At 68.7% G+C, this 894,416-nt stretch carries 811 protein-coding genes, 20 tRNA genes, 6 rRNA genes, 1 other RNA gene, 3 pseudogenes and 1 riboswitch (2 of these 842 cut by a window edge); of the genes and pseudogenes, 356 read left to right on the top strand and 485 right to left on the bottom strand.

Annotated features, from left to right (window positions below):
• The 3 genes from BEI_RS04705 to BEI_RS04695 form a co-directional block, all read left to right on the top strand.
• Positions 1-398, top strand: partial view of an ABC transporter permease gene (locus BEI_RS04705; protein WP_097788428.1) — the 3' portion only. The gene continues 334 nt to the left of window position 1, outside the view; 398 of the gene's 732 nt are visible here — the last part of the coding sequence; its start codon lies off the left edge, out of view; its stop codon occupies positions 396-398.
• Between the two features lie 42 nt (positions 399-440).
• A complete protein-coding gene (locus BEI_RS04700; protein WP_097788427.1) occupies positions 441-1,325 on the top strand; it encodes a glycine betaine ABC transporter substrate-binding protein in 885 nt (294 codons plus the stop codon).
• Positions 1,326-1,400: 75 nt separating this feature from the next.
• A complete protein-coding gene (locus BEI_RS04695; protein ID WP_097788426.1) occupies positions 1,401-2,243 on the top strand; it encodes a nitrilase-related carbon-nitrogen hydrolase in 843 nt (280 codons plus the stop codon).
• 64 nt (positions 2,244-2,307) lie between these two features.
• On the opposite strand, the gene BEI_RS04690 is transcribed toward BEI_RS04695, so the two are convergent.
• Both BEI_RS04690 and BEI_RS04685 read right to left on the bottom strand, forming a co-directional pair.
• Positions 2,308-3,183, bottom strand: a complete 876-nt coding sequence (locus tag BEI_RS04690) for an amidohydrolase family protein (RefSeq protein WP_227644572.1) — start codon at positions 3,181-3,183, stop codon at positions 2,308-2,310.
• Between the two features lie 33 nt (positions 3,184-3,216).
• The gene (locus BEI_RS04685) at positions 3,217-4,137 is read right to left on the bottom strand and encodes an alpha/beta hydrolase (protein ID WP_097790995.1); all 921 of its coding nucleotides are present in this window, start codon (positions 4,135-4,137) and stop codon (positions 3,217-3,219) included.
• A 106-nt stretch (positions 4,138-4,243) separates the two neighbouring features.
• Here BEI_RS04685 and BEI_RS04680 point away from each other — a divergent pair, with 106 nt between their 5' ends.
• A complete protein-coding gene (locus BEI_RS04680; RefSeq protein WP_097788425.1) occupies positions 4,244-5,212 on the top strand; it encodes a GlxA family transcriptional regulator in 969 nt (322 codons plus the stop codon).
• Here BEI_RS04680 and BEI_RS04675 read toward each other — a convergent pair whose 3' ends face one another.
• The 4 genes from BEI_RS04675 to BEI_RS04660 form a co-directional block, all read right to left on the bottom strand.
• On the bottom strand, positions 5,213-8,533 hold the full coding sequence (locus BEI_RS04675) for an FAD-binding and (Fe-S)-binding domain-containing protein (protein WP_097788424.1): 3,321 nt from the start codon (positions 8,531-8,533) through the stop codon (positions 5,213-5,215).
• A 205-nt stretch (positions 8,534-8,738) separates the two neighbouring features.
• The gene (locus tag BEI_RS04670; protein WP_097788423.1) at positions 8,739-10,229 is read right to left on the bottom strand and encodes a CoA-acylating methylmalonate-semialdehyde dehydrogenase; all 1,491 of its coding nucleotides are present in this window, start codon (positions 10,227-10,229) and stop codon (positions 8,739-8,741) included.
• 47 nt (positions 10,230-10,276) lie between these two features.
• Positions 10,277-11,560: a M24 family metallopeptidase gene (locus BEI_RS04665; protein WP_097788422.1), complete on the bottom strand. Its 1,284-nt coding sequence runs from the start codon at positions 11,558-11,560 to the stop codon at positions 10,277-10,279.
• Between the two features lie 84 nt (positions 11,561-11,644).
• Positions 11,645-12,529 (bottom strand): HalD/BesD family halogenase, encoded by an 885-nt coding sequence (locus BEI_RS04660; protein WP_097788421.1) that lies wholly within the window; start codon positions 12,527-12,529, stop codon positions 11,645-11,647.
• 103 nt (positions 12,530-12,632) lie between these two features.
• Here BEI_RS04660 and BEI_RS04655 point away from each other — a divergent pair, with 103 nt between their 5' ends.
• A complete protein-coding gene (locus BEI_RS04655) occupies positions 12,633-13,523 on the top strand; it encodes a LysR family transcriptional regulator (protein WP_097788420.1) in 891 nt (296 codons plus the stop codon).
• A gap of 38 nt (positions 13,524-13,561) precedes the next feature.
• Here BEI_RS04655 and BEI_RS04650 read toward each other — a convergent pair whose 3' ends face one another.
• On the bottom strand, positions 13,562-14,038 hold the full coding sequence (locus tag BEI_RS04650; protein ID WP_097788419.1) for a YbhB/YbcL family Raf kinase inhibitor-like protein: 477 nt from the start codon (positions 14,036-14,038) through the stop codon (positions 13,562-13,564).
• A gap of 127 nt (positions 14,039-14,165) precedes the next feature.
• Here BEI_RS04650 and BEI_RS04645 point away from each other — a divergent pair, with 127 nt between their 5' ends.
• On the top strand, positions 14,166-14,627 hold the full coding sequence (locus BEI_RS04645; RefSeq protein WP_097788418.1) for a flavodoxin family protein: 462 nt from the start codon (positions 14,166-14,168) through the stop codon (positions 14,625-14,627).
• 75 nt (positions 14,628-14,702) lie between these two features.
• Positions 14,703-15,752, top strand: coding sequence for a TAXI family TRAP transporter solute-binding subunit (locus tag BEI_RS04640; protein ID WP_097788417.1), 1,050 nt, complete (start codon positions 14,703-14,705; stop codon positions 15,750-15,752).
• 62 nt (positions 15,753-15,814) lie between these two features.
• Here the strand turns inward: BEI_RS04640 and fadA are convergent, their stop codons facing one another.
• Together fadA and fadB are read right to left on the bottom strand one after the other, a co-directional pair.
• Positions 15,815-16,993 (bottom strand): acetyl-CoA C-acyltransferase FadA, encoded by a 1,179-nt coding sequence (gene fadA / locus BEI_RS04635; protein WP_097788416.1) that lies wholly within the window; start codon positions 16,991-16,993, stop codon positions 15,815-15,817.
• A gap of 26 nt (positions 16,994-17,019) precedes the next feature.
• Positions 17,020-19,170 carry a fatty acid oxidation complex subunit alpha FadB gene (gene fadB, locus BEI_RS04630; protein WP_097788415.1) on the bottom strand — a complete coding sequence of 717 codons (2,151 nt, stop codon included), beginning with the start codon at positions 19,168-19,170 and terminating at the stop codon, positions 17,020-17,022.
• 150 nt (positions 19,171-19,320) lie between these two features.
• Here fadB and BEI_RS04625 point away from each other — a divergent pair, with 150 nt between their 5' ends.
• Positions 19,321-20,478 (top strand): DUF5924 family protein, encoded by a 1,158-nt coding sequence (locus BEI_RS04625; protein ID WP_097788414.1) that lies wholly within the window; start codon positions 19,321-19,323, stop codon positions 20,476-20,478.
• 245 nt (positions 20,479-20,723) lie between these two features.
• On the top strand, positions 20,724-21,164 hold the full coding sequence (slyA, locus tag BEI_RS04620; protein ID WP_097788413.1) for a transcriptional regulator SlyA: 441 nt from the start codon (positions 20,724-20,726) through the stop codon (positions 21,162-21,164).
• Here slyA and BEI_RS04615 read toward each other — a convergent pair.
• Complete coding sequence (locus BEI_RS04615; protein WP_097788412.1) at positions 21,161-21,685, bottom strand: preprotein translocase subunit YajC; 525 nt, start codon at positions 21,683-21,685, stop codon at positions 21,161-21,163. The genes slyA and BEI_RS04615 overlap by 4 nt on opposite strands.
• Positions 21,686-21,793: 108 nt before the next feature.
• Between BEI_RS04615 and BEI_RS04610 the strand changes: the two genes are divergently transcribed.
• Positions 21,794-22,246, top strand: a complete 453-nt coding sequence (locus BEI_RS04610) for a universal stress protein (RefSeq protein ID WP_097788411.1) — start codon at positions 21,794-21,796, stop codon at positions 22,244-22,246.
• A 49-nt stretch (positions 22,247-22,295) separates the two neighbouring features.
• Here the strand turns inward: BEI_RS04610 and BEI_RS04605 are convergent, their stop codons facing one another.
• Positions 22,296-24,248 carry an ATP-binding cassette domain-containing protein gene (locus tag BEI_RS04605; RefSeq protein WP_097788410.1) on the bottom strand — a complete coding sequence of 651 codons (1,953 nt, stop codon included), beginning with the start codon at positions 24,246-24,248 and terminating at the stop codon, positions 22,296-22,298.
• Between the two features lie 249 nt (positions 24,249-24,497).
• Here BEI_RS04605 and BEI_RS04600 point away from each other — a divergent pair, with 249 nt between their 5' ends.
• Both BEI_RS04600 and BEI_RS04595 read left to right on the top strand, forming a co-directional pair.
• Positions 24,498-25,379 (top strand): TatD family hydrolase, encoded by an 882-nt coding sequence (locus BEI_RS04600; RefSeq protein WP_097790994.1) that lies wholly within the window; start codon positions 24,498-24,500, stop codon positions 25,377-25,379.
• Positions 25,372-25,851, top strand: a complete 480-nt coding sequence (locus tag BEI_RS04595) for a hypothetical protein (protein WP_097788409.1) — start codon at positions 25,372-25,374, stop codon at positions 25,849-25,851. Before BEI_RS04600 ends, BEI_RS04595 begins: the two co-directional genes overlap by 8 nt.
• A gap of 7 nt (positions 25,852-25,858) precedes the next feature.
• On the opposite strand, the gene BEI_RS04590 is transcribed toward BEI_RS04595, so the two are convergent.
• Positions 25,859-26,926: an ACP S-malonyltransferase gene (locus BEI_RS04590; RefSeq protein WP_097788408.1), complete on the bottom strand. Its 1,068-nt coding sequence runs from the start codon at positions 26,924-26,926 to the stop codon at positions 25,859-25,861.
• The gene (locus BEI_RS04585; RefSeq protein ID WP_097788407.1) at positions 26,923-29,136 is read right to left on the bottom strand and encodes a dehydrogenase E1 component subunit alpha/beta; all 2,214 of its coding nucleotides are present in this window, start codon (positions 29,134-29,136) and stop codon (positions 26,923-26,925) included. The genes BEI_RS04590 and BEI_RS04585 overlap by 4 nt, the downstream gene beginning before the upstream one ends.
• Before the next feature lie 92 nt (positions 29,137-29,228).
• Between BEI_RS04585 and BEI_RS04580 the strand changes: the two genes are divergently transcribed.
• Positions 29,229-30,083: a LysR family transcriptional regulator gene (locus BEI_RS04580; RefSeq protein ID WP_227644571.1), complete on the top strand. Its 855-nt coding sequence runs from the start codon at positions 29,229-29,231 to the stop codon at positions 30,081-30,083.
• On the opposite strand, the gene BEI_RS04575 is transcribed toward BEI_RS04580, so the two are convergent.
• Both BEI_RS04575 and BEI_RS04570 read right to left on the bottom strand, forming a co-directional pair.
• Entirely contained in the window at positions 30,071-30,625 is a 555-nt protein-coding gene (locus tag BEI_RS04575) for an elongation factor P hydroxylase (protein WP_097788406.1), read from the bottom strand. The two genes, BEI_RS04580 and BEI_RS04575, sit on opposite strands and share 13 nt — an antisense overlap.
• Positions 30,626-30,718: 93 nt before the next feature.
• On the bottom strand, positions 30,719-32,131 hold the full coding sequence (locus BEI_RS04570; RefSeq protein ID WP_193765155.1) for an FAD-binding oxidoreductase: 1,413 nt from the start codon (positions 32,129-32,131) through the stop codon (positions 30,719-30,721).
• Positions 32,132-32,456: 325 nt separating this feature from the next.
• On the opposite strand from BEI_RS04570, the gene BEI_RS04565 reads away from it, so the two are divergent.
• The 4 genes from BEI_RS04565 (at position 32,457) to BEI_RS04550 (ending at position 36,596) form a co-directional block, all read left to right on the top strand.
• Entirely contained in the window at positions 32,457-33,149 is a 693-nt protein-coding gene (locus BEI_RS04565) for a winged helix-turn-helix transcriptional regulator (RefSeq protein WP_097788404.1), read from the top strand.
• Between the two features lie 162 nt (positions 33,150-33,311).
• Entirely contained in the window at positions 33,312-34,769 is a 1,458-nt protein-coding gene (locus tag BEI_RS04560; RefSeq protein WP_097788403.1) for an MATE family efflux transporter, read from the top strand.
• A 10-nt stretch (positions 34,770-34,779) separates the two neighbouring features.
• Complete coding sequence (locus tag BEI_RS04555) at positions 34,780-35,772, top strand: DUF3080 family protein (RefSeq protein WP_227644570.1); 993 nt, start codon at positions 34,780-34,782, stop codon at positions 35,770-35,772.
• A gap of 119 nt (positions 35,773-35,891) precedes the next feature.
• On the top strand, positions 35,892-36,596 hold the full coding sequence (locus BEI_RS04550) for a hypothetical protein (protein ID WP_097788401.1): 705 nt from the start codon (positions 35,892-35,894) through the stop codon (positions 36,594-36,596).
• Between the two features lie 20 nt (positions 36,597-36,616).
• Here BEI_RS04550 and tusA read toward each other — a convergent pair whose 3' ends face one another.
• On the bottom strand, positions 36,617-36,868 hold the full coding sequence (gene tusA / locus BEI_RS04545; RefSeq protein ID WP_097788400.1) for a sulfurtransferase TusA: 252 nt from the start codon (positions 36,866-36,868) through the stop codon (positions 36,617-36,619).
• A gap of 44 nt (positions 36,869-36,912) precedes the next feature.
• Here tusA and BEI_RS04540 point away from each other — a divergent pair, with 44 nt between their 5' ends.
• Positions 36,913-37,200, top strand: a complete 288-nt coding sequence (locus BEI_RS04540) for an antibiotic biosynthesis monooxygenase family protein (RefSeq protein ID WP_097788399.1) — start codon at positions 36,913-36,915, stop codon at positions 37,198-37,200.
• Positions 37,201-37,204: 4 nt separating this feature from the next.
• Here BEI_RS04540 and rlmM read toward each other — a convergent pair whose 3' ends face one another.
• The 14 genes from rlmM to BEI_RS04470 form a co-directional block, all read right to left on the bottom strand.
• Positions 37,205-38,272, bottom strand: a complete 1,068-nt coding sequence (gene rlmM / locus BEI_RS04535) for a 23S rRNA (cytidine(2498)-2'-O)-methyltransferase RlmM (protein WP_097788398.1) — start codon at positions 38,270-38,272, stop codon at positions 37,205-37,207.
• Entirely contained in the window at positions 38,269-38,706 is a 438-nt protein-coding gene (locus tag BEI_RS04530; RefSeq protein WP_097788397.1) for a DUF2721 domain-containing protein, read from the bottom strand. The genes rlmM and BEI_RS04530 overlap by 4 nt, the downstream gene beginning before the upstream one ends.
• A 73-nt stretch (positions 38,707-38,779) precedes the next feature.
• The gene (locus BEI_RS04525; protein ID WP_097788396.1) at positions 38,780-40,369 is read right to left on the bottom strand and encodes a BCCT family transporter; all 1,590 of its coding nucleotides are present in this window, start codon (positions 40,367-40,369) and stop codon (positions 38,780-38,782) included.
• Between the two features lie 330 nt (positions 40,370-40,699).
• Positions 40,700-40,815, bottom strand: a 5S ribosomal RNA gene (gene rrf / locus BEI_RS04520).
• Positions 40,816-40,900: 85 nt separating this feature from the next.
• A 23S ribosomal RNA gene (locus tag BEI_RS04515) occupies positions 40,901-43,788 on the bottom strand.
• Positions 43,789-44,032: 244 nt separating this feature from the next.
• Positions 44,033-44,108: transfer RNA gene (locus tag BEI_RS04510), tRNA-Ala, on the bottom strand.
• A 199-nt stretch (positions 44,109-44,307) separates the two neighbouring features.
• Positions 44,308-44,384: transfer RNA gene (locus tag BEI_RS04505), tRNA-Ile, on the bottom strand.
• A gap of 95 nt (positions 44,385-44,479) precedes the next feature.
• A 16S ribosomal RNA gene (locus BEI_RS04500) occupies positions 44,480-46,017 on the bottom strand.
• Together the 16S, 23S and 5S rRNA genes with 2 tRNA genes alongside form the textbook arrangement of a ribosomal RNA operon.
• A 579-nt stretch (positions 46,018-46,596) precedes the next feature.
• Positions 46,597-48,081 (bottom strand): 2-methylcitrate dehydratase, encoded by a 1,485-nt coding sequence (prpD, locus tag BEI_RS04495; protein ID WP_097788395.1) that lies wholly within the window; start codon positions 48,079-48,081, stop codon positions 46,597-46,599.
• Between the two features lie 115 nt (positions 48,082-48,196).
• On the bottom strand, positions 48,197-49,366 hold the full coding sequence (gene prpF / locus BEI_RS04490; protein WP_097788394.1) for a 2-methylaconitate cis-trans isomerase PrpF: 1,170 nt from the start codon (positions 49,364-49,366) through the stop codon (positions 48,197-48,199).
• The gene (gene acnD, locus BEI_RS04485) at positions 49,363-51,978 is read right to left on the bottom strand and encodes a Fe/S-dependent 2-methylisocitrate dehydratase AcnD (protein ID WP_097788393.1); all 2,616 of its coding nucleotides are present in this window, start codon (positions 51,976-51,978) and stop codon (positions 49,363-49,365) included. Before acnD ends, prpF begins: the two co-directional genes overlap by 4 nt.
• A gap of 181 nt (positions 51,979-52,159) precedes the next feature.
• Positions 52,160-53,287 (bottom strand): bifunctional 2-methylcitrate synthase/citrate synthase, encoded by a 1,128-nt coding sequence (prpC, locus tag BEI_RS04480; RefSeq protein ID WP_097788392.1) that lies wholly within the window; start codon positions 53,285-53,287, stop codon positions 52,160-52,162.
• A gap of 39 nt (positions 53,288-53,326) precedes the next feature.
• Positions 53,327-54,217, bottom strand: coding sequence for a methylisocitrate lyase (gene prpB / locus BEI_RS04475; RefSeq protein ID WP_097788391.1), 891 nt, complete (start codon positions 54,215-54,217; stop codon positions 53,327-53,329).
• 29 nt (positions 54,218-54,246) lie between these two features.
• Positions 54,247-54,960: a GntR family transcriptional regulator gene (locus BEI_RS04470; protein ID WP_097788390.1), complete on the bottom strand. Its 714-nt coding sequence runs from the start codon at positions 54,958-54,960 to the stop codon at positions 54,247-54,249.
• Between the two features lie 239 nt (positions 54,961-55,199).
• Here BEI_RS04470 and pabB point away from each other — a divergent pair, with 239 nt between their 5' ends.
• Both pabB and BEI_RS04460 read left to right on the top strand, forming a co-directional pair.
• A complete protein-coding gene (gene pabB / locus BEI_RS04465; RefSeq protein ID WP_097788389.1) occupies positions 55,200-56,567 on the top strand; it encodes an aminodeoxychorismate synthase component I in 1,368 nt (455 codons plus the stop codon).
• A gap of 113 nt (positions 56,568-56,680) precedes the next feature.
• On the top strand, positions 56,681-57,301 hold the full coding sequence (locus BEI_RS04460) for a phosphoadenosine phosphosulfate reductase domain-containing protein (RefSeq protein WP_097788388.1): 621 nt from the start codon (positions 56,681-56,683) through the stop codon (positions 57,299-57,301).
• 91 nt (positions 57,302-57,392) lie between these two features.
• Here the strand turns inward: BEI_RS04460 and BEI_RS04455 are convergent, their stop codons facing one another.
• The 3 genes from BEI_RS04455 to cysB all read right to left on the bottom strand — a co-directional run bounded on the left by BEI_RS04455 (position 57,393) and on the right by cysB (position 61,203).
• Entirely contained in the window at positions 57,393-58,676 is a 1,284-nt protein-coding gene (locus tag BEI_RS04455; protein WP_097788387.1) for an ATP-grasp domain-containing protein, read from the bottom strand.
• 50 nt (positions 58,677-58,726) lie between these two features.
• Entirely contained in the window at positions 58,727-60,121 is a 1,395-nt protein-coding gene (locus BEI_RS04450; RefSeq protein WP_097788386.1) for an MBL fold metallo-hydrolase RNA specificity domain-containing protein, read from the bottom strand.
• A 110-nt stretch (positions 60,122-60,231) separates the two neighbouring features.
• Positions 60,232-61,203 carry an HTH-type transcriptional regulator CysB gene (cysB, locus tag BEI_RS04445; RefSeq protein ID WP_097788385.1) on the bottom strand — a complete coding sequence of 324 codons (972 nt, stop codon included), beginning with the start codon at positions 61,201-61,203 and terminating at the stop codon, positions 60,232-60,234.
• A gap of 235 nt (positions 61,204-61,438) precedes the next feature.
• Between cysB and trxA the strand changes: the two genes are divergently transcribed.
• Positions 61,439-61,762 (top strand): thioredoxin, encoded by a 324-nt coding sequence (gene trxA, locus BEI_RS04440; RefSeq protein ID WP_097788384.1) that lies wholly within the window; start codon positions 61,439-61,441, stop codon positions 61,760-61,762.
• Positions 61,763-61,820: 58 nt separating this feature from the next.
• Here the strand turns inward: trxA and BEI_RS04435 are convergent, their stop codons facing one another.
• Positions 61,821-62,924, bottom strand: a complete 1,104-nt coding sequence (locus BEI_RS04435; protein ID WP_097788383.1) for an AI-2E family transporter — start codon at positions 62,922-62,924, stop codon at positions 61,821-61,823.
• Between the two features lie 180 nt (positions 62,925-63,104).
• On the opposite strand from BEI_RS04435, the gene BEI_RS04430 reads away from it, so the two are divergent.
• A complete protein-coding gene (locus BEI_RS04430) occupies positions 63,105-63,872 on the top strand; it encodes an SIMPL domain-containing protein (protein WP_097788382.1) in 768 nt (255 codons plus the stop codon).
• Between the two features lie 99 nt (positions 63,873-63,971).
• Here the strand turns inward: BEI_RS04430 and serS are convergent, their stop codons facing one another.
• Positions 63,972-65,249, bottom strand: coding sequence for a serine--tRNA ligase (gene serS, locus BEI_RS04425; RefSeq protein WP_097788381.1), 1,278 nt, complete (start codon positions 65,247-65,249; stop codon positions 63,972-63,974).
• A gap of 172 nt (positions 65,250-65,421) precedes the next feature.
• Here serS and BEI_RS04420 point away from each other — a divergent pair, with 172 nt between their 5' ends.
• The 3 genes from BEI_RS04420 (at position 65,422) to BEI_RS04410 (ending at position 70,962) form a co-directional block, all read left to right on the top strand.
• Positions 65,422-68,754, top strand: coding sequence for an FAD-binding and (Fe-S)-binding domain-containing protein (locus BEI_RS04420; RefSeq protein WP_097788380.1), 3,333 nt, complete (start codon positions 65,422-65,424; stop codon positions 68,752-68,754).
• A 93-nt stretch (positions 68,755-68,847) separates the two neighbouring features.
• Entirely contained in the window at positions 68,848-69,048 is a 201-nt protein-coding gene (locus BEI_RS04415; RefSeq protein ID WP_097788379.1) for a DUF2905 domain-containing protein, read from the top strand.
• A gap of 96 nt (positions 69,049-69,144) precedes the next feature.
• Positions 69,145-70,962, top strand: coding sequence for a cation:proton antiporter (locus BEI_RS04410; protein ID WP_097788378.1), 1,818 nt, complete (start codon positions 69,145-69,147; stop codon positions 70,960-70,962).
• Between the two features lie 75 nt (positions 70,963-71,037).
• Here BEI_RS04410 and trpC read toward each other — a convergent pair whose 3' ends face one another.
• The 6 genes from trpC to BEI_RS04385 form a co-directional block, all read right to left on the bottom strand.
• Complete coding sequence (trpC, locus tag BEI_RS04405) at positions 71,038-71,844, bottom strand: indole-3-glycerol phosphate synthase TrpC (protein ID WP_097788377.1); 807 nt, start codon at positions 71,842-71,844, stop codon at positions 71,038-71,040.
• Positions 71,845-71,866: 22 nt separating this feature from the next.
• Positions 71,867-72,886: an anthranilate phosphoribosyltransferase gene (gene trpD / locus BEI_RS04400; RefSeq protein WP_097788376.1), complete on the bottom strand. Its 1,020-nt coding sequence runs from the start codon at positions 72,884-72,886 to the stop codon at positions 71,867-71,869.
• A gap of 21 nt (positions 72,887-72,907) precedes the next feature.
• Complete coding sequence (locus BEI_RS04395) at positions 72,908-73,492, bottom strand: anthranilate synthase component II (protein ID WP_097788375.1); 585 nt, start codon at positions 73,490-73,492, stop codon at positions 72,908-72,910.
• 145 nt (positions 73,493-73,637) lie between these two features.
• The gene (locus BEI_RS19380; RefSeq protein ID WP_265331681.1) at positions 73,638-73,763 is read right to left on the bottom strand and encodes a hypothetical protein; all 126 of its coding nucleotides are present in this window, start codon (positions 73,761-73,763) and stop codon (positions 73,638-73,640) included.
• Complete coding sequence (trpE, locus tag BEI_RS04390; protein WP_097790992.1) at positions 73,760-75,247, bottom strand: anthranilate synthase component I; 1,488 nt, start codon at positions 75,245-75,247, stop codon at positions 73,760-73,762. The genes BEI_RS19380 and trpE overlap by 4 nt, the downstream gene beginning before the upstream one ends.
• A gap of 242 nt (positions 75,248-75,489) precedes the next feature.
• Positions 75,490-76,155, bottom strand: coding sequence for a phosphoglycolate phosphatase (locus tag BEI_RS04385; protein ID WP_097788374.1), 666 nt, complete (start codon positions 76,153-76,155; stop codon positions 75,490-75,492).
• Between the two features lie 99 nt (positions 76,156-76,254).
• On the opposite strand from BEI_RS04385, the gene BEI_RS04380 reads away from it, so the two are divergent.
• Positions 76,255-77,550 carry an NAD(P)/FAD-dependent oxidoreductase gene (locus BEI_RS04380; RefSeq protein ID WP_097788373.1) on the top strand — a complete coding sequence of 432 codons (1,296 nt, stop codon included), beginning with the start codon at positions 76,255-76,257 and terminating at the stop codon, positions 77,548-77,550.
• Between the two features lie 55 nt (positions 77,551-77,605).
• Here BEI_RS04380 and BEI_RS04375 read toward each other — a convergent pair whose 3' ends face one another.
• The 3 genes from BEI_RS04375 to rpe are packed head-to-tail and all read right to left on the bottom strand — an operon-like array spanning position 77,606 to position 79,468.
• Complete coding sequence (locus BEI_RS04375) at positions 77,606-78,460, bottom strand: mechanosensitive ion channel family protein (RefSeq protein ID WP_097788372.1); 855 nt, start codon at positions 78,458-78,460, stop codon at positions 77,606-77,608.
• A gap of 16 nt (positions 78,461-78,476) precedes the next feature.
• Positions 78,477-78,767, bottom strand: a complete 291-nt coding sequence (locus BEI_RS04370; RefSeq protein WP_097788371.1) for a GIY-YIG nuclease family protein — start codon at positions 78,765-78,767, stop codon at positions 78,477-78,479.
• 2 nt (positions 78,768-78,769) lie between these two features.
• The gene (rpe, locus tag BEI_RS04365) at positions 78,770-79,468 is read right to left on the bottom strand and encodes a ribulose-phosphate 3-epimerase (RefSeq protein WP_097788370.1); all 699 of its coding nucleotides are present in this window, start codon (positions 79,466-79,468) and stop codon (positions 78,770-78,772) included.
• A 129-nt stretch (positions 79,469-79,597) separates the two neighbouring features.
• Between rpe and ggt the strand changes: the two genes are divergently transcribed.
• Positions 79,598-81,328 (top strand): gamma-glutamyltransferase, encoded by a 1,731-nt coding sequence (gene ggt / locus BEI_RS04360; RefSeq protein ID WP_097788369.1) that lies wholly within the window; start codon positions 79,598-79,600, stop codon positions 81,326-81,328.
• A 7-nt stretch (positions 81,329-81,335) separates the two neighbouring features.
• Here the strand turns inward: ggt and BEI_RS04355 are convergent, their stop codons facing one another.
• The 3 genes from BEI_RS04355 to BEI_RS04345 form a co-directional block, all read right to left on the bottom strand.
• Positions 81,336-81,809 carry a GNAT family N-acetyltransferase gene (locus BEI_RS04355; RefSeq protein WP_193765154.1) on the bottom strand — a complete coding sequence of 158 codons (474 nt, stop codon included), beginning with the start codon at positions 81,807-81,809 and terminating at the stop codon, positions 81,336-81,338.
• A 163-nt stretch (positions 81,810-81,972) separates the two neighbouring features.
• Positions 81,973-82,611, bottom strand: a complete 639-nt coding sequence (locus BEI_RS04350) for a class I SAM-dependent methyltransferase (protein ID WP_097788367.1) — start codon at positions 82,609-82,611, stop codon at positions 81,973-81,975.
• A gap of 11 nt (positions 82,612-82,622) precedes the next feature.
• Positions 82,623-83,258, bottom strand: coding sequence for a TIGR04211 family SH3 domain-containing protein (locus BEI_RS04345; protein WP_097788366.1), 636 nt, complete (start codon positions 83,256-83,258; stop codon positions 82,623-82,625).
• A gap of 400 nt (positions 83,259-83,658) precedes the next feature.
• On the opposite strand from BEI_RS04345, the gene miaB reads away from it, so the two are divergent.
• From miaB to lnt, 5 genes are all read left to right on the top strand, one after another.
• Positions 83,659-85,002 (top strand): tRNA (N6-isopentenyl adenosine(37)-C2)-methylthiotransferase MiaB, encoded by a 1,344-nt coding sequence (gene miaB / locus BEI_RS04340; protein WP_097788365.1) that lies wholly within the window; start codon positions 83,659-83,661, stop codon positions 85,000-85,002.
• A gap of 218 nt (positions 85,003-85,220) precedes the next feature.
• Positions 85,221-86,309 (top strand): PhoH family protein, encoded by a 1,089-nt coding sequence (locus tag BEI_RS04335; protein ID WP_097788364.1) that lies wholly within the window; start codon positions 85,221-85,223, stop codon positions 86,307-86,309.
• Positions 86,306-86,818 carry an rRNA maturation RNase YbeY gene (ybeY, locus tag BEI_RS04330; protein ID WP_097788363.1) on the top strand — a complete coding sequence of 171 codons (513 nt, stop codon included), beginning with the start codon at positions 86,306-86,308 and terminating at the stop codon, positions 86,816-86,818. Before BEI_RS04335 ends, ybeY begins: the two co-directional genes overlap by 4 nt.
• Positions 86,815-87,684, top strand: a complete 870-nt coding sequence (locus tag BEI_RS04325) for an HlyC/CorC family transporter (protein WP_097788362.1) — start codon at positions 86,815-86,817, stop codon at positions 87,682-87,684. The genes ybeY and BEI_RS04325 overlap by 4 nt, the downstream gene beginning before the upstream one ends.
• 24 nt (positions 87,685-87,708) lie before the next feature.
• Positions 87,709-89,178 carry an apolipoprotein N-acyltransferase gene (lnt, locus tag BEI_RS04320; RefSeq protein WP_097788361.1) on the top strand — a complete coding sequence of 490 codons (1,470 nt, stop codon included), beginning with the start codon at positions 87,709-87,711 and terminating at the stop codon, positions 89,176-89,178.
• Between the two features lie 157 nt (positions 89,179-89,335).
• Here lnt and phaC read toward each other — a convergent pair whose 3' ends face one another.
• The 5 genes from phaC to prmB all read right to left on the bottom strand — a co-directional run bounded on the left by phaC (position 89,336) and on the right by prmB (position 94,342).
• Entirely contained in the window at positions 89,336-91,177 is a 1,842-nt protein-coding gene (gene phaC, locus BEI_RS04315; RefSeq protein WP_097788360.1) for a class I poly(R)-hydroxyalkanoic acid synthase, read from the bottom strand.
• An 86-nt stretch (positions 91,178-91,263) separates the two neighbouring features.
• A complete protein-coding gene (locus BEI_RS04310) occupies positions 91,264-91,713 on the bottom strand; it encodes a phasin family protein (protein ID WP_097788359.1) in 450 nt (149 codons plus the stop codon).
• A gap of 122 nt (positions 91,714-91,835) precedes the next feature.
• Positions 91,836-92,219, bottom strand: a complete 384-nt coding sequence (locus tag BEI_RS04305; RefSeq protein WP_097788358.1) for a DUF6489 family protein — start codon at positions 92,217-92,219, stop codon at positions 91,836-91,838.
• 61 nt (positions 92,220-92,280) lie between these two features.
• A complete protein-coding gene (gene aroC, locus BEI_RS04300) occupies positions 92,281-93,366 on the bottom strand; it encodes a chorismate synthase (RefSeq protein WP_097788357.1) in 1,086 nt (361 codons plus the stop codon).
• Positions 93,367-93,385: 19 nt separating this feature from the next.
• Positions 93,386-94,342, bottom strand: coding sequence for a 50S ribosomal protein L3 N(5)-glutamine methyltransferase (prmB, locus tag BEI_RS04295; protein WP_097788356.1), 957 nt, complete (start codon positions 94,340-94,342; stop codon positions 93,386-93,388).
• A 121-nt stretch (positions 94,343-94,463) separates the two neighbouring features.
• Here prmB and BEI_RS04290 point away from each other — a divergent pair, with 121 nt between their 5' ends.
• Entirely contained in the window at positions 94,464-95,039 is a 576-nt protein-coding gene (locus tag BEI_RS04290; RefSeq protein WP_097788355.1) for a Smr/MutS family protein, read from the top strand.
• Positions 95,040-95,042: 3 nt separating this feature from the next.
• Here the strand turns inward: BEI_RS04290 and BEI_RS04285 are convergent, their stop codons facing one another.
• The 3 genes from BEI_RS04285 to BEI_RS04275 are packed head-to-tail and all read right to left on the bottom strand — an operon-like array spanning position 95,043 to position 97,794.
• A complete protein-coding gene (locus BEI_RS04285; protein WP_097788354.1) occupies positions 95,043-96,116 on the bottom strand; it encodes a patatin-like phospholipase family protein in 1,074 nt (357 codons plus the stop codon).
• Entirely contained in the window at positions 96,113-96,982 is an 870-nt protein-coding gene (locus tag BEI_RS04280) for an alpha/beta fold hydrolase (RefSeq protein WP_097788353.1), read from the bottom strand. Before BEI_RS04280 ends, BEI_RS04285 begins: the two co-directional genes overlap by 4 nt.
• Complete coding sequence (locus BEI_RS04275) at positions 96,979-97,794, bottom strand: alpha/beta fold hydrolase (RefSeq protein WP_097788352.1); 816 nt, start codon at positions 97,792-97,794, stop codon at positions 96,979-96,981. The genes BEI_RS04280 and BEI_RS04275 overlap by 4 nt, the downstream gene beginning before the upstream one ends.
• Before the next feature lie 208 nt (positions 97,795-98,002).
• Here BEI_RS04275 and BEI_RS04270 point away from each other — a divergent pair, with 208 nt between their 5' ends.
• On the top strand, positions 98,003-98,953 hold the full coding sequence (locus tag BEI_RS04270) for an AEC family transporter (RefSeq protein ID WP_097788351.1): 951 nt from the start codon (positions 98,003-98,005) through the stop codon (positions 98,951-98,953).
• A gap of 21 nt (positions 98,954-98,974) precedes the next feature.
• On the opposite strand, the gene BEI_RS04265 is transcribed toward BEI_RS04270, so the two are convergent.
• The 12 genes from BEI_RS04265 to BEI_RS04210 form a co-directional block, all read right to left on the bottom strand.
• Positions 98,975-99,298 (bottom strand): antibiotic biosynthesis monooxygenase family protein, encoded by a 324-nt coding sequence (locus tag BEI_RS04265; protein ID WP_097788350.1) that lies wholly within the window; start codon positions 99,296-99,298, stop codon positions 98,975-98,977.
• Between the two features lie 13 nt (positions 99,299-99,311).
• On the bottom strand, positions 99,312-99,794 hold the full coding sequence (gene sixA, locus BEI_RS04260; protein ID WP_097788349.1) for a phosphohistidine phosphatase SixA: 483 nt from the start codon (positions 99,792-99,794) through the stop codon (positions 99,312-99,314).
• Positions 99,787-100,857, bottom strand: coding sequence for an NAD(P)H-dependent glycerol-3-phosphate dehydrogenase (locus BEI_RS04255; RefSeq protein WP_097788348.1), 1,071 nt, complete (start codon positions 100,855-100,857; stop codon positions 99,787-99,789). The genes sixA and BEI_RS04255 overlap by 8 nt, the downstream gene beginning before the upstream one ends.
• 92 nt (positions 100,858-100,949) lie before the next feature.
• A complete protein-coding gene (locus tag BEI_RS04250) occupies positions 100,950-102,392 on the bottom strand; it encodes an NAD(P)(+) transhydrogenase (Re/Si-specific) subunit beta (protein WP_097788347.1) in 1,443 nt (480 codons plus the stop codon).
• 17 nt (positions 102,393-102,409) lie between these two features.
• On the bottom strand, positions 102,410-103,981 hold the full coding sequence (locus tag BEI_RS04245) for a Re/Si-specific NAD(P)(+) transhydrogenase subunit alpha (protein ID WP_097788346.1): 1,572 nt from the start codon (positions 103,979-103,981) through the stop codon (positions 102,410-102,412).
• 408 nt (positions 103,982-104,389) lie between these two features.
• Positions 104,390-105,376 carry a zinc-dependent alcohol dehydrogenase gene (locus BEI_RS04240; protein WP_193765153.1) on the bottom strand — a complete coding sequence of 329 codons (987 nt, stop codon included), beginning with the start codon at positions 105,374-105,376 and terminating at the stop codon, positions 104,390-104,392.
• 185 nt (positions 105,377-105,561) lie between these two features.
• On the bottom strand, positions 105,562-106,323 hold the full coding sequence (locus BEI_RS04235) for an SDR family NAD(P)-dependent oxidoreductase (protein ID WP_097788344.1): 762 nt from the start codon (positions 106,321-106,323) through the stop codon (positions 105,562-105,564).
• A 1-nt stretch (position 106,324) separates the two neighbouring features.
• On the bottom strand, positions 106,325-107,638 hold the full coding sequence (gene hisD, locus BEI_RS04230; RefSeq protein WP_097788343.1) for a histidinol dehydrogenase: 1,314 nt from the start codon (positions 107,636-107,638) through the stop codon (positions 106,325-106,327).
• Positions 107,639-107,864: 226 nt separating this feature from the next.
• Positions 107,865-109,172, bottom strand: a complete 1,308-nt coding sequence (locus BEI_RS04225; protein WP_097788342.1) for a TRAP transporter large permease — start codon at positions 109,170-109,172, stop codon at positions 107,865-107,867.
• A gap of 11 nt (positions 109,173-109,183) precedes the next feature.
• A complete protein-coding gene (locus BEI_RS04220; RefSeq protein ID WP_097788341.1) occupies positions 109,184-109,726 on the bottom strand; it encodes a TRAP transporter small permease in 543 nt (180 codons plus the stop codon).
• Positions 109,719-110,903, bottom strand: a complete 1,185-nt coding sequence (locus BEI_RS04215; RefSeq protein WP_097788340.1) for a TRAP transporter substrate-binding protein — start codon at positions 110,901-110,903, stop codon at positions 109,719-109,721. Before BEI_RS04215 ends, BEI_RS04220 begins: the two co-directional genes overlap by 8 nt.
• 46 nt (positions 110,904-110,949) lie before the next feature.
• On the bottom strand, positions 110,950-111,177 hold the full coding sequence (locus BEI_RS04210) for a hypothetical protein (RefSeq protein ID WP_097788339.1): 228 nt from the start codon (positions 111,175-111,177) through the stop codon (positions 110,950-110,952).
• Positions 111,178-111,418: 241 nt separating this feature from the next.
• On the opposite strand from BEI_RS04210, the gene BEI_RS04205 reads away from it, so the two are divergent.
• A complete protein-coding gene (locus tag BEI_RS04205; RefSeq protein WP_097788338.1) occupies positions 111,419-112,444 on the top strand; it encodes a LacI family DNA-binding transcriptional regulator in 1,026 nt (341 codons plus the stop codon).
• Between the two features lie 4 nt (positions 112,445-112,448).
• Here the strand turns inward: BEI_RS04205 and BEI_RS04200 are convergent, their stop codons facing one another.
• The 7 genes from BEI_RS04200 to BEI_RS04170 form a co-directional block, all read right to left on the bottom strand.
• Positions 112,449-113,453, bottom strand: a complete 1,005-nt coding sequence (locus BEI_RS04200) for an Ldh family oxidoreductase (protein ID WP_097788337.1) — start codon at positions 113,451-113,453, stop codon at positions 112,449-112,451.
• A complete protein-coding gene (locus BEI_RS04195) occupies positions 113,450-114,391 on the bottom strand; it encodes a hydroxyacid dehydrogenase (protein WP_097788336.1) in 942 nt (313 codons plus the stop codon). Before BEI_RS04195 ends, BEI_RS04200 begins: the two co-directional genes overlap by 4 nt.
• Before the next feature lie 65 nt (positions 114,392-114,456).
• A complete protein-coding gene (locus BEI_RS04190) occupies positions 114,457-114,942 on the bottom strand; it encodes a tripartite tricarboxylate transporter TctB family protein (protein ID WP_097788335.1) in 486 nt (161 codons plus the stop codon).
• Positions 114,939-116,468 carry a tripartite tricarboxylate transporter permease gene (locus tag BEI_RS04185; protein WP_097788334.1) on the bottom strand — a complete coding sequence of 510 codons (1,530 nt, stop codon included), beginning with the start codon at positions 116,466-116,468 and terminating at the stop codon, positions 114,939-114,941. Before BEI_RS04185 ends, BEI_RS04190 begins: the two co-directional genes overlap by 4 nt.
• Before the next feature lie 15 nt (positions 116,469-116,483).
• The gene (locus tag BEI_RS04180; protein ID WP_097788333.1) at positions 116,484-117,449 is read right to left on the bottom strand and encodes a tripartite tricarboxylate transporter substrate binding protein; all 966 of its coding nucleotides are present in this window, start codon (positions 117,447-117,449) and stop codon (positions 116,484-116,486) included.
• A 165-nt stretch (positions 117,450-117,614) separates the two neighbouring features.
• On the bottom strand, positions 117,615-118,784 hold the full coding sequence (locus tag BEI_RS04175; RefSeq protein ID WP_097788332.1) for a UxaA family hydrolase: 1,170 nt from the start codon (positions 118,782-118,784) through the stop codon (positions 117,615-117,617).
• A gap of 2 nt (positions 118,785-118,786) precedes the next feature.
• The gene (locus tag BEI_RS04170; protein ID WP_097788331.1) at positions 118,787-119,071 is read right to left on the bottom strand and encodes a UxaA family hydrolase; all 285 of its coding nucleotides are present in this window, start codon (positions 119,069-119,071) and stop codon (positions 118,787-118,789) included.
• Between the two features lie 213 nt (positions 119,072-119,284).
• On the opposite strand from BEI_RS04170, the gene BEI_RS04165 reads away from it, so the two are divergent.
• Positions 119,285-120,010: a GntR family transcriptional regulator gene (locus BEI_RS04165; protein WP_097788330.1), complete on the top strand. Its 726-nt coding sequence runs from the start codon at positions 119,285-119,287 to the stop codon at positions 120,008-120,010.
• Positions 120,011-120,088: 78 nt separating this feature from the next.
• Here the strand turns inward: BEI_RS04165 and htpG are convergent, their stop codons facing one another.
• From htpG to BEI_RS04145, 4 genes are all read right to left on the bottom strand, one after another.
• Positions 120,089-121,993, bottom strand: coding sequence for a molecular chaperone HtpG (gene htpG, locus BEI_RS04160; RefSeq protein ID WP_097788329.1), 1,905 nt, complete (start codon positions 121,991-121,993; stop codon positions 120,089-120,091).
• A gap of 89 nt (positions 121,994-122,082) precedes the next feature.
• On the bottom strand, positions 122,083-122,547 hold the full coding sequence (locus tag BEI_RS04155; RefSeq protein ID WP_097788328.1) for a PaaI family thioesterase: 465 nt from the start codon (positions 122,545-122,547) through the stop codon (positions 122,083-122,085).
• Complete coding sequence (locus BEI_RS04150; RefSeq protein WP_097788327.1) at positions 122,540-123,037, bottom strand: PaaI family thioesterase; 498 nt, start codon at positions 123,035-123,037, stop codon at positions 122,540-122,542. Before BEI_RS04150 ends, BEI_RS04155 begins: the two co-directional genes overlap by 8 nt.
• A gap of 95 nt (positions 123,038-123,132) precedes the next feature.
• On the bottom strand, positions 123,133-123,462 hold the full coding sequence (locus BEI_RS04145) for a YkvA family protein (protein ID WP_097788326.1): 330 nt from the start codon (positions 123,460-123,462) through the stop codon (positions 123,133-123,135).
• Positions 123,463-123,617: 155 nt separating this feature from the next.
• Between BEI_RS04145 and BEI_RS04140 the strand changes: the two genes are divergently transcribed.
• On the top strand, positions 123,618-125,573 hold the full coding sequence (locus BEI_RS04140; protein ID WP_097788325.1) for a transglycosylase SLT domain-containing protein: 1,956 nt from the start codon (positions 123,618-123,620) through the stop codon (positions 125,571-125,573).
• A gap of 132 nt (positions 125,574-125,705) precedes the next feature.
• On the opposite strand, the gene BEI_RS04135 is transcribed toward BEI_RS04140, so the two are convergent.
• Both BEI_RS04135 and BEI_RS04130 read right to left on the bottom strand, forming a co-directional pair.
• Complete coding sequence (locus BEI_RS04135) at positions 125,706-126,350, bottom strand: LysE family translocator (protein WP_097788324.1); 645 nt, start codon at positions 126,348-126,350, stop codon at positions 125,706-125,708.
• Positions 126,351-126,359: 9 nt separating this feature from the next.
• The gene (locus tag BEI_RS04130; RefSeq protein ID WP_097788323.1) at positions 126,360-126,785 is read right to left on the bottom strand and encodes an NINE protein; all 426 of its coding nucleotides are present in this window, start codon (positions 126,783-126,785) and stop codon (positions 126,360-126,362) included.
• 290 nt (positions 126,786-127,075) lie between these two features.
• Here BEI_RS04130 and BEI_RS04125 point away from each other — a divergent pair, with 290 nt between their 5' ends.
• Positions 127,076-127,282: a cold-shock protein gene (locus BEI_RS04125; RefSeq protein WP_097788322.1), complete on the top strand. Its 207-nt coding sequence runs from the start codon at positions 127,076-127,078 to the stop codon at positions 127,280-127,282.
• An 89-nt stretch (positions 127,283-127,371) separates the two neighbouring features.
• Here the strand turns inward: BEI_RS04125 and BEI_RS04120 are convergent, their stop codons facing one another.
• The 3 genes from BEI_RS04120 to yegS all read right to left on the bottom strand — a co-directional run bounded on the left by BEI_RS04120 (position 127,372) and on the right by yegS (position 129,520).
• Positions 127,372-128,061, bottom strand: a complete 690-nt coding sequence (locus BEI_RS04120; protein ID WP_097788321.1) for a hypothetical protein — start codon at positions 128,059-128,061, stop codon at positions 127,372-127,374.
• Positions 128,062-128,130: 69 nt separating this feature from the next.
• Positions 128,131-128,559, bottom strand: coding sequence for a VOC family protein (locus tag BEI_RS04115; protein ID WP_097788320.1), 429 nt, complete (start codon positions 128,557-128,559; stop codon positions 128,131-128,133).
• Between the two features lie 28 nt (positions 128,560-128,587).
• Positions 128,588-129,520: a lipid kinase YegS gene (gene yegS, locus BEI_RS04110; RefSeq protein ID WP_097788319.1), complete on the bottom strand. Its 933-nt coding sequence runs from the start codon at positions 129,518-129,520 to the stop codon at positions 128,588-128,590.
• Positions 129,521-129,664: 144 nt separating this feature from the next.
• Here yegS and BEI_RS04105 point away from each other — a divergent pair, with 144 nt between their 5' ends.
• A complete protein-coding gene (locus tag BEI_RS04105) occupies positions 129,665-131,263 on the top strand; it encodes a cation:proton antiporter family protein (protein WP_193765152.1) in 1,599 nt (532 codons plus the stop codon).
• 70 nt (positions 131,264-131,333) lie between these two features.
• A complete protein-coding gene (locus BEI_RS04100) occupies positions 131,334-131,621 on the top strand; it encodes a hypothetical protein (RefSeq protein WP_097788318.1) in 288 nt (95 codons plus the stop codon).
• Positions 131,622-131,736: 115 nt separating this feature from the next.
• Here the strand turns inward: BEI_RS04100 and pepN are convergent, their stop codons facing one another.
• From pepN to BEI_RS04075, 5 genes are all read right to left on the bottom strand, one after another.
• The gene (gene pepN, locus BEI_RS04095; protein ID WP_097788317.1) at positions 131,737-134,367 is read right to left on the bottom strand and encodes an aminopeptidase N; all 2,631 of its coding nucleotides are present in this window, start codon (positions 134,365-134,367) and stop codon (positions 131,737-131,739) included.
• A gap of 324 nt (positions 134,368-134,691) precedes the next feature.
• A complete protein-coding gene (locus BEI_RS04090) occupies positions 134,692-135,069 on the bottom strand; it encodes a YbaN family protein (RefSeq protein WP_097788316.1) in 378 nt (125 codons plus the stop codon).
• A 147-nt stretch (positions 135,070-135,216) separates the two neighbouring features.
• Positions 135,217-135,744, bottom strand: a complete 528-nt coding sequence (locus BEI_RS04085) for an Hsp20/alpha crystallin family protein (RefSeq protein WP_097788315.1) — start codon at positions 135,742-135,744, stop codon at positions 135,217-135,219.
• Positions 135,745-135,893: 149 nt separating this feature from the next.
• Complete coding sequence (locus tag BEI_RS04080; protein ID WP_097788314.1) at positions 135,894-136,379, bottom strand: YajQ family cyclic di-GMP-binding protein; 486 nt, start codon at positions 136,377-136,379, stop codon at positions 135,894-135,896.
• A gap of 98 nt (positions 136,380-136,477) precedes the next feature.
• A complete protein-coding gene (locus BEI_RS04075; RefSeq protein ID WP_097788313.1) occupies positions 136,478-136,945 on the bottom strand; it encodes a GNAT family N-acetyltransferase in 468 nt (155 codons plus the stop codon).
• A 156-nt stretch (positions 136,946-137,101) separates the two neighbouring features.
• On the opposite strand from BEI_RS04075, the gene BEI_RS04070 reads away from it, so the two are divergent.
• The gene (locus tag BEI_RS04070) at positions 137,102-138,583 is read left to right on the top strand and encodes a RimK family protein (RefSeq protein WP_097788312.1); all 1,482 of its coding nucleotides are present in this window, start codon (positions 137,102-137,104) and stop codon (positions 138,581-138,583) included.
• Between the two features lie 60 nt (positions 138,584-138,643).
• Positions 138,644-139,243, top strand: coding sequence for a cob(I)yrinic acid a,c-diamide adenosyltransferase (cobO, locus tag BEI_RS04065; protein ID WP_097788311.1), 600 nt, complete (start codon positions 138,644-138,646; stop codon positions 139,241-139,243).
• An 88-nt stretch (positions 139,244-139,331) separates the two neighbouring features.
• On the opposite strand, the gene BEI_RS04060 is transcribed toward cobO, so the two are convergent.
• The 3 genes from BEI_RS04060 to BEI_RS04050 all read right to left on the bottom strand — a co-directional run bounded on the left by BEI_RS04060 (position 139,332) and on the right by BEI_RS04050 (position 142,512).
• Positions 139,332-140,054, bottom strand: a complete 723-nt coding sequence (locus BEI_RS04060; RefSeq protein WP_097788310.1) for a 3'-5' exonuclease — start codon at positions 140,052-140,054, stop codon at positions 139,332-139,334.
• A 15-nt stretch (positions 140,055-140,069) separates the two neighbouring features.
• Complete coding sequence (locus BEI_RS04055) at positions 140,070-141,974, bottom strand: DUF294 nucleotidyltransferase-like domain-containing protein (RefSeq protein WP_097788309.1); 1,905 nt, start codon at positions 141,972-141,974, stop codon at positions 140,070-140,072.
• A 142-nt stretch (positions 141,975-142,116) separates the two neighbouring features.
• On the bottom strand, positions 142,117-142,512 hold the full coding sequence (locus BEI_RS04050) for a DUF4168 domain-containing protein (protein ID WP_097788308.1): 396 nt from the start codon (positions 142,510-142,512) through the stop codon (positions 142,117-142,119).
• A 177-nt stretch (positions 142,513-142,689) separates the two neighbouring features.
• Between BEI_RS04050 and BEI_RS04045 the strand changes: the two genes are divergently transcribed.
• Complete coding sequence (locus BEI_RS04045; RefSeq protein WP_097788307.1) at positions 142,690-143,601, top strand: DMT family transporter; 912 nt, start codon at positions 142,690-142,692, stop codon at positions 143,599-143,601.
• 41 nt (positions 143,602-143,642) lie between these two features.
• On the opposite strand, the gene purU is transcribed toward BEI_RS04045, so the two are convergent.
• The 8 genes from purU to BEI_RS04005 all read right to left on the bottom strand — a co-directional run bounded on the left by purU (position 143,643) and on the right by BEI_RS04005 (position 153,729).
• On the bottom strand, positions 143,643-144,509 hold the full coding sequence (purU, locus tag BEI_RS04040; RefSeq protein WP_097788306.1) for a formyltetrahydrofolate deformylase: 867 nt from the start codon (positions 144,507-144,509) through the stop codon (positions 143,643-143,645).
• Positions 144,510-144,581: 72 nt separating this feature from the next.
• Positions 144,582-145,217, bottom strand: coding sequence for a sarcosine oxidase subunit gamma (locus BEI_RS04035; RefSeq protein WP_097788305.1), 636 nt, complete (start codon positions 145,215-145,217; stop codon positions 144,582-144,584).
• A complete protein-coding gene (locus tag BEI_RS04030; protein ID WP_097788304.1) occupies positions 145,210-148,248 on the bottom strand; it encodes a sarcosine oxidase subunit alpha family protein in 3,039 nt (1,012 codons plus the stop codon). Before BEI_RS04030 ends, BEI_RS04035 begins: the two co-directional genes overlap by 8 nt.
• Positions 148,245-148,595 (bottom strand): sarcosine oxidase subunit delta, encoded by a 351-nt coding sequence (locus BEI_RS04025; protein WP_097788303.1) that lies wholly within the window; start codon positions 148,593-148,595, stop codon positions 148,245-148,247. Before BEI_RS04025 ends, BEI_RS04030 begins: the two co-directional genes overlap by 4 nt.
• Before the next feature lie 12 nt (positions 148,596-148,607).
• Entirely contained in the window at positions 148,608-149,858 is a 1,251-nt protein-coding gene (locus BEI_RS04020; RefSeq protein WP_097788302.1) for a sarcosine oxidase subunit beta family protein, read from the bottom strand.
• Positions 149,859-149,895: 37 nt separating this feature from the next.
• Positions 149,896-151,194, bottom strand: a complete 1,299-nt coding sequence (glyA, locus tag BEI_RS04015; protein WP_097788301.1) for a serine hydroxymethyltransferase — start codon at positions 151,192-151,194, stop codon at positions 149,896-149,898.
• 301 nt (positions 151,195-151,495) lie between these two features.
• On the bottom strand, positions 151,496-152,533 hold the full coding sequence (locus tag BEI_RS04010; RefSeq protein ID WP_097788300.1) for a GlxA family transcriptional regulator: 1,038 nt from the start codon (positions 152,531-152,533) through the stop codon (positions 151,496-151,498).
• Between the two features lie 89 nt (positions 152,534-152,622).
• Positions 152,623-153,729, bottom strand: a complete 1,107-nt coding sequence (locus tag BEI_RS04005; protein ID WP_097788299.1) for an FAD-binding oxidoreductase — start codon at positions 153,727-153,729, stop codon at positions 152,623-152,625.
• Between the two features lie 328 nt (positions 153,730-154,057).
• On the opposite strand from BEI_RS04005, the gene BEI_RS04000 reads away from it, so the two are divergent.
• On the top strand, positions 154,058-155,344 hold the full coding sequence (locus BEI_RS04000; protein WP_097788298.1) for an aromatic ring-hydroxylating oxygenase subunit alpha: 1,287 nt from the start codon (positions 154,058-154,060) through the stop codon (positions 155,342-155,344).
• A gap of 126 nt (positions 155,345-155,470) precedes the next feature.
• Here BEI_RS04000 and BEI_RS03995 read toward each other — a convergent pair whose 3' ends face one another.
• The 4 genes from BEI_RS03995 to fdhA all read right to left on the bottom strand — a co-directional run bounded on the left by BEI_RS03995 (position 155,471) and on the right by fdhA (position 162,219).
• Positions 155,471-155,710 carry a hypothetical protein gene (locus tag BEI_RS03995; protein ID WP_097788297.1) on the bottom strand — a complete coding sequence of 80 codons (240 nt, stop codon included), beginning with the start codon at positions 155,708-155,710 and terminating at the stop codon, positions 155,471-155,473.
• A 25-nt stretch (positions 155,711-155,735) separates the two neighbouring features.
• On the bottom strand, positions 155,736-158,588 hold the full coding sequence (fdhF, locus tag BEI_RS03990) for a formate dehydrogenase subunit alpha (protein ID WP_097788296.1): 2,853 nt from the start codon (positions 158,586-158,588) through the stop codon (positions 155,736-155,738).
• A gap of 12 nt (positions 158,589-158,600) precedes the next feature.
• Entirely contained in the window at positions 158,601-160,319 is a 1,719-nt protein-coding gene (locus BEI_RS03985; protein WP_097788295.1) for an NADH-ubiquinone oxidoreductase-F iron-sulfur binding region domain-containing protein, read from the bottom strand.
• A gap of 706 nt (positions 160,320-161,025) precedes the next feature.
• Positions 161,026-162,219: a formaldehyde dehydrogenase, glutathione-independent gene (gene fdhA, locus BEI_RS03980; RefSeq protein ID WP_097788294.1), complete on the bottom strand. Its 1,194-nt coding sequence runs from the start codon at positions 162,217-162,219 to the stop codon at positions 161,026-161,028.
• 482 nt (positions 162,220-162,701) lie between these two features.
• On the opposite strand from fdhA, the gene BEI_RS03975 reads away from it, so the two are divergent.
• A complete protein-coding gene (locus BEI_RS03975) occupies positions 162,702-164,276 on the top strand; it encodes a BCCT family transporter (protein WP_097788293.1) in 1,575 nt (524 codons plus the stop codon).
• A gap of 170 nt (positions 164,277-164,446) precedes the next feature.
• Positions 164,447-164,974, top strand: a complete 528-nt coding sequence (locus BEI_RS03970; protein WP_097788292.1) for an invasion associated locus B family protein — start codon at positions 164,447-164,449, stop codon at positions 164,972-164,974.
• Between the two features lie 190 nt (positions 164,975-165,164).
• Here the strand turns inward: BEI_RS03970 and etfB are convergent, their stop codons facing one another.
• The 10 genes from etfB to BEI_RS03920 form a co-directional block, all read right to left on the bottom strand.
• Positions 165,165-165,968, bottom strand: coding sequence for an electron transfer flavoprotein subunit beta (gene etfB, locus BEI_RS03965; protein WP_097788291.1), 804 nt, complete (start codon positions 165,966-165,968; stop codon positions 165,165-165,167).
• Positions 165,958-167,241 (bottom strand): electron transfer flavoprotein subunit alpha, encoded by a 1,284-nt coding sequence (etfA, locus tag BEI_RS03960; protein WP_097788290.1) that lies wholly within the window; start codon positions 167,239-167,241, stop codon positions 165,958-165,960. The genes etfB and etfA overlap by 11 nt, the downstream gene beginning before the upstream one ends.
• Positions 167,241-169,220: a (Fe-S)-binding protein gene (locus BEI_RS03955; protein ID WP_097788289.1), complete on the bottom strand. Its 1,980-nt coding sequence runs from the start codon at positions 169,218-169,220 to the stop codon at positions 167,241-167,243. Before BEI_RS03955 ends, etfA begins: the two co-directional genes overlap by 1 nt.
• A 262-nt stretch (positions 169,221-169,482) precedes the next feature.
• Entirely contained in the window at positions 169,483-171,555 is a 2,073-nt protein-coding gene (gene dgcA / locus BEI_RS03950) for a dimethylglycine demethylation protein DgcA (protein ID WP_097788288.1), read from the bottom strand.
• A gap of 12 nt (positions 171,556-171,567) precedes the next feature.
• Entirely contained in the window at positions 171,568-172,113 is a 546-nt protein-coding gene (locus BEI_RS03945) for a DUF5943 domain-containing protein (RefSeq protein WP_097788287.1), read from the bottom strand.
• Positions 172,114-172,266: 153 nt separating this feature from the next.
• Positions 172,267-173,244 (bottom strand): dipeptidase, encoded by a 978-nt coding sequence (locus BEI_RS03940; protein WP_097788286.1) that lies wholly within the window; start codon positions 173,242-173,244, stop codon positions 172,267-172,269.
• Between the two features lie 137 nt (positions 173,245-173,381).
• A complete protein-coding gene (mtgA, locus tag BEI_RS03935) occupies positions 173,382-174,083 on the bottom strand; it encodes a monofunctional biosynthetic peptidoglycan transglycosylase (RefSeq protein WP_097788285.1) in 702 nt (233 codons plus the stop codon).
• Positions 174,084-174,261: 178 nt separating this feature from the next.
• Positions 174,262-175,401, bottom strand: a complete 1,140-nt coding sequence (gbdR, locus tag BEI_RS03930; protein ID WP_097788284.1) for a choline metabolism transcriptional regulator GbdR — start codon at positions 175,399-175,401, stop codon at positions 174,262-174,264.
• A gap of 281 nt (positions 175,402-175,682) precedes the next feature.
• Positions 175,683-176,540 (bottom strand): S-formylglutathione hydrolase, encoded by an 858-nt coding sequence (gene fghA / locus BEI_RS03925; protein WP_097788283.1) that lies wholly within the window; start codon positions 176,538-176,540, stop codon positions 175,683-175,685.
• A 20-nt stretch (positions 176,541-176,560) separates the two neighbouring features.
• The gene (locus tag BEI_RS03920; RefSeq protein WP_097788282.1) at positions 176,561-177,670 is read right to left on the bottom strand and encodes an S-(hydroxymethyl)glutathione dehydrogenase/class III alcohol dehydrogenase; all 1,110 of its coding nucleotides are present in this window, start codon (positions 177,668-177,670) and stop codon (positions 176,561-176,563) included.
• Positions 177,671-177,791: 121 nt separating this feature from the next.
• Between BEI_RS03920 and BEI_RS03915 the strand changes: the two genes are divergently transcribed.
• Entirely contained in the window at positions 177,792-178,724 is a 933-nt protein-coding gene (locus BEI_RS03915; protein WP_097788281.1) for a LysR family transcriptional regulator, read from the top strand.
• 13 nt (positions 178,725-178,737) lie between these two features.
• Here the strand turns inward: BEI_RS03915 and BEI_RS03910 are convergent, their stop codons facing one another.
• From BEI_RS03910 to BEI_RS03885, 6 genes are all read right to left on the bottom strand, one after another.
• Positions 178,738-179,724: a branched-chain amino acid ABC transporter permease gene (locus BEI_RS03910; protein ID WP_097788280.1), complete on the bottom strand. Its 987-nt coding sequence runs from the start codon at positions 179,722-179,724 to the stop codon at positions 178,738-178,740.
• A 1-nt stretch (position 179,725) separates the two neighbouring features.
• Positions 179,726-180,613: a branched-chain amino acid ABC transporter permease gene (locus tag BEI_RS03905; protein WP_097788279.1), complete on the bottom strand. Its 888-nt coding sequence runs from the start codon at positions 180,611-180,613 to the stop codon at positions 179,726-179,728.
• 61 nt (positions 180,614-180,674) lie between these two features.
• Positions 180,675-181,895 (bottom strand): ABC transporter substrate-binding protein, encoded by a 1,221-nt coding sequence (locus BEI_RS03900; protein WP_097788278.1) that lies wholly within the window; start codon positions 181,893-181,895, stop codon positions 180,675-180,677.
• A gap of 71 nt (positions 181,896-181,966) precedes the next feature.
• Positions 181,967-182,704 (bottom strand): ABC transporter ATP-binding protein, encoded by a 738-nt coding sequence (locus tag BEI_RS03895; RefSeq protein WP_097788277.1) that lies wholly within the window; start codon positions 182,702-182,704, stop codon positions 181,967-181,969.
• Positions 182,701-183,477: an ABC transporter ATP-binding protein gene (locus tag BEI_RS03890; RefSeq protein WP_097788276.1), complete on the bottom strand. Its 777-nt coding sequence runs from the start codon at positions 183,475-183,477 to the stop codon at positions 182,701-182,703. The genes BEI_RS03895 and BEI_RS03890 overlap by 4 nt, the downstream gene beginning before the upstream one ends.
• Positions 183,478-183,766: 289 nt before the next feature.
• Entirely contained in the window at positions 183,767-185,146 is a 1,380-nt protein-coding gene (locus tag BEI_RS03885) for an L-serine ammonia-lyase (protein ID WP_097788275.1), read from the bottom strand.
• 160 nt (positions 185,147-185,306) lie between these two features.
• Between BEI_RS03885 and BEI_RS03880 the strand changes: the two genes are divergently transcribed.
• Complete coding sequence (locus BEI_RS03880; RefSeq protein WP_097788274.1) at positions 185,307-186,272, top strand: LysR substrate-binding domain-containing protein; 966 nt, start codon at positions 185,307-185,309, stop codon at positions 186,270-186,272.
• Positions 186,273-186,307: 35 nt separating this feature from the next.
• A complete protein-coding gene (locus BEI_RS03875) occupies positions 186,308-186,961 on the top strand; it encodes a hypothetical protein (RefSeq protein ID WP_097788273.1) in 654 nt (217 codons plus the stop codon).
• A gap of 60 nt (positions 186,962-187,021) precedes the next feature.
• Here BEI_RS03875 and rpoD read toward each other — a convergent pair whose 3' ends face one another.
• The 3 genes from rpoD to rpsU form a co-directional block, all read right to left on the bottom strand.
• Positions 187,022-188,878: an RNA polymerase sigma factor RpoD gene (gene rpoD, locus BEI_RS03870; RefSeq protein WP_097788272.1), complete on the bottom strand. Its 1,857-nt coding sequence runs from the start codon at positions 188,876-188,878 to the stop codon at positions 187,022-187,024.
• 232 nt (positions 188,879-189,110) lie between these two features.
• On the bottom strand, positions 189,111-190,934 hold the full coding sequence (gene dnaG / locus BEI_RS03865; RefSeq protein WP_097788271.1) for a DNA primase: 1,824 nt from the start codon (positions 190,932-190,934) through the stop codon (positions 189,111-189,113).
• Positions 190,935-191,055: 121 nt separating this feature from the next.
• Positions 191,056-191,271 (bottom strand): 30S ribosomal protein S21, encoded by a 216-nt coding sequence (rpsU, locus tag BEI_RS03860; protein WP_097788270.1) that lies wholly within the window; start codon positions 191,269-191,271, stop codon positions 191,056-191,058.
• A gap of 275 nt (positions 191,272-191,546) precedes the next feature.
• Here rpsU and tsaD point away from each other — a divergent pair, with 275 nt between their 5' ends.
• On the top strand, positions 191,547-192,584 hold the full coding sequence (tsaD, locus tag BEI_RS03855; RefSeq protein WP_097788269.1) for a tRNA (adenosine(37)-N6)-threonylcarbamoyltransferase complex transferase subunit TsaD: 1,038 nt from the start codon (positions 191,547-191,549) through the stop codon (positions 192,582-192,584).
• Between the two features lie 114 nt (positions 192,585-192,698).
• Here the strand turns inward: tsaD and plsY are convergent, their stop codons facing one another.
• Positions 192,699-193,286, bottom strand: coding sequence for a glycerol-3-phosphate 1-O-acyltransferase PlsY (gene plsY, locus BEI_RS03850; RefSeq protein ID WP_379802137.1), 588 nt, complete (start codon positions 193,284-193,286; stop codon positions 192,699-192,701).
• A gap of 150 nt (positions 193,287-193,436) precedes the next feature.
• Between plsY and folB the strand changes: the two genes are divergently transcribed.
• On the top strand, positions 193,437-193,799 hold the full coding sequence (gene folB, locus BEI_RS03845) for a dihydroneopterin aldolase (RefSeq protein ID WP_097788268.1): 363 nt from the start codon (positions 193,437-193,439) through the stop codon (positions 193,797-193,799).
• Positions 193,799-194,317, top strand: coding sequence for a 2-amino-4-hydroxy-6-hydroxymethyldihydropteridine diphosphokinase (gene folK, locus BEI_RS03840; protein ID WP_097788267.1), 519 nt, complete (start codon positions 193,799-193,801; stop codon positions 194,315-194,317). Before folB ends, folK (BEI_RS03840) begins: the two co-directional genes overlap by 1 nt.
• Positions 194,318-194,323: 6 nt before the next feature.
• Here the strand turns inward: folK (BEI_RS03840) and BEI_RS03835 are convergent, their stop codons facing one another.
• The 8 genes from BEI_RS03835 to BEI_RS03800 form a co-directional block, all read right to left on the bottom strand.
• The gene (locus BEI_RS03835) at positions 194,324-195,469 is read right to left on the bottom strand and encodes a tRNA nucleotidyltransferase/poly(A) polymerase-related protein (protein WP_097788266.1); all 1,146 of its coding nucleotides are present in this window, start codon (positions 195,467-195,469) and stop codon (positions 194,324-194,326) included.
• 3 nt (positions 195,470-195,472) lie between these two features.
• A complete protein-coding gene (gene glpE / locus BEI_RS03830; RefSeq protein ID WP_097788265.1) occupies positions 195,473-195,802 on the bottom strand; it encodes a thiosulfate sulfurtransferase GlpE in 330 nt (109 codons plus the stop codon).
• 25 nt (positions 195,803-195,827) lie between these two features.
• Positions 195,828-196,634, bottom strand: coding sequence for a symmetrical bis(5'-nucleosyl)-tetraphosphatase (locus tag BEI_RS03825; RefSeq protein WP_097788264.1), 807 nt, complete (start codon positions 196,632-196,634; stop codon positions 195,828-195,830).
• An 18-nt stretch (positions 196,635-196,652) separates the two neighbouring features.
• Positions 196,653-197,042, bottom strand: a complete 390-nt coding sequence (gene apaG, locus BEI_RS03820) for a Co2+/Mg2+ efflux protein ApaG (RefSeq protein WP_097788263.1) — start codon at positions 197,040-197,042, stop codon at positions 196,653-196,655.
• On the bottom strand, positions 197,039-197,851 hold the full coding sequence (gene rsmA, locus BEI_RS03815) for a 16S rRNA (adenine(1518)-N(6)/adenine(1519)-N(6))-dimethyltransferase RsmA (protein ID WP_097788262.1): 813 nt from the start codon (positions 197,849-197,851) through the stop codon (positions 197,039-197,041). Before rsmA ends, apaG begins: the two co-directional genes overlap by 4 nt.
• A gap of 46 nt (positions 197,852-197,897) precedes the next feature.
• Positions 197,898-198,956, bottom strand: a complete 1,059-nt coding sequence (pdxA, locus tag BEI_RS03810) for a 4-hydroxythreonine-4-phosphate dehydrogenase PdxA (RefSeq protein ID WP_097788261.1) — start codon at positions 198,954-198,956, stop codon at positions 197,898-197,900.
• Positions 198,953-199,588, bottom strand: a complete 636-nt coding sequence (locus BEI_RS03805; RefSeq protein WP_097788260.1) for a SurA N-terminal domain-containing protein — start codon at positions 199,586-199,588, stop codon at positions 198,953-198,955. Before BEI_RS03805 ends, pdxA begins: the two co-directional genes overlap by 4 nt.
• A gap of 68 nt (positions 199,589-199,656) precedes the next feature.
• A complete protein-coding gene (locus BEI_RS03800; protein WP_097788259.1) occupies positions 199,657-202,131 on the bottom strand; it encodes an LPS-assembly protein LptD in 2,475 nt (824 codons plus the stop codon).
• A gap of 162 nt (positions 202,132-202,293) precedes the next feature.
• Here BEI_RS03800 and BEI_RS03795 point away from each other — a divergent pair, with 162 nt between their 5' ends.
• From BEI_RS03795 to speD, 4 genes are all read left to right on the top strand, one after another.
• Positions 202,294-203,340, top strand: coding sequence for an aminoglycoside phosphotransferase family protein (locus tag BEI_RS03795; RefSeq protein WP_097788258.1), 1,047 nt, complete (start codon positions 202,294-202,296; stop codon positions 203,338-203,340).
• On the top strand, positions 203,337-204,008 hold the full coding sequence (gene murU, locus BEI_RS03790) for an N-acetylmuramate alpha-1-phosphate uridylyltransferase MurU (protein ID WP_097788257.1): 672 nt from the start codon (positions 203,337-203,339) through the stop codon (positions 204,006-204,008). The genes BEI_RS03795 and murU overlap by 4 nt, the downstream gene beginning before the upstream one ends.
• 66 nt (positions 204,009-204,074) lie before the next feature.
• Complete coding sequence (locus BEI_RS03785) at positions 204,075-204,494, top strand: OsmC family protein (protein WP_097788256.1); 420 nt, start codon at positions 204,075-204,077, stop codon at positions 204,492-204,494.
• A gap of 183 nt (positions 204,495-204,677) precedes the next feature.
• Positions 204,678-205,472 (top strand): adenosylmethionine decarboxylase, encoded by a 795-nt coding sequence (gene speD / locus BEI_RS03780; protein ID WP_097788255.1) that lies wholly within the window; start codon positions 204,678-204,680, stop codon positions 205,470-205,472.
• Between the two features lie 147 nt (positions 205,473-205,619).
• On the opposite strand, the gene coq7 is transcribed toward speD, so the two are convergent.
• The 6 genes from coq7 to phaR form a co-directional block, all read right to left on the bottom strand.
• A complete protein-coding gene (coq7, locus tag BEI_RS03775; RefSeq protein WP_097788254.1) occupies positions 205,620-206,264 on the bottom strand; it encodes a 2-polyprenyl-3-methyl-6-methoxy-1,4-benzoquinone monooxygenase in 645 nt (214 codons plus the stop codon).
• A gap of 181 nt (positions 206,265-206,445) precedes the next feature.
• Positions 206,446-206,790 (bottom strand): histidine triad nucleotide-binding protein, encoded by a 345-nt coding sequence (locus BEI_RS03770; protein ID WP_097788253.1) that lies wholly within the window; start codon positions 206,788-206,790, stop codon positions 206,446-206,448.
• 35 nt (positions 206,791-206,825) lie between these two features.
• Positions 206,826-207,698 carry a phosphoribulokinase gene (locus BEI_RS03765; RefSeq protein WP_097788252.1) on the bottom strand — a complete coding sequence of 291 codons (873 nt, stop codon included), beginning with the start codon at positions 207,696-207,698 and terminating at the stop codon, positions 206,826-206,828.
• The gene (locus BEI_RS03760) at positions 207,698-208,132 is read right to left on the bottom strand and encodes an acyl-CoA thioesterase (protein ID WP_097788251.1); all 435 of its coding nucleotides are present in this window, start codon (positions 208,130-208,132) and stop codon (positions 207,698-207,700) included. The genes BEI_RS03765 and BEI_RS03760 overlap by 1 nt, the downstream gene beginning before the upstream one ends.
• A gap of 35 nt (positions 208,133-208,167) precedes the next feature.
• A complete protein-coding gene (gene purD / locus BEI_RS03755) occupies positions 208,168-209,457 on the bottom strand; it encodes a phosphoribosylamine--glycine ligase (protein ID WP_097788250.1) in 1,290 nt (429 codons plus the stop codon).
• A gap of 81 nt (positions 209,458-209,538) precedes the next feature.
• Positions 209,539-209,988: a polyhydroxyalkanoate synthesis repressor PhaR gene (gene phaR / locus BEI_RS03750; RefSeq protein WP_097788249.1), complete on the bottom strand. Its 450-nt coding sequence runs from the start codon at positions 209,986-209,988 to the stop codon at positions 209,539-209,541.
• 104 nt (positions 209,989-210,092) lie between these two features.
• Here phaR and BEI_RS03745 point away from each other — a divergent pair, with 104 nt between their 5' ends.
• The gene (locus BEI_RS03745) at positions 210,093-210,806 is read left to right on the top strand and encodes a 16S rRNA (uracil(1498)-N(3))-methyltransferase (protein WP_097788248.1); all 714 of its coding nucleotides are present in this window, start codon (positions 210,093-210,095) and stop codon (positions 210,804-210,806) included.
• 8 nt (positions 210,807-210,814) lie between these two features.
• Here the strand turns inward: BEI_RS03745 and rloA3 are convergent, their stop codons facing one another.
• The 12 genes and pseudogenes from rloA3 to mbhE form a co-directional block, all read right to left on the bottom strand.
• Complete coding sequence (rloA3, locus tag BEI_RS03740; protein ID WP_097788247.1) at positions 210,815-211,345, bottom strand: retropepsin-like aspartic peptidase RloA3; 531 nt, start codon at positions 211,343-211,345, stop codon at positions 210,815-210,817.
• Positions 211,342-212,580: a lytic murein transglycosylase gene (locus BEI_RS03735; RefSeq protein WP_097788246.1), complete on the bottom strand. Its 1,239-nt coding sequence runs from the start codon at positions 212,578-212,580 to the stop codon at positions 211,342-211,344. The genes rloA3 and BEI_RS03735 overlap by 4 nt, the downstream gene beginning before the upstream one ends.
• 54 nt (positions 212,581-212,634) lie before the next feature.
• A pseudogene (locus BEI_RS03730) lies at positions 212,635-213,036 on the bottom strand (DUF3429 domain-containing protein); the annotation flags it as partial.
• Between the two features lie 64 nt (positions 213,037-213,100).
• Entirely contained in the window at positions 213,101-214,483 is a 1,383-nt protein-coding gene (locus BEI_RS03725) for a DASH family cryptochrome (protein ID WP_097788245.1), read from the bottom strand.
• On the bottom strand, positions 214,480-214,632 hold the full coding sequence (locus BEI_RS03720; RefSeq protein WP_193765151.1) for a DUF2256 domain-containing protein: 153 nt from the start codon (positions 214,630-214,632) through the stop codon (positions 214,480-214,482). Before BEI_RS03720 ends, BEI_RS03725 begins: the two co-directional genes overlap by 4 nt.
• Positions 214,633-214,752: 120 nt before the next feature.
• Entirely contained in the window at positions 214,753-215,151 is a 399-nt protein-coding gene (mnhG, locus tag BEI_RS03715; RefSeq protein WP_097788244.1) for a monovalent cation/H(+) antiporter subunit G, read from the bottom strand.
• A complete protein-coding gene (locus tag BEI_RS03710) occupies positions 215,144-215,413 on the bottom strand; it encodes an MrpF/PhaF family protein (RefSeq protein WP_097788243.1) in 270 nt (89 codons plus the stop codon). The genes mnhG and BEI_RS03710 overlap by 8 nt, the downstream gene beginning before the upstream one ends.
• Positions 215,414-215,429: 16 nt before the next feature.
• Positions 215,430-215,903: a Na+/H+ antiporter subunit E gene (locus tag BEI_RS03705; protein ID WP_097788242.1), complete on the bottom strand. Its 474-nt coding sequence runs from the start codon at positions 215,901-215,903 to the stop codon at positions 215,430-215,432.
• Complete coding sequence (locus BEI_RS03700; RefSeq protein WP_193765150.1) at positions 215,900-217,399, bottom strand: Na+/H+ antiporter subunit D; 1,500 nt, start codon at positions 217,397-217,399, stop codon at positions 215,900-215,902. Before BEI_RS03700 ends, BEI_RS03705 begins: the two co-directional genes overlap by 4 nt.
• A complete protein-coding gene (locus BEI_RS03695; protein WP_097788240.1) occupies positions 217,399-217,746 on the bottom strand; it encodes a Na+/H+ antiporter subunit C in 348 nt (115 codons plus the stop codon). Before BEI_RS03695 ends, BEI_RS03700 begins: the two co-directional genes overlap by 1 nt.
• A gap of 11 nt (positions 217,747-217,757) precedes the next feature.
• Positions 217,758-218,189 (bottom strand): Na+/H+ antiporter subunit B, encoded by a 432-nt coding sequence (locus BEI_RS03690; protein ID WP_097788239.1) that lies wholly within the window; start codon positions 218,187-218,189, stop codon positions 217,758-217,760.
• Entirely contained in the window at positions 218,182-220,482 is a 2,301-nt protein-coding gene (gene mbhE, locus BEI_RS03685) for a hydrogen gas-evolving membrane-bound hydrogenase subunit E (RefSeq protein ID WP_097788238.1), read from the bottom strand. Before mbhE ends, BEI_RS03690 begins: the two co-directional genes overlap by 8 nt.
• 248 nt (positions 220,483-220,730) lie before the next feature.
• On the opposite strand from mbhE, the gene BEI_RS03680 reads away from it, so the two are divergent.
• From BEI_RS03680 to BEI_RS03655, 6 genes are read left to right on the top strand one after another with little or no spacing between them, the layout of a single operon-like run.
• A complete protein-coding gene (locus BEI_RS03680) occupies positions 220,731-223,553 on the top strand; it encodes a monovalent cation/H+ antiporter subunit A (RefSeq protein WP_097788237.1) in 2,823 nt (940 codons plus the stop codon).
• Positions 223,553-223,900, top strand: coding sequence for a Na+/H+ antiporter subunit C (locus tag BEI_RS03675; protein ID WP_097788236.1), 348 nt, complete (start codon positions 223,553-223,555; stop codon positions 223,898-223,900). The genes BEI_RS03680 and BEI_RS03675 overlap by 1 nt, the downstream gene beginning before the upstream one ends.
• Positions 223,897-225,408 carry a monovalent cation/H+ antiporter subunit D gene (locus BEI_RS03670; RefSeq protein WP_097788235.1) on the top strand — a complete coding sequence of 504 codons (1,512 nt, stop codon included), beginning with the start codon at positions 223,897-223,899 and terminating at the stop codon, positions 225,406-225,408. The genes BEI_RS03675 and BEI_RS03670 overlap by 4 nt, the downstream gene beginning before the upstream one ends.
• Entirely contained in the window at positions 225,405-225,935 is a 531-nt protein-coding gene (locus tag BEI_RS03665; protein ID WP_097788234.1) for a Na+/H+ antiporter subunit E, read from the top strand. Before BEI_RS03670 ends, BEI_RS03665 begins: the two co-directional genes overlap by 4 nt.
• On the top strand, positions 225,929-226,198 hold the full coding sequence (locus tag BEI_RS03660) for a K+/H+ antiporter subunit F (RefSeq protein WP_097788233.1): 270 nt from the start codon (positions 225,929-225,931) through the stop codon (positions 226,196-226,198). Before BEI_RS03665 ends, BEI_RS03660 begins: the two co-directional genes overlap by 7 nt.
• A 16-nt stretch (positions 226,199-226,214) precedes the next feature.
• Complete coding sequence (locus tag BEI_RS03655; RefSeq protein WP_097788232.1) at positions 226,215-226,640, top strand: Na+/H+ antiporter subunit G; 426 nt, start codon at positions 226,215-226,217, stop codon at positions 226,638-226,640.
• Between the two features lie 96 nt (positions 226,641-226,736).
• On the opposite strand, the gene hemH is transcribed toward BEI_RS03655, so the two are convergent.
• A complete protein-coding gene (gene hemH / locus BEI_RS03650) occupies positions 226,737-227,822 on the bottom strand; it encodes a ferrochelatase (RefSeq protein WP_097788231.1) in 1,086 nt (361 codons plus the stop codon).
• 117 nt (positions 227,823-227,939) lie between these two features.
• On the opposite strand from hemH, the gene BEI_RS03645 reads away from it, so the two are divergent.
• Positions 227,940-229,526 carry a cryptochrome/photolyase family protein gene (locus BEI_RS03645; protein WP_097788230.1) on the top strand — a complete coding sequence of 529 codons (1,587 nt, stop codon included), beginning with the start codon at positions 227,940-227,942 and terminating at the stop codon, positions 229,524-229,526.
• Positions 229,523-229,915, top strand: a complete 393-nt coding sequence (locus tag BEI_RS03640; RefSeq protein ID WP_097788229.1) for a thiol-disulfide oxidoreductase DCC family protein — start codon at positions 229,523-229,525, stop codon at positions 229,913-229,915. Before BEI_RS03645 ends, BEI_RS03640 begins: the two co-directional genes overlap by 4 nt.
• Before the next feature lie 13 nt (positions 229,916-229,928).
• Here BEI_RS03640 and BEI_RS03635 read toward each other — a convergent pair whose 3' ends face one another.
• The 9 genes from BEI_RS03635 to rnr all read right to left on the bottom strand — a co-directional run bounded on the left by BEI_RS03635 (position 229,929) and on the right by rnr (position 237,664).
• Entirely contained in the window at positions 229,929-230,231 is a 303-nt protein-coding gene (locus BEI_RS03635) for a DUF6482 family protein (protein ID WP_097788228.1), read from the bottom strand.
• Positions 230,232-230,349: 118 nt separating this feature from the next.
• Positions 230,350-230,643 (bottom strand): hypothetical protein, encoded by a 294-nt coding sequence (locus tag BEI_RS03630; protein ID WP_097788227.1) that lies wholly within the window; start codon positions 230,641-230,643, stop codon positions 230,350-230,352.
• A gap of 68 nt (positions 230,644-230,711) precedes the next feature.
• Positions 230,712-232,100 (bottom strand): replicative DNA helicase, encoded by a 1,389-nt coding sequence (gene dnaB / locus BEI_RS03625; protein WP_097788226.1) that lies wholly within the window; start codon positions 232,098-232,100, stop codon positions 230,712-230,714.
• A gap of 144 nt (positions 232,101-232,244) precedes the next feature.
• Positions 232,245-232,691 carry a 50S ribosomal protein L9 gene (rplI, locus tag BEI_RS03620; RefSeq protein ID WP_097788225.1) on the bottom strand — a complete coding sequence of 149 codons (447 nt, stop codon included), beginning with the start codon at positions 232,689-232,691 and terminating at the stop codon, positions 232,245-232,247.
• A 15-nt stretch (positions 232,692-232,706) separates the two neighbouring features.
• Entirely contained in the window at positions 232,707-233,558 is an 852-nt protein-coding gene (locus tag BEI_RS03615; protein ID WP_097788224.1) for a YybS family protein, read from the bottom strand.
• Positions 233,559-233,570: 12 nt separating this feature from the next.
• Positions 233,571-233,798 (bottom strand): 30S ribosomal protein S18, encoded by a 228-nt coding sequence (gene rpsR / locus BEI_RS03610; RefSeq protein WP_016853668.1) that lies wholly within the window; start codon positions 233,796-233,798, stop codon positions 233,571-233,573.
• Between the two features lie 33 nt (positions 233,799-233,831).
• Entirely contained in the window at positions 233,832-234,206 is a 375-nt protein-coding gene (gene rpsF / locus BEI_RS03605; protein WP_097788223.1) for a 30S ribosomal protein S6, read from the bottom strand.
• A gap of 240 nt (positions 234,207-234,446) precedes the next feature.
• Entirely contained in the window at positions 234,447-235,247 is an 801-nt protein-coding gene (gene rlmB / locus BEI_RS03600) for a 23S rRNA (guanosine(2251)-2'-O)-methyltransferase RlmB (RefSeq protein WP_420809728.1), read from the bottom strand.
• Positions 235,248-235,279: 32 nt separating this feature from the next.
• Positions 235,280-237,664, bottom strand: a complete 2,385-nt coding sequence (gene rnr, locus BEI_RS03595) for a ribonuclease R (RefSeq protein WP_097788221.1) — start codon at positions 237,662-237,664, stop codon at positions 235,280-235,282.
• A 233-nt stretch (positions 237,665-237,897) separates the two neighbouring features.
• Here rnr and BEI_RS03590 point away from each other — a divergent pair.
• From BEI_RS03590 to BEI_RS03580, 3 genes are all read left to right on the top strand, one after another.
• Positions 237,898-237,984 (top strand) — tRNA-Leu (locus BEI_RS03590).
• Between the two features lie 65 nt (positions 237,985-238,049).
• Positions 238,050-238,136: transfer RNA gene (locus tag BEI_RS03585), tRNA-Leu, on the top strand.
• Positions 238,137-238,181: 45 nt separating this feature from the next.
• Positions 238,182-238,268: transfer RNA gene (locus BEI_RS03580), tRNA-Leu, on the top strand.
• Positions 238,269-238,443: 175 nt separating this feature from the next.
• Here the strand turns inward: BEI_RS03580 and BEI_RS03575 are convergent.
• Positions 238,444-239,310, bottom strand: a complete 867-nt coding sequence (locus tag BEI_RS03575; RefSeq protein ID WP_097788220.1) for a DNA/RNA non-specific endonuclease — start codon at positions 239,308-239,310, stop codon at positions 238,444-238,446.
• 27 nt (positions 239,311-239,337) lie between these two features.
• The gene (locus BEI_RS03570; RefSeq protein WP_097788219.1) at positions 239,338-239,613 is read right to left on the bottom strand and encodes an Lrp/AsnC family transcriptional regulator; all 276 of its coding nucleotides are present in this window, start codon (positions 239,611-239,613) and stop codon (positions 239,338-239,340) included.
• 276 nt (positions 239,614-239,889) lie between these two features.
• On the opposite strand from BEI_RS03570, the gene BEI_RS03565 reads away from it, so the two are divergent.
• Positions 239,890-240,204 (top strand): high-potential iron-sulfur protein, encoded by a 315-nt coding sequence (locus BEI_RS03565; protein ID WP_097788218.1) that lies wholly within the window; start codon positions 239,890-239,892, stop codon positions 240,202-240,204.
• A gap of 60 nt (positions 240,205-240,264) precedes the next feature.
• On the opposite strand, the gene BEI_RS03560 is transcribed toward BEI_RS03565, so the two are convergent.
• The 10 genes from BEI_RS03560 to BEI_RS03515 all read right to left on the bottom strand — a co-directional run bounded on the left by BEI_RS03560 (position 240,265) and on the right by BEI_RS03515 (position 248,878).
• Positions 240,265-241,818 carry a SpoVR family protein gene (locus BEI_RS03560; protein ID WP_097788217.1) on the bottom strand — a complete coding sequence of 518 codons (1,554 nt, stop codon included), beginning with the start codon at positions 241,816-241,818 and terminating at the stop codon, positions 240,265-240,267.
• Positions 241,819-241,838: 20 nt separating this feature from the next.
• A complete protein-coding gene (locus tag BEI_RS03555; protein ID WP_097788216.1) occupies positions 241,839-243,122 on the bottom strand; it encodes a YeaH/YhbH family protein in 1,284 nt (427 codons plus the stop codon).
• 67 nt (positions 243,123-243,189) lie between these two features.
• Positions 243,190-245,112: a PrkA family serine protein kinase gene (locus tag BEI_RS03550; protein ID WP_097788215.1), complete on the bottom strand. Its 1,923-nt coding sequence runs from the start codon at positions 245,110-245,112 to the stop codon at positions 243,190-243,192.
• 281 nt (positions 245,113-245,393) lie between these two features.
• Positions 245,394-247,337, bottom strand: coding sequence for an NADPH-dependent 2,4-dienoyl-CoA reductase (locus tag BEI_RS03545; protein ID WP_265331686.1), 1,944 nt, complete (start codon positions 247,335-247,337; stop codon positions 245,394-245,396).
• A gap of 210 nt (positions 247,338-247,547) precedes the next feature.
• A tRNA-Asp gene (locus tag BEI_RS03540) sits at positions 247,548-247,624 on the bottom strand.
• A 3-nt stretch (positions 247,625-247,627) separates the two neighbouring features.
• A tRNA-Val gene (locus BEI_RS03535) sits at positions 247,628-247,704 on the bottom strand.
• Positions 247,705-247,735: 31 nt separating this feature from the next.
• Positions 247,736-247,812 (bottom strand) — tRNA-Asp (locus tag BEI_RS03530).
• A 26-nt stretch (positions 247,813-247,838) separates the two neighbouring features.
• Positions 247,839-247,915, bottom strand: a tRNA-Asp gene (locus tag BEI_RS03525).
• A gap of 40 nt (positions 247,916-247,955) precedes the next feature.
• Positions 247,956-248,031: transfer RNA gene (locus tag BEI_RS03520), tRNA-Val, on the bottom strand.
• A gap of 115 nt (positions 248,032-248,146) precedes the next feature.
• A complete protein-coding gene (locus tag BEI_RS03515) occupies positions 248,147-248,878 on the bottom strand; it encodes an alpha/beta family hydrolase (RefSeq protein WP_227644564.1) in 732 nt (243 codons plus the stop codon).
• A 163-nt stretch (positions 248,879-249,041) separates the two neighbouring features.
• On the opposite strand from BEI_RS03515, the gene ccoN reads away from it, so the two are divergent.
• From ccoN to fnr, 11 genes are all read left to right on the top strand, one after another.
• Positions 249,042-250,466 (top strand): cytochrome-c oxidase, cbb3-type subunit I, encoded by a 1,425-nt coding sequence (ccoN, locus tag BEI_RS03510; RefSeq protein ID WP_097788213.1) that lies wholly within the window; start codon positions 249,042-249,044, stop codon positions 250,464-250,466.
• Between the two features lie 22 nt (positions 250,467-250,488).
• A complete protein-coding gene (ccoO, locus tag BEI_RS03505; protein WP_097788212.1) occupies positions 250,489-251,097 on the top strand; it encodes a cytochrome-c oxidase, cbb3-type subunit II in 609 nt (202 codons plus the stop codon).
• Positions 251,098-251,099: 2 nt separating this feature from the next.
• Complete coding sequence (locus BEI_RS03500) at positions 251,100-251,312, top strand: cbb3-type cytochrome oxidase subunit 3 (RefSeq protein ID WP_097788211.1); 213 nt, start codon at positions 251,100-251,102, stop codon at positions 251,310-251,312.
• On the top strand, positions 251,309-252,238 hold the full coding sequence (gene ccoP, locus BEI_RS03495; RefSeq protein WP_097788210.1) for a cytochrome-c oxidase, cbb3-type subunit III: 930 nt from the start codon (positions 251,309-251,311) through the stop codon (positions 252,236-252,238). Before BEI_RS03500 ends, ccoP begins: the two co-directional genes overlap by 4 nt.
• A 133-nt stretch (positions 252,239-252,371) precedes the next feature.
• On the top strand, positions 252,372-253,808 hold the full coding sequence (gene ccoG / locus BEI_RS03490; protein WP_097788209.1) for a cytochrome c oxidase accessory protein CcoG: 1,437 nt from the start codon (positions 252,372-252,374) through the stop codon (positions 253,806-253,808).
• Positions 253,808-254,320, top strand: coding sequence for a FixH family protein (locus tag BEI_RS03485; RefSeq protein WP_097788208.1), 513 nt, complete (start codon positions 253,808-253,810; stop codon positions 254,318-254,320). Before ccoG ends, BEI_RS03485 begins: the two co-directional genes overlap by 1 nt.
• A 9-nt stretch (positions 254,321-254,329) precedes the next feature.
• The gene (locus tag BEI_RS03480) at positions 254,330-256,795 is read left to right on the top strand and encodes a heavy metal translocating P-type ATPase (protein WP_097788207.1); all 2,466 of its coding nucleotides are present in this window, start codon (positions 254,330-254,332) and stop codon (positions 256,793-256,795) included.
• Positions 256,792-257,010, top strand: coding sequence for a cbb3-type cytochrome oxidase assembly protein CcoS (gene ccoS, locus BEI_RS03475; RefSeq protein WP_097788206.1), 219 nt, complete (start codon positions 256,792-256,794; stop codon positions 257,008-257,010). The genes BEI_RS03480 and ccoS overlap by 4 nt, the downstream gene beginning before the upstream one ends.
• Positions 257,010-257,717 carry a sulfite exporter TauE/SafE family protein gene (locus BEI_RS03470; protein ID WP_097788205.1) on the top strand — a complete coding sequence of 236 codons (708 nt, stop codon included), beginning with the start codon at positions 257,010-257,012 and terminating at the stop codon, positions 257,715-257,717. Before ccoS ends, BEI_RS03470 begins: the two co-directional genes overlap by 1 nt.
• Before the next feature lie 91 nt (positions 257,718-257,808).
• Positions 257,809-259,167, top strand: coding sequence for a radical SAM protein (locus tag BEI_RS03465; RefSeq protein ID WP_097788204.1), 1,359 nt, complete (start codon positions 257,809-257,811; stop codon positions 259,165-259,167).
• Between the two features lie 68 nt (positions 259,168-259,235).
• Positions 259,236-259,979 carry a fumarate/nitrate reduction transcriptional regulator Fnr gene (fnr, locus tag BEI_RS03460; protein WP_097788203.1) on the top strand — a complete coding sequence of 248 codons (744 nt, stop codon included), beginning with the start codon at positions 259,236-259,238 and terminating at the stop codon, positions 259,977-259,979.
• Between the two features lie 31 nt (positions 259,980-260,010).
• Here the strand turns inward: fnr and BEI_RS03455 are convergent, their stop codons facing one another.
• The 5 genes from BEI_RS03455 to BEI_RS03435 all read right to left on the bottom strand — a co-directional run bounded on the left by BEI_RS03455 (position 260,011) and on the right by BEI_RS03435 (position 264,863).
• On the bottom strand, positions 260,011-260,325 hold the full coding sequence (locus BEI_RS03455; protein ID WP_097788202.1) for a cupin domain-containing protein: 315 nt from the start codon (positions 260,323-260,325) through the stop codon (positions 260,011-260,013).
• Positions 260,326-260,342: 17 nt separating this feature from the next.
• The gene (locus tag BEI_RS03450; RefSeq protein WP_097788201.1) at positions 260,343-261,215 is read right to left on the bottom strand and encodes a hypothetical protein; all 873 of its coding nucleotides are present in this window, start codon (positions 261,213-261,215) and stop codon (positions 260,343-260,345) included.
• A gap of 156 nt (positions 261,216-261,371) precedes the next feature.
• The gene (gene ttcA, locus BEI_RS03445) at positions 261,372-262,286 is read right to left on the bottom strand and encodes a tRNA 2-thiocytidine(32) synthetase TtcA (RefSeq protein WP_097788200.1); all 915 of its coding nucleotides are present in this window, start codon (positions 262,284-262,286) and stop codon (positions 261,372-261,374) included.
• Positions 262,287-262,382: 96 nt separating this feature from the next.
• Positions 262,383-263,006, bottom strand: a complete 624-nt coding sequence (locus tag BEI_RS03440) for a 3'-5' exonuclease (RefSeq protein WP_097788199.1) — start codon at positions 263,004-263,006, stop codon at positions 262,383-262,385.
• Between the two features lie 33 nt (positions 263,007-263,039).
• A complete protein-coding gene (locus BEI_RS03435) occupies positions 263,040-264,863 on the bottom strand; it encodes a DUF294 nucleotidyltransferase-like domain-containing protein (protein ID WP_097788198.1) in 1,824 nt (607 codons plus the stop codon).
• 735 nt (positions 264,864-265,598) lie between these two features.
• Here BEI_RS03435 and BEI_RS03430 point away from each other — a divergent pair.
• The 4 genes from BEI_RS03430 (at position 265,599) to BEI_RS03415 (ending at position 272,281) form a co-directional block, all read left to right on the top strand.
• Positions 265,599-265,859 carry a DUF4212 domain-containing protein gene (locus tag BEI_RS03430; RefSeq protein ID WP_097788197.1) on the top strand — a complete coding sequence of 87 codons (261 nt, stop codon included), beginning with the start codon at positions 265,599-265,601 and terminating at the stop codon, positions 265,857-265,859.
• A gap of 6 nt (positions 265,860-265,865) precedes the next feature.
• Positions 265,866-267,659 (top strand): sodium:solute symporter family protein, encoded by a 1,794-nt coding sequence (locus tag BEI_RS03425; RefSeq protein WP_097788196.1) that lies wholly within the window; start codon positions 265,866-265,868, stop codon positions 267,657-267,659.
• Positions 267,660-267,751: 92 nt separating this feature from the next.
• Positions 267,752-268,267, top strand: coding sequence for a hypothetical protein (locus BEI_RS03420; protein ID WP_097788195.1), 516 nt, complete (start codon positions 267,752-267,754; stop codon positions 268,265-268,267).
• A 69-nt stretch (positions 268,268-268,336) separates the two neighbouring features.
• Positions 268,337-272,281: a hybrid sensor histidine kinase/response regulator gene (locus BEI_RS03415; RefSeq protein WP_097788194.1), complete on the top strand. Its 3,945-nt coding sequence runs from the start codon at positions 268,337-268,339 to the stop codon at positions 272,279-272,281.
• Between the two features lie 245 nt (positions 272,282-272,526).
• Here BEI_RS03415 and BEI_RS03410 read toward each other — a convergent pair whose 3' ends face one another.
• The 3 genes from BEI_RS03410 to BEI_RS03400 all read right to left on the bottom strand — a co-directional run bounded on the left by BEI_RS03410 (position 272,527) and on the right by BEI_RS03400 (position 276,209).
• Positions 272,527-273,189, bottom strand: coding sequence for a LuxR C-terminal-related transcriptional regulator (locus BEI_RS03410; protein WP_097788193.1), 663 nt, complete (start codon positions 273,187-273,189; stop codon positions 272,527-272,529).
• Positions 273,190-273,537: 348 nt separating this feature from the next.
• Positions 273,538-275,487, bottom strand: coding sequence for an acetate--CoA ligase (gene acs, locus BEI_RS03405; protein ID WP_097788192.1), 1,950 nt, complete (start codon positions 275,485-275,487; stop codon positions 273,538-273,540).
• Between the two features lie 161 nt (positions 275,488-275,648).
• A complete protein-coding gene (locus BEI_RS03400; protein ID WP_097788191.1) occupies positions 275,649-276,209 on the bottom strand; it encodes a SprT family zinc-dependent metalloprotease in 561 nt (186 codons plus the stop codon).
• A 70-nt stretch (positions 276,210-276,279) separates the two neighbouring features.
• Here BEI_RS03400 and BEI_RS03395 point away from each other — a divergent pair, with 70 nt between their 5' ends.
• A complete protein-coding gene (locus tag BEI_RS03395) occupies positions 276,280-276,930 on the top strand; it encodes a YecA/YgfB family protein (RefSeq protein WP_097788190.1) in 651 nt (216 codons plus the stop codon).
• A 162-nt stretch (positions 276,931-277,092) separates the two neighbouring features.
• Here BEI_RS03395 and BEI_RS03390 read toward each other — a convergent pair whose 3' ends face one another.
• A complete protein-coding gene (locus BEI_RS03390) occupies positions 277,093-278,214 on the bottom strand; it encodes a phospholipase D-like domain-containing protein (RefSeq protein WP_097788189.1) in 1,122 nt (373 codons plus the stop codon).
• A gap of 131 nt (positions 278,215-278,345) precedes the next feature.
• Here BEI_RS03390 and plsB point away from each other — a divergent pair, with 131 nt between their 5' ends.
• Positions 278,346-280,751, top strand: a complete 2,406-nt coding sequence (plsB, locus tag BEI_RS03385; protein ID WP_097788188.1) for a glycerol-3-phosphate 1-O-acyltransferase PlsB — start codon at positions 278,346-278,348, stop codon at positions 280,749-280,751.
• Between the two features lie 10 nt (positions 280,752-280,761).
• Here the strand turns inward: plsB and BEI_RS03380 are convergent, their stop codons facing one another.
• The 6 genes from BEI_RS03380 to ampD all read right to left on the bottom strand — a co-directional run bounded on the left by BEI_RS03380 (position 280,762) and on the right by ampD (position 289,142).
• Complete coding sequence (locus BEI_RS03380) at positions 280,762-281,529, bottom strand: class I SAM-dependent methyltransferase (RefSeq protein ID WP_097788187.1); 768 nt, start codon at positions 281,527-281,529, stop codon at positions 280,762-280,764.
• Entirely contained in the window at positions 281,526-282,230 is a 705-nt protein-coding gene (tsaB, locus tag BEI_RS03375; RefSeq protein ID WP_097788186.1) for a tRNA (adenosine(37)-N6)-threonylcarbamoyltransferase complex dimerization subunit type 1 TsaB, read from the bottom strand. Before tsaB ends, BEI_RS03380 begins: the two co-directional genes overlap by 4 nt.
• A gap of 355 nt (positions 282,231-282,585) precedes the next feature.
• A complete protein-coding gene (gene adk / locus BEI_RS03370) occupies positions 282,586-283,242 on the bottom strand; it encodes an adenylate kinase (RefSeq protein WP_097788185.1) in 657 nt (218 codons plus the stop codon).
• Between the two features lie 230 nt (positions 283,243-283,472).
• Positions 283,473-285,485 (bottom strand): pyruvate dehydrogenase complex dihydrolipoyllysine-residue acetyltransferase, encoded by a 2,013-nt coding sequence (gene aceF, locus BEI_RS03365; RefSeq protein WP_097788184.1) that lies wholly within the window; start codon positions 285,483-285,485, stop codon positions 283,473-283,475.
• Between the two features lie 71 nt (positions 285,486-285,556).
• Complete coding sequence (gene aceE / locus BEI_RS03360; protein WP_097788183.1) at positions 285,557-288,229, bottom strand: pyruvate dehydrogenase (acetyl-transferring), homodimeric type; 2,673 nt, start codon at positions 288,227-288,229, stop codon at positions 285,557-285,559.
• Between the two features lie 343 nt (positions 288,230-288,572).
• Positions 288,573-289,142 (bottom strand): 1,6-anhydro-N-acetylmuramyl-L-alanine amidase AmpD, encoded by a 570-nt coding sequence (gene ampD, locus BEI_RS03355; RefSeq protein WP_097788182.1) that lies wholly within the window; start codon positions 289,140-289,142, stop codon positions 288,573-288,575.
• A gap of 76 nt (positions 289,143-289,218) precedes the next feature.
• Between ampD and nadC the strand changes: the two genes are divergently transcribed.
• On the top strand, positions 289,219-290,070 hold the full coding sequence (gene nadC / locus BEI_RS03350; RefSeq protein WP_097788181.1) for a carboxylating nicotinate-nucleotide diphosphorylase: 852 nt from the start codon (positions 289,219-289,221) through the stop codon (positions 290,068-290,070).
• A 3-nt stretch (positions 290,071-290,073) separates the two neighbouring features.
• Here the strand turns inward: nadC and BEI_RS03345 are convergent, their stop codons facing one another.
• Positions 290,074-290,613, bottom strand: coding sequence for a GNAT family N-acetyltransferase (locus BEI_RS03345; protein WP_097788180.1), 540 nt, complete (start codon positions 290,611-290,613; stop codon positions 290,074-290,076).
• A gap of 90 nt (positions 290,614-290,703) precedes the next feature.
• On the opposite strand from BEI_RS03345, the gene tsaA reads away from it, so the two are divergent.
• Positions 290,704-291,426, top strand: a complete 723-nt coding sequence (gene tsaA / locus BEI_RS03340; RefSeq protein WP_097788179.1) for a tRNA (N6-threonylcarbamoyladenosine(37)-N6)-methyltransferase TrmO — start codon at positions 290,704-290,706, stop codon at positions 291,424-291,426.
• A 250-nt stretch (positions 291,427-291,676) separates the two neighbouring features.
• On the opposite strand, the gene purC is transcribed toward tsaA, so the two are convergent.
• The 4 genes from purC to dapA are packed head-to-tail and all read right to left on the bottom strand — an operon-like array spanning position 291,677 to position 295,121.
• Entirely contained in the window at positions 291,677-292,390 is a 714-nt protein-coding gene (purC, locus tag BEI_RS03335; RefSeq protein ID WP_097788178.1) for a phosphoribosylaminoimidazolesuccinocarboxamide synthase, read from the bottom strand.
• Between the two features lie 41 nt (positions 292,391-292,431).
• Positions 292,432-293,220, bottom strand: coding sequence for an MBL fold metallo-hydrolase (locus BEI_RS03330; protein WP_227644561.1), 789 nt, complete (start codon positions 293,218-293,220; stop codon positions 292,432-292,434).
• Between the two features lie 11 nt (positions 293,221-293,231).
• Positions 293,232-294,191, bottom strand: a complete 960-nt coding sequence (locus tag BEI_RS03325; protein WP_227644560.1) for an outer membrane protein assembly factor BamC — start codon at positions 294,189-294,191, stop codon at positions 293,232-293,234.
• Positions 294,192-294,236: 45 nt separating this feature from the next.
• Positions 294,237-295,121 carry a 4-hydroxy-tetrahydrodipicolinate synthase gene (gene dapA, locus BEI_RS03320; protein ID WP_097788175.1) on the bottom strand — a complete coding sequence of 295 codons (885 nt, stop codon included), beginning with the start codon at positions 295,119-295,121 and terminating at the stop codon, positions 294,237-294,239.
• A 196-nt stretch (positions 295,122-295,317) separates the two neighbouring features.
• Here dapA and BEI_RS03315 point away from each other — a divergent pair, with 196 nt between their 5' ends.
• The gene (locus BEI_RS03315) at positions 295,318-295,794 is read left to right on the top strand and encodes a peroxiredoxin (RefSeq protein ID WP_097788174.1); all 477 of its coding nucleotides are present in this window, start codon (positions 295,318-295,320) and stop codon (positions 295,792-295,794) included.
• 36 nt (positions 295,795-295,830) lie between these two features.
• Here BEI_RS03315 and BEI_RS03310 read toward each other — a convergent pair whose 3' ends face one another.
• Together BEI_RS03310 and BEI_RS03305 are read right to left on the bottom strand one after the other, a co-directional pair.
• Positions 295,831-296,946, bottom strand: a complete 1,116-nt coding sequence (locus tag BEI_RS03310) for an AI-2E family transporter (RefSeq protein ID WP_097788173.1) — start codon at positions 296,944-296,946, stop codon at positions 295,831-295,833.
• On the bottom strand, positions 296,943-297,191 hold the full coding sequence (locus BEI_RS03305; protein WP_097788172.1) for a sulfurtransferase TusA family protein: 249 nt from the start codon (positions 297,189-297,191) through the stop codon (positions 296,943-296,945). Before BEI_RS03305 ends, BEI_RS03310 begins: the two co-directional genes overlap by 4 nt.
• 141 nt (positions 297,192-297,332) lie before the next feature.
• Here BEI_RS03305 and BEI_RS03300 point away from each other — a divergent pair, with 141 nt between their 5' ends.
• Entirely contained in the window at positions 297,333-298,790 is a 1,458-nt protein-coding gene (locus BEI_RS03300) for a M48 family metalloprotease (RefSeq protein WP_097788171.1), read from the top strand.
• A 122-nt stretch (positions 298,791-298,912) separates the two neighbouring features.
• Here the strand turns inward: BEI_RS03300 and nadA are convergent, their stop codons facing one another.
• The 4 genes from nadA to BEI_RS03280 form a co-directional block, all read right to left on the bottom strand.
• Positions 298,913-299,941, bottom strand: coding sequence for a quinolinate synthase NadA (gene nadA, locus BEI_RS03295; protein WP_097788170.1), 1,029 nt, complete (start codon positions 299,939-299,941; stop codon positions 298,913-298,915).
• A gap of 296 nt (positions 299,942-300,237) precedes the next feature.
• Positions 300,238-300,313, bottom strand: a tRNA-Lys gene (locus BEI_RS03290).
• 41 nt (positions 300,314-300,354) lie between these two features.
• Positions 300,355-300,430, bottom strand: a tRNA-Lys gene (locus BEI_RS03285).
• A gap of 216 nt (positions 300,431-300,646) precedes the next feature.
• Entirely contained in the window at positions 300,647-301,519 is an 873-nt protein-coding gene (locus tag BEI_RS03280; protein ID WP_227644559.1) for a choline sulfate utilization transcriptional regulator, read from the bottom strand.
• A 131-nt stretch (positions 301,520-301,650) separates the two neighbouring features.
• On the opposite strand from BEI_RS03280, the gene betC reads away from it, so the two are divergent.
• From betC to BEI_RS03250, 6 genes are all read left to right on the top strand, one after another.
• Complete coding sequence (gene betC, locus BEI_RS03275) at positions 301,651-303,180, top strand: choline-sulfatase (RefSeq protein ID WP_097788168.1); 1,530 nt, start codon at positions 301,651-301,653, stop codon at positions 303,178-303,180.
• Positions 303,180-304,829, top strand: coding sequence for a SulP family inorganic anion transporter (locus tag BEI_RS03270; protein ID WP_227644556.1), 1,650 nt, complete (start codon positions 303,180-303,182; stop codon positions 304,827-304,829). The genes betC and BEI_RS03270 overlap by 1 nt, the downstream gene beginning before the upstream one ends.
• A gap of 234 nt (positions 304,830-305,063) precedes the next feature.
• Positions 305,064-306,713, top strand: coding sequence for a BCCT family transporter (locus BEI_RS03265; RefSeq protein ID WP_097788167.1), 1,650 nt, complete (start codon positions 305,064-305,066; stop codon positions 306,711-306,713).
• Between the two features lie 199 nt (positions 306,714-306,912).
• Positions 306,913-307,203: a hypothetical protein gene (locus tag BEI_RS03260; RefSeq protein WP_097788166.1), complete on the top strand. Its 291-nt coding sequence runs from the start codon at positions 306,913-306,915 to the stop codon at positions 307,201-307,203.
• Between the two features lie 99 nt (positions 307,204-307,302).
• A complete protein-coding gene (locus BEI_RS03255) occupies positions 307,303-308,880 on the top strand; it encodes a bifunctional GNAT family N-acetyltransferase/carbon-nitrogen hydrolase family protein (protein ID WP_097788165.1) in 1,578 nt (525 codons plus the stop codon).
• Positions 308,881-308,884: 4 nt separating this feature from the next.
• Positions 308,885-309,682 (top strand): M90 family metallopeptidase, encoded by a 798-nt coding sequence (locus BEI_RS03250; RefSeq protein WP_097788164.1) that lies wholly within the window; start codon positions 308,885-308,887, stop codon positions 309,680-309,682.
• A gap of 52 nt (positions 309,683-309,734) precedes the next feature.
• On the opposite strand, the gene BEI_RS03245 is transcribed toward BEI_RS03250, so the two are convergent.
• Positions 309,735-310,610: a LysR substrate-binding domain-containing protein gene (locus BEI_RS03245; RefSeq protein ID WP_097790985.1), complete on the bottom strand. Its 876-nt coding sequence runs from the start codon at positions 310,608-310,610 to the stop codon at positions 309,735-309,737.
• Between the two features lie 106 nt (positions 310,611-310,716).
• On the opposite strand from BEI_RS03245, the gene BEI_RS03240 reads away from it, so the two are divergent.
• The 3 genes from BEI_RS03240 to BEI_RS03230 all read left to right on the top strand — a co-directional run bounded on the left by BEI_RS03240 (position 310,717) and on the right by BEI_RS03230 (position 313,654).
• Positions 310,717-311,889, top strand: coding sequence for a TauD/TfdA family dioxygenase (locus BEI_RS03240; RefSeq protein WP_097788163.1), 1,173 nt, complete (start codon positions 310,717-310,719; stop codon positions 311,887-311,889).
• A 77-nt stretch (positions 311,890-311,966) separates the two neighbouring features.
• Positions 311,967-312,896, top strand: coding sequence for an ABC transporter substrate-binding protein (locus BEI_RS03235; protein WP_097788162.1), 930 nt, complete (start codon positions 311,967-311,969; stop codon positions 312,894-312,896).
• An 80-nt stretch (positions 312,897-312,976) separates the two neighbouring features.
• A complete protein-coding gene (locus BEI_RS03230) occupies positions 312,977-313,654 on the top strand; it encodes a TVP38/TMEM64 family protein (RefSeq protein WP_097788161.1) in 678 nt (225 codons plus the stop codon).
• Positions 313,655-313,666: 12 nt separating this feature from the next.
• Here BEI_RS03230 and BEI_RS03225 read toward each other — a convergent pair whose 3' ends face one another.
• Positions 313,667-314,992, bottom strand: a complete 1,326-nt coding sequence (locus tag BEI_RS03225; RefSeq protein WP_097788160.1) for a glycosyltransferase — start codon at positions 314,990-314,992, stop codon at positions 313,667-313,669.
• On the bottom strand, positions 314,989-315,939 hold the full coding sequence (locus BEI_RS03220; protein WP_097788159.1) for a LysR family transcriptional regulator: 951 nt from the start codon (positions 315,937-315,939) through the stop codon (positions 314,989-314,991). The genes BEI_RS03225 and BEI_RS03220 overlap by 4 nt, the downstream gene beginning before the upstream one ends.
• Before the next feature lie 105 nt (positions 315,940-316,044).
• On the opposite strand from BEI_RS03220, the gene BEI_RS03215 reads away from it, so the two are divergent.
• Positions 316,045-317,124 (top strand): tartrate dehydrogenase, encoded by a 1,080-nt coding sequence (locus tag BEI_RS03215; RefSeq protein WP_097788158.1) that lies wholly within the window; start codon positions 316,045-316,047, stop codon positions 317,122-317,124.
• Positions 317,125-317,127: 3 nt separating this feature from the next.
• Here BEI_RS03215 and BEI_RS03210 read toward each other — a convergent pair whose 3' ends face one another.
• A complete protein-coding gene (locus BEI_RS03210) occupies positions 317,128-318,036 on the bottom strand; it encodes a class I SAM-dependent methyltransferase (protein WP_097788157.1) in 909 nt (302 codons plus the stop codon).
• A 94-nt stretch (positions 318,037-318,130) separates the two neighbouring features.
• On the opposite strand from BEI_RS03210, the gene BEI_RS03205 reads away from it, so the two are divergent.
• The 8 genes from BEI_RS03205 to iadA all read left to right on the top strand — a co-directional run bounded on the left by BEI_RS03205 (position 318,131) and on the right by iadA (position 325,986).
• The gene (locus tag BEI_RS03205; protein ID WP_097788156.1) at positions 318,131-318,676 is read left to right on the top strand and encodes a lipocalin family protein; all 546 of its coding nucleotides are present in this window, start codon (positions 318,131-318,133) and stop codon (positions 318,674-318,676) included.
• A gap of 198 nt (positions 318,677-318,874) precedes the next feature.
• Positions 318,875-319,870: a succinylglutamate desuccinylase gene (locus tag BEI_RS03200; RefSeq protein WP_097788155.1), complete on the top strand. Its 996-nt coding sequence runs from the start codon at positions 318,875-318,877 to the stop codon at positions 319,868-319,870.
• A 263-nt stretch (positions 319,871-320,133) separates the two neighbouring features.
• Positions 320,134-320,904 (top strand): ABC transporter ATP-binding protein, encoded by a 771-nt coding sequence (locus BEI_RS03195; RefSeq protein WP_097788154.1) that lies wholly within the window; start codon positions 320,134-320,136, stop codon positions 320,902-320,904.
• A gap of 25 nt (positions 320,905-320,929) precedes the next feature.
• The gene (locus tag BEI_RS03190) at positions 320,930-321,634 is read left to right on the top strand and encodes an ABC transporter permease (RefSeq protein WP_097788153.1); all 705 of its coding nucleotides are present in this window, start codon (positions 320,930-320,932) and stop codon (positions 321,632-321,634) included.
• Positions 321,634-322,365 carry an ABC transporter permease gene (locus tag BEI_RS03185; RefSeq protein ID WP_097788152.1) on the top strand — a complete coding sequence of 244 codons (732 nt, stop codon included), beginning with the start codon at positions 321,634-321,636 and terminating at the stop codon, positions 322,363-322,365. The genes BEI_RS03190 and BEI_RS03185 overlap by 1 nt, the downstream gene beginning before the upstream one ends.
• Positions 322,366-322,655: 290 nt before the next feature.
• A complete protein-coding gene (locus tag BEI_RS03180) occupies positions 322,656-323,423 on the top strand; it encodes a transporter substrate-binding domain-containing protein (protein ID WP_097788151.1) in 768 nt (255 codons plus the stop codon).
• Between the two features lie 303 nt (positions 323,424-323,726).
• Complete coding sequence (locus BEI_RS03175; protein ID WP_097788150.1) at positions 323,727-324,506, top strand: transporter substrate-binding domain-containing protein; 780 nt, start codon at positions 323,727-323,729, stop codon at positions 324,504-324,506.
• 325 nt (positions 324,507-324,831) lie between these two features.
• The gene (iadA, locus tag BEI_RS03170) at positions 324,832-325,986 is read left to right on the top strand and encodes a beta-aspartyl-peptidase (RefSeq protein ID WP_097788149.1); all 1,155 of its coding nucleotides are present in this window, start codon (positions 324,832-324,834) and stop codon (positions 325,984-325,986) included.
• A 6-nt stretch (positions 325,987-325,992) separates the two neighbouring features.
• On the opposite strand, the gene cadR is transcribed toward iadA, so the two are convergent.
• Positions 325,993-326,457 carry a Cd(II)/Pb(II)-responsive transcriptional regulator gene (cadR, locus tag BEI_RS03165; RefSeq protein ID WP_097788148.1) on the bottom strand — a complete coding sequence of 155 codons (465 nt, stop codon included), beginning with the start codon at positions 326,455-326,457 and terminating at the stop codon, positions 325,993-325,995.
• Between the two features lie 77 nt (positions 326,458-326,534).
• Here cadR and BEI_RS03160 point away from each other — a divergent pair, with 77 nt between their 5' ends.
• Positions 326,535-328,760 carry a heavy metal translocating P-type ATPase gene (locus BEI_RS03160; protein WP_097788147.1) on the top strand — a complete coding sequence of 742 codons (2,226 nt, stop codon included), beginning with the start codon at positions 326,535-326,537 and terminating at the stop codon, positions 328,758-328,760.
• Here BEI_RS03160 and BEI_RS03155 read toward each other — a convergent pair.
• The 8 genes from BEI_RS03155 to BEI_RS03120 form a co-directional block, all read right to left on the bottom strand.
• Positions 328,757-329,941: a cation:proton antiporter gene (locus BEI_RS03155; RefSeq protein ID WP_227644555.1), complete on the bottom strand. Its 1,185-nt coding sequence runs from the start codon at positions 329,939-329,941 to the stop codon at positions 328,757-328,759. The two genes, BEI_RS03160 and BEI_RS03155, sit on opposite strands and share 4 nt — an antisense overlap.
• A 119-nt stretch (positions 329,942-330,060) precedes the next feature.
• A complete protein-coding gene (locus tag BEI_RS03150) occupies positions 330,061-330,786 on the bottom strand; it encodes a glutamine amidotransferase-related protein (RefSeq protein ID WP_097788146.1) in 726 nt (241 codons plus the stop codon).
• A 20-nt stretch (positions 330,787-330,806) separates the two neighbouring features.
• Positions 330,807-331,991, bottom strand: a complete 1,185-nt coding sequence (locus BEI_RS03145; RefSeq protein WP_227644554.1) for an iron-containing alcohol dehydrogenase — start codon at positions 331,989-331,991, stop codon at positions 330,807-330,809.
• Positions 331,992-332,096: 105 nt separating this feature from the next.
• Positions 332,097-333,479 (bottom strand): aldehyde dehydrogenase family protein, encoded by a 1,383-nt coding sequence (locus tag BEI_RS03140; RefSeq protein ID WP_097788144.1) that lies wholly within the window; start codon positions 333,477-333,479, stop codon positions 332,097-332,099.
• Positions 333,480-333,632: 153 nt separating this feature from the next.
• Entirely contained in the window at positions 333,633-335,015 is a 1,383-nt protein-coding gene (locus BEI_RS03135) for a glutamine synthetase family protein (RefSeq protein ID WP_097788143.1), read from the bottom strand.
• Between the two features lie 82 nt (positions 335,016-335,097).
• Positions 335,098-336,558: an ethanolamine permease gene (gene eat, locus BEI_RS03130; RefSeq protein WP_097788142.1), complete on the bottom strand. Its 1,461-nt coding sequence runs from the start codon at positions 336,556-336,558 to the stop codon at positions 335,098-335,100.
• A 212-nt stretch (positions 336,559-336,770) separates the two neighbouring features.
• On the bottom strand, positions 336,771-337,727 hold the full coding sequence (locus BEI_RS03125; protein WP_097788141.1) for a LysR family transcriptional regulator: 957 nt from the start codon (positions 337,725-337,727) through the stop codon (positions 336,771-336,773).
• Between the two features lie 69 nt (positions 337,728-337,796).
• The gene (locus BEI_RS03120) at positions 337,797-338,705 is read right to left on the bottom strand and encodes a LysR family transcriptional regulator (protein ID WP_097788140.1); all 909 of its coding nucleotides are present in this window, start codon (positions 338,703-338,705) and stop codon (positions 337,797-337,799) included.
• Positions 338,706-338,805: 100 nt separating this feature from the next.
• Here BEI_RS03120 and BEI_RS03115 point away from each other — a divergent pair, with 100 nt between their 5' ends.
• Positions 338,806-339,801, top strand: coding sequence for a YeiH family protein (locus BEI_RS03115; RefSeq protein WP_097788139.1), 996 nt, complete (start codon positions 338,806-338,808; stop codon positions 339,799-339,801).
• A 98-nt stretch (positions 339,802-339,899) separates the two neighbouring features.
• Here BEI_RS03115 and BEI_RS03110 read toward each other — a convergent pair whose 3' ends face one another.
• Both BEI_RS03110 and purE read right to left on the bottom strand, forming a co-directional pair.
• Positions 339,900-341,012, bottom strand: coding sequence for a 5-(carboxyamino)imidazole ribonucleotide synthase (locus tag BEI_RS03110; RefSeq protein ID WP_097788138.1), 1,113 nt, complete (start codon positions 341,010-341,012; stop codon positions 339,900-339,902).
• Between the two features lie 10 nt (positions 341,013-341,022).
• Positions 341,023-341,532, bottom strand: a complete 510-nt coding sequence (gene purE / locus BEI_RS03105) for a 5-(carboxyamino)imidazole ribonucleotide mutase (protein WP_097788137.1) — start codon at positions 341,530-341,532, stop codon at positions 341,023-341,025.
• A 273-nt stretch (positions 341,533-341,805) separates the two neighbouring features.
• Here purE and BEI_RS03100 point away from each other — a divergent pair, with 273 nt between their 5' ends.
• Positions 341,806-342,402 carry a YbaY family lipoprotein gene (locus BEI_RS03100; protein ID WP_097788136.1) on the top strand — a complete coding sequence of 199 codons (597 nt, stop codon included), beginning with the start codon at positions 341,806-341,808 and terminating at the stop codon, positions 342,400-342,402.
• A gap of 70 nt (positions 342,403-342,472) precedes the next feature.
• On the opposite strand, the gene BEI_RS03095 is transcribed toward BEI_RS03100, so the two are convergent.
• From BEI_RS03095 to glaH, 5 genes are all read right to left on the bottom strand, one after another.
• Positions 342,473-344,479: a TRAP transporter permease gene (locus BEI_RS03095; RefSeq protein WP_097788135.1), complete on the bottom strand. Its 2,007-nt coding sequence runs from the start codon at positions 344,477-344,479 to the stop codon at positions 342,473-342,475.
• Between the two features lie 35 nt (positions 344,480-344,514).
• A complete protein-coding gene (locus tag BEI_RS03090) occupies positions 344,515-345,102 on the bottom strand; it encodes a DUF1850 domain-containing protein (protein WP_097788134.1) in 588 nt (195 codons plus the stop codon).
• Positions 345,102-346,064, bottom strand: coding sequence for a TAXI family TRAP transporter solute-binding subunit (locus tag BEI_RS03085; RefSeq protein ID WP_097788133.1), 963 nt, complete (start codon positions 346,062-346,064; stop codon positions 345,102-345,104). Before BEI_RS03085 ends, BEI_RS03090 begins: the two co-directional genes overlap by 1 nt.
• 154 nt (positions 346,065-346,218) lie before the next feature.
• On the bottom strand, positions 346,219-347,415 hold the full coding sequence (gene lhgO / locus BEI_RS03080; protein ID WP_097788132.1) for an L-2-hydroxyglutarate oxidase: 1,197 nt from the start codon (positions 347,413-347,415) through the stop codon (positions 346,219-346,221).
• Positions 347,416-347,501: 86 nt separating this feature from the next.
• Positions 347,502-348,482 carry a glutarate dioxygenase GlaH gene (gene glaH, locus BEI_RS03075; RefSeq protein ID WP_097788131.1) on the bottom strand — a complete coding sequence of 327 codons (981 nt, stop codon included), beginning with the start codon at positions 348,480-348,482 and terminating at the stop codon, positions 347,502-347,504.
• A gap of 438 nt (positions 348,483-348,920) precedes the next feature.
• On the opposite strand from glaH, the gene BEI_RS03070 reads away from it, so the two are divergent.
• From BEI_RS03070 to BEI_RS03055, 4 genes are all read left to right on the top strand, one after another.
• Positions 348,921-350,282 (top strand): purine-cytosine permease family protein, encoded by a 1,362-nt coding sequence (locus BEI_RS03070; protein ID WP_097788130.1) that lies wholly within the window; start codon positions 348,921-348,923, stop codon positions 350,280-350,282.
• A 123-nt stretch (positions 350,283-350,405) separates the two neighbouring features.
• Positions 350,406-352,220 (top strand): caprolactamase subunit beta, encoded by a 1,815-nt coding sequence (capB, locus tag BEI_RS03065; protein WP_227644553.1) that lies wholly within the window; start codon positions 350,406-350,408, stop codon positions 352,218-352,220.
• Between the two features lie 17 nt (positions 352,221-352,237).
• On the top strand, positions 352,238-354,319 hold the full coding sequence (gene capA / locus BEI_RS03060; protein ID WP_097788128.1) for a caprolactamase subunit alpha: 2,082 nt from the start codon (positions 352,238-352,240) through the stop codon (positions 354,317-354,319).
• An 87-nt stretch (positions 354,320-354,406) separates the two neighbouring features.
• Complete coding sequence (locus tag BEI_RS03055; protein WP_097788127.1) at positions 354,407-355,360, top strand: AraC family transcriptional regulator; 954 nt, start codon at positions 354,407-354,409, stop codon at positions 355,358-355,360.
• 108 nt (positions 355,361-355,468) lie between these two features.
• On the opposite strand, the gene BEI_RS03050 is transcribed toward BEI_RS03055, so the two are convergent.
• Positions 355,469-356,896, bottom strand: a complete 1,428-nt coding sequence (locus BEI_RS03050; RefSeq protein WP_097788126.1) for an APC family permease — start codon at positions 356,894-356,896, stop codon at positions 355,469-355,471.
• Positions 356,897-357,172: 276 nt separating this feature from the next.
• On the opposite strand from BEI_RS03050, the gene BEI_RS03045 reads away from it, so the two are divergent.
• Positions 357,173-357,451, top strand: coding sequence for an XRE family transcriptional regulator (locus BEI_RS03045; RefSeq protein WP_097788125.1), 279 nt, complete (start codon positions 357,173-357,175; stop codon positions 357,449-357,451).
• Between the two features lie 94 nt (positions 357,452-357,545).
• A complete protein-coding gene (locus tag BEI_RS03040) occupies positions 357,546-358,217 on the top strand; it encodes a hypothetical protein (protein WP_097788124.1) in 672 nt (223 codons plus the stop codon).
• 53 nt (positions 358,218-358,270) lie between these two features.
• On the opposite strand, the gene BEI_RS03035 is transcribed toward BEI_RS03040, so the two are convergent.
• From BEI_RS03035 to BEI_RS03025, 3 genes are all read right to left on the bottom strand, one after another.
• A complete protein-coding gene (locus BEI_RS03035; RefSeq protein WP_097788123.1) occupies positions 358,271-359,803 on the bottom strand; it encodes a hypothetical protein in 1,533 nt (510 codons plus the stop codon).
• Positions 359,804-359,807: 4 nt separating this feature from the next.
• Positions 359,808-361,496 (bottom strand): dihydroxy-acid dehydratase, encoded by a 1,689-nt coding sequence (ilvD, locus tag BEI_RS03030; protein ID WP_097788122.1) that lies wholly within the window; start codon positions 361,494-361,496, stop codon positions 359,808-359,810.
• A 71-nt stretch (positions 361,497-361,567) separates the two neighbouring features.
• Complete coding sequence (locus BEI_RS03025) at positions 361,568-362,956, bottom strand: sodium:solute symporter family transporter (protein ID WP_097788121.1); 1,389 nt, start codon at positions 362,954-362,956, stop codon at positions 361,568-361,570.
• Positions 362,946-363,055, bottom strand: a riboswitch (TPP riboswitch). It overlaps the preceding gene by 11 nt.
• A 115-nt stretch (positions 363,056-363,170) precedes the next feature.
• On the opposite strand from BEI_RS03025, the gene BEI_RS03020 reads away from it, so the two are divergent.
• Positions 363,171-363,857: a hypothetical protein gene (locus BEI_RS03020; RefSeq protein WP_097788120.1), complete on the top strand. Its 687-nt coding sequence runs from the start codon at positions 363,171-363,173 to the stop codon at positions 363,855-363,857.
• Positions 363,858-363,876: 19 nt separating this feature from the next.
• Here the strand turns inward: BEI_RS03020 and BEI_RS03015 are convergent, their stop codons facing one another.
• Entirely contained in the window at positions 363,877-365,007 is a 1,131-nt protein-coding gene (locus BEI_RS03015; protein ID WP_097788119.1) for a zinc-dependent alcohol dehydrogenase family protein, read from the bottom strand.
• A gap of 70 nt (positions 365,008-365,077) precedes the next feature.
• Positions 365,078-365,665: a peroxidase-related enzyme gene (locus tag BEI_RS03010; RefSeq protein ID WP_097788118.1), complete on the bottom strand. Its 588-nt coding sequence runs from the start codon at positions 365,663-365,665 to the stop codon at positions 365,078-365,080.
• A 302-nt stretch (positions 365,666-365,967) separates the two neighbouring features.
• Between BEI_RS03010 and BEI_RS03005 the strand changes: the two genes are divergently transcribed.
• The gene (locus BEI_RS03005; protein WP_097788117.1) at positions 365,968-367,680 is read left to right on the top strand and encodes a DEAD/DEAH box helicase family protein; all 1,713 of its coding nucleotides are present in this window, start codon (positions 365,968-365,970) and stop codon (positions 367,678-367,680) included.
• Between the two features lie 49 nt (positions 367,681-367,729).
• Here the strand turns inward: BEI_RS03005 and BEI_RS03000 are convergent, their stop codons facing one another.
• A complete protein-coding gene (locus tag BEI_RS03000) occupies positions 367,730-369,229 on the bottom strand; it encodes a CoA-acylating methylmalonate-semialdehyde dehydrogenase (RefSeq protein ID WP_097788116.1) in 1,500 nt (499 codons plus the stop codon).
• 174 nt (positions 369,230-369,403) lie between these two features.
• Here BEI_RS03000 and BEI_RS02995 point away from each other — a divergent pair, with 174 nt between their 5' ends.
• Together BEI_RS02995 and katG are read left to right on the top strand one after the other, a co-directional pair.
• Positions 369,404-370,348 carry a LysR family transcriptional regulator gene (locus BEI_RS02995; protein WP_097788115.1) on the top strand — a complete coding sequence of 315 codons (945 nt, stop codon included), beginning with the start codon at positions 369,404-369,406 and terminating at the stop codon, positions 370,346-370,348.
• 245 nt (positions 370,349-370,593) lie between these two features.
• The gene (katG, locus tag BEI_RS02990; RefSeq protein WP_097788114.1) at positions 370,594-372,777 is read left to right on the top strand and encodes a catalase/peroxidase HPI; all 2,184 of its coding nucleotides are present in this window, start codon (positions 370,594-370,596) and stop codon (positions 372,775-372,777) included.
• A gap of 112 nt (positions 372,778-372,889) precedes the next feature.
• Here katG and BEI_RS02985 read toward each other — a convergent pair whose 3' ends face one another.
• From BEI_RS02985 to kynU, 9 genes are all read right to left on the bottom strand, one after another.
• Positions 372,890-374,368, bottom strand: a complete 1,479-nt coding sequence (locus tag BEI_RS02985; protein WP_097788113.1) for a protein adenylyltransferase SelO — start codon at positions 374,366-374,368, stop codon at positions 372,890-372,892.
• A gap of 323 nt (positions 374,369-374,691) precedes the next feature.
• On the bottom strand, positions 374,692-379,002 hold the full coding sequence (locus BEI_RS02980) for a PAS-domain containing protein (RefSeq protein ID WP_097788112.1): 4,311 nt from the start codon (positions 379,000-379,002) through the stop codon (positions 374,692-374,694).
• A 6-nt stretch (positions 379,003-379,008) separates the two neighbouring features.
• Positions 379,009-380,658 (bottom strand): Glu/Leu/Phe/Val dehydrogenase dimerization domain-containing protein, encoded by a 1,650-nt coding sequence (locus BEI_RS02975; RefSeq protein WP_097788111.1) that lies wholly within the window; start codon positions 380,656-380,658, stop codon positions 379,009-379,011.
• Positions 380,659-380,780: 122 nt separating this feature from the next.
• Complete coding sequence (locus BEI_RS02970) at positions 380,781-381,809, bottom strand: M14 family metallopeptidase (RefSeq protein ID WP_097788110.1); 1,029 nt, start codon at positions 381,807-381,809, stop codon at positions 380,781-380,783.
• A complete protein-coding gene (locus BEI_RS02965; protein ID WP_097788109.1) occupies positions 381,810-383,297 on the bottom strand; it encodes a glutamate-cysteine ligase family protein in 1,488 nt (495 codons plus the stop codon).
• Between the two features lie 59 nt (positions 383,298-383,356).
• Positions 383,357-384,661, bottom strand: coding sequence for a DUF2252 domain-containing protein (locus BEI_RS02960; RefSeq protein WP_097788108.1), 1,305 nt, complete (start codon positions 384,659-384,661; stop codon positions 383,357-383,359).
• An 82-nt stretch (positions 384,662-384,743) separates the two neighbouring features.
• A complete protein-coding gene (locus tag BEI_RS02955; protein ID WP_097788107.1) occupies positions 384,744-386,087 on the bottom strand; it encodes a sodium-dependent transporter in 1,344 nt (447 codons plus the stop codon).
• A 201-nt stretch (positions 386,088-386,288) separates the two neighbouring features.
• The gene (locus BEI_RS02950; protein ID WP_097788106.1) at positions 386,289-387,059 is read right to left on the bottom strand and encodes an alpha/beta hydrolase; all 771 of its coding nucleotides are present in this window, start codon (positions 387,057-387,059) and stop codon (positions 386,289-386,291) included.
• A gap of 13 nt (positions 387,060-387,072) precedes the next feature.
• The gene (kynU, locus tag BEI_RS02945; RefSeq protein WP_097788105.1) at positions 387,073-388,302 is read right to left on the bottom strand and encodes a kynureninase; all 1,230 of its coding nucleotides are present in this window, start codon (positions 388,300-388,302) and stop codon (positions 387,073-387,075) included.
• Positions 388,303-388,441: 139 nt separating this feature from the next.
• Here kynU and BEI_RS02940 point away from each other — a divergent pair, with 139 nt between their 5' ends.
• Entirely contained in the window at positions 388,442-388,915 is a 474-nt protein-coding gene (locus BEI_RS02940) for an Lrp/AsnC family transcriptional regulator (RefSeq protein ID WP_097788104.1), read from the top strand.
• A gap of 178 nt (positions 388,916-389,093) precedes the next feature.
• Here BEI_RS02940 and BEI_RS02935 read toward each other — a convergent pair whose 3' ends face one another.
• Positions 389,094-389,873 (bottom strand): IclR family transcriptional regulator domain-containing protein, encoded by a 780-nt coding sequence (locus BEI_RS02935; RefSeq protein WP_097788103.1) that lies wholly within the window; start codon positions 389,871-389,873, stop codon positions 389,094-389,096.
• A 359-nt stretch (positions 389,874-390,232) separates the two neighbouring features.
• Between BEI_RS02935 and BEI_RS02930 the strand changes: the two genes are divergently transcribed.
• The 5 genes from BEI_RS02930 (at position 390,233) to BEI_RS02910 (ending at position 395,041) form a co-directional block, all read left to right on the top strand.
• Positions 390,233-391,063 (top strand): CoA transferase subunit A, encoded by an 831-nt coding sequence (locus tag BEI_RS02930; protein WP_097788102.1) that lies wholly within the window; start codon positions 390,233-390,235, stop codon positions 391,061-391,063.
• Positions 391,063-391,836, top strand: coding sequence for a CoA-transferase subunit beta (locus BEI_RS02925; protein WP_097788101.1), 774 nt, complete (start codon positions 391,063-391,065; stop codon positions 391,834-391,836). The genes BEI_RS02930 and BEI_RS02925 overlap by 1 nt, the downstream gene beginning before the upstream one ends.
• A gap of 12 nt (positions 391,837-391,848) precedes the next feature.
• Complete coding sequence (gene pcaF / locus BEI_RS02920; protein WP_097788100.1) at positions 391,849-393,051, top strand: 3-oxoadipyl-CoA thiolase; 1,203 nt, start codon at positions 391,849-391,851, stop codon at positions 393,049-393,051.
• A gap of 176 nt (positions 393,052-393,227) precedes the next feature.
• On the top strand, positions 393,228-394,025 hold the full coding sequence (locus tag BEI_RS02915; protein WP_097788099.1) for an alpha/beta fold hydrolase: 798 nt from the start codon (positions 393,228-393,230) through the stop codon (positions 394,023-394,025).
• Positions 394,026-394,210: 185 nt separating this feature from the next.
• Complete coding sequence (locus BEI_RS02910) at positions 394,211-395,041, top strand: 3-oxoadipate:acetyl-CoA acetyltransferase (RefSeq protein ID WP_097788098.1); 831 nt, start codon at positions 394,211-394,213, stop codon at positions 395,039-395,041.
• Positions 395,042-395,095: 54 nt separating this feature from the next.
• On the opposite strand, the gene BEI_RS02905 is transcribed toward BEI_RS02910, so the two are convergent.
• Genes BEI_RS02905 through acsA form a run of 5 tightly spaced genes read right to left on the bottom strand, consistent with a single transcriptional unit; the run spans position 395,096 to position 401,754 of the window.
• Positions 395,096-396,511: a dihydrolipoyl dehydrogenase gene (locus BEI_RS02905; RefSeq protein WP_097788097.1), complete on the bottom strand. Its 1,416-nt coding sequence runs from the start codon at positions 396,509-396,511 to the stop codon at positions 395,096-395,098.
• Between the two features lie 56 nt (positions 396,512-396,567).
• The gene (locus tag BEI_RS02900) at positions 396,568-396,816 is read right to left on the bottom strand and encodes an acyl carrier protein (protein WP_097788096.1); all 249 of its coding nucleotides are present in this window, start codon (positions 396,814-396,816) and stop codon (positions 396,568-396,570) included.
• Positions 396,813-397,997: a dihydrolipoamide acetyltransferase family protein gene (locus BEI_RS02895; RefSeq protein ID WP_097788095.1), complete on the bottom strand. Its 1,185-nt coding sequence runs from the start codon at positions 397,995-397,997 to the stop codon at positions 396,813-396,815. Before BEI_RS02895 ends, BEI_RS02900 begins: the two co-directional genes overlap by 4 nt.
• Positions 397,994-400,003, bottom strand: coding sequence for a pyruvate dehydrogenase (acetyl-transferring) E1 component subunit alpha (pdhA, locus tag BEI_RS02890; protein WP_097788094.1), 2,010 nt, complete (start codon positions 400,001-400,003; stop codon positions 397,994-397,996). The genes BEI_RS02895 and pdhA overlap by 4 nt, the downstream gene beginning before the upstream one ends.
• A complete protein-coding gene (acsA, locus tag BEI_RS02885) occupies positions 400,000-401,754 on the bottom strand; it encodes an acetate--CoA ligase (protein ID WP_097788093.1) in 1,755 nt (584 codons plus the stop codon). The genes pdhA and acsA overlap by 4 nt, the downstream gene beginning before the upstream one ends.
• Positions 401,755-402,010: 256 nt before the next feature.
• On the opposite strand from acsA, the gene BEI_RS02880 reads away from it, so the two are divergent.
• Positions 402,011-402,244, top strand: coding sequence for a hypothetical protein (locus BEI_RS02880; protein ID WP_097788092.1), 234 nt, complete (start codon positions 402,011-402,013; stop codon positions 402,242-402,244).
• 10 nt (positions 402,245-402,254) lie between these two features.
• Positions 402,255-402,707 (top strand): CBS domain-containing protein, encoded by a 453-nt coding sequence (locus BEI_RS02875; protein ID WP_097788091.1) that lies wholly within the window; start codon positions 402,255-402,257, stop codon positions 402,705-402,707.
• Positions 402,708-402,938: 231 nt separating this feature from the next.
• Here BEI_RS02875 and BEI_RS02870 read toward each other — a convergent pair whose 3' ends face one another.
• The 11 genes from BEI_RS02870 to antA all read right to left on the bottom strand — a co-directional run bounded on the left by BEI_RS02870 (position 402,939) and on the right by antA (position 413,005).
• On the bottom strand, positions 402,939-403,313 hold the full coding sequence (locus BEI_RS02870) for a DnaJ family domain-containing protein (protein WP_097788090.1): 375 nt from the start codon (positions 403,311-403,313) through the stop codon (positions 402,939-402,941).
• Positions 403,314-403,397: 84 nt separating this feature from the next.
• Entirely contained in the window at positions 403,398-404,567 is a 1,170-nt protein-coding gene (locus tag BEI_RS02865) for an alpha/beta hydrolase (RefSeq protein WP_153045757.1), read from the bottom strand.
• 26 nt (positions 404,568-404,593) lie between these two features.
• Positions 404,594-405,856 (bottom strand): TRAP transporter large permease, encoded by a 1,263-nt coding sequence (locus tag BEI_RS02860; protein ID WP_097788088.1) that lies wholly within the window; start codon positions 405,854-405,856, stop codon positions 404,594-404,596.
• Positions 405,853-406,401 (bottom strand): TRAP transporter small permease, encoded by a 549-nt coding sequence (locus BEI_RS02855; RefSeq protein WP_097788087.1) that lies wholly within the window; start codon positions 406,399-406,401, stop codon positions 405,853-405,855. Before BEI_RS02855 ends, BEI_RS02860 begins: the two co-directional genes overlap by 4 nt.
• 57 nt (positions 406,402-406,458) lie before the next feature.
• Positions 406,459-407,442, bottom strand: a complete 984-nt coding sequence (locus tag BEI_RS02850) for a TRAP transporter substrate-binding protein (protein WP_097788086.1) — start codon at positions 407,440-407,442, stop codon at positions 406,459-406,461.
• A 73-nt stretch (positions 407,443-407,515) separates the two neighbouring features.
• Positions 407,516-408,490, bottom strand: coding sequence for a catechol 1,2-dioxygenase (gene catA / locus BEI_RS02845; protein ID WP_097788085.1), 975 nt, complete (start codon positions 408,488-408,490; stop codon positions 407,516-407,518).
• 65 nt (positions 408,491-408,555) lie between these two features.
• Entirely contained in the window at positions 408,556-408,846 is a 291-nt protein-coding gene (gene catC / locus BEI_RS02840; protein WP_097788084.1) for a muconolactone Delta-isomerase, read from the bottom strand.
• 28 nt (positions 408,847-408,874) lie between these two features.
• On the bottom strand, positions 408,875-409,999 hold the full coding sequence (locus tag BEI_RS02835; protein WP_097788083.1) for a muconate/chloromuconate family cycloisomerase: 1,125 nt from the start codon (positions 409,997-409,999) through the stop codon (positions 408,875-408,877).
• A gap of 94 nt (positions 410,000-410,093) precedes the next feature.
• Positions 410,094-411,110: an anthranilate 1,2-dioxygenase electron transfer component AntC gene (gene antC, locus BEI_RS02830; RefSeq protein WP_097788082.1), complete on the bottom strand. Its 1,017-nt coding sequence runs from the start codon at positions 411,108-411,110 to the stop codon at positions 410,094-410,096.
• Positions 411,111-411,130: 20 nt separating this feature from the next.
• Entirely contained in the window at positions 411,131-411,616 is a 486-nt protein-coding gene (gene antB, locus BEI_RS02825) for an anthranilate 1,2-dioxygenase small subunit (protein WP_097788081.1), read from the bottom strand.
• Between the two features lie 3 nt (positions 411,617-411,619).
• Positions 411,620-413,005: an anthranilate 1,2-dioxygenase large subunit gene (gene antA, locus BEI_RS02820; protein ID WP_097788080.1), complete on the bottom strand. Its 1,386-nt coding sequence runs from the start codon at positions 413,003-413,005 to the stop codon at positions 411,620-411,622.
• 356 nt (positions 413,006-413,361) lie between these two features.
• Here antA and BEI_RS02815 point away from each other — a divergent pair, with 356 nt between their 5' ends.
• Positions 413,362-414,366 (top strand): AraC family transcriptional regulator, encoded by a 1,005-nt coding sequence (locus BEI_RS02815; RefSeq protein ID WP_193765148.1) that lies wholly within the window; start codon positions 413,362-413,364, stop codon positions 414,364-414,366.
• 112 nt (positions 414,367-414,478) lie between these two features.
• Here BEI_RS02815 and BEI_RS02810 read toward each other — a convergent pair whose 3' ends face one another.
• The 5 genes from BEI_RS02810 to BEI_RS02790 all read right to left on the bottom strand — a co-directional run bounded on the left by BEI_RS02810 (position 414,479) and on the right by BEI_RS02790 (position 419,299).
• On the bottom strand, positions 414,479-415,372 hold the full coding sequence (locus BEI_RS02810) for a SphA family protein (RefSeq protein WP_227644552.1): 894 nt from the start codon (positions 415,370-415,372) through the stop codon (positions 414,479-414,481).
• A gap of 74 nt (positions 415,373-415,446) precedes the next feature.
• A complete protein-coding gene (locus BEI_RS02805; RefSeq protein ID WP_097788077.1) occupies positions 415,447-415,962 on the bottom strand; it encodes a flavin reductase family protein in 516 nt (171 codons plus the stop codon).
• Between the two features lies 1 nt (position 415,963).
• Complete coding sequence (locus BEI_RS02800; protein ID WP_097788076.1) at positions 415,964-417,205, bottom strand: styrene monooxygenase/indole monooxygenase family protein; 1,242 nt, start codon at positions 417,203-417,205, stop codon at positions 415,964-415,966.
• A 55-nt stretch (positions 417,206-417,260) separates the two neighbouring features.
• Complete coding sequence (locus BEI_RS02795; RefSeq protein WP_097790983.1) at positions 417,261-418,049, bottom strand: SDR family oxidoreductase; 789 nt, start codon at positions 418,047-418,049, stop codon at positions 417,261-417,263.
• A gap of 17 nt (positions 418,050-418,066) precedes the next feature.
• Positions 418,067-419,299 carry a dienelactone hydrolase family protein gene (locus tag BEI_RS02790; protein ID WP_097788075.1) on the bottom strand — a complete coding sequence of 411 codons (1,233 nt, stop codon included), beginning with the start codon at positions 419,297-419,299 and terminating at the stop codon, positions 418,067-418,069.
• 363 nt (positions 419,300-419,662) lie between these two features.
• On the opposite strand from BEI_RS02790, the gene BEI_RS02785 reads away from it, so the two are divergent.
• From BEI_RS02785 to BEI_RS02775, 3 genes are all read left to right on the top strand, one after another.
• On the top strand, positions 419,663-420,673 hold the full coding sequence (locus tag BEI_RS02785; protein ID WP_097788074.1) for an AraC family transcriptional regulator: 1,011 nt from the start codon (positions 419,663-419,665) through the stop codon (positions 420,671-420,673).
• Positions 420,674-420,775: 102 nt separating this feature from the next.
• Positions 420,776-422,176 carry an AlkA N-terminal domain-containing protein gene (locus tag BEI_RS02780; protein WP_097788073.1) on the top strand — a complete coding sequence of 467 codons (1,401 nt, stop codon included), beginning with the start codon at positions 420,776-420,778 and terminating at the stop codon, positions 422,174-422,176.
• Positions 422,160-422,657 carry a methylated-DNA--[protein]-cysteine S-methyltransferase gene (locus tag BEI_RS02775; RefSeq protein ID WP_379802133.1) on the top strand — a complete coding sequence of 166 codons (498 nt, stop codon included), beginning with the start codon at positions 422,160-422,162 and terminating at the stop codon, positions 422,655-422,657. The genes BEI_RS02780 and BEI_RS02775 overlap by 17 nt, the downstream gene beginning before the upstream one ends.
• A 41-nt stretch (positions 422,658-422,698) precedes the next feature.
• Here the strand turns inward: BEI_RS02775 and BEI_RS02770 are convergent, their stop codons facing one another.
• The 3 genes from BEI_RS02770 to BEI_RS02760 all read right to left on the bottom strand — a co-directional run bounded on the left by BEI_RS02770 (position 422,699) and on the right by BEI_RS02760 (position 425,603).
• On the bottom strand, positions 422,699-423,133 hold the full coding sequence (locus BEI_RS02770; RefSeq protein WP_097788072.1) for a hypothetical protein: 435 nt from the start codon (positions 423,131-423,133) through the stop codon (positions 422,699-422,701).
• 688 nt (positions 423,134-423,821) lie between these two features.
• Positions 423,822-425,024: an IS110 family RNA-guided transposase gene (locus BEI_RS02765; protein WP_227644551.1), complete on the bottom strand. Its 1,203-nt coding sequence runs from the start codon at positions 425,022-425,024 to the stop codon at positions 423,822-423,824.
• 90 nt (positions 425,025-425,114) lie between these two features.
• Positions 425,115-425,603 carry a metallophosphoesterase family protein gene (locus tag BEI_RS02760; RefSeq protein ID WP_097788071.1) on the bottom strand — a complete coding sequence of 163 codons (489 nt, stop codon included), beginning with the start codon at positions 425,601-425,603 and terminating at the stop codon, positions 425,115-425,117.
• A gap of 136 nt (positions 425,604-425,739) precedes the next feature.
• Between BEI_RS02760 and recC the strand changes: the two genes are divergently transcribed.
• Genes recC through recD form a run of 3 tightly spaced genes read left to right on the top strand, consistent with a single transcriptional unit; the run spans position 425,740 to position 435,706 of the window.
• Complete coding sequence (gene recC, locus BEI_RS02755; protein ID WP_097788070.1) at positions 425,740-429,456, top strand: exodeoxyribonuclease V subunit gamma; 3,717 nt, start codon at positions 425,740-425,742, stop codon at positions 429,454-429,456.
• On the top strand, positions 429,453-433,394 hold the full coding sequence (gene recB / locus BEI_RS02750; protein ID WP_097788069.1) for an exodeoxyribonuclease V subunit beta: 3,942 nt from the start codon (positions 429,453-429,455) through the stop codon (positions 433,392-433,394). Before recC ends, recB begins: the two co-directional genes overlap by 4 nt.
• Positions 433,391-435,706 (top strand): exodeoxyribonuclease V subunit alpha, encoded by a 2,316-nt coding sequence (gene recD / locus BEI_RS02745; RefSeq protein ID WP_097788068.1) that lies wholly within the window; start codon positions 433,391-433,393, stop codon positions 435,704-435,706. Before recB ends, recD begins: the two co-directional genes overlap by 4 nt.
• Here recD and BEI_RS02740 read toward each other — a convergent pair whose 3' ends face one another.
• The 4 genes from BEI_RS02740 to BEI_RS02725 are packed head-to-tail and all read right to left on the bottom strand — an operon-like array spanning position 435,707 to position 443,262.
• Positions 435,707-438,745 carry a type I restriction endonuclease subunit R gene (locus tag BEI_RS02740; RefSeq protein WP_097788067.1) on the bottom strand — a complete coding sequence of 1,013 codons (3,039 nt, stop codon included), beginning with the start codon at positions 438,743-438,745 and terminating at the stop codon, positions 435,707-435,709.
• 13 nt (positions 438,746-438,758) lie between these two features.
• Positions 438,759-440,084: a restriction endonuclease subunit S gene (locus BEI_RS02735; RefSeq protein WP_227644550.1), complete on the bottom strand. Its 1,326-nt coding sequence runs from the start codon at positions 440,082-440,084 to the stop codon at positions 438,759-438,761.
• A complete protein-coding gene (locus BEI_RS02730; RefSeq protein WP_097788066.1) occupies positions 440,081-441,094 on the bottom strand; it encodes a virulence RhuM family protein in 1,014 nt (337 codons plus the stop codon). Before BEI_RS02730 ends, BEI_RS02735 begins: the two co-directional genes overlap by 4 nt.
• On the bottom strand, positions 441,091-443,262 hold the full coding sequence (locus tag BEI_RS02725; RefSeq protein WP_097788065.1) for a type I restriction-modification system subunit M: 2,172 nt from the start codon (positions 443,260-443,262) through the stop codon (positions 441,091-441,093). Before BEI_RS02725 ends, BEI_RS02730 begins: the two co-directional genes overlap by 4 nt.
• 414 nt (positions 443,263-443,676) lie before the next feature.
• Here BEI_RS02725 and BEI_RS02720 point away from each other — a divergent pair, with 414 nt between their 5' ends.
• Positions 443,677-444,333 (top strand): 5'-methylthioadenosine/S-adenosylhomocysteine nucleosidase, encoded by a 657-nt coding sequence (locus BEI_RS02720; protein ID WP_097788064.1) that lies wholly within the window; start codon positions 443,677-443,679, stop codon positions 444,331-444,333.
• A 235-nt stretch (positions 444,334-444,568) separates the two neighbouring features.
• Positions 444,569-445,564, top strand: a complete 996-nt coding sequence (locus BEI_RS02715) for an ion transporter (RefSeq protein ID WP_097788063.1) — start codon at positions 444,569-444,571, stop codon at positions 445,562-445,564.
• Between the two features lie 36 nt (positions 445,565-445,600).
• Here the strand turns inward: BEI_RS02715 and BEI_RS02710 are convergent, their stop codons facing one another.
• Entirely contained in the window at positions 445,601-446,308 is a 708-nt protein-coding gene (locus tag BEI_RS02710) for an FMN-dependent NADH-azoreductase (protein WP_097788062.1), read from the bottom strand.
• Between the two features lie 122 nt (positions 446,309-446,430).
• Between BEI_RS02710 and BEI_RS02705 the strand changes: the two genes are divergently transcribed.
• Both BEI_RS02705 and BEI_RS02700 read left to right on the top strand, forming a co-directional pair.
• A complete protein-coding gene (locus BEI_RS02705; protein WP_097788061.1) occupies positions 446,431-447,372 on the top strand; it encodes a LysR substrate-binding domain-containing protein in 942 nt (313 codons plus the stop codon).
• 116 nt (positions 447,373-447,488) lie between these two features.
• Entirely contained in the window at positions 447,489-447,776 is a 288-nt protein-coding gene (locus tag BEI_RS02700; RefSeq protein WP_097788060.1) for a sll1863 family stress response protein, read from the top strand.
• Between the two features lie 7 nt (positions 447,777-447,783).
• On the opposite strand, the gene BEI_RS02695 is transcribed toward BEI_RS02700, so the two are convergent.
• On the bottom strand, positions 447,784-448,353 hold the full coding sequence (locus tag BEI_RS02695; protein ID WP_097788059.1) for a nucleoside deaminase: 570 nt from the start codon (positions 448,351-448,353) through the stop codon (positions 447,784-447,786).
• 109 nt (positions 448,354-448,462) lie between these two features.
• Here BEI_RS02695 and BEI_RS02690 point away from each other — a divergent pair, with 109 nt between their 5' ends.
• The gene (locus tag BEI_RS02690) at positions 448,463-449,002 is read left to right on the top strand and encodes a YgjV family protein (RefSeq protein WP_097788058.1); all 540 of its coding nucleotides are present in this window, start codon (positions 448,463-448,465) and stop codon (positions 449,000-449,002) included.
• A gap of 140 nt (positions 449,003-449,142) precedes the next feature.
• On the opposite strand, the gene BEI_RS02685 is transcribed toward BEI_RS02690, so the two are convergent.
• The 4 genes from BEI_RS02685 to BEI_RS02670 all read right to left on the bottom strand — a co-directional run bounded on the left by BEI_RS02685 (position 449,143) and on the right by BEI_RS02670 (position 453,042).
• On the bottom strand, positions 449,143-450,525 hold the full coding sequence (locus BEI_RS02685) for an MFS transporter (protein ID WP_097788057.1): 1,383 nt from the start codon (positions 450,523-450,525) through the stop codon (positions 449,143-449,145).
• 183 nt (positions 450,526-450,708) lie between these two features.
• Positions 450,709-451,992: an MFS transporter gene (locus BEI_RS02680; protein WP_097788056.1), complete on the bottom strand. Its 1,284-nt coding sequence runs from the start codon at positions 451,990-451,992 to the stop codon at positions 450,709-450,711.
• 150 nt (positions 451,993-452,142) lie between these two features.
• Positions 452,143-452,301 carry a hypothetical protein gene (locus BEI_RS19110; RefSeq protein WP_193765147.1) on the bottom strand — a complete coding sequence of 53 codons (159 nt, stop codon included), beginning with the start codon at positions 452,299-452,301 and terminating at the stop codon, positions 452,143-452,145.
• An 84-nt stretch (positions 452,302-452,385) separates the two neighbouring features.
• On the bottom strand, positions 452,386-453,042 hold the full coding sequence (locus tag BEI_RS02670) for a DUF2238 domain-containing protein (protein WP_227644549.1): 657 nt from the start codon (positions 453,040-453,042) through the stop codon (positions 452,386-452,388).
• Between the two features lie 137 nt (positions 453,043-453,179).
• Here BEI_RS02670 and BEI_RS02665 point away from each other — a divergent pair, with 137 nt between their 5' ends.
• The 3 genes from BEI_RS02665 to bfr (BEI_RS02655) all read left to right on the top strand — a co-directional run bounded on the left by BEI_RS02665 (position 453,180) and on the right by bfr (BEI_RS02655) (position 455,388).
• Positions 453,180-453,947: a DUF1499 domain-containing protein gene (locus BEI_RS02665; RefSeq protein ID WP_097788054.1), complete on the top strand. Its 768-nt coding sequence runs from the start codon at positions 453,180-453,182 to the stop codon at positions 453,945-453,947.
• A 121-nt stretch (positions 453,948-454,068) separates the two neighbouring features.
• Positions 454,069-454,770 (top strand): glutathione S-transferase N-terminal domain-containing protein, encoded by a 702-nt coding sequence (locus BEI_RS02660; protein ID WP_097788053.1) that lies wholly within the window; start codon positions 454,069-454,071, stop codon positions 454,768-454,770.
• 150 nt (positions 454,771-454,920) lie between these two features.
• Entirely contained in the window at positions 454,921-455,388 is a 468-nt protein-coding gene (gene bfr / locus BEI_RS02655; protein ID WP_097788052.1) for a bacterioferritin, read from the top strand.
• Positions 455,389-455,519: 131 nt separating this feature from the next.
• Here bfr (BEI_RS02655) and BEI_RS02650 read toward each other — a convergent pair whose 3' ends face one another.
• Positions 455,520-455,975: a hypothetical protein gene (locus BEI_RS02650; protein WP_097788051.1), complete on the bottom strand. Its 456-nt coding sequence runs from the start codon at positions 455,973-455,975 to the stop codon at positions 455,520-455,522.
• Positions 455,976-456,333: 358 nt separating this feature from the next.
• Between BEI_RS02650 and BEI_RS02645 the strand changes: the two genes are divergently transcribed.
• Positions 456,334-457,491 (top strand): DcaP family trimeric outer membrane transporter, encoded by a 1,158-nt coding sequence (locus tag BEI_RS02645; RefSeq protein ID WP_097788050.1) that lies wholly within the window; start codon positions 456,334-456,336, stop codon positions 457,489-457,491.
• Between the two features lie 207 nt (positions 457,492-457,698).
• Here BEI_RS02645 and BEI_RS02640 read toward each other — a convergent pair whose 3' ends face one another.
• Positions 457,699-458,052 (bottom strand): hypothetical protein, encoded by a 354-nt coding sequence (locus BEI_RS02640; RefSeq protein ID WP_097788049.1) that lies wholly within the window; start codon positions 458,050-458,052, stop codon positions 457,699-457,701.
• Positions 458,053-458,339: 287 nt separating this feature from the next.
• Here BEI_RS02640 and BEI_RS02635 point away from each other — a divergent pair, with 287 nt between their 5' ends.
• Together BEI_RS02635 and BEI_RS02630 are read left to right on the top strand one after the other, a co-directional pair.
• Positions 458,340-459,143, top strand: a complete 804-nt coding sequence (locus tag BEI_RS02635) for an EAL domain-containing protein (RefSeq protein WP_097788048.1) — start codon at positions 458,340-458,342, stop codon at positions 459,141-459,143.
• Complete coding sequence (locus BEI_RS02630) at positions 459,134-460,015, top strand: GGDEF domain-containing protein (RefSeq protein WP_097788047.1); 882 nt, start codon at positions 459,134-459,136, stop codon at positions 460,013-460,015. Before BEI_RS02635 ends, BEI_RS02630 begins: the two co-directional genes overlap by 10 nt.
• 25 nt (positions 460,016-460,040) lie before the next feature.
• On the opposite strand, the gene BEI_RS02625 is transcribed toward BEI_RS02630, so the two are convergent.
• Positions 460,041-460,673, bottom strand: a complete 633-nt coding sequence (locus BEI_RS02625; RefSeq protein WP_097788046.1) for an SDR family oxidoreductase — start codon at positions 460,671-460,673, stop codon at positions 460,041-460,043.
• A 125-nt stretch (positions 460,674-460,798) separates the two neighbouring features.
• Here BEI_RS02625 and BEI_RS02620 point away from each other — a divergent pair, with 125 nt between their 5' ends.
• The 4 genes from BEI_RS02620 (at position 460,799) to BEI_RS02605 (ending at position 463,674) form a co-directional block, all read left to right on the top strand.
• Positions 460,799-461,014, top strand: a complete 216-nt coding sequence (locus BEI_RS02620) for a DUF3820 family protein (protein WP_097788045.1) — start codon at positions 460,799-460,801, stop codon at positions 461,012-461,014.
• A gap of 18 nt (positions 461,015-461,032) precedes the next feature.
• Positions 461,033-461,446, top strand: a complete 414-nt coding sequence (gene arfB / locus BEI_RS02615; RefSeq protein WP_097788044.1) for an alternative ribosome rescue aminoacyl-tRNA hydrolase ArfB — start codon at positions 461,033-461,035, stop codon at positions 461,444-461,446.
• Between the two features lie 82 nt (positions 461,447-461,528).
• Positions 461,529-462,083, top strand: a complete 555-nt coding sequence (locus BEI_RS02610) for an NADPH-dependent FMN reductase (protein ID WP_097788043.1) — start codon at positions 461,529-461,531, stop codon at positions 462,081-462,083.
• Positions 462,084-462,141: 58 nt separating this feature from the next.
• On the top strand, positions 462,142-463,674 hold the full coding sequence (locus BEI_RS02605) for an FAD-dependent oxidoreductase (RefSeq protein ID WP_097788042.1): 1,533 nt from the start codon (positions 462,142-462,144) through the stop codon (positions 463,672-463,674).
• Between the two features lie 22 nt (positions 463,675-463,696).
• On the opposite strand, the gene BEI_RS02600 is transcribed toward BEI_RS02605, so the two are convergent.
• Positions 463,697-464,281: a GNAT family N-acetyltransferase gene (locus BEI_RS02600; protein WP_097788041.1), complete on the bottom strand. Its 585-nt coding sequence runs from the start codon at positions 464,279-464,281 to the stop codon at positions 463,697-463,699.
• Between the two features lie 128 nt (positions 464,282-464,409).
• Here BEI_RS02600 and BEI_RS02595 point away from each other — a divergent pair, with 128 nt between their 5' ends.
• A complete protein-coding gene (locus tag BEI_RS02595) occupies positions 464,410-465,516 on the top strand; it encodes a Glu/Leu/Phe/Val family dehydrogenase (RefSeq protein WP_097788040.1) in 1,107 nt (368 codons plus the stop codon).
• Positions 465,517-465,654: 138 nt separating this feature from the next.
• On the opposite strand, the gene BEI_RS02590 is transcribed toward BEI_RS02595, so the two are convergent.
• The 3 genes from BEI_RS02590 to BEI_RS02580 form a co-directional block, all read right to left on the bottom strand.
• Positions 465,655-466,605, bottom strand: a complete 951-nt coding sequence (locus BEI_RS02590; protein ID WP_097787867.1) for an IS481 family transposase — start codon at positions 466,603-466,605, stop codon at positions 465,655-465,657.
• 66 nt (positions 466,606-466,671) lie between these two features.
• Positions 466,672-467,157 carry a hypothetical protein gene (locus BEI_RS02585; protein WP_153045756.1) on the bottom strand — a complete coding sequence of 162 codons (486 nt, stop codon included), beginning with the start codon at positions 467,155-467,157 and terminating at the stop codon, positions 466,672-466,674.
• 147 nt (positions 467,158-467,304) lie between these two features.
• On the bottom strand, positions 467,305-467,748 hold the full coding sequence (locus BEI_RS02580; protein ID WP_227644548.1) for a hypothetical protein: 444 nt from the start codon (positions 467,746-467,748) through the stop codon (positions 467,305-467,307).
• 457 nt (positions 467,749-468,205) lie between these two features.
• On the opposite strand from BEI_RS02580, the gene BEI_RS02575 reads away from it, so the two are divergent.
• The 5 genes from BEI_RS02575 (at position 468,206) to BEI_RS02555 (ending at position 472,153) form a co-directional block, all read left to right on the top strand.
• Positions 468,206-468,775 carry a diguanylate cyclase gene (locus BEI_RS02575; protein ID WP_097788038.1) on the top strand — a complete coding sequence of 190 codons (570 nt, stop codon included), beginning with the start codon at positions 468,206-468,208 and terminating at the stop codon, positions 468,773-468,775.
• On the top strand, positions 468,772-469,887 hold the full coding sequence (locus tag BEI_RS02570) for a beta-ketoacyl-ACP synthase III (protein ID WP_097788037.1): 1,116 nt from the start codon (positions 468,772-468,774) through the stop codon (positions 469,885-469,887). Before BEI_RS02575 ends, BEI_RS02570 begins: the two co-directional genes overlap by 4 nt.
• A complete protein-coding gene (locus BEI_RS02565) occupies positions 469,884-470,576 on the top strand; it encodes a hypothetical protein (protein ID WP_097788036.1) in 693 nt (230 codons plus the stop codon). The genes BEI_RS02570 and BEI_RS02565 overlap by 4 nt, the downstream gene beginning before the upstream one ends.
• Positions 470,560-471,396 (top strand): DUF6999 family protein, encoded by an 837-nt coding sequence (locus BEI_RS02560; RefSeq protein WP_097788035.1) that lies wholly within the window; start codon positions 470,560-470,562, stop codon positions 471,394-471,396. The genes BEI_RS02565 and BEI_RS02560 overlap by 17 nt, the downstream gene beginning before the upstream one ends.
• 73 nt (positions 471,397-471,469) lie before the next feature.
• Positions 471,470-472,153: a hypothetical protein gene (locus BEI_RS02555; RefSeq protein ID WP_097788034.1), complete on the top strand. Its 684-nt coding sequence runs from the start codon at positions 471,470-471,472 to the stop codon at positions 472,151-472,153.
• A gap of 42 nt (positions 472,154-472,195) precedes the next feature.
• Here BEI_RS02555 and BEI_RS02550 read toward each other — a convergent pair whose 3' ends face one another.
• Both BEI_RS02550 and BEI_RS02545 read right to left on the bottom strand, forming a co-directional pair.
• Entirely contained in the window at positions 472,196-473,431 is a 1,236-nt protein-coding gene (locus tag BEI_RS02550) for a DUF3422 domain-containing protein (RefSeq protein ID WP_097788033.1), read from the bottom strand.
• A 216-nt stretch (positions 473,432-473,647) separates the two neighbouring features.
• The gene (locus BEI_RS02545) at positions 473,648-474,616 is read right to left on the bottom strand and encodes a magnesium transporter CorA family protein (RefSeq protein WP_097788032.1); all 969 of its coding nucleotides are present in this window, start codon (positions 474,614-474,616) and stop codon (positions 473,648-473,650) included.
• A gap of 93 nt (positions 474,617-474,709) precedes the next feature.
• Between BEI_RS02545 and chrA the strand changes: the two genes are divergently transcribed.
• Complete coding sequence (gene chrA / locus BEI_RS02540) at positions 474,710-475,909, top strand: chromate efflux transporter (protein WP_097788031.1); 1,200 nt, start codon at positions 474,710-474,712, stop codon at positions 475,907-475,909.
• Positions 475,910-475,964: 55 nt separating this feature from the next.
• Here the strand turns inward: chrA and BEI_RS02535 are convergent, their stop codons facing one another.
• Complete coding sequence (locus BEI_RS02535) at positions 475,965-476,678, bottom strand: DUF3581 domain-containing protein (protein WP_097788030.1); 714 nt, start codon at positions 476,676-476,678, stop codon at positions 475,965-475,967.
• Positions 476,679-476,934: 256 nt separating this feature from the next.
• On the opposite strand from BEI_RS02535, the gene nhaD reads away from it, so the two are divergent.
• From nhaD to BEI_RS02510, 5 genes are all read left to right on the top strand, one after another.
• The gene (gene nhaD, locus BEI_RS02530) at positions 476,935-478,428 is read left to right on the top strand and encodes a sodium:proton antiporter NhaD (protein WP_097788029.1); all 1,494 of its coding nucleotides are present in this window, start codon (positions 476,935-476,937) and stop codon (positions 478,426-478,428) included.
• Positions 478,429-478,740: 312 nt separating this feature from the next.
• Positions 478,741-479,178: a hypothetical protein gene (locus BEI_RS02525; RefSeq protein ID WP_338035690.1), complete on the top strand. Its 438-nt coding sequence runs from the start codon at positions 478,741-478,743 to the stop codon at positions 479,176-479,178.
• Positions 479,147-480,373, top strand: coding sequence for a hypothetical protein (locus BEI_RS02520; RefSeq protein ID WP_227644547.1), 1,227 nt, complete (start codon positions 479,147-479,149; stop codon positions 480,371-480,373). The genes BEI_RS02525 and BEI_RS02520 overlap by 32 nt, the downstream gene beginning before the upstream one ends.
• Positions 480,374-480,419: 46 nt before the next feature.
• Positions 480,420-483,248 carry a bifunctional diguanylate cyclase/phosphodiesterase gene (locus BEI_RS02515; protein ID WP_097788028.1) on the top strand — a complete coding sequence of 943 codons (2,829 nt, stop codon included), beginning with the start codon at positions 480,420-480,422 and terminating at the stop codon, positions 483,246-483,248.
• Between the two features lie 42 nt (positions 483,249-483,290).
• On the top strand, positions 483,291-484,103 hold the full coding sequence (locus BEI_RS02510) for a PEP-CTERM/exosortase system-associated acyltransferase (protein WP_097788027.1): 813 nt from the start codon (positions 483,291-483,293) through the stop codon (positions 484,101-484,103).
• Here BEI_RS02510 and BEI_RS02505 read toward each other — a convergent pair.
• From BEI_RS02505 to BEI_RS02495, 3 genes are all read right to left on the bottom strand, one after another.
• On the bottom strand, positions 484,025-485,149 hold the full coding sequence (locus BEI_RS02505; protein WP_097788026.1) for a DUF3541 domain-containing protein: 1,125 nt from the start codon (positions 485,147-485,149) through the stop codon (positions 484,025-484,027). The two genes, BEI_RS02510 and BEI_RS02505, sit on opposite strands and share 79 nt — an antisense overlap.
• The gene (locus tag BEI_RS02500) at positions 485,146-485,892 is read right to left on the bottom strand and encodes a trimeric intracellular cation channel family protein (RefSeq protein WP_097788025.1); all 747 of its coding nucleotides are present in this window, start codon (positions 485,890-485,892) and stop codon (positions 485,146-485,148) included. The genes BEI_RS02505 and BEI_RS02500 overlap by 4 nt, the downstream gene beginning before the upstream one ends.
• 182 nt (positions 485,893-486,074) lie before the next feature.
• Positions 486,075-488,045 carry a PhoX family protein gene (locus BEI_RS02495; RefSeq protein WP_097788024.1) on the bottom strand — a complete coding sequence of 657 codons (1,971 nt, stop codon included), beginning with the start codon at positions 488,043-488,045 and terminating at the stop codon, positions 486,075-486,077.
• Positions 488,046-488,302: 257 nt separating this feature from the next.
• Here BEI_RS02495 and malT point away from each other — a divergent pair, with 257 nt between their 5' ends.
• The 4 genes from malT to BEI_RS02475 all read left to right on the top strand — a co-directional run bounded on the left by malT (position 488,303) and on the right by BEI_RS02475 (position 494,308).
• Complete coding sequence (gene malT, locus BEI_RS02490) at positions 488,303-491,014, top strand: HTH-type transcriptional regulator MalT (RefSeq protein WP_097788023.1); 2,712 nt, start codon at positions 488,303-488,305, stop codon at positions 491,012-491,014.
• A 142-nt stretch (positions 491,015-491,156) separates the two neighbouring features.
• Positions 491,157-492,830, top strand: a complete 1,674-nt coding sequence (locus BEI_RS02485) for an alpha-amylase family glycosyl hydrolase (RefSeq protein WP_097788022.1) — start codon at positions 491,157-491,159, stop codon at positions 492,828-492,830.
• On the top strand, positions 492,818-493,933 hold the full coding sequence (ugpC, locus tag BEI_RS02480) for a sn-glycerol-3-phosphate ABC transporter ATP-binding protein UgpC (protein ID WP_097788021.1): 1,116 nt from the start codon (positions 492,818-492,820) through the stop codon (positions 493,931-493,933). Before BEI_RS02485 ends, ugpC begins: the two co-directional genes overlap by 13 nt.
• A gap of 171 nt (positions 493,934-494,104) precedes the next feature.
• Complete coding sequence (locus BEI_RS02475) at positions 494,105-494,308, top strand: hypothetical protein (protein ID WP_097788020.1); 204 nt, start codon at positions 494,105-494,107, stop codon at positions 494,306-494,308.
• An 80-nt stretch (positions 494,309-494,388) separates the two neighbouring features.
• Here the strand turns inward: BEI_RS02475 and malG are convergent, their stop codons facing one another.
• The 10 genes and pseudogenes from malG to BEI_RS02425 all read right to left on the bottom strand — a co-directional run bounded on the left by malG (position 494,389) and on the right by BEI_RS02425 (position 506,683).
• The gene (gene malG, locus BEI_RS02470; protein WP_097788019.1) at positions 494,389-495,279 is read right to left on the bottom strand and encodes a maltose ABC transporter permease MalG; all 891 of its coding nucleotides are present in this window, start codon (positions 495,277-495,279) and stop codon (positions 494,389-494,391) included.
• 11 nt (positions 495,280-495,290) lie between these two features.
• Entirely contained in the window at positions 495,291-496,862 is a 1,572-nt protein-coding gene (gene malF / locus BEI_RS02465) for a maltose ABC transporter permease MalF (RefSeq protein ID WP_097788018.1), read from the bottom strand.
• A gap of 71 nt (positions 496,863-496,933) precedes the next feature.
• The gene (malE, locus tag BEI_RS02460) at positions 496,934-498,130 is read right to left on the bottom strand and encodes a maltose/maltodextrin ABC transporter substrate-binding protein MalE (RefSeq protein ID WP_097788017.1); all 1,197 of its coding nucleotides are present in this window, start codon (positions 498,128-498,130) and stop codon (positions 496,934-496,936) included.
• 195 nt (positions 498,131-498,325) lie between these two features.
• Complete coding sequence (zapE, locus tag BEI_RS02455) at positions 498,326-499,444, bottom strand: cell division protein ZapE (protein WP_097788016.1); 1,119 nt, start codon at positions 499,442-499,444, stop codon at positions 498,326-498,328.
• 1 nt (position 499,445) lies between these two features.
• Positions 499,446-500,366, bottom strand: coding sequence for a DUF808 domain-containing protein (locus tag BEI_RS02450; RefSeq protein ID WP_097790975.1), 921 nt, complete (start codon positions 500,364-500,366; stop codon positions 499,446-499,448).
• Positions 500,367-500,480: 114 nt separating this feature from the next.
• On the bottom strand, positions 500,481-501,836 hold the full coding sequence (gene astB / locus BEI_RS02445) for an N-succinylarginine dihydrolase (protein ID WP_097788015.1): 1,356 nt from the start codon (positions 501,834-501,836) through the stop codon (positions 500,481-500,483).
• Positions 501,833-503,302: pseudogene (gene astD, locus BEI_RS02440) on the bottom strand (succinylglutamate-semialdehyde dehydrogenase). Before astD ends, astB begins: the two are co-directional and overlap by 4 nt.
• Complete coding sequence (astA, locus tag BEI_RS02435) at positions 503,302-504,348, bottom strand: arginine N-succinyltransferase (protein WP_097788014.1); 1,047 nt, start codon at positions 504,346-504,348, stop codon at positions 503,302-503,304. The pseudogene astD and the gene astA overlap by 1 nt, the downstream one beginning before the upstream one ends.
• Positions 504,348-505,418 carry an arginine N-succinyltransferase gene (locus tag BEI_RS02430; protein ID WP_097788013.1) on the bottom strand — a complete coding sequence of 357 codons (1,071 nt, stop codon included), beginning with the start codon at positions 505,416-505,418 and terminating at the stop codon, positions 504,348-504,350. Before BEI_RS02430 ends, astA begins: the two co-directional genes overlap by 1 nt.
• Before the next feature lie 50 nt (positions 505,419-505,468).
• Complete coding sequence (locus tag BEI_RS02425; RefSeq protein WP_097788012.1) at positions 505,469-506,683, bottom strand: aspartate aminotransferase family protein; 1,215 nt, start codon at positions 506,681-506,683, stop codon at positions 505,469-505,471.
• 181 nt (positions 506,684-506,864) lie between these two features.
• Here BEI_RS02425 and BEI_RS02420 point away from each other — a divergent pair, with 181 nt between their 5' ends.
• Complete coding sequence (locus BEI_RS02420; protein ID WP_097788011.1) at positions 506,865-507,497, top strand: class I SAM-dependent methyltransferase; 633 nt, start codon at positions 506,865-506,867, stop codon at positions 507,495-507,497.
• A gap of 7 nt (positions 507,498-507,504) precedes the next feature.
• On the opposite strand, the gene BEI_RS02415 is transcribed toward BEI_RS02420, so the two are convergent.
• The 3 genes from BEI_RS02415 to fabV all read right to left on the bottom strand — a co-directional run bounded on the left by BEI_RS02415 (position 507,505) and on the right by fabV (position 510,060).
• Entirely contained in the window at positions 507,505-508,482 is a 978-nt protein-coding gene (locus BEI_RS02415) for a GlxA family transcriptional regulator (RefSeq protein ID WP_193765145.1), read from the bottom strand.
• Between the two features lie 117 nt (positions 508,483-508,599).
• A complete protein-coding gene (locus BEI_RS02410; RefSeq protein WP_097788010.1) occupies positions 508,600-508,809 on the bottom strand; it encodes a hypothetical protein in 210 nt (69 codons plus the stop codon).
• Between the two features lie 54 nt (positions 508,810-508,863).
• Entirely contained in the window at positions 508,864-510,060 is a 1,197-nt protein-coding gene (fabV, locus tag BEI_RS02405; protein ID WP_097788009.1) for an enoyl-ACP reductase FabV, read from the bottom strand.
• A 164-nt stretch (positions 510,061-510,224) separates the two neighbouring features.
• Here fabV and BEI_RS02400 point away from each other — a divergent pair, with 164 nt between their 5' ends.
• Positions 510,225-510,617 (top strand): DUF7079 family protein, encoded by a 393-nt coding sequence (locus tag BEI_RS02400; RefSeq protein ID WP_097788008.1) that lies wholly within the window; start codon positions 510,225-510,227, stop codon positions 510,615-510,617.
• Positions 510,618-510,619: 2 nt separating this feature from the next.
• On the opposite strand, the gene BEI_RS02395 is transcribed toward BEI_RS02400, so the two are convergent.
• The 6 genes from BEI_RS02395 to BEI_RS02370 all read right to left on the bottom strand — a co-directional run bounded on the left by BEI_RS02395 (position 510,620) and on the right by BEI_RS02370 (position 516,629).
• Positions 510,620-511,105 (bottom strand): glutathione peroxidase, encoded by a 486-nt coding sequence (locus tag BEI_RS02395; RefSeq protein ID WP_097788007.1) that lies wholly within the window; start codon positions 511,103-511,105, stop codon positions 510,620-510,622.
• Between the two features lie 16 nt (positions 511,106-511,121).
• Positions 511,122-513,251 carry a transglutaminase TgpA family protein gene (locus BEI_RS02390; RefSeq protein WP_097788006.1) on the bottom strand — a complete coding sequence of 710 codons (2,130 nt, stop codon included), beginning with the start codon at positions 513,249-513,251 and terminating at the stop codon, positions 511,122-511,124.
• Between the two features lie 2 nt (positions 513,252-513,253).
• Positions 513,254-514,195: a DUF58 domain-containing protein gene (locus BEI_RS02385; protein WP_193765144.1), complete on the bottom strand. Its 942-nt coding sequence runs from the start codon at positions 514,193-514,195 to the stop codon at positions 513,254-513,256.
• Complete coding sequence (locus BEI_RS02380; protein ID WP_097788005.1) at positions 514,192-515,115, bottom strand: AAA family ATPase; 924 nt, start codon at positions 515,113-515,115, stop codon at positions 514,192-514,194. The genes BEI_RS02385 and BEI_RS02380 overlap by 4 nt, the downstream gene beginning before the upstream one ends.
• Positions 515,112-515,660 carry an NUDIX hydrolase gene (locus BEI_RS02375; RefSeq protein ID WP_097788004.1) on the bottom strand — a complete coding sequence of 183 codons (549 nt, stop codon included), beginning with the start codon at positions 515,658-515,660 and terminating at the stop codon, positions 515,112-515,114. Before BEI_RS02375 ends, BEI_RS02380 begins: the two co-directional genes overlap by 4 nt.
• A 63-nt stretch (positions 515,661-515,723) precedes the next feature.
• Positions 515,724-516,629, bottom strand: coding sequence for a LysR family transcriptional regulator (locus tag BEI_RS02370; RefSeq protein ID WP_227644546.1), 906 nt, complete (start codon positions 516,627-516,629; stop codon positions 515,724-515,726).
• 117 nt (positions 516,630-516,746) lie between these two features.
• On the opposite strand from BEI_RS02370, the gene kynA reads away from it, so the two are divergent.
• The 3 genes from kynA (at position 516,747) to BEI_RS02355 (ending at position 519,947) form a co-directional block, all read left to right on the top strand.
• The gene (kynA, locus tag BEI_RS02365) at positions 516,747-517,607 is read left to right on the top strand and encodes a tryptophan 2,3-dioxygenase (protein ID WP_097788002.1); all 861 of its coding nucleotides are present in this window, start codon (positions 516,747-516,749) and stop codon (positions 517,605-517,607) included.
• A gap of 84 nt (positions 517,608-517,691) precedes the next feature.
• Complete coding sequence (locus BEI_RS02360; protein WP_097788001.1) at positions 517,692-519,344, top strand: acyl-CoA dehydrogenase family protein; 1,653 nt, start codon at positions 517,692-517,694, stop codon at positions 519,342-519,344.
• Positions 519,345-519,434: 90 nt separating this feature from the next.
• Positions 519,435-519,947 carry a copper chaperone PCu(A)C gene (locus tag BEI_RS02355; protein ID WP_097788000.1) on the top strand — a complete coding sequence of 171 codons (513 nt, stop codon included), beginning with the start codon at positions 519,435-519,437 and terminating at the stop codon, positions 519,945-519,947.
• Between the two features lie 34 nt (positions 519,948-519,981).
• Here the strand turns inward: BEI_RS02355 and BEI_RS02350 are convergent.
• The 6 genes and pseudogenes from BEI_RS02350 to BEI_RS02325 form a co-directional block, all read right to left on the bottom strand.
• Positions 519,982-520,386: pseudogene (locus BEI_RS02350) on the bottom strand (NTP transferase domain-containing protein); the annotation flags it as partial.
• A gap of 19 nt (positions 520,387-520,405) precedes the next feature.
• Complete coding sequence (locus BEI_RS02345) at positions 520,406-521,389, bottom strand: XdhC family protein (protein ID WP_097787999.1); 984 nt, start codon at positions 521,387-521,389, stop codon at positions 520,406-520,408.
• Positions 521,390-521,391: 2 nt separating this feature from the next.
• Positions 521,392-523,737, bottom strand: coding sequence for a xanthine dehydrogenase family protein molybdopterin-binding subunit (locus BEI_RS02340; protein ID WP_097787998.1), 2,346 nt, complete (start codon positions 523,735-523,737; stop codon positions 521,392-521,394).
• The gene (locus tag BEI_RS02335) at positions 523,734-524,201 is read right to left on the bottom strand and encodes a (2Fe-2S)-binding protein (RefSeq protein ID WP_097787997.1); all 468 of its coding nucleotides are present in this window, start codon (positions 524,199-524,201) and stop codon (positions 523,734-523,736) included. The genes BEI_RS02340 and BEI_RS02335 overlap by 4 nt, the downstream gene beginning before the upstream one ends.
• Positions 524,202-524,259: 58 nt before the next feature.
• Entirely contained in the window at positions 524,260-525,051 is a 792-nt protein-coding gene (locus BEI_RS02330; RefSeq protein WP_097787996.1) for a carboxymuconolactone decarboxylase family protein, read from the bottom strand.
• A gap of 138 nt (positions 525,052-525,189) precedes the next feature.
• Positions 525,190-526,083, bottom strand: a complete 894-nt coding sequence (locus BEI_RS02325) for a LysR family transcriptional regulator (RefSeq protein ID WP_097787995.1) — start codon at positions 526,081-526,083, stop codon at positions 525,190-525,192.
• Positions 526,084-526,180: 97 nt separating this feature from the next.
• Here BEI_RS02325 and BEI_RS02320 point away from each other — a divergent pair, with 97 nt between their 5' ends.
• The 9 genes from BEI_RS02320 to BEI_RS02280 all read left to right on the top strand — a co-directional run bounded on the left by BEI_RS02320 (position 526,181) and on the right by BEI_RS02280 (position 533,220).
• Positions 526,181-526,834, top strand: a complete 654-nt coding sequence (locus tag BEI_RS02320; RefSeq protein WP_097787994.1) for an NADPH-dependent F420 reductase — start codon at positions 526,181-526,183, stop codon at positions 526,832-526,834.
• A 189-nt stretch (positions 526,835-527,023) separates the two neighbouring features.
• Positions 527,024-527,419: a (R)-mandelonitrile lyase gene (locus tag BEI_RS02315; RefSeq protein ID WP_097787993.1), complete on the top strand. Its 396-nt coding sequence runs from the start codon at positions 527,024-527,026 to the stop codon at positions 527,417-527,419.
• 15 nt (positions 527,420-527,434) lie between these two features.
• Positions 527,435-528,166 carry a RibD family protein gene (locus BEI_RS02310; RefSeq protein WP_097787992.1) on the top strand — a complete coding sequence of 244 codons (732 nt, stop codon included), beginning with the start codon at positions 527,435-527,437 and terminating at the stop codon, positions 528,164-528,166.
• Positions 528,167-528,259: 93 nt separating this feature from the next.
• Positions 528,260-528,730: a (R)-mandelonitrile lyase gene (locus BEI_RS02305; protein WP_193765143.1), complete on the top strand. Its 471-nt coding sequence runs from the start codon at positions 528,260-528,262 to the stop codon at positions 528,728-528,730.
• A 129-nt stretch (positions 528,731-528,859) separates the two neighbouring features.
• Entirely contained in the window at positions 528,860-529,621 is a 762-nt protein-coding gene (locus BEI_RS02300) for an SDR family NAD(P)-dependent oxidoreductase (protein ID WP_097787991.1), read from the top strand.
• Positions 529,622-529,721: 100 nt separating this feature from the next.
• Positions 529,722-530,081, top strand: a complete 360-nt coding sequence (locus BEI_RS02295; RefSeq protein ID WP_097790971.1) for a cyclophilin-like fold protein — start codon at positions 529,722-529,724, stop codon at positions 530,079-530,081.
• Positions 530,082-530,153: 72 nt separating this feature from the next.
• Positions 530,154-530,900, top strand: coding sequence for an SDR family oxidoreductase (locus BEI_RS02290; protein WP_097787990.1), 747 nt, complete (start codon positions 530,154-530,156; stop codon positions 530,898-530,900).
• A 123-nt stretch (positions 530,901-531,023) separates the two neighbouring features.
• Positions 531,024-532,139, top strand: a complete 1,116-nt coding sequence (locus BEI_RS02285) for an MBL fold metallo-hydrolase (RefSeq protein ID WP_097787989.1) — start codon at positions 531,024-531,026, stop codon at positions 532,137-532,139.
• Between the two features lie 130 nt (positions 532,140-532,269).
• Positions 532,270-533,220 (top strand): IS481 family transposase, encoded by a 951-nt coding sequence (locus BEI_RS02280; protein WP_097787988.1) that lies wholly within the window; start codon positions 532,270-532,272, stop codon positions 533,218-533,220.
• On the opposite strand, the gene BEI_RS02275 is transcribed toward BEI_RS02280, so the two are convergent.
• The 3 genes from BEI_RS02275 to rnk form a co-directional block, all read right to left on the bottom strand.
• Positions 533,217-534,416 carry an EAL domain-containing response regulator gene (locus BEI_RS02275; protein ID WP_097787987.1) on the bottom strand — a complete coding sequence of 400 codons (1,200 nt, stop codon included), beginning with the start codon at positions 534,414-534,416 and terminating at the stop codon, positions 533,217-533,219. The two genes, BEI_RS02280 and BEI_RS02275, sit on opposite strands and share 4 nt — an antisense overlap.
• Before the next feature lie 151 nt (positions 534,417-534,567).
• On the bottom strand, positions 534,568-535,185 hold the full coding sequence (locus BEI_RS02270) for a LysE family translocator (RefSeq protein ID WP_097787986.1): 618 nt from the start codon (positions 535,183-535,185) through the stop codon (positions 534,568-534,570).
• A gap of 33 nt (positions 535,186-535,218) precedes the next feature.
• Complete coding sequence (rnk, locus tag BEI_RS02265; protein ID WP_097787985.1) at positions 535,219-535,626, bottom strand: nucleoside diphosphate kinase regulator; 408 nt, start codon at positions 535,624-535,626, stop codon at positions 535,219-535,221.
• Positions 535,627-535,856: 230 nt separating this feature from the next.
• Between rnk and BEI_RS02260 the strand changes: the two genes are divergently transcribed.
• Positions 535,857-536,471, top strand: coding sequence for an exopolysaccharide biosynthesis protein (locus BEI_RS02260; RefSeq protein ID WP_097787984.1), 615 nt, complete (start codon positions 535,857-535,859; stop codon positions 536,469-536,471).
• A gap of 108 nt (positions 536,472-536,579) precedes the next feature.
• Here BEI_RS02260 and BEI_RS02255 read toward each other — a convergent pair whose 3' ends face one another.
• Both BEI_RS02255 and BEI_RS02250 read right to left on the bottom strand, forming a co-directional pair.
• Positions 536,580-537,026: an ester cyclase gene (locus tag BEI_RS02255; RefSeq protein WP_227644545.1), complete on the bottom strand. Its 447-nt coding sequence runs from the start codon at positions 537,024-537,026 to the stop codon at positions 536,580-536,582.
• A 171-nt stretch (positions 537,027-537,197) separates the two neighbouring features.
• On the bottom strand, positions 537,198-538,973 hold the full coding sequence (locus tag BEI_RS02250) for a hypothetical protein (RefSeq protein WP_097787983.1): 1,776 nt from the start codon (positions 538,971-538,973) through the stop codon (positions 537,198-537,200).
• Positions 538,974-539,145: 172 nt separating this feature from the next.
• Between BEI_RS02250 and BEI_RS02245 the strand changes: the two genes are divergently transcribed.
• From BEI_RS02245 to BEI_RS02235, 3 genes are all read left to right on the top strand, one after another.
• Positions 539,146-540,087, top strand: coding sequence for a homocysteine S-methyltransferase family protein (locus tag BEI_RS02245; protein WP_097787982.1), 942 nt, complete (start codon positions 539,146-539,148; stop codon positions 540,085-540,087).
• An 86-nt stretch (positions 540,088-540,173) separates the two neighbouring features.
• The gene (locus tag BEI_RS02240) at positions 540,174-540,773 is read left to right on the top strand and encodes a GNAT family N-acetyltransferase (RefSeq protein WP_097787981.1); all 600 of its coding nucleotides are present in this window, start codon (positions 540,174-540,176) and stop codon (positions 540,771-540,773) included.
• A gap of 149 nt (positions 540,774-540,922) precedes the next feature.
• Entirely contained in the window at positions 540,923-542,077 is a 1,155-nt protein-coding gene (locus BEI_RS02235; protein WP_097787980.1) for a glycosyltransferase, read from the top strand.
• A gap of 557 nt (positions 542,078-542,634) precedes the next feature.
• On the opposite strand, the gene BEI_RS18880 is transcribed toward BEI_RS02235, so the two are convergent.
• Complete coding sequence (locus BEI_RS18880; protein WP_153045755.1) at positions 542,635-544,122, bottom strand: hypothetical protein; 1,488 nt, start codon at positions 544,120-544,122, stop codon at positions 542,635-542,637.
• A 154-nt stretch (positions 544,123-544,276) separates the two neighbouring features.
• Positions 544,277-544,561 carry a helix-turn-helix transcriptional regulator gene (locus tag BEI_RS02230; RefSeq protein ID WP_097787979.1) on the bottom strand — a complete coding sequence of 95 codons (285 nt, stop codon included), beginning with the start codon at positions 544,559-544,561 and terminating at the stop codon, positions 544,277-544,279.
• A 110-nt stretch (positions 544,562-544,671) separates the two neighbouring features.
• Between BEI_RS02230 and BEI_RS02225 the strand changes: the two genes are divergently transcribed.
• The 13 genes from BEI_RS02225 (at position 544,672) to BEI_RS02160 (ending at position 552,863) form a co-directional block, all read left to right on the top strand.
• Entirely contained in the window at positions 544,672-544,878 is a 207-nt protein-coding gene (locus BEI_RS02225) for a helix-turn-helix domain-containing protein (RefSeq protein ID WP_097787978.1), read from the top strand.
• A complete protein-coding gene (locus tag BEI_RS02220) occupies positions 544,875-545,375 on the top strand; it encodes a hypothetical protein (RefSeq protein ID WP_097787977.1) in 501 nt (166 codons plus the stop codon). Before BEI_RS02225 ends, BEI_RS02220 begins: the two co-directional genes overlap by 4 nt.
• 41 nt (positions 545,376-545,416) lie before the next feature.
• The gene (locus BEI_RS02215; RefSeq protein ID WP_097787976.1) at positions 545,417-545,908 is read left to right on the top strand and encodes a hypothetical protein; all 492 of its coding nucleotides are present in this window, start codon (positions 545,417-545,419) and stop codon (positions 545,906-545,908) included.
• 25 nt (positions 545,909-545,933) lie between these two features.
• On the top strand, positions 545,934-546,152 hold the full coding sequence (locus BEI_RS02210) for a hypothetical protein (protein WP_097787975.1): 219 nt from the start codon (positions 545,934-545,936) through the stop codon (positions 546,150-546,152).
• Between the two features lie 379 nt (positions 546,153-546,531).
• Positions 546,532-546,864, top strand: coding sequence for a hypothetical protein (locus BEI_RS02200; protein ID WP_097787973.1), 333 nt, complete (start codon positions 546,532-546,534; stop codon positions 546,862-546,864).
• On the top strand, positions 546,861-547,076 hold the full coding sequence (locus BEI_RS19105; protein WP_097787972.1) for a hypothetical protein: 216 nt from the start codon (positions 546,861-546,863) through the stop codon (positions 547,074-547,076). Before BEI_RS02200 ends, BEI_RS19105 begins: the two co-directional genes overlap by 4 nt.
• Before the next feature lie 5 nt (positions 547,077-547,081).
• Positions 547,082-547,309: a major capsid protein gene (locus tag BEI_RS19100; protein WP_097787971.1), complete on the top strand. Its 228-nt coding sequence runs from the start codon at positions 547,082-547,084 to the stop codon at positions 547,307-547,309.
• 77 nt (positions 547,310-547,386) lie between these two features.
• On the top strand, positions 547,387-548,604 hold the full coding sequence (locus tag BEI_RS02185; protein ID WP_153045753.1) for a virulence factor TspB C-terminal domain-related protein: 1,218 nt from the start codon (positions 547,387-547,389) through the stop codon (positions 548,602-548,604).
• A 2-nt stretch (positions 548,605-548,606) separates the two neighbouring features.
• Positions 548,607-548,897, top strand: a complete 291-nt coding sequence (locus BEI_RS02180) for a hypothetical protein (RefSeq protein ID WP_097787969.1) — start codon at positions 548,607-548,609, stop codon at positions 548,895-548,897.
• Position 548,898: 1 nt separating this feature from the next.
• Positions 548,899-549,741 carry a zonular occludens toxin domain-containing protein gene (locus BEI_RS02175; RefSeq protein WP_097787968.1) on the top strand — a complete coding sequence of 281 codons (843 nt, stop codon included), beginning with the start codon at positions 548,899-548,901 and terminating at the stop codon, positions 549,739-549,741.
• Positions 549,738-550,418 (top strand): TraX family protein, encoded by a 681-nt coding sequence (locus tag BEI_RS02170; protein ID WP_097787967.1) that lies wholly within the window; start codon positions 549,738-549,740, stop codon positions 550,416-550,418. The genes BEI_RS02175 and BEI_RS02170 overlap by 4 nt, the downstream gene beginning before the upstream one ends.
• A gap of 154 nt (positions 550,419-550,572) precedes the next feature.
• Positions 550,573-551,865: a hypothetical protein gene (locus BEI_RS02165; protein WP_097787966.1), complete on the top strand. Its 1,293-nt coding sequence runs from the start codon at positions 550,573-550,575 to the stop codon at positions 551,863-551,865.
• Complete coding sequence (locus BEI_RS02160; protein ID WP_097787965.1) at positions 551,862-552,863, top strand: phage integrase; 1,002 nt, start codon at positions 551,862-551,864, stop codon at positions 552,861-552,863. The genes BEI_RS02165 and BEI_RS02160 overlap by 4 nt, the downstream gene beginning before the upstream one ends.
• A 281-nt stretch (positions 552,864-553,144) precedes the next feature.
• Here BEI_RS02160 and BEI_RS02155 read toward each other — a convergent pair.
• A tRNA-Leu gene (locus BEI_RS02155) sits at positions 553,145-553,231 on the bottom strand.
• 139 nt (positions 553,232-553,370) lie between these two features.
• Between BEI_RS02155 and queA the strand changes: the two genes are divergently transcribed.
• From queA to secF, 5 genes are all read left to right on the top strand, one after another.
• Positions 553,371-554,411 (top strand): tRNA preQ1(34) S-adenosylmethionine ribosyltransferase-isomerase QueA, encoded by a 1,041-nt coding sequence (gene queA, locus BEI_RS02150; protein WP_097787964.1) that lies wholly within the window; start codon positions 553,371-553,373, stop codon positions 554,409-554,411.
• Between the two features lie 145 nt (positions 554,412-554,556).
• A complete protein-coding gene (gene tgt / locus BEI_RS02145) occupies positions 554,557-555,675 on the top strand; it encodes a tRNA guanosine(34) transglycosylase Tgt (protein ID WP_193765191.1) in 1,119 nt (372 codons plus the stop codon).
• A gap of 81 nt (positions 555,676-555,756) precedes the next feature.
• Positions 555,757-556,095, top strand: a complete 339-nt coding sequence (yajC, locus tag BEI_RS02140) for a preprotein translocase subunit YajC (RefSeq protein ID WP_097787962.1) — start codon at positions 555,757-555,759, stop codon at positions 556,093-556,095.
• A gap of 141 nt (positions 556,096-556,236) precedes the next feature.
• Positions 556,237-558,087: a protein translocase subunit SecD gene (secD, locus tag BEI_RS02135; protein WP_097787961.1), complete on the top strand. Its 1,851-nt coding sequence runs from the start codon at positions 556,237-556,239 to the stop codon at positions 558,085-558,087.
• A gap of 9 nt (positions 558,088-558,096) precedes the next feature.
• Positions 558,097-559,020 (top strand): protein translocase subunit SecF, encoded by a 924-nt coding sequence (secF, locus tag BEI_RS02130; protein WP_097787960.1) that lies wholly within the window; start codon positions 558,097-558,099, stop codon positions 559,018-559,020.
• Between the two features lie 76 nt (positions 559,021-559,096).
• Here secF and BEI_RS02125 read toward each other — a convergent pair whose 3' ends face one another.
• From BEI_RS02125 to BEI_RS02115, 3 genes are all read right to left on the bottom strand, one after another.
• Positions 559,097-560,047, bottom strand: coding sequence for an IS481 family transposase (locus tag BEI_RS02125; RefSeq protein ID WP_097787959.1), 951 nt, complete (start codon positions 560,045-560,047; stop codon positions 559,097-559,099).
• An 84-nt stretch (positions 560,048-560,131) separates the two neighbouring features.
• Positions 560,132-560,479, bottom strand: a complete 348-nt coding sequence (locus BEI_RS02120) for a hypothetical protein (protein ID WP_227644544.1) — start codon at positions 560,477-560,479, stop codon at positions 560,132-560,134.
• A gap of 243 nt (positions 560,480-560,722) precedes the next feature.
• Positions 560,723-561,517 (bottom strand): inositol monophosphatase family protein, encoded by a 795-nt coding sequence (locus tag BEI_RS02115; protein ID WP_097787957.1) that lies wholly within the window; start codon positions 561,515-561,517, stop codon positions 560,723-560,725.
• A gap of 149 nt (positions 561,518-561,666) precedes the next feature.
• Between BEI_RS02115 and trmJ the strand changes: the two genes are divergently transcribed.
• From trmJ to BEI_RS02040, 15 genes are all read left to right on the top strand, one after another.
• Positions 561,667-562,416 (top strand): tRNA (cytosine(32)/uridine(32)-2'-O)-methyltransferase TrmJ, encoded by a 750-nt coding sequence (gene trmJ, locus BEI_RS02110; protein WP_097787956.1) that lies wholly within the window; start codon positions 561,667-561,669, stop codon positions 562,414-562,416.
• A gap of 76 nt (positions 562,417-562,492) precedes the next feature.
• Positions 562,493-563,356 (top strand): serine O-acetyltransferase, encoded by an 864-nt coding sequence (cysE, locus tag BEI_RS02105; RefSeq protein WP_097787955.1) that lies wholly within the window; start codon positions 562,493-562,495, stop codon positions 563,354-563,356.
• 109 nt (positions 563,357-563,465) lie between these two features.
• Positions 563,466-563,936: an Rrf2 family transcriptional regulator gene (locus BEI_RS02100; protein ID WP_097787954.1), complete on the top strand. Its 471-nt coding sequence runs from the start codon at positions 563,466-563,468 to the stop codon at positions 563,934-563,936.
• A gap of 47 nt (positions 563,937-563,983) precedes the next feature.
• Entirely contained in the window at positions 563,984-565,132 is a 1,149-nt protein-coding gene (locus BEI_RS02095; protein ID WP_097787953.1) for an IscS subfamily cysteine desulfurase, read from the top strand.
• A gap of 25 nt (positions 565,133-565,157) precedes the next feature.
• Positions 565,158-565,484 (top strand): HesB/IscA family protein, encoded by a 327-nt coding sequence (locus tag BEI_RS02090; RefSeq protein ID WP_097787952.1) that lies wholly within the window; start codon positions 565,158-565,160, stop codon positions 565,482-565,484.
• A gap of 168 nt (positions 565,485-565,652) precedes the next feature.
• Positions 565,653-566,081 carry a nucleoside-diphosphate kinase gene (ndk, locus tag BEI_RS02085; RefSeq protein ID WP_097787951.1) on the top strand — a complete coding sequence of 143 codons (429 nt, stop codon included), beginning with the start codon at positions 565,653-565,655 and terminating at the stop codon, positions 566,079-566,081.
• Positions 566,082-566,142: 61 nt separating this feature from the next.
• Positions 566,143-567,270 (top strand): dual-specificity RNA methyltransferase RlmN, encoded by a 1,128-nt coding sequence (rlmN, locus tag BEI_RS02080; protein WP_097787950.1) that lies wholly within the window; start codon positions 566,143-566,145, stop codon positions 567,268-567,270.
• A gap of 112 nt (positions 567,271-567,382) precedes the next feature.
• On the top strand, positions 567,383-568,102 hold the full coding sequence (gene pilW / locus BEI_RS02075) for a type IV pilus biogenesis/stability protein PilW (protein WP_097787949.1): 720 nt from the start codon (positions 567,383-567,385) through the stop codon (positions 568,100-568,102).
• Between the two features lie 29 nt (positions 568,103-568,131).
• Positions 568,132-569,154 (top strand): RodZ domain-containing protein, encoded by a 1,023-nt coding sequence (locus BEI_RS02070; protein WP_097787948.1) that lies wholly within the window; start codon positions 568,132-568,134, stop codon positions 569,152-569,154.
• Positions 569,155-569,161: 7 nt separating this feature from the next.
• Positions 569,162-570,277 (top strand): flavodoxin-dependent (E)-4-hydroxy-3-methylbut-2-enyl-diphosphate synthase, encoded by a 1,116-nt coding sequence (ispG, locus tag BEI_RS02065; RefSeq protein WP_097787947.1) that lies wholly within the window; start codon positions 569,162-569,164, stop codon positions 570,275-570,277.
• The gene (gene hisS, locus BEI_RS02060; RefSeq protein WP_097787946.1) at positions 570,255-571,601 is read left to right on the top strand and encodes a histidine--tRNA ligase; all 1,347 of its coding nucleotides are present in this window, start codon (positions 570,255-570,257) and stop codon (positions 571,599-571,601) included. Before ispG ends, hisS begins: the two co-directional genes overlap by 23 nt.
• A gap of 28 nt (positions 571,602-571,629) precedes the next feature.
• On the top strand, positions 571,630-572,286 hold the full coding sequence (locus BEI_RS02055) for a YfgM family protein (protein ID WP_097787945.1): 657 nt from the start codon (positions 571,630-571,632) through the stop codon (positions 572,284-572,286).
• Positions 572,283-573,434, top strand: coding sequence for an outer membrane protein assembly factor BamB (gene bamB, locus BEI_RS02050; RefSeq protein ID WP_097787944.1), 1,152 nt, complete (start codon positions 572,283-572,285; stop codon positions 573,432-573,434). Before BEI_RS02055 ends, bamB begins: the two co-directional genes overlap by 4 nt.
• Positions 573,431-574,834 (top strand): ribosome biogenesis GTPase Der, encoded by a 1,404-nt coding sequence (der, locus tag BEI_RS02045; RefSeq protein ID WP_097787943.1) that lies wholly within the window; start codon positions 573,431-573,433, stop codon positions 574,832-574,834. The genes bamB and der overlap by 4 nt, the downstream gene beginning before the upstream one ends.
• A gap of 286 nt (positions 574,835-575,120) precedes the next feature.
• Positions 575,121-575,756 carry a hypothetical protein gene (locus tag BEI_RS02040; RefSeq protein WP_097787942.1) on the top strand — a complete coding sequence of 212 codons (636 nt, stop codon included), beginning with the start codon at positions 575,121-575,123 and terminating at the stop codon, positions 575,754-575,756.
• Here the strand turns inward: BEI_RS02040 and BEI_RS02035 are convergent.
• Positions 575,741-576,610 carry an ATP-binding protein gene (locus tag BEI_RS02035; protein ID WP_097787941.1) on the bottom strand — a complete coding sequence of 290 codons (870 nt, stop codon included), beginning with the start codon at positions 576,608-576,610 and terminating at the stop codon, positions 575,741-575,743. The genes BEI_RS02040 and BEI_RS02035 overlap by 16 nt on opposite strands.
• A 118-nt stretch (positions 576,611-576,728) precedes the next feature.
• Here BEI_RS02035 and BEI_RS02030 point away from each other — a divergent pair, with 118 nt between their 5' ends.
• Both BEI_RS02030 and BEI_RS02025 read left to right on the top strand, forming a co-directional pair.
• Positions 576,729-577,523: a M48 family metallopeptidase gene (locus tag BEI_RS02030; protein ID WP_097787940.1), complete on the top strand. Its 795-nt coding sequence runs from the start codon at positions 576,729-576,731 to the stop codon at positions 577,521-577,523.
• A gap of 18 nt (positions 577,524-577,541) precedes the next feature.
• Positions 577,542-577,805, top strand: a complete 264-nt coding sequence (locus BEI_RS02025) for a hypothetical protein (RefSeq protein WP_338035689.1) — start codon at positions 577,542-577,544, stop codon at positions 577,803-577,805.
• 115 nt (positions 577,806-577,920) lie between these two features.
• Here BEI_RS02025 and aroE read toward each other — a convergent pair whose 3' ends face one another.
• The 5 genes from aroE to BEI_RS02000 all read right to left on the bottom strand — a co-directional run bounded on the left by aroE (position 577,921) and on the right by BEI_RS02000 (position 582,755).
• On the bottom strand, positions 577,921-578,733 hold the full coding sequence (gene aroE, locus BEI_RS02020; RefSeq protein WP_097787939.1) for a shikimate dehydrogenase: 813 nt from the start codon (positions 578,731-578,733) through the stop codon (positions 577,921-577,923).
• Positions 578,730-579,665: an oxygen-dependent coproporphyrinogen oxidase gene (hemF, locus tag BEI_RS02015; protein ID WP_097787938.1), complete on the bottom strand. Its 936-nt coding sequence runs from the start codon at positions 579,663-579,665 to the stop codon at positions 578,730-578,732. Before hemF ends, aroE begins: the two co-directional genes overlap by 4 nt.
• 288 nt (positions 579,666-579,953) lie before the next feature.
• The gene (gene tsaC / locus BEI_RS02010; protein ID WP_097787937.1) at positions 579,954-580,511 is read right to left on the bottom strand and encodes an L-threonylcarbamoyladenylate synthase type 1 TsaC; all 558 of its coding nucleotides are present in this window, start codon (positions 580,509-580,511) and stop codon (positions 579,954-579,956) included.
• Between the two features lie 37 nt (positions 580,512-580,548).
• A complete protein-coding gene (dprA, locus tag BEI_RS02005) occupies positions 580,549-581,655 on the bottom strand; it encodes a DNA-processing protein DprA (protein ID WP_097787936.1) in 1,107 nt (368 codons plus the stop codon).
• Positions 581,656-581,669: 14 nt separating this feature from the next.
• The gene (locus BEI_RS02000; protein WP_227644543.1) at positions 581,670-582,755 is read right to left on the bottom strand and encodes a LysM peptidoglycan-binding domain-containing protein; all 1,086 of its coding nucleotides are present in this window, start codon (positions 582,753-582,755) and stop codon (positions 581,670-581,672) included.
• A gap of 168 nt (positions 582,756-582,923) precedes the next feature.
• Here BEI_RS02000 and def point away from each other — a divergent pair, with 168 nt between their 5' ends.
• The 8 genes from def to BEI_RS01960 all read left to right on the top strand — a co-directional run bounded on the left by def (position 582,924) and on the right by BEI_RS01960 (position 591,256).
• The gene (def, locus tag BEI_RS01995) at positions 582,924-583,436 is read left to right on the top strand and encodes a peptide deformylase (protein ID WP_097787934.1); all 513 of its coding nucleotides are present in this window, start codon (positions 582,924-582,926) and stop codon (positions 583,434-583,436) included.
• A gap of 114 nt (positions 583,437-583,550) precedes the next feature.
• Entirely contained in the window at positions 583,551-584,534 is a 984-nt protein-coding gene (gene fmt, locus BEI_RS01990) for a methionyl-tRNA formyltransferase (protein WP_097787933.1), read from the top strand.
• Entirely contained in the window at positions 584,531-585,877 is a 1,347-nt protein-coding gene (rsmB, locus tag BEI_RS01985) for a 16S rRNA (cytosine(967)-C(5))-methyltransferase RsmB (RefSeq protein WP_097787932.1), read from the top strand. Before fmt ends, rsmB begins: the two co-directional genes overlap by 4 nt.
• Positions 585,878-586,084: 207 nt before the next feature.
• Positions 586,085-586,288: a dodecin gene (locus tag BEI_RS01980; protein ID WP_097787931.1), complete on the top strand. Its 204-nt coding sequence runs from the start codon at positions 586,085-586,087 to the stop codon at positions 586,286-586,288.
• A gap of 104 nt (positions 586,289-586,392) precedes the next feature.
• Positions 586,393-587,766, top strand: coding sequence for a Trk system potassium transporter TrkA (gene trkA / locus BEI_RS01975; RefSeq protein WP_097787930.1), 1,374 nt, complete (start codon positions 586,393-586,395; stop codon positions 587,764-587,766).
• Positions 587,767-587,808: 42 nt separating this feature from the next.
• Complete coding sequence (locus BEI_RS01970) at positions 587,809-589,257, top strand: TrkH family potassium uptake protein (protein ID WP_097787929.1); 1,449 nt, start codon at positions 587,809-587,811, stop codon at positions 589,255-589,257.
• Positions 589,258-589,344: 87 nt separating this feature from the next.
• Positions 589,345-590,580 (top strand): TraB/GumN family protein, encoded by a 1,236-nt coding sequence (locus BEI_RS01965; protein ID WP_097787928.1) that lies wholly within the window; start codon positions 589,345-589,347, stop codon positions 590,578-590,580.
• Positions 590,581-590,911: 331 nt separating this feature from the next.
• Positions 590,912-591,256 (top strand): c-type cytochrome, encoded by a 345-nt coding sequence (locus tag BEI_RS01960; RefSeq protein ID WP_227644542.1) that lies wholly within the window; start codon positions 590,912-590,914, stop codon positions 591,254-591,256.
• A gap of 204 nt (positions 591,257-591,460) precedes the next feature.
• On the opposite strand, the gene BEI_RS01955 is transcribed toward BEI_RS01960, so the two are convergent.
• The 3 genes from BEI_RS01955 to aceK are packed head-to-tail and all read right to left on the bottom strand — an operon-like array spanning position 591,461 to position 594,867.
• Positions 591,461-592,306 (bottom strand): tRNA-uridine aminocarboxypropyltransferase, encoded by an 846-nt coding sequence (locus BEI_RS01955; protein ID WP_097787927.1) that lies wholly within the window; start codon positions 592,304-592,306, stop codon positions 591,461-591,463.
• Between the two features lie 56 nt (positions 592,307-592,362).
• Complete coding sequence (locus BEI_RS01950) at positions 592,363-593,097, bottom strand: SIR2 family NAD-dependent protein deacylase (RefSeq protein ID WP_097787926.1); 735 nt, start codon at positions 593,095-593,097, stop codon at positions 592,363-592,365.
• A 24-nt stretch (positions 593,098-593,121) separates the two neighbouring features.
• The gene (gene aceK, locus BEI_RS01945; RefSeq protein WP_097787925.1) at positions 593,122-594,867 is read right to left on the bottom strand and encodes a bifunctional isocitrate dehydrogenase kinase/phosphatase; all 1,746 of its coding nucleotides are present in this window, start codon (positions 594,865-594,867) and stop codon (positions 593,122-593,124) included.
• Between the two features lie 160 nt (positions 594,868-595,027).
• On the opposite strand from aceK, the gene BEI_RS01940 reads away from it, so the two are divergent.
• Genes BEI_RS01940 through BEI_RS01930 form a run of 3 tightly spaced genes read left to right on the top strand, consistent with a single transcriptional unit; the run spans position 595,028 to position 596,863 of the window.
• Complete coding sequence (locus tag BEI_RS01940) at positions 595,028-595,804, top strand: pseudouridine synthase (protein WP_097787924.1); 777 nt, start codon at positions 595,028-595,030, stop codon at positions 595,802-595,804.
• A complete protein-coding gene (gene tcdA / locus BEI_RS01935) occupies positions 595,801-596,625 on the top strand; it encodes a tRNA cyclic N6-threonylcarbamoyladenosine(37) synthase TcdA (protein WP_097787923.1) in 825 nt (274 codons plus the stop codon). The genes BEI_RS01940 and tcdA overlap by 4 nt, the downstream gene beginning before the upstream one ends.
• Positions 596,626-596,638: 13 nt before the next feature.
• Positions 596,639-596,863, top strand: a complete 225-nt coding sequence (locus BEI_RS01930) for a DUF1653 domain-containing protein (RefSeq protein WP_097787922.1) — start codon at positions 596,639-596,641, stop codon at positions 596,861-596,863.
• Between the two features lie 136 nt (positions 596,864-596,999).
• On the opposite strand, the gene bfr (BEI_RS01925) is transcribed toward BEI_RS01930, so the two are convergent.
• The 5 genes from bfr (BEI_RS01925) to lptF all read right to left on the bottom strand — a co-directional run bounded on the left by bfr (BEI_RS01925) (position 597,000) and on the right by lptF (position 600,627).
• Positions 597,000-597,476 (bottom strand): bacterioferritin, encoded by a 477-nt coding sequence (gene bfr / locus BEI_RS01925; RefSeq protein WP_097787921.1) that lies wholly within the window; start codon positions 597,474-597,476, stop codon positions 597,000-597,002.
• Positions 597,477-597,626: 150 nt separating this feature from the next.
• Positions 597,627-597,833 (bottom strand): (2Fe-2S)-binding protein, encoded by a 207-nt coding sequence (locus BEI_RS01920; RefSeq protein WP_097787920.1) that lies wholly within the window; start codon positions 597,831-597,833, stop codon positions 597,627-597,629.
• Positions 597,834-597,981: 148 nt separating this feature from the next.
• Complete coding sequence (locus BEI_RS01915) at positions 597,982-598,467, bottom strand: RDD family protein (RefSeq protein ID WP_097787919.1); 486 nt, start codon at positions 598,465-598,467, stop codon at positions 597,982-597,984.
• 16 nt (positions 598,468-598,483) lie between these two features.
• Positions 598,484-599,548: an LPS export ABC transporter permease LptG gene (gene lptG, locus BEI_RS01910; RefSeq protein ID WP_097787918.1), complete on the bottom strand. Its 1,065-nt coding sequence runs from the start codon at positions 599,546-599,548 to the stop codon at positions 598,484-598,486.
• Complete coding sequence (gene lptF, locus BEI_RS01905) at positions 599,545-600,627, bottom strand: LPS export ABC transporter permease LptF (RefSeq protein WP_193765142.1); 1,083 nt, start codon at positions 600,625-600,627, stop codon at positions 599,545-599,547. Before lptF ends, lptG begins: the two co-directional genes overlap by 4 nt.
• A gap of 135 nt (positions 600,628-600,762) precedes the next feature.
• On the opposite strand from lptF, the gene BEI_RS01900 reads away from it, so the two are divergent.
• The 4 genes from BEI_RS01900 (at position 600,763) to BEI_RS01885 (ending at position 607,336) form a co-directional block, all read left to right on the top strand.
• Positions 600,763-602,286, top strand: a complete 1,524-nt coding sequence (locus BEI_RS01900) for a leucyl aminopeptidase (RefSeq protein ID WP_097787916.1) — start codon at positions 600,763-600,765, stop codon at positions 602,284-602,286.
• A gap of 153 nt (positions 602,287-602,439) precedes the next feature.
• Positions 602,440-603,540: a branched-chain amino acid aminotransferase gene (locus tag BEI_RS01895; protein WP_097787915.1), complete on the top strand. Its 1,101-nt coding sequence runs from the start codon at positions 602,440-602,442 to the stop codon at positions 603,538-603,540.
• A gap of 118 nt (positions 603,541-603,658) precedes the next feature.
• Positions 603,659-604,102 (top strand): DNA polymerase III subunit chi, encoded by a 444-nt coding sequence (locus BEI_RS01890; RefSeq protein WP_097787914.1) that lies wholly within the window; start codon positions 603,659-603,661, stop codon positions 604,100-604,102.
• Between the two features lie 396 nt (positions 604,103-604,498).
• Positions 604,499-607,336, top strand: coding sequence for a valine--tRNA ligase (locus BEI_RS01885; RefSeq protein WP_097787913.1), 2,838 nt, complete (start codon positions 604,499-604,501; stop codon positions 607,334-607,336).
• 327 nt (positions 607,337-607,663) lie between these two features.
• On the opposite strand, the gene BEI_RS01880 is transcribed toward BEI_RS01885, so the two are convergent.
• Positions 607,664-608,104, bottom strand: a complete 441-nt coding sequence (locus tag BEI_RS01880) for an META domain-containing protein (RefSeq protein WP_097787912.1) — start codon at positions 608,102-608,104, stop codon at positions 607,664-607,666.
• Positions 608,105-608,212: 108 nt separating this feature from the next.
• On the opposite strand from BEI_RS01880, the gene BEI_RS01875 reads away from it, so the two are divergent.
• Entirely contained in the window at positions 608,213-608,617 is a 405-nt protein-coding gene (locus BEI_RS01875) for a DoxX family protein (protein WP_097787911.1), read from the top strand.
• Between the two features lie 127 nt (positions 608,618-608,744).
• Here the strand turns inward: BEI_RS01875 and BEI_RS01870 are convergent, their stop codons facing one another.
• Positions 608,745-609,185, bottom strand: a complete 441-nt coding sequence (locus tag BEI_RS01870; RefSeq protein WP_097790967.1) for a VOC family protein — start codon at positions 609,183-609,185, stop codon at positions 608,745-608,747.
• A 90-nt stretch (positions 609,186-609,275) separates the two neighbouring features.
• Between BEI_RS01870 and BEI_RS01865 the strand changes: the two genes are divergently transcribed.
• From BEI_RS01865 to BEI_RS01855, 3 genes are all read left to right on the top strand, one after another.
• Positions 609,276-609,842: a DNA-3-methyladenine glycosylase I gene (locus BEI_RS01865; RefSeq protein ID WP_097787910.1), complete on the top strand. Its 567-nt coding sequence runs from the start codon at positions 609,276-609,278 to the stop codon at positions 609,840-609,842.
• Between the two features lie 28 nt (positions 609,843-609,870).
• A complete protein-coding gene (locus BEI_RS01860) occupies positions 609,871-610,938 on the top strand; it encodes a metal-dependent hydrolase (protein ID WP_097787909.1) in 1,068 nt (355 codons plus the stop codon).
• Positions 610,939-611,071: 133 nt separating this feature from the next.
• Positions 611,072-613,273 carry a S8 family serine peptidase gene (locus tag BEI_RS01855; protein ID WP_097787908.1) on the top strand — a complete coding sequence of 734 codons (2,202 nt, stop codon included), beginning with the start codon at positions 611,072-611,074 and terminating at the stop codon, positions 613,271-613,273.
• Positions 613,274-613,337: 64 nt separating this feature from the next.
• Here the strand turns inward: BEI_RS01855 and BEI_RS01850 are convergent, their stop codons facing one another.
• The 9 genes from BEI_RS01850 to metE all read right to left on the bottom strand — a co-directional run bounded on the left by BEI_RS01850 (position 613,338) and on the right by metE (position 622,422).
• A complete protein-coding gene (locus tag BEI_RS01850; RefSeq protein ID WP_097787907.1) occupies positions 613,338-613,940 on the bottom strand; it encodes an FMN-dependent NADH-azoreductase in 603 nt (200 codons plus the stop codon).
• Between the two features lie 105 nt (positions 613,941-614,045).
• Positions 614,046-614,807 (bottom strand): COG3650 family protein, encoded by a 762-nt coding sequence (locus BEI_RS01845; RefSeq protein ID WP_097787906.1) that lies wholly within the window; start codon positions 614,805-614,807, stop codon positions 614,046-614,048.
• A gap of 74 nt (positions 614,808-614,881) precedes the next feature.
• Complete coding sequence (locus BEI_RS01840) at positions 614,882-615,367, bottom strand: hydrogenase maturation protease (RefSeq protein ID WP_097787905.1); 486 nt, start codon at positions 615,365-615,367, stop codon at positions 614,882-614,884.
• Entirely contained in the window at positions 615,364-616,653 is a 1,290-nt protein-coding gene (locus tag BEI_RS01835; protein ID WP_153045752.1) for a Ni/Fe hydrogenase subunit alpha, read from the bottom strand. Before BEI_RS01835 ends, BEI_RS01840 begins: the two co-directional genes overlap by 4 nt.
• Complete coding sequence (locus BEI_RS01830) at positions 616,634-617,419, bottom strand: NADH-quinone oxidoreductase subunit B family protein (protein ID WP_097787904.1); 786 nt, start codon at positions 617,417-617,419, stop codon at positions 616,634-616,636. Before BEI_RS01830 ends, BEI_RS01835 begins: the two co-directional genes overlap by 20 nt.
• Position 617,420: 1 nt before the next feature.
• The gene (locus tag BEI_RS01825; RefSeq protein ID WP_097787903.1) at positions 617,421-618,269 is read right to left on the bottom strand and encodes an FAD/NAD(P)-binding protein; all 849 of its coding nucleotides are present in this window, start codon (positions 618,267-618,269) and stop codon (positions 617,421-617,423) included.
• Positions 618,256-618,714, bottom strand: coding sequence for a cyclic nucleotide-binding domain-containing protein (locus BEI_RS01820; protein ID WP_097787902.1), 459 nt, complete (start codon positions 618,712-618,714; stop codon positions 618,256-618,258). The genes BEI_RS01825 and BEI_RS01820 overlap by 14 nt, the downstream gene beginning before the upstream one ends.
• Position 618,715: 1 nt before the next feature.
• Positions 618,716-619,861, bottom strand: coding sequence for a 4Fe-4S dicluster domain-containing protein (locus BEI_RS01815; RefSeq protein WP_097787901.1), 1,146 nt, complete (start codon positions 619,859-619,861; stop codon positions 618,716-618,718).
• Between the two features lie 254 nt (positions 619,862-620,115).
• Positions 620,116-622,422, bottom strand: coding sequence for a 5-methyltetrahydropteroyltriglutamate--homocysteine S-methyltransferase (gene metE, locus BEI_RS01810; protein WP_097787900.1), 2,307 nt, complete (start codon positions 622,420-622,422; stop codon positions 620,116-620,118).
• 103 nt (positions 622,423-622,525) lie between these two features.
• Here metE and BEI_RS01805 point away from each other — a divergent pair, with 103 nt between their 5' ends.
• A complete protein-coding gene (locus tag BEI_RS01805; RefSeq protein WP_097787899.1) occupies positions 622,526-623,440 on the top strand; it encodes a LysR family transcriptional regulator in 915 nt (304 codons plus the stop codon).
• An 88-nt stretch (positions 623,441-623,528) separates the two neighbouring features.
• On the opposite strand, the gene BEI_RS01800 is transcribed toward BEI_RS01805, so the two are convergent.
• A complete protein-coding gene (locus BEI_RS01800; protein WP_097787898.1) occupies positions 623,529-625,166 on the bottom strand; it encodes an ATP-binding protein in 1,638 nt (545 codons plus the stop codon).
• On the bottom strand, positions 625,166-625,879 hold the full coding sequence (locus BEI_RS01795) for a response regulator (protein ID WP_097787897.1): 714 nt from the start codon (positions 625,877-625,879) through the stop codon (positions 625,166-625,168). The genes BEI_RS01800 and BEI_RS01795 overlap by 1 nt, the downstream gene beginning before the upstream one ends.
• A 344-nt stretch (positions 625,880-626,223) precedes the next feature.
• Between BEI_RS01795 and BEI_RS01790 the strand changes: the two genes are divergently transcribed.
• Both BEI_RS01790 and BEI_RS01785 read left to right on the top strand, forming a co-directional pair.
• Positions 626,224-629,133 (top strand): ribonucleoside-diphosphate reductase subunit alpha, encoded by a 2,910-nt coding sequence (locus BEI_RS01790; RefSeq protein ID WP_097787896.1) that lies wholly within the window; start codon positions 626,224-626,226, stop codon positions 629,131-629,133.
• Between the two features lie 134 nt (positions 629,134-629,267).
• On the top strand, positions 629,268-630,515 hold the full coding sequence (locus tag BEI_RS01785; protein ID WP_097787895.1) for a ribonucleotide-diphosphate reductase subunit beta: 1,248 nt from the start codon (positions 629,268-629,270) through the stop codon (positions 630,513-630,515).
• A gap of 147 nt (positions 630,516-630,662) precedes the next feature.
• Here BEI_RS01785 and BEI_RS01780 read toward each other — a convergent pair whose 3' ends face one another.
• Together BEI_RS01780 and BEI_RS01775 are read right to left on the bottom strand one after the other, a co-directional pair.
• Entirely contained in the window at positions 630,663-631,322 is a 660-nt protein-coding gene (locus tag BEI_RS01780; RefSeq protein WP_097787894.1) for a rhomboid family intramembrane serine protease, read from the bottom strand.
• A gap of 136 nt (positions 631,323-631,458) precedes the next feature.
• Positions 631,459-632,343, bottom strand: coding sequence for a DMT family transporter (locus BEI_RS01775; protein ID WP_097787893.1), 885 nt, complete (start codon positions 632,341-632,343; stop codon positions 631,459-631,461).
• Between the two features lie 102 nt (positions 632,344-632,445).
• On the opposite strand from BEI_RS01775, the gene BEI_RS01770 reads away from it, so the two are divergent.
• The 8 genes from BEI_RS01770 (at position 632,446) to ligD (BEI_RS01735) (ending at position 641,152) form a co-directional block, all read left to right on the top strand.
• Positions 632,446-633,312: a LysR substrate-binding domain-containing protein gene (locus tag BEI_RS01770; protein ID WP_097787892.1), complete on the top strand. Its 867-nt coding sequence runs from the start codon at positions 632,446-632,448 to the stop codon at positions 633,310-633,312.
• Between the two features lie 144 nt (positions 633,313-633,456).
• Positions 633,457-634,569, top strand: coding sequence for an efflux RND transporter periplasmic adaptor subunit (locus BEI_RS01765; RefSeq protein ID WP_097787891.1), 1,113 nt, complete (start codon positions 633,457-633,459; stop codon positions 634,567-634,569).
• Between the two features lie 7 nt (positions 634,570-634,576).
• Complete coding sequence (locus BEI_RS01760) at positions 634,577-637,681, top strand: efflux RND transporter permease subunit (RefSeq protein WP_097787890.1); 3,105 nt, start codon at positions 634,577-634,579, stop codon at positions 637,679-637,681.
• Positions 637,682-637,685: 4 nt separating this feature from the next.
• Complete coding sequence (locus BEI_RS01755; RefSeq protein WP_097787889.1) at positions 637,686-638,330, top strand: CerR family C-terminal domain-containing protein; 645 nt, start codon at positions 637,686-637,688, stop codon at positions 638,328-638,330.
• 10 nt (positions 638,331-638,340) lie between these two features.
• Positions 638,341-638,547, top strand: coding sequence for a DUF3565 domain-containing protein (locus BEI_RS01750; RefSeq protein ID WP_097787888.1), 207 nt, complete (start codon positions 638,341-638,343; stop codon positions 638,545-638,547).
• 43 nt (positions 638,548-638,590) lie between these two features.
• Entirely contained in the window at positions 638,591-639,199 is a 609-nt protein-coding gene (locus tag BEI_RS01745) for a DNA polymerase ligase N-terminal domain-containing protein (RefSeq protein WP_097787887.1), read from the top strand.
• Positions 639,192-640,196, top strand: coding sequence for a non-homologous end-joining DNA ligase (gene ligD / locus BEI_RS01740; protein ID WP_097787886.1), 1,005 nt, complete (start codon positions 639,192-639,194; stop codon positions 640,194-640,196). Before BEI_RS01745 ends, ligD (BEI_RS01740) begins: the two co-directional genes overlap by 8 nt.
• A 26-nt stretch (positions 640,197-640,222) precedes the next feature.
• Entirely contained in the window at positions 640,223-641,152 is a 930-nt protein-coding gene (ligD, locus tag BEI_RS01735; RefSeq protein WP_097787885.1) for a non-homologous end-joining DNA ligase, read from the top strand.
• 7 nt (positions 641,153-641,159) lie between these two features.
• Here ligD (BEI_RS01735) and BEI_RS01730 read toward each other — a convergent pair whose 3' ends face one another.
• Positions 641,160-641,825, bottom strand: a complete 666-nt coding sequence (locus BEI_RS01730; protein WP_097787884.1) for a cupin domain-containing protein — start codon at positions 641,823-641,825, stop codon at positions 641,160-641,162.
• Positions 641,826-641,991: 166 nt separating this feature from the next.
• Here BEI_RS01730 and BEI_RS01725 point away from each other — a divergent pair, with 166 nt between their 5' ends.
• The gene (locus BEI_RS01725) at positions 641,992-642,552 is read left to right on the top strand and encodes a DUF2799 domain-containing protein (RefSeq protein WP_097787883.1); all 561 of its coding nucleotides are present in this window, start codon (positions 641,992-641,994) and stop codon (positions 642,550-642,552) included.
• 206 nt (positions 642,553-642,758) lie between these two features.
• A complete protein-coding gene (locus BEI_RS01720; RefSeq protein WP_097787882.1) occupies positions 642,759-644,576 on the top strand; it encodes a monovalent cation:proton antiporter-2 (CPA2) family protein in 1,818 nt (605 codons plus the stop codon).
• On the opposite strand, the gene BEI_RS01715 is transcribed toward BEI_RS01720, so the two are convergent.
• Genes BEI_RS01715 through BEI_RS01705 form a run of 3 tightly spaced genes read right to left on the bottom strand, consistent with a single transcriptional unit; the run spans position 644,562 to position 649,100 of the window.
• Entirely contained in the window at positions 644,562-646,838 is a 2,277-nt protein-coding gene (locus tag BEI_RS01715) for an ATP-dependent DNA helicase (RefSeq protein WP_097787881.1), read from the bottom strand. The genes BEI_RS01720 and BEI_RS01715 overlap by 15 nt on opposite strands.
• Positions 646,835-648,514, bottom strand: a complete 1,680-nt coding sequence (locus tag BEI_RS01710) for a VRR-NUC domain-containing protein (protein ID WP_097787880.1) — start codon at positions 648,512-648,514, stop codon at positions 646,835-646,837. The genes BEI_RS01715 and BEI_RS01710 overlap by 4 nt, the downstream gene beginning before the upstream one ends.
• 58 nt (positions 648,515-648,572) lie before the next feature.
• Positions 648,573-649,100, bottom strand: a complete 528-nt coding sequence (locus BEI_RS01705; protein ID WP_097787879.1) for a retropepsin-like aspartic protease family protein — start codon at positions 649,098-649,100, stop codon at positions 648,573-648,575.
• A gap of 98 nt (positions 649,101-649,198) precedes the next feature.
• On the opposite strand from BEI_RS01705, the gene BEI_RS19095 reads away from it, so the two are divergent.
• A complete protein-coding gene (locus tag BEI_RS19095) occupies positions 649,199-649,351 on the top strand; it encodes a hypothetical protein (protein ID WP_193765141.1) in 153 nt (50 codons plus the stop codon).
• 3 nt (positions 649,352-649,354) lie between these two features.
• On the opposite strand, the gene BEI_RS01700 is transcribed toward BEI_RS19095, so the two are convergent.
• The 7 genes from BEI_RS01700 to BEI_RS01670 form a co-directional block, all read right to left on the bottom strand.
• Entirely contained in the window at positions 649,355-650,713 is a 1,359-nt protein-coding gene (locus BEI_RS01700) for an MFS transporter (RefSeq protein WP_097787878.1), read from the bottom strand.
• Positions 650,714-650,743: 30 nt separating this feature from the next.
• Complete coding sequence (locus BEI_RS01695; RefSeq protein ID WP_097787877.1) at positions 650,744-651,172, bottom strand: VOC family protein; 429 nt, start codon at positions 651,170-651,172, stop codon at positions 650,744-650,746.
• Positions 651,173-651,181: 9 nt separating this feature from the next.
• A complete protein-coding gene (locus tag BEI_RS01690; RefSeq protein ID WP_097787876.1) occupies positions 651,182-653,209 on the bottom strand; it encodes a CocE/NonD family hydrolase in 2,028 nt (675 codons plus the stop codon).
• A gap of 15 nt (positions 653,210-653,224) precedes the next feature.
• Positions 653,225-654,532 (bottom strand): ATP-grasp domain-containing protein, encoded by a 1,308-nt coding sequence (locus BEI_RS01685; protein WP_097787875.1) that lies wholly within the window; start codon positions 654,530-654,532, stop codon positions 653,225-653,227.
• Positions 654,533-654,676: 144 nt separating this feature from the next.
• Positions 654,677-656,155, bottom strand: a complete 1,479-nt coding sequence (locus tag BEI_RS19370) for a PAS domain S-box protein (RefSeq protein WP_275539480.1) — start codon at positions 656,153-656,155, stop codon at positions 654,677-654,679.
• 225 nt (positions 656,156-656,380) lie between these two features.
• Positions 656,381-657,556, bottom strand: coding sequence for a toxic anion resistance protein (locus tag BEI_RS01675; RefSeq protein WP_097787873.1), 1,176 nt, complete (start codon positions 657,554-657,556; stop codon positions 656,381-656,383).
• Positions 657,557-657,590: 34 nt separating this feature from the next.
• Positions 657,591-658,526 (bottom strand): cobyrinic acid a,c-diamide synthase, encoded by a 936-nt coding sequence (locus tag BEI_RS01670; RefSeq protein WP_097787872.1) that lies wholly within the window; start codon positions 658,524-658,526, stop codon positions 657,591-657,593.
• 134 nt (positions 658,527-658,660) lie between these two features.
• On the opposite strand from BEI_RS01670, the gene BEI_RS01665 reads away from it, so the two are divergent.
• The gene (locus tag BEI_RS01665; protein ID WP_193765140.1) at positions 658,661-659,512 is read left to right on the top strand and encodes a helix-turn-helix transcriptional regulator; all 852 of its coding nucleotides are present in this window, start codon (positions 658,661-658,663) and stop codon (positions 659,510-659,512) included.
• Positions 659,513-659,596: 84 nt separating this feature from the next.
• Here the strand turns inward: BEI_RS01665 and BEI_RS01660 are convergent, their stop codons facing one another.
• Genes BEI_RS01660 through speB form a run of 3 tightly spaced genes read right to left on the bottom strand, consistent with a single transcriptional unit; the run spans position 659,597 to position 662,013 of the window.
• Positions 659,597-660,076, bottom strand: a complete 480-nt coding sequence (locus tag BEI_RS01660) for an APC family permease (RefSeq protein WP_153045750.1) — start codon at positions 660,074-660,076, stop codon at positions 659,597-659,599.
• Positions 660,022-661,083, bottom strand: coding sequence for an APC family permease (locus BEI_RS01655; protein WP_097787870.1), 1,062 nt, complete (start codon positions 661,081-661,083; stop codon positions 660,022-660,024). The genes BEI_RS01660 and BEI_RS01655 overlap by 55 nt, the downstream gene beginning before the upstream one ends.
• A 12-nt stretch (positions 661,084-661,095) precedes the next feature.
• Complete coding sequence (speB, locus tag BEI_RS01650; RefSeq protein ID WP_097787869.1) at positions 661,096-662,013, bottom strand: agmatinase; 918 nt, start codon at positions 662,011-662,013, stop codon at positions 661,096-661,098.
• Positions 662,014-662,148: 135 nt separating this feature from the next.
• Between speB and BEI_RS01645 the strand changes: the two genes are divergently transcribed.
• The 3 genes from BEI_RS01645 (at position 662,149) to msrA (ending at position 664,928) form a co-directional block, all read left to right on the top strand.
• Complete coding sequence (locus BEI_RS01645; protein WP_097787868.1) at positions 662,149-663,087, top strand: LysR family transcriptional regulator; 939 nt, start codon at positions 662,149-662,151, stop codon at positions 663,085-663,087.
• A 139-nt stretch (positions 663,088-663,226) separates the two neighbouring features.
• A complete protein-coding gene (locus BEI_RS01640) occupies positions 663,227-664,177 on the top strand; it encodes an IS481 family transposase (protein WP_097787867.1) in 951 nt (316 codons plus the stop codon).
• Positions 664,178-664,211: 34 nt separating this feature from the next.
• Positions 664,212-664,928 (top strand): peptide-methionine (S)-S-oxide reductase MsrA, encoded by a 717-nt coding sequence (msrA, locus tag BEI_RS01635; RefSeq protein ID WP_097787866.1) that lies wholly within the window; start codon positions 664,212-664,214, stop codon positions 664,926-664,928.
• Between the two features lie 82 nt (positions 664,929-665,010).
• On the opposite strand, the gene BEI_RS01630 is transcribed toward msrA, so the two are convergent.
• Both BEI_RS01630 and BEI_RS01625 read right to left on the bottom strand, forming a co-directional pair.
• Positions 665,011-666,525 (bottom strand): aldehyde dehydrogenase, encoded by a 1,515-nt coding sequence (locus BEI_RS01630; protein ID WP_379802326.1) that lies wholly within the window; start codon positions 666,523-666,525, stop codon positions 665,011-665,013.
• Between the two features lie 16 nt (positions 666,526-666,541).
• Positions 666,542-667,780: a M20 family metallo-hydrolase gene (locus BEI_RS01625; RefSeq protein WP_097787865.1), complete on the bottom strand. Its 1,239-nt coding sequence runs from the start codon at positions 667,778-667,780 to the stop codon at positions 666,542-666,544.
• 322 nt (positions 667,781-668,102) lie between these two features.
• Between BEI_RS01625 and BEI_RS01620 the strand changes: the two genes are divergently transcribed.
• The 3 genes from BEI_RS01620 (at position 668,103) to aguA (ending at position 672,218) form a co-directional block, all read left to right on the top strand.
• Complete coding sequence (locus BEI_RS01620; protein ID WP_097787864.1) at positions 668,103-669,521, top strand: aminotransferase; 1,419 nt, start codon at positions 668,103-668,105, stop codon at positions 669,519-669,521.
• 190 nt (positions 669,522-669,711) lie between these two features.
• Positions 669,712-671,088 carry a Na+/H+ antiporter NhaC family protein gene (locus BEI_RS01615; protein ID WP_097790963.1) on the top strand — a complete coding sequence of 459 codons (1,377 nt, stop codon included), beginning with the start codon at positions 669,712-669,714 and terminating at the stop codon, positions 671,086-671,088.
• A gap of 8 nt (positions 671,089-671,096) precedes the next feature.
• Positions 671,097-672,218, top strand: a complete 1,122-nt coding sequence (aguA, locus tag BEI_RS01610) for an agmatine deiminase (protein WP_097787863.1) — start codon at positions 671,097-671,099, stop codon at positions 672,216-672,218.
• Between the two features lie 43 nt (positions 672,219-672,261).
• Here aguA and BEI_RS01605 read toward each other — a convergent pair whose 3' ends face one another.
• Positions 672,262-672,447, bottom strand: coding sequence for a hypothetical protein (locus BEI_RS01605; RefSeq protein WP_097787862.1), 186 nt, complete (start codon positions 672,445-672,447; stop codon positions 672,262-672,264).
• Positions 672,448-672,563: 116 nt separating this feature from the next.
• Between BEI_RS01605 and BEI_RS01600 the strand changes: the two genes are divergently transcribed.
• Positions 672,564-673,565: an LLM class flavin-dependent oxidoreductase gene (locus tag BEI_RS01600; RefSeq protein ID WP_097787861.1), complete on the top strand. Its 1,002-nt coding sequence runs from the start codon at positions 672,564-672,566 to the stop codon at positions 673,563-673,565.
• 481 nt (positions 673,566-674,046) lie between these two features.
• Here the strand turns inward: BEI_RS01600 and BEI_RS01590 are convergent, their stop codons facing one another.
• Together BEI_RS01590 and BEI_RS01585 are read right to left on the bottom strand one after the other, a co-directional pair.
• A complete protein-coding gene (locus tag BEI_RS01590) occupies positions 674,047-674,847 on the bottom strand; it encodes an ion transporter (RefSeq protein ID WP_097787860.1) in 801 nt (266 codons plus the stop codon).
• A gap of 36 nt (positions 674,848-674,883) precedes the next feature.
• Positions 674,884-675,699: a M48 family metallopeptidase gene (locus BEI_RS01585; protein ID WP_097787859.1), complete on the bottom strand. Its 816-nt coding sequence runs from the start codon at positions 675,697-675,699 to the stop codon at positions 674,884-674,886.
• 186 nt (positions 675,700-675,885) lie between these two features.
• Between BEI_RS01585 and BEI_RS19365 the strand changes: the two genes are divergently transcribed.
• Positions 675,886-676,020, top strand: coding sequence for a hypothetical protein (locus BEI_RS19365; protein WP_265331679.1), 135 nt, complete (start codon positions 675,886-675,888; stop codon positions 676,018-676,020).
• Positions 676,021-676,159: 139 nt separating this feature from the next.
• Here the strand turns inward: BEI_RS19365 and aroQ are convergent, their stop codons facing one another.
• Positions 676,160-676,597: a type II 3-dehydroquinate dehydratase gene (gene aroQ, locus BEI_RS01580; protein ID WP_097787858.1), complete on the bottom strand. Its 438-nt coding sequence runs from the start codon at positions 676,595-676,597 to the stop codon at positions 676,160-676,162.
• Positions 676,598-677,196: 599 nt separating this feature from the next.
• Between aroQ and BEI_RS01575 the strand changes: the two genes are divergently transcribed.
• Positions 677,197-678,000 (top strand): SDR family NAD(P)-dependent oxidoreductase, encoded by an 804-nt coding sequence (locus tag BEI_RS01575; protein ID WP_097787857.1) that lies wholly within the window; start codon positions 677,197-677,199, stop codon positions 677,998-678,000.
• A 15-nt stretch (positions 678,001-678,015) separates the two neighbouring features.
• Here BEI_RS01575 and BEI_RS01570 read toward each other — a convergent pair whose 3' ends face one another.
• The 16 genes from BEI_RS01570 to BEI_RS01495 all read right to left on the bottom strand — a co-directional run bounded on the left by BEI_RS01570 (position 678,016) and on the right by BEI_RS01495 (position 696,815).
• Positions 678,016-679,785: an ABC transporter substrate-binding protein gene (locus BEI_RS01570; protein WP_097787856.1), complete on the bottom strand. Its 1,770-nt coding sequence runs from the start codon at positions 679,783-679,785 to the stop codon at positions 678,016-678,018.
• Positions 679,786-679,855: 70 nt separating this feature from the next.
• A complete protein-coding gene (locus tag BEI_RS01565) occupies positions 679,856-680,602 on the bottom strand; it encodes a sulfite exporter TauE/SafE family protein (protein WP_097787855.1) in 747 nt (248 codons plus the stop codon).
• Positions 680,603-680,665: 63 nt separating this feature from the next.
• On the bottom strand, positions 680,666-681,256 hold the full coding sequence (locus BEI_RS01560; RefSeq protein ID WP_097787854.1) for a malonic semialdehyde reductase: 591 nt from the start codon (positions 681,254-681,256) through the stop codon (positions 680,666-680,668).
• Between the two features lie 52 nt (positions 681,257-681,308).
• Positions 681,309-682,169 (bottom strand): intradiol ring-cleavage dioxygenase, encoded by an 861-nt coding sequence (locus tag BEI_RS01555; RefSeq protein WP_097787853.1) that lies wholly within the window; start codon positions 682,167-682,169, stop codon positions 681,309-681,311.
• A 4-nt stretch (positions 682,170-682,173) separates the two neighbouring features.
• Positions 682,174-683,091 carry an NAD(P)-dependent oxidoreductase gene (locus tag BEI_RS01550; protein WP_097787852.1) on the bottom strand — a complete coding sequence of 306 codons (918 nt, stop codon included), beginning with the start codon at positions 683,089-683,091 and terminating at the stop codon, positions 682,174-682,176.
• Complete coding sequence (locus BEI_RS01545) at positions 683,088-684,455, bottom strand: amidohydrolase family protein (protein ID WP_097787851.1); 1,368 nt, start codon at positions 684,453-684,455, stop codon at positions 683,088-683,090. The genes BEI_RS01550 and BEI_RS01545 overlap by 4 nt, the downstream gene beginning before the upstream one ends.
• Positions 684,452-685,528: a maleylacetate reductase gene (locus BEI_RS01540; RefSeq protein ID WP_097787850.1), complete on the bottom strand. Its 1,077-nt coding sequence runs from the start codon at positions 685,526-685,528 to the stop codon at positions 684,452-684,454. The genes BEI_RS01545 and BEI_RS01540 overlap by 4 nt, the downstream gene beginning before the upstream one ends.
• A 59-nt stretch (positions 685,529-685,587) precedes the next feature.
• Entirely contained in the window at positions 685,588-687,135 is a 1,548-nt protein-coding gene (locus tag BEI_RS01535; RefSeq protein ID WP_227644541.1) for a sugar ABC transporter ATP-binding protein, read from the bottom strand.
• On the bottom strand, positions 687,132-688,091 hold the full coding sequence (locus BEI_RS01530) for an ABC transporter permease (protein WP_097790961.1): 960 nt from the start codon (positions 688,089-688,091) through the stop codon (positions 687,132-687,134). The genes BEI_RS01535 and BEI_RS01530 overlap by 4 nt, the downstream gene beginning before the upstream one ends.
• 10 nt (positions 688,092-688,101) lie before the next feature.
• On the bottom strand, positions 688,102-689,112 hold the full coding sequence (locus tag BEI_RS01525) for an ABC transporter permease (RefSeq protein ID WP_227644540.1): 1,011 nt from the start codon (positions 689,110-689,112) through the stop codon (positions 688,102-688,104).
• A 180-nt stretch (positions 689,113-689,292) separates the two neighbouring features.
• Positions 689,293-690,231 (bottom strand): sugar ABC transporter substrate-binding protein, encoded by a 939-nt coding sequence (locus tag BEI_RS01520; protein ID WP_097787848.1) that lies wholly within the window; start codon positions 690,229-690,231, stop codon positions 689,293-689,295.
• 319 nt (positions 690,232-690,550) lie between these two features.
• Complete coding sequence (gene glnE / locus BEI_RS01515; RefSeq protein ID WP_097790960.1) at positions 690,551-693,535, bottom strand: bifunctional [glutamate--ammonia ligase]-adenylyl-L-tyrosine phosphorylase/[glutamate--ammonia-ligase] adenylyltransferase; 2,985 nt, start codon at positions 693,533-693,535, stop codon at positions 690,551-690,553.
• Between the two features lie 345 nt (positions 693,536-693,880).
• Positions 693,881-694,252, bottom strand: coding sequence for a diacylglycerol kinase (locus BEI_RS01510; RefSeq protein ID WP_097787847.1), 372 nt, complete (start codon positions 694,250-694,252; stop codon positions 693,881-693,883).
• 28 nt (positions 694,253-694,280) lie between these two features.
• On the bottom strand, positions 694,281-695,723 hold the full coding sequence (dacB, locus tag BEI_RS01505; RefSeq protein ID WP_097787846.1) for a D-alanyl-D-alanine carboxypeptidase/D-alanyl-D-alanine endopeptidase: 1,443 nt from the start codon (positions 695,721-695,723) through the stop codon (positions 694,281-694,283).
• A 343-nt stretch (positions 695,724-696,066) separates the two neighbouring features.
• On the bottom strand, positions 696,067-696,399 hold the full coding sequence (locus tag BEI_RS01500) for a DMT family transporter (protein WP_379802360.1): 333 nt from the start codon (positions 696,397-696,399) through the stop codon (positions 696,067-696,069).
• A complete protein-coding gene (locus BEI_RS01495) occupies positions 696,396-696,815 on the bottom strand; it encodes a PACE efflux transporter (protein ID WP_227644538.1) in 420 nt (139 codons plus the stop codon). Before BEI_RS01495 ends, BEI_RS01500 begins: the two co-directional genes overlap by 4 nt.
• A 378-nt stretch (positions 696,816-697,193) precedes the next feature.
• Here BEI_RS01495 and BEI_RS01490 point away from each other — a divergent pair, with 378 nt between their 5' ends.
• The gene (locus tag BEI_RS01490; protein WP_097787844.1) at positions 697,194-698,084 is read left to right on the top strand and encodes a LysR family transcriptional regulator; all 891 of its coding nucleotides are present in this window, start codon (positions 697,194-697,196) and stop codon (positions 698,082-698,084) included.
• Positions 698,085-698,115: 31 nt separating this feature from the next.
• Here BEI_RS01490 and trmB read toward each other — a convergent pair whose 3' ends face one another.
• Positions 698,116-698,805 carry a tRNA (guanine(46)-N(7))-methyltransferase TrmB gene (trmB, locus tag BEI_RS01485; protein ID WP_097787843.1) on the bottom strand — a complete coding sequence of 230 codons (690 nt, stop codon included), beginning with the start codon at positions 698,803-698,805 and terminating at the stop codon, positions 698,116-698,118.
• A 199-nt stretch (positions 698,806-699,004) separates the two neighbouring features.
• On the opposite strand from trmB, the gene BEI_RS01480 reads away from it, so the two are divergent.
• From BEI_RS01480 to BEI_RS01470, 3 genes are all read left to right on the top strand, one after another.
• Entirely contained in the window at positions 699,005-700,897 is a 1,893-nt protein-coding gene (locus tag BEI_RS01480; protein WP_097790958.1) for a beta-ketoacyl synthase, read from the top strand.
• Positions 700,894-701,373, top strand: coding sequence for a pantetheine-phosphate adenylyltransferase (gene coaD, locus BEI_RS01475; protein WP_097787842.1), 480 nt, complete (start codon positions 700,894-700,896; stop codon positions 701,371-701,373). Before BEI_RS01480 ends, coaD begins: the two co-directional genes overlap by 4 nt.
• 62 nt (positions 701,374-701,435) lie before the next feature.
• The gene (locus BEI_RS01470) at positions 701,436-701,684 is read left to right on the top strand and encodes a YfhL family 4Fe-4S dicluster ferredoxin (protein WP_097787841.1); all 249 of its coding nucleotides are present in this window, start codon (positions 701,436-701,438) and stop codon (positions 701,682-701,684) included.
• Positions 701,685-701,750: 66 nt separating this feature from the next.
• Here BEI_RS01470 and BEI_RS01465 read toward each other — a convergent pair whose 3' ends face one another.
• Complete coding sequence (locus BEI_RS01465) at positions 701,751-702,071, bottom strand: hypothetical protein (RefSeq protein ID WP_097787840.1); 321 nt, start codon at positions 702,069-702,071, stop codon at positions 701,751-701,753.
• A gap of 146 nt (positions 702,072-702,217) precedes the next feature.
• On the opposite strand from BEI_RS01465, the gene BEI_RS01460 reads away from it, so the two are divergent.
• The 3 genes from BEI_RS01460 (at position 702,218) to BEI_RS01450 (ending at position 705,720) form a co-directional block, all read left to right on the top strand.
• The gene (locus BEI_RS01460) at positions 702,218-703,549 is read left to right on the top strand and encodes an MATE family efflux transporter (RefSeq protein WP_097787839.1); all 1,332 of its coding nucleotides are present in this window, start codon (positions 702,218-702,220) and stop codon (positions 703,547-703,549) included.
• Positions 703,550-703,804: 255 nt separating this feature from the next.
• Complete coding sequence (locus tag BEI_RS01455; RefSeq protein WP_097787838.1) at positions 703,805-705,115, top strand: short-chain fatty acid transporter; 1,311 nt, start codon at positions 703,805-703,807, stop codon at positions 705,113-705,115.
• 101 nt (positions 705,116-705,216) lie between these two features.
• On the top strand, positions 705,217-705,720 hold the full coding sequence (locus BEI_RS01450; protein WP_097787837.1) for an acyl-CoA thioesterase: 504 nt from the start codon (positions 705,217-705,219) through the stop codon (positions 705,718-705,720).
• Positions 705,721-705,729: 9 nt separating this feature from the next.
• Here the strand turns inward: BEI_RS01450 and BEI_RS01445 are convergent, their stop codons facing one another.
• Entirely contained in the window at positions 705,730-705,861 is a 132-nt protein-coding gene (locus tag BEI_RS01445; RefSeq protein ID WP_097787836.1) for an entericidin A/B family lipoprotein, read from the bottom strand.
• A gap of 62 nt (positions 705,862-705,923) precedes the next feature.
• Complete coding sequence (locus tag BEI_RS01440; RefSeq protein WP_097787835.1) at positions 705,924-706,670, bottom strand: sulfite exporter TauE/SafE family protein; 747 nt, start codon at positions 706,668-706,670, stop codon at positions 705,924-705,926.
• Between the two features lie 107 nt (positions 706,671-706,777).
• Here BEI_RS01440 and BEI_RS01435 point away from each other — a divergent pair, with 107 nt between their 5' ends.
• Positions 706,778-707,209 (top strand): HIT domain-containing protein, encoded by a 432-nt coding sequence (locus BEI_RS01435; protein ID WP_097787834.1) that lies wholly within the window; start codon positions 706,778-706,780, stop codon positions 707,207-707,209.
• Between the two features lie 4 nt (positions 707,210-707,213).
• On the opposite strand, the gene BEI_RS01430 is transcribed toward BEI_RS01435, so the two are convergent.
• Both BEI_RS01430 and BEI_RS01425 read right to left on the bottom strand, forming a co-directional pair.
• Positions 707,214-707,573: a hypothetical protein gene (locus BEI_RS01430; protein WP_097787833.1), complete on the bottom strand. Its 360-nt coding sequence runs from the start codon at positions 707,571-707,573 to the stop codon at positions 707,214-707,216.
• The gene (locus tag BEI_RS01425) at positions 707,570-708,103 is read right to left on the bottom strand and encodes a hypothetical protein (protein WP_097787832.1); all 534 of its coding nucleotides are present in this window, start codon (positions 708,101-708,103) and stop codon (positions 707,570-707,572) included. Before BEI_RS01425 ends, BEI_RS01430 begins: the two co-directional genes overlap by 4 nt.
• Positions 708,104-708,273: 170 nt before the next feature.
• Between BEI_RS01425 and BEI_RS01420 the strand changes: the two genes are divergently transcribed.
• Complete coding sequence (locus BEI_RS01420) at positions 708,274-708,747, top strand: Dps family protein (RefSeq protein WP_097787831.1); 474 nt, start codon at positions 708,274-708,276, stop codon at positions 708,745-708,747.
• Positions 708,748-708,795: 48 nt separating this feature from the next.
• On the opposite strand, the gene BEI_RS01415 is transcribed toward BEI_RS01420, so the two are convergent.
• The 6 genes from BEI_RS01415 to BEI_RS01390 form a co-directional block, all read right to left on the bottom strand.
• The gene (locus tag BEI_RS01415) at positions 708,796-710,178 is read right to left on the bottom strand and encodes a DNA recombination protein RmuC (RefSeq protein WP_097787830.1); all 1,383 of its coding nucleotides are present in this window, start codon (positions 710,176-710,178) and stop codon (positions 708,796-708,798) included.
• A 10-nt stretch (positions 710,179-710,188) separates the two neighbouring features.
• Complete coding sequence (locus BEI_RS01410; RefSeq protein ID WP_097787829.1) at positions 710,189-711,655, bottom strand: aminoacyl-histidine dipeptidase; 1,467 nt, start codon at positions 711,653-711,655, stop codon at positions 710,189-710,191.
• Positions 711,656-711,687: 32 nt separating this feature from the next.
• Complete coding sequence (locus BEI_RS01405) at positions 711,688-713,898, bottom strand: tRNA(Met) cytidine acetyltransferase TmcA (RefSeq protein ID WP_227644537.1); 2,211 nt, start codon at positions 713,896-713,898, stop codon at positions 711,688-711,690.
• Between the two features lie 37 nt (positions 713,899-713,935).
• Positions 713,936-715,300 carry a TRAP transporter large permease gene (locus BEI_RS01400; protein ID WP_097787828.1) on the bottom strand — a complete coding sequence of 455 codons (1,365 nt, stop codon included), beginning with the start codon at positions 715,298-715,300 and terminating at the stop codon, positions 713,936-713,938.
• Positions 715,300-715,929: a TRAP transporter small permease subunit gene (locus BEI_RS01395; RefSeq protein ID WP_097787827.1), complete on the bottom strand. Its 630-nt coding sequence runs from the start codon at positions 715,927-715,929 to the stop codon at positions 715,300-715,302. The genes BEI_RS01400 and BEI_RS01395 overlap by 1 nt, the downstream gene beginning before the upstream one ends.
• Before the next feature lie 116 nt (positions 715,930-716,045).
• Entirely contained in the window at positions 716,046-717,122 is a 1,077-nt protein-coding gene (locus BEI_RS01390; protein ID WP_097787826.1) for a TRAP transporter substrate-binding protein, read from the bottom strand.
• Between the two features lie 957 nt (positions 717,123-718,079).
• Between BEI_RS01390 and BEI_RS01385 the strand changes: the two genes are divergently transcribed.
• Positions 718,080-719,792, top strand: coding sequence for an ABC transporter permease (locus BEI_RS01385; RefSeq protein WP_097787825.1), 1,713 nt, complete (start codon positions 718,080-718,082; stop codon positions 719,790-719,792).
• On the opposite strand, the gene BEI_RS01380 is transcribed toward BEI_RS01385, so the two are convergent.
• Positions 719,742-720,872: an ABC transporter ATP-binding protein gene (locus BEI_RS01380; protein ID WP_097787824.1), complete on the bottom strand. Its 1,131-nt coding sequence runs from the start codon at positions 720,870-720,872 to the stop codon at positions 719,742-719,744. The two genes, BEI_RS01385 and BEI_RS01380, sit on opposite strands and share 51 nt — an antisense overlap.
• Positions 720,873-721,110: 238 nt before the next feature.
• Between BEI_RS01380 and BEI_RS01375 the strand changes: the two genes are divergently transcribed.
• Positions 721,111-722,139, top strand: coding sequence for a Fe(3+) ABC transporter substrate-binding protein (locus BEI_RS01375; protein WP_097787823.1), 1,029 nt, complete (start codon positions 721,111-721,113; stop codon positions 722,137-722,139).
• A 156-nt stretch (positions 722,140-722,295) separates the two neighbouring features.
• Here BEI_RS01375 and BEI_RS01370 read toward each other — a convergent pair whose 3' ends face one another.
• The 4 genes from BEI_RS01370 to BEI_RS01355 form a co-directional block, all read right to left on the bottom strand.
• The gene (locus tag BEI_RS01370; protein ID WP_097787822.1) at positions 722,296-723,246 is read right to left on the bottom strand and encodes an IS481 family transposase; all 951 of its coding nucleotides are present in this window, start codon (positions 723,244-723,246) and stop codon (positions 722,296-722,298) included.
• An 84-nt stretch (positions 723,247-723,330) separates the two neighbouring features.
• Positions 723,331-724,044, bottom strand: a complete 714-nt coding sequence (locus BEI_RS01365; RefSeq protein WP_097787821.1) for a sulfite exporter TauE/SafE family protein — start codon at positions 724,042-724,044, stop codon at positions 723,331-723,333.
• Positions 724,037-725,497, bottom strand: coding sequence for an amidohydrolase family protein (locus BEI_RS01360; RefSeq protein WP_227644536.1), 1,461 nt, complete (start codon positions 725,495-725,497; stop codon positions 724,037-724,039). Before BEI_RS01360 ends, BEI_RS01365 begins: the two co-directional genes overlap by 8 nt.
• A 4-nt stretch (positions 725,498-725,501) precedes the next feature.
• Positions 725,502-726,887 carry a uracil-xanthine permease family protein gene (locus tag BEI_RS01355; protein WP_097787820.1) on the bottom strand — a complete coding sequence of 462 codons (1,386 nt, stop codon included), beginning with the start codon at positions 726,885-726,887 and terminating at the stop codon, positions 725,502-725,504.
• Between the two features lie 127 nt (positions 726,888-727,014).
• Between BEI_RS01355 and BEI_RS01350 the strand changes: the two genes are divergently transcribed.
• The gene (locus BEI_RS01350) at positions 727,015-727,926 is read left to right on the top strand and encodes a LysR family transcriptional regulator (RefSeq protein WP_097787819.1); all 912 of its coding nucleotides are present in this window, start codon (positions 727,015-727,017) and stop codon (positions 727,924-727,926) included.
• A 225-nt stretch (positions 727,927-728,151) separates the two neighbouring features.
• Here BEI_RS01350 and polA read toward each other — a convergent pair whose 3' ends face one another.
• On the bottom strand, positions 728,152-730,920 hold the full coding sequence (polA, locus tag BEI_RS01345; RefSeq protein ID WP_097787818.1) for a DNA polymerase I: 2,769 nt from the start codon (positions 730,918-730,920) through the stop codon (positions 728,152-728,154).
• Between the two features lie 214 nt (positions 730,921-731,134).
• On the opposite strand from polA, the gene BEI_RS01340 reads away from it, so the two are divergent.
• The 3 genes from BEI_RS01340 (at position 731,135) to speA (ending at position 734,655) form a co-directional block, all read left to right on the top strand.
• A complete protein-coding gene (locus BEI_RS01340; RefSeq protein WP_097787817.1) occupies positions 731,135-731,425 on the top strand; it encodes a DUF2782 domain-containing protein in 291 nt (96 codons plus the stop codon).
• Positions 731,426-731,776: 351 nt separating this feature from the next.
• Entirely contained in the window at positions 731,777-732,736 is a 960-nt protein-coding gene (locus BEI_RS01335) for a homoserine kinase (protein ID WP_097787816.1), read from the top strand.
• The gene (gene speA / locus BEI_RS01330) at positions 732,733-734,655 is read left to right on the top strand and encodes a biosynthetic arginine decarboxylase (RefSeq protein ID WP_097787815.1); all 1,923 of its coding nucleotides are present in this window, start codon (positions 732,733-732,735) and stop codon (positions 734,653-734,655) included. The genes BEI_RS01335 and speA overlap by 4 nt, the downstream gene beginning before the upstream one ends.
• Before the next feature lie 83 nt (positions 734,656-734,738).
• Here speA and BEI_RS01325 read toward each other — a convergent pair whose 3' ends face one another.
• The 5 genes from BEI_RS01325 to lhpI all read right to left on the bottom strand — a co-directional run bounded on the left by BEI_RS01325 (position 734,739) and on the right by lhpI (position 740,444).
• Entirely contained in the window at positions 734,739-735,404 is a 666-nt protein-coding gene (locus BEI_RS01325; RefSeq protein WP_097787814.1) for a fumarylacetoacetate hydrolase family protein, read from the bottom strand.
• A 76-nt stretch (positions 735,405-735,480) separates the two neighbouring features.
• Positions 735,481-736,479, bottom strand: coding sequence for an ectoine hydroxylase (gene thpD / locus BEI_RS01320; protein ID WP_097787813.1), 999 nt, complete (start codon positions 736,477-736,479; stop codon positions 735,481-735,483).
• A gap of 161 nt (positions 736,480-736,640) precedes the next feature.
• Positions 736,641-737,954, bottom strand: a complete 1,314-nt coding sequence (locus BEI_RS01315) for an NAD(P)/FAD-dependent oxidoreductase (protein WP_097787812.1) — start codon at positions 737,952-737,954, stop codon at positions 736,641-736,643.
• Positions 737,951-739,417 carry a Na+/H+ antiporter NhaC gene (gene nhaC, locus BEI_RS01310; RefSeq protein WP_097787811.1) on the bottom strand — a complete coding sequence of 489 codons (1,467 nt, stop codon included), beginning with the start codon at positions 739,415-739,417 and terminating at the stop codon, positions 737,951-737,953. Before nhaC ends, BEI_RS01315 begins: the two co-directional genes overlap by 4 nt.
• Before the next feature lie 70 nt (positions 739,418-739,487).
• Positions 739,488-740,444: a bifunctional Delta(1)-pyrroline-2-carboxylate/Delta(1)-piperideine-2-carboxylate reductase gene (gene lhpI, locus BEI_RS01305; RefSeq protein ID WP_097787810.1), complete on the bottom strand. Its 957-nt coding sequence runs from the start codon at positions 740,442-740,444 to the stop codon at positions 739,488-739,490.
• A 122-nt stretch (positions 740,445-740,566) separates the two neighbouring features.
• On the opposite strand from lhpI, the gene BEI_RS01300 reads away from it, so the two are divergent.
• The 5 genes from BEI_RS01300 to BEI_RS01280 all read left to right on the top strand — a co-directional run bounded on the left by BEI_RS01300 (position 740,567) and on the right by BEI_RS01280 (position 745,508).
• Complete coding sequence (locus BEI_RS01300; RefSeq protein ID WP_097787809.1) at positions 740,567-741,364, top strand: helix-turn-helix transcriptional regulator; 798 nt, start codon at positions 740,567-740,569, stop codon at positions 741,362-741,364.
• A 433-nt stretch (positions 741,365-741,797) separates the two neighbouring features.
• The gene (locus BEI_RS01295; protein ID WP_097787808.1) at positions 741,798-742,043 is read left to right on the top strand and encodes a hypothetical protein; all 246 of its coding nucleotides are present in this window, start codon (positions 741,798-741,800) and stop codon (positions 742,041-742,043) included.
• Positions 742,044-742,345: 302 nt separating this feature from the next.
• Positions 742,346-742,528 carry a hypothetical protein gene (locus BEI_RS01290; protein WP_227644535.1) on the top strand — a complete coding sequence of 61 codons (183 nt, stop codon included), beginning with the start codon at positions 742,346-742,348 and terminating at the stop codon, positions 742,526-742,528.
• Positions 742,529-743,427: 899 nt separating this feature from the next.
• Positions 743,428-745,107, top strand: a complete 1,680-nt coding sequence (locus BEI_RS01285) for a sensor domain-containing diguanylate cyclase (RefSeq protein ID WP_097787807.1) — start codon at positions 743,428-743,430, stop codon at positions 745,105-745,107.
• Positions 745,108-745,172: 65 nt separating this feature from the next.
• Complete coding sequence (locus tag BEI_RS01280; protein WP_097787806.1) at positions 745,173-745,508, top strand: DUF1153 domain-containing protein; 336 nt, start codon at positions 745,173-745,175, stop codon at positions 745,506-745,508.
• Between the two features lie 230 nt (positions 745,509-745,738).
• Here the strand turns inward: BEI_RS01280 and BEI_RS01275 are convergent, their stop codons facing one another.
• Complete coding sequence (locus BEI_RS01275) at positions 745,739-746,770, bottom strand: IS110 family RNA-guided transposase (protein WP_097787805.1); 1,032 nt, start codon at positions 746,768-746,770, stop codon at positions 745,739-745,741.
• 112 nt (positions 746,771-746,882) lie between these two features.
• On the opposite strand from BEI_RS01275, the gene BEI_RS19205 reads away from it, so the two are divergent.
• The 3 genes from BEI_RS19205 to BEI_RS19090 are packed head-to-tail and all read left to right on the top strand — an operon-like array spanning position 746,883 to position 747,885.
• Positions 746,883-747,191, top strand: coding sequence for a hypothetical protein (locus BEI_RS19205; protein ID WP_227644534.1), 309 nt, complete (start codon positions 746,883-746,885; stop codon positions 747,189-747,191).
• A complete protein-coding gene (locus tag BEI_RS19200; RefSeq protein ID WP_425545105.1) occupies positions 747,125-747,691 on the top strand; it encodes a DDE-type integrase/transposase/recombinase in 567 nt (188 codons plus the stop codon). The genes BEI_RS19205 and BEI_RS19200 overlap by 67 nt, the downstream gene beginning before the upstream one ends.
• Before the next feature lie 38 nt (positions 747,692-747,729).
• Positions 747,730-747,885: a hypothetical protein gene (locus tag BEI_RS19090; protein ID WP_193765138.1), complete on the top strand. Its 156-nt coding sequence runs from the start codon at positions 747,730-747,732 to the stop codon at positions 747,883-747,885.
• Positions 747,886-749,138: 1,253 nt separating this feature from the next.
• On the opposite strand, the gene BEI_RS18870 is transcribed toward BEI_RS19090, so the two are convergent.
• From BEI_RS18870 to BEI_RS01260, 4 genes are all read right to left on the bottom strand, one after another.
• The gene (locus BEI_RS18870; protein WP_153045749.1) at positions 749,139-750,290 is read right to left on the bottom strand and encodes a hypothetical protein; all 1,152 of its coding nucleotides are present in this window, start codon (positions 750,288-750,290) and stop codon (positions 749,139-749,141) included.
• A 239-nt stretch (positions 750,291-750,529) separates the two neighbouring features.
• Entirely contained in the window at positions 750,530-751,333 is an 804-nt protein-coding gene (locus tag BEI_RS18865) for a hypothetical protein (RefSeq protein WP_153045748.1), read from the bottom strand.
• Entirely contained in the window at positions 751,330-752,370 is a 1,041-nt protein-coding gene (locus BEI_RS01265) for a DNA sulfur modification protein DndB (RefSeq protein ID WP_097787804.1), read from the bottom strand. Before BEI_RS01265 ends, BEI_RS18865 begins: the two co-directional genes overlap by 4 nt.
• A 205-nt stretch (positions 752,371-752,575) precedes the next feature.
• Positions 752,576-752,860: a transcriptional regulator gene (locus BEI_RS01260; protein WP_097787803.1), complete on the bottom strand. Its 285-nt coding sequence runs from the start codon at positions 752,858-752,860 to the stop codon at positions 752,576-752,578.
• A gap of 112 nt (positions 752,861-752,972) precedes the next feature.
• Between BEI_RS01260 and BEI_RS01255 the strand changes: the two genes are divergently transcribed.
• From BEI_RS01255 to BEI_RS01200, 13 genes are all read left to right on the top strand, one after another.
• Positions 752,973-753,179, top strand: a complete 207-nt coding sequence (locus BEI_RS01255; protein ID WP_227644533.1) for a MerR family transcriptional regulator — start codon at positions 752,973-752,975, stop codon at positions 753,177-753,179.
• On the top strand, positions 753,176-753,745 hold the full coding sequence (locus BEI_RS01250; protein ID WP_097787802.1) for a hypothetical protein: 570 nt from the start codon (positions 753,176-753,178) through the stop codon (positions 753,743-753,745). The genes BEI_RS01255 and BEI_RS01250 overlap by 4 nt, the downstream gene beginning before the upstream one ends.
• On the top strand, positions 753,742-753,960 hold the full coding sequence (locus BEI_RS01245) for a hypothetical protein (RefSeq protein WP_097787801.1): 219 nt from the start codon (positions 753,742-753,744) through the stop codon (positions 753,958-753,960). Before BEI_RS01250 ends, BEI_RS01245 begins: the two co-directional genes overlap by 4 nt.
• Before the next feature lie 379 nt (positions 753,961-754,339).
• Entirely contained in the window at positions 754,340-754,669 is a 330-nt protein-coding gene (locus tag BEI_RS01235) for a hypothetical protein (RefSeq protein WP_097787799.1), read from the top strand.
• Positions 754,666-754,881, top strand: a complete 216-nt coding sequence (locus BEI_RS01230; protein ID WP_097787798.1) for a hypothetical protein — start codon at positions 754,666-754,668, stop codon at positions 754,879-754,881. The genes BEI_RS01235 and BEI_RS01230 overlap by 4 nt, the downstream gene beginning before the upstream one ends.
• 4 nt (positions 754,882-754,885) lie before the next feature.
• On the top strand, positions 754,886-755,110 hold the full coding sequence (locus BEI_RS01225; protein WP_097787797.1) for a major capsid protein: 225 nt from the start codon (positions 754,886-754,888) through the stop codon (positions 755,108-755,110).
• A gap of 206 nt (positions 755,111-755,316) precedes the next feature.
• Positions 755,317-756,453 (top strand): virulence factor TspB C-terminal domain-related protein, encoded by a 1,137-nt coding sequence (locus BEI_RS18860; protein WP_153045747.1) that lies wholly within the window; start codon positions 755,317-755,319, stop codon positions 756,451-756,453.
• Between the two features lie 9 nt (positions 756,454-756,462).
• Positions 756,463-756,753 (top strand): DUF2523 family protein, encoded by a 291-nt coding sequence (locus BEI_RS18855; protein ID WP_153045746.1) that lies wholly within the window; start codon positions 756,463-756,465, stop codon positions 756,751-756,753.
• A gap of 2 nt (positions 756,754-756,755) precedes the next feature.
• A complete protein-coding gene (locus tag BEI_RS18850) occupies positions 756,756-757,595 on the top strand; it encodes a zonular occludens toxin domain-containing protein (protein WP_153045745.1) in 840 nt (279 codons plus the stop codon).
• A complete protein-coding gene (locus BEI_RS01215) occupies positions 757,592-758,266 on the top strand; it encodes a TraX family protein (RefSeq protein WP_097787796.1) in 675 nt (224 codons plus the stop codon). The genes BEI_RS18850 and BEI_RS01215 overlap by 4 nt, the downstream gene beginning before the upstream one ends.
• Before the next feature lie 155 nt (positions 758,267-758,421).
• Positions 758,422-759,714 (top strand): hypothetical protein, encoded by a 1,293-nt coding sequence (locus BEI_RS01210; protein ID WP_097787795.1) that lies wholly within the window; start codon positions 758,422-758,424, stop codon positions 759,712-759,714.
• Complete coding sequence (locus tag BEI_RS01205) at positions 759,711-760,706, top strand: phage integrase (protein WP_097787794.1); 996 nt, start codon at positions 759,711-759,713, stop codon at positions 760,704-760,706. The genes BEI_RS01210 and BEI_RS01205 overlap by 4 nt, the downstream gene beginning before the upstream one ends.
• Before the next feature lie 514 nt (positions 760,707-761,220).
• On the top strand, positions 761,221-761,451 hold the full coding sequence (locus BEI_RS01200; protein WP_097787793.1) for a hypothetical protein: 231 nt from the start codon (positions 761,221-761,223) through the stop codon (positions 761,449-761,451).
• A gap of 139 nt (positions 761,452-761,590) precedes the next feature.
• Here BEI_RS01200 and BEI_RS01195 read toward each other — a convergent pair.
• The 7 genes from BEI_RS01195 to BEI_RS01165 all read right to left on the bottom strand — a co-directional run bounded on the left by BEI_RS01195 (position 761,591) and on the right by BEI_RS01165 (position 766,245).
• Positions 761,591-761,666 (bottom strand) — tRNA-Thr (locus BEI_RS01195).
• A gap of 94 nt (positions 761,667-761,760) precedes the next feature.
• Positions 761,761-761,835: transfer RNA gene (locus BEI_RS01190), tRNA-Gln, on the bottom strand.
• Between the two features lie 5 nt (positions 761,836-761,840).
• A tRNA-Phe gene (locus BEI_RS01185) sits at positions 761,841-761,916 on the bottom strand.
• Between the two features lie 92 nt (positions 761,917-762,008).
• The gene (locus BEI_RS01180; protein ID WP_097787792.1) at positions 762,009-762,281 is read right to left on the bottom strand and encodes an oxidative damage protection protein; all 273 of its coding nucleotides are present in this window, start codon (positions 762,279-762,281) and stop codon (positions 762,009-762,011) included.
• Between the two features lie 6 nt (positions 762,282-762,287).
• Entirely contained in the window at positions 762,288-763,400 is a 1,113-nt protein-coding gene (gene mutY / locus BEI_RS01175) for an A/G-specific adenine glycosylase (RefSeq protein ID WP_097787791.1), read from the bottom strand.
• A gap of 65 nt (positions 763,401-763,465) precedes the next feature.
• On the bottom strand, positions 763,466-765,796 hold the full coding sequence (locus BEI_RS01170) for an AsmA family protein (RefSeq protein ID WP_097787790.1): 2,331 nt from the start codon (positions 765,794-765,796) through the stop codon (positions 763,466-763,468).
• Positions 765,793-766,245: an acetyl-CoA sensor PanZ family protein gene (locus BEI_RS01165; RefSeq protein ID WP_097787789.1), complete on the bottom strand. Its 453-nt coding sequence runs from the start codon at positions 766,243-766,245 to the stop codon at positions 765,793-765,795. Before BEI_RS01165 ends, BEI_RS01170 begins: the two co-directional genes overlap by 4 nt.
• A 173-nt stretch (positions 766,246-766,418) precedes the next feature.
• Between BEI_RS01165 and hisB the strand changes: the two genes are divergently transcribed.
• From hisB to hisF, 4 genes are read left to right on the top strand one after another with little or no spacing between them, the layout of a single operon-like run.
• Positions 766,419-767,012: an imidazoleglycerol-phosphate dehydratase HisB gene (gene hisB, locus BEI_RS01160; RefSeq protein ID WP_097787788.1), complete on the top strand. Its 594-nt coding sequence runs from the start codon at positions 766,419-766,421 to the stop codon at positions 767,010-767,012.
• Between the two features lie 28 nt (positions 767,013-767,040).
• Complete coding sequence (gene hisH, locus BEI_RS01155) at positions 767,041-767,682, top strand: imidazole glycerol phosphate synthase subunit HisH (RefSeq protein WP_097787787.1); 642 nt, start codon at positions 767,041-767,043, stop codon at positions 767,680-767,682.
• Between the two features lie 58 nt (positions 767,683-767,740).
• Entirely contained in the window at positions 767,741-768,493 is a 753-nt protein-coding gene (gene hisA / locus BEI_RS01150) for a 1-(5-phosphoribosyl)-5-[(5-phosphoribosylamino)methylideneamino]imidazole-4-carboxamide isomerase (protein ID WP_097787786.1), read from the top strand.
• A gap of 2 nt (positions 768,494-768,495) precedes the next feature.
• Positions 768,496-769,269, top strand: a complete 774-nt coding sequence (hisF, locus tag BEI_RS01145; protein ID WP_097787785.1) for an imidazole glycerol phosphate synthase subunit HisF — start codon at positions 768,496-768,498, stop codon at positions 769,267-769,269.
• 74 nt (positions 769,270-769,343) lie between these two features.
• Here the strand turns inward: hisF and BEI_RS01140 are convergent, their stop codons facing one another.
• Positions 769,344-769,925, bottom strand: coding sequence for a YjaG family protein (locus BEI_RS01140; protein WP_097787784.1), 582 nt, complete (start codon positions 769,923-769,925; stop codon positions 769,344-769,346).
• 63 nt (positions 769,926-769,988) lie between these two features.
• Complete coding sequence (locus tag BEI_RS01135; protein ID WP_097787783.1) at positions 769,989-770,282, bottom strand: MGMT family protein; 294 nt, start codon at positions 770,280-770,282, stop codon at positions 769,989-769,991.
• A 45-nt stretch (positions 770,283-770,327) separates the two neighbouring features.
• Between BEI_RS01135 and BEI_RS01130 the strand changes: the two genes are divergently transcribed.
• On the top strand, positions 770,328-771,020 hold the full coding sequence (locus BEI_RS01130) for a type 1 glutamine amidotransferase (protein WP_097787782.1): 693 nt from the start codon (positions 770,328-770,330) through the stop codon (positions 771,018-771,020).
• A gap of 3 nt (positions 771,021-771,023) precedes the next feature.
• Here BEI_RS01130 and mnmH read toward each other — a convergent pair whose 3' ends face one another.
• The 5 genes from mnmH to BEI_RS01105 all read right to left on the bottom strand — a co-directional run bounded on the left by mnmH (position 771,024) and on the right by BEI_RS01105 (position 776,133).
• Positions 771,024-772,148 carry a tRNA 2-selenouridine(34) synthase MnmH gene (mnmH, locus tag BEI_RS01125; protein ID WP_097787781.1) on the bottom strand — a complete coding sequence of 375 codons (1,125 nt, stop codon included), beginning with the start codon at positions 772,146-772,148 and terminating at the stop codon, positions 771,024-771,026.
• Entirely contained in the window at positions 772,145-773,182 is a 1,038-nt protein-coding gene (selD, locus tag BEI_RS01120; RefSeq protein ID WP_097787780.1) for a selenide, water dikinase SelD, read from the bottom strand. Before selD ends, mnmH begins: the two co-directional genes overlap by 4 nt.
• A gap of 49 nt (positions 773,183-773,231) precedes the next feature.
• On the bottom strand, positions 773,232-774,614 hold the full coding sequence (gene radA, locus BEI_RS01115) for a DNA repair protein RadA (RefSeq protein WP_097787779.1): 1,383 nt from the start codon (positions 774,612-774,614) through the stop codon (positions 773,232-773,234).
• A 77-nt stretch (positions 774,615-774,691) separates the two neighbouring features.
• Entirely contained in the window at positions 774,692-775,141 is a 450-nt protein-coding gene (locus tag BEI_RS01110) for a copper resistance protein NlpE N-terminal domain-containing protein (protein WP_097787778.1), read from the bottom strand.
• 95 nt (positions 775,142-775,236) lie between these two features.
• Positions 775,237-776,133 (bottom strand): AEC family transporter, encoded by an 897-nt coding sequence (locus BEI_RS01105; RefSeq protein WP_097790953.1) that lies wholly within the window; start codon positions 776,131-776,133, stop codon positions 775,237-775,239.
• Positions 776,134-776,248: 115 nt separating this feature from the next.
• On the opposite strand from BEI_RS01105, the gene hisC reads away from it, so the two are divergent.
• Entirely contained in the window at positions 776,249-777,304 is a 1,056-nt protein-coding gene (gene hisC / locus BEI_RS01100) for a histidinol-phosphate transaminase (RefSeq protein ID WP_097787777.1), read from the top strand.
• Positions 777,305-777,349: 45 nt separating this feature from the next.
• Positions 777,350-777,763: an SMU1112c/YaeR family gloxylase I-like metalloprotein gene (gene gloA2 / locus BEI_RS01095; protein ID WP_097787776.1), complete on the top strand. Its 414-nt coding sequence runs from the start codon at positions 777,350-777,352 to the stop codon at positions 777,761-777,763.
• A 131-nt stretch (positions 777,764-777,894) separates the two neighbouring features.
• On the opposite strand, the gene rrf (BEI_RS01090) is transcribed toward gloA2, so the two are convergent.
• The 6 genes from rrf (BEI_RS01090) to tyrS form a co-directional block, all read right to left on the bottom strand.
• Positions 777,895-778,010: ribosomal RNA gene (gene rrf, locus BEI_RS01090) — 5S ribosomal RNA — on the bottom strand.
• 85 nt (positions 778,011-778,095) lie between these two features.
• Positions 778,096-780,983: ribosomal RNA gene (locus tag BEI_RS01085) — 23S ribosomal RNA — on the bottom strand.
• A gap of 244 nt (positions 780,984-781,227) precedes the next feature.
• A tRNA-Ala gene (locus BEI_RS01080) sits at positions 781,228-781,303 on the bottom strand.
• A gap of 107 nt (positions 781,304-781,410) precedes the next feature.
• Positions 781,411-781,487, bottom strand: a tRNA-Ile gene (locus BEI_RS01075).
• 71 nt (positions 781,488-781,558) lie between these two features.
• A 16S ribosomal RNA gene (locus BEI_RS01070) occupies positions 781,559-783,096 on the bottom strand.
• A gap of 649 nt (positions 783,097-783,745) precedes the next feature.
• Positions 783,746-784,945, bottom strand: a complete 1,200-nt coding sequence (tyrS, locus tag BEI_RS01065; protein ID WP_097787775.1) for a tyrosine--tRNA ligase — start codon at positions 784,943-784,945, stop codon at positions 783,746-783,748.
• A gap of 114 nt (positions 784,946-785,059) precedes the next feature.
• Here tyrS and BEI_RS01060 point away from each other — a divergent pair, with 114 nt between their 5' ends.
• Positions 785,060-786,190 carry an anhydro-N-acetylmuramic acid kinase gene (locus BEI_RS01060; RefSeq protein WP_097787774.1) on the top strand — a complete coding sequence of 377 codons (1,131 nt, stop codon included), beginning with the start codon at positions 785,060-785,062 and terminating at the stop codon, positions 786,188-786,190.
• 73 nt (positions 786,191-786,263) lie between these two features.
• Here the strand turns inward: BEI_RS01060 and BEI_RS01055 are convergent, their stop codons facing one another.
• Together BEI_RS01055 and BEI_RS01050 are read right to left on the bottom strand one after the other, a co-directional pair.
• The gene (locus BEI_RS01055; RefSeq protein WP_097787773.1) at positions 786,264-787,406 is read right to left on the bottom strand and encodes a PilT/PilU family type 4a pilus ATPase; all 1,143 of its coding nucleotides are present in this window, start codon (positions 787,404-787,406) and stop codon (positions 786,264-786,266) included.
• Positions 787,407-787,430: 24 nt separating this feature from the next.
• On the bottom strand, positions 787,431-788,465 hold the full coding sequence (locus tag BEI_RS01050) for a type IV pilus twitching motility protein PilT (RefSeq protein ID WP_097787772.1): 1,035 nt from the start codon (positions 788,463-788,465) through the stop codon (positions 787,431-787,433).
• Positions 788,466-788,518: 53 nt separating this feature from the next.
• On the opposite strand from BEI_RS01050, the gene BEI_RS01045 reads away from it, so the two are divergent.
• From BEI_RS01045 to BEI_RS01020, 6 genes are all read left to right on the top strand, one after another.
• Positions 788,519-789,226, top strand: coding sequence for a YggS family pyridoxal phosphate-dependent enzyme (locus tag BEI_RS01045; protein ID WP_097787771.1), 708 nt, complete (start codon positions 788,519-788,521; stop codon positions 789,224-789,226).
• A gap of 62 nt (positions 789,227-789,288) precedes the next feature.
• The gene (proC, locus tag BEI_RS01040) at positions 789,289-790,113 is read left to right on the top strand and encodes a pyrroline-5-carboxylate reductase (protein ID WP_097787770.1); all 825 of its coding nucleotides are present in this window, start codon (positions 789,289-789,291) and stop codon (positions 790,111-790,113) included.
• 45 nt (positions 790,114-790,158) lie between these two features.
• Positions 790,159-790,752, top strand: a complete 594-nt coding sequence (locus BEI_RS01035) for a YggT family protein (RefSeq protein ID WP_097787769.1) — start codon at positions 790,159-790,161, stop codon at positions 790,750-790,752.
• A gap of 110 nt (positions 790,753-790,862) precedes the next feature.
• Entirely contained in the window at positions 790,863-792,020 is a 1,158-nt protein-coding gene (gene metX, locus BEI_RS01030) for a homoserine O-succinyltransferase MetX (protein WP_097787768.1), read from the top strand.
• Positions 792,020-792,619: a methionine biosynthesis protein MetW gene (gene metW, locus BEI_RS01025; RefSeq protein WP_097790952.1), complete on the top strand. Its 600-nt coding sequence runs from the start codon at positions 792,020-792,022 to the stop codon at positions 792,617-792,619. Before metX ends, metW begins: the two co-directional genes overlap by 1 nt.
• Positions 792,620-792,665: 46 nt before the next feature.
• Positions 792,666-793,115 (top strand): DUF4426 domain-containing protein, encoded by a 450-nt coding sequence (locus BEI_RS01020; RefSeq protein WP_097787767.1) that lies wholly within the window; start codon positions 792,666-792,668, stop codon positions 793,113-793,115.
• Here the strand turns inward: BEI_RS01020 and sfsA are convergent.
• Positions 793,100-793,855 carry a DNA/RNA nuclease SfsA gene (gene sfsA / locus BEI_RS01015; protein ID WP_097787766.1) on the bottom strand — a complete coding sequence of 252 codons (756 nt, stop codon included), beginning with the start codon at positions 793,853-793,855 and terminating at the stop codon, positions 793,100-793,102. The genes BEI_RS01020 and sfsA overlap by 16 nt on opposite strands.
• Complete coding sequence (locus tag BEI_RS01010) at positions 793,855-795,024, bottom strand: pyridoxal phosphate-dependent aminotransferase (RefSeq protein WP_097787765.1); 1,170 nt, start codon at positions 795,022-795,024, stop codon at positions 793,855-793,857. The genes sfsA and BEI_RS01010 overlap by 1 nt, the downstream gene beginning before the upstream one ends.
• A 227-nt stretch (positions 795,025-795,251) precedes the next feature.
• Here BEI_RS01010 and dksA point away from each other — a divergent pair, with 227 nt between their 5' ends.
• From dksA to BEI_RS00955, 11 genes are all read left to right on the top strand, one after another.
• Positions 795,252-795,689: an RNA polymerase-binding protein DksA gene (gene dksA, locus BEI_RS01005; RefSeq protein WP_097787764.1), complete on the top strand. Its 438-nt coding sequence runs from the start codon at positions 795,252-795,254 to the stop codon at positions 795,687-795,689.
• Positions 795,690-795,769: 80 nt separating this feature from the next.
• Positions 795,770-796,663, top strand: coding sequence for a tRNA glutamyl-Q(34) synthetase GluQRS (gene gluQRS, locus BEI_RS01000; protein WP_097787763.1), 894 nt, complete (start codon positions 795,770-795,772; stop codon positions 796,661-796,663).
• Between the two features lie 9 nt (positions 796,664-796,672).
• On the top strand, positions 796,673-796,852 hold the full coding sequence (locus BEI_RS00995) for a hypothetical protein (protein WP_097787762.1): 180 nt from the start codon (positions 796,673-796,675) through the stop codon (positions 796,850-796,852).
• A gap of 12 nt (positions 796,853-796,864) precedes the next feature.
• On the top strand, positions 796,865-799,819 hold the full coding sequence (locus BEI_RS00990) for an ATP-binding protein (RefSeq protein WP_097787761.1): 2,955 nt from the start codon (positions 796,865-796,867) through the stop codon (positions 799,817-799,819).
• Positions 799,797-801,206: a sigma-54-dependent transcriptional regulator gene (locus tag BEI_RS00985; RefSeq protein ID WP_097787760.1), complete on the top strand. Its 1,410-nt coding sequence runs from the start codon at positions 799,797-799,799 to the stop codon at positions 801,204-801,206. Before BEI_RS00990 ends, BEI_RS00985 begins: the two co-directional genes overlap by 23 nt.
• 837 nt (positions 801,207-802,043) lie before the next feature.
• On the top strand, positions 802,044-803,441 hold the full coding sequence (pcnB, locus tag BEI_RS00980) for a polynucleotide adenylyltransferase PcnB (protein ID WP_097787759.1): 1,398 nt from the start codon (positions 802,044-802,046) through the stop codon (positions 803,439-803,441).
• Positions 803,438-803,935, top strand: coding sequence for a 2-amino-4-hydroxy-6-hydroxymethyldihydropteridine diphosphokinase (gene folK, locus BEI_RS00975; protein WP_097787758.1), 498 nt, complete (start codon positions 803,438-803,440; stop codon positions 803,933-803,935). Before pcnB ends, folK (BEI_RS00975) begins: the two co-directional genes overlap by 4 nt.
• A gap of 115 nt (positions 803,936-804,050) precedes the next feature.
• Positions 804,051-804,842: a 3-methyl-2-oxobutanoate hydroxymethyltransferase gene (gene panB, locus BEI_RS00970; RefSeq protein ID WP_097787757.1), complete on the top strand. Its 792-nt coding sequence runs from the start codon at positions 804,051-804,053 to the stop codon at positions 804,840-804,842.
• Positions 804,842-805,690 (top strand): pantoate--beta-alanine ligase, encoded by an 849-nt coding sequence (gene panC / locus BEI_RS00965; RefSeq protein ID WP_097787756.1) that lies wholly within the window; start codon positions 804,842-804,844, stop codon positions 805,688-805,690. Before panB ends, panC begins: the two co-directional genes overlap by 1 nt.
• Before the next feature lie 34 nt (positions 805,691-805,724).
• Positions 805,725-806,105, top strand: a complete 381-nt coding sequence (gene panD, locus BEI_RS00960) for an aspartate 1-decarboxylase (RefSeq protein ID WP_097787755.1) — start codon at positions 805,725-805,727, stop codon at positions 806,103-806,105.
• A 139-nt stretch (positions 806,106-806,244) separates the two neighbouring features.
• Positions 806,245-807,420, top strand: coding sequence for an acetyl-CoA C-acetyltransferase (locus tag BEI_RS00955; protein WP_097787754.1), 1,176 nt, complete (start codon positions 806,245-806,247; stop codon positions 807,418-807,420).
• A gap of 60 nt (positions 807,421-807,480) precedes the next feature.
• On the opposite strand, the gene BEI_RS00950 is transcribed toward BEI_RS00955, so the two are convergent.
• From BEI_RS00950 to rlmE, 16 genes are all read right to left on the bottom strand, one after another.
• Positions 807,481-808,605: an MFS transporter gene (locus BEI_RS00950; RefSeq protein WP_227644532.1), complete on the bottom strand. Its 1,125-nt coding sequence runs from the start codon at positions 808,603-808,605 to the stop codon at positions 807,481-807,483.
• Positions 808,606-808,769: 164 nt separating this feature from the next.
• Positions 808,770-810,902, bottom strand: a complete 2,133-nt coding sequence (pnp, locus tag BEI_RS00945; protein ID WP_193765188.1) for a polyribonucleotide nucleotidyltransferase — start codon at positions 810,900-810,902, stop codon at positions 808,770-808,772.
• 315 nt (positions 810,903-811,217) lie between these two features.
• Entirely contained in the window at positions 811,218-811,487 is a 270-nt protein-coding gene (gene rpsO, locus BEI_RS00940) for a 30S ribosomal protein S15 (protein ID WP_097787751.1), read from the bottom strand.
• Positions 811,488-811,577: 90 nt separating this feature from the next.
• Positions 811,578-812,504: a tRNA pseudouridine(55) synthase TruB gene (gene truB, locus BEI_RS00935; protein ID WP_097787750.1), complete on the bottom strand. Its 927-nt coding sequence runs from the start codon at positions 812,502-812,504 to the stop codon at positions 811,578-811,580.
• Positions 812,504-812,896 carry a 30S ribosome-binding factor RbfA gene (gene rbfA, locus BEI_RS00930; protein ID WP_097787749.1) on the bottom strand — a complete coding sequence of 131 codons (393 nt, stop codon included), beginning with the start codon at positions 812,894-812,896 and terminating at the stop codon, positions 812,504-812,506. Before rbfA ends, truB begins: the two co-directional genes overlap by 1 nt.
• Before the next feature lie 16 nt (positions 812,897-812,912).
• Positions 812,913-815,423, bottom strand: a complete 2,511-nt coding sequence (gene infB, locus BEI_RS00925; RefSeq protein WP_097787748.1) for a translation initiation factor IF-2 — start codon at positions 815,421-815,423, stop codon at positions 812,913-812,915.
• 27 nt (positions 815,424-815,450) lie between these two features.
• Positions 815,451-816,944, bottom strand: a complete 1,494-nt coding sequence (gene nusA / locus BEI_RS00920) for a transcription termination factor NusA (RefSeq protein WP_097787747.1) — start codon at positions 816,942-816,944, stop codon at positions 815,451-815,453.
• 40 nt (positions 816,945-816,984) lie between these two features.
• Complete coding sequence (rimP, locus tag BEI_RS00915; protein ID WP_097787746.1) at positions 816,985-817,446, bottom strand: ribosome maturation factor RimP; 462 nt, start codon at positions 817,444-817,446, stop codon at positions 816,985-816,987.
• 221 nt (positions 817,447-817,667) lie between these two features.
• Positions 817,668-817,744: transfer RNA gene (locus BEI_RS00910), tRNA-Met, on the bottom strand.
• A 121-nt stretch (positions 817,745-817,865) separates the two neighbouring features.
• Positions 817,866-817,952 (bottom strand) — tRNA-Leu (locus tag BEI_RS00905).
• Between the two features lie 24 nt (positions 817,953-817,976).
• The gene (gene secG, locus BEI_RS00900; protein WP_097787745.1) at positions 817,977-818,342 is read right to left on the bottom strand and encodes a preprotein translocase subunit SecG; all 366 of its coding nucleotides are present in this window, start codon (positions 818,340-818,342) and stop codon (positions 817,977-817,979) included.
• Positions 818,343-818,346: 4 nt separating this feature from the next.
• The gene (tpiA, locus tag BEI_RS00895) at positions 818,347-819,096 is read right to left on the bottom strand and encodes a triose-phosphate isomerase (protein ID WP_097787744.1); all 750 of its coding nucleotides are present in this window, start codon (positions 819,094-819,096) and stop codon (positions 818,347-818,349) included.
• A 72-nt stretch (positions 819,097-819,168) separates the two neighbouring features.
• Positions 819,169-820,518, bottom strand: a complete 1,350-nt coding sequence (glmM, locus tag BEI_RS00890; RefSeq protein WP_097787743.1) for a phosphoglucosamine mutase — start codon at positions 820,516-820,518, stop codon at positions 819,169-819,171.
• On the bottom strand, positions 820,511-821,377 hold the full coding sequence (folP, locus tag BEI_RS00885; RefSeq protein ID WP_097787742.1) for a dihydropteroate synthase: 867 nt from the start codon (positions 821,375-821,377) through the stop codon (positions 820,511-820,513). The genes glmM and folP overlap by 8 nt, the downstream gene beginning before the upstream one ends.
• Positions 821,378-821,469: 92 nt before the next feature.
• Entirely contained in the window at positions 821,470-823,437 is a 1,968-nt protein-coding gene (gene ftsH, locus BEI_RS00880) for an ATP-dependent zinc metalloprotease FtsH (protein WP_097787741.1), read from the bottom strand.
• 196 nt (positions 823,438-823,633) lie between these two features.
• Positions 823,634-824,305 (bottom strand): 23S rRNA (uridine(2552)-2'-O)-methyltransferase RlmE, encoded by a 672-nt coding sequence (rlmE, locus tag BEI_RS00875; RefSeq protein ID WP_097787740.1) that lies wholly within the window; start codon positions 824,303-824,305, stop codon positions 823,634-823,636.
• Between the two features lie 178 nt (positions 824,306-824,483).
• Here rlmE and yhbY point away from each other — a divergent pair, with 178 nt between their 5' ends.
• Complete coding sequence (gene yhbY, locus BEI_RS00870; RefSeq protein WP_097787739.1) at positions 824,484-824,810, top strand: ribosome assembly RNA-binding protein YhbY; 327 nt, start codon at positions 824,484-824,486, stop codon at positions 824,808-824,810.
• Positions 824,811-824,959: 149 nt separating this feature from the next.
• On the opposite strand, the gene greA is transcribed toward yhbY, so the two are convergent.
• The 4 genes from greA to dapB all read right to left on the bottom strand — a co-directional run bounded on the left by greA (position 824,960) and on the right by dapB (position 830,920).
• Complete coding sequence (greA, locus tag BEI_RS00865) at positions 824,960-825,436, bottom strand: transcription elongation factor GreA (RefSeq protein WP_097787738.1); 477 nt, start codon at positions 825,434-825,436, stop codon at positions 824,960-824,962.
• Complete coding sequence (carB, locus tag BEI_RS00860; RefSeq protein ID WP_097787737.1) at positions 825,433-828,663, bottom strand: carbamoyl-phosphate synthase large subunit; 3,231 nt, start codon at positions 828,661-828,663, stop codon at positions 825,433-825,435. Before carB ends, greA begins: the two co-directional genes overlap by 4 nt.
• A gap of 59 nt (positions 828,664-828,722) precedes the next feature.
• Entirely contained in the window at positions 828,723-829,868 is a 1,146-nt protein-coding gene (gene carA / locus BEI_RS00855) for a glutamine-hydrolyzing carbamoyl-phosphate synthase small subunit (protein WP_097787736.1), read from the bottom strand.
• Between the two features lie 245 nt (positions 829,869-830,113).
• On the bottom strand, positions 830,114-830,920 hold the full coding sequence (dapB, locus tag BEI_RS00850; protein WP_097787735.1) for a 4-hydroxy-tetrahydrodipicolinate reductase: 807 nt from the start codon (positions 830,918-830,920) through the stop codon (positions 830,114-830,116).
• Between the two features lie 122 nt (positions 830,921-831,042).
• Here dapB and BEI_RS00845 point away from each other — a divergent pair, with 122 nt between their 5' ends.
• Positions 831,043-832,998 (top strand): MBL fold metallo-hydrolase, encoded by a 1,956-nt coding sequence (locus BEI_RS00845; protein ID WP_097787734.1) that lies wholly within the window; start codon positions 831,043-831,045, stop codon positions 832,996-832,998.
• On the opposite strand, the gene BEI_RS00840 is transcribed toward BEI_RS00845, so the two are convergent.
• Positions 832,947-833,885 carry a DMT family transporter gene (locus BEI_RS00840; RefSeq protein WP_227644531.1) on the bottom strand — a complete coding sequence of 313 codons (939 nt, stop codon included), beginning with the start codon at positions 833,883-833,885 and terminating at the stop codon, positions 832,947-832,949. The two genes, BEI_RS00845 and BEI_RS00840, sit on opposite strands and share 52 nt — an antisense overlap.
• Positions 833,882-834,163 carry a DUF2218 domain-containing protein gene (locus tag BEI_RS00835; RefSeq protein WP_097787733.1) on the bottom strand — a complete coding sequence of 94 codons (282 nt, stop codon included), beginning with the start codon at positions 834,161-834,163 and terminating at the stop codon, positions 833,882-833,884. The genes BEI_RS00840 and BEI_RS00835 overlap by 4 nt, the downstream gene beginning before the upstream one ends.
• Positions 834,164-834,287: 124 nt before the next feature.
• On the opposite strand from BEI_RS00835, the gene BEI_RS00830 reads away from it, so the two are divergent.
• Positions 834,288-835,238 (top strand): HNH endonuclease, encoded by a 951-nt coding sequence (locus BEI_RS00830; protein WP_193765137.1) that lies wholly within the window; start codon positions 834,288-834,290, stop codon positions 835,236-835,238.
• 69 nt (positions 835,239-835,307) lie between these two features.
• Here BEI_RS00830 and dnaJ read toward each other — a convergent pair whose 3' ends face one another.
• The 3 genes from dnaJ to grpE form a co-directional block, all read right to left on the bottom strand.
• A complete protein-coding gene (gene dnaJ / locus BEI_RS00825) occupies positions 835,308-836,450 on the bottom strand; it encodes a molecular chaperone DnaJ (protein ID WP_097787731.1) in 1,143 nt (380 codons plus the stop codon).
• A gap of 92 nt (positions 836,451-836,542) precedes the next feature.
• Entirely contained in the window at positions 836,543-838,471 is a 1,929-nt protein-coding gene (gene dnaK, locus BEI_RS00820) for a molecular chaperone DnaK (RefSeq protein ID WP_097787730.1), read from the bottom strand.
• 120 nt (positions 838,472-838,591) lie between these two features.
• The gene (gene grpE / locus BEI_RS00815) at positions 838,592-839,218 is read right to left on the bottom strand and encodes a nucleotide exchange factor GrpE (RefSeq protein ID WP_097787729.1); all 627 of its coding nucleotides are present in this window, start codon (positions 839,216-839,218) and stop codon (positions 838,592-838,594) included.
• Positions 839,219-839,453: 235 nt separating this feature from the next.
• On the opposite strand from grpE, the gene recN reads away from it, so the two are divergent.
• Complete coding sequence (recN, locus tag BEI_RS00810; protein WP_097787728.1) at positions 839,454-841,127, top strand: DNA repair protein RecN; 1,674 nt, start codon at positions 839,454-839,456, stop codon at positions 841,125-841,127.
• 90 nt (positions 841,128-841,217) lie between these two features.
• On the opposite strand, the gene fur is transcribed toward recN, so the two are convergent.
• Positions 841,218-841,664 carry a ferric iron uptake transcriptional regulator gene (gene fur / locus BEI_RS00805; protein ID WP_097787727.1) on the bottom strand — a complete coding sequence of 149 codons (447 nt, stop codon included), beginning with the start codon at positions 841,662-841,664 and terminating at the stop codon, positions 841,218-841,220.
• Between the two features lie 72 nt (positions 841,665-841,736).
• Here fur and BEI_RS00800 point away from each other — a divergent pair, with 72 nt between their 5' ends.
• The gene (locus BEI_RS00800; RefSeq protein ID WP_193765136.1) at positions 841,737-842,162 is read left to right on the top strand and encodes an outer membrane protein assembly factor BamE; all 426 of its coding nucleotides are present in this window, start codon (positions 841,737-841,739) and stop codon (positions 842,160-842,162) included.
• 12 nt (positions 842,163-842,174) lie between these two features.
• Here BEI_RS00800 and BEI_RS00795 read toward each other — a convergent pair whose 3' ends face one another.
• A complete protein-coding gene (locus BEI_RS00795) occupies positions 842,175-842,498 on the bottom strand; it encodes an RnfH family protein (RefSeq protein WP_379802322.1) in 324 nt (107 codons plus the stop codon).
• Entirely contained in the window at positions 842,485-842,928 is a 444-nt protein-coding gene (locus BEI_RS00790) for a type II toxin-antitoxin system RatA family toxin (protein WP_097787724.1), read from the bottom strand. The genes BEI_RS00795 and BEI_RS00790 overlap by 14 nt, the downstream gene beginning before the upstream one ends.
• 127 nt (positions 842,929-843,055) lie before the next feature.
• Between BEI_RS00790 and smpB the strand changes: the two genes are divergently transcribed.
• The 3 genes from smpB to BEI_RS00775 all read left to right on the top strand — a co-directional run bounded on the left by smpB (position 843,056) and on the right by BEI_RS00775 (position 845,058).
• Positions 843,056-843,547 (top strand): SsrA-binding protein SmpB, encoded by a 492-nt coding sequence (gene smpB / locus BEI_RS00785; RefSeq protein ID WP_097787723.1) that lies wholly within the window; start codon positions 843,056-843,058, stop codon positions 843,545-843,547.
• A 43-nt stretch (positions 843,548-843,590) separates the two neighbouring features.
• Positions 843,591-843,970: a transfer-messenger RNA gene (ssrA, locus tag BEI_RS00780) on the top strand.
• Positions 843,971-844,314: 344 nt separating this feature from the next.
• Positions 844,315-845,058, top strand: a complete 744-nt coding sequence (locus BEI_RS00775; RefSeq protein WP_097787722.1) for a M15 family metallopeptidase — start codon at positions 844,315-844,317, stop codon at positions 845,056-845,058.
• 70 nt (positions 845,059-845,128) lie between these two features.
• Here the strand turns inward: BEI_RS00775 and gap are convergent, their stop codons facing one another.
• On the bottom strand, positions 845,129-846,127 hold the full coding sequence (gap, locus tag BEI_RS00770) for a type I glyceraldehyde-3-phosphate dehydrogenase (RefSeq protein ID WP_097787721.1): 999 nt from the start codon (positions 846,125-846,127) through the stop codon (positions 845,129-845,131).
• A gap of 363 nt (positions 846,128-846,490) precedes the next feature.
• Between gap and pyk the strand changes: the two genes are divergently transcribed.
• Genes pyk through pgi form a run of 3 tightly spaced genes read left to right on the top strand, consistent with a single transcriptional unit; the run spans position 846,491 to position 850,106 of the window.
• Complete coding sequence (pyk, locus tag BEI_RS00765; protein ID WP_097787720.1) at positions 846,491-847,957, top strand: pyruvate kinase; 1,467 nt, start codon at positions 846,491-846,493, stop codon at positions 847,955-847,957.
• A complete protein-coding gene (locus BEI_RS00760) occupies positions 847,950-848,426 on the top strand; it encodes a methylglyoxal synthase (protein WP_097787719.1) in 477 nt (158 codons plus the stop codon). Before pyk ends, BEI_RS00760 begins: the two co-directional genes overlap by 8 nt.
• A 36-nt stretch (positions 848,427-848,462) precedes the next feature.
• Entirely contained in the window at positions 848,463-850,106 is a 1,644-nt protein-coding gene (gene pgi, locus BEI_RS00755) for a glucose-6-phosphate isomerase (protein ID WP_097787718.1), read from the top strand.
• A 9-nt stretch (positions 850,107-850,115) separates the two neighbouring features.
• Here the strand turns inward: pgi and BEI_RS00750 are convergent, their stop codons facing one another.
• Positions 850,116-850,505: a fluoride efflux transporter FluC gene (locus tag BEI_RS00750; protein WP_097787717.1), complete on the bottom strand. Its 390-nt coding sequence runs from the start codon at positions 850,503-850,505 to the stop codon at positions 850,116-850,118.
• Positions 850,502-850,888 carry a fluoride efflux transporter CrcB gene (gene crcB, locus BEI_RS00745; RefSeq protein WP_097787716.1) on the bottom strand — a complete coding sequence of 129 codons (387 nt, stop codon included), beginning with the start codon at positions 850,886-850,888 and terminating at the stop codon, positions 850,502-850,504. The genes BEI_RS00750 and crcB overlap by 4 nt, the downstream gene beginning before the upstream one ends.
• Before the next feature lie 266 nt (positions 850,889-851,154).
• On the opposite strand from crcB, the gene BEI_RS00740 reads away from it, so the two are divergent.
• On the top strand, positions 851,155-853,446 hold the full coding sequence (locus BEI_RS00740) for a mechanosensitive ion channel domain-containing protein (RefSeq protein WP_227644530.1): 2,292 nt from the start codon (positions 851,155-851,157) through the stop codon (positions 853,444-853,446).
• Positions 853,447-853,524: 78 nt separating this feature from the next.
• On the opposite strand, the gene BEI_RS00735 is transcribed toward BEI_RS00740, so the two are convergent.
• The 4 genes from BEI_RS00735 to hemC are packed head-to-tail and all read right to left on the bottom strand — an operon-like array spanning position 853,525 to position 857,899.
• Positions 853,525-854,778, bottom strand: coding sequence for a heme biosynthesis HemY N-terminal domain-containing protein (locus BEI_RS00735; RefSeq protein WP_097787715.1), 1,254 nt, complete (start codon positions 854,776-854,778; stop codon positions 853,525-853,527).
• Positions 854,775-856,163, bottom strand: a complete 1,389-nt coding sequence (locus tag BEI_RS00730; RefSeq protein ID WP_097787714.1) for a uroporphyrinogen-III C-methyltransferase — start codon at positions 856,161-856,163, stop codon at positions 854,775-854,777. Before BEI_RS00730 ends, BEI_RS00735 begins: the two co-directional genes overlap by 4 nt.
• Before the next feature lie 6 nt (positions 856,164-856,169).
• Positions 856,170-856,958 (bottom strand): uroporphyrinogen-III synthase, encoded by a 789-nt coding sequence (locus tag BEI_RS00725; RefSeq protein WP_097787713.1) that lies wholly within the window; start codon positions 856,956-856,958, stop codon positions 856,170-856,172.
• Positions 856,958-857,899 (bottom strand): hydroxymethylbilane synthase, encoded by a 942-nt coding sequence (gene hemC, locus BEI_RS00720; protein ID WP_097787712.1) that lies wholly within the window; start codon positions 857,897-857,899, stop codon positions 856,958-856,960. Before hemC ends, BEI_RS00725 begins: the two co-directional genes overlap by 1 nt.
• A gap of 250 nt (positions 857,900-858,149) precedes the next feature.
• On the opposite strand from hemC, the gene argH reads away from it, so the two are divergent.
• From argH to BEI_RS00685, 7 genes are read left to right on the top strand one after another with little or no spacing between them, the layout of a single operon-like run.
• A complete protein-coding gene (gene argH, locus BEI_RS00715; protein WP_097787711.1) occupies positions 858,150-859,553 on the top strand; it encodes an argininosuccinate lyase in 1,404 nt (467 codons plus the stop codon).
• On the top strand, positions 859,553-859,717 hold the full coding sequence (gene lptM / locus BEI_RS00710) for an LPS translocon maturation chaperone LptM (RefSeq protein WP_097787710.1): 165 nt from the start codon (positions 859,553-859,555) through the stop codon (positions 859,715-859,717). Before argH ends, lptM begins: the two co-directional genes overlap by 1 nt.
• Before the next feature lies 1 nt (position 859,718).
• Positions 859,719-860,999 (top strand): diaminopimelate decarboxylase, encoded by a 1,281-nt coding sequence (lysA, locus tag BEI_RS00705; protein WP_097787709.1) that lies wholly within the window; start codon positions 859,719-859,721, stop codon positions 860,997-860,999.
• The gene (gene dapF / locus BEI_RS00700; protein ID WP_097787708.1) at positions 860,999-861,832 is read left to right on the top strand and encodes a diaminopimelate epimerase; all 834 of its coding nucleotides are present in this window, start codon (positions 860,999-861,001) and stop codon (positions 861,830-861,832) included. Before lysA ends, dapF begins: the two co-directional genes overlap by 1 nt.
• A gap of 43 nt (positions 861,833-861,875) precedes the next feature.
• On the top strand, positions 861,876-862,592 hold the full coding sequence (locus BEI_RS00695) for a DUF484 family protein (RefSeq protein WP_097790949.1): 717 nt from the start codon (positions 861,876-861,878) through the stop codon (positions 862,590-862,592).
• The gene (locus BEI_RS00690; RefSeq protein WP_097787707.1) at positions 862,585-863,499 is read left to right on the top strand and encodes a tyrosine recombinase XerC; all 915 of its coding nucleotides are present in this window, start codon (positions 862,585-862,587) and stop codon (positions 863,497-863,499) included. Before BEI_RS00695 ends, BEI_RS00690 begins: the two co-directional genes overlap by 8 nt.
• 4 nt (positions 863,500-863,503) lie before the next feature.
• Entirely contained in the window at positions 863,504-864,253 is a 750-nt protein-coding gene (locus BEI_RS00685; protein ID WP_097787706.1) for an HAD family hydrolase, read from the top strand.
• Positions 864,254-864,602: 349 nt separating this feature from the next.
• Here the strand turns inward: BEI_RS00685 and yihA are convergent, their stop codons facing one another.
• The gene (gene yihA, locus BEI_RS00680) at positions 864,603-865,217 is read right to left on the bottom strand and encodes a ribosome biogenesis GTP-binding protein YihA/YsxC (protein ID WP_097787705.1); all 615 of its coding nucleotides are present in this window, start codon (positions 865,215-865,217) and stop codon (positions 864,603-864,605) included.
• 228 nt (positions 865,218-865,445) lie between these two features.
• On the opposite strand from yihA, the gene BEI_RS00675 reads away from it, so the two are divergent.
• From BEI_RS00675 to BEI_RS00650, 6 genes are all read left to right on the top strand, one after another.
• Positions 865,446-866,066 carry a c-type cytochrome gene (locus BEI_RS00675; protein WP_097787704.1) on the top strand — a complete coding sequence of 207 codons (621 nt, stop codon included), beginning with the start codon at positions 865,446-865,448 and terminating at the stop codon, positions 866,064-866,066.
• Positions 866,067-866,228: 162 nt separating this feature from the next.
• Positions 866,229-866,861 (top strand): thiol:disulfide interchange protein DsbA/DsbL, encoded by a 633-nt coding sequence (locus BEI_RS00670; RefSeq protein WP_097787703.1) that lies wholly within the window; start codon positions 866,229-866,231, stop codon positions 866,859-866,861.
• Between the two features lies 1 nt (position 866,862).
• Positions 866,863-867,672 (top strand): endonuclease/exonuclease/phosphatase family protein, encoded by an 810-nt coding sequence (locus BEI_RS00665; protein ID WP_097787702.1) that lies wholly within the window; start codon positions 866,863-866,865, stop codon positions 867,670-867,672.
• A 119-nt stretch (positions 867,673-867,791) separates the two neighbouring features.
• Positions 867,792-868,349 (top strand): TRAP transporter small permease subunit, encoded by a 558-nt coding sequence (locus BEI_RS00660; protein ID WP_097787701.1) that lies wholly within the window; start codon positions 867,792-867,794, stop codon positions 868,347-868,349.
• The gene (locus BEI_RS00655; RefSeq protein ID WP_097787700.1) at positions 868,349-869,752 is read left to right on the top strand and encodes a TRAP transporter large permease; all 1,404 of its coding nucleotides are present in this window, start codon (positions 868,349-868,351) and stop codon (positions 869,750-869,752) included. Before BEI_RS00660 ends, BEI_RS00655 begins: the two co-directional genes overlap by 1 nt.
• A gap of 141 nt (positions 869,753-869,893) precedes the next feature.
• Positions 869,894-870,988, top strand: coding sequence for a TRAP transporter substrate-binding protein (locus BEI_RS00650; RefSeq protein ID WP_097787699.1), 1,095 nt, complete (start codon positions 869,894-869,896; stop codon positions 870,986-870,988).
• A gap of 42 nt (positions 870,989-871,030) precedes the next feature.
• On the opposite strand, the gene nuoN is transcribed toward BEI_RS00650, so the two are convergent.
• From nuoN to BEI_RS00580, 14 genes are all read right to left on the bottom strand, one after another.
• The gene (gene nuoN, locus BEI_RS00645) at positions 871,031-872,473 is read right to left on the bottom strand and encodes an NADH-quinone oxidoreductase subunit NuoN (protein WP_097787698.1); all 1,443 of its coding nucleotides are present in this window, start codon (positions 872,471-872,473) and stop codon (positions 871,031-871,033) included.
• A complete protein-coding gene (gene nuoM / locus BEI_RS00640; protein WP_097787697.1) occupies positions 872,470-873,996 on the bottom strand; it encodes an NADH-quinone oxidoreductase subunit M in 1,527 nt (508 codons plus the stop codon). Before nuoM ends, nuoN begins: the two co-directional genes overlap by 4 nt.
• 51 nt (positions 873,997-874,047) lie before the next feature.
• Positions 874,048-875,886: an NADH-quinone oxidoreductase subunit L gene (nuoL, locus tag BEI_RS00635; protein WP_097787696.1), complete on the bottom strand. Its 1,839-nt coding sequence runs from the start codon at positions 875,884-875,886 to the stop codon at positions 874,048-874,050.
• A 10-nt stretch (positions 875,887-875,896) separates the two neighbouring features.
• On the bottom strand, positions 875,897-876,205 hold the full coding sequence (gene nuoK, locus BEI_RS00630; protein ID WP_097787695.1) for an NADH-quinone oxidoreductase subunit NuoK: 309 nt from the start codon (positions 876,203-876,205) through the stop codon (positions 875,897-875,899).
• On the bottom strand, positions 876,202-876,717 hold the full coding sequence (gene nuoJ, locus BEI_RS00625; protein ID WP_097787694.1) for an NADH-quinone oxidoreductase subunit J: 516 nt from the start codon (positions 876,715-876,717) through the stop codon (positions 876,202-876,204). Before nuoJ ends, nuoK begins: the two co-directional genes overlap by 4 nt.
• 25 nt (positions 876,718-876,742) lie before the next feature.
• On the bottom strand, positions 876,743-877,279 hold the full coding sequence (gene nuoI, locus BEI_RS00620) for an NADH-quinone oxidoreductase subunit NuoI (protein ID WP_193765135.1): 537 nt from the start codon (positions 877,277-877,279) through the stop codon (positions 876,743-876,745).
• Positions 877,280-877,293: 14 nt separating this feature from the next.
• A complete protein-coding gene (gene nuoH, locus BEI_RS00615; RefSeq protein WP_097787693.1) occupies positions 877,294-878,277 on the bottom strand; it encodes an NADH-quinone oxidoreductase subunit NuoH in 984 nt (327 codons plus the stop codon).
• Entirely contained in the window at positions 878,274-881,015 is a 2,742-nt protein-coding gene (gene nuoG, locus BEI_RS00610; protein WP_097787692.1) for an NADH-quinone oxidoreductase subunit NuoG, read from the bottom strand. The genes nuoH and nuoG overlap by 4 nt, the downstream gene beginning before the upstream one ends.
• A 2-nt stretch (positions 881,016-881,017) precedes the next feature.
• Positions 881,018-882,358, bottom strand: coding sequence for a complex I 51 kDa subunit family protein (locus BEI_RS00605; RefSeq protein ID WP_193765134.1), 1,341 nt, complete (start codon positions 882,356-882,358; stop codon positions 881,018-881,020).
• Positions 882,355-882,873, bottom strand: a complete 519-nt coding sequence (gene nuoE / locus BEI_RS00600) for an NADH-quinone oxidoreductase subunit NuoE (protein WP_097787691.1) — start codon at positions 882,871-882,873, stop codon at positions 882,355-882,357. The genes BEI_RS00605 and nuoE overlap by 4 nt, the downstream gene beginning before the upstream one ends.
• Position 882,874: 1 nt before the next feature.
• On the bottom strand, positions 882,875-884,632 hold the full coding sequence (gene nuoC / locus BEI_RS00595) for an NADH-quinone oxidoreductase subunit C/D (RefSeq protein ID WP_097787690.1): 1,758 nt from the start codon (positions 884,630-884,632) through the stop codon (positions 882,875-882,877).
• Positions 884,633-884,679: 47 nt separating this feature from the next.
• Complete coding sequence (locus tag BEI_RS00590; protein ID WP_097787689.1) at positions 884,680-885,360, bottom strand: NADH-quinone oxidoreductase subunit B; 681 nt, start codon at positions 885,358-885,360, stop codon at positions 884,680-884,682.
• 56 nt (positions 885,361-885,416) lie between these two features.
• Positions 885,417-885,878, bottom strand: coding sequence for an NADH-quinone oxidoreductase subunit A (gene ndhC, locus BEI_RS00585; RefSeq protein WP_097787688.1), 462 nt, complete (start codon positions 885,876-885,878; stop codon positions 885,417-885,419).
• A gap of 310 nt (positions 885,879-886,188) precedes the next feature.
• Positions 886,189-886,617: a YqaA family protein gene (locus BEI_RS00580; RefSeq protein WP_097787687.1), complete on the bottom strand. Its 429-nt coding sequence runs from the start codon at positions 886,615-886,617 to the stop codon at positions 886,189-886,191.
• 63 nt (positions 886,618-886,680) lie between these two features.
• On the opposite strand from BEI_RS00580, the gene thiD reads away from it, so the two are divergent.
• From thiD to BEI_RS00555, 5 genes are all read left to right on the top strand, one after another.
• Entirely contained in the window at positions 886,681-887,502 is an 822-nt protein-coding gene (gene thiD, locus BEI_RS00575) for a bifunctional hydroxymethylpyrimidine kinase/phosphomethylpyrimidine kinase (RefSeq protein WP_097787686.1), read from the top strand.
• 69 nt (positions 887,503-887,571) lie between these two features.
• Positions 887,572-888,417, top strand: coding sequence for a universal stress protein (locus tag BEI_RS00570; RefSeq protein ID WP_097787685.1), 846 nt, complete (start codon positions 887,572-887,574; stop codon positions 888,415-888,417).
• A gap of 81 nt (positions 888,418-888,498) precedes the next feature.
• Complete coding sequence (locus BEI_RS00565; protein WP_097787684.1) at positions 888,499-889,065, top strand: chalcone isomerase family protein; 567 nt, start codon at positions 888,499-888,501, stop codon at positions 889,063-889,065.
• Between the two features lie 68 nt (positions 889,066-889,133).
• Entirely contained in the window at positions 889,134-889,574 is a 441-nt protein-coding gene (gene dtd, locus BEI_RS00560; RefSeq protein ID WP_097787683.1) for a D-aminoacyl-tRNA deacylase, read from the top strand.
• Positions 889,575-889,734: 160 nt separating this feature from the next.
• Positions 889,735-891,126, top strand: coding sequence for a uracil-xanthine permease family protein (locus BEI_RS00555; RefSeq protein WP_097787682.1), 1,392 nt, complete (start codon positions 889,735-889,737; stop codon positions 891,124-891,126).
• A gap of 19 nt (positions 891,127-891,145) precedes the next feature.
• Here the strand turns inward: BEI_RS00555 and BEI_RS00550 are convergent, their stop codons facing one another.
• On the bottom strand, positions 891,146-893,089 hold the full coding sequence (locus BEI_RS00550; protein ID WP_097787681.1) for an ABC-F family ATP-binding cassette domain-containing protein: 1,944 nt from the start codon (positions 893,087-893,089) through the stop codon (positions 891,146-891,148).
• Positions 893,090-893,143: 54 nt separating this feature from the next.
• Between BEI_RS00550 and BEI_RS00545 the strand changes: the two genes are divergently transcribed.
• Positions 893,144-893,656, top strand: a complete 513-nt coding sequence (locus tag BEI_RS00545) for a TIGR02444 family protein (RefSeq protein WP_097787680.1) — start codon at positions 893,144-893,146, stop codon at positions 893,654-893,656.
• A gap of 101 nt (positions 893,657-893,757) precedes the next feature.
• On the top strand, positions 893,758-894,416 hold the 5' portion of the coding sequence (locus tag BEI_RS00540; RefSeq protein WP_097787679.1) for a TRAP transporter substrate-binding protein. Its footprint extends 364 nt past the window's final position; the window shows 659 of its 1,023 coding nt (coding positions 1-659); it begins with the start codon at positions 893,758-893,760; the stop codon falls past the right edge of the window.

Genomic DNA, 894,416 nt, shown 5'->3' with positions numbered 1-894,416 from the left:
CGGTGTTCGGACTCTTCGTGGCCACCCTGCTGCCGATCACGCGGAACACTTACGCCGGCCTCAAGGGGGTCTCCCCCGCCCTGCGGGAAGCCGCCTCGGGCATCGGCATGGCGCCGATCCAGCGCCTGTTCAGGGTCGAGCTGCCCAATGCCCTCTACGTGATCTTCGCCGGCATCCGCACGGCCCTGACCATCAACGTGGGCACCGTGCCGCTGGCCTTCTTGATCGGCGCCGGCGGCCTCGGCGAGCTGATCTTCACCGGCATCGACCTCTACGACCCACTGATGATGCTGGCCGGCGCCATCCCCACGGCCCTGCTGGCCATCGCGGTGGACGCCCTGATCGCCACCACCGCCTTCCTGGTGGTGCCCCGCGGGGTCAACCCGTCCCGGGCCTGACGGCTCTGCACCCACTCCACCATCACAACGAGGAGCAACGCCATGAAACGACTGATCGCCCTGCTGTCCGGCCTGACCCTGGCCGGCTCCCTGGCCACCGCCCAGGCCGACGAGATCGTGGTCGGCGGCAAGAACTTCACCGAGCAGCAGATACTCGCCAGCATGACCGCCCAGTACCTGGACGCCCTCGGCTACGACGTCGAGAAGCGCGCCGGCATGGGCTCCGCCGTGCTGCGCCAGGCCCAGGAGAACGGCCAGCTCGACCTCTACTGGGAGTACACCGGCACCTCGCTGATCAACTACAACGACGTCACCGAGTCGCTGTCCCCGGAGGAGACCTACCAGCGCGTCAAGGCACTGGACGCCGAGAAGGGCCTGGTGTGGCTGGAGCCCTCCGCCGCCAACAACACCTATGCCCTGGCCATGCGCCAGGAGAGCGTCGCGGAGACCGGCATCGACAGCCTCTCCAGGCTGGCCCAGGCGGTGAACGACGGCGACGAGGCGCTGACCTTCGCCATGAACGCCGAGTTCTACGCCCGCGAGGACGGCTGGCGCCCGCTGCAGCAGGCCTATGACTTCCGGGTCGGGCGCGGCGACATCAAGCGCATGGACTCCGGCCTGGTCTACCAGGCGCTGCGCGACGGCCAGGTCGACGTGGGCCTGGTGTTCGCCACCGACGGCCGCATCCCGGCCTTCGACTTCCAGGTCCTGGAGGACGACCAGGCCTTCTTCCCGGCCTACGCCCTGACCCCGGTGGTGCGCGAGGAGACCCTGGAGGCCAACCCCGAGCTCGCCGAGCAGATGAACGCCCTGTCCGCCCTGCTCGACGACCAGACCATGGCCACCCTCAACGCCCGGGTCGACGTGGCGCGCGAGACCATCGAGGACGTGGCCCGGGCCTTCCTGAGCGACCACGACCTGATCTAAGGCCTCTCCCCCCGACTCGAAAAGGCCGCGTCATGCGGCCTTTTCGCCGTTTCGCCCCTTGAGTGGAGCCCTTTCATGCACTACCAGGATTCGCTTCACGTCGCCGCCGCCCAGGTCAACGCCGACCTCGGCCAGGTGGATGCCAACCTCGAGCGCCATCTCGCGGTCATCGAGGAGGCCGCCTCCCGCGGCGTCGAGCTGCTGGTCTTCCCCGAACTCTCGCTGACCGGCTACGGCCTGGCGGCCGGCATCATGCAGGTGGCCATGCCCGTCGAGGACCCGCGCCTCGCCCGGCTGGCCGAGGCCTGCGGCGCCATGCAGGCGGTGGTGGGCTTCGTCGAGGAGGCCAGCCCCGGCGAGTACTACAACGCCCTGGCCATCCTCCAGGACGGCGCCATCGTGGCCGTCCACCGCAAGCTCAACCTGCCCACCTACGGCGGCCTCGAGGAAGGCAAGTGGTTCAGCCACGGCAGCGAGCTGACCCTCGCCCAGGTGCGCCCCGGGTGGTCGGCCACCCAGCTGATCTGCGCCGACCTCTGGAATCCCGCCCTGGTCCATGCCGCCCTGCTGCCCCGCCCCACGGTGCTCTGCGCGCCGATCAACTCCGCCTCGGGCATCGTCAGCGAGGACTTCTCCAACGAGCAGAACTGGCTGCTCAACGTGCGCTTCTACGCCATGACCTACGGCACCCCGGTGATCATGGCCAACCGCTACGGCCCGGAGGGGGCCAGCCATTTCTGGGGCGGCTCGCGCATCCTCGGCCCCCGCGGCGAGGTGCTCGCCGAGGCCGAGGATCGCGAGCAGCTGATCACCGCCACACTGTCGCGCACCGCCATCGCCAGGGCCCGCTTCGAGCTGCCCACCCATCGCGATGCCGACACCCCGCTGATCCGCGAGCTGATGGCCGGCTACCGGTGAGGTCGCCATGAAAGAGGCCGCTCGCCTGGGGCGAGCGGCCTTTCTCTCGTCGAAGCGAGCGCCGTCAGTTCCGGAAGTAGAGCCGATCCGGGTTGTCGACCAGGATCCTCTTGCGGAGCCCGGGATCGGGCGCCCAGTCGGCGAGGGCATCGAGCAGGGGGCCGTCGTTGGGCATGGGCACCGGAATATGCGGGTGGGGCCAGTCGGACCCCCAGACGCACTGTTCCGGATTGGCCTCGATCAGTCGCCGGGCGAAGGGCACGACATCCTCGTAGGGGGTCTGCCGCTGGCCGGTGATGCGATAGGCCCCGGAGAGCTTCACCCAGGCATCACCGCGCGCCATCAGCCGGCACAGCGCCTGGAAGCCGGGCTGGTCGACCCCCTTGTCGCAGGCCATGTGTCCCATGTGATCCACGACCACCGGCACGGGCAGCCGCGCCACCCGGGCCTCGAGATCCTCGAAGGCGGACACGTCGACCAGGAACTGCAGGTGCCAGTGGCGGTCGGCGAGGCGTCCGGCGAGGGACTCCACGTCACGCCAGGCGATGCCCCCCTTGAACAGCAGGTTGAGTCGCACGCCCCGGAAGCCGTCGGCGGCCAGGGCGTCCAGCTCGGCGTCGGACACCTCACTGTCGACCACCGCGATGCCCCGATAGTCCTGCCCCTCGTCACGCAGGACACGAATCGCGTCCCGGGTCGCCGAGTTGTCGAGGCCATAGACGCTGGGCTGGACCAGCACGCCCCGCTCGATGCCCAGGGCGCGATGCAGGTGGCGATACTGATCGAGGCTGGCCTCCGGCGGCGTATAGGTCCGGGCGGCCTGGTAGGGATAGCGGGACGCCGGGCCGAAGACGTGGGCGTGGCAGTCCACCGCCCCCGCAGGGGCGGTGAAACCGGGGGCGCGTGGCGCCGGGTCCATGGGGTCACAGAAGGGGATCATGGCATCACCTGGCTCGGGTTCGTCGTGGCGACGTCAGGCCACGGCCTGCTGGCTGACCGGCGTCCAGGCCGTCTCCTTCAACCAGTCGGCCACCTGGCCGGCGAAGGTCTGGAACTTGGGATCGTCGTCCAGCATCCACTCGGTATGACCGCCCTCGGGGAGCAGGTACATGGCCTTGGGCCCCGGGTAGGTGGCGTACAGCGACTGGGCCTCGGTGACCGGGTGCAGGTCGTTCTCGCCGCCGTGGGCGATCAGCAGCGGGGTGCGGGCGAAGCGCTGATCGATGTGGGACTCCGGCCGGAAGGCGATCAGCGAGTCCGCGAAGTCCAGGTCGGAGGTCAGGCCGTAGCCCGGGGTCTTCCACAGCACGCCGTCCACATAGCTCTTGGAGATCGGGTCCAGCGGGTAGATGCGGAAGGGATCGATCGCCTGGGCCTCGCCGCCCTGGGCCAGGCGCAGCCGCTCCTGGTTGAGGAACTGACGGAATTCCTTCCAGCCGAGCTCGCCGCGCAGGGCCTTCTGCACGCGCACCGCATCGAAGAAGCCGTTCATGCTGATCAGGGCGTCGACCAGGTCCTCGACCTGACGGAAGGCATCCAGCACCAGGCCGCCGGCCATGCCCCAACCGGCCAGCACCAGCTTGCGGCCTTCCTCGTCGGCTCGCGCCCGGACATAGGCCACGACATTGGCGATATCCCGGACCTGCTCTTCCAGCAGCACCTTGCCACGCTTTCCTTCGCTTTCGCCGAAACCACGGTAGTCGAACCCGAAGCAAAGGAAGCCCTGCTTGGTCAGGAAACGAGCGAAACGCTCGGGATGAATATGCTTCAAGCCGGTGAAACCCGAGCACACGATGACGATGGGAGCCTCGTCCTGAACGACACCCTCTTCCCAGTAATAGGAACCGTCGAGTTTGAGGCCATCGCTGATGATTGAAACGCTCTCTGACTGCATGATCTTCTCCAGGGACTGACTGTTGGCGCTGCCCTTATCGGCATTGACATCTTGCGACAAGCCTCGCATCGTTAAGAACATCCATGCGACACAAAAGACAACGATCATGACACCCTCCGGCCACGAGGACTCGCCCTTCACCGTCGGCTTTCTGCTCTTCCCCAACTTCGCCATGCTCTCGTTCAGCTCGGTCATCGAGCCCTTGCGGATCGCCAACCGACTGAGTGGCCGACGCCTGTATCGATGGGAGCTGGTCAGCCTCGACGACGAGGTGGTGGAGGCCAGCAACGGCATCCCCTTCACGCCCACCCTCCGCCTCGACGACTGGCGGTCGCTGGATGCCGTCATCCTGGTGGCCGGTACCGGCACCAACCTCATCGCCAGCGCGAGACTGTTCAAGTGGCTGCGGGAGGTGGGGCGCAGCCGGCGCCTGCTGGGCTCGACCTCCACCGGCAGCATCCTGCTGGCCCGAGCCGGCGTCCTGCGTCACAAGCGTTGCACCATTCATTGGGAGGATCAGGCGAGCCTCCAGGAGGAACATCCCGACCTTCTGGTGACCAACGAGCTGTTCGAGATCGAGGAAAACATCCTGACCTGCTCGGGGGGAACGGCGGGCCTCGACATGATGCTTTCGCTGATCGATCGACAACAGGGTAGCGTGCTGGCCAAGCACATCGCCGACCAGTGCATTCACCCGGACATTCGCCCCGCTCACGACAAGCAGCGCATGTCACTGGAGGAACGTCTCGGGGTCCACAACCCCGCCCTTTCCTCCGCCATCCATGTGATGCATTCCCATATCGAGGACACCATCAACTGCGAACAGATCGCCGATCTCGTCGGCATTTCCCACCGCCAGTTGCAGCGACTCTTCAAGGAGCACTTCGGCGTCACCCCGGCAAGCTATTACCTCAACATGCGCCTGGAACATGGCGACAGCCTGCTGCGCAAGACCTCGCTGGACATCATCAACATCGCCACCGCGACCGGATTCTCTTCCACCTCCCATTTCAGCAAGTGCTATCGCAAGGCATACGGCATCTCGCCCCGGGAGCGTCGCAAGGTCCGCGCCTGATCAGCCGGCTCGCCTCAGGACTTCCAGCAGGCCCTGCAGGGGGTGCGGCAGGGCAGCGTCCGACAGCCGTCTGGCCTGGCTGCGGCAGGAGTAGCCGGTGGCCAGCAGCCGGCCGGCGTTGGCGGGATCCTCCACCCGCGGCTGCCAGGACTGGGCGTAGATGGCCTTCGAGGTCGCCAGGTTGCGCGCCTCGTGGCCGTAGGTCCCGGACATCCCGCAGCAGCCGGTGGCCACCACCTCGAGCTCCAGGCCGAAGGCGGCGAATATCCGCTGCCAGGCCCTGGGCGTGCCCGGGGCATTGGTCTTCTCGGTGCAGTGGGCCAGCAGCCGGTAGCCGGGATCGTCGAGGCGGACGCCGTCGGGCACCCGCGAGGCGCGCTCCCCGGCCAGCCGTTCGCTCAGCCATTCGGGCAGCAGCTTCACCTCGGGCACGGCGGCCTCGCCCAGCGCCTTCACGTACTCCTGGCGGTAGGTCAGGGTCATGGCCGGGTCGATGCCGACCAGCGGCACCCCGGCCTCGGCCAGCGTGCGCAGCCGCTCGGCCTGTTTGGCCGCGGTGCGCTCGAAGGCGCCGAGGAAGCCCTGCACGTGCAGCGGCTTGCCGTTGGGCGCGAAGGGGGCGACGAAGACGCGCACGTCGAGCCGCTCGAGCAGCTCCACCACGTCCATCACCAGCCGCGACTCGAAGTGGCTGGTGAAGGCGTCCTGCACCAGCACCACGCTGTTGGCCTTCTGGGCCGCGGTGAGCCGGCCCAGCGTCGTCGGCGTGGCCTCACTCACGCCCCAGGCGGCGAGCTGCTTGTCGAGGCGCGCCCGGGACAGCCGGGGGCTGTCGACCATGCCCACGGGCCCGGCCAGCAGGCGGTCCACCCAGCGGTTGGCCAGGGCGGCGTTGTACAGCGGGGCGACGCGCGAGAGCGTCGGCACCAGGAACTCCAGCCCGCCGATCAGGTAGTCGCGCACCGGGCGCAGGTAGCGGCCGTGGTAGACCTCCAGGAACTGCGAGCGGAAGGCTGGCACGTTGACCTTCACCGGGCACTGGCCGGCGCAGGACTTGCAGGCCAGGCAGCCGGCCATGGCGTCATAGACCTCGTGGGAGAAGTCGGCCTCGCCGCGGCGCCGGGCCAGGGTGTGGCGCAGCTTGCCGGGGAAGGCCTTGACCGCGCCCCAGACGCCGGCGGTCCGCGCCCGCTCGGCGACCTCGACCACGTCGACGCCGGCCTGGTCCTGCAGGCGCAGCCACTCGCGCATCAGGCTGGCGCGGCCCTTGGGCGAGTGGATGCGCTGGCGGGTGGCCTTCCAGGACGGGCACATGGCGTCGTCCGGGTCGTAGTTGTAGCAGGCGCCGTTGCCGTTGCAGTAGACGGCATCGCCGTGGGCCTGCCAGACCCGCTCGTCGATCTGGCGGTCATGCTCGCCGCGGGTGGGCACGTCGTCGATGGCCAGCAGGCCCGGATCGACCCACTTGACGGCCTGCTCGTCTTCGCCCCCTTCCGGACTGGACGGGTTGGCCTGGGCGTCATGTTCGGCCGAGGGAGTCCTGCCCGCGTCTTCGGGCGGGCTGGAGAGCGGGGTGGCGATCTTGCCGGGATTGAGCTGGTTGTGGGGGTCGAAGGCGGCCTTGAGCCGGCGCAGGCTGGGGTAGAGCGGGCCGAAGAAGGCCGGGGCGTACTCGGAGCGCACGCCCTTGCCATGCTCGCCCCACAGCAGGCCGCCGTACTGGCGGGTGAGCGCGGCGACCTCGTCGGAGATCTCGCGGATCAGCGCCGCCTGGGCGGGATCCTTCATGTCCAGCGCCGGGCGCACGTGCAGCACCCCGGCGTCGACGTGGCCGAACATGCCGTAGTCGAGGTCGCGGGCGTCGAGCAGGGCGCGGAACTCGGCGATGTAGTCGGCCAGGTGCTCCGGGGGCACGGCGGTGTCCTCGACGAAGGGCAGCGGGCGCTGCTCGCCCTGGACGTTGCCGAGCAGGCCCACGGCGCGCTTGCGCATGCCGTAGACGCGCTGGATCTGCTCGCGCCCCTCGGCGAGGGTGTAGCCCAGGCGGTCGACGCTGCGGTCGTCCCCCAGGTGGCGGCAGAAGGCGGCGACCCGCTCGGCCAGGCGCTCGGGGTCGTCGTCGTTGAATTCCACCAGGTTGATGCCCTGGCATCGGCTCGTCCGGCCTGCGCGGGCGCTGGGCGTTGTTGCGCGGTGCTCGCCGACTCGCCTACCCCCTCGGTATGTCTCGTCGTCGGCGCGCCGCGCGCCTAGCCCATCATCCCGCTCGGCTCGGACTGGGTCGTCTTCCTCCCGCGCGTCGGGAAAGAACTCGGCGACGCTGTCCCACACGAAGTCCTGCTGCGCCAGGCCCAGCACCTTGTCGTCCACCGTCTCGATGGAGGTCGGGGCGGCGCTGCTTCCCATCAGCGCCTTGGCGTCGCGCAGGGCATCCATGAAGCCCGCATAGCGCACGTTGACCAGGGTCGAATGGCCGGGGATCGGCAGCACGTTGAGCACTGCCTCGTTGGTGAAGGCCAGCGAGCCCTCGGCGCCGCACAGCACGCTGTTGAGGTCGAACCGGCCGTCCTCGGTACGCAGATGGGCAAGATCGTAGCCGGTCAGGCAGCGGTTGAGCGGCGGGAAGGTCTCGCGGATGCGCTCGCGCTCGGCGTCGATGATGCCCCGGGCCGTGCGATGCACCCGGCCCACGGCGTCGTCGCGCTCGCACAGGGCGTCGAGCTCGGCCTCGTCCACCGGCCGGGTGGTGAGGCGCTCGCCGCCGAGCAGCACGCTGTCGAGCTCGAGGACGTGATCGCGGGTCTTGCCGTACTCGCAGCTGCCCTGGCCGCTGGCGTCGGTGGCGATCATGCCGCCGATCGTCGCCCGGTTGGAGGTGGAGAGCTCCGGGGCGAAGAAGAGCCCATGGGGCTTCAAGGCGGCGTTGAGCTGGTCCTTGACCACGCCGGCCTGGACGCGGACCCGGCGGGCCGCGACGTCGATGTCGAGGATGGCGTTCATGTGCCGGGAGACGTCGACCACCAGGCCGTCGGTGAGCGACTGGCCGTTGGTGCCGGTGCCGCCGCCACGGGGGGCCAGCACCACGCGGCGGAAGTCGTCGCGCCCGGCCAGGCGGGCGATGCGCGCCAGGTCGTCGGCGCCGCGGGGGTAGAGCACCGCCTGGGGCAGGCGCTGGTAGATCGAGTTGTCGGTGGCGAGCACCGTGCGGTTGGCGTAGTCCGGGGCGATGTCGCCCTCGAAGCCGGCATCGCGCAGGGCCTCGAGGAAGCGCAGGTAGGGGACGTCGGCCTGGCGGTCGTCAGGGGCGAGTCGAGCGATCATGGGAGAGGTCGACCGGGCAAGAATGTGCGGCACATCAAACCATGGTCCCCCTCCCCCCGAGCGGCAGGAAGACGCCACCTCGGGACACTTTTCCGACATCCGATCCCGGCCCGGAACGACGCCGCCCCCGGGCCGACGGGCGCGGGGGCGTCAGGGGGTGCCGGCCCGGGCGGGCCGACAGGGAGGCACGGTCAGTTCGACACGGTCAGTTTGACGGGAAGTTGAACTGGGCGATCTCCTGCTGGGAGCGCTGCGGCCAACGCTGGGACACGGCCTTGCGGCGAGTATAGAAGCGCACCGCATCGGGGCCGTAGGCGTGCAGGTCGCCGAACAGCGATTCCTTCCAGCCGCCGAAGCTGTGGAAGGCCACCGGCACCGGCAGCGGCACGTTGATGCCCACCATGCCCACCTCGATGGCATCACTGAAGCGGCGGCCGGCCTCGCCGTCCCGGGTGAAGACGCAGGTGCCGTTGCCGTACTGGTGAGCGTTGATCAGCGCGATGGCCTCCTCGAAGGTCTCGACGCGCACCACGCACAGCACCGGGCCGAAGATCTCGTCGCGGTAGATGCCCATCTCCGGGGTCACCCGGTCGAACAGGGTGGCGCCCAGGAAGTAACCAGGAGAGCCCTCGACCAGCGGGTGCTCGCGGCCGTCGACGACCAGCTCGGCCCCGGCCTGCTCGCCCTGGGCGATGTAGCCAGCGACCTTGTCCCGATGCGCGGCGTTGACCAGGGCGCCCATGTCCAGACCCGGCTCGGTGCCCGGACCGATCTTCAGGGTGCGGGCCTGGTCGGCGAGCTTGCCGACCAGGGCGTCGGCGGTGTCGTCGCCCACGCAGACCGCCACCGAGATCGCCATGCAGCGCTCGCCGGCGCTGCCGTAGGCGGCCCCGATCAGGGTGCTGGCGGCGTTGTCCAGGTCGGCGTCGGGCAGCACGATGGCGTGGTTCTTGGCGCCGCCCAGGGCCTGGACGCGCTTGCCGTTATCGGCCCCGCGCCGGTAGATGGCCTTGGCCACCGGGGTGGAACCGACGAAGGACAGCGCCTTGACGTCCGGGGCGTCGATCAGCGCCTCGACGGCCTCGCGGTCACCCTGGACCACGTTGAAGATGCCCCGCGGCAGGCCGGCCTGGTCGAGCAGCTCGGCCATCTTGATCGCGGCGGAGGGCACCTGCTCGGACGGCTTGAGGATGAAGGCATTGCCGCAGGCGATGGCCATCGGATACATCCACAGCGGCACCATGGCCGGGAAGTTGAACGGCGTGATGCCGGCGACGATGCCCAGCGGCTGGTGATTGGACCAGGTGTCGATGCCCGGGCCGGCGTTGTGGGAATACTCGCCCTTGAGCAGCTCGGGCACGCCGCAGGCGTACTCGACGTTCTCGATGCCGCGCTTGAGCTCGCCCAGGGCGTCCTCGAGCACCTTGCCGTGCTCCTCGGCGACGAGCCGGCAGATCTCGTCGGCGTCGCGCTCGAGCAGGGTCTTGAAGCGGAACATCACCTGGGCGCGCTTGGCCGGCGGCAGGTCCCGCCAGGCCGGCTGGGCCTCGCGGGCGGCGGCGATGGCCCGGTCCACGGTGGCGGCGTCGCCCAGGGCCACCCGGCGAACGGCCTCGCCGGTGGCGGGGTTGAAGACATCGATCCTGCGCTCGCCGGCCACGCGTTCGCCGGCGATCCAATGGGTCACGTTTGTCATGGGGTCTCTCTATTGCATCAGGGAAAGCGCTGCTTCGGGCGGCGTTCTCAGAATTCCTTGCCGAGCAGGGCCTCGTCGAAGGGGTAGCGCGAGAGCTTCTCGATGCCGGTGTCGGTGACCAGCACCTCCTCCTCCAGCTTGACGCCGTCGGCGGCGCCGACCTCGCCGATGTAGCTCTCCACGGAGACCACCATGCCGGGCTCCAGGATGCCGTCCTTGGAGAAGCGATCGAAGTCCATGTGGTGGGCGACCAGCGGCGTCTCGCCGTGCATGCCCACGCCGTGGATGATCGACGGATAGCGGCGGTCCAGGAAGCGTTCGGGGATCTTCCAGGCCTGCTCGGCGATCTCGCGGTAGCTCATGCCCGGCTTGAGGATGCCCATGTTGTGGTGCACCTGGTCGTAGGCCATGCGATACAGGCTCTTCTGGTAGTCGCTGGGCCGCCCCGGGCCGACGTGGAAGGTGCGCGAGAAGTCGGAGTAATAGCCGTGGCAGCCGATGGTGTCGGTGTCCAGGGCCACCAGCTCCCCGGGGCGGATCACCCGGTCGCTGGCCTCGTTGAACCAGGGGTTGGTGCGCGGGCCGGAAGACAGCAGGCGGGTCTCGATGAACTCGCCGCCCTGGCGGATGACGTCGCCGTACATGATGGCGAACAGCTCGTTCTCGGTGACGCCGGGCTTGATGGCGGCCTCGACCTCGGCGACGGCGGCCTCGGAGCCGGCCATGGACTGGGCCAGGCAGGCGATCTCTTCCGGGGTCTTGATGCGGCGACAGTGCAGGGTGTCCTGCATGCAGTCGAAGACCTCGAGGCCCTGCGCCTCGAGCGAGCGCGCCAGGTTCAGGGCGCAGCGGTCCAGGCCGACCTTCTTGTTGCCGCGGCCATGTGCCTCGACCAGCTCGGCGATCTCGACGCCGAAGGGATCGGAGGACAGGTTGTCACGCTGGTTGACCGCCGACCACACCACCTTGGAGGTGCGCGATTCGTCGATGGTCTCGAGCCAGGTGGAGACGTGGGCGCTACCCGGGTATTCGAAGAGGATCACCGGGCCGTCCAGCGGCACGTAGATGTAGCGCGTGGAGTTGCGGAGGAAGTAGCCGAACATGTTGCGCGAGCCGGTGGCGTAGCGCTGGTTGTAGGGGTCGAACAGCACCACGGCGGCATAGCCCTGCTCGGCCATCATCGCCCGCAGGCGCTGCAGACGACCGGCCCGCAGCTGCCTGGGGTCGAAGGCGGTGGGAATGCTGTCGCCATTGGCCATGGGGGCCGAGGGAATCACCGGGATCTGGTCCGGCTCGTTGTCGGTCAGCTTCTCGAAGTCCACGATGCTCATGTCGGGTCTCTCTCGGGGGGAGTCGTTGAGATTGTAAGAGGGGCAGAGGCGGCGCCGGCCAGGCCGGCGCCCGGGACCGGGGCGTCAGTCGACCAGGGAGTCGCTGCGCTCCATGCCATCCTTCAGCAGCTGCTCGTGAACCGGCGCCATGCGGCCGAAGATGCGCTGGGCGCGCTCGGGGCGGCCGATGAAGCCCGGCTCCTTGGCATAGGCGAAGATCACGGTGTGACGCTCCTTGTCGCCTTCGACCGGGGTGACCCGGTGCAGGGAGTAGCGACCGAAGAAGATCTGCAGGTCGCCGGGCTGGAGGTCCAGGGACTTGAGCCGCGAGCGGTCGCCATCGATGACCTTCTCGACCTCCTCGAAGTTCTCGCCCTCGGGGCTGCGGATGCCGGGGGCATACTCGAAGCGGCCGCCGCCGTGGGACTGGCGGGTCATCATGGTGACGATGAACTCGTTGGTGTCGTAGTGCCAGGGATGCTGGCAGCCCTCGCGCAGCACGTTGACCACCAGGTCGGCGAGCGGATCGGCGTACTGGTGAATCTCCTCCATGCCCACCACGGTGGCGATGAAACGCTGGAAGTCGGCGTTCCGGTAGACCTGACGGATGATGGTGTCGTTGCCGATGCGATCGCCGGCCACGAAGCCGTTGGTCCGGTCGTCGAAGCGGTTCAGCGGGTGGCTGGCCGGCTTCGACGGGTCGGCGTCGCTGTTGTAGGGATTGGTTTCGGTCTGGTTATAGTGGGCTTCCGGGGAAAGCCGCTCGGTTTCGCGCTCGAGACGCTCCAGGGCCTGCTCGGGGACGAAGTTCTTGAGCACCACGCAGCCGTCATCCTCGAGCTGGCGGCGGCACTGGTCGATCAGCGCGCGGCCTGCCTCGCCATCGAGGTCGTTCAGGGGGTAGCGGGCCAGGTCGATGAGGCCGTCGAGGGAAGCGTCGTTGGCGTTGACCGAGGTGTCCACAGACATGAATTGCTCCGGTTCCGAATACACGCTGGACAGCTTAGAGCCGGCAGTCTCATAATGAAAATGAATCATCGCGATACAAACAATTTCAAAGGCTCATTAATCAATGGATACCGGACTGCTGAGGGCCTTCGTGACCGTCGCCGAGTGCCAGGGTTTCAGTGCCGCGGGCAAGGTGCTGCACCGCACCCAATCGGCGGTCAGCCTGCAGATCAAGCGCCTCGAGGATCAGATGGGCAAGGCGCTGTTCGAGCGCACCAGTCGCAGCGTCCTGCTGACCCGGCACGGCGAGCGCCTGTTGCCCTATGCCCGTCACATGCTCGTCCTGGAGGACGAGGCCCGTGAGGCGCTGGGCGACCGGCAGCGCGGCGAGCTGATCCGCTTCGCCACCTCCGAGGAACAGGCCAGCGCCTACCTGCCGGAGCTGCTGGAGCGCTATGCCAGACGCTTCCCGGATGCCCGACTGGATCTCAACTGCGACATGAGCACGGCGCTGGTGGGGCAGTTCCAGGAAGGCCTGCTGGACGTGGTGCTGTCGGTGCGTCATACCCCGACCCAGTCGGGACAGCTGCTGGGCTGGGAGCCCATGGTGTGGGTGGTCGCCGAGGACTGCCGTCTCGACGGCTGGGACGACGTCCTGCCCCTGGCCCTCAACCCCGAGGGCTGCATCTTCCGCGCCCACGCGCTCTCGGCCCTGGGCAAGGAAGAGCGCCGCTGGGAGGTCCGCTACGCCAGCCAATCCCCCACCGGCATCAACCTGCCGGTGCAGGCGGGGCTCGCCATGACGGTGAAGACCCCGCGCAGCGTGCCGGCGGGTTGTCGCATCGTCGGGGAAGACGAGGGTCTCCCGCCCCTGGGACAGGTGGAGATCGAGCTGCATCGCCGCCCGGGACACACCAGCGAGGCCCTGGACGCCTTCTGCGAGGAACTGGAGCGCATCGTCACCTGCAACGACGATGTCGCCGCGCCGGATCCGAGCGTACTCATTCCGGACTGAGGCCCCGCGCCCGACCAGGGACGCGGGGAGATGGCGGCTCAGTCGCGCCGGTAGGTGCCGATCAGCCGATTCATGCCGATCAGGTGCGGCTCGACCTGCTTGAGCAATTCGGCCATGGAAATGCCCTCGGGCAGGGCGGTGGGCTTGTCCAGGGCCAGCACCCAGAAGTAGTACTGGTGAAGGCCGTGCCCCTCCGGTGGCATGGGACCGCCGTAACCGTTGCGATTGAAGTCGTTGCGTCCCCGCGTTCCCGAGGAGGTGGCCTCCTTCAGCGAGGTGGTGGAGGACGGCAGGTTGTAGAGGACCCAGTGCACGAAGCCGTAGCTGCCGTGCTGCACCAGGGGCGCATCCGGGTCATGGCAGATCACCGCGTACCCCTTGGTGCCCTCCGGGGGATTCGCCCACTCCAGGGGCGGCGAGAGATCGTCTCCCTCCCCGGTGTACTTGATGGGAATCTCCTGGCGATTCTCGAAGGCGGAGCTTGTCACCTGCAGCTTCGAAAAGGCGAAGGCCATGGGTATCTTCCTCCTTGATGTGAAGCATGGATGCCGATTTCAGCGTCGGCGACGCCGTCAAGCCTGTCAACGGCGTTTCCCCATGGCATGATGGCCGGATTCGCATCCTTCAACCCGGCAGGCCGACATGAAGCGACTGTTGATCGTGGCCCATGCGCCCTCCCCCAACACCCTGAGGCTGCGCGACGCCGCCGAGCGCGGCGCCCGCCACCCCGACATCGAGGACGTGGAGGTGGTGGTCAAGCCACCCCTGGAGGCCGGCCCCGAGGACGTGCTGGCCTGCGACGCCATCCTGCTCGGCACCACCGAGAACCTGGGCTACATGAGCGGCGCGCTGAAGGACTTCTTCGATCGCAGCTACTATCCCGTGCTGGAGGAGAAGCAGGGCCTGCCCTGTGCCCTCTACGTCCGCGCCGGCCATGACGGCACCGGCACCCGCCGCGCCGTGGAGAGCATCGTCACCGGGCTGCGTTGGAAATGGGTCCAGGAACCGGTGCTGCTGAGGGGAGAATGGCAGGACGACTTCGTCGACCGGGTGGAGGAACTGGGGCTCTACCTGGCCGCGGGCCTGGACGGCGGCATCCTCTGAGGGCGGCGACTATGCTGAGACTCATCCCCCGAAGTCGACCTCGACGAGGGGTGGCGAGTCCTCAGGAGGTGCGCCATGCATACCCAAGAGACGCCGCCACGGCGCCCCAGGCTTTCGCCTTGCCGCCTGCTCGGCACTCGCCTGGCCCTGGTCGCCGCCCTGCTCCTGCCGGGGGCCGGCCTGGCCGCCGAACCCGGCATCGTCATCGCCACCGCGAGCCCCGCCGGGGTCTATCACGCCACCGGCCGCACCCTCTGCCGCCTGCTCGATGTCCCCTGCGAGGCCCGCCCCAGCGGCGGCTCCGCCGCCAACCTCGAGGCAGTGCGCAACGGCGAGGTGACCGCCGACCTGGCCCAGTCGGACCTCCAGTATCAGGCCGTGACCGGCACCGAGGGCTTCGCCGCGGTCGGGCCGGACCCCGAGCTGCGCGCGGTGTTCTCGCTGCATGGGGAGCCCTTCACCCTGGTGGCGCGCCGCGACAGCGGCATCGGGGGCTTCGCCGACCTCAAGGGCCATGCGGTGAACGTGGGCAATCCCGGTTCCGGCCAGCGCGGCACCATGATGACGCTGCTCGAGGCCTGGGGCTGGACCCTGGACGACTTCCGCCCGGCCCATGCGCTGCCCGCCGACCAGCAGTCCCTGGCGCTGTGTCACGGCAACATCGACGCCATGGTCTATACGGTGGGCCATCCCAACCCCTCCATCCAGCAGGCGGTGCGGCTGTGCGACGCCAAGCTGGTCGACGTCACCGGCCCAGGGGTGGACCGGCTGGTGGCCGAGACGCCCTACCTCGCCCATGCCACCATCCCCGCCGGGCTCTATACCGCCGACCAGCCGGCGGTGACCACCTTCGGGGTGCGCGCTACCCTGGTCGCCTCGGAGCAGACCCCGCCGGATGCCATCTACGCCATCGTGGCCGCGGTCTTCGACGACCTGGACGCCTTCAAGTCCCGCCATCCGGCCTACAGCGATCTCAGCCCCGCGCGGATGATGAGCGAAGGGCTTTCGGCGCCGCTGCACGAGGGCGCCAGGCGCTACTACCGGCAACGGGGCTGGCTCACCGCCGAGCCTCCCGTTCCGCCCGAGCCGGCGACGCCACCGGCACCCGCGGACCCGACCCTCTGACACGACGACGCCGGCGGCCCTCGTGGCCGCCGGCGTCGATGGCCTGGCACGGGGAATCGGCCTTAATTGAGCCGCTCGAACACCGTGGCCACGCCCTGGCCCATGCCGATGCACATGGTCGCCAGGCCCAGGGTGGTGTCCTGCTCCCGCATCACGTTGAGCAGGGTCGTGGAGATGCGCGCGCCGGAGCAGCCCAGCGGATGGCCCAGGGCGATGGCCCCGCCGTGGAGGTTGACCGCCTCGTCCATTCGGTCGCGCAGGCCCAGATCCTTGAGCACCGGCAGCGACTGGGCGGCGAAGGCCTCGTTGAGCTCGACGGTCTGGATGTCGTCGATGGACAGGCCCGCGGTCTTCAGCGCCTTCCGCGAGGCCGGCACCGGGCCATAGCCCATGATCGAGGCATCGCAGCCGGCCACGCCGGTGGACAGCACCCGGGCGATCGGCTCGAGCCCCAGTGCCTGGGCGCGCTCGGCGCTCATCACCGCCATGCCGCTGGCCCCCACCGAGAGCGCCGAGGAGGTCCCGGCGGTGACGGTGCCGCCGCGCGGATCGAAGACCGGCTTGAGCTCGGCCATGCTCTCCAGGCTGGCGTCGGCGCGGATCACCTCGTCGCCGGCGACGCGGACCCGGAAGCCTCGGGCGTCGTGGCCCTCGACGCCGATGATCTCGTTGTCGAAGCCGCCGTTGTCCAGGGCGGCCTGGGCGCGACGATGGGAGCGCACCCCGAAGGCGTCCTGCTCCTCCCGGGAGATGCCGTGCATCTTGCCCAGCAGCTCGGCGGTCAGCCCCATCATCATGGCCGCCTTGGCGGCATGCTTGCTGGTCGCCGGGTTGACGTCGACGCCATGGGTCATGGGCACGTGCTCCATGTGCTCCACACCGCCGATGACGTAGAAGTCGCCCATGCCGGCACGGATGTTGGCCGCGGCGATGTGCAGGGCGCTCATCGAGGAGCCGCACAGCCGGTTGACGGTCTGGGCAGGTACGGTCCGGGGGATGCCGGTCATGATCGCCGCGTTGCGGGCGATGTTCATGGCCTGCTCCAGGGTCTGGTTGACGCAGCCCCAGATGACGTCGTCGACCTCGGCGGGCTCCAGGCCGGGATTGCGATCGAACAGGGCCTGCATGACGGCGGCGGACAGGTTCTCGGCCCGCACGTGACGGAAGGCGCCGTTCTTGGCCTTGGCCATGGCGGTGCGCACGCCGTCGACCACCACGATGTCTCGCGGATTCAAACTCATCGGATGTCTCTCCTTAACGCGGTGAATCAGGCGTAGAAACGCTCGCCGCTGCGGGCCATCTCGCGCAGCTTGTCGGTGGGGGCGTAGAGCGGCCCCAGTTCCTCGGCCAGCCCCTCGGCCAGCTCGACGAAGGCGTCCACGCCCAGGGCGTCGATGTAGCGCAGGGCGCCGCCGCGGAAGGGCGGGAAGCCGATGCCGTAGATCAACGCCATGTCGGCCTCCGCCGGGGTGCCGACGATGCCGTCCTCCAGGCAGCGGACCGTCTCCAGGCACAGCGGCACCATCATGCGGGCGATGATGTCCTCGTCGGAGAACTCGCGGTCGGCCTTGGCCATCCCCCGGACCAGTTCGATGGCCGCCTCGTCCACGACCTTCTTCGGCTTGCCCTTCCTGTCCTCCTCGTAGGCATAGAAGCCCTTGCCGTTCTTCTGGCCGAGGCGCTCCTGGTCGTACATCACCTCGGGGGCGTTCTTGCCTTCCCGGGCCATGCGCTCGGGGAAGCCCTCGGCCATCACCTGGCCGGCATGCACGGCGGTGTCCATGCCCACCACGTCGAGCAGGTAGGCCGGGCCCATGGGCCAGCCGAACTTCTCCATGACCTTGTCGACGCGCTGGAAGTCGGCGCCCTGCTCCAGCAGCAGGGAGAAGCCCCCGAAGTAGGGGAAGAGCACCCGGTTGACCAGGAAGCCGGGGCAGTCGTTGACCACGATGGGGGTCTTGCCCATCTTGCGGGCGTAGGCCACGGTGGCCGCCACGGCGGCGTCCCCGGTCTTCTCGCCGCGGATGACCTCGACCAGCGGCATGCGGTGCACCGGGTTGAAGAAGTGCATGCCGCAGAAGTTCTCGGGGCGCTTGACGTTCTCCGCCAGGCGGGTGATGGAGATGGTCGAGGTGTTGGAGGCGAGGACGGTGTCCTCGCCGACCGCGTCCTCCACCTCGGCTAGCACGGTTCCCTTGACCCTGGGATTCTCGACGACGGCCTCGACCACCAGGTCGACATGGCCGAAATCCCCGTAGGAGAGCGTGGGCCGGATGTTGCTGAGCCTCTCGGCCATCTCTCCGGTGGAGAGCTTGCCCCGCTCGGCCTGCTTGGCGAACAGCTTGCGCGCCTCCTTGAGCCCCAGCTCGATGGCCTCTTCCTTGATGTCCTTCATCAGGATGGGCGTTCCCTTGGCGGCGCTCTGGTAGGCGATGCCGCCGCCCATGATGCCGGCCCCCAGCACGGCGGCCTGCTCGACGGGACGGGCCTGCTTCTCGTACTGGCCGCCCTTCTTCTTGACCAGCTGATCGTTGAGGAAGAGGCCCACCAGGTTGAAGCAGACGTCGGTCCTGGCCAGCTTGGCGAAGCCCTTGGCCTCGATCTCCTGGGCGCGGTCGCGTCCCTCGCCGGCGCCCTTCTGGATGACCTTGATGGCCTCGATCGGCGCCGGGTAATGGGGCCCGGCCTTGCCGGCCACGTAGCCCTTGGCGGTCTCGAAGGCCATCATCTGCTCGATGGCGTCGAGCTTCAGCGGGCCGGTCTTCTCCGCGCGACGGGCCCGGTAGTCGAGCTCGCCACGCCGGGCGCGGTCGAGCAGGTCTCGGGCCGCCTCCATGAGCGACTCATCGGGCACCACTGCGTCCACGGCGCCCATCCTGAGGGCCTCCGCGGCCTTGTTCTGGGTGCCGCCGGCGATCCATTCGATGGCATTGTCGGCGCCGATCAGCCGCGGCAGGCGAACGCAGCCACCCCAGCCAGGCAGGATGCCGAGCTTGGTCTCGGGCAGGCCGAGCTGGGCGTCCTCCCCCATCACCCGAAAGTCCGTGGCCAGGGCCACCTCGCAGCCGCCGCCCAGGGCCAGGCCGTTGATGGCGGTCACGGTAGGGAACGGCAGGTCCTCGATGGTATTGAAGAGACCATGCACCCGCCGGAGCATGCTCAGGATGTCCTCTTCGCCACTCTCGAACAGGCCATGGAACTCGGTGATGTCGGCACCGACGATGAAGGCCTCCTTGGCACTGGTCACCAGCAGCCCCGCGATCCCCTGTTCGGCGTGGATCGCCTCCACCGCCTGGAACAGTTCGTCGAGCACCGCTTGCGAAAGCTTGTTGACCGACTCGTCCTTCAGGTCGAAGGTCAGGGTGGCGACGGCGTCGTCATCGCGTGCCACCGTGATGGCATTGCCTTGATAGATCATCCACGAATCTCCGTGCGGGAATTCATACGGCCGTTTGATCTAATCAGCTTGGGCCAGTCCGAGGGCTCCGTCAACCCCTTTTTCTGGCGAGCGCCGGGCGTCGCCAGGGGACGACTCCCGGCCCTCGCCGCACCCTGATACGATGCGCCCATGGACCCCGCAGGCCCCTTGCCATCGCCCTCCCGAGGCTCGCGCCTCGACGGCTGCCAGCAGTCGCTGGCCGTCCTGGCCGAACGCCTGCGCCCCTGGCGCTGGCTCTGGCCACCGCTGGCCTTCGCCGCCGGGATGGCCAGCTTCTTCCTGGTGGAGCGCCAGCAATGGCTGGGCGCCACCCTGGCCCTCGGCATGCTGGTCACCTGGCTGCTGCTGCTCTCGGAGAACCTGATCGCCCGCTGGCTGACCCGGAGAGGCTACCCGCCGCCGCCTCGCGGGGTGACCACCTTCATCGCGCAGATGGTCCATCAGGAGACGCTGTTCTTTACCCTGCCCTTCCTGCTGGCGACCACGGCCTGGTCCAGCGGCCAGGCGATCTTCACCCTGCTGATGCTGGGCCTGGCCCTGCCGTCGATCCTCGACCCCCTCTATTATCGCCTGGCCGAGCGATACCGCTGGCTCTACTTCGCCTTCCATGCCCAGTGCGTCTTCCTGGTGGTGCTGGTGGCCCTGCCGACCCTGTTGCACCTGACCACCGCCCAGAGCCTGGTAATGGCACTCGCGGCCATGATGATCTTCAGCCTGCCCAGCCTGATGGAATGGCTGAAGCCGCTGACCCCGCGTCGCTGGCTGGCCATGCTGGCCCTGCTGCCGCTGCTGGCCGGCGCGGGATGGCTGGGGCGGATCTGGGTGCCGCCCGCCAGCCTGTGGCTCTCCGGCCATGCCCTGTCGCCCGCCTTCGACGAACGGGCCCGGGCGCCGGAGGGCGGGCTGCACCTCACCCCCGAGGCGCTGGTCGACCACGGCCTCTATGCCTATACGGCCATCCATGCGCCCCGGGGGCTGCGCGAGGAGATCGTCCACGAGTGGCGACACGAGGGGAGGCTGGTCGACCGCATCCCGCTGGAGATCCAGGGCGGTCGAGAGGCGGGATACCGGGCCTGGACCCACAAGCGGCGCTTCCCCGCGCGGACGGCAGGCGACTGGCGGATCGACGTCATGACGTCGGGCGGTCAGCGGATCGGCGTGCTTCGGTTCACCGTCGACGAGGAAGAGGAGCGGGCGACCCTGGCCGATGGCCGGATCCGCCGGCCGGCGGGCCTGCCCGGCCTGGACCTGTCCCGGCTGATGGCCCGGCCGGCGCCGGCTCCTTGAGCAGGGGGATCGCAGTTAGCGTTATCGCTCGGGGCTGATCCGTCGACAGGTCTGCGAGGGGGCGCTGTGAACCCCTCCCTGGGCGCTACCGACGCCATCCATGGCGTAGGCCCCCCTCTTCGACCTGTCCCCGGCGCCCCTCGCCAGATCCAACTGCGAAAGCCCTGCCCCCTTGAGGGCGCGGCTTGCATTACACGGCGGCGCTCCGGACAATCCAGCCAGGCTTACCCGTTTCGCAGAGTCCCATGCATCAGAACATCGGCTTTCAACTGTCCCGCGTGCCGCGGCTGTGGCGCGCGATCATCGACCGGCGCCTGGCGCCCGAGGGACTGACCCAGACTCGCTGGGTCACGCTCTATCACCTCTGGCGGCTGGGGGATGACCAGCCCCAGTGCGACCTGGCCCGGGCGATCGGCGTCGAGGCCCCGTCCCTGGTGCGAACCCTCGACCAGCTCGCCGAGCAGGGCCTCATCGAGCGTCGCCCCTGCGACCAGGACCGGCGCACCAAGCGGATCGTCCTGACCCCGGCGGCCATGCCCCTGCTCGAGCGCATCGACGCCGTGGTGAGCCAGGCGCGCGAGGAGATGCTCGCCGGCCTCTCCGAGGAGGACGTGGCACAGCTCGGCGAGCTGCTGTCCCGCATCGAGGCCAATGGGCTGGCGATCCAGGCCCGGGAGGAAGGCTAGGGGCCCTGCAGGGGCGGGCGCGCGGTCGGCCGGTCCGGTCGTCCTGCCAGGCCGTCGCGCAGTTCGGCGAGATCGCCGGCCAACGGCGCGAATACCGTGGGCTCGAGGGATTCGTCCCACCACAGCGTCAAGGCCTCGGCGTTCGACTCCACCGCCACGGCATCCGACGGCAACTCGGCCAGCAGGGCCGCGAACCGCTCCCTGAGGGAGGCGGGCAGCGTCTGCAGCGGCTCCTTGCGCCAGCGCCACCCCTCGACGAAGGGCTTGAGGGCCACGCTGGCCTGATCGTCGTGCACCAGCATGAAGTCCGGCCCGGGACGCTGGGCGGGATAGGGCCAGCGATAGGCGGACATGCGATCGCCGTCATTGTGGAGCGGCGAGGGCTCGAGCCGCACCCTGACCCCCGTGCGGGAGGCGGCGTCCCGCAGGCGCATCACGCGCTGCTGGCGAGCACTGGGCCGCAACCACATGGCCGGCGCGAAGACCAGTCCCACCGCGACGAGGATGATTAACCAGACCATAAGCGTTTCCTGTTCGAATCTTGATGCAAGTCGTTGTCTTGTCTCGTCGTGCGTCCTAGAGTGGAAGTCAGTCAACCACCCGCTGGACCTGCTGCCGGAGGCAATGCCATGAGCAACGAGTATCGTCACGTCCTGGTCGCCGTCGACCTGACCAAGGACTCCCACAAGGTGCTGGAGCGGGCGATGCAGATCGCCGACCGCAACAAGGCCAAGCTCTCCATCATCCATACGCTCGAACCGCTCGGCTTCGCCTACGGGGGCGATATCCCCATGGACCTCACCAGCATTCAGGACCAGCTGGACGAGCATGCCAAGCAACGCCTGGCGGAGATCGCCGATCCCCAGGTGCCCAAGGAGAACCAGCACGTGGTCGTGGGCATGCCGGACACCGAGATCCATCGCTTCGCCGAGGAAGAGGGCGTGGACCTGATCGTGGTCGGTTCCCACGGCCGTCACGGCTTCGCCCTGCTGCTCGGTTCCACCTCCACCGGCGTCCTGCACGGCGCCCAGTGCGACGTCCTGGCGGTACGGGTCGGCAAGGAAGGCGAGACCGAGGAATAGACCAGCCCCCTTCCCCCGGAGAAGGCGCCCCCAGGGCGCCTTCTTCGCGTCAGGCGCTTCCCTCTGCCAGGGCCTCCAGCTCCATCCAGCGTTCCATGGCGGCCTCGAGTTCCGCCTGCTTGTCGCTCAAGGCCTGAAGCGTCGCGGTTACCGTCCCGGCCTCCTGCTGGTAGAAGGCCGGATCGCCCACCTGCGTCTCGAAGTCGGCCACCTCACGTTCGAGACGCTCGATCTCGGCGGGCAGGGCGTCGAGCTCGCGCTGCAGCTTGTAGGACAGCTTGGCGCGCCGGGGCGGTGCCTTGGGGGACGCGCTCGCCTCCTCCTTGGCCGGGGATTCCGGCCTGGCCGCACGGCTCGGCGAGGCGTCGGCGACGGGCTCGGCCTCCTGACGGGCGGCGCCCTCCCAAGGGGCCGGGGGGAGCTTGCCGCCCTGGCGCACCCAGTCGCTGTAACCGCCCACGTACTCGCGCACCCGGCCCTCGCCGGCGCTGGCCAGCACGCTGGTCACCACATTGTCCATGAAGGCCCGGTCGTGGGAGACCAGCAGCAGGGTGCCGTCGAAGTCGAGCAGCAGCTCCTCGAGCAGTTCCAGGGTCTCCACGTCCAGGTCATTGGTGGGCTCGTCGAGCACCAGGACATTGGCCGGCTGGGTGAACAGCCTGGCGAGCAGCAGGCGATTGGACTCGCCGCCGGACAACGCCTTGACCGGCTGGCGGGCGCGCTCCGGGGTGAACAGGAAGTCCTGCAGGTAACTCATCACGTGGCGATCGCGTCCGCCCACGCTGACCCGGTCGCTGCCCTGGGCGACGTTGTCGTAGACGCTCTTCTCCGGCTCGAGGCCGGCCCTCAGCTGGTCGAAGTAGGCTACCTGGAGCTTGGTGCCGAGACGCACCGTCCCCTCGGTGGGCTCGAGCTCGCCGAGCAGGATCTTGAGCAGGGTGGTCTTGCCGGCACCGTTGCGGCCGATGAAGCCGATCCGGTCGCCGCGCTGGATCTCCAGGCTCAGGTCGCGGATCACCGTCTCGTCGCCGAAGCGCTGGGTGACGTGGGACAACTCCACCACCCGCTTGCCGCTGCGCTCACCGGTGTCCACCGAGAGGTTGGCGCGACCCTGGCGCTCGCGACGCTCGCCGCGTTCCCGACGCATCTGCTGCAGGGCCCGCACGCGACCCTCGTTGCGGGTGCGACGCGCCTTGATGCCCTGACGGATCCAGGCCTCCTCCTGGGCCAGCTTCTTGTCGAACTCGGCGTTCTCCCGGGCCTCGACCTCCAGCTCGTGGGTCTTCTGTTCCTGATAGCGGGCGTAGTCGCCGGGATAGCGACCGAGCCGACCGCGATCGAGCTCGAGGATCGCCGTGGCCAGGCGCGACAGGAAGGCCCGGTCGTGGGTGATGAACAGCACGGCCCCCGGGAAGGCGGCCAGCTGCTCCTCCAGCCAAGCGATGGTGTCCAGGTCCAGGTGGTTGGTGGGCTCGTCGAGCAGCAGCAGGTCGGGCTCGGCCACCAGGGCCCGGGCCAGGGCCACGCGCCGGCGCCAGCCGCCGGAGAGCGCCGCCATCTCGGCGTCCTCGGGCAGCCCCAGCCGGGTCAACACCACGTCGATGCGCTGGTGGAAGGACCAGCCATCGATGGCCTCCAGCCGGGTCTGCAGCTGGGCCATCCGCGACATGTCGGGCTCGGCTTCCTGCACCAGGTGGTGATATTCGGAGAGCAGCTCCCCCGCCTCGGGCAGGCCCTGAGCCACCACGTCGAAGATGGTCTCCCCCGAGGCATCGGGCAGGTCCTGGGCCAGCACGCCGATCTTGAGGCCTGGCGCGCGCCAGATAGTGCCGCCGTCGGGGACGATCTCGCCGGCCACCAGCTTGAGCAGGGTCGACTTGCCGGTCCCGTTGCGGCCCACCAGGGCCAGGCGCTCGCCCTTCTCCAGCACCAGGTCGGCGCCATCGAGGAGCACCTGGGGCCCATAGGCCAGTTGCAGCTGTTCCAGACGTAGCAGGGTCACGCGCTCACCTCCCGATTCATCGAATCCGCCAGTGTAACGCATGGCCGCCCCGACGTGGCCCCACCCGGCGCTCCCGGGTACAATGCGCGCCTCGTATTCATCCGGCCAGGGGTTGTGTCGGATGAATCGCGGCACGCCAGAAGATCCACGCCTCTGCGCCAGAGTGGCGCCGGCGACGATCCAAGAGATCAGGACGATCCGTTGGATTGCCAGAGACATAGACAGGAGTGCTTCGCCTTGGCCGACACGATGCCCCCTTTCGACGACGTATTGCCCGAGGGGCTGAGGTTCCGTTCGCCGGCACCGCTGGTGGACATCGGCGCCAACCTGACCCATGAGAGCTTCGCCCGGGACCGGGAGGCGGTGATCCGGCGCGCGCGGGCCGCCGGCGTCGACACCCTGATCCTGACCGGTACCGACCTCGAGCACGCCGAGCAGGCCGTGGGACTGGCGCGAGACCATGCCGGGCTCCATGCCACCGCCGGGATCCACCCTCACGACGCCAGCCAGTGGTCGCCGAGCCTGGAGGCGGCCATGCGCGAGCTCCACCGCATGCCGGAGGTCGTGGCGGTGGGCGAGTGCGGCCTGGACTTCAATCGTAACTTCTCGACGCCGGCCGAGCAGGAGCGGGCCTTCGAGGCCCAGCTGGGACTCGCCGCCGAGAGCGGACTGCCGCTGTTCCTTCACGAGCGGGACGCGGGCCGGCGGATGCGCGACATGCTCCACGCCTGGCGAGACGACATTTCCCGGGCCGTGGTGCACTGCTTCACGGCCGATCGCGAGACCCTCTACGGCTACCTGGATCTCGACCTGCACATCGGCCTGACCGGCTGGCTGTGCGACGAGCGACGCGGCCATCACCTGCGCGAGCTGGTGGGCGCCATCCCCCTGAATCGGCTGATGGTGGAAACCGACTGCCCCTACCTGCTGCCGCGCAATTTACCTGCCAAACTCAAGGGCAGGCGCCACGAACCGGCCCTGCTGCCCTGGATCGTGCGCGAGATCGCCCATTGGCGCGGCAACACCGAGGCCGAGCTGGCCAGGGCCACCACCGCCACCGCCCTGGCCTTCTTCGGACTCGACGGAGACGATACCCGGCAAGCCCTCGAGGAGGGGCAACGACATGGTTGAGCTGCCAGCCTTCATTGCGGTCGAGACCGGCGACGACGGCGACCTGCCGCTCTCCATCGCCTGGACCCTGCCCGACGGGCGTGTCAAGCACACCCTGATCCAGCCCGACGACGACTGGCTGGACGACGAGATGGTCTCGCTGGGAGCCTACAGCCTGGAGGAGCTCACCAGCATGGGGGTGAGCCCGCTGGACGTGATCCGCGAGCTGGAGAACGACCACTTCAATGCCACCCTCTACACCGCCGGGGTCGGCGACGACGAGGCGGCACTCTCGCGGCTGTTCGAGACCTACGGCCTGGATCCGTTCGTCGAGCTGGCGCCGGCGGAGAGCCTCTACGCCGCCCTGGCCCCGGGCGACTGGGCCCGCGCCCGCGGCGAACTCTTCGGCGAGCTGGGGCTCGAGCCGCTGCGTCCCGAGGAGGAGATCCAGGTGATGCTGACGCTCCACCAGCGCCTGGCCCTGGACGACTAGCGCGTGTTCACGACATGAACACGCCCTGGACCAGCCGCTCGCGCTGCTCCGGCACCCCCATGGCGAGCAGCGGCGGGGCTTCCGCCTGGCGGGCCTGGAAGTCCGCCTTGTCCGCCAGCCCCTGCCAGCCCAGCTGGATCAGTACCTGGGCCGTGGCACCGCCGAGAGTGTTGCCAGGCCCCAGGATCACCACCCGATCCGGCGCGAATTCACGTACCCCCACCCTGACGGCGGCGCTGAAATCGTAGGGCGCCACCAGCTGCTCGCCCAGGGTATAGTCCCACAGCGCCTGGGGATCGGTGCTCCATGGCGTCCAGAGATGGCCCCGGCCATCGATCAGCGGCACTCGAGGGGCCGTGAAAGCGCCGGCGGCGAAGCGCTGCCGGGCGAGTTCCCTCACCGGCCCCTGCATCGGCGTGTGAAAGGCCGCATGCTGGGGCAGGCGCAAGGGATAACGGCCCCTGGCGGGCAACCGGCGCGTCAAGGCCTCGAGCCCGGCCTCGTTGCCGCCGAACACCAGCATGCCGCCGAGCTCGATGGACAGGTAGAGCTCGGCGCCATGGCGGCCGTGGAGCTCGTCGATCAGCGCCAGCAGTTCTCGCCGTCGCTCGGGCCGCCCCCTCCAGTCATCGTCCACCCAGGGATAGAGCAGCTGGCCTCCGACCCCATGCTCCTGCATCAGGCTCGCCGTGGTGCCGATCAGGCGGAAGGCATCTTCCTTTCCCAGGGCCCCGCCGGCGGCCAGGGCGATGTACCAGCCCATGGAATTGCCGGTCACCGCGACGATCTCGTGGCGCTCGCCGTCGATGGCCAGCAGGTCGGCCAGGGCACAGGCGTAGATCAGTGGCGCCGCATGCTCGCCTCGGCCATGGAGGCTCATCCGCCACGGGATCTCGCCATCGAGCTCGCTCAGGGTGGGCAACCCCGCCTCGCGGCGCCAGGCGTCCAGGCGCCCGAGCCAGTCGGCGCCACCGGCTCGACGGGTCAGGCTGCCCCACTCGGGAGCGTTGTAGGTCCCCCGACCGGGGCAGACGACCAACAGCCGCTCGTGCGGCGAATCCTCGCGGCCCCTCATGGGTGCGCCCTCCCGGCCTGAGGAGAAGGTGGGGCCTCGGCCCGGGCGGCGCCGGCCAGCCGACGGGCTCGGTCCACGATGCCCTCCACCGAGGGCAGGGTCGCGGTGGCGGCGCGCCCCAGCGGGATGAAGCTGTCCTCCGCCGTCACTCTGCCGAGCCGCTCGCCCGCCACTCCCCGCTCGATCAGGCCGGTCACCAGCTCCTCGCTCACCGAGCCGGTTCGGCGACACTCGTCGACGATCAGGATGCGGGCGCAATCGGCCACGCGGGCGCACAGGGCATCGTGATCGATGGCGGTGAGCCAGCGCATGTCGATGATGCGCAACGCCACTCCGTCGGCCTCGAGGCGCGCCGCGGCCCGGCGGGAGAGATGGACGCCGTTGCCGTAGGTGACGATGGCCAGGTCCCGGCCCTCGCCCCACTGCCCCGGCTGGCCTACCGGCAGGCGATGCTCGGGCCCCGGGTCGGGGAAGCACCAGCCGCCGTCGCCCTCCTCCAGCAGGTCGCGCTGGTGGTAGAGGGCGATGGGCTCGATCACCACCACCACCCGCTGCTCCTCGTCGGCCAGGCGTACCGCCTCTTGCAGCAGGCCCACGGCATCAGCCCCGTTGGAGGGACAGGCCACCAGCAAGCCGGGGATGTCGCGGAGCACGGCGATGGCGTTGTCGTTGTGGAAGTGGCCGCCGAAGCCCTTCTGGTAGCCGAGCCCGGCGATGCGCACCACCATGGGATTGGTGTACTGGCCGGCGGAGAAGAAGCTCAGGGTCGCGGCCTCGCCGCGCAACTGGTCCTCGGCGTTGTGCAGGTAGGCCAGGAACTGGATCTCGAGGATCGGCAACAGGTCGTCGTGGGCCAGCCCGATGCCCAGCCCGAGGATGCTCTGCTCGTCCAGCAGGGTGTCGATCACCCGGTGCGGGCCGAAGCGCGACTGCAGCTGCTGGGTCACCCCGTAGACGCCGCCCTTGCGGCCGATGTCCTCGCCGGCCATCACCAGCCGAGGATAGCGTTGCATCAACCGGTCGAGGGCCCGGTTGAGCCGCCGCGCCAGGGTGTCGGGCTTCCCGTCCGGCTCTCCCTGCCAGGGCCGGGCGCGGCCGGGCCGAGACGGCGGCACGATGCTGGCCATCACCTGCTCGGCGCTCGCCAGCCTGGGCCGACGGATCGCTTCCTCGGCGACTCGCGCCACCCGCTCGCGGACATGGTGGTAGAGGGCGGCGATCGCGTCTCGCGACAGGACGCCGTGACGCCGCAGCAGGCCGGCGCTGTACAGCAGCGGGTCCCGCGACTCGTCGGCCTGGATCCGTGCCGCCGACAGGTAGGCCTGCTGGGCGTCGGAGCCGGCGTGGCCGAACAGCCGCACGCAGCGCATGTGGAGGAACACCGGCCGCCGATGCACCCGGGCGAGGCGCGCGGCCTCCCGGGACGCCCGCCAGGTATCGAGCAGGTCGAGGCCGTCGCAGGCGAGGTAGTGGACGCCGGGCCGAGCGGCCATGCTGGCCGCCACCCAGCCCTCGGGGGTGGGGGTGGAGATGCCGATGCCGTTGTCCTCGCAGAGCCACAGCAGCGGCATCGGCGAGCCCTGATAGGCGGCCCAGCCGGCGGCATTGAACGCCCCCTGGGCGGTGGAATGGTTGAAGGAGGCATCCCCGAAGCTGCACAGCACCAGGTCGTGTCCAGCCTTTGGGGCCTCACATCCCAGGCGACGCCGCAGCCCCAGGCCGAAGGCGGCGCCCATCGCCTTGGGGAGGTGCGAGGCGATGGTGCTGGTCTGGGGCGGGACACTGAGCGCCTTGGAGCCCAGCACCTTGTGCCGGCCGCCGGCGATCGGATCCTCGGCGGAGGCGGCGAAGCTCAGCAACAGGTCCCACAGGGGCGTCTGCCCCGGCACCATGCGAGCACGCTGGATCAGGAAGGCGGCATCGCGATAGTGCAGGAAGGCCGGATCGCTCGGCCTCAGGGCGAGGGCCACCGCCGCGTTGCCCTCGTGACCGGCGCTGCCGATGGTGTAGAAGGCCTCGCCCCGGCCCTGCAGGCGGCGAGCCTGGAGATCCAGGTGACGGCTGAAGAGCTGACTCTCGAACAGCTCGGCCAGCGCGGCGGGCGCCAGACCAGCGGTCACCGGGGTCCAGGAAGCCGGGGTCGCCGGCCAGTCGTCCTGGTCGAGGGCATCGAGGAAACGCTGCTCCTGAGGCAAGGGATCGGGATACACGGCGGCTCCTGCTGCGCAATGGGGATGCTATCCAGCCTAGCGCGGCCTGCAGGCAAAGGAATAATATCGATATCCTGCACCTGATAAAGGCCATGCCTATGGATGTGCGCAGCCTCCGCTACTTCCTGGCCGCCTACGAGGGCGGCTCGATCAGCGCCGCCGCCCGCCGCTGCCATGTCGCCCAGCCCTCGATCTCCCAGGCCCTGGCCCAACTGGAGGCGCGGCTCGATGCCGTGCTCTTCGAGCGTCACCGCCGCGGGATCACCCCTACCGAGGAGGGACGGCGCCTCTACCCGCTGGCCTGCCGCGTCTGCGAGGACATGGGCGCCATCACCCGCCTGTTCCGCCAGCCCCAGGCCCCCACGCCGGTGCGCCTGGGGCTGAAGCGCTCCCTCGGCGCCGAGCGCATGTCATCCTTGCTCAAGGACTACGCGGCACGCGGCGACAACCTGGCGCTGACCCTGGTCAATCCCGGGGAGACCTGCGACGCCCGCATCATCGGCGAGCAGGACCTCTCCCCCGAGGAGGCCTTCCAGCCCATCTGGCTCGATCGCTACCTGCTGGCGTTGCCGGCCGGCCACCCGCTGGGAAGAGAGACGAGAGTCGCGCTCGAGGCGCTGGACGGACTGCCGATGATCTGGCGCGCGCCCTGCGCCGGCATGGAACGGCTGGGCGAGTCGCTGGCGGGCGCCGGAATGCGCTGCCAGGTGCGCGCACGGCTGCGCACCATCGAGTACACCCTGGGACTGGTGGCGGCGGGGGTCGGCGCCTCGCTGGTACCGGCCTGGCCGGAGGTGCTGGCTCGCCCTGACCTGCAGTGCCGCCCCCTGGGGGAGCTCGAGATCGCCGAGGTGGTGGGACTCGCCTGGCCGCGCCGGGGGGACACGACGGCGCTGGACGCCCTGATCGCGCTGAGCCGGGAGCGCTGGGCGGCTCAGGCCGGCTGAGGCGCCAGCCGGGCCCGCCCCGCCGCCACGGCCTCGTCGAGCGAGGCGCCCTCCGCGTAGAAGGCGTCGAGCGCCGTGCGGAACGCCTCTGCCCGCCGCGGCAACCCCTCCCGCTCGTAGCGGGCCGCCCGTGCCGAGACCCGGGCGGCGAAGGCCTCGCGATCCACCTCGACCTCGCCGAGGTTGTCGACGCTGATATGGAAGGGATGCCCGCAGGCGGCGGCGAACAGCGACTCGAGCGCCTGGGGCGCCACCTCCACCGCCTCGAAGACGCGCTGCTGCTCGGCGTCGCGCCCGTCGGGCAGGTACCAGTAGCCGTAGTCCTCGAGTCCGCGCCGCCGGGCACCGGCGATGCACCAGTGGCTGATCTCGTGCAGCGCGCTGGCAAAGAAGCCACGGGCGAAGATCACCCGATGATGGGGCGACTCGGCGTCGGCAGGCAGGTAGAGCGGCTCGTCACCGCCGCGCACCAGGCGGGTCCGGTAGGTCGGCAGGAAGAGGCCGTCGAACAGGGCGATGACATCCTCGAGGCGGTGGATCAAGCGGACTCCGCAGGGTGATGCATGGGCGGCGTAGTATAGCGGCGCGGCCCGGCGGCGCCAAACCGCCGGGCCGCGTGAAGCGCCCCACTCGGTTCACTCGGCCGGGGGGATGTTCTGGTTGAGACGGAAGACGTTGTGCGGGTCCCAGCGACGCTTGAGCGCCGCCAGGCGAGCATGCACCGCCTCGCCGTAGGCCTCATGCACCCGGGACTCCCCCTCGTCGCCGCTGATGAAGTTGACGTAGACCCCGCCGGTGGCGAAGGGCGCCATGGCCTCGAAGGTCTCCCGGGCCCAGGCGATCTGCGCCCCGTCCTCCCTGGGGTCCCGCCAGCGAGCCTGGATATTCAACACCCAGGCGGCCCCCCGGTGCGGATAGGGCGTCGAGGCGGCGGGGCGCCTGGCGATCTCGCCGCCCAGGGACAGCATGCCGATGGACGACTCCTGGCCGGGCATCCGCCGCGCCTGCTCGCAGAGCACGTCGATGGCGTCGCCCTCCAGGGCCCCGAGGTAATGGCCCTTCCAGTAGTTGCGTGCCCCGGCGGCGGCGGTGGCGTCGAACATCGACTGGAAGGCGACATAGGGACGCCGCGCCACCGCCTCGCCGGCGGGCCGGCCGATCTCGCGCAGCGGGGCCAGGGCGTCCTCGCCGTGGGCCGGATCGCCGCTGTGGATCAGCGCCAGCAGCAGGATCATCTCCCCGTGATAGGCCTCGGGGATGAAGGGCTTGGGCGGGGCATGGCGAAGCACCGGCAGGCAGGCCACCTCGTCGGGAGCCTCGCGCATGATCTCGCCGGCGCGCCGCAGCACCGCCGGGGCGTCGGCGAGAGCGTGCACCACCGGCCCGGCCAGGACCGGGTGGGGGAGGTCATGGAGGGCGAACTCGAAGGCCGTGACGACGCCGAAGTTGCCCCCGCCGCCGCAGAGCCCCCAGAACAGTTCCGGCTCGCTGTCGGGCGCGACGCGCCGGGGCTCGCCCTCGGCGGTGACCAGCGTCACCTCCCGCAGGTTGTCGACGGTCAGCCCCCAGCGCCGGGAGAGGTAGCCGAAGCCCCCGCCCAGGGTCAGGCCGGCGACGCCGGTGGAGGAGATGAAGCCGCCGGGGATGGCCAGTCCCCGGGCCTGGGTCTCCTTGTCGAGATCGGCCAGCAGGGCCCCGGGCTCGACCCGGGCGATTCGCCGTTGCGGGTCGACCTGGACCGCGGTCATGGGGGAGAGGTCGAGCATCAGGCCGCCCTCGCAGACCCCGTGACCGGCCACGTTGTGCCCGCCGCCGCGGACGGCGATCCTCAGGTCGTGTTCCCGAGCGAAGCGCACCGCCGCCATGACGTCGGCGGTGCCCCGGGCCTGGACGATCAGCGCCGGACGGCGATCGATCATGGCGTTCCAGACCGTCCTGGCCCGGTCATAGTCCGTTTCGTCCGGCAGCAGCACGGGCCCGCGCAGGCGGCCGCGCAGTGACGCCAGTGCCTCTTCCGGCAGGCGGGGCTCGCGCGTGAGGAGGGACATGATCATGACTCCCGGGATAGCGGGTATCCCTGTTCGAGGCGCCGACCGGTGACCTGCCGACGCGCGGAATGAGAGGCTTCAATGACAGCCTGGCGCCATCCCCGGCCGCGCACCAGTTCGAGATTTGTACCCCCGGTGGAGCCTGGACTAGCAGCCTGTCAGACTTAACACTGATCTACTGCAAATCCCGGTCTTTCGGCCAACTTGATTCGATCCATTTCGTGAAATAGCGGGCTATTCGCCTCAATCGATCGATTAATTTGACTCGAAATCCGTGATTCTCGTGACGATCGGTCAAACCCGACAGGCTGCTAGGGTCAGGAAGATGGGAAAGGGATACGGCCAGTTCTGTCCGGTGGCCAAGGCCGCCGAGATCGTCGCCGAGCGGTGGACGCCGCTGGTGATGCGGGAGCTGCTGTGCGGCAGCCGGCACTTCAATGACCTGCGCCGGGGCGTGCCGCGGATGTCGCCCTCGCTGCTCTCCCAGCGGCTCAAGCGGCTCGAGGACGAGGGCCTGGTGGCGCGGAGTGCCGCCGACGGCGGCGGTAGCACCTACCACCTGACCGACGCCGGCGAGGCCCTGCGGCCGGTGATCGAGGCCCTGGGCACCTGGGGCAAGCGTTGGGTCCGCCGGACGACCACCGCCGAGGACCTGGATCCCGACCTGCTGATGTGGGACCTGCACCGACGCCTGCACCTCGATCGCCTGCCCCCCCGCCGCACCCTGGTGCGCTTCGAGTTCACCGACATGCCCGCGCCGCGACGCTTCTACTGGCTGATCCTCGAGGCCGGCCAGGCGGATGTCTGCCTCAAGGACCCCGGCTTCGGGATCGACCTCTACGTGGCCGTGTCCCTGCCGGTGATGACCGCCGTCTGGCTCGGGGACACTCCCCTCGACGTCGCTCGTCGGACCGGCGAGCTGGACATTCGCGGTCCCGGTGAACTGCGCCGGGGCTTCCTCGACGGTCTGCGTCTGAGCCCCTTCGCGGGTATCGAGCGTGAGCGCCCCTCCGATTGAGATCGCCGCCCTCGGGTGGCGAGCTCAGGAAGACGCCTCCCACTATCTCGAGGGGTTGCGGCGCGCCGGCTTCGGGTGAGGCGCGGCGAACCCCGGCGGCCCTTGATAGACTGTACGTCCGCCCCGCACGCATGGAGCCCGGGGCCCGCCTTCGCCATCGGCATGGAGCACCCCTTGAGAGCCTTCGCCTCCGACCTGATCGCCGTCTCGCGCAAGGAGACGCGCCCCCTGATCCACCTGGCCCTGCCCATCTGCGGCGCCCAGCTCGCCCAGGCGGGCATGAGCGTGGTGGACGTGATGATGACCGGCCGCCTGAGCGCCACCGACCTGGCAGCGGTATCGGTGGGATCGAGCCTGTGGATGCCCCTGATGCTGTTCATGACCGGCACCCTGATGGGGCTGACGCCGGTGGTCGCCCACCTGATGGGTGGCGATCGCCGTGACGGGATTCGCGTCCAGGTGCACCAGGCGCTGTGGATCGGCGTGGTCCTGGGGCTGGTCGCCGCCGGCCTGCTGTGGACGGCGGCCATGCCGGTGTTCCGGCTGATGGCCGTCCCTGACGCCGTGGCGGAACGCTCTGCCGGCTACCTGGCCGCGGTGGCCCTGGGGCTTCCCGGCGTGGCGGTGTTCCAGGCGCTGCGCGCCTTCTCCGACGGCATGAACCATACCCGCCCCTCGCTGTGGATCAGCCTGGTGGGGCTCGGCGTGAACGTCCCCAGCAACTACCTGTTGATCTATGGCGGCGAGGGCCTCACGACGCTGTTCGGCCCCTGGCTGCCGTCCCCCCTGGCGAGCCTGCCGGCGCTGGGGGCGGTGGGTTGCGGCATCGCCACGGCGCTGTCGATGTGGGTGATGAGCCTGGCCATGGTGCTCTATACCCGGCGCAGCCGGGCCTACGGGAACATCGAGCTGTGGCGCTCGCCGACCCCGCCGCGCTGGCGACTGATCGGCGAACTGCTGTACGTGGGGGTGCCGATCGGGGTGGCGATCTTCGTGGAGGTGACCCTGTTCACCCTGATCGCCCTGTTCATCGCCAGCCTCGGAGAGATCACGGTGGCCGCCCACCAGGTGGCGCTGAACTACACCTCCCTGCTGTTCATGCTGCCATTGTCGCTGGGCATGGCGCTGACCGTGCGGGTGGGCAACACGCTCGGCCAGGGAAGGCTCGACCGCGCGCGGCTGGTAGCCTGGAACGGCATCCTGGTCGCGGTGGCCGTGGCCCTGCTCAACTGCCTGCTGCTGTGGATCACCGCCGAACCGGTCATCGGACTCTATACCCACAATCCCGAGGTGACTCGCATCACCCTGTCGCTGGTGGGCCTGGCGATGCTCTACCAGGTTTCCGACTCCCTCCAGGTCAATCTGGCGGGGGCCCTGCGGGGCTACAAGGACACCCGGGTGATCATGCTGATCACCCTGCTGGCCTACTGGCTGGTCGGCCTGGGGGGCGGCCACTGGCTCGGAGACCATGGCCTCTTCGGCTGGACGCCGCCACTCGGCGTGTACGGCTACTGGATCGGGCTGGTGGCCGGACTCACGGTGGCGGCCCTCCTGCTGGGGGAACGGTTGAGACGACGGAGCAAGGCAGTGGCACATGGCGAGATGGAAATTCCGGCCTAAAGGCCTGCTGATGGCGACGCTGGCCCTGCTGTCGGGCTGCGGGGACGGGCCCGCGGAGGTCCTGCTCGGCGACTACCAGCGGCGACTGGCCGAGACGCTCGACCTGGCCGCGCCCAGTCCCCGGTCGCCGGCCAATATCGGGGCCTTTCCCGGGCGGGACGCTCGGTTGTTCTCCGTTCCGGAGATCCGGGAGGGATTCCTCGATGTCTTCGCCCTGCGCGGATGCCATATCGCCAACCTGGTCGCCGAGCGCAACAACCAGCTGGGCCGAGTGGCCGCCCCCAGTCAGCGCTGGCTCTATGAGCTGTCCCTGTGGCGCCGCCTGAGCGGCTGCTGGAACACGGAGGTGCCGGCCACGCTCGACGAGGCCGGTCGCGCCCGGCTGGCCAGGCTGACACGGACCAAGACCGAGCAACTTCCCAGGGCGAGCTGGAATGCCCTCTTCGACTCGAGCGAATGGGTCGGCAGCTTCTCCCGGGCCAGCACCCCGCTGGCGCCGGACGAGCTAGGCGCGGTGGATGAGCAACTGCCCGCCCTGGCCTACCTGCGGGAAGCCACCCTTCATCAGTTCGATCGCCGCTGGCCGCCGGACTCCGCCACCCTCGAGGGCCACCTTCAAACCCTGCAGACCCGGCCGCTGACCGCCGAGCTACTGCGGGCCCTGATGCTTGCCGCACAGCGGCTGAGAGAGGCCTCGGACCTCCTCCAGGCGGAACTCGCCGGGGCCGGCACCTGTCCCGTCGAGCTCGCCGGCCTCACGAACTCCGACGAGGCCCGGCGACTGGCCGCCTGGCTGCCGCGCCTGGAGGACGGCGCCCGGCGCTGGCTCGCCGCCATCCATCGCCTGCTCGACGCCCATCCGGTGGACGCCCCGCCGGCGGTCACGGCCTACCGACGCCGCTGGCTGTCCCTGGAGGCCCCCGAGGCCCCCTGGCCGGCGCTCGTGGCCGCCCGGCAACACCACGAGGCACTGCGCGAATCCTTGGCGCAACGCTGTCGATGACATCCGAGGCTTAACCTCGGTCACCACTCTGTGCTATTGATGGGATGACAGTGACGTTGTGCGCTGCCGACCGGCCCGACGGGCCAATGCCGTGTTCACGCAGCTGCTGGAGGGACTTCATGGGTATCCCGCTGTCACCTCGCCCCGCCCGGGTCATCGACCTGGAGACCATGCGCCAACGCCAGCAGGCCCGCAAACGCCTGATCCGCCTTGCGCCGGAACTCGACGGCCTGGAGATGGTGTACCACCTGCCCAGCGAATCCGATGCCTACTACGGCATGCCCCTGCTCGCCTGGGGGCTTCGCGAGGACGGTGAAGTCGTCGGCCTGGTGCCCTGGATGGAACGCCTGACGCCCTGCCAGTCGCTCGAGGACCCCGAGCATGGCCACTTCATCGGCTACCGAGACCCGGAGACGGAGGAACTCTTCGAGGACCCGCCCGACCACAAGGTGACGGAGCTCGAGCAGGCCGCGGCCTACTTCGAATACGAAGCGACCGAGGAACCCACCCTGATCCAGCAGTTACCCGAGACCCAGGGCACCCATGCCCTGTGCATGGACGACAGCGGGGAGCCCTGGCAGCTCAAGCAGGTGTTCGGATGGCGACTCTACAGCGACGGCGCCGTGGAGGCCCTGCTGGCCGACGAGCGCCTGATCGACTCCACGCCCATCCTGCCGGGTGATGCCTGCCTCTACCCCGGCCACAGCCGGCACCGGGTGGTCTACTTCTTCCAGCGCCAGATCGCCAACCGCATTCGCCGCGAGGATCCCGCCACCCTGGAGGCCCTGGCGCTGATGGTCATGCCCGCCGACCAGGAGGGTTGAAAGCCCTCGGTGGTGAGGGCTCAACCCAGGCGGATAAAGTAGAGATATCGGCCATCCTCCTCGCGCTGGGCCACCAGCTCGTGACCGAGGAAGCCACAGAACTTGGGCACGTCGCGGGTGGTGGCCGGATCGCTGGCGATCACCTTGAGGATCTCGCCCGGCTGCATGTCGCGCACCTTGTTGTGCATCAGCATGATCGGCTCGGGGCAGTAGAGTCCGGTGGTATCCAGCTCGGCATGACAGGCTGGCAGGGAATCCGTGGAATCAACCATCAATGACCTCGCCTCGGGAAACGGAGTGAGTAGGGAGTGAACGGATGATCAAGATCATTATCGAGCGTCGTATCATGCCCGGGCTAGAGGCAGAATACGAGGAGGTCGCCCGAGAGGCCATGCGCCAGGTCCTGAGCGCCCCGGGATTCGGGGGCGGCGAGACCCTCGTCGAGATGGGGCACAGCGACCGACGCCTGATCATCACCACATGGCGCGACCTGCGCGCCTGGAAGGAGTGGCGGGACAGCGAGCAGCGCAGCCGGATCATGCAGGACCTCTACCCGCTGCTCACCGAAGAAGAGCGCATCCGCGTCTACCAGCACAGCTACTGAGGACTCAGCACAGCAACCGTACATGCACCGTCACCTCTTCCCGATCATGGTAGAGGTGACGGCAGCCGATCTCGGCGGGTATCCCCGCCTCGGCCAGAGCCTCGTCGAGCCGGGCCAGCCCTTCCGCGACCGCTTCCCAGCGACGCTTCATCGGCAGCTTGAGATTGAACACCGCCTCCCGGCACCAGCGCCGGATCAGCCAGCGCTCGACCATGGCGATCACCCTGGCGGGCTTGTCGACGATATCGCACACCAGCCAGTCCAGCCGACCGGGCGGCGCCCACACGAAGCCATCCTCCCGGAGGTGCTCCACCAGGCCGGTCGCCATCAGCTTGCGATCCATGGGTCCGTTATCGATGGCGAACACCTGCATGCCGCGATGCACCAGCTGCCAGGTCCAGCCCCCCGGAGCCGCGCCCAGGTCCGCCGCCTGCATCCCCTCGGCCAGGCGCGCCTCCCACTGCTCCCGGGGCACGAACTCGTGCCAGGCTTCCTCGAGCTTCAGGGTCGAGCGGCTGGGGGCATCATGGGGAAAGCGCAGCCGGCGGATGCCGCCGGGAAGGTCGCTGCGATTCCCCGGGAAGCTCATGCCCAGCTGCACCCGGTCCCCATCGCTCCACAGCAGATGAAGACGGCGCCCTCCTGCCTTGCGCCTCAACGCCCCGCACTTCCTCAAGCTCGACTCCAGCGGTCGCCGGAGTGCCTTGATCAGCCCGGCCAGGGCCTTGGCCTCGTTGGTGTCCGGCGTCTCCTGCCAGACCGACTCGAAGCTCCAGCCGCTGTCCCGGACCTGGGCGACGATGGCCGAGAGCCGGTCCTCGCGGTCGAGGGCGAGAGGCGGCAGGGCCACCAGGCTCTGACGGGCGAATACCAGCGAGGTCAGCGGCAGCTCGCGGTGCAGCGCATTGGCCGGTCGCTCGCCGGCCAGCTCGAAGCGCACGCTCCCCTCGCCACGCTCGAAGCGGGGGGCTCCCGGCTCGCCGAGCCGGGCTGCCTTGTCGAGGATCTCCGCGGCCAGATCCGGCTCGAAGCCCGGACGACAATACAACAGCAGGGCATTGGGCACGGTCATGATGAAGGAGACTCCTTGTCCTGGCGTTCGCGACGGCCGGCGGAGCGCCACAGGTCCTCGATGTCCTGCAGCTGGACGTTGAGGGCATTGGTGGAGAGCAGGATCTCCCAGAAGGAATAGATCAGCGAGATCGACAGGCTCACCAGGCTGATGCCGAACAGCCAGACGCCCGGCTGGGTCCACTCGAGGAAGAGGGCGAACATCGACAGGGTGCACAGCAGGAAGCTCAGCACCCCGGCCAGCTGCATGCGCTTGGTCAGGGAGATCCGCTTGCGCAACAGCAGGATCTGGCGAGCCGCCGTCGCCTGGTGCTGGTCGCGCACCTCGTCGGCCAGCTTGCGGATCAGCTGGGCCAGCACCAGGAAACGGTTGGTGTAGGCCAGCAACAGCAGCGAAATGGCAGGGAACAGCAAGGCAGGCGTCGTCAGGGTCACGGCGCGGGCTCCATCGTCACAGAGGGCGCTATGGTAGCAGGACGCCCGTCGACGAGCGACGGGCGGACCGACTTCAGGCGCTCGGCGACGGCCGGCGGGCGGTCCCGGCGATCCCCTGCTCGCGGGCCATGGCGATGGCCGCCTGAGGCCCCGTCCACAGCGAGGGCAGCAGGACCAGGGAGACCGGGATGGCGGTGATCACGATGAACTGCTGGAGGGCGCCGATCTGACCGGCTCCCATGTACAACAGGATCGCCGCCATCAACGCCATGGCGATGCCCCAGAAGGCCCGGACCAGGGCATTGGGCGCATCGTGTCCGGCGCCCACCACGGATATCGCGTAGCTCATCGAGTCCCCGGTGGTGGCCACGAAGATGGTGGTCAGCACCAGGATGGCCAGGGCCATCAGGGGACCGCCAGGCAGGGCCTGAGCCACGGTCAGGGTCGCCACGTCGAACTGGAAGTCGGCGAGGGCCGAGGTCAGGTCGATGGCGCCGGTCAGTTGGTAGTGGATGCCCGAGCCGCCCAGCAGGGTGAACCAGACGGTGGTGGCGATCGGCGCCATCACCGCCACGGCCAGGATCATCTGGCGGATGGTGCGGCCCCGGGAGATGCGCGCGACGAAGATCGCCATCAGCGGCCCGTAGCCGATGAACCAGGCGAAGAAGAACACCGTCCACCACTGCATCCACCAGTCCGGGGCGGTCTGGGAAGTCATGGTGGCCATGGTGAAGAAGGAAGTCAGGTACTCGCCGAAGCCCTGGGTGAAAGCGTTGACCAGGAACTGAGTCGGCCCGAACAGGAAGATCACCGCGGCGATCGCCAGCGCCAGGAAGACGTTGAAGCGACTGAGCAGCTGGATGCCGCGGTGGATGCCGGTCATCGCCGAGGTCACGTAGACCGCGCCCAGGACGACCAGGATGGCCAGCTGGGTGCCATAGCCCTCGGGCAGCCCGAACAGCTCGTGCAGGCCGAAGCTGACCTGGGTGGCCAGGAAGCCGATCGGCCCCACGGTGCCGGCGACCACGGCGATCACGCACAGGGCGTCCACCAGGCCGCCGAACCAGCCGCGCATGATGCCTTCGCCGAGAACCGGCGTAAGCAGGGTCCGCGGCTGGAGCGGCAACCCTTTGACGTAATGAGCATGCGCCAGGACCACCGCGGTCAGCGAGCCGAGCACCGCCCAGGCCAGGAAGCCCCAGTGCATGAAGGACTGGGCCAGGGCGCTGGCCACCGCCTCCGGAGTGCCCGCCTCGGTGTCGAAGGCCGGGGGCGTGACCACGAAGTGGTAGACCGGCTCGCCGGCGGCGAAGAACACGCCCCCGCCGGCCAGCAGCGTGCACATGATGATCGACAGCCACTTGAAGGTACTCAGCTCGGGAGCCTCGAGATTGCCGACCCTGGCACCGGCCACCGGGGAGAAGGCCAGCCCGATGGCCACCAGGAAGGTCACCAGCAGGAGAAGCTGAAAATAGCTGCCGAGCGTCCCGGCGGTCCAGGCAAAGCCCGAGGCGATCCCTTCCGCCACCAGATCGATGTCGTACAGCGACAGGGCGATGAACCCCAGGATGAAACCGACGCTCAGGCCGATCACCAGGGGATCACCCAGCCGCCCCGGGACGGAAGCGGCGGTGGTCGTCGAGGTGTCGTGTCGTTCGCTCATGCAATGCTGTCGGCCGACTCCGGCCGCGCTCTCCTCTTGGGGCAAGGGTGAAGGTTCGCAGCATTCGGCAAGCCGAAGGTGCAGATGAAGAAAAGCCCCGGACTCCTTCGAGCCCGAGGCTTCTGCATGGGATGGCGAATGCTGAAATGAAAAGGCCCCGAGCTCTCTCGAGCCCGGGGCCTGTTCCGAATGAGAACCTGATGATGATCGGGCCGGCCATCCGGACGGCGGCTCCCCGCGACTCTCCATGGGGAAGCCCTTCGCTCGGGCGGCGCCCAGACATGAAAAGGCCCCGGCTGCTGTCACAACCGGGACCTTTTCCGAATAAGTGCCTGACGATGACCTACTCTCGCATGGGGAAGCCCCACACTACCATCGGCGCTGAGCGGTTTCACTGCTGAGTTCGGCATGGGATCAGGTGGTTCCCGCACGCTATGGTCGTCAGGCGAAAAGGGCAATGCGAATCATGCTGGCGAGCTACGTCTCGCGTATCCGCTGTCGTCCGTCATCGACAGACCACTTGGGTGTTATATGGTCAAGCCTCACGGGCCATTAGTACCGGTTAGCTCAACGCCTTGCAGCGCTTCCACACCCGGCCTATCAACCAGCTGGTCTTGCTGGGCCCTTCAGGAGGCTCGAGGCCTCGGGGAGATCTCATCTTGAAGGGGGCTTCCCGCTTAGATGCTTTCAGCGGTTATCCCGTCCGTACATAGCTACCCGGCAGTGCCACTGGCGTGACAACCGGAACACCAGAGGTACGTCCACTCCGGTCCTCTCGTACTAGGAGCAGCGCTTCTCAAATCTCCAGCGCCCACGGCAGATAGGGACCGAACTGTCTCACGACGTTCTAAACCCAGCTCGCGTACCACTTTAAATGGCGAACAGCCATACCCTTGGGACCGACTTCAGCCCCAGGATGTGATGAGCCGACATCGAGGTGCCAAACACCGCCGTCGATGTGAACTCTTGGGCGGTATCAGCCTGTTATCCCCGGAGTACCTTTTATCCGTTGAGCGATGGCCCTTCCATACAGAACCACCGGATCACTAGAACCTACTTTCGTACCTGCTCGACGTGTCTGTCTCGCAGTTAAGCACCCTTATGCTCTTGCACTCATTGCACGATTTCCAACCGTGCTGAGGGTACCTTCGTGCTCCTCCGTTACGCTTTGGGAGGAGACCGCCCCAGTCAAACTACCCACCACACACGGTCCTCGATCCGGATCACGGACCTGAGTTAGAACGCCAATGATGCCAGGCTGGTATTTCAAGGTCGGCTCCACCCGATCTGGCGACCGGGTTTCCAAGCCTCCCAGCTATCCTACACAAGCAACATCAGCGTCCAGTGTGAAGCTGTAGTAAAGGTTCACGGGGTCTTTCCGTCTAGCCGCGGGTACACAGCATCTTCACTGCGATTTCAATTTCACTGAGTCTCGGGTGGAGACAGCGTGGCCATCATTACGCCATTCGTGCAGGTCGGAACTTACCCGACAAGGAATTTCGCTACCTTAGGACCGTTATAGTTACGGCCGCCGTTTACCGGGGCTTCGATCAGGAGCTTCGCTTACGCTAACACCATCAATTAACCTTCCGGCACCGGGCAGGCGTCATACCCTATACGTCCGCTTACGCGTTTGCAGAGTACTGTGTTTTTAATAAACAGTTGCAGCCACCTGGTATCTTCGACCGCCTTCCGCTCCGGCCGCGAGGGCCTTCACGTAACGGCGGCGTGCCTTCTCCCGAAGTTACGGCACCATTTTGCCTAGTTCCTTCACCCGAGTTCTCTCAAGCGCCTTGGTATTCTCTACCTGACCACCTGTGTCGGTTTGGGGTACGGTCCCACTGTATCTGAAGCTTAGAGGCTTTTCCTGGAAGCGTGGCATCGATGACTTCCAGACCGTAGTCTGTTCGTCTCGTCTCTCGGCCTTGAGGAACCGGATTTGCCTGATTCCTCGGCCTACTGACTTTCACCAGGACAACCAACGCCTGGCTCACCTAGCCTTCTTCGTCCCCCCATCGCAATACAGTGAGGTACGGGAATATTGACCCGTTTCCCATCGACTACGCCTTTCGGCCTCGCCTTAGGGGCCGACTCACTCTGCTCCGATTAGCGTCGAACAGAAACCCTTGGTCTTCCGGCGGGGGAGTTTTTCACTCCCCTTATCGTTACTCATGTCAGCATTCGCACTCGTGATACCTCCAGCCAACCTCTCGATTGACCTTCGTCGGCGTACACGACGCTCCTCTACCGCGCGTCATTCGACGCACCCGTAGCTTCGGTACCTGGTTTGAGCCCCGTTACATCTTCCGCGCAGGCCGACTCGACTAGTGAGCTATTACGCTTTCTTTAAAGGATGGCTGCTTCTAAGCCAACCTCCTAGCTGTCTAAGCCTTCCCACATCGTTTCCCACTTAACCAGGATTTCGGGACCTTAGCTGACGGTCTGGGTTGTTTCCCTTTTCACAACGGACGTTAGCACCCGCTGTGTGTCTCCCACGCTGGCACTCACCGGTATTCGGAGTTTGCCTCGGTTTGGTAAGTCGGGATGACCCCCTAGCCGAAACAGTGCTCTACCCCCGGCGGTGATACGTGAGGCGCTACCTAAATAGCTTTCGAGGAGAACCAGCTATCTCCGGGCTTGATTAGCCTTTCACTCCGATCCACAAGTCATCCAAATCTTTTTCAACAGATCCTGGTTCGGGCCTCCAGTTGATGTTACTCAACCTTCACCCTGCTCATGGATAGATCGCCCGGTTTCGGGTCTATTCCCAGCGACTGGTCGCCCAGTTAAGACTCGGTTTCCCTACGCCTCCCCTATACGGTTAAGCTCGCCACTGAAAATAAGTCGCTGACCCATTATACAAAAGGTACGCGGTCACGGGACGCGCCCGCTCCCACTGCTTGTACGCATACGGTTTCAGGGTCTATTTCACTCCCCTCTCCGGGGTTCTTTTCGCCTTTCCCTCACGGTACTGGTTCACTATCGGTCAGCCAGGAGTATTTAGCCTTGGAGGATGGTCCCCCCGTCTTCAGTCAAGGTTTCACGTGCCCCGACCTACTCGATTTCACATGATCAGGCTTTCGGCTACGGGACTATCACCCTGTATCGTTGAGCTTCCCAGCTCATTCGCCTAACCGGTCACATGCTTAAGGGCTGGTCCCCGTTCGCTCGCCGCTACTGGGGGAATCTCGGTTGATTTCTTTTCCTCGGGGTACTTAGATGTTTCAGTTCCCCCGGTTCGCCTCCCGCACCTATGGATTCAGTGCGGGATACTCAGGTTACCCTGAGTGGGTTTCCCCATTCGGAAATGCCCGGGTCGCAGGTTGTTTGCCACCTCGCCGAGCCTTATCGCAGGCTTCCACGTCCTTCATCGCCTCTGGCTGCCAAGGCATCCACCGTATGCGCTTCATCGCTTGACCATATAACCCCAAGGGGTCTGATCCGCGATGACGACAACGACAATTGCCGGATACGCTTGAGACGTATCTCATGCCCTTCCCTCTCGGGAAGAGCCTTTGTCAGCATGATTCACATTGTTAAAGAGCGTTTAAAGCGAGAAGCTTTAAGCTGGAAGCTTGAAGAAAGGGCCTGCCTTTCAAGCGTCTAGCTTAAAACTTCAGTGACTGTCGGGATTCTTCGAGCTTCCGGCTTCAAGCTCAAGCGTGGTGGAGCCTACCGGGATCGAACCGGTGACCTCCTGCGTGCAAGGCAGGCGCTCTCCCAGCTGAGCTAAGGCCCCTCTGACTCACCCATCACGCGACATGGGAATTTGTGCAAGACGAGGCGCTTTTCGCCGACGTGTAGCCTGCTACACGAGGAGGAAAGCAACGACGTATTGCGCAAATTTGGTGGGTCTGGGCAGACTTGAAGAAACCCGGCGACCTCACCCTCCTCTCTTTCACACCCTGGGGTGCGCTCCAACCAACTGAGCGAGAGAATGGTGGGTCTGGGCAGACTTGAACTGCCGACCTCACCCTTATCAGGGGTGCGCTCTAACCAACTGAGCTACAGACCCATTGGTCACGCTGGGCCTATACCCAAACAGTCTTTGCTCTGGCCGATCAGGTAATTCATTGTGGGCACTTGCCGGGTGCCGGCGACGTCGTCGATTAAGGAGGTGATCCAGCCGCAGGTTCCCCTACGGCTACCTTGTTACGACTTCACCCCAGTCATGAACCACACCGTGGTGATCGCCCTCCGAAGTTAGGCTAACCACTTCTGGTGCAGTCCACTCCCATGGTGTGACGGGCGGTGTGTACAAGGCCCGGGAACGTATTCACCGTGACATTCTGATTCACGATTACTAGCGATTCCGACTTCACGGAGTCGAGTTGCAGACTCCGATCCGGACTGAGACCGGCTTTTTGGGATTAGCTCCACCTCGCGGCATTGCAACCCTCTGTACCGGCCATTGTAGCACGTGTGTAGCCCTACCCGTAAGGGCCATGATGACTTGACGTCGTCCCCACCTTCCTCCGGTTTGTCACCGGCAGTCTCCCTAGAGTTCCCGACCGAATCGCTGGCAAATAGGGACAAGGGTTGCGCTCGTTACGGGACTTAACCCAACATTTCACAACACGAGCTGACGACAGCCATGCAGCACCTGTCTGAGCGTTCCCGAAGGCACCAATCCATCTCTGGAAAGTTCGCTCGATGTCAAGGGTAGGTAAGGTTCTTCGCGTTGCATCGAATTAAACCACATGCTCCACCGCTTGTGCGGGCCCCCGTCAATTCATTTGAGTTTTAACCTTGCGGCCGTACTCCCCAGGCGGTCGACTTATCGCGTTAACTGCGCCACAAAGGTCTCGAGGACCCCAACGGCTAGTCGACATCGTTTACGGCGTGGACTACCAGGGTATCTAATCCTGTTTGCTACCCACGCTTTCGCACCTCAGCGTCAGTGTCAGTCCAGAAGGCCGCCTTCGCCACTGGTATTCCTCCCGATCTCTACGCATTTCACCGCTACACCGGGAATTCTACCTTCCTCTCCTGCACTCTAGCCTGACAGTTCCGGATGCCGTTCCCAGGTTGAGCCCGGGGCTTTCACAACCGGCTTATCAAGCCGCCTACGCGCGCTTTACGCCCAGTAATTCCGATTAACGCTCGCACCCTCCGTATTACCGCGGCTGCTGGCACGGAGTTAGCCGGTGCTTCTTCTGTGAGTGATGTCCTTCCTGCGGGGTATTAACCCGCAAGCGTTCTTCCTCACTGAAAGTGCTTTACAACCCGAGGGCCTTCTTCACACACGCGGCATGGCTGGATCAGGCTTTCGCCCATTGTCCAATATTCCCCACTGCTGCCTCCCGTAGGAGTTCGGGCCGTGTCTCAGTCCCGATGTGGCTGATCATCCTCTCAGACCAGCTACGGATCGCGGCCTTGGTGAGCCATTACCTCACCAACTAGCTAATCCGACATAGGCTCATCCGATAGCGCAAGGTCCGAAGATCCCCTGCTTTCTCCCGTAGGACGTATGCGGTATTAGCCTGGGTTTCCCCAGGTTATCCCCCACTACCGGGCAGATTCCTATGCATTACTCACCCGTCCGCCGCTCGACGCCTGGAAGCAAGCTTCCATCGTTTCCGCTCGACTTGCATGTGTTAGGCCTGCCGCCAGCGTTCAATCTGAGCCATGATCAAACTCTTCAGTTTAAAAGCTTGATAGTTCCATAAGGCAGGAACCAAACCTGGCTCAAGGTTCAAACGTCTCGTTTGACGAGTCGCTTGCCTTGATATTCAGTGACTGGTCACCGACATCCCGACAAGCGCCCACATGAATTACCTGATCGATTGTTAAAGAGCATCTTGCATTGCCGTCCGCTTGGCCGGCGCCCTGCAAGGAAGGCGTATTCTACGTGATCGGCGCGTCGTGTCAAACCCGTTTTTTTTCGACCACTTCCGAGGAAGCGACCCGGGCGACCGTGCGACCATCTCGGCGAGATGGCGTCCGATCGAGTGGCGGGCATTCTACCGAAACCGGCGAGCCCGTCAAGCGGGCGATTCTCGAAACCTTCGAAAAACCCTCGGCAAAACAAGCACTTCTGCCACTCTTCACCGCCTGGGACGTGACCCGTCGCCGGCAGCGGATGCGTACTTTACGGATTAACCCGGGACGACGCAAGCCCCTTGCATCAAAAAATTGTAGACCAGGGACGGCGATCTTACCAAGGCGTCGCCATGCCGTTTCGGCATGGCGGCCTCCCCCGAGCCAAAACCGCGCGACGGCGGCCGTCAGATCATGAAGTGATCGAGGAAGCGATTGACCGGCATGCTCTCGAGATGCGCCGAATCCTGGCAGAGGGCGAAGATCCGGTTGCAACGCCACGCCGGGAAGCGAGTGGCCAGGTTGCGGCGGAACTTCTCTTCCAGCACCGGGATCCCCTCGGCCCGGCGGCGGCGGTGGCCAAGGGGAAACTCGACCTCGACCTTTTCGGTGCTCGTGCCGTCGGTGAAGAACACCTGGATGGCGTTGGCGATGGAGCGCTTGTCGGGATCGAGGTAGTCCCGGGAATATTCCGGATCCTCGACCACCTCCATGCGGGCCCGCAGGTCGTCGATCACCGGATGGGCGGCATGGAAGTCATCCTCGTAATGCTCGGCGGTCAATTCGCCGAAGGCCAGGGGCACCGCGGTCATGTACTGCAGGCAATGGTCACGGTCGGCAGGGTTGGCCAGGTCGCCCGTCTTGGAGATGATGCGGATGGCCGACTCGTGGGTGGTCAGCACGATGCGCTCGATCTCGTCCAGACGATCCCTGACCCGGGGGTGCAGGGTCACGGCCGCCTCACAGGCGGTCTGGGCGTGGAACTCGGCGGGGAAGGCAATCTTGAACAGGATATGCTCCATCACATAGCTGCCGAATTCCCGCTGGAAGTGGAATCGTCGCTCCCCCTCCGGCTTGGTCGCCAGATCCTTGTTGGTGTGGCTGAACAGGACGTCATAGAAGCCCCACTGGGGAGCCGACAGCGCGCCGGGAACGCCCATCTCGCCGCGCAGGGCGATATCGGCCAGGCGAACCCCTCGGGAGGTGGCATCGCCTGCGGCCCAGCTCTTGCGCGAGCCGGCATTGGGCGCATGCCGGTAGGTGCGCAGGCTCTGGCCATCCACCCAGGCATGGGACAGGGCGGAGAGCAGCCGTTCGCGGTCGGCGCCCATCAAGTGGGCGACCACGGCGGTGGTCGCCACCTTGACCAGCACGACATGGTCGAGGCCGACCCGGTTGAAGGCGTTCTCGAGCGCCAGCACGCCCTGGATCTCGTGAGCCTTGATCATGGCCTCGAGCACGGTGCGCATGGTGAGGGGAGCCTCGCCCTCGGTGATTCGCTTCTGGGAGAGGTGATCCGCGACGGCCAGGATGCCCCCGAGGTTGTCGGAGGGATGCCCCCACTCGGCGGCCAACCAGGTGTCGTTGTAGTCCAGCCAGCGGATCAGGGCCCCGATGTCCCAGGCTGCCTTGACCGGGTCCAGTCGAAGGGCGGTGCCAGGAACCCGCGACCCGTGGGGCACCTGGGTGCCTTCCACCAGGGGCCCCAGATGCTTGGTGCACTCCGGGAAGCGCAGCGCCAGCAGCCCGCACCCGAGGGTGTCCATCAGGCAGTGACGGGCGGTCTCGAACGCCTCCTCGCTGTCGATGCGATAGTGCAAGACGTAATCGGCGATCTTCTGCAGCTCGTCGTCATAGTCCGGACGGACGTTGGCTTCCACGGTGGCGCTCATGCTTCCCTCCTGCCGCGACGTCGGATGTCCTCCCTTACTATAGAAAAGCGCCCCGGGATGAACCGGGGCGCGGCAGGAGAACGCCATTCCGGATGACCGACGTCCGCGGGAGGAGTCAGAAGCTGTCGTCGGGCACCCGGACGCAGCCCTCCATCAACACCCGGGCGCTGCGGCTCATGGTCGCCTTGACCGCCGTCCAGCCCCCGCCGCCCTCGCGCGCCTCGGCCCCCACCCTCAGGGTGCCGGAGGGATGGCCGAAACGGACCTCGGTACGCTCGCCGCCGCCGGCAGCCAGGTTCACGAGGGTGCCGGGCACGGCGGCCGCGGTGGCGATGGCCACGGCGGCCGTGCCCATCATGGCGTGATGCAGCTTGCCCATGGACAGCGCGCGCACCAGCAGGTCGATGTCGCTTCCGGCCACGCTCTTGCCGCTGGAGGCGACGTAGTCCCGGGGCGGCGCCACGAAGGCCACCTTGGGGGTGTGCTGCCGATGGGCCGCCTCGTCGAGATGCTCGATGAGCCCCATGCGCAGGGCGCCGTGGGCGCGGATCGACTCGAACCGGGTCAACGCCTCGGGATCGCCGTTGATGGCCTCCTGCAGCTCGGCCCCGGTGTAGCCGATGGCCTCGGCATCGACGAAGACCGTGGGGATGCCGGCGTCGATCAGCGTCGCCCGGAGGGTGCCGACGCCCGGCACCTCCAGGTCGTCGACGACGTTGCCGGTGGGAAACATGGCCCCTTCGCCGTCGGCGGGATCCATGAAATCCACCGCCACCTCGGCGGCCGGGAAGGTCACGCCGTCGAGCTCGAAGTCGCCGGTCTCCTGGACCTCGCCGTCGGTGATCGGCACATGGGCGATGATGGTCTTGCCGATGTTGGCCTGCCAGATGCGGACCTCGGCGATGCCGTTGCGCGGGAGGCGCGCCGGGTCGACCAGGCCGTTGCCGATGGCGAAGGGCCCGACCGCCGCCGAGAGATTGCCGCAATTCCCGCTCCAGTCGACGAACGGCCGATCGATGGAGACCTGGCCGAACAGGTAGTCGACGTCGTGGTCGGGGGACTCGCTCTTCGACAGGATCACCGTCTTGCTGGTGCTCGAGGTGGCCCCGCCCATCCCGTCGATCTGCTTGCCGTAGGGATCGGGGCTGCCGATCACCCGCAACAGCAGGGCATCCCGGGCCGGGCCGGGCTCGCGGGCCGCCTCGGGGAGGTCATCGAGGCGGAAGAACACGCCCTTGCTGGTGCCGCCACGCATGTAGGTGGCGGGAATCCTGATCTGCGTCATGCGCTGGCCGCCTCCTCGGATTCCAGAAAGTCCTGGGCGAATCGCTGCAGCACGCCGCCCGCCTTGTAGATCGACACCTCTTCCGCGGTATCCAGTCGACAGATGACCGGCACCCGCTCGACGCCGCCGTCCTGGCGGTGGATCACCAGGGTCAGGGCCGCCCCGGGAGCCGGCGCGCCCTCGACGTCATAGGTCTCGGTGCCGTCCAGCCCCAGGGTGTGGCGGGTGGTGCCTTCCTCGAACTGCAGCGGCATGACGCCCATGCCGATCAGGTTGGTGCGGTGGATGCGCTCGAAGCCCTCGGCGACGATCGCCTCCACGCCGGCCAGCGCCACGCCCTTGGCCGCCCAGTCCCGGGACGAGCCCTGGCCGTAGTCGGCGCCGGCGATGATGATCAAGGGCTGGCGGCGCTCCATGTAGGTCTCGATGGCCTCCCACATGCGCGTCACCTTGCCTTCCGGCTCGACGCGCGCCAGCGAGCCCTGGATCACCTCGCCGGCCTCGTCGCGGACCATCTCGTTGAACAGCTTGGGATTGGCCAGCGTCGCCCGCTGGGCGGTCAGGTGATCGCCGCGGTGGGTGGCGTAGGAGTTGAAGTCCTCTTCCGGCAGGCCCATCTTCGCCAGGTACTCGCCGGCGGCGCTGTCGGCCATGATGGCGTTGGACGGCGACAGGTGATCGGTGGTGATGTTGTCCGGCAGGATCGCCAGCGGCCGCATGCCGGTCAGCGCTCGCTCGCCGGCCATGGCGCCCTCCCAGTAGGGCGGACGACGGATGTAGGTGCTCTGCGGGCGCCAGTCGTAAAGCGGGCTCTCGGCGGCCTCCACGGCGTCCAGGTCGAACATCGGGATGTAGACCTGCTGGAACTGCTCCGGCTTGACGTACTCGCCGACGATGGCGTCGATCTCCTCGTCGGAGGGCCACAGGTCCTTGAGGGTGATGGGGTTGCCGTCCGGGTCGGTGCCCAGCGCGTCCTGCTCGATGTCGAAGCGCACGGTGCCGGCGATGGCGTAGGCGACCACCAGCGGCGGCGAGGCCAGGAAGGCCTGCTTGGCATAGGGATGGATGCGCCCGTCGAAGTTGCGGTTGCCGGAGAGCACCGCCGTGGCATAGAGGTCGCGGTCGATGATCTCCTGCTGGATCTTCGGGTCCAGGGCGCCGGACATGCCGTTGCAGGTGGTGCAGGCGTAGGCGACGATGCCGAAGCCGAGCTTTTCCAGCTCGGGCAGCAGGCCGGCTTCCTCCAGGTAGAGGCGGGCCACCTTGGAGCCCGGCGCGAAGGACGACTTCACCCAGGGCTTGCGGATGAGCCCCAGCTCGTTGGCCTTCTTGGCCAGCAGGCCGGCGGCCACCACATTGCGCGGATTGGAGGTGTTGGTGCAGCTGGTGATGGCGGCGATGATCACCGCGCCGTCGGGCATCAGCCCCTCGCGCTCCTCCTCCCGGGCCTTGTCGCAATCGACGGCGATGCCGCGCTCGTGCAGCGCCCGGGTCGGCAGGCGACGGTGCGGGTTGGACGGCCCGGCCAGGTTGCGCTCCACGGTGGAGAGGTCGAACTCCAGCACCCGCTCGTACCGCGCGCCGGTCAGGTCGTCGGCCCACAGGCCGTTGGTCTTGGCGTACTGCTCGACCAGCGCCACCTGCTCCGGCTCGCGGCCGGTGAGCTTGAGGTAGTCTAGGGTCTGGTCGTCGATGTAGAACATCGCCGCCGTGGCGCCGTACTCCGGGGTCATGTTGGAGATGGTGGCGCGGTCGCCGATGGTCAGGCTCGCCGCGCCCTCGCCGAAGAACTCCAGGTAGGCGCCGACCACGCGCTCCTGGCGCAGGAACTCGGTGATCGCCAGCACGATGTCGGTGGCGGTGATGCCGGGCTGGCGCTTGCCGGTGAGCTTGACGCCGACGATGTCGGGCAGGCGCATCATCGAGGGGCGACCCAGCATCACGGTCTCGGCCTCGAGGCCGCCCACGCCGATGGCGATCACCCCCAGGCAGTCGATGTGCGGGGTATGGCTGTCGGTGCCCACGCAGGTGTCGGGGAAGGCCACGCCCTCGCGGGCCTGCACCACCGGCGACATCTTCTCCAGGTTGATCTGGTGCATGATGCCGTTGCCGGCGGGGATGACGTCGACGTTCTCGAAGGCGGTGCGCGTCCAGTCGATGAAGTGGAAGCGATCCTCGTTGCGGCGATCCTCCACCGCCCGGTTCCGCTCGAAGGCATCCGGCTCGTAGCCGGCGTGCTCCACGGCCAGGGAGTGGTCGACGATCAGCTGGGTGGGTACCACCGGGTTGACCTTGGCCGGGTCGCCGCCGCGCTCGGCGATGGCGTCGCGCAGGCCGGCCAGGTCGACCAGCGCCGTCTGGCCGAGGATGTCGTGGCAGACCACCCGTGCCGGGTACCAGGGGAAGTCCAGGTCGCGCTTGCCGTCGATGATCTGCTCGAGGGCGGCGTCGCGCAGGCCCGGCTCGCAACGGCGCACCAGCTGCTCGGCCAGCACCCGGGCGGTGTAGGTCAATGTCTCGAAGGCGCCGGGACGAATCGCCTCGACCGCCTCGCGGGTATCGAAGTAGTCCAGCCCGGTGCCGGGCAGGGGCTTGCGGTAATCGGTATTCATGGCGTGGCCACCATCGGGTCGTGGACAGAAGAAATCAGGCGGCAGCAGTGGCTATCCAGCCGACGGCTCCGCGGGGCCTGCCGGCGGCAGGCTCCGGGGAGCCGGCACTTGGCGGGGCGCCGCGGCGCCCCGCGTCGTCTTGCCGCCGGCACCCGTCATGACGGGTGATCGAGCAGGCAGGTCAGGGGCGTTCCTCGATCGGCACCCACTCGCTGTGCTCCGGCCCGGTGTAGTCGGCGCTCGGGCGGATGATGCGGTTGTTCTCGCGCTGCTCGAAGACATGGGCGCACCAGCCGGTCACCCGCGAGCAGACGAAGATCGGGGTGAACAGCTTGGTGGGGATGTCCATGAAGTGGTAGGCGCTGGCGTGGAAGAAGTCGGCGTTGCAGAACAGCTTCTTCTCGCGCCACATCACCGCCTCGACGCGCTCGGAGACCGGATACAGGACGGTGTCGCCCACGTCCTCGGCCAGCTGCTTGGACCACTTCTTGATGATGGCGTTGCGCGGATCGGACTCGCGGTAGATGGCGTGGCCGAACCCCATGATCTTGTCCTTGCGCTCGAGCATGCCGAGGATCTCGCGCTCGGCCTCTTCCGGCGACTGCCAGTTCTCGATCATCGCCATGGCCGCCTCGTTGGCGCCGCCGTGCAGCGGGCCGCGCAGCGAGCCGATGGCGCCGGTCACGCAGGAGTGCATGTCGGACAGGGTCGAGGCGCAGACCCGCGCGGTGAAGGTCGAGGCGTTGAACTCGTGCTCGGCATAGAGGATCAGCGAGACGTTCATCACCCGGGCGTGGAGCTCGGAGGCCGGCGCACCGCGCAGCAGGTGCAGGAAGTGGCCGCCCACGGAGTCGTCGTCGGTCTCGGTGTCGATGCGCACGCCGTCGTGACTGAAGCGGTACCAGTAGCAGATGATGGACGGCAGCGCCGCCAGCAGGCGGTCGGAGACGTCCTGCTGCTGCTCGAAGCTCTCCTCGGTCTCGAGGTTGCCCAGCATGGAGGCGCCGGTGCGCATCACGTCCATGGGGTGGGCGTCGGCGGGGATCTGCTCGAGCACGGTCTTGAGCGCCTGGGGCAGGCCCCGGAGGCCCTTGAGCTTGGTGACGTAGGCGTCCAGCTCCGCCTGGTTGGGCAGCTTGCCCTTGAGCAACAGATAGGCCACTTCCTCGAAACGCGCCTTGTCGGCCAGCTCCTGGATGTCATAGCCGCGATAGGTCAGGCCGGCGCCGCTCTTGCCGACGGTACACAGGGCGGTGGAGCCGGCGCTCTGGCCACGCAGGCCGGCGCCGCCGATCGGTTTGTCTGCCATGGTCGTGTCTCCTTGGTGAGGCTTGTTATGACTGAACGCTTACTGGCCGCCATCCTGTTCGGCGAACAGGGCGTCGAGCTTGCGCTCGAAGTCGTGATAGTTCAGGAAGTCGTAGAGCTCCTCGCGGGTCTGCATCAGCTCCACCACGTCGCGCTGGTGGCCCTGGTCATGGATGCTCTGGTAGACCTTGAGCGCCGCGGCGTTCATGGCCCGGAAGGCGGACAGCGGGTAGAGCACCATGCGGCAGCCCACCTCGGCGAGCTCCTCCTGGCTGAACAGCGGGGTGGCACCGAATTCGGTGATGTTGGCCAGGATCGGGGCATCGATCGCCTCGCAGAAGGCCCGGTAGTCGTCCAGGGTATGCACCGCCTCGGCGAAGATGGCGTCGGCCCCGGCCTCGATACAGGCGTTGGCGCGCTCGATGGCGGCCTCCAGCCCCTCCTTCTGGAAGGCATCGGTACGGGCGATCAGGTAGAAGTCCGGATCGAGGCGCGCATCGGCGGCGGCCTTGACGCGGTCGACCATCTCGCCCTGGGAGACGATGGCCTTGTTGGGGCGATGCCCGCAGCGCTTCTGGGCCACCTGGTCCTCCAGGTGCACGGCGGCCACCCCGGCCCGCTGCATCTCCTTGACGGTGCGGGCGATGTTGAAGGCCCCGCCCCAACCGGTGTCGATGTCCACCAGCAGCGGCACGTCGCTGGCGCCGCAGATGCGGTGGGCGTCCTCGACCACGTCGTTCATGGTGGTGATGCCCAGGTCGGGCAGGCCGAAGGAAGCATTGGCGACGCCGCCGCCGGACAGGTAGATGGCCTGATGACCGACGCGCTCGGCCATCATGGCAGTATAGGCGTTGATGGTGCCGACGATGGGCAGCGGACGATTGGCCTCGAGGGCGGCGCGGAAACGGGCGCCGGGGGTGGATCGTGTCATGGAGTCTCTCCGGTATCGAGGGGACGTCCTCAGGCGGACGGCTCGGGTTGCTGTTCGAGGGAGGCGGCGTAGCGCTCGACGACGTTCTCCCGGGAGGCGCTGACGTGACGCCGCATCAGCAGCTCGGCGAGCTCGGCGTCGCCGGCCTCGATGGCATCGACGATGCGGTGATGCTCGACGAAGGCTCGCTGGGGGCGGGTCCCGCTGGCGCTGTACTGGGTACGATACAGCCGCACCAGGTAATAGAGGTCGTCACAGAGCATGCCCATCAGCATCCTGTTGTGGCTGCCCTGGACGATGCGATAGTGGAAGTCCAGATCGCCCTCGCGCTGGTAGTAGGCCTCGCCTCGGCGCAGGTCGCTCTGACGTTCGTGGACCGCCAGCACCTCGCGCAGGCCGGCGATCTCCTCGGCGGTCATGTGCTCGGCGGCGAGCCTTGCGGCCATGCTCTCCAGGGCCTCGCGCACGTCGAACAGCTCGAGGAGCTCCTTGATGGACAGCTTGACCACCCGGGCGCCCACATGGGGTACCCGCTCGATCAGGCGGTGCGCTTCCAGTCGGCGCATGGCCTCCCGCAGGGGGCCGCGCGAGATGCCGTAGGCTCGCGACAGGCCGGGCTCGGTGATCTTGCTGCCCGGGGCCAGTTCGCCGCGCACGATGGCGTCCTGGAGCTGCTGGAATACCCGCTCCGCCAGGGTGCGGACTTCGCTGCTGTTGGCCGGGGAGGTCGAGGCGTTGGTCATGATGATTGTCGACAATTGATTGGTGTATGCACTGTAGTCAGTGCCCACCCATGGGTCAATATGGCAGGAGAGTCGGGGTTCTCCCCCTTTGGTTGTAAACAACCAAGCGGTTGCTAGGTCGTCAGGACGGGCATGCCTCGCCTGCGTTGACACCCCGTCCCCCTCCGATGGCCACCGGGACAGGGACAAAGCGGTTCATGGCGCCTAGAATGTGCGGCCTGTTGAGGGAAGCGCCATTGATGACATCACCACTCGAGATCACTCCCCTGCCCTACCAGGACTCGCCCCTGGAACGCTTCGCGGCACTGCGCCGACGCCCGGCCGCCGTGCTGCTGGACAGCGGCCGCCCCGTCGCCCCTGGCGGGCGCTATGACATCCTCTCCAGCGACCCGCTGAGCGTGCTGGAGATCGATGATCATGGTCAGCCCCACGGGGACGACGCCCTGCAAGGCCTGGGCCCCTTCGCTGCCCAGCAGGCCCTGCTCGAGCGCCTCCCGTCCACGGTGCCCGACAGCGACCTGCCTTTCCTGGGCGGGTTGATCGGCTACTGGAGCTATGACCTGGGGCGTTGCCTGGAGCCCGTGGCCGGCCTGGCCCGACCAGTGGCCCGCTTGCCGGCCAGCCGGGTCGGGCTCTACGACTGGGCCCTGATCCAGGACCACGAGCGCCGGGAGGCCTGGCTGGTGGCGACCCCGGAACGCCGCGCCCAGGTGCTGGGCTGGCTGGCGGCCCCCGAGCGGGAGATCGGCGGCTTCCGGCTGATCGGCGACTTCACCGCGGAGATGCATCGTGAGGACTATCTCGAACGCTTCGAGGCCGTCCAGCGCTACATCCGCGAGGGGGACTGCTACCAGATCAACCTTGCCCAGCGCTTCAGCGCCCCCTTCGCGGGCGACCTGTGGTCGGCCTATCGCCGCCTGCGCCGGGCCACCCCCACGCCCTTCTCGGGCTTCCTCGCCTGGGACGACCGGGCGATCCTGTCGCTCTCGCCGGAGCGCTTCCTGCACTGCGCCGACGGGCGGGTGGAGACCCGGCCGATCAAGGGCACCCGCCCCCGCGGCGCCACGCCGGCGGAGGACCGGCGCCTGGCCGAGGAACTGGCGGGCAGCGTCAAGGATCGCGCCGAGAACGTCATGATCGTCGACCTGCTGCGGAACGACCTGGGCCGGGTGTGCCGTCCCGGCAGCGTGCGAGTGCCGCAACTGTGTGGGCTGGAGAGCTATGCCAACGTCCATCATCTGGTCAGCGTGGTCACCGGCGAGCTGGCCGACACCCACTCGCCCCTGGACCTGCTGGCGGCGGCCTTCCCCGGCGGCTCCATCACCGGCGCGCCCAAGGTGCGCGCCATGCAGATCATCGACGAGCTGGAACCCTCGGCGCGCAGCGCCTACTGCGGCAGCCTGGGCTACGTGGACGTGCGGGGCCACATGGACACCTCCATCGCCATCCGCACCGCCGTGGCCGCCCAGGGCCGGCTGCATCTCTGGGGCGGGGGCGGCCTGGTGGCCGACTCCCGGGGGGAGGCGGAATACACCGAGACCCTGGACAAGATCCGCCACCTGATGGCGGCCCTGAGCGACTCACCGGAGCAATCCCCAAAAGAATAAGAAACCGACTCTTTTAATCGTATAAGGCATAAATATCCAATGAATCGGTATTGGGGAAGGCTCCGCCGGCTCTGCTAGGGTAGCGCGATCGAGAACCCCATCTGGAGCCGCCCATGGAACCACAACTCGACGCCGTCAACCGCGAGCTGGGCAATGATCCCGAGGCCCTCATTCGCTGGGCCCTGGCGCAGGGCAGCCGGCCGATCTGCACCACCAACTTCCGCCCCTTCGAGGCGGTGATCCTGCACATGGTGACGCGGCAGCGCCCGGACATCCCGATCGTGTGGATGGACCATGGCTACAACACCGAGGCCACCTATCGGTATGCCGATGCCCTGGTGAAGCGGCTCGACCTCAACCTGATCACCTACCTGCCCCGTCGCACCCGGGCCCACCGCGAGGCCGTGGACGGCCCCATGCCGGGCATCGACGACCCGCGCCATGCCGCCTTCACCGAGGAGGTCAAGCTCGAGCCCTTCACCCGGGCGCTGCGCGAGATGGCGCCGGACGTCTGGTTCACCGCCCTGCGTGCCGAGGACACTCCCGAGCGCGCCCAGATGGACGCCGTCTCCCGCAACGCCGATGGCCTGCTCAAGATCGCGCCCCTGCTGCAGTGGACCGCCCGCGACCTCTACCAGTACCTGCAGACCCACGACCTGCCCAACGAGTTCGACTACTTCGATCCCACCAAGGTGGAAGCGAAGCGCGAGTGCGGCCTGCACCTCCAGCACTGAGGCCACGCCCCACGACGACGTCGCCCCTTCTCATGGACGGGCGACGCCGTCTCGTTGAGACGGTGATTCCCGCTCCAGGCTCGTGTCACGCCTAGAGTGGCGCCATCTCGAGCGGGATCGACCGCCGCAGCCGGGCGTACTTCTGCAGCAGCGACTTCTGACTGTCGGCGCCGAGGAAGATCACGGCGATTTCGTAGCTGTAGCTGTCCTGATCCGCCAGTTCCGACAGCCGCATGCCCTCGTGGACATGCAGCTGGACCTGAGCGCTGGGGAAACGCTCCCCGAGCCTGCGTAGCTCCGCTTCGTTGGGGACCTTTGTCACCCTGGCATCCCGATACCGTCGCCACATGAACTTGGCCGCGTAACGGTAGGCTCCCTGGCGATGGGGGAAGTCGGGCCGCTTGCCCAGGCCGAGATCGAGCATCACCTGGTGATGGGACAGGCCGTCGACATGACGGAACAGCGGACAATGGGACTTGGAGATCCGGTTGTTGATCTCCAGCAGCCAGATCCGCCCATGCCGACGGTCCCAATAGAACTCCGCGTTGAAGGGGCCGTGGTCGAAACCGATCCCGTTCAGGAAACGCGCGACTATCTCGCTCATCCGCCGCCGGACGCGGCCGGGAAGGGATGAGGGGTACTGATAGCGCGAGAAGCAGGAACGGTGCCGACCCTCGCGAATCGAGTCGACCGCGCCATAGATCCTGACCTCCCCCCGGTAGACGTACCCTTCCAGGGTGCACTGCCTCCCACGGGAGATGAGCCCTTCGACGATGCAATGGTGGCCGTCGATGGCGGCGACCTCGGGGGGCAGCTCGGCGAACTGCAACAGGTAATTGAACGGCCGGGCGAAACGGCCGATCTTCGCCCGGATGGCCTGGATGGCCTTTTCCAGGTCACGGGGGTTGCGCACCATGAACCCCAGGTGCGAGCTGGCGGCACGGACGGGCTTGATCCAGAACGGATAGTCGATGTCGAGGCGTTCCCGAAAGCGCTTCGAGAAGGGGTCGACCACGCCGAAGGGCGGGATGTGTTCCGGAATCAAACGTCGTTGCTCGAGACGGCTCCAGTACTTGTGCTCGCACTTGAGCACGGCCTCGAACGAGGGCGTCGGCAGGCCGAAATGCCGACACAGCAGCGGCAGCAGGGTGCTCACCGGGAAGTCCCAGTAACCGACGATGGCATCGATCGGCTCGGCGAAGCGCTCGAGTCGCGCGATCGCCCCCTCGTACAGTTCCCTCACCGGGAAGTCGGGAACGGCCTTCACCTCGCCGTGCCGAAACAACGGATGGAGGCGATAGTCCACGGCGGCCGGCAAGGCACGCATTTCCAGCAGATTGAAGTCGTCCAGCCCCAGGACAAAGATGTTCTTCATGACGACTCCACCCAGGACCAGGAACCGCAATCCCGATCGTTGTCATGGCCTCACAACGCGAAGCGATCGTGCAAGGCCGGCATCCGCACCTCGCGATCGGCCAGTTCGCCGGCGAAGGCCGCCATCGCGTCCGGGTCGCCATGAACCAGATAGGTCACCGGGGCTCCAGCGGTACGCCGATACCAGTCGAGCAGCTCCTGGCGGCCGGCATGGGCGGAAAAGCCGTTGATGGTGTGAATGCTGGCATGGACGGGAATCTCCTCGCCGAAGATCCTGACGGAACCGGCACCATCGACGATGCGTCGCGCGAGCGTCCCACGCGCGGCGAAGCCGACGAAGACGATGCTGCTGTCGCGTCGCCACAGGTGATGCTTCAGATGATGGCGAACCCGTCCTCCCGTGCACATGCCGGAGCCCGCCATGATCACGGCGCCGCCCCCGATCCGGTTGAGCGCCATGGACTCCGCCGTTTCCCGGGTGAAGTGCAAGCCAGGCAACTGGAAAGGATCCTGGCCGGACTGGAAGAGGGCTCGGGTCCCGTCACCGTAGGCTTCGGGATGTCGCCGGAAGATCTCGGTGGCGGAGATCGCCATGGGGGAATCGAGAAAGACCTGGGTGGCCTGGGAGAGGATGCCCCGCTCGACCTCCTGGCGCAGGAAATAGAGCAGTTCCTGGGCACGCTCCATGGCGAAGGTCGGAATGATCACGTTGCCGCCACGCTCGAAGGTGGCATTGATCGCCGCGTAGAACTCGTCGATGGTCGGCTGCAGACTCTTGTGTTCGCGATCACCGTAGGTGGTCTCCATGACGACCGCGTCCAGGCCGGTGACCACCTCCGGGTCCCGCAGCAGGGGACGCCCCCGGTTACCGACGTCGCCGGAAAACAACACGCGCCGGCGCTCCCCACCTTCTTCGAGTTCCAGCAGGATGCTGGCCGACCCCAGGATGTGCCCGGCATCCAGGAAAGTGGCCTGGATGCCAGGCACCACCTGGAGACGCTCGCCGTAGCCGGCGCAGCGCCCGAAACGATCCAGGCAGTTCAGGGCGTCCAGCACGGTATAGCGCGGCTCCTCCCTCGCGCCTCGCTTTCGCCCATGCCGGGCCGCCTGGCGACGGTTCCTGGCCGCCTCCTCTTCCTGGAGGTTCGCCGCGTCGAGCATGACGAGCCTGGCCAGCTCCCGGGAAGCCGGGGTGGTGATGATCTCCCCCTGGAATCCGCGACGACTCAGCAGCGGAATCCGTCCACAGTGATCCAGGTGCGCATGGGTCAGCAGCAGCGCATCGATGTCGGCCGGCTCGAACCCGAACGGCTCGGCATTCTCCTCCTCGAGGGAATGCCCACCCTGGTAGAGCCCGCAATCGATGAGGATGCGGGCCCCGGCACACTCCACCAGATGACAGGAACCGGTCACGCCCTGAGCGGCGCCATGGAATGAGATGTTCACTGCCGCCGCCCCCGGTTGCCGCCTCAGACGCATCGCCCATGGTCAGCATAGGCCCTCTGAGGGACCGTTGCGCGGCGGCGGGAATGACGGCACCGCGGGGCCGGGCAGGCTCAGCGCACCGGAAGCTCGATATCGCGGAAGAGCCCGTCCTCATGGCGAGGGCCGGCGGACAAGGCCGCGTCCACCAGCTCACGGTCCAGATGCCCGGCGAAGCCCTGCAGGAAGTCGTACATGAAGCCGCGCATGAAGGTCCCGCGCCGGATGCCGATCTTGGTGGTGGAGCTGTCGAAGAGATGACCGGCGTCCAGGGCGACCAGGTCGGTGTCCTGCTCCGGATCCACGGCCATGTGGGCGACGATGCCCACGCCCATGCCGAGGCGCACATAGGTCTTGATGACATCGGCGTCGGCGGCGGTGAGCACCACATTGGGGGTCAGCCCCCGGGCCCGGAAGGCGTCGTCGAGCTGAGAGCGTCCCGTGAAGCCGAACACGTAAGTCACCAGGGGGTAGGCGGCCAGGGCCTCCAGGGTGAGGGGCTCATGCTCGGCGAGAGGATGGCCCTGAGGGACCAGCACGCAGCGGTTCCAGCGATAGCAGGGCAACAGCACCAGGTCGTTGAACAGCTCCAGGGACTCGGTGGCGATGGCGAAATCCGCCTGGCCGTCGCTGACCATCTGGGCGATCTGGCGGGGCGTACCCTGCTGCATGTGCAGCGCCACGTCGGGATACTTGCGGGTGAACTCTCGAATCACCGGCGGGAGCGCATAGCGGGCCTGGGTATGGGTGGTGGCGATGGACAGGCTGCCGCGGCGCTCGTCGCTGTGCTCCTGTGCGACGTGCTTGATGTTCTCGGTGAGCCGCAGCACCTGGCCGGCCAGCTCGATGATCGCCTGCCCGGCCGGCGTGACCCGGGTCAGGTGCTTGCCGCTGCGGGCGAAGATCTCCACGCCGAGCTCGTCCTCGAGCAGACGGATCTGCTTGGAGATGCCAGGCTGGGAGGTGTAGAGGCTCTGGGCGGTGGCCGAGACATTGAGGTTGTGACGCGAGACTTCCCAGATGTACCTCAGCTGCTGGAGCTTCATGCGCGCTCCCTCCTCCTTGCATCGGCGCCTTTAAAAGACCATTGTGAAATAAGAACATCTTCCATGATTACTTTATAGCATAACATCAGAAGGGTTACCTAGCCCCGTTCGTCGCCCGATCGTCCTCATCGGGATTTGCCAGCCTCCCGACCGACCGCTAACATCGGGCGATCAAGCATGCCATCATGCCTGACCATCCGCTCGATGCAGCGCAACGTAGTAACTGGAGAATCTCATGGCCAATAACGTCGATGTCACCAACGCCAACTTCGAGCAGGAAGTCCTCAATGCCGAAACCCCGGTCCTGCTGAAGTTCTGGGCCCCCTGGTGTGGCCCCTGCAAGGTGATGGCACCGGTGGTCGACGAGGTCGCCGAGGAACGCGAGGGCAACCTCAAGGTCGTCAGCATCAACGTGGATGACGCCCCCGAGATCGCCGCCGAGCAGGGCGTGCGCGGCGTGCCGACCGTGATGCTGTTCAAGTCCGGGGCCAAGGTCGCCTCCCTGGTCGGGGCTCAGTCCAAGTCCCAGCTGACCCAGTTCATCGACCAGAACGCCTGATCCCCCGACAGGCCATTCCGCGCCCCGGCCCTTGGTCGGGGCGCGTTTGTCTGGGCTGTCACGCGTCCTCCTCGCGCTCCACTCGCTCCGAGGGCGGCCGATCGGCGGCCTCCAGCGGACCGTTCCCCGGCCCCAGCAGATGCGCGATCCAGCGGGTCTGGGGGTGACTGTCCAGGGCGATCTTCAGCGTCATGGTCAGCACCACCGACAGCAGCATCCCCACCACTCCGAAGATCCAGCCCCAGACCACCAGGGACAGGAAGGCCACGAAGGTGGACAGCCCCAGGGCACGCCCCATGACCCGGGGCTCGACCAGATTGCCGAGCACGAAATTCACCCCCAGGTAGGCCCCGCTGAGCACGACCGCCTTGACCAGGCCGCCGTCCGGCGAGACGAGCAGCAGCAGGACGGGCGGAATCGCGGCGATGGCCGAGCCGATATTGGGGATGTAGTTCAGGGCGAAGGCCAGCACCGCCCACAGCAGCGGAAACTCCACGCCCACGAGCCTGCAGGCCAGCCAGATCAGGGCCCCGGTGGCCAGGCTGATCAGGGTCTTCACCGCCAGGTAGCGCTTGAGGGTCAGGCTGAATTCGCTGAAGCGACGCAGGCTGGGCGCCGGGTTCGCCAGGGCCCGGGAGACCTTGTCCCGGAAGTTGAGCGTCTCGAACAGCAGGAACATCACCAGCAGGGCCACCACCACGCTCTGCATCATCAGGTTGCCGACCTGGCCGATCAGCGCCGGGATCCAGCCCCCCAACTGCTCGGCATCCAGCAGTTCGGCCAGTCGCTCGGTGTCGATGGCCAGCCCCAGGGCGGCGAGACGGTCGAGGATGCCGAGGTAGTACTGGTAGAGTTTCTGCTCGATTCCCGGCAGGGCGTCGATGAAGGTGCCGAAGCTGTTGACCAGCAGCAGCCCCAGCAGCGACAGCAACCCGCCGATGACGATCAGGGTCAACCATACCGACAGGCGCAGGCTCAGTCCCAGCCGATGCAGCCAGTGCACGGGCGCGGTACAGACCACGGCGATGAACAGCGAGAGCAGCAAGGGCACCAGCAGGCTGGAACCGGCCCGCATCCCCGCGACGATGACCACCAGGGCCGCCAGCGCCAGGGTCAGGTTCAGGGGGATACTGCTCTGGGGATCGTCCTTGGGTCGCACCATGCCGCCTCACTCCACCGATGCAAGGACCGTCATCATGAAGCCTGGCGGCTCCGGGTACAACGCGCCAGGCCCCCTGACAGGGCGAGCATCGTGAAAGCAACTTGCAAGCGCGATGTCCGAGGGAACCCCGGCGACCCCGTCGGTTCCAAGCGGGGTGTCCATCGCGAAAAGGAAAGCGCCATGACTCGCCGAACCGTTTCCCCAGCCCTGCTCACCGCCCTGCTGCTCGCCCTTCCCCTCACCACCCTGGCCGGCCAGCCGTCGACGCCCCACCGGCTGGATGTCCAGGCGCGCGCCGAGCTGGAGGTGGTGCCCGACCGGGCCAGCCTCAGGGCGCGGCTCTGGGAACGTACCCCCGCCGTCGCCCGGGAGGATGCCGGGCGACACGACTCCGAGGCCCTGGCCGAGGCCCGGGGACGCCTCGAGGAGCGTGCCGCCGTCCTGATCCGTACCCTGGAAGCCGCCGGGCTCGAGCGAGACGCCATCCAGGCGGGCTCGCTGCAGGTTCAGCCCGAGATGTTGCCCGAGCGACGAGTTCAAGGCGGCGAAACGAGGCCCATGATGCGCACTCGGCTGGAGCGTCCCATCCGGGTGCAGGTCGCGGAACTCGACCGGCTGCCGAGCATCCTCGATGCCCTCACCGAGGCCGGTGTCGATGCCCTGGACGGCATCACCTACGACCTGACCGACCGGGAGGAGGCCAGCGACCGGGCCCTGGTCAAGGCCCTGGAGCGGGCCCGGCACAAGGCCGAGCTGATGGCCGAGACCCTGGACGTCGAGCTCGGTGCGGTGCTCAGCATCGAGGAGCAGCAGGCGCCCGTCTTCCAGCCGCGCATGATGGCCATGAGCGCCGACGCCCGTGAAAGCGGCGGAAGCGCCGAGTACCGTCCCGGCACCCTCACCATCGACGCCGCGGTCAATGTCGGCTGGGCCATCGAGCAGCCGTAGGCGGCCAAGCGGAAGTTCAAGTGAAAAGTAGAAAGTAGCAAGAGGATCCTCGCCCCTTGCTACTTGTTACTCGCTACTTGTCCCTTGGCGGCTCGGCGCTCAGATATTGATGGTGTCGATCCCGCCCAGGTAGGGGCGCAGGACCTCGGGCACCGTGATCGAGCCGTCGGCGTTCTGATGGTTCTCCATCACCGCGATCAGGCAGCGACCCACGGCAAGCCCGGAGCCATTCAGGGTGTGCAGCAGGCGGGGCTTCTTCTCGTCGGGGTGGCGGAAGCGGGCCTGCATGCGGCGCGCCTGGAAGTCCTCGCAGTTGGAGACCGAGGAAATCTCCCGGTAGGTCTCCTGGCTGGGCAGCCAGACCTCCAGGTCGTAGGTCTTGGCGGCGCCGAACCCCATATCGCCGGTGCACAGGGTCACCACCCGGTAGGGGAGATCGAGCGCCTGGAGGATGGCCTCGGCGTGACCGCGCATCTCCTCCAGCGCCTCGTAGCTGGTCTCGGGCTCGACCAGCTGCACCATCTCCACCTTGTCGAACTGATGCTGGCGGATCATGCCCCGGGTATCGCGCCCGTGGGAGCCGGCCTCGCTACGGAAGCAGGGGGTGTGGGCGGTGAGTCGTACCGGCAGTTGCTTGTGTTCGAGAATCTCGCCGCGGGCGAAGTTGGTGAGCGGTACCTCGGCGGTGGGAATGAGTCGATAGCCCCGCTCGTCCTCCAGGCGGAAGAGGTCCTCGCCGAACTTGGGCAGCTGGCCCGTCCCGAACAGGGAGTCGTCGTTCACCATGTAGGGGACATAGCATTCCTCGTAGCCGTGCTCGAGGGTCTGCTTGTCCAGCATGAACTGGGTCAGGGCCCGATGCAGCCGGGCGATGCTCCCGCGCATGACGGCGAAGCGGGCGCCGGTGAGCTTGGCGGCCAGGTCGAAGTCGAGCTGCCCGGTCCGCGCCCCCAGGTCCACGTGATCGCGGGGCGCGAAATCGAAGGCCCGCGGGGTGCCCCAGCGGTGCAACTCGACGTTGTCGTCCTCGCTCTCACCCTGCGGCACGTCGTCATGGGGCAGGTTGGGCAGGCCGCTGACTTGCTCGTCCCACTCGGCCTGGACCTCGACGAGGCTGGCCTTGGCGGCGTCCAGGCGATCGCCCAGGTCGCTGACCTCGCCGAGCAGCGGCTGGATGTCCTCGCCGGCGGCCTTGGCCTGGCCGATGGCCTTGGACCGGGTATTGCGCTCGTTCTGCAGGCGTTCGGTCTCGGCCTGCAGCTCCCGACGCCGGGACTCCAGGGCGGCGAGCCGCTCGGTGTCGAGGTCGAAGCCTCGCTTGGCCAGTCGGTGGGCGACCGTCTCGAGGTCGCTGCGCAGCAGTTTGGGATCGAGCATGGAATCCTGTCCGTCGCAGTCGGTGGAATCGGGAAAAGCAGGCGGAACATTGTAGGCAAAAGCCCGCCCCGGCGCCACGCGCCAGGATGCGGCATGAGCCGTCTCGGGGTACAGTAGGAGGTTCCTCCTCCATCCGCCCCCCAAGGCGGCGCAAGCGACCGAACCCGACGCCATGATCGCACGACTGGACACCGCACACGCGACCCCCCACGGACAAGCCGACGCCCCCTACCTGCGCTTCCTCGAGGCCCTGCGCGATGCCGGCTTCGAGGGCGACATCGCCCCGGACTACGCCAACCGCACGGTGCTCGCCACCGACAACTCGATCTACCAGCGCCTGCCCCAGGCGGTGCTCTACCCCCGCGGCGCCGACGACCTGGCGCGCATCGCCCGCCTGGCCGGGCGCGACGACTTCCGCCGCGTGGTGCTGGCCCCCCGTGGCGGCGGCACCGGCACCAACGGCCAGTCGCTCACCGACGGCCTGGTGGTCGACGTCTCCCGGCACATGAACGCCATCCTCGACATCGACGTCGCGGCCCGCCGGGTCCGCGTCCAGGCCGGCGTGGTCAAGGACCAGCTCAACGCCGCCTTGAAGCCCCATGGGCTCTTCTTCGCCCCGGAGCTCTCCACCTCCAACCGGGCGACGATCGGCGGCATGATCGCCACCGACGCCAGCGGCCAGGGCAGCTGCGAGTACGGCAAGACCCGCGATCACGTCCTCGAGCTCGACAGCGTGCTGCTCGGCGGCGAGCGCCTCACCACCCGGCCGGTGGACGAGGCCGAGCTCGACGCCCTGTGCGAGCGCGACGACGCCGTGGGCCGGGTGCATCGCACGGCCCGGGGCATCATCGACGCCGAGCGCGAGCGCATCCGCGAGACCTTCCCGCCGCTCAACCGCTGCCTGACCGGCTACGATCTTGCCCATCTGCGTACCGAGGACGGCCGGTTCGACCTCAACAGCGTGCTGTGCGGCGCCGAGGGCTCGCTGGCCTTCACCAACGAGGCAGTGCTCAACGTGCTGCCGATCCCCGGCCATTCGACCCTGGTCAACGTGCGCTATGCGGGCTTCATGGATGCCCTGCGCGACGCCAAGGCGCTGATGGGAAGCAGCGCCGCCCCGACCTCCATCGAGACGGTGGACGACAAGGTGCTGGGCCTGGCGCAGCAGGACTTCGTGTGGGACAGCGTCGCCGAGTTCTTTCCCGACGCGCGGGAGGAAGACGACCCAGTCCGAGCCGAGCGGGATGATGGGCTAGGCGCGCGGCGCGCCGACGACGAGACATACCGAGGGGGTAGGCGAGTCGGCGAGCACCGCGCAACAACGCCCAGCGCCCGCGCAGGCCGGACGAGCCGATGCCAGGGCATCAACCTGGTGGAATTCAACGACGACGACCCCGAGCGCCTGGCCGAGCGGGTCGCCGCCTTCTGCCGCCACCTGGGGGACGACCGCAGCGTCGACCGCCTGGGCTACACCCTCGCCGAGGGGCGCGAGCAGATCCAGCGCGTCTACGGCATGCGCAAGCGCGCCGTGGGCCTGCTCGGCAACGTCCAGGGCGAGCAGCGCCCGCTGCCCTTCGTCGAGGACACCGCCGTGCCCCCGGAGCACCTGGCCGACTACATCGCCGAGTTCCGCGCCCTGCTCGACGCCCGCGACCTCGACTACGGCATGTTCGGCCACGTCGACGCCGGGGTGCTGCACGTGCGCCCGGCGCTGGACATGAAGGATCCCGCCCAGGCGGCGCTGATCCGCGAGATCTCCGACGAGGTCGCCGCGCTCACCCGCCAGTACGGCGGCCTGCTGTGGGGCGAGCATGGCAAGGGCGTGCGCTCCGAGTACGCCCCGGCCTTCTTCGGCCCGCTCTACCCCAGCCTGCGCCGGCTCAAGGCCGCCTTCGACCCCCACAACCAGCTCAATCCCGGCAAGATCGCCACCCCGCTCTCCAGCCCGCCCGAAGACGCGGGCAGGACTCCCTCGGCCGAACATGACGCCCAGGCCAACCCGTCCAGTCCGGAAGGGGGCGAAGACGAGCAGGCCGTCAAGTGGGTCGATCCGGGCCTGCTGGCCATCGACGACGTGCCCACCCGCGGCGAGCATGACCGCCAGATCGACGAGCGGGTCTGGCAGGCCCACGGCGATGCCGTCTACTGCAACGGCAACGGCGCCTGCTACAACTACGACCCGGACGACGCCATGTGCCCGTCCTGGAAGGCCACCCGCCAGCGCATCCACTCGCCCAAGGGCCGCGCCAGCCTGATGCGCGAGTGGCTGCGCCTGCAGGACCAGGCCGGCGTCGACGTGGTCGAGGTCGCCGAGCGGGCGCGGACCGCCGGCGTCTGGGGCGCGGTCAAGGCCTTCCCCGGCAAGCTGCGCCACACCCTGGCCCGGCGCCGCGGCGAGGCCGACTTCTCCCACGAGGTCTATGACGCCATGGCCGGCTGCCTGGCCTGCAAGTCCTGCGCCGGCCAGTGCCCGGTGAAGGTCAACGTGCCAGCCTTCCGCTCGCAGTTCCTGGAGGTCTACCACGGCCGCTACCTGCGCCCGGTGCGCGACTACCTGATCGGCGGGCTGGAGTTCCTGGTGCCGACGCTCTCGCGCGTCGCCCCGCTGTACAACGCCGCCCTGGCCAACCGCTGGGTGGACCGCCTGCTGGCCGGGCCCGTGGGCATGGTCGACAGCCCCCGGCTGTCCCGGGCGCGCCTCGACAAGCAGCTCGCCGCCTGGGGCGTGAGTGAGGCCACGCCGACGACGCTGGGCCGGCTCACCGCGGCCCAGAAGGCCAACAGCGTGGTGCTGGTGCAGGACGCCTTCACCAGCCACTTCGAGTCGCGGCTGGTGATGGACGTGGTGGAGCTGCTCGAGCGGCTCGACGTGCGCGTCTTCGTCGCCCCCTTCGCGCCCAACGGCAAGCCGCTGCACGTGCAGGGCTTCCTCGGCGCCTTCGAGCGCACCGCGGCCAAACAGGCCGAGCGGCTGCGCACGCTGGCCGAGGCCGGGGTGCCGCTGGTCGGCATCGACCCGGCCATGACCCTGACCTACCGCCAGGAGTACGTGAAGGCGCTGGGCGAGGCCGCCGTGCCCGAGGTGAAGCTGCTGCCCGAATGGCTGAGCGAACGGCTGGCCGGGGAGCGCGCCTCGCGGGTGCCCGACGGCGTCCGCCTCGACGATCCCGGCTACCGGCTGCTGGCCCACTGCACCGAGAAGACCAATGCCCCGGGCACGCCCAGGGCCTGGCAGCGGATATTCGCCGCCTTCGGCCTGGAGCTCGAGGTGGTGGCCACCGGCTGCTGCGGGATGTCCGGGACCTACGGCCACGAGGCGCGCAACCTGGCGACCTCGAAGGCCATCTACGCCCAGTCCTGGCAGCCGCGGGTGGAGGATCCCGCCAACGCCGGCCGGCTGCTGGCCACCGGCTACTCCTGCCGCAGCCAGGCCAGACGGCTGTCGGACACGGCCCTGCCGCACCCCCTGCAGGGCCTGCTGGACGTCCTCCGCCGGGCCGGCTGACCCTGTCATGCAGGCGCCCAGCGAGAGCGACCTCCGGTGGGCGCCCTCCCCCGAGATCTTGCGGCCCCGGAAGGGGGAACAGGAGGTAAGCCAATGAACCGCCCCCTGATCCTTATCGGCCTGGTGCTGGTCGCCGTCGGGGTCCTGTGGCCCTGGCTGGGCAAGCTGCCCCTGGGCCACCTGCCGGGTGACATCGTGATCCGGCGGGACAACGTCTCCTTCTACTTCCCCATCACCACCATGCTGCTGATCAGCGGGGTGCTCTCGCTGCTCCTTTGGCTCTTCCATCGCTGAGACGACATCGAGCCGCTTGATCACGGCGATGGATTGCAAGTCGCGCCCGGCGACGCTAGTCTGCGCGCCCTTTCACCCGATGGAGCGCGAACGACGATGGAGCACGCCGGTCTCGACCTGGCGACGATCGGGCTACTGGCCCTGATATGCCAATGGCTCGCCTGGCAGCTGAAGCTGCCCGCGATCCTCATGCTGCTGGTGGCCGGTATCGCCGCGGGCCCGGTCACCGGCCTGCTCGATCCCGACGCCCTGTTCGGCGAGCTGCTCTTCCCGCTGGTCTCCCTGGCGGTGGCGGTGATCCTGTTCGAGGGCAGCCTGACCCTGAACTTCCGCGAGCTGGGCGGCCACGGCCGCACGGTCCGTCGCCTGGTGACCTGGGGCGCCCTGATCACCGGCATCACCGGCATCCTGGCGGCGCACCTCCTGCTGGGCCTGTCCTGGGAGATGGCCAGCGTGCTGGGCGCCCTGCTGGTGGTCACCGGCCCCACCGTGATCCTGCCCATGCTGCAGACGCTGCGTGCCCGGGAACACCTCACCCAGATCCTGCGCTGGGAAGGCATCCTGATCGACCCCATGGGCGCGATCGGGGCGGTGCTGGTCTACGAGTTCGTGGCCCTGGGATCGGGCAGCGAGGCCGCCACCCAGACGCTGGTGCTGTTCGCCCAGACGGCGCTGATCGGCTTCGGGCTGGGCATCGCCGGCGGCTACCTGTGGGGGCTGGTACTGCGCCGGCACTGGCTGCCCCGCCAGCTGCACAGCTTCGGCACCCTGATGCTGATGCTGACGCTGTTCTCGGCCTCCAACCTGCTGTTCCACGAATCGGGCCTGTTGACCGTGACGGTGATGGGGGTGTGGATGGCCAACATGCGAGGCGTCCCGACCCGGCCGATCATCGAGTTCAAGGAAACCCTTTCGGTGCTGCTGATCTCGGGGCTCTTCATCCTGCTGGCTGCCCGGCTCACCGTGGATCAGCTGGCCCTGCTGAGCTGGCCGGCCTGGGCCTTCCTGGCGGTGCTGGTCGGTGTCGCCCGGCCGCTCACCGTCTGGCTGTGTACCCTGGGAAGCGGCCTCGAGCCCCGCGAGAAGGCGCTGCTGGCGTTCATCTCGCCCCGCGGTATCGTCGCCGCCGCGGTGGCCTCGCTGTTCGCCCTGCGCCTGGAGGAGGTCGGCGTGCCCGGCGCGGAGATGCTGGTGCCGGTCACCTTCCTGGTGATCATCAGCACCGTGGTGAGCCAGAGCCTGCTGTCGCGCCCGCTGGCCAGCTGGCTCGGGGTCCAGCGGCCCTCCCCGGATGGGATCTTGATCATCGGGGCCAATCAGGTGGCCCGCCAGGTGGCGACCCAGCTCAAGGAGGCGGGGGTCAGCGTGGTGCTGGCCGACAGCAGCTGGGACGCCATCCAGCTGGCCAAGCGGGCGGGGCTCACCACCTACTACGGTGATCCGCTCTCTGAGCATGCCGCCCAGCACCTGGAGCTCAGCGGGATCGGCTACCTGCTGCCGCTCTCGCCCTACCGGGAACTCAACGACCTGGCGGCGCTGCACTTCGAGCACCTGCTGGGCCGCGACCGGGTCTTCCGCCTGGCGGTGGACGAGGGGCGCCGCGCCAATCGGCCCCATGGCCAGGCCCTGGACCACCTGCCGCTGCTGTTCGGCCGGGACGTGACCTTCGCCAAGCTGTCGCGCCTGGTCGCCGAGGGAGGCGTGGTGCAGCGCCTGCACTTCGGCGAGAAGACCCGCATGGAGACGCAGCGTCACGCCCACGGCGGTCGCTGGCTGCCGCTGCTGTGCATCGGCCCCTCGGGGCGGGTGCGCCTGGCCACCGCGGAGGGCGGCCTCACCCCCCGACGCGGGGATACCCTGGTGAGCCTAGTCTTCGCCGACTCCCCTGGGCTTACCCCTCAGCCGGCGAGCTGATCGTCGCCGCCGCAGACGATGGCGCCCCGACCGTCTTGCATGGCCGGGGCACGTTCGTTCAGGCCCGAGATACCTCTAGAAGAAGAGTTCGCGCAGGGCCTCGCCCGGATCCTCCCGGCGCATGAAGGCCTCGCCCACCAGGAAGCCGTGCACGCCGTGCGCCCGCATGCGCGCCACGTCGTCCCGGGTGTGGATGCCCGACTCGGTGACCACGGTGACGCCCTCGGGGATGCGTGCCAGCAGGTCCAGGGTGGTCTCCAGACGGGTCTCGAAGGTGTGGAGGTCACGGTTGTTGATGCCCACCAGGCCCAGATCGAGCCGGAGCGCCCGTTCCAGCTCGTCGGCGTCGTGGACCTCGACCAGCACGTCCATGCCCAGCTCGGTGGCCTGGCGATGCAGGTCGGCGAGCCGAGCATCGTCCAGGGCGGCGACGATCAGCAGGAGGCAGTCGGCGCCGATGGCTCGGGCCTCGCTGACCTGGTAGCCGTGGGTGATGAAGTCCTTGCGGATCACCGGCAGCTCGCAGGCCTCCCGAGCCTCGATCAGGAAGTCCTCGTGGCCCTGGAAGAAGTCGGCGTCGGTGAGCACCGACAGGCAGGCCGCGCCGCCGGCGGCGTAGCGCGCGGCGATCTCCGCCGGGCGGAAGTCCTCGCGGATCACGCCCTTGGACGGCGAGGCCTTCTTGACCTCGGCGATGACGCCGGGATCGCCGGCACGGATGCGCGCGTCCAGCGCCGCCACGAAGCCCCGCGGCGCGGACTGCCGCGCGGCCAGGCTCAGCAGCTCGGCCTCGGGCACGGCGCGCCGTCGCTCGGCGACCTCCTGGTCCTTGCGGCCCAGGATGCGGGTCAGGATGGTCGGGGTGTCGGGGGATACGGTCATCTCGATGATCCTGAAGTAGCGCTCACTGGGCGAAGACACGGGTGAAATTGGCCAGCTCCTTGAGCTTCTCGAGAGCCAGCTTGGAATCCTGGGCGTCCTGGGCCAGCGCCACACCCTCCTTGAGGGTGTCGGCGACGCCGGAGGCATAGAGGGCCGCCCCGGCGTTGAGAGCCACGATGTCCGCGGCCGGCCCCTCGCCCTTCAGGGCATGCTCCACCAGCCGCAGGCTGTCCTCGGCCGTCTGCACCCGCAGCGCATCCAGGTCGTGGCGGGCGATGCCGAAGTCCTCCGGGGCGATGGTGTACTCGTGGATCTCGCCGTCCTTGAGCTCGGCGACCCGGGTGGGGGAAGCCAGGGAGATCTCGTCGAGGCCATCCTCGGCGTAGACCACCAGCACATGACGGCTGCCCAGGCGCTTGAGCACCTCGGCCATCAGCGGCACCAGCGAGGCCTGGTAGACGCCGAGCAGCTGGTTCGGGGCGCCGGCGGGATTGGTCAGCGGCCCCAGGATGTTGAACAGGGTACGCACGCCCATCTCGCGCCGCGGCGTGATGGCATGCCGCATCGCGGGGTGGTGGTTGGGGGCGAACATGAAGCCGACGCCCACCTCGTCGATGCAGCGTCCCACCTGCTCGGGGGTCAGGTCGAGGCCGATGCCGGCCACCGCGAAGAGATCGGCGCTCCCCGAGGACGAGGACACGCCGCGATTGCCGTGCTTGGCCACGTTGGCGCCGGCGGCGGCGGCCACGAAGCTCGCCGCGGTGGAGACGTTGAAGAGGTTGGCGCCGTCGCCGCCGGTACCGACGATGTCCACCACGTTCTCGGCGGTGAGGCGCACCGGTCGCATCAGCTCGCGCATGACCTGGGCGGCGGCGCTGATCTCATCGGCGGACTCGCCCTTCATCGCCATTCCCATCAGGAAGGCGGCGATCTGGGCGTCACTGGCCTCACCGGTCATGATCGCCGTCATCACCGCATGGGTCTGGTCGAAGCTCAGGTCCTCGTGGCGCATCACCGCGCCGAGGGCATCCCGCATCTGCATGGCCGTGGTCTCCTTTGGCAATCAGCGGCGCTCGAGAAAGTTGGCCAGGAGCTCGTGGCCCTGGCGCGTGAGGATCGATTCGGGGTGGAACTGGACGCCCTCGACGTCGAGCTCCCGGTGGCGCATGCCCATGATCAGCCCCGGGGTGACGTCGTGCTCGTCCGTCCAGGCGGTGACTTCCAGGCACTCCGGCAGGCTCTCGCGCTCCACCACCAGGGAATGGTAGCGGGTGACCTCCAGCGGATCCTCCAGGCCGGCGAAGACGCCGGTGCCCGAGTGACGGATCCGCGAGGTCTTGCCGTGCATCACCTGGGGCGCACGCAGCACCTTCCCGCCGTACACCTGACCGATGGCCTGATGGCCCAGGCAGATGCCGAGGATCGGCAGGCGGCCGGCGAAGTGGCGGATGGCCGCCATGGAGATGCCGGCCTCGTTGGGGGTGCAGGGGCCCGGGGAGATCACCAGGTGACTCGGGGCGATGGCCTCGATCTCCTCCAGGGTGATGGCGTCGTTGCGGTAGGTCGCCACCTCGGCGCCCAGCTCCCCCAGGTACTGCACGACGTTGAAGGTGAAGCTGTCGTAGTTATCGATCATCAGCACGGACATGGCTGTAGAATCCTGTTTTTCCTGATCAAGTGAGATGATGGCGTAGGGGGTGCGAGAATCCGCCAGCCGTGCGGGGAAGTGCCGGACACAAAAATGCCGCCCCGGCGGCGGCATTTTCCCTGGTCGCAAGCGTGCCGCCCCTCGCTCAGGAGCGCCACCACTGCCGGCGACCGTCTGTGTGTTCGGTGACATCCATGACGGCATAGTGCGGCGCGCCGCCGACGGCTGTCAAGGCGGCCCGGGCGCGCGCCTCGCGGGTCACGGCGCTCATTCCAGGTTGTCCAGGCCGCGCTCGGCCATGGCCACGGCACGGAAGATGGCGCGCCCCTTGTTGAGGGTCTCCTGCCACTCCAGCTCGGGCACCGAGTCCGCCACCACCCCGGCCCCGGCCTGGACGTGCAGCTCGCCGTCCTTGATCACCGCGGTACGAATGGCGATGGCGGTATCCATGTTGCCGTGCCAGGACAGATAGCCCACGGCGCCGGAATAGACGCCCCGCTTGACCGGCTCCAGCTCGTCGATGATCTCCATGGCGCGGATCTTGGGTGCCCCGGACAGGGTCCCGGCCGGGAAGGTGGCCCGCAACGCGTCCATGGCGGTGAGCCCCGGCTTGAGACGGCCGGTGACGTTGGAGACGATGTGCATGACGTGGGAATAGCGCTCCACCACCATCTGGTCGGAGACCTTCACCGAGCCTGTCTCGCTGATCCGGCCCACGTCGTTGCGCCCCAGGTCGATCAGCATCAGGTGCTCGGCGACCTCCTTGGGATCGTTCAGCAGGTCCGCCTCGAGCTCGCGATCCTCCTCCTCGGTGCGTCCCCTTACCCGGGTGCCGGCGATGGGACGTACCGTGACCTCGCCATCCTCGAGACGGGTCAGGATCTCCGGCGAGGAGCCCACCACCTGATGGTCTCCCAGGTTGAAGTAGAACATGTAGGGCGAGGGATTGAGGCTGCGCAGGGCTCGGTAGAGGTCCAGCGGCGGGGCCTGGTAGGGGATCGACATGCGCTGGGACGGCACGCATTGCATGATGTCGCCGGCCAGCACGTATTCCTTGATGGTCTCCACCGCCGACTTGAAGCCGGCCTCGGTGAACCCCGAGGTGAAGTGTCCTTCCTCCACGGCCGAGCGGCCGGTACCGGGGCTGGCGGCGTCGATGGCGGTGCCGCGGAGCCGCTCCTCCAGGCGGGCCAGGTGAGCCTGGGCCCGTTCATGGGCCGCCGGCTCGGCCGGGTCGGCATGGGTCCACAGGGTCAGGCGGCCGGAGAGGTTGTCGAACACCACCAGGTCGTTGCACACCAGCAGCAGGATGTCCGGCACGCCGAGCGGGTCCGGCTTCTCCACGCCCCGTAGGCGGGGCTCGATGTAGCGGATGGTGTCGTAGCCGAAGTAGCCCACCAGGCCGCCGTCGAAGCGGGGCTGGTCGTCGAGGAGCGGTACCTTGAAGCGCGCCTGGAAGTCCTCGATCCAGGCCAGGGGGTCCGCGACCTCGGTGACCCCCTGCTCGTGGCCGTCGACGATGTGGCGCACGGCGAAGCCGCGCACCTCGATGCGCTCGTGGCAGGGCAGGCCGATGATCGAGTAACGCCCCCACTTCTCGCCGCCCTGCACCGACTCGAGCAGGAAGGTCCAGGGCGCGTCGGCCAGCTTGAGGTAGGTGGACAGCGGGGTGTCCAGGTCGGCCAGCACCTCACGGGTGACCGGGATGCGGTTATAGCCGGCCTCGGCCAGTTGCTGAAAGCGTTCGGGGGTCATCATGGGCCCGGTTCCTCGGCATGCGATGAGACGATAGTGGTCGGGTCGACGGCCGGCGGCCGTCGCGTGGCACGAGCGTCACCATCGCCAGCCGCCGCGGATGCCGTGGGCATGAGCGGGAAAGGCGGCGGTCGAGGCGAGGAGGCAAGCCTGCATGATGCGGGTGTCCATGGGGCGCTGAGGGATCTTATATAACGAAATATTATCAAAGGGCGCGATGTTATAGCGCAACTCGATCCACACTAAACGAGTTCCGCCAGCGATTCAACTATCGCATCCGGCCGGCTCGCGGCCACCGGTTCGCCGTGGTTGTAGCCATAGGGCACGGCCAGGGTCCGAAAGCCCGCCGCCTTCCCGGCGGCGACGTCGTGGCGCGAATCCCCCACCATCAGGCAGCGGCTGGGCGCGACGTCGAAGCGCTCGGCGGCATGCAACAGCGGCAGGGGGTCCGGCTTGCGCCGGGGCAGGCTGTCGCCGCCCAGGCAGAGGGCGAAGTAGTGATCGATGCCCACCGCCCGGAGGATGGGCGCGATGAAGGCCTCGGGCTTGTTGGTCACCAGCACCAGCCGCCGGCCGCTCCGGGCAAGGGGTTCCAACGCTTCGCTCACGCCGGGGTAGAGGCGCGTCCGGGCACAGGGCGCCTCGCCGTAGCGCACCAGGAAGCGCGCATGGGCGGCCTCCAGGCGGGCCGGCTCGGGGGCGCCTCCCAGGGCATCGGCGAGTGCCCGCTCCATCAGCACCCGGGAGCCGTTCCCGACCCAGTCGCGCACCCGAACCTCCCCGGGTGGGGGCAGGCCGAGGTCGTCCAGGGCGGGCGCCACCGCCGCCGCCAGGTCCGGCACCGAATCGACCAGGGTGCCGTCGAGATCGAAGGCGACCAGTCGGGTGCCGTCGAGAAGAGGGTGCATGCGAATTCTCCATCGATTGCGCCATATGCCCGATGGGGCATGGGCAGGACATGCCCGGGCGCTTATGCTGGTCTTCCCATTTTCTCAGGAGCTTACTCGATGAGCATACCAAGAATCGTGGTCGTCGGCGGCGGCGCCGGCGGCCTGGAGCTGGTCACCCGGCTGGGTCGACGATTGGGCAAGCGCGGCCGAGCCGAGATCGTGCTGGTGGACCGCAACCCCACCCATATCTGGAAGCCGTTGCTCCACGAGGTGGCCACCGGCGCCCTGGACTCCGGCCTCGACGAGATCGCCTACCAGGGGCATGCCCGGACCCACGGCTATCGCTTCCAGCTCGGCACCCTCACCGGGCTGGACCGCGAGGCCCGCACCCTGACCCTGGCCCCAGTACGGGACGATGGCGGCGAGGAGATCCTGCCCGCCCGCACCCTCGCCTACGACGAGCTGGTGCTGTCGCTGGGCAGCGTCAGCAACGACTTCGGCACCCCGGGGGTGGCCGATCACTGCCACTTCCTCGACAGTCCCCAACAAGCCGAGGCCTTCCGCCAGGCCATGCTCAACGCCTTCCTCCGCTACAATGCCCCGCGCGAGCGCCCCTCGAAGATGGTGGTGGGCATCGTCGGCGCGGGTGCCACCGGCGTCGAACTGGCGGCCGAGCTCTACGGCGCGTCCCAGATGCTCAACAGCTACGGCTTCACCACCCTGGACAGCGAGCAGCTCGAGGTGCACCTCATCGAGGCGGCCGCCAAGGTGCTGCCCGCCCTTCCCGATCGCATCGGCAACGCCGTGCATGCCGAGCTGGAACGGCTGGGGGTGCGCGTCCATGTGGGCACCCGGGTCACGGAGGTGACCCAGGACGCCATCGTCACCGCCGATGGAGAACGCATCGAGATCGACCTCGGCGTCTGGGCGGCCGGCATCAAGGCCCCGGCCCTGCTCTCGGAGCTGGGGCTGACCACCGAGCGCAACCACCGGCTGAAGGTCGACGAGACCCTGCAGAGCCTCGACGACCCCCATATCTTCGCCTTCGGCGATTGCGCCAGCTGTCCGCAACCGGACGGCTCCACCGTGCCGCCCCGGGCCCAGGCCGCTCACCAGCAGGCCAGCCGCCTCTACCGCAACCTGCTGGCCCGGCTGGAGGACAAGCCCCTCAAGCCCTTCGTGTTTCGCGACCGTGGCTCGCTGATCTCGCTGGCGCACTTCGACGCGATCGGCAGCCTGATGCGCGGCGCCTCGGCGCGCAGCCTCTTCATCGAGGGCCACCTGGCCAAGTTCTTCTATGCCTCGCTCTACCGCATGCACCAGCGGGCCATCCACGGCGGCCTGAAGATGGGCCTGATGGTGGTCGTGGACGGCCTGAACCGGTTCTTGAGGCCGCGCCTCAAGCTCCACTGACCCCCCAACGAGAAGGGCCCCGCATGCCGGGGCCCTGTTGCTGGCGTCGCGAGCGTCAGCGCTCGAGGCTCGCCGCCTGCGGTTCGGCCGCCCGCTCGGGGTGATGGTAGACGTGGACGTCGCGCTGGGGGAAGGGAATGCTGATGCCCTCGGCATCGAAGCGCCGCTTGATCTCCTCGGTCATCTCCCAGTGAACGTCCCAGTAGTCCGCGGCCTTGACCCAGGGGCGCACGATCCACTGGACGCTGGAATCGGCCATGGCGCTCATGCGGATGTTGGGTGCGGGCTCCGCCAGCACCCGGGGGTCGTCCGCCACCACGCCCTCCAGTACCCGGCGCACGGTGTCGATGGGATCGTCGTAGCCGACGCCGACGACCAGGTCCACCCGCCTCGTGTCGTGGCTGGAGTAGTTGGTGATGGCCCCGCTCATCATCTGGCCGTTGGGCACGATGACCTTGCGGTTGTCCGGCGTCTTCAGCTCGGTGGTGAAGATCTGGACGTCGTCGATGGTGCCGGCCACGCCGCCGGCCTCGACGTAGTCACCGATCTTGTAGGGGCGGAAGATGATCACCAGCACGCCGGCGGCGAAGTTGGCCAGCGACCCCTGCAGGGCCAGCCCCACGGCCAGGCCGGCGGCACCGATCACCGCGATCAGCGAGGTGGTCTGGATGCCGACCTGGCTGATCGCCGCCAGCACCACGAAGATCATCATCAGGGCATAGAGGATGTTGCCCAGGAACTTCACCAGCAGGGGGTCGAGCTTGCCGCGCTGCATGGCCTTGATGGACAGGCCGTGGAGCAGCTTCACGGCCCAGCGGCCGACCAGGAAGATGGCGAGCGCCGCCACCAGGTTGATGACGAAGCTCGTGCCCTGCATCTGCACGAAGTCGACGATCCATTGAATGTCCATAAGGTCTCCCTTTTGCTCAGGGGAAGGTGTCCCCGGTGTCCCTGTCCCTCTGGCGCTCCGTCAGCCAGCGCCGCTTGGCCACGGCGGACAGGCGCTTGAGTGCTGCCTCGCGTCGTAGCGCCTCCCCATGCTCGCCGACCCGCTCCTGATATACCAGACGCAACGGCCCCTTGCCACGCAGCGCCTTGGCGCCTCGCCCGGCGCGATGCTGGGCGAGGCGCCGGGACACGTCGGTGGTGATGCCGGTGTAGAGGGCCCCCGCCGCGGTCTCGAGCACATAGAGCGACCAGTCGGCCTCGCCCGCCATGCTCAGGCCTCGGCCAGGGCCCGACGGAACTCGCGGATCACGCCGTCGTAGCGATGCGGGTCGGCCTCGTTGCGGGCCTTGAATACCGCCGAGCCGGCGACGAAGGTGTCGGCGCCGGCCCGGGCGATCTCGGCGATGTTGTCGATCTTGACCCCGCCGTCGATCTCGAGCCGGATGGGGCGGCCGGAGGCATCGATGCGGCGGCGTGCCTCGCGCAGCTTGTCGAGGGTGCCGGGGATGAAGGCCTGGCCGCCGAAGCCGGGATTGACGCTCATCAGCAGCACCATGTCGACCTTGTCCATCACGTGATCCAGGTAGGACAGCGGCGTGGCCGGGTTGAACACCAGCCCGGCCTTGCAGCCGCCGTCCCGGATCAGTTGGAGGGAGCGATCGATGTGCTCGGAGGCCTCGGGGTGGAAGGTAATGTAGGTGGCGCCGGCATCGATGAAGTCGCCGATCAGCCGATCCACCGGCTTGACCATCAGGTGGGCGTCGATGGGGGCGGTCACCCCGTGCCTGCGCAGCGCCTCGCAGACCATGGGCCCGATGGTCAGGTTGGGGACATAGTGGTTGTCCATGACGTCGAAGTGCACGATGTCCGCCCCGGAGGCGAGGATGTCGTCGACCTCCTCGCCGAGGCGGGCGAAGTCGGCGGAGAGGATCGAGGGGGCGATCTGGTAGTCGGGGGTCGGGTCGCTCATGGAGGAGGTTCCTGTCGGGTCAGGTTCACGATGCCCGGCATTCTAACAGGAACGCCTGCCCTCGCCTTGCGGGATCGGGGAAGGCCTTCGATAGTGAAGGTTCACCGCCCTGACCGACAAGGAGATGTCATGCGCCCCCACGCTCTCGTTCCGTTCCTGGGTGCCGGCCTGGTCGTCGCCGCCCTGCTCGCCACGCCCCTCGCCCAGGCCCAGTCGGCCATCCTCGAGGGGGAACGCTTCCATCCCGAGGTCGGCACCCGGGGCATGGTGGCGACCAGCCACTTCCTCGCCACCGAGGTGGCCCACGAGGTGCTCGCCGCCGGCGGCAACGCCGTGGACGCGGCGGTGACCGCCGGCTTCGCCCTGGCGGTCACCCAGCCGCGCTCGGGCAACATCGGCGGCGGCGGCTTCATGCTGATCTCCGACGAGGACAGCGGCGAGGTCATCGCCATCGACTATCGCGAGACCGCCCCTGCCGCGGCCACCGAGACCATGTTCCAGGACGAGCAGGGCAACGCCGTATCCGAGTGGTCGCGCTTCACCCATCGGGCCGCCGGGGTGCCCGGCACCGTGGCCGGCCTGGCGCTGGCCCTGGAGGAGTACGGCACGCTGACGCTCGCCGAGGCCCTGGCCCCGGCGATCCGCCTGGCCGAGGAAGGCTTCGAGATTCCGCCCCGCTTCGCCGAGGGCGTCGCCCAGGCCGGCGATCGCCTGACCCGCTGGGAGTCGACCCGGGCGATGTTCTTCAAGGAGGACGGCAGCCCCTACGAGGTCGGCGAGACCTTCCGTCAGCCCGACCTGGCGGCGACCCTCACGCGCATCGCCGAGCAGGGGGCGCGGGAGTTCTACGAGGGCGAGACCGCCGAGCTGATCGTCGCCGAGATGGAACGCCACGACGGCCTGATCACCCGCGAGGACCTGGCCGGCTACCGGCCGGATATCCGCGAGCCCAGTCACGGCAACTACCGGGGCCATGACGTCTACGCCATGAGCCCGCCCTCCTCCGGCGGCGTGCATATCGTGCAGATGCTCAACATCCTCGAGGCCTACGACATCGCCGGCATGGGCTTCGGGGCGGCGGATACCATGCACCTGATGGCGGAGGCCATGAAGCGCGCCTACGCCGACCGCTCCGAATACCTGGGGGACACCGACTTCGTCGAGGTCCCGCTGGAGGGCCTGACCTCCGAGGGCTACGCCGACGAGCTGCGCGCCGGTATCGCCCTCGACCGCGCGACTCCGAGCGCCGAGATCGCCCCGGGGAATCCCCTGCCCTACGAGTCCAGCGAGACCACCCACTTCTCCATCGCCGATGGCGACGGCCTGGCGGTTTCCAACACCTACACCATCAATTTCAGTTACGGCTCGGGCATCGCCGTGGCGGGCGCCGGCTTCCTGCTCAACAACGAGATGGACGACTTCTCCGCCAAGCCCGGGGTGCCCAACGCCTACGGCCTGATCGGCGGCGAGGCCAACAAGATCGAGCCCGGCAAGCGCATGCTGTCCTCGATGACCCCGACCATCGTCAAGCGCGACGGGAGGAACTTCCTGATCACCGGCAGCCCCGGGGGCTCGCGCATCATCACCACCACCCTGCAGGTGCTGATGAACGTCATCGATCACGGCATGAACATCCAGTCGGCGGTCAGCGCGCCGCGCCTGCATCACCAGTGGCTGCCCGACGAACTGCGCATCGAGGCCGGCTTCAGCCCCGACACCCTGGCGCTGCTCGAGGCCCGCGGCCACACCATCAGCCAGGAGGCGGCCATGGGCGCGGCCCAGTCCATCGTGATCGAGGACGGCCGTTTCCATGGCGGCGCCGATCCACGGCGGTCCACCTCCTCGGCCATGGGCCTATGAGGCAGTCCTAATTCTCCGGGGGCGCGTCCTCGCGCGAGGCCCTCGGCCGGCACTGACCCTCACGGCTCCAGATCATCAGGATCTCGGGCTCGCCGCTGAGGGGGTCGACGGCCTCGTCCAGGGCATGGAAGCCCAGGCGGCGATAGAAGGAGACGGCGCGCACGTTGCGGGAGTGGACCCGGAGGGTGATGCGATCGTGTACCGCCATGGTGCGGGCCATCAGCTCGGAGCCATGACCGTAGCCCTGAGCCTTGGGGTCGACGAACAGGGCCTCGAGATGATCCTCGCGCATGGCGGCGAACCCCACCACGTGGCCATCGGCATCCAGCACCTGGATGGCGCAGTCGGGCAGGCGCAGGGGAATCGTCTCCCCGGCGGGCTGCCGGGCGTCCTCCGGCAGGAAGGGGGGTGCGGTCCGGGCGGCACGCCGCCAGATCTCGAGGATGACCGGCATGTCCTCCGGGGTCGCGGCACGGATCATGGTGGCCTTCCTGAAGGCGTTCTCTCTCATGGGGCCCGGCCGGCGAGCGCCGGACAGACGGCGCCATCGCCCCGAGTTCCCGGGCCGATATACTCTGGACCGATCGAATCGCCAGGAGTTGCCTGAAGCGACGCCGGGGATACCACCGCCGTCCCCTCCCCGATCAGACCTTCGGTCCCCGCCGGGTCAAGGCCCAGACACTCTCGCGGAAGCCGCTCCCCGGCTCGGGAGCCCCATCCTCGAGATGGCTCAGCGCGAAGTTGGGCTCGAACAGTTCGCGGACCTCCGCGGCCTCGACACCGTAAGGCGGTCCGGCGTCATCCCCCGGCGCCCGCCTGAGGGTGATCAGCAGCCCCCCGGCGCCGGGCGGAATCAGCTGGGCCAGGTGGAAGGCATAGCGCTGGCGGGTGGCCTCCGGCAGGGCGATCAAGGCGGCCCGGTCGTAGAAGGCGCCGATCTCCGCCGCCGCCTCGATATGGAAATGGAAGAAGTCGCCCTGCCAGAGCTCGACATTGCCCTGTCGACTCACGGCGAAGCTGTCGTGATGGTAGCGGGAGACCTCTCCCACTCCCTCGGCCAGGAACTGCTCGATGGCCTCCCCGGCCAGCTCGATGCCCAGCACCGGGTGGTCATGGCGGGCCAGCCAGCGCATGTCCAGGCTCTTGCCGCACAACGGGACCAGCACCTTGGTGCCCGCCTTGACGCCGAGCGACGGCCAATGCCGCACCAGGGCGGGATGAACCTCGCTGCGATGGAAGCCGATCCGCCCCTGACGCCAACGGGCGAGCCATTCGTTGTCCATGCCGCCTCCGCTCAGAACCAGCGATCGCGCTTGCGGCGCCGGCGCGGCAGGTGCGGCACGATCAGCCCCACCAGCAGACCGGCCCCGGCGACGCCACCGCCGTACATGAAGTAGCGCATCAGCAAGTCCTCCTCCTGGGTATCCAGGCGGGCGCGCAGCTCGCGGATGGTGGATCGGGACGCCTCGCTCTCGGACGCGAGTGCATGATTGCGCTGCTCCAGCTCGGCGATGCGCTGTTCGCGGACCTCCAGGGTCTCGGTCAGCGAGGCCATGCGACTCTCCCAGGTTTCGTTGATCCCGGAGAGTTCCGCCGAGAGTTCCTCGACCTGGCTTTCGAGCTCGGGCAGGCGCACCTGGGCACTGGGCGTGTCCTGGAGATCGCTCGACGGCACCCAGACCTCGTCGCCGCTCTGGCTGCGCACCCGAGCATAGTCGCCCTGGGTCTCGAGCACCGTCACCGGCTCGCCGGCGGTCAGGGTCCCGACGATACGGTAGCCGTCGGTGGGACCGCTGCGCACGTAGGTGGAGAGGTCGTCGGCGACCCAGTGGCCGGGCGCCTGGCCGTCGTCCTGCTGGGCCTGCACCGGCAGGACCAGCGCGCCGAGCATCATGCCCAGTATCAGTGTCTTGTATCGTTGCATCGTCATGCCGTCGTCCTGGCTGTCCAAGGCTCTGTGGTTCACTGCTCGCGGCGATGTTCGGCCGCCGCCGGACCTTCCCTGCCCGGCCGGCCGCGATGAGGGCGGGAGGTCCCGGGGTCATCCACAGCTTCTGTGGACAAGTCCCGGGAAAACCGCTGGAAACCCTCGGCCAGGCGGCATGGCTGTCGACAAGCCGATGAATCGGTCACTTGCTGACCAGCCGCCCGGGGAGCCGAGGGCGACAAGGATAGCACAGCCCACCCGAGGGGCACCCCGCTCCCCTGGCCCCTCTCGGCCGGCACGCGTATACTAGAGGGCTTCATCGGACGGCCCTTCCCGGCCGCCTCCCCTTCAAGCGACCATCCACCGGTGCAACCGTCGGGCCCCGACGCCACGACCTATTCCTATGGCGAAGAAACTCTTCATCAAGACGCATGGCTGCCAGATGAACGAGTACGATTCCGCGCGCATGGCGGATCTGCTCGGCGAATCTCACCAGCTGGAGCTCACCGACGACGAGCACGAGGCCGACGTCATCCTGCTCAACACCTGCTCGATCCGCGAGAAGGCCCAGGAGAAGGTCTTCCACCAGCTCGGCCGCTGGAAGAAGCTCAAGGAGGCCAATCCGGAACTGGTCATCGGCGTCGGCGGCTGCGTCGCCAGCCAGGAGGGTGAGGCCATCCGCAAGCGTGCCCCCCAGGTGGACCTGGTCTTCGGGCCCCAGACGCTGCATCGAGTCCCCTCGATGCTCGACGCCCGCCGAGACGACCAGATCTCGGTGGTCGACGTCACCTTCCCCGAGATCGAGAAGTTCGACCACCTGCCCCGGCCGAGCTCGGACGGCGCGACCGCCTTCGTCTCGGTGATGGAGGGCTGCTCGAAGTACTGCACCTTCTGCGTGGTGCCCTACACCCGCGGCGAGGAGGTCTCCCGCCCCTTCGAGGCCGTGATGGACGAGGTCATCCACCTGGCCGACCAGGGCGTGCGCGAGATCAACCTGCTGGGCCAGAACGTCAACGCCTATCGTGGCGAGAACCAGCTCGGCGAGGAGATCGACCTGGCCGAGCTGATCGCCTGCGTGGCCGCCGTGGAGGGCATCGACCGCATCCGCTTCACCACCTCCCACCCGGTAGAGTTCTCCGACAGCCTGATCGAGGCCTACGGCGAGATCCCCGAGCTGGTCAGCCACCTGCACCTGCCGGTCCAGGCCGGCTCCGATCGCATCCTGGCCGCCATGAAGCGGGGCCACACGGTCGAGGAGTATGTGGAGAAGATGGAGCGCATCCGTGCGCTGCGCCCGGACATCAGCTTCTCCTCGGACTTCATCGTCGGCTTCCCCGGCGAGACCGAGCAGGACTTCGAGGCGACCATGGACCTGATCGGCCGCATCGGCTTCGACGTCTCCTTCAGCTTCGTGTACTCGGCACGCCCGGGCACCCCGGCGGCGGGGCTGGAGGATGACACCCCCGAAGCGGTCAAGAAGCAGCGCCTGGCGATCCTGCAGGAACGCATCAACCAGCAGGCCATGCAGATCAGCCGGCGCATGGTGGGCTCCACCCAGCGCATCCTGGTCACCGGCTTCTCGCCCAAGGACCCCGGCCAGCTGTCCGGGCGCACCGAGAACAACCGGGTGGTCAACTTCCGCGCGCCCAACCCCACCGAGCTCATCGGCTACTTCGTCGACGTGGAGATCACCGAGGCGCTGCCCAACTCGTTGCGCGGCGAGCTGGCCTCGCCGGCACGCTTTTGATCCCCTCTCCTCGCGCCGGGGGCGATGCATGATCTGGCGAACCCGGGCCAGACGAGGCGACATCGTGAGAACCAGCGCAGTCCAGCGCCCTGAATGCGCATTCTGATCACGGTTTCAACGCCCGCGCGGCAGATCATGGACGTCCACGCACATTGCCCCGGCAACCGCCGGGGCAGTAAGCTGAACCCGACACCCACCAACCCACGGACTCCCCCGTCTTGAGCCAGCCATCCACAGCGGCCAACCGCGTCATCACCCTGAACCTCGAGCCCAACGATCCCCAGCGCCTGGCCAACCTCTGCGGCCAGCACGACGAGCACCTCAAGCTCATCGAGGCGCGCCTCGGCGTGACCCTGCGCAACCGGGGCAACGTCTTCCAGCTGGCCGGCGGCGGCCCCCGGGTCAAGGCCGCGGCCAACGTCGTCGAACACCTCTACCGCGAGGCCGAGGCCAGCGAGCTGACGCCCGACACCGTGCACCTCTTCCTGCAGGAATCCGGCCTCCAGGCCCTGGAGGAAGAGGAAGGCAGCGGCGGCGACGACGAGGTGCTGCTGCGCACCCCCAAGACGCTGATCAAGCCCCGGGGACTCAACCAGCAGAACTACGTCTCGAGCATCCGTGCCCACGACATCAACTTCGGCATCGGCCCGGCCGGCACCGGCAAGACCTACCTGGCCGTGGCCGCGGCGGTGGAGGCCCTCAACCAGCAGGAGGTTCGCCGCATCCTGCTGGTCCGTCCGGCGGTGGAGGCCGGCGAGAAGCTCGGTTTCCTGCCCGGCGACCTGGCCCAGAAGATCGATCCCTACCTGCGTCCGCTCTACGACGCCCTCTACGAGATGATCGGCTTCGAGCAGGTGGCCAAGCTGATCGAGCGCCAGATCATCGAGATCGCCCCGCTGGCGTACATGCGCGGCCGGACGCTGAACAACGCCTTCATCATCCTCGACGAGAGCCAGAACACCACCCGCGAGCAGATGAAGATGTTCCTGACCCGTATCGGCTTCGGGTCCACGGCGGTGATCACCGGCGACATCACCCAGGTGGACCTGCCGCGGGGCCAGACCTCGGGGCTGATCCAGGTCCTCGAGGTGCTCAAGGGGACCCCGGGCATCGGGGTCACCCACTTCGCCGCCAAGGACGTGGTGCGCCACCCCCTCGTGCAGCGGATTATCGAGGCCTATGACGCCTTCGAGGCCGAGGAGGAAGCCCAGGCACGGGCCAAGCGCGAGGCCCGGGAACAGGAACGCGAGGCCTTGCGCCAGGAGCGCCGCGAGCGTCAGAACGGCGGGGGCGAGGCCAGCTCATGACCCATGCCTCGGTGGACCGCCAGCAGGCCCTCGATGCCGACGCGCTACCGACCCAGGCCGAGCTCGAGGCCTGGGTCGACGCCGTGCTCGCCCAGCACCCCGACGAGGCCCGGAACGAACTGACGGTGCGCTTCGTCGATGCCGAGGAGAGCCGCGCCCTCAACCGTGACTACCGGGACAAGGACAAGCCCACCAACGTGCTGTCCTTCCCCTTCGAGTGCCCGCCCGGGGTGGCCCTGCCGTTGCTCGGCGACCTGGTGATCTGTCACCCCGTGGTGCTCGCCGAGGCCCGGGATCAGGACAAGACCGCCGTGGATCACTACGCTCATATGGTGATTCATGGCACCCTGCACCTGCTGGGGTACGACCACCTCGAGGACGACGAGGCCGAGGTCATGGAAGCCCTGGAACGCGACATCCTCGCCGGGCTGGGGATCGACGACCCTTACCTGACCCCCAGTCCGCCGCCCCGCGACTCCGACACCGAGGACGAGAGACCCGACGCATGAGCGAAGACCGATCGACCAGCCAGGCCAGCAAGTCCTGGCTCGAGAAGTTGTTCAGCGCCCTGTCCAGCGACAGCGACGAACCGAGTTCCCGGGACGAGCTGCTGGAATTCCTGCGCCAGGCGGCGACCCGGCTCAAGCTCGAGCAGGATGCCATGATGATCATCGAGGGCGCCCTGAACATCAGCGACCAGCAGGTCCGCGAGGTACTGATCCCGCGCTCCCAGGTCACCGCGATCGCCCTCGACCAGCCCCTGGAGGAGTACCTGCCGGTGATCCTGGAGACCGGCCACTCCCGCTATCCGGTGGTCGGCGAGAACCTCGACGAGGTCAAGGGCATCCTGCTGGTCAAGGACCTGTTGCCGCTGCTGCGCCAGGGCCAGGACAACGGCCACCCCTTCCAGCTCGAGGAGGTGTTGCGCCCGGCGATGTTCGTGCCGGAGTCCAAGCGGCTGAACAGCCTGCTCAAGGAGTTCCGCGACACCCACAACCACATGGCCGTGGTCGTGGACGAGTACGGCGGCACCGCCGGGATCGTGACCATCGAGGACATCCTGGAAGAGATCGTCGGCGACATCGAGGACGAACACGATACCGACGAGGAGGAAGACATCCGCGCCCTGGGCGAGGATCGCTACGCCATCCGGGCGCTGACCCCGATCGAGGACTTCAACGAGCGCTTCGGCACCCGCTTCTCGGACGAGGAGTTCGATACCCTGGGCGGACTGGTGATGCAGCGCTTCGGCCACCTGCCAGGGCGTGGCGAGCATACCGAGATCGGTGGCTGGCGCTTCACCGTGCTCAACGCCGACAATCGCCGCATCCGCCTCCTGGAGGCCGAGCCGGAGTCCGACGCCGGAGAGGACTGAGGCCTGCCCACCATGGACGGTAGCATGACGATATCCCCCTCCCGGCGGGCCCTGGGAAGCCTGTCGGCCGTTGCCGCCGGCGTGCTCACCACCCTGTCCGCCGCTCCCTTCGGGCTCTGGTGGCTGGCCCCGGTGGCCGCCGGCCTGCTGTATGCCGGCCTGCACCGGCTCTCTCCCCGGCAGGCCGCCTGGCGCGGCTGGTGCTATGGGCTCGGCCTGTTCGGCTCCGGGACCTCCTGGGTCTATGTGTCGATCCACGACTACGGCTACACGGGCGTCCCCCTGGCGCTCGCCCTGACCGGTCTCTTCGTCGCCGCCCTGGCACTGTTCTTCGCCGTGACCCTGGGGCTCTACCGGCGCCTCGCCGGCCCCCGGTTGTCCGTCCTGAGCTTCGCCGGCGCCTGGGTGCTCGGCGAGGCCCTGCGCACCTGGCTGTTCACGGGCTTCCCCTGGCTGCTGCTGGGCAGCGGCCAGGTGGACTCCCCACTGGCTGCCTGGGCCCCGATCGGCGGCGTCTACCTGCTGTCGCTGATCGTGGCGTTGACCGGGGCCCTGGGCGTGGAGGTGCTGCGACGCAGCTGGCTCGCCCTGCCCCCGCTGGCGGCGCTATGGCTGGTGCCCCTGGCGCTGCCTGCCCAGTGGACGGCCCCCGCCGGCGACCCGCTCCGCGTCGCCCTGCTCCAGGGCAACCTGCCGCAGCTGATCAAGTGGACCCCGGAGGGCCAGCGGGTCGCGGCCAACACCTACCTCTCCTTGACCGCCTCGCTGGACGACGACCTCGACCTGGTGATCTGGCCGGAAGCCGCCCTTCCCATGCTGGAAGAGCAGGCCCGCCCGATCCTCGAGCGAGCCCGGACGCTGCTGCCGCCGGACACCGCCCTGGTCACCGGCATCCTGCAGCGTGACGGCGCGGGGCGCTTCTACAACAGCGTCATCGAGGTGGGCGACGAGGACGCCTACCGCAAGCGCCACCTGGTACCCTTCGGCGAGTACCTGCCGCTGGAATCGCTGTTGCGCGGCGCCATCGCCTTCTTCGACCTGCCGATGCCCACCATGACCCCCGGCCCCGATGCCCAGTCCCCGCTGAGGGTGGCCGGCACCCGGCTCGGCAATGCCATCTGCTACGAGATCATCTACGCCGACCTGGTGGCGCGGCAGGCGCGACGCTCGGCGGCGATCCTGACCGTGTCGAACGACACCTGGTTCGGCGCCTCCATCGGTCCGCTGCAGCACCTCCAGATGGCGCGGCTGCGCGCCCTGGAGAACGGCCGGCCGGTGATCCGTGCCACCAGCAACGGCGTCACCGCCCTGATCGATAGCCGGGGACGGATCACCGCCCGGGCCCCCCAGTTCCAGGAGGCGGTCCTCACCGGCGAGGTCGTCCCTCGCCAGGGCCTGACGCCCTTCTCCCGCACCGGCAGCTGGCCGGTCTGGGCGCCGGCCGCGCTGCTGGTGCTGCCGGGCCTGCGGCTTCGCCGCCACCGGGAGCCGTAAGCTCGAAGCTCGAAGCTCGAAGCTCGAAGCTCGAAGCTCGAGCGCAGCGGAAACAAAACCGCCCCCAGGGCAAGTGCCTGAGGGCGGATTTCTTCCAGCTGCCAGGCGCGAAGCGCCGCTCTTCCAGGTTCAAGCTCCCGGCCTCGCCGGGCGGGCTTCAGGCTCCCGACGAAGTCGGGCTCTCGCCGAGCACTTCCGGAATGGTCATCTTGACGTAGCGGCCGGGCGCCGGCTCGAGGATGTCGAGCTCGCCGTCACCGGGCTGGCGGGCCGGCACCATCTTCTCGGCATCGGCATAGCCGTTGTCGGTCATCCAGGCCTGCCAGTGGGGCCACCAGGAACCCTCGTGGGCCTCGGCACCCTCCAGCCACTCCTCGGCGGTCGGCGGCAGCGCGTCGTTGGTCAGGAAGCCGTACTTGTTCTTGTGGGGCGGGTTGACGATCCCGGCGATGTGCCCGGATCCGCCCAGCACGAAGGTGACCGGCCCCTTGGGCAGCAGCGCGCCGTAGTAGGTGCTGTTCCACTTGGCGATATGGTCGTCGCGGGTGGAGATGAAGTAGCTCGGCACCGAGATCTTGCGCAGGTCGATCTTCACGCCGTCCAGCTCGATCCCGCCCGGCTCGACCAGGCGATTCTCCACGTACATGTGGCGCAGGTACCAGCCATGGGTGCCCGCCGGCAGGTTGGTGCCGTCGGTGTTCCAGTACAGCAGGTCGAAGGGCGCCGGGATCTCGCCCTTGAGGTAGTTGTTGATGTAGAAGGACCAGAACAGGTCGTTCTCGCGCAGCAGATTGAAGGAGTAGGCCATGACCCGGCCATCCAGGTAGCCGTCCTGCTCGAGCTTGGCCTCGATGCCCTGGAGCACCGGCTCGCTGAGGAAGACGCCGAGCTCGCCCGGATCGCGGAAGTCCCAGAGACTGGTCATGTAGGTCGCCGACTTGACCTTGCGGCCGCGCCGGGTGCTGGTCAGGTAGGCCACGGTCGACCCGGCCAGGGTGCCGCCGACGCAGTAGCTCAGCAGGTTGACCGACTTCTCGCCGGTCGCCTGCTCGATGGCCTCCATGGCGCTGATCGGCCCCAGCTGCATGTAGTCCGCCCAGGTCAGGTCGCGCTGCTCGGGGCCGGGGTTGCGCCAGGAAATCAGGAACACGGTATGCCCCTGGTCCACCAGCCACTTCACCAGGGAATTGTCCTGGCGCAGATCGAGGATGTAGTACTTGTTGATCCAGGGCGGCACCACCAGCAGCGGGGTCTTGAAGACCTGCTCGGTACTGGGGGTGTACTGGATGAGCTGGATCAGCTCGTTCTCGTAGATCACGGCACCGGGGGTGACGGCGAGGTTCTCGCCGACGGCGAAGGCACTGCGGTCGGTCATGGTGACGTTGAGGCCCTCGGCGGAATTGGCCAGGTCGTGGCGCAGCCGCGCCAGGCCCTCCACCAGGTTCTCGCCCCGCGTCTCCAGGGTGAGGCGCATCACCTCGGGATTGGTGGTGATGAAGTTGGTGGGGGCCATGGCATTGACCAGCTGACGGGCATAGAAGGCCAGGTTGCGCTTCTGGTCGGGCGACAGCCCCTGAAGCCGGTCGATCAGGTCCTCGACCAGGCGCGAGAACAGCAGGTACTGCTGCATGATCGCCAGATAGTACGGATCCCGGGTCCAGGCCTCGTCCTGAAAGCGCCGATCGCCCTTGGCCGGGGTGACCAGCGGCGAGACCGTTTCTCCGGCCATGGCCTTGAGACCGTTCTGCCAGAGCTGGAACTGATCCTGCACCAGGCGGGTCTGGGTCTCCCACAGCAGGGACGGATCCTGCATCAGCGATTCGGCCCCGGCCTGGAAGGCCTCGCGCATATGGGCATAGACGGACTCGGCGGCATCATCCGGCACCATTCGCGGCAGCAAGTCCTCCATCAAGGCCTTGTATTCCTCGCCGATCGCCTTGATCTGCTCGTTCCAGGCCTCGACTTCGGCCTGCGATGGTGCTTGTACCCCTGGCTGCATTGACCCCTCCTGTCGTGCTGCCATACATGCGCGGCCATTGCCGCCTCGCCCGGCGAGGCGGCAATGGCCGCAGGATCTTCCGACCTTCAGCTACGCTTGCGCGTCGACTGGCTAGTGGCCTTGGCCGGTGCGGCCGGCTTGGTCTCGGACGCCGCCTTGTCGGGCTCGGCGCCGGGCGCCGACTGGCCGGCCCCTTCGGCCGGCGCCTGGCCGGACTCGGCATACAGCTTCTCGAGCTCGGCCTTGAACTCCAGGCTCATCTCGCCCAGCGCCCGGGCATCTTCCAGCATCTGCCGGGACAGCTCGTTCATCATCTCGGCCTGGCGAGTGCCGAAGTCCCGCAGGTCTTCGGCGTCCTGGATCTCGGTGGCATCGCGCAGCCGCTCGGTCCCCATCTGGCTGTAACGCTTCAGGGACTCCATCTGATACTCGGTCATGCGCTCGAGGTTCTGGAGCATCAGGGAATTGAGCTTGCGCATGGGCTCGAAGAACTGGCGGGTCTGGTCGTTGAAGGCATCGAACATCTTGTCCTGCATGGTCACTCCTCCCGATGGGAAAGCGGACGAAAGCTGTGCTGCACTGCACAAAGACTAGTCTGGCACGGCCTTCGTTGCAATACGGTGACACGGACAGGCGACCAAGGTCGTACTGGCCGGGGTTACCCCTCCCGCTGGCGTCGGGAGCGGGCGCTGGCCGAGGACGCCCTCTCGGTCCCCGACTTCTCGCTGCCCCCGGCACCCTCGCTCGAGCCCGGGTTGCCGCCGTCACCCGACTTCGCGCCGGAGGCGGCACGACTGAGCATGTCGAGCATCATCTGCTGGTAGTTGCCGAAGCTCGCCAGCCCCTGGGACAACCCCTGCTGCAGCATGGGCTGCTGGAGGAATGGCTGCATCAGGCTCATGGGGTCGTAGCCCTCGACGCCGGATTCCATCTGCTTCTGGATGCGTCCCAGCAACTCCTGCTGGAAGGCTTCCACGTCGGGCAGCCCCAGGGCGCGACGAAATTCCTCGGGGGTCAGGTCGAACTCGACGTTGATCTTCATGGTGACCGCCTTGTCGAAGATGAATGAGCGAATGCCGTTACCAGTGTAGCAGTCGGTGCGCTCAGGGCAGCCGAGGCGTGGTCACGGTGACATCCTGGTTCTGGCCGCGATGGCGCAGCAGGTGATCCATGAGCGTCAGCGCCATCATCGCCTCGGCGATGGGGGTCGCGCGGATGCCCACGCAAGGGTCGTGGCGCCCCTTGGTGACCACCTCCACCGGGTTGCCCTCGAGATCGATGGAGCGCCCGGGGGTGGTGATGCTGGAGGTGGGCTTGAGGGCCAGGTGGGCGACGATGGTCTGACCGCTGGAGATACCCCCTAGCACCCCGCCGGCATGGTTGGAGAGGAACCCCTCCGGGGTCATCTCGTCGCGGTGCTCGCTGCCGCGCTGCGCCACCGAGGCGAAGCCGTCGCCGATCTCCACGCCCTTGACCGCGTTGATGCTCATCAGGCCATGCGCCAGCTCGGCGTCCAGGCGGTCGAACACGGGCTCGCCGAGGCCCGGCGGGACGCCTTCGGCCACCACCGAGACCTTGGCCCCCACCGAGTCCTGGTCGCGGCGCAGCTGATCCATGAAGGCCTCGAGCTCGGGCAAGCGGTCGGGATCGGGGCAGAAGAAGGGATTGGCCTCCACCGCCTCCCATTGCTTGAACTCGATGGCGATGGGGCCGAGCTGGCTCATGTAGCCACGAATGGTGATCCCCTGACTCGCCAGATACTTCTTGGCGATGGCGCCGGCCGCCACCCGCATCGCGGTTTCCCGGGCGCTGGAGCGCCCGCCCCCGCGGTAGTCACGGATGCCGTACTTGTGCAGGTAGGTGTAGTCGGCATGGGCGGGACGGAAGCGATCCTTGATCTTCGAGTAGTCCTTGGAGCGCTGATCGGTGTTCTCGATGAGCAATCCGATGGCCGTGCCGGTGGTCACCCCCTCGAAGACACCGGACAGGATGCGCACCCGATCGGGCTCCTGGCGCTGGGTCGTGTGACGGGACGAGCCCGGACGACGACGGTCCAGGTCTCGCTGCAGGTCCGCCTCGCTGAGCGGCAGCCCCGGCGGACAGCCGTCGACGATGGCGCCCAGGGCCGGGCCGTGACTTTCGCCGAAGGTGGTGACGGTGAACGACTTGCCGAAGGTGTTGCCTGACATGGGCGCTCCTCTTGCCTGCTCAACGGAAGGACGCCGCATGGGCGTCGAGTTCCGCGGCGGTCAGGACGAAGACGCCCTGGCCGCCGCGCTCGAATTCCAGCCACAGGAAGGGCACCTCGGGGAAGGCGGCCTCCAGGTGGCGGTCGGAGTTGCCGACCTCGACGATCAGCACGCCGTCGTCGGTGAGGTGGTCCCGGGCCTCGCGCAGGATCCGGCGCACGATGTCCAGACCGTCGCGTCCGGCCCCGAGCGCCAGCCCCGGCTCATGACGGTACTCGGCCGGCATGGTGGCCAGGTCCCGGGCGTCCACGTAGGGCGGGTTGGAGACGATCAGATCGAAGCGCCGCCCCCCCAGGCCATCGAAGAGGTCCGAGGCGACGGCCCGCACCCGGTCGCCGACGTCGTGACGGGTGATGTTGATCCGCGCCACCTCCAGGGCCTCGGGACTCAGATCGGCCAGGTCGACCTCGCAGGTGGGCAGGTGCAGGGCCGTGGCGATACCGATGCAGCCGGAGCCGGTACAGAGGTCGAGCACCCGCGCCGGGGGCTCCTCGGGGAACCAGGCGCCGAAGCCGTGCTCGATCAGCTCGGCGATGGGAGAGCGGGGGATAAGCACCCGCTCGTCCACGCTGAACGGCACACCGGCGAAGAAGGCCTCCCCGAGGAGGTAGGGCAGCGGACGGCGACTGGTGATCCGCTCGCGGACCAGGCCGATGATCCGGGCTCGCTCCATGGGCAGTAGCCGCGCCTCCTGGACCCCAGGATCCACGTCCCAGGGCAGGTGCAGGGCGCCCAGGGTCAGGGCCACGGCCTCGTCCCAGGCCGAGTCGGTGCCGTGGCCATAGTGCAGGCCGGCCAGGTGGAATTCGCTGGCGGTCCAGCGCAGGCAGTCCCGAAGGGTGATCAGTCCCTCGACGAGGGCCTCATCGTCCAGGGCGAGGGTGGAAGCAGATGCGGAAGCGGGTGGTGCGGCCACGAGACATCCTGTGGTTGGAGGGTTGGGGATCGGCAGCCCTCGATTGTACCCCCGGGCGCGGTTCACAGCCACGCCAGGGCCGGTATACTGGCCTTCCCACGCCGATCCACCAGGGACCGTCATGAGTCGACGCCGCCACCGCCCCGACACCGAGGAGATCAGCGCCTTCCGCCAGGCCCTGAACGAGGCCGGCGTGCGCCCGCTGCACAGCAACCGGGCCGATCCGGGGAGGCCGCGCCGAGCCGACGACGCCGCCCGGGCCCGACGCGCGGCGGCCACCGCCGCGGCCGAGGGCCCCGACGCCGGTCGCACCTCCGACGGGCGGGTGGAGGCGGTGCGTCCCTCGGAATATCTGGACTTCGCCCTCCCCGATCTGCCCTATCGCACCCGCAGCCAGCTCAAGCGGGGACAGATCGGCTGGGAGGCGGGCCTGGACCTGCATGGCTACACCCTGGAGGAGGCCCGGGTCGAGCTCGAGACTTTCCTCACCGACGCCCTGGGCGACCGGGCCCGATGCGTGCTGGTGGTGCACGGCAAGGCCTGGGGTGGCAACGCCGACTACCCGGTGATCAAGAGCCACGTCAACGCCTGGCTCAGGGAGTGGCCCAGCGTGCTGGCCTTCTGCTCGGCCACCGAGGTCGACGGCGGCACCGGAGCGGTCTACATCCTGCTGCGCCGCCACCGCGACGCGCCCTGACCCTCACGGCTCGGCGTCCGCGTCGTCGGCATCGGGGTCCGGCCCCTGCGACACCAGCGCCGGCGCCTCGACGACCTGTCCGTTGCCCCGCTCTCGCCGCTCCAGCGCCTCGCGTGCCAGGTGCCGGCCCAAGGCGATCAGCGCCTCGGCACGATGGAACTCGTAGGCGCCGCAGACCGTCTTGGGGACCTCGATGAGCACGTCGGGCGGATAGCCGGCGATCTTGTACTTGGCGAGCGCCGCCTGGGTGATGTCGAACGAGGCCAGGATCATGTCCAGCCGCCCCCAGGCGCGCCGCCCTCGCGCGACCCCGTCGTCCTCCTCGCCCTCGGCGCCGCCTCCGGTACCGAGGCCGTCGAGCAGGCGCCGGGTCGCCCCTCTCACGCCTTCCATCCAGCCCCCGAAATCCACGCCACCGCCCTGCTCCCGGGCCTGCTCCCGAGCCTGCTCCTCGGCGGCCTCTTCCGGAGGCAGCAGGGACTCCAGGGATACCGGCTGCGAGCTCTGGGCGGTCACGTTGACCGCCATGACGATATCGGCATGCGAGGAGACGGTGGGCATGATCGGCAACGGATTGAGCAGCCCGCCGTCCACCAGCACCTGGTCGCCCCGGTGGACCGGCGTGATCACCCCGGGGACGGCGATGGAGGCACGGATGGCATCGAGCAGGGGACCATGCTGGAACCATACCTCGCGCTGGCGGGTCAGGTCGGTGGCGACCGTGGTCACGGGGATCGGCAGGTCCTCCAGCCGGATGTCGCCGACCAGTTCGTCGAGCTTGCTCATGACCTTGTTGGCACGCATGGCGCCCATGGGGCTCCAGGTGACGTCCACCAGGCGCAGCACATCGAAATAGTCGAGACGGCACACCCAGTCCCGATAGCGATCGAGCTGACCCGCCGCATGCACGCCCGCCACCAGCCCCCCCATGGAGCACCCCGATAACGCGACGATCTCGTAGCCGCGAGCCTCGAGCTCCTCGATCACGCCGATGTGGGCATAGCCCCGCGCGCCGCCACTGCCCAGCACCAGGGACACCCGCTTGCCCTCCGGCCCACCTCGGTGCCACCGCCTCATGCCGCCCCCCCTCGTTCGTGTTCCTCGCAAATCGCCTCGGCCACCCGGTCGGCCCGATCCGGCTCCAAGTGCAGGTGATGGCCGCCCGGCAGCACCCGACGCCGCATGTCCCCGATCGCCCGACCAGCATCCTGGGCGGCCGCCCGTCCGGCGAGGATCCCCGCCTCGGCCTCCAGGCACAGCACCGGACATCGGATCGCGCCCAGCAGGCCCCGGGCCTGCTCGGGCGAGAACCGCACCGGCGAGGGTCGGAGCAGGCTGGGATCGGTGCGCAGCCGGACATGGCCGTCGTCGTCGATCAGGTTGCGCTCCACCATCGGCCGAGCCGTCGCCGGGTCGATGGGCGTGGCCCCGCCGGCCACCCGTGCCGCCACCGCGGTCTCCCTATCAGGATAGCGCGGCGGCCGGGATGGCGGCCGGCGATGGGCCCGCAACCCCTTGCGCAACTGCGCCGCCGCCTGCCCCGCCTCGGTGGTCAGCACGCCCAGCCCGTCGATGAGCGTCAGCCTCGCCACGCGCTCAGGGAAGGCGGCGGCGACCAGGCAGGCGACCCCGGCGCCCATGGAATGGCCCAGCAGCGGCGCCCGCTCCAGATCCAGGTCGTCCAGGGCGTCGAGCACATCGTGGCAGTAGTCCCAGATGGCGTAATCGCCCTCCCCCGGCAGGTGGCGGGAATGGCCGTGGCCGGCGAAGTCCAGCGCCACGAGGCGAATGCCCAGGTCCGCGACGAGACGCGGTGCCAGGCGGGAGAAGCTGGCGGCGTTGTCCAGCCAGCCGTGCAGGGCCAGCCAGGCGGGAGCCCCCGGTTCGCCCCAGGCGAGGGCCGCCAGTCGCCCTCCGGCCAGGGTCAGGGCGCGAGGCGTCATGACCGGCCTCCCGTCAGGGTGTCGATCATCTCCAGCAGGGCGCGACGGGCCGCCTCGGGATGCTCCATGGGGAACATGTGACCGCCCGGCACCTCGCCGACGCGCACGCCGCGACGACGCAGGCGGCGGCGGCGGCGCGGGATCAGCAGGTCCGACTCCTGACCGGCCAGCACCCCCACCGGCACCTGGAGGCGCTCGGGCAGGTCGTCCAGGTGGTCGGGCAGGTGACGGAAGATCGCCACCTCGATGTCGGGATCGTAGAGCAGGACCACCCGCCCGTCGTCGAGCGTGCGGGTGCCGCCCTCCACGTAATCGGTCAGCGCCTGGTCGGTGAAGCGGCGGAAGAGTCCCCGCCGGCGCAGGTAGTCGCGCATGGCCCGGGCGTTCGACCAGGTGGTGCGGCGCCCCAGGGTCCTGCCCGCCGGCGTGAAGCGATCCACCAGCCCCAGGCGCTTGATCGCCTTCATGGCCAGGGCATCCAGGCCCAGCATCAGGGGTGGGTCGAGCATCACCACGCAACGGAAGCGCTCCGGCGCCTGCTCCGCGGCCATGGCCATCAGCACCCCGCCCATGGAGTGCCCGACGCCCACCACGGGTTCTCGATAGTCGGCCAGGTGGCTCAACAGCTCGTCGCGCAGGGCCAGCCAGTTGTGCCCCACGGGGAAGTCCGGGTGGTGGCCGAGCCGGTCCAGGGGATGGACATCGAAGCGCTCGGCCAGCGGCGCCAGGAAGCCGCGATAGCTGAGGCCCGGGAAGCCGTTGGCATGGGCGAAGACGAGCGGAATGGGGCGGGAGTTGGCGGTTGGGCGCATGACATCTTCCGGTTGGGGGCCTGCGGCCGCGAGTGGCGATAGCAGGCTAACGGGAATACCATGGGGCGCCAAGTCGCCTTTCGGCCACCTGATCAACGGAGCCCTGCGTGAAATCCGACAAGCCGCCCCGAGACACCCGGACCCGCAACCGGGTCTTCTTCCTCACCGTCTTCGCCGCCGTCGTCGTCGGCCTGTGGCTGGCCCGGGGATGAGCCTCGCCGCCGTCTTCCTCGAGACCCTGAACGTCACCCTGCCGATCTTCGCCATGGTCTTCCTCGGCCTGGTACTGAAACGGCTACGCTGGGTCGACCAGGGGTTCGTGTCCACCGCCTCGATGCTGGTGTTTCGGGGAACCCTGCCGACGCTGATCTTCCTCAGCATCGTCCAGGCCGACCTCGAGGCCACCCTGAACGTCGGCTGGCTGGGGTTCTTCGCCCTGGCCACCCTGGTCACCTTCCTGCTCAGTTGGGGCTGGGCCAGGCTGCGGGTGCCCCGGGCCGAGCGGGGCATCTATGTCCAGGGCGCCTTCCGCGGCAACTGCGGGGTCGTGGGGCTGGCCCTGGCCGCCGGCCTCTACGGGGAGGCGGGCCTGTCGGCGGGCGGTCTGCTGCTGGGGGTCGTGATCCTCACCTACAATGCCCTCTCGGTGCTGGCCCTGTCCCGCTACCAGCCGGACGCGGCCACCGACTGGCGGAGCCTGGCCGCCCAGGTGGCGACCAACCCGCTGATCCTGGCGGTGGTGGCCGCGGTGCCCGTGGCGGCGCTGGGTCTCGACCTGCCGAGCTGGCTGCTGACCTCGGGGGAATACTTCGCCTCCCTGACCCTGCCCTTGGCGCTGCTGTGCATCGGCGCGACCCTGTCGCTGTCCGCCGCGGCCGGCCCCGAGGGGCGCCTGGCGCTCGGCGCGAGCCTGATGAAGATGGTCACCCTGCCGGCGCTGGCCACGGCCGCGGCCTGCCTGGTGGGCTACACCGGGCGCGAACTGGGGGTGCTCTTCGCCTTCTTCGCCAGCCCCACCGCCGCCGCCAGCTTCGTGATGGTCAAGGCGATGGGCGGCAACGCGACCCTGGCCGCCAACATCATCGCCCTGAGCACCCTGCTGGCCAGCATCACCGTCACCCTGGGAGTGTTCGGTCTGCGCGCCGCCGGGCTGATCTAGGCGCCTGCCGGACTCGACGCCTCAGCCGAGCTTGCCCCGGGCCAGGGTCCCCTCGACCACCTCGAACTGCTCCAGGCCCCCGCCTTCGGCGGTGGCCTCCGCCGGCAGCGGATTGGCATGGGCGCGCTTGAAGTCGTCGCTGCCGACCCAGGCACGGAAGGCGTCCTGGCTTTCCCACTCGGTCTCCACCACGTAGGGCGCCTGGTTGCCCTGGGGACGCAACACCCGCATGGCCTTGAATCCGGGCTGCCGGTCGATCTCCCCGGCCCGGGCCCGGAAGCGGGCCTCGAATTCTTCCTCGTAGCCCGGATTCACGAAGACCCGGTTGTTGACGATATAGCTCATCTCGGCTCCTTGTTCAGGCGATATCACTGGGAGCGGTGAAACGCGCCAGACGGGCACAGCCGGCGGCCCGGACCTCGGCGTCGAGCTCGGCGACGGCGGCGGTGGGGAAGCCCGGGCCGCGATCGGCGCGGCCCTCCACCAGCAGGCCGGCCAGCGCGCCGACCAGCGGCATATGGCTGACCAGCAGCAGGGGGCGGTCGTCGTCCTGCGCCAGCATCCAGTCCACCACCGCCCCGGGCGGGTCGTCCGGGGTGATCAGGGGCAGGGTCTCCACCGCGAGGCCCAGCGCCTCGCCCATCGCCGCGGCGGTCTGCTGCGCCCTTTGGTACGGGCTGGCCACCAGCCGCAGCCGGTCCAGCGCCAGGTCGTCCCGCCCGGCCAGCCAGACACCCATGCGGGCAGCCTCGTCCCGTCCCCGGGCGGTCAGCTCGCGCGCGGGATCGGGGCTGCCCGGCCCGGCCTCGCCGTGGCGCATGATCAGCAGTGGCTCAGCCATTGGCGTCTCCCCGCTCCCGACGGTCCTGCTGGACGTCCTCCCGGGGCAGCACGAACTCCACGTCGCTGCTCTGCTCGCCCTGCATCAGCATCCTCGCCATCTCGCGGGCCGGCACGCCCTCGAAGAGCACCTGGTAGAGCCCCTCGGCGATGGGCATGTAGACCCCTTCCTGGCGAGCCTTGTCGCGCACCAGGCGTACGGTGTTGACGCCCTCGGCCACCTGGCCCAGGGCCTGCACGGCCTCGTCCAGGGCCTTGCCCTCGCCCAGGGCGAAGCCGACCCGGTAGTTGCGCGACCGGCTAGACGAGCAGGTGACGATAAGATCACCGACCCCCGCCAGCCCCAGGAAGGTCATGGGGTTGGCCCCCTGAGAGACGGCGAAGCGGCTCATCTCGGCGAGCGCCCGGGTCATCAGCATGCTGCGGGTGTTCTCGCCCATGCCCAGCGCGGCGGCCATGCCGGCGGCGATGGCGTAGAGGTTCTTCAGCGCCCCGCCCAGCTCGACCCCGTAACGGTCGTTGCTGGCATAGACCCGGAAGTAGTCGCAGCCCAGCACGCTCTGAACCCGGGTGCGAGTCAGCGGGTCCTGGCTGGCGATCACCGTGGCGGTGAGCTGCCGCTCGGCCACCTCGGTGGCCAGGTTGGGGCCGGACAGCACGCCGATATGGGGAAAGCCCGTCTCCTCCTCGAGGATCTGGCTCATCAGCTTGAAGCCCTCCTCCTGGATGCCCTTGGTGGTGCTGACCAGGATCTGGGTCGGCTTCAGCCAGGGGCGGGCCAGTCGGACCACCTCGCGGAAGGCCTTGGAGGGAATGGCCACCAGCACCAGGCCGGCGCCGGGCAACACCTCCTCGAAGGCCGTCGAGGCGCGCACGGCGGGGTTGATGGCGTAGTCGGGCAGGTAGCGGCCGTTGCGGTGCTCGCAGTTGATCTGCGCCACCAGCTCGGGATCGCGCAGCCACTGGCGTACCTCGAAGCCGTTGTCGGCGGCGATGCTGGCCAGGGCGGTGCCGAAGCTGCCGCCCCCGAGCACCGCCACCCTGTTGTTGCGATCGTCGGACATGGTCGCCCCGGGACTGGAAATGGTCCGGCGATTGTAACGAAAAACGCCCCCGTTAGGGGGCGTCATGAGGGTCGAGCGTAGCGCCGGGGCGATCAGTCGATCATCGGCACCAGATTGTCGATGCTCGAGCGGGCGTCGCCGTAGAGCATCCGCGTGTTCTCCTTGAAGAACAGCGGGTTCTCGATGCCCGAGTAGCCGGTGCCCTGGCCACGCTTGCAGACGAACACCTGCTTGGCCTCCCAGACCTTCAGCACCGGCATGCCGGCGATGGGGCTGTTGGGGTCCTCCTGGGCGGCCGGATTGACGATGTCATTGGAGCCGATGACGATCACCACGTCGGTGTCGGCGAAGTCGTCGTTGATCTCGTCCATCTCCAGCACGATGTCGTAGGGCACCTTGGCCTCGGCCAGCAGCACGTTCATGTGGCCCGGCAGGCGCCCCGCGACCGGGTGGATGCCGAAGCGCACGTTCTTGCCGGCGCCGCGCAGCTTGCGGGTCAGCTCGCTGACCGCGTTCTGCGCCTGGGCCACCGCCATGCCGTAGCCCGGGACGATGATCACGCTGTCGGCGTCATTCAGGGCGCTGGCCACCCCGGCGGTGTCGATGGCCACCTGCTCGCCCTCGATCTCGGCGGCCGGTCCCTTGCTGCCGCCGAAGCCCCCCAGGATCACGTTGACGAAGTTGCGGTTCATCGCCTTGCACATGATGTAGGAAAGGATCGCACCGGAGGAGCCCACCAGGGCACCGGTGACGATCAGCAGGTCATTGGACAGGGTGAAGCCGATGGCTGCCGCCGCCCAGCCGGAGTAGCTGTTGAGCATGGACACCACCACCGGCATGTCGGCACCGCCGATGCCCATGATCAGGTGCCAGCCGATGAAGAAGGCCAGGGCCGCCAGCAGCAGCAGGGTCCAGAAGCCCGCGCCGTTGAGGTAGAGCATGGCCAGCACCACGGACAGGCCGGCCGCGGCGGCATTGAGCAGGTGGCCGCCGGGCAACTGGCGGGGCTTGCCGTCGACCTTCCCGGCCAGCTTGCCGAAGGCGATCACCGAGCCGGTGAAGGTCACCGCGCCGATGAACACGCCCAGCACCACCTCGATCTGCAGGAAGGTGAGCTCGGCCGGGGTCTTGTGGGCCACCAGGGCCGCGAAGGCCGAGAAGCCCTCGGTGTCGCCGCCGGCGAGCTGGCTGGCCAGCACGCGGCGACGCTCCAGGTCGGCGTTGAAGCCGACGAACACCGCCGCCAGGCCGACGAAGCTGTGCAGCGCCGCCACCAGCTGCGGCATCTCGGTCATCTCGACCTTCTTGGCGACGTAGGCGCCGATGATGGCGCCGACGATCATCATCGGCACCATCCACCAGTAGCCGCCGATGCCCGGGCCGAAGGCGGTGAAGAACACCGCCACGGCCATGCCGATGATGCCGTACCAGACGGCTCGCTTGGCCTTCTCCTGATTGCTCAGCCCTCCCAGGGAGAGGATGAAGAGCACGCTTGCCGCGATCGAGGCGGCAGATACGAATCCTTGTCCCAACATGTATCAGTCTCCGCCGCTCAAGATTTCTGGAACATGGCGAGCATCCGGCGCGTGACCTGGAAGCCCCCCACGATGTTGATGGTGGCGATCAGTACCGAGATGGCCGCCAGCAGCCCCACGAGGGCGCTGCCCGAGCCGATCTGCAGCACCGCCCCCAGCACGATGATGCCGGAGATGGCGTTGGTCACCGCCATCAGCGGGGTATGCAGGGAGTGGCTGACGCCCCAGATCACCTGGAAGCCGACAAAACAGGCCAGGGCGAAGACGATGAAGTGCTGCATGAACGACGCCGGCGCCACCTGGCCGAGCAGCAGCATCAGCGCCCCGCCGACCCCCAGCAGGGTGGCCTGGCGCTTGGTCTGGGCCACGAAGGCGGCATGCTCGGCGGCCTTCTTCTCCTCCGGCGTGGGCTCGGGCTCCTTCGGCTTCGGCTTGGCCGCGGCGATGGCCTGCACCTTGGGCGGCGGCGGCGGGAAGGTGATGTCGCCCTGGTAGGTCACGGTGGCACCGCGGATGACGTCGTCATCCATGTTGTGATCGATGGTGCCGTCCTTCTCCGGCGACAGATCACTGAGCATGTGCCGGATGTTGGTGGCATAGAGCAGCGAGGCCTGGGTGGCCATCCGCGACGGGAAGTCGGTGTAGCCGACCACGATCACGCCGTTGTCGGTGACGATGCGCTCGTCGGGGACGGTGAGGTCGCAGTTGCCGCCCTTCTCGGCGGCCAGGTCGACGATCACCGAGCCCGGCTTCATGGCCTTGACCATGTCCTCCAGCCACAGCTTGGGCGCCGGCCGGCCGGGGATCAGGGCCGTGGTGATGACGATGTCCACGTCCGGGGCCTGCTCGCGGAACAGCGCCAGCTGCTTCTCGCGGAACTCGGGGCTCGAGGGCGCGGCATAGCCGCCGGTGCCCGAACCGTCCTGGCTGTCCTCGAAGTCGAGGAACAGGAACTCGGCGCCCATGGACTCGATCTGCTCGGCCACCTCGGGACGCACGTCGAAGGCGCGGACCACGGCACCCAGGCTGGTCGCGGTGCCGATGGCCGCCAGGCCGGCCACGCCGGCGCCGACCACCAGCACCTTGGCCGGCGGCACCTTGCCCGCCGCGGTGACCTGGCCGGTGAAGAAGCGACCGAACTGGTTGCCCGCCTCGATCACCGCGCGGTAGCCGGCGATGTTGGCGGTAGAGGACAGGGCATCCATCTTCTGGGCCCGGGAGATCCGGGGCACCATGTCCATGGCGATGACGTTGGCGCCGGTGTCGCGGCACCGCTCCAGCAGGGCCTCGTTCTGGGCGGGCCAGAAGAAGGAGATCAGGGTCTGGTCCCGGCGCAGGTAGCCGGCCTCCTCCTCGGAAGGCTCGCGCACCTTGACCACCACGTCGGCGGCATCCCAGAGCGCCTTGGCACCCTCGACGACGGTGACGCCGGCGTCGCGATAGGCCGCGTCATCGAAGCCGGCGGCCTCGCCGGCGCCGGCCTCGACCAGACATTCGTGTCCCAGCTTCTGGATCTGCTGCGCACTCTCGGGCGTCAGCGCGACTCGCGCTTCTCCCGGGGCACGCTCCTTGGGGGCTCCGATCTTCACTCTAGCTCTCCCACGTGTTGTGTTTAATCGCTTCGAAGAATAAAAGACTCACTACTAAGACATATTGGCAATACTAAAACAAGGGTCCCGGTATCATCGACCGGCGAAAATAATACAATCGTTTGACTGATTGCGATCCCTCGGATCATCGGCCAACGACCTTAACGTCATGACAGGCGAATGGCGAGTGCCGCCACGTCATCGCGGTACCCCAGGGCGTCAGGCGCCGACAAGTCAGGCGGGGCACCACCACTGACTGACGTTAACGTAACAGGAAGGAATGGGGACCGCCCTGCACGGCGGCGGTTCCCGCCCGAGACCCGCAGAGCCAAAGGGATGTGCGTGATCGTGCGCCTCCCCGTGCCTGGGCCCTCCCGGCCGTCCCTTGCCAGGAAAGGTAGCTCGGCTTCAGGGTGCCAGTATCACCTTGGCCGCCGGCATCTTCCCGGCGACCAGAGCCGCGAAGGCCTCGGCGCCCTCCTCCAGCCGGCGCACTTCCACCCAGTCCAGCGGCCCGAGGGCCCCTGAATCCAGCAGCTCGACGGTGGCCCGCAGGTCGGAGGGCGTGTAGGTGTAGGCGCCCAGGAAAGACACCTCCTTGAGGGTGATCGCGCGCACGTCGAGACTGCCCTCGTTGTCCTGGAGGCCGAGGTGCATGACGGCGCCGCCGGGGCGCACGGCCGCGGTGGCCATGTCTCGGGTCGGGGCGGCCCCCACGCAGTCGAAGACCGCCTCGAAGGCATCCTCCGCCGGCCTCTCGTCGCGAGGGTCGAAGGCCACGAGACCGGCCCTCCCTGCTGTCTCCCGACGCAACGGATTGGTATCGGCGAGCCGCAGGTGGCGCACACCCTTGTGGCGCAGGATCAACCCCGCCAGCAGGCCCACGGCACCGGCGCCGATGACCAGCACCCGGGCCTCGGAGAGCGGTCGTGACAGGGCCCGCTCCAGGCGGTTGATGCCGTGCAGGGCGGTGGCGGTCGGCTCGGTCAGGGCCGCGGCCACGGCGTCCAGGGAATCGGGCAGCTCGATCAGACAGTGATCGGGGATGGTCAGGGTCTCGGCGAAGGTCCCGGGACGGGTCATGCCGATCATGGTGCGATTGCTGCAGAGGTTCTGTCGTCCTTCCAGGCAGTAGTCGCAATGGCCGCAGACGATCAGCGGGTTCATGGTCACCCGCTTTCCGGCCAGGACTCCCTCGATGACCTCCCCGGCGGCCTCGTGGCCCAGGATCAGCGGCGGCCGGCGGCGAGGGTCATGGCCGTGGTAGGCGTGCAGGTCGGAGCCGCAGATCCCGGTGGCCTGGATGCGCACCCGGGATTCGCCCTCGGTCAGCGGCGCCTCCTCGGTGTCGCGAAGCTCGAGGCGCTCGGGCCCGACATAATAGAGTGCTTGCATGATGATCTCCTTGGCCAGGAGCCTGTTGGGCTTTTCGCTGATCTACTGCGAACCCCGTGCTTTCGGCCAACTCCATTCGATCCATCTCGTTAAATAGCGCGCTATTTGCCTCAATCGATCGATGAATTTCACTCGAAATCCGTGATTCTCGTGACGATCGGTCAAACCCGACAGGCTCCTGGGCGTCACTTGGCGGTGAAGCCGCCATCGACATAGAGGGTCTGGCCGGTGACGTAGCCGGCCGCCGGCGAGGCCAGGAAGACGGTGGGCCCGGCGATGTCGGCCAGGGTGCCGTTGCGGCCGACGGCGGTCCGCGCGGCCAGGGCCTCGGCCGAGGCCGGGTCCTCGAAAACCGGCGCCGTCAGCTCGGTGGGGAAGAAGCCCGGGGCGATGGCGTTGGCGTTGATGCCGTGCCGCGACCAGGCCTCGGCCATGGCCCGGGTGAGCTGAACGATGCCGCCCTTGCCGGCGCCGTAGGGAGCGCTGTCGGGAAAGGCCCGCCGGGACTGCAGCGAGGCCAGGTTGATGATGCGCCCGTAGCCGGCCTCGCGCATGCCGGGCACCAGGGCCCGGGACAGGAAGAAGGGCGTGCCCAGGTGCAGCTGCAGGGTCAGCTGCCAGGAGGCCAGGTCGACCTCCTCGATGGGCTGGCGAAGGTTGACGCCGGCGGCGTTGACCAGAATGGTCACCGGGCCGAAAGGCTCGGCGGCGCGCTGCGCGACGTCTTCCAGGGCCGCGGGATCGGCGAGGTCAGCGACGAGGGCGGCCGCCTGGCCGCCCTCTGCTTCGATCGCCGCCACGCTCGCCTCCAGGGCCTCCCGCCGCCGAGCGGCGACCACCACCCGGGCACCGGCGGCGGCCAGGGCCTCGGCCATGGCGCGTCCCAGCCCGCTGCTGCCACCGGTGACCAGGGCCACCCGCCCGTCGAGTTCGAAGCTTGGCCGCATCTCACACCTCCTCGGCGATCACCAGATCGAAGGTCTCGTCCGGGTAATACTTGGCCAGGCGCACGTCGCCGGTGCGGGCGTGGCCCTCCATGCCCTCGCAGCGCGACAGCCGCGCGGTGGCCGCCGCCACGCCGCGGGTCGCCTCTCGGCTCTGGCGCTGGTAGGTGACGATCTTGAGGAACTTCTGGGCGCACAAACCGCCCGTATAGCGGGCCGCCCCCTTGGTGGGCAGGATGTGGTTGGTCCCCGAGCACTTGTCGCCGAAGGCCACGGTGGCCTCCTCGCCGACGAACAGCGAACCGTAGCTTGTGAGCCGCTCCATCCACCAGTCGAGATCGGCGACCTGCAGCTCCAGGTGCTCGGAGGCATAGCGATCGCTGACCTCGACGACTTCCTCGCGGGTCTCGCAGAGAATGATCTCGCCATAGTCCCGCCAGGCGGCATCCGCCGCCTTGCGCTGGGTCTCGGGCAGGGCCGCGATCAGGCCGGGCATCCGCTCGGTCACGGCATCGGCCAGCTCACGGGAGGTGGTGAACAGCCAGGCGGGGGAATCCGGCCCGTGCTCGGCCTGGCCCACCAGGTCGGCAGCGACTATCGACGGGTCCGCTTGCTCGTCGGCGATGATGCCGATCTCGGTCGGGCCGGCGAACATGTCGATGCCGCAGCGACCGAACAGCTGGCGCTTGGCCTCCGCGACGAAGCGGTTGCCGGGACCGACCAGGATATCCGCCGGCTTGCCCGTGAAGAGCCCGAAGGCCATGGAGGCGATCCCCTGCACCCCGCCCATCTGCAGGATGGTGTCGGCGCCGGCCAGGTCCATGGCATAAAGGATGGCCGGGTGGATGCCGTTCTCGTCCCGGGGCACCGAGCAGGCCACCACGTTCTTGACGCCCGCCGTCTTGGCGGTGGCCACGCTCATTATCGCCGAGGCAATGTGCGCGTAGCGTCCACCGGGCACGTAGCAACCGGCGGTCTCCATGGGGATCAGCTTCTGTCCGGCGAACAGCCCCGGGGACAGCTCGGTCTCGAACTCGCCGATGCTGTCGCGCTGGGCGGCGGCGAAGCGGCTGACCCGCTCGTAGGCGAAGTGGATATCCTGCTTGAGCTGCTCGGGCACCTTGGCCTTGGCCGCCTCGATCTGCTCGCGGCCGACCACCACGTCCCCTTCCCAGCCATCAAGGGTGCAGCAGTACTCCTTCGCCTTGCTCTCGCCCTCGGCTTCCATCTCGGCCAGCATGCGGGAGACGATCTCCTGGGTCTGGTCATAGCCGGTGGACGCGTTCTTCTCGGCCTTCTTGTAGTAGTGGGTCGCCATCGTTCGGTCCTCTCTATTGCGGTTGTTGTCGTTGGTGCCCCGGGGCCCCTCAGGGCCATGGGGCGGGGGCCTGCCGGCCCGCCATGGGTAGTGGCCTAGGCATGCACCACACCTGCTTCCTGGCGGCGCTTGCCGTATTCCGGCCATTTTTGTAAGCGCTTACAATTTTTTCCGAAAACCTCTCGGTGGTCATTATCCTCTTGGGGGCGATAGTGCTCCGGGTCGATCAGAGTCCCCAGGTGGATAGCCAGGGCACGAAGGCGATCAGCAGCACGACCATCAGCATGCCCAGCACGAAGGGGAAGGCATAGCGGGCGATGGCCAGCACCGAGCAGCGGGTCAGCCCCGACACCACGAAGAGATTGAGTCCCAGCGGCGGCGTGATGAAGCCCAGCCCCAAGGTAGTCACCATCAGGATGGCAAAATGGAAGTCGTTCATGCCCGCCTGTTGGGCCACCGGCAGCAGCAGGGGGGCCAGGATCACGATGTTGGGTGTGGTCTCCATCACGCAACCCGCCAGGATAAGGATGCCGATCATCAGCAGGATCATCACCATCGGAGAATCCGTCAGTTCGCCGATGCCGCCGACCAAGGTCTGGGGGATGTCCAGGCTAGCCAGCGTCTGGGCCAGGGGCAGCGAAACGGCGATGATCGGCACGATGACGCCGCAGACCCGTGCCGAGGATTCCAGCATCCGAGGGATGTCGCCGAGACACAGCCGTCCCTGGTAGAGGCCGATGATCACCACCACCACCACGGCTACCGAGGCGGCCTCGGTCGGGGTGAAGAGTCCCGAGTAGATACCGCCCAGGATCACCACCGGCACGAACAGCGCCCAGCGGGCATCCCAGACCGTGGCGACCCAGCGGCGCCAGGAGAACGGCGCCCGATCCCCCTCGAAGCCATTCATCCGGTTGAGCATCACGTTGGTGACCATCACCGAGAGCATCACCAGCACCCCGGGGATGGCAGCGGCCAGGAACAGAGTGGAGGCCGACATGCCGAGCACCAGGCCCATCACGATATAGGCGATGGAGGGCGGGATCAGGATGCCGGTACAGGCGCCCGAGGCGACCAGGGCGCAGGCGGCCGGCAAGGGATAGCCGCGCTCTACCAGCCGATGGATCGTCATGCGCCCTACCGCGGCGGCGCCGGCGGCATCGGAGCCCGAGATACAGGCGAAGAAGCCACAGCCGAGGGTAGTGGAACTGCCGAGCCCGGTGCGCATGCCGCCGACGCTGGCCTCGGCCACGTCGAGCAGCTTGTCCGAGAGCCCCGAGCGCACCAGCGCATCCCCGGTCAGGATGAACAGCGGGACGGCGATCAGCGCGAAGGCATTGATGCCCTCGAACAACGACTCGCCGAACACCGACAGCGGCAGCGCTTCGGTCATCGTCAACATGCCCAGGGTTCCGAGGCCGATGGCCACCCAGATCGGCACGCCCAGCACGATCAACCCGACCAGGACCGCCAGGGGCAGGTAGAAGGTCCAGCCCAGATCGGCGGCGGCCTGCTGCACAGCAAGAAATTCCATGACAGACCTCCTCAGTCGAACAACTTGTGGCCGTCGAAGGGCGGCTCACCACGACGCATGCGACGGATGTCCGCCAGCATCGTCTGGACCACCCGCGACGCGATCAGCAGGAAGCCGATGGGAATCGCCGCCAGGAAGACGGCCTGGGACAGCCGCAGCCCTGGCGTCACCGAGCCGAAGTGCAGCGACGTCAGGACCGGCGAGACCGACAACCAGAGTGCCCAGACGGCCAGCACCAGGGTCGCGATATCGGAGAGCCACCAGGCCAGACGCTGCATCCGCGGGCCGCCGAGATTGACCAGAACGTCGATGCGGATGTGGGCGCGGTCGCGGACCGCCGCCGCGGCAGCGATCCAGGCCAGGTAGATGAAGGCATAACGCGCCAGCTCCTCGCCCCATACGGACGAATAGTTCAGCGCGAAGCGGCGGATGACCTCGATGGCGACCGTCAGGATGATCAGCGCATAGAAGGTCAGCAGCAGCCAGCGTTCGCTCTTGCGATCGATGCGATCGCAGCGCAGGCGGAAGGCCCGCCAGGCCGAGTGTTTAGGCATTGCTGTCGACGTAGTAGCCATTCGACACCTCCGTAGCCGCGAGCAATTCGTCGAACACCTCCAGGGACCCGGCCAGGCGCTTCTTGGTATCGTCCCAGGCCGCGAGCTGGTGGCCACAGCGCGCCTTCCACTGGGCCAGTTCGTCCTCGGTGGGCGAGTAGACCGTGACCCCGGCCTCGCGCATCTTGTAATAGGCATAGGCCCTTGCCGCCGGGACCTTGGCCAGGTTCTCGCGGAAGGTCACGTCGGCGGCCTGGAGGATACCCTCCTGGATCGGCGCAGGCTGGGCGTCGAACCACGCCTTGTTGCAGGTGTAGACCTGAGCATCGGGCACCGACTGGATGGTGGAGATACTCGCCAAGACATCGGTGAAACCGAACACCAGCAGTGCCTGGACGCTGGGATCCAGGGCATCGGCAACCCCCTGCTTCATGGCCGAGGAGGTCTCGCCCCAGGCCACCGGCGTAGGGTTGGCGCCGGCCAGACGATAGACCTGTTGCAGGATCTCCGAGGACGGTACCCGAAACTTGATGCCGGAGATGTCTTCCGGGGTGCGCACCGGCCCGTCGAGCAGGCCATCGCGTACCGCCACGGTTCGCGGATCGATACAGATATAGTTGAGCACCTTGAAGCCGCGCTCCTCGACCTTGTGATGCACGACGTCCCGCCAGGGCTGCGAGGTGACCAGGTTGACCAGTCGCTGGTTCTCACCGCACCAGTAGGGGATGTTGATCAGGTCGACCTCGGGAGCGAACGCCGAGAGGTTGGAGATGGAATGCTGCGCCATGGCGATGGTGCCGTTCTGCACCTTGGTGATCAGGGCGCCGCCGGCCCCCAGCTGGCCGCCGGGAGCCAGCTTCACGTAGAGTCGCCCGCCAGTGAAGTTCTGCAGGTTCTCCTTGAAGTTGAGCTGCATGATCGGATAGGCCCGGGAGGCGCCCAGTGTATAGCCGGTGGCCATCACCAGGGTGGTTTCGGCGGCGGCCTCCCTCTCGCTCTCCTCTTGGGAGGTAGCGGCCATGGCGCGCTGCGAGAACAGGGCGCCGCCGACGGCGCCGACCACCGCGGCCGTGAACCCGTAACGCCCCACGGCGCCCATGAACGCCCGGCGCTCCGGCCGGCTGGGCTCGCCCTTGTCGTGGGACGGGCGGTTGGAGGTCTTTTCGAACAGTGACATCAGCGTGCTCCTCATGGTTGTTGTTGAACCTCGGCCAGACTCGCGGTCATGGCGTGGGGGTCTGTCGTGACTCCAGCCTGAGACAGGCGGAGATGAAACAGGCCGTGGCGATCACCAGCAGCGCCGCCTCCTGGGCCGCGGAAATGTCCAGCAGCCCGGGACGGAAGCGCTGGACGGCGACGTTAAGGAAGAAGACGGCGAACAAGCCCAGGGCCAGCCACATCAGGCCGCTCAGGGTCCCGGGCCCGCTTGCCTTGCGTGGGGAATCCGTCATCGTCGTTGGCTCCAGCGTGTCGTTATTGTTCACGAGGCGGGAAGAGCTCCCTCCTCCGCTCCGCGGGGATACGCTCGAACTTGCCGGCGCCCCGTCGAGGGCTATACTGCGAGCAGGCATTTTGTAAGCGCTTACATCCGCGATGAGTTCAACCTAGACTCCTCTATAGGACTTGTCCAGCAAAAACTTGCCCCAGGCTGACGAGATCCTGAACGGGGCCGATCGGGAGGCGGGAATCACCATGAGCAAGGAGATGCAGCGCACGCTGCTGGAGGACGTGGCTCGGGAGGCAGGGGTCTCGACGGCGTCGGTCTCGCGGGTCCTCAACAGGGCACCCCATGTGAGCGAGCGTCTGCGCGAACGCGTCGAGGCCGCCATCGACCGGCTCGGCTATGTGCCCGACGGCAGTGCCCGAGCCCTGGCCTCGCGGCGAATCGGCGCCATCGGGGCCCTGGTGCCGACTCTGGACAACCCCATCTTCGGGGCCATGATCGACAGCCTGGAGCAGCGCCTCAAGCATCACGACTGCCGGCTGTTGATCGCCACCTACCGCTATGACCTGGAAGACGAGTTCCAGGCCCTGCGCACCCTGGTCCAGCAAGGGATCGACGGGGTGGTACTGATCGGCCATGATCATCGCCCCGCGGTCGCCCCCCTGCTCGAGCGGCGCCGGCTGCCCTTCCTGAGCTGCTGGCACGCCGAGGACGATCCGGCCTGGCCCTGCATCGGCTTCGACAATGCCGCGCCGGCCCGTCTCTTGGCGGAGCACCTGCTGAGCCTCGGTCACCGTCGACTGGCGGTGGTGAGCGCTCCCACCGAGGGCAACGACCGGGCCCGTAAACGGCTAGAGGGCTTTCGACAAGGCATCGAGGCGGGCGACCTCACCTTGCCGTCGGAGCGCATCGTCACGGTGGAATACGGCATCGCCGAGGGCGCCCAGGCCTTCGAGACGCTGATGGGATTGGAGACGCAGCCCACGGCCATACTCTGCGGAAACGATACTCTGGCCTTCGGCGTCATGCTGGCCGCCCAGCGGGCAGGAGTGCGAGTGCCACAGGAACTCTCGGTCACCGGCTTCGACGACCTTCCCCAGGCGCGCTTTCTCTCGCCCCCCTTGACCACGGTGGCCGTGCCGGCGATCGAGATCGGCCATCGCGTGGCCGATGACCTGATCGCCCGCATCGGCGGCGAGGCCAGGCCCCCTCGCCAGCTGCTGGATGCCCCCCTGGTGCTTCGCGAGTCGACCGGGGCTGCCCCGGGAGCGTGATGGCTCATCCCGCGGCGGCGTGGGCCTCCAGTTCCGCCACCAGGGCGGCGGACAGGGTCAGCCGGTCGTCAGCCTCGCGGCGCAGCGCGTAGCGGCGATCCCCGGGCAGCCGGACGCCCGGCTGGTCCTGCATGGCCGCGAACAGCGTCTCGGCATGGTCGACGAAACCGGGCGAGAAGCGGGCCGGATCGAAGAGCAGGATCAGCTGGCCGATGCCCGGCGGCTCGCCCTCGGCGTCGAAGAACGACGAGGCCTGGAAGCCGAAATGACTGCCGGCGAGCCCCGCGGTGAGCAGCTCCACCATCAGCGCCAGGGCCGCGCCCTTGGCGTCGCCGGCGGGCACCATGCTGCCCGCCAGTGCCGACTCGGGTTCGGTGGTCGGCCGCCCCTCGGCATCCAGGGCCCAGCCTTCCGGGATCGGCTCCCCCTTCTTCTTGGCCAGCATGACCTTGCCCCGGGCCACCTTGGACAGCGAGAGATCGAGCAGCAGCGGATCGGCCTCCCGGCGCGGGCAGGCGAAGGCGATGGGATTGGTGCCGAACAGCGGACGATTGCCCCCCCAGGGCGCCATGGCGGAGGGCGCATTACTGAAGGCCAGGGCCAGGTAGCCCCGTCGGGCCGCGGCCTCCACCGGTGCCCCGGCGACGCCGAAATGGTGGGACCGGGCGATGGACACCGCCGCCGTTCCCAGCCGCGCGACGCATTCATAGCCGGCCTCGAGCCCCTGGGCCACGGCCGGGAAGGCCAGGCCATGGTGCGCATCGACGCGCACCACGGCACCGTCGCTCTCCACTCGAGGCACCGCCGAGGCATCGACCTTGCCACTGGCGGCCTGATCCAGGTAGAAGGACAAGCGTGACAGGCCGTGGGACGGCAACCCATCGCGCTCAGCGGCCAGCAGCGCTTCCACGGTGGCCGCAGCCTCGGCTTCGCCGAACCCCCGGCCGCGCATGGCGGCCAGGGCCAGTTCCCGGGCCTGGCCGATCCCGAGTGCGACGCTCTCGCTCATGAGGACACCTCCGCTGCCTGAGTCAGGACATCCCGGACGTTGTCGGCGGTCATCCGGCTGATGCGGGCATTCGATTCCTCGGTGACGCCGGCGATGTGCGGCGTCAGGATGAGATTGGGCACGCCCTCGAGCACCGAACCCGCGGGCAGCGGTTCCTGCTCGAAGACATCCAGCATGGCGCCGGCCAGCCGCCCCTCGCGCAACGCCTCGCCCAGGGCCGCCTCGTCCACGGTGCCGCCGCGGGCGGCGTTGATCAGCACCGCCTCGGGCCTCATCCGGCCCAGGGCCGCCGCATCGATCAGATGGCGGGTGGCCTCGGTCAGGGGTACATGGAGGCTGATCACGTCCGCGTCGGCGAGCAGGGACTCCAGGCGCTCGTGGCGGGTCACGTCCGCCCACTCCGGGGCATCCGCCGCCAGGTGGGGATCGAAGGCCGCCACCGACATGTCCAGGGCCCGGGCACGCCGGGCGGTCTCCCGGGCGATGGCGCCGAAACCCACCAGCCCCAGGGTGCTGCCGGCCACCTCGCAGCCGATCAGCGCCTGGCGGGGCCACTCTCCCGCCAGCATGGCCGCGCTGGCGAAGTAGCTCCGGCGACGCAGCATCAGGGCGCCGGTCAGCACGTACTCGGCCACCGAGCTGCCGTTGCCGCCATGGGCCGGCTTGACGACCACCCCCCGAGCCTCGCAGGCGGCCAAGTCGATGTTGTCGAGGCCGACCCCGAGGCGGCCGACCACCTTGAGCCGCGGCGCGGCGTCCAGCAGCTCGGCATCCACTCGGGTGCGGTTACGTACGATGATGCCCTCGGCATCGGCCACGGCCGCCAGCAGGGCCGGACGATCCTCCACCAGGCCGGTGTCGAAGACCACCTCGTAGCGGTCCTCCAGGCTGGCGGCGGCCCCCTCATCCATGAACTCGGAAATCACGATCTTGACCATGGTATCTCCTTGCACCGGGCCGGGCCCGGGAATGGTTGTTGTACTCCAGCCGCGACAACGACTCCTCAGCCCATCCACCATCTGCCCACCGGCAGCGGGACATTGAGCAGCAGCGCGAAGAGCCCGTAGAAGCACCCCACCAGCACGCCACCGGTGATCAGGTGTCCCATCAGCCGACGCGGCGTCCAGGGCTCGTGCTGGGCGATCAGCATCAGGGTGACGAAGCTCGCCAACCCCGCCAGCAGGAAGCCGGCCCAGGGCATGGCCAGCGCCCAGGCGGCCATGGCGAGCACCAGCAGTACCCGGCGGGGAGTCGAGCCCCGGCCTCGCCCGACATTGCTGCGCACTCCTCGCAGGGCCAGTTGGCCGATCCGCATCACGGCGGCGACCAGTGTCACCAGGGCGATGGTGGTAGGGAAAACGGCCCCGAGCTGGCTCATGTCGCGAGCCTGCCAGATGCACACTCCGCTCAAGGCGATGAACAGTAGGGGCAGCAGGAACTCGGAACGGGCCGAACAGGCGGCCTGAAGCTTGCGGTTCGCATCCGTCATGGGGAGGCCTCCTGGTGGGAACTGCCATTGTCATGGCCGCGACGCCGGGCGCGGCGCTCCTTGAGCAGCGGATAGAAGACGCTTAGCACCGACAGGGCGATGATGGTCAGGCTGATGGGACCGCCGAAGAAGGTCGTGACGATGGCCCCGCTGGCCCGCCCCATGAGGAAGCCTTGCACGAAGCCCTGTTCGGCGATGGGCCCCAGGATCAGGCCCAGCACGATGGGCGATGGCCGGAAGCCATAGCGATTGAGCAGCCAGCCCACCACGCCCAGGGTCAGCATGATGAGCACGTCGCTGACGCTGTTGCGGATGGCATAGGTACCGATCACCGTCATGAAGGCGATGGTCGGCACCAGGAGTGCCTTGGGAATGGTGATGATCGACTTGAAGGCATAGCGGCCGATCAGCAGCCCCAGCGGCAGTAACAGGCAGGTCGCCAGGAAGAGGCCGGCGACGAAGGTGTAGGTGATGCTGGCATTGGTGGTGAACAGTTCCGGTCCGGTGCGAAAGCCTTGCACCAGCAACGCCCCCAGGATCACCGCATCCGGCGGGGTCCCGGGTATGCCCAGCACCAGTGTGGGGATGAAGCCGCCACCCACGGTGGCGTTGTTGGCCGCCTCGGTAGCCAGCACGCCCTGGGGGTTGCCCTTGCCGAAGCTCGAGGCATCCCGGGCCGCGCGGCGCGCCTCGGAGTAGGATACCAGGCTCGCGATGGAGCCTCCGGCGCCGGGCAGGATCGCCACCACCGTGCCGATGGAGGCCGAGCGCAACAGGTTTAGCTTGCCGAGCCAGGCATGCCCCAGTCCCTCGCGCAGGCGGATGCCGCGCCGTTCCTCGTCGACCTTGAGATGGGCCTCGGGGGTCGCGACCAGGTCGATGAGCACCGGGATGCAGTACAGGCCGATCAACGCCGAGACCGTTTCGATACCGCCCAGCAGCACCTGGGAGCCGAAGGTATAGCGGATGTCGCCGCCCACCACGGCCACGCCGATGGTCGAGAGGAGCAGCCCGAACCCCGCCCCCATGAAGCCCTTGAGGGTGGAACCCTCGGACAGGGCCGAGATCAGCGTCAACCCGAAGATCGCCAGCCAGAAGTACTCCACGGGCCCGAAGCTCAACGCCACCTGGGCCAGCAGCGGTGCCAGGGTCAGCAGGGCGAGCACCCCGACCAGCCCCCCGGCCACCGAGGCCAGCGTGGAGAGGGTGACCGCCAGGTCGCCGTCGCCGCGCTTGGCCATGGGAAAGCCGTCGAAGGTCGTGGCGATCGCCGAGGGGGTCCCCGGCGTGTTGACCAGGATGGCGGAATAGGAGCCGCCATAGATCGCCCCGGTATAGATGGCCCCCAGCATGATCAGTGCCGATTCAGGCGCCATGCCGAAGGTCACCGGCACCAGCACCGCCACGGCCATGGTGGCCGAGAGGCCCGGCAGGGCCCCAATGACGATCCCCGAGGCCACGCCGAGCAGGGCCAGCCCGAGATTCACCGGTGACAGGGCGCCCAGTGCATAACTGAGAAGTTCCATGCGGCTCCTCCCCGGTCAGTCGATCAGGCCAAGTTCGCGAGCGGAAGCCTCATACATGTCTCGGCGTTCCGCCATGAACTCGTCCATTTCTCCCAGGGGCACGTCCATCAGCACGAACCCCAGGTCCTGCATCTCCTGGCGGAAGCCGGGGTCCTGGTTGATCTGCTGGAAGATGTCGGACAGTTCCTGCTGGACACCCTCTGGAGTAGCGTCCGGCACCGCCATGCCGCGATAGGCGCCGCCTACCATGTCGTAGCCCAGCTCCTTGAAGGTCGGCACCTCGGGGAACATGGGGTGGCGCTCCTCGGCTGCCACGGCCAGCATCCGCACCTTGTCCTGGTGGTTGGCCGCCACCGTGGTATAGCCCCACTCGGCCTGGACCTGACCGCCAAGCAGGGCCGTGACCGCGGCGCCTGTCCCCTTGAAGGGGATGTAGGTAGTGGTCACGTCGGCGAGCTGCTGGAAGCGAGTGTTGGCCACGTCGTTGGCGCTGTAGGTGCCGCTGCCGGAGAAGGTCACAGTGCCCGGCGCTTCCTCGGCCGCCTGGATCAGGTCGTCGAGGGTCTCGTAGGGGCTGTCGTTGCGCACCAGGATGGCGTCGGGGGAGTAATGGAAGTAGAAGACATTGTTCAGATCCTCGGTCTGGAAACCCACGTCCTTGCCCATGGGCTTGAGGATGATATGCGGCAGGTTGGAACCCATGATCGTGTAACCGTCACTGGGCATGTCGGAGAGCTGGGACCAGCCCACGGCGCCGCCGCCGCCGGGCATGTATTGCACCACCAGCTGCTGGCCGGTGATCTCCTCGAAGTATTTCTGCTGCAGACGGGCGCTGATATCGGACTCGCCACCGGGCCCGAAGGGAATCACGTACTGGACGTCCTTGCTGGGGAATTCATTCGCGACGGCCAGCGTCGTGACGCCTGCGGCGATGGTCATTCCTAGCCCCGTGACCAGGGCGATGGACCGAGAAACTCGCATGGCTAACCTCCAGATGTTGTCGTTGTGTTACCGAGCTTGCCTGCATGGAACCGTCGAGGTTTCGACGAACCCGACGCTTCAGGAAAAGTAGGCGGCACCTCCCGATGGATTGAAGAATGGCGTGGAAAATCGCCCCCACCATCGGGCGGGGGCGAAAGGGTTATATTAGGCACTTTCGTAGAGACGTGTCAGCACGAACTCGCGATGGCCCAGGGCCTCGGCGGCGGTATTCCGGCCGTTGGCGGTGCGCAGCATCATCTCGAGCAGCTGGTCGCCGGCCTCCTCCATGTTGATCTCGCGCTTGAGCAGGTGGGAGACGTCGACGTCGACGTGCTCGCCCATGGTGCGCACGGTGCGTGGGTTGGCGCAGATCTTGATCACCGGCAGGATGGGGTTGCCGATGACGTTGCCCTGGCCGGTGGGGAAGAAGTGCACCACATAGCCCGAGGCGGCACACAGGGTCACCATCTCGGCGGCGGCGGACGAGGAGTCCATGAACCACAGGCCCGGCTTGTCGGGATGCTCGGCCTTGTCCAGTACCCCGTCCACCTTGCAGCGCTTGCCGATCTTCTGGATGTTGCCCAGCGCCTTCTCCTCGATGGTGGTCAGCCCCCCCTCGATGTTGCCCTTGGTGGGCTGGGACTCGGAGAGATCACTGGTCTTGTGGCGATCGATCATGGCGCTGTAGCGATCGAACATCGCCTGGAACTGCTCGCGTACCTCGGGCGTGGCGCAGCGATCGGCCACGATGTGCTCGCCACCGGTGAGCTCCGAGGTTTCGCCGAACACCAGGGTGCAGCCCGCCTCGTAGAGCTTGTCGAAGGCCGCGCCCACGGTGGGGTTGGCCCCGCAACCGGAGGTGGTGTCGGACTCGCCGCACTTGGTGGAGACCCACAGCTCGTCGATGTCGCACTCCTCGCGCTGCAGCTCGGTGGCGTACTGCACGAACTCCCGGGCCTTCTTGGAGGCGGCGCAGATGGTGTTGTGATCCCCGTTCTGCTCGATCCAGAACCCCTCGACCGGCTTGCCGGTGGCCTTGATGCCGTCGACCACCTTCTGGGTCCAGCCCGGCTCGATGCCGATGACCACCACGGCGGCCACGTTGGGGTTGCAGCCGGTGCCGATCAGGGTGCGGAAGTGCAGGTCCAGGTCGGCGCCGAACTGCAGCCGGCCATAGGGATGCGGCAGGGCCAGGGTGCCCTTGATGTTGTTGGCGACGGCCTCGGCGGCGGCGTTGGAGATGTCGTCGACCGGCAGCACGATCACGTGGTTGCGCACCCCGACGCGGCCGTTCTCGCGACGATATCCCAGAAACTTGCGACCCTTGATTTCCATCGTTACCACCTCTTGGTCTTGACGTTGTGGACGTGCAGGTGCTCACCCTTGCCGATCGGCTGGACCACGCGACCGATGTCGACGCCGTATTTGATGACGGTGTCGCCCTCCGCGAGGTCGCGGATCGCCAGCTTGTGACCGATGGGAATGGGGTCGCTCACCTGGCAGGTGATGATCTGGTCCTCCTCCATCACCCAGCCGGTCAACTCCTGTCCCGCCTGAATGCCCTCGACCACCGCGACGCCGACGCTGTCGTCGGCATCATGCACTACGAAGTCGATGCTCATGATGTCCTCTCCTCTCTCGAGGTTGTTGGTGTTGTCTCGATCCCGGCCCGAAGACAAGCCCTGATGAACCGGATCCCCTGACGCCTCAACTCATGTATATGACATATAACATAGGATGGTCAAGAGTCATATAGAGGATTTTTCGCTATACTCGAGAGGCAGCCAGGACGCGAATCGTTACCTGTCTTCCGGTAACCCTCGATAGGAATCGCCATGAACCAACCACTGACGCCCAGCTATCGCCCGCTCTACCAGCAGATCAAGGACGCCCTGTTGTCGCGCATCGTGGCGGGAGAGTGGCCACCGGGCACCTTCATCCCCAGCGAGTCGGCCCTGGCCAAGGAGTACGGGGTCAGCGTGGGTACCCTGCGCAAGGCGCTGGCCGCCCTGGCCAGCGAGCACGTGGTGATCCGGCACCAGGGCAAGGGCACGGTGGTCGCCACCCACGACAGCGACCGCTCGCTGTTCCAGTTCTTTCACCTGGTACATCTGGACGGCACCCGCTCCCTGCCGATCTCACGGGTGCTGGCACGAGACTGCCGGGCGGCCAGTCGGGACGAAGCCGAGGCGCTGGGGATCGAGGAAGGCGAGGCGGTGGTGCACATCCGGCGGGTGCGCGACCTGGACGAGGCCCCGGCCCTGCTGGAGGACCTGGTGGTCGCAGCCGAGCGATTCCCGGCCCTGGAGCAGGAGCCGGCGACCCTGCCCAACACCCTCTACCAGCTCTACCAGCAGCGCTTCGGCCAGAGCGTGGCCAAGGCAGAGGAGCGGCTGTTCGCGGTCACCGCGAGCCCGACGGAAGAGGAGGTACTCAAGGTCGCGCCGGGAACGCCGTTGCTGGAGATTCGGCGCATCGCCCGGGACCTGCAGGGGCAGGCGCTGGAGTACCGCGTCTCGCGCTGCGAGACCCAACGGCATTGCTATCTGAACGAGCTGTGAACGCAGGCCGGCCGCCTCGAAGGGCGGCCGGCAGGGAAGGGACGCCGGTCCGGGCCGGCGTCGGTCAGCGGGAAGGGATCAGGCGCTCAACAGGGCGTTGAGGCGCCGCACGTAGTCGGCCGGGTCGTCGAGGTGGCCGCCCTCGGCGATGATCGCCTGGTCGAGCAGGATGTGCGCCAGGTCCGCGAAGCCCTCGCCCTCGGCGGCCTCGAGGCGCGCCACAAGGGCGTGCTCGGGATTGAGCTCGAGGATCGGCTTGACCTCCGGCAGCTTCTGGCCGGCGGCCTCCATGATGCGGCGCATCTGGAAGCCCATCTCGTGCTCGGGCAGCACCACGCAGGCCGGGGAGTCGGTGAGGCGATGGGTCACCTTGACCTCCTGGACCTCCTCGCCGAGGCCCTCCTTGACGCGCTTGACCAGGTCCTCCTTGGCCTTGGCGGTCTCCTCCTGGGCCTTCTTCTCCTCCTCGCCCTCGATCTCGCCGAGGTCGAGCTCGCCCTTGGCCACGTCGACGAAGCGCTTGCCCTCGAACTCGGTGAGGTGGCTCATCAGCCACTCGTCGATGCGGTCGTGGAGCAGCAGCACCTCGATGCCCTTCTTGCGGAAGATCTCCAGGTGCGGGCTGGACTTGGCCGCGTTGAAGCCGTCGGCGACGATGTAGTAGATCTTCTCCTGGCCTTCCTTCATGCGCGACACGTAGTCGGCCAGGGACTGGTCCTGGGTGGCGCTGTCGGTGTGGGTGGTGGAGAAGCGCAGCAGCCCCGCGATCTTCTCGCGGTTGGCGTAGTCCTCCGCCGGGCCTTCCTTGAGCACGGCCCCGAAGGTGTTCCAGAAGGTCTGGTAGGCCTCGTCGTCCTTGGCCAGCTTCTTGAGCATGTCCAGGGCGCGCTTGGTCAGCGCCGACTTGATCTTCTCGACCTTGGGATCCTGCTGCAGCAGCTCGCGGGAGACGTTCAGCGACAGGTCGCGGGTGTCCAGCACGCCCTTGATGAAGCGCAGGTAGAGCGGCAGGAACTGCTCGGCGTCGTCCATGATGAAGACGCGCTGGACGTAGAGCTTCACCCCCCGGGCGCCGTCGCGCTCGTACAGGTCGAAGGGCGCCCGGCCCGGCACGTAGAGCAGGCTGGTGTACTCGAGCTTGCCCTCGACCTTGTTGTGGCTCCAGGTCAGCGGGTCGCTGAAGTCGTGGGCCACGTGCTTGTAGAAGGCCTTGTACTCGTCGTCGGTGATCTCGCTCTTGGGCCGCACCCACAGGGCCGTGGCCTCGTTGACGGTCTCCCAGGTGACGGTCTCGCCGCCCTCGATGTCGTTGCCGTCCTCGTCCTTGGCCGTCTCGACCCTGGGCATGCGCACCGGCACCTCGATGTGGTCGGAGTACTTGCGCACCAGGCTCTGGAGACGGAAGTCGTCGGCGAACTCCCGGGCATCCTCCTTGAGGTGCAGGACGATCTCGGTGCCGTGGGCCTCGCGCTCGACGTCGGCCACGGTGAACTCGCCCTCGCCCTGGGAGTGCCATTCGACGCCCTCGGCCTGCTCGGTGCCCGCCTTGCGGGTGCGCACCGTGACCTCGTCGGCGACGATGAACCCGGAGTAGAAACCGACCCCGAACTGGCCGATCAGCTTGGCGTCCTTCTGCTGTTCCCCGGTGAGCTGCTTGAGGAACTCGGCGGTGCCGCTTCTGGCGATGGTGCCCAGGTTCTCGATCACCTCGTCGCGGGTCATGCCAATGCCGTTGTCGCGCACGGTGACGGTGCCGGCCTCGGCATCGTGCTCGATCTCGATGCGCAGTTCGCTGTCGCCCTCGTAGATGGCGTCGTTGTCCAGCGCCGCATAGCGCAGCTTGTCGCAGGCGTCGGCGGCATTGGAGATGAGCTCGCGCAGGAAGATCTCCCTGTTGGAGTACAGGGAATGGATCATCAGGTGAAGGAGTTGCTTGACCTCGGTCTGGAAGCCGAGGGTCTCTTCACGGGTGGCAGTGGTCATGTCTTACGGACCCCTTGTCGACGTGTCGGCGGTGGCGACGGGCCACCGGTTGCTTGGCTTCCGTCGATATGGGGACCGGTCGAACTTTTTCAAGCGTTGCCGGGCTCGCCGAGCACGAAGTGCAGGCGGGCGGTGGCCACCGGGGCGTCCTCGGTGTCCTGCCAGGCGTGCACCCGGACGTTGGCCAGCCGCCGTCCCTCGCGCAGCAGCTCGCAGCGGGCCAGGGTCGGGACCACCCGGGGCGTCCGCAGGTAGTCGATGGACGCATCGACGATCCGCGGTAGCCGCGGTTCCCGGGTGGCCAGCATCAGGTCCAGGGTCGCGGCGGTCTCCATGAACGCCGCCACCACCCCGCCGTGCAGGGCCGGCAGCAGCGGGTTGCCGACATTGCTCCGGTGCGGGGCCAGGCGAAAGATCAGTCCCTCGCCGTCCTCGGCCGGGGCGGCCGAGACGCCGATGCGCCGGGCATAGGGGATCCGCTCCAGCCAGGCCGCCACGTCCCCCTCCTCCCGGGTGCGGGCCAGCCATTCGGCATCGATGAAGCCATCACGCATGGCCGTCCTCCCCGGCGAAGAGCGCCGCCTTGAAATCCGGCGGGGTGTTGCGCTGACCCAGGCGCGCGAAGTTGGCGATGCCCCGGGCCACCGGCCGCCCCGCCTCCTGCCACAGCCTGCCCTCGGTGAAGACCACCGAGGCGCTCACCGATACGGTCCGGGCCTCGGCGAGGATCGCCCGGCCCGCCACGGCGGGGCGGTAGTGGTCGACCCTCAGGTCCAGGGTCGGGCACACCTCGGGCTCGGGCAGGGCCGGCAGCACCGCCGAGCCGCAGGCGGTGTCCAGCAGCATGGTCAGCAGGCCGCCATGGACCAGCCCCCTGACCTCGTCGCCCAGCAGGTCCGCGTGCCAGGGCAGGCGCAGGCGCACGCCCTCGGGCCCGGCCGAGAGGACCTCCAGGCCGAGTTCGCGGGTATGGGGGACGGCATCGGCGAAGCGCTGCAGGGCACGACGCCATTCTTCGGGGCTGGGCACGGGGCCGGAGGACATGGACCACCTCGGGGCAGGAAGACGCCGGCGAACGCCGGCACCAAATAGTCAAACGTTTGACTCAATCTAGCCGACTCACGGTTCCCTGGCAATGCTCAGCGCCGCGGGACCGAGGCGGCGTCCCGCCAGGCCCGGTAGTCCGCCAGGGCACGGTCGACCCGGGTCAGCAACCAGCCGACGATCACCAGGTCGTCCGCCAGCCCCAGCACCAGCAGGACGTCGGGGACCAGGTCGAGCGGCGACACCAGGTAGGCCAGGGCCGCCAGCATCCAGCCCATCGCCGGCCAGGGCACGGGCCGGTAGCGGCCGCGGATCACGTCCGCCAGCATCGGCGCGAACAGCCTCAGCGCCCGACGCATCTGGCCGAGGGCGCCGGCACGCCGTTTCAGGCGTTGCAGCAGGGTCAGGCCATCGAGACCGGCCATGGGGATTCTCCGTGCCGTCGAGGAAGGGGCAGGCTAAAGGATGACGCTAGCGCAGGCGAGACGCCAGCCGTCGGCGGACGGCGACACTACTCAAGCGCCGATCCATGGGCGACCATGGACACATCGCTCTCCTTTCGCGACCCGGTGAGGCGCCCATGACGACAAGGTTCCCCTTCCTCCCCCGCTGGAAGCCCCTGCTGAGCGCCGCCCTGCTCTGCCTGCCCCTGGCCGGCCAGGCGCAGGCCGGCGACGGGGCCCTGCGCGATGCCCTCCAGGCGGCCCGAAACCATCAATGGCAGGCCATCGATCGGACCGCCATCGCCGATCATGTGCTGGTCGGCTACGTCGACTATCACCGCCTCAAGGCCCGCCTGCCCGCGGCCACGCCGGACGAGGTGCAGGCCTTCCTCGGGCGCCATGCCGATTCCCCCCTGGCCGGCTGGATGCGCGGCCAGGCCATCTCCGCCTACGGCGAGGCCGGGCGCCACGAGCGCCTGCTGGCCGTCGCGGACGGCGAGCCCCGCGGCGCGGAGCGCCGCTGCCACTACTACACCGCCCTGCTCGGTGCGGACCCGGCCGCCGCCGCCGAGGGGGGCCGTGCGCTGTGGCGGGTCGGCCGGTCCCAGCCGGACGCCTGCGACCCCCTCTTCGCGACGCTTCGGGCTAGGGGCGAGATCGGCCCCGACGAGATCTGGGAACGCCTGACCCTGGCCTGGCGGGACGGCGAGACGGGCATGGTCGCCTACCTCGGGGGGCTGCTCGGCAACGACTGGAACGATGCCCGGGCGGCCCTGGACCGCCTGCGGGGCGACTTCGCGGCGATCACCCGGGTGCCCGCCTGCCTGGGCCCGGACTGCCGGGGCAGCGGCGCCCTGTTCGCCGCCACCATGCACGGCTTCACCCGCGCCGACACCGAGGCGGCCCTGGAGGCCTGGCGCAAGGTGGCGCCACATGTGGACCTCGCGGCCGGACACCGCTCGGCCATCGAACGCGACCTGGCCTTCTACTCGCTGGTTCGCGACATCGAGCAGAACCGCGGCTGGGTCGACGGCGTGCTGCCACGGCTGGACGACTCGGAGCTGACCGCGCTGCGCATCCGGGTCGCCCTGGGCGATCGGGACTGGCGGGGGGTACTCGACTGGGTGTCCCGGCTCCCCGAGGCCGAGCGCGACGAGGCACGCTGGCAGTACTGGCAGGCCCGGGCCCTGGAGCAGTTGGGGGACACGGCCGCCGCAGAGGTGGCCTATGCACGGGCGGCCCTCCAGCGTAGCTTCTTCGGCTTCGCCGCCGCCGACCGCCTGGGCCGGCCCTATGCCCTGAACCGCGCCTCGACCGTCGTCGACGAGGCCAGCCGCCGCGAGATCGCCGCCCTGCCCGCGGTGCGCCGTGCCGAGGCGCTGCTGCGCATCGGCGAGCCGGGGCTGGCCAGCAGCGAGTGGTACGCCGCGGCGGCCCGGGCCACGCCCGGTCAGGCCATGGCCCTGGCCGACTACGCGGCCCGCCGCGACTGGCCCGCCCGCCTGGTCCAGACGACCATCGCGGCCGAACTGTGGGACGCCCTGGAATGGCGCTTCCCCGAGGCCTATCGAAGCGATTTCCTGCGCTGGGGCGAGACCCACGGGGTGGACCCTTACCTGCTCATGGGCATCGCCCGGCGGGAAAGTGCCTACAATCCCGAGGCCCTGTCTCCGGCCGGGGCCCGGGGGCTGATGCAACTGATGCCGGGCACCGCCGCCCAGGTCAGCCGCCGCCTCGGTCTGGCCGACCCGGGACGCTTCGGCGTGCTCGACCCGGCGGTGAACATCCGCCTGGGCAGTGCCTACATCGGCGAGATGCTCGACCGCTATGGGGGCAACCGCCTGGCGGCGACCGCGGCCTACAACGCCGGCCCCCATCGCGGCGACCGCTGGCTGGAGCGGGCGCCCGAGGCCTTCGACCTGTTCGTCGAGAGCATCCCGTTCCGCGAGACCCGCCGGTACGTCCAGGCGGTGCTGGCCTATCGGGTGATCTTCGAGAGCCTGGCCCAGGGCGGCGATACCACGGGGGTGGCGCTGCTGACCCCGGCCGAGCGTCAGGGGCGCTACGACGGTTCCCTGCTGGCCAGGAACTAAGCTGGAGAGCCCGGACTTCGTCCGGGAGCCGGAAGATCGCCCGCTTCGCGGGCGTAAGCTTGAAGCTGGAAGAAACCCCTTGACTTGAGCTTCGGGGGCAACATGCTGCCTTCCGGCTTCTAGCTGCCGGTGTCAGCCGGGCGCGCGGGTCAGCGCCAGCTTGGCGCCGAACCCCACCAGCACCGCCCCGGTGACGCCGTTCAGCCAACGGGACACGGCCGGCCGCGCCAGCCAGCGGCCGGCACGCCCCACCATCAGGACCACGCCGATCTGCCACAGGTTGGCGACCAGGAAGTGCACCCCGGCGAGCCACAGCGACTTGGCCAGCGCCGGGTCCCCGGGCGCGATGAACTGGGGCAGGAAGGCCATGTAGAAGACCACCGTCTTGGGGTTGAGCACGTTGGAGAGCAGGCCCTCGCGTAGCGGGCGCCACAGGGGCACCTGCCGCCGCTCGGTGGCCAGGCCCGCCACCGGCAGCCCCTGCCCCCGACGCACGGCCCCCAGGCTGGCCAGCCCCAGCCAGACCAGATAGCCGGCCCCGGCGAGCTTCAGGGCGGCGAAGGCCCAGGCCGACTGCAGCAGGATCAACGAGATGCCCAGTGCCGAGACGGCGGCATGCACGAAGAGCCCGGTACAGATCGCCAGGCTGGTCGCCACGCCGTCGCGAACCCCGCCCCGGGCGGTGTTGCGGATCACCAGCAGGGTATCGACCCCCGGGGTGATGCTGAGCAGCGTGATGGCCAGCAGGAAGGGCCAGAACTGGGCGTCCAGCAGCATCGCCGCCCCTCAGCCGTTGAAGATGCCGCGCTTGGCGTGGCGCATGGAGATCTGGTCGTTGAGCGTCCAGAAGTCGTAGAGCACGCCCAGGCCGAAGAGTCCGAGGGTGCAGAGGTAGAGCAGCCCGGTGAGCCACTTGCCCAGGTAGAAGCGGTGCACGCCGAAGACCCCGAGGAAGGTGAGCAGCAGCCAGGCCAGGGTGTAGTTGGTGGGCCCGGCCTGGAAGCGCAGGTCGGCCTGGCGGTCCATCGACGGGATCAGGAAGAGATCGATCAGCCAGCCGATGCCCAGCAGGCCCAGGGTGAAGAACCAGATCGTCCCGGTGACCGGCTTGCCGTAATAGAAGCGATGGGCACCGAGGAAGCCGAAGAGCCACAGCAGGTAGCCGACGACCTTGCTGTGGGTGTCCTGGGAAGCGAGGCGAGTATGGGTCATGGGAGTCTCGTCTAAGCCGTTTCGGTCGCTGGACGCCCGAGGGCTTTGTGGCTACATTGACCTTGCGGGCGGAAGCACCAGTCTCCCTGCGCCACGATGTTGACGCAACCCTGGCGCTGATGCACTATCCGCTGCGTTGGTTAGCAAGTAGAAAGTCGTCAGTTGTACTTCGATTCCTTCGATACACCCGGTGCGCACTTCTTCCTTGTCTTGCCCACGCACTACGGGTTCGCGCGGTCGGCGACCGGGCGGGCCTGGCACCATCATCTAGTTAGTTAAGGAAATCGACAATGGCAACTGGCACTGTCAAGTGGTTCAACGACACCAAGGGCTATGGTTTCATCTCGCCGGAAGACGGCGGTGACGACCTCTTCGTGCACTTCTCCGAGATTCAGGCTGACGGCTTCAAGTCCCTGCAGGACGGCCAGAAGGTCTCCTTCGACGTCACCCAGGGCAAGAAAGGCCTTCAGGCCTCCAACGTCCGGGTCACCGAGTAAGCTCGAGCGCCCCGGTCGCCGGTCGAACCGGCACCGCCAAGCAGAAGGCCCGCCACCGGCGGGCCTTCTTGCATTTCAGGGCGTTCAGTTCAGGGCGAAGAGGCCTCTTCCTCGCTCGGCTGCTCCTCCGGGACCTCCTCCACGGTGGTCGTCTCGCGAATCTCGCTCGGTACCGACCGCTCCGCCTGCTCGAACTGCTCGTCGATCTTGCGCCTGGCCTCCTCGAAGCGGCGCTCGGTCTCCTCGAGGATCGCCTCGACCTCGGGATCCGTCTCGAGCGCGGCCTCGCCCTCCAACGCGGGGCTCTCCTCCTCCAGGGCGGCCTCCAGCTCCATCGAGGTCGAGGGGTCCCCCCCGGCCTCGACGCCACCTTCCGGCCGGGACTCGCGCTCGGCCTGCTCGTACTGCTGTTCGATGGTCTGGCTCGCCTCCTGGAAGCGACGCTCGGTCTCCTCCAGGATCCGTTCGACCTCGTCGTCGGCGGCATCGGGGGATGGCGGGGCGCCCTCATCCAGGACATCGCCTGCCACCTCGCCGCCCAGGGTCTCGTCGGAGGCTGGTTGCGGCCCCGGGGAATCTCCCTCGGCGGCGCTGCGAGACGCCTCCTCGGCCGGCTCGGCGGCGGGGGCGTCGGGAGCCGATGCTTCCAGCTCGGGCGCCGTCTCGACGGCCGCACTCGGGGCCTCGGGGCTCGACGTCTCCGAGGAGGGAGCTTCCTCGTCGCCGCAGCCCACCAGGAACAGGGCCAGTATCGGGACGAGCGGTCTCCAGGATGTCATGACCGGGAGTCTCCTTCGGGGGGTGTGGACATCATTGCACCAAAGGGGCCGTTCCCCCGCAAGGCGTGCTCAGCGGGCGAAGAGCTGCCCGTCGATGTCCCGGAACGCCTTGAACTCGATGGCATTGCCGCTGGGGTCGCGGAAGAACATGGTGGCCTGCTCGCCAGGCTGGCCCGCGAAGCGCAGGTGCGGCTCGATCTCGAAGCGGATGCCGGCGGCGGTGAGGCGGTCGACCAGCGCATCCCAGTCGGCCATCTCCAGCACCACCCCGAAGTGGGGCACGGGAACCCCCTGGCCATCCACCGGGTTGCGGCAATCGTCTCTTGGCGTCTCACCCAGGGTCGGGTCGAGGTGGCAGACGAACTGGTGGCCATAGAGGTCGAAATCGATCCAGCTATCGCTGCTGCGCCCCTCGGGGCAATCCAGCAGCCCGCCGTAGAAGTGGCGGGCCTCCTCCAGGTCACGGACCGGCACGGCGAGATGAAAGGGGGTCGGCATGAGCGGGTCTCCCGGTTCGGATGGAAGGTCAGGATGCCGCAGCCAGGCTGGCCTGGCCAGTCCGCGGATGAGCCAGCAAGGGACAGTCCTCCGGCACGGCCAGCCGCAAGGCGCCGGGCGAGACCTCGACGCGGAACGCCCGGCGCCGCCAGGGTTCGCCGTCCAGGGTCAGCGGCAGCGGATCGCGGCCCTCGAAGCTCAGCCAGGGGGTGCGGAAGGTCTCGACGAACGCGCCCTTCGTCGGGCGCTGCTGGAGCTCGCGACGCATCGTCCACATCTCGCGCAGCGAAGCGAAGTCCCGGACCAGCAGGACGTCGAGCTGGCCATCGTCGATGCAGGCTTCCGGCGTCAGCCGCTGACCGCCACCGGAGCGGGTCCCGTTGCCCAGCGCCAGCACGAACAGCGAGGCCTCGCGTTCGCCCCCGGCCCAGCGGAGCCGACCGGGATAGGGCCGGTACTGCCAGGCCTTGAGCGCCCCGATCACCGAGTAGGCGCCCCCGCCGAGCAACCGCTTGAGGCTCTTGGGAGTGGAGGAGGTCACCTCCGCCCCGAAGCCGCCGGTGGCCATGTTGAGGAAATGACGATCATCGAGCCGCGGCACGTCGACCGGGTGCGGGGGCAGGTCCAGGGCGGCCGTCAGCGCCGCGTCCAGGGACATCGGCAATCCCAGGGCGTTGGCCAGATCGTTGGCACTGCCCAGCGGCAGGATCCCCAGGGCCGGACGCGCCTCGGCGGGCAGTCGCATCAGGCCGTTGACCACCTCGTGCACCGACCCGTCGCCCCCGCCGGCGATCACCCTCGACACGCCCTCGCGAGCGGCCCGTTCGGCCATTCGGGTGGCATCACCGGGCTCCCAGGTGACCCGAACCTCCAGGTCGGCCCCGCCCTCGCGACAGGCGAAGACCGCCTGGCGCAGCACCGGCAGTTGGGCCGACTTGCCGTTGAGGATCAGGACGGCCATGGCGTCCTGCCTCCCTGGCGGCCGCCCCGGAGACGCTTCATCACCGCTTCACGTCGGGCCGGCAGGATGAAAAGATGAATGCCATTCACTTTATGACTTCCTTACACTATCGGTCTTTCCGGGAATCCGGCACATGGAGTCTTCATGATCGCACCGGCCTTCATTCTAGCGGCCTTCCTCGGCGGCCTCGCCGCCATGAGCCTACGGCTCCCGCCCCTGGTGGGCTTTCTGGCCGGAGGCTTCGTGCTCAATGCCCTGGGGTACGAGGCGACGCCCCTGCTGCACGTGCTGGCCGACGTAGGGGTCACCCTGCTGCTGTTCAGCATCGGCCTGAAGCTGGATATCCGGACCCTGCTGCGCCCCGACGTCTGGGGCGGGGCGACCCTGCACATGCTCGCCTCGACGGCGACGATGGTCGGCCTCTTCTCGCTGTTCAAGTGGCTGGGCCTGCCAATGCTGGCCGATACCGGCTGGCCGACCCTCGCGCTGCTGGGCTTCGCCCTGTCCTTCTCCAGCACGGTCTTCGTGGTCAAGGTGCTGGAAAAGCGCAGCGAAAGCCAGACCGCCTATGGCCGCCTTGCCATCGGCGTGCTGATCATGCAGGACATCTTCGCGGTGATCTTCCTCACCGCCAGCACCGGCAAGATGCCGAGCCCCTGGGCGCTGGGCCTGGTGCTGCTGATCCCCCTGGCCCCGGCCCTGCGCGCACTGCTCGACCGCCTGGGACATGGCGAGATGCAGATGCTGTTCGGCATGCTGCTGGCGCTGGTGCTGGGCTATGCGCTCTTCGAGTCGGTGGGCGTCAAGGGGGATCTCGGCGCCCTGATCATCGGCCTGTTGCTCGCGCCCCATCCCGCCGCCCAGACCCTGGCCCGCTCCATGTTCAGCCTCAAGGAACTGCTGCTGGTGGGCTTCTTCCTGAGCCTGGGATTGACCGCCATGCCCAGCTGGGAACTGTTCGCCGTCGCCCTGTTGCTGGTGTTGATCCTGCCGCTGAAGAGCCTGCTCTACCAGCTGGTCTTCCTGCGCTTCCGCATGCGTCACCGAACCTCGGTGCTGGCCACGCTGAGCCTGACCAACTATTCCGAGTTCGGCCTGATCGTCGGGGCCATCGCCGCCGCCAATGGCTGGCTGCCCGACACCTGGCTGGTGGTGCTGTCGCTCGCGGTGGCGCTGAGCTTCGGTGTCTCGGCGGTGTTCAACGGCGTCAGCGAGCGCGTGTACCGCTGGCTGGAGCCGCGCCTGCCGCCCATCGACGTCAACGAACTGACGTCCAGCGACCGCCCCATCGAGGTGGGGGACGCCGAAGCGGTGGTGCTCGGCATGGGGCGCATCGGGCGCAGCGTCTACCGGCGCCTGCAGAAGGAGTACGGCCTGCAGGTGCTGGGGATCGACAGCAACCCCAAGAGCGTCGAGCGGCTCACCAAGCGCGGCTTCAACGTCCTCGAGGGCGACGCCCTGGACTCCGACTTCTGGGACAAGCTGCTGATGTCGCCGGACGTGCGCCTGGTGGTGCTGGCCATGCCCCACCACGCCGGCAACCTCTTCGCCCTCAAGCAGCTGCGCTCCCGGCGCTTCCAGGGCCGCATCACCGCCGTGGTGGAGTTCCCTGAGGAGATCGAGCCGATCCGCGAGCTCGGCGCCCATGCGGTCTTCCACGTCTACGACGAGGCAGGCCGGGCCCTGGCCGACAGCGCCGCCGAGGAGGCCGGCATCACCTCGAGGACCAGCCAGCTGGGCTGATGCCCTTGCCCGGCCTGCCCCGGGCCGCGATACTGGTCCCCTACCGCCTCCTCCGGAGACCCAGGACCCCATGGACGACGTCTTCGCCTTCATCGGCCAGGCCTTCGGCGAGTTCATTCGCTTCCTCGTCGATGCGCTCATCGCCTTCTTCACAGGTCTGGACGACGCCGTCGGGAGCTTCATCCAGGGGACCTCGCAGGCCTTGGGCATCGCCCCCAGCCTGCTGAGCCTGGTGGTGCTGGCATTCGGCCTGTGGCTGCTGTGGCGCGGCTTCGGCGCCCTGCGGCGTCGCGCCCTGATCGCCAGCCTGATCTGGGCGTTGCTGGGGGTGACGGTATTGAGCTGGCTGATCTACTAGTTGGGCGGGTGCGCTCGCCGGCTCGCTTGCCCAAGCTACGCGGCTAGCCGCCACCCAATGACAAGGCGCCGCCCCTTGAGGCGGCGCCTTGTCGTCTCGAGGAGCGGTGCCTCGGTCAGGCGAGCGCCTTCTCGATCACCTCGTAGAGGTTCGGCGAGAGTTCCTCGCCGCGGATACGCTCGAGCTCGGCCTTCATCAGCTCCTGGCGCGTCTCGTCGAAGCGCTGCCAGCGGGTCAGCGGGGTGACCAGCCGCGCCGCGATCTCGGGGTTCAGGCGGTTGAGCTCGATGACCACGTCCGCCAGCAGCCGGTAGCCCTCGCCGTCGAGGCGATGGAAATTGACGCGATTCTGGGCGAAGGCCCCGATCAGCGCCCGCACCTTGTTGGGGTTGGTCAGCGAGAAGGCCGGGTGATCCATGAGGAACTTGACCCGATCCAGGGCGTCCGATTGCGGCCGGGTGACCTGGATGCTGAACCACTGGTCCATAACCAGGGGGTCGTGAGCCCACTTCTCGCCGAAGGCCCGCAGCGCCGGGTCGGCCAGGTCCCCGCGGCTCGAGTGCACCAGCAGGGTCAGGGCCTGGCGCACGTCGGTCATGTTGTGGTCCGCCTCGAACTGTCGCTGCGCCAGCTCGATGCCTTCCTCGTCCTCGATGCTGACGAGATAGGACAGCGCCACGTTCTTGAGGCTTCGCGCGGCGATCTGCTCCGGCTCGGGGGCATAGGGCGCCTCGCTGCGATGTTCCTCGTAGAGGCGCCGGAAGTCGTCGCGCAGGGCGGTTGCCAGGGACTGCTTGACGAACTCCCGGGCGGCATGGATGGCGTCCACGTCCACCAGCGGCTGCTGCTCGGCGATGTAGGCCTCGGAGGGCAGCGTCAGCATCTCGGCGAGCACCGCCTTGTCGTCGGCCTCCGTGGTCAGCAGGTGGCGGAAGGCCTCGACCACCCGCGGATCCATGACCTTCTCCACCCCGTTGCGGTGGGCGGCGATGAGGTCGTCCAGGGCCAGCAGGGCCAGGCGCTGACCGGCGTCCCAGCGGTTGAAGCCGTCGCTGTCATGGGCCAGCAGGAAGGCCAGGTCCTCGCGGGAATACGGGAAGTGCAGCTTGACCGGCGCGGAGAAGTTGCGCGCCAGCGACGGCACGGGCGCCTCGGCGACATCGGTGAAGACGAACTCCTGCTCTTCCTCGCGCAGGTGGATCACGCCGTCGGTGCCGAGATCCTCGCCGTCCAGGGTCATCGGCAGGTCACGGCCGGTCTTGGTACCGACCAGCCCCAGGCGCAACGGGATGTGCAGCGGCAGCTTGTCGGGCTGACCGGGCGTGGCCGGGGTGCGCTGGCGCAGCACCAGGCGGTAGACCCCGTTGGCATAGTCGTACTCGCCATGAGCATCGATCTCCGGGGTGCCGGCCTGGGAGTACCAGAGCAGGAACTGCGACAGGTCGTGGCCGGAGGCTTCCGCCATGCAGTTCACGAAGTCCTCGATGGTCACCGCCTGGCCGTCGAAGCGCGAGAAGTAGCGATCGGCGCCACGCCGGAAGGCCTCCCAGCCCACCAGGTTGCACAGCATGCGCACGATCTCGGCGCCCTTCTCGTAGATGGTCAGGGTGTAGAAGTTGCCGATCTCGATGTAGTGATCCGGGCGCACGGGATGGGCGGTGGGTCCGGCATCCTCGGCGAACTGGGCGGTGCGGAAGAAGGAGACCTCCTCGATGCGCTTGACCGGCGCCGAGTTGGTGTCCGCGGAGAAGCACTGGTCGCGGAAGACGGTGAAGCCTTCCTTCAGCGACAGCTGGAACCAGTCGCGGCAGGTGACCCGGTTGCCGGACCAGTTGTGGAAGTACTCGTGGGCGACGATGCCTTCCACCCGCTGGAAGGCGGCGTCGGTGGCGGTCTGGGGGTGGGTCAGCACCGCCGCGGAGTTGAAGAGGTTGAGCCCCTTGTTCTCCATGGCCCCCATGTTGAAGTCGTTGACCGCCACGATCATGTAGCGGTCGAGATCGTACTCGCGCCCGTAGGTCTCCTCGTCCCAGCGCATGGCACGCTTCAGCGAGGCCATGGCGTGATCGGTCTTGCCCAGGTTCTCCTCCTCGACCCAGATCTGCAGGGTGACCTCGCGACCGCTCATGGTGGTGAAGCGATCCTCCACCTTCTTGAGGTCCCCCGCCACCAGGGCGAACAGGTAGCTGGGCTTGGGATGGGGATCCTCCCAGGTCACGAAATGGCGTCCGCCGGGGAGCTCTCCCCGCTCGACCGGATTGCCGTTGGAGAGCAGCACCGGCAGGCCGGCCGCGTCGCCGATGACCGTGGTGGAGAAGGTGGCCATGACGTCGGGACGGTCGGGGTAGAAGGTGATGCGCCGGAAGCCCTCTGCCTCGCACTGGGTGCAGAACATGCCCCCGGACCGATAGAGCCCCTCCAGGGCGGTGTTGTCCTCGGGGGCGATCTCGACCTCGGTGTCCAGCAAGAAGCGCTCCGGCACCCCGTCCACCCTCAGGCCGCGCTCGGTGAGGGCGTACTCGTCCTCGCCCAAAGCCTGGCCGTCGATGGCGATGGCCTTGAGCGCAAGCTGCTCGCCGTCCAGCTCCAGGGGAGCGCCGGGCTCGCGATCCGGGTGACGCTCGACGTGGAGCCGGGCCTTGACCCGGGTCGCCGCGGGGTCGAGGTCGAAGGTCAGCTCGGTATGGGTGACACGATAGGCGGGAGGACGATAGTCGCTCAGGTAGATCGGTTGCGGTTCGGACATCGAGGATGGCTCCTGTCGAAGATTGCCGGCCATTGTACGGCCCTCCCAGCCTCGATCTCAAAGCCGACGACGGCGGCTCAGGCAGTTAGTGTCATCGCTCGGGGCTGACCCGTCGACAGGTCTGCGAGGGGCGCGGTGAACCCCTCCATGGGCGCTACCGACGCCCTGCGGCGCTCTCGCATCCCGCTCCGCTTGCAGGACCGGTGCTGGCCATCCCTGGCCAGCCCGTTCGGAGGAATCCTCCTCACCCCTGGCGTAGGCCCCCCTCTTCGACCTGTCCCCGGCGCCCCTCGCCAGATCCATCTGCGATAGCCCTGGGGCGGCTCAGGCGTCGGTCACCGGCTCGGGCCGGGTCAGGATCCACAGGCCGACCAGGCCCAGGAAGACGATCAGCCCGGCCTTGAGCCAGAGGGCAGTGAGAGTGACGGACAGCAGCAGCATCGACAGCAGCAGCATGGCCCCGGCCAGCCACTTGGCATGTCGGGGGATCGCCCGCTCCGCTTCCCAGGCGAGGACGGCGGGGCCGAAGCGGGGATGATGGCGTATCCAGCCCGCGAACCGCGGCGACCCCCGGGAAGCGGCCCAGACCGCCAGCAGCATGAAACAGGTGGTCGGCAGCAGCGGCAGGAAGGCGCCGATCACCCCCAGCAGGAAGCTGATTCCCGCAAGCGTCAGGTAGGCGGCTCGGCGTGCATGGGACATCGGGCGCTCGCTCCCGTGGCGGCGAAGGGCAGTATCCTCATTGAAGCCCAAGCGCCCCCCCGGTGCCAATGATGGAGATCAATGGCCGCGTCAGGCAAAGGCTATGGAGAAGGTCGCCGGCGGCGCGTCCGGCCGCCGGCGGCGGCGTCAGCCCTTGATGGGGATCTCGCGGCGGCGGGACTTGACCTCGCCGCTGCGGGGCACGGTGATGGTGAGCACGCCCTTGTCGAAGGACGCCTCGATCGCCTCGGGCTTGGCGTCGGCGGGCAGGTCGAGCAGCCGACGGAAGCTGCCGTAGGAACGCTCCACCCGCTGGTAGCGATCCTCCTTGGTGGTGCTTTCCTGGCGCTTCTCGCCCTCGATCACCAGGCGATCCCCGTCCAGGCTCAGCGTGATGTCCTTCTCCTCGACGCCGGGCACCTCGACGCTGATCAGGTAGTCGTCATCCCGCTCGGCGATGTCGAGGCGAGGACGCAGCAGCTCGGGCATGTCGCCGAAGCGGCTCTCCAGGGACGGCAGGCCGAACTGGCGCATCATGCCGTCCATCCAGCGATCCAGTTCCTGGTGCATGCCCGCCAGCGGCGTCAACTCGCCGCGACGGGGCTCGCCGCCGGCCGGCGCGTCCTGGCCCTCGCTGCGGAACCAGTTCCAGGGAGACCACTTCTGCAGATCCATACGTCACCTCCTGAAGCGTTATCGACACCACAAGAACCACGCACGGTACTGCCTCGTGCAGATTCAGACTTGGTGACGACACGACGGATTTCAAGCGCAGGTGACGATGGCTTGACCCGGGTCAAGGGCGGCCGGATGCGCCTTGTGGATCAGTCCCGGAAGTTGTCGAACTGCAGCGGCAGATCCGGCCCCTCCTCGCCCTTGAGCAGCGCCATGATGCGCTGGAGGTCGTCACGCTTCTTGCCGGTGACGCGGATCTTCTCGCCCTGGATCTGAGCCTGGACCTTGAGCTTGGTTTCCTTGATCCGCTTGACGATGTCCTTCGCTTCCTTCTGGTCGAGGCCCTGCTTGAGCGCCACCGTCTGGCGAGCCCGTACCCCGGAGAGCTCCGGGTCCTCGACCTTCATGCAGCGGGGATCGATTCCCCGGGCGATCAGCTTGTTGCGCAGGATGTCGAGCATCTGGCGCAGCTGGAAGTCCACCTCGGCCTCGAGGGTGACCGTCTCGCCCTCGAGGGCGAAGGAAGCGGTGACGCCCTTGAAGTCGAAGCGGCTCTGCAGCTCGCGGTTGGCCTGGTCGACGGCGTTGGTGGCCTCGTGCTGGTCGAACTCGGAGACGATGTCGAAGGAGGGCATGGCGGGATTCCGATGGTGAGTGATCCCGCCATTCTAGGCGCGGGGATCGGCCGCGCCTAGCCGGCCGCGCCTAGCCGGCCGCGCCTAGCCGGCCGCACCTAGCCGGCCCGGGCCAGCGCCAGGCCCTTCGACATCCGCCAGGCGGCACAGCCGTCCTCGTAATACTCGCCCAGCCAGTCCGTGGGCACGAACCCCAGGCGGCGGTAGAGGGACAACGCCACCTGGTTGTCGGCCCGGACCTCCAGGGCGAGCCACTCGCAGCCACGGTCCAGGGCCGCCGCTTCCAGCCACTCCAGCATGCCTCGACCGAGGCCGGCGCCGCGGGCCTCGGGGTGCACGCAGAAGGAATACAGCCGGGCCCGGCCACTGCCGTGGCGGAACAGCAAGGTGCCGTAGCCGAGCAATCGGCCATCGCCCCCCTCGGCCACCAGGGTCAGGGCATGGGCGCGATTGAGCAGGTGCCAGAGCTGGCGGCGATTGAAGCGATCGCCGGTGAACGCCACCTGCTCGAGTCGATAGAGGGCGGCGAGGTCCCGGGAATCGGCGAGGCGCAGGGTCGGGGTCATGGGGGCGCATCCGGTGGTCCTGAATCGGATTCTGGCGAGACCGGAGCACCCTGTCAGCGGCCCTTGAGATGAAATATTTTCACGCATGTAGCAGCTTGTAGGGAATGGGGCTCAGGCGCATGCTGTGGCCGTCTCCCCCACCCGGTTACCTGCCCGATGAGCACCCTGCGAATCGTCGTCGACCGCCTCGATGACTGGCGGCCCTACTTCCCCTCCGAGGACCTCATGCCCGCGGACGACTTCCTGGCCCTGGAGCCCACCACGACGGCCCGGGACCGTGGCACCCGGGTGCTCAACCTCTGCGGCGAGCTGGACTACCTGGGCCTCGGCTATTACGTCTCGCTGCTGGCTCAGGCCCGCGGCCAGCGCGTGCAGCCCCGGGTCGACACCCTCAACACCCTGTCACGCAAGGCCACCCTCGACCTGGCGCTGGCCCCGCTGGCCCCCTTGCTGGAGGAACTGTCCCGTGACGGCGGCCTGGCCGGCGATCGGCTTCGCCTGCGCGTGCTGTTCGGCGAGTGTCTCGAGCCTACCCTGGCGGCGCTCGCGCGACGGCTCTTCGAGCGGCTGCCCTGTCCCCTGCTGGAGGTGCGGCTGGCACGCCGCCAGGGCCGCTGGCGGGTGGAGCGGATCCGCCCCTGCCGCCTGCGCGACCTCGACGAGGAGGAACAGGACCTCTTCGCCCGGGCGCTCCAGCGCCACGCCCGCCGGGTCTGGCGATCGCCCCGTGCCCGGCGGCGCTATCGCTTCGACCTGGCCATTCTGGTCAATCCCGAGGAAAGCCTGCCGCCGAGCAACCGGGGCGCGCTCAAGGCCTTCATCCGCGCCGGACGCCGCCTGGGGATCGACGTCTCGCTGATCACGCGCCGCGACGCCGGCCGCCTGGCCGAATTCGACGGCCTGTTCCTACGCGAGACCACGGCCCTGGATCACCCCACCTGGCGCATGGCGAGACAGGCCGAACACGACGGCCTGGTGGTCATCGACGCCCCCGACGACATCCTGCGCTGCACCAACAAGGTCTACCTGCATGCGCTGCTTCGTGCCCGGGGCGTGCCCGCGCCGGAGGGCCTCCTGCTGCGTCGGGGGGACCGTTCGCGACTGGCCCGTCTGGCCGAGGGCCTGAGCTATCCCCGAGTCCTCAAGGTGCCCGACGGTGCCTTTTCCCGCGGGGTGGTGAAGATCGACTCCGGGGAGACGCTGATCCGCGAGGCCGACCGGCTGTTCGACACCTCGGCCCTGCTGCTGCTTCAGGAATGGTTGCCGACCGAGTTCGACTGGCGGATCGGCGTGCTGGACGGGCAGGTACTGTTCGCCAGTCGCTACTTCATGGCGCGCGGCCACTGGCAGATCTACGACCATTCCGGCGGCCGGATGAAGAGCGGCGGCTTCACCACCCATGCCCCCCGCGAGGTGCCGGCCCCGGTGGTGAACGCCGCCCTCCGCGCCACCCGGCTGATCGGCCATGGCTTCTACGGCGTCGACCTCAAGCAGATCGGCGAGCGGGTGCTGGTCATCGAGGTGAACGACAATCCCAACGTGGACGCCGGCATCGAGGATGCGGTGCTGGGCCCCGCCCTGTACGAGCGCATCATGTCGGTGTTCCTGGCGCGCATGGAGGCCCGCCGCCGCGGCTGACGCCGGTGCCGCGCTGGCGTAAGCTGCCGCTTTCATCCGGGCCAGACACAGGAACACAAGATGACCGATCGCGAGACACGCCACCGCCGGGCCATGCAGAAGCTCAAGTCCCACGTGGACGAGCGGGTGGCGAGCGCCACCGAACAACGCGGCCAGCTGCTGGTGTTCACCGGCAACGGCAAGGGCAAGACCACCGCCGCCTGGGGCACCGTGACCCGCGCCCTGGGCTATGGCTACCGGGTCGGGGTGGTGCAATTCATCAAGGGCCAGTGGGAATGCGGGGAACGGGAACGCCTCCAGGAAGATCCGAACCTGGAGGTGGCGATCATGGCCACCGGCTTCACCTGGGAGACCCAGAACCGTGAGGCCGACACCCGAGCCTGCCTGGAGGTCTGGGCCGAGGCGGAGCGCCTGCTCGCCGACCCCGAGGTCTACCTGGTGGTGCTCGACGAGATCACCTACATGCTCAAGTTCGGCTACCTGGATATCGACACCGTCCGACAGGCCCTGGCGAATCGCCCCCCCGAGCAGACCGTGATCCTCACCGGGCGCAACGCCCACCGCGAGCTGCTGGCCATGGCCGACACCGTCACCGAGATGCAGGAAGTCCGGCACGGCTTCAACGCGGGCCTCGAGGCGCGTCGCGGCATCGACTATTGACCCGGCCATCGAAGCGAGCGTCCTGTTCGCGTTGATCGTCGCCTGTGCCGCGACGCCCCCGGCGGCAATGCTTGCCGGCCAATGCCGATCAGCTCCAGATCGCCCCGATGGGGATTTCGGGACTGTAATGATGGGCGATCTGGGCCTGCAGCAGTTCCGCCGTGGCCAGGGCGTCGGTGAGGGCATGATGCCCCTGGTAGGGCGGCAGGCCGTAGCGTTCTCGGCTGTCATAGAGGCGGATCGAGGCCGGCGGGCGCCCCATCCAACGCTTGAAGCGGGCCAGCAGGGACTGGCGATGGATGCGTGCCTCCAGCGACATGGTGTCGATCACCGGGAACATGACCCCCTCGCCGAGCCGCGCCTTCACCGCGACGTCCAGGAAGGGGCGCTCGATGTGGCGGTAATGAACCACCGCCAGGCGACCGGCCAGGGCCTCGAGCAGCTCGCCGAGGATGTCGTCCAGTTCCGGGGCCTGGGCGATGTCGGCATGCGTGATGTGATGGAAGGTCACCGACTTGGCGCTGAGCGGGCGCCTCGGGCGCACGATCCAGTAGCGACGGCCGGTCAGACCGATCCGTTCCAGCGTGAAGGGCACCAGGCCGATGCTGACGATGGAGTTGCGGCGGGCGTCGAGTCCGGTGGTCTCCATGTCCAGCGCCACCAGCGGCGTCTCGGCGATGGGCGTCTCCGGCGCCGGTACTCCGGCGGCGAAGAAGCGCGCCAGGCGTGGATCCCGCGGGGCGCTGGCCCGGCTCGAGACGAAGCCGCGCCAGTCGGGTACCTGCGCCCTTCCCCTGGGTAACCCTAGCATCCCGCATCTCCCTGGTTATTTCGTCCGCGACGGCATCGGATAGCGGAACTTGAGGAACTTCTGGGCGTGACTCAAGGCCTGGAAGGCGTCCTTGAGGTTGTGGCGCTCGCTGCTGGAGACGTTCTCCGGCTCGATGTTGTTGTCCGGTGGATGATCGTGCTCGATGTCGATCACCTGGTGCCGGATCCGCGACATCGACAGGAACTCCAGGGCATAGCGCAGGCGATCGCTGACCCCGGGGGCGAGCAGCTGGGTACGGTCGATGTCGTCGAGCCGGTCGAAGCTGTTCTGGGCATTCGAGCCGCAGGCCAGGGCGTGCACACGGATCAGGTCGACCATGGGTGCGGTGCCGCGCCGCTTGAGGTTGATGGAATTGTTGTGCTTGCCGTCCTTCTCCATCACGAAGGTGCGGAAGAACCCCAGCGGTGGCGTGCGATTGAGGGCGTTGCGGGCCATGGCCGCCAGGAACAGCGGATGGCGGGCGGCCTGCTCGGCCACCAGGTCCTGGAGCTGCTCCACCAGGACGTTCTCCCCATAGACGGCATCCAGGTCGAAGAAGATCGAGCTGTGCAGCAGCCGCTCGGGACTGGGGGCCTCGATCCACTCCATGAAGTAGCGCTTCCACACCGCCAGCGGCTGCCGCCACTGGTCGTTGGTGGCCATGATGTCGCCCTTGCAGTAGGGGTAGCCGCAGGCATCCAGGCCATCGGAGACGAACTTGGCCAGTTCGCGGAAGTAGGCGTCGTGCTCGGCCGGATCGAAATCGTCGGAGAGGACCAGGGCATTGTCCTGGTCGGTGACGATGGATTGCTCGTTGCGGGCCATGGAGCCCAGCGCCATGAAACAGTAGGGCACCGGGGGCGGCCCCAGGCTTTCCTCCGCCAGCTCCAGCAGGCGACGGGTGAAACTGCGCGCGATGGTGGACAGGGCGCTGCCCACCATGCGCGAGTCGGCGCCCTCCTCGACCATGCGCACGAAGGCCCCGCTGACGTCGGGCGCCAGCTTGGCCAGCCCCTCCACGCTGGGCTGGTGATAGATATTGCTCACCAGGTAGAGGCTGCTCTGGGTCTCGTAGCGAATGATGTCGGAAAGATGCACGATGCCGACCGGACGGCGACGATGCATCACCGGCAGGTGATGGATGTTGTGCCGGAGCATGCACAGCATGGCTTCGTGGACCGACTCGTCGGACTGCACGGCGATCACCCGATCGGCCACCACCTCGCCCACCGGCGTGTCCGGCGACAGCCCCCCGGCCACCACCTTGGTACGGAAGTCGCTGTCGGTGAGGATGCCCCGCACCTGCCAGCCCCGATCCTCGCTGTCGCGGAAGGTATAGCGGGGATTGTCGCCGGGCTTGTCCAGGACCAGCACCGCCGACGCCTGGTAGTCGGTGATCAGTCGCGCGGCCTCCTGGACGGTGGTCGAGGCCTCGACCATCACCGGGTAGCGGGTGAGCAGCTTGCGTACCCGGGTGATCATCATGTCGTTGTTCTTCTTCTGCTCCTCCACGGCACTCTCGAGGCGCGGCCGCAGCAGCTCGACGAAGTCGGCGAAGTCTTCGTCGGCCTCGCAGAGATGTCGGAAGACCGCCTCGGGAATGAAGTAGATGAGGGTGTCTTCCATGGCCTTGGCGGGGTAGCGGACCCGGCGGTTCCGCAGCAGGCTGAACTGGCCGAAGATGTCGCCCTCCCCCAGGCGATTGTAGAGCTCCCCGCCGCGCCGGTAGACCTCCACGGCGCCGCTGCGGATGTAGCACAGCTCGTGGAGTTCCTGGTCCAGGGAGAGGATCTCCTTGCCGGCCTTGAAGTAGGCCACCTCGACCTGGCTGGCGACCTCGTCGAGCAGCTCGTCGGTGAGGGTGTCGAAGGGCGGGAAGCGCCCCAGGTGCTGGCGGATCTCCAGCAGTTCCACGTCCATGGCCTGACTCCCGCGGAGATGGTGGATAGGGGTAGTCTGAAAGGGCCATCGGAGGCTGTAAACCCTGCCGAACGACGAAGGGCCACCCGAAGGGTGGCCCCGTGCCGCTCCTGGCGCGCGGCGGTGCCGCGCCCCGCTGGCCTCAGGAAGAGGAGGACGGCTGCGCCATCGCCTGGACGCGCTGCATCAGCTCCGGATCCTGCTGAATGGCCTCACCGATGGCATTGAAGGTATCCACCTCGAGACCGCTGGCTTCCACCGCCTCGACCATCTTGTCGTTGGCCTCCTGACGGACCTGCTGCTGAGCCTGTTCGCCCTCGGCCTCCTGCAGCCGCTGGGTGTAGTCCTGGGAGATCACCGCGATCTCCTTGGAGGCATCGGCGAACTTCTGCAGCTGATCGTCGGAGAAGTTCTGGGCCTGGGCCTCCGCCTGGGCAGGCTCGGCGGCCCCCTCGGCGGACTCCTGGGCATGGGCGAGGGAGCCCATCAGGCCGGCACTGAGCAGGGCGGCGGAGAACAGGGCGGTGAAACGTTGCATGAATACCTCCAAGAATCGTGATGTTGCAAGCGATCGAATGCCCCCCTGTGACGATCCATGAAGCCCTGGGTTCACCGCCGCCATGTAACGGTTTGTAATGCTTTGACCATCGGCGGGCTGGTCACCGGCGCTCGTCCCCGCCAAGATGGCCCCTCCACTCCCCGGACTCGAGTTCCCATGACAGCGGATCGTCGCCGACGGGCCTGGCTGGCCGCCATGCCCCTGCTCTTCGTCGCCCTCTGGAGCACCGGTTTCATCGGTGCCAAGTTCGGGCTGCCCTACGCCGAGCCCTTCACCTTCCTCTTCGTGCGCTTCCTGCTGACCCTGGTGCTGCTGGTCCCCCTCGTGGGCCTGTTGGGCGGGCGCTGGCCCAGGGGGCTCGCCAACTGGGGCCATATCGCCCTCTCCGGCCTGCTGGTCCACGCCGCCTACCTGGGCGGGGTCTTCTATGGCATCGAGCTCGGCATGCCGGCGGGACTCGCCTCGCTGCTGGTCGGGCTGCAGCCCCTGCTGACCGCGGCTCTCTCCGGCCCCCTGCTCGGCGAGCGTCTGGGGCGTCGCCAGTGGCTCGGCCTGGTGATGGGGCTCGCCGGGGTCGCCCTGGTACTGGGCGGCAAGCTCGACCCGGGCCAGGCCCTCTTCCGGGGCTTCGGCCTCGGCGCGCTGGGCGCCGTGATGGTGGCCCTGGCGGGCATCTCGCTGGGCACGCTCTACCAGAAGCGCTACTGTGCCGGCATGCCGCTGCTCGGCGGAACCGTGGTCCAGTACCTCGGGGCGGGCGCGCTGCTGGGGCTGGGGGCCCTCACCGTCGAGACCCGCCACATCGAGTGGAGCCCGACCTTCCTGCTGACCCTGGGCTGGCTGGTGCTGGTGCTGTCGATCAGCGCCATCCTGCTGCTGATGACGCTGATCGAACGCGGCGAGGCCTCCCGGGTGGCGAGCCTCTTCTACCTGGTGCCGCCGGCCACCGCCCTGGAAGCCTGGTGGCTGTTCGACGAGCGTCTGCCGGCGATCTCGCTGGCCGGCATGGCCCTGGCCATCGCCGGGGTGGTCCTGGCCGTTAAGGGCGGGCGGCCCGCCCAGCGCTAGGCGCGGACGGCCTCGTCTCCCCGGTCACCGGGCCGGGGCGATCAGCGCGCGAAGACCACCGTCTTGCCCCGGTGAAGGAAGACCCGACGCTCGAGGTGATAGCCGACGGCTCGGGCCAGGGTCAGGCATTCGATGTCGCGGCCCTTCGCCACCAGGTCCTCCGGGTAGTCGGCATGGCTGACCGCCTCCACCCCCTGGGTGATGATCGGCCCCTCGTCCAGGTCGTCGTTGATGTAGTGGGCGGTGGCCCCGACCAGCTTGACGCCCTTCTCGTAGGCCTGGTGGTAGGGCTTGGCCCCCTTGAAGCCGGGCAGCAGGGAGTGATGGATGTTGATGGCCCGGCCGGCGAGCCGCTCGCACATCTCGCTGGAGAGCACCTGCATGTAGCGGGCCAGGATCACCAGTTCCGCGCCGCTCTCCTCGATCACCTGCCAGACCCGAGCCTCCTGATCCGCCTTGGTCTCCGGCGTGATCGGGAAGTGGTAGTAGGGCAGGCCGTGCCAGTCGGCCAGCGGCTGCAGGTCGGGGTGGTTGGACACCACCGCGCGGATGTCGATGGGCAGCTGGCCGGTGCGGTAGCGATACAGCAGGTCGTTCAGGCAGTGATCGGCCTTGGAGACCATGATCACCACCGGCGTGCGCTCGTCCGGGGCGGTGAGCTCGAAGGCCATCTCGAACTCATCGGCCCGAGACGCGAAGGCGGCCTGGAAGGCCTGGGCATCGAAGTCGGGATCCTGAGGCCGGAACTCGGTGCGGATGAAGAAACGCTCGGCGTGGCGATCGTCGAAGGACTGCTGCTCGGTGATGTAGCAGCGGCTTTCCTTCAGGAAACGGGTGACCACGTCGACGGTGCCCAGGCGGCTCGGACACTGGGCGGTGAGGATCCAGGTAGCGGCGCTACGGCTCATGGCGAATCTCCTGACGAAGCAGGCCGGGGCAAGCCCCGGCCTGGTCTGGTCATACGGGTGGGGCGGTCGGGATCAACGCTCGACGCCGATGCCATACTCGTCGCCGGCATCCAGCAACCAGCGATAGGTATAGTCGGCGAAGCTGCGGCGCACCACCAGCTCCCAGCGCTCCTCGCTGGGCCGGCGCAGGATCACCGTGGTCTTGGCGAAGACGGTGGTCACCCCCTTGCCCACCGGGAAGTGGCTGGGGTGCACGTCGTAGACTACCGACTTCATCAGCAGCTCCCGGGCGGCTTCGCCCTCGAGTTCCAGCAGGGTCTGCCCCCCGCCGACGTTGCTGATGGCGAAGTGGGCACCGCCCAGGGCCTCGCGCAGCCGGTTCTCGAGCTCGAATTCCTCGCCGCCGGGAACGATCACCAGCCACTCGTCCGGGGAGATCCACTGGATGGACCGCCGGCCGTCGGCGTCATGAACGAGCCCCTGGGGCTCGCCGGGCAGCGTCACGCCGAGCACCTCGCGGACCGCCTCGTCGAGGACGATGGCGCCGCCGCGCAGCACCAGGTGCCCCAGGAAGGGCCGCTCGCGCAGCACAACCCGGCTCTTGGCGGTGGGGGCCGGAGCCCCCGAACGCCGGTAGGAGTAGGCCAGCGGTGATTCCACCGGGATCTTGGCCTCGGTGCGGGTATCGAAGGTGGCGACGTTAGACATTCTGGCGCTCTCCCTTGGGATCGACGAAGATCGGGCTGACGATTTCGGCCTCGTGGACCTGGCCGTCGGCCATGGGCAGATAGACGGACTCGCCCATCTTCTGCTGGCCGCCCTTGACCACGGCCAGGGCGAAGCCCGAATCCAGGGTCGGGCTGTAGTAGCTGGAGGTCACGTGCCCCACCATCGGCATGGGGATGGCGTGCTGGGGATCGAAGACGATCTGGGCGCCCTCTTCCAGCACCACCTTGGGGTCCTTGGGCCGGAGGCCCACCAGCTGCTTGCGGTCGGACCGCTTGGTATCCGGACGCGACAGGGCCCGCTGGCCGATCCAGGAGAACGGCTTGTCGTAGCCCACGCACCAGTGCATCCCGAGATCTTCCGGGGTCACCGAGCCGTCGGTGTCCTGGCCGGCGATGATGAAGCCCTTCTCGGCGCGCAGGACATGCATCGTCTCGGTGCCATAGGGCGTCAGGCCATACTTCTCGCCATGGGCGAACAGGGTCTCCCAGACGTGCAGGGCATAGTTGGCCTGGACGTTGATCTCGAAGGCCAGCTCGCCGGTGAAGGAGATGCGGAACACCCGTGCCGGGACCCCGGCGACGACGCCCTCGCGCCAGTCCATGAACTTGAAGGACTCGCGATCCAGGTCCATGTCCGTGACCTCGGCCAGCAGCTTGCGCGCCTCGGGCCCGGTGATGGTCATGGTCGCCCAGTGGTCGGTCACCGAGTTGAAGTAGACCTCCAGCTCCGGCCATTCGGTCTGGTGCCACAGCTCGAGCCATTCCAGCACCGTGGCGGCACCGCCGGTGGTGGTGGTCATCAGGAAGTGGTTCTCGCCCAGGCAGCTGGTGGTGCCGTCGTCGAACACCATCCCATCGTCCTTGCACATCAGGCCGTAGCGGACGCGGCCGGGTGCCAGCTTGGCCCACTTGTTGGTGTAGACCCGACCCAGGAACTCCCGGGCATCCGGTCCCTGGATGTCGATCTTGCCCAGGGTGGAGGCGTCTAGGATGCCCACCGCCTCGCGCACCGCACGGCACTCGCGCGCCACGGCCTCGTGCATGGTCTCGGTCTTGCCGTCGACCTTGCGCGGGAAGTACCAGGGGCGCTTCCACTGGCCCACGTCCTCGAACTCGGCGCCGTGCTCCACGTGCCACTGGTGCATGGCGGTGTAGCGCTCGGGATCGAAGAGGTCGCGGCAGTGGCGGCCGACGATGGCGCCGAAGGTCACCGGGGTGTAGTTGGGGCGGAACACCGTGGTGCCCACCTCGGGGATCGGCCGGCCCAGGCAGCGGGCGGCGATGGCCATGCCGTTGATGTTGCCGAGCTTGCCCTGGTCGGTGCCGAAGCCCATGGCGGTGTAGCGCTTGACGTGCTCGATGGACTCGAAGCCTTCCCGGGTGGCGAGCTCGATGCCCGCCGCGGTGACGTCGTTCTGCAGGTCGACGAACTGCTTGGGGGCGCGCAGGGTCGGCTTCTCGTGGGGCACCTGGTAGAGCGCCACGGCCGCGCCGTCGCGCCGCTCGGCGACCTGGGGCAGGCGCACCTCGGCGGCGGCGAAGCCGACCTCCTCGGCGGCCCGGGCACCGGCGGCGACGCCGTCGGCCAGGACCCGCCCGGTGGCGTAGACGCCCTGGGCGCCGCCGGCGGCGCTCACGCCCTTCACCAGGGTCGGCACGAAGCCCAGGATGTCGTCGTTCCAGGTGGGCCGGCCGCCGGTGTGGGAGGCCAGGTGGATGACCGGGCTGTAGCCGCCGGAGCTGGCGATGGTGTCGCAGGCCAGGGTCTCGGCACTGCCGGCGACCCGGAAGCCGTCCGGGTCGATCTTCGCCACCCGGGCGGCGTTGACGCGGGACTCGCCCTTGGCCTCGATCACCGCGCTGCCGGGAAGGATGCGGATGCCCAGGGCGCGGGCCTGCTCGACCAGCTCGCCGTCCGGGTTGGCCCGGGCGTCGGCGATGGCCACCACCTCGCGACCGGCTTCGACCCAGTCCAGGGCCGCACGATAGGCATGGTCGTTGCTGGTGGAAAGGACCAGCTTGCGCCCCGGCACCACCCCGTAGCGACGGATGTAGGTGGACACGGCCCCGGCCAGCAGGTTGCCCGGCACGTCGTTGTTGCCGTAGACCAGCGGGCGCTCGTGGGCGCCGGTGGCCAGCACCACCCGGCCGGCCCGCACGCGGTGCATCCGCGAGCGCGCCTGGCGACGACCGTCCTTGACCGGCGCGGTGTCGGCCAGGTGTTCGGTGCGCCGCTCGTGCAGGGTCACGAAGTGATGATCGTGATAGCCGTTGGCGGTGGTCCGTGGCAGCAGGGTCACGTTGTCCATGGCGGCCAGCGCCTCGAGGGTCTCGGCGACCCAGGCGTCGGCGGGCTTGTCGTCGAGCCGCTCGCGGGAATCGAGCAGCGAGCCGCCCATCTCCTCCTGCTCGTCGGCCAGGATCACCCGGGCACCGCTGCGCCCGGCGGCCAGCGCCGCGGCCAGGCCGGCCGGGCCGGCGCCGATCACCAGGACGTCGCAGTGCTGATGGAGATGATCGTAGAGGTCCGGATCCTTCTCCATCGGGCTGCGCCCCAGGCCGGCGCTCTTGCGGATGTATTTCTCGTAGGTCATCCACATGGAGGCCGGGGCCATGAAGGTCTTGTAGTAGAAGCCCGGAGGCATGAACTGGCCGCCCAGCTTGCCGATCAGGCTCATCAGGTCGCGCTGGACGTTGGGCCAGCCGTTGGTGCTGCGCGCCTCCAGGCCCTCGTAGAGCGCCTGCTGGGTGGCGCGCACGTTGGGCACCTGGGCGGCCTCGGTCTTGCCGAGCTGGACCACGGCGTTGGGCTCCTCGGCGCCGGCGGCGACGATGCCGCGGGGGCGGGAGTACTTGAAGCTGCGGTTGACGATATCGACGCCATTGGCCAGCAACGCCGAGGCGAGGGTGTCGCCGGCATGGCCCTGGTAGCGCTGGCCGTTGAAGGTGAAGCTCAGCTTGCGGGAGCGGTCGATGCGACCGCCCCGGGCGAGGCGATTGAGCTGGCTCATGCGCGGACTCCTTCACGAAGCGATGCCTGGTCGGCGGCGTCCCGGGACGGCCGGCCTTCGGGGTGCTCGGCGGTGATCGTCGGCTGCTCCCCCATCCGGTAGGTCTCGAGGATCTCGTAGGTCACGGTGTGGCGGGTGACGTTGAAGAACTTGCGGCAGCCCACGGCGTGCACCCACAGCTCGTGATGGATGCCGCGCGGGTTGTCGCGGAAGAACAGGTAGTCGCCCCACTCCTCGTCGCTGCAGGCGTCCGGGTCCAGGGGACGGGCGATGTGCGCCTGGCCCTTGGGATGGAACTCCTCTTCCTCGCGGAGCTCGCCGCAATAGGGGCAATGGATATACAGCATGGCGATATCTCCTTAGTGGGCGACGCCGGCGGCGCCATGCTCATCGATCAGCGCCCCGGTGTTGAAGCGATCGATGGAGAAGGGCGCGGCGATCGGGTGCATCTCGCCCTTGGCGAGGCTGGCGGCGAACACATGGGCCGAGCCGGGGGTCGCCTTGAAGCCGCCGGTGCCCCAGCCGCAGTTGAAGTAGAGACCCTTGACCTTCGTCTTGGAGAGGATCGGACAGGCGTCGGGGCAGGTGTCGACGATGCCGCCCCACTGCCGGTTCATGCGCACCCGGGAGAAGATCGGGAACATCTCCACGATGGCCTGCAGGGTGTGCTCCACGGTGGGGTAGCTGCCGCGCTGGCCGTAGCCGTTGTAGCCGTCGATGCCGGCGCCAATGACCAGGTCACCCTTGTCGGACTGGCTGATGTAGCCATGCACGTGGTTGGACATCACCACGGTGTCGAGCACCGGCTTGAGCGGCTCGGAGACCAGCGCCTGCAGCGGGTGGGACTCCAGCGGCAGCTTGATGCCGGCCATGCCGGCCAGCACGCCGGAGTTGCCGGCCGCCACGCAGCCGACGGTCTTGGCCTCGATGTCGCCGCGGTTGGTGTGCACGCCGTAGACCTGGCCGTCGCGGATCTTGAAGCCGGTGACCTCGGTCTGCTGGAGGATGTCCACGCCGTGGGCATCGGCGGCACGGGCGAAGCCCCAGGCCACGGCGTCGTGGCGGGCCACGCCGGCCCGGGGCTGCCAGGAGGCGCCGAGCACCGGGTAACGGGCATTCTTGGAGCAGTCCATGATCGGCACCAGCTCCTGGACGCCCTTGGCATCCAGCACCTCACCGTCGATGCCGTTCAGCCGGTTGGCGTTGACCCGGCGCTGGATGTCGCGCATGTCCTGCAGGGTGTGGCCCAGGTTGAGCACGCCGCGCTGGGAGAACATGACGTTGTAGTTGAGGTCCTGGGACAGGCCCTCCCACAGCTTCATGGAATGCTCGTAGAGCGCCGCGGCCTCGTCCCACAGGTAGTTGGAGCGCACGATCGTCGTGTTGCGCGCGGTGTTGCCGCCGCCCAGCCAGCCCTTCTCGATCACGGCGACGTTCTTGACGCCGAACTCCTTGGCCAGGTAGTAGGCGGTCCCCAGACCATGGCCGCCGCCGCCGACGATGATGACGTCGTAGGCCTTCTTGGGCGTGGGGTTGCGCCACTGGCGCTGCCAGTTCTCGTGGTGGCTCAGCGCGTGCTTGACCAGCCCGAAGCCGGAATAACGTTGCATAGGGTCTTCTCCTCAAGGTCCCCGCCGGGGAGCGGGCTCACGCGATGGAAGTGTCGGCCGCCTCGGTGGCGGCCTGGCCATAGACCGGATGGCGGGTGCAGAGCTCGGCCACCTTGCCCCGCACCTCGGCCTCGATCTCGGCGGTATCGGCGCCCTGGGCCAGGACATCGAGGATGTCGCAGATCCAGCCGGCGAGGGTCTCGCACTCCGCCTGACCGAAGCCGCGGGTGGTCACCGCCGGGGTGCCGATGCGCAGCCCGGAGGTCACGAAGGGGCTCTGGGGATCGTTGGGCACGGCGTTCTTGTTGACCGTGATATGGGCGCGCCCCAGGGCGGCATCCGCATCCTTGCCGGTCACGCCCTGCTTGATCAGCGAGACCAGGAAGAGGTGGTCGTCGGTGCCCCCGGAGACCACGTCGAACCCGCGCTCGACGAAGACGCCGGCCATGGCCTTGGCGTTGTCGATGACCTGGGCCTGGTAGCGCACGAAGTCCTGGCTCATGGCCTCGCGGAAGGCCACCGCCTTGGCGGCGATGACGTGCATCAGCGGGCCGCCCTGCTGGCGGGGGAAAACCGCGCCGTTGAGCTTCTTGTAGAGCGCCTCGTCGCCGCTGGCGGAGAGGATCAGGCCGCCGCGGGGGCCGCGCAGGGTCTTGTGGGTGGTGGTGGTCACCACGTGGGCGTGGGGCAGCGGGCTCGGGTAGTGGCCGGCGGCGACCAGGCCGGCGACGTGGGCCATGTCGACCATCAGCCAGGCGCCCACGGCGTCGGCGATGTCGCGGAAACGCCGCCAGTTGATGACCCGGGAATAGGCCGAGAAACCGGCGATGATCAGCTTGGGCTTGTGCTCCTGGGCCAGGCGCTCGACCTCGTCGTAGTCGATCTCGCCGGTCTCGGGATTCAGGCCGTACTGGACGGCGTGGTAGTACTTGCCCGAGAAGTTGGGGGCCGCGCCGTGGGTAAGGTGGCCGCCGTGGGCCAGGCTCATGCCCAGCACGGTGTCGCCCGGGGAGACGAGGGCCATGAAGGCCGCGGCGTTGGCCTGGGCCCCGGAGTGGGGCTGGACGTTGGCGTAGTCGGCGCCGAACAGGGCGCAGGCCCGCTCGATGGCCAGCCGCTCGACCACGTCGACGTGCTCGCAGCCGCCGTAGTAGCGCTTGCCGGGATAACCCTCGGCGTACTTGTTGGTCAGCTGAGAGCCCTGGGCCTCCATGACCTGGGGACTGGCGTAGTTCTCGGAGGCGATCAGCTCGATGTGGGCTTCCTGACGCGCCACCTCGTCGGCGATGGCGGCGGCGATCTGGGGGTCGGCTGTTGTAAGGTTGTTGGCGTTCATGACATCACCCTGGGGATTGGCTTCTCAACGGTATGCAAAAGGGGGATGCGCGGTATTCTGAAAACGACACCGCCATCATCGAGCGAGACAGGCTGGCAGGTCGGGATCGCCCCGGGTGCCTGCTCCTGCCACCCCTCTATTGATAGCGGAGCCGATCGGGCAAAGATTGAACGTATGCGACAACTTTGCGGCCATAATCGCGCCAGCCGCGCCAAGCCCTTGTTTTGCCTGAGTGGAGTCGTCGCATCGCGGCGCGGTAGGGAAGCCCCCGGCTGTACCCGCCGCGGCGCGGGTCGACGCGCTACGAGGACGCCGGCCGGGCCTCGATGTGCAGGAAGAAGGGATCCACCGGGGCCGAGCCTTCCCCGGCCGCCTTGCGCACCGCGGTGGGGGTGGTGCCGAAGGCATCGCGGAAGTGCCGGGAGAAGTGGGCGGTGTCGGCGAAGCCGCACCGCTCGCCGATCTCGGTGACGCTCTTGGCGGTGTAGTGCAGCAGCCAGAGCCCGTAGCGCAGGCGCAGGTCCCGGGCGAACTTCTGGGGCCCGACCCCCAGCTCCTCGCGGAACTTGCGCTCGATGTTGCGTCGCGAGGTGCCGACCCGCCTGGCCAGCTCGTCCACCGAGATCATCTGACCCAGGTGCTGCTCGATGATGCCGATGGCACGGCGCACCACCCGATCGGCCACCTTGTCGAAGATCACCGGCTGGGGCTGGGGATGACTCCCCGGGCGCGCCTCGTCGATCAGCATGATGTGCAGGCTCTTCATCGCCCAGGCCTTGCCCAGGTGACGCTCCACCAGGTAGGCGGCCAGGTCCGCCGAGGCGGTGCCCCCGGCGCAGGTCAGGCGATCGCCGTCGTCGATGAACAGCCGGTCCGCCACCGGGGCGATGTCGGGAAAGCGTCGAGTCAGGTCGCCGTGGTGATACCAGCTGACGCAGCAGCGCCGCCCCGCCATCAGGCCGGCCTGGATCAGTGCGAAGACGCCGGTGCAGACCCCCACCAGGGGCACCCCGGCCCGGGCCACCCGTTTCAGGTAGCCGATCGCCGCCTCGTCCACGGCATCGTGCTCGTCCTGGACGCCGCCGATGACCACGATGTAGTCGAACTCGGCCGGATCGCGGAAGGGGGAGCAGGGAGTGATGGCGGCCCCGCAACTGGACAGCGCATCCCGCCCGCCGCCGGTCATGAACACCCAGTGGCAGCGCAGCTGCCGCGAGCGATCGCCCTCGTCCGCGGCCAGGCGCAGGCAGTCGACGAAGCCGGCGAAGGGCATCATGGTGAAGCGGTGCAGGAGGACGAAGCCGACCGACAGCGGCGGCGTCTCGGGGGAAGCGGTCATGGCGGGCAGGCCCCGGCGGCAGACGGAGAGAGGGGCTCAGTGTCGGCGGCAGGCCGTCCGGGCGCAAGGCCCGGACGGCCGGGCAAGGCTCAGTATTCCACCACCACGTCGCCCTTGGGCTTGCTGCAGCAGGAGAGAATGTAACCCTCGGCGATGTCCTCGTCGGTGATACCGCCGTTGTGCTCCATCTCGACCTCGCCGGCGGTCAGCGACACCCGGCAGGTGCCGCAGATGCCCATGCCGCAGGCCTTGGGGATGTGCAGGCCCAGCTTGGCGGCGGCGGTGTGCACCGTCTCGTCGGGTTGGATGCGCACGCTCTTGCCGGTGGCGCTGAACTCGACGTTGATCATGTCGGAGGCGTCGAGCTCCTCGGCCTCGGCCTCGGCCTGCTCGACGTGCTCGATGACCTCCTCCTGGACATCCAGCGGCGTGGCGCCGAAGGACTCCTCGTGGTAGCGGCTCATGTCGAAGCCGTTCGCCTCGAGCAGGTGCTTGACGGCGTTCATGTAGGGGGTCGGGCCGCAGCAGAAGATCTCGCGATCCATGAAATCCGGGGCCATCAGCTCGAGCATCTGCTGGGTGAGGAAGCCCCGGAAGCCCGACCAGGCTTCGCCCAGGTCGTCGCTGCGCTCGCAGACCAGGTGCAGCCTGAACTCGGGGATCCGCGAGAAGATGTGCTCCAGCTCCCGATGGAAGATCAGGTCGCGCGGCGTGCGGGCGCTGTGCACGAACTCCACGTCCACGGCGGCATTGGTGTCGAACAGCCAGCGCATCATGGACATCAGCGGCGTGATGCCCACGCCCCCGGAGAGCATCAGCACCTTGTCGGCCGGGTAGTCGATGATGTTGAAGTTGCCCACCGGCCCGTGCACCGCCAGCTCGTCGTTGACCTTGAGGTTGTCGTGCAGCCAGTTGGAGACGACCCCGCCCGGCATGCGCTTGACGGTGATCGAGAAGCTGTAGGGGACCGACGGCGAGCTGGAGATGGTGTAGGAGCGCATGACCTGCTGGCCATCGATCTCCAGCTCCAGGGTCACGAACTGCCCCGGCTTGAAGAAGAACATGACCGGCTGCTCGGCCATGAAGCAGAAGGTGCGGGTATCCCAGGTCTCCTGGATCACCTTGACGCAGCGCACCAGATGGCGGCCGTTGGTCCAGGTCTGGGTGGTAACGGGGTTGAGGAAGCTCATTGTCATTGTCGCGTCGCCTGGGGTGCAGCGGGAGGGTCTCCGACCGCGGTGCCACCGCCTGCCGTTGAGCGAATTCTGCGGAGGGGGACGCGACGCCACTTGCCTGCGAGCGACATATGCATACCCATCACATCCACCCTGACATGTTTTTGTCGCCCGCCAGGTCGCAGGTGCACCGTCGTGCGTCGCCGGCAGACAACTAGCCCCCGGACCACTGCTCCACACTGCGCTGCAACCCGCCACGGGGCCCACCAGTGAGCGGCGTACACGACCTTGGCGAACCCCAACAACCCCGAGGCCGCCCGAGCGGCCCAGCAATTGAGGAAGTGTCTAGATGGATCCCATGTCTCTCGACCGCCTGGATGATCCCCTGGCCCCGGCACGCGAGGCCACCGCCGAGCTGTTGGCCAACCGTCGCCGCGGCTTCTCCCTCCCCCAGCCGTTCTACAACGACGAGCGGCTGTTCCAGCTCGACATGCAGGAGATCTTCGAGAAGGAATGGCTGTTCGCCGGCATGACCTGCGAGATCCCCACCAAGGGCAGCTTCATCACCCTGGAGATCGGCGACAACCCGGTGGTCATCGTCCGCGGCAACGACGGCGAGGTCCACGCCTTCCACAACGTCTGCCGCCATCGGGGATCGCGCCTGTGCGTCAGCGACAAGGGCAAGGTGGCCAAGCTGGTCTGTCCCTATCACCAGTGGACCTACGAGCTCGACGGCCGGCTGCTGTTCGCCGGCACCGACATGGGCAAGGACTTCGACCTCTCCGCCTACGGCCTCAAGCCCGTGAACGTGCGCACCGCCGGCGGCTACATCTTCGTCAGCCTGGCCGACGAGCCACCCGCCATCGACGAGCTGCTGGAGGCCCTGGAGCACTACCTGGCCCCCTATGACATGGACAACGTCAAGGTCGCGGTGGAGTCGAGCATCGTCGAGCAGGCCAACTGGAAGCTGGTCATCGAGAACAACCGGGAGTGCTACCACTGCAGCGGCTCGCACCCGGAACTGCTGAACTCCCTCCAGGAGTTCGACGACAGCGACGACCCGCGGGCGACCCCGGCCTACAAGGCCCTGGTCGAGCGCAAGCAGGGCGAATGGGACGCCATGGGCGTGCCCTGGCAGCTCAAGCGTATCGGCAAGCGTAACCGCCTGACCCGCACCCCGCTGCTCGAGGGCACCGTGTCCATGACCATGGACGGCCAGCCCGGTTGCAAGAAGCTGATGGGGCGGCTGCAGAGTGCCGACCTCGGCGCCCTGCGCATCCTTCACCTGCCCAATTCCTGGAACCACTACATGGGCGATCACGCCGTGGTCTTCCGGGTCATGCCGATCGGCCCCCAGCAGACCCGGGTCACCACCAAGTGGCTGGTGCACAAGGACGCCGTGGAAGGCGTCGACTACGACCCGGCCCAACTGCGCCGCGTCTGGGACGCCACCAACGACCAGGACCGTCGCCTGGCCGAGGAGAACCAGCGGGGCATCAACTCCAAGGGCTACGAGCCGGGCCCCTACTCCGAGACCTTCGAGTTCGGGGTGATCGACTTCATCGACTGGTACAGCGAGCGCATGCTGGAGAACCTGGGCCGCAGCGCCTCTCACCTCCAGCTGGCCCAGGGCTGAACCCTGCCCCCGAAGGCTCCGCCCCCGGCGGGGCCTTGTTCACGAGGGCATCCGGCCCGGCAAAACCAAGGACGCCCCGCCCGATCGACTCGGGCGGGGCGTCCGTCGTTGCAGGGGTGGAGGGCCTCAGCGCAGGCCGGGCAGCAGGAAGCGCTCGATGGCGGCGCGCACCGAGGGCAGCATCACGTCGGTCTGCTCCATCAGCTCGTGCACCAGCTCCTGGAGGCCGGGCACGCCCACCTCCGCATGCTTGCGCAGCGCCATGCGGGCGCAGGTCTCGGGACAGGCTCCCTCGGGGATACGGATGCCGAGCGCCACCAGGCGGTCGCGGAAGTCATCCCCGTCGATCAGGTCGACGATCATCATGGTCGTGCTCTCCTCTCTTCCGCACTCAGGTCGGCGCCTCGGTCGCGGCCCCCGCCGGCGACAGCCGACAGGCGGCGTACTTGAACTCGGGGATCTTGCCGTAGGGATCGAGTGCCGGGTTGGTCAGGATGTTGGCGGCCGCCTCGGCGTAGCAGAAGGGCACGAAGACCATGCCTTCCGCCATGCCGGGGTCGACCCGCGTCTTCAGGGTGATATGGCCTCGCCGGGTGGTGATGGTCAGCGGCTCCCCCGGGGCGAGCCGGAGCCGTCGCAGTTCCCCCGGGGCCAGGCTGGCCACGGCCTCGGGCTCCAGGTCGTCGAGCACCCGGGCCCGACGGGTCATGGACCCGGTGTGCCAATGCTCCAGCTGGCGCCCGGTGGTCAGCACCGTGGGGTAGTCGCCGTCGATCGGCTCGTCCGGCGGCAGCGGCAGGGTCGGCGAGAACCTCGCCCTGCCCGAGGCGGTGGGGAAGGCATCGCCGAACACCACGTCGGCGCCCGGGGCGTCGTCCGCCGGGCAGGGGTAGGTCACGGAACCCTCGCGCTCCAGCCGCTCCCAGGAGATGTGATCCAGCGACGGCATGCCGCGCTTCATCTCGGCGAAGACCTCCCGGGGATGGCCATAGTCCCAGGCCAGGCCGAAGCGCCGGGCGATCTCCTGGATGATCCACCAGTCGACCCTGGCCTCGCCCGGCAAGGGGGTCGCCTGCCGGCCCAGCTGCACCTGGCGGTTGGTGTTGGTCACGGTGCCGTCCTTCTCCGGCCAGGCGGAGGCCGGCAGGATGACGTCGGCGAACTGGGCGGTCTCGGTGACGAACAGGTCCTGCACCACCAGGTGCTCGAGGGCGGCCAGGGAAGCCCGGGCATGGTCGAGGTCCGGGTCGGACATCGCCGGGTTCTCGCCCAGGATGTACATGCCGCGCACCACGCCGTCGCGAATGGCGTCCATGATCTCCACCACGGTCAGTCCCGGCGTGTCGTCCAGGGGCGTGCTCCACAGCTCCTCGAAGGCCGCGCGCAGCTGGGCGTCGCCCACGGGCTGGTAATCCGGCAGCACCATGGGGATCAGACCGGCGTCCGAGGCGCCCTGGACGTTGTTCTGGCCGCGCAGCGGGTGCAGGCCGGTACCGGGCCGGCCGGTGTGGCCGCAGGCCAGCGCCAGCGAGATCAGGCAGCGGGCGTTGTCGGTGCCGTGGACGTGCTGGGAGATGCCCATGCCCCAGAAGATCATGGCCCGCTCGGCCGTGGCATAGAGCCTGGCCACCTCGCGGATGTCCTCCGCGGGGACCCCGCAGCTCGCCGCCATCGCCTCGGGGGTGAGGTCCCGGACGTGCTCGGCCAGGGCGGCGAAGCCCTCGGTGTGGGCGGCGATGTAGTCGTGGTCGACCAGATCCTCGGTGACGATGACGTTGAGCATGGCGTTGAACAGCGCCACGTCCGCGCCCGGGGTGAAGCGCAGGGTCTTGTGGGCATGGGCGCCCAGGGCCTGGCCCCGCGGATCGATGATGACGAGCCTGGTGCCCCGCTTGGCGGCCTGCTTGAAGAAGGTCGCCGCCACCGGATGGTTCACCGCCGGGTTGCAGCCGGTGAGGATCACCAGGTCGGCCTGGGCGGCCTGCAGGAAGGAAGCGGTCACCGCGCCGGAGCCGATGCACTCCATCAGCGCCGCCACCGAGCTGGCATGGCACAGCCGGGTACAGTGGTCGACATGGTTCGAACCGAAGCCGGTGCGCACCAGCTTCTGGAACAGCCAGGCCTCCTCGTTGGAGCACTTGGCACTGCCGAAGCCGGCGAGCGCCTGGGGGCCGTGGGCCGTCTTCAGGTCGACGAGCCCCTGGGCGGCCAGATCCAGGGCCTCCTCCCAGCTCGCCTCGCGGAAGTGGGTGGTCGGGTCGGCCGGATCGAAATCGGGATCCAGCCCCTTGGGCACGCCGGGCTTGCGGATCAGCGGGGTGGTGAGGCGCGCGGGGTGTCGCGGATAGTCGAAGCCGAAGCGGCCCTTCACGCACAGCCGGTTGTGGTTGGAGGGGCCGTCCCGGCCGGAGACGTGCAGGATCTCGTCGTCCTTGAGGTGATAGGTGAGCTGGCAGCCCACCCCGCAGTAGGGACAGACGGAGTCCACGGTGCGGTCGGCGATCGCCGAATCGCCGCGCCCCGCCTCGTCGACCAGGGTGGCCGGCATCAGGGCACCGGTGGGACAGGCCTGGACGCACTCGCCGCAGGCCACGCAGGTGCTCTCTCCCATGGGATCGTCGAAGTCGAAGACCACCTTGGCGGCGGCGCCGCGATTGGCCAGGCCGATGACGTCGTTGACCTGGACCTCGCGACAGGCCCGCACGCAGAGGTTGCATTCGATGCAGGCGTCCAGGTTCACGGCCATCGCGGTATGCGAGCGATCGTGCACCGGCGAGGCGGCCCGCTCGGCCACGTGATGCACCGTCGGCGCCGTACGCGCATCACCCGACGGCAGCCACTGGCCCACCACGGCGGCGTCGATGCCCAGGCCATCGGCCATGGCCCAGAAGTGGCTGGAACGGTCCGGGCTCTCCTCCCGCGGCGGCTGGTCGACGACCAGCAGCTCGAGCACCCCTTCCCGGGCGGTGCGGGCCCGCTCGGAGGAGGCGCTGTGGACCACCATGCCGGGGGCGTCGTCGAGCAGGCAGCTGGCGGCCAGGGCACGCTCGCCTTCGATCTCCACCATGCAGGCCCGGCAGTTGCCGTCGGCCCGATAGCCATGGGCGTCCTTGAAACACAGGTGGGGGATGGTCTCGCCGGCCCGCTTGGCAACCTGCCAGAGGGTCTCGCCGGGGCCGGCCTGCACCTCCACGCCGTCCAGGGTCAGGGTAAAGCTTTCGTTAACGTTCTCGTGGGTGGTCATGGTCTCGTCTCCCTACCCTTTCACGATCACGTTCTGGGCGGCGAGCGCGTCGCGGAAGTTCCGCAGCAGCCCGAGCACCGGGTTGGGCGCTGCCTGACCGAGGCCGCAGATGGAGGCGTCCATCATCACCTGGGACAACCGTTCGAGGTCCGCCGCCTGCCAGGTGTCCCGCTCGAGCAGGGTCAGCATCTTCTCGGTGCCCACCCGGCAGGGGGTGCACTGGCCGCAGGACTCGTCGGCGAAGAAGGCCAGCAGGTTGGTGGCCACGTCGCGCAGGTCGTCCTGGTCGGACAGCACGATGATGGCCGCCGAGCCGATGAAGCAGCCCTCGGCCTGCAAGGTATCGAAGTCGAGGGGGATGTCCGCCTTGCTCGCCGGCAGGATGCCGCCGGAGGCTCCCCCGGGCAGGTAGGCGGCCAGCCGGTGGCCGTCCGGCAGGCCGCCGCAGTATTCCTCGACCAGCTCGTTCAGCGTGATGCCCGCGGGCGCCAGGTGGACCCCGGGCCGGTTGACGCGCCCGGATACCGAGAAGCTGCGCAGTCCCTTGCGGCCATGGCGCCCCTGGTCGGCGAACCAGGCGGCGCCCTCTTCCCAGATCCGCGGGATCCAGTAGACGGTCTCGACGTTGTTGACCAGGGTCGGGCGGTCGAAGAGGCCTCGCTGGGCGACGAAGGGCGGGCGGTGCCGCGGCTTGCCGGGCTTGCCCTCCAGCGACTCGATCATCGCCGACTCCTCGCCGCAGATGTAGGCACCGGCGCCGCGGCGCAGCACGATGTAACCGGGGTCGACCAGGCCGGCGGCCTCCAGCTCGGCGATGGCCTCGTGGAGCACCCGATGCAGGCCGGGATACTCGTCGCGCAGGTAGACGTAGAGGGCCTCGGCCTCCACGGCCCAGGCGCTGACCAGGGCGCCCTCCAGGAAGCGATGGGGCTCCCGTTCCAGGTAATGGCGATCCTTGAAGGTGCCGGGCTCGCCCTCGTCCGCGTTGATGGCGCAGTAGCGCGGACCGGGTTCGGCGCGCACGAAGCCCCACTTCTTGAAGGTGGGAAAGCCGGCGCCGCCCAGCCCGCGCAGGTTGGCGGCCTCCAGGGTCTTCGTCAGCGCCTCGACGCTCAGCTTGCCGGCCCGGCAGTCGGCGAGCAGCCGGTAGCCGCCGGCGCCGCGATAGGCGTCGAGCTTCTGCCAGAGGATCGCCTCCGGGTGGAAGTGCCCGGTGTCGACCACCGCCTCCACCGCTTCCGGGGTGGCATGGCTGACGTGACGATGCCCCACCTCCACTACCGGGGCCATGTCGCAGCGGCCCATGCAGGGAGCCCGGAGCACCCGCACCGACGCCGGATCGGCACCGGCCTCGAGCTCGGCCTTGAGGGCGGCCGCACCGGCCAGCTGGCAGGACAGCGAATCGCAGACCCGCACCGTGACCCGCGGGGGGGGCGCCTGGTCGTCATGGACCACGTCGAAGTGGGCGTAGAAGGTGGCGGTCTCGTATACCGCCGCCATGGGCAGGTTCATATAGGCGGCCAGGGCACGTAAGTCGCCGAGCGCTAGATGCCCCTTCTCGTCCTGGATGACATGGAGATGCTCGATCAACCGGTCCCGGCGACGAAGCGCCGGGGCGTCGCGCTCGTCGCCCAGCAGCTCGCGCAGCGCCTCCAGGGCGGCGGGGTCGAGATCACGGCCACGGGGCTTGCCGCGGAAGCGGCGCTTGGGGGTCACGGTCTGGACGCTCATGGCGGACTCGCATGGTCGGCTTCACCCGAAAGGTTGGCACCCCCCTCGCCGGCTGGCAACGCCGAGAGGGGGCCGAGGCGGGGCCAGGGACATGCCGATGTCGTTTTCGGCAAGGTCGCCCTCGACGCGTGACGGCGCCCCTCGGGGCGCCGTCATCGGCTGGCGGTCGTGGCCAGGCGACCACACTGCCGCGGGGGTCGATTCCCCGAATCGGCTCGCCGCCCCGCCTTTCGGGCGGCGATGCAGTCGCACGGACCTTCGTCAAGCGGCGACGCTGCCATGGGGATCGATTCCCCGAATCGGCTCGCCGCCCCGCCTTTCGGGCGGCGATGCAGTCGCACGAACCTTCGTCAAGCGGCGACGCTGCCATGGGGGTCGATTCCCCGAATCGGCTCGCCGCCCCGTCTTTCGGGCGGCGATGCAGTCGCACGAACCTTCGTCAAGCGGCGACGCTGCCATGGGGGTCGATTCCCCGAATCGGCTCGCCGCCCCGCCTTTCGGGCGGCGATGCAGTCGCACGGACCTTCGTCAAGCGGCGACGCTGCCATGGGGGTCGATTCCCCGAATCGGCTCGCCGCCCCGCCTTTCGGGCGGCGATGCAGTCGCACGGACCTTCGTCAAGCGGCGACGCTGCCATGGGGGTCGATTCCCCGAATCGGCTCGCCGCCCCGCCTTTCGAGCGGCGATGCAGTCGCACGGACCTTCGTCAAGCGGCGACGCTGCCATGGGGGTCGATGACGAATTTCTTCGCCGCCCCGCCATCGAAGTCGGCGTAGCCCTTGGGCGCCTCGTCCAGGGTGATCATCTGGACGTTGACCGCATCGGCGATCTTGACCTTGTCGAAGAGGATCGCCTGCATCAGCGGGCGGTGGTACTGCATCACCGGGCACTGGCCGGTATGGAAGCTGTGGGACTTGGCCCAGCCGAGGCCGAAGCGCATGCTCAGTGCGCCCTGCTTGGCGGCGTCGTCGACGGCGCCCGGGTCCTCGGTTACGTACAGGCCCGGGATGCCGATCTGACCACCGGCGCGGGTCAGCGACATGGCCGAGTTCAGCACCGTCGCCGGCGCCTCCTTGCCGTGGTTGCAGCCGCAGGCATGGGCCTCGAAGCCGACGCAGTCGACGAAGGCGTCGACCTCGCGCTCGCCGAGGATCGCCTCGATCCGGTCGGCCATGTCGCCTTCCTGGGTCAGGTCGAGGGTCTCGCAACCGAAGCTGCGGGCCTGGGCCAGGCGCTCCTCGATCATGTCGCCGACGATCACGCAGGCCGCCCCCAGCAGCTGGGCGGAGACCAGCAGGGTCAGGCCCACGGGACCGGCCCCGGCGATGTAGACGGTGCTCCCCGGCCCCACGCCGGCGGTGACGCAGCCGTGGAAGCCGGTGGGGAAGATGTCGGACAACAGGGTCAGGTCGCGGATCTTCTCCATGGCCTGATCGGCGTCCGGGAACTTCAGCAGGTTGAAGTCCGCATAGGGCACCATGACGTATTCGGTCTGGCCGCCGACCCAGCCGCCCATGTCGACATAGCCGTAGGCGGCGCCGGGACGCGCCGGGTTGACGTTAAGGCAGATGCCCGTCTTGCCTTCCTTGCAGTTCCGGCAGCGCCCGCAGGCGATGTTGAACGGCACCGAGACCAGGTCGCCGGGTTGGATGAATTCCACGTCGCGTCCGCATTCGACCACCAGGCCGGTAATCTCGTGACCCAGCACCAGGCCGGAAGGCGCGGTGGTACGCCCACGCACCATGTGCTGATCGCTGCCGCAGATGTTGGTGGTCACGACCTTCAGGATCACCCCGTGGTCGCACTTGCGATTGCCCAGGGCGAGTTCCGGGTAGGCGATGGATTCGACGGCGACTTGACCCGGGCCCTTGTAGACGACTCCGCGGTTGGCTGCACTCATGGCTGGCTTCCTTCGTCTTGTTGTAGGGGACGGCGCGAACGCCGCCCCACGACCTTAGCCGCTTCGACGCCTCGGAATGTTCCGAACGAGTCATCGGCATGCCTGTACGAGACATCGCCACCAGGGTGGCGGCCAGACGCAGCCGGGGGTCGTTCTTGCGACACTCCCCGCTGCGCTACCTGCGGATGATATCCGGCAGGTTCCCGACGTCAGCCTACCGAGACATCACGGCAGGATCGTCGACGATGGCTTATGAAAGGTAAGCCTGACGGTGAGAAACATTTGCTTCTCACCTCCGAATAGTCGCAGTAGCCTGCTTCGGTCTAAGGAACCTCCATCACCACCATTCCCGTGACGCCATCGAACAATGGCGCCTGTCTTTCGCTGCGCACTTCAACAGGAGCCATCGCTTATCCGAGAAAAAATCCACGACAAGACGTCTTAAACATGAGCCAAGCGACAAGAACAACAGAGGACTTTTCATGACCCACGACGACGACCCTATCCTGGCCCCAGGCCAGGACAACAAGCAGCTACTGGGCCTGGATTTCCACAATCCCGTCTTCCCCTTCTCGGCCCTGGCCATCCTGGCCTTCATCCTTTATGCCCTGGTCTACCCCGATGCCGCGAGCACCCAGCTGACCGCCGCCCGAGGCTTCGCGATCGAGCACTTCGACTGGCTGTTCATGATCGCCGGCAACATCTTCGTGGTGCTCTGCCTGGCGCTGATCGTACTGCCCCTGGGGCGCATCCGCCTCGGCGGGACCGACGCCCGGCCGGAGCACTCCACTCTTTCCTGGTTCAGCATGCTGTTCGCCGCCGGCATGGGCATCGGCCTGATGTTCTGGAGCGTGGCCGAGCCGGTGGCCTACTACACCGACTGGTACGGCACGCCGCTGAATGCTCCCGCCGGCACCCCCGAAGGCGCCAGCGCCGCCATGGGCGCCACCATGTTCCACTGGGGCCTGCATCCCTGGGCGATCTATGCGGTGGTCGGCCTGTCCCTGGCCTTCTTCGCCTACAACCGCGGTCTGCCGCTGACCCTGCGCTCGGCCTTCACGCCGCTGCTGGGCGAGCGGGTCCGGGGTTGGCTCGGCCACGTGATCGACATCGTCGCGGTGCTGTCGACCATCTTCGGCCTGGCCACCTCGCTGGGCTTCGGCGCCTCCCAGGCCGCCGGCGGCCTCAACTACCTGTTCGACGTGCCCAACACCCTGGGGACTCAGATCGCCATCATCGTCGGCGTCACCGTCGTGGCGCTGTTCTCGGTGTGGCGTGGCATCGACGGCGGGGTGAAGCTGTTCTCCAACATCAACATGGTGATCGCCCTGCTGCTGCTGGTGTTCGTGGTGACCACCGGTTCCACCCTGCTGTTCGTCAACGGGCTGTGGGACACCAGCGTCGCCTACCTGAGCCATATCGTGCCCCTTTCCAACTGGATCGGCCGCGAGGACAGCACCTGGTTCCATGGCTGGACGGTGTTCTACTGGGCCTGGTGGATCTCCTGGTCGCCCTTCGTCGGCATGTTCATCGCCCGGGTCTCCCGGGGACGCACCGTGCGCGAGTTCCTGATGGCGGTCCTGCTGGTGCCGACCCTGGTGACCATCGTGTGGATGAGCGCCTTCGGCGGCAACGCCCTGGCCCAGTCCGCGGGCGGGGTCGGTGCCCTGGCCGACGGCATCGGCGAGGTGTCGCTGGCGATGTTCCAGATGCTCGAGCATCTGCCGCTGACCACCCTGACCTCCACCATGGCCATCGTGCTGGTGCTGGTGTTCTTCATCACCTCCTCCGACTCCGGTTCCCTGGTGATCGACAACATCACCGCCGGCGGCAAGACCGACGCCCCGCGCACCCAGCGGGTGTTCTGGGCCACCCTGGAAGGGGTGATCGCCGGCATCCTGCTCTACGGGGGCGGGGACAAGGCGCTCGGCGCCCTGCAGGCCGGCGCCGTGGCCACCGGCCTGCCCTTCACCCTGGTACTGCTGGTGATGTGCGTGGGGCTGGTCAAGAGCCTGCGCGAGGAACAGCGCGCCCTGGGACTCGCCGCCGCCTCCTGAGGTCACGTCATCGCCGATCCTTCGACGCCTCCCGCCAGGGGGGCGTCGTCGTTTCCGCGTCCCGCCGGGAGCCGGGGCGGACTCGACCTCGGCCGAGGTTCCAGGCATGGTGATGTCACCGGCCCGGGCCCCGGGTCCATCCGTGTTTGCCGCCAACGGAGGTGCCTTCCATGTTCAAGCGACTCGCGTCAGGCCTGACCGGCCTGCTGACCCTCATGGTCCTGGTGTCCGGCGCCCAGGCCCAGACCAGCGTCACCAGCGAGGATGCCCGCCGCGACTACCGGAGCGAGCGGTTCCAGCGCTGGGAAGTACGTTGCCCGCCGGAGGGCCAGTCCGGGCCGTGCAGCATGACCCAGTTGATCTCCGCCCCGGACGGGAACCAGCCGCTGATGCGGGTGATCATCGCCCAGCCGCCCCAGGTCGAACAGCCGATCATGACCTTCCTGCTGCCGCTCGGCGTTCGCCTGGCGCCGGGCCTGCAGCTCAGCGTGGACGGCGGCGAAGGAATCGGCTTCCCCTATCAGGTCTGCCAGCAGCCGGGGTGTCGCGCCGACCTGCCCCTGGAGCCGTCGCTGCTGCAGTCGCTGCGCGGCGGCAGCACGGCGACCCTGAGCCTGATCGGCCCCCGGGGCAACCGACGGGATCTGGACATCTCGTTGATGGGCTTCACCGCCGCCAGCGAGCGGATCACGCCCTGAGTGCCGGCCCGAGCCCCATGCAAAAAGCCCCGGTCAGTGACCGGGGCTGATTCATTGGCAGATCCAACGGATTGGGAAGACGCTGATTGATGTTGCGAGCGAAGAGAGCCTGGCTAGGTGCGTTCCCTACGAACCAACGCGCTTCCCACTTCCCTGTGGGTCGTCGAGCGCGGTCATGAATCAGGTATTCCTAGCGTAGGACGCCTTCTTCCTTCAGCAGCTTGAGGATCGCCTCGGCGCCCTGCTCCGGGGTCACGTCGGTGAGCACCTGGCCGCCGCCGCCCTCGGCCTTGGCCGCCGCGGCCTTGAAGCGATCCCGGGCCGAGGCGGCCTTGACGATCTTCAGCCGCTTGGGCCGCTTGCGGGCCGGCTGGACCTGCCAGCTTTCCCAGTCGCCGTCGAGGCTGACCGGGCCCGGGACGGCCTCCAGGGTGCCGCGCCGGGCCGGCCCGTAGGCGCTCTGACGCGGCGCCGGCGCCGCGCCGTCGACGGTGACGATCGCCGGCAGGCGCACCTTGAGGCGCCGGCGCTGCCCGCGCGGCAGGGCCTGCAACAGGGTGGCGACGCCATCCTGGACGTCTTCCACCTCGGCCAGGCCGTTGACCACCGGCCAACCCAGCCATTCGGCGAGCAGGTAGGGCAGCAGGCCCGACCCCTCGCCCTGCTCGGCCCGCTCGCCGGTGATCACCAGCTGGGGCGAGGCCTCGCTGAGCGCATCGGCCAGGGCCGGCAGGACGTCGGCACCCTCGGGTTGCTCGAGCAGGGTCAGCGCATCGAAGCCCATGCCCAGGTAGCCGCGCAGGGCCGCCTCGCTGCCCCCGTCCAGGGCGCCGGCATGGAGCAGGCGCACCTCCGGCGCCGGCAGCGCCCGAGCCAGCTCGACGCCCCGGGCGTCCTGGTCGGCGCGGCGTCCCCGCCCGGTCAGAGGATGGCGCCCGACGGAGACCAGCACGGTGATTTCCAGGGGCGCGGTCTTGCTCGGTTCAGGCCGCATGGCGCTTCTCCTCTCGTTGCCGTTCCACCAGGGCGACCAGCGCCTCGAGCACCTGGGCCGAGTCGCCGATCACCGCCAGGTCGGCGCGCTTGATCATGTCGCAGCCGGGATCCATGTTGATCGCGACCACCTTCTCGCAGGGCTGGATCCCCTGGAGATGCTGGATGGCGCCGCTGATGCCCACCGCCACGTAGACACGGGCGGTGACCCAGGTGCCGGTGGCGCCCACCTGGCGATCCCGAGGCATGAAGCCGTCGTCGACGGCCACTCGCGACGCCCCTTCCGTGGCCCCCAGGACCCTGGCGGCCCGATGGAAGCCGTCCCAGTCGCGCACGCCGTTGCCGGCGGAGAGGATGAACTCGGCCTCGGAGAGAGCCACCCCCGCCGGGTCCACGGCCACCTGGCCCAGGTCCTCGATGCGCGAGAGCTGCGCCGGCAGCGCCTGGGGCAGAGTCAGGCGCTCGGCCGCATGCCGTGTCTCGGAGACCGGCTCGGCGCACTCCGCGAGCGCCAGGGCGACCCGGGGCAAGGGCCGTTGGATGTCCAGGGTGCCCGCCGCCCCCCGGGCGGTGCAGCGCCAGCCGCTCCCGTCTTCCCCCCGGGCCTCGGCGTCGGCCTCGAGTTGCCAGACGCCGGTCGCCGGCCGCTCGCCGAGGCGGGCCGCCAGGCGCCGCCCGAGGTCGGCGCCGCCGAGCTTGGAGTCCGGTACCAGCCAGTGACGCGGGGCCCAGGCCTCTTCCACCGCCACCAGGGCGCCGAGGCGCGCCTCGGGGGCATAGCCCTCCAGCTCCGGCGCCTCGAGCTGCACCAGGCGGTCGATGCCGGCGTCGGCGAAGCCCTCCTCCTTGTGGGCGCCGAAGACCACGGCCAGTACCGCCCCGGGGGCCCGGGGATCGGCATCGGCCAGTTGCCGGGCCAGGCCCAGCAGGTCGCGATCGTGCCCGGAAAGACGGCCACCGGTCATGTCCGGCACCACCGCGACCAGGAAGGCCGGCTCGTCGATCTCGACCAGCGGCTTGCGCTCGGCGCCCGTGGTGGCACTGCCCACGCCGCCCCCGGCGCCCTGCTGGACGCCGCTGCGGTCGATGCGCTTGATGCCATGGGGGCCGGTGAAGCCCACGGCATGGGGGTTCTTGCGGACGAGACCACTCGGCCCCATCCACTCGCTGGCCGCCCCCTGGCCGAGCTCGGCCAGCACCTCCAGGTGCTGCGGATGCAGCCGGTTACGGGCGATCCACTCCTTACGGGGATCGCGGCGCTGGATCTCGCTCATCACACCACCTCCACGGCCTGGGGCCGTTGTGTCTGCGTGGCACCACCGCCGGTAGCCTGGGGCGCCTCCGCCAGGGCATCGGCGACCAGTTCGGCGATGTCCCGGACCTCGGCGCCGCCGTCCACGACCCCCTCGAGCATGGCGGTGCACTGCGGGCAGCCCACGGCCACCAGCTCGGCGCCGGTCTCGCGCACGTCGTTCATGCGCATGTCGGGAATCCGCCGCTCGCCCGGGATGTCGGTGATCGGCGCGCCGCCGCCGCCGCCACAGCAGCGCGAGCGGAAACCGGAGCGTTCCATCTCCGCGACCTCGATGCCCAGGGCCTTGAGCACGTTGCGCGGGGCCTCGTACTCGCCGTTGTAGCGGCCCAGGTAGCAGGGATCGTGATAGGTCACGCCGCCGCCCTTCCAGGGCTTGAAGTGCAGCCGCCCGGCCTCGAAGAGCTCGGCGATGTAGGTGCTGTGGTGACGGACCTCGTAGTCACCGCCCAGCTCGCCGTACTCGTTGCCGAGCACGTGGAAGCTGTGCGGGTCACAGGTGACGATGCGCGCGAAGCGGTACCTGGCCAGGGTGGCGATGTTGCGTTTCGCCAGGCTCTGGAAGGTCGCCTCGTCGCCCAGGCGCCGGGCCACGTCGCCGCTGTCGCGCTCCTCGTTGCCGAGCACGGCGAAGTCCACCCCGGCGGCGCGCAGCACCTTCACCAGGGCGCGCAGGGTGCGCTGATTGCGCATGTCGTAGGCGCCGTCGCCCAGCCACAGCAGCACCTCGGCCGCGCCGCGGTCGGCCATCAGCGGCAGCTCCAGGTCGGCGGCCCAGTGCATCCGCGCGCCGGGGTCGAAACCGCCGGGGTTGTCGGTGGCGATGAGGTTGTCGAGCACCTCGGCGCCCTTGTTGGGCGTGTTGCCGTGCTCCAGGGTCAGGAAACGACGCATGTCGACGATGGCGTCCACGTGCTCGATCATCATCGGGCACTCCTCGACGCAGGCGCGACAGGTGGTGCAGGACCACAGGGTCTCGGCGTCCACCAGGGCCTTGCCGTCACGCGCGACGATCGGCCCGTGGGGGCTGCCCTGGTGCTCGCCCACCGGCTTGCCGGGATAGGGGCTGCCCGCGTAGGCGGCGTCGCTGCCACCGGCCATGCCGACGACCATGTCCTGGATCAGCTTCTTGGGATTGAGCGGCTGGCCGGCGGCGAAGGCCGGGCACATGGCCTCGCAACGCCCGCACTGCACGCAGGCGTCGAAGCCCAGCAGCTGGTTCCAGGTGAAGTCGGCCGGCTTCTCCACCCCCAGCGGCGCCTCGGGATCGTCCAGGTCCAGGGCCTTGAGGCCGGTGGAGCGACCGCCGCCGAAGCGCTCGGGCCGGCGATGGAAGGCCAGGTGCAGGGCGCCGGCGAAGGCGTGCTTCATGGGCCCGCCCCAGGTCATGCCGAAGACCATCTCACCCAGGCCCCAGGTGACCACCGCGGCCAGCACCAGCGCCAGCAGCCAGCCGCCGCTCCCTTCGAGAAAGCCTTCGGGCAGCAGGCCGACGCTCGGCAGGGTGACGGCGAAGACGCCCAGCGAGAAGGCCATCAGGCTCTTGGGCAGGCGCATCCAGGGGCCCCGTGACAGGCGGGCCGGCGGGTTGCGCCGCCGGCGGGCGACGAACAGGCTGCCGACGAACATGCAGCCGCTGGCCGCCAGCAGCAGCCAGCCCAGCACGCCCTCGGCCAGCCCCAGCCCATGGACCAGGATCATCAGCACCGCCGCCGCGACGAAGCCGCCGGCGGTGGCCACGTGGGTGTTGGACATCACCTTGTCACGCCCCACCACGTGGTGGAGGTCCACCAGGTAGCGCCGCGGCATGGCGGCAAGCCCCTGGAGCAGGGCGACCCGGGCGGGCCGCCCCTGGCGCCAAAGGCGGACGCGCCGCCCGGCGCCGATCACCGCCACCGCGAGCGCGGCGAAGATCAGGATCGGCAGGAGGGTATCGAGCATCTCGCTCACCTCTTATCTAGAGCCGTAAGCTGTAAGCTGTAAGCTGGAAGTAATCTGGAGCGGATCAGGAAGGGGGAGCCGGGGCAGCGCCTTCAGCATTCGCCCGAGCCGAGGTGCCGCGACGCGGTCCTGACGATGGGACTCGACAGAGGCGCGGGGGCCAGGGAAGGCCCTTCCGCGCCGTGACCGCGGGTCGCAAGCCGAGGCTCGGCACTGCGAATGCGTGGCGCAAGCCGGCCCCCCTTCCATCCGATTCCTCCCGTCAGAAGTCCTTGCAGAGGCGCAGGGCGTCGTAGATCGCCGCATGGGTGTTGCGCGGCGCGGTGCAGTCACCGAGCCGGAACAGCAGCGGCCCCTCGCCTTCCTCGGCCAGGCAGGGCTGTGGCTGGATGGCGTAGAGCGCCTCCAGGTCCACCTGCCCCTTGTTGCGCGACTGGGGCTTCAGGGCGTAGTAGAGGGCCTCGTCGGGACGCACGCCATTCTCCACCACCACCTGGTCGACCACGCGCTCCTCCTGGGAGCCGGTGTACTCGTTCTCGAGCACCGCCACCAGGGAGTCGCCCTCCCGGTAGACCTTGTGCAGCATCAGGTCGGAGGTCATGATCACCTCCTTCTCGTAGAGGCTGCGGTAGTAGGTCGGGAAGGTGGTGCCGCCCACCGCGGCGCCGGGCTTGATGTCGTCGGTGACGATCTCGACCTTGGCGCCCTTGTCGGCCAGGTAATCCGCCGCCGACATGCCAGCGAACTCGCACAGGGCGTCGTAGATCAGTACGTTCTTGCCCGGCTCCACCTTGCCCTCGAGGATGTCCCAGGTGCTCACCACCAGGCTCTCCTCGGGATTCTCCGCGTACCCCCACTCCGCATGCTGCTCCAGGAAGGGGCGGCCGCCGGTGGCCAGCACCACGATGTCCGGACGCAGATCGAGGATGGTGGCCTCGTCGGCGCGGGTGCCCAGGCGCAGGTCGATGCCGAGCCGGGCCAGCTCGAGCTGATACCAGCGGGTGATGCCGGCGATCTGGTCGCGCTGCGGGGCCTTGGCGGCGATGGTGATCTGCCCGCCGAGCTGATCCGCGGCCTCGAACAGGGTCACGTCATGGCCGCGCTCGGCGGCCACCCGCGCCGCCTCCATGCCGCCGGGGCCGCCGCCGACCACCACCACCTTGCGCTTGACGCCTTCGGTGGGCTCGATGATGTGGGGCAGGCCCAGGTACTCCCGGGAGGTGGCGGCGTTCTGGATGCACAGCACATCCAGCCCCTGGTACTGGCGGTCGATGCAGTAGTTGGCGCCCACGCACTGCTTGATCTGGTCGACCTGGCCCATCTTGATCTTGGCGATCAGGTGCGGGTCGGCGATGTGCGCCCGGGTCATGCCCACCAGGTCCACGTAGCCGCCCTCGAGGATGCGCTCGGCCTGGTTGGGGTCCTTGATGTTCTGGGCGTGGATCACCGGCGCGGAGACCACCTCCTTGATGCCCGCCGCCAGGTGCAGGAAAGGCTCCGGCGGGAACGACATGTTGGGGATGACGTTGGCCAGGGTGTCGTGGGTGTCGCAGCCCGAGCCCACCACGCCGAAGAAGTCCACCTTGCCGGTGGCGTCGTAGTAGGCGGCGATCTGCTTCATGTCCTCGTGGGAGAGACCGTCCGGATGGAACTCGTCGCCGCAGATGCGCATGCCGACCACGAAGTCGTCGCCGACCTCGGCGCGAACCGCCTTGAGCACCTCCATGCCGAAGCGCATGCGATTCTCGAAGCTGCCACCCCACTGGTCGGTGCGCTTGTTGACCCGCGGGCTCCAGAACTGATCGATCAGGTGCTGGTGGACGGCGGACAGCTCGACCCCGTCCAGGCCCCCTTCCTTCGCCCGACGCGCGGCCTGGGCGAAGTCGCCGATGATCCGCCAGATCTCCTCCTCCTCGATGGTCTTGCAGGTCGAGCGGTGGACCGGCTCGCGGATGCCGGAGGGCGACAGCAGGGTCGGCCAGTCGAAGCCGTCCCAGCGAGAGCGGCGGCCCATGTGGGTGATCTGGATCATGATCTTGCCGCCGTGCTTGTGCACGGCATCCGCCAGGTTCTGGAAGTGCGGGATGATCCGGTCGGTGGACAGGTTCACCGAGCTCCACCAGGCCTGGGGGCTGTCGATGGAGACCACCGAGGAGCCGCCGCAGATGCAAAGGCCGCAGCCGCCCTTGGCCTTCTCCTCGTAGTACTTGACGTAGCGGTCGGTGGTCATGCCGCCGTCGGTCGCATGGACCTCGGCGTGGGCGGTGCTGACCACGCGGTTGCGGATGGTCAGGTTGCCGATCTGGATCGGCTGGAAGATCGCGTCGAATGCCATGGTCGTGACTCCTCAGCCCCGGTGGGTGTCGAGCGGACGGGTGACGAAGCGGCCCACGTCGCAGCCTTCCTCGGCGGCGCTCTGGGTCTGTTCGGCGACGGTGCGCAGCTGGCTGCCCCGGGCGGCGAGGATCTGGTCCATGGCCCCGGCGAACCAGCCGGTGAACATGTACTCGACGCGGCGACCCACCTTGCCCAGCTGGTAGACGAAGGCGCTGTGCTCGAGGCGCACCTGGCAGGTGCCGGCCTCCAGATCGATGGCCTCGGTGATGAACCGGCCCCAGCCGCGCTGGGACAGGCGCTTCATGTAGTGCTCGAACACCGCCTCGCCCTCGAGGCCATGCAGCTCGGCCTCCTTCTCGCACCAGTGCCAGGCGCTCTTGTAGCCGGCGTGGTAGAGGATCTCGGCATACTTCTCGGCGCCCAGCGCCTCCTCGACGGCCACGTGGTTGTTGATGAAGAAGTGGCGCGGCACGTAGAGCATGGGCAGCGCATCGGTGGTCCAGACGCCGGTCTCGGCGTCCACTTCGATGGGCAGTTCGGGGGCCATCTTGGTCACGATCGTATTCCTCGAATCTTGCTGATTGTTATGGGGCTTCGGGCTTCGGGCTTCGGGCTTCGGGCTTCGGGCTTCGGGCTTCGGGCTTCGGGCAGTCTCCGTTGCATCGAGTTACTGCCAACCGCTCGTAGCTCGTAGCTCGGGGCTCGGGGCTCACTCTCCCCAGACGTCGCGCAGCACGCGCACCCAGTTCTCGCCCATGATCTTGCGCACCTGGGGCTCGCTGAAGCCGCGGCGCAGCAGGGCCTCGGTCAGGTTGCCGAACTCGCCGATGGTGCGGATGCCCTCGGGGTTGATGATCTTGCCGAAGCGGGTTAGGCGGCGGGCGTAGCCCTTGTCATGGGTCAGCCACTCGTAGAAGGCCTGGTCATGCCCCTGGGTGAAGTCGGTGCCGATGCCGATGGCGTCCTCGCCGACGATGTTCATCACGTACTCGATGGCCTCGACGTAGTCGTCGACGGTGGCATCGACGCCGGCACGCAGGAAGGGGGTGAACATGGTCACGCCGACGAAGCCGCCATGGTCGGCGATGAACTTCAGTTCCTCGTCGGACTTGTTGCGGGGATGGTCCTTGAGCCCGGAGGGCAGGCAGTGGGAGTAGCAGACCGGCTTCCGGGAGGCCTCGATGACCTCCCGGGAGGTCTTCTCGCCGACGTGGGAGAGGTCACACATCATGCCCACGCGGTTCATCTCGGCGACGATCTCGTGACCGAAGCCGGACAGGCCGCCGTCCCGCTCGTAGCAGCCGGTGCCGACCAGGTTCTGGGTGTTGTAGCACATCTGCACGATGCCCACGCCGAGCTGCTTGAAGATCTCGACGTAGCCGATCTGATCCTCGAAGGCATGGGCGTTCTGGAAGCCGTAGATGATGCCGGTCTTGCCCTCTTCCTTGGCCCGGGTGATGTCCGCGGCGGTCCGCACCGGGCGCACCAGGTCGCTGGACTCGGCCATCAGGGCATTGTTCTTGACGATGTTGTCGACCGTGGCCTGGAAGCCTTCCCAGACGGACACGGTGCAGTTGGCGGCGGTGAGGCCGCCACGACGCATGTCCTCGAACAGCTCGCGGTTCCACTTGGCGATGATCAGGCCATCGATGACGATGGCGTCCTGGTGCAGCTCGGCAGGGGTCATGAGGGGGCTCCGTGGTGGTGCATGATCACGCCGGCAGCATATCCCCCGCCCCTGGGGACCCGGCGCCTGGAAGCGACCGGGAAAATTCCAAAAGCGTCACGGTCGTCGCGATCGCGACACGGCGGGAAACGCCGGGGTCAGAGCCGTTGCAGGTAGCTCATGCCGCCGAGATTGCGCATCTGGCCACGGATCCAGGCGCTGCGGCGAAGGACATGGGCACCGGGTCGGGAGGCGCTCCAGGCCCGGGGATTGGGCAGGATGGCGGCCAGGCGACTGGCCTGGACGAGGGAGAGGTCGGCGGCGGAGACGCCGAAGTAGTGACGGGCCGCGGCCTCCAGGCCGAACACGCCGTCGTCCCACTCGACGATGTTGAGGTAGACCTCGAGGATGCGCTCCTTGGGCCAGAGCATCTCGAGCAGCAGGGTGAACCAGGCCTCCAGCGCCTTGCGCAGCCAGCTCCGGCCGGTCCAGAGGAAAAGGTTCTTGGCGGTCTGCTGGCTGATGGTGCTGGCCCCGCGCAGGCCATCGCCGTTGAAGCTGGCCTCGACGGCTCGGCGCAGCTCGACCAGGTCGAAGCCGTGGTGGGCCGGGAAGCGCTGGTCCTCGGCGGCGATCACCGCGAGCTTGGCGGTATCGGGCAGCTCGCGCCAGGGGCGCCAGTCGTGGCGGATCTCCAGGGAACGGCCGTCTCGCCACGCCTCGACCTTGCGCTCGAGCATCACCATGGAGCCGCCCACCGGCACGACGCGGAACATCAGCACCAGCAGGACGGTCAGCCCCACCCACCCGAGCAGCGCGAGCCCCAGGGCTCGCGCCAGCCAACGTAGTCCTCTCCGCATTGCCCCCGCCTGGCGTTCCGTTGCGCACATCCCGCGATGATCGTCGGGGGGAGCGCCCCGATGCAAGCGCCTTCGCGTGCGGGCGGGCCAGGAAAGCGACCGCGACGGGCACTGGATGCGGTGAAAAGGCCCGGGGCCGGGCGCCGCCCCGGCGCGGCGTCGGCCCCGGGGGAACCGCCTAGGTGCGCAGCCTGACGCTGGCGTAGGTCGGTTCGCCGCGGGCCTGGTCCAGGGCGTTCATCGCCGCCGAGACCGGCTCGTCGGGCACCGACTCGAAGGCGGCGGACTGCAGCAGGGCGGCCGCATCCTGACCCAGCTTGACCGGCACCAGCTCCACGGCGCTGGAGCCCAGGCGTTCGTCCCGGGGCGGGATGCCGAAGTATTCCCGGTAGCACTTGGAGAAGTGCGGCGTGGAGACGAAGCCACAGGCCGAGGCCACCTCGATGATCGACATGGGCGTCTGCTTGAGCAGCTGACGGGCCCGGGTGAGGCGCAGCTTGAGGTAGTAGCGCGACGGCGAGCAGTGCAGGTTCTTCTGGAACAGCCGCTCCAGCTGGCGACGCGAGACGTTCACGTAGTCGGCCAGCTCGTCGAGGCTGATGGGCTCCTCCAGGTTGGCCTCCATCAGGGCGACGATCTCCAGCAGCCTCGGCTGGGTGGTGCCCAGCACGTGCTTGAGGGGCACCCGCTGCTGGTCCTGCTCTCCGCGCACCCGGTCGTAGATGAACATCTCGGAGATCCCCGCGGCGAGCTCGCGGCCATGGTCGCGACCGATGAGGGTCAGCATCATGTCCAGCGGCGCGGTTCCCCCGGAGGAGGTGGCCCGGTCCCGGTCGATGGAGAACAGCCGGGTGGTCAGGGCGACCTTGGGGAAGGCCTCCTGCATGGCGGCCAGGCACTCCCAATGGACGCTGGCCTCGTAGCCGTCGAGCAGCCCGGCCCGCGCCAGGGCCCAGCTGCCGGTGCACACCGAGCCCAGCCGCCGGGACTGGCGCGCCTGGGACTGCAGCCAGGCGACGTGCTCGCGCTGGACGCTGCGGTGCGGTCCGACGCCGCCGCAGACGATGATCGTGTCCAGGGCCAGCGGCACCGTGGTCGAGGCATCCGGGGTGACCTGGAGGCCGTCACTGGCCTTCACCGGTGCGCCGTCCAGGCTCAGGGTGTACCAGCGATAGAGTTCCCGTCCCGCCAGCTGGTTGGCCATGCGCAAGGGCTCGATGGCCGAGGCCAGCGAGATCAGCGTGAAGTTGTCCAACAGCAGGAAGCCCAGGGTCTGAGGGGTGGCAGCGTTACGCGAGGCCTGAGGAGCGGTGGTCATCGTCGGTACTCCAGCACGGTGGGTCTTGTCGCATTCTTTTTCTTGTCGGTCAGGAGGTCGCGCCCCCTGGCAGCGCCGCCTGTCGCGAACAGGCATGCTCAACTCGGAATGTACCCGCTGTGTCGCTCTCGGGCATGTCAAATTTGCCTATCGACGCCAGGATTCCCGGTGCATAGCGACAATGAGTCGTCCTCAGGCATGTTGATGACGCTTCGAGACACGACACAACGAGCCTCGAGCGACGCCCCTCGGAGGAGGGGCGCCGGACAGGGCGTGGCGCCTCAGCGCCGATCGTGCAGGTGCTCGGCGTGATAGCGCAGGTGATCGTCGATGAAGGTGGCGATGAAGAAGTAGCTGTGGTCGTAGCCCGGCTGTCGCCGCAGGGTCAGCGGATGATCGTGCTCGGCGCACACCGCCTCCAGGCGCTCGGGGCACAGCTGTTCATCGAGGAAGTCGTCGGCCTCGCCCTGGTCGACGAACAGCGGCTGCCGGGAGGCTCCGCGGGCCACCAGCTCGCAGGCGTCGTACTGGGTCCAGTTGCCGACGTCCTCGCCCAGGTAGCCGCCGAAGGCCTTGCGGCCCCAGGGGCACTGGCTGGGATTGACCACCGGCGCGAAGGCCGACACCGAGCGGTAGTGGCCGGGACGGCGCAGCGCCAGGATCAAGGCGCCGTGACCGCCCATGGAGTGGCCGCTGATCGACTCCCGGCCATTGACCGGGAAGTGCTGGCGGACCACCGAGGGCAACTCCTCGGCCACGTAATCGTACATCCGATAGTGATCCTTCCAGGGCGCCTCGGTGGCGTTGACGTAGAAGCCCGCCCCCGAACCGAAGTCGTAGCTGTCGTGCTCGCCGGGCAGGTCCAGCCCGCGGGGGCTGGTGTCCGGGCAGACGATGGCGATACCCAGTTCCGCCGCCAGGCGCTGGGCGCCGGCCTTCTGCATGAAGTTCTCGTCGGTGCAGGTCAGGCCGGACAGCCACCACAGCAGCGGCACCCGCTCGGTCTCGGCCTGGGGCGGCAGGTAGATGGCGAAGGTCATCTCGCAATCCAGGGCCCGGGAGCGGTGCCGATAACGCTTGTGCCAGCCACCGAAGCTACGGTTGGCCGCGACCAGCTCGAGGTGTTCGCTCATGGTCATGTCGGTCTCCTGAACGGCGCTCAGTAATGCAGCACGGTGCGGATGCTCTCACCCTTGTGGAGCAGCTCGAAGGCCTCGTTGATCTTCTCGAAGGGCATGTCATGGGTGATGAAGTCATCGATGTTGAGCTCGCCCTTCATGTAGCGATCCACGTAGCCCGGCAGCTCGGTGCGGCCCTTGACGCCGCCGAAGGCGGAGCCTTTCCAGACCCGACCGGTGACCAGCTGGAAGGGACGCGTGGAGATCTCCTCGCCGGCCCCGGCGACACCGATGATCACCGACTCGCCCCAGCCCTTGTGGCAGCATTCCAGGGCGGAGCGCATCACGTTGACGTTGCCGATGCACTCGAAGGAGTAGTCCACGCCGCCATCGGTCATGTCGACGATCACCTGCTGGATGGGGTCGGCATGATCCTTGGGGTTGACGAAGTCGGTGGCGCCGAACTGGCGGGCCAGCTCGAACTTCTCCGGATTGACGTCGATGGCGATGATGCGGCTGGCCTTGGCCATGACCGCGCCCTGGATCACCGCCAGGCCGATGGCGCCGAGGCCGAACACCGCCACGGTGGCCCCCGGCTCGACCTTGGCGGTGTTGAGCACCGCGCCGATGCCGGTGGTCACGCCGCAGCCGAGCAGGCAGATCTTGTCCAGGGGCGCCTCCTTGGAGACCACCGCCAGGGAGACCTCGGGCACCACGGTGTACTCGCTGAAGGTGGAGGTGCCCATGTAGTGATACAGCGGCTTGCCGTCCAGCGAGAAGCGGCTGGTTCCGTCGGGCATCACGCCCTGCCCCTGGGTGGCGCGCACCGCCTGGCAGAGGTTGGTCTTGCCGGAGAGGCAGAACTTGCACTTGCCGCACTCGGCGGTATACAGCGGGATGACATGATCCCCGGGACGCACGCTGGTGACGCCCTCCCCCACTTCCTCGACGATGCCCGCGCCCTCATGGCCCAGTACCGAGGGAAAGAGTCCCTCCGGGTCGGCGCCGGACAGGGTGTAGGCGTCGGTATGGCAGACGCTGGTGGCCTTGACCCGCACCAGCACCTCGCCGGCCTTGGGGCCTTGTACGTCGATTTCGGCCAGCTCGAGGGGCTTGCCCGCTTCCAGGGCGACGGCGGCGCGTGACTTCATGATCGAATCCTCTTGGATGGGTGACGGTTTCCCCACAGTCTAGGCAGGACCGCCCATTCGGATAAACTGCATCAAACGCATCACATTATTGCAACATGGCAACAATCGTTCGGGAGGTCGCATGCAACGCTGGGACAGGGTCGAGGCCTTCGTCGAGGTGGTCCGCGCCGGGGCCTTCAACGCCGCCGCCGAGAGACTCCAGGTCTCCAGCTCCCATGTCAGCCGGCTGGTCGGCCAGCTCGAGCAGCAGCTCGACACCCCCCTGCTCTACCGCACCACCCGTCGGCTCGGGCTGACCGAGGCCGGGCGGGTCTACTACCAGCACTGTCGTCACCTGGTCGAGGGGCTTCACGAGGCCGAGGCCGCGGTCAAGGACCTCCAGGAACGTCCCAGCGGGGTGCTGGGGCTGACCTGCGCCACCACCTTCGGGGAGCGTTTCATCGCGCCGCTCGTCCATGACTTCATGGCCCGCCATCCCCGCCTCGAGGTCCGCATGCACTTCACCAACCGCCGGGTGGACATCATCGACGAGGGCTTCGACATCGCCATCCGCCTGGGGGCTCTGGAGGACTCCTCGCTGATCGCCCGCCGGCTCTGCGAGCGTCGCGAGTACGTGGTCGGCTCGCCGGCCTACTTCACTCGCATCGCCCAGCCCCACAGCCTCTCCGAGCTGTCCCGGCATCGCTGCCTGGTGGGCTCGCGGGATCATTGGCGCTTCGACGTGGACGGCGTTCGCCGCGAGGTCCGGGTCGATGGCCCCTGGCGCGGCAACTCCGGTCCGGCGCTGCTCGACGCCGCCCTCAAGGGCCTGGGGCTGGCCCAGCTCCCGGACTACTACGTCGAGGAGCACCTGGCCCGGGGGGAGCTGATCAGCGTGCTCGACGCCTATCGGCATGGCGACACCGCGGTCTGGGCCGTCTACCCGCGTCACCGGCAGCGCTCGCCCAAGGTACGCCAGTTCCTCGACTTCCTGGTCGAGCACATCGCGGACAGGCTGCCGCCCCGCCATCCCCGAACGACACGGGGCGCCCCTGAGGACGCCCCGCGCTCGTGACCGGCGACCGGCCTTACTTGAAGTTCTTGCGGACGATCTTCTGGATCTCGCCGACGATGCCGCTGCGGAAGCTCAGTACGCAGATCACGAAGATCGCGCCGAGGATCACGCTCACCCAGTTGCCCAGCGGCGACTGGGCGAGCTGGGTCTGCAGGCTGACCACCAGGCCCGCGCCGACCAGGGGGCCGAAGAGGGTACCCACCCCGCCGAGCAGCGTCATCAGGATCACCTCACCGGACATGTGCCAATGGGCGTCGGTGAGCGAGGCCAGCTGGAAGACCACCGTCTTGGTGGAGCCCGCCAGGCCCGCCAGGCCCGCCGAGATCACGAAGGCCACCAGCTTGTAGGCATCGACGTTGTAGCCCAGCGAGACGGCTCGGGGCTCGTTCTCGCGGATCGCCTTGAGCACCTGGCCGAAGGGCGAGTGCACGGTACGCTGGATCAGGGCGAAGCCGAGCACGAAGACCGCGAACACGAAGTAGTACATGGCCAGGTTGCTGGAGAGGTCGATCAGGCCGAACAGCTGCCCCCGGGGCACGCCGTGCAGGCCGTCCTCGCCGCCGGTGAAGGGCGCCTGGATGTAGAAGAAGAACACCATCTGAGCCAGTGCCAGGGTGACCATGGCGAAGTAGATCCCCTGGCGGCGGATCGCCAGGGCCCCGAACACCAGTCCCAGCCCGAGGCTGGCCAGGGTCCCGGCGAGGATGCCGGTCTCCGGCGTCAGCGCCGGGTGGCTCGACAGCAGGTAGCCGGTGACGTAGCCGCCGGTGGCCAGGAAGGCCGCATGGCCGAAGGACAGCAGCCCCGCGTAGCCCAGCAGCAGGTTGAAGGCGCAGGCGAAGAGCGCGAAGCACAGGATCTTCATCAGGAAGACCGGGTAGGCGACGAAGGGCGCCACCAGGCCGATGGCCAGCAGGGCCAGGTAGAGGGCCCCGCGGCGTTGCCGGGCACGCCGGCGACGCTTCATCGAGGGCGAGAGGGTCTGGGTGGTGGCCGTCATGTCATGCCTCCTTACCGAAGAGTCCCGCGGGACGCAGCATCAGCACCAGGATCATCACCAGGAAGATCACGGTGTTGGCGGCCTCGGGGTAGTACACCTTGGTCAGCCCCTCGACCAGGCCCATGGCCAGGCCGGTGAGGATGGCACCGAGGATCGAGCCCATGCCGCCGATCACCACCACGGCGAAGACCACGATCAGCAGGCTCGAGCCCATGGTGGGCGAGACCGGGTAGAGCGGCGCGGCCAGTACCCCGGCGAAGGCGGCCAGGGCGACCCCGAAGCCGTAGGTCAGGGTGACCAGCTGGGGCACGTTGACCCCGAAGGCCTGCATCAGCGCCGGATTCTCGGTGCCGGCCCGCAGGTAGGCGCCGAGCCGGGTCCGCTCGATGACGAACCAGGTCCCCAGACACACCGCCAGCGCTGCCACCAGCACCCAGCCGCGGTAGGTGGGCAGGAACATGAAGCCCAGGTTGAGGCCGCCCTGCAGCGCCTCGGGCACCGGATAGCTGGCCCCGGAGACGCCGAAGAAGTTGATCAGGGTGCCCTCGAAGATCAGCGCCAGGCCATAGGTCAGCAGCAGGCCGTAGAGGTGATCCAGGTGGGCGATGCGGCGCAGGATGGTGCGTTCGATCACCATCCCCAGGCCGCCCACCACCAGGGGTACCAGCAGCAGGGCCAGCCAGTAGTTGATGCCCAGGTACTGCAGGCCCAGCAGGGCCGCGAAGGCGCCCAGCATGTACTGGGCGCCGTGGGCGAAGTTGATGATCTTCAGCAGGCCGAAGATCACCGCCAGCCCCAGGCTCAGCAGGGCATAGAAGGCGCCGTTGATCAGGCCCAGCATCAGCTGGCCCATGAATACTGCCAGCGGCACCCCGAATATCATCGTCATGGCAGGGTCTCCTCGCCGTCATGGAGGCGGCGGCCGCGGCCGCCGCCGGGTCGGGCTCAGCTCACTGGTTGACCAGGTCGCACTGGCTCTCGCTGAGCGGGCGATAGGCCTCCTCGGCGGGAATGGTGCTCTTGATCTCGTAGAGGTCCCACTCGCCGGTGGACTCCTCCGGCGACTTCACCTGGGCCAGGTACATGTCGTGGACCATGCGGCCGTCCTCGCGGATGCGGCCGTTGCGGGAGAAGAAGTCCTCCACCGGCATCTCCCCCATCTGGGCACGGACCACCTCGGGCTCGTCGGTGCCCGCGGCTTCCACGGCGTTTAGGTAGTGCATGGTGCTGGAGTAGACGCCGGCCTGGACCATGGTCGGCATGCGACCGACCCGCTCGAAGTAGCGCTCGGCCCATTCCCGGGACTGCTCGTCCATGTCCCAGTACCAGCCGGTGGTCAGCAGCAGGCCCTGGGTGGCCTCCAGCCCCATGGCATGGACGTCGTTGAGGAAGATCAGCAGGCCGGCGAGCTGCTGGCCGGTCTGGGTCAGGCCGAACTGGCTGGCGGTCTTGATGGCGTTGACCGTGTCGGAGCCGGCGTTGGCCAGGCCGACGATGTCGGCGCCCGAGCCCTGGGCCTGGAGGATGTAGGAGGAGAAGTCGCTGGTCGGGAAGGGATGGCGCACGCCGCCGACGACCTCGCCGCCGTTCTCCTCCACCACCTTGGTCACGTCGCCCTCCAGGGCATGGCCGAAGGCGTAGTCGGCGGTGAGCATGAACCAGGTGTCACCGCCCTGCTCGACCACCGCCTTGGCGGTGCCGTGCGCCAGGGGGTAGGTGTCGTAGACCCAGTGGATGTGGTTGGGGGTGCAGTGCTCGTTGGTGATGCTGGAGGCGGCGGAGCCGGAGATGATCGCCAGTCCGTCGTTCTCCTCGAGGACCTTGGTCACGGCGATGGACACCGAGGAGGCCACCATGCCGGCGACCAGGTCGACGTTGCGCTGGTCGATCCACTCGCGAACGGTGTTGGCCCCCACGTCGGCGCTGTTGCGATCGTCGGCGCTGAACACCTCGATGGGCACCCCGTTGACCTCGCCCCCGAAGTCCTCGACGGCCATGTTCAGGGCCTCCAGGCCGCCGGGGCCGGCCAGGTCGCGATAGGTGCCGGACATGTCGGCGAGGTAGCCGATGCGCACGGCATCGTCGCTCATCTGGGCCTGGGCGGTGCCGCCGGCCAGGGCGGTGGTGGCGACGGCGATGGCGCCGGCGAGAGTGCGCTTGTTGAAGGTCATCGTGCTCTCCATGCCCCCGGGGGGCGGTTTGTTGTTGTCGAGCGGTTGCGGAGGGAAAGGCGGCGTCGCCGTCAGACCCCCAGCAGGGAGTTCAGGTGTTCGCGCCGCGACGGCAGCTCGGCGGCCGAGATCTCCTCGATGATGCGCCCGTGCTCCATGACGAAGTGCCGGTCGGCGAGCGGGGCGGCGAAACGGAAGTTCTGCTCCACCAGGACGATGGTCATGCCGCGCTCCTTGAGCTTGACCAGCACCTCGCCCAGCGCCTGGTTGATGACCGGCGCCAGCCCCTCGGTGATCTCGTCGAGCAGCAGCAAGCGGGCCCCGGTTCGCAGGATGCGCGCCATGGCCAGCATCTGCTGCTCGCCGCCGGAGAGCCGAGTGCCCTGGCTACGGCGACGCTCGTAGAGGTTGGGGAACATCTCGTAGATCTCGTCGAGGCTCATCCCGCCGGAGCGCACCGTGGGCGGCAGCAACAGGTTTTCCTCGACGTCGAGGCTCGAGAAGATGCCCCGTTCCTCCGGGCAATAGCCCACGCCGAGCCGCGGGATGCGGTGGGGGCGCATGGCCAGGGTCTCGTTGCCGTTGATGACGATGGAGCCGGTGCGATGACCGACCATGTTCATGATCGCCTTGAGGGTGGTGCTGCGCCCGGCGCCGTTGCGCCCCAGCAGGGTCACCAGCTCGCCCCGGCGAACGTCGAAGTCGACCCCGTGCAGGATATGCGATTCGCCGTAGAAGGCGTGCAGGTCCCGGACGCGGAGCATCTCGGCGCCATCGAGGTCTCGATATTCCAGTGCGGCCTCCGTCATGCCCCGGCCTCCTCTGTCTCGCCTGCCTCGCTGCCCATGTAGGCCTCCCGGACCCGCGGATCCGTCGAGACGGCCGCGTAATCGCCCTCGGCGAGGATGCTGCCCCGGGCCAGCACGGTGATGCGATCGCACAGTCGGCTCACGACGCTCAGGTTGTGCTCCACCATCAGCACGGTGCGCCCCTCGGAGACGCGGCGGATCAGTTCGACGATGCGGTCGACGTCCTCGGCCCCCATGCCCTGGGTCGGCTCGTCGAGCAGCATCACCGCGGGATCCAGGGCCAGGGTGGTGGCCACTTCCAGGGCCCGCTTGCGGCCGTAGGGCATCTCCACGGTCAGCACGTCGGCGTAGTCCTTGAGACCGACCTGGTCGAGCAACGCCAGCGCCTGGTCGTTGAGCGGCTCCAGGGAGCGCTCGGACTTCCAGAAGTGGAAGGAGGTGCCGAGCCGGCGCTGCAGGGCCACTCGCACGTTCTCCAGGGCCGTCATGTGGGCGAAGACCGCCGAGATCTGGAAGGAACGCACCAGGCCGAGCCGGGCGATGTCGTTGGCCCGCATGCCGGTGATCGGCTTGCCGCGGTAGAGGATCTCGCCGCGGGTGGGCGGCAGGAACTTGGTGAGCAGGTTGAAGACGGTGGTCTTGCCGGCCCCGTTGGGGCCGATCAGGGCATGGATATGCCCTTCGCGGACCTTCAGGTTGACGTCGTCCACGGCGGTGAAGCCGCGGAATTCCTTGGTCAACCCGCGAGTCTCGAGCACGAACTCCTGGGTCATGTGACGTCCTCTCGGGACCGCCATGGCGATCCGCCGTTGCGTGGCTGTTGTCGTTGTTGTGGTGGCGAGGTGCTGTCGTCGTCACCGGCATCGAGGCAAGCGCCCGATGGATGTTTAACCTTTACGTCAACGTAAGCTAGAGGACGAAACGAGCGCCGGCAACCACCGAATCGCCGAACTCGACCAATGGTGTAGAGCCCCGGGTATCAGTAGCTTGCAAATAAAAAAGGCGCGCCACCCGAGGGGTCGCGCGCCAGGTCCGGCGGCCGCCGCCGCCCGACGGAGAGAATCAGCATTCGATGGCGTTCACCGCCAGGCCGCCCTTGGAGGTTTCCTTGTACTTCTCCTGCATGTCGGCCCCCGTGTCGCGCATGGTGCGGATGGCCTTGTCCAGGGAGATGAAGTGTTCGCCGTCGCCGCGCAGGGCCATCTGGGCGGCGTTGATGGCCTTCACCGAGGCGATGGCGTTGCGCTCGATGCAGGGCACCTGGACCAGGCCCGCCACGGGGTCGCAGGTGAGGCCGAGGTTGTGCTCCAGGCCGATCTCGGCGGCATTCTCCACCTGAGCCACGCTGCCGCCCATGACCTCGGTGAGGCCGGCGGCGGCCATCGCGCAGGCCGAGCCCACCTCGCCCTGACAGCCCACCTCGGCGCCGGAGATGGAGGCGTTCTTCTTGCACAGGATGCCCACGGCGCCGGCGGTGAGCAGGAAGTCGACCACGTCGCGCTCGCTGGCCCCCTCCTGGAACTTCATGTAGTAGTGCAGCACCGCCGGGATGATGCCGGCCGCCCCGTTGGTGGGGGCGGTGACCATGCGCCCGCCGGCGGCGTTCTCCTCGTTGACCGCCAGGGCGAAGACGTTGACCCAGTCCATGGCGGAGAAGGTGGAAGCGATCAGGCTCCGGTCGTCGTCCATGGCCAGCAGGCGACGATGCAGGGCTGCGGCGCGGCGCTTGACCTCGAGCCCTCCGGGCAGCACCCCCTCGGTGGCCAGCCCCTGGTCGACGCACGCCCGCATGGCCTCCCAGATCCGCCACAGGCCGGCGCGGATCTCGGCCTCGTCGCGCCAGGCCTTCTCGTTCTCCAGCATCAGCTCGCTGATGCGCAGGCCATGCAGGCGGCAGAGCGCCATCAGCTCACCCGCGCTGTTGAAGTCATAGGGCAGCGCGGTGGTGTCGGCATCCAGCTCGCCACGAGCCGCCTGGTCCTCGTCGACGACGAAGCCGCCGCCCACGGAGTAGTAGATGTTGCGATGGAGCTCGCCGGCATGGCCGTGGGCCACCAGGGTCATGGCATTGGGGTGGTAGGGCAGGCTCTCGTCGTGCCACTGCAGGTCGCGGGCCCACAGGAAGGGGATCGCCAGGCGACCGTCGAGCAGCAGGGTCTGGGACTCCAGCAGCTCCTCGATGCAGGGCGAGACGATGGCCGGGTCGATCGATTCCGGCCGCTCGCCCATCAGGCCCATGATGGTGGCGCGATCGGTACCATGGCCCTTGCCGGTGGACGACAGCGAGCCATGCAGGTGCACCTCGACCCGGGCCACTCGCTCGAGCAGGTCCTGGCGGCGCAGGTCCTGGACGAAGTCGTAGGCGGCGCGCATCGGGCCGACGGTATGCGAACTGGAGGGACCGATGCCGATCTTGAAGAGGTCGAAGACGCTGATTGCCATGGGGAGAGCCTCGTGTCAGGGCCGGATCGCTCCGGGGATGCCTTGTTATCAGTTACACTAAAGCCAACTGGCCTTCGCTGGCACTAGGTCGTATTGTTGTCGCCAGCCCGGCGCCCCGGCAATCCAGAATATCTCGCCCACGGTATAGCCTCACTAAACCATGAGCCGTCTCCTCAACTCCCAGACCCACGCCTGGCTGAAGGTCTTCGTGGTCAGCGCTCGCCACCTGTCCTTCACCCGGGCCGCGGAGGAGCTCCACGTCACCACCGGCGCGGTCAGCCAGCAGATCAAGCAGCTGGAAGACCGCCTCGGCTTCAAGCTGTTCCGCCGCCTCCCCCGCCGCCTGGCCCTCACCGAGGAAGGCCGGCGCCTGGCCGACGTGGTGGACGAGGCCTACCAGTCCGTAGGGCTCGAGGTGAAGCGGCTGCGCAGCGGGGTCATGAGCGGCATCATCCGCATTCGTGTCGTGCCCTCCTTCCTCAACAAGTGGCTGATGCCCCGCCTGCCGAGACTCCAGGCGCGCTTCCCGGACATCGAGCTGCATGTCACCTCCGAGGACAGCAGCACCTCGCTGCGCGAGGGTGACTTCGACCTGGCCCTGGACCTCAACGACGGCCACTACCCGGGGATGGCGATCACCCCGCTGATGGAGGAGACCATCTTCCCGGTCTGCGCCCCCGCGCTGATGCGCGGACGACCGCCGCTGCGCCGCCCCGAGGACCTGGCCTGGTACCCCCTGCTGCACGACGTCACCGCCTGGCGTGGCAGTCACGACTACGGCGAGTGGGAGCACTACCTGGCGGCCATCGAGGCCCCGCGCCTCAACGTCCGGCGCGGCTACACCTTCAACCGCAACCATCTGACCATGGCCGCGGCCACCGCCGGCATGGGGGTGGCCATCGCCCGCCAGACCCTGATCACCGGCGAGCTGGACAGCGGGATCCTGATCGCGCCTTTCCCCCAGCGGGTGGCGACCGGCATGCACTACGGGATCGTCCATGCCACCGGCGCCCTGGATGACCGCCGAGTCAGGGCGGTGCATGACTGGCTGCTCGAGGAATCGCGGCGCCCGGAAGGGGCCGGAGGGCGAAGAATGGCACGCGAACCGGGGCCGGGCTCGCTATAATGCCGGTCCTGAAACATGCCATCGCGAGAACAAGGATGCCCTCCACCCCTTCCGCCGACCGGATCGGCTTCCGCGCCCTCTGCCTGCGCGGCCTCCTCTACCTGCTGTTGATCGGCGCCCTGATGGAGGGCGTCTTCCTGGAGGCCGAGGCCGCTCCGTTGGCCGAGTTCTCCGAGTTCGGTTTCACCGAGTTCACTCAGACCCTGCTGCTGCTCGGCGCCACCCTCCTGGCCCTGGCCACCCGCCTGCTGGACCGGGAACTGCCCCATCTCAGCCTGCTGCTGGTCGCGCTGCTCGGCGCCTCGCTGATCCGCGAGCAGGATATGTGGCTGGACACCCGGGTCTTCGATGGCGCCTGGCAGGTGCTGGTCACCCTGCTGGTGCTGCCGGTGCTGTTCGTGGTGATCCGGGGGCGACGCGCCTTCGTCGCGGAGCTGGAGCGCTACGCCGCCACGTTCGCGGGCGGGCTGTTCGCCGCCGGCTTCCTGACCACCTATGCGTTTTCCCGGCTCTACGGACGGTCCATCTTCTGGGAAGCCGCGCTCAGCGAACACTACCTGAGGACGGTGAAGAACATCGCCGAGGAAGTCACCGAGCTGTTCGGCTACACCCTGCTGTTCATCGCCATGCTCGAACTGCTGCTGCTGGTGCGGCGCTGGCGGCGCCGCGACGACGCTCCCTCGCCCTGACAAACGACGACGCCCGCAGGCAAGCCTGCGGGCGTCGTGGGCACGGGGCGGGACCGGGCGTCACTCGTCGAGGAAGGAGCGCAACGGCTCGGAACGCGACGGGTGACGCAGCTTGCGCAGCGCCTTGGCCTCGATCTGCCGGATCCGCTCGCGGGTGACGTCGAACTGCTTGCCGACCTCCTCGAGGGTGTGGTCGGTGTTCATGTCGATGCCGAAGCGCATGCGCAGCACCTTGGCCTCCCGGGCGGTAAGGCCGCCGAGCACGTTGCGGGTGGCCTCGATCAACCCTTCGCCGGTGGCCGAATCGATGGGCAGCACCATGGTGCTGTCCTCGATGAAGTCGCCCAGGTGCGAGTCGTCGTCGTCGCCGATGGGCGTCTCCATGGAGATCGGCTCCTTGGCGATCTTGAGCACCTTGCGCACCTTGTCCTCGGGCATCTCCAGGCGCTCACCCAGCTCCTCCGGCGTCGGCTCACGCCCCATCTCCTGCAGCATCTGCCGGGACACCCGGTTCAGCTTGTTGATGGTCTCGATCATGTGCACCGGGATGCGGATGGTGCGGGCCTGGTCGGCGATGGAACGGGTGATCGCCTGCCGGATCCACCAGGTGGCATAGGTGGAGAACTTGTAGCCGCGCCGGTATTCGAACTTGTCCACCGCCTTCATCAGGCCGATGTTGCCTTCCTGGATCAGGTCGAGGAACTGCAGGCCGCGATTGGTATACTTCTTGGCGATGGAGATCACCAGGCGCAGGTTGGCCTCGACCATCTCCTTCTTGGCACGCCGCGCCTTGGCCTCGCCGATGGACAGCCGACGGTTGACCTCCTTGATCTCGGTCACCGGCAGGCGCACCATCTCCTCCTCGAAGGCGATCTTGCGCTGGGCGCGCTGGATGTCCGCCTTCAGCGGCTCGAGGCGGTCGGCATACCTGGCGTTGTCGGCCATGAAGTCGTCGAGCCACTCCAGGCGCGACTCGTTGCCCGGAAAGGCCTTGATGAAGGTCTTGCGCGGCACCTTGGCCTTCTTGACGCACAGCTGCATGACCGCCTTCTCCTGGGCACGCACCTGCTCGACGCTGATCCGCACCTGCCCCACCAGGCGCTCGAAGTGCTTGGGCACCAGCTTGATCGGCGAGAACAGCTCGGCCAGGCGGGCAAGCTCCTCCTGGGCTTCCCGGGAGGCACGCCCCTGCGCCTCGATGGCTCGACGCACCGCCTCGTTCTGCTCGCGGATCTGCTCGAAGCGCGCACGGGCCTCCTCGGGATCCGGCCCGCCCTCGCTGGAGGAAGTGTCCTCCTCCTCGTCTTCCTCGTCACCCTCGGCCGCCTCGTCGGTGTCGAGATCGTCCCCGACCTCGGGCTCCGGGGTCTCCGCCTCGGCGACGCCGGGAATGCCCTCGTCGGGATCGATGAAGCCGGAGAAGAGGTCCGACAGGCGACCGGGCGCCTCCTCGTCCTGGGTGGCATCGTAGGCTTCGAGGATGGAGTCCACGGCACCCGGCAGGTAGGCCAGGGCGGACATCACCTCGCGGGTGCCCTCCTCGATGCGCTTGGCGATCTCGATCTCGCCTTCGCGGGTCAGCAGCTCCACGGTGCCCATCTCGCGCATGTACATGCGCACCGGGTCGGTGGTGCGACCCACGTCGCTCTCCACCGCGGCCAGGGCGGCCACGGCCTCCTCGGCGGCCGATTCATCGGTGGAGTGATCGGCCATCATCAGGGTGTCTTCATCGGGCGCTTCCTCGACGACATTGATACCCATGTCGTTGATCATGCCGATGATGTCTTCCACCTGATCGGGGTCGGCGATATCCTCGGGAAGATGGTCGTTGACCTCGGCATAGGTCAGGAAACCCTGTTCCTTGCCGCGCGCGATCAACTCCTTCAGACGTGACTGCTGCTGCGCATTTCCAGCCATAGAAACCCTATCTCGACGAAGAAGAATGAAGCACCTGAAGCACTGAGGCGGAGAAAGCTCGATAAGCCGGACAGTATAGCGGGTTAGACCGCACTTCTGCCAGTTCGATGTATTTGCGCGGTCATTCAGGTGTGTTAGGTTGTCAGGTTGCGTCCCCTTCAGGTGACGCTGATGTATATGGTGATGGTAGGAGGAAATTCAACCCCGGCGCCAACGCCTCCCCCGCGCGGACTCATCCCTTGAGCTCCATCAGCAGCGCCATCAGGCGCTGACGCTCCTCCCGGGACAGCCGCTCACCGGCCCGCTCCCGAGCCAGCAAGGCATCGAACGCTTCCTGGGGCGAGCGCCGTCGCTGATGGCGACGGAAGTGCTCCACCAACCCCTCCAGCTCGGTGGCCCGCGCCGCGGCCGGGATCAACAGCTCGCGTCGCGCCAGCGCCGCCAGCCGCTCCCCCTCGGCGGTGCCATGGAAATGCGCCAGGAGCACCTGGGCACTGCGGTAGCGTCCCGCCTTCAACAGACGCACCACCTCGCGGCACAGACGGCCATCGGGGGCGCCGTCGTCGCACCAGTCCTCGTCCTCGGGCAGGCGCTCGACGAGCCCCGGTTCGTGGACCAGCAACTGCAGGACCCGAGCCATGAGTCCGAGCGAACCTGCACGGCCGGCTCCTTGCTCCTCGCCCTGCCAGACCGGCGCTTGCGTCGCCGGCGACGCCTCCGGGGGAGGCTCCGCCTCGTGGCCGCTCGGCCGCTCGGCGGCCATCAACGACTCGAAGTCAGATTGATCGACGCCGGTCCGGCGGGAGAGTTCCGCCAGCAGCAGCGACTTCAGCACCCCCTCGGGCAGCCGCCCGATGGCCCCCAGCACCCGGCTGGCATAGCGTTCCCGCTCCTCCAGCCGCGCCAGGTCGCGCCCCTCCGCGGCCTGCTCGAAGAGGAACTCGGAGAGCGGGCTGGCACAGGTGACCCGATCCTCGAAGGCCTCGGCGCCCTCGCGGCGCACCAGGGTATCGGGATCCTCTCCCTCCGGCAGGAAGAGGAAACGCGCCTGGCGACCGTCGATCATCTGCGGCAACACCGTCTCCAGCGCCCGGGTCGCCGCCTGGCGACCCGCCCGGTCGCCATCGAAGCAGAACACCACCTCGTCGACCATCCGGAACAGCCGCGACAGGTGGTCCTCCGTGGTGGCGGTCCCCAGGGTGGCCACCGCATTGCGGATACCGAACTGGGCGAGCGCCACCACGTCCATGTAGCCCTCGACGATGACCAGGCGCTCGAGCCGGGGATTGGCCTGGCGGGCCTCGAAGAGGCCGTAGAGCTCGCGCCCCTTGTGGAAGACCGGCGTCTCCGGGGAGTTCAGGTACTTGGGCTTGGCGTCGCCCAGCACCCGGCCGCCGAAGGCGATGGTCCGCCCGCGGATGTCGCGAATCGGGAAGATCACCCGGTCGCGGAAGCGGTCATAGGTGCGCCCGCTGTCCTCCCGATGGACCAGCAGGCCGTACTCGACCTGCACCGCCTCGCCGATACCGCGCTCGCCCAGGTGACGCTTGAGGCCCTCCCAGGCATCGGGGGCGTAGCCGATGCCGAAGTCCCGAACCACCTCCGGCGACAGCCCACGACGCTCCAGGTAGTCCCGGGCTCCCTGGCCCTCGGGCATCCTGAGGCGTTCGCGGAAGAAGCTCGCCGCGAGCTCGAGCAGGTTCACCCCTTCCTTGCGCTTGCGCTCCCTGGCCTGGGCCCGGGGATCATCGGCTCCCTCCCGGGGCACTTCCAGGCCCAGCCGGGCGGCCAGCTGTTCCACGGCCTCGGGGAAACGCAGCTTGTCGTACTCCATCAGGAAGCGCAGGGCGTTGCCGTGGGCACCGCAGCCGAAGCAGTGATAGAACTGCTTGTCCGCACTCACGGTGAACGACGGGGACTTTTCCTGGTGGAAGGGGCAGAGCCCCGAGTGGTTGCGCCCGGTCTTCTTCAGCTTGACCCGCTCCCCGACCACTTCGACCACGTCGACGCGGGCGAGGAGATCATCGATGAAGCGTTGCGGAATCTGACCGGCCATCAGGCAACCCTGAACCAAATCGTGCCGAGAAACGGCGCAAAAACAAGCGGCCACCGATTGGCGGCCGCTTGGCGTCCCTCCCGAGACGGCCCGCTATGACGCCGGCCATCTCCAGTACGGATCAATAGAGCCGTTCGAAACGCTTGCGCTCGCGCTGAAGCTTCTTGGCATGGCGCTTGACGGCGGCAGCCGCCTTGCGCTTGCGCTCTGCGGTCGGCTTCTCGTACTGCTCGCGACGGCGAACCTCGGAGAGAATACCGGCTTTTTCACAGGAACGCTTGAAGCGACGCAGCGCGACGTCAAACGGCTCGTTATCACGTACTTTGACAGAAGGCATTAAGCACTCACCTACCTTGGAAAACTTGAGTTCGGTTCGAACGCACGCCTTCCGGGGCCCCCATCGACACCACCGCCGCTCCGACCTCGCCGGGCGAGCCGGAATGCAGCGGAAGAGAAACGGGAACTCGCCCCTGGGCGCACGACCCAGTCTTGCAGCGCACAGTATTCTAGTCGCCGTGCCGGTCGCGTGCAAACCGTTTCCGTCCCCGCCCCTGCCCCGACCCACGCAAAAGGCGTAGAATGCCGGCATTTCCGTCTGACCGAGTCATGACCATGCGCGTACTGGGCATCGAGACCTCCTGCGACGAGACCGGCGTCGCCGTCTATGACACCGAGCGCGGCCTCGCGGCCGACGCCCTCCACAGCCAGATCGCCATGCACGCCGAATACGGCGGCGTGGTGCCGGAACTGGCCAGCCGCGATCACACCCGGCGGCTGCTGCCGCTGATCGGGCGGGTACTGGACGAGGCCGGCCTGTGTCGGGCCGATCTCGACGCCATCGCCTATACGGCCGGACCGGGCCTGGTCGGGGCCCTGATGGTCGGCGCCAGTACCGCCCATGGCCTGGCCCGGGCGCTCGACATCCCGGTGCTCGGCGTGCATCACATGGAGGGCCACCTGCTGGCCCCCATGCTGGAGGCGTCTCCCCCGGCCTTTCCCTTCGTGGCCCTGCTGGTCTCCGGCGGCCATACCCAGCTGGTGGAGGTCGCGGGCCTCGGCCGCTATCGCCTGCTCGGCGAGTCCGTGGACGACGCCGCCGGCGAGGCCTTCGACAAGGCCGCCAAGATGCTCGGCCTGGACTATCCCGGCGGGCCGGCCGTGGCCCGGCTCGCCGAGGACGGTGACCCGGCTCGGCTGCGCTTCCCGCGCCCGATGACCGATCGCCCGGGGCTGGACTTCAGCTTCTCGGGGCTCAAGACCCACACCCTGACCGCCATCCGCCGGCTGGAGGCCGACGGCGCCCTGGACCAGGCGGCCCGCGCCGACGTGGCCCGGGCCTTCGAGGAGGCGGTGGTCGACACCCTGGTGATCAAGTGCCGGCGCGCCCTGGACGCCACCGGGCTCAAGCGGCTCGTGGTGGCCGGCGGGGTCAGCGCCAACGTCCGGCTGCGCGATCGCCTCGCCCGGGAGGCCGACAAGCGGGCCGCCACGGTGTACTACCCGCGGGGTCGCTTCTGTACCGACAACGGGGCCATGATCGCCTACGTCGGGACCCAGCGGCTGCTCGCCGGGGAACGCGACACCCTCGGGGAGATGAAGGCGGTCCCGCGCTGGCCGATGGACGGGCTTCAGCCTCCTGAGGAAGGCTGACAAGAGGGAAGAGGGAAGAGGGAAGAGGGAAGACAGCCTATGCGGTTTTCTTCGCTTTCAAGGCGCGAAGCGCCGGTCTTCCTTCTTCCAGCGGCGTAGCCGCGCTCTTCAAGCTTACAGCCCCGGCTCCTCGCCCCGCCCCAGCCGCCGGATGTTGAGCAGGTGGCGCGCCAGCACCAGCAGTGTGAAGACGATCACCACCACCACGTAGTCAGGCGCCAGCCAGAAAGCCGCCAGCGGCGCCAGGGTGGCGCTGGCCAGGGAGGCGATGGCCGCGGTGCGCCACCGCCAGGCCAACAGGCTCCAGACCAGGCCACAGATCAGCGCCACGCCCGGCGTCAGCAGCAGCATGACGCCGAAGGCGCTGGCCACGCCCTTGCCGCCGCGGAAGCGATACCACACCGGGTAGCTGTGCCCCAGCAGCACCCCGAGCCCCACCAGTCCCTGCCCCCAGGGCGGCAACCCCATCAGCAGGGCCAGCCCCAGCACCGGCATGCCCTTGAGGGCGTCCACCAGGAGGGTGGCCAGGGCCAGCCGACGCCCATGCAGGCGCAGCACGTTGGAGAAGCCGGGGTTGCCGGAGCCCACCAGGCGGGGATCGCCCACCCCGGCGAGACGACAGACCGTCAGGGCCCCCAGCCAGGTCCCGCTGAGATACCCCAGGGCCACGAGCGGCAGGAGGAGTTCGACTTGGGCCAGCACCGGAGAGCCTCGCAGGGAATGATGGGCCGATTCTGCCAGTCATGGCGCGACGGGAACAGCCGGCGACGCTGTCCCCGCCCGATCGGCTGTCGTACAATCGCCGGCCAGCCCGGCACCTCCGCCGTCCACTCCATGACCCGGGAGCCCTCGATGGATCTCGTACTGATCGAAGCGCTGAAGGTCGACACCGTGATCGGGGTCTACGACTGGGAGCGCACCCTGACCCAGACCCTGGTCCTCGACCTGGAGCTGGCCACCGACATCCGCCCGGCGGCGGCGGACGACGACCTCGGGAAGACCCTGAACTACGCGGCGATCAGCGAGCGCATCAACGCCTTCGGCGCGGAACATCGCTTCGAGCTGGTGGAGACCTTCGCCGAACGCCTGGCCGAGACCCTTCGCCAGGAGTTCGGCATCGCCTGGCTGCGTCTGACGCTGCGCAAGCCCGGCGCGGTGCCGGCGGCACGGGCGGTGGGCGTGCGCATCGAACGCGGCGAGCGGGGTTCGAGCTGATGGCCCGGGTCTGCGTCAGCATCGGCAGCAACATCGAGCGCGAGCGCCACGTCCGCGTCTGCCTCGACGCCCTGGCCGAGACCTTCGCGGCCCTGCGGATCTCGCGGGTCTACGAGAGCGAGCCGGTGGGTTTCGAGGACGGGCGCAACTTCTACAACCTGGTGGCGGTCTTCGAGTCCGCCTGGTCGGTGGGGGAGCTCCAGGCCTGGTGCAAGCGACTGGAGTTCGCCAACGGCCGACGCGCGGACAGCCCCAAGTTCAGTCCCCGGACCCTCGATATCGACCTGCTCACCGTGGGTGACCTGGCCGGCCGGCACGAGGGCGTGGAGCTGCCCCGCGCCGAGATCCGTCACCACGCCTTCGTGTTGAGGCCCCTGGCGGAACTGCTGCCCGATGCCCGCCACCCGACGACCCGGGCACGCTATGCCGACCTCTGGGCCGACTTCCAGGCCCCCGACCAGGCTCTCTGGCCGGTGGACTTCGTGTGGCGGGACCGGCGGCTGCCCCTCGACGCCTGAGCCTCGCTACTCGGCCAGGACCTCGTCGATGACCGCCCGGCGCCGCCGGGCCAGTTCCTCGCCCAGCTCGCGGCCTCGATACCCTTCCTCGACCAGTCCCGCCGGCAGGATCTGGACCGCCAGCCGCCAGGCCAGCGCCAGGTCCGCCGCCAGGTCGGCCTCCTCGAGGCTGATCAGGCTGATCAGCGGAGCGACCCGCTCGGGTCGCCGCCAGGCGTCCACGGCATCGAGCCAGGCCATCACCCGCCCGCCACTCGGCCCCTCGTGCCGGACGGCCCGGCACAGGGCCCGGGTGGCGGCCGCCTGGTCGGCCAGGCGGCCCGGCGCCTTGGGCAGCTTGAGGCGCTCGGCCAGGGCTCGCCGCTCGGCCTTGTCGAGGTGTTCCACCAGCCGCGCCCAGCGCCAGTGCGGCTCCTCCTCGGCGGAGATGTCCTCGGGCAGGCGGGGCAACCGCCCCAGGGCCGCGTCCAGCGCGGCGGGATCCGCCGCCAGTTCCGGCATCAGCACCGCCAGGGCGCCGCAGTCCTGCAGCGCCTGGAAGTAGACGTCCGGCCAGGGCTCGGCCAGGGCCTTCTCGGTCTCGGCCCAGACCCGCTCGGCCACCAGGTGCTCGAGCTCGCCGCTGGCGGCGAGGCGACGCATCAGCTCGCGGGTTTCCGGGGCGATCACGAAGCCCAGCCCGGCGTAGCGGGCCAGGAAGCGGGCCGTGCGCAGCACCCTCAGGGGATCCTCGACGAAGGCCGGCGAGACATGGCGCAGCACCCGCGCCTTTAGATCGGCGAGGCCGCCGTAGGGATCCACCAGCTCGCCCTCGGGCGTCTCGGCCATGGCGTTGATGGTGAGGTCGCGTCGCGCCAGGTCCTGCTCCAGGGTCACCTCGGGGCTGGCGTGCACCTCGAAGCCGGTGTAGCCATGGCCGGACTTGCGCTCGGTGCGCGCCAGGGCGAACTCCTCCTGGGTCTCGGGGTGCAGGAACACCGGAAAGTCCCGCCCCACGGCCTTGAAGCCACGACGGAGCAGCGTCTCCGGCGTGGCGCCGACCACCACCCAGTCCACGTCGGTCACCGGCCAGCCGAGCCGGGCGTCGCGCACGGCCCCGCCGACCCGGTAGACCTGCAGGCCGTCGAGGCGGGAGTCGCGGCGGGACGGCATGCCTCAGGCCTCCACGCGGTCGGGGTGGCGGACCTGCCAGTCGGTGAAGCCGCCGTCCAGGCTGTAGACCTCGGCGAAGCCCTGCCCCGCCAGCCAGGCGGCGGCCTGCTGGCTGGAATGGCCGTGGTAGCAGACCACCACCAGGGGCGTCTCCCGGGGCGCGCCCGCCAGCAGGGCCGGGACGCCGGCGTTGTCCAGGTGTCGACTGCCGGGGATGCGGCCGGCGGCGAAGCTCGCCGGGTCGCGGATGTCCACGAGGGTCAGCGGGCGGTCGGCGTCGAGCCAGTCGCCGAGGGTGGCGATGTCCAGATGCTGGAAGGTCGCGGCGGTCATCGAGTCTCCGGATGCAAGGGGAATGTCAGTGGCGGCTGGGCACGCAAAGCCGTTCGCCGGTATCGAGGTTCAGGGCGGTCAGGGCGACGCCCCAGACGCAGCCGGTGTCCAGGGCCTCGGCGCGCACCCGGCTTCCCGGCGTCTCGCCCTGCAGGGCCGCCCAGTGACCGAACAGCAACCGGGGATCGTCGTCGCGGGGATACTGGAACCAGGGGGCGAACCCCGGCGGGGCGCTGTCCGCCCCCTCCTTGGCGCTGAAGTCGAGACAGCCCCGGGCATCGATGAAGCGCATGCGGGTGAAGGTGTTGACGATCACCCGGAGCCGGTCCAGTCCCTCCAGATCGTCCCGCCAGCAGGCCGGCTCGTTGCCGTACATGCCCTCGAGGAAGGCCTCGGCCGCTTCGCCGGCGAGCCGCTCGGCCACCTCGCCGGCCAGGGCCTCGCCCCGGTCGAGGCTCCACCGCGGCGGGAGCCCGGCGTGGCTCATCAGGGTCTCGCCCTCGCGCACCACCAGGGGACGGCTCTGCAGCCAGTCCAGGAGGCGCTCCCGGTCCGGCGCCTCGAGGATGGCGTTCAGGGTGTCCTTGTGCTTGGTCCTGGCCTTGCCCCGGGCCACGCCCAGCAGGTGCAGGTCGTGGTTGCCGAGCACCACCCGGGCGGCCTCGCCGAGGGCCTCCACCTCGCGGAGGCATTCCAGCGAGCCTCGCCCGCGGTTGACCAGGTCCCCGGCCAGCCACACCCGGTCGCGGCGGGGGTCGAAGTCCAGGTGCTCGAGCAGGCTCACGAATTCCTCGTGACAGCCCTGGAGGTCACCGATGGCGTAGGTGGTCATGGGCACTCCGTGGCGTCGTCAGTGGACCTGGTTGGGGCCGGCCAGCCGGAAGGGGGCGATGGCGACCTCGAAGGGACGCTGGGTGGCGGTGTCGACGCAGGTGAAGGCCCCCTCCATGACCCCCACCGGGCCATCGAGGATCGCCCGGCTGGTGTAGCGGAAGGTCTGGCCGGGGCCGATCAGCGGCTGCTGGCCGACCACCCCCTTGCCGCGCACCTCCTGCACCTTGCCGCTGCCCTGGGTGATCTTCCAGTGGCGCGCCAACAGCTGCATGCTGTGCCCGGAATGGTTGTGCACCGTGATGGTGTAGCTGAACACGAAGCGCTGCTCCTCGGGGGCCGACTCGTCCTCCCGGAACGCCGGCTCCACGTCCACACGGATTTCCTCGCCCAGGACCGGTGCGGTCATGTCGTTTCCTCCTCGGCGGCCAGGTGATTGGCGATGCGCACGAACTCCTCCACGGAGAGGGTCTGGGGCCGGCGGCTCGGGTCGATGCCCAGCGCCGCCAGGGCCTGGGCGTCGAGGCGCCCCTTGAGGTTGTTGCGCAACGTCTTGCGCCGCTGGGCGAAGGCCTGGCGCACCAGGGCGAACAGCAGCGCCTCGTCGCGGGCCCGGTGTGGCGGGGTGGCGTGGGGCGTCAGGCGCACGATGGCCGACTCCACCTTGGGCCGCGGCACGAAGGCCTCCGGGGGCACGGTGAACAGCGACTCGACCCGGCAGTGGTACTGGGCCAGCACCGAGAGACGTCCCCAGTCGGCGCCGCCGGGCTCGGCGGCCAGCCGCTCGACGACCTCCTTCTGCAGCATGAAGTGCATGTCGGCCACGGCATCCCCGGCCTCGAGCAGGTGGGCGATCAGGGGCGTGGAGATATTGTAGGGCAGGTTGCCCACCACCCGCAGCGGGGGGCCCTCGCCACGCAGCGCCCGGAAGTCGACCTTGAGGGCGTCGCCTTCGTGGATGACGAAGCCCGGCTTGTCGAAGAACTGCACGCGCAGCCCGGGGATGAGGTCGCGATCCAGCTCGATGACCTCGAGGTGGCCGCCGGCCGCCTCGAGCAGCGGTTCGGTGAGGGCGCCCTGGCCGGGGCCGATCTCCACCAGGCGCTCGCCGGGACGGGGGCCGATGGCGCGCACCAGGCGCGCGATGATGCCGGGGTCACGCAGGAAGTTCTGTCCGAAGCGCTTGCGGGCGCGATGACCCTGGGGGCGGGATGCCATGCACTCTAGTCCTTCTGTTGAACGGTCGTGGCGAGGACGTCTCGCCTCAGTGGCGGAGACCCCGCCGTGCCATCTCGGCCGCCAGGGCCACGGCCACGGCGAGGCTGCCGGGATCGGCGACGCCCCGGCCGGCGAGGTCCAGCGCCGTGCCGTGATCCACCGAGGTGCGCACCAGCGGCAGGCCCAGGGTGACGTTGGCGGCGCGGCCGAAGCCGGCGTACTTGAGCACCGGCAGGCCCTGATCATGATACATCGCCAGAACGGCGTCGGCGTCGGCGAGATGACGCGGGGTGAACAGGGTATCGGCCGGCAGCGGACCGTCAAGGGTCAGCCCCTCGCCGCGCAGCGCCTCCAGGGTCGGGGCGATCACCTCGAGCTCCTCGCGCCCCAGGTGGCCGCCCTCGCCGGCGTGGGGGTTGAGGCCGCAGACCAGGATGCGCGGCTTGGCCACGCCGAACCAGCGCTTGAGGTCGGCGTCGAGGATGCGCAGGAGCCGGGTCAGCCGCTCGCCGGTCACGGCGTCCGCCACCTCCCTCAGCGGCAGGTGGGTGGTGGCCAGAGCGACCCGCAGGGCCGCACTCCCCTGCCAGGCCGGATCCCGTCCGTGCAGGGCGTGGTCGGTGGCGAGCATCATCACCACCTCCTCGGCGCCGCAGGCGTCGCGGAGGTACTCGGTGTGACCGGTGAAGCCGGCATGGCCGGCCTCGCGGATCACCGCCTTGTGCAGCGGCGCGGTGACCAGCCCGGCGGCCTCGCCGGCGCGGCAGGCGGCCACCGCCCGGTCCAGGGTCTCGAGCACGTACCCGGCATTGCGCGGGTCCAGCACCCCGGCCCGACAGGGCGCGGCCAGGGGCACCGGCCAGACCGGCAGCACCCCGTGCCGCCGCGGCGGCACGGGCTGGCCGGGGGCCAGCTCGACGATCTCCAGGGCGCGCCCGATGGCCGCGGCACGCTCGGCCAGCAAGGCGGGATCGCCCACCGCCACCAGCCGGTGGTCCGGTGCGCCGCCACCGGCCGGCATGCCGTCCGCCAGCATCGCGGCGAGCTCGGGGCCGATGCCGGCCGGCTCGCCGGTGGTCAGGGCCAGGACGGGAGCAGGCGTCATGCGTCCGGCTCGAGGCGCTCATCGACGAAGGCTTCGCTGCGGATCTCCTGCAGCCAGGCCTCCATCTCGTCGTTGGCCTTGCGCTGGAAGAGCGCCTGACGAGCCTGTTCACGACTCATGCCGCCGCCCTGCTGCTCCAGGAAGCGATCCACCTCGCGCTCGGAGAGGCTCACTCGGCTGCCCACCCGGCGCTGCTGCAGCTGACGCATCAGCAGCTCGCGCCGCACCTGGTCGCGCATCACGCCGAGCGACAGGCCATCGGCCTCCAGGGCATCGGCGAACTGCTCCAGGGTCATGCCGTTACCCTCGGCGATGGCCCGCACCTGGCGATTGAGCTCGGTATCGTCGACGCTGAGGTTGGCCTGCCGGGCCAGCTGCAGCTGGATCTCCTCGACGATCAGTCGATCGAGCACCTGCTCGCGCAGGACGTCCTCGGGCGGCAGCTCGATGCCGCGACTGCCGAGCTGCCGCCGGGCCTGGTCGACGCGCTCCTCGAGCTGGGAGGCCATGATGGCGCCCTCGTTGACGACCGCCACGATGCGATCCAGGGGCTGACGCTCCTGGGCGAGGCCGGCCAGGGGCAGTCCCAGCAGCAGGCTCAGCAGCAGGGGGGCGAGGTGTCGGCTAGGCATGTCGGTCTTTCCTCTCGTTCAATATCGATGGCCGGCACGGGGCCGGCGCGGCGTGCATCGCGCGACGCTCAAGGCCGGCCGAAGGCGGTACTGCGATAGCCCGGGACGGCGCTACGGAAATGGGCATCCGCCTCGCCCCCGACGCCGCCGAGCCCCTTGAACACCAGGCGCAGGAAGGCGCCACGGTCGGTGGTGTCATCGGCGATGGTGCTGGCGGTGTCGGCGTCGTCGACCCACTCGCGCCACACCAGCTGGAGACCATAACAGCAGTCGTTCCACTGCACACCCGCCAGCCGCTCCAGGGCCCGGTCATTGGTGTGGTCATACAGCACCCGGCCGATCAGGTCGAGCCGCGGCGAGACCCGCCAGGCCCCGGAGACATCGACCTCCTCCCGGTCGTAGCCGCGTGCGTCGTCGCCCTCCTCGGCCGGATCGAAGCCCTGGAGCTCCCAACGGTAGCCCAGGTTCAGCACGTGCCCCGCCTCGGCCCGGTACTGCAGATCCCAGCTGGCACGCTCGGTGCGCGACAGGTGATCGTCGTAGAGCCACTGCCAGTAGGTCTGCCAGTGATCGCCGAGCCGCCAGTCCAGCCGGGTGACCAGGGGCGAGCGGTCCCGGGTGGCATCGTAGAAGCGTCGGAAGTCGGCCTCCGAGGGCAGGGTATCGGGGTCGCCCGCCAGGTCGATGGTGCGATCCTCGAGGTAGTAGGCCTGGCCCACCCCCAGCGAGAGCCGCTCGCGACCGCTGGCGTCTTCCACCAGCCGCGTCTCCACGCCGAGGGAGACACGGTTGAGGTCCCCCACTCGGTCGCCACCGGTGAAGCGATGGGACGTCCACAGCTGCTGCCAGGAGAAGGCCTGCTCGCTGGTGTCGAAGTCGGGGAGGTCCCGCTGGTTCCGGGCCGGGACATAGGCGTAGTTCAGCCGGGGCTCCAGGGTCTGGCGGAAGGCCTCCCCACCGAGGCCGAGGTCGCGCTCGAAGATCAGACCGCCGTCGAGGGAGGCGATCGGCACGGTCAGCGAGGGATCCTCGGGCCGGTCGGTCTCGCGATCGCCATAGTCGAGGTCGTAGGTGAGGTGGGTGAGCTCGGCGCGCGGCTCGAGATGGCCCCAGCTCTCGGCGAAGCGCCAGCCCAGGGCCGGCGTCAGGCTCAGCCGGGTCCCGTCGGCCGCTTCGCGGATGGGGATCGTGCGCTGGGTGTCGCGGAAGGTGTAGCGACCGTTCTCGTCGGTGCCGACATCCCGCCAGAAGTGGGTCAGGTTGGCCCCCCACTCCTGATAGAGACCGGTCTCCTGGCTCCATCGGGCCCGGGCGTTGAGGCTCGGCAGCCGATAGAAGGGCTTGTCGCCCGGATCCAGGGGATCGTCGAGTTTCTGGTAGCCCTGGGCCTTGGCCTCCAGCCGCCAGACCTCCCCGCGGTAGTCGAGCCCGGCCAGGCGCGACAGGCTCCGGGTCTCCGTCTCGCCGAAACTGCGTCCGAAGTCCTCGAAGTAGGCCCCGTCGCTGGCCGCGCCATAGCGCAGCCGATAGCGGGTGCGCGAGCCGAAGCGCCCGGCGTGGCGGAAGTCCAGGTACCAGCGGTCGTCGCCGTTTTCGAGAGAGGAGCCCGCGGCGGCCTCGTCGCCGGCACGGCGGTCGTCGACCATGTAGGCCCCTTCCAGGGTGCCGGCGTCGGACGGGAAGAGATAGCGGTACTCGCCCCCCAGCGACTCGCCCCGCTCGCCGATCCAGCGGGGAGTCAGGGTCGCGTCCTGGTCGGGGGCGATGTTCCAGTAGAAGGGCTGGGCATAGTCGAGGCCATCGCCCGAGACGCCGACCACCGGCCACAGGAAACCGGTCTGGCGACGCTCGTCGATGGGAAAGCGCACCCAGGGCCAGTAGAACACCGGCACCCGGCCGACCTCGAGGCGGGCATGCCGAGCGGTCCCGAACCCGCTCTCCCGATCCAGCAGGATATCCCGTCCCACCAGGCGCCAGAGGTCGCTGCCCGGCTCACAGGTGGTGAAGCTCGCCTCGCTCAGCCGATAGCGACCGTCCTCCAGCCGAGCCAGGCGCACCGCATCGCCGCGCAGGCGCTGGGCGTGCGCCACGTAATGGGCCCCCTCGATGCGCGCGGCATCGCTCGCCAGGGAAAACTCGGCGGCCTCGCCGCGAACCAGCAGGTTGCGGTCGCGGATGGCCAGCGGCCCATCGGCCAGCACCCGGTCCCGGGCGGCCGGCAGGCGCACCGCCGGGGCCTCCAGCTGGGTGTCCCCGCGGCGCAGCACCACCTCCCCGGCGAGCCGAGTCTCGCCCTGCGTCCCGTACTCGCCGCGATCGGCCTCGCTGGCCACCCGCCCCTCGGGGGGCGCCGCCAGGCGATAGTCCGGCATGACGTAGCGTCCCCGGCAGACGGCGCCGGCGGGACGCTCGTCGCCCCAGGGCCGCCAATCCAGCCGGTCGGCCGGCAAGGGCTCGGGGGGCGACGCCAGCACCGGGCCCGTCGTCATCAGGCTCGAGGTCACCAGGCCTGCCAGGGCCGTCCAGGAGGGTCGCTTGGCCATGTTCCACGATGTCCTTGGCGGAGTGAATCGGTATTATACAGGCCCCATGCGACCTGTCCCGCCGACGAGTCCCTGTCATCGCCGACGAGGCCGGGCCTCAGCATGGGGCGACGCCCCGGGGGCGTCAACCGACGCCCCGCCACCGGACATCGAGAGGTGAAGATGCCAGAGGCCGATGCCCTGCCGCGCCAGACCCGCCTGCGCCAGTGGGCCGCCCGCCACCACGGGCTCGATCCCGCGGAGGTCGACCTGCGCCTGGCCGCCGGCGACGCCAGCTTCCGCCGCTACTACCGCCTGACCCTGCCCGATGGCACCACCCGCATGCTGATGGACGCGCCTCCCGACCGGGAGGACAGCGCCCCCTTCGTGTCCATCGACCGGCGCTGGGCCGAGGCGGGGCTGCCGGTCCCGGCGCTCCACGGCCTGGACCTCGAGGCCGGCTTCCTGGAACTCGACGACCTGGGCGACACCCCCCTGCAGATGCGCCTGGGCGCGGCGGACGACCCCGACACCCTGGCCTGGTACGAACGCGCCCTGGCGCTGCTCGATGCGCTGCAGACCCGTGCCGCTCCCCAGGGCCTGCCGGCCTACGATGCCGAGCGGCTCGGCCGGGAGCTGGACCTCTTTCCCGACTGGTGCCTCCAGCGCTGGCTGGACCTGCCCCCGCCGCCCGGCTGGGCCTCGCTGCGGGAGGCCCTGATCGCCGCGGCCCTCGCCCAGCCGGTGGTCACCGTGCACCGGGACTTCGACGCCATGAACCTGATGGTGGTCGACGAGCGGCTCTTCCTGATCGACTTCCAGGATGCCGTGGCCGGCCCGCTCAGCTACGACCTGATCTCGCTGCTGCATGGCCGCTACTGCCGCTTCGCCCCGGCGCAGCGGGCGGCCTGGGTCGAGGCCTTCCGGGCCCGCGCCGTGGCCGACGGCCGGCTCGACGCATCCGTGGCGCCCGAGTCCTTTCGCCGAGACGTCGCGGCCATGGCGGCCCAGCGCAGCCTCAAGGTACTGGGGATCTTCTGCCGGCTGACCCTGCGGGACCGTCGCGAGGGCTACCTGGCGCGCCTGCCTCTCTTCCTGACCCACCTGGAGGATGCCCTGGCCGAGCTCGGGGGCCATGCGGCCTTCCGGGACTGGCTCGCCGACCGCTTCCGCCCCGCCCTGGGAGCGAAACTGGCGGAGGCCGGCATCGCCCGGGAGGACACCCCATGAAGGCGATGATCCTGGCCGCCGGGCTCGGCACCCGCATGCGCCCGCTCACCGACCACTGCCCCAAGCCGCTCTTGCCGGTGGCCGGCAAGCCGCTGATCGTGCACCACCTGGAGCGCCTGGCGGCGGCGGGCATCGTCGAGGTGGTGATCAACGTCAGCTACCGGGCCGACCAGATCATCGAGGCCCTGGGCGACGGCGGCGACTTCGGGGTCCGCATCGCCTGGAGCCGCGAGGAGGCGCCGCTGGAGACCGGCGGCGGCATCCGCCGTGCCCTGCCGCTGCTGGGCGAGGCCCCCTTCTGGCTGGTCAACGGCGACGTCTGGTGCGACCTGACGCCGGACGCGCTGCCGGCCCTCGACGACGACCTGGCCCGGCTGGTGCTGGTGGACAACCCGGCGCACCACCCGGACGGCGACTTCCATCTCGACGCCGCGGGCCGGGTGCACGAGACGGGAAAGCCCAGGCTGACCTATGCCGGCCTGGCGCTGCTCGACCCGGCCCTGGTCGCCGGATGCGACGACGGTGCCTTCGCCCTGGCCCCGCTGCTGCGCGCGGCCATGGCCCGGGGACGCGTCGCCGGTCACCATCATCGGGGCACCTGGGTCGATGTCGGCACGCCGGCCCGCCTCGCGGCCCTGGACGAGGCACTGCGCGCCCAGCGGGGCTGAGTCGAGGACGGACAGCTGCTATGCTGCCGAGCCCAACGCGAAATCCCAACCGAGGACACCCAGCCTATGAAAGCCAGCGTCAAGTGGACCGACGGTCGCCAGTTCGTCGCCGAGGCCGGCAGCGGCCACAGCGTGGTCATCGACGGCCCCCCCGACCACGGCGGCCGCAACACCGGCCCCCGCCCCATGGAGATGCTGCTGATGGGCCTCGGCGCCTGCACGTCCTTCGACGTCCTGGAGATCCTCGAGAAGTCCCGGGCCCCGGTCTCGGACTGCGTGGCCAGCATCGAGGCCGAGCGTGCCGACAGCGTGCCCAGCGTCTTCACCAGGATCCATGTCCACTTCACGGTCAGCGGCAAGGGGCTCAAGGAGAAGCAGGTCAAGCGGGCCGTCGAGCTGTCCGCCGACAAGTACTGCAGTGCCTCCATCATGCTGGCCCAGGGCGGGGTGGAGGTGACGCATTCCTTCACGATCGTCGAGGACTGAGGGCACCCCCGACGCCGCGGCGCCGATGCGTTACCCGAGCGGTGACGACCGGACGGCGAAAAAAATGCCTCGCGGCGGATGCGCCGTCATGGCGGGGTGTGCATAATACGCGCCTTTCGATCGCCAGGGGTTCCGGCGCCGCCCGTCGGGATGACAACATCTGCCACTTTGGGAGGTTCGGACGTGACCGACAATCTCCGACTCCACGGGTTCAACAACCTGACCAGCTCCTTGAGCTTCAACATCTACGACATCTGCTATGCGAAGACCGAGGAGCAGCGCAAGGCCTACATCGACTATATCGATGAGCTCTACAATGCCGAGCGCCTGACGCAGATCCTCAAGGACGTGACCAACATCATCGGCGCCCATGTCCTGAACATCTCTCGCCAGGATTACGAACCCCACGGCGCCAGCGTGACCATCCTGATCGCCGAACACGAGCTGGAGGAGGCCGATCCCGAGCAGATGGAGCCCGGCCCCGGGCCGCTGCCGGAAACCGTGGTGGCCCACCTCGACAAGAGCCACGTCACGGTGCACAGCTATCCGGAGTCCCACCCGGACAACGGCATCAGCACCTTCCGCCTGGACATCGACGTCTCCACCTGCGGCCAGATCAGCCCGCTGAAGGCGTTGAACTACCTGATCCACAGCTTCGATTCCGACATCGTCACCATGGACTACCGGGTGCGCGGCTTCACCCGGGACGTGAACGGCAAGAAGCTGTTCATCGACCACGAAATCACCTCCATCCAGGACTACCTGGCCGAGGACACCAAGCGGGCCTACCAGATGATGGACGTGAACGTGTACCAGGAGAACATGTTCCACACCAAGATGCTGCTCAAGGACTTCGAGCTGGACAACTACCTGTTCGGCACCTCGCGTCGTGACATCACCTTCGAGGAGGCCCGGGAGATCGAGGGCCGGCTGCGCAAGGAGATGCTGGAGATCTTCTACTCGCGCAACATGGATTGACCCGCCTTGAGGCCGGCAATGCCGGCCTCAAGGCGGGAGCTGTAAGCCGTAAGCTTGAAGCTGGAAGAAAAAGCGAACCCCCACTTCAAGGCAAGGCCGAGGTGGGGGTTCTGTCTTCGGGGTTTCTTCCAGCTTCCGGCTTCAAGCTTAAAGCTTGTACACGGATCTGGTCATCACCCTGGAGGCCAGCGTCATGCCGGCCTTGACCGGGGCCGGGAAGCGGACGCCGCCGGCCGCCAGCGCCTGCTCGGCGTGGTGGGCCTCATCGATGGCCATCTGGCGCAGCACCGCCCGGGAGCGATGGTCGCCCGGCGGCAGCGCGTCCATGTGGGCGTCCAGATGGCGTCCCACCTGCTCCTCGGTGGCCGCCACGAAGCCCAGGCTGACCCGGTCGCCGACCGCTCCCGCCAGGGCCCCGAGGCCGAAGGAGGCGGCGTAGAACAGCGGATTGAGGCGGCTGGTATGGCCGCCCAGCTCGGTGATGCGGTCCTCGCACCAGGCCAGGTGGTCGATCTCCTCCTGGGCGGCTTCCTCCATCTGGTGCCGGATCTCGGGCAGCTTGGCGGTCAGGCCCTGCCCCTGGTAGAGCGCCTGGGCGCAGACCTCGCCGGTGTGGTTGATGCGCATCAGTCCCTCGGCATGGCGACGCTCGGCGTCGCCCATGTCCTCGTCGCGTACCTCCGGCGTGGCCGGGGAGGGACGCGAGGCCTGGGCCGCCCGGGGCACCAGGGTCCGCAGGACGGCATCGAACTGGCGCACCAGGTCATCGGTGCGGGAATACTGGCGGTTCATGACACCCCCTGGATTCATGGTGACGCCATTGTAACCGAGTCACCGCGGGTGGGGCAGTTCCGGACGCGGCGACGCCGCCCGGTGGGCGGCGCCGAGGGATGCACCCGGTGTGGATGCACCCGGTGTGGATGCACCCGATGCGTCGAGCGCCTGGAGCGTGCGGCGAACCGCAGGTTGCCGACTACCCAGCCGGCCAGGTAAAGCGTCGACCGCCCATCAGGTGCATGTGGATATGATAGACGGTCTGGCCGCCCTGCTCATTGCAGTTCATCACCACCCGGTAGCCGTCCTCGGCGAAGCCTTCCTGCCTGGCCAGCTTGGCGGCGGTGAACTGCAGGCGCCCCACCAGGGCCAGGTCGCCGTCCTCCTCGATGTCGTTGAGGGTGGCGATGTGCCGCTTGGGCACGATCAACATGTGGGTCGGGGCCTGGGGGTTGATGTCGTTGAAGGCCAGGACCTCGTCGTCCTCGTAGACGATGTCGGCGGGAATCTCGCGATCGATGATCTTGCAGAACAGGCAATCCATGGGGTCAAGCTCCTCGACGGTTGGCGGGAAGGGGCTCAGCGGAAGCGCCGCTGGGCCAGCAGGTGGCGCACCAGCGGCCCGAGGATCAGTTCCATGGCCAGCGGCATCCGGGACCCCGGCACCACCAGGGTATGGGGGCGGCTCATGAAGGCATCCTGGATCATCGCCAGCAGGTAGGGGAAGTCCACCGTGGCCGGATCCCGGAAACGGATCACCACGAAGGACTCGGCGTCGGTGGGGATGTCCTGCACCTCGAAGGGGTTGGAGGTGTCCACCGTGGGCACCCGCTGGAAGTTGATATGGGTCCGCGAGAACTGCGGCTGGATGTAGCGCACGTAGTCGTCCATCCGGCCCAGGATGGTGTCGATGACCGCTTCCTGGGAGTAGCCGCGATAGCGCATGTCGCGATCGATCTTCTGGATCCACTCCAGGTTCATGGTCGGGGCCACCCCGACCAGCAGATCGACGTGCCGGGCGATGTCGTGGTCGGCGGTGACCAGCCCCCCGTGGAGGCCCTCGTAGAACAGCAGGTCGGTGCCGCTGGGCAGGGGCTGCCACTCGGTGAAGGTGCCGACCTGGTAGCCGGCCTCGATCATCGACTTGTCTTCGGCGTGGATGTAATGGCGATAGGTGCCGGTACCGTGCTCGCCGTATTCCTGGAAGAGCTCCTCCAGGCGATCGAGCAGGTTCGCCTCCACGGCGAAGTGCGACAGCTTGTCCTTGCGCTCGGGTTCCTCGCGGAAGATCCGTGCCAGTTCCTGGCGGGTATAGCGATGGAAGGCGTCGCCGTCGACGAAGGCGGCGTGCAGGTCCTCCCGGGCGAACATCCGCTCGAAGGTGCGCTTGACCGTGGTGGTGCCGGCCCCGGAGGAGCCGGTCACGGCGATGATCGGATACTCCCGTGACATCAGCCCGCTCCCATCAGCCTTTGGCGAACCGCCGGGGGAATCGCCACGGGACGCCCCGTGCCGGGATCCACCAGCATCAGGTTGAGCCGCGCCGTGGCCACGACCAGCTCGTCCGCCTCGCGGCGCACGCGGTGATAGACGGTGATCGCACGACGCCCTGGCTCGGGAATGGCGGTGTCCACCACCAGCGCCTCCGGCCAGCGGGCCTCGGCCTGGTATTGCACGGCGAGATCCGCCACCACGCTGGGGTAGCCTCCCATGTCGTACTCGATCAGTCCCAGGTCGGCGAGCGCCGCGATCCGGGCCTCGTGGAGCAGCGACACCAGGGCGTCATGGCCCAGGTGATGGCCATAGTTCATGTCGGTGACGCGCACCGTCAGCGGATGACGGTGCCGGACGTCCGCCTCGGGGAACTCCAGTCTGACGCGCTCCATGCAGCCTCCTTGTCGTTGTTCTCGGGCGGCTCGGCTCAACCCTGCTCGCGGGCGATGGCGCGATGGGCGATGTCGCGGCGATAGAAGGCGTCCGGCCAGTGGATCTCGGCCACGCCGCGATAGGCCAGCTCGCGAGCCGCAAAGACGCCCTCGCCCAGGGCGGTGACGCAAAGCACCCGGCCGCCGGCGGTGACCACCTCGCCATCCTCGCCCTCGGCGGTGCCGGCATGGAAGACCTTGCAGCCGGTGCTCTCGGCGGCGACCAGCCCCTGGATGGCGTCGCCCTTGCGGTAGCCGCCGGGATAGCCGCCGGCGGCCATCACCACCCACACGGCGGCGCGTTCGTCCCAGTCGCAGCGGTGGCCGGCCAGCTCGCCACGGGCCCCGGCCAGGCACAGCTCGGCGAGATCGGAGGTCAGGCGCAGCATGATCGGCTGGGTCTCGGGATCGCCGAAGCGGCAGTTGTACTCGATCACCCGGGGGTTGCCCTGGTCGTCGATCATCAGGCCGGCGTAAAGGAAACCGGTGTAGGGGTGCCCTTCCTCGGCCATGCCCTGCACCGTGGGCCGGATGACCCGATCCATGATCCGCTCGAAGACCTCGCCGGTGACCACCGGCGCCGGGGAATAGGCGCCCATGCCCCCGGTATTGGGGCCCTGGTCGTCGTCGTAGGCGCGCTTGTGATCCTGGCTGGTGGCCATGGGCAGCACCGTGTCGCCGTCGACCATGACGATGAAGCTGGCCTCCTCGCCCTCGAGGAAGTCCTCGATGACCACCCGGGCACCGGCGTCGCCGAAGGCATTGGCCTCGAGCATGTCGCGCACCGCGGCCTCGGCCTCTTCCTGGGTCATGGCCACGATCACGCCCTTGCCGGCGGCCAGACCGTCGGCCTTGATGACGATGGGCGCGCCCTTCTCGGCGAGATAGGCGAGTGCCGGTTCCACGGCCACGAAGGTGCGGTACTCCGCGGAGGGGATGGCGTGACGGGCCAGGAAGTCCTTGGTGAAGGCCTTGGAGCCCTCGAGCTGGGCCGCCCCGGCGGTGGGCCCGAAGATCGCCAGTCCCGCCTCCCGGAAACGGTCCACCACGCCGGCCACCAGCGGCGCCTCGGGGCCGACGATGGTCAGCTCGACGGCCTCGTCCCGGGCGAAACGCACCAGGCCGTCCAGGTCCTCGGCGCCGATGGCCACGTTCTCGAGACCGGGCTCACGGGCGGTCCCGGCGTTGCCCGGCGCCACATAGACGGTCTCGACCCGTGGGGACTGGGCGACCTTCCAGGCCAGGGCATGTTCGCGGCCACCGCCGCCGATGATCAGAACCTTCATCCGCTGCTCTACCTCACTACCGGGGGAAAAACGTCGCGGCATTATGTCAGAATCCGGCCGGCTACGCCGCCCCGGGGCGCCTCAGGCGTCGTCGTCGTCCTTGCGGCCGGGCGTGCCGAAATTCTGCTGCCAGAAACGCATGTTCTCCTCGGCCAGCTCGCGCATCATCTCCATGGGCGTGTGGCGCATGGCCTGCTGCCACTGGTCCTGCATGTGCTTCTGCTGCTCCAGCATCAGCCGGGTCCCCTGCTCCAGGTAACGGGACAACGGCAGCGGCTGGGCCATGTTGTAGACCCGGATGAACTGCGCCAGCAGGTCGTTGGAGAACACCTGGGCATCGCCGTCGGCCTGTTCCTGCTCGATGATGATGGAGAGCAGGATGGTGCGGGTCAGGTCCTCCCCGGTCTTGGCGTCCTCGACCCGGAAGGGCACCTCGTCGAGGATCAGCTGGCGCAGGTCCTCGAGGGTCACATAACGGCTCTGTTCGGTATCATAGAGCCTGCGGTTGGCATACTTGCGAATCACGCGCACGGCGCTGCTCCTCGTTCGTCTCGGACGGGCGGACGCCCGTCCCTTTACGAGTATTGTGCACCGCGCCACCCGCCATGCAAGGCATACCGGCACCACGAGGCCCCATGAACCTGATCCTGCTCTCGCCCGACGACATCGAGAACCACCACCTGGCCAGGGTCCGCGAGCCGCGCCGGCTCGCCCACCTGAGGGAGGTCCACCGGGCCCGGAGCGGCGACGTCATGACCCTGGGCATCGAGAACGGCGCCCTGGGGCGGGGCGCGCTGCTGTCGCTCGACGACCGGGAGGCGGTGTTCGACATCGCCGGCCTCGACCAGGCGCCGCCGCCGCCCCTGCCGGTCCACCTGGTGCTGGCGCTGCCGCGGCCGCGGATGCTGGCCCGCACCCTGGAACATGTCACGGCGCTGGGGGTGAAGGCGCTGACGCTGCTCAATACCCGTCGGGTCGAGAAGAGCTACTGGCAGTCGCCGGAGCTGTCCGAGGCCAAGATCCGCCGCCACCTGGTGCTGGGGCTCGAACAGGCCAGGGACACCCGCATGCCCTCGGTGACCCTGGCCAAGGGGTTCCGTCCCTTCGTCGAGGACACCCTGCCGGGGTTGCTCGTCGGGCGCCAGGGACTGCTGGCCCATCCCGGCATGCCGGACGACTGCCCGCGGGGCATCGACCGCGAGACCTTGCTGGTGGTGGGGCCGGAAGGCGGCTTCATTCCCTGGGAAGTGGAGCGCCTGCTCGAGGCCGGCTGCCGGGGGATCCACCTGGGCCCGCGCATCCTCCGCGTGGAGACGGCGGTGACCGCCCTGCTCGCCCGACTCTTCTGATCCAACCGCTATTCTGCGTCGGGCCGATGGGGGATCAAGGGCGAGTCCTCGTCGCAACGGGGCTCGGTCAGGTGGGTGCGGGCCACGTCGAGACGGCCGAGGTGGCCGATGGTGCGCCGCCCCAGCAGCATCGGGTAGGTCATGGCCGAACGGTCACGCAGGCTGAACTCCTCCTCGTAGCGCACCCCGTCCACGCAGACCTCGAGCAGCACCACCGGACGCTCGTCCCGTCCCCCGGCGCCGCGCACCGTCATGTCGCGCTGCAACGGCCGCTCCAGGGTCACCGACAGGGTCTCCCCGGCCGCCGCGTCTTCCAGGCGCAGCCGGAAGCGTACCCAGGGCTCGCCCTCCCGGTCGAAGGTCGCGAGGTCCCGGGCATCCAGCGAGGAGGTGCGGGCGCCGCTGTCCAGCTTGGCCTCGAGGACCGCCCCCCAGGGCATCAGGGCGACCCGCTCGACCCACCCGACCACCCGCTCGGGCTCGTCGGCCGGGGCCAGGGCCGACCACAGGGCCAGCACCAGGACACCGAGGCGTCTCATGGATCGAGCCTCCGCAGCCGCTCCAGCAGGCCGAGGGTCGCGAAGCCGTCCGGGGTCACCCCGACCTCGCGCTGGAAGGCGCGCAGCCCCCGACGCGTGTTGGGGCCCAGGATGCCGTCCGCGGCGCCGACCTCGAAGCCGCGGGCATTGAGCCGACGCTGCAGCTCGCGCACCTGCTCCTGCCTGAGCGCCGGCTCCTCACGGGGCCAGTCACCGCGTATGCCGGGGCGGCCGGCGATGACGTCGGACAGGGTGCTCACGGCCAGGGCATAGCTGGTGGCGTTGTTGTAGCGGCGGATCACCCGGAAGTTGTCGCCGACCAGGAAGGCCGGCCCCCGGGCCCCCGCCGGCGCGGTCCGCGCCGCCTCCTCGAGGCGCGGCAAGGGGCCTCCGTCGACGCCACGCACCCCCAGGGCCGCCCACTCGGCGGAGGAACGGCGAAGCGCCCCGTCCGCCTGGGCATGATCGAAGCCGGGCGGCAACACGACCTCCGCGCCCCAGGGCTCGTCCATGCGCCAGCCGGCGCGATCGAGATAGTGGGCGGTGGAGGCCAGCACGTCGGGGATGCTGGCCCAGATGTCACGGCGGCCGTCGCCATCGGCGTCCACCGCATAGGCCAGGTAGCTGGAGGGCAGGAACTGGGTGTGGCCCATGGCGCCGGCCCAGGACCCGACCATGCGCCCGGGGGTGACGTCGCCGGCCTCGAGGATCCGCAGGGCGTCGAGCAGCTCCCCGCGGGCGAAGTCGCGCCGCCGCCCCTCGAAGGCCAGGGTGCCCAGGGCATCGAGGGTCGAGAAGTCCCCCAGGTAGGCACCGTAACTGCTCTCGATCCCCCAGATGGCCACCAGGACCTCCGCGGGGACCCCATGGCGCTCGGCCGCTCGCGCTGCGCTCGCCTGGTGTTCCGCCAGTCGAGCGCGGCCGTTGCGGACCCGGGTCGGCGATACGGCGGCGTCCAGGTACTCCCAGATGGGCCTCACGAACTCCGGTTGATGGCGGTCGAGCTCGATGACCCGGGGACGGTAGCGCATGGCCTCCAGGGCGGGCGCCAGGACGGCCTCGTCGATGCCCTCCTCCAGGGCACGGCGCCGAAAGTCCGCCCGCCAGGCCGCGAAATCCCGGGAGTCGGCGACCGGTGACGCCTCGGCGGCGGCCGAGGCCTGATCGACGGCGACCCCCTGGCAGATCGCCAGCGCCAGGCCGATCAGGGCGGGAAGGAGCAAGCGAGGCATCATGGAGACAACATCCTGAGCGATATCGGGGCCCCGATGATCGCCCAGAACGCCGTCTCAGACCAGTAGCAGGAGGCGAGCGATCACCCCCAGGTGGCAGGCCGCCACCACCAGGGTCAGCCGCGTTCGCAGGCGGCGGTACCAGGCCGGCAGTCCCGGCGCGCCAGGCCCGGCCTCGTAGGCCCGCAACGCGAGGAAGCCGACCAGCAGGATCCAGGCGCCGAGCCGCGCATCGATCAGCAGCGACGGCCAGGCGACCAGGCTCGGCAGGATTCCCGCGACGAGGCGATGCCGCTGGCCATGCGCCAGGGCCAGCCCCCAGTGGACACCGCCGAGGAAGGAAAGGATCAGGGCGCCATAGGCCAGAAACGCCTGGATGGCGAGCAACTGCCAGAAGGTCGGGGCCAGCCAGGCCGCCGCCAGGGCGCCCCCGAAGGGCAGCAATCCGGCCAGACCGAGTCCCTCGGCGAGACGCCGGGCCGATGACGGCGCCCCCCGGGACGGCGATCGGGCGACGCGACGTTCATCGCCCCGCTCCGTCGCCGGGAGGCAGCAGGTCGTCGTGCCAGTCCTCGGGCACCGCCAGGGGCACGGGGAAGGCCTCGGGGGCGACTCGCCAGGGCTGGTGACGCGACGTTCCGGCCGGCAGCCGCTCCAGGTCGGGCTGCCACCGGGCGACATAGGCGCCCTCGGGATCGTAATGGTCGGCCTGGCGCAGGACATGGAAGCGATGCGCCCGGCCCTGGCGCCCCCGCCCGGCGATATAGCCCCAGTTCCCCCAGTTGCTGGCGACGTCGTAGTCGAGCAGACAGCGCTCGAACCAGGCCGCGCCCAGGCGCCAGTCCATGCCCAGGTCATGGACCAGATAGCTCGCCACGTTCTGGCGGGCACGGTTGGACAACCAGCCGGTGTCGGCGAGTTCGTACATGGCCGCATCCACGAAGGGCACGCCGGTCTCGCCTCGGCACCAGGCCGAGAAGGCCGCGGGAGGCGACGGGAGCTCGCGACCGCCGAAGAGGGTCCGGCCCGCCTGGCGGGCCGCCCAGTGGAAATAGTCCCGCCACAGCAGCTCGAGACGCAGCCAGCGACTCGACTCGCTCTCGCCGTGCTCGGCCTCCCACTCGCCCAGCGCCGCGTTCACCTGGCGGGCGGAGAGGCAGCCCTGGGCCAGCCAGGGGGACAAGCGGCTGGAGAAGTCGGGCCCGACGAGGCCATCCCGGGTCTCACGGTAACGGGCCACGGCACCGCTGTTCCAGAGGTAGTCGTCGAGGCGCGCCCGTCCGGCGGACTCGCCTCCGGCGAAGCGGAAGCCACCGCGGGGGCCGGGCCGCCAGCCGGCCGACCGAGAGCATACCTCGCGCAACGCGGGCAGGCCTCGGGGCGCGGCTTCCGGCCAGGGGGGCAGGGTGACCGGGGCCGGCTCCGGATCGGCGAAGGCCGGCGCGGGGCCAAGCCGGCGGCGGAAGGCGGAAAAGCTCGCCGGCAGGGCCTCGAGGGGCGTCGGCAGGAGCTCGGGGGCGAGCAGCATGCCTCCCTCGAGTTCCTCCACGGCACAGACGGCCTCCAGGCGCCGCCTCGATCGGCTCACCGCCCGGGCCTCCTCCCAGCCGGCGTCCACGCGCACCCGCACCCGGTCGGCCTGGAGAGCCTCGGCCAGCGACGCGACCACCGCCACGGGCTCCCCCACCCTCACCAGCAAGTCGCTACCTCGCTTCAGCAACTCCCCCCGCAGGGCGATCAGGCTCTGCCACAGGAAGCCCAGCCGCGCCCGTCCGATGCGTCCAGTGGCCAACCAGTGTTCGTCCAGCACATAGACACAGAGCATTTGCCTGCCCAGCGGGCCGCGCCACAGCGGGTTGTCGGCCAGGCGCAGGTCCTGGCGCAGCCAGACGATGTCGGTACTCATGGCGCCCTCCTCAGGCGTCGTGCCTGACGGCGGCAGCGTTCACTGCAGTGATGAACCTCGTCCCAACAGCGAGACCACTTGCGCCGCCAACGGAAGGGACGCCCGCAGGTTCGGCAGGGCTTGCTCGGCAGGTCGGCCCTGCGCCGCATGGCGCCCCTCATCATGGACAACAAATAATTTTTGTACAGCTTGTGTACATGATAAGCGAGACAGGCGCGAACGCAAGCGGCCACCTCGGGGTGGCCGCCTGCGGTTTCACTGGTTGGGGATCAGCCGTCGCCCCGAGGGCGGCGGCCGCCCTCCTCGTCCTCTTCCAGGCCGCTGTGCAGCCGATGGGTCAGGGGGTCGTAATGGGGACGCAGCTCGTCCTTGAGGGTCCCGCTCCACAGCCGGGTGCCGACGAAGTAGCCGGCCCGGCCGATGACATGGGCGGCCACCGGGGCGGTGAGCATCACGAAGATCACCACGCCCAGGGCCCGGGCCACCACCGTGGCCTGACCGAAGTGCAGCGCCACCCCCAGCATGATCAGGGTGATGCCCAGGGTGGCCGCCTTGGTGGTGGCATGCATGCGGGTCAGCAGGTCCGGCAGGCGGATCACGCCGAGCGCCGCCACCAGCATGAAGGCCGTGCCGGTGAGCAGCAGGCTCGCCTCGAGCAGCTCAATCATCGCCCTGCCCTCCCCGCTCGACGAACCGTGCGAAGCCGATGGTGGCCATGAAGCCCATCAGCGCCATGACGATGGCCACGTCGAGCAGCAGCACGTCCTCGGCGGCGATGGCGACGATGCCGATGATCCCGACCACCATGGTGGAGAACAGCTCCAGGGCCACCACCCGGTCCGGCAGGCTGGGGCCACGGACCAGCCGTACCAGGGCCAGGCCGAGACCGGCGGTCAGGGCCAGCAGGCAGATCGACAGGACGGGCGTCATGGGCTACCTCCCGGGACTAGTGGAACAGGGCCAGGGTGCGCCGTTCGAGCTCGGCCAGGCTGCGGCGCAGCGCCGGCTCGTCGTCGAGGAACATGGCATGGATGTAGAGCACCCGTCGATCGTCGGACACGTCCAGGCTGAGGGTGCCCGGCGTCAGGGAGATCAGGTTGGCGACCAGGGCGATCTCGAAGTCGCTGCGAGCGGCCAGGGGCATGGCGATCACCCCGGGGCGCATGTACCAGGGCGGGGTGACGATGTCGTAGGCCACCTTGAGGTTGGCCAGCAGCAGCTGGCGCAGGAAGAAGCCCAGGAAGGCCAGGATCCTCGGCAGCCGCTGGGCGTAACCGGCCAGCGCGGGCACCTGGGGCTGGAGGATCGCCAGCGCCAGGTAGGCGAAGCCCAGGCCAGCCAGCAGGTTGGTGCCGCTGAAATCGCCGCTGAGGACCATCCAGGCGAGCCCCAGCAGCAGGTTCCAGAACGCCCCGATCATGGTCGTCCCTCCACGCCGAGCACCGCCTCGATATAGCGCTCCGGTGCGAGCAACTGCTCGGCCGAGGCCTCGACCAGGGCATACAGCGGGCCGGCCTGCAGCCCGATCAGCAGGGTACACAGCGCCAGCCCCGCCGCCGGCAGGGCCATCAGCCACAGCTCTCCCTGGCCGGGAGCCGACGCCCGGTCCTGCTCTTCCGGCGCCGCCTTCCAGAAGACCTCGGCCCAGATCTTGACCATCGAGAAGAGGGTCAGCAGGCCGACCAGCAGGGCGACGGCGGTCACCCCGTAGGCTCCGGCTTCGAGGCCGGCCCGGATCACGATGAACTTGGCGAAGAAGCCGGACAGCGGCGGCATGCCGGCCAGCGACAGGGCGGGGATCAGGAACAGCACCGCCAGCCAGGGGTGGGTGCGGTAGAGGCCACCGAGACGCTCCAGTCGATAGCTGCCGCGCAGGCGATGGACGATGCCGCTGATCAGGAACAGGTTCGCCTTCACGATGATGTGATGGACGATGTAGAAGAGCCCGCCGAGCACCGCCAGCGGCGTGAACAGCGCCAGCCCCAGCAGCATGTAGCCGATCTGGCTGACGATGTGGAAGGACAGGATGCGCCGGAACTCGAACTGGACCATGGCGCCCATCACCCCGGTCAGCATGGTGAGCGCCGCCCCCCACAGCAGGATCTCGTGGGTGTAGCCGGGATGATGGGGGAAGAGCAGGGTGAAGACCCGGAACAGGGCATAGACCCCCACCTTGGTCAGCAGGCCGGCGAACAGGGCCGAGACCGCCACCGGCGGGGTGTGGTAGGAGGCCGGCAGCCAGAAGAACAGGGGGAAGGCCGCCGCCTTGATCCCGAAGGCGACCATGAACATCAGCGCCAGCACATCGACCAGCCCCGAGTCCAGCGTCGCCAGCCGCTGGGCGATATGCGCCATGTTCAGGGTGCCGACCAGGCCGTAGAGCAGCCCCACCGCGACCAGGAAGGTCACCGACGACAGCAGGTTCAGGGTCACGTACTTGATGGCCCCCTCCATCTGGGCCTTCTCGCTGCCGAGCGTCAGCAGCGCGAAGGACGCCACCAGCATCACCTCGAACCAGACATAGAGGTTGAAGATGTCGCCGGTGAGGAAGGCGCCGGCCACCCCGCCCAGCAACAGGTGCATCAGGGGGAAGTAGCCGAAGGCCTCGTGGCCGCGGCCGGTGGTGGCCAGGGAGTACAGCGCCACGGCCAGGCCGATGAGACCGGTGATCACCACCATGATGGCCCCCAGCAGGTCGGCCACCAGGCTGATCCCGAAGGGCGCCGGCCAGTCCCCGACCTGCAGCACCCGGATACCGTCGCGCTCCACCTCGACCAGCAGCCAGAGGGCGGCGACCAGCAGTCCCGCCGTGCCGACCACGGCGATCCCCCGCTGGGCCGGCCGCCACCGCCAGGCCAGCAGCGACAGCGAGCCGGCGAACAGCGGGATGAGGACGGGCAGGGCCAGCGGCGACATCAGCGGTCGGTGTCCTGCAGGTGGTCCAGGTCGTCGGTGCGCACCAGCTCCCAGGCGCGACGCACCAGCACCACCGCGAAGGAGAGCACCCCGAAGGAGATCACGATGGCGGTCAGCACCAGCGCCTGGGGGAGCGGGTCGGCCACCGCCCAGGCCGGCGCGGCCATCCCCCGAGGCACCAGCGGCGGCGCCCCCCGCTCGAGCCCCGCGGTGACGAAGATCAGCAGGTTGGCGGCGTTGGACAGCAGTATCAGGCCGATCACCAGCTTGACGATGGAGCGGCGCAGCAGCATGTAGATGGCGGCGGCGAAGAGAATGCCGATGGTCACGGCCAGCACGGCTTCCATGGGACCTCCTGTCATCGCGAGTCGTCGGCCTGATCGATCTCCACCAGGGCGGTGATGGCGGTGAGCAGGGCCCCGAGCACCACCAGGTAGACGCCCATGTCGAAGAGCAGTGGCGTGGAGAGCGTGATGCCCAGCGGCAGGTCCCACCACTGGGCGGTGAAGAAGGGCTGGCCCCGCCACCAGGCCGGCAGGGTCGAGAGGACGCCGAGCAGCAGCCCCAGGCCGATCAGGTCCCGTGGCGCCACCTTGAGCAGGGAGTGCATGGCTCGCCGCCCATGGGCGAAGAGGTAGAGGGCGAAGCCTCCGGCGGCGACCAGCCCGGCGATGAAGCCGCCCCCCGGCGCGTCGTGGCCGCGCAGCAACAGGAACACCGAGAACATCAGCTGGAGCGGCAACAGCAGCTGGGCCGCCACGCCGAGGATGAGGGTGCCCGACTTAACCATGTCCCGCCTCCTCGGCCCGGAAGCACAGCATGGCGTAGACGCCGACCGCGGCCAGCGCCAGCACGAAGACCTCCCCCAGGGTATCCAGGGCCCGGAAGTCCACCAGGATGACGTTGACCAGATTGTGGCCATGGCCCAGGGGCTGCCCGTTGGCCACCATGTAGTGGGAAACGCTCGGCAGGCGCTCGCCGCCCAGCACCGCCAGCATCAGGGTGGTGATCAGGGCGCCGACCAGGGCCGCCACCCCGAGGTCACGCCACCGCTGCAGAGGCGTGGACAGCACCGTGAAGTGCGGCAGGCGGAACAGCACCAGGGCCAGCAGCACCACGGTCAGGGTCTCGACGAGCAGCTGGGTGATCGCCAGGTCGGGCGCGCTGAACAGCACGAAGGTCAGGGCGATGGAGAACCCCATGCTGCCCAGCGCCGCCACCGCGGCGAGCCGCGAGCGCACCATGCAGGCGGTCAGCGCCCCGGCGGCCATCAGGGCCGCGACCACCAGCTCATGGGCCTGCCAGGCGCTGCCGGGCCAGGAGAGGCTGCCGTGCCGCACCAGCAGGGCGTGCCCGACCAGCCCCAGCCAGGCCATCAGGATGGTGACCAGGTAGGTGCGCAGGTGGCCGTTCTGGAGGATCCGGGTCTGCCAATGGGCCAGCTGGAGCGTGCGCCAGCCCAGGGTCGAGTGCCAGACCTCGGGCCCCCGGGCCACCAGCGGCGCCAGGACATCGACCAGCCGGGCGCGCACCGATTCCCAGCGCAGGAAGACCGCGACGCCCAGGACCAGGCCGGCCAGCGACAGGGCCAGGGGCCCCCCGACCCCATGCCAGGGCACCAGGTGCAGCGCTTCGCCGGAAGCGCCCAGGCCGGCCAGGGTGACGGTCACCAACTCGTCGAAGAGTCCCGGGGCCACGCCGGTCAGCAGCGACAAGGCGGCCAGCAGCGCCGGGCCGACCAGCAACGCGGGGGGCGTGCCCCGGGGACGCCGTGGAGGGTCCCGAAGGGGGCCGAGGAAGGGCCGGATGGCGACGATGGCCGCCACCGACAGGGTCAGCCCGGCCGCCAGGGTCACCGCGACGACGGCCACCCAGCCCGTCCCGCCGGCCTCCAGCAGGGCGCCGAACAGCGCCTCCTTGGCGACGAAGCCGAGCATGGGCGGCAGCCCGGCCAGGGACAGCGCGGCCACCGCCGCCGTCAGCGCGGTCCAGGGCAGGAGCCGGCGCAAGCCCCCCATGGCGGTGACGTCCAGGGTGCCGGTCATGACATCGAGGATGCCGGCCACCAGGAAGAGTGCGCCCTTGTAGAAGGCATGCGCCAGCAGGAAGACGAGGCAGGCGGCCAGCGCCGCCCGAGTGCCGATGCCCAGCAGCAACGTCATGGTGCCGAGCGCCATCACCGTGGAGTAGGCCAGCATCAGCTTGAGGTTGGTCTGGCGCAGCGCCATCACCGCCCCCAGCAGCAGGGTCACTCCGCCGATCAGGGCGAGCCCCAGCGTCCAGGCCGAGGTCCCGGACAGCGCCGGATGCAGCCGGGCGAGCAGGTAGATGCCCGCCTTGACCATGGTGGCGGAGTGCAGGTAGGCGGAGACCGGGGTCGGCGCGACCATGGCATTGGGCAGCCAGAAGTGGAAGGGAAACTGGGCCGACTTGGTGAAGGCCCCGATGAGAATCGCCACCAGCAACGGCAGGTAGAGGACATGGCCGCGGATGGCCTCGCCCCGGCTCGCCAGCTCGGCCAGCGACCAGCTGCCGCCGGCCTCGGCCAGCAGCACGAACCCCACCAGCAGCGCGAGACCGCCGCCCGCCGTGACCAGCAGCCCCTGCAGGGCGGCCTGACGCGCGAGGGGGTCGGTGTGACGAAAGCCGATCAGCAGGTAGGAGGTCAGACTGGTGAGCTCCCAGAAGACGAACAGCGCCACCAGGTTGTCGGCCAGCACCAGCCCCAGCATCGACATCATGAAGGCCATCAGCACGGCCAGGAAGCGCGGCAGGTCCGGGTGGCCGCGCAGGTAGCCCCCGGTATAGACCAGCACCAGGACGCCGATGGCGGCGATCAGGCAGGCGAACAGCCAGGCCAGGCCATCGAGGCGGAAGGTGAGGGTGATGTCCAGGGCCGGGACCCAGGCCTGCTCCAGCATCAGGGCGCCCCCGCCGGCGAGCAGGGACCAGTGCTGGAGCAGCCAGCCGACGATGGCGGCGGGCAGCAGTGCCAGCAGCAACGGGGTCCGGGCGCCCGCCACGCGATGCAGCCAGGGAGTGAGGCCCGCCACCACGAAACCTGCCAGCACAGCCAGTTGCATCATGCACCTCCGCGCCTCGTCGAGGCTCAGGGGGCGCCGCCCCCGCCTCAGGATCAACTCTAGAGAGCCAATCAGTTGAAAGGCAAGGAGGGCGCGAGACGTCCTTCATTAGGGTACAGTGTGGGCTCGAATGCCAATGACGGGCCCCCTGGCCAGGGAAGGATGCGACGCCATGGCGCTTGCGTTCGCCCTTCTCGACGGCAAGATGATGCCCCTCAGCCAACGCAAACGCGCAGGATGACCGACCGATGACATTGCTGTGGATAGCCCTGCTACCCCTACTCGGCGTGCTGGTGCCGGCCCTCGGCGCCGGGCTCAGGCGACGGGAGTGTTCCCTGGCCACCGCCGCGCTGCCTGCCCTGGCCCTGCTCCTGACCCTGTTCGAGGTCCCCGCCCTGCTCGACGGCGAGTCGCTGCGGGTCGCCGTGGACTGGATTCCGACCCTGGGGCTCGAGCTGGCCTTCCGGTTGGATGGCCTGAGCCTGCTGTTCAACCTGCTGATCCTCGGCATCGGCCTGCTGATCCTGCTCTATGCCCATTTCTACCTGGCCCCCGAAGAGCCCTACGCGCGCTTCTATGCCTACCTGATCCTGTTCATGGCCTCCATGGTCGGCATCGTCATGGCCGACAACCTGTTGCTGCTGTGGCTGTTCTGGGAGCTCACCAGCCTGTCGTCCTTCCTGCTGATCGGCTTCTGGTCCCACCGCAGCGACGCCCGCAAGGGCGCGCGCATGGCCCTGGCGGTCACCGGGGCCGGTGGCCTGGCGCTGCTGGCCGGCTTCCTGCTGATCGGCGACATCGTCGGCAGCTACGCCCTGGATCCGGTGCTCGAGAGCGGCGATCTCATCCTCGCCGACCCCCGCTATCCCTGGCTGCTCGGGCTGGTGCTGCTGGGCGCCTTCGCCAAGTCCGCCCAGTTCCCCTTCCAGTTCTGGCTGCCCCATGCCATGGCCGCGCCGACGCCGGTCTCCGCCTACCTGCACTCCGCCACCATGGTCAAGGCGGGCATCTTCCTGATGGCCCGCCTGCATCCGGCGTTGGCCGGCAGCGAGCTGTGGACCCTGACCGTCTCCCTGGTGGGCATGGTCACCCTGCTGTACGGCGCGTGGTTCGCACTGATGAAGACGGAGCTCAAGGGCATCCTGGCCTTCTCCACGGTCAGCCATCTGGGCCTGGTCACGGTGCTGCTGGGCATCGGCAGCCCCATGGCGGTGCTGGCCGCCCTCTTCCATATCCTCAACCACGCCACCTTCAAGGCGGCCCTGTTCATGAGCGCGGGCATCATCGACCACGAAACCGGCACCCGCGAACTCGGCCGCCTCGGCGGCCTCCATCGCGCCATGCCGATCACCGCCCTGCTGACCTCGATCGCCGGCGCCGCCATGGCCGGCGTGCCGCTGTTCAATGGCTTCCTGTCCAAGGAGATGCTGTTCGCCGAGGCCCTGGCCACGCCGGTGCTCGGGGGACTGAGCTGGCTGATGCCGTTGCTGGCGACCCTGGGCGGGGTACTCTCGGTGGCCTATTCGGGCCGGCTGGTGCATGCGGTCTTCTTCAAGCCCGCCCGGCAGGCCCCGCCCAAGTCGCCCCATGAGCCTCCCCGGCTGATGCGCCTGCCCGTGGAGATCTTCGCCGCGCTTTGCGTGCTGGTCGGGCTCTTCCCCTCGGCAATGGCCGGCGGCCTGCTCGACCTGGCCACCCGCGCCGTGCTGCTCGAGCCGCTGGACTTCCACCTGGCGATCTGGCACGGCATCAACCTGCCGCTCGGCATGAGCGTCGTCGCCCTGCTCGGCGGGGTCGGGCTCTACCACCTGCATCGCCACCTGCGCCGCTTCCTCAAGGGCTTCGAGCCGGTGGATGCCCGCCTGGTCTTCGAGGCCGCGATGCAGCGCCTGGCGCTGCGCTCGGAACGCCTGCTCAAGCGCCTGGACAATGCTTCCCTGCAACGCTACATGGCCCTGCTGCTGTTCGCCGCCCTCGCGCTGACCGCCCTGGGGCTGGGCATGATGCCCAGCCTGGCCGGCGACCGGCCCCAGCGCCCGGCCGATGGCGTCCTGCTGACCGGCGCGGCGCTGCTGATCTTCGGCGCCATCGGCACCGTGGTCGCCCATCGCTACCGGCTGATTTCCCTGCTGCTGCTGTCCATGGTGGGGCTGCTGGTCTCGCTGACCTTCGCCCGCTTCTCCGCCCCGGACCTGGCTCTGACCCAGCTCTCGGTGGAGGTGGTGACCATCATCCTGCTGATGCTGGCGCTGTTCTTCCTGCCCCAGAAGACCCCGCGGGAATCCTCGATGCCGCGCAACGTGCGGGACGTCGCCCTGGCCGGCGCCCTGGGCATGGTCATCGCCAGCCTCAACTACGCCGTCCTGACCCGGGACACTCCCAGCATCTCGGGCTTCTTCATCGACAACAGCGTGCCCGGCGGCGGCGGCCACAACGTGGTCAACGTCATCCTGGTCGACTTCCGCGGCTTCGATACCCTCGGCGAGATCACCGTACTGGCGCTGGCCGGCCTGGCCATCTTCAAGCTCCTCAACCGCCTGCGGCTGTTCATGCCGCACAGCGACGCCGAGGGCCGCGTCTGGGCCCCGGACCGTTACCCGATGATCCTGACCACCATCTCCCAGACGCTGCTGCCGCTGGCGCTGCTGGTCTCGGTGTTCATCTTCCTGCGCGGCCACAACCTGCCCGGCGGTGGCTTCATCGCCGGCCTGATCAGCGCGGTGGCGCTGATCCTGCTGTACATGGCCCGCGGGGTGGAGTGGGCCCAGGCCCGGCTCGACTTCCAGTACCAGCCGGTGGCGATCGCCGGGGTGGGCATCGCCGCCCTGACCGGGGCGGGCAGCTGGCTGTTCGGCCACCCCTACCTGACCTCGGCCTTCGGCCACTTCCACCTGCCGCTGATCGGCGATCTCGAACTCGCCACCGCCCTGATCTTCGACCTGGGCGTCTACCTGGCCGTGGTGGGAGCGACGCTGATGATCCTGGCCAACCTCGGCAAGGTGACCACCCCCCACCGCCCGGCCAAGGACGACGTGGCGCCCGCCACGGCCTTCGTCAAGGAGAAACGTTGATGGAAAGCCTCTACGCCATCACCACCGGCGTGCTCAGTGCCTGCGGGCTCTACCTGACGCTGCGGGGCCGAACCTTCCCCGTGGTGGTGGGACTGACCCTGCTGTCCTATGCGGTCAACCTCTTCCTGTTCTCCATGGGCGGGTTGACCACCCACGGCGCGGCCATCATCGACGGCCCCCGCGACTATGCCGATCCCCTGCCCCAGGCCCTGGTGCTCACCGCGATCGTCATCGGCTTCGCCATGACCGCCTTCGCGGTCATCCTGGCGATGCGTGCCCGGGGCGACATGGGCAACGACCATGTGGACGGTCGCAAGCATGAAGAGGGAGAGGAGACGCGCCGGTGACCCAGCATCTGATCATCCTTCCCGTCGTCCTGCCGCTGCTGACGGGCCTGCTGCTGCTGACCTCCCGGGTCGGCGGCACTCGCCTCAAGCGTCTCGCCGGGGTCGGCTCGACCCTGGCGCTGGTGATCGTCGCCGCCCTGCTGCTGGCCCGGGCCGCCGGCGGCGAGGTCGCCTACTATGCGCTGGGGGACTGGCAGCCCCCCTTCGGCATCGTCATGGTCCTGGACCGCCTCTCGGCCCTGCTGGTGCTGGTCACCGCCGTGCTGGCGCTGGGCTGCGTGATCTTCGCCTGCGCCGGGGACGACGAGAAGGGCAGCAACTTCCATGGCCTCTTCCAGCTGCAGCTGATGGGGATCAACGGCGCCTTCCTGACCGGCGACCTCTTCAACCTCTTCGTGTTCTTCGAGGTACTGCTGCTGGCCTCCTACGCCCTGTTGCTGCATGGCGGGGGGAAGGCACGCATCCAGGCCGCGGTCCATTACGTGGTGCTCAACCTGGCCGGGTCCGCGCTGTTCCTGATCGCCGTGGGCACGCTCTACGGCGCGACCGGCACCCTCAACATGGCCGACATGGCGGTGCGCCTGGCCGAGCTGCCCGAGGAGCGGGCCGGCCTGGTGACCGCCGGCGCCCTGATGCTGCTGGTGGTGTTCGGCCTCAAGGCCGCCGTGCTGCCGCTCTACTTCTGGCTGCCCCGCGCCTATGCGGCGGCCCCCGCCCCGGTGGCGGCGCTGTTCGCGATCATGACCAAGGTAGGGATCTACGCCATCCTGCGGGTCTACAGCCTGGTCTTCGGCGAGCAGGCGGGCCCCCTGGCCGACCTGGACCAGCCATGGATCTGGTGGCTGTCGCTGGCCACCCTGGCCGTGGCGACCCTAGGGGTGCTGGCGTCCCGGGACCTGCGCCTGATGGTGGCCTACCTGGTGCTGGTCTCGGTGGGTACGCTGCTGGTGGGCGTCGGCATGGGCACCGTGGCCGCCACCAGCGCCCTGCTCTACTACCTGGTACATACCACCCTGGTGACCGGCGGCCTCTTCCTGCTCGCCGAGATGATCGGCCAGCAGCGCGGCAAGGCGGGGACCCGCATCGTCAAGGGCAAGCCGCTTCTCCAGGGGGGGCCCCTGGCCCTGTGCTTCCTGGGCGGCGCCATCGCCGTGGCCGGCCTGCCCCCGCTGTCGGGTGCCATCGGCAAGGCGCTGCTGCTGGATGCCGCCACGCCCGCCCAGCAGCCCTGGCTCTGGCCGTTGCTGCTGGCCAGCGGCCTGGGGGCCATGATCGCCCTGTCCCGGGCCGGCTCGACGCTGTTCTGGCGCAGTCATGCGGGAGAGCGGGTCGGCGAGCCGCTGCCCCGCGAGCAATGGGCGGGCACGGGGCTGCTGCTGGCGGCCGCTCCCCTGCTGGTGGCGCTGGCCGGTCCGATCAGCGACTATACCCGGGCCGCCGCCGAGCAGCTGGCCGAACCCGACGCCATCGTGCGCGCCCTGCTGTCCGATGCTGGAGAGACCCCATGATCAAGCCTCGCCCCTGGTTGCCGATCCCCCTGCTGTCGGCCCTGCTGCTGGTGGTCTGGCTGCTGCTGGTGCGCAGCCTGGCCTTCGGCCACCTGCTGCTGGGCGGCTTCCTGGCCATCGTCATCCCGCTGTTCACCCATCGTTTCTGGGACGTCCAGCCCCGGGTCAAGCGTCCCTGGCTATTGCTGCGCTATGCGGGGCGGGTGCTGGGAGACATCATCGTGGCCAACTTCCAGGTCGCCTGGCTGATCATCAACCCCTGGCGCCGCTCGCGGCCGCACTTCGTCGTGTACCCGCTGATGCTGGAGGAGCGTTTCACCATCACCCTGCTGGCCAGCACCATCAGCCTCACCCCCGGCACCGTCTCGGCGAACGTTCGCCTGGACGGCAAGACCCTGCTGATCCACAGCCTGGATACCCAGGACGAGGCGAGTCTCATCGAGGAGATCCGGGAACGCTACGAGCGCCCCCTCATGGAGATCTACGAAGCGGACAAGCTCCCGCTCAAGGAGGCCGAAACATGCTAGACCTCGCCCTCAAGATCAGCCTGACGCTGGTGATGCTGGCCATCGTGCTCAACACCTTTCGCCTCACGATCGGCCCCAGCCTGCCGGACCGCATCCTGGCGCTGGACACGATGTACGTGAACTCCATCGCCCTGATCGTGCTGCTCGGTCTCTGGCTCAACACCAAGACCTACTTCGAGGCGGCGGTGCTGATCGCCATGCTCGGCTTCATCGGCACCGTGGCGGTGTGCAAGTACCTGCTGCGCGGCGACATCATCGAATAGCACCGGAGGCGCGACCATGACGACCTTTGTGATCCTCGAAGGGATAATCTCGCTGCTCCTGATCGCCGGCGGCGCCTTCGCCTTCATCGGCTCGCTGGGCATGGCCCACCTGCGGGACTTCTACATGCGCCTGCATGGACCGACCAAGGCCACCACCATGGGCATCGGCTGCATGCTGGTGGCCTCCATGCTCTACTTCGGGGTGATCAACCACGAACCGGTGGTCCAGGAGATGCTGATCACCCTCTTCCTGTTCATCACCGCACCGGTGAGTGCCCACCTGCTGGCCAAGACCGGGCTGCACCTCAAGCTGCCCCACGCCGACAAGACCCGCGGCCGCCCCGCGGAACTGCAGCCGGAAGAGGTCGGCGACAAGCCGGTGCCGCACCCGACCCCGGACCATGCCCACATCACCCACGAACAGAGGCCGCTTCGACGCTAGCGGCGCATCGTCGAATGGCGCGCCAGTCGCCTTGATCGAGAACCGGGTCGCGAAATCCGTGACCCTCGCGACGATCGGTCGCCGGACGCCAAGCCGCTACAGCCAACCCGCCAGCTCGTGGCGGGCGATGGCCTCGAGCGCCGCGACGTGGTCCTCGCGGGCGTTCAGGCAAGGCACATAGGTGAAGGTCTCCCCGCCGGCTTCCAGGAAGGCGTCGCGGATCTCCTGCTGGATCTCCTCCAGGGTCTCCACGCAATCGGCGGCGAAGGCCGGCGAGACGACGGCGATGTGCTTCCTGCCCTGTCGGGCCAGTTCCGCCACTCGCTCCACCGTGGCCGGCCCCACCCATTCCTCGGGCCCGAACTTCGACTGGAAGGTCGTCTCGATGGCCTCGTCGTCCAGGCCGAGGCGCTCCTGGAGCAGGCGCGTGGTCTCGCGGCAGTGACAATAATAGGGATCTCCCTCCTCCAGGTAGCGCTTGGGTACCCCGTGATAGGAGGCCACCAGCACCTCGGGACGTGGCGTGGCAGCGTCATAGGCCTCACGGACCGAGGCCGCGAGGGCCTCCAGGTAGTCGGGGTGGGCGAAGTAGGCCGGCACGGTGCGGATCGCCGGCTGCCACTTCAGGGCCATCAGGGTGCGGAAGGCCTGATCGCAGGCGGTGGCGGTGGTGGGGGAGCCGTACTGGGGATAGAGGGGAAAGAACAGGATCCGTTCGCAGCCCCGAGCCTGCAGTCGGCGCAGCACGCTCTCGGTGGACGGGTTGCCGTAGCGCATGCAGAAGTCCACCACGACGCGATCCCCGAAGGCGGCCTCGAGTCGCACCGCCAGCTTCTCGGTCTGCTCCCGGGTGATGGTCAACAGGGGACTCTCGTCCAGGGCCTGGTTCCAGATGCTGCGATAGGCCCTGCCCGAGGCGAAGGGCCGCCTGGAGAGGATCACCAGCTGCAGCAGCGGCTGCCAGAGCCATCGGGAGTAGTCGACGACACGCCGGTCGGACAGGAATTCGTTCAGGTAGCGACGCATGGCCCAGTAGTCGGTGGCATCGGGCGTCCCGAGGTTGGCCAGGACCACCCCGACCCGGCTGCGTGGCACGGGGGGATGATCGCCGGGGGCATGGCCGAGACGGCCCTCGCCCGGTTGTACCAGCTCGCTGACGACGGAGTGCGATGTGGATGCCATGATGCGCCTTCCCTGTGATGGACCGGAACCTTGTCTGCGACCTTAGCCTATCACCCCAGGCGCGACGGCGGAATCGAGTTATACTACAGGACAAACATGTATAGCTTTTGGTCAATAATGTCCCGCCCCCTGATCCTGCTCACCGGCGACCAGCTGAGCCACGAGATGTCCAGCCTGCGAGACGCCCCCCGGGAGGCCGTCATCGCCCTCTGCGAGGTGGCCGAGGAAGGCCGCTACGTGCCGCATCACCCCCAGAAGATCGCACTGATCCTGGCCGCCATGCGCCATTTCGCCGGAGAGCTCCGTGCCAAGGGCTGGCGAGTCCATTACAGCGCCCTGGACGATCCCGACAACGTCCAGTCGCTGGTGGGCGAGGCCGAACGCCTGTCAGCCCTCTACGAGTGCGACGAGATCCGTGTCACCCGGCCCGGGGAATGGCGGCTGTGGCGGACGATGCAGGAGCGTCGCGACGCCGACCCGCCCTGGCGGGTGATCGAGGATGAGCGCTTCTTCACCACCCCGGAAGACTTCGCCGCCTGGAGCCGGGGTCGGCGGGCGCTGCGCCTGGAGCCCTTCTACCGGGAGATGCGCCGGCGCACCGGCCTGCTGATGGAGGCCGGGGGCCCCGCCGGTGGGCGCTGGAACTACGATGCCGACAACCGCAAGCCCCTGCCCGGCCAGCTCGAGGTGCCGCGCCCTCCAAGGCACCGTCGCGATGCCATCACCCGCGCCGTCCTGGACCAGGTCGCGGAACACTTCGGCGATCACTTCGGCGACCTGGAGGGCTTCCACTGGCCGGTCACCCGGCGCCAGGCCATGGTGGACCTCCGGCACTTCCTCGGGCACCTGCTCCCGCACTTCGGCCACTACCAGGACGCGATCAGCGACGACGAGCCCTTCCTCTTCCACTCGCGCCTGTCCGCCGCCCTCAACCTGGGGCTGATCTCTCCCCGTGAGGTCTGCGACGCCGCCGAGGCCGCCTACCAGGATGGCCTGGCCCCGCTGAATGCCGTCGAGGGCTTCATCCGCCAGATCCTCGGCTGGCGCGAATACGTGCGCGGCCTGTACTGGACCCGGATGCCCGACTACAAGCGGGCCAACCACCTGGGCACGACCCGCGGCCTGCCCGCCTTCTACTGGACGGGCGAGACGGAACTGCGCTGCCTGAGACGAGCGATCGAGATGACCCGCCAGAACGGCTATGCGCACCATATCCAGCGGCTGATGGTGACCGGCAACTTCGCGCTGCTCTGCGACGTGGCGCCCGACGCGCTGTGCGACTGGTACCTGGCGGTCTATGCCGATGCCTGCGAGTGGGTGGAGCTGCCCAACACCCTGGGCATGGTCCTGCACGCCGACGGCGGCCTGATGGGCTCCAAACCCTACTGCGCCTCGGGCAAGTACATCGATCGCATGTCGGATCATTGCGCCCGCTGTCGCTTCGACCCGCGACAGAGCCTCGGCGAGGACGCCTGCCCCTTCAACAGCCTCTACTGGCGCTTCCTGGAGCGCCACGCCGAGCGGCTATCGGCGAATCCGCGCATGAAGCCGATCTACGGCACCCTCGCGCGAATGTCCGAGGCCCGACGCGCCGCCCTGCGCGACCAGGCCGATGCCTTCCTGGCCGGTCTCGCTACCGAGCCGGCCTATGGCCGCGGACCACATCGGGAGGGCTACGCGGATGCCGGGGAGCCCCCGGCATGAGCCGGTTCGCGCCCCTCGAGGCGGCGTCGCCGGTCACGCTCTTCCACGACGGCGAGTGTCCATTCTGCCGGTGCGAGGTCGCCTGGCTGCGTCGGCATCCCCGCGCGGATCGCCTGGTGCTGGTGGACATCCGGGCTTCAGGCTTCGAGGCCGCGGCCTGGGGGCGAACCTTCGAGGCCATGCGGGGGCGCCTGCACGTACGCGACGCGGCGGGAAGGTGGTTCGTCGGGATGGAGGCCAGCCGGGCACTGTATGCGGTGCTGGGGCACCGCCGGCTGGTGTGGTGGAGTTGCCTGCCGGGCGTGGCCGGCCTACTCGATGGGGGCTACCGGATCTTTGCCCGCCATCGGGAGCGCCTGGGGCGCCGGGTATCGGGGCGTCGTCGCTAGCGGCGCCGGCCGGTCAGAAGACCAGCGGCATGCGCGAGGCCAGGGGATCGCGATAATGGGCCTCACGGCCGATCATCTCGTCATGGGGTACCTGCTGGACCAGGTAGGCGCGATGGATGCCCGCGCGCTTCAGCTCCAGGTAGACGTCGTCGAGGGAGCGAAACAGCACCGGCTTGCCGGTGCGGGTCAGCATGTGACGTCGCCCCTCGACGTCCTCGAGCTCGACCTGGTAGCAGTGGCTGCCCGCATGGCCGATCACCCGGATCTCGAAGTTGTCGTGGTGGGCCACGAAGGCCTTGAGTTCATTGAAGTCCATGGTTCCCTCCGGAAGCGTCTATGTCGGACGAACTGGACACAGCCTGAGGGTGCCCGATGACACTCGGATGACTGGTCCATGTCGACTCTGTGACCGATGGAGGGAGCCAGGGTTCCGCCTACTGGTAATCGGCAGGGTCGATGGCCTTGCCCAGGGAGTTGCGATCCACCCACTTGCCGGCCTTGGTCTCCTTGTAGCGGAACACCACCCGATCGCCGATGGCGACGGGAAGCTCGGCGTCCTCGGTCTGGTAGCTGTAGCTCTCGCCGTCCACCACCAGGTGGTAGCGGTAGAGATCCGGCATGCCCAGCCATTCCTTGAACGGGCCTTCCCGCTCCACGGACTGCAATTCGCCGCGAGCCTCGAGCTTGGGGGTGCGCCGCCGATTGCCGCGCCGAAATCCGCCTGCCATGGTGTGCCTCCAGAGTGTTGTTCAGGGGGAGGGATTATACGGTCCCGGCCGTCGGCCTCAAGGGACGATCAGTCGCCGAAGGCTTCGCCGTAGCTGTCCGGCGCCAGGTCCTCGAAACGGGTGTACTTGCCGATGAAGGCCATGTGCACGGTGCCGATGGGGCCGTTCCGCTGCTTGCCGATGATGAATTCGGCCAGCCCCTGGTTGTCCGGGTTATCCGGATTGTAGACCTCGTCGCGATAGACGAAGCCGATCAGGTCGGCGTCCTGCTCGATGGCCCCGGACTCGCGCAGGTCCGACATCACCGGCCGCTTGTTGGGCCGCTGCTCCAGCGAGCGGTTGAGCTGGGACAGCGCCACCACCGGGCAGCCGAACTCCTTGGCCAGGCCCTTGAGCGAGCGCGAGATCTCCGAGATCTCGCCGGTGCGGTTCTCCGAGAAGCCGGGGATCTGCATCAGCTGCAGGTAGTCGATCATGATCAGCGCCAGATTGCCGTGCTCGCGCACCACCCGCCGGATGCGCGAGCGCATCTCGTTGGGCGACAGGGCGGCGGTGTCGTCGATGAACAACTGCTTGTCCTTGAGCAGGTTCACCGCCGAGGTCAGCCGCGGCCAGTCCTCGTCCTCGAGCTGGCCGGTTCGCACCCGCGTCTGGTCGATCCGCCCCAGCGACGACAGCATGCGCAGCATCAGGGCCTCCGCCGGCATCTCCATGGAGAACACCATCACCGGCTTGTCGCTGGAGATCACCGCGTGCTCGACGAGGTTCATGGCGAAGGTCGTCTTGCCCATGGAGGGGCGCCCGGCGACGATCACCAGGTCCGAGGGCTGCAGGCCGGAGGTCATGTCGTCCAGGTCCCGGAAGCCGGTCGACAGGCCGGTCATCTCGCCCTGCATGTTGAACATCTCGTCGATGCGATCCACCGCCTTGGCCAGCAGGTCGCTCATGCCGATGGGGCCGCCGGACTTGGGCCGCTCCTCGCTGATCTGGAAGACCAGCCGCTCGGCCTCGTTGACCAGCTCGTCGGCGGGTCGCCCCTGGGGGGCGAAGGCGCTCTCGGCCACCTGGTTGGCGGCACGGATCAGCTTGCGCAGGGTGGCCCGCTCCCGAACGATGTCGGCATAGGCGCGAATGTTGCTGGCCGAGGGCGTGTTGCGCGCCAGCTCGGCCAGGTAGGCCAGCCCCCCCACGGTATCCAGCTGATCCCGGCCCTTCAGGGCCTCGGACAGGGTCACCACGTCCATGGGGCGGGCCTCCTCGGCCAGCCCGGCCATGACGTTGAAGATCAGGCGGTGCTCGTAGCGATAGAAGTCGTCGGCCACCAGGCGATCGGCCACGCTGTCCCAGGCCTGGTTGTCGAGCATCAGGCCGCCGAGCACCGACTGCTCGGCCTCCAGCGAGTGAGGCGGCACCTTGAGGGCCGCGGTTTCCTGGTCGAGCTCGAGGGATTCGTTCATCGGGACGGGAACCTCCGCAGGATAAGCCGGCACATTCTACCCGAAGGGTCGCGCCGACCCCATGCCCGACCCCGGGTCGAGCGCAACGAAAAGGGCGCGAGGATCTCTCCTCGCGCCCCCGGACCGCGTCGGCGGGAGTCGGGCTTATTCGGCCACGACCACCACGCGAACGGTGGCCTCGACCTCGGCATGCAGGTGCAGGTCGATGTCGTACTCGCCGGTCTGGCGGATCGGGCCCTCCGGCATGCGGACCTCGCTCTTGGCCACCTCGATGCCGGCGGAGGAGATCGCCTCGGCCAGGTCGCGCGGACCGATGGAGCCGAACAGCTTGCCCTCGTCACCGGCCTTGGCGACCAGGGACAGCTCGATGTCGTTGAGCTGGGCGGCGCGTTCCTCGGCCTCGGCCTTGCGCTCGGCGGCCTGGGCCTCGAGCTCGGCACGCTGGGCCTCGAAGGCCACGATGTTGTCCTTGGTGGCCGGCACGGCGAGGCCGTAGGGCACCAGGTAGTTACGGCCATAACCGGGCTTGACGGTGACCTTGTCACCCAGACCGCCCAGCTTGCCAATCTTGTCGAGCAGAATGACTTCCATCTCGTAAACCTCTTGTCAGTCGCTGCGGCCGAGTCGTGCACGGAAATCCGCGAACGAGTCGATCAGGGCCGCGAGCAGCACGATGAGAATCATGGGCCAGGTGGTGATCAGCAACACATAGAAGGCGACCAGCCACAGCCCGTTCATTCCCTTCAATCCGATGACACCATGTACCAGCGCGATACCCGCCACCAGCAGCGGGACCCAGAGCAGCATGCCCAGGGCCGGCAGCCCGAGCACCATGCCCGCGCCGCCGACACCGGCCAGCACCAGCAGCTCGCGGGGCGCCAGGCGCAGGGCATGGAACTCCTCGCGGAAGCCGCCGGGGTTGTACAGACCGGCCTGCCAGCCCCGCGCCAGGGCCAGGCAGGCCACTGCCGCCAGCAGCACCACCAGCCCGGTGACGCCGCCGATCAGCAAGCCGGCGAGCCGTTCGGTGTTCATGCCCTGGCGGGCGAACTCGTCGAGCATCGCCGCCACTTCCGGCGAGCCCTGGCGAATCTGCTCCAGTACCGGACCGGTCCCGCCCGGTGGCAGGAAGATCCCCAGCTGGATCATCACCGCCCCGGCCAGGGCGCCGATGATCAGCGTCTCGCTCCAGCGCAACCGTGCCCGTAGCACCACGGCCATCAAGGTGACCAGCAGGATGCTGGCCAGCGGGATGACGTCACCCCGGATCCACCACCAGCCCGCGGGCAAGGCGGCCGCGACGATCACCGGCAGCGCCGGGGACAGCCCCCGCCGCAGGGTGACCAGGCCGGTGATGGCGGCGCCCAGCCAGAACAGCCAGGGCACCAGGGTGGCCGCGGCCGCCCCGGTAGCGGCCTGGGGCACGCCGCGCATCATCCAGCGAGCGACGGGGAGCATCACGCCGACGTCTTACTGGTGGCTATCGGTGTAGGGCAGCAGCGCCAGGTAGCGAGCCCGCTTGATGGCGGTGGACAGCTGACGCTGGTAACGGGCCTTGGTCCCGGTGATGCGGCTGGGAACGATCTTGCCGGTCTCGGTGATGTAGGCCTTGAGGGTGTCCAGATCCTTGTAGTCGATCTGCTTCACGCCTTCGGCGGTGAAACGGCAGAACTTGCGGCGACGGAAAAAGCGTGCCATGGGGAAGACTCCTTAGACGTGCGACGGTATGGGTCAGGCGGACTCGGCGGTGCGTGACGGCTTCTCGTCACGACGGGCGCGCTTGTCTTCCGCCGGCTTCATCATCGGGGAAGCCTCGGTGATGGCTTCCTTGCAGCGCACGACCAGGCTGCGGATGATGGCGTCGTTGAAGCGGAAGATGTTCTCGATTTCCTCGAGGGTCTCGCCGCTGCACTCGACGTTCATCAGCACGTAGTGAGCCTTGTGGATCTTGTTGATCGGGTAGGCCAGGTGACGGCGGCCCCAATCCTCGAGACGATGCACGGTACCGCCGTTCTCGGTGACGATGCTGGTATAGCGCTCGACCATCGCCGGAACCTGCTCGCTCTGGTCCGGATGGACCATGAAGACGATCTCGTAGTGACGCATGGGTTCTCCTTGCGGTTTGGCAGCTTCCGGTGGGGGCATGGCGCCCTCCAGGGGAAGCAAGGAGGTGATTATCGAAATACACGACGCCCGCTCGCGGGACGAACGGGCGCAGGCATTCTAAAGACTGGGCGCCGAAGGCGCAAGCTGGAAGCCAGCTTGCGGCCACGCATCGGACGATCTTCCGGCTCCCGGCGAAGCCGGGGACTTCCAGCTTCAAGCTTATGGCTGATAGCTCGCGGTCTAGCGCGCCGGAGGCGTGCTAGACCGCTGGCGGACGGCTTCGAACAGGCAGATGCCGGTGGCCACCGAGACGTTGAGGCTGGACACCTGCCCGGCCATGGGCAGCTTGACCAGGCCGTCGCAGGCCTGCCGGGTCAGCCGCCGCATGCCCTTGCCCTCGGCGCCCATCACCAGCGCCGTGGCCCCGGTGAAGTCGGCCTCATAGAGGCTCGTCTCGGCCTCCCCGGCGGTCCCGGTGATCCAGACGCCGAGCTCCTTCAGCCTGGCCAGGGCCCGGGCCAGGTTGGTGACCTGGTAGACCGGCACGCTCTCGGCGGCCCCGCAGGCCACCTTGCGCACCGTGGCATTGAGCGGCGCCGACTTGTCCTTGGGCACCACCACGCCATGGGCGCCGGCGGCATCGGCACTGCGCAGGCAGGCGCCGAGGTTGTGCACGTCGGTGATGCCGTCGAGCACCAGCAGCAGCGGCGCCTCGGGTGCCGTCCAGCCCTGGAGGCGATGCCAGAGGGCGGCCTCGGCCTCGAAGGCCAATGGCGGGCAGAAGGCCACGAGCCCCTGGTGGGCGGCGCCCTGGGCGAGACGATCGAGCTCGTCCCGGGGATGGGAGGTCACCCGGGCCCCGCGAGCCCGGGCCCGGTCGAGGAGGCCTCGGCGATGGCCACCGGCCTCTCCCTCCTGGACCCAGAGCTCGCGAGGCGATTCACCCCGCTCCAGCAGGGCGCGCACCGCGTGGACGCCGTAGACGGCCTCGAGGCCACCCGGGACCCGCGGGCCCCGGCGGTGAGTCGGTTTCTTCTTCATGGGCATGTCGTCACCAGCGGGCAGTCGCGGACTCAGCGGCGGCGGGGACCGCGACGGCGACGCTTCCTGCCGCCGTTGTCACCCTCGCCGGAAGTGGCCTTGCCCCGCCCCTCGCTCTTGGCGGTCTCGGTCGGGCCTGCTCCCCGTCGCTTGCGCGGGGCGCGGCGCGGACGGGGCTTGTCGTCGGCCAGCTCGAAATCGATCTTGCGCTCGTCCAGATCGACCCGGGCCACCTGCACCGACACGCCATCCCCGAGGCGATAGCTCATGCCGCTGCGCTCGCCCTTGAGACGGTGCTTCTCGGGCTCGTAGTGGTAGTAGTCGGACGGCAGCGAGGTGACATGGACCAGGCCCTCGACGAACACCTCGTCGAGGCGCACGAAGATGCCGAACTGGGTCACCGAGGCGATGGAGCCCTCGTAGACCTCGCCGAGCTTGTCCGACATGAACTCGCACTTCAGCCAGCTCTCCACGTCCCGGGTGGCGTCGTCGGCGCGGCGCTCGGTCATCGAGCAATGCTCCCCGAGCTCGAGCATCTGCTCGAAGGTATAGGGGCACCACTTGCTCGGCGGTTCCACCGGCGCGCCATCGGCCCGCAGCACGGTGGCGGTCTGGCGGGGGCCTCGGATGACCGAGCGGATGGCCCGATGCACGATCAGGTCCGGATAACGGCGAATCGGCGAGGTGAAGTGGGCATAGGCCGGATAGGCAAGCCCGAAGTGTCCCTCGTTCTGGGGGGAATACACGGCCTGGCTCATGGAGCGCAGCATCACCGTCTGGATGATGTCGGCGTCCTCGCGGTCCTTGATGGCCTCGGCCAGGTCGCGGTAGTCCTGGGGCGTGGGTTCGTCGCCCCCGCCCAGCGACAGGCCGAGCTCGTTGAGGAACAGGCGCAGCTTGTCGAGGCGTTCCGGGGACGGTCGCTCGTGGATGCGGTACAGGGCCGGCAGGTCGTGCTTGTCGAGGAAGCGAGCGGTGGCGACGTTGGCCGCCAGCATGCACTCCTCGATGATCTTGTGGGCATCGTTGCGCGAGCGCGGGACGATCTTCTCGATCTTGCGCTCGTCGTTGAAGACGATGGCCGTCTCGGTGGTCTCGAAGTCGATGGCACCGCGGGCTTCGCGGGCCTCGCGCAGCAGCGTGTAGAGCGAGTGCAGGTTCTTCATCGACGGCACCAGCTCGGCATACTCCTCGCGCAGCGCGTCGCCCTGCTCCCCGTCGTCATCGAGGATGGCGGCCACCTTGTTGTAGGTCAGCCGCGCATGGGAACGGAACACCGCCTCATAGAAGCGATAGCGACTGATCGCCCCGGTCTTGGAGATGTTCAGCTCACAGACCATGGCCAGGCGATCCACGTCCGGGTTCAGTGAACACAGGCCGTTGGACAGCAACTCCGGCAGCATGGGCACGACCTGGCCGGGGAAGTAGACGGAGTTCCCCCGGCTGATCGCCTCCTGGTCGAGCGGGCTGCCCGGTCGCACGTAATGAGAGACGTCGGCGATGGCCACCACCAGCTTCCAGCTGCCGGACTTGGTCTTCCAGGCGCAGACGGCATCGTCGAAGTCCTTGGCGGTCTCGTCGTCGATGGTCACCAGCGGCAGGTGACGCAGGTCGACGCGATGGGCCTTGTCCTCCTCGGCCACCTCGGCGGACATGCCGGCGATCTGGTCGTGGACCTCCGGCGGGAACTCGGCCGGAATCTCGTAGCTGCGGATGGCGATGTCGATTTCCATGCCGGGATCCATGCGCTCGCCGAGTACCTCGGCGACCTCCCCCACCGGCTGCACCCGCGTCTCGGGCTGCTGGACGATGTTGGCCGAGATGACCTGGCCGTCCCGCGCCCCGCCGTTGGCATGGTGGGGGATGATCACCTCCTGGGCGATGCGGGGGTTCTCGGGGATCAGCACGCCGAACTCGGGAGTATTCTCGCGATAGACGCCGACGATGGCCTGGGTGTTGCGCGCCAGCACCTCGACGATGGTGGCTTCGTCCCTCCCCCGCCGGTCACGGCCGCTGACGCGGACCAGCACATGGTCGTTGTGGAAGACACGACGCATCTGCCGCGGGGGCAGCACCAGGTCGGGCTTCTTGCCGTCGTCGCGCAGCAGGAAGCCGAAGCCGTCACGGTGACCGAGCACCCGCCCCTTGATCAGGTCGAGCTTGTCGATCAGCGCATAGGCGCCGCGGCGGTTGCGCAGCACCTGGCCGTCGCGCTCCATGGCGGACAGGCGGCGACGGACCGCCTCCTGCAGGTCCTCGTCGTCCAGGCCCAGCATGCGGCTCATCGCCTCGTGGGTGATGGGCTTGCCGTGCTCTTCCAGGCGCGCCAGCAGGTATTCGCGACTGGGCGCCGGCTTGTCGTACTTGTGGGCCTCGCGGCTGGCGTGAGGATCGTCGCTGAGCGTCCAGTGATTCATGCAGGGTGCATCCTTGGCAGGGTCGGGGACGGCATGAGGAAGGGGGCGCCGGAGCGCCGCGGACATGCGAAAAGGCGTCTGGGGTATACTGTCATGGCGGCAGTATAGCGTCGCCGGGGGTCGCACCCAACCATGACGAGCATGCCCGGCGACTCCGAGGAGCCGGAAATCTCGATCACGATGCGGATCGGGGGTTGCAATTCCGGCGAGGTACGGTAATATACGCGCCACTTGCCCAGGTGGCGGAATTGGTAGACGCGCTAGCTTCAGGTGCTAGTGTCCTTACGGACGTGGAGGTTCAAGTCCTCTCCTGGGCACCAAGATACTTCGGTATCACGATACTTCGGTATCCCGCTCTTTATCAGCTCGAACTCGCTCGTGTTTCGCCCAGGTGGCGGAATTGGTAGACGCGCTAGCTTCAGGTGCTAGTGTCCTTACGGACGTGGAGGTTCAAGTCCTCTCCTGGGCACCATCATCGCGCTCGCGATGGCCCGGAACACGACGAGATGCATGACGCGCCCAGGTGGCGGAATTGGTAGACGCGCTAGCTTCAGGTGCTAGTGTCCTTACGGACGTGGAGGTTCAAGTCCTCTCCTGGGCACCATTTCGCGTCATGTAACGAGCAGAGCCCTCCCATCACTGTGTCTCAGATCATCGGCCGCACTCGTTGCGGTTCTTTGCGTGCCCGTCGTTTCCCTGCCCGGACTCGGCGCCAGGCACCGTGACCGGCCATCCCGAACGCCGCCGCCTTCACGCCACCCCGGGTAGCGGGCCGAGGCTCAGTCGAAGCGTCCCGGCAGGTTGGCCACCGCCGCCAGCCCCCATCCCGAGGCTTCCACCCGCCCTTCCAGGACGGTCTCGACCCCGGACGGCAACTGCGGGAAGAAGTCCAGGCCGGTCAGGGACTCGATGCGGTCGATGCTCACCAGGTAACGGTCCAACGGCTCCCCGCCGCCGACTCCCTGGGGCATCAGGAAGGCCAGCGCCCGGGGGCGGGGCCCTGGCACCACCAGGATCTTGTAGAAGGCCTCGGGCACCTCCACCAGGCCGACCCGTCGCAGCGCGCCCTCCATGAATTCGTCCGCGAACACCGGCCCGGCGATCACCTGGAGACGACCGAAGCGCGGCACGAAGTGGTCGATGACCACCTCCTCCAGGCGCTGCCAGAGCCGCCGGTTCAGGTTGGGGCGCTGGGGTACCATGTTGCTCATCAGGAAGGTGTCCTGCTGGGCGGCAGGCCCGTGGACCCGGGCGATGGCGTAGTTGGGGGCCAGATGGCCACGGTCATAGCCGCTGCGCCGGTAGCTGTCCGGCGTGACGGGCCAGAGGGTACGCCAGTCCCGCCGAAACGCCGGACGCTCGCCGACCCCGCGCGCCGCACCGGGCTCCAGTGCGTAGCTGGCCCAGAGCGGGCTGACCCGCAGGTCCGACCAGCCCACCAGGAAACCGTCGTTACGCAGCACCCGGTGCAGGCTCAGCGGCGACGACCGCTCCCAGGTCGGCACGCCCATCCAGCTGAGCCGGTCGCGGACCTCGCGCTCCTCGAGATACCACAGGCCGCTGCCCACCGCGGCGAAGAGCGCGGCGACGCCCAGGCGACGCAGCGAGCGCCGCCACCAGGAGGGCCTGATACGTCGTCGAGGCATGGGCTGGCGGACGAGGCGGCCGGAGGCTTACCAACCCAGGGAGAACATCGTCTCCAGGTCGTGCCGGGAATGCACCTGCATGGCATTGAGGGTCTCGGTCTCGCGGATCCCCTCCACGTCATTGAGGCGGCCGGTGACCAGCTCGGCCAGGCTCTCGAAGTCGCGGGTCCGGGCGATGGCCACCAGATCGTAGCGACCGCAGGTGGAGAACACCTCGCTGATGCCTTCCACTTCGGCCAGCCGCTCGGCCACGGACTTGACCTGCCCCTTCTCGGCGTTGATCAGGATCACGGCATTCTGCATCGGGCAATCTCCATCCGGGTTCAGGCTCCGCGGCGGGGACCGCCGCCAATGCGGCGAGTATAGCAGCGTCACCGGGCGGACAGAATCTGCCGCCGCGGGGGCTCGCGGCGGATTGACGCAGACATCGTCAGCGTCCCGCCCATTGGCTACCATGAAGGGATCGAATACCGGGGGCGCGACCCGCGGGCAACAGAGGTGGGGCCACCACCCGCAGGATGGAAAGAAGGCCGGCACACCGGCCACCGTGACAAGCCCTAGAGATGACAAGGAGAGACCATGGCCGATCACAGCCGTCGTGACTTCATGCGCCACAGCCTGCTGGGCCTGGCCGCCCTGCCGCTGGGGGCGGGCATCCTGTCCAGGACCGCGTTCGCCCAGGAACTGCCTCCCCTGGACCCCGACAGCGACCAGGCGAAGGCCCTGAACTACGTGGAAACGGCCTCCGAGGCCAGCGACCACCCCGCCTACGCGGAAGGCGAGACCTGCGCCAACTGCATGTTCTTCCAGGCCGACACTCAGGGATGCCAGCTGTTCCCGCAGAACAGCGTCAACCCGGGCGGCTGGTGCCAGTCCTGGACCGCCCAGGCCTGACACCCCCATCAGGACGACGGCCCGCACCTCCCGGTGCGGGCCGTCGCCGTTTCCGCCCCCTCAATCGTCTCGCTGCTCGTCCTCCGGCAGCGGCCAGTGGTAGCGACGGACCACCTCGTCGCCCTCCATGGACTCGAGCTTGACCGGGAACCCCCAGAGCTGATGCAGATGGCGCATCACCGGGTAGACGCTACGCGCCAGGGGCCGGCGGCTGTCCTGGACATGCCGCAGGGTCAGGGAACGATCGCCGCGGATGTCGGCGGACCAGATCTGGATATTGGGCTCGCGCACCGAGAGGGCGTACTGGGTGGCCAGGCCCTCGCGGATGCGCTGGTAGCCACGATCATCGTGGATGGCCGTGACCTCGAGCATCTCGTCCTGGTCGTCGTCGAGCACCATGAACAGCTTGAGGTCGCGGATCACCTTGGGCGACAGGTACTGCTGGATGAAGGACTCGTCCTTGAAGTTGCGCATGGCGAAATGCAGCGTGTCCAGCCAGTCGCTGCCGGCGGTGTCCGGGAACCAGCGACGGTCTTCCTCGGTGGGATGCTCGCAGATGCGTCGCAGGTCGGTGAACATGGCGAACCCCAGGGCATAGGGGTTGATGCCGTTGTAGTGAGGGCTGTCGAAGGGCGGCTGCTGGACCACCGCGGTGTGGGACTGCAGGAACTCCAGGATCACGCCCTCGTCCACCAGCCCCTCGTCGAACAGCCGGTGCATCAGGGTGTAGTGCCAGAAGGTCGCCCAGCCTTCGTTCATGACCTGGGTCTGGCGCTGGGGATAGAAGTACTGGGCGAGCTTGCGCACGATGCGCACCACCTCGCGCTGCCAGGGCGCCAGCAGCGGCGCGTTCTTCTCGATGAAGTAGAGCAGGTTCTCCTGGGGCTCGGGCGGGTAGCGCCCCCCGGCATGCAGGCCCAGGGGATCCTCGTCGTCGGCCAGCTCGTCCTGGCCGTCCACGCGGGGCCGCCCGGGGATGGTCCGCCACAGGGTGTTGACCTGCGCCTGGAGGTAGGCCTCCCGCTCCTTCTGGCGACGCGCCTCTTCCTCGGCGGATACTGGGGAGGGCCGCTTGTAGCGGTCGACCCCGTAGTTCTGCAGGGCGTGGCAGGCATCCAGCAGCTGCTCCACGGCGGCGACGCCGTGACGCTCCTCGCACTCGGCGATGTAGCGCCGGGCGAACAGCAGGTAGTCGACGATGGAGCCGGCGTCGGTCCAGGTGCGGAACAGGTAGTTGCCCTTGAAGAAGGAGTTGTGGCCATAGCAGGCGTGGGCCATCACCAGCACCTGCATCATCAAGGTGTTCTCCTCCATGAGGTAGGCGATGCAGGGATCGGAGTTGATGACCAGTTCGTAGGCCAGCCCCATCTGGCCCCGGCGATAGGCCTGCTCCACGGCCAGGAACTGCTTGCCGAAGGACCAGTGATGGTAGCCCACCGGCATCCCCACGCTGGCATAGGCATCCATCATCTGCTCGGAGGTGATGATCTCGATCTGGTTGGGGTAGGTGTCCAGGCGATACTCGTCGGCGAGCCGGGCGATCTCGGTCTCGAACCGCTCGAGGAGCTCGAAGTTCCAGTCGGAACCGCTGGCGATGGGCTTGCGTTGGGTCATGCTGCCTCCTTGGCCCCGCCTCACTGCTGGGCGGAGCGGCGCCGGAACAACTCGCGGAACACCGGGTAGATGTCGCCGGCCTCGACGATCTGGCGCATGGCGAAACGGTCCGGATACTCGGCCTCCACCCGTTCGTATTCCTCCCACAGCGCCTGGTGGGCATGGGGCGTGATCTCCACATAGGTGAAGTACTGCAGCCGCGGCATCAAGGCGTTGGCCAGCAGATCGCGGCAGGTCAGGGAGTCATCGTCCCAGTTGTCGCCGTCCGAGGCCTGGGCGACATAGAGATTCCACTGGGTCGGCGGGTAGCGGTCGCGGATGATCTCGTCGACCAGGGTCAGGGCGCTGGAGACGATGGTCCCGCCGGTTTCCCGGGAGTAGAAGAACTCCTCCTCGTCGACCTCCTTGGCGGCGGTGTGATGGCGCACGAAGACCAGCTCGACCTTCTCGTAGTTGCGCTCGAGGAAGAGATAGAGCAGCAGGAAGAAGCGCTTGGCGATGTCCTTGTGGGCCTGGGTCATGGAGCCGGAGACGTCCATGACGCAGAACATCACCGCCTTGCTGGAGGGCTGGGGCTGGTTGACCAGGTTGTTGTAGCGCAGGTCGTAGGTGTCGATGAAGGGCACCGCCTCCAGGCGCTGCTTGAGTCGCTCGATCTCCGCCTTGAGCTCGCTGATGCGCGCGGGGTTGCGCAACACGGGATCCTTGCGCTCCTCGGCCTCCAGCGCCTCGCGTGCCTCGCGCAGGGCGCGGCGAATGGGCCCGCGCATGGCGATACGCCGGGCATGAGCCTCGCGCATGGAGCGCACGATGTTGATTCGCGCCGGCACCCCCTCCCGGGTGAAGCCCGCCCGCACCGGACGGACCTCGTCGAGGTCCACGAGGTTCTTGCGCTCCAGGTGCGGCAGCTCCAGGCCGTCGAAGACGAAGTCGAGGAATTCCTCCCGGGAGAGGGTGAAGGCGAACTCGTCCATGCCCTCGCCCTGGTTGGAGGCGCCTCCCTCGCCGGCGCCGCCTCCGCCTCCGCCGCCTGGACGACGCAGCCGATCTCCCTCGACGAATTCCTTGTTGCCGGGCGCGACGATGGTGCGTTTGCCGCCCGGTCCATGCTGGAAGACCGGTTCGGAGATGTCCCGGGTGGGAATCGACACCTTCTCGCCACGCTCCATGTCGGTGATGGAGCGCCGATTGACCGCCTCCTCGACGGAACGCTTGATGTGGGTGCGATAGCGATCGAGGAACCGCTGGCGATTGACCGCGCTCTTGTGCTTGGCATTGGCACGGCGATCGATGAAGTAGGTCATGCGGACCTCCTTGGCTGCAACTCGCGGGGACGGAGCGGCGAAGGCCGCCCCGTCACGCCCCGGAGGGCTATTGCGACTTGCGCACCCTCAGGTACCACTCGGAGAGCAGGCGCACCTGCTTCTCGGTGTAGCCACGCTCGACCATGCGGGCCACGAAGTCCTCGTGCTTCTTCTGATCCGCCGTCGACGCCTTGGCATTGAACGAGATCACCGGCAACAGCTCCTCGGTGTTGGCGAACATCTTGTGCTCGATCACGCCGCGCAGCTTCTCGTAGGACTGCCAGCTCGGGTTCATGCCGTTGTTCTGGGCCCGGGCCCGCAGCACGAAGTTCACCACCTCGTGTCGGAAGTCCTTGGGATTGGAGATGCCGGCCGGTTTCTCGATCTTCTCCAGCTCCTCGTTCAGGGACTGGCGATCGAAGAGCTCGCCGGTCTCCGGGTCCCGGTACTCCTGGTCCTGGATCCAGAAGTCGGCATAGGTGACGTAGCGATCGAAGATGTTCTGGCCGTACTCGGAGTAGGACTCGAGGTAGGCCGTCTGGATCTCCTTGCCGATGAAGTCCACGTAGCGCGGGGCCAGGAACTCCTTGATGAAGCGCAGGTAGCGCTCGAAGGTCTCCTTGGGCAGCTGCTCCTGCTCGAGGCGCTGCTCGAGGACGTAGAGCAGGTGCACGGGATTGGCCGCCACCTCGTGGTTGTCGAAGTTGAAGACCTTGGCCAGGATCTTGAAGGCGAAACGGGTGGAGAGCCCGTCCATCCCCTCGTCGACCCCGGCGGCATCCCGATACTCCTGGATCGACTTGGCCTTGGGATCGGTATCCTTGAGATTCTCGCCGTCATAGACCCGCATCTTGGAATAGATGCTGGAGTTCTCCGGCTCCTTGAGCCGCGACAACACCGAGAACTGCGCCAGCATCCGCAGGGTGTCCGGCGCGCAGGGCGCCTCGGCCAGCGAGGAGTGCTCGAGCAGTTTCTTGTAGATGTTGATCTCCTCGGTCACCCGCAGGCAATAGGGCACCTTGACGATGTAGACCCGGTCGAGGAAGGCCTCGTTGTTGCGATTGTTGCGGAAGGTCTGCCACTCGCTCTCGTTGGAGTGCGCCAGCACGACGCCGTCGAAGGGGATCGCGCCCATGCCCTCGGTGGGGTTGTAGTTGCCCTCCTGGGTGGCGGTCAGCAGCGGATGCAGCACCTTGATCGGCGCCTTGAACATCTCGACGAACTCCATCAGGCCCTGGTTCGCCTTGCACAGGCCGCCGGAGAAGCTGTAGGCGTCCGGGTCGTCCTGGGAATAGAGCTCCAGCTGGCGAATGTCGACCTTGCCGACCAGCGAGGAGATGTCCTGGTTGTTCTCGTCACCGGGCTCCGTCTTGGAGACGGCGATCTGGTTGAGCCGCGACGGGTAGAGGCGCACCACCCGGAACTGGGTGATGTCCCCGCCATACTCCTTGAGTCGCTTGGCCGCCCAGGGCGACATCACGCTCTTCAGATAGCGCTGGGGAATGCCGTACTCCTTCTCCAGCAGCTCGCCGTCGTGCTCGGGCGAGAACAGGCCGAGCGGCGATTCCTGCACCGGCGAGCCCTTGATCGCGTAGAAGGGGATATGCTCCATCAGCAGCTTGAGGCGCTCGGCCAGGGACGACTTGCCGCCCCCCACCGGACCGAGCAGGTAGAGGATCTGCTTCTTCTCCTCCAGCCCCTGGGCGGCATGACGGAAGTAGGCGACGATCTGCTCGATCGCCTCCTCCATGCCATAGAACTCGGAGAAGGCCGGGTAGCGGCGGATGACCTTGTTGGAGAAGATCCGCGACAGGCGAGGATCCTTGGCCGTGTCGATGACATCGGGCTCGCCGATGGCCTCCAGCATGCGCTCGGCCGCGCTGGCATAGGCCGAGGGGTCCTCACGGCAGAGTTCCAGATACTCCTGCAGGCTCATCTCCTCCTGCTGGATACGTTCATAGCGGTTCTGCACATGATCGAAGATGCTCATGGATGCCTCCTTAAAGCCCGGAGCTCCGGCCTGACGGACCAGCCTGCCAGCCGGGATCGGTAGCTTCAGCGTAGTCAGCCCAACCGGACCAGGGGGGCTCTCGCCTTCAACGCATCATGCTACTAATTCCTATGAACCCCGAAGGTGGTCGCCGGTTCGTTATCAACTGTGCAAATTGTCATGCCCGGTCCCGGCGGGGGCGGACGCGGGCGAGGCGGCAGGTGAGAAAGAAGGAGGGAGGGCCGGCCCCGCCCGACCGGCGAGGAGCCGGGCCGGGCGCATTAGAGGGCGGCCGCGAGCCGGGTTCCCTGGTCGATGGCCCGCTTGGCGTCGAGCTCGGCGGCCTCATCGGCGCCGCCGATGATATGCACCGAGACGCCGGCCTCGCGCAGCGGCTCGAGCCAGTCACGTACCGATACCTGGCCAGCGCAGATCACCACCGAGTCGACCTCGAGCAGCCGGGGCTCGCCGTCGATCCGGATGTGCAGGCCCGCGTCGTCGATGCCCATGTACTCGCAGCCGGCCAGGGCCTCGACCCCACGATGGCGCAGTGATGCCCGATGGACCCAGCCAGTGGTGACGCCGAGCCCCTTGCCGGGCTTGGAGGCCTTGCGCTGCAGCAGGGTCACCCGGCGCGGCACCGGCGGACGCTCGGGTTCGCGCAGCCCGCCCGGCGTGCTCACCGCCAGATCCACGCCCCATTCGTCGCACCAGGCCTGGATATCCAGGGCCGGATGGCCGACATGGGTGAGCAGCTCCGCCACGTCGAAGCCGATGCCGCCGGCGCCGATGATGGCCACCCTCGGCCCGACCCGCTCGGGATGCAGGATGGCCGTCGGATAGGCGAGCACCTTGGGATGCTCGATCCCCGGCAGGTCGAGCTTGCGCGGGCGCACTCCGGTGGCCAGGATCACCTCGTCGAAGTCCCGGAGCTCGTGCAGGCCGGGCTCGCTCCCCAGGCGGACCCGGACGCCATGCTTGTCCAGCATCACCCGGAAGTAGCGCAGGGTCTCGTCGAACTCCTCCTTGCCGGGGATTCGCCGAGCATAGTTGAACTGGCCGCCGAGCGCCGACTGGCGCTCGAAGAGGGTCACGGCATGGCCACGCCGGGCGGCGGTGACGGCCGCGGCGAGCCCGGCCGGGCCGCCCCCCACCACGGCGATGGCCCGCGACTCGGCGGCCGGGGCGACGACCAGCTCGGTCTCGTGACAGGCCCGGGGATTGACCAGGCAGGAGGTCAGCTTGCCCTGGAAGGTGTGATCCAGGCAGGCCTGGTTGCAGGCGATGCAGGTGTTGATCTCCTGGGGCCGGCCCTCGCGGGCCTTGGTCACCCAGGCGGGGTCGGCCAGGAAGGGCCGGGCCATGGACACCAGGTCGGCATGTCCTTCGGCCAGAAGCCGCTCGGCCACCTCGGGCATGTTGATGCGGTTGGTGGCGACCAGGGGCACGTCGAGCTCGGCCTTCATGCGCCGGGTGACCTCGCTGAACGCGGCCCGGGGAACGCTGGTGACGATGGTGGGCACCCTGGCCTCGTGCCAGCCGATGCCGGTGTTGATGACATCGGCGCCCGCGGCCGCCATGGCCCGCCCCAGGGCGACCACCTCGTCCTGGGTGCTGCCCTCCTCCACCAGGTCGATCATCGACAACCGGAAGATGATCAGGAAATCCGGCCCCAGGGCCTCGCGTATCCGCCGCACGATCTCCACCGGGAAGCGGATGCGTCGCTCGAAGCCGCCACCCCAGGCGTCCTGGCGGTGGTTGGTGCGCCGGCAGACGAACTGGTTGATGAGATAGCCCTCGGAACCCATCACCTCGACGCCGTCGTAGCCGGCCTCCCGGGCCAGGCTCGCGCAGCGCACGAAGTCGTCGATGGTCCGCTCGACCTCGTCCGCGGTCAGTTCCCGAGGCGTGCTGGGGTTGATGGGAGCCCTCAGCGGCGAGGGTGCCACCGGCTCGGCGGCGTAGGCGTAGCGACCGGCATGCAGGATCTGCAGGCAGATATGGCCGCCCTCGGCGTGCACGGCTCCGGTCACCCGCCGATGGCCTGCCACCTGCTCGGGGCGCTCCAGGGTCATCGCGCCCTCGGCGACCGCCCCCTCGGGGTTGGGCGCGATGCCGCCGGTGACGATCAGCGCCACGCCTTCCCGAGCTCGCTCGGCGTAGAAGGCCGCCAGGCGATCGAGGCCGTCGGGAAGCTCCTCCAGGTTGGTGTGCATCGACCCCATCAGCACCCGATTGGGCAACGTCAGCGGTCCCAGTGCCAGGGGACGGAACAGGTGGGGGAAATCGGTCACGGTCAAGCTCCTCGCTCTCGGGCGTCCAGAATTCAAACAACTGTATGATAGCCGTTCGCGAAACGTAAAGCCCAAGAGGAAGTCAACCACACGAAAAAGCCCCGAGTCTTGAGACTCGGGGCCGGGAATTCGCTTTGCAGATGGCGGACCGGACGGGACTCGAACCCGCGACCTCCGGCGTGACAGGCCGGCATTCTAACCAACTGAACTACCGGTCCGCGTGGTGGGCGATACTGGACTCGAACCAGTGACCCCCAGCATGTGAGGCTGGTGCTCTAACCAACTGAGCTAATCGCCCACGCGTACTGCATCGATTGTGTGCGTCATCGTGGCGGACCGGACGGGACTCGAACCCGCGACCTCCGGCGTGACAGGCCGGCATTCTAACCAACTGAACTACCGGTCCGCAAGATGATGCGGTGCAGGAAACGCTGGCGGACCGGACGGGACTCGAACCCGCGACCTCCGGCGTGACAGGCCGGCATTCTAACCAACTGAACTACCGGTCCGCACTCGTTTCTGCGACATGATCGGGCCATTGCAGGGCAATGGTGGGTGGTACAGGGATCGAACCTGTGACCCCCAGCTTGTAAGGCTGGTGCTCTCCCGGCTGAGCTAACCACCCCCGGTCACGTGGCGCTGCATTCTACAGGGGCCGGCGGCATTGTCAACGCGTTTTTTCATCCCGCCCCATTTCGTCCCGGCAAGAGAACCACAGGCCATTCATCCACTTGGCCGATTCAGGCGGTACTGCCATGGCGTCCCATGGCCTCGGCGATCCAGCGCCCTCCCTCGCGGATGAGGTCCTCCTGTGTCCGTCCCGAGGCACGTCGAGGCTTCCAGTCATGATCCCCGTCCTCGAGCCAGTGCAATTCGGCGACGCCCGGCAGGGGGTAACCGCTCACTTCCTCACGCGTGCCGAAGGGATCCCGCGTGCCCTGTACCACCAGGGTCGGGCAATCCAGCCGCGGCCAGTGGTCGAGACGCAGCCTGTCCGGCTTGCGGGGCGGGTGGAAGGGATAGCCGCAGAGCACCAGGCCGGGGGCGCCATCCCGAGCCGCCAGCAGGCTGGCCACCCGCCCCCCCATGGACTTGCCCCCCAGCCACAGGGGAGAGGGACAATGATGCGACACGCTGTCGCACCATTGGGCCAGTTCCTCGACCAGGTGATCGACCCTGGGCGGGGGACGGCGGCGGCCTTCCTCGCGCATCCGACGCAGGTAGGCGAACTCGATGGCGAGCGTCTGGACCCCGGAGTCGGCGAGGGCCCGGCGCAGTCCTCTCAGGAAGGCCGTGTCCTGACCAGCCCCGGCACCATGGGTCAGCAGCAGTCTCCCGGCGCGGCCATCCCCCTCCACCTCGAGGGGGCCGAGCCCCTCGATCGACCAGGCTCCCGAGACGCCATCACGCAGCCTGGCCCCCAGGGAGTCGAGGGAGATGAGAGGAAAAGATTGAGAAGAATGGTCGGACAATTTCGGGCTCCCTTGGTTCAGAATCCGGCGATTCACTTGTTCAGCTTATGGCATGCCTGCGCTAGAATCCCGGGTGGTTATTGACCTGCATCATCCTGCGGGAGGTCGACTCGGGGCAGAATGCCGCGGGCCACCCCCAAACCGCGTTCGATGGGAACCTGACATGAGCACAGCACTTGAACACCCGACCTACAATTACAAGGTAGTTCGGCAGTTCGCGATCATGACTGTGGTGTGGGGCATCGTGGGCATGGCCCTCGGTGTCACGATTGCCGCACAGCTGGTATGGCCGGAACTGAACCTGGGACTGCCGTGGACGAGCTTCGGCCGCCTGCGCCCCCTCCACACCAACGCCGTCATCTTCGCGTTCGGCGGCTCGGCGCTGTTCGCCACCTCCTACTACGTGGTACAGCGGACCTGCCAGACGCGCCTGATCTCCGACAAGCTGGCCGCCTTCACCTTCTGGGGCTGGCAGGCGGTGATCCTGGCCGCGGTGGTGACCCTGCCCATGGGCTATACCGAGGTCAAGGAATACGCCGAGCTCGAGTGGCCGATCGACATCCTGATCGCGGTGGTGTGGATCAGCTATGCCATCGTCTTCCTGGGGACCATCAAGCAGCGCCGGACCTCCCACATCTACGTGGCCAACTGGTTCTTCGCCGCTTTCATCCTCACCGTGGCGGTGCTGCACATCGTCAACAGCGCGGCGATTCCGGTCTCCGCCATGTACTCGATCTCGCTCTACTCGGGCGCCATCGACGCCATGACCCAGTGGTGGTACGGCCACAACGCGGTGGGCTTCTTCCTGACCGCCGGCTTCCTGGGGATGATGTACTACTTCGTGCCCAAGCAGGCCGAGCGCCCCGTCTACTCCTACCGCCTGTCCATCGTCCACTTCTGGGCGCTGATCATGGTCTACATGTGGGCCGGGCCGCACCACCTGCACTACACCGCCCTCCCCAACTGGGCCCAGTCGCTGGGCATGATCATGTCCATCATCCTGCTGGCCCCCTCCTGGGGCGGGATGATCAACGGCATGATGACCCTGTCCGGCGCCTGGCATAAGCTGCGTACCGACCCGACCCTGCGCTTCCTGGTGGTGGCCCTGTCCTTCTACGGCATGTCCACCTTCGAGGGCCCGATGATGGCGGTGAAGACCGTCAACGCCCTCTCCCACTACACCGACTGGACCATCGGTCACGTCCACGCCGGCGCCCTGGGCTGGGTGGCGATGATCACCATCGGCTCCATGTATCACCTGATTCCGCGCCTGTTCGGCCGCACCGAGATGTACTCCGTGGGCCTGATCGCCGTGCACTTCTGGCTGGCCACCATCGGCACCGTGCTCTACATCGCCGCCATGTGGGTCAACGGTATCCTGCAGGGCCTGATGTGGCGCGCCGTCAACCCGGACGGCACCCTGATGTACACCTTCGTCGAATCCGTCGAGGCCAGCGGCCCGGGCTACATCGTGCGGATGATCGGGGGCCTGTGCTGGGTGGTCGGCATGCTGATCATGGCCTTCAACGTGTTCATGACAGTGCGCCGTCAGGAAAGCCTCCGTCAGCCGATTCCGCAGACCGCCTGAGCCAACAGGGAACGAGACACCAATGAGACACGAGATTGTCGAAAAGAACGTCGGCCTGCTCGCCGTGCTGGTCCTGGTGGTGATCAGCTTCGGCGGCCTGGCCGAGGTCGTGCCGCTGTTCTTCCAGAAGCAGACGACCGAACCGGTGGAGGGCCTGAAGCCGCTCTCCGCCCTGGAACTGGCCGGGCGTGACATCTACCGTCGCGAAGGCTGCGTCGGCTGCCACTCCCAGATGATCCGCCCCTTCCGTGCCGAGACCGAGCGCTACGGCCACTACAGCGTGGCCGGCGAGTCCGTCTACGAGCACAACTTCCTGTGGGGATCCAAGCGCACCGGGCCGGACCTGGCCCGGGTCGGCGGTCGCTACAGCGACGACTGGCACCGCGCCCACCTGTACAACCCGCGCGACGTGGTGCCGGAGTCGGTGATGCCGGCCTACCCCTGGTTGTTCGAGAACACCCTCGACGGCGAGCACATCGCCGACAAGATGCGGGCCATGCGCACCCTCGGCGTGCCCTACACCGACGAGCAGATCGCCAACGCGCGCGACGAGGTCCGCGGCGAGCGAGAGATCACTGCCCTGGTGGCCTACCTGCAACAGCTCGGCACCGTGCTCAAGGACACGCGCTGACCATGGATATCGGGACCGTTCGCGGCATCATCACCGGCATCCTGATCGTCGCCTTCCTGGGGCTCGTCTGGTGGGCCTACTCGAAGCGACGCAAGAAGGATTTCGACGAAGCGGCCAACCTGCCCTTCGCCGACGAGGATGAACGACCGAACCGTGACAAGAGCGCCTCCGTCGAGGCCGATTCCCGACAGAACAAGGGAGACAGGAACGCATGAACAATCTTTGGGGTGACTCCCTTTCCGGCTTCTGGAGCGCCTGGATCATCGTCATCACGCTGGGCACCATCGCCATCAGCGCCTGGCTGCTGTTCGCCAACCGGAAGACCGACAAGACGCCCGACGCGGAAGGCAACGTGGAGACCACCGGCCACGCCGCGGACGAGATCGAGGAATACGACAACCCGCTGCCGCGCTGGTGGTTCCAGCTCTACGTGGGCACCGTGATCTTCGCCCTGGGCTACCTGGTGCTCTACCCCGGCCTCGGCAACTACGCCGGCCTGCTGGGCTGGACCCAGGAAAACCAGTGGGAGGAGGAAGTGGCCCGCGCCGAGGAGCAGTACGCGCCGATCTTCGCCCAGTACGAAGAGGTGCCGATCCCGGAGCTGGCCCGGGACGGGGAGGCCATGAAGGTGGCCGAGCGCATCTTCCTCAACAACTGCGCCATCTGCCACGGCTCCAACGCCAAGGGCGGCTACGGCTTCCCCAACCTGACCGACGACGCCTGGCTGTATGGCGGCGCGCCGGAGAACATCGTCCAGACCCTCACCAACGGGCGCAACGGCCTGATGCCCTCCTGGCAGCAGCTCGGCGAAGAGAACATCGCCAACCTGACCCAGTACGTGATGTCGCTCTCCGGCCAGGCCGAGGACCCCGAGCGCGCCGAACAGGGTGCGGCGGTCTTCGCCTCCGTCTGTGCGGCCTGCCACGGGCCCGACGGCACCGGCAATCAGGCCCTGGGCGCGCCCGACCTGACCGACGATGCCTGGCTGTATCGCCAGCCCGGTCAGCCGCTGGACGCGGCCATCGCCCAGACCCTGCGCAACGGCCGCAACGGCCACATGCCGGCTCAGGCCGCCTACATCGGCGAAGACAAGGTCCACCTGGTGGCCGCCTATGTCTATAGCCTGAGCCAAGAGGAATAAGCCCGGCCTCCCGGGCGCGAGCGAAGGGTGTGGCCTGGGGTCGCACCCTTTCTCGTTGGAGCCCCCGCTCGCTACAATCGGGCCCATCGACAGGGCCTGGCCCTGCCCTCACCTTGCCTGCCGTGAGCCTGCCATGAGCGAGAAGATCCCCACCCGTGACGTGACTCCGGACCCCGTGAAGCATCACCAGCCCGGGGAGACGGTCACCCAGGAGATGTACGCCAGCCGCCGCCATATCTACGTGCGCGAGATCAAGGGCGTCTTCCAGCGCCTGCGGCGCAGCGCCAACTGGGCGCTGATGCTCGCCTTCTTCCTGATTCCCTGGATCCAGTGGGGCGACCGGCCGGCGGTGTGGTTCGACCTGCCCGGGCGTGAATTCCATATCTTCGGCGCCACCTTCTATCCCCAGGAGTTCATGCTGCTCTCCTGGCTGCTGATCATCTGCGCCTTCGGCCTGTTCTTCATCACGGTGTTCGCCGGCCGGGTCTGGTGCGGCTACACCTGCCCCCAGAGCGTCTGGACCTTCCTGTTCATCTGGGTCGAGCACCGCCTGGAGGGTCCGCGCAACCGCCGCATCAAGCTCGACAAGCGCGAGATGGATGCCGACAAGCTGCGGCGCAAGACCGCCAAGCACGTCGTCTGGCTGGCCATCGCCGCCGCGACCGGCATCACCTTCGTCGGCTACTTCACCCCGATCCGCGACCTGGTGGTGGCACTGCCGACCCTGGAGGCCCACGGCTGGTCCTACTTCTGGGTGGGCTTCTTCACCGTCTTCACCTACCTCAACGCCGGCTGGCTGCGCGAACAGGTGTGCATCTACATGTGCCCCTATGCCCGCTTCCAGTCGGTGATGTTCGACCGCGACACCCTGATCGTGTCCTACGACAGCGCCCGGGGCGAACCCCGCGGCCCGCGCAAGAAGCGCCTCAGCCACGACGAGGCCCGGGCCGCCGGCCACGGCGACTGCATCGACTGCGACCTCTGCGTTCAGGTCTGCCCTACCGGCATCGACATCCGCGAAGGCCTGCAGTACGAGTGCATCACCTGCGCGGCCTGCATCGACGCCTGCGACAGCGTGATGGACAAGATGGGCTATCCGCGCGGCCTGATCCGCTATACGACCGAGAACGCCCTGGAGGGCAAGCCGACCCACATCCTGCGGCCGCGCCTGCTCGGCTACCTGGCCGCACTGCTGGTGATGATCGGCCTGTTCGCCTGGGCGGTGGCCGACCGCGCCGCGGTGGGCTTCGAGGTGGAACGCGACCGCAACGAGCTGTTCCGGATGACGCGGGACGGCGAGATCAGTAATGTCTACACCCTGACGGTGCGCAACCTCGACCGCGAGGATCACACCTACCGGCTCGAGGCCTCCGGCCTGCCGGGCCTGGTCCTGGACACCGAGCGGGTCAGTGTGCCCGCCGGCGAGTCCCGTCAGCTGGTGATCGAGGCCACCGTGCCCCCCGAATCCATCGACCTGCCCAGTCACGAGATCCTGCTGCGCCTCGAGGCCATCGACGACCCCGACATCGGGCTCGAGCGCGACAGCCGCTTCATAGGAGAGACCCGCTGATGACGGCGGAACACGAACATATCCCGCCCTGGTACAAGCAGTTCTGGCCCTGGTTCCTGATCGGGCTGCTGGGTTCCTCGGTGGCCTTCAGCCTGGTCTACCTGACCCTGTCGATCCGCTACTTCGACGGCACCGTGGCCCAGGACTACTACAAGGAAGGCCTGGCCATCAACGAGCGGATCGCCAAGCAGGAGCAGGCCAGCGCCCTGGGCCTGGCGGCGACCCTGCGCGCCGATCCGGCGACCGGCGACATCGTCGTCGACCTGAACGGCGAGCCGTATCCCGAGCAGCTGGTGCTGAAGCTGATCTTCCCCACCGAGAGCGCTCGCGATCGCACCCTGACCCTCGAGCACGTGCGCGCCGGCCGCTACGTGACCATGCTGGAGGAGCCGCTGCGCTACCGCTGGTACCTGCACCTGCAGCCCGAGGAGGGGCCCGAGGCGGCCTGGCGCCTGACCGGCGAGGCCCGCTTCCCGACCGAGGACGAGATCGCCCTGCTCCCCGGGATCTGATCCTCCGCCATGACCACCACCGCCCTGAGCTCTTCCGTCGCGGCCCCCGCCTGCTACCACTGCGGCAGTCGGGTGCCGGGCGACGCTCCCTGGACGATCACCCTGGACGACGTCGTCCACCCCCTGTGCTGCCCCGGCTGCGAGGCGGTGGCCCACGCCATCGTCGACGGCGGGCTTGCCAGCTACTATCGCTTCCGCACCGAGCTGCCGGAACGCCCGGACGATCACCAGGCGGCCCGGGCCGAGACCTGGGCGGTGTTCGACGACCCCGGGCTGCAGTCGCGCTTCGTCCATCCCGGCGAGGGCGGCCGGGTCCATGCGACCCTGGCGGTGGACGGCATCACCTGCGCGGCCTGCGCCTGGCTGATCGAGCATCGGCTGAATGCCCTGGACGGGGTCGCCGCCAGTGCGGTGAACCTTTCCCATCATCGCGTGAGGGTCGACTGGAACCCCGAGCGCCTGGCCTTCTCGCGAATCCTGGCCGAGATGGCCGCGATCGGCTATCAGGCCCAGCCCTACGAGCCCGATGCCGCCCAGAGCCGCCTGCGACGCCGGGAACGCATGAACGTGCGTCGCCTGATCGTCGCCGCGGTGGGGATGATGCAGGTGATGATGTTCTCCATCCCCTTCTACGTGGCCGGACAGGATGGCCTCGATGCCGACTTCGACGCCCTCTTCCACTGGCTGGCCTTCGCCCTGACCACCCCCGTGGTGCTGTTCTCGGCCCAGCCCTTCTTCGCCGGCGCCTGGCGCGACCTGCGGATGCGCACCCTGGGCATGGACGTGCCGGTGTCGCTGGCCATCGGCTCGGCCTACCTGGCCAGCGCCTGGGCGGTGATCCTCGGAGAAGGGGATGTGTACTTCGACTCCGTGGCCATGTTCACCTTCTTCCTGCTCTTCGGGCGCTACGTGGAAGTTCGCGCGAGACGGCGCAGCGGGCGCGCCGGCAATGCCCTGGCCGATGCCCTGCCCCTCTCGGCCATCCGCCTGGCCGCGGACGGCACGGAGCGCATCCTGCCGGCCAGCGAGCTCACCACCGGGGACCGGGTGCTGGTCAGGCCCGGCCATGGAGTCCCCGCCGACGGGGTGATCGAGAATGGCGAGTCCAGCCTCGACGAGTCGATGCTCACCGGCGAGACCCTGCCGGTGACCCGCCGGACCGGCGACCCCGTGACCGGCGGCAGCCAGAACATCGAGAGCCCGCTCACGGTGCGCGTGACCCGGGCCGGGCAGGACGCCCGGGCGGCCAGGCTGGTGGACCTCACCGACCGCGCCTTCGCCAGCCGGCCCCGGATCGCCCGGGTCACCGCCCGACTGGCTCACCACTTCGTGCTCCAGGTGCTGCTGATCGCCGCCGCCGTGGCGCTGGCCTGGTGGTTCATCGAGCCGTCTCGGGCCTTCTGGGTCACCCTGTCGGTGCTGGTGGTCACCTGTCCCTGTGCCTTGGCACTGGCCACCCCCACCGCGGTGACCGCCGGCCACGGCCAGCTCCATCGCCGCGGGGTGCTGCTGACCCGGGCCGATGCCCTGGAGACCCTGGCCCAGCTGGATCGCGTGATCTTCGACAAGACCGGCACCCTCACCGCCGGAGAAATCAGCCTGGAACGGATCCAGCCGCTCCAGGACGGCGACCCGGACCGCCTCGCCGCCGTGGCCGCCGCCCTGGAGGCGCACTCCGAGCACCCCATCGCGAGAGCCTTCCGCCCTCACCGGCGGGGCGGGCTTCGGGCCGAGGACGTGATCAGCCGCCCGGGCCAGGGCCTGGAGGGGCGCCTCGACGGCCATTCCTGGCGGCTGGGCACCCCGGAATTCGCGGCCCCCGAGGCGGCGCCGGCGCCACCGGACGACGGCCACTGGCTGCTGCTCGCCGAGGCCGGCGAGCCGCGGGCCTGGTTCGCCCTGCGCGACCGGCTGCGCGACGATGCGGAGACGACCATCGCCGCCCTCAGGGCCCGTGGCCTGGCGGTGGAGCTGCTGTCCGGCGACACCGAGGGGGCCACCCGCTCGCTGGCCGAACGACTGGGCATCGAGGAATGGCGCGCCAAGGCGAGTCCCGAGGACAAGCTCGCCCGGCTGCGTGCCGTCCAGTCCACTGGCCAGCGGGTGGCCATGGTCGGCGACGGCATCAATGACGTCCCGGTGCTGGCCGGAGCCGACCTGGCCATCGCCATGAACGGCGCCACCGACCTGGCCCGCACCCGGGCCGATGCCGTCTTGCTCGGCCCGCGCCTCATGCGTATCGTCGAGGCCATCGAGATCGGCCTCGCCACCCGGCGAATCATCCGCCAGAATCTCGGCTGGGCCCTGGTCTACAACCTGGCCGCCCTGCCGCTCGCGGCGATGGGCTGGGTACCGCCCTGGCTCGCCGCCCTCGGCATGTCGGCCAGCTCCCTGGTGGTCGCCGCCGAGGCCCTGCGCCTGGCGCGCTGGACCCCCGCGACCGCCACGCCCGCTACGAGACCCGAGCACGCATGACCATCCTCTACCTGCTGATCCCGCTGTCACTGATCCTTCTGGGCGCGGCCGTCTGGGCCTTCTTCTGGGCCGTCAAGCACGACCAGTTCGAGGACCTGGAAGGCCCGGCCCATCGCATCCTCTTCGACGAGGACGACAACGACCGCCCCCCGGAGGAGCGGGACCGCTCCCGCGGCGAGCGCGGACGGCAAGACGACGACTCCCCGGACACCTGATGGATCCCACCGGACTCGACCTGCCGCCGCTGGCCGCGGCCTTCGTCTTCGGCCTGCTCGGCGGCGCCCACTGCATCGGCATGTGCGGCGGCATCATGAGCGCCCTGACCTTCGCCGTGCCGCCCAGCATGCGTCACCCCGCCCGGCTCTCGGGCCTGCTGCTGGGCTACAACCTGGGGCGCATCGCCAGCTACATGGTCGCCGGCGGCCTGGTGGCCGGCCTCGGCACCCTGATCGGGATCGCGCCCGGCGCACGCCTGGCCTTGCAGGTCCTGGCCGCTGTGATGCTGATCCTGATGGCCCTCTACATCGCCGACTGGTGGAAGGGGCTGCTGCGAGTCGAGGCCCTGGGCCGGCGACTCTGGCGTTACCTGGAACCGGTCGGCCGGCGGCTGATGCCGGTCGTGAAGATTCCCCAGGCTATCGCCCTGGGCGCCGTCTGGGGCTGGCTGCCCTGCGGGCTGGTCTATTCCATGCTGGCCTGGAGCCTGGCCAGCGCCGAACCGGGCCGGGGCGCGGCGCTGATGGGCGCCTTCGGCCTGGGTACCCTGCCGGCCCTGCTGGTGACCGGCCTGGCCGCCCGCCAGCTGGGAGCCCTCATCCGCCATCCGGCCACCCGCAGCCTGGCGGCCCTGGCGATCATCGGCTTCGCGCTCTGGCAGCTGTGGGCCCTGCTGCCCGCCGGCGCCCCCCACGGCGGCCACTGAGCCGACGAACTCGGGCCCGCTTGACCCAGCTCAATCCGCTCCGGCCCCGGCGGCACTAGCATGAAGGCATCAGTCATCCCGGAGTGCCCCTATGCCCTTCAGCGCCCCAGCCGAGCGCGATCATCCTGCCCACCAGGCGATGATACGGCACCCGCTGCCGGCAGCCGGGCCGACCTATGACGACTATCCCAGGCCCGAGGCCTTCGGCGACGAGTTCGGCGCCGAGGCCTTCGGGGCGGCGCTGGCGGCCAGCAACACCGGCGGTCGGCCCCTGTCGATGGACCTCGCCCTGCCCTATTGCCGGCAGGGCTGCTGGCATTGCGAGCGCCGGGTCATCACCGGTGACGGGCAGGTCCCCGACGCCTACCTGGCCCGGCTGGACCGGGAAATGGTCCTGCTGCGGCAGTGGCTGGATCCCGGGCGTCGCCTGCAGGCCCTGCATTGGGGAGGCGGGACCCCGACCCTGCTGGGGCTGGACCAGATGGGCGAGCTGATTGATCGGCTGGCGGCGCGCTTTCCGCTCGAGACCGGCCGCGACCGGGACTTCACGATCGAGATCGACGCCCGCGAGGCCGATGTCTTCACCCTGCGTCATCTCGAGGCGCTGGGCTTCAATCGACTGACCCTGCCGCTGATCGACCTGGCCCCCCGCGTCCAGGCGGCGATCAACCGCCCGCAGCCCCGGCAACTCACCGAACCCTTGCTCGACGAGGCGGACCGGCTCGGTTTCCGCTCGCTGACCCTGGAACTGGTCATCGGCCTGCCCTACCAGACCCGGACCAGCATCGCCGAGACCGTGGGCCAGGTCATCGCCCTGGCGCCGCCGCGCATACGACTGGTCTCCTACCGTCATCGCCCCGAGCGCCACCCCGGTCAGCGCCATATACCGCCCGCCACCCTGCCCCTCCCGGCGGAGACGCACCAGATGCTCGTCGAAGCCGATGCCCGGCTGGTCACGGCCGGCTACGTGCACCTGGGACGGGAGCACTATGCCCGGCGCGGTGCCGCCCAGGACGATGCCCTGCGCCAGGCACAGCGAGAGGCCGCCCGGGACCGCCTGGGACTGGGGGTCGGGGCGGTATCGCGGCTGCCGGACGCCTGCGCCCGCAATGCCACGGATCTCGCCGGCTATGCGGCGGCCCTGGATGCCGGACGGCTGGCCACCGCCTCGGGGCGCCGGCTGACCGAGGAAGACCGGCTTCGCCGCCAGGCCATCGCCATGCTGTACGGGGACCGGGTGCTGGATCTCGATGCCCTGGACAGGGCGCTGGGCATCGACGCCGAACGACGGCTCGCGGGCGCCTTGTCCCGGCTGGAGGGCCCGGCCTGCGCGGGGCTGATCGAGCGACGGGGACGACGCCTGGCGGTCACACCGGCCGGTCGCTGGCGCCTGGATGAACTGGCCGGTGTCCTGGATGCCTACCGCCTGCCGCCGGGGGGTACCTCCTAAGGGATGCTATGCCGATTCGGCGTGTTTCCTCCATAATGTCGGGCAGAGCCAACATCAAGGAGGACCGCATGCCTGATACCGCAGCCGGGAGGCGGCGTTCACTGTTGAACGAGACCCGCTGCCAGACCTGCAGCCTCAGTTCACTGTGCCTGCCCCTGGCCCTGGAACTCGAGGACATGGACGAGTTCGACGCCATCATCCGCCGCCGGGCGCCGCTCAAGAAGGGCGAGTCGCTGTTTCGCCAGGGGGGCCCCTTCACCAGCGTCTATGCCGTCCGCTCGGGCAGCCTCAAGCAGGTCACCACCGAGGGCAGCGGGGACGACCAGCTCACCAACTTCTACCTGCCCAGCGAACTGGTGGGGCTCGACGGCATCGACGAGGAAGCCTACCCGGGATCGGTGATCGCGCTGGAGACCACCACCGTCTGCGAGATCCCCTTCGACCGGCTCGACGCGCTGTCGGAGCGCCTGCCGGAGCTGCGCGCCCAGCTCTATCGCAGCATGAGCAAGGAGATGCGCGATGATCGCCGGATGATGCGCCTGCTGTCGCGCAAGACCGCCGACCAGCGGCTGGCGACCTTCTTCACCAGCCTGTCGGACCGCTTCCGGCGTCGTGGCTACTCGCCCTACAGCTTCCGCCTCTCCATGTCCCGGGCCGATATCGGCAACTACCTGGGGCTGGCCGTGGAGACCGTCAGCCGCATCCTCGGCCGGTTCCAGCAGCAGGGGCTGGTGGCGGTCTCCGGTCGTGAGGTCAATATCCTCGACCTGGACGCGCTGATCGCGGTGGCCGAGGAAGAAGGCTGCCGCTGACGCCCCCCGGCGAGGGGGCACGGCCGGCGGATCAGGGCCCGTAATGCACCGCCAACCAGATGGTGTCCGTCACCGGCGTCGTCCAGGCCACCCGGTGGCGACGGTGGGCCGGGATATCGACATGGCTCCCCGGCGTCAGCCGGATTTCCTCGTCCTCGAAGGCCAGCACGGCCTCCCCCTTCAGCACCACCACCCATTCATGCTGGGCCTGGTCGTACCAGCCCGACGGCGGGGAGCGGTGTCCCCGGGAGACGATGCGCTCGATGGTCACGGCTTCGTGGCGGACGAGGACGTCGAAGACTTCCGTCGAGAGATCCTCGGGCAATGATGCGTACAGGTTCGGCATAAGGTCCTCGCTTCTCGTCATTCGCCGCGCAGCGCCTGGTGGCGACGATGGGCACGGCGCTTCTGCTCCAGATAGCTAGCCTCGTCCAGTTCGCGCAACTGCCGCGGGTAACGCTCGGTGGCCGCGAACCAGCGCCGCAGCCGCGTCTCGAGCCGCTGCTCGCGCCCCGCCAGATGGACCCTGAGGGCCAGGTAGAAGCGCATGACATTGCGCTCGATCATGCCGCGCATGCCGCCGACGTAGCGAGGCTCCCCCCGCGCATCGTGTCCCTCGACGGTGAAGCCCACGCGATCCCGGCCGGCGAAGGTGAAGTAGGCCCAGAGGGCGACTCGGGCGGGAGTCCCGTACACCAACGAATAGCGCAGCTCGATCAGGCTCGCCTCCTCGCCGTCGGGAATCGCCCGCAGCCGAAGGCGGAAGGCGCGGGTGTCATAGGGCCCCCGGTCGCCCTCCAGAACGACGGCGAGATATCCCGGCTGCCGCGCCCCGACGTGGAATTGCAGATCGAGTCGCTCCGCCTCCTGGAGCGACTGGTAGTGCTTCCTGCCGACGTGGACGCGGAGGGTGGCGTTGCCGCCCTCGTCGTCCGCTCGACAGGCCTTGACGTTGAGGTGCAGGAAGAGGATTTCGCACCAGGCCCCTGCCGAGGTCAGTTCCTCGTCCAGCGCCGGAAAGGGCTGAGGGAGCCGGGCATGGACGCTGCCGCTCACCGAGTAGGACCGCTGCTCGGATGCCACCCGGACGGGCTCGGCGAAGGACGTCCCGGCGATCGCCGCACGCCAGCGCTCCTGCAGGCTCGCCTCCTGCGCTCCCGCCGCCGACGACGCCACACCGACCAGGAAGATCAGCATGGCCAGGCGGACGAACGAGGCAAGGCGGCCTGTGGACATCGATGGCTCCCGGCGACGGCTCTCGACTGAAGAATAGCCGGTGAGACGACCGCCATCCGCGGCCACGCGCCATCAGCTCCCGAGCCCCAAAACGCCGCCACCCCGCCGAGGCCATCGGCGGGGTGGCGCGTCGCCTCATCGGCCTTGCGGCCGCGCTCAGCCCTCGTCGTGGATCGCGATCCGGTCGGCCAGCAGCCTCCGCTGCTTGTCCTCGAGGCCGGCGAAGTCGAACAGCTCGCGATCGGCGAGCTGGGAAGGCGCCACGTTGGTCACCGCCTTGAACATGCTCTCCAGCCGCCCGGGGTGCTTGGCCTCCCACTCGGCCAGCATTTCCTTGACCACCTGGCGCTGCAGGTTGGGCTGGGAGCCGCAGAGGTTGCAGGGAATGATCGGGAAGGCCATCTGCCGGGCGAACTCGGCGATGTCCGCCTCGCGGCAATAGGCCAGCGGGCGGATGACGATGTTCTTGCCGTCGTCGGAGAGCAGCTTGGGCGGCATGGCCTTGAGGCTGCCGCCGAAGAACATGTTGAGGAACAGCGTCTCGAGGATGTCCTCGCGATGGTGGCCCAGGGCGATCTTGGTGGCGCCGATCTCCTCGGCGAAGCCGTACAGGGAGCCGCGCCGCAGTCGGGAGCACAACGCGCAGGTGGTCTTGCCCTCCGGGGTCTTCTCCTTGACCACCGAATAGGTGTCGCGCTCGAGGATGTGATAGTGGACGCCGATTCCGTCCAGGTACTCGGGCAGCACGTGCTCGGGGAAGCCGGGCTGCTTCTGGTCCAGGTTCACCGCCACCAGCGAGAAGGCCACCGGCGCGTTGCGCTGCAGGCTGCGCAGGATCTCCAGCATGGTGTAGCTGTCCTTGCCGCCGGACAGGCACACCATCACCTTGTCGCCGTCCCGGATCATGTCGTAGTCGATGATGGCGTTACCGACCTGACGCCGCAGGCGCTTCTGCAGCTTGTTGAACTCGCGCTTGGCCTTGGCGTCAGGGCCATCGGCGCCGGGCGCGGGAGACTCGGCGGGGAAGGCGTCCTCGACGGGACGGGGGTCGAACATCACGGCATCTTGCATGGTCAGGGCGCTGCCAGGGCATCTACGGGTGAACGGCCGCCTATGCTACCACTCCGGGCCCGGCGCTGGCGATGGAAGGCCCGCCGGACGGGGCCTTCAGGAGGTCCGCCTGATCTGGGAATGGCGGGCCAGGCGCAGGTGGATCAGGGCGGTGGTCACCGCGGTCCCCAGGGCGCTGTGACGTCCCATCACCGGTACCCCCAGACGCTCGGCGACCTGCTCGAAGCGCGGAGAGGGCTCGAGCTGGGGATGATGATGGCGCTGGCGCCGCTCGTAGACCTGAGCCAGGTCGATGCCGGCATTGGGCAGGTCGAAGCCGAATGCCTGGCGTAGCTGGCGGTTGAGCAGGGACAGCTCCCGGTCCAGCCGCCAGCCGACCAGCGGCCGGTTGCCGACGAAATCCAGCAGCCGGGCCAGGGCCTCGTCGATCGTCATCCCCTCGTCCAGGTCGATGCCGCGCAGGCCGTGATGCCGGATGGCTTCCCCGCTCAGGCTCCCCGGCCGCTTCAGGCGAAGCTCGAGGGACTCGCTGGTCAGCACCCGGTCCCCGCGGATGCGCACCGCCGCGATGGCCAGCGGCTCGGCATGCCGCGGGTCGCGCCCGGTCTCCTGGACCGCGATCGCCACCATCTCCTCCCCCGTATAGGGGCGGAAGAGCCAGCCGTAGCGGCCATGGGCATGGCGGTGGCGATCCACCACCCGGCGCAGGGTCTTGAGCATCCGAGCCTCCTCAGCTTGGCGGGGACGGGGTCCTCACGAGTATTCGAGGTGATAGCGATGAGAGAGTCGCTGCTTGAAGTCCTTGACGATATGCAGCGCCTCACGCAGCAGGTCGCGCTCCAGGGACGACAGCTCCTGGACCACGACGCGATCCGGCTTGTCCGACGGGGTCCCCTCGCCGTCCAGCCGGGCGATCTGCTGCTTGAGACGCAGCTCGGTGAACAGTGACAGGGCCTCGCCCAGGTCCTCGGCGAAACGCGCCTCCAGGCGGCCGTCCTCCACCAGGGCATCGAGCCGCTCCAGGGTCGAGGTCACGCCGATGCGGCGTTCGAGTGCCATGACCCGGACCCCATGGACGATGGGGAAGATGCCGCCCTTCTTGATGTCGATGCCGTGCTGGGGCTTCTTCAGCGAACCGAACAGGGTCAAGGGAGTGGAGAAGTGCAGCGCCGGCCGGGCGAAGTAGGACAACAGCAGCTCGTCGCGGGACGCCGCCTCGAACAGCGCCCCCCTCACCCGCTCCAGCAGGGCGGCGTTGCCTTCATCGGCGTGGGCATCGAGCATGATCGCCAGCTTCATCAGGCTGTCGCCGTCACGGCGCTCCACCCAGCGGGCGATACGCTCCTTCCACTGGGTTTCGGTGCCCACCCACTCCGGGTTGGACACCATGATGTTGCCCGGGCAGCGGGGATAGCCCAGCTCGACCAGCGTCTCGGTGAAACGCTGCATCTGGGCGGCACGGTCCGGCCAGTCCAGGTGATCCTCGAGGATCAGGCCGTTGTCCTGATCCGTCTTGAGGATCTGCTCGCCGCGTCCCTCGCTCCCCATGACCATCAGGCAGCTGTCCTGACGGTAGCGCTCCTCGACCTGGAAGCCCCAAGCCTTGTGGATGATTCGTCCGTTCAGCGCCGCGAGCAGCCCCATGGCGAACCGCAGCTTGACGCCCTGGGCCATGAGGGCCCGCACCAGCTCGGGGGTGCGACGGCTGGCGGCGGCCAGCGCTTCCAGGTCCCCGGCCTGCTCCACCTGCAGGCTGACCACGTAGCTGCGACTGGAGAAGTAGCTGAGCACGTCGGTGAGTTCCACCACGCCTTTCGGCGCCCCGGCCTCCATCACCACCACCCGCTCCACCTGGTGGCGGGTCATCAGCACCAGCACCTCGAAGAGGTACTGGTCGGCTCGGACGGTGATCAGCGTGAAATGCGCCAGCGACGACAGCGGGGTGTCCTGGGACTGTCCCTCGAGCACCAGGGCGTTGAGCAGGTCGGTCTTGGTGACCATGCCCGCCCCCTGCTCCCCCTCGACCAGCAGGCTGTCGGCATGCCCCTCGTGAAGGGTACGCACCGCCTCGGCGATGGTCGTGGTCGCCGCCAGGCAGAGCGGGGGACGCATGCACTCCTCGACCCGGGCGAGCATGAAGCCGGCCATCGTCACGCCACCGGCGGCGCGCTGTTCGGTCAGCAGACGGGTCTTGTGCGCCAGGCGCTGGCGAAAGAACTCGGCGAAGGCCGGGTAATCGTCGCACAACTGCAGGAAGAGCCCCTTGGGCAGGAGGTAGCAGAGGGATTCCTGCTCGGCCCGGAACCGATAGCGACTCTTGCCGTTGAGGATGCTGATGGCCCCGAAGAGGTCGCCGCTGGTGTAGTGGCCGATCCGCTCCCGGGCCCCGGGCTGGGAGGTATCCAGCTCCGCGACCTCGCCCTTGTGGATGAGGAAGACATACTCGCCGGGCTGCCCGGTCTCGAGGATGACCTCGTCGCGATCGAAATAGGCGAGGTCGATACCGTGGCGTACCCGCTCACGTCCCGCCTCGTCGAGAAGGCTGAACGGCGGTTGGGAAAGATCGACATCGACCATGGGGCGGTCCTCGTGCCGGAGACGGCCGTGCCCACCTTCGCTGAACCCCCGATGGGATGCTCAACGGAATGGGCCGGCATGGCCAGGGCGAATCCTGCTCGCCTCCAGATTAGCAAAGCCGACCCATCCACCAGAACGTAGACCATGGTTCTATGAACCCATCCGGGCCCTTGCCGGTGATGACATGGTTCACTCGACCAAGGTCTCACCTCCTTCCTCATCGCTCACGGGAATGCTTCGACTTTCGGCGTCATACCAAGGTCATGCGCGCTCACGGATTCGACCAAGGTCTCATTCGACACGCGGTTAGACGATCATCCTACTTTCGCCTCACTGCCAGGTAACAGAATCCCACAACCCTTCATATCCAACTGATTTCCATATGTTTAATGAAACCCTTTTCAATCGTTTTGCGCTCATGATACGAAAGTCTGCGATGTTTTTTTCGACGTTGTTGACCAGCATTACCCAGGCAAGGTGGACGTGTGATACCGCCACCGAGAAGGCATCTCAACCATGCAACCAGGAAGGCGGTATCGGATTGCCAGGATGAGAGGGTGACGCCACTCGGGTTGCAAAAGACCGCCCTGGCGTCGACTCGAGCTTCCTCATTACGACACGCTGCCACCCCGATATTTCGCCGCAGGCCGGTCATGCGGCCGGGGAAGACCCTGCGGTGCCCCATGCACGCTGGATGCGACTTCCCAACCCCAACAACAAGTGGAGAGCAACACCATGGCAGAAGAGAAACCCAACGCGGAAGCCTACTGGGCGGCCAACCTCCGCCTGATCGCCGGCTGCCTGGTCGTGTGGGCAGCAGTGTCCTACGGCTGTGCAATCCTGCTGCGCCCGCTGCTGTCGGGCATTCCCGTGGGCGGAACCGACCTGGGCTTCTGGTTCGCCCAGCAGGGATCCATCCTGACCTTCATCGGCCTGATCTTCTTCTACGCCTGGAAGATGAATCGGCTGGACAAGAAATTCGGGCTCGGGGAGTAAGCCAGCATGAGTCAATTCGCCATCAACGTCCTCTTCGTGGGCGCTTCCTTCGCCATCTACATCGGCATCGCCATCTGGGCGAAAGCCGGTTCCACCAAGGACTTCTACGTGGCCGGCGGCGGGGTGCATCCCATCACCAACGGCATGGCCATCGGCGCCGACTGGATGTCGGCGGCCTCCTTCATCTCCATGGCCGGCCTGATCGCGGCCGGCGGCTACGCCAACTCCACCTTCCTGATGGGCTGGACCGGCGGCTACGTGCTGCTGGCCATGCTGCTGGCGCCCTACCTGCGCAAGTTCGGCAAGTTCACGGTGCCGGAATTCATCGGGGATCGCTTCTACAGCAAGCAGGCGCGCATGGTCGCGGTGATCTGTCTTATCGTGGCCTCGGTGACCTACGTCATCGGCCAGATGGCCGGCGCCGGGGTGGCCTTCTCGCGCTTCCTCGAGGTGGACGCCACCACCGGCCTGATCATCGCCGCCGTGGTGATCTTCTTCTACTCGGTGCTGGGGGGCATGAAGGGCATCACCTACACCCAGGTGGCCCAGTACATCGTGCTGATCATCGCCTATACCATCCCGGCGGTGTTCATCTCGCTGGAGCTGACCGGCAACCCGATCCCGCCGCTGGGCCTGTTCTCCGATCACAGCGAGTCCGGCGTGCCGCTGCTGGCCAAGCTCAACGAAGTGGTCACCGCGCTCGGTTTCAACGAGTACACGGCGGACGTGGACAACAAGCTCAACATGGTGCTGTTCACCCTGTCGCTGATGATCGGCACCGCCGGCCTGCCCCACGTCATCATCCGCTTCTTCACCGTGCCCAAGGTCGCCGACGCGCGCTGGTCCGCCGGCTGGGCCCTGGTGTTCATCGGCCTGCTGTACCTGACCGCCCCGGCCGTGGCCTCCATGGCGCGCCTCAATATCGCGACCACCGTCTATCCCGACATGGCCGGCCAGGTCGAGAACGTCGCGGATGCCACGACCAACCCGATCCTCTACGAGGAGCGCCCCGGATGGATCCGCACCTGGGAAGAAACCGGCCTGATCCAGTATGAAGACAAGAACGGCGACGGCCGTATCCAGCTCTACAACGACACCGAGGCCTTCGCGTCGACCGCCGAGGCGCGCGGCTGGGAAGGCAACGAGCTCTCGGTCAACAACGACATCCTGGTACTGGCCAACCCGGAGATCGCCAACCTGCCCGGCTGGGTCATCGGCCTGATCGCGGCGGGCGGCCTGGCGGCAGCCCTGTCGACGGCCGCGGGCCTGCTGCTGGCGATCTCCTCGGCGATCAGTCATGACCTGATCAAGGGCTCGATCAACCCCAACATCACGGAGAAGGGCGAGCTGATGGCGGCGCGGATCTCCATGACCGTCGCCATCATCGTGGCCACCTACCTGGGGGCCAACCCGCCGGGCTTCGCCGCCCAAGTGGTGGCACTGGCCTTCGGTATCGCCGCCGCCTCGCTGTTCCCGGCGCTGATGATGGGGATCTTCTCCAAGCGGGTGAACAACAAGGGCGCCATCGCCGGCATGCTCACCGGCCTGGCCTTCACCCTGATCTACATCTTCGTCTACAAGGGCTGGCTGTTCATCCCGGGCACCAACAACCTGGCGGACACTCCGGAGAACTGGGTGCTGGGGATCTCGCCGCTGTCCATCGGCGCGGTCGGTGCGATCATCAACTTCGCCGTCGCCTTCGGCGTCTCCAAGGTGACCGAGGAACCGCCCAAGGAAATTCAGGATCTGGTCGAGAGCGTGCGCTATCCCAAGGGCGCTGGCATGGCCGTCGACCACTGAGTCATAATCCCACCCCGGCGCCCCGAGGCGCCGGCCCCAACCTCTCATCGGGCTTCCCTCGGGAAGCCCGATCGCTGTCAGGAAGCTGTCACATGATTTGGCACTTGATTGCGGCGGTCTTCGCCGGACTCGGCGCGGCGGGCATCGGCCTCCTGCTCCGCACCCTGAGCGCGCGACGATTGCCCCGCTGGATCGTCCCGGCCCAGGGCCGCCTGGGCATGATCGCCTACCAGGTCCATCACGAGTACTCCTGGTTCGAACACAAGAAGGCCCAATTGCCGGACTCGGCCCGCGTGGTGACCAGCGAGCAGAGCTCGGCCTTCTGGCGCCCCTGGACCTACCTGGTGCCGCTGACCACGGCCTTCACGGTGGTCGACGAGCAGAGCCTGGTCCGCTCCCGGGCGAACGACCAGCGGCTCGTGGAGTTCATCCTCTATCGCTTCGAACGCGCCCACGTCGACCGGCTGGACCACCGTCCCCACCTGATGAACTGCAGCACCGGCGAGCTGGTGCCGCTGGCCGAAGACACCCGCCGGCCGCAGACCGAGGCAATGCGCCGCCTGGATGCCGACGATCCGCTGCACCGGGCGCTCTGCCGCGAGGCCTGATCCCCCACGACGGCGTGGACAGCGCCCCGGCGAGCCTTAGAATGGGTGACAACCGGAGGGAGAGTGCCCATGTTCGCTGGCTGGCTGCTGATCGCCGTCTCACTGCTCTACATCGCCGTGCTGTTCGCCATCGCCTGGCGCGGCGACCGGCTGGCCCGCCAGCACGGCGCCAGCCGCCGGCGACCGGTGATCTACAGCCTGGCGCTGGCGATCTACTGCACCTCCTGGACCTTCCACGGCGCCGTCGGCCAGGCGGCCACCTCGGGCTGGTCCTTCGCCAGCATCTTCGTCGGCCCCATCCTCACCCTGCTGCTGTTCTGGCCGGTGCTGGCCAAGATGATCCGCGTCGCCAAGCACCAGAACGTGACCTCCATCGCCGACTTCATCGCCTCCCGCTATGGCAAGACCCAGTCGCTGGCGGCCTTCGCCAGCCTGGTGGCACTGATCGGCACCCTGCCCTACATCGTGCTGCAGCTGAAGGCCGTCTCCACCTCCTTCAGCGTGCTCACCGACGCGGGTGACATCACCCGGGCGCCGCTGTTCGGCGACACCGCCTTCTACGTGGCCCTGGTGATGGCGGCCTTCGCCATCCTCTTCGGCACCCGCCATACCGATGCCACCGAGCATCACGAGGGCCTGATCCATGCCGTGGCCTTCGAGTCGCTGGTCAAGCTGGTGGCCTTCCTGGTGCTCGGCGCCTACGTCACCTGGGGCATGTTCGACGGCCTCGGCGACCTGCTGGCCTTCGCCGACATCCAGCTCGAGCTGCAGCGCCAGCTCGCCCAGCAGGACTTCGGCCAGAGTTTCTGGGCCCAGACCCTGCTGGCCATGCTGGCGATCCTCTGCCTGCCGCGCCAATTCCACGTGGCGGTGGTGGAGAACACCCATCGGGACGATGCCGCCAAGGCTCGCTGGCTCTTCCCCCTCTACCTGGTGGCCTTCGCCTTCTTCGTGCTGCCGCTGGCCGCCGCCGGCCTGACCGTCTTCGCCGACGGCAGCGTCGAACCCGACAGCTACGTGCTGGCCCTGCCCATGGCGGCGGGCAGCGAGTGGCTGGCCCTGCTGACCTTCATCGGCGGCTTCTCGGCCTCCACCGGCATGGTGATCGTCGCCGCGGTGGCGGTGTCGATCATGATCTCCAACGAGATCGTCATTCCCGCGCTGTTCCGGCTACGCTGGTTCGACACCAAGGCCCGGGACTATGGCCGCCTGGTGCTGCGGGCTCGACGCATCACCATCGCGGCGATCCTGGCCCTGGCCTACGGCGCCTACCAGCTGATCGGCGAGTTCAGTTCCCTGGCCGCCATCGGCATGCTGTCCTTCGCCGCCGCCGCCCAGTTCGCCCCGGCGCTGATCGGCGGCCTCTACTGGAAGCGCGGCAACCGCCTGGGCGTCATCGTCGGCATGAACGCCGGCTTCGCCATCTGGGCCTACAGCCTGCTGATGCCGGCGATGATCTCCGCCGGGGTCCTGCCGGCGTCCTGGCTCGACGGCGGGCCGCTGGGCATCGGTTGGCTGTCGCCCACGGCGCTGTTCGGCCTCAACGTCGGCGACGGCTTCACCCACGGCGTGATGCTGTCACTCGGGGTCAACCTGGTCGCCTACATCTTCGTCTCCCAGATGACCCCCCAGCGGGTGGTGGAGCGCATCCAGGCCTCGCTGTTCGTGGACAGCGTGGAGACCCGCCAGACCTCGGTGAACCGCCCCTGGACCGGCGCCACCACGGTGGGGGACCTCAAGGTGCTGTGCGAACGCTTCCTCAGCGCCGACCAGGTCGGCCGGGCCTTCGACGACTACGCCCGACGCACCGGCAAGCCCCTGGAGGACAATGCCCGGGCCTCCATCGACGTCATCCAGTTCACCGAGCGTTTCCTGGCCTCGGTGCTGGGCGCCTCCTCGGCGCGCATCGTGGTCAACTCGGCCCTGCAGGGCCGCGGCATCGGCATCTCCGACGTGATCTCCATCGTCGACGAGGCCTCCCAGGTGCTGGAGTTCAACCGCGCCCTGCTCCAGGCCACCATCGAGAACATCAACCAGGGCATCAGCGTGGTGGACCAGAACCTGCGGCTGGTGGTCTGGAACCAGCGCTACCTGGAGCTGTTCCGCTTCCCCGACCACCTGATCCGGGTCGGCGCCCCGGTCGACAAGATCTTCCGCTACAACGCCCACAGCGGCGAGTACGGCCCCGGCGACCCGGAGGAGCACGTTCAGCTGCTGCTCGACAACATCCGCGACGGCCAGCCCCATCGCTACGTCCGCTATCGCCAGGACGGCAGCGTGCTGGAGGTCCAGGGCAACCCCATGCCCGGCGGCGGCTTCGTCTTCACCTACCAGGACATCACCCAGCAGAAGCGCATCGAGGAAGCCCTGATCCGTTCGGAGAACAACATCCGGATCTACACCGACAACGTGCCGGCGCTGATCGCCTACTTCGACAAGGATCGCCGCTACCTCTTCACCAACCGGGCCTACGAGCAGGCCTTCGGCATCGACCGCAACGCGGTGATCGGCAAGCCGGTCCAGGAGGTGATGCCCGAACCCCTGGCCCGGGAACGCGAGCCCTGGATCGCCCGGGCACTGGCCGGCGAGCGGGTCAACTTCGAGGTCTCGCTGCGCCTCGCCGAGGGGCTGCGCTACATGCTGGTCACCTACACGCCGCACTTCGGCGACAGCGGGGCCATCCTCGGCTTCTTCGCCCTTTACCAGGACATCACCGAGCGCCGGCGCGCGGAGATCGCCCTCAAGGAGACCAACGAGACCCTGGAGGAACGGGTCCGCGAGCGCACCCAGGCGCTGTCCGAGGCCAACGCCGCCCTGCGCCAGGAGAACCGGGTGCGGGCCGAGGCCGAGCAGGCCCTGCGCCAGGCCAAGCAGGTCGCCGAGGACGCCAACGCCTCCAAGACCCGCTTCCTGGCCGCGGCCAGCCATGACCTGCTGCAGCCGCTCAACGCCGCGAGGCTGTTCACCTCGGCGCTGTCCCAGGACATGGAAGCCGAGGAGATGCGCCGCACCATCGGCCACATCGACAACTCCCTGCAGGCCGCCGAGGAACTGCTGGGTACCCTGCTCGACATCTCCAAGCTCGATGCCGGCGCCCTGACGCCGCGACGCAGCCACTTCGCCCTGGCCGACATCTTCCACCCGCTGCGCGCCGAGTTCGAGGTGATGGCCGAGGACCGCGGCCTCGACCTGGTGGTGGTGCCGACTGGCGCCTGGGTGGACAGCGACGCCCAGATGCTTCGCCGGATCGTGCAGAACTTCCTCTCCAATGCCATCCGCTACACCCAGGAGGGCCGGGTGTTGCTGGGCTGCCGTCGCCAGGGCGAACGGCTGTCCATCGAGGTCTGGGACAGCGGCCCCGGCATCCCCGAGGCCAAGCAGGCCGAGATCTTCCAGGAGTTCCGCCGGCTGGACCAGGCCTCGCGGCACAAGGAGAGCGAGAAGGGCCTGGGGCTGGGGCTGTCCATCGCCGACCGCATGAGCCGGGTGCTCGATCACCCCATCCGGGTGCGCTCCTGGGAAGGGGTCGGCACCGTCTTCGCGGTCAGCGTGCCCATGGTGGAAGCGCGACAGAAGGCTGCCGCGGACGAGAGCAAGCCCCGCCGCGCCGGCAACAAGCTGGCCGGCAAGCGCATCCTGTGCATCGACAACGAGTCGCTGATCATCGAGGGCATGAAGGCCATGCTCTCCGGTTGGGGCTGCGAGGTCTTCACCGCCACCTCCATCGGCGGGGCCAAGTCCGTGCTGCGCCACCTGGACGAGGATCCGGACGCCATCCTCGCCGACTATCACCTGGACAACGAGGTCACCGGACTGATGGCCATGGAGGCCCTCGACGAGGCCCTCCACGGCGCCGTGCCCGGCATCGTGATCACCGCCGACCGCACCGAGGAGGTCGCCGAGGAGATCAAGCGCGCCGGCTACCAGCTGCTGCTCAAGCCGGTGCGCCCCGCCGCCCTGCGCGCCCTGCTGACCCGCACCCTGCAGGCCAGCCGCACCGTTCGCGAGCTGTAAGCTCGCAAGCTGGAAGCTGGAAGCTGGAAGCCGGTAGGTCGGGTAAGCGCCAGCGCACCCGACAGCCAACGGCGCCCCTACCCGCCGGATGCGCCCGCTATCGCGGGCTTATCCGGCCTACTCGGCTGGAAGCTGGGCAGCAGCGTAAATGAAACCGCCCCCACGGCATGGCCTTGGGGGCGGTTGTTCTTCCAGCTTCAAGCTTCCAGGCGCGAAGCGCCGCTCTTCCAACTCCTGACCGAAGGTCAGGACTCGACCTTGGGCGGCTCCACCTCGAGCTTCTGGGCGGCGATCACCGCCTGGGTGCGGGAATGCACGCCGAGCTTGCGCAGGATGGCGGTCACGTGGGCCTTGATGGTGGCCTCGGAGACATTGAGCTCGTAGGCGATCTGCTTGTTGAGCAGCCCCTCGGTGAGCATGTTCAGCACCCGGAACTGCTGGGGGGTCAGGGAGGCGATGGCCTCGGCGAAGCGGGTCTCCTCCTCGTCGGCATCGCCCAGCGCCTCGGCCATCTCGGCGGGCAGCCAGACCTCGCCGTCGAGGATCTCGCCCACCGCCTCGGCGATCAGTTGCAGCGAGGAGGACTTGGGAATGAAACCGGAGGCGCCATAGTCGATGGCGCGACGCACCACGTGGAGCTCGTCGCTGCCGGACACCACGGCCACCGGGATGTCCGGCGTCTGGCCACGCAACTGGATCAGGCCGGAGAAGCCATGGGCCCCGGGCATGTGCAGGTCCAGCAGGATGAGGTCGGCGTCCGGATGGCGGGTGACCACCTCGGTGGTGGCCTCCATGGTGTCGGACTCGACGATCTCGGCCTGGGGTGCCACCTGGCGCAACGCCTGGGTCAGGGCCGCGCGGAACAGCGGATGGTCATCGGCGACGATGAATTTCTGGGCAAAGGCCATGGATTCTCCTCCGGTTCCGGGAGCAGCGGGGTGGGCCGACCGCCGCCTGCGGGACGCTTTAGTCTGTCACGGCATGTTACCCCATGGCCGAGGCGATTCCCAAGCGTTCGGCGGGTATTGTCGACAGTCTAGACCGGGCCAAAAGAAGCCGGCCACTCGGGCCGGCTCGGTCAGTTTCACAATGACCGTATCGAATGTGCGTGCGGAATGATGTCGCGAGCGAAGATAGGCGGGGGCGCCCAGCCTGGTTGCCGCCGGCAGCCAGGCTGGCCAGGTTCGTTCCCGACGAACCTGCGCGCTTCCTTATTCCCTATGGGTCGTCGAGCGCAGCAATCATTCCGCCGCACATCACTTGTTGGCGCGATTCTCGATCAGATCCTCCACCACCGAGGGATCCGCCAGGGTACTGGTATCGCCCAGGCCCTCGGTCTCGTTGGCGGCGATCTTGCGCAGGATACGGCGCATGATCTTGCCCGAGCGGGTCTTGGGCAGGCCCGGCGCCCACTGGATGACGTCCGGCGAGGCGATCGGCCCGATGTCCTTGCGCACCCACTGGGTCAGTTCCTTCTTGAGCTCATCGCTGGGCTCCACGTCATCGGCCAGGGTCACGTAGATGTAGATGCCCTGCCCCTTGATGTCGTGGGGGAAGCCGACCACGGCGGCCTCGGCCACGGCCTCGTGGGCCACCAGTGAGGACTCGATCTCGGCGGTGCCCATGCGGTGGCCGGAGACGTTGAGCACGTCGTCGACCCGCCCGGTGATCCAGTAGTAGCCGTCCTCGTCGCGGCGGCAGCCGTCGCCGGTGAAGTACATCCCCTGGTAGGTGGAGAAGTAGGTCTGCAGGAAGCGGTCGTGGTTGTTCCAGATGGAACGGGCCTGGCCCGGCCAGGAGTCGAGCATCACCAGGTTACCCTCGGTGGCCCCCTCGAGGATGTTGCCCTCGTTGTCCACCAGGGCCGGCATCACGCCGAAGAACGGCAGGGTGGCGGACCCCGGCTTGAGATCCACGGCACCCGGCAGCGGGGCGATCATGATGCCGCCGGTCTCGGTCTGCCACCAGGTATCGACGATCGGGCAACGCTCCTTGCCGATGACCCGGTAGAACCATTCCCAGGCCTCGGGGTTGATGGGCTCGCCCACCGAGCCCAGGATCCGCAGACTGTCGCGGGAACTGGAATCCATGACGTTGTCGCCGTGCGCCATCAGGGCCCGCACCGCGGTCGGCGCGGTGTAGAGGATGTTGACCCCATGCTTGTCGACCACCTCGCCCATGCGACCGTTGGTCGGGTAGCTGGGCACGCCCTCGAACATCAGGGTGATGGCGCCATTGGCCAGCGGGCCGTAGACGATGTAGCTGTGGCCGGTGACCCAGCCGACGTCGGCGGTGCACCAGTACACCTCGCCGTCCTGGTAGTCGAAGACGTACTGGTGGGTCAGGGCGGCGTGCAGCAGGTAACCGCCGGTGGTGTGCTTGAGGCCCTTGGGCGCCCCCGTGGAGCCGGAGGTGTAGAGGATGAACAGGGGATCCTCGGCGTTCATCTGCTCCGCCGGGCACTCGGTGGCCTGCTTGTCCACCAGGTCGTGGAACCAGACGTCACGCCCGTCCTTCCAGTCGATCTCGCCGCCGGTGCGCTGGACGACCAGCACCTTCTCGGCCACGTCGGTTCCGTCGCGGGTCAGGGCCGCGTCGACGTTGTCCTTGAGCGGCACCCGCTTGCCGCCGCGAACCGACTCGTCGGCGGTGATCACCACCTTGGAGCCGGCGTCCTTGACCCGCTGGGCCAGGGCATCCGGGGAGAAGCCGCCGAACACCACGGAGTGGATGGCCCCGATGCGGGCACAGGCCAGCATGGCCATGGCCGCCTCGGGGATCATCGGCATGTACAGGGTGACGGTGTCGCCCTTGCCGACCCCCAGCTCCTTGAGGGCATTGGCCAGCTGGCAGGTCCGCTCGTAGACCTGGCGATAGGTCAGGGTCTTGGACTCCTGGGGATCATCGCCTTCCCAGATGATGGCGGTCTGGTCCCCGCGGGTCTCGAGATGGCGATCCAGGCAGTTGACGCTGGCGTTGAGGCTGCCGTCCTCGAACCAGCGGATGTCCACCTGGTGGGTATCGAAGACGGTGTGCTTGATCTTGTTGGGTGCCTTGAACCAGTCGAGGCGCTTGGCCTGCTCGGCCCAGAAGCCTTCCGGATCATCCAGGGAGCGCTGATACATGGCCTGGTAGGTCGCCTTGTCGGCCCAGGCCTTGGCGGCGATATCTTCGCGTACCGGATGGACGTGCGGTTGCTCACTCATGGAAATGCCTCTGTCCTCGGGGTGGCCCCTTCAGGTTGATGAAGCCGGCCGCGTTGTTGTTGGCCCGGCCGGCGCCATAAAGTGATTTCAGCATAAACCCCTGGCGCCCCGGCTTCCCTCTAGACATTGGTATGAGCGGCTTTCTTTTTTAAAACAATAGTTTAAGAAGGAGTTCCAGACACTTGCCGGCCAAGATAGACCAAGGTCTGAGCACATCGACGGCAGCGATAGACGCGCCCTGCCTCGACCAGGGCATGGCGCCTCGACGTGAAGGCGTGCTCCCGACAGCCGCAACGATAGCGATGGGGCGCGGGACTCGACCGGGCGGTATCGAAGCGGTGGGTCGTGCGTGGCGGGACGCCGAACAGCCTGAGCATGACCGTGCGCCACTCGTGCCCATGGGGGCGCGCCCGGTGGCCGTCCTCGAGGTGATGCACCAGCCAGTGCGCCATCTCGTGGGGCACCACCTCGACCAGGAAGGCATGGCGATTCTCGTCGAAGAGGACGGGATTGAAGCGCAAGCCGCCGCGGCCGAAATGGGTCTGGCCGGCGGCCTTGCCTCGCAGGTCGAGCCAGACGCGGGGTCTGGGGAGAGTGTCGTGGAACTCCCGGCACAGCCGCCAGGCGGCCTCTACCCGGTCGTGCAGGACCCGCTGGCTGGCCGCCCGGTCGAGGGCGGCCAGCCAGCGGCTATCGGGATCGGGCAGCGCGGGCGAGGGCATGGGATGCTAGAATGGCGTCCCGTTCCGATGGCGTAAAGCCCCGCGCGAGACTTCTGCGAGTTAACAAACCATGTCAGACGACAAGCCCCAGCCCCACCCCCTGCTCGACGACGAGGCCCTGGACCGGCTCGACGACTTCCTGGCGTCGGAGCGCGTGGATGCCGATGCCCTGGACCTGATCGGCGCCCACGGTTTCCTGGTGGCCCTGGCCGTGGCGCCCCGGGACGTGCCCCCCGCCACCTGGGTGGCGGAACTCTTCCACGGCGAACCCGCCTTCGACGGCGATGCCGAGCGCGAGGAGGTGCTGGCGCTGCTGGAGCGACTGCGGCGCAACGCGATCGAGGTCCTGGAAGCGGGTGGACTGCCCGAGCTGCCCTTCGACCTGGAACTCGGCGATCTCGCCCCGGAGGAGACCCCCATCGGCGACTGGTGTGCCGGCTTCATGGAAGGCGTCTTCCTCGACGAGACGGCCTGGTTCGCCGAGGACGAGGAGGCCGCCGCCACCCTGCTGCTGCCGTTCATGCTGCTGTCGGGCCTGTTCGACGAGGAGCCGGACATGGCCGAGCTGGCCAATGATCGCCGCCGCCTGGAGAGCCTGGTGGCCCAGCTCCCCGAACTGGTGCTGGACCTCTACCTGCACTACCGGGTGCCGCCGGAAACGCCCAAGCCCAAGCCGCGCCGCAAGGCCCCCGCGGGGCGGGGCGGAAAGCGCAAGCGCTAAGCGCCGAGCGCAGCTGGAAGCTGGAAGCTGGAAGCTGGAAGCTGGAAGCTGGAAGCTGGAAATCAGCTTGAGTTTCCTGGCAGGAGTATCAAGCCCTTTCTTCGAGCTTCCAGGCGCGCAGCGCCGCTCTTCCGGCTTCAAGCTTGACCCGGCGAAGCCGGGTCAGCGTAATCGGGTCAGCAGCCCGTCGAGAGTGCCGTAGAGCCATTCCCGCAGCCGCTGCAGGCGCGGCCGGCGGGCCCAGACCTCGTGGTGGATCTCGTGGCTGGCGGCGAAGTTGCGCTGGAAGAGCTCGGCCACCTCGGCCGCGAAGCGCGCATCGCTCACCTCCTGGTTGGCCTCCAGGTTCCACTGCAGGCTCCAGTGATCGAAGTTGCAGGACCCCAGGCTGACCCAGTCGTCGGCCAGGCTGATCTTGGCGTGGATGAAGGAGGGCTGGAACTCGAAGATGCGTACCCCGGCGCGCAGCAGGCGACCGTAGAAGCGCTGGCCGGCGTAGCGGACGCCGGGATGGTCATGGCTGTCGCCCGGCAGCAGCAGGCAGACCTCCACCCCACGCCGTGCGGCCCGGGCCAGTCGCAGCCGCAGGCTCAGGGTGGGCACGAAGTAGGGGGTACAGATCCAGATCCGGCGACAGGCCCCGCTCACCTGACGCTGCAGGGAGTGGCGGATGGCCTGGTAGCGATAGCCCTGCCCCCAGACCACCCGGCCCCGCATGCCCCGATAGTCGTCCCGAAACCGGCTCACCACGCCTAGGCCGTGCACCAGCTTCGGATCCCCGGGCCCGCGGCTCATCGGTGAATCCCACAGGCTCGAGAACAGCCGCATCCAGTCGGCCACCACCGGCCCCTCGATGCGCATCGCCACCTCGTACCAGGCATCCAGGAAGTCGTCGACCACGCCGAAGCCGCCGGTGAAGGCCACCTCGCCGTCGATCACGGCCAACTTGCGGTGATCCCGAGTCAGGTTGCGTGTCAGGGAATGCAGGCCCAGCGGGTTGAACCAGCGCAGGGCCACGCCGCCCGCCTCCAGCCGACGCCGATCCGCGGTTTCGAGGCCCATGGCGCCATAACCGTCGAGCAACAGCATCACCGTGACGCCCCGTTCGACGGCGTGGCACAGCGCCTCGATCAGGGCGGTAGCCAAGCGGCCGGATTCCATGAGGTAGAGCTCGATGAGCACCGAGTGGCGTGCCCCCTCCACGGCCTCGAACATGGCCGGCAGGAACCGCGCCGCCTCGGGCAGCAACTCGAAATGGTTGCCGTCTCGCCACATGCCGTGCATGACGCCTCCCTGGCCGCGATGGAGGAATTCATTGACGCACGTTTCCCCGTCCGGGAAAAGTCGTCCGCCCCCTGCCCCGCCCTTCCCTCCCTCGCTATACTGGACGCTCACTTGACCGCACAGGCAACCGGATGGCCTCCCCGCTCAGGGTATTGCGCGCCCCCTTGCGGCGCCTGCTCGCCGCCTGGGTCCAGGTGCGGCGGATCGAGCCGCCACCCTCGGCGCTGGACCTCGCTCCGGATATCCCCACCCTGTATGTGCTGCCCCGGGCCTCGCTGTCCGACGGTCTCCTGCTGGAGAGCCTGACCGACCGCCACGGCCTGCCCTCGGCCTCCGCCCGGCATCACCTGGGCGATCGGGACACCTCGGCACTGCTGCCCCTCCCCGGCCCCTGCACCGGACGACCCACGCCGCTGCGCCACCTGCTGGTCTCCGGCCAGGAGGTGCAGCTGGTGCCGGTGAGCGTCTTCTGGGGACGCGCCCCGGGCAAGGGCTTCGGCTTTAGGCATCTGCTGGCCGCCGACGGCTGGCGGCTCGCCGGCCGGCTGCGTCGGCTCCTGTCGGTGCTGGTCAACGGTCGGGACCTGGAGATCCACTTCGGTGCCCCGCTGCGCCTGTCCGAACTCGCCGATGACCGCGACCCGGCGCTGATCGAGCGCAAGGTCGCCCGCCTGCTGAGGGTACACTTCCGTCGTGTTCGCGCCCGGGTCCTGGGTCCCGATCTCTCCCATCGTCGCACCCTGATCGAGGCGGCGGTACGCAGCGCCGAGGTGGAGCGAACCATCGCCGAGCAGGCCGGGAGCGATCCCACCGCCCGCGCTCGCCTGCGGCGACGGGCCCGGCGCTACGGCCACGAGATCGCCTCGAACATGAGCTACCCGGTGCTGCGGTTCCTGGACGGCGTGCTGCAGCGGCTATGGAACCGGCTCTACGACGGGATCGATGTGCTGGGCATGGAAAGGGTCAAGGCCCTGGCCGGACGGCATACCCTGGTCTACGTGCCCTGCCATCGCAGTCATGTGGACTACCTGCTGCTGTCCTACGTGCTGTATCGCCAGGGACTGATGCCGCCGCACATCGCCGCCGGGCGCAACCTCGACATGCCGCTGGTGGGGCCGCTGCTGCGTCGCGGCGGCGCCTTCTTCATGCGCCGCAGCTTCCGTGGCCAGCCGCTCTATGCCCGGGTCTTCGAGGAGTACCTGCATCGCCTGCTGGCCCGCGGCCACAGCCTGGAGTACTTCATCGAGGGCGGGCGCTCACGCAGCGGGCGGATGCTGCCGGCCCGTCCGGGGATGCTGGCCATGACCCTGGGATCCTTCCTGCGCAGCCAGGCCCGGGGCGGCGCGCCGCTGTCCTTCGTGCCGGTCTACATCGGTTATGAACGCATCCTCGAGGAAGCCAGCTATCAGCAGGAGCTGGCCGGCAGTGCCAAGCGCAAGGAGACACCGCTCGCCCTGCTCAGGGTGCTCGGTCGGCTGCGTCAGCCACATGGCCGGGTGACGGTGAGCATCGGCGAGCCCCTGGCCCTGGCCACCTTCCTCGATCGGGTACAGCCCGGCTGGCGGGAGACCGGCGGCGAGCCCCGCCCGGCCTGGCGCCAGGCCGTGGTGCCGCGACTCGGCGAGACGCTCACCCGACGCATCAACGCCGCGGCCACGCTCAATCCGGTCAACCTGGTCGCCCTCGCCCTGCTGTCCACGCCTCACCAGGCCCTGGAAGCCGAGCTGCTCGAGCGTCAGCTGGCGCTGCTGGCCGAGTTGCGGCGCACCCGACCGGGGGAGACGCCTTGCGGCCTCCCGCCGGGACGCCCCCGGGACTGGATCGATCGGGCTCGTGCGCTGGGACTGATCCACTACCATCCCCATGCGCTGGGCGACATCGTCACCGCCGATGCCCGCCAGGCCGCGCGCCTCGCCTGGTACCGCAACAACGTCCTGCATCTCTACGCGCTGATCGGGCTGGTGGCCTTCGCCTTCCGCCATCACGCCCGGCACGGCCGGGACGAACTGGCGACGCTGCTGGCCCCCGGGTGGCCGGTGCTGGCCCATGAGTTGTCCCTGACCCCACCCGACTCGCTGCCACAGGCCGTCGAGGCGGTCTGCACGACGCTGTCGCGGGAGGGACTGCTCACCCTGGAGGGGTCGGGCTGGCGACGGCCGGACGGCCTGGCGGAGGCCGAGCAACTGCGCATGCTCGGCCTGCTGATGCAGCCCCCGCTGGAGCGCGGCTATCTGCTGCTGGCCTCCCTGCTCGGCGAGGCGCCGGGACGCTTCACCCACGCGGAACTGGCCGACCACACTCGCCAACTGGCCGAGCGACTGGCCCAGCTCACCGGTCGCGAGGCGCCGGAGTTCTTCGACGCACGGCTGTTCGATGGCCTGGTCAGGAGCCTGGAAGCCGAGGGCTGGCTGGAGACGCGGGACGGCCGCCTGCACTATGGCGAGGCGCTGCGCGAGGCGGCACAGCGCAGCCGGGCGCTGTTCGACCCGGCGCTACGCCATCGCCTGGAACGGGTCACCGCCCGGCGGGCCCGCTGAAGGGACTGCCTCAGGGGGTCAGGGCACGGTGAACGTAGAGATCGTACCGGCTGGTCTTGCCCTCGATCACATGGCGCGGGGGCGGGCCCTCGATCGGGGGCGCCTTGCGCGGTCGCTTGACCACCACCCGGTGAGTCGCCACGTCCAGGGCGGCCTCCAGCAGCCGCGGGGCATCGGCATCGTCGCCGGCCAGCGTGCGGAAGAGGCGCATCTCCTTCTTGACCAGCGCCGACTTCTCACGATGGGGAAACATCGGATCCAGGTGGATCACCTGGGGGGCCACCCCGCCCTCGGCGACCAGGGCAGCGAGCTGCTCGCCGGCGTCGCCGTGAACGAGGTGCATCCGGGCCGCGATGGCCGTGGTCTCGGGCGCCTCCCGGGCGCGACTCAGGCCGTCCTCCAGCAAGGCGGCGATGGCCGCCACCCGTTCGACCAGCAGGACCTCGGCGCCGAGGGTCGCGAGCACGAAGGCGTCACGGCCCAGGCCGGCGGTGGCATCCACCACCGAGGGCGTCACCCCCTTGGCAAAACCGCAGGCACGGGCGATCAGCTGGCCCCGTCCCCCGCCGAAGCGGCGTCGATGCGCCGCGCGGCCCTCGACGAAGTCCACCGCCAGGGGCTTGCCGTAGGCTCGGGAATCGCCTTCCAGCACCAGGCGACCGCCTTGCCGGCGCAGGACCAGCGGGGCCTCGGCCCCCTCCGGCGCATCCCGCTCGGGAAGCCTCCAGTGCTCGGCCAGGGCGGGCTCCCCTTCGACGGCGACGGGCGCGGGACTCATCGGCTCTTCCGCCAGGCGACCCGGTCGCGCAGGTAGACCGGCTGCACCTCGGCGGCGGGGCGACCTTCGCCGGCCGCGAAGGCGTCGGCGGCCAGCAGCACCATGTCCTCGGCGGCCGCTTCCTGGTCCGGCAGGCACAGGCCCATGCCGGCCTGGACCTCGGCCGGCATGGCCTCCCACAGGCTCCAGCCGGAGCCCACCCCGACCCAGTCATGGTCGGCATGGCCGGCGGGCAGACGCAGACGCTCGGGCGGCATCACCGTCTCCTCGGTCAGCGCCTCGACCCGGCCCCGGTCGCATTGCCAGGCGGCGGTGTAGACCTCGCCCATGCGCGCGTCCAGGGCGGTGATCAGGTAGCGATAGTGATGGCGTCGATGGGCCCCCAGGGCCAGCGCCTGCAGGGTGGAGACGCCGAGCAGCGGCCGGTCCAGCCCGAAGGCCAGGCCCTGGGCCGCGCCGGCGGCGATGCGCAGGCCGGTGAAGGAGCCCGGCCCCCGGCCGTAGGCCAGCGCGTCGAGGTCGGCGGGCGCGACCCCGGCCTCGGCCAGCACCTCGTCGACCATGGGCAGCAGACGGCGCGTGTGGGCCCGGGGGGTCAGTTCGAAACGGGAGATCAGGAGATCGTCGGCCCCCTCGCGGCGGTGCAGCAGGGCGGCGGAGCAGGCGCTCGAGGAGGCATCCAGGGCCAGCAGGATCGGCATGGGACTCTACAGGGTGGCAGCAAGTGTCGGGGCATTATACGCCAACGGCCCGCAGGATGCGGGCCGTGACGATCGTTGAGTAGAGCAATCGCCGTTGGGTCTGACGAGGGGCGCCGGGGACAGGTCGGAGAGGGGGTCCTACGCCAGGGGTGAGGAGGATTCCTCCGAACGGGTTGGCCACGGATGGCCAACCCAGGCCCTGCAAGCGGAGCAGGATGCGAGAGCGCTGCAGGGCGTCTAGCGCCCACGGGGTTCACAGCGCCCCCTCGTCGGTCCGGCGCTCCGGGACCTGTCGACGGATTTAGCCCCGAGCAATAACCCTAAAGGCGATAGCCCTGGATCGCCTGAGAATGACTCATCCTTCGAGGGCGTCGATCACCTGCCTGGTGATGTCATCGACGCTGCCCACGCCGTCCACCTTGTGGTAGGCCGGGGCGTTCGCCGGATCCTGCTGGGCCCACTCCTGGTAGTACTCCACCAGGGGCGCGGTCTGGTCATGGTAGACCGAGAGGCGGTTGCGCACGGTGGCCTCGCTGTCGTCGTCGCGCTGGATCAGTGCCTCGCCGGTCACGTCGTCCTTGCCCGCTTCCTTGGGCGGGTTGTGGTCGACGTGGTAGACGCGGCCGGAGGCCGGGTGAACGCGACGACCCGCCAGGCGGTTGACGATCTCCTCGTCGGGGACGGCGATCTCGAGGACGTGATCGATCTTCACGCCGGCTTCCTTCATGGCGTCGGCCTGGGGGATGGTCCGCGGGAAGCCGTCGAACAGGAAGCCATTGGCACAGTCCGGCTGGCCGATGCGCTCCTTGACCAGGGCGATGATGATGTCGTCGGACACCAGGCCGCCGCTGGTCATGATCTCCTTGACCTTGAGCCCCAGCTCGCTGCCTTCCTTGACGGCGGCGCGCAGCATGTCGCCGGTGGAAATCTGCGGGATGCCGTAACGCTCACAGATGAACTGGGCCTGGGTACCCTTGCCGGCACCCGGGGCGCCCAAGAGGATCACACGCATCGAAACTTGCTCCTTAGAAGTGGGGTGGATCGTATAGACAGGAAACGAGTGAAGCGAACCATAACCGGGCCGCTGGCGCCACACAAGCGACGCGGCGACGCAGGTGCCGGTCGCAATGAAAAAAAAGTCCTTGAGCTCAAGGACTTTGACCGCGAATAGCACTTTGGTCTTCCCGACCGGAAACGCCGACGGCGCCTTGCGGCGCCGTCGGGTCGAGGCAGGAAGGCGCCTCAGAGCAGCAGGCGACGGATGTCCGTCAGGGCCTGGCCGAGGAAGGCGGTGAAACGCGCCGCGTCCGCGCCATTGACCGCGCGATGGTCGTAGGAGAGCGACAGGGGCATCATCAGCCTCGGCTGGAAGGCCCCGCCGTCCCATACCGGCTTGGTCTGCGCCTTGGAGACGCCGAGGATGGCGACTTCCGGCGCGTTGACGATCGGCGTGAAGGCGGTGCCGCCGATGGAGCCCAGGCTCGAGATGGTGAAGCAGCCACCGGTCATCTCTTCGCGCTTGAGCTTCTTCGACTGGGCCTTGCCGGCCAGTTCCACGGACTCCTTGGCCAGCTCGATCAGCGACTTCTGATCGGCGTCGCGGATCACCGGCACCATCAGGCCGTCCGGGGTATCCACGGCGATGCCGATATGCACGTACTTCTTGTGCACCACGGTCTCGCCGTCGCTCTTCAGGCTGACGTTGAACTGCGGGAACTTCTTCAGCGCGTAGGCACAGGCCTTGATCAGGAACGGCAGCGGCGTGAGCTTGGCGCCCTGAGCCTCGGCCTCGGCCTTCATGGACTTGCGGAAGGCCTCGAGCTCGGTGATGTCCGCCTCGTCGAACTGGGTGACGTGGGGCACGTTCAGCCAGCTGCGATGCAGGTTGGTGGCGCCCATCTTCATCAGGCGGCCCATGGGCTTCTCTTCGATCTCGCCGAACTGGCTGAAGTCCTGATCGGGGATCGGCGGGATGCCCGCGCCCCCCTCGGCCGCGGCGGGCGCGGCCGCCGGCGCCTTGGCCTGGCCGGCCATCACCTGCTTGACGTAGGCGTGGACGTCCTCCTTGAGCACCCGCTCCTTGGGCCCGCTGGGCTTGACCAGGCCCAGGTCGACACCGAGTTCGCGGGCCAGCATGCGCACCGCCGGGCCGGCGTGGACGAGCTTGCCGTCCCGCGGCTTGTGGGCGGCCATCTGTGCCTCGGGACTGGGCCGTCCCACCGGGGCGGCGGGCGTCGGCTTCTCGGCGACGGCCGTGGACGTCCCGGCCGTCGCCTCGGCTTGCGTGGCGGCCTGCTTGGCAGCCGGCCGGGGGGCGGGCTTGGCGCCGGCGGTCTCGATATAGCCGATCAGGTCGCCCTCGGAGACGGTATCGCCCTCCTTGACGGTGAGCTCGACCAGCTTGCCCTTGAAGGGGCTGGGCACGTCCATGGAGGCCTTGTCCGACTCCAGGGTGATCAGCGGGTCTTCCTCGTCGAGCTCGTCGCCGACGCTGGCGGCGATCTCGATCACCGGCACGTCGCTGGATCCGGACAGGTCCGGCACCCGCACCTCACGGCGCTCGGGCTCGCCGGAGGCGGCTTCGGCGGGCGCTGGCGACTCCTCGGCCGGCTCGGCCGCCGGGGCCGGTTCGGCGGGGGCGGACTCGGCCTCGCCGCCGGCCCCCTCGACCTGCATGGTGCCGATGACGTCGCCCTCGGAGACGGTATCGCCCTCCTTGACGGTCAGGCCGACGATCTTGCCGGCATGGGGGCTCGGCACGTCCATGGAGGCCTTGTCCGACTCCAGGGTGATCAGGGTGTCCTCTTCGGCCACCTCGTCGCCCTCGGCCACCGCCACTTCGATGATCTCCACGTTCTCGGAGCCACCCAGGTCGGGCACCTTGATCTCCACGGTCCGGCTGCCGCCGCCCGCGGCCTTGGCGGCCGGCTCGGGCTGGGGCTGGGACTCGGGGGCGGACGCCTCCTGGGCCGGGGCCTCGGCGGCCTCGCCGGCCTCACCGCCGGCATCGCCACCCCCCTCGGCTTCGAGCTCGACGATGTCGTCGCCCTCGGAGACGGTGTCGCCCTCCTTGACCAGCACCTTGAGGACCTTGCCGCCCTTGGGGGCCGGAACGTCCATGGAGGCCTTGTCGGATTCCAGGGTGATCAGGGTGTCCTCGGGCTCGATGACGTCGCCTTCCGACACCGCGATCTCGATGATTTCCACGTCGGTGTCGCCACCGATGTCGGGCACTTTGATGATTTCGCTACTCAAGGTCGCGCTCCTTCAAACTCTTGACGGGGGCGGGCCGTCCGGCCCGCCATGCCACCGGGTCGGTCGACCCCTTACACCTCGAGCGGGCTGGGCTTGTTGGGATCGATGCCGTACTTCTCGATGGCCTCGCCGACGACCTTGCGATCGATCTCGCCCCGGTCGGCCAGCGCCTTGAGCGCGGCCACGGTGACGAAGTAGCGGTTGACCTCGAAGAAGTGGCGCAGCTTCTCGCGGGTGTCGGAGCGGCCGTAGCCGTCGGTCCCGAGTACATGGTAGTCGGTCGGCACCCAGGCACGAACCTGGTCGGCGTAGAGCTTCATGTAGTCGGTGGAGGCGATGGCCGGACCCTGGCGGCCTTCAAGGCAGGCCGTGACGTGCGGCGTGCCCGGCTCCTCGGCCGGCTTGAGGAAGGCCTGGCGATCGATCTCCAGGGCCTCGCGGCGCAGCTCGTTGAAGCTGGTGACGCTCCAGATATCGGCGCCCACGCCCCATTCCTCGCTGAGCAGCTCGGCGGCGGCCTCGACCTCGCGCAGGATGGTGCCGGAGCCCAGCAGCTGGACGCGCCCCTTGTCGCCCTGGGTCTCGCGCAGCAGGTACATGCCCTTGATGATGTCCTCGGCGGGGATCTCCTCCAGGGCCGGCTGCTCGTAGTTCTCGTTCATCACCGTCAGGTAGTAGAAGCAGTTCTCCTTGTCGGCGAACATGCGCTTCAGGCCGTCCTGGACGATGACCGCGACCTCGTGGGCGTAGGTCGGGTCGTAGCTGCGGCAGTTGGGGATCATCGAGGCCTGGAGATGGCTGTGACCGTCCTGGTGCTGCAGGCCCTCGCCGTTGAGGGTGGTACGCCCGGCGGTGCCCCCGACCAGGAAGCCACGGGCCTGCATGTCGCCGGCGGCCCAGGCCAGGTCACCGATGCGCTGGAAGCCGAACATCGAATAGTAGACGTAGAACGGCAGCAGCGTGGTGTTGTGGTTCGAGTAGGAGGTGGCGGCGGCGATCCAGGCGGACATGGCGCCGGCCTCGCTGATCCCCTCCTCGAGGATCTGGCCCTGCTTGTCCTCCCGATAGAACATGATCTGGCCCTTGTCCACCGGCTCGTACTTCTGCCCCTCGGAGGTGTAGATGCCGAGCTGACGGAACATGCCTTCCATGCCGAAGGTCCGCGCCTCGTCAGGGATGATCGGGACCACCCGCTTGCCGATCTGCTTGTCCTTGACCAGGCCGTTGAGGATGCGCACGAAGGCCATGGTGGTGGAGATCTCGCGCCCCTTGGAGCCGCCGGTCTGGGAGGCGAAGGTCTTGTCCTCCAGGGCCGGGATCGGCAGGGCCTCGAAGTCGCTGCGACGCTGGGGCAGGTAGCCGCCCAGGCGCTCGCGCTGGAGGTGCATGTACTTCATCTCCGGACTGTCGTCGTCCGGCTTGTAGTAGGGCACGTCCTTGAGCTGCTCGTCGGACAGCGGAATGCCGAAGCGATCGCGGAACTTGCGCAGCGCCTCGTATTCCATGGTCTTGACCTGGTGAGCCTCGTTGGCGGCCTCGCCGTCACCGCCGCCCATGCCGTAGCCCTTGACGGTGTGGGCCAGGATCACGGTGGGACGGCCGTTGGCGTTGTGCACCGCCTCGTGGTAGGCCGCGTAGACCTTGAACGGGTCGTGGCCGCCACGATTGAGCTTCCAGATGTCCTCGTCGGACATGTCCTTGACCATCTCGGCGGTTTCCGGGTACTTGCCGAAGAAGTGCTCCCGGGTGTAGGCGCCGCCGTTGGCCTTGTAGTTCTGGTAGTCGCCGTCGACCGCCTCATCCATGCGCTTCTGCAGGATGCCCTTCTTGTCCTTCTCGAACAGCGGGTCCCACAGGCGGCCCCAGACGACCTTCTGCACGTTCCAGCCGGCCCCGCGGAAGATGCCCTCCAGCTCGTCCATGATCCGTGAGTTGCCGCGCACCGGACCGTCCAGGCGCTGCAGGTTGCAGTTGATGACGAAGATCAGGTTGTCGAGCTTCTCGCGGCTGGCCAGGTGGATGGCGCCCAGGGACTCCGGCTCGTCGCACTCGCCGTCGCCCATGAAGCACCAGACCTTGCGGTCCTGCATGTCCTTCAGCTCGCGGGAGTCCACGTACTTCATGACATGGGCCTGGTAGATGGCCTGGATCGGACCGAGGCCCATGGAGACCGTGGGGAACTGCCAGAAGTCCGGCATCAGCCAGGGGTGCGGGTAGGACGACAGGCCGTCGCCGTCCACCTCCTGGCGATACTTGTCCATCTGTTCCTCGGTCAGGCGTCCTTCCAGGAAGGCGCGGGCATAGATGCCCGGCGCCACGTGGCCCTGGATGTAGACCAGGTCGCCCTCGAAGTCGCCATTGGGCGCGCGGAAGAAATGGTTGAAGCCCACGTCATACAGGGTCGCCGACGACATGAAGCTGGCGATGTGGCCGCCCAGCCCGGGGTTCGCCCGGTTGTTGCGGATCACCTGGGCGATCGCGTTGTAGCGAATCACCGAACGGATGCGACGCTCCATGAAGAGATCGCCCGGCATCGGCGCCTCGCGGTGCACCGGGATGGTGTTGCGATGCGGCGTCGTCACCGAGAAAGGTACCTGCATGCCATCGCGACGCACGCGATCGGCCAGGCGGGTCATCAGGTACCGGGCGCGTTCCTCGCCCTCGCGATCCAGGACCGACTCCAGGGAATCCAGCCATTCCGCGGTTTCGACCGGATCGAGATCTTCTCTTGTCACAAGACTCATAGACGTCTCTCCGAATGACGTTGGGGGCTACAGCCCCGCAGCAAGGGGGTGTGGCGCTTGTCGAGTATGGCATGAAGGGATCACCCTCATACCACCAGCCAAGGGTTGTAGTCGTTTTACAAGGCAACGCGACCATTGTCGGTAGGTGCGCTGACGATACCGCAAACGCTCGCGGCTGCCAATTGAACCAGAATTGGAAAATCTTTTCAAAACCAGCGACACCCGCTCTACATCAAGCCTGGCGAGCGATCCGCGCAAGATCCGGCACACACCGCACCGGGTTGGTGAGACAAGCTGCATGATCCTGCACAAGGGCACCAACATGGAGCATAGCCGCGTAGGTTTACGTAGATATGTCGATCCGCGACAACCGCTGACGGAAAAAGGCCCAGTCGAAGGCCGGGCCGGGATCGGTCTTGCGTAGTGGCGCGACATGGGCATGGCCGGTGATGCGATCGGGCGTCAGCGCCGGATAGCGCGCCATCAACGCCCGCGTCACCCGCGCCAGGGTCCGGTACTGGGCCAGTGCATAGGGCGTGACCTCGTCGCCCTCCAGCTCGATCCCCACCGAGAAGTCATTGAGCCCCCGGCGTTCGACGCCGCCGTCCCGCCAGCGCGACCGGCCGGCGTGCCAGGCTCGCTCGTGGAATGGCACGAACTGCACGCATTCACCATCGCGACGGATCAGCAGATGGGCCGAGACCTCGAGCCCGGCGATCTCGGCGAAGAAGGGATGCGCCGCGGGATCCAGGCGGTTGGTGAACAGCCGCTCGATGGCATCGCCGCCGAACCGCCCCGGCGGCAAGCTGATGGAATGCAGGACCAGCAGCGAGATCTCGCCGTCCGGTCGAGCGTTCCTGTTGGGCGACGGAACCCGGCGGGCCTCCTCGAGCCATCCCTGATGAATCGACATCTCTCCCCCTGACGTCCGGCGTGGCGTTTCCCCTATAATGAACGCCCCAAGCTTCCCAGCACAGAGACCACGCCCCATGCACTACCAGGACGCCCTCGCCGAAGAGATCCGCGACAGCGCCGCCCGGCTGCTGGCCGAGGATGTCGGCCCCGGCGACATCACCGCCGAGTTGATCCCCGAGAAACAGTGGGCCCGGGCCCGGGTGATCACCCGGGAGGACACCGTGCTCTGCGGGGTGGCCTGGGTCGACGAGCTGTTCCGTCGCCTGGATCCGCGGGTCCGGCTCCATTGGCTGGCCGCCGACGGGGACCGACTCGACGCCGGGGCGACCTTCCTCGAGCTGGAAGGACCGGCCCGCAGCCTGCTCACCGGCGAGCGCGCGGCCCTGAACCTGCTGCAGACCCTCTCCGCCACCGCCACCCGCACCCGGCACTACGTGGACCTGCTGGAAGGCACCGGGGTACGCCTGCTCGACACCCGCAAGACCCTGCCCGGCCTGCGCCTGGCGCAGAAGTACGCGGTGACCTGCGGCGGCGGCCACAACCATCGCATCGGGCTCTATGATGCCTTCCTGATCAAGGAGAACCACATCGCCGCCTGCGGCGGCATCGCCGCGGCCGTCGAGGAGGCCCGGCGGATCGCCCGGGACCTGCCGGTGGAGGTCGAGGTGGAGAGCTTCGAGGAGCTCGACCAGGCGCTCGCCGCCGGGGCCGACGTGATCATGCTCGACAACTTCTCGCTGGACGACATGCGCGAGGCGGTGCGCCGCAACGACGGCCGCGCCAGCCTCGAGTCCTCGGGCAACGTCGACGAGACGACCCTGCGGGCCATCGCCGAGACCGGCGTGGACTGCATCTCCAGCGGCGCCCTGAGCAAGGACGTCAAGGCCATCGACCTGTCGATGCGCATCGTCGAGCAGGAGGCCTGAGGCTCAGGCCTCCGCCAGCGACTTCTCCAGGTGGCGGCGGCGCAGCCGCTGGCCACCGCGCTCGACCCACTCCTCGCGCACCCGCCGCCAGCCGTGACGCTCGAGGCCGTCGGCCATCACCAGGCTGGCGTCGATGGTCACCCGCTCGGCCCCCTGCCCGCGTAGCAGGTCCTCGGCGTGTCCCAGCAGGGTCGTTCCGATGCCGCGCCGGGCCAGCGACGGCCAGACGTAGAGCGACTCCACGTGCCCCTGCCGGGTGTCCAGCTCCAGGAAGGCCACGCAACGTCCGTCGCAGGTCGCCACCAGGGTGGTGTAGAGCGCCTGCCGAGCCACCCAGGCGCTGCCTTCCCGGGGCAGCACCGCCGCCCAGGCTTCCCGGGCGGCCAGGTCGTAGTGACCCATGGCCCCCTGCATGACGGCGTGGTGGAAGACCTCGGCCTGATCGCTCCCGTCCTGCGCCCGAGCCTCGCGATACAGGATGCGCGGCGCCGGCCGGGGCTCGCCGGCTCGGGGGGATGCGATCTCGGTGTCGGAATGACGCATGGGAAGCTTCCTGCGAAGATGAAGACGCCGACGAGCTTACCCAAGCGCAGCGTGCACGCCAATGCCTGTCCCCGACCGCCAGGAAGGAACATGACCGACACCCTCGCCGATGCCTTCGTGCTGACGCCCATCGGCCATATCGAGAGCGACTACCCCGACAAGTTCGGCATTCCCCGCCAGCCGGGGCTCGCCGGCGCCGCCCGGGCGACCCTGGTGCTGGCCCCGCCCTACGACGACCCGCTGGCGGTGCGCGGCCTGGAGGCCTTCAGCCATCTCTGGCTGACCTTCGTCTTCCATCGCAGCCCGGAGCGCTGGACGCCCCTGGTGCGCCCGCCACGGCTCGGCGGCAATGCCAAGGTCGGGGTCTTCGCCAGCCGCAGCACCCACCGGCCCAACCGGCTGGGGCTTTCCCTGGTGGAGCTCGAGGCCATCGACACCCGCGGCGGGGTGCGCCTGGCGCTGCGCGGCGCCGACCTGGTGGACGGCACCCCGGTGCTGGACCTCAAGCCCTACCTGCCCTGGGCCGAGGCCCACCCCGAGGCCCGCGCCGGCTTCGCCCCGGCGCCCCCGCCCGCGCTCCCGGTCGCCTTCACGGCCGACGCCGAGACCGCCCTGGCCGCCCGGGCCGACGGCGACTCGCTGCGCGCGCTGATCCGCCAGGTGCTGGCCCAGGACCCACGCCCGGCCTATCGCCGCGGCGCCGAGGATCGGATCTACGGCGTCCGCCTGCGCGACGTCGACGTGCGCTTCCGGGCCGAGGCGGCAGACGACGGCACCACGGCCCTGAAGGTCGTGGAAATCGTGGCGGTGTAGGGGCCGGAGACGACGATGCCCTCGGTGGCGAGTGGCGAGTGGCGAGTGGTGAGGTGGCCCTGAAAAAGTAGACACCTTGATCAGGCAGCGGCTTCAAACGCCTTGGGCGATTGAGGTGGCCCTGATGATAGGGTCGCCTTCCTACAACGCGAAACCCCCACCGGACTCGTGGTTCGGTGGGGGGTTCCTTTCTACTTTCTACTTGTTACTTGCTGCGCGAAGCCGGAGGCGCCTTCGGCCCACGCGGCGGTCAGTCGAACGAGACGCCGATGCGCCGCCCAACCTCCTCGTAGGCCTCGATCACGCCGCCCAGGCCCTGGCGGAAACGGTCCTTGTCGAGCTTCTCGCGGGTCTCGGCGTCCCAGAGGCGGCAACCGTCCGGCGAGAACTCGTCGCCCAGCACGATCTGCCCCTGGAAGACGCCGAACTCGAGCTTGTAGTCCACCAGCAGCAGGCCGCCATCGGCGAACAGCTGCTTGAGCACCTCGTTGACCCGGAAGGTCAGGGCCTTCATCTCGGCCAGCTGCTCCGGGGTCGCCCAGCCGAAGGTTTCGGCCAGGGACTCGTTGATCATGGGATCGTGAAGCTCGTCGTTCTTGAGGAACAGCTGGAAGGTGGGCGGATCAAGCTCGCTGCCCTCCTCCACGCCGAGGGTCTTGACCAGACTGCCCGCGGCGATGTTGCGCACCACGCACTCCACCGGGAGCATGTCCAGGTTCTTCACCACGCACTCGGTGTCGGACAGCAGCTCCTCGAAGTGGGTCGGGATCCCGGCTTCGGCGAGCTTGCCCATGATGAAGGCATTGAAGCGGTTGTTGACCTTGCCCTTGCGCGCCAGGGACTCCATGCGCCGGCCGTCGAAGGCACTGGTGTCGTCGCGGAAGTGCAGGATCAGGCGATCCGGGTCGTCGGTGGCGAAGACCGACTTGGCCTTGCCGGCATAGAGTTCTTGGCGCTTTTCCATGGGAGCCTCCACAGGCAACAGTCAGATGGAATTCTGGAATCTCAGGTGATCGCCTGCCAGTCCAGCCCCTGGTCCTGGGCTGCCACGGTCAGGCGGGAGGGGTCGCCGTCGAGCAGGGGCGTCAGGGCCTCCAGGGCCAGCTCGGGGCGATTGTTGTGTTCGGACAGGTGCGAGCAGACGATGCGCTGCAGGCGGTCCAGCCCCAGGCGTTGCAGCAGCCAGGCGGCCTGGGCGTTGGCCAGGTGGCCCCACTGGCCGCCGACCCGACGCCTCAGGCTCGGCGGATAGGGGCCGGTTTCCAGCAGGTGGACATCGTGGTTGCACTCCAGGATCAAGGCATCGCAGCCCTGGAAGGCCTCGACGACGTGCTCGCTGGGGTGCCCCAGGTCGGTCAGCAGTCCCAGCCGACGCCCGGCGGCGGCCAGGCGGAACTGCACCGGCTCCCGGGCATCGTGGGGCACGGTGACCGGGTCGATGTCGATGCCCTGGATGCAGAACGAGGACTGGGGCGTGATCCAGTGGCGGTGCGGCAGCTCGCCGAGCCTGCCCGACAGCCAGGTCCCGGGGGTAAGGTAGACCGGAAGCCCGTGGCGTCTCGCCAGCGGCCCCACCCCGCGCACATGGTCGCCGTGTTCATGGGTGACCAGCACGGCATCGAGCTGGCGGGGATGCAGGCCGAGACGCGCCAGTCGCCGCTCGGTCTCCTTGAGGCCGAAGCCGCAGTCGACGAGCAGGCGTGTCTCGCCGTCGCTGACCAGGGTCGCGTTGCCCTTGCTGCCGCTGCCCAGGGAAGCATAGTGCAGCCGGCCGGCGGCCGGCTCCGGGGGCACCACCGCCGTCATCAGCCCAGCAGGCCCGCCACCCGCTCGAGCAGCTCACGCCGGTCCTCGGCGGAGAGCTCGCGCTCGTCGGCGGGCAAGGCTCTCAGCACGCTCTGCTCGGGGCCGGCGGCCTCCAGCACCAGGCGAATGCGCTGGGGGGCTTCCCCGCCCAGGCTGGTAAGGGCGCCCAGCAGGCCGGCGCTGCGCTCGCTCAGGGTCAGGTAGTCGACGACGAAGGCATGGGCCTGGGCATCGCGGGCCACCAGCTCGCGACGACCGGCCACGGCGAAATCGCTCTCGAGCTGGTAGCTCAGCTCGGCCCAGGTGCGCTCCAGGTCGAAGGGCACTGCCAGGCGCCATTCGCCGCCCTCCCGGGTGAGCCGCGGGCGGACCCGGTCCTCGGGGCGCTGCACCCCCAGGGAGGAGGCACTGGCGGTGGCGCCGCGAGCCTCGAAGCGCCGCGCCAGGGCACGCAGGCAGCCCTCCAGCGGCGCCCCGTCCTGCTCGCAACGCAGCTCGCTGGCCCCGCGCTGCAGCCCGGGTCGCACACTCAGGCGGGCCTGGGACGTCACCAGTTCGCCGGCCGAGGCGTCGCGGCGCACCACTTCCAGCTCCCGCTCCTCGACGAAGCGCTCGAGCTCGGACCAGACGGCGCTGGGCTCGGCACCCACCACCAGCCAACGGCGATCCCCCACCTCGCGACGGGCGACGGCACCGGGTTCCACGCCGCTGCCGGCGCCCAGCGCACGGGGTGGCGGCACCCGGAACTCCTCGCCCTGGGAGACGAAGGCGCCCGTGGCCTCGGGGACCGGCATGGCGTCGCGATAGCGCCGCGTGTCGCGCCCCTCGGGCAGCACCAGGGGCGCACTCTCCTCGGCATCGACGTAGTCGGCGCGACGGTCGTCGAAGTAGCCGTCGCGCGCGCAGCCGGCCAGGGCCAGCGTCGCCACCAGCGGCATCCATTTCAGCGCAGAGCTCATGCGTCCACCTTGCTCCAGTTGTCCAGGTCGCGGCGGGCTCACCGCTCAGTCATCGATCAGGCCGGCCAGCTGCAGGGCCTCGCTGACGGTGGAGTGATACTTCTCGGAAAGCCAGGTCAAGGGCAGGCGGATGCCCGGCTCGATCAGCCCCATGCGATGCAGGGCCCACTTGACGGGAATCGGGTTGGCCTCGATGCCGAGGTTGGTGTGCAGCGGCATCAGGCGGGTGTTGATCTGATGCGCCTTCTCGCTGTCGCCCGCCACGGCGGCGGCACACAGCTCATGCATGGCGCGGGGCGCGACGTTGGCGGTGACCGAGATGTCACCGTGGCCGCCCATCAGCATGAAGTCGCAGGCAGTGCCGTCGTCGCCGGAGTAGAGCATGAAGTCGCTGCCCTTGAGGCGCGCGATCAGGTCCTCGGCGCGCTCCAGGTTGCCGGTGGCATCCTTCAGGCCGACGATGTTGTCGACCTGGGCCTGGCGCAGCACGGTCTCGTTGTAGAGATCCGAGCAGGTGCGGCCCGGCACGTTGTAGAGGATCACCGGCAACTCGCTGCCCTCGGCCACGGCCTTGAAGTGGCGATAGAGGCCTTCCTGGGTCGGCTTGTTGTAGTAGGGGCACACCGACAGGCAATAGTCCGCCCCCACCTCGCTGGCGTAACGGGCCAGCTCCACCGCCTCGGAGGTGGCGTTGGCGCCGGTGCCGGCGATGACCGGGATGCGGCCGCCGACTTCCTCCACGACGGCGCGGATCACGTCGAAGTGCTCGGCGAACGACATGGTGGTCGGCTCGCCGGTGGTCCCCGCCGCGACGATGGCATCGGTACCATTGTCCAGGTGGAAGTTGACCAGGGCCCGCAGGGCCTCCCAGTCGATATCGCCGTTGACCTTCATCGGTGTCGCCAGCGCGACGATGCTACCCGTGATCATCCTCTGCTTGTCCTCTCGCTGCCTGCCGGGCGACCGCTGGGGCCACGATCGCCATGGGAATACCCGCCCTCGCCTGCGGGCTCGCTGCCAGGGGTCAAATGGTACTCAGGCCTCGAGACCCTGTACAGCGGCGACTTTACAGTCGCGCGCCGGTTGCGTGTAATCGAGGCTTTGCCACCCATCCGGAGGAATCCCCATGAGCGTCAGCCTCGGCCAGCCCGTGCCCGACTTCACCGCCACCGCCACCGGCGACACCACCCTGACCCTCTCGGAGCTGCGCGGCCAACAGGTGGTCATCTACTTCTACCCCAAGGCCAGCACGCCCGGCTGCACCACCGAAGGCGGCGATTTCCGCGACCGCAAGGCGGCCTTCGACGCCGCCAACACCGTCATCGTCGGCGTCTCCCGGGACGGCATCCGCGCCCAGGAGAACTTCAAGGCCAAGCAGGACTTCAACTTCCCCCTCCTCTCCGACAAGGACGAGGCGGTCTGCAAGCTCTTCGACGTGATCAAGCTCAAGAAGCTCTACGGCAAGGAGCATCTCGGCATCGAGCGCAGCACCTTCCTGATCGATGCCGACGGCAAGCTGGCCCGCGAATGGCGGGGCGTGAAGGTCAAGGGACACGCGGACGAGGTCCTGGAGGCCGCCCAGGCCCTGCATGCCGGGCAGTGAGCCCGGTCTCCAGGGGCCGCCGGGGCGACGGCGGCCTCAGGGCTCCTCGACCACCTCCTGATCCTGGTGGGCGGCCTTCTCCTCCTGGCGCCGCTGCTGGATGCCGCGGGGCCAGGCATAGACCAGCGCCTTGAGCAGGGTGGCCAGCGGAATGGCGAAGAAGATCCCCCAGAAGCCCCAGACGCCGCCGAAGAACAGCACCGCCAGGATGATCGACACCGGATGCAGGTTCACCGCCTCGGAGAACAGCACCGGCACCAGGACGTTGCCGTCCAGCGCCTGGATCACCCCGTAGGCGATCAGCACGTAGAGGAACTGGTCGCCGACGCCGAAATGGAAGCCGGCCACCGCCGCCACCGGCACCGTCGCCACGGCGGCGCCGATGTAGGGCACCAGCACCGACAGCCCCACCAGCACCGCCAGAAGCGCCGAATAGGGCAGCCCGAAGAAGGCGAAGGTGAAGAAGGACACCGTGCCGACAATGACGATCTCGGTCACCTTGCCGCGCACGTAGTTGGCGATCTGGGCATCCATCTCCTGCCAGACCCGGGTCATCAGGCCGCGCTGCCGGGGCAGCAGGGAGACCGCGAAGCTCACCAGCCGGTCGCGATCCTTGAGCATGAAGAACACCAGGATCGGCACCAGCACCAGGTAGACGATCAGCCCCACGATATTGCCCAGCGAGGCCAGCGACAGGGACAGCGCCCGCTGGCCGAGCTGGGTCACCTCGCGGCCGGCCATGCCGATCCAGTTCTGGATCTGATCCGGCGTCACCAGCTGCGGGTAGCGAGCCTGAAGATCGTCGAGCAGCTGCTGGCCGCTGGCGAACATGCGCGGCGTTTCCTGAACCAGGTTGACCAACTGGTTCCAGATCAGCGGCAGCAGTACCAGAGCCATGGCGAGCAGGACGCCCAGGAAGGCCAGGTAGACCAGCATCACCGCCAGGAAGTGAGGGATGCGTCGCCGGGTCAGGGCGTTGACGCCCCCCTGCAGCAGGAAGGCGATCACCAGGGCGGTCAGGAAGGGCGCCAGCATCTTGCCCAGCCAGATGACCACCGCGAAGCCCAGCACCAGGACCACCAGCAGGATGACCGCCTCCTCGTCGGAGAAATAATGGTCGACCCAGCTACGCAGGACCGCCCTCAGCGTCATGACGCCGACTCCCCGCCCTTGCGGATCCAGTAATGGTAAACCTCGCCGCGCTCCTCGCGAGCCGGCATCTCATGCGGGCTCTGGTCGATGAAGGTCTCGAAATCGCGCCATGAGCCCGCGTCGGTGGCCATCACCTCGAGCAACTGGCCCGGCGCGAGGCGCGACAGCGCCTGCTTGGCCTTGAGCAGGGGCAAGGGACAGGGGAGCCCCCGTGCGTCGAGGACGTCGTCGGGTTGCACAGCCATGATGTCTCCCGGGAGAATGCCAGAGGCATGCCGACGCGGCCTCGCCACCGCGAACGACATGAATGCTTGGGATTTAAAGGCACTTTCCCGGCCGAATCAATGTCGGAAGGTTCCGGCTTCCGTTCCCTCCCCCTGACGAGGATGGTCATGCTGCGTCGATTGCTGCCCTGTCTTCCCGCCCTCGCCCTGAGCCTGGCTCTGGCCGTCCCCGCCCTCGGCCAGAGCGAGACGCCCGACCTGCCCAGCCTGATCGCCGGCGATACCCAGGCCGTGAGCGGCGAAGAGGTTCGCCTGGGGCGCGCCTGGCTGCGCCAGTTCCGCGCCCAGGCACCGCTCTGGCAGGATCCCATCGCCCAGGACTACCTCGAGTCCCTGGTGGCGCGCCTGCTGCCCCACAGCCAACTGGGGGGCATCGATCCGGTGATCACCCTGGTGGCCAGCGAACGGCTCAATGCCTTCGCGGTGCCCGGTGGAGTGATCGGCGTCAATGCCGGGCTCTTCGCCTTCGCCGAGGGCGAGGCGCCGCTGGCCTCGGTGATCGCCCACGAGCTGGGACACCTTTCCCAGCGCCACTATGCACGGGGCAAGGAGCGCGCCGAGCAGGCCCGCATCCCCGCCATGGCCGCCATGCTTGCCGGCATGCTGATCGCCGCCGGGGGCGGCGGCGACGCCGGCATCGCCGCCGCCATGGGCTCCCAGGCCGCCCTCTTCCAGGACCAGCTGGCCTATTCCCGGCGCTTCGAGCGCGAGGCCGATCGCCTGGGCCTGCAGACCCTCGCCGACGCCGGCTACGATCCCCAGGCCATGGTCGAGATGTTTCGCACCATGCAGCACATGGTCGCCCTGCAGGGCGGCACCCCGCCGGAATTCCTGCTCACCCACCCGGTGACCGAGTCCCGGATCAGCGATGCCCAGGCGCGAGCCGACCAGGTCCGGGTCACCACGCCACGCGAGAACGACATCGAGTACCAGCTGGTGCGGGCCCGGGCCCTCCTGGCCATCCACGATCAGGAGCCGCGCCAGGCGGCCACCCGCCTGGCACGTGGCGGGGCCTCGGAGAGCGCCCGGCGCTACCTGGCGGCGCTGATCGATGCCGACGGCGGCCGCACCGACGCCGCCCTCGCCGCCCTGGATGCGCTCTCCGCCAGCCTGCCGGACCTGGCCCTGGTGCCCGTCTCCGCCGCCCAGGTCGCGCTCGACGCCGGCCGCATCGACGCGGCCATCGAGCGCGCCCGGCGCCAGCTGCGCATGATTCCCGACTACGCCCCGGCCCGGCTGGTGCTGGGCGAGGCTCTGTTGCAGCGTGACCCCGAGGAGGCCTATCGCGTGCTGCGCGACCTGGCCGGCCGTCGTCCCGAGGATCCCCAGGTCTTCACCCTGCTGGCCGAGGCCGCCGGACGCAGCGGCCGGGAAGCCTGGGGCCACCTGGCCCGCGCCGAGCACCTGCAGCTGACCGGCCATATCGACCGCGCCATCCGCCAGCTCGAGGTGGCCGAGCAGGTCGCGGAGGCCCAGGGCGACGCCAATGCCGCCGGACGCATCGCGCAGAGGCGCGAGGCCTTCCTCGGCTATCGGGAAACGCTGGAGGAGTTTGAGTAAGAGCTGGAAGCTGGAAGGCAGCATAAAGCGAGCCGCCCCAAGGACAAGTGCCTAGGGGCGGTTTTTCTTCCAGCTTCCAGGCGCGAAGCGCCGCTCTTCAAGCTTCAAGCTCTAGGCGAAGCCTAGCAATTGAAATCCAGCATCCGCTGCAGCGGCTTGAGGGCGGCCTGGCGCAGCTCGGCGTCCACCTGGATCTCGCCGGAGCCTTCGCGCAGGGCGGCAGCCATGTTGTCCAGGGCGTTCATCGCCATCCAGGGGCAGTGGGCGCAGCTCTTGCAGGTCGCGCCATTGCCGGCAGTGGGCGCCTCGAACAGGGTCTTCTCGGGCACCGCCTGCTGCATCTTGAAGAAGATGCCGCGGTCGGTGGCGACGATCAGCTTGTCATGGGGCAGCTCCTTGGCCGCCTTGATCAGCTGGGAGGTGGATCCCGCCACGTCGGCCAGCTCGACCACCGATGCCGGCGACTCGGGGTGCACCAGCACCGCCGCCTCGGGGTACAGGCCCTTGAGATCCTCGACGCCCTTGGCCTTGAACTCCTCGTGGACGATACAGGCGCCGTCCCAGAGCAGCATGTCGGCTCCGGTCTGCTTCTGGATGTAGCCGCCCAGGTGCTTGTCCGGCGCCCAGAGGATCTTCTCGCCGCGAGCCTTGAGGTGCTCGATCACGTCCACCGCGATGGAGGAGGTCACCACCCAGTCGGCCCGGGCCTTCACCGCCGCCGAGGTGTTGGCGTAGACCACCACGGTGCGGTCGGGATGGGCGTCACAGAAGGCGCTGAACTCGTCGGCCGGGCAACCCACGTCCAACGAGCAGGTGGCCTCCAGGGTGGGCATCAGCACGCGCTTCTCCGGCGAGAGGATCTTGGCCGTCTCGCCCATGAAGCGCACCCCGGCCACCACCAGGGTGTCGGCCGGATGACGGGCGCCGAACCGGGCCATCTCCAGGGAGTCCGCCACGCAGCCACCGGTTTCCTCGGCCAGCTGCTGGATGGCATCGTCGGTGTAGTAGTGGGCCACCAGGACGGCATTGTGGGCCTCGAGGAGTCGCTTGATCTCCTCGATGCGAGCCTCGTCCTCGGCGGGAATGCGCGTGGGGCAATAGGTGCGTGCCAGCTGTTCGCGCAGCTCGGCACGGGAAGTCATGATCGTCATCGTGTCTACCACTGTGACCGGCAGGGGCTCCCCCTGCATTGCACCAGGTGCCGCCGCACGTGCGCTCCGCACGCCGCGACACGCCAGAGGGTCAACCGTCGCGTCTACCGCCGTGGCCGACCCGCATCCCTTCTGGACAGCAATCGGAGAGAATCGATCGCTCCCCGCCAGAAGGATGACGCAGGGTGATCATGACGCGGCGGCGACCGCCTTGCAAGGCCATCCGACCGCTCGGGCACATTTCCGATCACCCATGCAGAACGCCCCTGCCTCGGGGGAGGCAGGGGCGTCATGTCTGGTGGGTCGTGTAGGATTCGAACCTACGACCAATTGGTTAAAAGCCAACTGCTCTACCAACTGAGCTAACGACCCGCAACGCATGGCGGCTCAGGCGCCATGTGTTCAGGCTCGGATGGTGGGTCGTGTAGGATTCGAACCTACGACCAATTGGTTAAAAGCCAACTGCTCTACCAACTGAGCTAACGACCCGTCCGAACGGGTGCAGATAATACGGATTCGCCCCCCGCCTGGCAAGGACTTTTTTGCCTTACCGGCCCGGCCCAATCGCCATCCGATACTAACGGAGGCGAAGCCCACCGAGGGTCCTAATCTCGCCCTGCCATGACAAGCCGACAGCTCCGTCATCGGCAGTCGGGCACGATCGGAAACGTGTGGGCTCCCCACCGGGGCGAGCCGCCACGTCACTCAGCCGGACAACAACCAATCCTGGAAGGCCTGCTTGGCGGGAGTGCGGTCGTCCGGCTGGACATCGATGACGCCATAGCTGTTGGGAGTACTCAGGCTCAAGGCCTCCAACCCCACCAGCATGCCGCGTTCGACCAGGTCATCGACCAGACCCCGCCAGCCTAGCGCCACCCCCTGCCCGGCGATCGCCGCCTGCACCAGCAAGGGGTAGTTGTTGAAGATCAACTCCGACGGCGCCTGATGGACCCGGCCTCCCAGGCGCTCGAAGTAACCCGGCCAGTCCAGCCAGCTCTGGCCCTGGTCGGCGGTCAGCGTCAGCAGCGGGAGCTCGCTCAGACGAGCCAGGTCGAGGATCGGGCCGTACTCGTTCAGGAACCCGGGGCTGCACACCGGGAAGACTTCCTCGTCGAGCAGGCGCGGCACACCTTCCTGGCCTCGGCGGTCGCCGAGCATGATGGCGATATCGACTTCCTGGCCCCGCCAGTCGAAGACGCCCTGGTTGGTCATGATCCGCACGTCGATATGCGGATGCTCATGCCGAAACCGGGGCAGGCGGGGAAGCAGCCAGTACGAGGCCATCGAGAAATCGGTGAGGATGGTCAGCCGCGGATTTCGATGGCGCTGCTGCAGGCGGTCGATCGTCCTATCGATGGTCGCGAACCCCTCCTGGACGCTCGCGAACAGGGCCTGTCCCGGCTCGGTCAGCCGCACCCCCCGATAGACCCGGTCGAACAGCCGCAGGCCGAGCTGTTCCTCGAGTCCCCGCACCTGCTGGCTGACGGCCGACTGGGTGGAACGCAGCTCCTGAGCCGCGGCGGTGAAGCTCAGGTGGCGGGCCGCCGACTCGAAGACCCGCAGGCCGTTGGGGGACACTCGCTTACTCGTCAATGACATTAACTCAGCTAATCCCAAGCATAAAAAATCACCGGATTTACAGGATACAAGATTAGTAGAGAGACTGGCATCGACTTCGACCCACCCATGACGACGCCTGGGAGTTCCCGATGCGCGATAACCAGCCGAATATCCTGTTCCTGATGGCGGATCAGATGGCCGCCCCCTCGCTGCCCTTCTACGGCCACAAGGTCGTCAAGACCCCCAACCTGTCGCGCCTGGCCGAAGAAGGCGTAGTCTTCGACTCGGCCTACTGCAACAGCCCCCTGTGCGCGCCGTCACGCTTCACGCTGATGGCCGGCCAGCTGCCGTCGCGGATCGGCGGGTTCGACAACGCCGCCGAGCTGTCGGCCGATACCCCGACCTACGCCCACTACCTGCGCGATGCCGGCTACCTCACCGCCCTCTCCGGCAAGATGCACTTCTGTGGCCCGGACCAGCTCCACGGCTTCGAGCAACGCCTGACCAGCGACATCTACCCCGCCGACTTCGGCTGGTACGTCGACTGGGAGGACGTCGAGAAGCGTCCGAGCTACTACCACAACATGTCGTCGGTCACCCAGGCCGGGCCCTGCGTTCGCTCCAACCAGCTCGACTTCGACGACGAGGTGACCTTCCACGCCCAGCGTTTCCTCTACGACTATGCACGCAGCGACCGGGAACGCCCGTTCTCCCTCACGGTCTCGCTGACCCACCCGCACGATCCCTACACCATTCCTCGCGAGTACTGGGATCGCTACGACCATGACGAGATCGACATGCCCCGGGTGCCCTATTCACGGGAACTGATGGATCCCCATTCCCGGCGCCTGCGTCATGTCTACCAGTGCGACGAGGACAGCGTCACCGACGACCAGATCCGCAACGCGCGCCGTGCCTACTACGGCGCCATCAGCTATGTCGACGATCAGCTCGGCAAGGTGCTCAAGGCCCTCGAGGAGACCGGGCTGGACGAGAACACCATCATCGTCTTCTCCGGCGACCATGGCGACATGCTCGGAGAGCGGGGACTCTGGTACAAGATGAGCTGGTTCGAGGGCTCCGCCCGTGTGCCGATGATCGTGCATGCACCGGGCCGCTTCGCCGCCGGCCGGGTCAGCCAGTCGGTATCCACCATGGACCTGCTGCCGACCTTCGCCGAGTGGGCCAACGGCGGCGAGGCTCCTGACTACGCGGTCCCGGTCGACGGTCGCAGCCTGAACCCCCATCTGACGGGCCAGGGCGGCCATGACGAGGTGATCGGCGAATACTGCGGCGAAGGTGCCATCGCCCCGCTGCTGATGATCCGCCGCGGCCGCTACAAGTTCGTCCACTCCGCGCCGGACCCCGACCAGCTGTTCGATCTCGAGGCCGATCCCCTGGAGCTGACCAACCTGGCCGAGGACCCCGACCATCAGGGGCTGCGTCGGCAGTTCCGAGACGAGGTCGCCCGTCGCTGGGATACCGAGAAGCTTCATCAGGAGGTGCTCGACAGCCAGCGCCGCCGCAAGCTGGTCGCCCGCGCGAACATGAAGGGCCAGGTCACGCCCTGGGACCATCAGCCCCGGTTCGATGCCAGCACCCAGTACATGCGCAACACCATCGACCTGGATGACCTCGAGGCGCGGGCCCGCTTCCCGAAAGTGGCCGCGGACCGCTGATGACCATGCCGTCGATCGGTGACGAATCCCGGCCGGCCCAGGGCAGCCAGCGACGCTGGCCGCCCTTCATGAGGGGGTGGGGGCAGCGGCCTCCCGGGTCGCTGCGCCGCGATGCCATGGCCGGCCTGACCGGGGCCGTGCTGGTGGTGCCGCAGGGCGTGGCCTACGCCCTGCTGGCCGGACTGCCCCCCCAGTATGGCCTGTACACGGCGATCGTCCCGGCGGCGCTGGCGGCGCTGTTCGGCTCCTCCAAGCAGATGGTCAGTGGGCCCACCGCGGCCCTGTCGATCGCCCTGTTCGCCACCCTGCAGCCCATGGCACAGGGAGGAAGCGCCGAGTTCCTGTCCCTGGTCCTGACCCTGACCTTCCTCGCCGGAGCCTTCCAGCTGCTGCTGGGGGTGGCACGGCTCGGCGTCCTGGTGGACCTGGTCTCTCACTCGGTGGTCACTGGCTTCACCGCCGGGGCGGCGGTGATCATCGCCGCCAACCAGCTGCCCTATGTGCTCGGGTTGCCGTCCCTGGACGGCAACGGCTTCCTCGATCTCTGGCCGCGGCTGATCGGGCACCTGGATCGGGGGCATCCCGACGCCCTACTGGTCGCCGGCGCCACCCTCGTGCTGTGCCTGGCCATACGACGCTGGCGCCCCGCTTGGCCGGCCATGCTGCTGGCCCTGGTGGGCGCCTCGCTGCTGGCCGGTGTGCTGGATCCGGCGGGCGGCGAGATTCCACGGATCATGGCGATGCCCGGCGGGCTGCCGCCGCTTTCGGCGCCGGACCTGTCCCTCGACACCCTGCAACAGCTGGCGCCCGGGGCCATGGCCCTGGGCCTGCTGGGGCTGGTCGAGGCCGCCGCGATCTCCCGGGCCTTCGCGGCCCGGGCCGGGGAACGGATTGACGCCAACCAGGAGTTCATCGGCCAGGGGCTGTCGAACCTCGCCGGCGCCTTCTTCTCCAGCTACCTCTCGTCGGGGTCGTTCACCCGCTCGGGACTCAATGCCAGCGCCGGGGCGGTGTCCCCACTGGCGGCGGTGCTCTCGGCCGTCCTGCTGGTCCCCATCGTGCTGATGGCGGCGCCGCTGCTCGAGCAGGTGCCGATGCCAGCCATGGGCGCCCTGCTGCTGCTGGTCGCGGCCAAGCTGATCGACCGGGACGGCATTCGTGAAGCCCTGGCCACCAGCCGCGCGGAAACCGCCGTCCTGATGATCACCTTCTTCAGCACCCTGATGCTCGCCCTGGAGTTTGCCGTCTACTTCGGCGTGCTGGCCTCGCTCATCCTGTACCTGCGTCGCACCACCCGCCCGCCGGTGGTGACGAGCGACCTCGCCCAAGCCCCGCTCTCGCTCCAGCGGGCCCTGGAGGCGTCCGATTGCGAGGTGGTCAGGATCGATGGATCGCTGTTCTTCGGGGCCTGCGAGTCGGTGGCCCAGCGGCTCGAGCAGACCGCTCGGCCGAACCTGGTGGTCCTCGCGGCGGGCATCAACTTCATCGACCTCGGCGGCATCCACCTGCTGCAACGGCAGGCCCGCCTCTGCCGGGCGCGGGGCGGGCGACTCTACCTCGCCTGGCCCAAGCCCGATGTCGCGTCTCGCCTGCAGCGCACGGGCGTGCTCGACGACGACCAAGCCCACGACAACGTGATAACGATCTAGGAGGCCATCCCCATGACACCACACGACACGCGCCCCCCGAGCGAGCGCATCGCCGATGACGGGTCGTCCCTCGCGGTCCGTCGGCCGGCATCCCCGCCGGCCTGGCCCTGGCCCTCACCAACCCTGCCAGGCCCCGCCTCGACGCCCGGCTACACTGGATCCAGGTATCCCAGGCTCTGCGCTGACACGACAACACTCCTCGATCAACCATTTCTTATAATAAGGAGACGTCCCATGAGTCCCCCTGACAACCCGGCATCGCCCCCCATGGCGAGCGACATGCAGACGGACTACACCGTCGGCCAGGACAACATCGAGGGCCATGTGGGCCCCTTCGATTTCGATATCCACAATCGGGTCTTCGTGATATCGGCGCTCGCCTCCATCGTCTTCATCCTGCTCACCCTGCTGTTCCCGGAGACGGCGGGGAACGTCTTCCAGTCCATCGTCGGCTTCTCCACCGGGACCCTGGACTGGTACTTCATGATCGTGGTGGATTTCTTCATCCTGTTCTGCCTGGCGCTCGTCGTCCTGCCCTACGGATCGATCCGGCTGGGAGGACCCAATGCCAGGCCGGAGCATGGCTACCTGTCCTGGTTCGCGATGCTGTTCGCCGCCGGCATCGGGATCGGGCTGCTGTTCTTCGGTGTGCTGGAGCCGGTCTACCATGCCAACGTCTCGTTGCCCCTGGGCATCGCCTCGCCGTTCGGGGCCGATGGGGCACTGAACCCGGAGGCGATTCCCGAAGCCAGCGCCATGGGCATCGCCGGGACCTATCTCCATTGGGGCATCCATGGCTGGGCCGTCTATGTGGTCATGGCTCTGGCGCTGGCCATCTTCACCTACAACAAGGGCCTGCCCTTCTCCATTCGCTCGGCGTTCTTCCCGATCCTCGGCGATCGTGTCTGGGGCTGGTGGGGACACGTGATCGACATCCTGGCGGTGTTTTCCACCCTGTTCGGACTGGCCACCTCCCTCGGTCTCGGGGCACAGCAGGCCAATGCCGGAATGAACTTCGTCTTCGGCCTGGAGGTCAGCATCACCACCCAGGTCGTCGTCATCATCCTGGTGACGGCGGTGGCCCTGGTGTCGGTCTGGCGCGGGCTCGAGGGGGGCGTGAAGAAGCTCTCCGAGATCAACATGATCATGGCCGTGCTGTTCTTTCTCTTCGTGCTGTTCGCCGGCCCGACGCTGGTGGCCCTGGACGGGTTCTGGACGGGGCTGGTGACCTATGCGAAGGAATTCGTCCCCCTGTCGGCCCCCTTCGGACGGGACGATGACGCCTATCGTCAGGCCTGGACCATCTTCTACTGGGCCTGGTGGGTCAGCTGGGCCCCCTTCGTCGGCATGTTCATCGCCCGGGTGTCGCGCGGGCGCACGATTCGCGAGTTCGTGATCTGCGTGCTGTTGATCCCCAGCCTGTTCATCTTCGTCTGGATGGGCGTCTTCGGCGGCACCGCCCTCGATCAACTCTATGCCGACCCGGCGGGCAGCCTGGTCAAGGACTACGTGATCGACGACTACAGCCCCGAGCTGTCGCTGTTCGGCATGCTGAACGAACTGCCGCTGTCGGGCCTGATGTCGACCCTGGGCATCATCCTGGCGTTGATCTTCTTCGTCACCTCGTCGGATTCCGGCTCGCTGGTGATCGATACCATCACCGCCGGCGGCAAGGTCGATGCGCCCCGGCCTCAGCGCATGTTCTGGGCGGCGGTGGAAGGGCTGATCGCCATCGTGCTGCTGATCGGCGGTGGCCTGTCGGCGCTGCAGGCCGGGGTCACGGCCACGGCGATCCCGTTCTCCATCGTGATGGTGTTGATGTGCTACACCATCATCAAGGCGCTGAACGGCGAGTTGCGCCAACTGCGCCACAAGACCACCTGACCCCCTCTCCCGCTTCATGATCCCCGCTCCCCCTGAATCCCGACGCCGGCCGTCGGGATTCAGGGGGCGTGTCATGGCGTGCCGACGCCGAAGGCTGATGGCAGGCTTGCACTTCAGATGATTTTTGAAAAGGTTTTGTATAGCATTCGTACAAGCGCACGGATGCCGGAATGCCATTCACCGGACGAGGAGGTGCCTCATGAAGCGCCTCACCACTGTCACCCTGAGTACCCTGCTCCTGCTGTCGGGTCCCGCCGTGGCCGATCATCATGGCGAAGAGATGGCGGCCCAGAGCGGGGTCGACACCGCCAACGCGCCGAGCGAGGACGTCATGAGCGACGACGCCAAGCTCCAGGACGAGCCCATCGTCGAGGACGGGGGGATCGAGAGTGCCGCCGATCCCGAGGGCGACGGCGAGCCGGCGCCCCCGCCGGAGGGCGAGCTGGCTCCCCAGAGCGGCGTGGACTCCGCCCAGCCCGAAGAGGACTGACGCCCTCCGCTCGCCCCCGGCAGCAGGGGCGAGCGCTCAACCGGCCGGGGGACGCCATGGTAGGATGCCTGTCCCACTGGCTGGTGCGAGACCCTAGCGATGTCCCTCGATGACCTGCACCTCAACCTGCGCAATCTCACGCAGGACGACTACCCGCAGCTCAAGATGCTCATGGACGCCGTCTACCACGACATCGGCGGCGCCTGGCCGGAGCACACCATCGACAAGCTCATCCAGGAGTTCCCCGACGGCCAGATCGTCATCGAGGACGATGGCAAGCTGGTGGGGGTCGCCCTCACCGTGCAGGTCGACTACGACGAGTTCTCCAATCCCCACCAGTACGACGACCTGATCGGGCAGCGCGAGACCATCCTCAACGACCCGGATGGCGACGCCATGTACGGCCTGGACGTGCTGATCCACCCGGACTATCGCGGCTACCGCCTGGGCCGGCGCCTCTACGAGGCCCGCAAGGAGCTGTGCCGCTCGATGAACCTGCGGGCGATCCTGGCCGGCGGGCGCATTCCCCAGTACCACCAGTACGCCGAGGAGCTCTCGCCGACGGAGTACATCGACAAGGTGGCCCGCAAGGAGATCCACGACCCCATCCTGTCCTTCCAGCTGGCCAACGACTTCCAGGTCAAGCGACTGTTGCGCAAGTACCTGCCCGAGGACGAGAAGTCCCAGGGCTATGCGACCCTGCTGGAGTGGAACAACATCCTCTTCGAGCCCGCGGAGCGGGTGCTGGAGAGCCGGCGGACCCAGGTGCGGGTCGGCGCCGTGCAATGGCAGATGCGCGAGTTCGACTCGGTCGAGGCGGTGCTGCAGCAGGTCGAGTACTTCGTCGACGCCCTGTCCGACTATCAGAGCGACTTCGCCGTCTTCCCGGAGCTGTTCAACGCCCCGCTGATGGGGTTGCAGGACCGCGCCGCCCAGCAGGACCAGCAGGCGGCGATCCGCTTCCTGGCCGGCTTCACCGAGCGCTTCACGACCGAGCTGTCCCGCATGGCGGTGTCCTACAACATCAACATCGTGGCCGGCTCGATGATCGAGCTGCGCGACGATGACCGCCTGTACAACGTCTGCTACCTGTGCCACCGCGACGGCACCGTCGAATCCCAGGACAAGCTCCACATCACTCCCCAGGAGCGCCGCGACTGGGTGATCGACGGCGGCGACGAGCTGCGCGTCTTCGATACCGACGCCGGCCGGGTGGGCATCCAGATCTGCTACGACGTGGAGTTTCCGGAACTCTCCCGCCTGCTCGCCGAGCAGGACATGGACATCCTCTTCGTGCCCTTCTGGACCGACACCAAGAACGGCTACCTGCGGGTGCGCCACTGTGCCCAGGCGCGGGCCATCGAGAACGAGTGCTACGTGGTGCTGTGTGGCAGCGTCGGCAACGTGCCCTCCATCGAGAACCTGGACATCCAGTACGCCCAGTCCTCGGTGTTCTCGCCCTCCGACTTCGCCTTCCCCCACGATGCCGTGCTCTCCGAGACCACGCCCAACACCGAGATGGTGATGTTCTCGGACCTGGACCTGACCCGGCTCACCGTGGTGCGCGCCGAGGGCTCGGTGACCAACCTCAAGGACCGCCGCAAGGACCTCTTCGACCTGCGCCTCCGCGACTGGTCCTGGAAGTCCGGCGGGCGCACCGGACTGGAGGAAGGCTGAGCCGGTGCTGGAACGGCTGCGCCGCTGGCGCGAGGCCCGCTTCGAGGCCCGCCACCCCTTCCCCGGGGACGCCTGGGCCGAGGCCCGCGCCCGGCTGCCGCTGCTCGGCACGGTGCCCGAGCCCGACGCCACGCGGCTTGGCCACCGGGCCTGGCGCTTCGTCCACGCCAAGCGCCTGAGCCGCCACCCCGAGCTGGCCGAGGCCATCGCCTTCGACGTGCCCGCACGGCTGGCCATCGCGGCCCAGGCCTGCCTGCTGACGCTCGGCTGGGACGAGCGGGAACACCGCGAGGCCTTCGCCGGCGTCCACGAGATCCTGATCCTGCCCGATGCCTTCCACCGCCGGGTGGAGGAACTCGACGAGTACGGGGTGATGCACGAGTACGACGACGAGCGGGCCGGCGAGACCTCCCACCAGGGGCCGGTGGTGGTGGCCTATCCCGACCTGATGGCCAGCGGCGGCCTGGACGGCTTCAACGTGGTGATCCACGAGCTGGCCCACAAGCTGGACATGGCCAGTACCCTGGATGCCGACGGCTTCCCGCCGCTGCCCGGCGACCTCGACCCGAGGGAATGGCACCGGGTCTTCACCGCCGTCTGGGACGACCTCCAGGCCCGGCTCGAGCACGGCGAGCCCACCCCCATCGATGACTACGCCGCCACCCATCCGGGGGAATGCTTCGCCGTGGCCTGCGAGACCTTCTTCAGCGCCCCGGCACTCCTTCACGACGGCTATCCGGCGCTGTACGACCTGCTGGCCCGCTACTTCCGCCAGGACCCGCTGGCCTGGTCCGCCGCCTAGACCGCCTCGGCCGCCACCATCCAAACGCGTGTGAGCCGAAGACGCATCCGGCCTACCCCCCTTCTCCCCGGCTGGCCACCAGCCAGTCCCACAGCCTCGCCGCCTCCTCCCGCGGAGCTCGTCGCCCGGGCCGCACCAGCCAGAATCCCTCGTCGCTGGGCACCGGCAGGTCCAGCGGCGCGACCAGGTCGCCACGCCCCTCGACCAGCCGCCGGTGGGTCAGGGCGACGCCGCCCCCCCGGGCGGCGAGCGCCAGGGTCATCACCTGGCTGTCGCAGGTCAGGCTGGCGCAGCGCGACACCAGGCCCGCCAGGCCGACGGCCTCCAGCCAGGTCGGCCAGCCCACGGCGAAGCCCACCGCGTGCAGCAGGGTATGGTCCGCCAGGTCGTCCGGAGTCCGGATGCGCTCGGACAGCGACGGGGCGCAGACCGGCAGCATCGCCTCCTCACCCAGCGACACCGCCTCCAGCCCCGTCCAGTCCCCCTGCCCGTAGCGGATCTCGAGGTCCGCCCCCTCGGGCCCGAAGTCGTCCGGCCAGATGGCGCTGACCAGGCGCAGCGCGATCCGGGGATGGGCCTGGCGGAAGGCCGACAGGCGGGGCGCCAGCCAGCTCTGCTGCATCACCGGGGTGGTGCGCAGGGTCACCGGCGACTCGGCCCCGCCGCCGAACACCTCCTGGGTGCCCTCCGCCAGGCGGGCGAAGGCGTCCTGGAGGCTCGGCAGCCAGGCCTGGCCGGCGGGCGTCAGGCTCAGGCTGCGCGGGTGGCGGATGAACAGCTTCTGACCGAGGCGGTCCTCGAGCAGGCGAACCCGTTGGCTGATCGCCGCCTGGGTGACGCCCAGCTCCTGGCCGGCGGCGGTGAAGCTCAGGGTGCGGGCGGCGGCCTCGAAGGCCTGCAGCCAGGTCAGCGGGGGCAAGGCACTCATGAAAAAGCCTGTCATAAGTTATTTTGGGTCAATGAGGCCAGATTAATCGTTTGTCAGCCAAGCGGCCAGCCGCCACCCTCTCGGCATCCCAGAACGAGGAGGAGAGATGAGCGACACCCCGACCGCCGAGCGACGCCCCACCCTGCCGATGGGCGAACTGGCCGAGCATGATCATGGCCCCGCCCTGAACGAGGCCACGGCCAGCCGCGCCCGCCTGACCCTGACCTGGGAGGACGGCACCCGGGCCGACTTCCCGCTGGCCTGGCTGCGCGACCACTGCGCCTGCCCCGAGTGCCGTCACGCCCTGACCCGGGAGCGTCTCTTCCTGCCCCTCGAAGCGCCTACCGAAGCCCCCGAGACCCGCGTGATCGAGGGCAACCTGGCACTGGTCTGGGCCGATGGCCACGTCAGCCGCTTCGATGCCGTCTGGCTCCACCAGCGCCGCCCGGGCGCCCCCGCACCGGACCCGGTGCCGCCCCGGCGCCCCTGGAGCGAGGCCTTCCGGCCCGCGCGCATCGCCCACGGCGACTTCGTCGCCGGCGCCGAGGGCGAGCGGGCCTGGCTGAGTGCCCTGCTGCGTGACGGCCTGGTGCTGCTCGAGGACGGTCCCCTGGCCGACGAGGAGGTCAGCCGGCTGGCCGGACGCATCGGGCCGCTGCGCGCCACCAACTTCGGCGCCCGGTTCGACGTCAAGTCCAAGCCCAACCCCAACAACGCCGCCTACACGGCGATCGGCCTGGCGCTGCACAGCGACCTGCCCAACTGGCGCCACCCGCCCGACATCCAGCTGCTCTACTGCCTGGAGAACGACGCCGAGGGCGGCGAATCGATCTTCGCCGACGGTTTCGCCGCCGCCGAGACCCTGCGCCGTCTCGACCCCGAGGCCTTCCGGATGCTCAGCGAGACCCCCATCGACTTCCGCTTCCAGGACGAGGCCCACGACATCGTCTGGCGCGCCCCGGTGCTGAGCCTCGACGATGCCGGCCGGGTCACCGAGGTGCGCCTCAACAACTGGATCCGCGACAGCCTGCGCCTGCCCTTCGAGGCGATCGACGCCTGGTATGCGGCCTACCGCACCTTCTGGCGGCTGGTCCACGATCCGCGGCACCAGCTGGAGTTCGCCCTGGCACCGGGCGAGATGGTCGCCTTCGACAATCGCCGGGTGCTGCACGGTCGCCGCGCCTTCGATCCCGAGAGCGGCCGTCGCCACCTCCAAGGCACCTACCTGGACCTCGACATGTGCGAGTCCCGCCTGCGGGTCCTGGCCCGACAGGGCTGATCCCCTGCCCCCGATCGCCGCCGCCCGACACTCAAGCTCGGCCCGGCGGCGGCTGACGACCACTCCAAGGAGATTCCATGCGCCTTTCCCTGCCCCCTGCCCTGCTGTCGCTGCCCCTGACCCTCGGCCTGGCGAGTCCCGCGCTCGCCGACGATGCCGTGCTGGACTTCGGCGTGCCCGCCTGGCCCGGCGTCACCGTCAAGACCGAGATCGCCGAACAGCTCCTCGCTGCTCTGGGCTACGAGTCCCGGCTCCACGAACTCGGCCTTCAGGTCGTCTATCAAGGGCTGGACACCGGCGACGTCGATGCCTTCCTCGGCGGCTGGATGCCCGCCCAGGACAACATGTACACCCCACGGGAAGCGAGTGGCGCCGTGATCAGCGTCGCCAACAACGTCGACGGCGCCCAGATGACCCTGGCGGTGCCCGACTACCTCTACCGGGAAGGCATTCGCAGCTTCGCCGACCTGGACGCCCACCGCGAGCGCTTCGACGGCGAGATCCACGGCTTCGGCGCCGGCTCGGCCGCCAGCGAGGTGCTTCACGCCGCCATCGACGAGGATGCCTGGGGACTCGGCGACTGGCAGGTGGTGGATACCAGCGTGGTGGGCATGCTGGGAGCCGCTCGCAACGCCATCTCCCGCGAGGAGCCCATCGTCTGGGTCGGCTGGACGCCCCACTGGATGAACCTCGAGCTGCCGATGCGCTACCTCGACGACCCCAGGGACCTGTTCGGCGAGAATAACGGCGAAACGGACGTGCTGACCGTGGTGCGCAGCGACTATGCCGAGGCCCACCCCAACCTGGTCGGCTTCTTCAAGCGGTTCACCTTCGCCGCCGAGGAACAGAGCTGGATGATCCGTGAGTTCGGCCAGAAGGAGCGTGAGGCCGAGGAGGTCGCCGCGCAGTGGCTGCGCGAGCATCCGGAGCGCGTCCAGGCCATGCTCGACGGCGTGACCACCCGCGACGGGCAACCGGCCTGGCCGGCGGTGCAGGCCAGCCTCTGATCGCCTCGGGACCGGCACCGCTTTGGCCATCGCCGCCGCTGCCGTATGCTGTGGCGCACGCTCACCAGGAAGCCCGCCACATGCCCCGTCGTCTCGGAGTCGTCGCCCTCGTCCTGATCGCCCTGCTCGCCCTCGGCGGGATGTGGCAGTGGCTGGCCATGCAGGACCTGCTGACCCTCGACAGCCTGATGGCGCTGGCCCGGGGTTCGGTGGCCTGGCGTGACGCTCCCTGGGCGGTGCTGGTGGTGATGGCGATCTACGCCGGGGCCTCGCTGGTGATGTTCCCGCTCAGCCTGCTGGTCGCGTTGACCGGACTGCTGTTCGGCCCCTGGTGGGGCTTCGGCCATGCCCTGGCCGGGACCCTGGCCGCCTCGGTGCTGACCTGGTGGGTGGGGCGCCGGCTCGGCCGCGATGCCCTGATGCGCCACGGCGGGAAGCACCTCAAGGGGCTCTCCCGCTACCTCGCCGGGCGCGGCATCCGCACCATGACCCTGGTGAACCTGCTGCCGCTGGCCCCCTTCACCCTGACCAACATGATGGCGGGGGCCTTCCACCTGCGCTTCCGGGACTACATGATCGGCTCGACGCTGGGCATCATCCCGGGCCTGGCCGGGGTGACCCTGCTGGGCAGTCAGCTCGGCGAGCTGGCGACGGCGGAGAGCCGCCAGGAGGTCGTCTTCTCCTTGCTGGGCCTGCTGGCGGGCCTCGGACTGCTCTACGGCCTCAAGCGCTGGGCCGAGCGGCGCCGGCGGCGCTGAGCCGGACGAGGGTCACTTCGACGGCACCTCGGGCTCGTCGGAGCGGCCGCCGGGCCACCAGGACGGGCGCTCCTGTTCCCACTCCTCCTGCATCAGGTGGCGCAGCAGACGGCCCCGGTAACGCAGCATCTGCCACTCCGCGCCCAGCCGGCCCCGTACCCGGTCCCAGCCGCCGTCGTCGGCGTGGGTGAAGGGACCGCCCCCGGCGATCGCCCGCCGATAGACCGCCAGGCAGCGTTCCGCGCAGAGCCCTTCATCGTAGTCGGCGGCGGTGACCAGGGCGCCGCGTCGCAGTGGCTCCCGTCTCTCGGGGTCGGCCAGGGCCGAGAGTGCCTCGGCCATGGCGGGAACGTCGTCCTCGGCCAGCAGTCGGCCGTTCTCGCCGTCCGTCACCACCTCGACCACCCCGGGGGCGGATACCGCCACCACCGGCAGGCCGCAGGCCATGGCTTCCGCCACCACCATGCCCTGGGTCTCGCTGTGGGAGGCGAAGGCGAAGACGTCCATGGCGTGATAGGCGTCGATCAGCGCCTGGCCCTGCAGGCGGCCGGCGAAGTGCACCCGCTCGGCGACGCCCTGTTCCGCGGCGATCCTCGCCATCCCCTCGGCGGCCTCGCCGTCGCCGACCACCAGGAAGTGGGCCTCGGGGCGTTCGGCCAGGGCCCGGCACACGGCCTCGGCCAGGAACCCGAGGTTCTTCTCCTTGGCCAGCCGTCCCAGGTGGCCGATCACGTAGGCGGTCTCGGGGATCCCCAGGCGCTCCCGGCACGCCGGTCCGTCCCCCTCGGCGAAACGGGCGGTATCCACCCCGCTCGGCACGACGCGAACCTCGGGGTTGCCCTCGCGGGCGAGCAGCAGGTCGCGGATGCTCTCGCTGGGGGCGATGACGGCGTCGCACAGCCAGGTGTACTGCGTGGCCAGGGCGATGGCGAAGCGCTGCATGCGCGGCGAGTCCCCCGGCACGTAGTGGGTATAGTGCTCGTAGAGGGTGTGGTGGGTGAACACCAGCGGCAGGCCGTAGGTCTCGGCGGCCCGGGCGGCGGTGTCGCCGAGCAGGAAGGGGTGATGGGCGTGCACCAGGTCCGGCTCGAAGGCCTCGATGGCATCGTAGAGCTGGCCGGGGATCGGCACCGGCAGGGAGAAGTCGCTGCCGTTGAAGTGCTGCACCGCCGCCACCCGCACCACGTCGGCCTCGAAGGCCGGCTGGCCCTCGAGCCGGGGCGCCACCACCAGGACGTGATGGCCGGCGGCCTGCAGCTGCCGCTTGAGCCGCTGCACCGACTCGCTCACGCCGCCGACGATCGGCAGATAGGTATTGGTGAACATCAGCACATTCACGTGGACGCCTCTCCTGTCGTGACACCCGGTAGCCTGGCCAGCGGTGGCACGCGACCGGCCATCTCCTGCTCAAGATAGGCGATGAAGGCACGGATCCGCAGCGGCACATGGCGGCGCCGATCATACACGGCATGGAAGTCGGCTCGCACGCCTTGCCAGGCCGGCAGGAGTTCCACCAGGCGGCCCTCGGCGAGATCCTCGTGAACGTCCCACCAGGAACGCAGGGCGATGCCGTGCCCGTCACGGGCCAGATGGCGAATGACCTCGCCGTCGTTGCTGGCCAGGGGCCCCGAGACCTTCACCGCCTGCTCCACGTCGGGGGCGTCACGGCGCTGGAAGCGCCAGAGGGCATAGTCGCTGGCGTTCTCGCGCAGCACCAGGCAGGGATGGGCCGTCAGGTCGGCGGGGGACGCCAGGGCCGGCATCCGCCGGGCATAGCCGGGGGCGGCACAGAGGATCCGGCGGTTGGCCAGGATGCGCCGGGCCACCAGCCGGGAATCCGGCGGCGTGCCGACCCGGATGCCGATGTCGAAGCCCTGGTCGGCGAGGCTGACGGGGAAGTTGCTCAGCTCCAGCGAGGCCTCGAGGCGCGGATGCCGGGCGCAGAAGGCCGACAGCAGCGGCGCCACATGGCGACGCCCGAAGCCGAAGGTGGCGTTGACCCGCAACGGCCCGGACAGCTCGGCCCGGTGATCGACCAGGGCCTCCTCCAGCTCCCCGAGTTCCTCCAGGATGGCCGTGCCGCGGCTCAGGTAGAGCTCGCCCTCGGCGGTGAGGGTCAGCCGGCGGGTGGTGCGCGAGGCCAGGGCCACGCCGAGGCGCGCCTCCAGCTGCTTGAGCCGCTTGCTCACCGCCGACAGCGACAGGCCCAGTTCCCGGGCGGTGGCCGTGAGGCTGCCGGCGCGGGCCAGCCGCTGGAAGAAGGCCAGGTCATCGAGAGGGGCCACCGGATTCTCCACTTCACTTCAACAATGAGTTGAATGATAACCCGATTATCTCGCCGGCGTGCAGGGTTAGACTGGCGGCTCCCGACACTGCTCAATGAGGACGCCATGACCCAGCGAATCGCCGTGATCCCGGGCGACGGCATCGGCACCGAGGTGATGCCCGAGGGCCGCCGCGCCCTGGAGGCCGCCGCCCGCCGCTTCGGCCTGGACCTGGCCTTCGAGGCCTTCGACTTCGCCAGCTGCGACTACTACCTGGAACACGGGAAGATGCTGCCCGACGACTGGAAGGAGACGCTGCTCGAGTTCGATGCCCTCTTCTACGGCGCGATCGGCTGGCCCGACAAGGTGCCGGATCACGTCTCGCTGTGGGGCTCGCTGCTCAAGTTCCGTCGCGAGTTCGACCAGTACGTCAACCTGCGCCCCTGCCGCCTGCTGCCGGGCATCGAGAGTCCCCTCGCGGGACGCCGGCCCGGCGACATCGACTTCTACGTGGTCCGGGAGAACACCGAGGGCGAGTACTCCAGCGTCGGCGGCGTGATGTTCGAGGGCACCGAGCGCGAGGTGGTGATCCAGGAGACGGTGATGACCCGCACCGGGGTCGATCGGGTGCTGAAGTACGCCTTCGACCTGGCCGCCACCCGGCCGCGCAGGAAACTCACCTCGGCCACCAAGTCCAACGGCATCGCCATCACCATGCCCTGGTGGGACCAGCGGGTCGCCGCCATGGCCGAGCACTACCCGGACGTCGATGTGGACCAGTTCCATATCGACATCCTCACCGCCAACTTCGTGATGCACCCCGACTGGTTCGACGTGGTGGTGGCCAGCAACCTCTTCGGCGACATCCTCTCCGACCTGGGCCCGGCCTGCACCGGCACCATCGGGGTGGCGCCCTCGGCGAACATCAATCCCGAGGGCCGCTTCCCGAGCCTGTTCGAGCCGGTCCACGGCAGCGCCCCGGACATCGCCGGGAAGGGCATCGCCAATCCCATCGGCCAGATCTGGTCCGGGGCCATGATGCTCGAGCACCTGGGCCATCCCGAGGCCGGCGCGGCCATCCTCGCCGCCATCGAGGCGGTGCTCGCCGAGGCCGACCCGACGGTGCTCACCCCGGACCTCAAGGGCCGGGGGACCACCGAGCGCCTGGGCCGGGCCATCGCCGAGCGCATCGGCAGCGACGGCTGAGCCTCAGGCGAGCCGCCAGACGCCCTCGAGGATCCGCACCCGGTCGTCCGCCAGGTTGGCGAGCAGGTTGCGGCCCATGGTGACGAAGTCCTCGCCGAAGATGAGGGTGGGGCCCGGCAGGGCGCGGTTCGCCTCGGCGGCGCCGATCGCTTCCTCTGGCGGGGCCTCGCGCGGGGCGGCCTCGCGCGGGGCGGCCTCCCGTCGACCATGCTTGCGCCGCCAGGCCAGGGCGGCCTCGGTGACGTCCTCCAGGTGGAGGGAACGAAAGCCGGCCTCGGCCAGGGCCCCCTCGAGGGCCGCGCGTGAGCTCAGGTGACTGGTCACCGCGCTCCGCGCCCAGGGCACCGGCAGCGCGAGGGGCGCCGGGTTGTCGCCGGCCACCACCTCGTGGAGCAGCAACCGGCCACCCGGCGCCAGCAGACGCCGCCATTCGGCGAGCACCGCGCCGCGATCCGGCATGTTCATCAACGCATGCTGGCACCAGATCACGTCGACGCTCGCCGACGGCAGGGGGAGCCGGGCGGCATCGGCACACAGGAAGCGGGTGCGATCGTCGAGTCCCGTGGCCCGGCTCAGCCATTCGGCCACGGCCACGAACGCCGGGGTGATGTCCACGCCCAGCGCCTCGACGCCGAACTCGTCGGCCAGGAGCCGACTGGCGCCACCGGTGCCGCAGCCCACGTCGAGGACCCGCCGTCCGGGCACCAGTTCGCCGCGACGCGCCAGGGCTCGGCTCGCGCCTCGGCCCCCCAGGTGCAGCTGGTCGATCCCGGCGATGGCATCCAGGGTCAGGTGATCGGGATCCTGGCCGGCCGCCCGAAAGGCCGCGCGGAGGCGGGCCGGCAGAGGCTCGCCCCCTTCCCGGGCCAGGGCATCGTAATGGGCATCGAGTCGGCGGGCGTGGTCGGTCATGGGCGGCCTCCTGGCGGATCGAGGCTACCAGCCTAGCGCCTTCGCCATCGCGCCCCTATCCTGCCAAGGTCGCTGTCGACAAGGAGTCCCCTCGATGCCGCACCCCCTTCCCCGGCTCTGCCCCGCCCTGCTCGTCCTCGGCCTCTCCGCCTGCACCGGCCTCCCGGAGGGCACGCGCGCCGTGGACGGCTTCGACCTCGACCGCTACCTGGGACGCTGGTACGAGATCGCCCGACTCGACCACTCCTTCGAGGAGGGGCTGGATTGCGTCACCGCCGATTATTCCCGCCTCTCGGACCGTGCCATCCGGGTCATCAACCGTGGCGTCGACCTGGCCGCCGGCGAGGTCGACGTCGCCGAGGGTCGCGCCCATCCGCTGGACGATCCGCGCGTGGGACGCCTCAAGGTCAGCTTCTTCGGTCCCTTCTACGCCGGCTACAACGTGCTGGCGCTGGCCGACGACTATGACTGGGCCCTGGTGGCGGGCCCCAGCCGGGACTACCTGTGGATCCTGTCGCGCGCGCCCGTGATGCCCGAGGCCACCTACGAGGCCCTGGTCGAACGTGCCGAGACGCTTGATTTCCCGGTGGAATCCTTGATCGAGGTGGAACAGGGCGAGGCCTGCGCCCCCTGGCGCTGAGCCGCCATCCCGTGTCGGCGAGGCCTCGCCGGGAGGGCGGGAGTTACAGCTTCGCACCCGCCTCTTTCATCCTGCCGACAGGCCCCCTTGAGCGCGAGGCGGGCAGGGACGAAGGTGTCTCGCAGCCTGAAAGAAGCGACACGTCAAGGACCGCCATGACCCTTCCGTTCCACCACCACCGAGCCGCAGGGGGCCGTGATGCTGGCTGAATGGCTCGATGCCAGCCTCGACGGCGCGCCCGGACTCGCCGGCGAGGGCTCTCTCGCCGGCGGACGCTACCGGATCCTCGGGGCCGGCCTGCTCGAACTCGTCCCCGCCTCGCCCTCCGCCTCGGCGCCCGCCCTGGTGCTCTCGGCGGGCATCCACGGCAACGAGACCGCGCCCATCGAGCTGCTCGGCGAGATCCTGGCCCGGCTGGAGGCCGGCCGGTTGACGCTGGGCAGCCCGGTACTGGTGATCCTGGGCAACCTGGAGGCCATCCGCGCCGGGACCCGCTTCGTCGATACCAACCTCAATCGGCTGTTCCGCCGCGGCCTCGACGCCAGTGGCATGGAACCCGACCGGGCCCGGGAGCTGATGACGGCGGTGGATGCCTTCTACGGGCGCCACGAGGGGCGACGTCGGTTGCACTACGACCTGCACACGGCGATCCGCGACAGCCAGTACCCGCGCTTCGCGGTGGAGCCCCATGCCGAGGCGATCACGCCGTCCGACCAGTGGCGCTGGCTGGCCGGCGCCGACATCCAGGCGGTCCTTCACCAGCATGCCCACAGCTGGACCTTTTCCCACTATTCGAAGCACTACCACGGGGCGGCCGCCTTCACCCTGGAGCTGGGCCGCGCCCTGCCCTTCGGCGAGAACGACCTGGCTCCCCTGGCCCCCATGGCCCGCCTGATCGAGGCCCTGTTGCAGGACCGAGCCCCCGCGAGCCGGCCGGCCGATCGCATGGTCTTCTTCCGCGTCCGCCACGAGCTGTTCCGACGCTCGGAGGACTTCCGGCTGTGCTTCGCCGACGACACCCCGAACTTCACCGAGTTCGCCCCGGGAGCCCGTCTGGCCGAGGACGCCGAGGCCGGCCCCTTCACGGTGGGCGAGACGCCGCTGCGGGTGGTCTTCCCGAATGCCCGGGTGGAGATCGGCGCCCGCGCCGCCCTGCTGGTGAGCGCGACCCCGCCACCGGCCGATCCCCGCTGAGGGGAATCCTCGGCAGGACGATACGCTACCGAACAACAACAATCTGGAGAAAGCTCATGACAACAACCCTTCGACACCTAGACCAAGGTCGAATGTCCAGCCGAACGACTCGACCTGCCGGCGAGCCGCAGGACTGGTAGAATCGCCCCCCTTTTCGCGCCCGACCGCCTCGCCCGGTCTCTCGGGGCCTTGTCCGAAGCACCACCGCCATCGGCCTGCTTCCGACAAGGCCCAGGTGATCCCCTGAACTGGAGCCCTTTTCCATGGCCGACACCCCGATCCCGCTGGAAGTGCGCAACATCAAGAAGCGCTTTGGCGACACCGAAGTCCTCAAGGGCCTGTCCCTCCAGGCCCACAAGGGGGACGTCATCACCCTGATCGGAGCCTCCGGCTCCGGGAAGAGCACCTTCCTGCGCTGCATGAACCTGCTGGAGCAGCCCGACGAGGGCGAGCTGATCGTCCACGGCGAGCCGATCCGCTTCAAGGAGACCAAGCACGGCCGCGAGCCCGCGGACTGGAAGCAGGTCGTCGGCATGCGCGCCAAGCTGTCCATGGTCTTCCAGAGCTTCAACCTCTGGGCGCACATGACCCTGCTCGAGAACGTCATCGAGGCACCGGTCCATGTGCTCGGCAAGTCCAAGCAGGAAGCCACCGACCACGCCCGCGAGCTGCTCGCCCGGGTCGGCCTGGCCGAGCGCGCGGACTACTACCCGGCCCAGCTCTCCGGCGGCCAGCAGCAGCGCGGCGCCATCGCGCGGGCGCTGGCCATGGATCCGGAGGTGATGCTGTTCGACGAACCCACCTCGGCACTGGACCCGGAGCTGGTCGGCGACGTGCTCAAGGTGATGCGCGACCTGGCCGAGGAGGGCCGCACCATGATCGTGGTGACGCACGAGATGGCCTTCGCCCGGGACGTATCCACCCAGGTGATCTACCTGCATCAGGGCCAGGTCGAGGAGGCCGGGCCGCCCGACCAGGTGCTGGGCAACCCGCGCTCCGAGCGCCTCAAGCAGTTCCTGGCCCCCAAGCACTGAGGCGTCACGCACGAGGAGATCTCCCATGATCGATCTGCACGGCTACGGCCCGCGCCTGTTCGAAGGCGCCCTGATCACCATCGAGCTGGCGGTGCTGTCGCTGATCCTGGCCATCCTGCTGGGCCTCGCGACCGCCAGCGCCAAGATGTCGCGTCACTGGTGGCTGCACCGCCTCGGCACCCTCTACACCACCATCATCCGCGGCGTGCCGGACCTGGTGCTGATGATGCTGCTGTTCTTCGGCGGCCAGATCGGCATCAACATGTTCACCGACTGGCTCTACTACCAGTTCGACGTGGACATCTTCATCAACGTCAACGAGTTCGTCGCCGGCGTGGTCACCATCGGGCTGATCTTCGGCGCCTACATGGGCGAGACCTTCCGGGGCGCCTTCCTGGCCGTGGACAGCGGCCAGATCGAGGCCGGGCGCGCCTACGGCATGAGCCACTGGCTGGTCTTCCGCCGCATCCGCTTCCCGCAGATGATGCGCCACGCCCTGCCGGGGCTGTCCAACAACTGGATGGTGCTGCTCAAGACCACCGCCCTGGTGTCGGTGATCGGCCTGTCGGACATGGTCCGGGTCGCCTCCGAGGCCTCCAAGGCCACCCGCGAGCCCTTCACCTTCATGATCATCGTCGCGGCCATCTACCTGCTCATCGCCAGCGTCTCCGAGTGGGGCTTCGCCCGCCTGCAGAAGCGCTATGACATCGGCTACGGGGAGGCGAACTGATGGAAGCCCTGATGAACTGGCTCGAGGCCCAGCTGGCCGACAACAGCATCTTCACCCTGCAGACCCTGGGGTACTACGGCGAGGGCCTGGTCACCACCGTCCAGCTGGTGTTCCTGTCACTGATCATCGGCCTGGTGCTGGCGGTGCCGCTGGCCATCGGCCGCGGGTCCCGGCACGCCTGGCTGCGCCTGCCGATCTTCTTCTACTGCTATGTGTTTCGCGGCACCCCGCTGCTGGTGCAGCTCTACCTGATCTACTACGGGGTGGTGTTCGTCGAGGGCATCCAGGACACCTGGCTGTGGCTGATCCTCGAGAAGCCCTTCGTGCCGGCGCTGATCGCCTTCACCCTGAACACCGCGGCCTACACCACCGAGATCTTCCGCGGCGCGATCAAGTCCACCCCCAGGGGCGAGATCGAGGCGGCCCGGGCCTACGGCATGTCCTGGGGCCTGATGATGCGGCGCATCGTGCTGCCCAGCGCCTTTCGCCGCGCCCTGCCCGCCTACGGCAACGAGGTGATCTTCATGCTCCACGCCAGCGCCATCGCCAGCGTGGTGACCATCATGGACCTGACCGGGGCGGCGCGCTTCGTCTACGCCCGCTTCTACGCGCCCTTCGACGCCTTCCTGTTCGTGGCGGCGATCTACCTCTGCCTGACCTTCGCGATCATCTACTTCTTCCGTCACCTCGAGAAACGCCTGCTGGCCCATCTCAAGCCGGCCAGCGGCTGAGCCGAGCGTAAAACAAGCGTTGGGAACCCTCGTTCGATCCCGACCTTTCGACCCGCCTCGCCTTCGGCTAAGGTTGGGCGGGTCATCACCCACAAGGGAAGCGCTGAGCAAATCGACGAGCGGCGCGAAGCACAAGGCGCACGGAGCACAGGAACCGAAGCCTATGGGATATAGGTGAGGATTCCGACCGGGCTGGCGTACCAGCACCGCGTAACGCAGTGATTTGCCCGCGCAGGCATTTGCGCAATGCTTCCCCAGGTGATTCATCAACAACAAGGGGAAAACCACCCATGAAGTTCCAGAAGATCCTGAGCATCGGCGTGCTGGGCACCGCCATGATCGCCGGCGGTGCCAATGCCGAGGTCCGCGACATCCGCATCGGCGTGGACGTGCCCTACGAGCCGATGGAGTACCGCACGCCGGACGGCGAGCTGACCGGGTTCGACATCGAGCTCGGCAATGCCCTGTGCGCCGAGATCGGCATCCAGTGCGAGTGGGTCGTCCAGGGCTGGGACGGCATCATCCCCGGCCTGCAGGCGCGCAAGTACGACGCCATCATGTCGTCCATGACCATCAACGAGCAGCGTCGCGAGCAGGTGCTGTTCTCCGATCCCTACATCACCCCGCCGTCCGCCTGGTTCGCGCCCATGGACGCCGAGATCGGCACCCCCTCCGACGAGACCCTCGAGGGCCTGACCATCGGCGTGCAGCGCGGCACCCTGCAGGACAACTACGTGACCGACATGTACGGCGACGTGGCCGAGGTGAACCGTTACGCCACCGCCGACGACATGGTCCTCGACATGGACTCCGGCCGTCTCGATGCGGTCTTCCTCGACTTCCCGATCGGCAAGTCCACCCTGCTGGAGAGCGAGGCCGGCGAATACAAGGTGGTCGGCGAGAAGATCACCGAGCCGGTGGAATACTTCGGCGAAGGCTTCGGCATCGCCTTCCGCCAGCGTGACCAGGAGCTGGCCGCGGCCTTCAACGAGGCGCTGGCCACCCTCAAGGAAAACGGTACCTACGACGAGATCTACGCCGAGTACTTCGGCGATTGATCGTCGGCCGCCCCGGGCCCGGCCCGGGGCGGCGACCGCCCGGAGGCGACGACATGACGTCCCTGCCCCCCGACTTCGCATCCCTCTCGACCCCGCGCCGCTCGCCCGCCTCGCGCTTCTACCTCAGCGAGTGGTTCGACGAATGAGCCTTCCGGATGGCCGTCCCGGCCGTCCCGGCACGCCCGTGCCCCGTTCCTGACGGCGCCCCGCGCCGCTGACGGCGACCCCGTCGCCACCTCGCCCCCGAGGCGAATCCCTGACCAAGATGCACCCGAAATCCAAGCCTTCACGGGAGGAGTTCCCATGCATAACGCCAAGCTGCTGCTGGCCGCCACCCTCGGTGCCAGCCTGTTCGCCACCACCCTCCACGCCGACGAGCCCATTCGCCTGGCCGTGGACGTGCCCTACGAGCCCTTCGAGTACAAGCTGCCCGACGGCACCCTGACCGGCTTCGAGGTCGAGCTGGGCAACGCCGTCTGCGAGTACCTCGACGAGGCGTGCACCTGGGTCGAGCAGCCCTGGGACGGCATGATCCCGGCCCTGCAGGCGCGCAAGTTCGATGCCATCATGTCCTCCATGGCCATCACCGAGGAGCGCGCCCGCCAGGTGCTGTTCTCCGAGCCCTACTACACGACCCCCAGCGCCTGGATCACCGCCAAGGGCAACGACATCGACATCTCGGACCGCGACAGCCTCGAGGGCCTGACCGTCGGTGTGCAGCGCGCCACCCTGCAGGACAACTACGTCACCGACCTCTACGGCGACGTCCTCGAGGTGCGCCGCTACGCCAGCGCCGACGATGTCATCGCCGACATGCGCACCGGGCGCCTGGACCTGACCTTCATGGACTACCCGATCGCCGAGGCGATGATCGACATCGACACCCCGGAGAGCGACTTCAAGCGGGTCAGCGACTTCATCAAGGAACCGGAGAAGTACTTCGGCCAGGGCGTCGGCGTGGCCTTCCGCCAGCGTGACCGCGAGCTCGCCGAGCGCTTCAACGAGGCCCTCCAGGCGCTGAAGACCAACGGCACCTACGACGAGATCATGGCCAAGTACTTCAGCTACGACGTCAAGCTGTAAGCGCCGATCGCCAAGGCAACCACAGTCGGGCATGACGAGGTGCGCCGGGGACAGGTCGAAGAGGGGGTCCTACGCCAGGGGTGAGGAGCACGGCTCCGAACGGGCTGGCCATGGATGGCCAGCACCGGCCCTGCAAGCGGAGCAGGACGCGAGAGCGCCGCAGGGCGTCGGTAGCGCCCAAGGAGGGGTTCACAGCGCCCCCTCGTCGGTCCGGCGCCCCGGGACCTGTCGACGGATCAGCGCCGAGACATACCTGCTGTGAAAGCCCTGCGCAGCCCCCACGACGCCGGCGCAAGCCGGCGTCCTCATTTCGAGAGGAGCGACGATGCTGACCCTGCTCAAGAATGCCCGCCTGCATGCCCCCGAGCCACGGGGCCTGTGCCACCTGCTGATCGGCGACGGCCGCATCGCCGCCATCGCCGCGGCGGACGACGCCGGCGAGCCGCCCGCCCATGGACCGGCGGTGACGGTAGTGGACCTCGAGGGCCGTCGGGTCATCCCGGGGCTGGTCGACCCCCTGGTCCACTTCATCGGCGGCGGCGGCGAGGGCGGCTTCGGCACCCGCACCCCCGAGCTCGCCCTGGACGAGGCCCTGACTTCCGGCGTCACCACCCTGGTCGGCGCCCTGGGCACCGACGCCCTGACCCGCACGCCGGCGAACCTGCTGGGCAAGGCCCGGGAACTGGCCGCCGGCGGCCTGACCACCTACTGCTACACGGGATCCTACCAGCTGCCCCCGGTGACCCTGACCGGCTCGGTGGCCGGCGACATCACCTTCATTCCCGAATTCATCGGCCTGGGCGAGGTGGCCATCAGTGACCACCGCGGCTCCCAGCCGAGCCGCGAGGAGCTCACCCGCCTCGCCGCCGAGACCCGCACCGCCGGCATGCTGGCCGGCAAGGGGGGCATCGTCTTCATCCATACCGGCGACGCCCCAGGCGGCCTCGAACCGCTGCGCGAGGTGGCCCGGCACAGCGCCATTCCGCTGGCCCAGTTCCTGCCCACCCACGTCAATCGCACCGCCGAGCTGTTCGAGGACGGCCTGCGCTTCGGCCGCGAAGGAGGGCGCATCGACTTCACCACCAGCACCACCCCCGAATTGCTGGCCGACGGCGAGGTCCCCGCCGCCCGCGCCGTGGCCCGGGCCCTGGAGGCGCGCATCGAGCCCTCGCGGATCACCCTGTCCTCGGACGCCAACGCCTCCCTGCCCCGCTTCGACGCCGAGGGCCGCTTCGCCGGCCTTCGGCCCGGCCGCCTGGCCAGCCTGTTCGAGACCCTGGGGGAGTGCGTCGAGGGCCATGGCGTGGCGCTCGACAAGGCCATCGGCGTGGCCAGCACCCACGCCGCCGATGCCCTGGGCCTGCCCCAAAAGGGCCGGCTGCACGTCGGGGCCGACGCCGACCTGCTGGTGCTCGCCGAGGACGCCTGGAGCATCGACGAGGTCTGGGCGCGGGGCCGCCGGGTCCACCGCCGCGCCTGACGGCGCTCACACCCGGGGATGGACCCCGGGCACATGGTCGGCCTCCGCGTCCGCCAGCGCCCGGCTCGCCTCCTCGTCCAGGGGACGGGCCAGCTCGTTGAGGATGCCGCACTCGCCGGCCGAGCGTTGTCCCCGGCAGCGCGCGCGCAGTCCCTGAAGCGAACGCTCCAGGGCCTGGAGCTGGGCGATGCGCGCCACGACGTGATCGAGATGGGCATCGATCAGGTCGTCGGCCTCGCGGCAGGGCCGGTCGGGATGGTCGTGGCAGGCCAGCAGCGTGCGGATCTCGTCCAGCGTCATGTCCAGCGCCCGGCAATGACGGATGAAGGCCAGGCGCTCGACATGCCCCTCCCCGTAGAGACGGTAGTTGGCCTCGCTGCGGGCGGGGGCGGGCAACAGCCCCTCCCGCTCGTAGTAGCGGATGGTGACCACCCGGCAGGCGGTGCGCCGAGCCAGTTCGCCGATCTTCATGAGGGGCTCCTTCGAGGACTTGACCCTATAGTGCCTATAGGGTGTGTCATCCCACAAGATCCCCCGACACGGAGACCATGATGCCCCACGTCCCGACTCGCCATGCCGGCTGTTGCGGCTCAGGCCCCGCCCGGCCGCCCCGGAAGGCCGTCGAGGCCCCGCCGGGCACCACCACCCTGCGCCGTCGCATCGCCGAGATGGACTGCCCCACCGAGGAGGCCCTGCTGCGCAAGGCGCTGGCCCAGGCGCCCGGCGTCGAAGGTCTGGACTTCGACCTGATGAATCGGGTGCTTAGCATCCACCATCGCGGCGCCGTTCCGGCGGAACTCGATCGGCGCATCCGCGAGCTGGGCATGACGCCGAGAGCCGAGAATGAGGCCGACGCGGCGCCGGCGAGCCCGCGCGAGCCCTGGGGTCGGATGGCGCTGGCCATCGGCCTGGCGCTGGCGGCCGAGCTGGTCGGCTGGACCGCCTGGTCCGCCGGCGCCTGGCTCTCCCCGCCGCTGGCGCTCGCCGCCATCGCCCTGGTCGGCCTGCCCACCTGGCGCAAGGGCTGGGCCGCCCTGCGCCATCGCAGCCTCAACATCAACGCCCTGATGAGCGTGGCGGTGACCGGCGCCCTGCTGATCGGTCACTGGGCCGAGGCGGCCATGGTGATGGTGCTCTTCACCCTGGCCGAGCGCCTCGAGGCCCGCTCCCTGGACCGCGCCCGAGGCGCCATCCGGGCGCTGCTGGACCGTGCCCCCGACCGGGCGCGGCGACAGACCCCGGCAGGGGACTGGGAGAGCATTGCCGCCTCCGAGGTCGCCGTGGGCGAAGTGGTGCGGGTGCTGCCCGGGGAACGCCTGCCCCTGGACGGCGTGATCGTCCGCGGCACCCCGACCCTGGACGAGTCGCCGATCACCGGCGAGAGCCTGCCTCGGGACAAGGGCCCGGGCGAGGCGATCTATGCCGGGACCATCAACCGCCACGGCGACTTCGACTACCGTGCCACCCGGCCGGCGGACGACAGCACCCTGGCGCGCATCATCCATGCGGTGGAGGCGGCCCAGGCCAGTCGGGCCCCGACCCAGCGCTTCATCGATCGCTTCTCGGCGATCTACACGCCGGCGGTGCTGAGCCTGGCCGTGGTCACGGCGCTGGCCTGGCCGTGGCTCTTCCCCGGCGCCTGGCTGGAGGGCGTCTACCGGGCCCTGGTGCTGCTGGTGATCGCCTGCCCCTGCGCGCTGGTGATCTCCACGCCGGTGACCATCGTCAGCGCCCTCTCCTCCGCCGCCCGGGCCGGCATCCTGATCAAGGGCGGACGCTTCCTCGAACAGGGCCACCGGCTGGCCTGGCTGGCCCTGGACAAGACCGGCACCCTCACCCGGGGCGAGCCGACCCTGGCCGACTGGCGTCCCCTCGATGACAGCGAGGGCGCCCCCCTCGCCCGGCAGGCGGCCGGTCTGGCCGGTCGTTCCACCCACCCGGTGTCCCGGGCGGTGCACCAGGCCCTCGCCGGCGAGGGCGATGAGGTCGAGGTACAGGACTTCCGGGAACGGCCCGGCCTGGGCGTGGAAGGCGAGGTCGACGGCGAGGCGCTGTGGCTCGGCAATCGACGGATGATGACGGAGCGAGGCCACGGCGACCCGGCGCTGACCGACGAGCTCGATGCCCTGGCCGAGCACGGCGACAGCGTGGTGTTGCTGGGCGATGCCCGGAGGGTGCGGGCCCTGTTCAGCCTGCGCGATGTCCTCAAGCCCGGCAGCCAGGCGGCCATCGCCGCCTTGCACGAGCTGGGCGTGAAGACCCTGGTGCTCTCCGGCGACGCCGCCCCGGCGGTGGATGCCATCGCCACCGAGGCCGGGATCGACGAGGCCCGGGGCGAGCTGCTGCCCGAGGACAAGCTAGCCGCCATCGAGGCCCTCGGCGACCGGGGAGTGATCGGCATGGTCGGCGACGGCATCAACGATGCCCCGGCGCTGGCCCGGGCCGACATCGGCTTCGCCATGGGCGCCGCCGGCAGCGACGCCGCGATCGAGACCGCCGACGTGGCGCTGATGGACGACGACCCGGGCAAGCTGCCGACCTTCCTGCGCCTGTCCCGGGCGACGCGGCGGGTGCTGATCCAGAACATCGCCCTGGCCCTGGGCCTCAAGGCGGTATTCCTGGTGCTGGCCTTCACCGGCCAGGCCACCCTGTGGATGGCGGTGTTCGCCGATATGGGGGCAAGCCTGCTGGTGGTGGCCAACGGCCTGCGACTGCTGCGAGGGAGTGCGCCCCCCACCGGGACGCAGGAGGCCGCCGTCACGACCGCCGGCTAGCGCAGCACCCGGCGCACCAGCATGGGCCCGAAGGTCTCGAATACCAGGGTGGAGGCCACCACGGCCGAGAGCAGCGCCGTCCCATGGGCCGGAAAATGTTCCGCGGCCAGCAGCGCCATGCCCATGGCCACCCCGGCCTGGGGGGTCAGCGCCAGGCCGATGTCCCGGGGCAGGTCGGCCTGGCGCACCCGGGCCAGGCGCACCCCCAGCAGGCCGCCCAGCAGGCGCCCCACCAACCGAAGCAGGATATAGGCCAGGGTCAGGCCGGCGGCTTCATCCAGGCGCGACAGGTCGACGCTGGCCCCGGAGAGCACGAAGAAGAACACCAGGAAGGGCCACTCGATGTGCTCGATCTCGTTGAACGAGCGGGTATGGTGACGGGAGAGGTTGGCGATCAGCATCCCGGTGACCATCGCCGCCAGCAGCGAGGAGACGCCGAGCCAGGTCGACAGCCCGGCCAGCAGCAGGATCAGGGCGATGGCCTCGACCTGGGTGGGCTCCCCCGGCGCCAGGCGCCCGGTCAGCCAGGCCGCGGGCAGGCCGATGGCGGTGCCCAGCAGCAAGGCCCCGCCCAGCTCCCAGCCGGCCTCGAGCAGTGCCTGCTGGCCGTCGCCTGACAGCGCCCAGCCCAACGCCGCCATGGCCAGCCCGAACACCAGGATGCCCCAGGCGTCGTCGATGGCCACGATGCCCAGCAACAACCGCGCCCGCAGCCGGGTATCGCCGCTGGCATGCACCGTCTCCTGAACGGCGGCCGGATCGGTGGCCACCGAGATCGCGGCCAGCGAGACCGCCAGCGCCAGCGGGAAGCCCAGCGCCAGCAGACCGACTCCCACCGCCAGCGCGCCCACGCCGATCACGGACAGGGAGACGATCAGGATGAGAGGACCGGTCCGCCGCAGTCGCTCGAGGGTGAGCTCGCCGCCCAGCAGGAAGGCCACCATGACCAGGGCCACCTGGATCAGCGGCTCTCCCAGCCCATCCAGAGGACGGGCATCGGGCAATTCCAGCCCCAGCTGAGTGATGACCGCCACCCCGACGCCCACCAGCACCAGCAGGGAGATGCGCGGCAGCCGGGTCCGGCTCGCCACCGCATCGGCGAAGATGCTGAGCGACAGGATCGCTCCCAGCAGGATCAGGCCGGCCGCCGCCGGCCCGAGCTCGTTCATCGATTCCGCCACTCGCCGGCTCCTCCCTGATCGACCGGCTCGCGACCTCGCGAACTGTCCTCGGCCATGGCCCTATGGTGATCCGGTGCTCCGACCTCGACAAGCCCTTCGCCTGCGGGGCTCAAGCTGGCTCAAGAACGGCCCCGTGCGTCCAGGGCCCGGCGCAGGAAGGCGAGGATCCAGCGCGCCATCAGGGCATCGTCCACCGGAGCATGCAGCGAGGCCATGCCCTCGCGGACCCGCTGGGCGCCGACCTGGTCGCGGCGCAGCGCCATCAGGTCCGCCGAATAGGGCTTGGCGAACTCCGGATGGCCCTGGACCCCGAGGAAGGTCTCGCCCACCTGCATCAGGTAGACGGGACAGAAGTCGCTGCCGGCCAGCACCCGGGCCCCCTCCGGAGGCGTCGCCACCTGGTCCTGGTGACTGACCACCAGGTCCAGGCCCTCCTGCCAGGGTTCCATCCACTCGGCCCGGCCGGTCACCCGGTTGAAGGACATGCCCACGCCCCAGCCCCGGGCGCTCTTGACCACCTCGCCGCCCAGCGCCCTGGCGATCAGCTGATGGCCGAAGCAGATGCCTACCAGGGGCTTGCCGGTCGCCCACAGCCGGCGCACGAAGGCTTCCAGGTCGGCCACCCAGGCCAGGCCGTCGTTGACGCCGAACCTGGAGCCGGTGGTCAGCCAGGCATCCACCGCCTCCGGGGCGTCGGGGATCTCCCCGTCCAGGCAGCGCCAGACCCGGAACTCGAGGGTCGGGTCCACCGAGGTGAACAGCCGCTCGAACATCGCCGGGTAGTTGCCGTGACGCTCGCGCAGTTCCGGCGCCACGTCGTCGCATTGCAGCAGTCCGATCCGCATCGGCGGTCTCCCTGTGCAGGTTAGAGGCGCCCCTCGACGGCCTGGACGAAGATGTCCCGGTACTGGCCGGCCGTGAAGGCGAGAGGGTTGGAACCGGAGGAGGGATCGGCGACGGCCATCTCCCCCACCCTGTCGGCCTGGGCGGTGTCGATGTCCAGGGCGGCCAGGGTGTGCGGGATGCCCAGGCGCTCGCGCAGGTCGAGCACCCAGTCGATGACCGCGCCGGTCCCCGGCTGGCGCAGGTCCAGGTAGCGGCCCAGTCGCACCATGGGCTCGCCGATGGCCCGTTCGTTGGCGCGCAGCACATAGGGCATCAGCACCGCATTGAGGGTGCCGTGATGGGCGTCGTAGAGGGCACCCAGGGGATGGGCCAGGGCGTGCATGCCGCCGAGCCCCCGCTGGAAGGCGGTGGCACCCATCATCGAGGCCACCAGCATGTTCATCCGCGCCTCGAGGTTACCGCCGTCCAGGAAGGCCTGAGGCAGGTAGTCACGAATCCGACGCATCCCTTCGACCGCGATTCCCTCGGCCATGGGATGGTAGTTGGGCGAGCACCAGGCCTCCATGCAGTGGGACAGCGCGTCCATGCCGGTGGCCGCGGTGATCGCCTGGGGCAGCCCGGTGGTCAGCGCCGGGTCGAGGATCACCGTGGCCGGCACCATGGCGGGGTGGAAGATGATGCGCTTGACGTGGGCGGTCTCGTCGGTGATCACCGAGGCGCGGCCCACCTCCGAACCGGTGCCGGCGGTGGTGGGCACCGCCACCACCGGAGCCACGGCCTCGCCGTCGGCCTGCTTCCAGTTGTCGCCGACGTCCTCCAGCGCCCACAGCGAGAGGTCGTCCCGCTGGCGGGCCATCAGCGCCACCGCCTTGGCGGCGTCCAGGCCTGACCCGCCGCCGAAGGCGATCACGCCGTCGTGACGGCCCTCGCGGAAGGCCGTCACCCCGGCGGCGACGTTGTTGCCGGTGGGGTTGCCCTTGATATCGCTGAACACACTGATGCGCAGCCCGTCCTCGGCGCAGGCATCCACCAGGTCGTGGACCATGGGCAGCCCGGCCAGTCCCGGGTCGGTGATCAGCAGGGGCGCGCGCATGCCCAGCGCCCGGCAGGCCGCCGACAGCTCCCCGGCTCGCCCCACGCCGGTGAGGATCTGGGCCGGATAGTTCCAGCCCGTGGTGAATCGACTCATATCGTCTTGGCTCATGATGACCTCGTACCAGAGATGGAAGACGGAAGATCGCCGCTGCGCGGCTGGAAGACGGAAGAAGCACGAGGCTCTTCCCTCTTCCTTCTGTGCTCTTCCTTCCGTTCAGTGCTTGAGATGGAAGGACTTGGGCCGGGTCAGGGTCTCGTACCCGAGCCGCGACAGCGAGCAGCCCCGGCCGGACTGCTTGACGCCGGTCCAGGCCAGCTCCGGGTCCAGGTAGTCGCAGCGGTTGGTGAACACCGTGCCCGCCTCCAGGCGACGCGCCAGCGCCTCGCCGACAGTGATGTCCCGGGTGAAGACCGCGGCGGTCAGGCCGAAGTCGCTGTCGTTCATCAGCCGGATGGCCTCGTCGTCGTCTTCCACCGCCATGATGCCGACCACCGGCCCGAAGCTCTCCTCACGCATGACCCGCATGGAATGGTCCACCCCGGTCAGCACCTGGGGCGCCAGGTAGGCGCTCCCGGGCCGCGACAGCGGATAGTCGCCGGGATCGATCCAGGCCCTGGCCCCGGCGGCCACGGCCTCCTCCACCTGGCCGCGCACGAAGTCCGCGGCGGCCGGCTTGACCACCGGCCCCAGGGTCGTCGCCGGGTCGGTGGGGTTGCCGAGCTTGAGCGCACGAACCCAGGCCACCGCCCGCTCGACGAAGGCGTCGTAGAGGTCGTGGTGCACGTAGATGCGCTCGATACCACAGCAGCTCTGTCCGGAGTTGAAGAAGGCCCCGTCCATGACGCCGTCCACGGCGGCATCCAGGTCGGCGTCGGCGCGCACATAGGCCGGATCCTTCCCGCCCAGCTCCAGGCCGGTGGCGATGAAGCGCCCGGCGGCGTTGCGTTCGACCATCTCGCCGCCGCCCACCGAGCCGGTGAAGGAGACATGATCGACGCGCGGGTCGCGGATCAGCGCCTCGGTGGCCGCATGGGAGAGATGCAGGTGCTGGAAGACGCCGTCCGGCAGGCCGGCCGCGTCGAAGGCCTCCTGGAGGCGCTCGGCGCACAGCGGGGTCTGCGCCGAGTGCTTGAGGATCACGGCGTTGCCGGCCATCAGCGCCGGCACGATGGCGTTCACCGCGGTCATGAAGGGAAAGTTCCAGGGCGCCACGATGAAGGATACCCCCAGAGGCTCCCGGGTGATGTAGCGGGTGAAGCCCGGCTTGCCGGGGAGCTCGACCGGGGCCAGGGCGGCCTCGGCCAGGCCGATCATGCCCCGGGCGCGCTCCTCGAAGCCGCCGATCTCGCCGCCGCCGGCGGCGATCGGCCGGCCCATCTGCCAGGTCAGCTCCTCGGCCAGCGCATCGCGGCGGGCCACGATGGCATCGACCATCGCCGAGCAGTAGCGGGCCCGCTGGCCAAGCGGGGTCTCGCGCCAGGCCCGCTGGGCCGCCACCGCCCGCGGCCGGCTGGCCTCCACCCGGGCCGGGTCCGCCAGCTCGCGCTCGACATAGACCGAACCGTCCACCGGGGAAATCGTCTGTTGTATGGCCATCTGAAATACCTTGTTTGTTTCGAAAGCTCGAGGGCCGTGCGAACGGCGTCAGAGCAAGGCGGAGCAACGAGAAATCGCGGAGTTGACGGTCGTCAATGAGCAGATTTCGAGGCGCTCCAACGCCGCTCTGGCGACGTGCAGCCGGCCCACCCACTAAATGATTTCGAAGTAGCGATCCAACTCCCAGTCGGTGATATGCCGCCGGAACTGCCGCTCCTCCCACTCCCGGGTGGCGGCGAAGTGTTCGACGAAGTCATCCCCGAACAGCGTCCGCGCCGCCTCGGAGGCCTTGAGCCGCTGGGCCGCCTCCCAGAGGGTGGCGGGCAGGGCCTGATGGGCGGGGTGGTCCAGCTCGTAGGCGTTGCCCTTGACCGGCTCGTCGGGCTCCAGGCGGTGCTCGATGCCGTAGAGACCGGCGCCGATGGCGGCGGCCAGCGCCAGGTAGGGGTTGGCGTCGGCGCTGCCCAGGCGGTACTCGACCCGCTGGGACTTGTCGCTGCCGGGAATCACGCGCAGGGCCGTGGTGCGGTTCTCCACGCCCCAGGTGGCCTCGGTGGGCGCCCAGAAGCCGGGGATCAGTCGCGTGTAGCTGTTGATGGTGGGCGCGAACATGGCCAGCAGCTCCGGCATCAGCTTCTGCTGGCCGGCCACGAAGTGGCGCTGGACGTCGCTCATCCGGTAGGGCTGGTCGGCGTCGAAGAAGGCCGAGCGGCCCGAGCCGCGCTCGCGCAGCGAGAGGTGGATGTGGCCGCTCTGCCCCGGATAGTCCGGCGACCACTTGGCCCTGAAGGTGGCCATCAGGCCGCGGCGCTGGGCCCAGACCTTGGTGAAGGTCTTGAACAGCGCGCCCTTGTCGCCGGCGGCCAGGGCATCGTCCACGGCGATGGCCGCCTCGAGCACCCCGGGACCGGTCTCGGTGTGCAGGCCCTCGATGGGGAAGTCCATGGTCTCGGAGAGCGCCAGCAGCTCGTGATAGAGCTCGCTGTGCACCGAGCTCCTGAGCATGGAGTAGCCCATCATGTCGGGAGTCAGGGGCTTGAGGTTACGAAACCCTTTCTCGCGGACCGACTCGGGGGTCTCCTGGAACATGAAGAACTCGTACTCCAGGGAGCCGAAGGCGTCGTAGCCCATCTCCCGGCCCCGCTCGAGCACCCGGTTCAGCAGGCCGCGCGGACAGATGTCCCCGGCCGGCCCCTGGAAGTCGGCCAGGAACAGCAGCATGCCGTTGCCCTCGCTGGGCAGCTCGCGGCAGCTCTCGGGAATGACCCGCAGCGGGGCGTCGGGATAGCCGGTGTGCCAGCCGGTGAACCGGACGTTGTCGTAGAGCTCGTCCTTGCTGTCCCAGCCCAGCACCACGTCGCAGAAGGCGAAGCCATCCTCCAGGGCCGAGAAGAACTTCTCGCGCTGCATGTACTTGCCGAGCATCACGCCATCCATGTCGAACATGCCCACCTTGACGTGGCTGAGGCCGCGCTCCTCGACGATGCGCCGGGCATCTTCCGCCGTCTTGATCTCTCTGGCCTGCATTCCGCTCATCGTGGGGTCCTCGTTGAGTCTGTTGCTGTTGTTGTCGGAGTCGCCGCCGGGCCAGTGGCCCGGCGGGTCGGGTCGTGTGGTTTTAGACCGTGCCCGGGGCCGGTTCTTCGTCTGCCAGTTCCTGCTCGGCCCGGGCGATGGCCTCGAACTCCTCCTCCGGCGCCTGGGCCACCAGGTGGTGCCGGCTGTAGAGGCCGAAGTAGGCGAGCATCACGGCATAGAAGACCGCCGACCACAGGGCCGCCTCGACGCTGACCACGAAGGTCGACAGGAAGGCGACGATGGCCAGCCCGAAGGCCACGCCCGAGGTCAGGGTGCCGCCCGGAGTCCGGTAGGGGCGCTCGAGCTCGGGCTCGCGGCGACGCAGCAGGATGTGCGAGAGGGTCATCATGGCGTAGGAGATGGTGGCGCCGAACACCGCCATGGTGATCATCAGGTCGCCCTTGCCGGTGAGCGACAGCAGGAAACCGATCACGCCGGGCACGATCAGCGCCAGGTAGGGCACCTTGCGCTCGCCGGTGACCGACAGCCAGCGCGGCAGGTAGCCGGCCCGGGACAGGGCGAAGGTCTGGCGGGAGTAGCCGAAGATGATCGAGAAGAAGGAGGCGATCAGCCCGGCCAGGCCCACCAGGTTGACGAAGCCGGCCGCCCAGGAGTCGGGGCCATAGACCGCCTGCAGGGCGCCGACCAGGGGCGCGGCGTGCTCGCTCATGGCCGCCGCCCCGGCGCCGCCGGGGGCCAGCAGCAGCACGCAGGCGGCAAACACCAGCAGCACCAGCATGGCGGTGATGATGCCCCGCGGCATGTCGCGTCCCGGGTCGCCGGCCTCCTCGGCGGCCAGGGGAACGCCCTCCACGGCCAGGAACAGCCAGATGGCGAAGGGCAGCGCGCCCCAGATACCCATGACGCCCTGGGGCAGGAAGGCCGAGGCCCCCACGGCCCCGGCGGTGGGGGCGATGTCGAAGAGGTTGTCGACGCTGAAGTGCGGCACCATGCCGACCACGAAGACCAGGATGGCCACCACCGCCAGCGCCGTGATGCCCATCATGATCTTCAGCGCCTCCCCGGCGCCCCACAGGTGGATGCCGACGAAGAGCGCATAGAAGGCGGCATAGACCAGCGGGCCATTGAGGCCGATCAGCTCGTTGACGTAGCCGCCGATGAAGATGGCGATGGCCGCGGGGGCGATGGCGTACTCCAGCAGGATCGCGGTGCCGGTGATGTAGCCGCCCCAGGGCCCAAGGGCGCGGCGGGCGAAGCTGTAGCCCCCGCCGGCGGTGGGCAACGAGGAGGACAGCTCGGCGATGGACAGCACCATGGCGGTGTACATGATCGCCATCAGCACGGTGGCCACCAGCATGCCGCCGAAGCCCCCGGCGGCCAGGCCGAAGTTCCAGCCAGCGTAGTCGCCGGAGATCACGTAGGACACGCCGAGGCTGGCCAGCAGGATCCAGCCCGCCGCGCCCTTCTTCAGCTTGCGTTTCTCGAGGTAGGTCGTGTCGACGGACTCGTAGTCCACCGAGGAGGGGTGGGAATGGCTCATCGAAGTTCTCCCTATGGCTTCTTGTCATTGTCGGGAACGACCGGACCGGGGCCCGGCCGAGCGGGAATTGCCACGAGCTCGGGCCAGTGTGGTCCTGGCCGATCGCCGGCGGCAAACAGCATCGGCGTGGCCGACGGCCTGGCTATAGGTAAAATCGATAGTACGCGTCCAGGGTGCGTCCCAGGGCTGTCCGGCCCCGTGAGGGCGAGGGGTCAGAGCCCCTGGATCTCGGGCACCACCCAGGGCAGGTGGCGCTGCAGTTCACCGAGGAAGCGGCCCTCCAGGAGGCGGCGGCTGTCGCGGGCCAGCCGAGCGGGCAGGCCGCCGAGTTCGTCGCGACGGGCCACCAGGGTCACGTCGCGGCGCAGGGGAGCGAGGGGAAGCGGCACGGCGCGCACGCCGAGGTGGTCCAGCCCGGCCTGGTAGAGGCACAGCGGGGTGGTGATGGTCCAGCCGGCTCCGCCGGCGACCAGGCTCAACACGGCGTAGGTGTTGTCCAGGTGCAGCCGGCCCGGCAGCTCCAGCTGGTTGAGACGCAGGTGGCGCTCGATGGCCTGACCGATCAGCGCCTGAGGGGTGTAGCGCACGAAGTCCAGCTGCCGGGCCAGCCAGCGCAGGTTGTCCACCGGGCCATTCCAGTCCGCGGGCAGGACCAGCACGAAGGGCTCGCCGAGCACGGGATGGCGCTCCAGGCCGTCGTAGCTCTCCAGGCGATCGTCGGAGAGGATGATGTCCACGTGGCGGGTCAGCAAGGCGTGGCCGTGCATGTGGGAGAGCCCGGTGGTCAGGGTGTAGTCGGCGGTATGCCGGCGGATCACCTCCAGCAGCGGCTGGCCGACGGCGGTGGCCAGGGAGTCGACCAGCGCCATGCGCACCTGGTGCAGCTGGCCGAAGGCGCCGGCCTGGAGCTCGCGCCGGGTGGTGCGGGCCTCGTCGAGCAGCCGCTTGGCCCGGTCATAGAAGAAGCGCCCGGCCCCGGTGGGCTCCAGGGGGCGCGAATGGCGATCGAGCAGGATCACCCCCAGGGCCTCCTCGAGGTTGGCCAGGCTCTGGGAGATCGAGGACTGCTTGACCCCCAGGTGGCGGGCGGCGGCGGTCTGGCTGCCCCGCTCCAGGGTCTCGACGAAGATTTCCATGCTGCGCAGGTCGAAGCCGAAGCCGTGTCGCATCCCGATCCCTCGGTGACGTGGATGACGCTCCAGTCTACCCGGCCCGCGGCGCGCTGCCAGCCATGACCCTCATGGCGCCGCCCGGGGGCCATGCGCCTCGACCAGGAACACCTTGAAGGCCTGCCACAGGGGGCTGCGGTAGCGATCGGGGTGCCAGACCAGCGAGAAGGTCCGGCTGAGCCCCAGGCCGGTGTCCAGGGCCACCAGCTCGCCGCGCTCGAGCTCGCCGGCCACGCTGAGCTCCGACAGGCAGCCCAGCCCCAGGCCGGCCCGCACCGCCTGCTTGATGGCCTCGTGCTGGCCGAGCTCCATGCGCACCTGGGGCGGGGCGCCGCGCGAGCGCATGGCCCGCTCGAAGACCTCGCGGGTGCCGGAGCCGGGCTCGCGCAGGATCCAGCCGGCCCGAGCCAGGGTCTCGTCGTCGAGCCGTTCGCGCCCGGCCAGCGAGTGACCGGGCGCGGCCACCACCACCATGCGGTCCTCGCACCAGGGCTCGCTGACCAGGTCCGGCTCCCGGCACTCCCCCTCGATCAGCCCCAGGTCCGCCTCGAAGCGCAGGACGTCGGTGACCACCTCGACGGTGTTGCGCAGCCGCAGGCGCAGGTCCACCGCCGGATGGGCCTCGCTGAAGCGCCCCGCCAGGGACGGCAGCAGGTAAGTGCCCACGGTGGCGCTGGCGGAGACGGCGAGTACCCCGCGCAGCTCGCCCTCGGGCTCGCTGGCCGCGGCCACGAAGGCATGCATGCCGTCGAGCAGCTCCTCGGCCCGGGGCAACAGGCGACGGCCCAGGTCGTTGAGCCGCAGGCGGCGGCCCGGGCGCTCGAAGAGCGCCACGCCCAGGTGGCGCTCCAGGTCCGACAGGGCCTGGCTGGTGGCCGACTGGGACAGGCACAGCTCGCCGGCGGCGGCACTCACCGTGCCGAGCCGCGCCACCGTGACGAAGACCTGAAGCTGACGAAAGCTCACCTGGGGAGTCATATCGGTTTTTCCGAAAAGCCAGTTCGTTATTAGTTGATAACCATAAAGGCCGAGTCCTCTATAGGATAAGCCCCATGACCATCATCGAGAGGACAGCGTCATGTGGCAAGGCCTGATGATCTGCACCGCCCTCACCGCCGGCCGCGTCGGCCTGGCCCGGCTGCCGGCGCTCGCCGACAGCGGCGTGAGCCCCCTGGTCGTGGCGCTGCTGCTGGGCATCGTGGTAGGGAACACCCCGGTGACCCGGTGGTTCCACCGCACCGCCCCGGGCCTGAAGTTCGCCACCAGCCGGCTGCTGCGCACCGGCATCGTCCTGTTCGGCCTCTCGCTGACCCTCCAGCAGGTCGCCGCCCTGGGCCCCCGGGTGCTGCTGCTGGACGCCCTGGTCATCACCGCCGTGCTGGTCACCGGCTACTTCGTCGGCACCCGGCTGCTGGGCATGGACCGCGAGACCACCCTGCTGACCAGCGCCGGCAGCGCCATCTGCGGGGCCGCGGCGGTGCTGGCCACCGAGTCCACCATCCGCTCGCGCCCCGCCGCCACCTCCATGGCCGTGGCCACGGTGGTGCTGTTCGGCTCCCTGGCGATGCTGGTCTATCCCCTGCTCTACCCGCTGCTGGGCATGGAGGAAGGCCTCTACGGGGTCTACATCGGCGCCACCGTCCACGAGGTCGCCCAGGTGGTGGCCGCCGGCGAGGCCGTGGGTCCCGACGCCCTGGCCAACGCGGTGATCGTCAAGCTGGTCCGCGTCATGCTGCTGGTGCCCTTCCTGCTGATCGTCGGCCAGTGGTGGATGCGCCAGCAGGCCGGCGCCAGCGCGGATGGCGCCCGCGGCGGCCTGGTGATCCCCTGGTTCGCCTTCGGCTTCATGGCCATGGTGGTGTTCAACAGCCTGGTCAGCCTGCCCGCCCCGCTCCACGACGGCCTGGTGCTGGCCGGCCAGCTGTCGCTGACCATGGCCATGGCCGCCCTGGGCTACGAGACCCGCCTCGAGCGCCTGCGCTCCCTGGGGCTGCGTCCCTTCATCCTCGCGCTGACGCTGTTCACCCTGCTGCTGGTCGGCGGCGGCCTGGCGAGCCTGCTGCTGATGGGGTGAAGAGGGAAGAGCGAAGAGATAGGCGAGAGGAGAACGACGAAGGCCGCGCCCGGTGGGCGCGGCCTTCGTGCTTTCTGCGTTCGGGGCCCGCGAGGGGGTCACTCGAAGCTGAAGCGGGGCGGCGGAGCGTCGGGCAGCAGGGCCGCGCAGGCGCGCACCTTCTCCAGCAGCGCATCAACGGTCGGCGCCACCAGGTTGACGTGGGCCAGCTTGCGGCCGGGGCGCTCGCCCTTGTCGTAGCGATGCAGGTGGGCGTCCTCGATCGCCAGGATGTCGGCCGCCTCGCCCTCGCGGCCGATGACGTTGACCATGCAGGTGGGCGCTCGCGCCGCGGTGTCGCCCAGCGGCAGCCCCTGGATGGCCCGCAGGTGGTTCTCGAACTGGCTGGTCACGGCGCCATCCATGGTCCAGTGGCCGGAGTTGTGCACCCGGGGCGCCATCTCGTTGGCCAGCAGGCCGCCGTCGCGGGTCTGGAAGAGCTCCAGGGTCAGCACCCCCACGTAGTCCAGCTCGTCGAGCAGCGCGCGAATGTAGCCGTCGGCGGTCTGCTGGATGGCGTCGTCCAGGTCGGGCATCGGCGCCACCGAATAGCGCAGGATGCCGTCCACGTGGACGTTCTCGGCCATGGGGTAGAAGGCCACCGCACCGTCGCGGCCGCGCACGGCGATGATCGAGACCTCCCGCACGAAGTCGACGAAGGCCTCGACGATCAGCCGGGGATGGTTGATGGACCGCCAGGCATCAGAGGCCTCGGCCGGGTCCCGGATCACCGCCTGGCCCTTGCCGTCGTAGCCCTCGGTGACCGACTTGGCCACCACCGGGGTGCCCAGCTCGCGCGCCGCCGCCTCCAGCGCCTCGGCGCTGTCCACCAGCCGATAGGCCGGCGTGGGGATGGCCAGGCGATCGAACAACGCCTTCTCCTCGGCGCGGTTCTGGCAGACCCGGATCGCCTCGCTGGAGGGGTGCACGGGCTTGTGCTCCTCGATGGCCTGGACCAGCGAGACCGGCAGGTGCTCGAACTCGTAGGTGACCAGGTCGACCTTCTCGAGGAAGGTCTCGAGATGCTTCCGGTCGGTGTCGATCATCACCTCGCCGATGCCGGCGCTGGGATGGCCGGTGGTGTCGAGGAAGGTGAAGCGGTTGGCCAGCGGATAGCCCGCCAGGGCCAGCATCCGGCCCAGCTGGCCGGCTCCCAGTACGCCGATGTTCATCTTGCTTGCCTCACTCGTCGGGACGCGGATCGGGGTTGTCCAGCACCGTCCGGGTCTGCTCGGCGCGGAACGCCTCCACGGCGGTGCGCACGTCGGCGTCCTGCAGGCCGACGATCTGCGCGGCCATCAGGCCGGCGTTGGTGGCCCCGGCCTTGCCGATGGCCAGGGTGCCCACGGCGATGCCCCCGGGCATCTGGACGATGGAGAGCAGCGAGTCCAGGCCCTTGAGGGCCTTGGACTCCACCGGCACGCCGAGCACCGGCAGGGCCGTCTGGGAGGCCACCATGCCGGGCAGGTGGGCGGCACCGCCGGCACCGGCGATGATCACCTGCAGGCCGCGCTCGGCGGCGGACTTGGCGTAGTCGAACAGCAGGTCGGGCGTGCGGTGCGCCGAGACCACCCGGGTCTCGTAGGGCACCCCCAGGCGCTCGAGCATGGTCACGGCATGCTCCATGACCGGCCAGTCGGACTTCGACCCCATGATCACGCCGACGCGCGGCGACTGCTTCGGTGCTGGCATCCAGGGCTCCTCGAAAACGGGCAATGACGTCGCCTCGCGGCCGATCCCGCGGGCAGATGACGAAAGTGGAAGCCCGCTATTCTAGCAGAGCCGCGCCGCGCCTACCTCTTCTGCACGTCCTCGATCGTCCCCTCGTCGCCCCCTCGCGCGTCGCCGCCGGGCGACAAGGGGTTTCAACCTTCCTGCGCATTGGCTTGGTAGGGTCATGGCCAACGGTCGACAGGGACGTGGCCGTTCACCCCCACACGGACGACGTGCCGAAGGAGAACGACCATGAAGCGTCATCTGTTCATCGCGGCGGCCCTGACCGCCGGCCTGGCCCTGGCCGGCTGCGACAACGCCGAGGATAGCGAGTCCGCCGCCCAGGCCGAGGCCGGCACCCAGGCCGAGACCGCCATCGACGCCGAGCAGTCGATCAGCCGTTCCCTGGAGGGTGTCCTCGCGTTCGCCGCCACCGACACTCCCCTCCCGGAGGACGCCGAGGTCACGGTGAGCCTGCGCGACGTGGCCCTGGCCGACGCCCCGGCCACCGTCATCAGCGTGTCCCGCGTGGACGCGACCGGCAACGAGCCCGTCGAGTTCGTCCTGGAGTACCCGGCCGACAAGGTGACGGCCCATCATGCCCACGACCTGCACGCCGAGATTCGCGATGCCGAGGGCAACCTGCGCTGGACGACCCCGGACCGCCACCCGGTCGAGGTAGGTCCCGAGGCCGAGCAGGGCCCCGTTACCCTGACCCTGCAGCCGGTGGCGACGGCCGCCGCGATCCAGGAAGACCTGGAAGAGGCCGACCAGGAGGTGATCGAGGCGGGAGAGGAAGCCGTCGAGGACGAGCCCGACGGCGAGGCTCAGGCGTCCACCACGCCCTGAACCACAACCACCGGACGCGATGAGGCCCCGCCCGAGGCAGCTCGGACGGGGCCTCGGCATGTCGGGCCGGTCAGCCGGCGACCGCCGCCTCGCGCCGGCTGGCCAGCCAGTTGCCCGCCAGGGCCAGCGCCATCACCGCCGCCCCGACCGCCTCCGCCGTCAGGTTCGGGTAGAAGACCGCGACGATGGCCGGCAACAGCACCAGGCGCACCGGCGCCGACATCCGCGTGAACAGATAGCCTTCCAGGGCCGCGGCGAAGGCCCCCAGGGCGAGGAAGGCGGTCAGGGTACTCCAGAGCAGCAACGGCAGGGGCCCGCCCATGATGATCTCCGGGTTGAAGACCATGAACAGCGGGATGAGGTAGAGCCCCTTGGCGAACTTCCAGGCCTGGAAGCCGGTGTCCATCGGCTTGGCCCCGGCGATGGCGGCCCCGGCGAAGCCGGCCAGCGCGATGGGCGGGGTGACGTTGGAATCCTGGGAGTACCAGAACACCACCAGGTGCGCGATCAGCAGCGGCACCCCGAACTCGGCGGTCAACGCCGGGCCGACCAGCACGATCAGCACGATGTAGCTGGCGGTCACCGGCAGCCCCATGCCCAGCACCAGGCTGGCCAGCAGCACCATCACCAGCGCCAGCAGCAGGTTGCCGCCGGAGAAGGCCATCATCATCGCCGAGAACTTGAGGCCCAGGCCGGTCAGGCCCACCACCCCGACGATGATCCCGGCCACGGCACAGGCCATGGACACCGCCACGGCATTGCGGGCCCCCAGCTCCAGGCCGTCGATGACCTTGCGCACCCCGTGCAGGATGGCCTGCCAGAGCGCCTGGCCGGTCACCGGCTCGCCACGCTTGGGGGCCACGAAGAAGAACCACACCGCGAAGCGCAGCGCCGCCACCGCCAGCATGGTGAGGATGGCGTAGTAGCCCACCCGCATCGGCGACATGTTCATCACCAGCAGCCACACCAGCACGGCCAGCGGCAGCAGGAAGTGCCAGCCCTCGCCCATGACGTCGCGCACCTGGGGCAGCTCGGCCCTGGCCATGCCCTGCATCCCCTGCTTCAAGGCGATGATGTGCACGAACAGGTAGACGGTGCCGAAGTACATGATCGCCGGCAGGATGCTGACCTTGACCACGTCCAGGTAGGGCATCCGGGTGTACTCGGCGATCAGGAAGGCACCGGCCCCCATCAGCGGCGGCATGATCTGGCCGCCGGTGGACGCCGCCGCCTCGATGCCGCCGGCCTGGTGCGGCTTGTAGCCCAGGCGCTTCATCAGCGGGATGGTGAAGGCGCCGGTGGTCACCACGTTGGCGATGGCGCTGCCGGAGATCGAGCCCATGCCGGCGGAGGCGATGACCGCGGCCTTGGCCGGTCCGCCGCGCTGGCGTCCGGTGGCGGCATAGGCCAGGTCGATGAAGAACTTGCCGGCGCCGGTGATCTCGAGGAAGGCACCGAACAGCACGAAGATGAAGATATAGGTGGCCGCCACGCCCATGGGCAGGCCGAAGATGCCCTCCTGGCCCAGGTAGAGCTGGCCCACCAGGCGGTCCAGGTTGTAGCCGCGGTGCTCGAGGATGCCCGGCAGGAACTGGCCCAGCCAGGGCAGCAGGCCGCGCGGGCCGGCGAAGGCGTAGAGGATGGCCAGCACGCCGATCACGGTCATGCCGAGACCCACCGCCCGGCGGCTGGCCTCGAGCACGGTGACGGTGGCGATGCAGCCGACGACGATGTCGGTCTGGCTCCAGAAACCGGCCCGGCCGATGATGTCGTCGAGGAAGAGCACCATGTAGCCGCCGGTGATCACGGCCCCGGCGAAGAACACCAGATCGAGCAGCCCGCCGATCACGCCGCGCCGTCGGTCGGGCCCGAAGATCGGGAACATCAGGAAGGCCAGCATCATGATCAGCGCCAGGTGGATGCTGCGCTGATAGAAGAGCCCCAGGGGCTGGATGCCGGCGGAATACAGCTGGAACAGCGACAGCCCGACGGCCACCAGGCCGATCAGCCACAGCACGTACCGAGGGTGGTCGGCCTGGCTGCCGGGGACGATGGGGGAGGTGCCCGATTCGCTCATGGCTTCTCTCTCAGGATTGGCGCCCACCGGGCGCGTCAGGGAATCAGGGGCTCGAGGGCCAGGGTCACGGCGCGGTCGGCGGCCAGGGCGCTCAGGCTGACCGATACCGGGGCCGCGGGGGGCACGGCGTAGCGGCCGGCGCCGCAGTCCTTCGCCTCGTCCAGCAGGGCCGCGAGGCTCGGTTCGCCATGGCGAACCAGGCGATGATCTACCCGCGGGGCGCCGACCCGCAGCCGGTAGCGATCGCCGGGCACCGGCTCGTCGATGGCCTCGATCCAGTAGCCCCCCCGCCCGTCGGAGACCTGGCGGCCGCGGCCGGGGATGTGGTCCAGGCCGGCGGCGAAGTCCGGCAGATGGCTGCGCTGGAGCACCATGCGGCCCTCGCGATTGCGGTAGCAGTCGTGAACGGGAAAGCCTTCCACCGAGTGGTTCCAGGCCAGGCACCAGCCGGCGCCCTCCGGCATCGGCAGGCGCACCAGCGACGTCCCGTCCGCGTCACGTACTCGCAGCTCGTGGCTCGGGCAGGCGGCCAGGGCCGGCAGGCCGAGTCCCAGGAGCAGGCACGCCAGGGGGGCGAGCCAGACGGCCCGCCCCGGCAGGAGGTAGGATGCCTCGTCGGCCATCAGGGACGCTGATGGTCGGCGATCTCGGCGCCCACCTCCTCGTAGTAGCGCAGGGCGCCGGGGTGGAAGGCGATGGGCGTGGACTCGACGCTGAACTCCACGGTGGTGTCGTTGGCCGCCGGATGGATGGCGATCAACTGATCGGTCTGCTCGAACAGCGTCTTGGTGACCTGATAGGCCAGCTCCTCGTCCATCTCGCTGCTGACCGCCAGCACGTTGGGAATGCCGATGGTCTGCACCGCGTCGTCCATGCCCTCGTACAGCTCGGCGCGCAGCGAGTAGCGGGCGAACACCGGCTCCTCGGCCTTGGCGTTGGCCACTTCCTCGTCGGTCAGGCCGATCAGGCGGATGTCGCGGGTGGTGGCCAGGTTGAGGATCGAGCTGGTGGGCGGCCCCACGCTCCAGAAGCCGGCGTCGATGTCACCGTCGCGAATCGCGTCGGCGGTCTCGTTGAAGTTGAGCCGGCGGGCATCGATGTCGTCATAGGTGATGCCGTTGGACTCGAGCACCGCCCGGGCGTTGAGCTCGGTGCCGCTGCCGGGCGCCCCCACCGAGACGGTCTTGCCTTCGAGATCCGAGAGCGACTCGATGCCGGAATCGGCCAGGGTGACGATCTGCACGGCGTTGGGGTAGATGGAGGCCAGGGCGCGGATGTTCTCCAGCTGGCGCCCCTCGAAATCCCCGGTGCCGTTGTAGGCCTGGTAGACGGTGTCGGCGAGGGCCAGGGCCAGGTCGGAGTCGCCGCGCCAGACCAGCCCCATGTTCTCCACCGAGGCGCCGGTGACCTCGGCCACGGCGTCATAGCCTTCGACGTGCTCGTTGATCAGCTCGGCGAGGCCGCCGCCATAGGGGTAGTAGGTGCCGCCGGTGCCGCCGGTGGCGATGGACAGCTGCTGCTGGGCCAGCGCCGCGGGGGCCGCCACCAGCAGGGTGGCTGCCAGGGCCGACTTGAATGCTCGCATGAAGGTTCCTCCGTTGCGAATCGATGGCATCTTGTCGTTGTGAGGCAGCGTGTTCCGTGGCCGCCTGGAAAAACGCTAGCAGGCCCCCGGCCCGACGGCCAGGCAATATTTCGATATTCCCTAATACTTTCGGCAAAACCCCGGCCGAAGAGGCTCAGCCCTCGACCTGCTGCTTGACCTTCTCGACGATGTGCGCGCCGATGGGAATCGCCGAGGTGGCGGCCGGCGACGGGGCGTTGCCGACGTTGACGGTGCGCGGGGTGTTGACGAACAGGAAGTCGTCCACCAGCTTGCCGTCCCGGGACACCGCCTGGGCTCGCACCCCGGCCGGGTAGGGCTGAAGGTCGTCCAGGGTCAGGCTCGGGCAGTACTTGCGCACCAGCTCCAGATACCCCCGCTTGTGCAGCGAGTTCTTCATCTCGGCCAGTCCCGGGCGCAGGTTGCGGGCCAGCACCTTGAGGATGCCGGGGTTGGTGAGCATCTGCGCCAGATCCCGGGGCGAGACATCGCGCTTGCGATAGCCCTCGCGCTTGAAGGCCAGCACGGCGTTGGGGCCGACGGTGACCGAGCCGTCGATCATCCGGGTCAGATGCACGCCGAGGAACGGCATGGACGGATCCGGGATCGGATAGATCAGGTGATTGACGATGTCGTTGTGCCGGGCCGGCAACCGATAGTACTCGCCGCGGAACGGGCAGATGGTGAAACCGGGATCCTGGCCCAGCATGCGCACCACCCGATCGGCCATCAGCCCCGAACAGGTCACCAGATAGTGCCCCGTGAACTCGCCGGCACCGGTGGTCACCACCACCTCCCGACGACGCTCCTCCAGGGCGGTGACCTCGGCGCCGTAGCGGATCTCGCCGCCCATCCGCTCGAACTCGGCGGCCATCGCCCGGGTCACGGCCGCATAGTCGACGATGCCGCTGGAAGGCACGAAGATGCCGCCGACGCCGGTGATGTTGGGCTCACGCTCGCGCAGGGCCTCTGGGCCGAGCCACTCGCGCTCCAGGCCGTTGGCGGCGGTGCGCTCCCACAGCGCCTTCATGCGCTGCATCTCCAGGTCGTTGGTGGCCACCAGCAGCTTGCCGCAGCTGTCATAGGAAATGTCGTGGGCGTCGCAGAAGGCCTTGGTGGCCCGGTTGCCCTCGAGGCAGAAGCGGGCCTTGAGGCTGCCCGGGGTGTAGTAGACGCCGGCATGGATCACGCCGCTGTTGTGGCCGGTCTGGTGGCGGGCCGCTTCCGGCTCCTTCTCCACCAGCAGCATCCGGCGGTCCGGGTAGGCCTGCTTGAGCTGCATGGCGGTGGACATGCCCAGGATGCCCCCGCCGATGATGATGAAATCGTACATGCCGTCCTCGTTCTTCTAATGCGACGGCCACGCCGTCGTCACGGCGTGGCCTCGTCAGGGTAACCCGTCAGTCGGAGCGCTTCGCCTCAGACCTGGCGCGGGTTGCGCAGGGTCTTGGCATGGGTGAAGTAGCCCCGCTGGCGCATCAGCTCGCGGCGCAGGTCGGGGTGGGACTTGAAGCGATCCCGGCCATGCAGCCAGAAGTGATTGTTGATCAGCAGGAAGCTGCCCACCGGGTTCGGCACCGAGAGGATCGCCGGGCTACCCTCCAGGGACTCGGAGAGGTCGGTCAGCCAGTTGCCTTCCTCGAAGTCCTTGGGCTGCACGAACTGGTCGATGTAGGACATGATCGGCAAGCCGCTGGCGTCCACATCGAACACCGCATGGTAGACGTCCTTGGCGACGTTCTTGCTGGGTGGCGCGGTCCAGCGCATCTCGCGGCGCGCCAGCGGATGACGGTAGAAGCGCTCCAGGTCCTCCCAGTCGTCCAGGTGCAGCAGCAAGGAGTTGCCGCCCTCCATGTTCTGCTCGTCGATCTTCATCATCAGCACGTAGTCGGTGTCCTGCTCGACGAAGGTGCCGTCGTTGTGCAGTTCCATGACGCGGTGCGGCTGACGCAGGTAGCTGTCGGAATTGTCGACGTTCTTGACCACGAAACGCGCATAGTACTGGCCGCTCATGGCGTCGTAGTTGGAACGCCCCATCAGGTGCGCCACGGCGGTGGCGAACTTGACCATGTCGTCGGCCTGTTCGACGTCGTCGAGGCCCTCTGGCGTGACCTGCAGGCCACCTGTGCCGCGATCCACCAGGGTGTTGATCAGCACCGGCTGCAGGGTGTTGCCGCACAGGTCATCGAGGATCCTGGCCACCCGGAAGCGCAGCATGGACTTGTACTCCAGCGCCTGCACCGGCCAGTCGGCCACCGCCTCCAGGAAGGCGTCGACCACCTCGCGGGAGAAGGTCATCTCGAGCAGCCGCGGCGAGTGGGAGGACGGCGCCAGGGTGAAGCCCTGGATGTCGGCGGGCAGCGGCATGGCGGTATCGGGAATCCGGGTCAGCACGGTCATGTCGGGGTCTCCATCGTGTCGAGCGTTGATGATTCAAAAATATCGACATTTTTAATTTTTGTCAACACACCCACAGTGTGTCTACAACCAATGTCTAGGCGAGGCGCCAACGAAACGCCCCGGCGCGAGGGCCGCGTGACGGGGTCGATGACAGGGATCCCGGAGCCTGGGACCCTCTCACCCCTTCCGCGAATAGGATTTGCGACGTGTACCTCTCTTACTCCCCAGAGAGGAATGCACTCATGGCCAAACCTGGGTACGCAGGATGTCAAACCCGCCTGTCCACAAGGTCGTATGGTGGGAACGAATGGTAGTGAGCGATGACTGCCAGACGGCACGTTCCATGAAAGCGGCCACTGCCGGTGTCGATCGACCGGAAGGCGCCGCCGTTAGTGGAGATGCCCTGTCCCGCCGACAAACACAACAAAGGACATCGAGATGGTGGAACCCGCAAAAGACAACGACACCACGGACCTCGACTTCTCTGAGCGGCCCGTCCCCGCTGAGGGGCGAATGCCACGCACCAACCTGATGATGGCCTGGTGGGCCGTCTGCAGTGCGATATTTTACTTGGTCGTCGCAGCCGCCATGGCGCGAACGTACGGCACGACCAATGCGATTATCGGCATCGTGCTTACCGTGATCGCTTACGGTCTGATCAATGGCATCATCAGCCGCTACTCTATGCAGACCGGCCTGACGGTTGGGCTTTTCTCGAAGGTGCTTTTCGGCCATGTCGGTGCCGTAGTGGCCACTCTGATTTTCTTTGCCACCGCCCTGTACTATGCGGTATTCGAAGGCTATGTGATGGCCCTGATCCTATCGGAGTGGAGTGACAGTCTGACCATGGCAATGTCCACGGCCATTGTCGTGGTGATCGGGATCGCCCTGATCTTCGGTAGCGTCCAGCACTGGCTCGACAAGTTCAATGGCGTCCTGCTTCCGATCTACGTGATCGGGATGTTGGTCGCCGTCGGCATGGCGATCGCCGAGTTCGGCTACCCGAGTGGCTGGCTGACGAGAGCACCGGAGGGTGGCGCCTCACCATGGGGGTGGTTGCACACTTTCGCCTACTACATGGGCGTCTGGGTGTTGATGATGTTCACCTTCGACTATGCTCGCTTCGGTCGGCCGGAGGATGCCGGCTTCCATGCCCGCATCACCTTCGGCATCCCGTTCTATGCCATGACCTTCCTCTTCAGTGGCATCGTCGGGATCCTGCTCGATGCGATGATCCCCACCGACGGACTATCCGAAGCCTCCATCGTGCTGGGACTTCTCGAACTGATGGGCCTGGGAGGCTTACTGCTGGTATGGGTCACGCAGAGCCGTATCAACACTGCGAACTTCTATCTCGCCACGGTGAACTTCGAGGCCTTCATCCGGAAGGTCACCGGCCTGAAGCTATCCAAGGTCGTGTCAGGTTGCCTGATCGGCGCTATCGCTTACCTTCTGATGATGGCCGATGTCTTCTCCTATCTCCTGCAGGCTCTCGCCTATCAGGGTGTCTTCGTCGTGGCATGGGTGGGCGTAGCCCTGTCGCACATCCTGTCGCGAACCTACCGAGCTCGGTTTCACGGCCATGTGGAACTGAACAATGCGTATATTCCGGCCTTCAATCCCTGCGGACTCGTGGCCTGGTGTGGGGCGGCATCGGTCGGCATCCTGACGATGCACATCCCAGCCATCAGCGGCTTCTCTTCACCTGCTACCTTCCTCTTCGCCTACGGACTATATGAACTAGGGCTGAAGTGGGCCAAGCCTCGCTGGTATATCGCTGGCCTGACATCATCCTCCTGACAGCCCGCGCCCCATGTAGCATGCCGGGAGGAGCCTTCCCGGCATTCTTGTGTCCTCTTCTCTAACAGGAGTACACGGAGCGTCAACTCCTGGCTCACTCCGCAACAATCGTCCTCCCCCGGCATGCCGCTACTGTCGAGTCATGGCCTAGGCCATGCACGGCTCACAATGACAACAGATCAGGAGTCCATCATGTCGACAGTCGATCCCATCACCCTGGCGGTGGTCAGGGGCGCCTTGGAAACCGCTCAGCGAGAGATGACGCTGACTCTCGAGAAGACCGGGCGCTCGAGCGTCTTCAACCTGGCCCACGACTATTCCAATGCCCTGTTCGATCACGTTCCGGAGATGATCCTTCAGGGTCAGGACATCCCCATCCATCTGGGCTCATTGATCCCAGCCATGAAAGAGGTGGCCAGGTTCTACGGTGACGATATCGCCGAGGGCGACGTCATCTACCACAACGACCCGGCCTACAAGGGCAGCCATATCATCGATTGCTGCATGTACAAGCCGGTGTTCTTCGATGGCGAGCTGGTCTTCTGGACGGTCTGCAAGGGCCACCTCACCGACATCGGGGGGCCGGTACCCGCCGGCTACAACCCCGATGCGAAGGAGATCTATGCCGAGGGGCTGAGAATCCCGCCCGTCAAGCTGTGGGAAAAGGGCGAGCGACGCGAAGATGTCATCAACCTGCTGATGACCAACATGCGGGCCAGAGAAAGCCAGGAAGGTGACCTCAACGCGCAGTACGGCGCCTGTGGCGTGGGTGAACGGCACCTGTTGGGGCTGCTGGAACGCTACGGCGTGAAGACCGTGCGTGCCGCCATCGCCGAACTCAAGGCCATGGCGGATCGTCAGATGCGCTCGCTGATCCACGACGTACCAGACGGTAGCTATTCCGGCACGGCGGTGCTGGAAGACTCGGGGCACGGCCTCGGCGACCTGACGATCCAGGCCCATATCCAGGTCCGAGGTGACGAGGTCGATATCCGGATCGAAAGCCCGCCCCAAGTGCCCTACTTCATCAACTCCTACGAAGGCAACTCGATGTCGGGGGTACTGCTGGGGCTGATGATGTTCGCCCAGATCCCCCCGCCCTACAATGAAGGTCTCTATCGCTGCGTCTCGGTCGACATGGGGCCGAAAGGCACCCTGTGCAACGCCAGAGAGCCGGCCCCGCATGCCAATTGCACGACGACCCCCATGGAGACGCTCACCGATGCGGTCCGACTGGCCTTCGAGAAGGCGGCTCCCTCGAGGGTGACGGCCTCATGGGGCCATGCCAGCGGGATCAACATCGCCGGCCTGGATCCCCGTCACGGTGATGACCAGTACGTGACCATGGTACTGGCTTCCATCATCTCCGGTGCCGGTGCCACTCGTCACATGGATGGCTGGCATTCTCGCGGCCCCCTCTGCGCTTTCGGCGCCTTGATGTCAGGAGACATCGAACTGCTGGAACACTCCTACCCCATCCTGATCCATCGCTACGGCCTGGTCACCGACAGCGGCGGCGCCGGCCAGCGGCGCGGCGGGTCCGGCACTCGGCTCGAGATCGAGCCCCTGGATCATGTGATGACGGCGGTGGCCTTCGGCGAGGGGCGCCAGTATGCGACAGCCGGCGCGGCAGGAGCTCGCAACGGCTTGCTCAAACCCAAGCTGGGCCGCTTGATCCATCGGCGTGCCGATGGCGGCGAGATCGCCTATGAACAGAATGCGATGCTCGAGATCGCACCGGGTGAGCGAGTGATCAACATCAACCCTGGGGGTGGGGGATACGGTGACCCTCTCACGCGTCCCGTCGAGGAAGTGCTGGACGATGTGCGCAACGGGCTGGTGTCCCGGGAAGGGGCAAGGCTCGACTACGGCGTCGTCATCGATGAAGCAGGAAAGCTCGATGACGCTGCCACCCACCAACTTCGCCTTGCCAGCTGATTCCAGGAGACCAGAACATGAGACACGCATATCGACTGGGGATCGACGCCGGCGGTACCTTCACCGATTTCATCATCGCCGACCGCCAAGGCCATATCGAGCTGTTCAAGAGTCCCTCCACCCCGGAGGACGGCACCAAAGCCATCCGCGCCGGCCTCGCTCAGATCGCCGATGCACTCGGTAAGCCCGCCGCCGAAATCGTGGCCAATGCCGACCTCTGCATCAATGGCACCACGGTGGCGCTCAATGCACTGATCGAGAAGCAAGGGGCCAAGGTTGGCCTGCTGTGCACGGCCGGTCACGAGGATAGCCTCGAGATTCGCCTCGGCCACAAGGAGGATGGCTATCGCTATGACCCCGAGTTCCCCGCGGCCCATATGCTGGTGCCTCGCCACCTCCGCCGCCCCATCGGTGGACGCATCCTGCGTGACGGCTCCGAGCATGAGTCTCTCGACGAGCAGGCCATCCATGAGGCGGTGACCTATTTCCAGCAGGAAGGCGTCGAGGCCGTCGCGGTCTCCTTCCTGTGGTCGGTGACCAACCCCACCCATGAGGCTCGCGCCGCCGAGATCGTCAGGGAGCGCATGCCCGGCGCCTTCGTGTGTACTGGCAGCGAGGTGCATCCTCAGGTACGTGAATACACTCGTACCTCCACCACGGTGGTCAATGCCTACCTCAGTCCGGTGATGCAACGCTATGTCTCGCGCATCGACGGCCTCTTCGAGGAGCTGGGTGCCCGCCAGCCGGTCCAGTACTTCCAGTCCAACGGCGGCCTGGCACTGGGGCGGATGATGTCCGAGCGGGCCGTGGCGGCCATCAACTCAGGCCCCGCCTCGGCCCCCCAGGCCGGCCTTCACGTCGCGCGCCCCTTCGGCATCGACAACGTGATCACCGTGGACATGGGAGGAACCTCCTTCGATATCACCCTGACCCGCGGCGGACAGACCAACTTCAGCAAGGACGTGGACTTCCTTCGTTATCGCATCGGTGTACCGATGATCCAGGTGGAAACCCTGGGCGCCGGCGGCGGCTCCATTGCCCACCTCAACGAGCAGGGCATGTTGCAGGTCGGTCCGCGCAGTGCTGGCGCCACGCCAGGCCCCGTCTGCTACGGCAAGGGGGGAAAGGAACCCACCGTTACCGATGCCAACCTGGTACTGGGCTACCTGAACCCCGATGCCGTCCTCGGAGGTACCGTACACCTCGACCGGCAAGCGGCCATCGACGCGATCCGTGAGAAGGTCGCCGAGCCCCTGGGCATCAGCGTCGACCGTGCGGCATTCGGCATCTCGACGCTGGTGAACCTCAATATGGTCAACGGCATACGTCGCGTGTCGGTGGAGAAAGGCTATGATCCTCGTGATTTCGCGCTGATCGGAGCGGGCGGCGCGGCGGGTATGCACCTGGTCCGCCTGGCCGAGGAAATGGGCATCGACCGCGTGCTGGTCCCCAAGGTCGCCTCGGGGCTGTGCGCCTTCGGCCAGATCATTTCCAATGTGCAGCAGGAGCGGCTGTCGTCCTTGCCCATGCCACTCGACGAGGACGATGCACACCGTGAGGAGCTCAATCAGCGGTTACGCCAACTTCGCGACGAGGGGATCGCTCAGTTGATGGCCGAGGGGTTCTCTCCAGAGGAGATCAGTTGCCACTATCGCTTCGAGATACGGTATGTTGGTCAGATCCACGAGTGCACGGTCGAGCAAGAGACGAGCCAGCTGGATGCCGACGGCTGGAAAGCCCTGAAGGCGGCCTTCCATTCCCGGCATGAGGCGCTGTACTCCTACTGCGAGCCACAAAGTGCCATCGAACTGGTCAATCTGGAATGTTCCGTGGTAGGCCACGTGGAGCCTCCGTCCATGCCGGAGCTCGCCCCTACCGAAGGCCCCGTGGAGGATTCCCTGATCGGGCAACGTGACATGCTGTTTGATGATCGAGGCGAACGAGTCACGACGCACGTTTATGACGGGGCTGGACTGGGGCCGGATCAGTCGATCGTCGGGCCGGCCGTGATCGAGGAGGCCACCACGAACATCGTGGTCCCGCCGGGCTGGCAGGCGACCCTGTCACGCTCATCCACCTACCTTCTCCAGCCGACTTGAGCCGGCCGGCGTGAAATGCACGGGGACTGAGGTTGTCCCCGTGCCCACCCGGCACAGCAGACAACAACAAGATTCGGGGGCAGCCCCATGAACAAGACCACCATTGAACGGCACAGCCCACCCTCGCGGGAGCGCTGGTCGAATCTCATATCTCGTACCTATTTTCCCCTCACGCTGAATTATGGTGACCAGAAGACCGACTTTCATGGGTCACTGAAAGTCTGGAGGGCCGAAGGCAGCGAATTCTCGCTATCGAGGCTGTGCTCGGACAGCGTCGAGTATGCTCGAAGTGAAACGCAGATCGCCCAGGATCGTGAGTCCTCTTTCCTGGTGACGATCCCCCAGCGAACCAGCGTCTTCTTCGCTCAACACGGCCGGACCCTTCACTGCCAACCCGGTCATTTCATCGTCGAGCAGGGCGATGCTCCCTATCGCTTCGGCTATGAAGACCCGAATGCCATGTGGGTCTTCAAGGTACCGAGTGAAGCCATGAAACATCGCGTACGCAGGCCGGAACGCTACTCTCAGCACTGTTTCGGCGCCGAGAGAGGCATGGGCCGAGCCTTCGTCGAGTTCCTGATGATCTGCGCCGAGCGCGCCAACGAGTGCAGTCTGGTGGAGAAGAATCGATTGTTCGAGCAAGCCCTTGGCATGCTCACCCTGGTCCTGGAACAGGACGAGCGAGTGTTGAACAGTGACCAATCCCACCTGAGAACGGCACACTTGATGCGCATAGAGCGCTTTATCACGAGCCAGCTGGGCAATCCTGACCTAGACCCAAAGATGGTTGCGGACGGCTGTGGCATCTCCTTGCGCTATCTGCACAAGCTATTCGCTGAAACCGGGCACACCGTCGGAGAGTGGACGCGTAAGCAGCGTCTGGAAGCCGCCAAGCGTGACCTTTGCGATACGGCCTGCGGTATCACGGTCGGCGAGATTGCCTATCGTTGGGGATTCTCCGACCAGGCTCAATTCTGCCGCGCCTTCAGAAGCCACTTTGGCTGTTCCGCCACCGAGATGCGATCACGGCAACCCCACTGACCCCACTACGTTCGCTTCGCTAGGGCATGCTCTGCATGACATGCGGTACTGAAAAACCCCGGCCCTGAGGGCGGGCCGGGGCGTGGGGGCACTGTGCGGGACGGGCCTTCAGCGGCCCGGATAGGGGTCGGCCCCGGCCAGCTCCCGCTGCATCATGGCGTCGCTGTAGGCCACGCCGTAGCGGGCCCGGGACCAGGCGTAGAGCGCCAGCCCCAGCAGCATCCAGCCGCCGAACAGCGACCACTCCAGGGGTGACAGCGCCGACGGGCTGCCAGGCAGGTACATGCCGGTCAGCACCAGCGACAGGATCACCGACAAGGCGCCCACCGTCTTGCCGTGACGCACGCGGAAGGGCCGCGCCATCTCCGGCTCGCGCCGACGCAGCAGCACGAAGGACAGGGACACGAACAGGTAGGCGATGACGCTGCCCAGGCCCCCGGCGACCACCAGCCAGACCAGCGCCTGGCGGCCCAGGAAGGGCGCGATGCTGGAGATCAGGCCCATCACCAGGATGGCATTGGTGGGCGTGCGGTACCTGGGGTGCAGCCTGGCCAGGAAGGCCGGCAGCATGCCGGAATGCGCCAAGGCATAGATGGCCCGGGAGCCGCCCACGTAGAAGGCGTTCCAGCTGGTGATGATGCCGGCGATCCCCGCCATGACCATCAGGTTGCCGGCCCAGGGGGCCTGGAAGGCCGCCTGCATGGCGTCCGGCACCGCCAGGGAGCTCTCCGCCAGCGACGAAGGCGAAAGCATCAGGGAGGTGCCGAGGATGATGAAGGCGTACCAGAACACCGCCAGGATCACCGAGATCATCAGCACCCGGCCGATCTCCTTGAAGGGCAGGTCGATTTCCTCCGCGGCCTGGGGAATCACGTCGAAGCCCACGAACATGAAGGGCACCATGATGATCACCGTCATGATGCCGCCGATCACGCCCTCCTCGACGTTGAACAGGGGGGCCATGGTCGCGGTGCTGCCCTCGAACAGGGCGCCGGTGATGAACATCACGCCCACCGCCAGGATCAGCAGGGTCACCACCTTCTGGACCAGCGCGGCGGTGCGCACGCCGATGTAGTTGATCGCCATCATGGCCACCGAACCGGCCACGCCGACCGCCACCCAGGTGGCCTTGACGTCCCAGCCGGCGACGGTCCAGAGCTGCCCCACCGCGTAGTTCGGGAAGAGGTGCTCGACCACCGTGGGCAGCGCCACGGCCTCGAAGGCCACCACGCTGACATAGCCCAGGGTGATGGCCCAGGTGCACAGGAAGGAGGCGAAGTGCCCCATGGCGCGATAGCTGTAGACGTGCTCGCCGCCGACCTGGGGCATGGCCGAGGCGAGCTCGGCGTAGGTCAGGCCCACCAGCACGATCACCACGCCGCCGATCAGGAAGGCGGTAATGGCGCCCAGGCTGCCGGCGGACTGGATCCAGCTCCCGGTCAGCACGATCCAGCCCCAGCCGATCATGGCGCCGAAGGCCAGGGCCAGCACGTCCTTGCGTGCCAGGACCCGCGTCAGGTGCGTGTCATTGCTCATAGGTTTCCTCGTCAAGAAAATAACATTTTATAGTATTGAATACGTTTTTATAGATTATCGACAAAAATACCGGTCCCGTCGAACGGCCACAATCCGACCTTCCGGCAAGCGACTCCTCCTTTAGTCGCACCCCCTCGGGGCCACCCCTCCCCCGGGCCCGCCATGGCGGGCTTGACGGCCCGGCCTGAGCCCCTCTTTCCGGAAGCGTCCCGGGGACTGGCGAAACGCGCGAAAAGGCTGCATGCTGTACCCGTCGATACTGTCCTCTGGAGCATCATGAGCACGGCAAGCACCATGACCGGCGCGGATCGCCTCGAGCCTCCGCCACGGTGCCCTGACCTCGACGTCAGGGATCTCGAACAACGCACTCGCCTCATGCGCATCATCACCCGGCTGATCGCCGTGTCGGATCTCGGCAACCGCGAGATCGCCCGCCGCGCGGGCCTCCCGATGCAGAAGATCAGCGACCTCCTCGCCGGACGCCTGGAGCAGCTCAGCCTCGATGAGCTCCAGTCACTGCGCCGGACCATCGACCACGAACTCACCCCACCCTAGTCCCGCGGCGCCCTATCGCCCGGAACAGGGCGAAGGCCGGCCCCGGTGGCCGGCCTTCCCGCCTCATGGACTCGAGACACCAGGGAGACCCTCCATGCGACACCTCGTCACCGGCCTGCTGCTGACCGCCGCCCTTCCCGCCCTGGCCGACGGCCAGGCCACCCTGGAGAGCCGCTCCCCCCAGGGCAGCGCCGCCATGGAAGTCCAATGGGCGGGCGACGACCTGCGCATGGACTTCCCCCAGCAGGCCCAGGCGGGCTACATGCTGCTCAAGGATGGCAAGGGCTACATGGTCAGCCGGATGCAGGGCCAGACCATGGTCATGGACCTGGCCCGGCTTCGGGAGATGGCCGAGGAGATGGGCGGCGGTCAGGCCGCCGCCGGATTGGCCAGCCAGCAGGCCGCCTCGGTGGATGCCCTGGAGGCGACCGGCAACCAGGAAACCGTCGCCGGCCTCGAGGGCGACGTCTATCGGCTCGAGTGGACCGACAAGGCCGGCGACGTCCATGACGACGAGCTGGTGCTCAGCGACGACGCCCAGGTGCTCGAGCTGATGGCCGCCTTCCACGCCTACCAGCAGAGCATGACCGGCGAACCCGACCCCATCGCCCTGGAGCTGGAGAGCCGCGGCCTCGGCATGCTGCGCTTCGGCGATCGCTTCCGCATCACCGGGCTGGCCGATGCCGCCCCGGATGCCTCCGTGTTCGCCCTGCCCGAGGACGCCATGACCTTCGAGGACATGATGCGCTCCGCCATCTCCGAGTAGGCCGCCTCCCCGTTTCCCGCGACGCCGCGCCCCCCTGGGCGCGGCGTTTGCGTTCAGGGATCGGGCTCGAAGGCCCCCTCGAACAGGAAGGGATCGTCGAAGTGGCGCCGGCCGACGAAGACGGTGGCATGGGTGCCCCACTGGCGCATGGCCCCGGGGCTGCGGATGCCGGCGGGCCACAGCAGGAAGCGTTCGGGGCGCTGGGTCCCGGGCACGATGCCCGCCGGGCCGAACAGGCTGCGTCGCCCGCCGCCCGGCAGCGCCAGGGAACGGCGGCCATAGCGCGGCGGCTCGCCGACCGGGCCCAGCGCATAGGCGGTCGCCTCCGGTGCGTCGGCCGGGCCCGCCTCGACGCCCACCAGGTAATGGCTGACCGCGGCCAGGCGCACCACCAACCGCTCCCCCGGCTCGCGCCGCGGGGCCGGGCCCGGGGTCAGCGGCGCCTCGCGCAGGTCCTGGTCCGCGGGCACCTCCACCCGACGCAGCGGCGGCACCGGGAAGAACAGGTGGTAGCAGCCGCAGGCATGGATGCTGTCATGGATCAGCGGCCGGCCGTCCTCGCCCAGGGTCACCCGCCAGACCACCCCGTCCAGCCGGCCGCCGAGGATATCGAAGGCCCCGGTGCGAGTGCGCGCCGGGAACCACAGGGTATAGACGAGCTGCGGCAGCACCCTGCCCCGAAACCGGGTATGGGCGAGGCGCAGGTCGACCTCCGGCCGGGTGGTGTCCACCGCCGGGAGGGGCCCCTCGGGGCCACGCCGCCAGACCGGCGCCCCGGGGTGATCGTCGTGCCCTCGGGTCTCGATGGCGAAGACCGGCGCATGATAGGCCGCCAGGCGCCGGAACGTCTCGTCGTCGAGGGCCAGCAGGCCCAGGGGGCCGCGCGGGGCCGCGCGCACCAGTCGGGCGGCGGACTCGCCGTCCAATGCCTCCCCCGGCGGTGCCTCGGGGACGTAGCGACGCACCTCGGCCCGCGCCGGGAAGGGCTCGCCGAAGGCCTCGAGATAGCCGTCCCGCCAGCGCGCGTAGCCCAGGGCGATGCCCACCCGCGTCAACGGATAGAGTCCCAGCACCCGCCAGGTGTCGACGTAATGGTCGGGCGGAGCCACCGCCTGTCTCAGGGTGGTCCGCGCCGGACCATCCTCCGGCCCCAGCAGCTCCTCGGCCAGCAGCCGCTCGCCGCAGGCATTGGCCGCCGCGGCGGGATCGTCGCCGGGCAGGCGACCGGCCAGGCGTTCCCGTGCCGGGGCGGGCAGGTTGGCGGCCTCGATGCGGCGCGCCACGGCGTCGCGCTCGCGCAGCCGGGCCACCCAATCGGTGTAGCGCGGCGACGCCGGCACAGGGTGCAGGTCCGGGGCGAAGCTCGCCAGCAGCCGGTCGGTCCTCAGGTAGGGGAAGCCCGGAACCCGGGCGCCGCCGGCGTCCCCGACGCCTGCCTCGGCCACGGCGGCATCGAAGGCCGCGAGTCGCTCGCGGCACCGACGCTGCTCGGCGGCCGGCTCGGCCCGCCAGGCCGGCGTGGCGGCGCAGCCCGCCAGCAGCGCGACGCCGACGAGCAGCGCCAGCCACCGGCCCCGGGCGGTCACGACGCTATTCCGGCCGGTCGGTCACCGCCCCGGTCGAGGCGGAGCTGACCGTGCGGGCGTACTTGGCCAGCACGCCCCGGGTATAGCGGGGTGCCGGCCGCTGCCAGGCGGCGCGGCGGCGGTCGAGTTCCGCCGCCTCCAGGGCCACCTCCAGGGTATCCGCCTCGGCATCGATGGTGATGAGGTCACCATCCTCGAGCAGCGCCAGCGGGCCGCCGTCGAAGGCCTCCGGGGTGATGTGGCCGACCACGAAGCCGTGGCTGCCGCCGGAGAAGCGCCCGTCGGTGATCAGCGCCACCTCGCGCCCGAGTCCGCGGCCCATGATCGCCGAGGTGGGGGTGAGCATCTCGCGCATGCCCGGTCCGCCCTTGGGCCCCTCGTAGCGGATCACCACCACGTCGCCGGCCACCACGCTGCCGTCGTTGATGCGGGCCTGGGCCTCCTCCTCGGAGCCGAACACCCGGGCCGGACCGGAGAAGCGGGTGCCTTCCTTGCCGGTGATCTTGGCCACGGCCCCCTCCGGGGCCAGGTTGCCGTGCAGGATGCGCAGGTGGCTCTGAGCCTTCAGCGGCGCCTCGAGGGGCGCAATGATGTCCTGGTCCGGCGGATAGGCCGCGATGTCGGCCAGGTTCTCGGCCAGGGTCGCCCCGGTGACCGTCAGGCAGTCGCCATGCAGCAGGTCGGCCTCGAGCAGGGTCTTCATCAACGGCAGGATGCCGCCGATCTCCACCAGCTCGCTCATCATGTAGCGGCCGCTGGGCCGCAGGTCGGCCAGCACCGGTACGCGACGGCCGATCTCGGTGAAGTCGGCCAGGGTCAGCGGCACCCCGACGGCGTCGGCCATGGCGATGAGGTGCAGCACCGCATTGGTGGAGCCGCCGAGCGCGATCACCACGGTGATGGCGTTCTCGAAGGCCTCGCGGGTCATGATGTCGGACGGCTTGATGTCGCGCTCGAGCAGGGTCAGCACCGCCTCCCCCGCCGCCCGGCTGTCGGCGTGCTTGGCCGGTGACACGGCGTTCTGGGCCGAGCTTCCCGGCAGGCTCATCCCGAGGGCCTCGATGGCCGAGGCCATGGTGTTCGCGGTGTACATGCCGCCGCAGGCCCCCGGCCCGGGGATGGCGGTCTCCTCGATCTGCTTGACCTCGATGAGGTCCAGGTCGCCGTGGGTGTAGGCCCCCATGGCCTCGAACACCGAGACGATGTCGGTATGGCCCTCACCGGGCAGGATGGTGCCGCCGTAGACGAAGACGCTGGGCCGGTTCAGCCGCGCCAGGCCGATCAGGCAGCCGGGCATGTTCTTGTCGCAGCCGCCGATGGCCACCAGGCCGTCGAAGCCCTGGCAGCCCGCCACCGTCTCGATGGAGTCGGCGATCACCTCCCGGGAGACCAGGGAGTACTTCATGCCCTCGGTGCCGTTGGCGATGCCGTCGGAGATGGTGATGGTGTTGAAGACCACGCCCTTGCCGCCGGCCGCGTCGGCGCCCGCGCTGGCCTGCTCCGCCAGCTCGTGGATATGGCTGTTGCAGGGGGTGACGCGGCTCCAGGTGGAGGCGATGCCCACCTGGGGCTTGGTGAAGTCGGCGTCGCCGAAACCCACCGCCCGCAGCATCGCACGGCTGGCCGACTTGCCGACGCCATCCACCACCGGGGCGGAATGGCGGCGACGCGGATCCTGGGGCGTATCGCTCATGGCGCGACCTCCTCTGTTCGGTGCGGGTGACCTTCAGAGGGTGGTCGCCTTCGCCGGCCCTGGCAACCGCCTCAGGCGGTCCGGCGATGCGCGGCGGGCCGCCACCATGCCACCAGCAGCGCCACCAGGGTGGAGGCGACCAGCGCCCCGAGGAAGGGGGGCAGGGTCGGCACCCCGCCGGGGAAGCTCGCCGCCAGCAGGCCGTCGGCGAGGCGACCCGAGGCGAGCCAGCCCGGCAGCACCGCGCCCAGCAGTCCCGCCATGCCACCGGCCAGCGCGGCGGGTGCGCTCATGCGCGACCAGAGCCCAAGCAGCACCGGCACCACGATGGCGGCACACAGCAGGTCGGCGATCAGGAAGAGCCGCAGCACCGAGAGCCCCTGCAAGGCGACGACCACCACCGGCACCATCAGCGCCACGGTGACCAGCCGCGCGGCGCCCAGCGACAGGCCGCGTCGGCCGGCGCCGGCCACCACCAGGGAGGCGAGGCCGTTCTGCAGGGTGTCCACGCTGGAGGCCACCAGGCTCACCGCCAGCACCAGGGCCGGCAGGGCCAGCCAGTCCGGCGCCTCGGCGAGCAGGGCGAAGAAGGGGATCGGCGGTTCGCCGAGCGCCAGTCCCGCCATGGCGGCGAGCATGCCGAGGCCGCCGACCACCATCACCACCAGCACGGTCACGGTACCGCCCAGCCAGGCCCCACGGCCCAGCGCCCGCGCGTCCCGGGCCGCCCAGACCCGTTGCCAGTAGCCCTGATGGAAGAGGTTGGCCGCGGTCACGGCGATCACCAGGGTCAGGGCCACGCCGAGGGCATCGCCGGTGGGGATGGCGGGCATCGCGGCGTCCGCGGGCAGCGCCGGCAACCGGGTCAGGGCCACCCCGCCGACCAGGGCCAGCAACGCCAGCAGCAGCCAGGCCTGCCAGCGGTCGGTGGCCAGGCTCGCCCGCAGGCCGCCCACCGCCGTGTAGATCAGGGTCGCCAGCGCGACCCCGATCACCACCAGGTGGGGCGGCACCTCGGAGAGCAGCCCGGTGATGGCACCGATGGCGGTGAGCTCGGCGGCCAGGAAACAGGCCATGTAGAGTATCGATACCAGCGCCACCCAGCGCCGCACCCCGGGGCCGAAGCAGGCCTCGGCGTACTCGCCGATGCTGCGCCCCTCGGGCAGCCGCCGGCGGATCGCGGGACCGAAGGCCCCCAGCACCAGGAAGGGCAAGGCCGAGCCCAGGGCATAGCCGGCCAGGGCCACGGGGCCCACGAAGGCACCGATCTCCGGCGGCGCGAAGAGGATCCAGGCCCCCATGCCGGAGGCCAGGAAGGACAGGCCCAGGGTCTGGGCCGACTGGGTGTTGCGGGCCGTGACATAGTCGTCGAGGGGACCATCGGCCCGACGGGCCCGCAGGCCCAGGACGGTAAAGCAGAGCAGCGCCGCGCCGAGCACGGCTGACGTCAGGTAAGGCATGTCGCGCTTCCTCCGCCGGTATGAACCGGATCAGGTTCCAGGGTCAGCGTCGAGCGCTCTCTCAGCCCCGGCCGAAGCGGGGCACCCCTGGCGACAGTGGATGAATTGTGTAGGCGAGCCTCAAGTGACGACGGCTTGAGTCGATATAGGCTCGTAGCGACAGCATGACATATCGACCACCGAATTCGAACGCCTTCACGCCGGGATCCCCGCCATGCCATTTACCGAAGCCAAGGAACACGCCCCCGGGCGCCTGCATCAGATCTTCGCCGAGCCCTACTCCGCCTTCGACAACCTGGTCGGCGAACGCTTGCTTCACCTGCGGGTGGCCCTGCAGGCCCTGCTCGCGGCCACGATGCGCGAGGGCCGCCTGACCCTCAGGGTGATCCACGGTTGGGAGAACGGCAGCTTCGCCCCCCAGGACCTGGTGCACAGCGACCACCGGCTGGCCGACCTGGGCGACTTCCGTGCCGTGGCCGAGCGTTACCATCGGGCCGCCGAGGCGTTGGAGGCGCTGCCCCGGGACGCGGCCTCCCTGCTGGCCACGTCGCTCGACCAGGCGATCGCCGCGGCCGAGGCCGCGGGCCAGGCGATCGCCGCCGAGACCCGGGAGATTCCCGCCCGCTGGCCCGCCTTCCCCGGCGGGCTCAGCCTCTACACCTTCTTCAAGGTCTACCATCGCCTGACCTATGGCGAGGACGACGCCTACCGCTCGATCCGCTGCGAGACGCCTGAGGGCCTGCGGGAGATTCACGAGTTCCATCTGGAGGAAGGCGAGTTCGCCATCGTCATCCCCGCCGACGGCGGAAGCGACGAGAACCTCGACAGCGTGCTGATCCTCCACGAAAGCCAGCTGGAGCCGGTGCAGGCGCTGCTCGAGGACAGCCTGGCCGGCGCCTGAGGCGCCGGCCAGGCGGCGATCAGGGGAAGGCGACCACCTGGCGAATGGCCTTGCCGGCGGCCAGCGCCTCGAAGCCCTCGTTGATCTCGTCGAGGGACAGGACCCGGGTGAGCAGGCGATCCACCGGCAGCTTGCCCTGGCGGAACAGGCCCACATAGCGCTCGACGTCGCGCACCGGCACGCAGCTGCCCACATAGCTGCCCCGCAGGGTGCGCTCCTCGGCCACCAGGCTGACCTGGGGGATGGCCAGCTTGCGTTCGGGATGGGCGAGGCCGCCGGTGACGGTCAGCCCGCCCCGCCGGGTGATGCGGTAGGCGAACTCCAGCGCCTTCTCCGAACCGGCCATCTCGATGGCCACGTCCACGCCCCCGCCGGTGGCCTCGCGCACGCGCTCCGCGGCATCCGGGGCGGCGCTGTTGACGGCGTGGGTGGCACCCAGGGATTCGGCCAGGGCCAGCTTGTCGTCGTCCAGGTCCAGGGCCACCACCTCGCCGGCTCCGGCCACCAGCGCGCCGAGCACCGCGTTCAGGCCCACGCCGCCGAGCCCCACCACGGCCACCGACTGGCTGGCGCGGATGCCCGCCGAGTTGATGGCCGCCCCGACGCCGGTGAGCACCGCACAGCCGAACAGGGCCGCATGCTCGAACGGCAGGCGCGGGTCGATCCGCACCAGGGAGTCCCGGGATACCACGGCATGATCGGCGAAGGCGGACACGCCGAGGTGATGGTTCACGGGCGTGCCGTCGGCGCGATGCAGGCGGTGCTCGCCGCTCACCAGGGTCCCCGCGTTGTTGGCCGCGTTGCCCGGCTCGCACAGCGCCGGGCGACCCTCGGCGCAGGGCCGGCAGTGGCCGCAGCTCGGCACGAAGACGGCCACCACGTGATCGCCTTCGACCAGGTCGGTCACCCCGGCCCCCACCGCCTTGACCACCCCGGCGGCCTCGTGACCGAGCGCCATGGGCACCGGGCGCGGGCGGTTGCCGTCGATCACCGACAGGTCCGAGTGGCAGAGGCCGGCCGCCCTGATCTGCACCAGCACCTCCCGATCGCCGGGCGGCTCCAGTTCCAGTTCCTCGATCGCCAGGGGGCGGCTGCGGTCGTAGGGACGCTCGGCCCCGATGGCCTGGAGGACGGCGGCTCGTATCTTCATGGGGTTGGCTCCTGTCGCGGGGCCCGGTCGCCCGGGCGAAGAGGGGGTCGATCGATGAGTTGTCAGGCCTTCAGCCTTCCCGGGGCACGCGCCCCATCAGGTAGAACTCCTCGTTGGGCGGGGTGGCGGTCAGCGTCACCAGGCGATTGGAGAGACCGAAGAAGGCGGCGATGGCGCCGATGTCCCAGATGTCCTCCCGGGTGAAGCCGACCGCCTTCAGCCGCTGCTCCCAGTCATCGGTCAACTCGCCGACCTCCAGGCCGCAGTGCAGGGCGAAATCGAGCATCACCCGGTGGCGCTCGCCGAGGGGCGCGGTGCGGTGGTTGACCGCCACCTGGTCGGCCAGCAGCGGGTCCTTGCCGTAGATGCGCACCAGGGCGCCGTGGGCCACCACGCAGTAGAGGCAGCGGTTGCGGGCGCTGGTGGCCACCACGATCATTTCCTTCTCGGCCTTGGTCAGGGTGTCGGACTCCCGCTCCATCAGGGCGTCGTGATAGGCGAAGAAGGCCCGGAACTCCGCCGGGCGATGCGCCAGCATCAGGAAGACATTGGGCACGAAGCCGGCCTTCTCCTGGACGGCGAGGATGGCGTCGCGGATGTCGGCGGGCAGGTCCTCGAGGGAGTCGGGGACGGGAAAACGGCTGATCGGGGAGGTCATGGTAGCTCCTGGCGTCGTGGGTCTTGTCGAAGAGCGATCAGCTACAGCTAACGTCAACGTCAACCGCCTTGTCCAGCGGCATCGACCAAAGGACGGCGGCCTTTCCCCGCTCGCCGGAGGATTGCCCCAGAAGGCGGGGTCCATCACTATCACGGCATAGGCAGCGGCCCTCCTTTTCCCGACCAGGGGCCAGGCCATTCACGACGGGCCAGGGCACTCCCCCACGTCGTTGAGGCGCCAGGATCGCCCGTCACGCGTTTCGTCGAGCCCCGCCACCACACAACCTGCAGGGTCTTTTCGCTATGCCCGATCGAGCCGATCTCGAGTTCTCGGCGTGGAACCCCGGCCTGGAGGCCGACCTGCCCAGGCGTTACCAGCCCCTGGAGACGATTCATGACACGGCCAACGTCTACTCCCGCCTCGCCGACATCCCCGAGCTGAAGGCGCTGACCGGCCTCGCCGAGGAGGAACTGGTCGCGTTCCGAGCGGAGCGCCTGGTCCTGCATGAGCTGATCGTGCAGGTGACGGCCGATGTCGTGGTCGTCGAGGGGGAAGAGGAAGAGCGGCTGGGGCAGCACTTTCGCGGCATCGCCCTCAGGATCCTGTCCGAGTACCTCGTGCCCCACCTGCCGACCCTGCGCCAGGAATATGACCGGCTGCACGACGAGATTCACGGCCGGGTGGGGGAGATCCTCGACGCGGCCTTCGCTCCGGAACCGGCGGAGGTCGAGCCCGAGCCTGTGTCTCTGCTGTCCCGGTGGTTGGGCAGACGGCGTCCTCCGCGACCGCAGCCGGAGGCTCGGTCCATCGAGGAACGCCACCAGGACGTGATCCGGGGCCTCAAGGAAACGGGGCTGGCCGCCCGGGCCGAGCGGGAGCGGGCCGTCTACAAGAGCGCCTACCGCGTCCTGAACGCCATCGCCAGCCGCCAGGGCCATATCGGGGTGGACCGGGAGCTGTTGACGAGGTTGATCACCCGGCATGCGTGCAACGACTTCGGCAGCCGCCACCTCGGCCGGAAGATCGCCCCCCATGTCGCGCGGGCCATGGACGTCGAGGGCTACGCCCGGCTTCCCTGTGCCAGGCAGCCGATCCTGATCAGTCTCAAGGGGGCCTCGGCGGCCGGCAAGAGCTCGCTGCGCCCCCTGCTGAAGGACACCCTGCGGGACCTGGGCATCCAGTCCGATCAATACGGCACCGTCTCCCCCGACATCTGGCGCCGCCTGCTGCTCGACTACGAGGCCCTGGGCGATGCCTACAAGTATGCCGGGCGCCTGGCCGGCAAGGAGGTCAAGCTCATCGATGCCAAGCTCGACCGCTACATCCGCGACAAGGCCCGGCGCGACCGCTCCATCCCGAACCTGCTGATCGACCGGTTCCGGTTCGACAGCTTCTCCCTGGATCAGGTACCGCGGCTCCTGGATGCCACCTATGCCAGATACGTCGACACCATGTACCTCTACTTCATCGTCACCCCGCCGGAGGCGACGGTGGAACGCGGCTGGGAGCGCGGCCTGACGCGGGGGCGCTACAAGGCGGTGGAGGACTTCCTCGGGCACTGCGTGGAGGCCTACGACGGCATGCCCAAGCTGCTCTTCAAGTGGCTGGACAGCCCACAACCCCGGCTCGAGTACTTCTTCCTGGACAACAGTGTCCCCAAGCACACCCCGCCGACGACCATCGCCTACGGCAACCGTGATGTCCTCCACATCCTGGCTCCCCTGGGCCTGGTCGACATCGACCGCTTCAAGAAGATCAACACCCGGGCGACACGCCCGGCGGAGGTCTATCCCGACGACGATACCCTGTCGATCGGCAGGAACTGTGCCTTCCTCAAGCGATGCCTCGCCAGGTTGCCGGAGGTCCGCTTCGTCGACGCGGCGACCGGCCAGCCGTACCTGCGCGTCTCGGCGGGCCGCTTCTCGGTCGTGGACCCGGTCCTCCTCCAGGCTCAGCGGGAAGACCCGGAACTCGCGGAACTGTTCGCCACCCTCGGGGTGCCCGAGCATCAATGAAACGGCCCCGCCTCTCTCGAGACGGGGCCGCGGTCATCGCCGGCAGAGGTCAGTGCAGCGAGATGGTGCTGTTGATGCCGCTGGAGACGTTCTCGGGCTCGAACCAGCGAGCGGTAACCGTCTTGGTCTGGGTCCAGAACTGGATGGCCTGCTTGCCGTTGGGGCCCAGGTCGCCCAGCTTGGAGGCCCGGGAGCCTGTGAAGCTGAAGTAGGCCACCGGCACCGGGATCGGCACGTTGATGCCCACCTGGCCGACGTCGATGTCGGTCTCGAAGCGACGCGCCACCCAGCCGGAGTTGGTGAAGATGGAGGTGCCGTTGCCGTTGGGATTGGCGTTGATGAAGTCGATGGCCTCGTCCAGGGTGTCGACGCTCACCACGCACAGCACCGGCCCGAAGATCTCCTCACGATAGATGGTCATCTCGGGGGTCACCTCACTGAACAGGGTCGGCCCGACGAAGTTGCCGTCCGGGTAGCCCTCGACCTGGCAACCGCGACCGTCGACCAGCAGCTTGGCGCCCTCCTGCTCGCCGGTGGCGATCAGACCCTCGACCCTCTCCTTGGCGGCCGGGGAGACCAGCGGGCCGAGATCGGCGTCACGCTGGGTGCCGGGGCCCACCTTCATGTTGCGGGCACCCTCGACCAGATCGTCGAGCCACTCGCGGGCCTCGCCCACCAGCACCACCACGGAGTTGGCCATGCAGCGCTGGCCGGCGGCGCCGAAGGCCGAGCCCAGCAGGTTGTTGATGGCCTGGCTGCGATTGGCGTCCGGCATCACCACGCAATGGTTCTTGGCCCCCATCATCGACTGCATGCGCTTGCCGGCCTCGGAGGCGCGGCGATACAGCTGGGTGCCCACATGGGTGGAGCCGATGAAGGACAGCGCCTTGATGTCCGGGTGGTCGGCGATGTGGTTGGCCACGTCCGGGCCGCCGTGCACCACGTTGAGCACGCCCGCCGGTACGCCGGCCTCGTGGGCCAGTTCCACCAGGCGCATGGTCGAGCTCGGATCCTGCTCGGAGGGCTTGAGCACGAAGGTATTGCCGGTGGCGATGGCCAGCGGGAACATGAAGCAGGGCAGCATGATCGGGAAGTTGAAGGCGGTGATGCCCGCCCCCACGCCCAGCGGCTGGTTGAGGGTGTAGACGTCCACCTCGTTGGCAGCGTTCTCGGCCAGCTCGCCGAGCTGCAGCGAGGTGATCGAGCAGGCGTGCTCGACCACTTCCAGGCCGCGACCCACCTCGCCCTCGGCGTCCGGCAGGGTCTTGCCGTGCTCCTCGGTGATCAGCGCCGCGAGCTCGCCGGTGTGCTCGCGGATCAACGCCTGAAGCTTGAGCATGATGCGCATGCGCTTGGCCAGCGGCACCTTGCGCCAGGTCTTGAACGCCTCCTGGGCGCTGGCCACGGCGCGGTCGACCTCCTCGAGGGTGCAGAAGGGCACCCGGGCGACCACCTTCTGGGTGGCCGGGTTGACCACGTCACGCCACTCCTGGCTCTGGGACGGCACCTGCTGGCCGTCGAGGTACATCGGAATCTCGCGAACGGACATGGGCATGCTCCTGTACATCTTGTGGTTGTGGGAAGGCCGGGTTCGACTTTGTGTGCATATCGGCAAGACGCCTGATAGTTTCGAGTCTATCCAGACCCAGGATGGCCCGACAACGGGCACTCGGGCACATTGTTTGTGCAAAATTTCACAACCAGCATCCCGCGGGAGGCCCTCATGACGCTGGATTGGCAGGATATCCAGATCTTCCTCGAGGTGGCCCGCAGCGAGCGCCTGACCGACGCCGCCCGGCGCCTGGGCCTCGACCACTCCACCCTCTCCCGGCGCACCCGGCGCTTCGAGCAGCGCCTGAACACCCAGCTGTTCGAGCGCAGCACCCACGGCTATCACCTCACCGAGGCCGGCCAGCAGTTGCTCGCCCATGCCGAGGAGATGGCCCGCCATGCCTTCGAGGCCGGCGAGAGCCTCACCGACAAGAACCATCAGATCGGCGGTCAGATCCGCCTGGGCGTCACCGAGGGATTCGGCACCTGGGTCATCGCCCCGCTGCTGTCGGCCTTCTGCGCGCGGCATCCCGGCGTCACCCTGGACCTGCTCGCCCTGCCCCGGGTGGTCAACCTGAGCCGCCACGAGGCGGACCTGGCGATCACCATCGAGCGCCCGGTCAGCCCGGGCCTGGTGACCTCGCGGCTGTGCGACTACCGGCTGCGCCTCTACGGCCATCGCGCCTACCTCGCCCGCCACGGTACCCCGACCCGGGTCGCCGAACTGGGCCGCCACCGGCTGATCGGCTACGTCGATGACCTGATCTTCAGCGAGCAGCTGAGCTACCTGGATCCGTTGCTGGACCCGGCGGTGGTGGGCCATCCCGGGCCCCACTTCGCCATGCGCAGCACCAGCGTGACCACCCAGCATGCCGCCGCCCTGAGCGGCGCGGGGCTGGCCATCCTGCCCTGCTTCATGGCGAGCGGCTCGGACGGCCTGAAGACGGTCCTGGATGACCGGGTGGAGGTGGTGCGCCAGTTCTGGATCACCGCCCGTCAGGAGCAGCGGCGACTGGCTCGGGTGCGGCTGCTCTGGGACTTCCTGCGCGAGGCGCTGGACGCCAACCGCGGCTTCCTGATGGGGGAGACGCCCCACCTGGCCATCCCCGAGGCGTAGCTTGCGGATGCGTCGGCACGGCTATATCACCATTCATTGATAAACTTTCGCTATCGCTTCCTTCAACAAAGCATAATGGCGACCTCTCCACCAGCCTCTTAAGTTGATAGACAGGACGCGAGAAGGCCGCCACCGATGACCGATCGACGCAGATTGATCGAACACGCTGTCGGAGCCGGCCTTTCTCATCTATGACTAGTGAGGCACCGCTTGGGTGGCCATGACGAGAAGGAGTGGAGACAGCGATGAGCGACCAGCAAAGCAGCGCGGGTAAATGCCCGATCATGCATGGGGGCAGCACCGCCACGGGCCACTCCAACCTGGAGTGGTGGCCGGAGGCATTGAACCTCGACATCCTCCACCAGCACGATCGCAAGACCGACCCGATGGGCGAGGATTTCGACTATCGCCAGGAGGTCAGGAAGCTCGACTTCGACGCCCTCAAGCAGGACCTGCAGGCCCTGATGACCGACAGCCAGGAGTGGTGGCCGGCCGACTGGGGTCATTACGGCGGCCTGATGATCCGCATGGCCTGGCACGCGGCCGGGACCTATCGCATCGCCGACGGCCGCGGCGGCGCCGGCACCGGCAACCAGCGCTTCGCTCCCATCAATTCCTGGCCGGACAACGGTAACCTGGACAAGGCGCGTCGCCTGCTGTGGCCGATCAAGCAGAAGTACGGCAACAAGCTCAGCTGGGCCGATCTGTTCATCCTGGCCGGCAACGTGGCCTACGAGTCCATGGGCTTCAAGACCTTCGGCTTCTCCTTCGGCCGCGAGGACATCTGGCACCCCGAGAAGGACATCTACTGGGGCGCCGAGAAGGAATGGCTGGCGCCCTCGGACACTCGCTACGAGAACGTCGACAAGCCCGACACCATGGAGAACCCGCTGGCCGCGGTGCAGATGGGCCTGATCTACGTGAACCCCGAGGGCGTCAACGGCAACCCCGACCCGCTCAAGAGCGCCGAGCAGGTTCGCGAGACCTTCAAGCGCATGGCCATGAACGACGAGGAGACCGCGGCGCTGACCGCCGGCGGCCATACCGTCGGCAAGACCCATGGCAACGGCGACGCCGAGGCTCTCGGGCCGGAGCCGGAAGGGGCCGATGTCGAGGCACAGGGCTTCGGCTGGCTCAATCCCAACATGCAGGGCAAGGCCGCCAATGCGGTGACCTCCGGCCTCGAAGGGGCCTGGACCCGGGAGCCGACGAAGTTCGACATGGGCTACTTCGAGATGCTGTTCGGCCATGAGTGGGAGCTCAAGAAGAGCCCTGCCGGCGCCAATCAGTGGGAGCCCGTCGACATCAAGGAGGAGGACAAGCCGGTCGACCCCACCGACCCCTCCATTCGCCATAACCCGATGATGACCGATGCGGACATGGCGATGAAGATGGACCCGTCCTACCGGGCCTACTGCGAGAAGTTCATGAAGGATCCCGATTACTTCAAGGACTGCTTTGCTCGCGCCTGGTTCAAGCTGACCCACCGCGACATGGGGCCGAAGTCGCGCTACATCGGCCCGGAAGTGCCGGACGAGGACCTGATCTGGCAGGACCCGGTGCCGGCCGGCAGCACCGACTACTCCATCGAGGTGGCCAAGCGGAAGATCGCCGAGAGCGACCTCTCCATCGGCGAGATGGTCGCCACCGCCTGGGACAGTGCCCGCACCTTCCGCGGCTCCGACATGCGCGGCGGCGCCAACGGCGCGCGTATCCGCCTGGCCCCGCAGAAGGACTGGGAAGGCAATGAGCCCGAGCGGCTCGCCAGGGTGCTGGCGGTGTACGAGCGGATCGCCGCCGAGACCGGCGCCAGCGTGGCCGACCTCATCGTGCTCGGCGGCAGCGTGGGCATCGAACGAGCCGCGAAGGCCGCCGGCCACGACATCCTGGTGCCCTTCCTCCCGGGGCGCGGCGACGCCACCGACGCCATGACCGATGCCGACTCCTTCCAGTACCTGGAGCCGCTGGCCGATGGCTTCCGCAACTGGCAGAAGCAGGATTACGTGGTCAAGCCGGAGGAGCTGCTGCTCGACCGCGCCCAGCTGATGGGCCTGACCGCTCCCGAGATGACCGTGCTGATCGGCGGCATGCGGGTGCTGGGCACCAACCACGGCGGCACCCGCCACGGCGTGTTCACCGACCGGGAGGGCCAGTTGACCAACGACTTCTTCGTCAACCTGACCGACATGGGCAACGCCTGGAAGCCGGTGGGCAACGACCGCTACGAGGTTCGGGACCGCAGGACCGACGCGGTGAAGTGGACCGCCAACCGCATCGACCTGGTGTTCGGCTCCAACTCCATCCTGCGCTCCTACGCCGAGGTGTACGCCCAGGACGACAACCGGGAGAAGTTCGTCCAGGACTTCGTGAAGGCCTGGACCAAGGTGATGAACGCCGACCGCTTCGACGTGGAGAAGCTGCAGCAGTGATCGCGGCATGGGTCGGACTCGACGGGTCCGACGCACGAAGCGAGACGCCCGGGCAAGCCCGGGCGTCTTCCTTGGGTGGGCGGCAAGGCCCGAGCGGGAGCCTGCCGGCCCCTCAGGTGCCGCAGAAGGTCCGCAGCACCTTCTCGCCGTCCCGTGGCGGGCGCATGTAGTCGACCTCGCCGGCGGGTTCCTCGAAGGGCCGGGTCAACGCCGCCAGCAGGGCCTCGAAGGGCCCGAAGTCGTCATGCTCGGCGGCCGCCGCCAGGGCCTGCTCCACCCGGTGGTTGCGGGGAATCACCGCCGGATTGGCGGCGCGCAGGCGGCGCGCCAGCCCGGTGGCATCGACGCTCTCCCTGGAGAGCCGCTCCCGCCAGCGGGGCAGCCAGGCATCCAGGGCCTCGCGGTCATCGAAGAGCTCGGCCAGCCGGGCCTCGTCCTCCGGGCCTTCCAGGACGTCGGCCAACCGGCGGAAGGCCAGGGTGAAGTCGGCGCGGCCGGCCTGCATGGCATCCAGCAGCCCCTGGGCGAGCGCGCCGTCGCCTGGCGCCTCGACCGCCAGCCCCAGCTTGGCACGCATCACGCCCCGCCACTCGGCCTCGAAACGCTCGGTGAAGCCCTCGATCAGCGGGGTCGCCTGCTCGATGGCGCGCTCGGTGTCGTCGTCGATCAGCCCCAGCAGGGTCTCGGCGAAGCGGGCCAGGTTCCACTGGGCGATGACCGGCTGGTTGACGTAGGCATAGCGGCCGCGCTCGTCGATGGAACTGAACACCGTGCGCGGGTCGAAGGCGTCCATGAAGGCGCAGGGGCCGTAGTCGATGGTCTCGCCGGAGATCGCCGTGTTGTCGGTGTTCATCACCCCGTGGATGAAGCCGACCCCCATCCAGCGCGCCACCAGCTCAGCCTGGCGCCCCACCACCGCCTCGAGCAGCCCCAGGTAGCGCTCACCTCCCTCGTGGCCGGCGAGTGCCGGGTAGTGGCGCTCGATGGCCTCCTCGGCCAGCAGCCGGAGCGCTTCCGTGTCGCGGCGAGCGGCGAAGTACTGGAAGGTCCCCACCCGCAGGTGGCTGGCGGCCACCCGGGTCAGCACGGCCCCGGGCTCGGGAATCCGGCGGAAGACCCGCTCGCCGGTGGTCACCGCGGCCAGGGCCCGGGTGGTGGGGATGCCCAGGGCGTGCATGGCCTCGCTGATCAGGTACTCGCGCAGCACCGGCCCCAGCGGCGCACGGCCGTCGCCGCCCCGGGAGAAGGGGGTACGCCCCGAGCCCTTGAGCTGGAGGTCGCGCACCCGACCCTGACGGTCGATCACCTCGCCCAGCAGCAGAGCCCGCCCGTCACCGAGCTGGGGCACGAAGGTGCCGAACTGGTGGCCGGCATAGGCCATGGCGACGGGGTCGGCCCCCTCGGGCACGGCATTGCCGGCGAGCACCTCGGCGGCGTGGTCGGCCTCGAAGGCCTCGAGGTCGAAGCCGAGCTCGGCGGCCAGGGGCCGGTTGAAGGCCACCAGCCGAGGATGCTCGACCGGCGTCGGCAGGCACTCGGCTCGCAGCCGGTCCGGGAAGCGGGCGTAGCGCAGGGTGAAGGTGGGAAACATGGCGCCTCCTGTGGTCGGGCTCGCCTACCCTACAGGGACAGGCAACGGCGGCCAACATTCCCCCATCGCTCATTCCTGCTCACCGTGAGCGTTGTCGCTCGGGGCTAATCCGACGACAGGTCTGCGAGGGGGCGCTGTGAACCCCTCCCTGGGCGCTACCGACGCCCTGCGGCGCTCTCGCTCCCTGCTTCGCTTGCAGGACCAGTGCTGGCCATCCCTGGCCAGCCCGTTCGGAGCAGTGCTCCTCACCCTTGGCGTAGGACCCCCTCTACGACCTGTCCCCGGCGCCCCTCGCCAGCCCCAACGGCGATTGCCCTGGTCGCTCATTCCTGCTCGCCGCGGCGGGCCGCCTCCAGCGCCGGGGTCAGCTCGTCCAGGCGCTCCGCCAGGGTGTCCCGGGCCTCGCCGGCACGGGCCAGGTCGCCGGCCTTGGCCAGGGCCTCGAGATGCTGGGCAGCCTCCCCCGCCGCCAGGCCGCCCACCACCCGGGCCGAGCCCTTGAGGGTATGGGCGGCACGCCGCAGGTCGCGGGCCTCGCCGGCGGCCAGGGCGGCGTCGATCTCCGTCATCAGCCGTGGCGCCTCCTCCAGGAACATCTCGACCATCTCGTCGAGCAGCTCGCGATTGCCGTCCAGGGCGTCCAGAGCGGCCTGCCAGTCCAGGCACGGCGTCGTGCCTCGGTCTTGACTCGGCACGTCCACGGGCGGCGCCTCCTCCGGGGATGATGCGACGGCCGACGGGAGAGCCCCTTCCTCGGCCCGCTCCACCGCCGCATAGAGCTCGGAGGCCCGGAAGGGCTTGGAGACGAAATCGTCCATGCCGGCCTCCAGGCAATGCTCGCGATCCTCCTTGGTGGCACTGGCGGTCATGGCGACGATCGGCAGGCGGTGGCCCGTTCCCGCCTCCGCCTCGCGGATCGTCCGGGAGGCCTCCAGGCCATCCATCACCGGCATATGGATGTCCATCAACACCACATCGAAGTCCCGGCGCTCGACCGCCTCGACGGCCTCGCGGCCGTTCTCCGCCAGGACCACCTCGTGCCCCCGTTGCCGCAACAGGTCGGAGGCAACCTTCTGGTTGGTGAGCCCATCCTCGACCAGCAGCACGCAGCGGGGCGTCACCGCACTCGGGGAGGCGGTCGCCCTGCCCCCGCCCACGGCATCACCGCCGAGGGCCTCCCCGATGGCATCGAGCAGGGCCGATTGCTTGACGGGCTTGAGCAGCAGGCGCGAGACGCCCAGTTGCCGGCGGCGGGCCAGGTCCCCGGAGCGCCCGCCCGAGGACAGCATCAGGATGGGCATGGCGGCATGGGGGGGATGCGCCCGGATGCGCTCGGCCAGTTCGAGACCGTCCATTCGCGGCATCATCATGTCGAGCAGGGCCAGGGGGAAACGCTCGCCTTCCTCCTCCGCCCGCTCGATCGTCTCCAGGGCCTCGCGGCCGCCGGCCACGCACTCCGGATGCATGCCCCAGCTGGTGAGGATCTCGTCGAGGATCCGCCGGTTGGTGGCGTTGTCGTCCACCACCAGCACCCGCAGTCCCTGCAGCCCCGGGGGCGAGGCCGGGGCCTCCAGGCCATCCTCGGGAATCCCCAGGGCGATGGTGAAGGCGAAGCGGCTGCCCTGGCCGCCCGGCCCGGCCCCGACGTCGATGCGTCCGCCCATCATCTCCACCAGTTGGGCGGCGATCGACAGTCCCAGGCCCGTTCCCCCGCTCTGGCGCGTGGTGGAGGTGTCGGCCTGGCCGAAGGCCTCGAAGATGCGGCGGCGCTTTTCCTCGGGAATGCCGATCCCGGTGTCCAGGATCTCGAAGGCCAGCCGTGCGTGTTCCTCGTCGAGGGAGACCAGCCGGAGGTCGACGACCACCTCACCCTGCTCGGTGAACTTGATGGCATTGCCGACCAGGTTGACGATCACCTGACGCAGGCGGATCGGATCGCCGAGCACCCGGTCGGGAATCCCCGGCGGGATGTGCACGGCCAGCTCCAGCCCCTTGTCGGCGGCATGCAGCGACAGGGTCTGGAGGGTATCGCTCAGGGTGTCGCGAAGGTGGAAAGGGGCGGCCTCCAGCTCCAGCCGCCCCGCCTCGATCTTCGAGAAGTCGAGGATGTTGTTGATCAACCCCAGGAGGGTGTCGGCGGACTTGTGGATGAGCTCCACGTACTCCGCCTGCTGTTCGCTGAGCTCGGTGCGCTCCAGCAGTTCGGTGACCCCGATCACCCCGTTCATGGGGGTGCGGATCTCGTGGCTCATGTTGGCCAGGAACTCGCCCTTGGCCTGGCTGGCCTGCTCCGCCTCGTCGCGGGCGCGACGCAGTTCGTGCTGGGAGCGCTCGAGCTGCTCAGTGGTGGCCTGCAACTCCGCGGTGCGCTCGGCGACCAGTTCTTCCAGGTGATGGCGATGGTGCTCCAGCTCGGTGACGTCCGAGTAGACGGCGACATGGTCCCCATCCCGGGTGATGTGCTCGCTGATCTGCACGCAGACCCCGTCGAAGCGGGTAAACTGGTAGGGCCCGGACGGATGACGATGCTGCGCGAGCCGGTCGGCGATGTATGCCTCCCCGGAGGCGTAGTCCTGTGGCGTCATGCCCCGCTCGACCACGGCCTTGAGCAGGTCCTCGAAGCGCAGTCCGGGCTCGACCACGTCCCCGGGCGTGACGAAATGCTCCTTGAAGCGAGAGTTGTAGAGCACCAGCCGATCCTCGGCGTCGAACAGGGCGAAGCCCTCGGCGATGGACTCCAGGGCCTCGGTCAGCTGGGCATGGGCCGCCTCCGCCCGGGCCTGGGCCTGTTCGGTCAACGCCACCTGCTCCTCGAGGCTCTCCTGCTGCCGCTCGAGTTCGCTGATGTCGATGTAGACGCTGACCACCCCGCCTTCCCGGGTCCGGTGCTCGCTGACCAGCTGGCGGATGTCATCGTGGCGGCGAATCCTGAGGGGCTCCCCCGGGTTGCGATGGCGCTCGAGGCGCCAGGCCACCCACTCCTCCATCGTCATGTCGCCGGTGTCGGTGATGCCGAGCTCCACCGCCTTGCGGACCAGGTCCTTGTAGTACATGCCCAGGTGCACCATGCCGGGGATGCCCGCGAAGAAGTCGCGGAACTTGCGGTTGTACATCACCAGGCGATCCTCGGCGTCGTAGAGGGTGAAGCCCTCGGGGATCGCTTCCAGGGCCTCGGTGAGCCGTTGATGGGCCGCCTCGGCCCGGGCCTGGGCCTGTTCGGTGAGCGCGACCTGCTTCTCCAGGCGCTCGCGGTTCTGCTCCAGCTCGGTGATGTCGGTGTAGATGGCCGCCACGCCCCCCTGGCGGGTGCGATGCTCGCTGACCCGCATCCACAGGTCGTCCCGGCGGCGGATCTTGAGCGGCGCGCCGGGATGCCGGCGATGCTCCAGCCGCCAGGCGACCCACTCGTCCACCGTCTTGTCGCCGATGTCGATGATCCCCTCGCTCGCCACGGTGCGGATCAGGTCCTCGTAGTGCATGCCCGGCTCGATCATCTCCGGCACGCCGGAGAAGTCGTCGCGGAACTTGGTGTTGAAGGCCACCAGGTCGTCGTTGGCGTCGTAGAGGGTGAATCCCTCGGAGATCGCCTCCAGGGCCTCGCTGAGCCGCTCATGGGCCGCCTCGGCACGCGCCCGCTCGGCCTGGGTGGCCTCCACCTGGGCGGCCAGGGCCTGCTGGGCCTGGCGCTGCTCGGTGATGTCGCTGATGAAGCCCTCGATGGCCTGGAGCTCGCCGGCCTCGTCGAACACGCCGCAGCCCTGTTCCCAAACCCACTTCTCCTCGCCCTCCCGGGGTTGGATCCGGTACTCGACCCGGAAGGGGCGACGGGCCGTGAGGGCCTCCTGGACGGCCCGCCAGAGCGGGGCGCGATCCTCCGGATGGACCAGCTCGGCATAATGGGGATGCCCCGCGATCAATGCCTCCGGAGCGTAGCCGGTCAGTGCCCGGCAGCCCTCGCTGAGGAAGGCCATCGGCCAGTCGGGTTCGTTCGACCCGCGATAGGCCATGCCCGGCAGGTTGGCCATCAGGGTGGCCAGGCGGCGTTCGCTCTCGCTCAGGGCGCGATCGGCCCGTTCCCGCTCGATCACCCGGCCCAGCTGGGTGCCGGTCTGGGCCATCACCTCCATCAGGGCCTCGTCGCGCGCCATGACCCGATCCGAGAAGAACTCCAGGACGGCGACGACCTCGGTGCCGATCAGGACGGGAAAGGCGGCCCCGGCCCGCACCTCGATCGCCGCCTCCTGGTGAGAGCGCCAGAAGTCGGCATCCTGAAACACGTCCTCTATCCAGGCCGGCTCGCCGAGGGCCTGGACGCGCTCGACCAGCCCCCGGGTGGTGGCATGCCAGGGCGTCTCCTCGGTGAGGCGCCGGAAGACCGGGAAGGTCGCGGTATCGTCGGGGTACCAGATCCGGGTCGAGACCAGCTCGCCCGTCGAGGGGGCGGCGAGGTACCAGGCGTGCCCGAGGCGCCAGTCCGTGGCGCGGCACACCTCCCGCAGGGCGACGCGGATCGCGTCATCGACGCAGGTCGCCTCGTTGGCGGCCCGGGTGATGGCCTGAATCAGCCGCAGGAAGGCGGCGGGATCCCTCAGCTCCCCCATCGTGTCCTCGCTACGCCGCGAATCGGCGCTCATCTCGCCTCAGGGGAAGACCCCACGTAGCAGCTTGGCCTCGGTGACCCGGCTGACGCCCTCGATCAGCGCCGCGGTGCGCATGTCGAGATGCTGCGCCTCGGCACGCGACAGGGTGCGCTGGAAGGCATCCAGCAGGATCGCCTGCAGGCGGCCGTGGATCTCGTCGAGGGACCACATCAGGTTCTGCATGCCCTGGACCCACTCGAAGTAGGACACCGTGACCCCCCCGGCATTGCCCAGGATATCGGGCAGCACGAAGATGCCTCGCTCCTGGAGGATGTCGTCGGCCTCCAGGGTCGTCGGTCCGTTGGCCCCCTCCGCCAGCAGCCGGCACTCGAGGCGGCCGGCGTTCTCCACCGTGACCTGGTTCTGCAGGGCGGCCAGCACCAGGATATCGCAGTCGAGCTCCAGCAGGTCGGCGTTGCCGATGGCTTCCGCCGCCGGATAGCCCTCCAGGATGCGGTGCTCCGCCTGATACTCGAGCAGGTCCTCAACGGAGAGGCCTTCGGGGGCGTGGAGCCCGGTGGAGACATCGCTGACCCCGATGATCCTGACACCGAGTTCGGCGAGGAAGTGGGCCGCATGGCTGCCGACATTGCCGAAGCCCTGCACCACCGCGGTGGCCCCGTCGAGTTGCATCCCCAGGTGCCGGGCCGAGGCCTGGATCAGGTAGACCAGGCCGCGGCCGGTGGCCTCCTTGCGGCCGAGGGAGCCGCCCAGCACCACCGGCTTGCCGGTGACCACGGCGGGCACCGAGTGACCGACCTGCTGGCTGTAGGTGTCCATGAGCCAGGCCATGACCCGCTCGTCGGTGCCCAGGTCCGGGGCCGGGATGTCCTTGTCGGGGCCGATGATGTCGATGATCTCGGTGGTGTAGCGCCGCGTGAGGCGTTGCAGCTCCCGGTCGCTGAGCGTGGTCGGGTCGACCCGCACGCCGCCCTTGGCGCCGCCGAAGGGCAGTTTCATCAGGGCGCACTTCCAGGTCATCCACATCGCCAGGGCCGCCACCTCGCCAAGGTCGACCTCCTCGTGATAGCGGATGCCGCCCTTGGTGGGCCCCATCGAGAGCAGGTGCTGGACCCGGTACCCGAACACCGTCTCCACCTGGGTGCGGTCGTCGCGGAAGAAGGGGAAGCTGACCATCTGGGTACGCTGGGGAAAGAGCAGGCGCTGGCGGATGTTGTCGTCCAGGTTCATGTACTGGGCGGCCTTGAGGAACTGCTGCTGCGCCAGGCGGAACATCGGCGAGTCCCACTCGCCCCCCCGGGCCCGGGCCCGCGACAGGGTGTAGCGAATCGCCCGGCCGAGCGCCACGCTCTTGAGGTGGGACTTGACCAGGTAGTCGTAGGCCCCGGACTCCACGGCCCGGGCCGCCAGCTTGACGTCGTCCAGGCTGGTCAGCACCACCACCGGGACCTGGGGCGCCACCAGGCGCACCCGGAACAGGGTCTCGAGCTCCTCGCTGTCGGGCAGCACCAGGTCGAGCAGCACCAGATCCACGCCGCCCTTGACCAGCCGCGTCAGGCCGTCGGCCAGGTTGTCCACGGCCTCGACGTCGCACTGGAGCTGGGGATCGCTGGCCAGCAGCTTCTGGATCAGCTTGCGATGCATGGGGTTGTCCTCGACCAGCAGCAGCTGCACCGGGGAATCCTGCATGATCGGACCCTCTCGTCATCGGTGAGGTGATGGCCGCCAGTCATCCCGCCCGCGCCACCGGGTCGACGGCTTGCTATCAGCGTAGGCCAAGCGCCCCGGGGGGACCCGCCCGCCGCCACCGGCTAGCCGGATGGCACGACATAGAACAGACAGTCGCTGCGGGCGATCTCGCTGTTGGTGGTCGCCATGAACAGGCGCAGCGGGCGGCGGGCATGCAGCCGGCCCTCCCGGGCGCAGAAGAGCTCCCGGAGCCGGTCCACGCCCCGCCCGTCCCGCGCCTCCAGGCAGGCCAGGCCATCGCGCCCCAGCCAGCCGAGGCAGGCCCGCGGCGAGGTCACGCCGCGGTTGTGCTCGTCGATGCGGGCCCACAGCGTCAGGTCGGCGTCGGGATGCGGGGCCCGGTCGTAGACGACGACGGCACCGGGTCGCAGTTCCACCCGCAGCGGATGCACCAGGACTTCCAGGTCCGGGGGGCACGGCAGCTCCGCGAGGTGCGGACAGTCGGCGAGCAGCCGGAAGAGGCCGCCGGCCACCTCCCGAGCCGCGGGCTGCAGGGCCCCGCCGCACTCCAGGGTGAAGGTCGGACAGTCGGCCAGCCGGGGGACCCGCTCGGGCAGCTCCATCAGGCTACCCAGCCGCAGGTCGGTGACGATCAGCCGATCGCAGAGGCGGCCGGCCAGCGCCTCGCTCACCGGGTGTCGACGGGTGGCCACGGCGAAGGCGGGGCCGTTGCCGGAGGTGTTGTGCACATCGACGAGGCACTCCGGCGCCAGGCGCTCGAGATCCTCGATGATGGCCCGGGCGAGCTCGCCGGCCGGACCCAGGTACGGGGGGCGGAAGCAGCGGTTCAGGTCGCGATCGTCCGGGGTATGGCGATGCGAGAAGACGGGGTGCGTCAGGGCCCCCCGGACGTTGGCCAGCAGCACCGCCAGCCGGGTGCGGGGTCGGGGGCGTTCCGCCAGCCAGCGATGCAGCGCCAGGGCGCCCGAGGGTTCGTTGCCATGCAGCAGGGTAGTGACCGCCCGGCAGCGCCGGTCGTCCGCGCCCTCCAGGACGAGCCAGACGGGCCCGCCCAGGGCCTGGAGCCAGGACTCGACCTCGCCATGGTCGACCGGTGGGTCGGTGATCACCGGCAGCGACAGTCCTTCCATTCATCCCTCCTGTGGCCAGCGCCCCACCGGCCGGTTGGTCGCCGCCGCCCGGTAGGCGTCGAGCAGTCGATGGCAGGCCCTGCCGCGGGACAGGCCCTGCCCTTCGAAATGCGCCAGCATCCGACGCTGCCAGCGGGCACCGCTGGTGCGGGCCGCCAGGCGCTGCCCGATCACCGCCAGGTAGGGCGTCGAGTCCGAATCCACCACCCCCAGGGCACGCAGGCCTCGCTGGGCTTCGGGCATCAGCCGCTCGAGCAGCTCCACCACCGGCGCCTCCTCCAGCCGGTGATGCTTGCGATGCGGCCACATCAGCCGGGCGTCCAGTCCCGACTGGGCGGCGCGATAGAAGTTGTACTCGGCATAGCGGAACGGCATGGCGCTCAGCCAGGACGCGACGTCGTCGCGCAGGGCGGCCACCAGTCCCAGCAGCAGGGCGGCGTTGGCCACCATGTCCACGGCGGTCGGCCCGGACGGCAGGGCACGCATCTCCACCCGCAGGTGGCCGCCGTCGGCCGGATCGTAGACCGCCCGGTTCCAGGGCCAGACGGTGCCCATGTGCAGGCGCAGCTCCGCCAGTCCCGGCGCCGTGGTGCCGGACGGCGCGTCCTCCGGCCAGGCATCGGCCATCAGGGGCAGGATCGGCGGGTAGAGCGCCACCGCCTCGGCGAACAGCTCCCAGGCGCCCTGGCGCACCCAGCCCTGGCCGAAGGTCACCCGTGACGGCTGCCGCCAGCGGTCGGCGCCGCGCATCCGGCAGTCGACCGCCTGCTTGAACAGGGCGATGCGGGTCTCGTCCCACAGCAGCCGCTGCAGGAAGACGGGCGAGTTGGCGGACAACGCCAGCACCAGGGGCGTGACCAGCTGGACGGTGTTGAAGGTATCGGCGTAGCGATCGGGCGGGACGCGCAGGTGAAGCTGGAAGGAGGTGTTGGCGCCCTCCAGCACCACATGGGCGCTGGAGACCCGGACGCTGTCCTCGCCATGGATCTCGACGCTGAAATCCTCGCCGCGCATCCGTTTGAGGGCGCGCTCCAGGGCGCGATAGCGGGGCAGGTCGCTCATCGCATGCTCGCCCAGATCGGCGCGCCGCAGGGTGGGCAGGATGCCGATCGGCACCACGTGCGCCCGGTGAGCGGCCGCGGCCTCCTCGAGGCGGCCCAGGGCCTGGCACAGCTGGCGCTCCAGGGCATGCAGCGGCATGCCCGAGAGCGGGAGCGGCGCCAGGTTGTATTCGATGTTGAACCGGTTGAGCTCCAGCTGCAGCTGGGGATCCTGGAGGGTGTCGACCAGGGCCTGGTTGAGGGGAGCGACCCGGTCCCGGTCGTCGATGAGGTAGGCCTCCAGCTCGGCACCGATGCTGGGCATCCCGGTGCCGAACCCCGGCTGGCGGAGCAGCTCGGCGAGCAGGTCGAGACTGTCCCGAAGGCGCTTGCCGAAGCGCTGGTAGTCCGACGCCGTGAAGGCGTCGCGGTCGATGATCGCACCCATCTCCGTCCACTCCCCGGAGCGGCCGTCCTGCTGTCAGTCTAGGAGATGAACGAACACCGCTACGACATCGACTCGAGGAAGGTGTGATAGTCCTGGCGCACGCAATCGGCGTAGCTCAGCGCCAGGGTCGAGACCATGGCCACGAAGGGCTCCCGGCGTCCCTCGATGCGGTCGGCGACGGCGCGGGCGAAGCGGCCCGGATCGTCGGGGTGCATCGCCCGGGCGCCGCGCAGGTGTTCCCGGGCCAGGATGCGCCCCCACTGCCTGGCCAGCTTGCGATAGGGCTTGGCGCCGTCGAGCTTGTGGGTGGGGAAGTCCTCCTTGAAGGGCGACCGCTCGCGCACCGAGAACACCGTCTCGCCCAGGTGCAGCCAGCCCAGGTAGACGTCGGGATGCTCGGCGATGGCGCCGAAGGCGGCGGCGTGCCGGGCCCCCTCGTGGGGGAAGACGCGGCGCCAGGCGCGCTTCTCGGCGGCGTTCATGAGTCGCCAGGCCTCCGGCGGGGTCTGCTGCTTGATATCGAGGATGACGTCGTCGTGCTCGTGGTCACGCCCGCCCTCGATCAGCACGTAGTAGCGCTCGAGGCCCAGCGAGCCCGTGCCGGCATCCAGGCGGCGCGCCATGTCCTTGACCCGGAAGTGATCCGCCTCGGCCTCCGCCCGAGCTCCACGCAGCGTCCGGCGATACTCGCCCTCGATGGCCTTGCGCAGCTGGCTGGCCAGGTGGGCCGGCAGCCGCGCCAACCTGTCGGGCCGCTCGGCGAAGGCCCGGCCCTCCTCGCCGAGGGTGGTCCACTTGTCGAGCATCTTCGCCCGGCTGCGCTTGGCGGCCACCTTCTCGAGGAAGGGCGCCAGCGGCCCCTTGGCGGTCTCCAGCGTCACGGCCTCGGGTGTCTGCCCCTGGTCGTGAGCGGCCAGCTCGTCCGCGTAGGCCTCGATCAGGGCAGCCAGCGCCTTGCGGATGCCCTTGCGGGACAGCCCGGCGTTCTCCCGGGCGTCCAGCACCAGGCTGATGGCCAGCCGCCAGAGGTCGTACTGGTAGTCGCCGACCAGGGCATCGTCGAAGTCGTCCATGCCGTAGCGCACCGCATCGTCGTGATGGCCGTAGGCACCAAAGTTGTAGGCATGGGCATCGCCCTGCAGCCAGGTCTGGGTCTCCGGCACCCCGCCGTAGAGGGCGACCCGCCAGTCGTGCCACACATCGTCCCAGTACAGGTGGTTGGTGCCGCGGAAGAAGCGGTACGGCGACTCGGCCAGCTTGGCGTACTTGGCGGCGCGGTCGGCCTCGGCGAGGTCGGCATTGGCGGCGGTGATGGCGTCCATCACCTGGCGGGGACGGTTGTGCAGGGTCAGGGGTGGCGACATGCAGGAACTCCAGATGAACGACGAGGGCCGCAACAGCGCGGCCCCCGTCAGTCAAGCAGGCGGTGAGTCCCCGGACAAGGGCTCAGAGGCTGTTGGCCAGCACCACCAGCGGCAACAGCGGGCAGACGAAACGGATGTACCAGGGCCACAGCTTCCAGAACAGGGTGTTCTCGATCTCCGGCGCGCCCTGGCGCAGTTCCTGGAGCTTGGCGTTGCGCGACAGCAGCCAGCCCACGTAGAGGCAGACCAGGGCGCCGATCAGCGGCATGTTGTAGGTGATGGTGACCTCGATGGCCAGGCCGAAGAGCACCTCGAAGTGCATCAGGATCAGCGTGGAGATGGCGAAGATCCCCCCGCCCATCAGCAGGGTCGCCCAGCCGCGCGAGACCCGGCCGGTCTCCGCCAGGGTGGCGACGGGCACCTCGAGCACCGGGAACATGGAGGTCAGGGCGGCGATGGCCAGCAGCGCGAAGAACAGGATCTCCAGGCCGGAGCCCATGCCACCGAGCTGGGCGAACATCGCCGGCATGACGTCGAACAGCAGGGTGGAGGAGCTCTGCAGCTCGCCCGCGGCATTGAAGATGTCCACGCCCAGCTCGTCGGCCACGAACATCGAGGGCACGATCAGCAGGCCGGCGATGAAGGCCACGCCCATGTCGATGAACATCACCTGGGCGCCGGTTTTCGGCAGGCTGGCCTCGCGGCTCAGGTAGGAGCCGTAGATCACCATGGCGCCCACGCCGATGGACAGCGAGAAGAAGGCCTGGCCCATGGCGTCCAGCACCAGCTGGCCGGACAGGCGGGACACGTCCGGCACCAGGTAGGCGCCGAGCCCCTGGGTGGCGCCGGGCAGGGTCATGACCGCCACGATCAGCGCCAGCATCAGCACGATCAGCAGCGGCATCAGGCGCTTGGACCAGCGCTCGATGCCCTTGTTGACCCCGGCCAGCACCACCGCGACGGTCACCAGCATGGCCGCACTGGCCAGTCCCCAGTCCTTCCAGAAGCCGGCGCCGTTGAGCGCCGTGGCCCAGTCGCCGAGCCCCAGCACCTCGAGCAGCGGCGTGATCGTGAAGCCGATCAGCCAGCCGGTGACGATGGCATAGAACGCCTGTCCCAGGCAGGCGGTGAGGATGGCCAGGCCGCCGATGCCGGCGCCCAGGCGACCCGCGGTGCCCTCTCCGCCGACCCGGGACATCGCCTGGATGACCCCGCTCTGGGCATAGCGGCCCAGGGTCAGCTCGGCCATCAGCGCCGGATAGGCCAGCACGAAGGCCATCAGGAGGTACAGCAGCAGGAAGGCCCCGCCGCCGTTGTTGGCGGCCATGGAGGGAAAGCTCCAGACGTTGCCCAGGCCGACGGCGGCACCGGCCGCCGCCATCAGGAAACCGAAACGGGAGGAGAATTGGGCTCTTGGCGTTTTCATGGCAATAGGATCCCTAGGGAGCCTCTCGGACCCCTTGGTTGTTGTGACATACGTCGTTAGGGAAGCGCTGATTTATGTCGCGAGCGATGAGAGGCTGGTCGCCGCCGGAACGGAAACACCGGAGTTTACAAGGCAGTAAATGAGGATGTTGAGTACCGCCGGCGGCCAGGATATCGAGCGCAGCAATAAATCAGTGTTTCCCTAGAGATGGTCGAGAATGTCGAAGTGATCGCAGTCCGCCAGGTCCTCGAGGACCGCCCGGCCGCCGGCGGCCGTCACCGCGTCCCGGAAGTCGCGGGCCTGGCGCCGGAAGGCCGGGGGATCGCGCTCGGCGACCAGCAGGCGCAGCGGGGGCAACCCCGACGGGTCGTCATGCATCGGGCTCAGCGCGCGGGCCCTGGCCACGTCGAGGCCCAGCGGCTCGTTCACGTAGGTGTCGACCAGCGGGGTCAGGTCATAGACGCCGCTGACCAGCAGCAGCTCGTCGATCCGGCCCGCCACCGGTGCCGCGTCGGCCGCCACCGAGCAGGCCAACTGGGCCCCGGCGCTGTGACCGCCCAGCACCAGGTGGCCGATGCCGCCCAGCTCCTCCAGCCAGCGGGTCACCGCCTCGAGGCCATCGCGACACTGGGCGATCATGGTCTCGATGGACACCCGGGGGGCCAGGCCATAGCCCAGGGAGGCGAAGGCCATCCCTCGGGCCAGGTAGCGCTCGGCCAGGAAGTTGGTGGCGGTATGATCCAGTTCCTGCCAGTAGCCGCCATGGATGAACACCCTCAGCGGCCAGGGCCCGCTCGCGTCGGGCAGGAACAGGTCCAGGCAAGCCTCGGGGTCGTCGCCGCAAGTGAGCCGCTGCGGAGGATGCCGAGCGACCAGCGCCGCCCCCTCCTCGGCCTGGCGCGCCAGGGTGGCCTGGAAGTCCCGGGCGTAGCGGCTCGGGGAGTAGTCGCGATCCAGCGCCTCGCGGGTCATGGCGGCCTCCGGCTCAGGTCACGGCGGAGCGAACGTTGAAGCGCGGCTCGCGGTATTCGCCGCTCTCCAGCACCTCGCGGAAGTGGCGGGCCGCCTGCCAGACGTCCTCGAAGCTCAGGTAGAGCGGCGTGAAGCCGAAGCGCAGCAGGCCCGGCTCGCGGTAGTCGCCGATCACCCCCCGGGCGATCAGCGCCTGGACGATGGCGAAGCCGTGAGCCTCGTCGATCAGCGCGACCTGGCTGCCCCGCTCGTGCGCCGGCGGGGTGATGTCCTCGATGCCGAAGCGCTCCAGGACATCGGCCAGGCAGTCGCGGAACAGCTCGGTCATCGCCAGGCTCTTCTCGCGGAGGGCCGCCATGTCGACGTCGGCCCATTCGTCCAGGGAGGCCTCCAGGGCGCTGTAGATCAACGCCGAGTGGGTGCCGGTGCGGAAGCGCGTGATGTCGCCCGCCGGGGCGTAGTCGGCGTCGAAGGCGAAGGGCGCGGCATGACCGTGCCAGCCGGACAGGGGCTGCCAGCCGCCGTCCTGGTGGTCGCGGTGGACGTACAGGAAGGCCGGCGCGCCGGGACCGCCATTGAGGTACTTGTAGGTGCAGCCCACCGCATAGCGGGCGTCGCAGCCATTGAGATCCACCGGCAGGGCGCCCGCCGAGTGGGCCAGGTCCCAGATGACCTCGGCGCCATGCGCGTGCACCAGCCGCGTGATGGCGGCCATGTCCCGACGGCGCCCGGTGCGGTAGTTCACCTCGCTGAGCACGACCACGGCCACGCCGTCCAGGTGCTCGGCCAGGTCGGCGCCCTCGGGCAGGAAGCGATGCTCGTAGTCGCCGAAGCGGCAGTAGCCCTGGGCGATGTAGCCGTCGGTGGGGAAGTTGCCGCCCTCGCTGAGCACCACCCGACGGCCATCCCGGCGCTGCCCGGTGATGTAGCCGAGCAGCTTGAAGATGTTCAGGGTGATGTTGTCGGTGACGATCACCTCGCCCTCGCGGGCGCCCAGCAGCGGCGCCAGCTTGTTGCCGAGCCGCTCCGGAGCATCGAACCAGCCCTGGTTCCAGCCCTTGATCAGCTCGTCGCGCCACTGATCCATGGTCGCCGACACGGCCTCGCGGGCGCGCTTGGGCTGGGCGCCGAGGGAATTGCCGTCGAGGTACAGCACGCCCTCGGGCAGGGCGAAGCGTTGCTTGAAGCCGGCCAGGGGATCCTGGCGGTCGAGTTCGCGCACGTGATCGAGGGATACGCTCATCTGGTGTCTCCGGGCCATGCCGATGAAGAAGTGACCGAGATCATTCTAGGGGCACCGGCATGCGGAGAGGTTGCGTTTTCCCGGCTCCACACCCACTCTTTTCACAAAACATTTGCACGAAACCGGTATTGAAAGACGGATGATTTCACTCGATCGCTTCGACCTGAGAATCCTGCACGCCCTGCAACGCGATGCGCGCCTCACCCTCGGCCTCCTCTCCGAGACGGTGAGCCTCTCGCCCAGCCAGTGCTCGCGACGCATCGCCCGCCTGGAACAGGAAGGGGTGATCGAGGGCTACTCGCTGCGGCTGAACCCGGAGGCGCTGGGACTGGCGGTGACCGCCTTCATCTTCGTGTCGGTGGACAAGCGGCGGATGCGCAGCCCCCGCGAGGCCGTCGCGGCTCTGGTGGCCCGGGACGAGGTCATCGAGTGCCATGCCGTGACCGGCAACCACGACTTCATCCTCAAGGTGGTGGTGGAAAGCCTGGGGGCGCTGTCCAGCTTCCTCGCCGCGGCCGTGAGCCCGATGGAAGGCATCCAGGACATCGCCACCCAGGTGGCGATGGAGACCCTCAAGACCAACGGGCCCCTGAAGGTCGAGGCGGGCTATTAACCTGGCAATCAAAGAGATCATCCTGATCTCTTTGATTGTCGCCCGCGCCACACTGGCACAGATGCGTGGATCTGCTGGTGTGGCGCGGGCTCGCGCCGACCTGACGGCCGGCGGCGGCACGTCCCTGTGCCGCGATTAACCCGGCATAAACGCTTGCCGGGTTAATCAGTCGCGGCGGTCAGCGCACCTGCTGGCGGATCTGGCGGGCCTTGTCCTGCAGCAGCGGCAGGTACTCGCCGAGCAGGGTGTCGAAGTCCACGCGCGCGGCGTTGGTGCTGATGTTGATGGCGCCGATGAGCCGGCCGGTGGCATCGAAGGCCGGTACCGCCAGGGAGCGCAGCCCGGAATCCAGTTCCTGGTCGGCAACGGCATGGCCCTGCCGACGCGCCTCGAGGATGCGTTCGCGCAGCACGGCCTTGTCGGTGACGGTCTTGTCCGTGTAGCGCTCCAGGGTCACCCGGGCCAGGAAGGCCTCGAGCTCGTCGTCGGGCAACTGGGCCAGCAGCACCCGGCCCATGGAGGTATGGGCGGCCGGCAGGCGAGTCCCCACCGCGAGGCTGATGGCCATCAGCCGGTGCTTGGCGGCCGAGCGAGCCACGTAGGTGACCTCGTCGCCGTCCAGCACGCCCAGGGACGACGACTCGCCACACTCGGCGGTGATGTCCTCGAGCACCTGCTGGATCACGCTCTGGTAGCCGTTGGCCGAGAGGAAGGCATACCCCAGCTGCAGCACCCGGGGCGCCAGCTCGAAGTGGCGCTGGGTCTTGCGCACATAGCCCAGGGAATGGAGCGTCAGGAGAAAGCGCCGGGCGCGGGCCCGATTCATGCCCGTGCGGGCCGCCACCTCGCTGAGGGTCATGCGCGGATGCTCCTCGTCGAAGGCCAGGATCACCTCCAGCCCGCTGGCCAGTGCCGTGACGAAGTCCCGGTCGTCCGGGCCCAACACCTCTTCCTGCATGCCGTCCTCCCCTCTGCCGGATGATGGCGCCGGGACGGCGCCAGCTGGTCCTCAATCTACCACACCCGTTCGCTGGCCGAACATCCGTACTCCTTTCCCCGGTCAAGCCTCCCGGACGCCTTAGACCTTGGTCGCATGGGCCGGCGCCGGGACGATCTCGAAACCCCTTTTCCGCCGGCGGGTTAGCGCTCCGCTGACCCGGCATCGCAGCACCGATGCCAAGCGACGACTTTGACCCGCCTCCCGGGTGGCGCTAAATTGTTCGCATGACAAATTGATGTTCGTAGATCGAACACTCCAGGCGGTTGCCCCCGGCGGGCAGCGGCCTTCGAGTCCACCCCCAACAGAGGTGCACCATCATGGCCGAGTTTCTCAGCCTGCATGACGCGGTCGCGCGCTACGTCCAGGACGGCGCCACCGTCGCCATGGAGGGCTTCACCCACCTGATCCCCTTCGCCGCGGGCCACGAGGTGATCCGCCAGGGCAAGCGCGACCTGACCCTGATCCGCATGACCCCCGACCTGGTCTACGACCAGCTGATCGGCGCGGGCTGTGCGAAGAAGGTGATCTTCTCCTGGGGCGGCAACCCGGGCGTGGGCTCCCTGCATCGCCTGCGCGACGCCGTGGAGAAGGGCTGGCCCCACCAGGTCGAGATCCTCGAGCACAGCCACGCCGCCATGGCCTGCGCCTTCGAGGCCGGCGCCGCGGTGCTGCCGCTGGCCGTGCTGCGCGGCTATGTGGGCAGCGAGCTGCCCAGCGTCAACGACCAGATCAAGTTCATCGACTGTCCCTTCACCGGCGAGCGCCTGGCCGCGGTGCCCTCGGTGCGCCCGGACGTCTCCATCGTCCATGCCCAGAAGGCCGACCGCGCCGGCAATGTGCTGGTGGAAGGCATCGTCGGCGTGCAGAAGGAGGCGGTACTGGCCGCCAAGCAGAGCATCGTCACCGTCGAGGAGATCGTCGACGACCTGACCGCCCTGCCGGACTATCACCCCAATGCCTGCGTGATCCCGGGCTGGGCCATCGACGCCGTCGCCGTGGCCGAGAAGGGCTCGCTGCCCTCCTATGCGCACGGCTACTACCCGCGCAACAACCGCTTCTACAAGGAGTGGGACGCCATCGCCCGGGATCGTGACGCCTTCACCCGGTGGCTCGACGAAAACGTCCACAACGCAGGAGGACAGTCCTGATGAGTCTCGAATACACCTCCGCCGAGATGATGACCGTCACCGCCGCCCGGGCGCTGGAGAACGGTACCACCTGCTTCGTCGGCATCGGCCTGCCCAGCGAAGCCGCCAACCTGGCGCGCCTGACCCATGCCCCGGACGTGGTGCTGATCTACGAGTCCGGCACCCTGCAGACCAAGCCCGAGGTGCTGCCGCTCTCCATCGGTGACGGCGAGCTCGCCGAGACGGCCCTGACCACCGTCTCGGTGCCCGAGATGTTCCGCTACTGGCTGCAGGGCGGAAAGATCGACGTGGGCTTCCTGGGCACCGCCCAGATCGACCGCTACTGCAACCTCAACACCACCCTGATCGGCGACTATCGCGAGCCCAAGGTACGCCTGCCGGGCGGTGGGGGGGCTCCCGAAATTGCGACGAATGCGGGGGAGGTCTTCATCACCCTGAAGCACTCCAAGCGGGCCTTCGTCGACGAGGTGGACTTCATCACCACCCTGGGCTTCGGTCGCGACGGCAAGGGCCGCGACGGCGTGCCCAACATCGGCCGCGGCCCGACCCGGGTGATCACCGACCTCTGCGTGATGAAGCCCGACCCCGAGACCCGGGAGCTCACGGTCGTCTCGCTGCATCCCGGCGTGACCGCCCGGGACGTCCAGGAGGCCACCGGCTGGGAGATCCGCTTCGACGACGCGCTCGAGACCACCCCCGAGCCCTCGGAGAAGGAACTCGAGATCCTGCGCGACCTGAAAGAACGTACCGCCCGTCAACACGCCGGCGAATGAGAGGAGCCCCCGATGAGTGACGTCTACCTGTGCCATCCCCGACGCACCGCCGTGGGCCGCTTCGGCGGCACCCTGGCCGCCGTGCGCCCCGACGACTTCGCCGCCACCATCTTCCAGGCGGTGCTGGCCGAGGCCCCCGATCTCGATCCGGCCGCGATTGAAGAAGTCTTCATGGGCTGCGCCAACCAGGCCGGCGAGGACAACCGCAACGTGGCTCGCATGTCCGCCCTGCTGGCGGGCCTGCCGACCTCGGTACCCGGCACCACCCTGAATCGCCTGTGCGGCTCCGGGATGGATGCGGTGGGCACCGCCTTCCGCGCCATCAAGGCCGGCGAGATGGACCTGGCGCTGGCCGGCGGCGTGGAGTCCATGTCCCGCGCGCCCTTCGTGATGGGCAAGGCCGAGACCGCCTTCTCCCGCGGGCAGACGATCGAGGACACCACCATCGGCTGGCGCTTCGTCAATCCGCTGATGAAGCAGGCCTACGGCGTCGATTCCATGCCGGAGACCGCCGAGAACGTGGCCGAGCGCTTCGCCATCGCCCGCGAGGACCAGGACGCCTTCGCCCTGCGCTCCCAGCAGAAGGCCGCCGCCGCCCAGCAGGTCGGCCGCTTTGCCCGCGAGATCACCGCCATCGAGATCCCCCGGCGCAAGCAGGCGCCGCTGATCTTCGACCAGGACGAGCACCTCCGCGAGACCAGCCTCGAGAAGCTGGCAAGCCTGCCCACGCCCTTCCGCGAGGGCGGCAGCGTCACCGCCGGCAACGCCTCCGGGGTCAACGACGGCGCGGCGGCGATGCTGGTGGCCAGCCAGGCGGCGGTGGAGCGCCATGGCCTCAAGCCCATGGCGAAGATCCTCGGCATGGCCACCGCCGGCGTGGAGCCCGCCATCATGGGCCATGGCCCGGTGCCGGCGGTGAAGCGGCTGCTCGAGCGCACCGGCGTGTCCCTCGACGAGGTCGACGTCATCGAGCTCAACGAGGCCTTCGCCGCCCAGGCGCTGGCCTGCCTGCTGGCCCTGGGGCTCGAGGACGACGACCCGCGGGTCAACCCCAACGGCGGCGCCATCGCCCTGGGCCACCCGCTGGGCATGTCCGGCGCCCGCCTGCTGCTGACCGCGGCCCATGAGCTGCAGCAGACCGGCAAGCGCTATGCCCTGTGCACCATGTGCGTCGGCGTGGGGCAAGGCATCGCCACCCTGATCGAGCGGGCTTAAGAAAGCAGAGGGAAGAAGGAAGGGAGAAGAGGGAAACGTCAGGGTTTGGGTTTCTTCCCTCTTCCAGGTGCGAAGCACCGGTCTTTCTTCTTCAAGCGGCGAAGCCGCGTTCTTCCTTCTGATCATGAGAGTCGCGCCGAGGTAACCCTCGGCGTTGCACCTTGGGAGAAGTTTCCATGGCATTCCTGAACATCGACGGCCGCGCCGTGGCCTATCGCCTGCTGGGTGACGCGACCCGGCCCCTGGTGATCCTGGCGCATCCGCTGGGCATGACCCAGGCGGTCTGGGACGAGCTGCTGCCCGCGCTGCTGCCGTCCTGCCGGGTGCTCACCTGGGACCTGCCGGGGCACGGCGCCAGCGAGGCCTGGCCCGCCGACGGCGGCGAGATCACCCCCGAAGCGCTGGCCGCCGAGGCCCTGGCCCTGGCCGACCGGGCCGGCGCCGAGCGTTTTCACTTCGTCGGCACCTCCATCGGCGGCGTGGTCGGGCAGCGACTGGTGGCCGCACACGGCGATCGCCTGCTGTCCGCGACCCTGACCAACACCGGGGCGGTGATCGGCAACGCCGAGCTGTGGACCACCCGCGCCGCCCGGGTGCGCGAGGAAGGGCTGGCGGCCATGGCCGCCGAGATCGTGCCCCGCTGGTTCGCCCCGGCCCGCTTCGAGGCCGAGCCGGCCCTGAAGGCGGGCTGGTGCACCCAGATGGGCCGCGGCGACGACGAATCCTATGCCCGGCTCTGCGAGATGCTCGGGCGCAGCGACTTCACCGGCAAGCTGGCGGGCAAGGGCGTCACGGTGCAGCTGCTGGGCGGCAGCGAGGACCTGGCGACCCCGCCGGCGACCCTCGAGGCACTGGCCGCCGAGCTCGACGGGGCGCCCCTGGAGATCCTCGAGGGCGTCGGCCACGTGCCCTCCGTGGAGGTCCCGGCACGGTTCGCCGAGACGCTGCTGGCGGCATTCCCGCCCTCCGCCTGACCAGCACTTGTTCCTTTCCATCGGCCGGCCCGACGGCCGGCCGATGGCCAAGCGGCCCTCCCGGAGGGCGCGGCGGTGATCCGGCCGCCATCGCACTCCAGGAGCCTGTCGGGTTTGACCGAATAAACCCGACAGGCTCCTGGACACTCAACCAGGCGCATCCCCTGGCGCCACGCGAGGTCCCCATGTCGAATCCCTGCATCATCTGCGTCGCCATCACCGGCAGCCTGCCCCGCAAGGAAAACAACCCGGCCGTACCGGTGACCATCGCCGAGCAGGTCGAGAGCACCCAGGCGGCCTTCGAGGCCGGCGCCAGCATCGTCCATTGCCATGTTCGCAATGACGACCAGTCGCCGACCTCGGACCCCGAGCGGTTCGCCGAGCTGATGGACGGTCTCAGGAAGCACTGCCCGGGGATGATCATCCAGCTTTCCACCGGCGGGCGTTCGGGCGCGGGCCAGGAACGTGGCGCCATGCTGCCGCTCAAGCCCGACATGGCCAGCCTCGCGGTCGGCTCCAACAACTTCCCGACCCGGGTGTACGACAACTCGCCGCAGCTGGTGGAATGGCTCGCCGACGAGATGCTGAAGTACGACATCAAGCCCGAGATCGAGGCCTTCGACCTGTCGCATGTCCACCAGGCGGTGAATCTCTCCCGGCAAGGCAAGATCAAGGCGCCGCTCTACGTGCAGTTCGTGATGGGGGTCAAGAACGCCATGCCGGTGGACAAGCCGACCTTCGACTTCTACGTGGAGACCCTGAAGCGGCTCGCCCCGGACGCCCAGTGGTGCGGGGCCGGCATCGGCGCCAACCAGCTGGTGCTCAACGAGTGGTCGATCGCCGCGGGGGGCCATACCCGCACCGGGCTCGAGGACAACGTCCGCTGGGACAAGGACAGCCTCGCGCCCTCCAACGCCGCGCTGGTCGAGCGGGTGGCGGGGCTGTGCGAGCAATACGAGCGCCCGGTGGCCACCTGGCAGCAGGCGCGCGAGATCCTGGGGATCAAGTCGGCCTGACGAGCCGGCCCTGCCGCGAGTCGGGGGCGCTCGTCGTGTCGCGCCCCCTTCCCCTCAGATGCCCGGCAGCGGATCGTCCTGGTGGCCGCACAGGGGCAGATCCGGTCGCCCGGCCGACTCCGGCAACTGGCGACGCAGGTCCTGCAGGGCGGAGCGCAGCCCCTCCTCGAGCACCGGATGATAGAAGGGCAACAGCAGCGCTTCCTCGACCGTCACCTCCCGCTGGATCAGCCAGGCCAGCTGATGGGCGAGATGCTCGGCCCCGGTGACCGCCATCTCGCCCCCCAGCAGGCGCCCGTCCCGGTCGGCGTAGACCCGCAGGGGGCCGCCCCGATCGTCCATGATGACGGCCCGGCCCAGCTTGCCGAAGTCGCTGCCGCCGATCAGGGCCTCGCCGGGCAGTTCGTCGAAGGCCAGCCCGACCCGCGCGATCTCCGGTTCGGTGAAGACGATCGCCAGGGGGGTGCGCCGGGTCAGGCACTCGGCCTCGGGATTCAGGGCGTGGTAGGCGACCAGCCGCCCCTCGTCAGCGGCCTCGTGCATCAGCGGGATCACCCCGTTGACGTCGCCGGCGAAGTACACCGGGGTGTCGCCGGCGCGCAGCCGGCGAGGGTCCAGCTCGGGCAGGCCGTTGCGCCCCAGGGGCAGCCCCAGCGCCTCCAGGCCCAGCGAGGCCACCCGGGGCCGTCGCCCCATGGCGGCGAGCACCGCATCCACCTCGATAGCCTCCTCGCCGAAACGGATCCTCACGCCGTCACCTGACGGCTCGGGCTCCACCTCATGCCCGGCATGGAGCTGCAGGGCGCCCCCCAGGGCCCGGAAGGCGGCGGCATTGACCTCAGGATCCCTGAGCCCGGCCACCCGGTCGTCCCGCCCGAAGGCATGCACCTCCACGCCCAGCATCGCCATCGCCTGACCGAGCTCCGCCCCGATGGGGCCGAGTCCCACCACGGCCAGCCGCCGGGGCAGGCGCTCGAGCTCGAAGAGGGTATCGCTGGTCAGCAGGCGGGCGCCCAGCGTCCGCCAGGCCTCGGGCACGAAGGGCGCGCTGCCGGTGGCGACGATGATGGCATCGGCGGTGACCCGCTCGCCGTCCAGGTCCAGGGTGTCGGGGCCGACGAAGCGGGCCCGGGCCCGGACATAGCGCTCGCCCCGCTTCTCCACCGCGGCGGTCGGGCCCGCGGCGAAGCGATCCCGCAGCCGACGCACCTCCGCCATGATGGCGGCATCGTCGAGCTCGCCGGCCGGGCCGGCGACGAAGCCCGCCTCGACCAGGCGCCGGGCGGCGTCCACGTCCCGGGCCAGCTTCAGCAGCGCCTTGGACGGCATGCAGCCGACCCGGGCGCAGGTGGTGCCCAGGGGGCCGGGATCCACCAGCAGGATGTCGTCGGTGGTCTCGGAGGCCTGCTTGAAGGCACTGAGCCCGGCCGTGCCGGTCCCGAGGATCACGAGGCGTGCATGGCGTGTCATCCGGTTCTCCTCTCCGGTTCGAAGGCGCGCGTTCGACGCCGCTCGGCCGGGGGGGATCAGCCCCCCGCCCGAGGCTCCAGGTAGTCCAGCAGGTCCCGGAGGGACTGCATCCGGGCGTAGTCGGTCTCGGGGATATCGACCTTGAGGCGGCGGTGCAGGGCGGTCAGCAGGTTCAGGGCGTCCATGGAGTCCAGGTCGTACTCGTCGCGCAGTCGGGCCCGCTCGTCCAGGGTGGCGATGTCGATATCCGGGGCGATCGCCGAGAGTTCCTCGAGCACGATGTCGCGCAGCCGTTCTCTGTTCACAGCGCCTCCGGATGTTGCAGTTGGGCGTCGATCTCGTTGAGGAAACGCGCCCCCAGGTGGCCGTCGCAGACGCGATGGTCGGCGGCCTGGCTGAGGTCCACCGCCGGGCGAATCGCCAGCATGTCGTCCACCGCCAGCGGACGCCGCCGCACCCGGCCGAAGCCGATCATCGCCACCTGCGGCGGCTGGATGACCCCATAGACGGTGTCCACGCCGCGCTCCCCCAGCGCCGTCACGGTGGCCGTGGCGGTGCCGACCTCGGAGGCCCGCAGGCCGCCGCTGCGGGTGCGCTGCACCAGGTCCTGCAGGCGAGCCATCAGCTCCGGCAGGGCGAGCGCCTCGGCGCCGCAGATCGCCGGGGCGATCAGCCCCCCGGCCCGCAGGTGGATGGCCATGCCCAGGTCGACGCGCTCGGCCGGGCGGAAGCCCTGAGCCTCGTAGTGGCCGTTCAGGTCCGGGTAGCTCACCAGGGCCCGGGCCGTCGCCTTCATGAACAGCGCGGCCATCAGCAGGCGCGAGACCGGCGGCTGATCCCGGTTGTAGGCCTCCAGCCAGCCCTCGGCGGCCTGCAGGTCCAGGGTGGTGGCCAGGTAGTAGTGGGGAATCTCGCGCTTGGAGCGGGTCATGGCCGCGGCGATGGCGCGCCGCATCTCGGTCGGCTCGCCCCCGCCCCCGGGCCGGCCGGGCGCCGAGGAGACCTCGCCGCCGGCACCCTCGAGATCGCGCAGCACGACGGCCCCGCCGGGACCGCTGCCGGCAACGCGCTCCAGGTAGAGCCCGAGCTCTCGGGCCCGTCGTCGGGCGGCCGGCGAGGCGCCGGGGGAAGGCCCTCCGCCGGCGGGCGATGGCGGCCTCGGGCCGGGTGACGGCGCCTCCGTCTCGGCTTCCGGTACCGTCGCGGGTTCGTCCACGGCGCCCGGTTCGGGCCGGTCATGGACCACCCGCTCGCCGCCGCCGATCCGCGCCAGGGGGGTGCCCACCGGTACCCGGGTGTTCGGGCCCACGTAGCATTCCTCGACCACCCCGCTCTCGAAGACCTCGACGTCGATGGCCCCCTTGGCGGTCTCCACCACGGCGATGATCTGCCCCTTCTCCACCCGGTCGCCCGGCGCCACCCGCCACTCGGCCAGGGTGCCCGCCTCCATGTCGGCGCCGAGGGACGGCATGAGGAAGTCGCTCATGGCCCCGCTCCCATGACACGCCGGGCGGCGGCCAGGATGTCCTCCACCTGGGGCAGCGCGGCGTTCTCCAGGTGTCGCGGATAGGGAATGGGGATCTCGTCGGTGCAGACGCGCTCGATGGGCGCATCCAGCGACCAGAAGGCCTGCTCGGCCAGGATGGCGGCGATCTCGCCGGCCAGGCTGCCGGTCTTCCAGCCCTCGTCGACGATCACCGCCCGGTGCGTGCGACCCAGGGACTCGAGGAGGGTCGAGGTGTCCAGAGGACGCAGCACGCGCAGGTCCACCACCTCGGCCTCGATGCCCTCCCCGGCCAGGGCCTCGGCCGCCTCCAGGGTCTTGGGCAGGCTGCCGCCGTAGGTGATCAGGCTGAGATCGCGCCCCGGGCGACGGATGGCCGCATGGCGAATGTCCACGCCCTGGGGAAGCGGTTCCAGGCGGCCCTCCCGGTTGTAGAGCATCACATGCTCGAAGATCAGCACCGGGTTGGGATCCTGAAGCGCCGCCCAGAGCATGTAGCGCGCGTCCTGCAGGGTACCGGGCGCGAGCACCTTGAGCCCCGGCACATGGGCGTACCAGTGCTCCAGGCTGTGGGAGTGCTGGGCGGCCACCTGGCGGCCGGCGCCGGTGGCCATGCGGATCACCAGGGGCACGCCGAACTCGCCGCCGGACATGTGCAGCAGGGTGGCCGCCGAGTTCACGATCTGGTCCATGGCCAGCAGGCTGAAGTTGACGGTCATGATCTCGACGATGGGGCGCGCCTCGCCGAGCGCCGCCCCGATGCCCGCCCCGGTGAAGCCGTTCTCCGACAGCGGGGTGTCGCGGATGCGCTCCGGGCCGAAGCGCTCCAGCAGGCCGCGGCTGACCGCGTAGCAGCCGCCGTAGTGGCCGATGTCCTCGCCCATCAGGAAGACGCGTTCGTCGTGTTCCAGGGCCTCGATCAGGCCGAGCCGGAAGGCCTCGCGAAAGCTCAGGTCCAGGGGCTCCGTCTCGGCGGCGGGCGGAGGCGGCGACCAGGTGGGCGGTGCCCGGTAGACGTGGTCCAGCAGGCTGGCCTCCGGCTCCCACTCCGCCGCCTCGGCCTCGGCCACCGCCTGCTCGAGCTCCCCGGCGATCTCGCCTTCCAGTGCCTCGCGCTCGCCCTCGTGCAACAGCCCCGAACGCTGCATCCACGCCGCCAGCCGGGGAATGGGGTCGCGCTCCTTCCAGGCCTCCACCTCGGCGCGGTCGCGGTAGAGCTCCGGATCGAACATGGAGTGAGCCCGGAAGCGATACGTCCGGCACTCCAGGAAGCGGGGCCCCTGGCCGGCCCGCAGTGCCTGGCGCAGTCGGGCGCCGGCGGCCTCCACGGCGACCACGTCCATGCCGTCGACGCTTTCCGCGGGAACGCCCAGCGCCTCGGCCTTGCGCGTCAGCTCCGTCTGGGCGTGGGCGAGGCGCAGGGCCGTGCCCATGGCATAGAGGTTGTTCTCGCAGACGAAGAGCACCGGCAGCTGCCACAGGGCCGCCAGGTTGAGGCTCTCGTGGAAGGCGCCCTCCGCGGCGGCGCCGTCGCCGAAGAAACAGGCGGTGACCCGGCTGCGCCCGGCGAGCTTGTCCGCCAGGGCCAGGCCGACGGCCAGCGGCAGGCCGCCCCCGACGATGGCATTGCCCCCGAAGAAACGGGCTCTCGCGTCGAACAGGTGCATGGACCCGCCCCGTCCCCGGCTGCAGCCGGTCACCTTGCCGTACATCTCGGCCATCACCCGGTCCATGGGGATGCGGTTGAGCAGGGCATGGCCGTGCTCCCGGTAGGTGGAGACCACGGCATCCTCGGGACCGAGCCCATGCATCACCCCGGTGCCCACCGCTTCCTCGCCGATGTAGACGTGCAGGAAGCCGCGGATCTTCTCCTGGGTATAGAGCTCCACGCAGCGTTCCTCGAAGCGGCGCACCCGCAGCATCTGGCGCAGCAGCTCGAGCAGGTGCGCCCGGGACAGGCGCGGCTTGTGAGGCGAGACGTCGTTCATTCCCTGCCCCCTTCCAGCGTCGAGGTGTCGCCTTCCGGCAGGCCGAGTTCCCGGGCGCGCAGCAGGCGTCGCATGATCTTGCCGCTGCGGGTCCTGGGCAGCCGCTCGCGGAACTCCACCTGGCGCGGGGCCACCGCCGGCCCGAGCCGCTTGCGGGCCAGGCCCAGGATCTCCCGACGCAGCGCCTCGTCGGGCGCATGGCCCGGCTTGAGCGACACGAAGGCCTTGACCGTCTCGCCGGCCACCTCGTCGGGGACGCCGATCACGCCGGCCTCGGCCACCGCCGGGTGCTCCATCAGCACGCTTTCCACCTCGAAGGGGCCGATCAGGTGGCCGGAGGACTTGATCACGTCGTCGGCGCGGCCGATGAACCAGAAGTAGCCGTCCTCGTCGCGCCGGGCCAGGTCGCCGGTGAGGTACCAGTCGCCGACGAAGCACTTCCGGTAGCGCGCCTCCTCGTGCAGGTAGCCGCGAAACATCGACGGCCAGGGCGTCTTCAACGCCAGCTCGCCGGTCTCGGCGGGATCCTTTACGAGCTCGATGCCATCGTCGGTGCGCCGCGCCACGGCCGCCTCGATGCCCGGCACGGGACGCCCCATGGAGCCAGGCTTGATGGGCATGCCGGCGACGTTGGCGATCATGATCCCGCCGGTTTCCGTCTGCCACCAGTTGTCGTGGAAGGGCCGCCCCAGCGTCGCCCGGCCCCAGTGCACCGCTTCCGGGTTCAGCGGCTCGCCCACGCTGGCCAAAAAGCGCAGGGCGGAGAGGTCATGCCGGCGCGCCAACGCCGGACCGAGCTTCATCAGCATGCGGATGGCGGTGGGCGCCGTGTACCAGACGGTGACCCTCTCCTGCTCGAGGATGCGATACCAGCGTTCGGCGTCGAACTCCTCCTCGTCCACCACCATGGTCACCCCATTGGTCAGCGGGGCGATGATGCCGTAGGAGGTGCCGGTGACCCAGCCGGGGTCGGCCGTGCACCAGTAGATGTCCCGGGGCTGGAGGTCCAGCGCGTAGCGGCCGGTGACGTGATGGGCCACCACCGCCTCGTGGACGTGGATGGCGCCCTTGGGGCGTCCCGTGGTGCCGCTGGTGAAGTGCAGCAGCGCGGGATCCTCCGGGGCCATGGGCCGCGTGGCGTAGTCCGGCGACTGCTCGCTCATGGCCTGGCCGGCATCCAGGGTCCCCGGCGGCGCCTCGGCCACCTCGCCGATCAGCAGCACCCGCTGCGCCGAGGGCGTCTCGCCGATCCAGTCGGCGATCTTGCGGCGATAGAGCCGCTCGGTGGTCACGAGGACCACGGGCTCGCCGATCTCCACCCGGGAGCGGATCGGCTCGGGCCCGAAGGCCGAGAACAGCGGCGTGAAGACGCCGCCGTGCTTCAGGGTGCCCAGGGCGGCGGCGTAGAGGTCGGGGGTGCGATGGGCGATGCCGTAGACCCGATCGCCGGGCTTCACGCCCAGGGCCGCCAGCAGGTTGGCGAAACGGTTGGCGCGCTCGGCGAGCGCCCGATAGCTGATGTCGACGGGCTCGCCCTGCCGGGGAAGGAAGCGCATGGCGATTCGCTCCGCAGTGGGCGTGCCGAGGTGGCGATCCAGCGCCTCGTGGGCGATGTTCAGCCGCCCGCCGGGCAGGCCCGCGAGCTGCTCGCGGGCCTGGCGCCAGCTGAACGTCGCCCGGACGGCGTCGTGATCGGTCAGGGCCGGGGGCGGGGCCTCTCCGGCGGGCCCTTGCGGGCCTGGCGAGCGCATCGGATCTCTCCTTCCGCCGCCTTGTCGGGCGACCGCGGCGGCAACCATGAGAACAGCGTAGTCCGCCCTGGTGGAGCGTCACCTTGATGGCGATCAAGAGACCGGCCACCGGCATCGCCAGGGATGCCGGCCCCGGCGGCGCCCGGGCGCCGATGCAAGCCCGGCCGGCGATGGCAAGCCCCCGGGCCCTGACCCATACTCCAGGCAGGCCGGAGACCATACACCCGCAAGGGAAATCCCCCGAGAGGAGAAGGCCATGGGCACCTGTGACACCTGCGGCAACGGCTACAGCGATTCCTTCCAGGTGATCAAGGACGGCACCGAATACACCTTCGACTGCTTCGAATGCGCGATCCACAAGCTGGCTCCCCAGTGCGCCGCCTGCGGCGTCCGGATCATCGGGCACGGCGTCCAGCACGGCCAGGCGCTCTACTGCTGTGGCCACTGCGCTCACGGCGCGGGCGCCAGCGGCATCGTCGATCACGACTGAGGATACGCCGATGAAGGTCGGTGAAGCCTGCAACCGGGACGTGGTCGTCGCGGAGCCGCACACGGAGATCCTCGATGCGGCGAAGCTGATGCGCGCCCATCATGTTGGCGACCTGGTGATCGTCGAGATGCGCGTCGGCCTCCCCCGCCCCATCGGCATGCTGACCGACCGGGACCTGGTGGTGGAGGTGATGGCCCAGGACGTGCCGCCCAGCGAGATCACCGTGGCGGATGTCATGACCTCGGACATCGTCACGGTCCCGGAGGACCTGGAAATCTGGGAAACCGGCGAGCGCATGCGCCAGCACGGCGTGCGCCGCATGCCGGTGGTGGCCGCAGACGGCTCGCTGGTGGGCCTGATCACCCTCGACGACCTGCTGGAACTGTTCACCGAGTCCCTGGACACCATGACGCGGCTGGTCAGGAACGAGATGCGCAAGGAGACCCAGCGCCGCAAGCCTTAGGTTCGCTGCAGAAGGGCAGAGTCCCGAGCCGCGGGATCCTGATGAATGCGCTAGCGCTTATCTACGACGGCCACGAAGGTCGCCGTATGGCGGGTAAACGAGCCCGCGAGCGCACCCGCGATGAGGCGGTGCCGACATTGGAGGGCTTGGCGACGGTATTGGTGGATGCGCTGACGCTTATCCCCCCTACGCGTCTGGTGCGATGGCGATTGGCGGGAGAATGGTCGCGCGTCAGTCCTCGCCGTCCAGGCGCCGGATCACCCTGTCCCGGTAGTCGCCCCGTTCCAGCAGCAGGCTCGGTTCCCGTCCGCGGGACTGCAGCCGACTGCGCAGGAGGTTGAGCCGGGCGCAGGCCCGCTTGCGCTCCTCGCCATGATCCAGTCGCGCGATCAGGCTCTCCACCTCGCGGATCTCGCGCACCAGCTCCAGCTCCGGCGGCAGGAAGCCGGCGTTCTTCAGCAGCCGATAGCCGGCCCGCAGCGCCTCCGGCACCAGGCTGTCGTCATCCAGCTCCAGCGGCCGGCCACGCCCCGGCAGGCGGTCCAGCTCGCCGCGTTCCAGCGCCTGCCGGATCTGGGCTTCCGCCAGTCGATCGACCAGGGTCATGCGTCACCCTCCTCCCGGCACGGGCTCGAAGCCTTCTTCCCCTGAGCCTAACACCATGGCGAGTCATTGCAGCGCCGTCAGGGGTCACATCAGACTCAGCGACGCCCCGAGCAGGCCCCCCTTGGCGAGACGCTCCATGACCGAGAAGTGATGGGTTCCGGGCACGCTCGAGACCTCGATACCCTCGAGACGGGCGCCCCAGCGGCGGGCCAGCTCCCGGGACTGCCAGTGAAACGCCTCGCTTTCCCGCTCCCCCACCGCCAGGTGCAGGCGCAGGCCGGGGTTGGGGGTGGCGAACATCGGGCTCAGCGCCCGGGCCGTCTCGGCGTCGGGCAGGCCGAGCAGAGGACCGAAGCTCATGTGGCGCATCGGCTCCAGATCGAACAGCCCGCTGACCAGCAGCGCGGAACGGATGGGATCGGGGGGCATGGCCGGGTCCAGGGCCGGCCAGTCGGTGCTGACCAGGCAGGCCCCCAGGTGGCCGCCGGCGCTGTGGCCGCTGACCTGGATGCGCTGCCGATCGATGCCGTACGGCTCGGCCCGATGCCAGAGCTGGCGCAGGGCCTCGCGCACGTCCTCGACCTGGTCGGCGATGGTGGCCTCGGGGCAGAGCCGGTAGTTGAGCACGGCCACCGCCCAGCCCGCCTCCAGATGGCCAGCCAGCAACTGGCCATGCTCGGCCTTGTCCATGGCCTGCCAGTAGCCGCCGTGGATGAACACCAGCAGCGGGGCGTTCGGTCGCGACGCGGGGAAGAAGTCGAAACACTGCGCCGGCGCCTCGCCATAGGCCAGGTCGCGCTTCACCTCGCGCGAGGCCAGGAACCGCTCGCCCTCCTCCCGCCAGCGCCGGAAGATCTCGAGGTGATCGGGCACCGCCGCCCGGGCGCTGTAGGCCGCATTGACCTGGGAGGCGGTCAGGCCGTGCCAGACCACCGGCGCGTCCGACGCCGAGGCCGACGGTTCGCCCAGGGTCGCCACCAGGGCGATGCGCGCCCCCTCGGTCGCCTCGACGGCAAAGCCGGCCGGCTTGAAGCCCCCGAAGACCTCCCGCCATAGGCGGTCGCAGGCCCAGGCGTGGGGATTCAGTCGGCCGCCCGGCGAGCGCACCGTCAGCGCCTCCAGCCCCGCCGGGGAGCGTCCGGCCTCCTTGAGGCGGCCCAGCAGCGCCACCAGCGCCTCCCGGTAGGCGGCCTCCCGGGCCCCGGCCGTGTCCTCCGGCAAGGGCGCCTCGGCCCGCAGGATCGTCCTCGCCATGCGTTCACCTCCTTCGCCTCGAGTGATCATCCGACCAGCGCCAGGGTCAACCAGGGCTGCCAGGCCAGCAGCACCAGCGCCAGCAGGCTCATCAGCAGGAAGGGCCACAACGCACGGAAGATCTTCAGCGGCGGCACCCCGGTCATCGACGAGCCGATGAACAGCCCCGCCCCCACCGGCGGCGTCAGCAGCCCCAGCACCAGCGTCAGGCACACCACCACCCCGAACTGGTAGGCGGTGATGTCGAACTGGGTCTGGGCGATCGGCAGCAGGATCGGCACCACCAGGATCAGCGCGGCGATCCCGTCGACGATCATCCCCACCAGCAGCAGGATGCCCACCACCAGCATCAGGAAGGCGAAGGGATCCTCGGTCAGCCCGGCGATCCAGGCGGCGGCCATCTGCGGCAGCTGCTCGTAGACGATTACCCAGCCGAACACCCCGGCGGCGGCGATCAGCATGATCACCAGGCCGGCGTTGAAGGCGGTGCGCCGCAGGATCTCCGGCAGCTTGGCGAAGGTCAGGTCGCGGTAGACGAAGCGGCCGATCAGCAGCGCCGCCAGCGAGGCCAGGGCCGCGGATTCGGTGGGCGTGGCCAGCCCGGCCAGGATGCCGCCGATGATGATCAGCGGGATGGTCATGGCCGGCAGGCCCATCAGCAGGAAGCGCCTGGCCTGCGCGCGGCTCGGCCACTGGCCCTGGGGATACTGCTGCACCAGGCCCACCGCGGCGATGGCCAGGAAGAAGAGCCCGCCCATCAGCAGCCCCGGGATGATGCCGGCGATGAACATGTCGGCGATCGGCACCTGGGCCATCACCCCGTAGAGCACGAACAGCATCGACGGCGGAATGATCGGCGACAGCAGCCCGCCGGCGGCGGTGATGGCCGCGGCATAGGGCTTGTCGTAGCCGTCGGCCTCCATGGCCGGGACCATGGCCCGGGACATGATGGCGATCTGCGAGGCCGCCGAGCCGACGATGGCGGCCATCATCATGTTGGCGACGAGGTTGATGTAGACCAGGCCGCCACGGAAGCCGCCGACCAGGATCCGCGCCAGGTCGATCAGCCGCCGGGTCAGCCCGCCCTCGTTCATCAGCTCGCCGGCGAGCATGAACAGCGGGATAGCAAGTAACCCGTAATTTTCCATCGCGCCATACAACTGCTGGGGATAGGACGCGAACAGCAGGGTGTTGCCCGAATCGGCGATGTACCAGGCGGCGGTGAGCGCCAGCACCAGGGCGATGGGCACCGCGCCCAGCAGCAGCACGGCGAAGACGACGAGAGTCATGCGAGCCTCCTTTCCGCGCCCGCCAGGCCCTTCAGGCCGTCGATCAGGTTGACCACGGCATGCAGGCTCAGCGAGACGGAGAAGATGGGCAGGCACAGCCAGACCCAGAACTTGGGAATGCCCAGCGTGCGCGAGGTTTCGGAATACATGAAGTTGAAGGTCTCCCCCTGGAAGGCCTGGATGTCGAAGCCGGTGGCCCAGAGGGTCGCCGGGTCGTACCAGCGCCAGCACAGCACGGCCAGGAAGAGCGCGAAGAACAGCACCATGGCGTCGACGAAGAGGTGCAGCCCCTGCCGCATGCCGTTCGGCAGGGCATCGACCAGCAGCGTCACGGCGACGCCCTCGCGACGCTTGAGCACCGCCGAGGTGGTGAAGAAGGTCATCCAGATCATGGCGTGGATGGCCAGTTCGTCGGTCCAGTAGAGGGCATGGCCCAGCGCGCGAGTGGCGATGTTGAGCAGGATCAGCAGGCTGATCACCGCCGCCAGCGCCGCCGCGATGGCCCCCTCACAGCGGGCGATGCCGGACGAGAGTCGTTTGAGCATGGCAGCCTCCGGGGAGCCCCGGCGCAGGGCCGGGGCGGTGACAGGATCGGGCGGGGATCACTCGGCGAGTTCGGCGGCCGTCTCGCGCAGCTTGGCCAGCGACGGGGCCTTGGGGGCCCAGACGCCTTCCCACTTGGCGATGGCGTCGTCGAAGAAGTCGGGACCGACCTCGTTGACGGTGATGTCCTGGCTGCGCAGGTCCTGGCCCCAGGCCTCGTGGTTCTCCTGGAAGCGGGTCATGACGTTGTCGGCGTGCTCGGCCATGGCGCTGCGGATCATCTCGCGATCCTCGCCGTCGAGCTGGGCCCAGACGCGCCCGGAGATCACCGCCACCATGGGGAAGATCATGTGGTTGGAGATCACCAGGTTGTCGGCCTGCTCGTAGAACTTGAGCAGGCGGATGGCATCGTAATCCATGTCGATGGCGTCGACCTGGCCGTTGGCCAGGGCATCATAGACGGCGGGCAGCGGCAACGGCGTAGGGGCCGCGCCGGCGGCGGCATAGAAGTCGCGGATCGGGTCGAAGGGCGTGATGCGCACCTTGAGCCCGCTCAGGTCCTCGGCGGAGTCGATGGGCTCGCGGCTGAGGATCTGGCGCATGCCGGCCATGCCGTAGCCCACGCCCACCAGGCCGGTGTGCGACGGCATCATCTCCAGCAGGTCCGCCGCGGTATCGGAGCGCAGCAGGGCGGCGGCGTGATCGATGTCCTCCACCAGGAAGGGCGCGTAGAGGGCGCCGAAGTCCGGGATGCGGTTGGAGACCTCGGCGATGGTCAGGAAGGCCATGTCCAGGGAGCCCGCCTGGAGCTGCTGGACCATCTGTGCCTCGGTACCCAGCTGCTGGGCGGGGAAGGTGCTGACGCTGTGTTCCCCGCCGGAACGCTCGGCCAGGGTCTCGGCGAAGCCCTCGGCCTCCTGGGTCCAGATATGCGACTGGGGCGTGATCAGGCCGAGCCGGAAGTCCCGGGCCTGGGCGGTGAAGGCGGTGACGGAGAGCGAAGCCGCCACGGCGGCCGTCATCAGGGTCTTGAGCTTGTTCATCGGAGTGCCTCTGTTGTTGTAGTCCTGCCTGATGTAACCGGCCCCGGAGGGCCGGCTATCGACACGGGAAGCGTTACACCTTGGCCGCGGCGGCCTGCTGGCTGGCCTGGTCCTGCTCGTCTTCCTTGGCCCGCGGACGCTTGTGGCGATGCTGCAGCTCGGGGGCATCGGTCTTCGACAGCTCGATGTCGAACACCACCTCGGTGAAGGGCCCCTCGAAGCCGCGCTTCTCGGCCTCGGCGGCGTCCTCGATCCGCTGGCCCGGCACCACCAGCTCCTCGCGGGTGGCGAAGGCGAAGTCGTCGTAGGTGTAGGGATCGCCGGCCAGGTTGATCTGGGTGGTCAGGTGCTGGTGACCCGGGGCCGAGATGAAGTAGTGGATGTGCGCCGGGCGCTGGCCGTGGCGGCCGAGCAGGTCGAGCACCTGCTGGGTCGGGCTGTCCGGCGGGCAGCCGTAGCCGGAGGGGATGATGCTGCGCACCGCGTAGCGGCCCTCGGCATCGGTGATGATGGTGCGACGCAGGTTGTACTCGCTCTGCGAGGGATCGAAGAAGGAGTAGCCGCCCTTGGAGTCGGCGTGCCACACCTCGACCTTGGCCCCGGCGACCGGGTGGCCGTCGGTGTCGCGCACCTGGCCGGTCAGCCACATCGCCTCGGCGTCGGGGTCGTTGCCGTCGTCCATGCGCCCGGAGCCCTGGAGCTCGGGGGCGCCGGCCACGTAGAGCGGGCCCTCGATGGTGCGCGGGGTGCCGCCGGTACGGCCGGCCTCGGCGTCGGCGGCGTCCATGCGCATGTCCAGGTAGTGATCGAAGCCGAGCCCCGGGGCCAGCAGGCCGAACTGGGTGCCCTGGCCGAGGGCGTTCAGCTGGCTGACGGCGGTCCAGAACTCCTCGGGCGTGACGTCGTAGTCGTCGATCAGGCGGTAGAGATCGGACAGCAGGCGATGCAGGATCTGCTTGGCGCGTTCGCTGCCGCCGTCCTGGTCGAAGCCGGCGACGGCCTTCAGGAAGTCCTGCACTTCGGGGGTCTCGAAGATCTTCACGGTCATGGTCGTTTCCTCGGTTGTTGTCGTCTGTTCGACGGCCGGCGACGCCGGCCGGCGTCCTCCGTGATTCAGGAATCGTCCTCGCGGATCGAGGACGGGTGACGGCACAGCGGCTTGACGCGGATCTCCATGTAGGGGAACAGCGGCAGGTTGCTGATCAGGTCCTGCAGTTCGGCGTTGTCCTCGACGTCGAAGATGCTGACGTTGGCGTAGCTGCCGGCGACCCGCCACAGGTGCCGCCACTTGCCGGCCTGCTGCAGCTCCTGGGCGTAGGCCTTTTCCTTGGCCTTGATCTCGGCGGCCTGCTCAGCCGGCATGTCCGGCGGCAGCTTCACGGTCATTTCCACCTGGAAGAGCATGGGCGTCTCCTTGGGATGCAGGGCGCGCTCAGTCGCGGCGCCGATAGTGGTTGAGCTTGTCCTCGTCGAGGCGGATGCCGAGCCCGGGACCGGCCGGCAGGTCGACGCCGAACTCGTGGTAGTTCAGCGGCTCGGCGACGATGTCGTCCTTGAGCAGCAGCGGGCCGAACATCTCAGTGCCCCAGGTCAGCTCGCCGAGGGTCGACCAGGCATGCAGGGAGGCCGCGGTGCCGATGGTGCCCTCCAGCATGGTGCCGCCGTAGAGGCTGATGCCGGCGGCCTGGGCCACATGGGCCAGCTCCAGGACGCTGCGCGGCCCGCCGGCCTTGGCGATCTTCAGGGCGAAGGCATCGCCGAAGCCGCAGGCGGCCAGGGTGAAGCCGTCGCGGGCGTCGTGGACCGCCTCGTCGGCCAGCATCGGCACCACGAAGCGGCTTGCCAGCCGCGCCAGGCCGGCGAACTCCCGGGCCGGGATCGGCTGCTCGATGAGGTCGATGCCGGCGGCCTCGAGGGCGTCGATGCCGCGGGCCGCGGTGGCCTCGTCCCAGGCCTGGTTGACGTCGACCCGCACGCTCGCCCGATCCCCCAGCGCCGCCTTGATGGCACCGACGTGACGCACGTCCTGGTCCACCGGGTTGGCACCGATCTTCAACTTGAAGTCGCAGTGACGGCGCTCCTCGAGGCGCTGGAAGGCCTCGTCGATGTCCTTCTGGGTATCGCCGGAGGCCAGGGTCCAGAGCACCGGCAGGTGATCGCACCGGGCCCCGCCCAGCAGTGCCGCCACCGACAGGCCGCGGCGCTTGCCCTCGGCGTCGAGCAGGGCGGTCTCGAGGCCGGACTTGGCGAAGCTGTTGCCGCGGGCATGGCGGTTCAGGCGTGCCCGCAGGGCGTTGAGGTTGTGGGACGGCTGGCCGATCAGCAGCGGCGCCAGGTAGCCGTCGATGGTCTGCTTGATGCCCTCGGGGCTCTCCGGGCCGTAGCTCAGGCCACCGATGGTGGTGGCCTCGCCCAGGCCCTCGGTGCCGTCGGACAACCGCAGGCGGATGATGACCATCGTCTGGCAGGCCATGGTGGTCATCGACAGCTTGTGCGGACGGATGGCCGGCAGGTCGACCAGCAGCGTCTCGACGTCTTGGATCAGGATGTCGGACATGGGGAGCTCCATGTGGCTCGTCTCGGGGCTCCGCTCGGGGAGCGGGTCGTGGAGGATCCGGCCGGCGGCGCGCCGTCCGCCGGCCGTAGGGCGATCAGCTCGAGACGAACTTCTCGAAGAACACCCGGTGCTCGCCGACCTCGCGTTCCTCGAGCCACTGCTTCGAGGCCTCGATCATCGGCGGCGGCCCGCACAGGTAGGCGTCGAAGGGCTGGGCCAGGAAGTCCAGGTCGAACAGGTCGCAGACCACGCCCTTCCTGCCCTGCCAGGCCTCGGAAGGATTCATCACGATGGTCTCGAAGGCGAAGTCGGGCAGCACCTCGGTGAAGCGATCCAGGCGATCGAGCTCGCTGAGATCGGCTTCCTGGGTCACGCCGTAGCAGAGCCGGATCGGCCGGTCGCCATCGCCGTTCTCCTCGATGCGCTCCAGCATGCCGAGGAAGGCCGAGAGCCCGGTGCCGCCGGCGACCATCAGCAGGGGACGCTCCACCTCGCGGAGGTAGAAGGCCCCCAGCGGGGCTTCCAGGGAGATGGCATCGCCCGGCTTGGCGCGATCGCGCAGGTAGTCGCTCATCACTCCGCTGGGCAGCAGGCGAATCAGGAAACGCAGCTTGCCGTCCTTCACCGTGGAGGTGGCGAAGGAGTAGGCCCGCCATTCGTCGGAGCCCGGCACCTCGAGGCGCGCATACTGGCCGGGCAGGTACTGCAGCGCCTGGGCGGGGTCGTCCAGGGCGATCTCCAGAATGGCGGCCGCATCGGAGACCTGCTTCACCTCGCTGACGGTGCCGTCGTGGACCTCGGTGGCCACGCTGCACACGCCGGAGTCCACGTCGAAGTAGAAGGAGCCGTGGTGGGAGAGCAGCCGGGTCTGGCAGGCCAGCACGTGGCCCTCGGCGATCTCCTCCTCGGTCAGCGCCTCCTCGTCGATGTACTCGACGTCGACCTCGCCGGCCTCGCGCAGGCAGCGGCAGGTCCCGCAGACCCCTTCCCGACAGTCCACCGGCAGGTTGACCCCGTGACGCTGGGCGGCGTCCATCAGCAGCTCGTTCCTGTCGACCTTGACGAAGCGCGTGATGCCGTCCCGAAAGACGATGGCGGCTGTGTTATGCATGACTCGCCCTCCAGCGAAACTCAGACGTGGTAGAAATCCAGCACGGAGTCGATCTTGTCGTTGAGCAGCACGGTGTGCTTGCGCAGGACCTTCCAGCTGTCGCCCTCGCCACGCAGGGTGTAGTCGGCGGTGCCGAAGAAGTGGTTGCTCTCGCCGAAGCGGTAGAAGTGGGTCACCCAGTTGACCCGCACCTGGACGATGCCGTCGCCCTGCTCCTCGCAGCGCACGTTGTCGATCAGGTGCAGGGTCCGCGGCATCGGCGTGGAGGCCGCGGACTTGCCGGTGCACAGTCGGAAGACGCGGTCCTCCAGGCCCGTGCGGTCGGCGTAGTACATCAGCGACATCTCGCGCTTGGGGTCGCGGGTCAGCTCGTACTCGTTCTTCCACTGCGGGATATGGAACTCGCACTCCGGCGCGAACTGCTCGAGGTAGCCGTCCCAGTCGCGGTCGTCGCAGAGCTCGGCCAGGCGGTACATGAACTGCTCGATGGATTGCTGAAGACTCATGGCTTACACCTCCTGGAGCTTGAGTGCTTTCTTTTCGAGGCCCTCGAGCAGCAGCCGCTGCCAGGTCCCGTGTTGGTTGACGTAGAGCCCTTCGTGGGTGAACTCGGTGCCGGTGATCACCGGCTGGATGCCGAGCACCTTGCTGTTGTGGGTCTCGCCGTACTGCCAGTCCTGGTGGCCCCGGGAGATGTCGCTCCAGCGGGAGGCGCGGGCCTGGAAGCCGCGCTGCTGCTCGCGGAACTCCACCAGGTCGTCGGGGGTGCCCATGCCGGAGACGTTGAAGAAGTCCTCGAACTGGCGGATGCGGTTCTCCCGGTCGGCGTCGGACTCGCCCTTCACGCCCAGGCACAGGCTGATGACCTCGGTCTTGTTCCAGGCCACCGGCCGCACGATGCGCAGCTGGGAGCTGATCTGGTCCATGAAGAACAGGCTCGGGTAGATGTTCAGGTTGCGCAGGCGGTGCATGGTCCACTCGGCGCGTTCCTGGGGATGCTTCTCGAGCATCCGCGGCATCACGGTGGCGTAGCCGGGACGCACCTGGGGATTGGGCATGTCGCTGAACAGCAGGCTGTGACCGTTCTTGAAGGAGAACCAGCCGTCGTCGGTGTCCTTGTCGCCGGCGCCCAGCTTGCTGTAGTCGAGGGTGTCTCCGCCGCCGTGCTTCTGCGCCTCGAGCTCGCGGCGATGCTGCACGGTGGAGACGTAGTTGTAGTGGACGGTGCTGACGTGATAGCCGTCCAGGCCGTTCTCGTTCTGCAGCTTCCAGTTGCCGTTGAAGGTGTAGGTGGACTTGCCCGGCAGCACCTCCAGCTCACCGTCCTCGGCCTGTTCGACCATCATGTCGAAGAACAGCCGGGTATCGCCGAGGAAATCCTCGAGGCTGTCGGTGCCCTCGGTGTCGAGGCTGATGAAGACGAAGCCCTTGTAGCTCGCGATGCGTGCCTGCTTGAGGCCGCGGCTCGACTTGTCGAAGTCCGCCGGGTACTCGCTCGGCGCCTTGACCTTGACCAGGCGGCCGTCGGACTTGTAGCACCAGGCGTGGAAGGGGCAGGTGTAGGTGGACTGGTTGCCGCACTCGGTGCGCACCAGGGTCGCGCCACGATGCTGGCAGGTGTTGGCCAGGGCGCGCAACTGCCCCTTGGCGTCGCGCGCGATGATCATCGGCTGGCGACCGGCCTGCATGGTGATGAAGTCGTTGTTGTTCGGGATCTGACTCTCGTGGCAGGCGAAGATCCACTGCTTCTCGAAGATGAGTTCCATCTCCAGGTCGAACAGGGCCTCGTCGGTGAACATCTCCCGAGCCATCTGGTAGACGCCTTCGTCGGGGCGGAAATCGAGACAGTTCTCGACGAATTGCTGCCACTCGGGAATAGAGCGTTGTGCTGTCATCGGTCATCACCGTCTTGTTGCTTGTCGTGGTGTGACCCAACTTAGGCGGGGGGATGACGCCCCCACTATTCGCTTCTTCGGCCAACGCTATGCACTTCTTCTTGCACCCCGCCGGAACGCGCCTCCGGACGGCGGCCGGCAGCGATAGACTTTGGTCGAGGACCGGACGAAAAGCCGGCCGGGCCTTGACCCAAGCGAATGGAGATATGGCATAAAGGTGCTATACTTCGCCCTATAAAGTTCGCCATACGAACGACAAGACTGACAAGCGAACACACCAGCCTCTGGCGATGGGTCCCGACGACCCCACAAGAAGCCGTGACAAGCGGCCCGGCCCCTGGAGGCGAGGAGACCGTATGACACTCGCGCCCCACGTATCGACTCGCCAACGGATCGCCACCCTGATCCATGACCCCTCGGATGCCTGCCGCTGGATGCGGGGCATCAACGGCCCCCACGAGCTCGAGGTCCCCCGGCCTCGGGAGCTGGCCTTCCGGCACGAGGGCACGGCGCTCGGCAACGTGGCCCTCGGCATCATCGAGTACTCGACCCGGGTCAACATCCGGGTCGACGACCTGGCCCACAGCTACAGCATCAGCCTGCCGCTGTCCGGCGAGCAGCACATCGAATACGCGCGACAGGAGTTCGCCTCGGACCGTCAGGTCGGGGCGATCATCTCGCCCAACCAGCCACTGCACCTGAACATCGGCGAGGACTGCCGCAAGCAGCTGGTTCGCCTGTCCCGCGAGGCGGTGCACCACCGCCTCGGCCAGCTGCTCGGCCGCAAGGTGACGGCCCCGGTGGTCTTCGACCCGAGGATGCCGCTCGAGGGCCATCTGGGCGACTGGTGGAAGACGGTCGCCCACCTGCAGGAGCTGCTCGGCGCCGAGGGCTCGCTGTGCGACCTGCCGGAGGTCTGGGGCAACTTCGAGAACAGCCTGATCACCAGCCTGCTCTACGCCCAGCCCCACAACTACTCGGGCGAGCTGCACGGCCGGCAGCAGGAGCGCCCGGGCTACCTCGACCAGCTCGAACGGATGATGCGCGAGTCCCTCGACCAGCCGCTCACCCTGGGCGACCTGGAGAAGGCCTCCGGCGTCTCCCGGGAACGCCTCTACCAGGACTTCCATGCCCATTTCGGCACCGCGCCCATCGCGCACTTCCGCAACCTGCGCTTCGACTGGGTGAAGCGTCGCCTCGAGCACGCCGGCCCGCGGGAGAGCGTCTCCAGCATCGCCATGGACTGCGGTTTCCTGCAGCTCGGCCGCTTCTCCAAGGAATACCAGAAGCGCTTCGGCGAGCGGCCCTCCCAGGCCATCGGCCGCCACGCCGGCGGCGGAAGCCCGATCGTCCATCACTGACGGCCGGTCATCGGCGCCTCCAGGGAAGGCGCCGTGGTGGTTCCTCCCAAGAAAAGGGCACGCGCCATCGGCGATGGCACGTGCCCTTTTCGATGGCTTGGCGAGGCGGGGGTTACAGCGGCCAGGCCGCCTTGATCCACCAGGCATCGCCGTCCGGCCGGTTCTCGAGGAAGAACTCTCGCTCGTATTTCAGCGAGACGAAGGCGCCCTCGCCGGCATCCAGCTTGATGGACGGCCCGATGGCGAAGGCCTGTCCCTCGTTGCCGATATCCACGCCGTTCAATCGGTCACCGGTGATCTGCTTGTAGGCATAGCCGCCGATGCCGACCACCCAGTTCGGATGGACGCCGTAGCCCAGGGCATAGTCGGCGTGGAGCTCCTGGCCGGAGCGGTAGTCGGTGTCCTCGTTCTCGAAGTTGTAGTCGTACATCAGCTTGAAGTCCCAATTAAGCCCGTCCGGGTCGACCCGGGAGGCGGCATAGACCCCCTGCACCGTCCAGTAGTTGCGGCCGATATTGGCCAGCCTGCCGGCCTCGTACTCCCCGGTGGGCGCGATCACATCGATGCCGACCGCGCTGTGCAGGGTGGGACCGTGGTGATAGGCCAGGGCCGCGGTGAGGTCGATGTCGCCGAGGCCCCGGTCGCTGTCCTGCATGCCGTTGACCGAGACGTCCAGGTCCACCAGCGGCAGCAGCGCGGCGAAGGCCAGCTGCCCGCCCAGCAGGCGCCGCTCGGTCACCCACAGCAGCCGCGGCGCCAGGACGTCCGCGCGCAGGCGGAAGTCGATCGGCAGGCTGTCGCCGTCGTCGTCCCGGAAGTCGTCGGCGGCGTAATGGTTGGCATACAGCAGTGAATAGAGGCCCGGCGGCGGCAGGGCGCCCATCAGGTAGTTCTCCGCGCCCATGGGGTAGCTCGAGCCGCCCCCCTCGGTCGCCTGGGCGGCGGTCGCCAGCGACAGCGCCAGCCCGGCGATGCCGGCCGACATGCCTTTCGATAAGTGCGTCATGAGGATCGTCCGATCGTTGTTGTTCTGCGTCGTTGTGGTGAAGCGGGCTCCGCCGAGGCGGAGCCCGGGGTCGCTCAGGCGCTGAGTCGCTGGAAGCCGCCCTGGTAGAACAGCAGGGGCTCCCCTTCCTCGGTCGCGAAGGCCTGGACCCGCCCGACGATGAGCAGGTGATCCCCCGCGATGCGGGTGAACTCCACGCGACATTCGAGCCGGGCCAGCGCCCCGTCCAGCAGCGGCACGCCCGCCGCGTTGTCGCGATGGGCCACCCCCTCGAACTTGTCGTCCGACGGGCGGGCGAACTGCATGGCCAGGGCATCCTGGTGATGGCCGAGGATGTTGACCGCGAAGGCACGTCCCTCGGCGAAGGCCGGCAGGCTGGGTGACGTGAGCGCCAGGCTCCAGAGGATCAGCGGCGGATCCAGCGACAGCGAGGAGAAGGAGTTGGCGGTGATGCCCACCGGGGCACCTTCCTCGGTCCGGGCGGTGACGATCGTCACGCCGGTGGCGAAGCGGCCTAGGGTGTCGCGCAGGGCGCGGCCATCGATCGCCGGAGTTGCCTCGGCGCGAGGCGAAGCCGTCAGGGTCGTCATGTCAGGCCCCCTTCTTCATATGGTCGTTGACGAAGTGATCGCAGGCCCGGGCATCCAGCCACCAGGGGAGGAAATCGGGCGGGTTGTCGAAGCCGTTGGCCAGTACCGAGGCCAGGGACGGGGACTCCTCCGCCGCGCCGAGCAGGTTCAGGATGTGCTCCTCGGGCGGCAGCAGCAGGCTGTTGGTCCAGCTCACCACGTCCCTGGCATAGCCCCAGTACGTCTCGAAGGTGGCGTGCATCCAGTCGGCATCGAAGGCCTGCTCCCCTCGGGCCAGGATGGCGTCGAGGTAGACGCGGCTGCACTTGGCGCCGTTGTTGGAGCCCTGGCCGGTGATCGGATCATTGACCACCAGCGCATCGGCGATGCCCATGACCCGGCGTCCGGAAGGCAGGGTCGCGACCGGCTGGCGCACGGTCGGCGGGAAGCGCCCGGCGAGGATGCCCTGGTCGTCGGTGAGCTGGACGTCCTGGCAGCGCTCGGCCTCCCAGGGGGCGAAGGTACGCAGCAGCTCGAGGCTCCTGGCCAGGTGCTGCTCGGGAGTCGAGACGTCCTGCCAGCAGTCCAGGGGGCCGCCGGGAATGCCCTCGAACACCATGATCTCGCAGGGACCGTTCAGGGTCAGGGCCGGGAAGGCGAAGTACTCGCCGACGCCGGGAATCAGGTTGAAGGCCACCCGGGAGAAGGGCTCGCGCGGCGTCATGCCCTGCACATAGGTCAGCGCCAGGGCTCGCTGGGGCTTGTCGAAGCGGGACCGCTCGGCATCGCGCTCGAACAGGCGCACGATGTCCCCCTTGCCGGCGGCCACCAGCACCAGGTCGTGGGAGGCGGCCAGCTCCTCCAGGTCGTCGATGCCGGCATCCCGGATCACCAGCTCGCCGCCGAGCCGTTCGAACTCGTCCATCCACACCGGCATCTTGAGGCGCTGGTCGACCGATTGCGCCGGGCGATCGAGGCGCGCCGCCCAGTCGATCGCCTTGGCCCCTTCCCGGTCGGGATCGGGCACCGTCATGCCGATGCCCTCGACCGGCGGGCAGTCGCGCTCCCAGAAGTTCAGGCCCAGGTCGCGTTCGGTCTGCAGCGCCCGGTCGAACATGCACTGGCTCGACATCACCCGCCCGCCGCGGATCTGCTCGGCGGTGCGGTTGGACAGCAGGGTCACCTGGTAGCCGTGTTTCAGCAGGCCGATCCCGGTCTGCAGGCCGGACTGGCCGGCCCCTACGATGGCAATGCGTCGGGTCATGATGATCTCCACGATGGGTTGTTGTTGTGCCAGCCTCGGGCTGGTTGGGCCGGTCTCAGCCGGCCAGTCGGGGAATCGCCGGCACGCGCTGCTCGGGCCCCAGGGCCGAGTAGCCGCCGTCGACGGCGTAGTCGGCGCCGGTGACGAAGCTGGCGCGATCCGAGCAGAGGAAGAGCACCACCTGGGCGACCTCCTCCGGGTCGCCGGCGCGGCCGAGCATGTGGAAGTCCCCCGCCACCTCGTCGGTGCGCTCTCGGTCGCCGCCGCTGACCTCCTCGATCAGCCGCGACCAGGTCCAGCCCGGGGAGACCGCGTTGACCCGGATGCCCTCCTCGGCGAAGTCCAGGGCCATGCTGCGCGTCAGCTGGCGGATGGCCGCCTTGCTGGCCGGATAGAGCCAGCGTCCGGTCTGGGCGGCCTGGGCCGAGATGCTGCTGAAGTTGACGATGGCGCCGCCCCCCCGCCGCCGCATTGCCGGCAGCACGGCCTTGGACGCCATCACGGCGCTGACGAGGTTGATGTCCAGGGCCGTCAGCCAGTCGGCGCGCGAGGAGGCCGCCCCCTCGTCCAGGTAGCTGCAGGCCAGGTTGATCAGGGCATCGATGCCGCCGAAGCGCGCCTCGACCGTCTCGACCGACTCCTGCAGCCGGGCATCGTCGGTGATGTCGGTGGCGAGGAAGCAGGCCCTCGGCCCCAGGCGATCCGCCAGGGCGGCCCCCGCCTCGGCATCGATGTCCAGGATGGCGACGCCGGCGCCGGCGGCGACGAAGGCCTCGGCCACGGCTTGCCCGATCAGGGTGGCGCCGCCGGTGATGACCACGGTGCGTGCGTGAAAGTCTTCCATCTCGGTCCCCTCCCCGTTCAGCGTTCGGCGCTCTCGGCCCACTTGGCCATGAGCTCGTTGGACGGCCGCGTCTCGTCCAGCAGCTTGGCGGCGGTCGCATGCCCGGCCACCGGCAGTCCCTGGGGATCGAGCACCCCGATCTGCACCAGCACCGAGGCCTGATCCCAGTAGATGTGCTCGTGGTAGAGCTTGTCGCCGCGGAACTTGACGATGGCCACCAGGGGGATCTCGACGTACTTGCCGGTGGGGGCGATGCCCGGCAGCAGCCAGTCGATCTCGCGGTCATGGGTGAAGCAGAACAGCAGCTCGTCGACGATCTGGGTCTCGCCGATGGTCCGGGAGATGGGAACCAGCCGGGTATCGTCCGGATTGCTGTCGACGAAGTGGTGCTTGTAGAAGCGGTACAGGTCCCGATAGCCGACGCCGCCGGTGAGGGTCGGGATGTGATTGACGTAGGGCTCGGCGACCATGGTCGCCATGGTGTCGTCGACGTTGCGGGTGGAGAACTCGTACTCGCAGTGCTTGTCCCACAGCGCGGAGAGGTCGTAGCGGGGGCCCATGGCCTGGCGGAAGGCCGCCACGGAGCGCTGGTGCGCCATCAGCGCCGAGGGCTTGTGGTAGTGCTCGGAGCCCGGCCGGGCGAAGGCGTGATCCACGCCGGGATAGAGATACAGCTCGATGTTGTCGCGGCCCGCCAGGGCGGCCTGGATGTCCTGGCGCGCCGCCGCCGGGCAGTACTCGTCGTTCTCGGCGAAGTGCAGCACCAGCCGGCCCTGGATCGCGTCCGCCTCGTCCAGGTGGTGCTCGATGCCCATGCCGTAGTAGCCCACCGCGGCCGCCACGTCGCAGCGGCAGGCGGTGAGATAGGCGAGCCGAGCGCCGAGGCAGAAGCCCAGTGCCCCGACCGGGCCGCTGCACTCGGGACGGGACCGCAGCGTCTCGATGGCCGCGCCGATGTCCGCCACGCCCAGGTCCTGGTCGAAGCCCTGGTAGAAGCCGAAGGCCTTCTGCCAGTCCTCGGGGCCATAGCCCAGCTCGACCCCCGCTTCCTGGCGCCAGAACAGGTCCGGCGCCAGCACCACATAGCCTTCCTCGGCGTAGTAATCGGCGATCTCGCGGATGGTGGCGTTGATGCCGAAGATCTCCTGCAGCAGCACGATGCCCGGCCCGCTGCCGGCGGCCGGGACCGCCAGATACCCGCCGAAACTGCCGCTGCCATCCGCCGCCCGGATCTCGATGGAGGTGCCCATGGTGGTGTCTCCTCGGTTGTTGTTGGAATCCACGAGGTCCACCTTAGGCCGGGTCTCCCCGGCGGCACGCGCCGGCTACTGCAGCGGCTATCCGTTCCGTGCAGAAAGTGCATCGGCAGGGCCTGGATCAAGAAATCGCGGGCTTATACTGGCCACACCCCTGCGACACCACCCGGCATGACCGGGCGGATGACAACAACAACAAGGGAAACGCTGAGTAAATTGCCGAGCATAGTGAAGCGCAAGGCGCACGGAGCACAGAAAGCGAGACATAACGAGGGGTTAGGCGAGCTTTCGAGCACCGCGCAACGAAGCGATTTGCATGCGCAGGCATTTCCGGAGTGTTTCCCAAGGGAGAGCCCCATGAAACCGGAAAACCGTATACCCGGCTGGCTGCGATCGGCGCTGCTGGAGGACGACCGTCGGCTGGTCTTCAGCTCCGATGCCCTGGAAGAGGCCCAGGAGAACGTCTCCAGCGTGTTCAAGCCGCACCGGCTGGACACCCTCTGTGGTGACGGCCCCCTCAGGGCCCGGCTGCACTCCGTCGGCCTGGGCAAGGTCTCGCTCAACCGCCTGACCTACGGCCGCGAGGTGCGGATCGATCCCGAACGGCTCGAGCGCTTCTACCTGATCCAGATGCCGGTCTGCGGGCAGGCCGAGATCCTCGCCGACCGGCAAGCCATCGACTCGACGGGGGCGCTGGCCTCGGTGCTCAACCCGACGGAACGGCTGGAGATGCGCTGGAGCGGCGACTGCGACCAGCTGATGCTGCGCATCGAGCGCGAGGCGCTGGATCTGGCCTGCAGCCGTCAGCTCGGCCGCCCGCTGCGCGAGCCGCTGTGCTTCCAGCCGGGGCTGCGCTGGCGGGACGACCCGAACTGGTTTCACCTCATCGCCTACCTGGCCCGGCTGCTCAAGGCATCGCCCGGCGCCCCCGGGCAACCGCTGATCGCCCCCCAGCTCGAGCAGCTGGTCATCGGCACCCTGCTGGCGATCCAGCCCCACAACTACACCGAGGCGTTGCAGCAGGGCGAGCGGCGCCTGGCGCCGCGCCACGTCAAGCGGGTCGAGGAGTACATCGAGCGGCATGCCCAGGAGCCGTTGACGCCGGCGCTGCTGGCCGAGGCCGCCGGCGTGAGCCTGCGAACGCTGTATGCCGGGTTTCGCGATTTCCGCCACCAGAGCCCGATGGAGTATCTCCGCCAGGTACGCCTGCAACGGGTCCGGGCGGCGCTGCAGACCGATGACGGCAACGCCTCGATCACCGAGGCCGCCATGCGCTGGGGATTCACCCATATGGGACGCTTCAGCCAGCGCTACCGCCAGACGTTCGGCGAGACGCCCAGCGAGACCCGGCGCCGGGCCGGGGGGTGAAGCCGGTCCGGGAGCCGCCCACCTCGAGGGCCGATTCCGGCGAGTCTTCTCCGCCAGGCGCGATACACTGGCGAGGAAGAGCCGGAATCGAGGAACGCCGCCATGCTGGACCCCGCCCAGTGCCGCCAGGCCCGCCTGGCCCGGGACGCCCGCTTCGATGGCCGCTTCGTCGTCGGCGTGACGACCACCGGCATCTACTGCCGGCCGATCTGCCCCGCCACCCCGTCCCGGGAGGGCCACGTCCGCTATTTCGCCAACGCCCTGGCCGCCGCCGAGGCCGGTTTCCGCCCCTGCCTGCGCTGCCGACCGGACAGCGCGCCGGACTCCCCCGTCTGGCGGGGCACCCATACGACACTCGAGCGGGCCCTGCGGCTGATCGACGAGGGCGCGCTTCAGGCGGGGACGCTCACCGAGCTGTGCGGGCGGCTGGGCATCGGCGAGCGCTACCTGCGCCGGCTGTTCGAGCGCCATCTCGGCGTCTCGCCCAAGGCCTACGCCCAGCACCGCCAGTGCCTGTTCGCCAAGCAGCTGCTCCACCAGACGACCCTGCCGGTCACGGACATCGCCTACGCCAGCGGCTTTCGCAGCCTGCGCCGCTTCAACGATGCCTTTCGCGAGCGCATCGGCCAGGCGCGCCGGGACCTGCGCCGCCGGGCGGGGAAGGCCGACGAGGACCTGACGCTGTGGCTGGCCTACCGCCCGCCCTACGCCTGGGAGGTCCTGCGGGACTTCCACGCCGACCGCGCCATCGAGGGCCTGGAGTGGGTGGGCGAGCGGCATGTCGGTCGCCGGATCCGCTGGGGCGAGGCGCGAGGCGAGTTCACCGCCGAGCACGTCCCGGAGCGACACGCCTTCCGGGTGCGCCTGGCGCTGGACGACCTGCGCGCCCTGGCGCCGGTGGTGCGCCGCATCCGCCGGCTGCTCGACCTGGACGCCGACACCGCCACCATCGAGGCCCACCTGGGCCGCGCCCTGCCCGGCCTCGCGCTGATCGAGGGCCTGCGCCTGCCCGGCGTCTGGTCGCCCTTCGAGGCCGGGGTACGCGCCATCCTCGGCCAGCAGGTGTCCATCGTCGCCGCCCGCCGCCTGGTCAGCCGCCTGGTGGCGGAGCTGGGCGAGCCGGCCGGGGACGAGCGTCGCCACTTCCCCACCCCCACCGCCATCGCCGCCAGCGACCTGGCGTGGCTGGCCATGCCCGGCGCGCGCCGGAATACCCTGCGCCGCTTCGCGGCCTGGTACGCTGGAGACGAGGCCAGCGACGAACCGGCCGACTGGACCGCCCTCAAGGGCATCGGCCCCTGGACGGCGAACTACGCGGCCCTGCGCGGCACCGGCGCCCCCGACGTCTGGCTGGACGGCGATGCCGGCGTGCGCCGGGCCCTGCACCGGCTCGACGGGGCCGACCCGGCCCTCGCCGCGCCCTGGCGCAGCTACCTGACCCTGCAGCTCTGGTCCCTGGACCTCTCTCACCCCCACAGGAGGAGCCATGCCGATGACCGATGACGCCCTGGACTACTACCGGCCGCCGGAGACCGAGGCCCTGGGCCTGATCCGCCTGAGCGCCAACGAGGCGGGGCTCACCGAGATCGCCTTCGTGCTGGAGGAAGACGCGCCGGCCCGGCCCAACTCGCTCACCGAACGGGCCCGTGCCCAGCTCGAGGAGTACTTCGACGGCAGCCGTCGCGCGTTCGACCTGCCGCTGGCCCCCGGCGGCACCGACTTCCAGCGCCGCGTCTGGGGGGCGCTCTCGACCATCCCCTTCGGCGAGACCCGCTGCTACGCCGAGATCGCCGAGCAGCTCGGCTGCAAGGGCGGCCAGCGCGCCGTGGGCGCCGCCAACGGCAAGAATCCCCTGGCCATCGTGGTGCCCTGCCACCGGGTGATCGGCAGCGACGGCCGGCTGACCGGCTACGCGGCCGGCATCGGCCGCAAGCAGTGGCTGCTGGCCCATGAGGCCGGCGAGGTGCCCTTCCACCTGGAGTAGCCCCGACCCGCGATCCGGGATCCCGGGTCGGCGCCTGGCGGCTACCGGCAGAGCGGCGTCTCCATGATCGAGATCTGCTCGAAGGGGGCCGGCAGGGGCCGGCGGCTCGACAGCGGCAGGCTCATGGCCTCCAGCGCCGCCCGGGCACCGCAGTACTGGCGCTTGCAGGCATCATAGGGTGTCGCCGCGAGGGTGATGGCCGCCGCGTCGCGGGACAGGGTCAGGGAACAGCTCCCGTCCGTCACCTCATACGCCTCGCCGCGGCGGGTCGCCGTCAGCCTTCCCTTGCCGCAATGGTGCCCTCCGCCCTGCCAGGAGCTGAACGTCAACCCGACCCTCTCCCCCCGGTCATCGACGACCAGGATGTCGCTACCGTCCCGGCCGCAGTAGACGCCGGTCAGCTCATTCGCCGACACCCCCAAGGCGACCCCCATCAGGCAGATCCCCAGCACCAGGTGTCTCGTTGTCGCCGTCATGATCCCCTCCCCTGCGGTTCTTGCTGCACGTCGCCGCTCCCCCTTGCGGTAAGCCTCGAACGCCAGGCGCCCGGGCGCCTGGCAAGGGGGCCTATCGATCTGCCTAGGCAGGGGACCCGAGGCAGTCAACGCGACGACGGGAAAAATCAGACGAATCTCCGATCCCGGACTCAGGGGTAGGGGGGATAAGCGTCAGCGCATCCACCACGATCCTGGGTTGTACTGCGGAGACCCAACACGCGTGAAGGAGCCGCCCTAGGAGCCTGTCGGGTTTGGCCGATCGTCACGAGAATCACGGATTTCGAGTCAAATTCATCGATCGATTGAGGCGAATAGCGTGCTATTTAACGAAATGGATCGAATGAAGTTGGCCGAAAGCCCGGGATTCGCAGTAGATCAGCGTTAAGCCCGACAGGCTCCTGGTATGGATTGACCTGTCAAGGGTTCGGTTGTCTCGGGTGCATGCGGTTGTCTTCAGTGCCTACGGGTCAGGAAGCGAAGGGCTATCAGCGACGGTGGATCTCTCTGGTATTCGTGGGTCGGGTACCGACCTTTCATCACTTCGTCGCGGAGCTACCCTGGTCTAGAAGCGAGGGTCACCCAACCCCGGAGAGTGGGGGCCTCATAGGAGCCTCAGGGGTTCTCCCACCGGCCCGACGCTCCCTGACACGTAGACACGGGGACATCGTCATGCGGTCGCTCGGCTGCCGTGCGGCTTGCTCATGGCTTCGCAGACGATGGCCCACAGGAACCCCGCCAGTTCTCGGGCCACCGCCGTGGTGACCTGCTGCGCCACCTTGCCCGTGGCGGCCAGTCGGTGGTAACGCCCGCACAGTCGTTTCTGGGCCTCCCAGGCGATGGCTTGAACCGCTGGCGAGGTCTTCTCCGCCCGCCGCTGAATGATGCGCGTCTTGCGCGCCGGGAAGCGGTAGCTCCAGGCGGCTTCCACCAGCACGCGTCGCACATGGCCATTGCCGGTCTTGGTGATACCGCCCTGGCGCCGACTGCCGCCGCTGGAGTGCTCGCTGGGAACGAGCCCCAGGTAGGCCATCAGCTGACGGGGCGAGTCGAAGCGGCTGATGTCACCGAGTTCGGCGAGCACCGTCATGGCCGTGATCAGGCTCACGCCGCGCATTGCCTGTACCGCCTCAACCACTGCCGCCAGCGACCAGCCCGGCAACGCAGCCTCCATCTGCTCCTCCAGGCCGGCCACGCGACGCTGGGCGTCCTTCACGGCATCCACGTACTCTTCCAGCACGATCTGCTGAACCGGGGTGTCGAAGCGAACGGTCTCCAGCCAGCGGAAATGCGCCTGGCCCCACTTGCTCTTGCCGGGATAGACCTTGCCATGCCGTAGCAGGAAGGCCCCCAGTCGCTGCCGCGCCTTGAGCTCGATGGCCTTCATGTCTTCACGGGCCCGTGTCAGGTCGCGAATCGCCTCCTGCTCCGGCGTGGGGACCCACACCGGGGTGAGCTCGCCGGAGCGCGACAGGCGTGCCAACATCTGTGCGTCTCGCCGGTCGGCCTTGACGCGATCCCCGGCACGCTGAGGGATCAAGGACGGGGCGACCACCTCACAGTCATGGCCACTGAGCTGGACCTGGTGGTAGACCCCATAGCCGCAGGGGCCGGCCTCGTAGCTGAACAGCAACGGCTGCCCCTCGAAGCGTTGGCTCAGTTGGCGAATCAGCTGGCCGATGGCCTTGGGATCGTTGGGGATCTCGCCGCGGGACTCGGGCGCCTGACGCCCCGCCTCGGCGATGGCCACGGAGATGCTGGCCTGGTGCACGTCCAGGCCGATGTAGGCGGCATGGGTGTCGCTGGCGGCGTTGAGCCGCTCGGCGATAGCGCGCTGATCAACGGCCGGCTGAGTTGCGTTAGACTGTTTCATGACCTGCCTCCCTCAATAGTGGCTCTGTGTTGTTGCCTCAACTTCAACGTAACCCACGACGTTGAGGCGGGGCAGGTCAATCCATCGTGTCTAGCGGGGCAGGTGCAGGATGGCGCCGCGCAGGGCCGTCTCCTCGGCCCACAGCTTGCCCAGGGTCAGCGGCAGCGAGAAGCGGCGCCGGCCGGCGCCGCCGGGGTTGAACAGCAATCGGCCGTCATGCCATTCGTTGCGCGCCTTGTGGGAGTGGCCGTGGAGCACGGCGTCGCAGGGCGTCCCGGGGGCGAAGTCGGCGATGTCGTGCACCAGGTGCAGGCGCCAGCCGTTGACCACCAGGTCCCGGTGCCAGGGCAACGCCTCGGCCCAGGCCGCGGTGTCGACGTTGCCGCGCACGGCGTGGACCGGCGCCAGCTCGGCGAGCCGCGTGAGGATCGCCTCGTCCCGGGCCCGGCCGCCCACGTCGCCGAGGTGCACGATCAGCCCGCAGCCCTGCAGCATCGCCAGCGCCTCGTCGCGCAGCGTGCCGTGGGTGTCGGCGATCACGCCCACCGGGGCGTCGAGCTCGAGGGTGGGGGTGTCCATGCGACAGGCTCCCGTCATGCGGTCGTGCCTATCATGGTGACGCCGATGGGCCGGGCGGGCCAGTGCTCAACCACGTTTATGCCGATGGGGTTTTGCGGCACCATGAAGGCCCGTCCAACGCCGCGAAGGATTCGCCATGCTCATCACCACCGAGACTGCCCTGACGCCCGGCTTCATGGTGGTGCATGGCAATCGCCTGGAGGCGCTGCGCGACCTGGCGGTGGAGTGGCTTCGCGGGCACCCGCTGGGCCCTCTGGAGGACGAGGTCATCCTGGTCCAGAGCAACGGCATCAGCCAGTGGCTGAAGCTGGCCCTGGCCGCCGACCCGCCCGCGGGCGCCGGCATCGCCGCGGCCATGGACGTCACCCTGCCGGCGCGCTACCTGTGGCAGGCCTACCGGGCCGTGCTGGGAAGCGAGGCGGTGCCGCCGGCCTCGCCGCTGGACAAGCCGCGGCTCGTCTGGCGGCTGATGCGCCTGCTGCCCGAGCTGCTGGGTGACCCCACCTTCGCGCCCCTGGCCCGCTTCCTGGCCGACGACGAGGACCTCCGCAAGCGCCACCAGCTCGCCGAGCGCCTGGCCGACCTCTTCGACCAGTACCAGGTCTACCGCGCCGACTGGCTGGCCGCCTGGGCCGAGGGCCGCGACGAGCTGATCGACGCCCGCGGCCAGGCCCGGCCGCTGGCCGAGGACCAGCGCTGGCAGCCGGCCCTGTGGCGGCGGCTGCGCGACGACATCGGCGAGGCGGGCCTCGCCACCAGCCGCGCCTGGGTGCATACCCGTTTCCTCGAGGCCTGCCGTGAGCTGACGCCGGAGACGCGGCCTCCCGGCCTGCCGCGCCGGGTGGTGGTGTTCGGCATCTCCTCGCTGCCCCGCCAGACCCTGGAGGCGCTGGCCGCGGTATCGAAGGTCTGCCAGGTGCTGCTCTGCGTGCACAACCCCTGCCGCCACTACTGGGCGGACATCATCGAGCACAAGGATCTCCTGCGTGCCGCCCGTCGGCGCCAGCGCCACCGCCCGGGCATGCCGCTCGAGCTCGACGACACCCAGCTGCACCTCCACGCCCAGCCGCTGCTCGCCGCCTGGGGCAAGCAGGGCCGCGACTACCTGCGCCTGCTCGACGAGTTCGACGACCAGGACGCCTACCGGGCGATGTTCGACGCCGAGGCGCTGCGCATCGACCTCTTCGACTCCCCCGCCGAGGGCGAGGCGCCGGGGCTGCTCCAGCAGCTCCAGGACGACATCCTCGAGCTGCGCCCGCCCCGGGAGACCCGCGACACCTGGCCGGCCGTGGACCCGGCCCGGGATCACAGCCTGCGCTTCCACGTCGCCCACAGCGCCCTGCGCGAGGTGGAGATCCTCCACGACCAGCTGCTCGCCGCCTTCGACGCCGACCCCACGCTGCGCCCCCGGGACGTGCTGGTGATGGTGCCCGACATCGACACCTACGCCGCCGCCGTCCAGGCGGTGTTCGGCCGCCTGCCGCCGGACGACCCGCGCCACATCCCCTTCACCCTCTCCGACCAGACCAGCCGCCATCGCCAGCCGCTGCTGGTGGCCCTGGAGTCGCTGCTGCACCTGCCGGAGTCGCGGCTCACGGTGAGCGACCTGCTCGACCTGCTGGAGGTGCCCGCCCTGCGCGGCCGCTTCGGCCTGGACGCCGAGGCCCTGCCGGTGCTGCGCCGCTGGATCGAGGGCGCCGGCATCCGCTGGGGGCTGGACGCCGAGCAGCGCGCCCGGCTCGACCTGCCCGGCGGCCTCACCGCCAACACCTGGGCCTTCGGCCTGCGCCGCCTGCTGCTCGGCTACGCGGTGGGCGACACCGCTGAGGGGCCCTGGCACGACATCGAGCCCTTCGGCGACATCGGCGGCCTGGAGGCGGCCCTGGCCGGCCCGCTGATGGACCTGCTCGACGTCCTGGAGGCCCAGTGGCGCGCCCTCGCCGAGCCCGCCGACGTGCCGACCTGGTGCCGTCGGCTGCGCGGGCTGCTGGGCGAGTGCTTCGCCGCTGAGGACGAGGCCGACCTCGCCACCCTGAGCCGGCTGGAGGAGGGGCTGGAGGAGTGGCAGGAGACCACCGAGGACGCCCGCCTGACGGAGGCCCTGCCGCTCTCGGTGGTGCGCGAGCACTGGCTCGGCCAGCTCGGCCAGGCCAGCCTCTCCCAGCGCTTCCTGGCCGGGGCGGTGAACGTCGCCACCCTGATGCCGATGCGCGCCATCCCCTTCCGCCACGTCTGCCTGCTGGGCATGAACGACGGCGACTACCCGCGCACCCAGCGGCCCCTGGACATCGACCTGATGGGCCACGACTACCGCCCCGGCGACCGCTCGCGCCGCGAGGACGACCGCTATCTCTTCCTCGAGGCGCTGCTCTCGGCCCGCGACCGCCTGATGATCAGCTGGGTCGGCCGCAGCATCCACGACAACGAGCCCCGGCCGCCCTCGGTGCTGCTCGGCCAGCTCCGCGACCACCTGGCCACCGGCTGGAGGCTGGAAGGCGCAGAAGAGCAAGATGACGCCGGCCAGGCCCTGCTCGACGCCCTGACCACCGAGCACCCGCTGCAGCCGTTCAGCCGCAGCTACTTCTCGGACGACGCCCGGCTCTTCACCTATGCCCATGAATGGCGGGCGGTACACTCTGTTCAGACAAAGCCACAAGGCGTCGCGAGCGAAGACGAGACAAGGCAAAACCAGGCGAGAGAGCGGAGTTTACAAGACGTAAATGAGCATCTTGAGCCTGGTTTTAACGCCGTATCGCCGAGCGCAGCAGCCTTGCCGCCCTTGGCGCTCGATACGGCGCTTACGCTGGCCAGCCTCAGTGGCTTCCTCAAGGACCCGGTCAAGGCCTTCTTCACCACCCGCCTCGGGGTCTTCCTCGAGCGCGAGGCCCTGGAGAGCCCCGACCACGAGCCCTTCGCCCTCGACGGCCTGGACCACTGGCAGCTCCAGCAGGCGCTGATCGAGGCCGGGCGCCGCGCCGTGGACGAGGGCGCCTCCCCCACCCCCGCCGTCCAGGACACCCTGGAGCGCCTGGAGCGCGAGGGGCGCCTGGCCATGGGCGGCTTCGCCGAGCTGATGCGCGAGCAACTGGTCGAGCCGCTGGACGCCCTCTTCGAGGCCTATGCCAATAAGCTCGAGGCCTGGCCCCATGCCTGGGAGACCTCGGCCCTCGTCTCGCTGGAACTCGCCACCGACGAGGGCCCGCTGCATATCGAGGACTGGCTGGACGGCCTGCGCGAGAACGCCGCCGGCGAGCGTTGCCGGCTGGTACTGATGACCAGCAGCCTGATCAACAAGGGCAAGTACAACTGGAAGCACTGGCTGGGCCCCTGGCTCAGTCACCTCGCCGGCCAGCTCGCCCTCGGCCCCATGACCACCGAACTGCTCTCCCGGGCCGGCGGCGGCACCCTGCCGCCGATGAGTGAGGCCACCGCCCGGGCCCACCTGGAGGCCATCGCCAAGGCCTGGCGCGCCGGCATGACCGCGCCCCTGCCGCTGGCACGGGACACCGCCTTCACCTGGCACGAGAAGGGCGGCGACGAAAGCGCCCTGGCCCGCGTCTTCGGCGACGACGGCTCTTCACAGACAAGCAAGGCCGAGGAGACCGACCTCAAGGCCTGGAAGGCCGCGGTGCGCGTCTTCGAAGGCGACGACTACACGGCGGGCGAGCGCGACCGCGATCCCTACCTGGCCCGCCAGTGGCGGGACCTGGAGAGCCTCGCGCGCCACCAGGCCGCCGGCCGGCGCTTCAGCGAGCTGTGTGACGCCCTCTACGCCCCCCTCCACGACACCGTGAAGACGACCAGGGGCGGCAACGGCAAGAACGGAGGCAAGCGCCAGGGAGGACGCGCATGACGTCAGCAGAGACCGTGCAGACGACCGAGCCCCCGCGCCTCGACCCGGTGGCCCTGCCGCTCACCGGCAGCCGGCTGATCGAGGCCAGCGCCGGCACCGGCAAGACCTTCACCATCGCCCTGCTCTACCTGCGGTTGGTGCTCGGTCCCCGCGACGCCGAGGACGCGGCCAGCTTCCCACGGCCGCTGACCCCGCCGGAGATCCTGGTGGTGACCTTCACCAACGCCGCCACCCAGGAGCTGCGCGACCGCATCCGCGCCCGGCTGGTGGAAGCGGCGGACGCTTTTCAGAACGACATCAGCACGGTTGAGATAGGCGGCGTAAACCCCGAAGGGGCGTCTGGAGCAGGTCTTGGAGGAGGTCCGATTCCAAGGAAGGAATCGGTAGCGCCCAAGGATGGGTTTACAGCGCCTCCGGAAAGACCTGCTCCAGCAAAAGCCCCGTCCCAGAATGAAACCGCCGACCTCTTCGCCGAACCACCGGTGGATAACTCAACCCCTGGGGATAATGCGGGCGACGCTCCGCCGGGCGGCGATCCGCTGATCGCCCTGCGCGACAGCTACCCTCGGGAGAGCTGGCCGACCTGCGCCCGGCGCCTGCGCCTGGCCGCCGAGTGGATGGACGAGGCCGCGGTCTCCACCATCCACTCCTGGTGCCACCGCATGCTGCGCGAGCACGCCTTCGACAGCGGCAGCCTGTTCGCCCTGGAGATGGCGCTGGACCAGTCGGAGATGGACCTGGAGATCGCCCGGGACTACTGGCGCAGCTTCTACTACGATCTCGCCCCCGAGGCGCTGGAGATCGTCGCCCGCTACTGGACCACCCCGGACGCCCTCAACGACACCGCCGCCCGGCTGCGCACCCATGCCGCCGCCCTGCCCGCGGCCCCACCGCCGGCCGAGGCCCTGGTCGCCTACCGCGAGCAGCGCGCCGCGGCCCTGGCCGAACTCAAGGCGCCCTGGCCGGCCTGGCTCGACGAGCTGGAAGCGCTGCTCGAGGCCGCCGCCAAGCGCAAGGCGTTCAACGGCCAGAAGCTCAACGCCAAGCACCGCGCCAACTGGCTCGGCGCCCTGCGCGACTGGGCGAGCGACCCGGAACTGGCCACCCCGGCGCTGACCGACGCCGCCTGGAAGCGCCTGACGCCCGAGGGCCTCGCCGAGATCTGGAAGGAAGACCCGGTGCCCAACCTGCCGGCGCTGGAGGCCCTGGCCGAGCTGCCGGAGCGGTTCGCCGAGCTGCCCGATCCCTTCGCCGACCTGCTCGCCCATGCCGTGCACTGGATGGCCGCGCGCCGCGAGACGGTGCAACGCCGCCGCGCCGAGCTCGGCCCCGACGACCTGCTGCACCGCCTGGACGCCGCCTTCGCGGGGGAAGCCGGCGAGACGCTGGCCGCGCGCATCCGCGAGCAGTTCCCGGTGGCCCTGGTCGACGAGTTCCAGGACACCGACCCGGTGCAGTACCGGCTCTTCGACCGGGTCTACCGGCTCGCCGAGGACCGCGACGACAGCGCCGTGCTGCTGATCGGCGACCCCAAGCAGGCCATCTATGCCTTCCGCGGCGCCGATATCCACACCTACCTCCAGGCCCGGCGCGACACCGCCGGCCGCCACGTCACGCTCGGCACCAACTTCCGCTCCGCCGCGCCCATGGTCGAGGCCGTGAACCGGGTGTTCGCCCACGCCGAGCGCAGCGAGACCGGCGCCTTCCTGTTCCGCCGCGGGGACGATAATGCCGTTCCCTTCAGTCCTGTCGAGGCGAAGGGCAGGAAAGACGCCCTGGTGCGCCTGGGCACCGCCCAGCCGGCGCTGACCCTCTGGCACCTCGCCGCCGAGACGCCGCTGTCGAAGTCCGCCTACCTCGCCGAGCTGGCCGGGCGCTGCGCCGCCGAGATGGCCGCGCTGCTGCGCGAGGGCCAGGCCGGGCAGGCCGGCTTCGAGCAAGACGGAGAATTCCGCCCCCTGGCGCCCTCGGACCTGGCCGTGCTGGTCAACAACGCCGGCGAGGCCCGCGCCATCCGCAGCGCCCTGCTCGCCCGCGGCATCCGCAGCGTCTACCTCTCCGACAAGGAGGGCGTGTTCGAGACCGAGGCCGCCGCCGAGCTGGAGGTGTGGCTGGCCGCCTGCGCCGCCCCGGACGACGAGCGTGCCCTGCGCGCGGCGCTCGCCACCCCCAGCCTGGGCCTGGGCCTGGCCGAGCTCGACGCCCTGAACGGCGGCCCCCAGCAGGACGAGCTGGCCTGGGAGGCGCGGGTGATGCAGTTCCGCGATTACCACCGCCAGTGGCAGCGCCGCGGCGTGCTGCCCATGCTGCACCGGCTGCTGGCCGACTTCGCCGTGCCCGGCCGGCTGCTCACCGTGCCGGAAGGAGAACGGCGACTGACGGATCTGCTGCACCTGGGCGAGCTGCTCCAGGAGGCCAGCGCCGAGATCGACGGCGAGCATGCCCTGCTGCGCCATCTGGCCGAGTCCCGGGCCCGGCCCCACGAGCAGTCCGACGCCCACCGGCTGCGCCTGGAGAGCGACGCCGACCTGGTGCAGGTGGTGACCATCCACAAGTCCAAGGGCCTGGAGTACCCGCTGGTGTTCCTGCCCTTCATCGCCGCCTTCCGCCCGGTGAAGGCCGGCGACCTGCCGCTGCGCTGGCACGACGACGACGGCAACCTGCGCCTCTCCCTGGACGCCGACGAGGCCATCCTGGCCCGGGCCGACCGCGAGCGGCTGGGCGAGGACCTGCGCAAGCTCTACGTGGCCCTGACCCGCGCCCGCCACGCCACCTGGATCGGCCTGGCACCGCTGGAGGCCATGGAGCGCAGCGCCGTCGGCCACCTGCTCTCCGGTGGCGAGCCGCTGCCCCCCGAGGCCCTGCGCCCGGCCCTGGAGGCCCTGGCCGACAAGAAAGCCGACGACTCCGGCCGGGTGCGGGTGACCGAGGCCCCGGCGGCCGATCCCGCCCCGGTGCACCTGGCCACCGAGACGGAGGCGCTAGGGGAGGCCCGCGCGCCCACCCGGACCATCCGCGAGCACTGGTGGATCGCCAGCTACTCGGCGCTGCGTGCCGGGGCCACCCCGGACGAGGCAGGCCCAGAGACCGCCGCCGAGGCCGAACCAGCCCCCGAGCCCACCACCGCCGACGAGGCCACGGCGATGGAGGTGATCGACGAGCCCTTCGATGCCGGCGCCGCCGCGGTGAGCGAGGGCTCGCTTCATCGCTTCCCCCGCGGGCCCTCGGCGGGCACCTTCCTGCACGGCCTGCTGGAATGGGCCGGAGAGGAGGGCTTCGCCAAGGTGGCCGAGGACGCCGCGCTGCGCGAGGACACCCTGGCCCGGCGCGCCAACCGCCGCGGCTGGGAGGGCCAGATCGAAGCGCTTTCGCAGTGGCTGCCGGAGCTGCTGACCACGCCGTTGCCGGTGCCGGATGAGGCCGCCCCGCTACGCCTCGATGCGCTTGCCGGCTACCGGGTGGAGCTGGAATTCTGGTTCGCCGCCCACAAGGTCGACACGAGAAGGCTCGACGCCCTCGTGAGCGCTTACACACTGGGTGGCCGGCCCCGGCCGGCGCTGGAGCCCGACACCCTCAACGGCATGCTCAAGGGCTTCATCGACCTGGTGGTGGAGCACTGGGGGCGCTTCTACGTGCTCGACTGGAAGTCCAACCACCTGGGCGCCGACGATGCCGCCTACACCGAGGCGGCGATGGCCGAGGCCGTGCTCGAGAAGCGCTACGACGTGCAGTACTGCCTCTACCTGCTGGCCCTGCACCGGCTGCTCCAGGCCCGGCTGCCGGACTACGACCCCGAGCGCCACCTGGGCGGGGCCCTCTACGTCTTCCTGCGCGGCACCCGCGCGCCCTCACGGGGCGTGCACGCCGAACGCCCGCCGAGCGAGCTGATCCTCGCGCTCGATGCCCTGTTCCGCGCCGCCGAGGAGGACGCCGCATGACGCCGGATACCCCACACCACGCCACCGACCAGGCGTCGGAATCCGTTGCTGCCCCCGAGCGGGCGCTGCGCGATCACGCGTCGCTGTTCGCCCTGCTCGACCGCTGGGTGGAACGCGGCTGGCTGCGCTCGCTGGACCGCGCCTTCGCCGCCTTCCTGCATCGCGAGGTAAGCGAGGCCTCACCCCTGCCGCTGCTCGCGGCGGCCCTGGCCAGCCACCAACTCGGCCGCGGCCATGTGTGCCTGGACCTGGCCCAGACCCTGGCCGCCCCGGACCTGGCGCTCTCGCTGCCGCCGGAGGGCGACAGCCTGGAGGACCCGCCGCCGCTGCCCAGCCGGGTGATGGCCGCGCTCGACCTCGCCGCCTGGCGCGCCGCCCTCGACCAGCCCGAGCTGGTCGCCACCGGCCCCGGCAGCACCCCGCTGGTGCTCGCCGGCACCGCCGAGCGCCCCCGGCTCTACCTGCGCCGCTACTGGCAGCACGAGCAGGATATCCACACCCGGATCTCCGACCGCCTCGAATCTCCCTGTGGGAATACAGCTCTGCCGCGCGATGGGGATACCCCCTGTGGGAGCGCAGCTTCGCGCCGGTCCGACGCATCGGCGAATGGCGCCGACAGGCGCCCCGTCGATCCCAAAGTCCTGCGCCCGATCCTCGATACTCTCTTCCCACCCCAGGACCAGTTCGACTGGCAGAAGGCCGCCTGCGCCCTGGCCGGCCGCTCGCGCTTCGCGGTGATCACCGGCGGCCCCGGCACCGGCAAGACCACTACCGTGGTGCGCTTGCTCGCCCTGCTCCAGGCCCAGGCCCTCGGCGAGGGCAAGCAGCCGCTGCGTATCCGCCTGGCCGCCCCCACCGGCAAGGCCGCCGCCCGGCTCAACGAGTCCATAGCAGCACAAGTGGGCCGACTGCCCTTCGACAAGCTGGCCGCCCTGTTGAAAGCCGACGAAGCCTCCCCGTGGGAGCGCAGCTTGCTGCGCGAAAACCCGGCCGAAGCACTCAAGCAAGCGGTTCCTACGGAAGTCAGCACCCTGCATCGACTGCTGGGCTCGCGTCCCGACACCCGCCGCTTCCGCCACGATCGCCATAACCCCCTGCCGCTGGACGTGCTGGTGGTGGACGAGGCCTCCATGGTGGACGTGGGCATGATGGCCGCGCTGCTCGAGGCGCTGCCGCCCCGGGCGCGGCTGGTGCTGCTCGGCGACAAGGACCAGCTCGCCTCGGTGGAGGCCGGCTCCGTGCTCGGCGACCTGTGCGCCCGGGCCGAGGGCGGCCACTACACCCCGGCCACCGCCGACTGGCTGGCAGAGGCCACCGGCCAGCCGCTGCCCGCAGACACCCTCGACGCCGACGGCCAGCCGCTCGACCAAGCCATCGCCATGCTGCGCGTCAGCCACCGCTTCACCGCCGACAGCGGCATCGGCCAGCTGGCCTCGGCGATCAACGCCGAGGCCGAGCCCGCGGCCAAGCGCCGCGCCATCACCGAGGCGCTCACCACGGGCTTCGCGGACCTCTCGCACCTGAAGCTGCGCACCGACGACGAGCGCGGCCTGGCCCGCCTGGCGGTCACCGGCTGCCCCGAACGCTTCCCCAATGAGAGCACGGCCGACGCGCCGCCGGTGGGCTATCGCCACTTCCTCTCGACCATGGCCGAGCAACGCCCGGCGGATGAGGCGGATCAGGACGCCTTCGATGACTGGGCCCGCGCCGTGCTGGCGGCCCACGGCCACTTCCAGCTGCTGTGCGCGCTGCGCCGCGGCCCCTGGGGCGTGGAAGGCCTGAACGAGCGGGTGCGCCAGGCGCTGGAGTGGGAAAGGCTGATCGACAGCCAGGACGGCCGCCAGCGCTGGTACCCCGGCCGCCCGGTGCTGGTGACGAAGAACGACTACGGCCTGGGGCTGATGAACGGCGATATCGGCATCACCCTGGACATGCCGCGCCCTGGCGCCGCGCACTCGTTACAGCGCCCGAACAATGCGCCTGGCGATGACAACCGCCGCCTGCTGCGGGTGGCCTTCCCCGCCGGCGACGGCACCGAGCGCATCAAGTGGGTGCTGCCCTCGCGCCTGCAGGCGGTGGAGACGGTATTCGCGATGACGGTGCACAAGTCCCAGGGCTCGGAGTTCACCCACGCCGCCCTGGTGCTGCCCGATGCGCCGAACCCCATCCTCACCCGGGAACTGATCTACACCGGCATCACCCGCGCCCGCCACTGGCTGACGCTGGTGGAAACCGGCCGCGGCCAGCTGTTGGACGCGGCGCAGAGAAGAGTGATGCGGAGCTCAGGCTCCATGACAGTGACGGGTGGCTAACTAGCTACCCGGCTTTCGCAACCGATCGTATACATCATGCAAAAGGTGATCATGCGCTATACGACGGAAGTCATCATCGTTCATCAGACGGCCAAAAATCTCTTCATTACCATCCATACGCTCGATAAACAGGTTTTCGAGCATTCTATTGAAAACATAGGAAAAGTTGTCAATCGTGTTGGCTTGGGCCGCTTCACGCAGGGTGTCGTTCTCAGCGGCGCTGGCAGCTATCTGGTCGAAAAACAGCTGATCAGCCGGGGTGAACTCGGTACCGAAGCGCTCGTTGAGTTTGCCGATCAGGGTCGAAAGCTCCACTTCATCGTCCTCGGCGCGGCCGGTACCCACTTCGGTGGGGCCATAGAGAGGCTCTGCTTCCCCCACCCCCAAGTCGATGGCGCCTTCGCTGATCTTCTGCAGGCGGTAGTATTTCAGTGAAACCTCGTCTTCCAGTTCGAAGACCGTATCGTCGGCACCCCTAGGCAGCTTGTGCAGCAAAAAGCGCCCATAGCTGTAGAGTTTTTCCAGACTGCTGTCCTGGTAGGGAATGATCTGCGCCAGAAACGCATAGAGGTTGCGGAAGCTGGCCAGTTGGCCTTTGAACTGATCCCGCTCGTCTTCCTCCAGCGCTTTGTAGCGCTCCACCGCTTTATCAAGCACGGCGTTGATCTTCTGATGGTCCGCCGCCGTCGGCTCGTTTCGGTTCTTGTACCAGATTTCGGCAAAGGCATTCACCTCGTCCCCGGTGAATACCTGATGTCCCTCCAGCCGGTGCTGCAGATCGTAAAGTTGATGAGGGTCACTGGTCTCACCGGGCGGAGTAACCTCGTAATAGGGTTTGAAGGCCTTATAGATTTCGCTTGGCTCGTTGACAAAATCCAGCACGAAGGTGTCTTCCTTACCCGCGGTGGTACGGTTCAGTCGTGACAACGTCTGCACCGCCTGAATCCCCGCCAGCCGCCGATCCACGTACATGGTGTGCAGCAATGGTTGATCAAAGCCGGTCTGGTATTTTTCCGCCACCAGCAGTACCTGGTAGTGCTCGGAATCGAAGCGGTCAGGCAGTTCGGATTCCTTGATGCCCTCGTTCATGCCCACTTCCGTATAGGACCGGTCGGGGAAATCCGGGTCCGTCACGCTGCCGGAAAAGGCCACCAGCGAGCGGATGCCGGTGATATCGTGTTTTTTAATGTACTGGTCAAAGGCGTTCTTGTAGCGCACCGCGTGCAGGCGCGAGGCGGTGACGACCATAGCCTTGGCCCGGCCGCCGATGAGGTGACGGGTGTTGTGGCGAAAGTGCTCGACGATCACCTCCACCTTCTGAGCGATATTGTGCGGGTGCAGGGACATGAAGCGCGCCAGCGCCTTGGCCGCCTTGCGCTTGGGAACCTGAGGGTCATCCTCGACGGATTTGATCAGCCCGTAATAGGTCTTGTAGGTGGTGTAGTTGTTCAGCACATCCATGATGAAACCTTCCTCGATGGCCTGGCGCATGGAGTACAGATGAAAGGGCGGCTGGCCGTTCGGGCCCGGCTCATTGAACACCGCCTGGGTCTTGAACTTGGGCGTGGCGGTAAAGGCGAAGAAGCTGATATTGGGCTGGCGCGGGCGCTTGAGCATTTCCGCAAACAGTCTTTTACGGGCCGCTTCGGAGAGGTCTTCCTCCTCATCCAGAAACTCTTCGGCAATGGCGGATTCAATACCGTCGCGGTTGAGCACCTTGCGCAGCTCCATGGCCGTCTCGCCGGACTGGGAGCTGTGAGCCTCGTCCACAATCACGGCAAAGCGCTTGCCACCGGTATTCAGCTCCACTTCTTCCCCTTTCTTGGCCAAGGTATCCATGGCCTGGGTAATAAAGGGAAACTTCTGGATGGTGGAGATGATGATGGGCACACTGGATGAGAGCGCCTGGGCGAGTTGCTGGGTGTTCTCGTCGATTTTCTGCACCACCCCCTGCTTGTGTTCGAACTGGTAGATGGTGTTCTGCAGTTGCTGGTCCAGCACCCGGCGGTCGGTAATCACCACCACGGTATCGAAGACCTTGTTGTCCTCACCATTGTGCAGGCTGGACAGGCGGTGGGCCAGCCAGGCGATGGAGTTGGACTTGCCCGAGCCCGCCGAATGCTGCACCAGGTAGTTGTGCCCCGGCCCTTGAGTACGGGCGCTTTTAATCAGGCTACGCACAGCGTCCAGCTGGTGGTAGCGGGGGAAGATCAGGGTTTCCTTCTTCTTGCGTTTGACGCCCTTCCTGGTGGCGACCTTGGATTCACTCACCTCCAGATGCAAAAAGCGGGCGAGGATGTCCATCAGGCTGTCGCGGGTCAGTACGTGTTCCCACAAATAACTGGTGCGGTAGCCGCCTTCTTCGGCCGGCGGATTGCCGGCGCCGTGGTTATGGCCCCGGTTGAACGGCAGAAAGTAGGTGCTCGCCCCGGTCAATTGGGTGGTCATGAAGGCCTGGTCGGGGTCCACGGCGAAATGCACCAGCGCCCGTTCCTTGAAGCGGAAGAGGGGCTCGGCCGGGTCCCGATCCTTTTTGTACTGGGCCATGGCGTCATCCACCGTCTGCCCGGTCATGGGGTTTTTCAACTCCAGCGTCACCACCGGCAGGCCATTGACCGACAGCACCATATCCACGGACTTGTTCGGGTGCGTTTCGCTGAAATGCACCTGCCGGGTCACCCGCAGACGGTTGTGGCCATAGGCCTCGGCGGCCTCCGGGTTCATGCCGGTATTGGGGGCGAAATAGGCCAGCCGGAAGGTCTTGCCATAACACTTGAAGCCGTGGCGCAGCACATGCAGGGCGGTCTTGGAGGCCAGCTCCTTGACCAGCGAGTGCAATAAGACCTCTTCGGCCTTCTCGCCGTGCAGTTTGGCCAGCTGCTGCCAGCGCGCGGGCTGGCTGGCCTCGATAAAGGCAATCACTTCGGCGGGGAACAACGCCCGGCTTGAGTCAAACCCCTTGGGGTCGCCTGTCTGATAGCCGCCGTGTTCGATCAGCGACTGCTCCATGGCCTGTTCGAAGTAGATTTCCTGGTGCATGGACTTCCCCGGTTCAGCTGACCTTGATCTGGCCGGTAACGGCGTTGGTGATTAGGGCAGAGCGATATTCTTCGAGCTTGTCTATCGTATTGCTTGTTGCGTCTTCCAGAGAATCCAGGTCAGCAACCATCTTTTCCACCAGTTCGACTATGGTGTCTTGCTCATCAACTGGCGGTAGCGCAATCAAAAGTTCTTTCCAGCGATCTGTGCGTAGGGCCTTCGTCCCATGAGCTGATGATTCAACTAAAGAAAGCATAACGTCGGCAATGGCCCGCAACAGCAGCGCAAAGTATTCTGGTGAAAGACGAGGCCCCACTTTCAGCGCTTTCATATCCTGATTAAGGACAACAGGAACCCTGTTGATAGCCACTGGGAACGAGTGGGCTAGAATCATCCCTCTCACAACGATCAGCACCGAGCCAGTCTCTACTAAGCTTAACCCTGTCTCTGATAGCGCCAGTTCGGTCACATGATCCTGGGCATCAATTAACTCAGGTCGCTTCATGTCTTTCGGGCTCACCCAAGGAATATCTCCATCCCAGTAGAGGGGATTACTGGTTGAAGGAGTCATGCCCCCGGACATTTTCACCAGATACTTTATCGGTAAGCCGGTTTCCCAATGCGCCGGAATCTCCCCCAACCACTCGATGCCGCTGTCTTTCATGGGGGTATCGGGGTTAAGCCCCTTGGTGACGGCGCGGGTGATCAGAGCGGTGCGCTTTTCGGCCAGCCGGTCGAGAAGGCGGCGCTTTTTGTCGATCAGGGTGTCGATCTCGGCGGTTTTTCGGTCGAGGAAGGTGGCGATTTTTTGTTGCTCACCCAGTGGCGGTAACAGCGCCTGAAAATCCTTGATGAACAATTCTGGCACACGCTTCTGGCCGCCCGCACCATACATTGCCCCCTCTCCCAGTTTCCGAAACAGCTCCGAAATGCTCAGGTAAAACAGGAAGCGTCCGTCAATCTCCTCGCCAGGGCGGATAATATGCAGCTCCGTGGTGCCGAATGCGATGCCGTTATTCAGCCCTTCCGCGAAGGCCCCTTTTCCGTTTTCAAAGCAGGGAGTAATTTTCGCGGTGACGACATCGCCATCGGCGAAATACGTGTATCCGTCACCAACTTCGTCGAGCGCTTTTACCTGATCGAGCTGTAAGCCGCCGTTTTCTCCGACTGCCGCCATGGGAACAAACGACACTTCATCTTCTGGTGCCAAGGGTATGGGCTGAGCTTTGTTAATCCGCGTCAGAAACCGCAGGCGTCGGGTTGTCCAGCCATCCGGGCAAGGCAGAGTATGGTAGAGGCCCATCCCGCCTAGTTGAGCTGATGAGGAGGTCGAGGTCATGACTTGTCCTCCTTCTTAACTTGCTTCTCCAACGCCTCCAACTCCCGTAAATCTTCGGCATCGGCCTCCAAGGCTTCATCGCGCCGCCGCTGGGCGTCGAATTGCTCAAAGCGCTCATGGGCCACCTGTCGCGCTCGCTCGGAGCTGATGGCACCCGCGCCTTCCAGCACGGGCCGTTCGTTGAATTCCAGCAGCCGGTCCACGTTTTGCCGCCAGTAGTCCAGCGTCAGGTCCTGGCGCGCCTTGGCGCGCAGCTCGGCCTGCTCCAGAAAGATCACCACCAGGCGGTTCAGAGTATCCACCTCATCAGCGGTGAGGTAGTTTTTAGAGATGGTCACATCCTGCTTGCGCACCCGGGCGCCCTTCCAGCTGGTGAGCGCCATATTGGGCTCGTTCGGGTTGGCACGCTCGACCACGATCTCGGCGGCGGTATGGCCAGTCACCGCAAACAGCAGCTTGTTCTGCACCTCGGCAAAGAAGAGCTGGGTGTCGCGGTCGTCGGGGCGGTAGTCGCTGGACAGGGCGAAAAGGTCCTTCACCTTCTGGTAGAAACGCTTCTCCGAGGCGCGGATATCGCGAATGCGTTCCAGCAGCTCGTCAAAGTAGTCCCAGCCACCGGGCTCCTTGAGGCGCTGGTCGTCCATCACAAAGCCCTTGACCAGGTATTCCTCCAGATGGGCCGTGGCCCACTGGCGGAACTGGGTGCCGCGCGAGGAGCGCACCCGGTAGCCCACGGCCAGGATCATGGGCAGGCTGTAGACCTTGAGGCGGCGCTGTACCCGGCGCTGGCCCTCCTGGCGAACTTGTAAGGATTCCTTACAAGTTGCCTCAAGGGTGAGCTCGCCTTCCTCATAGATGGCGCGTATATGTTGGGTAACGGCCTGGGGCGTGGTGTCGAACAGTTCCGCCATCTCGGCCTGGGTCAGCCAGACAGTATCGCCTTCGGCCCGTAGATGGATCTCGGCCCGGCCGTCCTCACTGCGATAGAGAATCAGCTCGCCGGCGCTCATGCGGTCACCTTTTTCAACATATCCAGAATGTCTTTTTCCAGGCCCTGAATGTCCCGCTCGATCTCCTCCAGCGGGCGGGGCGGCTCGTAGACGTAGAAGTGGCGGTTGATGGGGATCTCGTAGCCCACCTTGGTCTTGGCGTGATCGATCCAGGCGTCGTCGACGAAGGGCAGGACCTCGCGGGCCAGGTAGGCCTCACAGTGGTCGTACACCAGCTCCAACAGCTCGGTGTTGTCGGCGTCCTTGTCGTAGCCGATGGGCAGCGGCAGGGGGATGTCCTCGGGCAGTGGCACGATCTCGGTGTCCCGCAGTTCGCTGTCCGGCTCCGGGTCGCCGTCCTTGTTGCGGCAGATGGCGGCCTCCGAGTCGCGCTCGGCCAGGGCGGCGAGGATGGCCTTTTTGATGCCGGCGGGCAGTTTCTCCCCGGCGCTCTTGAATGCGGCTTTCAGTGCCGGCTCGAACTCGGCGCGGTCCGTGTAGAGCCGGTCGTCCATCTCCTGCAAAATGGTGAGAATGCGCTGCTGAGTGGCTTCGCCGGCTTTGATCTCGGCTTCGACCTCGGCCTGGTCTTTGCGCTTTTTGCTCTTGGCCAGGTTGATAAAGCCGGTTTGTTGCCAGAGCCGCTCAATGCGCTTGGCGCTGGCCTGAAAATTCAGACGTAGGGGGCGTTCGACGGTGACCTTGAGGTAACCGAAGTCGCGGTTGTCAAACAGCTTGGAGCAGACGCGCTTGGTCTGCTCGCCGTTGCTGCCCACCCTGCAGACGGTGCCATCCTCGAAGTTGGCGTAGAGGCGAGTCAGTTCCTCGATGTGCTCGTCGCTCAGTTCGTTGCGTTTGTTGCCCAGGCTCTTTTTCATCTTGCGATAGTGGCGGGTGCCGTCGATCAGTTGCACCTTACCCTTGCGATGCGCCGGCTTGCGGTTGCTGACCAGCCAGATGTAGGTGTAAATACCAGTGTTGTAAAAGAGCTGATCCGGCAAGGCGATGATGGCGTCGAGCCAATCGTTCTCGATGATCCAGCGCCGGATGTTGCTTTCACTGGGGCCGGGCTCACCGTTGAACAGCGGAGAGCCGTTAAAGACAATGCCGATGCGTGAGCCTTCACCACCCTGCTCGGGTGCAGGTTTCATTTTATTGAGCATGTGCAACAGGAAGAGGGTGGCGCCGTCGTTAATGCGCGGCAGACCGGGGCCAAATCGGCCGTTGAAGCCCAGTTCCTGGTGCTCTTTCTTGACAAGTGTTTCCTGTGGCTTCCATTCCACGCCGAAGGGCGGGTTGGCCAGCATATAGTGGAAACTTTTACCTTCGTGGCCGTCGCCGGTTTCGCCATCACCCAGGGTGTCGCCAAAGGCGATATTGTCCACCGGCTCGTCCTTGATCAGCAGATCGGAGCGGCAGATGGCCCAGGATTCCTCGTTGTATTCCTGCCCGAACAGTTCCAGGTGGGCCTGGGGATTCTGCTCGGTAATGTATTCCTCCGACACTGAAAGCATGCCGCCCGTACCCGCTGTCGGGTCGTAAATGGTGCGGGCGATTCCAGGGGTATAGACGTCTTCGTCCTCGGTGTAAATCAGGTGCGCCATCAGGCGGATCACCTCGCGCGGGGTGAAGTGGTCCCCGGCTTCCTCGTTGGCCTGTTCGTTGAATTTTCGCACAAGCTCTTCGAACACATAGCCCATGTCGTGGTTGCTGACCTGGTTCGGGTGCAGGTTGATTTTCGGGTCTGCAAACTCCTTGACGATCAGGTATAGCCGGTTGGCTTTGTCCAGCTTCTCGATCTCCAGCTCGAAGCCAAAGGCTTCAAATATCACCCGGGCGGATTCGGAAAACCCGTTGATATAGCTGATCATATTAGTGGCGATGTTCTCCGGATCCGCCAGTAATTTTTCAAAGGTATAGGGACTGATGTTGTAAAGCGGATGATGGCGTTCCTTGCTGGCCTTTCGGGCCAAGACCTTATGCAGGGCATCGCCTTCAAGGCCGCGAGCCTGGAGTTTCTCGTATTCCTTGAGCATCTGGTCCTTGGTGGGAGCCAGCACACAGTCCAGCCGGCGCAGCACCGTCATGGGCAACATGACCTTGCGGTATTGGGGCGGTCGGTAAGGCCCACGGAGCTTGTTGGCAATATCAAAGACGAAGTTGATGAGGTTGGTGGTGTTAGCGCTCATGAGAATTCCTGTCGTGCATGCAACGATACGACCGCGCAGAACAACTGTTCCAAGCGACTGGACTGTGATTGGCCAACGGTCAGCAAAGGGTACGACTATAACACTGGATTACAGGACTCGCCCCAATGCGCACTGACATCTTCCAGGCCAGATCTCGACAACAGATCGCCCACAATTTGATTGGCATCGCATAACGGGTCGCGACTGAGCTTGCCATTCAGGGTGGCACCACCATGGATCAAGTGTTGAGTAAGATGTAAAGGCGGTATCTAGCACCTTGGCGATATTTGGTTGCGCCAGGACGCGGCGATCAGTTGGTTTGGCAAGCCGTGCCCCTATCAGCCAAACCCGCTTGGCGCCAACGCCCCTGCCCGCCATGATGGAGGCGTTCATGGACTGCGGGAGACTCTCGGAATGAACCAGACACCACGCGCGCCGGCGCCGCTGACGGAGTTGAGCGGTCGCTCCGTGCTGTTCGTGATGGCGGCCGACGCCGAATACGGCCCCCATCTCAGGGAGCGTTTCAGGCCCTTCATGACCGGCGTGGGGCCGGTGGAGGCGGCGGTGGAACTCACCGCCGCGTTGGGCGAGCTTGCGGCGCGCGGGCAACGGCCGGACCTGGTGGTGTCGCTGGGCTCGGCGGGCAGCCGGGCGCTGGAGCAGACCGAGGTCTATCAGGCGACCTCGGTTTCCTACCGCGACATGGACGCCTCGCCGCTGGGCTTCGAGAAAGGCGTCACGCCCTTCCTCGACCTGCCGCCCATCCTCCCCTTGCCGCTGCGCATTCCGGGGATCCGCGAGGCGACGCTGTCGACCGGCGCCGATATCGTCTCGGGCGCGGCTTACGACGCCATCGCCGCCGACATGGTGGACATGGAGAGCTACGCCTGCCTGCGCGCCTGCACGCGCTTCGACGTGCCTCTCGTGGTGCTGCGCGGCATCTCGGACGGCAAGGCGGAGCTGCACCACGTCGACGACTGGACGGAGTACCTCCACATCATCGACGAGAAGCTGGCCGCCGCCGTGGACCGCCTGGGCGAGGCGCTCGGAGAGGGCCTACTGAAGACCTGATGCGCGGGCCGGATCTGAAGATCGCTCCCAGGGCCCGAGGCCATCGCCTGTCTGGGTGCCGCCACCTTTCGCGATCTGAAGATCGCTCCCACAGGGCTCGAGGCCATCGCCTGTCTGGGTGCCGCCATCTTTCGCGATCTGAAGATCGCTCCCACGAAGAACACTTCCACCAACGCCGCGACGCTCTAGGCTGGGTGAGGAAGGGACCTTCCGGCACCGCATAAGGAGAGGAAAGATGCCCGCCACCCGCACGACCTCCCCCGCCCTGGAGCGGGCTCACCTGGTGTGGGACCTGCTGATCATCGTGCTGGTGATCGCCAACCTGGCCCTGCTGCTGTTCGACAGCCTCTTCCTGCTGCCGCCGCTGAACGCCGCCTTCGAGGCCGTGGCCCCCGGCCTGCACGCCGCCTACGACCGGCATATCCATGCGAACTTCCTCACCATCGACCTGGCGTTCGTGGCCGTCTTTCTGCTCGACGTGCTGCTGGGCTGGGCGGTGGCCATCGCCGAGCGGCACTACCACCGCTGGTTCTTCTACCCCTTCGTGCACTGGTACGACGTGCTCGGCTGCATCCCGGTGGGCGGCTTCCGGCTGCTGCGTATCCTGCGCGTCATCTCGCTGCTGCACCGCCTGCAGCGGCTGGGCCTGATCGACGTGCGCCGCTGGTACCTCTACTCCGTGGTCGCCAAGTACTACGACATCCTGCTGGAGGAGCTCACCGACCGCATCGCCATCCGCATGTTGGATAACGTGCAGCAGGAGATTCGCGCCGGCGACGGGCTCTCCGCCCCGGTGATGGAGCGGGTGGTGCGGCCGCGCAAGCAGGCGCTGATCCACGAGATCAGCCAGCGCCTGGAGGCCATGGCGGGCGACGCCTATGCCCACAACCGCGACGACACCCTGCGCTACGTGCGCGGCCTGGTCGGCCGCACCCTGGCGGAGAGTCCGGAAATCCGCCGGCTCGGGCGCCTGCCGCTGGGCGGCCCGCTGGCCCGGGGGCTCGAGGCCTCGCTCTCCGACCTGGCCTGCCGGCTGGTCGACGAGGCCCTGGAAGGCCTACGGTCGGCGGAGTTCTCCGCCCTGGTGGAGCACCTGGCCGACAGCGGCTTCGATGCCTGGCTGCGCACCGACACCCATACCGAGCAGATTACCGAGCAGGTGCTGGTGGACATGCTGGAACTGCTCAAGGAGCAGATCGCGGTCAAGGGCTGGCAGCACAGGTACGACTGAGCCCCGCCGGCGCCCGCCCTGGCGGCGGATCGTCCCTCAGGCCGTGACCGCCGGCTCGCAGCTGTCCTCTCGGAGCGCCTGCTGCAGCTCGTCGATCAGCGCCTCCACCCGGCGCTCCGCCGCCGCGAGGGAGGCGGCCAGGCGCTCCCCGCCTTCCTCCTGGTGCTCGATGGCCACCCGGTGGATGCGGGTGACGCCGATGAACTCGAGCGCCGTGGCCAGGCCGGGCTCCAGGTGGTTCATATGGGCCAGCTCGCCGCCGGGCTCGAAGCCGGCGCCGCCCCGCGAGGCCAGGATGATGGCGTGCCGGGGCTTGTCGGCCAGCCGGGGCGTGAAGGGATCGTCCGGCCGGCTCGGATCGAAGTCCACCGTGCGCCCCACGCGCACCACCTGGTCCACCCAGGCCTTGAGCGCCGCCGGCATGCCGAAGTTGTACAGCGGGGAACCGATCACCACGACATCGGCGGCCGCCAGTTCGTCGATCAGCCGATCGCTCTCGGCGAGCACCTCCGCCATCCAGGGTTCCTGGCCCTCGGGGGGCGTGAAGGCGGCCTGGATCCACCGCTGGTCGATGAACGACGGCGGGGTGCCGCCCACGTCGCGATGGGTCACGGTGGCTCCGGGCTGGCGGGCCTGCCAGCCGGTGACGAAGCGCTGGGTCAGGCGACGGCTGAGCGAGCCGTGCTCATCGATACCGGCGAGGCCGGGGCGGGCGCTGGCGTCGAGTTGCAGCAGATGGGTCATGTCGGGCTCCTTGTCTTGTGAGTTGAACTCACTCATCGTTGAGGGGTGACTCGAGCCTATGCCCTGCCATGAAGAGCCACAAACGATGAATTCTTGCCGACATAGCTGAGCTGAACTCACCCATGAGCCCTCGCCGACTCCCCTCGCTGTCTGCCCTGCGCGCCTTCGAGGCCGCCGCCCGCCACGAGAGCGCCAAGCGGGCGGCCGATGAGCTGTCCGTCACGGCCACGGCCATCAGCCATCACATCCGCGGGCTGGAGGAGGCCCTGCAGGTGGAACTCTTCGTGCGCCGACCCCGTCAGCTGGTGCTCACGCCCCAGGGACGGGAACTCTTCCAGACCCTGGAGGCGGCCTTCGACAGCATCGGCGAGACCCTGGAGCGGCTGAAGGCGCCGCCCGCCCGTCAGGCGGTCACGCTCTCCACCACCCCGGCGGTGGCCGTGCGCTGGCTACTGCCTTGGGTGTGCCTGCTGCGGGACACGCACCCGGACATCGACCTGCGCATCCATGCCGCCCACGAGCCGGTGGCGCTGGACGGCGTGACGGCGGACCTGGCGATCCGCTATGGCGACGGCCACTGGCCGGGGCTGGTGGCGGAGAAGCTCTTCGACAACACCTTCATCCCGGCCTGCAGCCCGCGCCTGGCCTTGAGCGATCCCGCCGAGCTGCCCGGCCATCCGCTGATCCACTTCCGCCCCCAGGGGGCCTCGGTGACGCCCCTCGACTGGGCCGGCTGGCAGAAGCGCGCCCGGGTGCCGGGGCTGGACGTGAGCGCCGGGCTGGTGTTCTCCGACGAGATCCACGCCGTCTCCGCCGCCATCGGCGGCCAGGGCGTGGCCCTGATGAGCCGCCCGCTGATCGCCGACGAGCTGGCGGAGGGGCGCCTGGTGCAGCCCTTCGGGCCGGTGCTGGAAGGCAAGCCGTTCTACCTGGTCTATCCGGAGCGCCGGCGGGACGATCCGACCATGCGGGCGATCCGCGACTGGGTACTGCGGGTACCGGGCGGGCTGTGCCCGCAGGGGGAGATCCCCCCTGACCCCGCAGGCTCCCGGGGGGCGCGATGACCAGGGCCTCGCCACCGCCCCGGCGCGATATGCCACCCTCCGCCGTCAACGCTCGTCGCCCCACGACCGGCTATCTTCAAGGTTCCCCCTAACCACAGACGGACAGGAGCTGCCCCATGAGCGACCGGAATGCCTACGAGCAGAAGCTGCGCGCCAAGCTGGATGAGCTGCAGGCCGAGGTGGACAAGCTGAAGGCGAAAGCCCGGGGGGCCGAGGCCGATGCGCGCATCGAGCAGGAGCAGGAGGTCGAGCGGCTCGAGGCGAAACGCGAGGCGATGCGCCAGAAGCTCGACGAGCTGCGCCATGCCAGCGACGACGCCTGGAGCGATGTCAAGGACGGAGCGGAGCGCGCCTGGCGATCCCTGAACGAGTCCCTCGAGAAGGCGCGCTCCCGCTTCAAGTAGCCCCCGATCAGCGGGTGGCGGCGAGCCCCTTCCAGTCTTCCCGATCCAGCTCGGGCTTCTCGGCGCGGAAACGGGCGTAGAGTTCGATGCCGCGCGCATCCTCGAGGATATCCACGCGCACGCCCCGGGCCTCGAGCATCGCCTCGGTGCCCGAGGCGTTGGTGACGTCGCCCACCACCACCCGATGGAAGCCGCGCATGGCGAGCAGGGTCGCGCAGATCTCGCAGGGGCTGAGCGAGGTGAAGAGCGTAGTGCGGCCGAAGTCGATGCGCCCAGCGTCGCGCAGGGCCGAGGTCTCGCCGTGGTGGTAGGGGTGATTCTCCTGCACCAGGGTATTGTGGCCCTTGCCGAGGATGCGCCGGCTGGCGTTGTCGACGATCACCGCCCCGATGGGGCAGCCGCCCTCGTCGTGGCTCTTCTGCGCCAGCCACACGGCGATGCGCATGAACTCGGCGTCGGAGAGCCGTTGGGCGAAGGCGTCGTCCATCAGCGCCGGCAGGCTGGCGGTGGGCATGTGGGCGATGGCGGCCAGCGCCGCCTCGGTCACCGGGGTGCCGGCATCGAGCAGTGTGTCCATGTCGCGTCCTGCGTGGTGGGGTCCTGCCAAGATGCGCGGCGGCGGCGGCTTGCGTCAACCGTCGCCGGAGCGGCTATGCTGGGCGCCCGCTCACTCGAAAGGAGGCCCGATGCTGGAGAGTCCCGCCGCCCTCGCCGGCCAGGTCGCCGGCCTGGCCGCCCTGCTGCTGTGCATCGCCGCCTTCGCCAGCAAGCGGGACGAGCGCCTGCTGGTGCTGCTGATCTCGGCCAACGTCGCCTTCGGCCTGCAGTTCCTGTTCCTGCAGAGCTGGACCGCGGCGGCGCTGACCGTGCTGGTAATCGCCCGCATCGCCCTGGCCCGCCGCTACCCGGGCAGCCAGGCGGTGATGGCCGGCGTGCTGGCGGCCAGCGGCGTGGCCGCGCTGGTCACCTGGCAGGGCTGGGCGGACCTGCCCGCGGTGGTGGCCATGGTGCTGGGCACCGTGGGCATGTTCCTGCTGCGCGGCATCCCCATGCGGGTGATGCTGGGGCTGGCGGCGGTGGCCTGGCTGCTCAGCCACCTGCTGGCGGGGGCCGTGGGCGGCTCGCTGGCCGAGGCGCTGGTGGTGATCACCAACGCCATCACCATCTGGCGCCTGCTACGGGCGAAGCGGCGCTACCCCGAGGCGTTCGAGCGCGCCGAGGCCTGAGACAGGCGCGCCCTGTCATCGTCTTATCGTTCCGACGGCCTGGCGTGGGTGACTCTGCCGCCCACGAAGCCGCCAGAACGGGACTGTTACTGGGCCCGGACCTGGGCCCTGTGAGTCGGTCATCGTCAGGCAAGGTGGCGTCAGTATGCCGCAGGGGGCGGGCCGTCCCGGACGTCGTCTTCCCGCCTGCCTGCGTCGGGCGACTCGGCCTCCGGCTCGCCATCGTCGGGCGTCTCGGCGGTCTCGCGCTCCTGGGTGGCATAGACGTCCTCGATGGCCGCGGAGCCCACCGAGGAGGTCTGGGCGGGAACGACGACGTAGTGCGACGGCTCCACCGAGGCGCGCTTGGCGAAGTAGCGCACGCAGCCCAACCCGAAGAGGCCGAAGGCTACCTGCACGACGGCCAGCCACCAGAAGAAGCCCGCGGCGCCGGCCTGGCTCATGACGGCGCCCACCGCCAGCGGCTCGATCACCGACCCCACGCCGAGCAGCAATACCAGGGAACTGCTGGCCCCGAGCATCTCCGCGGGTTCCAGGCAGTCGTTGGTGTGCGCCAGGTTCAGGGAATGCAGGGCGAAGGCCAGGCCGCCGAAGAGGCCGACGCTGCCCAGCATCCAGGGCGTGGTCCAGCCGGTGGCCTGGTCGGCCAGCAATGCCGAGGCCGCACCGGCGAAGGCCACGCCGATGATGACCAGGCGCCGGTCGACGCGATCCGAGAGCCGTCCCAGCGGCCACTGCAGCAGGGCGCCGCCACAGATCAGCGCGCCCATGAACAGGGCGATGCGCGACACCGAGAGGCCGGCGTCGTGGGCATAGACCGCGCCCATGCCCATGATGGTGCCGTTGATGAGGCCGGCGATGAACACGCCCCCGGCGCCGAAGGGCGAGACGCGGAACAGCCGCCTCACGGACATGCGCCGGGAAAGGCTGACCTCCGGCGCGGGCGTGGCACTCAGCAGCAGCGGCACCACCGCCACGGAGATCAGGATCGACGAGAGGATGAACAGGTCCGCCTGGGAGGGGTCGGCCAGGTTCAGCAGCAACTGGCCGCCGCCCTGGCCCAGGTACATGACCACCATGTAGACGGCCAGCAGCCGGCCCCGGGTGCGATTGGTGGCGCGATTGTTCAGCCAGCTCTCGGAGACCACGAAGATGCCGGCGAAGCACAGCCCGGTGACGAAGCGCATCAGCCCCCAGGCCAGCGGCACCACGAACAGCTCCTGGACCAGGATCGCCACCGAGGCCACGGCCGCCAGGGCGGCGAACACCCGCACGTAGCCCACCCGGCGCAGGGCATGGACGGTCCATACCGAGCCCAGCAGGAAACCGGTGAAGAAGGCCGCCATGATCAGGCCGATCACGACGCTGCCGAAGTCCTCCTGGGAGGCCCGCACGCCGAGCAGGCTGCCCTGCAGGCCGTTGCCCAGCATCAGCAGGGCCAGGCCGATGAACAGCGCGCCGGACGCCATGACCGTGGTCGTGAAGGGCTCGGGGACGGTCGCGCGATCCGGGGTAGCGCCCATGGCGGTGACTCCTGATGGCTGAAATCGGGACGCTCGATTGAATCCCCGGGCCGCCTCCCCGGTCAATCCGGCGGACGAGACCGGAGTGCCGCCGGGCCGGTGGACATGGCCCGGCGCAGGGTCAGGGGGCGGAGCGACCGGGATGCGCCTCGATCGCTCGATGATCGGGGACGGACACCGCCCTCAGGGGTGGACGGCCGGCTTCTCCGGCTCGTCCTCGGCGGGCTCCTCCAGCGGCTCGCCCTCCTCGTTCTGGAGCTGGTGATCGTACGCCGCCTGGAGGCCGGCCTCCTCTTCCTCGTCCTCCTCGGCCTGGGCGATGTGGCCCGGATAGAAGGGCGACAGGATGGCCATCAGGATGCCGAGCGCGGCGAACATGGCGAAGGCGTCGGCGTAGCCGAGGGCATTCACCAGCCCCCCGACCACGGGCGAGCCGCTCGCCTGCCCCAGCGATACCGCCATGAAGGGCAGCACCGGCCCCATCGACAGCCGGCCCGGCAACAACCGGATGCCGGTCATCAGGTAGAGCCCCGTCAGGCTCATGTAGGCCAGGCCGAAGACCAGCGCGGAGAAGGCCGCCAGCAACGACTGGCCGGGGCTGGCCGCCAGCAGCGCCAGGCTCGCGGCCAGCATCATCAGCATCAGGGCCTGGGTGATGGGGGGGTTGTTGCGATCGGCCAGATCGGCCACCACGGCACCGCCGAGGCCGGCGATGCCCACCGCGAGCCATAGCCAGCCGGTGGCGCCGGAGGGCAGGCCGCCGAGGGTGACCACCAGGTCGGGCGCGAAGATCCAGTACGCCGAGGAGACGAAGCCCATCACGAAGGCGAACAGCGAGAGCCTGACGAGGCGCGACCAGGGCAGTTCGCTGATCGGGGGCGGCGGCGCGGCGTTCCCCGGCGTGATCCGCGAGACCGAAGGCAGGAAGATCCAGGCGGCGATCACGCCGAGCCCCGCCAGGACGGCGAAGGAGAGGTAGGCGAAACGCCAGGCCCCGGCCAGGAACAGCACCGTCGGCACCGCCACGATCACGCCGATGCTGGTCCCCGCGTTCATGACCGAGCTGACGCGCCCGTGCATCGAGCGTTTCACCAGCGCCTGCATGGCGGCCGTGAGTGCCGGCATCATCAGGCCGGTGCAGATGCCGCACGCGAACACCCCCACGCCCAGCATCAGGGCGTCGGTCGCCTGGCTGATCAGCGCCAGGCCGCCGAGGCCGAAGGCCCCGGAGAGCACCGCCGTGTTACGGGCGCCGAGATGATCGGTGGTGAACGGCGCGATCGCCGTGGCCAGCAGGAAGCTGATCAGCGGCAGCGCGCCGATGATGCCGATCACGTAGGGCGTGAGTCCCAGCTCGTCGCGGATGGGAGGCACGAAGAGCCCGAAGGCGAAGCGCGCGAGCCCGTAACTGATCGCGACCAGCGCCGCCCCGAAGATCGCGAACCCCGTGCTCGATAGCGTCTTCATTCTGCCTCCCTCACGTCCTGGATTCATGGAATGGTTGCCGCCCCGTGGCGCGGCAGGCAAGGGTTGGGGAGCCGGCGGCTCCCTGCCCGGCAACTGCCGCCCGCCATGGGACCACCCAGGGTCGGGCGACACAAGCCTTCACGGGGCGGGCTAGTCCCTGCGGGACAGCACGGCCGCGATGATCAAGCCGATGCCGATACCGACAATCAGCGAGCCGACGAAGGCCAGGGCGGAATAACGCAAGAGCATCAGGCCGACCCCCAGCCCCAGCAGGGTACCGCCCCCCACCGCCCAGCCACGCGGATCCATCTTCCCTCGCGTCCCGGTCATTGCCCGCCCCCTCTCAGTTTGCCTCATCTCATGGGCCGGATGCCGGCCGCCGGACAAGGGGCGTCATCCCGCCCCGCTCGTCAACCGGCGGATCTGGCGATCGTGGACCCTGGACAGCGAGGCCAGGGCGGCGATCGCGCCGACCAGCGCCAGGGCCATGTCCGATTGCGTATCCCACACGTAGCCTTGCGTGCCCAGGAAGGCGTCGGCGGCCTCCTCGGACACCAGCGCCACCCACCACTCGATCAGCTCGTAGAAGGCGCTGAAGGCCAGCACCAGCGATACCACGAAGAGCCGGCGCCACCACCGCCCGTTGACCGCGCGGGTCCGGATCAACACTTCCCGGGCGATCAACGCCGGCACGAAGCCCTGGAACAGATGGCCAACCTTGTCGTAGTTGTTTCGCTCGGCGCCCAGCCAGCCGTCGAAGAAGGGCACTTCCGCGTAGGTGTAGTGGCCTCCGACCATCAACACGATGCAGTGCAGCAGGATCAGCCCATACACCAGGGGCGTCAGCCGGAAGCTCCGATAGGTACCCAACAGCACCACCGCACCGGCGATGGCCGGAGACACCTCCAGGGCCCAGGTGGCCCGATCCTTGGGCTCGATGCCCGACCAGACCAGCACGATGACGAAGACGCCCGCCCATAGGTACTTGATGGGATTCACCTCGCTACGCGTCGCGTCGCAGTCGCCCGCCTCCCGGCGTTGGCGCGCCATGGCTTCAGGCTACGCCATCCCCCGGCTCCGCGCCGCAAGAGACATGTTCCCGGGCGGCGTCGCCCGGGTCCGATATCGGCAGGCGGCCATGGTGGCACTATGCTGTGGGGTCATGCAGGCCGAAGGAGGAAGGCACCATGGCATCCCTGTCGTTCAAGCCCCGGCCGCGGGGCGGCCGGTGGCCCGTGGCGCTGGCCTGGCTCTCCGTGCTGCTGCTGGGGGTGGCGGCGGCGCTGATCGGCGGCGCCGGGCCGGCCTATCGGATGGAGTGGCTGTCGCTGGGCGAGTCCTTCTCGCTGCTGCGCCGCGGGGCCCAGCTCGCCGCGGGGGCGGGCGCCCTCGGCGGGCTGACCTTCCTGGTCGCCGGGTTCTGTCGGCGCTGGAAGCCGACCCTGGTCAGCGTGCTGGTCGTGGCGGCGGTGGTGGGCATGGTCGCGGTGCCCTGGCAGCACATGCAGCGCGGCCAGCGCGTGCCGCCGATCCACGACATCACCACCGACCTCGCCGACCCGCCGGCCTTCGAGGCCCTGGCGGAGGCCCGCCGGGCCGCGCCCAACGAGGTCGACTATCCGCCGGGGTTCGCCGCCCAGCAGCGCGCCGCCTACCCGATGCTCGAACCGCTGGTGCTCGACCGCCCGCTCGCCGAGGTCCGCGCCGCCGTCGAGGCCACGGCCCGGGCGCAGGGCTGGGAGATCGCCGCAGTCACCGAGCGGCGCCTGGAGGCGGTGGCCACCACCCGCTGGTTCGGCTTCCGGGACGACGTGGTGATCCGCCTGACGGAGACCGACGCCGGCGTGGAGGTGGACGTGCGCTCGGCCTCGCGAATCGGCCGCAGCGACCTGGGCACCAATGCGGCACGCATCCAGGGCTATCTGGAGGCGCTGGAGAGCCGCCTCGGGTCGTGACCCCTGGGCCAGCAGCGGTTCGCCACCGAATGATGCCCAGGCTATGATCGGAGGCCCGACTGCCGATCTCCGACCGGCGCCGTCATCCCCTGGCCGGGCCGTCCCGCATACGAGGCTTCCCATGAACGACCTGAGCGCCTTTCCCATCACCGGCAAGTGGCCGGCCCGCCATCCCGACCGCCTCCAGCTCTACTCGCTGCCCACCCCCAACGGGGTGAAGGTCTCGATCATGCTGGAAGAGATCGGCCTGCCCTACGAGGCGCACCGGGTCAGCTTCGAGGACGGCGACCAGCGCTCGCCCGAGTTCCTGTCGTTGAACCCCAACAACAAGATTCCGGCGATACTCGATCCGGACGGGCCGGAGGGGGAGCCGCTGCCGTTGTTCGAGTCGGGGGCCATCCTGGTCTACCTCGCCGAGAAGACCGGCCGACTGCTGGCGAGTGCCGGCCAGGAGCGCTACCAGGCCCTGCAATGGCTGATGTTCCAGAAGGGCGGCATCGGCCCGATGTTCGGCCAGGTCGGCTTCTTCAACCGCTTCGCCGGCCGGGAGATCGAGGACAAGCGGCCCCGGGATCGCTACGTGGGCGAGTCGCGCCGCCTGCTGGGCGTGCTGGACGCTCACCTGGAGAACCGTGACTGGCTGCTGGGCAAGACCTACTCCATCGCCGATATCGCCACCTGGCCCTGGGTGCGCAACCTGATCGGCTTCTACGAGGCCGGTGAGCTGGTGGGCATCGACGACTTCCCGCACGTCCAACGGGTGCTCGCCGCCTTCCTCGAGCGTCCGGCCGTGCAGCGCGGCCTGGTGGTGCCGTCGCCGTGAGCCCGGCCTCGCCTGGCCGCCGCCCGGAAACGGAATGCGAATCGCACGCGAAGATGGTTTCAACCAGATGAATTTAAAGGAAAAATTGACCCTCTACGAAGTTCTGCCTAGGATGCCCTCCTGACACCCCCGGCGCCAGGAAGGATCCCCATGAAAGGCAACCCAGACATCATCGACGCCCTGAACGGCCTGCTCGCCGCCGAGCTCGCCGCCATGGACCAGTACTTCATCCATGCCGAGATGTACGCCGACATGGGCCTGTCCAAGCTCCACGAGCGCATCGCCCACGAGTTCGACGACGAGAAGGGCCACGCCAAGCAGCTGATCGAGCGGATCCTCTTCCTGGAAGGCCAGCCGGACATGCACACCCGCACCCCCGTGCGCATCGGCCAGGACGTGGAGGAGATGCTCGGCAACGACCTGCAGCTGGAATACGAAGTGGGCGACGCCCTGAAGGCCGCCATCGCCCTGTGCGAACGGGAGCGCGACTTCCAGACCCGCGCCGTGCTCCAGCAGCTGCTCACCGACACCGAGCAGGATCACGCCTACTGGCTGGAGCAGCAGCTGCGGCTGATCAAGCTGGTGGGACGCGAGAACTACCTGGCCAAGCAGATGTAGGTCCCTCGCGGGCTCACCCTCGCCAGGGACGCACGCTTCCTTTGCCAAGACGCCTGGCGGCCTTCTGCCGCCTGGCGTCTTGGCTTGCGCGGACGGCAAGGACGTCGGGTTATGGTGGGTAGCGGCGGGGCTCAGTCCGCGAAGGTCGCACACACCGGCGCCTGATGTTCGGCTCGGTGCTCGACGTGCAGCGTGACGGCCTCGGTGATGGCGTTCAGCGCCTCGCGCCACTGATGGTCGATGTTGACCGGATCGCAGACGCCCTCGCTGCCGCCGCCGAAGTTGGAATCGATCCAGTAATGGATGTCGTAGAGATGCCCTTCCTGCAGCACGCCGGGAAAGGTGAACGCGAAGGCCTGAGGTTCTTCCTTGGCCACCTGTCCGGACTGGCTGGCGACCACCTCCCCGGCCGTCACGTCATACACCGCGACCTGGATCGTCTGGCCGCCATGGGGCGCGTTGAAGCTGCCGGCCCCGGTGAAGGTGAGATCGTGGCCACCTTCGGCCAGCGAAGGGGGCGCGAAGACCAGCAGCGGCAGGGCGACCAGCGCGTCCGGGATCGGCGAGCGGCTCTGACACATGGGCATGGCGTCTCTCCTTCCGAGTCGTCGGGCGCATATCATCCGATGCCTCAGCCAGCTTAGCAGTCCCGCGCCCTCTCCGACCTCCATAACGGTCGAGCACGCTCACAGGCCACGTCATCCGGTGGCCGGACCCGCCTGATATCGAGCCTCGAGCGCGGGTCGCCCCTCCTCTACCCCCTCGCTCCGGCTGAGCCGATGACTCCATCTTTTGTCGCAAATTGGGTCATTACGTTTGTCATCTCACGTCGGCGCGTCTAGCTTCTGACGTTGACGTAAACGTCATGCAGCAAGCCAGACACAACGTCGCCATCACCATGCCATGCCCCATGCGGGGCAGAGAAAACAACACAAGGAATCGCAAGTGACCCAGTACAACAAGATCAAACGTTTCGCTCTGTCTTCCACCGGTGCCCTGGCCCTGGCCGTGGCCGGCGCTTCCCACGCCGTCGACCTCTCGCCGATCAACGGCGTCACCGTCTCGATCGGTGGCTACACCAAGCTCGACATGATCTACAACGTCAACGAAGACCTCGGCGACGCCATGAACATCAGCTCGGTGAACACCGGCGACGCGGAGGACGACGAGGTCGAGGGCAGCACCCGCTTCCACGCCCGCCAGACCCGCTTCTGGCTCAATACCTCCAGCGAGGTCCAGGGCAGCGAGCTCAAGACCCGCGTCGAGGCCGATTTCTTCTCCGGCAACCCCGACTCGGGCTTCAACGAGGTCGTCAGCAACTCCACCCAGCTGCGCCTCCGCCATGCCTATGGGTCCTGGAACGGCATCCTCGCCGGCCAGACCTGGTCGAACTTCATGCCGCTGGTCGCCCTGCCGCCGACCCTGGACTTCAACGGCCCGGCCGGCTACATCTTCAACCGCCAGGCGCAACTGCGCTACACCACCGGCGGCTTCTCCATCGCCCTGGAGAACCCCGAGTCCGCCCTCGCTGGCACCAGCGACGACAATGACCCGCTGCCCGACCTCACGGCCAAGTACCAGGGCAGCGCCGGCTCCATCTCGTACTCCCTCTCGGGGGTGATGACCCAGCTCGAGACCGACGACGGCACCAATGACGATTCCGCGACCGGCTATGGGGTGATGCTCGCGGCTTCCGCCAAGCTCGGCGGCGCGAGGATCGGCGGCAACCTCGGCTACAACGACGGTGCCAACCGCTATATCTTCAACTCCTCGGCGCCCTTCCAGAACGGCTATGTCGACGCCGGGGGCGAGATCGAGACCGTCTCCCAGATGGACGCCATGGGATTCGTGGACATGCCGCTCTCCGCCAAGCTCAATGGCCTGCTGGCCGTGGGCTACAGCGGGGGCGACGCCGATGACGAGGCGGCCGCCCAGGCCGCGGGCTTCAAGGACAGCACCATGAGCGTGCATGCCAACCTGCGCTACCAGGCGACCGACCGCATCATGTACGGCGTGGAGTTCCAGCATGCCCGCGTCGACGAGTACGACGGCACCGACGGCGACGCCAACCGCGTGCAGGTCAGCGCCCAGTACACGTTCTGAGCCAGCGAGGCGAGCGACCCTCGCCTTTCACGCGCATTGCGACAGCACCGAAAAGACGATGCTTCGACTCTCGATCCTTGCCCCGGCCTACGGCCGGGGCGTTTTTTTAGGCGGGCAGCCCCCAGGCAGCGCAGCGCGAGGTCGTGCTCGGCGATCAGCACGCCCCGTGAAGCGGCGGGAGCGGGCATGGCGGGGAAAGCGGCCGGGCTAGCGTCGCGCCTCGAGCACCCGGCGAACTTCCGCCCGCCAGGCCTCGGCGTGGGTCGCCGGGTCGGCCGGGAAGCGGCCCAGCGCGACGGCCAGCTCGAAGAAGCCTTCCCGCGGCAGGCCCTCGCCCTGCCGGCTGACCACCAGGGCGGCGATGAAGGGCCTCCCGTCGGCGGCGTCCTCGCGCATCAGGGCTTCCAGTGCCTCGGCCACCCGCCGGATGGTGCGTGGCGGCGTGAGCCCCAGCGCCTCGGCCAACTGCTGGTAGGTCATCGGCAGCACGGCCTCGGGGGCGCGCTCGAGGAGCGCGCGAGCCTGGGCCGCCAGGTGAGCATCTTGTGGGGTCTGGGCCATGGGGCGAGTCCGACAGCGAAGCATCAGGGATGCCGTATCCTGTCCCGTCGTCGGGAAAAAGACCAGAGCCCCGGCGCATCGGGGGCGAACGCGCTTTTCGTGGCCCTGCCGCTTTCCCTTCCCCTCGGCATCCCGGAGAATGGGCAGCCGGGAGAATCGGCCCGAACACTTGTACAAAAGCAGTACATGCTCAACACTAAATATAACGAAAAACGGATCCAGGTCGTCATCCCGCCACGAGCGTCATTCGAGCCGGGGGGGAGGGCCGCCAACGACGGGGAACCCTTATGGGACATTGCGCACGGGTCGCGGGACACTGCAAGCGCTGCGAAGGCGAGCTGCCCTTCGACATCCTGATGGCCTTCCAGCCCATCATCGACGTGGGGCGTCGACGCATCCATGCCTACGAGGCCCTGGTTCGCGGCCCCCACGGCGAACCGGCCGGCCAGGTGCTGGAACAGGTCACCGACACGCTGCTCTATCGCTTCGACCAGGCCTGCCGGGTCCAGGCCATCGAGCAGGCCAGCCGACTCGGCATGCCGGTACCGCTCTCCATCAACTTCCTGCCCAACGCGGTCTACGAGCCCGAAGCCTGCCTGCAGGCGACCCTCGAGGTCTCGCAGCGTGTGGGGTGGCCGCTGGAGCGGCTGATCTTCGAGATCGTCGAGACCGAGCGAGTCCAGGACCGTCGTCACCTGAGGGACATCATCGCCGCCTATCGCCGCATGGGCTTTCGGGTCGCGCTGGACGACTTCGGCACCGGCCATGCCAACCTGGACGTCCTGGCCGACCTCTATCCGGACAAGCTCAAGCTGGATCGCCAGCTGGTGGGCGGCTGCCATGAAGACGGCCGCCGGCAGGCGATGATCCAGGCCATCGTCGCGATGGCCGACCGCCTCGACGTGACCCTGATCGCCGAAGGCGTGGAGGAGGCCGAGGAGGCCCGGTGGCTCTTCGAAGCGGGCATCTCGCTCCAGCAGGGCTACTACTTCGCCCGACCGGCCCTGGACGCCCTGGCCGACGACCCGAGCGAGCGTATCGAGGCCCTGTTCGGCCCGCGCCCCCGGCAGAGGATGGCCGTATGCCGCTGAACCTGACGCATCCCGACAACATTCCCCGGCTGATCCGCGCCGCCCCCCTCGGCATCTGCATCACCGATGCCGAGGGGCTCTTCGAGATGGTCAATCCCGCCTACTGCGACTTCTACGGCTACCGCGAGGAGGAGCTGATCGGCCGGCACTTCACCATGCTGGTGCCGGAGGCCGACCGAGCCAGGCTCGGCGAGCTGCATGAGCGGTTCATTCGGGGCCAGGCCGACCAGGAGATCCGCCAGGAGTGGGAGGTGGTGCGCAAGGATGGGGAGCGGCGCAGCATCATCGCCGAGGCGGCGCGCATCGTCGACGAACGAGGCGAGGTGAAGCAGGCCACCTTCGTCACCGACATCACCGAGCGCAAGCGGCTGGAGCGACGACTCGAGTTCCTGGCCCGGCATGACGAGCTCACCGGACTGCTCAACCGCCGCGCCGGCCTGGCCCGGCTGGACGAGGAGATCGCCCGCACCCACCGGCACGACATCCCCCTGTGCGTGGCGATCTGCGACCTCGACCATTTCAAGCAGATCAACGACCGCCATGGTCATGGGGTCGGGGACGAGGCGCTCGCGGCGGTGGCCGAGGTGATGCAATCCGAGCTGCGCCGCTACGACGTCCTGGCCCGCCTGGGAGGCGAGGAGTTCCTGGTGATCCTGCCCGGAGCGACGTTAAGCGAGGCCGAGCGGAGCATCGAGCGACTGAGACGCCGGCTGGTCGAGACACGGCTGGCGAGCCCGGGCCTGAGCCTGACGCTCTCCGCCGGCCTCGCCGCCCTGAAGGAAGGCGATGCCGGCGACGCCCTGCTGGAGCGCGCCGACCGGGCCCTCTACCGAGCCAAGCGCGAGGGGCGTAACCGGGTCACGCCCGCCTGAGCCGACCGCAATGCCCCCGGTCGGCTCAGGCGAGGGCCTCGCCGATCGGGCGCTCGCCGTCGAGCAGGCGGAACTCCCGCCCCACCAGGTCCCGAGCCTGGACCAGGTGCAACAGCGCCTGGGCCACATTGGCCCGGGAGACGGTGTTCTCTCCGCCGGTCTCCTCCAGCGAGGCGGCCACCCGCCCCGTGGCGGGCTCGTCGGTGAGCCGCCCGGGCTTGAGGATCACCCAGGGCACCGTCGACGCCTTGAGGTAGACGTCGGCGGCCAGCTTGGCGGCCATGTAGGGGCGCAGCTTCTCGGGGGCCGCCTGGGGATCCTCGGCACGCAGGGCGCTGACCATGACGAAACGCCCGATGCCTCGCGCCGCGGCCAGGTCCACGGCGCGCATGGCGCCGTAGAGGTCGATCAGCAGGGTCTTGTCGGCCCCGGTGTGCGGCCCGGAGCCGGCGGTGAACAGCACCTCGTCGCAGCCCTCGAAGGCCGGGGAGAAGTCGCCCTCCAGGTCGGCCACCACGGTGGCGATGCCACGCTGCTCGAACCAGGGCGCCTGGGCCGCGTCGCGGATCATCGCCTTGATCGGAACGCCGGCCTGCTGGGCCAGCTCGCAGAACTGTCGGCCGATCTGGCCGTTGGCGCCGATCACCAGGGTCGTCATGGGGCTCTCCTGCCGTCGTGTGGTCGAAGGGAATGATTCGCGCCCAGACTAACACGGCCACCCTGGCCGGCGGCGAGCCGGTGCCGTAAGCTGCGTCCCCATCCCCCGCGACGAGGAGCACGCCCGTGAACCCGGAAGACCTGGAGCGACTGGTCACCCTGCGCATGCCCTTCGGCAAGTACGAGGGCACCCTGATCGCCGACCTGCCCGGCCCCTACCTCGCCTGGTTCGCCCGGGAGGGCTTCCCGGACGGGCAGATCGGACGGCTGCTGGCGCTGATGCACGAGATCGACCACAACGGGCTCGGCGGGCTGCTCGATCCCCTGCGGCAACGCCCCTGAGCCATCGACGAGGTTGTCATGCTGCGTATCTCCAATAGCGTCGAGATCCCCGAGCGGGAGATCGAGATCAGCCAGATCCGCGCCCAGGGCGCGGGTGGGCAGAACGTCAACAAGGTCGCCTCGGCCGTGCACCTGCGCTTCGACATTCCGGCCTCCAGCCTGCCGGAGTTCTACAAGGAACGCCTGATGGCGCTATCCGACCGGCGCATCAGCAAGGAGGGGGTGGTGGTCATCAAGGCGCAGGAGCACCGCACCCTGGAGCTGAACAAGGAGGAGGCGCTGCAGCGGCTTCGCGAACTGATCCGCCAGGCCATCCAGCAGCGCAAGGCCCGCAAGCCGACCAGGCCCACCAAGGGCTCCCAGCGCCGCCGGGTCGACAGGAAGGTCAAGAAGGGCAAGACCAAGGCGCTGCGAGGCAAGGTCAAGCTCTGACGCCTCCGGTCGGTCCCACGGGTGTCGAGCCAGCTTCTATAGTGACTCATGTCGCTTGCTTCCCCCGCTGGAGGAACGGCCCATGAGTCAACCCACCCCCATCGCGGTCATCGTCGGCAGCCTGAGGAAGGCCTCGTTCAACCGCAAGGCGGCCAATGCCCTGATCGCCCAGGCACCGGCGAGCCTGGACATGGCGATCGTGGAGATCGGCGACCTGCCGCTCTACAACCAGGATTTCGATGACGACTCCCCCGAGCCCTACCGGGTCTTCCGCGAGCGGATCCGGGCGGCCGAAGGGCTGCTGTTCGTGACCCCGGAGCACAACCGCTCGATGCCCGCGGCGATGAAGAACGCCCTGGACATCGGCACCCGCCCGCCGGGACACAATGTCTGGGCCGGCAAGCCCGGCGCCGTCATCAGTGCCTCGCCCTCGATGCAGGGCGGCTTCGGCGCCAGCCATCACCTGCGCCAGTCGCTGGTCAACCTGAACGTGCGCTGCATGCCGCAACCCGAGACCTATCTCAGCCAGGCGCATCAGCTCTTCGACGAACAGGGCCAGCCCACCGAGCGCTGCCGGGGCTTCCTGCAGAAGTTCATCGACGGTTACGCGGAGTGGATCGCCGCCCAACTGCGCTGACCCACCCCACCCCCGCGCTCCCGGCTTGCCGGACGCGCACCGACAGGAGGACATCGCCATGAGTGCCGCCGCCACGCCGAGCGGCCCCGACCTGGCCGCCGGCATTCCCCTGAGCGACCTGCCCGAGGGCGAGTCGATCCGCGGCCATGTCGGCAGGAAGGCCGTGCTGCTCGCCCATACCCCGACGGGGTTTCATGCCGTCGGGGCCAAGTGCCCCCACTATGGTGCGCCGCTGGACGAGGGCCTGATCGTCGGCGACACCCTGCGATGCCCCTGGCATCACGCCTGCTTCGAGCTGCGCGGCGGCGAGGCGTTGGCCGCCCCGGCGCTGGACGACCTGCCCTGCTGGCGGACCGAGGTGGTGGACGACCGCGTCTTCGTGCGCGAGGCCCTCGACGACCGACCGCCCCGCCGCCCGGCCCGCTCGCCGTCGTCGGTGGTGATCGTCGGGGGCGGCGCGGCCGGGGAAGCCGCCGCCGAAACCCTGCGCCGGGAGGGCTATACCGGCCCGGTGACGATCCTCAGCGAGGATCCGGCGCCACCCTGCGACCGACCGAACCTGTCCAAGGACTACCTGGCCGGCAAGGCCAAGGCCGAGTGGATCCCGCTGCGCGGCGACGACTTCTATGCCCGCCATGACATCACGCTGAGGCTGGACACCGCCGTGACGGCGATCGAGCCCGAGGCCTCCCGGGTGCGGCTGGCCGACGGCGGGACCCTGGACTACGGCGCCCTGCTGCTGGCCACCGGCGCCGAGCCGATCCGCCTGGCGATCCCCGGCGCGGCGTCGCCCCGGGTGCACTATCTCCGCAGCCTCGCCGACAGCGAGAGGATCATCGCCGCGGTCGAGGCCGGTGCGCGCCGGGCCGTGGTGGTGGGGGCGAGCTTCATCGGGCTGGAGGTGGCGGCCTCGCTGCGCCAGCGCGGTCTCGAGGTCCGGGTGGTCGCCCCCGAGGCGCGCCCCCTGGCGCGCGTCATGGGGGACGTCCTGGGGGACTTCGTTCGCATCCTGCACGAGTCGAAGGGCGTGACCTTCCACCTGGGCCGGACGGTCTCGAGCATCACCGACCAGGCGGTGGAACTCGACGACGGCACCCGCCTGGACACCGACCTGGTGGTGGTCGGCATCGGGGTCCGGCCGCGCACGGCCCTGGCCGAGGCGGCGGGCCTGGACGTCGAGGACGGCATCCTGGTCGACGCCGCCCTCGAGACCCGCGTGCCCGGCATCCATGCCGCCGGCGATGCGGCCCGCTGGCCGGATCCGGTGAGCGGCGAGCGCGTGCGCATCGAGCATTGGGTAGTGGCCCAGCGTCAGGGACAGCGGGCCGCCCGCCACATGCTGGGCGTCGAGGACGCCCGTCCGGCCGTGCCGTTCTTCTGGAGCGAGCACTACGGGATCGGTATCAGCTACGTGGGGCATGCCCCCGGCTGGGAGCGCATCGAGACCGACGGCGATCCCGCCGCCCGGGATTTCACGGCACGTTTCATCGCCGGCGATCGGACCCTGGCCGTGGCGACCATCTTCCGCGACCGGGAGAGTCTCGAGGCCGAGGCCGAGATGGAGACTCGCGCGGCGACGCGACCGGGGTAGCCTCCGCCGCTGCGCCGGCCGGTCATCCGGTATCCAGGGCACGCGTCATCAGCTGCCATTCGCCCCCATGGCGACAGCCGGGATAGGCGATCACCGGCAGGGAGGCGATCTCGTCGAACCCCTGTCGGTCGTAGAGCCGACGAGCCGGCCGGTTCTCCGAGGCGACGATCAGGCTCAACGTCTCGCACCCGGCGGCGATGGCGGAGGCCTCGGCCTGGGCCATCAACAGCCTGGCCACCCCCTTGCCACGCGCATCCGGATAGGTGGCGAGGGCATTGATGTACCAACTGCCCGGGACCCGGGCCTCGAGGCGCACCAGGGGACGCACGACGCTCGGACAATCGGCCAGCGCCGCGAGATCGTAGGGATCGGGGAGCCGATAGTCCAGGATCATACCCAGGACTCGCCCCCGATGGACGCATACCCGGGCGTGACGATAGCTGAAGCCCCCCTCCTCCCGTCCGGCGCGCTCGATGCCTACCGCCATGGGCGACTCGCCCTCGGCGGCCATCCGCCGCCAGAGATATTCCGGCATCCCCTCGCCCGCGAGGTTGATGAGGTAGGCCAGGTCCCGCGCATCGTCCTTTCGGGCGTCCCGAACGTTCATGTCACCTCACCGGGGATCGGACGTGTCTCTCAGCATAGGAGAGCCCGGAGCGAATGGCCCCGCCGGGGAGGCATCGCCCGACCGGTCGCCTGCTAGCTTGAAGGGAGACACCGTAGGGAGGACGGGAGATGAGCGACGCCTTCGATATCGCCGACGAACTGGGCCCCGAGAAGGTTTTCTACCTGCACGATCCCGGCACGCAGCTGCGCGCCATCGTGGTCATCGATAATGTAGCGGCCGGCCCCGCGATCGGCGGGACCCGCATGGCCCCGGACGTGAGCCTGGAGGAGTGCGCGCGCCTCGCCCGTTCCATGACGCTGAAGAATGCCGCCGCGGGGCTGCCTCACGGCGGGGCCAAGGCGGTGATCTTCGCCGATCCACACCAGCCCACCGCCGACAAGGAAAGGCTGATGCGGGCCTACGCCTACGCCATCCGCGAGATCACGGACTACATCCCCGGCCCGGACATGGGCACCAACGAGATCGCCATGGCCTGGGTCCATGACATGACCGGCCGCTCGGTGGGCCTGCCCCGGGAGCTGGGTGGCATTCCCCTCGACGAGATCGGCGCCACGGGCTACGGCCTGGCCGCGGCGGTGGAGGCCGCCCAGTCTCACGGCGACTTCCGCCTCCAGGGCGCCCGCATCGCCATCCAGGGCTTCGGCGCCGTGGGCATGCACGCCGCCCGCTATCTCGCCCAGCGAGGCGCCCTGCTGGTGGCAGCCAGCGATTCCGCCGGCACCCTCGTCCGGGCGGAAGGGCTGGATGTGGAGGCGCTGATCGACTGGAAGCGCGGCGGCCACCCGGTGGCCGAGTTCACCGGCGGGGAGGCCCGGAAGCGCGACGCCATCATCGACGTGGAGTGCGATGTCTGGATCCCCGCCGCCCGGCCCGACGTCATCCACGAGGGCAACGTGGATCGCCTCCGGGCCGGGATCGTGGCCGAGGGCGCCAACATCCCGGTCACCGAGGCGGCGGAGCGGCGCCTGGCCGAGCGCGGGGTGCTGGTGCTTCCGGACTTCATCGTCAATGCCGGCGGGGTGATCTGCGCCGCCGTGGAGTATCACGGGGGCAGCCAGAACGAGGCCCTGAGGCGCATCGAGGAGAAGATCCGCCACAACCTGGACGAGGTCCTGCGTCGGGCCAAGGCCGAGGGGACGATGCCCCGCACGGCGGCCCATGACATGGCCCGCGAACGGGTCTGCACCGCCATGCGCTTCCGGCGGCGCTGGTGAATTGCCGCGACGCTGGTGTCGGCTAGCGGCAGCTTTCGAGGATCCGCAGCGTCCTCTCGTCGATGCCCAGGGCCTCGAGGGGGTCGCCCATGCCCCGCTCCTCGAGCCAACGCAACTGCAGTCGCAGGGCCTCTCCCTCTAGATGTGTAAACCCACCAGGTTGTTCACGGAAAGTCCCAGCCGACTAATCGGAGGCTGATAATTCAGACTGGCATGTGGCCGATGCCAGTTGTACTGGTGGAGCCAGGCGGGCAGATGCTCGCCTCGTTGCTCTGAGCTCTGATAAGACCAGGCATAGGCCCATTCGCGCAGGGCGGTTTGAATGAACCGCTCTGCCTTGCCATTGGTACGGGGCGTAAAGGGGCGAGTGCGCTTGCGTTTCAGCCCTAATCGGCGGCACAGGCGGCGGAATGGCTTGGACTTGTAGCATCCGCCATTGTCGGTCAGTACCCGGCTAAAGTGGACCCCCAGACGCCTGTAGTACCGCACGGCCTGCAGCAGCGCACGGCAAGCGCTCCACTTGGTCTCATCCGGCAGGATGGTGCTGAAGGCCACTCGCGAGTGGTCGTCGATGGCCACATGGACGTACTCCCAGCCAGCGCCTCGTGTGTTCTGCTGGCGATTGCCGGTGACACGATGCCCTGGGCGCTCGAAGCGGCCGAGCTTCTTGATGTCCAGGTGCAGGAGCTCTCCCGGGGCGTCATGCTCGTAGCGGTTCTCGAGAGGAGCGGGCGCCAAGACCGAGAGACGATTCAGCCCCTCGCGCTCAAGGAGTCGCGCGACCGTACTGTGTCCGATGCCCACCTGTTCGGCAATCTGGCGGTAGGTCTGGCGCTGCCGGCGGCGTGCGATGACCTGCGCGCGGATCGCGTCTGGGGTCTCATGAGGACAACGGCATGGGCGAGAAGAACGGTCCAGGAGACCGGCCTCGCCCTCGTCCCTGTAACGGCGTACCCACTTGTAGACCGTCCGCACACTGACGCCTTGCGCCTGGGCCACCTCCGCTGGCCGAAGCCCTTCCCTGATGACTCGGCGGACCAGCAGGGCTCGACCATGCACTGTGAGACGGGCATTCTTATGGGTGTTCATCCGGGCCTCCTGGAGGTTGGTTTGGGTCGCACCTCCAATTGTCCGGGTAGGTTCCGGATGAACAACCTACCGAGAGATCACATCTAGACGCCCCTTGCAGCGGTCATCGTTCGCCGGCCGCTGGTGAAGCTGGAAATGATGCACGAGCTCGTGGAGCAGGTAGCTTCGATCGACCCGCCGGGTGAGGTCCAGATGCTGATTGAGGTAGATGACCCCCTCCTCGGCGTCGTAGGCCCCCAGGACCCGGGGGGCGAGATGCAGCGGAAAGGCGGGAAAACAGCGGGACTTGAGCGCCACCTCGCCCTCGAGCCTCAGCTCCGGGGGCGGCGGCACCGGATAGGCTAGCTGTTCGGCGATCCAGGCCGACAGCCGCTCGACCATGCCGCCCAGGTCCCCTGCCGAGTCGGCGGCCGCCGCGGCCGGAAGCGATGAGAGCCGGGACGCCAGGCGATCCTCCATCGCCGCCTCGTGGACCAGATCACAGGCCCGAGCCCAGTCCGGCATCGACCACAGCGACAGCAATCCGATCGACACGGCGGCGAGTGCTGTCATGCGCGACGGCATCGACCCATCTCCCGGCTCCGGGGGGCTGGACACCCGCCACCCGCTACCCTGGGCAGGTCCGGAATCGGCCTGCTCTCCTTGCGTTACGGGGGAATTCGCTTTCCGACCGACAGGGCCCATCCCGGGGCGACGAGGTTATCGGAAGGTCTCGCAGACGGCACTTTGCGCCGAGGGATCGTGGCCCTCCGTGTGAGTCACGGGACCGGCGCCGGCCTCGATGGGCACGCTCCACTGGTGATCGTGCTGCATGTCGTCGCACTGGCCGGGGCTGCCGCCGCCGAAGTTGGAGTCGATCCAGTAGTGCACGGCGTAGCTGCCGCCCTCCATCAGCGCTCCGGTAAACACGAAGGAGAAGGCCGGGTCGGCATCGGCCGCGACCTCGCCGGTCTTGACGGCGATGGTGTCGCCGGTGGCGGTATCGACCACTGCCGCCTGGATCGCCTGGCCACCATGGGGCCCCTGGAAGCTGGCATCCCCCTGGAAGGTCAGGTCCTGGCCTTCACTGGCGAGCGCCGCCCCGGCGACCAGCGGCAGCGCCAGCAGGGCGAGCCGGGCGGCGGAAAACGTCGTGTTCATCATGCGGTACCTCCCCTGGTTCGTGGAAGAACGGCCGGGCCCAGCCGGGCCTGATCCCAGCATAGTGGTCGACGAGCCGGCGTGCCGAATGCCTCGACTCCCGCGATCAGGACGGGCCGTCCCTTTCCAGCCGCCGCGACGGGGCGACCAGGTATCGACAGCCGGACGACGCGGGGGAACTCCGCCGACCCCAGCGGGCGCAGGGCCCGCGCTGATGTCGTCCGCATGTCGTATATTAACTCTCGCTTCTCGAAAGGCGGGCCCGGTGCCGCGGCCTATCGTAGGTTAGCGGTCAAGGCAGGGACGCCATGCCGACGATCCGACAGATTCAAACACGTGTTTGCATTCAGGCGCGGATCGACTAGCCTTGTTATCGAACGCTGTTTTTTAACTCCAGGGACCGGAGACTCACCATGCGAATCGCCATCTCTCCCCTTCGACGCCGTCGCGAGGTCCGCCGATGAACACCGACGCGCTGCTGATCCAGGGTCTGCTCTACGTCTTCCTGCCCCTCTGGGGCCTGGCCGGCTTCGTGGACTGGTGCTGCCACCGGGCCACCCGCATCGAGGCCACCTCCGGGCTCAAGGAATCGCTGATCCACTCGCTGATGGGCCTCCAGGTCGGCCTGCCCATCCTTCTGTGCCTGCTCTTCGAGGTCAACGTGCTGGTGTTGCTGATCTGCCTGGCGGCCTGGGTGCTGCACGAGCTGGTCGCCCACTGGGACGTGCACTATGCCGCTCCCCGCCGCCATATCGGCATCTGGGAGATGCACGCCCACAACTACCTGGCCAGCCTGCCGTTCTACATGCTGGCCATGATCGCGGTGATCAACTGGCCGGTGGTCGTGGACCTGCTGACCCTCGACTGGGCCGGCCGGCTGTCGCTGGTCCCCCTCGAGGCGCCCCACGGCGGCGCGGGCTACCTGCCGGGCTACCTGGCCTTCATGGCGCTCGTGGCGGTCTTCCCCTATGCGGAAGAGAACCTGCGCTGCCTGCGGCACGCCCTCAAGCGACGGAGGACCGCCGAATGAGCGTCTACATCACCAGCACCGGCCACCACCTGCCGGGGGCGCCGGTGGACAATGACCGCATCGAGGAGGTGCTGGGGCGCGTCCATGGCAAGCCCAGCCGGCTCAAGCGCCGCATCCTCGCCTCCAACGGCATCCGCACGCGCCACTACGCCATCGACGCCGACCACCGCACCACCATCAGCAACGCCGGGATGGCCGCACTGGCCGGCCGGGACTGTCTGGAGCAGGGCTACGTGCCCGACACCCGGCTCGACCTGCTCAGCGTGGCCACCAGCCAGGGGGACCTGGTGCTGCCGGGGTTCGGCAGCATGGTGCAGGCCGAGCTGGGCCTGCCGGACCTGGAGCTCAACACCAGCCATGGCATCTGCTCGAGCAGCATGATGGCCCTCAAGGCGGCCTTCACCGCCCTCAAGGCCGACGAGCACGACAATGCCCTGGTCATCGCCAGCGAGCTGGCGTCACGCCTGTTCAAGGCCAGCCGCTACGAGGCCGCGGGGGCGCTGGCCGACTTCGACGCCGAATTCCTTCGCTGGATGCTGTCCGACGGCGCCGGGGCCCTGCTGCTGGAGACCCGGCCCCGGGGACTGTGCTTCCGTATCGACTGGATCCGGGGCATCTCCCATGCCGACGCCTTCCCGGTCTGCATGAGCGTGGGCCGGCCGAAGGCCGGCGAGGACCGCGAGAGCTGGCAGGACTACCCCACCTACGCCGAGGCGGAGGCCGCCGGCGCCCTGCTGATCCGCCAGGACGTGCGGCTGCTCGACAGCCTGGTCAAGCTGGGGGTCGACGGCCTGTTGCGGCTGATCGACGAGGGGCGCGTGGTGGTCGACGAGGTCGATCACCTGCTCTGCCATTACTCGTCGCATCACTTCCGCGGCCGGATCTTCGAGATGCTCACCCAGGCCGGGGCGGCCATCCCCGAGGAGAAGTGGTACACCAATCTCTACACCCGGGGAAACACCGGCTGTGCCTCGCTGTTCATCATGCTCGACGAGTTCCGCCGCACCCAGGCCCCTGCCGAGGGCGACACCGTGCTGTGCTTCGTCCCCGAGAGCGGACGCTTCAACAACGTCTACATGCACCTCACCGTGATCAAGGAAGACGCCCCATGAGCGACAGGATCACCACCCCGGAAGGCCGGGAATGCCTCCAGGGCCTGATGCGCATCTGGTTCGACTTCGAACGCCGGCTGGGCCGGGTCCCGGTGATCCAGCGACTCGAGCGTGGCCGCTTCACCCTGGAGGATCATCGCCGCCTGTTGCGTCACCTGCGCCAGCAGGTGGTGGAGGGAGCGCGCTGGATCACCCGCGGCGCCTCGAGCTTCGATCGCGACTACGCCGAGGTGCGCTCCATGGTGATCGGCCACGCCAAGGAGGAGCATCGCGACTACGAGATGCTGGAGGCCGACTATGTGGCGGCCGGCGGGGAGCATGCCGCCATCGTCGGCGGGCAACGCAACGCCGGCAGCGAGGCCCTGCATGCCTTCATGATGTACCGGGCCAGCCAGCCGAACCCGGTGGACCTGATCGGCGCCATGTGGATCATCGAGGGACTCGGCCAGAAGATGGCCGGCGACTGGGCGCGGCGCATCGACGAGGCCACCGGGGGCGACGGCGCCTGGACACGCTTCATGCGCTACCACGGCGAGCACGACGACGCCCACCTCGACAAGCTCTACGTCCTGGTCGATCGGGCCTGCCGGGGCGAGGCCGATCGCCGGGCCATCCTGCGTACCGCCCGGGTGGTGGCGCGGCTGTATGCCCTGCAGCTCGAGGAGGTGGACCATGACGACGCGGCGTAGCCCCTTCCTGCGCGCCCTCGAGGCCGACGACTCCCTGCCCATCGAGCCCGAGGCCGTGCGCCTGTGGCTCGCCGACCTGGAGCGTCCTACCCGCTGGTCGCTGCGACCGCTGCTGCAGCTGCTGTTCGGCGCCCTGTTGCACCTCACCTGGTTCGTCAAGCGCCTGCCGCTGCCCCAGTTCCGGGCCCATGGCCTGCTGCAGCGGCTGATCTGCTGGTTCTGCGCCCATGTGGTCAGCCCCGAGGCCAATCGGCTGATCCTGCGCCACTACGCTACCGAGTCGAACATCCTCAACTTCCTGATCGACAACGGTGCCGTCGACGGGGTCGCGCCCCTGACCCTCTACCCACGGCGGGTCGAGGACATGCTGGGCGCGAGCTTCGTGGATCATGACCAGGAGTTGTTCAGGGCCTTCGCCGAGATGGGGCCCTGGCGCCCCGCGACGGGCCCGCGCGCCACGGCCGCCCTGCGCTGGGATCATTGGCGCCCCCTGGACACGCTCGACATCGCGGTGACGCGGCGGCGCACCCAGGTGCTGGACTTCGAGAGCGCCCACGTGCTGTTCATGTGCCTGTTCTGCCTGCTGCTCACCCGCGAGGAGTATCGGGACGCCATCAACGGCTTCAACCTCGACCAGTCCATCGCCATCCGCGTGGGCCAGTTGATCGACGATCCGTCGATTGCCGAGATGGCCTACAACAAGTATCCGCATTACCTGGTCGGGCCCTGGAACCTGAGCCGCCGCTTCCTCATGCACGGCTTCTTCACCGAGTACCTCTATGCCCGGCTGGAGCGCCTGCGAGGCGGGCAGGCGACGTGACATTTAAAGGCCCCTTGGCCATATTAGTGACGTGCGCCACGCGCACGGCTTCTCATCGCAAAGGAATACGACCATGACGTCTCACTTTCGCAAGGCTGCGCTCGTGGCCCTCCCATTGCTGGCGATTTCTGCCGGTGCTCAGGCCCTGAACACGCAGGCGCCGCCCACCTACGACACCATCTACCTCAACACCGACTTCCGTCCCGACCCCTTCACCCGGACGCTCTCCGCCGGCGGCACCCGTTCCGCCAGCGAGGCCGGCGCCAACTGCAGCGGCTATGTCGCCGGTGCGCCCGACTTCAACCTCCAGTACCAGGCCGGCCAGTTTCCGCTGAGCATCTACGTGCAATCCCAGGCCGATACCACCCTGGTGATCAACGACGCCTCGGGCAACTGGCGCTGCAACGATGACTACTCGGGCACCAATCCGGCCATCACCTGGAACAACCCGCCCTCGGGCCGCTACAACATCTGGGTCGGCACCTACGACACGGCCGGGAACTATCCCGACGCCAGCCTGCATATCAGCGAGATCGGCCCCTTCCAGCAGACGAGCGGCGGTGGCAATGCCGCGGGGAACAACTCGAGCGGCATCGAGTGGGGAGACAACACCAGCCAGTGGGCCAACGACAACGAGTGCGATGATCCACGCTTCGCCGGCCCCGGCATGCATTCGATCCTGCTCGACGAGGATCGCTATCACGACGCCAACGACTGCCGCCGGCTCTACGAGCAAGGCCAGATCTACCTGCGCTGAGCCTCCCCTGGCGCCGGCCGGATCTAAGCCGGCGCCGGCCTCCTAGTGCTGCTTGACCCGCCAGATCCGCCAGGCCAGCACGGCGATGATCAGCACCGCCACCGGCCCGAACACCGCGGTGGCCAGTCGGGGGTCGAGTGGCATCCCCAGCGCCTCCAGGCTGCCCAGGGCCAGCTTGATCAGGCTGAAGATGTAGTAGCTGATGACGATGATCGACAGGCCCTCGACGGCCTTCTGGATCTTCAGCTGGCTGCTGGTACGCTCGTTGAGGCTCTTGAGCATGACGGCGTTCTGCTCCTCGATCTCCACCTGGGCACGGGTGCGCAGCAGGTCGTTGAGCCTTGCCACGTTCTCGGCCAGCCTCTCCTGGCGCCGGTCCACCGCCGCACAGTAGCGTACCGTGGGCAGGAAGCGTCGCATCAGGAAGGTGCCCAGACGCTGGCAGTCCCCTACCCGGGTCTCGCGCAGCTCCTCGACCCGGGCGAAGACGATCCTGGCGTAGGCCTCCGTGGCGCCGAAGCGGTGCCGGCTACGCGCCCCGCTTCGCTCGAGCCGCGCCGACAGCGAGGCGATGGCCGCCAGCAGCGGACGCGGCCCCTCCGGGTGATCCTCGGCGTTGCGGTCGGAAAGCTCGCCGAGCTCCGCCTCGAAGCCGGCCAGCTCGCCGCTCAGCGCCTTGGCCTGGGGCAGCGCCAGGGAGGCCATCATCCGGTAGGTCTCGATCTCCAGCAGCCGACGGGCCATGCGGCCCAGGCGGAAGTCGTTGAGCCCCCGGTTGACGATCAACAGTCGATTGATGCCCCTCGCGTCGAGCCGAAAGTCGCTCCATACCGTGGCATCGCCACCGCCGATCCGGGACCCGGCGGGATCACGGAACCCGTAGTGGCCGGTGTCGCCGACCCAGCTCGCCTCGGTCTCCACCAGGATCAGGGTGGCGTTGATCAACGCCTCCCGGTGAGACTCGGCGATCTCGGCCAGCCGCCGCGGCGGAGCCGGCCAGGTGGGCTCGCCGTCCTGCCGAGGCACCATCAGCGTCAGGGTGAAGAACTCGGTGTGTCGCTCCCACTTCAGCACCTGGCCGTCCTCCAGGGTGAGGATGCCCTGGACGGCGCCGGGTTGCAGGGAAGTGCCGGCCAGTTCGCACAAGCGCTGGACGATGCCGTCACAGACGCCGTCGGTATCGAGGAAGGCGTAATGGTGAAGGTGCGCCGGCCCCGCGAAATAGATCGAGGGCCGGGCGTGCAGCTCGTTGTGCAGTTGCTCGCGCTGGGGGTGCATGGTCGGGTCCGAAAGGGGAGTAGGAGGGATGAGACTAAGGTCCAAGGCCTTCCCGTCCAACCGCCTGCCTCAACGCCCGTTCGACGCCGCCGGCTCCCGCCCCCTTGCCTGCGCCATAGGAATCAGCCACTTAGCCTTTCCCCTCGACGTCATGGCGGCCGAGTCCGGCCACGGGATGCGTCACTATGTCCCATCCCCTCGCTCGAGGCTCCAGCCCTAGAGCCACTTCACGCGGCGGAACACCCACAGCAGCGCCAGGCCGATGGCCAGCATCCCGCCCAGGACGAGGAAATAGCCATGGCGGTAGGCCAGTTCCGGCATGTGGGCGAAGTTCATCCCATAGATGCCGGCGATGAAGGTCAGCGGCACGAAGATGGCGGTGATCACCGTCAGCACCCGCATGGTGCGGTTGAGCTGGTGAGAGGCGATCGAGAGGTAACCGTCGATGAGATCCCCGCAGATGTCGTAGTACATCTGGGTCAGGCTGTAGAGTCGCTCGAACCGCTCGTGCACGTCGTTGATGGCATGGAGGGTCTCCTCGTTGCCGCGGGGCAGGTGCGCATAGTCGTAGGCGGTGAGCTCCTGGGTGATGCCGAGGTGATAGTTGAACACCCGACGCATCTTGACCAGCCGCGAGCGATAGCCGATGAGCTGGCGCATCAACGCATCGCTGCCGTCCTCGATCAGGGCATCCTCCAGGTCGCTCAGCGCGTTCTCGAAGGCCAGCAGGCTGTCCAGGTAGAACCCCGCGGAGCCATACATGACCCGCAGCGCCACGTATGCCGGCGAGCGCCCGAGCAGGGTGCCCGCCTCGCCCTCCATGAGCCGGTCGATGCTCAGCGCCTGCCCGGGATGCAGGCTGATCAGGTAGCGTTCGCCGAGGAGGAACACCACCTGCTGGGGCAGGTAGTTGAGCTCGGCATCGAAGGAGGAGATGCCGCGATAGAGGATCAGGGTGTGGTCGTCGAATTCCTCGATCTTGGGCGGGTGGCGTTCCCGATGGGCATCGTCGATGGCCAGGGGGTGACAGCCGAAGGACTCCAGCAGCGACCGTTCGACCGCCATGCTCTCCCCCTGGAGGTCGATCCAGATGCGACTGTCGGTCTCGTTCCGCCAGCGGTCGATCAGCGCCTCGTCGCCGCGAGTGACCCGACCGTCGGCATCCACCAGTAGCGTTCGTATCATCCCAGGGTCATCCTTTACCGGCACCATGTGGGTATCTTGCGGCAATGGCGCCGGCCTTGCCCAGCCTCGACATCCGCTATCCCGGGAGACGACATGCCCCACCCCCATCGCGCCGGCGAGGTGTTCCGCGCCTTCCTGTTGCTGGGCCTGACCGCCTTCGGCGGCCCCATCGCCCACCTGGGCTACTACCGCGACACCTTCGTCGAGCGCCGTCGCTGGCTCGACGAGCACGCCTATGCCGACCTGGTGGCGCTGTGCCAGTTCCTGCCGGGACCGGCCAGCAGCCAGGTGGGCTTCGCCCTCGGCCTGATGCGGGCCGGACCGCTCGGCGGGCTGGCGGCCTGGACGGCCTTCACCCTGCCCTCCGCCCTGCTGCTGATGGGATTCGCCCTGGGGGCGGCCAACCTCGAAGGGCCCCTGGGCCAGGGCCTGATTCACGGGCTCAAGGTGGTGGCGGTGGTCATCGTGGCGCATGCGGTCTGGGGCATGGCGCGACACCTGTGCCCGGATCGCGCCCGCGCCACCATCGCGGTGACGTCGGCCCTGCTCGTCCTCGCCGTGGGCGGCTCGGGCGGCCAGGTCCTGGCCATCGGCCAGGGGGGACTGGCCGGGCTGACCTGGTGCCGGGGCAACGGCCAGGCCCCGCCTAGCCTGCCGGATTTCGGCCTCTCACGGCGCACGGGGTTCATCTGCCTGATCGCTTTCGGCTGCCTGCTGCTGGGGCTGCCGCTGCTGGTCCTGGCCGGCGCCGGGGCGGGGGTGACCCTGGTCGACGCCTTCTATCGGGCCGGCGCCCTGGTGTTCGGCGGTGGCCATGTGGTGCTGCCGCTGCTCGAAGCGGAGGTGGTCCGCACGGGCTGGGTGTCGGCGGACGATTTCCTGGCCGGCTACGGGGCGGCCCAGGCGATTCCCGGCCCGCTGTTCACCTTCTCCGCCTACCTGGGCATGGTCATGACGACGGAAGCGGGCGGCCTCGGCGCGGCGTGGCTGGCCCTGGTGGCGATCTTCGCGCCGGGCATGCTGCTGCTGGTGGGCGTCATTCCCTTCTGGCAGACCCTGCGCGAGCGCCCCGGGGCCCGGGCCCTGATGCGGGGCACCAACGCGGCGGTGGTCGGGCTGCTGGCCGCCACCCTCTACCGACCGGTATGGACCGGCGCGATCCTCGGGCCGGCGGAGTTCGGCCTGGCCCTGGCGGGCTTTGCCCTGCTGGCGGTCTGGCGCGTCCCGGCCTGGGCGGTCGTGGTGGTCTGCGCCCTGGGCGGGATGGTCCTCGCGCTGCCCTCGGGGGGCTGATGGCCCCGGCTACCCGCTGCCGCCGGGCGCGGCGCCGGCGGAGCGGGAGGGCGCGTCAGGCCTCGGCCTCGTGGGCGGCCTTGAGGCGATAGAACTCCTCCACCACGGCTTCCATGGCGTCCGGGTCGTAGTCGCACAGGCCACTGACCACCAGCTTCTTCGAGCCGGTCCCGACCTCCTCGCCCGCGGCCAGGATGCGGAACTCCAGCAGGGCGTCGCCGCGCTTGCCGGTCACCTCCAGGGAGGAGTCGACCAGTTCCAGGCCGGGCTCGATGCCGTCCAGGCGATCCAGCGAGAAGCCCATGCTGTCGTAGATCACCAGGGGGCGCTTGGGATTGAACATCACCCCCCGCTCCTCCATCAGCGGCTTGAGGTAATGCGGGAAGTTCTTCCCCGAAAAGGCCACGTAGCAGCGGGTGAAGGCCTCCACCACGGCCTCGTCGCGGGTGACCTCGCCGTCACGCTGCGCCTCGAGGTAGCACTTGCCGTTGTCGTCTCGCACCCGGATCAGGCCGTCCTCGTCCTCGGTGAAGGTCAGCGGCACGTCGGCGCCGACCATGCTGAGGAAGCGGAAGGTCATGTGCTGGGACAGGCCGAAGCGGGCCAGGACCAGGGCGAAGAGCAGGTCACCGGGCACGCAGAAGCGCCGCGCATCCGGATTGTGGATGGGGTTGAAGTCACCGGCGACACGCTTGGCGAAACGGCTCGCCTGCTCCGCGGAGATCCGGAGCTGCTCGCCCGTGCGCGAGTGGTAGTCATCGAGAAACATGCGTCGAGAGCCTGCCCTGAAGTCGTTGGCGTTGCTGGTCGATCGGCGGCCAAGGCCGGAAGGGGCAAATGATGCCACAAAATCCCGCTCGGCGGGCGGCCGATCCCGACATACTGCATCGCACCAACCCCCCGGGGCATGGGGCCTACCCCCTACCAAAGAGGCAGGCAGGAAAGCGTTTCGTATCAGCGCGCCATGGTAACATTTTCCTGATTTCCAACCCTTACACACACTTGTTTCTTGGATGATCGTCGTCATGCTGACCTCCTGTCGCTCCCTCAACAGGCCCAGGCACCCTGCACGATGGCCTGGCATTTCCCTCCTTCTCCTTGCTTCCGTCTTCCTCCCGTTCTTCGCCTCCCCCGCCGTCGCCGCCACCGGCGAACTCGACCTGACCGGGTCCTTCGTCGGTGGGCTGGCCGTGGTGGTGTTCATCCTGGCCTATGCCCTGGTCATGGCCGAAGAGAAGCTCCACATGCGCAAGTCCAAGCCGGTACTGGTGGCGGCCGGCATCATCTGGGGCCTGATCGGCTGGGTCTACGTCAAGGCGGGTATCCCGGCCGACTCGGAACATGCCTTCCGCATCACCCTGCTGGAATTCACCGAGCTGATGCTCTTCCTGCTGGTGGCGATGACCTACATCAACGCCATGGACGAGCGCCGTGTCTTCGATGCCCTGCGGGCCTGGATGGTGCGCAAGGGGTTCAGCTACCGCACCCTGTTCTGGATGACCGGCGTGCTGGCCTTCGTCATCTCGCCGGTGGCCGACAACCTGACCACGGCACTGCTGATGTGTGCCGTGGTCACCAAGGTCGCCGAGGGCGACAAGCGCTTCATCAACCTGGCCTGCGTCAACATCGTGGTGGCCGCCAACGCCGGCGGCGCCTTCAGTCCCTTCGGTGACATCACCACCCTGATGGTCTGGCAGGCCGGCATCGTCCACTTCCAGGAGTTCTTCGCCCTGCTGGTGCCGTCGATCGTGAACTTCCTGATCCCGGCCGCGGTGATGAGCGTCTTCATCAAGAACCGCACCCCGGCGAGCCTGGAGGAGGACGTCTACCTCAAGCGCGGCGCCCGGCGCATCATCTTCCTCTTCCTGCTCACCGTGGCCACCGCCGTGGCCTGCCATACCCTCCTGCACCTGCCCCCGGTGCTGGGCATGATGACCGGGCTGGGCTACCTGCAGTTCTTCGGCTACTTCCTGCGCAAGACCCTGCCCCGTTCCCTGGAGCGCAAGCGTACCCTCTACACCCAGCGGGGCGACTGGAAGATGCTGGAGCAGCTGGGCAGCGTGGTGCCCTTCGACGTCTTCAACCGCGTGGCCCGCGCCGAGTGGGACACCCTGCTGTTCTTCTACGGCGTGGTGATGTGCGTGGGCGGCCTGGGCTTCATGGGCTACCTGGGCCTGCTCTCCGATGTGCTCTATACCGAGTGGAACGCCACCTGGGCCAACATCGCCCTGGGCATCATCTCCGCGGTGGTCGACAACATCCCGGTGATGTTCGCCGTGCTGACCATGGAGCCGGACATGTCCCATGGCCACTGGCTGCTGATCACCCTCACCGCCGGCGTCGGCGGCAGCCTGCTGTCGATCGGTTCCGCGGCCGGGGTCGCGCTGATGGGCCAGGCGCGAGGCAGCTACACCTTCATGGGTCACCTGCGCTGGGCACCGGTCATCGCCCTGGGCTATGCCGCCAGCGTGGTCGCCCACCTGTGGATCAATGCCGGCAGCTTCGGCGTCTACGGCTGAGGCCATGCCCGGCGGCGTGGGCCGCCGGGCATCACCGTCATTCCTTTCATTGCCTTCCCGTCATGTAGCGATTGAGGGTAAGCTGTGCCCCTATGAGCCATGGGCCGACGTTGCCCGGCGATCGAACAATAACGACACCCGACCAGGGCCGCAGGGAGAGAGCGTCATCATCCCCTTTCCTCAACACGCCGACATGGAGCGAATGTCCGTCATGCCCACCAGGGAAGGATCGTGTCCGCAACGCGGCGCCTTGCCGGCAACGGTGATCGACCTGGCTGCACGGCTCCCGGCTCCCGGCCACGGGAGGCCCTCTTGCTGATCCGGCGACTGGTCAAGGCGATCTGGATCTGCCTGATCCTCGGTCTCGTCCCCCAGGCGATGGCCGAGGACTCCAGCGTGCTGCTGGTCGCCAACCCGGACGTGGACAGCCGTCAGCTGACCCGGGACACCACCCGAGCCCTGTTCGCCATGCGCCAGCGCACCTGGCCCGGCGGCCAGGCGGCCCGCGTCTTCGTTCTGCCCAACAGCCACCCCGTGCATGCCCGCTTCGTCAAGCAACATCTCTCGGTCTATCCCCACCAGCTGCAGCTGGCCTGGGACCGAGTGGTCTTTTCGGGGACGGGGCAGGCCCCCAACCGAGTTCGCAACCAGTCCGAGATGCTGGAGCAGATCGCCAGCACCCCAGGCGCGCTGGGATATCTAGAAAGGGAGTATCTGGATGACCGTGTCCAAGTCGTTTCGATCGAGTGAGCCTCGCCGCGCCCTGATGCTGGGGGCCGGGCTGATGGCCGCCATGGCACCGGCTTACGGTGGCGACGGGGACGTCCTGGATACCCTCCAGCTGCATGGTTTCCTCAGCCAGGCCCTGGTGGTCACCGACGACAATGACTTCTTCGGTCCCAGCAGCGAGGGCGGCGGCAGCCTCAAGTTCACCGAGATCGGCGCCAACGTCTCCCTGCGCCCCCACGAGGACGTCCTGATCGCCGCCCAGGTGCTCAGCCGACGGGCCGGCGGCGATGCCAGCGACGCCAGCCCGGAACTCGACTATGGCTTGATCGACTACCAGATCCAGTCCAACCAGCAGCGCAATTTCGGGGTCCAGCTGGGTCGCTTCAAGAACCCCTTCGGCTTCTACAACCAGACCCGGGACGTCGCCTTCACCCGCCCCAGCGTCCTGCTGCCGCAATCGATCTACTTCGATCGCACCCGATCGCTGGCCCTGTCCGCCGACGGTGTCCTGACCTATTTCGAGGAGCGACTCTCGAATGGCACCCTGCGATTCCAGGCCGGTGTCGGACAGGTCCAGGCGGGGGACGACCTGCGCCGCACCCTGAGGCTGGATCGATTCGCCGGGGATCTCGAGCCGGAAACCTCGGCCATCGGCCAGCTCCGCTACGAGCATGACGGCGGCCGGATCGTGGCCGCCCTGGGAACCGCCGAGGTCGGCGCCCATTTCGACTCCCGGCAGCCGGGACTCACCGACGGGGATTTCTACTTTCGCCCCTGGATCCTTTCCCTGCAGTACAACGCCGGGCTCTGGAGCCTGACGGGCGAGTATGCGTTGCGCGAATCGGGACTGGAGAACTTCAACGATCCGCGCCTGAACTTCGACACCATCGGCGAGAGCTGGTATCTCCAGTACACGCGTCGCTTCCTGGACGACTGGCAGTGGCTGATCCGCTATGACAGCCTGGTGAGCAACCGGGATGACCCGGACGGGAAGGAGTTCGAAGCCAGCGTATCGGGAGCGATTCCCGCCCACACCCAGTTCGCCAAGGACATCACCCTGGGGCTGCAGTGGACGCCCCATCCCCGAGTCCTGGTGTCCGGCGAGTACCACCATGTGGATGGGACCGGCTGGTTGCCGATCCAGGACAACCCCGATCCGGCCGACACGGAACGATACTGGAACATGCTGCTGTTCCAGCTCTCCCTGCGTTTCTGAGCGCTCTCCGATCTCCCAGCCCACACCGTCTTGAGGAACCGGAGAGATGTCTGCCAAGCCGTTCTCCAGGAACCGACGTCAATTCAGCCTGACCTGGCGCGTCATCGCGCTCAGCAGCCTGTTGCTGATCCTGCTGGTCTCACTGTTCACCTGGGTGGGGCACAACAACCTCAGCCAGCAGTTCCAGGACGGCCGCATGCAGCACCATGCCCGTCAGCAACGGGAAATCCATCTGGCCCTGAGGCGCTCCGAGGAGAACCTGCGCCAGCTGGCCGGCCTGGCAGCCGCCTCGCCCCAGCTGGGACCCTCTCTCCAGGCCGGCGATGCCGAGGCGCTCCAGACGGCCCTCGACCCGCAGTGGCCGACCCTGCAACTCGATGCGGGCGTCGACGAGATCCTGGTCTTCGATACCCATGGCCGATTGCAGGCCAGCTGGGGCGAGAGCCAGGCCAACAATCATCGTCCGGTCCAGGCCTGGGTCGACCGCGTCATGCGGACCGAGATGCCGCTGACCACCCTGCGCTGCGCGAGCAGCTGCCGCCAGTATGCCGCGGTGCCGGTCCTGGTGGAGGGCCGCAGCGTCGGCCTGGTGATCCTGTCGCGCTCCCTGGCCGACGTCATTCGCCAGGCGAAATCGGTCTCGGGCAGCGAGATCGCCCTGCTGGTCACCGGTTCCCACGAGCCCGGCGATGCCTCGGACGCTCGGTACCTGGACGCCTGGAACGGCCGGCTGCTGGCCCTGACCGAGCAGGATCGGGGACCGGCGCTGCTGCGTCAGGCCGCCGGGCAGGTCACCCTCAGCCAGCTGACCGACAGGCCGCTCAAGCTGCGCCATGAGCAGCGAATCCTGGAACTGACCGCGGCGCGCATGGAAGAGGACCGCGACCGCCGCAGTACCGGCTACTTCCTGCTGATCTCCGATATCACCTCCCAGATCCACGCCATCGATCGCAACACCCGGACCCTGCTGGTGGGGGGCGTGGTCGGCTGGCTGGCCGCCGAGCTGCTGCTGCTGTTCATCCTGCTCGGCCCCATGGCCCGGCTGCGCCGAGTGGCCGGCGTGCTGCCGGCCCTGGCCCGGGGCGGCTTCGACGATGCCCGGCGAGCCATTCCCGACAAGGCCAGCCGGCTGCCGGACGAGATCGATATCCTGGAGGACACGACCCTCGAACTGTCCCGTCAGCTCGAGTTGCTGGAGGAAGAGGTCCAGGCGCGCGGCGAACAGCTCGCCGAGCGAGTCGACGAGCTGGCCCAGGAGCGCGACTTCGTCGGCAGCCTGCTGGATACCGCCCGGGTGTTCATCATCGCCCAGGATGGGGCGGGCCGAATCAGCCTGGTCAACGCCTACGCACTGAATGTCCTGGAGGTCGACGAGGACATGCTGATCGGCCGCCGCTTCGACGACATCTTCACCCTGCCCGGCCACTCGCCGGTCGCCTCGGCCCGGGAAGCCGAGCAGGAGGAGCGCAGCCTGCTGACCCCGGAAGGTCGGGTGCACACCATCGTCTGGTATCATGCGCCCCTCCCCAACGGCGGGGACCGCAGCCTGGCCCGCATCTCGGTGGGCCTGGACATCACCGACCGCAAGGCGGCCGAAGGACGCCTGACCTGGCTGGCCGAGCGCGATCCATTGACCGAGCTCTACAACCGCCGCTACTTCCAGGAGGCGATCCAGCACGCGCTGGACGAAGGCGGCCGAGGGGCCGTGCTGCTGCTGGACCTGGACCAGTTCAAGGACGTCAACGAGCTCAGCGGTCATCACGCCGGCGACCGCCTGCTCCGCGAGATCGCGCAGATCCTCCAGTTCCAGCTGGGGCATCGGGGGATCATCGCTCGGCTCGGCGGCGATGAGTTTGCCTTGCTGCTGCGTCATGCCGACGCCGATCAGGCGATCGGCACCGCGCAGCAGTGCAACCAGCTGCTCGAAGGCCTGAACTTCACGGCCGGGGGCCGGCGCCACCGAGCCGTGGCCAGCATCGGCATCGCCCAGTACCCCACCCATGGCGACACGCCCGCCGACCTGATGGCGAGTGCCGACGTCGCCATGTACAAGGCCAAGGAGGGCGGTCCGCAGCGCTGGCACCTGCTTTCCACCCTGGAGAGTGCCAAGGACGAGCTGCAGGAGCGGGTCTATTGGGTCGAGCGCCTGCGCAAGGCCCTTCAGGAGGACGGCTTCGCCCTCGTGGCACAACCCATCGTGCGCCTGGCGGATCGCGACGTGAAGCACTATGAGGTGCTGGTGCGCATGAAGGACGAGGACGGTAGCCTGGTCTCCCCGGCGCACTTCATCCCGGTGGCCGAGCGCAACGGGATGATCGTCCAGCTGGACCGCTGGGTGCTGCATCACAGCCTGAAGGCCCTGCGGAAGCTGCAGAAGCGGGGCATCAGCCTGGCGGTGAACCTCTCGGGCCAGTCATTGCACGACAAGGGCCTGGAACAGTTCCTGGCCGACGAGCTGGCCAGCAGCGGTGCGGACCCCCATCACCTGATCCTCGAGATCACCGAGACCGCGGCGGTCACGGACTTCGCCACGGCACGAGGCGTGCTGCAGGCCATGAGGAACCTCGGCTGCCGGACGGCTCTCGACGACTTCGGCGTGGGCTTCAGCAGCTTCCACTACCTGGGGCAGCTGCCCGTGGATTACATCAAGATCGATGGCTCCTTCATCCGCGGGCTGGACATGAACACGGATAACCGGGTGATCGTGAAGGCCATCGCCGACATCGCCGCCGGATTCGGCAAGCAGGCCATCGCCGAATTCGTCGACCAGGAGACGTTAGTGGGGTTACTGGGCTCCTATGGCATCGCCTACGGTCAGGGGTTCCATCTCGGGAAACCCCGGCCAATCGAAGAAATCTTTGACCTGGAGCCATGAGGCTCGCGCAATACCAACCGGATCAGCCAGGGAATCTCGCACATGGCATCAAGCACGACGGAGGATCAGGCGCACAAAACGTCCACGTACATTTTTGAGCGCTTTCGTGACCAGTTTTCCTTCATACTGGCCCAGGACGAAGAGACCCGTCGCCGGATCTACCGCCTGCGCTACGATATCTACTGCGAGGAGCTCGGTTACGAGGAACCCGCCGACCCCTCGCGGCACCTGGAGCAGGATGAGTACGACGCCCATTCCATCCAGTGCCTGATCGAGCACCGCCAGAGCGGACTGGCCGCCGGCTGCATGAGGCTGGTGCTACCGGAGGGCCCCTCGGATGCCGGCCTCCCACCGCTACCGTTGCTGCAGCACTGTGCCGATAGCCTGAATCACGACACCCTCCATCCGTCACGCCTTCGCCAGGAAGACGTCTGCGAGATCTCGAGGCTTGCCATCTCTCCCCTGTTCCGTCGGCGCTCCACCGACGAGGAAATCGAGGATATCGTCAAGACCCGGTATGCCTTCACCGAGGCGGAGCGCCAGACCTTCCCCCTCATCGTGGTGGGGCTCTTCCTGGCCACCTACTCCATGCTGGGCCTGGCCAGGCGACCTCATGCCTTCGCCATGATGGAACCGAGACTGCCCCGGCTGCTGCGCATGTCCGGCTTCTATTTCACCCGAGTCGGGGAGAGCATCGACTTCCATGGCAAGCGCAGTGCGTTCTACATCGACCAACGCCAGGTCGAGAAGGACATGAACCGGGAACTGCTGCCGCTCTACCGGCACATCCAGGCGGAGCTGACGCCGCAGATGCCCGCTGCCTTGCCGAAGAAGACCGTCGTCTGCACCTGCTGATCCGGCGCCAGCACCGGTCCCGGATACAGCCGAGGCGGCCAGTCCAGCAGCATGATCGCCAGGACGTTGCGGTGCTCGCCGCGGTCGAGGTCGGTGCCGCCCGACTCGGAGGGAATCATCCCGGCCCTCGGGTCATAGGCCGCGACCAGGGCATCACGCAGGCGGGTCACGGCCGGCGCCTCCTCCAGGCCGGCCAGCAGGAAGCCGATGCCCACCTCCGTGTAGATGTCCTCCTTGGTCTCGTCGATGATGCGCTCGAGGTTGGCGGCGAAGTAGTCGAGGACCCAGTCGAACTCTTCGGTCGATACGGGCCGCTGGTAGTAGTCGCTGGCGGCGATCACGAAGTGGGTCATGCCGTAGATCTTGTTGCGGAAGACGGCATTGTCGAGCGTCGCGTCCCGGGACGGCGGGAAGCGTTCCCGGAAGGCGGCGATGGTCGCCTCCCGCAGGTCCGCCACGCCCAGGTCGTGCAGGTAATAGACCAGGTTGGCCACCTGGGCGGCATAGACCTCCAGCACCTCCGGGTCGGTGAGGAAGGCACGGAAGTCGACGCTCGCCAGGTAGTCCAGGGCACGCCGATAGCCGGGCAGGGCCTCGTCGTTGAGCAGGCCATGGTAGTGGGCCTGGGTCAGGTCGAAGGCCAGCCCCTTGGCGTAGAGGATCTCGCGCCAGTCGCCGAGCATGCGCTTGCGACGCCGCTGCTTGGCGGTCCGCTCCGGGTAGCCGGCCAGCTTCTCGCGGGCACGCCGAGCCACGTAGCCCGGCTGGGCGTGCCCGGCGATCTCGCCGCGCAACTCGTCGATCAGCCGCTCGCCGTATTCCCGGTTGAGGGGCAGGTAGCGTGCCTCGCCGGTGATGCGGTAGAGCCGCTGGGCATAGTGGCGCTGCTTGCCCGGCGAGAGGGTCGGCAGGGCCTGCTCATAGGTGGCGCGGATCTCGGCCGCCACGGCCTCGTGGGACCGCGCCGGCGGCCGGGCGTCCAGGGCGCAGCCGGCCAGCAGGACCAGCAGCCAGCACCACAGCCAACGGGGGTGGGGAACCCTCATCGGGGCTTCCTCCTGCGCCGTGAACGATCGGGGGGAATCAGCTTGACCCGGGCCTTGGGACGCCGGGGAGGCGCCGTCACGCCTGGCTCGTCGGCCTCCGGCGGCCTGGCGGGCTCGGGGCGCGCCACCACCACCCAGGCGAAGACCGGCAGGGCGAGCCGCCAGTGGATGGCCGCCAGCCGCAGGCCCAGGGTGGTCGCCAGGGCCGCGGCCACGGTGGCCCCGAAGGGCGCCCCCAGGGCGTCGAGGCCGACGAAGGCCACCCCGCCGGCGATGGAGGCGGTGGCGTAGATCTCCTGTCGCAGCACCATGGGGACCCGCCGCGCCAGGACGTCCCGGATCATGCCCCCGGCCACGCCGGTCAGCAGCCCCATCAGCACCGCCACCACGCCGGGGGCGGCCAGGGTCAGGGCCTTGTGGGTGCCGATCACGGTGAACAGCGCCAGGCCGAAGGCGTCGGCCACGGGGAGGAAGACCCGGGACAGCCGATGGATGTAGTGGAAACCCAGCACGGACAGCCCCACCGTGGCCAGGATCACCCACAGATAGGCGGGATCGCTGACCCAGAACACCGGCCGCACGCCGAGCACCAGGTCGCGCAGGGTGCCCCCGCCGATGCCGGTGACGGCGGCGAGCACCAGCATGCCGAAGGGATCCATCCGCGATCGGCAGGCCAGGATCACCCCCGACAGCGCGAAGACGATCACCCCTGCCATGTCCAGCCAGTAGACCCACCCTGTCACGTCGTCTCTCCCTCGTCTCGTTGCCGCCATCATAGCAGGGGCGACGCCCGGGCCCCGAAACGAACTCGGGCGGCCCGCAGGCCGCCCGAAAGCACTCGATGGCAATGCAAGAGAACAGAGCGGATTTACGTCGCGAGCGAAGATAGCCGGGTCGTCGAGCGCAGCAGAAAATCAGCCTGTTCTCAGCCGATGGTGCCGCCGCCCTGCCGCGTAATGGCCACCACCGAGGGCCGCGGCGGTACCCCCTCGGCGAAGTCCGGCCAGCGGGTCGCCGGATTCTCGAAGCTGGAGCGGCCGGCATGGCCGGGGAAGGCCTCGGCGCCGTCGGCGGCCGGATGCTGCACGGCGACGAACAGGGCGGTGTCGTCCGGGGTGAAGCAGGGGCCGCACATCTCCGCTCCCACCGGCACGCGGAAGAACATCTTGCCGGTGCCGCGACGTTCGCCCTCGGTCTCCAGCGCCCAGACACCGTCGGCGGTGCCGGTGTTCGGCCAGCCGCTGCCCTGGTCGGTGGTCACCCACAACCGGCCCCGAGCGTCCACGGCGCAGTTGTCCGGGGCGGCGAACCAGCCGTTCTCGCTGGTGGCCGGGTTCCACATGGCGCCGACCTCTCCCTTGGCCGGGTCACCGCAGCGCACCAGGATGTCCCAGCGATTCTCGGTGGCGGTGTGGCGGCCCTCGGTGACGATCTCCAGGACGTGACCGAAGAGGTTCTCGGCCCGCGGGTTGGCGGCGTCGATCCGGTCCGCCTCACGCTGGTGGTTGTTGGTGAGCATCACGTAGACCCCGCCGGTGACCGGATTGGCCTCGATGTCCTCGGGGCGGTCCATGGGGGTGGCGCCCAGGGCATCGGCGGCCAGCCGGGCATCGATGAGCACGTCGGCCTGGGTGGCGAAGCCGTTGTCGGCGGTCAGCGGGCCCTGGCCCTGGACCAGCGGCAGCCAGGAGACGGTGCCGTCGGCTTCGAATCGCGCCACGTAGAGGGTGCCGTGGTCGAGCAGGTCCCGGTTGGCGGCCGGGTCGGCGGTATCGACCAGGTCGCGGCTGACGAACTTGTAGACGTAGTCGAAGCGCTGGTCGTCGCCCATGTAGACCACCAGGCGGCCATCCTCGGCGATCAGGGTGGCGGCCCCCTCGTGCTTGAAGCGCCCCAGCGCGGTGCGCTTGACCGGGGTCGAGGCCGGGTCCTTCGGGTCGATCTCCACCACCCAGCCGAAGCGATTGGGCTCGTTGGGCTCGCGGGCGATGTCGAAGCGGGGGTCGGTGCGCCCCCAGTCGTAGGCATGGCCGGGCACGCCATAGCGGGCCAGCTGGTCCTTCTCGGGGTGATGGGCGGCGTCTCCCAGGAAGTAGCCGTGAAAGTTCTCCTCGCAGGTGAGGATGGTGCCCCAGGGCGTGGTGCCCCCGGCGCAATTGTTCAGGGTACCGATCACCCGCCGGCCCTCCGGGTCGGCGTCGGTGCGCACCCGGGCATGGCCGGCCACCGGGCCGGACAGCGCGATCTCGGTGCTGCGCGGGGTGATGCGCCGGTTGTAGCGGCTGTCGCGCACATAGCCCCAGCGGCCTTGCTCCCGGACCACTTCCACGATCGACAGGCCATGGGCGGCCTTCTCGATCTCCATCATCTCGTCGGTGATGCCCGTGAAGTCGTCGCCGGCCTGAGGCGCGGGAAGCCCCGGGAACATCAGCTCCTCGTTGGTGTACTCGTGGTTGACCACCAGCAGGCCGCGATCCAGCCGCCCCTCCAGCGGCACGAAGCCCACGTAGTCGTTGTTGTAGCCGAACTGGCGCTCCTGGGCATCGGCGCTCTGGTCATGGGGATCGAAGGCCGGGGCATCGGCGAACAGCGGATCCCCCCAGCGGATCAGCACCCGGGCGTCGTGCCCCGGGGCCACGTGATGGGTGGTGTCGACGCCATGAGCGATCTCGTCGAAGGCGAAGCGGTCGAGGCTGCCCGCCTCGGCGGCCACGGCGGAGGCGATGGGGTTCATCGCCCCGATGGCGGCCGCCCCCAGGCCGGCGGAGCCGACGCCCTTGAGGAAGCCGCGGCGGGAGTAGCGCCGCTCGATGATCGCGCCGATGGGCGAGTTGGCCATCGGGTTGGCGGGGATGTCCTCGGTGGACTCGTGGTGGGCACGACGATTGAAGGCCATGATCCGTCTCCTGATCCTTGGTCACGGGGAGTGGTGGCCCATTTGATACCGTCCCGGGATGACAGCCCCATGACCGCCGGATGGCGATCCGACGACAAGCCGGCACCGCGTCAGGATGGCGGCCACCCGCGCCGAGGTCGATGCCGGGCTCGGCGTCCTGCCAAGCGCGACCGAGGGGGACGCGCGCCCCGGACCTTCGGCGTCCCCGCAGAGTCGGGCATAATGGTCGTCCTGACAGGCACTCGCAGGGAAACCCGATGTCGCTGATACAGGAGAAGCTCGCGCCTCCGCCCCGGCCCCTCTCATTGGTGGCCCGTCCGCGCCTCAACGACCACTTCGTCCTCGATGAGCGCGTCAGGGCCCTGTTGGTCAAGGCGCCACCCGGCTACGGCAAGACCACCCTGATCGGGGAACGGCTTCCCGCCCTCGAGCAACGGGCCGGCTGGCTGCGGCTGGATACCCGCGATGACGAGCCGGAACGCTTCGCCCGCTATTTCGATGCGGCACTCGAGCGGCTCTGCCGGGAGCACCTGGCGCTCTCCCTGCTCCCCGCCGCCGATGACCGGCCCTTCTACGCCCGGGTCGACGACTGGCTGGCCACTTTGCCCGCCGAGGCCGCCCCCTGCCGGCTGGTGATCGACGCCTTCGAGCACATCCACCATCCCGTCATTCTCGAGGGGCTCGCCCACTGGTTGCGCCATCAACCGCGCTGGCTGACCCTGACGCTGGTGTCGCGTACCCAACCGCCCCTGGGCCTGCCGGCGATGCGCCTGCGCGGCGAGCTCGAGGAACTCGGTCCAGAGGACTTGGCCTTCGACGTCGAGGAGGCCCAGACGCTATGCGCCGAGCAGCTCAGCTTCCCGCCGACCCGGGTCAGCCTGGAACGCGCCCTGCGCCTGACCGAAGGCTGGCCGATGGCCCTCAACTGGCTGGTCGAACGCACCACCACCCGGGCCGGCTTCGATGCCCTGCTGGAACGCCTGTCCGGCGCCCATCCGGACTTCGTGGCCTGGTTCGACGACCTGCTCCACGATAGCCTCGACGCTCCCGACAGGGAGCTGTTGCTGCAGCTCGGCGTCCTGGAGCGTTTCTCGCCGCAGCTGGTGGCCCGACTGCTGGAGGGCGACCGGGTCACCCAACGCCTGGACGCCCTGGAGCAGGCCGGACTGTTCCTGCATCGCCTCGATCCCCACGACCAGTGGTACCGCTTCCACGCCTTGTTCGCCGACTACCTGCGTCATCGCCGCCACGAGCTGAGCCTGGACACCCAGCGCCGGCTGCACCGCCGCGCCAGCGAGGCCTGGCTGGCGCTGGGCGACCCCGCCCTGGCACTGACCCAGGCCATCGAGGCCGACGATCCCGGGGCACTGACGGCGTTGCTCGAGGCCCAGGGCCCCCAATTGCTGGGTCATGGTCACTTCGCCCTGCTGGCGCGCGCCCTGGCGACGCTCGGCGAGCCATGTGTCGGCGCCTCGCCGCGCCTCACCCTGATCCACGGCTGGGTCTCTCACGCCCAGTATCAGTTCGACCGCACCGCCCAGGCCATCGGCTGGATCGAGGCCCAGCTCGACGAGCCGGCCTGGCAGGAGCTCACCGCCGAGTTCGCCACCCTGCGCGCCCAACTGGCAATCAACCAAGGCGATGCCGAGCGCGCCGCGCCGCTGGCCGAGCAGGCCCTGACCCTGCCCGCGCGCTACCTGGCGGCCACCCCGGTGTCGGCCGGCGCCATCCTCTGCGAGGCGCGCTTCGTCCAGGGCCGGCTCGAGGAGTCGCTGGCCCGGGTCCTCGAGGTGGAGCGCGAGGCGAAACGCATCCGCGACGACCAGCTGATGCTATGGGCGCTATGCCATCATTCGGAGACCCTGGTCGCCCAGGGCCGGCTACAGGCCGCCTACGACATCCAGGAACGCGCCTTCGCCCATATCGAGCACTGCGGCCTCGACCGGCTGCCGGTCGCCGAGTTCCTCTACCGCATCCGCAGCCAGCTGCTGTGGGAGTGGCACCGACTGGACGAGGCCGAGCAGGCGGCGCTGGCGGGCATCGCCGTACTCGACCACCAGGGCGAGCGCTGGACCCTGCAGTGCCATGTCAGCCTGGCCAAGGTCGCCCTGGCCCGGGGCGACCAGGCGCAGTGCGCCGACCACATCCGCCGGCTTCGCAAGATCCTCGCCGATGGCGACTATCACATCGACTGGCGGGCCAACGCCCATGCCACCCTGCTGGCCTGGTGGCAGGCCAACGACGACCGCGACGCCGTGGCCCGCTGGCTGCAGGAGGCGCCGCCCGCCGAGCCTGACAGCGCCAGCAACCACTTCGCCCAGGCCAACACGCGCAACCACGCCCGGGCGCTGATGCTGCTTGACCGGCCCGACGAGGCCCGGCCCCTGCTGGAGGCCCTCGAGGCGCAGGCCGAGCGCTTCGGCCTGGTCACCGATGCCAACCGCAATCGACTGTGCCTGGCAATGCTGGAGTGGCAGTGCGGCCACGAGGAAATCGCGCTGGATCACCTGAGCGAGGCGCTGGAGCTGGCCTCGCGCACGGCGCTCATCGGCAGCTTCCTGCGCCTGGGCCGACCGCTCAGCGCCATGCTCGATCGACTGCTCGAGAGCCGCGAGCCGGACGAGCTGGCGCGGCGTCGCGCCGTGCGGCTGATCGAACTGGCCGGCCGCCAGCGCGACTTCGGCCGCGCCGTGCGGCTGATGCTCGACGAGGCGGTGATCGCCGGCATCGTCGCCCGTCCCGACGTCCCCGAGCTGATCCGCGCCTCACCGCTGACCCGCCGCGAGTGGCAGATCCTGGGGCTGATCCATGCGGGCCTGTCCAACGAGCAGATCGCCGAGCAGCTCGCGGTGGCGCCGACCACCGTCAAGACCCACATCCGCAGCCTCTACCAGAAGCAGAACATCCGCCGCCGCGAGGAGGCCATCGCCCTCGCCGGCGACCTGCTGGCCCGCATCCAGGGGGAGTAACCCCCTCCTCCCCCCGCCTACGCCCGTCCTCCGCCCCACGGGAGGATGTCTCCCGCCGACCCCGCCGCCACCATGAGCCGGACGCTATTCCCCGCGGGTGCGGCTCCTCCGCCGACGCCCGTCCATGACGAGGACCCGGCTCATGATCACAGACACTTCCCAGTACCTCGGCCGGCAGGGAGCCGACTGGTGGCGCGGCGCGGTGATCTACCAGATCTATCCGCGCAGCTTCCTGGACGCCAACGGCGACGGCATCGGCGACCTCCAGGGGGTGATCGACAAGCTCGACTACATCGCCTCGCTGGGTGTCGATGCCATCTGGCTGTCGCCCTTCTTCACCTCGCCGATGAAGGACTTCGGCTACGACGTCAGCGACTACCGGGACGTCGATCCGATGTTCGGCACCCTCGATGACTTCGACCGCCTGGTCGAGGCCGCCCATGCCCGCGGCCTCAAGGTCACCATCGACCAGGTGCTTTCCCACACCTCCGACCAGCACGCCTGGTTCCAGGAGAGCCGGGCGAGCCGCGACAACCCCAGGGCCGACTGGTACGTGTGGGCCGACCCCCGGCCCGACGGCGCCCCGCCCACCAACTGGCAGGCGATCTTCGGCGGCAGTGCCTGGCAGTGGGACACCCGGCGCTGCCAGTACTACCTGCACAATTTCCTGGTCGAGCAGCCGGATCTCAACTTCCGTAACCCCGAGGTGGTCGAGGCCATCCTCGGCGAGGTGCGCTTCTGGCTGGAGCGCGGCGTCGACGGCTTCCGCCTGGACGCGGTGAACTTCTGCACCCATGGCGAGCTCCGGGATAATCCCCCTAGAGAGGAGATCGCCGAGGGCTTTATCGGCGTGCGCCCCGACAACCCCTACGGCTACCAGCAGCATCTCCACGACAAGACCCAGCCGGAGAACCTGGCCTTCCTGGAGCGGCTGCGCGCCCTGCTCGACGAGTACCCCGGCACCACCAGCGTCGGCGAGGTCGGCGACGACGACTCGCTGGGGGTGATGGCTGAATACACCCAGGGCGGCAAGCGCCTGCACATGGCCTATTCCTTCGACCTGCTCGGCGAGCGCCATGATCCGGCCTTCCTGCGCGAGACGCTCGCCACCATGGAGGCACGCATCGGCGACGGCTGGCCGTGCTGGGCGCTGGGCAACCACGACGTCACCCGCCTGGCCACCCGCTGGGATGCCGAGGGCGATGCCGCCAGGCTGCGACTCTACCTGGCCTTTCTGCTCACCCAGCGCGGCAGCGTCTGCCTCTACCAGGGCGAGGAGCTGGGCCAGACCGAGGCCGAGTTGACCTTCGAGCAACTGGTCGACCCCGCCGGCATCACCTTCTGGCCGGCCTACAAGGGTCGCGACGGCTGCCGCACGCCCCTGCCGTGGAAGGCCGATGCTCCCCACGGCGGTTTCTCCGGGGCCGCGCCCTGGCTACCGGTGCCCGACGCCCACCTCGGCCTGGCCGTGGATCAGCAGGACACCGACCCGGACTCGCTGCTCAACGCCTACCGCGCCTTCCTGGCCTTCCGCCGTACCCAGCCGGCACTGGTCAAGGGCGAGATCCGCTACCACCCGGTACGCGACGAGGTGCTGTGCCTCGAGCGTACCCATCGCGGCCAGCGGCTGCTGGTGGCGCTGAACTTCGCCGGTGAGCCACGCGAGCTGCCGGCGCCGCGAGAGGCCCAGGGCCTCGCCGAGGCCCCGGCATGGGTCAACGGCAGCTGGCGGGACGGCACCCTCGCGCTGCCGGCCTACGGCATCGCCTTCGCCCGCTGCACCACCGATTCGGAGGAAGCCTCATGGGACATCTGACACTCGAAGGCATCGGCAAGGACTACGACGGCAACGAGATCTCCCGCGACATCGACCTGACCATCGCCGACGGCGAGTTCGTGGTCTTCGTCGGCCCCTCGGGCTGCGGCAAGTCGACCCTGCTGCGCATGGTCGCCGGGCTCGAGGACATCACCCGCGGCCAGATGTCCCTGGACGGCGAACGGATCAACGAGATCCCGCCCCAGGAGCGCGACATCGGCATGGTCTTCCAGTCCTATGCGCTCTACCCGCACATGACGGTGGCCGAGAACATGGCCTTCGGCCTCAAGCTGGCGCGCACCGACAAGGCCGAGATCCGCCGCCGCGTCGAGCACGCCGCCGACATCCTGCAGCTCACCCCGCTGCTCGAGCGCAAGCCCAAGGACCTCTCCGGCGGCCAGCGCCAGCGGGTGGCGATCGGCCGTACCCTGGTCAAGGAACCGGCGGTGTTCCTGTTCGACGAGCCGCTGTCCAACCTCGACGCCTCGCTGCGGGTCGAGATGCGGGTGCAGATCGCCGAACTGCACAAGCGCCTCGGCGCCACCATGATCTACGTGACCCACGACCAGGTGGAGGCCATGACGCTGGCCGATCGCATCGTGTTGCTCTCGGGCGGGCGCATCGCCCAGGTCGGCGCGCCGCTGTCGCTCTACCACTTCCCGCAGTCCCTGGAGGTGGCCGAGTTCATCGGCTCGCCGCGCATCAACACCCTGCCGGTGACGGTGGTCGACCCGGGCCCGCGGCGCACCGGGGTGCGGCTGCCCTCCGGCGAGCCCCTGGCCGTGGCGGTGCTGGCGCGCGGCCTCGCGGCCGGCGACACCGCCACCCTGGGCGTGCGCGCCGAGGACTTCGTCGCCCCCGACCGGGCCGAGGCGCGGCTGACGGCCCGGCTGATGGTGGCCGAGAAGCTCGGCTACGAGACGCTGGCTCACCTGCAGGTCGAGGGCGTCGAGGGCACCCTGACCCGGCGCCTGGACGGCCTGGCCCATCTCGAGGAGCACCAGGCCGTCGTGCTGGGCCTGGCCGGCGACCATTGCCACCTGTTCGGCCCCGACGGCCGGGCCTGCCCGCGCCAGGTGGAGATCCCCGGCATCGCCCACTGAACGACCGACTCCCCTGCCCCGCCCGCCCCGGTGCGCCTCGCGCCCGGGGCGTCGTCGTTGCCATGGGCCAGGGATAAAGTATCGGGGACATGCACTCCTTCGGCAGCTCACTCATGCCGACCAGCCGGAAAACACCCCACACGAACCTCAACATCGCATATCGGGGAGTCGATGCCCCCCATCGCCGCGGGGGTGATTTCCGCCGACGACGTGAAGGACGACCGCTACGACCCGGTCCGGGGCGCGGCCGGCCGCCGATCCGACCAGGCGATCACCGTCGACAAGAACGGCGGAGGGGCGCATCTGGACACCATGATCGCCACCTATATCGGCCGGGTCATCGCCGAGCCACCTGGGGTGGCAAATCAGGCGTGATCGTCCCGAAAAAAAACCCCGGCGCGAGGCCGGGGAAACGAGAGTCCCGGAAGGGACGAGGAAGTCGGGATCGAGAGGCCTCAGCCCTTGACGCCCCCCGAGGTGAGGCCACCCACGATCCAGCGCTGGCACAGCAGGAACGCCACGGTGATGGGCAGCCCGGAGAGCACCGCCGCGGCGGCGAAGTCGCCCCAGCGCTGGTTGTGATCGGCCAGGTACTGCTGGGCGCCGACGGCCAGGGTCAGCTTGTGCTCGTCGAGCAGCAGCACCGAGGCCATGGGGTATTCCATGATCGACATGATGAAGGCGAGGATGAACACCACCATCAGGATCGGCACCGACAGCGGCAGCAGGATGTGGTAGAAGGCCTGCCAGGTGCTGGCGCCGTCGACCACCGCCGCCTCCTCCAGGGAACCGTCGATGGACTCGAAGTAGCCCTTGATGGTCCAGATATGCAGCGCCACCGCGCCCAGCGAGGCCAGGATCAACGAGCCGTGGGTGTTGATGCCCAGCCAGGGCACCAGCTGCCCGAGGCGGTCGAACAGCGCATAGAGCGCCACCAGCGACAGCACCGCCGGGAACATCTGGAAGATCAGCATGCCCTTGAGGATCGGCGCCTTGCCCTTGAAACGCATCCGCGCGAAGGCGTAGGCGCTGGTGGTGGAGAGCAGCAGGATCATCAGCGATGACACCACCGCCACCTTGATCGAGTTCCACAGCCACAGCAGCACCGGGAACGGCGGCTGGACGACGCTGCCGTCGGGGCGCTCCCAGGGGATGCCGAAGGCCAGCGCCCAGTGTTCCAGCGAGAAGCGCTCGGGGATCAGGCTGCCGGTGGCGAAGTTGCCCTCGCGGAAGGAGATCGAGATCACCAGCAGCAGCGGGAACACCACCAGGCTGACGAAACCCAGCAGGGCGAGGTGAGCGCCCAGCTTGCGGGCGCGGATCGTACGGGGTTGAACCATTGCCATGATGAAGCTCCTCAGACCTTGACCTTGGAAAGCCGCAGATTGAGCAGCGACAACCCCACCACCAGCAGGAAGATCAGGGTGGCGATGGCCGCCGCCAGGCCGAAGTTCTGGCCGGCATCCTGGAAGGCGATGCGATAGGTGTAGCTGACCAGCAGGTCGGTGGTGCCCGCCGGGGTGCTCGCCCCGAGGATGTCCGGCTTGCCGCCGGTGAGCAGGGCGATCAGCACGAAGTTGTTGAAGTTGAAGGCGAAGGCGGCGATCAGCAGCGGCGTCAGCGGCTTGAGGATCAGCGGCAGGGTGATCCTGAACATGTTGGTCAGCGGCCCGCCGCCGTCCACCGCCGAGGCCTCGTAGAGGTCGCGGGGGATCGACTGGATCAGCCCCATGCACAGCAGCAGCATGTACGGATAGCCCAGCCAGGTGTTGACGACCACCAGCATGGTGCGCGCCAGTGCCGGGTCGGTGAACCAGTCGGGGCTGATGCCGAAGACGTTCTCGAGGATCAGATTGATCTCGCCGTAGTGCTGGTTGAACATCCCCTTGAAGATCAGGATCGAGATGAAGGCCGGCACCGCATAGGGCAGGATCAGCAGGGTGCGATAGACGGCCTTGCCGCGCAGCTGCTCCCACTGCAGCAGCGACGCCAGCACGAAGCCCACCGCCAGGGTGAAGGCTACCGTCAACCCGGCGAAGACGAAGGTCCAGACGAAGATCTGCAGGAAGGGCCCGCGGATATCGGGGTCGGTGAAGATCTTGGTGTAGTTGTCCAGGCCCACCGCCACCGGCCAGCCGGGGGTGAGGCGCTCGCCGGCCGCGGTGACGAAGAAGCCGGTCTCGTGGTTCGGCGTCAGGATGCCGCCGTCGCGCCGGTCGGTGAGGCTGCCGTCGGGGTTCGCCTCGAAGCGCGACAGCATCGGCGCGAAGCGACGCAGGCCGGCCATGCGCAGCTCGGTGCCGTCGGGCGTCACCAGGGTCAGCTCCTCGAGGACATCGCGCCGGGCGATCACCTCGCGCAGGCCCAGCGCCTCGCCGGCCGGCGCTGCCTCGGCCGGCCGCACCGCCAGCGGCTCCCCGTCGCCAGCCTCGGCCAGCGGCACCGAGACCAGGCGCCGCGCCCCTTCCAGCCCGGCTCCCGGGGCCTCGAGGTAGAGCCGCGTCTGGCCGCCGTCGTGGTACAGCCGGAAGTCGAAGGCCTGGCCCTCGGCCTGATAGGTCTGCTCGAGGAACTGGGCTCGGACCCGCTCCTCGCTGAGCAGGTTGCTCGAGCTGTAGTTGCTGAAGCTGATGCCGAAGGTATAGAGCAGCGGAAAGATCACGAACACGCCCATCCCGGCGAGCGCCGGGAAGATGTAGCGGTGGCTCATCAACTGGCGCTTGCCGAAGACGATCGCCAGCGAGGTGCCCAGTACCAGGAACAGCAGCGCGAACATCCACTGGCCGCGCAGGTGGAAGGCCACCACCAGCCACAGGGTGGCGAGCACCAGCGCCACCGTCAGGGCGCGCAGGGCCCAGCGGGTGTAGCGCTCGGCGGGGTAGCGGGAACGATGGCGCGGCAGGCCGCGCGACGCATTGGTCGTGTACATGGCGAGTCCCTCCCCGGGCCATCGACCGTGCCTCAACGGCACGGCCGGTGGCACCGGGTGCGGCGATGGGGTTACTGGATGGCGGTGCGAATGCGCTCGGCGGCGGCATCGAGCGCCGCCTGCGGGGCCTGGCGGCCGCTGCCAATGTTCTGCAGGGCCGGCTCCATGGCCGACCAGAAGGCGCCCATCTCGGGGATATTGGGCATCGGGTCGCCGATGGAGGCATTCTCCAGGGTGGCGGCGATCCGCGGATCGGACGCCAGCTCCTGCTGGTAGGCCTTGTGGGCCACGGCCCCCAGCGAGCCGTCGCTATTGAAGGTGCGCAGGCCTTCCTCGCTGAGCAGGTAGCGCTCGAGGAACTCGGTGGCCAGGAAGTCGTTGGGCGAGGCCGAGTTGATCATCGCCGTCGTCACCCCGAACAGCGGCTTGGCCCGTTCGTGACCGACCCGAGGCAGCAGGGTCACGCCATAGTCGATGCCGCTCTTGTCCAGGTTGCTCCAGGCCCAGGGGCCGCTGATCATGGCGGCCACCTCGCCGCGGTTGAAGCGGGTGTCCATCACGCTGTAATCGGTGCCCTCGGGCAGCACGCCGCTCTCGATCAGCTCGCGCAGGCGCTCGGCCCCCGCCACCGCCCCGGCGTTGTTGACGCCGATGTCAGCGACGTCGTAGCCGTTCTCGGTACGCCGGAAGGGGTAGCCGCCGTTGGCCGCCAGCAGCGTCCAGCCGAAGTAAGGCTCGCCGTAGTCGAAGAGGATCGCCTTCTTGCCCGCTTCCCGGAGTTCGGCATCGAGCTCGGCCAGCTCGGCGAAACTCTCGGGCGGCGTCTCCACCAGGGCCTTGTTGTAGATCAGGCCCAGCGACTCCACCGAGATGGGATAGCCGTAGGTCTCGCCGTTCCAGACCACCGCCTCCCAGGTGAAGTCGAAGTAGTGCTCGCGGTAGGCATCGGTGGGCGCGACGGCCTTGAGCAGCCCGCTCTGGGCCCACTCGCCCATGCGGTCATGGGCCCAGATCACGATGTCCGGCCCCTGGCCGCTGCCGGCGGCCTGCTGGAAGCGATCGGTGATATTGTCGGGGTGGACGATGTCGACGGCGATGCCGGTGTCGGCGGTGAAGCGCTCGGCGACTTCGCGGATGCCCTCGGGGCCCTTGGTGTCGCCCGCCCAGATGGTCAGGCGGTCGTCGTCGAAGGCCATCGCCGGCAGGGCGGCGCCCGCGCCCAGGGCGGCAGCAAGCAGCGGAGTGAGGAAGGCGTGGCGTCGTGTCATGTCGAGCCCCTTTGTTGTTGTGAGGTGTCGTCTGTCGAAGGGAAGGCTCGCCCCGGCAGGCGGCGAGCTCTCGCCGCGACAAGGGTCGCCAATCGCCCACCGGCCCGCCTCCTCCCCCCGCGGGGAGGAGGCGGCGTAAGGCCAGGGCGTAGGAAGACAGCCGGGTCGCGTCCGGCGGAGGGCCGGGCGTGGTGGCTAGCCGACCCCGAAGCGCGCCAGCTGCATCTCCCGCAGCCGGCTCAGGGTGCGCCGGAAGGGAAAGGCCAGGTGACCTTCCCGGTAGAGGGCCTCGAGCGGTACCGCCGCCTCGAGATGGAGCGGTACGCCCCGGTCATGGCACTCGTCGACCAGGGCGATGAAGCGTCGCACGGCGTCGTCCTGGCGGGTCAGCGCGGGCAGCTCCCGATCGCCGGCCGCAACCCGGGCGCTGGCGTCCTCGGTGCCCCGGGCGATGCCAGCGAGGGTCGGCCCGCCGTCGAGGCGCGGCACCTCTCCCAGCAGGACATGGCGAAACCGGTCGCAGAGATCGATGAAGTCCAGCGCCGACAGGGGCGCCTCGCACAGGGCCGCGAAGCGGCACCACAGCACCTCGTCGCTTCGCGCCTCCACGGGGATCGGCCGGTGCCCCAGCTCGACGGGCGTGGTCGCCCGGGGCCGCCCGTCGCTGAGCCGCGCGAAGACCTCGCCCAGAAGGGAGGCCTGCCCCGGTTCGCGCACCCAGTAGCGTCGGTGGCCCTTCCCGGGGTGACGACGGTGGTCTCGATCGCCGTCCAGGTGCACCACGCCCAGATGGTGGAGGATGGCCGCGATCGCCGGCAGGAAGCGCTCCCGGTTGAAGCCGTCGGCGTAGAGCTGCTCCGGCGCCTGGTTGGAGGTGACCACCAGCACCAGGCCCCGCTCGAACAGGACGTCGAACAGGCGCCCCAGCAGCATGGCGTCGGCGATGTCGTTGACGAACAGTTCGTCGAGACACAGCACCCGCACCTCCGCGGCGAGTTCGGTCGCCAGGGCCTGCAGGGGATCGGGCGTGCCGGCGAGCTGGAACTGGCGCCGATGGACCCAGCGCATGAAGTGATGGAAGTGCTGTCGCCTCGCCGGCACCGTCAGCGACCGGTGGAAGCGATCCATCAGCCAGGTCTTGCCGCGCCCGACCGATCCCCAGAGGTAGACGCCGGGGGCCGCGGTGTCACCGCGCGCCAGGGACCGGTGGGTCGCCTCCAGGGCCTCGGCGAAGCGCCACTGGGCGGCATCGTCGACGAATCCCTGCTGCTCGAGGGCCTCGCGATAGGCCGCCTCGGGCCCCGCCGATGCCATCTCAGCGCCGACGCCACTTCTGGACCAGCGTCACCGCCGCCAGCACCAGGGCGCCGGCCGCCAGGCCGACTCCCAGGTTGAGCAGTAGTGGCCCCAGGCCATGGACGAGGACCTCGAACCCCGGCACGGCCAGCTCGATCTCGGCGACGCCCTCGATGAGGTGATGCACGGCGGGAATGCCATGGCCGAGGATGCCGCCGCCGACCAGGAACATCGCCACGGTGCCGACCACCGAGAGCAGCTTCATCAGGTAGGGGGCACCGGCCACCAGGCCACGCCCCAATCCGGCCAGGGCGCCTCCGCGGCGGCTGAGGAACAGGCCCAGGTCGTCCAGCTTGACGATGCCGGCCACCAGGCCATAGACGCCGAAGGTCATCAGCGCCCCGATGCCGACCAGCACCGCCACCTGCTGCCCCAGGGCCGCGCCTGCCACGGTGCCCAGGGTGATGACGATGATCTCGGCGGAGAGGATGAAGTCGGTGCGGATCGCCCCCTTGATGCGTTCCCGCTCGAACTCGCGCATGTCGACGTCCGCGCTGGCCAGGGCCTCCACCCGCCGGGCATGCTCCGCCTCGTCCGCCTCGCCGTGCAGGAACTTGTGAGCCAGCTTCTCGGCCCCCTCGTAGCAGAGATAGGCGCCACCCAGCATCAGCAGCACGGTGACCAGCGCCGGCAGGAAGGCGCTGATCACCAGCGCCGCAGGGATCAGGATCACCTTGTTGCGCAGCGAGCCCTTGGCCACCGCCCAGACCACCGGCAGCTCGCGGTCGGCGTGGATGCCGGTGACCTGCTGGGCGTTGAGGGCCAGGTCGTCGCCCAGCACCCCGGCGGTCTTCCTGGCCGCCACCTTGGTCATCACGGAGACGTCGTCGAGCAGGGTGGCGATGTCGTCGATCAGGGTCAGCAGGCTGCTACCGGCCACGGTGGCCTCCATGGGCGTGGGATGGGCGAAGGCTTCACAGCATACCCGCCCGGCCCGACAAAAAAAGCCCCGCCGACGGCGGGGCAACGAGAGAGCATCAGGGCTCGAGCTCCATCACAGCTGGAAGGGGTAGACGCTGCCCAGCTTGAGGATGCGGGTCAGCTCGTCCAGGGCGGTGAGCGTCTCGTGAGCCAGCTGTGGGTCGGCCAGGTCGGCCGGGGCCAGGCGGTCCCGGTAGTGGCGCTCGACCCAGGCGACGAGCTCGCCGTGCAGGGCGTCGTCGAGCAGCACCCGGCCGGCGACCGCGGCCCGCTCCTCCCCGGAGAGCGCCACGCGAAGCCTCAGGCAGGCCGGCCCGCCGCCGTTGCGCATGGACTGCTTGACGTCCTTGACCACCACCTCCGCGATGGGGTTGTTCCCCGCCAGCAGGTGATCCTGCAGGCAGCGCCATACCGCCTCGCGCTCCTGGCACTCCCCGGGCACCACCAGGGTCATGGTGCCGTCCGGGTTGCTGAGCAGCTGGGAGTTGAAGAGGTACGAGGCCACGGCGTCGTCCAGGCTCACCGCCTCCGCCGGCACGCGCACCGGAATCAGCGGGGTGGCCATCCTGGCGCGCAGCGCATCCAGGGTGCCCTGCTCGTCGCGGAAGGCCATCTCATGGTAGAGCAGCACCGGGCCGTTGCCCACGGCGATGACGTCGTTGTGGAAGACGCCAGCGTCGATGGCGTCGGGATGCTGCTGGGCGAACACCGTCTGCGCCTCCTCCAGGCCATGCTGGCGCGCCACCGCCTGGCTGGCCTCCAGGGTCTGGCGGGCGGGGAAGCGACGGGGCTCGACCCCGTCACCGCCGAAGGCCTGGCGGCCATAGACGTAGAGGTGCACCCCCGCCTCGCCATGGTCGCCGCACAACCGGGTGTGGTTGGCCGCCCCCTCGTCGGAGAAGGCCGGGGTCGACGGCAGCACCGGATGATGGGCGAAGTAGCGCTCGTCGCGGAAGATCGCCGCCAGCACCCGGCCGGTGGTGGCCGGTTCCAGGTAGCGGTGGAAGCTCGACTGCAGGTTGGCCGGCGTGAACTGCACCCGGCGGTCCGGGGCGTCCAGGCTCGGCGTCACCGTGCCGGCGTTGGCGGTCCACATGCTGGAGGCGGAGCAGACCGCCCGCAGCACCTGGGGCGCTTCCTCGGCGGCCCGGGACAGCACCCGGGCGTCGCTGCCGGTGAAGCCCAGGGCGCGCAGGGCCCCCAGGTCCGGCCGCTGCTGGGGCGGCAGCACGCCCTGGGCGTAGCCGGCATCCATCAGCGACTTCATCTTCCCGAGGCCCTGCAGGGCAGCCTCCCGGGGGTTGGCCACCAGGCCCTCGTGGGTCATGGAGGCCACGTTGCCGTGGGCCAGGCCCGAGTAGTTGTGGGTCGGGCCCACCAGGCCGTCGAAGTTGACCTCGCGCACGGTCGGATCGGTTTCCTGGCTCACAGCGTCACCCCCGGCGGCAGCTGGTCGGGCAGGTGCAGGTCCTCGCTCTCCATGGAGGCCACCGGATAGGCGCAGTAGTCCGCCGCATAATAGGCGCTGGGACGATGGTTGCCGCTGTCGCCCACGCCGCCGAAGGGCGCGTCGCCGGAGGCGCCGGTGGTCTGGCGGTTCCAGTTGACGATGCCGGCGCGAATGCGCAGCAGGAAGTCGTCCCAGTCGGGCCGCTCGCCGCCGATCAGGCCGGCGGAGAGACCGTAGCGGGTGTCGTTGGCCAGCCTGATGGCCTCGTCCCAGTCACGGTAGCGATGCACCTTGAGCAGCGGCCCGAAATGCTCCTCGTCGGGCACCTCCAGGCCGGTCACGTCGATCAGCGCCGGCGTCAGCAGGCTGGTGCCTTCCTCCAGGCGCTCCATGCGCGACAGGACGGTGCCGCCCAGGGCCTCGAGGTCGTCCTGGGCCTTGAGCAGGCCGTCGGCGGCCGCCACGCTCACCAGGCCGCCGTAGAAGGGCGCCTGTTCGCTGAACTGGCCGGCCACGCGCAGCTGGGCGATGGCGTCGGACAGGGCGTCCAGCAGGTGATCGCCCACCTGGCCTTCCGGCACGATCAGCCGGCGCGCGCAGGTGCAGCGCTGGCCGCCGGACAGGAAGGCCGACTGCAGGATGGTCAGCACGGCGGCGTCCTGGTCGGGCACGTCCTTGACGACCAGCGGGTTGTTGCCGCCGAGCTCGAGCGCCAGGATCTTGTCGAGCTGGCCGGCGAACTGCTTGTGCAGCAGGCCGCCGACCTTGGCGCTGCCGGTGAACAGCAGGCCGTCGATGTCGGGGTGGGCGGACAGCGCCTGGCCCACCGGGGCCGCCCCCTGCACCAGGTTGATCACGCCCTCGGGCAGGCCCGCCTCGCGCCAGCACTGCAGCGTCAGGTCGGCGGTCAGCGGCGTCTGCTCGCTGGGCTTGAAGACCACGGTGTTGCCGGCCAGCAGCGCCGGCACCATGTGCCCGTTGGGCAGGTGGCCGGGGAAGTTGTAGGGACCGAACACCGCCATGACGCCGTGGGGGCGGTGGCGCAGCACCGCCCGGGCCTCGCCCAGGTCGCGCTCGCGCTCGCCGGTGCGCTCCTGGTAGGCGCGGATGGAGATCGCCACCTTGCCGATCATCGCCCCCACCTCGGTGCGCGCCTCCCACAGCGGCTTGCCGGTCTCGGCGGCGATGGCCCTGGCCAGGTCCTCGCGGTGGCTCTCCAGCACCTCGCGGAAGCGCTCGACCAGGGCCTGGCGCTCGGCGAAGGGCCGGCGGGCCCAGGCCGGGAAGGCGGCCCGGGCGGCATCCACGGCGGCGCCCACCTAGGCCTCGGAGGCGGCGTTGCCCTGCCAGAGCGTGTCGCCCGAAACCGGGTCCTGCTTGGCGAACCCCTCGGCCTCGCCGTCCTGCCATTGGCCGCCGATCAGCAGCCGTTGCGTCGCCTTCATCACGCCTCCTCGTCGGTATCCAGAATGCGCAGGGTGTCGCCGGAGCTCACCTCGAGGCGAGACGCCTCGGCCTCGCTCAGGGTCACCACGCCGTCATCGTCGGGGCCACGGCCCAGCCAGGCGGCGCGGAAGCCGCTCATGGAGGTGGTGGCGGCCAGCCAGCGAGGGCGCTCGGCCTGGGCCGGCTCGCCGGCCTTGACCTCCACCCGGCAGGTCCGCGACAGACGCACGCCGCGCACGTCGTCGATATAGGCTTCCACGGTGGGGCCACCGTCGAAGATGTCGATGAATCCCTCCCAGCGCAGGCCTTCCTTCTTGAGCATCGCCAGGGCCGGTCGGGTGTGCTCGTGCACCTGGCCGATGCAGGCCCGCGCCTCCTCGGAGAGGAAGGGGGTGTAGATCGGGAACTTGGGCATCAGTTCGCCGATAAAGCTTTTTTGGCCTAATCCGGTGAGCCTGTCCGCTTCATTGAAGTCCATGGGGAAGAAGTGGCTGCCCAGGCACTCCCAGAAGGGGCTCTTGCCCTCGGCGTCGAAGACCCCGCGCATCTCCGCCAGCACCTTCTCGGGGAAGCTGTCGCGGAACTCGGCCATGAACAGCCAGCGCATCATGGACAGCAGGGCGCCGTTGCGCTCGTGGCGGCGATCGCGCCCCCGGTACTCGGGGCGCAGGAACAGCGAGGCCACCTCGGCGTCGCCGGTGTGGTCCGAGCTCAGGAAGAGGGTGTCGATGGTGCGATGCAGGTCGAGCTGCACCGAGGAGTGGGCCAGGGTGCCCACCCGGTAGTGGTAGAAGGGCACCTCGCGGCCCACCTGGCCCTCGATGGCGCAGCAGCCGGCCAGGCGTCCGTTGTCCTCGTCCTCGAGGACGAAGAAGTAGAGGCGCTGGTCCACCGGAGTCTGCTGCCCGAAGGCGCTCACCGCGGTGTCGATCTTGCCGGCCAGGAAGTCGCGGTTGTCGGGCAGCGAGGTGAAGCCCACGCCGGTCTCCCGGGCCAGGGCCTGCAGCTCGTCCAGGTCGGACGGGGCAATGGGTCGGATGCGCATTACAACTCTCCCTCGTCGTAGCCCGGGTCATGCTCGTCGCCCGGCAGGGCGAGCGGGGCGGCCAGCACGGCGCGCCCCTCCTCGACGCCGAGCTGCTCGGCGTGCTCGGGCGAGAGCATCAGCTGGCCGGTGGGCGAGAGCGCGTAGCGCGCCACCACGCAGCGGAAGTCGCGGAGCCGCTGGTTGGCCACCAGCGCCGGCTCGGCATCCGGCAGCGAGTGGGCCGGACGGATGCGTACCGGGTGCCAGGCGGCGCGGCGGAAGCTCTGCAGCCGCTCCCGCTCCCCCTTGATCACCGGCCCGGCGTCGAAGATGTCGACGTGGCGCGAGCGCAGGAAGCCCTCGGCCAGCATCTCGCTCATGGCCGACTCGTGATCCGGATGCTCGCGGCCGATGGCGGCCCGGGCCTGGGGCGTGAGCAGCGCCAGGTACAGCGGGAACTGGGGCATCACCTCGGCGATGAAGCTCTTCGAGCGCACCCCGGCGATGTAGTTGATCTCCTGGTAGTCGCGCACGAAGAAGTGGCGCCCCACGCTGTTCCAGAACGGCGACTGGCCGTCCTCGTCCAGGAAGCCGGGAAAGGCCATGGCCAGGATCTCGGCGAAGCGCTCCGGATACTGGGCGATGAACATCAGCCGGGCCCGGCGCAGCAGGCTCTCGGCGCTGGTGCCCCTGTAGCGGGGGTCCAGGGAGTAGGCGCACAGCAGGCTCGCCTCGGACACCTCGTGGGACAGCGACAGGGTCTGCACCTCGCGGCGCACGTCGAGCTGCTGCGAGGCGTGGATCAGGGTCTCCTGCCGGTAGGTGTAGTAGGCCTCCCGGGCGCCGGCCTGGGCGCGCACCTCGGCGGTGCCCACCACCTCGCCGCGCTCCAGGTCCTCGAGCACGAAGGTGTAGTGCTCGTCGCCGGGAAACTCCACCTCGGCCTCGAAGGCCCGCTGGGAGCGCGCGATGCGCTCCTCCAGGCGGTCCCGGTGGGCCGGCAGGTTGGTCAGACGCGGCGTGGCGCTGCCCGCCAGCCGCTCCAGGGCCGGCAGGTCCGCCGGCCGGGTGGGACGTACGACCAGCATGGCGTGGCCTCCCGCGGATGATTCAGGATCTCGCATGGCGTGGCCGCGACTCACTGGGCGGCCACCAGCCGGGCGATGGCCCGCTCCAGGCGCGCCATCCCCTCGGCGATGTCGGCCTCGGGGATCACCAGGGAGGGGGCCATGCGCAGCACGTTGGGGCCGGCGACCAGCGCCATCACGCCCTCCTCGATGGCCAGCGGCAGGATGTCCTTGGCGCGGCCCTGGTAGGCCTCGCTCATCTCGGCGCCGATCAGCAGGCCCATGCCGCGGATCTCCTTGAACACCCCGTGCTGGCGGTTGATCGCCTCGAGGTGCTCGCGGAACAGGTCGTGGCGCTGCTTGACGCCGGTCAGCACCTCGGGGGTGTCGATGTGCTCGACGGCGGCCAGGGCCACGGCGGAGGCCAGGGCGTTGCCGCCGTAGGTGGAGCCGTGGGTGCCGATGCCCAGTGCCGGGGCGACGCGGTCGGTGGTCAGCATGGCGCCCACCGGGAAGCCGCCGCCCAGGGACTTGGCGCTGGTCAGGATGTCCGGGGTGACGCCGTACTCCATGTAGGCGTAGAGGGAGCCGGTACGGCCCACGCCGGTCTGCACCTCGTCGAAGATCAGCAGGGCGTCGTGCTGGTCGCACAGGTCGCGCAGGCCCTGCAGGAACTCGGGCTCGGCGGGCAGGATGCCGCCCTCGCCCTGCATCGGCTCGACCATCACCGCGCAGGTGTCGGCGTCGATCAGGTCGCGCACGCTGTCCAGGTCGTTGAACTCGCCGTGGGCGATGCCGCCCGGCACCGGGCCGAAGCCCTGGGAGTACTTGGGCTGGCCGCCGACGCTGACGGTGAAGAAGGTACGGCCGTGGAAGGACTGGTAGAAGGAGACGATGCGGTGCTTGTGCTCGCCATGATTGTCGTGGGCCCAGCGGCGCGCCAGCTTGAGCGCCGCCTCGTTGGCCTCGCCGCCGGAGGAGCACAGGTAGACCTTGTCGGCGAAGGTGCGCTCGACCAGGGAACGGGCCAGCTTGAGGGCCGGCTCGTTGGTGTAGACGTTGGAGAGGTGCCACAGCTTGTCGGCCTGGTCCTTCAGGGCGTCGACCAGCACCGGATGGCAATGGCCCAGGGAGTTCACCGCGATGCCGCCGGCGAAGTCGATGTACTCCTTGCCTTCCTGGTCCCACAGGCGGCTGCCCTCGCCACGCACCGGGATGGCCTTCTGGGGTGCGTAGTTGGGCACCATGTACTGGTCGAAATCGCTGCGGGTCGGGGTCTGGGTCATGTCGCTCTCCGTTGTCTCGAGCCAGGCTCGTTCGGGATGAATCGGGTCATTCGAGTATAGGGAGGCCCTCCCGGGGGGGCTTTCAGCAATGGGACGGCGATTTGTGAAAAAGGCAGGCGCGCCGCCAGGCGCGTCATGGCGGGATCGGGTAAGGTAGGGACCGGACAGGGAGGACGCCGCGATGCTCAACACCACCGCCTGGAACCGCCTGCGCTACGACCTCTATGCGCCCGTCTACGACGCCGTGGCCGAGCGGGTCTTCCGCCGGGCCCGGCGCGAGGCCCTGGGCCAGGTTCACTGGCGCCCCGGGATGCGGGTGCTGGTGGTGGGGGCCGGCACGGGCCTGGACCTGCCCTGGCTGCCCAGGAACGTGGAGCTGCACGCCAGCGACCTGAGCCCCGCGATGGTGAGGCGGCTGGCCCATCGTGCCGAGGCGCTGGGGCGGGACGTGGACACCGCGGTCATGGACGCCGCGGACCTGGACTTCCCCGACGGCCACTTCGACGTGGTGGTGATGCACCTGATCCTGGCGGTGATGCCCGACCCGGCACGGGGCCTGGCCGAGGCGTGCCGGGTGCTGGCCGACGACGGCCAGCTGTGCGTGATGGACAAGTTCCAGGCCGACGACCGGCCGGCCGGGCTCGGCCGGCGGGCGCTGAACCTCGCCACCTCGGCGATCGCCACCGACATCACCCGCCAGGCCCGCCCGCTGCTCGAGGCCGCCGGCTTCGTGATCGAGGCCGACCGACCGGTGCTGATGGGATCGCTGTTTCGCGCCCTGGTGGCCCGCAAGGCGCTCGCATCGTCGGCATGAGCCGGGCTCAGCCCAGCCGCTCCTCCCGGGGCGTGATGCCGAAGTGGTTGCGGTAGGCGGTGGAGAAATGCGCCGCCGAGGAGAAGCCGGTCTGCAGGGCGATCTCGCCGGCGGGGCGGTCGCTCTCGCGCAGCAGCTTCCTGGCCTGCTGCAGGCGCAGGTTGAGGTAGTACCGGCTGGGCACCGCCTGGAGGTACTTCTTGAACAGGCGCTCGAGCTGGCGCCGGGAGATCCCCAGGTGCGCGGCCAGCTCGTGGGTGGTCAGGGGCTCCTCGATGTTGGACTCCATCAGCGCCACGGCGTCCACCAGGCTCTGGGGGGCGTTGCCGAGCCGCGTGCGCAGGGGCACCTGCTGGGGCTCGTCGCCCATGCGGATCCGCTCGAGCACGAAGTGCTCGGAGATGCGCTCGGCCAGCTCGGCCCCGTGCTGGCTGCCGATCAGCGTCATCATCATGTCCATGGCCGCGGTGCCGCCGCCGCAGGTCAGGCGGTCGCGGTCGATCTCGAACAGCTGCTGGGAGAGCCGCACCCGCGGATAGTCGCGGGCGAAGGCCTCGAAGCGCGTCCAGGGCAGGGTCGCCCGATAGCCTTCGAGCACCCCGGCCCGGGCCAGCACCTCGGTACCGCCGCCGATGCCCCCCAGCACCACCCGGGCGGCGGCCAGGCGGCGCAGCCAGTCCAGCAGCGCCTCCGGCACGCTGCCCGACAGCGGTCCCGGCGCACAGACCAGCAGCATGTCGAGCGCCTGATCCGGCTCGCCGGCCTCCGCCTGGGGCACCAGGGCCTGGCCGGCGGCGCTGGCCACCGGACGCGCGTCGACGGCGTAGGTCGAGAGACGGTAGAGCGTGCGGCCCTCCAGGCGATTGGCCACGACCAGCGGCTCGGTGGCGGAGGCCTCGGCCAGCAGCGAGAAGCCGGGCAACACCAGGACTCCCACATGCCGGGACAGCGGCACGGCCGAGACAGCGGACGAGGAATCGGGCATGGAGCGCTCACGAGGGTCGAAAGGAGGCCCCATTCTAACGGAAGGCGGCGTCCGGGACAGCCGGCCGGACACGACGACGCCGGGCACGGGGCCCGGCGTCGTCGTCATGACAGGCGTTCAGTCGCCGAGACCGATCACCAGCAGGCCGATGATCACCACCGCGACCACCACGATGATCGCGGGCAACACCCAGGTCAGGCGCTGGGGGGACTGCCTGGCCTCGGGCTGGTCCTCGTCCGGCTCGGGGTGCTCGTAGTCCTCCGGCTGACTGACTTCCTTGAAGTGCTCCCGTTCTTCTTCCGGCGTCTTGCTTTCCCTGGTATCCATGCGCACCTCCTGGGTTCAAGGATCTCGGGCGAGCGGGCGCCGGCGAGCCGGGCCCTACACCTCTACGACATCGAATTCCACCACGGGATTCACATCGGCATCGTAGTCGACGTCGTCCCGCTCGAAGCCGAACAGCTTCAGGAACTCATGCTTGTACCCAGCATAGTCGGTGATCTCGAAGAGGTTCTCGGTGGTCACCTGGGGCCAGAGGTCCTTGCAGGCCTGCTGGACGTCGTCGCGCAGCTCCCAGTCGTCGAGGCGCAGGCGACCGGCCTCGTCCGTCGTGGCCTCGCCCCCGTAGAGGCACTCGCCGAACAGGCGGTTGAGCTGGTCGATGGTGCCCTCGTGCAGCCCCTTCTCCTTCATGACCTTGTAGACCATGGCGATGTAGAGCGGCATGACCGGAATGGCGGCACTGGCCTGGGTCACCACCGACTTGAGCACCGCCACGTTGGCGCCGCCACCCTGCTCGCCCAGCCGCTTGTCGATCTCGCCGGCGGCACGGTCCAGGTCCTCCTTGGCCTTGCCCAGGGCGCCGTGCCAGTAGATCGGCCAGGTGATCTCGGTGCCGATGTAGCTGAAGGCCACCGACTTGGCCCCCGGGGCCAGCACGCCGGCGCGGTCCAGGGCGTCGATCCACAGCTCCCAGTCCTCGCCACCCATCACCGCGATGGTGTCCTCGATCTCCTGCTCGGTGGCCGGCTCCACCTCGGCCTCGATGATGGTGTCCTTGTTGGTGTCGATGGCGGTGGCCCGGTAGGTCTCGCCAATCGGCTTGAGGCTGGAGCGCTTGAGCTCGCCGCTGTCGGGGAGCTTGCGCACCGGCGAGGCCAGGGAGTAGACCACCAGGTCGACCTGGCCGAGGTCCTGCTTGATCAGCTCGATGGCCTTCTCGCGGGCCTCATGGGAGAAGGCGTCGCCGTTGATGGACTTGCTGTAGAGCCCCTCCTGCTTGGCGAACTTGTCGAAGGCGGCGGCGTTGTACCAGCCCGCGGTGCCCGGCTTCTTCTCGGTCCCCGGCTTCTCGAAGAACACGCCCAGGGTGTCGGCGCCATAGCCGAAGGCGGCGGTGACGCGGGCGGCCAGGCCATAGCCGCTGGAGGCCCCGATCACCAGGACCTTCCTGGGGCCGGCACTCTTGTCCAGTCCCCGGGCGCGGGTAGCCTCGATCTGCTCGCGCACGTTCTGCTCGCAGCCGACGGGGTGGGTGGTGGTGCAGATGAAACCGCGTACCTTGGGCTTGATGATCACGACAGACCTCTTCTTGGCGGCGGGGCGGCAGACGCTCGCCGCCCCGGTGAACTTGGATTCGTCAGTGGCGACATTCTAGCGGCCCCATCGAGGGCTGTCCGCCCTTGAGCGACGTGGACGGCTGGGGCAGGATGCTCGACACCCCCTTTCCTGCAGGAGATCCCATGGACGCACAGACCCTGGTCGACGAGCGCGGCGAGCTGTGGCTGGCGCTGGCCCCGCTGTGGCTGGAGCGGGAGCCGCGGGAGACCGACTATGCCCGGATGGTCGAGGTGATCCAGCGCCATGCGCTGTCCGTGAACGAGCTGGAATGGGTATTCCGGCTGGAGCTGGCGCCGGTGCTGGCCCGCCAGCAGATGTCGGTGGCCGGGGAGTGGCGCCACTTCGACGATCACCAGCTGATGCGCCGGCTGGTCGCCCACAACCTGCGCCTGACCGGCTGGCGGCGAAAGACCTGGGCGCTGTTCTCGGGGCTGACCACCATGATGGCCCGCCACCGCTGGAACGAACTGATCGAGCGGGTGATGATCGCCCGCGGCGAGGACGTCCCCTCTTAACCTCAATCCTCGTCGAGGGCCTTCTCCAGGGCCTCGACCAGCTCCGCCTCGCCGTCCCGGGGCGAGAAGCGCCGGATCACCCGGCCGTCCCGCCCCACCAGGAACTTGGTGAAGTTCCACTTGATCATCCGGGTGCCCAGCATCCCGGGGGCCTCGCGCTTGAGTTCGGCGAACAGGGGGTGGGTGTCGTGACCGTTGACCTTGACCTTCTCCATGAGCGGGAAGGTGACGCCATACTCCTGCTCGCCGAAACGGCAGAAGGCCTGCGCCGATTCCGGCGATTGGCGGAGGAACTGGTTGCAGGGGAAGCCCAGGACGGTGAAGCCGCGATCCCGGTAGCGCCGGTAGAGCCGCTCGAGGTCGCGCAACTGGGACGTGAAGCCGCACTGGCTGGCCACGTTGACGATCAGGAGCACCTGGCCGCGCAGGGCGCGGAGATTGAAGGGCTCGCCGCGAGAGGTGCGGCAGTCATGGTCATGAATGCTCATGGCGCGTGCTCGCAGTCTATTCCGTCACGATGCCACGCCGCGCCTCCCGGCGCCAGCCCCGGCGCGGCCAGCGCCGGCGTATCTCGCGCAGCCGCCTGGCCAGGATCCGCCGACGACGTCGCCGCTCCCCCGCGGGCAAGGGGGCGTAGAGCAACCCCTCGAGCTCGGCGGCCGCCGCCAGGAGGGCCGGGCCGGCGGGACCGGCCCGTGGCGCCAGACGGCGCAGGTGATGGGCGGGCGACTCCCCGGGGAGGCCCGGATGCCCGCGCCGGGCGAGCCAGGCCTGAAGGGCCCGGAGGCGCCGGGGCTGGTTCGGCGCCCAGGGGCGCCAGCGACACACGCCGGCCAGGCCGACCCAGCCTCCCCAGACGCCGAGCAGCCCGAGGGCGGCCAGCCCCATCATCCGCCAGGGCCCGAGGGCGATCAGGGCCGACACGCTCTCCTCCAGCGCCCCCAGCAGGCGAGCCACCAGACGATCCCGCGCCTCGCCCTGGTAGCCGATCACTCCCCGCTGCCACTCGTACTCGAGGCGTTCCCAGCTCAGGCGCAGCCGATTGGCCCAGTCGATCCCGCGCAGGCGAAGCGGCGAGAAGGGCGCATCCGCCAGGAAGGCCTCGCGCCCTTCGGCCACCGCGGCCGCGCCCCGTTCGATGCGCTCCGGGGCGATGGCCGCGGTGGGGTCGAGGCGACGCCAGGCGCCCCGCCGCCAGACCTCCACCCAGGCATGGGCATCGTAGTCGCGGATCGTGAGGTGGCCATCGGGATGGCGCTCGCCGCCCAGGAAGCCGGCGACGATGCGCGCCGGAATCCCCGCCATCCTGGCCATCACCGCGGTGGCCGAGGCGTAGTGGGTGCAGTAGCCGGCCCGCGTGCCGAACAGGAAGTCGTCGACCCGGTCCTGCCCGTCGAGCCGCGGCGGCGACAGGGTATAGCGATACGGAGCTTCGCCGAAACGCGCCAGCACGGCCTGCAGGTAGCGGTCCGGATCGCCGTCGCTCTGCCCCCAGAGGCGCCTGGCCAGGGCCCGGCTGCGGGGATTCGACCCGGCCGGCAGCAGGCTGTGCCAGCCCGGCCCGGCCGGGTCCTGATAGGTGGGTGGCGCCCCGCTGCTCGACAGCCGCAACAGGCCGCGCGAGCGCAGCGCCTCCCGGCCTTCCAGGGTCCCGTCGGCGAGGAAGCGCTGGGGGCTGGCCGCGCGGCGGGGAGTCCCCAGGCTGGGCCGCCAGGGCCGGCTGTCGGGCTCGAGCAGCAGCTCGTAGCGATACCGGGGCCGGCTCGTCACCTCGCCCCAGGCACTGAACCGCCCTTCCCGGACGAATCGCGACACCGGCAGCCCCAGGGTGGCCGACAGCTGAGGCGGCGTGACGCGTTGCCAGCGCACCCCGTCGAAGTGGGAGAGGGTATAGACCCGCCAGTAGCGCTCCCCGGGGGGCGGCACCTCGCCCCGGAAGGTCACCCGGAAGGCTCGGGCGTCGCTGCGCGACAACTCGGCGATGTCTCCCGGGGCGATGGTATCGCTGAGCCCCGTCGAGGCCCGTGTCATCTCGGGCATGTTCCACAGCGGCGGCAGGCGCGGGAAGACCAGGAACAGCGCCGCCATCAGCGGCGCCGAGAGGACGAGCATCCAGGCGGTCTCGCCCCAGGCCTGGCGTCGGTCCCGAGCCCCGGACAACCAGGCCAGCGACTGGACCTGCCAGGCCAGCACCACGAGCGCGGCCAGGGCCACGGGCACGCCCTGGTCATGCAGGAAGGCCACGCACAGGGCCACCAGGCCGATGACCACCACCACCCGGGCATCCCGTCGGTCATGGGTCTCGAGCAGCTTGAGCAGGTAGACGCCCAGCAGCAGGCCGATCAACGCCGCCATCTCGCCGAGGCCCCCGTATTCGGCCCATAGCGCCAGCACCAGGCCGCCCACCGCCGCCAGGCGCAGCCCGAGGCTGGCCCGGGGAAGGTCCCGGCGCAGCTGACGATAGCGATAGCCGGCGACGGCGACCGCCAGGCCCACGAACCAGGCCGGCATCCAGGCCAGGTGGAGGCCCAGCACCAGGCACTGGCCGACGAAGAGCCGGCGCAGCATGGCCCCGCTCAGGCGGCGGCCGTCCGCCAGCACCACGGGCGTGCCCACGGGCCCCGGTCGCCTCATGCTCACCGCCTCCGGCGCTCCGTCGGCCGGCAGCGCGCCAGGGCATCCAGGGCCGCACGGCGATGCGATTCGCCCTCGCCTGGGGCCAGCAGCTGGTCGGGGAGGCGCAGCCCGTAACGATCCCCGGCGCGATGGTGGGCCAGCACCCGGCCGCAGAGCACGGAGAGGCGCCGCTCGGGATCCCCCTGGCAGGCGTCGTAGTCGAGCCAGAGGTTCTCACGGGGCGGGGCCTCGAAGGCCTTGGTGGCCAGGGTGCCGGTACGACTCCACTGCTTCCAGGCCAGTCGGGCGGGACTGTCGCCGGGCGTGAAGCGGCGCAGCCCGGCGAAGTCGCCGCTGTCCAGGCCGGTACCGCCCGGCCGGTGATCCGCCGCCGGCTCGGCCACCGGGTGCGGCCAGACCAGCAGCGCGATGTCGTGGGACTGCCAGGCCAGGGCGCGCACCAGCCCCAACGGCCAGCGACTCTCGAGGCCCAGCGTGGGCACCGCCAGGACGCCCCTCGCCGGGGCCGGCAGGGGCAGCTCGGCCTCCCCCTGGCCGTCGCGCACGTCCAGCTGGACCGACCGCCCGCCGCAACGTACCCGAAGCGCCGTGCGAGGCCGCCGGGCGTGCGCCACCACGCCGAGGCGCGCCTCGCCGCCGGCGAAGATCTCCGCGGGCCGGCGCAGGGTCAGGCGCACACCCAGCAGGTTGCGCCAGGCGCGGAAGAGCCCCACCACCCCCAGGGCGAACAGCCAGAACGCCAGGGCATGCACCAGGCTGTTCTGGTAGTTGATCCCCAGCAGCAGCAGCAGCGGCACCAGGGCGGCCCAACCCAGCCCGAAGCGCGTGGGCAACAGGAAGAGACGCCGTTGAGGGAGCGCCTCGCCGAGCGGCGAGGCCAGGCGACGATACCAGCGCCGTCGCAGGCGCTCCCGCCAGGCCTCCGGCGCCGGCGCCTTCACAGCACCGCCACCCGGGTCAGCAGTCGTCGGGCGAGGGCCTCGCCTTCCTCGCGCCGGCCGCTGCTCAGGCGGTGGCCCGCCACCGGCTCCCACACCGCCTGGACATCCTCGGGGAGCACGTGGTCGCGCCCCTCGAGCAGTGCCCAGGCCCGGGCGGCCCGCAGCAGCGCCAGCACCCCGCGAGGCGAGAGCCCCCAGGCCTGATCGGGCTGCTCTCGGCTGGCCGCCGCCAGGGCCTGGACGTAATCGAGCAGGGCATCGGCCACATGCAGGGTCTCGCAGCGATCCTGCCAGTGACGCAGGGTCGTGGCGTCGAGCAGGGCCGGCAGCCGGGCGAGCATCTCCCGGCCCGCTCGGCCGCGCAGGATCTCCCGCTCGGCGCGGGGATCGGGGTAACCCAGGGACAGCCGCATCAGGAAGCGGTCGAGCTGGGACTCCGGCAGCGGGAAGGTGCCGGCCTGCTCCTGGGGGTTCTGGGTGGCGATGACGAAGAAGGGGTCCGGCAGCGCCCGGGTCTCCCCCTCCACGGTGACGCGCCCCTCCTCCATGGCCTCGAGCAGGGCGCTCTGGGTCTTGGGCGTGGCCCGGTTGATCTCGTCGGCCAGCACCAGGCCGTGGAAGATGGGGCCGGGATGGAAGTGGAAGCTGGCCTGGCGGGGATCGAAGACCGAGACGCCGAGGACGTCGGCGGGCAACAGGTCGCTGGTGAACTGCAGGCGCTGCATGTCCAGGCCGGTGACCCGGGCCAGCGCCTGGGCCAGGGTGGTCTTGCCCAGTCCGGGCAGGTCCTCGATCAGCAGGTGCCCCCGGGCCAGCAGGCAGCACAGGGCCAGCCGCACCTCCCGGGACTTGCCCAGCACCACCCCTTCCAGGGCGGCGAGCACCGCCGCCAGGTTCTCGCGCTCCACCGGCCGGTTCACGCCGCGGCCCCCAGCCAGCCGGCCCCCACCAGGGCCTCCACGGCCTGGCGGGTGTCCGGCGTGACGTCCTCGAGGGCGAGGGCCTTGCCGGGCGGACACCAGAAGGCCGCCGCCACTTCCTCCTCCTGCAGCCTCAAGGGGCCCTCGTAGTCGACCAGGTAGGCACTCCCGAAGATATGGTTGCCCCCCTGGGCATGCACGAACTCGAGGACATGGCGTAGTGGGACGCCCTCGATGCCCAGCTCCTCGGCCAGCTCGCGACGAGCGGCCAGGTGCACCGCCTCGCCGGCCCCCACCACCCCGCCGGCGGCGAGGTCCAGCCCACCGGGGAAGACTTCCTTGGTCAGGGTGCGCCGCTGCACGCAGATCTCGCCGGCGGGGTTGCGCACCACGATGTAGGTGGCGCGATGCCAGTAGCGGTAGCGGCGCATGGCGGCCCGGGGCGCGCTGCCGCAGGGTCGGTTGCGGGCATCCACCAGTTGGATGCTCTCGTCGGCGATCCGGGGGGTGGGCAACGGTGGGGGCGCCAGGGCGTCGTCGGTCATCGCGGCTCTCCGGGGAAATGCCTTCAGCCTACTCAGTCAGGCCCGGAGCGTCACGCGCCCGCCTTACAGCCGAGCCAGATCGGCCCCTTCCATGGCCGCGGCGAGCCGCGCCGCCGGGGAATCCGTCGGCTCGTCGCGACGCAGCACCGCCTGCCAGTCGATGGCCAGCCCCTGCTCGGTGACGCCGGCCGTGGCCAGCCCCCCCTGGGCCAGGTAGGGGGCCAGGGTCCAGCGGGGCATGATGGTGATGCCCTGGCCGGCCCTCACGAAGGCCACCACCGCCTCGGTGACCCCGGCCCGCAGCACCTCGGTGGGCAGCACCCGGTAGCGGGTGAAGACCTGCTCGTATTCGCGCCCTCCCGCCGGGGTGGTGTGGTAGGTGACGTAGGGCTCGGCGGCGATCTCCTGCGGCGTGAGCCAGGCCCGGCCGGCCAGGGGATGCCCTTCCGCCATCACCGCGCACATCTCGTCGGTGAACAGCGGCAGGGCCCGGAATCCCGGCCGGGTGACGGGCCCCGAGACGATCGAGAGGTCGATGAGGCCGTCGCGCAGCGCCACGAACGGGGACATGGAGACGTCGGGGATGATCTCGATGCCGATCTCCGGATGCTCGGTCCGGAACCCGGCCAGGAAGGCCGGCAGCCAGTGATAGCCGCCATAGGCCTCGTGCCCGAGGCGCACCACGTGCTCGATGCCCACCGAGAGCTTGTCGATGTCGTGCTCCGCCCGCTCGATCTCGCCCAGCACCACCCGGGCGGCATGCAACAGACGCTCGCCGGCGTTGGTGGGCACCAGCCGCTTTTGCCGGCGATGGAACAGGGGGGTGTTGAGCAGGCGCTCGGCCTCGCGGATGCGATGGCTCAGGGCCGACTGGGTCAGGCCGATCTGGCTGGCCGCCGCCGAGACATTCCCGGTCTCGGCGATGGCACTGACCATCTGAAGGTGGCGGAGGCTGACCCTGGGGCTCATGAGCTATGCAGAAAATTACTCAATACGAGAAATAATATGAAATATAAATCCTGCCGCTCCCTGAGTACAGTCAAGGACATGGCTTGAACCCCCGACTTTCACCAGGGAGCAGCGACGATGCACGACCAGCCATCAGGGCCGACCGATCACCGCCAGCAGGTGGACCTGGAAGGCGAGAACGTCCACTGGGACCAGGACATGAGCTACGGCCAGTACCTGGACCTGGAGAGGCTGCTGGACTGCCAGCATCCGGTGTCCGACCAGCACGACGAGATGCTGTTCATCGTGATCCACCAGGCCTCGGAGCTGTGGATGAAGCTCTGCCTGCACGAGGCCCACGGCGCCGCCGAGCAGATCCGCCGCGGCGAGCTGCGCCCGGCGTTCAAGATGCTGACGCGGGTCGCCCGGATCCAGGAGCAGCTCATCAAGGCCTGGGAGGTGCTGGTCACCATGACCCCCTCGGACTATACGAGCTTCCGCGACGAGCTGGGCCAGAGCTCGGGGTTCCAGTCCTACCAGTACCGCGAGCTGGAGTTCCTGCTGGGCAACAAGAATGCCCGCATGATCGAGGCCCACCGGGCGCACCCGAAGCACCATGCTCACCTGCAGGCGGTGCTGAAGGCACCGAGCCTCTACGACATCACCCTGCAGCTGCTCGCCCGGCGGGGCTTCGACATCCCGGCGGAGCTCGTGGAACGGGACTGGGCCGAGCCCTACACGGCCTCGCCCCGGGTCGAGGCCGCCTGGGCGGCGATCTACGGCGACACCACGGCCCACTGGGACCTCTACGAGCTCGCCGAGAAGCTGGTGGATCTGGAGTACAACTTCCAGAAGTGGCGCTTCAGCCACATGAAGACGGTGGAGCGCATCATCGGCTACCGGCGCGGTACCGGGGGCACCGCGGGGGTGAACTACCTGGTCAAGGCGCTGGACCTGCAGTTCTTCCCGGAGCTGTGGTCGGTGCGGACCTCGCTGTGATCGCCGCTCGAGACCGCCCGCGGCTTTTGACCGGTCCGTCCGCAGGCACCATGCTCAGGGCAGTCCCCGTGCCGGAGGCCCGCCATGCAGGACCATGCCCCCCGCGATCGCCTGGCCACCCATGAGGTGACCAACCAGCCCCCCGCCCCCGAGGATCGCGACCTCCTGGCCGACGACCTTCCCCTGCAGGAAGCCCTGCAGCGCGAGGCACCGGACTGGGTCGCCCGACGCCTGACGCCCCTGGGCCGGGAGGTCGGCAGTCGCCGGACCCAGGCCCTCGGCGAGGCCGCCAATCGCCACCCCCCGGAACTGCGCCTGTTCGATCGCCATGGCCGCCGCCTCGACGAGGTGGAGTATCATCCCGCCTATCACGAGCTCATGCACCTGGCCATGGATCATGGCTGGCATGCCGTGGCCTGGCAGGAGGAAGGCAGCGGCGGCCACCAGGCGCATGTGGCCGCCCTCTACCTGCTGACCCAGGCCGAGCCCGGCTTCTGCTGCCCGGTGACCATGACCCATGCGGCCATGCCGGCGCTTCGCGCCTCGCCGCGGGTACATGCCGAATGGTCGCCGGGTCTGCTGGCCTGGGACTACGATCCACGGGGCCTGCCGGCCCCGCGCAAGAGTGCCCTGACCTTCGGCATGGCGATGACCGAGAAGCAGGGCGGCAGCGACGTCCGCGCCAACACCACCCGCGCCGAGGCCGGCGAAGACGGCTGGCGCTTGACCGGCCACAAGTGGTTCTGCAGCGCGCCCATGTCGGACGCCTTCCTGACCCTGGCTCGGACCGACGAGGGCCTGGGGTGTTTCCTGGTGCCGCGCTTCGCCCCCGACGGCGGCCGCAACCCCATCGAGCTCCAGCGCCTCAAGGACAAGTGCGGCAACCGCGCCAATGCCTCGGCGGAGATCGAGTACCGGGGGGCCTGGGCGGAACCGGTGGGTGAGCCGGGACGCGGCGTGGCCACCATCCTGTCGATGGTCCAGCAGACCCGACTGGATGCCGCCACCGCGCCGGTGGGGATGATGCGTCAGGGGCTGATCGAGGCGTGGCGTCACGTGCAGGTCCGAAAGGCCTTCGGCCGGCGCCTGGCCGAGCAGCCCCTGATGCGGGTGTTGATCGCCGACCTGGCCCTGGAGGTGGAGGCCGGCGTCGCCCTGGTGATGCGCGCCGCCCGGGCCTTCGACGGGGCCGCCCGGGACGACGACCACGAGCGGGCCCTGGCCCGGCTGCTGCCGGCGCTGGCCAAGTACTGGCACAACAAGCGCGCGCCCGGCTTCCTGGCCGAGGCCATGGAATGCCTGGGCGGCATCGGCTACGTGGAGGAGACGCCGCTGGCCCGGCTCTACCGCGAGGCCCCGGTCAACTCCATCTGGGAAGGCTCGGGCAACGTCATCTGTCTGGACGTGCTGCGGGTGCTGGGACGCCACCCCGAGGCCCTGGAGGCCCTGAGGAAGGAGCTCGACGAGGCGAAGGGGGCCTCGCCGGTGCTCGACCGCGCCCTCGCCGAGCTGGAACGACAGCTCGGCGAACCGCCCGAGGCCCTCGAGCCCCGGGCTCGCTGGCTGACCCAGCGCCTGGCGCAGTGCCTGCAGGCGGCACTGCTGCTGCGCCAGGCCCCGCCCGAGGTCGGCCAGACCTTCTGTCGCACCCGGCTCGGCGAGACGCCCGCCCCGGTCTATGGCGTGCTGCCCGCCGACGCCCCGCTGGCGAGCCTGCTCGCCCGCCTGCCCGACTGAGCCTTGCGACATCGTGCCGCTTGCCTTGCCGTTCGCAGGGCTTAGGCTTGAGTGTCCCGAGCCCCGTCCCTGGCCGACAAGGATCCGACGATGACCCGACCGCTTCGCCGACTCGCCACCGCCCTGCTCGCCACCGCCCTGCTCGCCGCCGGCCTGCTGCCGGGCCTGGCCGCCGCCCACGAGCAGACCACCGACGACCTGCGCATCGCCCACCCCTTCGCCACGCCGACCCCGCCGGGGGCCGTGAGCGGCGGGGCCTATCTCGACCTCGAGGTCACCGGCGACACCCCGGCCGTGCTGGTCGGCGCCCATTCCCCGGCCAGCGAGGTGGTGGAGATCCATACCATGGAGATGGCCGACGGCACCATGCGCATGCGGCCGGTACCGCGGCTCGAGATCGCTCCCGGCGCCCCGATCCGGATGCGCCCCGGCGGCGGCTATCACCTGATGCTGATCGAGCTGACGGGGCCGCTCGCCGAGGGGGACAGCTTCCCGCTGACCCTGGAGTTCGCCGAGCGCGACGAGGTCGAGGTGGAGGTCTGGGTGCAGGACGCGGCGACCGGCAGCCAGGCCGCCGACGGCCACCACGGCGACATGCACTGAGGGCCGCTAGCTCCGACCAGAAATCCCGTCCGAAGAGCACCGGATGACCGGTTCGCCCGGCATGGCGGGGCCTCACGATGCGTGAAGACCTCGCCAGTCGCTGCAGCGCATGAAGGGTGTCGAGGCGCAGGTAGGGCATGTCGCCGAGCAGTATGGCTACGGCCGCGACGTCCGCCAGCGCCGTGTCGTTGTCGAGGACAGTGATCGCCTCGCCGAGGCTTGCTCCCAGTCCTCGGTCGGAGCGAGTGGCGCGAATCACGGGCGTGGCGTTGGAGAGGCCGAGATGGTTCACATCGTCCTCCTCGCGCAGGACGACCCGAAGCCGGGGAAAGGCCTCGCTCGCCCTGGCCACCGTGGTGGCCAACAAGGGTCTGCCCTCGGGCAGCCGGACGACGCGCTTGTCCTCTTGGCCGAAGCGACGCGACCGGCCCGCCGCCATGATCACTGCGACCAGACGGTCAGAGCGCATCCCGCGCCTTTCCTCGCTGCACACGCAGGATATCGGCCATGGCCGCAAGCGCGATCTCGGCGGGGGTCTTGCTGCCGAGTGCCAGGCCGATGGGCATGTGCAGGCGCTCGACCTCGTCCCGGCTCAGGCCGCCGGAGCGCTGCAGCCGCTCGGCGCGGGCCGCCGAGGTCCGCTGCGAGCCCATCACCCCGATGTAGAAGGCGGGCGTGCGCACTGCCTCGATCATCGCTAGGTCGTCGATGCGCGGGTCATGGGTCAGCGCCACCACGGCGGTGGCGGCATGGCAGGCCCCCGAGGCGATGAAGCGCGAGGGGAGGTCGGCGCGCCGCTCGATGCCCGGCACGTCGAGCGCGGCCAGCGCCTCCTCCCGCGGGTCGCAGACGATCACCTCGAATCCCAGGGTACGGGCGAAGTCGGCGCAGGCCGCCGAGACCGGTGAGGACCCGGCGATGATCAGCCGTGCGGCGGGCGTCAGGCGAATCTGCACCGCGTCGCGCGCGGTGTCCCGGACGACCCGTTCGCCCACGCCGGCGTCCTCCACGAAGTTGCGAGCCCCGCTATTGAGATCGACGCGGCGGGCCAGGGCGCGCTCGCCGGTGAGCGTGGCCAGCAGCACCTCCAGATGGTCCCGGGTGTCGGGCTCGGGGCGCAGGCGCCCGACCAGCACGTCGAGGACGCCGCCGCAGGGCAGGTGCACGCTCTCGACGCCGCCCTCGCCTTTGCCCCCGCCATAGCGCAGCGTGGAGACCGGTGCTGCGAACGCACCCCGGGCCAGGCGCTCCAGGAAATCCTCCTCGACGCAGCCGCCCGACAGCGAGCCGACGTGGCGACCGTCGTCGCACACCACCAGCATCGACCCCGGTGCGCGGGGCGAGGAGCCGAAGGTGGCGAGCACCGTGCACAGCCACAGGGTCTGCCCCTCGCGGACCCACGCCAGGGCGCGCTCGATCACCTGCCGGTCCAGATGCTGCACGGTCAGCCCGCCAACTGGTCGCCCACCGGCAGGCGGCGGATGCGCTTGCCGGAGGCGGCATGGATGGCGTTGCACAGCGCCGGTGCCACCGGCGGCAGCCCCGGCTCGCCGACGCCGCCCATGGCCACCTCGGGATCGTCGTTGATCAGGTGCACGCGGGTCACTCTGGGCGCGTTCGCCATGCGTGGGATCAGGTACTGGTGGAAGTTGTCCTGCTCGATGCGCCCGTCGCTGGCGGTGATCTCGCTTTGCAGGGCGATGCCGATCCCCATGATGCAGGAGCCCTCCATCTGCGCGCGGATGCGCTCGGGATTGACCTGCGGACCGCAGTCGAAGGCGATGTCGGCGCTGTGGATGGTCAGCTCGCCGCCATCACCGACCTCCACGTCGAACACCACGGCGGCGTAGGAGACGAAGCTGTGGTGCACGGCGAGGCCCAGGCCTCGGCCCACGGGGCGTTCGCGATCCCACTCGGCCGCCTCGGTGGCCGTCTCGATCACCTTGCGCAGGCGGCCGACGTCGATCGGGTAGCGCTCGGGGTTCTCGCCGTAGTTCCACGTCTCGCCGATCTCCCGCGGGTCGATCCGGCGCGCCGGCCCGAGCAGCTCGAGCAGGTAGTCGCGGTGGTCGCGCCCGGCGGCCTCGGCCAGTTCCGAGGCGAAGCTCTGGATGGCGAAGGCGTGGGGCAGGTTGAACACCGAGCGGAACCAGCCGATGCGCACGTGGGCCTCGGCCTCGGGGTTCTCCAGGCGGATGGCCGGGATATCGAAGGGCAGGGTGTTGAAGCCCATGCCGAGCTCGAACGCCTGCTTGTGCTCGGGGTCCTCGGCGAACAGCGAACCGATGCTCGGCGACAGGGTGCGGTGGCGCCAGCCGACCGCCTTGCCGTCGGCGTCCAGGCCATCCTCCAGGCGATCCAGCGACACCGCGTGGAAATAGGCGTGGTGAAGGTCGTCCTCGCGGGTCCACTGCAGCCGCACGGGGCGTCCCTCGAGCTCGGCGGCCAGGCTGGCGGCCTCGAAGATGTAGTCCGGCTTGGACTTGCGGCCGAAGCCCCCGCCCAGCAGGGTCACGTGGACGGTCACGTTCTCGGGCGACAGGCCGAGCCGGCTGGCGACGCCGTCACGCGCGGCCTGGGGGTTCTGCACCGGCGCCCAGATCTCGGCGCGGCCGTCGGCCACCTGGGCCAGGGCCACCGGCGGCTCCATGGGCGCCTGGGCCATGTGCGGCATGCTGTAGGTCGCCTCGAGACGCGTCTCGGCGTCCCCGAGGGCGGCCTCGATATCGCCGTGGTCGCGGATGACCTTGCCCGGCGAGCGCGAGGCCGCCTCGAGGGTCTCGTAATACGCCGCCGAGTCGTAGTCGGCGTTGTTGCCCGCGGGCTCGAGGTTCCACTCGAGCGTCAGGGCCTTGCGCCCCTCGATGGCCGCCCAGGTGTTGTCGGCCACCACCGCCACGCCGCCCAGCGGCTGGAAGCCGGCGGGCTGGCCGGTTCCCTCGATCGGCACCACGCGCCGCACGCCGGGCACCGCCAGGGCGGCGCTGTCGTCGACGCTGGCGAGTCTCGCGCCGTAGACGGGCGGCCGGGCGATCACCGCGAACAGCATGTCGTCTCGGCGGACGTCGGCGCCGTACACGGCGCGGCCCTGAACGATCTCCTCGCCATCGATGGCCAGCGGGCGGGTGACCGCGTCGCCGCGCCGCTCGCGGGTGGGGCCGGTCGGCTGGCCGATGTAGCGCCATTCGTCGCGGGACTTGAGGCGCAGGGTGTCGCGTGCCGGCACCGGCAGCTGACTCGCCGCGGCGGCGAGTTCGCCGAAGCCGAGTTCCCGGCCGCTGGGCGCATGGACGACCACCTGGACGCCGGCGCGGCACTCGCCGACCGGCACGCCCCACTGGTCGGCGGCCGCCTGCTCGAGCATGGTGCGCGCCGACGCCGCGGCACGGCGCATGGGATCGAACCAGTGGCGCATGCTGCGCGAGCCGTCGGTGTTCTGGTTGCCGTACGTCTCCTCGTCGCCCGGCGCCTGCTCGACGCGGACGCGCTCCCAGTCGGCGCCCAGCTCGTCGGCGGCCACCATCACCAGGCTGGTGCGGATGCCCTGGCCCATCTCGGCGCGATGGTTGACCACGGTGATCGTGCCGTCCGGGGCGATGTGGATGAAGACGTTGGGGTCGTCCACCCAGCCGTGGGGCATGGCGTCGGCGCCATACTGTTGTTCCTCCTCCTGGGCCAGGGACAGGTCCCAGCGCGCGGCGAGCACCAGCGCCCCGGTGGCCGCCAGCCCCTTGAGCACGTGGCGGCGGCTGACGTTGGCCAGCAGCAGCGTGTCGCGAGTCGAGCTCATGCCTGTTCCTCCTCGTGGCCGGCAGCGCGGTGGATCGCCTGCTGGATGCGCTGATAGGTGCCGCAGCGGCAGAGATTGCCGCTCATGCCCTCGACGATCTGCTCGTCGCTGGGGTCCGGCGTCTTCTTGAGCAGCGCGGTGGCACTCATGATCTGGCCGCTCTGGCAGTAGCCGCACTGCGCCACGCCCAGATCCAGCCAGGCCTGCTGGACCCGCTGGCCGGTGGCGTCCTCGGCCAGCGCCTCGATGGTGGTGATATCGCGCCCCTGGGCGGCGGAGATCGGGGTGATGCAGGAACGCGTGGCCTGGCCATCCAGATGCACCGTGCAGGCGCCGCACAGGCCCATGCCACAGCCGAACTTGGTGCCGGGCAGGTTGACCACATCGCGCAGCGCCCAGAGCAGCGGCATCCGCTCCGGCACGTTTACGTCATGCTGTTGGCCGTTGATCGTCAGGGTGGGCATCACTCTCTCCTGGAGCTGTCTTGTCGGTTCAGAGGGGGCACGACCGGCGGGTCGAGCGTCACTCGGCGCGTGACTCGAAGATCTCCTTGGCGACTGGCAGGGTCGAGAAGACGTTGGGCCAGCCGGCGTAGAACGCCAGCTGGGTCAGCAGCTCCGAGGCCTCGCCGCGGGTCAGGCCGTTGTCCATGGCGCGGTTGAGGTGGAAGCCGACCTGCTCGGTCTTGCCGGCGGCGATCAGGGCGCTGACCGTGACCAGGCTGCGGTCTCGCGGGCTCAGGGCCGGGCGCAGCCAGAGGTCACGGAAGAGCACGTCGGTGGTGTAATGGAGCACCCCATCGGAGGAGCCGCCGTAGGTGGCCTCGACGCTTGCCTCTCGAGCCTCTTCGGCCTCCATGTCGAGCGGCAGCAGCTCGGGGTCGGCGTCGGGCAGCTGGTCAGCGCCGATGCCGCGGTCGGCAAAGACGTCCTGGACGACGGTGACCGCCGACATGGCATTGCCCCAGCCGGTGTAGAAGGCCAGCTGGGTGATGGTCTCGGAGATCACCGCCGGCTCGACACCGTTGTCGAGCGCCCGCTCGACTTGGATCCGGATCTCGACCCGATGATTACGCGCGATCACGGCCGCCAGGGTGGCGACGCTGCGATCCCGGGCCGAGAGCCCCTCGCGGCCCCATACCTCATCCAACAGCAGATCCTCGTGGTACTCCGCCAGGGCGGGAGAGACGGCGGCGATGTCCTGGTTGCTGGGCACCTCCGAGGAGGGGTCGGCGGTAGGGTCTTTCGCCAGGGCGGGCAGGACCGCCGCCGTCGACATGGCGAGTGTCAGCAATGAAGCGGATGCGAGTTTCATCGTCGTCTCCTGGTCATGAGGGTGCTCGGTCGTCGAGGCGATGCGGGCCGAGCCGCCTTACACGGTGGCAAGGGGGGTGTCAGGGAACAAGCCTGCTGACCAGGATACTGTTATGAAGGAGATTCATGAGTGACGGCGTCAGGAGCGATGCTTCAAGGCGTCCACGATGACACCGAAGGCCAGGGAGGACTGCCGGCGGTGGGGGTAGTAGAGGAAGTAGCCGGAGAAAGGCGGGCTCCATTCATCCAAGACCGATACCAGCTCGCCGGCCTTGATGTGGGCCCGCACCAGGTCTTCCGGCACATAGCCGAGTCCGTATCCCGAGAGGGCGGCACGTACCACCGGATAGATGGTGTTGAACGTGAACTGGCCGTCCACCCGCACCTTCAGCTCACGCCCCTCCTTCTCGAATTCCCAGGCATACAGGCCGCCATGTGTGGGCAGGCGCAGGTTGATGCAGTCGTGGTCGGTCAGGTCCTGCGGCACCCGGGGCCTCTCCCGGTCCTTGAAGTAGGCAGGCGACCCGACCACCTGCATGCGGAAATCCGGGCCGACGCGGACGGCGATCATGCCCTCGGAGACCTGCTCGCCCAGTCGTACGCCGGCGTCGAACTTCTCGGCCACGATGTCGGTCAGGCTGTAGTCGGTGACGACCTCCACCTTGAGGTTCGGGTATTCCTTCAGCACTGGCGCGAGCTTCGGCCAGATCACGGCGTCGGCGGCGTGATCGGTGGCCGTGATGCGGATCGTTCCGGCAGGCCGGTCGCGCATCTCGACCAGTGCCTCGAGTTCCTCCTCGATCTGCGAGAAGTGCGGCGCGATCCGCTCGAGGACGCGCTCCCCTTCCGACGTCGGCGTCACCTTGCGAGTGGTGCGCGTCAGCAGGCGAACGCCGAGCCGGCTCTCGAGCCCTCGCACGGCGTGACTCAACGCCGATTGCGAGACGCCGATCTGCGCCGCGGCGCGGGTAAAGCTGCCGACCCGGGCGACGACGACGAAGGACATCAGGTCGGTGACGTTCTCCCTCAGCATTGATGAGCCCCTCTCATAATTGTTTTGCGATTGTAGCAGCTTATCAGCCACGACCAGGGTGCTACCGTCAGGTGAAGCATCTTGATGGGAGACCTTCATGAAGATCGGGGTACTCGGCACCGGCCTGATGGGAGCCAAGCTCGGAACCCTCTGGGCCTGGGCCGGCCACGACGTGACGTTCAGCTACTCGCGCCGCCCTGAGAGGCTGGAGCGCCTCGCTCGGGACGCAGGGGCAAGGGCGGGCACACCCGCCGAGGCCATCGATGGGGCCGACGCCGTGCTGCTGGCCGTGCACTGGTCAAGGATCGACGACGTGCTGGGACAGGCTGGCAACTTGGCGGGCCGGGTCGTGGTGAACTGCTGTGTGCCCCTCGATCTCGACAACCGCGACCTGGTGCTGGGCACCACCACCTCCGGGGCGGAGGTCCTTGCCCGGCGGCTGCCCCGGGCGCGACTCGTCTCGGCCTTCAATAGCTGTCCCAGCGAAGCCCTGTTCGAGGTCTTTGCCGCGCGGGAAGCCGCCTCGCCGCGACCACATCTGCTCTACTACGGCGACGATGCCGAGGCGAAGTCGGTGGCCCGCCGGCTGATCCGAGACGTCGGCTATGAGCCCCTCGACGCCGGTCCGCTGCGTACGGCCCGTTTCGTCGAGCCTTTCGCTATGGTGACCGCCGAACTCGCCTACGAGCAGCCCGGGGGACCGGCCCTCGTCTATCGCTTCGAACGGCTTGGGGGGACTGCGGATTCATGATCCGTGTTCATAACTTCTAGCAACCTACCCCCGTTTTTCGATAAGCGGCCCCCTACTACCTTGCTAGGTACGCAATCTTTCCAGACACCCCGTCTTTTCCGGATCCGTTCCGTGCCGCTACCCCGGGCTTCCAGAGTCTTGATCGGTAGCGCGTGGCGAGCCGGTATCCCATTGCGAGAGGAGTTCACCATGAAGATTACCCGCGCAGGCAGCCAAGCGTCTCAACCGGGGCCGGAGGAGTACTTCACCGGCACCGTGCGAATCGATCCGTTGTTTTCGGCCGAGACGCCCGGGACCGCCTCCGGCGCCGCCGTGACCTTCGAGCCGGGGGCGCGCACCGCCTGGCACACGCATCCCGCCGGTCAGACCCTGATCGTGACCCATGGGGTGGGACGTGTGCAGCGCGAAGGCGGCCCGGTCGAGGAGATTCGCCCCGGGGACGTGATCTGGTTCGCCGCGGAGGAGCGGCATTGGCACGGGGCGGCACCGGAGGTCGCCATGACGCACATCGCCATTCAGGAAGCCGTCGACGGCTCGGTGGTGACCTGGCAGGAGAAGGTCAGCGACCGGGACTATGCCGGCTGACCCAGGAGAGACGACATGCGCCCCAGCATCACCTGCCACATGATCACCTCCCTCGACGGTCGTCTCCATCCACAGCGCTGGGGCGGCCCGGCGGACGGCCGGATCGACCAGCTCGTGGCGCGCCACTACGAGGCGGCGGCGAGCCGGCTGAAGGCCGATGGCTGGATCGTCGGGCGCCGGACCATGGCGGAATTCGTCGCCGAGCACTCCGAGCACGCCGAGGCGGAACGGCTAGAGGCGCCGCGCTCGCGCCCCCCGCACCTGGCGGCGCGCGCCGGCCGTGATCTCTGCGTGGCGATCGATCCCGGCGGCCGACTGCGTTTCGAGGCCGATCACGTCGAGGGTGACCACGTGGTGGTGATCCTCTCGGAGCGGGTCGCGGAGCAACGGCTCACCCGGCTGCGCGAGGCCGGCGTGACTTATCTCTTCGCCGGGCCAGACGGCGATGACCTCGCCCCGGCGCTGGCCACGCTCGGCGAGGCCTTCGGCGTCGAGCACCTGCTGCTCGAAGGCGGCGGGGTCACCAACGGCGCCTTCCTGGCGGCGGGGCTCATTGATGCGCTGAGCATCCTGATCTGCCCGGCCCTGGATGGCCTCGACGGCGAGCCCTCCATCTTCGACCACCCGGGCCCGCCGGGCAGCCGCCCTGCGGCGGGACAGCACCTTCGCCTGCGCGCCTGCGAGACCCTGCCCGGCGGCGTGGTCTGGCTGCGCCATGACATCGAACGAGAGGCCCCCTCGGCGTAGTCCCTACCGGGACTTCGCCGCGCCTCGGCTATCCCACCCACCGATTCCGGCAGCCCCGAGGCTTGCCGCTTACCCCACTCGTGGAGAGTTCACATGATCCGATTCAGCGCTATCGCCCTGACCGCTGCCCTGGTGTCGACCGGCGCCGTCGCCCAGAGCATGGAGGTCATCAAGAACGGCACTCGTGAGGGCTTCATGGGCCCCGACGACAAGTTCACCGGCACCGCCTATATCGAGCCGGTCTTTTCCAACGAGGCGCCGTTTGTCGTCAACGGCGGCAAGGTGACCTTCCTGCCGGGGGCGCGCTCCAACTGGCACACCCATCCCGCAGGGCAGGTACTGGTGGTGACCGACGGCGCCGGCTGGGTGCAGGAAGAGGGCGAGGAGAAGCGGCTCATGGAGCCGGGCGACGTGGTGTGGTGCCCGCCGGAGGTCAAGCACTGGCACGGCGCCACCGAGACCACCGCGGTCACCCACATGGCGATCCAGCAGTTCAAGGACGGCGAGAACGTCGTCTGGATGGAACCGGTCACCGACGAGCAGTACGCCGGCGACACGCCGTGATCGCGCTGGCCGTGGCCATCGCTCGTGATTGATGAGCCGCAATCATGAGTGCTTGCAAATTGTCCGGGCTAATTGTGCTGGCCAACCCGGCGTACCATCCTCTCCATCACTTACTTCGGGAGAGCACGCATGAGTCATGATTTCACGGGCAAGGTCGCACTGGTCACCGGCGCCGCGTCCGGCATGGGGCTGGCCACGGCCAGGGCCTTTGCCGAGGCCGGCGCGATGGTGGCGCTCGCCGACGTGAATGGCGATGCCGTTCGGGCCGCCGCCGACGAGCTGGCCGCCAACGGCGCCCAGACCTTGGCCATCACCTGCGACGTGACCGACGAGGCCTCGGTGAAGGCCATGGTCGAGCAGACGGTCGAGGCCTTCGGCGCGCTGGATGCCGCCTTCAACAACGCCGGCGTGCAGTCGATCGCCACCGAGACTGCGGAGCTCGAGAGCGAGGAGTTCGATCGCGTCAACGGCATCAACCTGCGCGGCGTGTGGCTGTGTATGAAGTACGAGCTGCGCCAGATGCGCGAGCAGGGCAGCGGTGCCATCGTCAACTGCTCCTCGCTCGGCGGCTTCGTCGGCGTGCCGGGCCGCGGCGCCTACCATGCCGCCAAGCATGGCGTGAACGGCCTGACCAAGACCGCTGCCCTCGAGTACGCCGCCCAGGGCATCCGCATCAACGCCGTCTGCCCCGGCATCATCGATACGCCGATGGTCGCCGGCATGAAGGAGCAGGAGACCGAGGCCATGGATATCCTGATGGAGCAGGTCCCGGCCCGTCGCCTGGGGACCGCCGAGGAGATCGCCGACCCGGTGCTGTGGCTGTGCGGCCCCGGCTCGACCTTCGTGATGGGCCACGCCCTGGCCGTCGACGGCGGCTACACGGTGCGCTGATCCCATGCGTCGCCAGGCCCTCAAGGCCGCCATGGCGGTCTTCACCCTCGCGTACGCGGCGGCAGCCTTGGCCGACGGCGCCCCGTCAACGGAGATTCCCATGAAGATACAGATCGTCCTGGAAGGCCAGACGCTCGCGGCGACCCTCGAGGATACCCCGGCCGCCCGCGCCTTCGCGGACATGCTGCCGCTGGCGCTCGACCTCGCGGACTATCACGGCATCGAGAAGATCGCCGACCTGCCGGCCGCGCTGCCGACCGACGACGCGCCGGCAGGCATCGACCCCGAGGTCGGCGACATCACCCTCTACGCCCCCTGGGGCAACCTGGCGATCTTCTATCGCGACTTCGGCTATGCGCGGGGCCTGGTTCGCCTGGGGAGGATCGACGGCAGCACGGCGGCGCTGGAAGCCAAGGGCCCGCTGCCGGCCCGGATCGAACGCATGGACGCCGCGCAGTGACCCCGACGAGCGTCGGGCGACCCTTCAACACTGAACAAGCAACATTCAACAGAACACACAGAGGCAAATGACATGATCGACAACGTCAAAGGCAAGGTAATCGTCATCACGGGCGCCAGCAGCGGCAACGGCGAGGCGGCGGCGCGCCACCTTGCCGAGCGGAGCGCCGTCGTTGTCCTAGGCGCACGCCGCCAGGAGCGCATCGATGCGCTGGCCAAGGAGCTCACCGAGGCAGGCCACCAGGCCCTGGCGATGGCCACCGACGTCACCGACAAGGCGCAGGTGACGCGGCTGGTCGATGTCGCGGTCGAGCACTTCGGCAAGGTGGACGTGCTGATCAACAACGCCGGCCTGATGCCGCTCGCCCCCCTCGAGGCGCTCAAAGTCGACGAGTGGGACCAGATGATCGACGTCAACCTGAAGGGCACGCTGTACGGCATCGCCGCGGCGCTGCCCCACATGCAGCGGCAGAAGTCCGGGCACATCATCAACGTGTCGTCGGTCTACGGCCACAAGATGGGTCCCGACGCGACCGTCTACTGCGCGACCAAGTTCGGCGTGCGTGCGATCTCCGAGGGGCTGCGCCAGGAGGTGAAGCCCTACAACATCCGCACCACCGTGATCTCGCCCGGGGCCGTGGCCACGGAACTGCTCGAGCATATCAGCGACCAGGAAATCCAGACGCAGACCAAGGAGTTCGTCAGCCAGATCGCGATTCCGGCGGACAGCTTCGCGCGCATGGTCGCCTTCGCGATCAACGAGCCCGAAGATGTCGACGTCAACGAGATCCTGTTCCGTCCCACCGCTCAGCCGATCTGATCCTGCATCGGCCAGTTTGAACAGCGAAAGCTTGTTAACCGGCGGCCAGGGCTGCGGGACATTCCCGCAGCCCTGATTGCATCCGCTGTTTCGCCGGAGCGTTGCCCATCAGGAAATGTCGAAATGAAAAAGAAGTTCAGGAAGATGGTAACGGTGATCGGCACTCTCGCCGGTGTAATGCTGCTGGGAGGGTGGGCCTATCTTCAGCATCCCAAGTTCGGCGATCTTCCCGAGGGCGAGGCTCACGCCTCGCTTGTGCGCTCTCCCAACCACGTGGATGGCGCCTTCCGCAACCTGGTGGAGACCCCGATGTTCACCGAGGATCGCAGCTTCCTGTCGGTGCTCGTCGAGAACCTTCGTTCGAGTCGTGAAGGGCTGCGGCCGCAGGACGACATTCCCTCGGTAAAAACGGACTTGCACGCTCTGAATGTCGATGAGGATCTGGTGGTCTGGCTGGGCCACTCCTCCTACTACGTGCAGTTGGGTGGTAAGCGGATCCTGATCGACCCGGTATTCAGCGTGGATGCCGCGCCCGTTCCTTTCGCCAATCGCGCCTTTGCCGGCACCAATCCCTACAGCGCCGAGGAAATGCCGTCCATCGACTACCTGCTGATTACCCATGATCACTGGGATCACCTGGACTATCCCAGCATCACGGCGCTGGAATCCAAGGTCGGTAAAGTGGTGACGGGCCTGGGAGTAGGTGCCTATTTCGAGCAGTGGGGGTATGACCCCGAGAACGTCCACCAGCACGACTGGAACGACACCCTGGAACTGGACGACGAGCTGACGTTGCATGTCTTGGCCGCGCGGCATTACTCAGGGCGCATGCTGCAGCGCAATCAGACCCTGTGGGTCGGCTTCGCTCTGGAAACCCCCGAGCGACGGCTCCTATTTAGTGGTGATAGCGGTTATGGGCCCCACTTTGCCGAGATCGGGCAACGCTTCGACGGCTTCGATCTGGTGGCATTGGACCATGGCCAGTACGATTCGCGCTGGGCCTATATCCACATGACGCCGGAGGAGGCCGCGCAAGCGGCGGAAGAGCTCGGGGCCGCGGCGCTGCTGCCCGCCCATGTTGGCAAGTTCGCGCTCGCCCGGCACACCTGGCAGGAACCCTTCGAGCGCATTGCGACGGCCAGCCAAGGACGTGAGTATCGACTGGTCACTCCGCTCATCGGCGAGCCGTTGCAGCTAGCGGGCGATGCCTTGCCGGTTGTTTCCCATTGGTGGGAATAGCCACTGAGGCGGCTTTGTGTAACCGCGCGCCGAACTTGGCACAGCCGCTGTGATCTCTCGGTAGGTTGTTCATCCGGAACCTACCCGGACAATTGGAGGTGCGACCCAAACCAACCTCCAGGAGGCCCGGATGAACACCCATAAGAATGCCCGTCTCACAGTGCATGGTCGAGCCCTGCTGGTCCGCCGAGTCATCAGGGAAGGGCTTCGGCCAGCGGAGGTGGCCCAGGCGCAAGGCGTCAGTGTGCGGACGGTCTACAAGTGGGTACGCCGTTACAGGGACGAGGGCGAGGCCGGTCTCCTGGACCGTTCTTCTCGCCCATGCCGTTGTCCTCATGAGACCCCAGACGCGATCCGCGCGCAGGTCATCGCACGCCGCCGGCAGCGCCAGACCTACCGCCAGATTGCCGAACAGGTGGGCATCGGACACAGTACGGTCGCGCGACTCCTTGAGCGCGAGGGGCTGAATCGTCTCTCGGTCTTGGCGCCCGCTCCTCTCGAGAACCGCTACGAGCATGACGCCCCGGGAGAGCTCCTGCACCTGGACATCAAGAAGCTCGGCCGCTTCGAGCGCCCAGGGCATCGTGTCACCGGCAATCGCCAGCAGAACACACGAGGCGCTGGCTGGGAGTACGTCCATGTGGCCATCGACGACCACTCGCGAGTGGCCTTCAGCACCATCCTGCCGGATGAGACCAAGTGGAGCGCTTGCCGTGCGCTGCTGCAGGCCGTGCGGTACTACAGGCGTCTGGGGGTCCACTTTAGCCGGGTACTGACCGACAATGGCGGATGCTACAAGTCCAAGCCATTCCGCCGCCTGTGCCGCCGATTAGGGCTGAAACGCAAGCGCACTCGCCCCTTTACGCCCCGTACCAATGGCAAGGCAGAGCGGTTCATTCAAACCGCCCTGCGCGAATGGGCCTATGCCTGGTCTTATCAGAGCTCAGAGCAACGAGGCGAGCATCTGCCCGCCTGGCTCCACCAGTACAACTGGCATCGGCCACATGCCAGTCCGAATTATCAGCCTCCGATTAGTCGGCTGGGACTTTCCGTGAACAACCTGGTGGGTTTACACAGCTAGCCGACCGCCCCGGCCCGTGCCAGCGGCGAGGGACCCTCGGCCAGGGCCAACACCTCCGAGGCAGGCATCGGACGAGCCAGACCGAACCCCTGCACATGGGTGCAACCGAAGCGCTCCAGCGGAGCCAGGCAGGCCAGGTCCTCGACCCCCTCGGCGACCACCCGGATGCCCAGCCGGCGACCGAGCAACGCCACGGCCTCGACGATGGCCGCATCCTGGACGTCCTCGTGCAAGCGGCTGACGAAGCTGCGATCGACCTTCAGCTCGCTGATCGGCAGCAGCTGCAGCCGCGCCAGCGACGAGAACCCCACGCCGAAGTCGTCCACCGAGACTTCGAGCCCGGTGAGGTGCAGCCGGGTGGCCACCTCGCTGCCCAGCAGCTCGTCCTCCATGGACGAGGACTCGGTGATTTCCAGCACCAGCGGCGCCCCTCCCGCCGAATGCCAGCCGGCCCTGACCAGGGACACCAGCTCCGGGCACAGGAGATCATCGGGCGTGACGTTCATCGACAGCGAGAGATTGACGCCCGCCTCCCGCCACCGGGCGGCATCGGCCATGGCCAGCTGCAGGACGCGCCGGGTCAGCAGGCGGCCCTGCGCCGAAGTGAGCAAGGGCAGGAAATCCCCCGGGGCCAGCATCCCGGCCTCCGGGTGTGCCCAGCGCACCAGGGCCTCCACGCCGGAGAGGCGACGGGTCGCCAGGTCGAACTGGGGCTGGTAGTGGAGGATGAGTTCCTGGCGCTCGAAGGCGCGCTCCAGCTCGTCGTGCTGGAAGAGAGGGCGCCCCTTCTCGGGCCCGGCCGGCAAGGCCTGGCCCAGGCCGCTCAGCCGCTGGCGCAGCTCGGCGAGGCGCATGGGCTTGTCGAGCGAGGCCAGCATGTCGAGGCCCAGTGCCTCGCCCAGCCGCTCGGCGATGCGCGCCACCTTGCGCTCCACCCCGCTGAGCAGCAGGACCTTGCCCGCATAGCGGCACTCGGCCAGGCGTCGCAGCACGGCGATGCCGTCCTGGTCGCCGAAGGCCAGGCCCATGACGACCAGTTGCGGGCGCCGGGCCAGCACCTCGCCGACCAGGTGATGCGCATGGCGACAGTAGCGGGTTTCCACTCCCAGTACCCGAAGCTGGACCGCCAGGGCGGCGGCCGCGTCGGGATCATCCTCGAGCACCATCGCCAGCGCCGGAGAGGAAGACGCGTTCATGGGCGGGATATCCGGTCGATAGAGTCACTCAAGCGTAACAGCCCGTCGACCAACCGGCCCGGGCGCCGCCGTGATTGCCGTCAACGCAGGGCCGTCCGCCCGTCGGATGGCCCGGCGACCGGCGACACGCACTCTGGCGCCCCGTTGGCCCCTAGACGATGGGCCCGGCCACCACGCGCAACGCCAGCAACAGCAGCAGCAGCCCCGTGGCACGATTGATCCAGTGCGCCCGGGCCTGCAACCAGGGCAGCACCCGGGAATGGGAGAGGCTGACGGCCACCAGGACGTACCAGCCACCGTCGATGATCATGGCCGTCAGCACGATGATCGCCCGAGCGGCCAGGCTCATGTCCGGGGTGACGAACTGGCTGAGCAGGGCGACGAAGAAGAGGATCAGCTTGGGGTTGCCGAGCGCCACCAGCATGCCGTCCCGAGCCGCCTGGCACCCCGAGGTCGCCATGGCGTCGGGGTGCAGGGCCCCGGCTCGGCCGGCCCGCAGTGCCTTGATCCCCAACCACGCCAGATAGGCCGCCCCGGCCCAGGTGATCACCTGGAACAGCGTCGGGAAACCGACGATCAGCGCGCCCAGCCCCCAGACGGTCAGCAGGGCATAGAGCCCCACCCCCAGGGCATGGGCGAGGGCGGCCATCACGCCGGGCAGGCGCCCGCCCCCCAGGGTGTGGCGCAGCACCAGCGCCAGGCTCGGCCCCGGTGACATGGCTCCCATGGCACAGACGGCGGCCAGGGACATCCAGAGGGAAAACGGCATGGTCTTCTCCTTGTGTCATGACGAGGCCACGGCTCACCGGTGGTATTGTCTCGCCCGTTCGGGCTGCCACAGGATCGCGTCGATGCGCAGGCGAGAGACGCCGCCGGCCCGCTCGGGCCAGTCCACGACCTCCCCGACCCGCCGGCTGAACAGCGCCAGTCCGGCGGGGGACAGCACCGAGACACCATCCTCGACGTCGGCCAGGGAGCGCGGATAGACCAGGGTCCGGTCCAGTGACCGGCCGGTCTCCAGGTCGCTGCAACGGACCCGGCTGTTCATGCTGACCACGTCATCGGGCATCTCCTCGGGGTCGAGCACCTCGCCCCGAGCGAGCTCCGCCTCCAGGCGTCTTGCCAGGGCCCGCTCGCAGGCGCCTTCGTCGATGAGACACTGCAGTCGCTCGGCGTCCAGTCGATTGATGATCCGCGGTGAGCCCGGCATGCCAGGGACCTCCTTGTTCCCGTGTTTCGACCTCCCGGACACTCCCTCGGGAGGCCAACGAAAACAGTCCCGCCCCCGCAGGGGGGGAAGGACTGCCGTAGCCACCAGCTTACGCCATCCCGCCGCCCAGGGACAGGGAGGCGGCAGGCGGCTATCTCTCGGCATCGCGGGAGGAGTACACTGGCATCGCCCCGATCCCGGGGGCCATCCGAGCATCGACGGAATCCTCCATGGTCGACGAGTCCAGCGACGTTTCCCGCCACCCAGCCCCCCGCAACCTGACGATGCTGCTCGAGCGGGTGCAACATGCCGGTCGGCATGAGGCCGACGTCAGCCTCGAAGCCATCCTGGATGCCGCAGGCCGACGGTCCTTCGCCCCCTTCCTGCTGATCGCCGGGCTGATCACGCTGGCTCCCCTCGTCGGCGACATCCCGGGCGTGCCGACCCTGATGGCCAGCCTGGTGGTCCTCGTGGCCGGCCAACTGCTGCTGGGGCGACAACATCTCTGGCTCCCCCGCTGCCTCTTGTATCGACGGGTCTCGCGCCCCCGCTTCGTCCGCGTGGTGCAGTGGCTGAAGCGACCGGCCCGCTGGGTCGATCGCCTGCTCAAGCCCCGCCTGATGTGGCTGGCCCGGCCGCCGGCCCACCTGCCCGTCGCGCTGGTCTGTCTGCTGATCGGCCTGGCCATGCCGCCCATGGAGCTCGTGCCCTTCACCGCCAACGGCGCCGGCCTGGCCCTGACGCTCTTCGGTCTGGCCCTGCTCGCCGAGGACGGCCTGCTGGTCTTGATCGCCTATGCCCTCACCGGCGGCACCCTGGCCCTGGTGGTGGCCGGCCTGCTGTGACCCGCCGCCGGTCCGGGGCACGCCAGGATTCGACTGCCGTGCGACGCCTCGCGGCGGGTGGCGCAGCAAACCGCCGGGATGCCGTGAGTTCGGAGGAACGGGCAGCGATCAGCCACGGTCATCCGGTTTCCACAACCCGACCGGCTCGAGGTGTCCGAGTTGAATGAGGCCTGTCAACGAATCCCATTCGGTCCAGACCTCGGCGATGCGGCCATCGGCGAGCCGATAGATGCTGATCAAGTCCGCACTGAGGATCCGGCCCGAGGGCGGCAAGGAGCCCATGGGACCTTGCTGGGTCCCCTGGCAGCGGGAGTGGACGACGACCTTGTCCTCCTCCGCCACCAGGAAGTTGATGGTCTCCCGCCCATCGGGAAAGGTCTCGCTCTCTGCCCGGAGATACTTCAGCAATCGCTCCCTGGTGTCGATGTCGGCCTGCCCATGGGTGCTGCTGTGCCGAACGAAACCCGGTGCCAGCATTGCGCCGCACCTCTCCCAATCCTTGCCGTTTGCCGCATCGATGAATTCCCGCACGAGTCGCTTGTTCCTCTCGGTCATCGGAGTTCTCCCTGTCATCGCCGTAGCCGAGGGCAGACCGAAGCCGGGCTGCCGTCTGATACCCCGGTGGCGTTGGGAGACGCCTCGCATCGTGGGGCGCGAGGCCCGGTAGTTCGCCAGTCGCCCCCGTGACGACATCCGCCGGCGAGGGGCCACACGAGTGCGCCGGCCTCAGGTCGCGACGTCCCACCGGCAAGGCCGCTCGGGCTGGTAGCGACAGAAGGTTCCCGTCCGCACCGAATTCTCCAGGTGCCGTTGGAAGCCTGGGTGGGTCTTCCCGATGCGGCGAATCGCATGGCGGATTCGCCAGGTGACCGTCGAGCGTGCCCGTTCCGCGAGGTCGCCCATTCTTCGCCCTCGCCCGCCGACCCCCAGCGCCCGGGAGAGCTCTTCGACGAGCCGGTCGAGCTCGCTGCGCAGCTGCTCGGCACGGCCGAGATCGTTCATGTCCTCCGCCTCGGCCAGTGCCTCCTGGAGATCCCGGATGCGCTGCTTGACCTCCAGCCGACCGCGCTCGTCGAGCATCGTGTCGCCTCTGGCGGCTTCGCCCCGCCCGGCAAGATCGAGACAGTGAAACTCTTCGCCCGGGCGCGCCAGCAGCCGTGCCAGATCGTGCATGCCCTTCAGGTCGGGCAGCGTCATGACCTCGCCGTTGAAATGGACCCGCCAGCCATCGCCGTCGCGGCGTAGAACCTGGGTCGACGGTGTGACGCCGGATGCCGTGGAGGGCACAACGCCCGGCTGGGGTCCCCCCGATCCCGAGTGCAGGATTCCCAGCCCCTCGACGACCAGGTCGATGTCCTGCTGACGCCGGAAGGGATTGTAGGCGATGAGCCAGTCGAAGGCCTCACCGGGGGCGGGATCGCGCCCCTGCGTGATGCGGCGGCGGAACTCGGTCTCGAACAGCGCCAGGAAATGGCGCGCCTTGCCCCATCGACCGAGATGAGCGCTGGCGATGGCCGTGAAGGCGGGAATGTCGATGATCATCACCCCGGCGGCACGTTCGGCGATCGCCAGGGCGGCTTCGAACTCACGCATCACGAAGGAAGGAAAGGCCGCGTAAGCGTAGTAATAGTTGGGATGGTAGGGATTGAGGCGCATCGCCTTCTCGGCGTGAGCCTGCGCCATCTCGGGTCGCCCGAGGTAGACCTCCGCCGGCACCAGCTCGATCAGCAGCTCGGCATCATTCGGCGCCAGGGCGAGTGCCCGATCGATGTACCAGGCGGCAGCGGCAAATTCCCGTCGATACAGCAGGATGCGCCCGAGGACCAGGTGCAGCCAGGGGTCACGATCATCGAGCGCCAGGGCCCGGTGTGCCAGTCCGTAGGCACGCCGCCCGATGTCCTCGAATTCCTCCCAGAAGTCGCAGCTCCATTCGTTGAACCAGGACAGCGCCATGCCGCCGAGCGCCGGGGCGGAATCGGGGTCGCGCTCGAGCACCTGCCGAAAGAGGCCACGCGCCTCCTCGTCCGCCTCACGCGTGCCGGTCTTCAGAAGCGCGACGCCTCGCGCGATCAGTTCGAAGTCCTCCAGCGTCTCGGGGGAGCGGCGGCGGCTTCGCCGCACCACGTCGCCGAAGACCCGTGCCGAAAAGGTCGCCGCGAGACGCGCGGTCACCTCGTCGATCACGCCGGGGAGGTCATCCATGCGGAGTTCGAGCGTCTCGTGCCAGACGGGGGTGGCATCGGCTCCCACCACCAGCGCGACCCCGAGCCTCGGCGCCCCACCCACCGAGAGAAGCCGTCCGGTCAGCACATAGTCCGCCCCGAGCCGGCGTGCCGCCTCGGTCTCCGGCAGGTCCGCCACCGCGGCGGCCGACTGCGCGGCGATCACCTCGATTCCACCGAAGCGCGTCAGCTCACCGACGAGGGCCTCGCCGACCAGACGGGGGAACGACGCGTCCCCAGGCGGCTCGCCATGGCCACGGAATGGCAGTACGGCGATCATCGGCGCCGCCCTTGATCCATGATTCTCCGCACCCATCGCCATGCACCTCACATCGTGAGGCTCCTCCTCACGCCTTACGGGGCGAAAGACGGCTGAAGTACCGGACATGCTTCTAGTCTAGCGTGCCCGAGTCCTCCAGCCGGCTTCCCAAGCCCCACCAGAGGACGATGACATGGCGAAATACCGACATCACCTGCCCCAGCTCGACGGGGGCCTGTTCCTGACCGATGCGGGCATCGAGACGACGCTCATCTTCCATGAAGGCCAGAACCTGCCGCATTTCGCGGCTTTTCATCTGCTGAAGGACGAGGCCGGCACCGAGGTGCTGCGTGACTACTTCCGACGGCATGCGCGGATCGCGCGCGAGCACCGCACCGGCTTCATCCTGGAGAGCGCCACCTGGCGGTCGAGCCCGGATTGGGGGGAGCTGCTGGGGTATTCGGCCGAGGAACTCGACGCGGCGAACCGCCAGGCGATCGCCATGCTGGCCGACCTTCGTGCCGACTTCGAAACCCCAGAAACGCCCTGCGTGATCAGCGGCTGTATCGGCCCCCGAGGCGACGGCTACGACCCCGGCCAGGTCATGACGCCCGAGGAGGCGCAGGACTATCACGGCCGGCAGGCCCGGGTCTTCGCCGAGGCGGGCGCCGACATGATCACCGCGATCACCGCGACCAACGTCCCCGAGGCGGTCGGCATCGTGCGCGCCGCCCAGGCCGAAGGCATGCCCGTGGTCATCTCCTTCACGGTCGAGACCGACGGGCGGCTGCCGACCGGGCAGCCCCTGGCCGAGGCGATCGGTCTCGTCGACGAGGCGACCGGCAAGGGCCCGGCCTACTACATGATCAACTGTGCGCATCCGAGTCACTTCGCGGGCGTGCTGGGTAACGAGGGCTGGATCCGGCGGCTTCGCGGATTGCGTTGCAATGCCTCGAGGAAGAGCCATGCCGAGCTCGATGAGGCCGAGGAGCTCGATAGCGGCGACCCGGTGGAGTTGGGCGCCGACTACGGCAGCCTCCTGCAGCGCTTCCCGCACATCAACGTGCTCGGCGGCTGCTGCGGCACCGATCACCGGCATATCCAGCAGATCTGCGTCGCCTGCCAGGCGGCCTAGAGGATCGGGGCGGCGGCCACGTCGCCGCCCCGATCGAGGCGAAACCTCGGAGCGGACGACCTGCGCGGCATGGGAGGTGATAAACGATGAAATGGGTGAGTCAGTCGACCGAGCCCGGCTTCGATATCCGCTGGGCTCGGCGCGAGGATGCGATAGAGATCGCGCGGCTGTTCCTGATCTCCTCGGAGGGGCTCGCCGCCTACATCTGGGGGGGCCTGGCGGACGCCGGCCAATCGCTCGAGGGGATCGGCGCCCGGCGCTATGCCCGCGAAGGCGTGGCCTTTTCCTTCCAGAATTGCCTGCTCGCCACCCGTGGCCAGGAGATCCTGGGCATGATCCATGCCTTTCCGATGTCCGAACGTGCGCCGGGGGATGTCGAGGCCGATCCGGTGCTGCGGCCCTATGCCGAACTCGAGGATCCGGGCTCGCTCTACGTCTCGAGCCTGGCCGTCTACCCCCCTTACAGGGCGAGAGGGCTCGGCGGGGCATTGCTGGATTGCGCCCATACGCTCGCACTCAACCGGGCGCTACCTCGCCTTTCGCTCATCTGCTTCGAGGGCAACGCCGGCGCCCGCACCTTCTATGCGCATCGCGGCTTCCGAGTCGTGGACCGCCGCCGGATCGTTCCCCATCCTGCCCTGCACCGCCGGGACGGCGATGCACTGCTCATGGCCCGCCCGGCATGAGCCGGGGCGGCCGGATTCGCCACCCCGGGGTCGACGGCCTGGCCTGGCCGACGCGCGGCATGGAGCACAACGACGCGCACGCACGACCGTCACGTCCCGGTCATCCCGACGCCTTAGGGTGGCAAGGATCTCCGGCCTGGGCGTGTCCAATGAAGATCCTGATGCTCACCGACGTCTACTTTCCCCGGATCAACGGGGTATCCACCTCCATCGAAAGCTTCCGCCGGGCACTGGCACGGCGCGGCCACTCGGTCACGCTTGTCTGTCCCGCCTATCCGGTGGGCCAGGTGGAGGAACCCGCTGTGGTGCGGATCGCCTCCCGAGGCGTGCCGGGGGACCCCGAGGATCGCATGATGCGCTATCGCGACCTCCTGAGGCTGGGGTCCGCCCTGGCCGAGGAGGACTTCGACCTCATCCACGTGCAAACCCCTTTCGTGGCCCACCAGGCCGGCCTGGCGTTCGGCCGGCGGTTGGCCATCCCGGTGGTGATCACCTATCACACCCTGTTCGAGGCGTACCTGCAGCACTACGTGCCCTGGCTGCCGGCGGAGCTGCTGCGCTTCGCCGCGCGTCGGCTCACGGTGCGCCAGTGCCATCGGGTCAGCCGGGTGGTGGCGCCTTCCCGGGCCATGCGCGAGGCCCTGGAACGCTACGGGACCAGGACGCCGATCGACGTCATCCCCACCGGACTGTCACTGGAAAGCTTCCGCTCCCCTGAGGAGGATCCCGACTTCCGATCACGCTATGGCTTCGCCGAATCGGACCGACTGCTGCTGTTCGTGGGGAGGACGGCCCACGAGAAGAACATCGGCTTCCTGATCTCGATGCTGCCTCGAGTGCTCGCCCAACACCCGGAAGTGCGACTCGTCATCACCGGCGAGGGTCCCGCCCAGGTCGACCTCCAGCGCCTGGCCGAGCGAACCGGCGTGGGCGACAGGGTCACCTTCCTCGGTTACCTGGAACGCTGCGGTCCCTTGCAGGATGCCTACCGCGCCGCGGAGATCTTCGTGTTCAGTTCGCGTACCGAAACCCAAGGGTTGGTACTGCTCGAGGCCCTGGCGATGGGCACGCCGGTCGTCTCCACCGCCGTGATGGGGACTCGCGACGTCCTCCGGGAGGGTGAGGGCTGCCTGATCGCGAGTGAGGACCCGGAAGAGTTCGCCGAAAGGATCAATCGCGTGCTCGAGGAGCCTGCACTGCGTCAGCGGCTGAGCGAACGTGGGAAGGCCTACGCCGAACGCTGGAGCGAGGACCGCATGGCGGCCGCCTTGCTCCGCTGCTATGCACGAATCCTGCCCTCTTGAGGCGGTGTGGCTACGATGGCTCGCAAGTCCATTCGCCACCGCTGGGCAGGCACAGGGGTCGCCCGGGCGATGCCATCAAGCTCGCGCCCAGGATCCCGGCCAAGCGCAAGACTGAAAAAGCGGCCCATCGGGCCGCTGAAGCGGGGACTAATGTACCGACAGAAGGGACTAAGCGGTACAGCTTCATTAATCCATGGAAATTCAACAGACGAAATTTAAGAATAAGCTAATTTGATGGCGCTAATCACACTTTTGGCCGGTAACAGTCCTTCACCTCACCCGGTAGCAAGCGCGTGGTGTAGACAGAATGTAGAAAGGCTAAGGATTCTGAGAGGAATCAAGCGGGGAGGGGAAGCGATAAGTGCTTGATTCTAATGGTGCCGGTGGTCGGACTCGAACCGACACGCCCGTGAAGGCGGCGGATTTTGAAGGCGAGGGGGAGCATGCCAATGCATGCCAATATTTAGCAAAAACAAGAAGTTGAAAGCGCCATACCTGCTAACTCCTGCCTATTCTGGGCACTTCGGTTGACGCTTTGTTGACACGGCAGAAGCTGCTCACTCAATCACTATGACATGACAACCTTGCTTGTGATATTTTTCTTCTATTCTTCGTTTTTCTTCATCTAGATCCTCTTGCTTTACTGCTTCACCTTGCTTAACAGCCATTTTTTCTTCAAGCACCAACCGCCTATCCTTTAACGCATACACTCCATTATCTTTTTTACACGCTTCCCCCTGAAGAGTGTAAAAAGCACCTAACTTATAGTTTCCAACTGGGGCGGTTGAGATAAGAACACACACAACAGGGGCGTCAATATCCAAAGACTCATCATTAAGCCTGAACTCGACATTTATATCTCTATCATTACCACTCCAGTATTCAGCAAACTCGATTATGTGATCTTTATATTCAACAAGATCAACAAGCCTTGCGCTAACTTCAGAGGAGAGCCCAAAGTCCGCGACAACACTGATTATCTTCCTTACGGCTTCAATCTCTTTCAGATAAGAGACCCCCATCTCCTTGCCACATACATTAAACCCCATCTTGCTCTCAGCATCGAAAACAAGATCACAGTACAATAACTTTCCGTCTTCACCGACCCACTGCATGACCGAGAGAACTGAATACAGATCACTCAAAGACAAAAATTTTTCAGCATCAAGCGAAAAGGAACAATTCGCCTTCCCTAAGTGAGGATATATGAAAACCTCAAAAAACTCTCCTTCAACTCTTGCCGCTTTCATTTCATCCGGCACAAATTGATTAATTGGAGTTGTAAAAAACTTACATGGGAATGAAAAGCCAGGAGCGATTTTTTTATCTTTAAAAACCAGGCGACACTGGGCAGCCGGCTTAACATCTTGCATTTTTAGCTTTCCGCCTTGGCTATCCAGCATGGGGTCCTTTTCCTTATAACCAAAGCGCTTCTTAAAGCCAGTGATCTTATCTACATCTACTTCCCTATCTGCTCCCAATGACATTTCAATCAAGGACTTAACACTCTCAACCCCATTGGTTTGAAAATCAATAGTGACCTTTCCACTTTCAAACCCTGCGGACTGGAGATATTCCTTTTTCTTTTCTACGTAAGCCGAGAAATCCCCGCCAATATCTCCCAACAGCTTATCCTTTAAATCTTTACCACTAACACTCTCCAGCCTATGCTCTTCGCTATATCTAATTGTCATCTTCCGCTTATGAAGACGATCTTCATTACCAGCATCAATCTCTTTATAAACTCTCTTCAGGATCTTGAAAGCTAAAGATTCATCAACATGCAGAACGTATATGCGCTGCGCCTCCTCTTTCCCATCAAACTCAATGAAAACGTAAAAAGCTGGAGATGGGGTAGTCGCAAGCCGACGCAAGTTTGACAAAGATATATCTATTTTTTTACTTCTACCCCTTGTTGCTTTAACCTGAACTTTACATTCAGCTGCTGACTTATGCACATCAATCAGTGAGCAGCCAGGAACGAATGGGAACTCCACAATGAAATCCCACCCCATCTTATCAACAAGAGACTTATTAGCCACCATGTCTGTCCTGACGCACAGATTATGAAAGGTGGTCTCTCCCATCTCACCCAAATCACTCATAACTATTTAAACCTAAAAGCCAGACCTGACATATTATTAGCTTAACCGCTAATAAGCCTTCCACCCTGGAACCATTTGTCTCTAGCCTTCCTGGCTAGTCGGTATCCGTCCCTGTCTGCTTGAGCGTCTGCCGCGCCTTCTCGATCTCCGGGCTGATCTGCCCACACGACTCATCGGCCTGATCAGTCATCAGCCAAAGCGTGTACTTGCTAAAGCACTTGCTCACTTCAGCTAGAAGCTTCCCTGAGGGGCTACTCCTACCCGTCTCTACGTTTATAAGCGTCTGTTTTGGAACGTTTATAAGGTCACAAAAAGCCTGCCGCCCTAGCCCTTCGGCTTCACGGATCTCACGAACTTTTTTGCCAAGATCGCTTGACATGCGGTCATATCCGGATATATTCAGATTTAGATACGGTATCTAGATATGGATACCTTCAGCTTTGACTACTACCTGAAGCCTAACACAGGCAACCAAAGGCAGGTGACGACATGGAAGACACACAAGCGCCCCAGGTCCCGGCCAACGTGCCCCTGATGACCATCGAGCGTTTCGCCGAGCTCTCCGGCCTCGAACAGGGGGTGGTCTACGGCCACATCCGTAACGGTCACCTGCCCGCCATGAAGGTCGGCAAGTACCGCATGATCAACATTGCCCTGCTGCAACGGCAGTGCCTCCAACAGGAGGACTGGGCATGATCACCTTCCGCACCGTCACCGACTCCCTGGGTACCGTCACCTTCTTCCAGGTCGAGGGCCGCGAAGCCGGCTACATCGACCAGAACCGCCATACCGGCACCTGGACCGTCTTCTTCGCCGACATGGCCGACGCCCCCGCCGGCGTCTTCCTGGAGCGCTCCACCGCTCCCGGTATCCTGGGCGTGTTCGCCCCCGGCCTCACCTCCCGAGAGGTCGCCTTGTCCCTGGTCCGCCGTGCCTACGCCCCGGCTGCCACCGCTTCACCCCGTAGCGTCCCCGCGCCTTTGGCCCGCCACGTCGCCCCGCTGCTCCTGTCCCGTCCGGCTGGGACGACCGAGCGGGCCCCTTTTTTCGACGCTGCCTCGTCCCCTGCCCAACAGGGGTTCGGGTCTGGGGTGAAAACGTCCGCCCAGGACCTGCTCCCCAGGCTGCGAACCGAAACGAATCTCCGATTCGTGAGGGTCGTAGCCCGACAACCGAAGGGCGTCAGCGCCTGAATCGACCAGATCGCGACAGGCAGGAACACGGAGGCACCGGCATGAGCTTTGACATTCGCTTCGAGAACGAACGCACCCGGGAAGGCTGCACCCTCCTGGACGTCCACTTCATCGCCCCCAGCTACCAGGCCGCCACCGGCATCGTCGCCGGCGGCCAGGCCCAGCTCATCACCTGCTCTGGCAACGACGTCGCCACGATCCTCGGCTCTGACCTCCTGGGCTGGGACGTGGTGCTGGGCAAGCGCATCACTCCCGACCAACTCGACGGCATCCAGCCCCCCGGGGTCGCCATCGTCACCCGTGACGACGGCGGCGTCTCGGCTCGCGGCTTCGCCACCCTGGAGGCCGCCAAGCGCTTCACCGTCCACGTCTACGAAGCCTTCTACGAAGCGTTTTACCTCGGCTTCGGCGCCTACGCCCTGGACGACGCCCCGGCCTCCGATTCCCCCCGTAGCGTCCCGGCCCCTGCGGCTCACGACGCCGCGCCGTTGCCCCTGTCCCGTCCCGGATACTCCCAGGGCATCAGCGCCTGATCCACCCCCACCCGAGGAACACCCCATGACCCACGCCACCGGCAAGAAACAGTCGATCCGCGTGTTCCTGGACGCCGCCGACTACGGCCGCTACCTCGTCCAGGCCGGCACGCACCACGTCACCCCCTCCGCCCTGGGCGAGCTGCTCATCCAGGACGGTCTCGAGCGCCTGGAGCGCGGCGACCTGCACGCCCTGGGCCTGGGCACCGATCGGCCCGCCGCTCAAGGCTCTGGAGCCAACTGATGTTTTCCCCTGCCCGTCACCCGTCGCCCATCGGTCGCACGGCTCCCCGAGTCGGCGTCCTGGGCCCCGTCAAGGGCGAGGGGGCGAGCGCAGCGAGCGCCCTTGACGGGGGCCACGGCGGCGACTGCCGTGCGGCCCGACCGAGGGGCAGGGTGGCGCGGCAGGGGGACCCCTGCCCGGAGCCCCGAGCCTTGAGGGAGCGGGCCAGCCGCTGCCTCCACGGCCGGGATCCGGGCAAGGCCGCGCTCCTCTACCGCCTCGCCGAGTACTACAGCCGGGAGCTGGATGGTCAGTCCCCGGAAACCACCGAGCTAGCGGCTCTCGCTGAGCATTGCGAACAGCTCACACGCCACGCAGCCAAGAAAGGAAGGACACAGCCATGATCAACACCATCCAAGCCCGCGTCATCGGCGCCATGCGCTACTCCATGGACAACGGCGTCAAGGGCGCCAAGCTCACCGTCATGAACGAGGCCGACGCCAACAATGAGAACCGCGTCGGCTACGAGGTCGCCACCATCTCGGCCCCCTACGAGATCCTCGACCAGATCCGCCCCTACGCCGCGAACATGCCGTGCAACCTGGAGATTGACGCCGAGATGCGCACCACCGGCGGCAAGATCACCATGCACGCCATCGCCGTGCGCAAGCCCGCCGCCAGCGGCCAGCCCCAGGCCGCTCCCGCCGAACCCAAGCAGGCCGCCAAGTCATGAAGGTGCAGGTCTGCCGCGACTTCGACGATTCCACGGGCACCTGTTCGGTGCCCCTGGAATGGGTCGACGCCGCCGAACTCGTCAGGGCTGGCACGCAGCCCTGGTTGAGTGTCGAGGACGCCATTCGGGTCGCCCTCGCCATCGGAATGGTCTGGGCCGCCGCCTGGGCCATTCGGGCCATCGCCCAGCAAATCCACGCCCACTTGAGGTAACCGCTATGAAAACCTTCGTCGCCAAGAAGATCCGCCGCATCGCCCTCGCTCCCCTCGCCCTGGTGTCCGGGGCCGCCCTGGCCACCGAGCCGGCGACCCCGGTGGTCGACACCACCGAACTGGTCACCACCATCGAATCGGCCACCGGCCCCGTCTCCGACGTCGGCATCGCCGTGCTCTCGGTGCTGGCCACCGTGATGGTGTTCTTCCTGATTCGCCGCGTGATGCGCTGAACCGGGTCGAGCCCTACCGCCCACTCCCCCGGGCCCCTACGGGGGCCCGTTTCGATTCACCGACAGGACCCGAGGCCATGACCCATGCTCGAACTTTCCCCCGGTATGTTGGTATTGCTGGCCTTGTTGCCGGCCTTCTGGCTCCTGTTTCATCACTAGCCGCCGTCAACACCAACGGCATCGAGATCCTCTCCACCACCGCCACCGGCGTGAAGAACGGCCAGTACATCGAGGCCGCCGCCAGCGTGGCGTATCAGCACGTCAACACCGCCGAGCGGATCTATACCCGGCAGGTGGTCCCTGTGGCTCGTTCCACGTTGCGCAAGGGCGCGCTCGCGGCCCTTGGCCGAGGGTTGATGCATCCCGGCCTACAACTGGCCATCGCCGCCGCCGGCTGGGCCTGGTCCATGCAGGACGGCATCCACGAGGCCGGCACCGGCGAGAGCCAGCCCGTCACCTCTCCGGATTGGTCCGAGTGGAGCGAGATCCCTGGTGTGTCCTCGCAGTGCCCCGACGCCCTCTATACCGTCCAGGAGTGGGGCGCCAAGTACGTCAACGATGCCTGGTGGATGGGCTACACCTATGCCGTCCCCTACACGGAGTCCTCCGACCCCTTCGTGAACAACTGCACCAATCTCGAACCGGAGGGCGGCTACTTTCCCACCCTGCATTTCCATCCGGTGATTCAGAAGGCGGAATACACCGGCGGCTCGGTCGATTCCACGCTGGAAACCGAGCCGGTCCTCGTCCCCGAGTCGGACTATGGCCAGCTGGACGAGCACCTGCCGAGCACCATCGTCGACGACCTCTGGTTCGACGACGAATCTCCCTACCCCTGGGAATGGGCCGACACCAACGACGCCATCGATCCCAAGCTGAACGACATCGAGGACGCCAAGGGCTCCTCACCACCCGAGGTCCGTCAGAAGGCCAAGGCCTGGGCCGAGAACGTCGCCGCCAGCCTGGAAGGCAAGGAACCGCCCAACCCCGATACCGATGCCGACGGCAAGACCGCCGACGAAGCGATGTATGAGAGCACGCAGGAACCGATCCCGCCGTTCGGCGAGGTAGAGCCCGAATGGCAGGTGGAGACCATCGACTCCCTGCCCGACTACGACATCGGCCTCGGCAGTGGCAGTTGTCCGGCGCCGACCGCGATCACCCTGCCCGCCCCCTTCAACTCGGTGATTGAACTCGACTGGCAGCCCGTCTGCGACTTCGCCTCGATGATCCGCGGGGCCGTCATCGCCGTCTGCATGATCCTGTCGCTCTACATCGTCTTGAGGAGTGCCTAACCATGCCCGCTATCCTCGTCTCCATCCTCTCCGGCTTCGCCACCTTCCTGGTCGGCTCGCTCATGGCCCGGGTCGCCGGCCTGGTCGTGTTCACCACCATCGGCGCCGTGGTCATCTCGGGCCTGCTCTCCCAGGCCTCGTCCTTCCTGGGCCAGTCCGGCCAGGTGCTGTGGTTCATCCAGCTCGCCGGCTTCGACGTGGGCCTCTCGTCCATCGGCTCGGCCCTGCTGCTGCGCGCCACCATGAACGCCTGGAGCCTCAAGCCCAGCGCCGCCATCACCGGAGGCAAGTGATATGTCCATCCACCTGATCACCGCCGTGCCCGGCGCCGGCAAGACCCTGCGGGCGATCTGGATGACGCTGAGGCTCATGCACGAACACCCCGAGCGCCCGGTGTTCTCCAACATCAACGGTTGGACCCGCGCCGCCCCGATCCCCGACGAATGGATGGACTGCCCCGACGGGGCGATCATCGTCCTGGACGAGTGCCAGCAACGATGGCGCCGCTACCGCAACACCGGCACCCCGCCCCCCGAGATCGCCGAGCTGGAAACCCACCGGCACCGGGGGATCGACTTCATCCTCACCTGCCAGAACCCCTCCCAGGTCACCAGCGACGTCCGCGCCCTGGTCGAGGTCCACGAGCACCTCATGCGCCGGGGCAAGATGGGTGGCGCCCTGGTCTACCGCTTCGAGGGCGTGTGTCACACCAACCCCATGACCCACAAGGGCGACGCCGACTGCGAAGTCTCGATCTGGAAGCACCCCAAGGAAGTGTTCGCCGAGTACACCTCGGCCTCGATCCACACCGGCAAGCGCCGCCTGCCCCGGATCCTGATCATCGCCCCCTTCGTCTTCCTGGGCTCGGCGCTGTGCGTGGCCTACGCCGCCAACTCGGTGTCCGGCTTCCTGGGCGGCGAGGAAGAATCGGCCCAGGGAGCCCCCCAGGCCGCCCGCACCATCAGCCCGACCAGCCAGGCCGAGCCCGAGATCGTCACCGCGCATGCCGGCTCGATCTTCGACGGCGCCTGTCGGCTCTACGACCAGGACGGCAAGCCGATCCGCACCACCATCCCCGACTGTTTCAACGCCATGGAACGCGGGCTTCCCCTCGACGTGGAGGTACTCGACCTATGACCACGACCACCCTGACCGCCGCTCCCCCCCTGGCCCGATCCCTGCCGACCTGGCTGCCCCTGGTCCAGGGCCTGGCCATCGCCACCATGGCCGTCGATCACGTCAGCCTCTGGCTAGTGAGCGGTGACCTACCGGCTCTCCTGCGTCTCACCCTGGGTCGCTTCGCCCTGCCCATGTTCTGTTTCATGGTGGCGTGGCACGCCTTGCACTCGACCAATGCCCGCCGCTACGCCGACCGGATCCTGTTCATCGCCCTGGCCGCCCAGCTCCCGTTCCTGGCACTGCGCGGGGAAGTCCTGGGCAACATCTGCTTCACCCTCGCCGCCGCCGCCTACCTGGTGGCCTATCACCGGCACCGGGATCCCGTCGCCCTGGTCGCCGGCGTGCTGCTGGCCGGCTTCACCTGGCTCAACGAATACGGCCCGCTGGCCCTGGGCCTCATCGTCGCCTTCATGCTGGCGATCCGCTGGCCGATCGCCTGGCTCGTCCCGCTCCTGGTGTGGCCGGTGCTCCAGTACGGTCCGAGCCTGTCCGCCGTCTCGGCCTTCCTGGGCGTGGCCCTGCTGCTCGCCCTGGTGACCACTTGCTTACCGCCGATGCGCCTGCCCCGGCCGCTCACCCGCTGGTTCTATCCCGCGCACCTCTGGTTGATCTACCTGCTCCGGGGGCTGGCATGACGGCCCGTGCGTGCGGCGCCGGGAGAGGACGCTTGCGACCGCATCCCCGCGCCGCACGCGCGGGCCCGGCGAGACCATCCCTGTAACACGTCTCGCAGAATGACACCGAAGCGTGTCGAAACCTGCCACTACTGACCAATAGGTGGTTTTCGAAATGAAGCGTTGGGATCGCTATTCCAGGGAATCGCTGGAGACGGGGGAACGGGACCCGCTCGGCAACCTGTTCATCAGTGCCAGGGGCCAGGTGAACATGGACCAGGTGAAGCTCCTGCACGCGGGCGTGGATACCGTCCGCCAGCTCTACCGGGGACTCCCCTACCTGCCTCAGTTCGACAAGATCATCAGCGTCTACCAGGAGGGTCGTGGGGCCACCATCGACCTGTTCGGCCATACCTGGGCCGTGGGGGCCGGCGCTGCCGGCTCCGGCTTCCGCTACCGCCTCCAGAACAACGACCTGGGCGTGATCGTGTTCTTCCAGGCCCGGCACGTGAAGACCGAGAACGTCGGCACCCACGTCAAGATCGAGCTCTCGCCCCACTACCTCCACGAGCGCAGCCCCGAGGACTGCCAGAAGCTCATGGACATGATCGCCTGCTGTCTCCTCGAGCACGTCGAGCATGCCGGCTGCGCCGTCCACCTCGCCCTGGACGTCCAGGGCTGGGAGCCTCCCAAGGACTTCATGGATCGCTTCGTGACCCGCTCCAAGAAGGTCATGAAGATCGACGGCATCGACTCCCTGAGCTTCGACCACGGCAACATCGCCACCACCTACGGACGCGCCGAAACCCTCATGTTCGGCACCGCCGGAGCCCTGCAGTGCGCGATCTACAACAAGACCAAGGAGGCCCATCACCGCGACAAGCTGCACTTCTGGCAGGGCGTGTGGGCCAATGCCACGAACGACGACCTGGCCCAGGTCTACGACCCCGAGCGGGACGTCTGGCGCATCGAGATGCGCTTTCACCAGTCGGTGCTCGCCGAGTTTGCCCGCGGGATCCCGTGCAACGTCGACACCGGCGAGGTCCTGGACGACGCCCACGGCTTCCACCGCTTCACCGACACCATCCCGCATCTCACCGGGATTTGGCGCAGCGCCATGCAGAGCTATCGCCTGGACGCCACCCGCAACCTCATCGACCCCGCCTGGCAACTGTTTCAGGACGATCCCCGGTTCTTCGCCCACGCCCCCAGCTTCATGTACAAGCGGGCGCGCAAGGAACCCGGCCTGGGAAACGAGAAAAACGTCTGCCTGGCCTTCGGTAACCTCATCTCGATTTACGCCCGCCAGGGCTTCGGCACCCACCAGGCCATCGACTTCCTCAAGGCATCCGGCATGTGGGAGGACCTGGAGCACTACTACCGCCGCCGGGGGATCAATAGCAGCGCCTTCCGCCAGCTGGTCGAGCAGAAGCTGGTGGAGCGACGATTGCTAGGCAAGGCGGCATGATCAGGAAGGTAAAGACCGGCTGGCAGGTCGACCTCCAACCAGGAGGGCGCGATGGCCGTCGTGTGCGCCGGATCTTTAAGACTCAGGGCGAGGCCAAGCGCTTCCATGACTTCGTGCTGGGCAAGGCCGCCATGGGGGAACCCTATGGCCCCAAGAAGCGGGATCGGCGCCGTCTCAAGGACTTGGTGCAGCTGTGGTACGACTGCCACGGCGTCACCCTCAAGGACGGCAAGCGTCGCTGCTCGCAGATGCTGGCCCTGGCCGAGATGATGGGCAACCCGGTTGCCACCACCCTCACGCCCATGGACGCCATCCGGTTCCGCAAGCAACGCCTCGCCGACGGGATCCACCCCAACACGGTCAACCATGACCAGGCCCACCTTCGGGCCGTCTTCAACCGCCTGACTCGACTCGGCGAGTGGGACGGCTCGAACCCCTTCGCCCAGGTCCAGCCGCTGCGCCTGGATGAACCGGATCTGACCTACCTCACCGAAGACGAGATCGCCCGGTTGCTCCAGGTCCTTGAGGACTCCCCGAACCCCGACGTGTTGCTCATCACCCGGCTCTGCCTGGCCACCGGCGCCCGCTGGAGTGAGGCGCAGACCCTGCGCGCCGAGATGCTGCGAGATGGCCGCGTGACCTATACCGCCACCAAGAACCGCCGCAACCGCACCATCCCGCTCCCTGACGACCTCTACCAGGACCTGGTGGAGCACGGGCCCAGGGTAGGCCGCCTGTTTCGCACGAACGCATACAAGGCGTTCTCGGCCGGGATCGTCGACGCGGAGATCTACCTCCCTCGTGGGCAACGCACCCACGTACTCCGGCATACCTTCGCCAGCCACTTCATGATGAACGGCGGGGACGTGCTGACCCTCCAGAAGATCCTTGGGCACCAGACCATCACCATGACGATGCGTTATGCCCATCTCTCCCCGGATCACCTGGCCGACGCCATCAAGTTCGCGCCCAGGATCCCGGCCAAGCGCAAGGCATAAAAAAAGCGGCCCAAGCTGGGCCGCTGAAGCGGGGACTAATTGCCAGCGGGGTCACCGGCTATTTAATTAGGCCACGCGCATATAACGAGCTAAAAGCCAATAAGCTGTGTTAGAAAACACTTATTCAAGGTTTTGAGGCATCAGCCTGGGATGGCGATTCGGTTGGATCCGACACCCATCGGCCCACACCGATGCGTCGAAATTCCGTCGTCATTCCGTTGACACTTTAGGAGATACTGAATCAGAACAAGCACAAGGAGGGATGTAAGTGCTTGATTTCATGGTGCCGGTGGTCGGACTCGAACCGACACGCCCGTGAAGGCGGCGGATTTTGAATCCGCTGCGTCTACCAATTCCGCCACACCGGCAACGGCGGTGCATTATACGTGGGCGATGCAGCAGGTCAATCGCGGACCCTGACTTCGCGGCAAGGAGCAGGTATCCTTGTCGGCTTGCCAGGGCTCGCCCGAGCCGCCGTCCATCCCGTCTTCCGGAACGTTTCGCCCCATGCAGCGCGCCGATTTCCATTACGAGCTTCCCGAGGCGCTGATCGCCCGCTACCCCTCCGAGCAACGCAGCGACTGCCGGCTGCTGTGCGTCGACGGCGGGAGCGGCGAGCTGGCGCATCGCCGTTTCCCCGACCTGCTCGAGATCCTCGAGCCGGGAGACCTCCTGGTGTTCAACGACACCCGCGTGATCCCGGCCCGGCTGCACGGCCACAAGGCCAGTGGCGGGCGCGTGGAGATGCTGCTGGAGCGTCCGCTGGACGCCCACCGCGGCCTGGCCCACCTTCGCGCCAGCAAGTCGCCCAAGCCCGGTACCGAGCTGGAGTTCGAAAGCGGCATCCGGGCCGTCGTCGAGGGCCGCCGCGAGGCGCTGTTCGAGCTGCGCTTCCTCGGCGATACGCCGCTGATCGCGCTGCTCGAGCGTCACGGCCACATGCCGCTGCCGCCCTACATCACCCGCGAGGACGAGCTCGCCGACCGCGACCGCTACCAGACCGTCTATGCCCGTCGCGACGGCGCCGTGGCCGCGCCCACCGCGGGGCTGCACTTCGACGAGCCGCTGCTCGAGGCGCTGGCCGACAAGGGCGTGGAGAGCGCCTTCGTCACCCTGCACGTGGGGGCCGGCACCTTCCAGCCGGTGCGCGCCGACGACATTCGCGACCACGAGATGCACAGCGAATGGATCGAGGTGAACGAGACGGTCTGTGACCAGGTACGCGCCGCCCGGGCCCGGGGCAACCGGGTGATCGCCGTGGGCACCACCAGCGTGCGCTGCCTGGAGTCCGCCTGCCTGAAGAGCGCCGACGGCGAGATCGCCCCCTACCGCGGCGAGACCGATATCTTCATCTACCCGGGCTACGAGTGGCGCGTGGTCGATGCCCTGGTCACCAATTTCCACCTGCCGGAGTCGACCCTGCTGATGCTGGTGGCCTCCTTCGCCGGCTTCGAGACGGTCATGGCCGCCTATCGCGAGGCCGTCCGGGAGCGCTATGCCTTCTTCAGTTATGGCGACGCCATGTTCCTCACCCGCAAGACGCCCTGAGTTCGGCCATGCCGCCTTGAACGCTGTCTCAAGAGACTCATTTACTTCAGTAAATTCCGTGTCTTTCGACAGCGGTTGCCTGACCTGACCTTCCTCAGGGCGCCTTGTCCCAGCATTGAGATATTCCATGCGCGATGAATGTTTCATGACCTTCGAGCACCTGGCCAGCGATGGCCGGGCGCGACGCGGGCGCCTCAGCTTCCCGCGAGGCACCGTGGAAACCCCCGCCTTCATGCCGGTGGGCACCTACGGCACCGTCAAGGGCATGACGCCCCAGTCGGTGAAGGAGATCGGCGCCGAGATCATCCTCGGCAACACCTTTCACCTCTGGCTGCGCCCGGGCACCGAGGTGATCGAGGGCCACGGCGACCTGCACGACTTCGCCCAGTGGGACAAGCCGATCCTCACCGACTCCGGCGGCTTCCAGGTGTTCTCGCTCGGCGAGATGCGCAAGATCACCGAGGAGGGCGTGCACTTCCGCTCGCCGGTGGACGGCTCCAGGGTGTTCATGGGCCCCGAGGAGTCCATGGCCGTGCAGCGCTCGCTGGGCTCGGACATCGTGATGATCTTCGACGAGTGCACCCCCTACCCCGCCTCTCTCGAGGAGGCCCGGCGCTCCATGGAAATGTCGCTGCGCTGGGCGAGGCGTTCCCGGGACGCTCACGGCGACTCGCCCTCGGCGCTGTTCGGCATCATCCAGGGCGGCATGTACCCCGAGCTTCGTGAGCAGTCGCTCAAGGGCCTCGAGGCGATCGGCTTCGACGGCTACGCCATCGGCGGCCTCTCGGTGGGCGAGCCCAAGGAGGAGATGCTGGCGGTGCTCGACTACCTCCCCGAGTGGATGCCGGCGGACAAGCCGCGCTACCTGATGGGCGTAGGCAAGCCGGAAGACCTGGTGGAGGGGGTGCGCCGGGGCGTCGACATGTTCGACTGCGTGATGCCGACCCGCAACGCCCGCAACGGTCACCTGTTCACCGGCGAGGGGACCATCAAGATCCGCAACGCCAAGCACCGCCACGACACCCGGCCCCTGGACGAGGACTGCGACTGTTACACCTGCCAGCACTTCTCGCGGGCCTACCTGCACCACCTCGACCGCTGCGGCGAGATGCTCGGCTCGATGCTCAATACCATCCATAACCTGCGCCATTACCAGCGCCTGATGGCCGGTTTGCGCGGTGCTATCGAAGCGGGTACATTGGCCCACTTCGTGGATGGGTTCTACGCGCAGCGCGGCCTGCCGGTCCCGCCCGCACCGAATTGATCGGCGGCCGGTCCCCCGCGACCGGCCCCGAGCGCCGATGGACGGCGCCTTGTTACCCCGCGACTCAGGAGATCGTCGTACATGTTGGACTTCTTCATTTCCCCGGCCCTGGCCCAGGACGCCGGCGCCGCCCCGGGCGGCGGCATCGCCCAGATCGTGATGCTGGTCGGCTTCGTGCTGATCTTCTACTTCCTGCTGTGGCGCCCCCAGGCCAAGCGGGCCAAGCAGCACAAGCAGCTGGTCAGCAACCTCTCCAAGGGTGACGAGATCGTCATCGGCGGCGGCATGCTGGGCCGCATCACCAAGGTCAGCGACGACAGCGAGTTCCTGACCATGGAGATCTCCGAGGGCACCGAGGTCAACGTGCAGAAGAACGCCGTGGCCGCCGTCCTGCCCAAGGGCACGCTCAAGTCCATCTGACCGGGCGTTCCCGCCCCGCGCCGCCCGGCGGCGCGGGCAGCCCTGCGACACCGAGGCGGGGCCCGGCCGACCGGCTCCGCCCGGTGCTCGTGATGGCATAGCGTCCGTCTCCATCATCAGCAACCTGAGGGCAGGGCCCCCATGCTCAACCGATACCCCCTGTGGAAGTATCTGCTGATACTCCTCGTCCTCCTCGTCGGCCTGATCTACTCCCTCCCCAACCTCTTCCCCGAGGATCCGGCGGTCCAGATCAGCAGCGACCGGGGCGACACCACCCTCGACGAGCGCCGCCTCGAGCGCCTCGAGGCCTCCCTGACCGAGGCCGGCATCGATATCCAGGCCGTCGAGCGCAATCCCGGCAACGTCCTCATCCGCCTCCACAACGCCGATGACCAGATCCAGGCCCGCGACCTGATCAGCGAGGCCCTGGGCGACGACTACGTGGTGGCTCTCAACCTGGCCGAGTCCACGCCCTCCTGGCTGGAGTCCCTGGCCGCCTCCCCCATGACCCTGGGCCTGGACCTGCGCGGCGGCGTGCACTTCCTGCTCGAGGTCGACATGGAGGCCGCGCTGACCCAGCGCCTGGAGGTCAATGCCAGCGCCATGCGCGAGACGCTGCGCGACGAGCGACTGCGCTACCGCAACACCGAGATCGACGGACGCTCGATCCGCATGGACTTCATGAACGCCGAGGACCGCGACGAGGCCCGCCGGCTGATCAGCCGCGAGTTCCCGGAGTTCGAGTACCGCAACCTCGATCGCGCCCGGGGCGCGGGCCTGGCCATGACCCTGACCGACGTGGCCGTGGAGGAGATCCAGGACTACGCGATCAACCAGAACCTGACCACGCTGCGCAACCGGGTCAACGAACTGGGCGTGGCCGAGCCGCTGGTCCAGCGCCAGGGGCCGGCACGCATCGTCGTCGAGCTGCCCGGCGTGCAGGACACCGCCGCCGCCAAGCGCATCGTCGGCGCCACCGCCAACCTGGAGTTCCGCCTCGAGGCCCGCCCGGACACCCCCGAGGCCGAGACCCAGACCTTCCCGTTCCGCAACCAGCCGGAGCGTACCGCCACCCTGATGCGCGACGTCATCATCACCGGCGACAGCGTCTCCAACGCCAACCATAGCTTCGACGAGAACGGCCGCCCCCAGGTGAACATCAACCTGGACGGCACCGGCGGCACCCTGATGAACCGCGCCACCCGCACCAATATCGGCCGCAACATGGCGGTGCTGTTCATCGAGCACAAGACTCGCGAGCGCACGGTGCTCGAGGACGGCGAGGAGGTCACCGTCCGCACCCCCTACACCGAGCGGGGCATCATCAGCCTGGCCACCATCCAGAGCGCCCTGGGCAACAGCTTCCGCATCACCGGGCTCGACTCGCCCACCGAGGCGGCGGAGCTGGCGCTGCTGCTGCGCTCCGGCTCGCTGGCCGCGCCGATCTACTTCGCCCAGGAGCGTACCATCGGACCGAGCCTCGGCGCGGAGAACATCGAGCGCGGCGTGCTCTCGGTGCAGATCGGCCTGCTGCTGGTGGTGGCCTTCATGCTGGTGCGCTACAAGGTGTTCGGCGTCTTCGCCAACCTCGCCCTGGCGCTCAACCTGACCCTGCTGGTGGCGGCCATGTCGCTGCTCGGGGCCACCCTGACGCTGCCCGGCATCGCCGGCATCGTCCTGACGCTGGGCATGGCGGTGGACGCCAACGTGTTGATCTTCGAGCGCATCCGCGAGGAGCTGCGCACCGGCCTCTCGGTGCAGCAGGCCATCCACGCCGGCTACGAACGCGCCTTCACGTCCATCGTCGACGCCAACATCACCACCCTGCTGGTGGCGTTGATCCTGTTCTCGATCGGCACCGGGCCGGTCAAGGGCTTCGCCGTGACCCTGTCGCTGGGCATCCTGACCTCGCTGTTCACCGCCCTGATGGTGACCCGCGCCATGGTCAACCTGTGCTATGGCGGCAAGCCGGTCAAGAAGCTCTGGATTTAAGAGGTGGCCATGCAATCCCTGATCCAACGACAGTTCGACTTCATGGGCAAGCGCCGGCTGGCCTTCGCGGCCTCGGCGGCGATGCTGCTGGTGTCGATCGTCTCGCTGCTGGTCCAGGGCCTCAACCTGGGCCTGGACTTCACCGGCGGCACCCTGGTCGAGGTCCGCTACGCCACGGCGCCGGCCCTGGACGGCGTGCGCCAGACACTGGAGGCCGCCGGCTTTCAGGACGTGGCGGTGCAGACCTTCGGCGCCTCCACCGAGGTGCTGATCCGCCTGCAGCAGGCCTTCGAGGCCGGCGTCGGCGACCGTGTCGTCGACCTGCTGGCCCGCGGCGGGGCCGACGTCGAGCTGGTGCGCGCCGAGTTCGTCGGCGCCCAGGTCGGCGACCAGCTGCGCGACAAGGGCGGCCTGGGCCTGCTGGTGGCGCTGGGCATCGTGATGCTCTATGTGGCCTTCCGCTTCCAGTACAAGTTCGCCCTCGGCGCCCTGCTGGCCCTGCTCCACGACGTCATCATCGTGGTCGGCGTCTTCTCGCTGTTCGGCTTCGAGTTCGACCTCACCGTGCTGGCGGCGGTGCTGGCGGTGATCGGCTACTCGCTCAACGACACCATCGTGGTCTACGACCGCATCCGCGAGAACATCCGCAAGTCGCGCATCGAGGACATGCCGACCATCTTCAACGAGGCCATCAACCAGACCCTGTCGCGCACCCTGGCGACCTCCGGCACCACCCTGCTGGTGCTGCTGGCCCTGGTGACCCTGGGCGGCGACATGATCCACTTCTTCGCCGTGGCGCTGATCCTCGGCGTGCTGATCGGGACCTTCTCGTCCATCTATGTGTCCGGGGCCCTGCTGCTGCCGCTCAAGCTGCAGCGCGAGGACCTGATCCCGGCCCCCAAGGAGGACCCGGAGGCCGAGGAGCTGCCCTGAGCGCCTCGCCCGCCCACGAAAAAAGCCACCCGCCCGGGTGGCTTTTTTTCGTGCCGGTCTCGATGCCGTCGGGCGCCTAGGTGTGTAAACCCACCAGGTTGTTCACGGAAAGGCCTAACCGGTGAACCGGAGAGCAGTAATCCAAACTGGCATGCGGCCGATGCCAGTTGTACTGGTGCAGCCAGGCCGGCAGATGTTGCCGGCGCTGCTCCGAGCTCTCGTAGGACCGCGCATAGGCCCATTCGCGAAGGGCGGTTTGAATAAACCGCTCTGCCTTGCCATTGGTGCGTGGGGTATAAGGGCGAGTGCGCTTGTGCGTTAGCCCCAGGCGCCGGCACAGGCGCTGGAATGCCTTGGATTTGTAACAGGCGCCGTTGTCGGTCAGGACACGGGCGAAGCGAACCCCGAGCCGCCGGTAATAACGCATCGCGTCCAGCAGCGCGTAACACGCGCTCCAACCGGTTTCATTGGGATAGAGGGTGCCGAAGGCCACCCGTGAGTGATCGTCGATAGCGATATGGACATACTCCCACCCCGCGCCGGGCGTGTTCTGCTGGCGATCGCCCGTCACCCGATGGCCCGGGCGTTCGAAACGTCCCAACTTCTTGATATCCAAGTGCAGGAGATCCCCTGGCGCGTCATGTTCATAGCGGTTATCAGGCCTTGCCGGTGACAGCAAGGCCAGCCGGTTCAGCCCCTTGCGCTTGAGGATCCGCGCCACCGTGCTCTGCCCGATGCCCAGCGCCCGGGCGATCTGGCGATAGGTCTGACGCTGCTGACGACGTTCGATGACCTGCTCCACGGTGGCGGCATCGGTGGCACAAGGGCTCCGCCCCGGGCGCGACGAGCGGTCTTGAAGCCCCGGGAGGCCTTCTTCGCGGAACCGGCGGACCCACTTGTAGACCGTTCTCACACTGACGCCCTGAGCTTGAGCCACTTCCCTTGGCCGTATCCCTTCATCGATGACACGACGTGCCAGCAGGGCTCGACCATGTGGGGTAAGACGGGCATTCTGGTGAGTGTTCATCCGGACCTCCTGGAGCGATTGGTTGGTTCGCATCTCCAGTCTTCCGGGTAGGTTCCGGATGAACAACCTACCGAGAGATCACACCTAGGCGACGCCCTGGGCATCGTCCGGCGAGAAGACCTCGCGGGCATGGTGATACAGCACGCCGGCGTAGCCGTTGCGCTGCATGACCTTGAGGATCTTGGCCGGGTTCTCGTCCTGGAGGGCACGGCGCAGCTTGTCCTGCTGTTCGGCATCCAACGCCTCGTGCCAATGGTAGGGCTCGCCATTCGCGCTGGCCTCCTCGGCACGGCGGATCAGGTCCATCTCGACCCGGCCCCCGTAGCGGTACAGGAGGTCATAGCCTTCCTGGAGGTGCAGGGCAGGCACATCGCAGGGCTTCTCCAGGCTTTCCAGCACGTTGTAGTAGTAATAGCTGAGCGGTTCCATCATCACTCCTCTCGCGGGTGAGGGTCATGGCCCGGCTTCGGCGAGCGTCGACGCCGGGGACGCATGAAGCCGGGGCGCCGAACGCCACCGGTCACCCCCAAGCTACACCCACTGGCCCGCTCAGAACAGCCTTGTGAATGTCACCGGATGTAACCCCTACCGAACGCAAGACGCCCCCGCGGCAGGACCGCGGGGGCGTCTCGAGGGTTCCCGGCAGCGGGAGCGCCGCCAAGCCGCGGCGTTCCCTCAGAAGTGAGGCTTGAGCTGCTTGAGCAGGGCCTTGAACAGGCGCGGACCGGCGGCCATCAGCTGCCCCTCGACGCTCACCGACGGCTGGCCGTCCGGCGTGCCCTGCAGCGCGCCGGCCTCCTTGAGCAGCAGCGAGCCGACCTGCAGGTCCTGCTCTTCGAGCCCCAGCCCCAAGGCGGCATCGACCCGGCCGGCGGCCAGCTCGGCCAGGTCCAGCAGGCCGCTGCCGGAGGCGCGCACCAACTCCACGTGGGGCGCCAGCTGCTGGGTCAGGGTCAGGTAGGACGGCAGCAGGCGGGCGCGCAACCCGGCCTCGGGCAGGCTCATGGCGATGCGCGTCCCGGTGATCGAGGTGGCCTTGGAGACGCGGATGCGCTTGCCGTTTAGCTGGGCGCCACGGCCCCGGCTGGCCAGATACTCGTCATCGCTGAAGGGGCAGATCACCACCGCATGCTCCGGACGGCCCTTGACCAGGCAAACCAGCGACAGCGCGAAGCCGGGGGCGGCGACCGCCAGATTGGAGTAGCCGTGGAAGGGTTCGATGCGCCACAGCACGTCGCGTCCCTCGCCCTCACCGGCACGGTAGGGGGTGTAGCGACCGACGACGCCATGCTGGGGATAGCCGCGGGACAGCTGTCGCACGATCAACGTCTCGGCGTTGCGGGCGGTATCCTCGAGCAGCTTGTCGAGGTTGTGTTCTTCGTGGGCGTTCTCGATGCGCTCACGGACACGCAGGAACTGTTCGCCGGCACTGCGAGCGGCACGCAGCGCGAATTGGACCATCGGATGCATGATCGGGCCTTGGGGAGTCGGTGGTGTTAAAGAACGGGTCGGCGCGCATCCTAGCAGAAGCGCGAGTCCCGCGCCACGCGCTAAGCTCGACCCCAGCATGCTAGACTGCGCCTTTTCCCATCTTCGACAGCTCCAACCGGAAGTCTCCCATGCTCGAGCACATCCGCATCGTCCTGATCGGCACCAGTCACCCCGGCAACATCGGCGGCACCGCCCGCGCCATGCACAACATGGGCCTGACGGACCTGGCCCTGGTGGCGCCACGCTGCGAACCGCTGACCGCGGACACGGTGTCGCGGGCCTCCGGGGCCGACGCCCTGGTCCATGGCGCCCGGACGGTGGAGACCCTGGAGGAGGCGGTGGCCGACTGCACCCTGGTGGTGGGCGCCAGCGCCCGCTCGCGCACCCTGCCCTGGCCGATGATCACGCCCCGCGCGCTCGGCGAGCGGCTGCCCGAGGAGCTCGCCGCACCGGAGCGCCGCGTGGCGCTGGTGTTCGGCCGCGAGGACAGCGGCCTGACCAACGCCGAGTTGCAGCGCTGCCACGCCCACGTGCACATCCCCACCAACCCGGATTTCAGCTCCCTGAACCTGGCCGCCGCGGTCCAGGTCCTGGCCTACGAATGCCGGCTGGCCTGGCTCGCCCGGCAGGAGGCCGAACCGGAAGCCCCCGCGCCCGAGCAGCCGCTGGCCAGCCATGAGGAGCTCGAGCACTACTTCGCCCACCTGGAGCGCACCCTGATCGCCATCGGCTTCCACGACCCGACCACCCCGCGCCAGCTGATGGCCCGGCTGCGGCGCTTCACCCTGCGCGCCCGGCCGGAGCGCATGGAGCTCAATATCCTGCGCGGCATCCTGTCCTACACCGAGCGCCTGGTACCGCGCCGCGAAGACGACTGAGCCCACGGCTTGAAGCCGTCCCGCCGCACCCCCACTATGAAGGAATCGTCTCGCTCCTCCACCCAAGGATCGCCGCATGTTTCAACGTCTGCGCGAGGACATCAACAGCGTATTCGCCCGTGACCCGGCGGCGCGCAACTTCCTGGAAGTGCTCACCAACTATCCCGGTCTGCATGCCCTGCTCGCCCACCGCCTGAGTCACTGGCTGTGGCGCAGGAACCTCAAGTGGCTGGCCCGCACCCTGTCGAGCCTGGCCCGCTGGTTCACCGGCATCGAGATCCATCCGGGCGCCACCATCGGCCGGCGCTTCTTCATCGATCACGGCATGGGCGTGGTGATCGGCGAGACCGCCGAGGTCGGCGACGACGTCACCCTCTATCAGGGCGTCACCCTGGGCGGCACCAGCTGGAACAAGGGCAAGCGCCACCCCACCCTGGAGGACGGCGTCATCGTCGGCGCCGGCGCCAAGATCCTCGGTCCCTTCTCCGTGGGCGCCGGGGCCAAGGTCGGCTCCAACGCCGTGGTCACCAAGGAGGTGCCGGCCGGCGCCACCGTGGTCGGCATCCCCGGCAAGGTGGTCCAGCGCCGCGAGCCCGACGAAACCGAGCCGCTCGCCGTGGATCCCGAACGCCGGGAAGCCATGCGGCGCAAGTTCGGGTTCGACGCCTACGGCGTGAGCCAGGACATGCCGGACCCGGTGGCCCGCTCCATGCAGGCGATGCTCGACCACATGCACGCGGTGGACGAGCGCATCGAGCGCATGTGCTCGACGCTGCGCAAGATCGATGCCGGGTTTCGCGACGGTCGCCTCCCCGAGCTGGACGACGAGGACTTCGCCAACATCCTGGAGGATGCCGAGACCGGCTGCGGCCAGCGCGGCGAGGCCACCGAGGGCGCCTCTCCCCAGGCGCCGGCCGACAAGCCCCGAGACAATGGTTGACCGCCGCACTCGGGCTTTATCATAATGATTCGCCTATCCGACGCCCGTCCGGGCGTCGGCCCGATTCACCGACTACCGACGCCCGCGCCGGTGCCGAGGTGAGTGCCCCATGCGCCTGACCACCAAGGGACGCTACGCCGTCACCGCCATGCTCGACCTGACCATGAATGCCGACGAGGGCCCCATCAGCCTCGCCGACATCTCGAAGCGCCAGGAGATCTCGCTGTCCTACCTTGAGCAGCTGTTCGCCCGCCTGCGGCGCGCGAGACTGGTCGACAGCGTGCGCGGCCCGGGCGGCGGCTACCTGCTCGCGATGAACCCCGACGCCATCTCGGTGGCCCGGGTCATCGACGCCGTCAACGAATCGGTGGACACCACCCGCTGCGGCGGGCTCTCGGACTGCCAGCAGGGCGATACCTGCCTGACCCACCACCTGTGGAACGAGCTGTCCGAGCAGATCCACGGCTTCCTCGAGGGCGTGACCCTGGGACAGCTGGCCGGGCGCGAGGAATTCCGGCATATCGCCGAACGCCAGCGTCGCCGCCTCGACGACGACCAGATCCCGACCGCGTCCCCCTGACATCGACGGCCTCGCCGTCCCCGATCCGCCACCATCGCCACGAGCCCATGAGCGCACCCGTCTACCTCGATTACGCCGCCACCACCCCGGTCGATCCCCGGGTCGCCGAGATCATGAGCCGCCACCTGACCCTGGACGGCATCTTCGCCAATCCCGCCTCGCGCAGCCATATGCTGGGCTGGCAGGCGGAACAGGCCGTGGAGGGCGCCCGCCGCCAGGTCGCCGACCTGATCGGCGCCGATCCCCGGGAGATCGTCTGGACCAGCGGCGCCACCGAGGCCGACAACCTGGCGCTGACCGGCTTCATGCGCGCCAACCGGTCGCGGGGCCGCCACCTGGTGACCTCGATCATCGAGCACAAGGCGGTGGTGGACACCGCCAGGGCCCTGGAGCGGGAAGGCTTCGAGGTCACCTGGCTGACCCCGGAGACCGATGGTCGGATCACCCCCGAGGCGCTGCGCGCGGCCATGCGCGAGGACACCGTCCTGGTCTCGCTGATGGCGGTGAACAACGAGCTGGGCAGCATCCACGACCTGGCCGCCCTGGCCGAGGTGGTCCATGCCGGCGGGGCCGTCTTCCATGTGGATGCCGCCCAGGCGGTGGGCCGGCTGCCTCTGGACGTGTCGAGCCTGGGCATCGACCTGATGTCGCTGTCCGGCCACAAGGCCTACGGCCCCAAGGGCATCGGCGCCCTCTACGTCAGGCGAGATCCGGACATCCGCCTCGAGGCGCTGATCCACGGCGGCGGCCACGAGCGCGGCATGCGCTCGGGCACCCTCCCGACCCACCAGATCGTCGGCATGGGCGAGGCCTTCGCCATCGCCGGCCGCGAGGGGGACGCCGACCAGGCCCGCATCCGCGACCTGCGTGACCGCCTGCTGGCCGGCCTGGAGGACCTGGAGGGCATCCATCGCAACACCGCCATCGAGACGGCGGTACCCAACATCCTCAACCTGGCCTTCGAGGGCGTCGATGGCGAGTCGCTGCTCATGGCGCTGCGCGACATCGCCCTGTCCACCGGCTCGGCCTGCAATTCGGCCAGTGTCGAGCCATCCTATGTACTGAAGGGCATCGGCGTGCCCCGTCGCCTGGCGCTGGCCTCGCTGCGCTTCAGCTTCGGACGCTTCACCACCGAGGCCGACATCGACCGGGCCCTGGAGGCCCTGCGGCACGCCCTGACCGGGCTGCGCCGATAGCCTCATTTTCCTGCAGGAGACCATCATGGCGCACCTATCGATCACCACCGCCGCCGCCGAGCAGATCCGCCGGGTCCTCGACGAGCGCGGGCACGGCCTGGGCCTGCGGGTCTCGGTCAAGCCCAGCGGCTGCTCCGGCTACAGCTACGTCCTCGACTTCGCCGACGAGGCCGCCAACGACGACGTGATCGTCGAGGAGCACGGGGTCAAGGTCTACGTGGCCCCCGAGGCGCTGGAGATGCTCGACGGCAGCGAGGTCGACTACGTGTCCGAGGGCCTGAACCGCTACTTCCGCTTCCGCAACCCCAACGTCAAGGACGAGTGCGGCTGCGGCGAGAGCTTCAGCGTCTGAAGCGCGCCGTGGGCGCGATTGTTCATTGCCGCCCCGGAGCGGTATACTCTGCGCCCAACCGGCGCCCGGCGCCGGACCGCACCGATTCCCCGTCCCCGCGCCGCCCCGGTCCTCCCGGGGCGGCGCGGGGCGTCACGCTCGTCACTTTCCAGACTGGAGACACGCCCCATGGCTACCGAACGTACCCTGTCCATCATCAAGCCCGACGCCGTCGCCAAGAACGTCATCGGCGAGATCGAGAGCCGCTTCGAGAAGGCCGGCCTGCAGATCGTCGCCGCCAAGATGCTGCACCTCTCCCAGGAGCAGGCCGAGGGCTTCTACGCCGAGCACAAGGAGCGTCCCTTCTTCGGCGACCTGGTCGGCTTCATGACCTCCGGCCCGGTGATCGTCCAGGTGCTGGAAGGCGAGAACGCCATCGCCGCCAACCGTGACCTGATGGGCGCCACCAACCCGAAGGAAGCCGAGCCCGGCACCATCCGCGCCGACTTCGCCCAGTCCATCGACGCCAACGCCGTCCACGGTTCCGATTCCCCGGAATCCGCGGCCCGCGAGATCGCGTACTTCTTCCAGGACAGCGAGATCTGCCCGCGCGGCTGATTGCCTGTCGCCGGCGGGGGCGTTCTGCCCCCGCCCGCCCCCACCGACTCCCCTGATTGCCATGACCGCCACGACCGCTCCCCAACGCACCAACCTGCTCGGCATGACCCGCCAGGAGATGGAAGCCTTCTTCCTCTCCATCGGCGAGAAGAAGTTCCGTGCCGCCCAGGTGATGAAATGGATCCATCATGAGGGCTGCGACGACTTCGCGGCCATGACCAACCTGTCCAAGGCACTGCGTGCCCGCCTGGAAGAGGTCGCCGAGATCCGGGGCCCCGGCGTGGTCTACGAGGGCACCTCCAGCGACGGCACCCGCAAGTGGGTCCTGGAAGTGGAAGACGGCAGCTACGTGGAGACGGTGCTGATCCCCGCCGAGAACGGCAAGCGCCGCACCCTCTGCGTGTCCTCACAGGTCGGCTGCTCGCTGGACTGCAGCTTCTGCTCGACCGGCAAGCAGGGCTTCCAGCGCAACCTCACCGCGGCCGAGATCATCGGCCAGGTCTGGGTCGCCAGCAACAGCTTCGGCCCGCGCAAGGACACCGCCAACCGTCCGGTCACCAACGTGGTGATGATGGGCATGGGCGAGCCGCTGCTGAACTACGACAACGTCGTGCCGGCCATGAAGCTGATGCTCGACGACAACGGCTATGGCCTCTCCAAGCGCCGCGTCACCCTCTCCACCTCCGGCGTGGTGCCGATGCTCGACCGGCTCGGCGACGAACTCGACGTGAGCCTGGCCATCTCGCTGCATGCCGCCAACGACGAGTTGCGCAACGAGCTGGTACCGCTCAATCGCAAGTACGACATCCGGACCCTGCTCGACGCCTGCCAGCGCTACCTGGCCAAGTGCGACGACACCCGGATGATCACCATCGAGTACACCCTGATCAAGGACGTGAACGACCAGCAGGAGCATGCCCGCCAACTCGCCGAACTGCTCGACGAGCTGCCCTGCAAGATCAACCTGATCCCGTTCAACCCCTTCCCTCACTCGGGCTACGAGAAGCCATCCCGCAACCAGGTGATGCGTTTCCAGCAGTGGCTCTACGAGCTCGGCTACACGGCCCCGATCCGCTCGACTCGCGGCGATGACATCGATGCCGCCTGCGGCCAGCTGGTGGGTCGCGTCAAGGATCGCACCAAGCGCCATGCCCGCTACATCCAGTCGATCCAGCTGGACGCCGACTGAACGGGGTCGTCGCCTTGACTTCCATCGGGCACGACGCTTTGATGATCGGGCTTTTTTTCATCAACGGCCGGGAGGTGCGCGCCGTGCACCGCCCGCCTTCCGAGAGGATGCCATGACACGTCGCCCGCCCGGTCTTCGACAGTTCACCGTCACCATCCTCCTGGCAAGCACCCTCTGGTTGACCGGTTGTGCCTCCCAACCCGGCCCGACCACGCCCAGCGCGGACGCCGACCCGGTGGACGCCTACACCCGGCTGGGAATGGCCTACCTGGAGCGCGTCAACCTGCCCCGGGCCCTCTCGGCCCTGGACCGTGCCCTGGAGATCGCCCCCGAGGACGCCGAGGCCCTCCAGGCCATGGCCATCGTCTACCAGCGCCAGGGCGAGGCGGCGCTGGCCGACGACACCTTTCGTCGCGCCCTCGAGGCCGCCCCCGACCTGACCCGGGCACGCAACAACTATGCCGCCTTCCTGTATGATCAGGGACGCATCCGCGAGGCCTGCCACCAGCTCGAGCAGGCCGCCGCCGATACCCAGTACGCCAACCGCGCCCAGCTGTTCACCAACCTGGGCCAGTGTCAGCGCCGCCTCGGCGACCTCACGGCCGCCCGCGAGAGCCTGATGCGCGCCCAGAGCATCGATCCGCGCCAGCCGGGCAGTTACCTGCGCCTGGCCCAGCTCGATTACGAGCAGGGCCATTACGCCCGCGCCGAGCGCCAACTCGAGACCTTCATGCGCCTGGCCGGCCCCACGCCGGCGGCGCGGCGGCTGGCACGCGACCTGGATCAGGCCCGTGGCGACCGGGTGGCGGCGTCTCCCGATGACGCGCCCTGACCCCGTTTCCCAATGAAGGATGCCCCGCCATGAGCGACACCCCACATCAGGAGCCCGACGTCTCCGCCGCCCAGGCTTCGCCCGGCGAGATGCTACGCCGCGCCCGCGAGGCCATGGAGCTGTCGCGGGACGAGGTCGCCGAGGCCCTGAACCTGCGCCCGGCCGTGATCGACGGTCTGGAGCGAGACGACTACGACGAGGTGCCGATCGCCACCTACCGGCGCGGCTACCTGCGCAGCTACGCCAGCCTGCTGGACCTGGACCCCGAGCAGGTGCTGGCCGCCTACCAGGCTCGGGTCGGCACGGACGACCTGGAGCGCAAGGTCACCCCGGTGCACGTGGTCAACAAGCCGCCCTCGCGCCTCGGCGCCTGGTTGTTCCGCCTCGCCACCCTGGTGGTCATCGCCGGCCTGGTCGGCCTGACCCTGCTGTGGTGGCAGAGTCGCGGCGGCAGCCAGCCGCCCACCCCGGGGGACAACGCCCCGGTGGCCGTGGACAGCCTCGACGGCACCACGACCATCACCGGGGACGATGGCGAGCCGGTGACCGGGAACGCCGGGACGGACGAGGACTGGAGCAGCCGAGTCGCCACCGCCGCCGAGCAGCCGGCGCCCGCCGAAGCCCCCGAGTCGCCGGCCCCGGCCGCCGCCGAAACCGCCTCCCCGTCGCCGGCCGAGCCCGAGTCCGGCACCGACGCCCCCGCGACCGAGGAGGCGATCGCCACCGCCGGCACCGAAGCGTCCCCCGAGGCCGAGCCGTCCGGCGAGACGGACGAGGCGGCCCCCGCCCCCACCGAGCCGACCGGGGACGCTCGAGTGCTGGAGCTGACCTTCAACGAGCAGTCCTGGACCGAGATCTTCGACGCCAACAATGAGCGCGTCTTCGTCGGTCTTCAGGAACCCGGCACCACGGCGCGCGTCGAAGGCGAGCCGCCCTTCCGCCTGACCGTGGGCAACGCCACCGGCGTCGAGCTCGTCTGGCGCGGCGAGCCCGTGGACCTGGCGCCGCGTACCGGCGCCAACAACGTCGCCCGATTCACCCTGGGAGAATGAGTCCGACATGCACGCTACATCGCCCATCACCCGACGCCAGTCGCGCCGCATCCATGTCGGCCAGGTGCCGGTCGGCGGCGGCGCCCCCATCTCCGTCCAGAGCATGACCAACACCGACACCCTGGACGTGGCCGCCACCGTGGCGCAGATCCGCCAGCTGGAGACGGCCGGCGCCGACATCGTGCGGGTCTCGGTGCCCAGCATGGACGCCGCCGAGGCCTTCGGCCGCATCAAGCGCGAGGTGGACGTGCCCCTGGTGGCGGACATCCACTTCGACTACCGTATCGCCCTGCGCGTCGCCGAGCTGGGCGTCGACTGCCTGCGCATCAACCCCGGCAACATCGGCCGCGAGGACCGGGTCCGGGCAGTGGTGTCGGCGGCCCGGGACAACGGCATCCCGATCCGCATCGGCGTCAACGCCGGCTCGCTCGAGAAGGACCTGCAGAAGAAGTACGGCGAACCCACCCCCGAGGCCCTGGTCGAGTCGGCGATGCGCCATATCGACCACCTGGACCGCCTGGACTTCCCGGACTTCAAGGTCAGCGTCAAGGCCTCCGATGTCTTCATGGCCGTGGCCGCCTACCGTGACCTGGCCGGCCGTATCGAGCAGCCGCTGCACCTCGGCATCACCGAGGCCGGCGGGCTGCGCTCGGGCACCGTCAAGTCGTCCATCGGGCTGGGCATGCTGCTGATGGACGGCATCGGCGACACCATCCGGGTGTCGCTGGCCGCCGATCCCGTCGAGGAGGTCAAGGTCGGCTTCGACATGCTCAAGAGCCTGCGGCTGCGCGCCAAGGGCATCAACTTCGTCGCCTGCCCCAGCTGCTCGCGCCAGAACTTCGACGTCATCGGCACCATGAACGCCCTCGAGGAACGCCTCGACGACGTGCTCACTCCGCTCGACGTCTCGGTGATCGGCTGCGTGGTCAACGGGCCCGGCGAGGCGAAGGAGAGCGACATCGGCCTGACCGGCGGCAGCCCCGCCAACCTCGTCTACATCGACGGCAAGCCGGCCAGCAAGCTGCGCAACGACCACCTGGTCGACGACCTGGAGCGGCTGATCCGCGACAAGGTCCGCGAGAAGCAGCAGGCCGAGCAGGATGTCATCGCCCGGGACGCCTGATCCCCGGCGCCCCGACAAGGAGCAAGCATTGAGCAAGAAGATCCAGGCCATTCGTGGCATGAACGACCTGCTGCCGGACCAGTCCCCCCTCTGGCAGTACTTCGAGGGCCAGGTGCGCGCGCTCATGGGCCGCTACGGCTATGACGAGATCCGCACCCCCATCGTCGAGCAGACCGCGCTGTTCAAGCGCTCCATCGGCGAGGTCACCGACATCGTCGAGAAGGAGATGTACACCTTCGAGGACCGCAACGGCGACAGCCTCACCCTGCGGCCCGAGGGCACGGCGAGCTGCGTGCGCGCCGCCCTGGAGCACGGCCTGCTGCACAACCAGACCCAGCGCCTCTGGTACCAGGGCCCGATGTTCCGGCACGAGCGTCCCCAGAAGGGCCGCTACCGCCAGTTCCACCAGGTCGGCGTGGAGTGCTTCGGCCTCGAGGGGCCGGACATCGACGCCGAGCTGATCCTGCTGTCGGCCCGGCTGTGGAAGCAACTCGGCCTGTTCGAGCACGTCACCCTGGAGCTCAACTCCCTGGGCTCCCCGGAGGCCCGCAGCGCCTACCGCGACAAGCTGGTGAGCTACTTCGAGGCCCACCTTGATGTCCTGGACGAGGACTCGCGCCGGCGGCTGACCACCAACCCGCTGCGCATCCTCGACTCCAAGAACCCGGACATGGCGGCCATGCTGGCCGACGCCCCGCGGCTGATGGATCACCTGGACGAGGCCTCGAAGGACCACTTCGAGCGGCTCACCGCCATGCTCGACGCCGCCGGCATCGCCTACGTGGTCAACCCGCGCCTGGTGCGCGGCCTGGACTACTACACCCGCACCGTCTTCGAGTGGACCACCACGGCGCTGGGCAGCCAGGGCACGGTCTGCGCCGGCGGACGCTTCGACGGCCTGGTGGAGCAGCTCGGCGGCAAGCCGGTGCCCGCGGTGGGCTTCGCCATGGGCATCGAGCACCTGGTGCTGCTGCTCGACACCCTGGACCTGGTCCCCGACGAGGCCCGCGGCGAGCTGGACGTCTACCTGCTGCCGATGGACGAGGCCGCCGAGCCCGCGGCCCTGCTGCTGGCCGAGCGGCTGCGCGAGGCCATGCCCGAGCTGCGAGCGCAGCTGCACTGCGGCGGCGGCAGCTTCAAGAGCCGCATCAAGAAGGCCGACAAGAGCGGTGCCCGCCTGGCGCTGCTGCTCGGCGAGGACGAGCTGGCCGAGAACGCCGTGACCCTGAAGTTCCTGCGCGAGGACCGCGAGCAACAGCGCCTCGAGCAGGCGACCCTCGCCGAGACCCTCACATCCCTGCTGGCAGGCGAGCCCCTCGCCTGACGGCCCGCGGAAGCAAAGGAGACCGCCCGTGGCGGAGATGAGAACCGAAGAAGAACAGCTGGAAGCCCTCAAGCGCTGGTGGAAGGAGAACGGCACCTCGCTGATCGCGGGCGCGGTGATCGCCGCCGCGGGGGTCTTCGGCTGGAAGGCCTGGCAGGACTACCAGGCCGGGCAGGCCGAGGCCGCCTCCCAGCGCTACCAGCAGCTGCTGACGCTGAGCGGACAGGACGCCCTGGACGAGGCCGCCCGCCGGCAGGCCGAGACCCTGGTGACCACCCTCACCGAGGACCACGGCGGCAGCCTCTACGCCGACCTGGCCCTGCTGCTCGATGCCCGCCTGGCCGTCCAGGCCGGCGACACCGCCGCGGCGCGTGCCGCCCTGGAGCGCCTCATCGCCGACGGCGAGCGGCCCTACCTGCAGGGGCTGGCGCGGCTTCGCCTGGCCCGCCTGCAGCTGGCCGGCGAGGACGCCGAGGCGGCGCTGGCCACCCTGGCCGGCGAGATGCCCGCGCCGCTGGCCGCCCAGCGGGCCGATATCCGCGGCGATGCCCATCTCGCCCTCGGCGACCCTGAGGCGGCCCGGGCCGCCTGGCAGGAGGCCCTGCGCCTCTCCGAGGCCAGCGACCAGCCGCTCTACGGGGTGCAACTCAAGCTGGACGACCTGGGCGTCGAGGAGGCCTCATGAGGAAGACGACCCTCGCCCTGGCGGCCACCGCGGCCCTCGGCCTGCTGGCCGGCTGCGCCGGCCAGGTGGAGCCCCAGTATCCGCCCAAGGAACTCGGCGCCACCGCCGAGACCACCACCGCGACCGTGCTGTGGCACGAGCGGGTCGGCGACGGCCTGGGCCTCGGCGGTTACCCGCTGGCCCCGGCCCTGGACGGTGACACCCTGTTCGCCGCCGACCAGCACGGCCTCGTCCAGGCGCTGGATGCCGCCACCGGCGAGACCCGCTGGACCATCGAGCTGTCCGTCGGTGCCTCCAGCGGGCTGACCGCCGTGGCGGATCGGGTCTACCTCGGCACCCGTAACGGCGAGGTGCTGGCCCTGGACCAGGCCGATGGCGAGGTGCTGTGGCGCACCCGGGTCAGCAGCGAGGTGCTGGCCTCGCCCCAGCCCAGCCGCGAGCTGCTGGTGGTGCAGGCGGTGGACGGCAGCGTGACCGCCCTGGACCGCGAGAGCGGCGCCGAACGCTGGGTGTACGACGCCACCCGGCCCTCGCTGACGCTGCGGGGCACCGGCACGCCACGAGTGATCGACCAGGTCACCTTCGCCGGCCTGGCCAACGGCCGCCTGGTCACCCTGGACAACCGCGCCGGCCAGCCACTGTGGGAGCGCCGCATCGCCACGCCCCAGGGACGCAGCGAGATCGAGCGGCTGGTCGACCTGGCCGGGCAACCGGTGCTGACGCCGGACGGCCGACTCTTCGTGACCAGCTACAACGGCCGCCTGGTGGCCCTCGAGGCTACCTCGGGAGACATCCTGTGGTCCCGCGAGCTGTCCAGCTACCATACGCCCGCCATGGTCGGCGACTTCCTGTTCGTGGTCGACGAGGCCAGCCACCTGATCGCCCTGAACGCCGGCAACGGCGACACCCTGTGGCGCCTGGAGGCCCTGGAAGGCCGCGAGCTCACCGAGCCGGCCTTCGCCGATGGCCGCCTGGTGGTGGGCGACTTCGAGGGCTACCTGCACCTGATCGACGCCCGCGAGGGCCGCCTGGTCGGCCGCACCCACGTCGACGATGCCGGCCTCAGCGTCCCCCCGCTCACCGACGGCCGCCGCGTCTATGCCCTGGCCGACGACGGCAGCCTCGAGGCCCTGGAACTGCAACCATGAACCCCGTGATCGCTCTGGTCGGCCGCCCCAATGTGGGCAAGTCGACCCTGTTCAACCGCCTGACCCGTACCCGCGACGCCCTGGTGGCCGACTTCCCGGGCCTGACCCGGGACCGCAAGTACGGCAACGGCGTGCTCGGCGGCAAGGCCTACACGGTCATCGACACCGGCGGCATCAGCGGCGACGAGGAAGGCATCGACGCGGCCATGGCCGAGCAGTCGCTGCAGGCCATCGACGAGGCCGACATCGTGCTCTTCCTGGTGGATGGCCGCGCCGGGCTGACCGTGGCCGACGAGGCCATCGCCAACCACCTGCGCATCAACCAGAAGAAGACCTGGCTGGTGGTCAACAAGACCGACGGGCTGGAAGAGCATTCGGCCATGGCCGACTTCTGGCAGCTCGGCCTCGGCGACCCGCGCCCCATCGCCGCGGCTCACGGCCGCAACGTCACCGCGCTGATCGAGGAGGTGCTCGCGCCCTTCCCCGAGCGCGACGAGGACATCCCCGCCGACACCGGCACCAAGGGCATCCGCATCGGCGTCATCGGCCGGCCCAACGTGGGCAAATCGACCCTGGTCAACCGCCTGCTCGGCGAGGAGCGGGTGGTGGTCTACGACGAGGCCGGCACCACCCGGGACGCCATCGAGATCCCCTACGAGCGGCGCGGCAAGCCCTATGTGCTGGTCGATACCGCCGGCGTCCGACGGCGCAAGAACGTCCGCGAGGTGGCCGAGAAGTTCTCGATCATCAAGACCCTGGAGGCCATCAAGGAGTGCCATGTCGCGATCATGGTGCTCGACGCCCGCAGCGGCCTGGTGGAGCAGGACCTGCACCTGCTCGACTACGTGTTGACCAGCGGCCGCGCCCTGGTACTGGCGGTGAACAAGTGGGACGGCCTGGAGAGCGAGGCCAAGGACAGGATGCGCGCCGAGATCAAGCGCCGCCTGGGCTTCGCCGACTACGCCGACCTGCACTTCATCTCCGCGCTGCACGGCACCGGCGTGGGCGATCTGTATCCATCCCTGGAGCGGGCCTTCGAGTCCGCCAACAGCCACTGGTCGACCAATCGCCTGACCCACATCCTCCAGGACGCCGTCGAGCAGCACCAGCCGCCGATGATCCACGGCCGACGCATCAAGCTGCGCATGGCCCACCAGGGGGGGACCAACCCGCCGATCATCGTGGTCCACGGCAACCAGACGGGCTCGCTTCCGGAAGCCTACAAGCGTTACCTGACCAACACCTTCCGCAAGGTGCTGAAGGTGCGCGGCACGCCGATGCGCTTCGAGTTCCGATCCGGCAAGAACCCCTACGACAACATGGCCGGCGCCAGCGACCGGGAGAAGGCCAAGAAGCGCGAGCTCGGCCGCACCAAGGAGGCGCGGCGCGGCCGCCGCTGATGTCTCCCGGCGGCGACATGCACCGTCGCCGCTCGTCGACTCTCGACGCGAGGGCGAATCTCGCCGATAGTACCCACCGCCGGCCCCCGCGCCGGCGGTTCACGTAGATCATCCCGAGGCGATCGCCATCGCGCGTCGCCGACGGGACGGAGAGGAACTTTTGACCAGGAGGGACAAGAGTCGCGCCCATGGGGGGCATCGCGCTTTCTCGACGCCCCGTCGACGCCGCGGCACGACCCTGGCGATCGTCCCGGCGCCATCCTCCCTCCCGTCAGCGAGAGTCCTCATGTTCCTGCGACCCCGACGCCTGCGCGCGCGCTTCCTGATTCCCGGCTGCCTGGCCCTGCTGCTCGGCGGCTGCCTGGCCCTGCCCCAGACGGGGCTGTTCGCCTTCCGCCTGGCGGTGACCTCCCTGGGCGTCGAGGAGGTGCGCATCGGCCCCTACGCCATCGATCCCCGCCTGGACACCAGCGACGTCGCCCCGCTGATCGCCTCCAGCCTGGGCATGGGCAGCCTGCCGGTGCAGGCCACCCTGGCCATGGGACTGGGGCTGCCCGTGGGCATGCCGGCGGTGGAGATGGCCGGCTTCCGCTGGCGGCTCGACATGCCCGGTGTCGAGCCGGTGGGCGGCACCTACGACGAGGACGTGGCCCTGACCTCGGCCGAGGACGCCAAGCTGCGCCTGCCCGTGGCCTTCGACATCCCCACCTCGGACCCGGCGCGAATGACGCCGCTGGTGGAACTGGCCACCCAGCTGGCGAGCCGCGGCAAGCTGCCCGCCGGCAGCCAGCTGTCGATCACCCCCGGCGACCTGCGCGGCCTCGGCGTGACCCTGCCGGCCGGGCTGCTGACGCCGACCCTGCGCCTGGCCGTGGGCGAGGGGGGCACTCTGCGACCGCTCGGCGATCAGGACTCGTCGTAGAGCCGCCGCCGCCCGATCCACTGGCAGGCGAACTGCCAGGCCACCCGACCGCTGCGCCCACCGCGCAGGGTGGCGAAACGTATCGCCTCGGCCCGGGCCGCCTCGCTCCAGTCCGCCTCGCGCCCGAGTCGGGACGTCCAGTGGCGGCAGGCCGTGAGGTAGGCCTCCTGGTCGAAGGGATGGAAGGCCAGCCAGAGCCCGAAGCGGTCGGACAGCGAGATCTTCTCCTCCACGGCATCGCCGTGATGCAGCTCGTCGCCCACCAGGCGAGTGGCCTCGTTGTCGGCGAGCGACTCGGGCAGCAGATGGCGACGGTTGGAGGTGGCATAGAGCAACACGTTCTCCGGCGGCCCGGTCAGGGCCCCGTCGAGCACGCTCTTCAGGGCCTTGTAGGCGTCGTCGTGGCCCTCGAAGGACAGATCGTCGCAGTAGACCACGAAGCGCCGGGACTGGTGCCGCAGCTGGTTGACCAGCGCCGGCAGGCTGGCCAGGTCATGGCGGTCCACCTGGACCAGGCGCAGGCCCTCGCCGGCCAGGTCGTTGAGCAGCGCCCGCACCAGCGACGACTTGCCGCTGCCCCGGGCGCCCCACAGCAGGGCATGGTTGGCGGGCCACCCCTGCAGGAAGGCTCGGGTGTTGTCGACCAGGGCCCGCTTCTGGCGCTCGATGCCGAGCAGGTCGTCGAGGGCCAGGGCATCCCGGGGCGGCACCGGGACCAGGCGGCCGCCCAGGGCATGGCGTTCCCAGAGGGCGGCGATGTCACGCGCCCAGTCGACGCCCTCGGCAGGCGGCGGCAGCCAGGGCTCCACGCGCTCCAGCAGCTGGGTCAGGCGGCGGGCCAGCTCGTCGTCCATGGACTTCCTCCGTGCTTGCAGGTTTCGCGGTTGACCTCGCGGGTGGTCGGGGTATCTTGTGGCGAACCCCAATCCGCCGTCCAGTGGCTCCGCCATGGCCGGCTCCAGGAGGTCACCCATGCGCTGGATTCGCCCCCTCGTCGTGGCGACGCTCGCCGTCGCCCTGGCCGCCTGCACCACCTCGCCCACCGGCCGCTCGCGCCTCACCCTGCTCTCCGAGGCGCAGCTCGACCAGATGGGCGCCCAGGCCTTCGCCCAGTACCAGCGGGACACGCCCACGGTGGGGGGCGCCCCCTACCGCTACGTGCAGTGCGTCACCGATGCCATCGTCGCCACCCTGCCGCCCGAGGCGGGGGACGGCGGCTGGCAGGTGCGGGTCTTCGACGACGACTCGGCCAACGCCTTCGCCCTGCCCGGCGGTTACGTGGGGGTGAACCTCGGCCTGCTGGAGATCGCCGAGAACCAGGACCAGCTGGCCGCGGTCATCGGCCACGAGATCGCCCACGTCCTGGCCCGGCACGCCAACGAGCGGGCCTCGACCCAGACCGCCACCCAGCTCGGCCTGTCGGTGCTGTCCTCGGCCGCCGGCCTCGAGGGGCCGGGCGGCGAACAGGTCATGGCGGCCCTGGGCATGGGCGCCAAGTACGGCATCCTGCTGCCCTTCTCGCGGCGTCACGAGAGCGAGGCCGACGTGCTCGGCCTGCGGCTGATGGCCGGGGCCGGCTTCGACCCACGGGCCAGCGTGGCGCTGTGGCAGAACATGGGCCGTGCCGGGGGCGCCCGGCCGCCGGAGTGGATGTCCACCCACCCGAGCCATGGCCAGCGCATCGCCGGCCTCGAGGCCGAGATCCCCGGGGTGTTGCCCCTCTATGAACAGGCCCGCCGGGCCGGCCGCCCCCCGAGGTGCGGCTGATCCCTCAAGGACATATCGATGCTGATGAGAATCGGACTGCTGCTGCTGGTCCTGCCGATCCTGGCGCTGATGGGCGTCTACTTCCTGGAGCTGAGCGACGCCCGGGAGTGCCTGCTGCTCCAGGACGGCCACTGGGACTACGTCGAGGGCGTCTGCCGCGACACCCCGCAACCCTTCGTGCCCTGGATCGACCGCCGGCCCTGGCTGGTCAACGGCGGCATGCTGGTGTCGGTCGCCGGCCTGGCCTGCTGCATGGTGGGACTCTACGTCAAGCGCCGTTGAGCCCGGGGATCGCCGACCGCCGCCGCAGGGGAGATAAGCGACAGCGCATCTACCACGGCCATGGCCGAGGCTTCGCCGGATGCGCCCACGCAGCGGGCGCATCCGGCCTTCCGCGCTATAGCGCCTTCCTGAGCGCCTCCAGCACGGGGACGACGTCCGGGCGCCTGCCACGCCACAGGAAGAAGGATTCCGCCGCCTGTCCCACCAGCATGCCCAGGCCGTCGATGGTCCGGGCGCCGCGCTCGCCGGCCCAGCGCAGGAAGACGGTGGGCTCGGCGCCGTACATCATGTCGTAGGCGGTGGCTCCCGGAGCGAAGAGCGCCTCGGGCAGCGGCGGCAGCTCGCCGCCGAGACTCGCGCTGGTGCCGTTGATCACCAGGTCGTAGGGCCCCGCCACGCCGTCGAAACCGCCGCCGCTCACCGGCCCCAGATCCTTGAAGTCCGCGGCCAGGGCCCGGGCCTTCTCGGCGGTGCGATTGGCGACGTGCAGCGTCGCCGGCCCTTCCGCGAGCAGCGGCTCCAGCACGCCGCGCACCGCCCCGCCGGCCCCCAGCACCAGCACCCGGGCACCGGCCAGGGTCACCCCCTGGCGCGCCAGGTCGCTCACCAGGCCCGCGCCATCGGTGGTATCCCCCCGGGTGCGGCCATCGGCCTCGAGGATCAGGGTGTTCACCGCCCCCGCCCGCCGGGCCCGGGGGCTCAGGTCGTCGCACAGCCGGCAGGCCTCCTCCTTGAAGGGCACGGTGACGTTGGCACCGCGGCCGCCGGCGGCGACGAAGGCCCGCCAGGCGCCGACGAAGTCGTCCAGGGGCGCCTCGATGGCCGTGTACTCGATGGCCTCCCCGGTCTGTTCGGCGAAGGCGGCATGGATGGCCGGTGACCTGGAATGGCCGATGGGGTGGCCGAAGACGCAGTAACGATCGGTCATGCCTGATTCTCCCGTGCTTCCTCCCCCAACCAGTCGCGGGGTGCCAGATAGTTCTCGTAGAGTTCCGCCTCCGGGCTGCCCGGCTCGGGCTCCCAGGCATACTCCCAGCGAGCCAGCGGGGGCATCGACATCAGGATCGACTCGGTGCGGCCGCCGCTCTGCAGGCCGAACAGCGTGCCGCGATCCCAGACCAGGTTGAACTCCACGTAGCGGCCGCGGCGATAGAGCTGGAAGTCCCGCTCCCGCTCGCCCCAGGGCGTCTCGCGGCGGCGGCGCACGATGGGCAGGTAGGCGTCCAGGAAGCTGTCGCCCACCGCCCGCTGGAAGGCGAAGCAATGCTCGAAGCCGCCCTCGTTGAGGTCGTCGAAGAAGAGCCCGCCGACGCCGCGGGTCTCGTCGCGGTGCTTGAGGTAGAAGTAGTCGTCGCACCAGGCCTTGTAGCGCGGATAGACCTCCTCGCCGAAGGGCGCGCAGGCGTCCCGGGCCACCCGGTGCCAGTGCCGGACGTCCTCGAGCACCGGGTAGAAGGGCGTCAGGTCGTAGCCGCCGCCGAACCACCACACCGGCGCCTCGCCGGCCTTCTCGGCGATCAGGAAGCGCACGTTGCCGTGGCTGGTGGGCACATGGGGGTTCTCGGGATGCAGCACCCAGGAGACGCCCACGGCGTGGAAGCCCCGCCCGGCCAGCTCGGGCCGGGCGGCGGTGGCCGAGGGCGGCAGGGTGGCGCCGTAGACGTGGGAGAAGTTGACGCCGCCCTTCTCGAACAGGGCGCCGTGCTCGATCACCCGGGAGCGGCCACCGCGGGCGTCGGCGCGCTGCCAGGCGTCCTCGCGGAAGCCGGCCCGGCCGTCTTCCGCGGCCAGGGCATCACACAGCCGGTCCTGAAGGTCGAGCAGGTAGGTCTTGACGTCGTCGAGGTTGGCGTGGGCCACATGGCCTCCTTGATAGTGGGCGAACCGGGATTCGGATGGTCCTGAGGTGGAAGATGAGCTGTTTCGGCGCCAAGCCCCGGCGTGCCGGACCATCGCGAGGGCGCTGTAAACCCTTCCTTGGGCGCTACTTTTGCCCTGCGGCGCTCTTGCATCCTGCGCCGCTTGCAGGGCCGGTGCGGGCCGTCCATGGCCCGCCCGTTCGGAGCAGTGCTCCTCACCCCTGGTCAAAAGACCCTCGCTTCGCCTTGTCCCCGGCGCTCATCTCGCCGGACGTTTCGACATGCGTGCTCAGGCGCGCAGCACCCGGCCGGTGAGCAGGTCGCGGATGGTGCTGGGGCGGTCGTGGCCGCCCAGGGGACCGTCGAGGACGGCATCGAGGCCATCGCCGAAGATCGCGCCGATCGCCTCGGCGCTCATCGCCGGCGGCTCGCCGGCCCGATTGGCGGAGGTCGACACGATGGGTCCGCCGAAGGCGCGGCACAGGGCGGCGACCAGCGGATGGTCGCTGACCCGCAGCGCCACCCGGTCATGGTCCCCGCGGACCAGCGGCAGGGCTCGGCCGTTGTCGGGCACCAGCCAGGTGGTGGGGGTCGGTTGCGGCCGTCCCAGCGCCTCGCGCTGGGCGGCGGTCAGGCCCTCCAGCCAGGGGGCGAACTGATCGAGGTCGGCGGCCACCAGGATGACCCCCTTGGCGGGGTCGCGCCGCTTGAGGTCCAGCAGCCGGGTCAGGGCGGCCTCGTCGTCCGGGTCGCAGCCCAGCCCCCAGACGGCCTCGGTGGGATAGGCGATCACGCCGCCGTCACGCAGGGCGGCGACGGCGGCATCGAGCGAAGTGTCCTGGGTCATGTCAGCGAATCGACGGCAGTGAACGTGGCCCCGGATTCTAGCATGCCCCCCGTGGACTCGGCAGGCGCACCCAGCCGCCGGCGGTCGCACTGGCGCATCCCTCGAGCTCCAGGGCCAGCAGACGGCGCTGGCAGTCGGCCACCGGCAGGCCGGTCAGGGACACCAGGGCGTCCACCGGGGTCGGGGTGTCGCTGAGCCAGCCGAGCAGGGGATCGTCCTTGCCCGGACCAGCCTCCCCCGGGGATTCGGGAGCTCCCTGCGCCGGGGCGTGCCACGCCGGCAGCTCGGCGAGGATATCGTCGAGGTCGCGTACCAGCACCGCACCGTCCCGGATCAACCCGAGGCAGCCTCGTGCCTGGGGGTTGTGGATCGAGCCCGGGAGCGCGAACACCTCGCGTCCCTGCTCGCCGGCCAGCCGGGCGCTGACCAGGGAGCCGCTGCGCTCGGCGGCCTCCACCACCAGCACCCCGAGCGACAACCCGGTGACGATGCGGTTGCGCCTCGGGAAGTAGGCCGGGCGGGCGGGAGTTCCCGGCGGATGCTCGGCGAGCAGCAGCCCGCCGGGCTCTCGCAGTCGTTGGTACAGGCGCCGATGGCGGGCGGGATAGACCACGTCCACCCCGCAACCCAGCACCCCCACGCTCCGCCCGCCGGCCTCCAGGGCCGCCTGCTGGGCGGCGCCATCGATGCCCAGCGCCATGCCGCTGACCACGCTCCAGCCCCGCTCGGCCAGGGCTCGGGCAAAGCCGGCGGCGTTGCCCACCCCCTCCCGGGTCGGCCGGCGGGAGCCGACCATGGCCAGCCGCGGCGGCGTCAGCGCCTCCAGGTCTCCCCAGGCCCAGAGGAGCGGCGGCGGATCCGGGATCTGACGGAGCAGTGCCGGCCAGTGGGCATGCCCGGGAGACAACAGGTGACGGTCGGGATGCGCCGCGAGCCAGGCCTCGTCGGCCTCGAGGACGGCGGAGAGCGGGCTTCGGGCGGGGTGATCGAGCCAAAGCCTGAGGGCCGAGGCCGCCGGAGGCGGCAGGACCGCCAGCCAGCCCTCCGGCCAGGCGGGACCGCGGGCGGCGAGTTCGGCCAGCCCGACCGCTCCCACGCCGGGGAGCCGGGCCAACAGCCGCCATTCCCTGGCCGAAGGTTCCATGGGGCGGCCGGCGTCTAGCGTTGCGCCGTGCCGAGCGCGGGACGCGGGTTATGGAGGCGATCGCCCACCGCCAGGGTGCGGGTGGCACGCATCACCAGGCCATAGCTCATCTTCTCGTAGGGGCGAAAGACCATCACCAGGCCGGCGTCCTCGCCCGGCAGACGCAAGGGTTCGCCGGTGCGGGGGTCCTGGACCAGCTCGCCGCGCTGCTCCACCGCCAGCACATGTCCCGGCGCCAGGCCGTCGCGCGTGCCGCGATCCAGCGCCACCACCTGCAGGCGACCGATGAAGCGCACCCCGCCCGGCACGGCCAGGATGCGGCCATCCACTTCCTGTTCCGGCGCCCGGGGCTGGAATTCGGTGACCAGGGCCCGGTCCTCGAGCGGCAGGATGATGTCGTCGCTGCGGATCTCCTGACGGGTGCGGGTGGCCTCCATCACCACGATGTCGTCCTCCTGGCGCAGCCGCCGGGCCTCGCCCACACTCTCCAGCTCGAGCCCCAGCAGCTCCCCGCTGCTGGCATCGTGGTAGCGCTCGCCGACACGGTAGATGCCGAAGCGGCCGCCGCCCGCGACGGCGCCACGGGCATAGAAGCGGTCGCCCGCCCCGCTGATCAGCCGGCCGTCGTTGCCGGCCACCACATAGGCCAGCTCGTCGAGGGCATCGGGGTCGGCGATGACCCGATGCTCGCGGAGGAAGTGCCGGACCGACTCCAGGGGAATGGGCTCGATGGCCTCGCGGTGCGGGATGGTGCGAATCTCGGGCGAGAGCCGCACGATGCCTTGGCCGCGTTCCAGCCCCAGGCAGGGGCGCCCGCCGCAGTCGTAGAGGAAGACGACATCTCCCGGGTAGATCAGGTGGGGATTGTCGATCTGCGGGTTGACACGCCACACCTCGGGCCATTGCCAGGGATGCTGCAGGAAGCGGCCGGAAATGTCCCAGAGGGTGTCGCCCTTGACCACGGTATAGCGATCCGGGGCGTCGTCCTGCAGGCCATCCTCCCAGGAAAGCCCCTGAGCCTGGACGGCACCCGCGAGCATTCCCAGGGCAACCCCTGCCAGCCAGCGCCTTGCGAGCTTGCTGCGTTTCATCTGCCTCATCCCCGTCGTCCCCCGCCTCGTGACCCCGCGACGGCGCAAGGAACCTCGCCGCCGTGGTATAGTCAGATGCTATCGATACGATGCGTGCATCCCGGTTCCCCCGGTATGCCGCCGGCTTTTAGAATAGCCGCATATCCTGAATGACAGCATAACGGTGACACCAACGCCATGGCCAAACTCCCCATTCTCGAATTCCCCGACGAGCGGCTGCGTACCAAGGCGGCCCCCGTCGAGACGGTCGACGACGAGGTGCGCCAGCTGGTCGATGACATGCTCGAGACCATGTACGACGCTCGCGGCATCGGCCTGGCGGCCACCCAGGTGGACGTGCATCGCCGGGTCATCGTCATGGACGTCAGCGACGACCAGAGCACCCCGCTGGTGTTGATCAACCCCGCGTACACCCCCATCGGCGAGGAGCGTGAGCCGATGCAGGAAGGGTGCCTGTCGATCCCCGAGTACTATGCCGATGTACCCCGCGCCCTGAAGGTCCGGCTCGAGGCCCTGGACCGCGACGGCCAGCCCTACGAGCTCGAGGCCGAGGGCCTGCTGGCTCACTGCATTCAGCACGAATGCGACCACCTGCAGGGGGTGCTCTTCGTCGACTACCTGTCGCCGCTCAAGCGCGACCGGGTGATGAAGAAGATGCAGAAGCGTCACAAGCTCGGTCAGCCCGCCTGACCCCAGCCCCGTGATCGCTCGAGAAGGCCGGTGCCGTTGATGGCGCCGGCCTTCGTCGTTTGCGCCCCGCTCCGTTATCATAGGAAGCATTCATTCCGGCAAGGCCCTCGATCCATGTCCCGACCCCTGCGCGTCATCTTCGCCGGCACGCCCGATTTCGCCGCCGAGAGCCTGGCGGCCCTGCTGGCGAGCTCCCACCGCGTCGTCGCCGTCTACACCCAGCCCGACCGGCCCGCCGGCCGTGGCCGCAAGCTGACTCCCAGCCCCGTCAAGGCCCTGGCCCGGGAGCATGACCTTCCGGTGTACCAACCGGCCTCGCTCAAGACGCCGGAGGCCCAGGCGGAGCTGGCCGCCCTGCAGGCGGACCTCATGGTGGTGGTGGCCTACGGCCTGATCCTGCCGAGGGCGGTGCTCGACACACCGCGCCTCGGCTGCATCAACGTCCACGCCTCCCTGCTGCCACGCTGGCGCGGTGCGGCCCCCATCCAGCGGGCCATCGAGGCCGGCGACGCCGAGAGCGGCGTGACCATCATGCAGATGGACGAGGGCCTGGACACCGGTGACATGCTGCTGGTCCGGCGCACGCCCATGACCGCCACCACCACCGGCGGCGAGCTGCACGACACCCTGGCCCGGCTGGGCGGCGAGGCGCTGGTCGAGGCCCTGGACGCCCTGGGCGGCGGGGGGCTCGAGGCCACTCCCCAGCCGGCCGACGGCGTCACCTACGCCGCCAAGCTCTCCAAGGCCGAGGCCGAGCTCGACTTCCGCCAGGGCGCCGAGTCGCTGGCCGCCCGGATCCGGGCCTTCAATCCCTGGCCGGTGGCCTGGTGCGCCGCGGGCGATGACCGCCTGCGCCTGCTGATGGCCGAGGCCGGATCGGAGCGGGGCGAGCCCGTCGCGCCCGGCACCCTGCTCGCTCCGGATGACGATGCCCTGCGCATCGCCTGCGGCCCGGCCGGCGACGAGGTGCTGCGCGTGACCCGTGCCCAGCTCCCCGGGGGCAAGGCCCTGGACGTGCGCGAGTTGCTCAAGGCTCGCGCGGATCGCTTCACCCCCGGCACCCGCCTGGGCGCCTCGGCTCGGGAGGCCTCCGCATGACCCAGCGCAACGGCACCGGACGCACCAAGTCCCTCGACAACGGCCTGACCGTGCGCGCCGCCGCCGCCCGGGCCATCGCCCCGGTGATCACCGGCAAGGGCTCGCTCAACAACCTCGACGACCACCAGGTGGTGGCCCGGGACCGCGGCCTGTTCAAGGAGCTGTGCTTCGGCACCTGCCGGACCCTGTGCCGGCTCGAGGCACTGGCGGGCAAGCTGCTGGAAAAACCCTTCAAGGCCCGCGACGCCGACGTCCAGGCCCTGCTGCTGGTGGGCATCTACCAGCTGCTCTACCTGCGCGTCCCGGCCCACGCCGCCGTGGGCGAGACCGCCGGGGCGGCCCGCCTGCTCGACAAGGCCTGGGCCACCCGGGTGATCAACGGCTGCCTTCGCCGGCTGCAGCGCGAAGCCACCGACCTCCAGGCCGAGGTGGACAAGGACCCGGCGGTCGCCCTGCTGCATCCCAAGTGGTGGCTCAAGGCGTTCCGCCAGGCCTGGCCGGACGACTGGCGGGCCATCTGCGAGGCCAACAACCGCCCCGGGCCCATGACCCTGCGGGTCAACCGCCGTCATGGCGACCGCGAGATGTATCACGACCGCCTGGATGCCCCGGGGATCCACGCCCGGCTGTGTCTCCATGCGCCGGACGGGATCACCCTGGACGAGCCCCGGGACGTCGCGACCCTGCCAGGCTTCCGGGAGGGCCTGATCAGCGTCCAGGACGAGGCCGCCCAGCTCGCCGCCGTGCTGCTCGGCCCGGTCCTCGCCCCGCGCCCCGGCGCCCGGGTGCTGGACGCCTGCTGCGCGCCCGGGGGCAAGACCGCCCACCTGCTGGAGCAGTTCGACATCGACCTCAAGGCCATCGACAGCGATGACGCCCGTCTGGCGCGGGTCGAGGACACCCTGGCGCGGCTCGGGCTGTCCGCCGACCTCGTGCATGGCGACGCCACCCGGCGCGAGTGGTGGGACGGCACCCCCTTCGATGCCATCCTGCTGGACGCCCCCTGCTCGGGCAGCGGGGTGATCCGCCGCCATCCGGACATCAAGCGTCTTCGCCGCCCCTCGGACATCCCCCGGCTGGCCGAGCTCCAGGCCCGGCTGCTGGACAATCTCTGGCCGCTGCTGGCCCCGGGGGGCACCCTGCTCTATGCCACCTGCTCGGTGCTGCCGGAAGAGAACGCCGACCAGATCGACGCCTTCCTGGCGCGCACCCCGGATGCCGAGGCGACCATGCCCCAGGCGGTGGCCTGGGGCCGGCCCGCCGGAGCGGGCCGCCAACTGCTGCCGAGCATCGACAGCCATGACGGCTTCTTCTATGCCAGACTGAGGAAGCGGGCCGCCTGAGCGGCCAGAGGGCGCCGACAGATGTCACGAGCGAAGGTCAGCCCGGGCAGCGCCAACCGAGAAAGCGCCGCTTACGAGCATGTGATCGCGCCTTTCGACGGGGACGCCCTGACCGGGCTTGCGCACGAGGGAGGTTTTACGTCGCATGACCGAGCGCAGTAGCTTGTCGGCAGCCTCGTCATTTCCCCGCTGCCAAAGGACGACGACATGAGCCATACCTACAAGCACATCGAGCTGACCGGGACCTCCGAGACGGGCATCGAGGACGCCATCCAGGCCGCCCTGCGCAAGGCCTCGGAGAGCCTGCACAGCATGCGCTGGTTCGAGGTCACCGACACCCGCGGCCATATCGAGCACGGCAAGGTGGCCCACTGGCAGGTGACCCTCAAGGTGGGCTTCACCCTGGACTGACCGGCCAGCCCCTGTTCTTCCTTCCCCGGCTGGTTTAGGCTTGCCGCCACCCATGCGACGGCGCACCCGCTGCGCCGTCGTTCCGCTGCGGACTGCGAGACCCGATGAAGATCATCATCCTCGGCGCCGGCCAGGTCGGCGGGACCCTGGCCGAGCACCTGGCACGCGAAGAGAACGACATCACGGTGGTGGACACCGACGCCGACCGGCTGCGTGAGCTGCATACCCGGCTCGACATCCGCACCGTGCACGGCGCCGGCTCCTATCCCATGGTGCTGCGTCAGGCCGGCTGCGAGGACGCCGACATGCTGATCGCGGTGACCAACTCCGACGAGGTGAACATGATCGCCTGTCAGGTCGCCTACACCCTCTTCCGCACCCCCACCAAGATCGCCCGGGTCCGCGCCACCGCCTACCTGACCCGCAAGGGACTGTTCGCCCACGAGCCGGTGCCCATCGACGTGCTGATCAGCCCCGAGCAGGTGGTCACGGACCATATCCGCCGGCTGATCGAGCACCCCGGTGCCCTGCAGGTACTGGAGTTCGCCGGCGGCCTGGTCCAGCTGGTGGCGGTCAAGGCCTTCTACGGCGGCCCCCTGGTGGGCCAGGAGCTGGGTTTCCTGCGCCGCCACATGCCCAGCGTCGATACCCGCGTCGCCGCCATCTACCGTCGCAACCGACCGATCATCCCCCGCGGCGACACCGTCATCGAGGCCGACGACGAGGTGTTCTTCATCGCCGCCCGCCGCGACATCCGGGCGGTGATGAGCGAGCTGCGCCGCCTCGAGCGGGACTTCCGCCGGGTGATCATCGTCGGCGGCGGCAACATCGGCGAGCGCCTCGCCGAACACCTGGAACACAGCCACCAGGTCAAGATCGTCGAGCACAACCTCGAGCGCTGCACCCAGCTCTCCGAGCGCCTGGACCGCACCGTGGTGCTCCATGGCAGCGCCACCAGCAAGCGCCTGCTGGAAGAGGAGAACATCGAGGACTGCGACATCTTCTGCGCGCTGACCAACGACGACGAGGTCAACATCATGTCGTCGCTGCTGGCCAAGCGCATGGGGGCCAAGAAGGTCCTCACCCTGATCAACAACGCCGCCTACGTGGACCTGGTGCAGGGCGGCGAGATCGACATCGCCATCTCGCCCCAGCAGGCCACCATCGGCAGCCTGCTGACCCATGTGCGCCGCGGCGATATCGTCAACGTGCACTCGCTGCGCCGGGGGGCCGCCGAGGCCATCGAGGCCATCGCCCACGGCGATACCCAGACCTCCAAGGTGGTGGGCCGGGCGATCGGCGACATCGACCTGCCCAGCGGCACCACCATCGGCGCCATCGTGCGCGGCAAGGAGGTGCTGATCGCCCATGACGACGTGGTGGTCGAGTCGGGCGATCACCTCATCCTGTTCGTCATCGACAAGCGCCGCATCCGTGACGTGGAGCGGCTCTTCCAGGTCGGCCTGACCTTCTTCTGACGGGGCCGCCATGCCGCCAAGGACGACGAGGAGAGCCACTGCATGAGCCTGCGCATGATCCTGCGCATCCTGGGCCTGCTGCTGATGATGTTCAGCCTGACCATGGTGCCGCCGATCCTCATCTCGCTGCTGTTCGCCGACGGCATGTGGGAGGCCTTCGCGGTGGCGCTCGGCATCACCGTCGGGACCGGGGCGATGATGTACCTGCCCAACCGCCAGGCCGGCAAGGAACTGCGCACCCGGGACGGCTTCCTGATCGCGGCGCTGTTCTGGACGGTACTGGGGCTGTTCGGGGCCCTGCCGCTGATGCTGACCGGCGCCTCGGCGCTGACGCCCACCGATGCCGTCTTCGAGTCCTTCTCCGGGCTCACCACCACCGGCGCCACCGTGATCACCGGCATCGACCTGCTGCCCAAGGCCATCCTCTACTACCGCCAGCAGCTGCAATGGCTCGGCGGCATGGGGATCGTGGTACTGGCCGTGGCCATCCTGCCGACCCTCGGCGTCGGCGGCATGGCCCTGTACCGCACCGAGATCCCGGGGCCCCTCAAGGACTCCAAGCTGACCCCGCGCATCACCGAGACCGCCAAGGCCCTGTGGTACATCTACGCGGCGTTGACCGCGACCTGCATGCTGGCCTACATGGCCGCCGGCATGGACTGGTTCGATGCCCTGGGCCACAGCTTCTCCACGGTGGCCATCGGCGGCTTCTCCACCCATGACGCCAGCATCGGCTACTATGACAGCGCCGCCATCGAGCTGGTCTGCGTCTTCTTCCTGTTCATCTCGGCGATGAGCTACAGCCTGCATTTCCTGGCCTGGCGCCAGCGCAGCCTGATCCACTACTTCCAGGACCCGGAAGCCCGCTTCCTGATGCTCTTCCTCGCCGGGCTGGTGGCGATCACGGCCATCTCGCTGTGGCTCACCGAGGTCTCCGAGACCACCCGCGGCCTGCGCCATGCCCTCTTCGAGGTGGTCTCCATCGCCACCACCGCCGGCTTCGCGGTCGCCGACTTCTCGCTCTGGCCCGGCGCCCTGCCCTTCCTGCTGTTCGTGACCGCCTTCGTCGGCGGCTGCTCGGGATCCACCGGCGGCGGCATGAAGGTGATCCGCATCATCCTGATCCTCAAGCAGGGCATGCGCGAGGTGATGCGCCTGATCCATCCCAATGCGGTGATCACCGTCAAGATCGGCAAGGTCAGCGTCCCCGATGGCATCGCCCAGGCGGTCTGGGGCTTCTTCTCCGCCTATGTGATGCTGTTCTTCCTGATGCTGGTGGGCGTGATGGCCACCGGGGTCGACCAGGTCACGGCCTGGTCCACGGTGGGCTCGGCGCTGAACAACCTGGGCCCGGCGCTGGGGGAGGCCAGTGCCCATTACGGCGACCTGCCGTCCCTGGCCAAGTGGATCCTGGTGGTGGCCATGCTGCTGGGCCGCCTGGAGATCTTCACCGTACTGGTGCTGTTCACCCCCGCCTTCTGGCGCAAGTAGGAAAGCCGATGCAAGCGTCACGGCGGGTTTGGCCCGCCGGTGGGCTTCGTGGATAATCGAGCCTCCACCCTCCAGACCCGAGCGTCCATGACCGACTCCCAGGACACCGTGATCGCGCCCGACGAACAGGCGGCCACCCTCGGCCCGCGCCGCACCCTCCAGGTGGGCGAGACCCGCTACACCCTGCTGGGCACCGCCCATGTCTCGGCGGAAAGCGCCGCCGAGGTCCGTACGCTGATCGATTCCGGTGAGTTCGACGCCGTGGCCATCGAGCTGTGCGACTCCCGCCACCAGAACCTGGCCAACCCGGACGCCCTGGGCGAGCAGGACCTCTTCCAGATCTTCCGCCAGGGCAAGGCCGGCATGGTGGCCGCCAGCCTGGCCCTGGGCGCCTTCCAGCAACGGGTCGCCGAGCAGTCCGGGATCGAGCCCGGTGCCGAGATGCGCGCCGCCCTCGAGGAGACCCGGGCCCGGGACCTGCCGCTGGTGCTGATCGACCGTGACGTGGGGGTGACCCTCAAGCGGATCTATCACAACGTGCCCTGGTGGCAGCGTTTCTCGCTGTTCACCGGGCTGCTCGGCGGGGTGCTGTCGCGCCAGGACGTCTCCGCCGCGGACATCGAGCGGCTCAAGGAGGGCGACGTGCTGGAGTCCACCTTCAGCGAGTTCGCCGCCGAGTCCGAGACCCTCTACACGCCGCTGATCAGCGAGCGGGATCGCTACATGGTGCTGCGGCTGGCCGAGCAGTGCCCCCCGGGGCGCTATCGCCACGTGCTGGTGGTGATCGGCGCCGGCCACCTCAAGGGCATGGCCGAGCACCTGGAAAGACCGCTGCCCGAGGCGCCCCGCCCGGAGCGCGAGGCCCTGGAGGCCACCCCACCCCCCTCTCGGCTCTGGAAGGCCCTGCCCTGGGCAATCACCGTGCTGGTGCTCACGGGCTTCGCCATCGGCTTCTCGCGCAATACCCAGCTGGGCTGGCAACTGGTCGGCGAGTGGTTCCTGATCAACGGGGTGCTCTCGGGGCTCGCCACCCTGGTGGCCCTGGCCCACCCGGTGACCGTGGCCGCCACCGTGGTGGCCGCCCCGCTCACCTCGCTCAACCCCACCATCGGCGCCGGCTTCGTGGCCGCCGGCGTGGAGCTGGCCATGCGCAAGCCCAAGGTACGCGACTTCGCCACCCTGCGGCATGACGTCACCGAGCTGAAGGGCTGGTGGCGCAATCGGGTCTCGCGCACCCTGCTGGTCTTCCTCACCGCCACCCTGGGTTCCGCCGCCGGCACCTGGATCGCCGGCTTCCGCATCGCCGGCGCCCTGTTCGGCTAAGGCCCACCGGCGCTGTCCCTCTCCTCGCCCCTGCCCTGATGCCGGGGCGAGGGGGCTCATCTGGCCGAGCCCCCTCGGCACGAGCGCCCCGGTCGCCCCGGCGTCGACACGATGGCGGCCGACGACCTCGGCCCCCCGCCCATCCCCCCTTTCACGGATGCCGTTGCCCCCGACGGGCGTCGACGCCTGACGACGGTCAACGGGCCGTGGTCCGGTGATGGCTCGGGGGGGTGGGCTCGTCTACGTTGAAGGAAGATGTCTTCTGCATCCTTGATGGAGACATCTAGAAAATGATTATTGCTTAATTAGAAAATAATAGAGGGGCAAGGAGATGAAGACACTCATCCTATCGATGGCAACCGGCTGTCTGTTACTGGGAGCCGTCTCTGCCGGCGCCGACATGCATGGCGACATGCAGCAACTGGCTGAAGAGAAGCAATGCCTGAGTTGCCATGGCCGGGAAGACATGACCCCCCGGGCACCCGGCTTCAGCAGCATCGCCGCGAAATACGCCGGGGGCGAGATGAAAGGCTATCTGGTCGATGTCGTGCTCACGGGAGGCGAGGACCACTGGGGCTCCGCGACCATGCCGGAACCGGGTATGCAGCGCCCCGAGGTAAGTGAGGAGGAGGCCCGACAGCTGGTCGACTGGATCCTGGGCATGCACGAGGAGTGAGCGCATCCAGCATCGCCGGGTATGGCGTATCGAGCCGTTCGCATCCTGGCGCTTATCGTGTGCTGAAGGGCTTGCATGCTCCGCGGCTAGGCCAGCCATCGAGCCGCGTGTCCGAGCCCCCAAGGCAGGCATAGGCGCCAGCTTTCCACCGCCCCTCCTGCCGGGCTAACACGCCCCATTCCATGCCCCACGCCGAGGCCGGTTTCAGCGGGCCTCTTCCGATCGGACGAACGGGGAACCTGCCCCATCACGACGATACCCTCCGCGGTCTTCGTCTTCACGACGAGCCAGCAGCCGCTGCATCGCCGGGGTGGGGGCCTCGAGCTTCTCGTGGCGACGACTGGCGGCATAGCTGTCGTTGAAGGCGTCGAAGTAGTCGTCGAGGACATCCGCGGCCTCGACGTCGCCGGCCTGGCGCAGCAGCTCGGCGGCCACCTCGGCGGTGCACAGGTGCGCCCGGGAGGCCGGCTTGCGCAGCCGGTAGCGGGTCAGCCGCTCGGTGGCCAGCGGCAGCACCGGCAGCTCGACGAGGTAGGGGCTCTTGCGGAAGATGCGACGCGCCTGGCGCCAGGTACCGTCCAGGATGATAAAGACGGGGATGCGACCCTCTGCCTGTCGGTCGGCCACGGCGTCCATGCCCACCACTCGATGGGCATAGTCCTCGTGATCGTCGGGGAAGATGACGAAGGGCGCGTAACGGGGGTCGTCGAGCAGCGCCAGCAGGCGCTCGTCCGGCGCGGTGCGGTACCAGGTGAAGACCTCGGTGCCCGGCAGGACATCGCGGATCAGCCGCCCCGTGTTGGTGGGCTTGTAGTGCTCCAGGGGGTGGGTGAGCAGCCAGACTCGCGCGCGGCTCCCCGCGCCGACCCGGTAGGGGCACAGGCAGTTGAGCTTCGGCAGGTTGCAGCCCTCGCAGCGGAGGACGAAGCTGCCACGTGCCTTGAATTCGCGCCGTGCCGGTCGCGGATGATCGGTGGCGGGGTCTCGTGTCGAATCCGGAGCCACCGGGGCGGCATCCCGAGGAGACGGAGTCTGGGTATCGTCCTGCATGAGTCACTGCCGGGCCTGAAGGGGCCCGCATTCTAGCACGCCGGGAAGTGCACGGATCAGTCGAGCAGCGTCTCCGGCACCCAGAGCCGCCCTTCCCGCTGCCAGTGCCGGACCAGTGCCGGCACCCCCTCTCTGGCGGGCCGGGCCAGTCGGGTCACGCCCGGCGGGGCCAGGTCATGGGCCTCGGGATCGACCAGCACGCAGGGCGCCTCCAGCGGCGCCTGGTCGAGCAGCGCCGCGGCCGGCATCACCGCGAGCGAGGTGCCCACCACCAGCAGCAGGTCGGCCTCGGCGACGATCTCGCCGGCCTCGGCATACCGCGGCACGGCCTCGCCGAACCACACCACGTCGGGACGCAACTGGCTGCCCTTGTCGCAGACATCGCCGAGCCGAATCCCGCCCCGGGGCAGCTGATAGCACAGCCGGGGGTCCACACTCGAGCGGGCCTTGAGGATCTCGCCGTGCAGGTGCAGCACCCGCCGGGAGCCGGCGCGCTCGTGCAGGTCGTCGATGTTCTGGGTGACGATGCTGACTCGCAGGCCACGCTTCTCGAGCCTGGCCAGGGCCTTGTGGGCGGCGTTGGGACGCGCCCGGCGCACCTGGTCGCGGCGGGCGTCATAGAAGCGCAGCACCCGCTCCGGATCGCGATGCCAGGCCTCGGGGGTGGCGACCGCCTCGATGGGGTGGTCGGCCCAGAGGCCGTCGGCCGCGCGGAAGGTCTGGATGCCGCTCTCGGCGCTGATGCCGGCGCCGGTCAGTACCACCAGGTGGGGGCGGTCGGCCTCGGCCATGCTCACCTCGGAGGGTCGTGGGGGTCAGTACACCAGGCCAGTGTCCGCCGTCGCCTCGAAACGCTGCTTGTTGCGATAGGGGTAGACGTCGATCACCCGGCCGTCACGGATGGCCTGCTGCAGCCCCTTCCAGTAGTCGGCGTCGAACAGCTCCGGATGCAGCTGGTAGAAGAGCTTGCGCATCCGCACGTCGGCGAACAGGAAGGGGCCGAATTCCTCGGGGAAAATATCATTGGGGCCCACCGAGTACCAGGGCTCGTCGGCCAGCTCCTGTTCGGGGTAGAGCGGCTCGGGGATATGCCGGAAGTTGCACTCGGTCAGGTAGCAGATCTCGTCATAGTCGTAGAAGATCACCCGGCCGTGTCGGGTCACCCCGAAGTTCTTGAGCAGCATGTCACCGGGAAAGATGTTGGCCGCCGCGAGCTGCTTGATGGCGTTGCCGTAGTCCTTGAGCACGGCCCGGGTCTCGGTCTCGTCGCAATCCTCCAGGTAGAGGTTGAGCGGGGTCATCATCCGCTCGGTATAGCAATGCTCGATCAGTACCTTGTCGCCGCGCAGGTGAACGGTGGAGGGTGCCACTTCCAGCAGGTGCTCCAGGCACTCCGGGGAGAAGTGATCCTTGCGCGCGATGAAGTTGGAGAACTCCTGGGTGTCCGCCATGCGCCCCACCCGGTCGTGGCGCTTGACCAGCCGATACTTCTCGCGGACGTTCTCGCGGCTCATCTGCTTGGTCGGGTCGAAGCGATCCTTGATGATCTTGAACACCGTGCGGAAGGAGGGCAGCACGAAGACCGCCATGACCATGCCGCGCACCCCGGGGGCGATGATGAACTGGTCCTCGCGCTTGGCGACCTGCCGGTTGAGGGCGCGGAAGAACTCGGTCTTGCCGTGCTTGTAGAAGCCGATCGCCGCATAGAGCTCGCCCTGGGGCTTGTCCGGCATCAGTTCCTGGAGGTAGGCGACGAACTCGCTGGGCACCACCACCTTGACCTGGAAGTAGGCCCGGGTGAAGGAGAAGATGATCGACACCTCGTCGGGCTCGATCAGCACCGTGTCCAGGTGCAGCCCCTGGCCTTCCTCGTGGAGCACCGGCAGCACCAGCGGGACCTGCTCGCCACCGCCCCGGATACGGCCGACCAGGTAGGCTCCCTTGTTGCGATAGAAGACGCTCTTGATCAGCTCGATCTCGGCGTGGGGATCGTCGAGGAGCGTCGCCGGCAGCTGGCGGCGCAGGAAGTCGCTCCCCAGGGCGACGTCCCGCTCCAGTTCCTCGAAGGGCGTCTCGAACTTGGCCTCGGCCAGCGCCCAGCGCAGGGCCTGCTCCCAGTCCCCGCCCACCTCGCGGCGCCGGCATAGCTGCAGCCCCGAGTGATGGGCGGCGTACTGGCGGGAGCTGTAGACGAACATCCACTCGTTGCGGATGTGGCGATGGTGGAACAGCGAGCAGAACATCGAGTTGAAGTAGGTTTCCGCCAACTCGTAGTCCAGCCGCTTGGCGACCAGGTCGGCGTAATGGCGACGCGCCTCGCGCCAGCACTCGAAGTGCGTCAGGACGTCGTCGTCGAAGGTCCGCCGCAGGCGCCCGAGGGTCGCCTCGACCTTCTCGTCGTAGAGGTCGATACGTTCCGCCGAGGCCTGTTGGGCCTCGCGCCAGGCGGCATCGCGGAAGCGCCGGCTGGCGTCGGCGGTGATCTCCTTGAAGCGCGAACGGTACTCGTCGAATCCATGCAGGATGGTGGCGGCGAGACGATAGGCGGGCGAGTGCTTCATGGCGACCTCCGGACACAGGGCCTTCCAGCTTGGCCAATTTCGTCCTCCGGCGCGAGGCGACCAAGGTGGAGGTCACGGTAGCGGGGCGACAACCCGGATGACATCCCCGGCGCTGGCGGCGACAATGTGCCCCCTCGATCCCACGCCCTGACGAGCGCCCATGACGGAACCGCTGCCGATCCTCTACCGCGACGATCACCTGGTCGCCGTGCACAAGCCGGCCGGCCTGCTGGTGCATCGTAGCGCCCTGGCCCGGGGGGAGCGCCACTTCCTGTTGCAGACGCTGCGCGACCAGCTGGGCCGGCGAGTCTATCCGGTGCACCGGCTCGACCGGCCCACCTCGGGCCTGATGGTCTTCGCCCTGACCCCGGCGATCGCCACCCGCCTGGCCGAGGCCTTCGAGGCACGCCGGGTCGACAAGCGCTACCTGGCGGTGGTGCGCGGCAACGGCCCGGATGCCGAGCGCCTGGAATATGCGCTTCGCGAAGAGGACGGCCGCCGCCCCAAGGCCGAGATGCCGGCCCTGGAGGCGGTGACCGAGGTGCGCCGGCTGGACAGCGTGGAGCTGCCGGTGCGGGTGGACCGCTATCCGACCAGCCGCTACTCGCTGATGGAGGCGCGCCCCCTGACCGGCCGGCGCCACCAGATCCGCCGCCACCTGTCCCGGCGCGGCTATCCCATCATCGGCGACGCCAAGCACGGCAAGGGCGTGCATAACCGCTTCTTCGCCGAGCGACTGGACTGCCCCCGGCTGCTCCTGGCCGCCGTGGGCCTGGCCTTCGACCACCCGGTGGAGGGCCACCGCCTGGACCTGGGGTGCGCCCTGGACGCCCCCATGACCTCGCTCTTCCGACGCTTCGGCTGGGCGGGCCACCTGCCCGCCAATCGCCGGATGCCACTCGAACCGCTCTCCGCCGACGCCGGAACGCCGCCATGAACGACGCCTTCTCCCCCGCTTTCGCCGAGACCGACGACCATTCGCTGCGCTTCGGCGGCATACGACGCCTCTATGGCGTCCGTGCCGCGGCTCGCTTCCGTGACGCCCACGTGGTGGTGGTGGGCGTGGGCGGCGTGGGCAGCTGGGCGGTGGAGGCCCTGGCCCGCTCGGGCATCGGCCGACTGACGCTGATCGACCTGGATGACGTCTGCGTCTCCAACGTCAACCGCCAGCTGCACGCCCTGGACGGCACCATCGGCCGGCCCAAGGTGGAGGTGCTGGCCGAGCGCTGCCGGGCCATCCAGCCCGGCATCGAGGTGGCGGCGGATACCGCCTTCGTCACCCCCGCCAACCTCGCCGAGCGGCTACCCGAGGACGCCGACCATGTCATCGACGCCATCGACAGCGTGGTGGCCAAGGCGGCGCTGATCGCCTGGTGCAAGCGACGCAAGCTGCCGATCACCGTCACGGGGGCGGCCGGCGGACAGACCGACCCCACCCGCATCCGCGTGGCCGACCTGACGCGCACCGAGCACGATCCGCTGCTCGCCAAGGTCCGTGCCCGGTTGCGCCGCGACCACGGCTTCTCGCGCAACCCCAAGCGGCGCTTCTCGGTGGAGTGCGTCTACTCCGACGAGCAGCTCGTCTATCCCGGCGCCGACGGCGAGGTCTGCCTGCAGAAGCCCGGCGCCGGCGAGGCCACTCGCCTCGACTGCGCCTCGGGCTTCGGCGCGGCCACCTTCGTCACCGGCAGCTTCGGCTTCGTGGCCGCCTCGCGCACCCTGGCGCGCCTGGCCCGCGAGGCCCTCTCTTCCCCCTGACCCGGAGGCCCCCATGGAAGCCCCGCATCCCGTGCCCGGCATCTATCGCCACTACAAGGGACCGCTCTACGAGGTGATCGGCGTGGCCCACCACAGCGAGACCGAGGAACCCCTGGTGGCCTACCGCGCCCTGTACGGCGACTACGGCCTCTGGGTGAGGCCCCTGGGCATGTTCATGGAGACCGTGGAGGTCCAGGGCGAACCGGTCCCGCGCTTCGCCCTGGAGAAGGCTTTCTAGGAGAGGAAGAGGGAGGTGGGAAGAAGGAAGAGGGGCTGACTCCATCACCCGAGATATCGAGGGCTTTCTTCCCTCTCGAGGCGCTTGACGCCGTTCTTCCTTCTTGAAGCGACGCAGTCGCGTGCTTCTTGCTTCGTTATTCCGCCTCGTGCATCTGCTTCTGCAGGTAGTTCTCGAGGCCGACCTTGTCGATCAGGCCGAGTTCGGTCTCGAGCTTGTCGATGTGCTCCTCCTCCTCGGCGAGGATGTCGCGCAGGAGGTCACGGGTGACGTAGTCCTGGACCGACTCGCAATAGGCGATGGCCTCGATGTAGTCGTCGCGGCCCTTCTGCTCGAGCTTGAGGTCGCACTCGAGCATCTCCTTGGTGTCCTCGCCGATCAGCAGCTTGCCGTAGTCCTGCAGGTTGGGCACGCCCTCGAGGAAGAGGATCCGCTCGATCAGCTTGTCGGCGTGCTTCATCTCGTCGATGGACTCGTCGTATTCGAACTTGCCCAGGGCGGCCAGTCCCCAGTCCTGGAACATCTTGGCGTGCAGGTAGTACTGGTTGATCGCCACCAGCTCGTTGCCGAGGTTGGTGTTGAGGTACTCGATGACCTTCTTGTCGCCTTTCATGACATCACCTCGTTGCTGTCGTCAGGTCGTCCATCAGCTTGGCACGCAGAGCAGCGTGCCGCCATGCCTGCCGGCAGTCTAGGCAATATCAGTAAAAATGCAATCAAATCAAAGCGTTGAAAAAGGCAACGGAAACGATAGCGATTGCCATCACACGGCGTAGGCGAGCCCCGCATTGGCCATGGCCAGCTCTTCCTTGATCGCCTCGCGGGTAATGTCCTTGCCCATGCAGGCGCACTTGCCGCACTGGGTGCCGCAACGCGTCTCGCGCTGGACTTCTCGCCAGCTGCGCGCGCCGCTCTCGACACTGCGACGGATCTCCTTGTCACTCACACCCTTGCACAGACACACGTACATGACATCACCTCGCGCCGTTTACGAGAATGAATGTAAATGATTCGCAAGGACTATCGCAACCATAGCCTGAGAAAAATTCTCATCTCTATCGGCAAGTGCTGATTCACGACGGGCGCACCCCGGCTCGGGCGCCGGGAGCGAGCGGGGATCAGGGCCTGCGCTTCGCGGCCTTGGGCAGCACCACGACTCGCGTCCCGGAGGCGATGTCCGCCCAGCTGCGCCGCTCGGCATCGAACAGCACCCAGAGGTGGCCAAGGCCCAGGGGCAGGAAGGACAGCGCCCCCACCAGGAAGCGCATCAGGCTCTGCAGCAGGGTGATGGAATGGCCGTCGGGGGTCTGTACCCGCAGCCGCCAGGCCTGCATGCCCAGCGTCATCCCGCCACGGGTCCAGGAATAGGCGAAGAAGGCAAAGGCGGAGGCCACCAGCAACAGGCGCAGCGACAGCACCTGGGCGGCGCCCGCCCCCACCTGTTCCGGCGACAGGCCGAGCACCAGGCGACTGACCGCCACATGGGCCGCGGCGATGACGATCCAGATGGCCAGCACCAGCAGGCCGTCATAGAGCATGGCACCGAGGCGCCGTCCGAGGCCGGCGGGCCAGGTATCGTCGAGGTGATCGAAGCGTCGCAGCATCAAGGGTCTCCGAGAGTCAGCCGGTGCGGCGGAGCAGGTAGAGCCCCAGGCCGGCGCAAAGCAGGGTGGGCACCAGCACGGCCCAGGCGGGGGAGAAGCCGAACACCGTGGACGCCGGCCCCAGCAGGTCCTGGAGGTACTTGAACACCAGCCCCGTCACCACGCCATAGAAGACTCGGGTGCCGGCGGCCACGGTGCGCAAGGGGCCGAACACGAAGGAGGCCGCCACCAGCACCAGCGACGCCATGGTCAACGGCATCAGCATCTTCTGCCAGAAGTACAGCAGCGGCTGAGTCGCGGCCTGGCCCTGGGCCCGAAGGTCGCGGGCATAGGCCCAGAGCTCGCTGGGCGCCTGGGTCTCGACGTCGCGAAGCAGGCGATCGAGGCCGGCGGGAGTCAGCCGGGTCTCCCAGGGGCGGCGGGGCTGATGGACGGCGAGGGTGCGATCGTCCTCGAAGCGGGTCACCGCCACGTCCTCGAGCATCCAGCCATCGCCCTGCCACACCGCCCGCCGGGCGAACAGCGCCTCGCGCAGCTCGCGTCCCTCGAAGCGGTAGCGGGTCAAGTCCAGCACCACCTGGTCGGCTCGGATCGCGCCGAAGCGATAGAAGTCGTCGCCCTCGCGCTGCCAGCCGCCACGCTCGGTGAGCACGGCCCCCTCGCCCTGCATCTTCTCCAGGCGCCAGGCGCTGGCGAACTGCTCGGTACGGGGACTGACGAACTCCGCGACGAGCAGCACCACGGCGATGACCAGGATGATCGGCTTCATCGCCCCCCAGAGGATGCGGGTCAGCGAACGGCCGGCGGCCCGCATCACGGTAAGCTCGTTGCTCGACGCCATGCTGCCGAGCCCGATCAATGCCCCGATCAGCACCCCCACCGGGGCGTACTGATAGAAGCGCCAGGGCAACCGGAAGATCAGGTAGAGCAGCACCTGCAGGGCACCGTAGTCGCCTTGCACGTCGCCCAGGTCGTTGATGTAGGTGATCACCAGGTCGAGGCCCAGCAGCACCACCTGCACCACGACGATGGCGCCCAGGATATGACGGGCGATGTAGCGGTCGAGGCGGTCGGCGATCATCCGCTCATCCCCTTGCGCTGGGCGTGCAGCGTCATGGCGAGACCGACGGCCAGGAAGGCGGCATGGATGGGCCACATGCCGAGTCCGGCGGGCCAGCCGCCCTGGGCGATGCCATCCAGGGCCGCCAGCAGCAGGCTGAGGTAGGCCACGTAGAGGAAGATCGCCGGCAGCAGCTTGGCGAAGCGCCCCTGGCGCGGGTTGACCCGCGACAGCGGCATGGCCAGCAGGGTCAGGATGAAGACCATCACCGGCAGCCCCAGCCGCCACTGCAGCTGGGCGCGGGCCGCCGGGGCGTCATCGGCGGCCAGCGCCGGGGTGGTGGCATATTCCGGATCCTCGAGGTCGGGACGCTCCATGGCCCGGGAAAGGCGCACCGCATAGGTGCCGAACTCGAGACGCTCCGCCTGGGCCCGCCCCGGCTCGACGCTGTAGCGTTGCCCGTCGGAAAGCACCAGGAAGCGGCTACCGGTGTCGGCGTCGACGGTCTGGTAGCCGGCGGCGGCCCGGGTGACCACCGTCGAGGGCGTGCCGTCGGAGCGGCGCTGGCGTTCGCTGATAAAGACCTCGCGCATTTCCTGCTCATCGTCGCTGAGGGCTTCCGTGTAGGCGGTGCGCCCTCCCCCGAAGTCCTGGAAGCGCCCCGGCGTCAGCGCCGAGAAATCCAGCTGGCTGCGCTGCTCCTCGAGCATCACCTCGTTGTGCAGGGCCCCGGCCGGGGTCAGCCAGAGGCTGCAAAGCCCCACCAGCACGGCCACGAGGGTGGCGGGCACCAGGCTCACCTGCAGCAGGCGGTTGGGGCTGGTGCCACAGGCCACCAGGACGGTGATCTCGCTGTTGAGGTAGAGCTGGCCGTAGGCCAGCAGGATGCCCAGGAAGAAGGACAGGGGCAGGATCAGCTCGAGAAACCCCGGCAGATGGAAGAGCATCAGGGTGCCGAGGATGTCGAGGGGGATCTCGCCCTCCGCCGCATTGGCGAAGTAGCGAATGAAACGGCTGCCCATGATCACCAGCAGCAGCACGCCGGCCACCGCGGCCATGGTCTGCAGGATCTCGCGGGTCAGGTAGCGGAATATGATCAACGTTGTCTCCCGGCCCATGGCCTTCCGGCCCGGCCAACTTCCATGCAATGAGACTTTGCCTTGGGTACACTGGGACGACTCGGCAACGTGCCGGCATTATCCTGAATCCCCCACCGCTTGTCTTGTGGAGACACCATGGAATTCCCAGTTCAGACGGCCAATCCCGCCAAGGTAGAGACGGCCTGCCTCGTGGTACCGGTGTTCAAGGATGGCGACCTCCTCCCTGCCGCCGCCAAGCTCGATGATGCCAGCGAGCGGCTGATCGGCCAGCTGATCGAGCGCGAAGACTTCGACGCCAAGCTGGGCAACGTGCAGATGATTCCCTTCGCGCCCGGCCTGAATGCCGACCGCCTGCTGCTGGTCGGCCTGGGGGAACGGGACAAGTGCCAGGAAGCCGCGTTCCGCAAGGCCGTGGACGCCGCCTTCACCACCCTGGCGACCCTGCCGGCCGACGACGCCGCCGTGGCCTTCACCGACGTGCCGGTGCCGGACCGCCACTGCGACTGGAAGGCCCGCATGGTGGCCGAGGCGGCCCACCGTGCGGTCTATCGCTTCACCGAATTCAAGTCCGAGCCCGGCCCGACGCCGAAGCTCGACCGGGTGACCCTGCTGGTCAGCGAGGGGGGCAACGCCGAGGCGGCCCGCGAGGGCGCCCGGGTCGGCGACGGCATCGGCCAGGGCATCAACGCCGCCCGCACCCTGGGCAACCTGCCCGGCAACGTCTGCACGCCGCGCTACCTGGCCGGCCGGGCCGAGCAGCTGGCCGCCGACTCGGCGGGCCTGCTGACCGCCGAGATCCTCGACGAGGAGGCCCTGGAGGCCCTGGGCGCCCACTCCCTGCTCTCCGTGGGGCGCGGCAGCGAAGAACCCTCGCGGCTGATCGTGATGAAGTACCAGGGGGCCGAGGATCCCGGCGAGGCGCCCCATGTGCTGATCGGCAAGGGCATCACCTTCGATTCCGGCGGCATCTCGCTCAAGCCCGGCGAGGCCATGGACGAGATGAAGTTCGACATGTGCGGCGCCGCCGGCGTCTTCGGCGCCGTCAGCTCGGTGCTGACCCTCAAGCCGAAGATCAACCTGGTGGCCATCGTCGCCAGCGCCGAGAACATGCCCGACGGCCGCGCCACCAAGCCCGGCGACATCATCAAGACCCTCAAGGGGCTGTCGGTGGAAGTGCTCAACACCGACGCCGAGGGCCGCCTGGTGCTGTGCGACGCCCTGACCTACGCCGAGCGCTTCGAGCCGGCCAGCGTGGTGGACATCGCCACCCTCACCGGCGCCTGCATCATCGCGCTCGGCAATCACGCCACCGGCCTGCTGTCCAACGACGACGACCTGGCCCTCGACCTGCTCGACGCCGGCGAGACCGCCTGGGACCGCGCCTGGCACCTGCCGCTGTGGGACGAGTACCAGGAGCAGCTGGACTCCAACTTCGCCGACCTGGCCAACATCGGCGGCCGCCCGGCGGGCACCATCACCGCCGGCTGCTTCCTCTCGCGCTTCGCCGACAAGTTCCCCTGGGCGCACCTGGACATCGCCGGCACCGCCTGGCAGTCCGGCAAGCAGAAGGGCGCCTCCGGTCGGCCGGTGAGCCTGCTGGTCCAGTACCTGCTGGACCGTGAGGCCGATAGCCGGGTCGAAACGGAAGACGAGGCCTGATCCGCCACCACGCCCGGGGTTGCCTTTTGGGCGTGGTGACTTTTTCATGTGACTCATCGACTTTCATGCACCGGGCCGGGGTCGCCGGCCCGGTGATCCTGTTCTCGTAACGGGGCGCCGGGACGCGCCCCGGATGAAGCGGAGATTCCAGCCGTGTCCACCGAACGCTTTTCCGTGCTGCCCACCACCCAAGCCACGGCGGCCCCGATCCGTGACGACATCCTGCGCAACCCCGGGTTCGGCCGCTACTTCACCGACCACATGGCCCATGTACGCTGGACCCTCGAGGCCGGCTGGCACGGCCACGAGGTGCGCCCCTACGGCCCGCTGACCCTGGATCCCGCCGCCGCCGTGCTGCACTACGGCCAGGAGATCTTCGAGGGGGTGAAGGCCTACCGTCATGCCGACGGCTCGGTGTGGACCTTCCGTCCGGAGAAGAACGCCGAGCGGTTCCGCCGCAGCGCCCGCCGCCTGGCCCTGCCGGAGCTCTCCGACGAGGACTTCATCGATTCGCTGCGTGCCCTGCTCGCCCAGGACCATGCCTGGGTGCCGACACCGGCCAGCGAGGCCGACGAGTCGAGCCTGTACCTGCGTCCCTTCATGATCGCCAGCGAGACCTTCCTCGGCGTGCGTCCGGCCCACGAGGTGGACTACTACGTCATCGCCTCCCCGGCCGCGGCCTACTTCAAGGGCGGCGTGAAGCCGGTGTCCATCTGGCTGTCCTCGCACTACAAGCGCGCCGCCCCCGGGGGCACCGGCTTCGCCAAGTGCGGCGGCAACTACGCCGCCTCCCTGGCCGCCCAGAAGGAGGCCGAGACCCACGGCTGCAGCCAGGTGGCCTTCCTCGACGCCGCCGAGAACAAGTGGATCGAGGAGCTCGGCGGCATGAACCTCTTCTTCGTGTTCCGCGACGGCCGCATCGTCACCCCGCGCCTCACCGACACCATCCTCGAGGGCGTGACCCGTGACTCGGTACTGACCCTGGCCCAGGACGAGGGCCTGACCCCGGAGGAACGGCCGATCAGCATCGACGAGTGGCGCGAGGGCGCGGCCTCCGGCGAGATCATCGAGGTCTTCGCCTGCGGCACCGCCGCGGTGATCACCCCGGTGGGCGAGCTGGTCACCGAGGAGGGCAGCATCCGTCTCGCCGCCGAGGGCGACAACGAGGTGGCCAAGCGACTGCGCACCCGCCTGCTCGACCTGCAGTACGGGCGCAGCGAGGACACGCGCGGTTGGCTGACCCGCCTGGTCTGACCCTGAGCTGGAAGCGGGAAGGCAGAGTGATTCCACCAACCCTGTGATCAAGCCCTCTTCCAGCTTCCAGGAGCGAAGCTCCGCTCTTACAGCTTATGGCTCCCCGAAGGGGACATTCATGACCCGTATCGATTTCTATATCCTCCCCGAGACCACCCTGGAGGCGCGGCTGGCCTTCGCCTGCCGGCTGGCCGAGACCATCGCCCGCAAGGGCTACCGGCTGCACCTGCATACCGAGGACGAGGCCATGGCCCGGGAGCTGGACGACCAGCTCTGGACCTTCCGGCCGGATGCCTACCTGCCCCACGCCCTGCTGGACAGCGAGCAGGCCGCGACGGTGCCGGTGACCATCGGCTGGCAGGAGCCGCCGCCCGGCGATGCCGGCGTCCAGGCCATGCTCAACCTGCACCCCGAGATCCCCGAGTGGTTCTCGCGCTTCGAGCGGGTCGCCGAGATCATCAACCAGCACCAGGGGGTGCTGACCGCCAAGCGGCGCTGCTGGCAGACCTACAAGAAGCGCGGCTATCCGGTCACCCCCCACCATCTGCGCGCCGGCGGCTGACAGCCAACACGCGGCAGGAGATAGCGAGGGGCGCCGGGGACAGGTCGAAGAGGGGGGCCGATTCCAGGGGTGAGGAGCACTGCTCCGAACGGGCTGGCCATGGGTGGCCAGCACCGGCCCTGCAAGCGGAGCAGGACGCGAGAGCGCTGCAGGGAATCGGTAACGCCCAGGGTGGGGGTCACAGCGCCCCCTCGTCGGTCCGGCGCTCCGGGACCTGTCGACGGATCAGCCTCGAGCGACAATGCGCACTGCCATCGCCCTGGCCGGAAAACCCGCGCCCATGACGCCGGCCGGCCCCTCGGGCTATAATCGACCCCATTTTTCGCGTCCCGCACCGACGAGCCTCGAGGCTCGCCGTGCCGCGTCGTCGCCACCTCCTTCGACCCGGAAGACTCCATGGACAAGACCTACCAACCCGAGCAGATCGAATCCCGCTGGTACGAGCGCTGGGAAGCCGACAACCGCTTCGCCCCCTCGGGCGAGGGCGAGCCCTACTCGATCATGATCCCGCCGCCCAACGTCACCGGCAGCCTGCACATGGGCCATGCCTTCCAGGACACCATCATGGACACCCTGACGCGCTGGCGGCGCATGCAGGGCCGTAACACCCTCTGGCAGGTAGGCACCGACCATGCCGGCATCGCCACCCAGATGCTGGTGGAGCGCAAGGTCGCGGCCGAGGAAGGCCAGAGCCGCCACGACCTGGGCCGCGAGGCCTTTATCGACAAGGTCTGGGAGTGGAAGCACGAATCCGGCGGCCACATCACCCGCCAGCTCCGCCGCATGGGCGCCAGCGTGGACTGGACCCGCGAGCGCTTCACCATGGACGACGGCTTCTACAAGGCGGTGCAGGAAGTCTTCGTGCGCCTCCATGAGGAGGGCCTGATCTACCGCGGCAAGCGCCTGGTCAACTGGGACCCGACCCTGCACACCGCCATCTCCGACCTGGAGGTGGAGAACCGCGACCAGCAGGGCCAGTTCTGGCACTTCCGCTACCCGCTGGCCGACGGCGCGACCACCGACGCGGGCCTCGACCACCTCGTGGTCGCCACCACCCGGCCCGAGACCCTGCTCGGCGACAGCGCCGTGGCGGTCAACCCCGAGGACCCGCGCTACGCCTCCCTGGTGGGTAAGTACGTCGAGCTGCCGCTGGTGGGGCGTCGCATCCCCATCGTCGCCGACGAGCATGCCGACATGGACAAGGGCTCCGGCTGCGTGAAGATCACCCCGGCCCACGACTTCAACGACTACGAGGTCGGCAAGCGTCAGGGCCTTCCGCTGATCAACGTCTTCTCCAAGGATGCCTCCGTCCTGGAGGCCGCCGAGGCCTTCGACCTCCAGGGCCGCCCGCTCCCGGACATCGACCCGAGCCTGCCGGCCGCCTATGCCGGCCTGGGCCGCTTCGAGGCCCGCGAGCGCATCGTCGCCGACATGGAGGCCGCGGGCCTGCTCGAGCGGGTCGAGACCGTCAACAACACCCTGCCCTACGGCGACCGCTCCGGCGACGTCATCGAGCCGCTGCTCACCGACCAGTGGTTCGTGGCCGTCGAGGAGCTGGCCAAGCCGGCCATCGAGGCGGTGGAGAACGGCGACATCCAGTTCGTGCCGAAGAACTACGAGAACATGTACTTCGCCTGGATGCGCGACCTCCAGGACTGGTGCATCTCGCGCCAGCTGTGGTGGGGCCACCGCATCCCGGCCTGGTACGACGCCGAGGGCAACGTCTACGTGGCCCGCACCGAGGCCGAGGCCCGGGAGAAGCATGGCCTGTCCGCCGATGTCGCGCTGACCCAGGACGAGGACGTGCTGGACACCTGGTTCAGCTCCGGGCTGTGGACCTTCGGCACCCTGGGCTGGCCCGAGCAGACCGAGGAGCTCGAGACCTTCCACCCCACCAGCGTGCTGGTCACCGGCTTCGACATCATCTTCTTCTGGGTCGCCCGGATGATCATGATGACCCTGAAGTTCACCGGGGAGGTGCCCTTCAAGCAGGTCTACGTGCACGGCCTGGTGCGCGACGCCCAGGGCCAGAAGATGTCCAAGTCCAAGGGCAACGTCCTCGACCCCATCGACCTGATCGACGGCATCGAGCTGGACGCCCTGGTGGAGAAGCGCACCGGGAACATGATGCAGCCGCAGAAGGCCAAGGCGATCGCCAAGGCCACGCGCAGCGAGTTCCCGGACGGCATCGAGCCCCACGGCACCGACGCCCTGCGCTACACCTTCCTGTCCCAGGCCACCACCGGCCGCGACATCAAGTTCGACATGGGGCGCCTGGACGGCTACCGCAACTTCTGCAACAAGCTGTGGAACGCCTCCCGCTACGTGCTGATGAACACCGAGGGCCAGGACTGCGGCACCGGGGGCGGCGAGGTCGAGCTGTCGCTCGCCGATCGCTGGATCGTCTCACGGCTGCAGACGGCCGTGGCCCAGGTCACCCGCGCCATGGAGGAGTTCCGCTTCGACCATGCCTCACAGGCGCTCTACGACTTCGTGTGGAACGAGTACTGCGACTGGTACCTGGAGCTCTCCAAGCCGGTGCTGTGGGACGATGAGGCCTCCGAGGCGGCCAAGCGCGGCACCCGCCGCACCCTGGTGCGGGTACTCGAGGCCATCCTGCGCCTGGCCCATCCGATGATGCCCTACATCTCCGAGGAGATCTGGCAGCGCGCCGCCCCGCTCGCCGGCGTCGCGGGCGAATCGATCATGGTCCAGCCCTGGCCGGTGGCCGACGAGTCCCTGATCGACGAGGCCGCCACCCACGACATCGAGTGGCTCCAGGGCGTGATCGTCGCGGTGCGCAACATCCGCGCCGAGATGAACATCGCCCCCGGCAAGCCGCTGGAGGTGCTGCTGACCAAGGGGGGCGAGGCCGACCGGGCACGCCTGGAGGCCAACCGGCTCTTCCTGTCGAAGCTGGCCAAGCTGGAGCGCGTCACCTGGCTCAGCGACCCCGAGCAGGCGCCGCTCTCCGCCACGCAGCTGGTGGGCGAGATGGAGGTGCTGGTGCCCATGGCCGGGCTGATCGACAAGGACGCCGAACTCGCCCGCCTGGCCAAGGAGATCGAGAAGCAGGACAAGCTGATCGGTGGCATCGAGAAGAAGCTCGGCAACGAGAGCTTCGTCGCCAAGGCGCCCGAGGCGGTGGTGCAGAAGGAGCGCGACAAGCTCGCGGACTATGCGGCCGCCCGCAAGGTGCTGGTCGAACAGCGCGACAAGATCGCCGCCCTCTGACCCCGAACGCTTGAGATGAACGGCGCGACAAGCTCGCGCTGTTCACCTGGCCAGTCAACCCGCAGGGTGCTGGTCGAACAGCGCGACAAGATCGCCGCCCTCTAACGGCCCCGGCCATGACGATACGACGGCCCGCTTCGGCGGGTCGTTGTCGTATAAGACTGATATCACTGGGAGAAAGCCTGGTTTCGCGTCACGAGCGAAGAGAGGTGGGGCGCCTGGCCTGGCCGCCGCCGGCGACCAGGATGGCCAGGTTCGTTCCCGACGAACCAACGCACTTCCCCCTTCCCTGTGCGTCGTCGAGCGCAGTAGCGAACCCAGGTTTTCTCAGTTGGCGCGTCGGAAGCCGCCCAACACCCGCTGGTCGGGACCGAAGAACACCAGCCGGTCGTGATCGATCAGGTAGCGGTAGGCGCGATCCAGCATGGCGGTGACCTGGCCGGCCTCGGCCTGGTGCGGGCAGGCCATCCGGGTGGAGGCCAGCCGGCCGAAGGCGATGCGGTTGTCCGGCCCCAGCTCGACGCGGCCGGTGAAGCGGTTGCAGCCGTCATGGCCGCTGACCCGGCCGTCCGGGGCGATCTCGAAGAAGGGCGTGGTGGGCAGCTCGAGACGCTCGCTGGTGCCCACCAGCAGCAGGTTCCAGCGCGGCCCCACCACCGGACCGGAGAGGGCCTCGTCGGGCTCGCTCACCGGGGCGGGGCCCGCGGCGCAGCCGGCGAGCAGCGCCAGCAGGAGCATCGACAGGAGACGGCGAAACGACGGCATCATGGGCATCTTCCTTGAGGCAAGGGGAATGACGGATTCGCGCCCAAGCTTGCCCCACCCCGGCCTTTCGGACAATCCTTGTCCCACCCCCTTCGACAAGGATGACGTCCCATGCTCAATGCCCTGCACAACGACGCCCTCGGCAAGCTGATCCTGCGCCTCGCCGTGGGCGGCCTGATGCTGTTCCACGGCGTGGCCAAGTTGCTCAACCCCGGCGCGATCGACTGGATCGGCGGCTTGATCGAAGGCTACGGCCTGCCCGCCTTCCTGGCTTACGGGGTGCTGATCGGCGAGGTGGTCGCCCCCCTCATGGCCATCGTCGGCTGGCAGACCCGCCTCGCCGGCCTGCTGATGGCCGGCAACATGCTGGTGGCCTTCCTGCTGGTGCACACCGGCCAGGTCTTCATGCTCAACGACAACGGCGGCTGGCAGCTCGAGCTCCAGGGCCTGTTCTTCTTCGGGTCCCTGGCGCTGATCTTCCTCGGCGGCGGGCGGATGGCCGTGCGCCCGGGTTAACGCGCCCCCGGTTTCTCCGGCGCGTCACCACGCCACCGGCGGCGTTCGCGGTCGCCAGCGCCCCTCTGCCTGCCACGGGGGTGCCGGACGACAACGCAGCGAGCGCCGCCCATCGTCGTGCGACGCCTCACCAGGTCCCCTCGTTCTCCATGGATACCCAGGGCTCCCTGGGCGGCAGGGGATCGCCGGCCTGGAGCAGCTCGATGGAAATGCCGTCGGGGCTCTTCACGAAGGCCATGTGGCCGTCCCGGGGTGGACGATTGATGGTCACGCCCTCGGCCTGGAGCCGCTCGCAGAGCGCGTAGATGTCCTGCACCCGGTAGGCCAGGTGGCCGAAGTTGCGCCCGCCGGTGTAGGTCTCGGGATCCCAGTTGTGGGTCAGCTCGAGCATCGGCGCCTTGTCCTCCCGGGCTCGCACCTTGTCCTCGGGCGCGGCGAGGAAGACCAGGGTGAAGCGGCCCTTCTCGCTGTCCTTGCGGCTGATCTCCTCGAGGCCCAGCAGGTCGCAGTAGAAGTACAGCGAGTGCTCCAGGTTGCTGACCCGGACCATGGTGTGCAGGTATTGCATGATGATCTCCTTGTTCACAGGGGGAACGAAGCGGGGCATCCTGGCGAGTCAGGCACGCCATGACACCCCCCCCGACACGCGCGAGGTTCCATGAGCCATTACTGTGACCTGGCCCCGGCCCATCCGTTTCACGGTCCCTACCATGACCATGAGTATGGCTTCCCGGTGGACGACGACGACACCCTCTTCGAGCGCCTGGTGCTGGAGATCAACCAGGCCGGGCTCTCCTGGCTGACGGTGCTCAAGAAGCGCGCCGCCTTCCGCGAGGCCTTCGAGGGCTTCGCGGTGGCTCGGGTGGCCGACTATGGCGAGGCCGACCGGGAGCGGCTGCTGGCCGATGCCGGCATCATCCGCAATCGCCGCAAGGTCGAGGCCGCGATCCACAACGCGGGCGTGATCCAGGCCCTGCAGGCCGACCACGGCAGCTTCCGGGCCTGGCTGGAACACCATCACCCGCTCCCCCACGCCGACTGGGTCCGGCTGTTCAGGCGCACCTTCCGTTTCACCGGGCCGGAGATCGTCGGCGAGTTCCTGATGAGCACCGGCTATCTGCCCGGGGCCCATCGCGATGACTGCCCGGTCCAGGCGCGCATCCTCGCCGCCGGGCCCGCCTGGGCACGGCCCGGCGGGAACCCGGGAGCGGGCACGTCACCCTAACCAGGATGCGCTGCCGAGGGAGGAGCCCATGGACACCCTGACACAGGCCGCCCTGGGGGCGGCGATCGGCGGCACCGTGCTGGGCCGGCGCCTGGGCCGCAAGGCGGTGCTGATCGGCGCCGGCCTGGGCACCCTGCCCGACCTGGATGTGCTCATCGACTACGGCGATGCGGTGGCCAACGTCACTCGCCACCGCGGCTTCAGCCACTCGCTGTTCCTGCTGAGCGGGCTCGCCATGATCCTCGCCTGGCTTGCCAGGCGACTCCACCCGGCCCGGGACATTTCCCTGGGTCGCTGGGGCGCCTTCTTCGGGCTCTGCCTGCTGACGCATCCCCTGCTGGATGCGCTGACCACCTACGGCACCCAGCTCTGGTGGCCGCTGGGGGGCCGCCCCACCGCCTGGCCCCTGGTGTTCATCATCGATCCGCTCTACTCGCTGCCCCTGCTGGTGGGGATCGCCACGGCGCTGGCCACCGGCAACGGCCGACGCGGCCCGGCCTGGGGCCTGGGGCTGTCCTGCGCCTACCTGGTGCTCGCCCTCGGCGCCCGGACCCTGGTGATCGAGCGTCTCGAGCCGGCGCTGGCGGACCGGAACCTCGTCGAGGCTCCGCGACTAGTGCAGCCCACCCCCTTCAACATCCTCCTGTGGCGGGCGACGATCGTGGAAGGCGACCGCTATCACGAGGCGCTGATCGGGGTGTTCGACGGCGATCACCCCCCGTCGCTCGAGACCTATCGGCGGGGGGCCGACTGGGAGACGATCGCCCGGGCCAGCGACCGCGGCCGGCGACTGGACTGGTTCGCCGGCCCCTTCCTGCGCTACGAGGTCGAGCCCCGCGACGGCCGGCCCACCCTGGTGGCCACCGACCTGCGGCTGGGCTTCCCGGGCTTCCACCCCTTCCGCTACGGCCTCGCCACCCGCCGGGGCGACGGTTGGGAGCCCCTGGCCCCCACCGAACAGATCGACGGCGCCCGACGGGACAGTGGCGCGGCCCTCGCCCGGCTGGGCCGGCGCTTCCTCAGCCCGGAGCCGATGCTCTGCACCAGCCACTGGCTGCCACGCGGTTGGCTGATCCAGGCGCCGCCGACCTGCTGACCTCGCCTGTCGGCCATCACGTCGCCCGACCGTCCGGTACGGCTCACGGCGGAGGACGTCCTCGACGGCTAGGGTGAGCGGGGCGAGGTCCTCCCCAGACCTCGCGCAACGACGGTCGAGGAAGGAAGTCGCCATGGAGAGGTCCTTCGCCGCGCGCGGGCTCCGCGTCCTGCTCATCGCCACCGGCCTGGCCGGCACGACCGGCCATCTCGGCGGCTGTTCCTCCGGGGGCGGCTCGAGCGCCGCCACCCAGGAGGCCGGGGGCGAGGTGTTCCGCGGCGCCGCGACCTACTACCGCAACGATGCGCTCGGCGAGGATGCCGTCCCGGTGGGGATCGCCGATTCGGGCTTCCGCCTCACCCACGAGGCCCTGGCGCCCTATCTGGTCGCCACCTACAACCTCCACGATCCCGGGGATCCGGACGTCACCGGCAATGCCGCCCACGGCACCACCGTGGCGTCCCTCGCGGCGCACAGCGAGGGCGAGGTGGGGCTGCGCCTGGCCAAGATCACCGACTCCACGGCCGCCCCCGACGACCTCCTGGCCTACAGCGTCGGGTTATTGGCAGACGAGGGCGCGCGGGTCATCAACCACAGTTATGACGGGCGGCTCGAGCTACCCCACTCCGAGTCCAGCTACCGGGAGGTCAAGCTGCGAGACTCCCTGGAGCGCATCGTCACCGCCAACGACGGCCTGGGCTCGGTGTACGTGGTCGCCGCCGGCAACGACGGCGAGCCCCTCGAGGCCGAAACCCCGATCCACGGCCTCCCCATGGTCTTCGAGCGGATGCTGATCGTGGGCGGCTCCGAGGGCGGCGGCACGAGCCTCAACGACGACAGCAACTTTCCCGGCGCGGATGCCCAGTGGCAGTCGCGCTTCCTGACGGCCCCCTGGGAGGCCGCGGCGGCGGACCATCGGGGCGACAGCCTCTATTCGCTCAAGGCCGGCACCTCGGTGTCCGCCCCCCAGGTCAGCGCCCATGCCGCCGCCATCATCCACCGCTGGCCCCACCTGGACGCGGCCGAGGTGTCCCAGCTGCTGCTCGACACGGCCAGCCGCCACTCCCCGCTCTACGCCCTGGATACCTGCGGCAGCGACGGCACGGTGAACTGCGGCCTCTATTACCTCGGCCAGGGCGAGGCGGACGTCGAGGCCGCCCTCGAGCCCCGGGGCGAGCTCTCCGCCCCCCTGGGGGCCCGCGTGGACGGCGCGAGCGTGCCCCTCTCGGCCGCCTCGTTACAGCTCTCCCAGGCCTACGGCGATGCCCTCGGCCAATCCGCCGCCCTCACCGACATGGCCGCCTTCGACGCCCTGGGCCGCGACTACCGGGTCGATCTCTCGAGCCATGTCCGGCAGACCGCGGACCGGGACCTGGCGCGGCGCCTCTCCCGACTGGCCATGACCGACGCCCCGCGACGTCCGCTGACCGCCTCCTTCGGCCCGAGCCTCGGCCTCACCGTCGTGCCTGGGGCCGACGCCGAGCCGACGGCCTCACGCCTGGACGGCGGGTTCGGCGGTCTTCGGCTCACGGCCTTCCGCTTCGACGGCGACGCCCCGGACCCCACCGGCCCCGCCCAGGAATCCGGGCTGATGCCGATGCTGGCCTTCCAGGGCGGCTCTCCCCTGACCCGTCGCTTCGACACCGTCTCCGGCATCAGGAGCGAGCTGGCCCTGAGCGACGACATGGCACTGGTGGCCAAGCACTGGCGAGGCCAGGGCAGCGAGACGGCAGGCTACGGGGCCGAGCGCAGCGATTTCGCGCTGGCCCTGGACCTCTCGGGCGAGCTGACCCTGACCGCCGGTGTCGGCCGGGTCTCGGAGACGCGCGGCCTGCTGGGCGCCCGCGGCACCGGCGCCCTGGCCCTCGGCGAGCGGGGCATCACCCGCCTGACCCGCCTGCGGCTGGACTACGCGCCGGACGAGCGGATCGCCGCCTTCGCGGTCTACGAGCGCGGCGAGGGCGAGGCCGACGGGGCAAGCCTGCTGCACGGGATCGACGACCTGGCCACCGACGAGATGGCCCTGGGCCTGCAATGGCGGACCGCCCGGCATCGGGTCGCCCTGGCCCTGCGCCAGCCAAGGCGCCTGGCCCGGGCCGAGGCCACCTTCCGGGTGCCGGTGGGCCGTACCCGGGACGGCCGCGTCATGCGCGAGACGCGACGGGTCCCGCTGGCCCCCTCGGGGCGCCAGCGCGATGTCGAGCTGGGCTACGCCTTCCGTCCGGATGCCCGCACCCGCCTCGCCGGCAACCTGCTCTATCGCCGGGACCCGGGGCACGATGCCCGGGCGCCGGACGAGCTGGCCGCGCTGCTGAGCGTGCTGCGGACCTTCTGAGCCCCCCATGCAAAGGGCCCGCCGAATGGCGGGCCCTGTCATGCGTGGTAGCGGCGCGACGCGATCAGGCCAGCGTCTCGACCAGGCCGTCGATGGCCTGGCGGGCCTCCCCCATGGCGGCGTCGCGGTCCAGCTCGCCCAGGGCGAGCCCCTCGGCATACACCACGTCCACGTCGCGGATGCCGATCAGGCCGAGCATGCCCTTGAGATGGGGCGTCTGGCTGTCGAGCTCGGTACCGGCATACTGGCCACCGCGGGCCGCCAGGATCACCGCCCGTTTGCCCTCGACCAGCCCCTGGGGCCCGTTCTCGGTGTAGCGGAAGGTCACGCCGGCACGCATCACGCGGTCGAACCAGGCCTTCATCTGGGACGGGATGCCCAGGTTGTAGAGCGGCACCGCCAGCACCAGGACGTCGTGAGCCAGGAGTTCCTCGATCAGGGCATCGGAGCGGGCCGCCAGCTCGCGCTGCTCGTCGCTGCGCTCCTCGGCCGCCACCTGCCAGCTGCCGAGCTCGGGCAGGGTGAGGTGCGGCAGTTCCTCGGCCACCAGGTCGCGGTGGGTGATATCCAGGCCGTCGCGCTCGGCGGCCCGGGCGATGAAGTGATCGGCGAGCTGCTGGGAGTTGCCGCCGAGGATGGAAGAGGTGAGGACGAGAGCACGGGTCATGGCGATCTCCTGGAAACGGGTTAGCGGAGGTTTGATCACCATTATACGTTCGCTTTTCTCCACGATAAGCGGGAAAAACCGCACCCTATGTTCGATAAAATCGAATCAGGGTGCGATGCCCTGCCCACAGCCCCGATACTGCCTCCCATTGAGGTCCAGGGTCACCCGGGCCGGCCAGGGCTGGCCGCTCATGTCGTCGAAGCAGGCCTTGGCCTCGATGCGCAGGTTGAAGGGCCTCGCCGCCTGGCCGCTGGCCAGGATCACGCGGCCCTCGCCGTTGTCCAGGGTGGTCAGCCGATAGGGCAGGGTCACCACCCGCTCGCCATAGTCCAGGGACAAGGTGAGCTCGGGCACGTCGTGGGCGAGCTTCACGCTCCAGCCCGGCTCGTTGCCGCGGCCCAGGAACATGACCCCGGGGTGATCGTCCCGGCCCAGGGCCGCCAGGGCGATGTCCTGCCGACAGTCCAGTCGTCCCCTGGGGCTCTCCACCAGCGCCTCGTCGCCCTTGGTCCAGACACTCAGCTCCCCCTGCTGGTAGCGGCTGCCGCTGGCCACCACGGCCGGCTCCAGCCGATAGGCGCCGTGGGCGGACCACAGACGCAGCTCCTTCTCGGTGGTGGCGGTGACCAGGTCCTGGGCGGGGGTACAGCGCCAGCCGACGAACCGCTCCGCCTCGCCGGGGAACAGCATCGAGGGGAGCAGCGGCGCCTTGGCCCGGGGCTCGGCGGTGCCCCGAGGGGCGTCCGATACCGAGGGCGGCGCCGGTGCCGGCGCCGGCGCCTGGACGGCACAGCCGGCCAGGCCCAGGGCGGCACCGAGCAGCAATGGCAGGATCGACGAAGCGAAACGGGGCGAGGTCGCGGACATCTTGGCTCCTTGCATGGCGACGGACTTCCTGAGGGCCCCAGCATAGCATCACGGACCCGCCGGGTGGCGTCCGCTCAGGTACGGGCGGCCCGCCGGGCGACCTCGTCGACCACACGCTCGACCATTCCCGGCATCGCCGCGGCCACGGCCGGACTGAGCGGGGCGCCGGGCGTCAGGTCCGCCGCCTCGATGGCGAAGATCACCACCGAGTGGGGCACGGGCAGATGCAGGGTGCGAGCCAGCGCCAGGGCCTCGAAGAGACCCAGCGCATGGCCCGACAACGGCGCCTGGGTCTCCACGGGCCACTCACCGCTCGAGGTCAGGCGGTGCACGCGGCCGGGATGGCCCATCGGCGCGGCGGCATCGAGGGCCAGCATGACGTCGTAGCCCGCCCAGTCGTCGATCAGCGAGAGCACGTCGCGCCCCCCGGTGAGCAGGCCGACCCCGTCGGGCAGGCTGTCCGCGAGTCGCGTCGCCAGGAGCACGCCCACCCCGTCGTCGCCCCGGTCGGGATTGCCGAGCCCCACCACCAGGACCCGAGGCGGCGCGGCCTGGCTCATCGACGCCGCACCCGCAGCCTGAGGGCATGGGCCGAGCAGGAGATGCAGGGATCATGGTTGCGGATGCTCCTGGCACAGCGGTCACGGATCACCTCGTCCGGCTGGTCGAGGACCGACCCGGCGACCGCGGCGATGTCCGCCTCGATGCTCGGCTGGTTCTGGGACGTCGGCGGCACGATGCGCGCCGTGCGGATGGTCCCGTCGGCCGCCGTCTCGTAGCGGTGCCAGCAGATGCCGCGCGGCGCCTCGGTGCAGCCGATCCCTTCCCCGGCGCGCGGCACCACCTCCACGGCGGCGGCCTCGGGCGGCTCGTAGGCGGCGATGATCCGCAGCGCCTCCTGGCAGGCGAAGACGACCTCCAGGGCGCGCACCACGATGCTGCGGTAGGGATTGAGACAGCGCGGGCCCAGCCCCGCCTCCCGGGCCAGCGCCTGCACCTCGGCGGGCAGGCGATCGAAGTTGAGCCCGTAGCGGGCCAGGGGGCCCACCAGGTAGGCGCCTCGCTCCCTGACGTGGGAATGCAGCGCCGTGGAGTGGGGCACCTGGCGCTCGGCGAAGGTCGTATCGAAATCGGCGATATCGATGTCGATGCCCCGGCTGGAGACCAGTCGCCCCTCGTTGAACGGGTATTCGTCGGGATGGCGCAGCGCCACCAGCTCGTAATCGCGCTCGACGTCCGGGAAGGGAAGGGTCGCCACCAAGCGCACCAGGCCCACGGCCAGCTCGTGGGCCCGCTCGAGGCGGTCGGCGAGCCCGGCCAGCTCCCGCCGGGTGGGCAGGCGATAGAAGCCGCCGACCCGCACGTTGACGGGATGGATCTCGCGCCCGCCCAGCACGCGCAGCACCTCGTTGCCGACCTTCTTCACCTCGAGCCCCTGGCGCACGATGTCGCGGTGGTCGGCCGCCATGCGCATGGCGTCGGGGTAGCCGAGGAAGTCGGGGGCATGCAGCATCACCACGTGCAGCGCGTGACTCTCGATCCATTCGCCGCAGTAGATCAGGCGGCGCAGGGCGCGCAGCTGCCCCTCCACGCGGATGCCGAAGGCGTCCTCCAGGGCATGGGCGGCGCTCATCTGGTAGGCGATCGGGCAGATGCCGCAGATCCGCGCCACGATGTCCGGCGTCTCGACGTAGCCCCGCCCGCGCAGCAGGGCCTCGAACAGGCGCGGCGGCTCGAAGATGCGCAGCCGCGCGGCGGCCACCCGGTCGCCCTCGATCTCCAGGTCGAGCGCCCCCTCCCCTTCCACCCGGGCCAGGTAGTCGACGCTAAGTCGCTTGGTCGTCATGGGCCTCGCTCTCCTCACGGAACGCCTCGGCGCCGGCGTTGAAGCTGCGGAAGGCGTGGCGGATCTCCCGCGGCGCCACGCCCAGGGCCTGCCACTCCCGCGCCAGCGCCGCGGTGCGGGGCGTCTCCATGGGGCCGTAGCAGCCGTAGCAGCCACGCCGGTAGGCGGGACAGAGCGCACCGCAGCCGGCATGGGTCACCGGCCCCAGGCAGGGGGTGCCCTGCACCATCACGCAGACGTTGCCGCGACGCTTGCACTCGATGCAGACGCTGTGGGCGGCGATGGCGGGCCGACGACCGGCCAGGAAGGCCGACAGCACCTCGAGGAGCTGGACCTTATTGATCGGACAGCCCTGCAGCTCGAAATCGACCGCCACATGGGCCGAGATCGGCGTCGAGGTGGCCAGGGTGGCGATGTAGTCCGGCGAGGCATAGACGGCGGCGACGAAGTCGTCGACGTCGGCGAAGTTGCGCAGCGCCTGGATGCCGCCGGCGGTGGCGCAGGCGCCGATGGTCACCAGATGCCGCGACTGGGCGCGAACCTCGCGGATGCGCGCGACGTCGTGGGCGGTGGTGATCGAGCCCTCCACCAGCGAGAGCGTATAGGGGCCCTCGACCATGGCGCTGGAGGCCTCGGGGAAATAGGCGATGTCGAGGGCCTCGTCGACGGCCAGCAGCTCGTCCTCGCAGTCGAGCAGGGACAGCTGGCAGCCGTCGCAGGAGGCGAACTTCCAGACCGCGAGACGGGGACGGGTCGGTTCGGCCATGTCACACCTCGGGGATGGAGAAGAGGTCGGCGATGGCGTCGTAGCGCATCACCGGGCCGTCCTTGCAGACGAAGGCGGGCCCGAACTGGCAATGCCCGCACCAGCCGACGGCGCACTTCATGTTGCGCTCCATCGACACATGGATGCGCTCGGCCGCCACGCCCGCATGACGCAGGGCCGCGACCGTGAAGCGCATCATCACCTCCGGGCCGCAGACCAGGGCCACGCAGTCGTCGGCATCAAAGGCGGCCCGCGGCACGAGCCCGGGCACCACCCCGACCCGGCCCGCCCAATCGGCGCCGGCATGATCCACCGTGACCAGGACCTCCACGTCGGGGCGGCGCTGCCAGGGCGCGAGGGCTTCCGGGTAGAGCAGGGTCTCGGGGCTGCGCGCCCCGACCAGGATCGCCACGCGACCGTAGCGCGCCCGATCGGCCAGCAGCGCCTGGATCGCGGGCCGCAACGGGGCCAGGCCGAGGCCGCCGGCGACCACCACGACGTCCGCGCCGCGCGCCTCGGCCACTCGCCAGCCAGTCCCGAAGGGACCGCGCAGGCCGACTCGGGTGCCGACCTCGAGTCCCGCCAGGGCGCCGCTGACCGCCCCCACGGCACGCACGGTATGCACGAAGCTCCCGTCCGTCTCGACGTCGCTGATGCTGATGGCCGCCTCCCCCACGCCGAAGGCCCAGAGCATGTTGAACTGCCCCGGGCGGAAGTCGGGCCGAGCCCCGTCCAGCGGCGCCAGGCGCAGCGAGACGGTGTCGGCGAGCTCGCGGGTCACCTCCTCGACACGGTAGGCCTGCGGCACGAAGGGCGCGGGGCCGGCGGCCCGGGGATCAGTCGTCGCCATAGACATCGAGGACCTGGAGCCGGGTGTCGTGCAGGCGCTTCACCACGACGGGCAGGAAGCGCTTCATCATGTCGTACCCGAGGTGGTGGTCGACCTCGCACTTGCCGCGCAGGCAGGCCGCATCCAGGCCGATGGCCCGGGTCAGGGTCACGGCACGGGCGTCGAACATCCAGCGATAGGGGGGCAGCAGCCAGGAAGCGCCGACGATCTCGCCCTCGCCGAGGGTCGCGATGACCAGCGGGGCACGGCCGGGCACCAGCGTCTCGAGGGCCACCTGGCCGTGCCGGATCAGGTAGAACTCGTCGGCCGCCTCGCCCTCGCGGAACAGGTACTCGCCGGCGGCGAAGCGACGGTTGCGGGCGCAGCCGGCCAACAGCCGGCCGTGCTCGTCGTCGAGCCCGGCGAAGAAGGGGTGCTCCCCCAGGATGCGCTCGAGATAGGCCATGTCAGGGGTCCCGCCGCTGGGGGGCGGTGGCGCGGATCACCGCCGCCTCCTCGGTGATGTCGATGCCCGTTGGGCACCAGGTGATGCAGCGACCGCAGCCCACGCATCCCGAGGTGCCGAACTGGTCGATCCAGCTGGCCAGCTTGTGGGTCATCCACTGCCGGTAGCGACTGCGGGGGCTCTGGCGCACGCTGCCGCCGTGCAGGTAGGAGAAGTCCAGGGTGAAGCAGGAATCCCACAGGCGGACCCGCTCGGCCCGGGTGCCGGCCAGGTCGCTGTGATCCTCCACGGTGGTGCAGAAGCAGGTGGGACAGACCATGGTGCAGTTGCCGCAGGTCAGGCAGCGCTCGGCGACGTCGTCCCAGCGGGGATGCTCGGGATTGTCCTGGAGCAGCGCCTTGAGCCCCTGGGTCTCCAGCTCTCGCCCCATCCGGCTGGCGGTACGCGCCACCACCGCGTCGGCCGCCCGGTGATCGGCCCCGCCGGCCTTCCGGTGAGGGAGACGCTCGAGCAGCGCCGCGCCGGCGGGGCTGCCGACCTCGACCAGGAAATCGTGACGATCGGCCTCGAGCAGCTCGGTCAGCGCCAGGTCGAAGCCCGACTCGGCCCGGGGGCCGGTCTGCATGGAGACGCAGAAGCAGGTCCCGCCCGCCTCCCCGCAGTTCACGGCGACGATGAAGGCCTCGCGACGACGGGCGCCATAGCCCGCGTCGACGTGGGGCCCCTCGAGGAAGACCCGATCCTGGATGGCGATGGCCTGCAGCTCGCAGGCGCGCACGCCGAGGAAGGCGAAGCGTTCCTCGGCGGGCTCGGGGCTCCGGAAGGTGAGGCCGTGCTCGTCGCGCTGCGCCGTCCACAGGGTCTCGACGGGCGGATGCAGGAAGCGCTTCCAGGCATGGGGGCCCACCGCGTAGCCGAACAGGGCCTGATCGTCGCGGGCCACGAGCCGGTAGCGGCCCGCCTCCTGGTGCTCCGTCCAGCCGGCGGGGAGATCGTCGAGGTCCGCCAGGTCGTCGTAGACGATGGCGTCGTCGCGTCGCGTCGGTCCCACCACCCGATAGCCCTCATCGGCCAGGGCCTCGATCAGTGCCTGCAGCCCGCGGCGATCGATCAGCGCCGTGGTCCGCGCCCTCGGTTCTGGTTCCATGCGGGCCGCTCCCCCTGGTGGCCGGCTTCGGTCTCGATAAGCCTAGCAGCCCAGGAAGAGGACGAAGTCGGGGGAAACGCCCGGTACACAGTTGAGCCCCCACCATCCGCACGGACTGGGAGGAAAAGCGCCGCGAGCGACGGCCAGACAAGGCAAAAATCGGCGCAAAAGCGGAGTTTAGTTAGCTCTAAATGAGCATTTTAAGCCGATTTTTAACGATGTATGGCCGAGCGCCGCCAGCTTTCGCCCGCGTCTCAGCCGTGGCGTCGGCGCAGCGCCTGTGCCGCCTCGACCATGCGGGCCAGCGCCGGCTCCACCTCGGCCCAGCCGCGGGTCTTGAGGCCGCAGTCCGGGTTGACCCAGAGCCGCTCCACCGGGATGCGCTCGGCGGCCTTCTCCATCAGCGCCACCATCCAGGCCACCTCGGGGAGGTTCGGCGAGTGGATGTCGTAGACGCCCGGCCCGATCTCGTTCGGATAGGCGAAGTCGCGGAAGGCGTCGAGCAGTTCCATGTCGGAGCGTGAGGTCTCGATGGTGATGACGTCGGCGTCCAGGGCGGCGATGGCGCCGATGATGTCGTTGAACTCCGAGTAGCACATGTGGGTGTGCACCTGAGTCGCATCCGCGGCCACCGCGGCGCTCAGCTTGAAGCAGTCCACCGCCCAGTCGAGATAGGCCTGCCACTCGGCCTGGCGCAGCGGCAGCCCCTCGCGCAGCGCCGGCTCGTCGATCTGGATGGCGCGGATGCCGGCGGCTTCCAGGTCGGCCACCTCGTCGCGCAGCGCCAGGGCGATCTGCCGGCAGGTAGCGGCCCGGGGCTGATCGTCGCGCACGAAGGACCACTGCAGGATGGTCACCGGACCGGTCAGCATGCCCTTCATGGGCTTGTCGGTGAGCGACTGGGCATACTCGCTCCAGCGTACCGTCATCGCCGCCGGGCGGGCCACGTCGCCGAACAGGATCGGCGGCTTGACGCAGCGCGACCCATAGCTCTGTACCCAGCCGAAGCGGGTGAAGGCGAAGCCCTCGAGCCGCTCGCCGAAGTACTCGACCATGTCGTTGCGCTCGGCCTCGCCGTGGACCAGCATGTCCAGCCCCAGCGCCTCCTGGCGACGCACGGCATCGGCGATCTCCGCCGCCATGCGCGCCTCGTAGTCGGCGTCCGACAGCTCACCGGCCTTGTGGGCCCGGCGGGCGGCCCGGATATCGGCGGTCTGCGGGAAGGAGCCGATGGTGGTGGTGGGGAACAACGGCAGGTCCAGGTGGCGGCGCTGGACCCGGGCCCGCTCGCCGTAGGGGCTCTCCCGCTCGCCGTCGGCGGCGGTCACCGCGGCCAGCCGCTCGGCCACCGCCGGACGATGGATCCGCGGCGAGGCACGGCGGGCCGCCAGCGCCACGCCGGCCTCGGCCAGGCGCGCCTCGTCCTCGGCCCCCAGGCGATCGCCCAGGGCGCGAGCCAGGGTCACCGTCTCGTCGAGCTTCTGGCGGGCGAAGGCCAGCCAGCTCATGAGTTCGGCGTCGAGCTCGGTCTCGGCGGCCAGGTCCACCGGCACGTGCAGCAGCGAGCAGCTGGGGGCCAGCCACAGCCGCTCGCCCAGCCTGGCCGCCAGCGGCGCCAGCCGGCCGCGCAGCGCGGCCAGGTCGGCACGCCAGACGTTGCGACCGTCGATCACCCCCAGCGACAGCACCTTGTGGGGCAGCAGTCGGTCGACCACCGCCTCGACCTGCTCCGGCGCGCGGACCGCGTCCAGGTGCAGGCCGTCCACCGGCAGCCCCACGGTCAGCGAGAGGTTATCGCCCAGGCCGCCGAAGTAGGTCGCCAGCAGCAGCTTCACCGGCGCCGCCTGCAGGCGGTGATAGGCCCGCTCGTAGGCCTGCTTCCAGTCCGTCGGCAGATCCTGCACCAGGGCCGGCTCGTCGAGCTGCACCCACTCCACGCCCAGCTCGGCCAGCCGGGCCAGCACCTGGCCATAGACCTCGAGCACCCCGTCGAGCAGCTCCAGGCGATCGAAGGCCTCGGCGCCCTCGCCACGGCCCTTGCCCAGCCACAGCCAGGTCAGCGGCCCGGTCAGCGCCACCTTGACCGCATGCCCTTCGGCCCTGGCCTCCTCGACCTCGTCGAACAGCCGCGTGCTGGCCAGGCGGAAGCGCTGGCCCGGCTGCAGCTCGGGGACCAGGTAGTGGTAGTTGGTATCGAAGTACTTGGTCATCTCGCAGGCCGCAGCGGGCTCGCCGACGGGCGCCCGCCCGCGGGCCATGCGGAAGGTGGTATCGAGGTCCACCTCGCCGCGGGCGACCTCGGCCTCGGCGCCGAAGCGCGCCGGCACCGCCCCGAGCAGCGTGGAGACGTTGAGCACCTGATCGTAGAAGGCGAAGTCACCCACCGTGACCCACGCCAGGCCGGCCTCGCGCTGGTCCGCCCAGTGGCGTCGACGCAGCTCGCGCCCCTCGGCCTCCAGGGCCTCGCGATCGATGTCGCCCTTCCAGTACGCCTCGGTGGCCTTCTTGAGCTCGCGGTCCGCGCCGATGCGGGGGTAGCCCAGAATATGAGCGGATGTCATGTTGAAACCCCATAATCATGAATGATGCTACGGAGTCTGGCTGGCCAGCATGGCTGAATCAAACTAAACTTGCTAATCCACAACATGAACACATCTCAGGATCATGCTCGAACTCCGTCACCTCCGCACCCTGGTCGCCCTGCGCGACGCCGGCTCCCTGGTAGAGGCCGCCGAGCGGGTCCACCTGACCCAGTCGGCCCTCTCCCACCAGATCAAGGACCTGGAGGAGCGCCTGGGCAGTCCGCTGTTCCTGCGCAAGACCCGCCCGGTGGAATTCACCCGGGCGGGCCTGCGGCTGCTGTCGCTCGCCGAGCAGGTGCTGCCCCAGGTGCGCATGGCGGAGCGCGACCTGGCCAGGCTGGCGGGTGACGAGCAGGGTCGCCTGCACATGGCCATCGAGTGCCACAGCTGCTTCCAGTGGCTGATGCCCACCGTGGACCACTTCCGTGACCACTGGCCCGAGGTGGAGATCGACATTCCCGGGGGGCATCACTTCGACCCGTTGCCGGCACTGGCCCGGGAGCAGCTCGACCTGGTGATCACCGCCGATCCCCAGCCGCTCACCGGCGTGCACTACGAACCGCTGTTCCGCTACGAGGGCCTGCTCGCCGTCGCCCGGCAGCACCGACTCGCCGGCCGACCCTTCGTGACCCCGGGCGACCTGGCCGAGGAAACCCTGATCACCTATCCGGTCGAGCATTCGCGGCTGGACGTCTTCACCCAGTTCCTCGACCCGGCCGGGGTGAAGCCCCGGGAGGTGCGCACCGCCGAGCTGACGATCATGATGATGCAGCTGGTGGCCAGCGGCCGCGGCGTCTGCGCCCTGCCCAACTGGGCCCTGACCGAGTACCTGGAGCGGGACTACGTGAAGGCGGTGCCGCTGGGCGAACAGGGCGTCTGGAGCACCCTGTTCGCGGCGATCCGCGAGGAGACCCGGGAGGCGCCCTGGATGGAGGACTTCCTGCGCACCGCCCGGGAGACCTCCTTCGGGGTGCTGGAGGGCATCAAGCCGGCATGACGACGGGCGTCCGGATGGCCGGGGCCGGACATGCCCTCTGCTCGCCGGATGCGCCTTCGGCTTGTCCGGCCTGGGCCGCTTCCCCGATCTACGCTTCCCGGGCGTTGGTGCGCTGCGGCAACAGCAGGGTGAAGCGCGCCCCGCCCAGCGCCGGGCTGTCGTCGACCATGACGCTGCCGCCATGCCAGGCCATGACCTTCTGGACGATGGACAGCCCCAGTCCGTAGCCTCCCGAGCGCCGCGCGCGACTGTCGTCGAGGCGCGAGAAGGGCTTGAAGATCTCGCCGCGCTTGGCGACCGGCACGCCGGGCCCGTCGTCCTCGACGTCAATGCGCACCAGCCGGGGTTCGCCGTGCACGCGAATCATCACCCGGGCGTGGGCGTGACGGCAGGCGTTGGCCACCAGGTTCTGCAACGCCCGCTGCAGGTAGCGCGGCTCCGCCGTGGCCTCCACCTCCGCCCCCGGCGAGAGGCGGAGGGACAGGTGAGCGTGCAGCGGGTGGAGCGCCTCGATGACCCGTTCGGCCATGGCCCGGCATTCCACCAGCGAGGTCTCGAACTCCACCCCGTTGGCCTGCTCGCTGCCCAGCCGGGCATAGGTCAGGATCTCGTCGACCAGGTCGTCGAGTTCGGCGATGTCGGTGTCGATGCCCTGCAGGTGGCGGCGTACCGTCGGATCGTCCGTCATGTCCTCGACCATCTGCACGGCGAAGCGGATCCGCGCCACCGGCGTGCGCAGCTCATGGGACACCGCACGCATCATGTCCTGCTGGCCGCGCAGCAACGACTGCACCTGGGCGGCCATGCCGTTCAGGGCCATCCCCAGCCGCCCGATGAAGTCGCTGCCCTCGATCTTGACCCGGGTGTCGAGGCGACCGGCGGCGATGCGCGTGGCCGCCAGCTCGAGGCGCACCATGCGGGCCTCCACGCTGCGCACGATCAGGTAGATGATCACCGCGAGCATCACCAGCAACAACAGCAGCAGCACCAGCAACAGCGAAGCCGGCAGGGGCTCGAAGGCATAGAGGGGGCCGACCTCCACCCACTGCATCCGGCCCGTTTCCCCGGACAGGCGAAGGTACAGCGACATGGCCCAGCGCTGGGGCAGCAGGCGGACCACCACCTCGGTATCGCTCAAGCCCGCGAGCCGGGCGGGGTCGAGCCCCTCGGGCGGGGCGTCGGTGAGCCGCAGCCGGATCACCGGGCTCTGCAGCCGTTCCACCCGCGCCGCACGCCGCTCGGCCGGCACCGCCAGCAGCCACTCACCGAGCAGCCGCGCCAGCCCCATCAGCTGGTGCTCCCCCAGGCTGGCCAGCTGGGCCTGCAGCAGGCGGTCCTCGCCGGGCAGGCGACGGAGGAGTCGCCAGCCCGCGGCCTCGGTCTGGCTGACCAGGGTCTGACCGCCCTCCAGGCGAGCCCGCTCGAAATAGTTCAGCGGATGGTCTTCCAGGTCATGCAGCGACAGGCGGATGGCCAGGCGGGCGCCCTGTTCGCTCAGCCATTCGGCTCGACGCGGCCTCGGCAGCTCGGCGAGCTGGGCGGTCAGGAGGGTCATCGGCGCCTCGGCCAGCTGCTCCTGGTAGTGCTGGCGACGCACCTTGTCGACGACGGTGATGGCCAGCAGCGCCAGGGCGAAGATCAGCACCAGGGCCAGGGCCAGCAGCACGTAGACCCGCAGGAAGGTGCTGTCGGCCAGGGCACGGGGCAGCAGGCGGGAAGGGGCCATCAGCCGTCCTTGACGAAGAGGTAGCCCTTGCTGCGCACGGTCTTGATCCGTTGCGGCTGGTTGGGATCGTCGCCGATCTTGGGACGAATGCGCGAGACGCGCACGTCGATGGACCGATCCTGGCCGTCGTACTTGATGCCGCGCAGCTGGGCGAAGATTTCCTCGCGGGTCAGCACCCGCCCGGCGTTGCTGGCCAGCAGCCAGAGCAGGTCGAACTCGGCGCTGGTCAGGTCGATGCGCTCCCCGGCGAGGAAGGCCTCCCGGGTGGCATTGTCGATCTCCAGGTCGCCGAACACCAGGCGCTGCTCCTCGCCGGCCGCCCCGGCTTCCCGGCGGCGCAGCAGGGCGCGCATGCGGGCCAGCAGCACCCGGGGCTGGACCGGCTTGGCCACGTAGTCGTCGGCGCCCATCTCCAGCCCCAGCACCTGATCCATGTCGTCGGTGCGCGCGGTGAGCATGAGGATCGGGCCGGGGTAGTCCGAGCGCACGCGCCGACAGATCGAGAGGCCGTCCTCGCCGGGCAGCATCAGGTCCAGGATGACCAGGTCCGGCTGCAGGTTGAGAATCCGCTCGACGCCCTGGGCGCCGTCGGCCTCCAGGGTCACCCGGAAGCCATTGGCCTCGAGATAGTCGCGGGTCAACTCGGCCAGGCGCTCATCATCCTCGATGATCAGCACATGATCCTGTTCACGGGGGTCCAGGCTCTCGTCCATTCTGTTCCTCGATGGGGCATGCGTCAGGGCCGGCGTCGTTTGCCAACCGTCAATAGCTAAAGGATACCCGACATCGCCGCCCTTCGCTCAAACGCCTTGACGGCGAAAATCGCGCCGAAGGCCCAACCACGCGGGCTCGCGCCGAGGCCTAGAAACACCCCCCGGAAGGCCACAGGCCATCCACAAGTTATCCACTTGATGAGCGGCAGAAAGCACACTATCTTGTGCTCGACCTCGGCGAGGACACCACATCCTGTGCCATAGCAAGCACCCCGAATTCTGTCAACAGTCGCCCTACGGCGGCCCTCGTCCACCGACACATCAAGGTAGGGAACCCCGGCGCCATGGAAACCACCGCTACCCCGGACCGTCCGTCCGTCTCCGTTACCGCACCGCAGACCCTGCGTGTCATCAAGCGCACCGGCGATGTGGTGCCCTTCGATGCCGGCAAGATCGCCGTGGCCCTGAGCAAGGCCTTCATCGCCGTGGAGGGCGACAACGCCGCCACCTCCTCGCGAGTCCGCGACTTCGTCCAGCAGGCCTCCGAGGGCATCGCCCAGGCCTTCCTGCGGCGGATGCCCGACGGCGGCACCGTACACATCGAGGACATCCAGGACCAGGTGGAGCTGGCGCTGATGCGCGCCGGGGAACAGAAGGTGGCCCGTGCCTACGTGCTGTACCGCGAGGAGCACGCCCGCGCCCGCGCCGAGGCCGGCGGCGACATCGCCAAGCCCCACCCCACCCTGAACGTCACCGCCCCGGACGGCAGCACCCGTCCGCTGGACCTGGGCCGCGTCGAGACCCTGGTGCATGACGCCTGCGAGGGCCTGGCCAACGTCGAACCGAACAGGATCGTCGAGGACTCCCTGAAGAACCTCTACGACGGGGTCAGCGTGGACGGCGTCTCCCAGGCCCTGATGATGACCGCCCGCACCCTGGTGGAGAAGGATCCCAACTACACCTACGTCACCGCCCGCCTGCTGCAGGACAACCTGCGCCGCGAGGCGCTGTCCTTCCTGGGCATCGCCGACGAGGCCACCTACCAGGAGATGGCCGACTACTACAAGCCGGCCTTCCTGGCCTACATCGAGAAGGGCATCGAGTTCGAGCAGCTCGACCCGCGGCTGGCCGAGTTCGACCTGGAGCGCCTGGGCGACGCCCTGGACCACACCCGCGACGCCCAGTTCACCTACCTGGGCCTGCAGACCCTCTACGACCGCTACTTCATCCACCGCGACGAGGTGCGCTACGAGCTGCCCCAGGTGATGTTCATGCGCGTGGCCATGGGCCTGTCCCTCAACGAGGACGACCGCGAGGCGCGGGCCATCGAGTTCTACGAGCTGCTCTCCAGCTTCGACTACATGGCCTCCACCCCGACCCTGTTCAACTCGGGCACCGTCCGCAGCCAGCTCTCCAGCTGCTACCTCACCACGGTGCCGGATGACCTGGACAGCATCTACAGCGCCATCCGCGACAACGCCCTGCTCTCCAAGTGGGCCGGCGGCCTGGGCAACGACTGGACCCCGGTGCGCGCGCTGGGCTCCTACATCAAGGGCACCAACGGCAAGTCCCAGGGCGTGGTCCCCTTCCTCAAGGTGGTCAACGACACCGCCGTGGCGGTCAACCAGGGCGGCAAGCGCAAGGGCGCGGTCTGCGCCTACCTCGAGAGCTGGCACCTCGACATCGAGGAGTTCCTCGAGCTGCGCAAGAACACCGGCGACGACCGCCGCCGTACCCACGACATGAACACCGCCAACTGGGTGCCGGACCTGTTCATGAAGCGGGTCTTCGACGACCAGGAGTGGACCCTGTTCTCCCCGGCGACCTGCCCGGACCTCCACGACCTGTACGGCGCCGCCTTCGAGAAGCGCTACCGGGAATACGAGGAGATGACCCGCAACGGCCAGCTCAAGCTGTTCAAGCGGGTGAAGGCCAAGGACCTGTGGCGCAAGATGCTCTCGATGCTGTTCGAGACCGGCCACCCCTGGATCACCTTCAAGGATCCGTGCAACCTGCGCAGCCCGCAGCAGCACGCCGGCGTGGTCCACAGCTCCAACCTGTGCACCGAGATCACCCTGAACACCAGCCCCGACGAGATCGCGGTGTGCAACCTGGGCTCCATCAACCTGGCCCAGCACGTGGTGGACGGTGCCTTCGACGGCGACAAGCTGAGGCAGACCGTGCGCACCGCCGTGCGCATGCTCGACAACGTCATCGACATCAACTACTACGCGGTGCCCCAGGCGGAGCGCTCCAACTTCCGGCACCGCCCGGTGGGCCTGGGCATCATGGGCTTCCAGGACGCCCTCTACGCCCAGGACATCGCCTACGCCTCCGAGGACGCCGTGACCTTCGCCGACCGCTCCATGGAGCTGGTCAGCTATCACGCCATCGAGGCCTCCGCCGACCTGGCCGCCGAGCGCGGCCGCTACGAGAGCTTCGAGGGCTCGCTGTGGAGCCAGGGCATCCTGCCCATCGACTCCATCGAGAACCTGAAGCAGGAGCGCGGCGAGAAGTACATCGAGGTCGACACCTCCACCACCCAGGACTGGGACCGCATCCGCGAGAAGATCGCCGCACAGGGCATGCGCAACTCCAACGTCATGGCCATCGCCCCGACCGCGACCATCTCCAACATCTGCGGGGTCTCGCAGTCCATCGAGCCGACCTACCAGAACCTGTTCGTCAAGTCGAACCTGTCGGGCGAGTTCACCGTGGTCAACGCCTACATGGTCAACGACCTCAAGGACCGCGGCCTCTGGGACGAGGTCATGATCAACGACCTCAAGTACTACGACGGCTCCGTGCAGCCCATCGACCGCATCCCGGAGGACCTCAAGGCCAAGTACGCCACCGCCTTCGAGGTGGAGCCCAAGTGGCTGGTCGAGGCCGCCGCCCGTCGCCAGAAGTGGATCGACCAGGCCCAGTCGCTGAACCTCTACATCAAGGGCGTCTCCGGCAAGAAGCTGGACGTGACCTACCGCATGGCCTGGTTCCGCGGCCTCAAGACCACCTACTACCTGCGCGCCCTGGGCGCCACGGCGGTGGAGAAGTCCACCGTGGACCGCGGCAACCTCAACGCGGTGAGCAACGCCTCGCCCGGCGCGGCCCCGGCGTCGATACCGTCCGCCGCCCCGGAACCGAAGCCGGAGCCCAAGGGCATCGACGACTTCCTGCAGGGCAAGAGCGGCAGCGGCTCCCGGGCGCCCTCGGCGGGCGACATGGACGAGCTGGGCTGCGAGGCGTGCCAGTAAGCGCCGAGCGACAAGCGCCTAGCGACAAGCCGTAAGGTGCCGACCTTGCGGCCTTCACACCACCTTATCGCACCAGGGGCGCCGCTTGGCGGCGCTCCTGAGCAGCATCCGGCCCACCACCGGGAGAGGACAGCATGATCGATTGGAACGAGTTCCACGAAGACGATACCGCGATCGCCGAGGCGCCCCAGCCGGCGCCCGCCCCGCAGCCCGCCGTTGAGCCCAGGGCCGAGGCCCCCGCCGAGGAGGTCCGCGAGAGCGCCGGCCAGTACGCCGCCGCCGACCAGGACCGCCTGACCCGCGCCAAGCAGTCCCTCGAGGAGCTGGACGTGGCCGCCGGCCTGGAGGAGCTGGAGATGGGCGCGGCGCGCATCGAGGTCGACCAGAAGCGCATGATCAACGCCCGCGCCGACCTCAACCAGCTGGTGCCCTTCAAGTACGAGTGGGCCTGGCAGAAGTACCTGGACGGCAGCGCCAACCACTGGATGCCCCAGGAAGTGAACATGAACGCCGACATCGCGCTGTGGAAGAGCGCCGACGGCCTTACCGCCGACGAGCGCCGCATCGTCGAGCGCAGCCTGGGCTACTTCTCCACCGCGGACTCGCTGGTCGCCAACAACCTGGTGCTGGCCGTCTACCGCCTGATCACCAACCCGGAGTGCCGCCAGTACCTGCTTCGCCAGGCCTTCGAGGAGGCCATCCACACCCACGCCTACCAGTACTGCGTGGAGTCGCTGGGCATGGACGAGGGCGAGGTCTTCAACATGTACCGCGAGGTGCCCTCGGTGGCCGCCAAGTCCGCCTGGAGCCTCAAGCACACCCAGTCGCTGGCCCGCCCGGACTTCCACACCGGCACCCCGGAGACCGACCAGGAGCTGCTGCGCAACCTGATCGCCTTCTACTGCGTGACCGAGGGCATCTTCTTCTACTGCGGCTTCAGCCAGATCCTGTCCATGGGCCGGCGCAACAAGATGACCGGCGTCGCCGAGCAGTTCCAGTACATCCTGCGCGACGAGTCCATGCACCTGAACTTCGGCGTGGACATGATCAACCAGATCAAGATCGAGAACCCGCACCTGTGGACCCCGGAGTTCCAGGACGAGGTCACCCAGATGATCCTCGAGGGCACCGAGCTGGAGATCGCCTACGCCCGCGACACCATGCCCCGCGGCGTGCTGGGCATGAACGCGGCGATCATGGAGGAGTACCTGCACTTCATCTGCAACCGCCGCCTGGCGCAGATCGGCCTGAAGGAGCAGTTCCCGGGCGCCGAGAACCCCTTCCCGTGGATGAGCGAGATCATCGACCTGCGCAAGGAGAAGAACTTCTTCGAGACCCGCGTCACCGAGTACCAGGTGGGCGGCGCGCTGAGCTGGGATTGATCGACGGGCACGCATTCCGAGAAGCCGGAACTATGGCCGATGCCCAGGGGCATCGGCCATTTTCATGATGACACCACACCGTCAGGCGCACCGCCCGCTTCCACTCCTGGATCAGGCTTCGCCACTGGCCGGGGCAAGAAACCGGCGCTACCACCGCGACGGCGGCCGCTGGCGCCAGCTCAGCAGCAGGAAGAGCCCCACCACCATCCCCGCCAGGTGGGCGAAGTGCGCCACGCCCTCCCGGGTGCCGGCGATGCCGGACCACAGCTCGACCACGCCGATGACGATGACGAAGTACTTGGCCTTCATGGGAATCGGCGGGATCAGCAGCAGGATGTACTGGTTGGGATAGCGCATGCCGAAGGCCAGCAGCAGCGCATAGACGCCGCCGGAGGCCCCCACGGTGGGCGCGAAGTCCCCCGTCGAGACGACCAGCAGCTGCACCGCCCCCGCTCCCAGCACGCACAGGAAGTAGTAGACGGCGAAGCGCTGGCTGCCCCAGTCGCGCTCCAGGGGGCTGCCGAACATCCACAGCACGAACATGTTGATGAAGAGGTGAAAGAGGCTGCCGTGGAGGAAGGCATAGCTCAGCAGCTGCCAGAGGTGGAACTCGCCCACCGGCATGTCGATGGGCAAGGGCAGGGTCGCCGGGGCCTCGCCCAGGGGCCAGAGCGCGAAGTACTGGAACATCGGCCGAGGCAGGATCAGCTCGACCAGGAAGGTCAGGCCGTTGGCCAGCAACAGCAGGCTGATCACGGACATGCCCTGCGGTCGGCCCACCTCGAGACGCTCGGCATCATGCGCCATCCTCTTCGCCCTCCCGGTCGTCGGCTCCTCTCAAGGTGGACGGCAGGCATGGCTTCGCGCAAACGCTGCGTGCGTCGGCAGGCGACGGGGCGGTGACCGCGGCCACCGGCCCGCAGGCGTCAGCGAGCCCCCGGCCTCACCGGCTGGCCCGGGCACAACCGGCCACCACCAGCGCCGCCGCGGCGGGCAGGCGCCAGTCCGGCGTGGCCGCGCCCCCGATCACCAGGAAGCACGCCGCCAGGACCGGCACCCCGTAGGCCAGGCTGCCGACCAGGCCACTGCGACCGAGGCGCAGCGCCCGATCCCAGGACACCATGGCCAGGCCGTAGGGCCCCAGCCCCAGGGCCAGGGCGGCGACCAGGGCGCCGAGATCGGGCATCACCGCACGCCCCTCGATCCCGAGGCTGGCCGCCGCGGCGATGACGCTGGCCAGCAGGAACAACCGCGGCATCACCGCCGCCAGCGAGACCGGCGCCCGCTGGCAGAGCCAGGAGTAGAGCGCCCAACAGCAACCGGACAGCAGCGCCAACAGGTAGCCCGGCAGATGCTCGGCGATCCCGCCCGACCCTAGCTGGGGCGCCAGCAGCAGCGCCGCCCCGGAGAAGGCCACCAGCGCCCCGCCGATGACCGTCCCGGGCACCCGCCCGTGCAGGGTCCACTGGCTGAGCACCACGAACATCACCGGCCAGGTATAGGTGACCAGGGCCGCCTCGGCGGTGGGGGCCAGGCCGAGGCCGGCGAGATAGGAGCCCACGGCGCCCAGTACCAGCAGGGGAAGCCCCGCGAAGACGACCGCCCGCCAGCGCCAGGACAGCGGTGGCCGGGCCCCGCCGGCACGACCGCTCATCGGCAGGGCGCCCAGGGCGCCGGCGAGCAGGGCCAGGGCCGTGAGGCGCAGCGGCGGAATGCTTCTCGCCATGTCAACCAATAGCGGAGCGAGGCTCCATAGCACCACCGCCAGCAAGGCCGGCATGACGCCGGCGACCATGACCTGTCCGGATCCTGAACTGGGTAACCGCATGTCGCCTCCTCCCTGTCCGATGAATGACAGGGGCAGGCTATCCGCGTCAGAATCATCACAAAAACGATTCTTCATGATATGAATCATCAAGGCTGGTGATGTATGCGTCCGAGAACCTTCGACCTCAACCTGCTGCGGACCCTGGTGACGATCGCCGATACCGGCACCGTCACCGGCGCGGCCCAGCGCCTCGCCTACACCCAGTCCACGGTGAGCATGCAGCTGCACCGGCTGGAGACCGCCCTGGGGGTGGACCTGCATGAGCGGGAGGGGCGCCGCCTGCGCTTCACGCCGGAGGGCGAGCGTCTGCTGGGCCATGCCCGCCGCCTGCTGGCCCTCAACGACGAGGCCTGGAGCGACATGCAGAAGGGCACGGTCTCCGGGGACCTGAGCCTGGGCATCCCCGAGGACTACGCCTCGCTGCTGCCCTCGGTGTTCTCCTACTTCCACCAGCTCTACCCGGCGGTGCGGCTCCAGGTGCACTGCGGCACCAGCGTCTCCCTGATCCAGCAGGTCCGCGCCGGCGAGCTCGACCTGGCCCTGGTGACCCGTCAGCGGGACTCCCCGGGGGGCGAGGTGATCCGCCGCGAGCCCCTGGTGTGGGCGGTGGGCCTGCACCGGCAACCGTCGCTCCAGGATCCGCTGCCCCTGGCGCTGTACTCCCCCGGCGCGGACGTCTTCCGGGAAATGGCCGAGCATGCCCTGCAGGCCGCGGGACGCGACTGGCGGCTGGCCTATGCCAGCCAGTCGATGACCGGCCTGGCCCCCATCGTCACCGCCGGGCTGGCGGTGGTCGTGGTCACCCGCAACATGCTGACCGGCGAGCTGCGGGCGCTGGACGAGACCAGCGGCCTGCCCCCGCTGCCCGCCATCGAGCTGGCGCTGCACCGGGCACCTCGCCGGCCCACCGCGCCGGCCGCCCGGCTGTACGAGCTGATTCGCGAGCATCTCTCCCCCGAGGGCGCCTGAGAGATTCCCCCGGCCAGGGGCGCCGCCCGGTGCGTCTCGCCCTTGCCGAGCGAGGCGACGTTGCGATTTAATCAATTGATTAATACACTGCTCGTCATCTCCCGGGCCTCCGGGTGCCTCCACCGGCCACCGAGGAACGCCTCCATGTCATGCCTTCACCGCGCGCAGTCCCTCGCCCTGCTGCTGGCCGGCCTGTCGCTGCTGCTCGCCGGTTGCTCGCCGGAGGCCGCGCCGCCCGAGGCGCCGCCCACCGTGGTGGACAGTCACGTCATCCAGGCCGGCAACGGGGCCGCCGTCACCCGCCTCTCGGGCCGGGTCAAGGCCGCCGAACGCACCTCGCTGAGCTTCGAGATCCCCGGCGAGATCCGCCGCCTGACCGCGGACGTGGGCGAGCGCTTCGCCGCCGGGGAGGTCCTGGCGACACTGGACGACGAACGCTATCGGCTGGTGGCCCGTCAGCGGGAGGCCGAGCTCGGCGAGGCCGAGGCCGTGCTGCGCGAGAAGCGCCAGGACTACCGGCGCCACGCGCGGCTCGCCGAGCAGGGCTACGTCAGCCGGACCCGTCTGGACGCCGCCCGAGCCGCCCTGGGCACCGCCGAATCGCGGCACGCCTCGGCCGAGGCGGCCCGGGACCTGGCGGAGCGAGACCTGACGCTGACGACCCTGGCGGCCCCCTTCGACGGGTCGGTGAGCCGGCGCCATGCCGAGCCCGCCGAGCGGGTCGGCGCCGGCCAGCCGATCCTCGAGGTGATCTCCGACCGGGAAGGCTTCGAGGTGGAGACCAGCGTGCCCGAGACCCTGGTCGGCGCCCTGGCCGAGGGCTCCCGTCACGAGGTCATCTTCCCGGCGCTCGGCGGCGCCGCCAGCCCCGCCACCCTGCGCCACCTGGGCACCCAGCCGCGCTCCTCCAACGACTACCCGGTGATCCTGGCCGTGGACGCCCCTCCCGCCGGCCTGCGCTCCGGCATGACCGCCCAGGTGGCGCTGTCGCTGGGCGAGCCGGACGCCGACGCGACCCTCCCGGTGCCGCTCACCGCCCTGGTCTACACGGGCGAGGAGCGGGCTCATGTGCTGCGCATCACCGAGGCCAGGCGCCTGGAGCGGGTCGCGGTCGAGGTGGTGGCGATCGACGACGGCCGGGCCCTGGTCCGCGGCGAGCTGGCCGTCGGCGAGCGCATCGTGGCCCGCGGGGCCGAGTTCGTCGGCCCCGGGCAGGAAGTGAACCTGCTCGGCGAGGGGCCGGAACGCTACAACTGAGGCCGAGATGAACCTGAGCCAGATCGCCCACCGCCGCCGTCCCGTCTTCTACCTGGCCACCGTGCTGGCCATGCTGTTCGGCCTGTACAGCTACTTCACCCTGCCGGCCCGGGAGGACCCGGCGATCACCGTGCGCGAGGCCGTGGTCACCACCGCCTTCCCCGGCCTGCCGGCGGCCCAGGTGGAGGAGAACATCACCAAGCCCCTGGAGGAGCGCATCCGTACCGTCGGCGAGGTGGAGGAGATTCGCTCGACCTCCATGCGCGGGCGCTCGATCCTCCACGTGGAGATCCAGGATCGCTACTTCGACCTGGAGCAGATCTGGGACGAGGTGCGCCAGAAGATCGAGGCGGCGCGCCCCGACCTGCCCGCCGGCACCCGGGATCCGGTGTTCAACGACGACTTCGGCGACGTGGCGGTGGTGACCGCGGCGCTCACCGCCGAGGACTTCCCCCAGGCCGAGCAGCAGGAGATCGCCGAGCACGTTCGCACCGTCCTCTACGGCGTGCCGGGCACCAAGAAGGTGGAGCTGCTGGGCCTCCAGGCGCAGCGCGTGTTCGTCGACATCGCCGAGGCGCGCCTCGCCGAGCTCGGCCTCACGCCCGGCGACCTGGCCGCCCAGATCCAGCGACGCAACATCTTCCCCCCGGGGGGCGTGCTGGAGGCCGGCGAGCAGCGCCTGGCGCTCGAGGTGAGCGGCGAGTTCGAGAGCCTCGAGGCCCTGGGCGACGCCGAGCTGCGGCTGCCCGACGGCGGCACCCTGCGCCTGCGCGACCTCGGCGAGATCCGTCGCGGCTACCAGGACCCGGTGGACAAGCCGGCCTACTTCAACGGCGAGCCGGCCATCGTCTTCGCCGTCTCGATGCTTGAGGGACGCAGCGTGCTGGACTTCGGCCAGGCGATCCAGGCGCGCCTGGACGAGTTGCGGGCCAGCCTGCCGGCGGGCTACCGCCTGGACGTCATGACCTTCCAGCCCGACCAGGTGGCCAACGCCGTCTACGGGGTGACCCGCAGCGTGCTGCAGACGCTGGCCATCGTGCTGGGCGTGGTGATCCTCTTCCTCGGGGTGCGCACCGGGCTGATCGTCGGCTCGATCATCCCCACGGTGATGCTGGCCACGCTCGCCGTGATGGGCCTCGCGGAGATCACCCTGCAGCGGGCCAGCCTGGCCACCCTGGTCATCGCCCTGGGCCTGCTGGTGGACAACGCCATCGTCGTCGCCGAGGACTTCAAGACCCGCCTGGAGGCGGGCAGCAGCCGCGACCAGGCGCTCAAGGAGACCGGCGGCGAACTGGCCCTGCCGCTGCTGTCGTCCAGCCTGACCACCATCCTGGTGTTCCTGCCGCTGATGCTCGCCGAGCACGCCGCCGGCGAGTACACCCGCTCGATCTCCATCGTCATCGCCATCACCCTGCTGAGCTCCTGGTTCCTGTCGCTGACGGTGACCCCGGCGCTGTGCCATCGCTTCCTCCAGGCCCCGCGGGGGGCTGCGGCCCCCGGGGAGCCCGAGGACGGCGGCCCCAACCTCTCCGATCGCGCCTTCGGCTGGGTGTCGCGGCGCTACGGCCGGCTGCTGGCCCGGCTGCTTCATCACCGGGCCCTGTTCCTCGCGGCCATGGCCCTGACCCTGGTGGCCGGGGTGGCGATGATGCAGCTGGTGCCCCAGAAGTTCTTCCCGGACTCGGACCGCAACCAGGTGCTGGTGACCCTCGACTTCCCCTCGGACATCGCCGAGAACGCCACCGACCGGCGGATCCAGGCGCTGAGCCGGGAGCTGCGCGAGGCGCCCGGCCTGGCCCCCGACGTCACCGGCGTGGCGGCCTATGCCGGCTTCGGCGGGCCGCGCTTCGTGCTGTCCCTGACGCCCATCGACCCCGCCCCCAACAAGGGCTTCCTGGTGCTCAACGTGAGCGGCCGCGACCGGGTCGAGGGCGTGATCCACGCCACCCGGGACTACCTGGCCACCCGCCACCCCGATCTCTCGCCCCAGGTCACGCGGATGTTCCTCGGCCCCTCGGACAGCACCCTGCTGCAGGTCCAGGTGAAGGGCCCGGACCGGGAGGTGCTGTTCGCCGCCGCCGAGCGGGTGGAGGGCATCCTGCGCGAGCTGGACGGCGCCCGGGACGTGCGCCAGAGCTGGGAGGCACGGATCCCGTCGCTGACCATCGAGGTCGACCAGGCTCGGGCCCGCAGCGCCGGCATCACCTCCGAGGACATCGCCCGGTCGCTCTCGGGGGCCCTCGACGGCTACCGGCTGAGCCAGTACCGCGAGGGGGACGACATCATCCCGGTGGTCATGCGCTATGCCGAGGAGCAGCGCCAGAGCCTCGCCCGGCTCAAGTCGCTCACCGTCTACCCCCTGGGCACCCCCGGGCCCGGCGTGCCGCTCAACCAGGTGGCGGACATCGGGCTCGACAACGGCTACTACCGCATCGATCGCGAGAACCTGGTGCGCACCATCACCGTGGAGGGGCGAAACCGGCGCCTCACCGCCGAGGACATGGTGCCTCGGGTCGAGCCGGCGCTGCGCGAGCTCGAGGCGTCCCTGCCGCCGGGTCACTGGATCGAGTTCGACGGCGTGGTGGTGGAGTCCAGGGAAGGCCAGGCGGCGCTGCAGGCCAACCTGCCGCTGTGCCTCGGGCTGATCTTCGTGCTGCTGGTGGCCCAGTTCAACTCCTTCAAGCGGCCCCTGGTGATCGTCGCCACCATCCCCCTGGTGATCGTCGGGGTGGCCCTGGGCCTGCTGGCCACCCGGGCCAACTTCGGCTTCATGGTGCTGCTCGGCATCTACAGCCTGGCCGGCATCATCATCAACAACGCCATCGTGCTGATCGACCGCATCGACATCGAGCGGGCAGACCCGCGGCTGACGGGGCGGGACGCGGTGGTCAAGGCCTCGGCCCGGCGACTGCGGCCGATCCTGATGTCGGCGATCACCACCATCCTCGGCTTCCTGCCGCTGATCATCGGCCGCGACCCGCTGTTCTTCGGCATGGCCGGCGCCATGGCCTTCGGGCTCGGCGTGGGTACCATCATGAGCCTGGGGGTGGTGCCCGTGCTCTATACCCTCTTCTTCGGCATCGACACCCGCGAACCGGCCCGAGGAGGCTGACGCCATGGCCCGATATCCCACTCCCGAACCCGGCGACACCCGCGAGCGGCTGATCCACGCGGCCATCCGGCTGTTCGGCGAGCACGGCTACAAGGCCACCACCACCCGCATGCTGGCCGATGCCGCCGGGGCCAACATCGGCTCCATCGCCTACCATTTCGGCAACAAGCATGGCCTCTACCTGGCGGCGGCCGGCTATATCGCCGACCAGCTGCGCGGCCGGCTGGCGCTGGAGGAGGCGGTGCCGCCCCCCGCGGATCGCGACGCCGCCCTCGCCGAGCTGCGCGGCGTGATGCGGCGCATGGTGCGCACCTTCGCCGAGGACGACGACTGTCGCCAGTGGCTGCTGCTGGTGATGCGCGAGCAGGTCAACCCCAGCGAGGCCTTCGAGATCCTCCAGGCCCAGGCCTTCAGCGTCGTCCAGGCGACCCTGAGCGGCCTGATCGGCCGGCTCATCGGCCGTGACCCCGATGACCGGCGGGTGATCCTCGAGACCCACACCCTGGTCGGCCAGGTGGTGTTCTTCCTGATCGGCCGCGAGCCCCTGCTGCGCCGCCTGGGCCTCGGGGCCTTCGATGCGGCGACCCTGGCCGACATCGAGGCGGTGGTCGACGCCCACCTGCGGCTCTATGCCGCCCCGGAGGATTGAGGAGCTCGCCATGCGCCAGCCCATCGTCGGCTATCACCGTGACGCGGAGGGCCACTGGGTGGCCGAGCTGGCCTGCGGCCACAACCAGCACGTCCGCCACCAGCCGCCCTGGGTGGAGCGCCCCTGGGTGACCACCGAGGCGGGCCGGCGCTCGCGGCTCGGCCTGGCGCTGGACTGCGTGAAGTGCGAGCGCGGCGAGCCGCGGGACAACCCGTGAGCCGCCTAGACTGAGGGAACAGATCCAGCAGGAGCCGCCCCCCATGGCCTCGTCCGATGACAAGCTCTCCCGCTATCGCCGGAAGCGCGATGCACGGCGTACCCGCGAGCCCATGGGCGACGAGCCACGGCGCGGCGGGGACGACGACCGACCGATCTTCGTCGTCCAGCAGCACGACGCCTCCACCCTCCACTACGACTTCCGCCTCGAGGTCGACGGCGTCCTCAAGTCCTGGGCGGTGCCCAAGGGCCCTTCCACCGACCCTCGCGTCAAGCGCCTGGCCATTCCCACCGAGGATCACCCCCTGGCCTATGCCGACTTCGAGGGCGTCATCCCCGAGGGCCAGTACGGCGCGGGCACGGTGCTGGTCTGGGACCGGGGGCACCATCGCCCCCTCGGGGACGACGACGCCCCGATCGCCGAACAGCTCGCCGACGGCCACGCCACCTTCTGGCTGGAAGGCGAGAAGCTGCGCGGCGGCTATGCGTTGATCCACACCCGCCTGGAGAAGGGCAAGGACTGGCTGCTGGTGAAGATGGACGACGAGGCGGCGGATGCCCGGCGCAACCCCGTCTCCACCGAACCCGGGTCCGTCGCCACGGGCCGTACCCTGGAGGAGATCGCCGCCGAGGAGGCCAGTGGCGATGACTGACCCTCTGTCCCCCCTCGAAGCGGCGGAGCGAGAGCCGGCACGCCGGACCGCGATGCCCCGCTGGCATGCCCCCATGCTGGCGACTCTCAGCCACGCGGACATCGACGACGATGGCTGGTGCTTCGAACGCAAGCTGGACGGCGAGCGGGTCATCGCCCGGATTCGCCCCGGGGGCGAGGTCCAGTTGTACTCTCGCAACCATCGGCGTCTGGACGCCAGCTATCCCGATATCGAGGCCGCCCTGGCTCGCCAGGCCCCCCGGGGCTGTCTGCTGGACGGCGAGGTCGTCGCCTTCGACGCCCGCCACCGCAGCGACTTCCAGCGCCTCCAGCCACGCATGCAGGCCGCCGATCGGGAGGAGGCCCGGCGGAGTGGGGTGCGGGTCTATTACTACCTGTTCGATTGTCTCTATGCCTGTGGCCACGACCTCACCGGGTGCACGCTGCGCAGCCGCAAGAAACTGCTCCGCACCCTGATCGACTGGCGGGCGCCGCTGCGCTGGACGCCCCACCGGATCCAGGATGGGCCCGGCTATCACCGCCAGGCCTGTGACAGGGGCTGGGAGGGGCTGATCGCCAAGCGCGCCGACTCGGCCTATGTCGCGGGACGCTCACGAGAGTGGCGCAAATGGAAGTGTCGGCATCAGCAGGAATTCGTCATCGGCGGCCATACCGAGCCGCACGGCGAACGGGAGGGACTGGGCGCCCTGCTGCTGGGGGTCTATCAGGAGGACGAGCTGGTCTATGCGGGCAAGGTCGGCACCGGTTTCGATGCCGCCATGCTGGCGACCCTGAAGGATCGGCTCTCGCCGCTGGCGCGCGAGACATCGCCCTTTCAGCGAGGCGACCCGCCCCGCGAGGGCGTTCGCTTCGTCTCGCCCCGCCTGGTCTGTGAGGTCGCCTTCACCGAATGGACCCGCGACGGCCGCCTGCGCCACCCAAGCTTCCAGGGGCTTCGCCGCGACAAGGCGCCCCGGGACGTGCATCGCGAGGACTGACGGCCGGCCACGGCCAGGGAGACGCCATGCAGATCGATGGGCGGCACATCGAGACCTCGAACCGCGACAAGCCGTTCTTCCCCGAGGCGGGACTCACCAAGGGCGACCTGGTCGACTACTACGCCGACCTCGGCGACACCATGCTGGTGCACCTCGACGGCCACCCGGTCAGCCTGCAGCGCTTCCCCGACGGCCTCGACGGCGAGGGCTTCTACCAGAAGGACGCCTCGGCCCACTTTCCCGACTGGCTGACGCGGGTGCGCTTCCCCAAGCGCGAGGGCGGCCACTTCATGGCGCCGGTCATCGACAGTCGCGCGGCCCTGGTCTACCTGGCGGACCAGGCGATGATCACTCCGCACCCCTACCTGGCCCGGGCCGACGACCTCGAGCGCCCCGACCGGCTGATCTTCGACCTGGACCCGCCCGAGGGCGGCCGGGACGTCGCGTCGGTGCGGCGTGCCGCCCTGGACCTGCGCGGCCTGCTGGACGAACTGTCGCTGAGCGCCTGGGTGCAGACCACCGGTTCCAGGGGCTTCCATGTGGTGGTGCCGCTCGACGCCGGCGCCGACTTCGACGCCAGTCGCGCCTTCGCCCGGGACACCGCTCGGGTACTGGTCCGCCGCCACCCCGATCGCTACACCCTGGCCCAGCGCAAGCGCCAGCGGCGGGGACGGATCTTCCTGGACGTCATGCGCAACGCCTACGGCGCCACCGCGGTGGCGCCCTATGCCGTGCGCGCCCTGGCGGGCGCGCCCGTCGCCACGCAGCTGTCCTGGCCGGAGCTGGAACGCGGGGCCACCCCCCGGGGCTGGACCCTGGGCAACCTCCGCCGTCGCCTGGCCCAGAAGGCGGACCCCTGGGCCGAGATGGCTCGCCACGCCGTCGCGCTCTCCGCCCATCGTGAGGCCCTCGACCGCCTGCTGGCGCGCGAGCCGCCCGCCGAGGAGGAAGCCTGAGCCGGCCTCAGGCCGGCGGCAGGTGACCGGTCTTGACGTAGACCCGGGCGCCCGCCGAGCCGGTGAAGGGCGCATGGCGACGGCCCGGGGGCAGGCGCAGCCAGGTGCCGGCCGGATAGGTCCCCTCCGTGTCCTCCAGGACGCCCTCGAGCACCAGGTACTCCGCCCCGCCGGGCAGGTCGCGCTCGCCGCCCCGGGTGTTCGGCGCCCAGCGCTCGAGCCGCACCCGCTCGTCGCCGAAGGCGTGCAGGGGCAGCGTCTCGATCCCCGCCACCGGGCCATCCGCCCAGGGGCCGCCCCGGGTGTCGATGACCGTCCGGGTGGTGTCGGCCGCCTCGAACTGGTGCAGCTTGACGAAGATGACCGCCCCCTGCTCGCCCACTCGCGGGGCATGGGCGGTGCCGATGGGATTGCGCAGGTAGCAGCCCGCCGGGTAGGCGCCGTGCTCGTCGGCGAACTCGCCCTCCAGCACCAGGATCTCCTCGCCCCCGCCGTGCTCATGCGGGGGGAAATCGCTGTTCGGCGCATAGCGCACCAGGGAGGTGGCCCGGGCGACCTCCTCGCCGATGCGGTCGAGCATCATGCGCTCGACCCCGGGGGTGGGCGAGGCCACCCAGCGATACTGATCCGGCGTGAGCGCCACGCGGGCCTGGAAGTCGGCATTGAGTCGCATCGGGCCTCCTGGGGCATCGAGCCGTGGATGATGATCGGCATTGTCGCCCAGGGGCCGGACGGGGTCACCCCAGGTCGACGGCCGGCGTGGGCCGCCGGGACTGGGCGGCCCGGGAAGGGAGTGCGAAGATGGGGACGCGCGATTCCTGCCTCAACGGAGTGAAGCCATGCCCCGTCCGCCGGCCCTCTTGCTTGTCGCCCTCCTCGCCCTGCTCGGCCTGTCGGGCTGCGCCACCCTGTCCGAGGGGGAGTGCCGCACCGCCGACTGGCGCCAGCTTGGCCGTCAGGACGGCGCTCAGGGCCAGCCCCGGGCCCGGCTCTTCGAGCACCGGAAGGCCTGCGCCGAGTATGGCATCGCGCCCGATGCCGAGGCCTACTTCACGGGTCGCCAGCGCGGCCTGTTCGACTACTGCACCCCGGCCAACGGCTTCCGTCAGGGCCGCCGCGGGGCGCGCTACCAGGGCGTCTGCCCGGCCCTGCTCGAGCCCGACTTCCTCGAACGCTACCGCCAGGGCCGGGCCCTGCACGAGGCCGAGGCCGCCCTGGCGGGGACGGAACGCGAGATCGAGCGGGCGGAGCGCCGGCTGTTCGACGAGGACACCGACGCCGAGCAGCGCCGGCGCCTGCACCGGGAGCTGCGCCGACTCTACCGGGACTACCGGCTGCGCCAGCAAGAGCTACTGCGCCTGGAGCGCCGGCTCGGCGAGGCGACCCGGGTCTCGCCCTGATCCCGGGCGCCGGCGTCGCCACGGCGGGTACGATGCACCAGGCGAGCGCGCGCCTGCCGGCAGGACGCCCGGGCGGCCCGGCGCCACCCACCGGGGTCGTGTCGCCCGGCGAGTTGGCCCGATGCTTGCTTGAGCGATGGAGGCGCCGCCTGCGGTAAGCTGGTCCCCGAGCCCTCACCGCCGACTCGACCCAGAAGGATCCCGTCTTGGCCATCGACCTGCTCTACAACGTCCTGATCTTCCTCGGTGCCGCCGTGCTGATCGTGCCCCTGATCAAGCGCCTGGGACTCGGCGAGGTGCTGGGCTACCTGCTCGCCGGGGTGATGATCGGCCCCTCGGTGCTGGGCCTGGTCCCGGATGCCGACGCGGTGCTGCAGTTCTCCCAGGTGGGCATCGTCTTCCTGCTGTTCGTCATCGGCCTGGAGCTCAAGCCCAGCCGTCTCAGGCTGATGCGCAAGGCGGTGTTCGGCTTCGGCAGCCTCCAGGTGGCCGTCACCACGGCGCTGCTCACCGGCCTGGGCCTGGCGGCGGGCCTTTCCCCCACCGCGGCCCTGGTGGTGGGCTTCAGCCTGGGGCTCTGCTCGACCCCGCTGGTGCTGCAGCTGCTCGGGGAGCGCGGCGAGCTGGGGAGTCGCCACGGTCGCTATGCGTTCGCCCTGCTGCTCTTCCAGGACCTGGCGGCGATCCCGGTGCTGGCCGCCCTGCCCCTGCTGGCCGGGGAGACGCCCCTGGCCGGCGGCTGGCCCGCCCTGGCGGGGGAAGTCCTGGTCGCGGTCGCCGCCTTCGCCGGGCTGATCGTCGGCGGCCGCTACCTGCTGCGCCCGCTGTTCCGCTACGCCGCCGCGACCCGCAGCCGCGAGGTCTTCGCCGGCACCGCCCTGCTGGTGGTGATCGGCGCCGCCCTGGTGATGGAGCTGGCCGGGCTGTCCATGGCCCTGGGGGCCTTCATCGCCGGCGTCCTGCTGGCCGACTCGGAATACCGCCACAGCATCGAGGCCGACATCGAACCCTTCCGCGGCCTGCTCCTGGGGCTGTTCTTCATGGCGGTGGGCATGACCGCCCAGATCGGCCTGCTGGGCGAGCGTCCCGGCCTGGTGCTGGGGCTCGCCGCCGCCCTGCTGGCCGCCAAGTGGCTGAGCCTGGTGATCACCGCCAAGGCCTACGGCACGGGCTGGCGCGCCTCCCTGAACCTGGGCGCGCTGCTGTCCCAGGGCGGGGAATTCGGCTTCGTGCTGCTCACCGCCGCCGGCGCCGCCGCCCTGGTCGACCCCGCCCTGGTCGGCCTGCTGGTGCTGGTGGTGTCGCTGTCCATGGCCGCCACGCCGGTGCTCTTCCAGGCCCATGCCAGCCTGGTGCGGCCGCTGTTCAAGGCCAGGAGGCGCCGGCGGGACTTCGACCGTCCCCCGCAGCATGGCCCCCAGATCATCATCGCCGGCTTCGGGCGCTTCGGGCAGATCATGGGCCGCGCCCTGCAGGGGCTGAAGATTCCCTACACGGTGCTCGACATCAACGCCGACCACGTCGAGTTCGTGCGCCGCTACGGCAACGAGGTCTACTTCGGGGACGCCTCCCGGCTCGACCTGCTGGAAGCCGCCGGGGCCGACCGGGCCCGGGTGCTGGTGGTGGCGGTGGGCGACATCGAGGCCTCGATGCGCATCGTCCACCGGGTCCGGCGCCGCTTCCCGCACCTGCGCCTCTATGCCCGGGCCCGCGACCGCTACCACGCCCAGCTGCTGATGCGCGCCGGCGTCACCGACATCATCCGCGAACTGCTGCCGGCGAGCCTGGAGCTGACCCGGGAGGTGCTGGTGGGGCTGGGCATTCCCCGGGACCAGGCCCAGCACACCATCGATACCTTCCGGCCCCACGACGAGCAGGCCCTGCGACGCCAGCTCGAGGCCTTCGGCAACGAGCAGCGGCAGATGCAGACCATCCAGGCGGCGGCCCGGGAGCTGGAGGAGCTCTACGAGGCCGACGAGGACATCGCCACGACCGCGCCCGATCGCCCCTCAGGCCGATCCTGAACCGAGCCGCCACCAGTCGGGCAGCAGCGCCCGGTTCTCGGCCCGGGCGAAGCGGTCATCCATCAGCACCACCACGCCGCGGTCCTCGGGGCCGCGGATGACTCGCCCGGCGGCCTGCACCACCTTGATCATGCCGGGGATCCGGTAGGCGTAGTCGTGGCCGCGGCCGAAGCGCGCCTCGAGCCGCGCCTTGAGCACCTCGTGGAAGGGATCGAAGGGCGGCAGGCCCAGGATGGCGACGAAGGCCCCGATCAACCGCTCGCCGGGGAGGTCGATGCCCTCGGCGAAGGCCCCGCCGAGCACGGCGAAGGCGATGCCCGCCTCCCCGGGGACGAAGCCGGCCAGGAAGGCCTCGCGCTCGGCCTCGTCCATGCCGCGATGCTGGGCGCGCACCGGGATCGCCGGGCAGGCCTCGCGCAGGCGCGCAAGCGCCGCCTCCAGGTAGGCGAAGCTGCTGAAGAAGGCCAGGTAGTGCCCCGGGCGGCGCCGGTACTGGCCGGCCAGCTCGGCGACGATGGGCGCAAGCGAGGCCTCGCGGTCGACCAGCCGGGTGGAGACGTCGGTGCGGCATCGCACCTCGAGCTGCTCGGCGGCGAAGGGGGCGGCCACCCGACGGCTCACGGCGTCGTCGGGCAGCCCCAGCAGGTCACGGTGATAGGCCGCCGGGCTGAGGGTCGCCGAGAACAGCACCGCGCACCGGGCGGCCTCGAAGCGCGGCGCCAGGAAGTCCGCCGGGATCAGGTTGCGGATCGCCAGCCGGGCCCGCCCTCGCCCGGGACGGCGCAGCTCGCACAGGGAGTGCCCGCCGAAGCGTTCCGCCAGCCGGGCAAAGGCCAGGGCCTCGAAGAGGAACTCCTGCAGGGCCGGATCGGCCCCGCTCGGATGCTCGCCCAGGTAGTCGGTGATCGCCGCCACCGCCTGCTGGAGGGCGCCGACCAGCCCCCGGGGCAGCTCGTCCAGGGCCTGCCAGTCACACTCGTCGACCTCGCGCAGCAGCGCCTGCCAGCGCCGGGCCAGGCGTCCCAGCGGCCTCGACAGGGCCGGGGGCGCCGACCTGCGCAACCGGTTCAGCCGGCGCTGGTCCAGCTCGGCGCTGTACATGCCCCGGGCCCGGTCGACCAGGTTGTGGGCCTCGTCCACCAGCAGGCCGAGCCGGGTGCCGTCGACCTGCACCAGGCCATGGATCAGGGCGCCATCGTCGAAGTAATGGTTGACGTCGCCGACCAGCACGTCGGCCCAGCGGGCCAGCTCCTGGCCCAGGTAGTAGGGACAGACGCCGTGATCGAGCGCCACCTCGCGCAGCGCGCCGCGATCCCACCAACCGCGAGCCACGGCGTCCCGGCGCGCCGCCGGCAGGCGATCGAAGAAGCCCTCCGCCAGCGGGCAGGCCTCGCCGTGGCAGGCGCGGTCGGGATGCTCGCAGGCCTTGTCCCGGGCCACCAGCTCCAGCACCCGCAGCGGCAGGCGAGGCTCGCCGTCGGCGGCGCCCAGGTCCGCCAGGGCGTCCAGGGCCAGGCGCCGCCCCGGGGTCTTCATGGTCAGGAAGGCCAGCCGGTCGAGGGCCTGGCGGGGCATGGCGGCGAGCAGCGGGAAGAGGGTCCCCAGGGTCTTGCCGATGCCGGTGGGCGCCTGCGCCAGCAGGCAGCGGCCGGTCGCCGCGGCCCGGTAGGCGTCCTCCGCCAGGGCGCGCTGGCCGGGACGGAAGTCGTCGTGGGGGAAGGCGAGCCGCGACAGGGCCGCGTCCCGGGCCGCCCGATGCGCCGCCTCCTGCTCGGCCCAGGCCAGGAAGGCCCGGCAATGGGCCTCGAAGCCGGCCTGGAGGTCGTCGGCCCTGGCTTCCCGGGTCAGCCGCGTCTCGCGACCGGTGGCGACATCCAGGTAGACCAGCGCCAGGGTCAGGGACTCGAGCCCGCGTTCGGCGCACAGCAGGGCGCCGTAGACCTCCGCCTGGGCCCAGTGCAGGGCGCGCTGGTTGGCCGTCATGCGCTCCAGGCTGCCGCGGTGGGTCTTGATCTCCTCCAGGCGGTTGGCGGCCGGATCATAACCGTCGGCGCGGCCGGCGACCGTCAGGCTCCGGAACTCCCCGGACAGCGGCAGTTCGGCCTCGTAGCCCTCGCCTCGCCGCTCGCGTACCCGGGCATGGCCCTCGATCCCCTCCCGGGCGCTGGGCGCGGGGGTGAAGCGGTGATCCAGGTCGCCGCGCCGGGCGGTGAACTCGCACAGCGCCCGCACGGCGATCCGATAGCCCGCCGTCTCGCTCACCCCGCCTCCCAGCGCACGTGACAGACCGCCACGGGAATCCCGTGGGCCTGGAAGCGAGCCAGCCAGCGGCGCTGGTTGTCCTGCAGCCGGTCTCCCGGCCCCTTGACCTCGATCAGCCGATAGGCGGGCTCGCCGGCGCCGGACGCGGGAAGGAACTGAATCAGGTCGGGCAGGCCCGCACGATTGACGCGAGGATCCTCGAGGAACCGCTCGAAGCAGGCCCGCAGGTGGGCGGGCGGGATGGTGGCCAGGGCCCGCTCCAGGAGGGGCTCGTCCAGCGCGCCCCAGTGCACGAAGGGCGAGGCCAGCCCCTGCTTGGTCCGCCAGCGCGCACGGATGCTCTCCCGATAGCGGCCGTCGTCGAGCTCGGCCAGGCAGGCCTCGAACAGCCTCCGGCGCCGGGCCACGAAGTCCTCGCGGCCGAGGTCCGCCGGCCCGCTGTGGAAAGGATGGAAGAAGGCTCCGGGCAGCGGCGCGAAGACGGCGTCCCAGCACAGCAGCCCGAAGAGCCCGCCGATCAGGGTGTTCTCGACGTAGTGGACCGGGGCCTCCGCCGTCCCCAGGTGCGCCGCCACGGCCCGTTCCACCCCGCCCGGGCCGGGGGGCAGGACCAGATCCAGCCGCTCGGGCGCCGGTTCCGGCGCTCGGGGGGGGATCGACAGGCCCAGCTTGCGACACAGCCTGGGGCGCAGCCGCGACAGGGCCTGGCGCTCGGCCTCGTCCACCGGGTCGACGGCCTCGAGCTCGCGCAGGGCAAGGTCGTGCTCGCCGAGACGCTCGAGCAGGCGCAGCCGGCGGACTCGGGCCTCGCCGAGCCCGGCGTCCGCATAGCAGGCCAGTGCCGTATCGGCCTCGCCCCGGCGCTCGGCCTCGCGGCCCAGGGCCAGCAGCAACCGGGCCCGGCGGGCGGCCAGCCAGGCATTGTCCGGCGGGGCCGGCACCTCCCGGGCCAATGCCGAGGGGCAGTCGCCGTCGTCGAGACGCTCGCGCAGCCGGTGCAGGCCCAGGTAGGCGTCGACCTCGGCGCGGTGCTGGAAGGCCCGGGAGTTCGCCGCGAAGGGCACCGTCTCGAAGCGTTGCAGGCCGAGCTCGGCGAGCACGAACTCGGCCCAGTCCTGGCGCAGGTTGCCGAAGAACATCAAACGCAGGCGATCGCAGAGGTCCATGCACGTCAGCCGCACCACCCGGTCCGGTGCCTCGGGCCACCACTCGCTCAGCCGCCGGGGCGCGAGCTCCCGGGCCGCCAGCGCCTCCCGCAGCGCGCCCTTGGCGGCGCTCGTGGACAGGCCCGCCGCGGCGCTGTCCCCGGCCAGGGCATGTCGCAGTTCCGGCAGGCGAAGCTGGCGGCAGAGTTCGTCGACGGGCAGTGCCGGGGCATCCTCCACCCAGCCGGCCGCCACCAGGGGGCTCAGGGCTTCCTCGATGTCGCCGATCTCGTCGTAGGCCAGCCGGGAGGTGCGGAAGTGCTCTCCCTTGCGCATCACCATGCGCACCAGCAGCGCCCGGGAGGCCCGCGGCAGGGCCGGGAAATCGGCGAGGAAGGCGCGTTCGGGCTCGATGAGCAGGTCGTCGTGACGCGCGGCCACCCAGTCCAGCACGCACTGGAAGTTGGCCAGGTAGTAGAAGGGGTCGTCCAGGGAGGCCGTCAGCGAGGCGGCGGACGTGGCGCTGTTCATGCCGCCATGATATCAGCCCGCCGCCGGGGCGTCAGAGCCGGGGGCTCGTCGCGAGCCCTCAGCCCTCTTCGCCCTCGGGCAGGCGCAGGGTCATCGTCTCGCCGCGGATCCGGATGTCGAAGCGCCCCAGGAAACTCATGCCCAGCAGCACCACGTCGTCGTGGAGGCCAGGGCCGATGGAGCCCCGCACGTCACGGGCGGTGAAGCCGCCGAGGCTGACCTCGTCGAGGCGGGTGAGCCGGCCCCGTACCCGGCCGTTGGCGGTGGAGAACCAGGCCTCGCCCAGGCGGGGCAGCGCCAGCCGGCGTGCCAGGTCGGCGGGCACGGCCACATAGGTGGCGCCGGTGTCCAGCAGCATGGGCACCGGCTCGCCGTTGAGCCGGCCGGTGGCGACGAAGTGGCCGGCGGCGTTGCGCTTCAGGGTGATCTCGTCACCCGCCACGGCATGCACCAGGTGGGCATTGGGGTTCGTCCGCTCCTCGAGCACGCCCTGGAACCACCAGGTGCCGAGCCCGATGAACAGCACCCAGAAGGCCAGCATCATGCCCAGGCCGGCGCGCCTCGCCCCGCCGCGTTCCTCCGCCATTCACCGCCCCTTCGTCATCGCCCTGTGGATATCATGACACTGGACGCGCTCCCCTGCCCATGCTGGGGTGAGCAGCCCTCACCGTCGGGGGTCCCCCCATGGACGATGCCCTCCTTCCCGCCGACGCGCTGGATACCGGCACCCTCTATCGCCTGTTCTCCGGGAGCATCGCCCCGCGCCCGGTCGGCCGGATAGCCGGCACCGACTACGCGCGCGGCACCGATCGCTTTGCCCTCGAGCGGCCCGCCTGAGGCTCAGGCCTGGCCGTTTCGGGCTTCCCACTCCCTCGCCGCCTGCATCCCCCGCCCCTGGCTGACGCCCAGGCAGATCAGGATGGCGACCAGGAACAGGCCAGCGCACAGCAGGATCGAGGCCTGCAGGCCCACCACGGACTGCAGCAGCCCCAGGCCGACGATGCCCACCACGCCGGCGAGCTTGTTGGCCAGCCCCCAGAAGCCGAAGAACTCGGCGGCCTTGCGGGTCGGCGAGAAGAGCCCCACCAGGGCGCGGCTGGCGGACTGGCTCGACCCCAGGCTGAGCCCCGCCAGGCAGCCCACCACCAGGAACAGGTGCTGGGCCTGCCAGTCGAGCCCGAACGTCGCGTTGAGCCCGGCGGTGAGCGAGGGCGTGGCCCAGATGGCCAGGATGGCGGCCACCCACAGGGTCAGGGTGATCAGGTAGGTGACCTTGGTGCCGATGCGGTCCTGGATCGCGCCGAAGCCCAGCGCCCCGGCGGCGGCGGTGATCTGGACGATGATGAACATGAGGTTGCGCACCGTGGCGTCCCAGCCGATCACCTGGGCGCCATAGATGAAGGCGAAGGCGATGATGATGTAGACCCCGGCCATGGAGAACAGCAACGAGACCAAGAAGGTCGCCAGGTCCCGGAAGCGCTTGAGCTCGTGGAGCGTCGTCGAGACGCGCCGCCAGGCGATCTCCCGGTAGGACCGTCCCGGAGGCTGGGGGGTGCCGCGCTCGCGCACCCACAGGAAGGTGGGAATGGCGGTGACCAGGAAGAAGCCGGCGGCGAAGGGGCCCACCCAGCGGATGCGGTCGAAGTTCTCGGTGCTGGCCTCCCCCAGCACCACCAGGGTGAAACCGGCGGCGACCAGCCCGCCCAGGTAGCCCAGCGCCCAACCGAACCCCGAGATCCGTCCCAGCGCCTCGGGCGGGCCCAGGTCGGGCAGGAAGGCGGCGATGAAGGACTCGCCCATGGAGTAGGCGTAGTTGGAGACCACGATCAACACGAGGCCCAGCCAGACAAAGCCGGGGGCGACGAAGTAGAGCAGCGCCGTGGCGGCCACGGTGGCCAGGTAGCTGACGAAGAGGAAGACCTTCTTGGCCGCGCGGTAGTCCATCACCGCCCCGCACAGCGGCCCGGTCACCACCACCAGCAGGTAGCTCACCGCCAGGGCCAGGCTCCAGAGGAAGTTGGCGAGCCGGTAGTCGTCGCCGCGATCGCCGACGATCACGGTGGTGAACAGCTCGCCGAACACCACCGTGATGATCAGCAGGGTATAGGCCTGGTTGGCGAAATCGAACATCGCCCAGCCCAGGATCTCCTTGCGCGAGGCCCAGGGCCTCGCCGGCGCGTCGGCGGTCATCACGCTCATGGGGCATCCCTGTGGAGTGGAGCCGCCAGCCTAGCAGCCGGCGGCGCGGCCGGCACCCTCCGGCGGCCCCTTGAGCTCCACGCGATTGCCCATGGGATCCTCGACGTAGGCCGAGGGCCCGGCGCCCTCGGCACCGCGACGACGCTTCACCTCTCCCAGCACGATGCCGTGGGTGGCGAGCTCGGCCCGCAACCGATCGGCGTCGAAGTGCGCGAGGCGCAGGCAGAAATGGTCCAGGTTATGGCCCTCGGCCCCCGGTGCGGCGCCGCCCCGTCGACCCAGCTCGCCGTCGACGGGCACCAGGTCGATCAGGGCATCGCCGGCGCGCAGCTGCACCAGCCCCAGCGCCTCGTCGTGGCGCTCCACGGCACAGCCCAGCCCCTCGACGTAGAAGTCCAGCATGGCGGCCAGGTCGGTGACCCTCAGCACCAGGTGGTCGATCCCCAGGACGGTCGGCATGGCGCGCCTTCAGACCAGGTCCCGGGGAATGGCCTCGTCCCAGGTCCGGGCATAGATGCGCGTCTCGCCTTCCCAGGCGTCCAGGGTGGCCCGCAGCCGGAAGCTCTCGGCGTCGCAGGTCATCAGGGTGCGGGTCAGGGTGCGCACCTCCCAGTCCCCTCGGCGGAAGCTGCGCTCCCACTCGGTCCAGCCGCTGAGGCTGTCGTAGCTGCCGTAGGAATAGCTGTAGCGCTCGGTGACCCGGGCCGCGATCTCCATGCCGATGTCGTCCAGGCGATAGCGCCCCTCGTCGTTGATCACCTCCAGGGTCGTCTTGTCGTTGGCCAGGTCGCGGATCACCCGCCAGCTCTCCTGGGTCGGCTGGATCAGGGTCTTGGCGATCGGCGGCGCGCCCTCGGGCTCGGCGAAGGCCGGCAGGGCCGCCTCCTCCTCGGGGCGCGGCGCCCGCATGGGCAGGACCAGCCGGCTCCTGCCGGGACAGAGGGTCAGCTTGACCGGCCGGGGCGCCGGCCAGGCCAGCGGCCAGTAGCTGGTGGAGATCGCCAGGCGGATGGCATGCCCGGGGGGAAACTGCTGGGCGATATGCTTCAGCGACACCCGGACGCGGTAGCGCCTGCCCGGTTCCAGGGGCTCGGGGTGCTCGTCGCTGTCGCGGTGGGTGAGGTTCAGCAGGCCATAGGAGACCCGTGTGGACTTGTCGTCCTCGGCGACATCGATCAGCCGCAGGGCCACCATGGCCACCGCCTGGTCGGCCTCGAGTTCCAGCTCGGCCATCGGCTGGCCGCAGATCTCCAGGGCCTGATCGAGGCGCGGCGTCTGGAAGATCAGCGCCCCGCCGTCCTCGTCGCGCTGGTCATGGGGCAGGTCGGGCGGGGCGTTGTAGGAGCACCACTTGCCGGCGAAGAGCCCCACCGACAGCGGCGAGCGCACGGTCAGCACCGCCTCGTCGTCGACACCCTCGGCCTCGGGCAGCAGGTCGTGCCCCACGGTGAGACGGAAGGACGACGGCTGGATATTCGGCGACGGCCAGCTCGGCTCGGCCACCCAGCGGCCCGGGCGCACGTCGTAGCGGGCCGAGGGCGGCACCGATTCCTGCATCCACACCCGCAGCATGGGCTCGTCCATGATCCCGGTGTCCTGGCCCTTGAGCCAGTGATCCCACCAGCGCAGCGAGTCCTGCAGGAAGCCGACGGCCGGCCCGGGCACGCCCAGGTGCGGGTACTTGTGGGCCCAGGGGCCGACCAGCCCCTTGCGCGGCACCTTGAGGCCGGCCAGCAGGCGGAAGACGGCGTTGCAGTAGCCGTCGGCCCAGCCGCTGATGGCATAGACCGGGCAGCGGATGGCGTCGAAGTCCTCGCAGACCGAGCCATGCTTCCAGTACTCGTCCCGGCGCTGGTGCTCGAGCCATTGGGACAGCCACAGGCCGCTGCCGTCGAGACGCTCGAGCCACATCTCCCGCCAGCGTTCCCCGACCAGCTCGGGATCCGGCGGGCAGGCGTTGCCGTCGAACATGGTCGAGGCCCAGGACAGGTTGTCCCCCAGCAGGCAGCCGCCCATGTGGTGGATGTCGTCGGCGTAGCGATCGTCGGTGGAACACAGGGTGATCACCGCCTTGAGCGCCGGCGGGGCCAGGGCGGCGATCTGCAGGCCGTTGAAGCCGCCCCAGGAGATCCCCACCATGCCCACCTCGCCGCTGCACCAGGGCTGTTCGGCCAGCCACTCGATGATCGCCACCCCGTCGGCCAGTTCCTCGGGCAGGTACTCGTCGGTGAGCACGCCGTCGGACTCCCCGGTGCCGCGGATGTCGACCCGCACCCCGGCATAGCCGTGCCCGGCCCAGTAGGGGTGGCTCTGCACGTCGCGGGCGGCGGTCAGGTCCCGCTTGCGGTAGGGCAGGTATTCCAGGATCGCCGGCACCGGATGCTGGTCGGCATCCACCGGGCGCCAGATCCGCGCCGCCAGGCGGGTGCCGTCGGCCATCGGGATCCAGGTCTCCTCCTCCATGACCCGGCAGGGAAACGTCTCGACGATACGCATCCTCGTCCTCCTCGTTCAGCCCTCGATCTCGTCGAACTCGAAGACGAGACGCGCGATCAGGCGGTCATAGTTCTCGAGCAGCCGTTCCGGGGACTCGGCGCCCATCCAGATGTAGGCCAGGGCGTAGCTGTAGCTGTCCTGCTCGGGCAGCGTCGACAGGCGCTGCCCGGGCGTCACCTGCAGCGCGATCACGGTCCCCGGGAAGTCCGCTTCCAGGGCGGCCACTTCCTCGTCACTGGGCACGCGGGTGACCACGGCGTCGACGAAGAACACCCGATGGAAGAACTTGGCCGCCACCGCGTAGTCGCCCTGCCGATGGGGCATGTCGGGCCGCTGACCCAGCGCCAGGTCGATGGTGACCTGCTGGTTGCTGACGCCGTCGACCTTCTCGAAGAGGTCGCAGTGGGACTGGGAGATCCGCGTGTTGATCTCCAGCAGCCAGATGCGGTCCTGCACCTCGTCCCAGAAGTACTCGATGTTGAAGGCCGAGTCGTCGAACCCGATGTGGCGCATCACCCTGTCGGTGAGCTCGCGCATCTTGTCCTGGATGGTATCGGGCAGTCCCGAGGGATAGCGATAGTGGAAGAAGCTCAGCACCTGGGGGTAGCGCAGCGAGTCGACGATCCCGTAGCTGACCACGTCGCCCTCGAAGACATAGCCTTCCACGGTGCACTGCCAGCCGCCGATGATCTCCTCGGCCATGCAGAAATGGCCGTCGACGGCGGCGATCTCGTCCGGCAGCCGGGCGTGCTCGAGCACGGTGTTGAAGGGATCGGCGATCAGGCCGATGTCCTCCCGGAGGCGCTCGATGGCGTGATAGAAGTCCTCGGGGGTGTCGATGCGGAAGCCCAGCCGCGAGCCGGAGGACTTGATCGGCTTGACGAAGAAGGGAAAGTAGAGGCCGGCCTCGCCGATGCGGGTCAGGGCGTCGTCGTCGAAGGGATCGAACGCCGTGAAGGCGGGGATGTGATCGGGGATCACCTCCTTCTGCACCTTGCGGCTCCAGTACTTGTGCTCGCACTTGAGCAGGCTCTCCAGGGAGGTCGAGCGGGTGCCGAAGCGCTCGCAGAGGATCGGTAGCATGGTGGAGACCGGGAAGTCCATGTAGCCAACGATGGCGTCCACGCCGCCGTCGAAGGCTTCCAGGGCCCGGGTGGCCTCCTCCAGCATGGCCGCGATGTCGAAGACCTCGGTGTCGTAGACCGCCTCCGGCGCGATGATGCCGTGAAAGCGATACGCCCCGGCGCCCCTCAGGGTCTCGAGTCGCTCCCGGTTGAAGTCGTTGAGCCCCACCACGAAGACATTGCGCACCCCGGTACTCATGATCGCCCCTTGCGGATGACCGCGCTGGATCGGGAGCGTCGCGGGCCCGTCCCGGATCCTCTCCCTGGCGACGCCGTCGCCTTCTTCGCAGCATAGTCCAGCGGGGAAGGCAGGCGGCGAGGGACGCCTCGCCGCCTGTGGGGCTCAGTTCCCGCGGGCGGTGTCCTCGATCGCCTGGAGGGCGTCCTGGAGTTCCTGGAACAGCGACTGGGTATGCTGGACCACCTCGCCGATGTCCTTGGCCGACGCCGAGGCACGCTCGGCCAGGGCCCGCACCTCGCCGGCCACCACCGAGAAGCTGCGCCCCGCCTCGCCGGCCCGGGCCGCCTCGATGGAGGCATTGAGGGACAGCAGGTTGGTGCGCATGGCGATCTCCTCGATGTCGGCGGCGAACCGGGTGACCCGCTGGTTGGCCTCGGCGAACTCCTCGGTGCGCTTGACCATGTTGTCGCGGTGGGCCACGTCGTCCGCGGCATCGCGCAGGAAGGCGGTGTAGACGATGGTGTCGTCGAGCCGGATGCGAGCCAGCGACAGGCTCGCCCAGGTCGAGGTGCCGTCCTTGCGTACCACCTCGACCTCCCGGGTCTTGCCGACCAGGCGGTCCTCGCCGGTGTCGCGGTTGCGCTGCACGTAGTCGTCGTGATGGTCGCGGATGGCATGGGGCACCAGCATCTTGACGTTCTCGCCCAGCACCTCGTCGCGGACATAGCCCCAGAGCCGCTCCGCCGCGGCGTTGAAGAAGGTCACCCGATTGTGCTCGTCGATGGTGACCACGGCGTTGATGGCCTGCTCCAGGGTGCTCTCCATCAGCGCCCGGAGCTTGCGCTGCTCGGTGATGTCCCGGACGAAGGCGGTGTAGCCCTGGCGCCCCTCGACCACGAAGCGGGACAGCGCCAGGTTGACCCAGCGCGTCTCGCCGTCGAAGCGCACCAGCTGGACGTCGCGGCTGGTACCGACGATGCGGTCGTCACCGCTGCGCCGGTGACGGTCGACGAAGCCGTCGTGCTGGTCGCGAATCGACGCCGGCACCAGGCGGTTGACGTTCTGCCCCAGCACGTCCTCGCGCCGGCAACCCCAGAGCCGCTCCGCGGCGGCGTTGAAGAAGGTCACCCGGTTGTGCTCGTCGATGCTGACCACCGCGTCGAGGCACTGTTCCAGCGCCTGACGGGGCCCCAGGGCGGCTTCGCGACTGGCGGTGATGTCGCGGACCACGGCGGCATAGCCCTGGCCCTCCTCCAGGGTCACCCGGGAAAGGGCGATGCTGACCCAGCACCGTCCCCCGTCGGCGCGCTCCAGCTGCACCTCCCGATGGGTCCCCACCTGGACATCATGACCGGAGGCGCGGTTGGCATCGATATGGTCGCGATGCTCGTCGCGCAGCAGCTCGGGCACCAGACGGTCCACCGGCTGACCGATCACCGACGCCCGCGGCAGTCCCCAGAGTCGCTCGGCGGCGGCGTTGAAGCGCACCACCCGGTCGTCGGCATCGACGACCACCAGGCCGTCCACGGCCTCCTCGAGCACCGCCTCGGCCAATCCACCGCCTTCCTGCGCAGCGTGCCCCTTGGTCGCGTCGGGCAAGGCGTCGGCCTTGCGCCATTTCCGGCTCTTCAGCAGTTGCATGGTTCCTTCCCCCTTGTCGTTATCGCTCGGCGCCATCCCGGCGCCGTGCTGCTCCCGTCCGTCCGGACAGGGTGGCGACACGGCCACAGTATCCTTGGTCGGCCGAAGGGGAATTGACTTTAGGGGGAAGCATCAACGCCTCACGCGATGACCGAACGGGGCCGGGGCATGACGACGAGACGGCGCCTCGTCCGGCGGGAGGCGGGAGCCTGAGCCGGCGTCGACTCAGGGAGGGTCGGACGCCTCGGCGCCCGGCTCCAGTCGATCGATCGCCGTGCGCCCCTCCCGGGAGAGCGCGTCCAGGCGATCGATCTGCTCGGCCAGGCGCGGCAGGGCATCGCGGCGATAGGTGGCGAGGTCGTCGATCGCCGCCATGACGTCGGCGAAGGCGCCCTCGAGGGTCTTGAGGTCGAGGTTCGCCGAGGCCGCCCGGGTCTGGATGTCCACGCCCTGCTGGCGCAGCGCCCGGGCGGTGCCGGCGATGGTCTCGGTGGTGGCGGCGTTGAGCGACTCGACGCGATCCAGCACCAGGCGCTGGTTGGCCAGGGCCAGGGCCACGGTGGCGGCCACGCTGAGCGCCGAGACGGTGACGTTGATGGCGCGATCCACCCCGCGCATCAGCTCGCGGTTGTTGCGGATGATGACTTCCAGGGCCAGCACGCCCTGCTGACACACCGCCTGCTGCTGCTGGAGATCGAGGATGCGCTGGCGCAACGGGAACAGCAGTTCCTCCTCGACGAAGGCGCGGCGGGACGCGTCGGCGATCCCCTCCAGGGCCCGCTCGAGGCGGCGGTCGATCGATCGCCCCAGGGCCACCTGGCGCTCCAGCTGGGCCAGGGTCCGGCGCAGGGCGTCCTGGTCATCGGAGAGGGTCAGGTTGTCGCGCTCCAGCATGTCCCGACCGCCCTGGAGATCGGCGATGATCGCCTCCAGGGCCTGCTGGGCGGTCTCGAAGCGGTGAAAGTAGCGCTGCAGCCGGCTACCGACGCCGGGCAGGCGCTGCAGCACCCGGTCGAGGCGTCCCGGCGTCAGGCGATGATGGCGGGGATCCAGGTCGTCCATGCGGCCACGCAGCTCGACCAGGGCCTTGGCGACCGGCCCGCCGTCCTCGCCGTGCCGGGCGAGCTTGCGCAGCGGCGTCTTGAGCATCTCGCTCTGGCGCGCTGCCTGCTGCTGGAGCTCGAGGCCCATCTCGTCCACCGCCCGGCGCTGCCGATCCGCCGCGCCCTCGCCCTCGGCGTCGAGGGTCTCGGCGACGAAGGCATCGGCCATGGCCGCGAGCTCGGCATCCTCCTCGACTCGCTCGGCCTCGTCCGCCCCCGGCCGCTCGAGTTCATCGGCGATGCGTTCCACCGGGGGCAGCGACAGCGGTCCACCGCCGCCCTTGCGCGCGTCACTCATGGCATGGCTCTCCTTTTCGCGGCTTGCTTGCAGTCTATCGCGACGACCGACCATAGCGCTCGGCCCCGGCGATGAAACGGCGCAGTTCCTCGCAGGCCTGGTCGGCGCCGACCCTGGCCCGCGGCCGGCCGGTGACGATCCGCGACAGGGTCACGCTGGTGTCGTCCAGTGCGGTGAGCGCCGCCTCGTTGCGGGCGGCGAGGCGGCGCAGCGAGCGCTCGGTGTCCTCGATCAGCGCCAGCCGACGGCGCAGGGCACTGGTCTCGTTGGCGGACAGCCGCTCGGCCTCCTCCCCCAGCCGGCGCCGGATGAACGCCACGTCCATGCCCCGCACGCCCTGGGCCTGGGAGGCCATGGCGGCGAAGTTGTCCACCGCCCCCATGCAGACCTCGACCACCAGGGAACGGGCCCGCTCGTAGGCCAGCTCGCCGGTGTCGAAACGCTCGGCCATCACGCCCAGCACGTGCTCGTAGCGGCTGTAGAGGCGATCGACCTGGGCGGCATGATCCTCGCGTCCGGCCTCGAGCAGCGCCTGCTTGACGCGACACAGGGCCTGCACGACCTCGTCGGCGTCCGCCGGCGGATGCGAGGGATCGAGCTCATGGACGCCGGCTTCCCGCGCCGCCTCGGCCTTGCGGCGGGCCGCCTCGGCCTGGAGCATCTCCTCCAGGCGGCGCTTGTGGCGCCGCGCCCGGAAGCGTCGCCAGCGACGCTCCAGGGGGATCACCACGGCGATGCCGGCCAGGCCGGCCAGCCAGCCGGCGAGGCTGGGGTCGAAGCCGCCCCACAGCGAGGTCAGCCACATCGACAGGCTGAGGAAGGGCGCCAGGAAGGCATAGCGCACCACCACCTGCCAGCGGGTGGGGTGCTCGGTGGGCAGGGCCAGGCGAGGGCTGGCCAGGCCGATCAGGCACCAGGGCAGGCAGGTCAGGAACAGGCCATAGGCCGCTCCCTGCAGGAATCCCAGCATGGCGTCGTCGTTCCTCTCTCCATGGCCGACAGCGATGGCGGATAGGCCCATGATGAGGCCAGCGCGGCCATCCCGCCACCCCGCGGCCGGGGGCAGCGAGCGACGATCATGGTATGCTCGATCCTCCGAGGAACATGACACGCCTTCAGGACCGCCTCACCGTGATCGCTCCCGACCCGCTCGCCACCGCCGCCAGCCAGGCCTGGCACCAACGTCTGGGCCAACTGATCCGCAATGCCGGCGGCGGCGGTTTCCCGGCCCTGCTGGAACAGGCGCTCCACGAGCTGGTCGGCTTCGACACCATCCTGATCAACACCTACCAGGGCCAGCACCGGCCGCTGCTGATCCACGACAACTACCCGCCGGAGCGACGGGAGCAGGGCGTCGAGCGCTACCTGAGCGAGGCCTACCTGCTGGACCCCTTCTTCAAGGCCGTCCATGACGGCCTCGATCGCGGCGCCCATCGGCTCCGCGAGCTGGCCCCGGATCGCTTCGAGGGTAGCGACTACTTCCACCATTACTACCGTGCCCTGGGCCTGTCCGACGAGGTCGGCCTGTTCGCCCGGGTCGACGCCGACGTGGTGATGGTGGTCTCCCTGGGCTTCCGCGGCGACGGCCCCCGGGTGACGCGACGCCTCATGCTGGCGCTGCGCCATATCGCGCCGGTCATCGACGCCCTGCTGGGCGAGTACTGGAAATGGCAGGGTCACCGCTTCCAGGCGCGCCTGGCCGAGCGCGAGCCGGTGGAGGCCGCCTTCGACAGCTTCGGCCAGGAGGCGCTGACCCAGCGCGAACGGGAGATCGTGCGGCTGCTGCTGGCGGGCCACTCCACCAAGTCGGCGGCCCGGGAGCTCGACATCAGCGACGGCACCGTCAAGGTCCATCGCAAGCACATCTACCAGCGGCTGGATATCTCCAGCCAGTCGCAGCTGTTCCGACTGTTCCTCGACCATGTGGCGCTGGTCTCTCGACAGCAGGGCCAGTGAAGACCTGCACCCCGGCCGCCGGCGACGTGCCGAGGGCCGGGGTGGTGCTTCGCAAGGGCGCCGAATGTGGAGGGCGTGCTAGGTTCAATCCGCGCTGACACGTTCGACGGTCGGCGCGGCAGGAGCGCGCCACCGCGACGCATCCTCGACCTCGGCGGCACGTCGCCGCTCGCCGCGATACACCAGGATCTCGCCGATCGTCAGGGTGATCACGACGCCACCGCCCACCTGAGCCATGAACACCAGGTCGATGGGTTCGCCGGGCACCCAGAAGAACAGCACGATCGCCGCCCCCAGGATGCCGATGCAGAGCGCAGACAGGGGATAGCTGACCCAGCGTCCACCGGGCAGGCGAAAGACCCCCTCGTGACCGGGATCGCGCCCGCGCAGGCGCAGGAAGGCCAGGTGCATGGCGATATAGGGCATCAGGAACAGGATGGCGCCGAAGGCGAAGATGGTCCAGAACAGCGCTTCGGCGCCGGTCGCCATCACCCCATAGACCAGCAGGATCATCGAGGCGATGGTGCTGGTCGCCAGCGACGCACCGATCGGAGCCCGGTGCACGCGATGCTGCCAGGCCAGCAAGCCGGCATCTCGCCCGCCTGCGCCGCCTCCGCCATCGAGCGATTGCCGCCCAGCGTCCAGGTCACCATGGTCGAGAAGAAGGTGAACAGCGCCGCGCCACCGACCACCATCGCCAGCCACTGCCCCGACGTCGCCTCGCCAAACAAGCGCTGCAGGCTGACCGCGATGATCGTCACCATGTCGATCTCCTCGCTCGGTACTGCCGCCAGCACGCCCAGGGTACCGAAGAGGTAGAACAGCGCCGTCACCAGCGCCGCCATCAGCATGGCGCGCGGCACGTTACGCGACGCCCGATGGATGCGTTCACTCTCGGCGCTCACCAGCTCGATGCCCAGGCAACCGTAGACGATCACCGGAATGTAGCCCAGCCCTGCCAGCGGATCCTCCAGCGCCGAGAGCAGACGAATGTCATTGGCGAAGCCGTGTTCCAGGCCATGCCACAGGCCGCCGGCCCCCAGTGCAAGCACCACGGCGAACTTCAGCGGCGTCCCCAGGTTCGGGATCCACTTGCTCGCGGCGAGCGGCAGGCAGTTGATCGCGGCGGTCAGCCAGCACAGCGCCACGCCCAGCATGATCTGGCCCCACAGGGTCAGGCCGGGAAGATAGAGGGCGCCGACGATGCCGGCGAACATCAGGAAGATCGCCGGCATCCAGAGGGCGATGTTGATCCAGTACAGCCAGGTGATCCTCGCCCCCCAGCGCGCACCGAAGGCGTTGCGCACCCAGGCATAGATACCGCCCTGCTCCGGATAGCGTGTCCCCAGCTCGGCGGTGACCAGCGTATTGGGCAGCATGAAGCACAGGATCACCACCAGCCACCAGAAGATCGCCGACTCGCCGACCGCCGCCGACAGGGCGATCTGGTCGACCAGGAAGATGGCCGAGACGGCATAGAGGGTCACATCCACCCCGGACAGGGTCTTGGTGGGAACAGTCGTCGGGTTCATCGGGAAGCTCTCGTCGTTGTTGTCGTATGAGCGTCGCATCGAGGGCGTCCCTCAACGCTTGTTGGCGGCCAGCACGTAGAGGTACTCCAGGGCCAGGGTGGCGGCCGTCAGGGAAGTGACCTCGGCATGGTCATAGGCGGGGCTGACCTCCACCAGGTCCATGGCCACCGGATCGAGGCCCTGGAGGCCGCGGATCAGCTTGAGGGCGCAGTCGCTGGTCAGCCCCCCGCTCACCGGCGTGCCGGTGCCCGGGGCATAGGCCGGATCGAGGCCGTCGATGTCGAAGCTGAGATAGGCGGGCGCCTCCCCGACCCGGGCACGGATGCGCTCGACCACCGCCGCCGGACCATGCTCGTTGACCCAGGCGGCATCCAGCACCTCGAAGGGATGGTCGTCGCGATCGTAGGTGGTGCGGATGCCGACCTGGATGGAGCGATCCGTGTCTACCAGGCCCTCTTGCACCGCGTGATGGAACATCGAGCCGTGATCGTAACGGGTACCGCCCGAGTAGGTATCGGTATGGGCATCCACGTGGATCAGCGCCAGGGGACCGAAGTGACGGGCATGGGCTCGCAGCGACGGCAGGGTGATGAAATGGTCGCCCCCCAGGTTGAGCAGCCGCTTGCCGGCACCGAGCAGCCGCTCCACATGGGTCTCCAGGTTATCGACCAGGCTCTGGGGCTCACCGTAGCGGAAGCCCAGGTTGCCGCAGTCGGCCACCTTGAGCGCCTCGTCCAGGGCGAAGCCCCAGGGCCAGCGCTCCCCCTCCCAGGCCAGGTTGGCCGAGGCCAGGCGGATGGCGTTGGGCCCCAGGCGCGTGCCGGAGCGCCCCGAGCAGGCCAGGTCGAAGGGCACTCCGGTGACCACGACCTCGGCGTCGCTGCTCACCGGATCGTCGGTGGCGGGGAACTGCATGAAGGTGGAGGCGAGGGTGGCATAGATGCTGGGGGCGTCTTGTTGTTGAGACATCGTCGATCTCCTTGCCGAGTGAGGTGTGTGGCATCGACGATAGGCAGCGTCAGATAATAAATAAAATGCATTGTGATAATGCCTTCATCCATGACAAGAATAATTCATGCAAAACCAACACCTGAGAGCCCTGTCATGTCATCGCTGCGCAACTTCGATCTCAACCTGCTGCGCGTGTTCGAGACCCTGATCGTCGAACGCCATGTGACCCGTGCCGCCGAGAGGCTCCACCTGAGTCAGCCGGCGCTGAGCCATGCCCTGAAGCGCCTGCGCGAAGCCCTGGACGACCCCCTGCTGCTTCGCACCGAGAACGGTATGCAACCCACGCCTCGCGCCCTGGAGCTGCTGCCGAGCGTCCAGCAGGCGCTGGCCCTGGTGCAGGAGAGCCTCGAGCCTCCGGCCCCTTTCGACCCGGCCACCAGCCGCCACCATTTCGTGATCGCCACGACGGACTTCTTCGAGGAAGTGCTCTATCCGCCTTTCCTGGCGCGACTCCGGCCGCAAGCCCCGAACGTCACCTTCGAGATCGCCCTGATCACCGACGAGGTGCTGCAAGCAGGCCTCGAGCGACGCCAGGTCGATCTGGTGGTGGGCCCGGAAGCCGTGACGGGGATGCCTCGAGGCCTGGTGCGGGAAACCTGGATGAGCGAGGACCTGGTGTGCCTGGCCGCTCGCGGCAATGCCGGTATCGAGGAACGGCTGAGCCTGGCTCAGTTCATCGATCATCCTCAGGTGGCCCTGTCCGACATCAGCGGCCTGCAACACAGCAAGGTCGATGCCTGGCTGGCCAGCCAGCATTGCCAGCGCCGCGTGATCTCGCGCAACCTCAACTACATGGCGGCTGCCCGAGTGGTCGCCTCGAGCGACGCCATCATGGTGTTGCCTCGCCAGATGGCGCGGATGTTCGCGAAGATGCTGCCGGTACGTCCCGTCGAACCGCCCCCTGGCATGCCGCGCCTGGACATGCAGCTGATCCAACATCCGCTCTACGCCAAGGAACGGCCCCTGGAGTGGCTGCGCCAGCAGCTGCTGGATTTCGCCCACGACTTCGACACCTCCTCCGCCTTGGCATGAAGGCATGGGAGCGCCGTGACGGAATCGTGATGATTCATGCCTCTCCGGGCATCTAGGTGTGATCTCTCGGTAGGTTGTTCATCCGGAACCTACCCGGACAATTGGAGGTGCGACCCAAACCAACCTCCAGGAGGCCCGGATGAACACCCATAAGAATGCCCGTCTCACAGTGCATGGTCGAGCCCTGCTGGTCCGCCGAGTCATCAGGGAAGGGCTTCGGCCAGCGGAGGTGGCCCAGGCGCAAGGCGTCAGTGTGCGGACGGTCTACAAGTGGGTACGCCGTTACAGGGACGAGGGCGAGGCCGGTCTCCTGGACCGTTCTTCTCGCCCATGCCGTTGTCCTCATGAGACCCCAGACGCGATCCGCGCGCAGGTCATCGCACGCCGCCGGCAGCGCCAGACCTACCGCCAGATTGCCGAACAGGTGGGCATCGGACACAGTACGGTCGCGCGACTCCTTGAGCGCGAGGGGCTGAATCGTCTCTCGGTCTTGGCGCCCGCTCCTCTCGAGAACCGCTACGAGCATGACGCCCCGGGAGAGCTCCTGCACCTGGACATCAAGAAGCTCGGCCGCTTCGAGCGCCCAGGGCATCGTGTCACCGGCAATCGCCAGCAGAACACACGAGGCGCTGGCTGGGAGTACGTCCATGTGGCCATCGACGACCACTCGCGAGTGGCCTTCAGCACCATCCTGCCGGATGAGACCAAGTGGAGCGCTTGCCGTGCGCTGCTGCAGGCCGTGCGGTACTACAGGCGTCTGGGGGTCCACTTTAGCCGGGTACTGACCGACAATGGCGGATGCTACAAGTCCAAGCCATTCCGCCGCCTGTGCCGCCGATTAGGGCTGAAACGCAAGCGCACTCGCCCCTTTACGCCCCGTACCAATGGCAAGGCAGAGCGGTTCATTCAAACCGCCCTGCGCGAATGGGCCTATGCCTGGTCTTATCAGAGCTCAGAGCAACGAGGCGAGCATCTGCCCGCCTGGCTCCACCAGTACAACTGGCATCGGCCACATGCCAGTCTGAATTATCAGCCTCCGATTAGTCGGCTGGGACTTTCCGTGAACAACCTGGTGGGTTTACACATCTAGGGTGAGACGCAAGCCCCCACGAAGGAGCCTCGCCATGTCCCTGTCTCGCTCGTCTCGCCTCGATGCCCTCGGCCTGGCGGCCCTGCCCCTCTGGCTTGCCCTGATCGCCGCCCCCTCGCCCGTCCGGGCCGATGCCACTCCGACCGCCCTGCCGCCCCCGGCCATGACGACACCCATCGCCGAAGCCGACGGCATGCGGCATGCGGTACTCGCGGGCGGTTGCTTCTGGGGCATCGAGGCCGTGTTCCAGCACCTCGACGGCGTGACCGAGGTGGTCTCCGGCTACAGCGGCGGCGAGGCCGCGACCGCCGACTACGACAGCGTCAGCACCGGTCGCACCGATCACGCCGAGGCCGTGCGCATCGCCTATGATCCCCGGCGGGTGTCCTATGGCCGGCTGTTGCAGGTGTTCTTCTCGGTGGCCCATGACCCGACCCAGCTCGACCGCCAGGGCCCGGACTGGGGCCGGCAATATCGCTCGGCCATCTTCTATGTCGACGAGGCGCAGCGTCGGGTGGCCGAGGCCTATATCGGCCAGCTCGACGCCGCCGGCGTCTTCGACCGGCCGATCGTCACCCGTCTCGATCCCCTGGACGCCTTCTATCCGGCCGAGGCCTACCACCAGGACTACGCCTACCACCACCCGAACCAGCCCTACATCGTGTTCCACGACCTGCCCAAGGTGGCGAACCTCGAGCGCCTGTTCCCCGGGGACTACCGGGACACCCCCGTGCTCGACACGACGCCCTGAGAACGAAAAAGGGCCGGCCGCGTCGCCGCGGCCGGCCAAGGGATGGGGAATCCCCATCAGTGCATGATCGAGGCGTCCGGCCTCAGGGCGCGAGCGACATCCACACGCTCTTGAGCTCGGAGTACTCCTCCAGCGAGTGGTGGGACTTGTCGCGGCCGTTGCCCGACTGCTTGACGCCGCCGAAGGGCACCGTCTGGTCCATGGCCGCCCAGTTGTTGACGAACACCTGCCCCGACTGCAGCCGCCGGCTCACCCGCATGACGCGGTCGATGTCCTGGCTCCACAGCCCGGCCGCCAGGCCGTAGTCACTGTCGTTGGCGAGACGGATCGCCTCCTCCTCGGTGTCGAAGCCGAACACCGCCAGCACCGGGCCGAAGATCTCCTCGCGGCCGATGGCCATGGCCTCGGTGACGCCGTCGAACACCGTCGGCGGGATGAACAGCCCCTTGCCATCGACCTCGGTGGCCTCGCCGCCGGCGCGCAGGACCGCGCCCTCCTCCACGCCCTGGCGGATATAGGCCAGCACCCGCTCGTACTGGGCCCGGTCGACCATGGCGCCCATGAAACTCTCGGGGTCCAGCGGGTCGCCGGGCTGCATGCGCTCGGCGGCCGCCAGCACCTTCTCGACGAAGGCCTCGCGGATGGCGTCCTCCACCAGCAGCCGCGAGCCGGCGATGCACACCTCGCCCTGGTTGTGGAAGATCGCCGCGGCGGCATGCTCGGCCACCTTGTCCAGGTCCTTGCAGTCGGCGAACACCAGGTTGGGGCTCTTGCCCCCGCACTCCAGGTAGACCCGCTTGAGGTTCGACTGGCCGGCGTACTGCATCAGCTGCTTGCCCACGCCGGTGGAGCCGGTGAAGGCCAGGCAGTCGACGTCCATGGACAGCGCCAGGGCGCGGCCCACGGTGTGCCCGTAGCCCGGCAGCACCTGGAAGACGCCGCGGGGCAGGCCGGCCTCCCGGGCCAGGCTCGCCAGGCGCAGCGCCGACAGCGGCGACTTCTCGGAGGGCTTGAGGATGACGCTGTTGCCGGCGGCCAGGGCCGGGGCGATCTTCCAGGCGGTCATCATCAGCGGGAAGTTCCAGGGCACGATGGAGGCCACCACGCCCAGCGGCTCGCGCAGCACCAGGCCCAGGGCGTCCTCGCCGGTGGGCGCCACCTCGCCGTAGAGCTTGTCGATGGACTCGGCGTGGTGGCGCAGGCAGGCGATGGCCCCGGCCATGTCGCCCAGCGAGCTCGCGATGGGCTTGCCCATGTCCAGGGTGTCGAGCAGCGCCAGCTCGTGCTTGTGCGCTTCCATCAGGTCGGCCAGCCTGAGCAAGACGCGCTTGCGCCGGCCCGGGGCCAGCCGCGACCAGTCGCCGCCGTCGAAGGCGGCCCGGGCCACCGCCACCGCGCGCTCGGCGTCGGCGTCATCGCAGCTCGCCACCTCGGCGAGCGTCTCCCCGGTGGCCGGGTTGATCGTGGTCAGGGTGGCCCCGCCCTGGGCATCGACGAAGGCATCGTCGAGGTAGGCGCGGGTCTCGAAGGTCAGCGAGGCGGCCAGCGCCTGCCAGTCGGCGCGGGTCCGGGGTGAGGCTTGGCTCATGGCGGTCATGACGAAACTCCCTCGATCAGGCCGGACGGTCGGCGCGGGCCAGCATGGCGTCGCAGAGCACCTGGGCGCCCAGGGCGCAGTGCTCCGGGGTGGCGTACTCGGCCTCGTTGTGGCTGATGCCGTCACGGCAGGGGATGAAGATCATCGCGGTGGGGGCCACCCGCGAGACGTAGACGGCGTCGTGGCCGGCGCCGCTCATCATGCGCCGATAGGGCACGTCCTGGGCCAGGGTCGCCTGCTCGACGGCCGCGATGCACTCGGGGGCGAACGCCACCACCGGCGAGGCCCAGATGCGCTCCCGGGACACGCCCACGCCGAAGGCCTCGCCGGCGGCGGTGAGCTCGCGCTCGAACAACGCCTGGAGGGCGTCCAGCTCGGCCTCCACCACGTGGCGCAGGTCGACGGTGAGGCGCACCTCGCCGGGGATGACGTTGCGCGAGGCGGCCTCGATGTCCAGGCAGCCGCAGGTCACCTTGGTGTCGCCGCTGGCATCGGCCAGGGCATGGGCCTGCAGGCGGTCGATAAGCCGTGCCGCCGCGGCCAGGGCATCGTGGCGCAGCCGCATGGGCGTGGGGCCGGCATGGGCCGGCTGGCCGGTGAAGGTGACGTCGAACCAGCGCATGCCCTGCACGCCGGTGACCACGCCGATGGACTCGCCCGCCGCCTCGAGCACCGGCCCCTGCTCGATGTGCAGTTCGAAGAAGCCGTCCAGCCGCGGCTCGCCCACCGGCAGGTCGCCGGCGTAGCCGCTGATCTCCAGGGCCTCGCCGAGGGTCACGCCGTCGGCATCGCGGCGGCTCAGGGTGTAGTCGACGGAGAACTCGCCGGCATAGGCGCCGGAGGCGACCATGGCCGGGGCGAAGCGGCTGCCCTCCTCGTTGGTCCAGACCACCAGCTCGAGGGGGCGGTCGGTGACGATGCCCTGGTCGTGCAGGGTGCGGAACACCTCGAGCCCGGCCAGCACGCCGAGGATGCCGTCGAAGCGGCCGCCCTTGGGCTGGGTGTCCAGGTGGCTGCCGGTACCCACCGGCGCCAGGTCATCACGCCGCCCCGGACGGCGGATAAAGAGGTTGCCGACCCGGTCGACCCGCCAGGTGCAGCCGATCGCCTCGCACCAGTCGAGCAGCTGCCGCCGGCCGGCGGCGTCCTCGGGGGTCAGGGCCAGGCGGCAGCTGCCGCCGTTCGCGGTGGGGCCGATCTCGGCCATGGCCATCAGCGTGTCCCACAGCCGCTGGCCGTCGATGGAAGTCGTCATGAAGCGCCTCTTGGGTCGTTGTTCGGGCAGGGCGACCACCGTTGGAGGTGTCGAGGGGCGCCGGGGACGGGGCGAAGAGGAGGTCCTACGCCATGGACGGCGTCGGTAGCGCCCATGGAAGGGTTCACAGCGCCTCCTCGCAGGCCCGTCGACGGAACAGCCCCGAGCGACAATGCCAACGGCAGCCCTGATCTCAGGGGCGTTGTTTGCCGTGAGATCACCTTACGAGGGCGGCGCAACGCCCCGATATACCCCAATCAGGATATGTCGCGCGCTTGCCGGGGCTGGCTAGGCTGACCTCCACTCGACAGGAGGTAACGCCATGACCACAACAACCACCCGCCCGACGACCGACCATCCCGTCCTCGATGCCAAGGCCCTGTGGCAGAAGGACAAGGACCACTTCATCCACCCCTTCACCGACTTCAGCGTCTTCCACCAGGAAGGCTGCGACCTGATCACCGACAGCGAGGGCATCCACGTCCAGGATGCCAAGGGCAACCGTTTCATCGACGGCATCGCCGGGCTGTGGTGCGTCAACGTCGGTCACGGCCGCGCCGAGATCGGACAGGCCATGGCCGACCAGGCCACCCGCATGGCCTACTTCTCGACCTTCAACAACCTGTCCAACGCCCCGGCGGCCGAGCTCGCGGCCAAGCTCGCCGAGCTCGCGCCCGCCCACCTCAACCACGTCTTCTACAGCTGCGGCGGCTCGGCGGCCAACGACGCCACCATCCGCCTGGTGCACTACTACTTCAACCGCCTGGGCAAGCCGGAGAAGAAGCGCATCCTCTCGCGCAACAACGCCTATCACGGCACCACCTACCTGGCCGCCAGCCTGACCGGCATCGAGAGCAACAACTGGGACTTCGACACCCTCGACCACCTGGTCACCCACCTCAGCGAGGCCAACTGCTACCGGCGTCCCGAGGGCATGAGCGAGGCCGAGTACTGCGATCACCTGGTGAAGGAGTTCGAGGAGACCATCGCCGAGATCGGCGCCGACAACATCGCCGCCTTCATCGCCGAGCCGATCATGGGGGCCGGCGGCGTGCTGGTCGCACCGGAGGGCTACCACCAGCGCATGCAGGCAGTGTGTCGCGCCAACGACATCCTCTTCATCGCCGACGAGGTGGTCACCGGCTTCGGCCGCCTGGGCCACTTCTTCGCCTCCGAGGCGGTGTTCGACACCCGTCCGGACATCATCAACTGCGCCAAGGGGCTGTCCTCGGGCTACGCCCCGCTGGGCGCGACCCTGATCTCCGACGAGCTCTACGAGGTCCTGGGCACGCCACAGCGCAAGGGCGGCGTGCTGAGCACCGGCTTCACCTACTCCGGACATCCGGTGAGCTGTGCCGCGGCGCTCAAGAACATCGAGATCATCGAGCGGGAGCGCATCTGCGAGAACGTCCGCGAGGTGGGCCCCTACCTGGAGGAGCGGCTCAAGACGCTCTCCCACCACGCCACCGTGGGCGACGTGCGCGGCAGCCATTTCATGATGTGTCTCGAGAACGTGGCCGACAAGGCGACCAAGGCGCTGCTGCCGGTGGAGGCGCGGGTCGGCGACCGGGTCGCCTTCGAGGCCCAGAAGCGCGGCCTGATCATCCGCCCGGTGGGCCACTTGAACATCGTCTCGCCGCCCCTGGTCTGGTCCCGGGACACCGTGGACCGGGTGGTCGCCATCCTCGACGAGGCCCTGGGCGCGGCCACGGAGTCCCTGAAGGAGGACGGTTACCTGTAACCCGCCGGCAACCGCCGCGTGTATCACTCGGCATCTCCCGACGGGGCGAGCCACGGCGCAATGATCAACCACAACAATTCAACAACTAGGGTTAATGACCATGTCACACTCTCCTTCGGGCTCGAAGGCCCACCCCATAGGCTTCGGCAGCGCGACTAAGGGTGGCCTGATATTTCTCGTCGTCGTGCTGATGGCAAGCCTCAGCAACTTCGCCCTCGTCGACGGCGACGACTATGGCCTCTACAGCCTGGTCCCCACCGCCGTGGTGCTGGGCATGGCCATCCTCACCCGACGCACCATCGAATCGCTGCTGGCCGGCACCCTGGTCGGCCTGGTGATGGTCGACCCGACCTCCGTGGTCACCCAGGGCTCGGGCATCCTGCTCGGGGTGCTGGGCAACGACACCGTCACCTGGATCATCCTGGTCTGTGGCCTGTTCGGCAGCCTGATCGCCCTGCTGGTCAAGACCGGCGGCGTGCTCAGTTTCGGCGACACCGTGACCCGCCGCATCCACACCAAGCATCAGAGCCTGCTCACCACCTGGTTCCTGGGGCTGATCATCTTCGTCGACGACTACCTGAACGCCCTGACCATCAGCGCCTCGATGAAGAAGATCACCGACCGCTTCAACATCTCCCGGGAGAAGCTCGCCTACATCGTCGATTCCACGGCGGCGCCGGTGTGCATCCTGGTGCCCTTCTCCACCTGGGCGGTGTTCTTCGCCGGCCTGCTGGAGGAGAATGACGTGACCGGCAACGGCATGGGGCTGTACATCGAGGCCATCCCCTACATGTTCTATGCCTGGGTGGCCGCGGCCATCGTGCCGCTGGTGGCGCTGGGCTGGATGCCCGACATCGGCCCGATGAAGGCGGCCGAGGCCCGGGCCGCCGGCGGCCAGCCGATGCCCGAGGGCGTCGACGACGCCGCCCTGGAGGTGGACGAGAGCAAGCCGCGCCCGCACCTGATGAACTTCCTGCTGCCGATCGCCACCCTGATCTTCTTCACCTGGTACTTCGAGATCGACATCCTGCGCGGCGTCATCGTGGCGCTGGCCGTGACGCTGGTGCTGATCGGCGCCCAGCGTCTGCTGAGCTTCCATGACACCTTCGACACGGCGCTGGAGGGCTTCAAGGCCATGATCATGCCGCTGGGCACCCTGGTGGCCGGCTTCACCCTCAAGGAGGTCAACGACGTCCTCGGCCTGACCGACTTCGTGATCGCCACCGTGCAGCCGCTGATGACCGCGGGCATGCTCCCGGCGGTGGTCTTCGTCACCATGGCCTTCCTGGCCTTCGCCACCGGCTCCTTCTGGGGGCTCTTCGCCGTGGCCATGCCCATCGTGCTGCCGCTGGCGGCCAGCGTCGACGCCAGCATGCCGCTGGTGGTGGGCGCGCTCATCTCGGCCAGCGCCTTCGGCAGCCACGCCTGCTTCTACGGCGATTCCACCGTGCTCTCCGCCCAGGGCAGCGGCTGCACGCCCATGGCCCATGCCCTGACCCAGCTGCCCTACGTGCTGATTGCCGCGACCATCGCCACCGGTGTATTCCTGATGGTCGGCCACCTGTGAGACCTGCCATGACGACACGCAACCAAGCGGGCGCCCCGGCGGGCGCCCCCCACGACACCCCGGCGGCCCAGGGCTTCGCCATGCCCGCGGAGTTCGCCCCCCACGATGCCTGCTGGATGCTGTGGCCGCAGCGTCCCGACAACTGGCGCTACGGCGCCAAGCCGGCCCAGAAGGCCTTCGTCGAGGTGGCGACGGTCATCGCCGAGAGCGAGACGGTGTTCGTCGGGGTCAACGACGACCAGTACGAGAACGCTCGCGTCCAGCTGCCCGACCACATCCGCGTGGTGGAGCTGTCGAGCAACGACGCCTGGATGCGCGACGTCGGCCCCACCTTCCTCACCCACCCGGACGGTCGCCTGGCCATGGTGGACTGGGAGTTCAACGCCTGGGGCGGCCTGGACGGCGGCCTCTACTTCCCCTGGGACAAGGATCGGCGCATCCGCACCAAGATCGCCGAGATGCTCGGCGTGGAGCGCTTCACGGTACCGGTGATGCTCGAGGGCGGGGCCATCCACGTGGACGGCGAAGGCACCCTGATCACCACCGAAGAGTGCCTGCTCAACCCCAACCGCAACCCCGACCTGACCAGGGCCGACATGGAAAGGGTACTGCGCGACAGCCTGGGCGTGGAGACCATCATCTGGATCCCGCGGGGCTGCTACCGGGACGAGACCGACGGCCACGTCGACAACCTGGCCTGCTTCGTGGCCCCCGGCGAGGTGGCGCTGACCTGGTGCGACGACCCGGCCGATCCCCAGTACGCCATCTCCCGGGAGGCGCTCGCCGTGCTGGAGACCGCCCGGGATGCCCGCGGCCGCACGCTGAAGGTCCACAAGCTGCCCCAACCGGGGCCGCTGCACATCGCCGAGGACGAGGCCAGCGGCATCGACCGCCTGAGCCACTCGCACCCCCGCCAGCCCGGCGACCGCATGGCCGGCTCCTACGTCAACTTCTACATCGGCAACGAGGTGGTGGTGATGCCGCTGCTCGACCCGGCCCGGGACGACCAGGCCCGGGCGATGCTGCAGGGACTCTTCCCGACCCGTCGGGTGGTCGGCGTGCCGGCCCGGGAGATCCTGCTCGGCGGCGGCAACATCCACTGCATCACCCAGCAGCAGCCCCGCCCCTGATCCCGACCGTCCGCCACCGCCTCCGGGCGGTGGCCTTCCCGTCTCACAGCACCAGGCTGACCACCAGGGCGGCGCCGCCCACCACCAGGGCGGTGACCACGGCGAAGGTCACCAACCGATCGAGCCAGCGGTCGAAGCGCGCCCAGTCGAAGCGTCGCCTCCCGCGACGACGGGTGGCCCCTCGCCGGCGGGGCCGGGGACCGCTGCGCATGAGGATCATGGCCGACATCCGTTTCTCACCTGATATCCTGAGCTTAGGGGCTGCAAGGACCAGCGGCCAGCCATTGCGTTGCGACGCCTGCGCCCCCATCTTGTCGAGGTGTCAGCCGACGAACGGAGCCCGTCATGCCACGCTTCAAGGAGATTCCCCTCTCGGTGCTGGACCTGGCACCGATCCGCCAGGGGGGCAGCGCCGCCGACAGCTTCCGTGACAGCGTCGCCCTGGCCCGGCTGGCCGAGCGACGCGGCTTCAAGCGCTTCTGGCTGGCCGAGCACCATGGCCTGGAAGGCATCGCCAGCGCCGCCACGGCGGTGTTGATCGGCCATATCGCCGGCCAGACCTCGCGCATCCGGGTGGGCAGCGGCGGCATCATGCTGCCCAACCATCCCCCGCTGGTGGTGGCCGAGCAGTTCGGCACCCTGGAGACGCTCTACCCGGGCCGCATCGACCTGGGCCTGGGACGTGCCCCGGGCGCCGACGCCGCCACCATGGCGGCGCTGCGCCGGGATCCACGCGCCGGGGTGGACGACTTCCCCCAGCGGCTGGCGGAGCTGCGCGCGGTCCTGGAGGAGGCCCGGCCGGACCAGCGGGTTCGCGCCGTGCCCGGCCAGGGCACCCGGGTGCCGATCTGGCTGCTCGGTTCCAGCGACTACAGCGCCCGCCTGGCCGCGCGGGAAGGCCTGCCCTTCGCCTTCGCCGCCCAGTTCGCCCCGGCCATGCTCCACGAGGCCCTGGCCGTCTATCGCGACCACTTCCAGCCCTCGGCGGTGCTCGAGGTGCCCTACGCCATGGTCGGCCTGCCGGTGATCGCCGCCGACAGTGACACCCAGGCCGAGTACCTGGCCACCACCTCGCGCCAGAAGTTCCTCGGCATGATCCGCGGTCGTCGCACCAAGGCCCTGCCCCCGGTGGAGGAGATGGACTGGACGCCGCGGGAGCAGGCCCAGGTCGAGCAGTTCCTGGGCGCGGCGGTGATCGGCGGGCCACAGACCGTGCGCCAGGGCCTGGAGGCGTTCCTCGCCTCGACCGGCGCCGACGAGCTGATGGTCCACACCGACGTCTTCGCCCTGGAGGATCGCCTGCGCAGCTATGCCATCCTGGCCGATCTCCACCAGGGGACGGCGTGAGGTCAATGGCCCCTCCCCCGGCGTGCTTGCCGGACGCCGGAGGAACGTTTGCCGCCCGCCGCTTTCCAACGGGCAGCCATTCACGGCGGTCCGCCGCCCGTCTCGTCGAGGGAGTTCCCCATGCCCGATCCCAAGGACCCGCGCCACAACGCCGCCTGGCGGGCGGCCCAGCAGTGGCAGCAGCGCGCTCGTCAGGCCCGGCCAGGCGGGCATCTCGGCGGCCTGAAGCTGCTGCTCACCTGGCTGGCCTTCGGGGTGATGATGGTTGTCGCCCTGGTACTGGGGCTCGTCTTCCTGCTGGTCGGCTGGGCCATGCTGCCCTTCCTCCGCCATCGCATGAAGAAGCGCCTGGAGCGCATGCGCGCCGAGCAGGCCCAGGACGTGGGCGGCGAGACCCACTACCGGGAGACCACCTACCGCGAGACGCGGTCCCGCGACGGCCGGACCCGGGATCAGCAGGTCCTGGAGGGGGACTACGAGGTCAAGGAGCAGGACGACGACTGGCGCCGACCTCGCGCCGGTCGGCCGCCTCCCCGCCCCTGGCGAGCTCGCCCCTCAGCGCCCCCACCTCCTCGCGCAGCGCCCGCACCTCGCCGTGCAGCTCGCGGATCAGGTCGCGATTGGCCCGGTGCAGCCGGGCCTGCTCGTCCTCCTGGCCGTCGACGAACAGCGAGCCCACGTAGGCGGCGAAGCTGCCGAACAGCCCCACGCCGGCGACCATCAACGCCACCGCCACCACCCGACCCAGGGTGGTCACCGGGAAGAAGTCTCCGTAGCCCACCGTGGTCACGGTGACGAAGGCCCACCACAGCGCCTCCTCGGCGGTGTCGATGGCACTGTCGGGGTTCGGGCCCTCCACCAGCAGGATGGTCATCGAGCCGAAGGCCACCAGCAGCAGGGTCGCCGTGGCCGCCGAGGCGAAGATCCCCTCGGCGCGATTGCGGAACAGCAGCCGCCAGATCATGTGCAGCGACTTGATGGCCCGCAGCAGGCGGATGACCTGCACCACCCGCACCAGGCGGCCGGCGAACAGCAGCCCGGCCGGGATGCTCGCCAGCAGGTCGATCCAGCCCCAGCGCATGAAGCGCCACTTGTCCGGCGCGGCCCGGAAGCGGATGCAGAAGTCGGCGAAGAAGAACAGGCAGACCACCAGGTCGAGGTAGTGCAGCAGCCGCGACAGCTCGGCGGGCAGCGCGAACAGCACGTCCACGGCCAGGGCTCCGAGGACGTAGAAGGACAGCACCAGGATCAGCAGCTGGAAGGGGGTGAGGCGTTCGTTCATGGCAAGGAGATCGGCTCGGGGGTCACGGCCCGCACCTTACCCCCCTGCCGCGCGCTTGTCGCGCCCGACGCGGCAGGCCGGCGGCGAGGCCTGCCGTCCCAGGCGCCGGGCCTGGTCCAGGTGAGCCTGGAGCGCCTCGATACGCGAGCCGTGGGCGGGGTGGGTCGACAGGAACTCCGGCGGCTGGTCGCCGCCCGCGGCGGCCATGTTGCGCCACAGGGCCACGCTCTGGGCCGGATCGAAGCCGGCCTCGGCCATGATCTCGAGGCCCATCAGGTCGGCCTCCTCCTCGTGGGTGCGGCTGAACGGCAGGGTGAGGCCCAGTCGGGCGCCGATACCCAGGGCCCGCATCAACGGCTCCTGGGCGAGCTCGCCTTCGCCGAGCAGCCCCACCAACAGCAGGGCGGCCTTGATGCCCAACTGCTGGGTGAGCCGCTCGTTGCCGTGATCGGCCAGCACATGGGCGACCTCGTGGCCGATCACCGCCGCCAGCTGAGACGGCGTCTGCGCGACCCGCAGCAGGCCGGCGTGGACGCCGATCCGCCCGCCGGGCAGGGCGAAGGCGTTGGGCGAGGGATCATCGAACACCACCACCTCCCAGGCCTCGGGCATCGCCGTCTCGGGATAGTGGCGCCGGGCGGCCTCCACCACCGCCCGGGCGACGCACTGCACCTGCCGGTTCAGTGCCGGATCCCGGGCCGGGGGCTCGCGCTCGCGCAATTGCGCGAAGGTCCGCTCGCCCAGCTCGGCCATCAGGCCGTCGGGCACCAGCGCCAGCTGCGACCGGCCGGTGGGCGTCTCCTCGCAGCCGGCCAGCAGCAGGACCATCGCCACCCCAAGCACCCAACGCATCACAGTCTCCCCCTGGCGAACAGGTTGTCAGCATAACGGCTCCAGGCCGTAAGTTCAGTCGCCGAGCTCTCGACCAAACACCATGCCCCCGAACGGGCCCCTCCGGCGGACGGGTCGGCGTCCTGGACGCCAATTTCGTCACGCCGGCCGCGATGATCACCGCTGCATGGGTAAGCGAGGTGCGACATGAGCATCAAGATCCTGATCACGTTGTTGCTGGTAGGCCTGTTGACGGTCGGCTGCGCTAATCAGATGGGCCGGGAGCATGCCCAGCAGGGCACTCAGCCGTCCAGCGGATACCATGATCTCTGGTGGTATTGAATGCCTCCATGCCCCCCGCCGGCCTCGCTCGAGGTGGGATGAGGCGTTGACTCGGGATCATGACGTGGGCCAGGCGTGGCCCCCTGCACGGGAGCCGTCACCGCGTCCCCGATCGCGAACTCCCCGACGGGCAGAGGCCTCAGCCGGCCATCACCGCGTCCAGGGCGGCCAGGTAGCCCTGGCTGCCGAGGCCGGCGATCACCCCGTCGGCGCGCAGCGAGACATAGGAGTGATGACGGAAGGCCTCGCGCTTGTGGACGTTGGAGAGATGCACCTCGATGACCCGGCCGTCGAAGGCATTGAGGGCATCGAGGATGGCCACCGAGGTATGGGTGTAGGCGGCGGGGTTGATGATGATCGCCGCGGTGCCGTCGAGTCTCGCGGCATGGATGGCGTCGATCAGCTCGCCCTCGTGGTTGCTCTGCCGACAGAGGATCTCCCAGCCGCCGCGGGCGGCCCGTTCGCGCAGGGCGTCGTCGATGTCCTCCAGGGTCTCGTGACCGTAGACCGCGGGCTGGCGAGTGCCCAGCAGGTTGAGGTTGGGGCCGTGCAGGACCAGGACCTTGGCTTGACTCATCGTGCTATCTCCGGAGAGGACCGCCGTGAGACAGGGGCATCCCGCCCCTGTCGGTTGACGCCTCATGTTCCCAGACCCCTGTGCCGGCGTCGAGCCGAGGGGGAACAGGGCCAGGGATATCGCAGTTAGCGTTATAGCTCGGGGCTGATCCGTCGACAGGTCCCGGAGCGCCGGACCGACGAGGGGGCGCTGTGACCCCCTCCCTGGGCGCTACCGACGCCCTGCGGCGCTCTCGCATCCTGCTCCACTTTGCAGGACCGGTGCTGGCCATCCGTGGCCAGCCCGTTCGGAGGAATCCTCCTCACCCCTGGCGTAGGCCCCCCTCTTCGACCTGTCCCCGGCACTCCTCGCCAGATCCAACTGCGAAAGCCCTGAGATCGGAGCTCTCCCGCGAAAAACATCCAATCTGGTCAGAATGCCACCGCTGGCCGTTACCCCTGATCGCATGGACCTGCCGACAATGCGCTTGTGCAAGGCGGCGTGAGCCCACCTGCCTCGCTTCACATTCGGGGAAGCGCCCCATGGCGTCTCCCCAGGGTTCCGCATCGGCATGGCAGATCGTCGTGCCACTGCCATCAACAAGTCCAAGAGGTGACACGATGGACAAGACTCGTCTGGCTGGAAAACATTGCTTGATCACCGGGGCCGCCCGCGGCATGGGCGCCGCCGTCGCCGAATACTATGCCGCCCAGGGCGCCAAGGTCTGCGTCGCGGACCTCAACCTGGAAGGCTGCGAGGAGGTCGTGGCCCGCATCCGCGAGAAGGGCGGCGAGGCGATCGCCTGTCGCCTGGACGTGACCGACCGCGAGCAGATGAAGGCCGCCGTGCAGGCCACCGTGGATGCCTTCGGCAGCCTGAACGTGATGCTGAACAATGCCGGCATCAACAAGCCGCTGATGTTCCTCGACATCACCGAGGAGAACTGGCACCAGATCATGGACGTCAATGCCCTGGGCTGCCTGATCGGGATGCAGGAAGCGGCCAAGCAGATGATCGACCAGGGCAAGGAGAACGGCCCCTACAAGATCATCAACGTCGGCTCGATCCTGTCGCGCCAGGCCTTCGACGACGTGGTGCCCTACGCCTGCAGCAAGCACGCGATCCTCGCCATGATCAACGGCGGTGCCAAGGCCCTGGTCGATCACAACATCACCGTCAATGGCTACGGCCCCGGCGTGGTGCGCACCGAACTCTGGGAGCAGCTCGACAAGGACCTGGTCGAGATCGGCAAGTTCGACAAGCAGGGGCAGTCGATGGATCAACTGGCCGATAGCATGATCCTGATGAAGCGCTACTCCTATCCGGATGACGTGGTCGGCACCGCCGCCTTCCTGGCCAGCCAGGAATCGGATTACATGACCGGTCAACTGCTGATGATCGACGGTGGCATGGTCATGCAGTGAAGGGAGGACGGGGGGTCAGTACGCCCCTCGCGCCCGCATGGCCTGGTCGGCCCTGTCCTGAGCTCGGGACAGGGCCTTCTTGATGGATCGCCGCCCGTCCAGCACCTCGAAGATCTCGTTCCCGGCGATATCGATCAGCTCGGCGATCCCCGGCACGGGCGGACGCGGCCAGGCCTGGAGGATGTCCCGGCGAGCCATGTCGTCCACGATCCCGATCAGGGGGGACAGCGCCGCGACCTCGGGATCCTGGCTGACGCTGAAGCGCGGCGTCACCAGGCTGCCGTTCATGATGTAGAGCTTCGACATGTTGGCCGAGGTCAGGTGGCGCAGGGCCGTCCAGGCGGCCTCGACCCGCTCCTCGGACAGGTTGGCCGGAATCGCCAGCGCATAGCCCCCGATCGGGGTGATGGTGCGGCCGTACTGACCGGTGGGATGCGGCAGATAGCCGGTGTTGCCCCAGGCCGGCGATTTCCGGTCGAACTCGATCAGCGGCGCCAGCAGGGTGTAGCAGTAGGCCAGGCAGGATTCGCCGGCGGCATAGGACTTGGCCCGCTCGTACCAGGCCATGTGGAGGATGTTGGGCGGCGAGAATTTCAGGATATCCAGCATGTATTCGCAGGCGCGGTAGGCCGCGTCCGACAGGAACATCGGGCGCAGGGCCTCGCCGGTCGCCTGCTCGAAGTCGAAGCCGCCATCGGTGGGGCTGAGGTTGACGATCGGCTGGCCGAACTTGGCCATGAGGAAACTGAAGGTATGCCCCAGGGGCGTGCCACGGGCTGCGTTCCAGGCGATCCCGTAGCGCCCCTTCGCCGGATCGTGGAGGCGCCGGGCGGCCTCGATCAGGCCATCGGTGGTGGTCGGGGGATCGAGCCGGGCCTGCTCCAGCAGGTCTCGCCGGTAGCAGAGCAGCTCCGGCGTCGTCTGCAACGGGATACCGTACTGCCGCCCGGCATGGCGGGCACTCCGGATGGCGACCGGGTGGAAGTCGGACAGGTCCTGCCCGTCGCGCTCGATCAGGGGATCGAGCGGCATGATGACGCCCTTCGCGGCCAGCTCACCGAACCACGGCAGGTCGCAGGCCACCAGGTCGTAGCGCGAGGTCGCCCGGCGCGCGTTGTCGAGGATCTCCTCGAGCAGGCCGTCGATCGACTTCGCCGTGTTGTGGATCTCGAGGCCGAAGATCGACTCCAGCTGCCGCTTGAGGTTGTGCATCGCCGTGAAGGTGGGGTCGGCATGGATCAGCGTCCGCAGCCCCCCCTTCATCTCGAGGCGTGCCGAGAGCACGGCGGGCGGCGAGATCACCCGCCCCGCCTCGGCGCCGAGGAAGATCCGGCTGCCCAGCTCCGAGGCGGGATCCACGCCGAACAGCGGGCCCAGGAGGGCCTTGATGCGGTTCGCGTAGGCCTCCCACTCGGCGATCATCTCGGAGGAGGGATGCAGCGAGACCGTCTTGCCGGTGCGGGTTCGAGGGCGGGCGATGACCAGGCCGCGCCGCCGGATGCTCTCGATGCCGCGCTTGGCGGTGCCGTAGGACAGCCCCGAGGCCTCCGCCAGGGACGTGGGGGTGGTCAGGCGCCCGGCCAGGTGATTGCGCATCAGGTGGATCATCATGCGCATCTCCCGATAGCCGTTGGCCATGGAGAGGCTCTGCTCGGTCTCGTCCTCGAAGCGCTCGACGAAGTCGAGGAAGCGGGCGAACTCCGTGCTGGACAGTTTCGACATCGGCGTCTGGGTCAGCCGATCGTAAGGGCCCTCCGGATGGCTCTCGTCGGAGTGGTCGGTCATGCTCGCCTCGCCTCGGGGTCGGACACGGCTCCAAGATAGCGCCACCGTGATCGCGGCGGCAAACCCGGGCTCAGGTCAGCCAGCCGCTGCCGTCCAGCGTCAGCCGCCCCCCCAGCGCCAGCAGCAACAGCAGGATGATCCGGAAGAACTTCTCGCCGTCGAGGTGGCGCTGGATGACCAGCCCCAGGCGCACTCCCAGCCAGGCCACCGGCACCAGGGCCAGCGCCACCATCAGGTTGTCGACCACCAGCAGGCCGAGCAGGCCGTAGGGCACCAGCTTGACCAGGTTGATGGCGGCGAGGAAGACCACCGCGGTGCCCAGGAACTGCTCCTTGGTCAGCCGTTCCTGCAGCAGGTAGAAGTTCAGCGGGGGCCCGCCGGCGTGAGCGATGAAGCTGGTGAAGCCGCCGATGCCACCGCACAGCGCCCCGACCCACCCCGGCAGGAGGTAGCCACGGAACGGCTTGAGCAGCCCCCACAGCGCGAAGACGATGGAGAAGACGCCCAGCAGGGTCTTGAGGAGGTCGTCGTCCCAGCGGCCATAGGTCAGGTAGCCGACGCCGACCCCGAGCACCGCCGCCGGGAACATCAGCCACAGCAGGCCGTCCACGCGATGGCGCCACCAGGCGCGCAGGCTGAAGGCGTCCATCACGATCAGCAACGGCAGCATCACGGCCACCGCGAAGGCCGGGCTCGCCTGCAGGGAGATCAGCGGCACCGCCACCACCCCCACGCCGCCGGCTAAGCCCGACTTGGAGATGCCGGTGAGCAGCACGCCCGCCACCAGCAGGGCCAGCAAGGAAGGATCGAGGATCATGCGCAACCGCCCCCTGACGACAGCGGGGCCGTGCGTGCACGGCCCCGCGATGGATGACGACGATCAGAGAACGTCACAGACCTCGTCGAAGGCGAACCGATCCTGGCGCGGGAAGAGCGCCGAGGCATCGCCATAGCCCAGGTTGCACAGGAAGTTGCTCTTCACCTTGCCATCGGGGAAGAAGGCCTCGTCCACGGCGGCGTTGTTGAAGCCGGACATCGGCCCGGCACTCAGTCCCAGAGCGCGAGCGGCCAGGATGAAATACCCCCCCTGGATGGAGCTGTTGCGAAAGGCCGTGGCGTTGATGAAGTCCGGCTTGCCCTCGAACAGCGACTTGGCCTCCTTGTTGTGGGAAAACATGCGCGGGAGGTGCTCGTAGAACTCGGTGTCGTAGCCCAGCACGGCCACCACCGGCGCCTGCATGGTCTTCTCCTGGTTACCGGGAAGCAGTGCCGGCTTGAGGCGCTCCTTGGCTTCCTGGCTCTTCAGGAAGAGCACGCGAAGGGGCTGGCAGTTCATCGACGTGGGGCCGAAGTGCATCAGGTGATAGAGCTCGCGCAGGGTCTGCTCGCTGACGTCGCGGTCCAGCCAGACGTTGTGGGTGCGCGCCTCGGTGAACAGGGTCTGGATGGCGTTCTGGTCGATGGCGTTCATGTCGTTACCTCTCTAGCGGGTCGGGAGTGTCGGGATCGCTTGGTCGGCCGGCTCAGCGAGGCTGGAGGCCGAAGTCGTAGCAAAGATGGCGGTAGGGGATGTCCAGGACGCGGCCGTCCGGGGCCCGGCCGGGCTCCTGGAGGCGGAACTCGGTGACCAGGGAGTCCTTGACCCCGAACACCGCGTCGGAATCCAGGTAGTCGTCCCCCTCGGCGAACACCTGGGTCACCAGGGTCTCGAAGCCCTCGGCCATCAGCATGAAGTGCACGTGCGCCGGCCGGTAGGGATGGCGGCCGGTGGCCTCCAGCATCTGGCCGACCGGGCCATCGGAGGGGATCGGATAGGCCGACGGGGTCACGGTCCAGAAGGCATAGCGCCCCTGGTCGTCGGTGGTGAAACGAGCCCGCAGCGAGGCGCCCTCGATCTCCTTCTGCACGTCGTAGAAGCCCTCGCCGTCGGACTGCCAGACATCGATGGTCACGCCGGCCAGCGGCTCGCCATGCTCATCGTGCACCCGGCCCTCGACGAACAGCGGCTCACCCTCCACGTCTCCGTCGATGGCCTGGCCCTGCTCCGCCGCGGGCGGATCGGGCACGTAGAAGGGGCCGAGGACGGTGCTCTCGGAGACCTCGGGACTCGTGACGCGATGGTTGATCGCATCCACCAGCATGGTCACCCCCAGGGTGTCGGAGAGCAGGATGAACTCCTGGCGCTGGTCGTCGCACATCTGGCCGGTGCGGGTCAGGAAGTCGATGGCCTGCCCCCACTCCGCCTCCGTCGGCTCCACGTCACGGAGGAAGGCGTGAAGGTGGGTGACCAGGCTGTTCAGCAGGGTCTTCAGCCGGGCATCGTCACAGCCGGCGAACTGCTCGATCACGGCGTCGGTGATGTTCTCGGCGGTCAGGTTTCGCATGGTGTCATCCCTCGGTGCCGGCGACCGGCACGGTATCGGGCAGCCCGGAGAGCCGCTCGGTGTGGTGGACGGTGGCGATGTAATCGTCTTCGCCGTGGCCGGTGGCGATCAGGGCGCCATAGGCCTCGCGCATCTGCGCGGCGAGCGGGGCATGCACTCCGGCGCCGTGGGCGCAGCCGAGGATCAGGTCGAGATCCTTGGCCATCTGGGCGGCGGAGAAGGTCGAGGTGAAGTCGCGATCCCGCAGCGGGGGCACCTTGTACTGCACCATGGGCGAGCCCACGGCGCTATCGCCGACCAGCTCGAGCATCGCGTCCCAGCCGATGTTGCCCTTGCGCGCCAGGGTCAGGGCCTCGCCCAGCATCCCGGCACTGACCGCGATCATCAGGTTGATGGCCAGCTTGGCGAAGCGCGCCTGCTCATCCTCGCCCAGCCAGTACTGCGCCTTGGTGAAGTGGCGCAGGGCCGGCATGGCCCGCTCCAGGGCCTCCCGGGGGCCGGAGACCATGGCCGACAGGGTGCCGGCCTCGGCGGCCACGGGATTGCCCGACACCGGACAGCGCAGGTAGGCGATGCCGCGCTCGGCGGCCGCCTCGGCCACCCGCGCCGAGACCTCGACGCTGACGGTGCTGGTCTCGATGAGCACGCTGCCGGAGGCCATCCGCTCGAGCAGTCCGCCCTCGGTCAGGCAAAGGGCCGTCAAGGCACGATCATCGGGGATCGAGACGAAGACCAGCGGACAGCCCTCGACGGCCTCACCCAGGTCGGCGCGGGGCTCGATGCCGGCCTCCCGGGCCAGCGCCAGGCGCTCGTCGCTCAGGTCGAAGCCACTGACGGCCAGGCCACCCGCCACGATGCGCCTCGCCATGGGCAGCCCCAGCTTGCCGAGGCCGACCCAGGCCACGGGGGTCGAAGTCGTCATGATGCGGTCTCCTCTTGTTGTTCACGGGCCTTGAGCTCGCGATAGATGCGGTGGCCGGACGCGGCGAGCTCGGCGATGCCGTCGTCGGTCGCCTCCAGCAGGCGTCCTGCCCGCTTGCGGAACTCGCCGGCCACCATGACGCTGTCCACGTTGGCCAGGCTGGCCTGCATGACCACGGTGGAGACGGGGTCGCTGACCGGCTGCATGTTCAGGCGACCGCTATCCAGCAGGACCAGGTCGGCCTGCTTGCCCGGCGTCAGGCTGCCGATCCGATCGTCGAGGCCCAGCGCCCGGGCGCCGTCCAGGGTGATCCAGCCCAGGGCTTCCCGGGTGGTGATCGTGGAGGTCTCGGGAATCCGTCCCTGGGCCCGGCGCGAGGCGTCGTTATCCAGGGCACGCTGCATGCCGAGGGCCATGCGCGCCACCGAGAACATGTCGCCGGAGAGCACCGACTCCAGGTCCACGCCCAGCGAGATCACGCCGCCATGGCGTCGCACCAGGCCGGTGACGGGAAAGCCATGGCCCTGGGTCATCTCGTTCTCGGGGGCGATCGAGAAGGTCACGCCCCGGGCGCAGAAGCGCGCCAGCTGGTCCTCGGAGAGGCCATGGCCATGGACGATGTTGATGTCTGGCCCCAGCAACCCCCGGGCCTCGATCTCGTCCCAGCCTCCGGGGGTCACCGGCTCGCCGCCGCCCTGGTGCATGGAGGCGATCAGGCCGAATTCCTTGGCCAGGGCGAAGTCGTGGAGGGTCACCTCCAGGGTCGAGTAGTGCGGCCCCAGGATGGCCAGGCCCAGGGTCACCCGGCCGTCGGGCTCCCCCAGCGGTCCGGCCAGCAGCCGCTCCACCTCGCCGCGCGGATGCGGGATCTCGCTGAAGTGCGGCTGACCCGGCTTGGGCGCCGGCTTGGGCGAGCCGTGCAGGAAGACGGCACGGATGCCCGACGAAAGGAGCCCCTCCACCGCCGCGTCGGTATGCGCCGGCGTCGGGTTGTTGTGACACCAGTCACCCAGGGTGGTGGTCCCGCAGTCGAGCTGGTTCAGGGCCCCCATGCGGGTGGCGATGCGGATGTCGTCCGGGGCGAACAGCGTCGCCAGGCCACGGTGAACGTGCCGAAAGTACTCCAGCAGGGTCCAGTTGGCGGCCACGCCGCGCAGCCCGGTCTGCCAGGTATGCAGGTGGGCGTTGACCAGTCCCGGGATCAGGATGCCGCCCCGGCAGTCGACGATCTCGGCCCCCTCGGCATCCAGATCGTGGCCGACGGCCAGGATCCGGCTGCCCTCGACCAGCACCTGGCCATCGGTCAGGTCGCCGAGGTCGGGATCCTGGGTGAGGACGGTGGCGTTCGTGAAGAGGATGCTCATGAGGGGGCCTCCTCGCCGGCGGGACGGCGTCCGGCCTGGGCGTCGGCCAGCAGGCGGCGAATGCCGTCGGCCTCGACCTCGCGCGGGTTCCAGTAGGGGTTGCGGGTGGCGATCTCGGTGGCGCGGTCGATGTCCTCGGCGGTGAAGCCCAGGGTGCCCAGCGAGGTGGGTGCCCCCACCGCGCCGGCGAGGTCGAACAGGCCGGCCGCGGCATCCTTCACGCCCAGCGCCCTGGCGATGCGTGACATCGCCTCGGGGGCGGCGGGCGCGTTGTAGGCCGTGGCATGGGGCAGCACCACGGTGTGGGTCTCGGCGTGAGGCAGGTCGAAGGAGCCGCCCAGGGTATGGCAGAGCTTGTGGTGCAGGGACATGCCCACCGAGCCCAGGCAGGCCCCGCACAGCCAGGCGCCATAGAGGGCGTCGGCGCGCGCCGCGGCATCGGTCGGGGTGTCCGCGATCACCGGCAGGCTCCTGGCCAGCGCCGCGATGCCCTCCTCGGCCATCAGCGAGATCACGGGGTTGCGATCCCGGGCGTAGAGCGCCTCCACGGCATGGGCGATGGCGTTGATGCCGCTGGTCCCCGAGAGGCCGGCCGGCAGCGTCAGGGTCAGGTCGACGTCGTAGATCACGGTCTCGGGCAGCACCGCCAGGGTGCGCTGGGTGGTCTTGATGCCGTCCCGGGTCTCGCCGAGGATCGGCGTCATCTCCGAGCCGGCATAGGTGCTGGGGATGGCGACCTGGGGGAGGTCGGTGCGCAGCGCGATGGCCTTGCCCAGCCCGATGGTGGAGCCGCCGCCGATGGCGACGGTGGCGTCGACGCCGAGCGCCTCGACGCGGCGCAGGGCGCGCTCGGTCACCTCCACCGGGGTGTGCATGGCCGCCTCGGCGAAGAGACCGGCGCCGCGTTCGCCCACCTGGGCCAGCACCTGCTCGGCCTGGGCGCGCTGCTGGGGCGTGGACAGCACCAGCACCCGTCGGCAGCCGAGTCGCTCGAGTTCCTCCTCGAGGCGCGAAAGGGTCCCCTGGCCGAACACCACCCGAGATGGCAGGCCTTCATAGACAAAGGGTTGCATGATGTTTCCTCTGACGTGGCAGTTGCCTGTGGCGCCCCGAACCGGGGCGCCGCGATGGGCTAGACGACCGCTCCGGCCGCCTGGGGTGTCGAGCCGGTCATGCCGGTGATCGCCTGCACCAGCTGGTCCTCGCCGACGTTGTCGGCGTCGAACTCCGCCGTCACCCGGCCGTCGTACATGGCGATGATGCGATTGCTCACGCCCAGTACTTCCGGCATCTCCGAGGAAATCACCAGGACGGCATAGCCGGAGCGGGCGAGTTCCTTGATCAGGGCATGGATCTCGGCCTTGGAGCCCACATCGATGCCGCGGGTCGGCTCGTCGAGGATCAACAGCCGGGGGTGGGTGTGCAGCCACTTGCCGATGACGATCTTCTGCTGGTTGCCGCCGCTGAGGTTGCCCACCCGCTGGCGCCAGCTCGGCGACTTGATCTTCATGGCCTGCTGGTAGCGGTCATAGACGGCGCGTTCGTCCCGGGACTTCATGAAGCCGAATGACGAGACCGTCGAGAGCCCGGCCAGGGTCATGTTGTCGCGACAGTTCATCCCCAGCACCAACCCCTGGTCCTTGCGGTCCTCGGGCACCAGGGCGATCCCGCTGGTCACGGCGTCATGGGTGGAGCGGAAGTCGACCACCTGGCCGTCCAGGCGGATCTCGCCGGCGGTGTAGTGACGCAACCCGAAGATGGTCTCGGCGACCTCCGAGCGACCGGCGCCCACCAGGCCGTACATGCCGACGATCTCGCCCTTGCGGACCGTGAAGCTGACATCGGAGCAGACTCCCTTGACCGTCAGCCCACGCACCTCGAGCATCGGGCCGCCGAACTCGCTGGGCTTGCTGGCATGGTCGAGTTCGAGGCTGCGCCCGATCATCATCTGGGTGACGCTCTCCTCGTCGGTCTCGGCGGTATTCACCGTGCCGGTGTACTCGCCGTCACGCAGCACCGAGATGCGCTGGGAAAGCTGGAAGATCTCGTCCATGCGGTGGGAGATGTAGACGATGCCCACGCCCTGGGCCTGGAGGTTGCGGATGACGTCGTAGAGCACCGGCTTCTCGTGGTCGGTCAGCGAGGCGGTCGGCTCGTCGAAGACCACGATCTTGGGGGTGAACACCAGGGCCCGGGCGATTTCCACCATCTGCTTCTTGGCGATCGACAGGCTGGAGACCAGGTCCCGGGAGGAGAAGTCGCACTTCAACCGTTCCAGGATCTCGGTGCTGTCGGCGTGCAGCCGCTTCCAGTCGACCCGGTTGCCCCACTTGCGCGGCGTGCTGCCGAGGAAGATGTTCTCGGCCACGCTCATTTCCGGGACCAGGGACTGCTCCTGGTGGATCAGCACGATGCCGCTGCGCTTGGCCTCTTTCGGCGTGTCGAAGACCCGTTCCTCGTCCTCGAGGATGATCTTGCCGCCGTTGGGCCGGTGCTTGCCGGCCAGCACCTTCATCAGGGTCGACTTGCCGGCACCGTTCTCGCCCAGCAGGGCATGCACTTCGCCCGGGCGGACATCGAAGCTCACCTTGTTGAGGGCCACGACCCCGGGGAATCGCTTGGTGATGTCGACCAGCTCGAGGACGGGACGGGCCTCGGCGTTCTGCGTCATGGCGGTCATGCGCGCACCCCCTTGGCAGTCGGAACGTTCAGTCGCTGGTCGATGATCAGCACCGTGATCAGGATGGCGCCGAGGATGACCAGCACGTAGAAGGCAGGGACCTGCATCATGTTCATGCCGTTGCGCAGGATGCCGATGGCCAGCACGCCGCCCAGGGTGCCGGAGATGCTGCCATGGCCCCCGGTGAGCTTGGTGCCGCCGAGCACCACCGCGGTGATGGTCCAGAGCTCGTAGTCGCGCCCCAGGTTGGGCGTTGACGCGCCCATCTGGGTCGCCAGCAGGACCCCGGCCAGGGCCGCGAAGAAGCCGACGATGATGAAGTTGATCAGCATGTTGCGACCGATGCGGATCCCCGCATCCATCGCCGCCTCGGGGTTGCCGCCCACGGCGAAGGTGTTGCGGCCGTGGCCGGTCTTCTTGAGCACCAGGTGCATGATCAGGGTGCAGGCCAGGAAGATGATGGCCAGGACCGGGAAGGGGCCGATGGTGCTGGCGCCGAAATCCACGAAGGCGAAGTTGCTGGCGTAGAAGGATTGCTCCTGGGTGTAGACGAAGATCAAGCCGCGCACCCCGATCATCGCGCCCAGGGTGACGATGAAGGCGTTGACTCCGGTCTTCCAGACGATCAGGCCATTGATGGCACCGATCACGATGCCGGCGGCCAGGGAGGCCAGCACCGCCACGGTCAGGCCGAGCGGCTGAAGGCCGACGGCCAGCGAGGCGGCCAGGCCCAGGGTCGCGCCCACCGAGAGATCGATGTTGCCGTTGATCATCACGTAGGTCATGCCCAGGGCGAGCAGACCGATCGTCGAGGTCTGCACCAGGATGTTGTTGATGTTGCCCAGCGACAGGAAGTACTCCGACATCAGGCTGAAGAAGACGAACAGGGCGATCACGAAGATCCAGATCGGCTGGATGAAGGCGCCGCCCCTCAGGAAACTCTTGAGCGTAGTCATGGTGATCACCTCAGGAATGGGTCGTGAACAGGTGCTTGCGCTTGTAGGCGAGGTCCAGCCAGACGGCCAGGATGATGATCACCCAGGTCACCAGCCATTGGGCGTAGTAGGGGTAGCCCATCAGCAGCAGGCCGTTCTGGATGAAGCCCAGGATCAGCACGCCGATCACCGTCTTCCAGATGCTGCCCGCCCCGCCCAGCAGGCTGGTCCCGCCGAGGATGATGCCGGCCAGCACCAGCAGCTCGTAGCCTTGGCCCACGTTGTTCTGGGAGCCCATCACCCGGGAGCCCAGGACCAGGGCGGCACAGGCCACGCAGAAGGCGGAGATCAGGTAGGTGCTGAACACGCACCAGTTCTTGCGGATGCCGGAGTAGACCGCCGCCACGGGATTCCCGCCGATCGCGAAGATGCGCCGTCCGTAGCCCGTGAAGGACATCACCACCTGGACGATCACCGCCAACAGCCCGAAGAGCAGTACCGGCACGGCGATCCCGGCGACGTAGTCGCGGCCGAAGAAGGCGAACCAGGTATCCCCCTGGTTGGCGATGTCGACGTTCTGGCCGCCGCTGTAGATCAGCACCAGCCCCTGGATCGCCGAGAGCATGGCCAGGGTGACGATCAGGGAATTGAGTCGCATGAAGCCGATCAGGAAACCGTTCACGGCACCGATCAGCAGGGTCATGGCGAACATCACCAGGATGGCGTTGGTCGGCCCGATCTTGTCGTGCAGGTCGACCACCAGCACCGTGGAGAAGGACAGCATCGAGCCCACGGACAGGTCGAGGTTGCCGCCGATGATCACCACGGTCACGCCGACCGCGATGATGCCGATGATCGAGGCCTGACGGACCACCGTCATGATGTTGGACTGGGAGAGGAACTGTTCGGAGAACAGCGAGAATGCCAGCATGCTGATCAGGAAGAACACCAGGATACCCTGGGCCGAGAGGAAGCTCAGGAGCCCGGCCCTCTGGTTCTTGCTCAGCATGAAGCCTTGCTTGACGTCTTCTGCAGAAGCCATGTCACTCACCTGTAGGGGGAACGACCTTGTTCCGAAGGTCATCGAGGAGTCCGCTGCCTGGGCCGCGGCCGCGTCGAAGGACGCGACCGGGGGGCCTGGCGGCCATCGTCGATGGCCAACGGATCGTCAGTGGCGAGGCGCATGGCGTCGTCCGACACCCTGCGCCCGGGGCGCGGGTCGTCAGAACACCGGCTTGTCGAACTCGGTCAGGTTGTCGGCGGTGATCTTGGGCGTCTCGAAGAAGTTCATCTTCGGGACCTCCTTGCCCGCCAGGATGTCGAGGGCCGTCTGCAGGGCCGCCTCGGCATCGTCGACCGGCGACTGATAGATGGAGCCGTAGTATTCGCCGTTGCCGATGGCCTCGTAGCCCACGGCGAAGTTGGTGGCCCCGATGAAGGCGATCTCGTCCGCCCGTCCGGCGCTCTTGGCCGCGTTCAGGGCGCCGACCCCCATGTTGTCGTCGCCGGCGTAGACGCCGTCGATGTCGTCGTACTTGGTGAGGAAGTTCTCCATGACGCGCTGAGCCTTCTCGCGGTTCCAGTCCGCGGGTTGGGTCTCGAGGATCTCGACGCCGGGACACGCCTCGGCCAGCCGGTCCTCGAAGCCCTGGGAGCGCTCCATGGCGGTGGTATAACCGGGTTGACCGGCGATCTGGACGATCTGCCCCTCCCCGTTCAGGGCCTCGCACATCATCTCGGCCGAGGAGGCGCCCTGCTGGACGTTGTCGGGGCCGGAGAAGGCGGCGATGTAATCGAGGCCGGCCTCGGCGATCTTGGAGTTGGTGACCACGACGGGGATGCCCGACTGGTGGGCCTGGCGGATGGCCGGGATCACCGCCTGGCCGTTGGTCGGCCAGATGATGATGGCATCCATCCGCTGTTGAACCAGGTTGCGCACCTGCCCGATCTGGCGGGCCACATCGCCACCGGCGTCGAGCACCACGACCTCGACGTTGTCCATCCCGGCGGCAGCCGCCTCGAAGGCGCTTTCGTAGGTGGTCTGGTAGCTGTCGACGCCGACATTGTTCTGGGTGATGCCGATCCGGTAGGTCTCCTCGGCCTGGACGAGGCCGGCGGAAAGCATCATCACACTGGTGGCTAGCGCTGTCTTGTAGATCATTTCTCTCACCTGCTTTGTTGTAGTAGTCGCTTGGAACGATTCGCCCCGGAGAGCTCATCAGGTTTCACGCAGCTTAGGGGCGGCCCATGATCCGCGGCAACGCGACCATCAGAGAGAAATGACCAATCTGGTTATTTTGCTTCCCGCCGCCGGAATCGACGGCAGTAGCCATCCTCGATCCCTTGTCGGCCTCCTCGCCACGAAGGGGCCTTTCCCTGGAGAGCCGGGCAGTGACCGAAAGGCAGCGCGCCCCGGCTGTCATCGACAGGCGGGGCGCGGAGTGAACGGGGCAGGAGGGTGGCCGGGATGCCGGGCTGTCTCAGTCGCCACCCGGCTCGAGCAGTCGCCGCCAGACGTCGATGACGGCCTGGCGGTGGACCTGGAAGTCGGCGTTGCGCCCTCGCCCGGCCTCGCGGGTCAGGGCCGCCCGGTGGGCCGCGGTGCGGCAGGCCAGGTAGGCCTCGCGCAGCCGCCGGCAGTCCTCGGCGGGCAGCCGGCCGGTGCTCTCCAGGGTCTCGAGGATGCGCATGTTGTCGCTGTAGGTCAGCAGGTCGGGCGTCTCGTGGCCCATGGCCAGCACCGCGTACTGGCACAGGAACTCGATGTCCACCATGCCGCCCGGGTCCTGCTTGAGGTCGAAGTCGTCGCCCTCCTCGGGGCCGGCCAGGTGGTCGCGCATCTTGCGCCGCATGGCCACCACCTCCTCCCGCAGGGCCTCGGGATCGCGCTCGCGTCCCAGGATCTCGCGGCGCACGGCCTCGAAGCGCTCGGCCAGGGCCTCGTGGCCGGCCACCACCCGGGCGCGCACCAGGGCCTGGTGCTCCCAGGTCCAGGCCTCGCGGCGCTGGTAGTCGGCGAAGGCGTCGAGGCTCGACACCAGCAGGCCGGCATTGCCGGACGGCCGCAGCCGCATGTCGACCTCGTAGAGGCTCCCCGCCGGGGTCACGGCGGTGAGCAGGTGGATGATGCGCTGGCCGAGCCGGGTGAAGAAGACGGCGTTGTCGATGGGCCGCTCGCCGTCGGTGCTGCCCTGGGTCGCGCCGTCGTGCAGGAACACCAGGTCCAGGTCCGAGCCGTAGCCGAGCTCGATGCCGCCGAGCTTGCCGTAGCCGACGATCAGGAACTCCGCCGCCTGGCCGCAGCGCTCGCCGTCGCGGCGCTCGGGGAACCCGTGCTTGCGGGTCAGGTGCTTCCAGGCCATGGCCAGCACCGTCTCGAGGATCACCTCGGCGATATGGGTCAGATAGTCGCTGACCTTCATCAGGTGGCGGGTACCGGCGATGTCCGAGGCGGCCACGTGCAGCACCTGGGCGTGCTTGAAGACCCGCAGGGCCTCGAGCTGGGCCTCCTCGTCCTCCTCGGGGATACGCCCCAGGGCCTGGCGCAGCTCGTCGGCCAGGCGATCCTTGTCGGCCGGGGTATAGAGGGTGTCCGGGGTCAGCAGCTCGTCGAGCAGGATGGGGTGACGGGCCAGCTGCTCGGCGATCCAAGGGCTGGCGCTGCACAGCCGCATCAGGTGTTCGAGGGCCTCGGGATTCTCGCGCAGCAGCGCCAGGTAGGCGGTGCGCCGCAACACGGCCTCGATCAGCGGCAGCACCCGCTCCAGGGCCGGATCCGGGGCCTCGCTGCCCCCGGCGGCGTCGAGCAGCAGCGGCATCAGCGCCTCCAGGCGCTCGTAGCCGATCCGCTGCATGGCCTGCACCTGGCGGGAGTCCCGCAGCGCCCGCAGGCGCCGCCAGGCGGCGGCGGGATCGGCGAAGCCGGCCTCCTCGAACCGGGCCAGGGCCTCGTCCTCCCCCAGGGTGTCGCGCCACAGCGCCCGCCACTCCTCGAGCTCGACACCGCCGCCCGGGGCGCCGGCGACCTCGTCCTCGGCCTCCTCCTCGGGGTCGGCGATCACCGCGTCGAAGTGGCGACGCACCCGGGCGCGCACCTCGTCGAGCCGCGCCATGACCGCGGGCCAGTCCTCAATGTCGAGGGCCAGCGCGACCCGCTCCCGATCGAGGTCCTCGGCGGGCAGGGTCTGGGTCTGGCGGTCCTCCAGGGCCTGGAGGGCATGCTCGATGTCACGCAGGAAGACGTAATCGGGCAGCAGTTCCTCGACCACCTCGTCCGGCAGCAGGCCCAGCGACGGCAGGCGCTCCATGGCCGTCTTCAGCGAGGTGACCTGCAGTTCGGTGTCGCGCCCGCCGCGAATCAGCTGGAAGGCCTGGACCACGAACTCCACCTCGCGGATCCCCCCCGGCCCGAGCTTGATGTTGTCCTCCATGCCGCGACGGCGCACCTCGCGATTGATCATCGCCTTGAGCTCGCGCAGCGACTCGATGGCCCCGAAATCCAGGTACTTGCGATAGACGAAGGGCCGGATGCTCGCCAGGAGCTCGGTGCCGGCCCCCAGGTCGCCGGCCACCGGGCGGGCCTTGAGCATGGCATAGCGCTCCCACTCGCGGCCCTGGTCCTGGTAGTAGCCGGCCAGCGACGCGAAGCTGCCCACCAGGGGGCCGCCGTCGCCCAGCGGACGCAGCCGCATGTCGACGCGGAAGGCGAAGCCGTCGGCGGTCACCGCGTCCAGGGCGGCGATCAGCTTCTGGCCGAGCTTGGTGAAGTATTCCTGGTGCTCCAGGGCCTTGCGCCCGCCCTGCGTCTCCCCCTTCTCGGGGAAGGCGAAGATCAGGTCGATGTCCGAGGAGAGATTCAGCTCGCCGGCGCCCAGCTTGCCCATGCCGAGCACCACCAGGCGCTGCTCGCTGCCGTCGGCGCGCGGCGCGGGTCGGCCCCACCGCGGTTCGAGATGGCGCTCCAGCCAGTCCAGGGCCAGTTCCAGGCAGCTCTCGGCCAGGTGGCTGACGGCGCTGGCGGTGGCCCACATGTCGACGCCCGGCGGCCGGGTCAGGTCGCGCCAGACGATGCCCAGCATGCGTGCCCGGCGGAAGCGGCGGAGGGCGGCGTGCAGGCCCGCCTCGTCCTCGGCGGCCTCGAGCCGCTCGGCGAGGGCCTCGTCCAGGGTCGCCTTGCCCGGCGCGGCATCCAGCTCGCCGGCGGCGTCCAGGTGGATCAGCCAGTCGGGGTGGCGGATCAGGGTCTCGGCGGCGAAGTCGGAGACGGCCAGTACCCGCGCCAGTTGCTCGCGGCGCTCCACCGAGAGCGCCGCCCAGCTCTCGACGGGGCTCTCCTGGTCCTGCAGCGACGCCAGGTTGTCGGCCTGCTCCAGGGAGGTGACGAGGCGCTCCCAGGCATGTCGCAGCGGCGCCACCAGCGGTTCGGGAATGGCATCCAGCGGCAGGAAGTCATCGGGCAGGGCCATGGGCATCTCGCATCCGGTGGGTCATGCCCTCCAGCATACCCAAGCCGGGGCGCTGGGCACTAGCGACCGAGCCTACCCCCAGGGCTATCGCAGTCGGGTCTGGCGAGGGGCGCCGGGGACAGGTCGGAGAGGGGGGCCTACGCCAGGGGTGAGGAGGATGTCTCCGAACGGGCTGGCCACGGATGGCCAGCACCGGCCCTGCAAAGTGGAGCAGGAGGCGAGAGCGCCGCAGGGCGTCGGTAGCGCCCAGGGAGGGGTTCACAGCGCCCCCTCGTCGGCCCGGCGCTCCGGGACCTGTCGACGGATCAGCCCCGAGCGACAACGCAAACTGCGATAGCCCCGTCCTCAGGCCAGGAAGCGCGCCCAGGCCAGCAGGCCCCAGGTCAGTCCGGCCAGGCACAGCGACAGCATCACCGCCGCCGAGCCGATGTCCTTGGCCCGGCCGGACAGCTCGTGGCGTTCCGGCCCGATGCGATCCACCACGCTCTCGATGGCGCTGTTGAGCAGCTCGACGATCAGCACCAGCAGGCAGCTGCCCACCAGCAGGATCCACTCCACCGGCTCCCGGCCGAGCCACACGGCCAGCGGCAGCAGCACCACGCAGACGCCCAGCTCCTGGCGGAAGGCCGACTCGTTGCGGAAGGCCGCGCCGAACCCCTTGAGGGAGTAGCGGGTGGCATGGACCAGGTGGCGATAACCGGTGTGAGCGGGCTTCATGGACGGGTCTCCTTGGCGAGCGAGGCGCTCAATGTGACGCGATCATGGCGTCGAGGTCCACCGAGAGCCGATCCAACACCGTGGACCAGCTCAGGTAGGGCGTCGAGGCGGTGCCGTTGATCAACACCGAGAACACTCCCCAGCGTCCCGTGCGGGTGCGGAAGTAACCGGCCACCGCGCGGACCGTCACCGGCTGGTTGAGGGTGCCGGTCTTGAGCATGACGTGGTGCTGGAAGGTCTCCGAGCCGCGCCGGATGAAGCGCATCACGCCGTTGCCGGGCGACTGCAGCGCGGCCACGAAGCTGGGGAAGAGCGCGGGGCGGCGGAACAGGCTCTCCAGCAGCACGTTCACGCCGGCGGCGGTGGTGCGATTCTCCGGGGTCAGGCCGCTGCCGCTGTCCAGGCGCACCTCCCCATGGCCCGGCAGGCCCCGGGCGAAGGCCTCGATGGCGTCGCCGGCCTGCACCAGGTTCGGCCGCGGGACCTCGGCCAGGTCCAGGGCCAGGGTATCGGCCATGAAGTTATTGGAGTAGTTGAGGGTACGCAGCAGCAGTTCCTGCAATGGCTCGCCATCCACCGCGGCCAGCCGATGCGCCGTGTCGGGGGGCTCCAGGGCGGTGGTGACCGCGCCGCCGGCCACCGGGATGCCGGCCTGGTCGAGCATGGCCATCAGCAGTTCGGCGGTCTGTCCGGCGGGGTCGGAGCTGGTGCGATAGATCTCCCGGGGATGGGCGTTGGTGGAGATCTGGCCGCCGACGCGCATGACGTCGGCGCCGTCGCGGGTCAGGCGTTCGGCCGTGAGCCGGGTGCCGCTGTCGTCGGGCTTGGTCTCCACCCGGTTGTCGATGGCCGGCAGCCGGGTCTGGCTGTCGCAGCTGGTCACCACCGCCGGCTCGCCGGGCATCCGCGCCGGGGCCACGGTGACGCACCAGTTACCGTAGTTGATCGCCGCCGAGGACAGCAGGGCACTGTAGGCGTTGTCCACCCGATGCTGGCCCTCGCAGCGGTCGGTGGTGATGCAGGTCACCGGGCCGAAGCGCCACTGGCTGATCACAAGGCGCCCGGTTACCTCGCGCACCCCGGCCTGGTGGAGGCGCTGCACCAGCCGCCACAGGTCCTCGGTGGTCAGCGCCGGGTCACCGCCGCCGTCGAGGATCAGGTCGCCGTCCAGCACGCCCGCCGCATCCGGCTCGGCGGTGCCGACCAGGCGGGTGGTGAAGCGATGCTGGGGGCCGAAGCGGTCCAGGGCCGCCGCCGCCACGTAGACCTTGGACACCGAGGCCGGCGACAGGGCCAGCCGCGGTTCGATGCTGCCGAGCGTCTCGCCCGGCTCGCCGTTGCCCAGCAAGCGGGCCTCGGCACCGATCCGGAAGCCGTCCTCGGCCAGCTCGGCGAGACGGGCGAACCCCTGGGCCTGGGTCACCAGGGGCAGCAGGCACAACAGGCAGCAGGCGAGGAGACGAAACGGCATCTGGATATCCCGGCGGGCGACGATCTGGCCAGGCGCAGTCTACCTGGCCATCCGGCAGGATTCGACCGCCAGGCTCAGTGAGCCGAGTATCGGAATTGGATATGGCGAGGGGCGCCGGGGACAGGTCGAAGAGGGGGTCCTACGCCAAGGGTGAGGAGCACGGCTCCGAACGGGCTGGCCAAGGATGGCCAGCACCGGCCCTGCAAGCGGCGCAGGATGCGAGAGCGCCGCAGGGCGTCGGTAGCGCCCAGGGAGGGGGTCATAGCGCCCCCTCGTCGGTCCGGCGCTCCGGGACCTGTCGACGGATCAGCCCCGAGCGACAACCAAACTGCAATAGCCTTGTTCAGTGAGCCGAGACCTGGGAGAAGGCCTGGATGATCACCACCCCGCCGACGATCATCGCCAGGCCGACCACGGCGGGCGGGTCCAGGCGCTCGCCGTAGACCAGGATGCCGATCAGGGTCACCAGCACGATGCCGAGCCCGGCCCAGAAGGCATAGGCGATGCCCACCGGCAGGGTGCGCAGGGCCAGGGTCAGGGTATAGAAGGCCAGGCCATAGCCGACCACCACCACCACGCTCGGCCAGAAGCGGGTGAACTCCTGGGACGCCTTGAGCGAGCTCGTGGCCACGACTTCGGCGACGATCGCTACCGCCATGAACAGATAGGCCATCAGGCACCTCCCCGCGCCAGGTAACGGCGCATCGCAAGATCGAAGAACGTATTGAACACCAGGGCATAGGCCAGGAAGAAGAGCATGAACCCAAGATCCAGCCAGAAGGCCTCGACCAGGCCGATGTCGAGCCACCACGCCACCGCCGGCAGGGTCGTCACCAGCAGGCCCAGCTCGAAGCCGAAGGCCTGGGCGAATCGCTGGCGCAGGCTGCGCCGCCGGGTCGGGACCCAGGCATCGAACAGCCGGTTCCAGACCAGGTTCCAGAGCATGGCGGTCGTGGCCAGGCCCAGGGCCAGCACCCCGATTTCCCCCAGGCCGTGCCCGGTGACTTCGCTGGCCAGGGGCGTCACCATCACCAGCCCGCCCGCCTCGAAGAGCAGGGTGTGCGTCAGTCGTTCCTTCCAGGAGCGCATCATGACCTCCAAGAGTTTCCCATGAGAGCCCCTTCGAGCCCTCAGGCGGCCTGAGCGGCTATCGCTCGGGGCTACCCCGTCGACAGGTCCCGGAGCGCCGGACCGACGAGGAGGCGCTGTGAACCCTTCCGTGGGCGCTACCGACGCCCTGCGGCGCTCTCGCATCCTGCGCCGCTTGCAGGGCCGGTGCTGGCCATCCTTGGCCAGCCCGTTCGGAGCCGTGCTCCTCACCCCTGGCGTAGGACCTCCTCTCCGACCTGTCCCCGGCACCCCTCGCTTTGTCTAACGGCATCGGTCCTGACCTCGACCCGGGGCCCTATTCTCGCCATCATGGCGATGGATACGAGTTGGATTCCATCGGAAATTCAGATAGGTCATGCCATGCGCTGGAGCCTCGACCAGCTGGAAGTGCTCATCGCCTGCGCCGAGCGCGGCTCCTTCTCCGCGGCGGCCCGCCACCTGGGCCGGGCCCAGTCGGCGGTCAGCACCGCCATCGGCCACCTGGAGGCCGATCTCGGCTGCACGCTGTTCGACCGCCGCGGGCGCCTGCCGCGGCTCACCGAGGCCGGCGACGCCCTGGTCCACGAGGCCCGGGCGGTGATCCGCCAGTGTCAACGGCTGGAATCCCGGGCGCTGGCCATCGCCCAGGGGGAAGAGGCGCGGCTGGTACTCGCCATCGACGAGGCGCTGGTGGAAATGCCCCAGGTGGACGAGACCCTGGAGGCGCTGGCGCATCACTATCCCGCCCTCCAGCTGACCCTGCTGTATGGCGCCCAGGGCGACATCGCCCGCTGGGTGGAGGATCGTACCGCCGACCTGGGCATCCTGCTCGGTCGGCTGGGCCGCGGCCCGCTGCTGGAGGGGGTCCCGATCGCCCACCTGCGCCAGGTCCTGGTGGTGGGGCGCGACCATCCCCTCGCCGCGCGCCCCTCTCCCACGCCTGGCGACCTGGCCGCCCATCGCCAGCTGCTGATCGCCTCGCGCTCGGAGGGCGAGGCGGCGGCGCCGCTCAGCGCCCAGTTCTGGCGGCTCAACAGCTTCTACTCCATGGCCGAGCTCGCCACGCGCGGGCTCGGCTGGGCCCTGGTGCCCGAGCACATCGCCCAGTACCCGCCGTTCCGCGATCACCTGGTGGCGCTCTCGGGGGAAGCGCTCGGCACCCTGCCGGTCATCGAGGTGGAAACGGTTTCCCGGCGCGACGCCGCCCAGGGTCCCATCGCCCGCTGGCTGCGGCGAGTCCTGGGGGAGCGTTTCCGCCACCGCCGGCGCTAGTCCCCCGACGTGATCCGCAAACTGCACGTTCTCAGGAAAGGGGCAGGAGCTCCGGCCGATGCGGCAGCTCCACCACCAGGCGCCACAGCGGCTGGCCGCTCAGGTGGTACTTGCGCTCGAAGTGCGTCAGGAAGTCGCCCCCGGGATCGTGGGGCTCCACGGGGGCGGCCACGCCGGTGGCCTGCTCCACCGCCAGGGCGAACTCCTCGACGTAGAGCCGCCAGTTGGAACGCAGCTCGAGGCGTCCGCCCAGCGCCAGGATGGCAGGGAACACCGGATGGCCCTGCCAGCGCATCTTGAGGTGGGCCGCCTTGGGGTAGGGATTGGGGTAGAGCAGGTAATGGCGCCACGGGCGCCAGCCCGCGGCCAGTGCCAGCCGCCAGAAATCCACCAGGTCGGCACGGACCAGCCGGGCATTCTCGGGCAGGGTGCCATGGTCCCGGGACAGGCGATCGGCGCTGCGGTCGACGCCGATCACGGCGGCCTCGGGATGGGTCTCGGCCAGGCGGCGCGTGGACAGGCCCACGCCGCAGCCGGCATCCAGGATCAGCGGCGCCCCGGCACGCTCGGCCCGCCAGGCCTCGGCCTCCGCGAACGCGGCCCGGGTGTGCTCGGCGAGCGGCTTGCGCAGCGGGTGGGCCAGCGCCCGGGCGACCCGGCGCGACAGGTCCTGATGGGGGCCGGGCTGGTTGGAGGTGATGATGCGCGAGCGCTCTGCCATGACGATGACCGCTGAACAGCGAAGGGGCCGATATTCTATCAGCCCCAGGGGGGTCGGCGCAGGCGCGGCCCATCATGGCGCGGCATGACGGGGTGGTCGGCCGGGTGCTATGATCCTTGCCCAAATAGCGGCAATGAAGCCCAGACATCAACCGCACAACGAGGACTCCGGCTTGTCATATTTACCGGTGATCGTGGGCATGGGCGGCGTGAATCCCGCCGGCCGAACCTCGGGCCATCAGGCGTTTCGCCGCACCGTGCTCGACGCCCTGCCCGATGACGACCAGGCCCAGACCCTGCTCGGTCTGGCGGCCATGATGCGCCTGGCCAGCGCCCAGGCGAACGACGCCTGGCACGACGCCGATGGCAACACCCTCGACGCTGCCGCCCTCGTCGAGCAGACCCGCCAGCGGGTGCTCGACCACACCCTGATCCGGCGTATCGAGGACCCCCGCTTCAATGCCGAGGGACTGCCCGCCAACCGTCGCGCCAGCCTGGCCCTGGAGGCGCCGATGACGTTTCGCGTGCGGCGTCGCCAGCTACCCGAGACCCTGCCCCCCACCTGGCAGGTGCGTGAACTCGATCGCCGCACCCTGGAGGTCACGGTACCGGCCGGCGAGATGGATGTGATGCTGCCCGAGACCCGACCGGCCCAGGTCCGCGCCGCCGGGCAGCTGCCCACCGGGTTCGACGCGAGCCGGCTGTACCGCAGCGTCCACCATCCCCGGGGGCTGTCCATGGCGGTGTTCGCCGCCAGCGATTGTCTGGGCGACAGCGGGCTGGAGTGGGACGCGCTGCGCGACCGCCTGGATCCCGACCTGGTGGCGGTCTACGCCGGCAACTCCATCGGCCAGCTCGACGACGAGGGCTGGGGGGGCCTGCTCAAGAGCTTCGTCTCCGGCAAGCGCGCGACCTCCAAGCAGATGCCGCTGGGCTATGGCCAGATGCCCGCCGACTTCCTCAACGCCTACGTCCTGGGCAGCGTGGGCGGCACCGGGGCGGTGCTGGGCGCCTGCGCCAGCTTCCTCTACAACCTGCGCCTGGGCGTGGACGACATTCGCGCCGGCCGCCGCCGGGTGGTGATGGTCGGCACGGCCGACGCCCCCATCACCCCGGAGATCGTCGAGGGCTTCCGCGCCATGGGCGCCCTGGCCGACGACGACAGCCTCAAGGCCCTGGATGCCCTGGAGCTGCTCACCGACACGGACTACCAGCGCGCCTGCCGTCCCTTCGCCCGCAACTGCGGGTTCACCATGGGCGAGTCCAGCCAGTTCGTGATGCTGATGGACGACGCCCTGGCCCTGGAGGTGGGCGCCGAGGTGCTGGGCAGCGTGCCGGACGTCTTCGTCAACGCCGACGGCTGGAAGCGCTCCATCTCCGCGCCCGGCATCGGCAACTACATCACCCTGGGCAAGGCCGCCGCCCTGGTCCGTGACATGCTGGGCGAACGCGCCCTGCGCGAACGCACCTTCCTGCATGCCCACGGCACCAGCACGCCGAAGAACCGGGTCACCGAGTCCCATGTCTTCGACCTGGTCGCCCAGGCCCACGGCATCGAGGACTGGCCGGTCGTCGCGGTCAAGGCCTTCGTCGGCCATTCCCAGGGCAGCGCCGCGGGCGACCAGCTCGCCAGCGCCCTGGGCAGCTTCGCCCACGACCTGCTGCCGGGGATTCCCACCCTGGACGCCGTGGCGGACGACGTCCATGGCGAGCGCCTGCGACTGTTCCGGGACCCGCAACGCTTCGCGGCGGACGCGGCCTTCATCAACGCCAAGGGCTTCGGCGGCAACAACGCCACCGGCGTGGTGCTGTCCCCCGCGGTGACCGAGCGCATGATGGCCGCCCGTCATGGCGAGGCCGCGCTGGCCGAGTGGCGGGCCCGCCGGGAGCATACCCGCGAGGCGGCCGCCGCCTACCGCCACGAGGCCGACCAGGGCCGCTTCCAGGCGCGCTACCGTTTCGGCGAGGGCGTCCTGGAAGGCCCCGAGCTCGAGGTCGACGCGGACGCCATCCGCATCCCCGGCTACGCCCGGCCGGTGTCGCTGGCCGTGGACAACCCCTTCGGCCGGCTCGACGATGGGGGGGAGGCATGACCGTCGCCGTCTACCCCGGCACCTTCGACCCCATCACCAACGGCCACTTCGACCTGATCGAACGGGCCGCGCGGCTGTTCGACAAGGTGGTGGTGGCCATCGCCACGAGCCCGGGCAAGGGACCGGCGCTGGACCTCGACACCCGCATCGCCCTGGCCCGCACCGTGGTGGCGGGCCTCGACAACGTCGAGGTGGTCGGCTTCTCGGGGCTGATGACCGAGTTCATGAAGCAGCAGAACGCTCGCGTGCTGCTGCGCGGGCTGCGCGCGGTCTCGGACTTCGAGTACGAGCTGCAGCTGGCCAACATGAACCGTGCCCAGATGCCGGAACTGGAAACCGTCTTCCTGACGCCGGAGGTGGAGAACTCCTACATCTCCTCCACCCTGGTGCGCGAGATCGCCCGCCTCGGCGGCGACATCTCGAAGCACGTGCATCCCGAGGTCGCCCGGGCGCTCGTCAGCCATTACAATACCTGAGCATGCGACTCGGGCATGTGCCTGAGCCCGACCGCGCCGGCCACGATTCCGTGAGGTACCCCATGGCCCTGATGATCACCGACGAGTGCATCAACTGCGACGTCTGCGAACCCGAATGCCCCAACGGCGCCATCTCGCCGGGGGAAGAGATCTACGTCATCGACCCCGAGCTGTGCACCGAGTGCGTGGGCCACTACGACGAGCCCCAGTGCCAGCAGGTCTGCCCGGTGGACTGCATCCCGCTGGACCCCGAGCGCCGGGAGAACCGCGATCAGCTGATGGAGAAATACCGTCGCATCACCGCGGCCTGACGACGCGCACGCACGACACCGACGCCCCGCCCAGTGCGGGGCGTCGTCGTTTCGGCCACCCGGCGACTAGAGCTCGTCGGCGCGGCGGCTCACCTTGCATCCCAGGCAGCGCCGGAAGGTCGCCTCGGCAGGGGTCTTGATCAGGGTCTCCGCGGCCGCCTCGACGTTGCCGCCCAGGGCGCTGAACGGGAGCGACACCAGGAAGACCGCCGTCCCGCCGACCGTGGCCGCCGCCAGCAGCGGCCGGGCGAGCAGCGCGTCCGCCACCATGGCGCCGCCGCTGGGGTGCACGGAATCGTAGTCGTCCACGGCCAGGGCCGGCTGTCCGGCCACCGCCAGGGCCATCACCAGGGCGGCACCGGCGCCCCATCCCGTCACTCGCTTCATTTCCCTTCTCCTTGCGCTGGATCGCCACCGGCCGAGCGTCTCGACCGCTTTCCCCAAGCGTAGCCGGAATTTCTGCCGGCCGGACGGCTTGCACCCGCCATCGCCAGGCGCCATCCTCCCGGCTTCGTGTCCCGACCGGAGCCCTCGTGACCTCATCCGCCCCTGCCTCGACCGCTCGCCCTCCCCAGCGCATCTGGACCCTGGCCTGGCCGATCATCCTGTCCAATGTCACCGTGCCGCTGCTCGGCCTGGTGGACACCGCCGTGGTCGGCCACCTGCCGGACTCCCGCTACCTGGCGGCGGTGACGTTGGGGGCCACCCTGTTCGGCTTCCTCTACTGGGGGTTCGGCTTCCTGCGCATGGGCACCACGGGCCTGACGTCCCAGGCGGTGGGACGGGAGGACGATGAAGCGGTCCGCCACCTGCTGGGCCAGTCGCTGCTGCTGGCCGCGGCCATCGGCGGCGGGCTGATCCTCGCCGGCGGGCCCCTGGTCGAATTCGGCCTCTGGCTGCTCGACGGCAGCGCGGAGGCCACGGCCCTGGCCACGGAATACGCGCGCATCCGGCTGCTCTCGGCCCCCGCGGTGCTGGCCAACTACGCCATCCTCGGCTGGTTCCTCGGCCAGCAGAACTCCCGGGTGACGCTGGCGATCCTGGTGCTGACCAACGGCGTCAACATCGTGCTGGACCTGCTGTTCGTGGTGGGCCTGGGCATGACCAGCGACGGGGTCGCCTGGGCCACGGTGATCGCCGACTACAGCGCCCTGATCGTCGGCCTATGGCTGGTCTCGCGCCAGCTCCGGATCCTGGAGGGCCGGTTCCGCCGCTCCCGCTTGCTGCGCCTGTCCGCCTACGGCGAGCTCTTCCAGGTGAATGCCAACCTGTTCGTGCGCACCCTGGGGCTGCTGTTCGCCATGGCCTTCTTCACCTCCCGGGGCGCCGCCCAGGGCGACACCGTGCTGGCGGCCAACGCCGTCCTGCTGCAGTTCGTCATGCTGACCTCCTATGGCCTGGACGGCTTCGCCCATGCCGCCGAGGCACTCACCGGGCGCTCGGTGGGCCGTCGACGGTTCGACGAGTTCGCCGCCACGGTGCGCGGCGCGGCGCGCTTCTCGCTGGCCACCGCCGGGGCCGCCGCCCTGGCCTTCGCCCTGGGGGGAGAGCTGCTGATCGCCGCCCTCACCGACCTTCCGGCGGTTCGCGACACCGCCGGTCACTACCTGCCGTGGATGGTGGCCATGCCGCTGATCGCCGTCTGGAGCTACCTGCTCGACGGGGTCTTCATCGGCGCCACGGCGATCCGCGAGATGCGCAACAGCATCTTCCTCGCCCTGGCGGCCTACCTGCCGACCTGGTGGCTGACCCAGGGCTGGGGCAACCATGGCCTCTGGCTGGCCTTCACCCTCTTCACCGCCGTGCGCTCCGGGGTGCTGATCGCCTACTACCTGGGCTACCGCCGAGGGCGCTGGTCGAGTTAGGGAAACACTGATTTATTGCTGCGCTCGATATCCTGGCCGCCGGCGGTACTCAACATCCTCATTTACTGCCGTGTAAACTCCGGTGTTTCCGTTCCGGCGGCGACCAGCCTCTCATCGCTCGCGACATAAATCAGCGCTTCCTTCGCCCTTCGTCACTTTGACAAGCGGGGACGGCTGGGTCAGCGTTAACCGGCTAACGAGTGGCCGACCGGGCCGGTGAGCCCGGCGCGACGACAACCGGCAAAGGACGTCATCATGCTCAAGGTGTTATCGCGACCGGCGGTGAAGCTGGTCGAGCGCTATCTGCCCGATCCCTACATCTTCGTGCTGCTGCTGACCGTGATCGCGGCGGCCGCGGCCATCGCCGTGGAGCGTCAGACGCCCCTGGCGGTGCTGCGCTTCTGGGGAGACGGCTTCTGGAACCTGCTGACCTTCTCCATGCAGATGCTGCTGGTGCTGGTCACCGGCTTCATGCTGGCCAGCTCGCCCCCCGTCAAGCGGCTGCTGCAGCGCCTGGCGGGGCTGGCCCGCACCGCCGGCGCGGCCATCGTGCTGGTGACCCTGGTCTCGCTGGCCGCCAGCTGGATCAACTGGGGCTTCGGCCTGGTGGTGGGAGCGCTCTTCGCCAAGGAGCTGGCCCGTCAGGTTCGCGTCGACTACCGCCTGCTGGTGGCGAGCGCCTATTCCGGCTTCATCGTCTGGCATGGCGGGCTGGCGGGGTCGGTCCCCCTGACCATCGCCACCGACGGCCACTTCACCGTGGAGCGGATCGGCGTGATCGGCACCGCCGAGACCATCTTCTCGTCCTTCAACCTGCTGATCGTCCTGGCGCTGTTCGTCGCCGTCCCGCTGTTCAACCGGCTGATGCTGCCCAGCGAACGGGAGAGCGTCTACATCGACCCCCGGCTGCTCGACGAACAGACCGAGCCTCGGGGCCGGATCACCCGCCCGGCGGAACGCCTGGAGAACAGCCTGACCCTGGCCTGGCTGGTGGGCATTCCGGGACTGCTGTTCCTGGTCGACCACTTCCTGCTCCAGGGGGGCGGGCTCAACCTCAACGTGGTCAACTCCCTCTTCCTGTTCCTGGCCATCGTGCTGCATCGCACGCCGAAGAGCCTGCTCGAGAGCCTCCACGAGGCCATCAAGGGGGGGGCCGGCATCGTCATCCAGTTCCCCTTCTACGCGGGGATCATGGCGATCATGGTGCAGTCCGGACTCGCCGGCACCCTCTCCGGGGCCCTCATCTCGCTGGCCACCGAGACCACCCTGCCCTTCTGGACCTTCGTCAGCGCGGGCCTGGTCAACCTCTTCGTGCCCTCCGGCGGCGGCCAGTGGGCCGTCCAGGCGCCGGTGATGCTGCCCGCCGCCGAGGCCCTGGGCGTGGACATCCCGCGGGTGGCCATGGCCGTGGCCTGGGGGGACGCCTGGACCAACCTGCTGCAGCCCTTCTGGGCCCTGCCAGTGCTCGGCATCGCCGGCCTCAAGGCCAAGGACATCATGGGCTTCTGCCTGGTGCAGCTGCTGCTCACGGGGCTGATCATCGCCGCCGGCCTGACCTGGCTCTAGGAGCCCGGGCAAGCGTCGATTGACCACTGGTGACGCCTGGTCCCCATCCCGGGGGCGAGGCGTTATGCTGGGGGGACCATTCCCAAGGACCCGACGCCCCGATGGACGAACACGCCCTTCCCGGCCAGCACGAGCTGACCATGACCGTGCTGATGACCCCCGACATGGCCAACTTCAGTGGCAAGGTGCACGGCGGCGCCATCCTCAAGAAGCTCGACGAGGTGGCCTATGCCTGCGCCAGCCGCTACTCGGGTCACTATGTGGTGACCCTCTCGGTGGATCAGGTGCTGTTCAAGCAGCCGATCCATGTCGGCGAGCTGGTCACCTTCCTGGCCAGCGTCAACCACGTCGGCCGCTCCTCCATGGAGATCGGCATCAAGGTGGTCGCCGAGGACATCCAGAACAAGCTGATCCGCCACACCAACAGCTGCTACCTCACCATGGTGGCGGTGGACGCGGACGGCAAGCCGGCCCCGGTCCCGCCCCTGAAGCTGGAGACACGGGCCCAGAAGCTGCGCTTCGAGAAGGCGGCGCTGCGCAAGAAGCTGCGCAAGCAGGCCGAGGAGGAGGAGCGCCGCACCCAGGTCGAGCACGACGCCGGCTGATTCCCCCTGTCAGTAGGAGGATTCCTGGATGGCCTCGCCGCCTTCCTCGAGGTCCTGTCCCACGCCGCGCACGGTGTTGCAGCCGGCCAGCAACGACAGGGTGAAGAGGGTGGCGATCGTCAGCAGTAGTGTCCGTTTCATGGGACCTCCGGGGCGCGTGAGTCGAAACAGCGGTTGCTTATTCAATCTAGCAGCCTTCGGGCTCAGGTCGAGAGCAGCCGCAGGACGATGGCCAGGATCACCGCGACGGTCAGCCACTTCACCCACAGGGCGCCTCGGGGACTCATGTTCACCCGGACCGCCAGCCAGGCGCCGCTCATGCTCCCCGCGGCCAGTGCCAGGCCGTGCCCCCAGCGGACCTGGCCCTCGGCCACGAACAGCCCCAGCGCCGGCAGGGTGTAGACGAGCACGATCAGCACCTTGAAGACGTTGACCTGGGCGAGGTCCACCCGGAGCAGGCGATAGAGCACCACCATGAAGAGGATGCCCACCCCGACCTGGATGAAGCCGCCGTAGATGCCCACGGCGAACATCGCCAGATGGACGCCCGGGGTGAGCCGGTCCGGACTCAGCGCCCGGGTCACCAGACGGGGCTGGGGCAGCAGCATCAGCAGGGCCGAGAGGGTCATCACGGCGACCAGCACGGCCTCGAAGGCCGCATCGCTGACTCGCAGGGCGAGCCAGGTGCCCAGCAGGGCCCCCAGCACGGCGGGGACGGCCAGCCGCAGGCCGAGGCCGAAGTGCCCTGCGCCGGCGCGCCGGAAATGCACCACGGCCGAGACGCTCTGCAGCAGGATCGACACCCGGTTGGTGCCGTTGGCGGCCTGGGGCGGCAGCCCCAGGAAGATCAGCAGCGGCAGGGTGAGCATCGAGCCCCCTGCCGAGAGCACGTTGATGAACCCGGCCACGCCGCCGATGGCGAACAGGGCCAGCACCTCGAGTGGCGTCATGGCGGCATCCCTTCCGTTCCCGGCTCGCCCGGCGGCCTATCCCCCGGGGCGACTGCCTGTGCCATGATAGCCTCAGGATACCCCCAGGAGGCCAGGAGGAGAGCCCCATGCCGGAATTCACCCCGGACCCGCGACTGGAAGCGGACAGCTATCCCATCACCGAGCTGCCGCTCTGCCAGCTGCGCCTGATGAACGACGCCCGCTATCCCTGGCTGGTGCTGATCCCACGTCGCCCCGGGGTCGTCGAGGTATACGACCTCGCCGAGCACGATCAGCGACAGCTGTGGCGGGAAGCCACCCTGCTGGGGCAGGCCCTCAAGGGCAACCTGGGAGGAGACAAGCTCAACATCGCCACCCTCGGCAACCTGGTGCCCCAGTTGCACGTGCACGTGATCCTGCGTCGCGAAGGGGACGCCGCCTGGCCCGGCCCGGTCTGGGGCCAGGGGCGGGCCGAGGCCTACGACCTGGACGCCCTGGCGGACAGCCGCGACCGCATCCTGGCCCTGGTGGAGGGCCTCGACGGCCTAGAAGACGAGTGATCCCTCAGGGGCGCATCAGCAGCCGGCCATTCAGGTCGGTCATCAGGGGCTCGACCAGGCGGGGAGGCAAGGGCCGGCCGTCGCGGTAGGCGGTCATGCTGATCAGGGTCGCGCCGTCGGCCGCCTCGACCTCCAGGCGGACGCGGTAGCCCGGCCAGCGGGCGATGACCGCCTCCAGCCGCCCCAGGTCGGCATCGGCATGGCGGATCACGTAGCCCCGCGCCATCAGCAGGCTCATCGCCTCGGTCAGGACCGTCTCCACGGGCACGGCCGACTCCCGCGTGGCGGGCGTGGCGGGGCCCGCCGGCGTGGCGCAGCCCGCCAGCCAGGCCGCCAGCACGGCCACCGATACCGCCGCCCTCATGGTGCCCCCTCCCCCGCCTGGCGGCGGATGGCCTCGCGCAGGTCGAGGCAGAAGGTCGCATCGCTGGCGGTGCGCGAGCGGACCAGCTCATTGCGCCAGTCGAACAGGCGGATGTCCCGGGCCACCTGGACCGTCTCCCCGACCACCACCGAGACCCGCTCGACCTCGGTGGCCTCGTCGGACAGGGTGCCGAACCCGGCGCCCAGGCCCAGCCAGACGCCTCCGCCCCTTCGGCCGTGGCTGCCGCCCAGCACGAAGGCGCCGATGTCCGGCTCGACATGGCCGGGATAGAAGGTACGCTCGGCGCGCTCGGCACTCACCAGGCCGAGGGCCGGCGCGGTATGGCGAACCAGGAAGCCCTCCTCCTCCAGCGCCGCCACCACCCGCGTCAGGGTGGCCGGGGGACGGTCGGCCTGCACGGGCCAGCGGCAGGCCGCCGAGGGCGCCGGCTCGGCCTCGGGCAGGCGCGACGGCAGCGACTGGCAGCCGACCAGTACCGCGAGCAAGAGGGTGCCGCCCAGACGCCACATGCCGAATCCTCCTTTCCTTGATCCGAGTCTAGCCCTTCCCACCCTTGAAGGCCGCCGGCGGCATCCGCATGTCATGTGGAAAGGCTATGATGGCGATGCATGGAATTCGCTTACCCGACCGCCATGCCCCCGCCTACACTGGCCCCACACGCGATCAAGGAGGCATTCGCATGACCGACACCAACAGCATCGGCCTGCACGAGGCCAGCGCCAGCCAGCTCGCCGAACGGCTCAACGTCCTGCTGGCCAACTACCAGATCTTCTACATGAACGTGCGCGGCTACCACTGGAACGTGAAGGGGCACGACTTCTTCCAACTGCACACCAAGTTCGAGGAGTTCTACACCGATCTGCTGATGAAGGTCGACGAGGTCGCCGAACGGATCCTGACCCTCGGTCACCGTCCGGTGCACGCCTACAGCGACTACTTCCGCATCGCCAGCATCGAGGAGGACAAGGACGTCCACGACGGCGAGGCCTGCGTGCGCGGCGTGCTGCGGGGCTACCAGCAGCTGATCGAGCTGCAGCGCGAGATCCTGTCGCTGGCCTCCGACGCCGACGACGAGGGCACCGCCGCCCAGGTCGGCGACTACATCCGCGAGCAGGAGAAGACGGTCTGGATGCTCAACGCCTATCTGGGCTGATCCGCCCCCCACCCGAGCGCCGAGCGCCGCCCTCCGGGGCGGCGTTTTTCATGGGGCCCCGTCCTGCGGGGCCTCGCCCTCGGCGGCACGCACCAGCTCGGCGGGCAGCGGCTTCTTCATCCGCACGCCCAGACGCTCCAGTTCCCTGGCCTGGGCCACCAGGCTGCCCTGCCCCTCGGACAGCCGGTTCATGGCCCGCCGGTGGCTGTCGCCGGCTCGCTCCAGGTGTCGACCCACCTCCTGCAGGCTCTCCACGAAGCCGCCGAACTTGGCCAGCAGGCGCTCGGCCCGCTCGCCGATCTGGCGGGCATTCTCGTTCTGGCGCTCCAGGCTCCACAGCCCCGCCACGGTACGCAGGCTGGCCAGCAGGGTGGTCGGCGTGACCATCACCACCTGGCGGTCGAAGGCCTCCTGGAACAGGCTCGGGTCGCGTTCGAAGGCCGCGGCGAAGGCCGGCTCCACCGGCACGAAGAGGAACACGAAGTCCGGGGACCGCAAGCCCGGCAGGCCGGGGTAGTCCTTGGCGGCGAGCCCCTGGACGTGCTGGCGCAGGGACTGCAGGTGAGCGCCCATGGCCGTCTCGCGCTCGGCCTCGTCCTCGGCGTTGACCACCCGGGTCCAGGCCTCCAGGGAGACCTTGGCGTCGACGATCAGGTGGCGGTCCTCGGGCAGGTAGATGACGGCGTCGGGGCGGCGCCGGCCCTGCTCGCCGGACAGCGACACCTCACGGCGATACTCCACGTCGCGGCGCAGGCCGCTGCGCTCCAGTACCGTCTCCAGGATCAGCTCGCCCCAGTTGCCCTGAGCCTTCTGGTCGCCCTTGAGCGCCCGGGCCAGCGAGGCCGCCTCGTCGCCCAGGCGGGCGTTGAGCCCGGCGAGCTGGTCGAGCTGGGCCTTGAGCGCGCCGCGCTCGCGCTGCTCCTGGTCGTGCAGCGCCTCGACCCGCTGGCGGAACTGCTGGACCTGTTCGCGGAAGGGCTTGAGCAGCGCCTCCAGGCTCTCGCGGCTCTGGGCGCTGTAGGCCTGCTGGCGCTCCTCGAAGACGCGGCCGGCGAGCTGGTGGAACTCGTCCTTGAGGCGTTCCCGGGCCTCCTCCAGCAGCGCCAGCTGCTCGCGGTGGCGCAGCGCCGCCTGCTCCCGTTCCGCCTCCAGGCGCGCGGCACGCTCACGCTGCTCGGCGAGCCGATCGCGGGCCTCGGCGAGTTCCGCCTCCAGCGTCGCCAGGCGCTCGCGGCAGCCGTCGAGCTGGGCGTCGCTCTGGGTCAGCTCCTGCTCCAGGCGACTCGCGGCGACCTCGCGCTCGGCCAGCCGGCTCGCGGTATCGGCCAGCCGGCGCCGCAGGCGAAGGCCCCAGGCCAGGGCCGCGAGGGCCGACAGCGCCAGGGCGGCGGCCAGCGGCCCGCCCGGGATGAGGCTCCAGGCCTCGCTCATGCCGTCCTCCTCAGCTCGACGGGCGCGCCAGGTCCTCGATCAGGGCGCGCAGCAGCCCCCAGAATTCCTCCACCGAGGCGACCTCGACCCGCTCGTCCGGGGAGTGGGCACCGCGAATCAGGGGGCCGAAGGAGATCATCGCCATCTCCGGATACTTGGCGCCGAGGATGCCGCACTCCAGCCCCGCATGGATCACCTTGACCTCCGGATCCACGCCCAGCCGTGCCCGGTGCAGCGCACGGAAACGCGCCAGCAGGGAGCTGTCGGGATCGGGGGTCCAGCCCGGGTAGCCGTTCTCGACCCGGGTGCGGGCGCCGATCAGCTCGAACAGCGCCCGGAAGCGGTCGGCGATGTCGGCGGTGGCGCTGTCGCGCAGGGAGCGCACCAGGGCGCAGAGGTGGAAGCGTCCCCCTTCCAGGGTGACCACCCCCAGGTTGTTGGAGGTCTCCACCACCCCGGGCACGTCGACGCTCATCCGTTCGACCCCGCAGGGCGCGGCATGCAGGGCGGCGATCAGCAGGCGGCTGGCGTCCCGGGTCAGGGCCTCGGCGGCGCGGGCCTCGACGGTCTCGAGGGCCAGCGCCAGGTGGTCGTCGGCGCCGGCGAGCTCGTCGCGCAGCTCCAGCTCCAGGGCCAGCAGGCGTTCCCGGGCGCCCTCGACCTCGTCGGCGGGCAGCGCCAGGGTGGCGAAGGCCTCACGCGGCAGGGCATTGCGCAGGGTGCCGCCCCGGTAGTCGACCAGCCGGGCGTCGAAGGCCTCCAGGGCGCGCAGCACCCGCACCAGCAGGCGGTTGGCGTTGCCGCGCCCCTTGTGGATGTCGATCCCGGAATGACCGCCGGTCAGGCCGGTCAGGGCAAGGCGCACCAGGGCCTCGTCTTCCTCGAGGTCGGAGGTGGGCAACTGGGCATCGACCACCACGTCGGCCCCGCCGGCGCAGCCGATGTAGACCTGGCCGCGATCCTCGGAATCGAGGTTGAGCAGGATCCGCCCGTCCAGCCAGTCCTCGGCCAGGTTGAGGGCGCCCCCCATGGACGACTCCTCCTCCAGGGTGAACAGGGCCTCCAGGGGCCCATGAGTGAGGGTATCGTCCTCGAGCACCGCCAGGGCCGCGGCCACGCCCAGGCCGTTGTCGGCCCCCAGGGTGGTGTGGCGGGCATGCAGCCAGCCGTCCTCGAGATAGGTCTCGATGGGATCCCGGGCGAAGTCGTGGGGATGATCGGCATTGGCCTGGGCCACCATGTCCAGGTGCCCCTGAAGGACCACGCCCGGGGCGGCTTCATGCCCCTTCGATGCCGGCTTGCGGATTCGCAGGTTGCCGGCGGCGTCGCGGTCATGGGCCAGGCCCTGCTCGTCGGCCCAGGCCTCGAGGCGGGCCACCAGGGCGGCCTCGTGGCCGGAGGGACGCGGCGTGTTGCACAGGGTGCGGAAGTGCCGCCACAGCGGCTGCGGCGAGAGCTGCTCGAGATGTGCGTTCATGGCGCTTCGGTATCTGGGTTGACCCGGGCACTCTACCGGGCGTCCTCGTCCAAGGAAAGCGCGGCCGAGGCCAGGCGCCTCGCCACGACGCCGCGACGCCAGGCATCCACCCGCCGCGCCCCGTCCAGGCCCAGGCGCCCCGTCAGCCAGGCATCGTCGCGTCCCTGGAAGGCCCAGGCGGCCAACCGGGCCAGGTCGGGGTCCCGGTCCCCGGCAACGGCGGCCCGACGGACCAGCGCCTGGATGGCCGGGCGGGCCAGGGCCGCCTCGCGGTGGCCATGGGCCACGTCCGACAGGTCTCGAAGGTCGTCGTCGCCCAGCGGCGAGACGGGCCCCTCCGCGAGCAGCGCCAACGCCACCGCCGGCTCCAGCTCCCCGAGCTCGAAGGCCAGCAGGGCCGGCAGCAGCCGGTGGAAGCGTGCCGTCAGCCGCTCGGCCAGGGCCCTGCCGCGGGCGCTGGTGGGCATGACCACCATGACGGCATGCTCCCCGGTGGCGGCCTCGCGGCTCAGCCCCAGGCGCACGGCGCGAAAGCCCTGGTCCTGCCAGAAGGCCAGCAGCCCCGGCTCCGCGCCGAAGCTTGCCCCCAGCAGGTCGAGGCCCGCCTCGCGGGCCCGCTCGCGCTCGGCGTCCAGCAGCAGGCGGCCGAGTCCCTGGCGTCGACGCTCGGGGTGGACGGCGATGCGCAGCACCCGGCGCAGCCGGCCGGTCAGCGCCTCGCGACTGCCGGCATGGGCGGCCAGGGACTGGGCCAGCAGGTGGCCCCGGGGGCGACGCTCGCCCCGGGCCACCTGCTCGGCCAGCTCGGCATCGAAGCCGCCCTCGTCGCCGGTGACCACCACCGCCTGGGGGCCGGCGGCGTCCTCCAGGGTGGCGAGACGGGTGCCGGGCGCGTCCAGCAGCCGGCGCAGGTCGCCCGGGGTGGTGCGGTAGTGGGCCTGGACCAGGAGCCCGAAGAGGGCCCGCAGGTGAGGCTCGTCCCGGGCCAGCGCCTCGCGGCCCACCGCCTGCCAGTGCAGGCCTCGACCGGCGGGGGCCGAGGGCTCGGCATCCAGCATCAGGAGCCGACCGGTCAGGACCTCCAGGGGATCGCCCTCGGCCCAGCGGATGGGCGCCGCCAGGTGGCATTCCCGCCAGCCGGGGGCGAGGCGTTCCAGCCGCTCGCGGAAGCGCAGCGCGAAGCCGCGGCCGGCCCCCTCGTAGCCATGCACGGTGGTGGCGAAGGCGATCCGCGGGAAGGCCTCCAGCCATCGCCCGAGCAACGCCGCCGGGATGGCCGCGGCTTCGTCGACCAGCAGCCAGGCCCCGGCGCCGCCGGCCTCGCCGCGCTCGACCCGTTCGCTGAGCGCATCCGGCGCCAGGAAGGTCACCCGCTTCTCCCCGACCTGGAAGCGGTTGCCCTGCCGCTCTCCCCCGGGGCACAGCCTGGCCAGGCGCTCGAAGAGCGCCGCGACCGCCGAGGGACGCGGCGCGGTGACCAGGACCTGGGCCTCGCCCCGGGCGAGCAGCCGGGCGCAGGCGATGCCCAGGGCGGCGGTCTTGCCCCGGCCCCGGTCCGCGGTGAGCACCAGCGGGCGCCGGCGGCGCAGCCGGACCAGGCGCTCGACGGCCACGGCCTGGTCGCGGGTCAGGCAGTCCGGGTCGTCGGGAGGCGGCTCGGGCGCCACGGCCTCCGGCCAGTCGGGGATCGCCGGCGGAGCTTCGGCGGGCCAGCGCAGCGCCTCCGGCGCCGCCGCCAGCAGACGGGCGAGCCGGGCCAGGTAGCGGGCCTGGAGGTCCTCGACGCGCCAGGGATGCTCGGCCAGGCGGGCATAGTCGGCATCGGGACGCGAGCCCCAGTCCGGCGGCGTCAGCAGCACCAGCAGGCCGCCGGCGCGCAGGGTGCCGGAGACCGCGCCGAAGGCGTCCGGATCGAACCCGGCCTGGGCGGAGACCGCGTCGACCACCACCAGCCCCTGTTCGCCGCCGAGCCGGGTGCGCGCCTTGGCGGCGGGCAGCGGCGCGATGCCGGCCGCATCCAGGGCCGGCAGAGCCGGTCCCAGCCAGAGCGGCGCCGGCCAGGGACGGGCCCGCCACAGGGCCAGCGCCCGGCTCACCGCCGTTCCGGCGGGGGCGGCGATCCACAGCAGGCCTCGATGGCGGCGCTGCGCGAGGGCATCGGCGGCGGCCGTCAGCCGCCCCGGGTCAGGGGGCGAAACGGCCGAAGCCGCCCCGGGGGCGGCTTCAGGTGGAAGGATTACCACGCTGGCATCCTCGTGTCAGGGGGTGGGCATCAGCATCTCAGCCATAGGCCACGCTCGGCAACCAGGTCGCGATGGCGGGCAGCAGGAAGACCAGCGCCAGGGCCACCAGCTGGATGATGATGTAGGGCATGACCCCGCGGTAGATGTCCGGGGCGGTGATCTCCGGCGGCGCCACGCCCTTGATGTAGAAGAGCGCGAAGCCCACCGGCGGCGTCAGGAAGGAGGTCTGCAGGCACATGGCGAAGAGGATGGTGAACCACACCAGATCGAAGCCCAGGCTCTGCACCACCGGTGCCACCAGCGGCAGGATGATCAGGGTGATCTCCACCCAGTCGAGGAAGAAGCCCAGCAGGAAGACCGCGAACAGGATGGTGATCACGATGCCGCTCGGGCCGAAGGGCAGGCCGAGCAACGCATCCTCGATCACCTCGTCGCCGCCCAGGCCACGCAGTACCACCGAGAAGGCGGTGGCCCCCAGGAAGATGGCGAAGATGAACGCCGAGGTACGGGTGGTCTGGAACAGCGACTCCCGCATCACGGGCAGGCTCAGGCGCCCGGACAGCAGCGCCAGCAGCAGCGCGCCCACGGCGCCCACGCCGGAGGCCTCGGTGGGCGTGGCCACGCCGGCGAAGATCGACCCCAGTACGCCGAGGATCAGGGCGGCGGTGGGAATCACCGCGACGATCACGTCCCAGATCACCCGGGGACCGATGTCGGGCAGGTCCTCCGGCGCCGGAGCGATGTGCGGCTGCAGCATCGGCCGGCCGATGGCGTAGATCACGTACATGGCGCCGAGCAGCAGGCCCGGGAAGAAGGCTCCCATGAAGAGATCGCCCACCGAGGCCTCCGGCACCGCCAGGCGATCGGCCATCAGCACCAGCATGATGGACGGCGGGATCAGGATGCCGAGCGTTCCCGTGGCACAGGCCGTGCCCACGGCGAAGCCCTTGTCGTACTTGTTCTCCATCATCACCGGCAGCGACAGCATGCCGAGCAGCACCACGGAGGCGCCGATGATGCCGGTAGTGGCCGCCAGCAGCACGCCGATGACGATCACCGTGACCGCATAGCCGCCGCGCACGGCGCCGAACAGCTTGACCATGTTGTTCATCAGGCGTTCGGCGATGCCGGACTGGTCCAGCATGATGCCCATGAAGATGAACATGGGTAGCGCCACCAGGGTCTCGCTCTCGACGAGCCCCCAGACCCGCTCGGGGACCAGCGCCATGGAAGAGTTGTAGTCGAACCAGAGGTCGGCGCCGAAGCTGTCGACGGCGACCACGCCGATCACCGTCCAGACGACGGCGGTACCGCCCAGCACCCAGGCGACGGGAAAACCGGTCATCAGCAGCACGCCGAAGGTGGCGAACATGCCGATGACGAAGATTGCTTCAAGTGACATCAGGATGCGTCCCCTTTGGCGTTGTCGGAGGCGATGGGCTTGGGAAAGCCGAACAGCAGGGCGGTGACGCGCAGCAGGCGCGACAGGGCCGCCAGGATCAGCAGGGCGAAGGACAGCGCCACCGTGGCCTTGAGGATCCAGCGATGCGACAGCCCGGCCGGCGCCTGGCTGGTCTCGCCCTGCAGATAGGAGCTCCAGGCGTAGGGCACCATCTCGTAGAGGGAGATCCCCAGGAAGGGCAGCAACAGCAGGAGGATGCCGAACAGCTCGATCCAGCCCTGGGTCCTCAGGCTCAGGCGTTCATGAAGGACGTCGACTCGCACATGATCATCGGTGGTCAGGGTATAGGCCAGGCCCAGCAGCCAGGCCGCCCCGGCGATGTGCCACTGCCACTCCTCCAGCGTCACCGACCCCTGGCCGAAGGCATAGCGCCCGACCACGGCCCAGATGATCACCGCCACCACGAGCAGCCAGAACCAGGACGCGGCCTTTCCGATCAGCGCCAGGGCCCGGTCGAGGGCTCGGCTGAGGCGAGTCTGGGGGAGTTCGGTATGGTGGTGGACGAGCTCTTCCACCTCGGACGGGCTCAGGCCGTGCGGTTCATGGGAATGGCGATCAGGCTCCGTCATGGATCAATCTCTCAGGCCGAGCGAGGCCCGCTGTCACGGGCCTCGGGATGGGTTCCGAGGCGGCGGGACTCCCGCCGCCTTGCCGGTGCCCGGCTCCGGGGGGCCGGGCGGGCCGATCACTCCTCGCCGTCGTCCGGCGCGGTCAGCTCGGCGGGCAGGTAGGCACGGCTGTCCCAGACGGAGTAGGTCTCCTGGAAGGCTTGCTGGCTCTCGTAGACGCGACGGAAGTCCTCGTCGTTGGCCGCCTCTTCCGCCAGCACCTCGTTGGTGACGTCCTTCAGTTCCTCCAGTACCTCCATGGGGATCTGCTGGGCGTTGACGCCCTGCTCCTGGAAGCCGGCCAGTACCTCGCCGTTCTTGTACTCGCCCTCGGCCAGGCCAAGGGTCGTCGCGGCGGTGCAGGAGGCCTCGACCAGGGCCTTCTGGGCCTCGGTGGCGCTATCCCACTCGTCCTTGTTGATCAGCATGTACTGGGCGGTGAACGGCTGGTGCCACCCCGGGAAGAGGTTGTAGTTCACCACCTGATCGAAGCCGAGGATCTGGTCGATGGCGGGCATGGAGAACTCGGTGGCGTCGATGGTGCCCTTCTCCAGCGCCTGGAAGAGCTCGCCGCCCGGCATCATGGTCACGGAGGCGCCCAGGCGCTCGAGCACCTTGCCGCCGAGGCCGGCGAAACGGATCTTCAGGCCTTCGTAGTCCTCCAGGGAGGTGATCTCGCTGGAGTACCAGCCGGCGGTTTCCGGCCCGATGATGCCGCACAGCTGAGCGTGGACGTTGAAGCCCTTGTTGGCGTAAACCTCCTGGAGCATCTCGTGGCCACCGCCGTAGTAATACCAGCCGGTGAAGGCCCAGGGCTTGAGGCCGAAGGGCACGGCGGCGAACAGCGGGACCGCCGGGACCTTGCCCTGGTCGTAGCCGATCCAGGTGTAGCCCGCCTGGACCTTGCCGTCGGACACGGACTGCAGGATGTCGAAGGCCGGCACCAGCTCGCCGGGCTCGTAGACCCGCACCTCGATGGAACCGTCGGAGGCGGTGGTCAGGTTGTCGGCGACCCAGGCCGCCGGCGAGCCGAGGCCCGGCAGGTTGGTCGAGAACGCCACCGGCATGCGCCAGCGCAGGTCGTCGGCGAAGGCGGAGCCGGTGACGAGGGCGAGTGCACCGGCGCAGCCGGCCATGGTCTTGACGAGTTTCATAGTGAAGTCTCCGTGCTTTTCTTGTGGTTGCTCCAGCGTGTCGACGTCCCGGATCGGACAGGACGCCGGAAACGACCTCCTGCCGCGAGTCAGGGACTCGCCGGCCTGTTCCTCGGGCCAGTGTAGGCCCGCCGTCCGAACGGTGACCAACGACGGTCCTCCACGCTTCCGACCTCCGTTGTTCGCCGAATGACGCTATAGCGCCCTTCACGCCTTTTCAACTTAGGTAAATTGGTATGACCAAAAATCGGGGTTATCCCCCTCGCGGATCCCGCGACTCCTGTCCCGGCACTCCCTCGCCGAGGTGTCGGTAAACGCTGGCCCAGGCGAAAGAATTTCCTGTCGGCCGGATCGCCGCCCGACGACGGGCGAGAAGGCGTCACCCACGAGCCCTGCGACCAATGGATAAGTGCCACGACCATCTCGAGGGGCTCCGGCGACATCACGGCGACGCCGTCTTCACCACCCCGCGGGCGAGGCTCCGATGCGCTACCGCTGGAGCCTCGGTGCCGGGGCCTGCGAAAAACCGAATCAAACTTGACGATGAAAGTTTTCACGCAAGCTCCGCCTGGCTGATGCCTCCACCTTGGTCTCCTCAGACTAGGCGCCACGCCACACCCCTCAAACAGGCGTATTATCTCGAAGATTCAACGCAAGGATGAGAGCTGACAGGGGGTTACGCAATGTGACCTATGTCGGTTCCGAATAAGGGGAGACACGTATCGTCATACGGGCTCATCGGTGCCTGGGCGCGATGTTGTTACCGAAGATTCGACAGCCGTCACCCCCGGTAACATCCCTCTCGTGTCACGAGGTAACAGATCGAGATGACGGTTAGAGGTCATGGGGCCGGCGGCGACCTCTGCTGCAGGCGCGACGCCCAGCTGATACTATTCTCAGCCGCTATCCCATCGCATTTGGCCGGTGTCACCGCCCATCACCGGAAGGAGTCCCCGCTTGTCCAGCCCCGCCAGCCAGCGGCCTTCATCGTCCGCCCGCCGCCTGCCGATTCGCCTCGATGCCTGGAGCGGCCTGACCCTGCTCATCGCCCTGATCGTGGCCCTGCCGGTGATCGTCGTCCTGGCCCACATCGTCATGCCGGCAGGCGGCGTCTGGGCGCACCTGGTCGACACCGTGCTGGGCCGCTACCTGCTCAACACCCTCTTCCTGGTGGTGACGGTGGGGGTAGGGACCTTCGTGATCGGTACCGGCACGGCCTGGCTGGTGGTGATGTGCCGCTTCCCGGGGCGCAAGCTCTTCGAGTGGGCCCTGCTGCTGCCCCTGGCGGTGCCCACCTACGTGATCGCCTACGCCTACACCGACTTCCTGCAATACGCCGGCCCGGTACAGAGCGCCCTGCGCGAAGCCTTCGGCTGGGAACGCGGCGACTACTTCTTCCCCGACATCCGCTCCCTCGGCGGGGCCGCGACGCTGATCACCCTGGTGCTCTATCCCTACGTCTACATGCTGGCCCGGGCGACCTTCCTCGAGCAGTCGGTCTGCGTGCTGGACGTGGGCCGGACCCTGGGGCGCGGCCCCTGGCGGCTGTTCACCGGCATCGCCATCCCCCTGGCCCGCCCGGCCATCGTCGGCGGCGTGTCCCTGGCGCTGATGGAGACCCTCAACGAGTTCGGGGCGGTGCAGTACTTCGGCGTCGACACCTTCACCACCGGCATCTACCGCACCTGGTTCGGCATGGGCGAGCAGGTCGCCGCCGCCCAGCTCGCGGCCTGCCTGCTGGCCTTCGTGATCGTCTTCGTGCTGCTCGAGCGCTGGTCACGGGGCAAGCGGCGCTACTTCCACACCACGGGACGCTACCAGCAGCTCCCGGAATTCCGGCTGACGGGGATGCGGGCGCTGGCGGCGACCCTGGCCTGCCTGGCGCCGGTGCTGGTGGGCTTCCTGATTCCCAGCGGCCTGCTGGGCTATCTCTCGGTGCGGGGCGGGGATTCGTTGTTCGGCGCCCGGTTCCTCGAGTTCGCCGGCAACAGCCTGGTCCTGGCGGCCCTGGCGGCGGTGGTCGCCGTGGGCCTGGCCCTGGTGCTCAGCTACGGGGCCAGGCTCAACCCCGGGCCGGTCACGCGGACGGCGTCGTGGGTGGCCGCCATGGGCTACGCCGTGCCGGGGTCGGTGGTCGCGGTGGGCATCCTGATTCCCTTCGCCTGGCTGGACGACCAGATCAACGGCTTCCTGAAGGCCCACTATGGCGTGATCGCCGGGCTGATCTTCAGCGGCTCGGCCTTCATCCTGATCTACGCCTATGTGGTGCGCTTCCTGGCGGTCTCCTTCAACGCCCTGGAGGCGAGCCTGGGCAAGGTGACGCCGAGCATGGACGCGGCCGCCCGCACCCTGGGACAGACCGCCGGCGGCACCCTGCGCCGGGTGCACACCCCGCTCATGCGCGGCAGCCTGCTGGCCGCCGGCATCCTGGTGTTCGTGGACGTGATGAAGGAACTGCCGGCGACCATCATCCTGCGGCCGTTCGACTTCGACACCCTGGCGGTGCGGGCCCACAACCTGGCCGCCGACGAGCGGCGGGCCAGGGCCTCCACCGCCTCGCTGACGATCGTGGCGGTGGGCATCATCCCGGTGATCCTGCTCAGCCTGGCGATGCGCGGCTCACGGCCCGGCAGTCGCGCCCGGATCGGCCGGAAAGACAAAGACCTGTGACGGATCCAGCCGGACGGTGATCGGCTGGCCCTCCTCGGGCAGGAAGACGCCGGGCACGCGCGCATGGAGGTGATCCTCCCGCCCGCCGGCGCCATGGGCGCAGATATGCAACAGGCTGGTGCGCCCCAGCAACTTGGCCATGATCACGTGACTGTGATGGTCGGCAGGGGTCTCGTCCAGGGCCACCACCCGCAGCGCCTCGGGGCGGATCATCACTCGCGCCCGGCTGCCTTCGGCCAGTGCCGGCGCCAGCACCTCCCCCACCGGGGTATCCACCCGCCCCCGGCGAACCACTCCCTCGAGCTCGTTGACCTCGCCGAAGAAGGTGACCACGAAGGGATCGACCGGCGCGCAGTAGAGCTCGCGAGGCGTGCCCATCTGGACAATGTGGCCGTCGCGCATCAGGGCGATGCGATCGGCCATGAACATGGCTTCCTCGGGGTCGTGGGTGACCAGCAGGGCGCCGGCGCCCACCTTCTTGAGCACGTGCAGGGTGTCGTCGCGAATGCGGTCGCGCAACCGGGCATCCAGGCTCGAGAAGGGCTCGTCGAGCAGCATCAGCCGGGGCGCCGGAGCGAGCGCCCGGGCCAGGGCGACGCGCTGCTGCTGCCCGCCGGACAGCATGTGCGGATAGGTCTCGGCATAGCGCCCCATGCCCAGCTGCTCGAGCAGTTCCAGGGCCCGCCGTCGACGCTCCCGGACCGGCAGGGCCTCGAGTCCGAAGGTGACGTTCTGCAGCACGGAGAGGTGCGGGAAGAGGGCCGAATCCTGGAAGGCCAGGCCGACGTTGCGTTTCTCCGGGGGCACATGGGCCTTGCCGGGCCGCCCGATGGGCACCCCGTTCAGGTCGACCCGCCCCTGCTGGAGCACTTCCAGGCCCGCGACGATGCGCAGCAGGGTGGTCTTGCCGCAGCCGGACGGACCGAGCAGGCAGACCACCTCGCCCTGGCGCACCTCCAGGCCGACGTCCTCCACCGCCAGGTGATGGCCATAGGCGTGGCGAATGTTGTGCATGGCGAGCACCGGCGCCTGCTCCGGCGCGGCCTCGGGAACGGAAGACAACTGGGCGTGGCTGGTCATAGGCGAGGGTCGTGGCAGCCGAATGAAAACGAGGCTCCATGGTAACGCGAAAGCTTCGTAATTTCGTCGCGATTTTCGCCGCGACCGACCCGGCCGGCCCCCACGGGCTTGATCCAGGTCAGCCCCCATGGCCGACCGCGGTTGACGCCCTGCGGGCCAGACGCTTCAATGGCGAGCGAGGAATGCAACGTATTATCATTCGAGATCATAGTCCATCCCAACGCCCACGAGGTTCCCGATGACCCAACCCAGCCGTCTCGCCCTGCCCCTCGCCGCCCTGCTGGCCGGCGCGGCCTTCGCCACCCAGGCCTCGGCCGATGCAGTGAATGTCTACTCGGCCCGCCACTACGACTCGGACCAGGCGCTCTACGACGCCTTCACCGAGGCCACCGGCATCGAGGTCAACGTGCTGGAAGGCGGCTCCGACCAGCTCATCCAGCGCATCAAGCGCGAGGGACAGGCCAGCCCGGCCGACGTGATGCTGACCGTGGACGCCGGTCGGCTCTGGCGCGCCGAGCAGGACGGCATCTTCCAGGGCGTGGAGTCCGAGGTGCTGGCCGAGCGGCTGCCCGCCTCCATGCGCCACCCCGAGGGCAAGTGGTTCGGCTTCAGCCAGCGCGTGCGGGCGATCTTCTACGACCCGCAGGACGTGAGCGCCGACGAGATCGCCAGCTACGAGGACCTGGCCGACCCGCGCTTCGAGGGCCAGGTGTGCATCCGCTCCTCCAACAACATCTACAACCAGTCGCTGCTGGCCTCCATGATCGCCCATCACGGCGAGGAAGGTGCCGAGGAATGGGCCCAGGGCGTGGTGGACAACATGGCCCGCGACCCCGAGGGCGGCGACACCGACCAGATCCTCGGCGTGGCCAGCGGCGAGTGCGACCTGGCCGTGGCCAACCATTACTACTACGTACGCCTGCTGACCTCCGACAACGAGGCCGATCGCGAGGCCGCCGAGCGCGTCCAGATCCTCTTCCCCAACCAGGACGGCCGCGGCGCCCACGTCAACGTCGGCGGCGCCGGCGTGGTCCAGGGCGCCCCGAACCCCGAGAACGCCGTGCGCTTCCTGGAGTTCCTGTCCTCCGACGAGGCCCAGGCGATCTTCGCCTCCGGCAACCACGAGTTCCCGGTGGTGGACGGCGTGGAGGTCGACGCGGTGCTGGCCGACTGGGGCGACTTCAAGCGCGACGACCTGAACGTCAGCGTGCTGGGCGAGAACAATCCCCAGGCGGTGCGGATCTTCGATCGCGTCGGCTGGCGGTAAGACACCTCATGGCGGGAGGTGGGCCCTCGCAGCCCTCGTAGGGGGGTAAGCGCCAGCGCACCCACCACGCTGCAGGCTTCGCCCCCCGTCATGCGGCGATAGCAAGAGGCCCGCGGCAGTGCCGCGGGCCTCTTGTTTTCATTCCTGGGGTGCCGACTAGCTGTGTAAACCCACCAGGTTGTTCACGGAAAGGCCTAACCGGTGAACCGGAGAGCAGTAATCCAAACTGGCATGCGGCCGATGCCAGTTGTACTGGTGCAGCCAGGCCGGCAGATGTTGCCGGCGCTGCTCCGAGCTCTCGTAGGACCGCGCATAGGCCCATTCGCGAAGGGCGGTTTGAATAAACCGCTCTGCCTTGCCATTGGTGCGTGGGGTATAAGGGCGAGTGCGCTTGTGCGTTAGCCCCAGGCGCCGGCACAGGCGCTGGAATGCCTTGGATTTGTAACAGGCGCCGTTGTCGGTCAGGACACGGGCGAAGCGAACCCCGAGCCGCCGGTAATAACGCATCGCGTCCAGCAGCGCGTAACACGCGCTCCAACCGGTTTCATTGGGATAGAGGGTGCCGAAGGCCACCCGTGAGTGATCGTCGATAGCGATATGGACATACTCCCACCCCGCGCCGGGCGTGTTCTGCTGGCGATCGCCCGTCACCCGATGGCCCGGGCGTTCGAAACGTCCCAACTTCTTGATATCCAAGTGCAGGAGATCCCCTGGCGCGTCATGTTCATAGCGGTTATCAGGCCTTGCCGGTGACAGCAAGGCCAGCCGGTTCAGCCCCTTGCGCTTGAGGATCCGCGCCACCGTGCTCTGCCCGATGCCCAGCGCCCGGGCGATCTGGCGATAGGTCTGACGCTGCTGACGACGTTCGATGACCTGCTCCACGGTGGCGGCATCGGTGGCACAAGGGCTCCGCCCCGGGCGCGACGAGCGGTCTTGAAGCCCCGGGAGGCCTTCTTCGCGGAACCGGCGGACCCACTTGTAGACCGTTCTCACACTGACGCCCTGAGCTTGAGCCACTTCCCTTGGCCGTATCCCTTCATCGATGACACGACGTGCCAGCAGGGCTCGACCATGTGGGGTAAGACGGGCATTCTGGTGAGTGTTCATCCGGACCTCCTGGAGCGATTGGTTGGTTCGCATCTCCAGTCTTCCGGGTAGGTTCCGGATGAACAACCTACCGAGAGATCACAACTAGCGCGGGATCATCAGCACCACGCCGGATACCAGGGCGAACATCAGGACTCCCTGACGCAGCCGACGGGCATCGAGGCGCTGGTGCATCACCCGGCTGGCGACGCTGCCCAGGAGCAGCGGCACCAGCAGATAGAGCGACCACATCAGCTGGTCCGGCTGGACCTTGCCCGCCGCGGCCAGGATGGCCAGCGAGACCAGCTCCCCCACCAGGAAACAGCAGGCGATGGTCGAGCGCAGCTCCGGCCCGGGGCGGTGCTGGTAGAGCAGCGCCAGCGGCGGGCCACCGACGCCGGTGGCGGTCTCGGTCACTCCGGTGACCAGCCCCACCGAGGCACAGGCCCCGGCCCGGGGACGAAAGACCGGGGCGAACAGCGCGGCGAGTACGGCGATCACCGTGGAAGCACCGATCAGCTGATTGAGGCCGTTGGTGCTCATGATCAGCAGGATCCCCAGCCCCACGAAGGTTCCCGGCAGGCGCCCCACCCCGATCCAGGCCGTACCCCGCCAGTCGATGGCCTCACGCTCGCGCAGCGCCACGTAGAGGTTGAGTGGCAGCATCAGCACCAGCAGGGCGACCGGCAGCAGGTCGGGACGCAGGAAGCCCATCACCGGGGCGACGATCAGCGCGAAGCCGATGCCGATCGCCCCCTGCATGAAGGCGGCGATGCCGGTGGACACGGCCAGGGTGGCGAAGACGACGAGCTCACTCATGGGACGTCCGCCCCTCCGGGGGCCGCCGTGATTCCATGAGGCGGGCACGATGCGCCTCGGACGTCGGATGCACCCGCTGGATCGGCGCACGCTCCACCGCGGCACCGGCCGCTTCCCGCACCTCGCGCAGCAGCGCCCGGGCGTCCCAGTCCACCGGCCAGCCCTGCCACAGGCGCAGCCGGCCGTTGGTGAAGACGGCATCGATCTGGTCGCGGTTGGCGTAACGCACCAGCTCCCAGGGCCGGTCCCAGGACGGCGTCATCTCCGGGACGTCGAGATCCACCAGCAGGAAGTCGGCGGCCAGGCCCGGGGCGATGGCGCCGGTCACGCCCGAAAGGCCCGTGGCCTCGGCGCCGGCGCGGGTGGCGTGGTCGAGCCACAGCCAGCCGCCGCCGCAGGACGAGTCCCCGCTGGCCAGCCCGAAGGCCAGGCGCTGGCTGGTCTCGGCCGCATCCAGCAGGCGGAAGGCGTCACTGCGCGTGCCATCGGAGCCCAGCCCGAAACGGATGCCCTGAGCCGCCATCTGCAGGGCCGGGGCCACGGCGTTGCCCTTCCAGGTGCTGGCCACGGGATTGAAGGCCACCGCGGTGCCGGTGTCGCGCAGCAGGTTGAGCTCCCCCGGGGTCACCAGGGTGGCATGGGCGACCAGCGTCTGGGGGCCCAGGGCCCCCACGGCATGCAGGTGCTCCAGCGGGCGTTGCCCCCGGGCCACCAGGGAGCGCTCGACGGCCTGCAGGTGCTCGTTGACGTGAGTCTGGAAGATGACCCCACCCTCGGCGCAGAGCGCCGCGGCGTCGCGCAGCATGGCGTCGCTGGCCACCTCGGGGATCGACACCGCCAGCGAGGGATGCACCAGCGAATGCCCCGACCAGTCCGCCAGGTGGCGCTCGGCGGCGCGGCGGATCGCCCCGCCGTCCGGGCGATCACCGCCCAGGTCGTTGCAGATGAAGCCCAGCACGCAGCGCAGGCCGGTCTCCTCGGCGGCACCGGCGATGCCGGCGAGCTCCGCCGAGGCTCGGGTCCCGGCATCCACCGCGGTGGTGAAGCCGCCGCGCAGCGCCTCCAGGGCGGCGAGCTTGGTCGAGAGATGCAGCAGCCGTTCGTCCAGGCTGCCCTCCAACGGCACCCAGATGCGCTTGAAGATCTCCGAGGGCTCGCCGAACACCAGCGACTTGCCGAGGGACTGGGTCAGATGGTGATGGGCGTCGATGAAGCCCGGCATCAGCAGCTTGCCGGGAAGCTCGAGGGGAATGAGCCGGGGATGACGGGCGAGCAGCTCCCGGCGGTCGCCGACCTCGGCGAAGCGCCCCTCGGCCACCAGCACCGCCTGGTCGCGGACGCAGCCATCGTGAACCAGCACCTCCTCGGGCAGCAGCAGGAGCGTCTCGTCGGCGAAGGCCGCCGGGCTGAGGGCCGGCGACGCGCCGGCGCGGGTCCGTGATGAAGACATCATACGATTACTTACCCTTGATCTCTTGACTGGGGAGTTCGGCGCCCTGGGGCGAGGGGGCATCCGCGCGGCGACCGAGATGATGGAAGAGGAGGTTGACGATCACCGCGGTCAGGGTGCCCATCGCCAGGCCATTGCCCAGGATGATCTGCAGGTGCTCGGGGAAGGTGCTGTAGAAGCCGGGCACCAGGATGGGCAGCAGGCCCATGGCCAGCGCGGAGGCCAGGGTGAACATGTTGCCGTGCTCGTTGAGGTCGACCCGGCGCAGGATGTTGACGCCCATCACCCCGATGATGGCGAAGACGATCACCGCGGTCCCAGCCACCACGGCGGTGGGCAGCAGCGATGCCAGCCGGCCGAGCGGGGCGAACAGGCCGAGCAGCACCAGGATCAGGCCAGCGGCGACGGTGACGTAGCGCGAACGCACCCCGGTGGCGCGGACGATGCCGATGTTCTCGCCGCTGGTGATGATCAGCGAGGTGCCGAAGCAGCCGCCGATCAGCGAGCCCAGGGCGTCGGCGCGGATGTTGCGCGGCACCAGGGCGCGCGAGTCGCCGCTCTTCTCGACGATCTCGGCGGTGGCCATGGTCTGGCCGGTGGCCTCGGTCATCGACACCACGCTGAAGATGATCAACGGCAGGGAGGCGAAGAGATCGAACTTGGGCATGCCGAAGGGGAACAGCGACGGGAAGGCCACCACCGGGCCGGAGAGCACGCCGTCGAACTCCATGATGCCGAACACGGCGCTGAGCGCGGCGCCGGTGAGCAGCCCCAGCATCACCGCGATGCGCTGGAGCATGCCGGAGAAGACCCGGGCACAGAGGACGATGGCGGCCATGGTGCCCAGTGCCAGGGCGATGGCCGGCAGGTTGGCGAACTCCGGCGTGCCTTGCTGGCCGGTGATCAGGCCACCGAAGATGCGCACCAGGTTGATGGCCACCAGCAGCAGCATGGTGCCGATCACGATGGGCGGAAAGAACTTCAGCACCCGGGTGAAGAACGGCAACGCCAGGAAGTAGAAGAGCCCGGTAAGGATCACCGCGCCGGTGGCCGTCTGCAGGTCGGTGGCCTGGGCGATGGTCAGGAAGATCACCAGGGGCGCGCCCCCCGGGACCTGAACGAAGGGCAGACGGGCGCCGATGCCGAAGGGGCCGAAGGACTGCAGCAGGGTACCCAGGCCGCAGACCAGGAAGGTGGCGCTCATCAGGGCGACCATGACGTCATTGCCGAAGCCCATCGCCTGGCCGACCAGGAAGACGGCGGTGATCGGTGCGGCGGCCATCACCAGCACATGCTGCACGCCATACAGCAGCATGGAGGGTAGCGGCAGTTTCTGGTCGACCGGTTCGACCCGTGGGTCGCGTGAGCCGACCGGCTCGTGGGGATTGCTCATGGTGGGGAGCCTCGCTTGTTGTTGTGGAGGTGCTTTCAAGCTAGCGGCGCCCAACCGTACTGGTCCATAATAATGTTTCGCTCATTTTGTTGCCTAAAAGGCAACGATCATCCCGCGGGAGACGGCCATGCACTTACTGCTCACGGGCTTGCGCTACTTCGAGGAGGTCGCCCGTCAGGGCTCGCTACGCAAGGCGGCGGATCGGCTGCATGTCGCCGCCTCGGCGGTGAACCGGCAGATCCTCAAGCTGGAGGACGAGCTGGGCGTGCCGCTGTTCGAACGGCTGCCGCGCGGCCTGCGGCTCTCGCCGGCAGGCGAGCTGATGCTGTCCCAGATCCGCCAGTGGCAGCGTGACGAGCGCCATCTGCTCGAGACCCTCGGCGAGATCCGCGGCACCGGCTGCGCCGAGGTGCGCATCGCCACCGTCGAGTCGCTGACCGATGAGGTCCTGCCCCGGCTGCTGAGCCGCTTCGGCGAGCGCTTTCCCCGTGTGCGCTTCGCGCTGCGCACCGGCCTGACCGAGGTCATCCTCGAGGAGGTCGCCACCGGCGAGGCCGACATCGGCATCTGCATGAACCCGCACCCGACGCCCCGGATCCGCTTCATCGAGTCGGTGGAGCTGGGCTTCGGGGCGGTCGTCGCCCCCTCCCACCCCCTGGCCGAGCGGCCGGAGGTCACCCTGGACGACTGCCGCGACTATCCGGCGATCCTCCCGGATGCCGAGATGTTCCGCGGCTCGACCCTGGAGCGGGTGCTGGCCCAGTCCGATATCGAGCTCTCCCCGCTGGCCGGCTGCAACCGGATCCTGGCGATCAAGTCGCTGGCACGGGCGGGGCTGGGCGTGGCCTTCCTCAACGAGCTCGACGTCGCCCGGGAGCTGGCGCATGGCGAGCTGGTCTTCAAGCCGTTGCGGGATCCGCGCATCGACGGCGCGCGGCTGGTGCTGGGCGGCGCCGCGGGGCGCACCCTGCCGTTGGCGGTGGAGGTGCTGGTGGAGGAACTGAGCGTGGCGATCCGGGCCCTGGCGCCCCGGGGATAGGGGAGGGGCTTCGCCGATCACCGTGACAGGGTGATGTGGTGGGAGCCGACACCACCTCGCGCTCTGAAGACCGCTCCCACGCCCCGGAGCGGCCCCCTGGTCAGGCAGAGGGACAAGCGTAAGCGCATCCGCCCTGCCCCGGGCTGGGACCGCTTTTCGCGGATTGGCAAGGACCCTGACCAAGGCCCGCGGCCGCGCCGCGGGCCTCGTCGTGCCGGGGCCGGGTCAGTGGGCCTCGTCCCAGTTGGCGCCGCTCTCGGCCTCGACGATCAGCGCCACGCCGAGGTCGGCGGCGGCCTGCATGCGCTTCTTGACCTCGGGGATGAAGACCTCGACCGCGTCCTCGGCGACCTCGAAGACCAGCTCGTCGTGGACCTGCATGACCATCATGGCGTCGATGTCGCCCCCGGCCAGCCAGGCGTCGACGTCGATCATGGCGCGCTTGATGATGTCCGCCGCGGTGCCCTGCATGGGCGCGTTGATGGCGGTACGCTCGGCGCCCTGGCGGCGGGCGCGATTCTGGGAGCGAATCTCGGGCAGGTAGAGGCGCCGGCCGAAGACGGTCTCGACGAAGCCGTCCTCCGCAGCCTGTGAACGAATCCGCTCCATGTAGCGGGCCACGCCGGGATAGCGGTCGAAGTAGCGATCGATGTAGGTCTGGGCCTGGTTACGCTCCAGGTGCAACTGGCGAGACAGGCCCCAGGCGCTCATGCCGTAGATCAGCCCGAAGTTGATCGCCTTGGCGCTGCGGCGCTGCTCCCCGCTGACCTTGTCCAGCGCCACGCCGAAGACCTCGGCGGCGGTGGCGGCGTGGATGTCGCGGTCCGCGGCGAAGGCGTCCAGCAGCCCCTTGTCGCCGGAGAGGTGCGCCATGATGCGCAGCTCGATCTGCGAGTAGTCGGCGGCGACGATGCGATAGCCCGGCCGGGCGACGAAGGCCTGCCGGATGCGCCGTCCCTCCTCGGTGCGGATGGGGATGTTCTGCAGGTTGGGATCGGAGGACGACAGCCGGCCGGTGGCGGTCACCGCCTGGTGGTAGCTGGTGTGCAGCCGCCCGGTGGCCTTGTTGACCAGCTTGGGCAGCTTGTCGGTGTAGGTGGAGCGCAGCTTGGAGAGGCCGCGGTGCTCCATGATCACCTTGGGCAGCGGATAGTCCAGCGCCAGCTCCTCGAGCACCGCCTCGGCGGTGGAGGGCGCGCCCTTGGGGGTCTTCTTGATCACCGGGATCTTCTGTTCCTCGAAGAGGATCTGGCCGAGCTGCTTGGGCGAGCCCAGGTTGAACTCCCGGCCGGCGAGCTCGTGGGCCTGGGCCTCGAGCTCGCCGATGCGCTGGCCCAGCTCCCGGCTCTGGGCATGCAGGCGCTCGACATCGATGGCCACCCCGCCGCGCTCCATGCGCGACAGCACCCGGATCAGCGGCAGCTCGAGCTCGTCGAGCACCGACGCCAGGCGCCCTTCGGCCTCGACCCGCGGGCGCAGTTCCTGGTGCAGGCGCAGGGTCACGTCCACGTCCTCGCAGGCGTAGGGGGCGGCCTGCTCCAGGGCGACCTGGTTGAAGGTCAGCTGCTTGGCGCCCTTGCCGGCGATGTCCTCGAAGCTCACCGTCTTCTCGCCCAGGTACTTCAGCGCCAGCGAGTCCATGTCGTGGCGGGTGGCGGTGGAGTCGAGCACGTAGGACTCGAGCATGGTGTCCTGGAGGGGCCCGGCGACCTCGATGCCGTGGCGGGCGAGCACCGAGATGTCGTACTTGAGGTTCTGGCCGAGCTTGGTCTTGCCGGCGTCCGCCCACAGCGGGGTCAGCGCCTCGAGCACGGCCCGGCGATCGAGCTGGGCCGGGGCGTCCAGGTACTGGGGGGCCAGGGGAACGTAGGCGGCCTCCCCCGGCTCGAGCGCCAGCCCCACGCCGACGATCTCGGCCTCCATGTAGTCGAGGCTGGTGGTCTCCAGGTCGAAGCAGAAGGCCTCGGCGTCCCGCAGGCGGGCCAGCCAGGCGTCCAGCTCGGCCTGCTCGAGGATGACGCTGTCCTGGCGCCCGCCACCGCCGCGCTCCCCGCCTTCCCCGCCGTCGGCGTCCTTGGCCGGCGCGCCGCGGGCGACGTCGTCGACGCCCTCGTCCCGGCCCTCCAGCAGCTCGGCCAGCCAGGCCTTGAACTCCAGGCGACGATAGAGCTCGAGCAGCGCCTCGCGGTCGGGGTGGGCGATGTCCAGGTCGTCCAGGCCCACCGGCAGGTCGCAGTCGGTCTTGATGGTGGCCAGCCGGTAGGAGAGGAAGGCCTGGTCGCGGTGCTCCTCGAGCTTCCTGGGCAGCGTCTTGGCGCCGCGGAAGCCCAGGGTCTTGACCCTCTCCAGGTCCGCATAGACCTCCTCCAGGCCGCCATCCATGCCCTGCAGCAGCCCCAGGGCGGTCTTCTCGCCGACCCCGGGGACGCCGGGGATGTTGTCCACCTTGTCGCCCATCAGCGCCAGGAAGTCGATGATCCGCTCTGGCGGCAGGCCGAACTTCTCCTTCACCCCGTCCACGTCCAGGGTCTCGTCCTTCATGGTGTTGACCAGGGTGATGTGGGCGTTGACCAGCTGGGCCATGTCCTTGTCGCCGGTGGAGATCACCGCGTCCCGGCCGGCCTCGGTGGCGCGGCGCGCCAGGGTGCCGATGACGTCGTCGGCCTCCACCCCCTCGATGCACAGCAGCGGCAGCCCGAGCGCCTTCACGCAATCGTGGAGCGGCTCCACCTGGGCGCGCAGGTCGTCCGGCATCGGCGGCCGGTGCGCCTTGTACTCCTCGAACAGCTCGTCGCGGAAGGTCTTGCCCGGGGCGTCGAAGACCACCGCCATGGGGCTGTCGGGGTAGTCCTTGATCAACCGCTTGAGCATGTTGAGCACCCCCTTGATCGCCCCGGTGGGCTGGCCGTCCGAGGTGGTCAGCGGCGGCAGGGCATGGAAGGCGCGGTACAGGTAGGAGGAACCGTCGACGAGTACGATGGGGGTATCGGCCATGAATCGGCATCCCTTGCAGGCTGGGCGAATGGTGAGTGACGAGGGGGCTGACGGGCGTCCCGAGCGCAGTCCTGTGCCAGCCCCCCGTGACGGGTCAGGGACCCTGATCCTGGTCATCCATGATACGCATTGCCGGAGGCCTTTGCCGCGCCGAGGTGGGCCTGGCCTCCGCGAGGGCATACACTGGGGGCAGTTCCCTGGTCCGGAGGCCGTCATGAAGCTCATCCCCCGCCTGTTCACCGGCCTGCTGCTGGGTGCCGGCCTGGCCGCCGCGACGCTGCCGGCACTGGCCCAGTCCGGCGACATCCAGCCCGACATCACCATCCGCCAGGAGGAGGAGCGCACCATCCGCGAATACCGGGTCAACGGCGTGCTCTACGCCATCGAGATCCAGCCCGCCGCGGGACCCGCCTACTACCTGGTCGACCACGACGGCGACGGCGACTTCACCCGCCACGAGAGCGAACGCATCGCCGTGCCCGAGTGGGTCATCAAGCGCTTCTGACCCCAGACCGTCAACGCAGCCGCCGTAGAGTCGGCGAGGGGCTCCGGGGACAGGCCGAAGAGAAGGTCCTACGCCAGGGGAGAGGAGTACTGCTCCGAACGGGATGGCCAGGGATGGCCAGCACCGGCCCTGCAAGCGGCGCAGGATGCGAGAGCGCCGCAGGGCGTCGGTAGCGCCCAGGGAGGGGTTCACAGCGCCTTCTCGATGGTCCGGCACTCCGGGGCCTGTCCACGGAACAGCCCCAACCGACACGACGTATTGCGAAAGCCTTCCGGGGCGCGGTAACCGGTTCGTGCATCGCGCCGCCGAGCCGCTACAATAGGCGGCTTCGCATACCCGGGCGAGAGACACATGGCTGTATTCACACCGCTGACCGATTCCCAGGTCGAGGCGTTCCTGAGCCGCTTCGATGCCGGCTCCCTGGTGGCCTGCGAGGGCGTGCCCGCCGGCACCGAGAACAGCACCTTCTTCGTCACCACCGACCGCCGCTCGCTGGTGCTGACCCTGTTCGAGCAGGGCGAGCACGAGGAACTGCCGTTCTTCGTCGACCTGCTGGACTACCTGGACGAGCACCGGCTGCCGGTGCCGGGGCCGCTCCACGACCGCGACGGCATCGCCCTGCACAGCCTCGCCGGCAAGCCGGCGCTGCTCTTCCCGCGCCTGCCGGGCAAGCACCCCAAGGCGCCGAACCTGGCCCAGTGCCGGGCGCTGGGCGATGCCCTGGGCCGCATGCACAAGGTCTCCCGGCGCTTCCCCGGGCACCGACCCAACCCCCGCGACCTGCACTGGCTGCTGCCCATGCACCACAAGGTCCTGGTCTACCTGTCGCCCGAGGACCAGGCACTGATGAAGGACGAGGTGGAGATCTACCAGGGCTTCTTCGCCGGCGGGCCCGAGCTGCCCCAGGGCGCCATCCACGGCGACCTCTTCCGCGACAACACCCTCTTCGAGGGCGATGAGCTGGGCGGCATCATCGACTTCTACAACGGCTGCACCGGCGACCTGCTGTTCGACCTGGCCATCGTCATCAACGACTGGGCCACCGGCCCGGACGGCCGGCTCGCCCCGGACCGCTACGAGGCGCTGCTCGCCGCCTACCAGGCCCGGCGCCCGCTGGAGCCGGCCGAACGCGAGGCCTGGCCGATGATGCTGCGCATGACGGCGCTGCGCTACTGGCTGTCACGGCTGCTGGTGGTCTACGTGGACCCGCCGGCCCACGACCTCACGCCCCACGATCCGGAGGCCTTCCGCACCGTGCTCAAGCGGCGCATCGAGGAAGGCGCCCTGCCGCTGCCCGAGGCCCGGCCATGAGCCTGGCGATGGGCAGCGTCGCCGGGCCCGCCCACCGGGCCCGGCACACCTGGAACATCGACCAGTGGGGCAGCGGCTACTTCGACGTGGCCGACGACGGCCAGGCGCTGGTGCGCCCCCGGGGCGGCGAGGACGACGGCCCCGCCCTGCCGCTGGCCCCCCTGGTCGCCCGGCTTCGCGAGGCCGGCCTGCGGCTGCCGGTGCTGATCCGCTTCACCGACATCCTCCACGACCGGGTCGAGCAGCTCTGTGCCGCCTTCGACGGCGCCATGGACGAGGAAGGCTTCGGCGGCGGCTACACCGCCGTCTACCCCATCAAGGTCAACCAGCAGCGCCGCGTGGTGGAGGAGATCCTCGCCACCCAGGAGCGCGGCCGCGGCCGGGTCGGCCTGGAGGCCGGCAGCAAGCCCGAGCTGCTCGCCGTGCTAGCGCTCTCCGGCGACGGCCCCTCGCTGATCGTTTGCAACGGCTACAAGGATCGCGAGTACATCCGCCTGGCGCTGATGGGCGAGAAGCTCGGCCACCGCGTCTACCTGGTGGTGGAGAAGCTCTCGGAGCTGCCGCTGATCCTCGAGGAGGCCGAGCGCCTCGGCGTCCGGCCGCGCATCGGCCTGCGCGCCCGGCTGGCCTCGGTGGGCAAGGGCAAGTGGCAGAACACCGGCGGCGAGAAGTCCAAGTTCGGCCTCACCGCCGGCCAGATCCAGGCCACGGTGGCCCGCCTGCGCGAGGCCAATGCCCTGGCCAGCCTGCAGCTGGTGCACTTCCACCTGGGCTCGCAGATCGCCAATATCCGCGATATCCAGCGCGGCCTGCGCGAGTGCGCCCGCTTCTACCAGAGCCTGGTGGCGCTGGGCGCCCCGGTGGACACCGTGGACGTGGGCGGGGGCCTCGGCATCGACTACGAGGGCACGCGCTCGCGCAGCTTCTGCTCGATCAACTACTCGATGCGCGAGTACGCCCGCAACGTGGTGGCGGCCTTCGCCCAGGTCTGCGAGGCGGAGGGCCTGCCCCACCCCCACCTGATCAGCGAGTCGGGGCGTGCGCTGACCGCCCACCATGCGGTGCTGATCACCAACGTGATCGGCGAGGAGCGCCCCGACCTCCAGGCGCCGCCGGCCCGGGTCGAGGGCGATCCCCAGGTGACCGAGCTGTGGCGGGTCCACGACGAGCTCCAGGCCATGCACGAGCCCCGCGGCCTGGTCGAGGCCTGGCACGACCTGGTCCAGGCCATCGGCGAGCTGCAGGACCGCTTCGTGATGGGCCTGGCCGGCCTGGACGCCCGGGCCGAGGGCGAGGGCGTCTACGTCGCCGCCTGCGCCCGGCTGCGCGAGCGCCTCGACCCCCGCAACCGCGCCCACCGGGAGATTCACGACGAACTCGCCGAGAAGCTCGCCGACAAGCTGTTCGTCAACTTCTCGCTGTTCCAGTCGGTGCCCGACGTCTGGGGCATCGACCAGATCTTCCCGGTGCTGCCGCTGTCCGGCCTGGACCGGCCGCCCACCCGGCGGGGCGTGATCCAGGACATCACCTGCGACAGCGACGGACGCATCGACGGCTACGTGGACGGCGAGGGCGTCGAGACCACCCTGCCGCTGCCCGAGTGGGACGCGGACGAGGAGCGGCTGCTGGGCTTCTTCCTGGTGGGCGCCTACCAGGAGATCCTCGGCGACCTGCACAACCTCTTCGGCGACACCGACTCGGTGGACGCCGCCCTGGACGCGGACGGCGACTGGCGCTTCGACCACGTGCGCCGCGGCGACCGGGTGGCCGACGTGCTCGGCTACGTGGACTTCGATGCCGGGGTGCTGCGCGACCGCCTCGCCGACCAGCTCGCCGCCAGCGGCCTCGACGACGAGGACCAGCGGCGCTTCCTGGACGACCTCTCCGAGGGCCTGGAAGGCTACACCTACCTGGAATGAGCCCGCCCCCCGGACGCGACAGGGCCCCTGCCGGCATCGCCGGCAGGGGCCCTGTCGTTGGCGGCCCGGAAGACGGGCCTTGGCTAGTCGACCACCCGGGTGACCACCTCCAGTCCCCCGGTCAGCGCCAGGTGCAGCTCGGCGCCCCGGGGCAGCGGGCCCACCCCGGCCGGGGTGCCGGTGAGCACCACGTCGCCCGGCTCCAGGGTGAAATGGCGAGTCATCTCCGCCACCAGCTCGGGGACCGGGAAGAGCATGTCGCTGCCATGGCCGTGCTGGCGTTCCTCGCCGTCCACCTCCAGGGTGAAGGCCAGGGCGCTCCAGTTGGGCACCTCGCCGAGCGGCAGGAAGTCCGACAGCGGGCAGGCTCCGTCGAAGGCCTTGGCCACCTCCCAGGGCTGCCCCTTGGCCTTGAGCTGGCTCTGGACATCGCGCAACGTCAGGTCCAGCGCCAGACCGATGCCGACGATGCCGCGCTCGGCCTCGGCGGCGGTGGCGTCGGTCAGGGACTCGCCGATCAGCAGGGCCATCTCGGTCTCGTAATGCACCTCGCCCCGTTCCAGGGGCAAGGCGATGGGCGCCTCCAGGCGCACGGCGCTGGTGGCCGGCTTGATGAACAGCAGCGGCTCGCTGGGCACCGGGTTGTCGAGCTCCCGGGCGTGCTCGGCGTAGTTGCGGCCGACGCAGACGATCTTGCCCAGCGGCTGCGGAAAGTCCCGGCCATCGGTGAAACGGGGAACGAAGCGCATGACGACGCGACTCCTTGTGCGGATGGACCCCGAAGGGGCGTTTCCCCGTCAGTCTACTCCCCGAGCCGGGCCCGCGTCAGGCGTCCGGCGACCATGCCTCGTCGGGGTCGTGGGCCAGGAAGCGTGGACGCCGCTTGGCGGCGGCGAAGGGCTCGACGCAGCGGTTGTCGCGACGGTTGTAGACGAAGAAGACGTTGCTGCGCGGGTCCGGCGACATGTTGGCGTTGGAGCCGTGCAGGGTGTTGCAGTCGAACAGCAGCAGGCCCCCGGCGGCCCCGGTGGGCGCCTCGATGCCGTGGCGGTCGATCATGCGGCGCAGCGCCTCGCGGCTCGGCACGCCGAACTCCTGGGTCTTGAGCGACTGCTTGTGGTGGTCCTCCGGCGTCTCGCCCAAGCAGGGCACGAACACCTTGTGGGAGCCCGGCACCAGCATCAGCGGACCGTTGAAGGTGTGGTTGTCGGTCAGCACGATGGAGGCGCTCACCGCGTGCATGGCCGGCATGCCGTCCTCGGCGTGCCAGGTCTCGAAGTCCGAGTGCCAGTTGAAGCCCTTGCCCTCGAAGCCGGGCTTGTAGTTGATCCGCGACTGATGGACGTAGGGCTCGCCGCCGAGGATCTGGCGGGCCCGGCCCACCAGGCGCTCGTCGTTGGCCAGGCGGCCGAAGAGTCGCGACAGGAAGTGCACCGCGAACAGCGAGCGGATCTCGTTGCCCTGGGGCTCGGTGATGCTGAAGTCGCGGCCGCGGTAGTCGTCGTGCTCCAGCAGGCGCTTGAGCTCCCGACGCAGCTCGTCGAGCTCGTCGCCCCTCAGGAAGTCCGGCTCGAAGAGGAAGCCCTGGCGCTCGAACGCATCGAGCTGCGCCGGGGTGAGCGGGCCCTCGCGGTCTCGCCCCTTGACGACGGCCTCCTGGCGGTTGAGCCACGGCAGGTCGAGGGGCTCGGCGAGGCGGGTCGGATAGGGATCCTCCCCGGGCAGCGGGGCGCTGCGCACCCGGCTTTCGGGATCGGGAGAATCCACGACGGTGAACTGGGTCGCCTGTTCCAGCGGTCGGTTGGACGATGTCTGCACTGACATCCACTACCTCCTGTACGGTCGGAATGGGTTCAGATTCGATCTCGTGACCGACGGCGGTCAGCCGCGCGGCGGGGTCCGTTGCGGACCTGCGCCGGAGAGATGGTGACACCTCCCGGGGTTTTCAAGGCCCCGGGATCCCCGCATCCCGCCGGGTCCGCCGGCTAGGGGGAGGAGGGCGTCGATGCCAACGCCGAGCCGGCCCGGCGAGCCGGGCGGCGTGCGAAGCGGGTCACTCGATAGGGGCCGAGCTCCAGGGCCGGCGTCTCGCCCGCGACCCGGGCGGCGACCAGTTCGGCGGTGATTGCCGCCTGGGTCAGGCCCAGGTGCTGGTGGCCGAAGGCGAAGTGCACCGCCGGATAGGCCGGATGGGTGTCGATGACCGGCAGGGAATCCGGCAGGGTCGGCCGGAAGCCCATCCATGCCTCGGCACTCTCGTCGAGGCCGCGGTCATCCGCCAGCAAGGCACCGGCGTGATGGCGCAGCGAGTCGTAGCGACGCGCCACCGGCGGCAGCGAGAGTCCGCCGAGCTCGGTGAAGCCGACCACCCGCAGGCCGCAGTCCATCGGCGTCATCACGAAGCGGCGCTCCGCCGAGCCCACCGGCTGGCGCAGGGCCTGACCGCGCCCGGGCAGGGTCAGGTGATAGCCGCGCTCGGTCTCCAGGGGGATCGACAGGCCGACGCCGGCGGCCAGCCGGTGGCTCCAGGCGCCGGCCGCGACGACCGCCTGGGCCATGTCCAGCTCGCCCTGGTCGGTGTGCAGCCGGACGCCCGCGTCGCGGGGCTCGAGGCGCTCGACACTGGCCTGGCGGATCTCCCCGCCCCGGGCCCGGTAGGCGTCCGCCAGGCGTCGCACCAGGGCGTAGGGGTCCCGTACCTGGTGGGCGCCGGGGAAGAAGAGGCCATGGCTGAGCTCGCCGGATAGGCCCGGCTCCCGGGCACGCAGCGCCTCGCCCTCGAGCCATTCCACCTCGTGCCCCCAGCGGCGCAGGTGCGCCATCCGGGCTCCGGCGGCCTCCCGCCCCTTCGGGGATTCCCAGACCAGCAGATACCCCGAGGCCACCAGCTCCTCCTCGGCGCCGATGTCGGCCAGGCAGCGCCGCCAGGCCGGAACCGAGGCCGCGTTGAGGGCCGCCAGGGCCCCGCGCCCGCGGCGTACCCGGGGTGGCATCGCCGCGACGAGGAAGCGCGCCAGCCAGGGGGCCAGCCGCGGCAGGTAGCGCCACGGCAGGGCCAGGGGACCGTGGGGATCGAGCCACAGGCGCGGGGCCTCGCGCAGCATGGCCGGCGTCGACAGCGGGTCGATCAGTTCGGTGGCCAGGAAGCCGGCATTGCCGTAGGAGGCGCCCTCCCCCGGGCCCCGGGGATCGAGCACGGTGACGGCGAGCCCCTGTCGTTGCAGGGCCAGGGCGGTGGTCATGCCGACCACCCCGGCCCCCACTACCGCGACCCGGCCTCGACCGATCGCCTCGCTCATCCTCGTTTCTCCGCCAGGGGAGCGGCCTCGCTGCGTGCTTCCTCGGCCTCGTCGGCTCGCTGGGAGAACCAGCCCAGCTGGGCATAGAGGATGCCGAACAACGGCGACAGCCAGCAGGCGAAGGCCAGCGGGATGTAGAGCAGCGCACTGAAGTCGCCGGCGGTCACGGTCAGGCCCAGGGCGCCGATCACGAAGGCACCGCCGGCGTTCCAGGGCACCAGCGGCGAGACCAGAGTGCCGCCCTCCTCGATGGCCCGGGACAGGTTCAGCCGCGAGTAGCCCACCTGGTCGTAGGCCGGCTTGTACATGCGACCCGGCAGGGCGATGGACAGGTAGACGTCGCCGGAGACCACGTTGGTGGCGATGGAGGTGAGGATGGCGCTGGTCTGCAGGCCGCGGAAGCCCTTGAGACGCTTCATGATGGCGCCGACGATGGCCTCCAGGCAGCGGGTGCGCTCCAGCGCGCCGCCGTAGGCCAGGGCGAACATCATCAGGGTCACCACCCAGGTCATGGAGGTGACGCCGCCGCGGTTGAGCAGGCTGTCCAGGGTGGCGGCCCCGGTCTCGATGGCGAAGCCGCTGTGGGCGAAGGTCAGGGCATCGTGGACGCTCGCGCCCTGGGTCAGGATGGCCACGCCGCCGCCCAGCATCACCCCGATGAACAGGGCCGGGATCGGCGCCACCTTGAAGAAGGCCAGGCCGATGACCACCACCAGCGGCAGCAGCTGCCAGAGGCCCATCGCGAAGCTGTCGGCCAGCCCCTGCTTGATGGTCTCGATGCGCGCCAGGGAGTCGCCCGCCCCGCCCTCGGCGCCGCCCACCACCAGGTACACCGCGAGGGCGATCAGCATGGCGGGAATGGTGGTCGGCAGCATGTAGCGGATGTGATCGAAGATGTTGGTCTCGGTCACCGCCGGCGACAGGTTGGTGGTATCGGAAAGCGGCGAGATCTTGTCGCCGAAGAAGGCGCCGGAGACCACCGCGCCGGCGGTCCAGTAGATGGGCACGCCGAAGGCATCGCCGATGCCGATCAGCGCCAGGCCCACGGTGCCGACGGTGGTCCAGGAGGAGCCGATCGACAGCGAGACCATGGAGCACATCAGCATGGCCGCGGCCAGGAACCAGCCGGGGTCGATCAGCTCGAGCCCCAGGTAGATGAGCATCGGCACGGTGCCGCTGGCGATCCAGGTGCCCACCAGCATGCCGACGATGATCAGGGTGGCGATGGAGGGCATCGCCACGTGCAGCACCTGGAAGGCCCCGCCCTCGATGTCCTTCCAGCGGTAGCCCTGCAGCCACCCCACCAGGGCGGTGATGCCGAAGCCGATGGCCAGCGGGATGTGCGGAGTGAAGTCGTCGTAGTAGAAGATCTGCACGCCCAGCAGGGCGATGGTCAGCACGATGGGAATCAGCGCCAGGGGCAGGCGCGGCAAGGGGATGCTCGGGGTCGTGTAGTCTTTCATCGGAGGGTACTCCCGGGCGAGCGCACTCGCCCTCGTTGTCGTTGTGTCGCAGGAGTCGATCGGCGGTCGGTCAGTCGCGGCCGCGCTCGTAGGCCAGGACGGCGGCGGCGAGGTCCTCCACGGAGGCGCCCACCGACTTGAAGACGGTGATGGCGCCCTCGGGGTCGGCCAGCGCCAGGCGGCCGGCATGACGGCCCTCGCAGAGGTCGGGGAAGTCCGCCAGGATGTCGGCCTCCGCGATGACGCCACGGGCGATGGGGTCGATCAGGTCGCCGGTCTCGCTCAGCGCGCCGGCCCGGGTATCGACGAACACCGCGCCCCGGCGCATCACCTCGTCGTCGGCCTCGCGCATGAAGGGGGTGAAGCTGCCCACCAGGTCCAGGTGCGTACCCGGCGTCAGCCATTCGCCGCGGATCAGCGGGTCGCGGCTGAGGGTGGCGCAGCTGATGATGTCGGCCTGCCCGGCGGCCTCGGCCAGCCCCGCCGCCGGCACCACCTCGGCGTCGACGCCCTCGGCGTGCAGCACCTCGACCAGCGCCGCCGCCGAGGCCTCCCGGATGTCCCAGACGCGCACCCGCTCGATGGGGCGAACGGCGCGATGGGCCGGGATCAGCCGGCGCCCCATGCGCCCCGCGCCGACCATCAGCAGCTCGCGGGCGTCCTGCCTGGCCAGGTAGCGGGCGGCCAGCGCCGAGGCCGCCGCGGTACGTCGCGCGGTGAGCTCGTTGCCGTCCAGTTGCGCCAGGTGACGACCGGTGCGGGCGCAGCTCAGCAGGTAGTGGCCGCTGAGACCCGGCTCGCCGCGGGCGTTGTTGCCCGGGAAGACGTTGACCTGCTTGACGCCCAGGTACTGGCCCTCCAGCCAGGCCGGCATCAGCAGCAGGGTGGCGTCCGGGTCCCCCGGCACGCTCAGGTGATGATGGTGTCGCACCGGCGAGTGCACGGTGCGGGTGAAGATGTCGTCCAGTGCATCCACCAGGGCCCCCCAGGGCAGGCTGGCGGAGACTTGTTCGGCGTCGAGATACATGTCAACCTCATTTCAACTGTGCCCGAGGGGCCAGTCTACGAGGCCCCTGCCCCGGCCTCTTGACCCAGTCTCCGCAAGCGTTGACCCAGCCTCCGCAATCGCCCCGCCGTCGAGGGGGATCCATGTCCCTGACCCAGGCTCGCTGCAACCGCATCGCCCGCTCCTCCGGCGAGCACTGCCATGACCACCCCCAATTGATGATGGGGTGGCGAGGCGCCATGGACTACGAGTTCAGCCGGGGCGGCGAACGCCTGGTGCTGGGGCAGGCGGCGATCCTGCCCGTGCGCGAACCCCATCGCTACCTGGGGCGCGAGGATGACAGCGAGGTCCTGGTGATCGACCTGGACCAGGACGACCCCTGCCTCGCCTCCCTGGAAGAGAGCTGCACGCTGGCGCTGCGGGAGTCGCTGTTCGCCGAGCCCCGGGCGCTGACCCTGCCGCCCACCCTGCTGCCCCTGGTGGAGTTCGCCACCGAGCAGCTGAAGGCGGTCCGCACCGCCGAGCAGCGCGCCCTGATCAACCACCAGCTGGCGGTGCTGTTCGTCAGCCAGTTCAGCCAGCTGCTCGCCGGTGACGACCCGGAGGCCGTGCGGCGTGACCGCCTCTGCGCCGCGGCCCTCGACGCCTTCATCGACGAACGCCTGGCCACCCCGCCGGACAACCGGGCCCTGGCCGAGGCCATGCACCTGGGTCAGAGCCAGTTGCACCTGCTCTGCCAGCGCCAGTTCGGCCTCACGCCACAGCAGTACGTCATGCAGCGCCGCCTGCGCTGGGCCCGCTACTGGCTGCGTCGGACGCGTCGCTCGGTGGGTGAGATCGCCCTCGACCTCGGCTTCGCCGACGTCTCGAGCTTCTCGCGCGCCTACCGCCGCCGGCTCGGCCATTCCCCCAGCGCGGAGCGCCATGGCGACCCGCGCTGATCGACCGCCGCCGGGCCACGACCTTCTCCGGGCGAGGTTCCCGCGGGTGGGCTATGTTGATAGGGCTTGGTTGTCACCAGCAGTGAAAGCGGAGCGATGCTTGTTGCCCGCCGTTCGAGGACGGCGGGCCTTGTTTTGCCTGGCCCGGGCCATCCTGCGGCAAGCCCCCCGACCGTCATCTGACTGACATCTGGCCGGCCTAACCTGGGGACGTCATGGGCTGGGGCCATGACGTCGCCCCGGGATCACACCGGAGCACGGGAAGCGAGACCTTGCCCGCCGGATGGCGGGCCTTTTCTTGGACGATGGCTCGGGACCAGGCCCTGCCGCCCCGCGACGAACCCAGCCGACTTCGCCTTCAAGAGAATCGTCCTCCCGCCTGGGCCGTGTGCGGCTATCATTACAAGACATAACAATAGAGCAGTGCCCCCTGATGACGCCTCCCCCTGCCTACCTCCGGGCTCGGCCCGACGAGCTGCCGCACCTCGACCTGCGGACTTTCGACGTGATCGGCGCGATTCCCAGCAACGATGCGGACTCCCGGGAGGGCATCTACGTCGTGATCAAGGAGCGCTCGCCCTACCGGAGCCGCCTGATGATCGAGGTCGAGGACCCCGACGACCCCGAAACCCTGGCCCGGCTCAAGCGATTGGTGGACCCGGACGTCCCCGCGGCATGATCGCCGGCCCGGCTGCCCCCAGGCACGCGCCGGCCGCCGCCCTCATGCCAGCAGACGCCACGGCCGCCCGATCCGCCGACGACCCGTATACATGCGCTGGCGAATGTGCCATTCTGCGCAAGCTTGCTACTTATCCCCCTCTAGTAAGCGACTCCTTGACCCGCCCCAGCCGGCGGGTTTTTTTCGTCTCGTGCGAGAGGCGGAGCCAGCAGCGCGTGGATACATCGTCGACGCACGCCCCCTGCCCCGGGGAGTGGCTGCCCGGGGCGGCGGCTGGTGGGTCATGCAGGATCTGCAAACTCTTGGAACCGGGATCCACACTGAATGACAATATCTTCGCCCAGGCGATCCAGAAGACGGGCATCGACTTACCAGGCGGCCAATGGACCCATGTGCTGCGGCACACCTTCGCCGGTCACTGCATGATAAACGGCGGCAACATCCTCGTCCTGCACCACCAGGCCATCACCATGACCATGCGCTAGGCCCACTTCGTCCCCGCTCACCTCGAGGACGCCGCCAGGCTGACCCCGTCGTCACATTGATGAAAGAATGCTGATATGGAGTGCTTGCTGTCCTTCCGAACCAAAGGATATCGACGTCGGGCTCGCCTGCGTCACAGGAAAGCGAGGATTGTGCCCGCCAACCGGCGGGCTTTTTGCTGGCAGATTGTCGATTCTGGGCTAGCATCTAAATGGGATGTGTTGACTCTCTGAGGATGCGGTTTGGGTGCTCAGCCATGCGTCGTGCCTTCTCTATGGGGCACGGCGCTTTTTTGTCCACCATGCTATCGTGAGTGGCATATAATGGTTAGCTAATGTGTGGCTCTTGCCTTGCTTACCATTCCCCGTTGGTAAGCGACCTTGAACCCGCCCCTCCGGCGGGTTTTTTGGCTTGGGGCCGAAGCGCGATCGGGGGAAGGTGGACAGGTGTAGACGGAATGTAGACAGGCGCAACAACACCGCTTCGATGGGCGGTTTCCGGCCTGCTCTATCACGCTGATTTGCACGGCGTTTTAAGGGTGCCGGCACCAGGAGTCGAACTCGAGACCTACTGATTAAATATTTTGCCAATTCAGCATAATGCGACTCATTGCGCCGGAAATCAGAGGCTTGGCCCCTACTTCCCGCTTGCTCAGGCATGCTCCTGCGCGTTTCCGTCGTCACCATGTGGACGCCCTGGCTATGGCCTCGAAGCCCTGAACCGATCGTCTCCCGGCGACCAGAGCCGCCTACGTGGCCCAGGTGAGCACGCTACAGCCCTCCTGCCGCTACCGATCTGCGTCCAGCTTCCGCCAATCGCTCATGGATACGCGGTGGCTCCACGGGCACAGTAAGCTTGGGAAGTCATATCAACTTCGGAAGCCCCAAGGGAGGTGAGCGTCGTGGGTCAACCAGCCTGGTGGAAGGAGGTCCTGACACTCTCACGTTCTGCTTACCTGCATATATCGCCCGAACAGCGAATCATTGACGCGGTGGGTGATACACAGACGCTACTGGGTCGAGATCCCGAGTCACTGGTCGGCGTGGTGATTGGCGAGCTGAAAGACATTCGCACCCGGCTAGGTTCCGCCGTCGCGGAATGCTTCGCTAACAGTGAGATCCGCCCAGGAGAAACATGGGGCTTCGAGGATGGCGCGGGTTGCTACTACGGCCTGGCCGATGGAAGCTTCGTCATCAAGCTCACGGCAGGCCAGCACGTCAACCAAGGCATTATCGGGCGACTCGCGGACCAGCTGCCTGTCAAGGTGGCCTACGTCGACCGAGAGGGGTGTTTCCGGTTCAACAATCAAGCCTATGTGGACTTTGTCGGCATCAGCCAAGAGGCCCTTTACGGCCAGCCGGTGTCGACCGTCCTGGATGCTGCTTCGTATGAAAAAGTATGGCCGCGCTTTCAGAGGGCCTTTGCTGGCGAAGCGGTCACCTATGAAGATAAGCTATCCCTCGCGGATGGGCGAACCTTTTACTTCAAGGTGAGCTACCTTCCTGACTACCTGGAAGGAGAAGTCGTGGGCTTCTACGCCATCATCCAGGATATTTCCGAATACCGCGCCATGATCCAGTTGCTGCGAGATATCCATACGGGAGTTAACCGGACCGATATCAGCGCCAACGAAATCGTCGACAGGCTCCTTAGAGATGCCCTGGCATACCTCTCTCTTGATATCGGGCTGGTCAGTCGAGTCATCGGGGACCAATACATTGTCAAATGGTCCGCCTCGGAAATAGCTGATATTTCGCCGGACGATAGGTTCGACCTGGGAGATACTTACTGTCGCCTGATGCTCGATGTTGAAGACGTCTTCCACACCTCCCAAGCGGGGGCAGACGAAAGGATCAACGGCCACCCCTGCTATCAGCAGTTCGGCCTGGAAAGCTATATCGGGACCCCGCTCCACCTCAACGGCGAGGTATGGGGAACTCTCAACTTCTCAAGCCCTCACCCTCGTCACCAACCCTTCACCCAGGTAGAAATCGAGCTCGTCAGGCTGATTGCCGATGCCGTGGAGCGGGTCATCACGGATCAAGCCGAAATTGATCAGGTTCGCCAGGAGCTCGACAGAATGGCAGATAAAGCCTCTCGGGATTACCTGACCGGGCTTCCCAACCGTTCATATCTGGATCAACATGTAGAAGAGCTGATACAAGCCCACGACACACGCGACGAGCCTTTCTCACTCGCCGTGGTGGACATCGATCATTTCAAGCAGGTCAATGACACTCATGGCCACGATACCGGTGATACCGTGCTCCAGTGGCTAGGTGCTCGAATCTCCGAGTCCTTGCGTGACGGTGACCTGGTGGCAAGAACAGGCGGTGAGGAGTTCGTGATCGTCATGCGTCGAGCGCATGCACCTGAGGCCAGGAAGGTCGTGGAGCGGGTGCGTGAGCACATCAAATCAGAAGCCGTCATGCTTGAGGACGGACATGAACTTCCCATCACTTTCAGCAGCGGCTTGAGTGAACACACCAAGGGAGAACCCTTCTCGCGCCTGTTCAAGCGCGCTGATAAGGCACTTTATGCAGCCAAACATGCCGGGCGCGATCGAGTGAAAACCGTGTAATTTCCCGCCTTGAAGTGACCCCTCCAGAGCTGCACAGGCTATAGTGCAGCCATCAGGAGGACAGGATGAGCGACGACCACCCGATCAAGCGATGGACCGCCAAGCGCAAGGCTGCCGTGGTCATGGACATCTTCAAGGGCAAGACCACCCCCGCTGAGGTGGCTCGCCAGTATGATCTCACCGTCTCCGAGGTCGGGGGCTGGATCGATGAGGCACAGCGCAGCATGGAAACCGGGTTCAAGGCCCGCCCCAAGGACATCCGTGAGCAGTACGAGTCTGAGCTTCGGGAGACCAAGGAGGCACTGGGCGAGGCCCAACTGCAGATCTATGCGCTAAAAAATGTATGGTCCGCCCTTGTGACGCAAGTGCTTTCTACCGTGACGGGGCCAGGGTTGCGCTAATGTATCCGACCTCTTGATGGGCCATCGACTGATGTCCCGGGCCATGATGAAAATCCGCGCATACCGCTCCTTGATAATTCAATGACCTCAGTGGGGGCCGCTTTTTTAGCCAGGCTCTCGGTATGCCGGTGACCTGTTTCCGCCATCAGTGCCAGCGCTTGCATTCACTCGGTGGGAGTCAACCTCCAAAAATCGGTATCGTTGATGACGACGTCCAGTGGGTCCGGTGATCAGGCGCTCATCAACCTCGGGTCAAATGGCACCTGGTAGTGCAGTACGCCATGGACGATCCGGGCCAGTTTATTGGCCAATGCCACGGCCACTACATTGGCATGCTTGCGAGGGCTGATGCGCTCCACCCAGCGGCGGAGCGCATCTCCTTCATCTCGTGTGTGCACCACACGCAGCACGGCTCGGGCACCATGGATGAGCAGCATGCGCAGATGGCGATTGCCGCGTCTGCCAATGCCCAGCAGACGCGTCTGGCCTCCCGTGCTGTACTGTCGGGGTACTAGGCCAAGCCAGGCCGCCAAGTCCCGGCCCTTGCGGAAGGTGCTTGCATCACCAACGCTGGCGGTCAGCGCGGTAGCGGTGATGGGGCCGATTCCTGGAATGCTCAATAGAAGCCTTGTTTGCGGGTCCGCACGAGCCAAGGTATCAAGCTCGTCAGTCAGCCCCTCGATGCGGTCATCGAGCCGAATCATGTCGCTCCAGAGCTCAGTGATCAGCTCACGTAGCCGGTCCGGCAGTTCGTTATCGGCATCTTCGAGCACCCATGGCAGGTTGCGGCGCAACTGACGGATGCCTTTCGGGACCGTGATACCGAACTCCAAAAGCATTGCGCGGACCCGATTGGCCAGTGCAGTACGCTCACCGACCCAACCACTGCGCTGGCGATGAAGCAGTTGCAGGGTCTGGTGGTCGACGGGCTTGACCGGCACCGATCGCATCGTGGGCCGGGTGGCCGCCTCAGCGATGGCCTCGGCATCGGCGTAGTCATTCTTCTGCGACTTCACGTAGGCCTTCACGTACTGCCCCGGTAGCAAGCGTGCGTCATGGCCAAAGGACTCGGCCTTGCGGCCGATGAAATGGGCGCCCGCGCAGGCTTCGGTTGCCACGCGGGCCGGCGGCGTGTTGGCTAGAAACCGGATGAGGCCAGAGCGCGAGAAGACCTTACGCAAGGTGACGTGACCACGCTCATCCAGGGCGCAGACATGGAATTTGCTCTTGCCAATATCGATACCAATGGTGGCAATGGACATGGTGCATTCCTCTTTTCGCCTCGAACAGCCTTATCGGGCAGGATATGAGGGAGGGGCGGACCATTCCATTAATTCAAGCGCCTGCTCGACGAGGACGAAACTCGTAAGGTCGTTGCAGGCGCAACTGGCCCAGGAGGGCCATGTGGTATCGCTCGCCAAGCTCTGCCGCTGGTTGGGACTCCCCCAGCGAAGCCTATATTACCGGCCCAAGGCACGGCAGCGTGTCATCAATGCCGATCTGGCAACGCGGGTGAAGCTGACCCTGGAACGCTTCCCCACCTATGGCTATCGCCGACTGGCGTGCGTGCTGGGTGAGAACCGCAAGCCAATCCAGCGCATCCTGCAGCTCAAAGGCTGGCAGGTGCGCAAGCGACCTCAGGGCTTCCGCCCTCGAGCCAGGAGTCTGCCATCCGTCGCCTGAGGCCTGATGAGCGATGGGCGACCGATCTCACCCACGTGTGGTATGGAAAGGATCGACGAGCCAGCCTGGCGGTGATCATCGACTGCTGCACACGAGAGATCCTCGGCTGGCGATTATCGGACAACGGCAGCAGCAAAACCGCGGAGGCCGCGCTGGAGGAAGCGCTGATCTATCGACTGGGGGCGCTGGGCCGCGTTCAGCAACCGTTAGCCCTTCGGTCAGATAACGGGCTCGTTTTCAGCAGTCGCTACTACACGGGCACCGTGAAGGCCTATGGCCTCACGCAGGAGTTCACAACGCCGTATACACCGGAACAGAACGGGCTCATGAAGCACTTCTTCCGCTCCTTGAAGGAGGAGCGCATCTGGCTCCATCGCTTCGAGTCGCTGGGCCAAGCCAGGGTCGTGATCGATCACTGGATTCGGTACTACAACGAAGAGCGGCCAAATCAGTCCCTGGGCTATGTGGCACCCCGAGCACACCCGGCATTAGCCGCGTAGGGTGTGCAGAAACCAGGGGGTCATTACAGGACGTCGTCTTGGGCAAGCGCATCACCCCCGACCAGCTGGACGGCATCGAGCCGCCCGGCGTCAGCATCGTCACCCGCGACGACGGCACCATCACCGTCGAGGGCTGCGCCACCCCGGACGCCACCAGGTTGAACCCCGTCGTCACATTGATGAAAGAATCCTGATATAGAGTTCTCCCTGTCCTTCCGAACCAAAGGACGTCACAGGGAAACGAGGATTGTGCCCGCCAACCGGCGGGCTTTTTTCTTGTCCATTTAGTCACAAATTAAATGCATCAAATGGACATGTATCATTCCTCACTTCCCGCTATTGCAGCGCAACAAGCCAAGCCATAATAAGCGGGCTTACCAAGTTCCCTGCTTGTAAGTCTTTCCGACCCGCCACCCGTGGCGGGTTTTTTCGTCGCCAGGGCCAGAAGCACACTCAAGAAAAATTAGCTTTTCCTTGTTGCAGGATGCCCGTTTACTCGATTGAACGTTTATGCAAATATCAAGACCGCTTATCTCTCCCCCCGTGAGTAAGCGATCTTGAACCCGCCCCTCCGGCGGGTTTTTTTGGCTTGGGGCAGGAGCGCGATCGGGGGGAGGTGGACAGGTGTAGACAGAATGTAGACAGACACAAAAAACCGCCTCGATGGGCGGTTTCCAGTCTGCTCTATCACGCTGATTCGCAAGGCGTTTTAATGGTGCCGGCACCAGGAGTCGAACCCGGGACCTACTGATTACAAGATTGTACTAATGTAGCATGCTGCTGCATGCCTTTCGTAAAATCAGTACCTTACTGTCATTTTGATGATCGGAGCGGCTCATACGGGCATGATCCCGTAGACACAATGTGGACACCTGCCCTACCGAGCATCGGTCCTTGTGCTATCTTGGCTTAGGTCTATGGAATCAAGACGGTGATCAAGGATGATCAAGCCCGCTTTCCTGCTGGTCGTGGCCCTGCTGCCGCTGTCAGCTCATGCCCAGGTCTACAAGTGCGAGGTCGGTGACGCCACCCTGTATCAGGACACTCCCTGCCCTGGTGCGCAAGCTCCGATCACTCGTGGTGCTATCACGACCTATCAGGCACCGGATCTTAGAGACTTCCCCACCCTGCGCCGCCCAGATCCTCGGCCAAGCCCTAGACCGTCGGGAAGCACCAGCTCGTACCAAGCTGACCTGGATGCAAGAAACGCTCGCGTTAGGGCTCAGGCGAGAGGTGAATTGGTTCCAGGCATGACCAAGGGGCAAGTTCTTGCAATGTTAGGACAACCTGATTCAGAAAGAGATCATAGACTCTCTAGCGGGAAAATCTGTGAATACTGGTCATGGCAAAACCCGCGCTTTTTAGATAGACATTTCTATAGTGCAGTCATTTGTGATGGCAAAGTGGCAAGATAATTATCTAGAGTTCGATCAGCAACAACTTTAAGCTAGAATACAAACTCGACTTTTTTACTCACCAAATCTTTATCACCTCCAACCTCGCTGACCAATGCCCTAGAACAAGCGTGCATCAATGCACCGTAGAAGTTTGCGGAAGGGGATTCACTTTCTAAAATCTTATCAATCACCTCAAGAGACTCTTTTCTTCTATTTGAACTCAGCGCATGCCTCGCTTTCTTTAGCGCCTCGAGAACTCCTAAGCCCTTGTGGATCATTTCGTTTCGAACTCTAACGATAACATCTGCACTATCCCTAGATATCTCAAGCCGCTCAGAGACAACCCCCTTATCAAGGCTGCTAGTTGCACTCAAAAACTCAAGATAAACAAAGGCATTCAAAAGCCGCACCTCGAGAGGCCTTGGGTTTGAAAACGCCTCAATCAAAAAGTACCTTTGCAGGCATAAAGGGTGGCTTAATAGTCTCTCAAAGATCACACGGTAACTTGAAGCATCTGAAACTAGCATCCCATTTGAAAGAGCCTGACCAGGCTTGGCAAGATTAACTCTTATCTCAGACTCATTTCTATAAAAATGCCAAAAAACCCTCCTTCCCAAGAGCAAAGAAAGAGCTATGTCCATCTCCTTTAAATAATCGACAAGCTGTAATCTTGAGCTATGGCAACGCACGTATTTTGATAAAGATGTGCCATGATCAAAAGTGTGGACACGAACCTCTTCCCCATCCAGCTTAACTGTAAAATCCATTTTCCTTCTTGGCGCGCAATGGAAAAGAATTTCCGAACCATCGCTTAAAGAAGAACCATCAACATTAAGCAATATTTCTGAAGAATACGGCTTAATCTCTATCTCATCTATTTCTTCAGAGACATCTTTAACCCCCAGTGCCGTAGCAACTCCACACTGAGAAACCTCTTCATCTCTAAACGAGGTAGACTCAACACTAGAGAAAAAAAAGAAAGGGCCCGCTAAGTCAGAATACAACTGACGCCCACCACTAAGCTTCAATTCTTTCAGAAAAAGATCACCACTCACTCCTAACCAAAACTTAAAAAAACCTCCTGAAGAGGTTTCACTGGTTTCAGAAATTAAGCAACGCCCTAGCTCTACGTCAAAGACAACTAGCACAGGGTATTCCTGAGTCCCATTTGTTATCTTTGCACTTCCTTTAAGCTGCATCATGGCACTATTCACTTATCCTGAGAAATTTTGTACATGCTCAAGGCCGACCTCATATCCATGGGGTCTGCCGCCCTAGCACCACGTTGCCGCCACCTTCCTGGCTCGTCGATATCCGTCTCTGCCTGCTTGTGCATTACCCGCAATTTTTAATATTCTGACATACCTATTTTGCCGCTTTCTTTATCTAACTGATAATTAGCTAATTTTATATAAAATCACCCCTTTTAAAATTCCTTGCATCAATAAAAATAGCTCATAACTTTTTCTAAGGGACCAGAAGAATCCTTCGCTAAGCGCCTCATCATTGTCTTTCTCTCATCGAAAAAAGTAACATCAAAACTTCTAGACCCAGAAACCTGAGCGTAGGTTTCTTTAAAAAACTTAATAGGATATGCTAGCAAGGCATGATCCCTATCTAAAGAGAAGTAATCATCCTCCAGGTATGCACTCACGGCTTTCCTTACACCAAGGTCACACACTTTCTGAAGCACCGCAGGAGGTTCTGGGTCAGAGAAACCGCATTTTTTATAGTTAAAATATTCTCGTTGATCCATCATCCATTGCGTTGGATACACCCCATCAATTTCTTGGTCGACCAGTGCAGTATGACTAAAGTTATGCTCTAGCATATATAGAACGCTTCCATGCGTCCCACTCAACTTCTTTTTCTCCTTTCCACTCTCACTAGAAATCGCTCGCTTAGAGGGGAATCCTTTTAGTACAGCCCCACGCATCGCTCGCATCCAATATGACCTACCATTTAAGTGGGTAAATAGTAGACCATCAGTGGCTAGGTAAGATCTAGCAAAATAAAAAACCGAATAATAAAGCTTTACCGACGCCCATGACCAAGACTTAGCCTCAAGACTAGATATTGCATCACAAAGCGACACTACTCCTGATCCAAAGTAATCCGAAGCGTCATCAATTAATAGATGCGCCAGCTCATCTGACTGCTGTGAACTCATTGGCGGGGGCAAGTTTTTATGATCAACTCTCCCCCACTCATTAATTAGGTACTGCGTTGCCCTGTGCTCACTCATACTTGAATATCTGCTGGCTGTGTATTTGGCTCAAAACACTCAACAAGAGCATCAAATATTCTCTTTGGTGCCTCTTTACCTTGGACTCCCTTGACTTCATCCTGATATATAAGGCTATTTCTGTTCAACCTGATAACACCTGACATGAACTCTTTTTTATAATTGGCGCCATGGTTGTTACAGTATGGTATAAGCCGGTTGCTTAAGAAGTCGATCGCTCCCGTAAACCCAGAAGCATAGATGAACGCATTGTCTTTGTTGTTCCATGTGCCTCCATAAGGATCTGCCAAAACCTTGAAAAAGTTTTTTATTATTTCTTTTTGCTGCTCAAAGACTTCAACGCCCACTTGCTCAAACGCCCCTTTACTTTCAACAAGCGGCTTAATTGCACTCACTGCCGTAGACAGTGCCACCCCGCCTTTCCTTCTGGGAGAGCCTGGAACTTTAATCTCACCCAAATAAGGAGAGTCAGCATCACTATTAAGTGCGTCAACTATATCTCTTGCTCTTGCAGCAGCAGGGTCCACGATCTCTTCATCAGCTATTTGATAAAGATCATAGACCAAGCTTCTAGGCACAGGCTTTTGCTCTGTATTGATTGAAAGAAATATATTTGCACACTGCTTAGTACTCAGGCCAGCATATATTGATACAGGAAGTTCTAAACTCTCAAGCTCCGGATTCTCTCGCACTGCCGAAGCTATACCAGCAATCCTGTGCTGACCATCAATCAGCTGCGCTGATTCTTCAACAGCAGGTATGGCTATTCCATCCTCATCCTCTTGAATAGGGTGCTCCTCATTAACCCAGTTCAGAATTATAGAAGCAGGATAAGCACCTTGATGTAGGGTATAGTCTTTAATACCCGAAATCCTCCTTGAGTTTAAAAACCTTTGGACTGCTCCTTGTTCTCTATCCCTTCCTCTCACTGCGACATAGGATATTTTTATAAGGTCAGCTGCCCGTAGCTTTGCGACATAGAAGCTATGATCCTTCTGGCAAACTTTTATTGCGTTAATACGAATGCTTTCCGTCATATTCACACCTCTCAAACTATCAAACATTGCTTATAAAAACGATTTCTACTACTCAAAGAAAAATGCCTCCTACCAGCAATTGTCTGGAGGAAGCAATTTAGATATATAAGCCGCTGAGAAACGAGTTTCTTGTTTCACTACTCAAGTTTGACCTCCTATCCTTGGAGCCTGCCGCCCTGGTACCACCTTGTCGCCGCCTTCCTGGCTAGTCGGTATCCGTCCCTGTCTGCTTGAGCGTCTTCCGTGCCTTCTCGATCTCCGGGCTGACCTGCCCGGCCTCTTCGTTCACTTGGTCTGTCATCAGCCACATGGTGTATTTCGGCCACTGACGGCATATGGCTTCGAGCATCTCACCCTTTGGAGCGCGCCCGGTCAGCTCGATGTTCTCGAGTGTTTTCTTAGGTATTCCAATAAGTTGCGAGAACTCGCCTCGTCCGCTCGTTTCCACTTCACGGATCTGACGGATTTTCTCGGTCAGTCTGCTTGACATATCCCGACTTCTCGGTAATCCTGACTTTAGGTGATACCCGACAAGTCGGGATACCACGAAGCATATTTCACCTCTGAAAGTACCACAACGAGCCACAGCGAGCAGGTACGACATGGAAACGAGCAACGCGCCCCAGGTCCCGGCCAACGTGCCCGTCATGACCATCGAGCGGTTCGCCGAGCTGTCCGGCCTCACCCCCGACACCGTCCGGGGGCAGCTCCAGCAGGGGAACCTTCCCGTCATCAAGGTCGGCCGCCGCCGGCTCGTTAACGTCGCTCTGCTCACCGCCGAGTGCATGAACGCGGAGGATTGGGCATGAGCTTCGATATCCGCTTCGAGAACGAGCGCACCGCCGAGGGCTGCACCTTCCTCGACGTGCGCTTCTCCGCCCCCAGCTACCAGGCCGCCACCGGCATCGTCATCAATGGCCAGGCCCAGCTCATCACCTGCTCGGGTGACGACAGCGCCTTCATCTACGGGTCCGATCTCCTGGGCTGGTGCGTCGTGCTGGGCAAGCGCATCACTCCCGATCAACTGGATGGGTTCGAGATTCCTGGCGTCAGCATCGACACTCGCGACGACGGCGGCGTCTCCGCCCACGACTTCGCCACCCTGGAAGCCGCCCAGCGCTTCGTCGTCCACGTCTACGAAGCCTTCTACGAGGCGTTCTACCTCGGCTTCGACACCTATGCCCTGGCCGACGCCCCGGCTCCCCAGGCCGCCCGTCCGGCCCCCGTTTCCTCCCGTAGCGTCCCCGCGCCTTTGGCCCGCGACGTCGCCCCGTCCTCCCTGCCCCGTCCCGCGCCTGGGGCGACCGAGCGGGCCGTTCTTTTTGACGCTTCGGCTTATCCCCACCCCCACCGCCACCCGAGGAACACCCCATGACCACTGCCAACGGCAAGAAACAGTCGATCCGCGTGTTCCTGGACGCCGCCGACTACGGCCGCTACCTCGTCCAGGCCGGCACGCACCACGTCACCCCCTCCGCCCTGGGCGAGCTGCTCATCCAGGACGGCCTCGAGCGCCTGGAGCGCGGCGACCTGCACGCCCTGGGCCTGGGCACCGACCGGCCCGCCTCCCAAGGCTCGGGAGCCAGCTGATGTTGTCCCCTGCCCGTCACCCGTCGCCCATCGGTCGCACGGCTCCCCGAGTCGGCGTCCTGGGCCCCGTCAAGGGCGAGGGGGCGAGCGCAGCGAGCGCCCTTGACGGGGGCCACGGCGGCGACTGCCGTGCGGCTCGACCGAGGGGCAGGGTGGCGCGGCAGGGGGACCCCTGCCCGGAGCCCCGAGCCTTGAGGGAGCGGGCCAGCCGCTGCCTCCACGGCCGGGATCCGGGCAAGGCGGCGCTCCTCTACCGCCTCGCCGAGTACCACAGCCGGGAGCTGGATGGTCAGTCCCCGGAAACCACCGAGCTAGCGGCTCTCGCTGAGCATTGCGAACAGCTCACACGCCACGCAGCCAAGAAAGGAAGGAAACAGCCATGATCAACACCATCCAAGCCCGCGTCATCGGCGCCATGCGCTACTCCATGGACAACGGCGTCAAGGGCGCCAAGCTCACCGTCATGAACGAGGCCGACGCCAACAACGAGAACCGCGTCGGCTACGAGGTCGCCACCATCTCGGCCCCCTACGAGATCCTCGACCAGATCCGCCCCTACGCCGCGAACATGCCGTGCAACCTCGAGATCGACGCCGAGATGAGGACCACCGGCGGCAAGATCACCATGCACGCCATCGCCGTGCGCAAGCCCTCCACCGCTCAGGCCACCGCCCCCGCGTCTGAGCCCAAGCAGGCCGCCAAGTCATGAAGGTGCAGGTCTGCCGCGACTTCGACCCCGACCTGGGCTCCTGCCGGGAGCCCCTGGCCTGGGTCGACGCCGCCGAACTCGTCGAGGCTGGCACCCAGCCTTGGCTGAGTGTCGAGGACGCCATCACGGTCGCCCTCGCCATCGGCATGGTCTGGGCCGCCGCCTGGGCCATCCGAGCCATCGCCCAGCAACTCCACTCCTACATGAGGTAATGCCATGAAAACTGTCTTCGCCAAGAAAGCCCGTCGTGTCGCCCTGGTCCCCCTGGCCCTGGTGTCCGGCTCCGCCCTGGCCACCGAGACCGGCGGCTCCAGCATCGACACCACCGGCCTCGTCTCCACCATCGAAGGCGCCATGACCCCGGTGGGCGCCGTCGGCCTGGCCGTGCTCGGCGTGCTCGCCGGCATCCTGGTCTTCAAGCTCATCCGCCGCGTGATGTGACCCGCTCCCCACGCACCGCCCCACCCCGGGCCCCTACGGGGGCCCTTTTCGATTCACCGACAGGACCCGAGGCCATGACCCATGCTCGAACTCTCCCCCGGTATGTTGGTATTGCTGGCCTTGTTGCCGGCCTTCTGGCTCCTGTTCCATCACTAGCCGCCGTCAACACCAACGGCATCGAGATCCTCTCGACCAGCTCAACCGGCGTGAAGACCGGCCAGTACATCGAGGCCGCCGCCAGCGTCGCCTATCAGCACAAGCCCACCTCGGAACGCATCTACACCCGGCAGGTCGTCCCCGTGGCCCGTGCCACCCTGCGCCGGGGCGCCTTGGCCGCTCTCTCCCGCGGCGTCATGCACCCCGGCCTGTCCCTCGCCCTGGCCGCCGCCGGCTGGGCCTGGTCCATGCAGGACGGCATCCACGAGGAAGGCACCGGCGAGAGCCATCCCGTCACCTCTCCGGATTGGTCCGAGTGGAGTGAGATCCCCGGTGTGTCCTCGCAGTGCCCCGACGCCCTCTATACCGTCCAGGAATGGGGCGCCAAGAACGTCAACGATACCTGGTGGATGGGGTACACCTACGCCGTCCCCTACACGCAGTCATCCGACCCCTTCGTGAACAACTGCACCAACCTCGAACCGGAGGGCGGCTACTTCCCCACCCTGCATTTCCACCCGGTGATTCAGAAGGCGGAATACACCGGCGGCTCGGTCGACTCGACGTTGGAAACCGAGCCGGTCATCGTGCCCGAGTCGGACTACTCCCAACTGGATGAACACCTGCCCAGCACCATCGTCGACGACCTCTGGTTCGACGACGAATCCCCCTACCCCTGGGAATGGGAAGCCACCAACGACTCGATCGACCCCGAGCTGAACGACATCGAGGACGCCAAGGGCTCGTCCCCGCCCGAGGTCCGCAAGAAGGCCAAGCAATGGGCCGAGAACGTCGCCGCCACCCTGGAAGGCCAGGAGCCGCCCAACCCCGACACCGACAGCGACGGCCAGCAGGCCGAGGACCAGCTCGTCGAGGACCTGAACAAGCAGCTCAGCCAGTTGCGCGACGACCTCACCGAGGAACCGCCGTCCAGCGCCTACCCCGAGATGCCCGAGCCCGAGTGGAACGTGAACGTCATCGAGGACCTGCCCGACTACGACGCCGGGCTCGGCACGGGCATGTGTCCCGAACCCAACGTCATCGAGATCCCGCTGTACGGCACCATCAGCCTCGACTGGCAGCCCGCCTGCGACCTGGCCGGCAACATCCGTGGCGCCGTTATCGGCCTGTGCTTCATCTCCGCGCTGTTCATCGTCCTGGGCCAGTCACGGCCCTCCACCGCCTAGGAGGTCCCCATGCCCGCCGTCCTGCTCACCATCCTGTCCTTCATCGCCAAGTACCTCATCGTGCTCGCCATCGTGAAGGTGGCGAGCCTGGTGGTCTTCACCACCATCGGCGCCGTCTTGATCGACCAGCTCCTCGACACCGCCATGGACTACCTGGGCGACTCGGGCCGGTACCTGTGGTTCGTCCAGCTCGCCGGCTTCGACGTCGGCCTCTCCGCGATCGGCTCCGCCTTCATCCTGCGCGGCATGTTCAAGAACTGGAGCCTCGGCCCGTCCGCGCTCATCACCGGAGGATCCTGACCATGGCGATTCATCTCATCTCGGGAGTCCCCGGCGCCGGCAAGACCCTGCGCGCCGTCTACACCATGATCAACTGGCTGCGCACCGAGGAAGGCACCGACCGGCCCTTCTTCGGCAACGTCCGCGACCTGCGCAACCAGGCCCCCATCCCCGACGAGTGGATGGACGTCCCCGACGGCTCGCTGATCCTCATCGACGAGGTGCAGCAACGCTGGCGGCGCTACCGCAACACCGGCGAACCGCCGCCCGAGATCGCCGCCCTGGAGACCCACCGCCACCGGGGCGTGGACTTCATCCTGACCTGCCAGAACCCCTCCCAGCTCACCAGCGACGTCCGCGCCCTGGTCGACACCCACGAGCACCTGATGCGCAAGGGCAAGCTCAACGGGGCCATCGTCTGGCGCTGGGAAGGCGTCTGCCACACCAACCCCGCCGCCCATTCCAAGGACGCCGACTGCGAATCCTCGATCTGGAAGTACCCGAAATGGGTCTTCGAGCAATACACCTCGGCCAGCATGCACACCGGCAAGAAGCGCCTGCCGCGCATCCTGGTCATGGCTCCCCTAGTGCTGGTCGGCGCCATCGGCGCGGTGATCCTCGCCATTACCCAGGTCACCGGCTACGTCGGGCCGGAAGCCACCAGCCAGGCTCCCCGCCAGGCCGCCGCCACGGCAAGACGCGCCGCGCCCCAGGAAACCGCCACCGCCCATGCCGGCTCGATCTATGACGGCACCTGCCAACTCTACGACCAGGACGGCAAACCGATCCTGACCAGCATCCCCGACTGTTACCGGGCCATGGATCGTGGCCTGCCCCGCGAGGTGGAGGTACTCGACCTATGACCGCGATCGCACTCCCTACCAGTCCAACCCGATCCCTGCCGACCTGGCTGCCCCTGGTCCAGGGCCTGGCCATTGCCTCCATGGCCCTCGATCACGTCAGCCTCTGGCTAGTGAGTGGTGACACACCCTCCATCCTGCGCGTCACCCTGGGTCGCCTCGCCCTGCCGATGTTCTGCTTCATGGTCGCCTGGCACGCGCTTCACTCGACCCACGCCAGGCGCTATGCCGACCGGATCCTGCTCATCGCCCTGGCCGCCCAGCTCCCGTTCATGGCCCTGCACGGTCAGCCCCTGGGCAACATCTGCTTCACCCTCGCCGCCGCCGCCTACCTCGCCGCCTATCACCGGCACCGGGATCCCGTCGCCCTGGTCGTCGGCGTGCTCCTGGCCGGCTTCACCTGGCTCAACGAATACGGCCCCCTGGCGCTCTTCCTGGTGCTCGCCTTCATGGGTGCGATCCGCTGGCCGCTCGCCTGGCTGGTCCCGCTCATTTGGTGGCCGTTGGCCCAATACGGGCTGTCCGTCTCGGCCCTGTCGGCGGCCCTGGGCGTTCTCCTGTTGCTCGCCCTGGTGACCACTCGCTTACCGCCGATGCGCCTGCCACGGGCCCTCACACGCTGGTTCTACCCGCTGCACCTATGGGGAATCTATATAGCTCGGGGGCTGTCATGACGGCCGCGAGCGGCGGCGCGGGAGAGGACGCTGTGCGCCCGCATCCCCGCGCCGCGCGAGCGGGCCCGGCGAGACCCTCCCTGTAACACGTCTCGCAGAGTGACAACGACAAACGCCATAGAGCGTCGTAGCAGCACATTAGAAGGGAATTCGAGATGAAGCGTTGGGAACGGTACTCCATCGAATCACTGTCGGAAGGTCGCCAGGACCCCACGGGCAAGATCTTCATGAGTCCCAAGGGGCAGCGGGAGCTCTATGGCGTCCACCTGCTCCATGCCGGCGTCGATACCGTCCGCCAACTCTACCGGGGCCTCCCCTACCTGCCGCAGTTCGACAAGATCATCAGCGTCTACCAAGAGGGTCGCGGGGCCACCATCGACCTCTTCGGCCATACCTGGGCCGTGGGGGCCGGCGCTGCCGGCTCCGGCTTCCGCTACCGGCTCCAGAACAACGACCTGGGCGTGATCGTGTTCTTCCAGGCCCGGCACGTGAAGACCGAGAACATCGGCACCCACGTCAAGATCGAGCTCTCGCCCCACTACCTGCACGAACGCGAGCCCGCCGAGTCTCAGTGCTTCATGGACCTCATCGCTCACGGGCTCCTCGAGCACGTGGAGCACGCCGGCTGCGCCGTTCATCTCGCCCTGGACGTCCAGGGCTGGGAGCCCCCCAAGGACTTCATGGACCGCTTCGTGACCCGCTCGAAGAAGGTCATGAAGATCGACGGCATCGACTCCCTGAGCTTCGACCACGGCAACATCGCCACCACCTACGGGCGTGCCGAGACGCTCATGTTCGGTACCGCCGGGGCCCTGCAGTGCGCCATCTACAACAAGACGAAGGAAGCCCACCACCGCGACAAGCTGCATTTCTGGCAGGGCGTGTGGGGCAACGCCACGGACGACAACCTGGCCCAGGTCTACGACCCCGAGCGGGACGTCTGGCGCATCGAGATGCGGTTTCATCAGTCGGTGCTCGCCGAGTTCGCCCGCGGGATCCCGTGCAACGTCGACACCGGCGAGGTCCTGGACGACGCCCATGGCTTCCACCGCTTCACCGACACCATCCCGCATCTCACCGGGATCTGGCGCAGCGCCATGCAGAGCTATCGCCTCAACGCCACCCGCACCCTGATCGATCCCTTCTGGCAGTGCTTCCAGGACGATCCCCGGTTCTTCGCCCACGCCCCCAGCTTCATGTACAAGCGGGCCCGCAAGGAACCCGGCCTGGGAAACGAAAAGAACGTCTGCCTGGCCTTCGGTAACCTCATCTCGATCTACGCCCGCCAGGGCTTCGGCACCCACCAGGCCATCGACTACCTCAAGCGCTCCGGCATGTGGGAGGACCTGGAGCACTACTACCGACGGCGCGGCATCAACGGCAGCGCCTTCCGCCAGCTGGTCGAACAGAAGCTGGTGGAGCGACGTCTGTTAGGGAAGGCGGCATGACCATCAAGAAGGTCCAGAACGGCTGGCGTGTGGACCTGCGGCCACATGGCCGCTACGGCAAACGCGTGCGTAAGACTCTCAAGACCCAAGCCCAGGCCCGACGCTTCGAGCAGCATGTGCTCGCCAAGGCCGCCCAGGGCGAGGTCTTCCAGGCCCCCAAGCGGGACAAGCGCCGGCTGTTGGATCTCGTCGAGCTCTGGTACCAGCATCACGGGCAGACCCTCAAGAGCTCGCGGGACCGGGTGCGCTCGCTGCGCAAGCTGGCCGACGCCCTGGGCAACCCGCTGGCCGAAGCCTTCACCGCCCAGGACTGGACCGAGTACCGGACCCGTCGCCTCAAGGAAGTGAAGGCCAGCACGGTCAACCATGAGCATGCCTACCTCAAGGCCATGTTCTCCGAGCTGGAGCGCCTGGATCTCTGGCACAAGGGCAACCCCCTGGCCCGCATGCGCATGGTCCGTACCGAAGAAACCGAAATGGCCTTCCTGGACGATTCCCAGGTTCGGCTACTGCTGGATCACCTCAAGCGGCAACCTCGCCGGGACTGTTATTACGTCACCCTGCTCTGCCTCAGTACCGGCGCCCGCTGGAGCGAAGCCCAATACCTGCGAGCCGAGAACGTCGGCAAGGATCGTGTCACCTTCGTGGGTACCAAGTCCGGCAAAGCCAGGACCGTTCCGATCGATCCCCGGCTCGCCGGTGAGCTTCGCCGGCGTCGCAAGATCGGACGGCTGTTCGCTGGGTCCTACAAGGCCTTTGGCCAGGCCATCCAGGAGACAGGCATAGAGTTACCGGATGGACAGTTGACCCACGTGCTGCGCCATACCTTCGCCAGCCACTTTATGATGAACGGCGGCAACATCCTCGTCCTCCAGCGGATCCTGGGCCACCAATCCATCACCATGACCATGCGGTATTCCCATTTCGCCCCCGATCACCTCGAGGACGCCGCCAGGCTGAACCCCGTCGTCACATTTATGAAAGAATGCTGATATAGAGTTCTCCCTGTCCTTCCGAACCAAAGGACGTCACAGGGAACGAGGATTTTGCCCGCCAACCGGCGGGCTTTTTTTGCTTGTCCATTTAGTCATAAATTAAATGCATCAAATAGACATATATCAAGCCACACCTCATGCTATTGCAGTGCAATAAACCAGGCTATAATAAGCCCGCTTACTAAGTTCCCTGCTTATGAGCCTTTTCAACCCGCCATTCGTGGCGGGTTTTTTGTTGCCAGGGGCCAGAAGCACAACCAATAAAATTAGCTTTTACTTGCTATGAATGCTGCCCGTTTACTTGATTGAACGTTTATGCAAAGATCAAAACCGCTTACCTCTCCCCCGTGAGTAAGCGACCTTGAACCCGCCCCCTCCGGCGGGTTTTTTTTCGCCTACTGGCTCCAGAAGAACGATCAAGAAAAATTAGCTTGTTCTAAAAAAATCCGCCTGGGTACGAAACTCCCTACTACTGTTACATAAGCTTACAGCGATCGTTGAGGGGTGGCTCATGGAAAAGGCTGCTGAAGAGCTCCGGGTGTCGATGGAGGCAGTGGAGCGGATGGATCATCACCACTTCGACGTGATCGGCGCGGTTCCCAAGGATGCTGCAGATCCCCGGGATGGCCTCTATGTCGTCGTGAAGGAGAAGGCGCCTTACAGGAAGCGACTCATGGTGGAGGTTGAGGATCCCGACCATCCGGAGGACTTGGCCCGCATTAGGCAGCTACTCCGCCTCTGACCAGCTGCCCTTCACCCCACTCCAGTGAGTGAAGCACTAGAATGAAGTGCTGTGGACATAATGTGGACACACACAAAAAAACCGCCTCGAGGGGCGGTTTCTAGTCTGCTCTAACACGCTGATTCGCAAGGCGTTTTAATGGTGCCGGCACCAGGAGTCGAACCCGGGACCTACTGATTACAAGTCAGTTGCTCTACCAACTGAGCTATGCCGGCAGTCGCCGCTCGCAACCAGCGAGGAGGACGAGGTCCTCTGAGCAGAAAGACCGTGAACCAACGTTCACGGTCTTTCGAAAAGCTTAGGTTGGCGTGGCTGGGGTAGCAGGATTCGAACCTGCGCATGGCGATACCAAAAACCGCTGCCTTACCGCTTGGCTATACCCCAGCAAGTGGTGGCCAGAGACGGAATCGAACCGCCGACACGGGGATTTTCAATCCCCTGCTCTACCGACTGAGCTATCTGGCCCTCGCCAACGGTGCGTATTAAACCGTAATGCCCCGCTCGCGTCAACCCTTTCTTTTTCAGAATGTTGGAGAAGGCAAAACGATCCTCTCCGCTCACCGCTCGGGGGGCACATAGCCCTCTGCCTGGTCGGTCTCCCGGTTGTCGAGGAAGCGCTCCAGCTGCTCCATCAGGTACTCGCGGGCCTCGGGATCGAGCATGTTGAGGTGCTTCTCGTTGATCAGGCGAGTCTGCAGGGCCTGCCACTCCTCCCAGGCCCGCTTGGAGACGGTGGCCTGGATCTCCTGGCCCTTGGCCCCGGGCAGCGGGGGGAACGGCAGGGCCTCGAGCTCTTGCTGGTACTTGCGGCAGAAGACGGTCTGGCTCATCGGTCATCACTCCTGGGATGAGGGGGAATGGGGCGCGTCCTGGACGCTCAGGGTGAAGGGCCGCAGCGCGTCCAGCAAGCCCTTCACCGGGGCGGCCAGGCCGATGCCGTCCGGTTCGGCGGGATCGACCCAGCGGCGGGCCTCGCCCACGGCATCGAGCCGGCTCACCCGCGCCGGCTGCGGGGTGATCTCGAGGCGGAAATGGCTGAACACATGGGTGAACGCCTCCCAGGGCGCGTCCAGGCGCGCAGCGGGCGCGTGCTGGTCCAGCCAGGCCTGCAGGTCGTGCGGCGCCTCGAATTGCGGCAGGCTCCACAGGCCGCCCCACAGGCCGCTGGAGGGACGCTGTTCGAGCAGCACCCGCCCCTGGGCGTCCTGGAGCATGAGCAGGGTGGCACGGCGGGTCGGGGTGGCCTTCTTCGGCTTGGACTCGGGGAAGCGGCGCGGCTCCCCCCGGGCATGGGCCCGACAGACGTCGGCGAAGGGGCAGCGCTCGCAATCGGGCTGGCCGCGCCGGCACAGGGTCGCGCCCAGGTCCATCATCGCCTGGGTGAAGTCGACCAGCCGGGTCTCGGGGGTGTAGTGCTCGGCCAGGGCCCAGAGCCGACGCTCCACCGCCGGCCGCCCCGGCCAGCCCTCCACGGCGTGCAGGCGTGTGAGCACTCGCTTCACGTTGCCGTCGAGGATCACCGCCCGCCGGCCGGTACTCTGGGCGATCACCGCGCCGGCGGTGGAGCGGCCGATGCCGGGCAGCTCGGCCATGGCCTCGAGGCTGTGCACCGGGAACTCGCCCCCGTGCTCCTCCACCACCGTCCGGGCGGCCTTGTGGAGGTTGCGCCCCCGGGCGTAGTAGCCGAGTCCGGTCCAGAGGTGCAGCACTTCGTCCTGGTCCGCGGCGGCCAGGGCGTGCACGTCGGGAAAGCGCGCCATGAAGCGCTCGAAATAGGGGATCACGGTGGCCACCTGGGTCTGCTGCAGCATGACCTCGGAAACCCAGACGCGATAGGGGCTGCGATCCTGCTGCCAGGGCAGGTCGTGGCGGCCATGGGCGTCGAACCAGTCGAGCAGGCGACGCTGGAAGGTATCAGGGGACAGGATGGCGGGCGGCATGTCCGTCATGGGCAGTCTCGGCACGAAAAAAAGCGCCGACGCGAAGGCCGGCGCAATGACTGGTTATTGCTTGCTCACTGGAACAGACCCTCGAGGGCGCCGCGAAGTTCCTCGCCGGCGCCTTCGCCGAGTCGTTCGTCGAGTCGCTTCACGGCCTCGTCGAGGCGTTCCTGGACCTTCTCGCCGGCACGCTCGGTGGCCTCCTGCCGCAGGAGATCGGCCAGGGTGTCCTGGAAGGCCTCGCGATCGAAGCGGCACCATTCGCCGCTGTCGCCGCCGAGCTCGCCCTCGCAGCGTACCGGGAAGGGCACGTCCACCAGGCGCGGGTTGACCTCGCAGGCGGCGTCCACGGTCTCGGTGAAGCGGGCCGCGGCACGCAGGTCGAAGCGCTCGCTGGCCAGGTCGAGCCGGCCCTGGCCGCCCAGGGCGATGCCGGGCAGGGTCACGTCGAGGTCGTCCGTCTCGGCCACGCCGTCGCGGATGCGGAAGCTGGCCTCGGCCCGCTGGAAGCGGGTGTCCGGCTGCCAGTCGCGGCTGGTGGTCTCGCCCTCGAGCCGGGCCACGGCGGTGCACAGCTCCCGGGAGACGTTGACGTCCTTGATCCGCCCCTCTTCCATCCGGGCGTCGAAGCGGCCGTTCAGGGCGCGCTTGAGCGCGGCGATGCTGTTGCCCCGGCTCTCCAGCTCCCCGGTACCGGACAGCCGTCCCTCCAGGGGCGCCGGCTCGTCGCTCAGCGAGGCCATCAGCGAGCCCAGGCGCAAGGCCTCGATACGGGGCGAGAGCCGCCAGCGCAGGGGGGACTCGCGCGCGTCCAGCTCGCCGGTGGCGGCGAGGCGTCCCTCGTGGAAGACGGACTCGAACCCCGTGAGGCGATGGCGCCCCTCGCGCCCCTCGAGGCGCAGGGACACGTCCCGGAAGGCCTGCTCCCGCACGGTCAGCTCGGCGAGCTCCAGGGCGGCGTCGAGGCTCAGGCCGGCCAGCCACTCGGCCGGCAGCAGCGCCGCCGGCTCCGCCTGGGCGAGGGCCTGGCTCACGCCGGGGAGGCTGAGCTCGCCGGCCGCCATGGGCTGGTCATCGGGCGGGAGGTAGTCGTCGAGGCGCAGGCGATCCCCCTGGAGGTCGGCCTCCAGCCGGGTGCCGTCGAAGCGGCCGCCCAGCCGCCCGCTGAAGGTGCTGCCGTCCAGACTCAGGGTCAGGCCGTCCAGGGTCAGGGCGTCCAGGTCGCCGCGGATCGGGCTGGCCAGGGCCACCTGGCCGAGGGCGGTGTTGGACGCCAGGCTCGGCATCACGCCCAGCCGGATCAGCCAGGGGCGCAGCGACATCTCGGCCAGGCGCAGCTGGCCCTCGTAGCTCGGCGCGGTGGCCAGCTCGCTGACGGCGAGGTTGCCGCCCAGCTCGAGCCCGTCGGGGCCGGTCAGCAGCAGCTCGCGCAGCCGGGCGGTATGGGCGGCGAGATCGGCGTCGAGGTCGAAGCCCAGCGTCAGCGGCAGGCGCTTCTCACCCAGCCGGGGGTGCAGCAGGCTGGCCTCGAGGCGGGAGCCCGCCAGCTCGACGCGCTCGGCGGCCAGGTCGAGCAGCAGCTCGTCGGCCCGGAACTGGGTCTCCTGGGCCTGGTCGTCGCCCGCGAGGCGGGTGCTGGCATCCAGGGCCACCCCCTGCAGGACGTGCCGGCCCTCGGCCAGCCCCAGGCGGACCTGGGTCTCGAGCGAGAGGTCGCTGGTCAGCAGGGGCGCGTCGGCCTCCAGGCCATCCTGCCAGGTGATGCCCAGGCTGGCCTCGAGGGGAAAGGCCTGCTCGGGATTGACGTTGCGTCCGGTGATGTCGACGCCCTCGAGCGTCACGACGCGGCCCGCCTGGGCATCCCGGTAGGCGATGCGACCCTCGCGGACCTGGACGCTGGCGATGTTGAGGGCCACCGGCAGTCCGCTGGCATCGGGATTCGGCCCGGCGCTGGCGGGCGCCAGCACGGCCTCGGCTTCCTCGCCGCGCTCCCTCAGCCGCTCCAGCAGCGTCTCCCAGTTGCCCCGGCCCTCGGCGTCGCGGGTGAGGCGCAGGACCAGGCCGTCCAGGGTCAGGCCGTCGATGGCGATCTCGCCGCGCAGCAGGGGCGCGATGGCCAGGCTGACCTCGGCGTGGTCGAAGGCGGCGAAGGCGTCGGCCTCGGCCGGCTGGCTGGGCAGGCCGGCCTCGGCCGCAGCGACCCCGACCCCCAGGCGCGGATAGAAGGACCAGGTCAGCGGGCCGTCGAGCTCGAGTTCCAGCCCGCTGTGCTCGCGCACCACCTCGACCAGGCGGGGCTTGAGGTCCTCGGGATCGAAGAAGGTGGTGATGAAGACCACCGCCGCGACCACCACCAGTCCGAGGACCCCGATGGCAGCCAGCAGGGTGCGCAGGATTCGTTTCATTGCCCGGCTCCTTTGGGCGGAAGATCCAGTTCGAAGTAGTCCCCGGCCTGGGTCAGCCGATAGCCCAGGCGGCTGAGCAGCATCTGGTCGGGGAAGGGCAGCTCGGAGGCCATCGCCCTGAGGCGGTGGCCGTCCTCATGGGCCGCGGCGCTGGTCAGGGCGAGCAGCCGGGACCCGACGCCCCGCCGACGGGTGGTCTTGCGCACGCACAGGTGAGACAGCCACCAGGCCTCGTCGTCGGGCGATACGGCCACGGCGCCCAGCAGGCGGTCGTTGAACCGGGCGCAGCAGAAGAAGCCCGAGCCCTCGAGCTGGGCCTGGATGAAGGCTTCCGGGGGGAGCGGCAGGCGCTCGTCGGGGGCGTCGGCGTAGATGCGAACCAGGTCGGTCTGGACCTGGGCATCCGCTTCCCAGGCTGCGTGATCGACTCGGTGTAGCGTTACCGGCATGCAGGAATCTCCCTGAAAAAGGCAGGCCGCGCCTGCCCCGTGGTGGGGGCATTGTAGCGGATGGGGGCAGCGTTTCACTATAATGGCAGCCTTGCAACGGCGGGGCCGCCCCGTCTTTCCGCCCCGACGGCGACCCCCATTCCGACACGCGCCCAGGCGCTGGAGACCCGACAATGTCCGAGCGTATCGCCACGGTCACCCGCGACACCAAGGAAACCCAGATCACCGTCACCGTGAACCTCGACGGCGAGGGCCGGCTGGCCTGCGAGACCGGGGTGCCCTTCCTCGACCACATGCTCGACCAGGTGGCCCGCCATGGCCTGATCGACCTGGACATCAAGGCCGTGGGCGACCTGCACATCGACGACCACCACACCGTCGAGGACCTGGGCATCACCCTGGGCCAGGCCTTCGACCAGGCGGTCGGCGACAAGCGCGGCATCTACCGCTACGGCCATGCCTACGTGCCCCTGGACGAGGCCCTGTCGCGGGTCGTGGTAGACTTCTCGGGGCGCCCGGGGCTGTTCATGGACGTCGAGTTCACCCGCGCCAGCATCGGTCGCCTGGACACCCAGCTGTTCTGGGAATTCTTCCAGGGCTTCGTCAATCATGCCCGGGTCACCCTGCACATCGACAACCTGAAGGGCTTCAACGCCCACCATCAGGCGGAAACCATCTTCAAGGCCTTCGGCCGGGCGCTGCGCATGGCGGTCGCCGAGGACCCCCGCATGGCCGGCCAGATGCCGTCCACAAAGGGCAGCCTGTGACCCCGCCGATCGACACGAGGAGCGCCTCATGACCATTGCCGTCATCGACTACGGAATGGGCAACCTGCATTCCGTCGCCAAGGCACTGGAGCACGTCACCCACGAGCATGTGGTGGTGACCCGCGATCCCCGCCGCATCCATGGCGCTTCACGGCTGGTGCTGCCCGGCCAGGGGGCGATCCGTGACTGCATGGGCGAGCTGGAGCGTACCGAGCTGCGCGGCCTGGTCCAGGAGCAGCTGGACAAGCAATCCAAGCCGCTGCTGGGCATCTGCGTCGGCCAGCAGATGCTGTTCGACCGCAGCGAGGAGAACGGCGGCATCGCGTGCCTGGGCTTCATGCCGGGCGAGGTACACCGCTTTCCCGGCGACATGCGCGACGACCAGGGCCACCGCCTAAAGGTGCCGCACATGGGCTGGAACCTGGTGCGCCAGCACCACGAGCATCCGCTGTGGGAGGGCATCGACGACCAGGAGCACTTCTACTTCGTGCACAGCTACTACGTGGAGGCCGCCGAGGACGCCCAGGTGTTCGGCACCACCGACTATGGCCGGGTCACCGCCCATGTGGCCACCGGCCGCGACGCCACCTTCGCGGTGCAGTTCCACCCGGAGAAGAGCTCCCGGGCCGGCCTGCGGCTGCTGGAGAACTTCGTTCGCTGGATGCCCTGACCGGCGCCACACCACACGACAACCGGGCGCCCGCTGCCGCGCCCCGAGAGGACTGGACATGCTGGTAATCCCCGCCATCGATCTCAAGGACGGCAAGTGCGTCCGCCTCAAGCAGGGCCGGATGGACGACGCCACCACCTACGGCGACGACCCGGTGGCCATGGCCGCCCGCTGGGTCGAGGCCGGCGCCCGCCGCCTGCACCTGGTGGACCTCAACGGCGCCTTCGAAGGCGCGCCGGTCAACGGCGAGGCGGTCACCGCCATCGCCCGCGCCTACCCCGAGCTGCCGATCCAGATCGGCGGCGGCATCCGCGAGGCCGCGACCATCGAGCACTACCTGGAGGCCGGTGTCTCCCAGGTCATCATCGGCACCAAGGCGGTCAAGGAGCCGGCCTTCGTCACCGAGATGTGCCGCGCCTTCCCCGGCCACGTGATCGTCGGCCTCGACGCCCGTGACGGCTTCGTCGCCACCGACGGCTGGGCCGAGGTGTCCACGCTGAAGGCCACCGAGCTGGCCAAGCGCTTCGCCGACGACGGCGTCTCCTCCATCGTCTATACCGACATCGCCCGGGACGGCATGATGGGCGGGGTCAACGTCGAGGCCACCGCCGAGCTGGCCCGGGAGGGCGGCCTGCCGGTGATCGCCTCCGGCGGCGTGACCAACCTCGACGACCTGCGCGCCCTGATCGCCGCCGGGGAGCCGGGCATCCTCGGCGCCATCACCGGCCGCGCCATCTACGAGGGCAGCCTGGACGTGGCCGAGGCCCAGGCGCTGTGCGACGAACTCACCGGCCAACGCGACGGGAGCTGACCATGGGACTCGCCAAGCGCATCATCCCCTGCCTGGACGTCGACGCCGGCCGGGTGGTCAAGGGCGTCAACTTCATCGGCATCCGCGACGCCGGGGATCCGGTCGAGATCGCCCAGCGCTACAACCAGCAGGGCGCCGACGAGATCACCTTCCTCGACATCACCGCCAGCCACGAGGACCGCGGCACCACGGTGGAGATGGTCGAGCACATCGCCGGCGAGGTGTTCATCCCGCTGACCGTGGGCGGCGGCATCCGCACCTGCGACGACATCCGCACCATGCTCAATGCCGGCGCCGACAAGGTGTCGATCAACACCGCCGCGGTGCACAACCCCGACTTCGTCCACGAGGCCGCCGAGCGCTTCGGCAGCCAGTGCATCGTGGTGGCCATCGACGCCAAGAAGGTCTCGAAGGAAGGCGAGGCGCCGCGCTGGGAGATCTTCACCCACGGCGGCCGCCGCCCCACCGGCCTGGACGCCGTGGAGTGGGCGAAGAAGATGGTCGAGCTGGGCGCCGGCGAGCTGCTGCTGACCAGCATGGATCGCGACGGCACCAAGGCCGGCTTCGACATCGGCGTGACCCATGCCATCACCGAGGCGGTGAGCGTGCCGGTGATCGCCTCCGGCGGCGTCGGCAACCTCGACCACCTGGTGGAGGGCGTCAAGGACGGCGGCGCCGATGCGGTGCTGGCGGCCAGCATCTTCCACTTCGGCGAGTACACCATCCCCGAGGCCAAGCGCTACATGGCCGAGCGCGGGATCGAGATGCGCCTGTAACGGTCGCACCCTCGGACACGCGAAGGGCCCGCCAAATGGCGGGCCCTTCGTCGTTGTGGCCGGCGTGCGGGCGACTACTCCTCGCCGCCGAGCCCCAGGTTGCTGACGCCCTCGTTGCGGCCCAGCCGGCGCAGCGCCTTGAGGGCGTCGCGGTCCAGGTTTCCCTCCACCGCCTCGAGTACGGCGTCCTGGAAGTCGTTCTCGTCCGCCATCAGCGGGTGCTCGCGCACCAGGGCGGCGAGACGCTCGGCGTCTTCCTCGCCCTCGGTCAGCTCGATGAAGGCCCGCACCCCGCCCCGTGAGGCGCGGCTGACCTCCAGCACCGCCTCCGGCGCCTCGCCGCGCAGGGTATCCAGCAGCGCCGAGAGCGCCACCACCGCCTCCAGGGCGCGACGGGCGCCGAAGCTGTCGTCCTCGGCCGGCGGCTCCAGCCCGGCCAGCTTCTCGGCCTGGCGCTCGAAGTCGATGCGCGCCTCCTTCACCGCCAGGCGCTCCCAGACCAGGTCGAGCACGGCGCGCAGGCCCTTCACGTCGCCCTGGCCGGTGGCCTCGGCATACAAGGCGTAGTTGGGCACCAGCCGCTCGCAGAGCGCGGCCATGAAGGCCTGCTGGCGGCGCGGAGGAAGCGCCTGCAGGCGCTGGAAGAAACCGCTCATGGACTCTCCTTGAAACCCTGTTGTCCGAGTCATTGATGGATAGCTCTGCCGGCATGTCGCCGCTCAAGGCCACAAGCGCTCCGGCGCGACCCGTCCGCGCGCATCGAAGGCGATGCCCTCGTCGATCAGCCGCCGGCGCTGCTCCGCCGCGCCGGGATGATCGGCCAGCTTGCGCGAGGCGGTGATCACCCGGAACCAGGGCAGGCCGTGCCCCGGCGGCAGTTCACGCAGCGCCCGGGCCACCAGCCGCGGCGTGCCGCCCTCGGTCATGGCCGCGATGCGCCCGTAGGTGGTCACCCGCCCCGGGGGGATCTCGGCCAGCACCGTCAGAATCTGTTCCTTCAAGGCCGGCTTCATGTACCCTGCCTCCCCCTTCTTGTCCATCCACCGCCGAGGTCAGCCATGCACGTTCACCTGCTCCAGCACAGCCCCCATCGCGGGCCCGCCCGCCTCGGCGACTGGCTCGACAGCATGGGGCACAGCCACACCGTCTTCCACCTGGACGAGGGGGAGCTGCCGCCCCGCCCGGCCGAGGCCGACGCCCTGATCGTGCTCGACGGCCCCGAGGAGGGCGAACCCGCCCCCGACTGGGAGCGCCGCGAGCGCAAGCTGATCGAGCGTGCCCTGGACGGGCGCAAGCCGCTGCTCGGCATCGGCTACGGGGCCCGGCTGATCGCCGAGGCCCTGGGCGCCGGGGTCTCCCGGGGCACCTACGCCGAGACCGGCTGGCAGGCCGTCACCCTGGCCGACGACAGCCCCTTCGACCTGCCGGAGCGCTTCGAGGCCTTCATGTGGCACCGCGAGGTCTTCGGCCTGCCCGAGGAGGCCCTGCCCCTGGGCGGCAGCCGGGCGAGTCCGCTGCAGGGCTTCGCCTGGGACGCCGGCCGGGTGGTGGGCCTGCTCTGTCACCTGGAGGCGACCCCGGAGAGCGTCACCGCCATGCTCGACCACCTGCCCCGCCCCGAGGGCGACGCGCGCAGCCCCCACCGCCAGGATCGCGAGGCGATGCTGGCCGACCCCAGGCGCTTCGACCGACTGGCGCCCCTGCTGGACCGGCTGATGACGCAGTGGCTGCGCAGCGGCCGCGCCACCTGAGCCTCAGGCCGGGGTCGCGGCCCTGGGCTCGCCGGCACGTTCGGCGTCGGCGACCCAGTCCCGGGCGAAGGCCAGGCAACTGTCCCAGTCGCCCACGTGGAGGAAGCGCTGGTGGTCGTGCTTCTCCAGTTGATAGCGGTACATGGGGTCGTAGTACTCGGTGAGCAGCGGCGCCAGCCAGGCCTCGTGGGCCTGGCGGTTGCCCCGCTCGTGCTCACGGAAGGCCAGCGCCTGCAGGCGCTGCAGGCGTGCCAGGCGCGCGCCGCCGAGGCGCTTACGGAGCCGCGCCAGGGCATTGGCCAGCTGCTTGCGCATCAGCCTCCACCCCAGCCAGTCGCCGAACTGGTGACGATGGATCTCCCAGAGGTCGTCGATGTAGTCCTTGTGGATCTGGGCGAGCCGCCAGTCCAGCGGCATCTCGACGCGCACCCGCGGGGCGGCCTCCATGCCGCGCCAGAAGGCCAGCGGCACGTTGGCCGCGCCGATGTGGCGCGACTCGTCCTCCACCACCACCGGGCCCGGCAGGTCCAGCAGGCGGCGCCCCATGGCATGCTCGAAATCGATCTGCGACGGCGCCGGCAGCGGATGGCGGCCGAAGGCCGAGCCCTTGTGGCGGGCACAGGCCTCCAGGTCCAGCCCCTGATCCAAGGCCTGGATGAGGCTGGTCTTGGCGCAGCCGGTGAGCCCGCCCACCACCAGCAGCGGCTGCTCGGCGGCGGCGTCGATGCGCGTGCACAGTGCCTGGCGCATGGCCTTCCAGCCGCCGCGGATGCGCGGCCGGGAGATGCCGACGTCGGCCAGCCACTGCTGGGCCACCTGGGAGCGCAGGCCGCCCCGGAAGCAGTAGACGATGGCGTCGGGGTGCGACTCGATCAGGCGGGCCCAGGCCGCCACCCGTCCGGCCTTGATGCCGCCGCTGACCAGCCGTTCGCCCATCGCGATGGCGGCGTCCTGGCCGCGGCGCTTGTACTCGATGCCGACGAGGTGGCGCTCCTCGTCGTCCATCAGCGGCAGGTTGACCGCCCCGGGCAAGGCGCCCTGGGCGAACTCCACCGGGGCCCGCACGTCGATCAGCACTCGCCCTTCGCGCAACAGCCCGAGGTCCGGCTCGATCAGCGGCAGGCTCATCCCTTCACCTCGATGCGCACCTCGCCGCGTTCGGCGACGACCTCGCCGAAGGGCTCGAGCTCGAGGCCATGCGCCCGGCCCACCCGCTCGACGTCATCCTCCCAGGAGGGATGCACGGAGAGCAGCAGGCCGCCGGAGGTCTGGGGATCGCACAGCCACTGCCAGTGGGCATCGTCCATGACCGGCAGGGCCGCCCCCAGGGCGTCGCGATTGCGCCGGGTGCCGCCGGGCACCGCCCCCTGGCGACGATAGGCCTCGGCCTCGGCCAGGCGCGGCAGCCGGCGGAAGTCGATCCGCGCCGCCACGCCGCTGGCCTGGCAGACCTCGGCGAGATGGCCGGCCAGGCCGAAGCCGGTGACATCGGTCATGGCGTGCACGCCGGCGATCCTGGCCAGCTCGGTGCCGATGCGGTTCGACTCCAGCATGGTGCGACGCGCCAGGCCCTGGTGGCCGGCCTCCAGCAGCCCCTGCTTCTCGGCGGTGGTCAGCAGGCCCACGCCCAGCGGCTTGGTCAGGTAGAGCAGGTCGCCGACCTGGGCGCCCTTGTTGAGCTTGAGGTGCTCGAGGTCCACCAGGCCGTTCACCGCCAGGCCGAAGATCGGCTCGGGGGCGTCGATGGAGTGGCCGCCGGCCAGCGCCAGGCCCAGCTCGCGGCAGACCGCCTGGGCGCCGGCCACCACGTCCCCGGCGATGTCCGCCCCCAGCTTGTCCAGCGGCCAGCCGAGGATGCCCAGCGCCATCACCGGCGAGCCGCCCATGGCGAAGACATCGCTGATGGCGTTGGTGGCGGCGATGCGGCCGAAGTCGAAGGGGTCATCGACGATGGGCATGAAGAAATCGGTAGTGGCGATCATGCCGCGCCCGTCCCCGAGGTCATAGACGGCGGCGTCCTCGCGGCCCTGGTTGCCGACGATCAGCCGCGAATGGGTCGCCCCCGGCCCGGCCTTGGCCAGGATCCCGTCCAGGACATCGGGGGCGATCTTGCAGCCACAACCGGCACCGTGGCTGTACTGGGTCAGGCGAATGGCACTCATCGCGTTCTCCTTGTCGTCGTTACCGGCATTCTACAACAGAGCTCGGCCGCTATAGGGCTTCCAGTGCATCGGCCAGCTTGTCCACGGCCACCACCTCCATCCCCTCGGGGGCGTGCTTGGGGGCGTTCGCCCGGGGCACGATGGCGCGGCGGAAGCCATGCTTGGCGGCCTCGACGATGCGCTCCTGGCCGCTGGGCACCGGGCGGATCTCGCCGGACAGGCCGACCTCGCCGAACACCACCAGCTCCCGGGCCAGGGGCCGGGCCTGGAGGCTGGAGACCACCGCCAGCAGCACCGCCAGGTCGGCGCTGGTCTCGAGCACCTTGACCCCGCCCACCACGTTGAGGAAGACGTCCTGGTCGCCGGTGAACAGGCCGCCATGACGGTGCAGCACCGCCAGCAGCATGGCCAGGCGGTTCTGGTCGAGCCCCACCGCCACCCGGCGGGGATTGCCCAGCGCCGAGTCGTCGAGCAGCGCCTGCACCTCCACCAGGATGGGCCGCGTGCCCTCCCAGACCACCATCACCAGGCTGCCCGGCGCCTGCTCCTCGGTGCGCGACAGGAAGATGGCGCTGGGGTTCTTCACCTCCTTGAGGCCGTGCTCGAGCATGGCGAACACGCCCAGCTCGTTGACCGCGCCGAAGCGGTTCTTCTGGCCGCGCAGGGTGCGAAATCGCGAGTCCGCCCCGCCCTCGAGCAGCAGCGAGGCATCGATCATGTGCTCCAGCACCTTGGGGCCCGCCAGGGTGCCGTCCTTGGTGACGTGCCCGACCAGCAGCAGCACGGTGCTGGACTGCTTGGCGAACCGGGTCAGCGCCGCGGCGGACTCGCGCACCTGGGCCACGCCCCCCGGCGCCGAGGCGATGTCCTCCAGGTGGGTGGTCTGGATGGAGTCGATGATCAGGATCTCCGGACGCTCGCGCTCGGCCACACCGAGGATGGTCTCGATGCTGGTCTCGGCGAGCATCTTGAGGCCCTGGGTCGGCAGCTGCAGGCGGTGCGCGCGCATCGCCACCTGGGACAGCGACTCCTCTCCGGTGACGTAGAGCACCCGGCGCTGCTGGGCCAGCTTGCAGGCGGTCTGCAGCAGCAGGGTGGACTTGCCGGCGCCGGGGTGGCCGCCCAGCAGGACCGCGGAGCCCGGCACCAGGCCGCCGCCCAGCACGCGATCGAATTCCTCGAAGGTGGACGACAGCCGGGGGACCTCGCCGAGGTCGACATGGGCCAGGTCGACGACTTCCCGGGATACGGCCCCGGCATAGCCGCCCCGGGCCGTCGCGCCGCCTCCCCCGCCACCGGCCGCGAGGGGCGCCGCCGAGAGGCGGACCTCGCTCAGGGTGTTCCACTCCCGGCAGCTCGTGCACTGCCCCTGCCACTTGCGGTATTCGGCACCGCATTCGGTGCATACGAAGGCGCTTTTCGCTTTGGCCATGGGATTCCGAAGGTATGGGTCAGCAATGACGAGGGGCGGCCCCTGGGCCGCCCCTCGAACTCACGCCGCGCGTCGGCTCAGAGACGCTTCAGGCGCAGCATCTCGTTGTTCTGGAAGCGACGACGCTGGGGATCGATCAGCTCCAGGGTCTGCGGGTCGAGGCGCAGGAAGTAGTAAACCTGGCCCTCGCCGTCCGGGGTCAGCTCGTAGACGGTGGCATCCGGGTTCTCCGCGGTGCCGTTCAGCACTTCCCAGTTGCCCGCGTAGGTCTCGTCCGGCGGATTCTGCGGGTGGCCCCGATAGGAGGCCTGCAGATCGAAGGTCCGTTCCTCCGGCGTGCTCTGGGCATCGCCGACCAGGGTCACGTCCAGGTCGATGCCCTCGCAGTTGCGGCAGGGCAGGGTGCCCTGGAAGGTCGCCTCGGCGGTCTCCATGCCGGGCTCGGAGCCCTGCCCGGCGGGACCGGTCGCACAACCCGCCAGCAGGGCGAGCATCGCGGAGCCGGCCAGCAAAGTCCTGATTTGCATCTTCGTCCTCCTAACCAATGGGCATGACGCCGCCATCGCGGCCGTCTGCCCCACAGCATAACCGCTCACGGGAATGGCGGACAGCCTGCGGCCCGTCATGATGCCATCGGCTGGACGTGCTCGAACACCAGCCACAGGACCAGCGGCATGACCACCAGGCTGCCGAGGTTGCCGATCAGCACCAGCGAGGCGACCCGATGGGGCTCCTGGCGGTATTGCTCGGCGACCAGGTAGTTGAGCACCGCCGGCGGCAGCGCGGCGAACACCCAGAGCGACGCCGCCGCGATGCCGGACAGGTCCAGCCAGAGGATCATGGGCCAGGCGAGGACCAATCCCGAGAGCGGGCAGAGCACGGCCCCCAGCAGGCCGGTGCGCCAGTCATCGAAGTCGATATCCAGCATCCGCACCCCCAGGGCGAACAGCATCAGCGGAATGCAGACCCCGCCGAGCATGTCCAGCGACTCCAGCAGCCAGCCGGGCAAGGCGATGCCCCCCAGGTTGAGTCCCAGCCCGGCGATGCTGGCCAGCACGATGGGCATGCGCAGCAGCCGCCACAGCGGGGTGCGGGGATCGAGCATGTAGAGGCCGACCGAGAAGTGCAGTAGCATCTCGACGATGAACACCACCACCGCCGCCGGCAGGGCCGCCTCGCCGAAGGCCAGCACGATCAGCGGGATGCCCATGTTGCCCGAGTTGTTGAACATCATGGGGGGCAGGAAGGTCTTGGTCTCCAGACGCAGCAGCCTGACCAGGGGCCAGAGCACCAACCCGGAGCCCAGCACCACCACGGTGGCGGCCAGGGCCAGTCGGGCATAGTCGGTCAGGGGGGCCTCCCGGTCGGCGAGCACGGCGAACACCAGCATGGGCACGAAGAGCTCCATGTTGAGCGTGTTCAGACCGCGGATATCGGGGCGGCGATAGCGTCCATAGAGGGTACCGCAGCCGGCGATCAGGAACACCGGCAACAGGGTGGCGAGGATCTGACCGATCATCAGGGCTTCCATAGCAGGCGAAGAGTCGTTGCCCAGCCTAGCACGGCCCGCGGCTTGCGCGGGCACGCCGGGCGGGCGACCATGGCCGCATTGCCCCAAGACCCCGAGAGTGATCATGAGCAAGTTCTGGAGCCCCAAGGTCCGCGAGCTGACGCCCTATGTCCCCGGCGAGCAGCCCCGCGAGCGCCTGATCAAGCTGAACACCAACGAGAACCCCTACCCCCCGGCGCCGGGCGTCGAGGCGGTGCTCCGGGACTTCCCGGCCGACCATCTGCGCCGCTACCCCGACCCGGAGTCCCGCGCCCTGCGCGAGGCCCTGGCCCGGGAGTTCGGCGTCGAGGTCGAGCAGGTGTTCGTCGGCAACGGCTCCGACGAGGTGCTGGCCCTGGCCTTCCAGGCCTTCTTCTGTCATGACCGCCCGCTGGAGATGCCGGCGATCACCTACAGCTTCTACCCGGTCTACTGCCGGCTCTACGACGTCGAGCGTCGCGCCCTGCCGCTGGGCGGCGACTGGCGGGTCGACCTGGACGCCTTCACGCCCGGGTCCGCCGGCGCGATCTTCGCCAACCCCAATGCCCCGACCGGCCATGGCCATGGCCGCGAGGCCATCGCCGGCCTGCTCGAGCGGGTCACCGAGTCGGTGGTGCTGGTCGACGAGGCCTATGTGGATTTCGGCGGCGAGAGCGCGATTCCGCTGGTGGAACGCTTCCCCAACCTGCTGGTGACCGGGACCTTCTCCAAGTCACGCAGCCTGGCCGGCCTGCGGCTGGGCTATGCGGTGGGCTCGCGGGAGCTGATCGAGGGGCTCGAGCGGGTCAAGGACTCCTTCAATTCCTACCCCATCGACAGCCTGGCCAGTGCCATCGGCATCGCCGCCCTGGAGGACCGCGAGCACTTCGACGCCTGTCGAGAGGCGGTGATCACCACCCGGGAACGCACCCGGACCCGCCTGGAGAGCCTGGGCTTCCGGGTGCTGCCGTCCCAGAGCAACTTCCTGCTGGTCAGCCATCCCGAGCACGACGCCGCCCAGTTGTTCGTCGGCCTGCGCGAGCGGGGCATCCTGGTGCGCCACTTCAACACCGAGGCGCTGAGCGACTGGCTGCGCATCTCCATCGGCACCGAGGACGAGATGGACAGCCTGATCGAGATTCTCGAGGGCCTCTGCCGCTGAATCGCCCGGGCCCCTCGGGGCCCTTCCCTCCAGGAGGCCTGCCGCATGGAAGCGTGTCGTGTCCCCTTGCCGCTGAGCCGCGTGCATCACGTGGCGCTGATCACCGCCGACTATCCCCGGGCCCGCCGCTTCTATCTCGAGGTGATGGACGCCGAGATCCTCGCGGAAACCTACCGGGAAGCCCGCGACAGCCACAAGCTCGACCTGCGCCTGCCCGGCGGCATCCGGCTGGAGCTGTTCTCCTTCCCTTCGCCGCCACCGCGGCCGAGCCATCCGGAAGCCTGCGGCCTGCGCCACCTGGCCCTCGCCACCCCCGACCTGGACGGCTGCGTGGCCACGCTCGAGGCCCGCGGGGCCCGTCCCGAACCGATCCGCGTCGATGAGCTCACCGGGGCGCGCTTCACCTTCCTGGCCGATCCCGACGGCACCCCGATCGAGCTCTATGAGGTCGAAGGGTAGCCGCCGAGGGCACCCGGACATGGAAAGGCCCCGGACACGCCTTCGAGCCCGGGGCTTCTGTGACCGGATCGCGGACGCCGAAATGAAAAGACCCCGGCTGCTGTCGCAACCGGGGTCTTCTCGGGATAGATGCCTGACGATGACCTACTCTCGCATGGGGAAGCCCCACACTACCATCGGCGCTGAGCGGTTTCACTGCTGAGTTCGGCATGGGATCAGGTGGTTCCCGCACGCTATGGTCGTCAGGCGAAAAGGGCAATGCGAATCATGCTGGCGAGCTACGTCTCGCGTATCCGCTGTCGTCCGTCATCGACAGACCACTTGGGTGTTATATGGTCAAGCCTCACGGGCCATTAGTACCGGTTAGCTCAACGCCTTGCAGCGCTTCCACACCCGGCCTATCAACCAGCTGGTCTTGCTGGGCCCTTCAGGAGGCTCGAGGCCTCGGGGAGATCTCATCTTGAAGGGGGCTTCCCGCTTAGATGCTTTCAGCGGTTATCCCGTCCGTACATAGCTACCCGGCAGTGCCACTGGCGTGACAACCGGAACACCAGAGGTACGTCCACTCCGGTCCTCTCGTACTAGGAGCAGCGCTTCTCAAATCTCCAGCGCCCACGGCAGATAGGGACCGAACTGTCTCACGACGTTCTAAACCCAGCTCGCGTACCACTTTAAATGGCGAACAGCCATACCCTTGGGACCGACTTCAGCCCCAGGATGTGATGAGCCGACATCGAGGTGCCAAACACCGCCGTCGATGTGAACTCTTGGGCGGTATCAGCCTGTTATCCCCGGAGTACCTTTTATCCGTTGAGCGATGGCCCTTCCATACAGAACCACCGGATCACTAGAACCTACTTTCGTACCTGCTCGACGTGTCTGTCTCGCAGTTAAGCACCCTTATGCTCTTGCACTCATTGCACGATTTCCAACCGTGCTGAGGGTACCTTCGTGCTCCTCCGTTACGCTTTGGGAGGAGACCGCCCCAGTCAAACTACCCACCACACACGGTCCTCGATCCGGATCACGGACCTGAGTTAGAACGCCAATGATGCCAGGCTGGTATTTCAAGGTCGGCTCCACCCGATCTGGCGACCGGGTTTCCAAGCCTCCCAGCTATCCTACACAAGCAACATCAGCGTCCAGTGTGAAGCTGTAGTAAAGGTTCACGGGGTCTTTCCGTCTAGCCGCGGGTACACAGCATCTTCACTGCGATTTCAATTTCACTGAGTCTCGGGTGGAGACAGCGTGGCCATCATTACGCCATTCGTGCAGGTCGGAACTTACCCGACAAGGAATTTCGCTACCTTAGGACCGTTATAGTTACGGCCGCCGTTTACCGGGGCTTCGATCAGGAGCTTCGCTTACGCTAACACCATCAATTAACCTTCCGGCACCGGGCAGGCGTCATACCCTATACGTCCGCTTACGCGTTTGCAGAGTACTGTGTTTTTAATAAACAGTTGCAGCCACCTGGTATCTTCGACCGCCTTCCGCTCCGGCCGCGAGGGCCTTCACGTAACGGCGGCGTGCCTTCTCCCGAAGTTACGGCACCATTTTGCCTAGTTCCTTCACCCGAGTTCTCTCAAGCGCCTTGGTATTCTCTACCTGACCACCTGTGTCGGTTTGGGGTACGGTCCCACTGTATCTGAAGCTTAGAGGCTTTTCCTGGAAGCGTGGCATCGATGACTTCCAGACCGTAGTCTGTTCGTCTCGTCTCTCGGCCTTGAGGAACCGGATTTGCCTGATTCCTCGGCCTACTGACTTTCACCAGGACAACCAACGCCTGGCTCACCTAGCCTTCTTCGTCCCCCCATCGCAATACAGTGAGGTACGGGAATATTGACCCGTTTCCCATCGACTACGCCTTTCGGCCTCGCCTTAGGGGCCGACTCACTCTGCTCCGATTAGCGTCGAACAGAAACCCTTGGTCTTCCGGCGGGGGAGTTTTTCACTCCCCTTATCGTTACTCATGTCAGCATTCGCACTCGTGATACCTCCAGCCAACCTCTCGATTGACCTTCGTCGGCGTACACGACGCTCCTCTACCGCGCGTCATTCGACGCACCCGTAGCTTCGGTACCTGGTTTGAGCCCCGTTACATCTTCCGCGCAGGCCGACTCGACTAGTGAGCTATTACGCTTTCTTTAAAGGATGGCTGCTTCTAAGCCAACCTCCTAGCTGTCTAAGCCTTCCCACATCGTTTCCCACTTAACCAGGATTTCGGGACCTTAGCTGACGGTCTGGGTTGTTTCCCTTTTCACAACGGACGTTAGCACCCGCTGTGTGTCTCCCACGCTGGCACTCACCGGTATTCGGAGTTTGCCTCGGTTTGGTAAGTCGGGATGACCCCCTAGCCGAAACAGTGCTCTACCCCCGGCGGTGATACGTGAGGCGCTACCTAAATAGCTTTCGAGGAGAACCAGCTATCTCCGGGCTTGATTAGCCTTTCACTCCGATCCACAAGTCATCCAAATCTTTTTCAACAGATCCTGGTTCGGGCCTCCAGTTGATGTTACTCAACCTTCACCCTGCTCATGGATAGATCGCCCGGTTTCGGGTCTATTCCCAGCGACTGGTCGCCCAGTTAAGACTCGGTTTCCCTACGCCTCCCCTATACGGTTAAGCTCGCCACTGAAAATAAGTCGCTGACCCATTATACAAAAGGTACGCGGTCACGGGACGCGCCCGCTCCCACTGCTTGTACGCATACGGTTTCAGGGTCTATTTCACTCCCCTCTCCGGGGTTCTTTTCGCCTTTCCCTCACGGTACTGGTTCACTATCGGTCAGCCAGGAGTATTTAGCCTTGGAGGATGGTCCCCCCGTCTTCAGTCAAGGTTTCACGTGCCCCGACCTACTCGATTTCACATGATCAGGCTTTCGGCTACGGGACTATCACCCTGTATCGTTGAGCTTCCCAGCTCATTCGCCTAACCGGTCACATGCTTAAGGGCTGGTCCCCGTTCGCTCGCCGCTACTGGGGGAATCTCGGTTGATTTCTTTTCCTCGGGGTACTTAGATGTTTCAGTTCCCCCGGTTCGCCTCCCGCACCTATGGATTCAGTGCGGGATACTCAGGTTACCCTGAGTGGGTTTCCCCATTCGGAAATGCCCGGGTCGCAGGTTGTTTGCCACCTCGCCGAGCCTTATCGCAGGCTTCCACGTCCTTCATCGCCTCTGGCTGCCAAGGCATCCACCGTATGCGCTTCATCGCTTGACCATATAACCCCAAGGGGTCTGATCCGCGATGACGACAACGACAATTGCCGGATACGCTTGAGACGTATCTCATGCCCTTCCCTCTCGGGAAGAGCCTTTGTCAGCATGATTCACATTGTTAAAGAGCGTTTAAAGCGAGAAGCTTTAAGCTGGAAGCTTGAAGAAAGGGCCTGCCTTTCAAGCGTCTAGCTTAAAACTTCAGTGACTGTCGGGATTCTTCGAGCTTCCGGCTTCAAGCTCAAGCGTGGTGGAGCCTACCGGGATCGAACCGGTGACCTCCTGCGTGCAAGGCAGGCGCTCTCCCAGCTGAGCTAAGGCCCCTCTGACTCACCCATCACGCGACATGGGAATTTGTACAAGACGAGGCGCTTTTCGCCGACGTGTAGCCTGCTACACGAGGAGGAAAGCAACGACGTATTGCGCAAATTTGGTGGGTCTGGGCAGACTTGAACTGCCGACCTCACCCTTATCAGGGGTGCGCTCTAACCAACTGAGCTACAGACCCAAACAGTCTTTGCTCTGGCCGATCAGGTAATTCATTGTGAGCACTTGCCGGGTGTCGGCGACGTCGTCGATTAAGGAGGTGATCCAGCCGCAGGTTCCCCTACGGCTACCTTGTTACGACTTCACCCCAGTCATGAACCACACCGTGGTGATCGCCCTCCGAAGTTAGGCTAACCACTTCTGGTGCAGTCCACTCCCATGGTGTGACGGGCGGTGTGTACAAGGCCCGGGAACGTATTCACCGTGACATTCTGATTCACGATTACTAGCGATTCCGACTTCACGGAGTCGAGTTGCAGACTCCGATCCGGACTGAGACCGGCTTTTTGGGATTAGCTCCACCTCGCGGCATTGCAACCCTCTGTACCGGCCATTGTAGCACGTGTGTAGCCCTACCCGTAAGGGCCATGATGACTTGACGTCGTCCCCACCTTCCTCCGGTTTGTCACCGGCAGTCTCCCTAGAGTTCCCGACCGAATCGCTGGCAAATAGGGACAAGGGTTGCGCTCGTTACGGGACTTAACCCAACATTTCACAACACGAGCTGACGACAGCCATGCAGCACCTGTCTGAGCGTTCCCGAAGGCACCAATCCATCTCTGGAAAGTTCGCTCGATGTCAAGGGTAGGTAAGGTTCTTCGCGTTGCATCGAATTAAACCACATGCTCCACCGCTTGTGCGGGCCCCCGTCAATTCATTTGAGTTTTAACCTTGCGGCCGTACTCCCCAGGCGGTCGACTTATCGCGTTAACTGCGCCACAAAGGTCTCGAGGACCCCAACGGCTAGTCGACATCGTTTACGGCGTGGACTACCAGGGTATCTAATCCTGTTTGCTACCCACGCTTTCGCACCTCAGCGTCAGTGTCAGTCCAGAAGGCCGCCTTCGCCACTGGTATTCCTCCCGATCTCTACGCATTTCACCGCTACACCGGGAATTCTACCTTCCTCTCCTGCACTCTAGCCTGACAGTTCCGGATGCCGTTCCCAGGTTGAGCCCGGGGCTTTCACAACCGGCTTATCAAGCCGCCTACGCGCGCTTTACGCCCAGTAATTCCGATTAACGCTCGCACCCTCCGTATTACCGCGGCTGCTGGCACGGAGTTAGCCGGTGCTTCTTCTGTGAGTGATGTCCTTCCTGCGGGGTATTAACCCGCAAGCGTTCTTCCTCACTGAAAGTGCTTTACAACCCGAGGGCCTTCTTCACACACGCGGCATGGCTGGATCAGGCTTTCGCCCATTGTCCAATATTCCCCACTGCTGCCTCCCGTAGGAGTTCGGGCCGTGTCTCAGTCCCGATGTGGCTGATCATCCTCTCAGACCAGCTACGGATCGCGGCCTTGGTGAGCCATTACCTCACCAACTAGCTAATCCGACATAGGCTCATCCGATAGCGCAAGGTCCGAAGATCCCCTGCTTTCTCCCGTAGGACGTATGCGGTATTAGCCTGGGTTTCCCCAGGTTATCCCCCACTACCGGGCAGATTCCTATGCATTACTCACCCGTCCGCCGCTCGACGCCTGGAAGCAAGCTTCCATCGTTTCCGCTCGACTTGCATGTGTTAGGCCTGCCGCCAGCGTTCAATCTGAGCCATGATCAAACTCTTCAGTTTAAAAGCTTGATAGTTCCATAAGGCAGGAACCAAACCTGGCTCAAGGTTCAAACGTCTCGTTTGACGAGTCGCTTGCCTTGATATTCAGTGACTGGTCACCGACATCCCGACAAGCGCCCACATGAATTACCTGATCGATTGTTAAAGAGCATCTTGCATTGCCGTCCGCTTGGCCGGCGCCCTGCAAGGAAGGCGTATTCTACGTGATCGGCGCGTCGTGTCAAACCCGTTTTTCGACCGCTTCCGAGGAAGCGACCCAGGCGACCGTGCGACCATCTCGGCGAGATGGCGTCCGATCGAGTGGCGGGCATTCTACCGAAACCGGCGAGCCTGTCAAGCGAGCGATTCTCGAAACCTTCGAAAAACCCTCGGCAAGACAAGCACTTCTGCCACTCTTCACCGCCTGGGACGTGACCCGTCGCCGGCAGCGGATGCGTACTTTACGGATTACTCCGGCACGACGCAAGGGCTTTCGAAGAAAAATGACAGGCGGGCACCCCGGCCATGATGAAGCGACGATCCCGGGGCGCCGCGGAATCATCCACAGCCACCCGCGGCCCACCGCCTGTGGAAAACCTGGCGCCTTGCCGGAAGACACGAACGCCCGCGCGAGGCGGGCGTCCTTCAGGGGCGAGCGGAGGGGGCGGGTTCAGGCGAGCGTCACGCGGGCATAGCGCTTCTTGCCGGCCTGGATCACGTAAGTCCGGCCGGTGTCGAGCAGGTGATCCCGATCGACGACTTCGCCATCCACCTTGACCCGGCCGTTGCCGAGCATGTCCTTGGCCTGGGCGCTGTTCTTGGTCAGCCCCGAGCGGTTGAGCACCGCGGCGATGGGCGCCTGGGCGCCGCCCTCGAAGTCGACCTCTACCTCGGGCAGGTCCTCGGGCAGCTCCCCTTCGGCCAGCTGGTTGCCGGCGCTTCGGTGGGCGTTGGCGGCGGCCTCTTCACCGTGGTAGCGGGCGATGAGCTCCCGGGCCAGTTCCATCTTGATGTCACGGGGGTTGGCGCCGTCATCCACCTTGCGCTTGAGGGCCTGGATCTCCTCGTTGCTCTTCAGCGAAAGCAGGTCGAAGTAGCGCCACATCAGGCTGTCCGGCATGGACACCAGCTTGTTGAACATCACGCCCGGCGGCTCGTCGACGCCCACGTAGTTGCCCAGTGACTTGGACATCTTCTGCACCCCGTCGAGGCCTTCCAGCAGCGGCATGGTGATCACCACCTGGGAGGCCTGGCCGAAATGCTTCTGGATCTCGCGGCCCATCAGCAGGTTGAACTTCTGGTCGGTGCCGCCCAGCTCGACGTCCGCCTCCAGGGCCACGGAGTCATAGCCCTGCACCAGCGGATAGAGGAACTCGTGGATGGAGATCGACTGCCCGGCCTGGTAGCGCTTCTCGAAATCGTCCCGCTCCAGCATGCGCGCCACGGTGCTCTGGCCGGCAAGCTCGATCATGTCGGCGGCGCTCATCGAGGAGAACCACTCGGCATTGAAGCGCACCTCGGTCTTCTCCGGGTCGAGGATCTTGAACACCTGCGCCTTGTAGGTCTCGGCGTTGACCTTGACCTCGGCCTCGGTGAGCGGCTTGCGGGTGACGTTCTTGCCGGTGGGGTCCCCGATGCGGCCGGTGAAGTCGCCGATCAGGAAGATGACCTGGTGACCGAGGTCCTGGAACTGACGCATCTTGGTCAGCAGCACGCTGTGGCCCAGGTGCAGGTCGGGGGCGGTGGGATCGAAGCCCGCCTTGATCCGCAGCGGACGACCGGAGGCCAGCTTCTTTTCCAGCTCCTCTTCCAGCAGGATCTCGTGGGTACCACGCTTGAGCAACGCTAGCGCGTCGGCGACGTCGGACATGCTCTCCTCTCCACTCGGCAAGGGCGGCCCGCTTGGGGCGGCGATGGACTATGGCGATGGTCGGGGATGTTACCATGCCAGCCAACGACGGTTGAGCCCTTGCCTGGAGCCCCCATGCCCTACTTCATCGGCCTGATGTCCGGCACCAGCCTGGACGGCATCGATGCCGCCCTGGTGGAGATCGACGCGGACCGCCCGCCCCGCCTCGCGGCTACCCATGGCGTGCCGATGCCGGTCGCGCTGCGTGAGCGTCTCTGGCAGCTTTGCCATGCCGAGCGAGCCCGCTTCGCCGAACTGGCCGAGGCCGAGACGGCCTTCTGCGACCTGCAGGCCGGGGCGGTGGCGGGGCTGCTCGCCAACAGCGGCCTCGCCGCGTGCGACATCGCCGCCATCGGCAGCCACGGCCAGACCATCGAGCATGCCCCCGGCGGCCATGAGGGCGGGCCTCCCTATACCCTGCAGCTGGACGACCCCAGCCGGCTCGCCGAGCTGACCGGCTGCCGGGTGGTGGCGGATTTCCGGCGTCGCGACCTGGCCGCCGGCGGCCAGGCGGCCCCGCTGGCCCCGGCCTTCCACCAGGCGCTGTTCCGCGCGCCCGGCCAGTGGCGGCTGGTGCTCAACCTGGGCGGCTTCGCCAACCTGACGCTGCTGCCGCCGACGGAGGATGAGCGGGCCCCGCTCGGCTTCGATACCGGCCCGGCCAATGCCCTGCTGGACGCCTGGTATCGCCGCCATCGCGGCGGGGCCTATGACCCGGACGGGGCCTGGGCGGCCTCGGGGGAGGTGGATCCCTCGCTGCTCGAACTGCTGCTCGCCGAGCCCTTCTTCCATCGCCCGCCGCCACGCAGTACCGGCCGGGAGGTCTTCAACCTCAGCTGGCTGCATGCCCAGCTCGACGGCGACGAGGCACCGGAGGACGTCCAGGCGACCCTGGCCGAACTCACCGCCACCAGCATCGGCATGGGCATCGAGATGGCCCGGGAGCAATGCGACGCGCCCCCGGCGGAATGCCTGATCCCCTGCGGAGGCGGCGCCCACAACGGTGACCTGCTGAGCCGGCTCGCCCGCCACCTGCCCGAGACGCCCCTCGAGGATGCGACCCGCCTCGGCTGGCCCCCCGACTGGCTGGAGGCGGCGGCCTTGGCCTGGTTGGCCTGGCGAAGGCTCGAGGGCCTGCCCGGCAACCTGCCCTCGGTCACCGGGGCGGCCGGCCCCCGGGTACTGGGCGGCATCTATGCCCCCTGATGCACTCACCAAGCTCAGACACCGGTCGCGATCGGCCTCGAGGTGGCATCTGAAAAGGCTCGCGCTCGAGGGGCTAGTAGTCGTCCTCGCCTCGTAGGGAGAGATGACTGGCCGCCTCCTTGGCCTCGGCCAACCCCTCGGCGCCTTCGTCGCCGTACTTGATCATCATGCGCAGGTCGTTGGCCGAATCGGCATGCACCAGGGCCACCTCCTCGCTGATCCGGCCCTGCCTGAAGAGGTCATAGAGGGCCTGGTCGAAGGTCTGCATGCCCATGTCCCGCGAGCGGGCCATGATGTTCTTGACCTCGGAGACTTCCCCCTTGCGCACCAGGTCGCCGATCAGCGGCGACTTGAGCATGATCTCGATGGCCGGGCAGCGTCCGCCGTCCATCGTGGGCAGCAGCTGCTGGGCGACGATGGCCCGCAGGTTCAGCGAGAGGTCCAGCCACACCTGGTCATGGCGCTCGTGGGGGAAGAAGTGAATGATGCGGTCCAGGGCCTGGTTGGCGTTGTTGGCATGCAGGGTCGCCAGGCAGAGGTGGCCGGTCTCGGCGAAGGTCAGGGCATGCTCCATGGTCTCCCGGGTACGGATCTCGCCGATCAGGATGACGTCCGGCGCCTGGCGCAGGGTGTTCTTCAGAGCGACCTCGAAGGAGTCGGTGTCGATGCCGACCTCGCGCTGGTTGATGATCGCCTTGCGATGCGGGTGCACGTACTCGATGGGGTCCTCGACGCTGATGATGTGGCCGCCGAGGGTCTCGTTGCGCTGCTGGATCATCGACGCCAGGGTCGTCGACTTGCCCGTCCCGGTACCACCGACCACGAACACCAGGCCCCGCTTGATGTTGGCCAGCTCCCCGAGTACCGGCGGCAGCGACAGCTCCTCCAGGTGGGGAATCTCGAAGGCGATGCGACGGATCACCATGGCCGGCTGGTTGCGCTGACGGAAGGCGCTGACACGGAATCGTCCGCGCCCCTCCAGGCTGAGGGCGAAGTTCGCCTCGTGCTCGTCGACGAAGCGCTGCCGATAGTTGTCCGGCATCGAGGCCCCCACCAGCTCGTTGACCTGCTCGATGGACAGCCCTTCCTCGCCCATCGGGGTGAGCTTGCCGGCCATCTTCAGGGTGGGGGGCGCCTTGACCGAGATCAGCAGGTCCGAGGCATCCTTCTCGATCATGATGTCCAGCAGCTGGTACAACCATTCTTTCGCGGTCATGTCAGGACTCCTTGCAGCATGCCATCAGCTGGCGAGCACGGCCTTGGCCTTGGCCTGGGCCTCTTCCCGCGCCACCACGTTGTCGGCCACCAACCGGGCCAGGGAGGCGTCCAGGGTCTGCATGCCCAGGTTGCCGCCGGTCTGGATGGCCGAGTAGATCTGCGCCACCTTGTCCTCACGGATCAGGTTACGCACCGCCGAGGTGGCGATGAGGATCTCGTGCGCCGCCACCCGGCCGCCGCCCTGACGCTTGAGCAGGGCCTGGGAGATCACCGCCTGCAGCGACTCGGAGAGCATGGAACGCACCATGGCCTTCTCGTCGCCGGGGAAGACGTCGATGATACGGTCGATGGTCTTGGCCGCGGAGGTGGTGTGCAGGGTCCCGAACACCAGGTGGCCGGTCTCCGCCGCGGTCAACGCCAGGCGGATGGTCTCCAGGTCGCGCATCTCGCCGACCAGGATCACGTCCGGGTCCTCGCGCAGGGCACTGCGCAGCGCCGGGGCGAAGCCGTGGGTGTCGCGATGCACCTCGCGCTGGTTGACCAGGCAGCGCTTGCTGCGATGCACGAACTCCACCGGATCCTCGATGGTGAGGATATGCTCGAAGCGATTGTCGTTGATGTAGTCGATCATCGCCGCCAGGGTGGTGCTCTTGCCCGAGCCGGTGGGCCCCGTCACCAGCACCAGGCCCCGCGGCAGCATGGACAGGCGGCGGAAGACCTCGCCCAGCCCCAGGTCGTTGAGCGTCCAGACCTCGGAAGGGATGGTACGGAACACCGCCCCGCAGCCGCGCGCCTGGTTGAAGACGTTGACACGGAAGCGCGACACCCCCGGCACCTCGAAGGAGAAGTCGGCCTCCCAGAACTCCTCGAAGTCCCGACGCTGCCGATCCGAGAGGATGTCATAGATCAGCTTGCGGACCTCGCGGTCGTCCATGGCCGGCACGTTGAGGCGGCGGATGTCGCCGTCGACCCGGATCATCGGCGGCAGGCCCGCCGAGAGATGGAGATCGGAGGCGTTCTGTTTTGCCGAGAATGCCAGCAGTTCGGTAATATCCATGCGGTTCCCCTGCTCCCGGGATAAGGTGTTCTTAGTATGACAGACCTCGCGACATGACGGATCTGGTACTTTCCGAGTCCTTGACCGCCGCCCGCCGCCGGCTCGAGGCGGCGCTGGCCGACGCCGGCCGTCCCGCCGGCGACGCGGCGCTGCTCGCCGTCAGCAAGACCAAGCCGGCCGCCATGATCCGCGAGGCCCACCGCCTGGGACAGCGCGACTTCGGCGAGAACTACGTCCAGGAAGCCCTCGACAAGCAGGCCGAGCTCGCGGATCTGGGCGACATCGTCTGGCATTTCATCGGGCCGCTGCAATCCAACAAGACCCGCGACGTGGCCGAGCATTTCGCCTGGGTACACAGCCTAGACCGCGAGAAGATCGCCCGGCGTCTCAACGATCAACGCAGCGAGGACCTGCCGGCGCTGAACGTCTGCCTGCAGGTCAACATCAGCGGGGAAGCCTCGAAGTCCGGCGTGTCCCTCGACGAGCTGCCCACCCTGGCCGAGGCCGTGCTGGGGATGCCCCGACTGCGGCTGCGCGGCCTGATGGCGATCCCGGCCCCCGCCGAGACCCTCGTCGAGCAACGCCGTCCCTTCGCTCGACTGCGCGAGGCCCTGGAGGCGCTGAACGCGCGCTTCCCGGAGGCGCATCTCGACACCCTGTCGATGGGCATGAGCGGCGACCTGGAGGCCGCCGTCGTCGAGGGCGCCACCCTGGTGCGCCTCGGCACCGCCATCTTCGGGGAGCGCCAGCGCTTCCATTGAGCATTCACGACGCCGCCGGCTCGCCGACGGCACCCTTCGTCGACCCAGACAGGACAGAACGCATGGCAAGCCAAGTCACCTTCATCGGCGCCGGCAACATGGCCAGCGCCATCATCGGCGGGATGATCGAGAGCGGCTACCCCCGCGACGCCATCACCGCCACCGCCCCCCATGAGGACGCCCTGGCGCCGATCCGCGAGCGGCTGGGCATCCACACCTCCACCGACAATGCCGCCGCCGTGTCCGAGGCCGACGTGGTGGTGCTCGCGGTCAAGCCGCAGATCATGCACGACGTCTGCGCCGGCCTGCGCGATGCCGTCCAGGCCCACAAGCCGCTGATCCTCTCGGTGGCGGCCGGCCTGTCCGCCGACACCCTGGAGGCCTGGCTGGGCGGCGAGCTCGCGGTGGTGCGCTGCATGCCCAACACGCCCTCGCTGGTCGGCGCCGGGGCCGCCGGCCTCTATGCCAACGGCCGGGTCGACGGGGACCAGCGCCGCCTGGCCACCGAGCTGCTCGAGGCGGTGGGCCTGGTCGAGTGGGTCGAGGAGGAGGCCCTCCTCGAGGCCGTGACCGCCGTGTCCGGCAGTGCCCCGGCGTATTTCTTCCTGATGTTCGAGGCCATGGAGGAGGCCGGCGCCAAGCTGGGCCTGCCCGCCGACACCGCCCGCCGCCTGGCCATGCAGACCGCCTTCGGCGCGGCGCGCATGGCGATGGACAGCGACAAGACCCCGGGCGAGCTGAAGCGCAACGTGATGTCGCCGGGCGGCACCACCGAGCGCGCCATCGCGCACCTGGAGGACGCCGGCCTGCGCCGCATCATGGCCGAGGCCATGGACGCCTGCGCGACCCGCGCCCGGGAGATGGCCGAGGAACTGGGCAAGCGCTGACCGCCCATCCACGCGCCCGTACGCACACGACATGGAGGAGCCCTGATGGGCAGTCAATTGGGAAACGCCGGTCTCTTGCTGATCAACACCCTCGTCAACATCTACCTGTTCCTGCTGATGCTGCGCTTCCTGCTGCAGGCATCCCGGGCGGACTATTACAACCCCATCAGCCAGTCGGTGGTGAAGCTGACCCAGCCGGCGGTGCGGCCCTTCCAGGCCTTCCTCGGCCCGGTGATGGGACGCTTCGACCTGGCCACCCTCGCCAGCGGCTTCGTGATCAAGCTGGTGGCGATCATCGCCATCCTGCAGATCGCCGGCTACGGCATGGCGCCGCTGGATGACCTGGCCATCGGGGCGGTGGCCGCGCTGGCCAACGCCATCCTCAAGATCTATTTCTTCGCCCTGATCGTGATGATCATCCTCAGCTGGGTGGCGCCCCAGGCCAGCCACCCGGGTGCCATCCTGGTGATGCAGCTGGTGGAGCCGATCATGGCCCCGGTACGCCGGGTGATCCCGCCGCTGGGCATGCTCGATCTCTCGCCCATCGTGGTGTTCATCGCCATCAGTCTCATCGATGGTATCGTGGTGGGCTCGCTGGTCCGGGCCGCCGGCGTGGTCGGCGCCCTGGTCGGCCTCTAGGCACGCCTTTGCCCAACGGGCGCGCGATGAGCCCTGCGGGGCTCATCGGCGGCGAGGCGCTGGACCGGCGCTCCTACAGCTAACGATAACGACTGGACACGACACGATAGATGACCGAGCTGCCCCAAGATTCGGTCGGCCTGGTGACGCCGGAAACGGCGCACTTCGACGACCCCTTGCCCCTGGCCTGCGGCAGGACGCTGCCGGCCTATGACCTGGTCTACGAGACCTACGGCACCCTCAACGCCGAGCGCACCAACGCCATCCTGATCTGCCATGCGCTGTCCGGACACCACCATGCCGCCGGCTACCACTCCCTGGACGAACGCAAGCCGGGCTGGTGGGACGCCCACATCGGTCCCGGCAAGTCCATCGACACCGACCGATTCTTCGTGGTGTCGGTGAACAACCTGGGGGGCTGTCACGGCAGCACCGGGCCCAATACCCCGAATCCCGAGACCGGCGAGCCTTGGGGGCCGGACTTCCCGATGATGACGGTGCTCGACTGGGTCCACAGCCAGGCGCGGCTGGCCGACCGGCTGGGCATCGAGCGCTTCGCCGCCGTAGTGGGCGGCAGCCTGGGCGGCATGCAGGTGCTGCAGTGGACCCTGTCCTATCCCGAGCGCATCGCGCATGCCGCCGTGATCGCGGCCACCCCCAAGCTCTCGGCCCAGAACATCGCCTTCAACGAGGTGGCCCGTCAGGCCATCCGCTCGGATCCCGACTTCCACGACGGCCACTACGCCGAGCATGGCACCCTGCCCCGTCGGGGCCTCAAGCTGGCGCGGATGGTGGGTCACATCACCTACCTGTCGGAAGACGCCATGGGCAGCAAGTTCGGTCGCGACCTGCGCAGCGAGGATTTCAACTTCGGCTACGACGTGGAGTTCCAGGTGGAGTCCTACCTCCGCTACCAGGGCGATACCTTCTCCACCTCCTTCGACGCCAACACCTACCTGCTGATGACCAAGGCGCTGGACTACTTCGATCCGGCCGCGGCCCGCGGCGGCGACCTGGCGGCGGCGCTGGCGCCGGCGAGCTGCCCCTTCCTGGTGGTCAGCTTCTCCAGCGACTGGCGCTTCCCGCCTTCCCGATCCAAGGAGTTGGCCAATGCGCTGATCCGGGCCGGCAAGCCGGTGAGCTACGTCAACATCGACTCGCCCCACGGGCATGACGCCTTCCTGTTGCCCGAGCCGCGCTACCAGGCGGTGTTCGCCGCCTTCATGGCGCGCGTGGCCCATGACCAGGGACTGGAGGACCGCCGATGATGCGCGCCGACCTGCAATTGATCCATGACTGGGTGCCCCAGGGGGCCCGGGTCCTCGACCTGGGCTGTGGCGACGGCACCCTGCTGGCCGCCCTGGCACAGGCGAAAGGCGTCACCGGCTACGGCCTGGAGATCGACCCCGACGGCATCACCGCCTGCCTGGCCCGGGGCGTCAACGTCATCGAGCAGAACCTCGACGAGGGCCTCTCCAACTTCGAGGACGACGCCTGCGACCTGGTGGTGATGACTCAGGCCCTCCAGGCCCTGCGCCGCCCGGACCGCATGCTCGACGAGATGCTCCGCGTCGCCGGGGAGTGCATCATCACCTTCCCCAACTTCGCCTACTGGCGCCACCGGGTGCACCTGGGCCTGCGCGGCTACATGCCGGTGTCCAAGTCGCTGCCCCATGCCTGGTACGACACGCCCAACATCCACCTGTCGACCTTCAACGACTTTGAACACCTGTGCCGGGACAAGGGTCTGATAATCGTCGACCGGGCGGTGGGCGTCGGCGGTCACGAGGGACACTGGACCTCTCGGCTGTGGCCTAACCTGTTCGGTGAGATCGCCATCTTCCGGGTCGCCCGCGGCGAGGGTTGAGCCGGGCGAGGCCGAGACCATGGAACCGCGAAGGAGGGAAATCGGCATGAGGATTCGACAGCTTCTGGGCGGGCTGGCCGCCGGCCTGCTGCTGGCCGCCCCGCTGGCCCAGGCCCAGCAGTACGAGCAGTATGGCGACTACCAGATCCACTACAATGCCCTGAACACCAGCTTCCTGACCCCCGAGGTGGCCACGGCCGCGGGCATCCAGCGCAGCCGGGCCATGGGCATGCTCAACGTCAGCGTGCTGGAGGAGCAGGAGGACGGCACGACCCGCTCGGTGAACGCCCGGGTCGACGGCAAGGTCAGCGGGCTGACCGGCCAGCCGTTGTCGCTGGACTTCCGCGCGGTGCGCGACGGCGAGAGCCTGTACCACATCGCCACCTTCCGCATCCACGAGGGCGAGCCCATGCGCTTCGAGCTCGAGGTCTCCCCGGACCCCGACGCCCCGCCGGCGGAGATCGGCTTCGTGCAGCGCTTCTATATCGATCGCTGAACCGGCAGGTCCCGCCCCGGGTCCACCGCCAGCGCCTCGCCGAGCGAGACGCCCACCGGCCGCCCGGCGTCTCGCTCGAAGCGGCATTCCCGGGCCAGCAGTTCCACGCCCTGGTCTGCCACCCGGCGCAGGGCGGCGGCATAGGCCGGGTCCAGGTGGGCCGCCGGCGACACTCCCCGAATGCCCTCGTGGGCCACGCAGAACAGCAGCACGGCACGGTGTCCCTGCGCCGCCAGGCCCGCCAGGACCTCCAGATGCTTGCGGCCCCGCTCGCTGACCGCATCGGGGAAGTAGCCGTGGCCGTCGACCTCGCGCAGGGTCACCTGCTTGACCTCCACGTAGCTCGCCTCGCCCTCCCCGTCGCCCAGCCGGAAGTCCAGCCGTGCGCCGGCCACCCGGGCCTCGCGCTTCACGGTGCCCAGGTCGGCCAGCTCCTCGACCCGACCGGCCGCCAGGGCCTCCTCGACGATGCGATTGGTGCGGCCGGTATGCACGGAGGCCAGGGCGATCTCCCCGTCCGGCTGGGGCAACTCGATCAGCTCCCAGGTCCAGGCCAGCTTGCGCCGGCGGTCGTCGCTGGGCGCCAGCCACACCCGGCAGCCCGGCACGTTGACCGCACGCATGGAGCCGGTGTTGGGACAGTGGGCGACCACCTCGCGGCCATCGTCGAGGCGCACGTCGGCCAGGAAGCGCTTGTAGCGGCGCAGCAGGGTGCCGGACACCAGCTCGGGATAGCGCATCAGGCCACCCCCTGCCGGCCCAGGAAGCGGCCGATGCGCTCCACCGCCGCCTCCAGGCGGTCGATCTCGGTGGTGAAGGCGATGCGCACGTGATGCTCCCCGCCCTGCAGGGCGAAGTCGGTGCCCGGGGTGATGGCGACGTTCTCCTCCTCCAGCAGGCGTCGGCAGAAGGCCTCGCTGTCGCGGCTGTAGCGGGAGATGTCCAGCCACAGGTAGAAGGCCCCCTGGGGCGGCACGTCGGGGGCCAGGCCCAGGCTCGCCAGGCCCTCGAGCAGGGCATCGCGACGGCGGCCGAGCGCCTCCCGACGCGCCTCCAGGATGTCGCGGCACCCGGGCTCGAAGGCCGCCAGGGCGGCATGCTGGGCCGGTGTCGGCGCGGCCAGGAAGACGTTCTGGGCCAGCCGGGTCAGCGGCTCCACGGCGGCCTCCGGGGCCACCAGCCAGCCCAGGCGCCAGCCGGTCATGCCGAAGTACTTGGAGAAGCTGTTGACCACGAAGGCCTCCGGGGCGATGGCCGCCGCCGAGAGCGGCGGCAAGTCGTAGCAGAGGCCCTGGTAGATCTCGTCGACCAGCAGGTGGCCGCCACGGGCGGCGACGGTCTCGGCCACCGCGGCCAGTGCCGGTGTATCGAGCATATGGCCGGTGGGGTTGGAGGGCGTGGCCAGCATCGCCAGCCGGGTGTCGCTTCGCCAGTGACCGGCGAGTCGCGCGGCATCCAGCTGCCAGCCGCTATCCGGGCCGACCGGCACGGCCTCGACCTCGGCGCCGGCGAGCGCCATGAAATGGCGATTGCAGGGGTAGGTCGGGTCGGCCATCACCACCCGGTCGCCGCGCTCCACCAGCAGCTGGCTGGCCAGCAACAGGGCGCCGGAAGCCCCCGGGGTGACGATGATGCGGGCCGGGTCGACCTCGGCGGCGAAGTGGCGCGCATAGTGGCCGGCGATGGCCTCGCGCAGCGCCGGCAGCCCCGCGGCCGGAGTATAGCGGGTCCGCCCCTCGTCGAGGGCGCGCCGGCCGGCGGCCACGATCGGGGCCGGCGTGGGGAAGTCGGGCTCGCCGACCTCCAGATGGATGACGTCATGGCCGTCGGCCTCCCGGGCCTGGGCCGTCTCCAGCAGGCTCATCACGCGGAAGGGGGCGACGGCATCCAGTCGCGCGCTCCAGGACATGCGGGGTCTCCTCTGAACGGCATCATGGACTTGGCGGGCATCTTTTCGCCCTGCCATAGTCAAAGACCGCATGTTACGACTTTTGGCGCGCCGACGCAGGGGCGACCGGGCGGGGTATTGCAAAGGTGGCGTTTTTTCGCTAAACAAGCATCCCTTTGGCGTGAGATACCTCAGCATCGCGGCGGGTATTGATCAGCAGCAGTCACACGAGACACGAGGCAGGTGCCATGCCAGTAGCAGAACGGAAGATGGAAGCGCCCAAGAAATTCACCCCGTACGAGCCGGCACCGGGTGAAGAGTACATGAACGAGAAGCAGCTCGAGCACTTCCGACAGATCCTCGAGGGTTGGAAGCAGGAGCTGATGGAGGAGGTCGATCGCACGGTGCGTCATCTTCAGGAGGAGGCGAACAACTACGCCGATCCGGCGGACCGCGCCACCCAGGAAGAAGGCTTCAGCCTCGAACTGCGCACCCGGGATCGGGAGCGCAAGCTGCTCAAGAAGATCAACGAGACCCTCGAGAAGATCGACGAGGATGATTACGGCTTCTGTGAGGCCTGCGGCGTCGAGATCGGCATCCGTCGACTCGAGGCGCGCCCCACCGCCACCCTGTGTGTCGACTGCAAGACCCTGGCCGAGCTCAAGGAGAAGCAGCTCGGGGGCTGAATGCGGGTCACGACGCCGTCCCTCGACGGGCACCCCCGGGTGCCCGTACGCCTGATCGCCACCCCGCCCCGGAGCCGTCCATGAACGCCTACCGTGGCCGCTTCGCCCCGACGCCCTCGGGGCCCCTGCACTTCGGATCGCTGGTCGCCGCCCTGGCCAGTTTCCTCGACGCCCGTCACGCCCGGGGCCACTGGGCCCTGCGCATCGAGGACATCGACCCGCCACGCTGCCCGCCCGGGGCGGCGGACACCATCCTGCGCCAGCTGGAGGCCTTCGGCCTGCACTGGGACGGCCGCGTCCGTTACCAGCAGGACCGCGGTCAGGCCTATGCCGAGGCCCTGAAGCGCCTCGAGGCACGCGGGCTGGCCTACCCCTGCAGCTGCTCCCGCAAGCAGTGGCGCGAGCATCCCGTCTATCCGGGCTGGTGCCGTGACGGCCTCGAGGAGCCCGGCAAGCCGGTGGCCTGGCGGCTGCGCAGCGACCTGGGGCCGCGGCCGATCCGCTGGCAGGACCGGCTGTTCGGACTCCAGACCCTCGACCCGGCCGCGCTCGGCGACGTGGTGCTCAAGCGCAAGGACGATCTCTGGGCCTACCAGCTCGCCGTGGTGGTGGACGACGCGGACCAGGGCATCACCGAGGTGGTGCGCGGCGCCGACCTGCTCGACAACACCCCCTGGCAGCGCCAGCTCCAGCATGCCCTGGGCCTGCCCGAACCCCGCTATCTGCATCTGCCGCTGATCCTCGGCGACGACGGCCAGAAGCTGTCCAAGCAGAACCTGGCCCCGCCCCTGCCGGCCACCGAGCCCGAGGCTCGGCCCTTGCTGCATCGCGCCCTGGTCGCCCTGGACCAGGCGCCCCCCGCCGAGCTGGCCTCGGCCCCGGCGACCGAGCAGCTGGCCTGGGCCATCGCCCACTGGGACCCGACCCGGCTGCTGGCCGAGCTCGAGCGCCCGCTGCGGGACACCGCCGTCTGAGGAGACCCCGTGTACGTCTACCGCATCGTGCTCTTCCTGGTGCTCGGGGGCTACCTGCTGTCGCCGCTGCTGATGAGCGGCTGGGGCAGCCCCGGGGTCGCCTGGTACCGTCCCTTCCTGATCTGGGGCGTGCTGATCGCCCTGACCCTGTGGCTGGAACGCAAGCGTCGACTCGATGAACGCCGTTAGGGAGCCGTCTCGATGAGCCTGACCGGCCTGCTGACCCTGGGCGTCGGCTATCTGCTGCTGCTGTTCCTCTGCGCGCTGGCCGTGGAGCGCGGCTGGCTGCCGGCCCGCCTGGTCCGCCACCCTGCCGTCCACCTCCTGGCCCTGGGGGTCTATGCCAGTGCCTGGGCGGTGTACGGCAGCCTGGAGCAGGCCAGCCGCAGTGGCTTCGGCTACCTGGCCTACTACCTGGGCGCGGCCGGGGCCTTCCTGCTCGCCCCGGTGCTGCTGGTACCCATCCAGCGCATGGCGCGCACCTACCAGCTGGCCTCCCTTGCCGACCTCTTCGCCTTCCGCTTCCGCTCTCGCTGGGTCGGCACCCTGATCACCCTGGTCAGCCTGCTGGCGGTGCTGCCGCTGCTCGCCCTGCAGGTGCAGACCATGGGCCATGCCATCCACCTGCTCACCGGGGCCGGCTCCCGGGAGTGGCTGGCCCTGGGCTTCAGCTGCCTGATCGCCCTGTTCGCGATCCTCTTCGGCGCCCGGCACACCCATCTCAACGCCCGCCAGGACAGCCTGCTGGCGGCCATCGCCTTCGAGTCGGTGGTCAAGCTGGGCGCCATGCTGGCCCTGGGCGCCTTCGCGCTGTACGGCATCTTCGACGGCCCCGCCGACCTCCAGGCCTGGCTGGACGGGCCGGGGCATCCCGTCCAGGCCGAGACCCACCCCCTGGATCCGGCCCACTGGCGAACCCTGCTGCTGCTGTTCTTCGCCGCGGCCTTCCTGATGCCGCACATGTTCCATATCACCTTCGCCGAGCCCCTCGGCCGGCGCACCCTGCTCCAGGCCGGCTGGGCCCTGCCGCTCTTCCTGCTGCTGATGGCCCTGCCGGTGCCGCTGATCCTCTGGGGCGGCCAGCGGTTGGGGGTCGACCTGGACGCCACCGGGGCGGCCTACCTGGCCTTCGGCCTGTCGTCCTCCTGGTGGGTGGGGGCCCTGGCCTTCATCGCCGGCCTCGCCGCGGCGAGCGGCACCATGATCATCATCTCCCTGGCCCTGTCGGGGATGATCCTCAACCACCTGGTCCTGGTGGCGCATCCGCCCATCGCCCAGCCCGACCTCTACCGCTGGCTGCGCTGGCTGCGCCGGGGACTGATCGCCGCGGTGGTGGTCGGCGGCTGGCTGTTCTACCGCACCGTGGGGGTGAACCACGATCTCTCCACCCTGGCGGTGACCTCCTTCAGCGGGATGGCCCAGTGCCTGCCCGGCATGCTGGCCCTGCTCTACTGGCCGGGGGCCAACCGCAAGGGCATGGTCACGGGGCTGCTGATGGGCACGGCGGTCTGGCTGCTGGGCCTCTGGGTCCCGTTGCTCAGCGAGCATCCGGGGCTGGTCATCCTGCCGCCCGGCCTGGAGGTGCTGGCCGACGAGCCCCACTGGTACGTGATCACCCTGGTCTCGCTGGCCGTCAACGTGCTCACCTTCATCCTGGTGTCGCTGGCCACCCGGACCTCGGCCGGCGAGCGCGCCGCCGCCGAGGCCTGCTCCGTGGACGCCGTGGTGCGTCCCATGCGCCTGCCCCTGGTGGCGACCAGCGGCGTGGAGATCAAGCGGCACCTGGCCCGGGCCCTGGGCGAGGAGGTCGCCGATCGCGAGGTGGACCGGGCCCTGTCGGCGCTGCAGCTGTCACCGCTGGACGGCCGCCCCTATGCGCTGCGCCGGCTGCGCGACCGAATCCAGGCCAATCTCTCCGGGCTGATGGGCCCCTCGGTGGCCCAGGACATCGTCGACCGCTTCCTGCCCTATCGCCAGGACGGTCCCGGCGCCACCGAGGACATCCACTTCGTCGAGAGCCGCCTGGAAGCCTACCGCTCGCGCCTCACCGGGCTGGCCCGGGAGCTCGACGGGTTGCGTCGCTATCACCGGCGAACCCTGACCCGGCTGCCGGTGGGGCTCTGTGCCTTCGGCGAGGACGGCGAGCTGCTGATGTGGAACGACGCCCTCGCCGAGCTCTCCGGCATCGCCGGGGAGTCGGTGATCGGCGCCCACCGGGACACCCTGCCGCCGCCCTGGAACGAGCTGCTCGGCCGCATCCTCGCCGAACCCCACAGCCACCTCTACAAGCAACCGGTGGAGCTGGCCCGGGGCCAGCGCTACCTGAGCCTTCACAAGGCCGAGCTGCACGGCGAAGAGCACGAACCCGGCGGCAACGTCATCCTGGTGGAGGACCACAGCGAGATGAAGTGGCTGGAGGACGAGCTGGTGCATGCCGCGCGGCTGGCCTCCATCGGCCAGCTGGCCGCCGGCGTGGCCCACGAGATCGGCAATCCCATCACCGGGATCTCCTCGCTGGCGCAGAACCTGCGCTACGACACCGACGACCCGGTGCTGCTTGAGACCGCCGACCAGATCCAGCAACTCACCGATCGGGTGTCGCGGATCGTCGGCTCGCTGGTGGGCTTCGCCCACGGCGGGCGTCACGTGACCGGCGCGGGCTTCGTGCCGGTGTCGATGGCCGAGGTCACCGACGAGGCCCTGCACTTGATCCACCTTGCCCGCTCGGGGGAGGATATCCGCTACGAGAACCGTTGCCCTTCGACGCCCGAGGTATCCGGCGACGCCCAGCGCCTGCAACAGGTGATGATCAACCTGCTCGGCAATGCCCGTGACGCCAGCACCCCCGGGGGGCGGGTGATCGTGGACGCCGAGCCACGGGACGACTGGCTGCTGGTCACCGTCACCGACGAGGGCCACGGCATCGACGCCAGCGTGCGCGACCACCTCTTCGAACCCTTCACCACCACCAAGCCGGCCGGTGAAGGCACGGGGCTCGGCCTGCCGCTGGTCTACAGCATCGTCGCCGAACACGGCGGCCAGATCGACATCGAGTCCCCTCCCCCCGGACAGGACAGCGGCACCCGCATCAACCTGTGGCTGCCCCTCAACCAAGAGGATGCTGAGAGCACCGATGAGCCGGATCCTGATCGTTGAAGACGAAGCCATCATCCGCAGCGCCCTGAAGCGGCTGCTGGAACGCCACGACCACGAGGTCAGCGAGGCCGGCTCGGTCGCCGAGGCGCTGGCCCTCGACCCGCAAGGCTTCGACCTGGTGATCAGCGACCTGCGCCTGCCCGGCGAGCCGGGCACCGAGTTGATCGCCCGGGCCGCCCCGGTGCCGGTGCTGATCATGACCAGCTACGCCAGCATGCGCTCGGCCGTGGAAGCCCTGAAGCTCGGCGCCGTGGACTACGTGGCCAAGCCGTTCGACCACGACGAGCTGCTCGAGACCGTCGCCCGGGTGCTGCACCAGCGTGCCCTGCAGCAGGGCGAGCCCCCCGACGTCACCGAACCCGGCGGCGAACGCCAGACCATGATCGGCAACTGCCCGGCCATGCAGGCGGTCTACACCCGCATCCGCAAGACCGCGCCGGCCGACGTCACCGTGCTGATCCAGGGCGAGTCCGGCACCGGCAAGGAGCTGGTCGCCCGTGCCATCCACCAGCAGAGCAAGCGCGCCGCCGCCCCACTGGTATGCGTGAACTGCGCGGCCATCCCCGAGACGCTCATCGAATCCGAGCTGTTCGGCCACGAGAAGGGCGCCTTCACCGGCGCCAGCGCCGCGCGCACGGGCCTGGTCGAGGCCGCCGACGGCGGCACCCTCTTCCTGGACGAGATCGGCGAGCTGCCGCTGGACGCCCAGGCACGGCTGCTGCGCGTGCTCCAGGAAGGCGAGATCCGCAAGATCGGCTCGGTGGAGACCCGCCATGTGGACGTGCGCCTGATCGCCGCCACCCACCGCGACCTGCGCGCCCTGTCCAAGACCGGCGAGTTCCGCCTCGACCTCTACTACCGCCTCAACGTCATGCAGATCGACCTGCCGCCGCTGCGCGATCGCGAGGACGACATCCTGCAGATCGCCGACGTGCTGCTGGAGAAGGCCTGCCGGCGTCACGACCGCGACGGCCTGCGGCTCTCCCGGGCCGCCCGCCGGGAGATCCGCGACTTCCCGTGGCCGGGCAACGTGCGCGAACTGGAGAACGCCCTCGAGCGAGGCGTGATCCTCGCCGAAGGCCACCTGATCCACCCCGACGACCTGGGGCTTTCCCCGACGCCGCGGCCGGCTCCCCCGCCCCCTTCCGCACAGCCTGGCCCGCCCGTCGGCGAGACGCCGCCTGCGGAACCCCAGGCCGAGGCCGCCGGCGAGGAAGAAGATCTGTCCCTGGAAGACTACTTCCAGCACTTCGTCCTGGAGCACCAGGACCAGATGAGCGAGACCGAGCTGGCGCAGAAGCTCGGCATCAGCCGCAAGTGTCTCTGGGAGCGTCGCCAGCGCCTGGGCATCCCGCGCAAGAAGGGCCCGAGACGCAGCGCCGGCTGACGCCGCCCGTCAACCCGACCAAAGTGCCAGCGCCCGCGGCTCCGGCTGCGGGCGCGCTTCTTCGACCTCGGCGCGGGTGTTTCGCCCCATTTGTTACCTTCCCACACACCTCCTGCCCCACGAGGGGGCTACGGGGGTAACACTCATCGGACGCCTCGGGCGCGGCGATCACACCGAAAATCGCATGTAGTTGTTATTATTGCATTTTTCACAACATGGCACAGCCCCTGCTATATTCAGGACAAGAAAAACAACGCCGGATGCCACCCGCGGCCAACAATCACAACAAGGTTCGCGAGCGGTGACGGGCCCGAGCTCATAACAACAACAAGACCCCGGGCCGAAGACACTCGAGCGCCACGCCGACAACAAGAACAGCAGCGGCACCAGGGCGCGAGTCCTTCGAGGCAACAACAACAATTCGCTCGAAGTCCGGAATCAGGACGCGACGCACCAACCCCGGCCACCAACAAGAACAAGGGCCGCCAGGTGCACCCCCGTCAACAACAACAAGACGGCGGGGGGAGGCAAACACCATGCCGTCGTGGTTGGATTATTGTTTTGAATACGAGGCGGTCGCCCTCAGGAACGTCAACAAAGACAACAACATTGCTTGCCTGAAAATTCCTTGGTGACTGTGGTGCGTATTCAAGGCGATGCGCCATCACGAAGAAGAATCAGCAGCAGGGATGCTGCATCCTGCTTCACGGGGGAGGCCAACGGCCTCCCCCGTTTCCTTTCCGGACGACGCTTGCCAGAACCCCCCACGCTTTGCAAGGTGTCGGGGGTCCGCTACACTCAACGCTTTTCGAATCCCCCGCGAGTCGACAACGCCGCATGATCAAAGGTTTTACCCGCTTCCTGCAGAGCCCCGGCGAGCATCTCCGGTCGCTGTTCGGCCCGCAGGACGCGTCCGCCAGCCGCCCCGTGCTGCGCGTCATTCCCCGTCAGGAGCATCCGGTATCGCGCCAGCACTTCAGCGACGCCGCCCTCAAGGTGCTGTACCGGCTGCACAACGCCGGCCATGAAGCCTTCCTGGTGGGGGGCTGCATCCGCGATTCCCTGTTGGGCCGCATGCCCAAGGACTTCGACGTGGCCACCGATGCCACGCCCGAACAGGTCCGGGAGCTGTTCCGCAACTCGCGGATCATCGGCCGTCGCTTCCGTATCGTGCATGTCCGCTTCGGCCGCGAAGTGATCGAGGTGACCACCTTCCGCGGCAAGCCCGGCGACGACCATGGCGACCATATCGCCCAACAGTCCGACGACGGCATGCTGCTGCGCGACAACGTCTGGGGCAACATCGAGGAAGACGCCCTGCGCCGGGACTTCACGGTCAATGCCCTCTACTACAGCATCGCCGACTTCTCGATCCACGACTTCGCCGACGGCGTACGGGACATCGAGTCGCGCACCCTGCGCCTGATCGGCGACCCGGCGACCCGCTACCGCGAGGACCCGGTGCGCATGCTGCGGGCCGTGCGCTTCGCGGCCAAGCTCGACTTCCACCTCGCCCCGGAGACCGAGGCGCCCATCGCCGAGCTGGCCCCGCTGCTGCTCCAGGTGCCGCCGGCCCGTCTGTTCGATGAGGTGCTCAAGCTGTTCATGGCCGGTCATGGCGTGGAGACCTTCCGGCTGCTGCGCGACTATGGCCTGTTCGCCATGCTGTTCCCCGAGGCCGACGAGGCCATGGCCGAGCTGCCCTGGGCGGAGGCCGTCATCGAGCAGGCCCTGGCCAGCACCGACAAGCGCATTCACGAGGAACGCCCGGTGACCCCGGCCTTCCTCTTCGCCGCCCTGCTCTGGGGACCCGTCCAGCAACGCCAGAAGGCGCTCGAGGACGATGGCATGCCGCCCATCCCCGCGCTGCAGGCCGCGTCCCAGCAGGTCATCTCCCGCCAGCTCCAGCATGTCGCCATCCCCAAGCGCTTCAGTCTGCCGATGCGCGACATCTGGGACCTGCAGCAGCGCCTGCCGTTGCGTCGCGGCAAGCGCGTCTTCCAGACCCGGGAACACCCGCGCTTCCGGGCCGCCTACGATTTCCTGCTGATCCGCGAGGCGGCCGGCGAACTCGAGCCGGGCCTGGGCGACTGGTGGACCGCCTTCCAGGACGCCGACGAGCACGAGCAGCGACGACTGCTGAGCAAGGCCGGCGCCGACCCCGCCGGCAGCGGCGCGCCGCGCAAGCGTCGTCGTCGCCGTCGCAAGCCACGCAAGCCCTCCGGCGAGTCATGAACCCGCCGCATCGCGCCTGGATCGGCCTGGGCAGCAACCTGGACGGGCCCCACGAGCATGTGGAGCGCGCCCTGGACGAGCTCGACGCCCTGCCGCTGACCCGCCGTCGCCAGGCCTCGCGTCGCTACGCCAGCCGCCCCGTCGGCCCCGCCGACCAGGCCGACTTCGTCAATGCCGTGGCCGAGCTGGAGACCCGGCTGTCGCCGCTGGCCCTGCTCGACCAGCTCCAGGCCCTGGAGCAGCGCCATGGCCGGGTCCGGGGACGCCGCTGGGGGCCCCGCACCCTGGACCTGGACCTGCTGCTCTTCGACGAGCGACGGATGGCTACGCCGCGGCTGATCCTGCCCCATCCGGAGATGACCCGGCGGGCCTTCGTCCTGGTGCCCCTGGCCGAGCTCGCGCCGGAGCTGTCGCTGCCCGATGGCCGGTGCGTGGCGGACCTCGCCGACGACCTGACACGGGACGGCCTGCGCCCGGTGTTACCCGAACCCTGAGCGGTGACGGCCGAGTGTTACCTATCGACACCTCCGCCCGCTTCGGGTAACAATTGCGGGTTACACAGGGACCCGGCGTCACGCCGGCCGTCCGCGAACGACACGAGAGCACGCCATGAAACCTGTCACCCTGAGCACGCTCCAGGCCTTCAAGCGCGCCGGTGAGACCTTCAGCTGCCTGACCGCCTACGATGCGTCCTTCGCCCGCGCCGCCAGCGACGCCGGGATCGAGGTCCTGCTGGTCGGCGATTCCCTGGGCATGGTGCTCCAGGGGCACGCCAGCACCCTGCCGGTGACCCTCGACGAGGTCTGCTACCACACCCGCTGCGTGGCCCGGGGCAAGGGCGCGAGCCTGCTGATGGTGGACCTGCCCTTCATGAGCAACGCGAGCACCGAGCGACTGCTGCAGGATGCCGGCGAGCTGATGCGCGCCGGGGCCGAGCTGGTCAAGGTGGAGGGCGAGGCCTGGATGGCCGACGGGATCCGCGAGCTGACCCGCCGGGGCGTGCCGGTCTGTGCCCATCTGGGCCTGACGCCCCAGACCGTCTACCAGCTCGGCGGCTACAAGGGCCAGGGCCGCGACGCCGACCAGGCCAGCCGCATCCTCGAGGATGCCCGCATCCTGGTCGAGGCCGGCGCCTCGGTGATCCTGCTCGAGTGCGTGCCGGCGAGCCTGGGCCGTGCCGTGGCCGAGGCCCTGGAGGTGCCGGTCATCGGCATCGGCGCCGGCGCCCACACCGACGGCCAGATCCTGGTGATGCACGACGTGCTCGGGGTCACCGGCGGGCGGACCCCGCGCTTCGTCAAGAACTTCATGGCGGAGGCCGAGGACATCCCGGGTGCCTTCCGGCGCTACCACGAGGACGTCAAGGCGCGGCGCTTCCCCGCCGAGGAGCACTCCTTCTGATGCGGACCCTGCACGCGATCCCCGCCCTGCGCGAGACCCTGGCGGCCCACCGCCGGGCGGGCCGGACCGTCGGCCTGGTGCCGACCATGGGCAACCTGCACGACGGCCATCTGGCGCTGGTCACCGAGGCGCGTCGCCGGGCCGACGTGGTGGTCGCCACCATCTTCGTCAATCCCATGCAGTTCGGGCCCAGCGAGGACCTGGACGCCTATCCGCGCACCCTGGCGGCGGACCAGGCGCGGCTCGAGACGGCCGGCTGCGACCTGCTGTTCGCCCCGGACGAGGCCACGATCTACCCGCGCGGCCTCGACGCCCAGACCCGGGTCAGCGTACCCGAGGTATCGCAGGGGCTGTGCGGCGGCTCGCGCCCGGGCCATTTCGACGGCGTGGCGACCATCGTCACCATGCTCTTCCACCTGGTGCAGCCCGACCTGGCCTGTTTCGGGGAGAAGGACTACCAGCAGCTGGCGGTGATCCGCCGGCTGGTCGCCGATCTCCACCTGCCCGTGGAGGTGGTGGGCGTGCCCATCGTTCGCGCCGAGGACGGCCTGGCGCTGTCCTCGCGCAACGGCTACCTGGACGACGCCCAGCGCGCCCGGGCGCCGGAGCTCTACCGCACCCTGTGTGCGCTGCGCGATGCCCTGGAGGCCGGCGAGCCGACCGAGGCCACGCTGGCGCGGGGCCTGGCCCGCCTGAGCGAGGCAGGCTTCGCGCCCGACTACCTGGAACTGCGTGCCGCCGACCTCGGCCCGGTCGGCGAGACGACGCGCGACGCCGTGCTGCTGGCCGCGGCGCGCCTGGGCTCGACCCGCCTGATCGACAACCTGACGCTGACCCTCCCCCGCTGAGGGCCCGGCCGCCGCCACGAGAGGAAGTGCTCGAATGCTGACCACCATGCTCAAGGCCAAGCTGCACATGGCCCGCGTCACCCATGCCGTGCTGAACTACGAGGGCTCCTGTGCCATCGACGGCGAGCTGCTGGACATGTCCGGCATCCGCGAGAATGAGCAGATCCAGATCTACAACGTCGAGAACGGCCAGCGCTTCACCACCTATGCCATCCGCGCCGAGGAGGGCTCCCGGGTGATCTCGGTCAACGGCGCCGCCGCCCACCTGGCCGGCGAAGGCCAGCGCGTGATCATCTGCAGCTATGCCCAGTACACCGACGCCGAGCTCGATGCCCACGAGCCCGCGCTGGTGTACCTGAAGGAAGGCAACGTGATCAGCCACACCAGCAACGCCATCCCCGTCCAGCTCGCCTGAGCCGTGCCGGGGCATCGCCCCGGCCCCTCCCTTGCCTATACTGAAGTTCGGTCATTTTCCGTCGTCGGGGATTGCCGCAGCGCACAAGAGTCCCCTATGCTGAGCGGACGCCCGTCCGCGAACTTCAGGAGTATTCCTCATGCAAGAAGTGGTGATCGTCGCCGCCCGTCGTACCGCCGTCGGCGCCTGCGGCGGCTCCCTGGCCGGCATCCCGGCCAGCGACCTGGGTGCCCATGTCATCAAGGACATCCTCGCCAGCACCGGCGTCGCCCCCGACCAGGTCGACGAGGTCCTGCTCGGCCAGGTGCTGACCGCCGGTGTCGGCCAGAACCCCGCCCGTCAGGCCTCCATCAAGGCCGGCCTGCCCGAGGGCGTTCCCGCCATGACCATCAACAAGGTTTGCGGCTCGGGCCTCAAGGCCCTGCACCTGGCCACCCAGGCCATCCGCTGCGGCGACGCCGAGCTGATCCTGGCCGGCGGCCAGGAGAACATGTCGCTGGCCCCCCACGTGCTGCCCCACTCCCGCACCGGCCAGCGGATGGGCGACTGGAAGGCCCTGGACACCATGGTCCACGACGGCCTGTGGGACGCCTTCAACGACTATCACATGGGCATCACCGCGGAGAACCTGGCCGAGAAGTACGGCATCACCCGCGAGCAGATGGACGAGTTCGCCGCCGGCTCGCAGCAGAAGGCCGCCGCCGCCATTCGCGAGGGCAAGTTCAAGGGCCAGATCGTCCCGGTGGAGATCCCGCAGCGCAAGGGCGACCCGCTGGTCTTCGACACCGACGAGAACCCCCGCGAGGTCACCGCCGAGAAGCTCGGCGGCATGCGCCCGGCCTTCAAGAAGGACGGCACCGTCACCGCCGGCAACGCCTCCTCGATCAACGACGGCGCCGCCGTGGTGATGATCTGCTCCGCGGAGAAGGCCCAGGCGCTCGGCCTCGAACCCCTGGCCCGCATCAAGGCCTACTCCAACGCCGCCGTCGATCCGGCGATCATGGGCATCGGCCCGGCCCCGGCCACCCGCCGCTGCCTCGAGAAGGCCGGCTGGAGCCTGGACGACCTGGAGCTGATCGAGGCCAACGAGGCCTTCGCCGCCCAGGCCCTGGCGGTGAACAAGGAGCTCGGCTGGGACGCCGACCGGATCAACGTCAACGGCGGCGCCATCGCCCTGGGCCATCCCATCGGCGCCTCCGGCTGCCGCATCCTGGTGACCCTGGTCCACGAGATGATCGCCCGGGACGCCAAGAAGGGCCTGGCGACCCTGTGCATCGGCGGCGGGCAGGGCGTGGCGCTCGCCATCGAGCGCTGATCCCCCGGTGCATCCCGCCTCCCGCGCCCCCGCCCTCGGCGGGGGCGCTTGCGTTTTGGCTCAGCGGGCCGGCGCGGCGACGATGCCCGCCGGTGTGCGGCCCACCAGCCAGGCCGCCGCACCGAAGGCCGCGCCGGCGGCGACGAGCGCCCCGCTCAGGCTGATGGCGTCGACCACGACCCCGCCGAGCAGGGCACCCAGGCCGATCGACAGGTTGAAGACGAAGGCCATCAGGGCCGTGGCCGCCTCGGTGTTGGGCGCGGTGCGCAGGATCCAGCTCTGCACGCTCACCGAGATCGCCCCGAAGACCGCCCCCCACACCATCAAGAGAGCCACGCCCAGCGCCGCCACCCGCCCCAGCCACGGATAGGCCAGTACCACCAGGGCCAGCAGCACCGGGATCGCCAGTACCGCCCGGTACGGATGCCGGCCGGCGAGGCGCCCGGCCACCAGGTTCCCCACCATGCCCGCCGCCCCGTAGAGCAGCAGCAGGCTGCCGATGTGCGGCAGCCCGATGCCGCTGATCTCCTGCAGGACAGGGCTGATAAAGGTGTAGGCCATGAAATGGCCGGTGACGATGAAGGCCGTGGCGGCCACCGCCACCCGCACGCCGCGGTGGCCGACCTGGGCGACCAGCATCCCCAGCCTGACCGGCTGGTCGGCCGGCAAGGGCGGCAGCCAGTGCCAGAGGGCGAATGCCGTGACCAGGCTCAGCCCCCCGAGGGCGCCGAGGGCCAGCCGCCAGTGGCTCGACTCGCCGAGCCAGGTCCCCAGCGGCACGCCGAGCACCGCGGCGGCGGCGACTCCGCCGAAGATCACCGTCATGGCCCGGGGCACCCGGGCCTCGTCCACCAGGCGCGGCGCCAGCCCGCCGGCGATGGCCCAGAAGCCGCCGATGCACACCCCCACCAGCATGCGGGCGGCGAGCAAGGCGAGGAAGCTTCCGGCCAGGGCCGAGGCGAGGCTGGCCAGGGTCATCGCCGCCATCAGCCCCGCCAGCAGCACACGGCGGTCGAGGCGTCCGACCGCGACCGGCAGCAGCGGCGCGGCGAAGGCCGCCACCACCCCGGGGACCGTGACCATCAGGCCGGCCAGCCCGGGCGTGACGCCCAGGTCGGCGGCCACCTGGGAGAGCAGCCCGATGGGCAGCTGCTCGGCGGTGACCAGCAGGAAGATGCCTGCCATGACGGCGCAAACGGCCCACCAGGCTCCTGCCCCCGCAGCCTCCCGCCTCGCGGTCTGACCGATGTCCATATCGCCTCCTTTGCTCCACTCGCTCGTATCAGGGTCTCAAACGACGCCGCCCCCGCAGCGGGCTGCGGGGGCGGCGTGGAAAGCCTGGGAAGCGATCAGATCGCGGTCTCGGCTTCCTCCGCCTCGAAGGCGCTCTTCTCTTCCGGGGTGATCTCCTTGATGGTGAGCTTCACCCGGTTCCGGTTGTCGATGTCCAGCACCTTGACCACGATCTCGTCACCCTCGTTGAGGTAGTCCCGCACGTCGTTGACGCGCTCGGGCACGATCTGGGAGATGTGCACCAGGCCGTCGGTGCCGGGCATGATGTTGACGAAGGCACCGAAGTCGGCGATGCGCACCACCTTGCCACGGTAGAGCTTGCCGATCTCCGGCTCGGCGGTGATCGCCAGCACGGTATCGATGGCCGCCTTGGCGGAGGCCTTCTCCTCGGCGTAGATGCGCACGGTGCCGTCGTCGTCCAGGTCGATGGAGGCGCCGGTGTCCTCGCAGATCTTGCGGATGGTGGCGCCGCCCTTGCCGATGACGTCGCGGATCTTCTCCGGGTCGATCTTGATGGTGGCCATGGAGGGGGCGTTCTCGGACACCTCGGCGCGGCTCTGGCCGATCACGGCGTTCATCTGCTCGAGGATGTGCAGCCGGGCCTCGTGGGCCTGCTGCAGCGCCTGCTCCATGATCTCCTCGTCGATGCCCTCGATCTTGATGTCCATCTGCAGGGCGGTGACGCCGGCGGACGAGCCGGCGACCTTGAAGTCCATGTCGCCCAGGTGATCCTCGTCGCCCAGGATGTCGGTCAGCACGGCGAAGCCCTCGTCGTCCTTGACCAGGCCCATGGCGATGCCCGCCACCGGGGCCTTCATCGGCACGCCGGCGTCCATCAGGGCCAGCGAGGAGCCGCACACCGAGGCCATGGAGCTGGAGCCGTTGGACTCGGTGATCTCGGAGACCACCCGGATGGTGTAGGGGAAGTCCTCCTCGCTGGGCAGCATGGCCTGGACACCGCGTCGGGCCAGGCGGCCGTGGCCGATCTCGCGGCGCTTGGGACCGCCCATGAAGCCGGCCTCGCCCACGCTGTAGGGCGGGAAGTTGTAGTGCAGCAGGAAGCGATCCTTGCGCTCGCCCTCGAGGGACTCGATGAGCTGGGCATCGCGCAGGGTACCGAGGGTCGCCACCACGATGGCCTGGGTCTCGCCGCGGGTGAAGATCGCCGAGCCATGGGTCTTGGGCAGGGCGCCGACCTCGATGTTCAAGGGCCGCACGGTCTTGAGGTCGCGGCCGTCGATGCGCGGCTCGCCCTTGATCACCCGGGAGCGCACCACGCGCTTCTCCAGGCCGGCGAAGGCCCCCTTCACCTCGTCGGCATCGAACCGGCCTTCCTCCTCACCGGCCAGCTGCTCGACCGCTTCGTCCTTCAGCGCGGCCAGGGCGTCCTGGCGAGCCATCTTGTCGGTGATGCGGTAGGCCTCGCCGACCTTGGCCTCGAAGTCCCGGGCCAGGGCGTCCTTGAGGGCGGTGTTCTCGGCGGGCGCCTGCCAGTCCCACTTGGGCTTGCCGGCCTCGGCGGCCAGCTCGTTGATCGCGGCGATGGCGGTCTGCATCTCCTGGTGACCGTAGAGCACGGCGCCGAGCATCTCGTCCTCGAGCAGCTCGTTGGCCTCGGATTCGACCATCAGCACCGCCTTCTCGGTACCGGCCACCACCATGTCGAGCTCGGAGTCGGTGAGCTCCTCGACGGTGGGGTTGAGGAAGTAGCCCTTGTCCTCGCTGAAGCCGACCCGGGCGGCGCCGATGGGCCCGTTGAAGGGCACGCCGGAGACGGCCAGCGCGGCGGAGGTGCCGAGCATGGCGGCGATGTCCGGATCATGGTTGCGGTCGGTGGAGAGCACCGTGCAGATGACCTGGACCTCGTTCATGAAGCCCTTGGGGAAGAGCGGGCGGATGGGACGGTCGATCAGCCGCGAGGTGAGGGTCTCCTTCTCGGTGGGACGCCCCTCGCGCTTGAAGAAGCCGCCGGGAATCTTGCCGACCGCGTAGGTCTTCTCCTGATAGTGGACGGACAGCGGGAAGAACGGCTGATCGGGCCGCGCCTCCTTCTTTGCCACCACGGTGCACAGCACCACGGTGTCGTCCATGGTGACCATCACGGCACCGGTGGCCTGGCGGGCGATGCGCCCGGTTTCCAGGGTGACGGTGCTGCGACCGTATTCAAAGGTTTTCTTGACCGGGTTCACGGCGACTTCCTTCAACTTTTCGTTTCATGTTCGGGTCGTTTCGACTCGGCGACCATTTTAGGGGTTGACGCCCGCGAGGGCCACCGGTTAAGCGACTCGCGTCCACAAACGCAAAACGGGCAGCCCCTAGGGGCTGCCCGTTCTGACGTCTACATCAAGGAAAGGGAGAATTCGCGTTACGAGCGACGAGAGGCTGGTCGCCGCCGGCGCGCAGGAACCGGAGTGTAGCCTGCTACATGAGGATTCCGATCGGACCGGCGCCCCGGCACCGCCGGCGGCCAGGATATCGAGCGCAGTAGCGAATTACCCTTTTCTTTAGCGACGGAGGCCGAGGCGCTGAATCAGCGACTGATAGCGCTCGAAGTCCTTGCGCTTCAGGTAGTCCAGCAGCTTGCGGCGCTGGTTGACCATGCGGATCAGGCCACGGCGGGAGTGGTGATCCTGCTTGTTGGTCTTGAAGTGATCCTGCAGGCCGTCGATGTTGGCGGTCAGCAGGGCCACCTGAACCTCGGGGGAACCGGTGTCGTTGTCGCCACGGCCGTATTCGTTGACGATTGCGGCCTTCTGTTCAGCGGTCAGTGCCATCTGTCTCTCCAGTCAGCAATATGCCTGAGTGATGAATGTACGGAGACCACGCATATTTGCAGTCTCCACGCCGGCCACGGGCCGGCGGGTTCATGCCGAGTCCGCCGGGGCGGTGCTCAGCAGTCGGCGCGGGGCGATCTCCCCGGCCTTGCGCACCACGCCGAGCCCCAGGAAGGTCTCGTCGCGGTAGAGTCGCACCAGGGTGTCGACGGGCAGCTCGCCCGTCTCCAGCCCGGCGCTCTGGCCATGTCGCAGGCGTCGTGCCGCCCGCTCGTCCAGCTCGCGGCGGGGCAGCCCGGCCACCAGCACGTCCACCGGCAACAACAGCGCTTCGCGGGCCGCCTGGTCCGGCAGCGCCTCCAGGGCCTCGGGCGTGACCATGCCCTCCGCCTCGAAGGGACCGGTGCCGAGCCGGCGCAGCATGCTGATGTGGGCCCCGCAGCCCAGCGCCTCGCCGATGTCCTCGGCCAGGGTCCGGATGTAGGTGCCCTTGCTCACGCGCACTTCCAGCTCGAAGGCATCGCCCTCGAACGACAGGAGGCGCGCATCATACACCCTCACGCGACGCACTGCACGCTCGACGGTCTTGCCCTCGCGGGCCAGCTCGTAGAGCTTGCGGCCCTGATGCTTCAGGGCGGAGTGCATCGGCGGCACCTGCTCGATCTCGCCGACGAAACGGTCGAGCACCGCCGCCACCTCGGCCTCGGCGAGGCGCGGCACCGTGCGGCGCTCGACCACCTCGCCCTCGGCATCTCCGGTGTCGGTGATGACGCCGAGCTCGACCCGAGTGCGATAGGTCTTGTCCGCCTCCAGCAGGTAGGCGGTGAACTTGGTGGCCTCGCCGAAGCACACCGGCAGCAGGCCGGTGGCCATGGGGTCGAGGGTCCCGGTGTGGCCGGCCTTCTGCGCCTGGAACAGCCGCCGCGCCCGCTGCAGGGCGTGATTGCTGGACACCCCCTGGGGCTTGTCCAGCAGCAGCACGCCATCCACCGGGAGTCCGCGCCGCCGACGCGCCATCAGTCCTCGGCTCCCTCGTCGTCGTCGTGACGACGCCGGTCGCTGGCCACCGCCTCGTCGATCAGCGAGGACAGCCGCTGGCCGCGCACCACGCTCTCGTCGTAGTGGAAGCGCAGCTCCGGGACATGGCGCAGCTTGATGCGTCGGGCGATCTGGCTGCGCAGGAAGCCGGCGGCGCGCTTGAGCACCACCAGGTTCTCCTTGATGCGCTCCGGGTCCTGTTCGCCCAGCAGGGTCACGTGGACGTCGGCGTAGCCGAGGTCACGGCTGACCGTGACCCCGCTGACGGTGACCATGCCCAGTCGCGGATCCTTGATCTCGCGCTGGATGAGGACCGCCAGCTCCTTCTGGAGCTGGTCGGCCACCCGGTCGGTACGCTGGAATTCGCGCATGCTCGGCTCCTGGCGATCAGAGGGTCCGCTCGACCTTGACCTGGTCGAAGACCTCGATCTTGTCGCCGACCTGGACGTCGTTGTAGTTCTTCACGCCGATGCCGCACTCCATGCCGTTGCGGACCTCGTTGACGTCGTCCTTGTAGCGGCGCAGGGACTCGAGCTCGCCCTCGTAGATGACCACGTTCTCGCGCAGGACACGGATCTTCTTGTGACGATAGACGGTGCCCTCGACCACCATGCAGCCGGCGACGGCGCCGATCTTGGGCGCGCGGAAGACGTCGCGGACCTCGGCCACGCCGACGATCTCTTCCTTCCACTCCGGCTCGAGCATGCCGCTCATGGCCTGCTTGACCTCGTCGATGAGCTGGTAGATGACGCTGTAGTAGCGCAGCTCCAGGCCCTCACGCTCGATGATCTCGCGAGCCGCGGCGTCGGCACGGACGTTGAAGCCGACCACGATGGCCTCACTGGCCAGCGCCAGGTTGGCGTCGGTGCCGGTGATGCCGCCCACGCCGGAGGACACCACGGAGACCTGCACCTCGTCGGTGGACAGCTCTTCCAGCGCGCCCTTGATGGCCTCCAGGGAGCCCTGGACGTCGGCCTTGAGCACGATGTTGAGCTTGGCGGCCTCTTCCTGGCCCATCTGGCTGAACATGTTCTCCAGCTTGGCCTTCTGCTGGCGGGCCAGGCGCACCTCGCGGTACTTGCCCTGACGGAAGTTGGCGACCTCGCGGGCCTTCTTCTCGTCGTCGAGGACCATGAAGTCGTCACCCGCCTCGGGGGTGCCGTCCAGGCCCTGGACCTCCACCGGCATGGCCGGACCGGCCTCGTCGACCTGCTTGCCGAGCTCGTTGGTCAGGGCGCGCACGCGGCCGTAGTGCAGGCCGGCGAGCACGATGTCGCCCTTCTTCAGGGTGCCGTTCTGGACCAGCACGGTGGCCACGGGGCCGCGGCCCTTGTCCAGGCGCGACTCGATGACCACGCCCTTGCCGGGCGCATCGGGCACGGCCTTGAGCTCCAGCACCTCGGAGACCAGCTGGATGGCCTCGAGGAGTTCCTCGATACCCTCGCCGGACTTGGCGGAGACATGGACGAACTGGGTGTCGCCGCCCCACTCCTCGGAGATGACGCCGTGCTGGGACAGCTCGTTCTTGACCCGGTCCGGATCGGAATCGGGCTTGTCGATCTTGTTGACCGCGACCACCATCGGGACCTCGGCGGCCTTGGAGTGCTCGATGGCCTCGATGGTCTGCGGCATGACGCCGTCGTCGGCGGCCACCACCAGCACCACCACGTCGGTGGCCTTGGCGCCGCGGGCACGCATGGCGGTGAAGGCCGCGTGGCCCGGGGTGTCGAGGAAGGTCACGCCACCGTGATCGTCCTCGACGTGGTAGGCGCCGATGTGCTGGGTGATGCCGCCGGCCTCGCCGGTGGCCACCTTGGCCCGGCGGATGTAGTCGAGCAGCGAGGTCTTGCCGTGGTCGACGTGACCCATGACGGTCACCACCGGCGACCGGCTGATCTCCTCGCCCTCGTAGGAGATGCCCTCGAGGACCTCGGTCTCCAGCGCATCGTCCTTGACCAGCTTGGGCTTGTGGCCCATCTCCTCGACCACGATGGCCGCGGTGTCCTGGTCGATCGTCTGGTTGATGGTCACCGCCGCGCCCATGGTGAACATGGTCTTGATGACCTCGTTGGCCTTGATCGACATCTTGTCGGCCAGGTCGGCCACGCTGATGGACTCGGGGATGGAGACCTCGCGGACGATCGGCTGGGTCGGCTTCTGGAAGCCGTGCTTGCCGCCGCCCTGGCCGCCACGCCGGCCGCCGCGACGCTCGGCACGCTTGGCCTTCTTGCCGCCGCGACGACGCTCCTCGCGTTCGCTGCGATCGTCGTCGTCCCGCTCGCCGCGGCCCTTCTTGCCGGCCTTGCCGCTGGCCTTCTTGACGGCCGCACGACGGCCTTCGCCACGGCCTTCCTTGGGCGGCGCGGGGGCCTCCTCGGGGGCCGGCGCGGCGGTCTCGAGCTCGGGCACCGGGATCTCCGGCTCGGCCGGCACGGCGGCTTCGGCCTTGGCCTTCTCCTCGGCCTCGCGGGCGGCCTGCTCCTCGGCGCGGCGCTTGGCCTCCTCGGCGGCCTGGGCCTCGGCCTTGGCTTCCGCCTCGGCCATGTCGCCGACCAGCTGGCGCGGCCCATGATCCTGGGCCTTAGGCTCCTCGGCGGGCTTCTCCTCACGCTTGACGTAGGTGCGCTTCTTGCGAACCTGCACCTCGATGCTCTTGCCCCGCTCGCCGGTCTTGATGCGACTGCGCGTCTTGCGGGTCAGGGTGATGCGGTTCTTGGGCGCCGCCCCCTCGCCACCGTGGCTCTTGGTCAGGTAGTCGAGCAGCTGGCGCTTGTCCTCCTCGGACACGGCGTCGGCCTCGGACTTGTGCTTGAGCCCGGCTTCTTTCATCTGTTCCAGCAGGCGGGGGACATCGCGCCCCACCTTCGCTGCAAAATCCTTAACGGTCATTTCTGACATTACGACCCTCCTCAGCCCGTGACCCGTTTACTGTTCGCTCTCGAACCAGGGCGCACGGGCAGTCATGATCAGTGCCGCGGCGCGCTCCTCGTCCAGCCCCTCGATGTCCGTCAGATCGTCGACGGACTGCTCGGCGAGGTCCTCCATGGTGACGATGCCCCGGCTGGCCAGGATGAACGCCAGGTGACGCTCCATGCCTTCCATCTCCAGCAGGTCGTCGGCCGGCTGGGCCCCATCGAGCTCCTCCTCGGAGGCGATGGCCAGGTTCAACAGCTCGTCCTTGGCGCGAGCGCGCAGCTCCTCGATGAGCTCTTCGTCGAACTCCTCGATCTCCAGCATCTCCTCCACCGGGACATAGGCGACCTCCTCCAGGGAGGTGAAGCCTTCCTCGACCAGCAGGCGCGCCACGTCCTCGTCGATGTCCAGGTGCTGGATGAAGTGCTCGACCAGGCTGTCGATCTCCTGATCTCGCTTGGCCTCGGCCTCGGCCTCGGTCATGACGTTGAGACGCCAGCCGGTGAGCTCGGAGGCCAGACGCACGTTCTGGCCGCTGCGGCCGATGGCCTGGGCCAGGTTGTCCTCGGCGACCGCCACGTCCATGGCGTGGGCATCCTCGTCGACGAGGATGGAGGCGACATCCGCCGGCGCCATGGCGTTGATCACCAGCTGGGCGGGGTTGTCGTCCCACAGCACGATGTCCACCCGCTCGTTCTGCAGCTCGGTGGACACCGCCTGGACCCGCGAGCCGCGCATGCCCACGCAGGCCCCCACCGGATCGATGCGACGGTCGTTGGTCTTGACCGCGATCTTGGCGCGGGAACCCGGGTCCCGGGCGGCGCCCTTGATCTCGATGAGTTGCTCGGCGATCTCCGGCACCTCGATCTTGAACAGCTCGATGATCAGTTCCGGACAGGTCCGGGACAGGATCAGTTGAGCGCCCCGGGCCTCGGGATCGACCTTGACCAGCAGCGCGCGTACCCGCTCGTTCATGCGATACCGTTCGCCGGGAATCATCTCGCTGCGCGGCAGGAAGGCCTCGGCGTTATCGCCCAGATCGATGATCAGGCCATCCCGTGTCGTCTTCTTGACGATACCGGCCACCAGCTCGCCTTCGCGGTCGGCATAGAGCCGCACCACCTCGGCGCGCTCGGCCTCGCGCACCTTCTGCACGATGACCTGCTTGGCGGTCTGGGCGGCGATGCGCCCGAAGGCGGCGTTCTCGATCTGCTCCTCGACCACGTCGCCCAGGCCGAGCGGCGGGTCCCGGCGCTGGGCATAGGAGAGCTTGATCTGGGCGTCGGGCCCATCGAAGTCGTCGTCCTCGACGACCTCCCAGCGACGGAAGGTCTCGTAGTCACCGGTACGACGATCGATACGCACCCGTACGCTGGCTTCCTCGTCCTCGAAGCGCTTGCGTGACGCGCTGGCCAGCGCCGCCTCGACGGCCTCGAAGATCACCTCGCGGGGGACCCCCTTCTCGTTGGAGATCGCATCGACGACCGCCAGAATCTCTTTACTCATGACTTAGCCTCGCCAGAAAACCCGTCCTGTTGCACCGACCTCAGTCCTTGAACTGCGGAACGACCCGCGCCTGGTCGATGCTCTCGATGGGAAAGCAATATTCCTCGTCGCCGAGCCGCACCAGCACCTCGTCGCCCTCGACGCCGGCCAGCAGCCCCTGAAACTTGCGTCGCCCGTCGAAGGGCACGCGCAACTTCACCGCCACCTGGTGGCCGGCATAGCGCGCGAACTGATCGAGGGTGAACAGGGGGCGGTCCATGCCCGGGGAGGAGACCTCGAGCCGGTACTCCCCGGCGATGGGATCCTCGACATCGAACACCGCACTGACCTGGCGGCTGACATCCGCGCAATCGTCCACGCTCACGCCCTCCTCGTGATCGATGTAGATCACCAGGCGGGAGTGCTTGCCTTGGGACAGGTAGTCGATGCCCCACAGTTCGAACCCCATGGACGACACCACCGGTTCGATCAGCGCATGCAGCGCAGCATCCTTGGTTGCCACGGAAGAAAGCTCCTACAGCCGTTGCATCAGGCACCTGGCCGGGAGTGAACAGGAAAGTCAGGTGGCTGATTGGCGTTGCCCGGCACAGCGTCGCCGGCATGATCCGGCGTGCTGGCTGCTAACAAAAAGCCCCTTCACAGGAAGGGGCTTTGACAAGAAACCTGTATACCACTTCGGCTCTCTGGCATGCCCCTGAAACACCTGCATGCCTGCCAGGAAGATGGTAGCGGGGACCGGATTTGAACCGATGACCTTCGGGTTATGAGCCCGACGAGCTACCAGACTGCTCCACCCCGCATCAATCTAGGTCGGTGATTCTATGCCGACTCGACGCTTGAGTCAAGTCGGAGACACCGCTCCGCCAATCCTGCTATGAAGGCTCGACATTCGGCGCTAGGTCGCCATGCCGGCTTCAAAGATGGTGCCGAAGGCGGGACTTGAACCCGCACGGCCATAAGGCCACTACCCCCTCAAGATAGCGTGTCTACCAATTCCACCACTTCGGCATAAGGGGAGGCCGGATCCGCGGCTCAGTTGCCGCCGCTTTCCTCCAGCACTGGCGCAGTATTATCCATACCCTGCTCCTCGTCGTCAAGGGTCGGCACGGCATTCTGCTGCTCGATGAGCTCGGCATCGGGAATGCCCGCCTCTTCCGGCGCCTCGCCGGCCTGGGAGGCGAAGTAGGCCAGGGTCAGGGAGGTGGCGAAGAAGGCCGCGGCCAGCACGCCGGTGGCCCGCGACAGGAAACTGCCGCTGCCCCGGGAACCGAACACGGTCTGGGAGGCGCCGCCGCCGAAGGAGGCGCCGGCATCGGCGCCCTTGCCCTGCTGCAGCAGGATCAGGGCGACCAGGGCGATGGCGATCGCCACATGGATCATGAGAATGGCAACTTGCATGGAATCAACCTGCTGACTGGCAAATGGCTAGGAATTCGTCGACCTTCAGGGAGGCACCGCCCACCAGGCCGCCGTCGATGTCCGGCTGCGCGAGCAGCTCGGCGGCGTTGGCGGCCTTCATGCTGCCGCCATAGAGGACTTGCATGCCGGCGGCGAGGGCGTCGCCGTAGCGCCCGAGGCGCTCGCGGATGGCCGCATGGACCGCCTGAGCCTGCTCCGGCGTGGCGGTGCGGCCGGTTCCGATGGCCCAGACCGGCTCGTAGGCGATCACCAGACGTCCCCGCTCGTCGGGGGCGAGAGCGTCGAAGACCGCCTCGAGCTGGCCGAGCACCACGGCCTCGGTCCGCCCGTCGTCACGCTCCTCGAGGGTCTCGCCCAGGCACAGCACCGGGGTCAGGCCCACCGCCAGGGCGGCCTTGACCCGGGCCAGCACGGCGGCGTCGTCCTCGCCGAACAGCGTGCGCCGCTCGGAGTGCCCCACCAGCACCAGGCGGGCGCCGCAATCGTCCAGCATCTCGCCGCTGACCTCGCCGGTGAAGGCGCCGGCGGGCTGGTCGCTCAGGGTCTGGGCGCCCAGCGCCACGGGCGTGCCGGCGAAGGCACGACCGGCGGCCTCCAGATAGGGGAAGGGCACCATCAGCGCCACCTCCACCCCGGGCGACAGGTCGGCGTCACGGAAGGCCTGGGCGAACTCCTCGACCAGGGCCCGGGACCCGTTCATCTTCCAGTTGCCGGCGATCAGCGGCGTAGGCATGCGACATCCCTCTTTCAAGGTGGAGCGAAATGGTATAGGAGCGGCCCTGTCAAGACAACCAGGGTTCCGGCGTCAGGACAGCAGCCCCTCGACGTCGCCGGCCAGGCGTCGGGCCAGGCCGTCCACGTCCAGGTGGGGCCGGCCCTCGACCATGACCCGGATCAGCGGCTCGGTGCCGGAAGGCCGCAGCAGCACCCGACCCTGGTCGCCCAGCTCGGCCTCCACGGCGGCCACCGCGGACTTGAGCGCCGGGGCCTCCATCAACGCCTTGGCATCGGCCCCGGGCGTGAGGCGCACGTTGACGAGCATCTGGGGGGCCTTCTCCAGGCCCGCGAGCAGCTTCCCCAGGGAAGCGCCCTCGCGCACCATGATCGACAGCACCTGCAGGGCGGAGACGATGCCGTCTCCGGTGGTCTGGACGTGACCGCAGACGATATGGCCCGAGGATTCGCCGCCGAGCTGCCAGCCGTTGGCGGCCAGGCGCTCCATGACGTAGCGGTCGCCGACCCTGGCCCGCTCGAAGGGAATCCCCAGCGTCTCCAGCGCCGCGGCCAGGCCGAAGTTGCTCATCAGGGTGCCGACCACGCCGCCACCCAGATCGCCCCGCCCATGGCGGTCACGGGCGATCAGGTAGAGGATGTCGTCGCCGTCGATCTCGCGGCCGTCGGCGTCCACCATCAGCACCCGGTCGCCGTCGCCGTCGAAGGCCACGCCCAGGTCGGCGCCCTGCTGGATGACGGCGGCGCGCAGCGCGGCGGGATGGGTCGAGCCGACCTCGCGGTTGATGTTGAGCCCGTCCGGCGCGCCGCCGATCACGCCGACCTCGGCACCGAGCTCGCGGAAGACGTTGGGGGCGATGTGGTAGGTGGCGCCGTGGGCGCAGTCGACCACCATCTTCAGGCCGTGCAGGTCCACCCGGTCGGGGATGGTCGACTTGCAGAACTCGATGTAGCGCCCGGCGGCATCGTCGACCCGACGGGCCTTGCCCAGGGCGTCCGGCGCCACGGTGGTCAGGGGCTCGTCGAGCATCGCCTCGATGCGGGCCTCCAGGGCATCGTCGAGCTTGGTCCCCGCCGCCGAGAAGAACTTGATGCCGTTGTCGGCGAACGGATTGTGGGAGGCCGAGATGACGATGCCGGCGTCGGCGCGGAAGGTGCGCGTCAGGTAGGCGATCCCCGGGGTGGGCATGGGGCCGAGCAGGATGACGTCCACGCCGGCGGCGGACAGCCCGGCCTCCAGGGCCGACTCGAACATGTAGCCGGAGATGCGGGTATCCTTGCCGATCAGCACCCGCGCCCGCCCGCTCTCGCGGGCCAGCACCCGGCCGGTGGCCCAGCCCAGCTTGAGCATGAAGTCCGCCGTGATGGGCGCCTCGCCCACCGTGCCGCGGATTCCGTCGGTTCCGAAGTATCGCTTAGTCATTGGCGCACCCTTCCTTGAGAACGGCCCAGGTCATGTTCACCGCATCCACGTGGGGGCCCACATCGTGGACGCGCAGTATCCGCGCGCCGCGCTCGACGGCCAGGGCGGACAGCGCCAGGCCGCCGGACAGGCGCTCCTCCACCGGCCGCCCCAGCACCTTGCCGATCATGCTCTTGCGCGACATGCCCACCAGCAGCGGCAGGCCCAGCCGCTCGAGACGATCCAGGTGCTTGAGCAGGCGCAGGTTGTGCTCGACGGTCTTGGCGAAACCGAACCCCGGATCGAGGATCAACCGCTCGCGGCGCAGCCCGGCCGCCTCGCAGGCCGCCACCCGGGATTCCAGGAAGTCGGTCACCGCCTCCTCCACCGGCACGTCGTAGCGGGGCGCCTCCTGCATGTCGCCGGGCTCGCCCAGCATGTGCATCACGCACACCGGCAACCCGCTGGTGGCGGCGGCGCGCAGGGCCCCCTCGCGGCGCAGGTTGCGCACGTCGTTGAGCATGCCGGCACCGGCCCGCGAGGCCTCGCGCATCACCTCCGGGGTACTGGTGTCCACCGAGACCAGGGCATCCAGCTCGCGCACCAGGGCCTCCACCACCGGCACCACGCGGTCGAGCTCCTGCTGGACCGGGACGGGTTCGGCGCCGGGCCGGGTGGACTCGCCGCCCACGTCGATGATGGCGGCCCCCTCGGCGAGCATCTGCTCGGCGCGTCGCAGGGCATCGTCCAGGGCGACGTGGTGGCCGCCATCGGAGAAGGAGTCGGGAGTGACGTTGAGGATCCCCATCACGCGGGGAAAGGAGAGATCGAGCCGGTGCCGGCCACACTGCAAGGAAGCGGGAGTGCTGGAATGCATCATCGTCCTGAAGGCGTTCGGGTGAGGCGGGAGGCCTCACGGCCCCCGCCACGGCGAAGGCGCCCCGCAGGGCGCCCGGTGGTGAGTGTCGCGGATCAGCCGCCGGCCGGTCCGCCCAGGGGATCGGAGGGCCGACGGCTCGGCTCCTCGTCGTCCTCGTCGCCGTCATCGGCGGGCGAAGACTCCCCCTGCGGCTGCTCGGTGACCGGGGAGCCACTGCCCGGACCACCCTCGTCCCAGTCCTTGGGCGGACGCGGGGAGCGCCCCTCCATGATGTCCTTGAGCTGGTCGGCGTCGATGGTCTCGTACTGCATCAGCGCCTCGGCCATGGCGTCGAGCTTGTCGCGGTTCTCCTCGAGCAGCTTCTCGGCCTGCTGGTAGCACTCGTCGATGATCCGCCGCACTTCCTTGTCGAGCTTGGTGGTGGTCTCGCCGGACTTGAGCTTGCCGCCCTGGCCCGGGCCGCCGAGGAACTGGTGGGACTCGTCCTCGTCGTACATCACCGGCCCCATCTCCTCGGACAGGCCCCACTTGGCCACCATGTTGTGGGCGAGCTCGGTGGCGCGCTTGATGTCGTTGGAGGCGCCGGTGGTCACGCCGTTCGGCCCCAGGGTCATCTCCTCGGCGATGCGCCCCCCGAACAGCGAGCAGATCTGGCTGATGATCTGCTGGCGGGACAGGCTGAAGCGGTCCTGCTCGGGCAGGAACATGGTCACGCCCAGCGCCCGGCCACGGGGGATGATGGTCACCTTGTAGACCGGATCGTGCTCCGGCATCAGCAGGCCGATGATGGCGTGCCCCGACTCGTGGTAGGCGGTATTGAGCTTTTCCTTCTCGGTCATGACCATGGAGCGGCGCTCGGCCCCCATCATGATCTTGTCCTTGGCCATCTCCAGCTCTTCCATGCCGACCAGGCGCTTGTTGCGCCGGGCGGCGAAGAGCGCGGCCTCGTTGACCAGGTTGGCCAGGTCGGCGCCGGAGAAGCCCGGGGTACCGCGGGCGATCAGCGACGGCTTGACGTCGTCCGCCAGCGGCACCTTGCGCAGGTGGACGTTCAGGATGTGCTCGCGGCCGCGGATGTCGGGCAGCGGCACCACCACCTGGCGGTCGAAGCGGCCGGGGCGCAGCAGCGCCGGATCCAGCACGTCGGGACGGTTGGTGGCGGCGATGACGATGATGCCCTCGTTGGCCTCGAAGCCGTCCATCTCGACCAGCAGCTGGTTGAGGGTCTGCTCGCGCTCGTCGTTGCCGCCGCCCATGCCGGCGCCCCGCGAGCGACCCACGGCATCGATCTCGTCGATGAAGATGATGCAGGGCGCCTGCTTCTTGGCCTGCTCGAACATGTCGCGCACCCGGGAGGCGCCGACGCCAACGAACATCTCGACGAAGTCGGAGCCGGAGATCGAGAAGAAGGGCACCTTGGCCTCGCCGGCGATGGACTTGGCGAGCAGCGTCTTGCCGGTGCCGGGCGGGCCGACCATCAGCACGCCACGCGGAATGGTGCCCCCCAGGCGCTGGAACTTGGTCGGGTCGCGCAGGAAGTCCACCAGCTCCTCGACCTCCTCCTTGGCCTCGTCACAGCCGGCGACGTCGGCGAAGGTGGTCTTGATCTGGTCCTGAGAGAGCAGCTTGGCCTTGGACTTGCCGAAGCTCATGGGGCCGCCCTTGCCGGCCCCCCCGCCCTGCATCTGGCGCATGAAGAACATGAAGATGGCCAGGATCAGCAGGATCGGGAAGCTGGCGATCAGCAACCGCGTCCACAGGCTCTGCTCCTCCGGCTTCTTGCCCACCACGGTGACGTTGTGGGCGAGCAGGTCGTCCATCAGCTTGGGATCCTCGGCGGCCGGCCGGATCGTCTGGAACTGGGAGCCGTCGTTGCGTTCGCCGCTGATGGTGTAGCCATCGATGGTCACGCTCTTGACCTGCTCGTTCTGCACCTGTTGGACGAACTGGGAGTAGTTCATCGTCTGGGGTGCATTCTCGACGCTGAAGTTGTTGAACACCGTCAGCAGCACCGCCGCGATGACCAACCACAGAATCAGGTTCTTCGCCATGTCGTTCAAGGGACTACCCTCATTGCAAGAATCTGTCGGCCGAACATGCCTGGACCTTCGACACTACCCTAGCGACGCATGTTCAGCCAGCATGGGCCGGGAGCGGTCCGGCGCCTGTGACCACTGTGACACAGACACGCCGCCTTGTCCGGCCATCGCCTCGTTAGTCTGGGACTATCGCCGACCCCGCCTCGCCGGGGGCCGCTCAGCCGCGAAATCCTTCCGCCAGCAGGTAGACCTCGCGGGAACGCGCCCGGGAGGCCTCCGGCTTGCGGGTCACCACCCGCTTGAAGCTGCCGCGCAGCTCCTTCAGGTAGGCATCGAATCCTTCGCCCTGGAACACCTTCGCCAGGAAGGTGCCGCCGGGGGACAGGGTCTGGCGCGCCAGGTCCAGGGCCAGCTCCACCAGGTACATGGCCTGGGGCTGGTCGATGGCGGCCATACCACTCATGTTGGGGGCCATGTCCGACATCACAAGGTCCACGGGACGATCGCCGAGCCGGGCGAGGATCTCCTCGAGCACCGCCTCTTCGGTGAAGTCGCCCTGAACGAAGTCGACGCCGGCCAGGGCGTCCATCTCGAGGATGTCGGAGGCGATGACCACGCCCTGGTCGCCGACCTTATCGGCGGCGACCTGGCTCCAGCCACCGGGAGCGGCGCCGAGGTCGATCACCGTCATCCCGGGGCGCAGCAGCCTATCCTTCTCGTCCAGGGCGAGCAGCTTGTAGCTGGCCCGCGAGCGATAGCCGTCCTGCCAGCTCTGCTGGACATAGCGATCGTCGAAATGCTCCTTCAGCCAGCCGGCGCTGCTCTTGCTGGCACCGCGACGCTTGACGCCACCGGCGCCCTTGGAACGGGAATCAGGGGGAGGTGCCACGGCATCACCTGTGTCGTGTTGCGGGTAAGACAGGCGGTCGAGCGAATTCCGGAATCGGGGACGGGGTGCTGACCTGCGGTCCGGCGTGTCTGGCGCGGTGAGGGCGGCCACGCTTTCGCCGCGGAGCGATTCACCGTACCATGTGCGCTGCGCGCCAACCGGGAAGAAGCACGATACCATGAGCTTGTCACAGGCACAAAAGAAAGCATTTCGCAGCATCGGCCACCATCTCGACCCCGTGGTCACGGTCTCCGAGAACGGCCTCTCCGAGGGCGTGCTCGCCGAACTCGACCGGGCCCTGAAGGACCATGAGCTGGTCAAGGTCAAGCTGGCCCTGACCGAGCGCGAGGACCGCGCCGCCATGCTCGAGGCGCTGGTCGACGAGAGCGGCGCCGAGCTGGTCCAGAAGATCGGCAAGGTCGCGCTCTTCTATCGCCACAACCCCAAGGCCAACCCGAAGCTCTCCAACATCAAGCGCTTCGAGAATCACCACGGCCGCCACTGATCGCGCTTCGCGCAAGCTGGAAGCTGGAAGCTGGAAGCCAGCAGTGATCTATCAGCCTTAGATACAAAACACCCCGCAACCATGGTTGCGGGGTGTTTTTCTTCCAGCTTCAAGCTTCTAGGCGCGAAGCGCCGCTCTTCCGGCTGGGGTCAGAGGTGTTCGACCTTGCCGATCTCGTACTCGACGTCGCCGCCGGGGGTACGCACCAGCACCACCTCGCCTTCCTCCTTGCCGATCAGGGCCCGGGCGATGGGCGAGGTCACGGAGATCTGGCCGGCCTTGATGTCGGCCTCGTCCTCGCCGACGATGCGGTAGGTCACTTCCTCGTCGGTCTCCAGGTTGATCAGCTCCACGGTCACGCCGAAGATCACCTTGCCGGTCTTGGGCAGCTTGGTGACGTCGATGACCTGGGCGTTGGAGAGCTTGCCTTCGATCTCCTGGATGCGACCCTCGATGAACCCCTGCTGCTCGCGGGCGGCATGGTACTCGGCGTTCTCCTTGAGATCGCCGTGCTCGCGAGCCTCGGCGATGGCAGCGATCACGTTCGGGCGGGCCTCGCTCTTCAGGTGCTCGAGTTCGTCGCGAAGGCGCTGCTCACCGACGACGGTCATCGGGACCTTGTTCATTGACTGACTCCTGCATGCAGTTCCTGTAGCCGCCGCACGGTGATGGCATTGCCGTACTCGAGCGCCAGACAAACGGCGCTGGCCCCGGCCAGGGTGGTGGCATAGGGAACCTTGTGGGCGAGTGCGGTGCGGCGGATCACCGAGGAATCATTGATGGCCTGACGGCCCTCGGTGGTGTTGACGATATAGGCAACCTCGTCGTTCTTGAGCAGATCGACGATGTGCGGACGACCTTCATAGACCTTGTTGACGACCTCTACCGGCAGGTCGGCTGCCTGGAGGGCCGACGCCGTGCCGCGGGTCGCACAAAGGGTGAAGCCCAATTTTACCAGAGAACGGGCCACCTCGATAACACCCTCCTTGTCCGGGTCGCGCACCGAGAGGAAGGCCTGCCGCTCGCCGGTCAGGGCCGGAATCGCCTCGCCGGCCCCCAGCTGGGCCTTGTAGAAGGCCTCGGCGAAGGTGTCGCCGGAGCCCATGACCTCGCCGGTGGACTTCATCTCCGGCGACAGGATGGGATCGACGCCGGGGAACTTGTTGAACGGGAAGACCGCCTCCTTGACGCTGTAGAAGGGCGGCACGACCTCGGTCTCGAAGCCCTGGTCGGCCAGGGAGGTGCCGGCCATGCAGCGCGCCGCCACCTGGGCCAGGGAGGTGCCGATGCACTTGGAGACGAAGGGCACGGTGCGCGAGGCCCGCGGGTTGACCTCGATGACGTAGATCTCGCCGCCCTGCCAGGCCAGCTGGACGTTCATCAGGCCGTTGACGCCGAGCTCCACCGCCATGCGCTTGACCTGGTCGCGCATCTCGTCCTGGACATCGGCGGGCAGCGAATAGGGCGGCAGCGCGCAGGCAGAGTCGCCGGAGTGCACGCCGGCCTGCTCGATGTGCTGCATGATGCCGCCGATCACCACCTGCGCCCCGTCGGACACGGCGTCGATGTCGACCTCGATCGCGGCGTTGAGGAAGTGGTCGAGCAGCACCGGCGAGTCGTTGGAGACCTTGACCGCGTGGGTCATGTAGTTCTCCAGCTCGTCGGCGCTGTAGACGATCTCCATGGCCCGGCCGCCGAGCACGTAGGAGGGCCGCACCACCAGCGGGTAGCCGATGGCCTCGGCCTTGGCGAAGGCGTCCTCGAAGCTGCGCGCGGTGGCGTTGGGCGGCTGCTTGAGGCCCAGCTTGTCGATCATCTGCTGGAAGCGCTCGCGGTCCTCGGCACGGTCGATGGCATCCGGGGTGGTGCCGATGATCGGCACCCCGGCGGCCTCGAGTTCCCGGGCCAGCTTCAGCGGGGTCTGGCCGCCGAACTGGACGATCACGCCGGCCGGCTGCTCCTTGTCGGCGATCTCCAGCACGTCCTCCAGGGTCACCGGCTCGAAGTAGAGGCGGTCGGAGGTGTCGTAGTCGGTGGAGACGGTCTCCGGGTTGCAGTTGACCATGATGGTCTCATAGCCGTCATCGCGCATGGCCAGCGCGGCATGGACGCAGCAGTAGTCGAACTCGATCCCCTGGCCGATGCGGTTCGGGCCGCCGCCGAGCACCATGATCTTCTTCCGGTCGGAGACCTCGGCCTCGCACTCCTCCTCGTAGGTGGAGTACATGTAGGCGGTATCGGACGCGAACTCCGCCGCGCAGGTGTCCACCCGCTTGTAGACGGGACGGATGCCGGCCTTCTGGCGGGTCTTGCGGAACTCCTTCTCGGAGACGCCGAGCAGACTGGCCAGGCGGGCATCGGAAAAGCCCTTGCGCTTGAGGGCGAACAGCTCCCGAGCGGTGAAGTCGGTCAGCGAACGCTTGGCCACCTCGGTCTCGGTGCGGACCAGGTCCTCGAGCTGGACCAGGAACCAGGGATCGATGTTGGTGAGCCGGAAGACGTCGTCGCGGCTCATGCCGGCGCGCATGGCGTCGGCCACGTAGAAGATCCGCTCGGCCCCGGCGGCCTGCAGCTCGCCCTTGATGTGAGCCAGGGTCTCCTCGTCGTACCGGGCGACCTTGGGATCGAGGCCGTCGTTGCCGGTCTCCAGCCCGCGCAGGGCCTTCTGCAGCGACTCCTGGAAGGTCCGCCCGATGGCCATCACCTCGCCCACCGACTTCATCTGGGTGGTCAGGCGGTCGTTGGCCTGGGGAAACTTCTCGAAGGTGAAGCGCGGGATCTTGGTGACCACGTAGTCGATGGACGGCTCGAAGGACGCCGGGGTGCGGCCGCCGGTGATGTCGTTCTGCAGCTCGTCCAGGGTGTAGCCGACGGCCAGCTTGGCGGCGATCTTGGCGATCGGGAAGCCGGTGGCCTTGGAGGCCAGGGCCGAGGAACGCGACACCCGCGGGTTCATCTCGATGACCACCACGCGCCCGGTCTCCGGATCCACGCCGAACTGGACGTTGGAGCCGCCGGTCTCGACGCCGATCTCGCGCAGCACCGCCAGGGAGGCGTCGCGCATGATCTGGTATTCCTTGTCGGTCAGCGTCTGGGCCGGCGCCACGGTGATGGAGTCACCGGTGTGCACCCCCATGGGATCGAAGTTCTCGATGGAGCAGACGATGATGCAGTTGTCGTTCCTGTCGCGAACGACCTCCATCTCGTACTCCTTCCAGCCCAGCAGCGACTCGTCGATCAGCAGCTCGTGGTTGTTGGAGAGCTCGAAGCCGCGATGGCAGATCTCCTCGAACTCCTCCTTGTTGTAGGCCACGCCGCCGCCGGAGCCGCCCATGGTGTAGGAGGGGCGGATGATGACCGGGAAGCCGAGCTCGCGCTGGATCGCCCAGGCCTCCTCCATGGTGTGCGCCACCTTGGCCTTGGGGCATTCCAGGCCGATGCGCTTCATCGCCTGGTCGAACAGGTCGCGGTCCTCGGCCTTGTTGATGGCGTCGGCGTTGGCGCCGATCATCTCCACGCCGTACTTCTCCAGCACGCCATGCTTGTCGAGGTCCAGGGCACAGTTCAGCGCGGTCTGGCCGCCCATGGTCGGCAGCACGGCGTCGGGGCGCTCGGCCTCGATGATCTTCTCGACCGCCTGCCAGGTGATCGGCTCGATGTAGGTGGCGTCGGCCATCACCGGGTCGGTCATGATGGTCGCCGGGTTGGAGTTGACCAGGATGACCCGGTAGCCCTCCTCGCGCAGGGCCTTGCAGGCCTGGGCCCCGGAGTAGTCGAACTCGCAGGCCTGGCCGATGACGATGGGGCCGGCGCCGATGATCAGGATGCTCTGGATGTCGGTACGTTTGGGCATGACGGTTCCCGCGGCTAATCGGTGTAAAGACGGACTCGATGGTGACTGAGGATCAACGCTTAGCGGCGTTCCTTCATCATGGAGATAAAGCGGTCGAACAGCGGCGCGACATCCCGCGGCCCGGGGCTCGCCTCCGGATGGCCCTGGAAGCTGAAGGCCGGGCGGTCGGTGCGCTCGATGCCCTGCAGGGTGCCGTCGAACAGTGAGCGATGGGTGGCACGCAGGGTCTCGGGCAGGCTGGCCTCGTCGGCGGCGAACCCGTGGTTCTGGCTGGTGATCATCACGTGGCCGGTGCCCAGGTCCTGGACCGGGTGGTTGGCGCCGTGATGGCCGAACTTCATCTTCTCCGAGCGCGCCCCGCTGGCCAGCGCCAGCAGCTGATGACCCAGGCAGATGCCGAAGATCGGCAGCCGGGTCTCGAGCAGCTCGCGGATGGCGACGATGGCATATTCACAGGGCTCGGGGTCGCCCGGGCCGTTGGAGAGGAAGATGCCGTCGGGGTTCAGCGCCAGCACCTCGCTGGCCGGAGTCTGGGCCGGCACCACGGTCAGGCGGCAGCCACGGGAGGCGAGCATGCGCAGGATGTTGCGCTTGACCCCATAGTCGTAGGCGACGACGTGGAAGGGCCGCTCGATCTCATTGGCGTCGGCGTAGCCCTCCCCCAGGGCCCATTCGCCCTCGGTCCACTCGTAGGGCGACTGGCAGGAGACCACCTTGGCCAGGTCCATGCCCTTGAGCCCCGGGAAGGCCTTGGCCGCCTCCAGGGCACGAGCCACAGCATCCTCGCCCTCGGCCTCGGGCCCGGCGAGGATGGCGCCGTTCTGGGCCCCCTTGTCGCGGAGGATGCGGGTCAGGCGGCGCGTGTCGATGTCGGCGATGCCCAGCACGTTCTGGCTCGCCAGGTAGTCGGACAGCGACTGCTCGGAGCGGAAGTTGCTGGCCAGCAGCGGCAGGTCGCGGATCACCAGGCCGGCCGCGGCGATGGCGCCGGACTCCACGTCCTCGGCGTTGATGCCGGTGTTGCCGATGTGCGGATAGGTGAGGGTGACGATCTGACGGGTGTAGGAGGGGTCGGTGAGGATTTCCTGGTAGCCCGTCATGGCCGTATTGAACACCACCTCACCGCTGGTTTGCCCATCGGCGCCGATGGCGGTGCCATGAAACACACTGCCATCTTCCAAGGCCAGTATCGCGGGTTTGTTCAACGCAACGTCCTCCCATGCTCGTCAAGGAATACTGTTCGGCTGGCGCTCGCCCGACCGGCCCCCGATGGCCGGCCCGTGCCCGTAAAAAAGCGGGACGAAACCCGACAGTGAAGACCGGTTTCATCCCGCTTGTTGTCATTCGCTCGGAATGCTGGGCCGACGCAACAAGCGTTTGCGCGGCGAGGGGCCGTCGCCCGGCCAAAATTTGGGGGATTTTAAAGCATCCGGGGCCGCTCGGCCACCCTTCAATTCAGGCCGATGACGTCCTGCATGTCGTAGCGTCCCGCCGGACGCTCGGCCACCCAGCGGGCGGCACGCACCGCGCCCTTGGCGAAGGTCATGCGGCTCGAGGCCTTGTGGGTGATCTCGATGCGCTCGCCCTCGGTGGCGAACATCACCGTGTGCTCGCCGACGATATCGCCGGCACGCACGGTGGCGAAGCCGATCTCCTCGGCGGTGCGCGGCCCGCACTGGCCGACCCGTTCGAAGACCCCGTGGTCCTTGAGGTTGCGATCCAGGGCCTCGGCCACCACCTCGCCCATCTTCAGGGCGGTACCGGAAGGGGCGTCGACCTTGTGGCGGTGGTGGGCCTCGATCACCTCGATGTCGTAGCCCTCGTCGCCGAGCGCCCGGGCGGCGGTCTCGAGCAGCTTCAGCGTGAGGTTGACGCCGACGCTCATGTTGGGGGCGAAGACCATCGGCACCCGGTCGCGGTAGCCGTCCAGGGTCGCCTGCTGAGCGTCGTCGAGGCCCGTGGTGCCGATGACGATGCGCTTGCCATGCTCGGCGCAGAAGGCCAGGTTCGCCAGCGTCACCTCGGGGGCGGTGAAGTCGATGAGCACGTCGAAGTCGTCGACGACGGCCGCCAGGGAGTCGGCGGCCTTCACCCCCAGCCTGCCCTGGCCGGCGAGTTCGCCCAGATCGGCGCCGGCCAGCGAGCTGCCCGGTTCGACGATGCCGGCGCCCAGGGAGGCATCGGGGTCCTGCTGGACGGCGTTGATCAGGGTGCGGCCCATGCGGCCGGCGACACCGACGATGGCGATACGGGTCATGCGGTCTCCTGAAGGTTGGCGGGGCGGAAGATGTGCGGAGTATACCAGAGCCCGAGGGACGGCGGCTTGGGGGCGGCCGAGACTTCGCCCACACTGGAAGACAGCCCCCGAGGAGGCCCGCCATGCAGCCGAGCCCCACGCCCCTGAGCGGCGACCACCCCCTGATGCGACTCATCCGCCGTCACCGGCGGGTGCTGCTGGCCGGCGCCCCCGGGGCCGGCAAGACCACCCTCGCCGGCGCCGCGGCCGCCCGACTCGCCGTCGAGGGCACCCCCTGCCGCTGCCTGGGAGCCGACCCCGGCCTGCCCGGTGCCGGCCCGCCCGGCGCCCTGGGCCTGGGCGTGTGGAACGGCGGCCACTGGCGTCTCGAGGCACTGGCCGCGCTGTGCTCGCTGGACGCCGCCCGTTTCCGGCTGCCGCTGGTCGAGGCCGCCCGCCGGCTGGCCGGACAGGCGCCGGCCGGCCCGCTGCTGATCGACGCCCCGGGCCTGGTGCGCGGGGCCGGCGCCGCGGAGCTGCTGGCCGCCCTGGCCGGCGCCTGCGGCGCCCGCGCCCTGCTGCTGCTCGCGCCCGAGGGAGACCCGCCGCCGCTCGCCGCGGAGTGTCGCGCCCTGGGACTCCCCTGGTCGCGCCTGGCCCCCGCCCCCGAGGCCCGCCATCCCGGGAAGGGACAGCGCCGGCAACGGCGCACCGACGCCTGGGACGCCTGGCTGGCCGAAGCCGTCGAGCTCGCCCTGCCCCTGGACGCCCTGGCGGTGATCGGCACCCCGCCGCCCCGGCAGGCGCCGGCGGCCTGGCGGGGGCGGCAGGTCGGCCTGCTCGATGCCCGGGGCGACACCCTGACCCTGGGAGAGGTCATCGAGCTGGACGACGTTCGTCTGCACCTGCGCGCGCCGGCCCGGGGCGGGGATCCGGCCAGCCTGGTCATCCGCGATGCCCATCGCGACGGCGAGGGACGGCTGGCCACCGCCCCGCCCCACCGGCACGCCTCGACGCCCGACGCCCCGCCCGAACTGACCCACCCCCTGCCGTCCCCGGACGGGCGACACAACCCCCGCCCGGTGATCCGCCTCGACACGGCCACGGCCACCCTGGTCAACGGCGTGCTCGGCGACCCGTTGCTGCACCTGCGCCTGCACCAGCAGCCGCGCAGCCTGCTGTTCGACCTCGGCGACCCGGGCCGCCTGCCGGCCCGCCTGGCCCACCGCGTCAGCGACGTCTTCTTCAGCCACGCCCACTTCGATCATATCGGCGGCTTCCTGTGGCTGCTGCGCTCGCGCATCGGCGACTATCCGCCCTGCCGGCTGTTCGGCCCCCCGGGGCTCGCCGAGCACATCCGGGGACTGATCGGCGGGGTGCTGTGGGACCGGGTCGGGGACAAGGCTCCCGGCTTCGAGGTGGCCGAGCTCCACGGCGAGCACCTCGAGCGCTGGCGCATCGTCGCCGGCCAGGACACCGAGGCCCTGCCGGCCCGAACGGCACCGGACGGCGTGCTGCATGCCGAGCTCGGCTTCCGGGTGCGCGCCGTCACCCTGGACCACGGCACGCCGGTGCTGGCCTTCGCCTTCGAGCCCGCCGCCCGGGCCCGGGTATGCAAGGATCGGCTGGCCGAGCGGGGCTGGCCGCCCGGCCCCTGGCTCGGCGAGCTCAAGCGGCGGGCGCTGGCCGGCGAGGACGACGCCCCCATCGTCCTGCCCGACGGGCACTCGCGGCCCGCCGGCCCCCTCGCCCAGGCCCTGCTCGCCTTCTCGCCGGGGCAACGCCTGGTCTACGCCACCGACCTGGCCGACACCGCACTCAACCGTCGCCGGCTCGTCGCCCTGGCCCGGGAGGCCCACACCCTGGTCTGCGAGGCGCCCTTCCTCGAACGCGAGGCGCACCAGGCCCGGGACACCGGCCATCTCACCGCCCGAGCCTGCGGCGAAATCGCCGCGGCGGCGGGTGTCGCGCGCCTGGTGCCCTTCCACTTCTCCCGGCGCCATGCCGGCGAGATCGAGACGCTCTATGCCGAGGTGGGCGCCGCCAGTCAGCGCTCCCGGCTCGACCTCACGGGGGAAGCGGAGGGCGAGGGATCATGATGCAGCAGCAGGGCGATGGCCAGCACCACCAGGACACTGCCCGGCAGCCAGACCCAGTCGAGGCGTGACGGCGTCTCGAGGAACAGCAACAGCATGGAGACGAAGGGGACCAGGTAGCCGTAGGCGGTGATGGCCCCCGGGGTCAGCACGGCGGTGGCACGCTGCATCAGCCAGAAGGTCAGGGCGCTGGAGCACAGCCCCAGATAGACGATCAGCAGGCCGTCGCGCCAGGTCATGCTCGCGAGCCGGGTCACGGGCTCCACCGTCAGGCCCGCCAGGCCGATCAGGGTGCCGCCGAGCGCCAGGCTCCAGAAGGTACGCACCGCCGCCGAGGCGGGCAGCCGCCCGGCGTTCAGACCACGCTTGGAGAGCACCGGGTAGAGCGCCGAGCACAGGCAGCCGAGGAAGAACACCCCCTCGCCCGCGCCGAGGCGCCACTCCCCGCCCCGCTGCTGTGCCTCGGCGAAGGCCAGGCCCAGGGCGCCCAGGGCGCCCAGGGCGAGGATCGCCGGCAGCCGCCAGGCCAGGCGCTCCACCCCCAGCCCCAGCCCCATGCCATAGGCGAGCAGCGGCACCGTGACGTAGAGGGTGGCCATGGACAGCGCCGTGGCGTGATGGGCGGCCCAGAACATGGCACCGAAGAAGCCCGCCAGGCACAGCCCCATGGCGGCGAACCACGGCAGGGCCCGCCAGCCGGGCCAGAACCCCGGCACCCGGCGCAGCAGCAGCGCCAGGCCCAGGCAGGCGATGGCGAAGCGCAGGGCGGTCAACGAGAAGGGCGGGAGCTCGCTCAGCAGCCCCACGGCGGGAAAGGACAGCCCCACCAGGGTCGCCCACAGCAGCATGCCCAGGTGGGCGGTGCGGGCCGACGGGGTCTCGAGGGTCAATTTTCCCAGACGATCCGCAGGTCCTCGTCGCCGGCCATGCGCTCGAGGTGGGCGGCCACCACGCCTTCGAGGGTATCCAGGCCCTCCTCGTCCAGGGCCTCCACGGCCACCCGCAGCTTGTCCGGCTCGGCCTTCAGCAGGCAGGTGCCCGCCTCGAAGGTCACTTTCCCCTCCCCCCCGGCCTGCTCCACCTCCAGCTTGTGGGCCCAGTGCTTGCACAGGCGCTGGATCAGCTTGTCGCCGGATTCGGTGGCGATCTCGGCACGTGAAATCGGCATGGCGCACTCCGTGTTCCTTGGACATGAGCCTCCAGCCTATGCCCGTCCGGCCCCGTCGCGCCAGTCCCGGGCAAGGCATGTTAGGCTGCCATGAATTCAGTGAATGCCGATGGAGGACGCCGGCGTGCAAGATGCCCTCGAGTGCCTGACTCGGCTGAGGACGGGGCTACGCGGGAATCATCCCGCCCCCAACCAACCCTGCCTGCTGCTGGCGATCCTCTGCGAGATCCAGTCGGGACATATCCGTTCACCGGAGGTGACGATCGATACCCGGCTGATCGTGCGCTATTGCGACCTCTACGAGATCGCGACCGGCGAACGAGGCAACGCCAATCCTTGGCTGCCCCTCTGGGCGCTACGCAGGCGTGATGGCCCCGGCGGCCCACTCTGGATGCCTCGCTATTCGCAGGCCTTGAGCGGGGTCGCGGAGCAATTGGGTCAACCCAAGTCGATGCGCCAACTGGAGGAGCGCTTCACCACCGCACGGCTCGCTCCCGAACTCTTCGAGACCCTGAGCGACGACACCGGCGCCCGGGAAGCCTCGGCCGTCCTGATCGGATGCTATTTCGCACACTCGCCAAGCGCACAGGGCGCCTTGCACGACGCCATGGCGGAGGCCATGGTCAGCGGCGCCTACGAACGCCGACTCGACGAGCCGGATGAGGCTGCCCACGAACCGCCCGAGACCTATGAGGCGGGGCGCTCGGCCGCCTTCCGCCGCCTGGTGCTGGAAGCCTACGACTACCGCTGCGCCGCCAGCCGACGGCGTTTCATCACCCCCGACTACCGCTATCTGGCGGAGGCCGCCCACCTCATCCCCTTTGCCGAGAGCGGGGATGACCGTCCCTGCAACGGCCTGGCGCTGACACCGGACCTGCACTGGGCCATGGACAACCATCTGATAGCCCCTGGGCCGGACCTCAGGTGGCACATCAGCTCCGCCGTCGACCCCCTGGTGGAAGACAATCGCTGGTTGCATCGACTGCATGGTACGGAGCTTCACCTACCCCGGCACGAGCGCCACCGACCGAGTCCCGAAGGGCTTCACTGGCGCATGACGCACCTGCTTCGCTGACCCGGATACGAAAAGGCCCCGCCTCCTTGCGGAGCACGGGGCCTCGAGCGTTCAGGCGAGGAAGGCGCCTTACGGCTTCATGTCCTCGAAGAACTTCTTCACGCCGTCGAAGAAGCTGGTCTTCTTCGGCGAGTGATGGCTGTTGCTGCCCTCCAGGCTGTCCTGGAAGCGGCGCAACAGCTCCTTCTGCTCCTCGCCGAGCTTGACCGGGGTCTCGACCACCACCCGGCACAGCAGGTCGCCGGCGGGGCCGCCGCGGACCGGCTTCACGCCCTTGCCCTTGAGGCGGAACATCTTGCCGGTCTGGGTCTCGGGCGGGATCTTGAGCTTGACCCGGCCGTCCAGGGTAGGCACCTCGAGCTCGCCGCCCAGGGCGGCGTCGACGAAATTGATCGGCACCTCGCACTGCAGGTGGCGACCGTCGCGCTCGAAGATGGGGTGCGGCTTGATGGCGACCTGGACATAGAGGTCCCCCGGGGGGCCGCCGTTGATCCCGGCCTCGCCCTCGCCGTTCAGGCGAATGCGGTCGCCGGTATCGACACCCGCCGGAATCTTCACCGAGAGGGTGCGGGTCTCGCGCACCCGGCCCTCGCCGTGACACTTGTGGCAGGGCACCTTGATGTGCTGGCCGCTGCCGTGACAGGTCGGGCAGGTCTGCTGCACGGCGAAGAAGCCCTGCTGCATGCGCACCTGGCCATGGCCGTGACAGGTCGGGCAGGTCTCCTTGCTGGAGCCCGGCTCGGCGCCGTCGCCATCGCAGCGCTCGCACTCGATGTGGCGCGGCACGCGGATGTCCACGGTGGTGCCGGCCACCGCGCTCTCGAGGTCGAGCTCGAGGTTGTAGCGCAGGTCGCTGCCCCGCTGGGGCGCGTTGGGGTGACGGCGCGCACCGCCCCCGCCGAAGATGTCGCCGAAGACATCCCCGAAGATATCGCTGAAGCCTCCGGCGCCGGCCCCGCCGAAGCCCCCGGCACCGGCGGCCTGGCCGTCGACCCCGGCATGGCCGAACTGGTCGTAGGCGGCCCGCTTCTCGCTGTCGGTCAGGACCTCGTAGGCCTCGGAGACCTCGCGGAACTTCTCGGCCGCGGTCTCGTCGTCCGGGTTGCGGTCCGGATGGTATTTCTGGGCCAGGCGTCGGTAGGCCTTCTTGATGTCCTTCTGATCGGCCCCGCGCTCGACGCCCAGTACCTCGTAGTAGTCACGCTTGGACATGAGTCTGTCCGCCTCCGTAGCGACTCTGCGGAAACACCAACGCGGGAGTCGTCCCCCCGCGCTGGCGTCATCCGTGATTCAGGCGTCGTGGTTTACTGCTTCTTCTGGTCGTCGTTGACTTCCTCGTACTCGGCATCGACCACGTCGTCTTCCTTCTTGGCACCCGCCTCGCTGCCGGCCTCGGCGCCCTGGGCGGCCTCGGCCTGGTCGGCGTACATCTTCTGGGCCAGGTTGCCGGACGCCTCGGTCAGCTTGTCCAGCTTGGCCTGGATGTCGTCCTTGTCGTCGCCCTTGAGGGCTTCCTCGAGCTCGGAGGCGGCGCTCTCGATGGCCTGCTTCTCGTCCTCGGTGGCCTTGTCGCCGGCTTCCTCGAGGGTCTTGCGGGCGGCGTGGACCATGCCGTCGGCCTGGTTGCGCAGCGCCACCAGCTCCTCGAACTTCTTGTCCTCGTCGGCGTGGGCCTCGGCGTCCTGGACCATCTGCTCGATCTCTTCCTCGGACAGACCACTGGAGGCCTTGATGACGATGGACTGCTCCTTGCCGGTGGCCTTGTCCTTGGCGGACACGTTCAGGATGCCGTTGGCGTCCAGGTCGAAGGCGACCTCGATCTGCGGCACGCCGCGCGGCGCCGGCGGGATGTCGGCCAGGTCGAAGCGACCCAGCGACTTGTTCTGGCCGGCCTGCTTGCGCTCGCCCTGGAGCACGTGGATGGTCACGGCGGTCTGGTTGTCATCCGCGGTCGAGAAGGTCTGCGTCTTCTTGGTCGGGATGGTGGTGTTCTTCTCGATCAGCGGCGTCATCACGCCGCCCAGGGTCTCGATGCCCAGGGTCAGCGGGGTGACGTCGAGCAGCAGCACGTCCTTGACGTCGCCGCCCAGCACGCCGCCCTGGATGGCGGCACCCACGGCCACGGCCTCGTCCGGGTTGACGTCCTTGCGGGCGTCCTTGCCGAAGAATTCGGCGACCTTGGACTGGACCAGCGGCATGCGGGTCTGGCCGCCGACCAGGATGACGTCGTCGATCTCGGAGGCGGACAGGCCGGCGTCGGCCAGGGCGGTCTTGCACGGCCCCATGGAGCGGGCCACCAGCTCTTCCACCAGCGACTCCAGCTTGGCCCGGGTCACCTTGACGTTGAGGTGCTTGGGACCGGTGTTGTCGGCGGTGATGTAGGGCAGGTTGACCTCGGTCTGCTGGGCGCTGGACAGCTCGATCTTGGCCTTCTCGGCGGCTTCCTTGAGGCGCTGCATGGCCAGGTTGTCGCCGGACAGGTCGATGCCGCTGTCGGACTTGAACTGGTCGACCAGGTAGTTGATCAGCGCCAGGTCGAAGTCCTCGCCGCCCAGGAAGGTGTCGCCGTTGGTGGCCAGCACCTCGAACTGGGTCTCGCCGTCGACGTCGGCCACCTCGATGATGGAGATGTCGAAGGTGCCGCCGCCCAGGTCGTAGACCGCGATGGTCTTGTCGCCGCGGGACTTGTCCATGCCGTAGGCCAGCGCGGCCGCGGTCGGCTCGTTGATGATGCGCTTGACCTCGAGACCGGCGATGCGGCCGGCGTCCTTGGTGGCCTGGCGCTGGCTGTCGTTGAAGTAGGCCGGCACGGTAATGACCGCCTCGGTGACCTCTTCACCCAGGTAGTCCTCCGCGGTCTTCTTCATCTTCTTGAGCACTTCGGCGCTGACCTGCGGCGGTGCCAGCTTCTTGCCCTTCACCTCGACCCAGGCGTCGCCGTTGTCGGCCTCGGTGATGGCGTAGGGCACCATCTTGATGTCCTTCTGCACCACGTCATCCTTGAAGCGACGACCGATCAGACGCTTGATGGCGAACAGGGTGTTCTGGGGATTGGTCACCGCCTGACGCTTGGCCGCCTGGCCCACCAGGGTCTCGCCGTCCTCGGTGTAGGCGATGATGGACGGGGTGGTGCGTGCGCCCTCGGCGTTCTCGATCACCTTGGGGCTGTCGCCGTCGAGCACGGCCACGCAGGAGTTGGTGGTCCCCAGGTCAATACCGATGATGCGTCCCATAGGAAATCCTCGAAATTGCGTTACAGATTCGTTCGTGTGCGGCCTTCACCGCGGGGTTGCCGTCTATCTGGGGGGCCCTCGCCGCCTTTTCAAGGGGCGAAGCCGCTTTTCGTCCCGAGCTCAGTCGGCGGCCTGGCTGACCACCACCATGGCCGGGCGTACCAGACGACCGTTGAGCAGGTAGCCCTTCTGCATGACGTCCATCACCGAGTTCGGCTCCAGCTCGGGATTGGGCACCATGGCCATGGCCTCGTGATACTGCGGGTCGAAGGGTTCGCCTTGGGGATCGATGACCTCCACGCCGAACTTGCCCAGCACGTCCAGCTGCATCTTCAGGGTCATGGCGACCCCTTCCCGATGCGCCTCGGAGGCATCATCGCCCATGGCCTCCAGGGCCTTCTCGAGGCTGTCGATCACCGGCAGCAGTTCCTTGACGAACTTCTCCAGCGCGAACTTGCGGGCCTTCTCGGCCTCCTGCTCGGCGCGGCGGCGCACGTTCTGGGCCTCGGCCGCGGCACGCAACGACTGATCCTTGGCCTCGGCCAGGGCCTGCTCGAGCTCCTCGACCTTGGCGGCCAGCACTTCGGCCTCGGGGTTGTCCGAGGCCTGGGCCTCCTCCTCGGCCTCGGCGCGCTCGGCGGCGTCCTCCACCTCGCCCTCCACGGGCTCCGGCTCGACCTGGGTGTCGGCCTCCTCTTGCTGGCGCGCCAGCTCGTCGTCCAGCGGGGTCTGCGGGTCTTTGGCCATGCCTCTCTCCTGAATGCCAACCGGCGGCCCGGGGCCGCCTGCAGGACTGACTGTCGGGTGTGAATCGGTGTTGCGGGGTATATGGGGCTGACCGGGCCGATCTCAAGGGAGGCGGGCCACGGGAATCGGGGGCGTGCGTTGTCCCCCCTCCTGAACTACTGTATAAACGCACAAGGCGATGGATGAATAACCAGTAGTTTCGACCGTCGCTCCGAACCGGCCATCGGGAGGCATCATGCTGACAGAGCTCGCCATTCGTGACTTCGCCATCGTCGACCACCTGGAACTCGAGCTCGGCGGCGGCATGACCGCCATCACCGGCGAGACGGGGGCCGGCAAGTCCATCCTGCTCGGCGCCCTGGGGCTCTGCCTGGGCGAACGGGCCGACGCCGGTAGCGTGCGCCACGGCTGCGAGCGTGCCGACCTCAGCGCCCGCTTCGACATCGCCGGGCTGCCCGCCGCCCGGGCCTGGCTGGCCGGCAGGGAACTGCCCGACGACGACTGCCTGCTGCGCCGGGTGGTCACCCGGGCCGGGCGTTCCAAGGCCTGGATCAATGGGCAACCCGCCACCGTGGCCGACCTCAAGGCCCTGGGCGCCCACCTCATCGAGATCCATGGCCAGCATGCCCACCAGGCGCTGCTCGACGAGGACACCCACCTGCGACTGCTCGACGACTTCGCCGGCCACGGCGAGGCGGTCGCCGCGCTGGCCGAGACCTTCCAGGCCTGGCGCGAGGCGCGCCGCCGTCTCAAGCGGCTGGCGGAGGACGGCGACGAACTCCGCGCCCGCCGCCAGCTGCTGCGCTACCAGGTGGAGGAGCTCGACCAGCTGGCCCTGGCCGAGGACGAGCTGGCCGGCCTGGAGGCCGAACAGGAAGAGCTGGCGCACGCCGAGGAACGCCTGCGCGAGGCGCAGTTCGCCGTGGAGTGCTGCGACGGCGAGGAGGGCGGCGCCCTGCCGCTGCTGAACCAGGCGGTGAACCGCCTCTCGGCCCTGCCGGGCAGCGACCGCGGCCCCCTGGCCGAGGCGCTGACCATGCTGGGGGAGGCCTGCATCCAGGTCGAGGAGGCCGGTCGCGAGCTGCACCATTTCGCCGGCGGGGTCGAACTGGACCCGGAACGCCTGGCCTGGGTGGAGGAACGCCTCGGCGAGGTGCACCGCATCGCCCGCAAGCACCATGTGCCGCCCGAGGAACTGCCGGCCCTGCACCGCCGGCTGGGGGAGGAGCTCGCCGAGCTCGACGGCGGCGACGACGACCTGGAGGCGCTGTCCGCCGAGGTCGAGGCCCTGCAGGCCCGCTGGCGCGAGCAGGCCCAGGCGGTGGGCGCGGCCCGCCGCGAGGCCGCCGCCCGCTTCGGCGAGGCCGTCCAGGATCAGTTGGCCTTCCTGGCCATGGGCAAGGCGACCTTCGCGGCGGAGGTGGCCGAGCGGGATGCCCCCGCGCCGGAGGGCCTGGACCGGGTGCGCTTCCTGATCAGCGCCAACCCGGGGCAGCCGGCCCGCCCGCTGGCCAAGGTCGCCTCCGGCGGCGAGCTGTCGCGCATCAGCCTGGCCATCCAGGTGGTGGCGGCCCGACATTCCACCATCCCCAGCCTGGTGTTCGACGAGGTGGACGTGGGCGTCTCCGGCGCCACCGCCGAGATCGTCGGCCAGCTGCTGCGCCGGCTGGGCGAGGGGGGCCAGGTCATGACGGTGACGCACCTGCCCCAGGTCGCCGCCCAGGCCCACCAGCATCTGCACATCGCCAAGCAGGCCGCGGAGGACACCACCCTGACGCGCATGGCGCTGCTCGACGAGGCCGGCCGGGTGGGCGAGCTGGCTCGCATGCTCGGGGGCATGACGCTCACCGACCAGACCCTGGCCCATGCCCGGGAGATGCTCGACGCCAGCCAGCGCGCCCACCACTGAACGCCCGGGCAGGGTGACACCGGTGCTCCCGAAACGACGACGGCCCCGATCGCGAGATCGGGGCCGTCGTGGCGTCGGCTCAGCGGACGCTCACTTCTTGCCGGACGATTCCTGGCGCGTGGCCTTGGAGCCCTTGGGCCGCACATAGAGCACCAGGGCATGGTCGACGAGCTCGTAACCATGCTCCTCGGCGATCTCCTGCTGGCGGCGCTCGATGGTCTCGTCGAAGAATTCGACGATCTCGCCGCTGTCCAGGCACACCATGTGGTCGTGATGCTCGTCCTGAGTCAGCTCGAAGACCGCATGGCCGCCATCGAAGTTGTGGCGGGTGACCAGGCCGGCGGACTCGAACTGGGTGAGCACGCGATAGACGGTGGCCAGGCCCACGTCTTCGCCCGCGTCCAGCAGCGTCTTGTAGACGTCCTCGGCGCTCAGGTGATGCTTGTTGGTGGCGTTCTCGAGGATGTGCAGGATCTTGACGCGCGGCAGGGTCACTTTGAGACCGGCCTTGCGCAGTTCATGGTTCTGGTCGGCCATGGTTGCTCTTCGCAGTATCGGGTAGGGTCGGGTATGATCGACCGAAACCACGATAGTGAAGAACCGCCGCAAATGCAAAAGCTGAGCAGAATAGTCACCCTTTCCCTTGCCCTGACCCTGATCAGCGGTTGCAGCTACTTCGGCGTCTACAAGCGCGACCTGGCCCAGGGCAACCTGGTGACTCCGGCGATGGCCGAGCGACTGCAGCCCGGCATGACCCGCCAGCAGGTCATCGACCTGATGGGCAGCCCCCTGCTGGAGGCGCCCTTCGCGGCCGACGAATGGGACTACCTCTACCGCCTGGACCAGGCCTATGACGGCGTCGAGCAGCGCCGCCTGACCCTGACCTTCGACGGCAACCGCCTGGCAAGCATCGAACGCCATGGCGACTTCTCCCGGCCGCCGGCCCTGATCTCCGAGCGCGGCATCGGCCCTACCGAGACGACCGACGAAGGACGCGGCAACCTGCTGGACACCCTCGCCCCGGACGACGAGTAGGCGGTCACCGGGCTATGCCCCTTTCCTGCCGGCGCGGGCGGCCCTGGCCGCCCGCGCCGCCTTGGGGTCGACCTTAAGCGGCCGGTAGACCTCCACGCGATCCCCCGCTCGCAGCGCCTGGCGGTCCGGGTCACGCAGCGCCTTGCCGAAGATCCCCAGGTCGGCCTCGGTGAAGGTCGCGGCCGGCAGCTCCGGGAAGTGCTCCTCCAGCCGGGCCATGGCGACCGCCTGACGAGGCGTGGTGCCCTGGGGCACCGTCAGCTCGACGATGCGCTGCTTGTGCGGCAGGGCGAAGGCCACCTCGACGGTGATTTCCGGGGTCTCAGTAGCGTCCATGGCCATAGAGCTGGTCGGCACGGCGGGTGAAGGCGTCCACCAGTTGCCCGGCCACCTGCTGGAACAGCTTGCCGAAGGCCATCCCCAGCAGACGGCTGGCGAACTCGAACTCCATCTCCAGGCTCACCTTGCAGGCGTTCTCTCCCATGGGCAGGAACAGCCAGCGGCCCCGCAGCCGCTTGAACGGTCCCTTGACCAGCGACAGCTCGATGCGCTCGGGCTCGTGGAGGTCGTTGCGGGTGGTGAAGCTCTGCTCGATGCCGGCCCGCCCCAGGGTCATCTCGCCGATCAGGTGGACGTCGTCACGCTCGATCAGGCGGGCATGGCGACAGCCCGGCAGGAACTCGGGGTAGCGCTCGAAATCGTTGACCAGATCGAACATTTCCTGGGGGGTGTGCCGCACCAGGGCGGACCGATTGACCGTTGGCATTGACCTCTCCGCTGACTTCAAGGGGCCCAGGGCGTATCATGAGCGGTTATTTCGGCCTTGAATGGTATCACGCTTCCCCCCATATCGGAGGGGCAGGCCGCCACCGGCAAGACAGACACGAGGTTCCATGGCCAACAAGAAAGGCAAGGGCAAGGGTCCCGGCAGCAACGTCATCGCCCTCAACAAGAAGGCGCGTTTCGAGTACCACATCAACGAGACCTTCGAGGCCGGGCTGGCCCTGGCCGGCTGGGAGGTCAAGAGCCTGCGCGCCGGCAAGGCACAGCTGACCGACACCTACATCCTGGTCAAGAACGGCGAGGCCTGGCTGCTGGGCAGCCATGTCACGCCGCTCAATACCACCAGCACCCATGAGGTCGCCGACCCGACGCGGACCCGCAAGCTGCTGCTGCACAAGAAGGAGATCGCCAAGATCTTCTCGCGCACCCAGGACAAGGGGCACACCTGCGTGCCGCTGAAGCTCTACTGGAAGGGCAACAAGGTGAAGTGCGAGCTGGCCCTGGTGTCCGGCAAGAAGCTTCACGACAAGCGCGCCACCGAGAAGGATCGCGACTGGCAGCGACAGAAGGGCCGGATCATGCGCGAACAAAACCGTGCCTGAGGTGTCATACCGACAGCCATCCTGATAAGATGGCTAGCGTTAAGGGGGCGACATGGCTTCGACGCCGGTGACAACCCCTGAGGTGCATGCCGAGAGCGTGATGTATCTCGTAAATCCAACATCACGATTAAATAGTCGCAAACGACGACAACTACGCTCAGGGCGCGCTGGCAGCTTAAACGCCGCTAGCTTCTAGCCCGGCCCCGAAGTGATGTGCCCATTCATCACGGAGGGGATACGAGCCAAGACTGATGGGATCGCGGCTGGCTCCGTCCTCGCGTCAGCCGTTAAAACTTAGAGGAATCGCGTCTCTGGATCCTGCCCGTCGGAGCCAGTGGCGTTAAAGCAAAAGACGGAACTAAGCATGTAGAGCCGATGGGCGAGTGCCGGCGGACGCGGGTTCGATTCCCGCCGCCTCCACCAACTCCAGAGAAAAGCCACCCCGAGGGTGGCTTTTTTCGTCTCCACGGCAGGACGTCGTTTGCCCGGGAGAGCCTCGCCAGCGAGTGCCGGCGCTTTCTCGACACCCAGGGGTTCGATTCCCGCCGCCCCAACGCCAGAGAGAAGCCACCCCGAGGGTGGCTTTTTTCGTCTCCACGGCAGGACGTCGGCTGCCCGGCAGGCCCTCGGCGCGAGTGCCAGCGCTTTCTCGCCCACGGACCCACCACCGACAGGTTCGATTCGTGCTCGATGGCAGGGACGGCTTCCTCGCGACGGGCCGTTGCTGCTGTAATGAACGCAACCCCTCCGCCCGTCGCGAGATCGCCATGCCCGCTCCCTTGCCTCCGATTCCCCACCTGCCCGAGCCGGACTGGTCGGCGATGGCCCGCCTGCCCATCCGCGAGTGTCACGAACCCCTGGTCCCGGTGAGCCTGGCACCGCCGCCCCTGGGGGCCTACCCCGCCTACTCCCGGCTCGGCGTGCCCGGCGCGGTCAATGAGTGCCATGTGCGCGAGGGCGTCTACCGACGGCTGCTGGCGGTGGCCCGAGCCCTGCCCGAGGGCCTGAGCCTGCTGGTGCTGGACGGCTGGCGGCCCTGGCGGGTGCAGCAGCATCTCTTCGAGACGCTCCAGGAAGCGATCCGTGAACGCCACCCGAGCCTGGACGAGGCGACCCTGGAAGCCCGAACCCGGGAGTTCGTCGCCCTGCCCAGCCGCGACCCCGAGGCCCCCAGCCCCCATCTCACCGGCGGCGCCGTGGACGTCACCCTGTGCGACCCCGACGGACTGCCGCTGCCGATGGGCACCCTCTTCGACGAGGCCGCCCCGGCCTCGCACACCGCCGCCCTGGAGCCCCTGGAGGCCCCCGACGAGACCCAGCGCCGCGCCCGCGACAACCGGCGGCGCCTCTATCACGCCATGCGCAGCCAGGGCTTCACCAACCTGCCCAGCGAGTGGTGGCACTTCGACTTCGGTGATCCGCTCTGGGCGCATTACGGCGGCCAGGCCGAGGCGCACTATGGCCCCACGGAGCCGGTGACGTTGGAGAGCCGCTGGCGGCGCGGCCTCTAGGCAGAGCCCAGACACGACGACGCCGGGCCCGCGGGGCCCGGCGTCGCTCGATGACACCACGCGTACCGCGTCAGGCGGCGTGCATGGCCAGGGCGGTGTCCAGCATGCGGTTGGAGAAGCCCCACTCGTTGTCGTACCAGGCCATGACCTTCACCAGTCGACCGTTCACCCGGGTATGGTTGCTGTCGAAGGTCGAGGAGTTGGCGTCGTGATTGAAGTCGATGGACACCAGCGGCTGGGCGTTCACCGACAGTACCGGCGAGGCCTGGGCGGCCTCGGCGACGATGGCGTTGACCTCCTCCCTGGTGGTGTCGCGGCTCGCGGTGAAGGTCAGGTCCACCAGCGAGACATTGATCACCGGCACGCGCACCGCCAGGCCATCGAACCTGCCGGCCAGTTCGGGCAGCACCAGCCCCACCGCCGCCGCGGCCCCGGTCTTGGTCGGGATCATGGAGTGGGTCGCGCTGCGGGCCCGGTAGGGGTCCTTGTGGTAGACGTCGGACAGGTTCTGGTCGTTGGTGTAGGCGTGCACCGTGGTCATCAGGCCGTTCTCGATGCCGACCGTCTCATGCAGCACCTTGGCCACCGGCGCCAGGCAGTTGGTGGTGCAGGAGGCGTTGGAGACCACCTTGTGCTCGGGCGTGAGCACGTCCTCGTTGACCCCGAAGACCACGGTGGCATCGGCGTCCGGGCTCGGCGCCGAGATCAGCACCTGGCCGGCGCCCGCCTCGAGATGCTTGGCGGCGTCGGCCCGCTTGGTGAACAGGCCGGTGCATTCCATGACCAGGTCCACGTCGAGGCGTGCCCAGGGCAGTGCCGCCGGGTCGCGCTCGGAAAGGATCTCGATGCGGTCGCCGTCCACGGTGAGGCTGCTCTCGTCATGGCCGACGTCGAAGGGAAAGCGGCCGTGCACGGTGTCGTGGCGCAGCAGGTGAGCGTTAAGGGCCGGGTCGCCGAGGTCGTTGATGGCGACGACCTGCACCCGATCGCGATAACCGCCCTCGTACAGGGCCCGAAACACGTTGCGTCCGATGCGACCGAAGCCGTTGATGGCGATCTTGAGCGTCATGGCGTCTACCTCTCGAACCAGTTGCCGTCTTGCAGGAAATGATGCGGGCCGAGCCGGGACGGCACCCCCTTGGACCACCGGACGGGGATCAAGCTCGTGGGCCGACGGCTCGCGTTTCCCTCAATGTGGCCCAGGACAGGGCAGGAGACAAGACTTTTTTCGTAATTTTACAACATTAGAGCGTCTTTCGTGATCCGCCACGATCATGGAATGCATTGAGTAAAAAGGATTCCACCCTCTTTCCGGCCTCGCCCACCGGCACGCCTTAGACTTTGGTTGCAGCGCTGATATTTCGTAATATCACCACTAATGCGCTATCGTCATCTCTACCCAAGCCTCGAGATCCCCACAGGAGACACCGGCATGCCGCATCATCCCGCCCCCGTCCGCCGCACCAAGATCGTCGCCACCCTGGGCCCCGCCAGCGACCGGGAGGGCGTGCTTGAGCGGATGATCGCCGCCGGCGTCGACGTGGTGCGCCTGAACTTCTCCCACGGCTCGGCGGACGACCATCGCCGCCGGCTCGCCGCGGTGCGCGAGATCGCCGATCGCCTGGGCCGCAGCGTCGCCGCCCTGGGCGATCTCCAGGGGCCCAAGATCCGCATCGCCCGCTTCTCCGACGGCAAGGTCAGCCTCGCCGAGGGCGCGCCCTTCGTCATCGACGTGGCCCTCGACGCCGAGGCCGGGGACGCCGAGCGGGTGGGCTGCGACTACAAGGCGCTGGCCTCCGACGTGGCCGCCGGCGACCGCCTGCTGCTCGACGACGGCCGGGTGGTGCTCGACGTCGCCCGGGTCGAGGGCAGCGCCATCCACACCACCGTGGTGGTGGGCGGCGAGCTGTCCAACAACAAGGGCATCAACAAGCAGGGCGGCGGCCTCTCGGCCCCGGCGCTGACCGACAAGGACAGGGCCGACCTGGAGACCGCCGTGGCCATCGGCGTGGACTACCTGGCGGTGTCCTTCCCGCGCAGCGCCGCCGACATGCACGAGGCCCGCGAGCTGCTGGGGGACGCCGGCAAGGAAATCGGCCTGGTGGCCAAGCTGGAGCGCGCCGAGGCGGTGGCCAGTGATGCCACCCTCGATGCCATCATCGAGGCCAGCGAGGCGGTGATGGTCGCCCGGGGCGACCTGGGCGTGGAGATCGGCGACGAGAAGCTGATCGGCACCCAGAAGCGCATCATCAAGCATGCCCGCAGCCACAACCGGGCGGTGATCACGGCCACCCAGATGATGGAGTCGATGATCGAGGCCCCGCTGCCCACCCGGGCCGAGGTGTTCGACGTGGCCAACGCCGTGCTCGACGCCACCGACGCGGTGATGCTCTCCGCCGAGACCGCCGCCGGCGACTTCCCGGTGGAGACCGTGGAGGCCATGGCCCGGGTCTGTCTGGGCGCCGAGCGCGAGCGCATCGCCCAGGAGTCGAGCCACCGCATCCACGAGGGCTTCGAGCGCATCGACGAGACCATCGCCCTGTCGGCGATGTACGCCGCCAACCACCTCACCGGGGTGGCGGCCATCGCCTGCATGACCGCCACCGGCTACACGCCGCTGATCGCCTCGCGGATCCGCTCGCGGCTGCCGATCGTCGGGCTGGCCCACAATCCCGTCGCCCAGCGACGCATGGCGCTGTATCGTGGGGTCATCTCGCTGCCCTTCGACACCAGCGACATGACGGCCGCCGAGCTCAACGACCGGGCCCTGGAGCGGGTGGTAACCCAGGGCATCGCCGTGCCGGGCGATCACGTCATCCTCACCCGGGGCGATCACATGAACGCCCATGGCGGCACCAACACCCTGAGGATCCTCGCAGTGGAAACGCATCATGAGTGATACACGCCCGCGGCGGGACGCCCGCCGCACCCTCCCGAGCCACAAGCGCATCGCCCTAATCGCCCACGACGGGAAGAAGGACGAGATGCTGGAGTGGGCGGGACGCTGGCGGGAGACCCTGTCTCGCCACCGCCTGACCGGCACCGGCACCACCGCGCGTCGCCTCGCCGACACCCCGGGGCAGGAGGTGGAGCCGTTGATGAGCGGCCCGCTGGGGGGCGACCAGCAGATCGGCGCCCGCATCGCCGAGCAGACCCTGGACCTGCTGGTGTTCTTCTGGGACCCCTTCGCGCCCCAGCCTCACGACCCCGACGTCAAGGCCCTGTTGCGCCTGGCCGCCCTGTGGAACCTGCCCGTGGCCTGCAACCCGGCCAGCGCCGACTTCCTGCTGAGCTCTCCCTGGCTCGACCGCGACTACGAGATGGCCATCCCCGATGGCGGCGGCTGGATCTCGGAGCGCACCGGCTGACCCGGCCGCCAGGACGATAAACGAGAGGACCCCCGCATGTTCCAGCTCACCCGCAGCGTCACCTGGCAGGCCCTGAAACGGCTCCAGGCCGACACCGCCAACGATCGCATCGCCGACTACTTCGCCGCCGACCCCCAGCGCTTCGACACCATGAGCCTGCGCGTCGGCGGGCTCTTCCTCGACTACTCCAAGCACCATATCTCCCGGGCGGTGCTCGACAAGCTGCTCGAGCTCGCCGACCATTCCGCCCTGGTCCAGCGCCGTGCCCAGATGTTCTCCGGCGACATCATCAACGTCACCGAGGACCGCCCCGTCCTGCACACCGCCCTGCGCAACCTCGGCGAGGGCCCGCTGTGGGTCGACGGCCAGGACGTCATGCCCGAGATCCACCGCTCCCGGGAGCAGCTCCGGCGCTTCTCCGAGGCGGTGCGCAGCGGCGAGTGGAAGGGCCACGACGGCCAACGCATCAAGGACGTGGTCAACATCGGCATCGGCGGCTCCGACCTCGGCCCCAACATGGCCTGCCGGGCGCTGCTCAAGTACCGCCATCCCGAGCTCAACTTCCACTTCGTCTCCAACGTCGACGGCGCCCACATCCAGAAGGTGCTGTCGCGCCTCGACCCGGCCACTACCCTGTTCATCGTCTCCACCAAGACCTTCTCCACCCAGGAGACGCTGCTCAACGCCAAGACCGCGCGGCGCTGGTTCCTCGAGCACGCCGGCCCCGACGCCGACGTGGGCGCCCACTTCGTCGCCGCCTCCACCAACCGCCAGGCGGCCATGGAATTCGGCATCCGCGAGGAGAACGTCTTCGAGTTCTGGGCCTGGGTCGGCGGGCGCTACTCCATGTGGTCCTCCATCGGCCTGCCCATCGCGCTCGCCGTGGGCTTCGACGGCTTCCTGGAGATGCTCCAGGGCGCCTACGAGATGGACCAGCACTTCCTGACCGCGCCCAACGAGGCCAACATGCCGGTGCTGATGGCGCTGATCGGCATCTGGTACATCAACTTCCAGGGCGCCGAGACCCAGGCCATCGTGCCCTACGACCAGGCCCTGCATCAGCTGCCGGCCTTCCTCCAGCAGCTCGACATGGAGTCCAACGGCAAGTCGGTGGACATCTTCGGCCGGCCGGTGGACTACAAGACCGGCCCCATCGTCTGGGGCCAGACCGGCTCCAACGGCCAGCACGCCTTCTTCCAGCTGCTCCACCAGGGCACCCGCTACGTGCCCATCGACTTCATCGCCTCGCTCAAGCCCGAGCCGGGCATGGAGGACCACCACTTCGCCCTGCTCACCAACATGCTGGCCCAGGCCAACGCCTTCATGGAGGGCAGCCAGAAGGGCGGCGAGCTCGATCCCTACAGCTGCCCGGGCAACCGCCCCTCCAGCACCCTGCTGCTCGACGAGCTGACGCCGAAGAACCTCGGCGCGCTGATCGCGCTCTACGAGCACAAGGTGTTCGTCCAGGGGGTGATCTGGAACATCAACTCCTTCGACCAGTGGGGCGTGCAGCTCGGCAAGCGCATCGCCGGCGAGATCAGCAGCCGCCTCGACGCCCACAGCCAGGACTTCGACGCCTCCACCCAGGGGCTGCTGAAGCTGGTTCGCGAGCACTTCCCGGCGCCGGAACCCGTCGAGACCAAGCCCGCCAAGCGCGAGAAACGCAAGGCCTCGTCCTGAGCCTCGGCGTCAGCGGGCCGGCCGTCCGGCCCGCTGGCCCAGCCAGGCGGCGGCGAGCCAGAGCGGCACATTGCCCAGCGCATAGCCAAGGGCGAGGGCCGGGCGTGCCGTCTGCAGCAGGTAGAGGGTCTCCAGGCCGAACAGCGAGAAGGTGGTGAAGCCACCGCAGAACCCCGCCACCAGGAAGGGCTGCCAGCGGGCCGCCCGGCCGACGAGGCGATGGGAGGCCCGCGCCACGAAGGCGGCAATCAGCCAGGAACCGAGCAGGTTGACGGCCAGGGTGCCCCACAGGAAGGCACTGCCCAGCCAGTGGAAGAGCCCCTGTGCCACCAGGTGGCGCAGCAGGGCACCGAGGCCGCTGCCCAGGCCCACCGCCAGGTAGGCGCGCCAACCGCTCATGTCACGCCTCCGGCCAGCCACCAGCCGAGCCCACCGGCCCCGAGGCCGAGCGCCAGGGAGGCCAGGACGTTGCCGAGGGCCGCCGCCGGGCGGCCTTCCTGCCACAGGGCCAGGGTCTGCAGGCTGAAGGAAGACACCGTGGTGAAGCCGCCCAGCCCCCCCACCGCGAGGGCCAGCCAGGCCGGGCCGACGACCGTGGGCCAGCCACTGCGGGCGGCCAGCGCGCCGATGGCCAGGGTGCCGACGACGTTGACCGCCAGGGTCCCCCAGGGGAAGGCGCGGCCGAGCCGGCGCCCCACGACCTCCGAGACGGCCAGCCGGGCCATGCCGCCCAACGCGCCACCCAGCGCCACCCAGGCCAACCCCATCATCCCGATGCCCATGAGCGTCTCCCTTCTCTCGTCGCGCGACCATGCTAGCCGAGCCGGGAAGGCGTCACAAAAAAACGCCACCCGGTCGGGCGGCGAAGAGGCATGCTTGCCTTGCGAAGAGGGCTGGAGCCTCGAGGGGCCCTCCAAATATGGCACACGCGTTATATCTTGTACAATATCGGTACACCATGATGCCCCCACGGGACTCGACGCGACCCGGCTGGCCTGGGAGCATCATCCCTGGCGACTCATCCACGCCCGACACGGAGGCCAAACGCGTGAACGTCCGACGACTCCTCTTCCCCATCGGCGCCTGGCTACTGGCCCTGCTGCTGGTGGCCGCCCCCGCCCAGGCCCAGGAGGCCGGCGCCCCGGGCGCGGCCGATGCCAATGCCACCCTCGCCGAACTGCTGGAGAATCCCGAGACCCGCCAGCAGCTCATCGACCGGCTTCGCGGCCTGGCCGAGGCCGCTCCGGCCCAGGCCGCGGACGGCGCCTTGGCCGAACCCTCGCTGCCACGCCGGCTGGCCGAGGCCACCAGCCGCATCGCCGGCGATCTCGGCAATCAGCTGAGCGGCCTGGTCCAGGCACTGGGAGGGCTGTTCAGCGACGGCCTGGGCGAGGACGGCACCTTCGACATGGCCGCCTTCGTCGGCGCCGCCATCAACCTGGGGCTGGTGATCCTGGCCACCGTGGCGCTCTTCCTGGTCATTCGCCGGCTGGCGCGCCCGGTCTTCACCCGGCTCAGCCAATGGACGCTGACCGGGCAAGGCCTGCAGCCACTGATACGGCTGGTGATCGGGGTGGCCCTGGCGGCCCTGGTCGACGTGCTGGTGGTCGCCCTGGCGTACGTGGGCGGCAACCTGGTGGCCACCTTCGCGGTGGGCGAAAGCGGCGAGCTGTCCACCCGAGCCTCGCTGTTCCTCAATGCCTTCCTGGTCATCGAGCTGCTCAAGGCCGCGGTGCGCACGCTGTTCGCCTCGCGCTACGAGGGCCTGCGCCTGCTGCCCATCGCCGCCGGCGACGCCTCCTACTGGAACCGCTGGATCGCCCGGCTGATCGGCCTGGCCGGGTACGGGCTGATGGTGGTGGTGCCGCTGGTCAACGCCTACCTGTCCCCCACCCTCGGCAAGGCCGTCGGCACCCTGATCATGCTCGGCGCCTACGCGTATGCGGTGGCCGTGGTGCTGGGCAACCGCCAGCGCCTGCGCGAGGCCCTGAACCGCAAGGCCGGCCAGACGACCATGACCGCCAGCCGGGTCTCGTTGCAGCTGTTCGCCCGCACCTGGCACCTCTTCGCCCTGGCCTACTTCACGGTGGTGCTGGTGCTGACCCTGACGCGCCCGGAGGATGCCCTGCCCTTCGTGCTGCTGGCCACCCTGCAGACCCTGGTCACGGTCCTGGTGGGCATGCTGGTGTCGTCCTTCCTGACCCAGACCATCGGCCGGCGCATCCGGCTCGGCGACGACCTGCGGCGCAAGCTGCCGCTGCTCGAGCCACGCCTCAACAGCTATGTCCCCACCGCCCTGCGGGTGATACGCGCGGTGATCCTGATCGGCGTGGCGATGGTGGTGCTCAGCGCCTGGGGGGCCTTCGACCTGGCCGGCTGGTACGCCTCCGAGGCCGGTCGCGGCCTGGTCGGCAAGCTGGTCAGCGTCTTCCTGATCCTGGTGGTCGCCGCGGCCACCTGGCTGGGCCTGGCCAGCCTGATCGAGCACAAGCTCAGCCCCGAGACCGGCGGCGGCGTGCCCTCGGCCCGTGCCCAGACGCTGCTGGCCCTGTTCCGCAACGCCCTGGCCATCGCCCTGATCACCCTGACCGCGATGATCGTGCTGGCCGAGATCGGCATCAACATCGGCCCGCTGATCGCCGGCGCCGGGGTGCTGGGCCTGGCCATCGGGTTCGGGGCCCAGAAGCTGGTCCAGGACATCATCACCGGCATCTTCATCCAGGTGGAGAACGCCATGAACACCGGCGACGTCATCACCGTGGGCGGCGTCACCGGCGTGGCCGAGAAGCTCAGCATCCGCTCGGTGGGCATCCGCGACCTCAACGGCACTTACCACATCGTGCCCTTCTCCAGCGTCGACACCGTCTCCAACTACATGCGCGACTTCGCCTACCACGTCGGCGAGTACGGCATCGCCTACCGCGAGGACATCGACGAGGCCATCCAGGCGCTGCGCAACGCCTTCGAGGAACTCTCCGGCGACGAGGAGCACAAGGCCAGCCTGCTCGAGCCGCTGGAGGTCTCGGGCGTCACCGCCCTGGCCGACAGCTCGGTGAACATCCGGGTGCGCATCAAGACCACGCCGGGCAACCAGTGGGCCGTGGGCCGCGCCTACAACCGCCTGGTCAAGCGGCACTTCGACGCCGCCGGCATCGAGATCCCCTTCCCCCATACCACCCTCTACTTCGGGGTGGACAAGGAGGGCGGCGCGCCGCCGGCCAACGTGCGGGTCATGCCGCGGGACGCCGCCGCGGACGACGGCTCGAGCGAACGGCGACTGGCTGCCTCCTCCCCGGACGAGGCGCCCCCGGAGGTGCACAACCGCGGCGACGAGGACTGAGCGCCGGGTCCCGCACCCAACGCGAAGGGGGCTGCCGATCGGCAGCCCCCTTCTGGTTCCGGCCGTGGCGTCCCGGCGTCAGGACGCCGCCTGGGCATTGCGCGCCAGGGTGTCCTCGGGCTCGGTGGGCTGGGGCAGGGAGGGCAGCGACTTGTCGAGCAGCTCGACGCTCTGACGATAGTAGAGCTGGCTCTTGTTGTGCTCGCCCAGGTTGGCGTAGAGCCTCGCCAGCTCGGCGCAGACCACCCCGCTGGGGCGCTGTCGCTGGCTGGCCTCGAAGTACTCCTGGGCCTTGCCCCAGTACGCGTTGCGCAGCGACAGCCGGCCCAGGGTCAGCAACAGGTCCGGGTCGTTGGGCCGCTCCTGCAGCCACTTCTCGGCCACCACCAGCTGGCGGGCGGGATCCACCTCGAGCAGGCCGTAGCGCAGCACCAGTCGGCTGTCCCAGTGCTCCTTCAGGGAGTGGCGCAGCAGCCGCTCGGCGATGCCCTGCTCGTTGCCGCGCACCAGGGCCTCGGCGTAGAGCACGATCAGGTCGGCGTTGCCGCGCAGGTGGTCGGGCATGTCCGCCCAGAGGTTGCGGACCCGCTCGATGTCGCCCGGTTGACGCGCCTCCCGGGAGATCAGCTCGCGATAGGCGCGCAGCTCGAGCTGCTCGCGCTCGTCCTGGGAGATCAGGTGCTGGGCACCGAGACGCGGCATCAGGCGGCGCAGTCCGTCCCAGTCGCTCAGGCTGATGTAGGCCTGCTTGAGCTGCTTGAGCACCTGGGGGTGATTGGGCAGGTGGCGGTCCAGCCGGGTCAGGATCGCCAGGGCCTCCTCGTACTGCTGGCGGTCCAGCATCAACTGGGCCTGCATCAGGCCGACGGCGGTGTCGGCACCCTCGGTACTGAGGTGGGCCCGCTTGAGCAGGGTATCGGCCTGCTCGTAGCGCCCCTGGTAGTGGGCCGCCAGGGCCGCGGACAGGTAGTTGACCAGCGGCGTGCTGGAGTCGTCGGCGGCCTTGACCAGGGACTTCTCGGCGCGCTTCCAGCGGCCTTCGGCCAGGGCCACGAGGCCCCGCACCGTACGCTTCATGGCGGTCCGGTTGCGGGAACGGCTGTTCCAGACCTTGAAGCGCGAGACCGGCCGGGTCAGGCGCATCAGCAGCCGAAGGGCGAAGTGCAGGACGATGAAGGCGGCGAGCAGCAGCACTAGGCCGAACCAGAAGGAGGTCTGGACCGAGGTGTCGCCCACCCGCACCAGCCAGTAGCCGGGCACCGACATCATCAGCTGGCCGAACAGGGCCCCGACCGCCAGGCCCAGGACCACGAGCAGGATCAGCTTTCTCATGCCTCATCTCCCTGGCCGTTCGCGCCGGCCTCGAAGCGGTGCTCGATGAAGCTCGCCAGCGCCTGCTGGGAGCCGCTGATGTCGGGCAGCTCGGGGCGGATGCTGCGACCCTTGAGCTCCTCGAGCCGCGAGAGGACCGCCTGGACGCCGTCATGGCCGGTGTCGTAGTAGCCGCGGATCAGGGTCAGCGCCTTGTCGAGGCTGGCGTCATACAGCGGCTGCTCCTCCTTGAGCAGGGCCAGCTGGGCCTGCTCGAGGATCAGCCTCACGCTCTGGCGCAGGTACGACTCCTGTTCCGGCGAGATCAGCGCCTCCAGGGCCTCGTCGTGCCGGCGCACCGTGACCAGGTCCTTGAGCTCCTCGCCGAAACGCGCCAGCTGCTGCTGCCAGGCACCGCTGGGCGCCTCCTCGATGGTGGCATCGGCGGCGATCTCCTCGATGTCCTGGGCCAGGGGCAGGCCGGCGATCCGCTCCTGCTGGGCGTTGAGCGCCAGGTAGAGGCCGGTACGGTCGACCCGCGGGACGGCCTCCAGGGCGGCCAGTTCCGAGGCGATCTCGCGGCGCACCGGCAGCAGCGCCGGGTTGTCCGCCTCGCGCAGCCGCTCGTCGGCGGTGCGCAGCAGCGCCGCGGCGCCCTCGACGTCACGCTCCAGCTGAAGCCGCTGGTTGGCCAGGCGCAGCAGATAGGCGGCCTCGGCATGAAGCCACTCGCGCTCGTCGGTCTGCTGCTCGCTGGACAGTTCCTCGAGCACCCGGTCGAGGGCCTGGTCGACGCCGTCCCGATACTCCGAGAAGTCGCTGCGCAAGGCGGCGATGGCCGACTCGCGCTCGCCCTGGGCGCTTTCCAGCCGGCTCGCCAGGTCGTCGAGCTGGGACTCGGTGGCCGGCGATTCGGGCAGGGCGGCCAGGCGCTGCTGCTGGCTCTCCAGCTTCTGCCAGACCTGCCAGCCGAAGGCCGCGCCGCCGACACCCAGCAGGATCACCAGCCCCAGGGCCAGGGGGCCGGCCTTGCCACCGCCCTTGCCATCCTGGCCGCTGCCGCCGCCCGTGGCGGATCCGCCCCCCTGGCCGGTCGCCGCCTTGGCCTTCGTTTCGGGCTTGTCGGACGGCGCCTTGCCGGACGGGGCCTTGGTGCCGGAGGCGGCCCTGGGCTCGCCACCGCTCTTGGCGGCGTCGGAGGGAGAGGAGGACGAGGCGGCATCCGCGGCCTTGTCGCCGGCCGGGCCGTTGCCCTTGCCGCGGCGTCGCGATCGGCGCGACGACGAGCCGCCGGACCTGCCGGCCCCGGCACCTCCCGGGCGGTCCTCGGGTGCCGAGCCGGCACCGCTCGAGGCCTCGTCGGAAGGCGTCTGTTGTTCGTCCTGATCGTTGTGTTGATTGCTCATCTGTCGCTAGCCCTTTTCGAGATCGTCATGATCGATATCGGCCTTCTCCGGGTCCTCCTCGGCCACCGCGGCCGCCAGGGCGGCGGGCGTGGCCCCCGACGCCACGACGGGGCGACGAAACCCCAGCGTGCCGGCCAGTGTAGCCAACCGGGTACTGGACACGATTAGCGGTTGGTTCAAGGCGGCCGGCGAGCACCATCTTGCCAGATGTTCGAGGATTTCTCCGCTGGTGATCACCAACGCCCGATAGTCGCCCTCGGCCAGGCGCCGACGCAGGGAGGCGTCCGGCTCCAGCAATCGCCGCCGATAGAGCGCCAGCCGGGTCACGCGGGCGCCCCGTTCGCTCAGCGTCTCGGCGAGCAGCGGCCGGCCACCCTCGCCCGCCACCAGCAGCACCCGCTGATCGTCGAGGCGTTGCAAGGAGCCCAGGGCGAGCAGCGCCTCGCTGGTGGTCTCGCCGCCCGTGGCGGGGACATGCACCCGCACGCCCAGCTCACGGTGCAGCGTGGCCGCCGTGGCCGCCCCCACGGCGTAGTAGTCGATGCCCACCGGCAGCTGGGGCCAGTAGCGATCCAGGGCCTCGGCGAGGCAGTCGGCGGCATAGGGGCTGACCACCACCACCCGGCGGAACTGGTCGAAGTCCAGCCAGGCCGCCCGCATCTCGGGGCTCTCCGGGAGAGCCTCCAGGGCCATCGCCTCGCCATGCTCCACGGCGAAGCCCCGCGCGGCGATGGCCTCGGCCAGAACGGACGCACGGGGACCGGGGCGGCAGATCAGGACCGGCGGGGTCGCCATCAGCCGGCGCCGTAGACCTCGGCGAGGATCTCGCCGGCCCCCATGTCGAGCAGTTCCTCGGCCACCCGGATACCCAGCGCCTCGGGCTCGTGGAGGGAACCGCGCCCCTCGGCACGCAGCACCCGGGTTCCCTCGGGGTTGCCGACCAGGGCTCGCAGCCAGAGCGTCTGGCCGTCGTCATCGAAGACGGCATGCCCGGCGATGGGCACCTGACACCCCCCCTCGAGGCGAGTGTTCAGGGCGCGCTCGGCCCGCACCCGGGTGGCGGTGGTCGGGTCGTCCAGGGGGGCCAGCAGGGAGATCAGTTCGGCATCATGCATGCGGCACTCGATGCCCAGGGCCCCCTGCCCGCAGGCCGGCAGGCAGACCTCCGGCGGCAGTTCCATGGCGATGCGCTCGCCGAGTCCCAGGCGCTTGAGGCCGGACGTGGCCAGCAGGATGGCGTCGAACTCGCCGGCATCGAGCTTGCCCAGCCGGGTCTGGACGTTGCCGCGCAGGTTCAGCACCTCCAGGTCGGGGCGAGCCTCGCGCACCTGCAGCCCGCGGCGCAGGCTGGAGGTGCCGATCCGCGCGCCCTCGGGCAGTTCGTCCAGGGAGGCGTAATGGTTGGAGACGAAGGCGTCGGTAGGCTCGGCCCCCTCGAGGATCACCGACAGCCCCAGGCTCTCGGGAAAATGCATGGGCACGTCCTTCATGGAATGCACGGCGATGTCGGCCCGGCCGTCGAGCATCGCCTCCTCCAGCTCCTTGACGAAGAGCCCCTTGCCGCCGACCTTGGCCAGCGGCGTGTCGAGGATCTTGTCGCCCCGGGTGGCCATGGCCACCAACTCCACCTTCAGGCCGGGGTGGGCCGCCATGAGGCGGTCGCGGACGTGTTCGGCCTGCCACATGGCCAGTTGACTCTTGCGGGTGGCGATACGCAGCGTTTCGATGGCTTGCACGTGGTTCTCCCCGTACCGGTTCGCGTGCTCCGGCGCCTTCGCGCCGGCGCCCGGTGATCTCATGATTTGCCATCATCATAAAGGACCCGGCAGGCCAGGAAAAATCGGCACCTCCCGGGAGAGTCGCCCGGGGCGCCCCCTCGCCTGGCCCGTGGACTCTGGTACACTTTCCGCCATGTCAAGCCGGCCCGGCCCGCCGTGCGCCGCCCGGCCCGGCTCCACCCCTTCAGCCATGCAGGATGTCAGCCCGATGAGCCAGACCACCAACCAGTCCTGGGGCGGCCGCTTCAGCGAGCCCACCGATGCCTTCGTCGCCCGCTTCACCGCCTCGGTCGACTTCGACCGGCGCCTGGCCCTTCACGACATCCAGGGCTCCCGGGCCCACGCCACCATGCTGGCCCGGGTCGGGGTGCTCAGCGAGGAGGAGCGCGACGCCATCCTGGGCGGCCTCGACGAGGTCCAGGCGGAGATCGAGGCCGGGACCTTCGAGTGGTCCGTGGCGCTCGAGGACGTGCACATGAACATCGAGGCACGCCTCACCGAGAAGATCGGCATCACCGGCAAGAAGCTGCATACCGGGCGCTCGCGCAACGACCAGGTCGCCACCGACATCCGCCTCTTCCTGCGCGACGAGATCGACACCGTCGCCGCCGAGCTGACGCGCCTTCGCGAGGGTCTGATCGAGCTGGCCGACCGCGAGGCGGAGACCATCATGCCCGGCTTCACCCATCTGCAGACCGCCCAGCCGGTGACCTTCGGCCACCACCTGCTGGCCTGGCAGGAGATGCTGGCCCGGGACCAGGAGCGACTGCTCGACTGCCGCAAGCGGGTCAACGTGCTGCCCCTGGGCGCCGCCGCCCTGGCCGGCACTACCTACCCCATCGACCGGCACGTGACAGCCGAGCTGCTGGGCTTCGACCGCCCTGCCGAGAACAGCCTCGACGCCGTCAGCGACCGGGACTTCGCCATCGAGTTCACCGCCTTCGCCAGCACCCTGCTGATGCACCTGTCGCGGATGAGCGAGGAACTGGTGCTGTGGACCAGCGCCCAGTTCGACTTCATCGACCTGCCGGATCGCTTCTGCACCGGCTCCTCGATCATGCCGCAGAAGAAGAACCCGGACGTGCCGGAACTGGTGCGCGGCAAGACCGGCCGGGTCTACGGCCACCTGATGGGGCTGCTGACCCTGATGAAGTCCCAGCCGCTGGCCTACAACAAGGACAACCAGGAGGACAAGGAGCCGCTGTTCGACGCCCTGACCACCGTCCAGGACTGCCTCAAGGCCTTCGCCGACATGGTGCCGGCCATCGAGGCCAAGGCCGACAACATGCGCGAGGCCGCCCGCAAGGGCTTCTCCACCGCTACCGACCTGGCCGACTACCTGGTGTGCCGCGGCGTGGCCTTTCGTGACGCCCACGAGATCGTCGGCCAGTCCGTGGCTTATGGCCTCGCCGAGGGCAAGGACCTTTCCGACATGAGCCTCGAGGAGCTGCGCCGCTTCTCCGACGTCATCGAGCAGGACGTCTTCGAGGTGCTGACCCTGGAAGGCTCGGTGGCCGCCCGCAACCATATCGGCGGTACCGCCCCCGACCAGGTCCGCGCCGCCGCCCAGCGGGCCCGCGAGGCCCTGGCCGCGCTGGGACGCCGCGACTGATGCGCCGGGCCGCCCCGATCGCGCCCCTGGCGCTGACCCTGCTGCTGGCCGCCTGCGGCCAGAAGGGCCCGCTCTACCTGCCCGGTGACGAGGCCGCCGCGGAGCGCTATGGTCCGCAGGACACCCAAGACGACACCCGCACCGCCGACGAGGACGACGACTGAGATGGACCATTTCGACTACCGCGACGGCGTGCTGCACGCGGAAGACGTGCCGCTGCCTCGCCTGGCCGAGGAATTCGGCACCCCCTGCTACGTCTATTCCAAGGCCACCCTGGCCCGGCACTTCCGGGCCTACACCGAGGCCCTGGGAAGCCATCCGCACCTGATCTGCTACGCGGTCAAGGCCAATTCCAACCTGGCGGTGCTCAACCTGCTGGCCCGGCTCGGCGCCGGCTTCGACATCGTCTCGGTGGGCGAGCTGGAGCGGGTGCTGGTGGCCGGCGGCGACCCGGCCAAGGTGGTGTTCTCCGGGGTGGCCAAGGAGGAGAACGAGCTGGAGCGCGCCCTGTCCGTGGGCATCAAGTGCTTCAACGTCGAGTCCCGGGCCGAGCTGGAACGCCTCGAAGCGGTCGCCCGGGGCATGGACAAGGTGGCCCCGGTGTCCCTGCGGGTCAATCCTGACGTGGACGCCGGCACCCACCCCTACATCTCCACCGGGCTCAAGGACAACAAGTTCGGCATCCCGGTGGACGAGGCCCGGGAGGTCTACCGCCAGGCCGCGGCCATGGAGCACGTGCGCGTGGTGGGCCTGGACTGCCACATCGGCTCCCAGCTCACCGACACCGCCCCCTTCCTGGACGCCCTGGACCGGCTGCTGGTGCTGCTCGAGCGACTGGCCGAGGACGGCATCGCCATCGAGCACCTGGACCTGGGCGGCGGCCTCGGCGTGACCTACCGTGACGAGCGCCCCCCCGAACCCTTCGACTACGCCACGGCGCTGCTCGAGCGGCTGTCCCGCTGGCCCGGCAGCGAGCGGCTGACCCTGCTGTTCGAGCCGGGCCGCTCCATCGCCGCCAACGCCGGGGTGCTGCTGACCCGGGTGGAGTTCCTCAAGCCCGGCGAGACCCGGAACTTCGCCATCGTCGACGCGGCCATGAACGACCTGATCCGTCCCTCGCTGTACCAGGCCTGGCAGGCCATCCTGCCGGTGGACACCACCCCGGCCCGGGAGGCCGGCACCTATGACGTGGTCGGGCCGGTCTGCGAGACCGGCGACTTCCTGGGCAAGGACCGCGAGCTCGCCATCGCCGCCGGCGACCTGCTGGCGGTGCGCTCCGCCGGGGCCTACGGCTTCGTCATGGCCTCGAACTACAACAGCCGGCCGCGCCCGCCCGAGGTCATGGTGGACGGCGATCGTAGCCACCTGGTGCGTCGCCGGGAGCGTCTGGAGGAGCTTTGGGCCGGCGAGGCGACCCTGCCCGACGAGAGCGTGGAGACGCCCTGATGCTGCTGCACTTCACCAAGATGCACGGGCTCGGCAACGACTTCATGGTCGTCGACCTGATCACCCAGCGGGCCAGGCTGCGGGACGAGCAGATCCGTGCCCTGGCCGACCGGCGCTTCGGCGTGGGCTTCGACCAGCTGCTGGTGGTCGAGCCGCCCCGGGATCCCGACATGGACTTCCGCTACCGCATCTACAACGCCGATGGCAGCGAGGTGGAGAACTGCGGCAACGGCGCGCGCTGCTTCGCGCGCTTCGTGCGCGACCAGCGCCTGACCCACAAGCGCGAGATCCGGGTCGAGACCGCCGGAGGCCCGCTCACCCTGGTGGTCGGCGAGGACGATCGCGTCACCGTGGACATGGGGGCGCCCCGTTTCGCCCCCGACGCCCTGCCCTTCGAGGCCGACGAGGACCGCCGCCTGCATGGGCTGGAGGTCGACGGTCAGAGGCTGGAGATCGGCGTGGTGTCCATGGGCAACCCGCATGCGGTGCTGCGGGTCGACGACGTCGACACCGCCCCCGTGGCGACCCTGGGCCCGGCCATCGAGCGCCATCCGCGCTTCCCAAGGCGGGTCAATGCCGGTTTCATGCAGGTGGTGTCCCCCCACGAGATCCGGCTGAGGGTGTACGAGCGGGGCAGCGGCGAGACCCTGGCCTGCGGCACCGGGGCCTGCGCCGCGGTGGCCACCGGCATCCGGCTGGGCTGGCTCGAGAGCCCGGTCACCGTCCACCTGCCCGGCGGCGACCTGGAGATCGCCTGGCCCGGCGGGGAGGCTCACCTGACCATGACCGGCCCCGCCGAGCGAGTCTTCGAGGGGCGGGTGCCCTTGAAGTGACGACCAGGGCACGAGCGCCCATCCGCCAGAGGAGAGCATGCGCATGACCCGAGCCGTTCCCGAGCCGCGACAGACCCTGGACCCCGAGATGGTGGCCCAGTGGCTGGTTCGCCACCCGGACTTCTTCGTCGGCCGCGAGGGCCTGCTGCAGCAACTGCGGGTCCCGCATCCCGAGGCCCGGGGCGCCACCTCGCTGCTGGAGCGGCTGGTGGCCGACCTGCGGACCCGCGCCGAGCAGGCCGAGTGGCGGCTCGAGCAGCTCCTGGAGTCGGCACGCCACAACGAGGCGCAGTATCGCCGGACCCGGGAGCTGGTGCTCGGGCTGGTCGAGGCCGAGGATCGCGACGCCCTGGGCCAGGCCCTGGCCACCCAGTTCGGCGAGCGCTTCCAGACCCCCGCCCTGGCGCTATGGTGTCCCGCCGGGCTGACCGACCGGGAACCACACCCACCCCAGCCGCCGCGCCAGGTCCTCGACGACCACGTGGCGCAGCGCCTCTCGGCCCTGCTCGACGGCCGGGCGAGTCGCTGCACCCGCCTGACGCCCACCGACTGGAAGCGCCTGATCCCGCATGTTCCGGCCCCCGACACGGCCGGCTCCTGTGCCCTGACGCGACTGACCCTGGGCGAGCCGCTGGGCTTTCTGGTGCTGGCCAGCCCCGACCCGGAGCATTTCCGCGCCAGCATGGACACCCTGTTCACCGAGTACGTCGGCGACCTGGTGGCCCGGCTGCTGGTGCGCCTGGCGCCCGGCAATGGCTGAACCGACGCCCCTGGCCGGCCAGGTCGAGGCCTTCCTCGGCGCGCTCGCCCGCACCGCCAGCCCCGCCACGGTGGAGGCGTATCGGCGGGACCTGACCGCCCTGGCCGACTTCCTGGCCGAGCAGGGCATCGAGGACGGCGGCGCCCTCGATGCGGCCCTGCTGCGCCGCTTCCTCGGCGGCGAGCGGGCCCGGGGCCTGGCCCCGCGCAGCCTGGCCCGGCGCCGGGCGGCGCTCTCCCGCTTCGCCGACCACCTGCGCGCCGACGGCCGGCTGGACCACAACCCCGCCGAACTGGTGCGTACCCCCAAGGCGCCCAAGGACCTGCCCCGGCCGGTGGACGTGGACGCCCTGGCCCGCTTCCTGGACACCCCCCACGACGGCTCTCCCCTGGCCTGCCGCGACCAGGCCATGCTCGAACTGCTCTACTCCAGCGGGCTGCGCCTCGCGGAACTGGCCGCCCTGGACCTGCCCGACCTCCAGCCGAAGCGAGTGCGCGTGCTGGGCAAGGGCGCCAAGCCCCGCCAGGTGCCGGTGGGCCGCCGCGCCCGTGAGGCCCTGGCGACCTGGCTGAGCGTGCGCGGCGCCCTGGCGGGGGATGGCGAACCGGCGCTCTTCGTCGGCGCCCGGGGCGGGCGACTCGGCCACCGGGCCATTCAGCAGCGCCTGGCGAAGCTGGCCCGGGAACGCGGGCTGGCCGAGCACCTGCACCCGCACCGGCTGCGCCACTCCTTCGCCAGCCACCTGCTGGAATCCAGCCAGGACCTGCGCGCCGTCCAGGAGCTGCTGGGCCACGCCAACCTGTCCACCACCCAGGTCTACACGCGCCTGGACTGGCAACACCTGGCGGCCGGCTACGATGCCGCCCATCCTCGCGCGCGGCGCCGCCGCCCCGACGACAGTGACTGACCCCATGATCCGACCGCCCCTCCAGGCCCTGACCTTCGACCTCGACGACACCCTCTGGGACAACCGGGAGGTGATGACCCTGACCGAGGAGGGCCATTACGCCTGGCTCGACGAGACCCTGGCCGAGTGGCTCGCCGACCGCGGCGAGGATCACCTGGGCCGCTTCGCCGAGCGCCAGCCGATCACGGCCTACCAGCGACGCCGGCGGGAGCTCGCCGAGCGCCACCCGCTGCGCCGGGGCGACTTCACCTGGATCCGCGAGCACGCCCTGGCCTCGCTGCTGGAGGAGTTCGGCCTGCCCCATGAGGCGGCCTGGCACTGGGCGACGCGCGCCATGGAGCGCTTCCATGACCTGCGGCTGCGGGTCTCGCCCTATCCGGAGGTGGACCCGATGCTCACCGAGCTGGGGACGCGCTACCGCCTGGGGTCGATCACCAACGGCAACCTGGCCTTCGACCGCCTGCCCCTGCGCCGCCACTTCACGGTGGCCATCGCCGCCGGGGAGATCCATGCCCCCAAGCCCGATCCCCGCCCCTTCCTGATGGCGCTCGCCCGGCTCGGCACGCCGCCGTCCCGGGCGATGCACGTGGGGGATTCCTGGAAGGAGGACATCCTGCCGGCGATCCGGCTGGGGATGCAGGCCGCCTGGATCGCCGGCGACACGCCCCATGGGGCGCCGCTGCCCGAGGGCGTGCACCGCCTGGGGCATATCCGCGAGCTGCCGGCGCTGCTGGAGATGATCAGACAGAAGTGAGCCGAGCGGGGAACCCCGAGGAAAAAGGGGTCTTCGCACCTTGGCGTGAATACCATTGTGGTGGCACTCGGTCCGGCGCTCCAGAGCCCCTCAAGGCCTGACGGGCAACATGGAATCTCCCACGAAGCGCCCTATCAGCGGATCAGAGCCATCGCGCAGGTCTTCGTGGGAGCCCAATTCATTGGGCGAAAGGCGCCGATAGGCGCCCGGGGGAGATCCAACAACGGTGCCGCTATCGCCGCCGCTGCGCGGCGGATCGCGATCTGAAGATCGCTCCCACGAAGAGCACACCCACCAGGCCAAACTGAGCCGTGCAGCGACTTCACGCTGATCTGCGATGAACGAGCCCTTACTGGCGTTCGGCGAGAAGCCAGTCGTCCAGGCGCGCATGCACCTCCTCGAGCCCCTGCTTCTTGAGCGCCGAGAACAGCTGGACGGTCACCAGGTCCTCCCACTCGCGCAGCCGCGAGCGCACCTGCTGCAGGGCGCTCGTGGCGGCGCCGCGCTTCAGCTTGTCGGCCTTGGTCAGCAGGATATGCACCGGCATGTCCGCCTCGTCCGCCCAGCCGAGCAGGGTCTGGTCGAACTCGGTGAGCGGGTGGCGAACGTCCATCACCAGCACCAGGCCGCGCAGGGAGGCCCGACGGCGCAGGTAATCGGCCAGGTGACGCTGCCATTCCAGCTTGACCTTCTCGGGCACCTTGGCGTACCCGTAGCCGGGCAGGTCGACCAGGCGATGGTCGGCGTCCTCGCCCAGGGCGAAGAAGTTGATCAGCTGGGTTCGCCCCGGCGTCTTGGAGGTGCGGGCGAGCGCCTTCTGGCGGGTCAGCGCATTGATCGCACTGGACTTGCCGGCATTGGAGCGGCCCGCGAAGGCGACCTCGGCCCCGCCGTCGGCCGGGCACTTCGCCAGGGTCGGCGCACTGGTGAGGAAGCGGGCGGCCTGGTAGTTGAGTCGCGACATGGGGGGAGGTTCCTGGCGTTGATCGAGGGCGGCGCGGCTTGCATTCCCGCGGCACCGGTGTTCCGTTATAATGCAGTCACTTTTGTCTGCGACCCGGGGCGCGTCAGTATACCATCGTGCTCCCGCCGGCAGCGACCGACCCGGGGCGTCGCCGGCTGGCACGCCCGAGTCCCGGGCGGCCTCCAGGGTACGTACCGCTCAACAACGAAATGGCATAGTGGATTTGCGATGAGAAAGCTACTGGCAAGCCTGGCTATCACCATGGGCGCCGCCGGCGCCGCCCACGCGGACCTCCAGGCGGACGCGGACGCCGCCGCCGGTCGCGAGAAGGCGCAGTCCTGCGCCGCCTGTCACGGCCAGGAAGGCATCAGCGCCGCACCGACCTTCCCCAACCTGGCGGGCCAGCAGGCCTCCTACCTGGCCAAGCAGATCATGGACATCCGCGACGGCAACCGTAACGTGCCGCAGATGGCGGGGCAGGTCGACGACTTCTCCGACCAGGACGCCTGGGACGTGGCCGTCTACTTCGCCGGACAGGATCCGGAGCTGGGCCAGGCCGATCCCGCCCCCGAGCTGGTCGAGCACGGCCGAGAGCTGTATCGCGCCGGCGACCTGGAGAAGGGGCTGCCCGCCTGCTCCGCCTGCCACACCCCCACCGGCCAGGGCATCGGCACCGCCGTCTACCCGGCGCTGTCCGGCCAGAAGACCGACTACGTGATCTCGACCCTGAACGCCTTCGCCGCCGGCGAGCGAGCCAACGACCCCAACGCCATCATGCGCGACATCGCCTCCAAGATGAGCGATCGCGACATGGAGGCCGTGGCCAACTACGTGCGCGGCCTGCACTGAGGCGCATCGCACACCATGCCGGCAGGATCGGCGATCGAGGGCGGCCCCGGGCCGCCCTCGTCGTATCCGGGGAACCCCACTGCCGCGCAGGACTCAAAGGCCGCGAGCGCCGGCCCCGATGCCGGCCCCGGATCCTGACCCGACTCAAGGAGAGCCCCCTCGATGCTCAAGTCCCTGATGGTTGCCCTGGCGGGCCTCGGCCTGTCGACCCTCGCCTCCGCCGCCAACCTGGTGGAAGGCCAGCACTACACCACCCTCGACGAGCCCGTGCCGACCCAGGTCGAGGACGGCCGGATCGAGGTCACCGAGGCCTTCTGGTACGGCTGCCCGCACTGCTACAACCTCGAGACGCCCCTCAACGCCTGGGTCGAGGAACTGCCCGAGGACGTCACCTTCCAGCGCCTGCCCGCCACCATGGGCGGTGCCTGGAACCAGCATGCCCTGGCCTTCTACGCCGCCCGGGAACTGGGCATCCAGGACGACCTGCACGATGACTTCTTCCATGCCTATCATGAGGAAGGCCGCAAGCTGACCGAGATCGGGGACATCGCCGACTTCTTCAGCGGCTACGGCGTCACCGAGGAAGCGGCCACCGAGGCCCTCACCTCCTTCGGCGTCAAGGCCCAGGTCAACCGGGCCCATGCCCGGATGCGCAACATGCGCCTGATGGGCGTGCCGGCGCTGATCGTCGACGGCCGCTACGTGGTGACCCCGAGCAGCGCCGGCAGCCTCGACAACATGCCGCAGATCGCCGGCGCCCTGGTGGACAAGGTGCGCGAGCAACGGACGGAGTGACATGACGTCATCCCTGGCCGAGGTCAGGTGGCGCCCCCGCGAGGGGGGCCACCTCAAGCTGCTGACCTTCAACCTGCAGGTAGGCATCCAGACCTCGGCCTACCACCATTACCTGACGCGCAGCTGGCAGCACCTGCTGCCCCATCCTCGGCGCCTCAAGCGCCTGGCCATGGTGAGCGAGGTCCTGGGACGCTTCGACATCGTCGGCCTGCAGGAGGTGGACGGTGGCAGCTTCCGCTCCGGCCACGTCAACCAGGTGGAGTACCTGGCCGGCCGAGCCGGCTTCCCCCATCACTACCAGCAGCTCAACCGCAACCTGGGCCACTTCGCCCAGCACAGCAATGGCCTGCTCTCGCGCCTGGCCCCCGCGCGCATCGAGGAACATCGTCTGCCGGGCACCCTGCCGGGCCGCGGCGCCATCCATGCCCGCTTCGGCGAGGGCCCCGATGCCCTCCACGTCTTCGTCGCCCACCTGGCGCTGAGCCACCGCGGCCGGGTGCGCCAGCTCGACTACCTCAGCGAGCTCATCCGCCCCCTGCGCCATGTGGTGGTGATGGGCGACCTCAACTGCACCCCCGATCAGCTTCATGCCCATTCGCGCTTTCGCGACTCGTTGCCCCTGCATCCGGTGCGCCCGCCGCTGAGCTACCCCTCCTGGCAACCGCGACGGGCCCTGGATCACATCCTGCTCTCCGACTCCCTGGATGCCGACCGGGTCGAGGTGCTGGAGCACCTCTTCTCCGACCACCTCCCGGTGGCCATCGACGTCCGCCTGCCCGATGCCTGCCTCGGCGCCCTGGCCAAGGGGTAAGACCAATGTCCCATCTCGCCCTGTAACAGGGAATGGCGAATTGCCGTATAGTCTGAGCAATCGCGCCGCAGACGCGCGACGCCAACGCCTTGACGACACGACCAATTCCGAGCGACCCCATGCCCCAATCCCGCGAGCTACCGAGCCTGATCGAGCGGCTCGACCGTCTCTCCGAGTGGCTCGGCCGGAGCCTCTCCTGGCTGATCCTGCTGATGATGCTCATCCAGTTCCTGATCGTGGTGCTGCGCTACGTCTTCAGCGTCAACAGCATCCCCATGCAGGAATCGGTGATGTACATGCACGCCACGGTGTTCATGCTCGCCGCCGGCTACACCCTCCGCCATGACGGCCATGTGCGGGTGGACATCTTCTATCGGGCCATGACGGCGAAGCGCAAGGCGCTGGTGGATCTGCTGGGCACCCTGCTGCTGCTGGCCCCGGTGATGATCTTCGTGATCCTGGTGAGCCTGGGGTATGTGGGCAAGTCGTGGCGCATCCTGGAGGGCTCGCCGGAGTCCGGCGGCATCCCGGGGGTCTTCCTGCTCAAGACCCTGATCCCGCTGTTCGCCGGCCTGATGCTCCTCCAGGGCCTGGTGGAAGCCTGGCGCAACGTGCTGGTCCTGACCGGCCGCCTGGCCCCCAAGGAAGAGGAAGACCACCACGAGGAGCACCTGTGATGATGGAGTTCATGCCCCTGGTGCTGTTCGCCGTGATCTGCACCGTCCTGATGTTCGGCTACCCGGTCGCGCTGTCCCTGGCCGGTACCGCCCTGGCCTTCGCCGGCCTGGGCCTGGGCCTGGAGTCGCTGGGCATCGATGCCAATTTCGATGGCGGCTATCTGAACGCCTTTCCCAATCGCCTCTACGGCATCATGACCAACCAGACGCTGCTGGCGGTACCGCTGTTCGTGCTGATGGGGGTGCTGCTGGAGAAGTCCCGGGTGGCCGAGACCCTGCTCGACGCCATGGCCCTGCTGTTCGGCTCCCTGCGCGGCGGGCTGGGCATCTCGGTGACCCTGGTGGGCATGCTGCTGGCGGCGTCCACCGGCATCGTCGGCGCCACCGTGGTGACCATGGGCCTGATGTCGCTGCCGACCATGCTCAAGCGCGGCTACAGTCCGTCGCTGGCCACCGGCACCATCTGCGCCACCGGCACCCTGGGGCAGATCATCCCGCCCTCCATCGCCCTGGTGCTGCTCGGCGACGTGCTGTCGTCGGCCTACCAGCAGGCCCAGCTGTCCATGGGCATCTTCAGCCCCAAGACCGTCTCCGTGGGCGACCTCTTCATGGGCGCCCTGGTGCCGGGCCTGATCCTGGTGGTGCTCTACATCGTCTACGTCACCATCGTGGCCTGGCTCAAGCCCGAGACCGCGCCGGCCGCCGACCGCCGCGAGCTGATGGCCGAGCTCGGCCACGAGCGCGGCCTGGGGCTGCTGCTGCTCAAGGGGCTGGTGCCGCCCATCGTGCTGATCGTGGTGGTGCTGGGCTCGATCCTCGGTGGCTTCGCCACCCCCACCGAGGCCGCGGCGGTGGGGGCCTTCGGTGCCCTGATGCTGGCCCTGGCCTATCGCCGACTGAACCTGGCCACCCTCCGGGAGTCGCTGCGCGCCACGGTCAACGTCACCACCATGGTGTTTTTGATCCTGATCGGGGCGGCACTCTTCTCGCTGGTGTTCCGGGCCTACGGCGGCGAGGAACTGGTCACCCACCTGTTCGAGAACATGCCCGGCGGCGTGGTCGGGGCCACCCTCATCGTGATGCTGGTGATCTTCCTGCTCGGCTTCATCCTCGACTTCATCGAGATCACCTTCGTGGTCGTCCCCATCGTCGGCCCGATCCTGCTGGCCATGGGGCTCGATCCCGTCTGGCTGGGCATCATGATCGCCATCAACCTGCAGACCTCCTTCCTCACGCCGCCCTTCGGCTTCGCGCTCTTCTACCTGCGCGGCGTGGCGCCGGACTCGGTGGCGACGTCGTCGATCTACCGCGGGGTGATCCCCTTCATCGTCCTGCAGCTGGCCATGCTGCTGGGCCTGGCCTGGTTCCCCGAGCTGGCGACCTGGCTGCCCAACACCTTCTGAGCCGCGAGCGTGGAATCCCGGTGCGGCGATCCCGGACCGGGATGACTATAGTGACTCGCGACTCCGCTCGGGGAGGGCGGAACGCCCTCCCTCCCGGCCCCCGCGGCCATGTCCCACAAGGCACACAAGAGAGGGAAACGCATGCAACCGAAAGCACTCGCCCTGGCCGTATCCGGCGCCGCCGCCGGCCTGCTGCTGGTCTCCGGCGCCGCCCAGGCCCAGGAGACCTTCGAATGGAAGATGGTGACCTCCTGGCCGAAGAACTTCCCCGGCGTCGGCCAGGGGCCGGAGCGGCTGTCTGAGCTGGTCGAGGAGATGTCCGACGGCCGACTGACCATCGAGGTGTTCGGGGCCGGCCAGCTGGTGCCCGGCTTCGAGGTGTTCGACGCCGTCTCCGAGGGCACCGCCGAGATGGGCCACTCCGCCTCCTACTACTGGAAGGGCAAGGCCCCGGCCGCCCAGTTCTTCGCCGCCGTGCCCTTCGGCATGAACGCCCAGGAGATGAATGCCTGGCTGCACTACGGCGGCGGCCTGGAGCTGTGGAACGAGCTGTACGACGACTTCGGCGTCGACGTCATGGCCGCCGGGGCCTCCGGCGTGCAGATGGGCGGCTGGTTCAACCGCGAGATCGACTCCGTCGACGACCTGGACGGCCTGAAGATGCGCATGCCCGGGCTGGGCGGCGAGGTGATGAGCCGCATGGGCGTGGCCATCGTCAACATGCCCGGCGGCGAGATCTTCACCTCCCTGCAGTCCGGCGCCATCGACGCCACCGAGTGGATCGGCCCCTACAACGACCTGGCCTTCGGCCTGCACCAGGCCGCGGACTACTACTACTACCCCGGCTGGCACGAGCCGACGGTGATGTTCGAGGCCATCGTCAACGAGGAGGCCATGGCCGAGCTGCCCGCCGACCTCCAGGCGATCCTGCGTACCGCGGTGCGTGACGTGAACCAGGACGTGCTCGACGAGTACACCGCCCGCAACAACGATGCCCTGCAGACCCTGGTCGAGGAGCACGACGTGGAACTTCGCCGCCTGCCGGACGACGTCCTGGCCCAGGCCAAGGCACATTCCGAGGACGTGGTCGCCGAGCTGGCCGAGTCCAGCGAGATGGCCCGGAAGATCCACGATTCCTATCGCACCTTCCAGGACAAGGTGGTGAACTACCACGCCATTTCCGAGCAGGCCTACTACAACGCCCGCAACCCCGAGGGCGACACCACCTCCGAGTGATGCCGTCACGCCGCCGGGCCTCGGGCCCGGCGGCACTCCCCCTCAACCGCCGATCAGGCGCCCGGCTTCCCGGACCCAGGCGATCATCGGCGCCGGATAGATCCCCAGCAGCAGGGTCGCCAGGGCCAGCCCCATGACCACGACCCCGCCGGCCCCCAGCCCCCAGTCCTCGGCCACGTCGCGCCGACGCATCCCCGGCTCCACCAGGTAGAGGGTGACCATCACCCGCAGGTAGTAGTAGAGCCCGATGGCGCTGCCCAGCACGACGCCGCCCACCAGCCACCAGCGGCCCGCCTCGACCCCCAGGGCGAGCACGTAGAACTTGCCGACGAAGCCCGCCGTGAAGGGGATGCCCGCCAGCGACAGCAGGCTCACGGTGAGCACGCCGGCCAGGTAGGGATGGCGCCAGAAGAGCCCGCGGTAGTGGTGCAGGGCCCCGGCGTCCTCGCCGCCCTGGGGCGTGGAGACCAGGGTGACCACGCCGAAGGCGGCCAGGGTGGTGACCAGGTAGGTGACCAGGTAGACCCCGCCGCTCTCCATGGCCAGCCCGTCGGCGACCGCCAGCACCACCAGCAGGTAGCCGAAGTGGGCGATCGAGGAGTAGCCCAGCAGCCGCTTGAGGTTGGCCTGGCGCAGGGCCAGCAGGTTGCCCACCAGCATGCTGGCGAGTGCCAGGGCCGCCAGGACCAGTCCTGCCGCCTCACCCCGGAAGGCCGGGGTGGCGATCACCAGGCGCAGCAGCACCACGAACACCGCCACCTTGCCGGCCGTGGCGAGGAAGGTGGCGGCCGGTCCCGGGCCGCCCTCGTAGACGTCCGGCGTCCAGAGGTGGAAGGGCACGACGGACAGCTTGAAGCCCAGCCCCACCAGCATCAGGCCGAGCCCCGCCAGTCCCCAGGGACCGGCGGTCTCGCCCAGGGCGCTCGCCAGCTCCGCCAGCGCCAGGCGGCCGGTCTCGGCATACAGCAGCGCCATGCCGAACAGCAGGAAGGCCGTGGCGGCGGCGGACAGCAGCAGGTACTTGATGCCGGCCTCCAGCGAGCGCGGCCGGTGATAGGCATAGGCGAGCATGCCGTAGAGCGGCATGGAGAGCAGCTCCAGCCCCAGGAAGAGCGAGGCCAGGTGCCGGCTGGCCCCCAGCACCACCCCGCCGGCGGCGGCGCACAGCAACAGCAGGTAGAACTCCTCCCGCGGTTCGCGCTCGGCTTCCAGGTAGCCGTGGGCGAGGCTGGCGCAGACCAGCGCCGCGACCAGCACCAGGGCCGCGGCGAAGACCGCCGGCCCGTCGACGACCAGCAGCGGCGTCTGGCTCGGCGCCAGCCGCCAGGCCAGCGGCAGGGCCGCCAGCGCCAGGGCGAGGCCGGTCACGGTGACCAGGGCCGTGGCCGCATGATGGCGACGCCAGGCGATGCCCAGCATCACCGCCAGGGCGGTGGCCCCCAGGATCGCCAGGGGCGTCAGGGCCAGCAGCTGGGTCGCGCTCATGGCCGCCCCTCCCCGCCGGCGAGGGCCGGGGCGGACAGTTCCCGGACCACCGCCATGGCATCCCCGGTGGTGTCCAGCAAGGGCTGGGGATAGAGGCCGAACAGCAGCACCAGGGTCACCAGCGCCAGCATCATGGCGTACTCCCGGGGGTCGAGGTCGGCCAGGGGGCCCTCCCCCCGGGCGGGACCGAAGTGCACCCGCTGCATCAGCAGCAGCGAATAGATGGCAGCCAGCACCAGCCCCGCGCCGGCGGCCACCACCACGCCGGGCGCCACCGGGAAGGTGCCGAACAGGATCAGGAATTCGCCCACGAAGTTGGCGGTCCCCGGCATCCCCAGGGAGGCCACCGCGAAGCACAGGGTGAAGGCCGGCAGGCTGCCCAGCCGGCCCCAGAGGCCGCCCATCTCGCGCATGTCCCGGGTGTGCAGCCGTTCGTAGAGCTGGCCGCTGAGGATGAACAGGCCCGCCGCCGAGAAGGCATGAGCCACCATCATCACTACCACCCCCTGCAGGGCCAGCTCGGTACCGGCGTAGATGCCGATCAGCACGAAGCCCATGTGGGCGATGCTGGTGTAGGCGATCAGCCGCTTGACGTCGTGCTGGCCGCAGGCCAGCACGGCGCCGTAGAAGATGCCCGCCAGGCCCAGCCCCATGGCCACCGGCGCGAAGTCCGCGGAGGCCTCGGGGAACAGCGGCAGGACGAAACGCAGCAGGCCATAGGCCCCGGTCTTGAGCAGGATGCCGGCGAGGTCCACGCTGCCGGCGGTGGGTGCCTGGGAGTGGGCATCCGGCAACCAGCCGTGCAGCGGCACCACCGGCAGCTTGACCGCGAAGGCGACGAAGAAGCCGAGCATCAGCCATCCGGCCAGGCCGTCGGAGAGCGGGGTGTCGCGCAGCGCCGCATAGGCGAAGGAATACTCGCCGGTGGCCGCATGGTGGGCGAAGACCAGCCCCAGGATGGCCACCACGATCAGGGTGCCGCTGGCCTGGGTGTAGAGGAAGAACTTGATCGCCGCCCGGATCCGGGTGCGTCCCGGTACGCCGCTGTGCCCCCAGAGCGCGATCAGGAAGTACATGGGCACCAGCATCATTTCCCAGAAGACGAAGAACAGGAAGAGGTCCACCGCCAGGAAGACCCCCACCACCCCGACCAGGATCCACAGCAGGTTGAGGTGGAAGAAGCCGACCCGTCCGACGATCTCCCGCCAGGAGCACAGCACCGCCATCACCCCGAGCAGGCTGGTCAGGGCGATCAGCACCAGCGACAGGCCATCCAGGGCCAGGTGGACCTCGATGCCGAAGCGCGGGATCCAGTCCGCCCGCCACTCCAGCCCCCAGGCCGTGTCGCCGGTCGCCGTGGGCAACCGGTAGTCCCCGCCCCACCACAGGGCCAGGCAGATCGCCAGTTCGAGCGTCATGGTCGCCAGCGCCAGCCAACGAGGCATCGCCTCGCCGAAACGCTCCGCCTGCCAGCACAGCAGTCCCCCGACCAGGGGGATCAGGATCAGCCAGACCAGGGTCATGCGCCTTCCCGTCCTCGTCGTGACACCGTCATGTCGTTGCCTCCCGTCCGCTCAGGCCAGGGCCAGCCCCAGCACCACCAGGGTCGCGCCGACCACCATCACGGCGGCATAGCGGCGCAGGCGACCGCTCTGGGTCCGCGACAGGCCGCGATGCAGCCCCCCCGCCTGGCTCGCCACCCGCTGCCAGCCGGCATCGAGGGGATCGCCGTGCAGCCGTCGCACCAGCCCGCGATAGGGGCGCGCCAGCCCCGCCTCGTAGAGGGCGTCGAAGCCCCAGGCCCGGTGCCAGAGGGCCCACAGCCGGGCGCCCCAGCCCTCGGCGACTCGCCGGGCGAGCCACGCCCGGCGTCTCAGGTAGAGCCAGGCGCCCAGGGCGATCCCCGCCAGGGCGATGGCCGCGGCGACGATTTCCAGCCACAGGTGCCAGAGCTCGCGACCTTCCGCGGGAGGAGGCAGGACTTCGGCCAGGGGCGGGGTGATCCGGGCACCGACGAAGGTCGACAGCAGGGCCAGGGCCGCCAGCGGCAGGCCGTGGGCGAGCCCTCGTCCCGGCTCGGCCCGGCGGGCGGCCTCGCTGCCGGGCTCGCCATGGAAGGTCAGCAGGATCAGGCGAACGGTGTACAGGGAGGTCAACAGGGCCCCCGCCAGGCCGGCGAGCAGCAGGCCGAAGTGCCGCGTGACCCACTCCTGCCAGAGAATCTCGTCCTTGCTGTAGAAGCCGGCGGTGACCAGCGGCAGGGCGGCCAGCGCCGCGCCGCCGACCAGGAAGCCGGCATAGGCCAGCGGCAGGCGACGCCAGAGCCCGCCGAGCCGGCGCATGTCCTGTTCGTGGTGACAGCCGACGATGACCGCACCGGCGGACAGGAAGAGCAGCGCCTTGAAGAAGGCATGGGTCATGAGGTGGAAGATGGCCGCCTCGAAGGCCCCCACGCCGAGGGCCAGGAACATGTAGCCGATCTGGCTCATGGTGGAGTAGGCCAGCACCCGCTTGATGTCGGTCTGGGCCAGGGCGGCGAAGCCCGCCATCAGCAGCGTCAGCGCCCCGATGACGCCGGTCAGGTAGAGGACGTCGGGCGCCAGCAGGAAGAGGCCGTGGAGCCGGGCGATCAGGTAGACCCCGGCGGTGACCATGGTCGCGGCGTGGATCAGCGCCGAGACCGGGGTGGGACCCGCCATGGCGTCGGCCAGCCAGGTATGCAGCGGCAGCTGGGCCGACTTGCCCAGCGCCCCGCCCAGCACCAGCAGGGCCACCAGCGAGGCCACCGGCTCGCCGACCGCCCAGGCCTCGGGGGCGCGGCGCAGCACCTCGGCGATGTCCAGGGTGCCGAGCTCGGTGAACAGCAGGAAGAGCCCCAGGGCCAGGAAGACGTCGCCCAGGCGGGTGACGACGAAGGCCTTGAAGGCGGCCCAGCCGTTGGCGGCGGTGCGATAGTAGTGGCCGATCAGCAGGTAGCTGCACAGCCCCACGCCCTCCCAGCCCAGGAACAGCAGCAGCAGGTTGTCCGCCAGCACCAGTACCACCATGCTGGCCACGAAGAGGTTCATGTAGGCGAAGAAGCGCCGCACGCCCTCGTCGCCGCGCATGTACCAGGCGGCGAAGAGGTGGATCAGCAGGCCCACCCCGGTGATCACGCCGAGCATGGTCACCGCCAGGCCGTCCAGCGCCAGGCCGATGGTCGGCCGGAAATCGCCCACGGCGATCCAGGTCCAGAGGGTCAGGGCCTGTCCGCCTGCCCTCAGGAAATCGAGGGTGAGCGCGGCGCTGGCCGCCGCCGCCAGCGCCACGCTGCCCACCCCGATCAGGGCGCTGGCCCGGACGCCGGGTCGCCAGAGCGCCAGCACCAGGGTACCGGCCAGGGGCAGCAGGAAGGGCAGGGGCAGCAGCGACATCCGGGTCTCCTCAGCCTCGCATCCGGTCGATCGCGTCGACGTCCAGGGTCCGCCAGCGGTGATACAGCTGGATCAGCAGCGCCAGGCCCACGCTGGCCTCGGCCGCCGCCAGGGTGATCACCAGCAGGAACATCGCCTGGCCCTCGGGCTGTCCCCAGGCGGTGCCGGCGACGATGAAGGCGAGCGCCGCGGCGTTGAGCATGATCTCCAGGCTCATCAGCACGAACAGCAGGTTGCGGCGCATCATCAGCCCGGCCAGGCCCAGGCAGAACAGCACCGAGGCCAGCACCAGCCCGTGGCTCATCGGTACTCCGCTCATGGGCGACGCTCCCCCGGCCGGGCGGGCAAGCGCCCCACATGCGAGGCGGTGACCAGGGCCGCCAACAGCAGCAGCGCCGCCAGCTCGACGCCCACCAGCCAGGGGCCGAACAGTGTCGTCCCCACCGCCTTGGCGGTGAGGGGCTCGCCGGCGATGACGGCCCCGAACTCGCCGCGCCAGACCCCCGCCACCAGCACGACGAGCAGCAGGGCGGCGAGCAGCGCCGGGCCCAGCCAGGTCCGCGGTCTCAGCCAGGCGCGCTCCCGGGCGACCACGCGCTCGCCGAGGTTGAGCATCATCACCACGAAGACGAACAGCACCATGATGGCCCCGGCGTAGATGATGATCTCCAGCGCCCCGGCGAAGGGGGCGCCGAGGGCGAAGAACACCATCGCCACCGCCAGCAGCGAGACGATCAGGTAGAGCACGGCATGCACGGGATTGAGGTGGGTGATGACCCCGAGGGTCGCCAGGACGGCGACCAGGCCACTCAGGTAGAAGGCGATTTCCATGACTCCCTCCGATGGCGCCGCGGTCTCAGGGCAGCAGGGTCCTGACGTCGACGGGATCCCGTTCGCGGGCGGCCTGCCCCTTGTCCTTCCCGGCGATCGCCAGGCCGGCCACCCTGTAGAAATGGTAGTCGTGATCCTTGCCGGGACCGTCGATCAGCAGGTCTTCCTTCTCGTAGACCAGGTCGGCCCGACGGTACTCGCTCATCTCGAAGTCCGGCGTCAGCTGGATGGCCGAGGTCGGGCAGGCCTCCTCGCACATCCCGCAATAGATGCAGCGGGAGAAGTTGATGCGAAAGGTCTCGGGATACCAGCGACCGTCCTCCTTCTCGCCCTTCTGCAGGGCGATGCAGTCCACGGGGCAGGCCACGGCGCAGAGGTTGCAGGCCACGCAGCGCTCCTCGCCGTCGGGATCCCGGGTCAGCACGATGCGGCCCCGGTAGCGCGGCGGCAGGTAGACGGCCTGTTCGGGGTACTGGAGCGTCTCGCGGCGTCGGAAGCCGTGGCGGAAGATCAGCCACAGGGTCCTGAGCTGCGAGGCGGTGCCCTTGATCAGCCACATCATCGTCGGCTCTCCTCTCACGGCGGCGCGACCAGCAGGATCACGGCCCCGGTCACCAGCAGGTTGATCAGGGTCAGCGGCAGGCAGACCCGCCAGCCGAAGCCCATCACGGCATCGTAGCGGGGCCGCGGCAGGGCGGCGCGCAACAGGATGAACAGCAGCACGAAGACCAGGGTCTTCAGCGCGAACCACAGCCAGGGCGGCAGCCAGGGGCCCTGCCAGCCGCCCAGGAAGAGGGTCACGATCAGCGCCGACACCAGCACCATGCCGATGTATTCGCCGATGAAGAACATCCCGAACTTCATGCCGGCATACTCGATATGGTAGCCGTCGGCCAGTTCCTGCTCGGCCTCGGGCTGGTCGAAGGGATGGCGGTGGGTGACGGCGATGCCGGCGATCAGGAAGGTGGCGAAGCCGAAGAACTGCGGGACGATGAACCATAGTCCCTGCTGGGCGGCGACGATCTCGCGCAGGTTGAAGCTGCCGGCCATGGCCACCACCCCCATCAGGGCGAGTCCCATGAACACCTCGTAGCTCAGGGTCTGGGCGGAGGCGCGCATGGCGCCGAGCAGGGCGTACTTGTTGCCGCTGGACCACCCCCCGAGCAGGACCGCGTAGACGTTGATGCCGGCCATGGCGAGGAAGAACAGCAGGCCGATGTGCCAGTCCGCCACGCCCCAGCTCGGGGTGAGGGGGATGATCAGGAAGGACAGCAGCAGGGAGGCCATGGCGATGGCCGGGGCCAGCACGAAGGGCCCCCGGTCGGCGAAGGGCGGGATCCAGTCTTCCTTGAAGAAGATCTTGAGCATGTCGGCGACGAGCTGCAGCGAACCTCCCGGCCCCACCCGGTTGGGCCCGTGGCGATCCTGCCAGAGCCCCAGCAGGCGACGTTCGACCACCGTGAGGATCGCGCCCAGCAGCACGGCGCCCAGCAGGATCGCCAGGGCCTGCAGCATGGCGACCAGCACCTCGAACGCGGCGGGCGAGAGCCAGGCCGTCATGGCGTCCTCCTCGGGGTCACGGGCCTCAGCCGTCCCCACTGGCCGGTGGCGAGGCCCGGGGCCACGCCGGCCGGCACCCCGACCAGCCCCCGGGCCAGGCCGGCCCGGCAGGACAGCGGCAGCCTCACCCGGCCCGCGGCGGTGACCAGCTCCAGGGTGGCGCCCTCGGCCAGCCCCATCGCCTCGGCATCCTCCGGGGCCAGCGCCAGCACCGGGGCCGACGCCCGCTCGGCGATCAGCGGCGCGCGCCGCGAGGTCTCCTCGCCGCCGAACAGTCGCGGCAGCACCACCAGCAGCCACTCGCCGTCGCGCCGGACGAAGGGGGACAAGAGGACAGGCGCATGGGCATAGGCGTAGGCGCCGGGGACGGGGTCCAGCAGGCGAACGCCCGGGTCGCCCGCCCGGAGATGGCCGCCGACCTCGTCGGTGAACTTGTTCCAGGCCTGGGGCGAGTTCCAGCCGGGCGCCCAGGCGAAGGCGATGTCGCGCCGGGGCCAGCGCCGGCCGGCGTAGCCCTCCATGGAGAAGGCGAAGGGCGAGTCCGGGTCGGCGGGCGGCCTCGGCTCGGCGACGCCCAGGTGAGCGCGCAGCGCGGTGCGGCCGCTGTAGCGATGCGGCGCCCGGGCCAGGCGCAAGCCCTGGACCCGATGGTCGGCAGGGGCCGCGGCCTCGGTGATCGCCGCCAGCGCCGGATGGTGCCGGGCGCAGTCCCGGGTCTCGGCGTCGAGCCGGGTGTCCTCCGGCCGGCGGCGCCGGATGGCGCCCTGGAGGGCATGCAGCCAGCGCCAGCTCTCGCGGATGCGGGTCTCGGGACGCAGGAAGCTCGGCTCGAACACCTGGAAGAAGCGCTGGGCGCGCCCCTCCAGGTTGACCAGGGTGCCGTCGCCCTCGGCGAAGCTTGCCGCGGGCAGGCCCAGGTCGGCTCGGGCCCAGGTGGCGGTGCGCTGATGGTCCAGCACCACCAGGCTCGTCAGGCGGGCCAGGGCGTGGTCGAGCCGCGCGTGGGGCAGCCGGGCATGGAGGTCGTTCTCCAGCACCACCAGGGCATCGGCCCGGCCGGCCTCGATCTCGTCGAGCGCCCACTCCAGGGGCCGGCCGCCGAGCAGCGCCACCCCGGTGGCGTTGGCCTCGGCGCGGATCAGGCTCAGGCCGCCGGGCTTGGCCCGTCGCGCCAGGGCCCGGGCGACGCTGCCGGCCGCCTCGAGCACCGCGGTCGAGGCCAGGGCGTCGCCGCTCACCACCAGGGGACGCTCGGCGGCGCCCAGGCCGCTGGCGATGGTGGCGGCCGCCTCGGCGAGCTCCTCCTCGAGGCCTTCCACGGCGGGGGCCGTGGGGTCCAGGGCATGCGCCACGGCGGCCCCGAGCCGGGCGATGTCCGCCGGCGCCAGCCGCCAGGTGGCCTCGGCGAGGCCGTCGAGGCCGGTGGCCGCGGGATAGGCGACGAACAGCGGATGGCGGCGATCCTGGGCCAGGGTCTGGACGGCCTGGGCGTTCCAGGCCGGCACCCCGCGCGCGGCGGCCAGTTCCTCGCGGCGGCCGAGCACCGCCTGACGCAGGGCGAGTCCCAGCCGAGCCGCGCTGTTCAGGGGATCCTCGCCGAGCACCAGCACCGCGTCGTGGGACTCGATGTCGCGCAGGCTGGGACTCGGCAGCCCGCTCTGCCGCTGGAGCCGCGCCATGGTCGCCAGGCCGTCGGCCGCGGCCCGGGTCACGCCGAGGCAGAAGTGCTCGGCCCCCACCAGCTCGTGCAGGCGATGGTTGCTCTCCAGGCTGGCTCGGGGCGAGCCGACGCCGATGACCCGGCGGGCGCCGCGCAGGCGATCGGCGCCCCGATCCAGGGCGGCGTCGACCTCCAGGGTCATGGCGGCCTCGCCTCGGGCCTCGCGCCACTCGGGCAGCCGCGGCCGGTCGGCGCGATTGACGTAGCCGTAGCCGTAGCGCCCCCGATCGCAGAGGAAGTAGCGGTTGATCTCGCCGTGGTAGCGGTTCTCCACCCGACGCAGCTCGCCGTAGCGCTCGCCGGGACTGATGTTGCAGCCCACGGCGCACTGGTGACAGACGCTCGGCGCGAACTGCAGGTCCCACCGGCGGGTGTAGCGCCCGTCCGGGGGTCGGTCGGTGAAGACCCCGGTGGGACATACCTCGCTGAGGTTGCCGGCGAAGGGGCTCTCCAGCACCCCCTCCCGGTGGCGCCCGAAGTAGAGGTTGTCGTTGGCGCCGAAGACGCCCAGATCCTCGCCGCCGGCGTGGTCCCGATAGAAGCGCACGCAGCGGTAGCAGCTGATGCAACGGTTCATCTCGTGGCCGAGGAAGGGGCCCAGGTACTGGTTGCGGTGGGTCCGCTTGGTGAAGCGATAGTGCCGCCGGGCATGACCGGTCATCACCGTCATGTCCTGCAGGTGGCAATGGCCGCCCTCCTCGCAGACGGGGCAGTCGTGGGGGTGGTTGACCATCAGCCATTCGATGACCCCGCGCCGGAAGTCCCGGGCCTCCGGGGCCTCGACGGCGATCCGGGTGCCCTCGGCGGCGGGGGTCATGCAGGCCATCACCAGGCTCCCGCGGTCATCGTCGGCGTCCCGGTACTGGATCACCGCGCACTGGCGGCAGGCCCCCACGCTGCCCAGCGCCGGGTGCCAGCAGAAGTAGGGCAGGTCGAGGCCCAGCGACAGGCAGGCCTGGAGCAGGTTGTGGCGCTCGTCGACCTCGAAGGGCCGGCCGTCGACGTGGATGGTCGCCATGCTCAGCCCTCCTCTCCGACGGGGCGCGGCGCCGGGCGGGCGATGCCGGCCTCGAACTCCTCGCGAAAGTGCGTCAGGGCGCTCTCCAGCGGCATGGCCGCCCCGGGGGCATGGGCGCAGAAGGTCCGCCCCGGCCCCAGGTCCCGGGCCAGGGACTCGAGGCGTTCGAGGTCCCCCGGCTCGCCCTCGCCGCGTTCCAGGGCCTCGAGCAGCCGCACCGTCCAGGGCAGGCCCTCCCGACAGGGCGTGCACCAGCCGCAGGATTCCCGGGCGAAGAAGGTTTCCAGGTTGCGCAGCAGCGCCGGCATCGGCTGGTCGTCGGGCACCACGGTCATCAGGCCCGTGCCCAGGCGGCTGCCGGCCCGGCCGATGGTGTCGAAGTCCAGCGCCAGCGCCAGGTGCTCGGGCAGCAGGAAGCCGGTGCTGGCGCCGCCGGGGAGCCAGGCCTTGAGGTCGCGCCCGCCGGCCAGGCCGCCGGCCCGGTCGAGCAGCTCGGCGGCGGGCGTGCCCATGGGCAGCTCCCAGAGCCCGGGGCGGGCGACCCGGCCGGAGACGCCGAACAGCTTGGTGCCGCCGTCCTCGCTGAGCCCGCCGGAGAGGCCCTGGTACCAGTCGGCGCCATGGCGCAGCACGCCGGGGACGTTGCACAGGGTCTCGACGTTGTTAACCACGGTGGGCTTGCCCCAGGCACCGGACTGTCCCGGGAAGGGCGGCTTGGCGCGGGGGTTGGCGCGACGTCCCTCCAGGGAGTTGATCAGCGCCGTCTCCTCGCCGCAGATGTAGCGACCGGCCCCGGTGTGCAGGGCGATGTCGAAGTCGAAGCCTGAGCCTCCGATGTCGCCGCCCAGCCAGCCCGCCTCGCGGGCCTCGTCGATGGCCTGGCCCAGGGCCCGGGCGGCGCGGCGATACTCGCCGCGCAGGAAGACGTACCCCTGGCGGGAGCGGTTGGCGAAGCCGGCCAGGATCATGCCCTCGATCAGCAGGTGGGGCAGCTGCTCCATCAGCAGGCGATCCTTGAAGGTGCCCGGTTCCATCTCGTCGGCGTTGCACACCAGGTAGCCCCGGGGCAGGTCGCCGCCGGTCAGCGTCAGGCCCCACTTGGTGCCGGCGGAGAAGCCGGCGCCGCCCCGTCCGCGCACGTTGGCGGTCTTCATGGTCGCGATGACGGCCTCCGGGTCGCCCGCGAGCGCCTCGCGCACCGCGCCGTAGCCGTCCTTGTCGAGGTACTCGGCGAGCCCCACCAGCTCGCCGTCCTCGCGCAGGCGCCAGGTCAGCGGATGCGTCTCGGCGCGCCGCTCCTCGGCGGACTGGCGCAGGCGGCTGTGGTAGACGGCGGCGCTCATGGATAGGCCTCCAGCAGGTCGTCCAGCTCCCCGGCGGCGACGGGACCGAAGGTGTCGTCGTCGATCATCAGTGCCGGGGCCCCGTCGCAGGCGCCCAGGCAGCACACCGGCAGCAGGGTGAAGCGGCCGTCCGCGGTGGTCTCGCCGAAGCCGATCGCCAGGCGCTCCTCCACGGCGGCGCGCAGGGCGTCGAAGCCGCACAGGAAGCAGGAGCTGCTGTCGCACAGCAGGATGACGTGGCGCCCCACCGGGCGGCGGAAGATCAGGCTGTAGAAGGTCGCCACCCCCTCCACCTCGGCCACGCCGAGGCCCAGCGCCGAGGCGACGGCCGGGATGGCCCCGTCGGGGACCCAGCCGTGGCGACGCTGGACGATCTTCAGCGCCTCGATGCAGGCCGCCTGGGGCTGTTCGTAGTGGTCGCGCTCGGCGCGCATGGCCTCGAGGTCCTCCGGGTCGAGGACGAAGCCGTCGCCGTCGGTGGCTAGAAGGGTCGGGAGGCTCGGGGTCTCGGGCATGTCAGCGGTCCACGTCGGCCATGACGAAGTCGATGCTGCCCAGATGGGCGATCAGGTCCGGCACGAAGCCGCCGCGCATCAGGGCAGGAATCTGCTGCAGGTGGGGGAAGCTCGGCGTGCGGATCCGGGTTCGGTAGCTGGTGGCGCCGCCATCGCTGGTCAGGTAGTAGCCGTTGATCCCCTTGGTGGCCTCGACCAGGGTCAGGGCCTCCCCGGGGGGCAGCACCGGCCCCCAGGACACCTGCAGGAAGTGGGTGATCAGGGTCTCGATGTGCTCGAGCATGCGCTCCCGGGGCGGGGGCGTGGTCAGCGGATGATCGGCCTTGTGGTCCCCGGCGGGCATGTGGTCGATGCACTGCTGGAGGATGCGCAGGCTCTGGCGCATCTCCTCGATGCGTACCCGGCCCCGGTCGAAGGCGTCGCCCCGCTCGCCGAGGGCGACCTCGAAGTCGAACCGGTCGTAGCCGGAATAGGGCCGGCGCTTGCGCAAGTCGAAGTCGAGCCCGGTGGCGCGCAGGTTGGGACCGGTCACGCCCCAGGCCAGGGCCGCCTCGGCGTCGAAGGCGGCCACGTCCCGGGTGCGCTCCCGGACGATGGCGTTGTCCATCATGGTCCGCTCGTACTCGTCGAGCCGCGGCGGCATCCAGTCGACGAAGCCCTGCATCAGGCCGTCCCAGCCCCGGGGCAGGTCCTGGGCCACCCCGCCGATGCGGTACCAAGCCGGGTGCATGCGGAAACCGGTGATCGCCTCGATGACCTCGTAGGCCTTCTGGCGGTCGGTGAAGGTATAGAACACCGGCGACATGGCCCCCAGGTCCTGGAAGTAGGTGCCCAGGAACAGCAGGTGGCTGGAGATGCGGAACAGCTCGGCCATCATCACCCGGATGGTGGCCACCCGGTCGGGCACCTCGATACCGGCCAGCTTCTCCACCGCGAGCACATAGGGCAGGTTGTTCATCACCCCGCCGGTGTAGTCGATCCGATCGGTGTAGGGGATGAAGCTGTGCCAGGTCTGGCGCTCGGCCATCTTCTCGGCGCCGCGGTGGTGGTAGCCGATGTCCGGCACGCAGTCGACGATCTCCTCGCCGTCGAGCTGCAGCACGATGCGGAAGGCGCCGTGGGCCGATGGATGATTGGGGCCGAGGTTGAGGAACATGAACTCGGCCCCCTCGCGCTCGCGGGCCATGCCCCAGGCCTCGGGCTCGAAGCGCAGCGCCTCCTGCTCGTGACGCTGGCCCTCGACGGTCAGGGTGTAGGGCCCGATCTCCGTGGCTCGGGCCGCATGGTCCTTGCGCAGCGGGTGCCCCTCCCAGGTCGGCGGCATCAGGATCCGGGTCAGATGGGGATGACCCGTGAAGCGGATGCCGAACATGTCCCACACCTCGCGCTCGTACCAGGCGGCATTGGGGAAGAGCCCCACGGCGGAGGGCAGTTCGAGCGCCCCGGCCTCCAGCGCCACCTTGAGCATCAGGTCCCGGTTCCCCGCCACGGACAGCAACTGGTAGAAGACGGTGAAGTCCGCCGCCGGCAGACCCTCGCGATGCTCGCGAAGCCGCTCGTCCACCGCCGAGAGATCGAAGAGCATGGCATAGGGCTGGGGCAGCTCGCGCAGGAGCTCGAGCGCCTCGAGGAGCCGCGCGCGGGCTACCCAGAGCACCGGGATGCCGGTCAGGGTGGCCTGGGCGGTGAAGACCTCGGGGCCGAAGCGCCGTTCGAGCGCCTCGACGGCGGGATCGTTCTGTGGCGACGCAACCGGCATAGGACCTGTCTCCCTCGCGGCACGATCAGGGTCGGAGCCCGCGGCACTCAGATACCGTCGGGGGGACGCAGCTCGGTGGCCTGGATCCGCCGCTCGCGCAGGGTCTCGCGGCGCGACGGCAGCTCGGCCCGGTAGACCCCCTGGTCGCCGACCACCCAGGAGAGCGGGCGGCGCTCCTCCTGGATCGAGGCCTGGAGCAGCTGCAGCCCCTCCAGGAAGGCCTCGGGCCGCGGCGGGCAGCCCGGCACGTAGACGTCCACCGGCAGGAACTTGTCGACGCCCTGAACCACCGAGTAGATGTCGTACATGCCCCCGGAATTGGCACAGGACCCCATGGAGATCACCCACTTGGGCTCGAGCATCTGGTCGTAGAGCTGCTGGATCACCGGCGCCATCTTCAGGAAGCAGGTGCCGGCGATGACCATGACGTCGGCCTGGCGCGGCGAGGCACGGATCACCTCGGCGCCGAAGCGGGCGATGTCGTGGGGCGAGGTGAAGGCCGTGGTCATCTCCACGTAGCAGCACGACAGGCCGAAGTTGTAGGGCCACAGGGAGTTCTTGCGCCCCCAGTTCACCGCGGCGTTGAGGATCTCCTCGAGCCGGCCGGTGAAGACGTTGCGGTGTACCTGGTCGCGCATGGGGTCGGCGGCGCGTCGGCCCGCCCCCAGCGGATAACGGGCATCATCCGCCGGCTCGGCGTCGTCGACACGCGTCAGGGTGTACTCCATTCCGGCACCTCCCTCGGCAGCGACCCGCCCGGGGCGCGGGTCTGGGCGATTCCCGATCAGGACGACGAAGTGGTCTCCGGGCGGGCGCCTCGGCCCGGCGACCGACGCTTCGGCGGCCGGCGTTCCGGCGGCCGGCGCTCCGGCGCCCAGTCCAGGGCCCCTACCCGGCTGTCGTAGACCAGTCCGGCCAGCAGCACGATGATGAACAGCGCGGCGGCCCAGAAGCCGGCCCAGCCCACCTCGCGGACCGATACGGCCCAGGCGAACAGGAAGACGGCCTCGATATCGAAGATCACGAACAGCATCGCGACCAGGTAGAACTTGACGGAGAAGCGGTGATGGGCGCTGCCCACGCCGATGATGCCGGACTCGAAGGGCAGGGCCTTGCTGGGGCCGCGGCTGCGACCGCCCAGCAGGCTGGAGAGACCGATCATGAAGGCACAGAGGAGGATCACGGCGAAGACGAAGAGCCCGACGGCCCAGTGTTCGGCAACCAGTGCGGTGGCGTCTTGCTCCATGAGCGGCCCCTCGAAGCGCGGTTCCCTCGCCGGCCCGGATGGCCGGAGGCGATTTCCGCCGCGGCCGAGCCGGGCTCGGCACGCGCCGTCACGTCGTGTATGAGAAGCCTAGCAGCCTGTCGGACTTAACGCTGATCTACTGCGAATCCCGGTCTTTCGGCCAACTTGATTCGATCCATTTCGTTAAATAGCGGGCTATTCGCCTCAATCGATCGATCAATTTGACTCGAAATCCGTGATTCTCGTGACGATCGGTCAAACCCGACAGGCTGCTAGAAGACAAACGGCGTCTTGTCCGACGGCGGCGCGGTCAGCAGTAGGGAGCGAGCCAGGCATCGGCGAGCCACAGCACCAGGGCGTAGCGGCCGCCCTTGGCGACCAGGAGCCACAGGGTTGTCCGCCACCAGGCCAGCCGGAAGACGCCGGCCAGCACGGTGAGCGGATCGCCGACCACCGGCGCCCAGGCCAGCAGCAGGCTCCACTCGCCGAAGCGTCGATACCAGCGTTCGCCCCGCGCCAGCCCCTGCGGGCTGGCGGGAAACCAGCGGCGGCCCTGGAAGTGTCGGGCATAGCGCCCCAACGCCACGTTGATCAGGCTGCCCAGGGTATTCCCGGCGGTCGCCACCGCCCAGAGGGCCAGGGGCGCCGGCTCCTGGCACCACTGCCGCGCCAGCCAGACCTCCGAGCCGCCGGGCAGCAGGCTGGCGCTGGCCAGGGCCACCAGGAAGAGGCTCAGCATGGTCGCGGCCCGCCCCGCTGGCGTATGCTGGTCGGCGGTTTCCCGTGACGAGACGACAAGCCGATGTCCTCCATTCCCCATACCCTGACCATCGCCGGCTCCGACCCCTCCGGGGGCGCCGGCCTGCAGGGCGACCTCAAGACCCTGTCCGCCCTCGGTACCTATGCCACCAACGTCATCACGGCGGTGATCGCCCAGAACACCCAAGGCGTGGCCGCCGTGCACCCGGTGCCGGCCGAGGTGATCGGCGAGCAACTCGAGAACCTGCTGGATGACGTGCCCATCGATGCCGTCAAGATCGGCATGGTGGCCGATCGCCGGGTGGCCGAGACCATGGCCGAGGGCCTCGCGCGCCGCCGGCCGCGCTGGATCGTACTCGACCCGGTGATGGTGGCCAAGAGCGGCGACGTCCTGGTGGATGCCGCCGGCATCGCGGCGGTGCGGGACGTGCTGGTGCCGTTGGCGGACGTCATCACCCCCAACCTGCCCGAGGCCGCGGTCCTGCTGGGCGTCGCGGCCCCGGACCGGCCCGAGGCCATGGAGGCCATGCTGCCTGGCCTGCAGGCCCTGGGGGCGCCCCATGTGCTGCTCAAGGGCGGTCACCTGAGCGGCGAGACCTGCCCGGACCTGCTGGCCACGCCCTCGGGAAGCGAGTGGCTCCCGGCGCCACGCATCGCCACCGACAACCTTCACGGCACCGGCTGTGCGTTGTCCTCGGCCATCGCCGCCCACCTGGCTCACCTGCCCCCGGACGCCTCGTCCGCCGCCATCGTCGAGGCCATCGGCGGGGCCAAGCGCTGGCTGCATGCCGCCCTGGAGGCCAGCAGCCGCCTGGCGGTGGGCCGGGGGCGAGGCCCGGTGCACCATTTCCATGGCCTGTGGTAGCCCCGGCTTGCAGGGGATGCCCGGGGCGCCCATCCTGTAACGGTCCCCCGGCTGCATGAGGGTTGTGCCATGTCCCGCACCCTGCTGTTCGCCTGCGACCTCTCCGCCGAGAACCGTGCCGCCTTCGCCCGGGCCATCCGCCTGGCCGGCGAGACCGGTGCCCGGCTCGACATCGTGCACGTGCTCGATCCCTACCTGCCGCGTCGCGTCCTGCACGATCTCGAGGAGGCCGTGGTCGCCGATATCGGCGCCACCCTCACCGATATCCGCGAGGACTACGCCCTGGCCGAGCCGACGAGCCTGATCCAGACGGTTGCCGGCTCCCCCTATGCCGAGATCATCCGGGAGGCCCACGAGCGCGAGGCCGACATGATCATCCTCGGCGCCCATCGCAAGCGCGGGCAGCCGGACCTGGTGGGTGGCACGACCCTGGCGCGGGTGCTGCGCAGCGCGCCCTGCCCGGTGCTGTCGGTGAGCCACCCGGCCACCCAGGACTGGTACGACATCCTGGTGCCGGTGGATTTCTCGCTGACCTCCCGCCATACCCTGCGCGAGACGCTCAAGCGCTTCCCCGACGGCAAGCTGACCCTGCTGCATGCCTGGAACATCCCCGGGGAGCGAGAGCTGGGCTCCGACACCGACTACGCCCGCTGGCGGGATCGTGAGGTGGGCCGGCTGCGCCAGCACCTGGAGCAGGAGACCGAGCAGCTGATGAGCGAGCTCGAGGACGTGCCCGAACTCGAGCTCGTTCTCGAGCAAGGCGACCCCCTGGAAGTGCTGATGACGCGCCTGCGGCGACAGCCGCCCGACCTGCTGGCCCTGGGCAGCCGCGGCCAGCTCAATCGGCAGAGCCAGATCACCGAGCGCCTGCTCGCCGAGCCCCACTGCGACATCATGCTGTGTCGCGCCTGGTGACGAAGGCAAAACTTACACAGAACCTGTACAGAAATTTGGTGTCTGCATGGGACAAGCTCCCCCAATTACCGGAGGTGTCCCATGCCGACCCTGCGCCTGTTCCTCGCCCCCCTGATCCTCGCCCTGCTGCTGGGACCGGCATCGGCCGGCGCCAGCGTGGAGGTGAAGGGCGTGACCTTCGCGTCCCGGCTGGACGCCCAGGGCCGGACCTACCGGCTCATCGGCCATGGCCTGTTCCGCTACCTGATCTGGGATGCCTACGCCGGCGCCTACTATCAGGCCGAGGGCTTCCCCCGCCCGGCGCCCCAGGCGACCCACGTGCCCCGACGCCTGGAGCTCGAGTACTTCCATGCCATCGAGGCCGGCGATTTCGCCGAGGTGACCCGCGACACCCTGCGCGACCAGCTGACGGCCGCCGATTTCCAGGCGCTGGCGCCGGCGCTGGGCACCTTCAACGATCACTACCGGGACGTGACGCCAGGCGACCGCTACGCCCTGACCTGGAACGGTGAGGTCCTGAGCCTGGCGCTGAACGGCCGGCCCCTCTATGAACGACCGGAACCGGCCCTGGCCGACGCCCTGTTCGGCATCTGGCTCGGCGAGGCGCCGCTGGGCGAGGGCTTCCGCGACGCCCTGCTGGGGCGGTGACGCGACGCCGCCTCACCCTGGCGGGCTGCTAGAATCGGGCCTTTCATCACCCATGGGAGTCCTCCGAGATGAAAGCCCTGATACAGCGCGTTCGCCATGCCAGCGTGACCGTGGACGGCCGGGAGACCGGCGCCATCGATCACGGCCTGCTGGCCTTCATCGGCGTCGAGAAGGACGACGACGAGACCCAGGCCGGGCGACTGCTCCACAAGCTGCTGCACTATCGGGTGTTCCCCGACGCTCAGGACAGGATGAACCTCAACCTGCAGCAAGCCGATGGCGGGCTGCTGCTGGTCTCCCAGTTCACCCTGGCCGCCGACACCCGCAAGGGCATGAGGCCCAGTTTCTCCAGCGCCGCGCCTCCCGAGGAAGGACGGCGGCTGTTCGACCACCTGGTCGCCAGGGCCCGGGAGGCCTGGCCCCGGGTCGCCACCGGCGAGTTCGGCGCCGACATGCAGGTGGCCCTGGTCAACGATGGCCCGGTGACCTTCCTGCTGGAGAGCCGCTAGGCAACTGCTGGGGTCGACCGACGGACCGCTTCGCCGGCGATCGGCGATCAAGCCGACACCCCCTCCTTTGGTCTTAGATCGGAAAATTGGAAATCGTTTGCGCATAGTGGACAATGGCCGCCACATAAATTGTGTACAAAAACAACCGGTGATTGTCTCCATGCCCAAGCAAAGCACTTCGGTCTTCGACTTCCAGGGGCGGCCGCCGCTGACGCGCGCCCTGCCCCTTTCGCTGCAGCACATCCTGGCCATGATCATGGGCACGGTGACCGTGCCGATCATCGTCGCCGGCGCCGTGGGGGCTTCCCTCGGCGATACCATGTGGCTGATCCAGATCTCGCTGCTGGCCTCCGGGGGCTCGACGCTGCTCCAGTTGTACGGGATTCGCCGCTTCGGTGCTCGCCTGCCGTCCATCTTCGGGGTCGGTTTCGCCTACGTGCCGACGCTCACCGCGGTCGGCGCCCAGTACGGCCTCGAGGGCATCCTCGGCGCCCAGGTGATCGGCGGCGTGGCCATGATCCTGGTCGGGCTGGGGATCCGCCACATCCGGCACTTCTTTCCCCCGGTGGTCGCCGGCACCGTGGTACTGGTGATCGGCCTGTCGCTCTACGACATCGCCATCAACTACATGGCCGGCGGCATCGGCGAGGCCGGCTATGGCGAGCCACGGCAATGGTGGGTGGCCGGGGTGACCCTGCTGGTGGTGCTGGGTGTCTCGCAGTTCGCCCGGGGCTTCATGAAGCTCTCGGCGATAATCTGCGGCATCCTGGTGGGCTATGGTCTGGCCCTGGCACTGGGCATGGTGGATTTCTCGCCGGTCGCCGAGGCCGCCTGGTTCAGCGCCCCCCGACTGCTGCCCTTCGAGCTGCATTTCCACCCCGCCGCGATCGTCTCCCTGGTGATCATCTGCGTGATCAACTCGGTGCAGACCATCGGCGACCTCTCGGCCACGACCGTGGGCGGAATGAACCGTGAGCTGGGCCCCCGGGAACTGTCCGGCGGGCTGCTGGGCAATGGCCTGTGCACCGCGCTGGGCTCGCTGTTCGGCGCCCTGCCCACCGCCTCCTACAGCCAGAACGTGGGGATCGTGGCCATGACCAAGGTGATCAGCCGCACCGTGCTGGCGCTGGCGGCGGGCTTCATGCTGCTGGCCGGCCTGGTGCCCAAGTTCGGCGCCCTGATGACGACGATCCCCTATCCGGTGCTGGGTGGCGCCACCGTCACCGTCTTCGGCATGATCACCATGACCGGCATCCAGCTGCTGACCCGGGACGAGCTGTCGTCACGCAACATCACCATCGCCAGCCTGGCGCTCGCCCTGAGCCTGGGCATCTATGCCGCCCCGGAGGCGATTGCCGGCTTCCCGGCGATGGTCAAGCTGGTGATCGGCGGCTCGCCGATCGTGGTCGCCGCCCTGGTGGCGGTCACCCTCAACCTGATCCTGCCCCGCAAGAGCCTCGACGACGAGCGTCGCGAGCGCGAGACCATCGCTCGCAGGATGCAGGACGCGTCAGGCGGCGAAGGGCATACCGCCCGGCCGGCCTCGACCTGAGACGCGGCAGGGACCTCCCTCAGGAGGCCTGGAGCTCGGCCTGCAGCCGCTCCAGGGCCTCCTCCGCCGCCAGCCACTCCTGCTCGAGCCCCTCGAGACGGGCGGCGAGCTCGGCCTGCTCGGCCAGGCACGCCGTCAGCTCCTCCTTGCGTGCCTCGTCGGTGTAGAGCGCGGCATCGGCCAGGGTCTCCTCCAGATCGGCCAGCCGTCCCTGCGCCTTGTCCATCTCCCGCTCGACCCGATCGCGCTCGCGCTTGAGGGGACGCAGCTTCTCGCGCAGCTCGGCGGCGGCCCGGCGCGCCGCCTTGCGGTCCTCCCGGCTCGCCTCGGCGGCCTCCTGGCGTTCGGCCTTGTCGTGGCGCGCCTCGCGACGCTCCTGCTCGAGGCGAGTCTTCAGCCAGGCCCGGTAGTCGTCCAGGTCGCCATCGAAGGGCGTCACCCGGTGGTCGGCGACCCGCCAGAACTCATCCACGGTGGCCCGCAACAGGTGGCGGTCGTGGGAGACCACGATCACGGTGCCCTCGAAGCTCGCCAGGGCCTCGGTGAGCGCCTCCCGCATCTCCAGGTCCAGGTGGTTGGTCGGCTCGTCGAGCAGCAGCAGGTTGGGTTTCTGCCAGGCCACCAGGGCCAGGGCCAGCCGAGCCTTCTCGCCCCCGGAGAAGCGCGCCACCTCGGCGAAGACGTCGTCCCCATGGAAGCCGAAGCCGCCCAGGAAGTTGCGGATCTCCAGGTCGGCGGCCCGGGGCGAGAGGCGCTGTACATGAAGGAAGGGCGTCGCCGAGAGATCCAGTCCCTCCAGCTGGTGTTGGGCGAAGTAGCCGATGGCCAGGTGCTCGCCGGGCACCCGCTGCCCGTCGAGCAGCGGCAACTCCCCGGTCAGCGACTTGATCAGGGTCGACTTGCCGGCGCCGTTGGGGCCCAGCAGGCCGATGCGCTGACCCGGCAGCAGGGTCAGGTTGACGCCTTCGAGCTGGACGCTGTCGCCCTGCTCCCCGGGATAGCCGAGGCGGGCCCCGTCAAGCACCAGCAGGGGGTGGGAGGTCTTGTCCGCGGCGGGAATGGTGAAATGGAAGGGCGAGTCGACGTGGGCCACGGCGATCTCCCCCATGCGCTCGAGCATCTTCAGGCGGCTCTGGGCCTGGCGGGCCTTGGTGGCCTTGTAGCGAAAGCGCGCCACGAAGCGCTCGATCTCTTCCTTGCGGGCCTGCTGCTTGGCGGCCTCGGCCTGCTGCAGCGCCAGCTTCTCGGCCCGGGTGTGCTCGAAGGTGGAGTAGTTGCCCCGGTAGAGCACCAGACGACGACGATCGAAGTGCACGATATGGTCGCAGACGGCGTCCAGGAAGTCGCGATCATGGGAAATCAGCAGCAGGGTGCCCGGATAGCGACCGAGCCACTGCTCCAGCCACAGCAGGGCATCGAGGTCCAGGTGGTTGGTCGGCTCGTCGAGCAGCAACAGGTCCGAGGGCATGAAAAGGGTGCGGGCCAGGTTGACCCGCATCCGCCAGCCTCCGGAGAAATCGGCCAGCGGCCGTGTCAGGTCGGCCTGCTCGAAGCCCAGACCGACCAGCAGCTGGGCCGCCCGCGCCGGGGCGCTGTAACCGTCCAGGGCCTCGATGGTGCCGTGCAGCTCGGCCTCGCGGTGGTCGTCGCCCCGGGCCCGGGCCGCGGCCAGCGCCGCCTCGGCCTCGCGCAGGGCGTGGTCACCATCGAGCACATAGTCGACGATGCTGCGCTCCAGCGCCTCCACCTCCTGAGCCATGTGGGCGATCCGCTGGCCGCCGCTCATCTCGAGCTCCCCCCGATCGGGCGCCAGCTCGCCGCGCAGCAGGCCGAACAGGCTGGACTTGCCCGCGCCGTTGGGCCCCACGATGCCTGCCTTGTGGCCGGCATGGAGGGTCAGGTCGGCGTCCTCGAGCAGGGCTTGGGTGCCGCGTTGCAGGGAAACTTGGCGCAGTGCGATCATGCAGGCTCCACGGAAATGGCATGAGGCTGCCGCCATGGCGACGACAGCGGGATCATGACACCCGATTCTACCGAATCGGTCTCGGCTCTGCGGCCCCGTCTCGCGGCCGAGCCGCTCTGGGACTTCGCCCTGGCGCTCTATGCCCGGCCGGGCGTCGAGGCCGCCTGCCTGCACCTGCAGGACGATGCGGGTCTCGAGGTGATCGAGCTGCTGTGGCGATGCTGGCTGTTCCGCCATGGCCTGGCCGCCGGCCCCCTGCCCGAGGAGGTGCGACGCTGGCAGGCCGAGGTCACTGCCCCCCTGCGCCGGCTGCGTCGCGACCTCAAGGCCGAGGCCGTCGAGCGGGCAAGCGTCGCCGCGCTGCGCGAGCGGATCAAGGCCGCCGAGCTGGCGGCCGAGCGCGAGGCCCTGGCTCGCCTGGAGCGCTGGAGCCTCGACGGCCCGCCTCTCCGCTCCCTGCCCCCTTCCACCCGCTTCCCGAGCGTCCTGTCCTGCTGTGCGCAACTCCGCAAGAAGTCGCACTTTTTGGCATTGGAAACGTTGGCGGACCGGCTTGACCCCTTATAACCCCCCAGCTAGCCTGAATATATCTGCGTAATACAACCCTTCGTTTTCGCTGGAGAACTCGTCCCGAATTCTCCGGCCGAACCTGCAGAGGACGCAACATAATGAAGGCACACAAGCTGTTGACCACCGCCGGTATCGGCGCCCTGATGTTCGGCATGTCCACCGCCGCCTATTCCGACAACTGGCGTTACGCTCACGAGGAATACGAGGGCGATGTCCAGGACGTCTTCGCGGTGGCATTCAAGGAGTACATCGAAGAGAACTCCGACCACAGCGTGCAGATCTATCGCTTCGGCGAGCTCGGCGAGTCAGACGACATCATGGAGCAGACCCAGAACGGTATCCTCCAGTTCGTCAACCAGTCACCCGGCTTCACCGGCGCCCTCATCCCTGCGGCTCAGATCTTCTTCATCCCCTATCTGATGCCGACCGACATGGACACCGTCCTGGAGTTCTTCGACGAGAGCAAGGCCATCAACGAGATGTTCCCCGAGCTCTACGCCGAGCATGGCCTGAAACTCCTCCAGATGTACCCGGAAGGCGAGATGGTGGTCACCGCCGACGAGCCGATCACCGAGCCCGCGGACTTCGACAACAAGAAGATCCGGGTCATGACCAACCCCCTGCTCGCCGAGACCTACAACGCCTTCGGCGCCACGGCGACTCCGCTGCCCTGGGGCGAGGTCTACGGCGGTCTTCAGACCGGCATCATCGACGGTCAGGAGAACCCCATCTTCTGGATCGAGTCCGGCGGCCTCTA

Origin of the sequence: Halomonas beimenensis, assembly GCF_002549795.1 — a bacterium.
GTDB lineage: Bacteria > Pseudomonadota > Gammaproteobacteria > Pseudomonadales > Halomonadaceae > Halomonas > Halomonas beimenensis.
The sequence above is the reverse complement of the archived record's forward strand: the minus strand, read 5'-3'. Positions and strand labels throughout refer to the sequence as shown.

What these genes read in the sequence shown, in the direction of transcription:
- BEI_RS04700 (WP_097788427.1), top strand. Translation starts at nt 441, where the DNA reads ATGAAACGACTGATCGCCCTGCTGTCCGGCCTGACCCTGGCCGGCTCC.
- BEI_RS04695 (WP_097788426.1), top strand. Translation starts at nt 1,401, where the DNA reads ATGCACTACCAGGATTCGCTTCACGTCGCCGCCGCCCAGGTCAACGCC.
- BEI_RS04690 (WP_227644572.1), bottom strand. Translation starts at nt 3,183, where the DNA reads ATGATCCCCTTCTGTGACCCCATGGACCCGGCGCCACGCGCCCCCGGT.
- BEI_RS04685 (WP_097790995.1), bottom strand. Translation starts at nt 4,137, where the DNA reads ATGCAGTCAGAGAGCGTTTCAATCATCAGCGATGGCCTCAAACTCGAC.
- BEI_RS04680 (WP_097788425.1), top strand. Translation starts at nt 4,244, where the DNA reads ATGACACCCTCCGGCCACGAGGACTCGCCCTTCACCGTCGGCTTTCTG.
- BEI_RS04675 (WP_097788424.1), bottom strand. Translation starts at nt 8,533, where the DNA reads ATGATCGCTCGACTCGCCCCTGACGACCGCCAGGCCGACGTCCCCTAC.
- BEI_RS04670 (WP_097788423.1), bottom strand. Translation starts at nt 10,229, where the DNA reads ATGACAAACGTGACCCATTGGATCGCCGGCGAACGCGTGGCCGGCGAG.
- BEI_RS04665 (WP_097788422.1), bottom strand. Translation starts at nt 11,560, where the DNA reads ATGAGCATCGTGGACTTCGAGAAGCTGACCGACAACGAGCCGGACCAG.
- BEI_RS04660 (WP_097788421.1), bottom strand. Translation starts at nt 12,529, where the DNA reads ATGTCTGTGGACACCTCGGTCAACGCCAACGACGCTTCCCTCGACGGC.
- BEI_RS04655 (WP_097788420.1), top strand. Translation starts at nt 12,633, where the DNA reads ATGGATACCGGACTGCTGAGGGCCTTCGTGACCGTCGCCGAGTGCCAG.
- BEI_RS04650 (WP_097788419.1), bottom strand. Translation starts at nt 14,038, where the DNA reads ATGGCCTTCGCCTTTTCGAAGCTGCAGGTGACAAGCTCCGCCTTCGAG.
- BEI_RS04645 (WP_097788418.1), top strand. Translation starts at nt 14,166, where the DNA reads ATGAAGCGACTGTTGATCGTGGCCCATGCGCCCTCCCCCAACACCCTG.
- BEI_RS04640 (WP_097788417.1), top strand. Translation starts at nt 14,703, where the DNA reads ATGCATACCCAAGAGACGCCGCCACGGCGCCCCAGGCTTTCGCCTTGC.
- fadA (WP_097788416.1), bottom strand. Translation starts at nt 16,993, where the DNA reads ATGAGTTTGAATCCGCGAGACATCGTGGTGGTCGACGGCGTGCGCACC.
- fadB (WP_097788415.1), bottom strand. Translation starts at nt 19,170, where the DNA reads ATGATCTATCAAGGCAATGCCATCACGGTGGCACGCGATGACGACGCC.
- BEI_RS04625 (WP_097788414.1), top strand. Translation starts at nt 19,321, where the DNA reads ATGGACCCCGCAGGCCCCTTGCCATCGCCCTCCCGAGGCTCGCGCCTC.
- slyA (WP_097788413.1), top strand. Translation starts at nt 20,724, where the DNA reads ATGCATCAGAACATCGGCTTTCAACTGTCCCGCGTGCCGCGGCTGTGG.
- BEI_RS04615 (WP_097788412.1), bottom strand. Translation starts at nt 21,685, where the DNA reads ATGGTCTGGTTAATCATCCTCGTCGCGGTGGGACTGGTCTTCGCGCCG.
- BEI_RS04610 (WP_097788411.1), top strand. Translation starts at nt 21,794, where the DNA reads ATGAGCAACGAGTATCGTCACGTCCTGGTCGCCGTCGACCTGACCAAG.
- BEI_RS04600 (WP_097790994.1), top strand. Translation starts at nt 24,498, where the DNA reads ATGCCCCCTTTCGACGACGTATTGCCCGAGGGGCTGAGGTTCCGTTCG.
- BEI_RS04595 (WP_097788409.1), top strand. Translation starts at nt 25,372, where the DNA reads ATGGTTGAGCTGCCAGCCTTCATTGCGGTCGAGACCGGCGACGACGGC.
- BEI_RS04590 (WP_097788408.1), bottom strand. Translation starts at nt 26,926, where the DNA reads ATGAGGGGCCGCGAGGATTCGCCGCACGAGCGGCTGTTGGTCGTCTGC.
- BEI_RS04580 (WP_227644571.1), top strand. Translation starts at nt 29,229, where the DNA reads ATGCCTATGGATGTGCGCAGCCTCCGCTACTTCCTGGCCGCCTACGAG.
- BEI_RS04570 (WP_193765155.1), bottom strand. Translation starts at nt 32,131, where the DNA reads ATGTCCCTCCTCACGCGCGAGCCCCGCCTGCCGGAAGAGGCACTGGCG.
- BEI_RS04565 (WP_097788404.1), top strand. Translation starts at nt 32,457, where the DNA reads ATGGGAAAGGGATACGGCCAGTTCTGTCCGGTGGCCAAGGCCGCCGAG.
- BEI_RS04560 (WP_097788403.1), top strand. Translation starts at nt 33,312, where the DNA reads ATGGAGCACCCCTTGAGAGCCTTCGCCTCCGACCTGATCGCCGTCTCG.
- BEI_RS04555 (WP_227644570.1), top strand. Translation starts at nt 34,780, where the DNA reads ATGGCGACGCTGGCCCTGCTGTCGGGCTGCGGGGACGGGCCCGCGGAG.
- BEI_RS04550 (WP_097788401.1), top strand. Translation starts at nt 35,892, where the DNA reads ATGGGTATCCCGCTGTCACCTCGCCCCGCCCGGGTCATCGACCTGGAG.
- tusA (WP_097788400.1), bottom strand. Translation starts at nt 36,868, where the DNA reads ATGGTTGATTCCACGGATTCCCTGCCAGCCTGTCATGCCGAGCTGGAT.
- BEI_RS04540 (WP_097788399.1), top strand. Translation starts at nt 36,913, where the DNA reads ATGATCAAGATCATTATCGAGCGTCGTATCATGCCCGGGCTAGAGGCA.
- rlmM (WP_097788398.1), bottom strand. Translation starts at nt 38,272, where the DNA reads ATGACCGTGCCCAATGCCCTGCTGTTGTATTGTCGTCCGGGCTTCGAG.
- BEI_RS04525 (WP_097788396.1), bottom strand. Translation starts at nt 40,369, where the DNA reads ATGAGCGAACGACACGACACCTCGACGACCACCGCCGCTTCCGTCCCG.
- prpD (WP_097788395.1), bottom strand. Translation starts at nt 48,081, where the DNA reads ATGAGCGCCACCGTGGAAGCCAACGTCCGTCCGGACTATGACGACGAG.
- prpF (WP_097788394.1), bottom strand. Translation starts at nt 49,366, where the DNA reads ATGACGCAGATCAGGATTCCCGCCACCTACATGCGTGGCGGCACCAGC.
- acnD (WP_097788393.1), bottom strand. Translation starts at nt 51,978, where the DNA reads ATGAATACCGATTACCGCAAGCCCCTGCCCGGCACCGGGCTGGACTAC.
- prpC (WP_097788392.1), bottom strand. Translation starts at nt 53,287, where the DNA reads ATGGCAGACAAACCGATCGGCGGCGCCGGCCTGCGTGGCCAGAGCGCC.
- prpB (WP_097788391.1), bottom strand. Translation starts at nt 54,217, where the DNA reads ATGACACGATCCACCCCCGGCGCCCGTTTCCGCGCCGCCCTCGAGGCC.
- BEI_RS04470 (WP_097788390.1), bottom strand. Translation starts at nt 54,960, where the DNA reads ATGACCAACGCCTCGACCTCCCCGGCCAACAGCAGCGAAGTCCGCACC.
- pabB (WP_097788389.1), top strand. Translation starts at nt 55,200, where the DNA reads ATGACATCACCACTCGAGATCACTCCCCTGCCCTACCAGGACTCGCCC.
- BEI_RS04460 (WP_097788388.1), top strand. Translation starts at nt 56,681, where the DNA reads ATGGAACCACAACTCGACGCCGTCAACCGCGAGCTGGGCAATGATCCC.
- BEI_RS04455 (WP_097788387.1), bottom strand. Translation starts at nt 58,676, where the DNA reads ATGAAGAACATCTTTGTCCTGGGGCTGGACGACTTCAATCTGCTGGAA.
- cysB (WP_097788385.1), bottom strand. Translation starts at nt 61,203, where the DNA reads ATGAAGCTCCAGCAGCTGAGGTACATCTGGGAAGTCTCGCGTCACAAC.
- trxA (WP_097788384.1), top strand. Translation starts at nt 61,439, where the DNA reads ATGGCCAATAACGTCGATGTCACCAACGCCAACTTCGAGCAGGAAGTC.
- BEI_RS04435 (WP_097788383.1), bottom strand. Translation starts at nt 62,924, where the DNA reads ATGGTGCGACCCAAGGACGATCCCCAGAGCAGTATCCCCCTGAACCTG.
- BEI_RS04430 (WP_097788382.1), top strand. Translation starts at nt 63,105, where the DNA reads ATGACTCGCCGAACCGTTTCCCCAGCCCTGCTCACCGCCCTGCTGCTC.
- serS (WP_097788381.1), bottom strand. Translation starts at nt 65,249, where the DNA reads ATGCTCGATCCCAAACTGCTGCGCAGCGACCTCGAGACGGTCGCCCAC.
- BEI_RS04420 (WP_097788380.1), top strand. Translation starts at nt 65,422, where the DNA reads ATGATCGCACGACTGGACACCGCACACGCGACCCCCCACGGACAAGCC.
- BEI_RS04415 (WP_097788379.1), top strand. Translation starts at nt 68,848, where the DNA reads ATGAACCGCCCCCTGATCCTTATCGGCCTGGTGCTGGTCGCCGTCGGG.
- BEI_RS04410 (WP_097788378.1), top strand. Translation starts at nt 69,145, where the DNA reads ATGGAGCACGCCGGTCTCGACCTGGCGACGATCGGGCTACTGGCCCTG.
- trpC (WP_097788377.1), bottom strand. Translation starts at nt 71,844, where the DNA reads ATGACCGTATCCCCCGACACCCCGACCATCCTGACCCGCATCCTGGGC.
- trpD (WP_097788376.1), bottom strand. Translation starts at nt 72,886, where the DNA reads ATGCAGATGCGGGATGCCCTCGGCGCGGTGATGCGCCACGAGGACCTG.
- BEI_RS04395 (WP_097788375.1), bottom strand. Translation starts at nt 73,492, where the DNA reads ATGTCCGTGCTGATGATCGATAACTACGACAGCTTCACCTTCAACGTC.
- BEI_RS19380 (WP_265331681.1), bottom strand. Translation starts at nt 73,763, where the DNA reads ATGAGCGCCGTGACCCGCGAGGCGCGCGCCCGGGCCGCCTTGACAGCC.
- trpE (WP_097790992.1), bottom strand. Translation starts at nt 75,247, where the DNA reads ATGACCCCCGAACGCTTTCAGCAACTGGCCGAGGCCGGCTATAACCGC.
- BEI_RS04385 (WP_097788374.1), bottom strand. Translation starts at nt 76,155, where the DNA reads ATGCACCCTCTTCTCGACGGCACCCGACTGGTCGCCTTCGATCTCGAC.
- BEI_RS04380 (WP_097788373.1), top strand. Translation starts at nt 76,255, where the DNA reads ATGAGCATACCAAGAATCGTGGTCGTCGGCGGCGGCGCCGGCGGCCTG.
- BEI_RS04375 (WP_097788372.1), bottom strand. Translation starts at nt 78,460, where the DNA reads ATGGACATTCAATGGATCGTCGACTTCGTGCAGATGCAGGGCACGAGC.
- BEI_RS04370 (WP_097788371.1), bottom strand. Translation starts at nt 78,767, where the DNA reads ATGGCGGGCGAGGCCGACTGGTCGCTCTATGTGCTCGAGACCGCGGCG.
- rpe (WP_097788370.1), bottom strand. Translation starts at nt 79,468, where the DNA reads ATGAGCGACCCGACCCCCGACTACCAGATCGCCCCCTCGATCCTCTCC.
- ggt (WP_097788369.1), top strand. Translation starts at nt 79,598, where the DNA reads ATGCGCCCCCACGCTCTCGTTCCGTTCCTGGGTGCCGGCCTGGTCGTC.
- BEI_RS04355 (WP_193765154.1), bottom strand. Translation starts at nt 81,809, where the DNA reads ATGATCCGTGCCGCGACCCCGGAGGACATGCCGGTCATCCTCGAGATC.
- BEI_RS04350 (WP_097788367.1), bottom strand. Translation starts at nt 82,611, where the DNA reads ATGGACAACGAATGGCTCGCCCGTTGGCGTCAGGGGCGGATCGGCTTC.
- BEI_RS04345 (WP_097788366.1), bottom strand. Translation starts at nt 83,258, where the DNA reads ATGACGATGCAACGATACAAGACACTGATACTGGGCATGATGCTCGGC.
- miaB (WP_097788365.1), top strand. Translation starts at nt 83,659, where the DNA reads ATGGCGAAGAAACTCTTCATCAAGACGCATGGCTGCCAGATGAACGAG.
- ybeY (WP_097788363.1), top strand. Translation starts at nt 86,306, where the DNA reads ATGACCCATGCCTCGGTGGACCGCCAGCAGGCCCTCGATGCCGACGCG.
- BEI_RS04325 (WP_097788362.1), top strand. Translation starts at nt 86,815, where the DNA reads ATGAGCGAAGACCGATCGACCAGCCAGGCCAGCAAGTCCTGGCTCGAG.
- lnt (WP_097788361.1), top strand. Translation starts at nt 87,709, where the DNA reads ATGACGATATCCCCCTCCCGGCGGGCCCTGGGAAGCCTGTCGGCCGTT.
- phaC (WP_097788360.1), bottom strand. Translation starts at nt 91,177, where the DNA reads ATGCAGCCAGGGGTACAAGCACCATCGCAGGCCGAAGTCGAGGCCTGG.
- BEI_RS04310 (WP_097788359.1), bottom strand. Translation starts at nt 91,713, where the DNA reads ATGCAGGACAAGATGTTCGATGCCTTCAACGACCAGACCCGCCAGTTC.
- BEI_RS04305 (WP_097788358.1), bottom strand. Translation starts at nt 92,219, where the DNA reads ATGAAGATCAACGTCGAGTTCGACCTGACCCCCGAGGAATTTCGTCGC.
- aroC (WP_097788357.1), bottom strand. Translation starts at nt 93,366, where the DNA reads ATGTCAGGCAACACCTTCGGCAAGTCGTTCACCGTCACCACCTTCGGC.
- BEI_RS04290 (WP_097788355.1), top strand. Translation starts at nt 94,464, where the DNA reads ATGAGTCGACGCCGCCACCGCCCCGACACCGAGGAGATCAGCGCCTTC.
- BEI_RS04285 (WP_097788354.1), bottom strand. Translation starts at nt 96,116, where the DNA reads ATGAGGCGGTGGCACCGAGGTGGGCCGGAGGGCAAGCGGGTGTCCCTG.
- BEI_RS04280 (WP_097788353.1), bottom strand. Translation starts at nt 96,982, where the DNA reads ATGACGCCTCGCGCCCTGACCCTGGCCGGAGGGCGACTGGCGGCCCTC.
- BEI_RS04275 (WP_097788352.1), bottom strand. Translation starts at nt 97,794, where the DNA reads ATGCGCCCAACCGCCAACTCCCGCCCCATTCCGCTCGTCTTCGCCCAT.
- BEI_RS04270 (WP_097788351.1), top strand. Translation starts at nt 98,003, where the DNA reads ATGAGCCTCGCCGCCGTCTTCCTCGAGACCCTGAACGTCACCCTGCCG.
- BEI_RS04265 (WP_097788350.1), bottom strand. Translation starts at nt 99,298, where the DNA reads ATGAGCTATATCGTCAACAACCGGGTCTTCGTGAATCCGGGCTACGAG.
- sixA (WP_097788349.1), bottom strand. Translation starts at nt 99,794, where the DNA reads ATGGCTGAGCCACTGCTGATCATGCGCCACGGCGAGGCCGGGCCGGGC.
- BEI_RS04255 (WP_097788348.1), bottom strand. Translation starts at nt 100,857, where the DNA reads ATGTCCGACGATCGCAACAACAGGGTGGCGGTGCTCGGGGGCGGCAGC.
- BEI_RS04250 (WP_097788347.1), bottom strand. Translation starts at nt 102,392, where the DNA reads ATGTTGGGACAAGGATTCGTATCTGCCGCCTCGATCGCGGCAAGCGTG.
- BEI_RS04240 (WP_193765153.1), bottom strand. Translation starts at nt 105,376, where the DNA reads ATGCAAGCACTCTATTATGTCGGGCCCGAGCGCCTCGAGCTTCGCGAC.
- BEI_RS04235 (WP_097788344.1), bottom strand. Translation starts at nt 106,323, where the DNA reads ATGCGGCCAAGCTTCGAACTCGACGGGCGGGTGGCCCTGGTCACCGGT.
- hisD (WP_097788343.1), bottom strand. Translation starts at nt 107,638, where the DNA reads ATGGCGACCCACTACTACAAGAAGGCCGAGAAGAACGCGTCCACCGGC.
- BEI_RS04225 (WP_097788342.1), bottom strand. Translation starts at nt 109,172, where the DNA reads ATGGAATTTCTTGCTGTGCAGCAGGCCGCCGCCGATCTGGGCTGGACC.
- BEI_RS04220 (WP_097788341.1), bottom strand. Translation starts at nt 109,726, where the DNA reads ATGCCTAAACACTCGGCCTGGCGGGCCTTCCGCCTGCGCTGCGATCGC.
- BEI_RS04215 (WP_097788340.1), bottom strand. Translation starts at nt 110,903, where the DNA reads ATGTCACTGTTCGAAAAGACCTCCAACCGCCCGTCCCACGACAAGGGC.
- BEI_RS04210 (WP_097788339.1), bottom strand. Translation starts at nt 111,177, where the DNA reads ATGACGGATTCCCCACGCAAGGCAAGCGGGCCCGGGACCCTGAGCGGC.
- BEI_RS04205 (WP_097788338.1), top strand. Translation starts at nt 111,419, where the DNA reads ATGAGCAAGGAGATGCAGCGCACGCTGCTGGAGGACGTGGCTCGGGAG.
- BEI_RS04200 (WP_097788337.1), bottom strand. Translation starts at nt 113,453, where the DNA reads ATGAGCGAGAGCGTCGCACTCGGGATCGGCCAGGCCCGGGAACTGGCC.
- BEI_RS04195 (WP_097788336.1), bottom strand. Translation starts at nt 114,391, where the DNA reads ATGGTCAAGATCGTGATTTCCGAGTTCATGGATGAGGGGGCCGCCGCC.
- BEI_RS04190 (WP_097788335.1), bottom strand. Translation starts at nt 114,942, where the DNA reads ATGACGGATGCGAACCGCAAGCTTCAGGCCGCCTGTTCGGCCCGTTCC.
- BEI_RS04185 (WP_097788334.1), bottom strand. Translation starts at nt 116,468, where the DNA reads ATGGAACTTCTCAGTTATGCACTGGGCGCCCTGTCACCGGTGAATCTC.
- BEI_RS04180 (WP_097788333.1), bottom strand. Translation starts at nt 117,449, where the DNA reads ATGCGAGTTTCTCGGTCCATCGCCCTGGTCACGGGGCTAGGAATGACC.
- BEI_RS04175 (WP_097788332.1), bottom strand. Translation starts at nt 118,784, where the DNA reads ATGGAAATCAAGGGTCGCAAGTTTCTGGGATATCGTCGCGAGAACGGC.
- BEI_RS04170 (WP_097788331.1), bottom strand. Translation starts at nt 119,071, where the DNA reads ATGAGCATCGACTTCGTAGTGCATGATGCCGACGACAGCGTCGGCGTC.
- BEI_RS04165 (WP_097788330.1), top strand. Translation starts at nt 119,285, where the DNA reads ATGAACCAACCACTGACGCCCAGCTATCGCCCGCTCTACCAGCAGATC.
- htpG (WP_097788329.1), bottom strand. Translation starts at nt 121,993, where the DNA reads ATGACCACTGCCACCCGTGAAGAGACCCTCGGCTTCCAGACCGAGGTC.
- BEI_RS04155 (WP_097788328.1), bottom strand. Translation starts at nt 122,547, where the DNA reads ATGCGTGATGGCTTCATCGATGCCGAATGGCTGGCCCGCACCCGGGAG.
- BEI_RS04150 (WP_097788327.1), bottom strand. Translation starts at nt 123,037, where the DNA reads ATGTCCTCCGGCCCCGTGCCCAGCCCCGAAGAATGGCGTCGTGCCCTG.
- BEI_RS04145 (WP_097788326.1), bottom strand. Translation starts at nt 123,462, where the DNA reads ATGGCCGGTCTCGATGGCCTGACCCTGCTGCAACGCCTGAAACGGCGT.
- BEI_RS04140 (WP_097788325.1), top strand. Translation starts at nt 123,618, where the DNA reads ATGACGACAAGGTTCCCCTTCCTCCCCCGCTGGAAGCCCCTGCTGAGC.
- BEI_RS04135 (WP_097788324.1), bottom strand. Translation starts at nt 126,350, where the DNA reads ATGCTGCTGGACGCCCAGTTCTGGCCCTTCCTGCTGGCCATCACGCTG.
- BEI_RS04130 (WP_097788323.1), bottom strand. Translation starts at nt 126,785, where the DNA reads ATGACCCATACTCGCCTCGCTTCCCAGGACACCCACAGCAAGGTCGTC.
- BEI_RS04125 (WP_097788322.1), top strand. Translation starts at nt 127,076, where the DNA reads ATGGCAACTGGCACTGTCAAGTGGTTCAACGACACCAAGGGCTATGGT.
- BEI_RS04120 (WP_097788321.1), bottom strand. Translation starts at nt 128,061, where the DNA reads ATGACATCCTGGAGACCGCTCGTCCCGATACTGGCCCTGTTCCTGGTG.
- BEI_RS04115 (WP_097788320.1), bottom strand. Translation starts at nt 128,559, where the DNA reads ATGCCGACCCCCTTTCATCTCGCCGTGCCGGTCCGTGACCTGGAGGAG.
- yegS (WP_097788319.1), bottom strand. Translation starts at nt 129,520, where the DNA reads ATGGCCGTCCTGATCCTCAACGGCAAGTCGGCCCAACTGCCGGTGCTG.
- BEI_RS04105 (WP_193765152.1), top strand. Translation starts at nt 129,665, where the DNA reads ATGATCGCACCGGCCTTCATTCTAGCGGCCTTCCTCGGCGGCCTCGCC.
- BEI_RS04100 (WP_097788318.1), top strand. Translation starts at nt 131,334, where the DNA reads ATGGACGACGTCTTCGCCTTCATCGGCCAGGCCTTCGGCGAGTTCATT.
- pepN (WP_097788317.1), bottom strand. Translation starts at nt 134,367, where the DNA reads ATGTCCGAACCGCAACCGATCTACCTGAGCGACTATCGTCCTCCCGCC.
- BEI_RS04090 (WP_097788316.1), bottom strand. Translation starts at nt 135,069, where the DNA reads ATGTCCCATGCACGCCGAGCCGCCTACCTGACGCTTGCGGGAATCAGC.
- BEI_RS04085 (WP_097788315.1), bottom strand. Translation starts at nt 135,744, where the DNA reads ATGGATCTGCAGAAGTGGTCTCCCTGGAACTGGTTCCGCAGCGAGGGC.
- BEI_RS04080 (WP_097788314.1), bottom strand. Translation starts at nt 136,379, where the DNA reads ATGCCCTCCTTCGACATCGTCTCCGAGTTCGACCAGCACGAGGCCACC.
- BEI_RS04075 (WP_097788313.1), bottom strand. Translation starts at nt 136,945, where the DNA reads ATGACCCCGACCCTGCGCCTCGCCGATTCCCGGGACCTCGCCGCCCTC.
- BEI_RS04070 (WP_097788312.1), top strand. Translation starts at nt 137,102, where the DNA reads ATGAGCACCCTGCGAATCGTCGTCGACCGCCTCGATGACTGGCGGCCC.
- cobO (WP_097788311.1), top strand. Translation starts at nt 138,644, where the DNA reads ATGACCGATCGCGAGACACGCCACCGCCGGGCCATGCAGAAGCTCAAG.
- BEI_RS04060 (WP_097788310.1), bottom strand. Translation starts at nt 140,054, where the DNA reads ATGCTAGGGTTACCCAGGGGAAGGGCGCAGGTACCCGACTGGCGCGGC.
- BEI_RS04055 (WP_097788309.1), bottom strand. Translation starts at nt 141,974, where the DNA reads ATGGACGTGGAACTGCTGGAGATCCGCCAGCACCTGGGGCGCTTCCCG.
- BEI_RS04050 (WP_097788308.1), bottom strand. Translation starts at nt 142,512, where the DNA reads ATGCAACGTTTCACCGCCCTGTTCTCCGCCGCCCTGCTCAGTGCCGGC.
- BEI_RS04045 (WP_097788307.1), top strand. Translation starts at nt 142,690, where the DNA reads ATGACAGCGGATCGTCGCCGACGGGCCTGGCTGGCCGCCATGCCCCTG.
- purU (WP_097788306.1), bottom strand. Translation starts at nt 144,509, where the DNA reads ATGAGCCGTAGCGCCGCTACCTGGATCCTCACCGCCCAGTGTCCGAGC.
- BEI_RS04035 (WP_097788305.1), bottom strand. Translation starts at nt 145,217, where the DNA reads ATGTCTAACGTCGCCACCTTCGATACCCGCACCGAGGCCAAGATCCCG.
- BEI_RS04030 (WP_097788304.1), bottom strand. Translation starts at nt 148,248, where the DNA reads ATGAGCCAGCTCAATCGCCTCGCCCGGGGCGGTCGCATCGACCGCTCC.
- BEI_RS04025 (WP_097788303.1), bottom strand. Translation starts at nt 148,595, where the DNA reads ATGCTGTATATCCATTGCCCCTATTGCGGCGAGCTCCGCGAGGAAGAG.
- BEI_RS04020 (WP_097788302.1), bottom strand. Translation starts at nt 149,858, where the DNA reads ATGCAACGTTATTCCGGCTTCGGGCTGGTCAAGCACGCGCTGAGCCAC.
- glyA (WP_097788301.1), bottom strand. Translation starts at nt 151,194, where the DNA reads ATGAACGCCAACAACCTTACAACAGCCGACCCCCAGATCGCCGCCGCC.
- BEI_RS04010 (WP_097788300.1), bottom strand. Translation starts at nt 152,533, where the DNA reads ATGACCGCTTCCCCCGAGACGCCGCCGCTGTCGGTCGGCTTCGTCCTC.
- BEI_RS04005 (WP_097788299.1), bottom strand. Translation starts at nt 153,729, where the DNA reads ATGACAATGAGCTTCCTCAACCCCGTTACCACCCAGACCTGGACCAAC.
- BEI_RS04000 (WP_097788298.1), top strand. Translation starts at nt 154,058, where the DNA reads ATGGATCCCATGTCTCTCGACCGCCTGGATGATCCCCTGGCCCCGGCA.
- BEI_RS03995 (WP_097788297.1), bottom strand. Translation starts at nt 155,710, where the DNA reads ATGATGATCGTCGACCTGATCGACGGGGATGACTTCCGCGACCGCCTG.
- fdhF (WP_097788296.1), bottom strand. Translation starts at nt 158,588, where the DNA reads ATGACCACCCACGAGAACGTTAACGAAAGCTTTACCCTGACCCTGGAC.
- BEI_RS03985 (WP_097788295.1), bottom strand. Translation starts at nt 160,319, where the DNA reads ATGAGCGTCCAGACCGTGACCCCCAAGCGCCGCTTCCGCGGCAAGCCC.
- fdhA (WP_097788294.1), bottom strand. Translation starts at nt 162,219, where the DNA reads ATGAGTGCAGCCAACCGCGGAGTCGTCTACAAGGGCCCGGGTCAAGTC.
- BEI_RS03975 (WP_097788293.1), top strand. Translation starts at nt 162,702, where the DNA reads ATGACCCACGACGACGACCCTATCCTGGCCCCAGGCCAGGACAACAAG.
- BEI_RS03970 (WP_097788292.1), top strand. Translation starts at nt 164,447, where the DNA reads ATGTTCAAGCGACTCGCGTCAGGCCTGACCGGCCTGCTGACCCTCATG.
- etfB (WP_097788291.1), bottom strand. Translation starts at nt 165,968, where the DNA reads ATGCGGCCTGAACCGAGCAAGACCGCGCCCCTGGAAATCACCGTGCTG.
- etfA (WP_097788290.1), bottom strand. Translation starts at nt 167,241, where the DNA reads ATGAGCGAGATCCAGCGCCGCGATCCCCGTAAGGAGTGGATCGCCCGT.
- BEI_RS03955 (WP_097788289.1), bottom strand. Translation starts at nt 169,220, where the DNA reads ATGCTCGATACCCTCCTGCCGATCCTGATCTTCGCCGCGCTCGCGGTG.
- dgcA (WP_097788288.1), bottom strand. Translation starts at nt 171,555, where the DNA reads ATGGCATTCGACGCGATCTTCCAGCCGATCCAGATCGGCAACCTGACC.
- BEI_RS03940 (WP_097788286.1), bottom strand. Translation starts at nt 173,244, where the DNA reads ATGACCCCTGCCGAGCTGCACCAGGACGCCATCGTCATCGATGGCCTG.
- mtgA (WP_097788285.1), bottom strand. Translation starts at nt 174,083, where the DNA reads ATGCGGAGAGGACTACGTTGGCTGGCGCGAGCCCTGGGGCTCGCGCTG.
- gbdR (WP_097788284.1), bottom strand. Translation starts at nt 175,401, where the DNA reads ATGACCACCGCTCCTCAGGCCTCGCGTAACGCTGCCACCCCTCAGACC.
- fghA (WP_097788283.1), bottom strand. Translation starts at nt 176,540, where the DNA reads ATGACCATGAGCGAACACCTCGAGCTGGTCGCGGCCAACCGTAGCTTC.
- BEI_RS03920 (WP_097788282.1), bottom strand. Translation starts at nt 177,670, where the DNA reads ATGAAGTCACGCGCCGCCGTCGCCCTGGAAGCGGGCAAGCCCCTCGAG.
- BEI_RS03915 (WP_097788281.1), top strand. Translation starts at nt 177,792, where the DNA reads ATGCAACGCTGGGACAGGGTCGAGGCCTTCGTCGAGGTGGTCCGCGCC.
- BEI_RS03910 (WP_097788280.1), bottom strand. Translation starts at nt 179,724, where the DNA reads ATGACGGCCACCACCCAGACCCTCTCGCCCTCGATGAAGCGTCGCCGG.
- BEI_RS03905 (WP_097788279.1), bottom strand. Translation starts at nt 180,613, where the DNA reads ATGACGATGATATTCGGGGTGCCGCTGGCAGTATTCATGGGCCAGCTG.
- BEI_RS03900 (WP_097788278.1), bottom strand. Translation starts at nt 181,895, where the DNA reads ATGACCTTCAACAAGCGCACTCTCGCCGGCGCCATCGCCGTCGCCACC.
- BEI_RS03895 (WP_097788277.1), bottom strand. Translation starts at nt 182,704, where the DNA reads ATGACGGAGGCCGCACTGGAATATCGAGACCTCGATGGCGCCGAGATG.
- BEI_RS03890 (WP_097788276.1), bottom strand. Translation starts at nt 183,477, where the DNA reads ATGACCCAGGAGTTCGTGCTCGAGACTCGCGGGTTGACCAAGGAATTC.
- BEI_RS03885 (WP_097788275.1), bottom strand. Translation starts at nt 185,146, where the DNA reads ATGGCAATCAGCGTCTTCGACCTCTTCAAGATCGGCATCGGTCCCTCC.
- BEI_RS03880 (WP_097788274.1), top strand. Translation starts at nt 185,307, where the DNA reads ATGAGCCGTCTCCTCAACTCCCAGACCCACGCCTGGCTGAAGGTCTTC.
- BEI_RS03875 (WP_097788273.1), top strand. Translation starts at nt 186,308, where the DNA reads ATGCCCTCCACCCCTTCCGCCGACCGGATCGGCTTCCGCGCCCTCTGC.
- rpoD (WP_097788272.1), bottom strand. Translation starts at nt 188,878, where the DNA reads ATGGCTGGAAATGCGCAGCAGCAGTCACGTCTGAAGGAGTTGATCGCG.
- dnaG (WP_097788271.1), bottom strand. Translation starts at nt 190,934, where the DNA reads ATGGCCGGTCAGATTCCGCAACGCTTCATCGATGATCTCCTCGCCCGC.
- rpsU (WP_097788270.1), bottom strand. Translation starts at nt 191,271, where the DNA reads ATGCCTTCTGTCAAAGTACGTGATAACGAGCCGTTTGACGTCGCGCTG.
- tsaD (WP_097788269.1), top strand. Translation starts at nt 191,547, where the DNA reads ATGCGCGTACTGGGCATCGAGACCTCCTGCGACGAGACCGGCGTCGCC.
- folB (WP_097788268.1), top strand. Translation starts at nt 193,437, where the DNA reads ATGGATCTCGTACTGATCGAAGCGCTGAAGGTCGACACCGTGATCGGG.
- folK (WP_097788267.1), top strand. Translation starts at nt 193,799, where the DNA reads ATGGCCCGGGTCTGCGTCAGCATCGGCAGCAACATCGAGCGCGAGCGC.
- BEI_RS03835 (WP_097788266.1), bottom strand. Translation starts at nt 195,469, where the DNA reads ATGCCGTCCCGCCGCGACTCCCGCCTCGACGGCCTGCAGGTCTACCGG.
- glpE (WP_097788265.1), bottom strand. Translation starts at nt 195,802, where the DNA reads ATGACCGCCGCGACCTTCCAGCATCTGGACATCGCCACCCTCGGCGAC.
- BEI_RS03825 (WP_097788264.1), bottom strand. Translation starts at nt 196,634, where the DNA reads ATGACCACCTACGCCATCGGTGACCTCCAGGGCTGTCACGAGGAATTC.
- apaG (WP_097788263.1), bottom strand. Translation starts at nt 197,042, where the DNA reads ATGACCGCACCGGTCCTGGGCGAGGAAATCCGTGTGGACGTGGAGCCG.
- rsmA (WP_097788262.1), bottom strand. Translation starts at nt 197,851, where the DNA reads ATGGCATCCCGCCCCCAGGGTCATCGCGCCCGCAAGCGCTTCGGACAG.
- pdxA (WP_097788261.1), bottom strand. Translation starts at nt 198,956, where the DNA reads ATGACGCCTGCTCCCGTCCTGGCCCTGACCACCGGCGAGCCGGCCGGC.
- BEI_RS03805 (WP_097788260.1), bottom strand. Translation starts at nt 199,588, where the DNA reads ATGCCTAGCCGACACCTCGCCCCCCTGCTGCTGAGCCTGCTGCTGGGA.
- BEI_RS03800 (WP_097788259.1), bottom strand. Translation starts at nt 202,131, where the DNA reads ATGGCCAAGCGACCCTCCTGGACGGCCCTGGCAGGCCTGGTGACCTCG.
- BEI_RS03795 (WP_097788258.1), top strand. Translation starts at nt 202,294, where the DNA reads ATGCCAGAGGCCGATGCCCTGCCGCGCCAGACCCGCCTGCGCCAGTGG.
- murU (WP_097788257.1), top strand. Translation starts at nt 203,337, where the DNA reads ATGAAGGCGATGATCCTGGCCGCCGGGCTCGGCACCCGCATGCGCCCG.
- BEI_RS03785 (WP_097788256.1), top strand. Translation starts at nt 204,075, where the DNA reads ATGAAAGCCAGCGTCAAGTGGACCGACGGTCGCCAGTTCGTCGCCGAG.
- coq7 (WP_097788254.1), bottom strand. Translation starts at nt 206,264, where the DNA reads ATGAACCGCCAGTATTCCCGCACCGATGACCTGGTGCGCCAGTTCGAT.
- BEI_RS03770 (WP_097788253.1), bottom strand. Translation starts at nt 206,790, where the DNA reads ATGGATTGCCTGTTCTGCAAGATCATCGATCGCGAGATTCCCGCCGAC.
- BEI_RS03765 (WP_097788252.1), bottom strand. Translation starts at nt 207,698, where the DNA reads ATGTCACGGGAGTATCCGATCATCGCCGTGACCGGCTCCTCCGGGGCC.
- BEI_RS03760 (WP_097788251.1), bottom strand. Translation starts at nt 208,132, where the DNA reads ATGGAGCGCGTCAGACTGGAGTTCCCCGAGGCGGACGTCCGGCACCGT.
- purD (WP_097788250.1), bottom strand. Translation starts at nt 209,457, where the DNA reads ATGAAGGTTCTGATCATCGGCGGCGGTGGCCGCGAACATGCCCTGGCC.
- BEI_RS03745 (WP_097788248.1), top strand. Translation starts at nt 210,093, where the DNA reads ATGAACCTGATCCTGCTCTCGCCCGACGACATCGAGAACCACCACCTG.
- rloA3 (WP_097788247.1), bottom strand. Translation starts at nt 211,345, where the DNA reads ATGAGACGCCTCGGTGTCCTGGTGCTGGCCCTGTGGTCGGCCCTGGCC.
- BEI_RS03735 (WP_097788246.1), bottom strand. Translation starts at nt 212,580, where the DNA reads ATGATGCCTCGCTTGCTCCTTCCCGCCCTGATCGGCCTGGCGCTGGCG.
- BEI_RS03725 (WP_097788245.1), bottom strand. Translation starts at nt 214,483, where the DNA reads ATGAGTACCGACATCGTCTGGCTGCGCCAGGACCTGCGCCTGGCCGAC.
- BEI_RS03720 (WP_193765151.1), bottom strand. Translation starts at nt 214,632, where the DNA reads ATGCGGCGCAGGGCCGACCTGCCGAGCAAGCCCTGCCGAACCTGCGGG.
- mnhG (WP_097788244.1), bottom strand. Translation starts at nt 215,151, where the DNA reads ATGATTGAGCTGCTCGAGGCGAGCCTGCTGCTCACCGGCACGGCCTTC.
- BEI_RS03710 (WP_097788243.1), bottom strand. Translation starts at nt 215,413, where the DNA reads ATGACGCCCGTCCTGTCGATCTGCCTGCTGGCCCTGACCGCCGGTCTC.
- BEI_RS03705 (WP_097788242.1), bottom strand. Translation starts at nt 215,903, where the DNA reads ATGATCGGGGCGTTCTGGAACCTGCTGCTGGGGCTCGCCTGGATGGTC.
- BEI_RS03700 (WP_193765150.1), bottom strand. Translation starts at nt 217,399, where the DNA reads ATGTCGCCGCTGGCCCTGCCCGTCCTCATCCCGCTGTTCGCCGGCTCG.
- BEI_RS03695 (WP_097788240.1), bottom strand. Translation starts at nt 217,746, where the DNA reads ATGGAAGCCGTGCTGGCCGTGACCATCGGCATTCTCTTCGCCGCCGCC.
- BEI_RS03690 (WP_097788239.1), bottom strand. Translation starts at nt 218,189, where the DNA reads ATGGTTAAGTCGGGCACCCTCATCCTCGGCGTGGCGGCCCAGCTGCTG.
- mbhE (WP_097788238.1), bottom strand. Translation starts at nt 220,482, where the DNA reads ATGCAACTGGCTGTGCTGGCAGGTTTCGTGGTGGCGGGCCTCACTCCC.
- BEI_RS03680 (WP_097788237.1), top strand. Translation starts at nt 220,731, where the DNA reads ATGACATTGCTGTGGATAGCCCTGCTACCCCTACTCGGCGTGCTGGTG.
- BEI_RS03675 (WP_097788236.1), top strand. Translation starts at nt 223,553, where the DNA reads ATGGAAAGCCTCTACGCCATCACCACCGGCGTGCTCAGTGCCTGCGGG.
- BEI_RS03665 (WP_097788234.1), top strand. Translation starts at nt 225,405, where the DNA reads ATGATCAAGCCTCGCCCCTGGTTGCCGATCCCCCTGCTGTCGGCCCTG.
- BEI_RS03660 (WP_097788233.1), top strand. Translation starts at nt 225,929, where the DNA reads ATGCTAGACCTCGCCCTCAAGATCAGCCTGACGCTGGTGATGCTGGCC.
- BEI_RS03655 (WP_097788232.1), top strand. Translation starts at nt 226,215, where the DNA reads ATGACGACCTTTGTGATCCTCGAAGGGATAATCTCGCTGCTCCTGATC.
- hemH (WP_097788231.1), bottom strand. Translation starts at nt 227,822, where the DNA reads ATGGCATCCACATCGCACTCCGTCGTCAGCGAGCTGGTACAACCGGGC.
- BEI_RS03645 (WP_097788230.1), top strand. Translation starts at nt 227,940, where the DNA reads ATGTCCCGCCCCCTGATCCTGCTCACCGGCGACCAGCTGAGCCACGAG.
- BEI_RS03640 (WP_097788229.1), top strand. Translation starts at nt 229,523, where the DNA reads ATGAGCCGGTTCGCGCCCCTCGAGGCGGCGTCGCCGGTCACGCTCTTC.
- BEI_RS03635 (WP_097788228.1), bottom strand. Translation starts at nt 230,231, where the DNA reads ATGGACTTCAATGAACTCAAGGCCTTCGTGGCCCACCACGACAACTTC.
- BEI_RS03630 (WP_097788227.1), bottom strand. Translation starts at nt 230,643, where the DNA reads ATGGCAGGCGGATTTCGGCGCGGCAATCGGCGGCGCACCCCCAAGCTC.
- dnaB (WP_097788226.1), bottom strand. Translation starts at nt 232,100, where the DNA reads ATGAACGAATCCCTCGAGCTCGACCAGGAAACCGCGGCCCTCAAGGTG.
- rplI (WP_097788225.1), bottom strand. Translation starts at nt 232,691, where the DNA reads ATGGAAGTCATTCTGCTCGACAAGATTGGCAAGCTGGGCGGTCTGGGT.
- BEI_RS03615 (WP_097788224.1), bottom strand. Translation starts at nt 233,558, where the DNA reads ATGCTCCCCGTCGCTCGCTGGATGATGCGCGGCGTGCCCCAGGCCGCT.
- rpsR (WP_016853668.1), bottom strand. Translation starts at nt 233,798, where the DNA reads ATGGCACGCTTTTTCCGTCGCCGCAAGTTCTGCCGTTTCACCGCCGAA.
- rpsF (WP_097788223.1), bottom strand. Translation starts at nt 234,206, where the DNA reads ATGCGTCACTACGAGATCGTCTTCATGGTCCATCCGGACCAGAGCGAG.
- rlmB (WP_420809728.1), bottom strand. Translation starts at nt 235,247, where the DNA reads ATGAAGAAGAAACCGACTCACCGCCGGGGCCCGCGGGTCCCGGGTGGC.
- rnr (WP_097788221.1), bottom strand. Translation starts at nt 237,664, where the DNA reads ATGAATCACTGGACGCTCAGCGACGATCCTCACGCCAGCCGCGAGGCC.
- BEI_RS03575 (WP_097788220.1), bottom strand. Translation starts at nt 239,310, where the DNA reads ATGCCTCGACGACGTATCAGGCCCTCCTGGTGGCGGCGCTCGCTGCGT.
- BEI_RS03570 (WP_097788219.1), bottom strand. Translation starts at nt 239,613, where the DNA reads ATGCAGAATGCCGTGATCCTGATCAACGCCGAGAAGGGGCAGGTCAAG.
- BEI_RS03565 (WP_097788218.1), top strand. Translation starts at nt 239,890, where the DNA reads ATGGCCGATCACAGCCGTCGTGACTTCATGCGCCACAGCCTGCTGGGC.
- BEI_RS03560 (WP_097788217.1), bottom strand. Translation starts at nt 241,818, where the DNA reads ATGACCCAACGCAAGCCCATCGCCAGCGGTTCCGACTGGAACTTCGAG.
- BEI_RS03555 (WP_097788216.1), bottom strand. Translation starts at nt 243,122, where the DNA reads ATGACCTACTTCATCGATCGCCGTGCCAATGCCAAGCACAAGAGCGCG.
- BEI_RS03550 (WP_097788215.1), bottom strand. Translation starts at nt 245,112, where the DNA reads ATGAGCATCTTCGATCATGTGCAGAACCGCTATGAACGTATCCAGCAG.
- BEI_RS03545 (WP_265331686.1), bottom strand. Translation starts at nt 247,337, where the DNA reads ATGGGGTCGATGCACACCAACCTGGAGGAGCTTCCCGACGGCCTCGAT.
- ccoN (WP_097788213.1), top strand. Translation starts at nt 249,042, where the DNA reads ATGAGCACAGCACTTGAACACCCGACCTACAATTACAAGGTAGTTCGG.
- ccoO (WP_097788212.1), top strand. Translation starts at nt 250,489, where the DNA reads ATGAGACACGAGATTGTCGAAAAGAACGTCGGCCTGCTCGCCGTGCTG.
- BEI_RS03500 (WP_097788211.1), top strand. Translation starts at nt 251,100, where the DNA reads ATGGATATCGGGACCGTTCGCGGCATCATCACCGGCATCCTGATCGTC.
- ccoP (WP_097788210.1), top strand. Translation starts at nt 251,309, where the DNA reads ATGAACAATCTTTGGGGTGACTCCCTTTCCGGCTTCTGGAGCGCCTGG.
- ccoG (WP_097788209.1), top strand. Translation starts at nt 252,372, where the DNA reads ATGAGCGAGAAGATCCCCACCCGTGACGTGACTCCGGACCCCGTGAAG.
- BEI_RS03485 (WP_097788208.1), top strand. Translation starts at nt 253,808, where the DNA reads ATGACGGCGGAACACGAACATATCCCGCCCTGGTACAAGCAGTTCTGG.
- BEI_RS03480 (WP_097788207.1), top strand. Translation starts at nt 254,330, where the DNA reads ATGACCACCACCGCCCTGAGCTCTTCCGTCGCGGCCCCCGCCTGCTAC.
- ccoS (WP_097788206.1), top strand. Translation starts at nt 256,792, where the DNA reads ATGACCATCCTCTACCTGCTGATCCCGCTGTCACTGATCCTTCTGGGC.
- BEI_RS03470 (WP_097788205.1), top strand. Translation starts at nt 257,010, where the DNA reads ATGGATCCCACCGGACTCGACCTGCCGCCGCTGGCCGCGGCCTTCGTC.
- BEI_RS03465 (WP_097788204.1), top strand. Translation starts at nt 257,809, where the DNA reads ATGCCCTTCAGCGCCCCAGCCGAGCGCGATCATCCTGCCCACCAGGCG.
- fnr (WP_097788203.1), top strand. Translation starts at nt 259,236, where the DNA reads ATGCCTGATACCGCAGCCGGGAGGCGGCGTTCACTGTTGAACGAGACC.
- BEI_RS03455 (WP_097788202.1), bottom strand. Translation starts at nt 260,325, where the DNA reads ATGCCGAACCTGTACGCATCATTGCCCGAGGATCTCTCGACGGAAGTC.
- BEI_RS03450 (WP_097788201.1), bottom strand. Translation starts at nt 261,215, where the DNA reads ATGTCCACAGGCCGCCTTGCCTCGTTCGTCCGCCTGGCCATGCTGATC.
- ttcA (WP_097788200.1), bottom strand. Translation starts at nt 262,286, where the DNA reads ATGCAAGATGCCGTGATGTTCGACCCCCGTCCCGTCGAGGACGCCTTC.
- BEI_RS03440 (WP_097788199.1), bottom strand. Translation starts at nt 263,006, where the DNA reads ATGCTCAAGACCCTGCGCCGGGTGGTGGATCGCCACCGCCATGCCCAT.
- BEI_RS03435 (WP_097788198.1), bottom strand. Translation starts at nt 264,863, where the DNA reads ATGGTCGATGTCGATCTTTCCCAACCGCCGTTCAGCCTTCTCGACGAG.
- BEI_RS03430 (WP_097788197.1), top strand. Translation starts at nt 265,599, where the DNA reads ATGGCAGAAGAGAAACCCAACGCGGAAGCCTACTGGGCGGCCAACCTC.
- BEI_RS03425 (WP_097788196.1), top strand. Translation starts at nt 265,866, where the DNA reads ATGAGTCAATTCGCCATCAACGTCCTCTTCGTGGGCGCTTCCTTCGCC.
- BEI_RS03420 (WP_097788195.1), top strand. Translation starts at nt 267,752, where the DNA reads ATGATTTGGCACTTGATTGCGGCGGTCTTCGCCGGACTCGGCGCGGCG.
- BEI_RS03415 (WP_097788194.1), top strand. Translation starts at nt 268,337, where the DNA reads ATGTTCGCTGGCTGGCTGCTGATCGCCGTCTCACTGCTCTACATCGCC.
- BEI_RS03410 (WP_097788193.1), bottom strand. Translation starts at nt 273,189, where the DNA reads ATGGCCTTTGCCCAGAAATTCATCGTCGCCGATGACCATCCGCTGTTC.
- acs (WP_097788192.1), bottom strand. Translation starts at nt 275,487, where the DNA reads ATGAGTGAGCAACCGCACGTCCATCCGGTACGCGAAGATATCGCCGCC.
- BEI_RS03400 (WP_097788191.1), bottom strand. Translation starts at nt 276,209, where the DNA reads ATGCCCTCGCCCGCGCTGCCCGATCCCGATAGCCGCTGGCTGGCCGCC.
- BEI_RS03395 (WP_097788190.1), top strand. Translation starts at nt 276,280, where the DNA reads ATGTCAGACGACAAGCCCCAGCCCCACCCCCTGCTCGACGACGAGGCC.
- BEI_RS03390 (WP_097788189.1), bottom strand. Translation starts at nt 278,214, where the DNA reads ATGCACGGCATGTGGCGAGACGGCAACCATTTCGAGTTGCTGCCCGAG.
- plsB (WP_097788188.1), top strand. Translation starts at nt 278,346, where the DNA reads ATGGCCTCCCCGCTCAGGGTATTGCGCGCCCCCTTGCGGCGCCTGCTC.
- BEI_RS03380 (WP_097788187.1), bottom strand. Translation starts at nt 281,529, where the DNA reads ATGAGTCCCGCGCCCGTCGCCGTCGAAGGGGAGCCCGCCCTGGCCGAG.
- tsaB (WP_097788186.1), bottom strand. Translation starts at nt 282,230, where the DNA reads ATGCCGATCCTGCTGGCCCTGGATGCCTCCTCGAGCGCCTGCTCCGCC.
- adk (WP_097788185.1), bottom strand. Translation starts at nt 283,242, where the DNA reads ATGCGTGTGATCCTCTTGGGCGCCCCGGGTGCCGGCAAGGGTACCCAG.
- aceE (WP_097788183.1), bottom strand. Translation starts at nt 288,229, where the DNA reads ATGAGTCTTGTGACAAGAGAAGATCTCGATCCGGTCGAAACCGCGGAA.
- ampD (WP_097788182.1), bottom strand. Translation starts at nt 289,142, where the DNA reads ATGTCGATTCATCAGGGATGGCTCGAGGAGGCCCGCCGGGTTCCGTCG.
- nadC (WP_097788181.1), top strand. Translation starts at nt 289,219, where the DNA reads ATGCACTACCAGGACGCCCTCGCCGAAGAGATCCGCGACAGCGCCGCC.
- BEI_RS03345 (WP_097788180.1), bottom strand. Translation starts at nt 290,613, where the DNA reads ATGCGTCATTCCGACACCGAGATCGCATCCCCCCGAGCCGGCGAGCCC.
- tsaA (WP_097788179.1), top strand. Translation starts at nt 290,704, where the DNA reads ATGACCGACACCCTCGCCGATGCCTTCGTGCTGACGCCCATCGGCCAT.
- purC (WP_097788178.1), bottom strand. Translation starts at nt 292,390, where the DNA reads ATGGAAAAGCGCCAAGAACTCTATGCCGGCAAGGCCAAGTCGGTCTTC.
- BEI_RS03325 (WP_227644560.1), bottom strand. Translation starts at nt 294,191, where the DNA reads ATGAGCTCTGCGCTGAAATGGATGCCGCTGGTGGCGACGCTGGCCCTG.
- dapA (WP_097788175.1), bottom strand. Translation starts at nt 295,121, where the DNA reads ATGATCACGGGTAGCATCGTCGCGCTGGCGACACCGATGAAGGTCAAC.
- BEI_RS03315 (WP_097788174.1), top strand. Translation starts at nt 295,318, where the DNA reads ATGAGCGTCAGCCTCGGCCAGCCCGTGCCCGACTTCACCGCCACCGCC.
- BEI_RS03310 (WP_097788173.1), bottom strand. Translation starts at nt 296,946, where the DNA reads ATGACGCTGAGGGCGGTCCTGCGTAGCTGGGTCGACCATTATTTCTCC.
- BEI_RS03305 (WP_097788172.1), bottom strand. Translation starts at nt 297,191, where the DNA reads ATGGCTGTGCAACCCGACGACGTCCTCGACGCACGGGGGCTCCCCTGT.
- BEI_RS03300 (WP_097788171.1), top strand. Translation starts at nt 297,333, where the DNA reads ATGGTCATGCTGCGTCGATTGCTGCCCTGTCTTCCCGCCCTCGCCCTG.
- nadA (WP_097788170.1), bottom strand. Translation starts at nt 299,941, where the DNA reads ATGACGATCATGACTTCCCGTGCCGAGCTGCGCGAACAGCTGGCACGC.
- betC (WP_097788168.1), top strand. Translation starts at nt 301,651, where the DNA reads ATGCGCGATAACCAGCCGAATATCCTGTTCCTGATGGCGGATCAGATG.
- BEI_RS03270 (WP_227644556.1), top strand. Translation starts at nt 303,180, where the DNA reads ATGACCATGCCGTCGATCGGTGACGAATCCCGGCCGGCCCAGGGCAGC.
- BEI_RS03265 (WP_097788167.1), top strand. Translation starts at nt 305,064, where the DNA reads ATGAGTCCCCCTGACAACCCGGCATCGCCCCCCATGGCGAGCGACATG.
- BEI_RS03260 (WP_097788166.1), top strand. Translation starts at nt 306,913, where the DNA reads ATGAAGCGCCTCACCACTGTCACCCTGAGTACCCTGCTCCTGCTGTCG.
- BEI_RS03255 (WP_097788165.1), top strand. Translation starts at nt 307,303, where the DNA reads ATGTCCCTCGATGACCTGCACCTCAACCTGCGCAATCTCACGCAGGAC.
- BEI_RS03245 (WP_097790985.1), bottom strand. Translation starts at nt 310,610, where the DNA reads ATGAGTGCCTTGCCCCCGCTGACCTGGCTGCAGGCCTTCGAGGCCGCC.
- BEI_RS03240 (WP_097788163.1), top strand. Translation starts at nt 310,717, where the DNA reads ATGAGCGACACCCCGACCGCCGAGCGACGCCCCACCCTGCCGATGGGC.
- BEI_RS03235 (WP_097788162.1), top strand. Translation starts at nt 311,967, where the DNA reads ATGCGCCTTTCCCTGCCCCCTGCCCTGCTGTCGCTGCCCCTGACCCTC.
- BEI_RS03230 (WP_097788161.1), top strand. Translation starts at nt 312,977, where the DNA reads ATGCCCCGTCGTCTCGGAGTCGTCGCCCTCGTCCTGATCGCCCTGCTC.
- BEI_RS03215 (WP_097788158.1), top strand. Translation starts at nt 316,045, where the DNA reads ATGACCCAGCGAATCGCCGTGATCCCGGGCGACGGCATCGGCACCGAG.
- BEI_RS03210 (WP_097788157.1), bottom strand. Translation starts at nt 318,036, where the DNA reads ATGACCGACCACGCCCGCCGACTCGATGCCCATTACGATGCCCTGGCC.
- BEI_RS03205 (WP_097788156.1), top strand. Translation starts at nt 318,131, where the DNA reads ATGCCGCACCCCCTTCCCCGGCTCTGCCCCGCCCTGCTCGTCCTCGGC.
- BEI_RS03200 (WP_097788155.1), top strand. Translation starts at nt 318,875, where the DNA reads ATGCTGGCTGAATGGCTCGATGCCAGCCTCGACGGCGCGCCCGGACTC.
- BEI_RS03195 (WP_097788154.1), top strand. Translation starts at nt 320,134, where the DNA reads ATGGCCGACACCCCGATCCCGCTGGAAGTGCGCAACATCAAGAAGCGC.
- BEI_RS03190 (WP_097788153.1), top strand. Translation starts at nt 320,930, where the DNA reads ATGATCGATCTGCACGGCTACGGCCCGCGCCTGTTCGAAGGCGCCCTG.
- BEI_RS03185 (WP_097788152.1), top strand. Translation starts at nt 321,634, where the DNA reads ATGGAAGCCCTGATGAACTGGCTCGAGGCCCAGCTGGCCGACAACAGC.
- BEI_RS03180 (WP_097788151.1), top strand. Translation starts at nt 322,656, where the DNA reads ATGAAGTTCCAGAAGATCCTGAGCATCGGCGTGCTGGGCACCGCCATG.
- BEI_RS03175 (WP_097788150.1), top strand. Translation starts at nt 323,727, where the DNA reads ATGCATAACGCCAAGCTGCTGCTGGCCGCCACCCTCGGTGCCAGCCTG.
- iadA (WP_097788149.1), top strand. Translation starts at nt 324,832, where the DNA reads ATGCTGACCCTGCTCAAGAATGCCCGCCTGCATGCCCCCGAGCCACGG.
- cadR (WP_097788148.1), bottom strand. Translation starts at nt 326,457, where the DNA reads ATGAAGATCGGCGAACTGGCTCGGCGCACCGCCTGCCGGGTGGTCACC.
- BEI_RS03160 (WP_097788147.1), top strand. Translation starts at nt 326,535, where the DNA reads ATGATGCCCCACGTCCCGACTCGCCATGCCGGCTGTTGCGGCTCAGGC.
- BEI_RS03150 (WP_097788146.1), bottom strand. Translation starts at nt 330,786, where the DNA reads ATGCGGATCGGACTGCTGCAATGCGACGACGTGGCGCCGGAACTGCGC.
- BEI_RS03145 (WP_227644554.1), bottom strand. Translation starts at nt 331,991, where the DNA reads ATGAGCCAAGACGATATGAGTCGATTCACCACGGGCTGGAACTATCCG.
- BEI_RS03140 (WP_097788144.1), bottom strand. Translation starts at nt 333,479, where the DNA reads ATGGCCATACAACAGACGATTTCCCCGGTGGACGGTTCGGTCTATGTC.
- BEI_RS03135 (WP_097788143.1), bottom strand. Translation starts at nt 335,015, where the DNA reads ATGAGCGGAATGCAGGCCAGAGAGATCAAGACGGCGGAAGATGCCCGG.
- eat (WP_097788142.1), bottom strand. Translation starts at nt 336,558, where the DNA reads ATGAGCCATTCCCACCCCTCCTCGGTGGACTACGAGTCCGTCGACACG.
- BEI_RS03125 (WP_097788141.1), bottom strand. Translation starts at nt 337,727, where the DNA reads ATGCGACACGGCTTCGGCTTCGACCTGCGCAGCATGGAAATCTTCGTC.
- BEI_RS03120 (WP_097788140.1), bottom strand. Translation starts at nt 338,705, where the DNA reads ATGACTCCCCAGGTGAGCTTTCGTCAGCTTCAGGTCTTCGTCACGGTG.
- BEI_RS03115 (WP_097788139.1), top strand. Translation starts at nt 338,806, where the DNA reads ATGTGGCAAGGCCTGATGATCTGCACCGCCCTCACCGCCGGCCGCGTC.
- BEI_RS03110 (WP_097788138.1), bottom strand. Translation starts at nt 341,012, where the DNA reads ATGAACATCGGCGTACTGGGAGCCGGCCAGCTGGGCCGGATGCTGGCC.
- purE (WP_097788137.1), bottom strand. Translation starts at nt 341,532, where the DNA reads ATGCCAGCACCGAAGCAGTCGCCGCGCGTCGGCGTGATCATGGGGTCG.
- BEI_RS03100 (WP_097788136.1), top strand. Translation starts at nt 341,806, where the DNA reads ATGAAGCGTCATCTGTTCATCGCGGCGGCCCTGACCGCCGGCCTGGCC.
- BEI_RS03095 (WP_097788135.1), bottom strand. Translation starts at nt 344,479, where the DNA reads ATGAGCGAATCGGGCACCTCCCCCATCGTCCCCGGCAGCCAGGCCGAC.
- BEI_RS03090 (WP_097788134.1), bottom strand. Translation starts at nt 345,102, where the DNA reads ATGGCCGACGAGGCATCCTACCTCCTGCCGGGGCGGGCCGTCTGGCTC.
- BEI_RS03085 (WP_097788133.1), bottom strand. Translation starts at nt 346,064, where the DNA reads ATGCGAGCATTCAAGTCGGCCCTGGCAGCCACCCTGCTGGTGGCGGCC.
- lhgO (WP_097788132.1), bottom strand. Translation starts at nt 347,415, where the DNA reads ATGTACGATTTCATCATCATCGGCGGGGGCATCCTGGGCATGTCCACC.
- glaH (WP_097788131.1), bottom strand. Translation starts at nt 348,482, where the DNA reads ATGACCGTGCTGACCCGGATTCCCGATACCGCCATGCCGCTGCCCGCC.
- BEI_RS03070 (WP_097788130.1), top strand. Translation starts at nt 348,921, where the DNA reads ATGGTGGAACCCGCAAAAGACAACGACACCACGGACCTCGACTTCTCT.
- capB (WP_227644553.1), top strand. Translation starts at nt 350,406, where the DNA reads ATGCCGCTACTGTCGAGTCATGGCCTAGGCCATGCACGGCTCACAATG.
- capA (WP_097788128.1), top strand. Translation starts at nt 352,238, where the DNA reads ATGAGACACGCATATCGACTGGGGATCGACGCCGGCGGTACCTTCACC.
- BEI_RS03055 (WP_097788127.1), top strand. Translation starts at nt 354,407, where the DNA reads ATGAACAAGACCACCATTGAACGGCACAGCCCACCCTCGCGGGAGCGC.
- BEI_RS03050 (WP_097788126.1), bottom strand. Translation starts at nt 356,896, where the DNA reads ATGAGCAATGACACGCACCTGACGCGGGTCCTGGCACGCAAGGACGTG.
- BEI_RS03045 (WP_097788125.1), top strand. Translation starts at nt 357,173, where the DNA reads ATGAGCACGGCAAGCACCATGACCGGCGCGGATCGCCTCGAGCCTCCG.
- BEI_RS03040 (WP_097788124.1), top strand. Translation starts at nt 357,546, where the DNA reads ATGCGACACCTCGTCACCGGCCTGCTGCTGACCGCCGCCCTTCCCGCC.
- ilvD (WP_097788122.1), bottom strand. Translation starts at nt 361,496, where the DNA reads ATGAGCGATACGCCCCAGGATCCGCGTCGCCGCCATTCCGCCCCGGTG.
- BEI_RS03025 (WP_097788121.1), bottom strand. Translation starts at nt 362,956, where the DNA reads ATGCCTTACCTGACGTCAGCCGTGCTCGGCGCGGCGCTGCTCTGCTTT.
- BEI_RS03020 (WP_097788120.1), top strand. Translation starts at nt 363,171, where the DNA reads ATGCCATTTACCGAAGCCAAGGAACACGCCCCCGGGCGCCTGCATCAG.
- BEI_RS03015 (WP_097788119.1), bottom strand. Translation starts at nt 365,007, where the DNA reads ATGAAGATACGAGCCGCCGTCCTCCAGGCCATCGGGGCCGAGCGTCCC.
- BEI_RS03010 (WP_097788118.1), bottom strand. Translation starts at nt 365,665, where the DNA reads ATGACCTCCCCGATCAGCCGTTTTCCCGTCCCCGACTCCCTCGAGGAC.
- BEI_RS03005 (WP_097788117.1), top strand. Translation starts at nt 365,968, where the DNA reads ATGCCCGATCGAGCCGATCTCGAGTTCTCGGCGTGGAACCCCGGCCTG.
- BEI_RS03000 (WP_097788116.1), bottom strand. Translation starts at nt 369,229, where the DNA reads ATGTCCGTTCGCGAGATTCCGATGTACCTCGACGGCCAGCAGGTGCCG.
- BEI_RS02995 (WP_097788115.1), top strand. Translation starts at nt 369,404, where the DNA reads ATGACGCTGGATTGGCAGGATATCCAGATCTTCCTCGAGGTGGCCCGC.
- katG (WP_097788114.1), top strand. Translation starts at nt 370,594, where the DNA reads ATGAGCGACCAGCAAAGCAGCGCGGGTAAATGCCCGATCATGCATGGG.
- BEI_RS02985 (WP_097788113.1), bottom strand. Translation starts at nt 374,368, where the DNA reads ATGTTTCCCACCTTCACCCTGCGCTACGCCCGCTTCCCGGACCGGCTG.
- BEI_RS02980 (WP_097788112.1), bottom strand. Translation starts at nt 379,002, where the DNA reads ATGAGCGCCGATTCGCGGCGTAGCGAGGACACGATGGGGGAGCTGAGG.
- BEI_RS02975 (WP_097788111.1), bottom strand. Translation starts at nt 380,658, where the DNA reads ATGCAGGATTCCCCGGTGCAGCTGCTGCTGGTCGAGGACAACCCCATG.
- BEI_RS02970 (WP_097788110.1), bottom strand. Translation starts at nt 381,809, where the DNA reads ATGGAAGGACTGTCGCTGCCGGTGATCACCGACCCACCGGTCGACCAT.
- BEI_RS02965 (WP_097788109.1), bottom strand. Translation starts at nt 383,297, where the DNA reads ATGGGTGCGATCATCGACCGCGACGCCTTCACGGCGTCGGACTACCAG.
- BEI_RS02960 (WP_097788108.1), bottom strand. Translation starts at nt 384,661, where the DNA reads ATGTCGCCACCCCTGACCCTGCACAACCGTCCCCGCCAGGTGATGGAC.
- BEI_RS02955 (WP_097788107.1), bottom strand. Translation starts at nt 386,087, where the DNA reads ATGAAAACGCCAAGAGCCCAATTCTCCTCCCGTTTCGGTTTCCTGATG.
- BEI_RS02950 (WP_097788106.1), bottom strand. Translation starts at nt 387,059, where the DNA reads ATGACCCGCGAGGCGCTGGATCGCGACTACTCCCCGAGCCGCTACGCC.
- kynU (WP_097788105.1), bottom strand. Translation starts at nt 388,302, where the DNA reads ATGAGCGTATCCCTCGATCACGTGCGCGAACTCGACCGCCAGGATCCC.
- BEI_RS02940 (WP_097788104.1), top strand. Translation starts at nt 388,442, where the DNA reads ATGATTTCACTCGATCGCTTCGACCTGAGAATCCTGCACGCCCTGCAA.
- BEI_RS02935 (WP_097788103.1), bottom strand. Translation starts at nt 389,873, where the DNA reads ATGCAGGAAGAGGTGTTGGGCCCGGACGACCGGGACTTCGTCACGGCA.
- BEI_RS02930 (WP_097788102.1), top strand. Translation starts at nt 390,233, where the DNA reads ATGGCCGAGTTTCTCAGCCTGCATGACGCGGTCGCGCGCTACGTCCAG.
- BEI_RS02925 (WP_097788101.1), top strand. Translation starts at nt 391,063, where the DNA reads ATGAGTCTCGAATACACCTCCGCCGAGATGATGACCGTCACCGCCGCC.
- pcaF (WP_097788100.1), top strand. Translation starts at nt 391,849, where the DNA reads ATGAGTGACGTCTACCTGTGCCATCCCCGACGCACCGCCGTGGGCCGC.
- BEI_RS02915 (WP_097788099.1), top strand. Translation starts at nt 393,228, where the DNA reads ATGGCATTCCTGAACATCGACGGCCGCGCCGTGGCCTATCGCCTGCTG.
- BEI_RS02910 (WP_097788098.1), top strand. Translation starts at nt 394,211, where the DNA reads ATGTCGAATCCCTGCATCATCTGCGTCGCCATCACCGGCAGCCTGCCC.
- BEI_RS02905 (WP_097788097.1), bottom strand. Translation starts at nt 396,511, where the DNA reads ATGACACGCCATGCACGCCTCGTGATCCTCGGGACCGGCACGGCCGGG.
- BEI_RS02895 (WP_097788095.1), bottom strand. Translation starts at nt 397,997, where the DNA reads ATGAGCGACTTCCTCATGCCGTCCCTCGGCGCCGACATGGAGGCGGGC.
- pdhA (WP_097788094.1), bottom strand. Translation starts at nt 400,003, where the DNA reads ATGAACGACGTCTCGCCTCACAAGCCGCGCCTGTCCCGGGCGCACCTG.
- acsA (WP_097788093.1), bottom strand. Translation starts at nt 401,754, where the DNA reads ATGCGCTCGCCAGGCCCGCAAGGGCCCGCCGGAGAGGCCCCGCCCCCG.
- BEI_RS02880 (WP_097788092.1), top strand. Translation starts at nt 402,011, where the DNA reads ATGGGCACCTGTGACACCTGCGGCAACGGCTACAGCGATTCCTTCCAG.
- BEI_RS02875 (WP_097788091.1), top strand. Translation starts at nt 402,255, where the DNA reads ATGAAGGTCGGTGAAGCCTGCAACCGGGACGTGGTCGTCGCGGAGCCG.
- BEI_RS02870 (WP_097788090.1), bottom strand. Translation starts at nt 403,313, where the DNA reads ATGACCCTGGTCGATCGACTGGCGGAAGCCCAGATCCGGCAGGCGCTG.
- BEI_RS02865 (WP_153045757.1), bottom strand. Translation starts at nt 404,567, where the DNA reads ATGGCGAGGACGATCCTGCGGGCCGAGGCGCCCTTGCCGGAGGACACG.
- BEI_RS02860 (WP_097788088.1), bottom strand. Translation starts at nt 405,856, where the DNA reads ATGACTCTCGTCGTCTTCGCCGTGCTGCTGCTGGGCGCGGTGCCCATC.
- BEI_RS02855 (WP_097788087.1), bottom strand. Translation starts at nt 406,401, where the DNA reads ATGCTCAAACGACTCTCGTCCGGCATCGCCCGCTGTGAGGGGGCCATC.
- BEI_RS02850 (WP_097788086.1), bottom strand. Translation starts at nt 407,442, where the DNA reads ATGAACAAGCTCAAGACCCTGATGACGGCCGCCGTGGCGGCTTCGCTC.
- catA (WP_097788085.1), bottom strand. Translation starts at nt 408,490, where the DNA reads ATGACCGTGAAGATCTTCGAGACCCCCGAAGTGCAGGACTTCCTGAAG.
- catC (WP_097788084.1), bottom strand. Translation starts at nt 408,846, where the DNA reads ATGCTCTTCCAGGTGGAAATGACCGTGAAGCTGCCGCCGGACATGCCG.
- BEI_RS02835 (WP_097788083.1), bottom strand. Translation starts at nt 409,999, where the DNA reads ATGTCCGACATCCTGATCCAAGACGTCGAGACGCTGCTGGTCGACCTG.
- antC (WP_097788082.1), bottom strand. Translation starts at nt 411,110, where the DNA reads ATGCATAACACAGCCGCCATCGTCTTTCGGGACGGCATCACGCGCTTC.
- antB (WP_097788081.1), bottom strand. Translation starts at nt 411,616, where the DNA reads ATGAGTCTTCAGCAATCCATCGAGCAGTTCATGTACCGCCTGGCCGAG.
- antA (WP_097788080.1), bottom strand. Translation starts at nt 413,005, where the DNA reads ATGACAGCACAACGCTCTATTCCCGAGTGGCAGCAATTCGTCGAGAAC.
- BEI_RS02815 (WP_193765148.1), top strand. Translation starts at nt 413,362, where the DNA reads ATGACACTCGCGCCCCACGTATCGACTCGCCAACGGATCGCCACCCTG.
- BEI_RS02810 (WP_227644552.1), bottom strand. Translation starts at nt 415,372, where the DNA reads ATGACGCACTTATCGAAAGGCATGTCGGCCGGCATCGCCGGGCTGGCG.
- BEI_RS02805 (WP_097788077.1), bottom strand. Translation starts at nt 415,962, where the DNA reads ATGACGACCCTGACGGCTTCGCCTCGCGCCGAGGCAACTCCGGCGATC.
- BEI_RS02800 (WP_097788076.1), bottom strand. Translation starts at nt 417,205, where the DNA reads ATGACCCGACGCATTGCCATCGTAGGGGCCGGCCAGTCCGGCCTGCAG.
- BEI_RS02795 (WP_097790983.1), bottom strand. Translation starts at nt 418,049, where the DNA reads ATGGAAGACTTTCACGCACGCACCGTGGTCATCACCGGCGGCGCCACC.
- BEI_RS02790 (WP_097788075.1), bottom strand. Translation starts at nt 419,299, where the DNA reads ATGGGCACCTCCATCGAGATCCGGGCGGCGGATGGCAGCGGCAGTTTC.
- BEI_RS02785 (WP_097788074.1), top strand. Translation starts at nt 419,663, where the DNA reads ATGAAACCGGAAAACCGTATACCCGGCTGGCTGCGATCGGCGCTGCTG.
- BEI_RS02780 (WP_097788073.1), top strand. Translation starts at nt 420,776, where the DNA reads ATGCTGGACCCCGCCCAGTGCCGCCAGGCCCGCCTGGCCCGGGACGCC.
- BEI_RS02775 (WP_379802133.1), top strand. Translation starts at nt 422,160, where the DNA reads ATGCCGATGACCGATGACGCCCTGGACTACTACCGGCCGCCGGAGACC.
- BEI_RS02770 (WP_097788072.1), bottom strand. Translation starts at nt 423,133, where the DNA reads ATGACGGCGACAACGAGACACCTGGTGCTGGGGATCTGCCTGATGGGG.
- BEI_RS02765 (WP_227644551.1), bottom strand. Translation starts at nt 425,024, where the DNA reads ATGAAACAGTCTAACGCAACTCAGCCGGCCGTTGATCAGCGCGCTATC.
- BEI_RS02760 (WP_097788071.1), bottom strand. Translation starts at nt 425,603, where the DNA reads ATGGACACCCCCACCCTCGAGCTCGACGCCCCGGTGGGCGTGATCGCC.
- recC (WP_097788070.1), top strand. Translation starts at nt 425,740, where the DNA reads ATGCTCATCACCACCGAGACTGCCCTGACGCCCGGCTTCATGGTGGTG.
- recB (WP_097788069.1), top strand. Translation starts at nt 429,453, where the DNA reads ATGACGTCAGCAGAGACCGTGCAGACGACCGAGCCCCCGCGCCTCGAC.
- recD (WP_097788068.1), top strand. Translation starts at nt 433,391, where the DNA reads ATGACGCCGGATACCCCACACCACGCCACCGACCAGGCGTCGGAATCC.
- BEI_RS02740 (WP_097788067.1), bottom strand. Translation starts at nt 438,745, where the DNA reads ATGCACCAGGAAATCTACTTCGAACAGGCCATGGAGCAGTCGCTGATC.
- BEI_RS02735 (WP_227644550.1), bottom strand. Translation starts at nt 440,084, where the DNA reads ATGACCTCGACCTCCTCATCAGCTCAACTAGGCGGGATGGGCCTCTAC.
- BEI_RS02730 (WP_097788066.1), bottom strand. Translation starts at nt 441,094, where the DNA reads ATGAGCGCCGGCGAGCTGATTCTCTATCGCAGTGAGGACGGCCGGGCC.
- BEI_RS02725 (WP_097788065.1), bottom strand. Translation starts at nt 443,262, where the DNA reads ATGAGCGCTAACACCACCAACCTCATCAACTTCGTCTTTGATATTGCC.
- BEI_RS02720 (WP_097788064.1), top strand. Translation starts at nt 443,677, where the DNA reads ATGAACCAGACACCACGCGCGCCGGCGCCGCTGACGGAGTTGAGCGGT.
- BEI_RS02715 (WP_097788063.1), top strand. Translation starts at nt 444,569, where the DNA reads ATGCCCGCCACCCGCACGACCTCCCCCGCCCTGGAGCGGGCTCACCTG.
- BEI_RS02710 (WP_097788062.1), bottom strand. Translation starts at nt 446,308, where the DNA reads ATGACCCATCTGCTGCAACTCGACGCCAGCGCCCGCCCCGGCCTCGCC.
- BEI_RS02705 (WP_097788061.1), top strand. Translation starts at nt 446,431, where the DNA reads ATGAGCCCTCGCCGACTCCCCTCGCTGTCTGCCCTGCGCGCCTTCGAG.
- BEI_RS02700 (WP_097788060.1), top strand. Translation starts at nt 447,489, where the DNA reads ATGAGCGACCGGAATGCCTACGAGCAGAAGCTGCGCGCCAAGCTGGAT.
- BEI_RS02695 (WP_097788059.1), bottom strand. Translation starts at nt 448,353, where the DNA reads ATGGACACACTGCTCGATGCCGGCACCCCGGTGACCGAGGCGGCGCTG.
- BEI_RS02690 (WP_097788058.1), top strand. Translation starts at nt 448,463, where the DNA reads ATGCTGGAGAGTCCCGCCGCCCTCGCCGGCCAGGTCGCCGGCCTGGCC.
- BEI_RS02685 (WP_097788057.1), bottom strand. Translation starts at nt 450,525, where the DNA reads ATGGGCGCTACCCCGGATCGCGCGACCGTCCCCGAGCCCTTCACGACC.
- BEI_RS02680 (WP_097788056.1), bottom strand. Translation starts at nt 451,992, where the DNA reads ATGAAGACGCTATCGAGCACGGGGTTCGCGATCTTCGGGGCGGCGCTG.
- BEI_RS19110 (WP_193765147.1), bottom strand. Translation starts at nt 452,301, where the DNA reads ATGGATCCGCGTGGCTGGGCGGTGGGGGGCGGTACCCTGCTGGGGCTG.
- BEI_RS02670 (WP_227644549.1), bottom strand. Translation starts at nt 453,042, where the DNA reads ATGGCGCGCCAACGCCGGGAGGCGGGCGACTGCGACGCGACGCGTAGC.
- BEI_RS02665 (WP_097788054.1), top strand. Translation starts at nt 453,180, where the DNA reads ATGGCATCCCTGTCGTTCAAGCCCCGGCCGCGGGGCGGCCGGTGGCCC.
- BEI_RS02660 (WP_097788053.1), top strand. Translation starts at nt 454,069, where the DNA reads ATGAACGACCTGAGCGCCTTTCCCATCACCGGCAAGTGGCCGGCCCGC.
- bfr (WP_097788052.1), top strand. Translation starts at nt 454,921, where the DNA reads ATGAAAGGCAACCCAGACATCATCGACGCCCTGAACGGCCTGCTCGCC.
- BEI_RS02650 (WP_097788051.1), bottom strand. Translation starts at nt 455,975, where the DNA reads ATGCCCATGTGTCAGAGCCGCTCGCCGATCCCGGACGCGCTGGTCGCC.
- BEI_RS02640 (WP_097788049.1), bottom strand. Translation starts at nt 458,052, where the DNA reads ATGGCCCAGACCCCACAAGATGCTCACCTGGCGGCCCAGGCTCGCGCG.
- BEI_RS02635 (WP_097788048.1), top strand. Translation starts at nt 458,340, where the DNA reads ATGGGACATTGCGCACGGGTCGCGGGACACTGCAAGCGCTGCGAAGGC.
- BEI_RS02630 (WP_097788047.1), top strand. Translation starts at nt 459,134, where the DNA reads ATGCCGCTGAACCTGACGCATCCCGACAACATTCCCCGGCTGATCCGC.
- BEI_RS02625 (WP_097788046.1), bottom strand. Translation starts at nt 460,673, where the DNA reads ATGACGACCCTGGTGATCGGCGCCAACGGCCAGATCGGCCGACAGTTC.
- arfB (WP_097788044.1), top strand. Translation starts at nt 461,033, where the DNA reads ATGCTGCGTATCTCCAATAGCGTCGAGATCCCCGAGCGGGAGATCGAG.
- BEI_RS02610 (WP_097788043.1), top strand. Translation starts at nt 461,529, where the DNA reads ATGAGTCAACCCACCCCCATCGCGGTCATCGTCGGCAGCCTGAGGAAG.
- BEI_RS02605 (WP_097788042.1), top strand. Translation starts at nt 462,142, where the DNA reads ATGAGTGCCGCCGCCACGCCGAGCGGCCCCGACCTGGCCGCCGGCATT.
- BEI_RS02600 (WP_097788041.1), bottom strand. Translation starts at nt 464,281, where the DNA reads ATGAACGTTCGGGACGCCCGAAAGGACGATGCGCGGGACCTGGCCTAC.
- BEI_RS02595 (WP_097788040.1), top strand. Translation starts at nt 464,410, where the DNA reads ATGAGCGACGCCTTCGATATCGCCGACGAACTGGGCCCCGAGAAGGTT.
- BEI_RS02590 (WP_097787867.1), bottom strand. Translation starts at nt 466,605, where the DNA reads ATGAACACCCATAAGAATGCCCGTCTCACAGTGCATGGTCGAGCCCTG.
- BEI_RS02585 (WP_153045756.1), bottom strand. Translation starts at nt 467,157, where the DNA reads ATGACAGCACTCGCCGCCGTGTCGATCGGATTGCTGTCGCTGTGGTCG.
- BEI_RS02580 (WP_227644548.1), bottom strand. Translation starts at nt 467,748, where the DNA reads ATGATGAACACGACGTTTTCCGCCGCCCGGCTCGCCCTGCTGGCGCTG.
- BEI_RS02575 (WP_097788038.1), top strand. Translation starts at nt 468,206, where the DNA reads ATGAACACCGACGCGCTGCTGATCCAGGGTCTGCTCTACGTCTTCCTG.
- BEI_RS02570 (WP_097788037.1), top strand. Translation starts at nt 468,772, where the DNA reads ATGAGCGTCTACATCACCAGCACCGGCCACCACCTGCCGGGGGCGCCG.
- BEI_RS02565 (WP_097788036.1), top strand. Translation starts at nt 469,884, where the DNA reads ATGAGCGACAGGATCACCACCCCGGAAGGCCGGGAATGCCTCCAGGGC.
- BEI_RS02560 (WP_097788035.1), top strand. Translation starts at nt 470,560, where the DNA reads ATGACGACGCGGCGTAGCCCCTTCCTGCGCGCCCTCGAGGCCGACGAC.
- BEI_RS02555 (WP_097788034.1), top strand. Translation starts at nt 471,470, where the DNA reads ATGACGTCTCACTTTCGCAAGGCTGCGCTCGTGGCCCTCCCATTGCTG.
- BEI_RS02550 (WP_097788033.1), bottom strand. Translation starts at nt 473,431, where the DNA reads ATGCACCCCCAGCGCGAGCAACTGCACAACGAGCTGCACGCCCGGCCC.
- BEI_RS02545 (WP_097788032.1), bottom strand. Translation starts at nt 474,616, where the DNA reads ATGATACGAACGCTACTGGTGGATGCCGACGGTCGGGTCACTCGCGGC.
- chrA (WP_097788031.1), top strand. Translation starts at nt 474,710, where the DNA reads ATGCCCCACCCCCATCGCGCCGGCGAGGTGTTCCGCGCCTTCCTGTTG.
- BEI_RS02535 (WP_097788030.1), bottom strand. Translation starts at nt 476,678, where the DNA reads ATGTTTCTCGATGACTACCACTCGCGCACGGGCGAGCAGCTCCGGATC.
- nhaD (WP_097788029.1), top strand. Translation starts at nt 476,935, where the DNA reads ATGCTGACCTCCTGTCGCTCCCTCAACAGGCCCAGGCACCCTGCACGA.
- BEI_RS02520 (WP_227644547.1), top strand. Translation starts at nt 479,147, where the DNA reads ATGACCGTGTCCAAGTCGTTTCGATCGAGTGAGCCTCGCCGCGCCCTG.
- BEI_RS02515 (WP_097788028.1), top strand. Translation starts at nt 480,420, where the DNA reads ATGTCTGCCAAGCCGTTCTCCAGGAACCGACGTCAATTCAGCCTGACC.
- BEI_RS02510 (WP_097788027.1), top strand. Translation starts at nt 483,291, where the DNA reads ATGGCATCAAGCACGACGGAGGATCAGGCGCACAAAACGTCCACGTAC.
- BEI_RS02505 (WP_097788026.1), bottom strand. Translation starts at nt 485,149, where the DNA reads ATGAGGGTTCCCCACCCCCGTTGGCTGTGGTGCTGGCTGCTGGTCCTG.
- BEI_RS02495 (WP_097788024.1), bottom strand. Translation starts at nt 488,045, where the DNA reads ATGGCCTTCAATCGTCGTGCCCACCACGAGTCCACCGAGGACATCCCC.
- malT (WP_097788023.1), top strand. Translation starts at nt 488,303, where the DNA reads ATGTCGCTGATACAGGAGAAGCTCGCGCCTCCGCCCCGGCCCCTCTCA.
- BEI_RS02485 (WP_097788022.1), top strand. Translation starts at nt 491,157, where the DNA reads ATGATCACAGACACTTCCCAGTACCTCGGCCGGCAGGGAGCCGACTGG.
- ugpC (WP_097788021.1), top strand. Translation starts at nt 492,818, where the DNA reads ATGGGACATCTGACACTCGAAGGCATCGGCAAGGACTACGACGGCAAC.
- BEI_RS02475 (WP_097788020.1), top strand. Translation starts at nt 494,105, where the DNA reads ATGCCCCCCATCGCCGCGGGGGTGATTTCCGCCGACGACGTGAAGGAC.
- malG (WP_097788019.1), bottom strand. Translation starts at nt 495,279, where the DNA reads ATGGCAATGGTTCAACCCCGTACGATCCGCGCCCGCAAGCTGGGCGCT.
- malF (WP_097788018.1), bottom strand. Translation starts at nt 496,862, where the DNA reads ATGTACACGACCAATGCGTCGCGCGGCCTGCCGCGCCATCGTTCCCGC.
- malE (WP_097788017.1), bottom strand. Translation starts at nt 498,130, where the DNA reads ATGACACGACGCCACGCCTTCCTCACTCCGCTGCTTGCTGCCGCCCTG.
- zapE (WP_097788016.1), bottom strand. Translation starts at nt 499,444, where the DNA reads ATGGCATCGGCGGGGCCCGAGGCGGCCTATCGCGAGGCCCTCGAGCAG.
- astA (WP_097788014.1), bottom strand. Translation starts at nt 504,348, where the DNA reads ATGCGCATCCGACCCATTGCCCCGTCCGACCTGGACGAGCTGCAGGCC.
- BEI_RS02430 (WP_097788013.1), bottom strand. Translation starts at nt 505,418, where the DNA reads ATGCTGGTCGTACGTCCCACCCGGCCGGCGGACCTGCCGGCCCTGGAG.
- BEI_RS02425 (WP_097788012.1), bottom strand. Translation starts at nt 506,683, where the DNA reads ATGACCCAGACCCCGACCCGCAGCGATTTCGACCAGTACATGGTGCCC.
- BEI_RS02420 (WP_097788011.1), top strand. Translation starts at nt 506,865, where the DNA reads ATGCTCAACACCACCGCCTGGAACCGCCTGCGCTACGACCTCTATGCG.
- BEI_RS02415 (WP_193765145.1), bottom strand. Translation starts at nt 508,482, where the DNA reads ATGCCCGATTCCTCGTCCGCTGTCTCGGCCGTGCCGCTGTCCCGGCAT.
- BEI_RS02410 (WP_097788010.1), bottom strand. Translation starts at nt 508,809, where the DNA reads ATGGATACCAGGGAAAGCAAGACGCCGGAAGAAGAACGGGAGCACTTC.
- BEI_RS02400 (WP_097788008.1), top strand. Translation starts at nt 510,225, where the DNA reads ATGGACGCACAGACCCTGGTCGACGAGCGCGGCGAGCTGTGGCTGGCG.
- BEI_RS02395 (WP_097788007.1), bottom strand. Translation starts at nt 511,105, where the DNA reads ATGAGCATTCATGACCATGACTGCCGCACCTCTCGCGGCGAGCCCTTC.
- BEI_RS02390 (WP_097788006.1), bottom strand. Translation starts at nt 513,251, where the DNA reads ATGAGGCGACCGGGGCCCGTGGGCACGCCCGTGGTGCTGGCGGACGGC.
- BEI_RS02375 (WP_097788004.1), bottom strand. Translation starts at nt 515,660, where the DNA reads ATGACCGACGACGCCCTGGCGCCCCCACCGTTGCCCACCCCCCGGATC.
- BEI_RS02370 (WP_227644546.1), bottom strand. Translation starts at nt 516,629, where the DNA reads ATGAGCCCCAGGGTCAGCCTCCGCCACCTTCAGATGGTCAGTGCCATC.
- kynA (WP_097788002.1), top strand. Translation starts at nt 516,747, where the DNA reads ATGCACGACCAGCCATCAGGGCCGACCGATCACCGCCAGCAGGTGGAC.
- BEI_RS02360 (WP_097788001.1), top strand. Translation starts at nt 517,692, where the DNA reads ATGCAGGACCATGCCCCCCGCGATCGCCTGGCCACCCATGAGGTGACC.
- BEI_RS02355 (WP_097788000.1), top strand. Translation starts at nt 519,435, where the DNA reads ATGACCCGACCGCTTCGCCGACTCGCCACCGCCCTGCTCGCCACCGCC.
- BEI_RS02340 (WP_097787998.1), bottom strand. Translation starts at nt 523,737, where the DNA reads ATGAGCTCGACTCGCGACACGCTGCTGCTGGCCAACGTCAGCCGCCGC.
- BEI_RS02335 (WP_097787997.1), bottom strand. Translation starts at nt 524,201, where the DNA reads ATGCCCACCCTGACGATCAACGGCCAACAGCATGACGTAAACGTGCCG.
- BEI_RS02330 (WP_097787996.1), bottom strand. Translation starts at nt 525,051, where the DNA reads ATGAAACTCGCATCCGCTTCATTGCTGACACTCGCCATGTCGACGGCG.
- BEI_RS02325 (WP_097787995.1), bottom strand. Translation starts at nt 526,083, where the DNA reads ATGCTGAGGGAGAACGTCACCGACCTGATGTCCTTCGTCGTCGTCGCC.
- BEI_RS02320 (WP_097787994.1), top strand. Translation starts at nt 526,181, where the DNA reads ATGAAGATCGGGGTACTCGGCACCGGCCTGATGGGAGCCAAGCTCGGA.
- BEI_RS02315 (WP_097787993.1), top strand. Translation starts at nt 527,024, where the DNA reads ATGAAGATTACCCGCGCAGGCAGCCAAGCGTCTCAACCGGGGCCGGAG.
- BEI_RS02310 (WP_097787992.1), top strand. Translation starts at nt 527,435, where the DNA reads ATGCGCCCCAGCATCACCTGCCACATGATCACCTCCCTCGACGGTCGT.
- BEI_RS02305 (WP_193765143.1), top strand. Translation starts at nt 528,260, where the DNA reads ATGATCCGATTCAGCGCTATCGCCCTGACCGCTGCCCTGGTGTCGACC.
- BEI_RS02300 (WP_097787991.1), top strand. Translation starts at nt 528,860, where the DNA reads ATGAGTCATGATTTCACGGGCAAGGTCGCACTGGTCACCGGCGCCGCG.
- BEI_RS02295 (WP_097790971.1), top strand. Translation starts at nt 529,722, where the DNA reads ATGAAGATACAGATCGTCCTGGAAGGCCAGACGCTCGCGGCGACCCTC.
- BEI_RS02290 (WP_097787990.1), top strand. Translation starts at nt 530,154, where the DNA reads ATGATCGACAACGTCAAAGGCAAGGTAATCGTCATCACGGGCGCCAGC.
- BEI_RS02285 (WP_097787989.1), top strand. Translation starts at nt 531,024, where the DNA reads ATGAAAAAGAAGTTCAGGAAGATGGTAACGGTGATCGGCACTCTCGCC.
- BEI_RS02280 (WP_097787988.1), top strand. Translation starts at nt 532,270, where the DNA reads ATGAACACCCATAAGAATGCCCGTCTCACAGTGCATGGTCGAGCCCTG.
- BEI_RS02275 (WP_097787987.1), bottom strand. Translation starts at nt 534,416, where the DNA reads ATGAACGCGTCTTCCTCTCCGGCGCTGGCGATGGTGCTCGAGGATGAT.
- BEI_RS02270 (WP_097787986.1), bottom strand. Translation starts at nt 535,185, where the DNA reads ATGCCGTTTTCCCTCTGGATGTCCCTGGCCGCCGTCTGTGCCATGGGA.
- rnk (WP_097787985.1), bottom strand. Translation starts at nt 535,626, where the DNA reads ATGCCGGGCTCACCGCGGATCATCAATCGACTGGACGCCGAGCGACTG.
- BEI_RS02260 (WP_097787984.1), top strand. Translation starts at nt 535,857, where the DNA reads ATGGTCGACGAGTCCAGCGACGTTTCCCGCCACCCAGCCCCCCGCAAC.
- BEI_RS02255 (WP_227644545.1), bottom strand. Translation starts at nt 537,026, where the DNA reads ATGACCGAGAGGAACAAGCGACTCGTGCGGGAATTCATCGATGCGGCA.
- BEI_RS02250 (WP_097787983.1), bottom strand. Translation starts at nt 538,973, where the DNA reads ATGATCGCCGTACTGCCATTCCGTGGCCATGGCGAGCCGCCTGGGGAC.
- BEI_RS02245 (WP_097787982.1), top strand. Translation starts at nt 539,146, where the DNA reads ATGGCGAAATACCGACATCACCTGCCCCAGCTCGACGGGGGCCTGTTC.
- BEI_RS02240 (WP_097787981.1), top strand. Translation starts at nt 540,174, where the DNA reads ATGAAATGGGTGAGTCAGTCGACCGAGCCCGGCTTCGATATCCGCTGG.
- BEI_RS02235 (WP_097787980.1), top strand. Translation starts at nt 540,923, where the DNA reads ATGAAGATCCTGATGCTCACCGACGTCTACTTTCCCCGGATCAACGGG.
- BEI_RS18880 (WP_153045755.1), bottom strand. Translation starts at nt 544,122, where the DNA reads ATGGTGGCTAATAAGTCTCTTGTTGATAAGATGGGGTGGGATTTCATT.
- BEI_RS02230 (WP_097787979.1), bottom strand. Translation starts at nt 544,561, where the DNA reads ATGTCAAGCGATCTTGGCAAAAAAGTTCGTGAGATCCGTGAAGCCGAA.
- BEI_RS02225 (WP_097787978.1), top strand. Translation starts at nt 544,672, where the DNA reads ATGGAAGACACACAAGCGCCCCAGGTCCCGGCCAACGTGCCCCTGATG.
- BEI_RS02220 (WP_097787977.1), top strand. Translation starts at nt 544,875, where the DNA reads ATGATCACCTTCCGCACCGTCACCGACTCCCTGGGTACCGTCACCTTC.
- BEI_RS02215 (WP_097787976.1), top strand. Translation starts at nt 545,417, where the DNA reads ATGAGCTTTGACATTCGCTTCGAGAACGAACGCACCCGGGAAGGCTGC.
- BEI_RS02210 (WP_097787975.1), top strand. Translation starts at nt 545,934, where the DNA reads ATGACCCACGCCACCGGCAAGAAACAGTCGATCCGCGTGTTCCTGGAC.
- BEI_RS02200 (WP_097787973.1), top strand. Translation starts at nt 546,532, where the DNA reads ATGATCAACACCATCCAAGCCCGCGTCATCGGCGCCATGCGCTACTCC.
- BEI_RS19105 (WP_097787972.1), top strand. Translation starts at nt 546,861, where the DNA reads ATGAAGGTGCAGGTCTGCCGCGACTTCGACGATTCCACGGGCACCTGT.
- BEI_RS19100 (WP_097787971.1), top strand. Translation starts at nt 547,082, where the DNA reads ATGAAAACCTTCGTCGCCAAGAAGATCCGCCGCATCGCCCTCGCTCCC.
- BEI_RS02185 (WP_153045753.1), top strand. Translation starts at nt 547,387, where the DNA reads ATGACCCATGCTCGAACTTTCCCCCGGTATGTTGGTATTGCTGGCCTT.
- BEI_RS02180 (WP_097787969.1), top strand. Translation starts at nt 548,607, where the DNA reads ATGCCCGCTATCCTCGTCTCCATCCTCTCCGGCTTCGCCACCTTCCTG.
- BEI_RS02175 (WP_097787968.1), top strand. Translation starts at nt 548,899, where the DNA reads ATGTCCATCCACCTGATCACCGCCGTGCCCGGCGCCGGCAAGACCCTG.
- BEI_RS02170 (WP_097787967.1), top strand. Translation starts at nt 549,738, where the DNA reads ATGACCACGACCACCCTGACCGCCGCTCCCCCCCTGGCCCGATCCCTG.
- BEI_RS02165 (WP_097787966.1), top strand. Translation starts at nt 550,573, where the DNA reads ATGAAGCGTTGGGATCGCTATTCCAGGGAATCGCTGGAGACGGGGGAA.
- BEI_RS02160 (WP_097787965.1), top strand. Translation starts at nt 551,862, where the DNA reads ATGATCAGGAAGGTAAAGACCGGCTGGCAGGTCGACCTCCAACCAGGA.
- queA (WP_097787964.1), top strand. Translation starts at nt 553,371, where the DNA reads ATGCAGCGCGCCGATTTCCATTACGAGCTTCCCGAGGCGCTGATCGCC.
- tgt (WP_193765191.1), top strand. Translation starts at nt 554,557, where the DNA reads ATGACCTTCGAGCACCTGGCCAGCGATGGCCGGGCGCGACGCGGGCGC.
- yajC (WP_097787962.1), top strand. Translation starts at nt 555,757, where the DNA reads ATGTTGGACTTCTTCATTTCCCCGGCCCTGGCCCAGGACGCCGGCGCC.
- secD (WP_097787961.1), top strand. Translation starts at nt 556,237, where the DNA reads ATGCTCAACCGATACCCCCTGTGGAAGTATCTGCTGATACTCCTCGTC.
- secF (WP_097787960.1), top strand. Translation starts at nt 558,097, where the DNA reads ATGCAATCCCTGATCCAACGACAGTTCGACTTCATGGGCAAGCGCCGG.
- BEI_RS02125 (WP_097787959.1), bottom strand. Translation starts at nt 560,047, where the DNA reads ATGAACACTCACCAGAATGCCCGTCTTACCCCACATGGTCGAGCCCTG.
- BEI_RS02120 (WP_227644544.1), bottom strand. Translation starts at nt 560,479, where the DNA reads ATGATGGAACCGCTCAGCTATTACTACTACAACGTGCTGGAAAGCCTG.
- BEI_RS02115 (WP_097787957.1), bottom strand. Translation starts at nt 561,517, where the DNA reads ATGCATCCGATGGTCCAATTCGCGCTGCGTGCCGCTCGCAGTGCCGGC.
- trmJ (WP_097787956.1), top strand. Translation starts at nt 561,667, where the DNA reads ATGCTCGAGCACATCCGCATCGTCCTGATCGGCACCAGTCACCCCGGC.
- cysE (WP_097787955.1), top strand. Translation starts at nt 562,493, where the DNA reads ATGTTTCAACGTCTGCGCGAGGACATCAACAGCGTATTCGCCCGTGAC.
- BEI_RS02100 (WP_097787954.1), top strand. Translation starts at nt 563,466, where the DNA reads ATGCGCCTGACCACCAAGGGACGCTACGCCGTCACCGCCATGCTCGAC.
- BEI_RS02095 (WP_097787953.1), top strand. Translation starts at nt 563,984, where the DNA reads ATGAGCGCACCCGTCTACCTCGATTACGCCGCCACCACCCCGGTCGAT.
- BEI_RS02090 (WP_097787952.1), top strand. Translation starts at nt 565,158, where the DNA reads ATGGCGCACCTATCGATCACCACCGCCGCCGCCGAGCAGATCCGCCGG.
- ndk (WP_097787951.1), top strand. Translation starts at nt 565,653, where the DNA reads ATGGCTACCGAACGTACCCTGTCCATCATCAAGCCCGACGCCGTCGCC.
- rlmN (WP_097787950.1), top strand. Translation starts at nt 566,143, where the DNA reads ATGACCGCCACGACCGCTCCCCAACGCACCAACCTGCTCGGCATGACC.
- pilW (WP_097787949.1), top strand. Translation starts at nt 567,383, where the DNA reads ATGACACGTCGCCCGCCCGGTCTTCGACAGTTCACCGTCACCATCCTC.
- BEI_RS02070 (WP_097787948.1), top strand. Translation starts at nt 568,132, where the DNA reads ATGAGCGACACCCCACATCAGGAGCCCGACGTCTCCGCCGCCCAGGCT.
- ispG (WP_097787947.1), top strand. Translation starts at nt 569,162, where the DNA reads ATGCACGCTACATCGCCCATCACCCGACGCCAGTCGCGCCGCATCCAT.
- hisS (WP_097787946.1), top strand. Translation starts at nt 570,255, where the DNA reads ATGTCATCGCCCGGGACGCCTGATCCCCGGCGCCCCGACAAGGAGCAA.
- bamB (WP_097787944.1), top strand. Translation starts at nt 572,283, where the DNA reads ATGAGGAAGACGACCCTCGCCCTGGCGGCCACCGCGGCCCTCGGCCTG.
- der (WP_097787943.1), top strand. Translation starts at nt 573,431, where the DNA reads ATGAACCCCGTGATCGCTCTGGTCGGCCGCCCCAATGTGGGCAAGTCG.
- BEI_RS02040 (WP_097787942.1), top strand. Translation starts at nt 575,121, where the DNA reads ATGTTCCTGCGACCCCGACGCCTGCGCGCGCGCTTCCTGATTCCCGGC.
- BEI_RS02035 (WP_097787941.1), bottom strand. Translation starts at nt 576,610, where the DNA reads ATGGACGACGAGCTGGCCCGCCGCCTGACCCAGCTGCTGGAGCGCGTG.
- BEI_RS02030 (WP_097787940.1), top strand. Translation starts at nt 576,729, where the DNA reads ATGCGCTGGATTCGCCCCCTCGTCGTGGCGACGCTCGCCGTCGCCCTG.
- BEI_RS02025 (WP_338035689.1), top strand. Translation starts at nt 577,542, where the DNA reads ATGCTGATGAGAATCGGACTGCTGCTGCTGGTCCTGCCGATCCTGGCG.
- aroE (WP_097787939.1), bottom strand. Translation starts at nt 578,733, where the DNA reads ATGACCGATCGTTACTGCGTCTTCGGCCACCCCATCGGCCATTCCAGG.
- tsaC (WP_097787937.1), bottom strand. Translation starts at nt 580,511, where the DNA reads ATGACCCAGGACACTTCGCTCGATGCCGCCGTCGCCGCCCTGCGTGAC.
- dprA (WP_097787936.1), bottom strand. Translation starts at nt 581,655, where the DNA reads ATGGAACCTTCGGCCAGGGAATGGCGGCTGTTGGCCCGGCTCCCCGGC.
- BEI_RS02000 (WP_227644543.1), bottom strand. Translation starts at nt 582,755, where the DNA reads ATGAGGCAGATGAAACGCAGCAAGCTCGCAAGGCGCTGGCTGGCAGGG.
- def (WP_097787934.1), top strand. Translation starts at nt 582,924, where the DNA reads ATGGCCAAACTCCCCATTCTCGAATTCCCCGACGAGCGGCTGCGTACC.
- fmt (WP_097787933.1), top strand. Translation starts at nt 583,551, where the DNA reads ATGTCCCGACCCCTGCGCGTCATCTTCGCCGGCACGCCCGATTTCGCC.
- rsmB (WP_097787932.1), top strand. Translation starts at nt 584,531, where the DNA reads ATGACCCAGCGCAACGGCACCGGACGCACCAAGTCCCTCGACAACGGC.
- BEI_RS01980 (WP_097787931.1), top strand. Translation starts at nt 586,085, where the DNA reads ATGAGCCATACCTACAAGCACATCGAGCTGACCGGGACCTCCGAGACG.
- trkA (WP_097787930.1), top strand. Translation starts at nt 586,393, where the DNA reads ATGAAGATCATCATCCTCGGCGCCGGCCAGGTCGGCGGGACCCTGGCC.
- BEI_RS01970 (WP_097787929.1), top strand. Translation starts at nt 587,809, where the DNA reads ATGAGCCTGCGCATGATCCTGCGCATCCTGGGCCTGCTGCTGATGATG.
- BEI_RS01965 (WP_097787928.1), top strand. Translation starts at nt 589,345, where the DNA reads ATGACCGACTCCCAGGACACCGTGATCGCGCCCGACGAACAGGCGGCC.
- BEI_RS01960 (WP_227644542.1), top strand. Translation starts at nt 590,912, where the DNA reads ATGAAGACACTCATCCTATCGATGGCAACCGGCTGTCTGTTACTGGGA.
- BEI_RS01955 (WP_097787927.1), bottom strand. Translation starts at nt 592,306, where the DNA reads ATGCAGGACGATACCCAGACTCCGTCTCCTCGGGATGCCGCCCCGGTG.
- BEI_RS01950 (WP_097787926.1), bottom strand. Translation starts at nt 593,097, where the DNA reads ATGGCCGAGGCCGACCGCCCCCACCTGGTGGTACTGACCGGCGCCGGC.
- aceK (WP_097787925.1), bottom strand. Translation starts at nt 594,867, where the DNA reads ATGAAGCACTCGCCCGCCTATCGTCTCGCCGCCACCATCCTGCATGGA.
- BEI_RS01940 (WP_097787924.1), top strand. Translation starts at nt 595,028, where the DNA reads ATGACGGAACCGCTGCCGATCCTCTACCGCGACGATCACCTGGTCGCC.
- tcdA (WP_097787923.1), top strand. Translation starts at nt 595,801, where the DNA reads ATGAACGACGCCTTCTCCCCCGCTTTCGCCGAGACCGACGACCATTCG.
- BEI_RS01930 (WP_097787922.1), top strand. Translation starts at nt 596,639, where the DNA reads ATGGAAGCCCCGCATCCCGTGCCCGGCATCTATCGCCACTACAAGGGA.
- bfr (WP_097787921.1), bottom strand. Translation starts at nt 597,476, where the DNA reads ATGAAAGGCGACAAGAAGGTCATCGAGTACCTCAACACCAACCTCGGC.
- BEI_RS01920 (WP_097787920.1), bottom strand. Translation starts at nt 597,833, where the DNA reads ATGTACGTGTGTCTGTGCAAGGGTGTGAGTGACAAGGAGATCCGTCGC.
- BEI_RS01915 (WP_097787919.1), bottom strand. Translation starts at nt 598,467, where the DNA reads ATGCTGCGACGCTTCGATCACCTCGACGATACCTGGCCCGCCGGCCTC.
- lptG (WP_097787918.1), bottom strand. Translation starts at nt 599,548, where the DNA reads ATGATCGCCGACCGCCTCGACCGCTACATCGCCCGTCATATCCTGGGC.
- BEI_RS01900 (WP_097787916.1), top strand. Translation starts at nt 600,763, where the DNA reads ATGGAATTCCCAGTTCAGACGGCCAATCCCGCCAAGGTAGAGACGGCC.
- BEI_RS01890 (WP_097787914.1), top strand. Translation starts at nt 603,659, where the DNA reads ATGACCCGTATCGATTTCTATATCCTCCCCGAGACCACCCTGGAGGCG.
- BEI_RS01885 (WP_097787913.1), top strand. Translation starts at nt 604,499, where the DNA reads ATGGACAAGACCTACCAACCCGAGCAGATCGAATCCCGCTGGTACGAG.
- BEI_RS01880 (WP_097787912.1), bottom strand. Translation starts at nt 608,104, where the DNA reads ATGATGCCGTCGTTTCGCCGTCTCCTGTCGATGCTCCTGCTGGCGCTG.
- BEI_RS01875 (WP_097787911.1), top strand. Translation starts at nt 608,213, where the DNA reads ATGCTCAATGCCCTGCACAACGACGCCCTCGGCAAGCTGATCCTGCGC.
- BEI_RS01870 (WP_097790967.1), bottom strand. Translation starts at nt 609,185, where the DNA reads ATGCAATACCTGCACACCATGGTCCGGGTCAGCAACCTGGAGCACTCG.
- BEI_RS01865 (WP_097787910.1), top strand. Translation starts at nt 609,276, where the DNA reads ATGAGCCATTACTGTGACCTGGCCCCGGCCCATCCGTTTCACGGTCCC.
- BEI_RS01860 (WP_097787909.1), top strand. Translation starts at nt 609,871, where the DNA reads ATGGACACCCTGACACAGGCCGCCCTGGGGGCGGCGATCGGCGGCACC.
- BEI_RS01855 (WP_097787908.1), top strand. Translation starts at nt 611,072, where the DNA reads ATGGAGAGGTCCTTCGCCGCGCGCGGGCTCCGCGTCCTGCTCATCGCC.
- BEI_RS01850 (WP_097787907.1), bottom strand. Translation starts at nt 613,940, where the DNA reads ATGACCCGTGCTCTCGTCCTCACCTCTTCCATCCTCGGCGGCAACTCC.
- BEI_RS01845 (WP_097787906.1), bottom strand. Translation starts at nt 614,807, where the DNA reads ATGTCCGCGACCTCGCCCCGTTTCGCTTCGTCGATCCTGCCATTGCTG.
- BEI_RS01840 (WP_097787905.1), bottom strand. Translation starts at nt 615,367, where the DNA reads ATGAGCCAGGCCGCGCCGCCTCGGGTCCTGGTGGTGGGGCTCGGCAAT.
- BEI_RS01835 (WP_153045752.1), bottom strand. Translation starts at nt 616,653, where the DNA reads ATGACGACCAAGCGACTTAGCGTCGACTACCTGGCCCGGGTGGAAGGG.
- BEI_RS01830 (WP_097787904.1), bottom strand. Translation starts at nt 617,419, where the DNA reads ATGGCCGAACCGACCCGTCCCCGTCTCGCGGTCTGGAAGTTCGCCTCC.
- BEI_RS01825 (WP_097787903.1), bottom strand. Translation starts at nt 618,269, where the DNA reads ATGGCGACGACTGATCCCCGGGCCGCCGGCCCCGCGCCCTTCGTGCCG.
- BEI_RS01820 (WP_097787902.1), bottom strand. Translation starts at nt 618,714, where the DNA reads ATGGCCTATCTCGAGCGCATCCTGGGGGAGCACCCCTTCTTCGCCGGG.
- BEI_RS01815 (WP_097787901.1), bottom strand. Translation starts at nt 619,861, where the DNA reads ATGGAACCAGAACCGAGGGCGCGGACCACGGCGCTGATCGATCGCCGC.
- metE (WP_097787900.1), bottom strand. Translation starts at nt 622,422, where the DNA reads ATGACATCCGCTCATATTCTGGGCTACCCCCGCATCGGCGCGGACCGC.
- BEI_RS01805 (WP_097787899.1), top strand. Translation starts at nt 622,526, where the DNA reads ATGCTCGAACTCCGTCACCTCCGCACCCTGGTCGCCCTGCGCGACGCC.
- BEI_RS01800 (WP_097787898.1), bottom strand. Translation starts at nt 625,166, where the DNA reads ATGGCCCCTTCCCGCCTGCTGCCCCGTGCCCTGGCCGACAGCACCTTC.
- BEI_RS01795 (WP_097787897.1), bottom strand. Translation starts at nt 625,879, where the DNA reads ATGGACGAGAGCCTGGACCCCCGTGAACAGGATCATGTGCTGATCATC.
- BEI_RS01790 (WP_097787896.1), top strand. Translation starts at nt 626,224, where the DNA reads ATGGAAACCACCGCTACCCCGGACCGTCCGTCCGTCTCCGTTACCGCA.
- BEI_RS01785 (WP_097787895.1), top strand. Translation starts at nt 629,268, where the DNA reads ATGATCGATTGGAACGAGTTCCACGAAGACGATACCGCGATCGCCGAG.
- BEI_RS01780 (WP_097787894.1), bottom strand. Translation starts at nt 631,322, where the DNA reads ATGGCGCATGATGCCGAGCGTCTCGAGGTGGGCCGACCGCAGGGCATG.
- BEI_RS01775 (WP_097787893.1), bottom strand. Translation starts at nt 632,343, where the DNA reads ATGCGGTTACCCAGTTCAGGATCCGGACAGGTCATGGTCGCCGGCGTC.
- BEI_RS01770 (WP_097787892.1), top strand. Translation starts at nt 632,446, where the DNA reads ATGCGTCCGAGAACCTTCGACCTCAACCTGCTGCGGACCCTGGTGACG.
- BEI_RS01765 (WP_097787891.1), top strand. Translation starts at nt 633,457, where the DNA reads ATGTCATGCCTTCACCGCGCGCAGTCCCTCGCCCTGCTGCTGGCCGGC.
- BEI_RS01760 (WP_097787890.1), top strand. Translation starts at nt 634,577, where the DNA reads ATGAACCTGAGCCAGATCGCCCACCGCCGCCGTCCCGTCTTCTACCTG.
- BEI_RS01755 (WP_097787889.1), top strand. Translation starts at nt 637,686, where the DNA reads ATGGCCCGATATCCCACTCCCGAACCCGGCGACACCCGCGAGCGGCTG.
- BEI_RS01750 (WP_097787888.1), top strand. Translation starts at nt 638,341, where the DNA reads ATGCGCCAGCCCATCGTCGGCTATCACCGTGACGCGGAGGGCCACTGG.
- BEI_RS01745 (WP_097787887.1), top strand. Translation starts at nt 638,591, where the DNA reads ATGGCCTCGTCCGATGACAAGCTCTCCCGCTATCGCCGGAAGCGCGAT.
- ligD (WP_097787886.1), top strand. Translation starts at nt 639,192, where the DNA reads ATGACTGACCCTCTGTCCCCCCTCGAAGCGGCGGAGCGAGAGCCGGCA.
- ligD (WP_097787885.1), top strand. Translation starts at nt 640,223, where the DNA reads ATGCAGATCGATGGGCGGCACATCGAGACCTCGAACCGCGACAAGCCG.
- BEI_RS01730 (WP_097787884.1), bottom strand. Translation starts at nt 641,825, where the DNA reads ATGCGACTCAATGCCGACTTCCAGGCCCGCGTGGCGCTCACGCCGGAT.
- BEI_RS01725 (WP_097787883.1), top strand. Translation starts at nt 641,992, where the DNA reads ATGCCCCGTCCGCCGGCCCTCTTGCTTGTCGCCCTCCTCGCCCTGCTC.
- BEI_RS01710 (WP_097787880.1), bottom strand. Translation starts at nt 648,514, where the DNA reads ATGAACAGCGCCACGTCCGCCGCCTCGCTGACGGCCTCCCTGGACGAC.
- BEI_RS01705 (WP_097787879.1), bottom strand. Translation starts at nt 649,100, where the DNA reads ATGGCGGAGGAACGCGGCGGGGCGAGGCGCGCCGGCCTGGGCATGATG.
- BEI_RS19095 (WP_193765141.1), top strand. Translation starts at nt 649,199, where the DNA reads ATGGACGATGCCCTCCTTCCCGCCGACGCGCTGGATACCGGCACCCTC.
- BEI_RS01700 (WP_097787878.1), bottom strand. Translation starts at nt 650,713, where the DNA reads ATGAGCGTGATGACCGCCGACGCGCCGGCGAGGCCCTGGGCCTCGCGC.
- BEI_RS01695 (WP_097787877.1), bottom strand. Translation starts at nt 651,172, where the DNA reads ATGCCGACCGTCCTGGGGATCGACCACCTGGTGCTGAGGGTCACCGAC.
- BEI_RS01690 (WP_097787876.1), bottom strand. Translation starts at nt 653,209, where the DNA reads ATGCGTATCGTCGAGACGTTTCCCTGCCGGGTCATGGAGGAGGAGACC.
- BEI_RS01685 (WP_097787875.1), bottom strand. Translation starts at nt 654,532, where the DNA reads ATGAGTACCGGGGTGCGCAATGTCTTCGTGGTGGGGCTCAACGACTTC.
- BEI_RS19370 (WP_275539480.1), bottom strand. Translation starts at nt 656,155, where the DNA reads ATGCAACTGCTGAAGAGCCGGAAATGGCGCAAGGCCGACGCCTTGCCC.
- BEI_RS01675 (WP_097787873.1), bottom strand. Translation starts at nt 657,556, where the DNA reads ATGAGTGACGCGCGCAAGGGCGGCGGTGGACCGCTGTCGCTGCCCCCG.
- BEI_RS01670 (WP_097787872.1), bottom strand. Translation starts at nt 658,526, where the DNA reads ATGCTGGGATTCCTGCAGGGAGCGGCCTATGGCCTGTTCCTGACCTGC.
- BEI_RS01665 (WP_193765140.1), top strand. Translation starts at nt 658,661, where the DNA reads ATGACACGCCTTCAGGACCGCCTCACCGTGATCGCTCCCGACCCGCTC.
- BEI_RS01655 (WP_097787870.1), bottom strand. Translation starts at nt 661,083, where the DNA reads ATGCGACGCTCATACGACAACAACGACGAGAGCTTCCCGATGAACCCG.
- speB (WP_097787869.1), bottom strand. Translation starts at nt 662,013, where the DNA reads ATGTCTCAACAACAAGACGCCCCCAGCATCTATGCCACCCTCGCCTCC.
- BEI_RS01645 (WP_097787868.1), top strand. Translation starts at nt 662,149, where the DNA reads ATGTCATCGCTGCGCAACTTCGATCTCAACCTGCTGCGCGTGTTCGAG.
- BEI_RS01640 (WP_097787867.1), top strand. Translation starts at nt 663,227, where the DNA reads ATGAACACCCATAAGAATGCCCGTCTCACAGTGCATGGTCGAGCCCTG.
- msrA (WP_097787866.1), top strand. Translation starts at nt 664,212, where the DNA reads ATGTCCCTGTCTCGCTCGTCTCGCCTCGATGCCCTCGGCCTGGCGGCC.
- BEI_RS01630 (WP_379802326.1), bottom strand. Translation starts at nt 666,525, where the DNA reads ATGACCGCCATGAGCCAAGCCTCACCCCGGACCCGCGCCGACTGGCAG.
- BEI_RS01625 (WP_097787865.1), bottom strand. Translation starts at nt 667,780, where the DNA reads ATGACGACTTCCATCGACGGCCAGCGGCTGTGGGACACGCTGATGGCC.
- BEI_RS01620 (WP_097787864.1), top strand. Translation starts at nt 668,103, where the DNA reads ATGACCACAACAACCACCCGCCCGACGACCGACCATCCCGTCCTCGAT.
- BEI_RS01615 (WP_097790963.1), top strand. Translation starts at nt 669,712, where the DNA reads ATGGCAAGCCTCAGCAACTTCGCCCTCGTCGACGGCGACGACTATGGC.
- aguA (WP_097787863.1), top strand. Translation starts at nt 671,097, where the DNA reads ATGACGACACGCAACCAAGCGGGCGCCCCGGCGGGCGCCCCCCACGAC.
- BEI_RS01605 (WP_097787862.1), bottom strand. Translation starts at nt 672,447, where the DNA reads ATGTCGGCCATGATCCTCATGCGCAGCGGTCCCCGGCCCCGCCGGCGA.
- BEI_RS01600 (WP_097787861.1), top strand. Translation starts at nt 672,564, where the DNA reads ATGCCACGCTTCAAGGAGATTCCCCTCTCGGTGCTGGACCTGGCACCG.
- BEI_RS01590 (WP_097787860.1), bottom strand. Translation starts at nt 674,847, where the DNA reads ATGAACGAACGCCTCACCCCCTTCCAGCTGCTGATCCTGGTGCTGTCC.
- BEI_RS01585 (WP_097787859.1), bottom strand. Translation starts at nt 675,699, where the DNA reads ATGCGTTGGGTGCTTGGGGTGGCGATGGTCCTGCTGCTGGCCGGCTGC.
- BEI_RS19365 (WP_265331679.1), top strand. Translation starts at nt 675,886, where the DNA reads ATGAGCATCAAGATCCTGATCACGTTGTTGCTGGTAGGCCTGTTGACG.
- aroQ (WP_097787858.1), bottom strand. Translation starts at nt 676,597, where the DNA reads ATGAGTCAAGCCAAGGTCCTGGTCCTGCACGGCCCCAACCTCAACCTG.
- BEI_RS01575 (WP_097787857.1), top strand. Translation starts at nt 677,197, where the DNA reads ATGGACAAGACTCGTCTGGCTGGAAAACATTGCTTGATCACCGGGGCC.
- BEI_RS01570 (WP_097787856.1), bottom strand. Translation starts at nt 679,785, where the DNA reads ATGACCGACCACTCCGACGAGAGCCATCCGGAGGGCCCTTACGATCGG.
- BEI_RS01565 (WP_097787855.1), bottom strand. Translation starts at nt 680,602, where the DNA reads ATGATCCTCGATCCTTCCTTGCTGGCCCTGCTGGTGGCGGGCGTGCTG.
- BEI_RS01560 (WP_097787854.1), bottom strand. Translation starts at nt 681,256, where the DNA reads ATGAACGCCATCGACCAGAACGCCATCCAGACCCTGTTCACCGAGGCG.
- BEI_RS01555 (WP_097787853.1), bottom strand. Translation starts at nt 682,169, where the DNA reads ATGCGAAACCTGACCGCCGAGAACATCACCGACGCCGTGATCGAGCAG.
- BEI_RS01550 (WP_097787852.1), bottom strand. Translation starts at nt 683,091, where the DNA reads ATGACGACTTCGACCCCCGTGGCCTGGGTCGGCCTCGGCAAGCTGGGG.
- BEI_RS01545 (WP_097787851.1), bottom strand. Translation starts at nt 684,455, where the DNA reads ATGAGCATCCTCTTCACGAACGCCACCGTCCTCACCCAGGATCCCGAC.
- BEI_RS01540 (WP_097787850.1), bottom strand. Translation starts at nt 685,528, where the DNA reads ATGCAACCCTTTGTCTATGAAGGCCTGCCATCTCGGGTGGTGTTCGGC.
- BEI_RS01535 (WP_227644541.1), bottom strand. Translation starts at nt 687,135, where the DNA reads ATGACCGCCATGACGCAGAACGCCGAGGCCCGTCCCGTCCTCGAGCTG.
- BEI_RS01530 (WP_097790961.1), bottom strand. Translation starts at nt 688,091, where the DNA reads ATGACTACGCTCAAGAGTTTCCTGAGGGGCGGCGCCTTCATCCAGCCG.
- BEI_RS01525 (WP_227644540.1), bottom strand. Translation starts at nt 689,112, where the DNA reads ATGGCTTCTGCAGAAGACGTCAAGCAAGGCTTCATGCTGAGCAAGAAC.
- BEI_RS01520 (WP_097787848.1), bottom strand. Translation starts at nt 690,231, where the DNA reads ATGATCTACAAGACAGCGCTAGCCACCAGTGTGATGATGCTTTCCGCC.
- glnE (WP_097790960.1), bottom strand. Translation starts at nt 693,535, where the DNA reads ATGGCCCTGCCCGATGACTTCCTGCCGCTGGATGCCATTCCCGAACCG.
- BEI_RS01510 (WP_097787847.1), bottom strand. Translation starts at nt 694,252, where the DNA reads ATGAAGCCCGCTCACACCGGTTATCGCCACCTGGTCCATGCCACCCGC.
- dacB (WP_097787846.1), bottom strand. Translation starts at nt 695,723, where the DNA reads ATGCCGTTTCGTCTCCTCGCCTGCTGCCTGTTGTGCCTGCTGCCCCTG.
- BEI_RS01495 (WP_227644538.1), bottom strand. Translation starts at nt 696,815, where the DNA reads ATGATGCGCTCCTGGAAGGAACGACTGACGCACACCCTGCTCTTCGAG.
- BEI_RS01490 (WP_097787844.1), top strand. Translation starts at nt 697,194, where the DNA reads ATGCGCTGGAGCCTCGACCAGCTGGAAGTGCTCATCGCCTGCGCCGAG.
- trmB (WP_097787843.1), bottom strand. Translation starts at nt 698,805, where the DNA reads ATGGCAGAGCGCTCGCGCATCATCACCTCCAACCAGCCCGGCCCCCAT.
- BEI_RS01480 (WP_097790958.1), top strand. Translation starts at nt 699,005, where the DNA reads ATGGGCGGCGTGAATCCCGCCGGCCGAACCTCGGGCCATCAGGCGTTT.
- coaD (WP_097787842.1), top strand. Translation starts at nt 700,894, where the DNA reads ATGACCGTCGCCGTCTACCCCGGCACCTTCGACCCCATCACCAACGGC.
- BEI_RS01470 (WP_097787841.1), top strand. Translation starts at nt 701,436, where the DNA reads ATGGCCCTGATGATCACCGACGAGTGCATCAACTGCGACGTCTGCGAA.
- BEI_RS01465 (WP_097787840.1), bottom strand. Translation starts at nt 702,071, where the DNA reads ATGAAGCGAGTGACGGGATGGGGCGCCGGTGCCGCCCTGGTGATGGCC.
- BEI_RS01455 (WP_097787838.1), top strand. Translation starts at nt 703,805, where the DNA reads ATGCTCAAGGTGTTATCGCGACCGGCGGTGAAGCTGGTCGAGCGCTAT.
- BEI_RS01450 (WP_097787837.1), top strand. Translation starts at nt 705,217, where the DNA reads ATGGACGAACACGCCCTTCCCGGCCAGCACGAGCTGACCATGACCGTG.
- BEI_RS01445 (WP_097787836.1), bottom strand. Translation starts at nt 705,861, where the DNA reads ATGAAACGGACACTACTGCTGACGATCGCCACCCTCTTCACCCTGTCG.
- BEI_RS01440 (WP_097787835.1), bottom strand. Translation starts at nt 706,670, where the DNA reads ATGACGCCACTCGAGGTGCTGGCCCTGTTCGCCATCGGCGGCGTGGCC.
- BEI_RS01435 (WP_097787834.1), top strand. Translation starts at nt 706,778, where the DNA reads ATGCCGGAATTCACCCCGGACCCGCGACTGGAAGCGGACAGCTATCCC.
- BEI_RS01430 (WP_097787833.1), bottom strand. Translation starts at nt 707,573, where the DNA reads ATGAGGGCGGCGGTATCGGTGGCCGTGCTGGCGGCCTGGCTGGCGGGC.
- BEI_RS01425 (WP_097787832.1), bottom strand. Translation starts at nt 708,103, where the DNA reads ATGTGGCGTCTGGGCGGCACCCTCTTGCTCGCGGTACTGGTCGGCTGC.
- BEI_RS01420 (WP_097787831.1), top strand. Translation starts at nt 708,274, where the DNA reads ATGACCGACACCAACAGCATCGGCCTGCACGAGGCCAGCGCCAGCCAG.
- BEI_RS01415 (WP_097787830.1), bottom strand. Translation starts at nt 710,178, where the DNA reads ATGAGCGAGGCCTGGAGCCTCATCCCGGGCGGGCCGCTGGCCGCCGCC.
- BEI_RS01410 (WP_097787829.1), bottom strand. Translation starts at nt 711,655, where the DNA reads ATGAACGCACATCTCGAGCAGCTCTCGCCGCAGCCGCTGTGGCGGCAC.
- BEI_RS01400 (WP_097787828.1), bottom strand. Translation starts at nt 715,300, where the DNA reads ATGTCACTTGAAGCAATCTTCGTCATCGGCATGTTCGCCACCTTCGGC.
- BEI_RS01395 (WP_097787827.1), bottom strand. Translation starts at nt 715,929, where the DNA reads ATGACGGAGCCTGATCGCCATTCCCATGAACCGCACGGCCTGAGCCCG.
- BEI_RS01390 (WP_097787826.1), bottom strand. Translation starts at nt 717,122, where the DNA reads ATGAAACTCGTCAAGACCATGGCCGGCTGCGCCGGTGCACTCGCCCTC.
- BEI_RS01380 (WP_097787824.1), bottom strand. Translation starts at nt 720,872, where the DNA reads ATGACCAGCCACGCCCAGTTGTCTTCCGTTCCCGAGGCCGCGCCGGAG.
- BEI_RS01375 (WP_097787823.1), top strand. Translation starts at nt 721,111, where the DNA reads ATGACCCAACCCAGCCGTCTCGCCCTGCCCCTCGCCGCCCTGCTGGCC.
- BEI_RS01370 (WP_097787822.1), bottom strand. Translation starts at nt 723,246, where the DNA reads ATGAACACTCACCAGAATGCCCGTCTTACCCCACATGGTCGAGCCCTG.
- BEI_RS01365 (WP_097787821.1), bottom strand. Translation starts at nt 724,044, where the DNA reads ATGAGTGAGCTCGTCGTCTTCGCCACCCTGGCCGTGTCCACCGGCATC.
- BEI_RS01360 (WP_227644536.1), bottom strand. Translation starts at nt 725,497, where the DNA reads ATGATGTCTTCATCACGGACCCGCGCCGGCGCGTCGCCGGCCCTCAGC.
- BEI_RS01355 (WP_097787820.1), bottom strand. Translation starts at nt 726,887, where the DNA reads ATGAGCAATCCCCACGAGCCGGTCGGCTCACGCGACCCACGGGTCGAA.
- BEI_RS01350 (WP_097787819.1), top strand. Translation starts at nt 727,015, where the DNA reads ATGCACTTACTGCTCACGGGCTTGCGCTACTTCGAGGAGGTCGCCCGT.
- polA (WP_097787818.1), bottom strand. Translation starts at nt 730,920, where the DNA reads ATGGCCGATACCCCCATCGTACTCGTCGACGGTTCCTCCTACCTGTAC.
- BEI_RS01340 (WP_097787817.1), top strand. Translation starts at nt 731,135, where the DNA reads ATGAAGCTCATCCCCCGCCTGTTCACCGGCCTGCTGCTGGGTGCCGGC.
- BEI_RS01335 (WP_097787816.1), top strand. Translation starts at nt 731,777, where the DNA reads ATGGCTGTATTCACACCGCTGACCGATTCCCAGGTCGAGGCGTTCCTG.
- speA (WP_097787815.1), top strand. Translation starts at nt 732,733, where the DNA reads ATGAGCCTGGCGATGGGCAGCGTCGCCGGGCCCGCCCACCGGGCCCGG.
- BEI_RS01325 (WP_097787814.1), bottom strand. Translation starts at nt 735,404, where the DNA reads ATGCGCTTCGTTCCCCGTTTCACCGATGGCCGGGACTTTCCGCAGCCG.
- thpD (WP_097787813.1), bottom strand. Translation starts at nt 736,479, where the DNA reads ATGTCAGTGCAGACATCGTCCAACCGACCGCTGGAACAGGCGACCCAG.
- BEI_RS01315 (WP_097787812.1), bottom strand. Translation starts at nt 737,954, where the DNA reads ATGAGCGAGGCGATCGGTCGAGGCCGGGTCGCGGTAGTGGGGGCCGGG.
- nhaC (WP_097787811.1), bottom strand. Translation starts at nt 739,417, where the DNA reads ATGAAAGACTACACGACCCCGAGCATCCCCTTGCCGCGCCTGCCCCTG.
- lhpI (WP_097787810.1), bottom strand. Translation starts at nt 740,444, where the DNA reads ATGTATCTCGACGCCGAACAAGTCTCCGCCAGCCTGCCCTGGGGGGCC.
- BEI_RS01300 (WP_097787809.1), top strand. Translation starts at nt 740,567, where the DNA reads ATGTCCCTGACCCAGGCTCGCTGCAACCGCATCGCCCGCTCCTCCGGC.
- BEI_RS01295 (WP_097787808.1), top strand. Translation starts at nt 741,798, where the DNA reads ATGACGCCTCCCCCTGCCTACCTCCGGGCTCGGCCCGACGAGCTGCCG.
- BEI_RS01280 (WP_097787806.1), top strand. Translation starts at nt 745,173, where the DNA reads ATGAGCGACGACCACCCGATCAAGCGATGGACCGCCAAGCGCAAGGCT.
- BEI_RS01275 (WP_097787805.1), bottom strand. Translation starts at nt 746,770, where the DNA reads ATGTCCATTGCCACCATTGGTATCGATATTGGCAAGAGCAAATTCCAT.
- BEI_RS18870 (WP_153045749.1), bottom strand. Translation starts at nt 750,290, where the DNA reads ATGATGCAGCTTAAAGGAAGTGCAAAGATAACAAATGGGACTCAGGAA.
- BEI_RS18865 (WP_153045748.1), bottom strand. Translation starts at nt 751,333, where the DNA reads ATGAGTGAGCACAGGGCAACGCAGTACCTAATTAATGAGTGGGGGAGA.
- BEI_RS01265 (WP_097787804.1), bottom strand. Translation starts at nt 752,370, where the DNA reads ATGACGGAAAGCATTCGTATTAACGCAATAAAAGTTTGCCAGAAGGAT.
- BEI_RS01260 (WP_097787803.1), bottom strand. Translation starts at nt 752,860, where the DNA reads ATGTCAAGCAGACTGACCGAGAAAATCCGTCAGATCCGTGAAGTGGAA.
- BEI_RS01255 (WP_227644533.1), top strand. Translation starts at nt 752,973, where the DNA reads ATGGAAACGAGCAACGCGCCCCAGGTCCCGGCCAACGTGCCCGTCATG.
- BEI_RS01250 (WP_097787802.1), top strand. Translation starts at nt 753,176, where the DNA reads ATGAGCTTCGATATCCGCTTCGAGAACGAGCGCACCGCCGAGGGCTGC.
- BEI_RS01245 (WP_097787801.1), top strand. Translation starts at nt 753,742, where the DNA reads ATGACCACTGCCAACGGCAAGAAACAGTCGATCCGCGTGTTCCTGGAC.
- BEI_RS01235 (WP_097787799.1), top strand. Translation starts at nt 754,340, where the DNA reads ATGATCAACACCATCCAAGCCCGCGTCATCGGCGCCATGCGCTACTCC.
- BEI_RS01230 (WP_097787798.1), top strand. Translation starts at nt 754,666, where the DNA reads ATGAAGGTGCAGGTCTGCCGCGACTTCGACCCCGACCTGGGCTCCTGC.
- BEI_RS01225 (WP_097787797.1), top strand. Translation starts at nt 754,886, where the DNA reads ATGAAAACTGTCTTCGCCAAGAAAGCCCGTCGTGTCGCCCTGGTCCCC.
- BEI_RS18855 (WP_153045746.1), top strand. Translation starts at nt 756,463, where the DNA reads ATGCCCGCCGTCCTGCTCACCATCCTGTCCTTCATCGCCAAGTACCTC.
- BEI_RS18850 (WP_153045745.1), top strand. Translation starts at nt 756,756, where the DNA reads ATGGCGATTCATCTCATCTCGGGAGTCCCCGGCGCCGGCAAGACCCTG.
- BEI_RS01215 (WP_097787796.1), top strand. Translation starts at nt 757,592, where the DNA reads ATGACCGCGATCGCACTCCCTACCAGTCCAACCCGATCCCTGCCGACC.
- BEI_RS01210 (WP_097787795.1), top strand. Translation starts at nt 758,422, where the DNA reads ATGAAGCGTTGGGAACGGTACTCCATCGAATCACTGTCGGAAGGTCGC.
- BEI_RS01205 (WP_097787794.1), top strand. Translation starts at nt 759,711, where the DNA reads ATGACCATCAAGAAGGTCCAGAACGGCTGGCGTGTGGACCTGCGGCCA.
- BEI_RS01200 (WP_097787793.1), top strand. Translation starts at nt 761,221, where the DNA reads ATGGAAAAGGCTGCTGAAGAGCTCCGGGTGTCGATGGAGGCAGTGGAG.
- BEI_RS01180 (WP_097787792.1), bottom strand. Translation starts at nt 762,281, where the DNA reads ATGAGCCAGACCGTCTTCTGCCGCAAGTACCAGCAAGAGCTCGAGGCC.
- mutY (WP_097787791.1), bottom strand. Translation starts at nt 763,400, where the DNA reads ATGACGGACATGCCGCCCGCCATCCTGTCCCCTGATACCTTCCAGCGT.
- BEI_RS01170 (WP_097787790.1), bottom strand. Translation starts at nt 765,796, where the DNA reads ATGAAACGAATCCTGCGCACCCTGCTGGCTGCCATCGGGGTCCTCGGA.
- BEI_RS01165 (WP_097787789.1), bottom strand. Translation starts at nt 766,245, where the DNA reads ATGCCGGTAACGCTACACCGAGTCGATCACGCAGCCTGGGAAGCGGAT.
- hisB (WP_097787788.1), top strand. Translation starts at nt 766,419, where the DNA reads ATGTCCGAGCGTATCGCCACGGTCACCCGCGACACCAAGGAAACCCAG.
- hisH (WP_097787787.1), top strand. Translation starts at nt 767,041, where the DNA reads ATGACCATTGCCGTCATCGACTACGGAATGGGCAACCTGCATTCCGTC.
- hisA (WP_097787786.1), top strand. Translation starts at nt 767,741, where the DNA reads ATGCTGGTAATCCCCGCCATCGATCTCAAGGACGGCAAGTGCGTCCGC.
- hisF (WP_097787785.1), top strand. Translation starts at nt 768,496, where the DNA reads ATGGGACTCGCCAAGCGCATCATCCCCTGCCTGGACGTCGACGCCGGC.
- BEI_RS01140 (WP_097787784.1), bottom strand. Translation starts at nt 769,925, where the DNA reads ATGAGCGGTTTCTTCCAGCGCCTGCAGGCGCTTCCTCCGCGCCGCCAG.
- BEI_RS01135 (WP_097787783.1), bottom strand. Translation starts at nt 770,282, where the DNA reads ATGAAGCCGGCCTTGAAGGAACAGATTCTGACGGTGCTGGCCGAGATC.
- BEI_RS01130 (WP_097787782.1), top strand. Translation starts at nt 770,328, where the DNA reads ATGCACGTTCACCTGCTCCAGCACAGCCCCCATCGCGGGCCCGCCCGC.
- mnmH (WP_097787781.1), bottom strand. Translation starts at nt 772,148, where the DNA reads ATGAGCCTGCCGCTGATCGAGCCGGACCTCGGGCTGTTGCGCGAAGGG.
- selD (WP_097787780.1), bottom strand. Translation starts at nt 773,182, where the DNA reads ATGAGTGCCATTCGCCTGACCCAGTACAGCCACGGTGCCGGTTGTGGC.
- radA (WP_097787779.1), bottom strand. Translation starts at nt 774,614, where the DNA reads ATGGCCAAAGCGAAAAGCGCCTTCGTATGCACCGAATGCGGTGCCGAA.
- BEI_RS01110 (WP_097787778.1), bottom strand. Translation starts at nt 775,141, where the DNA reads ATGCAAATCAGGACTTTGCTGGCCGGCTCCGCGATGCTCGCCCTGCTG.
- BEI_RS01105 (WP_097790953.1), bottom strand. Translation starts at nt 776,133, where the DNA reads ATGATCGGTCAGATCCTCGCCACCCTGTTGCCGGTGTTCCTGATCGCC.
- hisC (WP_097787777.1), top strand. Translation starts at nt 776,249, where the DNA reads ATGAGCAAGTTCTGGAGCCCCAAGGTCCGCGAGCTGACGCCCTATGTC.
- gloA2 (WP_097787776.1), top strand. Translation starts at nt 777,350, where the DNA reads ATGGAAGCGTGTCGTGTCCCCTTGCCGCTGAGCCGCGTGCATCACGTG.
- tyrS (WP_097787775.1), bottom strand. Translation starts at nt 784,945, where the DNA reads ATGTCCGACGTCGCCGACGCGCTAGCGTTGCTCAAGCGTGGTACCCAC.
- BEI_RS01060 (WP_097787774.1), top strand. Translation starts at nt 785,060, where the DNA reads ATGCCCTACTTCATCGGCCTGATGTCCGGCACCAGCCTGGACGGCATC.
- BEI_RS01055 (WP_097787773.1), bottom strand. Translation starts at nt 787,406, where the DNA reads ATGACCGCGAAAGAATGGTTGTACCAGCTGCTGGACATCATGATCGAG.
- BEI_RS01050 (WP_097787772.1), bottom strand. Translation starts at nt 788,465, where the DNA reads ATGGATATTACCGAACTGCTGGCATTCTCGGCAAAACAGAACGCCTCC.
- BEI_RS01045 (WP_097787771.1), top strand. Translation starts at nt 788,519, where the DNA reads ATGACGGATCTGGTACTTTCCGAGTCCTTGACCGCCGCCCGCCGCCGG.
- proC (WP_097787770.1), top strand. Translation starts at nt 789,289, where the DNA reads ATGGCAAGCCAAGTCACCTTCATCGGCGCCGGCAACATGGCCAGCGCC.
- BEI_RS01035 (WP_097787769.1), top strand. Translation starts at nt 790,159, where the DNA reads ATGGGCAGTCAATTGGGAAACGCCGGTCTCTTGCTGATCAACACCCTC.
- metX (WP_097787768.1), top strand. Translation starts at nt 790,863, where the DNA reads ATGACCGAGCTGCCCCAAGATTCGGTCGGCCTGGTGACGCCGGAAACG.
- metW (WP_097790952.1), top strand. Translation starts at nt 792,020, where the DNA reads ATGCGCGCCGACCTGCAATTGATCCATGACTGGGTGCCCCAGGGGGCC.
- BEI_RS01020 (WP_097787767.1), top strand. Translation starts at nt 792,666, where the DNA reads ATGAGGATTCGACAGCTTCTGGGCGGGCTGGCCGCCGGCCTGCTGCTG.
- sfsA (WP_097787766.1), bottom strand. Translation starts at nt 793,855, where the DNA reads ATGCGCTATCCCGAGCTGGTGTCCGGCACCCTGCTGCGCCGCTACAAG.
- BEI_RS01010 (WP_097787765.1), bottom strand. Translation starts at nt 795,024, where the DNA reads ATGTCCTGGAGCGCGCGACTGGATGCCGTCGCCCCCTTCCGCGTGATG.
- dksA (WP_097787764.1), top strand. Translation starts at nt 795,252, where the DNA reads ATGCCAGTAGCAGAACGGAAGATGGAAGCGCCCAAGAAATTCACCCCG.
- gluQRS (WP_097787763.1), top strand. Translation starts at nt 795,770, where the DNA reads ATGAACGCCTACCGTGGCCGCTTCGCCCCGACGCCCTCGGGGCCCCTG.
- BEI_RS00990 (WP_097787761.1), top strand. Translation starts at nt 796,865, where the DNA reads ATGAGCCTGACCGGCCTGCTGACCCTGGGCGTCGGCTATCTGCTGCTG.
- BEI_RS00985 (WP_097787760.1), top strand. Translation starts at nt 799,797, where the DNA reads ATGAGCCGGATCCTGATCGTTGAAGACGAAGCCATCATCCGCAGCGCC.
- pcnB (WP_097787759.1), top strand. Translation starts at nt 802,044, where the DNA reads ATGATCAAAGGTTTTACCCGCTTCCTGCAGAGCCCCGGCGAGCATCTC.
- folK (WP_097787758.1), top strand. Translation starts at nt 803,438, where the DNA reads ATGAACCCGCCGCATCGCGCCTGGATCGGCCTGGGCAGCAACCTGGAC.
- panB (WP_097787757.1), top strand. Translation starts at nt 804,051, where the DNA reads ATGAAACCTGTCACCCTGAGCACGCTCCAGGCCTTCAAGCGCGCCGGT.
- panC (WP_097787756.1), top strand. Translation starts at nt 804,842, where the DNA reads ATGCGGACCCTGCACGCGATCCCCGCCCTGCGCGAGACCCTGGCGGCC.
- panD (WP_097787755.1), top strand. Translation starts at nt 805,725, where the DNA reads ATGCTGACCACCATGCTCAAGGCCAAGCTGCACATGGCCCGCGTCACC.
- BEI_RS00955 (WP_097787754.1), top strand. Translation starts at nt 806,245, where the DNA reads ATGCAAGAAGTGGTGATCGTCGCCGCCCGTCGTACCGCCGTCGGCGCC.
- BEI_RS00950 (WP_227644532.1), bottom strand. Translation starts at nt 808,605, where the DNA reads ATGGCAGGCATCTTCCTGCTGGTCACCGCCGAGCAGCTGCCCATCGGG.
- rpsO (WP_097787751.1), bottom strand. Translation starts at nt 811,487, where the DNA reads ATGGCACTGACCGCTGAACAGAAGGCCGCAATCGTCAACGAATACGGC.
- truB (WP_097787750.1), bottom strand. Translation starts at nt 812,504, where the DNA reads ATGGCGCGTCGGCGGCGCGGACTCCCGGTGGATGGCGTGCTGCTGCTG.
- rbfA (WP_097787749.1), bottom strand. Translation starts at nt 812,896, where the DNA reads ATGCGCGAATTCCAGCGTACCGACCGGGTGGCCGACCAGCTCCAGAAG.
- infB (WP_097787748.1), bottom strand. Translation starts at nt 815,423, where the DNA reads ATGTCAGAAATGACCGTTAAGGATTTTGCAGCGAAGGTGGGGCGCGAT.
- nusA (WP_097787747.1), bottom strand. Translation starts at nt 816,944, where the DNA reads ATGAGTAAAGAGATTCTGGCGGTCGTCGATGCGATCTCCAACGAGAAG.
- secG (WP_097787745.1), bottom strand. Translation starts at nt 818,342, where the DNA reads ATGCAAGTTGCCATTCTCATGATCCATGTGGCGATCGCCATCGCCCTG.
- tpiA (WP_097787744.1), bottom strand. Translation starts at nt 819,096, where the DNA reads ATGCCTACGCCGCTGATCGCCGGCAACTGGAAGATGAACGGGTCCCGG.
- glmM (WP_097787743.1), bottom strand. Translation starts at nt 820,518, where the DNA reads ATGACTAAGCGATACTTCGGAACCGACGGAATCCGCGGCACGGTGGGC.
- folP (WP_097787742.1), bottom strand. Translation starts at nt 821,377, where the DNA reads ATGATGCATTCCAGCACTCCCGCTTCCTTGCAGTGTGGCCGGCACCGG.
- yhbY (WP_097787739.1), top strand. Translation starts at nt 824,484, where the DNA reads ATGAGCTTGTCACAGGCACAAAAGAAAGCATTTCGCAGCATCGGCCAC.
- greA (WP_097787738.1), bottom strand. Translation starts at nt 825,436, where the DNA reads ATGAACAAGGTCCCGATGACCGTCGTCGGTGAGCAGCGCCTTCGCGAC.
- carB (WP_097787737.1), bottom strand. Translation starts at nt 828,663, where the DNA reads ATGCCCAAACGTACCGACATCCAGAGCATCCTGATCATCGGCGCCGGC.
- dapB (WP_097787735.1), bottom strand. Translation starts at nt 830,920, where the DNA reads ATGACCCGTATCGCCATCGTCGGTGTCGCCGGCCGCATGGGCCGCACC.
- BEI_RS00845 (WP_097787734.1), top strand. Translation starts at nt 831,043, where the DNA reads ATGCAGCCGAGCCCCACGCCCCTGAGCGGCGACCACCCCCTGATGCGA.
- BEI_RS00835 (WP_097787733.1), bottom strand. Translation starts at nt 834,163, where the DNA reads ATGCCGATTTCACGTGCCGAGATCGCCACCGAATCCGGCGACAAGCTG.
- dnaJ (WP_097787731.1), bottom strand. Translation starts at nt 836,450, where the DNA reads ATGTCCAAGCGTGACTACTACGAGGTACTGGGCGTCGAGCGCGGGGCC.
- dnaK (WP_097787730.1), bottom strand. Translation starts at nt 838,471, where the DNA reads ATGGGACGCATCATCGGTATTGACCTGGGGACCACCAACTCCTGCGTG.
- grpE (WP_097787729.1), bottom strand. Translation starts at nt 839,218, where the DNA reads ATGGCCAAAGACCCGCAGACCCCGCTGGACGACGAGCTGGCGCGCCAG.
- recN (WP_097787728.1), top strand. Translation starts at nt 839,454, where the DNA reads ATGCTGACAGAGCTCGCCATTCGTGACTTCGCCATCGTCGACCACCTG.
- fur (WP_097787727.1), bottom strand. Translation starts at nt 841,664, where the DNA reads ATGGCCGACCAGAACCATGAACTGCGCAAGGCCGGTCTCAAAGTGACC.
- BEI_RS00800 (WP_193765136.1), top strand. Translation starts at nt 841,737, where the DNA reads ATGCAAAAGCTGAGCAGAATAGTCACCCTTTCCCTTGCCCTGACCCTG.
- BEI_RS00795 (WP_379802322.1), bottom strand. Translation starts at nt 842,498, where the DNA reads ATGGACGCTACTGAGACCCCGGAAATCACCGTCGAGGTGGCCTTCGCC.
- BEI_RS00790 (WP_097787724.1), bottom strand. Translation starts at nt 842,928, where the DNA reads ATGCCAACGGTCAATCGGTCCGCCCTGGTGCGGCACACCCCCCAGGAA.
- smpB (WP_097787723.1), top strand. Translation starts at nt 843,056, where the DNA reads ATGGCCAACAAGAAAGGCAAGGGCAAGGGTCCCGGCAGCAACGTCATC.
- BEI_RS00775 (WP_097787722.1), top strand. Translation starts at nt 844,315, where the DNA reads ATGCCCGCTCCCTTGCCTCCGATTCCCCACCTGCCCGAGCCGGACTGG.
- gap (WP_097787721.1), bottom strand. Translation starts at nt 846,127, where the DNA reads ATGACGCTCAAGATCGCCATCAACGGCTTCGGTCGCATCGGACGCAAC.
- pyk (WP_097787720.1), top strand. Translation starts at nt 846,491, where the DNA reads ATGCCGCATCATCCCGCCCCCGTCCGCCGCACCAAGATCGTCGCCACC.
- BEI_RS00760 (WP_097787719.1), top strand. Translation starts at nt 847,950, where the DNA reads ATGAGTGATACACGCCCGCGGCGGGACGCCCGCCGCACCCTCCCGAGC.
- pgi (WP_097787718.1), top strand. Translation starts at nt 848,463, where the DNA reads ATGTTCCAGCTCACCCGCAGCGTCACCTGGCAGGCCCTGAAACGGCTC.
- BEI_RS00750 (WP_097787717.1), bottom strand. Translation starts at nt 850,505, where the DNA reads ATGAGCGGTTGGCGCGCCTACCTGGCGGTGGGCCTGGGCAGCGGCCTC.
- crcB (WP_097787716.1), bottom strand. Translation starts at nt 850,888, where the DNA reads ATGGGCATCGGGATGATGGGGTTGGCCTGGGTGGCGCTGGGTGGCGCG.
- BEI_RS00735 (WP_097787715.1), bottom strand. Translation starts at nt 854,778, where the DNA reads ATGAGAAAGCTGATCCTGCTCGTGGTCCTGGGCCTGGCGGTCGGGGCC.
- BEI_RS00730 (WP_097787714.1), bottom strand. Translation starts at nt 856,163, where the DNA reads ATGAGCAATCAACACAACGATCAGGACGAACAACAGACGCCTTCCGAC.
- BEI_RS00725 (WP_097787713.1), bottom strand. Translation starts at nt 856,958, where the DNA reads ATGGCGACCCCGCCGGTCCTGATCTGCCGCCCCGGTCCCCGTGCGTCC.
- argH (WP_097787711.1), top strand. Translation starts at nt 858,150, where the DNA reads ATGAGCCAGACCACCAACCAGTCCTGGGGCGGCCGCTTCAGCGAGCCC.
- lptM (WP_097787710.1), top strand. Translation starts at nt 859,553, where the DNA reads ATGCGCCGGGCCGCCCCGATCGCGCCCCTGGCGCTGACCCTGCTGCTG.
- lysA (WP_097787709.1), top strand. Translation starts at nt 859,719, where the DNA reads ATGGACCATTTCGACTACCGCGACGGCGTGCTGCACGCGGAAGACGTG.
- dapF (WP_097787708.1), top strand. Translation starts at nt 860,999, where the DNA reads ATGCTGCTGCACTTCACCAAGATGCACGGGCTCGGCAACGACTTCATG.
- BEI_RS00695 (WP_097790949.1), top strand. Translation starts at nt 861,876, where the DNA reads ATGACCCGAGCCGTTCCCGAGCCGCGACAGACCCTGGACCCCGAGATG.
- BEI_RS00690 (WP_097787707.1), top strand. Translation starts at nt 862,585, where the DNA reads ATGGCTGAACCGACGCCCCTGGCCGGCCAGGTCGAGGCCTTCCTCGGC.
- BEI_RS00685 (WP_097787706.1), top strand. Translation starts at nt 863,504, where the DNA reads ATGATCCGACCGCCCCTCCAGGCCCTGACCTTCGACCTCGACGACACC.
- yihA (WP_097787705.1), bottom strand. Translation starts at nt 865,217, where the DNA reads ATGTCGCGACTCAACTACCAGGCCGCCCGCTTCCTCACCAGTGCGCCG.
- BEI_RS00675 (WP_097787704.1), top strand. Translation starts at nt 865,446, where the DNA reads ATGAGAAAGCTACTGGCAAGCCTGGCTATCACCATGGGCGCCGCCGGC.
- BEI_RS00670 (WP_097787703.1), top strand. Translation starts at nt 866,229, where the DNA reads ATGCTCAAGTCCCTGATGGTTGCCCTGGCGGGCCTCGGCCTGTCGACC.
- BEI_RS00665 (WP_097787702.1), top strand. Translation starts at nt 866,863, where the DNA reads ATGACGTCATCCCTGGCCGAGGTCAGGTGGCGCCCCCGCGAGGGGGGC.
- BEI_RS00660 (WP_097787701.1), top strand. Translation starts at nt 867,792, where the DNA reads ATGCCCCAATCCCGCGAGCTACCGAGCCTGATCGAGCGGCTCGACCGT.
- BEI_RS00655 (WP_097787700.1), top strand. Translation starts at nt 868,349, where the DNA reads ATGATGGAGTTCATGCCCCTGGTGCTGTTCGCCGTGATCTGCACCGTC.
- BEI_RS00650 (WP_097787699.1), top strand. Translation starts at nt 869,894, where the DNA reads ATGCAACCGAAAGCACTCGCCCTGGCCGTATCCGGCGCCGCCGCCGGC.
- nuoN (WP_097787698.1), bottom strand. Translation starts at nt 872,473, where the DNA reads ATGAGCGCGACCCAGCTGCTGGCCCTGACGCCCCTGGCGATCCTGGGG.
- nuoM (WP_097787697.1), bottom strand. Translation starts at nt 873,996, where the DNA reads ATGACCCTGGTCTGGCTGATCCTGATCCCCCTGGTCGGGGGACTGCTG.
- nuoL (WP_097787696.1), bottom strand. Translation starts at nt 875,886, where the DNA reads ATGTCGCTGCTGCCCCTGCCCTTCCTGCTGCCCCTGGCCGGTACCCTG.
- nuoK (WP_097787695.1), bottom strand. Translation starts at nt 876,205, where the DNA reads ATGAGCGGAGTACCGATGAGCCACGGGCTGGTGCTGGCCTCGGTGCTG.
- nuoJ (WP_097787694.1), bottom strand. Translation starts at nt 876,717, where the DNA reads ATGGAAATCGCCTTCTACCTGAGTGGCCTGGTCGCCGTCCTGGCGACC.
- nuoI (WP_193765135.1), bottom strand. Translation starts at nt 877,279, where the DNA reads ATGATGTGGCTGATCAAGGGCACCGCCTCGCAGCTCAGGACCCTGTGG.
- nuoH (WP_097787693.1), bottom strand. Translation starts at nt 878,277, where the DNA reads ATGACGGCCTGGCTCTCGCCCGCCGCGTTCGAGGTGCTGGTCGCCATG.
- nuoG (WP_097787692.1), bottom strand. Translation starts at nt 881,015, where the DNA reads ATGGCGACCATCCACGTCGACGGCCGGCCCTTCGAGGTCGACGAGCGC.
- BEI_RS00605 (WP_193765134.1), bottom strand. Translation starts at nt 882,358, where the DNA reads ATGAGCGCCGCCGTCTACCACAGCCGCCTGCGCCAGTCCGCCGAGGAG.
- nuoE (WP_097787691.1), bottom strand. Translation starts at nt 882,873, where the DNA reads ATGCCCGAGACCCCGAGCCTCCCGACCCTTCTAGCCACCGACGGCGAC.
- nuoC (WP_097787690.1), bottom strand. Translation starts at nt 884,632, where the DNA reads ATGCCGGTTGCGTCGCCACAGAACGATCCCGCCGTCGAGGCGCTCGAA.
- BEI_RS00590 (WP_097787689.1), bottom strand. Translation starts at nt 885,360, where the DNA reads ATGGAGTACACCCTGACGCGTGTCGACGACGCCGAGCCGGCGGATGAT.
- ndhC (WP_097787688.1), bottom strand. Translation starts at nt 885,878, where the DNA reads ATGGAGCAAGACGCCACCGCACTGGTTGCCGAACACTGGGCCGTCGGG.
- BEI_RS00580 (WP_097787687.1), bottom strand. Translation starts at nt 886,617, where the DNA reads ATGCTGAGCCTCTTCCTGGTGGCCCTGGCCAGCGCCAGCCTGCTGCCC.
- thiD (WP_097787686.1), top strand. Translation starts at nt 886,681, where the DNA reads ATGTCCTCCATTCCCCATACCCTGACCATCGCCGGCTCCGACCCCTCC.
- BEI_RS00570 (WP_097787685.1), top strand. Translation starts at nt 887,572, where the DNA reads ATGTCCCGCACCCTGCTGTTCGCCTGCGACCTCTCCGCCGAGAACCGT.
- BEI_RS00565 (WP_097787684.1), top strand. Translation starts at nt 888,499, where the DNA reads ATGCCGACCCTGCGCCTGTTCCTCGCCCCCCTGATCCTCGCCCTGCTG.
- dtd (WP_097787683.1), top strand. Translation starts at nt 889,134, where the DNA reads ATGAAAGCCCTGATACAGCGCGTTCGCCATGCCAGCGTGACCGTGGAC.
- BEI_RS00555 (WP_097787682.1), top strand. Translation starts at nt 889,735, where the DNA reads ATGCCCAAGCAAAGCACTTCGGTCTTCGACTTCCAGGGGCGGCCGCCG.
- BEI_RS00550 (WP_097787681.1), bottom strand. Translation starts at nt 893,089, where the DNA reads ATGATCGCACTGCGCCAAGTTTCCCTGCAACGCGGCACCCAAGCCCTG.
- BEI_RS00545 (WP_097787680.1), top strand. Translation starts at nt 893,144, where the DNA reads ATGACACCCGATTCTACCGAATCGGTCTCGGCTCTGCGGCCCCGTCTC.